At 43.6% G+C, this 922,746-nt stretch carries 749 protein-coding genes, 21 tRNA genes, 8 pseudogenes and 3 riboswitches (2 of these 781 cut by a window edge); of the genes and pseudogenes, 454 read left to right on the top strand and 324 right to left on the bottom strand.

Annotation, left to right across the window (positions count from 1 at the left end; genetic code table 11):
- A protein-coding gene (locus NQ546_RS14755; RefSeq protein WP_004292393.1) for an IS5 family transposase crosses the window boundary here: on the top strand, positions 1-735 show its 3' portion. 21 nt of this gene lie to the left of the window's left edge; only the last 735 of its 756 coding nucleotides appear in the window; its start codon lies beyond the left edge, outside the window; the stop codon is at positions 733-735.
- An 8-nt stretch (positions 736-743) separates the two neighbouring features.
- Here NQ546_RS14755 and NQ546_RS14750 read toward each other — a convergent pair whose 3' ends face one another.
- From NQ546_RS14750 to NQ546_RS14740, 3 genes are all read right to left on the bottom strand, one after another.
- A complete protein-coding gene (locus NQ546_RS14750) occupies positions 744-1,460 on the bottom strand; it encodes an Abi family protein (RefSeq protein WP_004290277.1) in 717 nt (238 codons plus the stop codon).
- Between the two features lie 171 nt (positions 1,461-1,631).
- Positions 1,632-3,452 (bottom strand): site-specific integrase, encoded by a 1,821-nt coding sequence (locus NQ546_RS14745; RefSeq protein WP_004290278.1) that lies wholly within the window; start codon positions 3,450-3,452, stop codon positions 1,632-1,634.
- A gap of 169 nt (positions 3,453-3,621) precedes the next feature.
- A tRNA-Ala gene (locus NQ546_RS14740) sits at positions 3,622-3,698 on the bottom strand.
- Positions 3,699-3,801: 103 nt separating this feature from the next.
- Between NQ546_RS14740 and NQ546_RS14735 the strand changes: the two genes are divergently transcribed.
- From NQ546_RS14735 to NQ546_RS14705, 7 genes are all read left to right on the top strand, one after another.
- On the top strand, positions 3,802-4,107 hold the full coding sequence (locus tag NQ546_RS14735) for a DUF4286 family protein (RefSeq protein WP_004292534.1): 306 nt from the start codon (positions 3,802-3,804) through the stop codon (positions 4,105-4,107).
- Positions 4,104-4,673, top strand: a complete 570-nt coding sequence (ruvC, locus tag NQ546_RS14730) for a crossover junction endodeoxyribonuclease RuvC (protein ID WP_004290280.1) — start codon at positions 4,104-4,106, stop codon at positions 4,671-4,673. Before NQ546_RS14735 ends, ruvC begins: the two co-directional genes overlap by 4 nt.
- A gap of 43 nt (positions 4,674-4,716) precedes the next feature.
- Positions 4,717-6,714 carry a type I pullulanase gene (gene pulA, locus NQ546_RS14725; protein WP_004290281.1) on the top strand — a complete coding sequence of 666 codons (1,998 nt, stop codon included), beginning with the start codon at positions 4,717-4,719 and terminating at the stop codon, positions 6,712-6,714.
- 408 nt (positions 6,715-7,122) lie between these two features.
- Entirely contained in the window at positions 7,123-8,595 is a 1,473-nt protein-coding gene (locus tag NQ546_RS14720; RefSeq protein WP_004290282.1) for an ATP-binding cassette domain-containing protein, read from the top strand.
- 108 nt (positions 8,596-8,703) lie between these two features.
- Complete coding sequence (locus NQ546_RS14715; RefSeq protein ID WP_004290283.1) at positions 8,704-10,605, top strand: LTA synthase family protein; 1,902 nt, start codon at positions 8,704-8,706, stop codon at positions 10,603-10,605.
- Position 10,606: 1 nt separating this feature from the next.
- A complete protein-coding gene (locus NQ546_RS14710; RefSeq protein WP_004290284.1) occupies positions 10,607-11,281 on the top strand; it encodes a phosphatase PAP2 family protein in 675 nt (224 codons plus the stop codon).
- 96 nt (positions 11,282-11,377) lie between these two features.
- Positions 11,378-12,547, top strand: a complete 1,170-nt coding sequence (locus NQ546_RS14705) for a mechanosensitive ion channel family protein (RefSeq protein WP_004290285.1) — start codon at positions 11,378-11,380, stop codon at positions 12,545-12,547.
- On the opposite strand, the gene NQ546_RS14700 is transcribed toward NQ546_RS14705, so the two are convergent.
- The gene (locus tag NQ546_RS14700) at positions 12,544-13,662 is read right to left on the bottom strand and encodes an endonuclease/exonuclease/phosphatase family protein (protein ID WP_004290286.1); all 1,119 of its coding nucleotides are present in this window, start codon (positions 13,660-13,662) and stop codon (positions 12,544-12,546) included. The two genes, NQ546_RS14705 and NQ546_RS14700, sit on opposite strands and share 4 nt — an antisense overlap.
- Complete coding sequence (locus tag NQ546_RS14695; protein WP_004290287.1) at positions 13,662-15,122, bottom strand: aminoacyl-histidine dipeptidase; 1,461 nt, start codon at positions 15,120-15,122, stop codon at positions 13,662-13,664. The genes NQ546_RS14700 and NQ546_RS14695 overlap by 1 nt, the downstream gene beginning before the upstream one ends.
- A 279-nt stretch (positions 15,123-15,401) precedes the next feature.
- On the opposite strand from NQ546_RS14695, the gene NQ546_RS14690 reads away from it, so the two are divergent.
- Both NQ546_RS14690 and NQ546_RS14685 read left to right on the top strand, forming a co-directional pair.
- Positions 15,402-15,635, top strand: coding sequence for a hypothetical protein (locus NQ546_RS14690; protein ID WP_021939834.1), 234 nt, complete (start codon positions 15,402-15,404; stop codon positions 15,633-15,635).
- A 29-nt stretch (positions 15,636-15,664) separates the two neighbouring features.
- Complete coding sequence (locus NQ546_RS14685) at positions 15,665-16,267, top strand: OmpH/Skp family outer membrane protein (RefSeq protein ID WP_004290290.1); 603 nt, start codon at positions 15,665-15,667, stop codon at positions 16,265-16,267.
- A 205-nt stretch (positions 16,268-16,472) separates the two neighbouring features.
- Here the strand turns inward: NQ546_RS14685 and NQ546_RS14680 are convergent, their stop codons facing one another.
- Positions 16,473-17,201 carry a GntR family transcriptional regulator gene (locus NQ546_RS14680; RefSeq protein ID WP_004290291.1) on the bottom strand — a complete coding sequence of 243 codons (729 nt, stop codon included), beginning with the start codon at positions 17,199-17,201 and terminating at the stop codon, positions 16,473-16,475.
- Between the two features lie 128 nt (positions 17,202-17,329).
- Between NQ546_RS14680 and NQ546_RS14675 the strand changes: the two genes are divergently transcribed.
- From NQ546_RS14675 to NQ546_RS14635, 9 genes are all read left to right on the top strand, one after another.
- Positions 17,330-19,054 carry a class I mannose-6-phosphate isomerase gene (locus tag NQ546_RS14675; protein WP_004290292.1) on the top strand — a complete coding sequence of 575 codons (1,725 nt, stop codon included), beginning with the start codon at positions 17,330-17,332 and terminating at the stop codon, positions 19,052-19,054.
- Between the two features lie 36 nt (positions 19,055-19,090).
- On the top strand, positions 19,091-20,191 hold the full coding sequence (locus tag NQ546_RS14670) for an ROK family protein (RefSeq protein WP_004290293.1): 1,101 nt from the start codon (positions 19,091-19,093) through the stop codon (positions 20,189-20,191).
- 15 nt (positions 20,192-20,206) lie between these two features.
- Complete coding sequence (locus NQ546_RS14665) at positions 20,207-21,079, top strand: hypothetical protein (protein WP_004290294.1); 873 nt, start codon at positions 20,207-20,209, stop codon at positions 21,077-21,079.
- Between the two features lie 6 nt (positions 21,080-21,085).
- Positions 21,086-24,190 (top strand): SusC/RagA family TonB-linked outer membrane protein, encoded by a 3,105-nt coding sequence (locus tag NQ546_RS14660; protein WP_004290295.1) that lies wholly within the window; start codon positions 21,086-21,088, stop codon positions 24,188-24,190.
- A 13-nt stretch (positions 24,191-24,203) separates the two neighbouring features.
- The gene (locus NQ546_RS14655) at positions 24,204-25,697 is read left to right on the top strand and encodes a RagB/SusD family nutrient uptake outer membrane protein (protein WP_004290296.1); all 1,494 of its coding nucleotides are present in this window, start codon (positions 24,204-24,206) and stop codon (positions 25,695-25,697) included.
- A 62-nt stretch (positions 25,698-25,759) separates the two neighbouring features.
- Positions 25,760-26,860 (top strand): DUF4185 domain-containing protein, encoded by a 1,101-nt coding sequence (locus tag NQ546_RS14650; RefSeq protein WP_004290297.1) that lies wholly within the window; start codon positions 25,760-25,762, stop codon positions 26,858-26,860.
- Between the two features lie 14 nt (positions 26,861-26,874).
- Positions 26,875-29,613 (top strand): GH92 family glycosyl hydrolase, encoded by a 2,739-nt coding sequence (locus NQ546_RS14645; RefSeq protein ID WP_004290298.1) that lies wholly within the window; start codon positions 26,875-26,877, stop codon positions 29,611-29,613.
- Between the two features lie 6 nt (positions 29,614-29,619).
- Positions 29,620-31,056 (top strand): sialate O-acetylesterase, encoded by a 1,437-nt coding sequence (locus tag NQ546_RS14640; protein WP_004290299.1) that lies wholly within the window; start codon positions 29,620-29,622, stop codon positions 31,054-31,056.
- A 24-nt stretch (positions 31,057-31,080) separates the two neighbouring features.
- A complete protein-coding gene (locus NQ546_RS14635) occupies positions 31,081-32,241 on the top strand; it encodes an MFS transporter (protein WP_004290300.1) in 1,161 nt (386 codons plus the stop codon).
- 153 nt (positions 32,242-32,394) lie between these two features.
- Here the strand turns inward: NQ546_RS14635 and NQ546_RS14630 are convergent, their stop codons facing one another.
- A complete protein-coding gene (locus tag NQ546_RS14630) occupies positions 32,395-32,868 on the bottom strand; it encodes a copper resistance protein NlpE N-terminal domain-containing protein (RefSeq protein ID WP_004290301.1) in 474 nt (157 codons plus the stop codon).
- Between the two features lie 42 nt (positions 32,869-32,910).
- The gene (locus tag NQ546_RS14625; RefSeq protein ID WP_004290302.1) at positions 32,911-34,203 is read right to left on the bottom strand and encodes a hemolysin family protein; all 1,293 of its coding nucleotides are present in this window, start codon (positions 34,201-34,203) and stop codon (positions 32,911-32,913) included.
- A 93-nt stretch (positions 34,204-34,296) separates the two neighbouring features.
- Here NQ546_RS14625 and NQ546_RS14620 point away from each other — a divergent pair, with 93 nt between their 5' ends.
- On the top strand, positions 34,297-35,115 hold the full coding sequence (locus tag NQ546_RS14620; protein WP_021939827.1) for an alpha/beta hydrolase: 819 nt from the start codon (positions 34,297-34,299) through the stop codon (positions 35,113-35,115).
- Here the strand turns inward: NQ546_RS14620 and NQ546_RS14615 are convergent, their stop codons facing one another.
- A complete protein-coding gene (locus NQ546_RS14615) occupies positions 35,116-35,961 on the bottom strand; it encodes a DUF4595 domain-containing protein (protein WP_004290304.1) in 846 nt (281 codons plus the stop codon). It abuts the gene before it with no gap.
- 5 nt (positions 35,962-35,966) lie between these two features.
- On the bottom strand, positions 35,967-37,328 hold the full coding sequence (locus NQ546_RS14610) for a S41 family peptidase (protein WP_004290305.1): 1,362 nt from the start codon (positions 37,326-37,328) through the stop codon (positions 35,967-35,969).
- 171 nt (positions 37,329-37,499) lie between these two features.
- On the opposite strand from NQ546_RS14610, the gene NQ546_RS14605 reads away from it, so the two are divergent.
- Together NQ546_RS14605 and mnmA are read left to right on the top strand one after the other, a co-directional pair.
- Entirely contained in the window at positions 37,500-38,786 is a 1,287-nt protein-coding gene (locus NQ546_RS14605) for an O-acetylhomoserine aminocarboxypropyltransferase/cysteine synthase family protein (protein ID WP_039953239.1), read from the top strand.
- Positions 38,787-38,861: 75 nt separating this feature from the next.
- Positions 38,862-39,959 carry a tRNA 2-thiouridine(34) synthase MnmA gene (gene mnmA, locus NQ546_RS14600; protein WP_004290307.1) on the top strand — a complete coding sequence of 366 codons (1,098 nt, stop codon included), beginning with the start codon at positions 38,862-38,864 and terminating at the stop codon, positions 39,957-39,959.
- Here the strand turns inward: mnmA and NQ546_RS14595 are convergent.
- The 9 genes from NQ546_RS14595 to NQ546_RS14555 all read right to left on the bottom strand — a co-directional run bounded on the left by NQ546_RS14595 (position 39,916) and on the right by NQ546_RS14555 (position 47,880).
- Positions 39,916-40,578, bottom strand: a complete 663-nt coding sequence (locus NQ546_RS14595) for a helix-turn-helix transcriptional regulator (protein ID WP_039953321.1) — start codon at positions 40,576-40,578, stop codon at positions 39,916-39,918. The two genes, mnmA and NQ546_RS14595, sit on opposite strands and share 44 nt — an antisense overlap.
- A gap of 98 nt (positions 40,579-40,676) precedes the next feature.
- The gene (locus NQ546_RS14590) at positions 40,677-41,267 is read right to left on the bottom strand and encodes a DUF4251 domain-containing protein (RefSeq protein WP_004290309.1); all 591 of its coding nucleotides are present in this window, start codon (positions 41,265-41,267) and stop codon (positions 40,677-40,679) included.
- Between the two features lie 62 nt (positions 41,268-41,329).
- Positions 41,330-42,766, bottom strand: coding sequence for a Na+/H+ antiporter NhaC (gene nhaC, locus NQ546_RS14585; RefSeq protein WP_004290310.1), 1,437 nt, complete (start codon positions 42,764-42,766; stop codon positions 41,330-41,332).
- A gap of 245 nt (positions 42,767-43,011) precedes the next feature.
- Positions 43,012-43,644, bottom strand: a complete 633-nt coding sequence (locus NQ546_RS14580) for a hypothetical protein (protein WP_004290311.1) — start codon at positions 43,642-43,644, stop codon at positions 43,012-43,014.
- 138 nt (positions 43,645-43,782) lie between these two features.
- Positions 43,783-44,967, bottom strand: a complete 1,185-nt coding sequence (locus NQ546_RS14575; RefSeq protein ID WP_004290312.1) for an MFS transporter — start codon at positions 44,965-44,967, stop codon at positions 43,783-43,785.
- Between the two features lie 250 nt (positions 44,968-45,217).
- The gene (locus tag NQ546_RS14570; protein ID WP_373593927.1) at positions 45,218-45,451 is read right to left on the bottom strand and encodes a Txe/YoeB family addiction module toxin; all 234 of its coding nucleotides are present in this window, start codon (positions 45,449-45,451) and stop codon (positions 45,218-45,220) included.
- Positions 45,452-45,482: 31 nt separating this feature from the next.
- Entirely contained in the window at positions 45,483-45,737 is a 255-nt protein-coding gene (locus NQ546_RS14565; protein WP_004290314.1) for a type II toxin-antitoxin system Phd/YefM family antitoxin, read from the bottom strand.
- A 411-nt stretch (positions 45,738-46,148) separates the two neighbouring features.
- On the bottom strand, positions 46,149-47,159 hold the full coding sequence (locus NQ546_RS14560) for a GGGtGRT protein (protein WP_004290316.1): 1,011 nt from the start codon (positions 47,157-47,159) through the stop codon (positions 46,149-46,151).
- A gap of 19 nt (positions 47,160-47,178) precedes the next feature.
- On the bottom strand, positions 47,179-47,880 hold the full coding sequence (locus NQ546_RS14555; protein WP_004290317.1) for an iron-sulfur cluster assembly scaffold protein: 702 nt from the start codon (positions 47,878-47,880) through the stop codon (positions 47,179-47,181).
- 581 nt (positions 47,881-48,461) lie between these two features.
- Here NQ546_RS14555 and NQ546_RS14550 point away from each other — a divergent pair.
- From NQ546_RS14550 to metH, 5 genes are all read left to right on the top strand, one after another.
- A complete protein-coding gene (locus NQ546_RS14550) occupies positions 48,462-48,962 on the top strand; it encodes a DMP19 family protein (protein ID WP_004290318.1) in 501 nt (166 codons plus the stop codon).
- Between the two features lie 83 nt (positions 48,963-49,045).
- A complete protein-coding gene (locus NQ546_RS14545) occupies positions 49,046-49,840 on the top strand; it encodes a hypothetical protein (protein WP_229094556.1) in 795 nt (264 codons plus the stop codon).
- 33 nt (positions 49,841-49,873) lie between these two features.
- Positions 49,874-50,419, top strand: a complete 546-nt coding sequence (locus NQ546_RS14540; RefSeq protein WP_004290320.1) for a Yip1 family protein — start codon at positions 49,874-49,876, stop codon at positions 50,417-50,419.
- Positions 50,420-50,427: 8 nt separating this feature from the next.
- Entirely contained in the window at positions 50,428-50,880 is a 453-nt protein-coding gene (gene smpB / locus NQ546_RS14535; protein ID WP_004290321.1) for an SsrA-binding protein, read from the top strand.
- A 31-nt stretch (positions 50,881-50,911) separates the two neighbouring features.
- On the top strand, positions 50,912-53,683 hold the full coding sequence (gene metH / locus NQ546_RS14530) for a methionine synthase (protein WP_004290322.1): 2,772 nt from the start codon (positions 50,912-50,914) through the stop codon (positions 53,681-53,683).
- 58 nt (positions 53,684-53,741) lie between these two features.
- Here the strand turns inward: metH and NQ546_RS14525 are convergent, their stop codons facing one another.
- Both NQ546_RS14525 and udk read right to left on the bottom strand, forming a co-directional pair.
- Complete coding sequence (locus NQ546_RS14525; RefSeq protein WP_004290323.1) at positions 53,742-55,079, bottom strand: MltF family protein; 1,338 nt, start codon at positions 55,077-55,079, stop codon at positions 53,742-53,744.
- A 107-nt stretch (positions 55,080-55,186) separates the two neighbouring features.
- Complete coding sequence (udk, locus tag NQ546_RS14520; protein WP_004290324.1) at positions 55,187-55,792, bottom strand: uridine kinase; 606 nt, start codon at positions 55,790-55,792, stop codon at positions 55,187-55,189.
- A 103-nt stretch (positions 55,793-55,895) separates the two neighbouring features.
- Here udk and NQ546_RS14515 point away from each other — a divergent pair, with 103 nt between their 5' ends.
- The 4 genes from NQ546_RS14515 to NQ546_RS14500 all read left to right on the top strand — a co-directional run bounded on the left by NQ546_RS14515 (position 55,896) and on the right by NQ546_RS14500 (position 59,669).
- Positions 55,896-56,195, top strand: a complete 300-nt coding sequence (locus NQ546_RS14515) for a Dabb family protein (RefSeq protein ID WP_004290325.1) — start codon at positions 55,896-55,898, stop codon at positions 56,193-56,195.
- A gap of 25 nt (positions 56,196-56,220) precedes the next feature.
- Entirely contained in the window at positions 56,221-58,212 is a 1,992-nt protein-coding gene (locus NQ546_RS14510) for a protein-disulfide reductase DsbD family protein (protein ID WP_039953325.1), read from the top strand.
- Positions 58,213-58,275: 63 nt separating this feature from the next.
- Positions 58,276-58,926, top strand: coding sequence for a CatA-like O-acetyltransferase (locus NQ546_RS14505; RefSeq protein ID WP_004290327.1), 651 nt, complete (start codon positions 58,276-58,278; stop codon positions 58,924-58,926).
- A gap of 59 nt (positions 58,927-58,985) precedes the next feature.
- On the top strand, positions 58,986-59,669 hold the full coding sequence (locus NQ546_RS14500; RefSeq protein ID WP_004290328.1) for a DUF2490 domain-containing protein: 684 nt from the start codon (positions 58,986-58,988) through the stop codon (positions 59,667-59,669).
- Between the two features lie 11 nt (positions 59,670-59,680).
- Here the strand turns inward: NQ546_RS14500 and NQ546_RS14495 are convergent, their stop codons facing one another.
- Positions 59,681-60,652: a DUF4421 domain-containing protein gene (locus NQ546_RS14495; protein WP_239463474.1), complete on the bottom strand. Its 972-nt coding sequence runs from the start codon at positions 60,650-60,652 to the stop codon at positions 59,681-59,683.
- On the opposite strand from NQ546_RS14495, the gene NQ546_RS14490 reads away from it, so the two are divergent.
- Entirely contained in the window at positions 60,651-60,812 is a 162-nt protein-coding gene (locus tag NQ546_RS14490; RefSeq protein WP_004290331.1) for a hypothetical protein, read from the top strand. The two genes, NQ546_RS14495 and NQ546_RS14490, sit on opposite strands and share 2 nt — an antisense overlap.
- A 221-nt stretch (positions 60,813-61,033) precedes the next feature.
- Positions 61,034-61,219: pseudogene (locus NQ546_RS14485) on the top strand (hypothetical protein); the annotation flags it as partial.
- Positions 61,220-61,246: 27 nt separating this feature from the next.
- Here the strand turns inward: NQ546_RS14485 and NQ546_RS14480 are convergent.
- On the bottom strand, positions 61,247-62,275 hold the full coding sequence (locus NQ546_RS14480; protein ID WP_004290334.1) for a PDDEXK nuclease domain-containing protein: 1,029 nt from the start codon (positions 62,273-62,275) through the stop codon (positions 61,247-61,249).
- Positions 62,276-62,296: 21 nt separating this feature from the next.
- Here NQ546_RS14480 and NQ546_RS14475 point away from each other — a divergent pair.
- The 14 genes and pseudogenes from NQ546_RS14475 to NQ546_RS14410 all read left to right on the top strand — a co-directional run.
- Positions 62,297-62,662, top strand: a pseudogene (locus NQ546_RS14475) (MFS transporter); the annotation flags it as partial.
- Between the two features lie 140 nt (positions 62,663-62,802).
- Positions 62,803-63,420 (top strand): RNA polymerase sigma-70 factor, encoded by a 618-nt coding sequence (locus tag NQ546_RS14470; RefSeq protein WP_004290336.1) that lies wholly within the window; start codon positions 62,803-62,805, stop codon positions 63,418-63,420.
- Between the two features lie 113 nt (positions 63,421-63,533).
- Positions 63,534-64,526 carry a FecR family protein gene (locus NQ546_RS14465; RefSeq protein WP_004290337.1) on the top strand — a complete coding sequence of 331 codons (993 nt, stop codon included), beginning with the start codon at positions 63,534-63,536 and terminating at the stop codon, positions 64,524-64,526.
- A gap of 130 nt (positions 64,527-64,656) precedes the next feature.
- Complete coding sequence (locus NQ546_RS14460; protein WP_004290338.1) at positions 64,657-67,965, top strand: SusC/RagA family TonB-linked outer membrane protein; 3,309 nt, start codon at positions 64,657-64,659, stop codon at positions 67,963-67,965.
- A 14-nt stretch (positions 67,966-67,979) separates the two neighbouring features.
- Entirely contained in the window at positions 67,980-69,779 is a 1,800-nt protein-coding gene (locus tag NQ546_RS14455) for a RagB/SusD family nutrient uptake outer membrane protein (protein ID WP_004290339.1), read from the top strand.
- A gap of 62 nt (positions 69,780-69,841) precedes the next feature.
- Entirely contained in the window at positions 69,842-71,644 is a 1,803-nt protein-coding gene (locus tag NQ546_RS14450; protein WP_004290340.1) for a glycerophosphodiester phosphodiesterase family protein, read from the top strand.
- Between the two features lie 73 nt (positions 71,645-71,717).
- On the top strand, positions 71,718-72,209 hold the full coding sequence (locus tag NQ546_RS14445; protein WP_004290341.1) for a PaaI family thioesterase: 492 nt from the start codon (positions 71,718-71,720) through the stop codon (positions 72,207-72,209).
- Positions 72,210-72,503: 294 nt separating this feature from the next.
- Positions 72,504-73,355 (top strand): ATP phosphoribosyltransferase, encoded by an 852-nt coding sequence (hisG, locus tag NQ546_RS14440; protein WP_004290343.1) that lies wholly within the window; start codon positions 72,504-72,506, stop codon positions 73,353-73,355.
- 63 nt (positions 73,356-73,418) lie between these two features.
- Positions 73,419-74,720: a histidinol dehydrogenase gene (gene hisD / locus NQ546_RS14435; protein ID WP_004290344.1), complete on the top strand. Its 1,302-nt coding sequence runs from the start codon at positions 73,419-73,421 to the stop codon at positions 74,718-74,720.
- A gap of 20 nt (positions 74,721-74,740) precedes the next feature.
- Positions 74,741-75,775 (top strand): histidinol-phosphate transaminase, encoded by a 1,035-nt coding sequence (hisC, locus tag NQ546_RS14430; RefSeq protein ID WP_004290345.1) that lies wholly within the window; start codon positions 74,741-74,743, stop codon positions 75,773-75,775.
- A complete protein-coding gene (gene hisB / locus NQ546_RS14425) occupies positions 75,772-76,920 on the top strand; it encodes a bifunctional histidinol-phosphatase/imidazoleglycerol-phosphate dehydratase HisB (RefSeq protein WP_004290346.1) in 1,149 nt (382 codons plus the stop codon). The genes hisC and hisB overlap by 4 nt, the downstream gene beginning before the upstream one ends.
- Positions 76,921-77,054: 134 nt before the next feature.
- Positions 77,055-78,542 carry a TolC family protein gene (locus NQ546_RS14420; RefSeq protein ID WP_004290347.1) on the top strand — a complete coding sequence of 496 codons (1,488 nt, stop codon included), beginning with the start codon at positions 77,055-77,057 and terminating at the stop codon, positions 78,540-78,542.
- A gap of 161 nt (positions 78,543-78,703) precedes the next feature.
- A complete protein-coding gene (locus NQ546_RS14415; protein ID WP_004290348.1) occupies positions 78,704-80,062 on the top strand; it encodes a sigma-54-dependent transcriptional regulator in 1,359 nt (452 codons plus the stop codon).
- Positions 80,063-80,145: 83 nt separating this feature from the next.
- Positions 80,146-81,462: a sensor histidine kinase gene (locus NQ546_RS14410; RefSeq protein ID WP_004290349.1), complete on the top strand. Its 1,317-nt coding sequence runs from the start codon at positions 80,146-80,148 to the stop codon at positions 81,460-81,462.
- On the opposite strand, the gene aspD is transcribed toward NQ546_RS14410, so the two are convergent.
- Both aspD and aspT read right to left on the bottom strand, forming a co-directional pair.
- Positions 81,452-83,071, bottom strand: coding sequence for an aspartate 4-decarboxylase (gene aspD / locus NQ546_RS14405; protein ID WP_004290350.1), 1,620 nt, complete (start codon positions 83,069-83,071; stop codon positions 81,452-81,454). The genes NQ546_RS14410 and aspD overlap by 11 nt on opposite strands.
- Before the next feature lie 145 nt (positions 83,072-83,216).
- Complete coding sequence (gene aspT / locus NQ546_RS14400) at positions 83,217-84,911, bottom strand: aspartate-alanine antiporter (protein WP_004290351.1); 1,695 nt, start codon at positions 84,909-84,911, stop codon at positions 83,217-83,219.
- Positions 84,912-85,089: 178 nt separating this feature from the next.
- Between aspT and NQ546_RS14395 the strand changes: the two genes are divergently transcribed.
- The 7 genes from NQ546_RS14395 (at position 85,090) to NQ546_RS14365 (ending at position 92,809) form a co-directional block, all read left to right on the top strand.
- Positions 85,090-87,627 carry a DUF5686 and carboxypeptidase-like regulatory domain-containing protein gene (locus tag NQ546_RS14395; protein ID WP_039953243.1) on the top strand — a complete coding sequence of 846 codons (2,538 nt, stop codon included), beginning with the start codon at positions 85,090-85,092 and terminating at the stop codon, positions 87,625-87,627.
- 108 nt (positions 87,628-87,735) lie between these two features.
- On the top strand, positions 87,736-89,025 hold the full coding sequence (locus NQ546_RS14390; RefSeq protein ID WP_029429287.1) for an inositol-3-phosphate synthase: 1,290 nt from the start codon (positions 87,736-87,738) through the stop codon (positions 89,023-89,025).
- A 146-nt stretch (positions 89,026-89,171) separates the two neighbouring features.
- Positions 89,172-89,645 carry a phosphatidylglycerophosphatase A family protein gene (locus NQ546_RS14385; RefSeq protein ID WP_004290354.1) on the top strand — a complete coding sequence of 158 codons (474 nt, stop codon included), beginning with the start codon at positions 89,172-89,174 and terminating at the stop codon, positions 89,643-89,645.
- A complete protein-coding gene (locus NQ546_RS14380; RefSeq protein WP_004290355.1) occupies positions 89,630-90,136 on the top strand; it encodes a GtrA family protein in 507 nt (168 codons plus the stop codon). Before NQ546_RS14385 ends, NQ546_RS14380 begins: the two co-directional genes overlap by 16 nt.
- Before the next feature lie 11 nt (positions 90,137-90,147).
- A complete protein-coding gene (locus NQ546_RS14375; RefSeq protein WP_004290356.1) occupies positions 90,148-90,798 on the top strand; it encodes a CDP-alcohol phosphatidyltransferase family protein in 651 nt (216 codons plus the stop codon).
- The gene (locus NQ546_RS14370; RefSeq protein WP_004290357.1) at positions 90,798-91,730 is read left to right on the top strand and encodes a phosphoinositol dihydroceramide synthase; all 933 of its coding nucleotides are present in this window, start codon (positions 90,798-90,800) and stop codon (positions 91,728-91,730) included. Before NQ546_RS14375 ends, NQ546_RS14370 begins: the two co-directional genes overlap by 1 nt.
- Positions 91,731-91,741: 11 nt before the next feature.
- On the top strand, positions 91,742-92,809 hold the full coding sequence (locus tag NQ546_RS14365) for a PI-PLC domain-containing protein (RefSeq protein ID WP_004290358.1): 1,068 nt from the start codon (positions 91,742-91,744) through the stop codon (positions 92,807-92,809).
- A 62-nt stretch (positions 92,810-92,871) separates the two neighbouring features.
- On the opposite strand, the gene NQ546_RS14360 is transcribed toward NQ546_RS14365, so the two are convergent.
- On the bottom strand, positions 92,872-94,446 hold the full coding sequence (locus tag NQ546_RS14360; RefSeq protein WP_004290359.1) for an Rne/Rng family ribonuclease: 1,575 nt from the start codon (positions 94,444-94,446) through the stop codon (positions 92,872-92,874).
- 292 nt (positions 94,447-94,738) lie between these two features.
- On the bottom strand, positions 94,739-95,014 hold the full coding sequence (locus NQ546_RS14355) for an HU family DNA-binding protein (RefSeq protein WP_004290360.1): 276 nt from the start codon (positions 95,012-95,014) through the stop codon (positions 94,739-94,741).
- Between the two features lie 198 nt (positions 95,015-95,212).
- Between NQ546_RS14355 and mutY the strand changes: the two genes are divergently transcribed.
- The 4 genes from mutY to NQ546_RS14335 all read left to right on the top strand — a co-directional run bounded on the left by mutY (position 95,213) and on the right by NQ546_RS14335 (position 98,786).
- Positions 95,213-96,253, top strand: coding sequence for an A/G-specific adenine glycosylase (gene mutY / locus NQ546_RS14350; RefSeq protein WP_039953328.1), 1,041 nt, complete (start codon positions 95,213-95,215; stop codon positions 96,251-96,253).
- Between the two features lie 72 nt (positions 96,254-96,325).
- Entirely contained in the window at positions 96,326-96,781 is a 456-nt protein-coding gene (locus NQ546_RS14345) for a single-stranded DNA-binding protein (RefSeq protein ID WP_039953244.1), read from the top strand.
- Positions 96,782-96,804: 23 nt separating this feature from the next.
- A complete protein-coding gene (gldE, locus tag NQ546_RS14340; RefSeq protein ID WP_039953245.1) occupies positions 96,805-98,157 on the top strand; it encodes a gliding motility-associated protein GldE in 1,353 nt (450 codons plus the stop codon).
- Complete coding sequence (locus tag NQ546_RS14335) at positions 98,157-98,786, top strand: 4'-phosphopantetheinyl transferase family protein (RefSeq protein WP_004290365.1); 630 nt, start codon at positions 98,157-98,159, stop codon at positions 98,784-98,786. The genes gldE and NQ546_RS14335 overlap by 1 nt, the downstream gene beginning before the upstream one ends.
- Here NQ546_RS14335 and NQ546_RS14330 read toward each other — a convergent pair whose 3' ends face one another.
- From NQ546_RS14330 to NQ546_RS14320, 3 genes are all read right to left on the bottom strand, one after another.
- The gene (locus NQ546_RS14330) at positions 98,787-100,160 is read right to left on the bottom strand and encodes a tryptophanase (RefSeq protein ID WP_004290366.1); all 1,374 of its coding nucleotides are present in this window, start codon (positions 100,158-100,160) and stop codon (positions 98,787-98,789) included.
- Between the two features lie 272 nt (positions 100,161-100,432).
- Positions 100,433-100,643: riboswitch (cobalamin riboswitch) on the bottom strand.
- A gap of 33 nt (positions 100,644-100,676) precedes the next feature.
- On the bottom strand, positions 100,677-102,473 hold the full coding sequence (locus tag NQ546_RS14325; protein ID WP_004290368.1) for a sensor histidine kinase: 1,797 nt from the start codon (positions 102,471-102,473) through the stop codon (positions 100,677-100,679).
- Positions 102,448-103,137, bottom strand: a complete 690-nt coding sequence (locus NQ546_RS14320; RefSeq protein WP_004290369.1) for a response regulator transcription factor — start codon at positions 103,135-103,137, stop codon at positions 102,448-102,450. The genes NQ546_RS14325 and NQ546_RS14320 overlap by 26 nt, the downstream gene beginning before the upstream one ends.
- Positions 103,138-103,330: 193 nt before the next feature.
- Between NQ546_RS14320 and NQ546_RS14315 the strand changes: the two genes are divergently transcribed.
- From NQ546_RS14315 to NQ546_RS14300, 4 genes are all read left to right on the top strand, one after another.
- Positions 103,331-104,533, top strand: coding sequence for a hypothetical protein (locus NQ546_RS14315; RefSeq protein ID WP_039953246.1), 1,203 nt, complete (start codon positions 103,331-103,333; stop codon positions 104,531-104,533).
- Between the two features lie 260 nt (positions 104,534-104,793).
- Positions 104,794-105,603 (top strand): DUF3805 domain-containing protein, encoded by an 810-nt coding sequence (locus NQ546_RS14310; RefSeq protein WP_004290371.1) that lies wholly within the window; start codon positions 104,794-104,796, stop codon positions 105,601-105,603.
- A gap of 79 nt (positions 105,604-105,682) precedes the next feature.
- The gene (locus tag NQ546_RS14305) at positions 105,683-107,572 is read left to right on the top strand and encodes an ABC-F family ATP-binding cassette domain-containing protein (protein ID WP_004290372.1); all 1,890 of its coding nucleotides are present in this window, start codon (positions 105,683-105,685) and stop codon (positions 107,570-107,572) included.
- A 65-nt stretch (positions 107,573-107,637) separates the two neighbouring features.
- The gene (locus NQ546_RS14300) at positions 107,638-108,489 is read left to right on the top strand and encodes a histidinol-phosphatase (protein WP_021940310.1); all 852 of its coding nucleotides are present in this window, start codon (positions 107,638-107,640) and stop codon (positions 108,487-108,489) included.
- Between the two features lie 134 nt (positions 108,490-108,623).
- On the opposite strand, the gene NQ546_RS14295 is transcribed toward NQ546_RS14300, so the two are convergent.
- The 5 genes from NQ546_RS14295 to NQ546_RS14275 form a co-directional block, all read right to left on the bottom strand.
- A complete protein-coding gene (locus tag NQ546_RS14295; RefSeq protein ID WP_004290374.1) occupies positions 108,624-109,094 on the bottom strand; it encodes a thioredoxin family protein in 471 nt (156 codons plus the stop codon).
- Between the two features lie 8 nt (positions 109,095-109,102).
- Positions 109,103-109,399 (bottom strand): thioredoxin, encoded by a 297-nt coding sequence (gene trxA / locus NQ546_RS14290; RefSeq protein ID WP_004292629.1) that lies wholly within the window; start codon positions 109,397-109,399, stop codon positions 109,103-109,105.
- 89 nt (positions 109,400-109,488) lie between these two features.
- Positions 109,489-111,651: a S46 family peptidase gene (locus tag NQ546_RS14285; RefSeq protein WP_004290376.1), complete on the bottom strand. Its 2,163-nt coding sequence runs from the start codon at positions 111,649-111,651 to the stop codon at positions 109,489-109,491.
- 97 nt (positions 111,652-111,748) lie between these two features.
- Positions 111,749-113,911: a S46 family peptidase gene (locus NQ546_RS14280; protein ID WP_004290377.1), complete on the bottom strand. Its 2,163-nt coding sequence runs from the start codon at positions 113,909-113,911 to the stop codon at positions 111,749-111,751.
- Between the two features lie 23 nt (positions 113,912-113,934).
- Positions 113,935-115,167, bottom strand: coding sequence for an anaerobic sulfatase-maturation protein (locus NQ546_RS14275; protein ID WP_004290378.1), 1,233 nt, complete (start codon positions 115,165-115,167; stop codon positions 113,935-113,937).
- Positions 115,168-115,300: 133 nt separating this feature from the next.
- Here NQ546_RS14275 and NQ546_RS14270 point away from each other — a divergent pair, with 133 nt between their 5' ends.
- On the top strand, positions 115,301-116,056 hold the full coding sequence (locus NQ546_RS14270; RefSeq protein ID WP_004290380.1) for a DUF4369 domain-containing protein: 756 nt from the start codon (positions 115,301-115,303) through the stop codon (positions 116,054-116,056).
- Between the two features lie 49 nt (positions 116,057-116,105).
- On the opposite strand, the gene NQ546_RS14265 is transcribed toward NQ546_RS14270, so the two are convergent.
- The 7 genes from NQ546_RS14265 to NQ546_RS14235 form a co-directional block, all read right to left on the bottom strand.
- Positions 116,106-116,864 (bottom strand): lysophospholipid acyltransferase family protein, encoded by a 759-nt coding sequence (locus NQ546_RS14265; RefSeq protein ID WP_004290381.1) that lies wholly within the window; start codon positions 116,862-116,864, stop codon positions 116,106-116,108.
- A gap of 49 nt (positions 116,865-116,913) precedes the next feature.
- Complete coding sequence (locus NQ546_RS14260) at positions 116,914-118,140, bottom strand: metallophosphoesterase (protein WP_004290382.1); 1,227 nt, start codon at positions 118,138-118,140, stop codon at positions 116,914-116,916.
- Positions 118,128-118,754, bottom strand: a complete 627-nt coding sequence (locus tag NQ546_RS14255; RefSeq protein WP_004290383.1) for a hypothetical protein — start codon at positions 118,752-118,754, stop codon at positions 118,128-118,130. The genes NQ546_RS14260 and NQ546_RS14255 overlap by 13 nt, the downstream gene beginning before the upstream one ends.
- Before the next feature lie 3 nt (positions 118,755-118,757).
- The gene (locus NQ546_RS14250; RefSeq protein WP_004290384.1) at positions 118,758-119,243 is read right to left on the bottom strand and encodes an RNA polymerase sigma factor; all 486 of its coding nucleotides are present in this window, start codon (positions 119,241-119,243) and stop codon (positions 118,758-118,760) included.
- Positions 119,244-119,305: 62 nt separating this feature from the next.
- A complete protein-coding gene (locus tag NQ546_RS14245; protein ID WP_081446762.1) occupies positions 119,306-120,196 on the bottom strand; it encodes a vitamin B12 dependent-methionine synthase activation domain-containing protein in 891 nt (296 codons plus the stop codon).
- A gap of 66 nt (positions 120,197-120,262) precedes the next feature.
- The gene (locus NQ546_RS14240) at positions 120,263-121,624 is read right to left on the bottom strand and encodes a dihydroorotase (protein ID WP_004290386.1); all 1,362 of its coding nucleotides are present in this window, start codon (positions 121,622-121,624) and stop codon (positions 120,263-120,265) included.
- Between the two features lie 4 nt (positions 121,625-121,628).
- Complete coding sequence (locus NQ546_RS14235) at positions 121,629-122,381, bottom strand: polyprenol monophosphomannose synthase (RefSeq protein WP_004290387.1); 753 nt, start codon at positions 122,379-122,381, stop codon at positions 121,629-121,631.
- 372 nt (positions 122,382-122,753) lie between these two features.
- On the opposite strand from NQ546_RS14235, the gene NQ546_RS14230 reads away from it, so the two are divergent.
- The 9 genes from NQ546_RS14230 (at position 122,754) to mfd (ending at position 138,693) form a co-directional block, all read left to right on the top strand.
- Entirely contained in the window at positions 122,754-123,659 is a 906-nt protein-coding gene (locus NQ546_RS14230; protein ID WP_004290388.1) for a tyrosine-type recombinase/integrase, read from the top strand.
- 451 nt (positions 123,660-124,110) lie between these two features.
- On the top strand, positions 124,111-124,683 hold the full coding sequence (locus NQ546_RS14225; RefSeq protein ID WP_004290390.1) for a DUF3575 domain-containing protein: 573 nt from the start codon (positions 124,111-124,113) through the stop codon (positions 124,681-124,683).
- A 14-nt stretch (positions 124,684-124,697) separates the two neighbouring features.
- Positions 124,698-126,176, top strand: a complete 1,479-nt coding sequence (locus NQ546_RS14220) for a DUF3868 domain-containing protein (RefSeq protein ID WP_004290391.1) — start codon at positions 124,698-124,700, stop codon at positions 126,174-126,176.
- 85 nt (positions 126,177-126,261) lie between these two features.
- Positions 126,262-127,344, top strand: coding sequence for a hypothetical protein (locus NQ546_RS14215; protein WP_004290392.1), 1,083 nt, complete (start codon positions 126,262-126,264; stop codon positions 127,342-127,344).
- A gap of 90 nt (positions 127,345-127,434) precedes the next feature.
- Positions 127,435-128,319 carry a FimB/Mfa2 family fimbrial subunit gene (locus NQ546_RS14210; RefSeq protein ID WP_004290393.1) on the top strand — a complete coding sequence of 295 codons (885 nt, stop codon included), beginning with the start codon at positions 127,435-127,437 and terminating at the stop codon, positions 128,317-128,319.
- 9 nt (positions 128,320-128,328) lie between these two features.
- The gene (locus NQ546_RS14205) at positions 128,329-129,882 is read left to right on the top strand and encodes a hypothetical protein (protein WP_004290394.1); all 1,554 of its coding nucleotides are present in this window, start codon (positions 128,329-128,331) and stop codon (positions 129,880-129,882) included.
- 23 nt (positions 129,883-129,905) lie between these two features.
- A complete protein-coding gene (gene fimD / locus NQ546_RS14200) occupies positions 129,906-132,146 on the top strand; it encodes a fimbrial tip adhesin FimD (protein ID WP_004290395.1) in 2,241 nt (746 codons plus the stop codon).
- 9 nt (positions 132,147-132,155) lie between these two features.
- Complete coding sequence (locus tag NQ546_RS14195; RefSeq protein WP_004290396.1) at positions 132,156-135,035, top strand: hypothetical protein; 2,880 nt, start codon at positions 132,156-132,158, stop codon at positions 135,033-135,035.
- Between the two features lie 271 nt (positions 135,036-135,306).
- Positions 135,307-138,693 (top strand): transcription-repair coupling factor, encoded by a 3,387-nt coding sequence (mfd, locus tag NQ546_RS14190; protein ID WP_004290397.1) that lies wholly within the window; start codon positions 135,307-135,309, stop codon positions 138,691-138,693.
- 97 nt (positions 138,694-138,790) lie between these two features.
- Here mfd and NQ546_RS14185 read toward each other — a convergent pair whose 3' ends face one another.
- Together NQ546_RS14185 and NQ546_RS14180 are read right to left on the bottom strand one after the other, a co-directional pair.
- Positions 138,791-139,435, bottom strand: coding sequence for an HU family DNA-binding protein (locus NQ546_RS14185; protein WP_115615923.1), 645 nt, complete (start codon positions 139,433-139,435; stop codon positions 138,791-138,793).
- A gap of 556 nt (positions 139,436-139,991) precedes the next feature.
- A complete protein-coding gene (locus NQ546_RS14180; RefSeq protein WP_004290400.1) occupies positions 139,992-141,971 on the bottom strand; it encodes a tetratricopeptide repeat protein in 1,980 nt (659 codons plus the stop codon).
- A gap of 458 nt (positions 141,972-142,429) precedes the next feature.
- On the opposite strand from NQ546_RS14180, the gene NQ546_RS14175 reads away from it, so the two are divergent.
- Positions 142,430-142,645 (top strand): hypothetical protein, encoded by a 216-nt coding sequence (locus NQ546_RS14175; protein WP_138350675.1) that lies wholly within the window; start codon positions 142,430-142,432, stop codon positions 142,643-142,645.
- Between the two features lie 65 nt (positions 142,646-142,710).
- Positions 142,711-143,265, top strand: coding sequence for a DUF3332 domain-containing protein (locus NQ546_RS14170; RefSeq protein WP_021940325.1), 555 nt, complete (start codon positions 142,711-142,713; stop codon positions 143,263-143,265).
- 80 nt (positions 143,266-143,345) lie between these two features.
- On the opposite strand, the gene NQ546_RS14165 is transcribed toward NQ546_RS14170, so the two are convergent.
- The 5 genes from NQ546_RS14165 to nagA (NQ546_RS14145) form a co-directional block, all read right to left on the bottom strand.
- Positions 143,346-145,154, bottom strand: a complete 1,809-nt coding sequence (locus tag NQ546_RS14165; RefSeq protein ID WP_004290405.1) for a YgiQ family radical SAM protein — start codon at positions 145,152-145,154, stop codon at positions 143,346-143,348.
- Entirely contained in the window at positions 145,151-145,375 is a 225-nt protein-coding gene (locus tag NQ546_RS14160) for a sulfurtransferase TusA family protein (protein ID WP_004290407.1), read from the bottom strand. The genes NQ546_RS14165 and NQ546_RS14160 overlap by 4 nt, the downstream gene beginning before the upstream one ends.
- A complete protein-coding gene (locus NQ546_RS14155; RefSeq protein WP_004290408.1) occupies positions 145,372-145,695 on the bottom strand; it encodes a hypothetical protein in 324 nt (107 codons plus the stop codon). The genes NQ546_RS14160 and NQ546_RS14155 overlap by 4 nt, the downstream gene beginning before the upstream one ends.
- Before the next feature lie 176 nt (positions 145,696-145,871).
- Positions 145,872-147,863: a glucosamine-6-phosphate deaminase gene (locus NQ546_RS14150; protein WP_004290410.1), complete on the bottom strand. Its 1,992-nt coding sequence runs from the start codon at positions 147,861-147,863 to the stop codon at positions 145,872-145,874.
- 102 nt (positions 147,864-147,965) lie between these two features.
- Positions 147,966-149,132 carry an N-acetylglucosamine-6-phosphate deacetylase gene (gene nagA, locus NQ546_RS14145; protein WP_004290412.1) on the bottom strand — a complete coding sequence of 389 codons (1,167 nt, stop codon included), beginning with the start codon at positions 149,130-149,132 and terminating at the stop codon, positions 147,966-147,968.
- 251 nt (positions 149,133-149,383) lie between these two features.
- Here nagA (NQ546_RS14145) and NQ546_RS14140 point away from each other — a divergent pair, with 251 nt between their 5' ends.
- Positions 149,384-150,085, top strand: a complete 702-nt coding sequence (locus NQ546_RS14140; protein WP_004290414.1) for an SIMPL domain-containing protein — start codon at positions 149,384-149,386, stop codon at positions 150,083-150,085.
- On the opposite strand, the gene NQ546_RS14135 is transcribed toward NQ546_RS14140, so the two are convergent.
- The 3 genes from NQ546_RS14135 to NQ546_RS14125 are packed head-to-tail and all read right to left on the bottom strand — an operon-like array spanning position 150,057 to position 151,756.
- Positions 150,057-150,896, bottom strand: a complete 840-nt coding sequence (locus NQ546_RS14135; protein ID WP_004290415.1) for an amidohydrolase — start codon at positions 150,894-150,896, stop codon at positions 150,057-150,059. The two genes, NQ546_RS14140 and NQ546_RS14135, sit on opposite strands and share 29 nt — an antisense overlap.
- A gap of 29 nt (positions 150,897-150,925) precedes the next feature.
- Positions 150,926-151,480, bottom strand: coding sequence for a lysophospholipid acyltransferase family protein (locus NQ546_RS14130; RefSeq protein ID WP_004290416.1), 555 nt, complete (start codon positions 151,478-151,480; stop codon positions 150,926-150,928).
- Positions 151,481-151,486: 6 nt separating this feature from the next.
- Positions 151,487-151,756, bottom strand: a complete 270-nt coding sequence (locus NQ546_RS14125; RefSeq protein WP_004290418.1) for a hypothetical protein — start codon at positions 151,754-151,756, stop codon at positions 151,487-151,489.
- Positions 151,757-152,060: 304 nt separating this feature from the next.
- Between NQ546_RS14125 and NQ546_RS14120 the strand changes: the two genes are divergently transcribed.
- Genes NQ546_RS14120 through NQ546_RS14110 form a run of 3 tightly spaced genes read left to right on the top strand, consistent with a single transcriptional unit; the run spans position 152,061 to position 157,841 of the window.
- On the top strand, positions 152,061-153,308 hold the full coding sequence (locus NQ546_RS14120; protein WP_004290422.1) for an efflux RND transporter periplasmic adaptor subunit: 1,248 nt from the start codon (positions 152,061-152,063) through the stop codon (positions 153,306-153,308).
- A 7-nt stretch (positions 153,309-153,315) separates the two neighbouring features.
- Complete coding sequence (locus NQ546_RS14115) at positions 153,316-156,426, top strand: efflux RND transporter permease subunit (protein WP_004290424.1); 3,111 nt, start codon at positions 153,316-153,318, stop codon at positions 156,424-156,426.
- A 35-nt stretch (positions 156,427-156,461) separates the two neighbouring features.
- The gene (locus NQ546_RS14110; RefSeq protein ID WP_039953248.1) at positions 156,462-157,841 is read left to right on the top strand and encodes an efflux transporter outer membrane subunit; all 1,380 of its coding nucleotides are present in this window, start codon (positions 156,462-156,464) and stop codon (positions 157,839-157,841) included.
- Positions 157,842-158,247: 406 nt separating this feature from the next.
- On the opposite strand, the gene NQ546_RS14105 is transcribed toward NQ546_RS14110, so the two are convergent.
- From NQ546_RS14105 to NQ546_RS14095, 3 genes are read right to left on the bottom strand one after another with little or no spacing between them, the layout of a single operon-like run.
- Positions 158,248-160,836, bottom strand: coding sequence for a DEAD/DEAH box helicase family protein (locus NQ546_RS14105; protein ID WP_004290428.1), 2,589 nt, complete (start codon positions 160,834-160,836; stop codon positions 158,248-158,250).
- A gap of 3 nt (positions 160,837-160,839) precedes the next feature.
- Positions 160,840-162,165, bottom strand: a complete 1,326-nt coding sequence (locus tag NQ546_RS14100; protein ID WP_004290429.1) for a DNA methyltransferase — start codon at positions 162,163-162,165, stop codon at positions 160,840-160,842.
- Entirely contained in the window at positions 162,152-163,978 is a 1,827-nt protein-coding gene (locus NQ546_RS14095; protein ID WP_004290430.1) for a DNA methyltransferase, read from the bottom strand. Before NQ546_RS14095 ends, NQ546_RS14100 begins: the two co-directional genes overlap by 14 nt.
- A 236-nt stretch (positions 163,979-164,214) precedes the next feature.
- Here NQ546_RS14095 and NQ546_RS14090 point away from each other — a divergent pair, with 236 nt between their 5' ends.
- The 17 genes from NQ546_RS14090 (at position 164,215) to NQ546_RS14010 (ending at position 184,136) form a co-directional block, all read left to right on the top strand.
- Positions 164,215-165,861, top strand: coding sequence for a diphosphate--fructose-6-phosphate 1-phosphotransferase (locus NQ546_RS14090; RefSeq protein ID WP_004290431.1), 1,647 nt, complete (start codon positions 164,215-164,217; stop codon positions 165,859-165,861).
- An 81-nt stretch (positions 165,862-165,942) separates the two neighbouring features.
- Entirely contained in the window at positions 165,943-166,794 is an 852-nt protein-coding gene (locus NQ546_RS14085) for a glycoside hydrolase family 25 protein (RefSeq protein ID WP_039953249.1), read from the top strand.
- A gap of 747 nt (positions 166,795-167,541) precedes the next feature.
- Complete coding sequence (locus NQ546_RS14080) at positions 167,542-168,078, top strand: UpxY family transcription antiterminator (RefSeq protein ID WP_004292416.1); 537 nt, start codon at positions 167,542-167,544, stop codon at positions 168,076-168,078.
- 56 nt (positions 168,079-168,134) lie between these two features.
- A complete protein-coding gene (locus NQ546_RS14075) occupies positions 168,135-168,623 on the top strand; it encodes a UpxZ family transcription anti-terminator antagonist (protein WP_115615912.1) in 489 nt (162 codons plus the stop codon).
- A gap of 73 nt (positions 168,624-168,696) precedes the next feature.
- Complete coding sequence (gene wecC, locus NQ546_RS14070; protein ID WP_004290435.1) at positions 168,697-169,902, top strand: UDP-N-acetyl-D-mannosamine dehydrogenase; 1,206 nt, start codon at positions 168,697-168,699, stop codon at positions 169,900-169,902.
- Positions 169,903-169,917: 15 nt separating this feature from the next.
- Positions 169,918-171,081 (top strand): non-hydrolyzing UDP-N-acetylglucosamine 2-epimerase, encoded by a 1,164-nt coding sequence (gene wecB / locus NQ546_RS14065; RefSeq protein ID WP_004290436.1) that lies wholly within the window; start codon positions 169,918-169,920, stop codon positions 171,079-171,081.
- Complete coding sequence (locus NQ546_RS14060) at positions 171,071-172,309, top strand: oligosaccharide flippase family protein (protein WP_115615921.1); 1,239 nt, start codon at positions 171,071-171,073, stop codon at positions 172,307-172,309. The genes wecB and NQ546_RS14060 overlap by 11 nt, the downstream gene beginning before the upstream one ends.
- Positions 172,310-172,313: 4 nt before the next feature.
- Positions 172,314-173,336: a glycosyltransferase gene (locus NQ546_RS14055; RefSeq protein ID WP_004290439.1), complete on the top strand. Its 1,023-nt coding sequence runs from the start codon at positions 172,314-172,316 to the stop codon at positions 173,334-173,336.
- On the top strand, positions 173,336-174,187 hold the full coding sequence (locus NQ546_RS14050; RefSeq protein WP_004290440.1) for a polysaccharide deacetylase family protein: 852 nt from the start codon (positions 173,336-173,338) through the stop codon (positions 174,185-174,187). The genes NQ546_RS14055 and NQ546_RS14050 overlap by 1 nt, the downstream gene beginning before the upstream one ends.
- Positions 174,187-175,395: a DUF6337 family protein gene (locus NQ546_RS14045; protein ID WP_004290442.1), complete on the top strand. Its 1,209-nt coding sequence runs from the start codon at positions 174,187-174,189 to the stop codon at positions 175,393-175,395. Before NQ546_RS14050 ends, NQ546_RS14045 begins: the two co-directional genes overlap by 1 nt.
- Positions 175,377-176,342 (top strand): glycosyltransferase family protein, encoded by a 966-nt coding sequence (locus tag NQ546_RS14040; RefSeq protein WP_004290444.1) that lies wholly within the window; start codon positions 175,377-175,379, stop codon positions 176,340-176,342. The genes NQ546_RS14045 and NQ546_RS14040 overlap by 19 nt, the downstream gene beginning before the upstream one ends.
- 29 nt (positions 176,343-176,371) lie before the next feature.
- Positions 176,372-178,498 carry a bi-domain-containing oxidoreductase gene (locus tag NQ546_RS14035; protein WP_004290445.1) on the top strand — a complete coding sequence of 709 codons (2,127 nt, stop codon included), beginning with the start codon at positions 176,372-176,374 and terminating at the stop codon, positions 178,496-178,498.
- Positions 178,499-178,512: 14 nt separating this feature from the next.
- A complete protein-coding gene (locus NQ546_RS14030) occupies positions 178,513-180,387 on the top strand; it encodes a heparinase II/III family protein (protein WP_004290446.1) in 1,875 nt (624 codons plus the stop codon).
- 3 nt (positions 180,388-180,390) lie between these two features.
- Positions 180,391-181,602 carry a glycosyltransferase family 4 protein gene (locus tag NQ546_RS14025; RefSeq protein WP_004290447.1) on the top strand — a complete coding sequence of 404 codons (1,212 nt, stop codon included), beginning with the start codon at positions 180,391-180,393 and terminating at the stop codon, positions 181,600-181,602.
- 63 nt (positions 181,603-181,665) lie between these two features.
- Complete coding sequence (locus NQ546_RS14020; RefSeq protein WP_004290448.1) at positions 181,666-182,274, top strand: sugar transferase; 609 nt, start codon at positions 181,666-181,668, stop codon at positions 182,272-182,274.
- 12 nt (positions 182,275-182,286) lie between these two features.
- Positions 182,287-182,877, top strand: coding sequence for an acetyltransferase (locus tag NQ546_RS14015; protein ID WP_004290449.1), 591 nt, complete (start codon positions 182,287-182,289; stop codon positions 182,875-182,877).
- A 14-nt stretch (positions 182,878-182,891) separates the two neighbouring features.
- Positions 182,892-184,136, top strand: a complete 1,245-nt coding sequence (locus NQ546_RS14010; protein ID WP_004290450.1) for a DegT/DnrJ/EryC1/StrS family aminotransferase — start codon at positions 182,892-182,894, stop codon at positions 184,134-184,136.
- A 76-nt stretch (positions 184,137-184,212) separates the two neighbouring features.
- Here NQ546_RS14010 and clpB read toward each other — a convergent pair whose 3' ends face one another.
- On the bottom strand, positions 184,213-186,807 hold the full coding sequence (gene clpB / locus NQ546_RS14005; protein WP_004290451.1) for an ATP-dependent chaperone ClpB: 2,595 nt from the start codon (positions 186,805-186,807) through the stop codon (positions 184,213-184,215).
- Positions 186,808-186,996: 189 nt separating this feature from the next.
- Between clpB and NQ546_RS14000 the strand changes: the two genes are divergently transcribed.
- The 3 genes from NQ546_RS14000 (at position 186,997) to NQ546_RS13990 (ending at position 189,635) form a co-directional block, all read left to right on the top strand.
- The gene (locus tag NQ546_RS14000; RefSeq protein ID WP_172556396.1) at positions 186,997-187,614 is read left to right on the top strand and encodes a DUF6621 family protein; all 618 of its coding nucleotides are present in this window, start codon (positions 186,997-186,999) and stop codon (positions 187,612-187,614) included.
- 20 nt (positions 187,615-187,634) lie between these two features.
- Positions 187,635-188,531, top strand: coding sequence for a LysR family transcriptional regulator (locus NQ546_RS13995; RefSeq protein ID WP_004290453.1), 897 nt, complete (start codon positions 187,635-187,637; stop codon positions 188,529-188,531).
- A gap of 81 nt (positions 188,532-188,612) precedes the next feature.
- Positions 188,613-189,635: a YeiH family protein gene (locus tag NQ546_RS13990; protein ID WP_004290454.1), complete on the top strand. Its 1,023-nt coding sequence runs from the start codon at positions 188,613-188,615 to the stop codon at positions 189,633-189,635.
- On the opposite strand, the gene NQ546_RS13985 is transcribed toward NQ546_RS13990, so the two are convergent.
- On the bottom strand, positions 189,623-189,919 hold the full coding sequence (locus NQ546_RS13985) for a UpxY family transcription antiterminator (protein WP_004290455.1): 297 nt from the start codon (positions 189,917-189,919) through the stop codon (positions 189,623-189,625). The two genes, NQ546_RS13990 and NQ546_RS13985, sit on opposite strands and share 13 nt — an antisense overlap.
- A 2-nt stretch (positions 189,920-189,921) precedes the next feature.
- Positions 189,922-190,518 (bottom strand): hypothetical protein, encoded by a 597-nt coding sequence (locus tag NQ546_RS13980; protein ID WP_004290456.1) that lies wholly within the window; start codon positions 190,516-190,518, stop codon positions 189,922-189,924.
- 161 nt (positions 190,519-190,679) lie between these two features.
- Between NQ546_RS13980 and NQ546_RS13975 the strand changes: the two genes are divergently transcribed.
- Positions 190,680-191,024 carry a helix-turn-helix domain-containing protein gene (locus NQ546_RS13975; protein ID WP_004290457.1) on the top strand — a complete coding sequence of 115 codons (345 nt, stop codon included), beginning with the start codon at positions 190,680-190,682 and terminating at the stop codon, positions 191,022-191,024.
- Positions 191,025-191,087: 63 nt separating this feature from the next.
- Here NQ546_RS13975 and NQ546_RS13970 read toward each other — a convergent pair whose 3' ends face one another.
- From NQ546_RS13970 to NQ546_RS13950, 5 genes are all read right to left on the bottom strand, one after another.
- Positions 191,088-191,384 (bottom strand): transcription termination/antitermination NusG family protein, encoded by a 297-nt coding sequence (locus tag NQ546_RS13970; protein ID WP_004290458.1) that lies wholly within the window; start codon positions 191,382-191,384, stop codon positions 191,088-191,090.
- Between the two features lie 2 nt (positions 191,385-191,386).
- Positions 191,387-191,983 carry a hypothetical protein gene (locus tag NQ546_RS13965; RefSeq protein WP_039953330.1) on the bottom strand — a complete coding sequence of 199 codons (597 nt, stop codon included), beginning with the start codon at positions 191,981-191,983 and terminating at the stop codon, positions 191,387-191,389.
- A gap of 485 nt (positions 191,984-192,468) precedes the next feature.
- On the bottom strand, positions 192,469-193,506 hold the full coding sequence (gene recA, locus NQ546_RS13960) for a recombinase RecA (RefSeq protein WP_004290460.1): 1,038 nt from the start codon (positions 193,504-193,506) through the stop codon (positions 192,469-192,471).
- 45 nt (positions 193,507-193,551) lie between these two features.
- On the bottom strand, positions 193,552-194,001 hold the full coding sequence (gene bcp / locus NQ546_RS13955; RefSeq protein WP_004290461.1) for a thioredoxin-dependent thiol peroxidase: 450 nt from the start codon (positions 193,999-194,001) through the stop codon (positions 193,552-193,554).
- A gap of 52 nt (positions 194,002-194,053) precedes the next feature.
- Positions 194,054-195,247 (bottom strand): saccharopine dehydrogenase family protein, encoded by a 1,194-nt coding sequence (locus tag NQ546_RS13950; protein ID WP_004290462.1) that lies wholly within the window; start codon positions 195,245-195,247, stop codon positions 194,054-194,056.
- A 195-nt stretch (positions 195,248-195,442) separates the two neighbouring features.
- Between NQ546_RS13950 and NQ546_RS13945 the strand changes: the two genes are divergently transcribed.
- A complete protein-coding gene (locus NQ546_RS13945) occupies positions 195,443-196,234 on the top strand; it encodes an META domain-containing protein (protein ID WP_004290463.1) in 792 nt (263 codons plus the stop codon).
- A 110-nt stretch (positions 196,235-196,344) separates the two neighbouring features.
- Here NQ546_RS13945 and NQ546_RS13940 read toward each other — a convergent pair whose 3' ends face one another.
- Both NQ546_RS13940 and NQ546_RS13935 read right to left on the bottom strand, forming a co-directional pair.
- Positions 196,345-196,923: a Crp/Fnr family transcriptional regulator gene (locus tag NQ546_RS13940; RefSeq protein WP_004290464.1), complete on the bottom strand. Its 579-nt coding sequence runs from the start codon at positions 196,921-196,923 to the stop codon at positions 196,345-196,347.
- Positions 196,895-198,301, bottom strand: a complete 1,407-nt coding sequence (locus NQ546_RS13935) for an MATE family efflux transporter (protein ID WP_004290466.1) — start codon at positions 198,299-198,301, stop codon at positions 196,895-196,897. Before NQ546_RS13935 ends, NQ546_RS13940 begins: the two co-directional genes overlap by 29 nt.
- Positions 198,302-198,577: 276 nt before the next feature.
- Here NQ546_RS13935 and dnaK point away from each other — a divergent pair, with 276 nt between their 5' ends.
- The 4 genes and pseudogenes from dnaK to NQ546_RS17450 all read left to right on the top strand — a co-directional run.
- Positions 198,578-200,497, top strand: a complete 1,920-nt coding sequence (gene dnaK, locus NQ546_RS13930; protein ID WP_004290467.1) for a molecular chaperone DnaK — start codon at positions 198,578-198,580, stop codon at positions 200,495-200,497.
- A gap of 202 nt (positions 200,498-200,699) precedes the next feature.
- Positions 200,700-201,245 carry a helix-turn-helix domain-containing protein gene (locus NQ546_RS13925; RefSeq protein ID WP_039953250.1) on the top strand — a complete coding sequence of 182 codons (546 nt, stop codon included), beginning with the start codon at positions 200,700-200,702 and terminating at the stop codon, positions 201,243-201,245.
- The gene (locus tag NQ546_RS13920; protein WP_004290470.1) at positions 201,242-202,360 is read left to right on the top strand and encodes a site-specific integrase; all 1,119 of its coding nucleotides are present in this window, start codon (positions 201,242-201,244) and stop codon (positions 202,358-202,360) included. Before NQ546_RS13925 ends, NQ546_RS13920 begins: the two co-directional genes overlap by 4 nt.
- A gap of 248 nt (positions 202,361-202,608) precedes the next feature.
- A pseudogene (locus NQ546_RS17450) lies at positions 202,609-202,743 on the top strand (PRTRC system ThiF family protein); the annotation flags it as partial.
- An 87-nt stretch (positions 202,744-202,830) separates the two neighbouring features.
- On the opposite strand, the gene NQ546_RS13915 reads toward NQ546_RS17450, so the two are convergent.
- Positions 202,831-203,586 (bottom strand): LytR/AlgR family response regulator transcription factor, encoded by a 756-nt coding sequence (locus tag NQ546_RS13915; protein ID WP_004290472.1) that lies wholly within the window; start codon positions 203,584-203,586, stop codon positions 202,831-202,833.
- Positions 203,567-204,658, bottom strand: a complete 1,092-nt coding sequence (locus NQ546_RS13910) for a sensor histidine kinase (RefSeq protein ID WP_004290474.1) — start codon at positions 204,656-204,658, stop codon at positions 203,567-203,569. The genes NQ546_RS13915 and NQ546_RS13910 overlap by 20 nt, the downstream gene beginning before the upstream one ends.
- A 296-nt stretch (positions 204,659-204,954) precedes the next feature.
- Here NQ546_RS13910 and NQ546_RS13905 point away from each other — a divergent pair, with 296 nt between their 5' ends.
- From NQ546_RS13905 to NQ546_RS13825, 17 genes and pseudogenes are all read left to right on the top strand, one after another.
- Positions 204,955-205,629, top strand: coding sequence for a porin family protein (locus NQ546_RS13905; RefSeq protein ID WP_004290476.1), 675 nt, complete (start codon positions 204,955-204,957; stop codon positions 205,627-205,629).
- Between the two features lie 33 nt (positions 205,630-205,662).
- Entirely contained in the window at positions 205,663-206,490 is an 828-nt protein-coding gene (locus tag NQ546_RS13900; protein ID WP_004290477.1) for a hypothetical protein, read from the top strand.
- 5 nt (positions 206,491-206,495) lie between these two features.
- Complete coding sequence (locus NQ546_RS13895) at positions 206,496-206,648, top strand: hypothetical protein (protein ID WP_167319256.1); 153 nt, start codon at positions 206,496-206,498, stop codon at positions 206,646-206,648.
- A 207-nt stretch (positions 206,649-206,855) separates the two neighbouring features.
- On the top strand, positions 206,856-207,014 hold the full coding sequence (locus NQ546_RS13890) for a hypothetical protein (RefSeq protein ID WP_004290478.1): 159 nt from the start codon (positions 206,856-206,858) through the stop codon (positions 207,012-207,014).
- A gap of 81 nt (positions 207,015-207,095) precedes the next feature.
- On the top strand, positions 207,096-207,890 hold the full coding sequence (locus NQ546_RS17430) for an LTA synthase family protein (protein ID WP_004290479.1): 795 nt from the start codon (positions 207,096-207,098) through the stop codon (positions 207,888-207,890).
- A gap of 60 nt (positions 207,891-207,950) precedes the next feature.
- On the top strand, positions 207,951-208,472 hold the full coding sequence (locus NQ546_RS17425) for an alkaline phosphatase family protein (RefSeq protein WP_004290480.1): 522 nt from the start codon (positions 207,951-207,953) through the stop codon (positions 208,470-208,472).
- Positions 208,460-208,789, top strand: coding sequence for a hypothetical protein (locus NQ546_RS17420; RefSeq protein WP_004290481.1), 330 nt, complete (start codon positions 208,460-208,462; stop codon positions 208,787-208,789). Before NQ546_RS17425 ends, NQ546_RS17420 begins: the two co-directional genes overlap by 13 nt.
- A gap of 218 nt (positions 208,790-209,007) precedes the next feature.
- The gene (locus NQ546_RS13870) at positions 209,008-209,547 is read left to right on the top strand and encodes a GNAT family N-acetyltransferase (protein ID WP_004290482.1); all 540 of its coding nucleotides are present in this window, start codon (positions 209,008-209,010) and stop codon (positions 209,545-209,547) included.
- A complete protein-coding gene (locus NQ546_RS13865) occupies positions 209,544-210,668 on the top strand; it encodes an efflux RND transporter periplasmic adaptor subunit (protein WP_004290483.1) in 1,125 nt (374 codons plus the stop codon). The genes NQ546_RS13870 and NQ546_RS13865 overlap by 4 nt, the downstream gene beginning before the upstream one ends.
- On the top strand, positions 210,665-213,778 hold the full coding sequence (locus NQ546_RS13860; protein WP_004290484.1) for an efflux RND transporter permease subunit: 3,114 nt from the start codon (positions 210,665-210,667) through the stop codon (positions 213,776-213,778). Before NQ546_RS13865 ends, NQ546_RS13860 begins: the two co-directional genes overlap by 4 nt.
- Complete coding sequence (locus tag NQ546_RS13855) at positions 213,779-215,137, top strand: efflux transporter outer membrane subunit (protein ID WP_004290485.1); 1,359 nt, start codon at positions 213,779-213,781, stop codon at positions 215,135-215,137.
- Between the two features lie 122 nt (positions 215,138-215,259).
- Positions 215,260-217,578, top strand: a complete 2,319-nt coding sequence (locus NQ546_RS13850; RefSeq protein WP_050764433.1) for a hybrid sensor histidine kinase/response regulator — start codon at positions 215,260-215,262, stop codon at positions 217,576-217,578.
- Positions 217,553-218,869: a sigma-54-dependent transcriptional regulator gene (locus NQ546_RS13845; protein ID WP_004290487.1), complete on the top strand. Its 1,317-nt coding sequence runs from the start codon at positions 217,553-217,555 to the stop codon at positions 218,867-218,869. The genes NQ546_RS13850 and NQ546_RS13845 overlap by 26 nt, the downstream gene beginning before the upstream one ends.
- 280 nt (positions 218,870-219,149) lie before the next feature.
- Complete coding sequence (locus NQ546_RS13840) at positions 219,150-219,566, top strand: dihydrofolate reductase family protein (protein ID WP_004290488.1); 417 nt, start codon at positions 219,150-219,152, stop codon at positions 219,564-219,566.
- A 76-nt stretch (positions 219,567-219,642) separates the two neighbouring features.
- Positions 219,643-219,744 (top strand): annotated as a pseudogene (locus tag NQ546_RS13835) (helix-turn-helix domain-containing protein); the annotation flags it as partial.
- Between the two features lie 368 nt (positions 219,745-220,112).
- Positions 220,113-220,277: a hypothetical protein gene (locus tag NQ546_RS13830; RefSeq protein WP_004290490.1), complete on the top strand. Its 165-nt coding sequence runs from the start codon at positions 220,113-220,115 to the stop codon at positions 220,275-220,277.
- Between the two features lie 235 nt (positions 220,278-220,512).
- A complete protein-coding gene (locus tag NQ546_RS13825) occupies positions 220,513-221,001 on the top strand; it encodes a DUF3408 domain-containing protein (RefSeq protein WP_004290491.1) in 489 nt (162 codons plus the stop codon).
- A 90-nt stretch (positions 221,002-221,091) separates the two neighbouring features.
- Here NQ546_RS13825 and NQ546_RS13820 read toward each other — a convergent pair whose 3' ends face one another.
- Together NQ546_RS13820 and NQ546_RS13815 are read right to left on the bottom strand one after the other, a co-directional pair.
- Entirely contained in the window at positions 221,092-221,505 is a 414-nt protein-coding gene (locus tag NQ546_RS13820; RefSeq protein ID WP_039953334.1) for a hypothetical protein, read from the bottom strand.
- Positions 221,506-221,550: 45 nt separating this feature from the next.
- Entirely contained in the window at positions 221,551-222,111 is a 561-nt protein-coding gene (locus NQ546_RS13815; protein WP_004290493.1) for a hypothetical protein, read from the bottom strand.
- Between the two features lie 435 nt (positions 222,112-222,546).
- Here NQ546_RS13815 and NQ546_RS13810 point away from each other — a divergent pair, with 435 nt between their 5' ends.
- Both NQ546_RS13810 and NQ546_RS13805 read left to right on the top strand, forming a co-directional pair.
- On the top strand, positions 222,547-222,873 hold the full coding sequence (locus tag NQ546_RS13810; protein ID WP_004290496.1) for a helix-turn-helix domain-containing protein: 327 nt from the start codon (positions 222,547-222,549) through the stop codon (positions 222,871-222,873).
- An 11-nt stretch (positions 222,874-222,884) separates the two neighbouring features.
- A complete protein-coding gene (locus tag NQ546_RS13805; RefSeq protein ID WP_004290497.1) occupies positions 222,885-223,205 on the top strand; it encodes a helix-turn-helix domain-containing protein in 321 nt (106 codons plus the stop codon).
- 137 nt (positions 223,206-223,342) lie between these two features.
- On the opposite strand, the gene NQ546_RS13800 is transcribed toward NQ546_RS13805, so the two are convergent.
- Entirely contained in the window at positions 223,343-224,731 is a 1,389-nt protein-coding gene (locus NQ546_RS13800) for a hypothetical protein (protein ID WP_004290498.1), read from the bottom strand.
- A 380-nt stretch (positions 224,732-225,111) separates the two neighbouring features.
- Positions 225,112-225,339 (bottom strand): hypothetical protein, encoded by a 228-nt coding sequence (locus NQ546_RS13795; RefSeq protein ID WP_004290500.1) that lies wholly within the window; start codon positions 225,337-225,339, stop codon positions 225,112-225,114.
- Positions 225,340-225,511: 172 nt separating this feature from the next.
- Between NQ546_RS13795 and NQ546_RS13790 the strand changes: the two are divergent.
- From NQ546_RS13790 to NQ546_RS13780, 3 genes and pseudogenes are all read left to right on the top strand, one after another.
- Positions 225,512-225,655 (top strand): annotated as a pseudogene (locus tag NQ546_RS13790) (helix-turn-helix domain-containing protein); the annotation flags it as partial.
- Positions 225,656-225,838: 183 nt separating this feature from the next.
- On the top strand, positions 225,839-227,125 hold the full coding sequence (locus NQ546_RS13785) for an ATP-binding protein (RefSeq protein ID WP_004290501.1): 1,287 nt from the start codon (positions 225,839-225,841) through the stop codon (positions 227,123-227,125).
- A 44-nt stretch (positions 227,126-227,169) separates the two neighbouring features.
- Positions 227,170-230,286, top strand: a complete 3,117-nt coding sequence (locus NQ546_RS13780) for an SIR2 family protein (protein ID WP_004290502.1) — start codon at positions 227,170-227,172, stop codon at positions 230,284-230,286.
- Between the two features lie 381 nt (positions 230,287-230,667).
- On the opposite strand, the gene NQ546_RS13775 is transcribed toward NQ546_RS13780, so the two are convergent.
- Together NQ546_RS13775 and NQ546_RS13770 are read right to left on the bottom strand one after the other, a co-directional pair.
- The gene (locus tag NQ546_RS13775) at positions 230,668-231,879 is read right to left on the bottom strand and encodes a site-specific integrase (protein ID WP_004290505.1); all 1,212 of its coding nucleotides are present in this window, start codon (positions 231,877-231,879) and stop codon (positions 230,668-230,670) included.
- 21 nt (positions 231,880-231,900) lie between these two features.
- Positions 231,901-233,130 (bottom strand): site-specific integrase, encoded by a 1,230-nt coding sequence (locus NQ546_RS13770; RefSeq protein ID WP_004290506.1) that lies wholly within the window; start codon positions 233,128-233,130, stop codon positions 231,901-231,903.
- 279 nt (positions 233,131-233,409) lie between these two features.
- Here NQ546_RS13770 and NQ546_RS13765 point away from each other — a divergent pair.
- From NQ546_RS13765 to NQ546_RS13730, 8 genes and pseudogenes are all read left to right on the top strand, one after another.
- Positions 233,410-233,595 (top strand): annotated as a pseudogene (locus tag NQ546_RS13765) (tyrosine-type recombinase/integrase); the annotation flags it as partial.
- A 314-nt stretch (positions 233,596-233,909) separates the two neighbouring features.
- Positions 233,910-234,263, top strand: coding sequence for a methylation-associated defense system helix-turn-helix domain-containing protein MAD1 (gene mads1, locus NQ546_RS13760; protein WP_004290508.1), 354 nt, complete (start codon positions 233,910-233,912; stop codon positions 234,261-234,263).
- Positions 234,260-234,859, top strand: coding sequence for a BT4734/BF3469 family protein (locus NQ546_RS13755; protein ID WP_004290509.1), 600 nt, complete (start codon positions 234,260-234,262; stop codon positions 234,857-234,859). The genes mads1 and NQ546_RS13755 overlap by 4 nt, the downstream gene beginning before the upstream one ends.
- A complete protein-coding gene (locus tag NQ546_RS13750; protein WP_039953252.1) occupies positions 234,810-236,615 on the top strand; it encodes a DUF3987 domain-containing protein in 1,806 nt (601 codons plus the stop codon). The genes NQ546_RS13755 and NQ546_RS13750 overlap by 50 nt, the downstream gene beginning before the upstream one ends.
- A 101-nt stretch (positions 236,616-236,716) precedes the next feature.
- On the top strand, positions 236,717-237,085 hold the full coding sequence (locus tag NQ546_RS13745; protein ID WP_004290511.1) for a MobC family plasmid mobilization relaxosome protein: 369 nt from the start codon (positions 236,717-236,719) through the stop codon (positions 237,083-237,085).
- Entirely contained in the window at positions 237,069-237,968 is a 900-nt protein-coding gene (locus NQ546_RS13740) for a relaxase/mobilization nuclease domain-containing protein (protein WP_004290512.1), read from the top strand. Before NQ546_RS13745 ends, NQ546_RS13740 begins: the two co-directional genes overlap by 17 nt.
- Complete coding sequence (locus tag NQ546_RS13735) at positions 237,968-238,621, top strand: hypothetical protein (RefSeq protein ID WP_004290513.1); 654 nt, start codon at positions 237,968-237,970, stop codon at positions 238,619-238,621. The genes NQ546_RS13740 and NQ546_RS13735 overlap by 1 nt, the downstream gene beginning before the upstream one ends.
- A 239-nt stretch (positions 238,622-238,860) precedes the next feature.
- Positions 238,861-239,682 carry a DNA/RNA non-specific endonuclease gene (locus NQ546_RS13730; RefSeq protein ID WP_004290515.1) on the top strand — a complete coding sequence of 274 codons (822 nt, stop codon included), beginning with the start codon at positions 238,861-238,863 and terminating at the stop codon, positions 239,680-239,682.
- 206 nt (positions 239,683-239,888) lie between these two features.
- On the opposite strand, the gene NQ546_RS13725 is transcribed toward NQ546_RS13730, so the two are convergent.
- The gene (locus tag NQ546_RS13725; RefSeq protein WP_004290517.1) at positions 239,889-240,950 is read right to left on the bottom strand and encodes a hypothetical protein; all 1,062 of its coding nucleotides are present in this window, start codon (positions 240,948-240,950) and stop codon (positions 239,889-239,891) included.
- Between the two features lie 11 nt (positions 240,951-240,961).
- Positions 240,962-241,678: a DUF4236 domain-containing protein gene (locus tag NQ546_RS13720; RefSeq protein WP_039953253.1), complete on the bottom strand. Its 717-nt coding sequence runs from the start codon at positions 241,676-241,678 to the stop codon at positions 240,962-240,964.
- 139 nt (positions 241,679-241,817) lie between these two features.
- Between NQ546_RS13720 and NQ546_RS13715 the strand changes: the two genes are divergently transcribed.
- From NQ546_RS13715 to NQ546_RS13645, 15 genes are read left to right on the top strand one after another with little or no spacing between them, the layout of a single operon-like run.
- Complete coding sequence (locus NQ546_RS13715; protein ID WP_004290519.1) at positions 241,818-242,180, top strand: TerY-C metal binding domain-containing protein; 363 nt, start codon at positions 241,818-241,820, stop codon at positions 242,178-242,180.
- Between the two features lie 9 nt (positions 242,181-242,189).
- Positions 242,190-243,467 carry a serine/threonine protein kinase gene (locus NQ546_RS13710; protein WP_004290520.1) on the top strand — a complete coding sequence of 426 codons (1,278 nt, stop codon included), beginning with the start codon at positions 242,190-242,192 and terminating at the stop codon, positions 243,465-243,467.
- Between the two features lie 11 nt (positions 243,468-243,478).
- The gene (locus NQ546_RS13705) at positions 243,479-244,222 is read left to right on the top strand and encodes a vWA domain-containing protein (protein ID WP_004290521.1); all 744 of its coding nucleotides are present in this window, start codon (positions 243,479-243,481) and stop codon (positions 244,220-244,222) included.
- Positions 244,223-244,237: 15 nt separating this feature from the next.
- Positions 244,238-245,494, top strand: coding sequence for a protein phosphatase 2C domain-containing protein (locus NQ546_RS13700; protein WP_004290522.1), 1,257 nt, complete (start codon positions 244,238-244,240; stop codon positions 245,492-245,494).
- A 1-nt stretch (position 245,495) separates the two neighbouring features.
- Positions 245,496-246,938: a hypothetical protein gene (locus NQ546_RS13695; RefSeq protein ID WP_004290523.1), complete on the top strand. Its 1,443-nt coding sequence runs from the start codon at positions 245,496-245,498 to the stop codon at positions 246,936-246,938.
- Positions 246,935-247,831 carry a peptidoglycan-binding domain-containing protein gene (locus tag NQ546_RS13690; RefSeq protein ID WP_004290524.1) on the top strand — a complete coding sequence of 299 codons (897 nt, stop codon included), beginning with the start codon at positions 246,935-246,937 and terminating at the stop codon, positions 247,829-247,831. The genes NQ546_RS13695 and NQ546_RS13690 overlap by 4 nt, the downstream gene beginning before the upstream one ends.
- 1 nt (position 247,832) lies before the next feature.
- Positions 247,833-248,348: a hypothetical protein gene (locus tag NQ546_RS13685; RefSeq protein ID WP_004290525.1), complete on the top strand. Its 516-nt coding sequence runs from the start codon at positions 247,833-247,835 to the stop codon at positions 248,346-248,348.
- 3 nt (positions 248,349-248,351) lie between these two features.
- Entirely contained in the window at positions 248,352-248,639 is a 288-nt protein-coding gene (hxsD, locus tag NQ546_RS13680) for a His-Xaa-Ser system protein HxsD (RefSeq protein ID WP_004290526.1), read from the top strand.
- Positions 248,626-250,035, top strand: a complete 1,410-nt coding sequence (hxsB, locus tag NQ546_RS13675) for a His-Xaa-Ser system radical SAM maturase HxsB (RefSeq protein WP_004290527.1) — start codon at positions 248,626-248,628, stop codon at positions 250,033-250,035. The genes hxsD and hxsB overlap by 14 nt, the downstream gene beginning before the upstream one ends.
- Positions 250,032-250,904, top strand: coding sequence for a His-Xaa-Ser system radical SAM maturase HxsC (hxsC, locus tag NQ546_RS13670; RefSeq protein ID WP_081446763.1), 873 nt, complete (start codon positions 250,032-250,034; stop codon positions 250,902-250,904). Before hxsB ends, hxsC begins: the two co-directional genes overlap by 4 nt.
- The gene (locus NQ546_RS13665; RefSeq protein ID WP_004290529.1) at positions 250,904-252,049 is read left to right on the top strand and encodes a hypothetical protein; all 1,146 of its coding nucleotides are present in this window, start codon (positions 250,904-250,906) and stop codon (positions 252,047-252,049) included. The genes hxsC and NQ546_RS13665 overlap by 1 nt, the downstream gene beginning before the upstream one ends.
- 25 nt (positions 252,050-252,074) lie before the next feature.
- Complete coding sequence (locus NQ546_RS13660; protein ID WP_229095079.1) at positions 252,075-254,033, top strand: GDSL-type esterase/lipase family protein; 1,959 nt, start codon at positions 252,075-252,077, stop codon at positions 254,031-254,033.
- Positions 254,030-255,235, top strand: coding sequence for an MBOAT family O-acyltransferase (locus NQ546_RS13655; RefSeq protein WP_004290531.1), 1,206 nt, complete (start codon positions 254,030-254,032; stop codon positions 255,233-255,235). Before NQ546_RS13660 ends, NQ546_RS13655 begins: the two co-directional genes overlap by 4 nt.
- Complete coding sequence (locus NQ546_RS13650) at positions 255,235-256,938, top strand: carbamoyltransferase family protein (protein ID WP_004290532.1); 1,704 nt, start codon at positions 255,235-255,237, stop codon at positions 256,936-256,938. Before NQ546_RS13655 ends, NQ546_RS13650 begins: the two co-directional genes overlap by 1 nt.
- 1 nt (position 256,939) lies before the next feature.
- Complete coding sequence (locus tag NQ546_RS13645; protein ID WP_004290533.1) at positions 256,940-257,086, top strand: DUF5989 family protein; 147 nt, start codon at positions 256,940-256,942, stop codon at positions 257,084-257,086.
- Between the two features lie 385 nt (positions 257,087-257,471).
- On the opposite strand, the gene NQ546_RS13640 is transcribed toward NQ546_RS13645, so the two are convergent.
- From NQ546_RS13640 to NQ546_RS13630, 3 genes are all read right to left on the bottom strand, one after another.
- Positions 257,472-258,182 carry a hypothetical protein gene (locus tag NQ546_RS13640; protein ID WP_004290535.1) on the bottom strand — a complete coding sequence of 237 codons (711 nt, stop codon included), beginning with the start codon at positions 258,180-258,182 and terminating at the stop codon, positions 257,472-257,474.
- Between the two features lie 4 nt (positions 258,183-258,186).
- Positions 258,187-259,698 carry an ATP-binding protein gene (locus NQ546_RS13635; protein ID WP_004290536.1) on the bottom strand — a complete coding sequence of 504 codons (1,512 nt, stop codon included), beginning with the start codon at positions 259,696-259,698 and terminating at the stop codon, positions 258,187-258,189.
- Between the two features lie 573 nt (positions 259,699-260,271).
- The gene (locus NQ546_RS13630; protein WP_004290538.1) at positions 260,272-261,504 is read right to left on the bottom strand and encodes a Cof-type HAD-IIB family hydrolase; all 1,233 of its coding nucleotides are present in this window, start codon (positions 261,502-261,504) and stop codon (positions 260,272-260,274) included.
- Positions 261,505-261,682: 178 nt separating this feature from the next.
- A riboswitch (cobalamin riboswitch) is annotated at positions 261,683-261,877 on the top strand.
- Positions 261,878-261,938: 61 nt separating this feature from the next.
- Here NQ546_RS13630 and NQ546_RS13625 point away from each other — a divergent pair.
- The 11 genes from NQ546_RS13625 (at position 261,939) to NQ546_RS13575 (ending at position 276,190) form a co-directional block, all read left to right on the top strand.
- Positions 261,939-263,957, top strand: a complete 2,019-nt coding sequence (locus NQ546_RS13625; protein ID WP_004290539.1) for a TonB-dependent receptor plug domain-containing protein — start codon at positions 261,939-261,941, stop codon at positions 263,955-263,957.
- A 21-nt stretch (positions 263,958-263,978) separates the two neighbouring features.
- Positions 263,979-265,106, top strand: a complete 1,128-nt coding sequence (locus tag NQ546_RS13620; protein WP_004290540.1) for a YncE family protein — start codon at positions 263,979-263,981, stop codon at positions 265,104-265,106.
- 2 nt (positions 265,107-265,108) lie between these two features.
- A complete protein-coding gene (locus tag NQ546_RS13615; protein WP_004290541.1) occupies positions 265,109-266,245 on the top strand; it encodes an ABC transporter substrate-binding protein in 1,137 nt (378 codons plus the stop codon).
- A complete protein-coding gene (locus NQ546_RS13610; RefSeq protein WP_004290542.1) occupies positions 266,238-267,266 on the top strand; it encodes an iron ABC transporter permease in 1,029 nt (342 codons plus the stop codon). The genes NQ546_RS13615 and NQ546_RS13610 overlap by 8 nt, the downstream gene beginning before the upstream one ends.
- 152 nt (positions 267,267-267,418) lie before the next feature.
- The gene (locus tag NQ546_RS13605) at positions 267,419-267,595 is read left to right on the top strand and encodes a DUF4250 domain-containing protein (RefSeq protein ID WP_004290543.1); all 177 of its coding nucleotides are present in this window, start codon (positions 267,419-267,421) and stop codon (positions 267,593-267,595) included.
- 146 nt (positions 267,596-267,741) lie between these two features.
- A complete protein-coding gene (locus NQ546_RS13600) occupies positions 267,742-268,281 on the top strand; it encodes an RNA polymerase sigma factor (protein WP_004290544.1) in 540 nt (179 codons plus the stop codon).
- A gap of 4 nt (positions 268,282-268,285) precedes the next feature.
- A complete protein-coding gene (locus tag NQ546_RS13595; protein WP_004290545.1) occupies positions 268,286-268,642 on the top strand; it encodes a hypothetical protein in 357 nt (118 codons plus the stop codon).
- 26 nt (positions 268,643-268,668) lie between these two features.
- Positions 268,669-269,220 (top strand): hypothetical protein, encoded by a 552-nt coding sequence (locus NQ546_RS13590; protein ID WP_004290546.1) that lies wholly within the window; start codon positions 268,669-268,671, stop codon positions 269,218-269,220.
- Between the two features lie 209 nt (positions 269,221-269,429).
- Positions 269,430-272,549 carry a SusC/RagA family TonB-linked outer membrane protein gene (locus NQ546_RS13585; RefSeq protein ID WP_004290547.1) on the top strand — a complete coding sequence of 1,040 codons (3,120 nt, stop codon included), beginning with the start codon at positions 269,430-269,432 and terminating at the stop codon, positions 272,547-272,549.
- A gap of 14 nt (positions 272,550-272,563) precedes the next feature.
- A complete protein-coding gene (locus NQ546_RS13580; protein WP_004290548.1) occupies positions 272,564-274,429 on the top strand; it encodes a RagB/SusD family nutrient uptake outer membrane protein in 1,866 nt (621 codons plus the stop codon).
- Between the two features lie 183 nt (positions 274,430-274,612).
- Entirely contained in the window at positions 274,613-276,190 is a 1,578-nt protein-coding gene (locus NQ546_RS13575) for a chloride channel protein (RefSeq protein ID WP_004290549.1), read from the top strand.
- Here the strand turns inward: NQ546_RS13575 and NQ546_RS13570 are convergent.
- A complete protein-coding gene (locus NQ546_RS13570; protein WP_004290550.1) occupies positions 276,187-277,554 on the bottom strand; it encodes a TrpB-like pyridoxal phosphate-dependent enzyme in 1,368 nt (455 codons plus the stop codon). The genes NQ546_RS13575 and NQ546_RS13570 overlap by 4 nt on opposite strands.
- Positions 277,555-277,689: 135 nt before the next feature.
- On the opposite strand from NQ546_RS13570, the gene NQ546_RS13565 reads away from it, so the two are divergent.
- A complete protein-coding gene (locus NQ546_RS13565) occupies positions 277,690-279,522 on the top strand; it encodes a TrkH family potassium uptake protein (RefSeq protein WP_004290551.1) in 1,833 nt (610 codons plus the stop codon).
- 62 nt (positions 279,523-279,584) lie between these two features.
- Positions 279,585-280,271 carry a potassium channel family protein gene (locus NQ546_RS13560; RefSeq protein WP_039953338.1) on the top strand — a complete coding sequence of 229 codons (687 nt, stop codon included), beginning with the start codon at positions 279,585-279,587 and terminating at the stop codon, positions 280,269-280,271.
- A gap of 68 nt (positions 280,272-280,339) precedes the next feature.
- Here the strand turns inward: NQ546_RS13560 and NQ546_RS13555 are convergent, their stop codons facing one another.
- Positions 280,340-283,399: a sialate O-acetylesterase gene (locus NQ546_RS13555; RefSeq protein WP_004290553.1), complete on the bottom strand. Its 3,060-nt coding sequence runs from the start codon at positions 283,397-283,399 to the stop codon at positions 280,340-280,342.
- Positions 283,400-283,864: 465 nt separating this feature from the next.
- On the opposite strand from NQ546_RS13555, the gene NQ546_RS13550 reads away from it, so the two are divergent.
- Together NQ546_RS13550 and NQ546_RS13545 are read left to right on the top strand one after the other, a co-directional pair.
- Positions 283,865-286,336, top strand: coding sequence for an FAD-dependent oxidoreductase (locus NQ546_RS13550; RefSeq protein WP_004290554.1), 2,472 nt, complete (start codon positions 283,865-283,867; stop codon positions 286,334-286,336).
- Positions 286,337-286,344: 8 nt separating this feature from the next.
- Positions 286,345-286,692, top strand: a complete 348-nt coding sequence (locus NQ546_RS13545; RefSeq protein WP_004290555.1) for a MarR family winged helix-turn-helix transcriptional regulator — start codon at positions 286,345-286,347, stop codon at positions 286,690-286,692.
- Between the two features lie 18 nt (positions 286,693-286,710).
- On the opposite strand, the gene rlmH is transcribed toward NQ546_RS13545, so the two are convergent.
- Positions 286,711-287,184 carry a 23S rRNA (pseudouridine(1915)-N(3))-methyltransferase RlmH gene (rlmH, locus tag NQ546_RS13540; RefSeq protein WP_004292893.1) on the bottom strand — a complete coding sequence of 158 codons (474 nt, stop codon included), beginning with the start codon at positions 287,182-287,184 and terminating at the stop codon, positions 286,711-286,713.
- 290 nt (positions 287,185-287,474) lie between these two features.
- Between rlmH and NQ546_RS13535 the strand changes: the two genes are divergently transcribed.
- From NQ546_RS13535 to NQ546_RS13465, 15 genes are all read left to right on the top strand, one after another.
- Positions 287,475-287,867, top strand: coding sequence for a DUF4783 domain-containing protein (locus NQ546_RS13535; RefSeq protein WP_004290557.1), 393 nt, complete (start codon positions 287,475-287,477; stop codon positions 287,865-287,867).
- Complete coding sequence (gene nadC, locus NQ546_RS13530) at positions 287,860-288,708, top strand: carboxylating nicotinate-nucleotide diphosphorylase (RefSeq protein WP_004290558.1); 849 nt, start codon at positions 287,860-287,862, stop codon at positions 288,706-288,708. The genes NQ546_RS13535 and nadC overlap by 8 nt, the downstream gene beginning before the upstream one ends.
- A gap of 183 nt (positions 288,709-288,891) precedes the next feature.
- Positions 288,892-289,443, top strand: a complete 552-nt coding sequence (locus tag NQ546_RS13525) for an RNA polymerase sigma factor (RefSeq protein WP_004292895.1) — start codon at positions 288,892-288,894, stop codon at positions 289,441-289,443.
- On the top strand, positions 289,430-290,518 hold the full coding sequence (locus tag NQ546_RS13520; protein WP_004290560.1) for a porin family protein: 1,089 nt from the start codon (positions 289,430-289,432) through the stop codon (positions 290,516-290,518). The genes NQ546_RS13525 and NQ546_RS13520 overlap by 14 nt, the downstream gene beginning before the upstream one ends.
- 21 nt (positions 290,519-290,539) lie before the next feature.
- Positions 290,540-291,085 (top strand): DUF4943 family protein, encoded by a 546-nt coding sequence (locus tag NQ546_RS13515; RefSeq protein ID WP_004290561.1) that lies wholly within the window; start codon positions 290,540-290,542, stop codon positions 291,083-291,085.
- A 60-nt stretch (positions 291,086-291,145) separates the two neighbouring features.
- The gene (locus NQ546_RS13510; protein WP_004290562.1) at positions 291,146-291,817 is read left to right on the top strand and encodes a DUF4858 domain-containing protein; all 672 of its coding nucleotides are present in this window, start codon (positions 291,146-291,148) and stop codon (positions 291,815-291,817) included.
- Between the two features lie 83 nt (positions 291,818-291,900).
- Positions 291,901-292,866, top strand: a complete 966-nt coding sequence (locus NQ546_RS13505; protein WP_004290563.1) for an NAD(P)H-dependent flavin oxidoreductase — start codon at positions 291,901-291,903, stop codon at positions 292,864-292,866.
- Positions 292,867-293,368: 502 nt separating this feature from the next.
- Entirely contained in the window at positions 293,369-294,466 is a 1,098-nt protein-coding gene (locus NQ546_RS13500; protein ID WP_004290564.1) for a tyrosine-type recombinase/integrase, read from the top strand.
- A 484-nt stretch (positions 294,467-294,950) separates the two neighbouring features.
- The gene (locus tag NQ546_RS13495) at positions 294,951-295,232 is read left to right on the top strand and encodes a hypothetical protein (RefSeq protein WP_238615334.1); all 282 of its coding nucleotides are present in this window, start codon (positions 294,951-294,953) and stop codon (positions 295,230-295,232) included.
- Between the two features lie 24 nt (positions 295,233-295,256).
- A complete protein-coding gene (locus NQ546_RS13490; RefSeq protein WP_004290567.1) occupies positions 295,257-295,454 on the top strand; it encodes a hypothetical protein in 198 nt (65 codons plus the stop codon).
- Positions 295,445-296,959, top strand: coding sequence for a DUF3575 domain-containing protein (locus tag NQ546_RS13485; protein ID WP_004290568.1), 1,515 nt, complete (start codon positions 295,445-295,447; stop codon positions 296,957-296,959). The genes NQ546_RS13490 and NQ546_RS13485 overlap by 10 nt, the downstream gene beginning before the upstream one ends.
- A complete protein-coding gene (locus tag NQ546_RS13480) occupies positions 296,956-297,891 on the top strand; it encodes a DUF5119 domain-containing protein (RefSeq protein WP_039953254.1) in 936 nt (311 codons plus the stop codon). The genes NQ546_RS13485 and NQ546_RS13480 overlap by 4 nt, the downstream gene beginning before the upstream one ends.
- Positions 297,892-298,127: 236 nt before the next feature.
- Positions 298,128-299,132, top strand: coding sequence for a fimbrillin family protein (locus NQ546_RS13475; protein ID WP_004290570.1), 1,005 nt, complete (start codon positions 298,128-298,130; stop codon positions 299,130-299,132).
- Between the two features lie 36 nt (positions 299,133-299,168).
- On the top strand, positions 299,169-300,419 hold the full coding sequence (locus tag NQ546_RS13470; RefSeq protein ID WP_239463436.1) for a fimbrillin family protein: 1,251 nt from the start codon (positions 299,169-299,171) through the stop codon (positions 300,417-300,419).
- 138 nt (positions 300,420-300,557) lie between these two features.
- Positions 300,558-303,038, top strand: a complete 2,481-nt coding sequence (locus tag NQ546_RS13465; protein ID WP_004290572.1) for a DUF4906 domain-containing protein — start codon at positions 300,558-300,560, stop codon at positions 303,036-303,038.
- Between the two features lie 298 nt (positions 303,039-303,336).
- On the opposite strand, the gene gadC is transcribed toward NQ546_RS13465, so the two are convergent.
- The 11 genes from gadC to NQ546_RS13410 all read right to left on the bottom strand — a co-directional run bounded on the left by gadC (position 303,337) and on the right by NQ546_RS13410 (position 318,401).
- Positions 303,337-304,830, bottom strand: a complete 1,494-nt coding sequence (gene gadC / locus NQ546_RS13460; RefSeq protein ID WP_004290573.1) for a putative glutamine/gamma-aminobutyrate antiporter GadC — start codon at positions 304,828-304,830, stop codon at positions 303,337-303,339.
- 11 nt (positions 304,831-304,841) lie between these two features.
- On the bottom strand, positions 304,842-305,564 hold the full coding sequence (locus NQ546_RS13455) for a potassium channel family protein (RefSeq protein ID WP_004290574.1): 723 nt from the start codon (positions 305,562-305,564) through the stop codon (positions 304,842-304,844).
- Between the two features lie 2 nt (positions 305,565-305,566).
- Positions 305,567-306,532, bottom strand: a complete 966-nt coding sequence (gene glsA / locus NQ546_RS13450; protein WP_004290575.1) for a glutaminase A — start codon at positions 306,530-306,532, stop codon at positions 305,567-305,569.
- Between the two features lie 127 nt (positions 306,533-306,659).
- Positions 306,660-308,096 carry a glutamate decarboxylase gene (locus NQ546_RS13445; RefSeq protein WP_004290576.1) on the bottom strand — a complete coding sequence of 479 codons (1,437 nt, stop codon included), beginning with the start codon at positions 308,094-308,096 and terminating at the stop codon, positions 306,660-306,662.
- Between the two features lie 203 nt (positions 308,097-308,299).
- Positions 308,300-309,406: an alanine dehydrogenase gene (gene ald / locus NQ546_RS13440; RefSeq protein WP_004290577.1), complete on the bottom strand. Its 1,107-nt coding sequence runs from the start codon at positions 309,404-309,406 to the stop codon at positions 308,300-308,302.
- 124 nt (positions 309,407-309,530) lie between these two features.
- Complete coding sequence (locus NQ546_RS13435; RefSeq protein WP_167319257.1) at positions 309,531-310,598, bottom strand: fimbrillin family protein; 1,068 nt, start codon at positions 310,596-310,598, stop codon at positions 309,531-309,533.
- Between the two features lie 100 nt (positions 310,599-310,698).
- A complete protein-coding gene (locus tag NQ546_RS13430; RefSeq protein ID WP_004290579.1) occupies positions 310,699-312,516 on the bottom strand; it encodes a hypothetical protein in 1,818 nt (605 codons plus the stop codon).
- A gap of 19 nt (positions 312,517-312,535) precedes the next feature.
- The gene (locus tag NQ546_RS13425) at positions 312,536-315,676 is read right to left on the bottom strand and encodes a leucine-rich repeat protein (protein ID WP_167319258.1); all 3,141 of its coding nucleotides are present in this window, start codon (positions 315,674-315,676) and stop codon (positions 312,536-312,538) included.
- A 255-nt stretch (positions 315,677-315,931) separates the two neighbouring features.
- Positions 315,932-316,279, bottom strand: a complete 348-nt coding sequence (locus NQ546_RS13420; protein WP_004290581.1) for a hypothetical protein — start codon at positions 316,277-316,279, stop codon at positions 315,932-315,934.
- Positions 316,276-316,557, bottom strand: a complete 282-nt coding sequence (locus tag NQ546_RS13415; protein WP_004290582.1) for a hypothetical protein — start codon at positions 316,555-316,557, stop codon at positions 316,276-316,278. Before NQ546_RS13415 ends, NQ546_RS13420 begins: the two co-directional genes overlap by 4 nt.
- A gap of 134 nt (positions 316,558-316,691) precedes the next feature.
- Complete coding sequence (locus NQ546_RS13410) at positions 316,692-318,401, bottom strand: AraC family transcriptional regulator (protein ID WP_039953258.1); 1,710 nt, start codon at positions 318,399-318,401, stop codon at positions 316,692-316,694.
- Between the two features lie 82 nt (positions 318,402-318,483).
- Here NQ546_RS13410 and NQ546_RS13405 point away from each other — a divergent pair, with 82 nt between their 5' ends.
- From NQ546_RS13405 to NQ546_RS13395, 3 genes are all read left to right on the top strand, one after another.
- Positions 318,484-320,139 (top strand): M23 family metallopeptidase, encoded by a 1,656-nt coding sequence (locus tag NQ546_RS13405; RefSeq protein WP_004290585.1) that lies wholly within the window; start codon positions 318,484-318,486, stop codon positions 320,137-320,139.
- A gap of 73 nt (positions 320,140-320,212) precedes the next feature.
- The gene (locus tag NQ546_RS13400; RefSeq protein WP_004290586.1) at positions 320,213-321,850 is read left to right on the top strand and encodes a C69 family dipeptidase; all 1,638 of its coding nucleotides are present in this window, start codon (positions 320,213-320,215) and stop codon (positions 321,848-321,850) included.
- A gap of 158 nt (positions 321,851-322,008) precedes the next feature.
- A complete protein-coding gene (locus tag NQ546_RS13395) occupies positions 322,009-323,751 on the top strand; it encodes a phospho-sugar mutase (protein WP_004290587.1) in 1,743 nt (580 codons plus the stop codon).
- 354 nt (positions 323,752-324,105) lie between these two features.
- Here the strand turns inward: NQ546_RS13395 and nudC are convergent, their stop codons facing one another.
- From nudC to NQ546_RS13380, 3 genes are all read right to left on the bottom strand, one after another.
- Positions 324,106-324,915, bottom strand: coding sequence for an NAD(+) diphosphatase (nudC, locus tag NQ546_RS13390; protein WP_004290588.1), 810 nt, complete (start codon positions 324,913-324,915; stop codon positions 324,106-324,108).
- A 109-nt stretch (positions 324,916-325,024) separates the two neighbouring features.
- Positions 325,025-325,663, bottom strand: a complete 639-nt coding sequence (locus tag NQ546_RS13385; RefSeq protein ID WP_039953259.1) for an HU family DNA-binding protein — start codon at positions 325,661-325,663, stop codon at positions 325,025-325,027.
- A gap of 512 nt (positions 325,664-326,175) precedes the next feature.
- Positions 326,176-327,651 (bottom strand): sialate O-acetylesterase, encoded by a 1,476-nt coding sequence (locus tag NQ546_RS13380; RefSeq protein ID WP_039953260.1) that lies wholly within the window; start codon positions 327,649-327,651, stop codon positions 326,176-326,178.
- Positions 327,652-327,853: 202 nt separating this feature from the next.
- On the opposite strand from NQ546_RS13380, the gene NQ546_RS13375 reads away from it, so the two are divergent.
- The 19 genes from NQ546_RS13375 (at position 327,854) to NQ546_RS13285 (ending at position 373,030) form a co-directional block, all read left to right on the top strand.
- Positions 327,854-330,376: a hypothetical protein gene (locus tag NQ546_RS13375; protein ID WP_004292920.1), complete on the top strand. Its 2,523-nt coding sequence runs from the start codon at positions 327,854-327,856 to the stop codon at positions 330,374-330,376.
- Between the two features lie 229 nt (positions 330,377-330,605).
- A complete protein-coding gene (locus NQ546_RS13370; protein ID WP_004290593.1) occupies positions 330,606-332,516 on the top strand; it encodes an MGH1-like glycoside hydrolase domain-containing protein in 1,911 nt (636 codons plus the stop codon).
- A gap of 9 nt (positions 332,517-332,525) precedes the next feature.
- Complete coding sequence (locus NQ546_RS13365; protein WP_004290594.1) at positions 332,526-335,339, top strand: glycoside hydrolase family 31 protein; 2,814 nt, start codon at positions 332,526-332,528, stop codon at positions 335,337-335,339.
- Between the two features lie 428 nt (positions 335,340-335,767).
- The gene (locus NQ546_RS13360) at positions 335,768-338,938 is read left to right on the top strand and encodes a SusC/RagA family TonB-linked outer membrane protein (RefSeq protein ID WP_229127962.1); all 3,171 of its coding nucleotides are present in this window, start codon (positions 335,768-335,770) and stop codon (positions 338,936-338,938) included.
- 18 nt (positions 338,939-338,956) lie between these two features.
- Entirely contained in the window at positions 338,957-341,002 is a 2,046-nt protein-coding gene (locus NQ546_RS13355) for a RagB/SusD family nutrient uptake outer membrane protein (RefSeq protein WP_004290596.1), read from the top strand.
- Between the two features lie 17 nt (positions 341,003-341,019).
- Complete coding sequence (locus NQ546_RS13350; RefSeq protein ID WP_004290597.1) at positions 341,020-341,757, top strand: DUF3823 domain-containing protein; 738 nt, start codon at positions 341,020-341,022, stop codon at positions 341,755-341,757.
- 184 nt (positions 341,758-341,941) lie between these two features.
- Positions 341,942-345,634, top strand: coding sequence for a glycoside hydrolase family 2 protein (locus NQ546_RS13345; RefSeq protein WP_004290598.1), 3,693 nt, complete (start codon positions 341,942-341,944; stop codon positions 345,632-345,634).
- 246 nt (positions 345,635-345,880) lie between these two features.
- Positions 345,881-349,249: a PA14 domain-containing protein gene (locus NQ546_RS13340; RefSeq protein ID WP_004290599.1), complete on the top strand. Its 3,369-nt coding sequence runs from the start codon at positions 345,881-345,883 to the stop codon at positions 349,247-349,249.
- A 29-nt stretch (positions 349,250-349,278) separates the two neighbouring features.
- Complete coding sequence (locus NQ546_RS13335; RefSeq protein ID WP_004290600.1) at positions 349,279-352,119, top strand: glycosyl hydrolase family 28-related protein; 2,841 nt, start codon at positions 349,279-349,281, stop codon at positions 352,117-352,119.
- 169 nt (positions 352,120-352,288) lie between these two features.
- Complete coding sequence (locus tag NQ546_RS13330; RefSeq protein WP_004290601.1) at positions 352,289-353,593, top strand: glycoside hydrolase family 71/99-like protein; 1,305 nt, start codon at positions 352,289-352,291, stop codon at positions 353,591-353,593.
- Complete coding sequence (locus NQ546_RS13325) at positions 353,590-354,990, top strand: sialate O-acetylesterase (protein ID WP_004290602.1); 1,401 nt, start codon at positions 353,590-353,592, stop codon at positions 354,988-354,990. The genes NQ546_RS13330 and NQ546_RS13325 overlap by 4 nt, the downstream gene beginning before the upstream one ends.
- Positions 354,991-355,001: 11 nt before the next feature.
- Positions 355,002-358,658, top strand: a complete 3,657-nt coding sequence (locus NQ546_RS13320; protein ID WP_004290603.1) for a heparinase II/III domain-containing protein — start codon at positions 355,002-355,004, stop codon at positions 358,656-358,658.
- 36 nt (positions 358,659-358,694) lie between these two features.
- Positions 358,695-360,956, top strand: coding sequence for a GH92 family glycosyl hydrolase (locus NQ546_RS13315; protein WP_004290604.1), 2,262 nt, complete (start codon positions 358,695-358,697; stop codon positions 360,954-360,956).
- A 10-nt stretch (positions 360,957-360,966) separates the two neighbouring features.
- Entirely contained in the window at positions 360,967-363,327 is a 2,361-nt protein-coding gene (locus NQ546_RS13310; RefSeq protein ID WP_004290605.1) for a glycoside hydrolase family 3 N-terminal domain-containing protein, read from the top strand.
- A gap of 270 nt (positions 363,328-363,597) precedes the next feature.
- Positions 363,598-366,462, top strand: coding sequence for a glycoside hydrolase family 3 C-terminal domain-containing protein (locus tag NQ546_RS13305; RefSeq protein ID WP_004290606.1), 2,865 nt, complete (start codon positions 363,598-363,600; stop codon positions 366,460-366,462).
- Between the two features lie 136 nt (positions 366,463-366,598).
- Entirely contained in the window at positions 366,599-367,567 is a 969-nt protein-coding gene (locus tag NQ546_RS13300; protein WP_004290607.1) for a family 43 glycosylhydrolase, read from the top strand.
- A gap of 50 nt (positions 367,568-367,617) precedes the next feature.
- Positions 367,618-369,882, top strand: coding sequence for a GH92 family glycosyl hydrolase (locus NQ546_RS13295; RefSeq protein ID WP_081446772.1), 2,265 nt, complete (start codon positions 367,618-367,620; stop codon positions 369,880-369,882).
- 74 nt (positions 369,883-369,956) lie between these two features.
- Entirely contained in the window at positions 369,957-372,533 is a 2,577-nt protein-coding gene (locus NQ546_RS13290) for a glycoside hydrolase family 3 C-terminal domain-containing protein (RefSeq protein ID WP_004290609.1), read from the top strand.
- Between the two features lie 409 nt (positions 372,534-372,942).
- Positions 372,943-373,030 (top strand) — tRNA-Ser (locus NQ546_RS13285).
- A 244-nt stretch (positions 373,031-373,274) separates the two neighbouring features.
- Here NQ546_RS13285 and NQ546_RS13280 read toward each other — a convergent pair.
- Positions 373,275-373,347: transfer RNA gene (locus NQ546_RS13280), tRNA-Thr, on the bottom strand.
- A 399-nt stretch (positions 373,348-373,746) separates the two neighbouring features.
- On the opposite strand from NQ546_RS13280, the gene NQ546_RS13275 reads away from it, so the two are divergent.
- Genes NQ546_RS13275 through NQ546_RS13265 form a run of 3 tightly spaced genes read left to right on the top strand, consistent with a single transcriptional unit; the run spans position 373,747 to position 377,756 of the window.
- The gene (locus tag NQ546_RS13275) at positions 373,747-376,311 is read left to right on the top strand and encodes an SLBB domain-containing protein (protein ID WP_039953262.1); all 2,565 of its coding nucleotides are present in this window, start codon (positions 373,747-373,749) and stop codon (positions 376,309-376,311) included.
- A 9-nt stretch (positions 376,312-376,320) separates the two neighbouring features.
- Entirely contained in the window at positions 376,321-377,436 is a 1,116-nt protein-coding gene (locus NQ546_RS13270; protein ID WP_004290611.1) for a Wzz/FepE/Etk N-terminal domain-containing protein, read from the top strand.
- Entirely contained in the window at positions 377,433-377,756 is a 324-nt protein-coding gene (locus NQ546_RS13265; protein ID WP_004290612.1) for a UpxY family transcription antiterminator, read from the top strand. Before NQ546_RS13270 ends, NQ546_RS13265 begins: the two co-directional genes overlap by 4 nt.
- Before the next feature lie 90 nt (positions 377,757-377,846).
- On the opposite strand, the gene NQ546_RS13260 is transcribed toward NQ546_RS13265, so the two are convergent.
- Positions 377,847-379,055, bottom strand: a complete 1,209-nt coding sequence (locus NQ546_RS13260) for an ROK family transcriptional regulator (RefSeq protein ID WP_004292956.1) — start codon at positions 379,053-379,055, stop codon at positions 377,847-377,849.
- A 153-nt stretch (positions 379,056-379,208) separates the two neighbouring features.
- Here NQ546_RS13260 and NQ546_RS13255 point away from each other — a divergent pair, with 153 nt between their 5' ends.
- The 11 genes from NQ546_RS13255 to NQ546_RS13205 all read left to right on the top strand — a co-directional run bounded on the left by NQ546_RS13255 (position 379,209) and on the right by NQ546_RS13205 (position 397,191).
- Positions 379,209-379,655 carry a YhcH/YjgK/YiaL family protein gene (locus tag NQ546_RS13255; protein ID WP_004290614.1) on the top strand — a complete coding sequence of 149 codons (447 nt, stop codon included), beginning with the start codon at positions 379,209-379,211 and terminating at the stop codon, positions 379,653-379,655.
- A gap of 139 nt (positions 379,656-379,794) precedes the next feature.
- Positions 379,795-381,033, top strand: coding sequence for an MFS transporter (locus NQ546_RS13250; protein ID WP_004290615.1), 1,239 nt, complete (start codon positions 379,795-379,797; stop codon positions 381,031-381,033).
- Positions 381,034-381,071: 38 nt separating this feature from the next.
- Complete coding sequence (locus tag NQ546_RS13245) at positions 381,072-381,989, top strand: dihydrodipicolinate synthase family protein (RefSeq protein WP_004290616.1); 918 nt, start codon at positions 381,072-381,074, stop codon at positions 381,987-381,989.
- A 12-nt stretch (positions 381,990-382,001) separates the two neighbouring features.
- Positions 382,002-383,177 (top strand): AGE family epimerase/isomerase, encoded by a 1,176-nt coding sequence (locus tag NQ546_RS13240; RefSeq protein WP_004290617.1) that lies wholly within the window; start codon positions 382,002-382,004, stop codon positions 383,175-383,177.
- A gap of 40 nt (positions 383,178-383,217) precedes the next feature.
- Complete coding sequence (locus NQ546_RS13235; RefSeq protein WP_115615918.1) at positions 383,218-386,226, top strand: SusC/RagA family TonB-linked outer membrane protein; 3,009 nt, start codon at positions 383,218-383,220, stop codon at positions 386,224-386,226.
- Between the two features lie 11 nt (positions 386,227-386,237).
- Positions 386,238-387,935: a RagB/SusD family nutrient uptake outer membrane protein gene (locus NQ546_RS13230; protein ID WP_004290619.1), complete on the top strand. Its 1,698-nt coding sequence runs from the start codon at positions 386,238-386,240 to the stop codon at positions 387,933-387,935.
- Positions 387,936-387,998: 63 nt separating this feature from the next.
- Complete coding sequence (locus tag NQ546_RS13225) at positions 387,999-389,663, top strand: glycoside hydrolase family protein (protein WP_115615945.1); 1,665 nt, start codon at positions 387,999-388,001, stop codon at positions 389,661-389,663.
- A 150-nt stretch (positions 389,664-389,813) separates the two neighbouring features.
- A complete protein-coding gene (locus tag NQ546_RS13220; RefSeq protein WP_004290621.1) occupies positions 389,814-391,505 on the top strand; it encodes a RagB/SusD family nutrient uptake outer membrane protein in 1,692 nt (563 codons plus the stop codon).
- Positions 391,506-391,683: 178 nt separating this feature from the next.
- Complete coding sequence (locus NQ546_RS13215) at positions 391,684-394,200, top strand: hypothetical protein (protein ID WP_004290622.1); 2,517 nt, start codon at positions 391,684-391,686, stop codon at positions 394,198-394,200.
- 65 nt (positions 394,201-394,265) lie between these two features.
- Complete coding sequence (locus NQ546_RS13210) at positions 394,266-395,462, top strand: hypothetical protein (RefSeq protein ID WP_039953263.1); 1,197 nt, start codon at positions 394,266-394,268, stop codon at positions 395,460-395,462.
- Between the two features lie 247 nt (positions 395,463-395,709).
- The gene (locus NQ546_RS13205) at positions 395,710-397,191 is read left to right on the top strand and encodes an alpha-L-fucosidase (protein WP_004290624.1); all 1,482 of its coding nucleotides are present in this window, start codon (positions 395,710-395,712) and stop codon (positions 397,189-397,191) included.
- A 246-nt stretch (positions 397,192-397,437) separates the two neighbouring features.
- Here the strand turns inward: NQ546_RS13205 and dnaJ are convergent, their stop codons facing one another.
- The gene (gene dnaJ / locus NQ546_RS13200) at positions 397,438-398,619 is read right to left on the bottom strand and encodes a molecular chaperone DnaJ (RefSeq protein WP_004290625.1); all 1,182 of its coding nucleotides are present in this window, start codon (positions 398,617-398,619) and stop codon (positions 397,438-397,440) included.
- A 13-nt stretch (positions 398,620-398,632) separates the two neighbouring features.
- Positions 398,633-399,253 carry a nucleotide exchange factor GrpE gene (locus tag NQ546_RS13195; RefSeq protein WP_004290626.1) on the bottom strand — a complete coding sequence of 207 codons (621 nt, stop codon included), beginning with the start codon at positions 399,251-399,253 and terminating at the stop codon, positions 398,633-398,635.
- Positions 399,254-399,534: 281 nt separating this feature from the next.
- Between NQ546_RS13195 and NQ546_RS13190 the strand changes: the two genes are divergently transcribed.
- Together NQ546_RS13190 and NQ546_RS13185 are read left to right on the top strand one after the other, a co-directional pair.
- Positions 399,535-400,131: a TetR/AcrR family transcriptional regulator gene (locus NQ546_RS13190; RefSeq protein ID WP_004290628.1), complete on the top strand. Its 597-nt coding sequence runs from the start codon at positions 399,535-399,537 to the stop codon at positions 400,129-400,131.
- A 126-nt stretch (positions 400,132-400,257) separates the two neighbouring features.
- Positions 400,258-401,874 carry an ABC-F family ATP-binding cassette domain-containing protein gene (locus NQ546_RS13185; protein ID WP_004290629.1) on the top strand — a complete coding sequence of 539 codons (1,617 nt, stop codon included), beginning with the start codon at positions 400,258-400,260 and terminating at the stop codon, positions 401,872-401,874.
- Positions 401,875-402,099: 225 nt separating this feature from the next.
- Here NQ546_RS13185 and NQ546_RS13180 read toward each other — a convergent pair whose 3' ends face one another.
- Positions 402,100-402,975, bottom strand: coding sequence for a CPBP family intramembrane glutamic endopeptidase (locus NQ546_RS13180; protein WP_039953264.1), 876 nt, complete (start codon positions 402,973-402,975; stop codon positions 402,100-402,102).
- A gap of 138 nt (positions 402,976-403,113) precedes the next feature.
- Between NQ546_RS13180 and NQ546_RS13175 the strand changes: the two genes are divergently transcribed.
- Positions 403,114-404,160: a leucine-rich repeat domain-containing protein gene (locus tag NQ546_RS13175; protein WP_004290631.1), complete on the top strand. Its 1,047-nt coding sequence runs from the start codon at positions 403,114-403,116 to the stop codon at positions 404,158-404,160.
- 23 nt (positions 404,161-404,183) lie between these two features.
- Here NQ546_RS13175 and NQ546_RS13170 read toward each other — a convergent pair whose 3' ends face one another.
- On the bottom strand, positions 404,184-406,319 hold the full coding sequence (locus NQ546_RS13170) for a Tex family protein (protein WP_004290632.1): 2,136 nt from the start codon (positions 406,317-406,319) through the stop codon (positions 404,184-404,186).
- Positions 406,320-406,420: 101 nt separating this feature from the next.
- On the opposite strand from NQ546_RS13170, the gene NQ546_RS13165 reads away from it, so the two are divergent.
- The 6 genes from NQ546_RS13165 (at position 406,421) to NQ546_RS13140 (ending at position 414,722) form a co-directional block, all read left to right on the top strand.
- Entirely contained in the window at positions 406,421-408,331 is a 1,911-nt protein-coding gene (locus NQ546_RS13165; RefSeq protein ID WP_004290633.1) for a sensor histidine kinase, read from the top strand.
- A 20-nt stretch (positions 408,332-408,351) separates the two neighbouring features.
- A complete protein-coding gene (locus NQ546_RS13160; RefSeq protein ID WP_039953339.1) occupies positions 408,352-410,097 on the top strand; it encodes a bifunctional metallophosphatase/5'-nucleotidase in 1,746 nt (581 codons plus the stop codon).
- 45 nt (positions 410,098-410,142) lie between these two features.
- Positions 410,143-410,484: a hypothetical protein gene (locus tag NQ546_RS17415; RefSeq protein WP_171031162.1), complete on the top strand. Its 342-nt coding sequence runs from the start codon at positions 410,143-410,145 to the stop codon at positions 410,482-410,484.
- Between the two features lie 145 nt (positions 410,485-410,629).
- Positions 410,630-412,927 carry a TonB-dependent receptor gene (locus NQ546_RS13150; protein ID WP_039953265.1) on the top strand — a complete coding sequence of 766 codons (2,298 nt, stop codon included), beginning with the start codon at positions 410,630-410,632 and terminating at the stop codon, positions 412,925-412,927.
- Positions 412,928-412,998: 71 nt separating this feature from the next.
- Positions 412,999-413,877, top strand: a complete 879-nt coding sequence (locus tag NQ546_RS13145; RefSeq protein WP_004290637.1) for a helix-turn-helix domain-containing protein — start codon at positions 412,999-413,001, stop codon at positions 413,875-413,877.
- An 83-nt stretch (positions 413,878-413,960) separates the two neighbouring features.
- Complete coding sequence (locus NQ546_RS13140; protein WP_004290638.1) at positions 413,961-414,722, top strand: creatininase family protein; 762 nt, start codon at positions 413,961-413,963, stop codon at positions 414,720-414,722.
- Positions 414,723-414,840: 118 nt separating this feature from the next.
- On the opposite strand, the gene NQ546_RS13135 is transcribed toward NQ546_RS13140, so the two are convergent.
- The 27 genes and pseudogenes from NQ546_RS13135 to NQ546_RS13010 all read right to left on the bottom strand — a co-directional run bounded on the left by NQ546_RS13135 (position 414,841) and on the right by NQ546_RS13010 (position 442,007).
- Complete coding sequence (locus NQ546_RS13135; protein ID WP_004290639.1) at positions 414,841-415,263, bottom strand: BT0820 family HAD-type phosphatase; 423 nt, start codon at positions 415,261-415,263, stop codon at positions 414,841-414,843.
- Positions 415,264-415,315: 52 nt separating this feature from the next.
- Complete coding sequence (locus tag NQ546_RS13130; RefSeq protein WP_004290640.1) at positions 415,316-416,620, bottom strand: carboxypeptidase-like regulatory domain-containing protein; 1,305 nt, start codon at positions 416,618-416,620, stop codon at positions 415,316-415,318.
- Between the two features lie 39 nt (positions 416,621-416,659).
- Complete coding sequence (locus tag NQ546_RS13125; RefSeq protein ID WP_004290641.1) at positions 416,660-417,901, bottom strand: carbon-nitrogen hydrolase family protein; 1,242 nt, start codon at positions 417,899-417,901, stop codon at positions 416,660-416,662.
- A gap of 14 nt (positions 417,902-417,915) precedes the next feature.
- Positions 417,916-418,611, bottom strand: coding sequence for a YjbH domain-containing protein (locus tag NQ546_RS13120; RefSeq protein WP_039953266.1), 696 nt, complete (start codon positions 418,609-418,611; stop codon positions 417,916-417,918).
- Between the two features lie 27 nt (positions 418,612-418,638).
- Positions 418,639-419,721 (bottom strand): GDP-mannose 4,6-dehydratase, encoded by a 1,083-nt coding sequence (gene gmd, locus NQ546_RS13115; RefSeq protein ID WP_004290643.1) that lies wholly within the window; start codon positions 419,719-419,721, stop codon positions 418,639-418,641.
- Between the two features lie 13 nt (positions 419,722-419,734).
- Positions 419,735-420,454, bottom strand: coding sequence for a WecB/TagA/CpsF family glycosyltransferase (locus NQ546_RS13110; protein WP_004290644.1), 720 nt, complete (start codon positions 420,452-420,454; stop codon positions 419,735-419,737).
- A 207-nt stretch (positions 420,455-420,661) separates the two neighbouring features.
- Positions 420,662-421,378, bottom strand: a complete 717-nt coding sequence (locus NQ546_RS13105; RefSeq protein WP_004290645.1) for a hypothetical protein — start codon at positions 421,376-421,378, stop codon at positions 420,662-420,664.
- Complete coding sequence (locus tag NQ546_RS13100) at positions 421,378-422,682, bottom strand: AAA family ATPase (protein WP_004290646.1); 1,305 nt, start codon at positions 422,680-422,682, stop codon at positions 421,378-421,380. Before NQ546_RS13100 ends, NQ546_RS13105 begins: the two co-directional genes overlap by 1 nt.
- Positions 422,683-422,953: 271 nt before the next feature.
- Complete coding sequence (locus NQ546_RS13095) at positions 422,954-424,198, bottom strand: glycosyltransferase family 4 protein (protein WP_004290648.1); 1,245 nt, start codon at positions 424,196-424,198, stop codon at positions 422,954-422,956.
- Between the two features lie 3 nt (positions 424,199-424,201).
- Positions 424,202-425,353, bottom strand: coding sequence for a polysaccharide pyruvyl transferase family protein (locus NQ546_RS13090; RefSeq protein WP_004290649.1), 1,152 nt, complete (start codon positions 425,351-425,353; stop codon positions 424,202-424,204).
- A gap of 2 nt (positions 425,354-425,355) precedes the next feature.
- Positions 425,356-426,639: a Coenzyme F420 hydrogenase/dehydrogenase, beta subunit C-terminal domain gene (locus tag NQ546_RS13085; RefSeq protein ID WP_004290650.1), complete on the bottom strand. Its 1,284-nt coding sequence runs from the start codon at positions 426,637-426,639 to the stop codon at positions 425,356-425,358.
- Positions 426,626-427,663, bottom strand: a complete 1,038-nt coding sequence (locus NQ546_RS13080) for a glycosyltransferase family 4 protein (protein ID WP_004290651.1) — start codon at positions 427,661-427,663, stop codon at positions 426,626-426,628. The genes NQ546_RS13085 and NQ546_RS13080 overlap by 14 nt, the downstream gene beginning before the upstream one ends.
- Position 427,664: 1 nt before the next feature.
- The gene (locus tag NQ546_RS13075; RefSeq protein ID WP_004290652.1) at positions 427,665-428,630 is read right to left on the bottom strand and encodes an acyltransferase family protein; all 966 of its coding nucleotides are present in this window, start codon (positions 428,628-428,630) and stop codon (positions 427,665-427,667) included.
- A gap of 53 nt (positions 428,631-428,683) precedes the next feature.
- The gene (locus tag NQ546_RS13070; RefSeq protein ID WP_004290653.1) at positions 428,684-429,256 is read right to left on the bottom strand and encodes a serine acetyltransferase; all 573 of its coding nucleotides are present in this window, start codon (positions 429,254-429,256) and stop codon (positions 428,684-428,686) included.
- On the bottom strand, positions 429,253-430,281 hold the full coding sequence (locus NQ546_RS13065) for a glycosyltransferase (RefSeq protein WP_004290654.1): 1,029 nt from the start codon (positions 430,279-430,281) through the stop codon (positions 429,253-429,255). Before NQ546_RS13065 ends, NQ546_RS13070 begins: the two co-directional genes overlap by 4 nt.
- Positions 430,268-431,386: an EpsG family protein gene (locus NQ546_RS17410; RefSeq protein ID WP_004290655.1), complete on the bottom strand. Its 1,119-nt coding sequence runs from the start codon at positions 431,384-431,386 to the stop codon at positions 430,268-430,270. Before NQ546_RS17410 ends, NQ546_RS13065 begins: the two co-directional genes overlap by 14 nt.
- Positions 431,387-431,390: 4 nt before the next feature.
- Positions 431,391-432,335, bottom strand: coding sequence for a glycosyltransferase (locus NQ546_RS13060; protein WP_004290656.1), 945 nt, complete (start codon positions 432,333-432,335; stop codon positions 431,391-431,393).
- A gap of 2 nt (positions 432,336-432,337) precedes the next feature.
- A complete protein-coding gene (gene glf, locus NQ546_RS13055; protein WP_004290657.1) occupies positions 432,338-433,456 on the bottom strand; it encodes a UDP-galactopyranose mutase in 1,119 nt (372 codons plus the stop codon).
- Between the two features lie 29 nt (positions 433,457-433,485).
- Positions 433,486-434,451 carry a glycosyltransferase family 8 protein gene (locus NQ546_RS13050; protein ID WP_004290658.1) on the bottom strand — a complete coding sequence of 322 codons (966 nt, stop codon included), beginning with the start codon at positions 434,449-434,451 and terminating at the stop codon, positions 433,486-433,488.
- A complete protein-coding gene (locus NQ546_RS13045; RefSeq protein ID WP_004290659.1) occupies positions 434,444-435,367 on the bottom strand; it encodes a glycosyltransferase family 2 protein in 924 nt (307 codons plus the stop codon). Before NQ546_RS13045 ends, NQ546_RS13050 begins: the two co-directional genes overlap by 8 nt.
- Positions 435,364-436,428, bottom strand: coding sequence for a glycosyltransferase family protein (locus NQ546_RS13040; protein WP_004290660.1), 1,065 nt, complete (start codon positions 436,426-436,428; stop codon positions 435,364-435,366). Before NQ546_RS13040 ends, NQ546_RS13045 begins: the two co-directional genes overlap by 4 nt.
- 108 nt (positions 436,429-436,536) lie before the next feature.
- Positions 436,537-436,755, bottom strand: a pseudogene (locus tag NQ546_RS17405) (acyltransferase); the annotation flags it as partial.
- Between the two features lie 256 nt (positions 436,756-437,011).
- Entirely contained in the window at positions 437,012-438,577 is a 1,566-nt protein-coding gene (locus NQ546_RS13030; protein ID WP_081446766.1) for an oligosaccharide flippase family protein, read from the bottom strand.
- Positions 438,578-438,682: 105 nt separating this feature from the next.
- Positions 438,683-439,948, bottom strand: coding sequence for a nucleotide sugar dehydrogenase (locus NQ546_RS13025; RefSeq protein ID WP_004290664.1), 1,266 nt, complete (start codon positions 439,946-439,948; stop codon positions 438,683-438,685).
- Positions 439,949-440,243: 295 nt separating this feature from the next.
- Complete coding sequence (locus NQ546_RS13020) at positions 440,244-440,969, bottom strand: hypothetical protein (protein ID WP_004290666.1); 726 nt, start codon at positions 440,967-440,969, stop codon at positions 440,244-440,246.
- A gap of 8 nt (positions 440,970-440,977) precedes the next feature.
- Positions 440,978-441,424 carry a hypothetical protein gene (locus NQ546_RS13015; RefSeq protein ID WP_004290667.1) on the bottom strand — a complete coding sequence of 149 codons (447 nt, stop codon included), beginning with the start codon at positions 441,422-441,424 and terminating at the stop codon, positions 440,978-440,980.
- A 418-nt stretch (positions 441,425-441,842) separates the two neighbouring features.
- Positions 441,843-442,007, bottom strand: a complete 165-nt coding sequence (locus NQ546_RS13010; protein WP_004290669.1) for a hypothetical protein — start codon at positions 442,005-442,007, stop codon at positions 441,843-441,845.
- A 120-nt stretch (positions 442,008-442,127) separates the two neighbouring features.
- Here NQ546_RS13010 and NQ546_RS13005 point away from each other — a divergent pair, with 120 nt between their 5' ends.
- Positions 442,128-443,081, top strand: coding sequence for a hypothetical protein (locus tag NQ546_RS13005; RefSeq protein ID WP_004290670.1), 954 nt, complete (start codon positions 442,128-442,130; stop codon positions 443,079-443,081).
- Complete coding sequence (locus NQ546_RS13000) at positions 443,078-445,057, top strand: DnaB-like helicase C-terminal domain-containing protein (RefSeq protein WP_004290671.1); 1,980 nt, start codon at positions 443,078-443,080, stop codon at positions 445,055-445,057. The genes NQ546_RS13005 and NQ546_RS13000 overlap by 4 nt, the downstream gene beginning before the upstream one ends.
- Before the next feature lie 197 nt (positions 445,058-445,254).
- Here NQ546_RS13000 and NQ546_RS12995 read toward each other — a convergent pair whose 3' ends face one another.
- A complete protein-coding gene (locus NQ546_RS12995; RefSeq protein WP_004290672.1) occupies positions 445,255-445,479 on the bottom strand; it encodes a DUF4248 domain-containing protein in 225 nt (74 codons plus the stop codon).
- A gap of 267 nt (positions 445,480-445,746) precedes the next feature.
- Between NQ546_RS12995 and NQ546_RS12990 the strand changes: the two genes are divergently transcribed.
- The gene (locus NQ546_RS12990) at positions 445,747-446,244 is read left to right on the top strand and encodes an HU family DNA-binding protein (RefSeq protein WP_004290673.1); all 498 of its coding nucleotides are present in this window, start codon (positions 445,747-445,749) and stop codon (positions 446,242-446,244) included.
- A 48-nt stretch (positions 446,245-446,292) separates the two neighbouring features.
- Positions 446,293-446,394 carry a smalltalk protein gene (locus NQ546_RS12985; protein WP_021940011.1) on the top strand — a complete coding sequence of 34 codons (102 nt, stop codon included), beginning with the start codon at positions 446,293-446,295 and terminating at the stop codon, positions 446,392-446,394.
- Between the two features lie 55 nt (positions 446,395-446,449).
- Here NQ546_RS12985 and NQ546_RS12980 read toward each other — a convergent pair whose 3' ends face one another.
- From NQ546_RS12980 to NQ546_RS12955, 6 genes are all read right to left on the bottom strand, one after another.
- Positions 446,450-447,013 carry a UpxY family transcription antiterminator gene (locus tag NQ546_RS12980; protein ID WP_004290674.1) on the bottom strand — a complete coding sequence of 188 codons (564 nt, stop codon included), beginning with the start codon at positions 447,011-447,013 and terminating at the stop codon, positions 446,450-446,452.
- 141 nt (positions 447,014-447,154) lie between these two features.
- Positions 447,155-449,572: a GumC family protein gene (locus NQ546_RS12975; RefSeq protein ID WP_039953346.1), complete on the bottom strand. Its 2,418-nt coding sequence runs from the start codon at positions 449,570-449,572 to the stop codon at positions 447,155-447,157.
- A 42-nt stretch (positions 449,573-449,614) separates the two neighbouring features.
- Positions 449,615-450,421 (bottom strand): polysaccharide biosynthesis/export family protein, encoded by an 807-nt coding sequence (locus tag NQ546_RS12970; RefSeq protein WP_004290676.1) that lies wholly within the window; start codon positions 450,419-450,421, stop codon positions 449,615-449,617.
- Between the two features lie 44 nt (positions 450,422-450,465).
- The gene (locus NQ546_RS12965) at positions 450,466-451,869 is read right to left on the bottom strand and encodes an undecaprenyl-phosphate glucose phosphotransferase (RefSeq protein ID WP_004290677.1); all 1,404 of its coding nucleotides are present in this window, start codon (positions 451,867-451,869) and stop codon (positions 450,466-450,468) included.
- 464 nt (positions 451,870-452,333) lie between these two features.
- Positions 452,334-453,260, bottom strand: coding sequence for a tyrosine-type recombinase/integrase (locus NQ546_RS12960; RefSeq protein WP_039953268.1), 927 nt, complete (start codon positions 453,258-453,260; stop codon positions 452,334-452,336).
- Positions 453,261-453,404: 144 nt separating this feature from the next.
- The gene (locus tag NQ546_RS12955; RefSeq protein WP_004293022.1) at positions 453,405-453,989 is read right to left on the bottom strand and encodes a Crp/Fnr family transcriptional regulator; all 585 of its coding nucleotides are present in this window, start codon (positions 453,987-453,989) and stop codon (positions 453,405-453,407) included.
- A gap of 130 nt (positions 453,990-454,119) precedes the next feature.
- Here NQ546_RS12955 and NQ546_RS12950 point away from each other — a divergent pair, with 130 nt between their 5' ends.
- The 4 genes from NQ546_RS12950 (at position 454,120) to NQ546_RS12935 (ending at position 455,953) form a co-directional block, all read left to right on the top strand.
- The gene (locus tag NQ546_RS12950) at positions 454,120-455,460 is read left to right on the top strand and encodes an MATE family efflux transporter (RefSeq protein ID WP_004293023.1); all 1,341 of its coding nucleotides are present in this window, start codon (positions 454,120-454,122) and stop codon (positions 455,458-455,460) included.
- 192 nt (positions 455,461-455,652) lie between these two features.
- Positions 455,653-455,739, top strand: a tRNA-Ser gene (locus tag NQ546_RS12945).
- 42 nt (positions 455,740-455,781) lie between these two features.
- Positions 455,782-455,853 (top strand) — tRNA-Glu (locus NQ546_RS12940).
- A gap of 27 nt (positions 455,854-455,880) precedes the next feature.
- Positions 455,881-455,953: transfer RNA gene (locus NQ546_RS12935), tRNA-Lys, on the top strand.
- A gap of 189 nt (positions 455,954-456,142) precedes the next feature.
- On the opposite strand, the gene NQ546_RS12930 is transcribed toward NQ546_RS12935, so the two are convergent.
- The 3 genes from NQ546_RS12930 to NQ546_RS12920 form a co-directional block, all read right to left on the bottom strand.
- The gene (locus NQ546_RS12930; protein WP_004290681.1) at positions 456,143-458,185 is read right to left on the bottom strand and encodes a PL29 family lyase N-terminal domain-containing protein; all 2,043 of its coding nucleotides are present in this window, start codon (positions 458,183-458,185) and stop codon (positions 456,143-456,145) included.
- A gap of 55 nt (positions 458,186-458,240) precedes the next feature.
- Positions 458,241-460,115 carry an OmpA family protein gene (locus NQ546_RS12925; protein WP_004290682.1) on the bottom strand — a complete coding sequence of 625 codons (1,875 nt, stop codon included), beginning with the start codon at positions 460,113-460,115 and terminating at the stop codon, positions 458,241-458,243.
- 227 nt (positions 460,116-460,342) lie between these two features.
- The gene (locus NQ546_RS12920) at positions 460,343-461,992 is read right to left on the bottom strand and encodes a tetratricopeptide repeat protein (protein WP_239463477.1); all 1,650 of its coding nucleotides are present in this window, start codon (positions 461,990-461,992) and stop codon (positions 460,343-460,345) included.
- 388 nt (positions 461,993-462,380) lie between these two features.
- Between NQ546_RS12920 and NQ546_RS12915 the strand changes: the two genes are divergently transcribed.
- Positions 462,381-463,466 (top strand): linear amide C-N hydrolase, encoded by a 1,086-nt coding sequence (locus NQ546_RS12915; RefSeq protein ID WP_039953347.1) that lies wholly within the window; start codon positions 462,381-462,383, stop codon positions 463,464-463,466.
- A 198-nt stretch (positions 463,467-463,664) separates the two neighbouring features.
- A complete protein-coding gene (locus NQ546_RS12910) occupies positions 463,665-465,134 on the top strand; it encodes a glycoside hydrolase family 43 protein (RefSeq protein ID WP_229127906.1) in 1,470 nt (489 codons plus the stop codon).
- A 112-nt stretch (positions 465,135-465,246) separates the two neighbouring features.
- Here the strand turns inward: NQ546_RS12910 and xyn10D/fae1 are convergent, their stop codons facing one another.
- On the bottom strand, positions 465,247-467,385 hold the full coding sequence (gene xyn10D/fae1 / locus NQ546_RS12905; protein WP_004290689.1) for a bifunctional endo-1,4-beta-xylanase/feruloyl esterase: 2,139 nt from the start codon (positions 467,383-467,385) through the stop codon (positions 465,247-465,249).
- 264 nt (positions 467,386-467,649) lie between these two features.
- Here xyn10D/fae1 and NQ546_RS12900 point away from each other — a divergent pair, with 264 nt between their 5' ends.
- Complete coding sequence (locus NQ546_RS12900) at positions 467,650-469,314, top strand: putative transporter (protein ID WP_004290690.1); 1,665 nt, start codon at positions 467,650-467,652, stop codon at positions 469,312-469,314.
- Positions 469,315-469,398: 84 nt separating this feature from the next.
- Positions 469,399-471,393 carry a fructose-bisphosphatase class III gene (locus NQ546_RS12895; protein WP_004293029.1) on the top strand — a complete coding sequence of 665 codons (1,995 nt, stop codon included), beginning with the start codon at positions 469,399-469,401 and terminating at the stop codon, positions 471,391-471,393.
- Between the two features lie 139 nt (positions 471,394-471,532).
- Here the strand turns inward: NQ546_RS12895 and NQ546_RS12890 are convergent, their stop codons facing one another.
- The 4 genes from NQ546_RS12890 to gmd (NQ546_RS12875) form a co-directional block, all read right to left on the bottom strand.
- Positions 471,533-472,711 carry an LA_2272 family surface repeat-containing protein gene (locus NQ546_RS12890; RefSeq protein WP_004290692.1) on the bottom strand — a complete coding sequence of 393 codons (1,179 nt, stop codon included), beginning with the start codon at positions 472,709-472,711 and terminating at the stop codon, positions 471,533-471,535.
- A 38-nt stretch (positions 472,712-472,749) separates the two neighbouring features.
- Entirely contained in the window at positions 472,750-474,408 is a 1,659-nt protein-coding gene (locus NQ546_RS12885; protein ID WP_004290693.1) for a long-chain fatty acid--CoA ligase, read from the bottom strand.
- A gap of 147 nt (positions 474,409-474,555) precedes the next feature.
- Positions 474,556-475,635 carry a GDP-L-fucose synthase family protein gene (locus NQ546_RS12880; RefSeq protein WP_029429267.1) on the bottom strand — a complete coding sequence of 360 codons (1,080 nt, stop codon included), beginning with the start codon at positions 475,633-475,635 and terminating at the stop codon, positions 474,556-474,558.
- A gap of 19 nt (positions 475,636-475,654) precedes the next feature.
- Positions 475,655-476,734, bottom strand: a complete 1,080-nt coding sequence (gene gmd / locus NQ546_RS12875) for a GDP-mannose 4,6-dehydratase (RefSeq protein ID WP_004290695.1) — start codon at positions 476,732-476,734, stop codon at positions 475,655-475,657.
- Between the two features lie 212 nt (positions 476,735-476,946).
- Between gmd (NQ546_RS12875) and gnd the strand changes: the two genes are divergently transcribed.
- From gnd to pgl, 3 genes are read left to right on the top strand one after another with little or no spacing between them, the layout of a single operon-like run.
- A complete protein-coding gene (gene gnd / locus NQ546_RS12870; RefSeq protein ID WP_004290696.1) occupies positions 476,947-478,422 on the top strand; it encodes a decarboxylating NADP(+)-dependent phosphogluconate dehydrogenase in 1,476 nt (491 codons plus the stop codon).
- A gap of 48 nt (positions 478,423-478,470) precedes the next feature.
- Positions 478,471-479,967 carry a glucose-6-phosphate dehydrogenase gene (zwf, locus tag NQ546_RS12865; protein ID WP_039953348.1) on the top strand — a complete coding sequence of 499 codons (1,497 nt, stop codon included), beginning with the start codon at positions 478,471-478,473 and terminating at the stop codon, positions 479,965-479,967.
- Positions 479,964-480,668, top strand: a complete 705-nt coding sequence (gene pgl / locus NQ546_RS12860; RefSeq protein WP_004290698.1) for a 6-phosphogluconolactonase — start codon at positions 479,964-479,966, stop codon at positions 480,666-480,668. The genes zwf and pgl overlap by 4 nt, the downstream gene beginning before the upstream one ends.
- A 48-nt stretch (positions 480,669-480,716) precedes the next feature.
- Here pgl and pdxH read toward each other — a convergent pair whose 3' ends face one another.
- On the bottom strand, positions 480,717-481,394 hold the full coding sequence (gene pdxH, locus NQ546_RS12855) for a pyridoxamine 5'-phosphate oxidase (RefSeq protein ID WP_004290699.1): 678 nt from the start codon (positions 481,392-481,394) through the stop codon (positions 480,717-480,719).
- A gap of 415 nt (positions 481,395-481,809) precedes the next feature.
- Here pdxH and NQ546_RS12850 point away from each other — a divergent pair, with 415 nt between their 5' ends.
- Positions 481,810-482,514, top strand: coding sequence for an SGNH/GDSL hydrolase family protein (locus NQ546_RS12850; RefSeq protein WP_039953349.1), 705 nt, complete (start codon positions 481,810-481,812; stop codon positions 482,512-482,514).
- A gap of 231 nt (positions 482,515-482,745) precedes the next feature.
- Here the strand turns inward: NQ546_RS12850 and NQ546_RS12845 are convergent, their stop codons facing one another.
- The 6 genes from NQ546_RS12845 to NQ546_RS12820 form a co-directional block, all read right to left on the bottom strand.
- The gene (locus NQ546_RS12845) at positions 482,746-483,447 is read right to left on the bottom strand and encodes a LytR/AlgR family response regulator transcription factor (RefSeq protein WP_004290702.1); all 702 of its coding nucleotides are present in this window, start codon (positions 483,445-483,447) and stop codon (positions 482,746-482,748) included.
- Positions 483,448-483,451: 4 nt separating this feature from the next.
- Positions 483,452-484,516: a sensor histidine kinase gene (locus NQ546_RS12840; protein WP_004293037.1), complete on the bottom strand. Its 1,065-nt coding sequence runs from the start codon at positions 484,514-484,516 to the stop codon at positions 483,452-483,454.
- A 69-nt stretch (positions 484,517-484,585) separates the two neighbouring features.
- Complete coding sequence (locus NQ546_RS12835; RefSeq protein ID WP_004290704.1) at positions 484,586-485,806, bottom strand: ABC transporter permease; 1,221 nt, start codon at positions 485,804-485,806, stop codon at positions 484,586-484,588.
- Between the two features lie 51 nt (positions 485,807-485,857).
- Positions 485,858-486,604, bottom strand: a complete 747-nt coding sequence (locus NQ546_RS12830) for an ABC transporter ATP-binding protein (RefSeq protein ID WP_004290705.1) — start codon at positions 486,602-486,604, stop codon at positions 485,858-485,860.
- A 34-nt stretch (positions 486,605-486,638) separates the two neighbouring features.
- Positions 486,639-487,868: an efflux RND transporter periplasmic adaptor subunit gene (locus NQ546_RS12825; protein ID WP_004290706.1), complete on the bottom strand. Its 1,230-nt coding sequence runs from the start codon at positions 487,866-487,868 to the stop codon at positions 486,639-486,641.
- A 71-nt stretch (positions 487,869-487,939) separates the two neighbouring features.
- Complete coding sequence (locus tag NQ546_RS12820; protein WP_004293038.1) at positions 487,940-489,343, bottom strand: TolC family protein; 1,404 nt, start codon at positions 489,341-489,343, stop codon at positions 487,940-487,942.
- A 189-nt stretch (positions 489,344-489,532) separates the two neighbouring features.
- On the opposite strand from NQ546_RS12820, the gene NQ546_RS12815 reads away from it, so the two are divergent.
- The 3 genes from NQ546_RS12815 to NQ546_RS12805 all read left to right on the top strand — a co-directional run bounded on the left by NQ546_RS12815 (position 489,533) and on the right by NQ546_RS12805 (position 492,600).
- On the top strand, positions 489,533-489,760 hold the full coding sequence (locus NQ546_RS12815) for a DUF4492 domain-containing protein (protein WP_004290708.1): 228 nt from the start codon (positions 489,533-489,535) through the stop codon (positions 489,758-489,760).
- A 96-nt stretch (positions 489,761-489,856) separates the two neighbouring features.
- Entirely contained in the window at positions 489,857-491,422 is a 1,566-nt protein-coding gene (locus NQ546_RS12810; protein ID WP_004290709.1) for a cytochrome ubiquinol oxidase subunit I, read from the top strand.
- Between the two features lie 26 nt (positions 491,423-491,448).
- Entirely contained in the window at positions 491,449-492,600 is a 1,152-nt protein-coding gene (locus tag NQ546_RS12805) for a cytochrome d ubiquinol oxidase subunit II (protein ID WP_004290710.1), read from the top strand.
- Between the two features lie 312 nt (positions 492,601-492,912).
- Here NQ546_RS12805 and NQ546_RS12800 read toward each other — a convergent pair whose 3' ends face one another.
- From NQ546_RS12800 to NQ546_RS12755, 10 genes are all read right to left on the bottom strand, one after another.
- Positions 492,913-493,353, bottom strand: coding sequence for a lipocalin-like domain-containing protein (locus NQ546_RS12800; RefSeq protein WP_004290711.1), 441 nt, complete (start codon positions 493,351-493,353; stop codon positions 492,913-492,915).
- Between the two features lie 129 nt (positions 493,354-493,482).
- Positions 493,483-493,836 carry a hypothetical protein gene (locus tag NQ546_RS12795; RefSeq protein ID WP_004290712.1) on the bottom strand — a complete coding sequence of 118 codons (354 nt, stop codon included), beginning with the start codon at positions 493,834-493,836 and terminating at the stop codon, positions 493,483-493,485.
- Between the two features lie 286 nt (positions 493,837-494,122).
- The gene (gene mtgA / locus NQ546_RS12790) at positions 494,123-494,839 is read right to left on the bottom strand and encodes a monofunctional biosynthetic peptidoglycan transglycosylase (protein WP_004290713.1); all 717 of its coding nucleotides are present in this window, start codon (positions 494,837-494,839) and stop codon (positions 494,123-494,125) included.
- A 13-nt stretch (positions 494,840-494,852) separates the two neighbouring features.
- Entirely contained in the window at positions 494,853-495,530 is a 678-nt protein-coding gene (locus NQ546_RS12785; RefSeq protein WP_004290714.1) for an OmpA family protein, read from the bottom strand.
- 94 nt (positions 495,531-495,624) lie between these two features.
- Complete coding sequence (locus tag NQ546_RS12780) at positions 495,625-496,953, bottom strand: MATE family efflux transporter (protein WP_004290715.1); 1,329 nt, start codon at positions 496,951-496,953, stop codon at positions 495,625-495,627.
- Positions 496,954-497,023: 70 nt separating this feature from the next.
- Positions 497,024-498,190: an N-acetylglucosamine-6-phosphate deacetylase gene (nagA, locus tag NQ546_RS12775; protein ID WP_004290716.1), complete on the bottom strand. Its 1,167-nt coding sequence runs from the start codon at positions 498,188-498,190 to the stop codon at positions 497,024-497,026.
- Positions 498,191-498,279: 89 nt separating this feature from the next.
- Positions 498,280-499,620 (bottom strand): ABC transporter substrate-binding protein, encoded by a 1,341-nt coding sequence (locus tag NQ546_RS12770; RefSeq protein ID WP_004290717.1) that lies wholly within the window; start codon positions 499,618-499,620, stop codon positions 498,280-498,282.
- A gap of 41 nt (positions 499,621-499,661) precedes the next feature.
- Positions 499,662-500,453: an ABC transporter permease gene (locus tag NQ546_RS12765; RefSeq protein ID WP_004290718.1), complete on the bottom strand. Its 792-nt coding sequence runs from the start codon at positions 500,451-500,453 to the stop codon at positions 499,662-499,664.
- A complete protein-coding gene (locus NQ546_RS12760) occupies positions 500,450-501,223 on the bottom strand; it encodes an ABC transporter permease (RefSeq protein WP_029429266.1) in 774 nt (257 codons plus the stop codon). The genes NQ546_RS12765 and NQ546_RS12760 overlap by 4 nt, the downstream gene beginning before the upstream one ends.
- A gap of 35 nt (positions 501,224-501,258) precedes the next feature.
- The gene (locus tag NQ546_RS12755; protein WP_004290720.1) at positions 501,259-502,641 is read right to left on the bottom strand and encodes a polyamine ABC transporter ATP-binding protein; all 1,383 of its coding nucleotides are present in this window, start codon (positions 502,639-502,641) and stop codon (positions 501,259-501,261) included.
- A gap of 347 nt (positions 502,642-502,988) precedes the next feature.
- Between NQ546_RS12755 and NQ546_RS12750 the strand changes: the two genes are divergently transcribed.
- Together NQ546_RS12750 and NQ546_RS12745 are read left to right on the top strand one after the other, a co-directional pair.
- Positions 502,989-503,750 (top strand): SDR family NAD(P)-dependent oxidoreductase, encoded by a 762-nt coding sequence (locus NQ546_RS12750; protein WP_004290721.1) that lies wholly within the window; start codon positions 502,989-502,991, stop codon positions 503,748-503,750.
- Positions 503,751-504,001: 251 nt separating this feature from the next.
- Positions 504,002-505,495: a Fic family protein gene (locus NQ546_RS12745; protein ID WP_004290722.1), complete on the top strand. Its 1,494-nt coding sequence runs from the start codon at positions 504,002-504,004 to the stop codon at positions 505,493-505,495.
- Between the two features lie 173 nt (positions 505,496-505,668).
- On the opposite strand, the gene NQ546_RS12740 is transcribed toward NQ546_RS12745, so the two are convergent.
- Positions 505,669-505,744 (bottom strand) — tRNA-Lys (locus tag NQ546_RS12740).
- A 395-nt stretch (positions 505,745-506,139) separates the two neighbouring features.
- Between NQ546_RS12740 and ettA the strand changes: the two genes are divergently transcribed.
- The 3 genes from ettA (at position 506,140) to NQ546_RS12725 (ending at position 512,157) form a co-directional block, all read left to right on the top strand.
- Complete coding sequence (ettA, locus tag NQ546_RS12735; RefSeq protein WP_004290723.1) at positions 506,140-507,837, top strand: energy-dependent translational throttle protein EttA; 1,698 nt, start codon at positions 506,140-506,142, stop codon at positions 507,835-507,837.
- Between the two features lie 224 nt (positions 507,838-508,061).
- Positions 508,062-510,785 (top strand): TonB-dependent receptor, encoded by a 2,724-nt coding sequence (locus NQ546_RS12730; RefSeq protein ID WP_004290724.1) that lies wholly within the window; start codon positions 508,062-508,064, stop codon positions 510,783-510,785.
- A 19-nt stretch (positions 510,786-510,804) separates the two neighbouring features.
- Positions 510,805-512,157: a hypothetical protein gene (locus tag NQ546_RS12725; protein ID WP_004290725.1), complete on the top strand. Its 1,353-nt coding sequence runs from the start codon at positions 510,805-510,807 to the stop codon at positions 512,155-512,157.
- Positions 512,158-512,257: 100 nt separating this feature from the next.
- Here the strand turns inward: NQ546_RS12725 and NQ546_RS12720 are convergent, their stop codons facing one another.
- The 3 genes from NQ546_RS12720 to NQ546_RS12710 all read right to left on the bottom strand — a co-directional run bounded on the left by NQ546_RS12720 (position 512,258) and on the right by NQ546_RS12710 (position 513,923).
- Complete coding sequence (locus NQ546_RS12720) at positions 512,258-512,701, bottom strand: N-acetylmuramoyl-L-alanine amidase (protein WP_004290727.1); 444 nt, start codon at positions 512,699-512,701, stop codon at positions 512,258-512,260.
- 40 nt (positions 512,702-512,741) lie between these two features.
- Positions 512,742-512,843 carry a smalltalk protein gene (locus tag NQ546_RS12715; RefSeq protein WP_021939670.1) on the bottom strand — a complete coding sequence of 34 codons (102 nt, stop codon included), beginning with the start codon at positions 512,841-512,843 and terminating at the stop codon, positions 512,742-512,744.
- A 582-nt stretch (positions 512,844-513,425) separates the two neighbouring features.
- Positions 513,426-513,923 carry an HU family DNA-binding protein gene (locus NQ546_RS12710; protein WP_039953271.1) on the bottom strand — a complete coding sequence of 166 codons (498 nt, stop codon included), beginning with the start codon at positions 513,921-513,923 and terminating at the stop codon, positions 513,426-513,428.
- A gap of 657 nt (positions 513,924-514,580) precedes the next feature.
- Here NQ546_RS12710 and NQ546_RS12705 point away from each other — a divergent pair.
- Together NQ546_RS12705 and NQ546_RS12700 are read left to right on the top strand one after the other, a co-directional pair.
- Positions 514,581-514,796, top strand: coding sequence for a hypothetical protein (locus NQ546_RS12705; protein ID WP_021939675.1), 216 nt, complete (start codon positions 514,581-514,583; stop codon positions 514,794-514,796).
- Between the two features lie 89 nt (positions 514,797-514,885).
- Positions 514,886-515,131 carry a DUF4248 domain-containing protein gene (locus NQ546_RS12700; protein ID WP_004290734.1) on the top strand — a complete coding sequence of 82 codons (246 nt, stop codon included), beginning with the start codon at positions 514,886-514,888 and terminating at the stop codon, positions 515,129-515,131.
- Between the two features lie 344 nt (positions 515,132-515,475).
- On the opposite strand, the gene NQ546_RS12695 is transcribed toward NQ546_RS12700, so the two are convergent.
- Together NQ546_RS12695 and NQ546_RS12690 are read right to left on the bottom strand one after the other, a co-directional pair.
- Positions 515,476-518,010, bottom strand: a complete 2,535-nt coding sequence (locus tag NQ546_RS12695; protein WP_004290735.1) for a DUF3987 domain-containing protein — start codon at positions 518,008-518,010, stop codon at positions 515,476-515,478.
- A gap of 233 nt (positions 518,011-518,243) precedes the next feature.
- The gene (locus NQ546_RS12690; RefSeq protein WP_004290736.1) at positions 518,244-518,405 is read right to left on the bottom strand and encodes a hypothetical protein; all 162 of its coding nucleotides are present in this window, start codon (positions 518,403-518,405) and stop codon (positions 518,244-518,246) included.
- A 398-nt stretch (positions 518,406-518,803) separates the two neighbouring features.
- Between NQ546_RS12690 and NQ546_RS12685 the strand changes: the two genes are divergently transcribed.
- Entirely contained in the window at positions 518,804-522,010 is a 3,207-nt protein-coding gene (locus NQ546_RS12685) for a TonB-dependent receptor (RefSeq protein ID WP_039953272.1), read from the top strand.
- 102 nt (positions 522,011-522,112) lie between these two features.
- On the opposite strand, the gene NQ546_RS12680 is transcribed toward NQ546_RS12685, so the two are convergent.
- The 5 genes from NQ546_RS12680 to NQ546_RS12660 form a co-directional block, all read right to left on the bottom strand.
- Complete coding sequence (locus NQ546_RS12680; RefSeq protein WP_004290739.1) at positions 522,113-523,228, bottom strand: endonuclease/exonuclease/phosphatase family protein; 1,116 nt, start codon at positions 523,226-523,228, stop codon at positions 522,113-522,115.
- 52 nt (positions 523,229-523,280) lie between these two features.
- Positions 523,281-524,237: a D-2-hydroxyacid dehydrogenase gene (locus NQ546_RS12675; RefSeq protein ID WP_004290740.1), complete on the bottom strand. Its 957-nt coding sequence runs from the start codon at positions 524,235-524,237 to the stop codon at positions 523,281-523,283.
- Between the two features lie 61 nt (positions 524,238-524,298).
- The gene (locus NQ546_RS12670) at positions 524,299-525,570 is read right to left on the bottom strand and encodes a replication-associated recombination protein A (protein ID WP_004290741.1); all 1,272 of its coding nucleotides are present in this window, start codon (positions 525,568-525,570) and stop codon (positions 524,299-524,301) included.
- Positions 525,571-525,576: 6 nt separating this feature from the next.
- A complete protein-coding gene (locus NQ546_RS12665; protein ID WP_004294317.1) occupies positions 525,577-528,162 on the bottom strand; it encodes a DUF5686 and carboxypeptidase-like regulatory domain-containing protein in 2,586 nt (861 codons plus the stop codon).
- 102 nt (positions 528,163-528,264) lie between these two features.
- Entirely contained in the window at positions 528,265-529,359 is a 1,095-nt protein-coding gene (locus NQ546_RS12660; RefSeq protein ID WP_004290743.1) for a UDP-N-acetyl glucosamine 2-epimerase, read from the bottom strand.
- A gap of 79 nt (positions 529,360-529,438) precedes the next feature.
- Between NQ546_RS12660 and NQ546_RS12655 the strand changes: the two genes are divergently transcribed.
- The 3 genes from NQ546_RS12655 to NQ546_RS12645 all read left to right on the top strand — a co-directional run bounded on the left by NQ546_RS12655 (position 529,439) and on the right by NQ546_RS12645 (position 532,865).
- Positions 529,439-530,074, top strand: coding sequence for a trimeric intracellular cation channel family protein (locus tag NQ546_RS12655; RefSeq protein ID WP_004290744.1), 636 nt, complete (start codon positions 529,439-529,441; stop codon positions 530,072-530,074).
- Between the two features lie 346 nt (positions 530,075-530,420).
- The gene (locus tag NQ546_RS12650; RefSeq protein WP_004290746.1) at positions 530,421-530,924 is read left to right on the top strand and encodes an RNA polymerase sigma factor; all 504 of its coding nucleotides are present in this window, start codon (positions 530,421-530,423) and stop codon (positions 530,922-530,924) included.
- Between the two features lie 165 nt (positions 530,925-531,089).
- The gene (locus NQ546_RS12645) at positions 531,090-532,865 is read left to right on the top strand and encodes an oxaloacetate decarboxylase (protein WP_004290747.1); all 1,776 of its coding nucleotides are present in this window, start codon (positions 531,090-531,092) and stop codon (positions 532,863-532,865) included.
- A 103-nt stretch (positions 532,866-532,968) separates the two neighbouring features.
- Here NQ546_RS12645 and NQ546_RS12640 read toward each other — a convergent pair whose 3' ends face one another.
- The 3 genes from NQ546_RS12640 to NQ546_RS12630 all read right to left on the bottom strand — a co-directional run bounded on the left by NQ546_RS12640 (position 532,969) and on the right by NQ546_RS12630 (position 538,288).
- A complete protein-coding gene (locus NQ546_RS12640; RefSeq protein WP_172556395.1) occupies positions 532,969-535,671 on the bottom strand; it encodes a PAS domain-containing hybrid sensor histidine kinase/response regulator in 2,703 nt (900 codons plus the stop codon).
- Positions 535,672-535,682: 11 nt separating this feature from the next.
- Positions 535,683-536,873, bottom strand: coding sequence for a glycosyltransferase family 2 protein (locus NQ546_RS12635; RefSeq protein ID WP_004290749.1), 1,191 nt, complete (start codon positions 536,871-536,873; stop codon positions 535,683-535,685).
- Positions 536,874-537,085: 212 nt separating this feature from the next.
- Positions 537,086-538,288: a BamA/TamA family outer membrane protein gene (locus tag NQ546_RS12630; protein WP_004294322.1), complete on the bottom strand. Its 1,203-nt coding sequence runs from the start codon at positions 538,286-538,288 to the stop codon at positions 537,086-537,088.
- Between the two features lie 274 nt (positions 538,289-538,562).
- Here NQ546_RS12630 and NQ546_RS12625 point away from each other — a divergent pair, with 274 nt between their 5' ends.
- The 15 genes from NQ546_RS12625 to NQ546_RS12555 all read left to right on the top strand — a co-directional run bounded on the left by NQ546_RS12625 (position 538,563) and on the right by NQ546_RS12555 (position 554,501).
- Positions 538,563-539,966, top strand: coding sequence for a C1 family peptidase (locus NQ546_RS12625; protein ID WP_004290752.1), 1,404 nt, complete (start codon positions 538,563-538,565; stop codon positions 539,964-539,966).
- A gap of 173 nt (positions 539,967-540,139) precedes the next feature.
- Positions 540,140-541,489, top strand: coding sequence for a Na(+)-translocating NADH-quinone reductase subunit A (locus tag NQ546_RS12620; protein WP_004290753.1), 1,350 nt, complete (start codon positions 540,140-540,142; stop codon positions 541,487-541,489).
- Between the two features lie 107 nt (positions 541,490-541,596).
- Entirely contained in the window at positions 541,597-542,769 is a 1,173-nt protein-coding gene (locus tag NQ546_RS12615) for an NADH:ubiquinone reductase (Na(+)-transporting) subunit B (RefSeq protein WP_004290754.1), read from the top strand.
- A gap of 16 nt (positions 542,770-542,785) precedes the next feature.
- The gene (locus NQ546_RS12610; RefSeq protein WP_004294323.1) at positions 542,786-543,475 is read left to right on the top strand and encodes a Na(+)-translocating NADH-quinone reductase subunit C; all 690 of its coding nucleotides are present in this window, start codon (positions 542,786-542,788) and stop codon (positions 543,473-543,475) included.
- Positions 543,476-543,479: 4 nt separating this feature from the next.
- Positions 543,480-544,115 carry an NADH:ubiquinone reductase (Na(+)-transporting) subunit D gene (locus tag NQ546_RS12605; protein ID WP_004294324.1) on the top strand — a complete coding sequence of 212 codons (636 nt, stop codon included), beginning with the start codon at positions 543,480-543,482 and terminating at the stop codon, positions 544,113-544,115.
- 94 nt (positions 544,116-544,209) lie between these two features.
- Entirely contained in the window at positions 544,210-544,836 is a 627-nt protein-coding gene (gene nqrE / locus NQ546_RS12600) for an NADH:ubiquinone reductase (Na(+)-transporting) subunit E (protein WP_004290757.1), read from the top strand.
- 17 nt (positions 544,837-544,853) lie between these two features.
- Positions 544,854-546,128 (top strand): NADH:ubiquinone reductase (Na(+)-transporting) subunit F, encoded by a 1,275-nt coding sequence (gene nqrF, locus NQ546_RS12595; RefSeq protein WP_004294325.1) that lies wholly within the window; start codon positions 544,854-544,856, stop codon positions 546,126-546,128.
- A gap of 160 nt (positions 546,129-546,288) precedes the next feature.
- A complete protein-coding gene (locus NQ546_RS12590; protein WP_004290759.1) occupies positions 546,289-547,635 on the top strand; it encodes a DEAD/DEAH box helicase in 1,347 nt (448 codons plus the stop codon).
- Positions 547,636-547,962: 327 nt separating this feature from the next.
- Entirely contained in the window at positions 547,963-549,030 is a 1,068-nt protein-coding gene (serC, locus tag NQ546_RS12585; protein ID WP_004290761.1) for a 3-phosphoserine/phosphohydroxythreonine transaminase, read from the top strand.
- A gap of 109 nt (positions 549,031-549,139) precedes the next feature.
- Positions 549,140-550,060 carry an NAD(P)-dependent oxidoreductase gene (locus NQ546_RS12580; RefSeq protein ID WP_004290762.1) on the top strand — a complete coding sequence of 307 codons (921 nt, stop codon included), beginning with the start codon at positions 549,140-549,142 and terminating at the stop codon, positions 550,058-550,060.
- A gap of 109 nt (positions 550,061-550,169) precedes the next feature.
- Positions 550,170-551,417 carry a DUF1015 domain-containing protein gene (locus NQ546_RS12575; RefSeq protein ID WP_004290763.1) on the top strand — a complete coding sequence of 416 codons (1,248 nt, stop codon included), beginning with the start codon at positions 550,170-550,172 and terminating at the stop codon, positions 551,415-551,417.
- 20 nt (positions 551,418-551,437) lie between these two features.
- Positions 551,438-551,575, top strand: coding sequence for a hypothetical protein (locus tag NQ546_RS12570; protein WP_004290764.1), 138 nt, complete (start codon positions 551,438-551,440; stop codon positions 551,573-551,575).
- 3 nt (positions 551,576-551,578) lie between these two features.
- Positions 551,579-552,916 (top strand): MATE family efflux transporter, encoded by a 1,338-nt coding sequence (locus NQ546_RS12565; RefSeq protein WP_004290765.1) that lies wholly within the window; start codon positions 551,579-551,581, stop codon positions 552,914-552,916.
- Positions 552,917-552,991: 75 nt separating this feature from the next.
- On the top strand, positions 552,992-553,906 hold the full coding sequence (locus NQ546_RS12560; RefSeq protein WP_021939691.1) for a DMT family transporter: 915 nt from the start codon (positions 552,992-552,994) through the stop codon (positions 553,904-553,906).
- A complete protein-coding gene (locus tag NQ546_RS12555; protein ID WP_004290767.1) occupies positions 553,899-554,501 on the top strand; it encodes an IMPACT family protein in 603 nt (200 codons plus the stop codon). Before NQ546_RS12560 ends, NQ546_RS12555 begins: the two co-directional genes overlap by 8 nt.
- A 13-nt stretch (positions 554,502-554,514) precedes the next feature.
- Here the strand turns inward: NQ546_RS12555 and NQ546_RS12550 are convergent, their stop codons facing one another.
- Positions 554,515-554,742 (bottom strand): CDGSH iron-sulfur domain-containing protein, encoded by a 228-nt coding sequence (locus NQ546_RS12550; protein ID WP_004290768.1) that lies wholly within the window; start codon positions 554,740-554,742, stop codon positions 554,515-554,517.
- A gap of 125 nt (positions 554,743-554,867) precedes the next feature.
- On the opposite strand from NQ546_RS12550, the gene NQ546_RS12545 reads away from it, so the two are divergent.
- Positions 554,868-555,995: an HpaII family restriction endonuclease gene (locus NQ546_RS12545; protein WP_004290769.1), complete on the top strand. Its 1,128-nt coding sequence runs from the start codon at positions 554,868-554,870 to the stop codon at positions 555,993-555,995.
- Positions 555,996-556,029: 34 nt separating this feature from the next.
- Entirely contained in the window at positions 556,030-556,596 is a 567-nt protein-coding gene (locus NQ546_RS12540; protein ID WP_004290770.1) for a nitroreductase family protein, read from the top strand.
- Positions 556,597-556,653: 57 nt separating this feature from the next.
- Here NQ546_RS12540 and gcvP read toward each other — a convergent pair whose 3' ends face one another.
- The 4 genes from gcvP to NQ546_RS12520 are packed head-to-tail and all read right to left on the bottom strand — an operon-like array spanning position 556,654 to position 561,734.
- On the bottom strand, positions 556,654-559,503 hold the full coding sequence (gcvP, locus tag NQ546_RS12535) for an aminomethyl-transferring glycine dehydrogenase (RefSeq protein ID WP_004290771.1): 2,850 nt from the start codon (positions 559,501-559,503) through the stop codon (positions 556,654-556,656).
- A gap of 22 nt (positions 559,504-559,525) precedes the next feature.
- Positions 559,526-560,164: an MBL fold metallo-hydrolase gene (locus tag NQ546_RS12530; RefSeq protein WP_004290772.1), complete on the bottom strand. Its 639-nt coding sequence runs from the start codon at positions 560,162-560,164 to the stop codon at positions 559,526-559,528.
- 51 nt (positions 560,165-560,215) lie between these two features.
- Complete coding sequence (rsmG, locus tag NQ546_RS12525; RefSeq protein ID WP_004290773.1) at positions 560,216-560,836, bottom strand: 16S rRNA (guanine(527)-N(7))-methyltransferase RsmG; 621 nt, start codon at positions 560,834-560,836, stop codon at positions 560,216-560,218.
- 40 nt (positions 560,837-560,876) lie between these two features.
- Positions 560,877-561,734 carry a DUF3298 and DUF4163 domain-containing protein gene (locus NQ546_RS12520; protein WP_004290774.1) on the bottom strand — a complete coding sequence of 286 codons (858 nt, stop codon included), beginning with the start codon at positions 561,732-561,734 and terminating at the stop codon, positions 560,877-560,879.
- A gap of 196 nt (positions 561,735-561,930) precedes the next feature.
- Between NQ546_RS12520 and NQ546_RS12515 the strand changes: the two genes are divergently transcribed.
- Positions 561,931-563,595 carry a heavy metal translocating P-type ATPase gene (locus NQ546_RS12515; protein ID WP_004290775.1) on the top strand — a complete coding sequence of 555 codons (1,665 nt, stop codon included), beginning with the start codon at positions 561,931-561,933 and terminating at the stop codon, positions 563,593-563,595.
- 2 nt (positions 563,596-563,597) lie between these two features.
- Here the strand turns inward: NQ546_RS12515 and NQ546_RS12510 are convergent, their stop codons facing one another.
- From NQ546_RS12510 to NQ546_RS12495, 4 genes are all read right to left on the bottom strand, one after another.
- Complete coding sequence (locus NQ546_RS12510; protein WP_004290776.1) at positions 563,598-564,431, bottom strand: helix-turn-helix domain-containing protein; 834 nt, start codon at positions 564,429-564,431, stop codon at positions 563,598-563,600.
- A gap of 118 nt (positions 564,432-564,549) precedes the next feature.
- Positions 564,550-565,323, bottom strand: coding sequence for a glycerophosphodiester phosphodiesterase family protein (locus NQ546_RS12505; protein WP_004290777.1), 774 nt, complete (start codon positions 565,321-565,323; stop codon positions 564,550-564,552).
- 56 nt (positions 565,324-565,379) lie between these two features.
- On the bottom strand, positions 565,380-566,627 hold the full coding sequence (locus NQ546_RS12500) for a GntP family permease (protein ID WP_004290778.1): 1,248 nt from the start codon (positions 566,625-566,627) through the stop codon (positions 565,380-565,382).
- Positions 566,628-566,657: 30 nt separating this feature from the next.
- Positions 566,658-567,812: a glycerate kinase family protein gene (locus NQ546_RS12495; RefSeq protein ID WP_029429262.1), complete on the bottom strand. Its 1,155-nt coding sequence runs from the start codon at positions 567,810-567,812 to the stop codon at positions 566,658-566,660.
- A gap of 330 nt (positions 567,813-568,142) precedes the next feature.
- Here NQ546_RS12495 and lipB point away from each other — a divergent pair, with 330 nt between their 5' ends.
- The 37 genes and pseudogenes from lipB to nhaA all read left to right on the top strand — a co-directional run bounded on the left by lipB (position 568,143) and on the right by nhaA (position 604,314).
- On the top strand, positions 568,143-568,799 hold the full coding sequence (gene lipB / locus NQ546_RS12490; RefSeq protein WP_004290780.1) for a lipoyl(octanoyl) transferase LipB: 657 nt from the start codon (positions 568,143-568,145) through the stop codon (positions 568,797-568,799).
- Positions 568,800-569,464: 665 nt separating this feature from the next.
- Positions 569,465-570,064 (top strand): UpxY family transcription antiterminator, encoded by a 600-nt coding sequence (locus tag NQ546_RS12485; protein ID WP_085961407.1) that lies wholly within the window; start codon positions 569,465-569,467, stop codon positions 570,062-570,064.
- 36 nt (positions 570,065-570,100) lie between these two features.
- On the top strand, positions 570,101-570,577 hold the full coding sequence (locus NQ546_RS12480) for a UpxZ family transcription anti-terminator antagonist (protein WP_004290782.1): 477 nt from the start codon (positions 570,101-570,103) through the stop codon (positions 570,575-570,577).
- Between the two features lie 21 nt (positions 570,578-570,598).
- Positions 570,599-571,690, top strand: a complete 1,092-nt coding sequence (locus NQ546_RS12475; RefSeq protein ID WP_004290783.1) for an MraY family glycosyltransferase — start codon at positions 570,599-570,601, stop codon at positions 571,688-571,690.
- Between the two features lie 12 nt (positions 571,691-571,702).
- Positions 571,703-573,037 (top strand): lipopolysaccharide biosynthesis protein RfbH, encoded by a 1,335-nt coding sequence (rfbH, locus tag NQ546_RS12470; RefSeq protein WP_004290784.1) that lies wholly within the window; start codon positions 571,703-571,705, stop codon positions 573,035-573,037.
- Positions 573,034-573,813 carry a glucose-1-phosphate cytidylyltransferase gene (rfbF, locus tag NQ546_RS12465; protein WP_004290785.1) on the top strand — a complete coding sequence of 260 codons (780 nt, stop codon included), beginning with the start codon at positions 573,034-573,036 and terminating at the stop codon, positions 573,811-573,813. The genes rfbH and rfbF overlap by 4 nt, the downstream gene beginning before the upstream one ends.
- Positions 573,814-573,898: 85 nt before the next feature.
- Complete coding sequence (locus NQ546_RS12460; protein WP_004290786.1) at positions 573,899-574,156, top strand: hypothetical protein; 258 nt, start codon at positions 573,899-573,901, stop codon at positions 574,154-574,156.
- 313 nt (positions 574,157-574,469) lie between these two features.
- Positions 574,470-575,546, top strand: a complete 1,077-nt coding sequence (gene rfbG / locus NQ546_RS12455; RefSeq protein WP_004290788.1) for a CDP-glucose 4,6-dehydratase — start codon at positions 574,470-574,472, stop codon at positions 575,544-575,546.
- On the top strand, positions 575,543-576,451 hold the full coding sequence (locus NQ546_RS12450; RefSeq protein ID WP_115615916.1) for an NAD-dependent epimerase/dehydratase family protein: 909 nt from the start codon (positions 575,543-575,545) through the stop codon (positions 576,449-576,451). The genes rfbG and NQ546_RS12450 overlap by 4 nt, the downstream gene beginning before the upstream one ends.
- 33 nt (positions 576,452-576,484) lie before the next feature.
- Positions 576,485-577,381, top strand: coding sequence for an NAD-dependent epimerase/dehydratase family protein (locus NQ546_RS12445; protein ID WP_004290790.1), 897 nt, complete (start codon positions 576,485-576,487; stop codon positions 577,379-577,381).
- A 5-nt stretch (positions 577,382-577,386) separates the two neighbouring features.
- Positions 577,387-578,406 carry a GDP-mannose 4,6-dehydratase gene (locus NQ546_RS12440; RefSeq protein ID WP_004290791.1) on the top strand — a complete coding sequence of 340 codons (1,020 nt, stop codon included), beginning with the start codon at positions 577,387-577,389 and terminating at the stop codon, positions 578,404-578,406.
- A gap of 1 nt (position 578,407) precedes the next feature.
- Positions 578,408-579,667, top strand: a complete 1,260-nt coding sequence (locus tag NQ546_RS12435) for a glycosyltransferase family 61 protein (RefSeq protein ID WP_004290792.1) — start codon at positions 578,408-578,410, stop codon at positions 579,665-579,667.
- Positions 579,664-581,154 (top strand): oligosaccharide flippase family protein, encoded by a 1,491-nt coding sequence (locus NQ546_RS12430; protein WP_004290793.1) that lies wholly within the window; start codon positions 579,664-579,666, stop codon positions 581,152-581,154. The genes NQ546_RS12435 and NQ546_RS12430 overlap by 4 nt, the downstream gene beginning before the upstream one ends.
- Positions 581,138-581,464 (top strand): annotated as a pseudogene (locus NQ546_RS12425) (sugar 3,4-ketoisomerase); the annotation flags it as partial. The gene NQ546_RS12430 and the pseudogene NQ546_RS12425, both read left to right, overlap by 17 nt.
- A 117-nt stretch (positions 581,465-581,581) precedes the next feature.
- Positions 581,582-582,019: a sugar 3,4-ketoisomerase gene (locus NQ546_RS12420; protein WP_039953355.1), complete on the top strand. Its 438-nt coding sequence runs from the start codon at positions 581,582-581,584 to the stop codon at positions 582,017-582,019.
- Positions 582,016-583,131: a DegT/DnrJ/EryC1/StrS family aminotransferase gene (locus NQ546_RS12415; protein WP_004290795.1), complete on the top strand. Its 1,116-nt coding sequence runs from the start codon at positions 582,016-582,018 to the stop codon at positions 583,129-583,131. The genes NQ546_RS12420 and NQ546_RS12415 overlap by 4 nt, the downstream gene beginning before the upstream one ends.
- Complete coding sequence (locus NQ546_RS12410; protein WP_004290796.1) at positions 583,128-584,156, top strand: glycosyltransferase; 1,029 nt, start codon at positions 583,128-583,130, stop codon at positions 584,154-584,156. Before NQ546_RS12415 ends, NQ546_RS12410 begins: the two co-directional genes overlap by 4 nt.
- Before the next feature lie 8 nt (positions 584,157-584,164).
- Positions 584,165-585,397, top strand: coding sequence for a Coenzyme F420 hydrogenase/dehydrogenase, beta subunit C-terminal domain (locus tag NQ546_RS12405; protein WP_039953273.1), 1,233 nt, complete (start codon positions 584,165-584,167; stop codon positions 585,395-585,397).
- Between the two features lie 206 nt (positions 585,398-585,603).
- Positions 585,604-586,737: a polysaccharide pyruvyl transferase family protein gene (locus NQ546_RS12400; RefSeq protein WP_004290798.1), complete on the top strand. Its 1,134-nt coding sequence runs from the start codon at positions 585,604-585,606 to the stop codon at positions 586,735-586,737.
- A gap of 18 nt (positions 586,738-586,755) precedes the next feature.
- A complete protein-coding gene (locus NQ546_RS12395) occupies positions 586,756-587,520 on the top strand; it encodes a glycosyltransferase family 32 protein (RefSeq protein WP_004290799.1) in 765 nt (254 codons plus the stop codon).
- 46 nt (positions 587,521-587,566) lie between these two features.
- The gene (locus NQ546_RS12390; protein ID WP_217720539.1) at positions 587,567-588,808 is read left to right on the top strand and encodes a hypothetical protein; all 1,242 of its coding nucleotides are present in this window, start codon (positions 587,567-587,569) and stop codon (positions 588,806-588,808) included.
- Entirely contained in the window at positions 588,771-590,021 is a 1,251-nt protein-coding gene (locus tag NQ546_RS12385) for a glycosyltransferase family 4 protein (protein ID WP_004290802.1), read from the top strand. Before NQ546_RS12390 ends, NQ546_RS12385 begins: the two co-directional genes overlap by 38 nt.
- Complete coding sequence (locus NQ546_RS12380) at positions 590,018-591,127, top strand: glycosyltransferase family 4 protein (protein WP_004290803.1); 1,110 nt, start codon at positions 590,018-590,020, stop codon at positions 591,125-591,127. Before NQ546_RS12385 ends, NQ546_RS12380 begins: the two co-directional genes overlap by 4 nt.
- Positions 591,120-592,202: a DUF1972 domain-containing protein gene (locus NQ546_RS12375; RefSeq protein WP_004290804.1), complete on the top strand. Its 1,083-nt coding sequence runs from the start codon at positions 591,120-591,122 to the stop codon at positions 592,200-592,202. Before NQ546_RS12380 ends, NQ546_RS12375 begins: the two co-directional genes overlap by 8 nt.
- Positions 592,203-592,219: 17 nt before the next feature.
- Positions 592,220-592,456 carry a hypothetical protein gene (locus NQ546_RS12370; protein ID WP_004290805.1) on the top strand — a complete coding sequence of 79 codons (237 nt, stop codon included), beginning with the start codon at positions 592,220-592,222 and terminating at the stop codon, positions 592,454-592,456.
- Positions 592,457-592,630: 174 nt separating this feature from the next.
- The gene (locus NQ546_RS12365; RefSeq protein WP_004290806.1) at positions 592,631-592,936 is read left to right on the top strand and encodes a DUF6922 domain-containing protein; all 306 of its coding nucleotides are present in this window, start codon (positions 592,631-592,633) and stop codon (positions 592,934-592,936) included.
- Positions 592,891-593,493: a nucleotidyl transferase AbiEii/AbiGii toxin family protein gene (locus NQ546_RS12360; RefSeq protein ID WP_039953274.1), complete on the top strand. Its 603-nt coding sequence runs from the start codon at positions 592,891-592,893 to the stop codon at positions 593,491-593,493. Before NQ546_RS12365 ends, NQ546_RS12360 begins: the two co-directional genes overlap by 46 nt.
- A 75-nt stretch (positions 593,494-593,568) precedes the next feature.
- Positions 593,569-596,031 (top strand): phenylalanine--tRNA ligase subunit beta, encoded by a 2,463-nt coding sequence (gene pheT, locus NQ546_RS12355; protein WP_004290808.1) that lies wholly within the window; start codon positions 593,569-593,571, stop codon positions 596,029-596,031.
- A gap of 46 nt (positions 596,032-596,077) precedes the next feature.
- Positions 596,078-596,815: a YebC/PmpR family DNA-binding transcriptional regulator gene (locus NQ546_RS12350; protein ID WP_004290809.1), complete on the top strand. Its 738-nt coding sequence runs from the start codon at positions 596,078-596,080 to the stop codon at positions 596,813-596,815.
- The gene (locus tag NQ546_RS12345; protein WP_004290810.1) at positions 596,815-597,060 is read left to right on the top strand and encodes a TIGR03905 family TSCPD domain-containing protein; all 246 of its coding nucleotides are present in this window, start codon (positions 596,815-596,817) and stop codon (positions 597,058-597,060) included. The genes NQ546_RS12350 and NQ546_RS12345 overlap by 1 nt, the downstream gene beginning before the upstream one ends.
- Positions 597,061-597,281: 221 nt before the next feature.
- Positions 597,282-598,541, top strand: coding sequence for an Nramp family divalent metal transporter (locus NQ546_RS12340; protein WP_004290811.1), 1,260 nt, complete (start codon positions 597,282-597,284; stop codon positions 598,539-598,541).
- Entirely contained in the window at positions 598,541-599,128 is a 588-nt protein-coding gene (locus NQ546_RS12335; RefSeq protein ID WP_004290812.1) for a methylated-DNA--[protein]-cysteine S-methyltransferase, read from the top strand. The genes NQ546_RS12340 and NQ546_RS12335 overlap by 1 nt, the downstream gene beginning before the upstream one ends.
- 22 nt (positions 599,129-599,150) lie before the next feature.
- Entirely contained in the window at positions 599,151-599,915 is a 765-nt protein-coding gene (locus tag NQ546_RS12330; RefSeq protein WP_004290813.1) for an exodeoxyribonuclease III, read from the top strand.
- Positions 599,916-599,918: 3 nt separating this feature from the next.
- The gene (locus tag NQ546_RS12325) at positions 599,919-600,377 is read left to right on the top strand and encodes a C-GCAxxG-C-C family protein (protein ID WP_004290814.1); all 459 of its coding nucleotides are present in this window, start codon (positions 599,919-599,921) and stop codon (positions 600,375-600,377) included.
- 156 nt (positions 600,378-600,533) lie between these two features.
- Positions 600,534-600,734, top strand: a complete 201-nt coding sequence (locus NQ546_RS12320) for a winged helix-turn-helix domain-containing protein (RefSeq protein WP_004290815.1) — start codon at positions 600,534-600,536, stop codon at positions 600,732-600,734.
- A 112-nt stretch (positions 600,735-600,846) separates the two neighbouring features.
- Positions 600,847-602,631 carry a translation elongation factor 4 gene (gene lepA, locus NQ546_RS12315; protein WP_004290816.1) on the top strand — a complete coding sequence of 595 codons (1,785 nt, stop codon included), beginning with the start codon at positions 600,847-600,849 and terminating at the stop codon, positions 602,629-602,631.
- 369 nt (positions 602,632-603,000) lie between these two features.
- Positions 603,001-604,314 (top strand): Na+/H+ antiporter NhaA, encoded by a 1,314-nt coding sequence (gene nhaA, locus NQ546_RS12310; protein WP_004290817.1) that lies wholly within the window; start codon positions 603,001-603,003, stop codon positions 604,312-604,314.
- A gap of 23 nt (positions 604,315-604,337) precedes the next feature.
- On the opposite strand, the gene NQ546_RS12305 is transcribed toward nhaA, so the two are convergent.
- The 3 genes from NQ546_RS12305 to NQ546_RS12295 form a co-directional block, all read right to left on the bottom strand.
- Positions 604,338-605,780 (bottom strand): DNA recombination protein RmuC, encoded by a 1,443-nt coding sequence (locus tag NQ546_RS12305; RefSeq protein WP_004290818.1) that lies wholly within the window; start codon positions 605,778-605,780, stop codon positions 604,338-604,340.
- 193 nt (positions 605,781-605,973) lie between these two features.
- Entirely contained in the window at positions 605,974-606,828 is an 855-nt protein-coding gene (gene map / locus NQ546_RS12300) for a type I methionyl aminopeptidase (RefSeq protein WP_004290819.1), read from the bottom strand.
- Positions 606,829-607,031: 203 nt separating this feature from the next.
- Complete coding sequence (locus NQ546_RS12295) at positions 607,032-607,544, bottom strand: outer membrane beta-barrel protein (RefSeq protein WP_004290821.1); 513 nt, start codon at positions 607,542-607,544, stop codon at positions 607,032-607,034.
- A gap of 210 nt (positions 607,545-607,754) precedes the next feature.
- Between NQ546_RS12295 and araJ the strand changes: the two genes are divergently transcribed.
- The 3 genes from araJ to NQ546_RS12280 are packed head-to-tail and all read left to right on the top strand — an operon-like array spanning position 607,755 to position 609,775.
- Complete coding sequence (gene araJ, locus NQ546_RS12290; protein ID WP_004290822.1) at positions 607,755-608,897, top strand: MFS transporter AraJ; 1,143 nt, start codon at positions 607,755-607,757, stop codon at positions 608,895-608,897.
- Positions 608,898-608,953: 56 nt separating this feature from the next.
- On the top strand, positions 608,954-609,364 hold the full coding sequence (locus tag NQ546_RS12285) for a hypothetical protein (RefSeq protein ID WP_004290823.1): 411 nt from the start codon (positions 608,954-608,956) through the stop codon (positions 609,362-609,364).
- An 18-nt stretch (positions 609,365-609,382) separates the two neighbouring features.
- Positions 609,383-609,775 carry a hypothetical protein gene (locus tag NQ546_RS12280; RefSeq protein ID WP_004290824.1) on the top strand — a complete coding sequence of 131 codons (393 nt, stop codon included), beginning with the start codon at positions 609,383-609,385 and terminating at the stop codon, positions 609,773-609,775.
- Between the two features lie 73 nt (positions 609,776-609,848).
- Here the strand turns inward: NQ546_RS12280 and NQ546_RS12275 are convergent, their stop codons facing one another.
- Together NQ546_RS12275 and rlmD are read right to left on the bottom strand one after the other, a co-directional pair.
- Positions 609,849-610,760 carry an RluA family pseudouridine synthase gene (locus NQ546_RS12275; RefSeq protein ID WP_004290825.1) on the bottom strand — a complete coding sequence of 304 codons (912 nt, stop codon included), beginning with the start codon at positions 610,758-610,760 and terminating at the stop codon, positions 609,849-609,851.
- Between the two features lie 88 nt (positions 610,761-610,848).
- Positions 610,849-612,276, bottom strand: coding sequence for a 23S rRNA (uracil(1939)-C(5))-methyltransferase RlmD (gene rlmD, locus NQ546_RS12270; RefSeq protein ID WP_004290826.1), 1,428 nt, complete (start codon positions 612,274-612,276; stop codon positions 610,849-610,851).
- 207 nt (positions 612,277-612,483) lie between these two features.
- On the opposite strand from rlmD, the gene ppdK reads away from it, so the two are divergent.
- Complete coding sequence (ppdK, locus tag NQ546_RS12265) at positions 612,484-615,204, top strand: pyruvate, phosphate dikinase (protein ID WP_004290827.1); 2,721 nt, start codon at positions 612,484-612,486, stop codon at positions 615,202-615,204.
- Positions 615,205-615,402: 198 nt separating this feature from the next.
- Positions 615,403-616,287: a sensor histidine kinase gene (locus NQ546_RS12260; RefSeq protein WP_004290829.1), complete on the top strand. Its 885-nt coding sequence runs from the start codon at positions 615,403-615,405 to the stop codon at positions 616,285-616,287.
- A 95-nt stretch (positions 616,288-616,382) separates the two neighbouring features.
- On the opposite strand, the gene NQ546_RS12255 is transcribed toward NQ546_RS12260, so the two are convergent.
- Positions 616,383-617,003, bottom strand: a complete 621-nt coding sequence (locus tag NQ546_RS12255; RefSeq protein WP_021939917.1) for a superoxide dismutase — start codon at positions 617,001-617,003, stop codon at positions 616,383-616,385.
- A 122-nt stretch (positions 617,004-617,125) separates the two neighbouring features.
- Between NQ546_RS12255 and NQ546_RS12250 the strand changes: the two genes are divergently transcribed.
- The 8 genes from NQ546_RS12250 to NQ546_RS12215 all read left to right on the top strand — a co-directional run bounded on the left by NQ546_RS12250 (position 617,126) and on the right by NQ546_RS12215 (position 621,512).
- Positions 617,126-619,408: an ATP-dependent helicase gene (locus tag NQ546_RS12250; RefSeq protein ID WP_004290831.1), complete on the top strand. Its 2,283-nt coding sequence runs from the start codon at positions 617,126-617,128 to the stop codon at positions 619,406-619,408.
- A gap of 254 nt (positions 619,409-619,662) precedes the next feature.
- Positions 619,663-620,808 carry a carboxynorspermidine decarboxylase gene (nspC, locus tag NQ546_RS12245; RefSeq protein WP_004290832.1) on the top strand — a complete coding sequence of 382 codons (1,146 nt, stop codon included), beginning with the start codon at positions 619,663-619,665 and terminating at the stop codon, positions 620,806-620,808.
- A gap of 110 nt (positions 620,809-620,918) precedes the next feature.
- Positions 620,919-620,991, top strand: a tRNA-Gly gene (locus NQ546_RS12240).
- Between the two features lie 26 nt (positions 620,992-621,017).
- Positions 621,018-621,099 (top strand) — tRNA-Leu (locus tag NQ546_RS12235).
- 42 nt (positions 621,100-621,141) lie between these two features.
- Positions 621,142-621,225 (top strand) — tRNA-Leu (locus NQ546_RS12230).
- Between the two features lie 11 nt (positions 621,226-621,236).
- A tRNA-Gly gene (locus NQ546_RS12225) sits at positions 621,237-621,309 on the top strand.
- A gap of 21 nt (positions 621,310-621,330) precedes the next feature.
- Positions 621,331-621,412, top strand: a tRNA-Leu gene (locus NQ546_RS12220).
- Positions 621,413-621,439: 27 nt separating this feature from the next.
- Positions 621,440-621,512 (top strand) — tRNA-Gly (locus NQ546_RS12215).
- A 90-nt stretch (positions 621,513-621,602) separates the two neighbouring features.
- Here the strand turns inward: NQ546_RS12215 and NQ546_RS12210 are convergent.
- Both NQ546_RS12210 and yihA read right to left on the bottom strand, forming a co-directional pair.
- Complete coding sequence (locus NQ546_RS12210) at positions 621,603-622,199, bottom strand: DUF4923 family protein (RefSeq protein WP_004290833.1); 597 nt, start codon at positions 622,197-622,199, stop codon at positions 621,603-621,605.
- 14 nt (positions 622,200-622,213) lie between these two features.
- A complete protein-coding gene (gene yihA, locus NQ546_RS12205; protein WP_004290834.1) occupies positions 622,214-622,822 on the bottom strand; it encodes a ribosome biogenesis GTP-binding protein YihA/YsxC in 609 nt (202 codons plus the stop codon).
- A gap of 275 nt (positions 622,823-623,097) precedes the next feature.
- Between yihA and recR the strand changes: the two genes are divergently transcribed.
- The 3 genes from recR to NQ546_RS12190 are packed head-to-tail and all read left to right on the top strand — an operon-like array spanning position 623,098 to position 624,760.
- Complete coding sequence (recR, locus tag NQ546_RS12200) at positions 623,098-623,715, top strand: recombination mediator RecR (protein WP_004290835.1); 618 nt, start codon at positions 623,098-623,100, stop codon at positions 623,713-623,715.
- 21 nt (positions 623,716-623,736) lie between these two features.
- The gene (locus NQ546_RS12195; RefSeq protein ID WP_004290836.1) at positions 623,737-624,189 is read left to right on the top strand and encodes a hypothetical protein; all 453 of its coding nucleotides are present in this window, start codon (positions 623,737-623,739) and stop codon (positions 624,187-624,189) included.
- A 16-nt stretch (positions 624,190-624,205) separates the two neighbouring features.
- Positions 624,206-624,760 (top strand): GNAT family N-acetyltransferase, encoded by a 555-nt coding sequence (locus NQ546_RS12190; protein ID WP_004290837.1) that lies wholly within the window; start codon positions 624,206-624,208, stop codon positions 624,758-624,760.
- Positions 624,761-624,783: 23 nt separating this feature from the next.
- Here the strand turns inward: NQ546_RS12190 and NQ546_RS12185 are convergent, their stop codons facing one another.
- Both NQ546_RS12185 and NQ546_RS12180 read right to left on the bottom strand, forming a co-directional pair.
- Positions 624,784-625,377 carry a YqgE/AlgH family protein gene (locus tag NQ546_RS12185; RefSeq protein WP_004290838.1) on the bottom strand — a complete coding sequence of 198 codons (594 nt, stop codon included), beginning with the start codon at positions 625,375-625,377 and terminating at the stop codon, positions 624,784-624,786.
- 140 nt (positions 625,378-625,517) lie between these two features.
- Positions 625,518-626,834, bottom strand: a complete 1,317-nt coding sequence (locus tag NQ546_RS12180; RefSeq protein ID WP_004290839.1) for an aminotransferase class I/II-fold pyridoxal phosphate-dependent enzyme — start codon at positions 626,832-626,834, stop codon at positions 625,518-625,520.
- Between the two features lie 164 nt (positions 626,835-626,998).
- On the opposite strand from NQ546_RS12180, the gene NQ546_RS12175 reads away from it, so the two are divergent.
- Positions 626,999-627,072 (top strand) — tRNA-Asp (locus tag NQ546_RS12175).
- A 529-nt stretch (positions 627,073-627,601) separates the two neighbouring features.
- Positions 627,602-628,816, top strand: a complete 1,215-nt coding sequence (locus tag NQ546_RS12170; protein ID WP_004290840.1) for a sugar MFS transporter — start codon at positions 627,602-627,604, stop codon at positions 628,814-628,816.
- 8 nt (positions 628,817-628,824) lie between these two features.
- Here the strand turns inward: NQ546_RS12170 and NQ546_RS12165 are convergent, their stop codons facing one another.
- The 5 genes from NQ546_RS12165 to NQ546_RS12145 all read right to left on the bottom strand — a co-directional run bounded on the left by NQ546_RS12165 (position 628,825) and on the right by NQ546_RS12145 (position 634,800).
- A complete protein-coding gene (locus NQ546_RS12165) occupies positions 628,825-629,349 on the bottom strand; it encodes a chromate transporter (protein WP_004290841.1) in 525 nt (174 codons plus the stop codon).
- Entirely contained in the window at positions 629,346-629,897 is a 552-nt protein-coding gene (locus NQ546_RS12160) for a chromate transporter (RefSeq protein WP_004290842.1), read from the bottom strand. Before NQ546_RS12160 ends, NQ546_RS12165 begins: the two co-directional genes overlap by 4 nt.
- An 89-nt stretch (positions 629,898-629,986) precedes the next feature.
- On the bottom strand, positions 629,987-631,423 hold the full coding sequence (locus NQ546_RS12155) for a DUF3868 domain-containing protein (protein ID WP_004290843.1): 1,437 nt from the start codon (positions 631,421-631,423) through the stop codon (positions 629,987-629,989).
- 25 nt (positions 631,424-631,448) lie between these two features.
- Positions 631,449-633,023, bottom strand: a complete 1,575-nt coding sequence (locus tag NQ546_RS12150; RefSeq protein WP_004290844.1) for a DUF5723 family protein — start codon at positions 633,021-633,023, stop codon at positions 631,449-631,451.
- A 16-nt stretch (positions 633,024-633,039) separates the two neighbouring features.
- Positions 633,040-634,800: a hypothetical protein gene (locus NQ546_RS12145; protein ID WP_004290845.1), complete on the bottom strand. Its 1,761-nt coding sequence runs from the start codon at positions 634,798-634,800 to the stop codon at positions 633,040-633,042.
- A 454-nt stretch (positions 634,801-635,254) separates the two neighbouring features.
- On the opposite strand from NQ546_RS12145, the gene NQ546_RS12140 reads away from it, so the two are divergent.
- The 5 genes from NQ546_RS12140 to NQ546_RS12120 all read left to right on the top strand — a co-directional run bounded on the left by NQ546_RS12140 (position 635,255) and on the right by NQ546_RS12120 (position 639,686).
- Positions 635,255-635,650 carry a hypothetical protein gene (locus tag NQ546_RS12140; RefSeq protein ID WP_004290846.1) on the top strand — a complete coding sequence of 132 codons (396 nt, stop codon included), beginning with the start codon at positions 635,255-635,257 and terminating at the stop codon, positions 635,648-635,650.
- 2 nt (positions 635,651-635,652) lie between these two features.
- On the top strand, positions 635,653-636,942 hold the full coding sequence (locus tag NQ546_RS12135) for a DUF3440 domain-containing protein (RefSeq protein WP_004290847.1): 1,290 nt from the start codon (positions 635,653-635,655) through the stop codon (positions 636,940-636,942).
- Positions 636,939-637,466, top strand: coding sequence for an IbrB-like domain-containing protein (locus tag NQ546_RS12130; protein WP_004290848.1), 528 nt, complete (start codon positions 636,939-636,941; stop codon positions 637,464-637,466). The genes NQ546_RS12135 and NQ546_RS12130 overlap by 4 nt, the downstream gene beginning before the upstream one ends.
- A 115-nt stretch (positions 637,467-637,581) precedes the next feature.
- The gene (locus tag NQ546_RS12125; RefSeq protein WP_004290849.1) at positions 637,582-638,517 is read left to right on the top strand and encodes a UDP-glucuronic acid decarboxylase family protein; all 936 of its coding nucleotides are present in this window, start codon (positions 637,582-637,584) and stop codon (positions 638,515-638,517) included.
- 41 nt (positions 638,518-638,558) lie between these two features.
- Positions 638,559-639,686, top strand: a complete 1,128-nt coding sequence (locus NQ546_RS12120) for a hybrid sensor histidine kinase/response regulator (RefSeq protein ID WP_004294505.1) — start codon at positions 638,559-638,561, stop codon at positions 639,684-639,686.
- A gap of 129 nt (positions 639,687-639,815) precedes the next feature.
- Here NQ546_RS12120 and NQ546_RS12115 read toward each other — a convergent pair whose 3' ends face one another.
- From NQ546_RS12115 to uvrB, 4 genes are all read right to left on the bottom strand, one after another.
- A complete protein-coding gene (locus NQ546_RS12115; RefSeq protein WP_004290851.1) occupies positions 639,816-642,707 on the bottom strand; it encodes a PD-(D/E)XK nuclease family protein in 2,892 nt (963 codons plus the stop codon).
- Complete coding sequence (locus NQ546_RS12110) at positions 642,704-645,967, bottom strand: UvrD-helicase domain-containing protein (RefSeq protein ID WP_004290852.1); 3,264 nt, start codon at positions 645,965-645,967, stop codon at positions 642,704-642,706. The genes NQ546_RS12115 and NQ546_RS12110 overlap by 4 nt, the downstream gene beginning before the upstream one ends.
- A gap of 161 nt (positions 645,968-646,128) precedes the next feature.
- Positions 646,129-647,187 carry a linear amide C-N hydrolase gene (locus NQ546_RS12105; protein ID WP_004290853.1) on the bottom strand — a complete coding sequence of 353 codons (1,059 nt, stop codon included), beginning with the start codon at positions 647,185-647,187 and terminating at the stop codon, positions 646,129-646,131.
- A gap of 82 nt (positions 647,188-647,269) precedes the next feature.
- The gene (uvrB, locus tag NQ546_RS12100) at positions 647,270-649,330 is read right to left on the bottom strand and encodes an excinuclease ABC subunit UvrB (RefSeq protein ID WP_039953358.1); all 2,061 of its coding nucleotides are present in this window, start codon (positions 649,328-649,330) and stop codon (positions 647,270-647,272) included.
- A 435-nt stretch (positions 649,331-649,765) separates the two neighbouring features.
- On the opposite strand from uvrB, the gene NQ546_RS12095 reads away from it, so the two are divergent.
- The 5 genes from NQ546_RS12095 (at position 649,766) to NQ546_RS12075 (ending at position 653,361) form a co-directional block, all read left to right on the top strand.
- Positions 649,766-651,064: a phenylacetate--CoA ligase family protein gene (locus tag NQ546_RS12095; RefSeq protein ID WP_004290855.1), complete on the top strand. Its 1,299-nt coding sequence runs from the start codon at positions 649,766-649,768 to the stop codon at positions 651,062-651,064.
- 11 nt (positions 651,065-651,075) lie between these two features.
- The gene (locus NQ546_RS12090; RefSeq protein ID WP_004290856.1) at positions 651,076-651,501 is read left to right on the top strand and encodes a hypothetical protein; all 426 of its coding nucleotides are present in this window, start codon (positions 651,076-651,078) and stop codon (positions 651,499-651,501) included.
- Between the two features lie 208 nt (positions 651,502-651,709).
- Complete coding sequence (locus tag NQ546_RS12085) at positions 651,710-652,513, top strand: outer membrane protein assembly factor BamD (RefSeq protein WP_004290857.1); 804 nt, start codon at positions 651,710-651,712, stop codon at positions 652,511-652,513.
- A 54-nt stretch (positions 652,514-652,567) separates the two neighbouring features.
- Positions 652,568-652,903 (top strand): DNA-directed RNA polymerase subunit omega, encoded by a 336-nt coding sequence (locus NQ546_RS12080; RefSeq protein WP_004290858.1) that lies wholly within the window; start codon positions 652,568-652,570, stop codon positions 652,901-652,903.
- Entirely contained in the window at positions 652,903-653,361 is a 459-nt protein-coding gene (locus NQ546_RS12075; protein WP_004290859.1) for a DUF4293 domain-containing protein, read from the top strand. The genes NQ546_RS12080 and NQ546_RS12075 overlap by 1 nt, the downstream gene beginning before the upstream one ends.
- A gap of 96 nt (positions 653,362-653,457) precedes the next feature.
- Here NQ546_RS12075 and NQ546_RS12070 read toward each other — a convergent pair whose 3' ends face one another.
- Together NQ546_RS12070 and NQ546_RS12065 are read right to left on the bottom strand one after the other, a co-directional pair.
- A complete protein-coding gene (locus NQ546_RS12070; protein ID WP_004290860.1) occupies positions 653,458-654,144 on the bottom strand; it encodes a porin family protein in 687 nt (228 codons plus the stop codon).
- Positions 654,145-654,198: 54 nt separating this feature from the next.
- Positions 654,199-656,001 (bottom strand): LysM peptidoglycan-binding domain-containing protein, encoded by a 1,803-nt coding sequence (locus NQ546_RS12065; RefSeq protein WP_004290861.1) that lies wholly within the window; start codon positions 655,999-656,001, stop codon positions 654,199-654,201.
- A 184-nt stretch (positions 656,002-656,185) separates the two neighbouring features.
- Between NQ546_RS12065 and uvrA the strand changes: the two genes are divergently transcribed.
- The 3 genes from uvrA to NQ546_RS12050 all read left to right on the top strand — a co-directional run bounded on the left by uvrA (position 656,186) and on the right by NQ546_RS12050 (position 661,256).
- A complete protein-coding gene (gene uvrA, locus NQ546_RS12060; protein WP_004290862.1) occupies positions 656,186-659,014 on the top strand; it encodes an excinuclease ABC subunit UvrA in 2,829 nt (942 codons plus the stop codon).
- Between the two features lie 80 nt (positions 659,015-659,094).
- Positions 659,095-659,574 (top strand): Cys-tRNA(Pro) deacylase, encoded by a 480-nt coding sequence (gene ybaK / locus NQ546_RS12055; protein ID WP_004290863.1) that lies wholly within the window; start codon positions 659,095-659,097, stop codon positions 659,572-659,574.
- 119 nt (positions 659,575-659,693) lie between these two features.
- Positions 659,694-661,256 (top strand): peptide MFS transporter, encoded by a 1,563-nt coding sequence (locus NQ546_RS12050; protein ID WP_004290864.1) that lies wholly within the window; start codon positions 659,694-659,696, stop codon positions 661,254-661,256.
- 102 nt (positions 661,257-661,358) lie between these two features.
- Here the strand turns inward: NQ546_RS12050 and NQ546_RS12045 are convergent, their stop codons facing one another.
- Positions 661,359-661,856: a GNAT family N-acetyltransferase gene (locus NQ546_RS12045; protein ID WP_004290865.1), complete on the bottom strand. Its 498-nt coding sequence runs from the start codon at positions 661,854-661,856 to the stop codon at positions 661,359-661,361.
- A 268-nt stretch (positions 661,857-662,124) separates the two neighbouring features.
- Between NQ546_RS12045 and NQ546_RS12040 the strand changes: the two genes are divergently transcribed.
- Both NQ546_RS12040 and NQ546_RS12035 read left to right on the top strand, forming a co-directional pair.
- Positions 662,125-662,451 carry a PadR family transcriptional regulator gene (locus tag NQ546_RS12040; RefSeq protein WP_004290866.1) on the top strand — a complete coding sequence of 109 codons (327 nt, stop codon included), beginning with the start codon at positions 662,125-662,127 and terminating at the stop codon, positions 662,449-662,451.
- 46 nt (positions 662,452-662,497) lie between these two features.
- Positions 662,498-663,607, top strand: coding sequence for a PspC domain-containing protein (locus tag NQ546_RS12035; RefSeq protein WP_004290867.1), 1,110 nt, complete (start codon positions 662,498-662,500; stop codon positions 663,605-663,607).
- A 150-nt stretch (positions 663,608-663,757) separates the two neighbouring features.
- Here NQ546_RS12035 and NQ546_RS12030 read toward each other — a convergent pair whose 3' ends face one another.
- The 4 genes from NQ546_RS12030 to NQ546_RS12015 all read right to left on the bottom strand — a co-directional run bounded on the left by NQ546_RS12030 (position 663,758) and on the right by NQ546_RS12015 (position 670,914).
- Positions 663,758-665,875 (bottom strand): S9 family peptidase, encoded by a 2,118-nt coding sequence (locus tag NQ546_RS12030; protein WP_004290868.1) that lies wholly within the window; start codon positions 665,873-665,875, stop codon positions 663,758-663,760.
- 112 nt (positions 665,876-665,987) lie between these two features.
- Positions 665,988-667,319 carry an MATE family efflux transporter gene (locus NQ546_RS12025; RefSeq protein ID WP_004290869.1) on the bottom strand — a complete coding sequence of 444 codons (1,332 nt, stop codon included), beginning with the start codon at positions 667,317-667,319 and terminating at the stop codon, positions 665,988-665,990.
- 99 nt (positions 667,320-667,418) lie between these two features.
- Entirely contained in the window at positions 667,419-669,266 is a 1,848-nt protein-coding gene (gene yidC / locus NQ546_RS12020; RefSeq protein ID WP_004290870.1) for a membrane protein insertase YidC, read from the bottom strand.
- A 34-nt stretch (positions 669,267-669,300) separates the two neighbouring features.
- Entirely contained in the window at positions 669,301-670,914 is a 1,614-nt protein-coding gene (locus NQ546_RS12015) for a CTP synthase (protein WP_004290871.1), read from the bottom strand.
- Positions 670,915-671,119: 205 nt separating this feature from the next.
- On the opposite strand from NQ546_RS12015, the gene NQ546_RS12010 reads away from it, so the two are divergent.
- From NQ546_RS12010 to NQ546_RS11920, 19 genes are all read left to right on the top strand, one after another.
- Positions 671,120-672,559 (top strand): DUF3078 domain-containing protein, encoded by a 1,440-nt coding sequence (locus tag NQ546_RS12010; RefSeq protein WP_004290873.1) that lies wholly within the window; start codon positions 671,120-671,122, stop codon positions 672,557-672,559.
- 202 nt (positions 672,560-672,761) lie between these two features.
- Positions 672,762-673,181 (top strand): SoxR reducing system RseC family protein, encoded by a 420-nt coding sequence (locus NQ546_RS12005; RefSeq protein WP_004290875.1) that lies wholly within the window; start codon positions 672,762-672,764, stop codon positions 673,179-673,181.
- 38 nt (positions 673,182-673,219) lie between these two features.
- Complete coding sequence (locus tag NQ546_RS12000; protein ID WP_004290876.1) at positions 673,220-674,080, top strand: Fe-S cluster domain-containing protein; 861 nt, start codon at positions 673,220-673,222, stop codon at positions 674,078-674,080.
- A 37-nt stretch (positions 674,081-674,117) separates the two neighbouring features.
- The gene (gene rsxC, locus NQ546_RS11995) at positions 674,118-675,455 is read left to right on the top strand and encodes an electron transport complex subunit RsxC (protein ID WP_004290877.1); all 1,338 of its coding nucleotides are present in this window, start codon (positions 674,118-674,120) and stop codon (positions 675,453-675,455) included.
- Between the two features lie 23 nt (positions 675,456-675,478).
- Positions 675,479-676,471, top strand: a complete 993-nt coding sequence (locus NQ546_RS11990; RefSeq protein WP_004290878.1) for an RnfABCDGE type electron transport complex subunit D — start codon at positions 675,479-675,481, stop codon at positions 676,469-676,471.
- Positions 676,468-677,103: an RnfABCDGE type electron transport complex subunit G gene (locus NQ546_RS11985; protein WP_004290879.1), complete on the top strand. Its 636-nt coding sequence runs from the start codon at positions 676,468-676,470 to the stop codon at positions 677,101-677,103. Before NQ546_RS11990 ends, NQ546_RS11985 begins: the two co-directional genes overlap by 4 nt.
- 15 nt (positions 677,104-677,118) lie before the next feature.
- The gene (gene rsxE, locus NQ546_RS11980; RefSeq protein WP_004290880.1) at positions 677,119-677,703 is read left to right on the top strand and encodes an electron transport complex subunit RsxE; all 585 of its coding nucleotides are present in this window, start codon (positions 677,119-677,121) and stop codon (positions 677,701-677,703) included.
- A 23-nt stretch (positions 677,704-677,726) separates the two neighbouring features.
- On the top strand, positions 677,727-678,305 hold the full coding sequence (gene rsxA, locus NQ546_RS11975; protein WP_004290881.1) for an electron transport complex subunit RsxA: 579 nt from the start codon (positions 677,727-677,729) through the stop codon (positions 678,303-678,305).
- 215 nt (positions 678,306-678,520) lie between these two features.
- Complete coding sequence (gene galE / locus NQ546_RS11970) at positions 678,521-679,555, top strand: UDP-glucose 4-epimerase GalE (RefSeq protein WP_004290882.1); 1,035 nt, start codon at positions 678,521-678,523, stop codon at positions 679,553-679,555.
- 661 nt (positions 679,556-680,216) lie between these two features.
- On the top strand, positions 680,217-681,737 hold the full coding sequence (gene atpD, locus NQ546_RS11965) for a F0F1 ATP synthase subunit beta (RefSeq protein ID WP_004290883.1): 1,521 nt from the start codon (positions 680,217-680,219) through the stop codon (positions 681,735-681,737).
- Between the two features lie 31 nt (positions 681,738-681,768).
- A complete protein-coding gene (atpC, locus tag NQ546_RS11960) occupies positions 681,769-682,014 on the top strand; it encodes an ATP synthase F1 subunit epsilon (protein WP_004290884.1) in 246 nt (81 codons plus the stop codon).
- Positions 682,015-682,048: 34 nt separating this feature from the next.
- Positions 682,049-682,474, top strand: a complete 426-nt coding sequence (locus NQ546_RS11955) for a hypothetical protein (RefSeq protein ID WP_029429254.1) — start codon at positions 682,049-682,051, stop codon at positions 682,472-682,474.
- Positions 682,458-683,627, top strand: a complete 1,170-nt coding sequence (gene atpB, locus NQ546_RS11950) for a F0F1 ATP synthase subunit A (protein WP_004290886.1) — start codon at positions 682,458-682,460, stop codon at positions 683,625-683,627. The genes NQ546_RS11955 and atpB overlap by 17 nt, the downstream gene beginning before the upstream one ends.
- A gap of 55 nt (positions 683,628-683,682) precedes the next feature.
- On the top strand, positions 683,683-683,940 hold the full coding sequence (gene atpE / locus NQ546_RS11945) for an ATP synthase F0 subunit C (RefSeq protein ID WP_004290887.1): 258 nt from the start codon (positions 683,683-683,685) through the stop codon (positions 683,938-683,940).
- A 57-nt stretch (positions 683,941-683,997) separates the two neighbouring features.
- Positions 683,998-684,498 carry a F0F1 ATP synthase subunit B gene (gene atpF, locus NQ546_RS11940; RefSeq protein WP_004290888.1) on the top strand — a complete coding sequence of 167 codons (501 nt, stop codon included), beginning with the start codon at positions 683,998-684,000 and terminating at the stop codon, positions 684,496-684,498.
- A gap of 19 nt (positions 684,499-684,517) precedes the next feature.
- Positions 684,518-685,078 (top strand): F0F1 ATP synthase subunit delta, encoded by a 561-nt coding sequence (locus NQ546_RS11935; protein WP_004290889.1) that lies wholly within the window; start codon positions 684,518-684,520, stop codon positions 685,076-685,078.
- 118 nt (positions 685,079-685,196) lie between these two features.
- Positions 685,197-686,780: a F0F1 ATP synthase subunit alpha gene (gene atpA, locus NQ546_RS11930; RefSeq protein ID WP_029429253.1), complete on the top strand. Its 1,584-nt coding sequence runs from the start codon at positions 685,197-685,199 to the stop codon at positions 686,778-686,780.
- 85 nt (positions 686,781-686,865) lie between these two features.
- Positions 686,866-687,753, top strand: coding sequence for a F0F1 ATP synthase subunit gamma (locus NQ546_RS11925; protein WP_004290891.1), 888 nt, complete (start codon positions 686,866-686,868; stop codon positions 687,751-687,753).
- 163 nt (positions 687,754-687,916) lie between these two features.
- Positions 687,917-690,118 carry an AAA family ATPase gene (locus NQ546_RS11920; RefSeq protein WP_004290892.1) on the top strand — a complete coding sequence of 734 codons (2,202 nt, stop codon included), beginning with the start codon at positions 687,917-687,919 and terminating at the stop codon, positions 690,116-690,118.
- Here the strand turns inward: NQ546_RS11920 and NQ546_RS11915 are convergent.
- The 3 genes from NQ546_RS11915 to NQ546_RS11905 all read right to left on the bottom strand — a co-directional run bounded on the left by NQ546_RS11915 (position 690,115) and on the right by NQ546_RS11905 (position 693,386).
- Positions 690,115-690,696: a hypothetical protein gene (locus NQ546_RS11915; protein ID WP_004290893.1), complete on the bottom strand. Its 582-nt coding sequence runs from the start codon at positions 690,694-690,696 to the stop codon at positions 690,115-690,117. The genes NQ546_RS11920 and NQ546_RS11915 overlap by 4 nt on opposite strands.
- Positions 690,697-690,801: 105 nt before the next feature.
- Positions 690,802-691,518: a response regulator transcription factor gene (locus NQ546_RS11910; RefSeq protein WP_004290894.1), complete on the bottom strand. Its 717-nt coding sequence runs from the start codon at positions 691,516-691,518 to the stop codon at positions 690,802-690,804.
- A gap of 227 nt (positions 691,519-691,745) precedes the next feature.
- Positions 691,746-693,386: a sensor histidine kinase gene (locus NQ546_RS11905; RefSeq protein ID WP_004290895.1), complete on the bottom strand. Its 1,641-nt coding sequence runs from the start codon at positions 693,384-693,386 to the stop codon at positions 691,746-691,748.
- 218 nt (positions 693,387-693,604) lie between these two features.
- Here NQ546_RS11905 and NQ546_RS11900 point away from each other — a divergent pair, with 218 nt between their 5' ends.
- From NQ546_RS11900 to NQ546_RS11890, 3 genes are all read left to right on the top strand, one after another.
- Entirely contained in the window at positions 693,605-695,770 is a 2,166-nt protein-coding gene (locus NQ546_RS11900) for an outer membrane beta-barrel family protein (RefSeq protein ID WP_021939937.1), read from the top strand.
- Between the two features lie 133 nt (positions 695,771-695,903).
- Positions 695,904-697,085 carry a TlpA family protein disulfide reductase gene (locus NQ546_RS11895; RefSeq protein ID WP_004290897.1) on the top strand — a complete coding sequence of 394 codons (1,182 nt, stop codon included), beginning with the start codon at positions 695,904-695,906 and terminating at the stop codon, positions 697,083-697,085.
- 66 nt (positions 697,086-697,151) lie between these two features.
- Entirely contained in the window at positions 697,152-698,822 is a 1,671-nt protein-coding gene (locus NQ546_RS11890; protein ID WP_004290898.1) for a formate--tetrahydrofolate ligase, read from the top strand.
- 172 nt (positions 698,823-698,994) lie between these two features.
- Here the strand turns inward: NQ546_RS11890 and glyA are convergent, their stop codons facing one another.
- From glyA to pyrB, 5 genes are all read right to left on the bottom strand, one after another.
- The gene (gene glyA / locus NQ546_RS11885; protein WP_004290899.1) at positions 698,995-700,275 is read right to left on the bottom strand and encodes a serine hydroxymethyltransferase; all 1,281 of its coding nucleotides are present in this window, start codon (positions 700,273-700,275) and stop codon (positions 698,995-698,997) included.
- A 103-nt stretch (positions 700,276-700,378) separates the two neighbouring features.
- Positions 700,379-701,158 carry a porin family protein gene (locus tag NQ546_RS11880; protein ID WP_039953363.1) on the bottom strand — a complete coding sequence of 260 codons (780 nt, stop codon included), beginning with the start codon at positions 701,156-701,158 and terminating at the stop codon, positions 700,379-700,381.
- A gap of 30 nt (positions 701,159-701,188) precedes the next feature.
- Positions 701,189-701,755: a flavin reductase family protein gene (locus NQ546_RS11875; RefSeq protein ID WP_004290901.1), complete on the bottom strand. Its 567-nt coding sequence runs from the start codon at positions 701,753-701,755 to the stop codon at positions 701,189-701,191.
- Entirely contained in the window at positions 701,755-702,216 is a 462-nt protein-coding gene (gene pyrI, locus NQ546_RS11870) for an aspartate carbamoyltransferase regulatory subunit (protein WP_004290902.1), read from the bottom strand. Before pyrI ends, NQ546_RS11875 begins: the two co-directional genes overlap by 1 nt.
- A gap of 53 nt (positions 702,217-702,269) precedes the next feature.
- Positions 702,270-703,208: an aspartate carbamoyltransferase gene (pyrB, locus tag NQ546_RS11865; RefSeq protein ID WP_004290903.1), complete on the bottom strand. Its 939-nt coding sequence runs from the start codon at positions 703,206-703,208 to the stop codon at positions 702,270-702,272.
- A 532-nt stretch (positions 703,209-703,740) separates the two neighbouring features.
- Between pyrB and NQ546_RS11860 the strand changes: the two genes are divergently transcribed.
- The 5 genes from NQ546_RS11860 (at position 703,741) to NQ546_RS11840 (ending at position 709,792) form a co-directional block, all read left to right on the top strand.
- Positions 703,741-706,062 carry a transglycosylase domain-containing protein gene (locus NQ546_RS11860; protein ID WP_004290905.1) on the top strand — a complete coding sequence of 774 codons (2,322 nt, stop codon included), beginning with the start codon at positions 703,741-703,743 and terminating at the stop codon, positions 706,060-706,062.
- A 23-nt stretch (positions 706,063-706,085) separates the two neighbouring features.
- Positions 706,086-706,460 carry a 2-amino-4-hydroxy-6-hydroxymethyldihydropteridine diphosphokinase gene (locus NQ546_RS11855; RefSeq protein WP_004290906.1) on the top strand — a complete coding sequence of 125 codons (375 nt, stop codon included), beginning with the start codon at positions 706,086-706,088 and terminating at the stop codon, positions 706,458-706,460.
- A 29-nt stretch (positions 706,461-706,489) separates the two neighbouring features.
- Positions 706,490-707,248: a 3-deoxy-manno-octulosonate cytidylyltransferase gene (gene kdsB, locus NQ546_RS11850; protein WP_004290907.1), complete on the top strand. Its 759-nt coding sequence runs from the start codon at positions 706,490-706,492 to the stop codon at positions 707,246-707,248.
- Between the two features lie 11 nt (positions 707,249-707,259).
- Positions 707,260-708,555 carry a M16 family metallopeptidase gene (locus tag NQ546_RS11845; RefSeq protein ID WP_004290908.1) on the top strand — a complete coding sequence of 432 codons (1,296 nt, stop codon included), beginning with the start codon at positions 707,260-707,262 and terminating at the stop codon, positions 708,553-708,555.
- 79 nt (positions 708,556-708,634) lie between these two features.
- Positions 708,635-709,792, top strand: a complete 1,158-nt coding sequence (locus tag NQ546_RS11840; protein ID WP_004290909.1) for an MORN repeat-containing protein — start codon at positions 708,635-708,637, stop codon at positions 709,790-709,792.
- Between the two features lie 90 nt (positions 709,793-709,882).
- Here the strand turns inward: NQ546_RS11840 and NQ546_RS11835 are convergent, their stop codons facing one another.
- Complete coding sequence (locus NQ546_RS11835) at positions 709,883-710,821, bottom strand: ribose-phosphate pyrophosphokinase (RefSeq protein ID WP_004290910.1); 939 nt, start codon at positions 710,819-710,821, stop codon at positions 709,883-709,885.
- A gap of 159 nt (positions 710,822-710,980) precedes the next feature.
- On the opposite strand from NQ546_RS11835, the gene NQ546_RS11830 reads away from it, so the two are divergent.
- From NQ546_RS11830 to NQ546_RS11820, 3 genes are all read left to right on the top strand, one after another.
- Positions 710,981-715,303, top strand: a complete 4,323-nt coding sequence (locus NQ546_RS11830) for a DUF5113 domain-containing protein (protein ID WP_004290911.1) — start codon at positions 710,981-710,983, stop codon at positions 715,301-715,303.
- Between the two features lie 64 nt (positions 715,304-715,367).
- Entirely contained in the window at positions 715,368-716,096 is a 729-nt protein-coding gene (locus NQ546_RS11825; RefSeq protein ID WP_004290912.1) for a DUF5932 domain-containing protein, read from the top strand.
- Positions 716,097-716,118: 22 nt separating this feature from the next.
- Positions 716,119-717,576, top strand: a complete 1,458-nt coding sequence (locus NQ546_RS11820; RefSeq protein WP_085959453.1) for an AbgT family transporter — start codon at positions 716,119-716,121, stop codon at positions 717,574-717,576.
- A 477-nt stretch (positions 717,577-718,053) separates the two neighbouring features.
- On the opposite strand, the gene NQ546_RS11815 is transcribed toward NQ546_RS11820, so the two are convergent.
- Positions 718,054-719,412, bottom strand: coding sequence for a transposase (locus tag NQ546_RS11815; RefSeq protein WP_004292408.1), 1,359 nt, complete (start codon positions 719,410-719,412; stop codon positions 718,054-718,056).
- A gap of 247 nt (positions 719,413-719,659) precedes the next feature.
- Between NQ546_RS11815 and NQ546_RS11810 the strand changes: the two genes are divergently transcribed.
- Entirely contained in the window at positions 719,660-719,842 is a 183-nt protein-coding gene (locus NQ546_RS11810) for a hypothetical protein (protein WP_229093288.1), read from the top strand.
- Positions 719,843-720,076: 234 nt separating this feature from the next.
- Entirely contained in the window at positions 720,077-720,274 is a 198-nt protein-coding gene (locus NQ546_RS11805) for a hypothetical protein (RefSeq protein WP_004290915.1), read from the top strand.
- Positions 720,275-720,392: 118 nt separating this feature from the next.
- Here the strand turns inward: NQ546_RS11805 and NQ546_RS11800 are convergent.
- Positions 720,393-720,466, bottom strand: a tRNA-Arg gene (locus NQ546_RS11800).
- 436 nt (positions 720,467-720,902) lie between these two features.
- On the opposite strand from NQ546_RS11800, the gene NQ546_RS11795 reads away from it, so the two are divergent.
- The 3 genes from NQ546_RS11795 (at position 720,903) to NQ546_RS11785 (ending at position 723,742) form a co-directional block, all read left to right on the top strand.
- Positions 720,903-722,117 carry an IS256 family transposase gene (locus NQ546_RS11795; RefSeq protein WP_004292403.1) on the top strand — a complete coding sequence of 405 codons (1,215 nt, stop codon included), beginning with the start codon at positions 720,903-720,905 and terminating at the stop codon, positions 722,115-722,117.
- A gap of 390 nt (positions 722,118-722,507) precedes the next feature.
- Positions 722,508-723,143, top strand: coding sequence for a hypothetical protein (locus NQ546_RS11790; protein WP_004290917.1), 636 nt, complete (start codon positions 722,508-722,510; stop codon positions 723,141-723,143).
- A gap of 2 nt (positions 723,144-723,145) precedes the next feature.
- Complete coding sequence (locus NQ546_RS11785; RefSeq protein WP_004290918.1) at positions 723,146-723,742, top strand: head fiber protein; 597 nt, start codon at positions 723,146-723,148, stop codon at positions 723,740-723,742.
- 86 nt (positions 723,743-723,828) lie between these two features.
- Here NQ546_RS11785 and NQ546_RS11780 read toward each other — a convergent pair whose 3' ends face one another.
- From NQ546_RS11780 to NQ546_RS11770, 3 genes are all read right to left on the bottom strand, one after another.
- Positions 723,829-724,404: a hypothetical protein gene (locus tag NQ546_RS11780; protein ID WP_004290919.1), complete on the bottom strand. Its 576-nt coding sequence runs from the start codon at positions 724,402-724,404 to the stop codon at positions 723,829-723,831.
- A 58-nt stretch (positions 724,405-724,462) separates the two neighbouring features.
- On the bottom strand, positions 724,463-724,663 hold the full coding sequence (locus tag NQ546_RS11775; RefSeq protein ID WP_147293905.1) for a hypothetical protein: 201 nt from the start codon (positions 724,661-724,663) through the stop codon (positions 724,463-724,465).
- A 388-nt stretch (positions 724,664-725,051) separates the two neighbouring features.
- Complete coding sequence (locus tag NQ546_RS11770) at positions 725,052-725,678, bottom strand: YhcH/YjgK/YiaL family protein (RefSeq protein ID WP_004290923.1); 627 nt, start codon at positions 725,676-725,678, stop codon at positions 725,052-725,054.
- Between the two features lie 503 nt (positions 725,679-726,181).
- On the opposite strand from NQ546_RS11770, the gene NQ546_RS11765 reads away from it, so the two are divergent.
- Positions 726,182-726,892: a tetratricopeptide repeat protein gene (locus NQ546_RS11765; protein WP_004290925.1), complete on the top strand. Its 711-nt coding sequence runs from the start codon at positions 726,182-726,184 to the stop codon at positions 726,890-726,892.
- Positions 726,893-726,976: 84 nt separating this feature from the next.
- Here NQ546_RS11765 and NQ546_RS11760 read toward each other — a convergent pair whose 3' ends face one another.
- The 3 genes from NQ546_RS11760 to NQ546_RS11750 are packed head-to-tail and all read right to left on the bottom strand — an operon-like array spanning position 726,977 to position 730,160.
- Positions 726,977-728,986 (bottom strand): alpha amylase C-terminal domain-containing protein, encoded by a 2,010-nt coding sequence (locus NQ546_RS11760; protein WP_004290926.1) that lies wholly within the window; start codon positions 728,984-728,986, stop codon positions 726,977-726,979.
- Positions 728,987-729,012: 26 nt separating this feature from the next.
- Positions 729,013-729,459 carry a YhcH/YjgK/YiaL family protein gene (locus NQ546_RS11755; RefSeq protein ID WP_004290927.1) on the bottom strand — a complete coding sequence of 149 codons (447 nt, stop codon included), beginning with the start codon at positions 729,457-729,459 and terminating at the stop codon, positions 729,013-729,015.
- Between the two features lie 35 nt (positions 729,460-729,494).
- Entirely contained in the window at positions 729,495-730,160 is a 666-nt protein-coding gene (locus tag NQ546_RS11750; protein ID WP_004290928.1) for a DUF2461 domain-containing protein, read from the bottom strand.
- Between the two features lie 300 nt (positions 730,161-730,460).
- On the opposite strand from NQ546_RS11750, the gene NQ546_RS11745 reads away from it, so the two are divergent.
- A complete protein-coding gene (locus NQ546_RS11745) occupies positions 730,461-730,700 on the top strand; it encodes a DUF6965 family protein (protein ID WP_004290929.1) in 240 nt (79 codons plus the stop codon).
- A gap of 28 nt (positions 730,701-730,728) precedes the next feature.
- On the opposite strand, the gene NQ546_RS11740 is transcribed toward NQ546_RS11745, so the two are convergent.
- The 15 genes from NQ546_RS11740 to NQ546_RS11670 form a co-directional block, all read right to left on the bottom strand.
- Positions 730,729-732,426 (bottom strand): alpha-amylase family protein, encoded by a 1,698-nt coding sequence (locus tag NQ546_RS11740; RefSeq protein WP_004290930.1) that lies wholly within the window; start codon positions 732,424-732,426, stop codon positions 730,729-730,731.
- A gap of 26 nt (positions 732,427-732,452) precedes the next feature.
- On the bottom strand, positions 732,453-733,262 hold the full coding sequence (locus NQ546_RS11735; protein ID WP_004290931.1) for a patatin-like phospholipase family protein: 810 nt from the start codon (positions 733,260-733,262) through the stop codon (positions 732,453-732,455).
- A gap of 89 nt (positions 733,263-733,351) precedes the next feature.
- Positions 733,352-733,747 (bottom strand): phosphoribosyltransferase, encoded by a 396-nt coding sequence (locus NQ546_RS11730; protein WP_004290932.1) that lies wholly within the window; start codon positions 733,745-733,747, stop codon positions 733,352-733,354.
- Positions 733,748-733,763: 16 nt separating this feature from the next.
- Positions 733,764-734,885, bottom strand: a complete 1,122-nt coding sequence (locus NQ546_RS11725; protein WP_004290933.1) for a DUF362 domain-containing protein — start codon at positions 734,883-734,885, stop codon at positions 733,764-733,766.
- Between the two features lie 149 nt (positions 734,886-735,034).
- A complete protein-coding gene (locus NQ546_RS11720; RefSeq protein WP_004290934.1) occupies positions 735,035-735,517 on the bottom strand; it encodes an HU family DNA-binding protein in 483 nt (160 codons plus the stop codon).
- Positions 735,518-736,057: 540 nt separating this feature from the next.
- On the bottom strand, positions 736,058-736,282 hold the full coding sequence (locus NQ546_RS11715) for a DUF4248 domain-containing protein (protein ID WP_004295076.1): 225 nt from the start codon (positions 736,280-736,282) through the stop codon (positions 736,058-736,060).
- 118 nt (positions 736,283-736,400) lie between these two features.
- On the bottom strand, positions 736,401-737,204 hold the full coding sequence (thiD, locus tag NQ546_RS11710) for a bifunctional hydroxymethylpyrimidine kinase/phosphomethylpyrimidine kinase (RefSeq protein ID WP_004290936.1): 804 nt from the start codon (positions 737,202-737,204) through the stop codon (positions 736,401-736,403).
- 20 nt (positions 737,205-737,224) lie between these two features.
- Complete coding sequence (locus NQ546_RS11705) at positions 737,225-737,818, bottom strand: thiamine phosphate synthase (RefSeq protein ID WP_039953366.1); 594 nt, start codon at positions 737,816-737,818, stop codon at positions 737,225-737,227.
- 27 nt (positions 737,819-737,845) lie between these two features.
- Positions 737,846-738,541 (bottom strand): HesA/MoeB/ThiF family protein, encoded by a 696-nt coding sequence (locus NQ546_RS11700; RefSeq protein WP_004290938.1) that lies wholly within the window; start codon positions 738,539-738,541, stop codon positions 737,846-737,848.
- Between the two features lie 20 nt (positions 738,542-738,561).
- A complete protein-coding gene (gene thiH, locus NQ546_RS11695) occupies positions 738,562-739,689 on the bottom strand; it encodes a 2-iminoacetate synthase ThiH (protein WP_004290939.1) in 1,128 nt (375 codons plus the stop codon).
- Positions 739,690-739,718: 29 nt separating this feature from the next.
- On the bottom strand, positions 739,719-741,407 hold the full coding sequence (thiC, locus tag NQ546_RS11690) for a phosphomethylpyrimidine synthase ThiC (protein WP_004290940.1): 1,689 nt from the start codon (positions 741,405-741,407) through the stop codon (positions 739,719-739,721).
- A 17-nt stretch (positions 741,408-741,424) separates the two neighbouring features.
- Positions 741,425-742,201 (bottom strand): thiazole synthase, encoded by a 777-nt coding sequence (locus tag NQ546_RS11685; RefSeq protein WP_004290941.1) that lies wholly within the window; start codon positions 742,199-742,201, stop codon positions 741,425-741,427.
- 20 nt (positions 742,202-742,221) lie between these two features.
- The gene (locus NQ546_RS11680; protein ID WP_004290942.1) at positions 742,222-742,860 is read right to left on the bottom strand and encodes a thiamine phosphate synthase; all 639 of its coding nucleotides are present in this window, start codon (positions 742,858-742,860) and stop codon (positions 742,222-742,224) included.
- Between the two features lie 3 nt (positions 742,861-742,863).
- A complete protein-coding gene (thiS, locus tag NQ546_RS11675; protein WP_004290943.1) occupies positions 742,864-743,061 on the bottom strand; it encodes a sulfur carrier protein ThiS in 198 nt (65 codons plus the stop codon).
- Between the two features lie 68 nt (positions 743,062-743,129).
- A riboswitch (TPP riboswitch) is annotated at positions 743,130-743,220 on the bottom strand.
- A gap of 118 nt (positions 743,221-743,338) precedes the next feature.
- On the bottom strand, positions 743,339-745,375 hold the full coding sequence (locus NQ546_RS11670; protein ID WP_081446768.1) for a tetratricopeptide repeat protein: 2,037 nt from the start codon (positions 745,373-745,375) through the stop codon (positions 743,339-743,341).
- Between the two features lie 569 nt (positions 745,376-745,944).
- Between NQ546_RS11670 and NQ546_RS11665 the strand changes: the two genes are divergently transcribed.
- The 5 genes from NQ546_RS11665 to NQ546_RS11645 all read left to right on the top strand — a co-directional run bounded on the left by NQ546_RS11665 (position 745,945) and on the right by NQ546_RS11645 (position 751,071).
- Positions 745,945-747,171: an AraC family transcriptional regulator gene (locus NQ546_RS11665; protein ID WP_004290947.1), complete on the top strand. Its 1,227-nt coding sequence runs from the start codon at positions 745,945-745,947 to the stop codon at positions 747,169-747,171.
- A gap of 140 nt (positions 747,172-747,311) precedes the next feature.
- Entirely contained in the window at positions 747,312-747,917 is a 606-nt protein-coding gene (locus NQ546_RS11660) for a DUF3575 domain-containing protein (protein ID WP_004290948.1), read from the top strand.
- A 6-nt stretch (positions 747,918-747,923) separates the two neighbouring features.
- Complete coding sequence (locus NQ546_RS11655) at positions 747,924-748,982, top strand: DUF6562 domain-containing protein (protein ID WP_004290949.1); 1,059 nt, start codon at positions 747,924-747,926, stop codon at positions 748,980-748,982.
- A 48-nt stretch (positions 748,983-749,030) separates the two neighbouring features.
- Entirely contained in the window at positions 749,031-750,596 is a 1,566-nt protein-coding gene (locus NQ546_RS11650; protein ID WP_004290950.1) for a DUF6562 domain-containing protein, read from the top strand.
- Between the two features lie 346 nt (positions 750,597-750,942).
- On the top strand, positions 750,943-751,071 hold the full coding sequence (locus NQ546_RS11645; RefSeq protein WP_004290951.1) for a hypothetical protein: 129 nt from the start codon (positions 750,943-750,945) through the stop codon (positions 751,069-751,071).
- A gap of 187 nt (positions 751,072-751,258) precedes the next feature.
- On the opposite strand, the gene fabD is transcribed toward NQ546_RS11645, so the two are convergent.
- The gene (gene fabD, locus NQ546_RS11640) at positions 751,259-752,146 is read right to left on the bottom strand and encodes an ACP S-malonyltransferase (protein WP_004290953.1); all 888 of its coding nucleotides are present in this window, start codon (positions 752,144-752,146) and stop codon (positions 751,259-751,261) included.
- Between the two features lie 394 nt (positions 752,147-752,540).
- Here fabD and NQ546_RS11635 point away from each other — a divergent pair, with 394 nt between their 5' ends.
- From NQ546_RS11635 to NQ546_RS11615, 5 genes are all read left to right on the top strand, one after another.
- Positions 752,541-753,272, top strand: coding sequence for an NrtR DNA-binding winged helix domain-containing protein (locus tag NQ546_RS11635; protein ID WP_004290955.1), 732 nt, complete (start codon positions 752,541-752,543; stop codon positions 753,270-753,272).
- A 65-nt stretch (positions 753,273-753,337) separates the two neighbouring features.
- The gene (locus tag NQ546_RS11630; protein WP_004290956.1) at positions 753,338-754,825 is read left to right on the top strand and encodes a xylulokinase; all 1,488 of its coding nucleotides are present in this window, start codon (positions 753,338-753,340) and stop codon (positions 754,823-754,825) included.
- Between the two features lie 47 nt (positions 754,826-754,872).
- The gene (gene xylA / locus NQ546_RS11625; protein ID WP_004290957.1) at positions 754,873-756,189 is read left to right on the top strand and encodes a xylose isomerase; all 1,317 of its coding nucleotides are present in this window, start codon (positions 754,873-754,875) and stop codon (positions 756,187-756,189) included.
- 130 nt (positions 756,190-756,319) lie between these two features.
- Positions 756,320-757,795 carry a D-xylose transporter XylE gene (xylE, locus tag NQ546_RS11620; RefSeq protein ID WP_004290958.1) on the top strand — a complete coding sequence of 492 codons (1,476 nt, stop codon included), beginning with the start codon at positions 756,320-756,322 and terminating at the stop codon, positions 757,793-757,795.
- Between the two features lie 402 nt (positions 757,796-758,197).
- Complete coding sequence (locus NQ546_RS11615; protein ID WP_004290959.1) at positions 758,198-759,733, top strand: carbon-nitrogen hydrolase family protein; 1,536 nt, start codon at positions 758,198-758,200, stop codon at positions 759,731-759,733.
- A gap of 89 nt (positions 759,734-759,822) precedes the next feature.
- Here NQ546_RS11615 and NQ546_RS11610 read toward each other — a convergent pair whose 3' ends face one another.
- Positions 759,823-761,289 (bottom strand): catalase, encoded by a 1,467-nt coding sequence (locus NQ546_RS11610; protein ID WP_004295068.1) that lies wholly within the window; start codon positions 761,287-761,289, stop codon positions 759,823-759,825.
- A 342-nt stretch (positions 761,290-761,631) separates the two neighbouring features.
- Between NQ546_RS11610 and ileS the strand changes: the two genes are divergently transcribed.
- The 5 genes from ileS to NQ546_RS11585 are packed head-to-tail and all read left to right on the top strand — an operon-like array spanning position 761,632 to position 767,506.
- Positions 761,632-765,120 (top strand): isoleucine--tRNA ligase, encoded by a 3,489-nt coding sequence (gene ileS / locus NQ546_RS11605; protein WP_004290961.1) that lies wholly within the window; start codon positions 761,632-761,634, stop codon positions 765,118-765,120.
- Positions 765,121-765,153: 33 nt separating this feature from the next.
- A complete protein-coding gene (locus NQ546_RS11600) occupies positions 765,154-765,534 on the top strand; it encodes a TraR/DksA family transcriptional regulator (protein WP_004290962.1) in 381 nt (126 codons plus the stop codon).
- A gap of 2 nt (positions 765,535-765,536) precedes the next feature.
- Complete coding sequence (locus NQ546_RS11595; protein WP_004290963.1) at positions 765,537-766,166, top strand: lipoprotein signal peptidase; 630 nt, start codon at positions 765,537-765,539, stop codon at positions 766,164-766,166.
- Positions 766,163-767,101 carry a DUF4296 domain-containing protein gene (locus NQ546_RS11590; protein WP_004290964.1) on the top strand — a complete coding sequence of 313 codons (939 nt, stop codon included), beginning with the start codon at positions 766,163-766,165 and terminating at the stop codon, positions 767,099-767,101. Before NQ546_RS11595 ends, NQ546_RS11590 begins: the two co-directional genes overlap by 4 nt.
- Positions 767,102-767,506, top strand: coding sequence for a hypothetical protein (locus tag NQ546_RS11585; RefSeq protein ID WP_004295065.1), 405 nt, complete (start codon positions 767,102-767,104; stop codon positions 767,504-767,506).
- On the opposite strand, the gene NQ546_RS11580 is transcribed toward NQ546_RS11585, so the two are convergent.
- Positions 767,457-768,218 (bottom strand): RNA methyltransferase, encoded by a 762-nt coding sequence (locus tag NQ546_RS11580; protein WP_004290965.1) that lies wholly within the window; start codon positions 768,216-768,218, stop codon positions 767,457-767,459. The two genes, NQ546_RS11585 and NQ546_RS11580, sit on opposite strands and share 50 nt — an antisense overlap.
- 79 nt (positions 768,219-768,297) lie before the next feature.
- On the opposite strand from NQ546_RS11580, the gene tamL reads away from it, so the two are divergent.
- Positions 768,298-770,610: a translocation and assembly module lipoprotein TamL gene (gene tamL / locus NQ546_RS11575; RefSeq protein WP_004290966.1), complete on the top strand. Its 2,313-nt coding sequence runs from the start codon at positions 768,298-768,300 to the stop codon at positions 770,608-770,610.
- Between the two features lie 75 nt (positions 770,611-770,685).
- On the opposite strand, the gene NQ546_RS11570 is transcribed toward tamL, so the two are convergent.
- From NQ546_RS11570 to NQ546_RS11560, 3 genes are all read right to left on the bottom strand, one after another.
- On the bottom strand, positions 770,686-771,240 hold the full coding sequence (locus NQ546_RS11570; protein ID WP_004290967.1) for a DUF3332 domain-containing protein: 555 nt from the start codon (positions 771,238-771,240) through the stop codon (positions 770,686-770,688).
- A 150-nt stretch (positions 771,241-771,390) separates the two neighbouring features.
- Positions 771,391-771,819 carry a DoxX family protein gene (locus NQ546_RS11565; RefSeq protein ID WP_004290968.1) on the bottom strand — a complete coding sequence of 143 codons (429 nt, stop codon included), beginning with the start codon at positions 771,817-771,819 and terminating at the stop codon, positions 771,391-771,393.
- Between the two features lie 57 nt (positions 771,820-771,876).
- Entirely contained in the window at positions 771,877-773,163 is a 1,287-nt protein-coding gene (locus NQ546_RS11560; RefSeq protein WP_004290969.1) for an NAD(P)/FAD-dependent oxidoreductase, read from the bottom strand.
- 195 nt (positions 773,164-773,358) lie between these two features.
- Between NQ546_RS11560 and NQ546_RS11555 the strand changes: the two genes are divergently transcribed.
- Together NQ546_RS11555 and NQ546_RS11550 are read left to right on the top strand one after the other, a co-directional pair.
- The gene (locus tag NQ546_RS11555; RefSeq protein ID WP_004290970.1) at positions 773,359-774,552 is read left to right on the top strand and encodes a BamA/TamA family outer membrane protein; all 1,194 of its coding nucleotides are present in this window, start codon (positions 773,359-773,361) and stop codon (positions 774,550-774,552) included.
- The gene (locus NQ546_RS11550) at positions 774,539-776,245 is read left to right on the top strand and encodes a lipid A phosphoethanolamine transferase (RefSeq protein ID WP_004290971.1); all 1,707 of its coding nucleotides are present in this window, start codon (positions 774,539-774,541) and stop codon (positions 776,243-776,245) included. The genes NQ546_RS11555 and NQ546_RS11550 overlap by 14 nt, the downstream gene beginning before the upstream one ends.
- A gap of 71 nt (positions 776,246-776,316) precedes the next feature.
- Here the strand turns inward: NQ546_RS11550 and NQ546_RS11545 are convergent, their stop codons facing one another.
- From NQ546_RS11545 to NQ546_RS11530, 4 genes are all read right to left on the bottom strand, one after another.
- Positions 776,317-776,874 carry an NAD(P)H-dependent oxidoreductase gene (locus tag NQ546_RS11545; RefSeq protein ID WP_004290972.1) on the bottom strand — a complete coding sequence of 186 codons (558 nt, stop codon included), beginning with the start codon at positions 776,872-776,874 and terminating at the stop codon, positions 776,317-776,319.
- Between the two features lie 103 nt (positions 776,875-776,977).
- Positions 776,978-777,050 (bottom strand) — tRNA-Lys (locus NQ546_RS11540).
- Positions 777,051-777,143: 93 nt separating this feature from the next.
- Positions 777,144-777,947: an MBL fold metallo-hydrolase gene (locus NQ546_RS11535; protein ID WP_004295060.1), complete on the bottom strand. Its 804-nt coding sequence runs from the start codon at positions 777,945-777,947 to the stop codon at positions 777,144-777,146.
- A 158-nt stretch (positions 777,948-778,105) separates the two neighbouring features.
- Positions 778,106-779,488 carry a peptide MFS transporter gene (locus NQ546_RS11530; protein WP_004290974.1) on the bottom strand — a complete coding sequence of 461 codons (1,383 nt, stop codon included), beginning with the start codon at positions 779,486-779,488 and terminating at the stop codon, positions 778,106-778,108.
- Positions 779,489-779,566: 78 nt separating this feature from the next.
- Between NQ546_RS11530 and NQ546_RS11525 the strand changes: the two genes are divergently transcribed.
- On the top strand, positions 779,567-780,259 hold the full coding sequence (locus NQ546_RS11525) for an HAD family hydrolase (RefSeq protein ID WP_004290975.1): 693 nt from the start codon (positions 779,567-779,569) through the stop codon (positions 780,257-780,259).
- 89 nt (positions 780,260-780,348) lie between these two features.
- Here the strand turns inward: NQ546_RS11525 and uxaC are convergent, their stop codons facing one another.
- Positions 780,349-781,755: a glucuronate isomerase gene (uxaC, locus tag NQ546_RS11520; RefSeq protein WP_004290976.1), complete on the bottom strand. Its 1,407-nt coding sequence runs from the start codon at positions 781,753-781,755 to the stop codon at positions 780,349-780,351.
- Between the two features lie 231 nt (positions 781,756-781,986).
- Between uxaC and NQ546_RS11515 the strand changes: the two genes are divergently transcribed.
- From NQ546_RS11515 to NQ546_RS11500, 4 genes are all read left to right on the top strand, one after another.
- A complete protein-coding gene (locus NQ546_RS11515) occupies positions 781,987-783,048 on the top strand; it encodes a LacI family DNA-binding transcriptional regulator (protein ID WP_004290977.1) in 1,062 nt (353 codons plus the stop codon).
- A 61-nt stretch (positions 783,049-783,109) separates the two neighbouring features.
- Positions 783,110-784,588, top strand: a complete 1,479-nt coding sequence (locus NQ546_RS11510) for a tagaturonate reductase (RefSeq protein WP_004290978.1) — start codon at positions 783,110-783,112, stop codon at positions 784,586-784,588.
- Between the two features lie 162 nt (positions 784,589-784,750).
- Positions 784,751-785,185 carry a DUF6078 family protein gene (locus tag NQ546_RS11505; RefSeq protein ID WP_004295053.1) on the top strand — a complete coding sequence of 145 codons (435 nt, stop codon included), beginning with the start codon at positions 784,751-784,753 and terminating at the stop codon, positions 785,183-785,185.
- Positions 785,179-785,343 carry a hypothetical protein gene (locus NQ546_RS11500; protein WP_004290980.1) on the top strand — a complete coding sequence of 55 codons (165 nt, stop codon included), beginning with the start codon at positions 785,179-785,181 and terminating at the stop codon, positions 785,341-785,343. The genes NQ546_RS11505 and NQ546_RS11500 overlap by 7 nt, the downstream gene beginning before the upstream one ends.
- A 99-nt stretch (positions 785,344-785,442) precedes the next feature.
- On the opposite strand, the gene NQ546_RS11495 is transcribed toward NQ546_RS11500, so the two are convergent.
- Positions 785,443-785,964 (bottom strand): FHA domain-containing protein, encoded by a 522-nt coding sequence (locus NQ546_RS11495; RefSeq protein WP_004290981.1) that lies wholly within the window; start codon positions 785,962-785,964, stop codon positions 785,443-785,445.
- A gap of 48 nt (positions 785,965-786,012) precedes the next feature.
- Positions 786,013-787,107: an HU domain-containing protein gene (locus NQ546_RS11490; protein WP_004290982.1), complete on the bottom strand. Its 1,095-nt coding sequence runs from the start codon at positions 787,105-787,107 to the stop codon at positions 786,013-786,015.
- Between the two features lie 243 nt (positions 787,108-787,350).
- On the opposite strand from NQ546_RS11490, the gene NQ546_RS11485 reads away from it, so the two are divergent.
- From NQ546_RS11485 to NQ546_RS11470, 4 genes are read left to right on the top strand one after another with little or no spacing between them, the layout of a single operon-like run.
- Positions 787,351-788,784 carry a capsule assembly Wzi family protein gene (locus NQ546_RS11485; RefSeq protein ID WP_039953278.1) on the top strand — a complete coding sequence of 478 codons (1,434 nt, stop codon included), beginning with the start codon at positions 787,351-787,353 and terminating at the stop codon, positions 788,782-788,784.
- A gap of 4 nt (positions 788,785-788,788) precedes the next feature.
- On the top strand, positions 788,789-789,337 hold the full coding sequence (gene rfbC, locus NQ546_RS11480) for a dTDP-4-dehydrorhamnose 3,5-epimerase (RefSeq protein WP_004290984.1): 549 nt from the start codon (positions 788,789-788,791) through the stop codon (positions 789,335-789,337).
- Between the two features lie 3 nt (positions 789,338-789,340).
- Positions 789,341-790,654: a UDP-glucose dehydrogenase family protein gene (locus NQ546_RS11475; RefSeq protein ID WP_004290985.1), complete on the top strand. Its 1,314-nt coding sequence runs from the start codon at positions 789,341-789,343 to the stop codon at positions 790,652-790,654.
- A gap of 10 nt (positions 790,655-790,664) precedes the next feature.
- Positions 790,665-791,459 (top strand): DUF4738 domain-containing protein, encoded by a 795-nt coding sequence (locus NQ546_RS11470; protein ID WP_004290986.1) that lies wholly within the window; start codon positions 790,665-790,667, stop codon positions 791,457-791,459.
- Between the two features lie 12 nt (positions 791,460-791,471).
- Here the strand turns inward: NQ546_RS11470 and NQ546_RS11465 are convergent, their stop codons facing one another.
- Positions 791,472-792,758 carry a DEAD/DEAH box helicase gene (locus NQ546_RS11465; RefSeq protein WP_004290987.1) on the bottom strand — a complete coding sequence of 429 codons (1,287 nt, stop codon included), beginning with the start codon at positions 792,756-792,758 and terminating at the stop codon, positions 791,472-791,474.
- A gap of 130 nt (positions 792,759-792,888) precedes the next feature.
- Positions 792,889-794,118, bottom strand: coding sequence for a phosphoserine phosphatase SerB (serB, locus tag NQ546_RS11460; RefSeq protein WP_004290988.1), 1,230 nt, complete (start codon positions 794,116-794,118; stop codon positions 792,889-792,891).
- Positions 794,119-794,394: 276 nt separating this feature from the next.
- Between serB and NQ546_RS11455 the strand changes: the two genes are divergently transcribed.
- Positions 794,395-794,898 (top strand): thioredoxin-like domain-containing protein, encoded by a 504-nt coding sequence (locus NQ546_RS11455; protein WP_004290989.1) that lies wholly within the window; start codon positions 794,395-794,397, stop codon positions 794,896-794,898.
- Between the two features lie 224 nt (positions 794,899-795,122).
- On the opposite strand, the gene NQ546_RS11450 is transcribed toward NQ546_RS11455, so the two are convergent.
- Genes NQ546_RS11450 through lon form a run of 3 tightly spaced genes read right to left on the bottom strand, consistent with a single transcriptional unit; the run spans position 795,123 to position 799,869 of the window.
- The gene (locus NQ546_RS11450) at positions 795,123-796,265 is read right to left on the bottom strand and encodes an LptF/LptG family permease (protein WP_004290991.1); all 1,143 of its coding nucleotides are present in this window, start codon (positions 796,263-796,265) and stop codon (positions 795,123-795,125) included.
- Positions 796,262-797,392, bottom strand: a complete 1,131-nt coding sequence (gene tgt / locus NQ546_RS11445) for a tRNA guanosine(34) transglycosylase Tgt (RefSeq protein ID WP_004290992.1) — start codon at positions 797,390-797,392, stop codon at positions 796,262-796,264. Before tgt ends, NQ546_RS11450 begins: the two co-directional genes overlap by 4 nt.
- Positions 797,389-799,869, bottom strand: coding sequence for an endopeptidase La (gene lon / locus NQ546_RS11440; RefSeq protein WP_004290993.1), 2,481 nt, complete (start codon positions 799,867-799,869; stop codon positions 797,389-797,391). The genes tgt and lon overlap by 4 nt, the downstream gene beginning before the upstream one ends.
- A 170-nt stretch (positions 799,870-800,039) precedes the next feature.
- Between lon and NQ546_RS11435 the strand changes: the two genes are divergently transcribed.
- The 4 genes from NQ546_RS11435 (at position 800,040) to NQ546_RS11420 (ending at position 802,678) form a co-directional block, all read left to right on the top strand.
- On the top strand, positions 800,040-800,750 hold the full coding sequence (locus NQ546_RS11435) for a tRNA1(Val) (adenine(37)-N6)-methyltransferase (protein WP_004290994.1): 711 nt from the start codon (positions 800,040-800,042) through the stop codon (positions 800,748-800,750).
- A gap of 79 nt (positions 800,751-800,829) precedes the next feature.
- Positions 800,830-801,897 (top strand): acyltransferase, encoded by a 1,068-nt coding sequence (locus NQ546_RS11430; protein ID WP_004290995.1) that lies wholly within the window; start codon positions 800,830-800,832, stop codon positions 801,895-801,897.
- Between the two features lie 237 nt (positions 801,898-802,134).
- Positions 802,135-802,209 (top strand) — tRNA-Pro (locus NQ546_RS11425).
- 100 nt (positions 802,210-802,309) lie between these two features.
- Entirely contained in the window at positions 802,310-802,678 is a 369-nt protein-coding gene (locus NQ546_RS11420) for a lipocalin-like domain-containing protein (RefSeq protein ID WP_021939411.1), read from the top strand.
- 46 nt (positions 802,679-802,724) lie between these two features.
- Here the strand turns inward: NQ546_RS11420 and NQ546_RS11415 are convergent, their stop codons facing one another.
- On the bottom strand, positions 802,725-803,411 hold the full coding sequence (locus NQ546_RS11415; RefSeq protein ID WP_004290998.1) for a hypothetical protein: 687 nt from the start codon (positions 803,409-803,411) through the stop codon (positions 802,725-802,727).
- A gap of 183 nt (positions 803,412-803,594) precedes the next feature.
- Positions 803,595-804,782, bottom strand: a complete 1,188-nt coding sequence (gene spt, locus NQ546_RS11410) for a serine palmitoyltransferase (protein WP_004290999.1) — start codon at positions 804,780-804,782, stop codon at positions 803,595-803,597.
- 193 nt (positions 804,783-804,975) lie between these two features.
- Here spt and NQ546_RS11405 point away from each other — a divergent pair, with 193 nt between their 5' ends.
- The 3 genes from NQ546_RS11405 (at position 804,976) to NQ546_RS11395 (ending at position 808,395) form a co-directional block, all read left to right on the top strand.
- Positions 804,976-806,019 carry a diacylglycerol/lipid kinase family protein gene (locus NQ546_RS11405; protein WP_004291000.1) on the top strand — a complete coding sequence of 348 codons (1,044 nt, stop codon included), beginning with the start codon at positions 804,976-804,978 and terminating at the stop codon, positions 806,017-806,019.
- A gap of 217 nt (positions 806,020-806,236) precedes the next feature.
- Positions 806,237-807,994: an aspartate--tRNA ligase gene (aspS, locus tag NQ546_RS11400; protein WP_004295035.1), complete on the top strand. Its 1,758-nt coding sequence runs from the start codon at positions 806,237-806,239 to the stop codon at positions 807,992-807,994.
- 20 nt (positions 807,995-808,014) lie between these two features.
- A complete protein-coding gene (locus NQ546_RS11395; protein ID WP_004291003.1) occupies positions 808,015-808,395 on the top strand; it encodes a GtrA family protein in 381 nt (126 codons plus the stop codon).
- Between the two features lie 9 nt (positions 808,396-808,404).
- Here NQ546_RS11395 and NQ546_RS11390 read toward each other — a convergent pair whose 3' ends face one another.
- The 4 genes from NQ546_RS11390 to NQ546_RS11375 form a co-directional block, all read right to left on the bottom strand.
- Positions 808,405-809,289, bottom strand: coding sequence for a carbon-nitrogen hydrolase (locus NQ546_RS11390; protein ID WP_004291004.1), 885 nt, complete (start codon positions 809,287-809,289; stop codon positions 808,405-808,407).
- A 3-nt stretch (positions 809,290-809,292) separates the two neighbouring features.
- Positions 809,293-809,589: a hypothetical protein gene (locus NQ546_RS11385; RefSeq protein WP_004291005.1), complete on the bottom strand. Its 297-nt coding sequence runs from the start codon at positions 809,587-809,589 to the stop codon at positions 809,293-809,295.
- A 9-nt stretch (positions 809,590-809,598) separates the two neighbouring features.
- Complete coding sequence (locus NQ546_RS11380; protein WP_004291006.1) at positions 809,599-810,714, bottom strand: agmatine deiminase family protein; 1,116 nt, start codon at positions 810,712-810,714, stop codon at positions 809,599-809,601.
- Positions 810,715-810,803: 89 nt separating this feature from the next.
- On the bottom strand, positions 810,804-811,343 hold the full coding sequence (locus tag NQ546_RS11375; RefSeq protein WP_004291007.1) for a ferredoxin domain-containing protein: 540 nt from the start codon (positions 811,341-811,343) through the stop codon (positions 810,804-810,806).
- A gap of 103 nt (positions 811,344-811,446) precedes the next feature.
- On the opposite strand from NQ546_RS11375, the gene NQ546_RS11370 reads away from it, so the two are divergent.
- The 5 genes from NQ546_RS11370 to NQ546_RS11350 all read left to right on the top strand — a co-directional run bounded on the left by NQ546_RS11370 (position 811,447) and on the right by NQ546_RS11350 (position 815,289).
- Complete coding sequence (locus NQ546_RS11370) at positions 811,447-812,067, top strand: ABC transporter ATP-binding protein (protein ID WP_004291008.1); 621 nt, start codon at positions 811,447-811,449, stop codon at positions 812,065-812,067.
- A 22-nt stretch (positions 812,068-812,089) separates the two neighbouring features.
- On the top strand, positions 812,090-812,368 hold the full coding sequence (locus NQ546_RS11365) for a hypothetical protein (protein ID WP_004291009.1): 279 nt from the start codon (positions 812,090-812,092) through the stop codon (positions 812,366-812,368).
- Between the two features lie 139 nt (positions 812,369-812,507).
- Positions 812,508-813,314, top strand: coding sequence for an ABC transporter permease (locus NQ546_RS11360; protein ID WP_004291010.1), 807 nt, complete (start codon positions 812,508-812,510; stop codon positions 813,312-813,314).
- Between the two features lie 44 nt (positions 813,315-813,358).
- Complete coding sequence (locus NQ546_RS11355; protein WP_004291011.1) at positions 813,359-814,453, top strand: Nif3-like dinuclear metal center hexameric protein; 1,095 nt, start codon at positions 813,359-813,361, stop codon at positions 814,451-814,453.
- Between the two features lie 5 nt (positions 814,454-814,458).
- Positions 814,459-815,289 carry a zinc ribbon domain-containing protein gene (locus NQ546_RS11350; RefSeq protein WP_004291012.1) on the top strand — a complete coding sequence of 277 codons (831 nt, stop codon included), beginning with the start codon at positions 814,459-814,461 and terminating at the stop codon, positions 815,287-815,289.
- A gap of 327 nt (positions 815,290-815,616) precedes the next feature.
- Here the strand turns inward: NQ546_RS11350 and NQ546_RS11345 are convergent, their stop codons facing one another.
- Positions 815,617-816,066, bottom strand: coding sequence for a type I restriction enzyme HsdR N-terminal domain-containing protein (locus NQ546_RS11345; RefSeq protein ID WP_004291014.1), 450 nt, complete (start codon positions 816,064-816,066; stop codon positions 815,617-815,619).
- 98 nt (positions 816,067-816,164) lie between these two features.
- Here NQ546_RS11345 and NQ546_RS11340 point away from each other — a divergent pair, with 98 nt between their 5' ends.
- The 5 genes from NQ546_RS11340 (at position 816,165) to NQ546_RS11320 (ending at position 821,064) form a co-directional block, all read left to right on the top strand.
- The gene (locus tag NQ546_RS11340) at positions 816,165-816,941 is read left to right on the top strand and encodes an AMP nucleosidase (protein WP_004291015.1); all 777 of its coding nucleotides are present in this window, start codon (positions 816,165-816,167) and stop codon (positions 816,939-816,941) included.
- Positions 816,942-816,952: 11 nt separating this feature from the next.
- Positions 816,953-817,972 (top strand): DNA polymerase III subunit delta, encoded by a 1,020-nt coding sequence (holA, locus tag NQ546_RS11335; RefSeq protein WP_004291016.1) that lies wholly within the window; start codon positions 816,953-816,955, stop codon positions 817,970-817,972.
- A gap of 882 nt (positions 817,973-818,854) precedes the next feature.
- A complete protein-coding gene (locus NQ546_RS11330; protein ID WP_004291019.1) occupies positions 818,855-819,316 on the top strand; it encodes a helix-turn-helix domain-containing protein in 462 nt (153 codons plus the stop codon).
- 72 nt (positions 819,317-819,388) lie between these two features.
- A complete protein-coding gene (locus tag NQ546_RS11325) occupies positions 819,389-820,165 on the top strand; it encodes a dihydroorotate dehydrogenase electron transfer subunit (RefSeq protein WP_004291020.1) in 777 nt (258 codons plus the stop codon).
- The gene (locus tag NQ546_RS11320; RefSeq protein WP_004291021.1) at positions 820,153-821,064 is read left to right on the top strand and encodes a dihydroorotate dehydrogenase; all 912 of its coding nucleotides are present in this window, start codon (positions 820,153-820,155) and stop codon (positions 821,062-821,064) included. The genes NQ546_RS11325 and NQ546_RS11320 overlap by 13 nt, the downstream gene beginning before the upstream one ends.
- A gap of 93 nt (positions 821,065-821,157) precedes the next feature.
- Here the strand turns inward: NQ546_RS11320 and trmD are convergent, their stop codons facing one another.
- Positions 821,158-821,835, bottom strand: a complete 678-nt coding sequence (gene trmD / locus NQ546_RS11315) for a tRNA (guanosine(37)-N1)-methyltransferase TrmD (protein ID WP_004291022.1) — start codon at positions 821,833-821,835, stop codon at positions 821,158-821,160.
- A gap of 97 nt (positions 821,836-821,932) precedes the next feature.
- Between trmD and ligA the strand changes: the two genes are divergently transcribed.
- Both ligA and dapA read left to right on the top strand, forming a co-directional pair.
- Entirely contained in the window at positions 821,933-823,933 is a 2,001-nt protein-coding gene (gene ligA, locus NQ546_RS11310; RefSeq protein ID WP_004291023.1) for an NAD-dependent DNA ligase LigA, read from the top strand.
- Between the two features lie 103 nt (positions 823,934-824,036).
- On the top strand, positions 824,037-824,930 hold the full coding sequence (gene dapA / locus NQ546_RS11305; protein WP_004291024.1) for a 4-hydroxy-tetrahydrodipicolinate synthase: 894 nt from the start codon (positions 824,037-824,039) through the stop codon (positions 824,928-824,930).
- A gap of 108 nt (positions 824,931-825,038) precedes the next feature.
- Here the strand turns inward: dapA and NQ546_RS11300 are convergent.
- From NQ546_RS11300 to NQ546_RS11275, 6 genes are all read right to left on the bottom strand, one after another.
- Positions 825,039-825,112 (bottom strand) — tRNA-Arg (locus NQ546_RS11300).
- Between the two features lie 18 nt (positions 825,113-825,130).
- Positions 825,131-825,204: transfer RNA gene (locus NQ546_RS11295), tRNA-Arg, on the bottom strand.
- 18 nt (positions 825,205-825,222) lie between these two features.
- Positions 825,223-825,296: transfer RNA gene (locus NQ546_RS11290), tRNA-Arg, on the bottom strand.
- A 75-nt stretch (positions 825,297-825,371) separates the two neighbouring features.
- Positions 825,372-827,669, bottom strand: coding sequence for a patatin-like phospholipase family protein (locus tag NQ546_RS11285; protein ID WP_004291025.1), 2,298 nt, complete (start codon positions 827,667-827,669; stop codon positions 825,372-825,374).
- 174 nt (positions 827,670-827,843) lie between these two features.
- Positions 827,844-829,892, bottom strand: a complete 2,049-nt coding sequence (gene htpG / locus NQ546_RS11280; RefSeq protein ID WP_004291026.1) for a molecular chaperone HtpG — start codon at positions 829,890-829,892, stop codon at positions 827,844-827,846.
- A 118-nt stretch (positions 829,893-830,010) separates the two neighbouring features.
- Positions 830,011-832,539, bottom strand: coding sequence for an ATP-dependent Clp protease ATP-binding subunit (locus NQ546_RS11275; RefSeq protein WP_004291027.1), 2,529 nt, complete (start codon positions 832,537-832,539; stop codon positions 830,011-830,013).
- 345 nt (positions 832,540-832,884) lie between these two features.
- Between NQ546_RS11275 and gyrA the strand changes: the two genes are divergently transcribed.
- From gyrA to NQ546_RS11240, 7 genes are all read left to right on the top strand, one after another.
- The gene (gene gyrA, locus NQ546_RS11270) at positions 832,885-835,413 is read left to right on the top strand and encodes a DNA gyrase subunit A (protein WP_004291028.1); all 2,529 of its coding nucleotides are present in this window, start codon (positions 832,885-832,887) and stop codon (positions 835,411-835,413) included.
- A 31-nt stretch (positions 835,414-835,444) separates the two neighbouring features.
- Positions 835,445-836,659 carry a tetratricopeptide repeat protein gene (locus NQ546_RS11265; protein WP_229093431.1) on the top strand — a complete coding sequence of 405 codons (1,215 nt, stop codon included), beginning with the start codon at positions 835,445-835,447 and terminating at the stop codon, positions 836,657-836,659.
- Positions 836,660-837,049: 390 nt separating this feature from the next.
- Positions 837,050-837,244: a hypothetical protein gene (locus NQ546_RS11260; RefSeq protein ID WP_004291030.1), complete on the top strand. Its 195-nt coding sequence runs from the start codon at positions 837,050-837,052 to the stop codon at positions 837,242-837,244.
- Positions 837,245-837,318: 74 nt separating this feature from the next.
- Complete coding sequence (locus NQ546_RS11255) at positions 837,319-838,746, top strand: rolling circle replication-associated protein (protein WP_239463442.1); 1,428 nt, start codon at positions 837,319-837,321, stop codon at positions 838,744-838,746.
- Between the two features lie 24 nt (positions 838,747-838,770).
- Positions 838,771-840,507 (top strand): major capsid protein, encoded by a 1,737-nt coding sequence (locus NQ546_RS11250; protein WP_004291032.1) that lies wholly within the window; start codon positions 838,771-838,773, stop codon positions 840,505-840,507.
- A gap of 20 nt (positions 840,508-840,527) precedes the next feature.
- Positions 840,528-840,995: a hypothetical protein gene (locus NQ546_RS11245; RefSeq protein ID WP_004291033.1), complete on the top strand. Its 468-nt coding sequence runs from the start codon at positions 840,528-840,530 to the stop codon at positions 840,993-840,995.
- A 187-nt stretch (positions 840,996-841,182) separates the two neighbouring features.
- Entirely contained in the window at positions 841,183-842,289 is a 1,107-nt protein-coding gene (locus NQ546_RS11240; protein WP_004291034.1) for a hypothetical protein, read from the top strand.
- A 546-nt stretch (positions 842,290-842,835) separates the two neighbouring features.
- Here NQ546_RS11240 and NQ546_RS11235 read toward each other — a convergent pair.
- From NQ546_RS11235 to tsaD, 19 genes are all read right to left on the bottom strand, one after another.
- Positions 842,836-843,966, bottom strand: a complete 1,131-nt coding sequence (locus NQ546_RS11235) for a universal stress protein (RefSeq protein WP_004291036.1) — start codon at positions 843,964-843,966, stop codon at positions 842,836-842,838.
- Positions 843,967-844,048: 82 nt separating this feature from the next.
- The gene (locus NQ546_RS11230) at positions 844,049-844,330 is read right to left on the bottom strand and encodes a hypothetical protein (protein ID WP_004291037.1); all 282 of its coding nucleotides are present in this window, start codon (positions 844,328-844,330) and stop codon (positions 844,049-844,051) included.
- Between the two features lie 202 nt (positions 844,331-844,532).
- The gene (locus NQ546_RS11225; protein WP_004291038.1) at positions 844,533-845,378 is read right to left on the bottom strand and encodes a tetratricopeptide repeat protein; all 846 of its coding nucleotides are present in this window, start codon (positions 845,376-845,378) and stop codon (positions 844,533-844,535) included.
- 13 nt (positions 845,379-845,391) lie between these two features.
- Entirely contained in the window at positions 845,392-847,233 is a 1,842-nt protein-coding gene (locus tag NQ546_RS11220; RefSeq protein WP_004291039.1) for a BatD family protein, read from the bottom strand.
- A 23-nt stretch (positions 847,234-847,256) separates the two neighbouring features.
- Complete coding sequence (locus tag NQ546_RS11215; protein ID WP_004291040.1) at positions 847,257-847,964, bottom strand: tetratricopeptide repeat protein; 708 nt, start codon at positions 847,962-847,964, stop codon at positions 847,257-847,259.
- The gene (locus tag NQ546_RS11210; RefSeq protein ID WP_004291041.1) at positions 847,961-848,989 is read right to left on the bottom strand and encodes a VWA domain-containing protein; all 1,029 of its coding nucleotides are present in this window, start codon (positions 848,987-848,989) and stop codon (positions 847,961-847,963) included. The genes NQ546_RS11215 and NQ546_RS11210 overlap by 4 nt, the downstream gene beginning before the upstream one ends.
- A gap of 85 nt (positions 848,990-849,074) precedes the next feature.
- On the bottom strand, positions 849,075-850,058 hold the full coding sequence (locus NQ546_RS11205) for a vWA domain-containing protein (protein WP_004291042.1): 984 nt from the start codon (positions 850,056-850,058) through the stop codon (positions 849,075-849,077).
- A 57-nt stretch (positions 850,059-850,115) separates the two neighbouring features.
- On the bottom strand, positions 850,116-851,189 hold the full coding sequence (locus NQ546_RS11200) for a hypothetical protein (protein WP_004291043.1): 1,074 nt from the start codon (positions 851,187-851,189) through the stop codon (positions 850,116-850,118).
- Positions 851,190-851,196: 7 nt separating this feature from the next.
- Positions 851,197-852,066: a DUF58 domain-containing protein gene (locus NQ546_RS11195; protein WP_004291044.1), complete on the bottom strand. Its 870-nt coding sequence runs from the start codon at positions 852,064-852,066 to the stop codon at positions 851,197-851,199.
- Between the two features lie 183 nt (positions 852,067-852,249).
- A complete protein-coding gene (locus NQ546_RS11190) occupies positions 852,250-853,245 on the bottom strand; it encodes an AAA family ATPase (protein ID WP_004291045.1) in 996 nt (331 codons plus the stop codon).
- A gap of 191 nt (positions 853,246-853,436) precedes the next feature.
- Positions 853,437-854,630, bottom strand: coding sequence for an HU family DNA-binding protein (locus NQ546_RS11185; RefSeq protein WP_004291046.1), 1,194 nt, complete (start codon positions 854,628-854,630; stop codon positions 853,437-853,439).
- 24 nt (positions 854,631-854,654) lie between these two features.
- On the bottom strand, positions 854,655-854,927 hold the full coding sequence (locus tag NQ546_RS11180; RefSeq protein WP_004295014.1) for an HU family DNA-binding protein: 273 nt from the start codon (positions 854,925-854,927) through the stop codon (positions 854,655-854,657).
- 80 nt (positions 854,928-855,007) lie between these two features.
- Positions 855,008-856,306 carry a 30S ribosomal protein S12 methylthiotransferase RimO gene (rimO, locus tag NQ546_RS11175; RefSeq protein ID WP_004291049.1) on the bottom strand — a complete coding sequence of 433 codons (1,299 nt, stop codon included), beginning with the start codon at positions 856,304-856,306 and terminating at the stop codon, positions 855,008-855,010.
- Positions 856,303-857,262, bottom strand: a complete 960-nt coding sequence (ftsY, locus tag NQ546_RS11170) for a signal recognition particle-docking protein FtsY (RefSeq protein WP_004291050.1) — start codon at positions 857,260-857,262, stop codon at positions 856,303-856,305. Before ftsY ends, rimO begins: the two co-directional genes overlap by 4 nt.
- Positions 857,263-857,422: 160 nt before the next feature.
- A complete protein-coding gene (locus NQ546_RS11165) occupies positions 857,423-857,581 on the bottom strand; it encodes a DUF4295 domain-containing protein (RefSeq protein WP_004291051.1) in 159 nt (52 codons plus the stop codon).
- A gap of 14 nt (positions 857,582-857,595) precedes the next feature.
- A complete protein-coding gene (gene rpmG, locus NQ546_RS11160; protein ID WP_002560155.1) occupies positions 857,596-857,784 on the bottom strand; it encodes a 50S ribosomal protein L33 in 189 nt (62 codons plus the stop codon).
- A 22-nt stretch (positions 857,785-857,806) separates the two neighbouring features.
- On the bottom strand, positions 857,807-858,067 hold the full coding sequence (gene rpmB, locus NQ546_RS11155; protein WP_004291052.1) for a 50S ribosomal protein L28: 261 nt from the start codon (positions 858,065-858,067) through the stop codon (positions 857,807-857,809).
- 121 nt (positions 858,068-858,188) lie between these two features.
- Complete coding sequence (locus NQ546_RS11150) at positions 858,189-858,656, bottom strand: CinA family protein (protein WP_004291053.1); 468 nt, start codon at positions 858,654-858,656, stop codon at positions 858,189-858,191.
- Between the two features lie 28 nt (positions 858,657-858,684).
- Entirely contained in the window at positions 858,685-859,704 is a 1,020-nt protein-coding gene (gene tsaD, locus NQ546_RS11145) for a tRNA (adenosine(37)-N6)-threonylcarbamoyltransferase complex transferase subunit TsaD (RefSeq protein ID WP_004291054.1), read from the bottom strand.
- 203 nt (positions 859,705-859,907) lie between these two features.
- Here tsaD and NQ546_RS11140 point away from each other — a divergent pair, with 203 nt between their 5' ends.
- A complete protein-coding gene (locus tag NQ546_RS11140) occupies positions 859,908-864,398 on the top strand; it encodes a translocation/assembly module TamB domain-containing protein (protein ID WP_039953283.1) in 4,491 nt (1,496 codons plus the stop codon).
- A 322-nt stretch (positions 864,399-864,720) separates the two neighbouring features.
- On the opposite strand, the gene proS is transcribed toward NQ546_RS11140, so the two are convergent.
- Both proS and NQ546_RS11130 read right to left on the bottom strand, forming a co-directional pair.
- On the bottom strand, positions 864,721-866,214 hold the full coding sequence (proS, locus tag NQ546_RS11135) for a proline--tRNA ligase (protein ID WP_004291057.1): 1,494 nt from the start codon (positions 866,212-866,214) through the stop codon (positions 864,721-864,723).
- A gap of 409 nt (positions 866,215-866,623) precedes the next feature.
- A tRNA-Gly gene (locus tag NQ546_RS11130) sits at positions 866,624-866,696 on the bottom strand.
- A gap of 147 nt (positions 866,697-866,843) precedes the next feature.
- On the opposite strand from NQ546_RS11130, the gene cobU reads away from it, so the two are divergent.
- The 4 genes from cobU to cobC are packed head-to-tail and all read left to right on the top strand — an operon-like array spanning position 866,844 to position 869,863.
- Positions 866,844-867,374 (top strand): bifunctional adenosylcobinamide kinase/adenosylcobinamide-phosphate guanylyltransferase, encoded by a 531-nt coding sequence (cobU, locus tag NQ546_RS11125; protein ID WP_004291059.1) that lies wholly within the window; start codon positions 866,844-866,846, stop codon positions 867,372-867,374.
- A 38-nt stretch (positions 867,375-867,412) separates the two neighbouring features.
- Positions 867,413-868,450: a nicotinate-nucleotide--dimethylbenzimidazole phosphoribosyltransferase gene (cobT, locus tag NQ546_RS11120; protein ID WP_004291060.1), complete on the top strand. Its 1,038-nt coding sequence runs from the start codon at positions 867,413-867,415 to the stop codon at positions 868,448-868,450.
- 60 nt (positions 868,451-868,510) lie between these two features.
- The gene (gene cobS, locus NQ546_RS11115) at positions 868,511-869,314 is read left to right on the top strand and encodes an adenosylcobinamide-GDP ribazoletransferase (RefSeq protein WP_004291061.1); all 804 of its coding nucleotides are present in this window, start codon (positions 868,511-868,513) and stop codon (positions 869,312-869,314) included.
- Positions 869,315-869,332: 18 nt separating this feature from the next.
- On the top strand, positions 869,333-869,863 hold the full coding sequence (gene cobC / locus NQ546_RS11110; RefSeq protein ID WP_004291062.1) for an alpha-ribazole phosphatase: 531 nt from the start codon (positions 869,333-869,335) through the stop codon (positions 869,861-869,863).
- Here the strand turns inward: cobC and cbiB are convergent.
- Genes cbiB through NQ546_RS11070 form a run of 7 tightly spaced genes read right to left on the bottom strand, consistent with a single transcriptional unit; the run spans position 869,860 to position 879,166 of the window.
- Positions 869,860-870,831, bottom strand: a complete 972-nt coding sequence (cbiB, locus tag NQ546_RS11105; protein WP_004291063.1) for an adenosylcobinamide-phosphate synthase CbiB — start codon at positions 870,829-870,831, stop codon at positions 869,860-869,862. The genes cobC and cbiB overlap by 4 nt on opposite strands.
- Before the next feature lie 12 nt (positions 870,832-870,843).
- Positions 870,844-871,872, bottom strand: coding sequence for a threonine-phosphate decarboxylase (locus tag NQ546_RS11100; RefSeq protein ID WP_004291064.1), 1,029 nt, complete (start codon positions 871,870-871,872; stop codon positions 870,844-870,846).
- Positions 871,873-871,884: 12 nt separating this feature from the next.
- Positions 871,885-874,482 carry a cobyric acid synthase gene (locus NQ546_RS17345; RefSeq protein WP_004291065.1) on the bottom strand — a complete coding sequence of 866 codons (2,598 nt, stop codon included), beginning with the start codon at positions 874,480-874,482 and terminating at the stop codon, positions 871,885-871,887.
- An 8-nt stretch (positions 874,483-874,490) separates the two neighbouring features.
- A complete protein-coding gene (locus NQ546_RS11085; protein ID WP_004291066.1) occupies positions 874,491-875,525 on the bottom strand; it encodes an o-succinylbenzoate synthase in 1,035 nt (344 codons plus the stop codon).
- Positions 875,526-875,533: 8 nt separating this feature from the next.
- Entirely contained in the window at positions 875,534-876,358 is an 825-nt protein-coding gene (gene menB, locus NQ546_RS11080; RefSeq protein ID WP_004291067.1) for a 1,4-dihydroxy-2-naphthoyl-CoA synthase, read from the bottom strand.
- 10 nt (positions 876,359-876,368) lie between these two features.
- Positions 876,369-878,030: a 2-succinyl-5-enolpyruvyl-6-hydroxy-3-cyclohexene-1-carboxylic-acid synthase gene (gene menD, locus NQ546_RS11075; RefSeq protein ID WP_004291068.1), complete on the bottom strand. Its 1,662-nt coding sequence runs from the start codon at positions 878,028-878,030 to the stop codon at positions 876,369-876,371.
- Between the two features lie 5 nt (positions 878,031-878,035).
- Complete coding sequence (locus NQ546_RS11070; RefSeq protein ID WP_004291069.1) at positions 878,036-879,166, bottom strand: isochorismate synthase; 1,131 nt, start codon at positions 879,164-879,166, stop codon at positions 878,036-878,038.
- Between the two features lie 235 nt (positions 879,167-879,401).
- Here NQ546_RS11070 and NQ546_RS11065 point away from each other — a divergent pair, with 235 nt between their 5' ends.
- The 6 genes from NQ546_RS11065 (at position 879,402) to NQ546_RS11040 (ending at position 887,637) form a co-directional block, all read left to right on the top strand.
- Entirely contained in the window at positions 879,402-880,802 is a 1,401-nt protein-coding gene (locus NQ546_RS11065) for a TolC family protein (RefSeq protein ID WP_004291070.1), read from the top strand.
- 32 nt (positions 880,803-880,834) lie between these two features.
- Positions 880,835-881,827, top strand: a complete 993-nt coding sequence (locus NQ546_RS11060) for an HlyD family secretion protein (protein ID WP_004291071.1) — start codon at positions 880,835-880,837, stop codon at positions 881,825-881,827.
- A gap of 135 nt (positions 881,828-881,962) precedes the next feature.
- Complete coding sequence (locus NQ546_RS11055) at positions 881,963-884,284, top strand: ABC transporter permease (RefSeq protein WP_004291072.1); 2,322 nt, start codon at positions 881,963-881,965, stop codon at positions 884,282-884,284.
- A 235-nt stretch (positions 884,285-884,519) separates the two neighbouring features.
- Positions 884,520-885,950, top strand: coding sequence for a RapZ C-terminal domain-containing protein (locus NQ546_RS11050; RefSeq protein ID WP_004291073.1), 1,431 nt, complete (start codon positions 884,520-884,522; stop codon positions 885,948-885,950).
- A 14-nt stretch (positions 885,951-885,964) separates the two neighbouring features.
- Complete coding sequence (locus NQ546_RS11045; protein WP_004291074.1) at positions 885,965-886,714, top strand: nucleotidyltransferase family protein; 750 nt, start codon at positions 885,965-885,967, stop codon at positions 886,712-886,714.
- Positions 886,715-886,962: 248 nt separating this feature from the next.
- Entirely contained in the window at positions 886,963-887,637 is a 675-nt protein-coding gene (locus tag NQ546_RS11040) for an outer membrane beta-barrel protein (protein WP_004291075.1), read from the top strand.
- On the opposite strand, the gene NQ546_RS11035 is transcribed toward NQ546_RS11040, so the two are convergent.
- The 3 genes from NQ546_RS11035 to NQ546_RS11025 all read right to left on the bottom strand — a co-directional run bounded on the left by NQ546_RS11035 (position 887,605) and on the right by NQ546_RS11025 (position 890,487).
- On the bottom strand, positions 887,605-888,642 hold the full coding sequence (locus NQ546_RS11035; protein ID WP_004291076.1) for an ABC transporter ATP-binding protein: 1,038 nt from the start codon (positions 888,640-888,642) through the stop codon (positions 887,605-887,607). The genes NQ546_RS11040 and NQ546_RS11035 overlap by 33 nt on opposite strands.
- A gap of 153 nt (positions 888,643-888,795) precedes the next feature.
- Positions 888,796-889,386, bottom strand: coding sequence for a DUF417 family protein (locus NQ546_RS11030; protein WP_039953287.1), 591 nt, complete (start codon positions 889,384-889,386; stop codon positions 888,796-888,798).
- Between the two features lie 243 nt (positions 889,387-889,629).
- Positions 889,630-890,487, bottom strand: a complete 858-nt coding sequence (locus NQ546_RS11025; RefSeq protein ID WP_004291078.1) for an AraC family transcriptional regulator — start codon at positions 890,485-890,487, stop codon at positions 889,630-889,632.
- A gap of 135 nt (positions 890,488-890,622) precedes the next feature.
- Between NQ546_RS11025 and NQ546_RS11020 the strand changes: the two genes are divergently transcribed.
- The 5 genes from NQ546_RS11020 (at position 890,623) to NQ546_RS11000 (ending at position 898,152) form a co-directional block, all read left to right on the top strand.
- The gene (locus tag NQ546_RS11020; RefSeq protein WP_004291079.1) at positions 890,623-891,018 is read left to right on the top strand and encodes a DUF1573 domain-containing protein; all 396 of its coding nucleotides are present in this window, start codon (positions 890,623-890,625) and stop codon (positions 891,016-891,018) included.
- Between the two features lie 117 nt (positions 891,019-891,135).
- A complete protein-coding gene (locus tag NQ546_RS11015; RefSeq protein WP_004291080.1) occupies positions 891,136-893,127 on the top strand; it encodes an OPT family oligopeptide transporter in 1,992 nt (663 codons plus the stop codon).
- Positions 893,128-893,217: 90 nt separating this feature from the next.
- A complete protein-coding gene (locus NQ546_RS11010; protein ID WP_004291081.1) occupies positions 893,218-894,087 on the top strand; it encodes an alpha/beta hydrolase in 870 nt (289 codons plus the stop codon).
- Positions 894,088-894,151: 64 nt separating this feature from the next.
- On the top strand, positions 894,152-897,367 hold the full coding sequence (locus tag NQ546_RS11005; protein WP_004291082.1) for a glycoside hydrolase family 2 TIM barrel-domain containing protein: 3,216 nt from the start codon (positions 894,152-894,154) through the stop codon (positions 897,365-897,367).
- An 11-nt stretch (positions 897,368-897,378) separates the two neighbouring features.
- A complete protein-coding gene (locus NQ546_RS11000) occupies positions 897,379-898,152 on the top strand; it encodes an N-acetylmuramoyl-L-alanine amidase-like domain-containing protein (RefSeq protein WP_039953289.1) in 774 nt (257 codons plus the stop codon).
- A gap of 20 nt (positions 898,153-898,172) precedes the next feature.
- Here the strand turns inward: NQ546_RS11000 and NQ546_RS10995 are convergent, their stop codons facing one another.
- The 16 genes from NQ546_RS10995 to NQ546_RS10920 form a co-directional block, all read right to left on the bottom strand.
- A complete protein-coding gene (locus NQ546_RS10995) occupies positions 898,173-898,631 on the bottom strand; it encodes a hypothetical protein (protein ID WP_004291084.1) in 459 nt (152 codons plus the stop codon).
- Positions 898,632-898,635: 4 nt separating this feature from the next.
- Positions 898,636-899,055: a helix-turn-helix domain-containing protein gene (locus NQ546_RS10990; protein WP_017140595.1), complete on the bottom strand. Its 420-nt coding sequence runs from the start codon at positions 899,053-899,055 to the stop codon at positions 898,636-898,638.
- Positions 899,042-899,530 (bottom strand): hypothetical protein, encoded by a 489-nt coding sequence (locus NQ546_RS10985; RefSeq protein ID WP_004291086.1) that lies wholly within the window; start codon positions 899,528-899,530, stop codon positions 899,042-899,044. Before NQ546_RS10985 ends, NQ546_RS10990 begins: the two co-directional genes overlap by 14 nt.
- Positions 899,531-899,730: 200 nt before the next feature.
- Complete coding sequence (locus NQ546_RS10980) at positions 899,731-899,955, bottom strand: hypothetical protein (RefSeq protein WP_039953374.1); 225 nt, start codon at positions 899,953-899,955, stop codon at positions 899,731-899,733.
- A 159-nt stretch (positions 899,956-900,114) separates the two neighbouring features.
- A complete protein-coding gene (locus NQ546_RS10975; protein WP_004291089.1) occupies positions 900,115-900,873 on the bottom strand; it encodes a glycosyltransferase family 2 protein in 759 nt (252 codons plus the stop codon).
- 17 nt (positions 900,874-900,890) lie between these two features.
- Positions 900,891-901,991: a UDP-galactopyranose mutase gene (gene glf / locus NQ546_RS10970; protein WP_004291090.1), complete on the bottom strand. Its 1,101-nt coding sequence runs from the start codon at positions 901,989-901,991 to the stop codon at positions 900,891-900,893.
- 13 nt (positions 901,992-902,004) lie between these two features.
- A complete protein-coding gene (locus NQ546_RS10965) occupies positions 902,005-903,081 on the bottom strand; it encodes a glycosyltransferase family 4 protein (RefSeq protein WP_004291091.1) in 1,077 nt (358 codons plus the stop codon).
- Positions 903,081-903,908, bottom strand: a complete 828-nt coding sequence (locus NQ546_RS10960) for a glycosyltransferase family 2 protein (protein ID WP_004291092.1) — start codon at positions 903,906-903,908, stop codon at positions 903,081-903,083. Before NQ546_RS10960 ends, NQ546_RS10965 begins: the two co-directional genes overlap by 1 nt.
- Positions 903,908-904,966: an EpsG family protein gene (locus tag NQ546_RS10955; protein ID WP_004291093.1), complete on the bottom strand. Its 1,059-nt coding sequence runs from the start codon at positions 904,964-904,966 to the stop codon at positions 903,908-903,910. The genes NQ546_RS10960 and NQ546_RS10955 overlap by 1 nt, the downstream gene beginning before the upstream one ends.
- Before the next feature lie 26 nt (positions 904,967-904,992).
- Entirely contained in the window at positions 904,993-905,868 is an 876-nt protein-coding gene (locus tag NQ546_RS10950; protein WP_004291094.1) for a glycosyltransferase family 2 protein, read from the bottom strand.
- 59 nt (positions 905,869-905,927) lie between these two features.
- Positions 905,928-907,082, bottom strand: coding sequence for a glycosyltransferase (locus tag NQ546_RS10945; protein WP_004291095.1), 1,155 nt, complete (start codon positions 907,080-907,082; stop codon positions 905,928-905,930).
- 143 nt (positions 907,083-907,225) lie between these two features.
- The gene (locus tag NQ546_RS10940) at positions 907,226-908,773 is read right to left on the bottom strand and encodes a lipopolysaccharide biosynthesis protein (RefSeq protein WP_004291096.1); all 1,548 of its coding nucleotides are present in this window, start codon (positions 908,771-908,773) and stop codon (positions 907,226-907,228) included.
- Positions 908,774-909,012: 239 nt separating this feature from the next.
- Positions 909,013-909,240 carry a hypothetical protein gene (locus NQ546_RS10935; protein WP_004291097.1) on the bottom strand — a complete coding sequence of 76 codons (228 nt, stop codon included), beginning with the start codon at positions 909,238-909,240 and terminating at the stop codon, positions 909,013-909,015.
- Between the two features lie 77 nt (positions 909,241-909,317).
- Positions 909,318-909,953, bottom strand: coding sequence for a sugar transferase (locus NQ546_RS10930; RefSeq protein WP_004295517.1), 636 nt, complete (start codon positions 909,951-909,953; stop codon positions 909,318-909,320).
- A 37-nt stretch (positions 909,954-909,990) separates the two neighbouring features.
- Positions 909,991-910,473 (bottom strand): UpxZ family transcription anti-terminator antagonist, encoded by a 483-nt coding sequence (locus tag NQ546_RS10925; protein ID WP_004295516.1) that lies wholly within the window; start codon positions 910,471-910,473, stop codon positions 909,991-909,993.
- Positions 910,474-910,528: 55 nt separating this feature from the next.
- On the bottom strand, positions 910,529-911,062 hold the full coding sequence (locus NQ546_RS10920) for a UpxY family transcription antiterminator (protein ID WP_004292395.1): 534 nt from the start codon (positions 911,060-911,062) through the stop codon (positions 910,529-910,531).
- A gap of 664 nt (positions 911,063-911,726) precedes the next feature.
- On the opposite strand from NQ546_RS10920, the gene NQ546_RS10915 reads away from it, so the two are divergent.
- A complete protein-coding gene (locus NQ546_RS10915; protein ID WP_004291099.1) occupies positions 911,727-912,044 on the top strand; it encodes a hypothetical protein in 318 nt (105 codons plus the stop codon).
- Between the two features lie 131 nt (positions 912,045-912,175).
- A complete protein-coding gene (locus tag NQ546_RS10910; RefSeq protein ID WP_004291101.1) occupies positions 912,176-914,005 on the top strand; it encodes a BT4734/BF3469 family protein in 1,830 nt (609 codons plus the stop codon).
- 51 nt (positions 914,006-914,056) lie between these two features.
- On the opposite strand, the gene dnaB is transcribed toward NQ546_RS10910, so the two are convergent.
- Complete coding sequence (dnaB, locus tag NQ546_RS10905) at positions 914,057-915,628, bottom strand: replicative DNA helicase (protein ID WP_004291102.1); 1,572 nt, start codon at positions 915,626-915,628, stop codon at positions 914,057-914,059.
- Positions 915,629-915,842: 214 nt separating this feature from the next.
- On the opposite strand from dnaB, the gene ispE reads away from it, so the two are divergent.
- Complete coding sequence (gene ispE, locus NQ546_RS10900; protein WP_004291103.1) at positions 915,843-916,673, top strand: 4-(cytidine 5'-diphospho)-2-C-methyl-D-erythritol kinase; 831 nt, start codon at positions 915,843-915,845, stop codon at positions 916,671-916,673.
- A gap of 1 nt (position 916,674) precedes the next feature.
- On the opposite strand, the gene purT is transcribed toward ispE, so the two are convergent.
- Together purT and NQ546_RS10890 are read right to left on the bottom strand one after the other, a co-directional pair.
- Positions 916,675-917,841, bottom strand: coding sequence for a formate-dependent phosphoribosylglycinamide formyltransferase (purT, locus tag NQ546_RS10895; RefSeq protein WP_004291104.1), 1,167 nt, complete (start codon positions 917,839-917,841; stop codon positions 916,675-916,677).
- Positions 917,842-918,002: 161 nt separating this feature from the next.
- Positions 918,003-919,520 carry a DUF4301 family protein gene (locus NQ546_RS10890; RefSeq protein ID WP_004291105.1) on the bottom strand — a complete coding sequence of 506 codons (1,518 nt, stop codon included), beginning with the start codon at positions 919,518-919,520 and terminating at the stop codon, positions 918,003-918,005.
- Positions 919,521-919,625: 105 nt separating this feature from the next.
- On the opposite strand from NQ546_RS10890, the gene NQ546_RS10885 reads away from it, so the two are divergent.
- Together NQ546_RS10885 and NQ546_RS10880 are read left to right on the top strand one after the other, a co-directional pair.
- The gene (locus NQ546_RS10885) at positions 919,626-921,848 is read left to right on the top strand and encodes a RelA/SpoT family protein (protein ID WP_004295232.1); all 2,223 of its coding nucleotides are present in this window, start codon (positions 919,626-919,628) and stop codon (positions 921,846-921,848) included.
- Positions 921,849-921,896: 48 nt separating this feature from the next.
- Entirely contained in the window at positions 921,897-922,253 is a 357-nt protein-coding gene (locus NQ546_RS10880; RefSeq protein ID WP_004291107.1) for a diacylglycerol kinase family protein, read from the top strand.
- Positions 922,254-922,265: 12 nt separating this feature from the next.
- On the opposite strand, the gene NQ546_RS10875 is transcribed toward NQ546_RS10880, so the two are convergent.
- Positions 922,266-922,746, bottom strand: partial view of an MFS transporter gene (locus NQ546_RS10875; protein ID WP_004291108.1) — the 3' portion only. The gene runs 497 nt beyond the window's last position; only the last 481 of its 978 coding nucleotides appear in the window; its start codon lies off the right edge, out of view; it ends in the stop codon at positions 922,266-922,268.

The raw sequence follows: 922,746 nt of genomic DNA, 5'->3' as shown, positions 1-922,746 counted from the left end.
GAAACACAGTGGCAAGTTATCAAGAAAATCTTGAACCTGCAAGAAAGAAAACGAAAATATAATTTGCGTGAGATATGGAATTCCATCTTCTATCTCGTGAAAACGGGTTGCCAATGGCGTATGCTCCCCTCCCATTTTGCCCCTTGGGAACTGGTTTATTACTATTATCGCAAATGGTCTTCCATGGGTGAATTTGACTTGTTGCTGAATAATTTACGTGAGAAAGTCCGTGTCAAGCAAGGTCAAAAAGCCGAAGCGAGCGTGGGTATTATGGACAGTCAAAGCGTCCGCTGGGGTGATAACCGTTCTCTCAATGGCATTGACGGCAATAAGAAGGTGAAGGGCATTAAGCGTCATGTTGTCGTGGACAAGAACGGTTTCCTGATAGCTGTCATGGTAACAATAGCTTGCGTACATGACGGAAAGGCCGCTTACCTGTTGGCCAGATGTTTGAAGGAGCTTTGTTGCAATATCAAAGTTATCTTGGCGGATGCCGGATATAGGGGAGAAGTGGCTGCCAAAATTAAAAAAGTTTTCGGATATGCGCTTGAAGTCATTGTAAGCGGAAACAAGTCAAACGGCTTTAAACCAATAGGAAAGAGATGGATTGTGGAAAGAACTTTCTCATGGTTTGATAATTATAGGAGGCTCTGCCGAAACTACGAATTTACGTTCGATTCGGCAGAGGAGATGGTGAAACTTGCTGCAATAAGAATGTTGCTGAACAAAATTTAAACAGGCTCTTAGCATTGTTGCTTATTCTCTTCTTTTTCGATGACTTTTAGAACTCGATCTATTTCATTAAGAGAGGACTGTATATCCGGATCAATCCAATTTAGAATTTGAATGATTGTCTGATATGTTTCTTTTGTATATGAAAAGTCCAGTTTTCTATCCACAAAGCAAATGGATTCATTATGATTTATACGGTTTCTAAAATCACGGATTTTGTTCAAGGCTTCATATACTTCTTTTCTTCCGTAGCCACTAGGTAATTTTTGAAATGCTTGAATAGGGCTACCTTTCAGTATTTTATAATGAATCAAATCAAAGAAACTAATCCAAAAGCCTAAAGTCTGTTCAGCTATTATTCGTCCGGCAGTAATATTCACACTCTTATTTTTTAGTTTCTGTTCCGCTTTTGATACTTCACGAAACAAGTAATCATTTGTGATAACTACTCCTGTACGCTTGTTCTTCTTAATGAGTAAAGGACTTTTCATAAATCCGTTTTGCTGGTTTATAATCCAATTCCCGTCATTGAAGTGTTTTGCCAGTTCACTATGCAACCTGTTTCTAAGAATAACTTCCAAAATACCTAAAAGTGGATGAAATGCTTGTGCAATCTTAAGATTCCCATAATATAGCATCATAGCCTTAGCCTTACTATGTCCGGTTGCTTTATAGTATTTGGATATTCTTGAATATGAATAGTATCTAACGAACTTTTTATATTTCATATTTGCTGTTCAATTAAAAATCACTATCTTTGTACCGTGATGCTCAGTAAAGCCTCTGACTATCAAAGTTACGTAACTGAGTTTTAAGGTATAACCCATTCCGTCAAGGAGTGGGTTTTTCTTTACTACAAAGATAAGGAATTATTGTCAAAATTTCAGGGATAGACGTAACTATTTTATAATAACATTTCCATTAGGTGTTACTGTTACCAATATATAGGCTTCTTTAGCTGATTTTCCTGCATACTTATAAATATTATGCGAGTATTGGCAGTTCAAACCTAGTTTTTGTAGGGTAGTAATAGCAATTTTAAGCGCATTGAGTTTTGGATCTAATAAGACAGTAGCATGCAAAATTTCTATAAGTCTTGCTTTCAATTCTTCGGGGGTATTTTCAAAGGATTTCAATATTTGTTGCTTATACTGTTCTACGCGGTTTATATCCTCTAGATATTTATTTATCTCTGCGGTTTTCTCTAAAACGAGTATATCCACTTTGTTTTGATGAAGGGCTTTCAGTGAAAACAAGTCTTTTGTTCTGAATATTAGTTGTAGTAATTCATCCATATCCATGTTTGTTGTTTGGGTAGGAGAAACTTGTTGGGGTTGATCGATATTGCTTTCTTCATCACATAGTTGTACTATTTCGTTTGGACGGTTTGCAAGCGAATCTTTATATATATCTATATATTTATTGGTAGCTTTATCGTAGCCTCCTATTGTTTTTATGGTTTGTCCCGTAAACTTGCTTATGTGTTCATAATTCCATCCACGTGCAACCAGTAGAGATATAAAGGTTCTTCTACCAGTGTGGGTGGCAATACATTCATGGCGTGAACGCTTTATTTCTCTAGGCTCGGATTCACCCTGATAATGAAAAGATTGTAATTCTTCTCCTTTAATACCTGCTTCTAAAGCAATTCTTTTGATGTTTTTATTAATCATATCTTTTGTTATAGAAGGAAGTTTGCAGTGGTATTTATCTATCAATATCTCCTTTGCTATTTTAAAAATGATTCCTACTTCTACTTTTTTATTTGGTGTTTTCTTGGGTGCAATGGTGATATAGTATTTGCCGCCAATTTCTTCTACTCGTTCATCTAGCCGTAATGTATCAGTAATACGATGCCCAAATGTACATTCAAGTAAGAAAATATCACGCACTTCTTCATCACGTTTGCAAGTGGGTTTATAATTGTATAGAAGCATAACTTCATCATTCCTTAATGCTATATGGTTGGGTGAGGATTTATCATTGAATAGTTTTATTTTGAGAGAATTTATTTCTGCTTCCGCAAGGTACTTATTTGCTCTAGCACAAAGTATAATGGCGGATTTTGCATATTTCAAGATTGAATTGATGGTCGGTATAGCATAGGATTGTCCTTCACCATACGTATAATTGTCATGGACATAGTATGCAAAAGATGTGAGAAATTCAGTGGTGAAATATTTGAAGTTATCCACTTTTGTATTCTCTTCTTCTTCAAGATAGGAGAGGTAGAATTTGAGTGCAGGAAGTCCTTTTTTAATATAATTGTCAGACGTTCCTTTGGCGATTGTTGTGTCGTTATAAACAGCATTGTGGATCACTTTAACAATATCATCGAACTTGCTCAGTTCTTCCTTTCCTTTTGTCTTTTTTTTAGCCATATCGTTGAATTCGTTTTGAAGCAGTTGAACTAAATCTACATTATTACATTCAATATTACAAAGATATAGCTTAAACTTGGCAAAACGTTCCTTTATTTCTTCTATTTTTTGGTTTACTATTGAATTGTTCAAGTTATCTGCATTAGTTAGAATAGGACTAATGTAGGCTTTCTGTAGTGATTGATTCCATTGTTGGGGATATACTTTGGTGTGAGTAGTAAACTTATACAGTTTACCTTTGAACCGCACCATAAATGCTAGTGGTGACGGTTGCTTATTCTTGGCATTAGTTAGGAAAAATCTGCCGCGCAATTCGATAGGAAAAATCTGTTGTTTCATCAGTGTCGAAACTATACCTGATTTTCAGCGGCTTAATGAAAATCGAAGGTAACAAAAAACGGTAACAAAAAACGGTAACACACTCTCTAAAATACTATTTTGGGGGTTGTTGTACGCCAAGTTACCTAAAAAAAGAAAGCCGCTAACTAATTGATAGTTAACGGCTTCTTGGTGGAGCGTATCGGACTCGAACCGATCACCTCGACACTGCCAGTGTCGCGCTCTAGCCAGATGAGCTAACGCCCCCGTTGCTAACGTTTGCGGAACCCTCCGCATTTTGATGGTGCAAATATAATGCATTATTCTGAAATAATTGCTATGTTTGCGAAACAAAATGAAAAAAGAAATTATGTTGATATATAATACGACCTATCACGTGGAAGAGGGACAGGAAAAATTCTTCCTTGCCTGGATGCAGGAGTTTTACCTTCCCGAAGTAGAAAAACATGGTACGCTGTATGCCCCGCGCATAGCACGCATACTGAGTCATATTGAGGAAGGAAGTATCTGTTACTCTGTACAGTTTGAAGTTGAGAACTCTGCCAAGCTGCATCACTGGCATCAGGAGCAGGGCGTAAAGCTGAATGAGGAATTACTGAGAATCTTTAATGATAAAGTAATCGGTTTTCCGACGTTGATGGAGGTGATAGTGTGATACAGCCGGTAAAGGAAAAAATCATTTTGGGCATTGACCCCGGTACCACTATTATGGGGTATGGAGTGCTGCGTGTGGCGGGAGTAAAGCCTGAGATGATTGCTATGGGCATCATAGACCTTCGTAAGTTCGGTGACCACTATCTGAAACTTCGCCATATCCACGAAAGGGTGTTGAGTATCATTGAAAGTTACCTGCCGGATGAACTTGCTATTGAAGCGCCTTTTTTTGGTAAGAATGTGCAATCGATGTTGAAGTTGGGACGCGCTCAGGGAGTAGCTATGGCTGCGGCTTTGAGTCGTGACATTCCGATAACAGAGTATGCTCCGTTGAAGATAAAAATGGCGATAACAGGAAACGGTCAGGCATCCAAAGAACAAGTGGCGGATATGCTGCAACGCATGCTTCATTTTCCAAAAGAAGAAATGCCGGTATTTCTGGATGCCACCGACGGACTTGCCGCCGCTTACTGTCATTTTCTGCAAATGGGGCGTCCTGCAGCAGAGAAAGGTTACCACAGTTGGAAGGACTTTGTGGCCAAGAATCCCGGTAAAGTGAAACGATAACCTCACCTTAATATTTTGTACTTTAATACTTAGAAATACTGCCATGAAACTAAACGATCTTGTCATTATCGGAGTAGCTGCGACAACAGTTGTCAGTTGCGCCCCCTCGAAGAAAGAATACACCTCCTATGAGCTTTATCCTGTTCGTACGGGCAGCCTGACGGAAATGAAATATAGTCCGGACGCCACGCAGTTTACGCTTTGGTCGCCTACGGCGGACGAAGTGCGCCTGATGCTGTACGATGCGGGAGACGGCGGGCATGCTTATGAAACAGTGGCCATGTCGCCGGCTGAAAACGGAACGTGGACGGCTAAGGTAGAGCAGGACTTGAAAGGCAAGTTCTATACTTTCAATGTGAAAATCGACGGTAAGTGGCTGGGTGATACACCAGGCATCAATGCGCATGCAGTAGGTGTGAACGGAAAGCGTGCCGCCATTATCGATATGCGTGAAACCGATCCGGAAGGCTGGGAGGAGGATCAGCGTCCGCCATTGGCGTCGCCTGCGGATGTGATTATCTATGAGGTGCATCATCGTGATTTTTCGGTAGATCCGTCGTCGGGCATTAAAAATAAAGGTAAGTTCCTTGCCATGACGGAAACGGGAACGGTCAGTCCCGATAAACTGGCAACCGGTATCGACCACTTGAAGGAACTGGGAGTGACACACGTACATATCTTGCCCTCCTATGACTATGCCTCAGTGGACGAAACCAAGTTGGACGAGAATAAATACAACTGGGGCTACGATCCACAGAATTATAACGTACCCGACGGGTCGTACTCTACCGATCCTTACAAACCGGATGTGCGTATCCGCGAATTCAAACAAATGGTGCAGGCTTTGCATAAAGCAGGCATTCGCGTTGTGCTGGATGTGGTGTATAATCATACTTTCAACACCTCTGAGAGTAATTTTGAGCGTACTGTTCCCGGATATTTCTATCGCCAGAAGCCGGACGGCGGTTTTGCGGATGCTTCTGCTTGCGGCAATGAAACGGCAAGTGACCGTCCTATGATGCGTAAATATATGATAGAGTCTGTCTTGCATTGGATAAATGAGTACCATATCGACGGTTTCCGCTTCGATCTAATGGGTATTCATGACATTGAAACCATGAATGAGATACGCAAGGCGGCAACGGCGGCCGATCCTACTATCTTTATTTATGGAGAGGGCTGGGCAGCGTCGGCTCCTCAGTTGCCACAGGACTCACTGGCAATGAAGGCCAATACTTATAAGATGCCGGGTATTGCCGCGTTCTCCGACGAGATGCGCGACGCATTGCGCGGCCCGTTCAACGATAATCATCAGGGAGCATTCCTTGCTGGACTGCCGGGAGGGGAAGAAAGCATTAAATTCGGTATTGTCGGCGCTATCAAGCATCCGCAAGTCGACAACGGACAGGTGAATTACAGCAAGGCTCCTTGGGCGGAACAACCCACGCAGATGATCAGCTATGTGTCTTGTCACGATGATATGTGTTTGGTGGACAGGCTGAAAGCCAGCCTTCCTGGTATTACTCCCGAAGAACTGGCCCGGTTGGACAAGCTGGCGCAGACGGCGGTGTTCACTTCGCAGGGCGTACCCTTTATTTATGCCGGCGAGGAAGTGATGCGCGATAAGAAGGGGATACATAACAGCTACCAAAGCCCTGACTCTATCAATGCTATCGACTGGAGACGTAAAACGGAACATGCCGATGTGTTCGCTTATTATAAAGGATTGATTCAGTTGCGTAAGAACCATCCGGCTTTTCGCTTGGGAGATGCCGACTTGGTTCGCAGACATCTGGAGTTCCTGCCGGTTGAGGGCAGCAACGTGGTGGCCTATCACTTGAAGGAAAATGCAGGTGGAGACGCGTGGGGAGATATTTATGTGATATTGAACTCACGTAAAGAGATAGCCAAAGTGCCGGTGCCCGAAGGCAGATATACGGTAGTCTGCAAAGACGGGTTCATCAGTGAGCAGGGCTTGGGGACGATATACGGACCGGAAGTATTTGTTCCGGCACAGTCGGCGCTGATTTTTTATAAATAAGGAAGCCGGAGAACGGAATATACCCCTAACTTTCATTTCTTACATCTGGACAGATAAAATTCCCTTCAGGAGATATGGCTCTTCTTTAGGGCGTACTGATTGTTGCTTCAGTGTACGCTGATTCTTTCTTCAGCGCATACCTGACTGTTTCTTCAGAGTATATTTTTGTTTGCTTAGTTTAAACTCCAAGTTTATCCCTAATAAACTTGGAGTTTATTCCTAATAAACCGGTAGTTTAATGGGGATAAACTGACGCTGTACTTCGTGTGGAAAATCTGCTTATAGTTTGTTCATCCGTACGGAAGTCGCCACATCCGAAGAAGACAAAATAAAAAGTGTACAATCCCGCTTCGGTTAATAAAAAAACTGTTTATCTTTGCCCCGTTTAAAACCCAACCCATCGTCAGGATGCAACAACACACCTTACATATAGCGGGAGGCGTAGCCCGCAACCCGCTTGTCCGTTTATCAAACCCTGTCACGCTCGACTTTCTCGACGGAGAACACATCGCTATTGTAGGCCCTAACGGAGCCGGAAAAAGCCTGCTGGTAGACTTGCTTACGGGCAAATACCCTTTGCGTGATGGCGTGCTGACTTATGATTTCCGCCCTTCCGCTACGCAAACCGCTTACGACAACATTAAGTACATCGCCTTTCGCGACACCTACGGTTCAGCCGATGCCAATTACTACTATCAGCAACGTTGGAACGCCCACGATCAGGAAGATGCCCCGCTGGTGCGCGAATTATTGGGCGAGGTGAAAGATGAAGCCCTCAGGCAACAGCTATTCGGACTTTTCCGTATCGAACCGATGCTCGATAAGAAAATCATTCTCCTTTCCAGCGGCGAACTTCGTAAGTTTCAGTTGACGAAGACGTTGCTTACAGCTCCGCGTATTCTCATCATGGACAATCCTTTCATCGGGTTGGATGCTGCAACCCGCGAGTTGTTGTTTAATGTTTTGGAAAAGCTGGCCCAACTTGCTTCCCTGCAAATCGTGCTGGTTCTTTCTATGTTGGACGATGTGCCGTCTTTTATCACTCATGTGGTTCCCGTTGAAAATGGGGTGGTGGGAGAGAAAATGGAACGTGCCGCCTATTTGCGGACTTTTCGTGAACGGGATGCTATTCGTGTTGAGGCAGATGCCGCTTCTTTCGGTGAATTGCAGCAGCGTATAATGGACCTTCCGTATGAAAATACGAATTTTACCTCAGACGAAGTGGTCCGTCTGAACAAGGTCAGCATCCGTTATGATGACCGTACGATTCTGAAGGAATTGGACTGGACGGTGATGCGCGGGCAGAAGTGGGCATTGAGTGGTGAGAACGGTGCGGGAAAATCCACTTTACTCAGTCTGGTGTGTGCAGACAATCCTCAATCTTACGCCTGCGACATCAGCCTGTTTGGGCGTAAGCGCGGTACAGGCGAGAGCATTTGGGAAATAAAAAAACATATAGGCTACGTCAGCCCGGAGATGCACCGGGCCTATCTGAAGAACCTGCCGGCTATTGAAATCGTTGCTTCCGGACTACATGACAGTATCGGTTTGTACAAGCGTCCGCATGCCGGACAAATGGCTGTGTGTGAGTGGTGGATGGATGTTTTTGGCGTAGCCGGATTGAAGGATAAACCTTTCCTGCAACTCTCCAGCGCCGAACAGCGTCTTGCGTTGTTGGCACGCGCTTTCGTGAAAGATCCCGAACTGCTGATTCTTGACGAACCGTTGCATGGACTGGATACCTACAATCGCCGCCGAGTAAAGAAGATCATAGAGGCTTTCTGCGCCCGCCGGGATAAAACAATGATTATGGTAACCCATTATGAGAATGAACTTCCCGCTACGATCAGCGACCGCCTGTACCTGAAACGCAACCGGTAAAAAAGTCATATCTGCTTATCTTTCACGCATTTCTTAACCAATATTGGCGAGAAATAGAATAAAATAGTTTATTTTTGCCGAATATATTTGTATTAAGACAAGACTTCGATGAAAGAAAGACTGATAGGATTCCTCAAGACATATTTTTTGTTTGTCTGCATATTTATGTTGCAGAAGCCGTTGTTTATGTTCTTCTACCAAACCTTGTACGAGGGCGCCTCGTGGACGGAATGGTTTCGTGTGATTTGGCATGGGTTGCCGCTGGACTTATCCCTTGCAGGATATCTGACGGCTGTTCCCGGATTACTTTTTATAGGTTCTGCATGGGGGTTGTCCAATCTTCTTCGCCGTATATGGTGCGGCTATTTTATTTTTGTTTCTGTCTTACTCTCTGTCATATTCACCGTCGATTTGGGATTGTATGAATATTGGGGCTTCCGGCTGGATGCTACCCCTTTGTTCTACTTCTTTTCCTCTCCCAAAGATGCGGTGGCGAGTGTCAGCGTCTGGATGGTGGTCGGAGGGATTCTTGCAATGGGCGTCTATGCGGCGGTTTTATATGGAATATTCCATCGGCTGCTGTTGCGGAAAGCCGTTTTCGGACGGATGAAGGTACCTTACCGGCGTTTGAGAGTATCGGGTGTCCTGTTACTGCTGACCGGGTTGCTGTTCATTCCGATTCGTGGCGGGTTTACGGTATCTACCATGAATACGGGAAAGGTGTATTTCAGCACGAACCAGCGTCTGAACCATGCTGCCATAAATCCGGCTTTCAGTCTGATGGAGTCTCTTTCCAAACAAAAGGATTTCGGAAAGCAGTATCGCTTTATGGAAGCTGCTGCCGCAGATCGCATTTTCTCCGGTTTAGTGGATCCTGCCGTTTTAAGAAAAGATTCTGCACCGGCCGACTCTTTACGGCAAACCCCGGACTCCCTGCACTCATTGTTTACGACACAGCGCCCCGATGTGCTTTTGGTAATATTGGAAAGCTTTTCATCTCGATTGATGACTGCATTGGGAGGAGAGCCGGATGTAGCTGTGCAGTTGGATAGTCTGGCGCAGGAAGGAGTGCTTTTTACCAATTTCTATGCAAACAGCTTCCGCACCGATCGCGGACTGGTCGCCATCTTGAGTGGCTACCCGGCGCAACCCACCACCAGTATCATGAAGTATCCGCGTAAGACGCAGTCTATGCCTGCCATTGCCGGTAGCTTGAAGAAAGCCGGTTACGAGACGAAATACTACTATGGCGGCGACGCGGACTTCACCAATATGCGCTCTTACCTGATGTCGTCCGGCTTTGAGGATATTGTTGCCGACCAGGACTTTCCGGTGTCGGAACGTTTGAGCAAGTGGGGAGTGCACGATCACCTTGTGTTCCGCCGCTTACTGGATGATTTGCGGATGGAAGCAACGGATAGCACTCAGGCAGAGAAGCATGCACCGCATTTTCGCGTGTTGCAGACTTCCAGCAGCCATGAGCCGTTTGAGGTTCCTTACAGCCGTTTGGAGAACAAGCGCCTGAACGCTTTTGCATATACGGACAGTTGTGTCGGTGATTTTGTAAAGCAATTCCGAGAACTTCCGCAGTGGAAAAATACAGTGATTGTGTTTGTACCCGATCATTTGGGATCTTATCCCGAACATATCGGCAATCTTGAAATAGCCCGTTACCAGATTCCTCTGTTGATGGTGGGCGGGGCAGTATGCGAGCCGGGACGTGTGGATGTTTACGGTTCACAGCAGGATATTGCCGCTACCTTATTGGCGCAACTGTCATTGCCGCATGGTGAGTTTACGTTCAGTAAAGATATGCTCAATCCTGATTCTCCTCATTTCGCTTTTTTCACTGTGCCTGACGCTTTCGGTTTTGTGACGCCTGACAATCAATTGATATTTAATAATGAAGCGAATGGTATTGCTGTGGATGAAGGACCGGAGAAAGGACAAAACCTGCTGCGGGGACAAGCTTATTTGCAGAAATTGTATGACGATATAGCCAAAAGATAGGATGATATTAGCAGATGTTTTATCGGGGTTGGTGGAAATGGATACCGACCTGTTGCTCGCAATCAACGGAGCACGTGCGGAGTGGGCGGACTTTTTCATGTATGCCTTTAGTGGAAAATGGATCTGGGTGCCGCTGTACGCAGCAATTCTCTATGTGATAGTACGTAATTTGCATTGGAAAGTTGCCATAGGCTGTGCCGTAGCTATTGCGCTGACCATTACTTTTGCCGATCAGATAGGGGCGACTGTTATCCGGCCGTTGGTGTGCCGCCTTCGTCCGGCCAATCTGGAGAATCCTGTTTCGGAATTTGTGCATATCGTGAACGGTTATAGGGGTGGGAGATATGGCTTCCCTTCCTGCCATGCCGCCAATACATTCGGACTGGCTTTCTTCTTGTTTTATCTGTTCCGCAACCGGGCCTTGAACTGGTTCATTATGATATGGGCTCTGCTGACGTGTTATTCCCGTTCTTATTTGGGAGTACACTATCCGGGGGACTTGCTGGCAGGTGCTTTGGTGGGCTTTGCTGGGGCGTCTCTCTGCTATTGGCTTTTCAGCCGGTTGTGCAAGTATGAGCGGAAAGAAGATTATAAGCATATTTATGTTCCCATTTGGGTTGGGGGAGCTACGGTGCTCGGTATACTGGCCTATGCGCTGATACGCACCTTGTTGTAGCGTCTTTCTTGTTGCCTTTTTCCGTAAACGAGGATTGATAAACATCTTTCTTCCTCATTTGTTATCTGTATTGATAAACTAATAAAACAGATACTTATGATGAGCTTAGGAAGCTGGATGAACGAAATCCTCATTGATTGGGGAATAGACCCGAAACTTGCGAATATGTTTGACGAAACTATTATAGCCGTATTGATGATAGGTGTGTCAATAGGGCTGGATTACCTGTGTCAGGCTATATTTGTGGGAGGAATGAGGCGTTATACGAAACGTGCGCCCCATCAGTGGAATACACTCCTGATGAAACGTAAGGTGGTGCATCATCTTATTCATGTCTTGCCAGGCATATTGGTCTATTTTTTATTGCCCTTGGCATTTGTACGGGGAAAGGAAATCTTGGACTTCTCACAGAAAATATGTGCGGTATATATCATTGCTGCAATTCTGTTTACCATCAACGGCTTGCTGCTGGTGATGCTGGATGTGTATAATGCAAAGGACAAGCAGAAGAGCCGTCCTATGAAAGGCTTTGTGCAGGTTCTTCAGGTACTGTTGTTTTTTATCGGCGGGATTATTATAATTGCCGTACTCTTGGATAAGTCTCCGATGACATTGTTTGCTGGTTTGGGGGCATCGGCGGCTGTGCTGATGTTGGTGTTCAAAGACAGTATTCTTGGATTTGTGGCGGGCGTGCAACTCTCTGCCAATGACATGCTGCGTATTGGCGACTGGATATCCCTGCCCAACGATACCGCCAATGGAACAGTGGAGGAGATCACGCTGAATACGGTGAAGATACGTAATTGGGATAATACAATCTCAACAGTACCTCCTTATACATTAGTGAACAATTCTTTTCAGAACTGGCGCGGAATGCAGGAGAGCGGCGGGCGTCGTGTGAATAAGAACATTTATCTGGATATGACTACCCTTAAGTTCTGCACTCCCGACATGCTGGATGTCATTCGTAAGGATGTTCCTCTGATGGCGGATTATCAGCCGGCAGAAGGAGAAGTGCCCACCAATGCCCAGCTTTATCGTATCTATATTGAACGCTATCTGCGCAGCCTTCCGGTGGTGAATCAGGATTTGGATTTAATTATCAGCCAGAAAGAACCTACAACTTATGGAGTCCCTGTTCAGGTCTATTTCTTTTCGCGTAATAAGGTGTGGAAAGAATATGAACGTATTCAGTCCGACATATTCGATCATTTGTTGGTCATGGTCGGCAAGTTCGATTTGAAACTGTATCAGTATTCCGACTAATATAGTAACCTGAATTCTGCCCATACGGGAAGGTGGTCGCTGTATCCCGCCTGGTATTTCATGCCATAGTAGGTACGGAAAGGTTGATTGTCTCCGTATTTCTTGTCTTCGGTCAGAAGAAAGGGAGCATGGAAAACATCGGCTTTGTCTTCTGCGGTATATAGAGGGGAAGTTGCCGTTAGCAGATTGCCCGAAAGGATGATATGGTCGAGCAACCCCCATTCTCCCTGATATTTGTAGCTTCCGAAATGCTTGTTTGCAGCGCTTTTCCTTGCCAAAAGGTGATAAAGCATTTGAGATTTCAGTGAGTCTGTTTCTGCGGGTGGTATTCCGGCTTTTAGTATCTTTTGCACAGACTTGTTGCCGGGATAGTCGTTGAAATCGCCCATGATGATAATTTGAGGATGGGTGCGGACATGAAACAGACTGTCTGTTGCATTTTTCAATCTTTGTGCTGCCAGCAGGCGATAAGGTTCGGATGCTTTTGCTCCGCCGGAACGGGATGGGAAATGGGCGACGAATACATCTAAAGTGTCGCGGTTCAAAAGTAAGCCGCTTACATGAAGTATGTCGCGTGTAGGACGGCTGCTTTTGTGAAGTCCGGTTACCGGAAGGCTTTGGCTGGAAAGTAGTTTGAATATTCCTCTTTGATAAAGTAATGCCACATCAATGCCCCGTTCATCGGGGGAATGGGTAATGACATAACGGTAGCCGGCCTCCCGCAGGATGGAGTAACGGGTGAGGTCATGCAGTACACTGTCATTCTCTACTTCGCAGAGCGCCACTAATGCAGGTGGTGTCCATTTACCTACGGCAATGATGACACGTGCAATGGCATCTAATTTTTTCTTGTATTTAAAATAATTCCAGTGACGGACGGCATCCGGTAGGAACTCGTAATCGTTTTTCAGAGTATCATGGCGGCAATCAAACAAATTCTCTACGTTGTAGCCCATGATGCGAAAAGTGAGTGTGTCTTTCTTTATTTGTCCGTATAGCGGAGCAGATGATAAGAAAGCGAGAAAGACCAAAGCGGCTACAGGAATAAAAAGAAGCGGAGCACTTCTTCTGTCACTCCGCATCTTTTCTTTATATTCCGTTGTTGGTATGTCCATTAATGTTTGGCAGGGATATGCTTCAATATATCCAGCAGATGATCCCAGAATTTCTGTACGGTGGGGATAAGCATCCGTTCATCGGGAGAGTGTACTCCTTGTAAAGTCGGACCAAAGGAAATCATATCCAAAGAGGGATATTTGTCGAGGAATAATCCACATTCCAATCCGGCGTGGATAGCCTTGATTTGGGCATCTACACCGAACAGGCGTTTGTATGATTCCGCTGCCACTTCCAGAATTTCCGAGTGAGGATTGGGCTTCCAGCCCGGATAGCCGTCGCCGAAAGAAACGTTGGCCCCTGCCATTTCGAATACGGTACGTACCATAGTGGCGATGTCTTGTTTGGAAGATTCGGTAGAACTGCGTTGGCTTGTCTCAATACGGATAATATTACCCGGTTTCATCTTTACGGATGCCAAGTTGGTGGATGTTTCTACCAGGCCCGGAATATCCTGGCTCATAGCATATACTCCATGAGGAACGGCATAAAGAGCTTGCAGCAGATGGTTGGCAGTGTCTTTGTCAATGGCTTTTGTACGGTGGGATTCTGACTCAAGTGTGAACTGTAAATCAGGATCGGCTACTGCATACTCTGCTTCTGCTTCCGCAGCAAATATGTTTAGGTCAGTGCGCAGCGCGTGTTTGTCGGCTTCGGGGATGGCTATAACAGCATGTGCCTCGCGTGCAATGGCGTTACGCAGGTTACCTCCGTCTATCTCGCAGAGATATGCATCGTATTTTTTGAAAGTCCGGTTCAGGAAGCGGTTCAATAACTTGTTGGCATTGCCGCGTCCTAAATGAATATCACCACCGGAATGTCCGCCTTTAAGTCCTTTTACCTGTACCTTGCAGAAGAAATATCCGGAAGGTACATCCACTTCCCGATAAGTAAACTCGGCCACAGAGTCTATGCCACCGGCACAGCCGATGAAAAGCTCTCCTTCGTCTTCGGAATCGAGGTTCAGGAGAATATCGCCACTCATAAAACCTTCTTGCAAGGCAAAAGCACCGGTCAGTCCGGTTTCCTCATCGACAGTGAACAGACATTCGATGGGGCCATGTTCAATGCTGTCGTCGGCAAGAATAGCCAGTTCGGTTGCTACACCGATACCGTTATCGGCTCCCAGCGTGGTCCCTTTGGCTTTCAGCCATTCGCCGTCTATTTCTGTTTCAATAGGGTCGGTGAGGAAGTCATGTTCGACATCGTTGTTTTTTTCGCATACCATGTCCACATGAGATTGCAGTACGACGGTCTTTCGGTTCTCCATACCCGGTGTAGCCGGTTTCTTAATCAGTACGTTTCCGGCTTCATCTACCTTTGTTTCCAACTTATGTTTCTCTCCGAATGCTTTTAGAAAAGCGATAATCTTTTCTTCCTTTTTGGAAGGACGCGGAACTTGGCATATTTCCTCAAAATAGTGGAATACGCCGGCCGGTTTCAAGTCTTTTTTTTCCATATCTTATAGTTTATAGCAGGTTAGGATACCCTTGATGTGTATTCTAATCTTCTGTTTTTAAATTTCAATTCTTGTACAAATTAACCTCGTATTGCTAAAGTTGGTTAAATTGGTTGCCTATTTTATTTCCCTTTCTCTTTTTTTAGAGTAAAAAAGGATGCTTAGTCCAACCAAAGCCCTATATTTGCACCCACAAAACAGTGTAAGCCGAAAGTAAAAACAAATTTCAAATGCTTTTTACCGAATGGTATTCTGTTTTGTGCAACAAAATTAATGGAAATGCTCGGTACATTATTGATAACTTTGTTAATAGTTGCTATTTGCATTGTTTTATTGGGAGTAAAGGTCTTTTTTGTGAAAGGCGGCAAGTTTCCTAACGGACACGTTAGCGGCAATAAAGCGATGCGGGATAGAGGAATCGGGTGCGTACAGTCGCAAGACAGAGAGGCACAGAAGAAAAGCCGTTTCTCTATTGATGAACTGGAGAAAACCTTAAACGATAGTATGAACTAAATAAACTAAAAACAATATTTTTACAAATTATGAAGAGATTAAACTACCTCGTAAACGGTTTGGCAGCTCTTGCACTAATCGTTTTATTTTCTCAATGCGCTGGTAAAGCAGATAATCAAGCAGCAAATGCTTCAACACAAGCAGCCGGATTGTCCGGAATGAAAATCGCTTATGTAGAAATAGATACGCTTTTGGCTAAATATAACTATTGCGTCGATTTGAATGAAGCAATGGTGAAGAAGAGCGAGAATGTACGTTTGACTTTGAACCAGAAAGCCAAAGATCTTGACCGTCAGAAACAAGAGTTCCAGACAAAAGTTCAGAACAATGCTTACCTCACACAGGAACGTGCCCAACAAGAATACAACCGTATTGCTAAATTGGAGCAGGACTTGCAGAACTTGGGTAATAAATTGCAGTCAGAACTGATGAGCGAAAACGAAAAAAACAGTCTGCAATTGCGTGACTCTATCAATGCTTTCCTGAAAGAGTATAATAAAACGAGAGGTTATAGCATGATTATCAGTAATACTGGTTTTGATAATCTGTTGTATGCTGACAGTATTTATAATATAACTCGCGAAATCTTGGAAGGTCTGAATGCCAGATATTCATCTCCGGTTAAGAAATAAGGTGAAAAAACAAATTGCAGGATATTCAGTTAACTTGATAGTTTGTAATGAGTTAACTGAATACTAACCAATAAGTTAACATCATAAAGAAAGGAAGTTAATATCATGCTTGGCATGAAGTTAACTTCCTTTTTAGTTATATGTCTAATAATCTTTGGGAGGATTTGCAACACTGCAAAAAAGTCTTTTAGGACTTTCCTTCTGTTTATCTTTCAGCTTCTATTGTATAAGTAAAACTGTCTGCTCTGTAATAGCCTATATTATATTCAATAGGTATTTGGTTAATATCGTAAACAAAACGTTCCCGAATCAGGATGGGAGCTGTTGGTTTGATATCTAGTTTTTCTGCAATGGCCTCTCCTGCAAGTCTGGCAGAAATCTTTTCTTTACTTGTCTTTACAATAATGTTGTAGTCTTTTTCTAATAACTCATATAAAGGACGTGTGAAATCTTCTTCACCGGTTAAGGGGGTACTTGGGTTAAAGTAGGAGATGAAGTAAACAAATGGATACTCTTTCTTTCCTCGTACTCTTTCCAGTACGATACACTTAGGGGAAGTATTGGGAGTTATCTCAAAAAAGTTACAAATATCTTCTGTTGGTTTTTTCCGGCTAATGTGTAGCTCGAAATTGCGTATCTCTATACCTAGCATCTTCATTTCTTGAGAAAAACTCAACCAATTTTTTACTCCTCCCAAGATCCCTTTTTGTGCAACTTTTGTACCTACTCCTTTTTTACGTACCAACAAACCTTCGAATACAAGTTTGTTGATAGCTTGTCTTAGCGTATTTCGAGAAATATTCAGCTTTTGTGAAAGTTCTACTTCATTAGGCAGGTATTTGCCTGTTTTATATTCTTCAGAATCAATTAGATTGCGAAGGATCTCCTCTGCTTGTGCATGGAGGGGTTTGCTGCTATTGTGATCTATCTGCATAGTTATTTACCTTTATTTCCTTTTGCAATGATAAGAATAAAAAAAAAAATGCGCAAATCTTTTGTGATAATAATATATTCTATATATTTGCGCAAAATAATATATGTTCAAACAAAGTATTGTAATTCATGAGAAAATCAAATTATGACAAATTCCCTGTTACGATGATTAATGGTAATATTATGCAGGGATGGAGTGATATCCGTAGTGTTTTAGAGGGTAAGATAAAAGAAAATCGTATTCTTGCTGTTGATTGTTATACAGGAGTTTATGAGGATGAATTGGTGGGGGAACTGACAAAAATCTCCGCGCAAATAATATTGGTACGTGATTTGTATAAGTCGGAGAGTATGTTGATACAAATGACGGAGCGCTTTATGACAACCGATGTATTGTTTGGTTATGTAACAAATTTGTGCTTGACTGATTATTTTGATATGGAGAAATTGGACGCTGCAAGGAAAAAAATTGCAGAGTTGGATATTCCTGTCATTATAATAGGTACGGGTGCTGCTTTGGTTGCACCTGAAGCAACGTTGGTATATGCGGATATGGCCCGTTGGGAAATACAGCAGCGTTTCCGTCGTCATGAAGTGAAGGCTTTGGGTATTGATAACCGGGAAGAACCTGTCTCTTTGCAGTATAAGCGCGGATATTTTAACGATTGGCGTATTTGTGATCATTATAAAGATACGCTGTTTACGAAAGTTGATTTTTGGTTGGATACGCATATTGCCGGACATCCTAAAATGATTGATCGTGAAACATTCTTTTGTGGTATAGAGAAAACGGCTTCCGGACCTTTTCGTGTAGTTCCGTTTTTCGATCCGGCTCCATGGGGTGGACAGTGGATGAAAGATGTTTGTGATTTGGATCGTAGTAAGCAGAATTTTGGTTGGTGTTTTGACTGTGTTCCTGAAGAGAATAGCTTATATTTTGAGGTAAATGGAGTACGGTTTGAATTACCCTCTGTGGATTTGGTTTTATTGAAGAGTAAGGAAGTTTTAGGTGAACCGGTAGAGGCACGTTTTGGAAAAGATTTCCCAATCCGTTTTGATTTTCTTGATACAATGGGAGGGGGAAATCTGAGTTTGCAGGTTCATCCTACAACTCAGTTTATTCGTGACAATTTTGGCATGTGTTATACACAGGACGAGAGTTATTATTTACTTGATGCGGGAGAAGATGCTGTTGTTTACTTGGGTGTAAAGAATGGAGTAGATGGTAAGGCTATGATTGACGATTTGGAAAAGGCTCAACGTGGAGAAATTGTTTTTGATGCAGAGAAGTATGTAAATAAAATTCCCGCTCGCAAACACGATCATTTTCTGATTCCTGGCGGAACGATTCATTGTTCTGGTTCAAATAGCATGGTGCTTGAAATTAGTTCGACTCCAAACTTGTTTACATTCAAACTCTGGGATTGGCAACGCTTAGGATTAGATGGAAAGCCGCGCCCTATAAATGTGGAACGTGGTAAGCATGTTATCAATTGGAATAGAGATACAGACTATGTATATGAACGTTTGCGTAATCATGTGACTCGGATAGCAGAAGGCGAGGGCTGGATAGAAGAACGTACTGGATTGCATGAAAATGAGTTCATTGAAACACGTAGGCATCGTTTCACCGAACCGGTTCTTCATAGTACCAATAATAGTGTGAACGTGTTTAACTTGCTTGAAGGGGAAGAAGCTGTCATTGAAAGTCCGTCCGGAGCTTTTGAACCATTTGTTGTTCACTATGCGGAAACTTTTATTATTCCGGCTTGTGCAAAGGAATATACGATTCGCCCATATGGTAAAGCAGAGGGCAAAGAGTGTGTAACAATAAAAGCATACGTGCGTTTCTAAGTAATTTTAAAGTTTATTTCAAAGAAATCTAATATTATGTATGAACATGATAAACGTGTGGTATTAACGTTGGATGCAGGAGGAACAAATTTTGTTTTTTCTGCCATTCAGGGGAATAGCCAAATTATAGCTCCGATTAGTTTTCCATCTGTTTCGGATAACTTGGACAAGTGCCTTGCTAACTTACTGACAGGTTTCGATACTGTAATGAAGAAATTGGAAACTTTACCAGTTGCTATCAGTTTTGCTTTTCCTGGTCCTGCAGATTATAGGAATGGAGTAATAGGAGGAAATCTTCCTAATTTTCCTTCTTTTCGGAATGGAGTTGCATTAGGCCCTTTCCTACAACATCACTATGGGATTCCGGTATTTATAGAAAATGATGGTAACTTGTTTGCCTATGGAGAAGCCTTATCGGGTGCACTCCCTATGGTAAATCAGCAGCTTTCTATTTCAGGAAATACGCGTGAATATAAGAATTTGCTAGGAATAACCTTAGGTACCGGTTTTGGGGCAGGAGTGGTTATCAACAATTGTTTACTTAACGGTGACAATGGTTGTGGTGGGGATACATGGCTGATGCGTAATAAGAAATATCCTAATATGATAGCTGAAGAAAGTGTCAGTATTCGTGCGGTGAAGCGTGTCTATGCTGAGTTATCTGGCGTAAAAGATAAGAGCCTGACTCCCAAAGATATATTTGATATTGCTGAGGGAATAAAGGAAGGAGACCGGCAGGCAGCGGTGGCAAGCTTTGGTGAAATGGGAGAAATGGCGGGTAGCGCTATAGCCTCGGCACTGAATATTGTAGATGGTCTAGTTGTGATTGGAGGGGGATTGGCAGGAGCTTCGCGCTATATTCTCCCGGCATTGATAGCAGAACTGCGTTCCTCTGTTTCCATGTTCTCTGGAGAAACTTTCCCTTGTGTACAAATGGATGTTTATAATTGGGAAGATGAGGTTGAGAGAAAGGATTTTCTTGCTCCTTGCGATAGGGAGGTATACATTCCCGGTACGGAAATTAAGGTTCCTTATAATTATTCGAAACGAATTGCCGTATTGTGTAGTCGGGAAGGAACAAGCTGCTCTATCATGCGTGGGGCTTATGCATATGCATTGCAATCAATAGATAATTAACTATATAATGTAATTATGAAAACACTAAAGAAAAATTTGTTTATTCCGTTTGTTTTAGGAATAATGCTGTCTGTCATTATTGCTTGTAATGACGAAAGTGGAAGTGGAACTGCTCTCACATTGAGTTCTTATGAAGGAAAGGTGAAAATTGGTGATATGGCTTCTGTACAAATATCATTATCTGATCCGGAAAGTTTTTCTAAAATAGTTGTAAAGAAATCTATTTCGGGGAAAGAGGTGGTAGACTATAAAAAAGAGTTGAATGTAAAAGACATTGAATTCCCTTATACTTTCCGGGAAGAAGTCGTTGCAGGGGATGAAACTGGTGTAGTAGTTTATTCTTTCTATGGAATGAATGCTAACAATTTATTGGTAGATGCCTCGGATTTGGTACTTACAGTAGATTTGGCGGAAGTTCCTTTATTGCTGAAATATGACTGGAAATTGGTTCAGCAGATTATACAAGGAGAGGATTGGGCTACTCCGGATCTGAAAGATGATGTTTATCGCTTTAATCCGGACTTGACTTTAGAATGGGATTGGGGAACTGTATTCTCAGCAATAGGATTGGAGAAACTGAATGCATGTTGTTCATGGGATGTAGACCAGGCTGGAGCAAAAGTGGAATATCTGTACATGGTAAAGTATAGTGTTTTTAATACTGCTTCTCCGATGATAACAAAATATAAAGTAGTACAGTTGGCTGACAGGAAAATGATTTTGGAAAGCCATCAGAACCTCGCAGGGCTGGGACCGGATTTTTCAACGGATGAAGTTGTGATGGAAACCTATGAGCCTGTATCCAAGACTGATGATTTTACTCCTTATCGAGGAGAAAATCCTGATAATTATATCATAGATACTTGTAATCCGGGATCTTATAAATAAAAAAATATGAAAAACATGAATTTTATTAAAGCAATAGTTGTTTGTTCTTTCATGCTGTTGAGTGGAATCGTTTTGGCTCAGACTGGTATGAAAGACATAAAAGGTACGATTTGTGACGAAAGCGGTGAGCCAATAATTGGAGCTTCTGTCATTGTGAAAGGGACGTCTAATGGTACTATTTCCGATCTGGATGGTAAATTTACTTTGTCGGTATCCGATAAGGCAGTAATTGAAATCTCTTTTGTAGGCTATGAAACGCAGGAAATAAAAATGAATACGTCAAAAACGGATTTTAAGATTGTATTGCGTGATGATGCTGAACTCTTGGAAGAAGTTGTAGTGGTTGGATATGGTGTGCAGAAAAAAAGTGATTTGACTTCAGCGGTTGCTACGGTTAAATCTGACGAGTTGGCAGCCACATCGGTAACTTCTTTAGACCAGGGGTTGCAAGGACGTGCGGCTGGAGTGGTAGTATTGAATACGTCTGGTCAACCGGGTGCGGGGACGTCAATTCGTATTCGTGGTACTAGCTCTATCAATGGAAACAATGAACCGCTTTATGTTATTGATGGTATTCCTGTGATTAGCGATGCTTCTTCATTCAGTACGGGTGCTTTACAGAATCCTGCATTGAATCCGTTGACTAATATTAATCCTAATGATATTGAGTCAATTGAAATTTTGAAAGATGCTTCTGCCACATCCATTTATGGTGCACGCGGAGCAAATGGTGTTGTATTGGTAACTACGAAGCAGGGCAAGAGCGGTAAGCCGAAAGTTTCTATTGGTGCAAAGTTTACTTTGCAACAAGTGACAAAGAAGATGGATATGTTGAACTCTGTTCAACTGGCGGAATTAGCAAATGAGGTAGCCGATAACGATGGAGTAGAACGTAATCCTGTTTTTGCCGGTTTGAATAATCTGTCGAAAATCAATACAGATTGGCAAGATGAAATATTCCGTACAGCTCCGATGCAGAATTATGATATTTCAGTTTCGGGCGGTAATGATAAAACGACTTATTTCATTTCTGGTAATTTGTTGTTGCAAGATGGTATTATCATAGGATCGGATTTCGGTAAGGGAAGTTTCCGTGTGAATTTGAACCAACAAATCAATAAATGGTTAAAAGCCGGTATATCAACCAACTTGAGTTATAGTCGTTCGAACGGTGTAGTTACTAATGCAGAAGGAGGCTTTGCTTCTAGCGTAACCTCTTGGGCGCTTGAAATGAATCCGGGACTTCCTGTAAGAGATTCTGAGGGAAATTATACGTATGAAAATAACATGAAATCTCCCAATGTAGGTAATCCGGTCCAAGATGCTTTAGAGGCAAAGAATAGAAATACATCTTTCCGCACATTGGCAAACGCATTCTTGGAATATATGCCGATTAAGGATCTAACATTCAAGACTAGTATCGGTGTAGATTATTTCTATATCAAGGACCAATCTTTTGGAGCCGGAGAACTGAAGCGCGCAGAATCGAATGGTGGCTATGCGAATATAGGAAATCGTGATGGCTACAATTGGGTGTGGGAAAATACGGTTAACTATAATCAGACTTTTGGTGATCACACACTAGGCGTATTGGGTGGTATGACGGCCCAAGCATTCGTTTCCGAAAACTCATCTGTTTCAACAGCTGATTTTGAAGATGGGTTTTTAGGGTTCAATTCTATCCAATCAGGTGCATTGCGCCAAGCGGCAAATTCAGGAATTGCAGAATGGCAAATGCTTTCTTACTTGGCCCGTATCAACTATGGTTATAAAGGACGTTACTTGTTAACTTTGACCGGACGTGTTGACGGTTCTTCCAAATTTGGTAAAGGCAATAAGTATGGCTTTTTCCCCTCCGTTGCTGGCGCATGGAGAGTTTCAGAGGAGAACTTCATGAAAGAAATGAAAGCTGTTTCTAATTTAAAATTAAGAGCAAGTTATGGTATTGTGGGTAATGAAGGTATTCCCCCTTATAGCTCGCAAGGTTTGATGTATAATGCAGAGGCTTATTTTGGCAATACTGAAATAGTAAAGGGGCTTACTCCTTTTACATTAAGCAATCAAGATTTGAAATGGGAAACGACTTCTCAAGTTAATGTGGGTATTGATTTGGGGTTGTTTAAAAACCGACTGACATTGACTGCGGACTACTATTATAAAAAAACTCGCGATTTGTTGCTGACCATGCCGGTTGCTTTTAATACCGGTTATGATTCTGTAGTGAGCAATGTAGGTAATTTAATGAATCAAGGTTTTGAAGTGACATTGGGTGCAGTTCCGTTTGCTGGTAAGTTCAGTTGGAATATGGATTTTACACTTGGATACAATAAAAATGAAATCACCAATTTAGCGGGAAGTCAGGAAAATCTTAGAGGTAATTCCATTTTGGGTATCACTTATTGGACTGAAATAACCGAAGGCCAACCTATTGGAACTATTTACGGTTATAAAACCGATGGCATTGTTCAATTAGGCGAGGATTTATCCGGAATCCCATTTTTTGCAGGAAAAACATTACGTCATGGTGATCGTAAGTATGTAAATAAAAATGATGACAATGTTATTAATGAGGACGATTTGTTCATTCTGGGAAATGCCAATCCGGACTTTACTTTTGGCTTTAACAATACATTCAATTTTAAATTGAGAAATAACTCTTCATTAGGATTGACTGTCTATTTGCAAGGAGCTGTGGGGAATGAGATTGTCAACTTCAATAAGTTTTCTTTGGAGAGCTTCGATGGATACAAGAATAACTCTACTGCAGCTTTGAATCGTTGGACCCCTGATAATCCGACAAACTTATATCCTCGTGCAACAACCAAAACTGCGGGGAATATTTTGTCAGATCATTATGTAGAGGATGGTTCCTATCTAAGAATAAAGGATATTACGTTGAGCTATACTTTCCCGGCAAATATCATAAAGAAGTTCTATTGTGAGGGATTGACTATTTTTGCGGGACTAAAAAATATACATACATTCACTGACTATTCAGGATATGATCCTGAGGTGAGCCGTTTTGCGAACAATAATCTTTCAATGGGTGCAGACTATGGTTCTTATCCGATGTCTAAATCTTATGAATTTGGTTTAAGAATGAACTTTTAACTGAAATTTTATTATGAAAAAATATATATTAGCAGCTTTATTTTGTGGAACTTTTACATTCTGTTCATGCTCAGGATTTTTGGATGAAGTTCCCAAAGGACAAATTACGACTGAAAGTTATTATCGGACAGAACAGCATGCTATTTCTGCTACCAATGCGATTTATAATTATTTGATTATGGGGTATTCTCCAGGTGGTTTGTGGGACAAAAACTATGGTGGAGTTTTTTATAATGATTATTGGGTTCTTCAGGATTTGTTTTCTGATAATGCAAACAGCCAGCAGGCAAGTATTCAATACACGTCTGTTGACAACATGCAGATAGACCAATACAATGAACCGGTTGAGTTGCTTTGGCGGGATTTCTATCAGACCATTAAATGTTGTAATGTGGTGATAGATAAAGTTCCGGCTATTGATATGGACGATATTTTGAAGAAACATTTGATAGCAGAGGCTAAATTCTTTAGAGGAATGATGTATTTCGATTTGATTCGTATGTTCGGTGATGTTCCTCTACGAGAACATAACTTGGAGAGTGCAGACGAAGGATCGATGGTCCGGGTATCCAAAGACGAGATTTATAAATTGATCTTTGAGGATTTGATAACAGCTGAAACTGATTTGAAGTATTCACCAAGATATGGCGGTGGAAGACCTTATCCGGAGTCCGCGTCGGCATTATTGGCACGAGTCTATTTGACTTATGCAGCTGAGCACAATGATACTGAGTATTATGAACTTGCCGTTAAAAAAGCAGATGCTGTAATACCAAAATTCCCAATGTTGGAAAATTATGCAGATCTGTTCAAGATTAGTAATCGTTTTAATAGTGAAATTATATGGGGAGCAAATTTTAGCGCTTCATTGAGTGATGGTTGGGCTGGAGCTCAATTCTTGGTTCGATTGCTTCCTAATATGGATGGAGTGGATAATGCACAAGGTTGGGAAAGTGCAACGGAAAATTTATATAGCAGCTTTAATGCTAATGATGCACGTTTGCCTGTAGTCTTAAAACGTAGTGTTACTTATCAAGATGGAACCGTTAAACAGTTTGCAGAACCTTATGTATTTAAGTACTGGGATCAAGAGGCTGAGCCTAAAGGAAATAGTACAGATGCAATTTTCCCAGCTATCCGTACGGCAGAGATGTATCTGATTAAGGCTGAGGCACTGAATGCGATTAATCAAGGGCCAACGCCGGATGCAGTGAAAGCTATAAAGAAAGTGAGAGACAGGGCCGGATTGGCTTCCGACAATTTACCGACAGATTACGAGGGGTTCAAAAAAGTAGTGCTTGAAGAATATCGTCATGAGTTTGTAATGGAAGGACATCGTTGGTTCGACTTGACAAGAATGTGTACACCACAGGAGTTTGTGGATATCATCAAAGCTGCCAAACCGGATGCAACCCCGCAACTTTATCATGTAAAGTTCCCTATTCCGCAGCGTGAGAGAGATTTGTCACAAGGGCAAATAACTCAAAATGAGGGATATAATCAATAGTGTTAATTAGAATTATAAGTCGGAGATTATTTTCAATCTCCGACTTGTCCAAAAGAAGTACCATGAAAAAGATAATGATTTTTTCTTTGCTGTTTTCATTAGCGGCTTGCCGGGGAAATTCCGAACAGAAAGTTGTGGATCCGGTCGTTGAGTTTGATTCTGTTTTTTGTGAGAGGTTAATGCCCGGATTAGGTGGGGGAATCACCGGAGGGGACGGAAGTATATCAATCGACTTGAAAGACGGGCGTAGTTTGTTTATGTGGGGGGATTCTTTCTTTGGTGATGTTATAAACGACAAGCGGGCAAAAGACACAAAATTTGTAATAGGCAATACATTTACAATTATTGACAAGAATGGACAACTGAAAACTTTATATAGTGGAACAAAAGAAAATCCGTTGGCATTCATTGAGGCAGATCAAGATGGGAAGAGTCCGGTTTGGTACTGGCCCGGTCATGGATTTGTAGAAAACGGAATTCTTCATTTATTTATGTCTAAGTTCCATAAAGTCGGAGAAGGGTCTTTCGGTTTCGAATATCTGTGCTGTGATTATTTCCGTTTGGATGTGGAAACTATGAAGATTATTGATAAGGAAAACTTCAAGGCAGCCAATGAAAACAATGTACATTACGGGCATGCAGTACTTCCATATAAAGGAGAAATATATGTATATGGAACAAGGGCTGATGCTATGGGGATGGCAGAAGTACACGTATCAAAAGCAAAGCTGATAAATGATAAATTGGTGGACTTTTCTTATTGGGACGGAGCCGAATGGCAGACTGATGCCCGAAAATCACAAAGAATAGCAGGGATTACGAAAAGTGTTTCCGAGCAGTTTAATGTTGTAGAACTGGAAGAAAAGATAGCACTGGTATCACAAGACCGTTCGGGGAATGTGAAAGATATCTATTCCTTTATTGCAGACAAGCCGGAAGGACCATTTAGTAATGAAAAACTGCTTTATAAGGTGGAGGAGAGTGGCTTTGAGGTAGACAGTATGATGACCTATAATGCAATGGTACATCCTCAATATAGAAAAGGCGGTAAGGTTTTAATGTGTTATAATGTAAATACATATAGCATGACGAAATTGTTTGAGAAGGCTTCTTTGTATCAGCCTCGTTTTATATGGGTGCCGGTTGAGAAAATTGTAAAATAAAAGAGATAATAGGTATGACAAAAATAACTTTAAGAAAGATAGTGACTTCATTGATAGGGAGCATAATGCCCTTGGCAATGTTTGCTGGTCAAGATAATGTAGCTCCTCAGGCAAAAGTTTCAGTTTCGGATATATTGGGAATCGGATTCGAGGCGCGTAATTTGGTGGATGGTAAGGTTATGTATGCTAATGAGGGAGAGTGGGCATGCAAAGGAAGCGTGACCTCATGGGGAGTTATGCACTTACCATGGGCTCAATTGGACTGGGACAATGAAATAGATGTTGACCGGATAGTACTATATGACAGAGTATCGGAGTTGGAGCATCTTGCCGGGGGAACATTACACTTTAGTGATGGATCAAAAGTTAGTGTTACGGCAATCCCTAATGATGGAAGTCCTAAAGAAGTTTGTTTTCCATCTAAGAAAATAAAATGGGTTCGTTTTGAGGCAACTGATGGCGCAGGAAAAAATATAGGTTTATCCGAAATAGAAGTATTCCGAACTCGTGGCGAGAATACAGAATATGTAGAATGGGTAGATCCTTATATTGAAACGACAAGAGGGCGCTGGTTCTATTGCACTCCGGCAGCTCGCCCTTTTGGAATGGTGGCAGCGCATGCTTTTACCCGCAACAAAAACCAAGGTGGCGGCGGATATAATTATAACTTTAATGAGGTCTTAGGTTTCTCTCAAGTTAATGAGTGGATGGTGTCCGGACCGAATATAATGCCGGTATCCGGTGGAGTAAATCCGACTCAAGGAATGGATGGATGGAAATCGGAATTCAAGCATGAAAGTGAAATTATTCAGCCGGGGTATCATCGTCTGTTTCTTGACAGATATAAGACGTGGGTGGAATATACGGCAACTGATAGGGTGACATTTTATCGTTTGAATTATACATCTGACAAGAATGCCAAACTACTGGTAGATATAGGTAGTGTATTAGGTAATTGTTCTATGGATAAAGGGGCGTTATTGCGTATTAGTGATAAACGTATTGTAGGTGAATTTATGACGACCGAACGTTTCTGGGGAGGCCCAGACAGCCTTAAACTTTGTTTTGTCCTTGATTGTAGTGTTCCGATAAAGAAAATAGATGGATGGAGTGAGAAAGGAATCAATCCGGATGTAGAGGCTATTTCCGGTAATAATGCAGGTATGGTCCTTGATTTTGGAGAATTGGAAGGAAGTGAGGTGTTGTTCAAAATAGCACTTTCATATACGACTGTGGATAATGCCATTGAGAACTTGAATACAGAATTACCGCATTGGGATTTTGAAAAAATACGTAAAGATACGCGTGATATATGGAATGAAATGTTTGGCCGTATTGCGGTAGAAGGTGGAAGTCAAGCACAACACATAAAATTCTATACAGATTTGTGGCATGCCCTTTTGGGACGTCATAAAATTACTGATGTTAATGGTTATTATCCTGATTATACGGCAGGTCCGTATGTAAACAAACGTACTGCAGCACCGATGAAAATACGTCGTGTTCCAATGGATAAGACCGGAAGGCCAACGTTCAATATGTACGGCTTTGATGGCCTGTGGCTGACACAATGGAATTTGAATATATTATGGGGATTGGCTTGGCCGGAGGTTCTGGATGATTTGAGTGCTTGCTTGATACAATATGCGGACAATGGAGGCTTGTTGCCTCGTGGAGCCTGTTCAGGGGGATATTCATTCATCATGACAGGATGTCCGGCTACAAACATGCTGGTAAGTACATATATGAAAGACCTGATGAAGAAAACCAAGCCTTCTCATGCATATGAAGCAATTAAACGTAACCATGCTCCGGGAGGAATGATGAGTTATGAAAGCGCAGATGACTTGAAATTTTATGTTAAAAAAGGATATTGTCCCGGCAATGCGGGTAAAACATTGGAATGGGCTTTCCAAGATTGGGGATTAAGCCGTATGGCATTGCGTATGGGAAAGAAATCTGATGCGGCATTATATGAGAAACGTTCTCGTGCCTGGACTCCGTTATTTAATAAAAATATAGGATTGATTCTTCCCAAAAAGGAAAATGGAGAATGGTTGCATACCGATCCGTTGAACGGGCAAGGATGGGTTGAAGCTAACGCATGGCAGGCCACGTGGTCGGTTTCCCATGATTTACCCAAACTGGTTGAATTAATGGGAGGTGGAGACGCGTTTTGCGAAAAACTAAATTATGCATTTAAACAAGCGCGTCCGACTGATTTTGTACATGCTTATAGTGGAGGATATGTAAGCTATGCTAACCAACCGGGGTGCTCTAATGCGCATTTGTTTACTTATGGCGGACAGCCATGGTTGACCCAATATTGGGTACGTCAGGTTAAGGAACATGCTTATGGTGGCATCACTCCGGATAAAGGATATGGAGGACATGATGAAGATGAAGGACAGATGGGAGCTGTAAGTGCATTAATGTCATTGGGGTTGTTTAGTGTTACTGGGACAGAGTACGATAGTCCCTATTATGATATAACTTCCCCTATATTTGACAAGATTACGATAAAGCTGAATAAAGATTATTATTCAGGTGATGAGTTTGTAATTAATGTACATAATAATTCTGCCGATAATTGTTATATCCAGAAAGCTGAGTTGAATGGTACGGACTGGATTTATGCACAACTCGACCATGTGGACTTTGCAAAAGGAGGGACTCTGAATTTGTGGTTAGGAAATATGCCCAATAAGTCATGGGGTAAACTTAAATACTTGGGTTTTAAAACTAATAAATGATCAGTTATGAGTAAGAAGTTTTATCTGATTTCTTTGCTTTTCTATTTCTGTGCACTCTTTATGAGTGCACAGAACTCGTTAAGGCTGTCTCCGATATTTGCTTCAGGTATGGTATTACAGCAAAATGCAGATGTTATATTTTGGGGGTGGGGCGAACCAAACAAAAAAGTGAATATTTTTTTCGGTTGGGATAATAAAATGCTTGAAAGTAAGGTGAATGAGAAAGGACGTTGGGAAGTAAAAGTGAAAACCCCGTCAGCCGGTTATACGCCTTATACCGTATCTATCTGCTCTGCCCAAGATTCGATTTTGCTTTCTGATATTCTTATTGGTGATGTCTGGTTTGTTGGTGGGCAAAGTAATATGCAGATGAATTTTCATGGGAATCCGGATCAGCCGGTGCAAGATGCCCAGAAAATACTGTTGCGCTGTAAGCATAAGGGGATACGCTTGTTTAGAGTTAATAACGGATATGCTATTTCTGCTTCTGATACTTTGACGATTGATGGAAAATGGACTTCTGCAAGTCCAGACAATGTGAAAGAATTTAGTGTAGTAGGTTATATATTTGGGGAAAAATTACATGAGTTGACTGATATACCTATTGGATTGGTACAATCTGCACATGGAGGATCGTCTGCGGAAGCTTGGCTGGACTACGAGACATTGGAAAGGTTTGGTGGATTTGATTTGAATTTGGAGCGGAAGAAAATAGATCCTATATGGTATGCATTTGAACCGACGGTTCTTTATAATAAGATGTTGGCCCCCATGCTGCCGCTGACGGTAAAAGGAGTGATTTGGTATCAAGGAGAATCGAACGTAGAGCGCCCGGAGCAGTATCGAATGTTATTCCCGGAGTTGGTACGTACATGGCGCAGATATTTTGCAGATGATAATCTACCTTTTTATTATGTTCAAATAGCTCCCTATAATCATCAAAAAGTTAATTCTGCTATATTTAGAGAAGTTCAATTGGATTGTATGAGGACAATTCCCAATGTGGGCATGGTAGTGACTTTGGATGTCGGGGAGGCGGATATTATTCATCCGGCGCGTAAAGAAGTGGTTGGAGAAAGGCTTGCTTATTGGGCATTGAACAAGGTTTATGGTTATTCGGCTTTTGGATGTAGGGGACCGGAGTTTCGTTCGATGGAAATACGCGACGGCCATGCTTTTTTAAAGTTTGATTTTGCTCCGAACGGTCTGTCTTTTATGGGAAAACAACCATTGGGGTTTGAGGTTGCAGGTGAAGATAAAGTTTTTTATCCGGCTAAAGTCAGGATTACTCCGGCTTTTTGGGGAAACGAAGGACTTGAGGTTTGGAGTACTGAAGTTGCCAAGCCGGTGGCAGTACGTTATGGCTTTTCAAATTATGTGGATGGGTCATTATATAATACAGAGGGTTTGCCCGCCTCTTCGTTCCGTACAGATAATTGGTAATAAGGTTTTAATTATATATGGTATATGGCTTCAAATTCTAAAAAGAAAATAATCCCTGTTTTAGCTGCATTTTTTGTAATGGGCTTTTGTGACATAGTGGGCATATCTTCTGATTATATGCAAACTAGTTTTGGCTGGTCTTCTACGATGACCGGATTTGTACCTTCTATGGTATTTATTTGGTTTCTCTTTTTGGGAATTCCGATTGGAAATAAGATGAACCAATGGGGACGTAAGAATACGGTGCTGTTGAGTATGGCAGTGACAATAGCCGGAATGTTTCTGCCGCTTGTGATATACAGTAGCGCGACTTGTATCGTTGCTTATATTCTGTTAGGTATAGGAAATGCTATCCTGCAAATATCCTTGAATCCTCTGCTTGGCAATGTTATAACCGATCAACGTATGCTGACAAGTAGCTTGACTGCAGGGCAGGTTATAAAAGCGATTTCTTCGTTGGTCGGCCCTGAAATAGTATTGTTTGCTACATTACATTTTGGCAATGAACATTGGTATTATTGCTTTCCTATGTTGGGTGGAATAACTTTATTCTTTGGATTATGGCTGGTAGCGACGCCCATTCAACGTGAAACATCCTCAGGCGAATCAGTATCATTGGGTAAATCTTTTGCGCTATTGAAAAACAAAACACTTTTGGTATTGTTTTTAGGTATTTTCTTCATGGTAGGGGTGGATGTTGCAACCAATTATATTAGCTCGAAGTTGATGACTTTGCGTTACGAATGGACTCCTGATGAAGTAAAGTTTGCACCGCAAGTTTATTTTCTAAGCAGGACGATCGGTGCATTTTTGGGAGTTTTTCTCTTAACAAAAATTTCGGCTTTACGTTATTTTCGGATGAACATTCTGGCATGTGCTTTAGTTTTGTTATTACTCATGTTTATAGATGGACACGCAATATTGAATTTGATTTGTATTGGAGGTGTCGGACTTTTTTCAGCATCTGTTTTCTCCATAATCTATTCATTGTCTTTTCAAGAGTTTCCTACTAAAATGAATCAGATTTCCGGTTTGATGATAACGGCTGTCGCCGGTGGCGGAGTTGTGACTCCTCTTCTTGGAATGGCGTTAGATTTTGCTGGGGTTACTGCAGGTTTATCGGTAATTCTACTTTGTGTGTTGTATCTGATATATTGTGCTTTTGGTGTAAAAATACAATCTTAATGATATATATTGTATTTCTGCCCAGACTAAATTCTCCCGGTAATATGAGGAAATAGTGAAGGCAGATTTCATTTGAAAGAAAAAATGCTACTCAGTAAATCCTTATATTGGGAATATACCGGGTAGCAAATTTTTATGTTCAGTAGCGACTGTTTATTTCACCTGAATAATATCATAATTCAAATCGCTTACAGCTTCTTGCAGGCTGTCGTTTACCAGTCTTAAAGTAGTGTCATTTACAACAACGAAGTATACGGGATCCTCGCCGTCATTGGGAGTTAACTTATAGGCAGTTTTCTTATTGTTGTTGGCATCTTTTTGGATAACTTGGCGCTTTCCTGTGGAAGTGAAAGATTTGTTCTTCCCCGGTCCTTCTGCATCCAGATAGGTCGTAACTAAGGTATAACCGCTTTCACCGTCAGGGCCTATGCTGTCGACACTCAGTACGTACTGGATACCCGGACCGTCGGCTGCGGGAAGTATACCCTCATAAACGGCTACTGCAGAGGAATCGTTGCCTACGACAGTCATGACACCTTCATCCATGGTGTCGTTGTTTTGATTTCCTTTTGATTGGCAGGATACCAATGCAGCGGCAATCGCTGCAATCATCATTACTTTTTTCATTGCTTTAATGGTTTAAATTAATATTAAGAGACGCCAATAGCGTTATTCTTCGTCATCCCGTTTAATAACGAGTAATTTATCTACTCTTCCGCGATCCATATCCACTATCTCAAACTCCAGGTTCTTGTAGCTGAAAATGTCACCGGCTTTCGGAACCCGTCCGATGAGGAACATTGCAAGCCCGCTTAAAGTGGTGAAGTCCTCTTCTTTCAGGTCGTCATAGTTCAGTATGCCCATTGCTTCCATAAAGTCCCCTATGTTCATGGAGGCCTCCACCAGCATGGAACCGTCTGCCCGGGTGACTATATCTTCTTCCTCCGTTTCGTTCTCTTCCAAAATATCACCGAAGATACTTTCCGTCAAATCGTGTAAGGTGATAATACCTTCTGTATTCCCATACTCGTCTACAACAACTCCGAACTTGTTTTTGTTCTTCTTAAAGAGCTCTAAAACTTTCTTGGCATATAAACTTTCGGGAATAAACAGTGGAGGGCGTGCAATTGTACGCAGATTGAACGGCTGTTCACCTCCTAACATCAGGATGATGTCTTTTACGGAGACTACTCCTATAATTTCATCCTTTCCGCTTTCCACCAGCAGATATTTGCTGAAATGCTCTTCGTGGATAACTCGTAGAACTTCTTCTTGTGTATCTGTGGGGTGAAGTACTATTACATCACGACGATGTGTCATCAGGTCGTTGGCTCTTTTGTCCGAGAAACGGAAAACATCACGAAGCATTTCGGTCTCGTCCTTATCGATGACACCTTGTTCGGAGCTTTGGTGCAAAATCATTTTCAGTTCTTCTTGTGTCATCTGCCGTTCTTCTCCTTCTTTCATACCGATAAGTTTATTTGTGAGCTTGGTTGAAGCGCTGAGAAGACAAACAAAAGGATAAGATACTTTAGTCAGGATAATCATAAACGGACTTAGTAGCGTGGCGTAGCGCTCCGGGTTGTTTAAGGCTATGGATTTAGGAACCAGCTCTCCGATGATGAGGGATAAGTAGGTAATGACGGCGACAGTGGTGATCATAGCCAAGTCTTTGGCATATAGTTCCAGACCGGGGAGCATGGCAAATAATGGAACCACATCGTCGGCTATGGCTACACCGCCATAAGCACCCGATATGATGCCGATCAGAGTAATGCCGATTTGAATGGTGGAGAGAAATTTTTCCGGTTCTTCCAATTGTTTCAAAACGCCTTTTGCACTTTTTTGCCCTTTGTTTACAAGGGTTTCCAAACGTGCCTTGCTTGAAGATACTAATGCGATTTCATACATGGCAAAGATGCCATTCAGGATAAGTAAAAATAGAATAATAATAAATTCCATGTTTGGATTACAAATAGTTTGTGTACAAAGATAACGTTTTTCAAATATTTATTGTTAATATTGCTGTCTCTTAAGAAGATTAAACAAATTAACATGAAAAGCAAACATTTTCTATTCGTCTTTTTGCTACAAGTGGCGGCTTTCAGTGTGCAGGCTGCACGTGTAGATACTGTGTTCGTGAAAAGTCCTTCGATGAACAAGGACGTGAAGGTAGTTTATATTCTTCCGGATAAAGCCGTTGCCAAGAACCCGCAGGCTTGCCCGGCGGTGTATTTGTTACATGGCTATGGCGGCAATGCGCGTACATGGATTGGAATAAGGCCGGAGTTACCTCAAATTGCCGATGAAAAAGGTATCATATTCGTATGCCCTGACGGTAAGAACAGTTGGTATTGGGATAGTCCTAAGGATCCTTCCTATCGTTATGAAACTTTTATTTCGTCGGAACTGGTGAACTATACAGATACGCATTATGCTGCGATTCCGGAGAAGCGGGGGCGCGCCATTACCGGTCTGAGCATGGGCGGACATGGTGCATTATGGAATGCTATCCGCCATAAAGATGTGTTCGGGGCGGCGGGAAGCACAAGCGGCGGAGTGGATATTCGCCCGTTTCCCAACAACTGGGAGATGAAGAAACAATTGGGAGAGCTCACTGCCAACGAGGCGATATGGAACAATCATACAGTAATCAATCAGGTTGACAAACTGGCGAATGGGGATTTGGCCTTGATTATTGATTGTGGTGAAAGCGATTTCTTCCTTGAAGTGAACAAGGAACTGCATAAACGTTTGCTGGCATACAAAATAGATCATGACTTCATCACTCGTCCCGGCGGACATACCGGTACTTATTGGAATAACTCCATAGACTACCAGATATTGTTCTTCAGTAAATTCTTTAATAAATAATCACTCAATAACATAGTTTACGGTACGGATGTAATTCGTACCGTAACTGTTTGTGACCTCTTTGCAAGAAGTAATGATATTCCGCTTATCCAGAGAGTAGGTGTATTTTCTGACTTCTTGACTTATTGTGTTTCCGTCAGGAATAATCTGTTCTATTAAGATACTGAAAGGCTCTCCTAACAATTTCCCATATAACGCTGCGGAATGTAGGGAAAGAGGATATAGGTCGGCAAAAAACAGGCAAGGAACTTCCGATTGGTTGATTATGCTGTTGCCTGCCGGAGTGGTGGCGGTGTATGTCTGCGTGTAAGTGTCCACTTTTTGCACAATGCGTAATGCTTGGGGATTGCTGTAATCTATGCCGATAGACGCATAGACTTTACCGTTTATGCTTTCTGTTATGTTTTTCAGATAGGGCTTTCCTTCAGGGGAGGTGAAATAAGAAAAACCATAGGTGCGGGTTGCACCTACTTCCTGCCGCGTGCATTGGATGGCATATCCTTTATCATTAAGGAGATAGGTGGATACATTGCCGAAGTTGTCGGTCGCTATGGCTTGGTGTTCTTCATAGGTTACCGATGTCGTATTTTCTATTTTCACCGGTTCGTTTTGAACAGAATAACTCTGTACGGTAGTGAATCCTGCCAGTTGCCCTCGCTTGTATGAATAGGTCTGGGTGGTAGTCACCGTAGGCACTCCCGCTTCATAAGGGCTGTCTTCTGTCAGCCGGATTGTAGAAAAAGGTACGGTAGGGCAACTGCCATTGCCGCCCGAATCGTTGTTATCTTCACAAGCAGTTGTTGCTATGAGTATAATCAATAATGAAAAGATTAGCTTCTTTCTCATTCCTGTTATTTTATAATCAGCCCCTTGCGGGTATTCTTTGGGGTGGCGAAACTCTTGACAGAGGTCTCTCTTGTTTGGGCTTCCGGCAGTTCAATGGCGCCTGCAATAATTCCCATTGCAGTATTGAACAAAATTTCATTAAAATCTCCTAAAGGAAGATAGTACTGCAAATAGGATGTTTCGTTAATGGAGAGGTCCGGTTTGAAACCTGTGCTGTAATCGGCTTCTCCGTTGGCATTGAACACTTCGCATACCACCGGGCGTACTGCCCAGGGATATTTGGGATTGATGAAAGTTTCCGTAGCTACATTTTCACCTTTAGTAGTTTGCCCGATGAGGACTACTGTCATGTAGGGTTTCAGGCAGTTGATAAGCATTTCCGCAGCGCCTGCCGTAGTTCCGCCGGTGATGATATAAACTTTGGACAGGTTTAGGTTGGCTCCGCCTTGCAGGAGTTGGGAGTCCAATATCAGGTCATGATTTCTGCTGCTTTGCTTGTCATTGTATTGCAGGAAAGCGAAAGGACTTTCCAGTTTATCGGCAGGCACAAGCATATCGGCAAGGAGTTGCACACATTCCATTTCTCCACCGGGATTGTAACGGAGGTCGAGTATAAAGTTATTAATGCCGAATTGTTGGCATTGCTGGGAGAAAGCACGCAATTCATTGTTATATGCTTCGCTGTTTTCCGCAGTTCCGGCGGTGAAGGTATTATATGCAAGGTAGGCTATTTTATGGTCCGTACCGTCCAGTTGTACAAACTTGGTTGTATGAATTGCGCTTTCCGTTACAGGCCGTACGGCGGGTAAGGCGATGTCGCCGATTGCCTGTATCATTCCTATGCTTTCGTCGTCTTCATCCTTTACTATCACATACTTTCCGATACGCAACGTTCGTGTACCGCCGTCTGTCAGTCTCTCTTCCGTCTTTTTGGTGATGGAGTCACCGTCTACGAGCATTATCCAGTTGCCTCGTTGCAGTCCGGCTTCTGCTGCCGGAGAACCATTTGCCACGTAAGAGACAAGTGCGTTGTAAGTGGTGTCGCTGGTGGCAACTTTATATAATGTATAGTCAAAGCCGTAGCTTGGCAGAGGGGTATCCATTATGGTATCGACGGTCGAAAAGCCTTTGTCATTCTTCGATAGGATACTCTTCAGGAAAGTCTCCGGATTTTGAAAATAGTTCAGACCTTTAGAAGGAGGAATGTCCTCATACCATAGGTAGACTTCCCTCATCAGGCTATCTATCCACAGGTCGCGTCCTGTCAGCGGGTAGTATTCTTTCCAGCGATCTTCTCCACAGGAGCACAGGCTTGTCAATGCAATAAGTCCCAGCAGAGGGAAAAGTAACAGCTTCCTTCTTTTCATCAGTCTCTATATCATTTGGTTTTCGCCCACAAAAATAGCGAATAGTTCTTGTATCTACCACAAATATGGTATAAAATTCCCTATCATGTGTCATAGGCTGCTTTGTTTTATCCCTTTATCTTTGCAACATCCAAGCAAGGAGAATTTATTCACTTATAAATACAAATGACGATGAAAACAAAGAAATTACATTTTGAGACGCTGCAACTTCATGTGGGACAGGAACAGCCGGATCCGTCGACCGATGCGCGGGCCGTACCTATCTATCAGACTACTTCGTACGTGTTTCATGACTCGGCTCATGCAGCGGCCCGCTTTGGGTTGCAAGATCCGGGTAATATCTACGGCAGACTGACAAATCCCACACAAGGGGTGCTCGAACAACGCATTGCAGCTCTTGAGGGAGGTATTGCGGGGTTGGCGGTTGCTTCCGGTGCGGCAGCTCTGACCTATGCTTTTGAGAATATTACGCGTGCAGGCGATCACATTGTGGCTGCCAAGACCATTTATGGCGGAACGTACAATCTGCTGGCGCATACATTGCCCTCTTATGGCGTTACGACCACTTTTGTAGCTCCGGACGATTTGTCCAATTTCGAGAAGGCTATTCAGGAAAATACGAAAGCAGTCTTTATAGAAACATTGGGAAATCCCAATTCGAACATCATTGATATTGATGCGGTTGCCGGGATTGCTCATCGTCATGGAATCCCTTTGATTGTCGACAACACTTTCGGTACTCCTTTCCTGATCCGTCCTATTGAACATGGCGCTGATATTGTGGTACATTCCGCCACTAAGTTTATTGGCGGGCATGGCACTTCTTTAGGCGGTGTTATTGTTGATAGCGGTAAGTTCGACTGGGTGGCTTCCGGTAAGTTCCCGCAATTGACCGAGCCCGATCCAAGCTATCATGGTGTGCGTTTTGTTGACGCGGCAGGTGCGGCGGCATATGCTGTCCGTATTCGCGCCGTTCTATTGCGTGACACCGGCGCTGCTATCAGCCCGTTCAACGCGTTTATCCTGCTGCAAGGCTTGGAGACTCTTTCTTTGCGTGTGGAGCGCCATGTGGAGAACGCTCTGAAAGTTGTTGATTTCTTAGAAAGGCATCCCAAAGTGATAGCAGTGAACCATCCGTCTTTGCCGAATCATCCGGATCATGCATTATACCGGAAATATTTCCCGAAAGGCGCCGGTTCCATTTTCACCTTTGAGGTTAAAGGCGGGGTGAAAGAAGCTCAGGCGTTCATTGACAATTTGCAGATCTTCTCATTATTGGCAAATGTGGCGGATGTAAAGTCGCTTGTAATACATCCGGCAACTACTACCCATTCGCAGTTGAGCGAACAGGAGTTGGCAGAGCAAGGCATCAAGCCGGGAACTGTGCGCCTTTCCATTGGGACGGAACACATTGATGATTTGTTGGATGATGTGTCACAGGCGTTGGAGAAGATTTAATCTCGGATGAAAAGTACATATCGTCCGATAGAATTAATTTTTTGTCGGATGAAATTTTAGATACATTGTTTTAGTATGAATATTGCCGTCTTATTATCCGGAGGTGTCGACAGTTCTGTTGTCGTGCACCTCCTTTGTGAGCAGGGGCATCGCCCTTCGTTGTTTTATATAAAAATAGGGAAAGACGATGCCGACTATATGGATTGTTCGGCGGAGGAAGACTTGGAGATGGCTTCCGCCGTAGCCCGCCGTTACGGCCTTTCACTGGAGGTTGTTGATTTGCATCGGGAGTATTGGGACAATGTGGCTGCTTATGCCATTGACAAAGTGCGTAGGGGACTTACTCCGAATCCGGATGTGATGTGCAATAAGCTCATTAAGTTCGGTTGTTTTGAACGGTACGCCGGTAAGGATTTCGATTTTACGGCAACCGGGCATTATGCTGCTACCATTCTGCAGAATGGGAAGGTTTGGCTGGGAACGGCCCTCGATCCGGTGAAAGACCAAACGGACTTTCTTGCGCAGATAGACTATCTGCAAGTTTCCAAACTGATGTTTCCGTTGGGCGGACTGATGAAACAGGAAGTGCGCGACATCGCTTTGAAAGCGAAGTTACCCAGTGCCCGCCGACGTGACAGCCAGGGCATCTGCTTCTTGGGGAGGATTAACTACAACGACTTTGTCCGTCGCTTTTTGGGTGAAAAAGAAGGTCGGATTATTGAACTGGAAACGGGAAAGATACTGGGAACCCATCGCGGCTACTGGTTTCATACTATCGGCCAGCGTAAGGGGCTGGGATTGGGCGGAGGCCCCTGGTTTGTGGTTCGTAAAGATACGGATGAAAATGTGATTTATGTGTCACGTGGATATGAAACGGAGCAACAATACGGGTATGAGTTCAGTATGCAGGATTTTCATTTCATTACGGAAAATCCTTGGGAGGGAGTGGAAGGGGAGATTCCGGTAACATTCAAGATACGCCATACTCCTGATTTTATCGGCGGCAAACTGTTGCAGGACGGGGACGGCTACCGGATTGTTTCCGAAGAGAAGTTACAGGGGATAGCTCCGGGGCAATTTGGCGTTGTGTATGATGAGGCTTCCAGACTGTGCATCGGAAGTGGAGAAATTAAATATAGTATTCCACTAAATCCACAATACCCGCTTTCATAGCGTATTTGGTAGCTTCGTGTGCGTTGTTCACGCCCAACTTTCTGAAAATATTCTTCCGGTGGCTGTTTATGGTATGAAAGCTGAGGTTTCTTTCAACTGCAATTTCTTTAGTGGTTTTTCCTAATGCGATTTCTTTCAGGATGCTTCGTTCGGCCGATGTCAGCAGGTCGTTTTGCTGAATGGGGTGGAGGAGGGATGTCTGACTGTTTCCTGACAGCAGCAAGTTACTGACGTGGTTGCAAATGAAACGCTCTTTACGCGAAGCGCATTGCAGGGCGGTGAGTATCTCTTCTTTGGAATTGTCCTTTAGCACTACTCCGAATGACATGCTGCTGAACAGTACTTGTCGTAGGAATCCGATGCTCAGTTCGTCGGAGAACAACAGCCAGTCCGCCTCTTTGAAACGTTCGTGCAATACAATCAATTCGTCGGAACTGACAAAGTCAAACGAGGTATAATCCAGTATTACCACTGCTCCGGGGTGCAGCCGTAACTGTTGTATGAGTTCCGCTTTGTTGTCGGCTTCCAGCAGCAAGGCAGTGTCTTTCTGCCGGCTTAGCAGAAACATCATGCCTGCTTTGGTTATATCTTGATTGTCAGCGATGATAAATTCTCTCATAATAGTCATTGGCGCATTAAAAAAAGAAACTCCGTTGCAAATGTACACTTTTTAAGTGATTTGCAGCGGAGTTGAGAGTATATATATTGCAGTGGGGTTTACCAGGAACGTCCCTTGAAGATATTCGATTGGTTCAACGGCAGCAGACTACCACTTAAAGTCATCGTGTTGGAGTTGAAGTTAGGGTTGATAGTAACGGTTGCGTTGTTGTCGCCATTAGTCAGGGTAAGGAATATCTGGGCGGAGATACCGATGCCCTGAATGCTGAAGCTGCAATTTATGTTGCCACGTTTGTCGGTAGATGTTTTTATGTCCGATACGGTACCGTCTACTGTCACACCTCCAATACCGTTAGGACCGGGATAAACAGTGTTGAAAGCTACCTGTACGGTGCCTCGTCCCTGATTCACCAATACAAAGTTGGTGTTGGAAGTAACAAAAGCCGTTTGCCCGTTGCGGAACATCACCTGATTGGCTTCCAATACAAATTGCTGTGCTTTCAGTGCTGCTACGGCGTCATCGTAGGAAACGGCATCGGCTGCCTGTTGTTCCGCTTTCAGGCGGGCGCGTTCTGCGTCTCTTTGGGCTTTGCGGTCTGCACGACGTTGTGTGCTACTCTCTTGTGCATACATGGTGGTTGTCACCATGCTTACCAATACTAATGCTGCTAATGCAATAAACTTTTTCATACTTAATTCTTGTTTAGGTTTAAATTATATTGTTCGTTATAAGTTTATTGCAAGAACAATGCCTAACCGGGATTGTTCACTGTTTTTTTAATTATTTTATATCCGGTGGCTGCAATGAGGATACTCATGAGTGGACTGATAAGATTGAAAAAGCAGTAAGGGAGATAGGTCAGCGTGGACACGCTCAGAATAGTAGCTTGTGTCATTCCGCATGTGTTCCAGGGGATGAGAACCGAAGTTACGGTGACGGCATCTTCCGTTGTGCGGCTCAACAGGCGGCTTTCATACCCTTTCTTTTCATAGATGTTGCTGAACATGTTTCCGGTCAGGATGATGCTGATGTACTGGTCTGCCGTAGCAAGGTTGAGGAATAGTCCTGAACCGACAGTCGATGCCACAACGCTGACAGTGCTTTTCATGAATCGTACAAATACGGATGTGATGCTTCCCAGCATGCCGCTCGCTGTCATTGCGCCGCCGAAACACATGGCGCAAAGTATCAGCCAAATGGTATTCATCATTCCTGCCATGCCTCGTGTGGCAATCAGCTCTGTCAGCATGGCACTATCACTTTGCAGGCTGGTACTGCCGTATAGGCTCATTATCGTTCCCTTAAACAGCCCGTTGCTTCCGGAAATCTCATAAAGCAGGTCGGGCTGGAATATGATGGCAAAGGCGGCAGCCAGCAGGGTGGACAGGAACAAGGTGATGATAGAGGGCATTTTGCGTGCAATCAAGATTCCGGTAGCCACCGGGACAATCAGCAGCCAGGGAGTGATGTGGAATCGGCTATTCAATGATGCCGCAAACTCGGCTATTTGTTCTGTACCACTGGTTTCGTACGTGAATCCCATTACCGTAAATATGATAAGAGTGATGACGAGCGACGGAATGGTGGTAATCATCATATAGCGGATATGGCGGAACAGCGGAGTGTCAGTGACCGAGGAGGCAAGCACCGTAGTATCTGACAGCGGTGAAACCTTGTCGCCAAAGTAAGCTCCTGAAATAATGGCTCCTGCAATCCAGCCTTCCTCGAATCCCTGTGCTTTTCCTATTCCTAAAAGAGCGATGCCGATGGTTGCTATTGTGGTCCATGAGCTTCCCGTCATGATTGACACCAATGCACAGATGATGCAGGTAGAGGTGAGGAAGAAGTCCGGGTGTATAATCTTCATTCCGTAGTAAATGAGGGTGGGGACTACACCGCTGATCATCCATGCGCCACTTAGCGCGCCGATAATCAACAGTATGATAATGGCGGAGGATACGCCTGCGATGTTATTGGTAATGGCTATTTCATAATCTTTCCAAGGAATCCGGTAGAATGTTATTCCGATGAATATGCAAACTGCCGTAGTGGTGAGCAGGGACACCTGACTTCCGCCATTTAGAGCATCGCTTCCAAAAGTGCGGATAGTGGCAAACAACATTCCTATTAAAATAATGATGGGGAAAAGGGATACGATAGGAGAAGGAATTTTCTTTGTTGGACTCATGCGCTATGTTGCTATAAAATATAATGCGGCAAAAATATAACAAAACAGCCGAATCCTTTTTCTTTTTTCTTTTCTGCAAATAAATATTATTAATTCTTTGCGTTTACTTGGAATTTTAACAGCAGCTCTGAGTCTGCATTGATGTTTCGGGGATGTGTAGGGCTTATGAAGAAATCCCTTTCCACTGCCAATTTTCTTGTGGTATGAGGCAGTGAAAAGGGGCTTTGGTGTTTTTCAATAGTATTTTATACTTCTACTACGGTTTCCATTGTTTCCGGCTTGGGCTCTGCTGTCAGGTCACGATAGATAACGGCACTGCATCCGAGTGCTGCTACGGTGTAGACAATGCTTACAAGGAACAGGAGGAACATTGCGAATCCGCCGTCTGCAATGGCAAATATAATCCACAAAAGGATATAAAACGCCACTCCCAGTAAAAGCGATACGCCGAAGATGGTCCACTTGTAACCATAAGTGGCCTTGTTGCTTTGAATCATGGCTTCGCCCGGAGCCACGCCTTTATCGAGTAGGATATAAATTGCAAGTGACCAACCTATGGATATGATGATGCCCGGTACAATCATGAAAAATAGGGCGGGAATAATGGCAAGATACATCAAACCTATCAAAGTGAAGTATTCTCCCATGAACTTACGGTATTTCCCATCAAAAATGAATAGGGGAGAAATGACCCTTCCTTTACTCAGCTCAATAGGAATAGTTGTCATGGCGATTGTAGTACCTACATTTAAATAGGGAATCCAGATTGTAAGCAGCCAAAGTATGGTAGCTCCCAACATGGATATTGCATTTTTAATGCCTAAACCGATACCTTCGGAGATAACTCCGGCTACTGTAATTTTCCGTTGTGCGTCCATAGCAAGATAATTTTTGATGAATATTTACTTATTTATGTCATTTCTGACAAATATATAACTTTTATAAAGAAAAACAAAACATATCGAAACTTATTTTATAAAAAAAAGAGAGGATTGCCTAAACAGGGTAAAGTCTTGTTAATGCATTCTTTCCTTATGGCAAATGGTGATTAGGAGGGATAACATTGTTAGTCCGGCGCCTATACCGGTAACACCTGCCCAGCCCCATGTGTGCCAACAACTGCCGGCGAGGAAGGTTCCCAATGACCCACCTATAAAATAGGTTGTCATAAAAATGGTGTTTACCCGGTTGGATGCCGAAGGGCAGATGTCGAATATGCTGGTTTGGTTACTGAGCTGAATACATTGCATGCCAATGTCAATCAGTATAACTCCGGCAATGATACCGGCGTATGTGTTTCCGCAGAAGTAAAGCGAAGCCCATGCACACAAGATCAGTCCGCAACCAATGAAGTTAAAGTTGCGTATCCCTACTTTTTTCACATACTTTCCAACGAAAGATGCGGTCAGTGCACCGGCTATTCCGCACAGCCCCAAAATGCCGATTACATCGCTGTTGGCATAGAAAGGCGCTTCGCCCATTTTGAAAGCGAGACACGACCACATGGCTAAGAAAGAGCCGAATGCGATGCCGGCGCGTATGGAGTAGATGCGTAGGGCAGGGTAGTCTTTGATAAGTGAAAAGAGCGATTTCATTAAGTCACCGTATTTTCCCCGGAAGCTCGGCTGTATGTCCGGCAGGACTTTCAGGACTATAATGGCGCATAGCAGCATCATGCCTGCCGCGATGAAATACATCTCTCGCCAGCCTAATGCCTCACCGATAAATCCACTGATAACACGAGAGGCGAGTATGCCGGTGAGCAAGCCGGAGATGACGACGCCTACGTTGCGTCCTTTATTCTCCGGGCGGGAGAATTGCGAGGCTATCGGTACGAAGATTTGCGGGATCATGGAGCAGATACCGGTAATGAGTGAAGCTCCCCAAATGATATAGATATTGGGTGCTGTGGCTATGGCTATAAGTGAAAATATCAGTAAAGTGAAGTTAATCAGGATGATCTTTTTCCGTTGGTAAAGATCGCCTAACGGCACGATAAACAGCAATCCCAATGCATAGCCAACTTGTGTAATCATTGCAATGAGATTTGTTTTAAACTCGGACACACCCAATTCGTGACGTATCACGTTCAACAAGGGTTGGTTGTAGTACAAATTCGCTACGGAAATACCTGCTACGATAGCAAGCGTCCAAAGTATATGTGCGGGCAATCCGCCGTTTTCTTTTAATTCAGCTTTCATGCTGCAAAGATAGGAAAAAGCAAAAAAACGAATGTCCTTTCAGCTTTGGTAAAAAAGAAAGTTATTAATTAGCCTAAAGGGTGTTGTAAAATCTGTGAGTGTTACTCTGTCAACTTCCAATTCCTGCACTGATAAAGTCATAGAATTAAGTAACAGAATATCATTGATAATCCACTTTCCTTATGAGGTTCATTGCATCAGACCATATAAGATAGTCTGCCCTTGCGATTAATAATATGTAAGAGTTGGGTTACTTCTTGGAGTAATGGTATTTCATTGAAAGTATATCAATCTCTACCCTGTCATCATTTACAGAGTAAATAAGACGATGCTCTTCGTTGATGCGTCTTGACCATTTACCTGCTAAATCATATTTAAGAGGTTCTGGCTTGGCAATTCCTGTATAAGGGTGTTCTATCAACTGAGAAGGATCTTTTTGATGCGTTTGGCAATATTGGGATTGTTTTTCTTCCAGTACTCCCATTGCTCCATAGCAAGAGGTGTGAATATAATCTTCATAATTCATCCAAGTTTATCTCTATCCCCTTGCCGTTCTTAATATCTTCCTCTCCTTGACGTATGTCTTCCATCGTTTCAGGTGACGACATGATATATTCCGTTTCCTTTAAAGAGTTGTATTCATCAAGGGAAATCATCACTACTCCTTTACCATTACCACGATTGACGATTACAGTGTTATAATCATCAATTACTGAATCAATGTACCCTTTGAGGTTGGCTCTTAAATCGGTGTAGTTAGCTGTTTTCATAATTCCTCCTTTTGTTTAATGCAAATATGTGTACTTATATGCGTACTTTCAAATTTAATTAGTTAATTATTAGATATAAAGAAAGGGTACCAACTTAATGATGCCCTTTCCTTTCCCAATCAACAATCCACGTACACCATTTACTGTTTTTCTCCATTTTAAAATGTTATATGAAGTATATCACATTGTATTATGGTTGATTATGCTGATTCTTGCAGCCGTTTTTAAAGAATGACAAATTGGGCTGCAAATTGGCTGCAAAAGTAACCTGCTTATGGCTTGAATTGAGGGGTAATTAAAAAAGGAATGGTATGAGGTGTTTCAATCCGTTATCTAAACCAAGTTTTCATAAAATGAAAACTCCTGCAATCACAAGGATTACAGGAGCTTATCTATATGTAATTGTCTAAATTACTTGCTCAAAGCCTGAGCTACGTCAACCGCACAAGCCACTGTACATCCTACCATCGGGTTGTTACCGATACCCAGGAATCCCATCATTTCCACGTGAGCAGGAACTGATGAAGAACCAGCGAACTGAGCGTCTGAGTGCATACGGCCCATTGTGTCCGTCATGCCGTAAGAAGCAGGACCGGCAGCCATGTTATCCGGGTGAAGTGTACGACCTGTTCCACCACCTGATGCTACTGAGAAGTAGGGCTTACCGGCAAGAACGCGTTCTTTCTTGTAAGTACCTGCAACAGGATGTTGGAAGCGAGTCGGGTTGGTAGAGTTACCTGTGATGGATACGTCTACGCCTTCTTTCCACATGATAGCTACACCTTCGCGAACGTCGTCGGCGCCGTAGCATTTTACTTTGGCGCGAGGACCGTCGCTGTATGCGATTTCACGAACTACTTTCAGTTCACCTGTGTAATAGTCGAATTGAGTCTGAACATAAGTAAAGCCGTTGATACGAGAGATGATCTGAGCAGCGTCTTTTCCAAGACCGTTCAGGATACAACGCAAAGGTTCTTTACGTACTTTGTCGGCTTTAGCGGCAATTTTGATTGCACCTTCTGCAGCAGCGAATGATTCGTGACCTGCCAGGAAAGCAAAACACTTAGTTTCTTCGCGGAGCAACATGGCAGCCAGGTTACCATGACCGATACCTACCTTGCGGTCGTCGGCTACCGAACCCGGAATACAGAATGCCTGCAAACCGATACCGATAGCTTCGGCAGCATCAGCAGCGTTCTTGCAGCCTTTCTTGATAGCGATGGCGCAACCTACAACATAAGCCCATTTTGCGTTTTCGAAACAGATAGGCTGAGTTTCTTCACACGTCTTATAAGGATCGAGTCCGGCAGCTTCGCAGATAGCGTTTGCTTCCTCGATGTCTTTGATGCCGTTAGCGTTCAAAGCTTCGATGATACCTTTGATACGACGGTCTTGACTTTCAAATTTTACTTCTCTAATCATAGTTTCTTTCCTCCTTATATTATTCGTGACGTGGATCAATGTGTTTAACAGCTCCCTGTTCAGCAGTGAAGCGTCCGTAAGTACCGGTTACTTTCTTCAATGCTTCGTTGGCATCAGTACCTTTCTTGATTTCATCCATGAATTTACCCATGTGAACGAATTCGTATCCGCAGATTTCATCGTTTTTGTCAAGAGCGATAGTCTTGATATAACCTTCTGCCATTTCCAGATAACGGGGACCTTTTGCCAAAGTACCGTACAAAGTACCTACCTGGCTACGCAGACCCTTACCCAAATCTTCCAAACCGGCACCGATGATCAAACCGCCTTCAGAGAAAGCAGACTGAGTACGTCCGTAAACGATTTGCAGGAAGAGTTCGCGCATTGCTGTATTGATAGCGTCGCAAACGAGGTCGGTATTCAATGCTTCGAGTACAGTCTTGCCCGGAAGGATTTCAGCTGCCATAGCTGCTGAGTGAGTCATACCGGAACAGCCGATTGTTTCAACCAATGCTTCCTGAATGATACCTTCTTTGACGTTCAATGTCAGTTTACAAGCACCTTGCTGAGGAGCACACCAACCTACACCATGTGTCAGACCTGAAATATCAACGATTTCTTTTGATTTTACCCATTTGCCTTCTTCGGGTATGGGAGCCGGTCCATGGTTAGGACCCTTCTTTACAACACACATGTGTTCCACTTCGTGTGAATAAGTCATAATTAGCTCTTTTTTAAGTTATAATTAAAAAAAACGTAGTTCTATGTTTTATTAAACGGTCACAAAGGTAGTCGTTTTCTTGCTTTCTGCCAACCGTCTGATTTGACTTTTTTATTAAAAATTAGTAATATAGGATGCTGATTTGGCATATTGCAATCTCTACATTACAATACAATTGCTGCTTTAAGACGATTGTTTTCAATTCGTGTTTCTTTGAATGTTGTGACACCCTGTCACCATACTTGTATAACTTTGCTTACGCGCGCGCAGGAAGAATTTTTTTATATGGATGTTTGATGCGTGCATGTCTCGCGGGCGCGTGAGAAGAGAAGTTGTTCAAGTGTGGTGACAGGGTGTCAAGGAATGCTTTTTGTAGAGTAGAGGTTTGGATTTCCAGCATAGAGGTTTAGCGATCTAACATAGAGGTTTAGCGACGTAAAGTTGGACTTTACAATCTCAGGGTTGAGGCTGTGCGATTGTTGTATTGCTGTGCCATTGTTTTTGGTGCTTTCTTTTCTCACTTTCTCTTTTAATTCTTTATCTTTGCCGGTGCATAATAAAAAATAATAGAGAACAAAATTATGGTAGAAGTGGCGGATAGTGCTTTGCAGCAAGCTGCAGGTGAGGGAATGGATGCTTTCATCCAAGTATTTACGGACGCATATAAAGAGTTGACGGGTGGCGAGCTGACTGCTGAAACAATGCCTTTGCTCACCGGTGAACAACATTCGTTGTTGGCGTATCAGATATTTCGTGACGAACTCATGGAAGGTGGCTTTTGCCAGTTGATACAGAATGGATATGGCGGTTACATCTTTGCCAATCCGTTTGCCAAAGTGATGCGTTTGTGGGGAGTGGGTGATTTAAGCAAACTGGTGTATGCCGCCAAGAAGATATATGACGCCCATCGTGAAGACTTGGAACGTGAGCGTACTGATGATGAATTTATGGCTATGTACGAGCAGTATGAGGTGTTTGATGCACTGGAGGATGAGTTTTTGGAAAAAGAGGAGGAATATACAGCGTTGGTTGCCAGTTATGTAGATGAACATTTAGACTTATTTGCAAAAATAATAAAGTAACGGTTGCAGTATTTTTTAAGTTTCTGCATTTACATTATGTGAATTGAAATTTATATCTTTGCGAACTCTAAAAAATAATGTTTATGAAACAATTGAAATTCTTGATGATTGTATTTACCCTGATGATGGGTGTTTCTTTTACTTCGTGTATGGGGGAGAGTGATCCTACGGTTAGTCCGGTGGCTACACTAAAAGTCGTTTCCGCTTATCCTTATACATTTCAATATCCTAATGACGGTTTGAAAATTATAGCTTCAAATACCAGCGAATTGTTAACTGATAATTCAGTGAATTTAGGATTGGGAGATATTATTTTTCTTCAGTATACTTATAATTCCGAGGAACAGCCTTTGACGAGCGAAACTAAAGAAATAACGGCAAAAGTAACTATTGGACATAATTGCACCTCAGGTAATACTAGTATAGGAGTACCGGTTGAAAATAATGGTGCCGGTGAACTTTATGAGAATGCTACGATAGTGGAGCTGTTGCCTGCCGGTCAGGGAACAATGTATTATGATAAGAATACTTTGTTGCTTGGTGTTACTTTCTATGGAGAAAAATCCCCATATAAGCATGAATTCTCGTTGATATATGGTGACGATAATCACAGCGCAGGCGATGCCGGTAAAGATGAAGAAGGGATTATGAAGCTATATCTTCGTCATGTAAATAATGAGGAGAAACCGACAGAGCGATTCAGCATGTATAGAGCTTTTGATTTGAGCCAGTTCCTCGCAGCTTTTGGTGAAACTCCTACCAAGATTAGGATTTATGCCAATGAAACGGATAAGAACGGATCTTATAGTTTGGAAGATGCGAAGAAAGAACTTCAATATGAAGAAATAGATTACAAAAGTATTTTTGAAAAAAATTAATAGTTGAACTATAAAGAATTATTTCATATAGCAATGCAGATGATTTCCTCTCCGGCACGTGCCTGGGAGGAAATTCGTTTGGAAGAGGATAGACGAAAGGTGTTTACAGCTTTTGTCTATCCTATGATTGGTTTATGCGGGCTGTCGGTCTTTATCGGTTCTTTGATAGCGAAAGGGTGGGGTGGTCCGCAAAGCTTTCAATATGCCATGACGCAATGCTGTGCTGTGGCGGTGTCTTTGTTTGGAGGATATTTTCTGGCAGCCTATCTCATCAATGGGTTGCGTGTCCGTATGTTTGCTATGGACAACGATATTCCTTTGACGCAACAGTTTGCCGGCTATGCGCTGGTAGTGCCTTTTTTGCTGAAAATTATTATCGGTATATTGCCTGATTTCAGCATAATAGCTCTGTTGCTTCAATTCTATATCGTATATGTAGTGTGGGAAGGAAGTGCTATTTTGATGAAAATAGCGGAAAAAGACCGTTTGAGGTTCACCATTCTTTCTTCTATTTTGTTAATAGCTTGTCCGGCAGTGATAGAATTCATATTCAATAAGCTGACGGTAGTGCTGAACTGATTGATTTTATGAAACAAGCTCCTGTAAATATTAAAAATAAGCGTGCCACATTCGATTATGAATTGGTAGATACCTATACTGCGGGCATTGTGCTCACCGGTACGGAGATCAAGTCCATCCGTTTGGGAAAAGCAAGTCTGGTGGACACGTTCTGCTACTTTGCCAATGGTGAACTGTGGGTGAAGAACATGCATATTGCCGAGTATTTTTATGGCTCGTACAATAACCATAATGCACGCAGGGAGCGTAAACTTCTGTTGACTAAAAAAGAGCTGGATAAGCTGCAGCGCGGTTCGAAAGATCCCGGATTCACGATGATTCCCGTCCGTCTGTTCATCAATGAAAAAGGGCTGGCAAAGGTAGTGGTCGCTTTGGCAAAGGGTAAAAAGCAATATGACAAGCGTGAGGCTTTGAAAGAAAAAGATGATAAGCGCGATATGGCGCGTATGTTCAAGAGGTGAGTTTAATGTACCGCATTACCACATTATATTTATGAGTAGACTTGAAGGTTTGGTGCGTGAGCGCATCCTTATCCTGGACGGTGCTATGGGCACCATGATACAACAGTACAACTTGACGGAAGAAGACTTCCGCGGAGAACGTTTTGCACAAATTCCCGGACAACTGAAAGGTAATAATGACATACTCTGTCTGACACGTCCGGATGTGATACGGGATATTCACCGTAAATATCTTGCGGTAGGTGCAGACATCATCGAAACCAATACCTTCAGTTCTACAAGCGTCAGCATGGCCGATTATCACGTGCAGGACTATGTTCGTGAGATTAATCTTGCCGCTGTGAAACTGGCGCGTGAGGTTGCTGATGAATTCACTGCCTTAACCCCTGATAAACCGCGGTTTGTAGCAGGCTCTGTCGGTCCCACCAATAAGACCTGCTCCATGAGTCCGGATGTCAACAATCCGGCTTTTCGTGCACTGACTTACGACGAACTGGTCATAGCCTATCGCGAACAGATGGAAGCGATGCTCGAAGCCGGTGTAGATGCGTTGCTGATTGAAACCATTTTTGATACGTTGAATGCGAAAGCGGCCATATATGCCGCGAAGCAGGCAATGAATGTTGCCGGTATCCGGGTTCCGTTGATGCTGTCCGTAACGGTGTCCGATATAGCCGGGCGTACTTTGTCCGGACAGACGTTGGATGCATTTCTGGCTTCAGTGCAACATGCGGATATCTTTTCCATAGGGCTCAACTGCTCTTTCGGAGCCCGCCAGTTGAAGCCTTTTCTCGAACAACTTGCCGCCCGCGCACCTTATTATGTCAGTGCCTACCCCAATGCGGGCCTGCCCAACAGTCTTGGTACGTACGATCAGACTCCTGCTGAAATGGCGGCTGAGATTAAAGAATATATCCATGAGGGATTAGTAAATATAGTAGGCGGTTGTTGCGGCACGACCGATGAATATATTGCTGCCTATTCATCTTTAATAGATGGAGTTGTACCACGTATACCGGTTGGTAAGCCCGATTGTCTCTGGCTCTCCGGTCTGGAGCTGTTGGAGGTGAGGCCGGAGAATAATTTTGTCAATGTGGGTGAGCGTTGCAATGTTGCCGGTTCACGTAAGTTTCTGCGCTTAATCAATGAGAAGAAATATGACGAAGCGCTAAGTATTGCCCGCCAGCAGGTGGAAGACGGTGCACAGGTCATTGACATAAATATGGATGACGGACTGCTGGATGCGGAACAGGAAATGACAACCTTCCTTCACCTGATAGCTTCCGAGCCTGAAATCGCTCGTGTTCCCGTAATGATAGACTCCTCCAAATGGGATGTGATAGTTGCAGGACTGAAATGTGTGCAAGGCAAGTCTATTGTCAATTCCATTTCCTTGAAGGAAGGAGAAGAAACGTTTCTTGAGCATGCCCGCACTGTGAAGGAGTATGGTGCTGCTGCAATAGTGATGGCTTTTGACGAACGGGGGCAGGCAGATACTTACGAACGTAGAATCGAGGTATGCGAACGTGCTTATCGTTTGTTGGTGGACAAAGTCGGCTTTAACCCACATGACATCATTTTTGATCCGAATGTGCTTGCAGTGGCTACGGGTATGGACGAGCATAATAATTATGCGGTAGACTTTATTCGCGCCACCGGTTGGATACGTAAGAATCTGCCCGGTGCTCATGTCAGTGGCGGAGTCAGTAACCTATCGTTCTCATTTCGAGGCAATAACTATATTCGTGAAGCGATGCATGCGGTGTTTCTGTATCATGCTATTCGTGAGGGAATGGATATGGGCATTGTGAATCCTGCAACTTCCGTACTTTATACAGATATACCGGCCGATATTTTGGAACGCATAGAAGATGTTGTTCTTAATCGTCGTGCAGATGCTGCGGAGCGATTGATTGAAACGGCCGAAAGGTTGAAAGCGGAAGCGGATGCCGCTAAAGTTTCCGCTCCAAACGGTGACTCTCAGCTTTCGGCTTCCGGTTCCCGGTTCCAATGGCGGGAAGGTGCGGTGGAGGAACGCTTGAAGTATGCTCTGACAAAAGGTGTTGGTGATTATCTGGAAGAAGACCTTGCCGAGGCTTTAAATGCTTATCCGAAAGCTGTGGATATTATTGAAGGCCCGTTGATGGCGGGAATGAATCACGTTGGCGATCTGTTCGGTGCGGGCAAGATGTTTCTTCCACAAGTTGTTAAGACGGCGCGTACTATGAAGAAAGCGGTGGCTATCCTTCAGCCGGTTATTGAATCGGAGAAGCAAGCGGGGGCCGCTTCTGCCGGTAAAGTGCTGCTTGCTACGGTGAAAGGAGATGTACACGATATCGGAAAGAATATTGTTGCCGTAGTGATGGCTTGCAACGGATATGAGATAATCGACCTGGGCGTAATGGTTCCTGCCGAAACGATTGTGCAGCGTGCCATAGAAGAAAAGGCCGATATGATTGGGCTGAGCGGACTCATCACTCCTTCACTGGACGAAATGGTGCACGTTGCCATGGAACTGGAAAAAGCGGGGCTTGACATTCCGTTGTTGATTGGCGGAGCCACTACGTCTCCGTTACATACGGCGTTGAAGATTGCTCCGGTCTATCATGCTCCGGTTGTTCATCTGAAAGATGCTTCGCAGAATGCATCAATAGCAGCCCGCCTGATGAATCCTAATCAAAAGGAAGAATTAGCGAAGAATCTTTTTACCGAATATCAGCGGTTGCGCGAGAAAAATCAGGAGAGGCAGGTCGAGACGGTATCTCTTGAAGAGGCAAAAGCTAATCGATTGAAATTGTTTTAAGATTTTCATCACAGAGAGGGCAGCATTTTTTATGTCTCCTTATGTCCTCCTTAATGAATCAGCTTTTAATCTTTTTCTTATATTGCTCAAATCTTGCCGTAATATCCCGTACGAAGTTATACGTCTCTATGCCGCGGAAATAACCGTTCTTGCAGACCGGGTCGGTGAAGTATTCCTCATTGCTTTTCAGTAGGATGAAGTTTTCTACATTGTCTCGCCAGACATATTTGTTTTTCCCGTATTTCTCCGCCAATGCCATGGCGTCGAGCACATGTCCGATGCCGGAATTATAGGATGCCAATACGAAGTTGATCCGTTCGTCTGGAGGTATTGCGGAGAAGCTTCTGGCAGTGGCGGCAATGTATTTGGTTGCGGCTTTGATGCTCTCTTCCGGATTTTGTTCTTTTCCGGGGGGCATTCCCATGGCGCGGGCTGTGGCAGGCATTAGTTGCATTAATCCCTTAGCACCTGCCCATGAAACAGCTGTGGTGTCGAAGTTGGACTCAGTATAGGCCAGAGAGGCCAGCAGTCGCCAGTCCCAATCTATTTCGGGGGCATACTTTTTAAAAAGGTGGTCGAAGTGTGATATTTTCCCTTCCCGCAGAGACAGGATAGGAGAATGAGGAATGGCCTTGCTGATTTCAAAATATCGTTTCATACTTGATGTGTAAGCAGGAGAGGTCATGTTGTCTTTATGCCATTTGTTGGCGGCTTCCGCCAGTTGCGGGCAATCGTTGCGTACAGCCCACGAAGCCCGTTGGTCGAAGCTGATGGACAGCCCGATATTCAGGTTGGAATAATAGGTGGTATTCAGCCGGGCTATATCATTGTCTGCTACGGTATAGGAGATCTTACCCTGCGAGACTTGCATGATCAGGTCTTCTATTGTGATGCTGTCATTGCTCACCTTATGAATGTGGATGCCTCCTCCCAATTCCTTGTCCAAATTGACAAGCCGTTCATAATACTTTCCGGGTTTTACGTACACATCTTTGCCAATGAGTTCCGTTACGTCTTTCAGTGGTTTGATGCCCCTGCCGGCGCGCTGTACGATGACTTGATGCGTAATCACTTCCTCGCCGCAATAAATCAGGCTGTCTTTCCACTCTTTCGTTATGGGTAAGTTATAGGCTATGAGATCTCCCTCACCGGCAAGGAGCTTGCTGATAAGGTCGCGTACGCTTCCGGCAACCTTGATCTTCAATTTGACACCGAGGCTTTGGGCAAACTGCTCACTCAATTCATATTGAAATCCCATGTCCTGCCCGCGATAGATAAAATAGGATGTAGAGCTGTATAAAGTCAGCACTACCAGTTCACCACTGTCCTTTATCTGCTGCAAATCGGTGCTCTTTTCCTGCTTATGGGCGGAGTTACGATCGCCGCGGCATCCCATGACACTGCAAAGCAATACTATTGCAATGAGCAACTGGCAGTGAAAAACCGGCAGTTTGCGTGTGGCAGGGGAGGTGCTGTCGGGCATACTATACGGAATTGAGTTACTTATAAGTGCTTTTTGATGTACATCGTCAGAATATCAATTGCCACTTGGTTGTTTCCGCCCTCCGGCACGATGAGATCGGCGTATCGTTTGCAAGGCTCTATGAATTGCAGATGCATCGGCTTCAGGATGCGGGTATAACGCTCCATTACGGCTTCAGCGGTACGGCCGCGCTCTATGACATCACGTTGGATGACACGAATAAGGCGTTCGTCGGGATCTGCGTCGACAAAAATTCTAAGATCCATCATGCCGCGCAGCTTTTTGTCGCATAGGGCAAGGATGCCTTCAATGATGATGACTTCCCGCGGTTCGATGTGGATTGTTTCGGGCTGGCGGGTGCAAGTCAGATAGGAATAAGTGGGCTGTTCGATGCTCTTACCTTCGCGCAGCATGGATACGTGTTTGGACAGAAGCCCCCAGTCGAAAGCGTCCGGGTGGTCGAAATTAATGTTCTGCCGTTCTTCTACGGGTACATGGCTGCTGTCTTTGTAGTAGGAGTCCTGAGGTAATAGAACCACTTCACCTGCCGGCAGACTTTCAATGATTTTACGTACGACGGTGGTCTTTCCCGACCCGGTTCCGCCTGCAATTCCTATTATTAACATCCGTTTAAGTGTATATTTAAAACAAAACGAGTATTTTTGCGGTTTTAAAAAGCAACCGTTTCGGTTGACAAATATAGATATAAATCATTTAAATAACAAAGTTATGGTAAAGCATATTGTATTATTTAAGCTGAAAGATGAAGTTCCTGCTGACGAAAAGTTAGTTGCAATGAATAATTTTAAGAAGGCCATCGAAGCGCTTCCTGCCAAAATATCCGTTATCCGTAAGATAGAAGTCGGGTTGAATATCAATCCTGCCGAAACTTGGAGCATTGCCCTTTACAGTGAATTTGATACGTTGGACGATGTGAAGTTCTACGCTGTGCACCCCGATCATGTGGCTGCCGGCAAGCTCATTGCAGAGGTCAAAGAAAGTCGTGCTTGCGTGGACTATGAAGTATAAATTGAAAAAACAGAAAGAAAAAAAGATGAAGAAAAGTATATTCTCCATTCTATTGTTGCTCTTCACCTTGGCGGTGCAGGCGCAGATACAGGAACCTGTCAAGTTTAAGTCGGAGTTAAGGACTTTGCAGGCAGACGAAGCAGAGGTGATATTTACCGGAACTATTGACAAAGGCTGGCATGTGTATTCTACGGACTTGGGAGAGGGCGGCCCTATCTCGGCAACGTTCAATGTTGAAGACATTTCGGGTGCGGAACTTGTCGGGAAACTAAAACCGGTGGGGGAAGAAATCGCCGCATTCGACAAGCTGTTCGAAATGAAAGTGCGCTATTTTGCAAATTCCGTTCAGTTTGTGCAGAAGCTGAAGCTGACCGGTGGCGCATACAAGGTGGAAGGTTATCTGGAATATGGTGCTTGTAATGACGAAAACTGCTTGCCGCCTACACAAGTGCCGTTCAAATTTTCGGGTAATGCAGAAGGTGCGGCTGCTAACGAACCGGTAGTTGATGCAACCGCAGATATGGCTATTATTGGTGGGGCAGAAGGTACTACCGGAATAAATGTATTCGATAAAGGCACTGTTGATCTTTGGAAACCGGTTGTCAACGAATTGAGAGCGTTGGGTGAAACTACCTCGCAAGAAGATATGTCTTGGATTTATATCTTTATAACCGGGTTTGTAGGTGGTCTGTTAGCATTGTTCACGCCTTGCGTATGGCCTATTATCCCGATGACTGTCAGCTTCTTCTTGAAACGCAGTAAAGATAAGAAGAAAGGTATCCGGGACGCTTGGACGTATGGCGCATCCATTGTTGTGATATACGTAGGCTTGGGACTGTTGGTCACCGGGCTTTTTGGCGCTAACGCTTTGAACTCATTGTCTACGAATGCTGTTTTCAATATCTTTTTCTTCCTGATGTTGGTAGTATTTGCAGCTTCTTTCTTTGGCGCTTTTGAAATAACCCTCCCCTCCAAGTGGAGTAATGCGGTAGACTCTAAAGCGGAAAAGACAGGCGGCTTGCTTAGTATTTTCTTAATGGCATTTACACTGTCGCTGGTGTCATTCTCTTGTACGGGACCCATTATCGGCTTTTTGCTTGTACAGGTTTCCACTACCGGTAATATGATAGCTCCGGCCATCGGAATGTTAGGTTTTGCCATTGCTTTGGCATTGCCGTTTACGCTGTTTGCGTTGTTCCCCTCTTGGCTGAAGTCCATGCCTAAATCCGGCGGTTGGATGAATGTGATCAAGGTGACGCTCGGTTTCTTGGAACTGGCATTTGCTTTGAAATTCCTTTCCGTAGCCGATCTGGCTTACGGCTGGCGTATTCTCGACCGCGAAACATTCCTTGCTTTATGGATTGTACTGTTTGCTTTGCTGGGTTTCTATCTGCTGGGCAAAATCAAATTCCCGCATGATGATGACGATGCAAAGGTCAGTGTGCCCCGTTTCTTCATGGCATTGGCTTCGTTGGCATTTGCCGTATATATGCTTCCCGGTTTGTGGGGAGCGCCGTTGAAGGCTGTCAGTGCTTTTGCACCACCCATGCAGACACAGGATTTCAATCTTTATAATAATGAGGTGCATGCCAAGTTCGATGATTATGATCTCGGCATGGAATATGCCCGCCAGCATGGCAAACCTGTGATGTTGGACTTTACGGGTTACGGTTGTGTGAACTGTCGTAAAATGGAGCTCGCCGTATGGACGGATCCGAAAGTAAGCGATATCATCAATAATGACTATGTGCTCATCACGCTCTACGTAGACAATAAGACTCCGCTTTCTTCGCCGGTGAAAATTACGGAGAACGGTACGGAGCGCACATTACGTACGGTGGGAGATAAGTGGAGCTATTTGCAACGCGTCAAGTTCGGCGCGAATGCACAGCCTTTCTATGTGCTGATTAACAATGAAGGCGAACCGCTCAACAAGTCGTATTCGTACGATGAAAGCATTCCAAAGTACATTGAGTTTTTACAGACAGGATTGGAAAACTACAAAAAGGAAAGATAATAGACTGAATCGGAGAAAGGATGCTGTATAAGCGTCCTTTTTTCATAATCCATTTTTTTATTTATGAAACACATTATTGACATTGACACTTGGGAACGTCGTGACAATTACGGCTTCTTCCGTACATATCTAAATTCTTGGTATTCGGTGACCACCGAAATAGACTGCACAGAGGCCAGCGCTGCGGCAAGGCGGTCTGGACATTCTTTTTTCCTTTATTACTTGTATGCCGTTCTCCGTTCGGCCAATGAAGTGAACGAACTCCGTTACCGCACAGACAAGAACGGGCAGGTTGTTTTCCACGACCGGGTAGATATCATTTCTCCGATAGCGGTTCCGGGAAAGACTTTTTATACAGTCCGTATCCCTTATCACGAAAATTTCGAACGCTTTTATGCCGAAGCGCATGCGCTGATTACGGATATTCCTGAAAACGGAGATCCTTATCATGCGGAAAAAGAGCTGATGCAGCAGGGCGATTACGACGTGGTGCACTTGAGTGCAGTTCCCAAAATGTTCTTCACGTCCATCACCTACACTGTTGCCGAAGCCGGCAACGGTTGCAGTCATCCGCTGATGACCGTCGGTAAGGTTGTTCCTCGCGGGGAGCGGCTGGTTTTTCCACTTTCCATTTATGTGAATCATGCGTTTGTGGACGGTTCGCATCTGGCTTCTTTCTTTGGGAAGATAGAGAAGTATCTGAAAGAAGTGTAATATTACAGAATTATTACAGAATTAATCTTTAGCTTTGCACGTGTAAAACTAAATGTGAGATGATATATACTGGGATAATTATGATAAGAAAGCCTTTCTGTACATGGAGAATTTGTAGTTTATTGGCAGCGCTATTCTTTATTGTGCCGGTCTCTCTGCATGCGCAGAAGCGAGACTTTACAACATGGGCAAGTACCGGTTTTAAGTATAAGGTAAATCCAGCATTTACGCTCTCCGGAAAATTGGAATGGCGCACAAAGGATGATCTTGACAAGACCGACCGTTGGGGGCTGGAGGCCGGCGGGGCATACTCTGTACTTCCTTTTCTGAAAATAGCTGCGGGCTATGAAGTGCATTATCGCAATCGCGGGGAAGCCGGTTGGAAGTTTCGTCACCGCTATCATTTTGACGGAACGCTATCCACGCGTGTGCACAGGCTGAAGGTCTCACTGCGGGAGCGTTTTCAACATACTTTCGATAGCAATAATGATGAACTGCGTTGGCGCTCACGTGTCAAGCTGGCTTATGACATCCCCAAATGCAAGATAGAGCCTTACGTTTCTGTTGAGATGTACAACGGATTGAATCGTGGAGAGAAGTTTGATGTACAACGCATGCGCTATCGCGGCGGGGTGGTCCTCCCACTTTCTTCCGATTGGGAAGCGGATGTCTTTTATTGCCGACAATGGGAGAGTAAGGCACGAAAAGATATAGTAGGAGTGGCTTGCACTTATTCTTTCTGATAACAGCCGGATTACTGCCGTTTTTTCTTGCGGTGCTCTTTTTTCAAACAGAAGTTGAATCCTGCATATACTTGCAGTGTTCCGAATCCGTTGTTCAATGAAAAGTTATTCCGGTAGTAGTCGTAAGTTCTGCCTACGAATGAAGTGCCTACGAAATATTTACTGTTGTTATACACTACGCCTGCGCGTAGGATGAAGTCTATATTGAAGTTCCTGTACCAGTCGTCTTTTTCTCCTTCCGCTTTGTTGATACGTGAGGTTTTGTAGGCCACTGCGGGATTGAGCGAGAGGCAGGCAAGGCAGTTGCGTGCGAATACCCAGTTGTAGGCATAACCGAAGTTGAGGCTGATATTGGTATATTTTATATGGTCCACTTTCATACCCGGGTTCATCGTTTCCCGGATGATATCGGGCAGCTTGGTGTAGTCAAAATCCAGATTGTGTGTGGATACGGAGAATCCGGCAATGAAAGATCCTGCGTTACGCCGTTGATTGGTGGATTGGCTGAAAGCGGCGGGATAAGAAAAACGCCGGTTGTTGAAAATGTAATATAGGTTCAGTCCTTTCATTTTCACTTTCAGTCCGTCGAAGTCTTCAGAGTAATCGGTGGGTATGCGGTCGGAAAAACCTGTAACGTCGTGTATTTTGTAAGAGTTACCCGTACGGCGGTAGATAATATCCACTCCTAATTTGGAACTGTATAAGCTGAGGTCGAATTCCGTTCCTCTTTTTTTCCCGCTTTTCTTTCCGTAAAGGCCGTCTGCGTCAATGGCCCAACCCAGAAAAATCCAGCGCCAACCAAAGTAAACTCCTATTTTGTTATGAGGTTTGGGCGAGAACCGCAGGCGTTGGGGGTCAGGAGTAGCACTTCCTACGGAATAGTATTCATAATTGGTGAAGTGCTCCAGCATTAAGGCATAGTTGTATCGGTTGGGACTGATGTATGTAGTGTCGAAATCGCTGAAATTAAGGAACTTCTTCATGATTCTTCTGAAATTTCCCGTACGTTTGCAGACCGAACTGTCGGGTGTGACAAAAGTGCTTCCTTCATTTTGGGCAAATAAAGAAAGTGTCAATAACATACCTATGCAAAAGCTAATCCCTCTGGGCATCCTATTATGCTTTGTTGTTACGAAGATATGAAATTTCCATCTAATAAAGAACGGAATATCTTCTTTTCCTTTTTTATTTCCCGAATTTTACATAGGTTTGCAACATCATAATAATGCTTTTGTGGCAGGAATATATAAAAAAGAGATAAGTTATTGATTGTCAGAATTGGAATCTGACCGCACATCGTAATAGGTTACGAATCAGTTATATACAGAATGTTTCGGATTTCTGTGCGTTGTATAGTGGATGCCGACCGCATGAAGGGGCAGATACAGGAGAACTGCAACCGCATCAAGGCAGAAGTGAAGCAGATTGTGGCAGACGAACTGAAATGTATTGCCGACGACCCGGAACTGGCGACCTGTTACAACAGAAAGAGTAAATCCAATTTCCTATATAGAATAAAGTATAGGACAACGACGGCAACAACTTTTTGAAGGTTGCTGCCGTTTTCTGTTATATTATTATTCGATGCCCTTCTTCGAGTGTTGCAACACGTAAAATGCTTTTTGCCTTTCAATCTCATTGCGCAACTCTTCCTCCGTAGGCATATACAACATATATTTGGAAGCGAAAAGTTGGTTATTGTCATGCAGCACAGAGTATCGGGCAATATCCTCGTCCGTCTCCGAACAAAGGACTATGCCAATGGTCGGGTTATCCCCTTCGCTGCGCATAAGCTCGTCATACATTCGCACATACATATCCATTTGCCCTACATCCTGATGGGTTATGGGATTCGTTTTCAAGTCGATAAGGACGAAACATTTTAATAAATAATTATAAAAGACAAGGTCTATATAGTAGTCTTTCTTCTCTGTACGCACCAGCTTTTGCCGCGTTACATACGAAAATCCTTTTCCGAGCTCAAGTAAGAAACGTTGTAAGTTGCCGATGATTGCCGATTCCAATTTCGACTCGGTAAAGTCGGTATTAGGAGATAATCCGATAAACTCCGCTACCGTCGGATTTTTGATGAACTCTAATTTGTCCTGCTGATACGGAAGCGTGAGTGACTTCATTTCATTTTCTACTTTTCCCTTATTATGCGAGAGTAATAAGCGTTCGTAATATTGTGAACCGATATTGCGATCCAGCGTCCGGTAACTCCACATCTGTTCCTGCGCTTCTTTCAGATACCATGCACGGGCTTCGGGATTGGAAACCTGAATCAACCGCTTATAATGCGACCAACTCAATATTCGCCACGGTGTAGCGAATATTTTTGGAAAGGTATTGTAAAACTGTCGGTAATAGTATAGGGAGCCGGTAGAGAAGCCCTTTCCGAACTCCTTTGTCAGTTCTGCCGATAATTCTTTAAGTAATTGTTTCCCGTAATCAGCGCGTTCTTTTCCCTGCTGTTCCTCTTCCACAATACGCTTGCCCATTTGCCAATAGGCTTCCACCATTGCCGAATTGATGGCGGAATAGGCTTTCTGCCGGGCTTCGGCTACAATCTGTTTGATTTCACGAATGAAACTTGCACTATGCAAAGGTATATTGTTATCTTTTCGATGAATGTGGTGGCTCTCTGCCTCTTCCTGCTTGTTCCCGGTGTACACTTTTGGCTGGATGCTTTGTCCATGGTGCTTTTCGGGCTTGGCATCGGTGTGCTGATTTGCTTTTTGGGTGGCTTGATGGCTGTTGACATTGCTCCCCGCACAGCTTCGGGGGCAGCTTTGGGTGTGGTTGGTATTGCGAGTTATATCGGTGCGGGTTTGCAGGATGTGATGAGTGGAGTACTGATTGAGGGTAATAAGCATGTTGTCAACGGTGTTGAAGTTTATGACTTCACTTATATCAACTGGTTTTGGATAGGGGCGGCATTGATGTCTGTATTGTTAGCATTGCTGGTGTGGAATGCGAGAAGCAAGGAATAGAAGCTATTATTCTAAAAATTTGTATATTCCATTTGGAATTACTAATATTGTAACTTGTTAACCGACTTCGGACTTCAAGTAGTTGTAACATTGTTGAAAAATGTACATCTTACTTTTGCATCCGAAAAAACAGAGACAATATGATGGAATTCATGGATGAAGCGTTATTACTGTCCGAAATCAGGAAAGATAACGAAGACGCTTTTGCTTTTCTTTTCAAGAAATCTTTTCCGCGTTTGCTTGGATATGCTGTCCGTTTTGTAGAGAATGAGGAAGTTGCATTGGATATTGTTCAGGAATGTTTCCTGAACTTCTGGGAGAAGCGTAATCTCCTGGTTGCTGTATCCGTAACTTCCTTACTGTTTGCTATGGTACGGAATAGTTGCCTGAACTACTTGAAGCATGAGGCGGTGGTGGAAAAGCACCGGATAGAGTATTTGGCTAAGGTGGGGGGAGAAGAACGGCTGTACTACGCCGACTTTGCACCCGATGCCGGATACGGGCTGCTGTATGAAGAGTTGGAGCAGCAGATAAAGTCGGTGATAGATAATTTGCCCGAACGTTGTCGTGAGGTATTTGTCCTAAGCAGGTTTGAGAATTTAAAGAATAGGGAAATCGCCGAGCAGTTGCGAATATCGACTACTGCGGTGGAGAAGCAGATAGCCAAAGCTTTGGATATCTTTGCCCGGCATTTTAAGGAGAAATACCCGATGGACGTCTGTATCGTCGTTTTGGCATGGCTTATCGATTGTAAATGAGAACGTAGGGATAAACATTATAAGTAGAAAAAGAAAAATTTTCTGCTTTTTTTATTTATAGAAGGTTGGGTAAGTTATTTTTCAGTTGTTTTATCTTATAGAAAGCAGAAGTTATGAAGGAAGTAGAAACAGATATGCGTGAGGCGGCGGTTCGTTATTTTGAAGGATGTCTGTCGGCACAGGATGAAGAACGGTTGTATCGTTTCATTCAGGAGAGTGGTGGTAACTATTCATTGTTCAAGGAATGGGAACGTCAATGGTTGGAAACATCTGTGGCGAATGAAAGGACTGAATTCGAATGGGAGAAGCTGCAAGCAAGATTGCATACCCGGAAAGCGGTAACTCCGATGTTGCTGCCCGGTGTGGGGGCTTTCTGGAGGAAGATAGCTGCTGTTGTGGCCATTGTTATCCTTACTGCCGGAGCAACGCTGGGAATAGGCTATACGGTGACATGCCTGCAACCTGAAACGTACTTTACGCTGGAAGTGCCTTTCGGGGAGAAAAGCAAGATAACGTTGTCCGACGGAACAAATGTCTGGCTGAACTCAGGTTCTAAGTTAATATATTCCAATAGGTTTGATAAGGAGAACCGGGTGGTGAAGTTGGAAGGTGAAGGCTATTTTGAAGTTACCCGGCACGAAGGTATTCCGTTTAAGGTGGAAACGCCTGCGTATGCGGTGTTGGTGAAAGGTACGAAGTTCAATGTTTCTGCTTATTCGGGTGATCCGTACGTAACGACTACGTTGCTTGAAGGGAAAGTGGAACTTCTGCACGAAAAGAATATTTATAAGATAGTTCCGGGGGAATCTATGCGTCTCAATGTAGCAACCGGAAGATTGCAAAAAACAAAAGTTGATGCCACGCATTCTACGGCATGGTTGAAAAATCAGGTGGAATTTGAACGCATTACGCTGAAAGAACTGGCCATGAAACTTTCGCGGCAGTATAATGTTCAGATAAGGATTGCGTCTGAAGCACTTGGCAGCAAAGCTTTCCGTATCTCGCTCCGTAACCGGGAGACAATAGGCGAGGTGATGAAAGCGCTGCAAGAGATTATGCCTGTCACTATTGAATATAAGGAAGATAATATATATATTAAGGAATAAAACATGTTTTTGCTCTCTGTTTTTGGACGCAAATACAGGAGCTTGGTTCAACCTTTAAAATTAAGTACTATGTCTGAAAGCGATAAGCGGACTAAAGTTTTATTGTAAAAACAATTCTAATTCTGACAACATGAGAAAAAAAGTAAGTAGGCTACTTTTATATGTAGCCCTATGCACTGTTTGTGCCGTCACGAAAGCACAGAATGTGAGTAAAAGTTTTGAAAACCAGTCTCTTAAAAGTGTTCTCACTGAGATAGAACATCAAACGGGATTGTCTATTATCTATGAACTGAAAGAGGTAGATGAAACGAAAAAAATTACCGGCTATTTTAAGAATACACCGGTGGAACAAGTCCTTTCGGAAATTCTGGACAAAGATTTGACTTTTACGATCCGGAATAAAATGATTCTACTATCCAAAAGGAAGAACGAGAAACGGCAGCAAGAGGGGGTAAAGCGGGTCACCGGTAAAGTGATAGACGAAAAGGGAGAAGCGGTAATCGGTGCAACCGTATTAGTGAAGGGCACTACGAATGGAACGATAACAGACGTAGATGGAATTTTTACTTTGGACAATGTGCCGTCCGATGCGTTGATTGCTATATCTTATATCGGTTATCAAGACCGGGAGTTGTCGGTGAAAGACAAACAATCTGTCAACGTTACCTTATCCGAGGATTCCAAACAGCTGGATGAGGTTGTGGTGGTGGGTTACGGTAGTGTGAAGAAACGCGACCTGACAGGCTCTGTGGCTTCTTTGAATGCTGAAACCATATCTGCCGTACCGGCTACTACGGCCGCAGAGGCTTTGCAAGGACGCGCCTCAGGAGTTGTGGTATCTACGTCGAACTGGTCGCCGGGTTCATCGCCTTCTGTGTTGATTCGCGGAAAGCGTTCCATTAATGCCAGCAATGATCCGCTGTTTGTAATAGACGGTATTCCGGTGACAGGGGGGATGGGCGAGATTAGTCCGGCAGATATTGAATCCATGGAAGTGCTTAAAGATGCTTCGGCAACGGCTATTTACGGTTCGCGCGGTGCTAACGGCGTTATCTTGATAACTACCAAGCAGGGTAAAGAGGGAAGAACGCATGTAGACTACAACGGATATGTGGGAATACAGACCATACAGAACAAACTGGAGATGATGAATGGTGCCGAATATGCAGAATATACGCGCGAGGCATACAGAAATAGCACAGGATCCAATAAATACTTGTCAGATGTTCCCGATAAAGAGTTGGATATGCTGTTACCTATGTTTAAGCAAGATGCCTATGTGCTCGAATCTGTGATGATGGCATACGATGAGAACGGGAACTATGATCCGTCCAAAGTCCGTTCATTTGATTGGTTCGACCAAGTTACCCGTACCGGTATCATTACAGATCATCAGGTGAATGTAAGAGGTGGTGGAACAAAGACAAACTTCATGGCCTCAGCTACTTACAATAAGAATGACGGTATTATGAAAGATCAGAACTATGAACGGTTCTCCATTCGCTTCAATCTCAATCACAAAATAAATGAATATATAAGGATAGGCGGGCAGACACAATATTCTCATTCCGTACAAAATCGTGGAAGCGGTATGGAAGAAGATATGTACTTGTATCGCATCACTCCGCTCGGAAAATTTCAGAATGAGGACGGAACATATCCCGGATTGGTGGGCGGTGACTCGCAAATGTATAATCCATTGATGAATATGGTGGACGGAGCCGTAGATCGTCCGCTGAAGAACAGCCGTTTCTTGGGCAGTTACTTTGCCGATATTAAACTTCCGGTGAAAGGGCTTACTTTCCGTTCAAATCTGGGTATAGACTCTCGAACGGAACAGAATTATGAATATTTCGCTTCCGCTACTACCGAACGTCAGTTGGGAAACTCTTTTGCTTCTAACTCCGTAGTTAAATATACGATGATGACGTGGGAAAACTACTTTTCGTACAATCGTGATTTTAATAAAAAACATTCATTAGGCGTGACACTGTTGCAATCTATTCAACAGGATTTGCAGGAAGACCTTAGTGGGAAAGTGCAGAAATTGCCTTCTGACATCTTGAAGTATTACGACTTGGCTTCCGGACTGATGATTGACGGGGTGGGAAGTGACTACATAAAATGGAATATGGCTTCTTTTATGGGACGTGTCAATTATGGCTATATGGGGCGTTATCTGTTAACGTTATCTGCCCGTTATGACGGTTCTTCCAGACTTGCCGAGGGGCATAAATGGGTGCTTTTCCCTTCTGCTGCATTGGCTTGGCGCATCAGTGACGAACCGTTTATGAAAGATCTTGTTTGGTTGGATAACCTGAAATTGCGTGTCGGTTACGGAAAGACCGGTAATTCTGCGGTCAGCCCGTATCAGACCAAGGGGCAACTGGCTTTGCGACATTATGTGTTCAATAATGGGAGTTCGGAATATATAGGCTATGCTCCTTCCGTTATGGCAAATGACCAGCTCACTTGGGAGACCACTGACCAATGGAATGTAGGTGTGGATTTCGGTTTCTTGAAGAACCGTATTAACGGTACTGTTGAGTTCTATCTGCAGAATACGAAAGATTTGTTGCTCAAACGCCAATTACCTGTTGTTTCGGGCTTCTCCAGCGTGATGTCCAATGTAGGCTCTACCAGAAATAAGGGTATTGAGATTACGTTGAATACTCGTAATATAATGAATAGGAACTTTACTTGGAGTACGGATCTGACTTTCTCTGCCAATAAAGAAGAGATTGTAGAGTTGTATAATGGAAAGACTGATGATGTGGGTAATCTTTGGTTTATCGGTCAACCGATTGATGTCTATTATAATTATAAGAAGATAGGTATTTGGCAAAATACGGAAAATGATCTGGCTGAAATGGCTAAGTTCAACGAGAAGGGGGCTAACTTTAAGCCCGGATCTATCCGGTTGGAGGATGTGGATGGTGACTATAAAATTACGGAAGAAGATAAGCAAATACTGGGAAGTGTACGTCCCAAGTTTGTAGCGAGTATGGTTAATAATTTTGAGTTCAAGGGGTTTGATTTGTCTGTGTTCCTGTATGCCAGCGTGGGCGGATTGTTGAGAAACAACATTGAGTTTATGGAGAAGCCGGGACGCGGTAATACAGTAAAAGTGGACTACTGGACTTCTACCAACCCTACCAATGCTTTCCCAAGACCGAGTGTGGATGTGGAGAAACTGGATTATATCTCTACATTGGGATATGACAAGGCGGATTTCCTCAGAATACGGAATATTACTTTGGGCTATACGCTGCCCGAAATGTGGAGTAAGAAAGTGCTGATGGATAAAATCCGTATTTACTTGAGTGCGAATAATCCGGCGATATTTACAAACTTCACAGGTATAGACCCGGAAGGTGCTAACGGGCGTACAGCGCCGAGTTATAGCACTTGGATGTTTGGTATTAATTTGTCAATGTAAAAAAAGAGAATGTTATGAAAGCAATAAAAATTTTTATGATAATGGCCCTGTCGTCTGCCTTGGCAGGGTGTTCGGACTGGCTGAGTGAAGATGGAGCTCCGAAGTTGACTTATGATTACTACGAAACGAAGGAAGGAGTGGATGCCGCCGTCGTATCTGCTTACAGCTATTTGCGTTGGGGATGTGGCGGTGAACGCTTTGATGTCCTGACGGAGATGGGTACGGATCTGTTCATCGCCGGAAGTGACGGTAACTATAAAGCATCGTTCAATATGTATGGAACGCAGTTGAATCCGGATTTGGATATATTGGACAAGATGTGGGAAAATCATTATAAAGGTATCGGTACAGCTAATATCGGCCTGGAGCGCATCTTAAACTCTGAACTGAGTGAGAGCGACAAGAAGCAAAGTTATGCGGAAATGCTGTTTATTCGTGCGTTCCTCTATTTTGATCTGGTGCAGCAGTTCGGACGTATTCCGTTGGTGACGAAAGGTAGTTTGGAAGTGAGAACCGACTTTAAGAGGGCTTCGGTTGAAGAGGTTTACAAACAGATTATTACGGATTTGCGGGAGTGTACCGCTAACTTAGCTCCTACGACCAAGGAAAAAGGACGTGCCACCAGCTATGCAGCGGCTCATCTGTTGGCGAAGGTCTATCTCACCCGGGGTAGTGCGGTCGCTGATAAGCGGGGACAGAAACCTACTGATATGGATAGTGCTTTGTATTATTCGGAAATGGTTATTAAGGAGGGTAAAGAGTATCAGCTGGTCAAAGACTTTGCGGATTTATGGGACATCAACAATATGGGAAATTCGGAGGTGATTTTTGCTGTTCAGTTTACCAACAATTCTATCTTTAATGATGATGGCAATACTTTCCATTTGTATTGGTTGCCGGTGTACGACGATGAACCGGGCATGCAGCGTGACATCAATTACGGACGTCCATATAAACGGTTCCGGCCAAGTGAAAAAACGTTGTTCGGTTTATTCGACCGTAAAAATGACTCTCGTTTCTATAAGAGTTTCCGTTGGGCATTTCTTTCCAACAACGAGAAAACAATTCCTGTGTGGAAGAAGTTGGAAGATGGCGGAAGCGTGTATTTTACCCCCGATCCTGCCAAAGGACAAGTGGAAGGGAAAGAAAAGTTTGCATTAGGAGATACAGCTGTTTATTATACTGTCGAAAAAACAGGATTTAAAGCGCAAAGTCTGGAAATGAAGAAACTGCGTGCCAGTAAAAAGTATGTCTATTATCCGTATGAAGTGCAGGATCTGAAGCATTATCCCAATCTGATAAAGCATATGGCACCTAATCGTCCGTCGGTTGCCGAGAAGGCGTCTTCTCGTGAATGGGTACGGATGCGTTTGGGAGAAACTTACCTGATTGCTGCCGAGGCTGCGGGGAGAAAAGGCGATTATGACTTGGCTGCCACTTATGTGAATAAGGTGCGCGAACGTGCTGCATGGCATGAGGGGGAAGTGAAGGCTCCGCAATTTTATACCATTGAGGGAGGAGTAAATGATACGCATAGTACATACGATGCGATTAAGGTCACTGAGGCTCAACTGCGTAATACGGATTTTGTGGAATTTATGTTGGACGAACGGGGACGGGAGTTGCTTGGTGAGACTTGTCGTTGGGAAGATTTGGTGCGTACCGAGAAGTTCTATGAATGGGTGAAAACATTTAATCCGGATGCCACCGGTTTGAAAGAGTTCCATAAGTTGCGCCCGATACCTCAGACGCATATTGACCGATTGAGTCCTGCCGGTGTGATTACCGAGGAGCAGAATGAAGGATACTATTAGGACTTTCCACTACGTTCAGTATGACAGATACGAATAATATAAAATAAGGATACATCTGAGTTATGAAAAAAAGAAAGAATTATATCTTGCTGCTTTTGTTGCTCTGCCAGACTGTTGTGTGGGCGCAGGGAACGGATAGAGTGGCAGCTATTCGTGAAAAACTGTTTAACCCTGATAGTAAGGATGTGCTGGTTGTCTCTCATCGGGGAGACTGGAGAAATGCCTGTGAAAATTCTGTTGAGGCAGTGAGGAATGCCAGCCGGATGGGAGTGGATATTGTTGAAATAGATTTGGGACGGACAAAGGATGGCGAACTGATAGTAATGCACGATGACAAGGTGGATCGTACAACCACCGGAAAAGGATATGTCAAGGACTTGACACTGGCGGAAATCAAGCAATTACGGCTGCGGAACGGATGCAATATCAAGACTATCTACAAAGTCCCTACTTTGGAAGAGGTACTGTTGGAAGCCAAGGGGAAGGTGATGCTGAATCTGGATAAGGCTTTTGACTATTTTCACCAGGTCTATGAATTATTGGAGAAAACAGGAACTGCCGATCTGGTGATAATGAAAAGCAATGCACCGGCAGAAGATGTGCAACGTGATTACGGAAAATATCTGGATAAAGTGATCTTTATGCCCAAAGTTAATTTGGATGATGAAGACGCTATCCGCAAGTTAAATGATTATCTTCGGATATTGAAACCGGTGGCTATCGAGTTTAAATTCGCTCATGATACGAATCCGTTACCCTACGAAGTGAAAAGGATCATGGCCGGGAAATCACGTATTTGGTATAATACTTTGTGGGATACACATGCTGGCGGGCATGATGACGATTGCTCATTAGTGAATCCGGATAAAGGGTATGGTTATCTGATAGAAAATTTAGGTGCGACTATTTTGCAAACGGACCGTCCGGCATACCTGATTGATTATTTGAAACATAAATCGAAAGTAATGGATTGTGAACGCGATTGGACATACTTGCAATCAGAAAATGAGTTTCAGGCTCCCTTCGTGCCTCATTTGCAGGTTGAGGAGTGCTTTTTGAAGGGTAAGAAGAATCCGCAGACCAATGAGGATGGCATGATTGTCACTCCTTATTTTGCTGCGGTGATTGACGGAGCTACGGCCAAATCTACTTTCACTTATGAAGGTAAGAAAACCGGCCGGTTGGCTATGGAACTTGCTTTGGAGGCTATACGTAATTTTCCGAAGGATATTGATGCTGCCGATGCCATCCGTCGGATAACAGAAAGAATATATGATTTCTATGTGCAGCACAATTTGCTTGATGAACTGAAGGCTGAACCGGGTAAACGCTTTACGGCTAATGGGGTGATTTACAGCTATGCCCGGAATGAAGTATGGCAGGTGGGTGATTGTCAGTGTATCATTGATAATCTGTATTCGTCCAATGAGAAAGAGATTGATGCTATTATGGCGGATGTTCGTGCAGTAGTAAATGAGGTTGCTTTGCTGGGTGGGGCTACGATGAAAGATTTGGAATCTCATGACCCGGGGCGGGAATTTATTTATCCTTTTCTGCAAAAACAAGCGCTTTTGCAGAATTGTCCGATACAAGGACAGCCGTTCTCTTTTTCTGTGTTTGATGGATTCCCTGTACAGATGGAGCGGGTGAAAGTTTTTTCGGTGGGCGATGCGAAAGAAGTAGTATTGGCTTCTGACGGTTATCCTCATTTATACTCTACTTTGTATGCGTCGGAATGTTACTTAGCGGATATTCTGGAAAAAGATCCTTTATGTATCCGATTGTATAAGAGTACGAAAGGAATACAAGAAGGGAATTGTTCGTTTGATGATCGTGCTTATTTGAAAATACGGATAAACAGATGAGTTTCTTTGTGCTCCTTTTGCCTTGTATAATAAAGAATCATTATCTTTGTGAGAGGAATAAAAGGAGTATTGTATGAAGAAGATTATCAACCCATGGAAAGACATGGAAGGCTATAATTGCTTTGGTTGTTCACCCGACAATGAGGCAGGCGTACGAATGGAGTTTTACGAAGATGGCGATGAAGTAGTGAGCATCTGGAAGCCACGTCCTGAGTATCAGGGATGGTTGAACACATTGCATGGAGGTATTCAGTCCGTATTGCTGGATGAGATTTGCGGCTGGGTGGTATTCCGTAAATTACAGACCGGAGGGGTGACATCAAAGATGGAGACCCGTTTCCGGAAATCCATATCGACGAACGACACACATGTGGTGTTGCGTGCTTCGTTGCGTGAACAGAAACGTAATATTGCCATTATAGAAGCGAGACTGTATAACAGTATGGGTGAACTCTGTACGGAAGCTACCTGCACCTATTTTACTTTCCCGCAGGAGAAGGCGGAAAAAGAAATGTTTTTTCATCATTGTGATGTAGAACCGGATGAGATATTGCCCTTGATTTAATGAAATGAAAGAAAAAATGAACTTTTTGTGATAAATTCTTGGTGGTTTAAAACAAATCGTTTACATTTGTCGCATTGAAAATGGAAAAAGTATGAAGAATATCGTTGCACATCATCACCATTATCATCCTGACGAATAATTCGGTGGGCGTATGGTTGTATGTGTATAACGAAGAGCATATAGAGGACGAGGCTTACCGAATATTGGTAAACCTCGTTTTTTGTTTCTCCCGTTCGGCATTTAATGCTGGACAACAAAGCGAAAATAATAAATTGTTAAATAGTAAATCGAATCATGTTAAGAATTGCAGTACAAGCTAAGGGCCGTCTTTTTGACGAGACGATGTCATTCCTCGAAGAATCGGATATAAAACTAAGCGCGACTAAACGTACGTTGTTGGTACAGTCTTCTAATTTTCCTTTGGAAGTATTGTTTTTGCGGGATGATGATATTCCACAAACAGTGGCTACGGGAGTGGCCGATTTGGGTATCGTAGGCGAAAACGAGTTCATGGAAAAGGCTGAGGATGCTGAAATCATAAAGCGTTTGGGGTTCAGCAAATGCCGTCTGTCACTGGCATTGCCTAAGGATATCGAATATCCGGGACCGCAATGGTTTGAGGGTAAGAAGATTGCCACTTCATATCCCGGTATTCTTTCCCGATATCTCAAGAAACAGGGAGTGAAAGCGGAAATACACGTGATTACCGGTTCGGTGGAGGTTTCTCCGGGTATTGGCCTGGCTGATGCAATTTTTGATATTGTAAGCTCCGGTTCCACTTTGGTGAGCAATCGCTTGAAAGAAGTGGAAGTAGTGATGAAGTCCGAAGCTCTTCTGATTGGTAATAAGGACATGAGTGAGGATAAAAAAGAGATTCTGAAAGAACTGTTGTTCCGCATGGATGCGGTGAAGACAGCGGAAGACAAGAAATATGTGCTGATGAATGCTCCGAAAGATAAGTTGGATGAGATAGTAGCCGTACTTCCGGGCATGAAAAGCCCTACGGTGATGCCGTTGGCGCAAGAGGGTTGGTGTTCCGTACACACTGTGCTGGACGAAAAATGTTTTTGGGAGATTATCGGTAAATTGAAAGCATTGGGGGCGGAAGGTATTCTGGTGCTGCCGATTGAGAAAATGATAATTTAGTTTTCACCGCGGAGACTTTCTGTGATGAGGTGAATTTCTTTTAAATACAAATAAAAAACTGATATGATACTGATAACCAATCCTGATAGAACTCAATGGACGGAATTGTTAAAACGTCCGGTTATGAATACGGAGAACCTCTTCGATACGGTACGGGGTATTATAGACTGTGTAAAAGCGGAAGGTGATTGTGCAGTGTTGAGGTATGAAGAACAGTTTGACAAAGTAGCGCTGGGTGCATTGACCGTAACGGAAGAAGAGCAGAAAGAAGCGGAAGCGTTGGTAAGCGAGGAACTGAAAAAGGCCATCAGGTTGGCAAAGCAGAATATAGAGATATTCCATGCGGCGCAATGCTTTGAAGGCAAACGGATAGAGACTCAGCCGGGAGTTACTTGTTGGCAGAAAGCTGTTGCCATAGAGAAAGTGGGGTTGTATATCCCCGGTGGAACGGCTCCACTCTTTTCCACTGTATTGATGCTGGCTGTTCCGGCAAAGATTGCAGGATGTAAGGAGATTGTGCTCTGTACTCCTCCGGGCAAGGATGGAAAAGTACATCCGGCCGTTTTGTTTGCGGCTAAGGTGGCGGGAGTAAACCGTATTTTTAAGGCGGGAGGTGTGCAAGCCATTGCAGCGATGGCTTATGGTACGGAGAGCATACCGAAAGTGTATAAGATTTTTGGTCCGGGCAATCAGTATGTCACAGCTGCCAAGCAATTGGTCAGCTTGCGTGATGTAGCGATTGATATGCCTGCCGGGCCTTCAGAGGTGGAGGTACTGGCGGATGAGACGGCTAATCCTGCTTTTGTAGCGGCTGACTTGCTGAGCCAGGCTGAACATGGCGTAGACAGTCAGGCGATGTTGATTACCACCTCTTCGGCATTGCAACAGGCGGTGAAAGAAGAAGTGGAGCGCCAGTTGGCTTTGTTGCCCCGTAAAGAGATTGCGGAAAAGTCTCTTGCCAACAGTAAGCTGATTGTGGTGCGTAATATGGACGAGGCTATTGAGTTGACCAATTCCTATGCGCCGGAGCATCTCATTATCGAAACGGCAGAATATATGTCTGTTGCAGAACGTATAGTTAATGCCGGTTCGGTCTTTTTGGGCTCTCTCACTCCGGAAAGCGCCGGAGACTATGCTTCGGGCACTAACCACACGCTTCCTACGAATGGTTATGCCAAAGCGTACAGTGGCGTCAGCCTTGACAGTTTTATACGTAAGATAACTTTCCAGGAGATTAAGCCGGAAGGAATACGTACCATTGGCCCGGCTATTGAGGAAATGGCTGCTAATGAGTTTTTGAATGCCCATAAGAATGCTGTGACTGTCCGGCTTGCGGAATTAAAATTGAAAAATGATATTCTCTAAATTATAAATCAGAAATCTGCATGAGAACCTTAGAAGAACTTACCCGGCCGAATATCTGGCGTTTGAAACCTTATTCTTCGGCACGTGATGAATATAATGGAGCTGCCGCATCTGTTTTTCTTGATGCGAATGAAAATCCGTATAACATGCCGCACAACCGCTATCCGGATCCGATGCAACGGGAGTTGAAACATGAACTGTCCAGAATAAAGAAGATAAGTCCCGAACATATCTTTTTGGGTAATGGCAGCGATGAGGCAATAGATCTTGTTTTCCGTGCTTTTTGTGAACCGCGCATAGATAATGTGGTGGCCATAGATCCTACGTACGGTATGTATCAAGTGTGTGCAGAGGTCAACGATGTGGAGTACCGCAAAGTATTGTTGGATGAAAATTTTCAGTTTTCAGCAGACAAGCTGCTGGCGGCTGCGGATGAGCACACAAAGTTGATTTTTCTTTGTTCTCCCAATAACCCTACGGGAAATGATTTGCTCCGTAATGAAATAGAGAAAATTATCCTCGGTTTTAGTGGATTGGTGATATTGGATGAGGCCTATAATGACTTTTCGGAAGCACCTTCTTTCCTGAGTGAGCTGGATAAATATCCCAATCTGATTGTACTTCAGACTTTCTCCAAAGCATGGGGGTGTGCTGCCATACGTTTAGGCATGGCTTTTGCTTCGCAGGAGGTTATTTCGATTCTCAACAAAATAAAGTATCCCTATAACGTGAATCAACTGACTCAGAAACAAGCGTTGGAGATGTTGCACCGTTACTATGAAATAGAACGTTGGGTGAAGACACTGAAAGAAGAACGTGAAAATCTGGAAGAGGAGTTTGCAAAATTGCCTTGTACGGTGAAAATATTCCCTTCCGATGCGAACTTCTTCTTGGTGCGGGTGACGGATGCGGTGAGGATTTATAATTATCTGGTAGGTGAAGGTATCATTGTCCGTAATCGTAACTCAGTGTCACTTTGTGGAAACTGTTTGAGGGTAACGGTGGGGACGAGATTGGAAAATGAAAAACTGCTTGAGGCGTTAAGAAAAATATGAAGAAAGTACTTTTTATAGATCGTGACGGAACGTTGGTTATTGAACCACCTGTGGATTATCAGTTGGATTCGTTGGAAAAACTGGAGTTTTATCCGAAAGTAATGCGTAATCTTGGCTTTGTACGCAGCAAACTGGATTTTGAGTTTGTAATGGTTACCAATCAGGATGGGTTGGGTACAGCATCTTTTCCGGAAGAAACTTTTTGGCCGGCACATAACCTGATGATGAAAACCTTGGAAGGCGAAGGAGTTACGTTCGATGATATATGTATAGACCGTAGTATGCCCGAAGACAATGCGCCAACCCGTAAGCCGCGCACAGGTATGCTGACGAAGTATCTTGGAAATCCCGATTACGACTTGGTGAATAGTTTTGTGATAGGCGATCGCACTACGGATGTGGAACTGGCGAAGAATCTGGGTTGTCGCGCTATTTTCTTGCAGGAGGATACGAACATGCTGAAACCGAAGTCTGCCGGTGGTGAAGCCGCCTGTGAAGGCTTGGAAGATGCCTGTGCATTGGCTACCAAAGACTGGGATAAGGTGGCAGAGTTCCTTTTTGCCGGTGAGAGAAAGGCAGAGGTGCGCCGTATCACGAAAGAGACGAATATTTATGTAGCCGTAAATCTGGACGGTAACGGTCGTTGTGATATTCATACCGGACTGGGCTTTTTCGACCATATGCTGGAACAGATAGGAAAACATGGCGGCATGGATCTGACCATTCATGTAAAAGGTGATTTGGAAGTGGATGAGCATCATACGATAGAAGATACTGCCCTTGCTTTAGGTGATTGCCTTTATCGGGCGTTGGGGAATAAACGAGGCATAGAGCGCTATGGTTATGCTTTGCCTATGGATGATTGTTTGTGTCAAGTATGCCTTGATTTTGGCGGGCGCCCCTGGTTGGTATGGGATGCTGAGTTTAAACGTGAAAAAATAGGGGAGATGCCTACGGAAATGTTCTTGCATTTCTTTAAATCATTAAGCGATGCAGCCAAAATGAATCTTAATATTAAGGCGGAAGGGCAGAATGAGCATCATAAGATAGAGGGAATCTTTAAAGCGCTGGCGAGAGCCTTGAAGATGGCTGTAAAGCGGGATATCTATCATTATGAATTGCCAAGCTCAAAGGGGGTATTGTAATTATCACATTCATTTATCGTCCGCAAATGAACAGGGGGAGTGTCCGATTTCGGACACTCCCCCTTGTGTAATGCCCTCCTGACCGCTTGGCACACTCTTTGTCTTTCTATCAGCGATAATTTTAAAGATTGAACATGAAAAAGAGTATTTTACTTGCAGCTTGTTTTTTGATGACACTGACTGTTGCTGCGCAGAATGATACATTGGCTAACGAACGCGACATCACATTGGCGGAAGCTATTGCATTGGCCCGTACACAGTCTGTAGATGCTGCGGTGGCATTGAATGAGTTGAAAACAGCTTATTGGGAATATCGTACTTTCCGCGCGGACTTGTTGCCTGAAGTAAACTTTACGGGAACCCTGCCCAATTATAATAAGTCGTACAGTACCTACCAAAATTCAGACGGTTCTTATAGTTTTGTCCGCAATAATACATTGGGATTGTCAGGTGCGCTTTCTATCGACCAGAATATATGGTTCACAGGTGGTAAATTGTCACTGGCCTCTTCTCTTGACTATATCAAGCAGTTGGGCTCCGGAGGCGACAAGCAGTTCATGTCCGTACCCGTAAGCCTTGAGCTGACACAACCGATATTCGGCGTAAACAGTTTGAAGTGGAACCGCCGTATTGAGCCTGTCCGGTATGCAGAAGCAAAAGCGGCCTTTATCTCGGCTACGGAAGAAGTGACGATGAAAACCATCACCTATTTTTTTGAACTATTGCTTGCCAGGGAAGCGCTTGCCACAGCACAACAGAACAAAGCGAATTCAGACCGCCTTTATGAAGTGGCTATTGCCAAACGTAAAATGGGACAGATTTCAGAGAATGACCTGTTGCAGCTCAAACTGAATTCCCTGCAAGGCAAAGCGGATGTGACTGAAGCTGAAAGTACTTTGAATGCCAAAATGTTTCAGCTGCGTTCTTTTCTCGGCGTATCGGAAAGTGAGGGGCTGAATCCTGTTATACCCGCTTCTGTTTCCGGCATTAAGATGGACTACGACCGCGTTCTGAACAAGGCTTTGGAGCGTAATTCATTTGCACAGAATATACGCCGCCGCCAGTTGGAAGCTGATTATGAAGTGGCGGCTGCACGTGGAAACTTGAGGAGCATCGACCTGTTTGCCAGTGTGGGCTATACCGGACAAAATCATGAGTTCTCCTCTGCCTATCAGGATTTGCTGGACAACCAGATTGTCAAGGTAGGCGTGAAAATCCCCATTCTCGACTGGGGAAAGCGTCGCGGCAAAGTGAAGGTAGCCAAGAGCAATCGTGAAGTGGTGCTCTCCAAAATCCGTCAGGAACAAATGGATTTCAATCAGGACATCTTCTTGCTGGTGGCAAACTTCAATAATCAGGCACAGCAGCTGGACATTGCAGAAGAAGCTGACCTGATAGCTGAAAAACGTTACAAGACAAGTGTGGAGACTTTTATGATTGGTAAAATCAGCACTCTCGACCTGAACGACGCACAGAAGTCCAAAGACGAAGCCCGGCAAAAACATATCTCCGAACTTTATTATTATTGGTACTATTTCTATCAGCTTCGTAGTCTGACTCTTTGGGATTTTGAACGGAATATGGAGTTGGAAGCCGATTTTGAAGATATAATTAAAGGATAGACTGCACCGCAGGATGCGCAAAGTCTCACCGGGCTCTTGCCGAAAAGCTTCTGTTGAAGAAATACCTTTTAATTTGTGGCTGTAATGCAAAAAACTCTGTGAGACTCTGTGTCCTCTGTGGTGAATTTGTTATTTTTGCAAACAATAAACTACCAATTCCTATGATACTGATAGTCGATGATGATAGCGCCGTACGTTCTTCGCTTAGCTTTATGCTGAAGCGTGCCGGTTATGAAGTAAAAACAGCTTCGGGACCTCGTGAAGCAATGGACGTAGTTCGTGCAGAATCTCCCGCACTGATATTAATGGACATGAACTTTACGCTCTCCACCACCGGAGAGGAGGGGCTCACTTTGTTGAAGCAGGTAAAAGTGTTCCGTCCCGATGTTCCCGTCATATTGATGACAGCATGGGGAAGTATCCAACTGGCTGTACAGGGTATGCAGGCAGGTGCTTTCGATTTCATCACCAAGCCTTGGAATAATGCGGCTCTTTTGCGGCGCATCGAAACTGCTTTGGAGTTGAGTGCTGCCCCGAAAGAAACGTCTCAGGAGCAGGCGGAAGGCTTGAACCGTAGCCATATCATAGGAAAATCGCAGGGATTGTTGGAAGTGTTGAATACTGTAGCGCGCATTGCACGTACCAATGCTTCCGTACTGATCACCGGTGAGAGCGGGACGGGCAAGGAGCTGATTGCTGAAGCTGTTCACATCAACAGTCAGCGCATCAATCAGCCTTTTGTGAAAGTCAATCTCGGTGGTATTTCACAGAGTTTGTTCGAAAGTGAGATGTTCGGTCATAAAAAAGGTGCTTTTACCGATGCGAGTGCCGACCGTATAGGTCGTTTTGAGCTGGCCAATAAAGGCACTATCTTCTTGGACGAAATAGGCGATTTGGATTTATCCTGCCAGGTGAAACTGTTGCGTGTGCTTCAAGACCAGACTTTTGAAGTATTGGGCGACAGCCGTCCGCGCAAGGTGGATGTGCGTGTTGTCTCTGCTACCAATGCCGACCTACGCAAGATGGTTTCCGAGCATACATTTCGTGAAGATCTTTTTTATCGTATCAATCTGATAACCGTAAAGTTGCCCGCCTTGCGTGAGCGTCGTGAGGATATACCTTTGTTGGCACGTCATTTTGCTGATCGTCAGGCTTCCGCAAACGGTTTGCCCCGTACGGAGTTTTCGGCGGATGCACTGAATTTCCTTTCTCGTTTGCCTTATTCGGGTAATATTCGCGAACTGAAGAATCTGGTGGAACGTACCATACTCGTCAGTGGAAAACAAACATTGGACGCTGCTGACTTTGAATCGCAATATCAGCGTCATGATGAACCGGCCAAAGCAGCCGAAGGCACCTCCTTTGCCGGCATGACGCTTGATGAGATAGAACGGCAGACAATTCTGCAAACATTGGAGCAGCATAAAGGTAACCTTAGTCAGGTTGCGCTGGCGCTGGGCATCAGCAGGGCGGCTCTGTACAGACGGTTGGAAAAATATAAAATAGGGATTAGCGATTAGTATTTATCCGTTTAAATCCTAACAGTTAATCGTTGACTGCTAACCCCTAATCCCTAATTGCTAATCCCTAATCACTAACTTACGTGCGTATTAAGTTTTACTTTTTTATCCTTGTATTGTTTTTGTTCGGACTGGGTATAGCATTGGTATATCTGGTTGGCAAAATGCAAGCTATGCATTTATATATTGCAGAAGCTATTATTGCATTTATACTAATTTACCTGGGGGTATTCTATCGCAAGATTGTCAAGCCGATGAGTACGATTGGAAGCGGTATGGAGTTATTGCGCGAGCAGGATTTCAGCAGTAGGCTCAGTAGGGTAGGACAGTACGAAGCAGACCGCATTGTGAACATCTTTAATCGTATGATGGAGCAGCTCAAGAACGAGCGTCTGCACATGCGTGAGCAAAACCATTTTCTTGATTTGTTGATTCAGGCATCGCCTATGGGAGTTGTTATTATGACATTGGACGGCGAGGTGTCACAACTAAATCCTATGGCTGTGAAGATGCTGGGAGTCCGTAGGGAAGAAGCCCTGAATAAGAAACTTGCGGATATTGACTCTCTTTTGGCGGAAGAACTGGCATCCATTCCGAAAGACGTAACTTCGGTGGTGCGGCTGAATGATGCGAATATTTATAAGTGTACCCATTCTTCGTTTGTAGACAGAGGGTTCAAACATCCTTTCTTTCTGATAGAGCGTATGACGGACGAGGTGATGAAAGCTGAAAAGCGTGCTTATGAAAAGGTAATCCGCATGATAGCCCACGAAGTGAACAATACCACTGCCGGAATTACGTCTACATTGGATACGGTGGAACAGGCTCTTTCCACCGAAGAGGGCATGGAAGATATTTGCGATGTGATGCGTGTCTGTATGGAACGTTGTTTCTCCATGAGCCGTTTCATTACCCGTTTTGCGGATGTGGTGAAGATTCCTGAGCCTACGGTGGCTGCTGTCCGGTTGAATGAACTGGTGTGCATGTGCAAACGGTTCATGGAGGGTATGTGCAATGACCGTAACATCATTCTCCGTTTGGAGTGTGATCCGGAAGTGGGACAGGTTAGGCTGGATGCTTCATTATTCGAACAAGTTCTGGTGAATATCATAAAGAATGCTGCCGAGAGCATAGAGGAATCCGGTGAAGCGGCAGATAGACAAGGCGAAATAACGGTGAGGACCATTGCCCCCGCTTCCATAGAAATCGTTGACAATGGTCCCGGAATCAGCAAAGAGACTGAAGCTAAACTCTTCAGTCCCTTCTTCTCCACCAAGCCGAACGGGCAGGGAATCGGTTTGGTATTTATCAGGGAAGTGCTAAGCCGTCATGGTTGTACCTTTTCTCTGCGTACATACAATGATGGACTGACCCGCTTCCGGATCTTGTTTAATTCTTGATTTTTTTCCATTCTTCTGCATACTCATCCAATATCCGTTTGAGCCCCTGACCGATTGTAGCATAATCATTTTCATTCAGGTTGGCAAGAGAAGCACGTACGCTCCATTCCGGTCCGTCAAAGCCGCCGCCGTTCAGAAGCACTAAGGAGGTTTCTTTGGCAAGGCGGAACACTACATCCAGCGGACTGTACGTCTTTTTGAGGTATTCCACAAACTTGTCTCCATAGAACTTTTCAGCCCAGACCAGCATATCAATTTCCGTATAATATCCTACCCTTAAAGGGTCTTCCACTAATGTAAATCCGGTATTATCCCAAAGAGTTTTCAGGCGGCGTCGGATGATTTCCTGCATTTTCTGTTTGTAGCTGTTTTCCTTGTCCAACAGGGAAAAAGCGGCGAATAGGCTCATTTGCATCTGTTGAGGTAATGATAGTCCGGCGGTGTGGTTCAATGCTACTTGGCGACTGTCCGCTACCATTCGGTCTATGAACTTCAATTTCTCAGGATGCAGGGTCAACGTAGCATAGCGACGGTTGAGGATTTCGCGTTTCTCTTTTGGCAAGCGGGATATTTGCCTGTCGAATACGTTGTATTCATGCAAGGCAATGACGGCGTTGCGCCAGCCGGTAGCTCCGAAATATTTGGAGAAAGAATATACGCATAGCGTGTTATATGGAATTTCTGCCATGAACGAACGGAAGTGCGGGCTGAAAGTGCCGTACACATCATCTGTGATGATCATCAGATTGGGGTTATCTTCCTTGACGATAGTTACGATGCGCTCCATCGTTTCAGGACTTAGCGTATAACTGGGAGGATTGCTGGGATTGGTGACGAATAGAGCCTTTATCGCCGGGTTTTTCAATCTGTTGATATCTTCGTCACTGTATTGCCAAAGATGCAGACCGTCTTTACTCATGCGGTTGGCATGCAGTTCGGTGACCTTGAACCGGTAACGGTTTAGCCGGGGTATCTCTATGTAGGGAGTGAAAGCAGGAACCATGAGGACTATGCTGTCACCTTTGTTCAGTAGGAAATTTTCCTGCAAAGAGTCGAAGATGTAGCACATAGCTGCTGTCCCACCCTCGGTGGCAAACAAATCGAAAGCTCCGCGAGGCGGACGATTGTCGCACATTTCCTGATGGAGATAGTCGCGTACCAGCATTTCTGTGAATTGTAGAATACGGTCGGGCACAGGATATTGGTCTCCGATGACGCTTTCTACCCATTCGTGCACAAGGCTGTCGGGATCGACGGCATGCTGCATCAACATATAGTTATAGGTTTGTTCCAGTAATTTGGCTCCGGGCTGGTAGGTGTTGCTCTTGAGAAATTGTTCAAAGCGGGAGGCAATGCCTTGCTTTTCGGGTATTCCGGCAATTCCTTCGGGAAGGAACATGACGTGACGACATTCTTCCAGTCCGAATTTTCCCAAAAGGAAGAATGCTTCGCGTGGGGTGGTTGCAATCCAGTTGGGATTACCGCGCCCGGCGTTCAACATGGTACGGGCTGTTTTTTTCAGACTTTCGTCTGCCATATCAATGAGACGGTTTTTCAGCTCGAAAGGGCTGATGTTCTCCATTTTCTTTTCTAAAAGTTTTGTATCCATATAATCTGATGTTTAGTTTTTTAATAAGCGTTATGATTTTGGCGGATGCTTCGGCATATTTTGAATGGCAGACTGTATAAACCGATTTCGTACATACTGAAATAGTTTGTTACTTATCGGTTGTTTTTTCAGAGCCTTTAGGCTGTTAAATCAGCAGAACAATCACCACTCCCCATATAATCAGCAGGGTATTGCCTATGGCATACGTCACTGTATAGCCCAGTGCGGGTGTTTCACTCTCTACGGCATCTTGTATGGCTCCGAGGGCTGCTGTTGTTGTTCTTGCACCCGCACAGCATCCCAGCGCAATGGCAGGATGAAACTTGAACAGATATCTTGCTAGCAGCAGTCCGATAATTAACGGGAGGGTGGTGGCAATCGCACCTATCAGAAATAGGCTGACACCGACATCATGGAAGCCTTGTACGAAACTGGGGCCCGCCGAGATACCTACTACGGCAATAAACATATTCAGTCCGACATTATTCAGTACCCATTGTGATGGTTCGGGAATACGACCGAATGTGGGATGCTTGCTGCGCAACCAGCCGAATACCAATCCTGCTATCAATGCACCGCCACTGGTACTCAAGCTGATTGGTACGCCGCCGATGTGGACGGACAATGCTCCGAACAGCCCGCCTGCAAGTATGCCGAGTCCTACGAAGATCATATCTGTCTGGTTGGTGGGACGGTCTATGTAACCCAGGCGTCGGGCGGCTGCCTCCACTTCCTGTTTGGTTCCTACTATTTCCACTACATCACCGGCATCTACTATGGTTTGCGCCATGACCGGAATGTCAATTCCTGCACGTTTGATGTTGCGGATGCTGACACCATGCATGAATTTTTCGTTGCGGATTGCAGATACTGTCTTTCCTGCAAAAGTCTTTTTGGTTATCATAACCGGAAGTTTCTCTGCCGGAAAGTCGAGTAATTGCTGGTCCAGAATCTCAGGCCCTATCCAGTCTTCTTCACCGATGACGTATTCCCGGCGTCCGCTTAGTACGACTTCGTCTCCGATTTCCAGTTGGACATTCGGGCTGACTTCCCGGATTGTCCCTGCCTTGCGTATCCGTTCTACGAATAGGCGTTTGTCCTGTTGCTGGAAATATACTTCAAGGTCTATTACTCTTTTCCCATTCTTGAACCATTCGTTTTCAATGCGGTAAGCGCGGAATGTGACGGGGCGTGCGGCATGTATGAAGCCCGGTTCATCTGCCTGCGAATTGCCCATCCGGGCTTCCATGTCTTTGCATGCGGCTTTTACCTTATCCAGTCCGCCCAGCATTTTCGGACCTATGGACGACAATACCCACGCGGATCCGGCTGTTCCGAAGATGTAGGTTACGGCATAAGACACCGGGATGATATTGGTGTAGCTTTGCCGCTGCGCTTCGTCCAGACCCATATTTGCCATTGTATCTTCTGCCACTCCGATGACGGCGGATATGGTCTGCGAGCCGGCAAGCAGCCCTGCCGCTTCTCCCATATTGTATCCCATGAGCAAGGCAAGTAACCAGGTCACTCCCAAGACAGATATGCACATCAGCACAGCGAAGGCTACTTGTGGTAATCCGTCTTTTTTCAGTCCGCGGAAAAATTGCGGACCCACTTTATAGCCTACGGCAAATAGGAACAGTAGGAAAAATACTGACTTGATAGGACCGGGTACGGCAATATTCAGTTGTCCTACCATTACGCCCACCAATAGTACGCTGGTAACTGTTCCTAAAGAAAACTTGCCGATGCGCAGCTTACCCAGCCAGAACCCCAGGAAAATAGTGAGGAAAATGGCTAATTCGGGACGTTCCCTGAGTTGATTGAAAATCCATTCCATAATTAAGTTTTTAGGTCGGTTTGTACGTCTTTTGTAAGTCGTTCTCGCTATACAACGGGTTTTAACGGGAAGTGTTTGGAATAAAAGTGGTTTTTTAGAACATTTATTCCGCGAAACCGAACTTTTAGGGAAAGTTTTCTTCCGTACCTTTGCGCACTGAATGATAGATAGGTTAGGTATGAGGTTGTTTATAAGGCTGTTTCTGCTGATGCAGATAATTGTTGCTCCTTTGAAAGCGCAATACATAGTGCAAGGTGTTGTCACTGATTCGTTGACAAGGGAACCATTGCCATATACCTCGGTCTATCTAAAGGGAACCACAGAGGGAGGAATGACCGATGACAAGGGTGTTTTTTTGTTTAAAACCTATCGTCCTGAGGCCCGGCTGGTGATTTCGGCTGTGGGCTATCAAGAATACACCCGGTTGATTCACCCGGCACGCGGAGGACGTATAATGGTTACGCTTGCTCCTACTACTTATGCGTTGGACGAGGTGGTGGTTAAGCCCAAGCGCGAGCGTTACAGGAAGAAGGATAATCCGGCAGTGGAGTTCGTGCGGAAAATGATAGAACATCGGGATGATTATTCGCCGGATGAACGTGATTTTTGGCAACGGGAACGTTATGAGAAAATGACGTTTGCCATTAATAATTTCGATAGCCTGAAGCAGCAGAAATGGCTGTATCGCAAGTTCAAGTTCTTGACCGACTACGTGGACACTTCCGCTGTTACGGGTAAACCGGTATTGGCTGTGTCCAACCGCGAGTTGCTGGCTACGGATTATTACCGTAAATCGCCCCATAGCGAAAAGCAACGGGTGAAGGCGCGTCGCCAGGCAGGTGTAGACGAGATGTTGTCCCAACAGGGCATGGAGCAGGCTATTAGTGTCACTATGACGGACGTGGATATTTACCAAAATAACATAACGTTATTCACCAATAAGTTTGTCAGTCCGCTTTCTTCCTTGGGACCTTCATTCTATAAGTATTATCTTATGGACACTCTGACTGTTGCCGGGAAGTCTTGTGTGGACTTGACTTTCGTGCCTTTCAATTCCGAATCGTTTGGTTTTACAGGACATCTGTACGTCATGTTGGACAGCACATATTTCGTGCGCCGCGTGGTGATGAATTTTCCTCAGAAAATCAATCTGAACTTTGTGGACTACATGAAGATTGAACAGAATTTCGATCGTGCGGAAGACGGCACAAGGCAGCTCATAAATGAGAGTATCACTACGGAATTTAAACTGGTGGATAACAGCGATGGCATTTATGCGAAGCGTGATGTCTATTACCGGAATTATATTTACGAACCTGATGATGATGCTTTGCAGGCGTTTCGTAGGCCGGAGAAAGTAATTGAGGGTATGGATTCTTCCACCCATTCCGATGCTTATTGGGATGCCAATCGGCTTGCAGAGGTGAGCAAAAAGGAGACATCCGTAGATAAGATGATGGCGCAGCTGCGCAGTTACCCGGTATACTATTGGACAGAGAAGGTGCTGAAAGTGTTGTTTACAGGGTATATTCCCGCTCCCAAAGAGAAAGCGCCTTTATTCTATATAGGTATGATGAACACCACGATTAGCGGTAATGCGCTGGAAGGTGTGCGTGTGCGTGCTGGGGGTATGACAACGGCTTGGCTTAATCCCCATCTGTTTGGAAGGGGGTATGTGGCATACGGCTTTCGTGATGAACGTGTGAAAGGGCTGGCGGAACTGGAATACTCTTTCCACCGGAAAAAGGAGTATGCCAACGAGTTCCCGATTCATTCTTTGAAACTGCGTTACCTGTCCGACGTTAATCAGTACGGACAACATTATCTTTATACCAGTCAGGATAATGTTTTCCTTGCTTTGAAGCGTCAAAAAGACGACCGTATAGGCTATCAGCGTAAAGCTGAATTGACGTATACGAATGAGTTTCATTCGGGTTTCTCCTTTCAGCTGACCACACGTTTGCGAAAAGATGAATCTTCACATCTCATTCCTTTCGTCAAGCAAGATGATGACAAGTCGTTTGTCAAAAGTATTTCTACCAGCGAGCTGGAGCTGAAACTGCGTTATGCCCCGAATGAAAAGTTTTTTCAGACTCAATGGAACCGTTTTCCGGTGTCTTTGGACGCTCCGGTTTTTACATTGACACATACAATGGCGGCCAAAGGAGTTCTAGGAGGAGATTATACCTATCATTATACGGAAGCCGGTTTTCAGAAGCGCTTTTGGTTCTCGGCCTTTGGCTATACGGATGTGATACTGAAGGCCGGTAAAGTGTGGAACAAAGTTCCTTTTCCTCTGCTTATCATTCCCAACGCCAACTTGTCTTACACAATCCAGCCGGAGTCTTATTCGCTGATGAATGCGATGGAATTTATGAATGATGAATATGCTTCGTGGGACGTGACTTATTTTTTGAATGGCTTTCTCTTTAACCGTATTCCGTTGTTGAAAAAACTGAAGTGGCGTGAGGTCTTGTCCTGTCGGGGAATCTATGGAAGTTTGAATGACAAAAATAATCCGGAATTCAGCGAAGGATTATTCGCTTTTCCAGCAGGAAGCACCACTATGGAGCGTACTCCGTATGTGGAAGCCGGGGTGGGAATTGAGAATATATTGAAAGTGCTTCGGGTGGATTATGTGTGGCGTTTAACGTACCGGAATTTACCGAATATTGATAAATCCGGTCTTAGAATCAGCTTGCACATGACATTTTAACTTAAATCTTACTAATAGAGTATTAAATCGGACAAAAAGACTAATCCCAATTGGGTAAAATACCCTAAATTTGAGCAATTTTTTAAACTATAAAATAATTCAATGGCAATGAAAGAAAACATTAAGCCGGCAACCGGTCGTTTAGGCGTGTTGGTAGTCGGAGTAGGTGGTGCGGTTGCAACCACTATGATTACAGGTACATTGGCTGCCCGTAAGGGTTTAGCAAAAGCTATAGGTTCAATCGCACAAATGGCTACTATGCGCATGCAGGATGGCAAAGAACATCTTATTAAAGACGTAGTGCCTTTGGTTGACTTGAACGATATCGTTTTTGGCGGTTGGGACATTTTCGCTGATGATGCGTATGAAGCTGCAATGTATGCGGAAGTTCTGAAAGAAAAAGACTTGAACCTCGTGAAAGATGAGTTAAAAGCCATCAAGCCTATGCCTGCCGCTTTTGACCATAATTTTGCAAAACGTCTGAATGGTACGCACATCAAAAATGCCGCTACACGCTGGGACATGGTAGAACAATTGCGTGAGGATATCCGTAATTTCAAGGCTGCCAATAATTGCGACCGTATCGCTGTATTGTGGGCTGCAAGTACCGAAATTTATGTTCCTCTGTCTGAAGAGCACAAGTCGCTTGCCGCTTTGGAAAAGGCTATGAAGGAAAACAATACAGAAGTTGTTTCTCCGAGTATGTGCTACGCTTATGCCGCAATAGCAGAAGGTGCTCCGTTCATTATGGGTGCTCCTAACCTGTGTGTGGATACTCCGGCTATGTGGGAATTCTCTAAGAAGATGAATGTGCCCATTGCAGGTAAGGACTTCAAGAGTGGACAGACTTTGATGAAGACTGTACTTGCTCCGATGTTCAAGACTCGTATGCTGGGTGTAAGCGGTTGGTTCTCTACCAATATCTTGGGTAACCGCGACGGTGAAGTTCTTGACCAACCGGAAAACTTCAAGACAAAAGAAGTCAGCAAATTGTCTGTTATTGACAATATCTTTGAACCTGAAAAATTCCCTGATCTGTACGGTGATGTATATCACAAAGTACGTATCAACTATTATCCGCCTCGTAAGGACAATAAGGAAGCATGGGATAATATCGATATCTTCGGCTGGATGGGTTATCCGATGGAAATCAAGGTTAACTTCCTCTGTCGCGACTCTATCTTGGCTGCTCCTATTGCACTCGACCTGGTTATTTTCAGTGATCTTGCTTTGCGTGCGGGTATGTGCGGTATTCAGACTTGGTTGTCATTCTTCTGCAAGAGCCCGATGCATGACTTTGAACATGAACCGGTACACGACTTGTTCCAACAGTGGAGAATGGTGAAAGAAACTCTCCGTAATATGGTAGGTGAAACTGCACCGAGCTATTTGGACTAAAATAAGATACTGATAAAGTTGTAAAAGTGATAAGGTGATAGAGTGATAAGCAAGTTTCGTTTTGAGATTTCGTCACTCTACTACCTTACCACTTTTATAACTTTATCACCTTTTCATTTTTATCACCCTATCACTTCTTTTAATTCATGAAGAAACCCTCCTTTTTTCCAGTCCTTGTCGGTACAGGTTTCGGTTCGGGCTTTTCTCCTTTTGCTCCGGGTACGGCAGGTGCTTTACTGGCTACACTTATCTGGCTTGGATTATCTTTTATTGTTTCGGAAGCATGTCTGATATGGCTGACGGTGGCTTTTATCCTTTTTTTTACGATACTGGGAATATGGGCTGTCAATCGTCTTGAACCTTATTGGGGAGAAGACCCTTCGCGTGTAGTGGTGGACGAAATGGTAGGAGTGTGGATTGCTCTGCTGGCTGCACCTTCGGGCAGTGTTTGGTATGGATTGGGGGCTTTTTCTCTTTTTCGCCTGTTTGACATTTTTAAACCGTTGGGAATTCGCCGTATGGAAAGTTTTCCGGGTGGATTTGGGGTGATGATGGATGATATCTTGGCAGGAATTTATAGCTTTGTAGTCTTAATAGGAGTAAGATGGCTGATAGGCTGAAAGAAACATCGAGATTTGCAGGCTGGCGTTATGCGGTTTGGGTCTTCATCAAGGCTCAGCTTTCGTCGTATGTGGCAAGTCTTGTGGATTTTCTTGTAACTATTCTGCTGGTTAAACTATCCGGACTTTTTTATCTGTATGCTACTTTCTTGGGTTCTGTGGTTGGCGGTATGGTGAACTGTGCCATTAACTACGGTTGGGTATTTCATGCGGACGATTGCAAAAAGACGCATGTGGCGCTGAAATATCTTTTTGTTTGGGGAGGTAGTATTCTATTGAACACATGGGGTACGTTTGCTCTGACTGAGTGGTTGACTGGTATGCGCTGGGTGGACGGCTTGTTGGGGCATTATATAAACGATGTGTTTATACTGTCCAAGATCATTGTAGCTGTTTTGGTTGCATTCTTCTGGAATTATCATCTGCAACGGATATTCGTATACCGTAATCATAATTTCAGGAAATTTATACGACAATATTTTAGAGACTAAATAGAACTGATATGAATTATAGAGATTGGTTGCAACAGTTGATTTATAAGATCATAAATCCGGTTGTACATGGCATGATTAAGGTGGGCATTACGCCCAATTTTATTACTACCACCGGACTGGTGATGAATATCGTGGCTGCGTGCGTATTTGTGTATGCGGGCATGTATAAGCCGGGTGAACTGGTCTATGTGGGTTGGGGAGGAGGAATTGTTCTCTTTGCCGGTTTGTTCGACATGATGGACGGACGTGTGGCACGCGTCGGCAATATGTCTTCTACTTTTGGAGCATTGTATGATTCGGTGCTCGACCGTTACAGTGAAATGGTAACGTTATTTGGTATTTTTTATTATCTGATTCTGCAGGGTTATTTGTGGGGGTCGATGATAACTTTTGTTGCGCTGGTCGGTTCGCTTATGGTGAGTTACGTGCGTGCACGTGCCGAAGGGCTGGGACTGGAATGCAAAGTAGGCTTTATGCAGCGTCCGGAACGTGTGGTACTGACTAGCCTCGGGGCTTTGTTTTGTGGCATTTTTAGTGATTGCGAAGCATTCGACCCTATGTTGATATTGATTGTCCCCATGGTTGTGATAGCAGTTCTTGCCAATTTGACGGCATTTGCGCGTATTGCGCATTGCTATAAACTATTAAAGAAGCAATAATGAGAAAATCTATTTTTCCTTCCGCCAAAGAGGCGTTGCCTGTCATTGTCATTACGGTGCTGTTCTTGTTGCTGACGGCAGCTTGCATAGGTTTGCGGGCAGAACATTTCCTGATGACGGGCTTGTTTGTCGTGCTGTTTTTTGCAGGAAAAACGACTCGTAAACTGGCGGTAGCGTTGCTTCCTTTTATCATTTTCGGCATTTCTTACGACTGGATGCGGGTATATCCGAATTATCAGGTGAATCCTATTGATGTGCAGGGGTTGTATGAGGCGGAGAAGTCATTGTTCGGGATCTCGCTTGGCGGAACAACGCTGATTCCTTGTGAATATTTTGCACAGAATCACTGTTCGATAGCCGATTTCTTTGCGGGCATATTCTATCTTTGCTGGGTGCCTGTTCCTATCGTATTCGGTTTGTGGCTTTATTTGAAAGGAGAACGTACAGTGTATCTCCGTTTCTCCATGGTTTTTCTGTTGGTAAATCTTATCGGGTTTGCCGGATATTATATTTATCCGGCAGCTCCGCCTTGGTACGCCATGAACTATGGCTTCGAGCCTATTCTTGATACTCCGGGCAATGTGGCGGGATTGGGGCGTTTTGACGAATTGTTGGGATGTTCCGTTTTCCATTCTATCTATGGACGGAATGCCAATGTCTTTGCGGCTGTTCCTTCGTTACATGCGGCGTATATGGTTGTCGCATTGGCGTATGCCGTTATGGGACATTGCAAGAAGTGGCTGATAGCTTTGTTCTCCGTAATTATGGTGGGTATCTGGTGGACAGCTGTCTACTCCGGCCATCATTATCTGATTGATGTCATGCTGGGCGTCGCTTGTGCCTTGTCCGGAGTGCTGATATTTGAGAAAGGACTGATGAAGTGGGGGGCATTTAAGCGTTTCTTTGAGAGATACAACTGCTATATAAAATAAGGAGGTAATTGATGAAATCGACTTTGACGAATGGCGTCGGATGTGAGGGCTGGATGTCTGAGCTGCCGGATGACGTACTGTTATCAAAACTTTCTATTCCGGGTACGCATAACTCTATGAGTTATACATGCTATGAAGCAAATATTATATTGAAGATTATTTCCGGCCTTTCTAAACTGGGAAAAGACCGACTCGCAGAATTGGTTAGTCAAATCGTAGAACTCAAGAAGAACTCCGAATTGTCCAAGTTGGGAGACGTACTTCCAGAGGAACTACATCCTATATTGAACTGTACAGCTGCCTGTCAGTCTAAGACCTTGACGGAGCAGTTACAGTTGGGCGCCCGTTTCTTCGATCTCCGGTTAAATCATGAATTGAAGTTCTATCATGGCATTACTCCTTTGGGATTGGATGTGCAGACAGATGCCATGCCTGTACTCGATAAATTCTTGGAAGAACATCCGGGTGAAACGATATTACTGCGTGTCAAATCGGAGAATACTATCGAGGAAACAGTATACCGGGAGAGGCTTGAGGAAGAGGTTGTCAATAAGTATAGTTCGCGATTCTGGACTTGGAATTCGGGCTATACAGGTCCCGGTGTGAAGGATGAGCATGGTACGGTTATCCCGACTTTGGGCGAAACGAGGGGGAAGATTGTCTTGTTCAATTCATATCAGCTTTCTAAAGCGGAAAGCTATATTGGCTACCGGCTTTGCTTCTATGAACCGAAAAGTGATACTGAGGTGTTTCCGTTTACCTGCCAGCATTTGCAGGATGTGTTTCAGCCGGGTTCACAGGAAGAAAAGATTGCTTATGTCAAGGAAAACGCTTTGGCTGCCGATAAGGCTACTGATCCTATTTACTTTATCAATTTTGTCAGTAGTATTGACAGTTTTAAGCTGGGTAAAATAACGATACCTATCCCGCTTCCTCAGGCATGTGCCCAGTTGAATAATCCTGAAGTGAGGAAAATGCTTGAGGAAAACATAAAGCGGACGGCAGGTATTATGGTGTTCGACTTTCTGGGATTTAATGAAAAAGCTTCTTCCTATGTCCTAGAACTTAATTTCCGGTGATTTTTCAGCGAAACCAATAAAAAAAGACGGCGAAGTATTTGCTTTTACTTCGCCGTCTTTTTTTATTTGATTTCGATTTCTTCTTTCATATCAATCTCTTCTCCTTGCGGATCGTAGAAGATATATTCCAGAAACGCTAATTTCTGGCTTGGAATAATCTTGATACCGAATCCGTATTTCATTTGCCACTTCCGTTTCAGTGAGAGAACTCCCTGATTGATATAGGCAGCGATATACGGGTGGATGTGTAACGAGAATTTCTTTATCTTCAATTTGTTGACAAGGTAGTCAATTTTACTCTCTAATGTGTCTGTAAAGAGAATGGACGATTTGATAGTGCCTTTGCCGAAGCAAGTAGGACAGGTCTCCGTTGTGTTTACATCCATTGCCGGACGCACTCGCTGACGCGTTATCTGCATCAATCCGAATTTGCTAAGTGGCAGGATATTATGGCGCGCTCTGTCTTTCTGCATGTTGGCACACATACGTTCGTAAAGCTTTTGCCTGTTTTCGGCTTCATTCATATCGATGAAATCCACCACGATGATACCACCCATATCTCTTAACCGTAATTGGCGTGCAAGCTCATCGGCTGCTCCCAGATTCACTTCCAGTGCGTTAGCTTCCTGTCCGTTGGCATTCTTGGTGCGATTACCGCTGTTCACATCTACTACGTGAAGCGCCTCAGTGTGCTCAATAATCAGGTAGGCCCCACTTTTGTACGAAACAGTTTTGCCAAATGACGACTTAATCTGTTTGGTGATACCGAAATTGTCGTAAATGGGAAGTTGTCCTTTGTACAGCTTTACAATTCCTGCCCGTTCAGGGGCAATGAGTGTTACGTAATCCCTTATTTCGTTGAATACAGCTTCGTTGTTCACGTAGATGTTTTCGAAAGAAGGATTAAACAAGTCGCGTAATAAGCCTACGGCGCGGCTGGTTTCTTCGTAAATCAGTGTCGGAAACTTGGTCGCTTTTTGTACTTTCGTAATAGCTTCTTCCCAGTGTTTCAGTAATACTTTAAGCTCTCCGTCAAGCTCTGCTACGCGTTTTCCTTCGGCAACAGTACGCACGATAACCCCAAAGTTCTTGGGCTTGATGCTCATTAGTAGTTGTTTGAGGCGGGCGCGTTCTTCGCTTGATTTAATTTTTTGTGATACGGAAACTTTATCATTGAAAGGAATTAGCACAAGATATCTTCCGGCAAAAGAGAGTTCGGAGGTCAGGCGCGGTCCTTTAGTTGAGATAGGTTCCTTTACGATTTGCACCACTACTTCTTGTCCTACCTTGAGTGTGTTGGAAACTGTTCCGTCTTTTTCAAGATCGGGAAGTATGGTTGCTTTAGTGATTGGATTAAGCTTTTTTTTATCGCTTAAAGTTTGCTTTACGTATTTCTCTAATGAGTTAAATTGAGGACCTAAGTCCAAATAATGAAGAAAAGCATCTTTCTCGTAACCCACGTCCACGAAGCAGGCATTCAGGCCTGGCATCAATTTCTTGACGCGTCCCAAATACATATTGCCCACAGAGAAGGAAATATTTCTTCCTTCGCTTTGGAGTTCTACCAGGCTTTTGTCTTCGAGCAGAGCGATGGAGACCTCTTTGGGCTGTACGTCTACAACGAGTTCGCTTGTCACAATTATTTGCTTTTACATTTATTATACAGAAATTTTCTGTTTGGATTGACCGATGCATCAATCTTTTGTATATTGGTGATCGGCTTAATACTTAAACAAAGAACAAACCCGCGAGACAATTACCTTCACAAGTTTGTTCTTTATTTTGTCCTTCAGACTAAAAATTACTTTTTGCTTTTATGTCTGTTCTTTCTTAGTCTTTTTTTACGCTTGTGCGTAGACATTTTATGTCTTTTTTTCTTCTTTCCGCTTGGCATAGCTTCAAAATTTTACGGGTTAATACTATTGTTTATTATTTTTTCACAGCAATGGTGAATGTCTTAGCAGGTTTAAAAGCCGGAATGTTGTGTTCCGGAATAATGATAGTAGTGTTCTTTGAGATGTTGCGAGCTGTTTTCTGAGCTCTTTTCTTCACTACAAAACTACCAAACCCGCGGAGATAAACATTTTCATCTTTTGATAAAGATGCCTTCACTGCGTCCATGAACGCTTCAACGGTTGTCAGTACTGTGACTTTGTCAATTCCGGTGTTCTTTGTAATTTCGTTTACAATATCAGCTTTAGTCATTTTTCCTAAAAAAAAATATTATTACTATTGTTTTCTAATTTTTTGGACTGCAAATATATAGCTTTTTGGCGGCTCTAAAAAATATATTTCGGACAATTTTCTAAAAAAGTCCAAGCATTAAGTTTTGTTAGATTGAAAATCTGTATTTTTGTTCTTCCGAAAAATAAGGTGCACTCTTTTGTAAATATGGACTTTGAGATGAATATATTGACTGAAACTTTGCTGGATTGGTATGCGGATAACAAACGTGATTTGCCTTGGAGAGATACTGCTGATCCTTATCGGATATGGATTTCCGAGATTATTTTGCAGCAGACGAGAGTTGTGCAGGGATATGAGTATTTCCTTCGCTTTATTCGTCGTTTTCCTGATGTGGAAACTTTGGCTGCGGCTTCAGAAGATGAGGTTCTGAAGTACTGGCAAGGGTTGGGATATTATTCTCGTGCCCGTAATTTGCATGCGGCAGCCAAGAGTATGAACGGTAAGTTTCCGGCAAGTTATCAGGAAGTGCGTGCTTTGAAAGGTGTGGGCGATTATACGGCTGCTGCCATTTGTTCCATTGCCTATAATATGCCGTATGCGGTGGTGGACGGAAATGTTTATCGCGTACTTTCCCGCTATTGGGGCGTTGATACTCCCATTGATTCAACGGAAGGAAAGAGGCTTTTTGCAGTTTTGGCCGATGAGATGCTTGATAAATCCCGACCTGCGATTTATAACCAAGCTATTATGGATTTTGGAGCTGTTCAGTGTACACCGCAGGCTCCTAATTGTATGTTTTGCCCTTTGGCCGATAGCTGCACAGCTTTATCGAAAGGCTTGGTGATGCAGCTTCCGGTGAAGCGGCATAAGACAAAAACATCCAACCGTTATTTTAATTATATATATGTACGCATGGGCGCGTGTACCTTTATACATAAGCGGACGGCTGATGATATTTGGAAAAATCTGTTTGAGTTGCCGCTGATTGAAGCGGATAAGGCTTTGTCGGAGGAAGAATTTTTGTCATCGGCTTCTTTTCGTTTGTTGCTGGCAGAAGGAGAGTGTCCGGAAGTGCGTTCTGTGCTCCGGAATGTGAAGCATGTTTTATCGCATAGGGTGATTTATGCCAACTTTTATGAAGTGGTTCTTCCGGAAAACTCCCGTTCGTTTTCGGACTATCAGTGCATCAGGGTAGAAGATTTGGAACAATACCCGGTATCGCGTTTAGTGCATGCATTCTTGGAGAAATATATATAAAAGTTTGTTGTATTCTTGCATGATGTTGTTATTCTCGTTAATTTTGGCAGCAAATTAAAAAAACGAAAGCGTATGTCGGTAAATAAGGTGATATTGTTAGGAAATGTGGGGCAACCCCCAAAAGTGACCTACTACGATGGCGGTAATTGTGTAGCGCAAGTGTCTTTCGCTACCTCTGAAAAGGGGTATACTTTACAGAATGGGACGCAAATTCCGGATCGCACTGAATGGCATAATTTAGTCTTTCGTAACCGGCTGGCTGAAATCGTTGACCAATATGTGCATAAAGGGGATAAGCTTTATGTGGAAGGTAAAATACGGACTCGTTCGTACGATGATCAGACCGGTGCAAAACGTTATATTACAGAAATTTTTGTAGATAACATGGAAATGCTTTCTCCGAGAAATGCTGCCTCCGGAACTGCGGTTCAGGCAGGTATGCCGGGGCAAGCGGGTATTCCAGTACAGTCAACACAATCGCAGGTTGCTCCTGCACAAAATAATCCGACGGACGATTTACCGTTCTAATTGTTTAACTAAAACCAAAATCTTTGGACCCAGACGCTTATTTATGCCAGTTGGCAGATATTTTTAACGGTATAACCGTACATGCTCCTTCTATTTCGGCTATTATAGCCATTGTCTTGGCAGGTGTGCTTTTACTTGCTTCCGGTTTCGCTTCAGCTTCCGAGATAGCATTTTTCTCATTATCTCCCTCCGATTTGAGTGCCATTGAAGAAGGGAAACACCCTTCTGATGAGAAAATCAGGAATTTGTTGGATGATACGGAACGCTTGTTGGCTACGATATTGATTACGAACAATTTTGTGAACGTAACGATTATTATGCTCTGCAATTTCTTCTTTATGAATGTGTTCCTGTTTCATTCGGCTATTGCGGAGTTTTTGATCCTGACAGTTGTCCTGACTTTCTTATTGTTGCTTTTTGGCGAGATTATGCCGAAGATTTATTCTGCACAGAAGACGTTGGCTTTTTGTCGTTTCGCAGCTCCCGGTATTATGGCATGCCGTTCTGTTTTTTATCCGTTGTCATCGTTATTGGTACGTTCCACTTCGTTTCTCAATAAGCACTTTGTACGCAAAAATCATAATATTTCGGTAGACGAACTCTCGCATGCACTGGAATTGACAGATAAGGCTGAACTTTCGGAAGAAAATAATATACTGGAGGGGATCATTCGTTTTGGCGGAGAGACGGCTAAGGAGGTGATGACATCACGTTTGGATGTGGTGGACCTGGAGATTCGCACTCCTTTTAAGGACGTATTGAAGTGTATCGTGGAGAATGCCTACTCACGTATCCCTGTTTATGCGGAGACGCGTGATAATATAAAGGGAGTGCTCTATATCAAGGATTTGCTCCCTCATCTGAACAAAGGGGATAATTTCCGTTGGCAGTCATTGATTCGTCCTGCCTATTTTGTTCCGGAAACCAAGATGATTGATGATTTACTTCGTGACTTTCAGGCAAATAAAATTCATATTGCTATTGTGGTAGATGAGTTTGGAGGAACGTCGGGTATTGTCACGATGGAGGATATCATTGAAGAAATTGTAGGTGAAATACGTGATGAGTATGATGATGAAGAGCGTACGTATGCTGTGCTCAATGATCATACATGGGTATTTGAAGCTAAAACACAGTTGACGGATTTCTATAAGATAACCAAAATTGATGAAGAAACTTTTGATGAAGTAGCAGGTGATGCAGATACTTTGGCCGGGCTTTTGCTTGAACTGAAGGGAGAATTTCCGGTACTCCACGAAAAGGTGGCTTACGATTGCTATGAATTTGAGGTTCTCGAAATGGATAATCGCCGTATCCTAAAGGTGAAGTTCACAGTCAATGAACCAGCTGGTGAAGGTTCTGAAACAGAAAAATAATGCCTGTTTTTAAACAATATATCGGGAGTTCTTGCAGGTGGGGTATTTGGAAAGCAGATGAAACAGTGGAAGAGCTGCTTGCTTTGCTTCCCCATAAGGAAAAATATGAGGCTGATATTTGCGGATTTACGGCTAATTCTCGTAAATTGGAACGGTTGGCAGTTCGTGTATTATTGTATGAAATGCTTGGTGAAGAAAAGGAGATTGGTTATCGGTCCAGTGGAAAACCTTATTTGGCAGACGGCTCTGCTTCTATCAGTATTTCGCATACTAAAGGCTATGTAGCTGTTCTGTTGGGCGGGCCGGAAAAAGAAGTGGGTATTGATGTCGAATGTTATGGCGAACGCGTACGGAAAGTTGCTCATAAGTTCGTGCGGGAAGATGAAAGTGTATCTTGGTATAAAGGTACGGAAACCTGGTCGTTGCTGCTCCACTGGTCTGCAAAGGAAACAATGTTTAAATGTATGAATACTTCCGATGTTGATTTCCGGAAACATCTGCACATATTGCCTTTTACGGTTGAAGAACAAGGAGTATTCTCCGCCGTCGAATACCGTACGGCGGAGAAACGGAACTTTCGGATTCACTACTACTTGTTTCCGGATTTTGTTTTGACGTTAAGTCTGTGATTATAATCTTTCCAACTGTACTGTAAAATGGCGCATTAATGGAGCTTCCCAGGCAATGCGTACGCCTCTTGTGATTGTTTCGCGTTTGTCATATACATTTTTGAGTGCAGCGGCTATTACATTCATATGGTTATCCGTATACACGCGGCGTGGAATGGCAAGGCGGAGTAAATCCAGTCCGTTGAAACGGTTTTTTCGGGTAACCGGATCGCGATCGGCAAGTAGGTAACCTATCTCGCATCCGCGTATGCCGGCTTCCAGATACAACTCAATGGTCAATGTCTGTGCCGGGAACTCTTCTTTGGGAACATGCGTCAGTACCTTTGGGGCGTCTACAAAAATGGCATGGCCTCCGGCAGGGCGTTGATAAGGTATTTTATATTCGTCTAATTTTCTTGCCAGATATTCTACCTGACGAATACGGGTTTCAAGATTATCGAATTCGGTGTTTTCATCCAGACCGATAGCAAGTGCATTCATGTCGCGACCATTCATACCGCCATAGGTAAGGTAGCCTTCAAACTGCACACAAAATCCTTTTGCTCCTTCGTACCAATCCTGTCGGCGGGTTGCTATAAATCCGCCCATATTTACGATGCCGTCTTTCTTGGCACTCATTGTCATACCGTCTGCGAGTGCAAACATTTCTTTAGTGATTTCCTTGATGCTTTTATCCTTGTAGCCTTCTTCGCGTGTCTTAATGAAATAGGCATTTTCGGCAAAACGGGCAGAGTCGAATAGAACAGGCTTGTTGTATTTGTCGGCAATGCTCCGGACATCACGTAAGTTCTGCATGGATACGGGTTGACCTCCGGCTGTGTTATTGGTGATAGTGACGATGATAAACGGTATGCGGTCATTATGTTCCTGCAACACTTTTTCCAGTTTGGCCGGGTCTACATTTCCTTTAAACGGGATCTCCAATTGTGTTTGTTTGGCTTCGTCTATTGTACAGTCCAATGCGATTGCCTTTCGGCTTTCGATATGTCCTTTGGTAGTATCAAAATGGGAATTTCCCGGCACAATATCTCCTTCATGTATCAGATAAGAGAATAATACATTCTCAGCTGCACGTCCTTGATGAGTAGGGATTATGTATTCAAAACCGGTCAGGCGGGTGATAACTTCTTTCAGGTTAAAGAAAGAAGAAGCGCCTGCATAACTTTCATCTCCAAGCATAATGCCTGCCCATTGCCGGTCGCTCATGGCTCCTGTTCCAGAGTCGGTGATGAGGTCAATGTAGACTTGTTCTGATTTCAGTTGAAAAACATTGTAATGGGCTTCTTTCAACCATTGTTCACGTTCTTGACGGGTACTTTTGCGGATAGGCTCCACCATTTTTATTTTCCATGATTCGGCAAATGGTAATTCCATAGTTTATTTTTTTATTGAGTTAGACAATAAGTTAACGGTTAAATCTGTTTATAACGTCTTTTTGTGCCGAATGTAGTGATTTTATAGGTGACTGACAATAGATTTGTGACTTTTTGTAAGAAAATGTCCGGGCGAATCACTTCGACCGGACATCATTTAAATAAACTTGGCAGAGTTTATTCCTTTTTACTTTCTTTGAAAGAGTTTGGATGAATGAAATGATTGGATGATTTATCCGGTTCATTAGACTCAACGCTTTTTCCTCGAAAGCAATGATAAAATGGTGCATGGCAGGTCTTCTGACTTGTTTCTGTTACAGACTGCCTTCCCGGAATATATTTCCAGTGGCATGGGTAGAGAGTTTTATTGTCTGCAACATTGTGTGAAACTTACAGCAGCGGGACTGTCCAGGACTTACACCTGATTCCCTTTTAATTGCCTCCTTTGAAAAAAGGAAGCAAACCAATGCATTGCAAAGATAATGAAAAAAGTAACAAACGGGAATGAATAGGAAAATTATTTCTCCTTTGCCAGCGTAAATACAAATTCCAGTCCGCCACCTTGATTATTTTTGGCGGAAATTGTTCCACCATGAATAATGACAGCGTTTTTCACGATAGCAAGCCCCAAACCTGTACCGCCCAGCTTACGTGAGCGTCCTTTATCTACGCGGTAAAAGCGTTCGAACAAACGGTTCAGGTGTTCCGGTGAAACGCCTATTCCTGTATCGGCAAAACTAAAATAATAGAAATTCTCGTCTTCGCGGAAACAGTTGATATTAATATGGATATTTGTTCCGGCATAGGCTATGGCATTGTCCATTAGGTTACGGAAGATAGAATAGAGCAGTGAATAGTTACCTTTCAGCTGTATTTTGGGTTGCAGACTGTTGACTACAGTTATACGCTTCTCTTCCAGTTCCAATGAAACTTCATTGACTATGCTGGAGACGAGCATACTGATGTCCACTTTTTCCATATCAATCATATTGGCTGCTTCGTCCATGCGTGTCAGTACGGAAATGTCCCGTAATAAGCGGCTGAGGCGGTTGCTTTGAGCATAGCATCGTTCGAGAAAAGTCTGTATCTTCTCATGGGGAATGTTTTCGTTGTTGACAATGGTTTCCAAATAGCCTTGTATGCTGCTTACGGGGGTTTTCAGTTCATGGGCTATGTTCTGTGTCAGTTGGCGTTTCAAGCGTACCTGTTCTTCCTCCTGTGTGATGTCATTAATGGAGATTTCAAAACTCAGGTCTTGGAAGATGATGCACTCTACGATGAATATACGCCCGTTTTTATTAATGTTGATGGACAGTCGTTTTTCTTCTTTATCCGAAGGGCGTCTTTGCGCCTTGCTGATGAAGTCGGTAATTTTCTGAAACTCACAGACAGAGAATATCTCTTCAGTGGTTTGTAGATTAGAGTCTGAAATTAAGTTGCTGTATTGAGTAAAAAGGTTGTTGACGAGAATTTCCTTCTTGTCTTTAGTAAATACTCCCAATCCTTCGCGAGAGGTCTGCAAATGGGTGATCAGTTTTTCACGCTCGATATATAGTGCTTCTTTGGTTTCACGCAGGCGTTTATATATTTGTATGATATGTTGGGAGATTTCGCCGAGTTCATTGTGTGGGAAAGCAGATTGTATATCGGTTTCCACTGGTTCGTTTCTATCGGCACGTTTGGCAAACTCGCGTAAGTGGCTGATTGCCATACCCAGTTTGGATGTAAATTTGTAGAATACAAATATCAGCAATAGAGTAACGATAGTCGTAAACCAAAGATAATGCTGGTCGGCAGCCAGGCTGTTTATCAGATTTACGTTGTAGGGCAATGCTGAACGGATGATATAATGGGGATAGAGAGTGGCCGAATAGAAATAGGGTATGCCGGTTGTTTCGGAAGTACGTCTTAAATCATATCCTTTTCCGTTTTTTAGTGCCTTTTGAATTTCCTGGCGATTGATATGGTTGTTGAATACTTCTTGGGACGTTTCGTTGTAGCTGTCATAAAGCACGTCTCCATGTAGATTTACGATAGTGACGCGGAGATCCTTGTTCGACCCTTTGACTATATATTGGTTCAAGACGGAGGTCCATAAGCTGTCGGGAGTGCTTCGCAGTTCCTGTTGCAGACGTTCATTGTAGTCCTGAAGTTGTGTGTCAAGCAGCTCTACTTTGTACTCTTTTTCCCGCTGATACTGATAGGCGATGAAGCAGACAGCAAAAACAAGAAACAATGAAATCACCGAAAGGAACAACTTCCGGCTGAATGACAGGACGTGTCTGTCATTATTGGGCTTCGAAACAATATCCATATCCTAAACGAGTTACAATGCATTTGCCGTAAATTCCTATTTTTTTGCGCAGACGAGTGATGTTTACGTCTATGGTGCGGTCCAGTACATATACTTCGTCACTCCAGATACGTCCTAAAATGTCCTCACGTGAGAATACGCGCCCTTTGTTTTGAAGTAGTAGGAGCAATATCTCGAATTCCTTTTTGGTAAGTGGCGCTTCTTCACCGTCTATACTTACTTTCTTTTTGATGATGTCAAGCACCAGTGATTCATAGACGATTTGTTCTGGCGCACGTTCTCTTTCTCCTTGCTGGGTACGGCGCAGTACGGCTTTGACGCGTGCCGCTACTTCGCGCAGAGAAAACGGTTTGGAGATATAATCATCTGCGCCTAGATTAAATCCGGTTACCGTATCATTTTCTGTGTCTTTAGCGGTAATGAATATGATAGGAACTTTGGCTGTCTTTTTGTCTTTTTTCAGCATACTTGCCATTTTGAATCCGGAGATTTCTCCCATCATCACATCCAACAATAGCAAATTGTAGGCACTGATATCCAATTTCAAGGCTTCTTCTGCGGAATTGGCGGTGTCTACTACGTAACCTTCGTTTTCAAGATTGAACTTTAAGATTTCGCATAAATCTTCTTCGTCGTCTACAACTAAAATCCGGTATTCGTTCATTGTACTTTTTAATTAATGTAATGGGAGGCATACAGCGTCTCTTTATTACAAAGTTAAACTTTATTTCTTTTCATCGACAAAATTGCGGCGTTTTTGTTACGATAGAGTGAAACAAGTGTTACATTGCGATTACAAAATCCCGGTTTCCCCCAATTAAGTATTATCTTTGTATTGTTTTAAGGTTGGTGGCTATATGAAAGAATTATTGAATATAATGAGAAGGAGGCGGTCTAAATGGTGCATGCCGCTGGTTGGTGCTGTATCGGTGGCTGTAATCATCGGTTCGATTTGGCTGAACGTTGCTCCTTTCAGTTCAGGTTTTGAGATAACGGATGAATTAGGTGGAAATATTTTCCCTTCCAGTATTTTATGTGTTGCGACAACGGATGCTCAGGTCATTATACCGGTGGACTCGATGTTTGTCGGAAACCCGAAATCATGCATTGCAGTGAGGGTGCGTTCCGCAAAAGCATATAGCCGGGTGAGGGTAGAGGTGGCGGAAACTCCTTTTTTCTCCCGTTCTGTTTCGGAGTTCGTATTGGCGAAGCCGCGTACTGAATATATTATTTACCCTGATATTATTTGGAATTATGAAGCATTGAGAAATAATAATCAGGCGGAGCCGATTAGCGTTGCCGTTACGTTGGAAATGAACGGAAAAGAGTTGGGGCAACGGGTACGTACTTTTTCTGTACGTAGCATTAATGAGTGCCTATTGGGGTATGTGACAGGAGGTACAAAATTTCATGATACCGGAATCTTCTTTGCCGCTTATGTAAATGAGGAAAATCCTATGATAGACCAACTGTTGCGTGAGGCTTTGAACACTCGCATTGTGAATCGTTTCCTTGGTTATCAGGGAGGTCCTGAGGCTGTTGATAATCAGGTTTACGCTTTATGGAATGTTTTGCAGAAACGCAAATTCCGTTATAGTTCCGTATCCAACACAAGTTTGTCCAGTAATGTTGTTTTCTCTCAACGGGTCCGTACGTTTGATGATGCTTTGGAATCGTCGCAAATAAATTGTGTGGATGGCAGCGTCTTGTTTGCTTCTTTGCTTCGTGCCATTAATATGGAGCCGATATTGGTGCGGACACCCGGTCATATGTTTGTGGGGTATTATACTGATGCAAATCACAAAGACATGAAGTTCCTTGAAACGACTATGATTGGTGATGTTGATTTGGATGATTTTTTTCCTGATGAACAATTGGACTCTACTATGATCGGAAAAACACAGAATCAGATGTCCCGTATCACTTTTGATAAGTCTAAAGAGTATGCAAACAGGAAATATAAGGAAAATGAAAAAGGTATTCACTCCGGTAAATTGAATTATATGTTTTTGGAAATATCCAAGGAAGTAAGAAGGCAGATACAGCCAATAGGAAAATAGTTGAAATGGACAAGTTGTGAAATACTGCTCAAAACTAATTTTTTATCGCATTTTATTTTATGATGTAAATTTCCTATCTTTGCACTCAGAATGTGGATTTTAAGATATGATTAAAATATTGGAGACCTAAAAGTCTTCATTCATAGATGATGATTGGAACAGTCGGTTCGTGAGAATCGGCTGTTTTTTGTTTCGATTGTTTGCATATCAGGAGTGGTAGTGTTACTTTTGCAAGGAAGAAGTTATTTAGTCAATGAAATATGAAACAAGGTAAGAAATTTATTTCTCCGGGAGCATGGTTCTCTATGGTCTATCCGGCAGACTGGAACGAATTTGAAGACGGGGAAGGTTCTTTCCTGTTTTATAATCCTAACGAGTGGACAGGTAATTTCCGTATATCGGCCTATAAGGGCAGTGCGACGTATGGCAAGGAAGCTGTTGAACAGGAACTGAAGGAGAACACCTCGGCTACATCTGTAAAGATAGGGCCTGTGTCGTGTGCGTACAGCAAGGAAATGTTCGAGGAAGAAGGGGTGTACTATACATCTCATCTTTGGGTTACGGGAATGGGCGACGTTGCGTTTGAATGTTCGTTTACGGTGCGTAAGGGAGAGCCGGTGACGGAAGCCGAAAACATAATAGCCTCACTGGAAGTACGCAGGGCCAATCAGAAATATCCGGCGGAGATCATCCCGGTACGCCTGTCTGAAATTTATCAGATAAATGAGGCGTATGAGTGGGTGAGTAACACAGTGAAAGAATACCTGAAGAAAGACTTTCAGGGACAGGAAGAAGACATTGCCAATATGCAACAGGTTATGGATAGCGGCAATATCGGTGCCAAGAAAAAGGAAGCCTGGCTCGCTTTGGGCATTACGCTTTGTGCCATTCTTGCCAATGAAGTGGAGGGCTTTGAATGGCGTACGTTGATTGACGGTAATCGTGAAGCTCCTGTTCTTGTGAACGTAGCAGACGGTGCTATGATAGACCCGATGAAATTAGTATGGAGTAAGGTGAAAGCCGGAGAAGCCTGTTATCTTGCGGAGATTTATAAAAACTTGCTTTCATAGCAGCTTTTTCTGATGATCACTGCCGTTCCGCATAACGGCTTTCAAATTTTAATTCTCTCAATTCTTAATTTAATAAGCTTTGGCAGCAGTAAATTCAATTCTTCAAGTGGAAAACTTGACCAAGTCATTCGGTGATCTGGTACTATTCGAGAATATCTTTTTGGGCTTATCCGAAGGGCAGCGTGTGGGCCTCATTGCTAAAAATGGCAGCGGCAAGTCCACATTGCTGAACATTCTTTCCGGAAAGGAAGGTTATGATAGTGGCACAATTTCTTTCAGACGCGATGTAAGAGTCGGATATCTGGAACAGGATCCTCAGTATCCGGAGGAACTGACCGTTCTCGAAGCTTGTTTTCATCATGGCAACAGCACCGTAGAACTGATTAAGGAGTACGAACGCTGCATGGAGACGGAGGGACACCCCGGTTTGGACGAAATTTTGGTGCGTATGGATCAGGAGAAGGCCTGGGAGTACGAACAGAAGGCCAAGCAAATCCTTTCCCAATTGAAAATCCGTGATTTCAACCAGCAGGTAAAGTCGCTTTCCGGCGGACAATTGAAGCGCGTAGCGCTTGCCAATACGCTTATCACCGAGCCTGATTTGTTGATACTGGATGAGCCTACCAACCATCTTGACCTTGATATGACCGAATGGTTGGAAGACTATTTGCGCCGTACCAACCTCACTCTGCTGATGGTGACGCACGACCGGTATTTCCTTGACCGCGTTTGCTCGGAGATTGTCGAAATAGACAACCGCCGGATATACCAGTACAAAGGTAATTACAGCTATTATCTGGAAAAGCGCGAAGAACGCATCGAAGCAAAGACGGTAGAGATAGAACGCGCCAATAATCTGTATCGCACTGAACTTGAGTGGATGCGCCGTATGCCACAGGCCAGAGGGCACAAAGCGCGTTACCGGGAAGATGCTTTTTATGAGTTGGAGAAGGTGGCCAAGCAGCGTTTCAACAACGACAATGTGAAGCTGGATGTAAAAGCGTCTTACATCGGCAGTAAGATATTTGAGGCAGATCATCTTTGCAAGTCCTTCGGTGATTTGAAGATATTGGATGATTTCTCTTACATCTTCGCCCGTTATGAAAAAATGGGTATTGTGGGCAATAATGGTACAGGAAAGTCTACTTTTATCAAGATATTGATGGGAGATGAGAAGGCGGACAGTGGAACGCTGGACATTGGCGAAACCGTCCGCTTCGGCTACTATTCGCAGGATGGCTTGCAATTTGACGAGCAGATGAAGGTTATAGATGTAGTGCAGGACATTGCCGAGGTGATAGAGCTGGGTAATGGCAAGCGCCTGACGGCATCGCAGTTTCTGCAACATTTTCTTTTCACGCCCGAAACGCAGCACAGCTATGTTTATAAGTTGAGCGGTGGCGAGCGCCGCCGTCTCTATCTGTGTACTGTATTGATGCGCAACCCTAATTTTCTGGTGCTGGATGAGCCGACCAATGACCTTGACATTGTTACACTGAATGTGCTGGAGGAATATTTGCAGAATTTCAAAGGTTGTGTCATCGTGGTGAGTCACGACCGCTATTTTATGGATAAGGTAGTGGATCATTTGCTGGTGTTCAACGGTCAGGGAGATATTCGTGATTTTCCCGGTAACTATACCCAATATCGCGATTGGAAAGATGTGAAGGCAGTCCGGGAAAAAGAGAAGGAGAAAGAAGTGGCAAAAGACCGGGAGGAAAAGACTGCGAAAGTCCGTCTGAACGAGAAGCGCCGTATGTCTTTCAAGGAGAAGCGTGAGTTTGAAATGCTTGAGCAGGAAATTGCGGCATTGGAAGCGGAAAAGCAATCCATTGAGGAGGCATTGTGCAGCGGGACGCTGTCCGTCGATGAATTGACAGAGAAGTCGAAACGCCTGCCGGAATTGGCAGAACTGATTGATGAAAAGACAATGCGCTGGCTGGAGTTAAGCGAAATAGAATCGAACTGAGAATACATTTTGACTTTTATCGACTGTTTTATGAAGTTCGGAAACAATAATTGAAGTATAAGAGAATGGGCAGAAATGGAAATCTGACAAATTATCATAGTCACAGCCTGTATTGCGACGGACGCGCCGGTATGGAGGACTTCGTGCGATTTGCCATAAGTGAAGGATTTACTTCGTATGGCTTTTCATCTCATGCCCCGTTGCCTTTTTCTACGGCGTGGGCAATGGAATGGGATCGCATGGATGACTATCTGGCGGAATTTCATCGGATGAAAAAGAAATATGCTCGGAAGATAGAACTTTATCTTGGTTTGGAAATAGATTATCTGAATGAAGAGAGTAATCCGTCCGTTGACTGTTTCCGGAAACTTCCGTTGGACTACCGCATCGGTTCCGTACACATGCTGTATAATGATGAATCGGAGGTTGTGGATGTGGATGTTTCCGCCGCTGCCTTCAAGCGGATTGTGGATGAGCAATTCGGAGGTGACCTGGAGAGGGTGGTGCGTCTGTATTATGGACGGCTGAGGCGTATGCTGGAGTTGGGCGGTTTCGATATAGTGGGGCATGCGGACAAGATGCACTATAATGCGGCCTGCTATCGTCCCGGCCTGCTCGATGAAGTTTGGTATGATACGCTTGTAAAAGAGTTTTTTGAAGATATTGCCGCACGTAGCTATCAGGTGGAAATCAATACCAAGTCCTATCATGATTTGGGAACTTTCTATCCCAATGAACGTTATTTCCCGCTGCTGCACAGTTTGGGTATCCGGGTTCAGGTCAACAGCGACTCTCACTATCCGGAACGGATCAATAGTGGCCGTCCGGAAGCATTGCGGGCATTGGTGAAAGCCGGATACAAGACCGTAATGGAATTATACGATGGCAAGTGGCAGGAAATGCCGATAGTCTTATAAAGGTTATTTATGGACAGAAGATAGTATGCTTAAAGGGAATGTGTGAAAATGGAATCCCGCTATCACTCTGTCATTCAGAACAGAGTGGTAGCGGGATTCCATTTTCAGCCTCCTTTTGAGGTATTAATCTTTATTTATTTCTTCAGCAGAAACTCGTCAATCGCCTTCTTGTAGGTTGCCTTGTCCGCGGCTCCGCGAAACAACTGGGGTTCACCCTGCATCGGTACGAAGACAAAAAGGGGAATGCTCGTAGCATTGAATAAAGCAGCCAGCTCTTTCTCCTTGTCTACATTGACTTTGTATATCACGATTTTTCCGGCATATTCCTTTGCCAGTTCTTTCATGATAGGAGCCGTCATGCGGCAGGGGCCGCACCAGTCGGCGTATAAATCAATGATAGCGGGTTTATCGCCTTTGTACTTCCACTCTTTGGACTTTTCGTAATCGAATATTTCTTTAATAAACATGTCTTTGTTCATTACGATTACATTACCTTCCTGAGTAGTCTCTTGCTTTTCTGCTTGTTTTTGTCTGGCTCCGTCGGTACAAGCATAGGTCAGAATGCTTGAGAAGATGAGAGCCGCCATAGCTATAATTTTCTTCATTTTTCTAATTATGAGTTTTGTTCGATAATGGCTTTAAGCTCCTTACCGCTGATTACACCTGAATGGCGCCATATCGCTTCCCCTTTTCTGAATAGGATGAAAGTAGGAACCATTTGTATGCGGTAGCTTGCAGCCAGTTCTTCATGTTGGTCTACGTCTATTTTTGCGATGCGTGCTCTGTCGCCGATTTCGTCTTTCAAAGCTTCCAACACAGGATGCATTGCTTTGCAAGGGCCACACCAGGTAGCAAAGAAATCTACTAAAACAGGCTTTTCTGATTGTATTAATTCTTCAAACTTTTCCATAATCTTTATTTTATAATAATTAATCAAATATATAACAGATAAACGGGGAAAAAGTTCATTATCAATTGCCAATCATTCACCGCAGAACACTAATCGCTGATTGTCAATTCCTTGATGATGTGCGAAGCACCGGCATACTTGTCTATGATGAACAAGGTGTAGCGGATGTCCACGCAAGCGGCACGCTGTGAGGAGGGACGGAATGCGATGTCACCCGTCAGCCCTTCGTAGTTGCGGTCGAAAGCTGTACCTATCAGCTCGCCTTTGGCATTGAACACCGGACTGCCTGAGTTGCCGCCTGTATTGTCTGTATTTACGATGAAACAAACGGGCATCTCACCATCGGGCATGGCGTATTGTCCGAAGTCTTTGGCCTGGTACAATTGCTTTAATCTGGCGGGAACCACAAACTCCCAGTTGTTGGGGTCTTCCTTTTCCATGGCTCCTTTCAGTGTGGTGTAATATCCGTACTCCACACCGTCGGCAGGGCGGTACGGCAATACGCGCCCGTAGGTCAGGCGCAGGGTAGAGTTGGCATCCGGATAGATAGGAGTGCCGGCTTCACGCTTCATATCCATCATTCCCTTTACCCATACTTTGTGGGCAGCGTTGTAGTTGCGGTTGGCATCCATCATGGCAATGGTGGTTTGCAGCAGGCCGTCGGTAATGGAATATTTGAACAGGGTCATCCAGTCATTGCCAATTTTATACAGGCTGGGCTTGCGGATGAACTTGGCAAAGTTTTCCTTGCTGCCAAAGATGGAATATTCGAAACAAGCGTCAATGAAAGCATCACTGTCACCCTTGAACCGCCGGTCGATAATCTTGAAGATACCGATGCGTTGTTCGGCGGGGATATATTTCATATAGGTTTGCAGCATCTTTTTGCCAACAAGCCGTTCCACTTCGGGGAAAGGGACGGCAGAGAAATACTTGTCGGCTGCAATCTGCAAACTGTCGGCAGCGGCTTTGATCTTGACTTTGTCTTTGCTTTTCAAAGCGGCGACCAGTGCGGTGGTACTCGGAATTTTCATAAAGTCAAGTCCGGTAATCAACGCTTCCTGAATGGCTTGCTGATGATAGAGGGCGCCGCGGCGGTGTTTTACGATGTCGCGTATCTGATCGAAGGCTTTTTGATAGGAACTGTCGTTCAAGGCACGCCCACGTGCCAGAAGTTGTTCCTGCTGTGCGCGTTTCGTATCCAGTACTTTCAGGCGGACAAGCCCTTCGTTCATGCCGATTGCATTCTTCCAGTAGTTGGCGGAAGAGGCATACTTGCTTGCATAGTGGATGCGTACGGCATCGTCCTTCAGCATCTGTTCCATAAGAGCTTTCTGGCGGACGTCGCGCACGTGATGGCGCATGAAGTTGGTGGTTTGCATACGTTCTTCCACTTCATCGGAAATCATGTAGCGCCAGTTACGTCCGGGAAATCCCATAACGAATGTGAAGTCGCCTTCGCGATAGCCGGCAAGGCTGATGGTGAGATGCTTCTTTACCTGTAAGGGGACGTTGTCGCGGTTATACTCGGCCGGCTTTCCGTCTTTGTCAGCATAGATGCGGAAAAGGGAGAAGTCGCCTGTGTGGCGCGGCCACATCCAGTTGTCCGTATCGGCGCCGAACTTGCCTATGGAGGAGGGGGGCGCGCCTACCATACGGATGTCGCTGTAGGTGGTCTTGAGAAACAGGTAGTATTTGTTTCCGCCGTAGAACGCTTTCAGTTCCGCTTTACGGCCGGGTGTGAGCGTTGTGCCTTGTTCGGAAAGGAAGCGGTCGGCTATCTTGGTTAGGTATTTGGGAGACAGGTAGTTGGTTCCGTTTGGGTCGGAGTCAATCTGTAATTGCTTGTTGACGTAGTCTGTCACATCCATTATCTCGTCAATGTAAGTGACGGTAAGCCCTTTGCAGGGGAGTTCTTCGCTGCGTGACATTGCCCAGAAACCGTCGGTCAGATAGTCATGTTCTACGCTGCTATGTTGCTGGATGGCTCCGTATCCGCAATGGTGGTTGGTAAGTACCAGTCCTTCTGCTGAGATGACTTCACCTGTGCAACCGCCGCCGAAATGTACGACTGCATCTTTCAGGGCTATGCCATTGGGATTGTATATCTCTTCGGCAGGGATTAGCAGTCCGAGTTCGGTCATAGCGACCTCATTCTGTTTTTTGAGGTCGGTAAGCATCCACATTCCTTCATCGGCATAGACCGATAAGATACCGGATGTAAGGAATAATGATAAAATGATTTGTCTCATGTAAATGTGTGTTAGAAGATGTTTTGAGAGTGAATGCCATTCAGTATACGACCGAATGTCATTCACTCTTATATCCTTTTAGGGGAGGTCTCTCGATTTACTCGATAATGTTCATTTCTTTTATCAAATGCCCGCATCCGCCCAGTTTTTCAAGGATGAAAAGTACGTAGCGGATGTCCAGTGCGATGCAACGTTGCAGGTTGTTGTTGAAGTTGATGTCACCACTCAGAGACTCCCAGTTGCCGTCGAATGCGCAGCCGATGAGTTGCCCTTCTCCGTTGATGACGGGGCTTCCGGAGTTACCTCCGGTGATGTCGTTGGTTGTTAGGAAGCAGACAGGCATTGTGCCGTCAGGCATGGCGTAGCGGCCGAAATCTTTATTGAGAATGAGTTCTTTCAGCTTGGCCGGAACTACGAATTCCCGGTCTTCAGGGTTCTCTTTTTCGAGAATACCGTCTGTGGTGGTGTAGTAGTTGTAGTGTACGGCATCACGCGGGTCGTATGATTTTACATTTCCGTAGGTCAGACGGAGTGTGAAGTTGGCATCCGGATAAGAGGGTACGGGCAGTTTCATCTCTCCTAAACCGCGGATGTACGCTTTATGCAGCAGATCGAGATCATTGCTCAAAGCCCTGTTTTCCATAATAACGGCGTTCAGCTTTTCCAGCTTTGAACGGGAGTAGGCAGTGGCGGGATCTTTTTCGATGGCCTTCACTGTGGGCTTCTTCATGAACTTGTCAAAGTTGGCGCGGTTGGCAAGGATGGAGTTGTCGTACAGATCGTCTACAAAGACGTTGTAGTCGCCTTTGTACTTATCCCGTATGGTCAGATAGAAGGTGGGCAGTTCTTCCGGTTTCAGCTTTTGGGCAAGGGCGGGAAGAATGGCTTTGGCTACGGCACGATCCACTTCGTGGTCGTAGTCTTTGTTGTGGATGCTGTTGAACACTTCTTCCAGTTGCGCTTTGGAGGCAGTAAGCAGTGAGTCGTTTTTCTCTTCTAATGCAGTCTTGATGTTGTCCATTACCATGTATGGGCTGCCGAATTCAATGGCACCGCTCAATGCTTCGTACAAATACTCAAGTTGGCGGCTGACAGGCTTTCTCTTGGCGATGATACCGTCAATCTTGTCTACCACTCCCTCGTATTCGGGTTTGCCTTTGGCAAATTCCGCAAATTTCTTTTCTTGTTCTGCTTTAGTGCCCAGCACGTCATTGTCGATGATTGCCTTGTTCATGCCGATGGAATTTTTCCAGTAGTTACTGCTTCCGGCAAATTTGTTGGCATACTGTATGCGGGTCTTGTCGCTGGCGTTCATATATTTGCGCAGCACGTCGAGGCGCACTCCACGCATGTCAATCATGGCCTGGTTGTCTGCTTCCATACGCTCTTTCACTTCCGATCGGGTGAGGTAGCGGCTGGTTCTTCCGGGGAACCCCATAATCATGGCGTAGTCATTCTCTTGCAAGCCCTTGATGGAGATAGACAGGTACTTCGGAGTCTGCAAAGGTACGTTGTCCTGAGAATATTCGGCAGGCTCTCCGTTTTTGTCGGCATAGATGCGGAACATGGAGAAATCTCCCGTATGGCGCGGCCACATCCAGTTATCCGTTTCACCACCGAACTTTCCTACTGAGGAAGGAGGGGCAGCTACCATGCGGACGTCGCTGTATACCTTATAATAGAACAAATAGAACTTATTTCCGGCATAGAAAGGTAGTGCTTTTACTTCAATGCCCGGTTTACCTCTCAGGTCGCTCTTCTCCAGTTCCTCTTTGGCAAGTTTGTTGAGGAATGGTGCGGTCAGGGCGTCGACTTCCGTTACTTCTCCGGCTTTGATTTTCGCGTTGACAAGGTCGGTGATGTCCACAATGCGGTGTACGAAACGGAATTTCAATCCCGGAGTGGGCAACTCCTCACTGCGGCTTTTTGCCCAAAAACCGTCTGTCAAGTAATCGTGCTCCACTGAGCTGTGTTGTTGGATAGCGCCATAGCCGCAATGGTGGTTGGTGAGGATTAATCCTTCCGGTGAAATAATCTCGCCGGTGCAACCGCCGCCAAAGATGCCGACGGCGTCCTTCAATGACACGCCGTTCGGATTATATATATCATCGACTTCGAGCTTTAACCCTTGTTTCTTCATCATGTCGATGGAGTTCTGCTGTTTCATAAGTTGCAGTAACCACATTCCTTCGTCTGCACGTACGGAGCAGACGGTTGTTAATACGGCGATAGCCGCAATCAAATACTTCGTTAATTTCATTCTTTTATTAATTAATATATGACTTATTTGAATTTTCCTTCCCGAACGGCTTCCATGACGTTTGCAGGCGGACGCTGATTCATCAATTCCTGCTTCATGTAGTCCATGTAGGGGGCTACATGCTTGAAGAATTTCCGGTAGCCTGCGCAGAGGTAGTTCAGTCCGGGTTCACCGTTTGCTGTATGCGCAAAGCGATTCTTGGGACATTCACCGTTGCAGGCAAACAGCCATTCGCATTCCCGGCACTGGGTGGGGAGCGATTTCTGCTTCATCAGTCCGAAGTTTTGCTGTTGTTCACTGTACATCATCTCGACGAGCGTCTTCTGATAGATATTTCCTAATTTATATTCAGGGAATACAAAATGGTCACAGGCATATACGTCGCCGTTGAATTCCATTACACCGGCATGTCCGCAGGTCTTTGCCATGGAGCATACACCGGGCTGTTCGCCTACCCAGTTGGCAAGGGTGGAGTCGAAGAGCTGGATGTAATAAGTCCCCACATCTTGCTTCACCCATTCGTCGAACAGGGCGCAGAGGAAGTCTCCCCATTGTTCCGGACTGACGGAGAAGTCTGCCAGTTCCGTAGATTTCTCCTTGTCTGCCAGTGAGGCAAGGTGGCGTCCGTCCTGATGAGGGGTAATACGTTCCACGATAGGAGCGAACTGTATGTAATGTGAACCGATTTCTTTGAAAAAATTGTAGAACTCGAGAGGGTAATCGGCATTGAAGTCGTTCACCACCGCCATTGCGTTCCATTCCACTCCATGCTTTTTCAGCAGGTTGATGCCTTGCATCACTTTTACAAAGGACGGTTTGCCAAGTTTGTTCTTGCGGTATTCGTCGTGGAACTCTTGCGGACCGTCGATGGATACGCCTACCAGCCAGTTGTTCTCTTTAAAGAATTCGCACCATTCGTCGGTGAGCAATGTACCGTTTGTCTGGATGCAATTGTCAATGGTCCGGCCGTTGGCGTACTTCTTTTGCAGCTCCATGGCCTTTTTGTAGAAAGCCAGCGGGCGCATCAGGGTTTCTCCGCCATGCCAGGTGAACAGCACCTGCGGCATCGTCTGCGAATTGATATATTCTTCTATGAACTTTTCAAGCAGTTCATCACTCATTACATGTTTGGGATTGTTTACGTATAATTTGGACTTCTCCAGGTAGTAACAATAATCGCATGCAAGGTTGCACACAGCCCCTACGGGCTTCAGCATCACATACAGAGGTTTGGCAAAAGGAGCATAGGTTGACATGTATATTTTCCCGATTTTTATTATTTATGATTGTGCAAAAATACGTAAACCAAATGAAAATTCCTTTCTTTCTATCCGGTTTATAAGGAATATTAATACCTTTGTTGCGTATAATTCATAAATCGTTTCCTGCATGATTAAAATGAGTGTAAACCGCATTTTGCCTCTTTTGCTTTTACTTATGTTTCTCGCTTCTTGTACCCGGAAGTATAAGGTGGAAGGCAGTTCTTCGGTAACAAGCCTCGACGGGAAAATGTTATACCTTAAAACCTTGAAGGATGGCCAATGGGTAACTGTTGACTCGGCGGAAGTTATTCATGGACTTTTCTCAATGAGGGGCAGGGTTGATTCTGTGATAATGGCAACTCTTTATATGAATGATGAAGGTATTATGCCACTTGTGCTGGAAGACGGTAAGATTGAAGTTTCCATTTCCAACACGCAATTGACTGCCAAAGGTACGGCTCTCAATAACCTGTTGTATGAATTCATCGAAAAGAGAAATGCACTGGAACTGCAGATAGAAGAACTTGACCGTAAAGAGGCGCGTATGGTGCTGGACGGAGTCAATCTGGAAGAGGTTCATAAAGAACTGGAACAAGAGGGTGAGGCTCTTGTAAAGGAGATGAACGGTTATGTCAAACAGTTCATCATTGATAATTATGAGAATGTGTTGGGACCGAGTGTCTTTATGATGATGTGCAGCACGTTGCCGTATCCTATCATGACTCCGCAGATAGAGGATATCATGAGAACTGCTCCTTTGGAATTCAAGAAAAACGAATTGGTGAAGGCGTTCCTTTCAAAGGCTAAAGAGAACATGCAGTTGATTGAAGAGCATCAGCGTGTAAGGGAAAATGCTTCAGTAGCGGATACTTCCGGTAAATAATCTGTAAGCAGACCATTGCACTCAGTATGTGTTGCAAGAACAGGAAATCTTAACGGTCTTGATCTTCGTTTTTAACCATTCCCTTAAATTTCTCCGGGAGGCTGCTTTCTACGGCTGCATAAGCTTCTGTCATAGTGGCCTTAATATTCTCTGCCCCTTGCCCTTTGGGGGCAATCGGTTCATGAATAGTCAGTACCATGCGGTGGCGGTGTATCCACTTGCCGGTCCGGGGCAGTATCTCGAACGAACCGTCGATTGTAACAGGCACTACTGCCAACTGAAGTTCGTCTGCCAACTGAAAGGCTCCTCTTTTGAAATAGCCCATGTGCCCGGTGAATGTACGTGCCCCCTCGGGGAATACCACTAACGATACCCCGTCTTTCAAAGAGGCTTCCGCCTGGCGCATCGTTGCCAGTACTTTTTTCGGACTGGAACGGTCTACGAAGATGTGTCCGGCACTTTCGCATGCTTTGCCCACGAATGGAATTTTCCGAAGGCTTTTCTTCATCATCCATTTGAAGTTCCGCCCTAAAAAGCCGTAAATCAGGAAAATGTCGAATGAGCCTTGATGATTGGGAACAAATACGTAGGAAGTGCGTTTATGCAATTTCTCCCGCCCGTTTATTTTTACCGGAATAAGTAGAAGATAACAAATCAATTGTGACCATATTTTCCCCGGATAATATCCCCAGATGTGGGCGCCGCCCAATAACGAACCGATAATAGTGACCAGTGCGGTGAGAATTGTCAGCACCAATAATATAGGCAATGCAAAGCAAATCTGATAAATATTATAGAGTATTTTCATAGGTTTGGGATTTTGTTGCCACAAAGATAGACCTTTTTTTATTTTGTCACTAATTCTCGCAGACTAATTTTATGACGGTGATTTCAGGCCACGCACCAAAGCGGAAAGGCAGCCCTACATACCCTATACCGACATTGACGTACAATGCACGCTTGCCTTCATAATACATGCCCGACCACTCCGGATATATGAGGGAGGCCAGTGAATGTCCGAGCATTTCCATTTGCATCGCATGTGTATGTCCGGAGAGGGTCAACTCAATGTCTGAGTCCGGCAAAACTTCGCGCCGCCAATGAGTAGGGTTGTGGCTGAGCAGGATGCGGAACATCCCTTCCGTACCCTGTATGGCTTTGGGAAAATCGGCAAACTGGGAGAAAGGAGGTTCTCCGTCGTTCTCAACACCTATCAGGGCTATGCTGTCGCTTTTGTGATGTATAATAGTATGATCGTTGTTCAGCATCTTCCAGCCCATATCCTTTTGTTGCTCTATCAGATATTCTAAATTGGCAACTTCTTCTTTTCTGCTATGCCAGCGGTAATAAGTTCCGTAATCATGGTTGCCGAGAACGGAATACACGCCACCGGGGGCGTGGAGCTGCGAGAGGATTTCTTTGAAACTGTCCAGCTCGTGACTTTGCTGATTGACCAAGTCGCCGGTAAAGACAATCAAGTCTGCTTTCTGCTCATTCACCAAATTGACCAGTTGCCGAATGGCTTCCGGATTTCCTTGCCAGCTGCCTATATGTATGTCCGATAGTTGAAGAATACGGTAACCGTCAAATCCTTTGGGAAGATTAGTCGAGTGGTACTCTACATCTTTTACTTCAAAACGTTTGATGCCGACTATTGCTCCATAGAGGATATTGGCAAAAGTGATTGTACCCAGTATCAGCCCGAGAAGAGTATATGGAAGTCGGTGGGCGACAAAAGGGAATCGGGGATTCCTGAACGGTGTACGGAAAATGGCGAAAGACAGAAAACGACTGATTCCACGCATCAGTATGCCAAGCAGCGAGCAGAGCATAAATACGGTTTTGGGAACGGCAAACAGCATTACAGCTACAGCCAGCCTGCCGATGCTTTGGGGATGTCGGGAAAGAGCATTCTCTCCTGCCATATAGATATAGTACAAATATAGGGCTACCAGTACAACAGTAGGAAGCCAGTATATACTGCGACGGATTACACTGCGTGTTTTCTTTACGATGTACACCAGGTAGATGTACATGTCCGGTAAAAGCAGGAATAAGATAAGTATAAGAGTTATTCGGTGCATATATCTTTGAGTTCTTCTATGTTCTTTTTAATATTGTCGAGATGTTTATAGATGAGTCTCTTGTAGATGAAATAAATAAGAATGACATCCCAGATAATGTAACATATCAATAGGACGGCTTGTACTCCAAGAGGCAACATATAGTAGTCCATTACCCAGTAGAACAGTGCAGTGAAGACTATGGTCCAAATAGCCACCGCCCATACCTCGTAGTGAGTCCAGTAACGGAATGTGCTCATGCGCCGGCTCACCTCTGCTACGGGCATTTCATCCACTAACGTGTTCTTGTTCCAAAGGTAGGTTTTCCAGTCCCACCACATACCGCCAAGGATGGTAACGGTGATGAAAGCCAGGAATATGGCAATTTTGTTCTGCAGGTGCTCATTGAAGCCGAAGGTGGGCAGTAAGAGCCATATCAATAGGATGATGGCCAGCCCTACCGCACCTATTCCCAGTGAGAAGCGTTGTAGGAAAACAAGTCGTCCCAGGCTGTGCCGGGTATTTGTTTTATAATTTGCAATCAATTCTTTTATTTGTTGTTCATCGGCAATCGGTTCCTTTTGCAACTGTGCATCTAAGGCATTCCATGATTTTTTCAGTTCGTCCAGTTCCATATATTATTCCTCCTTGTTCATCTTTTTCAGTTTGTCTTTAATGCGGTTGAGTTTAGTGGCGACGTTGGTAATAGTCAGTCCGGTGATTTCGGCAATTTCCTCATAGCTTTTTTCTTCCAGGTAAAGCAGTATAATGGATTTTTCCAATTGCCCTAACCGGTTTATCATCCGGTAGAGTTGCCGTAGCATGGCTTGCGTTTCATCATCCTCTTCACTGCGGTCGGCTTCTTGGGTGAGGGTTACAATCTCAGGGATGTTTTTTTCTTTCCGTATGAAACTGATGCAGGTATTTAAAGCAATACGGTAAATCCACGTAGAGATCTTACATTCTCGTCTGAACTTTGGAAATGCTTTCCATATATTGAGCACCACTTCCTGATACAGGTCACTAAGAGTCGCGTTCGGAGTAGTGTACAGGTAGCACACCTTATAGATGACGCGCTCATATTCCCGTATAACGGACAGAAACTCTTGTTCTATATTTTCCATTGTGTATTGTTTCTCGAATCGCTTTTTATTTTGTATGTCGCAGTGAAAATCGAAAAATCACATTATCTCAGGTTTGCAGCCAGAAATTTTCGCATTTCGTCAATCGGTCTGCCACGTCGGCGGGCATAATCTTCCAATTGGTCTTCATCAATCTTTCCTACGGCAAAATAACGTGACCGGGGATGTGACAGCATAAGACCGCAGACGGAGGCATGCGGATGCATGGCTCCATTTTCGGTTAGTGTGATGCCTATTTGTTCCATGTCCAGCAGTTCGTTCAATATAAAATTCACAGACTGGTCGGGCAGGGAGGGGTAGCCCACTGCAGGACGGATACCCTGATATTTCTCAACCAATAAGTCTGGGATGGAAAACGATTCATCGGGAGCATAGCCCCAAGCTACCTTACGTACGTATTCATGCATTTTCTCCGTTGCTGCTTCGGCAAGGCGGTCCGATAGGGTTTGTACAAGGAGATGTTTATAGGGGTCATCCTTATAATATTCTTCAACCTCTGGACTGATAGAAGATGCGAACAGACCTATGGTATCTGCTATGCCGGATGAAAGAGGGCGTATAAAGTCACTCAAGCAGAGGAACGGGCTTCCGTCCGGATTGGGGGTCTGCTGGCGGAGTAAGGGAAACAACGTACCTTCAATGATGAGGTTATCATCTTCTGCATTAGTATGGCACAATCTATAGATACATTGAACCGTAATATCCTCATCCAATCGGTTAAGAATTCTATTTGCTTCCTTAAACAACTGCATGGCTTCAGCTGCTTTGGCGCGGTCTTCTTGAGGAAAAGATGCGAGCCACATGGCACGACAGGAATCACAGCCATGGATATTGGCAATTGCCGCAAACCTGGGTTGGAAGCCCCATGCATGGAAAAAATAGATCCAGTTGATGTAGGGACTTACCTCGTGGATTTTATAATTGATAGTTGGCAATTTATTGTATACTCTGATTTATTTACACTAAATTACATTCTGAATTTGCTGTATACCATGAAAGATTTACGCTTTGGATGACCGGTAATCGAATCTCAACTCTTCACCGCGATAAGTCCCGTCCACCGTATCGCCATTGTAGATAAGATGTCCGTTGGCAAATGTCTTTTCTACTTTCCAGTTGAACGTATGTCCTTCTAAGGGGCTCCAGCCGCATTTGCTCAAGATCTTGTCTGAAGTAACTTCCCAGGGAGAATTGGGGCGTACCAGCACTAAATCTGCCTGATAACCTTCTCGGATATATCCGCGTCGGCAGATACCGTATATTTGGGCAGGTGCATGGCACATTTTCTGCACAATAGTCTCCAGTGAAAAGATTCCTTCGTCCACCAGTCCCAACATGCTTACGAGAGAAAACTGTATCATAGGCATACCGGACATGGCTTTCAGCGCTCCTCCTTCTTTTTCACTCAATAAGTGGGGAGCATGGTCGGTGGCTATCACATCAATCAGGCCGGAATTGACGGCTGCTCGTAGAGCTTCCCGATCAGTTTTTCTCTTAATGGCAGGGTTGCATTTTATGCGTGCACCCAGGCTGTTATAATGGGATAGCGTATAGAGTAGATGCGCTACGCATGCTTCGGATGTAATATTCTTATCTTCCAAAGGTTCGCTACTGAAGAGTTTCAGTTCTTTGGAGGTAGATACATGCAGAATATGCAGTCGTGCTCCGGCAATTCTTGCCAGACGGATGGCCAATTCGGAAGAGGCATAGCAGGCGGAAACAGAACGTATACCGGGGTGGGCATTGACGGGGATGTCGTCCGTTCCCTTGTATTTTTTCTTGTATATCTCGATATTGGCTTTTATGATTTCCTGGTCTTCGCAATGGGCGGCTATCAGCATGTCTGTGCCATTGAAGATTTTCAGAAGACTGTTCATTTTGTCTACCAGCATATTACCGGTACTGGAACCCATAAACAGCTTGATACCGCATACGCGGCTCTTGTCCAGCTTGTCGAATTCCGTATAGTTGTCATTAGTCGCTCCGAAATAGCAAGAGTGATTGACAATACATTTCTCATTCAGTAAGTCGAATTTACTATTCAGGGCATCCAGAGTGACGGTCAAAGGATTGGTGTTCGGCATATCCATTATGGAGGTTACGCCACCGGCAGCTGCTGCGGAGCTTTCTGTCAGGATATCTGCCTTATGGGTAAGCCCCGGATCACGAAAATGCACGTGATCGTCAATGATGCCGGGTAGCAGGTAGCAGCCGGTTGCATCAATTACTTCTTCGCAAGGTGCGGAAAGCGGTTTCCAGTTGGTAAGCACCTCGGCAATACGTCCGTTTTCTATAACTACTGAACCTTGAGTGGATTGTCCTTCATTGACAATCGTAGCGTTATGTATCAGCGTTCTTTTCATGTCCTTAGTCTTTTAAGTTGGGATATTTATGAAACCAACTGTCCCATTTCAATCGGATAACTCCGAAGACAGCTTCTCCGAAAATGCTACTGTTCATTTTGGATGTTCCCAGTTCGCGGTTGATGAAGATAACCGGCACTTCCTTTACGTTGGCTCCGCATTTGTAGGCGGTGAACTTCATTTCAATCTGAAAAGCATAACCCTTGAAGCGGATACAGTCTAAGTTGATTGTTTGCAGCACCTTGCGACGGTAGCAAACAAAGCCGGCAGTCGTATCGTGGATAGGCAGTCCTGTTATGATCCGTACGTATTTGGAAGCGAAATAAGACATCAGAACGCGTCCCATAGGCCAGTTCACGACATTCACACCGCTGACGTAACGTGAACCGATAGCCACATCTGCCCCTTCCTCGGCACAGGCCCGGTGGAGTCGGGGAAGATCTTTGGGGTTATGGCTGAAATCGGCATCCATTTCGAATATATATTCGTAGTCGCGTTGTAACGCCCATTTGAAACCTGCTATATAGGCTGTGCCTAACCCAAGTTTTCCTTGACGTTCCACCATAAATAGGCGGTCGGGGAATTCCTGTTGTAATTCTTTTACAATACCGGCTGTTCCGTCGGGTGAACCATCTTCGATAATAAGTATGTGAAACCCGTATTCCAGAGCAAAAACGGCGCGGATGATATTCTCGATGTTTTCCCGTTCGTTGTAAGTGGGGATGATGACAATGCTGTCTGATTTCTGCATATTCATTGAAAATATATAGGGACTTATTAATAGGTACAAATCTAGGGTCTTTGTTTTATATACTGAAGAAATCAGTGCTTTATAAACTAATTCTTTGTAATTTGTACTTATGCTCTCTAATTAGAGCGCAACAAAGATAGCAATTCTTTTTTATCTGAAAGCTTTCCTTATAAATTCTTTTCTCGTTCCAGAACTTCTCAAATTTTTATATATAGCACATTGTTTTGTTTTTTGGGTAGTCCGGTCTGGTGTCTGTTTATCCGGATTAGGAGCTTATTATGCTAATTTTATTAATCCATCACCCTTTTTAACATAATCATCCATTAAACCTTTTCTCTTATAGTCTATTTATATGATGTGTTTTAAAATTAAAGATATATGAATAAAACAAATTTTTTTGGCTATATGGCCTCTGTTGTTTCCTACTTAGAAGAGGAACAGCGTCATGGTACCGCTCATGTGTACCGTAGTGTATTAAGACGGGTTATTGAATTTGAAGGATTGGATGTACTTGAATTCAATGACCTGACTCCTCTTTGGCTCCGGTCTTTCCAGGAGTATCTGTTGAGCCGCCAACTTCATTGGAATACTATTTCTACTTATATGAGGATGTTGCGTGCTACCTATTTTCGTGCCGTCGATGACGGGCTCGCACCTTATCGCCCCAGACTTTTCAAGGGAGTGTATACGGGTACGAAAGTTACAGTGAAGCGTGCGGTGGATGAAGATGTATTCCGTAAGCTCAGCACCCCTCTAGCAGATGAGAGACTGGAATCGACACGTCTCCTGTTTTTACTGCTTTTCATGCTTCGCGGAATGCCTTTTGTGGATGTTGCATATCTGAGACATTGTGACTTTCACAATAATGTCATCGTATATCGCCGTAAGAAGACAGGCGCATGGCTCACCGTACGTGTGGAGGGTAAAGCTCTGGAGATTATACGTAGCCTCAGGAATTCTGATGAGAATTCCCCCTATCTGTTCCCTCTTATTCACAATCCGGGAAAGGATGAATACCGGCAATACCAGAATGCACTGCGTGGTTTTAATTACCGTTTGAAGAAGTTGAAGGATCACATAAACGGTGTGACCGGATTGACCAGTTATACGGCCCGCCACAGCTGGGCCACTATTGCCAATTATAGGGACTATCAGCCTGAACTTATTAGCAATGCCATGGGACATTCATCAGTGAAAGTAACAGAAACATACTTTATGAAACATACAGTTGAAAGAATAAACGAGATGAATAAAGGTATAATATCTTATATATTCACAAAGTAATGATTCGTAATATGCTGTTTTACAAGATGAACACGAAGCTGCTTCGTTCTTAAATCTATTGTTTATTCTTCCGTTACTTTGTAGGTAACGGGAATTATTTGTTTGTCGCAAATATCAACAAAACATTTATATTGCGCAAGAAAAAAAAGAGTTTTTTTTGAAAAATAAGTAAAAAACGCTCTCCTATATTATTATAGGGCGCATTGGCTTGAACAGCAGTGCTTTTCCCCGGTGGAAAATGCATAATACTCTCGCAGCCATGTTATATAAAATTAACATGGAAAGTTCTGCTCGTCTTTAGCCGGTCCATCCGATAATCCGTAACAGTAGGTCATGTCGATACAGGAATGTCTCTTGTACCATGTTCTTCCTTCATTTTCCCGTTACCTACAAAGTAACGGAAATGTTAAAGCAGTAAAGTATATAGACAGATAAGTTATATCATATAAAAATGGAGAGCATGAAAAAGAGCCTTTGCATTATTTTCCTGTTTATCGGCATCTCTTTGTCAGCGCAGGACATAGCCATCAAGACAAACCTGCTGTATGACATCAGTACGACTATCAACCTCGGTGCCGAATTCCGTCTGGCTCCTAAATGGACGCTGGATCTTTCTGCGAACTATAATCCTTTTACTTTCTCGGACAGTAAGAAGTGGAAGCACTGGATGGCACAGCCTGAGGTGCGATACTGGCTGTGTGAGTCATTCAACGGCCATTTCTTCGGTCTGCACCTGCTCGGCGGGCAGTTCAACGTAGGCAACGTGGACTTCCCGTTGGGCATTTACCCCTCTACCAAGGGATACCGTTACGAGGGATATTATTACGGAGCCGGCCTGGCCTATGGCTACCAATGGTTGCTGGGTAAACGCTGGAGTATTGAAGCCGGCATCGGCGTGGGGTATGTTCAGAACCATTACGACAAGTATGACTGCCCCAAGTGCGGTGAGTGGAAGGAGAAGAACGACAAAGGATACTTCAGTGTCACCAAAGCTGCTGTATCGCTGATATATACCATTAAATAAGGAGGAAGTGCATTATGAGAAAAGAACATATATATAGTAAATTGATATGTGGTGCATTGCTTTTGTTCGGAATATGTGTTCCTGTTTGTGCACAGACCGGACATCTTTCGGGGGTGCGCGTAATCAATGATGAGATAAAAAAGAAAGGCCGTGAAATTCACGTGGATTTTGTACTTGATGTGACGGACATGCACGTGAAGCGTCAGGAAAGTGTGCGTCTCTATCCGGTAGTAGTGGCAAAAGAGGGGGATAAAAGTCTGGATCTTCCTTCTGTGGTGCTGGACGGTCGTGTTCGTGACAAGGTGCACCGTCGTGAAAAGGCGCTGAATGGCTTTACCAAGACCGATGGCGCAAAGACTGTGCTGCGTCGTAAGAACGGTGAATCTCAGCAGGTGGAGTACAGTGTGGTGATACCTTACGAGCCTTGGCTCGGCGCTGCCCGGTTGGTACTTCGTGAACAGACCACCGGTTGTGCGGAGTGTGATAAGGGTACGGAAGAGACTCCTGTGAAGAGTACTTTTCTGCAGCTATTTCAGCCTAAATATACAGTGGCTTTTGTCCCGCCTTTGAAAGAGGCTGTAAAGATGCGCGACGAGGTGAAAGTGGCACGTTTGAATTTCCGCCAGGACAGCCATAAGATTGACCCGAAATTCCAGAACAACCGTCAGGAGCTTGACAGTGTCCGTCACTCCATCGCTATGGTAAAAGATAACGGCGACCTCACGATTACGGGTATATATGTTACCGGTTACGCTTCTCCTGAAGGGCGTGCGGATTATAACGAAAAACTGTCCCGACGTCGTGCCGAAGCTTTTACGCAATATGTGCAGAGGGAAACCGAAGTGGACACACGCTTTTGGCATGTGGCATGGCGTGGTGAGGATTGGGAAGGTCTCCGTATGGAACTGGATAAGTTTCCCAACCTGTTGAAGCAGAAAGAGGTGATTGCGGTAGTTGAATCTTGCAAGGGCAATTTGGATGACTGTGAGCAGCGTTTCAGGGATGAGTTCCCTCCCGAGGTGTACCAACGCCTGCTGAATGAAGTCTATCCTCCGCTGCGCCGTAATGAGTACCGCATAGAGTATAAGGTGCGTAATTTCAATTTAGAAGAAGCCCGGAAGCAGATATATTCCAATCCCCGTTTGCTGAGTGTGGAGGAGATGTATCAGGTGGCGGAGTCTTATGGAGTGGATACTCCGGAGTATGGCAAGGTTTTACTGATAGCTGCCCGTACCTATCCGGACAATATTCCGGCTGTTGTAAACGCTGCCCGTTACGAACTTGGACAGGGACACATGAAAGAAGCTGTGAATTTGTTGCTGCCCTTGGAAGGGAAGGGTAATGTACGTGTGCTGAACTGTCTGGGCGTAGCTTATGCCAATGAGAAACAGTATGAGAAGGCACGTACGGTTCTTCAGCGTGCTGCCGCTACGGGTGATGCGGAAGCCAGGGAAAACTTGCGCAATGTGGAAGGGGTGATTGCTGACTTATAACAGGGTTGGAAAGAGAATCTTATAAACATAAGGCAAAAGAGAGCGAACTATTATTTACTGTTTTTTTAATTTAATCTATTAAATCATGAAATTAAACAAGTTTTTTATGCTGGGATTGGCCGGACTGGCATTCGCGGCATGTAGTAATGAGGACGAGGTTGGAAATGACTTGTCTCAAAATAGTAAAACGATCACAGTTAAGATTGAAACTGGAGGATATACCACAAGAGCGTCCGGAAACGGAGCTTGGACAGATGGTGCCAACAACCAATCTCAAATTACAGTGAATACTGTAACGCTTTATTTATTGGATAAGGACGGTGCTATTGTAGACACTAAGACACTTGAAAATAAGTCCAGTGATACATTCCATGGTGTTAGTGGAACAGTTACTAAGATTGCTGCTGTTGCCAATTGTCAACCTACAGCCAGTGGTACATGGGCTAATGTTGTAGCAGAAACATTTGATGTTGCAGATTATCAGACTGCGGAAAATGCTCCCGTATATGCAGAGGCTGTAGATATAACTTATAAAAATACAGACACTCAAGACGGTTACCCTATGTATGAGGCTACTTTACAATTGGCAACTAAGATGTCCCGTATAGAACTAAGTGGTAACTTGCAGTGTACTAATCTGGCAGAGTCTGCATATAAAACACTTACGTTAGAGTATGTAGGCATAAATGGGGCAAATACCAAATTTACATTAAAAGGTACAGGCTCTGAGCCTCATTCTGTAACGAGCAATTTAACCGGTTTCCCCGACTTGACTCCTGATACAGGTACACCAACTGCATTTTACGATGCAGCTGCTACTCCTGCTCCTGTATTGAACGATAAGAATACGCCTGTTGCATTAGGCACTTCTTACGGATATAGTGTCTGTGGGATGCCTGAATTATTGCTTCGTTTTAATTCGGAACCTGTTGACGATGTCAAAGAAGGCTATATTATTTATGACCCTGCCTATTTGAAGATTACAGGTTTTAAGACTGCTGATGGTAATGTGGTTGCTATGGAATCTGGTAAAATTTATCAGATTACTGATTTGGAGTTCACTGAAGAGGATATTACAACTTTGGAGAAAGATAAAATCTGTATTACAGCTACTGTCAGAGTAGCTCCTTGGGATATCGTAGCTGTTGAACCAAGCTACGGCGAATAATTCTATTTATTATGAACCAAGAAGTCGGATTATTATAAGTCCGACTTCTTGGACTCTTCTATCAATTTTATATTGAAACATACATAAAATATGAAATATACAAAATACATACTATCCTTGATGTTTTTAGCTTCGCTCAACGGGTGCATCAAAGAAGATATGAGTGACTGTCCGGGCAATTGCACGCTGAAATTCAGTTATGTCGGAGATGGTACGACTCAAATTTTTCAAGATAAGATTCATAAAGTGGACATGTATGTTTTCGACAGTGACGGTATGTTACTGTCCTCTCATCCGATAAGCGAAGCAGATGTGAAAAAACAATCCACAGAGTTGAATTTGCCTGTGGGAGACTATCAGATTGTAACTGTGGGAAACACTTATAATACAGAAGTAAGCGGAGAACAAAATCTGGCAACTGCCCAATTTTGTGATGAAGACTGCATTCATGGCGAACGGATTGCGGGAAATGATTCTCTATATTATGCTTACAAGGAAATCAGCATCCCCGGTGATGCAAAACAGACAGAAGAAAAAATGGATTTTGCCAGTTCGCATTACAAAGTCCATGTAGAGGTGATAGGAGTCGCTTCCGAAGAACTTACCACACGTGCTCCGGTATGGCCTACACTGAGCATGAGCGGGCTGTCTTCCATGACAAACTTCAGCAACAATGCCTGTGGCAGCATTGTTACTTATTATCCGGAAACTGAAAATAATGCGGAAAAGCATACCATGCTGGCACGCTTTAATATAATGAGACATACCGACCATGAGAATGTGAATCTGGATCTCACCGATGCCAACGGCAAAAATATGGCTCATATAAACTTGGCCGATTTCTTGGCTGCCAATCCTGTGATAGACCTGACTAAACATGAAGCGCTGATACCTATCCGTATTGAGTTCAAATCCATAGGTGCGGTGATAACCGTTCCCGACTGGTATATAGTAGATGTGAAACCCGAATTTTAATGGACGACTATGAAAAGAGTATTGTATATAGGATTATTGCTTCTTGTTGGCTTGCTGACGTTAGAAGGGTGTATTAAAGAAGATAACCCGGTAGTGGCAGAGACGCGCAATATAAGTATGACGATGAATGTGGATACACGTGCAGGCGGATCGGATATTAATGTTGATATAGAGAGTGCAATAAATACGTTACGTGTATATGCCTTTTATGGAGAAAGGAAAGTCGGTTATTTCTATGGTAATGATAAGAATTTGGTAGTGGATGGTGGAAAACTATCTTTTTCCATGGATTTGGATATTCCAACCATGTCTTTTTTGGAGGAGCCGATATCTTTTTATTTAGTTGCTAATGAGGAAACGGTCAGTGTTTATAATTCCCCTGCATGGAGTCCGGATATGACTCGTATGCAATTGGAAAATTATTGTTTTCGTGAATTGAATAATCCTCGTACTGCATTGCCTATGGTGACGGTGAAAGATGTGATGATTAATCCAAACGACATAAAGGAAAGTGAAGTACATTCAGAGCATTGGATGTGGACTGGCGGTCCGATTGAATTTGAGCTGGAACGTTCTGTCGCCAAACTGGGTATGTACTTTGCGGCGAAAGAACCTGATATCGATTTAGAGGTGATGCAGGTTGAGATATTGCCAAGTGGATTGCAGGATTATAGCTATATGTTTGCTCCCGGACATGAGAGTGAGAATTTGAAGAATGTGCCGCATAGTTGGCAGTATGGTTTTAGTTTAATAAACGGAGGTGCAGTCAGCATTGATAAAGTTGTGACAGATGATGAATATAACAGTTACACTCCGGAGGACAAGAAGAATCCGGAAAAAATATCTGCTGCTTTTACAGATGTGCTTTCTGCTTCCGCTTATATGTTTGAGAATTATTATGGCTCGAACAATCCGAATCAGCAAGGCGCAAATGACACCGATGGGAAGGGGTATGTGTTGAAAGTGACATACAGTGTTGCTGGAAGCCAGTCTGAAAAGTTAATCTATCTGCCCGATATAGAGCGTAATGCTTGTTATTATGTATTGAATAGGATAGGGGTGGATGGTATTGTGAGTATTGTATATAATGTTGCCGATTGGGAGAATGGTGGCGATTATACGGTTGAATGGGGGCATCCGACACATTCTTTTACTGCGTCTGCGTCAGAGGTTGGTGATGACTACTGTAAGATAAACTATGATATAGATCATACGGGTGAGGATGCTGTTAATGGAGAAGGTGCTACTTTCCTATTCAATATGAGTGCGCCGGTAGGTCAGATATGGGTTGCAAGTATTGACAATGCCCAAGATTTTACTCTTTGGGTTGATGGCAAAAAGGCAAGTGAAGGAGAGAGTGGGGATACAACTACTGCGGACGGAAAAGACCACATACTGAAGGTTACGGCTAAAAATCCGAATACTATTGAGGAAAGAGTTACTCGGTTGACCATAAAATCTGTGATGTGGGGAGAAGCTAACAGTAATTTATTAATTAACCAAGATCTTGATTTTCCTGGGGGAGGTGATTTTATTACGATAACCCAGAATGCTCTCAATTAATTCTGAAATAAAATACGTTTACTATGAAATATTTCCAATTTATAAGAAATGTAGTTCTGTTGGTTCTGTTGGGAACTTTAGCCGGATGTCAGAATGATGAACTGATAGTGGATATGGGACAAGGGCAAGATAAAATTGTTTTATCTTTTTCGGATGCGGGACATTCTATGACGCGCGTAAGCAGTCAAGAGGACTATACTACACCGACAGATGTGGAGAAAGCTGTGACACATATTGATGTGTTTGTTCTAAAAAATGATATGATTGATTATTATGAACGTATCTCAACTGGTGGAGCCGATGACAAAGTGACTTTAGGGAAAACGAAACGTGATTTTGATCCGAATGTTGACTATACAATTTATGCGGTGGCAAATTGCACAGAGTTCAGTGAGGCTGATATTCAAACACAAATTAAGGATCAGTCTCTTGCTGATTTGAACGACTTGAAAGCTCTTCGTGTCACAACAAACAATATACATGTTACGGGAATGGAAGCAGGTGTTGCTGATGTTCCGGAAACTTTTATGATGGATGGGCATTCCACTCCTGTGATATTGAACGACAATAATTTTAAGCAGAATACGGAAGTGAATGTTGAATTGCGTCGTGCGGCAGCTAAAGTTACAATCATACTGACTTGTGGGGAACACGCTTCATTTCTGCCGCTCGACAATACTTCGACAAGCGGACAGGTATTGCGTCGGGTTGTGAACTTTGCCAATAGTACTTCTATTTTGCAGCCGGATGACGAAGACAAGTTCGATTCGGGAGAGTTGTTTACTAACATAGGTAATTCTGCTGTCGGTGTAGAGCATTTAGATAAAGCAGTGGGTTCAGATGGAAAGGAAACGTTTAAGCGAGTAGGAATTACTGTGTATTCATATTCTAACAACTGGGAAGGCAAGGAAGCTTTGACGCATGAGAGTTATTTAATTGTAAGGATTCCGCTCAGCTACCAGGCCGGAGATCCTTCCCAAACGGAAATACAGTATGATAATTATTATAAGATACCTTTGAGTGGAAATAACAATCATCAGTTGAAGCGTAATCACTCTTATTTTACATCCATTAAGGTGGATGCGCTTGGAGCAAAAGAACCGGATGAACCTATTACCTTACAACCGGCTTTTTTCAAGGTACAGGAGTGGGTCTCTGCTGATATTGAAATTGGTGGAGACATGGACCATCCTCAATATCTTGCATTAAGCATGGATACATTGCGCATCAACAATGCAACAGACGATTCAACAGTGGCTTTTGCTACATCTTCAATGATAGAACAAAGTGATATTCATATAGAAGAGGTATATATCATTAATAAGTTCGGACAGAAACAAACAGTATCTGATCCTGAAGTTCTCATAACTACTTCTCCTGAGTTGAATGGTAAGGTGACTGTGCACAGTGTATTACCGGAAAATTCGCTGTCGGTGAGATATATTGTGGTGTCTATAACTAATAAGGATGGTATTACAAAGAAGCTTGTAATAGAGCAGTATCCGTTAGAGTATGTGACAAATACGCAGGGGTGGTATTCGTATAGGGATGATTTTAAAAGCGCTCAATATCCGGAACCAACTACTTTTCTAAATAGAGGTTCAAGATATGTGAGTGCAAATTGGAATGGTAACGGGTGGAACTATTCAAATTCAAAAACAGTTGGTGGAGACGCTTGTTTTTTTACATCTAAAGTGGCAGCAAATTATCAAAATGATACAGGAAAGTGTTCAGTGCGATATTATACTTGGGGCAATAGGGCTTCTAGTGCCACAACTGATAATGCTAACCTTGATCTAGATAACGCTCGTATGTATCACGTGCAGATAACGTCTACACCAGAAGGAGCAGATTATGTATTAGGGCTTCCTCGTATTACCAATGGTAAAACTGATGGAGGAGAAGATAATAAAAAAATCGTGTCTCCTTCCTTTATGATTGCTTCACAGTTGGGAGCGGTACAGGCTGCAAATTCCATAGAGCAGGCTGCAAGTCATTGTGAACAGTATGTAGAGGTTACCAATAGAGGAAATGGAACGAATAACAAGAATGTAGTAGCCTATCATGATTGGCGTCTGCCAACAGAGGCTGAAATCAAGATTATCTATAAATATCAGGATAACTCTGATGCAATGGATGTAGTTTTAAGTGGTAACCGATATTGGAGTGCAAGTGGGCTTGTTGCAAAACCAGGAACTACCAACCCGAGAGATCAAGCTATCCGTTGCATTCGTGATGCTTACAAAGACGGTGAATCTAAATAATAATGAACTATGATAAAAAAGATTGCATATATATGGTTACTGGCTGCCATTGGAATAATGGCGGCTTGTACAGAGGATACGTTTGTAGATAACCGTACTAAAGTGGATGATGATCATCTGCTTGTTACTTTTCGGACGCAAGTACCGGAAATGGCACAGGTGACAACCCGCAATGCGGACCCTGATGGATTGGGTATTCAGCAACTCTCTATGTTTTGTTTTGATAAGGCAGGAGATTTTATCTCACGCGTAACGCCCGAACAGACTGTTAATCAGGATATGTTGAGTGGTACATTTGAAGCTGTTGTTCCGAAGTTTACAAAGATTATACACTTTGTGGCCAACCAAAATCTGGAGTCGTTTAATGAACAAGGCAATGTAGGACGCCATGAGAATAGTATTATTCCAGGATTAATCTCGTCATCGAGCATGTTGGTTTATTGGGGACGTGTAGAGTGCCCGGATAATCAAGAATTGGACGATTACATTCAGAATACATTACCGGATAAAACTGTACCTTTGTACCGGAATCAGGCTAAGATAACATTTGATGGTGGAGATTTATTTGTAGTGACAGGTTTTGCTGTATGTAATGGTTATGCCTTTGGTACGGTAGCGCCATTTAATACTGAAACTAAAAAGTTTGACTGGAGCAATACTTCCAATTATCTGTCATTGCCCAATGATCGCACCAAGTTTACAGATCCGACCGAGGTAAATGAAACCGATACGGAATATGTCTTTGAGAGTGATAATCCGTCTGCCGACCAAATGTATGCTGTGTTTCGGGGATATCCCCAAAATAATCCTGATGCCGAGTTGTATTACCGGGTGTCTCTGTTAGATGGAAATACTCAGGAGCCTCTTTCTATTATTCGTAACCATCACTATAAAATTAAAATTACCGGTAATTTAGAGAATGGTGTGCCGACCTTTAAGGCAGCTTTGAACACTCCCCCTGTTAATAATATTTGGATTTCGATTGATGAAGATATTCCGGAAGTGTCTGATGGAGAGCATAAACTGATTGTAGATGAAACTTTTGTTGTATACGATAGTGGTGAAGAAGGTGCACAAGGACGTCAGAAGGTCTTGAAATATACTTATGGAACAGATACTGATCCGATGAAACCGGTGTCGGAAGCAGAAAAGCCGACAGTAACGTGGATGGATAATAATGTAGCTGCACCGGGCATCTCAAATAACTATGACATATCTACAGGACAAGGCACAATCGGTATAGAACTGCTATCGTTGGGTAACAACATAAAGCGAGAAGGTACTATTCTTGTGAAAAAAGGCAAACTGCAACGGACAATAAAGGTGATTTTTATGAAGGAAATGGAGTTTACTCCTGCGTGGGTGACTACACAGTTGAACGGTAATGAATATGGTGAAGGTGTAACGTTGATGTTCAATATTCCTCAAAATACTCCGGCTGAGTTGTTTCCTATGACGGTAAGAATCGGTGCCAACCAACTCACTCCTGATGAGGCTCTAAACAAATTGGATGTAATTAATCGTACATCTGCCAGTAAAGAAGAGTGGGGCGAGGATATTGAAATAGACGGAGAACCGATTGGCTTTAAATATACTTTTGTTGCTCAAGAACCGGGTACACAGCGCGTTTATTTCAAAACAGACTTGATGAAAACAGAAGCTAGCCAGGTATCGATAGAATCGGACCATTTTGTAACGGTAACGAAATTCTTTACATTTTCCAATTCGGAAGTTGGAACCATTGAAGTACTCAATACTCTTCAATATGGAGATTTAAACGTAAAATATCTGTTAGTTCCTAGAAAAGTAAATTATAGAGTAGATATGCTTTATGAGTTTTCTCAAGCTACGGGACGGGATAATCAGTTCATGTTCTATTCCAGGTATTTGGATCATTATACTGATAAGGAACTAGAGGAATTGGGCATGATTGATGATAAGGAATGTAACTTTGAACCGGTAGACGAGGATTTATGGGATACAGGAGGACGTGTATTCTTGTTTACTCCAATTACTCAGGGACAGAAAAGGTATAATACATTCATGAAGACAAATACGCCGGAATCTGCAGAAGTAGTCCGTATCTCTACCTATCCGGGAGCGACTGGTACACCTGAAGGAGATGTGGTCATGTACAAATCTACGACGTTTGAGTTGGCTAATTACCGGGCTTTTGATTTTGGAATGGAAATTAATAATGGCCAGAGGTCTATAACCTATCAGCCGGGACAAAAGGTGACACTTACTTTCAATATTGAAGAGTTTGAGGCTGCTGACAAGAAGAACGTTGATCCTTATGGAACTCCTTTCAAAATTTATATTGATGCTCCGATGCTAGAGTTTGATGAAACAGCGGAGGAGAATCGGAAGTATGCCGGAAAGATTACTGCTGAAGCACAGCGAACCATTTATCAGGTAGCTAAGACGAAAGCGGAAGAAGATAATTACGGTACAGACGGTAGAAGGACGCTGGTCTTTAAGACAAATAAAATTGTGAGTGCCGGTGATATCACAATTTCAGCAGAAAAAGAAATTGTCACTTTCAATACGCAAACAGTACAATTGACTAATAGTCCGATGACTGGTACTATATACTATAAGGAAGATGAGAGCGCCGCACAAGAATATCCTGTACCGGCTGGGGCGTTTGTAACTTTTGAACGTAGCGGTGATGGCACTCGTATCGGCACGATGATAATTGATGAGGAAGGTAAATTCTCTTTAAAACTAAAACCGGAGTATCAGTACGACTGGGCTACTGTACAAGTGCAGGTTCATTATCGTAAAACGGAGGGAACTTCTACTGTAATTTATCATACGGATACAAGTCTGCCAGATTTGGTGCAGAATACAGAAAAACTTGTTCTGATTAGAGAAAAAAATACATAAAATCACTTTGACAAGTAATCATGTACAATGGCTGTCTGTGACAGATAGCCTTGTTGTTTGTTTTGTTTGTAGTATCCCATTCTTATAACCTGGCGAGGTAAAGAATGGGATCTTTTTATTTTTTGTTTCCTGTACTTACAGATAAAACTAAGGATTATTTATGTATTTTTGCAACGGAAATTCACAACGGGGCATACAGGTTTACACAGATTATCAGATCCCTTAATCTGTGTGAGTTTGTGTAATCTGCGGTGAACTAAAAAAGATAGCAATGATTATTACCGAACTACAACAATTATACGCCGCCCATCCCAATGTAGAAGGCATGTACAGGTTATTGCAGGATAATTCGGTCCGGCATCTGTATTGTAGCGGTTTGTGTGCTTCTGCCGCTTCACTGTTTTCGTCCGTATTGATACAACGGGTGGAATGTCCGTTTGTTTTTATTCTCGGCGATTTGGAGGAAGCCGGGTATTTCTATCATGACCTGACACAGATTTTGGGAACGGAACAGGTATTGTTTTTCCCCTCTTCTTTCCGTCGCGCCATAAAGTATGGGCAGAAAGATGCTGCAAACGAAATTCTCCGTACGGAAGTGTTGAGCCGCTTGCAGAAAGGAGAGGAGGGACTTTGCGTGGTTACCTATCCGGATGCGTTGGCTGAGAAGGTCGTTTCCCGTAAGGAGCTGGGAGACAAGACCCTGAAACTCCATCTGGGTGAGAAGGTCGATATGGACTTTGTTACGGAAGTATTGCGTAGTTACAGTTTCGAGTATGTGGACTACGTGTACGAACCGGGACAATATGCCGTACGCGGTAGCATTATCGATGTTTTTTCTTTTTCGTCCGAGTTCCCTTTCCGTATAGATTTTTTTGGGGATGAAGTGGAGAGCATTCGTACTTTTGAGGTGGAGAGCCAACTGTCGAAAGAGAAGAAGGAGAATATTGTCATAGTTCCCGATTTGAGCCATAGTCTGGAACAAAGGGGTAATGGAGGAATGGTTTCTTTTTTGGATTTCCTTCAGCCGGACACTCTGTTGGCAATGAAGGATTTTCTTTGGTTGCGTGAGCGTATTCAGACTGTTCACGATGAAGCGCTTACCGCACAAGCCATTGCCGCTCGCGAAGCTGAGGAAAACGGTTTGATTTCTTTGGATGGCAAATTGATTGATGGGGGAGAATTTACTTTACGAGCACTTGATTTCCGTCGCATTGAGTTCGGGACGAAACCTACCGGAACGCCGGATGCGACAGTGACATTCAACACTACTGCGCAACCAATCTTCCATAAGAACTTCGACCTGGTGGCGGAAAGTTTTCACGACTATCTTTCTCGTAATTATGCTCTTTATATATGCAGTGACAGTTTGAAGCAGACCGAACGTATTCGTGCTATCTTTGAAGACCGGGGAGATAACATCTCTTTTACATCCGTAGAGCGCACTTTGCATGAAGGTTTTGCGGATGATGCTTTGCGTCTCTGTATCTTTACCGATCACCAGTTGTTCGACCGTTTCCATAAATACAATCTGAAAAGCGACAAGGCCCGTAGCGGTAAGGTAGCCTTGAGCTTGAAGGAACTGAATCAGTTTACTCCCGGAGATTACGTAGTGCATACAGACCATGGTGTGGGACGTTTCACTGGATTGGTACGTATTCCCAACGGAGATACTACGCAAGAAGTGATGCGTCTGGTTTACCAGAATGACGATGTGGTCTTTGTCTCTATTCATTCTTTGCATAAGGTTTCCAAATACAAAGGAAAAGAGGGCGAAGCGCCTCGTCTCAACAAACTTGGAACCGGTGCCTGGGAGAAACTGAAAGACCGTACCAAGACCAAGATTAAGGATATAGCCCGCGATTTGATAAAACTCTATTCGCAGAGGCGTGAAGAAAAAGGTTTTCAATATAGTCCGGACAGTTTTTTGCAGCGGGAACTGGAAGCGTCTTTTATTTATGAAGATACGCCCGATCAAAGCAAGGCGACTGCCGATGTAAAAGCCGATATGGAAAGTACCCGCCCAATGGATCGCTTGGTGTGCGGTGACGTAGGGTTCGGTAAGACCGAGGTTGCCGTACGTGCCGCTTTCAAGGCTGTGGCGGACAATAAGCAGGTTGCCGTTCTTGTACCTACTACTGTTCTTGCATATCAGCATTTCCAGACTTTCAAGGAACGTCTGAAGGGCTTGCCCTGCCGGGTGGAATATCTGAGTCGTGCCCGTACAGCGGCACAGGCCAAAGCCGTTGTCAAGGGTCTGGCAGGAGGTGAGGTAAATATCCTTATCGGCACTCACCGCATTCTGGGCAAAGACGTAAAGTTTAAGGACCTCGGTTTGCTGATTATTGATGAAGAGCAGAAATTCGGCGTCTCTGTCAAGGAGAAACTACGCCAATTGAAAGTAAACGTAGATACCCTGACAATGACGGCTACTCCCATTCCCCGTACTTTGCAGTTCTCACTGATGGGAGCGCGTGACTTGAGTGTGATACAGACTCCACCCCCCAACCGTTACCCCATTCAAACGGAAGTGCATACTTTTAATGACGAGATTATCACCGATGCCATCAACTTTGAAATGAGCCGGAACGGGCAGGTGTTCTTTGTGAACAACCGTATCTCCAACCTTGTGGAACTAAAAGCGATGATAGAGCGTAATATCCCCGATTGCCGTATCTGCATCGGGCATGGGCAAATGGAACCGGCCGAACTGGAAAAAATCATCCTTGATTTCGTCAACTATGACTATGATGTATTGCTTGCCACAACTATTATAGAGAGTGGCATTGACATCCCGAATGCCAATACCATTATCATCAATCAGGCACAAAACTTCGGGTTGAGCGACTTGCATCAGATGCGCGGTCGTGTGGGGCGTAGCAACAAGAAAGCTTTTTGTTATTTGCTGGCTCCTCCTTTGTCCTCACTTACACCGGAAGCCAAACGTCGTCTGCAAGCCATTGAGAACTTCTCCGATCTGGGCAGTGGTATTCATATTGCCATGCAGGATCTTGACATTCGCGGTGCCGGCAATATGCTGGGTGCGGAACAAAGCGGTTTCATTGCCGACCTTGGTTACGAAACTTATCAGAAAATATTATCTGAGGCTGTGCATGAACTCAAAACCGATGAGTTTGCAGATCTTTATGCCGAAGAACTGAAAGGTGATGGAACTATTAGCGGAGAACAGTTCGTAGACGAGTGCCAAGTAGAAAGTGATCTTGAACTGTTGCTGCCTGCCACCTACGTCACCGGAAGCAGTGAGCGTATGTTGCTCTATCGCGAGCTGGACAGCCTGACACTGGACAAAGATGTGGATGCCTTTCGTGCTCGTCTTGAAGACCGCTTCGGGCCTATTCCTCCCGAAACGGAAGAGTTGCTCCGTATTGTTCCCTTGCGTCGTCTTGCAGCGCGTTTGGGAACAGAGAAGGTGTTTCTGAAAGGCGGTCGTATGACGTTGTTCTTTGTTTCCAATCCGGATAGTCCTTACTATCAAAGTCAGGCCTTTGGAAAGATCATTGCCTATATGATGAAATATACTCGCCGTTGCGACTTGCGCGAACAAAACAACAAGCGGAGTATGGTCGTGAAAGATGTAACAACTGTTGAGGAGGCTGTGGCGGTATTGCAGGAGATTGTGGCAATGCAGGTGGAGGAGTGATTCTATCAATTAATGACTTTATCCTTTATATTCCCTTGATAATTAAATCTATTTTGTACTTTAGCTGGTAACGATACTCGAATAAATAAGTAATTAATTAATCTTCTTGGTTTTGGGGCGTTTCTTTGATATATATCTTGTGTGACCCTCTGCCCGTATGGCCGATTCCGCTTTCTGGCATTTCGCTCCATTGTTTCAGTTCTTGTGCAGCGGCGTTGCGCAGTAGTCCTGTCAGTTCGCTGTAGTCACCTACTTTCAGTAACGGATGTGACTCTAAATAATCTTGCGCCAGTTTCAGCCGTTGTTCGGCGGTGTAGCGTGAGGAAGAGTGCCGGAACTTCCATTTAGAACGGTTCAGTATGCAGTTTCGTCCTGTCTCGTAGATGAAATCCTTGTCTGCATGGAAGTTGATGTTGTCTACACAGATGCTTCTTACATTGCGTTTTTGTCCGCCCTGTTCGGCGCTTTCCCGTTCAAAACCTTCGCGCAATCCTAACGAGGGAGTGAATACACCCAGTCCGTCCACTTTCACCGAGTGTCCTTCGCCCATTTCACGGGCTATGGCTTGGGTAAGTGATTTTATCACTCCGATGATGTCGCCGGGAGTAAAGGTACTGCCGTAGTTGATGCGTTGGGCAAGGTAGTCCAAATCTACTTGTCCCCAAATCTTGATGCGGGGGAAGAGTTTTTTTTCACCGTCTTTGTTGGGAAGGTTAGAGGTCTGCATTTGATATTCTGCCATGATGTTTTTTTGTTGTTTACGGATTGATAATTTGGTGATGGAAATCCGTCCTGCATAGGGCTAAGGATGAAATGACATGGGGTAGGGACGAAAGTAGGCAGACTTGCTTACCGAGAATACTCAACCTATGCTTTAAACTGTATCTTCAGTTTAAAGATGTATATCTTTAGGCTGAAGATGGCGGTCTTTATCCTAAAGATGTTCATCTTGAGCGTAAAGATACGGCTTATTTCCTATATGAGCAAGCTTTTCTTCTAAGAAGTGAGCGTTTAATACGGGGAGTGTAGATACTTTTTTATGGGTGGTTGACGGTCAGCTGTTTGATAGCGGTCTTTGAGAAGATCGGGAAGAAAAAACTTTATTTATTGAAGTATCTTCTCTATATATCGGTATTCTTTATTCTTAGTGGTATGTTTCTTATTATCCGTTGGTTGATTTGCTTATTGTTTAGGGGAAATCTTACTAACTTTCCTGATAGTTTTCAATAACCTTCATGGCTTCTTCTCTTATTTTATTCCGAATAGAGGAAGGTGCAATTACTTCAATATTACTACCCTTATAGGTTTTGTATGACTCCTGCCAAATTGTCCATCCGCTCCAATCCCATTTTTTTGCGTAACCGCAGACGCGCTTTTTTTAGAGCCTCTTCGGATTGGAAAGTGATTTGGGCGATGTCTTTGTTACTCATATTCAGTTTCAGAAAGACGCATAGTTTGCGCTCATTGTTGGTAAGGGTAGGGAAGCGCTCGTTCAGCTTGTCGTAGAAGCTGGTGTTGACTTCGAGGAATAGAGTTTCAAACTCTCTCCAGTTGGCATACGTTGACTTGCTTTTGTAGTAGTTGATAAGAGAGCGTATGCGCTTATGCTTCTCTTCATCATCTCCTTTTTCCAGATTTTCCAACATCTTTATACAGTAGCTGTCACATTCGGCATTTTGTATCAGTTTTAGAGTGGCGGATGTCATTTCCTTTTGGCTGTACTCCAACTTTCTTTTGGCTTGGTCCACTTCCAGTTTAAGGACTTTCTTTTTCAGGCGGCTGGAACGGTATAGCTGTGTAGTAAGGATGATGATGAGTAACGTGGCGGAAATGAGAAAGAAGATAATATAGCGCTGGTTGCGTATCTGTAACTTTTGGTTGGCCTGTTCCAACTCATATTTCTGTATCTCTTTTTCATATTTGTAGGAACTTTCCATTAAAGCCATCCGGCGAATATTCTTTTCGTTGAGAAGGCTGTCGTTTAGTTGTTTGCACAGCACGTGGGCATTATAAGCCCTTTTGAAGTCTCCGGTCTTTTCATAGATATCAGCCAACAATTTTTGGGTGTGCTTGTTAAGTTCCATGTAGTTGATTTTACGACCTGTTTGCAAAGCTTGGTTGGCATAGTCCAGTGCGCGAACATACTGTTCGCGGGCATAGTACAGCGTGCCAAGCAGGCGTAAGATTTCACCATGTGCATGTTCTATTTTTGCTTGTTGCGCCATGCCGAGTGCTTGCGTGAGGTTCTCTTGTGCTTTGTCGTACTTTTCCTGTTCTATATAGATGCAACTGATATTTATCAGCAGGTTGACACTCAGCCCGATATTGATCCCGGCTGATGTTCGGAGTCCTTCTTGCATATAATGCAGCGCGTCAGGGTGATGCAGACGTTTGTATATGTTACCTATGTTGGCATAGCAGGCAGAAATCAGATAAGGATCGTCTAGTTCCTTGCCTAACTGCAATGCTCGTTTGAAGTCGTTTAGAGCGGCTTCGTGTTCTTTTTGTTCCGATTTGATATTTCCCATGTTGATAAGCAACCCACAGATGCCTCGCCGGTCATTCAGTTCCTCGTAGATGCGCAGTCCCTTTAGGTAATATTCCAAAGCACGCAGTGGGTCGCCTTGTCTGTTTAGGGTAGTTGCTATGCTTGATTGGGCTTTTGCCAGCATTATTTTGTTGTTGCTTTGAATAGATAGGTTGATTACTTCCTGCAGCTTTTCGATGCCTTGCAAATATTGTCCCTTACTTGTCAGATTAGTGGCGGAGTTGTATAGCAATTTGATGCGTATGTCCGGATTTTTTAATACAGTGCTTGCCTGTAGTCCTTTTTCTATGGCTTCGTCACTGGCTTTGATGTTCCCCATAGCTTTTTGAATGGAGCTGATAGCAAGAAGATAGTTGCAGATGCTGGTAGGATCTTTTATACGTTCGGCTATGCTTAGCGCCCTTTCAAAGTGTTCCAATGCTTTTTTCGGTGTGTTTCTTATTATCAGTCCCGTAACCCATAAGCTGGCAGCTTCCCCTGCAGGGTAGTTCAGTCTGGTGGAGATTTTTTGCGCTTCTTGGGCATACTCTCCGGCTTTACCGGAGTCAATGGCATAGAGTTCGTACCCTAATTTGTTGAGGAGATTCACCCTTGTCGTGTCTATACGGTTGTGCGCTGCCAACTCCTTTTCCAAATTCTCTATGGCGGGAGTTTGTGAGGAGGCGGTAGGAAAAAAGGAGACTATAAAGAGAGTGAATAATAGGATTATCCTATTGTTTGTTCTGTTCATTTGGCTTATTTGCTGCTTGTTACCTAATGAGCACAAAGGTAATGTCCACTTACATATCTCACAAGTATTTGATGAGATTTATCGGGTTAGTCCACCTTTTGTCCCTTGATTTTCGGACGGAGTATATACTCTGATGTCTTATCTTTGCAATAATCGATTATTGTATTGGAAAATATGGTAAATGTAACCATGCAGTATGAACCTTAATAATAAAATAAAGGAAAGCATATATGACGTTAATCATTGTAATAGGATTTTTACTTATGATCATAGGGGGCTTTTATCTAAGCATAAAGTATGGCCATAGACTTCGGAGAATAAAAGCAAGGCGGAATTGCCAGATATGCCTGGTGCTTGATGGATCCGAATTGAAAGATATACATTTGCATTGCATTATTCTGGTATTTGACCGGTTGGGACATTTGGTCCGTAAATTCCCTGAGGCGGAGATGAGACAAATGAAAGGACAATGTATGCTGTACTGTACAGTGGAAGAGGGAATTTTGAATTTTTGTGTACTGTTGGCCCCTCGTGCCCTCAGTTTGAGTGGAATAGTATGCCGCGAGGATATTGACCGCTTGTTCAGAGGTATTTCCGAGATGCGGATTGTTGAAACCGGTGTTTGGGAGGTGGAGCGTAATGTTGCGTTGTCCCTGAAAAAAAGTAGCATTTAAGTAATGATAAATATGGGTGTCGGAATATTTCCATTACCCTAGTATAAATTAAACAAATGGTAATTATGAGAAAAAGTAATTTGAAACAGGTTGCAGCCTTGTTGGTTTGTGGTGCGTTTTTGTTTTCATCTTGTATCGGTTCTTTCGCCCTGCATGGGAAGTTATTGAACTGGAACCGCAATATCAGCACCAAGTTTGTGAATGAGTTGGTTTTCCTTGCTTGCAATGTGGTTCCTGTATATGGAATCTGTTATTTGGCAGATGCGTTGGTAATCAATTCCATTGAATTCTGGAGTGGTAGCAATCCGATGGCGGGTGTTGGTGATGTGAAGAAAGTGAAAGGTGAAAACGGAAATTATCTTGTAAAGACGCTGGAAAATGGTTATTCCGTTCAAAAAGAGGGTGAAACTATGGTTATGGAATTATTTTATGACCAGGAACAGAGTACTTGGAATGTTGAGTTTGAAGGCAATACTGCCGAACTGTTGAAAATGAACGAGAATGGTACAGCGCAAATGGCACTGCCCAATGGTGAAGCTATGACTGTAATATTGGACGCGCAGGGGATAGCTGCTGCCCGTCAGGCGACGATGATTGACACTTATTACGCTGCCCGTTGAGGAGGGAATATGTTTTGTTTGCATAAAAAATAAACATAACGGTTACAGAAATCGTGTTCTCTTCATCAAGTTCGGTTGCATCATCGCATTCCGTACAGTTTGTCAATCAAATCCTGTCGTCCTATCCGGCGCAGTTCGTTGATGATATTTCTCCGTTCTTCCGGTTTATACCAAAAAAAGAATTGGCGCTGTGCCAGCTTTTCACGCTGTGTCTTGGCACTGAATACGGGTTCCAGCGTATAAGGGTGGAACCCTGTATACCATGCTTCGGTAGCAACGGTCATGGGGGTAGGAGTAAAGTCCTGTACTTGTTCCAAATGGAAATCCAGCCGTTTGGTGATAACGGCAAGTTCCGCCATATCTTCTTCTTTGCAACCGGGGTGGCTGGAGATGAAGTAGGGAATGAGCTGCTGGCGCAGACCTTCTTCATGATTGATCCGGTCGAATATCTTCTTGAATTCTCCGAATTGGCTGAACGGCGGTTTGCGCATAATGTTGAGCACACGTTCCGAGGTATGCTCCGGGGCGACTTTGAGCCGACCACTTACGTGGCGTGCTATGAGTTCACGAGTATATTCCTGCGTATTTTTGTTGATTCCGGCATCTTTGCTCTGATGTAATAACAGGTCATAGCGTACACCGCTGCCAATGAACGATTTCTTGATGCCGGGCAAACTGTCTACCGCATGATAAATATCGAGCAGCGGACCATGATCTGTGTTCAGATTAGGGCATACTTTAGGGTGAATGCATGAAGGACGCTTACACTTCTTGCATATGTTTTCGTCATTCCCTCGCATCTTATACATATTGGCAGAAGGACCTCCCAAGTCGCTAAGGTATCCTTTAAAGTCCGGCAGTCCCATGACGGCTTTTACTTCTTTCAGGATACTTTCCTTGCTGCGGCTGACGATGAACTTTCCTTGATGTGCCGAGATGGTGCAGAAGGCACAACCGCCAAAGCATCCCCGATGAATATTGACGGAGAACTTAATCATGTCGTATGCCGGTATGCGTTTTCCTTTGTATTTGGGGTGCGGAAGGCGTGTATAGGGCAGGTCGAAAGAATGGTCGAGTTCCGCTTCCGTTAAAGGCGGGTAAGGCGGATTTACGACAACGGTTTGTTTGCCTATGGTTTGTAATATGCGCGAAGCGGCATATTTATTGCTCTCTTCTTCGATATGGCGGAAGTTTGCAGCCTGTTTTTTCTTATCTTTCAAACATTCTTCGTGCGGGAAAAGAATGATGTCTCCTTCCTGCGGAAGAACCTCTTTGGTGAGATAAGCCAGTTGGGGTATATCGAAAATAGACTGTTGCTGATTTAATCTTTTCACAAGTTCCACAATGGGCTTTTCACCCATACCGTATGTCAATGCGTCAGCACCGCTGTCTACAAGGATACTTGGGCGTACGCGGTCTTGCCAGTAGTCGTAATGCGTCAGCCGGCGCATACTGGCCTCAATGCCGCCTAATATAACGGGAACATCGGGATATAGCTTTTTCAGTATTTGGGTATAGACTATCGAAGGATATTCGGGGCGCATATCCGGACGTGCATCAGGAGTATAGGCATCATCACTGCGCAGACGTTTGTTGGCAGTGTATTTATTGACCATGCTGTCCATGCATCCTGCACTGACACCAAAGAAAAGACGGGGACGTCCCAGTTTCTTGAAATCCCGCAAATCATCGCGCCAGTTAGGTTGGGGAACAATTGCCACACGCAGTCCTTCCGCTTCGAGTATGCGTCCTATAACGGCTGCTCCGAACGACGGATGATCCACATAGGCGTCACCGCTAAACAAGATTACATCAAGTTCATCCCATCCACGTAGTTCCACTTCTTTCTTGGTTGTAGGCAACCAGTCTGTCAGTCTATATTCTTTCATGGGTACAAAGATACGCAAAATTGTACCGTCATCTGTTCGCCGTCATAAATTTCGCGAAAACCGATCTTTTGTTCGGCAAGATATTCCTTCAAATCGCTGAAGGCAGCTGAATCATCCATTATGATTTCCAGCTTTTCGCCTTTTCCGGCTTCGCACATGGCCTTTATGGCGGGGATAAGAGGGCTGTAAAGTTTTTGCCCGCGTGTATCAATCGTTTTCATTTATCCTCTTCCTCTTCTACTGTTTCTTGCTGGGGAAGCCATTGCAGATAGAGCTTGATAAGCTGTTGCAATCCGAAAGCTTTCATATTGTTGTGGTAGATGACATCGATGCAGAGGTCGAGCAGGTCTTTGCTGTCTTCCTCTTGCGAGGCGATGAGGGAACGGATATTCAGTTTGAGTTTGTCGAGTACGGTTTCGTCCACGATACCGTTACTGTCGATGAGATGGCGGAATAGCCCGTATTTCTCAATGGTGACAAGGTTCTCTTCTGATATTTCCAGGCTACGGGTTCCGCTGGGATTAGCTTGTATAGTGTACATGGCGTTCTTTTTTTAATGTTTAGTGATTTAATGTTTTCTGTAAAAGCAAAGATAAGTTTTTCATTACAGATAATGCATATTTTCATTGATTATTTATTAAGTTTATGTTTTATCTGAATAAAAAAGAGTGGAAAGCGATAAGCCTCCCACTCTTTAATTGATGTTTCTGCAAAGATTTACAGCGGAATATATTCTACGAATGCTTCCATCGCTTCGTAAGATGCAAGTCCCAAACTGTCGTACAGTGCGGCTGTACCGCGGTTACGGTCTTCGCTGCGTTGCCAGAACAGGCGTTCATCATTACCGAGGAAAGGTGCGCTTTCCATTTGGCTTTGGTGCTTCAGGATGGAGTTACGTTTGGCACGCAATTCTTCCGGACTGATGGGTACTGCCATTTCAATGTTTTCAATTTCCCATTCTGCCCATGCACCGCGATACATCCATATACGGCAATCTTTCAGCCATTTGGCGCTTTCTTCCTTTTCCAGATCGATAGCGGCAAATACAGCGTCCGTACAAACGCGGTGTGTTCCATGCGGGTCGGCAAGGTCACCGGCAACGAAGATTTGGTGAGGCTTCACCTCGCGCAGCAGGTTGCGTACGATTTCCACGTCGGCTTCACTGATGGGGTTTTTCTGAATCTTACCGGTTTCATAGAACGGCAAGTCGAGGAAGTGGCAGTGATCCAGCGGGATATTGTTATAGGTGCAGGCGGTGCGTGCTTCACCACGACGGATCAGACCTTTGATAGTCAGGATGTCACGAGTATCCATGTCACCGTCTTTCTTATCCTTCAGGTAGTTACGGATTTCCGTATATTTTTCGTTGATAATCTGGTCTTCGCTGTTGTTGAAGATCTGATTGAAGCCGTTGATGAAATGCAGGAAGCGGATTACTTCTTCATCGCCTACGGCAATGTTACCGGAGGTTTCGTATGCCACATGCACGTCATGTTTCTGCTCTACCAAGCGGCGGATGGTGCCACCCATGGATATAACGTCATCATCCGGATGCGGAGAAAACACAATGATGCGCTTGGGATATGGCTTCGCGCGTTCGGGACGATAGGTGTCGTCTGCATTCGGTTTTCCACCCGGCCAGCCGGTGATGGTGTGTTGCAGATCGTTGAAAATCTTGATATTTACATTATATGCCGAACCGTAAAGGGCAAGCAATTCGCTTAAGCCGTTTTCGTTGTAGTCTTTGTTGGTCAACTTCAAAATCGGTTTTCCGGTCAGCTGACACAGCCAGACGATGGCGCTACGAATCAGCTTGTCGTTCCATTCGCAGGAAGTCACCAGCCAAGGACGCTGGATACGTGTCAGGTTGGCGGCAGCAGAAAGATCGATAGCGATGTGGGCATTGTTGTGCGTCTGCAGGTAGGATGCAGGAATTGTATCCGTCACATTGCCTTCCACACATTCTTTCACCATTTTGGCTTTTTCTTCCCCCCATGCCAGCAGATATACTTTCTTGGCAGAAAGGATAGTAGCTACACCCATTGTTATGGAGCTTACCGGAGTGCTTTCGATGCTGCCGAACATTTTGGAAGCTTCGTTGCGTGAGTCGTTGTCCAGCAAGATTAAGCGGGTGGTGGAGTTTAGGCGCGACCCCGGTTCGTTGAAACCTATGTTTCCCACACGTCCGATGCCCAATACAGCCACATCAATTCCGCCGAAACTTTCAATGCGTTGCTCGTACAAGCGGCAATATTCGAATATGGTATCTTTGGCGATGGTCCCGTTGGGGCTGAATACGTTCTGCATATCGATGTCTACGTGGTCGAGCAGCATTTCTTTCAATGCATTAAGATTGCTGTTGACTGCATCCGATGCCAGTGGGTAATATTCATAAAGGTTGAACACTACTACATTACGGAAGCTCAGCCCTTCTTCTTTGTGCATGCGCACGAGGGCTGAATAGACATTGCGCGGAGAGTTACCGCCTGCTAATGCAAGTATGCAGAAGCGTCCGGCTTTCTGCTTGTCACGAATCACCTGTGCAATGTCCAAAGCAATCTGGTTAGCTCCTTCTTCGGGAGATTCGTAAATGTCTGTCGGAATTTTCTCGAGACGTGTCAGTACCGACCGTTCGAAAGCGTTCTCAGGTCTATAATACCTGGGGGATACTCTGTTGAGAGTAATTTGAGAACTAAGATTGGTTTTCATACAATAATTTGGTTATTAATAAATGATTAAAGCTGTTCGCTCGTTCAAAACTTAACAAAAATACGAAAAACAAAGTTCATTCGCATCCTTTTGAGGTAATTTTTATGATAAAGTATCGGTTTCAGGCACTAATTTACCCATTGCCCATACCGCTCTAATTTTCAAATCTTCGTCCATAACGATAATGTCGGCGTCCTTCCCCTTTTGGAGTGATCCCTTGCGGTCATAGACATTCATGATGCGCGCAGGAGTTTCGGAAACCATACGTACGGCATCTGCTAAAGGTATATCGGCTTTCTGTACCATTGTACGTATCAGCCGGTCCATAGTTGCTACGCTACCGGCAAGGGCAGAGTGGTCGGCCAGTTTGCACACGCCGTCTTCAATGATGACGCGAGGATCAAAGGCCTCTTTGTTGTCGCTTGCAGCGCATGCCAGGGCGTCGGTTATGGCACACATCCGTTCTACGCCTTTTATCTTGTAGACAAGACGCAGGATTGTAGGCGGTACATGGATGCCGTCGGCTACTACTTCAACGGTCATGTCATCCATCAGGTAGATACTTTCTACTGTTCCTTCGTATTTGTATTCACGACGTTTATGGAATCCGGGCATCGCATTATAGAAGTGGGTGGCGTGCGTATATCCGGCTTCGTATGCGGTACGGATGTCTTCAAATTCGGCTTGGGTGTGGGCCACTGAGGCCAAAATTCCTTTCCCGGTGATGTACTTGCCGAATTGCATGGCTCCGGGCAATTCGGGAGCGGCATCCCAGCGTTTGATGCAGTGCCAGTTTTCTACAATAGGGATATATTCATTGGGATCCGGATTTTTGATGTTTTCGGGCATCTGTCCGCCTGCCATTGCCATATTGAGATAATGACCCTCAAGGTGCAGGCCCAATATCGGGCTGTCTTTTTCCGCCATCATCCTTGTACAAGTCTCCGCCGCTTGTTCAATCATCGGTACGGTAGATGAGGACAGGGTGGGGAATATGCTGGTGGTTCCATATTTCATGTGGGTTTGGACGGCACTGCGGAAAGCATCCTCTGTACATTCCATAAAATCGCGTCCTCCGCCGCCATGCGCATGGATTTCTACGCCTCCGGGCAATACATGCATTCCTTTCACATCAATTAGTTGTGCTCCGATAACGGCGAGATCACAATTGGTTACTTCTAGAATTTTTCCGTCCCTGATAAGTACGGAACCGTCCTTGAGCCATCCTTGCGGGGTCAAGATACGTGCGTTGATGAGTTGAGTCAACATAGGATTTAGGGGTTAGTGTTAATAAATTAATCGTATCGGTCGTCAGACTTCGTTTCGACGGACAAAAATAGCTACTTTTTAGGTAAGATGCACTCCATACATTTAGGTATTTTTATTAAATACTCTAAAAATAGCTGCGCAATGTTTAAAGAGATTTCCATTTAATATCTTTTAATCAGGATTATAAAGCATGAAAACTTTAATTTCGTTATTTTGTTTTACTAACTAATAAACTTATAAAACGATTGAGTATGAAAACGTGGAAAATAGAAGCAGCCATTATCGCTGCCGGTATGATCTTGTTAGGAGTGACAATCAAATGCGGTATCAATGATTTTATAGACAAAGAACGTATTGTCAGCGTGAAAGGTCTGGCTGAAATGGAAGTCCCTGCCGATAAGGTGATATGGCCTTTGATGTATAAGGATATCGGGAATGATCCTTCTTTGCTTTATGCCAATATGGAGCAGAAAAACAAAGCTATTGTGAAATTTCTGGAGAGTAACGGCATTGCGAAAGAAGAAATCAGTATAGCTCCTCCGGAAGTGATAGATATGCAGGCCGAACGCTATGGCAATCGTGATATCGCTTATCGGTATAATGCGACATCCGTAATTACGGTTACTTCGAAGAATGTAGAGAAGGTGCGGCAACTGATGTCGGAGCAGGCTGAATTGCTGAAGCAGGGGATAGCCATTAGCGGAGGCGATTACCGGTATAACGTAGTATATGAATTCACAGGTCTGAATGATGTGAAGCCGCAAATGATAGAAGAAGCCACGAAGAATGCTCGTGCCGCTGCCGAGAAGTTTGCAAAAGACTCGGATAGCAGTCTGGGCAAGATACGGAATGCTTCGCAGGGGCAGTTCTCCATATCGGACAGAGATGCCAATACACCTTATATTAAAAGCATACGCGTAGTGACTACTGTGAATTATTATCTGAAACGATAGTGAAAGAGTCCGCGTCTTTCCATGCGGGAAATTTTTTTCTGAATGTTTGCAATGCGGTGAGTTCAAGTGCGGCGGTGGCTGTCCCTTCTTTATTATCGGGCACATGGGCCAGCAGCTCACCTTTATGGGAGTAGATTACGCTACCGCCGTTATATGGAATTTGATTGTTATCTATACCGATGCGGTTGACGCCACAGACGTAACAGATGTTTTCCAGTGCGCGTGCCTGCAAGAGTATGTCCCAGACTTTCCGCCGGGAGACGGGCCAGTTGGCAACGTAAATCAATAGGTCGTATTCGTTGTCTACATTCCGGCTCCACACAGGGAAGCGTAGGTCGTAACACACAAGCAATAATATGTTCCAGCCCCGGTATGAGATTACGGCACGTTGAGAGCCTGCCGTAAAATGTTCTGTCTCATGCCCCATGCGGAACAGGTGACGTTTGTCGTAGAAATAACTTTCCCCTTCGGGAGTGAGGAAGAAAGCGCGGTTGTAGTATGCCGGATGTTTGTAGGATAATTCATTATCCTCGGATGCAACGGGAATTTCATCGCAGGAAATGTAGCTTCCGGCAATGGCTATCTGACATTCCGCGGCCCATTGGCGTAAAGTAGCGATTGTCTTGTCTGTTACCGGCTCTGCCAGCCTGTCGGTATTCATGCTGAATCCGGTAGAGAATGTTTCCGGTAAAACAACAATCTCCGTCGCTCCACGAAGTGTTTCCAGTTGTTCGCGGAGACGACGGAGGTTGTCTTGTTTATTTTCCCAAGCAATATCCGTTTGCAGGATACTGACGCGTAGTCGGTTCATTCTGATAGGAGGCCGTTGCCGGTCGCTTTTTAAATTGTTCCGATTGAAAAGTTCTCAGGGTTCTTTCCTTGAAAATCCTTAAAATAGAGTTTTATCTCATGCATGTCCTTTTCAATATCTCCCGTAGGCATTATTGCCTTGGTGGAAGTAATGGTTTTGGTAGGATAGTCTATACCGATCAGCATGATAGGAACTTGTGCTTTCAGTGCTATGAAGTAAAATCCCTTTTTCCAGTTAGGATTGGCCTTGCGCGTTCCTTCCGGGGTAATAGCCAAATGAAACTGTTTGCTTCCGGCAAATTTACGTGCCATTTGGTCCACTAAAGAGCTTTTTCGGCTTCGGTCTACCGGTATGCCGCCAACGGCTTTGAATATTAGTCCCAAAGGAAAGAAAAACCACTCTTTCTTCATCATAAAGCTGGTCTTTCGCCCAATGGCTCCATAAAACAGTTTACCGATAAACAAATCCCAGTTGGAAGTATGTGGTGCTGCACAGATGACGCATTTGTCATAGTTGGGCACTGTTACATTCGTTTTCCACCCTAACAGGCGATAGTAGATAAAACTATATAGTCCTTTCTTCATTCTGTGTTATTTCAGGTTACCGATAGCTTCAATGATTTCGTCTACTTTTGCGTTAAAATCAGAACGGAATTTCTTGTAGTAACCTTTTACATTTCCCGGTTCGGTATGGCTGATGCGGCTGATGAATTCATCTTGCATTTTCAAGATTTCAGCCATTAGTTCATCGGCTTTCTTTTTGTCTGTTCCGGGTACATACAGGCTGTTCATAAGACATTCGGCAAACAATTCGCCGGCGATATAGTTGACATTCTTTTTCAATACTTTTCTACTTGCCATAATCTTTACTTTTTATGTGAATAAATTGAATTATTTTCGGTAAAGATAGTGTTTTTCTCAATGAATGGAGAGGAAAAACGGGATTTTATGTGTTTTTAATGAGAAACAGTTCGTAGAATAATTCTACATTTGTGGAGAATTTCCACAGCATACATGTGGAATATAGGTGTGGTATAGGTAGCCTGTATGTATGTTTATGGTTGATAACTAAACTATTATATAATAAGAATAATACCCTGTCAGGCTTTGGCACTGCGTTTGCGTTGAATAAAGAAACAGGGTTAAATTTAATAAACAAACAAGCATGAGACTATTTTTTACGAAAAAAGAATTGAAGCTGAGAAAGAAAAGGGTAATAATGATGATAGCCTGTATGGCGGTGTTGCTTGCCGGTTATCTGATATTGACTTGGCCGAAGAAAGTACAACCGGAAGCGCCCACCGTAATTGTGGAGCCTGCCGAAGTGGGTGATGTGGAGATTTTTGGTGAATATGTAGGACGCATTCGTGCACAACAGTTTGTAGAGGTTCGTGCGCGTGTGGAAGGTTATCTGGAAAGTATGCTTTTCGCCGAAGGTAAGTATGTAACTAAAAATCAAGTATTGTTTGTCATCAATCAGGATCAATATCGGGCAAAGGCGGATAAAGCTCGTGCACAATTAAAGAAAGATGAGGCACAGGCGTTGAAAGCCAAGCGAGATTTGGAACGTATTCGTCCTTTGTATGCACAGAATGCCGCCAGCCAGTTGGACTTGGACAATGCACAGGCTGCCTATGAAACAGCCGAGGCTTCCGTCTCCATGAGCCAGGCGGATTTGGATCAGGCAGAGCTGGAACTGGGGTATACCATTGTACGTTCTCCTTTGTCGGGTCATATCAGTGAAAGAAATGTGGACTTGGGAACGCTGGTAGGTCCGGGAGGCAAATCACTGCTCGCCACTGTGGTGAAGAGTGATACGGTATTGGTGGATTTCAGCATGACTGCATTGGATTATCTTAAAAGCAAGGAACGTAACATCGAGATAGGCCGTCAGGACTCTACCCGTTCCTGGCAACCCAACATTACGATTACTTTAGCAGATAATACTGTCTATCCTTATAAAGGCTATGTGGATTTTGCCGAACCGCAGGTCGATCCGCAGACCGGTACATTCTCTGTTCGTGCAGAGATGCCCAATCCCAACAGGGTATTGTTGCCGGGACAGTTTACAAAAGTGAAGCTGTTGCTGGATGTGCGCGAAGGGGCTGTGGCTGTTCCTCAGAAAGCGGTAACCATTGAAAAGGGAGGTGCTTATATATATGTAATGCGCCGCGACTCTACGGTGGAGAAGCGTTTCATTGAGTTAGGACCTGAGTTTGGTAACAATATGGTTGTCGAACGCGGACTGGTGGCAGGCGAGCAAGTGGTGACGGAAGGTTTCCATAAACTCACTCCGGGTATGAAAGTACGTGCGCAGGCTGCTGCTCCTAAGGAGGAAGAAGAGCCGGCAGACTCTTTGAACAAGAAAATCGCTTCCGAGAATAGTGTAAAGGATAACAACCTCTCAAAGTAATGACAGTATGAAAGTAAGTTTCTTTATAGACCGCCCGGTGTTCTCGGCGGTGATATCGATTGTGATTGTAATTGTCGGTATTATCGGTCTGACGATGCTTCCGGTGGATCAATATCCGCAGATAACGCCGCCCGTTGTAAAAATCAGTGCATCCTATCCGGGAGCAAGCGCACTGACCGTATCGCAAGCGGTGGCAACCCCTATCGAACAAGAGATAAACGGTACTCCGGGTATGTTGTACATGGAGTCCAACAGTTCTAATTCCGGAGGCTTTTCGGCAACGGTGACTTTTGATGTGTCTGCCGATCCCGATTTGGCTGCCGTAGAAATTCAGAATCGTGTGAAACTGGCGGAAAGCCGTTTGCCGGCCGAAGTTATCCAAAATGGTATTTCGGTAGAGAAGCAAGCCCCCAGTCAGTTGATGACTATCTGTTTGACTTCCAGCGACCCGAAGTTCGATGAAATCTATTTGAGTAACTTTGCCACAATCAATGTGCTCGACCTTTTGCGCCGTATTCCCGGTGTGGGACGTGTATCCAATATCGGTAGCCGTTACTATGCCATGCAGATATGGGCTATGCCGGACAAGCTGGCAAACTTCGGTTTGACGGTACAGGACTTGCAGAACGCATTGAAAGACCAGAATCGCGAATCGGCAGCCGGCGTTTTAGGACAGCAGCCGGTACAGGGTTTGGACATAACCATTCCCATTACGACGCAAGGCCGTTTGAGCTCGGCGAAACAGTTTGAGGACATTGTGGTTCGTGCCAATGCCAACGGATCTATCATTCGTCTCCGCGATGTGGCGCGCGTATCGCTCGAAGCCTCTTCATATAGCACAGAGAGTGGTATCAACGGTGAGAATGCGGCTGTTCTTGGCATCTATATGCTTCCGGGTGCCAATGCTATGGAAGTGGCGGACAATGTGAAGAAAGCAATGGAGGAAATAAGTGCGAATTTCCCCGAAGGAATGAGTTACGAGATACCGTTTGATATGACTACTTATATTTCGGAGTCTATTCATGAGGTATATAAAACGTTGTTCGAAGCATTGATACTTGTTGTACTGGTAGTGTTCCTCTCTCTACAAAGCTGGCGTGCGACTTTGATTCCTGTCGTTGCAGTACCTATATCCTTGATCGGTACTTTCGGGTTCATGCTTATTTTCGGTTTCTCGTTGAATATATTGACCTTATTGGGATTAATTCTCGCTATCGGTATTGTGGTGGACGATGCCATTGTGGTGGTAGAGAATGTGGAACATTTGATGGAGACGGAAAAGCTCTCGCCCTATGAGGCAACCAAGAAAGCCATGAACGGTTTGGCAAGTGCTTTGGTTGCAACTTCGTTGGTGCTTTGTGCCGTATTCGTTCCGGTAAGTTTCTTGAGTGGTATTACCGGACAATTATACCGCCAGTTCACTATCACCATCGCTGTGTCTGTGTTGCTTTCTACGGTTGTGGCTTTAACCCTTAGCCCTGTGATGTGTTCGCTAATACTGAAGCCTAATAGCGGAGCGAAAAAGAATATTGTGTTCCGTAAAATAAATGAGTGGCTGAGCATCAGCAATCATAAATATATCGGTGTTATCAGTCGCGTTATCAAGCATCCAAGACGTCTGATGAGTGCATTTGGAATGGTGCTGATTGCTATCTTCATCATCCATCGCCTGATTCCTACCAGTTTCTTGCCTGTCGAAGATCAGGGATACTTTAAGGTGGAACTGGAGTTACCGGAAGGCGCCACACTGGAGCGTACCCGTATAGTGACCGATCGCGCGGTGAAGTATTTGGAGCAAAATCCGTATGTGGCTTATGTGCAGAATGTAACGGGAAGCAGTCCGCGTGTGGGAAGTAATCAGGCACGCAGCGAACTGACCGTCATTTTAAAGCCTTGGGAAGACCGCAAAAATACCACCATTGATAAGATTATGGCAAGGGTAGAGAGAGACCTGAAGGAATATCCCGAATGTAAAGTCTATCTTTCCACTCCACCTGTGATTCCGGGGTTGGGAGCCTCCGGAGGTTTTGAAATGCAGCTTGAAGCACGTGGTGAGGCGACTTTCGAAAATCTGGTACAAGCGGCAGACACCTTGATGTATTATGCCCAGAAGCATAAAGAGCTGGCAGGACTTTCTTCTTCCTTGCAGTCCGAAATCCCGCAACTCTATTTTGATGTGGATCGTGACAAGGTGAAGATGCTGGGCGTACCGTTGGCAGACGTGTTCTCCACGATGAAAGCTTATACGGGCTCTGTGTATGTAAACGATTTTAATATGTTCAACCGTATATATAAGGTGTATATTCAGGCGGAGGCTCCGTATCGTGAGCATAAAGAGAACATCAATCTGTTCTTTGTGAAAGCTGCCAATGGAGCAATGGTTCCGCTGACCTCATTGGGCAATGCATCCTACACCACAGGACCGGGTAGTATCAAGCGTTTCAATATGTTTACTACCGCCGTTATCCGCGGTTCGGCTGCACAGGGATACAGTTCCGGTCAGGCTATGGAGATCATGGAACAGATAGCACGCGATCATTTGCCGGACAACATAGGTCTTGAATGGAGTGGACTTTCCTATCAGGAAAAGAAAGCCGGCGGGCAGACCGGATTGGTGCTGACATTGGTGTTCCTCTTCGTTTTCCTCTTCTTGGCTGCGCAATATGAAAGCTGGACAGTGCCTATCGCAGTATTGCTTTCCTTGCCGGTAGCTGCTTTGGGAGCTTATTTAGGGGTTGCTGTTTGTGGCTTGGAAAATGATATTTATTTCCAAATCGGTTTGGTAATGCTCGTGGGGCTTGCGGCAAAGAATGCTATCCTTATCGTAGAGTTTGCCAAAGTACAGGTAGATAATGGGGGAGACTTGGTACAGTCGGCCATTCATGCCGCTCAACTTCGTTTCCGTCCTATATTGATGACCTCGCTTGCCTTTGTTTTGGGTATGCTTCCTATGGTACTTGCAAGCGGACCGGGGTCTGCAAGCCGTCAGGCAATCGGTACGGGGGTGTTCTTTGGAATGATCTTTGCCATTGTATTTGGTATTGTACTTGTGCCGTTCTTCTTTGTACTGATTTATAAAGCGAAAGCCAAAGTGCAACACAAAATCAAAAAAGACTGATGATAATATTGCAAACGAATTTTGATTACGTACTTATGAAAAGAAAGAATATATATATACTTCTGTTACTCATTCCGGTGCTTTTTGCATCGTGCAAAGTGGGTAAGAGTTATGTTCGTCCGGAAATGGTGTTACCCGATAGTTTGGCTCAACAACAGGACAGCGCCAGCATTGCCGACGAGCAATGGCAGGCGGTTTATACCGACAACACTTTGCGCAGCTTGATAGATCGTGCATTGGAATATAACAAAGATATGCTTATCGCTGCTGCCCGTGTCAAGGAAATGGCAGCGCAGAAACGCATCAGTGTAGCCAACTTGCTGCCCCAATTGAATGGGAGAGTGGAGGCGGAACGTGAAGTGGAGAATCATGGCGGTCATAGTCGTGACGTAGGTAATACTTATGAGGCAAAAGCTCTTTTGTCATGGGAACTTGACCTTTGGGGAAATTTGCGCTGGAAGAAAGCCGCTGCCGTTGCCGAGTACTTGCAAAGCGTGGAAGCACAGCGTGCCCTACGCATGACCATCGTTTCTGAAGTGGCTCAGGCATATTATGAATTGGTTGCGCTTGATACGGAATTGGAGATTGTGCGGCAGACACAAAAAGCACGTGAGGAAGGAGTGCGTCTCGCTCGAATACGTTTTGAGGGTGGGCTTACCTCGGAGACCTCTTATCAACAGGCACAGGTGGAGTTGGCCCGCACTGCTACGCTTGTTCCGGATTTGGAACGCAAAATATCTATCAAGGAAAATGACATCGCTTTTCTTGCCGGTGAGTTTCCCACCCGTATCGAACGCAGCCGCTTCTTGCAGGAACTGGATGTACCGGAGTCTTTGCCGGTAGGGTTACCTTCCGGTTTACTGGAACGTCGTCCCGATGTTCGTGCTGCGGAACAGCAGCTTATAGCGGAGCATGCTCGTGTAAAAGTGGCTTATACCAATATGTTTCCCCGGCTCTCATTAACCGGTCAGTTTGGATTGGAGAGTGATGTCCTGTCCAACTTCCTTCAGTCGCCTTATTCTTTGTTGAATGGTGCGGTACTGACTCCTCTTTTCAACTGGGGCAAGAACCGGGCTGCTTTGAAAGCGCAGAAAGCTTCGTTTGAAGCCGAAGTGCATAGTTATGAAAAGGCAGTATTGAATGCTTTCAAAGAAGCCAAGAATGCGATTGTGGACTTCAACAAGATAAAGGAGGTATATCAGTTGCGCCTTAAATTGGAGCGTTCTGCCAAAACGTATGTGGAACTGGCACAGTTGCAGTATATCAACGGTGTTATCAATTACATGGATGTTCTCGATGCCCAGCGTGGTTATTTTGATGCGCAAATTGGGGTCAGCAATGCCATTCGCGACGAACTGATAGCGGTGGTGAATGTATATAAAGCCTTGGGGGGCGGCTGGCAGGTAGAGAAATAAGGCTGTTTGTGGTGATAGTTAAGAGTACTCCTGACATTTGTTAAGAGTACTCTTTTTTAGTAGGTATAGCCTTGATGTACAGATGCAAGGCTATGGTGGCGACTTTATTAGACTAAGAAAAATATCATAGGCATGACGACACTTCGGTATATATTGCGAATAGATTCTTCCTGTCAACTTTTTCAATGTTTTTATCTATCTCCAATAATTTGTCTATATCGTTAGCATTAACCCCGGGCTTAATACAAATTTCCCTATTCTTTATTTCTATGATATCTTCAAATAAAGACAAATGGTTCTTGAAATATGAATACAGATTTTTGACGGTGGTACCGGCAGTTCCCCATATATCGGTAATAGTCAGGGTAGTACCGAAATACGTATTCAGTAACTGTAATATTTGAGGTCAGTTAGCAATATTGATTGCTTTCAGCCTTGGATATTTCTGACGCAGATAGTTGATGTCGTCTACAGCTCTTTTGATGGAATCTGGAGTACTATCGTACATAGGATATATACAAAAAGCAAATTCGTTAAATGTCAGTTTTTTTACTTCCAAGCTTTTGAGCACTTCCAAACAGGCTCTATATGGGAAGAGCGTGTGAGCTATTTTATTATCCTCTAATGAGTTTGAATATCTCAACATCTGCTTCCTAAACAAATCTTGGGGTTTGATATGACCGCTAAGATAATATTCGCCCAAAGGAGTAAGACTATAATTTTTCTCTGACTTTTCAATCAATCCTAACCGGTAGGTATGGCTGATATTGTTGTTGTCTATTTTAATATCGGCTATTGAAAGACATTTGGAATTCTTATCTTTATAAATTTTTATAGTCGGGTCAACCAAACTTGAGAAGAAACGTTCTGCAGCATAATCACCTATTGTTTTGAAGATACGCGCATGTCCTGTTTTTCGTTCACCGGCGCCAAAAGTGGTTGGCCTGCGAATATTATCAGGATTCGCATTAACAGTAGCGATTTGTACATATAATTCGTCGGAGAATTGTTTGATGTCGATTCCTTCTATTTGAATTATGATAGGAACATCGTCGTCTGTGCAGTCAGAGCCGATCCTGCCTGTCCTGACATATTCATTATTGAGCCTGTTAATCCAATCTTCAAGTCTGTTATCTTGGCTTCTGAGTGCTTGAATGATATTATAGACAATCTCAAACTCTTCAGAGTTTAAGATTTCTTCCGCAACAGAAGACTCCGGAATGAGAATCGGAATGATAAAATAGGCTGTTTTATCAACACCATTTTGGGTTCTTAATGCTCTACCGCATGCTTGAACAATATCAACCAAAGATTTTTTTCTATCAATGAAATATACACTGTCAATAATGGGAACATCTACACCTTCGGTGAGGCACTTGGCATTTGATATGACAGAATATTCGGTGTTTTTGAATTTGTTAAGTATTTGAGCACGAGAGCCGGAATCTAGTTGGCAATTGATGTTATCTATAAAAAGATTATCTTCGGTGATGTGTTCATTGAATTCACGAATCACATCTGAAAGTGAAATATCATTACCGTTTTCAGCAACGAAATCCTTGGCTTTTCTAATGGAGGAGTGGAAAGATATTGTTTTTTTAATGGGGAACTCACCCATTGCTTTTGCCAGCAATATCTTTGAATATAGAATTTCAGCAGTTGTTGTCTTCTCATTGTTATCCAAGTCCCCGACAGAAATGTGTTTATTCTCAGCAATGTAATTATATACTTCGCTTTCCTTTACACCGGCAACAACAATTTTGTAATCAGAAATTGTTTTATCTTTAATCGCGGCTCCAAAATTATATTGTGAGAACAACGGACCATATACATTTTCGTCATCCATAGAGAAAATAACTTTTCCATTTTCCTCAAGATGCCGTTTCAACAATGGACGGACCATCCGTTCTGTTGCAGTCATAAACAACCGTTTCTTTGAACAAATGAATTGGTCCTCCAGTGCCAATGAGAAATTGGAACGCAAACCTGCTGTTCGATGCGCTTCATCACAGATAATCAAGTCAAAAGTGTCTTTTGCGGTCTTCTGTGCTTCGGAAATCTTATCTGCAGATTGATAGGTGGAAAAGATATACCTGACCTTACCCTTTGTGTGGTCTAAGAACTTGGCAATCTCGTTGATGTTTGTAGTTACGGGTACACCCAACTGAGATACACTGATGTCAGCTTCATCATCGTCTATGTTCGATGAAACGGTATTGTCACTGCAAACGCACAAGTAAGTGAATGGAATTTTAGCTTGGTCAGCCCACGCCTCAAGTGTCTGTTTCACAAGAGAAATGCTTGGTGCCAGGAATAGAACAGTTTCAGCTTTCATTGCTTCAACAATCCATAATGAGGTTAGAGTTTTTCCTGTGCCGCAGGCTGCAATAACTTTGCCTCTGTTTTCAACTGAAAATCCTACAAGGACCTCCTTAATGATACGCTTTTGGTAATCGTATGGCTCATAAAAGACCTTGTTCTTTCCAGCATTCTCGTTGTTCACGAGATCGTAAAGTTGGTCGAAGAATTCTTGATCAAGAGAATCAAAGTCTTTTGCCAGAATCTGAAGATTTTCTTCGTGTTTATCAGAGAGATTACTCACTGCAAAAGAATTGGCAACTGTACAACAATAGTCGCAATAACGGCCGTCAGACCAGAATTTGGTGAGTTCTTCGTAGGTTGGTTTAACTCTGCCGGAGCGGAATTTACACTGGTAAGCAATAGACTTTCCTTCATTTGTAATAATAAGGCCGTCAACGCCACTATCTTGGTGTTGTTTATTGCCAAGCTTAAAAGCTTTTCTGTATTTGTCAGGAATATCTGCAGATGGGTATATCTCTGCTATTTGATACATTTGTTTCTTTATGGTAAAGTACGCAAATGTAAACTCTTCAAAAACGTTACCTCTCGCTTTTGCAGTTGGCAAAGCTTCTATGGCCTTTTCCAAAGAAGGCCAATCTGAGTAGTGTTTTTTTAATAAGTTGGAGTATATCATAATCTACTTGATAATTTGAAGTTCAATTACAGATTCTCTCATTAGATTGTTATAATTTGTGTTCAGGATATGCATTTGTTGAGAAGATGAGCGGATTTTGCGCGCATGATATATGTTACAAACTTTGTAGCCATATTTTTCTGCTATTTCTGCTAAAAGCAAGTCGGTTGGTACCAAAATGCCTTTATATCCGGAATTTGCAACTACAATATAACATTTTGCCTTGTTGACGAGGATTTTAGATAAATTCTTAATCATCGATTCCATGTCATCAAAATATCCTCTAATCATATCTGGAATATTTTTGTTCCAGATGTTGAAAGATGATATTAGTGAAGCTATTGTGTCCACATCTTTATTGCTGTTTGAAAATTCATGACTGAATTTAGAATTCACATGTGAGCGCAAGGCTATTGATCTAAATCGCTCAAAGTCATCGTAGGATTTGACAAAGCCTCCAATCCAAAATTCAAGTTTATACACTTCACAGTAGTCAAAACAGTTTGCATAAGGTGGCGAAAATACGCACAGTCCGATAGGCATGTCTTTTACTTTGTTAAAAGCCTCTTCAGTTATCATAGACCCCAAAATGATCTTATTCTCTTTGTCTTCGTTTGACATCCGGATGTCAGATAACATTTCGGATGCCTTGTCCAAATAGAGTCGGACCAAATCCGGTACAGCCTTGTAATTCTTTTTAAATTTTAAGCCATTGCCATCCTTAATTTTTAAGGAGCATTTGTCTATTATCGAAATAAGAGCAAGCCTAAAGAAATCTTGGACTGCATCATTGTTTATACCATCAACAAAGAAACGGATCTTGAGCAGAATATCGAGTACGTCTTCTGTAAAAGAAGTCTCTATGACACGCCCCCCTTCAATCTCTACTTTGGAGTCCGGCAGAGTGAAACTTTCCAAATATTTTTTTATCAGAGCAATTTCTTTGGGTGTGTAATGATGTGTCTTGGCTTTTGCCGTTAATATCGCCATTGGATTTATATCAAACCCAATAGTCTTGTAACCACGATTTACTGATGTAAGGTTCGTTGTGCCAACACCGCAAAAAGGATCTAAAATATAATGCTCCTTTAGTGGCTTGGCTTCGTCGATGATATGTTTGACAAGTAATTCTGAATAGCCTTGTTTATAATCATACCATTTGTGTTTAGGAACAACTAAGTTGGTCTTGAAATTAACAAGACCTTCATAGTAGCTTCCGTCAACAACATTGTATTTTGATACAAGGCGTTCGATTATTCTCTGATAATCAGGAAGCTTTACGTCAAATAACTCTTGATTTATTATGGTTTTAGATTCACTTGTTCGCATTATCTGTATCGTAAAGCTTTGATAAATATTTTTTATTGAAATGGGAGTATAAATGATGAATACCCTTTGTTCTGAGATATGTTTTTGCAAAGGCGTCTATTAACGGTATTGCATCCACAAACATCTGCAATATCATTTCATTTCTATTCTCATCACTGCAACTGATGTCCTTTAGAAAGATATTATCAATGTCATAAATAAAATCTTCCTCCGTTGTATACACTTTCACAGGAATGCTATCAACCTTTTTGAAAGTATAGATAAAATCCCCATAAGGGGAGCCTTTTGCTTTTGTGTGCGCTGTTTGGCGGTAATTTTTAACTCCATCCTGAAAATACATCCTGTCAAATGTAAATCCGGATTTTAGGATTGAAAATAGCAGTGCCAGCCATGAGCATATGTCTTTGTTGTTAAATGTCAAAGACAAATACCTCATAGGTTTGAGAACCCTATATGCATTCTTAAACACTTCATATAGATTGTTCTCATAATCATATTGGCTCTTGGCTCCGTTAAATCCTTTTTTTCTATTAGCAACCGCTTCAAGTTCAAAGATTGGATAACGCTCATAAAGGTCTTGGTTCCAGGGATACCAGAAATGAGACAACTCTAAATATTGCACATTGCTGCCATAAGGAGGGTCTGTGATTATGGCATCCACGCTGCTCTCTGGTACATCCGTATGGCCGATAGGGGCGTTATAAAGCAGAACATTAGCTCTGTTTTCCAATAGATCTTTAATGGAATTTGTTCTTACCGGTATATAATTTATGCCGTTGTTATGCTTAATAGAAGCCAAGACTTTGGCAACAGATTTGTCAAATGCTGGAATAATTGAAACTTCGCAGAATTGATTTGGAATCCAATAAGCATGCTTGCTCCATGTCGTTGGGGATCCTCCTTGCCATGCCGCATTTGTAAATGACATTATATTGCAGTCTTTCAGGATATTGCTGAAAACAATTCTGACAAGTTCGTATTTTTCAGTTCCAAGTTTTTCCTCCAACGAATTTATTCTATTTTTGAGGAGCAACAAAATCATCAGGTTCCTTTTAGTAAAGAAATCCTGAAAATACAAAATCCCTTTTTTTGCAAGGCCGTCTTCAAACTGACGGTCCCAGTCCATAGGTATAAGGTCGCGCGGTATATTGATATGATGACCAATGATTTCTTTTTTCAGAAATTTGATATGCGACTTAAAACGCACCATGTCGTCCTCCTCGAAATGCTTCGTGATTCGAGTTCTATTGGCTGCATTAATCAGAAATATATACTGAGGTTCCAATCTTTCACAAGATGTGATATCAATTTCCCCCTCGCTGTTTAGTTCACAATATTTATTTGAACACCGGTATTTACCATTCTTTATTTTCAGGTCATTGGCAAGTGGAGAAGGCCTGCCACACTTTGGACATCTGATTGTCAGGGCCATTTCAGCCCAAGATATATCATATCTCTGATTGTCCAGTTCAAAGAACATATAGTCCTTTACCAAAGTTTCAAGGTAGCAACGCAACTCTCTAAAACACTTTTCAAGAACTTCTATATCTTCAGACTTCTTGATCATGTTTCTTACAATAAACGTGGATAGAGGGTTCAAATCGCATCCGATGACGCGCCTGTCTTGAGTCACACCTTCATATATAGTGACACCTCCACCACAAAAAGGGTCGAGAATAATCTCACCCGGGGAAGTGAAATTTTCAATAAGCTGGTTAAATACGTTGTGAGGGCGACGAGCAAAATACTTGTGAATTTTGTACGGTGGTGTATGCGCCTTTGCAACTATTGGAGTATATGTGAATGATGGCATGATTATAGTACTTTGGTAATTTCATTTATGGCCTTTTAAGAACGATTCTTTTTTGAAACTATCGTGCAAAATTAGAAAATTCCGTTTGATTAACTAAGCAATGCGATGTAATTTGTTTCGTTTTGGTATTCACTTTTAATTATTTCTCTTCGCGGTTTGCATTTCTTGCAGAAAAAAGCGAAATTTGCGACGCTTTTAAACTGAACTTTATTAACACCTTTAAATAATTAAAAGAAATGACTAAAAGTGCATTACAAATTGCAAGGGCTGCTTATCAGCCCAAACTTCCGAAAGCGCTGAGAGGTACTGTAAAAGCAGTGGCCGGTGCAGCTACTCAGTCGGTAGCCGATCAGGAAGATATCAAGAAACTGTTCCCCAATACCTATGGAATGCCTTTGATTAAGTTCGAAGCTACTGATGAGGCTGTTAATTTCCCTGCTATGAACGTGGGTGTTATCCTCTCCGGTGGTCAGGCTCCCGGTGGACACAATGTAATTTCCGGTATCTTCGACGGTATTAAGAAGTTGAATAAAGACAGCAAACTGTACGGTTTCATTCTGGGTCCCGGCGGCTTGGTAGATCATAATTACATGGAGCTGACTGCTGATATCATTGACGAATACCGCAATACGGGTGGTTTCGACATTATCGGTTCAGGCCGTACTAAGCTGGAAAAAGAAGACCAGTTTGAAAAAGGTCTGGAAATTCTGAAAGAACTGAACATCAAGGCGCTGGTTATTATTGGTGGTGACGATTCTAATACAAATGCCTGCGTGTTGGCCGAGTACTATGCTGCCAAGAATTGCGGTGTGCAGGTTATCGGTTGTCCGAAAACTATCGACGGTGACTTGAAGAACGAAATGATCGAGACCTCTTTCGGATTTGATACAGCTTGTAAGACCTATTCTGAAGTAATCGGTAACATCCAGCGTGACTGTAACTCGGCACGTAAGTACTGGCACTTCATCAAACTGATGGGCCGTTCTGCTTCTCATATTGCTTTGGAATGTGCTTTGCAGGTACAGCCTAATATCTGTATTGTTTCTGAGGAAGTTGAAGCAAAGAATATGTCTTTGGATGATGTAGTGACTTATATCGCTCAGGCCGTTGCCAATCGTGCTGCAAAGGGACATAACTTCGGCACCGTTCTTATTCCCGAAGGTCTGGTAGAGTTCATTCCTGCCATGAAGCGTCTGATTGCGGAACTGAACGACTTCTTGGCTGCTAATGCGGAAGAATTCTCTCATATCAAGAAATCACATCAGCGTGATTATATCATCAGCAAGCTTTCTCCGGAAAATGCGGCAATCTATGCCAGTCTTCCTGAAGGCGTTGCACGCCAGTTGACACTGGATCGCGACCCGCATGGAAATGTACAGGTATCTCTTATCGAAACAGAAAAGCTTCTGTCCGAAATGGTTGCTACTAAGTTGGCTCAGTGGAAGGAAGAAGGTAAGTTTGTAGGTAAGTTTGCTGCACAGCATCACTTCTTCGGTTATGAAGGACGTTGCGCTGCTCCGTCTAACTTCGATGCAGACTATTGTTATTCTTTAGGTTATGCTGCTTCTGCACTGATTGCTAACGGCAAGACCGGTTATATGTCATCCGTACGCAACACTACTGCTCCTGCTGAAGAATGGATTGCAGGCGGTGTGCCCATCACAATGATGATGAACATGGAACGTCGTCATGGCGAAATGAAGCCGGTAATCCAGAAAGCTTTGGTGAAGCTGGATGGTGCTCCTTTCAAGTCATTCGCCGCTCAGCGCGACCGTTGGGCTATAGAAACAGACTACGTTTATCCGGGGCCTATCCAGTACTTCGGTCCTACGGAAGTTTGTGACCAGCCTACTAAGACTTTGCAACTGGAACAAAGTAAATAAAATCTTAACAGCCAATTGCAGTCTTTGCTGTAATTGGCTGTTTTGTTTTTAGTAGATGCTTATTTAGTTTAAAATATTTGCATGCCTCCCAAAACTAATACCGCTTCCCGTCGTAAGCCTGTCTCACGTCGTGCTTCTTCTTCCCGAAAAAAGAAACAGGCAACGTCTCGCACCATGCCTGTATGGTTGCGCAATCTGTTGGCATTTGGCATTGTTGCGGTATTTTCTGTTGGATTTTATTGGTTTTTTATTCGTCCTTACGCCTATCGTTGGAAGCCTTGCTACGGATTGAAAGGCTATGGGGTATGTATGCCTTGCAGTTACGAAGTGCATGGCATTGATATTTCCCATTATCAGGGTGTTATAGATTGGAATAAGCTCCTTCGTAATAAGGAGACAAAGTTTCCTATACACTTTATCTTTATGAAAGCTACCGAGGGCGGTGATCATGGGGATGAAACTTTTACCGAAAATTTCGGCCAGGCACGAAAATACGGCTTTATCCGGGGCGCTTATCATTACTTTCTGCCTAAGACAGACGCACATAAACAGGCCGATTTCTTTATTAACACTGTGCAATTGACGAAGGGAGATCTTCCGCCCGTTCTTGATGTGGAAACTACGGGAAAGAAATCACCGCAGGAACTGAAGGCCGCTGTTAAAACGTGGCTCGACAGAGTGGAGGCACATTATGGCGTAAAGCCGATTCTTTACACTTCCTATAAATTCAAGAAGCGTTATTTAAACGATTCTATTTTCGATTCTTATCCTTATTGGATAGCCCATTATTACGTTGATTCCGTAAAGTATGAAGGTAAATGGCACTTTTGGCAACATACCGATGTGGGCAATGTTCCGGGCATTGAAGAAGAAGTCGATCTGAATGTCTTTAATGGTACATTGGAGGAATTGCTTGGCATGACTTTGCGGTAGTTAACTTCATAGATGCAAGAAGTTAACTTTTAAGTATATAGTTAGTTAACTTCTTCACACCTGTTTAGTTAACATCTTATCTGTCTTGATGTTAACTTTCTGTTGCTATTGTCTTTTGCAGTTTTTTATTCTGTGCTTTTATCTTTTTCTTGTACATAATAATTCTTGTTTTAATACAAATAATTAACGACGCAAAATGTCATGAATGACGAAGTTCACTTTTCATAAGGAAGTGGGCGGACTTTGAATTAAATTAGATAGCGGAAAATATGCGTAATTGTTGGCAATTATTTGTATTTCAGAAAAATATGTGAATGATAAAAGGTGTTTTTTAAACGTTCGTTTAATGGACGCAAAGATAACCTGTATTTTTGAAACAAGCAAAATGTTCAATAAAAATATTTTCATAAAATATCGGTTATAGGCATAACGTATTGTTTATTAGTTCATTGAACCGAACTTCATCAATCCTTATTTTTTGCAAATTTCTAAGTGTTTCTTCCCCTTCTCTTTTCTAAAATATTGACGTTTTTTAAACGAACGTCTAAAAAACAGTTTTTGTGTTATAATCCGTTTGTTTACAGTAGTTTACTTGTACAAAAATGTACAACTACAGAGCAATCATAGGTGAGAGGGGCACAAAGCTTGCCGTATTCTATATAAAGTGTCTGCAATTGATTGGAATTCAAGCATCTGCGAGGGTTTCAAAGCCCCGGGAGAACGCCCTTTTCTGAAACTGGCCTATAAATGGAAACAGAGAAAGAGACCGAATTATGGTATGCCATGCGTGCCACCTACCGCAGAGAGCCGGATGCTGTACGCTTACTTGGCAAGGAGAATATGGATTGTTTCGTCCCCATGCAGTATAAGGTGACGGTTAAGAAAGGTAAGAAGGTCCGTATTCTGGTTCCTGTGATACACAATCTGATATTTGTTCATGCCTGTCCTTCTGCTCTGAAACGTGTCAAGTCTAAAGTTACTTATTTACAATATATCACCGATACCCGCAGTGGTGAGAAAATCATCATCCCGGATAATGAGATGCGTCGTTTCATAGCAGTGGCGGGGACTTACAGCGACCAGCTTCTGTACTTCCAGCCCGAAGAGGTAAACTTATCCAAAGGAACAAAAGTCCGTATCACAGGTGGTGACTTCGAGGGTCAGGAAGGTATCTTCCTGAAAGTGAAGGGAGCACGTGACCGTCGTGTTGTCATTGAGATTCAGGGTGTGATTGCCGTTGCCATGGCTACTATCCATCCTGAACTGATAGAAGTAATCAAATAATTGATTGTAGATCGTTTTACAGTTGTCAATTCATAACTCATAATTTATAATTCATTATGTCTCTTTCTGAAGAAACTCTTTCCCTTCAGCGTGCCGCGCACGACCTGATGTATTTGGGTATGGACGGCAGTCCCGTCTACAGCGATGATCTTTCCCGTCGTAACGGTGAGGTTTACCGTATGACCACAGCTTTGTATAATTCTGGCTTCAAAGGTTCCACTGTTGAAGAACAGGCTAATGTCTGCCTTGCTCTTCTGATGGGCTACAATGCTTCGTTTATTGATCATGGTGAAAAGCAGGAACATATTCAGGAGATTTTGAATCGCTGTTGGGATATTCTTGAAGTTCTTCCCGTATCATTATTGAAACTTCGTTTGCTTACTGCTTGCTATGGTGAAGTTTATGATGAGCCTTTGGCTGATGATGCACGTAAAATTATTGCTGGTTGGGATGAAAAGATACTTATTGCTGAACAACAAGAAGCTATTGAAGAATTTCAGAATGTGGTGGATAATCCTTATCCGTGGGAATATGTAGATGAGTAGAGTTAATGATGGATATGGCCCTTTTTATTGTATAGGAATTATGAAATAAATTAATTTTTTAAAGCATATTATCATGAAAGCTTGTTTTATGGGTTTAGGCTATATCGGCTTGCCCACAGCTATTATTGCCGCTAAACACGGTATTCAAATAACCGGTGTTGACATTAATCCTAAAGTGGTTGAAATGACTAACCAAGGTAAATTACATATCATTGAACCCGGTATGCAAGAATTACTACAAGAGGTAATTTCGTCCGGTCAATTGAAGGCTTCAATCACTCCGGAAGTTAGTGATGCTTATTTTATGGTTGTGCCAACTCCTTTTAAGGGTGATCATGAACCGGATATTTCTTATGTAGAAGCAGCTACTCGTACTGTTATCCCTTTCTTAAAAGAAGGAGATTTATATGTAATTGAGTCAACTTCTCCAGTGGGTACTACTGATAAAATGGCTAATCTGATTTTTGAATTACGCCCGGAGTTGAAAGATAAAATTTATATTGCTTATTGTCCGGAACGTGTGCTGCCAGGGAATGTAATTCATGAATTAGTTCATAATGATCGTGTTATTGGCGGTATGAATGAGGCATCCACTGATAAAGCGATTGAATTCTATAGCCAGTTTGTACAAGGTACACTTCATCGCACAAATTGTAAAACGGCAGAAATGTGTAAATTAACAGAAAACTCTTCTCGTGATGTACAAATCGCTTTTGCTAATGAACTTTCATTGATATGTGATAAGGCTGGCATAAATGTTTGGGAGTTGATAAACTTGGCAAATAAACATCCTCGTGTCAACATACTCCAGCCTGGTTGTGGTGTCGGTGGGCATTGCATTGCGGTAGATCCTTATTTCATTACTGCAGATTTTCCTATGGAGTCTAAGATTATTTCTACAGCTCGTGAGATCAATAACTATAAGGCTTTTTGGTGTGCCGAGAAAGTGCAAAATGCGATGTTGAAGTTTGAGTTGGAACATCATTGTAAACCGGTTATTGCTATGATGGGATTGGCCTTTAAACCGGATATTGATGATTTGCGCGAGGCTCCTGCAAAATATATTACAACTAAGGTGATGCAAAGCTGTAATAATGCCAATATTTATATAGTAGAACCTAATGTGCAGGAACACAACGTATTTAAACTTACAGACTATAAAGAAGCCTATGAGAGGGCTGATATAGTCGTTTTTCTGGTTGCCCATTCTGTATTTAAATCCCTGCCATATAATGACAGGAAAGTAATTCTTGACTTTTGCGGAATTTATAAGAAATAATTAATCCCTTATAGCATGAAGAAAGTTATGTTGGTTTTCGGGACTCGTCCTGAAGCTATAAAGATGGCTCCTTTGGTAAAAGAATTTCAGAAATATCCGGAAGAGTTCCAAACTATAGTGTGCGTTACCGGTCAGCATCGTGAAATGCTTGATCAAGTACTGCGCATTTTTGATATAGTTCCTGATTACGATTTGGATATTATGAAGCAGGGACAAGATTTGTATGATGTAACAGCTCGTGTCTTGACAGGTATGAGGGAAGTACTGCAAGAATCCCAGCCTGATTTAGTTTTAGTGCATGGTGATACAACTACTTCTACCGCCGCAGCTTTAGCTGCTTTTTATCAACAAATTCCGGTGGGGCATATTGAAGCGGGACTTCGTACACATAATATTTATAGTCCATGGCCTGAAGAAATGAACCGTCAGATAACTGGGCGTATTGCTACTTATCATTTTTCTCCCACACTTTTGAGCAGACAGAACTTGCTGAAAGAAGGTATCCATAATTCTTTTATAACAGTGACAGGTAATACTGTAATCGATGCACTTTATATGGTAGTGAATAAGATAAAGAACAACAAGCAACTGGATAAAGAATTGGAGAATATTCTACAACAATCGGGCTATGATGTGAATCGTTTATGTGGTGGAAAGAAACTTGTACTGATAACTGGTCATCGCCGAGAAAACTTTGGTGATAGTTTTATATCAATGTGTATGGCCATCAAAGCACTGACATTAAAATATCCTAATGTTGATTTTGTTTATCCAATGCATTTGAATCCTAATGTTCGTAAACCGATTCATGAGGTTTTTGGTGAAGACTTAACTACTTTGCATAATATGTTTTTTATAGAACCTTTGGAGTATCTTTCTTTTGTTTACTTGATGGAAAAATCAACCATTGTATTGACTGATAGTGGAGGTATTCAAGAGGAAGCTCCGGGGTTAGGGAAACCTGTGTTGGTAATGCGAGATACTACTGAACGACCAGAAGCTTTGGAGGCCGGAACTGTGAAGCTAGTAGGTACTGATTATTGTAAGATTATAAATCAAGTATCTAATTTATTGGACGATGAAGTATACTATGATAAAATGAGTGGAGCTGTCAATCCTTATGGAGATGGATTTGCATGTGATAGGATAACTCACTTTGTTATGAATTATGTATTTTAAAAAAGAATATCGTAGAGTTTTTGAAAATTTTTGTTCATTATCTGTTTTGAATATAGCGAACTATATTTTTCCTATTATTTTAATACCTTATTTAACTATGGTATTGGGAGTAGAAAAATATGGAATATATATTTATGCTTATACAATAATGAATTATTTTACTCTTTTTGTCTCATATGGTTTTGAATATTCAGCAACTAAAAAAGTATCCCTTATACGCGATAATCATAAAATGTTAGAAGAAATATATTCTTCTATTATGTTACTACGTTTTATTTTTAATATTTTGGTTTCGTTGATAGTTACTTTTCTTGTATTATTTATTCCATTTTTTAAAGATGAGGCTACTTTATATTCATGTGGGATATTATTAGTTTGGGGGCAGACCATAATGCCATTATGGTTGTATCAAGGGCTTGAGAAAATGAAATTTATAACATTAATTTCTTTTTTGTCTCGATTAATGTCAGTGTTACTGATTTTTGCATTAGTTCGTAAAACACATGATTATAGTGATGTTTTACTTTTGCAGGGATTAGGATATATTATAGGAGCTATTATCTCATTGTATGTTGTTTTTTTTCATTTACATATAAAGTTTAGGATTCCTCATAAAAAAATGCTATATACGGAGTTAAAAGATGGATGGTATCTTTTTCTTTCGACAATTGGTATGAATTTCTATCGTGAGTCTAATATCCTTTTATTAGGCTTTTTCACAAATTACTCAGTGGTAGGCGTGTATGCTCCTGCAGAGAAAGTAATTAAGGCATTCCAATCGTTGACTTCTCCTTTTGTAAATGCAATCTATCCTTTTTTTAGTAGAAAAATATCTAGTAATAAAGGAGTAGAATCTTATTATAAAATAGGTCGTTTTTTTTCTTCTGTATTGTTTGTTATATCATTGATGCTTATATGTATCTCTCCGTTCTTAGTGAAGACATTTTTAGATGAGAGTTATTATAAATCTATATTAGACATACAAATAATGGCTTTCGTCATATTATTTGGTGGTATGAATTTTTATTATGGCATAATAGGCTTAGTAAATATGGGATATTCTAAAAAGTTTGTAGCTTGTGTGTGGAAAGCAGGTTTTTTTAGTTTAGTACTGTGCTCTTTATTATCGATTGTCTTGAAAGATAGAGGTGCTGCCATTTCTATGATTGTATCTGAAATACTTTTACTTATTCTAATATGGAAAGAATTGAAAAAAATAGAGGAATAATTTCATGATGGAAAAACTTTACATTATTATATTAAATTGGAATGGTTATAATTATACTAAAGATTGTCTCATATCTTTGAAAAATGAGGTGGGTATAGATTATACCATTATTCTAGTTGATAATCATTCAGAACAAAATGAATATGAGTTATTGAAGTCTTATTGCCAAAGTCACTATTTAATGTGTGTATGCTATGATGAACAGCAAGCAAGAAATGGTGGAGAAGTAGACACTGAAAGAAAATTGTTGAGTATTGATAGCCAAGATAAAATCGTACTTATTAGAAATTCAGATAATTTAGGATTTGCGGCTGGGAATAATGTGGCATTAGACTATGTTGAAAAACTCGGGTATAAATATGTCTTATTGTTGAATAACGATACAGAAATAGCAGAAAATGCAATTTCTAAACTGTTCTCTTTTGCATTAGAACATTCTCAGTTTACTGCATTTGTTCCTCAGATTCGTTTATTTGATCCTTCAAATCGTATATGGAATTGTGGGGGGAAAATTACTTGGTATGGTGCTCGTTTCTATTATTATTCTAATGAACATATACAGAATGTACCTCAGACGGGATATAAAGAAATTGATTATGCAACAGGTTGTGCACTTCTTTTTGATATGAATCGCACAGGGAAATTGACTGAGCGTTTTTTCTTTGGAGAAGAAGATTTTGAGTTCTCTTTAAGATTAAAAAAGAAATCGTTAAAAAAAGTTTGTTTATATTCTTCTGTGATTTATCATAAAGTGAGCTTGTCTCAAAATAAAATATCAAATAATAATATAGGAAAGGCTTGTTATCATTATGCCATAAGACTGGCAGATTTAAAAGAATACCAAAATAAATTATTATGGATAGTTTCTGTATGTATATATAGTGTATTTTCTGTGTTTACATTAAAATGTAATTATGGGGCATCATTAATGCAATGTTTTACCATTCAGAGAGAAATATTTAGGCTACTAAAAAAAAATGATTTTAGTAAATATATATTTTTACAAACTCTAAAACTATGTAAATAATGAAATATATATTTATGTTGATTTTTGCTTGGTTGCATATAGATGTACTTTTTCGTTTCTGGAATCGTAAAAAAGTGACAATTATTTCTTATCATAATCCTACAGTAGCAGTGTTTTTATCGCATATAGAATATTTAATGAAGAAGTATGTTATAATCTCAATGAATGATTTTTTGTCAAAAGTAAATCTTCCAAATAATTCTTTAATTATAACCTTTGATGATGGGCATAAAGGCAATGTAGAATTGTTGCCATTAATAAAAAAATACAACTTGACACCAGTAATCTATTTATGTTCCCAAGTTGTAGCTACGAATCATCCTTTTTGGTGGAAATGCTTAAAACAACAATCAGTAGTATGTTATAAAAAATGCACGAATAAAGAGAGATTACGGTTATTGAAAGATAAAAAACTTTATTATCCTGAGATGGTGGTAAGTCCGCCTCATGGATTAACAAAAGATGATATTAATAGATTAAAAAAATATGTGATTTTTGGGTCTCATACCCGTATACATCCTATATTACCCCAATGCACTCAAGAAGAACAATGGGATGAGATAGCTCATTCTAAAAAAGAATTAGAAAAATTGTGTGATTGCCCTATTGAACATTTTGCCTATCCGAATGGAGATTATAATAATTATTCAATTGAATGTGTTAAGTTAGCTGGTTATAAGACAGCTAGAACAACGGATGCTGGCTGGAATGATAAAAATACACATTTGTATAAATTGAAAGTAATAGGTATTAGTGATGATGCTGATCTTTTTAAGTTGAGGTTTCAGTTATCAGGATTGTCTTTGTGGCTACAATATTTATTGAAAGGATCATTTAGAGGTAAGAAATAATGCCTGTTCTTTTACTAACATTGGAAACTCTTTTGTTTATTGCAATAGATAGGAAAATGTATGGTACATTTTATACACCTACCATTTTCTTGTCAGTTCCTTATCTATGTATTGTTTTTGTATTTATATTATTTGCTGATAATTTTAATTTCTATTCCTTATATCTACCCTCAGTTTATATATGGTGCATAGGTCTGGCTTTGTATTGGTTAGTGGGCTATATTTTGAGCTTATGTCTATTAAGAAAAACGATAAATAATAAAACGCCTTTTAAACAAAAAATATATATACCTCAAGATGCTTTGATTTTTAGTTCTATCATAGCCTTGTTAGTAGATTTGGGACTTGTATATGCTGCTATTAAAATAGCTCCTATAGGTTCTGATGAATTTAAAGACTTTTGTGGAACAGGCTTGATAGCCCATATGGCTGTATATTTAAGATTTGTCATTTTATGGTTCATTTGTGCTGATAATATAGTATTAAAAAGAAATATCATATTAAAGTGGTTCGTTATTTTATCTACTGTTTTTTATGCTGTGGCTTATTCAACAAAAGGTTCGATCGTGCTTGTATTATTGTCCGTAATTATAATTCGTAAAATAATCTTAAATAAGAGCATGAAGATATTTCATTTATTACTGTTGGTAATAAGTTCATTGTTCGTTTTTTTTATATCATATAGTATCGTTTTTGGTTATGCGGCTCCTTGGAATTTTATATTTAATCATACATTCTTTTATTTTGTTTCTAGTATTGCTAGTTTCTCGCAATATTGTAAGATAAATGCTCCTATTGATATTTCAGTAGAGACACTTTTTATGCCTGTTGTTAACTTCTATTATAAGCTAATGGGAATTCCATTAGAAAAAGTATATAGTGATTTGTGGACAGCAGTCGGTCCAGGAATGGAATCAAATGTGAAAACTTTTTTCGGAACAATATTTATTTATGGAGGTATTTGGGGGGGGATCTTTACTGTAATTGTTTATAGTCTTGTTGGACATTTATTGTTAGTTTGTTCATTGAAGAAAAATCAATTTGCACTATTCTTATATTGTATTTGTTTGGCAGCTTTAACCTTGGGGTGGTTTGATTTGTTCTTCAATATGATAGCGTTTTATGAATATATAATTTTTGCAATTCTGCTCTCATTAGTATATGCGGTGAAAAAATATTATATTGAAATATGCGAAAAAAAATATTGATAGTTGGTAAACGGCCTCTTCCTATTGGTGGAGTGACAATACATGTAGATAGACTGGTCAAATTGATTGATAAATTGGGATATGACTATACTTTTTATGATTTGAATAATTTTACTATATATTCTTTTATTAAAGCAATTAGTGCAAATGATATTATTCATTTACATACTTCTTCACCAAAATTGAGAGTCTTTTTTGCTATATGTTGTTTAGTACAACATAAAATTTCATTGATAACATATCATGGAGATTTGGGACGTTTTCATTTTGTAATGAATTGCTTGGATTTTTATTCTGTCAAGTTGTGCACCTATCCTATTGTGATAAATAATCATAGTCTGAAGGTGGCAATCAAGTATAATTCTAAAGCTACTTTGTTATCAGCTTATATACCCTCTATTGAGGAGCCTGATTTAGAAAATGGGATGAAATCCGAACTTGTAATATTACGAACGAAGTGCTCTTTTGTATGTATAACAAATGCTTATAATTACTCTTTAGATAAATATGGTCAAGAAATTTATGGAGTATCGGAATTAATAGCTTTTTTTTCTGAAAGACCAAGCTGGGGATTAGTTATTTCAGATCCTTCGGGGACGTATAAAAAGAAAAATTATTTATTGCCTAAAAATATTCTAATATTAGATAGTCCTCATTCATTTCAAAAAGTGTTTGACTATGCGGATTGTTTTATTCGCTATACTTCAACAGATGGAGATAGTTTGTCTATACATGAAGCTTTAGATTTTGGATTAAGTGTAGTAGCCACTGATGTAGTAGATAGACCACATGGAGTATATACAGTGAAACGAAATGATATGGATGAATTGTTTATTGTATTAAAGAATCTTTCAAAATTGAAGAATGAAAGGAAGCATGTAATGCTAAATCTGAAAGGTTTAGCATTAATTCAATTCTATGATAAAATTATTGCAGAATTAAAATAGAGAATATTATTATTGGTGTATAGTTGATTATGAGACAGATTATTCAAGATATGAAATCGGGGCAGACTATACTTGAAGAAGTACCTGTACCACAAGTGAAATCGGGAAGTGTATTAATTAAAACCTCTTGCTCGTTAGTGTCTTTGGGAACAGAACGTATGCTTGTAGAGTTTGGGAAAGCTAGTCTGATAGATAAAGCTCGCCAGCAACCGGATAAGGTAAAGCAAGTTTTGGATAAGATAAAAACTGATGGAGTACAACCTACAATAGAAGCTGTATTTAATAAATTGGGACATCCCTTACCATTGGGCTATTGTAATTCTGGTACGGTAGTTGCTATAGGAAATGGAGTAACAGAGTTTAAGGTTGGTGATAGAGTCGCTTCTAATGGGCAACATGCTGAATATGTATGTGTTCCAAAGAATTTAGTAGCTAAGATACCGGAAAATGTATCGGATGAGGAAGCTGCTTTTACGGTAATAGGTTCTATTGGATTACAAGGTATCCGTTTAATTAATCCACAATTGGGTGAGACAGTAGTTGTGATAGGTTTGGGATTGATAGGTTTAATAGCGGCTCAACTGTTGCAAGCCAATGGTTGTAGAGTAATTGGTATAGATTTTGATGAGGAAAAAGTACAGTTAGCAAGAGAAAAAAATATTATTGGTATTAATCCTACAAAAGGTACAGATCCCGTAAAGTATGTGTTGGAAGAAACCGCATCTTATGGTGCGGATGCTATTCTGATAACAGCATCAACAAAAACAGATGAGGTAATACATCAAGCTGCGGAGATGTCAAGAAAAAAAGGGCGTATTGTACTTGTTGGAGTTATTGGCTTAGGTCTTCGCAGAGATGATTTTTATAAAAAAGAATTGTCATTTCAGGTATCTTGCTCTTATGGTCCAGGACGTTATGATGACGATTATGAGAATAGAGGAATAGATTATCCGTTACCTTTTGTTCGTTGGACTGAAAAACGAAACTTTGAGACTGTTTTGCAAGCCATAGCTATGGGGAGGATTGATGTAAAATCTTTGATAACAGAAGAGGTAAAATTAGATAATTATAAGGAAATATATGGTGACATGCGAAAGCATGGTTCAATAGCTTCTATTATAAAATATCCGAGTGATAGCAAAATGCGTACAGTAGTTGAAGTCACATCATTAAATTTCACAGGAACGAAAGGACAAATTGGAATTATTGGAGCTGGGAACTTTACCTCAGCCACAATGCTTCCAGCTTTAACTAAATCAAAGGCATGTATTCGTTATATTGCAAGTGCGCAAGGATTATCCGCAAAGATCTTGGCAAAAAAAGTTGGTGCAAAAAGAGCGACTTCTGATTATCATGAGATTCTGAAAGACGATGTAGTAGATTTAGTTATGATAACTACCCGGCATAATCTTCATGCTCCAATGGTTTTGGATGCGTTATATGCTGGTAAGCATGTATTTGTTGAGAAACCATTGTGCTTAAATCAAAAAGAACTGGGTGAAATAGTCACTGCATATCAAATGGCGCAAAAAAATGGAGTAACGTTGACTGTTGGTTTCAATAGGCGTTTCTCTTCATTTGCAGTAAAAATGAAAGAACTTGCAGGAAAGGGAGTGAAGAATATAATAGCTACTATGAATGCGGGCTTTATTCCTTCTGAAGTATGGGTACATGATCTAAAAACGGGTGGTGGACGTATAATTGGTGAAGCTTGTCATTTCATAGATTTATGTTCGTTCCTCACTGATAGCATCGTTACTTCGGTGTGTATGAATGCAATGGGTGAAAATCCTGAAGAGAATACTGATAATGCAAGTATTTTATTAAGATATAAAGATGGGTCTAATGCAGTGATAAATTATTTTGCAAATGGAAGTAAGTCTTATTCAAAAGAACGTGTGGAAATATATACTCAAGAAAAAACTTTGGTTCTAGATAATTGGAGGGAACTGAAAGGATACGGTTGTAAAGGATTTACTAAAATGAAGAAAAGTATGGATAAAGGACATACGACTCAATTTTCTTTGTTAAATGAAAGAATATTAAGAGGAGGAGAAGCTTTGATTCCTTTTTGTTCTATAATCAATACAACAAAAGCATCTTTTGCTTGTATTGAAAGTTTGAAACTGAATAAATGGATTGAAATAGAGCCTTGAGAAAAAATAATCTCATGAAGAAATTTTATTTGTATATTCAATTACTTCGTAATATGGGAATGAGATACTTTTTATTTCGTTGTCAATATGAATTGCGACGTAGAAGTGGTGTGCTAAAAATAAAATATCCAGTTTTTTTGGAAAATGAAGCATATTTATCGTTAGACGATTGGAGAAAGTGTGTTATTCCATTTTTGTTTTCAGATAGAAAAGATGTAGTAATAAAAGATGTCAATATTACATCTCTGTCTGAAAGAGTGAGACGAATGCAAGATGGGGAGTACTGTTTTTTTTCTTCCCTTTGGTATAATCTTGGTAAGGATTATGATTGGTTGACAAATCCTGATACAAATTATAAATATAATGTTTCAAAGCATTGGACAGAAATTGAAGATTTTATACCTGAAATCGGGGATATTAAATACGTATGGGAAAAGTCTCGTTTCTCATTTCTTTATGATATTATTCGATATGATCAAAAAACAGGCAAAAGTCATGCAAGTTTTGTTTTTACTCAAATAATAGATTGGATTCATCAAAATCCTCTGAATTGTGGTCCTAATTATAAATGTAGCCAAGAGATTTCTTTACGCATTTTGAATTGGGTTTTTGCTCTTTATTACTATCGGACAGATAAAGCATTGACTGAAGAAGTTTTTGACTTGCTTATTAGGTCGATTTATGGACAAATGAAGCACGTTCGTACGAATATTAATTTTTCAAGAATTGCGGTTCGCAATAATCATGCCATAACAGAGACATTGACCTTATATCTAATAGGCCTATTGTTTCCTCAATTTCCAGACGCTAAAGAGTGGAAAGAAAAAGGAAAGAAATGGTTTGAGGAAGAAATCAAATATCAAATAGCGGAGGATGGTACATTTTTACAGTTTAGTATGAACTACCACCGGGTTGTTGTTCAATTACTCACTTTGGCTATAGCGGTTGCAGACAATAATGGTGAATTATTTTGTAAAGAGGTGTATGAGCGGAGTTATCAATCATTGAACTTTTTGTACCAATGCCAAGATGAATTAAGTGGGTATTTACCAAATTATGGTGCAAATGATGGGGCTTTATTTTTTAGATTGAATGATTGTGATTATAGAGATTATCGTCCACAGTTAGATGCTTTACATTTTTTGTTGACTAAGCAAAATCTATATGCTATTACTTTTGAAGATAGAGATTGGTTCTATAACAGAAAGAATTTAAAGCGTTGTCTGTATCCTAAAATTGAAAGAAAGCAGGGGAATGTCACATTTAAGAATGGAGGCTATTATATTATAAGGGAGAAAGATGTCTTGACTTTTATAAGATGTGGAAAGTATAAAGAACGTCCTTCGCAAGCTGATAATTTGCATATAGATATTTGGTATAAAGGTGAAAATATATTGTTAGATGGGGGATCATATAAATACAATACAGAAAAGAAATATATAAAATATTTTATGGGAACAGAATCTCATAATACTATTATGCTTGATAATTTAGACCAAATGCTTAAGGGAGAGAGATTTGTTTGGTATAACTGGTCGCAAGCATTAGATGCATCACTCTATGAAACAGAAATATCCTATATTTTTGAAGGAAAAGTAGCCTGTTTTTCATATTTAGGTAAAGACATAATACACTATAGGAAATTAATAAAGCGGAAGAATGAATTGGTTTGGATATGTGTAGACATAATAGAGCATAAGCCGAACGCAATGTTTATGCGGCAGCTATGGCATACAAACTGTAAAAATTTAGATATTAATGCAGAAGGGCTTAATTATTCTATAAAAGAAAATTATTGTGCTAATTACTATGGAATAAAAGAAAAATGTAATGAAATAGTAATACAGACAAAAGATAATGAAATAAAAACTACAATTAGATTAATATAAAATATGAAAATTCTATATTTTCATCAACATTTTACGACTCCTACTCAAGCTGGTGGTACACGTTCGTATGAGTTAGCGCAACGTTTAATAGCAAAAGGGCATTCGGTCTGTATGGTTTGCGGTGAAACGGCAAAGCTAAGTCTACCGGAAACTAATGTGAAAGGAATTCATCAAGGGATGATAGATGGCATAAGAGTTATTCAAATAGCACTACCATATTCTAATAAAGATGGGATTGATAAGAGGGCTTGGACTTTTTTGAAATTTGCTTGGAGAGGAATTTCAATAGCTTTAAAAGAGGATTACGATTTGCTTTTTGCGACCTCAACACCTCTTACGGCAGGTATTCCAGGAATTGTAATGAAATTATTTAGAAAGAAGAAATTTGTTTTTGAGGTCCGGGATTTATGGCCCGAATTGCCTAAAGCTTTGGGTATGAGGAACCCTTTTTGGTTATGGGGCATGAGTGCTTTGGAATGGTTGAGTTATCATTGTGCAGATGCTTGTATAGGGCTTTCTCCTGGTATTTGTGTGGGGATAAAAAAAAGAAGCCAGATTAATAAACCTATAGCAATGATTCCTAATGGATGTGATTTAGAAATTTTCAAACCATCCTTACGTGATAATTTGTTGTTAGAAGGAGTAAAACCTACAGATAAAGTGGTTATCTTTACAGGAGCGCATGGGGTTGCGAATGGTTTAGATGCTATTTTAGATGCAGCTGCTGTTTTAAAGGATATGGGAAGAGATGATATTGTGCTGGTATTTGTTGGAGATGGTAAAGTGAAACCGCATTTGATGGAACGAGCTCGAAAAGAGCAGTTGGATAATTGTAAATTCTATGCACCTATGCCTAAAACAGAATTAAATAAGTTGGTTGCTTCTGCTGATGTAGGTTTAATGGTTTTGGCCAATGTTCCAGCTTTCTATTATGGTACCTCTCCTAATAAATTCTTTGATTATATATCGTCAGGGTTACCTGTCTTGAATAATTATCCTGGGTGGCTTGCTGATATGATTAAAGAAAATCATTTGGGTGTTGTTGTTACTCCTAATGATGCTAAAGCATTTGCAGTTGGATTGATAAGTTTATTGGATAATGAAGATTACAGAGTATCTTGTGGTAAAAATGCCAGGTGTTTTGCTGAATCCCATTTTTCGAGGGCACAGCTAGGAAATGAATTCGTTTCATTTTTAGAATCAGTTGTTGAGTGATTTTGATTTGAGATAAGGTACGGGAAGCATGGCTATCATAGATTTGTAAGTACATTTTTTAGTATGTATTCTTCTTTTTTCAAGAGATTGATAGATCTTATCATTGTATTCTGTATGTTGGCTATTATTGGGCCAATATTATTTCTTATTACTTTATGGCTACATTTTGCTAATAAAGGAGCGGGAGCATTTTTTACTCAAGAACGCCCTGGAAGAAATGGTAAGATATTCAAAGTTATCAAATTCAAAACGATGACTGATGAACGAGATGTGAATGGTGATTTATTACCGGACGAGCAGCGCTTGACGAAGGTGGGAAAGTTGATTCGTTCTACTTCTGTAGATGAATTACCGCAATTAATAAATGTGTTGAAAGGTGATATGGCTTTAATTGGTCCTCGTCCTTTGCTTCCTCAATATCTTCCTCTGTATAATAAAGAGCAAGCACGTAGACATGAAGTTCGTCCCGGTATTACGGGCTGGGCACAAGTGAACGGACGTAATGCTATTAGTTGGGCAAAAAAGTTTGAGCTGGATGTTTGGTATGTAGATCATTGCTCTTTTATACTTGATTTGAGAATCATTGTTTTAACAATTAAGAAAGTGTTTGTAAGAGAAGGGATCAGCTCTGAGACTTCGGCAACAATGGAGCCTTTTACTGGAAATAACTAATCCTTTAGATAAATGTATTTATATGGTGCCAGTGGTCATGCAAAAGTGATCATTGATATTCTTCGTGCTAATCATGAGCCTATTGAAGCATTATTTGATGATAGTGAAAAGCTTTATCAACTTCTTAATTATCCCGTATTACATTCGGGAGAAGTCCGAGGTCCATTGATTATCAGCATAGGAAATAACAGTGTTAGGAAGAAAATAGCAGAGGGAGTGAACGTTATTTTTGGTAAAGCCTTTCATCCTTCGGCTATAATTTCAGAAGAAGCTAAAATAGATGTGGGTACAGTAGTGATGCAAGGAGCAATAATACAGTCTGAAGTCAAAATAGGCAAGCATTGTATAATTAATACTGGTGCTTCAGTTGATCATGAATGTATCTTAAATGATTTTGTCCATATTTCTCCGCATTGCACGCTTTGTGGCAATGTAGAAATAGGGGAAGGTACATGGATTGGTGCAGGTTCAACTATCATTCCTGGTGTGAAGGTTGGGAAATGGAGCGTTGTTGGTGCTGGTTCGGTCGTAACGAAAGATATTCCAGATGGGGTATTGGCTGTGGGAAATAGGTGTAAGATTATTAAAAATATAGTTTTATAAATCACATATATTTTATGGACAAACGAATTTATCTTTGCCTAGCTCACATGAGTGGCAAGGAGCAGGACTTCATACGCGAAGCTTTCGATACAAACTGGGTTGTTCCACTCGGTCCGAATGTAAATGGCTTTGAACAGGATTTGGAGACTTTTGTAGGTGAGAATAAACATGTGGTGGCTTTGTCTGCCGGTACGGCTGCTGTACATCTGTCACTTTTAGCATGCGGTGTAGGCGTGGGTGATGAAGTAATGGTACAAAGTTTTACGTTCTGCGCATCATCCCATCCTGTGACTTATCTGGGGGCTACTCCTGTATTTGTAGATTCTGAAGAGGATACATGGAATATGGATCCTCAACTGCTTGATATGGCAATAGCTGACCGTATTGCCAAGACAGGTAAGAAGCCGAAGGCTATTGTGCCGGTTTATCTGTATGGCATGCCTGCCAAACTGGATGAAATAATGGCTGTTGCCGATAAATATGATATTCCGGTGATAGAGGATGCCGCCGAAGGTTTTGGAAGTCGGTACAAAGGTCGGATGTGTGGTACTTTTGGCAAATTTGGGGTGCTTTCATTCAACGGTAATAAGATGATCACCACCTCGGGTGGCGGTGCATTGATCTGTCCGGATGCTGAGAGTAAGAAGGAAATCATGTTCTATGCTACACAGGCCCGCGAGGCATATCCTTATTATCAGCACGAACGTATCGGTTACAATTATCGTATGAGTAATATTTGTGCCGGTATCGGTCGCGGCCAGATGACTGTGGCTGCTGATCATATCAATCATCATAAGGTAGTTTGCTCGCTTTATCAGGAGTTGTTGAAAGATGTAAAGGGGATTAGGTTACATGTCAATCCTTCTGCGGATTATGACAGCAACTATTGGTTGAATACGGTATTGTTGGATGAGGGACTACATGTAGTAGGCGAGGAGCATGCTTATGAGGAGAAGGTTCAGGGCGTTGTTGGCGGTGCTGCAGGTGTTACACATGAGGTTTGCTCTGCGCATACGGCTTGTGAACCTAATCTTAATGTGGAGGCAATGCGTGTATGGCTTGACAGGTCTGGTATTGAAAGCCGTCCTCTTTGGAAACCCATGCATAAGCAACCTGTTTATAAGGATACCCCTGCTTATACGAATGGGGTTAGTGAACAGTTATTTAAACAGGGTTTGTGTTTGCCGAGTGGCCCGATGGTGACTGAAGATGATGTACGATATATTGTTGCGAAGATGAAAGAGGGGATGGTAGGTTAAGTCTGATAATATGGCTATCTATCAAAATAAAACAGGAGATGTGCTATTGGGGGTACACATCTCCTGTTTTTATTATTTAGTTTCTGAATATCAATCCATTTTTCGTGGCATTTGCATCCACAGTAATGGGCTTGTTGCGGTCTACTTCCTGCGACAATAGTTTTTTGGACAGGTCGTTCAGCAAGTAGTGCTGTATGGCACGTTTTACCGGGCGGGCGCCGAATTCAGGGTCATATCCTGCATTGGCAAGGAAGTCTATGGCGGCATCAGTCAATTCAAGTTCTACACCATTACCGGACAGCATTTTCTGCACACTCTTGATTTGGAGTACAACGATCTGTTTGATTTCCGTTTCCGTCAGTGGCAGGAACATGATGGTTTCGTCGATACGGTTCAGAAATTCCGGACGGATGGTCTTCTTCAACATATTCATTACCTCCTTTTTGGTCTCTTCCACAATTTCTTCTTTGTTAGAACCATTCAGCTTTTCCATTTGGCTTTGAATGTATCCGCTTCCCATGTTGGAGGTCATGATGATAATGGTGTTCTTGAAGTTCACAGTACGTCCCTTATTATCCGTCAAACGTCCGTCGTCCAACACTTGCAGTAAGATGTTGAATACATCCGGATGGGCTTTCTCGATTTCATCGAACAACACGACAGAGTAGGGCTTGCGACGAACGGCTTCCGTCAACTGACCACCTTCATCATATCCTACGTATCCCGGAGGCGCTCCGACCAAACGGGAGACGCTGTGCTTCTCTTGATACTCGCTCATGTCGATACGTGTCATCATCGTTTCGTCATCGAACAGGAATTCGGCAAGCGCTTTGGCAAGCTCCGTCTTGCCCACACCGGTAGTGCCGAGGAAGAGGAACGAACCGATAGGACGTTTGGGATCTTGCAATCCTGCGCGGCTGCGGCGTACGGCATCGGATACGGCTTCAATGGCTTCGTCCTGACCGATGACCCGTTGGTGTAACTCGTCTTCCAGATGCAGCAGCTTATCCTTTTCGCTCTGCAACATCTTGCTTACCGGTATGCCTGTCCAGCGGGAAACTACATCGGCAATATCTTCGGCATCGACTTCTTCTTTAATCATAGCCTTGTCACCTTGCATTTCGTGCAACTTTTGTTGCGTTTCTTCAATTTCTTGGTTCAGGGCTTGCAGTTTGCCATAACGTATTTCGGCAACCTTTCCGTAATCACCTTCACGTTCCGCTTTGTCGGCTTCAAACTTCAGGTTCTCTATCTCTATCTTGTTTTGCTGAATCTTGTTGACCAGCGTTTTTTCGCTTTGCCACTTTGCTTTATAGGATTTTTCCTGTTCTTTCAGTTCTGCAAGTTCTTTACCGATTTGTTCCAGTTTGGGCCGGTCGTTTTCACGTTTAATGGCTTCGCGTTCAATCTCCAGCTGCTTGATCTTACGTGAAATCTCATCTAACTCTTCCGGTACGGAATCTACTTCCATACGGAGCTTGGCAGCAGCTTCATCCATTAGGTCGATAGCCTTGTCCGGTAGAAAACGGTCGGTGATGTAGCGGTTGCTCAGTTCTACAGCGGCGATAATGGCATCATCTTTAATCCGCACGTGGTGGTGATTTTCGTAACGTTCTTTCAAACCACGAAGAATGGAAATGGTGCTCAACGTATCCGGTTCGTTTACCATGACAATTTGAAAACGGCGTTCTAACGCTTTATCCTTTTCAAAGTATTTCTGATACTCATCAAGGGTGGTGGCGCCAATGCTCCGCAATTCTCCGCGTGCCAGGGCCGGTTTCAGAATGTTGGCGGCATCCATGGCCCCTTCTCCCTTACCGGCACCTACCAATGTGTGGATTTCATCGATGAACAGGATGATATCCCCTTCCGATTTCTTCACTTCATTGATGACTGCTTTCAGACGTTCTTCGAATTCACCTTTATATTTGGCTCCTGCAACCAGTGCGCCCATGTCCAGTGAATATACCTGTTTGTTTTTTAGGTTTTCGGGTACGTCACCTCGTAGTATACGGTGGGCAAGACCTTCTACAATCGCTGTTTTACCTGTACCCGGCTCGCCTATCAATATAGGGTTGTTTTTGGTACGGCGGCTCAGGATTTGCAACACCCGGCGGATCTCCTCGTCACGTCCGATTACAGGATCCAGTTTACCGCTTCGAGCTGCTTCGTTCAGGTTAATGGCATACTTCTCCAATGATTGATAAGTGTCTTCACTGGACTGTGACGTTACTTTTTCGCCTTTTCGTAATTCATTGATTGCATTTCGCAATTCTTTTTCCGTCATTCCGGCATCTTTGAGGATTGTGGAAGCGGTGCTCTTTACATTGAGCAAAGCCAGCAGAATGGGTTCCAATGAAACAAACTCGTCGTTCATCTCTTTAGAGTACTGGGTGGCTTTTTGAAAGACTTCGTTCGTTTCGCGACTTAGATAAGGTTCTCCACCTGATACTTTAGGTAATGAATCTATTTGCTTGTCAAGTACAAGTGCGATTTGCTGTCCGTTCATTCCTAATTTCTGGAAGATGAAGTTGGTGACATTTTCGCCCACTTTCATTACGCTCTGAAGCAGGTGTACGGGTTCAATGGCTTGTTGCCCCCGCGTTTGCGTCAGGTTTACAGCCGTTTGTACGGCTTCTTGCGCTTTGATAGTAAAGTTGTTAAAGTTCATATTTTGTTCTCCTTTCTATTTTTATCAGATTCATAACACCTGAACGGGCGCAAAAGATTTGCCAGTGGCAGAAATGTGACAAAAAATCAGTTAATAGAAGAGAATGAATGTCAAAATGTCTGATTTATGACAAATGGCTTTTATCTGCAAAACTTTTTGTACCTTTACTCCCGCAATAAACATGTAATTATGGAGAATACTCGAATAAAACTTTCCGAAACGGTAATGGTGATAGATGCAGCCTACCTGAATTTTGTTATAAATGACTTGAAAAAGTATTTTGAACCGTTGCTGGGCCGTTCTTTACAGAGGGCTGACTTGGCACTATTTACCATGTGTCTGGCAATGGATGCCGGGGTGAAAGAGGGGAGTAATGATGTGCAAATACTTTTGGTGTATGATGAGCAGTCCGGGAAGCTGGAAGATTGTTTGCCGTCCGATTTGAAAAGTGAATTGGATGGGATGGCTTTCAAAGGTCCCTTAGGGGAATTTTGTTTTATGGCTGTGTCTTCAGAAGGGTTTGTATCCCGAGGGGAGTTGTATCTTGATTTATTGCATATAGTCTTGAATTCCGCCGAGGTGAAAAAGTTGATTGTCGTGCCTTTTAATGAAGAGTATGGTGAGGAAGTTGAAAATGTACTGAAAGAGTCGGCAGTAGAAAGTGCAGGACAAAAAGGAAATGCAAAAGACATTGTTTTTTTCCGGATGGAAAAGCCGGTAACTCCGGTTGCTTACCGTTGGGAGATTTTGGGATATCCGTTGATGTCGGCGTTAGGTATAAGGAGTGAGGATTTGCAGAATAATTAATTGTTCTAATTCATTGTAACGTGAGTGATTTTCGTTTAAAAGTGTTCCAGTCTGTTGCGAAGAACCTGAGCTTTACGAAAGCTTCGCAAGAATTGTTTGTCAGCCAGCCTGCAATAACCAAGCATATACAAGAACTGGAAGCCGCTTATCAAACTCGTCTGTTTGACCGGCAAGGTAGCAGAATTTCGTTGACTGAGGCAGGCAAATTGCTTTTGGAACACTGTGAACGAATTCTGGAAGATTATAAACGGCTGGAATATGAAATGCATTTGCTGCATAATGAGTACACCGGCGGTTTGAAGCTGGGGGCCAGTACTACTGTTGCCCAGTATGTATTGCCGCCTTTGCTCGCCAGTTTTATCGGTAAGTTTCCTCATGTTAATTTGTCGTTGCTGAACGGCAATTCCAGAGAGATAGAGGCTGCTTTGCAGGAACATCGCATTGACTTGGGATTTGTTGAAGGCGTGTTTCGTTTGCCTAATATCAAATATACCACTTTTTTGAAAGACGAGTTGGTGGCGGTGGTCCGTACGGGTAGTAAACTTGCCATCGGGGAGGAGATAACTCCCGAGGAACTGTTGCATCTGCCTTTAGTGCTTCGCGAAAGAGGTTCGGGGACATTGGATGTCTTCGAGCGCGCTTTGCAACAACATAATATAAAGTTATCCTCTTTGCAGGTTTTGATGTATTTGGGAAGTACGGAAAGTATCAAGTTGTTTTTGGAGCATACGGATTGTTTAGGGATTGTTTCCATCCGTTCCATTACTCGTGAACTGTATTCAGGGCAATTGCGTGTTGTTGAAATTAAGGATATGCCTATGTTGCGCGACTTTAGTTTTGCGCAACCTCAGGGACAGGAAAGCGGCTTGGCGCAAGTATTCATGCAGTTTGCAATGCATTATAACAATAAATTATAGTGTATAAGTAGAAACGATTGGTGTGATTGAGGAAAGAAGCCTACCTTTGCGCCCGGAAAAATAATAATAAAAATAAAGAATATGGCTTCAACTCGAACATTTGCAAAAAGTGTTAATCTGCCTTTTTTGCAGGACAACAACAAAATTATTTACGTTTCACTTCTTATCATTCTTTCTTTCTTCCTATTTCTTGATTATATTCCGGGAATGCATGCTTATTCCGCTTGGGTTACTCCACCGGTAGCTTTATTCCTTGGTCTGGCGTTTGCTTTGCTATGCGGACAGGCACATCCTAAGTTTAATAAAAAAACGTCCAAGTATCTGTTGCAGTATTCGGTAGTAGGATTGGGATTCGGCATGAACTTGCAGGCTTCACTTGCTTCCGGTAAGGAAGGAATGGAATTTACGATTATCTCTGTGATAGGTACGTTACTTATCGGTTGGGTCATTGGTCGTAAGTTTTTGAAAGTGGATCGTGATACTTCCTATCTGATCAGTTCGGGTACGGCTATTTGTGGTGGTAGTGCTATTGCTGCTGTGGGGCCGGTGCTGAAAGCAAAAGATAGTGAAATGTCTGTGGCTTTGGGTACGATTTTTATCTTGAATGCAGTGGCTTTGTTTATATTTCCTGCAATAGGGCATGCCTTGAATATGAGTCAGCAAGAGTTTGGTACATGGGCTGCTATTGCTATCCATGACACCAGTTCGGTGGTTGGTGCAGGTGCTGCCTATGGTGAAGAAGCTCTGAAGATTGCCACTACTATCAAACTGACTCGTGCTCTTTGGATTATTCCATTGGCAATCGCGACTTCATTTATTTTTAAGAGTAAGGGACAAAAGATTAGCATTCCTTGGTTTATCTTCTTCTTTGTTTTGGCAATGATTGTCAATACCTATGTGCTGAGCCTTTCAGAAACAGGTATGTTGATTGGTGCGGGAATCAATAGTATTGCCCGTAAAACATTGACAATAACTTTATTCTTTATCGGCGCTTCCTTGTCGCGTGATGTCCTGAAAGCAGTAGGGGTTAAGCCGCTTGTACAAGGTATATTGCTGTGGATAGTTATTAGTTTCAGTACACTGGTTTATATTTATTGGTTTTGATGTAAAGCTGTGATGGTTTGAGGAGGCAGGATGGTATATTCTTTTTGCATCCCTTGAATCTCTTGATTGGTTGCATATACAAATACACATCTCGTTATCGCCGGGATGTGTATTTCTTTTATGTATCCCGCCCAACTACGCCGAACCGGAACCAGTGGAACATAAGTGATATAGCCTTGTTGCTCCAGTTTCTTTTTAGTACTCAGTTCGGCGTGCGGACCAGTCAGTACGATATACCACAAATGTGGTTTATCTAAGTGATTGATAATATATTGGAAAGTCATAGTTAGTTGTCTTGTGTTACTATAAAATTAAATGTGTGATAGAATGGCGGTTCGTTCCCGATTTTTATTGGCAGAATGATGGTAGCGGAAGTTTTTTGTCCCTTTCTAATACTTCTTTTATTGTATATTTTGCCAATACCTTTTCCTGTAATTAGATTGGATGCAGTAATTGCTCGGTTTATTTCATGATTGCTATTGATGCTTTCCATGGGAAGTTTGCCCGTTGTAGAGGGGTAGAAACTGACGCCTGATGCTCTTCCGTTGATAATGAAGTTGGCTTTTTCCCAATTGAGCCATATTGTTTCATTGGTATTGTTTTTGACGGTAACTTTCCATGCATTGCTACTCGGAATGAATTGATAAGTTACATTTTCTTTGATATATTCTAATATACCTTGATGATTCTCATACGTTTTAAATGAAATACAACATTTTTCATTGTCAACATATTGGGCATGCGATAATGTGGGAAACAAAAATGACAGTAGAATAATGAGATGATGTTCCCGCTTATATTTTTGATAGTCAAAGTAAGCCCATATAAGGATGGTTAGTATACAAATAGGTATTGCAATGAGAATATAAATAGTCAATGTCATAGCTTATATGTATTATCTTTTTTATTTATGTGAATATGTGGCAAAAATATCATAATTTAATTGATAAAACAAATAAATTATGTATTAATTCAAACAAATAATCAGATAAATTATTATTCAAGTAGTTTTAGCCTGACTAATTAATTCGTATCTTCATAGAAATGGAAAAGAGTAATATATATATTGGCGAGATTATCAGGAATGTCATGGCTGATAATCAGGTTACTAAGGCTGAACTTGCAAGGAGACTGGGAGTTAGACCTCAGAGTGTCGATTATATGTTGACACGAAAAAGTATTGATACTGATACTTTATATAACGTCTCGCGAGCGTTGAATTATGATTTTGCCATGCTATACTCTTTGCGTGAAGGACAGACAAATTGTGATGTAAAAGAATCTGTATATAATGTTGCTACTGCTAAAATTTTAGTGGAGTTAGAATTGAAACCGGAAGATCTAGCAAGGTTGAATTTGAAAAAAAAACTTTCTGATGTGTTGAAATAGTTTGTTGTTTTCCAATCCTACAGCCATTGTTACTAATGTTATATTCATGTTTTTGTAGAAGATTTATTGGCTTTGATATAAAGCCGTAATGGTTTGAAAAGGTAAGATGACATATTCCTTTTGTATCCTTTGAATTTCTTCATTAGTAGTGTATACTAATACACACCTCGTTATTGTTGGAATGTGTATCTTTTTTGTACGTCCTGCCCAATGCCGCTGAATGGAATCAAAAGGAACATAGGTAATGAAACCTTGTTGTTCTAATTTTCTTTTGATATCCAGTTCAACGTGGGGACCTGTTAATACGACGTACCAAGAATGCGGCTTGCCCAAGTGGTCAACGATATATTGAAAAGTCATAGTTAGTTGTCTTGTGTTACTATAAAATTGAATATATGAAAGAATTGCGGTTTGTCGCCTACGCCTATTGGAAGAGTTATGCTGACAGAGGTCTTTCCGCCCTTCTTCAAATCTTGCTTATCGTATATCCTATTGATTTTGTTTTCTGCAATCAATTTGGATGCGGTAACAGTACGGGTTATTTCAGAATTGTTTTTGATTATATCCATAGGGTTGCTCTCGGTGGAGTGAGGTTGGAGACTGATGCCGGACGCTCTTCCGTTGATAATGAAGCTGGCTTTTTCCCAGTTAATTTGGGCATCTTCACTATTATTATTTTTAATGATTATTTTCCAGAAGTCGTTATTCGGTATGAATTGAAAAATCATATTGTCTTTGACCTGTTCCAATGTTCCCGGTTGATTCTTGTGTGATGTAAATGCAATGCTGCAATGATTGCGATCTGTGTATTGCGCATGCAACAGCATCGGATAAAAAAGGAATAATAAAAGAATCAACGAGTTCTTTTTCTTATATTTACGATAATCAAAATAGGTCCATACAGCAATGGCAAGTAGGCATGTTGGAATTGCAATTAAAATATAAGGTATCAGCGTCATAATTTTTGTTATATATTGATTTGTTCGATTGTGCAACAAAAATATCATAAATAAATTGATAAAACAAAAATATCATAAATAAATTAAACAATTAATAGTAGAAAAATGAATCTGTAATAATATAGAAGATTAGGTTATATAGAGATAATTACAAGTTTCGTGTAAACTTTATGACTTTTATTTGTCTTTGAATTTTTTATTTACTTTTTGAAGCTGCTTTTATTCCATTCTTACAGAAAAAAAGAAGAGGGATGAAGTAGTAATTTTATTTTATAAGTATGTGGTTGTGCAGAAGAGTGCTGCATCGGAATATGATATAACTTACATAATGATATAAATGAAACATATATTATATAGAAAATGCGGATACTTCATCCGCATTTTCTATATAATATATGTTCAGACTCTGATGTATTACTATAACTAATCCGATGTGTAATATTATTTCTGTACTGTTACACTATGGGAATCGGTATCCAAATACTTTATTTATCCTTTCTCAATTCTGCAAAGATAAGTCCTTCCAGTTCCTCTGCTAATTCCGGATTATCTAGAATAACTTGTTTAGCCGCATCACGTCCTTGTGCAATTTTCGTATCATTGTAGCTAAACCAAGAACCGCTTTTCTTAACAATGCCTAGTTCTGCACCTAAGTCGATGATTTCTCCTGCACGAGAGATACCTTCTCCAAACATAATGTCGAATTCAGCTCTGCGGAAAGGAGGAGCTACTTTGTTCTTTACAACTTTTACTTTAGTTTGCTTACCAATAACTTCCTCACCATTCTTGATAGCTTGGCCTCCGCGTATATCAAGGCGTACAGAAGCGTAGAACTTCAATGCATTTCCACCGGTGGTTGTTTCAGGATTGCCAAACATCACACCTATCTTTTCGCGGAGCTGGTTGATGAAGATACAAGTTGTACGTGTCTTACTTACGGCAGATGTCAGTTTGCGCAACGCCTGTGACATTAGACGCGCTTGCAAACCTACTTTGTTATCACCCATGTCGCCTTCAATTTCCGCTTTCGGTGTCAGAGCGGCTACGGAGTCTACTACAATGATATCGATAGCGGAAGAACGAATGAGTTGTTCTGCTATTTCCAATGCCTGTTCTCCATTGTCTGGCTGTGAAATAAGGAGGTTGTCCACGTCTACACCGAGTTTGGCCGCATAGAAACGGTCGAAAGCGTGCTCGGCATCAATGAAGGCTGCGATACCCCCTGCTTTTTGCGCTTCGGCAATAGCATGAATTGCCAATGTCGTTTTTCCGGAAGATTCCGGACCGTATATTTCAATGATACGGCCACGAGGATAACCGCCTACGCCCAGCGCCACGTTCAATCCGATAGAACCGGTGGGGATTACTTCTACTTGTTCGACACTTTCGTCTCCCATTTTCATGATAGAGCCTTTACCGAAGCTTTTTTCTATCTTATCCATGGCAGCTTGTAGTGCCTTTAGTTTTTCGCTTGCTGCCATATTATTTCCGTTTTCAAAATTAAGTTCGTCTTTTTTTGCCATTATTTTAGTGATTAATATTAGTATTTAGTGATTTATTATCAATCACTACAGTATGATTTGTGCGGCGTGATCTTTGGTCTTTACTTCCTTAGGGGTGATGATACGCTCAATTACCCCTTCTTCGCTAATAATAAAGGTGGTGCGGAAAGTTCCCATATATTTACGCCCGTACATACTTTTTTCGCCCCATACGCCGAAATGCTCTACCAGTTTCTTATCTGTATCTGCAATTAGAGTAAAAGGTAAGTCGTTCTTTTCGATGAATTTTTGGTGAGACTTTTCGTTGTCTACACTAACTCCGATAACTTCGTAACCGGCTTTACGTAAGTCGGCATAGTTGTCGCGCAGGTTGCAGGCTTGTGCTGTACAACCTGAAGTTGAGTCTTTGGGATAAAAGTATAGTACAATCTTTTTCCCTTTATAATTGCTCAGACGGATTTCTTCGCCCTTTTCATTAATACCCAGTATTTCGGGTGCTTTATCTCCGATATTCACGTTGTTCAATGTTTTGAGGTTAGTAATTGGTGATTATTGATTAATCGCTAATTTAAACTTCCAAGTCGCCATCGATTACTTCATGCCAGGGTAATCCCTGTTTGTTAAGCTGTTCCATGAACGGATCGGGATCGAACTCCTCTACGTTCCATACGCCCGGCTTTTTCCATAGACCTTTGAAGAACATCATAGCACCAATCATGGCTGGGACGCCGGTTGTGTAACTCACACCCTGCATACCTGTTTCTTTGTAAGCCTCCTGATGGCTGCAATTGTTATATATATAATAGGTATGTTCTTTCCCGTCTTTCAAACCGCGGATGCGACAGCCAATAGAAGTCTCACCTTCGTAATTCTCGCCTAAATCCTGTGGATTGGGAAGTACAGCTTTCAGAAATTGCAGCGGAACGATTTTCATTCCGTTGTATTCAACTTCGTCAATACGCGCCATGCCGATATTTTGGATAACACGCAGATGTGTCAGGTATTCTTGCCCGAATGTCATCCAAAAACGTGCCCGTTTGATGGTAGGGAAGTTCTTTACTAAAGATTCCAATTCTTCGTGATATAGGAGATAGGAATCACGCGGTCCGATGTTTGGGTAGGTGAGATCTTTATGGATTTCTAGTGGCTGGGTAGTTACCCATTCGCCATTTTCGTAATAACGTCCGTTCTGAGTTATCTCACGAATATTGATTTCCGGATTGAAGTTGGTTGCAAATGCTTTATGATGGTTTCCTGCATTGCAGTCTACTATATCCAGGTATTGAATTTCATCAAAATGATGTTTGGCAGCATAGGCAGTATAGATGCCGCTTACACCCGGGTCGAAACCGCAACCGAGGATAGCTGTCAAGCCGGCTTCTTCAAAACGTTTTTTGTATGCCCATTGCCAGCTATATTCAAAGTGAGCGACATCTTTAGGCTCATAATTGGCTGTATCCAAATAATTTACTCCACTTTTCAGACAGGCTTCCATGATAGTAAGATCCTGATAGGGAAGAGCCACGTTTATGACAATTTCAGGTTTGAAACTATTGAAGAGTGTCACCAGCTCGTCCACGCTGTCTGCATCTACCTGGGCGGTTTTGATGTTAGGGTTACCGATTGCTTTTACAACGGCGTCACATTTGGATTTGGTGCGACTCGCAATCATGATTTCTGTGAACACATCCGGATTTTGAGCCACTTTATGCGCAACAACGGTACCTACACCGCCTGCACCGATAATAAGAACTTTACCCATTTCTTCTACTTACAAAAGTTTTAAATATGATTATCATTTTTTCGAAGAGCAAATATAAGGCTTAATTCTCAGATAAACATTAAAATCCTGCTAAATACTTTGGGGAAAGTATTGCTATTTCTAAACAATAGGTTTGCTTTTGAGTTATTTTACATATCTTTGTTCCGTAAAAATTAACTTAAACAAAAAATAGCAATGAAAAAAGTATTTGTTTTCCTTTGTATGGCAGCTACCTTGATGGGGATGTCATCTTGTGCTTCAACTAAGAATGTTGCAACTCTTTCTTCTTTGGGTGGAGAGTGGAATATTATTGAGATTAACGGAAGTGCAGTTGTGCCTGCTCCCAATCAGGAGTTTCCCTTTATTGGTTTTGATACAAAGACCGGAAAAGTGTATGGAAATAGTGGTTGTAACCGTATGATGGGGTCGTTCGATGTGAACGCTAAGCCCGGTACCATTGATTTGGGGGCTTTGGGCAGCACGCGTATGGCTTGTCCTGATATGACGGTAGAGAAAAATGTATTGAGTGCATTAGGCCAGGTAAAGAAATATAAAGTATTAGGAGAAAATAATATGGCATTGTACGGTTCCTCCAAACGTCCACTGATTGTATTGCAGAAAAAAGAGCCTGCTGTTAAATTGTCTGAGTTGAACGGCAAATGGATGATTAGTCAGGCTGGGGGAGAAGCAATTCCGTCAGGTATGGAAAAGCAACCGTTTATTGAATTTAATATTTCAGAAAAACGTTTGCATGGTAATGCCGGTTGTAATATTATTAATGGTGGTTTTCAGGTGGACAAAGTGAATCCTATGTCTATCAGCTTTCCGCAAGTGATCAGTACAATGATGGCTTGTCCTGATATGGAGGTGGAAAGCCGGGTGTTGAAAGCGTTGAACTCTGCACAGTCTTTTGGTAAACTGTCAGGCGGAGGCATGGGGTTTTATGATGCGAATGATAATCTAGTAATGGTATTGGTGAGGAAATAACGGATACTCATCGTTGTTCAGTATAGTTATGCGGATTTATACAGCTAACCGACTGACCGGTTAGCTGTATAAATCCGCATAATTTTTATTGTAGTTCTTGATATTTTCATTTAGTCTTTTTTTCTTAGCCCGGCACGTATCCGACTTAATGATTGTGGGGTAATATACAAGTATGAAGCCAGATATTTCAGCGGTACATCTTGCAGTAGTTCGGGATTTTCTTCCATTAATGTGAGATAGCGCTCTTTAGCAGTAGGCGGTGCCCCATAGGCCAGCGTCGATGCATCTACTGACAATATTTCACGCTCAAAAATCTTTCTGCCAAAGTTGGCCATTTCAAGGGAATGTGAAAAGAGGGTTTCTAATTTGACCTTACTTATGCAATAGGCTATGCTGTCATTTACGGATTCAATATTGATCTGTGATGGTTTTCCTTCTACGTAGGTCCATGACGAAAATGCAGTTTCGCCCGAACCGACGAACCACAGAGAGTTTTCTGTTCCGTCTGCCAAATAATATGCTCTCCATATACCTTTTTTTATAAGGTAGAAATTTGAGTTCCTATCTCCTTTTCTTATAATAAGCTCTCCTTTGGAAAAAGAGACTTCTTCCATGTGAGATAATAGGTCGAATAAACTTTTTTCGGGTAGTTTATACTTCTTACAGAATTTCTTTAGCATGATTTCCATACTGCAAAGATATGGAATTTTCTTTGTCATTTCTTTTCCTGCCTATATAAATAACAACTATGAAAATAGTGGTGAGTAGCTCTGCTAGCGGAGTAGCTAACCAGATACCCGGTTTGCCCAACAGCAGCGGAAGGCCGTAAAAGCAGAGAGTCAGTAGAATAAATCCGCGTAATAAGGTAATAACAGTGGCATATTGGGCGCGTTCCACGCTTTGGAAATATCCGATGGAAACAATGTTGATTGCAAAAAATATGAAACCGGATGCATATAAAGGCAAACCTTCTACTGCTATGTCATAGGCAGGATAACTTCGGTCGATGAACATAGAGACGATCTCTTTGCTGCAGAATATTGTAATTAAAGCAAAACAGACTCCGCAACCAATAGCTGTTTTCAATGCAAGCAGATAGGCTCGACGTACACGCTGGGTTTCGTTGAGTCCGTAATTGAAACTGATAATGGGTTGTGCCGACTGTGCGATAGCATTATAGACCATAAATATAATCGGAAAGAAATAGCAGGCAATGCTGAATGCTGCCACACCATCTTCTTTCAGATAATGAATGAATACCTGATTGCCGACAAACATCATACAGGCAATTGCCACCTCGCACAAAAAAGCAGATGATCCCAGCCGGCACATGTAGCCGATATTACGTTTCATCAGCTTCATGCTGTTGATGCTGAACTTCACCGGATAGAAACGTAGTGTGCAATTATGTCGGAAAAGGTAAATGATGATCATTATTGCTCCTATCATTGTACCTATGGCACTTGCCAGTGCTGCGCCAAACATACCCCATCCGAGCGGGAAGATGAACAGGTAATCGAGTATGATGTTCAGAACGGCAGCTGTTATATTGCATAGCATGGCAAAGTTGGGTGAACCGTCCAATCGCAGGAAAAACATTCCGGAATTGAGCAAAGCCGTAAAAGCGGAGAAAGGAACAAACCAAAGCATGTATTCTACCGCAAGGGGTTCAAGCCGTTCCGAACCACCTAATAGATGTACTACTTGGGGGGCAAACAGGCAGAACAGGGTAGAAGTACACATTAGTAATAGGGAAGACACTACGATTGACTGTGTGATGTTGATGCGTGCTACCTTGGGCTTGTTGTGTGACAAGTGGATAGAAGCAACTACAGACGCCCCTACGCCGAACATCAGACCGATACCGGTAGAAAATAACCATAGTGGAGCCACAATATTGACGGCAGCAAGAGCGTCACTGCCAATGCCTTTCCCCACAAAGATACCGTCGGTGATGACGAATAATGCGGAAAATATCATCCCCAATACCGTAGGGAGCAGTAATTTACGGAATAGTGCCGCAATGTCCATGTTTTTGAAGTCGATGCTGTCTCTCATTTTTTCCATAATCTTATAATTTGAAATATCTCTTTCCTTCCGAATAAAAGGGTTATTCTTTTTCGGGGGGCAAAAGTAGAGCTTTTAAGTGGGATAGATATTAACAAATGGTAATTTCCGACAGAAAAAAGAAAATTAACTCTGCCAAACTGACAGGCAAGCTGTCACATTCATAAATCTGCTACCCGCTTGAACAATTTGGCACGACGTTTGTCTTTTTATTGGCGTCTGCCGATGAGGCGGATACCAACATTAGAATAATAACAAATAAAAATAATAACGATCATGGGAAAAATTATTGGTATTGACTTAGGAACAACAAACTCTTGTGTTTCCGTATTTGAAGGTAATGAGCCTGTAGTAATAGCAAATAGTGAAGGTAAACGCACAACTCCTTCAGTGGTAGCGTTTGTTGACGGTGGTGAACGCAAAGTAGGTGATCCTGCAAAACGTCAGGCTATTACAAATCCGACGAGAACAGTATTCTCAATCAAACGTTTCATGGGTGAGAACTGGGATCAAGTACAGAAAGAAATAGCTCGCGTACCTTATAAAGTAGTAAAGGGAGATAATAATACTCCGCGTGTAGATATTGACGGACGTCTTTATACTCCGCAGGAAATCTCTGCAATGATTCTGCAGAAAATGAAAAAGACGGCTGAGGACTATTTGGGACAAGAAGTAACGGAAGCTGTTATAACCGTTCCGGCTTATTTCTCCGATTCTCAACGTCAGGCTACTAAAGAAGCAGGTCAGATTGCTGGTTTGGAAGTAAAACGTATTGTGAACGAGCCGACTGCTGCTGCTTTGGCTTATGGTATCGACAAGGCGCATAAAGATATGAAAGTTGCCGTATTTGACTTGGGTGGCGGTACATTCGATATTTCTATCCTTGAATTTGGTGGCGGTGTGTTCGAAGTATTGTCAACTAACGGTGATACTCACCTTGGTGGTGATGACTTCGACCAAGTAATTATCGATTGGCTGGTTCAAGAGTTTAAGAATGACGAAGGCGCTGACTTGACTCAGGATCCGATGGCTATGCAACGTTTGAAAGAAGCTGCGGAAAAGGCTAAGATTGAATTGTCCTCTTCTACCAGCACTGAAATCAACTTACCGTATATTATGCCGGTAGGTGGTGTGCCCAAACATTTGGTTAAGACTTTGACACGCGCTAAATTCGAAGCTTTGGCTCACAACTTGATTCAGGCTTGTCTTGAACCTTGCAAGAAAGCAATGAGCGATGCTGGTTTGGGCAATTCTGATATAGATGAAGTTATCCTTGTTGGTGGTTCTTCACGTATACCGGCTGTACAGAAATTGGTTGAGGATTTCTTCGGTAAAGTTCCTTCTAAAGGTGTAAATCCGGATGAGGTAGTTGCTGTGGGTGCTGCTGTACAGGGTGCAGTTTTGACAGATGAAATCAAGGGTGTTGTATTGCTGGATGTTACTCCTTTGTCTATGGGTATTGAAACTATGGGTGGCGTAATGACTAAGTTAATTGATGCTAATACGACTATTCCTTGTAAGAAGAGTGAGACATTCTCTACTGCTGCCGATAATCAGACGGAAGTTACTATCCATGTATTGCAGGGCGAACGTCCGATGGCTGCACAGAATAAGTCAATCGGTCAGTTTAACTTGACAGGTATTGCTCCGGCACGTCGTGGTATTCCTCAGATTGAAGTTACATTCGATATTGATGCCAACGGTATCTTGAAAGTATCTGCTAAAGATAAGGCTACCGGTAAAGAACAGGCTATCCGTATTGAGGCTTCCAGTGGCTTGAGTAAGGAAGAAATTGAAAAGATGAAAGCCGAAGCTGAAGCTAATGCTGAAGCTGATAAGAAAGAACGTGAGAAAGTTGATAAGCTGAATCAAGCTGACTCAATGATTTTCACTACTGAAAATCAGCTAAAGGAATTAGGAGATAAATTACCTGCTGACAAGAAGGCTCCGATTGAAGCTGCGTTGCAGAAACTGAAAGATGCTCACAAGGCTCAGGATTTGGCTGCCGTTGATTCAGCAATGGCTGAGTTGAATACGGCTTTCCAAGCAGCAAGCGCTGAAATGTATGCTCAGAGTGGTGCTCAAGGTGGTGCACAGGCTGGTCCTGACATGAATGGCGGACAACAAGGCGGTGCACAAGATAATAATAAGCATGGTGATAATGTACAGGATGCTGATTTTGAGGAGGTCAAATGATTCCGATAAGGAAACAGATAATAAACAATAAGCAAAAGCGTGCAGCTCAACGAGTTGCACGCTTTTGTGTTTATAGGGTTCATGGTTGCTATGCGTTTTCTATGGGCTTTTTTATCTCTTATTTGCGACATGTTTGCGACACGTCTTATTTGGCGATAAGGTACAACTTAGATTGACATAAACCATTTAAAACGAGAAGAATATGCCAAGAGGAAATTACACCATTCAAAGAAGTTGTGAGGAGTGCGGTAAAATCTTTACTCCTCCCACATTGATGTCAAAGTATTGTTGTCCTGCTTGTTCCAAAAGGGCGTACAAGAAAAGGCAAATCGCAAAGGAGAAAGAGGCGATACGTCAAGCATTAGTCAGGCGAATACCATCCAGTAAGGGGTATCTGACAGTTAAAGAGTCTATGCTGATTTACGGTATTAGCAAAGATGTACTTTATCGTATGATACGGCAGGGATTGATACCATCATACAATTTTGGGCAACGTCTGACACGCCTTAGTCGGCATTATATGGATGAACACTTCAAAACAAAGGCTGGAAGTAGAAAGAGAAAAAAGGAAGCATTGTCTTTTGAGCCCAAAGACTGTTACACCATCGGAGAGATTGCCAAGAAGTTCCATATCAATGACAGCAGTGTCTTTAAGCACATACGCCGTCATTCTATTCCTACACGCCAAATCGGTAACTATGTGTATGTTCCCAAATCTGAAATTGATAAATTATATAAGTCGTTATGAAGAAAGCATTACCTAATACCAAGGTGACCGTCAAGCTCAGAAGGTCGAATTACAAAGAAGAGTGGTATCTGATTATAGAGTCTTATCCGGTTTACAAGCGAGGTTCTAAACGGGCAAGCCGTGTGGTGGAATCTATTAACCGGACTATATCCACACCTGTTTGGGACAAGTCGTCCATTGCACGTATCTTGCCGGATGGAACATTCAACTATAAGCCTAAGCGTGATTTGAATGGAATCATCCAATGCCGTTCAACGATAGACCAAGAGGCTTGTATCTATGCCGACAATGTGCGTAAGTTACGCCAACACGAATATGACAGTGCAGTCCTCTACACTGATAAGGAAAACGAAATCGCGGCACAAAATGAACGAAGCGAACAGGACTTTATCAAGTACTTCAATGGCATCATCAGCAAACGGCATCCCAATAGCTCTAATTCAATCATAGTCAACTGGACCCGTGTGGGAGAATTATTGAAAATCTATTCGCAAGGCAACCCGATTCCGTTTAAGACGATTTCCGTAAAACTACTTGAAGACATCAAGATGTTCCTGTTACGTGCTCCGATGGGAGGCAATAAGAAAGGAACAATCTCACAGAACACGGCATCCACCTATTTCTCCATCCTCAAAGCCGGATTGAAGCAGGCGTTCGTTGATGAATATCTGACGGTTGACATCAGCGCAAAAGTAAAAGGAATAACAAACATAGAGACGCCTCGTGTTGCACTTACTATGAATGAAGTACAAATGTTGGTTGATACTCCTTGTAAAGATGACGTTTTGAAACGTGCGTTCTTGTTTTCTATCCTTACAGGATTGCGACATAGTGATATTCAGTCATTGAAGTGGCAGCAGATTCAACAGACAAGCAAAGGTACATGGCAAGCGATTGTGATTCAGCAAAAAACAAAACGCCCCGATTATAAACCAGTCATCCAACAAGCTCTTCAGCTATGTGGTGAACGCCCAAGTAATGATGAAGCGCTCGTTTTTGAGGGATTGACAGATGCCTCTTGGATTTCCCGTCCTTTGAAAGTATGGATAGAAGCATCCGGCATCAAGAAACATATCACCTTCCATTGCGGAAGACATTCAAGTTTTCCTTTCTAATTGAAATACAAACAATTATAGGATATTTATGCTGTGATAGGTAACGGTTTAGAAACGAGCGAACTACGTATATTCGCCATGTTTTGCATTAAGTCTAAAGAACACTTTTATTACACTGCAAAGATAGTATTTTTTTGTTTATCTGCAATTTTTCTTATTGTAATTTTAACTGGCAATAGCAGGTTCAACGGGCAATTCCGATAAACCTTATTTCATATTTTCCTAATTAATGCGGCAAATCCCATTCCGAGTTGTCCATTGAATCCACGTTGGCGCAACTCGGCTGCAATATCTTGTGGAAGATGTTCCGTAACGGGATGTTGGAACATCACGGGCTGTTCCTTAATTTAGAAACGATGAAAGCGAATCCGATAATGATATAACTTGTTTAAAAGAGGATGAGCCAAATGCAAATTTTGTAAGAATCAAATTTAAACGAACATAATTTCACTTTACGCACATGTTAATAATTATCTGTCAATCCATTCCTTAAGCCTCTGCGCCTTTTCCTTACTCACTTGTATTTCCGTCTTCGGATAACCTTTCAAACGGATAATCAACTTTCCTCCAAAATAATTACCGAGGAACAAAACGTGCTCTACATTGATAATATATTGGCGGTTTGCCCGGAAGAAATAGTCGGGATTCAGTTGGTGTTCAAGTTCATCCATTGACACATTGACCACTTCGGAAGTGCCGTTGTTAAGACGGAGATATACAATCTTGTTTTCTGTTTCGATGTGGTTGATGTCCGAAACGCGTACGGTCTTATATCCGTCACGGTAAGGAAGCAGGAAACGCTCCCGATAGCGGAATCGGTTTTTCTGTAAGGCATCAAAAAGCTGTTGCAGGTTTTCGTCGGTATAATTCTTACCGGTTTTGGCCGCCTTGTCAATGGCCGCTTCAAGTTCATCAGAGTCCAATGGTTTCAGAAGATAGTCGAAACTGTTGAACTTGAATGCCTGTACCGCATATTCATCGTATGCGGTGGTAAATATGATGGGTACGGTTGCCGGGGCATATTTGAGAGCTTCGAAACTCAGACCGTCAGTCAGACGGATATCCGCAAGGATGAGGTCTGTGTTTTTACCGGATTGAAAGAATTCGACTGTCTCTCTGATGCTGGCAAGCGGACCTTCGATAACAAATGTTCTGTCAATGTCGTTCAGTAGTCTTATGAGGCGTTTGGCATTACGCTGTTCGTCTTCAAGAATCAGTATTTTCATAAGGAATGATGTTTTTTATAATGGGCAGACTTACCGAATAGAAGTTTTCGGCATTCTCTATCTTGACCTTTTTATCACAAAGCAAAACATATCGTTCTGTGATATTTTTAAGTCCTAAACCAGTTGATTCGATTGGGGATATCAAAGGTAGCTTAAGGTTGCAGACAGTTATGTAATCATCGGACAGCTTTATGTCGATGACCAACGGATGTTCAGATGAAAAGCTGTTATGTTTTATTGCGTTTTCCACAAGAAGCTGCAATACAGCCGGAGGAAGAAAACCTTTGCATTGTCTGACGCCCGGACTTACTTTTGCAATGACACCTTCGTCGTGGCGCACTTTCATCAAGTACAAATATGAATCAAGAAACTTGATTTCGTCCGCGACAGGTATCAGATTCCTGTCCAGATTGGTAATGATGTATCTATACACTTTCAACAGATGGCTTAGGAATTTTCCGGCAAGTCCGGTATCTTCTTCAATCAGTTCCAGCAGGTTGTTGAAGTTGTTGAACATGAAATGCGGATTGATTTGCAGTTTAAGAGAATTGAGCTGTGACTGCAAGGCTATCTCCTTTTCTTTCATCAATGCCATTTCAAGTGTCTGTTTCTCATCGCGTGCCTTGATGTACGACTGAAGATAGAACGTGTTGGCATAGATGCTTGACAAGAATGTGGATATCATGGCAAAAGTATATGCGCCTTTCATGTTGATAAGTTCGTCAAGAAGCCCATTGCCGTTTTCACCCCATAAGAAGTTGAACAAAGAAATCATGCCGAATGCGACAACGTTGTTCAGGGTAAAAAGGCAGGAAGCATAGACAATCACCCACATATAAGATGTCCTAAATGGCAATATCCTAAAGACCAAAAAGGAAAATCCTAAAGAGATGTAGGTAAACAGCATACAAAACAGATAATCAATGATATAATCGGCTACCGTCATCTCTGGCAATTGGCCGGCGGTTTCATTATCGAGTATAAACCACAGAATGAGGTAGAGCATATAGGAAACGGTCGATAACAACAGACCGTTCTTCCAATTCATTATTATCATATTCTCGTTGGTCATATCGGATACAAAGTTACTTCATATTCCGCAAAGATAGGGCTTTACATCTTTAGTTGATAGAATAAAACCGACTGAAACGGATAAAATTACCCTTGAAGTGATGAAAATGAATGTTGAAACGGGCAGTATGCTACCTCCTATATCCATTGAAGTGACAATTCTGGAAGTTCGGCCTTTGGAAAATTTGGATGGTCGATTCAGTCGGTTCGGACACAGATTCTTCCGTTTCATTCCGATTCCGCTATTACGACTAAATGACTACGGATAATTTTGCGTCATAAATAATTAATTTCAGTATGAAGAAAATTCTATTGACATTGCTTCTCGCCCTGCCATTCTGCATGGCGACGAAAGCGCAAGATTTCAGAGTGGGGGTGACAGGAGGTTACAACCTCAGTTCTCCAAGTGGTTACAAATCTCAGTCCGGTTTTCATGTCGGTGTAAAGGGAGAGCTTGGGCTTCCTATAGTGACAAAAGGCCTTTACATGGACTTTGGATTGATGCTCTCTTCACATGGCTGGAAGAGTCCGGGATACTATTACGACGGTAACTATAACTCCTCTGTAGGAGAAAAAACGGACAAGCCGTCATCGGGTTTTAGTTGGGACAATAAATGTATCCCTTACTACCTGAATATTCCTGTCCATATCGGTTACAAGTTTTCCGTAGGACGGAACGTCAGTTTGTTCATCAATGCCGGACCATATTTTAACATCGGCCTGTTTGGTAAAGCAAAAGAGACCATCACTCCCGATAAGGGAACTGCCACGACAAAAGAGATGGCAGGCAATGTGTTCAGTGACAAGATGCTCAATCGCTTCGATTGGGGGATGGGATTCCGTGCCGGAACTGAGATTGCCCGCCATGTCCAGTTTTCCATTGGCTATGATTGGGGGATGAAGAATATAAACAAGAGTGGTGTGGACAGTAAGAACAGGACATTTGTGGCATCCTGCGCTTATATATTCTGAAAAAGGGTATAAGTTTATACTATAAGAACCGTTATGTGGAAACAGAAATTGAAAATTTGCGGTATTAATCTGACGGCATATAGTGTGGTTCTCATTATCATGGCTATGTTGTCCATTTGCTCCCGATTATACGGGCAAGAAAACCCTATGCTGTCCCCTGACCATACAAAACGGATTGTATTGGGCATAGATACAACCAAACTGCCGTCTTTTGAATATGGAAAGTCATTTCTGTCTTCACATTTTGATATCATTTCCAAGAAGCCTGAAATGCTTTTGAATTTTCACCCTGATTGCACATTGAATTTTCCTGTTGGTCATTCATCCTTACATAAAGGCGAATATAGCGTTGGTGGGATTATTCATCGGTTTGACAAGATAGATGTTTGGGGACGTGGCAGACAAGAAAACATCATAGGAGTTGGCGTATCGAATTACGCTGAAGTTAAAACGGCGTATTCTCCAAACTACAGATGGGAATTTGGCATAAGCCTCTATGCGCACAAACTGAGTATTCCTCGTTCGAGTAGCAATACATTCGGGATTGGAACCGATGTTTCCTATCAATTCTATCCCAAAACATCGCTTCATCTCTTTGGTACATATTATCGCACATACATGTTGGATATGAAGCCGAAGAGGTATTTAGACGGCTATCATTATGGTGGTTATCTGTCTTTTGATTTGGCAGAACGATGGACAATGGATATGGGCATGAGGTGTTATGGCAACAACTTGTTCCACCAGCAATGGACTGTGCCGATAATACGTCCGTCGTATAAGCATAACGGCAGCGAAATAAACGCTGATTTTGGTGGGATGTTCCAGCAAATCCTGAAAGGTTTATTCTTTAATCATTGATAAACATGAAACAGAAAAAAAGCAAAATAACAGTTATCACAGTATGGATTCTGCTATGTGGATATGTGGTATGTATGGGTTCGTGTAGCCATCTGCTATATAATCCGTCCAACAAGGCAGAACAAGTGACGGTGACTATTAAGCACCCCATAAAATGACCCGATAATAGTTGTAAACAAAAGAAATCAATCGTAGAATCGACACAATCTGTCTTTATTTAACTAAAAACGAAATTAGTAATGGAAAATCAAAAAAAGTAAATCAACCATCCTTGTTGTACTGGCAATAGTTTTTGTATTAGCTGCTTGCATGACAGGCTGCCGCCCATACTGCTGTGGATAATAGTTACATTATACTAAAGAAATATGGAAGAAGCAAAAAACAATACCGTAAAACGCGTAAAACTGGTATTACCATTTCCTCATTTTTTATGGATGCTCGGTGCCAAGCCTGACACCCTCCTAAATGAAAAGGCATTGTATGAGCCACGAAAAGAACAAGAAAAAAAAATCAAACCAATATAGATGACAAAGAACTATTATGAAGCAGGACACTATCGCCCCGTGTCTGGTAACAAATAACCGAATAGAATATAATAAACGTTTATGATAATCAATAAACAAGAAAGGAATGTCACGGGCAACAGTATGCTGTCCGTCATTCCAATAGCAGGAATATTTTTCAAGTTTCTTCTGTTCAATGCAATATGGTGTTATTATACCACCTTTACACCTTTTTCATGCTGGGAGTCGTATGCCACTGCTTTTGTGGCAACCCTTCTGTTGTCTCTCCCTTATATATTGATAAGGCATATTGCGGCAGGGATACTTGTCATGGCTATGCTGGATATATGGATGGTTGCCAACCTGATGTATTACCGTACTTACTTTTCAGCCATACCTCTGTCAAGTTATATGTTGGCGGGAAATCTTGCAGACTTCCTGCCAAGCGTGACCACCTCATTAAGATGGTGCGATTGGTTGTTCCCTATTTCGACTGTCGTCACCGTATTCCTTACATTTCGGATATGTTGTCGGCAGAAAATCACATTCCGATTTAGCAGACGGATATACGTTGTATTACTGATTTCTTCGTGTGCCCTGTTAAGTATCAATTTATCCGCCCGAGGAGGTCTCATTGCGATATACAGAACATTGAAGTCATCCGCACATCAACATGCCAGTGGTCCACCACTCTACACACTGTTCGGCACACTTTATTTTGACTATGCGGAGGAGTTTCCCGAACTTACAGAAGAACAGGAGCGTGAGATTCATACCTGGCTTTCCGGGAGACCATCGCTCGTTCCCGTACCGGAGATTGAATACAGGGATAACTGCATCCTTATTTTGGCTGAATCACTGGAAAGTTGGGTATTGAATCTTACGGTCGAAAATTAGGAAATCACACCTTACCTTAACAAGCTCCTCAAAGAACCGTCTACGCTGTATGCGCCCCATGTGCTAACACAAGTCAACGGAGGGCGTTCCATTGACGCCCAGTTGCTTATGCTTGCCGGTCTGTTGCCATTGCAGACCGGCGCATACAGTTGCCGTTTCCCTTTCAATACATACCACACTTTGCCCAAAGCTATGAAGGAGCTGAAAGGCGCACGTAACTATCTTCTCACGGTGGACAAGACAAAGACATGGAACCAAGGAGCAGTGGCACGGAGTTTCGGAATAGATACTATTATCTCTTATCCCGATTTCCGAATGTTTCTGTCATTCGGAAATCGGAAGCGACTGGGTGATAAGGCATTTTTTGCCCAATGCAGGGAAAAGATTGAAAAAGGAGAAGTTTGGCACTCCGGTGAAAACGTATTTATTCAGATGGTCACTTATTCCGGTCATTCACCGTTCAAGATGCCCGAATCGCTTAAGACCGTTCATTTCTCTAATCGGATTCCCGAAATCATGGCAGATTATATGACTGTGCGCATTATACAGACGAAGCTATCGGGAAATTCGTGGAATATCTGAAAACCCGTCCCGAATATGAACGTACCATAGTTGTGATAATCGGCGACCACGAAGGCTTGGCAGATCACCGGAAAGAACTGTGTCATACAAAGGCTGGGAAAGGAATAATTCCCGAAAACGAGTTCACTCCATTCATCGTATTGAACTCTCCTGTACCGATGCACTATCCCCAAGTAATGGGGCAGATTGATATATATCCTACGCTTCTAAACTTGCTTGGTCTGGAAAAATTTCGCTGGAGTGGCATTGGAGAAAGCATTCTTGAACCTCGAAAGCCGGGCATTGCCATCAGTCCGAAAAGAAAAATAGTAAGGTGATACCTTGCATATATCCGAGGATGAACTTTTACGGATACGCCGCTCCCCGGTGATTTCCGATAGGATTATTCGTTTTGACAAGTTGAAAGACTTATAAGGTTTATACGTTTCAAAAGCTTTTTGGGGTACTTCAGAAACCAATTTGGTTGCTTCGATTGTATTCTGATTGTTGCCATGCTGGATACGGAATACTTTTGCACCTAAAATTTATTCTATATATGATTATTAGAACAGAACATCTTATCATTAGGAACTTTCAGAAGAAGGATGCCGAAGGGTTGTTGGAATACCTCTCCCGTCCGCGTGTCAATTGCTTTGTTGGCGACCGTTTGTCTTCCGAGGAATCAGCGTTGGCCTACATGTTCCATTCCTCCAAAGATATGTTGCGTTATGCCGTGTGTCTGCAGGAGGACGATTTCATCATCGGTGATGTTTTCGCTCTGCGCGAATATGCAGATACATATAGTGTAGGCTGGCACTTCAACCAACGCTTTGAGGGAAAAGGACTTGCATACGAAGCGGCAACAGGTTTTCTGGATTACCTTTTCCATGAAGCCGATGCACGGCGCGTTTACGGATTTGTAGAAGATGACAATCTGCGGTCGAAAAGATTGTGCGAACGACTCGAGATGAGGAACGAAGGATGTATGAAGGAGTTCATTTCGTTTGTATGCCACCCCGATGGGACACCAAAGTATGAGGACACTTGTATCTATGCGGTATTGAATAAAGAATGGAAAAACTATAAAAACAAATGATGAATCGACAAACATGGATTGCCGGTATCACGGCAACGACCCTCCTGGCTGTTTCACTGACAGCCTGCAAACCGAAACAGAAAGGGATGGAAACAGGACAGACATTGCCCGTTATGGTGGTTTCTTCCCAGCCGGTTGAATTTCAGGAAATGTATTCTGCTTCCATCCGCGGACGGCAAGATGTGGACATCATGCCCCAGGTGTTGGGCCGCATCATGCGCCTGTGCGTGAAAGAGGGCGAACAGGTAAAAAACGGACAGGTGCTGGCTATCATAGACCAAGTGCCCTATCGGGCGGCATTACGCACGGCACAAGCCAACGTCAGCGCGGCGCAGGCGAAAACAGAAACAGCACAAATCGAACTGCAAGGCAAGCAAGCCTTGTTTGATGAGAAGGTCATATCCGAATACGACCTTTCCCTTGCCCGAAACCAACTGGCTGTGGCACTAGCCGAACTCGAACAGGCAAAGGCACAAGAAACGGATGCCCGCAACAATCTTTCATATACCGAAATAAAAAGCCCAAGCAACGGAGTAGTAGGTACACTACCTTTCCGTATTGGTGCACTTGTCAGTCCCAACATGACACAGCCGTTCACAGTGGTGTTTGACAATTCGGAGATGTACGTCTATTTTTCCGTATCCGAAAACAAACTACGCCAGTTAAGGGCACGATACGGCTCAATTGACAAGATGATTTCCGAAATGCCGGAAGTCAGCCTGCAACTGAATGACGGCACTCTCTATGGGAAGAAAGGATATGTAGAAACCGTCAGCGGTGTGGTGAATCCCACCACCGGCGCGGTACAGATAAAGGCGTTGTTCCCTAACCCCGATCATGAACTGCTGAGCGGAACCATTGGCAACGTGGTTATACAAGGATTGAATGCGGATGCCATCCTTATTCCCATGACTGCCACCGTGGAACTACAGGACAAGGTTATCGCCTACCGCCTGAAAAACGGAAAGGCCGAAGCTGCCTACCTGACCGTGGACCGTCTGAACGACGGCAATCACTTCGTTGTGAAGCAAGGGTTGTCGGTTGGAGACACCATCATTGCCGAAGGTGTAGGTCTTGTAAAAGAAGGAATGATTGTCACACCTAAAACCGTAGCCCCATGAACCTGCGCTTTTTTATAGACCGCCCGGTGCTTTCGGGCGTTATCTCTGTAGTAATTGTACTGATGGGGGTTATCTCGGCATTCACTCTTCCGGTGGAGCAATATCCGGACATAGCCCCACCTACCATCAACGTGTGGGCCACCTATCCCGGTGCCAATGCAGAGACGGTGCAGAAAGCTGTAATAGTTCCTTTGGAAGAAGCCATCAATGGTGTGGAGGACATGACCTATATGACCTCCACGGCCTCCAATACGGGCGATGCTTCCATCAACATCTATTTCAAGCAGGGGGCCAATGCCGATATGGCGGCGGTAAATGTGCAAAACCGCGTCAACGGCGTGTTAAGCCAGCTTCCGGCAGAAGCCACCAAGACCGGTGTCACCACCGAGAAACAGCAGAACGCCGAGCTGCTGACATTTGCACTTTATTCTCCCGATGACCGTTTTGACCAGACATTTCTCAACAATTACGTAAAGATCAATGTGGAACCGAAGTTAAAGCGTATCGGCGGTGTGGGGAAGACGCAACTGTTCGGCTCCAACTACAGTATGCGCCTTTGGCTGCGTCCCGACAAGATGGCACAATACGGACTGATTCCCGATGATATATCATCCGTCTTGGCCAAACAGAATATTGAGGCTGCCACCGGTTCGTTCGGAGCCAATCATCCTACGGCCAATGAATACACGATGAAGTATCGTGGACGTCTCTCTACAGCGAAAGAGTTCGGCGAACTGGTAATCAAGTCCCTGCCCGGTGGTGACGTGCTGCGGCTGAAAGATGTGGCTAACGTGGAACTCGGCGATGAATATTATAACTATTCTACCGAAGTGAATGGCCATCCGGCGGCTATAATGCTTATCAACCAGAAAGCCGGTTCCAACGCATCAAGCACCATCAATGAAATTCATGAGGTACTTGATGACTTGAAGCGCGACCTGCCGGAAGGGGCTGAGTTCGTGGTGCTTACCGATACCAACAAGTTCTTGTACGCCTCTATCAATTCTGTCATCCGGACACTTATTGAAGCGATACTTCTGGTTATCGTGGTGGTATATGTGTTTTTGCAAGATATTAAGTCCACGCTTATTCCTACGATATCCATTTTCGTCTCCATTATCGGTACGTTCGCTGTGATGTCCATGATAGGCTTTTCCATCAACCTGCTCACACTTTTTGCCCTTGTGCTTGCTATAGGTACGGTGGTGGATGATGCCATCGTGGTGGTGGAGGCTGTGCAGGCTAAGTTCGACGAGGGTTATCAGTCGCCTGTACTTGCCGCTGATGATGCGATGAAAGGCGTTTCGTCGGCCATCCTGACTTCTACCATTATTTTCATGGCAGTGTTTATCCCTGTGGCAATGATGGGCGGCACTTCCGGGGCTTTCTATGCCCAGTTCGGCATCACGATGGCGGTTGCCGTGGGCATCTCGGCGGTCAATGCATTCACCCTCTCACCTGCGTTGTGTGCTTTGTTCCTGAAACCTTATATCGACGAACATGGAAACACGAAGAATAATTTTGCGGCACGCTTCCGTAAAGCGTTCAATGCTGTCTTCGACCGTTTGAGTCGCCGTTATGTACGCGCGGTACTATATATCATCCATCGCAGGTGGCTATTGTGGGGCACTATTGCTGTCTCATTCGGGCTGCTGGTCTTGTTTGTCAATGTGACGAAAACGGGGCTTATCCCGCAGGAGGACACCGGAACGGTAATGGTGAGCATGAACACGAAGCCCGGCTCCTCCATGGCTCAGACAAACAAAGTAATGGAGCGTATCAACAGCCGTCTTGACAGCATCGGCGAGATTGAATACAGCGGAGCGGTGGCAGGATTTTCGTTCAGCGGTTCCGGTCCTTCGCAGGCCATGTATTTCATGACACTCAAGGACTGGGACCAGCGCAAGGGCGAAGGGCAGTCGGTGGATGGCGTGATAGGCAAGATTTATGCCGGTACCTCTGACATTTCCGATGCTACAGTATTCGCCATGTCGCCACCGATGATTGCAGGTTACGGCATGGGTAACGGTTTTGAACTCTACTTGCAGGACAAAACGGGAGGAGACATTGCCGCATTCAAGAAGGAAGCGGATAAATTCGTAGAGGCACTGTTCCGCCGTCCCGAAATAGGTGAAGTCTATTCGTCCTTTGCCACTGACTATCCCCAGTATTGGGTGGACATTGACGCAGCGAAATGCGAACAGTCGGGCGTCTCTCCGGCCGATGTGCTGTCCACGCTTTCCGGATATTATACCGGTTCGTATGTATCGGACTTCAACCGATTTTCCAAACTCTATCATGTCACCATGCAGGCGCCGGCAGAGTACCGCATAAATACTGAATCGCTCAATCTGATGTACGTGCGTACCGTTGATGGCAGTATGGCACCACTGAGCCAGTTCGTGCGTCTGACCAAAACCAACGGTCCTTCCGACCTTACACGGTTCAATCTTTTCAACGCCATATCCATCAATGGCTCTCCTGCATCGGGTTACAGCTCCGGTCAGGTAATTAAGGCTATCGGAGAGACTGCACGTGAGGTACTTCCTGCCACTTGCAGCTACGAGTTCGGAGGTCTGTCTCGCGAGGAGAGCAAGACTACCAACAATGCCTCGTTAATATTCGTGCTCTGCATGGTCTTGATATACTTGATATTATGCGCTCTCTATGAAAGTGCATTCATTCCGTTTGCCGTATTATTGTCCGTGCCTTGCGGACTGATGGGCAGCTTCCTGTTTGCATGGCTGTTCGGACTGGAGAACAACATCTATATGCAGACTGGACTGATCATGATTATCGGCCTGCTTGCCAAGACAGCCATCCTGCTTACCGAATACGCCGGCAAGCGGCGGTCGGAAGGCATGACGCTGGCACAGGCGGCATACAGTGCGGCAAAAGTCCGCCTGCGCCCCATATTGATGACCGTGTTGTCCATGGTGTTCGGTCTTATCCCGCTGATGATGGCTCACGGCGTGGGTGCCAATGGCAGCCGTTCGCTTGCCACAGGTGTAATCGGCGGAATGATTGTCGGTACTTTGGCTCTGTTGTTCCTTGTGCCGTCACTGTTTATTGTATTCCAATATATCCAAGAACGTGTTAAGCATAATTAAATGAAGAAGACAGTAATATATATCATATTGTCGGGATGGATGTTTGTCAGTTGTGGTACATACAGCCGGTATCATCGCCCTGACCTCTCAACGGAGAATCTGTATCGGGACGTACCAACGGACATTGATACAACGAACATAGCGCCCCTGTCGTGGCGGGAGATGTTTACCGACCCGAAACTCCAGTCCTTGATTGAAACGGGACTTGAACGGAACACAGACCTCAATGTGGCACGGTTGCGTGTGGAAGCGGCAGAAGCCGCCCTGATGACTGCCAGACTATCATATCTTCCATCACTGGGACTGACTGCCGAAGGTAATGCCAATAAACATGACGGGGCAACGGCAAAAACATATAATGTGGGAGCGTCGGCAAGTTGGGAACTGGACATCTTCGGCAAACTTACGGCGGCAAAGCGTGGTGCAGCCGCCGCATTGCAAGGAAGCCGTGCCTACCGGCAGGCCGTACAGACACAGCTTGTCGCCACTATTGCAGACAGTTACTACACCCTTGCCATGCTTGACGCACAAATGACAATAAGTAACCGGACTTTGGAGAACTGGCGGACTACCGTACGCACTCTTGAAGCGTTGAAAAAAGTGGGGAAATCAAACGAGGCCGGCGTATTGCAGGCAAAGGCGAACGTGATGCGACTCGAAGCATCCCTGTTATCCATACGCAAGAGTATTTCCGAAACAGAAAACGCCCTGTCTGCGATACTTGCCATGCCGTCACACTCGATTGGACGAAGTGATCTGGCCGAGGCTGCTTTCCCCGATACTGTCTCGATCGGAGTCCCTTTGCAACTGCTTTCCAACCGTCCCGACGTGCGTCAGGCTGAAATGGAACTGGCGCAAGCATTCTACGCCACCAATGCGGCCCGTGCCGCCTTCTATCCCAATATTACCCTCTCGGGAATTCTTGGATGGACTAATAACGGCGGTGGCGTAATCGTAAATCCCGGACAATGGTTACTTAATGCCATCGGTTCCCTGACACAGCCGTTATTCAACCGGGGCGTAAACATCGCCAACTTGAAGATAGCCAAAAGCCGTCAGGAAGAAGCCAAACTGTTGTTCCGGCAATCATTACTGAACGCAGGAAAGGAAGTGAACGATGCTCTGACCGCATGGCAGACGGCAAAATCGCAAATTGAAATCAATGCTCGGCAGGTTGAAACATTATGCGATGCTGTGCGAAAGACAGAATCGCTGATGCGTCATTCCAATACCACCTATCTGGAAGTGCTGACCGCCAAACAGTCTCTTCTCGAAGCGGAAGTGCAACAGTTACAAACTCGTTTTGAACGCATACAAAGTATAATTAAACTTTACCATGCGTTGGGAGGAGGAATGTAACTGCAATAAATAGAAAAATTTGAAATTATTATTAGTTTTATTCATCTCGGATATTTTTCGTGATTCTGCCGCATGTAGATATTGTACGAAAGCAATATTTGGATTGTAAAGATATCAAGCCAATGAAAATACTTTTGCAGCATAAGATATTTGTGGGATATTTCCTTTTAATGGCGATCATCGGTAGCATGGTCGCTATTGTTCTGCACGAGCGTAGTCGTGTACAGAAAATAGAGAATGAATCAATCGCTATTTTTCAAACCCAGCACAATATCAATACCGCCCACCGCTATGTGACCACGTTAGTAACTTACGGTGAATCCGTCATGGTATGGAACGATGAGGATTCCCTGGCTTATCGGGAACGACGTGTACGGACTGATTCCATGCTGCAAACATTACGTATACAATGCAAGGACTTCATACAACCCGAACAGATAGATTCTCTTCGTACATTGTTAGCAGCCAAAGAAGACCATCTGTTTCAAATAATGGAAGCGACCCGAGAACAAAAGAAAACGGATAGCCTTCTATTCCATCAAAAACCGACTGTAACGACACAGACAACCACCCGGACCGTTACCCGAAAGAAGAAAGGTATCGCCGGATTCTTCGGCGGCAAGGAAACCGTACAGATGCCGGCTCTTACAACCAGGCAAAGCGCACCGGATAAGGAACTGATCTCGTTGTTGAATAAACGGAAACGGGACATAGAAACTTATACAGACAGCCTACGGTTGTGCAATAAAGAACTTAACCGGAAATTGCGTTTACTTATTACAAGTCTGGACGAGCAAACATGGAACGCATTTAGGAGCAAAGAAAAGCGTCTGAAAGCATCCTATGAACATTCGACTTTTGTCATTACCGGCTTGATTATATTCTCAATCATTCTATTGTTCATTTCGTATCTTGTCATACAACGGGATATTAAGGTCAAGGCAAAAAACAGGAAGCATCTGGAAGAAACGATAGAACAAAACATCGCATTGCTGGAGATGCGGAAGAATATCATCTTGACAATTTCCCATGACATTCGTGCTCCTCTGAACGTCATCAGTGGCAGCGCGGAACTTGCCATGGATACCCGTGAAAAGAAGCGAAGGAACACGCACCTGAATAACATCAGGATCGTGTGCCGGCACGTTGTACACCTGCTCAACAACCTGCTGGACGTGTACCGTCTGAACGAGGCAAAAGAAACCCGCAACGATGTGCCGTTCAACCTGAGCGCCCTGTTGGAACGTATTGCTTTTGGCTTTTCCCATGTGGTCAATAACAAAGGCATCCTATTCAGTCACGATTTTATCGGTACCGATGTCAAGCTTTGCGGTGACGTGGACCGTATCGAACAGATTTTGGACAACCTGCTCAGCAATGCCGTTAAATTTACGGAAACCGGCACTATCAGTTTGAATGCCCGTTATAATGAAGGTGAATTAGTATTGGAAATCAAGGATACCGGCATAGGCATGAGTGAAGATGCGCTTTCACGTATCTTCCGCCCGTTTGAACGGTTGGGTTCCGTCAGGAACACGGAAGGTTTCGGATTGGGTCTGCCGATAACAAAAGGTCTTGTCAACCTGCTTGGCGGGACAATAGACGTGACGAGCGGCATTGACCAGGGTAGCACGTTCCGCGTGACACTTCCATTGAAAACCACGGATGAAACGGTAGAGAGCGAAAGCCTGATAATCCCACATCCGGCACATTTGCCTCGGAATGTACTTGTCATTGATGACGACACGATGCTGTTGAATGTGATAAAAGAGATGTTGGAGCGTAACGGGATGAATTGTACGACCTGCGTAACCTCCAAGGAAGTGGTCAAGGCGATGCGGGGCAAGGATTATGACTTGTTGCTTTCCGACATTCAAATGCCGGGTACCAACGGTTTTGATTTACTAACCTTATTGCGCAACTCGAACATCAGAAACTCCCATACTATCCCTATTGTAGCCATGACAGCACGTGGAGACAGAGACAAAGACGCTTTTCTCCATGCCGGATTTACAGACTACATCTATAAACCGTTTTCTTCTTCGGAACTACTCGGTTTGCTTTCGAGGATAAGAACAGATCGATGGGAGCAAAAGGTTGATTTCAGCATGGTACTCTCCGAGGTCAGCGACAAGCACAAGGCCCTGCTTTCCTTCATATCCCAGTCGGAAAAGGACAAGGAGGAACTTGAGGCCGCCATAAGAGCCGGCGGCCGGCAGAAGTTGCGTGAAATAACCCACAGGATGCAACCGATGTGGGAATTCCTACGGATGGCGGAACCCCTGCTGGCTTACCGGACTTTATTGAAAGACAGTGAAACAAGCGACAAAGAGTTAAACGAATATACCCGGCAGATAATAGATAGCACCGCCATGCTCATCAAGGCGGCGGAAGCCGAGATAGAAAGACTGACGAATGAAACGGAAGATACTGATAGTTGAAGACAACGTGGGGCTGTCGCAAATACAGAAAGATTGGCTTTCCCGGGCCGGTTATGAAGCGATGACAGCCATGAGCGAGCCGATAGCCCGCTCGTTGATACGCCGGATGCAGTTCGACCTTATATTGTCGGACGTACGGTTGCCCGAAGGCGACGGCATTTCCCTTTTGGAATGGCTGCGCAAGGAGAAGAAAGACATCCCGTTCATCATAACGACCGAATACGTTTCCGTTCCGGACGTTGTGCGTACCATCAAACTGGGAGCCAGGGACTACCTGCCCAAACCTGTGCACAGGGATCACCTGCTGGAACTGGCGGAAGATGTGTTCCATCCGGTAGCCACCGTGAGAAAGCAGGAACGGCAGTTGTTTCACCGCACAAGCCCCATGCTACTGAAAGTGGAAAAGTTTGCCAGGCTGGTTGCCCCGTCCGATATGTCCGTAATGATACTCGGGGCCAACGGGACCGGCAAGGAGTCGGTGGCGCAGACCATCCATAACAATAGCGAACGATACGGCAAGCCTTTTGTCGCCGTAAACTGTGGTGCATTGCCCCGTGAACTGGCCGCTTCATTGTTCTTCGGGTACGAGAAAGGCGCGTTCACCGGGGCGGACATGGCAAAGAGCGGATATTTCGACCTGGCGAAAGGCGGCACGTTGTTCCTTGACGAGATAGGCACGATGCCGCATGAAATCCAATCCATGCTCCTCCGGGTATTGCAGGAGAATGTATATACCCCGATTGGTAGCGGCTGGGAACGGATTTCGGATGTCAGGGTCATTTCCGCGACAAACGAGAATATGGAACAGGCCATCAAGGAGGGACGGTTCAGGGAAGACCTTTACCACCGTCTGAACGAGTTTGAGATCCGGCAGCCATCCCTGGAAGAGTGCCCGGAAGACATCCTCCCGTTGGCGGAGTTTTTCCGCGAACGCTTCTCGAAAGAACTGACAAGGGAGACACAAGGATTTACGGAGGATGCCAAACGCAGGATGCTTGCCTACCGGTGGCCGGGCAACGTGCGTGAACTGCAAAACCGTATCAAACGAGCCGTGCTTATTGCGGAAACGCCGATGCTGGATATGGACGGGCTTGACATTGCAGCCGATACCTGTTTGGATGAGGAAACGAATATGCCTGCAATCCGGCCCCTGAAAGGTGAAGCGTTTGAGAAAGAAAACATTATCAGGGCTCTCAATGCCTGTGACGGGCATCGGGAACAGGCGGCGAGAATACTGAACATCAACCCTGCCACACTGTACAGGAAGATGAAGAAATACGGGTTGAAATGAATTTGACGGCTAAAAATAGTGCAAATGTCGCTGGATATCTTTATTTTTGTACTTAAATAGTGAAAAAGGCGGCATACTGTCCATGTGGCAGTCGCTGTTTATATATAACATAAGAGCGCAAGCTTCTCAGACAGAAATCTGGAAAATTGACGTTAAAGGAGAATGATTGCGTAATGCTTATGCTATGCTTTGTCATAGCGTGGTATTGCGTATTCTCCTTTAGGCTTTACCAGAGCCTCTGTCTGAGTGCGTGATAACCACGCTCCTTTTTACAGATGGCATGGCAAAGATACAGGCAACAACAGCAATGACACTGGACGGATTCCTGCCGGAAACCGACAACGTGCTGACGCAATGGGTAATGACCCACAGAAAAGGGTTTGTTCATTGGCGGGAACACTGCAATGCCTGGATCTTACCTCACTCCATACTGGATTTAATTTGCGAGAAAGACAGCAAAACCGTTTCTTTTACCTATCTGGCAGAAGTTCATGATACAGAATCCCTTGAACTTCTGCGTGGGCTATTCCATTACAACCTTGTGGATGAGCTTATTATTTATCTGTTTCCTTATTCCATGGGAAAGGGAAATTCCGTACAGGACATTCTTCCTTCCCGACAATGGCAGTTACATAAAGTCACAGCTTTTTCCAACGGTATCTGCTGCCTGATTTACCGTAATCCATGCAGGATATAACTTGAATGAGAGGGGTTCTATTTCGTATTAGTATTAGCATTAAAAGACGAGTTTGTAGAGATAAATTCATTATATAAGCCTGCAAATATGCAACGGACATCGAGAACAAGCGGCGCGGTTACTGAAAATAAATTCCGCAACACTGTATCGGAAGATGAAGAAATACGGGCTGAAGTAGATTAAAAACACGAATAAAGTTCATTCCCTTTTTCAATAGTGGCCATTTTTTGAGAGACAGCCTATGGATTACAGTGACCAATTTTCAAATTATTGTTCCTGATTTTCCGCCTTCAGGCGCAACGACTTCGGAGTGGAGCCCGTCCCGAGCCTTCAGGCGAGCGGCAAGTTGTTTTGGGGTGCCTGAAATAATTTCGGGTGCCCCAAAACACAACTTGCCATGTTCGTTTGAACATGAATTTTTCTTCCGAGAAATCGAAATATGGTGGATAAACAGCTTCCCGCCAATAAAACCCTTCCGCCGCCATCTTTATCACTCCTTGAATACCCAAAACCGGAGCTATCGGGACACTTGGGCGGTGTAACAGGATGACATACGGTGTCACAGACCGTCAGCTGGCCGCCATGATAGTGGCAATCCGGATATTTTATCGTTATTTTGCCGCATGTCCGAATGTATCCGTTCACACAAGTATCCAAGTGCGCATCAGGTACGGGGTGTATTATTACACCCGGCCATCGGGTAACGGGTGAACGGTCACATGCAAGTACATGACAATGCGACCACTCTCCCATGTGTGAATGCGTGACCGGCTTAATGCCGGACGGAACACGTGGGGGCTTGGATACATGACCGACTTACTTAGTGGATGTATATACCCGTTAAGCGATATTCACATGCGGTAATGGCCGTATTGTTACATTCATGACGTGAAGAAAATACAAGACTGCCGGAAAATAATTGTCCAACTATCTAAAATATGGAATTATGGTAAAGAGAAAAGAGGTTAAAATCAACGAGGAGCAGATACGCAGCATGATGACGGGTGACATCCCTACCGCCGTCATGGAAAAAATTTATGGAGACAACGCTGCCGGCTCCCCAAAAGAAGATTGCAAGGAATCGGAAACGGAAAACCGTTCCGGGGTTTCTGCCAAACTTGATAAGGTGGAGGATTCTAACACATCCTCCGGTGAAGAAGTACCGACCCCGGTCCTCCGGGAGAAAACACGCCGGAAAAAGAACGGCTTGCAGGATTATCCCGAACATCTGTTTGATAACAACGTTGTAAGGGAGCGCCGCCAAACCTATGTCAGCAGTGACAACTACGAACGGGTGCGCACCCTGCTTTCCGTGGTAGCGCCGACCGTCAGCATCTCGTGCTATATAGACAATATCCTCTCGGCCCACCTGGAACAGTACCGTGACGAGTTGAACGCCATCTACAGCAGCCGCATCAACCTGAAGCCGTTATGATATTCCGTTCACATGAGAAAAGGGACACCCGACAGTAGGAATCTCTTCCTGCTGCCGAATGCCCCTGCTTTCTCTTTCACGACCTTGTGCCTATCTCGTACCGGTGACTCTCGTTCCTTTCGGTATCGGGTTGTCGAGTATTATCCTGTAACAGAGTCTGCCGTCCACCTTCACCGGCTCCCTCGCCACCATAAACCCGGCACATTTCTCCACCTTCGCGGCATCGAGTATCATTCCGGCTATGAAGCTGTTGGAGAAACGTGCGCAACGCGGGTCGTTCCATACCATAAAACCGTTCTCGTCATCCGATACGAACATGTACCAGTCTTTCGGTCTGTCATCGTCCCTGGCGATTCCCAGACGGTTGCCGGCGTGCAGGTTCAGTTCCCTGCTCAACATCCTGCTCAGGTACATGCTGCCGTCACGACATACCGTGATGATCCGTTTTCCCTTGTAGGACAGTGCCGGATGTGAATTGCTCTTGTCATAAATAGTCAGTTTCATAATCATTTGCATTTTATAGTTATACATTGTCTGTCATTATACTTGTCATGCCGCCTCGCCTGCCGTGATCAGTCTTCTTTGGGCAATGAATCTCCGGTTCGCCCGGACGGACTCCATCATGGCCTGTGCCCTGCGTGTTACCACCGATGTTTTCTCGCCCATGTGCCTGGCGATGGTACGGAACGAGCTGCCGGTCTCGTAAAACCGCAGCATGAATATCCTGTAATCCTCGTAGGAGAAGTGCCGCCTGAGGAACTTCTGTATGTCCCTTACCAGCCTGTCGCACCCGGTAAGCATCTCTTCCCGTTCCTCCGTCTCTTCCGTGCAGTCCGACTCACCCAGTCTCATGAAATACTCGTCTCCGGGGTTGTCGTAACGGCTGTCTTCCCTTGTTCCCGATTGCAGGATTCTCCGATAGCATCCGAAGAAGTAGGATTCCAAGTCCTCTATTCCGTTGTTTGAGAACATCACCTGTTTCCTTACTGCCAGATACGCGTCATGGAATGCGTCCTCGTCAATTTTCCCGTAAAGGGATACACTCTCTTTTAGTCTCGCGTATGAACGGTTGAACCATCCGTTGAAGTCTTTCACGTCTTTTGTTGCCATATCTTTTGATTTTTATCTGTTAGACATCCGGCCTGTGGTGCAGGCACTCTTGTTTCTTTGTATGCCTTACAGCCGTTCTCCCGCCGGAAAGGTGTCAAGGCTCGGCAGGAAAAAATACCGGAGCGCGGAGCGTGAGGATGATTTTTTCCCCGCCGACCCGCAGGGCCCGGCCTTGCGCCCCGGTGGGGAACGGCTACCTTTGCTTCAAAGAAATGAGGGTGTCTTTTGAGGTTTTCCGCCTCTGGATTTTTCACCTGACGGTGAAAAAGAATGTCTGCCGGTGACACGTGCCGTCCGGTTTGCAGAGAGTTCCCGTTTTTTTATTTTCTTCGCTTCCGAAACGGTTTCTCGGACACATGAATCCCTTTCCGATATCATCTGTCCACCGTTCCGTTTTACAGTAAAAATCAATGTCAAACTTAAATTTACAGGAATATGGAAGTAGTGGTTATAGACAAGGCGACTTTCGAGAGGATGCTCTCGGGGTTCGAGAATTTCGCAAGAAAGGTGGAACGGCTCTGCCGGGAACATGAGGATTTGGGAGAGAGGGAATGGCTTGAAAGCAGTGACGTGTGCAAACTGCTCGGTATCAGTCTGAGAACCCTACAGACGATGCGGGAGAACGGTACGCTGGCTTACACCAAGATAAGCCACAAAGTGTATTACAGGCCGGAGGATGTGAAGGCTGTCTTTCCCGTGGTGGAAATGAAACGGCGTATTGGTGCCAATAAAGGAAGGGAATACAATATCAACAACCTATAAATACCGGGCTTATGAATGATAATGGCAATATCCGGTTGCTGACACCGGAAAACGACATGCGCGTGAGGGCCTTTTTCTCGTTGCTGGAAGACCTTTCAAGCAGGGTGGAGAAAATACGCGACAACAATAAACTGTCACTGGACGGGGAACGCTATTATACGGACAAGGAACTGGCGGTGAAACTGAAAGTCAGCCGCAGGAGCCTCCAGGACTACCGAAACAACGGCATACTGCCATATACCCAGGTAGGCGGAAAAATTCTGTATAGGGCTTCTGACATAGAACGGGTGCTGATGGACGGGTACAAGGAAGCGTATCGTCTGAATAGATAAACTTGAATCTACCCTCGTAAAGTTGCTTTTATTTCATGAAACTACCTTCCGGGTATAGAAATTATGAGTGAAAGCAACTTGCTTTATGGTATGATGTCAAAAAAGGAAGTAGCTTGTTGCAAGATTTTTTTGTTTCTTTAATCTTGATTCTGTGATATTGGCCGTTTTAACTTGACCCATAAACACAACATAGGTGTATCTTTGAATTTAGTCAAACATACATCAGCATCATTTAACATTAGGATTCTATTCCAATTGTTAGCTTTTAATTGAGGAACTTCCACTGCTTCATCGAATAAAGCAAAAGCAGCTCCCATGCTATTAAATACTCTAACAATTCGATTAACTATAATCTCTACTTCTCTCATCAGAATAGGTTGCTTCAGGTCATTGTTCTTATGAAGTATAATAACTGTTTCATCTTTTGATTTTCTTTCTATCATACAATTGAAATATCCGAAGTACTTATTGGAAGTATTCAAATAAGTTAGAGATTGCCCAGGTTTTGTTTCGACTCTAATTACTTGCCTTTTAGTATAATCGCAAAGGATTTCATCAAAATATTTATATACAGATTTTTTATTGTTATTTATTGCTTCATCAAATTTTTCTATAAACTCATCTATTGAATATACTTCAGTACCGAAATTGAAAAGTTTGTATAATGTTTTGCTCTTTAAGCACATACCTTCGTCATCACTAACTATACAATCGCAGTATGAGCCGAAGAAACTATGGCAACAATCTACTTGCATATTTTTAAACTTAACCTTCTTCCGAGTTTCTTTATTTACTCCAAATAGGTCAAGAAGCATATATGACATATAATATACCGTTGCAAAATCAGTAGATGATAACCCTGTTTGAGTTAAAGTAGCTTTAATTATATCTAAGAAGGATAATCCTAATGGAGATGAGGCTAACTGTTCGTTAAAAACATTTTCACCTTCTGCTGTAATCAATGTAGGATTATATCTAGCAATAGTATTGTCTCTTATAATTTTGTATGGCTCCTTATTCTCATAAAAATTGTGGGATACAAATTTCATTAATGATGTAAAAAACGGAGGATCTACTTGGAGTCCGTTAGCTGAAACTGGAACTCTTTTTGTTAGCCAATCAAAATCCAATTCTCCCTTTAAATCCTTAATGCTAATATCAACAATGTTATTGATAGCATTTCGCTGCTCTTCTGTTATTTGTGAGAAATCAAAATTTTCAAGCCAGGAGAAATCATCTACTTTGCCTATAGTCTCAAAAGCCTTGCGTGGGGATTGCTTCATAACTTCCAGTTTATTGCTTTCATATATTAAACGATTTTCGCCAACTATCGATTGCATAAATTCCATTTCCGCATATTTAATATTCGTTTTATCATCTTGCAAATCAAATAAATGAGCATTTGAATAGAAAAAAAGAAACTCATCCTTGTGAGACAATATCTTTTCACGCAAGAGACGGTATTTCTCTTCCCTTACATTGAATAGATGGCTGAATACTTGTTTGTCTAAATATATTGTAACCATAAACAATAAAATATGTATAAAATAATAACAATTTATTTATCATTTTTTTTTAATCTCCTTCAATACTAAACCTTTTTTGTTTTAATTCTGGTAGTTCTTTCAAATGTCTGCAAATCCATCTTAAAGGAATAGGTAATGGATTTGTAACGTGCTATCTTCTTTATCTTGCTTCAAATAAAAGTGTAATGACTAGATGATGATAAAGATATGGAAAATAATGGATTCTCTCTATTATTTTCTGACTTTTCTCAAAATCAGTAATTGCATTATTACCACCAATTCCACCTGGCAGCTTACTAACAAGCTAGATTCAATAAATAAATAGCTGTAAATTAACAATATAAATGCACACACTGCTAATATAGCAAGTTACCAGCAAGTTAAATCAACCCCATATTGGAATGTATTTCATATAACGAGTGGGCTGTATTAGTATCTCCAGGTTTTATTAATTTACCATTTAAAACATCTTTTATCAATCGTGAGATACTACCTGATGAAGATTCCGCAGCACCGAATTGTTCCCTTAAAGAGCTGTTTGTCAATGCATTTTCCTCTATATATTTAACATAAGCATGCAGGTATGTTGCCCATGCTTTATCTTTCATTAGAATATTTCTAAAATCCAAATGAGAAAACAATGAAACTTTAATGGCTTGGCAGTGATGCCATATGTAGGCTGTTCGGCATCGGTCCGAGATCCCTACAGACGATGCGGGAAAATAGCACACTGGCTTACAATAAGATAAGCCGTTGCTAGGCAGGAAACACTATTGCACTGGCAAGGAACTGCCGTGAAACTAAAAATCAGCCGCAGGAATCTCCAGAACTATCGTCGAAGGGAAGATATCTTATATCAAGTTAGGAGGCAAAGTACTTTACTATCGTTCCGATATGGAGAAGTTGCTGGAGGATGGGTATTGAGGGACATTCTGACATATACGGAATGAAGGGAGTATGGGAAATAACTTTTGAAGCCGGTGTAATGATGCGTTTTTATATTTTCCTTTCATTCATTTTATGTGTGTAATCTTATTGTTTTTCATTCATTTTATGTGTATATTTGCAGTGTATTTCATTCATTAAATGTGAATAGACACTCTAATTATGGATAGATATGCTATAAATGAGCTGGTTAGGTGGAAAGATGCCCGTAGACGCAAACCACTTATAGTAGAAGGAGCTAGGCAGGTTGGAAAGACTTGGCTCGTAAAGGACTTTGCTTGTAAGCACTATGATAATATTGCGTATATAAATTTTGAGGAGCAAATATATTTACGCAATCTGTTTGAAACGGACTTTGACGTGACAAGGATAATTTCTGCCATAGGAGCCGCTGCCCATCAGAACTGCATACCTGGCAAGACACTGATTTTTCTTGATGAAATTCAAGAGGCTCCGAATGGTGTTACCGCATTGAAATATTTTTATGAAAATGCCTCTGATTATCATATTATTGCTGCCGGTTCTCTTTTAGGGCTGGAACTGCACAGACAAGCCTCTTTTCCTGTCGGCAAGGTACAGTTCATGACACTTCATCCCATGAGTTTTCTTGAGTTCCTTGATGCAGTCGGGGAACAAGCATTGGCTGGATTTATCGCAAAGCGTGATTGGGAGAATATCAGACTTTTCGGACCCAAACTGAAGGACCTGCTCAAACATTATTATTATGTCGGGGGTATGCCGGAGGCTGTTCTGGCATTCAGCGAAACACGCGACTGGCTTGAAGTCAGGGATATTCAAAATGAAATACTTGAAAGCTATGACAGGGATTTTTCAAAACATGCCCCGGAAGAGATTGTCCCGCGTATAAGACAACTATGGAATTCTTTGCCTGCTCAACTCAGTAAGGAGAACCGTAAGTTTCTGTACGGAGTTGTCAGGGAAGGCGCCCGGGCACGGGAATACGAGATTGCCTTTCAGTGGCTTTTCGACGGTGGACTGATTCATCGTGTCAACAATGTGTCCGCACCCCGCCTGCCGTTAAAGAGCTACGAGGACAAATCTGCTTTTAAGATTTTTGCCGTGGATATAGGTTTGCTGGGAGCCATGTGCGGGCTGGATTCGGATACTATAGTCAGAGGTAACAATATTTTCACGGAATTCAAAGGTGCGTTGACAGAGCAATATGTCTTGCAGCAGCTTAAATTGAAACATGAACCATTCTACTGGTCTAAACCGAATGCCCGTCAGGAAATAGACTTTTTAATACAGACTAACGGTGATGGTATAATCCCGATTGAAGTAAAGGCGGAAGAAAACCTTAAAGCCAAAAGCCTCAGACAGTTTGTTTTGGATAATCATCCCGATACGGCATATCGAACTTCCATGTCCGATTACAGACAAGAGGAATGGATGATTAATATGCCATTATATTGTGTTCCTGTCATATAGTCGAATATCTTTTAGAAAAGAACAGTTAATTACCTTTATGTAATATGGAGAGTCATAATATATTAGAATATGGCGAATTTATAAGTTCTGTACGACAGAACCGGGATTCTAAATTCGGTTTTTTACTAGGAGCTGGAACCTCATTGTCTTCAGGCGTACAATCTGCATCGGATTGCATCTGGGATTGGAAAAGAGAAATATACTGTCGATATAATGAAAGCCACCGTATAAATTTCCCGGACGCACGCTCTAAATTTGCGAAATCGCAAATTCAAAAATGGCTGGATGCGCAAGGAGGATACCCTGCATTGGGAGCAGAAGAGGAGTATGTCTTCTATGCAGAAAAAGCTCATCCAATCGCTTCAGACAGGGTACGTTATTTTAATAGTTTAATCCACGACAAAGTACCCTATGTCGGTTATCGGTTATTATGTCTATTAAATAAGTATTCGATAGTAGAATCTGTCTGGACAACTAATTTTGATGGTATGACAGAGAGAGCGGCTCATCAAATGAATATTACACCTAAAGTCATAACATTGGATAATCAACAAGATATCTATAGAACCATATCTAATACAGAGTTAATGTGTATCTCGTTACATGGAGACTACAAATATTCGACATTAAAAAATACTTCTTCTGAACTTGATAACCAGTCTGAAGTTTTCTGTCAGGTTATGACTTACTATTTCACAACAAGGCATTTGGTTGTATTAGGCTATAGCGGTCGGGATAATTCATTGATGTCCGCTTTGAAAAATACATTTACCACTTCCGGAGCCGGCAGATTATATTGGTGTGGAATAGAGGAGTCTCCTTCCTCTAAAGTTTTGTCTTTGATACAAGATATTAGAAATTCCGGTCGCGAAGCTTTTTATATTCAGGTAGAGAGCTTTGATAAAACGATGATATCATTATCGTTAGCTTTGTCTGATGGAAATAGAGAAATGTATGATGTCGTGATGTCTGAAATGGCGAAATATCGGGAGAGCGTTAAACTTGAACCATTTAAAGTGAAAGGACATTGTGCCCGTTATCTACTCCGTGACAATCTATATCCGATAAAACTACCGGACTCCTTATTGAAAGTAGATCTTAAATCTGGTGCCAATATCGTTGATATCCGAAAAGTTGTCAAAAATAAGCCTATTTTTATTGCCGAGCAAAAAGGAACCCTCTATGCCATAGCTTCATATTCAGACTTGGAATCTGAATTGAAAGAATACTTTACGGGTGATATCGTAAGAACCCCTATTTCATTGAAGGACATAAGTGCTAATGGAGCTTTTAAATCAATATTTTTAAAAGCTATTTTATATGGGCTGAGCAAATTGACATGTCTAAATTGTTCTTTCGGGAAAAGATTAATCTGGGGTGACAAAGTTTTTAAGAATGTGAATGGGATGCCCGTTTTGTATGCTCTGTCTATTGGATTAAATTTTATCGAAGACAAAGAGTATGCAACCCTTTCTCTGCGCCCTGAACTTTTCTTTACCGATAAGGATATGCCTAAAGAACAACGGCAGGAGTTCTCTCGCCAGTACTTTTCTAAACTATGGAATAAAAAATATGACGAAACACTTAAGGAGTGGGAAAGTATCATATTCAAGAGCAATCATTTGAAGTTCTGTATTCCTAAGGGCAACGAAAGATTTCAATTTCAAATAAGCAATAACAGTTCGCTGTCCCTTCTATTGGGAAAAGATCATGATCCTGCAATCATCATCCCACAGCAACTTAGTAACAGGATACTTTTTAGAGGTGGAATTATACCGGAACCTCTCCTTTGTTTTCCCTCAATTAATGCAGAAAGGGACAATTTTGATTGGAATCAAATGCGTGGATTGGTTAGAAACAAGCCTACAGATTATTGGAAAGACGAAAAGTTCTCTATCGGAGTATCATTAAGTGTGATAGCTCCTATAGAAAAGTCAGGTAGGTTTGCCAGTTTTATTTCTAACCTATCGCGAAACTTGTCACCAGTAAAAAAAGACCACGATTATCTTGTAGACTATCCCGGATTTAATAGCGCATACCATACCCAATTATTTATTCCTTCTCCGGGAACAGATAAATGGCAATATTCGAAATTATATTACACTTCCGCATTTGAGATTGCTTCCGATATAACACTAAAAATTAATAGACTGGCTATTAATGGACAGTCTGTCATACTTATTTTTATCCCCAAGGAATGGGAGAAATTCAAGACATTGAATCATAAGGGCGAAAAGATAGATCTTCATAATTATATTAAAGCTTATTGTGCTTCACGTGGTATTACAACTCAATTAATTGAAGAAAAGACTCTTACTGACATAATGCTATGTGAGAAAATATGGTGGTTGTCGTTAGCTATATATGTTAAATCTTTACGAACTCCATGGACATTAGCGTCTTTAGATGAGAACACCGCTTATGCAGGTATTGGCTACAGCATATTATCTAAGGTGAATAATGAGCAACACGTAGTAATGGGATGTAGTCATATTTATAATCGTTTTGGGGAAGGTTTAAAATACAAATTGCAAAAGGTCAATAATCCTATTTTTGATAGAAAGAACAACCCTTACATGTCTTATGAAGAAGCCTATAAATTCGGCACGATGATTCAAAATTTATTCCTTGAATCCATGGACAAACTTCCTACTAGGGTTGTAATTCATAAAAGGACACACTTTAGAAATGACGAAATTAATGGAATAAAGGATTCATTGAAAGCCGCCGGTATAGAAACTGTAGAATTATTAACCATCGAATTTGAGTGCGAACGGAAAGAATTACCGTATGATATAAACCGTTATGGAGTGGGCATTCATAATTACCCTATCAAACGTGGAGCATATATTGTAATATCTGATAATACTTTTTTGCTGTGGACCCATGGAGTTGTGCCATCTATAAGAAATGAGAGTTTGTCGTATTATCCCGGTGGAATTGGAATACCTGCTCCGCTAAAAATAACCCGATATTCAGGCAGTAGTACAGTGCAAACAATTGCGACTGAAATATTGGGATTCACTAAGATGAATTGGAATTCATTTAATTTATATACTAAATTGCCGGCAACTATCGACACCTCCAATACATTGGCACAAGTGAGCCACTTGTTGCGCCATAAATCCGAACAGACATTTGATTACCGGCTATTCATTTGAAATGATAAAATCAATGGAAAGAACATATTGAAAACGAATAGGAAGAAATATGCGCCAGCCCCGACTGTTTCTTGGAGGTAAGGGAGTTTGCCGTCTGGAAAAAAGAAATGCCGGTCTGGGCTTTGGTATAAAGCCGCCCTTCCCCCGGCATCTTTTTGTTATATCTTGATGTTACTTTTTCTGACTGTTCCCGTCGGATCGGTCGTTTCCGCTGTACCCGTTATTTTGCCCGGGCTTCCGACGAGAGGCAAGGTTCGCGGGGCAAATACACTCGGTAACGCCGAGGAAGATTTGCCCCGCGACGGCAAGACCGCCTGACCTTGCACGCTCTCGGGGCTCGGGCTATCTTGAATCACAGCGGAACACGACCGGGACGGTCCGTCATTTTTCAACCGGACTGTTACCATCCGTCGCGTTTCGCCGTTCCATCAATCGGTCCATGTCTTCCGAGATTTTGTCATCGGTCACTTTGGCATAGCCTTGCGTGGTCCTGATGTTCGTGTGCCCTATCATCTTGCTGATACTCTCGATCGGCACACCTGCCGAAAGCGTCAAGGTCCCGAACGAATGCCTGCTCGCGTGGTAGCTGAGATTCTCTTTCACACCGGCCAATATGCCTATCTCATGGATGCAGTACCAAAGCCTATTCCGATTGGGCAGAGGGAATACCGGCCTGCCGTCATCGGTTGTATTGTACAAGGACAATATCTGCTCGGCTACGGGGTGTAACGGTATAAAGGACTCGACATCGGTTTTCTTCCTGTTGATACGGATGAAGCGTCTTCCGTCCGCAGTTGTTCCGATATGCGAGGGATAAAGCCGTTTTACATCGACATATGACAAGCCCGTAAAGGCTGAAAAGATGAATGCTCTCCGGGTAAGCTCCTGCAACCTCTCCGGCATGGGCTGTTCCATGATCCGTTGAAGTTCCGCCCTGCTGATATGCCTCAGTTTGGAGTCGGGTTTCTTTTCGTATGTGACATCCGCAAGCGGATTGAAGCGGATAACCTCCCTGTCCACGGCAATATAGATAAGCCTGTTCAGCCATGTAAGGCAGTGGTTGATATGTCCCGCCCCGCAATCTTTGGATTTCAGGTAGAGCTTATAGCCCCAGCCGAAGTCTTCGGTAATATCCTCAAAGGTGATGTCCCTCATACCCAGCGACAGCAGATACTCATGCAGGTATGACTGTGAGGATTTGGACTGGCGGTAAGAAGAGGTAGATTTTATCACTTCGGAACGGATTCTCAGTCTTTCCCGTTCCTCTTCCCCGGCTTTTAGCAATGTGACCGGGACGGCAGACATACTGGAAATCTCGTTCTTCAACATTTCTGCCGTGACCATGCCCGCATCCTTCAACAGATTGTCATATGAGGTCTCTATTCTGGAGCGGAGTGCTTCAAGGAGGTTGTTCGTCCTTGCGTCCCTCACCTCTCCGGTCTTGGCTTTCCAGTCTTTGGGGTTGCAATAACACCCCGTGGCAAACACGCTGTTCTTGCCGTCAATGGTAATACGACACATAATGGCGGTAGTTCCGTCCGCCTTGACCTTACTGCGGTTGATATAGTATAGAATTTTGAATGTACTTCGCATGATTGAATCGTTTTTTAAGGGTTAGAGAACAAGTTTCAGATCCTTTGTCGCCTCGATGTATTTGTCCATGTCCTCGAAAAGTTTCTTAGGGGTTACACGGGCATACACCTGGGTGGTCCTTATATCCGCGTGCCCCAGCATCTTGCTGACAGTCTCGATAGGTACGCCATTTTCGAGAGTCATGAGAGTCGAGAACGAGTGCCGCCCCATGTGGTAGGACAAACGTCCCTTGATACCAACTTTCATTTTGATGCTCGTCAGACACCATTTCAGGGCTTGGTACGGAATTACGGGAAACAGAGTCGGCCTTGTGTCATCACGATATTTTTCGATAAGAGCTACAGCTTCAGGCAACAGCTTCACACGGCTCAACTGCCCGTTCTTTCCCCGGCGGTATTTCAGCCACAATGCCCCGTTATCGTCCCTTGACAGGTTGTCGAGAGTGATGGCCACCACATCCACGTACGAGGTTCCGGCATAACAGGCGAAAAGGAACATGTCCCTGACAATGGAGTGTTCCGGGCGGCATCCAGTAAGCTCTATATCCCGTATCTTCTCGAAATCCTCCTTGCTTAATGCTCTTGGAGCTGTTTCCTTCAGCTTGGGTAATTTGTAGTGTTCAAAATAATATTTGTCCGAATATCCCTCCTTGAAGGCTATGCGGCAGATCTTTTTCAGGATAGCCAGGTAATGGCGCACTGTCTGGACGCCCAGACCTTTCTCTATCACGACATACTCCTGAAATTCCCGGATGAACTGCTCGTTGAGCTGACAGAAAGCAAGGTCGGATACCTTGAACCTGCTGCTGACGAAATCAGCGAGACGGTTGCGGGTGTAAAGGTAGTTGGGCAAGGTGCGGTGAGACACATCAATGCCTACACGTGCCCTGATTTCCTCGATATGCCTGTCAAAGAGTTTGAGCAAGGTCATCTGCGTGTCCTTGCTGCCTTGAAAGGCTTCCTTGACTGCTGTCGCATCAAAATCGGTCTTTCGTTCCAGAAGGGAATCGAACGCGGAGTTTACAGCCAACAGCAGCCTGTCGATTTTTGCGTTGACTTCCACCGCCTCCCTGCTCTTGCCGTTCAGACGGCTTTCCCGGGGATTCCACAGTTCGGGAGTGCAGGAGAGTTTGCAGCTGAACTGCGCCATCGTCCGGTTAACGGTGATGCGTCCCATTATCGGAGCTTTGCCCAACTTGTCCAGTCCGCTCTTTTTGAGGTAGAGCAAAACCTTGAATTTTTCTACTTTCATACGCTTATATTTTTAGTGGCAAATTTACCTGTTTTATAAGCGTTCTTCGATATGCAAAACTATGACAATCAGTGTAATATATCGCTAGTTAGAATTATTTGATCCGCTCTTCGTTACCTTATCCCTACCGGTAACAGCCCTGCTAACGATTTGGTAACTGAATATCCTCAACAAACCTCGTCTTTTTACTTTTCCCTTATGTGGAAAAATATAGAGAAATACCTAATTATCAATAAATTGCGTTATAATTTCTTTTCATTTCCATTACTTATATTACTTCTTTCTTTCCATGTTGCTCGCCATAGCTACGCTTCGCTATTGTTGGAAAATGGTGTTGACATATACACTATCAAGTCTTTAATGGGACATACAAATGTCAAAACCACGCAGATTTATACGCATATCGTAAACGAACAAAAAGAGAAAGCCGCCAATACGCTGCATATAGAAAATTTGGGTTTATAGGTTATAGTGGAGACTTCCACCATTGAGCACCAACGACTTATATAATATCAACGACACATTTACCACCGTATTCCCCTCATGAAGCATTGGCTTTTTGAGGGGGATTTTGTTGTATAGACGTTCTCCGTGAAGAGGGTATTAGTCCTAATAGTGGTTTATCCCTATTTTATTTTCTTTTTCAGCAAATCATTGTGTTAATGAAAATTAAATCTATCGGTGGCAAATAAGTGGCTAATTGGTGGTTTTCAAGCACCTATTTAGCACTCATAAACATCCCTATACTTTTGCGGCATCAACTTTAATACGAAGAAAAAATGGCCTATAAAGTAAATTCATTGGAGGAAATGCCGAATGCGTTGTCCTACCTGATTGAGTCTGTAGAAGCACTACAATCCAAAGTAAATGCCTTGCAACATAAGCAAGCAAGTAATTCACCCAAGTGGATGGATATAGACGAACTTTGTGCTTATCTGCCATCACATCCAGCCAAACAGACAGTTTATGGATGGGTATCTACCAAACAGATTCCCGTACATAAAATAAATAAGGCTTTGGCTTTCTTGCAATCGGAAATTGACGATTGGTTGAAGAACAAATCGCACAAAACCCAAGATGACTTAATGGAAGAAGCCAGACGATTTGTCGAATCTAAAAAGATTATCAGATGATGGAAATAACAGATTATTGCTTTTCGTTCTTTCGTAAGCCCATTCAAAACATCGAACCGATAAGGGCTGTGGGCATTGTGGATGTGTATCGTTATGTCATCGGGCATTATGCGCAACCACAAACCGAGTCCCTGCGTTCGATGCTGCCTTCTCTCGAATCCAAAAGATACAAAGCCACCCATTTCGACTATTGTACTTTTTCGGGATTATTCCGCAAACGGAATGAAAAGGAACTGATTATGCACTCAGGATTGATGTGTTTGGATTTCGACCATGTGGAGAATATCGTGGAGCTAAAACAGCAATTACTCAATCATGAGTATTTCGATACGGAACTGTTATTTGTCAGCCCATCCGGTAATGGATTGAAGTGGATAATACCTGTTGACTTGAAAGGATGGGAACATTCCCGGTACTTCAAGGCTGTCGCCAACTGTATCAAAGCGACAGGTTTGCCATTAGTGGATATGTCCGGCAGTGATGTGGCTCGTTCATGCTTTTTACCCCACGACCCACAAGCATATATTAACCCTAAATACAAAGATGATGTCGAAGAAAATCTTTTCCGCCCAAGATTGGGAGAATGTCCCTTCTGAAATACTGCAAACACATACGCCTGATATTGCTCCTATATATAATAAGGTAAAAGGCGATGTAGAAAGTGTTGTTCGGGAGATAGAACAACGTGCCATTGATATAGCACCCAATTATAAAGATTGGGTGGAGTTGGGTTTTGCACTTGTTAATGGATTAGGAGAGAACGGACGGGAGTATTATCATCGCATCAGCAGATTTTACCCTACTTATCAAAGGGAAGAAACAGACAAACAATATACGCATTGTCTGCAATCCAAAGGGCAAGGCATTACTGTCCGTTCTTTCTTCCATTTGGCAAATCAAGCTGGAATCTCATTGGCTCTGTCCGGCAAGGAACATTTATCCATTTTGCCAAATATCCAAAATGGCAAAACGGGCAAATGGATAAAATCAGAAGAAGAACTTCCTGCATTTCCTGAATGTGTGTTTGAGCATCTTCCTCCTTTTCTAAATGAGGTTGTCAACAATTCCATCTCGGCGGATGACCGTGACACGATATTGATTGGGGCTATTGTGTGTTTGTCGGTATGCTTTCATAATGTTTGTGGTGTGTACGATGAGCGCATTGTTTATCCGAATCTTTATCTGTTTGTTGTAGCAGATGCAGGTATGGGAAAAGGGGCATTAACCCTATGCAGAGAACTGGTAGTACCCATTAACCGCCATTTGCATGAACTTTCAAAGCGATTGGAACAGGAATATAAAGAAGCGATGAATGCTTATATCAAAGGTAAGAAAGATAATGGAATGACTATGCCAGCCGAGCCGCCCATGCGTATGCTCGTCATTCCTGCCAATAGCAGCGCAAGCTCTTTCTTGAAGATACTGGGAGATAATGACGGAGTTGGACTGTTGTTTGAGTCGGAGGGCGACACGTTAAGCCAAACATTGAAGTCGGACTATGGCAATTATTCCGATGTGTTGCGAAAGGCATTTCATCATGAGTTGGTAAGTTTGAGCCGTCGCAAGGATAGAGAGTATTGTGAAGTAGCTAATCCGAGAGTTTCTGTAGCTTTGGCTGGAACTCCCGAACAGGTAAGAAGATTGATACCTGATGCGGAGAATGGGTTGATGAGCCGTTTTTGTTTCTATATCATCCGCTTCAAGCGAGGCATAAGAAATGTGTTTGCCACAAGCGATATTTCTCAATCCAAGAACGCAATGTTCAAACTATTGGGAGATAAGTTCTGCTATCTGCATGAAGAATTTGTACGACAGGGAAATTATTCCTTTTCCCTTCCCTCCGATTTGCAGGAACACTTTATTGAATATCTCAGCCGTGTGAATGAAGAGTGTTGTGACGAAGTGGATAACAAGATGCAAGGAGTAGTCAGACGGATGGGACTAATTGCTTATCGTATAATGATGGTGTTGACCGCTGTCCGGCATTTGGAGAATGTACATCGCAATTCTTCCTCACATGACAAGACAGAGCAACTGGTCTGCCATGAGTATGACTATTCTACAGCCATGAATATTTGCGAAACCTTACTTTATCATGCCGTATTCATTTATCAGAATTTGTCAGGAAATCAGTCCAAACGATTCAATTTCGCTTCGCAAGAGACCGGCGTTTATGCACGAAGGAATACCCTTTATAATATGTTACCCGATACTTTCACGAAGAAGGATTATGATGTACAGGTTTCATCTTTGGGTGAAAATGGAAGTACTGCAAACAAGTGGATAGAAGCCTTTATCAAAGATGGTAAGCTATGCCGAATAGAGCAGGGGAAATATAGGAAGATTTTTTGAGTGGCAAGTTTGTGTTTTAGTGCCACTAAAACCTATACGGCAAGCTGATAAACTGCCGCTCTCAAAAAATCAATTCATGAACATTGAAAGTTAAGATAAATATGAAGGAGAAGAAACTTGGCGGTCGCCCTAAGTTGGCGAACTATCAGAAACGTACCAAATGTTTTCGGGTAATGTTTACCGAGAACGACTATATCTATATCCAATCCAAAGCGGAACAGGCAGGATTGTCTGTCAATGAATTTTGCCATCAGGCGGCAATGGATTGTCAGGTCTGTCAGCGTATCAGTCCGGAAATGGCATCGGCAATCCGTGACCTTTCCGGAATCGCTAACAATGTCAATCAGATTGCCCATCAGATGCACACTTATGGTTTGGAAGCAGTCAAGCAACAATGCTTTTCAATCATATCAGAAGTCAGTAGAATTATCACCCAAGTAAAGAACAATAGCCATGATAGCAAAGATTAAAACAAGAGCAGATTTCGGAGGAATAGTGAATTATGCCAATGACCAAAAGAACAAGAAGAAATGTGCCATACTTTTAGCACACGAAGGTGTCTGTGTCATCAGTAATAAAACCATAGCTGATTCTTTTCAGATACAAGCGTCCATGCGCCCGAAAGTAAAAAGTCCGGTGAAACACGTATCACTTGCTTTTTCTTCGTACGACATTAGTCGTTTCCCTGATAACGAAGAAGGAGATACGCTGATGGTAGAGATTGCTAAGAAATGGATGGAACAAATGGGGATTCGCAATACTCAATATATCATAACCCGACATCACGACACGAAACATCCTCATTGTCATTTGGTGTTCAATCGGATAGACAATGATGGCAATCTCATTTCTGACAGCAATGAAAGAATACGTAATACTAAAGTATGTCGGGCTTTGACTAAAGAATATGGACTGTACTTTGCCCCAAAGAATAGTAAAGCCAGAAACAAGAGTCGTTTGCGCCCTTATCAATTACGGAAGTATAATCTACGTTCTGCAACTCTTGATGCACTGGCTGTATCTCGTTCTTGGAATGATTTTCTTGGCATTCTCAAAAGTCAGGGTATAGGTATGCGCTTTAATCATACAGATAACTCTGATAAAATTCGTGGTATATCATTCTGTCAAAATGAGTATAGTATAGCCGGTTCTAAACTTGACCGTGATTTGAGTTTTAACAGTCTTTGCGCTACATTGGGTAATGTGGCAGCGGAACTGGTTGTTCAACCTCATCAAGCCATAACTTCCGGTGGAGGTGGAGGAACCAGTAACGAACAAGGATGGCGAGATGACAAAGACAAGGGAAAACAACAACATGAACTTTTTTATAAACCCTCAAAACGTAGAAGATAATGAAAGAAGATGTAGTAGCTGCAAATCTTGCAAATTTGCGCCAAAGTATCAACGAGCTAAAAGAATGTATTGAAAAACAGAATACTACAGTCCCTAAACCAGAGCAATCAGTAAAAGTGGACTTCGATGAAAAGACCATTTATAATGGAGTCGCCAAAAGTTTCTGTACTTGCTGGAACGATGCGTTATCAGTGGTGAAGAAGCATATCTGGAAGCAACAATCGGACACATTGCCGTTCTCGCTATGGTTTCCGAAGCTTATTGAATTATTCAAGCAGAAGTCCAGATTTCTTGAATATCTTTATCGGCACGTTTGCGATTATAATCTCAATCGCATGAATATCGAAGCAAATACCGAAAGCATATTAAAACGGCAGGATGAGATATTTGTCAAAATCAATGAGTTGAAAAGTCCTGTAACCATTATTCCACCTAATATCAATGGGATGTTTATACGTGGACATCATATCAAACTTCGATATGCCGTGGTCTTCGTTGTCGTTATTATGGTGTGGGCTGTTGCTGCTTCTGTTAGTAGTGTGAAGTATAAGAAAGAATCCTTTGCACATTATTCGATGTATCGGGCGGTGAAAGAACAATATCAGCATTTACAGGAAATGACTTATGAAAAATCTCAAATTAGAATCAAGTAAAGCATCTTCACTCTATGATTATTATTAGTCTTTTTGTGTGATGCATTCGGTTCTGACCCATAAGGCAATCATTATCTTCTACGGTTTGGTAAGTTTTGATTTTTCTATCTTTGGGAAACATGTATTATTTTGGAAAAGAAAAATGAATAGTTTTGCCTATTTTGCGTGAATTTTTATAACTTTGCGCTTAGGCGAAAAATAAGCATGTATTTATGATACGATTACTCCTAACTACTATAATGTCTTTTTCCTTGTTTGGCTGTCAACCAGGAAAGATAGACCAGATAATAATTGGGATGTTTGCAAATGCACAGGAATCACCAGAGGCAAAACAAACAATCTTAACGCAAAATGCAACAGAATCCGTAAGCATCAGCCAACAAAATTATCAAGGTTTGGAGGTTCCGGCCTATTCTGACAACGATTTTATCCTAAAGAGGACTGCTTATACTACCTCATATGACAAGGTGAATAAAATTCCGAAGTGGGTGGCTTGGCATTTAATTTCAGACCACACAAATGGTGATCAGAGGAGATTGTCAAACTTTATTGTAGATGATGAGGTGCCTGCGCCACGAGCAGAACTTGTTGATTACAAAGGCTCTGGTTATGACCGTGGTCACATGTGTCCCGCAGGTGACAACAAATGGGGATTTGAGCCAATGAGGGAGTCGTTTTTCCTTACAAATATATGTCCACAGGATCATAATCTTAACTGTGGTGATTGGAATGAGTTGGAGATCGCTTGCCGTAATTGGGCTAACAAGTATGGTGACATCTACATTGTTGCAGGCCCCATTTTGTATAAGGGTAAGCACGAAACGATTGGTCCTAACAAAGTGACTGTTCCTGAAGGATTCTTCAAGGTGGTTCTGTGCATGAATGGCACGCCAAAGGCTATTGGCTTTATCTACAAAAATCATCCATGCAACAATCCACAGTCAAGTTATGTTAATAGCGTTGACCAAGTTGAACGTATCACTGGTTTTGACTTCTTTTATAATTTACCAGACGATATAGAAGAAAAGGTTGAGTCCAACGCTAATCTTTCAGATTGGTAGTTTTCTTTGACTTAGCCTGTTTACTATCGCATCTATTGTTGATTTTATTTACTAACACCATATGGATGTAGAAATCCAATAAGATGGCAACAATGCAAATCGCCACATAAATCCATTGTTCATACAAACCATAATATACAGATGCCATAAGTAATATCAACGATATAATTGCTGTAGTCGCTGATACTATATGCATTATAAAATTATTAGAAACCATTTTGAATGTCGTTTTTTCTTTTTTGCTGCAAAATACTATCTGTAATTTCTTTCTGACGAATAGCTTTTTGTTCTTCTTGTTGTTTTAGTAATGCTTTCCGTGCTTGTTCTTGCTTCTTCTTTTTCTGTTCTTTTGCGACTCTTGCAGCTTCTCTACGTGCTAATCTTTCTTCTTCGATTAAAGGTATGACAGAATGTGGATTATATATTATGATGCCTGTGAAGCGTTGAGACTCGTTGTAATACGAATAATATGTATCATCACCACCATTCCCTTTAAATTCACATATCGAGGCCACTATAATATGCTTATCATCAAACAACCACTTTGCTATATAATTAGCAGAATCTTTTGAGGTCTCTATAGGATCTCCAAATTTCTTTCTAATTGTCTTAGATAACTTTTCCGCCTTAAAGCATCCGTCTTCAGAACTACTCTCCGAATCACGTAACACAATACCTTGTAACCTTTTTCTTACGAAAATACCATCTAATATAAAATTCACTCCATCAAGCAATTCGTACTTCTTGAATTTATTATCATAAACCTCTGGATACATATATGAATACCGGTAGTAATCATTGTCATATTCGTTCTTGTTCATATCATAGAATGTTTTAGCAAGCATTCCGACACGAAAATCAAGATACAAATTCTCGGCATCCTGACTCGCAATTCTATTATACAGATTATATATAGTAGAAGATGGATGGATTTTACATTCGTTTAATTGGTTTTCTAAAATAAATGCTATGTATTTATTACAATCTTCCTCTATCTTAGACAGATACTCTGTATTATACAACTTTTCCAACCAAGTCCTTTCGCCTTTGAACCAGCGCACATGTGTAATTGGTAAACATAGAAGAAGGAAGGCAAATCCTCCATATACTATCCACAAATACATGTAAAGTACAGCATGTGTGCTCGAACTTTTATATATAGATTTGGCAATTATTTCTATTCCGTACAATAGAAACAACATGAGAAGAATTTCCCAAGTCCAATATAATATGATGGCTATTATAACTATGGCTATAACATATTGCATAAATTTACTCTTTAAGAGTTCAAGCGTCTGCGATAGTTTTCTAATATACGTTTCTTTGCTATCTCAATCGGAAGTCCTTTAATTTCAACGCCATTTATTTTCTCCAACTTATAGATGATTGACATGAGCTTACGGTAGATTGATGGTAGTTTCACCTTGTCTGTCGTATTGTCAATCTCAGTAATAAGATGCTCAACTTCGGCTACAGCAACCTTTACATCAATATCGTTAGACGAAGGAGCCGATTGAAAAGGAGTTGGTGTAGATGGGGGTGAAATTGGAACAGGCTGCGTGGGTCGTGTCGCATTCGTGTTTGGTTGTGGAGTAGAAGCCTTCTTTCGTGACATGAAGAAGAACCAATATAATCCAGCAATTACTGCAACCAATGCAGCTGTTATGAAGTTGCTTGAAAGTAGCAACGAAAGAATTACAGACGCAACAATGAACACAAGGCAACCCTGTTTTGAGAATCCAAATGTTGTCTGAGTAGTGGCATTGGTTGGAGGATTTGTTCCAGTAGTTGAAGAACTATTTGATTTTGATCCTCCACCCACTTTTTGACGGTAATAAAGCCCCGTACCTGGAATACCTCCAGATACATAAATTCCACGCTTGCCAATGTTCACCTTTGCTCCTTTAGGTCCCATTGATATGCTTGGTCCATTTTTGCTCCAGTTAATTCGTACACCTGGAAGAATTTTAGTGCTTCTACGCCAATATAAACCCATTCTTTTTCGCGAATTTTGCTTGCAAAATTAAAATTTATACTCTAAAAGCAAAAAATTTTAATGGGAAATACGTATAAATCTTGTTGCTTTGAGGAAAAGTAATTACTTTTACCTCAAAAAGTATAACTCATAGCAGATTATGACAACATTAAGCAATGAAGCTTTTGCAGTAATGGCAGCCTGTGAACGAACAAAACAACCTTTCGGTATAACAGTCGATAAGATTTGTTCCGGTCAATACAAGTTCGTGTGGGCTTTCAAGATTGACAAAGAGAAAGCACAACGAGAAGGCTATGGCAAAACTAATGTCAAAGGCAATATAATTTTGGATACAGAATATCCAGGATGCCCTTATTGTGGTGAAAAACGACACATCGTTTGCTCATCATGTAACAAGTTCTTCTGCTACCATGGACAGGAACATGTTACATGCCCCAATTGTGGAACGAGTGGAAATGTGGTATCAATAGAACAGGTTGACCTAAAAGGTGGAGATTATTAAAATTGAAATATGATGGCAGATTTGGCAAAAGGAAGAAGAATCTCTCTCACGAATGGAGGTTGTGTAACCATCATCAAGGAATTAGGTAGAGGTGGACAAGGTATTGTCTATCTCGTAGATTTGAATGGCGAACAAAAGGTTCTGAAATGGTATCTGACTGCACCAGACGAGAAGTTTTACAGAAATCTCGAAAAGAACATCATGAATGGTGCTCCTTCTGATGCATTCCTGTGGCCAGAGCATTTGACAAACCGTCAACTTGGTAGCTTTGGTTATGTTATGCAACTGAGACCAAAGAATTACTATGAGTTCGGCAATTACTTGCTCGCCAAGGTTTGTTTCAAGTCTTTTAAAGCAATGTTGGCTGCAGCTATGAAGATTTGTGACGGATTCATGATGCTTCATCGTTGTGGCTACAGTTATCAAGACCTAAACGATGGCAACTTCTTCATAGACCCAACCAATGGCGATGTGCTAATCTGTGATAATGACAACGTAATGCCTCAGGGCGAGAAATCTGGCATTATGGGTAAGGCTCGTTATATGGCCCCTGAGATTGTTGCTGGTGGAATTCCAGACAAGAGAAGCGACAGATTCTCGCTTTCTGTCATTCTGTTTATGCTCTTCTACGCTAACCACCCATTTGAAGGAGAACGAGTCATTGCATGTCCTTGTATGACGGAAAGCTATGAGCGTAAGTTCTATGGAAGTGAAGCCATCTTTATTTATGATCCGACAAATAATACTAATCGCCCTGTGAGAGGAATCCATCAGAATGTCATCAAACGTTGGTTTGTATTCCCATCGATCCTTCGTGAAACTTTCGAACGTGAGTTCAGTCAGGATTATCTACATAATCCTGAGAAACGAATGATTGAACAGAATTGGGAGAAGATCATTTCACGGGTTCGTGATCAATTAGTCATCTGTCCGATCTGCAAAGAAGAAACCTTTGTTGAAACCAATGGAGCCGTTGGCAAGTGTATCAACCGAGGATGCAACATTGACATCTCCAAGCGTCTGTTTATCAATAACAGATCATTGCCTCTCACAGATAAGACCGAAATCTTTATTGATAACGATAATACGCCAGATGCAATTGTTTCAAAAGATGCCAATGGCGTATTGATAATTAGGAATATCTCATCAGACAAATGGACGGTCGAAACGCCAAGTGGCAAGGTAAAGACCGTAGAATCGCAAGGTATTATGCCTGTAAAAGAAGGATTAAAAATAATGTTCAAAATCCGTGAGATACCTTATCGAGGAGAAATAACAAATATTTAATTTTTACAATAATGGGACTTTTAGATGACGTGGTAAGTGTCCCACGCAGAACAATGACACTTTTCTTTGTAATCGACACATCAGGTAGTATGGCTGGTAACAAGATTGGTGCCGTTAATGATGCTGTTGAGAATGTACTTCCTATGCTTGATGAGATTTCTGCATCCAATCCAGATGCCGAAATCAAGGTAGCAGCTCTTGAGTTTTCAAGTGGTTGTAACTGGCTTTATGACGAACCAAAGCTTGCATCAGAGTTTGTATGGCAGGATGTAACTGCAAGTGGTCTAACTTCACTTGGTGCTGCTTGTCAGGAACTCAACACAAAACTCTCTCGTAATGGGTTTATGCAGACTCCAAGCGGAAGTTTTGCTCCTGCAATTATTCTCCTTTCTGATGGTGGGCCTACAGACGATTTCTATGGAGGTTTGTCAAAACTGAAGGCAAACAATTGGTTCAAGAATGCGATCAAGATAGCTATCGCCATTGGTGATGATGCAGACAAGGATGTTCTCACTCAGTTCACTGGAACGAATGAGGCAGTATTTACAGTTCACAATATTGATGCTTTAAAGCAAATCATTCGAGTTGTAGCCGTTACCTCTTCTCAGATTGGTAGCAAGAGTAGTACTGCTGGCGATACCACAAAGCAGGAACAGGTTATCAAGGATGTAACCGAAGCAACCAAGGATATTAACGGAGCTCAGTCAGAGGCTGCTCCTGTGAATTCTACTGATAATTACGACGATTGGGATTAAACTAAGGTTTCTTTGATGGAGAAATTAGTTCATTTTTGTCAAGGAGAAAGCCATAAAGCAACAGGTAAAGTATGTCAGGACTATGCAATGTGTAGTACTGATAATGGTATTGCAGTGGCTGTCTTGAGTGATGGACATGGTGGTAGCAGGTATTTCAGAAGTGATGTCGGTTCAAAGACAATAGTTGAATGTACTTTCAAGAAAGTAATGGGATTTGTTGAAAATATAGATTCCAGCATATTTGAGGGAAAACCATTTACAGCAGTATCGGCGTTGACAACCGAGCGCAAAGAAGAGAATCTACGAAAGAATAGTAAAGTAGATGATCAACTGAATCAGCTGTTTAAGTCAATCATATTCGGATGGAGAACTATGGTAGAACAACATGCAAAAGAAAATCCATTTACCGATGAAGAACTTAAGTTGATTACTGACCCACAAGATCCTCACTCCATAGACAAGACATACGGTTGTACATTGATGTGTTATGTCAGAACACCAATGTACTGGTTTGCTTTCCACCTCGGAGATGGGAAGTGTTTCTCTTTTGATGGAGATGGTAATTGGAATGAACCTATCCCTTGGGATGAACGATGTTTTCTGAATAAGACAACATCCATTTGTGATACAGATGCGCTATCTGAATTCCGCTATTGCTATCAAGGCAATGGAGATTATCCTGTAGCTGTTTTCCTTGCTTCTGATGGATTGGACGACTCTTTCGGAGAGTCATACAATCAGGCGAACTTCTATATTCAGATATTGAAGCTCATTGCTAACACGTCAAACAATGATGCACAGAAAGAAATAGAAGATACGCTTCCGCAGTTAAGCAAGATTGGAAGCCAGGACGATATGTCTGTAGCTTGCCTATATGACGAAAAGGAATTAGAATTCATTCTACCTAAGCTCATACTATGGCAAAGAAGCAACGTGGAGAAACAGATAGCTGCTGTTAATGAGAAAATTCTGGTAGCAAAAGCTAAGATGTCGAAATACTCTCCTCTTAAATTTTATACAAAGAAGGAATTGATAGAGGCCCAGTATGCTCAGACAGATATTGAACGACTGTTTATTTCCAAACGAGAACTAGTTACCAAGTATAACCGATTCACAAGTGAACTCCCATCAACATCGTCTCATGCAGATTACGATGACGAAATAGGATTATATGAGTATAAGGAGGAGGAAAAGCGCCAAACTCTGACTGCAGAACAAATAAGAAAACGTTTGAGAGTTTTGAGTCATCCGATGTATAAATTCGATATATGACATGAATAAAAAATACCAATTACATACAGGCATAAAGGATATTATCCAAACGAATGGTACAGAACCCATCCGAACCGTTCAGTTGGCTAATATCCTTGCTGACTATTCAGCCTACGATGAATACCCTGCCACTAAGGTTGTTCTGAAAGATGTACTGACCACTGGTTATGGGCAACGCATTTACAATGCCTTCAACGAGTCTGGAAAAATTTATCTTGCAGAAATAGAAATGATTAAGCAAGATTACAGCAAAAAATCAAAGTTCAAGAAAGACGTTGTCAATTATGTGTTCGACTCTATATGCTACGGCTTAGGACTAAAGACAGCCGTCAAGGAACCTTCAAGCAATAGCTTTGACCCATACATAAACGAGTCGGATAACATATTGGATAAACTTCCAGGAATGTTGGCAGAGTTGAAGAAAGAATATGATGAGGCATTGAAGTCCCTTCTTGTACTTCCAAAAGATATTATTTGGGATGCAGTTGCTTATTATCCAGCGTCAGCAGAGAATCAGCTGTATTTGATAGAAGGTAAGATTCATGTCATCAGCAATCAATTAGGTATCAACGATAACAACTGGTGCAAGAATCTGAAGGAAAAGACTTTGAACAGTCATAGACAGAGGAAGGTAAACACTGTCAAAGAAGTACTGGATGCAAAGAAGATAGATTTCACCAACCTATTGAATACTGCACTTGTCAAGCCATCAGCTTCATACATCAGCAAATCTGGACACTATGCTTCTGATAAACTGTCTGACATCGAAAAAATGGAATCAGAGATAAAAGGTCTGTATGGTGAAATGGGTGTTAAGTATGATGATTGGTGCAAAACAGAAAAAGACAGAATCTTGTCATCATACATTGTTTCTGATAGTAGTCGCTTTCGTCAGATGCTGTTGAAGATAGCAATGCCTGCAGCCATGTTCTGCGGAGTCGGCTATTATGGTGGAACTTATGCGGTATCTACTGACGAAATCAACGTTTATGAGCAAAGGATGAAAGCAGCAGACGGTTATCTTGCCAATGGAAATTACGGAAAAGCCATTGCAGGTTTTATACAAGCCTCCAACCTGTATGACGGAAGTTTCAGAACATCATCTTACAAGGAAGGAGCATTGTCACAAGCAGATGTTTGTTTCGCAAAGATGCAAGACCAAGTAACTTCTTTGATAGATAGAAAGCAATACGGACAGATACTTGCCCTTATGAATTCTATTCCAACGGAATACTTGGCTGCAAATCAGAATAAGAGCGACTGGATTGAAAAAACCAAAATAGATTTGCAAAATACAGTATCAGAAGAAGTTGACCAACTGGCAGAAATAATTTCGTTCAACGGAGGCCATCTAACGGAGGACGGTAAGAAATACCTTGATCAACTTCTGGCTGTATCTCCCGACAACTATTGGTTGAACCTTATTAAGACGAAAGAAAAATGAAGAATCCAGCAAAAAACAAAATAAGGGCATTGTTGCTTTCTGCAGCTACAGCACTATTGTCAACTCATGCTCAAGCAGAAGAAACCGCCACTATTATACCTGACTTTGTCAATAATGATGATTTCTTCGGTGAGACTAAACGCTCATGGGGAAAGGTATTCAAGAATGTAGCAAAACTCAATAAGAATGGTGAAGTGAAATACATTGCAAGCCATCGTTCGCACATGTCACATCGTTCAGGTGGTGGCGGTGGTGGATCTGGTCACAGGTCACACTACTCTCATTACTCATCATACGGAGGTGGTTCAAGTCATTACTCATCAAGTTCTCGTAGCGGCTCGTATTCTTACAGCAAACCTAAGCCAAAGACAGCAGGTGATTATTCAATCGGTGATAGAACATTAAAGACTGGTATCCATGGAAGTGACGTAACCTCACTTACAGGCTACCTTGCAACAGCTTTATACATCAACCGTTCTTGGATAAAGGAAAAGGAGGGCTATTCTCTCTATGATGCTACCATAGCATCAGCAGTCAAGCACTTCCAGAAGGATGCAGGTTTGCCTCAGACTGGTATTGCAGACCAAACTACCATTAACAAGTTGAAGTCATGGAATAATAGCAAGACAACCGTTATCCTTGGTACTCGTGAGTTATCATATTCAGAATCATCAACCGATAAGGGTACTGATGTGACAGAACTTGTGAACCTGTTGACTAAGGCTGGATTCGCTCCAGATCCGAAGAAGATTGTCATGACAAATGATGGTAGGACAGAGTTTACTAAGGATATTGCAACAGCAGTTCGTTTCTTCCAAGCATACAACAACCTTAGTGTTACAGGAAGAGCTGATGAGGCAACTATCAAAGCGTTAAAAACAAAGGCACAATAACATGAATAGAATAGCATCAAATATAATAAAGTCTTTATTAGTTGCATCTGTATTTTCCATATCGGGAAATGATGTAGAAGACACAAACGATTATATGTATACTGTAGGAAATAATGATGATGAACAAGCAGTTACAAGTAAGAAGAAATCTGTTATAAAAAACATCATAAAATTAAATGGAAATGGTAAGTTCACTTTGATTGCTGGCCATCGTTCTCATTATTCTCACCGTTCACATTATTCAGGGAGAAGAAGCAGATGCACTTCATTTAGGTCACCTATGGAAATGGTGTTGGGAGACAGGGCTATCTTAAAAGGAATGTATGGGGCTGACATAGATATGTTAGCTGCGATTTTGGACTCTAAAGGTCTATACGACAAACAACACGTGACTAAAATCAAAGGTATGACATGTTTTGATCTTAGAATGGAGCAATGCATAAGGAATATACAGGCAAAGTATGGTATGACTGTAGATGGAGTATGCACTCGTGAGGTTCTTTCCAAAATTCTATAACCTATGGAGATAAAAGTAGATAGAAATATATATTCGGACTCTTGTATATCCAAAGTTGTATATCTATTGTCTGAAAAATTTAGTATAGCAAGAACCTTTGTCAACAATTACGAGATTCTTACAATAATTCATAAAACAGACGATGATTTTGATGTCAACGATTTTTGGAATAAAATGAATGATTTTAAGTTAAGGGAAATCATCAATACAGAGACCAGGGACATTAAAACAATTTTATATGCAAAGGCATTTGGCGAATTTGACAATTTAGACGAAAATGATTTCGATTAATAAGTATCACATACTTCCGTTTAACTTTATCAGGATCAAGAATAAAGAGGTTTTGATAAATGAATTAGGGGACATGATTGTCGTTCCGATTGGTACCGCATGCCGTTTAGCGAACAAGGAAGCTATTGACGAAGAGTTATTCAAAAGCCTTTATGCCAATTTCTTTGTAACAAACAATTATTTCTCCCCGTTGATGAATGTCTATGCCGCTAGACTTAGGGAGAAGAAAGGTTTTTTGGACAACTTTACCGCACTCCATATATTCGTCCTAACCCTTCGTTGCAATCAGAATTGTGTATATTGTCAAGCATCAAGTCAAGATGAGGTAAGCAAACATTGTTCTATGAGCTTTCATACAATGGGCAAAGCAGTGGAATTGATGTTTAAGTCTCGCTCTCCATTTCTTACAATGGAGTTTCAAGGCGGAGAACCTACATTGGAGCCCAAGCTGATTAGATATGGCATAGAATGCGCAGAAGAAACAAACAAGACTGAGAAAAGGAAGATAGATTACGTTCTCTGTACGAATAGCATAAATCTGACAGAGGAGATAATGGATATTTGTCAAACCTACCATGTGTTGATTTCTACATCTCTTGATGGTCCTGAATGGCTACATAATAGAAACAGAGGCAAGAAAGATAGTTATGAGAAGGTTGTTTCCGGCATAACAAAGGCAAGAGAATTATTAGGGTATGACCAAGTCTCTGCTTTGATGACTGCATCGGAAGAAGGTGTTCTTCACCCAAATGAAATAGTTGATGAATACGACAGATTAGGCTTCAACAGCATCTTTCTAAGAGCATTAAATCCTTACGGACTTGCAAGAGATAATTCCGATTGGGACGTATATACAGACAAGTTCATTGATTTCTACAAGAAAGCCCTTAATCACATTATAGAGCTTAACCTTAACGGAAAGTTTTTCATTGAGGAGTTTGCTGCTATTATTCTTCGAAAGATGTTAACACCTTTCTGTACAGGTTTTGTTGACTTGCAATCACCGGCAGGCATCATAAACTCTGTCCTTGTATATAATTATGATGGCTATGTGTATGCATCGGATGAGTCACGTATGCTGGCAGAATTCAATGATTACACTTTCCGCTTGGGAAGTGTGGATGACAAATATGAAGATATTGTCTATGGTCAGAAGGCAAGAGAATTGGGAAAGATTTGGTGTAACGAGACGATAGCAGGTTGCTCTGATTGTCCAATACGAATGTATTGTGGTGCTGATCCTGTACGTAACTATTCTACCCAAGGTGATACGTATGGTTACAGACCAAACTCATGGTTATGCAGGAAGAACAAGGCCATCATCGAGTACATTATAGAATTAATAGTAACGCGTCATGATGAGGTGATGCCGATATTCAAAAGTTGGTTGGTATGAAACAAAGACCATTAGACATATTATCTAACGACAATACTTTGTTCTGTACGGAACAATGTAACAATCATTGTTTGATGTGCTGTCAACCACCGATAAATGTTGATGACATTGATTGGTTGTACGAAGAAAACCTGTTACGCATACAAAACGCTCCCAAGGATTTACCCATAATAGGTATTACAGGAGGTGAGCCAACTTTATTAGGCGAAAAGCTAATCTCTCTCATAATGTATATTCGTGAGCAACTTCCTGACACCGATATTCACATTCTTAGCAATGGTCGCAATTTCAGAGATGCAGATTACACATCTACCTTAATGGAAGTTGGTGAAGGACGTATCATCTTCGGCATACCTTTACATTCCGATTTTTATAAGGATCATGATATAATTGCAGGAGCAAAGGGTGCTTTTGAGGAAACCATAATAGGACTGTACAACTTGGCATCTGTAGGAGCGTGTATTGAACTGAGAATAGTAATGAATAAGCTTAACTACAGAAGGTTCCTGCCTATGGCAGAATTTATCCACAAGAATCTACCCTTTGTTGCATGGATAGCATTTATGGGTATGGAATATACAGGATATGCCATCAAGAACTCTAAAAATATTTGGGTTGAGCCGAAGGATTATATTGCACATCTATTGAATGCAGTGAAATTTCTGGATGAATGGCGCTACAATGTGTGTATATACAACATTCCGTTGTGCCTCTTGCCCGATAGCTTCCATGATTTCGCCCAAAAGAGCATATCAGATTGGAAGAACGACTATCCTGACATCTGCCAAGAATGTAAAAAGAAAGAAATGTGTTGTGGATTGTTCACAACATCAATAAAACCATACAAAGGATTAAAAGCGATACAATAATGGGAAAAATCAGAATATGTTCAAAACCGCCAAAGCCAATCGTTTCGCTTTCAGAAACGTACACTGTATTAAGTTCTTACAAATCGGGAAGAGTGACCTTGTGCTTGACCCCTGATGGTGAATACCTTTTTACAGTCTATGGCGATATAAGCGAGTCAACAGCAAAACGAAGCTCTACCCATAAGGCCACAGAGCAGAAAATGACCAACATTATGCTCAAGATGTATGAGGATGCACAGGATGCTTATACTGTAATACAAAAGAAGAGTAAATTACGTTTGGCTTCATCGTATTCTGTTCAGCAGAATGTAAAACCACAAGACGCATACCAGTGGAAGACATTGGATATAAAGAAACCTACGGACAACGAAATAAAAGAGCTTGTTATGAGTGAAGCAAGAAATTTGGCTCACAATCCCAAAAGTTCTTCTGTTAGTGAATCTGAGTTTGTGAAGGCAAACTTAGAGAGCATGAAGAAACAACGTATGGACGCATGGTATGAGATTCTGACGTTGTTCAATCTTATTGAAAAAGCTCAAGCAGATAGAGCCAATGCTTCTTTCAAGAAGGAATATGATGCGAGTGTAAGAGCGCAACAAGAAATCATTGATGGCGAGAATCATATAGTTGATGATGCCTTTCACTCATTCTCTAATACATTGATGGTGCCTTTCATTATAGAGTTGGATTACAAATACAATCAGGCGGCTAAGAGTATCGACGTTAGCATAGAGCTGACTGAAGATCCTTCGTTGAAGATGCCAATGAAAAAAGCAACTCTGAAGACAACTGGCAAGCTATCTGTTCGCGCAAAGACACAAGGTGATGTTCAACGGGATTATGCCTACACCTGTTTGTCGCTCATGTATTATATAGCATGTAATGTATTCAATATTACTCCGAACATACAAACCTGTAGAATAGCTTTATATACAGCGAGAAAGGCAGAAGGCATCTGCTGGTTGGAATTTAACAGAAATAAGTTTGCCACATTGCATCTCTCAACATTAGATCCTCTGTTAGATATTGTGGCCTGGCCCAATGTCTCTAACTTAAAAGTACTGAAAACCATATCCAAACTGGAATGCATTGAGAAAACAGCATTTGAGAATCAGATTAGGTCACAGATTTCATCTTTAATGTAGAATGACTCGAAAGCAACTGAAAGTAATGAACCTACTATTGGTGCTACTGCTATTGTGGAATCCAATAGTTTTATGGCAATACTACCAGAGTATGGTCATTGCTTTTTTATTGCCTATAACTATCGTGAGCATTGGTTTAGCCATTTCGAGAGTTCGTAGTTTGAGGTTGAAAGTTTGGGCATTCAACCTTGCTGCTATTGCGAGCATACTCTTTCATGCAGAGGTGATTTTCACGATGGTGTATGCATATAAAGAGATACCGAACCTGTATGAACTGCATGGGAAATACTATTTCAATAAACCTTATCTCGATCAACAGTTCAATGACCCTGAATTTGTAACACGATACAAGACAAATTGTCAAGGATATAGAGTTGATGATTTATCCTCACAGAATCAGAAGATTGAAAAATGTGATTGGCTGTTTATCGGAGATTCATATACACAAGGTGCTCAGGTAGAATACAATCAGTTGTTCAGCTCTTTGATTTACAAAGACTTCCCCGATAAAGTCATAGTTAATGCTGGTATAAGTGGGGCTGGTCTTTATGATGAGTTGAATTATTTCAAAGACAAGGGCAAAAAGTTGTCTCCCAAAGTTGTGTTCCTTCAGATAGGAGCTTTTAACGACTTTATGAATATCAGAGAACATCAGCCATCCTTACAGGATTACATCATGGAGTGGTCGGCGCTATATCGCTACTTCGAATATAACATAGCCAATAGCGATGAGTTGCCATTAGGTAGATGGACGGAACCATTCTTTCCTAACAAGGAAGATAATATCGACAACAATATCTTCTTCAAACAAACGTCTGATTACAAGGAAGCCGACAAGAGGGCTTTCAAGGAAAGTATCTCAGAATTCAAAAAAGAAGTTGAATCTATCGGTGGTAAGTTGGTACTTATCTTTATCCCTTCAAAAGAACAGATTTCGCCAGAATTGTTGAAGGAGGTTTTAGATGAGTACAATATAAGCAAAGAAGAGATTGACCTTTCTATTCCAAATAAATTATGCCAATCGGTAGCGAATGCTCTTAGAGTGGAACTTTATGATTTGACAACAGAGTTCAGGCAATCCAACTCATTTCCATTCTTTACACATGATGAGCACATGAATGTAGTTGGACACCAGCTTATAGCAGAGAGGATTGTCAAAGAGTTAAGCTCGATAAGTGGTGGGTATGACTATTTGAGTGAGGGTAATTACCATGAGCGATATCCAACGATTCATGCCGATGGTACTATGGTGTATCAGTCTCAAACAGAACACTATTATACCATAAATAGATTGAATATGAACAATGGTTATCGTGAGGAATTGTGGCGAGGTGTTAGCGAACTGGTACATCCTATGATTTCAAATGATGGTAGATACCTTGTGTTTACAGAGGGTGAACAAGAGTCTTTGAATACAGATGTTATTCTCTATGACTTTTTTAAAGGACATCAAGTTGCTATTAACAAGAAACCAGCAAAGGGAGCTATTCCATGTGTCAATAAATCGGCGACAAAGATAGCCTTTCCTTCCTGGACAATGGAACACACGACTCCCAGCATTGTACTGTATGATATCGCAACAGGCAGACAAACGCAATTTGAAGATGGTGTAGAATGTTGGCGACCAGTATTTTCGAATGATGATCGACATATCTATTATATTCAGAAAGAAACACAAGATAGCCACTTTGTGATTAAAAGCTATGACGTAGCAACAGGCAAGAAATGCGTTGTATTAAAGCATCCATACGATATTTGGGATATTGCGGTATCACCTTCTGGGAAGTACATTGCTTATGCAGGAAACAAGGATACAAATTGGGATTTGTTTATCTATGACATAGAACAGAAGCAAAGCCGACAGATAACACATACTCTCGGTGATGAGTGGGATCCTGCTTTTGGCATTTCTGATGATGAACTATGGTTTGCAGGTGTCTTCGGCATCAATGATGGCATTTACCATATAAAGCTAAAAAAATGACAAAACTATATCAGATATTAATATGGTTGTCAAGTGTAGGTGTATTGACTTGCTTCGTCAAGATGTATGTCTTGATGTTTCTTGTTATGTCTGTTATCATCGTGTTATCTTCCAAATTCATAGGAAAGAGCCTGAGTAAAGCTGTGGTAATTACTGATATCGCTGTTCTCGTTTCGGCATTCTTTACGTTGAAGAGTTCGTTGGGATTGATCCTTCCTTTGGGTTATTCTGTATTTGCATTTTCTGCAATATCTTTGATTATAAACCAATATCGTGATTACAAGAATTATACAGCTTTGGAAATTCTCTGTTACTTATTCTTCTTTCCAAAGATATTTGCAGGCCCGATTGATAGAGCCGATGATTTTGTTAGACAACTGAGAGGGAAGAAGAAACCTACATTGAAGAAACTTTATCTTCCAATCAAGATGTGCATCTTTGCGTGTTTCTATAAATTTGTCATTGCAGACAGATTATATATCCTATGCAATGACGACTATGATGGATTGAATGAGGTTTGCAGCATCTTATGTTATGGAGTGGCTTTCTTCTTTGATTTCTATGCGTATTCTATTTTTGCCGTTGCATTTGGTAAATTGTTAGGTATAGATCTTCCAGAGAACTTTAATTCACCATATTGTAGCAGGACATTTCGAGATTTCTGGAAGAGATGGAATATCACATTAGGAACTTGGTTGAGAGATTACATTTACATCCCTTTAGGTGGCAACAGAATATCAGCAAGGCAATGGATATTGAATATCTTATTGGTTTTTGTTATTAGTGCAATATGGCATGACTTGTCTATCCCGTTTATCGTATGGGGAATAACTCATGCGATACTTTTAATAACGGAACGAAACCTTAATATCAAGGGCAATAGATACTATGGGGCTTTCGTCTTTCTGGTTTGCACCCTTCTATGGCAATTGTTTGATGTTAATGAGATTGAAGATTTTGTGTTTCGTCTTATAAAGGTTACGGAATATCAACCTATAGACAATTCTATTGTGGTTGGAGTATTTGTTTCTTTGTGTGCATTATGGTTTGCTGACAGAAGTTCTACCAAGGATATCATATTCAGACACAAGGATTCGGATCGCTATATTTTGAAAGAAGTTCCAATAACAAGTATAATTTTTGTGCTTGACATCTTATTGGCAAATAATCCAAGTATAAATTTCTTTTATATGAAGTTCTGATGGTCGTATTGGGAATAACTGCATATTATCATGATTCGTCTGCTGCACTAATAGTGAATGGACAAATCGTAGCTGGAGCGTTGGAGGAACGTTTCAGCAGAAAGAAACATGATAACAGGTTCCCGATTTTGGCTATTCAGTTTTGTATGGAATACGCAGGAATATCATTAGATGATGTGGATATTATTACTTTCTACGAGAAACCATTCAGGAAGTTCGAACGCATCATTAAGGATAGTATTGTTTATGCTCCCAAAAGTTATGATCGTTTCTTGAAGTCTGTTCCTATATGGCTCAAAGAACGACTGAATATGCGAAAGACCATAAAGAAAGAATTGAAAGAAGTCTATAGTCGTGTTAAGGCTGACATTCGATTTGTTGATCATCATCTCGCACATGCAGCTAACGCATATTTCCTATCACCATATCAGGATGCTGCAATACTGGTATTGGATGCGGTTGGTGAGGATTCTACAACATCTATTTATAGTGTGTCTAACGATAAAATTACTTTGATTCAACAGCAAATTTATCCCAACTCCATAGGACTATTGTATTCTGCCTTTACGTATTTCTTGGGATTCAAAGTGAACTCTGATGAATACAAGGTCATGGGATTAGCACCATACGGCAACAAGAATTCGGAAGAAACAAATCGCTTTGTCAGTATAATCAAGGATAATCTTGTAGAGATTCATGAGGATGGAGGTATTGTGCTCAATACAAAGTACTTCTCTTTCATGTATTCCGATAAGATGGTCAATGACAAGAAGTGGGAAAGGTTATTTGGTCTCAGTAAACGAGATGTTGGAGAAGAAATTACCATATCTCACAAGAACCTTGCTTTGGCAATACAGTTAATTACGGAAGAGATTTTCTGTAAGTTAGCAGTTACTGTAAAGAACATAGTGGGTAAGACAAATCTATGTATCTCAGGCGGTTGCGCTTTGAATTGTGCTGCCAATGGTGTATTACTAAAGACTCACTTGTTTGACAATATATATGTGCCTTATGCTCCTGATGATTCTGGATGTGCTATTGGTGCAGCATTAGTTTGCTCATCATTGATGAATGGTAAGATTGAGGATACTTCATTCATAGGTCCTGAGTATGATGATAAGCGTATCGTGGCAGCAATTGAATATAACGGATTGATATACAAGCATCTTAAAGATGCAGAATTGTGTGACAAAGTAACAGAACTGTTGCATGAAGGAAAAGTCGTCGGTTGGTACCAAGGCAGAATGGAGTTTGGACCACGAGCTTTGGGTAACAGAAGTATTCTTGCAGATCCGAGGAATACAGAGATGAAAGACAAGATCAACTCCAAGATTAAATTTCGTGAAGAGTTCCGTCCGTTTGCACCTGTAGTACTGGATAAGTATGCAGATGAGATAATGGAACTACACGGAACAGAAAGCGAACACATGATGTTCACCTACACAATGAAGAAAAAGGGATTTGATGCAGTTACTCATGAAGATATGAGTGCAAGAACTCAGATTCTACATAGAGAATATAATAACAAGCTATATAAATTGCTTGAAGCATTCTATGAAAAAACAGAATGCCCGATGTTACTGAACACAAGTTTCAATGTCATGGGTGAACCTATAGTATGCACTCCGGAAGATGCAATTAGGACTTACTTAAACTCTGGTTTGGATGCTTTGGTAATAGGTAATAATTTGATAAAGAAGTGATATGGATTTAATAAAGGAACTATTTATATACATATACTCACAACGGAAATGGTGGCTTGCACCAATCATTCTGTTGCTGTTGATAATTGGGCTATTCGTAATCTTTGCAGATACTGCAATAGCACCATTCATTTACACATTATTCTGATGAAAAAGATTTTTGCACATATCAACTCCGTTGGAAAGATTGTAAACAAGGCTATCGTTACGGTCTTGTTGACACTTGTGTGGTTATTTGTGATAATGCCATATCATATATTCATGCACAGTAACAGAGGAGGTAGATGGATTATTTTCAACAAAACTTATAGTCAAGACGATTTTATTCACATGGGATAAAACATTGGATTATGACAAGAGAACAAATATAGGACATCATTGAAAGGACAGAACCCTCAACAAAGGCAAGTGTTTATTATGCCAGGTGTTATTATCGTGAGCATCCTGCTCCCTTATGTTTATGTAGACTTATACAGTTTACAATAAAAATGGCGTATACCATTTTATTTTTTAGGGATATTTACTGAATACTCCTACTTAAATTTATTTTCTTTCTCTCTCATTTTCTTTATCTTTTCAACTCCCGGCATCTTTTTAGCCAATACACTTTCTCCTGCAGGAAAATAAAGCGGAAAGACCTGAGATAAGAAACTTACAATATCATTACGCTTCTTACCCATGTTGAAAAAAGCAGAACAAACAAAATACATAAGGTCTTGCTGACTACATGTATCTTTTTGCTGAATAGATATTGATGGAGCGATTATCAAGTCATGTTCTGCAAATGCACATGCACAGGCAAGAATTGCTTTCTGTTCTTCTTCGGTAAATATCTTTATTTTCCCTGCCAACCATTCAAGTTCTCTTTGCTGAAGTGCTTGTTGCTTTTCATTCTGATGCTCCAATAGAATTGCTACATTTTCTTGTTGCCTTTCGGTCAAAGCATTTTCCAATGCTTGATTTTTTCGTTTAAGGACATTGAATTTCAGCAATGCGGCAATGTACATACAGAAATAACCTACTGCAATATTGAATATCAGAACAAGCAGATAATTGCTGTTTGAATTTTTGGTATTCTCAGCCATATACTCACTGATAGGAATAACAGCAAATAGCATGATGATGGCTATTGCGTAAAGCACTCTGTATCGCGTTTTATGGTTTACCTGCGGTAAGGAGGCAAACAAAAAGGCGATAATCAAAACGGCAATTATAGCACTGAATGGTATGAAAGATGTTCCCATAGGTTTATTGCTCAGTTTGAGGATTAATTACAATGCGCCAATAGCCAGCTTTATCAGAACCTTCATGGATGAGAATGCCTCTATCTCGAAGATTCTTTATCTGTTTCTTGACACCATCCAAAGAGATCCCCAATTCATTTGCCATTTTTTCACGAGTTATCATCGGGTTAGATATAACCATATCTATTATACGCTGAGCCGTTCTACCAACAGGTTTGTTAGTATTCCTTTTTACAGGGTACTTTTTGGGGGTACTATTTTCGTTTACAGGGTACTTTTTCACCGAACTTTCTTTGTTTACAGGGTACTTTTCGAGGGTACTATTTACCCTGTTGGCTACTTCTTCCACAGGAATTCTTCCGTTTTCGTTCCAGTTCAGATTATAGAACGTGGTATAGAAAGAAGTCGCTTCCGTTTGATATTGCGGTTCTTTTCCTTGCAGGAAGTTGGGTAGTTTTTCCGTCAATTCTCGCATTTTGCGCAAGCCGGAACCACGTTTTTCCATATAATCCAACTGTGTGAACACATCCGCAATGACGGGGTTGCGGCGCATGGACGGCACTTTGTATATGTCACGGTCTTGAATCTGTGTTCCGTCAAGCATTGCGCCCGGTGATACCAGTTCTACACGGTCATCGTAAATATCGATATGTACTTCACCGCCCATCACGGTATAATCTCTATGGATAAGATGGTTTACCAATCCTTCGAAGATGGCACGGTCGGAATAGTCGAGGAGGTTAAGGCGATAGTTTGGCATCTTCACCCAGCCGCTCATGGTATAGTTTTTGATGAAATCCATACCATATTTTAAGAGCAGCACAAGGTTAGCCCGATGTTCTACGGAACTGATGGCATCATCCTTATAGAGTCCAGTCCAACGGGTGCAGAAAATACGCGATTGAAATACCGTGCAATTATCCACAAACAGCAATCCTGCATTGGTCAGTTTGCCGTCAGGAGTTACCAGCCCGAATGATTCCAGATACTTGTCATTCCATTCCTGATGGGTTTGCTCACGGAAAGTATTGGCAAGGATGATGAAAGAATGTTTGCTGGCATCCACTTGGGTAGGCAGTGAATCCCAAGTCATGTGCGTACCTTTCAATACCAATGAAAGAAGTTGTTGCGAATTACATTCCACGCTTTCATTGCCAATTCGCATGTATGCGGTACGTGTTCCATCCTGATAGTAATAATAAGGTGTAAGCGTTCCTGCCTTTACTTTAACTTCAAGCAGGGTATGCCCTTCGTGTTCTATCGGAATAAGTTGAACTTCCGGCACAGGGTCAAGTCTTGCCTTTATCATTTCACTGATAAAATCAGCATCGGCTTGTGGATTCTCCAAACCTACAATCACTCCGTCATCGTTCACTCCATAGAACAAGCTGCCACCGTCCGTGTTGGCAAAAGCCGATACGGATTTAAGCCACGACTTCACTTTCTTACGCTCCAACATTTCCTTGAAATCGTAAGCCGAGCATTCCGCTATCAATGTATTGTTATGTATCTGCATAGTTTCCTTATTGTTGTTTGGGCATAACACCCCAATATCATACACAAAGGTAAGGATAAAACCGAAGAATCTGTTAAAATTGCCACAGACTTTTGATTATTATGCGTTTATATCATGATTTTTATTAAATAAATCCGTACTTTTGCAGTCAAGAGCTGTTGTTGCTTATGAATGCTTATTTTCAGATTTGCGTTATATTTGCAACACGTGTATACAAGTCGCTGATAGATATATCACGTTGATTTTGAGGAAGTCAAATGATTCCGATAAGGAAACAGATAACAAACAATAAGCAAAAGCGTGCAGCTCAATGAGTTGCACGCTTTTTGCATTTATGGGGATATGCTTGCTCAAGGAGCATATTAATAGGGATGACGAAAGCTATTTGCTGGCATCTACTGGAGTGGAAAGTGAGTCTCATGATATGTGCATATCTTTCAAAATTAATGAAAGAATGTGTTATGATTTACATTCTTGTGACAAACTTTCTATCGCCCATTTGTGAATAATCTTGGGCAACTTCTCAGGCAAAGCCGATTTTTAACAAACTACCGTATTATGTGCTTTGTCAACTTATCTTTTTTTTAATACGCTATTTACTACTCTGACAGAAGAGACAAGTTTATTAGTAGAAGTAAATACGTCTACATTCCACACATGCGATGAACGCCCTTTATGTACGATGGTGGCTACTGCTCGTACGGTATCTCCTTCATGTGCGGAGGAAATATGATTTCCACTGACTTGCATGCCCACAATTATTTCATCGGGCTGGCAAGTAATCATGGAGCCGAGTCCGGCAACGGTTTCGGTAAGTGCAAGGGTTGCGCCACCATGCAGAATACCGAAAGGCTGACGGGTGCGATGGTCTACGGGCATGGTTGCTTCTATGCGATTTTCCGAAGCGTAGGTGTATTGGATGCCCAAGTTGCCCATCAGGGCATGGCGTGCTTGTGCGTTTAGCAGATCGAGAGGTATTTCTGAGGCATGAACTTCTGCCAAAATCATTTTTTCAACAGCCTGGGCAACACCGTCTTCTTCGTTGGAAGCCGTCACGTAGTCGGCACAGACTTTTACAGAGTCTTGCGAATGTCCCATGGCTATGCCTAAACCAGCTATTTGAAGCATGTTGACATCGCATACTCCGTCTCCAATAGCAATAACTTCCTCACGAGTGATGTTCAGATGTGACAATAAAGCACCTAAGGTGTTTGCTTTATCAATTCCGCATGGCACGACCTCTAAAAAGTATGGTTCTGAACGAAAAACATCCAAAGTTCCGTTTAAACGCCTTTTCCAATGCTCTTCCAATCCGGTTAATGCTTCTTCGTCGTCACTAACCAACATACATTTGCATGGTGCAAAGTCTATGGCTATGGAGAAATCTTCTTCATTAATGATTTTCAGGTTATTCAGTTTGGCTTCGGTGCGGATATGTTCATTGTTGGGACTATCTGTCAATAGAGTATCATCGTGGTAAGTGAATATGGCGAAACCGTTTTTATGTGCTTTCTTCTCTAAATAAGGCAGCATTTCCGGGTTAATTCGTCGCTCAAACAAGATTTCTCCGTTTTGTGCGTTGATTATCTGACAACCGTTGTAAGAAACAATAAAACCTCCATAATTACCCAGTTCCAGTATTTTTGCTAATGGCATGAGACCGTATGTAGGTCTGCCGGAAGCCAATGCGATACGTATTCCCATTTGTTGTACTTTAAGCAATGATGCAAGCGTGCGTTTGCTTATTTCTTTCTCATTGTTGAGAAGCGTTCCGTCTACGTCAAGAACTAATAATTTATATTTCATGGCGGTTTACTTTTAATTACGCTAACAAAGTTAATAAAATGGCAGTTAAAAACGACTGGATTTATTTTATTTTGACGAAACTTCTTGCAATGGTTTTTGTAGCCGGAATTCTTTGGGAGAGATATCGGTGTTTTTTTGAAAAAACTGTTATAAGATTGGTAGACATATCACATATATTCTTATCTTTGCGGCGTTTTGTTCTGTCTCCTTGTTCGGGGAACAGATGAAAAGGGAATCGGGTGAAAGTCCCGGACAGTCCCGCTGCTGTGAATTTCGTTGAGGGTGTATCATTCTTATGCCACTGTTCTATTAGGAATGGGAAGGCGATACATCAGGAATAAGTCAGAAGACCTGCAAAACAAAGTCGAAAAATTGTCCGTTCGAGGAAAGCGGGCAGTGTGTAAAATGTTTTAAGATAATCTTTAGTAATCATTATGACATTGCTAACCAAAGTGCTGGGGGGATGTTGTGCCTGTCTTTTCTATTTTGCTACGCTTTCTCTTTCAGCGCAGGAGGCGGTGTCGGATACAATTACGGGGAAGGTACACCAAATAGATAAAGTTACTGTGACAGCCCGTAAACTGCCCAATAAAATAACTTCAGCAGTTCCTATTCAGACTTTGTCGCAACAGGACATTAGCCAACTGGGTATACAGAATATGGCTGATGCTGTCCGTCGTTTTGCTGGTGCTAATGTAAAGGACTACGGAGGGATAGGTGGTTTGAAAACAGTTTCTATCCGCAATATGGGAGCGGCGCATACGGCTGTCAGCTATGACGGAGTTGTTGTGAGTAACTGTCAGGCGGGGCAAATAGACATTGGTCGTTTTCCATTGGACAATGTCTCTGTACTCTCTTTGAATATCGGTCAGCCGGAAGATTTATTGCAATCGGCGCGTATGTATGCATCGGCAGGTGTGTTAAGCATTGAAACGGAGAAACCTCATTTTGACGATGGACGTAGCTCGGTATTCAGGGTACAGATGAGAGGTGGCTCTTTCGGTTATGTCAGTCCCTCATTTCGTTGGTGGCAAAAACTGGGTAACCGTACCCGGCTTTCATTGGATACCAATTATATGCGGGCTGATGGGAATTACCCGTTCACATTAGTCAATGGAAAATATGTGACGGAAGAGAAACGCAATAATTCAGCCATTTACAGCTATCAGGCTGAACCTACTTTATTCCATACTTTCAAGGATAGCAGTAATCTGGAATTGAAAGCCTATTACTTCTATTCAAAACGAGGATTACCCGGAGCGGTTACACTTTATAATCCGATTTCGGATGAGACACTTTGGGATGAAAACTCGTTTGTACAAGTACGCTATAAAAAGCAATTCTCGCCGCGATGGTCTATGCAGGTACAAGCTAAGTATAATCATGGGTGGAATAAGTATGAAGATGAGGGTAATGAATATGCAGATGGTCTGTATCGTGCCGTTCATCGGCAAGACGAGTATTATCTGTCGGCAACCGCATTATACCGTCCATGGAATGCTTTATCTTTATCTTTGGCACAAGACGGAGCCATTAATAAGTTGCGCAGTAATTTGCCTGACTGCCCTTTCCCTACAAGATATACTTCACTGACAGCCTTCAATGCACGTTACCGGCAAGGTATGGTAACCGCTACCGGCTCGTTGATTTATACAAATATTACAGAACGGGTGAAGGTAGGTGATGCACCTGCTGATTTTCAGCGTTTGGTACCCTCTTTTACAGTCAGTTTACAGCCATGGCAGGAACAGTTGTTCTTTTTGCGATTGATGTATAAAAGTACTTTCCGTACGCCTACATTCAATGATTTGTATTATTATCGATTGGGTAATAGGAGCCTGCGTCCCGAAAAGGCCAATGAATATAATATTGGGATAACATGGAGCAAGCCTTTTGTGTCTTTCCTCAATTATTTTTCGGTTACTATCGATGGTTATTATAATGATGTAACCGATAAAATTGTTGCATTTCCCACCACCTATGCCTGGAAGATGGCTAACTATGGAAAAGTTCGTGCCACAGGAATAGATGCTACTTTGGCAGCAGCGACTTCATTGAGCAAAAATATCACACTTGTCATATCCGGTGGATATACTTTTCAGAAAGCTATTGACTTGACTGATCCCACTTCCAAGAGTTATAAAGACCAATTACCTTACACGCCGGAGCACAGCGGGAACGTATCTGCTATCCTGGAAATGTTGTGGGTAAATGTAGGATACTCCATAGTAGGGGTGAGTGAGCGATATAGTATGTCACAGAATATACCGGAGAATAGGATTGATGGTTATATGGAACATACGGTCAATTTGTCCAAAGATTTTTCTTTGAAGCGTTGCAAACTTCGCTTACAGGCAGAAATTGTCAATCTGACAGATACACAGTATGACGTGATAAAATATTATCCTATGCCGGGACGTTCGTGGCGACTGACGGGGACAATTGAATTTTAACCAATTAAATAAGTAAGAATTATGAAAGTAAGAAGTTTATTAGTCGGCATGCTTTGCATGCTTGCGTTGAGTGTTTCATTCGCATCTTGTAGTGATGATGACGATGATTTGTTGGATGATTCAGGTTCGACGGTTGCTTTGCCGCAAGTGCGTGCTTTTTTTATGAATGCAGGTTCATATGGTGCTAACAATGCAAACATTGCTTTTTATGCTCCTAACGGTGGTGCTGATTTTGTCAGTGATATATTCCAGAAACAGAATAAGGCTAAGTTGGGAGACATGGGGCAGACGATGATTGAATACAATGAATGTATGTATGTAGCAGTATATGGTTCCAACTATTTGGTGAAACTGAATGCGGCCGGTGTGGAGCAGGCCCGCACGTCATTTGTGGATGATAAAGAGCTGTCGGCAGGTATTCGTTTTATTGATGCTGAGGATGGCTATATCTATGCTTCTTTTCATGGAGGTGTGGTTGCAAAGATCAATGCCAATACATTGAAGGTAGAAAAGAAATTAACCATCGAACAGGGCTATAATCTGGAAGGCGTAGCGATAAGTAATAATATGCTTTATGTTGCCAATTCTTATAAGCAAGTGGACGGGAAATATATTTATCTGACTGACGTATTTGTAATAGACTTGAAAAACTTTACTTTGAAAGAAACGTTGACCGTAGCGTCGAACCCTAATGTGTTGATGGAGGAAGATGACAAGTTATTCTTAATAGCATGGGACTACTCCTCAACAGCAGGTTATGTTTTGCAGATGATTGATCCGGCTGATGGAAACAAGGTAACAACAATCGGTAATGCAACCTTTATGTCGGCTGATGATGATATAGTTTATTTTGTGAACTCTTTGACTATTTGGGGAAATCCTCCGACTGCTACTAACACTTTCAGTACTTATAATATCAAAACAAAGAAACTGAACGAAATCTCATTCTTAAAGAATGCACCGGAAGAACTGGCCACAACATGTCTTTCCATGTTGCAGGTGAATGATAATAACGGTGATATTTATATTGGCACTACTTTCTTCTCAGCGGGTAATGGCAACATCTACCGCTTCAAGAAAGATGGAACTTTTGTAGAAAAGTTCGATTGTGGTGGTCAGAATCCTAATTCTGCCGTATTCTTTAATTAAAGATGAAAAAGATAGCATTATCTGTTTTTATAGGGATGGTAGTCTTGTTTCTTTCCGCTTGTGGCGGAAGGAGCAAGGCTACTTCTGCTTTAGTAACCGGAGACACCATCCCTCTGCGCTATGCCGAGAACCTTACTTTAGTGGCCTATCCCGAATATACCGTCGCTACTTTGCGCAACCCCTGGGATACTTTAAGAACGCTACACACCTATATCTTAGTGCCTGCTGCTGAACCCTTACCCGCACATTTGCCGCAAGGTACGGTGGTGCGTACCCCGCTTTCCAAAGCAGTAGTCTATTCGTCGGTACATTGCGGACTGGTGAACAATTTGGGAGCTTTCAACAGTATCGGTGGTATCTGCGACTTGAAATATATCAAACTGCCAGTCGTGCAGGAAGGCGTTGAACGGGGAACTATTGTCGATTGCGGTGACGGCATGAATCCTGATATGGAAAAGATTATCGACCTGCATCCTGATGCCATTCTGCTTTCTCCGTTTGAAAATAGTGGTGGTTACGGGCGCATTGAGAAGCTGAATATTCCCATTATTGAATGTGCTGATTATATGGAAACTTCCGCTTTGGGACGTGCTGAATGGATGCGTTTTTATGGATTGCTGTTCGGTGCAGCTCCAAAAGCTGATAGTCTTTTTGCTGAAGTAGATAGCTGTTATAAGCGGCTCCAACATCGTGCTATGCTTTCGTCGGTCTCTCTGTCGGTTGTCAGCGAGCTGAAAAGTGGTTCTGCATGGTATGTACCGGGTGGACGTAGCACGATGGGACGTCTTTTTAATGACGCTTGTGGACGGTATGTTTTTGCGGAAGACAAACATAGCGGTTCCATTCCCTTAGCTTTTGAAACGGTCTTTGATAAGGCCGGTGATGCTGATGTTTGGATTATCAAGTACAATCGCGACCGCGATATGAGCTATTCTGATTTGAAAACCGATTATATTGGTTATACGGGTTTTAAGGCATTCAAAACGCGGAATATTTACGGATGTAACACTGCGAAAGTTCCTTTTTATGAAGAAACTCCTTTCCGCCCGGACTATCTGCTGGCGGATTTGATACAGATTCTTCACCCCGAAATAGGAGATTTGGGAGGTTTGCGTTATTTTTGCAAATTGAATGAGTAGAGGAGGAAAATATGGTATCGGATTAGGAATAGTAATTGCATTGCTGTTTGTTGCTAATCTGTTGGTGGGATCGGTTCCGATTCCCGTATCCGATGTCTTTCATATACTTCTTGGAGGTGAAGGCGGGAAGGCAAGTTGGCGTTTTATCGTGTGGGAAGCTCGTCTGCCTCAGGCCATGACGGCATTGCTCTGCGGGAGTGCGCTGGCTGTTTGTGGATTGATGCTGCAAACAGCTTTCAAGAATCCGTTGGCAGGTCCGTCTATTTTGGGCATTAATTCCGGAGCCAGCTTGGGAGTGGCGTTTGTGATGCTGCTGTTTGGTGGTAGCATATCGGCCGGTACTTTCAGCTTGTCTGGTTTCTTTTCCGTATTGGCGGGAGCTTTTGTTGGAGCTATGCTGATAATGGGACTTATTCTTTTCTTTTCTACGTTATTGAAGAGCAATGTCATGCTGCTGATAACAGGTATCATGATAGGTTACATCGCTTCGTCTGCAATCGCTTTGCTGAACTTCTTTGCTACGGCAGAGGGGGTGCAGTCTTATATGATATGGGGATTGGGTAACTTTGGAGGCGTCTCTTTGCAGCAGATGCCTGCTTTTGCATCGGTAACTGTTGCAGGATTGTTTGGTTCTTTATTACTGATAAAACCCTTGAATGCATTGTTGCTGGGTGAACGCTATGCGGAGAACTTAGGAGTCAATATCGGTCGTGTGCGCAATTGGCTGTTGGTCATCACCGGTTTGCTGACTGCCATAACTACCGCTTTTTGCGGACCGGTCGCATTTATTGGCCTTGCTGTGCCTCATATAGCCCGCATGATATTGCGGACTGCCAATCATAATTCTTTGCTACCCGTTACTATTTTGAGTGGAGGGGCGGTGGCTCTGCTTTGCAATCTTATCTGTGTCCTGCCCGGTGAGGCCGGTATTATTCCTTTGAATGCGGTTACACCGATTATTGGAGCGCCGGTAATCATCTATGTGATCGTCAGCCAAAGAAATCCGCAACATTTTAACTGATTTTTTCCCCGAAAACTCTTTACCGGAATAAATGTTTACTCAATCGTTTGCATAGATAACTGTCAGATTTAAAAGGATTATGCCATTTCATATTATTTTTTATTGTATTTTTGCCCCTGGTATTAGTTTTAATTTAAACAAAGATTGTGGCTATGAAATTACCCGAAGATCCGATGATGCTGTATAGCTTCATCAATATGAAGTTACGTGATTTTTATCCTTCACTGGATGCACTTTGTGAAGATATGAATGTAGAAAGAGACGAAATTGTCCGGACGCTGAAAACGGTGGGATTTGAGTATAATCCTGCACGAAACAGATTCTGGTAATTGCTGTAAGCTTATAAACAGAGAAGTTGGGGCTGTGTCTTGGCAAAGATGCAGCCCCAACTTTTTGTTAATAAACGCCAAATATGCCCCTCCTCATTTAACTTCCCCGCTTTTTATCTTTCTAACCTGTAAAACCCGGTGAACTGATGATTAACGAAAACAAGATTCGACAAATATATAAATCCAATCGCGAGCAGGGCTTTCGGCTGTTGGTGGAATATTTTCAAGAACCGATATATTATTATATACGGCGTTTGGTGGTTCTGCATGAAGATGCGGAAGATGTGTTGCAGGAGGTTTTTATTCAGATATACAGACATTGGGATCAGTTTCGCAACGAAAGTTCATTGAGCACATGGATTTACCGGATTGCGACGAATGAAAGTCTCCGTCTGCTGAACAGCCGTAAAAAGCGGGAAACAGTTTCCACTGAAGACATGCAGGAAAGTCTGATTTCCCAGCTAAGGGCGTCCGATTATGTGGATTATGAGAATGAATTGGCCGTCAAATTTCAGGAAGCGATACTGAGGCTGCCGGAAAAGCAAAGGCTAGTATTCAATCTTCGCTATTATGATGAACTTGATTATGAAGAAATAGCTCATATTCTGGACGGTAAGGTTGATGCGCTTAAGGTCAACTATCATTATGCGAAAGAGAAGATTAAAGAGTACATACTAAATAATTAAGACTATGAAAAAAGACTTTGACTTTGATGATATAGGAAAAAAGACGCCTTATCGTGTGCCCGAAGGTTTTTTTGATGAGATGCAACGTGAGGTGCAAAAACGCACTTATGCTGACAAACCGGCAAATCGTCGCTTATGGATAGCTGCTTCCACAAGTATTGTCGTGGCTGCGGTGTTAATAGGCTTTCTGTTCATGCCGTTTCATTTCCGGCAAAATGATCCCGGAAGGACTGGCTTGCAGAGGCCGGATACTGAAAATTATACGGCGGCAATATCTGCCGATAAATGGATTCGTGAAATGTCGGACGAGGAGCTGGAAGAGCTCGTCAGCTTCTCCGAAAACGATATGTTTTTAAATTAATAGTATTGTCTTAAAAAGAAAAGTTTATGAAAACAAAATTTATTTATGCATTTCTGACATGCCTCGTGATGGGCTGCCAACTCAGTGTTTCTGCCCAAAATCAAGTGAATAAGGGTAAAAAAATGAACCGGACACCGGAGCAATTCATGGAACGCCAGACTCATCAAATGGTCAAAACGCTGATGCTGGATGATGCTGCCACTGCCAAATTCGTTCCGGTTTATCAGAACTATTTGAAGGAACTTCGGGAGTGCAGAATGATGAATCGTAAACAAACTCCTGCAAGGCAAAAGGTGGAGAAGCCGGGGGTAAAGCCGGAATCTAAGCCGTTGCTGACGGATGCCGAGGTAGAACAGCAGATTAAAGGACGTTTTGCACAAAGCCGTAAGATATTGGATGTGCGCGAGAAATATTATAATGAGTTCAGGAAAATACTCTCCCCTAAACAGATTATGAAAATATATCAGACGGAGAAGAGCAATGCTAATAAGCTGAAGAAAGAATTTGACCGCAGAAAGAGACAGGCGGCTGTGCAAGGAAAATACAAACATCCGGTACGCTCTGCCCAAAAGTCCTAAAATCCTCTTAGGCAGTCTTCTGCAAATCGGCATATATTTCAATGTGACAATTGGGTATATGCCGATTTTTTTTAGAATAATTTATTAAAAAAAGAGTACGAATAGCAATCTTATATTTTTGTTTCGTAGTATTTTAATATTTTTATTTGAGTACAACAATATTTTATTTACGTCTTTTAGACAAATGTAACAAAATCTTGTTAACCATTATGAGAAAAGACAAAGAAATGAAAAAAACTTCGAAACAAAATTGGGAGGGCTTCAAAAGGCGTACTCCTATTATTTTAGGACTATCGGCAGTATTATGTATGCCCGCTGTATGTTCCTACGCGAGTACAAACAATACGGTTGCCGGTGAATCAGTCCACTCTATTCTGCAGGGGCGTACTGTTACAGGCAAAATCCTAGATGAAACGGGAGAACCGTTAATTGGAGTATCTGTATTGGTTAAGGGTACAACAGTAGGTACAATTACCGATATTGACGGTAATTATTCTCTGGAAATTCCTTCTGGTAAGAATATTCTCGTTATATCTTATATAGGATACAAAACACAGGATATTGCTGTGGGCAAAAGTAATCAGTTGAATGTTAAAATGGAGGCTGATACACAAGCGTTGGATGAAGTGATAGTTGTGGGATACGGTACAGTGAAAAAGCGTGATGTGACAGGTGCGGTGTCTTCTATGAAAAGTAAAGACGTCGTTATTGCGCCTACTAATAATGTGATGGAAGCTCTATCCGGTAAGATTGCGGGTATGGATATTATGAAAACCAGCGGGCAGGTAGGTGAGGATGATGATGTGAAGATTCTGCTGCGCGGTTCCCGTTCCATTTATGGTGATAACACTCCGCTGTTTATTATTGACGGTATTCCGGGGAATTATAATCAGATCAATCCTTCTGACATTGAAACCGTAGATGTCCTGAAAGATGCTTCTTCAACGGCAATCTACGGTTCTGCCGGAGCGAATGGTGTAGTTATTATTACGACTAAACGTGGAGTTGCAGGAAAGGCTACGGTTAATTTTGATGCCTATTATGGATTTAGCGGTACTCCTGATTTTTACCATGGAATGGTAGGAGACGAATGGACACGATATCAGCGTGAATCTTATAAATATATCAATGGGCAATATCCGGCTGATATGTCTGCTATTCTTACTGATCCTGTTAAATTGGAAGCCTATAATCAGGGAAAATGGATTGATTGGGTAGATGAGGCAGCAGGAAATACCGCTACGACCCAGAAGTATAGCCTGTCTGTAACAGGGGGATCGGAGAAGACAAAAATCTTTGCATCAGCTGCTTATACTCGTGAAGAAGGCTTGTTAAGTAATGATAACAGGGGTAAGTATGCGATGCGATTGAATATCGATCAAGAGATATTTTCATGGGCTAAGGTTGGTTTTACCTCAAACTTGACGTATACAGATAGAAATCAAGGGGTAAAAAACACGTTTACTAAAGCGCTTTCTGTATTTCCTTTAGGAGATGCATACGACGAGAATGGTAATATCAATCATGAGTATGCTCCTAATGAATATTCCCCGTTGGGTGATTTTATTCCCGACCAGTATGTGAATAATACTAAGGGGACTTATATCAATGTAAATGGAAACCTTGAGCTGACTCCTTTGAAAGGCTTAAGCTTTAAATCAGTAATAAGTGCCACTTTGAATAATTCTCGTGCAGGAACATTTTTAGGTGCACAATGCAACGCTAATCTTCCGACTTATGCAAGTTCTCCGCATGCTTCTATTTTGAACTCATATACACGTGGATATACATGGGAAAATATATTGTCTTATAACAAGACAATCGCCGAGAATCATTCTATCGGAGGAACCTTTGTGACCTCTTGGAGTCATAATCAGGAGGAAAGCAATATGGCTGCGGGTAGCGGTCAGGATTTGGATGCGTGGTCATTCTGGCGTTTGACGTCAGCGACTTCTCCACATGTAGAATCAGATTTTGCACAGACTCAAAAAATGTCTTATGCCGTCCGTTTTAATTATTCATATAAGGGAAAGTATCTGTTGACATTCTCTAATCGTTGGGATGGAGTGTCTTGGCTGGCCAATAAATGGGATAGTTTTCCGGCAGCGGCATTGGCTTGGCGTATTTCTGATGAAACTTTTATGGAATCGACTCATGATTGGTTGAGCAATCTGAAATTACGTGTGGGGTATGGTGTTACCGGTAATTCGGGAGGAGTCGGTGCATACGGAACTCTTACCAATGCTATTATTTATTCCGGTTCAGGCATCAGTATCGGAGGTAATAATGCTCCGTTTGCCCAGTACACAGGTACCTATTCCAATCCTGATCTGGCTTGGGAGAAGTCGCACAACTGGAATGTCGGCATTGACTTAGGCTTTTTGAACAACCGTATTGACGGTTCGATTGAATGGTTCACTACAAAGACAAAAGGATTGTTGTTTAAGCGCACTTTACCCGTAACGACCGGTAATACCGGTTGGGGGCGCCCTCTAGATGTATGGGAGAATCTGGCTGAAACAAGTAATATGGGAGTTGAGGCAACCATTAATTCTCATAATATAAAGACTAAGGACTTTTCTTGGGATACGACGCTGTCGTTTACGTGGAGTAAGGAGAAAATCAATTCTCTGCCGACAGGCGATTTGATCAAAGAAAATTTGTTTGAAGGGCAGCCTATTCATGCCTTGTATGATTATAAGTATGCTGGAATCTGGGGAAGTAATGTTCCTCAAGAAACATTGGATGCTTATGGTGTGAAGCCGGGATGGGTGAAAATTGAGACACTTGACAAAGACGGTGACGGCGGTGTGCATAAATATGGCGAAGATGACCGTCAAATTTTGGGACATACTAATCCCGATGTCATTTTAGGCTTGAATAATACATTTACTTATAAAAACTTTGACTTTTCTGTCTTTGCAATGGCACGCTACGGGCAAACCATAAAAAGTAATTTGATAGGATGGTACAGAGCAAGTTCCGACCCTTCTATTAATCAGCCTGCCGGTGTGGATTATTGGACCGAAGAGAATCAGAATGCTTATTATCCGGTACCGGGTAGTGGCAAGGAGCAGAAAGTGATGTCGGCGTTGACTTATCGTGACGGTTCGTTTATTAAGATTAAAAATATTACTTTAGGATATACTTTGCCTCAAGTTGTTTCACGTAAGGTCTTGATGGAGAAATGTCGTTTCTATGCTACTGCGTATAATCCATTCTTATATGTAAAAGACAAGGAATTGAGAGGTACAGACCCTGAAACAAACGGTTCTGATTCGTTCCCGTTGTATAAGCAGTTTGTTTTTGGCGTAAATATTACATTCTAAATAAAAAGACAACAATGAAAACTAAATTGAAACATATATTTTTTGCGTCTGCATTGATGGCGGCTGCAACAAACTTTACGGCTTGTTCATTGGATGAAGTGAATCCGGGAGAGTTTACAATGGACTCTTTGGCAGAGACAGAAGAGACCTATGAAAAAATAGTAAACAACTGTTATTTCGCGATCGAACGTTACTTTTACGGCGCCAGTGGCGCCAGTGGAGTAGAGAGCAACAACTGGATGGCGATGACAGAGGCCACTACGGATTTATGGACTTACCAGCGTAATAAATCAACTTCATATACCCAGTGGTTTTGGTTTTATGCCGGTGCATCCCCAAACACCACTTATACGGACAATTTTTGGAGCGGCATCTATGACGGTATCGGAGCCTGCAACATAGCCATATCAAAAGCGTCAAAAGTACCGTTCAAGACCGAAGAAGCCCGTAATGCAAAGGTCGCCGAGGCTCACTTCCTGCGTGCCGTATACTATTTCAACGCTGTGGAGCAGTTTGGAGGAGTAACGGTTTTGACAGAACCTACTACGGAGAAGAACTATCATCCGGAACGGACAGAACCGATGAAAATTTATGAGGATATTATTCTTCCGGATTTGGAGTTTGCTGCTCAATGGTTACCGGTTGGCAATGATGCCACAACCACTACTCCGACCCGAAAAGCGGCTATTGGTTTCTTAGCTAAAGCCTATTTGCAGACGATAGAATATGATGCATCGAAGAAGTATGCGTCGAAGGCTTTGGAATATGCAAAGATGTTGATTGAAGATGCCGAGAAGGGGGGCGTGAAATATAATGCCCATTTGTATGCTTCGTATGACGATGTCTTTAAGGAATCGAATAATTATAATAATAAAGAAGCTCTTTGGAAGCACCGTTGGTTCTCAGGAAGCGGATCTCATGGCTCAAGTAGCGGTAATTACCGATTGAATAGAAATGATGAATATTTCTTGTGCAATCTTTTCAATTTCGGTGCGATAACCGATACACAGGATTTCCGTCTGTCATGGGAAGGGGGGCCTAGTGGTTTGTTTATGCCTACCCAGCATTTATTGAGTCTTTATGTGCAGGAGGATGGCACTTTGGATCCTCGCTTCCACGAGTCTTTTACTACGGAGTGGAAAGCTAATACTGCTTATACGTGGGATCAGGGCACTGTGAATAGATTTGATCGTGAAAGCAGTGTGGAAGGAAAGCAAATTGGAGTTGGAGAGCTGGCTGTGAAGTTCATTATGCCGCAAGATGAGGATTATGCATCGGAAGTCACCGATAAATTGGAGAAAGGTTATTTGGTGGTTGATTATAAGGATGTGTACGATGATGTGAAAAAGAATGTGAAGATGACCTACTCATATACCAATCCAACGGAAGGCTATACTTCGGACGGGAAATCGGAAAACCTGTTTAATAACTTTTATCCCTCGCTGAATAAGCATAACAGCAGCAATTATTATGTTGCCAATGCAAATAAGAAACGTAACGGTAATCTGAATGCAACATTTATCATGCGTACTGCAGAAATGTATTTGATTGCTGCCGAAGCTGACATTTACGAAAATGGCGGTTCTAATGCGTTAGGTTATATTAATACGATTCGTAAGCGTGCCGGAGCAAACCCTTTAAGCGGTACTCCTACCATAAGCATGGTGCTGAATGAAAGAGCTCGTGAATTGTGCGGTGAGTATACCCGTTTTTATGATTTGAAACGTACAGGTATGCTGAAAGATGCTAGTTATCTGAAAGAAAATCATCCGGATTTAGCACAGTTCTTTAAACCGGAATATGGATTGCGTCCTATCTCCACTAATTTTACTTCGACTTTGGAAGGCGGAGGAAACTATTATCAGAATCCGGGATATTGATAAAAAACAGAGAGAGAATGTAGCAACTTCGAGGTTACTGAAAAATCCTCTTAGGCAGTCTTCTGCAAATCGGCATATATTTCAATGTGACAATTGGGTATATGCCGATTTTTTTGTGTCCGGGTTCAGAACTTCACCGGGGAGAAATTGTTGTAGGGGAATGTAGATAAGAAAGGATACTCCATGCGGTTGTTTCAGGAAATAAAGAATTGGAAAACGGTTCGTGGCTGGCATATTTGGAAGTTGAAGTTGGTGGATGCGCGGCTCTACTTTGTCAGTATGGTGGTGGGGCTGCTGACGGGACTTATAGCGGTTCCTTATCATTACCTGCTCTATTATCTGCTGCATGTCCGCAGCGGGCTTTTCGCTTCCCGTCCCGCTTGGTACTGGCATATTCCATTGTTCATGTTGTTTTGGGGGATCCTGATTCTTGTATCCCGGCTGGTCGGCAAAATGCCCCTTATCGGTGGCGGCGGTATTCCACAGACACGCGGGGCAATCAACGGGCGGATAACTTACCGGCATCCGTTCATTGAGTTGATATCCAAGTTTGCCGGCGGAATACTTTCCGTTTCTGCCGGGTTGTCGCTTGGGCGTGAGGGGCCTTCCGTCCAGATAGGTTCCTATGTCGGTTGCCTCGTTTCCCGGTGGACACATATTTTGAAGGGCGAACGCAAGCAGTTGTTGGCGGCGGGAGCAGGGGCAGGGCTTGCTGCGGCTTTTGCGGCACCGCTGGCTTCTTCATTGATTGTCATTGAGTCCATTGAGCGTTTCGATGCACCCAAGACGGCTATTACCACACTGCTGGCAGGCGTAGTGGCAGGTGTGATTGCCACTTTGGTATTTCCCGTAAACCCTTATCATCTGATTGAGGTGTCGGAGCCGGCTTTGGCTTTTTGGGTTCAAATGAAGTATTTCCTCATATTGGCTGTCATCATTTCCATTGTCGGCAAGCTATATGCTGCAATTATGATTTCGTTTAAGCGGGTATACTCTGCGGTCAAGTCTCCGACATCCGTCAAGATGTTCTATCTGGTGTTGGTGGCCTACATCATCTCATTGATGCAGGTGAACCTGACGGGCGGTGGCGAGCAGTTTCTGTTGGAACAGGCTCAGAACGGCAGTACGGAGATGATGTGGGTGCTTGCTGTCATGCTGTTGCATTTCGGCTTCTCGGTGTGTTCCGTCTCTTCCGGGCTGCCGGGGGGAAACTTTATCCCCACTTTGGTCACAGGTGGCTTGCTGGGGCGGTTTGTGGGATTGATTGCAGTGAAGTACGGCATTATCGGACACGAAAGCGTCACTTATGTCATGTTGATATCCATGTCGGCTTTCCTGGTGGCTATTGAGCGCACGCCGTTGACTGCCATTGTTCTGATAACGGAGATTACCGGGCATTTTGAAGTTTTCTATCCATCGGTGGTAGTAGGCGGCCTTACCTACTATTTTACGGAACTGCTTCAGATGAAATCTTTCAATGTAATCTTGTACGAGGATATGGTTAGCTCATCCGATTTTCAGGAAGAGAAGCGGTATGCGCTGTCTGTGGAAGTCATGACCGGTTCTTATTTTGACGGCAAGGCGGTTGGTGAGCTGTCCTTGCCCGAACATTGCGTTATCATCGGTGTGCATAGGGACGGAAAAAACCTGGTCCCGGCGGAAACAAGTTTGATTCCGGGAGACCAGGTGCAGATTGAAATGGATTCACAGGACATAGAGAAACTCTATGAACCGCTTGTCAGTATGGCAAATATCTATTAAGCCAAGTTACCTATTTCATCCAGATTCTTCTGAATGTCGTTATCGGTCAGTTCATAATTCTGCAAATCGCCGGCGAGGTATTTGTCATACGACGCCATGTCGATGAGTCCATGACCGGACAGGTTGAACAGGATCACTTTTTCCTCACCCGTTTCCTTGCATTTGTTTGCTTCGCGGATGGTGGCTGCAATGGCGTGGCAGGATTCGGGTGCGGGGATGATGCCTTCTGCCTGTGCAAAGAGACAGCCGGCATCGAACGATTCGAGTTGTTTGATGTCCATTGCTTCCATATAGCCGTCTTTCAGCAGTTGCGACACGATGACGCCTGCACCATGATAGCGCAAGCCGCCGGCATGGATGTTGGCAGGAGCAAAGTTGTGTCCCAGTGTAAACATTGGCAGCAAAGGGGTATATCCGGCTTCGTCGCCGAAGTCATATTGGAATTTTCCGCGTGTCAGCTTCGGGCAGGAAGCCGGTTCGGCGGCGATGAAGCGCGTTTTCTTTCCTTCGAGGATCGTGTGCCGCATGAAGGGGAACGTAATGCCGCCGAAGTTGGAACCTCCGCCAAAGCAGGCAATGACCATATCGGGATATTCACCGGCCATTTCCATTTGTTTTTCGGCTTCCAGGCCGATTACGGTCTGATGCAGCGTTACGTGGCTCAGTACGGAGCCGAGTGTATATTTGCAGTTGGGGGTGCTTCGTGCCAGTTCAATGGCTTCGGAAATGGCTGTACCCAGCGAACCCTGATGATTGGGGTGGGCGGTCAGTATATCTTTTCCGGCGCGGGTGGACATGGACGGTGAAGGAGTGACCTGTGCACCGAATGTCTGCATGATGCTGCGGCGGTATGGTTTCTGCTCATAGCTGATTTTCACTTGGTATACGGCGGCTTCCAGCCCGAAGAGGCGGGCGGCATAGGCCAGCGAGGCTCCCCATTGTCCGGCTCCGGTTTCGGTGGTGACATTCGTCACACCCTCCTGTTTGCAATAGTAGGCCTGCGGCAGGGCAGAGTTCAACTTGTGAGACCCCATCGGACTGACGCTCTCGTTTTTGAAATAGATATGCGCCGGGGTGCCGAGTGCTTTTTCCAGTCCGTAGGCGCGCACCAGCGGGGTGCTGCGGTAGTATTTGTACATTTCACGCACTTGTTCGGGAATTTCAATCCAGGCATCTGTCTGGTTGAGCTCCTGACGGCAAAGTTCCTGTGCGAAGATGGGATATAAATCTTCCGCTTTCAATGGTTGCTTGGTAGCGGGATTAAGCGGCGGCATGGGTTTGTTCACCATATCGGCTTGTATGTTGTACCAGTAACGTGGAATTTCGTCTTCCGGAAGAATGAATCTTTTTGTCTTGTTGCTCATAGTGGTTATAAAATTAAAAGTGATTCAGTGTCCAAATGTAGCCATTATTTTTAAACCAATTTCTTTTTTCCATTGTTTTTTGTTTATGAAGGTAGATTTGTCTAAGTTTGCCACGTCTCTTTAACCGGTATTTTTATGAAGATTTATCATAAGTTCCTTTTGTATCAGAATAAATGGATTTATCCTTATGTGCGTGTGGCGTTGAGGGTTATGACGACTTTGACCTATCTGGCATCCATTTTGCTTATTGTCGGGTTGGTGTACGAGCATGGGTTCAGGATTTCGGCTGCGGAAGCCCACCAGTTGCAGCGCCTGTATCATGGGGTGTGGATTGTTTTCTTGGCGGACATATCCTTGCACATTGCGTTGGAGTATAAGGACACGCGGCGGACTTTCAGCAGGCTGACGTGGATATTGACTTTTTTGCTTTATTTGACGTTGGTTCCGGTTGTGTTTCATCGTCCGGAGGTGGAAGGCGCTGTGCAGGCTGTCTGGGACTTTTTGGACGGCAGGATGTATCATCTTTCATTGTTGCTGGTGCTTTCTTTCCTTAATTTGTCCTATGGCTTGGTGAGGCTGTTGGGACGGCGGACAAACCCTTCGCTCATTTTGGCTGTCAGCTTCCTTATCATAATACTGGTGGGGACGGGACTGCTGATGCTTCCCCGTTCTACGGTGTCGGGCATCTCGTGGGTCGATTCGCTGTTCATCTCCACAAGTGCGGTGTGTGTGACGGGGCTGACCTCGGTGGATGTGGCGTCCACCTTTACGACAACGGGGTTCGTAATCATCATCCTGCTGATTCAGATTGGCGGTTTGGGGGTGATGACGCTGACGAGCTTCTTCGCAATGTTCTTCATGGGCAATACTTCTTTGTACAATCAGTTGGTGGTGCGCGATATGGTCAGCTCCAACTCGTTGAACTCGCTGCTCTCCACGCTGGTCTATATCCTCGGCTTCACGTTGGCGATAGAGGGGGCGGGGATGCTCGCCATTTGGAGTGATATTCATGGCACGATGGGCATGGACATACACGAGGAACTGGCTTTCTCGGCTTTCCATTCCATATCTGCGTTCTGCAATGCCGGTTTCTCCACCTTGCCGGGCAATCTGGGCAATCCGCTGTTGCTGGCGGGGCATCATAATCCGTTTTATATATACATATCCCTGTTGATTATTCTCGGTGGTATCGGTTTCCCGATATTGGTGAACTTCAAAGATATTATTCTTTATCACATACGCCGCTTCTGGAGATTTCTGCGCACGTGGGAGTGGGATGGCCGCAGGTTCTATCATCTTTATAACCTGAACACACGTATCGTGTTGATTGTCACATTCCTGCTGTTGGTATTCGGTACGCTGGGCATAGCCCTTTTTGAGTGGAACGGCTCTTTTGCAGGCATGCCGGTTGCCGATAAGTGGACACAGGCGTTTTTCAATGCGGTTTGTCCTCGTACGGCGGGCTTTTCCAGTGTGGATCTGGCAGGCTTGGGCGTGCAGACGCTGCTGCTCTATCTTATATTGATGTGGATTGGCGGCGGTTCGCAGTCCACTGCGGGCGGCATCAAGGTGAATGCTTTTGCTGTGGTGGTGCTGAACCTTGTGGCGGTGTTGCGCGGAACGGAGCGGGTGGAGGTTTTCGGGCGTGAATTGTCGTACGACTCTATCAGGCGTTCCAACGCTACGGTGGTGATGTCGTTCGGTGTATTGTTCATATTCATCTTTGTGATCAGCATTTTGGAACCGAAACTTTCATTGCTTACCATTGCCTTTGAGTGTGTTTCGGCCATCAGTACGGTGGGTTCCAGCCTGAACGCTACCCCTTTGCTGGGGGACGACAGCAAACTGCTGGTGGCGCTCCTAATGTTTGTGGGGCGTGTAGGGCTGATAACCTTGATGCTCGGCATCATCAAGCAAAAGAAGCATACGAAATACCGGTATCCGAGCGGACAGATTATTATTAACTGATTTGTGGTTTATGATTCCGTAACCGGAACATCATGAACCGTAAGTCCAAAACCATAAATCTTATGAAGTATATCATTATCGGTCTGGGCAATTACGGTCACGTGCTTGCCGAGGAACTTTCTGCTTTGGGGCACGAAGTGATAGGCGCCGACATCAGTTCGTCCCGCGTGGATGGCTTGAAGGACAAGATAGCGACAGCATTTGTTATTGATGCAACGGACGAGCAGGCACTCTCTGTGCTTCCCTTGAACAGCGTGGATGTGGTGATTGTCGCTATCGGCGAGAACTTTGGCTCGTCCATTCGTGTAGTGGCTCTTTTGAAGCAGAAAAAGGTGAAACGCATCTATGCCAGGGCCATTGATGCCATACACCGTTCGGTGCTCGATGCTTTCGGGCTGGAGCGTATTCTGACGCCCGAAGAGGATGCGGCGCGCGGCTTGGTGCATTTGCTGGAGTTCGGTGCGGATATTGAAACGTTTCGTGTAGATGCCAACTATTATGTCGTGAAGTTCACTGTGCCCGAAAGGTTTATCGGTTACAGCGTGAATGAATTGAAACTCGATAAGGAATTCGGGTTGAAATTGCTTGCCTTGAAGCGTGCCGAGACGCTGAAAAACTGCTTGGGCATCTCTTTTACGGAGCATGATGTTGTAAACGGACTGCCGGATGATGACCTGATACAGGCGGGAGACCGGTTGGTGTGTTACGGGCAGTATCGGGACTTCCGGAAGTTTTGGAAAGCGCTGTGAGTCAGTCTGCCACGAGGAAGAGCTGGGTACAGTACTTCGTCGTGGCAGACTGTAATTACAAGGTGAAATTATTCCAATGGTTTTAGGCGGATGATGCCGGCTGAATTTTCAGGCATGATGAATTCGAATTTCTTTTTCACTATGCCGAGGTCCACAGTATGCGGAACTATCACTTCGGTATATGACACTTTTTTTGCATAACGCCATGCCATTTCCCTCATTCCCGGCCTTTCTCTCTTTCCCGGAGACACATTCTCCATGGGATCTTTGTTGTAGTCCGGATGGCTGGAATAATAGTTTTGGTCTTTCTGATTCTTCACAGAGGTATCGTGTGACGAGATGAATTCAACAGCCGCTTTGTAGCATATTCCGGAACCGGTATTGACAGTAATGCGCTTGTTCGCGGCCTCCGAGTTCACGAACTTAATGTAAATCTCACCCGTGGAGGTATTGATGGTAGGGGATGTATATACGGTGGTGTCCGCCACATTCCCGTTCATTACATCCGACATGAGAAAAGCTCTGTCACCGGCTTTGGAGAACAGCTTCTGATAGTAGTAGTTGGAAGTCCGCCACATGCCCCGGTTGTCGAACCAGATGAGGTTAGAGTTCCACTTGTTGTAGCCTTTCTTGCAGAACAGAGGGGCATATGCAGCCATCACCACCATATCAGAATTTCTCTCCAGTCCGGTCCAGTAAGCAGCTTCGGCCAGGGTAGAAGCATAGGCATTGTTGGTACCGTTGTTGGCAAACTCTCCGACGAACACTCGCGTAGGTTTGTTCCGGTCATATGTATAGCCCTCAGCGCCGCGTTTCTTGCCCGGATTGTATCTGTCGCGGTTGGTGTAGAACCATTCGTCGCTTTTGTAGTAATGTTCATCAACTATCGTATTGATATAGTTGGAATCTATTTCTTTCATATTAGCATCGAATTCCTTTCCTGCATCAAAGGCTCCGGAGGTGGAAATAATGGTAATTTCCGGATGTTTTTCCTTGACCGCATTGTATATGATGCCGAAGCGCTCCCAGAAAGCGTTTCCTCTATTCTCGTTGCCTATGCCGAGATATTTGAGTCCGAACGGTTCCGGATGACCCATCTCGGCCCTCAGCGAACCCCATTTGCTGTCGACAGAACCGTTACAGAATTCTATCAGGTCAAGAGCGTCCTGAACAAATATGCTTCTGAACCTCTCTCTATCTTCCTCCGTATCGAGAGGGGCTATGTACTGATGTCCGGCAAACTGGCATGTAACGCCGTTGTTGAGTACAGGCAGCGGAGTTGCACCGAGAGATTCGGCCATGAGAAAATATTCATAGAAGCCCACATACTGCGAAGTCCAGTATCCCCAATGATTGCGGAATCCTATTCTTTCCTCCGGAGTGCCGATGGAGTTTTTCCAGAATACCTGTCCGAAATAGTTTGGACCTTCGGAAGCGCATCCGCCGGGGAAACGCATGAAGGTAGGATTGAGGTCGGCGAGGGCCTGCATGAGATCTTTGCGGAACGGGCCGTCCTTCCCGTCGTTCCAGAGTTGGGACGCTTCCGGAAGCAGAGTGACGAAATCAAGGTAGAACACTCCGGTGGTATCGGCAATGATACAGAGGCGGCTGTCGGAGCTGCGCAGAGCCTTCAGTCTTCCTTCATATTTTTTCCATTCATCGGTGATGCTTCCGAATGCGAGTACATTGGAATTGAGGTTTCCGTCCTTATCCTCAAGATAAACCTTGAAATCACCCTTGTAGGATTCTCCCCGGAGGTACAGCCCGAGATCATAGCTGATGTCCTTTACAGCCGGAATAGAAGGAGTCTGGGTATTGTTGGAATAGTGATATTCTTTGCCTTTTCCGTATTCTGCTATTCCGAATCCATTTGCGGCTATTCCGAATCCGTCTCCGGGGTTTTTCACCTCGAAACGTACGCTGTACTGCTTGTAACGCTGTTCGTCATCATATTTATCATTTGGGTCGAAGTCATAATGACGCTTGAGATTTTTCACGAGAGGTTTGTCGGCAACAGCCCTTGCGCTACCCCTTGCATCACCCTTGCGAACGATGGTCCAGCCGAAGAATACGCTGTCGCATGCGGAGAACTCGTGCTCCGGAGCATCAGGCACATTGTATGCTTGAAAAGAATTGTTTTGGATAAGTTGTGCACAGATACCGCCGTCGAGCGAATTATTTATATCTTCAAAGAATATTCCCCTGAGTGTTGGGCTGATTTCAATTCCGAGTTTCTTCGGCTTGAGGGTAAGCGTTCGTTTTTCTTCAGACTTGAATCCCTGAAGTTGAAGCATCTTGTCGGCGAAACGGTATCCGAGGAGCCTCATTCCTTCGGTACTGAAATGGAACTGATCGCCTGTACTCTCGCAACCGAGAGCTGAAATTATATGTGCATTTGGAAGTACCTTCGGGAGTTTCGGCATAATGCTACTGTTGAATGCTGCACATACGCCTCCCTGTTCTGCGTATTTGAGTTCCCCTGCAAGAAGAGGTGTCTGTTTGGGATTGAGATTGAGGTCCTTGCATAGATTGTCGTAAATCTTCTTGACACGTTCCGGCCAGAGGGGATCTTCCGAATTGGATTCACCCTGATGCATGAGTATCCCTTTGATAACTCCATCTTTTTGGGCAAGTCTTGCCATATTCACGAGACGCTCATAAGGGTTTCCGCCGTATTGGCTGACGATGTTTTTCATCCAGTCGCGCTCGTTGTCGATATAATCTTTATAGTCTTCCCTATCCCAAAGTTGGATTTTTGCTCCTGCTACAGATACGTTGATAACGCCTACATGGTATTCAGAAGGAAGAATATCAATCATTTTTCTTCCGAAAAAATCCACCGGACCGAGGTTGTTGCCTTCACGACAGATCGGAGGTATGGCAGTATACCATTTTCCCATCTCGCGCCCAAGTTTCGGCATGTCGACCGCAGCCATGAATTGGAAACGTGGATTATTGAAATCTTTGTCCTGCTCTGCCGGTACAGCTCCTGCTTCCATGTTGGACTGTCCTATACAAAGATATATGAAAAAATTGGGGTCCGGTTTGCTTTCCGGAGTTGCAGAAGCCCTGAAAATCGGGAATATGGCAAGTACTGCCACTACAAGAAATGAAATTTTTCTTTTCATATCGAATCTGTTTTAACTTGATGAGTGTTTTTTGTGTTATTTTGTGATAATGTCGATACAAAACTATCAAAAAAAAAACAATCAGCAAGAGAAAATTCCCAAAAATATTCTTCGCGTATGCCTATGGAATGTTTAGGAGTTCTTCTTATGCTCTGAGTGCATTTTTCATACGGTAAATTGTCAGTTTATTTAGTACACTACAGCTATCAGAAGCGTATGTCCTGTTACGTGATGACATGGCAGATGTTTCCCGTTTTTAAACTTTGTAGGCAGATGTTTCCGTTATGAATTGAACCTGAGTCCTATGGGAGTGGGATTATAGCAATGTAGCTTGCTCATTTTTCTACTCCTATTAATCGTTTTATCATGTTAAAATATAGTAGGTTAACATTATTTTCCAATGGAAACTATTTATTATCGGAAAATATTGCTTTCTTTGTAGCGTCAAACTAAAAAAGAAAGAATATGAAATATGTGATTATTGGCGGTGTTGCAGGCGGAGCCACAGCTGCCGCCCGGCTGAGAAGAATAGACGAGCAGGCTGAAATCGTTTTGTTGGAGAAAGGCAAATACATTTCGTATGCCAATTGCGGATTACCTTATTATATAGGGGGAGTTATTGAAGAACGTGGAAAACTGCTGGTGCAGACTCCTGAATCATTTGGACAACGTTTCCGCATTGATGTGAGAGTGGAGAATGAGGTTGTTGCCATTGATACGGAACGCAAAACACTGGCTATCCGCAAAGCTGGCGGAGAAGAATACGAGGAAACTTATGATAAACTTCTGTTGTCTCCGGGAGCTACTCCTGTGAAGCCTCCGTTGGAAGGCATCCATTCGGAAGGCATATTTACGCTTCGCAATGTGGAGGATACCGACCTGATCAAGTCCTACATTGCGGACAATCAGGTGAAACGCGCCGTTGTGGTGGGAGCAGGATTTATCGGGCTTGAAATGGCCGAAAACCTGCATCATGCGGGCATTTCCGTTTCTGTTGTCGAAATGGGCAATCAGGTTATGGCGCCTATCGACTTCTCTATGGCTGCACATATTCACCAGCATTTAATTCAAAAAGGAGTCTCCCTTTACTTGGAAGAAGGAGTCACGCACTTCCGGCGCGATGAACAGGGAATTACCGTCTTTCTGAAAAGTGGGAAAACGATTCCTGCCGATATGGTACTGCTTTCTATCGGCGTGCGTCCGGCAACGGGGCTGGCGCAGCAGGCCGGTTTGGAACTGGGCGAGACGGGCGGCATCCGGGTGGATGAGCATCTGGAGACTTCTGTCAAAGACATCTATGCCGTAGGCGACGCTATTGAGTATCCTCATCCGCTGACCGGGAAACCCTGGCTCAACTATCTGGCTAATCCGGCTAACCGTCAGGGACGTATTGTGGCCGATAATATGGCATTGGGCAATACAATCTCTTATGAAGGGGCTATCGGCACCTCCATTGCCAAAGTGTTCGATATGACGGTCGCTTCTACCGGGCTTGCTGCAAAGCGCCTGAAACAATGGGGAATGGAGTATCAGAGTTCGGTGACTCATTCCGCTTCTCATGCCGGTTACTATCCCGATGCATTGCCGCTGACTTTGAAACTGACCTTTCACCCGAAAACAGGGAAACTCTATGGAGCCCAGTGTGTGGGGTATGAGGGAGTGGACAAGCGCATTGACCAGATAGCGGGACTTATCAAACGTGGAGGAACCGTTTATGACCTGATGGAGACGGAGCATGCCTACGCACCTCCTTTCTCATCTGCCAAAGATCCTATTGCCATAGCCGGATACGTGGCTTCCAATATAATCAGCGGTGCAATGCCGGTGATCTCTTGGCGTGAACTGGCAGGGAAGAAGGACGGCATAATGTTGATTGACACCCGTACACCCGAAGAATTCTCGTTCGGCACTATTCCGGGAGCTGTTAATATTCCGCTGGATGAGATGCGCGGCCGTTTGTCTGAGATACCCGAAGATAAGCCTGTCGTACTTTTCTGTGCAGTGGGATTGCGGGGATATTTGGCACAACGAATTTTGATGGGGCATGGTTACCGTAACACGGCCAATCTGATAGGCGGGTATAAAACATACTCTGCGGCAGTTGCTCCTGTGCCGGCTCCTGTGCCGCCTGCGGAAGTGTTGCCTGAGGAAGCGTCGTCTGCCACATCTGCTTCGCCACAACCGGTACAGGGCGTTTCTGCTAAAGAACCGCTGAAGATTAATGCTTGCGGCTTGCAGTGCCCCGGACCCATTATGCAGGTGAAGAAAGCGATGGATAGCATTTCTCCGGGCGAACGGGTGGAAATAGTGGCGACCGATGCCGGTTTTGCGCGCGATGCCTCTGCCTGGTGTGCCACTACGGGCAATAAGCTGGTGGAGAAGAAAGAAGAGAAGGGACGCTATACGGTACTGCTTGAGAAGGGAGATGAAACTTGCGCTTGTCCGTCGTCTCTTCCGGCAGCAGGTGGAAGGGGGAAAACTTTAATCCTTTTTAGTGATGATTTAGACAAGGCTTTGGCTACCTTTGTACTCGCTAACGGAGCTGCGGCAACCGGACAGAAAGTTTCGATATTTTTCACCTTTTGGGGGCTGAACGTATTGAAGAAGATACAGAAACCTCGGACGCAGAAAGATGTTTTCGGAAAAATGTTTGGCATGATGCTCCCGTCCAGCTCTTTGAAACTGAAACTGTCCAAAATGAATATGATGGGGATGGGCAGCCGGATGATGCGCTTCCTTATGAAACGGAAAGGAATAGATTCTTTGGAGTCGTTACGTTCTCAGGCGTTGGCGCAAGGCGTTGAGTTCATTGCCTGCCAGATGTCTATGGACATGATGGGGATTCAGCGTGAGGAATTGCTGGACGAAGTTACGATAGGCGGCGTGGCAACCTATATGGAGCGTGCCGATAAAGCGAATGTGAATTTATTTATATAACAGGAATAATGGAAACTTTATGTAGGATCCGCGATATTTACCGGGCGATATCCGAGTTTGAGGTACAATTTATGCAAGAGTTTGATTTGTCATTGAATGAAGGGATGCTGCTATGTACCCTGCTGAATACGCCAAAGCTCACTTCCAGCGAGATAGCGGAAGCGCTTGGACTGTCGGCTTCCAATGCCTCGAAGATTATCCGTTCGGTAGAGGAGAAGAAGCTGATTACCCGTCTGGTGGGAAAAGCGGATAAACGCCAGATGCACTTTGCCCTGACGCCCGAAGGGAAGAACCGTATTACGGTTATAAAAAACAGTACTCCCGAAATCCCGGCTCTATTGCGGGAGATTGTATGACAGGGAAGGAGGGGCCGTTTATTCGTGATGATACGGCCCGCCGTTCAGTATTGTCATGGCCCGGTATAACTGTTCCACAAAGATGAGCCTGATCATCTGGTGGGAAAAGGTCATGCGTGAAAGGGATAGTTTCTCGTGTGCCGCTTCATAGACTTTGGGGGAGAAACCATACGGTCCGCCGATAATAAAAACAAGCCGTTTGTTTACGGTGTTCATCTTGCGCTTCATATAGTCTGCGAACTCTATGGAGCGCATTTCTTTTCCACCCTCGTCCAGCAACACCACCACATCGCCCGGCTGAAGGGCTTTTAATATCAGTTCGCCTTCTTTCTCCTTTTGTACTTCGAAGGAAAGGCTTTTGGTATTCTTCAATTCGGGAATAACCTCCATTTCAAACGAAAGATACCGACGCGTACGCTGTATATAATCATTGATGGCTGTGATGAAGTGCTGTTCTACGGTTCGTCCTACGACGAGCAAAGTCGTTTTCATGTGAATTACTGATTTTCGTGCAAAAATAATTCTTTCCTGTGAGAATGCCGCCTTTCTCTGTGCATTATTTATTTCATCCCATGAGACGGAATAATCCGTCTCATGGGACAAATAAATTCATCTCGTGAGATGAAATAATCCGTCTTGCGGGACGGATAAATTCATTCCGCAGGACGGATTATCCCTTCCATGATGGCTGTGTTTATGGAAGGTTAATAAAATAAAACCGGCCTTTTTTCTTGTTATTTATAAGATTTGCTTACCTTTGCCTATCATTAATACTTGTGAAAATGAATAAACGAGTAGTAATATTATGGGTCTGTTTCTTTGTCTGGGCGGTCTCGCTTATGGCACAAGACGTGCCGGGAGGAGTGGTCGCCGCCTTTAAAAAAGGAAATTCTCAGGAACTGAACGGGTATTTGAGTGACAAGGTAGAGCTGATTCTTGAGGATCGCTCCATCAATGTAGACCGCCGGACAGCAGAGGGGAAGATGGCAGCGTTCTTTTCCGGCAATCAGGTTAGTGGATTCACAGTGAATCATCAGGGCAAACGTGACGAGTCGGGGTTCATTGTCGGCACGCTGACAACTGCGAACGGAAACTTTCGGGTGAATTGTTTCTTTAGAAAAGTGGCAAATAAATATGTAATACACCAAATAAGAATAGATAAAACAAATGAATAAGGAAGAAGAATTGATTGACAGGTTGATTGACCTGGCCTTTGCCGAGGATATAGGCGACGGTGATCATACCACCCTTTCATGTATCCCTGCTACGGCAATGGGCAAATCCAAGTTATTGATTAAAGAAGCCGGTATCCTTGCCGGTATCGAGGTGGCCAAAGAAGTGTTCCGCCGCTTCGACCCTGCGATGAAAGTGGAAGTGTTCATCAATGACGGTGCTGAAGTGAAACCCGGTGACGTGGCTATGGTGGTAGAAGGCAAGGTGCAGTCTTTATTGCAGACCGAACGCCTGATGCTGAACATTATGCAACGTATGAGCGGCATTGCCACCATGACACATAAATATGCCGAGAAGTTGAAAGGTACAAACACGCGTGTGCTTGATACCCGCAAGACAACTCCCGGCATGCGTATTCTGGAAAAAATGGCTGTAAAGATTGGGGGCGGCGTTAATCACCGGATCGGCTTGTTCGACATGATTTTGTTGAAAGACAACCATGTGGATTTCGCCGGAGGCATTGATAAGGCCATTACCCGCGCCAAAGAATACTGCAAGGAGAAAGGCAAGGATCTCAAGATAGAGATTGAGGTGCGCAACCTCGACGAATTGCAGCAGGTGCTTGACTTGGGCGGGGTGGACCGTATCATGTTCGATAACTTCACGCCCGAATTGACAAGGAAAGCCGTTGAAATGGTAGCAGGCCGTTATGAAACGGAGTCTTCCGGCGGCATCACTTTCGACACCTTGCGCGACTATGCCGAATGTGGGGTGGACTTTATTTCGGTAGGTGCTTTGACGCATTCTGTAAAGGGATTGGATATGAGCTTCAAAGCCTGCTGATAAAGGCGAATATAATACAGGGGAAAGCCTCTCATAGGGAATACTGCCCGTTGTTGCAGGTCTATGAGAGGCTTTCCTTATTCTTTTTAACTTCTTTTTAGAGATTCTGTTGCAGCATTCTGCCGAGTGCTGCGTCTAACTAACAAACGACGCAAAGAGGCGTCCGTAAAACGAGCACTGACATTGGAAAATGAGATAGAACTGATAGAGGGCTGCCGGGCAGGAAAGGATTCCGCCCGAAAGGAACTTTACACTCTCTATTCTAGGCAGATGTTGGCGGTGTGTTACCGTTATACGGGCGATATGGATGCGGCGCACGATGTTTTGCATGACGGCTTTATCAAAATCTTCACTCGCTTTACGTTTCGTGGCGAATGTGCTTTGAGTACATGGGTGACAAGAGTGATGGTGACGCAAGCCATTGATTATCTTCGGAAGCAGCACCGTTTCGGGCAACTGGTGGTAAACGAGGAGCAGCTTCCCGATGTGCCGGATGAAGCAAATGTTACTGAAAACGGAAGCCGGCTTACCGAAGAACAGTTGATGGCGTTTGTAGCGGAGCTTCCGGATGGATGCCGCACAGTGTTCAACTTGTATGTGTTTGAGGAGAAGTCTCATAAAGAGATTGCAGAACTGCTCCACATCAAAGAACATTCATCTACCTCGCAGTTGCATCGTGCCAAATGTATGTTAGCAAAAAGAATTAAAGAATATACAGAACATGAGAGAAAATGATGAAATAACAGGGTTGTTCCGTAGCCGTCTGGCAGGTGCGGAAATGACGGTGCGCGAGGGCTTCTGGGAGAAATTGCAGGAAGATGTGGCGTCTCCTGCTGCAAGCCGGAAGAAGGCGGCATTTCTTTCTCCGAAATATTATCGGATAGCGGCTGCCGCATCTGTTATATTTGTGTTGGGAGGCGTTTCGGCAGCTTTTTGGTTTTTCTCTCCGAAAGAAGAAATAAAGGATGCTTTCACACAAGTAGCGGCTTTGACACCGGAAGGCAGTTTGAACGGTGATGTGGCGCAGGAATCTTTCCCTTCTATACATCAGGCCGCTCCCGCCGGACTGAAACCGGGCGCACAACAGCCGGCAAGCGGAACTCCCGTAGGCATGACTGCCCAGTCGGAGGAGGAGAATGGCTCTGTCTCCGTACGGCTTTCTATTACTATCAGGCAGCGTGTGCAGACCGGTGGCGATTATTTCAACAATAATGCCGCTTTGCAGGACGGTAATCCTTATCAGGAAGCCGACAGACAGGTTGATTCGGCTGCTGACGCCTTTTCCACTGTTTCTGCGGGAGAAGAGCAGGATGCTTCTTCTTTAAGGAAGCAACAGTCGCGTAAATGGGCGTTGAAAGCTGCCCTTGGAACGTCTCTGCCTAAGAGGAATCACAATATGCCGTTGACAGCAGGAGTGACGGTGGAACGTAGTCTGAACAACTGGCTTGCTTTAGAAACGGGTATTCAGTATAATCGTTTGCATGCCGACCGTACGCTGCACACTTTAGGAATTCCCGTAAAATTGAATATGACACTGGTAAGTACTCCGAGGGTTGATTTGTATGCTGTTGTGGGAGGGGCTGCCGAGAAATGCATTGCCGGGGCTCCGGATAATGGCTTTAAGGCGGAACCTGTCCAACTGTCAGTTGCGGCGGGAGTAGGGGTGCGCTATAAATTGAGCGACCGTTTCGCTTTATTCGCCGAGCCTTTGGTTTCCCATCATTTTGATACGGAGTCTGAAACTAAAACCTTGAGAACCGAACGTGCCACGAATTTGAACCTCTTGTGTGGAGTACGTATGACTTATTAACCTTAAAGACTGTACAATAAAATGAATACTTTCTGTAGAATATATAAATATGGCTGTGTGGTGCTTGCAATGGCTGCTTGTCTCGTTCTTGTGTCTTGTGGTGAGGCGTCACTGGATTATAATCATCCGGATGTGGAATTGTTCGTGAAACAGTTGCGGACAGGAAAATATTCGGCCCAGAGTCCTGAAGGGCTTAGTAACATTCCCAAGTTCGCCAAAGAGGATATTGAAGAATTGTTGAAGTATGCCGAAGACTTGACGGTGATACCTTCTTTCCCGTTGGCACCTGTGTCCTATTCGGCAGGTGGAAAATTGCGCTTGGGTGAATGTATTTTGTGGACGGTAGAGACTATCCGCTTGGGACATAATGCGTCAATGGGATGCAAAATGGTACACGTTGATGCCGAGAACTATGAAGGCATTTATTTTTTGACGGATGAGGAAGTGCTTGATGCGGCTGCCCGTTATCGTCGCTGGTGGGAAGGACGTAAATATCCGCGTACCATGTGGACGGTTGATCCATGCTATGACGAACCACTCTGTGGAAGCGGCTATATGTGGTGGTGAGTTTTCCCGTATGAGGGTGAGGTATGAAGTATAAGGTATAAAGTATAAAGAATTAATCGGGTGAAATATTTTATTCTCTTTTTAGGGTTGCTTTTTGTGGTAGCCTTTCCCCTTTACGCTCAAGAGTGGACACCGCAAGATTCTTTGCATCTGCGCCGGTTTCTCAGTGGTGAAGGAGAGGTCAGGCTGAATCCGGACGTGTTGAAGGAGATAGGCATTGATTCCCCTTTAGGTTCTCCGAAAGAGGATATGAATAAATCGTGGTTGGAGTTTGATTCTTCTTTACCTGTAATGCCTCAGATGCCGGAGAAAAAAGTAGTGCTTACTTTGCGCCCCTATACTGCAAATACCAAATATAACTGGGATCCGGTTTATCAGAAAAAGATTACAGTGAATAAAAACACATGGAGGAGTAGTCCGTTTTACGAATTGACCAAACTGAAAATTTACACCAACTGGGCTAAGCGTCCGTTGGATGCCGGACCGCGTGAAAGCGTCGAACAAATAGAAGCTACCGGACTGCGCTACATGGTGACTGAGCGTGCCAACAACATGGCGGTGGGCGGCTGGAGAGGAGTTGGAGGCGGCGGTATTTCGGGTGATTTTATGGCTCCTTTCACTAAGGATTTCTGGAATATAAAAGGGCGTAAGCGTCGGGCGTGTACGTTGGAAGTATTAAAAACTTATGGTGATTCCATTAGTGTCCGTCGTAATGATGCAATTATCAAATAAAATATCCTGTCTTTAATTTCTTAAATATTGAACTTTATCTCTCTTCCCCTTGTTCATAAAGATAAACCTTTAAAGGATAAACAATGGATAGAATAACTTCTCTGTTTGGGATAAAATACCCCATCATTCAAGGTGGTATGGTGTGGTGTAGTGGCTGGCGGTTGGCGTCGGCAGTGAGTAATGCCGGAGGCTTAGGCTTATTGGGTGCAGGTTCCATGCATCCTGACACGTTGCGGGAGCATATACAAAAGTGTCGTGCGGCTACGCATCATTCATTTGGGGTGAATATTCCTTTGATGTATCCTCAGATAGAAGAAGTTATGCAGATTGTGGCAGAGGAAGGCGTCCGCATTGTGTTTACGTCTGCCGGTAATCCTAAGTCGTGGACCGGATGGTTAAAGGAGCATGGCATCACAGTGGTGCATGTTGTTTCATCATCGCGTTTTGCCATGAAAGCTGAGGCTGCCGGTGTGGATGCCATTGTGGCCGAAGGTTTTGAAGCCGGCGGACACAACGGGCGTGAAGAAACAACTACGCTTTGTTTGATTCCCTCCGTACGTGCGGCCACTACACTGCCTTTGATTGCGGCAGGTGGCATTACTTCCGGTGAGGCGATTCTTGCGATGCGTGCATTGGGGGCTGAAGGGGTGCAGTTGGGTACACGATTTGCTTTGACTGAGGAAAGCTCTGCCAGCAGGGTGTTTAAAGAGTATTGTTTGCATCTGAAGGAGGGTGATACCCGCTTATTATTAAAAAAATTATCTCCGGTACGTTTGGCGCGTGGCAATTTTCAGCGTGCGGTGGAGGCGGCTGAAGCTGTTGGAGCTACGGAAGAGGAATTGCGTATTCTTTTGTCGAGGGGACGTGCCAAACGCGGTATCTTTGAGGGAGACCTTGAAGAGGGTGAACTTGAGATAGGGCAGGCGGTTGCATTGCTTCATGAGAAAGGAATACAGACGGTAGGGGAGGTTATGCATGAACTGATAACGGATTATCAGCGTGCGTGCGAAACACTTGCCGCCAATATATATGAACGTTTAGAAATTTAAGTCCGGTGGCTGACTTTGACCCGGCAAAATAATTTTGCCTATGATGAGGAGCGGAAGTGATGCATAAGCCTGATTGCCGAATCTGAAAACGAACTTGATAGAATAAAAGCAGCCCGTAGGTTTTCGGGTGCAATCATAATATAAAAGCGAAGTGAAAAACTTCGCTTTTTTTGTTACTTTTCAATATTTCCATTTGTTACTAACCAATATTCCCAGTACCTAAATCAGTATAGCAGGAAAACTTCACTATTATTTGTCGGAAACAGAGGAGGGTAAGGGGGAGGTTTACGGTTTTGTGCCAAGAAAATACTTGAGATAGGGTAGCAGTTAGTTCGTCCAAAATGCACTAAAAACGGTTGCGTTGCGTTAACTTTATGGCGCGTTCATGGGCGTGTTTGTTCCATGTAAAGCGTAATTGTAATCGTATGTAATTAAAGATTGTATCATGTTCGTTGTTGGCTGGATGTCAGCAATTTAATTATAATGTAATAATCAAAGAACTATGGACAAGAATGGACTTTATGGTTTTATGTTATCCGTCATTACGGATATGGAGTTGCAGGGCCGTTACAGCACTGCGCATGTGTATCATTGTGCCTTGAAGTCTGCAATGGGTTACGGAGGCACCTCGTTGCGGATTGAAGACCTCAGCCCTGTGTGGCTGCACAACTATCAGGAGCATTTGTTGCGTCAGGCATTGCTTTGGAACACGATTTCCACGTACATGCGCATGCTTCGTGCGGTGTACAACCGGGCTGTGGATTTGGGGCTTGCCCCTTATATCCCCCGTCAGTTCAAGAACGTGTTTACGGGGCGTCATGTCAATCACCGGCGGGCCTTGAAGAAAGAGGAGATCCGCTTGGTGCTGGTGAAAGGCGCGGCTGAAACTGCGGATGAAGTTAGAACTGCGGTTACATCAACGGCTGCGGATCAGGCTGCGGATCGGGCTGCGGATCGGGCTGCGGTTACATCAACGGCTGCGGATGATGATCAGGATCAGGCTGCGGCTGCAACTGAGAGTACCGACGCAGCAGAAGCTACGGAACCCGTTTCCGCTTCCCGCTGCTCCTCCCGCGACCTCAACTGGGCGCGCGCCTGTCTGGAGCTTATGCTCCGTTTTCATGGCATGCCCTTCGTCGACCTTGCCAACCTTCGCAAGGTTGATTTGCAGGACGGCTACCTGACCGTCCGCCGCCATAAGACAGGCGCGCCCCTTCTTATTGCTGTCGATCCGGCCGCCATGAAACTTCTCCGGCTTTATGCGAGCAAGGACCCTTCCTCTCCCTACCTGCTTGACATTCTCAACGGTCGGCTTTTGGGCAAGGCTGCATATCTGGACTACCAGCATGCCCTGCGCCTGCTCAATTTGCGTCTGGGGCAGCTTTCGCGGCTCTGCAGGCTGGGCAATAAGGTTTCTTCCTATACAGCGCGTCACACGTGGGCCACTATTGCCAAGTCACGCGGGATTCCTGTTGCAGTGATCTCGGAAGCATTGGGCCATGCGTCCGTTTCCACTACGGAGGGCTACCTGAAACGTTTTGAGGATGATGAAATCAAAAGAGCGAATAAGGTAATAATAGATTATATCTTCGGGAAGTAGTTCTCCGGTTATGTAAATGCTATCTTTCTGTAATTCAGCACTCTATGCGGACGTTACTTCATAAGTAACGGATTGATATTTCGCTGCAAATATATACGTAATACTTGAAAAACCAAATAAAATCTCCTTTTTTCTCCACTTTTGCTATGTATTTTGTGTGATAAGCCGGAACTCAGCTTTTTTTTCCTTCATTATGGAGCTTTTGGGACATAGCTTTCCTTCACCTTTCCCTGAGTGAAAGATGAGAGAATATCGTGCATATAATGGCATATTATATACACATAAGTTACTGTACCGCCTTGTGCTTTCCTCTTCCCGTCTTTCTTCCCGCGTGTTTACTTCCGTTACTTATGAAGTAATGGAATTTTCCTTAATATAATAACCTACAATGTTGACAGACAAAACGCAAGCTGCCATCGCCGCCCTCCGGGCGGTTGCCTACTGTGTCCCGCATTCCAGCCCGGATGCCTCCCCTTCTGTTCCGGTGCGGATGTTGCGTGATTTGGAAGATTGCGGCCTGATCCGCCTTCTTCCGGGCGGCAATCCCTCTTCTCCGGGTTCCTATGAATTGTGCAGGAGCTTCTCCTCGCTCTCTCTCTACGACCTGCTGCTTGCTATCGGCGAGGGTGTCTTTCCGGTTTCCCCGGACGCTTCGGAGGAGCATATCCACCGGCGTTTCGGCTACGTTTCGGGCGCTTCGAGGCTCGGTGTCATTAACCATATGCTCCGCACGCTGCTTGACGGTGTCAGCCTGTCGTCCCTTTGACAGATAACCCCAACCCCCGCATTTATGAAGTATAAGAGAACCCTTCAGTTGTTTGCCATTTTCCTTGCATGCGAGTTGTATGCAATGCTGTTCGCCGCTCTGGTTTACTCCTGCGGCAGGGACGGTGAGCGTGGCTCCGGTGCTGTCACTGCGTGTTCGTCTGCCCCGTCCGTCGGGGCTTTGAATGTGAATCTTTTAAACAATCAAACCATATGGGAATAAAAGCTCTGCTGCTACTGCCTGCGATCCTTGCCTTTCCGGGCTATCTTCATGGCGTGGCGGCCTTGCCCGGCACTCTGCCGGGCCCCGATACGCTGTATCGTGATTCTACCTACCTCCGCGTGATCAACGAGGGCTCCACACGCCTGAACTGCTACCTGTCCTATCCTCAGGGCGGCTGGCGTGTGGAGAGTACCTACGGCAACAACTCCTCCGAACTTGCCCGCCTTGCCCGCTTCATCCGTACCTCACTTTCCGACAGTCTGATTTATGTGCGTGAGATCACCCTGACGGGCTACTGCTCCATAGAGGGCAGCTACGCCCACAACGAACGTCTTGCCCGCCGTCGCGCCAACGGTTTCAGGAACTACCTTGATTCGGTATTCGGCCTTTCGAGGCGCTACCCTGTGAGGACATCCTACGTTGGCGAGGACTGGGAGAGGCTCCGTTCCCTTGCCGATTCCTGCGCATCGCTTCCCAGCCGCCGGGAAGTGCTGGAAATCATCGACAATACCGGTATCTTCGACGGCCGCGAAAGGAAGCTGATGGCCTTGCATGGCGGAGTTCCCTATAACTTCATGCTTTCCGAGCTCTTCCCCTTGCTCCGCCGGGTTGAGATACTGGTGGAATACGACCTCCACCGCATCATCGAGGAGCGCTACCGGCGCAAACTTAGCGCTTCCGAGTTGCAGGAGATCCTTGCGCATGAGCGTGCAGTGGCCGCCGCCGAGCAGGAACGCCTTGCCGAACTCCGCCGCCTGGCAGCCGAAAGTCGGCAACGCGCCGAGCAGCTGCGTCTGGCGGAAGAACATGCCGAACAACTCCGCCTGGCGGAGCAGCGCGCCGCCGAAGCCGAACAGGAACGCCTGCGTGCCGAGCAGCTGCGTCTGGCGGAAGAACGTGCCGAACAACTCCGTCGGGCGGAGCAGCGGCGCAACCTTGCCGTTCCCCTGTTCTCCATCAAGACCAACCTTTACGCCCTTTCGGGCATGACCCCCGGTTTCTCCCATACCTCTTTCACTCCCAACCTTTCCGCCGAGTTCTTCTTTGCCGGGCGCTGGTCTGCCGTTGCTTCCGCCGCGTATGCCGACTGGTCCTACGGCAACGGGTCCTATTGGGGCATATCCGCTTACCGCCTTGAGCCGCGTTTCTGGCTGCGTTCGGGCGGCGTCTACCACCTTTTCTACGTGGGCGTCTACGGCCAGTCCGGCGATTTCGACAACCGCAGCACCTCCGACAGCCGCCTTTCCTCCGGTACGGGCAACTGTACGGGCACCTATCTTGAAGGCGGCGTTTCCGCCGGCTGCCACTTCCGCCTGAGTGGCCGCTGGGGCATTGATCTGGGGCTTCGCGGCGGCTTCCGCAGTTCGGATGTCAACACATACGACGTGGAGCTTCCCTATCATTATTTCAACCGTAACTTCCGCAAGAACCGTTTCGGCCTGACGGGTGTGGACATCAGCATCGGCTACCGTTTCGGGCGCAGTGCGAAAGGAGGTGGAAAATGAGAATGCCATGTCTTGTCCTGCTGCTTGTTTCTGCGGCCGCCTTTGCGGGCTGCACCGAAAGGGAGCTGGACCATCGCGCTGCCAGCGGCCGGGTGGAGATAGCCCCCGTCTGGGCCGGGCTGAACCGTCCCTCTTCCGCCGGTTACCGCTTCTATGGTGCGGACAACAAGCCGGCTCCGGTGGAAGGCGCCGTTGCGGAGGCATCCGTCGATTCCTTCTCGGTTGTCCTTCCTGAGGGCCGTTACAGTTGCCTTGCCTACAACACCGATGCTCAAGGCGTCACCTTTACGGGGCTGGACAACAGGCTTCTTGCGGAAGTCCGCCTCTCCTCCGAGGCGCAGCCGGGCAACGTGTACAGTTGGAGCGTGGAGGAGGTGGAGGTCACCTCACGCGGTGATGTCCGCTACACGCCCGTTCCCCTCCGCCTTGTGAAACAGGTTGTCCTCCGCTTCCGGGTGACGGGTGTGGAGGGCGCAACGGTGCTGAACGGCACGCTGAACGGCGTCTATCCCTCGCTCTTCCTGCTTTCGGGCGATCCTCCGGAGCAGAGCATCAGGACGGCTCCCGAAACAGTGGCGCAATATACCGCCACGCTGGTGCAGACCCGGAATACGGGTTCTCCTTCCTACACCGCTTCCGCCGATATCCGCCTGCTCGGCCTTCTCAATCCCCAAAAGGAGGAGGGGAACGGAAATGAAACGGCCTACGACTCCCGCCTGAATCTTGCTGTGCATAACTCCTCCGGTGAGGTGTACAGCACGACGGTGAACATGAACAAGCCTGTCTCCGAAATCATCGATTCCTACGGGGGTGAAATCCCTATCGACAAGACGATAGAGATAGATGTAAGCGTGAACCTGCTCGATATGAACCTTACGGCTGTTGTGCAGGGTTGGAAGGAAGGAAACAGAGAGATAATAATCATAAAATAATTAGATGGTAATCCTTTCATATTCTTTTGTCAATCAGGATGTTATGAGTTTATTTCAGTTTACCCTAAATAAACCTGTAATTTATTCCTAATAAACTGGCAGTTTAATCCTAATAAACTTGTGGTTTATTACCAATAAACCGACGGTTTATTCCGGATAAATGGACAGAATGAATCATAGAAATATTTTTAGTAGCATTTATTTAATATTAATTTAGAAAAAGAAGTAAGTTTAGTATGAAGAAAATTATGTTTATGCTTGTTGCCGTAGCAGCTATGGCAAGCAGTTGTACACAGAGTGATGTAATCGGGTTGTCTTCGGATGATAATGTTGAAATACGTGTCAGTGCGGGTATCACCTCTGCTGTGTCTCCCTCTACGAGGGCAGTATTGGAAGGGATGATAAATTCCGGTTTCACTACGGATTTGGATGTGTCGTTTGTGCGTGCCGATGAGGGAAGTTCTGGCTACACTACCTACGGGGCTACTGCTTTGATAGGTACCGTAGCGCATGCTGCTGATGCGCTGTCGTTTGCTCCTGCCGAATATTATTTGGCAAGCGGAAAGAAAACCAAGTTGATAGGCTGGTATCCAAGACGTTCCGGAGTTAGTTATACGCAAGGTACAAGAGTTGTGGATTTTGGTGAAATTGACGGTAAGACGGATTTGATGGCTACTGTTCTGTACGAGGGAAGTAAAGGTGCAAATATACCGTCTATTGCTTTCAATCACTTGCTTACCCAGTTCAGTATAAAGGTTTATACTCCTGATGCTGCTGCGCAGGGATTGTGGGGGACAGTGAACTCCATTAAGATAGCTGAAAAAAAACAGACTTGTACGATTACATTGCCTGCGGCGACAGAGACAGCCAATACAGCAGCCGCTCCGACTTTTACTGGTAATTCTGACTTGGATTTGATTGAGGCTAACCCGGCTGTCACCCCTGCAACTGTCATTAACTATCCCCTGACGCTGGGCGTAGGCACGACTACGGACGCAGTTCTGGCAGGTTATGCCATGTTTGCTCCGCAAACTGCTGGTAATGTGGTATTGAAGATTGAATTGTCTGTCGGTGGAACCCAGACTGTGAATGTCCCTGTTCCTACTACACCTACACCCGCAGGTTTTCTTCATGGACACGCGTATGAAATCACTTTAAAGTTCTCGTCTTCGGCTATCACTCCTACCGTATCCGTTGTAGACTGGGTACCGGTCACAAATCTTCCTGAAGTTGAAATTTAATGTTTATACGCCATTGATTTTATGAACTATTCAGGGATGATAAAATACTTGCCGGCAGTCTTGTTGTTTTGTTCGTGTACGGAAAGCGGTCTTTTGTTGAGGGAGCGTGAACGTTTTGCAGTGCATTTCTCTGCATCGGGCATCGGCATGGAGGTCACCACGCGTGCTTCTTCGCCTTTGTCGGACAACACAACGTTGCGTATCCTCGCTTTCCGGCGTGTAGGACAATCTCCCGATTTGCAGGCGGATGAATACATGGGCGAAGGCACATACAGAGCCTCTTTGGGCAATGGCAGCCTGACGCCTGTGCATTCTTTGCTGCTGCGTGCCGGTTCCTATGATTTCTATGCCCTTACCCCGGAAACGGCTACTGCTTCCGGGGGCGGTGGCAGCGGTATTCCCGGCGGTGGTGGCAGCACCACTGCACCGCCGTACACCGTATCTGTGGGGCATGGCATGGACTATGCCACTTCGCTGACCGCGGGTAGAACGGTGGATGAATCCAACCCTTCCGTCCCTCTCAACGACTTGGTTCGCCGTTGCACAAGGCTGGTGTTCGAGCTGTCGCCCAAAGCGGGCAATATAAAGAAGGTGCGTGTTGCGTCCGCCGGGCTCACCAATATGACTGCTGCCCCCGTTGCAGCGCCTCTGAATGCAGAACTTCCCCTTGCGGGAGTGGCGCAGAGCGACGGCCTCACCATAGCAGGCGGCAGCTTCTCCCCGCCGGACAAGGACCTGAACACTTCCGCTGCTGCGGTGGTGCTGCCCCGCATGGCAGGTAAGTTCGATTTCGAGCTGGATGTGTCGTTCAATGACATGGCTGACGCAAAGTTTACGGCTGCCATGCCGCCGACGCTTGTATTTGCTCCCGGCACACAATATACGTTCACCCTGAAGATGAAAGGCAGCTCCATGCAACTGACGCTGACGGTGGTGCCTTGGGGTGAGAGCGTAATGGGCGGTCAGGGCGATATAGGCGCTTCAGCTCCGATTACGGTGATTGTGGGGGCTTGGGAGAATGTGACTGTGCCGGGCGAAACAGGCGGTGGCAACCCCACTGTCAGTACGGGACAGTGGATTCTCAATCCCGATTTGGATGTCCTGTTCGGCAACTATGGCCTGAGTACGATAAACGGTCTGCCCTGGGCTTCTTCGCAGACTCTACTGGGCGAAACGGGCGGCGGGAGCACGAATGTGAACTCCGGCAGTTGGGCGGGAACAAAGGATGTACCTGCTACCACCGGTGATGGAAAACTACCGGGGAGTGATGATCCGGATTCAGTGTAAAAACATGCAGTATATAAACATGCAATATATAAACATGTATACATAGGACATGTAAGTATATAATATGTAAGCATAGGACATATAAACAACATATAACCTATGTGCAACATGTAAAATGGAAAAAATGAAATAATAATTATGAAGATAACAAGTATTTTCGGGTTATGTATAGCGGCTTCTCTTTGCTCTCTTTCCTGTACGGATGGAGACGAGATTCAGCAGAACATAACTCCCAATGTCGATACCATGTCGGTGAAACTTGCGCTTGGCATGGCTCCCATGCATGACACCGGAGGTGTCACTCGTGCACGCGGCGACAACTCGCTGGACTTGGTGCTGGGCGAGGAAGCGGATAAAGCTCCGGATTATGCCGGGGCACATTTCGCAACAGATGCCGGGACGCAGATGAATTCTGCAACAGATGCCGGAGCACATCTCCAAACACGCGCAAGCCTGACCGACGCCCAAGAGGATGCAGTAAGCGAAATCTGCGTCTTTCAGTTTGAAAACGCCACTAATACACTGAAATACAGCGGACACATATCCTTAGGAACGGGAACACTTACAACCGACATCTCTCTGGCTACGGGAATGGGCGCGTGCACCGTATATGTGCTGGCAAACGTGGGCGACCTGACTTCGAGAGTGGCATACGGAAGCTCACTGGCCGACTTCAAGAAGTTGGCAGCCGAAGTGACTTCGGGCAAAGGAACAGGTGACAACCTGCCTATGTGCGGCAGCAACGACAACTTCGACTCGAATACAGCCAACACACTTGCAGTCTCACTGACCCGTTCGGTTGCCAAAGTCAGCCTGAACCTGACTCTTCCGAATGGAGCTGATTTATTTACAGTGAGGGCCATCAAGCTGATGAATGTAGCAAAGAAACTCTATTATGTAGAATCGACTGCTCCGACTACTTCGGCAGAGCTTACCGACTACACGAGCGATAACTCCAACACAATTACTTGGTACATCCCTGAAAACATGGCGGGAACCACCTCCCTGTCCGATTGGAAAGACCGCTACGAGGGCAATGCGCCCGCTACGGCTACGTATATCCTGATAGAAGGGAGTTATACCCCTCAGAATGGTACGGCCCGCGATGTAGCCTATGCCATTTATCTGGGAGATAACGACCCTGCCGATTTCAATGTGACACGCAATACGAAATATACAGTGAATGCCAGCATTAGAGGCACTAACTTGGACGACGGTCGTGTGCTGGTGGGCAAGGATTTGAGTGCTGCCGGAACGCGGACAGCCAATTGCTATGTGGTGAAAACCACCGATGCCAATAAATGGTATCGCTTCAAGGCCACAGTCCGCGGCAATGGTGCGCAGACTGCGGAGGATATCTCTTATACGGGAGCCGTAATTCCTGCGGGTGATAAGATTTCTCCCGTCAAGGCAGGCCTTGTGTGGGAAACCCGCGATAACAATGGGACTGTTCACACACTGGACTACGTGGGCTATTCCCGCAACGGCTATATCGTGTTCAAGCTGGGCAGTGCTCCTGAGGGCAATGCAGTGGTTGCCGCCAAAGACGGAGCTTCCAAAATCCTTTGGAGCTGGCATATCTGGGCAACGGCAGCGTTTGGTGGAGATAATATCAAGGAACAGACATACGAGACGCGCCCTCGTAACAATATTAGCGGGTATGAAAACATAACTAAACGGACTTTCAAGATGATGGACCGTAATTTGGGTGCTGCAAGCGCAATGCCGGCTTCTAAAACGGAAGCAGAGGTTATAAAGACGTATGGCCTCATTTACCAGTTTGGTCGTAAAGACCCGTTCCCCGGTGCGGGTGTAATGACAAGAACGGACGATGCAGAACTTATTCCCTCTTATGATGCGGACGGGGTGTTGGTTACGAGACAGTTGATTATGGCAGATAACCCCAAATATTTAACAAATAGTCGAGCGATAAGTGGTCAAGGAACCGATGCAGCAGCTATTAGTAGACAGCTTACCTATGTAGTAGAGAATCCTTTGGTATATGTGATGAGTAATGGTGCTGATGCATCTGCTCCTGGGGGAACAGGAATCTCTTTGAGCTGGATTTGGGCAGCGCATAAGAATACACTTCCTTGGAAAGTATCCAATAAGTTGTGGGGTAGTGACATTCTTGACGAATCAAACAGTAATCTCTTTGCAACGAAAACTGTAACAAAAACTATTTATGATCCTTGTCCTTATGGTTATCACATGCCTCTGCGGGATGTATGGACTAATTTTTTGACTACTGCAAATGGATATAGCACGAACACAGAAGCTGAGTTTAATGTGGTAGATGGTGATAAAGTGGTTTCTTCCAATTTGCAAGGTTTTATGGACTCAGCTTTTCCTGTGTTTGGACGTCGTTTTTTAACTACCGGAGATGCGGCAAGGGGTGATGGAAGCAATGTGGCGTTCTATCCAGCAGCCGGTGGACGTATCAATGACAAAACACTTTGCTACGTTGGACATCTGATTTCATGTTGGTCTGCCTCGCCGCATGATAATAGTACTACAAGGGCTGGCTTTCTGTATGGAGACGCTACCCGGATATCTCTGATAGAATCCGCTGCAGGTCGTATGTTTGGTTTTCCTGTGCGCTGTGTCCGCGGCAACTGACAGTAGCCGCATTGTTACGAAGTTGTTGCACTGCAAAGTTGTGCAGCAACCTTGTATCACGAAATAATGTTATTCTATGTTTTTAGTTTATTCTCAGGGTATTGTTATTGATTGCCCTTAAGGAACACCGGGGAGTTTAGAGGGCCGGGTTTTTCCTCGCCCTCGATTCGTTCTTTGGTTTTGGGCCGGATGAGGATGTGAATCACTGTCTGTGCTTATTTGTTTGTTTGAAAGTTCCCCCTTTCCAAGCGTGGAAAGGGGGAACTTGTGTGTAGTTATGGTGTGCCAAGTCTCTTCTTTATTCTTTAGAGACGGTTTTACCCGCAACTTGCGTATTGGGCTGTTCTTCCCAGTGGAACGGCTCGAAGGTTGTGTTCGGGTCAATCCAACTTGGCTTCTTGGCAGCGTAGATAATGAACGGGGCAATCACCACAACAAGCGCACCGATAATCAGTACGGAGAACCATACGGCATTGCTACCGGTGGAAATCTGGCTTGGAGGGATGAAGCTCAGCACAAATGCAAGCAATGAACCACAGAATCCCAAACCACCGATGAACCACATCAGGCCGTTGCCGCCTTTGCCGATGCGGAACGGGCGGTTCAGCTTCTTCATCTTGTAGCGCAAGGCAATGGCTCCGGAGAACATCAGCATGTACATGATGAGATAAAGAATAACCGTCAGCTGTGACAAAATCTGATAGAAACTCTGCACCGAAGGCATAACCACGAACAGGAGGCTCAATACGGTTACGGCTATACCTTGAACATAAAGTATGTTCTTTTGCACTCCCAGCTTGTTTGTCTTCTGGAAGAACGGAGGCAGATAACCCGCCTTGCCCACTGCAAAGATACCTTTGGACGGACCGGCAACCCATGTCAATACACCTGCCAGCACACCGAAAGCCAACGCAACGGCTATGATAGGTGACAGCCAGGAAGCATGGATATAATGGAAATAATTGTCGAAACCCACCAGCAGGCTCTGCGTCAGGCTGATGTCTTTTGCAGGAATAATGACACCGAGGGAAAAAGTGCCCAGTACAAAGATTATGACTGTGATCAACGCACCGATGAATACCGCTTTCGGATAGTTCTTGGAGGGATTGTTTACATCCTTCACATGGATACCGCCCATTTCCATTCCGGCATAGAAGAGGAAGATACTTGCGGCAAGCACCACATTGTCAAAATTCGTCAGGTCAGGGAAGAAACTGCTATGGAAGTCCATGTTGGAGTGGCCGCCCGTAGCGAGATAGACAATGCCCAAAATAATCAGCAGGGCTGCCGGGATGATAGTACCGACCATGCCACCCACCTTTGCCACTTTTCCTACCCAGCCCATGCCTTTCATTGAAATGAAAGTTGCCAGCCAGTAGATTACGAGCACCACTGCCAGCGTGTAGTACTTGTTGTTTGCCAACGACATGTCGTGCACATCGTTCATACCGATGAAAGCAATGGATACGGCACCGAATGTCAACACAGTGGGATACCAGATTGTGCTTTCAATCCACTGCACCCAGATAGCGAGGAAGCCGAGTTTCTTTCCGTAGGCTTCACCCACCCAGCGGAACACACCGCCTTGCTTGTCCTGAAACATGGCAGCCAGCTCAGCGGCGACAAGTGACGTCGGGATGAGAAAGACTATGGCTGCAAATAAGTAGTAGAAAGCCGAACTCATTCCGTATACGGCTTCGGCGGGCAGTCCGCGAAGGGATACTACTGCCGTCACATTCATGATTGCCAGGGTAAATACGCCCAGCTTTACTGTTTGTTTAATATTTGCCATAAATTAAGGTTTTAGGTGAAAAAATCATTCTTTTTGTAATAGTCCTGTTTTTCCTTATTACGCCTCTCTACCAGACTTGTTACATATACTGTGAAAATGGGAAACATCATCATCCCTAATGCCGCCAACAGAACGGACAACACCCGCCCGGTGGCAGTGACCGCTATGATATTGGAACCCACCGTTGTCACATCCATGAACGCCCACCACAAAGCATCGCCATAACCTGTTACCAAAGGATTGGTTCCATGCTCCATGACATAAAAGGCAAGACTTGAAAAGTAGACGGTAGCCAATAGCATTGTCAGATAGGACACGAACAAGCCCGATGCACGATTGTACGTCAGCCAGCCCACCACGATAGCCATTGCATATCCGCCCCGCACCAGCGGGATGAAACGCAGCATATAAGTAATCTCGGGTGAAAATGTCCAACCCATGTAGGCAATGATATTCTGATAGGGAATGGCCACCAAAAGGAAGATGAAATGTGTGGCGACATAGCGCTTCCAGTTGGTTGCCAAAATCCATTCCAATACAAAATCAGCCAGAAACAATGCGCAAATCCATAACTGCACTTCCATGTACACCGATTGCTCGTAGAAAGGGATGCCTTTGAACGTGTCAACGGATATACTGATAACCAAGAACAGCGAAAGCAGCAAGATGATTACATGGAGTATGCCGTATATTCCTTTTTTCCGCACTATGAATTCTGATAGAGCTGTTTTCATATCTATTCCGTAATTGTCACATTGTCACCGTTGAATACACCCAGGCCGAGCCTGTTCATGATGAACCTGATAGACATTTGTGCTTTGACGGAGTTTCCGGCTTCATCCAGAGGAGGAGCGAAAGCGGAAATGCCCATTACACCGGGAAGTACAGCCATCACGCCACCGCCTACACCGCTTTTGGCAGGGATTCCGGCAGTGTACATCCAGTCGCCCGAATGTTCGTAGAAACCTACACTGGAAATCATGGAAGTTATTTTAGGCGCGAGTCCGGCTTCGAATACGTGTTGCCCGGTGACAGGATTAACGCCATTGTTGGCGATTGTTCCGGCTGCAATGCTCAGTTGCCCGGCTGTGACGCCCAACGAACATTGGCGGGTATAAAGGTCGAGCGCCAATTCCGGATCATCGTAGATACGGTCGTAGTTTTTCAATAGCCATGCAATGGAACGGTTATTGAAATTCGTAGCTGTCTCCGATTGGTACAGCTCGTCGATGAGCTGTGGAGCAGAGCCGCACAACTCGGTGATGTTCTGTACGATGACATTCCATTTCTTGTCGGAATTACCCGTCGGCTGCACCATGGAACAAGCGGATATAGCGCCTGCATTGACCAATGGAGTGGAGGGGTGGTCGTTCTCCAATAAAATGGCAATGATAGAGTTGAACGGCAGGCCCGTGGCATCGGCGCCGATCATGTCCAATACTTTCTGTGCACCGTACTGGCGCAGGATGAGTATGGCCGTATGTACTTTTGATACGGATTCTATGCCGAATCGGTAATCTGTATCTCCGATATTGATGGTCTGTCCGTTTGTCAGGCAGATGCTGAGACCGAACAGGCCGGAATCTATGTTGGCAAGATAAGGGATGTAATCCGCATTCTTGCCTCCTGTTTGCTTTTTCACCTCATCATAGACTTCTTGGGCAACTTCCCTGATCTGTGAAATTGATATTTTCTTTTCCATAATCTATATAATAATATGGAATAAGGAATAGGAGATTTGAGTTTCAGTCTCCTAAAGCCTTATTCGATATTTTGTTTAATGTATTAAAACAATAGAGCAGTGGAATGATAAGCTGATTCTTGCTTTATCATTTTTTGTGGCGTCTTCCGCCATGATTGAATATTTTGCTTTCTACCGGCAGATTTTTCTCCTGAGCCATACGGGTAGGGGTGGGGTAATCCAGCTTTTCCAGTTCGGCAATGGCATTCTTTATGTCGCCCAGCAGCATGTCTGCCATGTCGCGGCTGAATCCCTGACGGACAACGACACGCATCACAATATATTCCTCCAGTTTGGAAGGCAGCGTATATGCCGGAACCATCCAACCATGTTGTGAAAGTTTGTCCTGCAAGTCGTAGAGAGTCCATTTGGCTGTCTTGGCGTATTCCGGTTTCAGATACCAGATGAACAACGGATTCACCACCTCATTAGAGTAATTGACAAACGGAGCCATTTTCCCTATTTCATCATGGATGTACTTGGCTATTGTGAGTGAATTGTATTGTACCTCTTTGTAACCTTGAAAACCTAAACGGATGAATTGATAGTATTGCCCTAAGATTTGTGCGGCAGGACGGGAGAAGTTCAATCCGACTTGGGTAATATTGGCGCCGAGATAGTTTACACTGAAGGACATCTCTTCGGGCAGGTATTCCTTGCCTTTCCAAACCACCCATCCCAGACCCGGATACACCAAGCCGAACTTATGGCCGCTGACACTGATGGAGAGCACCCATTTCAGACGGAAGTCCCATTTCTTTTCCGGATACAGGAACGGAAGGATGAAACCGCCGCTTGCAGCATCCACGTGGATGGGAATGTCGTAACCGGTTTTGGCATTGTAGGCGTCGAGCGCTTTGTCAAGGGCTTCGACATCATCATTCAGCCCTGTCCATGTGACACCCTGTATAGGCACGATGCAGATTGTGTTTTCATCACACATCTTCAGGGCTTCTTCGGGGTCGAGTGTGGTCTTGTCGAGGGTCAAAGGCACTTCGCGCATTTCGATTTGCCACAACTGGGCAAACTTCTCCCATACCACTTGGAAACCGGTTGAAATAACGAAGTTCGGCTTGTCGAACGGCTTGCCTTGCGCCTGACGTTTTTTGCGCCAGCGCAGCCACGCGGCTACACCGCCCAGCATACATGCTTCTGAAGAACCGATGGCGAGTGCGCCTGTCTTCCACGTATCTTTTTCCGGAGAATTCCACAGATTGGCGACGATGTTGATGCACTTGCCGTTCATTACGGCGATGCGGGGATACTCGGTTTCGTCAATGTAGTTGATGTTGATGGCTTCGTTCATTAGCTTGGTTGCATATTCGTCCATATAGGTCGTGACGAACGTAGCCAGATTCAGGCGGGGCTGGGTTTGGGCAAAGGTCTCATCTTTCACCATCTGGTAAGCGATTTCGGGAGTGGTGGGCCCATCGGGGATTTTTTCCACCGGTGAGGGTTGTAACATACGGTTTGAACCGAATACGTCTGTTTTGGCATCTCCCTTTCTGAAATTCAAATCTTCCATATAACTATAAGTTTTTAAAGGTTTAGGCGGCGGGGACCTTCCCCGTCGAATTGTCCACAACAACGACCCTCGGAAAAGAAAGTTCCGGCGTTTTACATTATTTGGCGTTTATTAAATGGGGGAGAAATGAAAGAGGCCACAGAGTTTCTTATTCTTGCAAGAATGAGAAACTCTGTGGCCTCCGGATGTGAAAACCGTTTTTTTTATACTTTTATCTCGTCATATTTCATTCCAAATACATCTGCTACTGCTTTATAGGTCACTTTTCCTTCCACCACATTCAGGCCTAACGCCAATGCCGGATCGTCTTTGCAAGCCTGTTTCCAACCTTTGCAGGCTAAAGCTACGGTATAGGGCAATGTGGCATTGGTCAGCGCCATGGTGGATGTGAACGGGACAGCGCCGGGAATATTGGCTACTGCATAGTGCACAATGCCGTCTACGACATACGTAGGCTCACTGTGAGTAGTGGGGTGGGAGGTTTCAAAACAGCCACCCTGATCAATGGCTACATCCACAAGTACGGTTCCGGGCTTCATCATTTTCAGCATGTCTCTTGTAATCAGGTGGGGAGCTTTATCGCCGGGAATAAGGACAGAACCTATCACCAGATCTACGGTAGGCAGTTCCATTTTGATGTTATGAAGTGAAGAATAGAGTGTTTTTACGTTTTTGGGCAATACTTCGCTGAGATAGCGCAAGCGTGGCAGATTCACATCTGTAATCATTACCTCGGCTCCCATTCCGGCAGCCATTTGTGCGGCATTAGTGCCTACGATGCCGCCCCCTAAAATAAGTACGCGTGCAGGACGTACCCCCGGCACGCCACCCATTAGTTTTCCTTTTCCACCCTGCGGTTTCTCCAAAAAACGGGCGCCTACTTGGGTAGCCATGCGCCCTGCCACTTCGCTCATAGGGGTGAGCAATGGCAATGAATGGTCTTCTTTCTCTACGGTTTCGTAGGCGATACATACAGCACCGCTTTCAATCATGGCTTCGGTCAGAACTTTATCGGCCGCAAAGTGGAAATAGGTAAATACCACTTGTCCCTTTTTAATCAGTTTGTACTCCGGTGCAATGGGTTCCTTTACCTTGACAATCATGTCGGCTATGGCATAGACGTCTTCAATGGCAGGCAGGATTTGCGCACCTACGGCGATGTAATCGTCGTCAGAGAACCCACTGTTTATGCCTGCTGTTGCCTGCATATATACCGTATGACCTTTCTTCACCAACTCGGCTACTCCGGCAGGGGTCATTCCTACTCGGTTCTCGTTGTTCTTGATTTCTTTGGGGACTCCGATAATCATAACCTTAAGAGTTTAAGGGGTTAAACATGTCGCAAGATACGAAAATGGAGGGTACGGTGTTATCGTATCCTCCATGTTATAGAGCAGAAACGTAGTTTTCTTGTGTCTTTGCTGTTAATGCGTCTTATAAGTCCATATCGGCTCCGCCTTTAATCGGTTCTCCCGATGTCCAGGAGCTTACGCTGAATGTGCTTTGCGTCAGGTTGAGTGTGCTTTTGTTCAGTTTCAGGGCGAAGGTGTAGGTATGGTTGGTGGTGGCGGTGAGGTCTGTGGGTTCATCGGCAGCGTCTTTTATCGCGAGCTTGTAGGTATATGTGGTGCCGTCGGCAGTGGTGGCGCGGATAAAGTCAGCGTTCTTCACGAAGACCTGTCCCGGCATCACGATGGCACGATAGACAAGGGTAGGGGTATCTCCTTCTTGTGCGGTGGTGGTATGGCTGTAGGCAGTCAATGTGGTGGTTGCGGCGGTGGCGGCAGCGGCTGTGATGCTTCCGTCGGCAAGGTTCCATGTACCGTTCAGGCAGAAACCGTCGGCGCATAGCAAGTCCACCTTACTGATGGCGGGCAGGGGCTCGTCGATGGCAAATCCGCTGCCCGGGGCGATGGTGACGGTGACCTCGCTCATGCAGTGTTGCATGGGGACGCTGACCGTTTGCAAGGCGGTGGTGGAGAGTTTGCCCCACAGCAGATCGGCAGCTTCATAGTCGGTTGCGGCGGTGGCAGCGTTTTGGTTGGCAAGGATAGTGGCGGGAACTTTAAACCCTGCGTCTACGCTTGCTGTGTAGGGAAAGTAGGCGTAGAGTGTGTGCATATCCGTCGTGTTTTGCCAGTAGAGGATCTGGTCACCGGTGTAAGTACCGTTCTGCCACTTGGCGTTCAAGGGAGCGATGGCGGCAGTGATGGGCTGTTCGGTGGTGGCGCCTGCGGTGTGTGCCAGGTAGATGCCCAATACATCATCGTTGTCGAATGTGGTGGCGCCGATGGCGATGCGTGTGGCTGCCCCGCTTTGTGCAGTGGCGGGCGTCAGTTGGAGCGTCAGGCTAATGGGGTTGCTGAGAACGGGGTCCACTACCGGGTCATCGCTGTTTTCGCAGGCGGTGGTGATGATTACTGATGTTGCCATAAGGAAGATGGTTGCTCTGTGGAGCAGATGATGGAGAAGAGTCTCCGGACTGTGAACTGTTGTTTTCATTGTTATCATATATTATAAGTTATTATTTTGAGTAAGTTTCTTTGATATATTACTTACTGGGTTGTTATAGCTTGTTGGGTTGTCATTAGTTGCTTATCTGTTATTGTCCGGTTTTTTCGCTGGAGTCATATCTTCCGGTTGAGATAAGACGACTATCTTTAGTTCCTATGAACTTCATGCATTTTTCCAATTGCTTTTGGCGTTCATCATCCAGTGATGCCCCTTCTGCTGCTTTAAAGTAGTTTTCGGGAAAATCAATGAGGTGGAGATTATTTATTTGGGTATCTGTATCTTTACTATACTCGGGCAGGAAGAATGAGCCGTTTTCATCAATACCGGATAGGCATAAGCTGAAACCTTTGCATCCGCTGAAAGCATCGGAAGCAATTTTCTTAGCCGCTGGGAGGTAACACACATACATCCGGCTTTCTGAACCGGCAGTGATTTTACTGCCTATTGTGGTGGCTTTGGGAAAACCCAAAGTACTTGTTTTATTGCAATCCTTAAACAGCCCATCGGTTATTTCATGAACTTGCTCTACATATACCTCTACTATTTCTGTAGCCTGCGCCACACCCGCCAATACCTGCATTATTTCCTGTTCCCGTTCTCCTAACGGACCGGTAAGATAAATAATGTAGAGTTCGGCTTCCGTACCCAACTTTTTCAAAGCGTTTAGCTCATGGATGATTTTTGTGCCGCCGGTATAGGTTCCATCACAATGGAGTAGTTTGATACCATAGCTACCGTCAGTAAATACGCTGTTAATTATTTGCAGCACGCTTCCGGGGCAGAAACCGCCATCGGCAACGGGATTGCCATTGGTATCCATCCCTGCGTGAATATCATTCTTGTAGAGGTGGCTTATTCCGTCTCTATCAGTGAAAAAGTAAGAAAGTGAGCCGCTGCCGTCGCATCGGTTGTCACCGCTTTCATAGTATGCGGTGGGCAAGAGGAGAACCCGATAAAACAGGCCCAAAGCATCGACTTTGTAAGCGGTGATATTTCCGGTAGCAACAAGTTCTCCTCCGATGGTGTAATCGGGTATGAATTTGTCACTGTCCGCTGCACCGTTGCCGTCATCGCTGAGTGTGGCGGTGATGCCCCCGCGCAGGGAGGTTACCTCTCCCGTTGTGGGGTTGAAAAAGGCGGTGCGGGGCACTTGGTAGAGCATAACCTCATTACACATGGAAGGGTCACAGGCTATTTCCACTTCTGTCAGCGCTTTGCGCATTTTCAGTTCGATGGGAGTGGCGGTGGGCTTCTCCACAATGCAGGCCCGGTATGTGGAACGCAAGCTTCTCCAATATTCACAACTTTGCTCGTCGAAGGTGCCGGGCAAGGTGAAGGTGGCTGCCGGCAACGGATTTTCCGTGCCGTCGGCATTGCTCACAGAATATTCCGTAAGGGGGATGGCGGGAGAAATGGCGGCGAATATATGTCGTGCGTCGGCATACTGCCAGCATAGGGGGCTGTTCCCGTCGGTATCATCTGCCGTCCAGGTGGCGGAGGTCACGATATGTGCGACGTCATCATAATTTCGATATGTGCAGGTATAGTTCGACTGTAAGCGCCGGGGCTTGTGATCGGGGGTATCTGCGGCGGGAATAGTGAGGAAGACGGTCATAGTGCTGCCCACCTGGGGGAAGTCGCTGTCCGTCGTTACGGCTCCATCCGCACGAGTCACTGCACTGGCGGAGAGTGCATTGTCTATCTGTATCGGTTTCCCCACGAGGACTTCGGGAGAGGTTTCTCCACTTTCGTCTTCTCCGGGGAGCGTCAGTTGCCCGGTGCATGCGGTGAGAAGGAAGGCCGAAACGAGCATGAGTATCGGGGTAAAAAGGTGTCTCTGGGCAAAGAAACGCTTTGGAGCGGATGTGCGCAGGACATTGAGTATTCGGGTGATTGTTGTTACCATAAGTTTGTCTTAGTATGGGTTATTGTGTTATATGATTCTGATAATTATTGATATTCGTCAAGGCATCAATGGCGCTCATGTCTGTCCCGCTATTTGCATTGTAATGGATATTCTTCCAAGTTTTGCCTGCCCAAATGAGGCTTGTTCCTGTTATGGTGGATGTATAGTTGGGGAGGAACAGATACTTGAGTCTAGAGCTTACAGAATAGGCATTTCTACTCACTGTTGGAGCTGGTAATGCCGAACCTGCATAAACAAAGTTTGCCAATGCGCTACAATTGTTGAACGCGAGGTCTTTTATATTTTCCAGATTTTTGGGAAGGACAACGGTGACTAGTCCGCTGCACTCTTGGAATACTTTTGTAGCTATTGTGACCACGTTGTCGGGAATTCTGATGCTTGTCAGGGCGTTGCATCGATAGAAGGCGCTTTCTCCTATCGACGTCAGTCTGTCGGGAAGGGTGAGGTCCGCCAGTTTCTGGCATTCGTAGAATGCGTGTCTTCCGATGCTGTTTAGTTGAGGAACCTGTCCTAAGAAATTGACAGTTGTCAATTCTCCGCACCTATTGAATGCGTTCCCTCCAATGCTTGTCACACTCTGGGGGATGTCCAGCTTTTTCAGTGCCGAGCATTCATTAAACACGAAGTCTCCTATACTCTCTAGTTGGTTGGGGAGTGTTACGTTTTCCAGTGTCGTGCAGAGATTGAATGTACGTGTGGCCAGTGTAGTTACGTTGTCGGGGATATCGATGCTTGTCAACGCTTCGCATGATTGGAATGCATTTTGCCCAAGACTGTTTAATTGTGGAGTCTCTCCTGCGAAAGTAACGGTTGCCAACTTTGGACATATGTTGAACGCATAATTTCCTATGCTTGTTACGGTCGATGGGATAGTGATGTCTGTCAGCTCCTTACAGTTGGTGAATGCGTTTTTTCCAATGGTTTCCACTCCCTCCTCCAGGGTGGCGGTTTTTAATGCGGTGCATCCATTGAAAGCTTCGTCTGATATTTGCTTCACCGATCTCGGGATGGTGATGCTTGTCAGTCCCGAACCGGCGAATGCGAAAGTTCCTATGCCGGTTATCGTCTGTGGCAGGGTGATGCTTGCCAGACTTGTGCAGTTTTTGAATGCTTGGTCTCCTATACTTTCTGTTCCTTCTATATTGAGGCTTGACAGATTCGTACAACCACTGAAAGCGCTTTCTCCTATATTCTTGACATGACCTATGATTACGTCACTCAGGCTTGAGCAACCGAAGAAAGCGGATTCTCCTATGGCTTGAGCCGATTGTATGGTAACACTTTGCAACGAGGTATACAAGAATGCTTTCTTTCCAATGTTTATCATTCCGTCTCCTATCGTTAGGCTTGTCAGACCGCTACAAACTAAAAATGCTTGCTCTCCTATATCTTTTGTTTTGTCGGGGATGTTGATGCTCTCTAATGCAATGCAGCCATAGAATGCTTGTTTCTCTATACTTTCCAAGTTATCGGGCAGTTTGGTAATTTTCAGTTTCTGGCAATCATAGAATGCTTGCTCTCCTATTTTCGTTACCTTCTCGGGGATATTGATGTTCTCTAATGCAGTACAGGAACGGAAAGCTAAATTTTTTATGTCTGTCACAGTTTCGGGCAGTTTGATACTTTTCAATGCATTACATGACCGGAATGCGTTGCGATTTATAATCGTTAATCCGTCGGGCAGGGTGACGTCTGTCAGTGCCGTACAATTATAGAATGATATTTCTCCGGTATCTGTTATCCCTTCCGGGAGTATTATTTTTTTCAATGCGGGGTTCGGATTAGGATTGTTGCTGGCGAAATAATGAGGAAGAGTTGTTCCGCCGGTTGCATAAATGGCAAGTGAACTTACTTTGAACTTATTGGTATCACCATCCTTATATTTCATGAGTGAGCTCAAATCCTCAAGATCCTTGTCATTTATCTTTCCGGTGATTATCAGACCGACAGGACTTTCTTGGGTGGCGTCTTTCAAGGCGTTCAGTAGGGTGGCGTTATCCTTTAGGGTGCCCGGTGTCTCGTTTATAACCAGTATCCCTTCCGCTTCCGCTTCATCGGGCTGCGTAATCACTGTCGGGTCTTGCCATCCGGTGGAGGTGACGCTGAGGGCGCTCACTTCGGTACGGTTCACTTGCAGCACCAGTTTGTGACAGGTGTTTTCGGTAGTGGTGAGGGGAGTGCCGGGGGTGTAGGTGAAGTGTGTGTCGCCTATATGCAGGCTCATCATCGCCCGGTTTGTGCCAAAGGTTTGTCCCGGCAGCATCAGGGCGTAGAACTTCAGGGAGGTGGCGCCGTTTTTCAGCAGGCGCACGTCCTGGCGGTTCTGCTCGTTCTCGAAGTTGTAGATGGCGGGGCGTCCGTCGGTCTGTATGGTGAAGGTGGCGGCAGCAGATTTCAGATGTACGGTGACTTGGGCTTGTAGCTCTTGGGCGGTCATGCCTTCACCCGGCAGCAGTTCTACGCATAGTTGCGCCATGCTGTGTTTCAGGATGAGGTTGAGGGGAGAGCCGGTGGCGGGCATCCCGGTAGCAGCGGTGGGGAGGTCGGCATCGGCGGAACAGTAGCGCAGCAAGTCCATGATGCGCCATTTATCGGCATCGTTGGTGTAGGTGTTTCCATCCCAGGCATTAAGGGCATGCCCTTGTATGACATCGGTTTCGTAGGTCAGCGGCATGTCGTAGGCGCCGGGTGTGGCGGTGTCGCAGTCGGGGCCTCGCCACAGGGTGAGGATATTGCCGTTGGCTCTTTGCCAGTAGGCGGGTGTGGAGGCTGTCCAGCTGCCGCTACCCGGTATGTTTCCGGCGGCAGTGTATTCGTAGATGCCCGAGGATCGGGTGAATGTGCTGCCCTCTCCGGCGGCGATAGCGACGTGCAGTTGGTCTCCGCTGCAGAAGCCTTGCCAGGCGGTGGCGTCGGGGAGCGGGGAGTCGGCGCGTGTGGCGGCGTGTGCGGCATTTGCGTCTTTAGTTGTCAGCGTGCCCAAAGCTAGTGTTTCTCCAGTTCCCCGGTTCTCGGTGATTTCGGTCAGGTCATTGGTACATCCTGCCGCTAATACCAGGCATATCAGTGCCATGGCTGTAATGCAGATAGCGGTAACAGTTCGTACCAGTGCCCATTTTTCTTCCTTTAGTACTCTCATGATGTTTACTTGTTTATAGTTTCGCATTCCATATAGTTTTTTTGTTTGTTTGCTTTTATCGTTTTCAGCTTGTCTTGTGGGATACATGGTATTACCGGATGCTGAATTGGTAGCGAAAGTATAAACTTTTTGAGAGACCGCCCATTTTTGTAGTCTTCTCCTTGTCCTGATTTGTCGCTTTGATGTCCTGAAATGTCTCACCCCCGCTCAGAAGGGTGCCTGGCGGGGGTGAGAAGGGAGATAGAAGAGGTATTCTTATTTGTTTTCTGCTCTGGCTATTTCTACCAATTCTTTGATTTTATTATCGGATAGAGTACTGATTTCAGCTTTATCATAAATGGCAAGTAAGGTGACAATGCCTTCTTCTACGTTAATGACGGCTTCAGTATCTGTCAGGACACGCGCCCCTCCACGTTTACCTTTTCCTTTTCCGGTAATGCCGATACGTATTTTGTGTATATTGTTTCCTAAGTCGGTACCGAGATAAGGATTTTCACGTAGTGCTTCTATCAGTTGTAGGTAGTCTTGTGAAATAGAACGATATTTTTTGAATAGGTGTTTGTAGCTTTTGTCAAAGAATTCAATGGTACGGATGTTTATCATGCTTTTTCTCCTTCTTCCATTTCTATTTCTTGTAACTCTTTCAACAATTCTTCGGCAGGGCGGGATTTTTTCCGACCGGTCTTTACTTCATCCAATTCATGGAATGCCTCTTTCAGGCTGTTTAGCATGAATTTTTCTTGTTTGGCGCTTTTGCTTTCAGCAGTAACGGCTTTCCTTACTTCTTTTAAAGCTTGGATAGCGGCGCGAGTCAGTTCTTCGCTGTCCAGTACGGCATTGACTTCTGTAAAAAGTGAGCGTCTTAGTTTCATTGTTGTCATAATTGTATCTCCTTTATATATAGTGGTATAACGTTACAAATATACGAATAGTTTCCGTCTTGCCAATGGAAGTGCTAATTCTTCATTAAAAAAGAATCTTTGTGCCCTCTGTGTCCTCTGTGGTGAAATATCTTCTAAAGACTGTCACGATATTGCGCCGGCGACAGATGGAAAATCTTATTGAAAGCCGTATAATAGGTACTGCGGCTGTTGAAGCCTGACATGGAGGCTATGGCATCTATCGTGAATTTGTCTTTCTCTTTCAACAAGGCTACAGAGTATTCCACACGAAGACGGTTGAGGTAACCGCTGAAATTATCGTTGGCTTGCTCTTGCAAGAGAGCACTGAGACGGTTCTTGCTGAGGCCGGTAATTTTCATCAGGTCCTCACGGGTCATATCAGGGTTCAGGAAGAGACGACCGGATATCAAGTGAGTTTCCATTTGCATGAAGCGGAGACGGTTTTCTTCGTTCTTTACTTCTTGTGCCGCTGCCTGTTTTTCTTCGCTCTCTTCTTTTTCTATTCCCGCGTATGCCTTTCGCAACTTCTCTTTCTGTGCCAGCAACTCGTCTATCTGGCGGACGGCGATGCGGTTACGCTCATGGGTACGACGCAGGTTGAGGTGTTTCTCCCATAGCAAGATGAGCAGCAGCAAAGCTACAAGGCTGGCAGTGGCAAAAAGAATGTGCTGGCGTTTGAGTTCGGCCTGCGTCTCGCGTATCTGCGTATCTTTCTCCTGCGTCTGATACAAAATGGCGAACTCATGTGCTTGGCTTGACTTTTCACGGTGATAGATACTGTCGTTCACACGAATGATACGTTGCAGGTAACTGTTTGCCTGGTCTTGGTTGCCCAGTCCGCGATAGGCTTGGGCGTAATGCTCCAATGCTATGGTATAGTTGTAGCTGATGGTGTCGGCCTGCCAGAAGACGGTGATATGATTGTCCAGGCGCAGCAAGGCTTCCCGGTACTGGTGGTTACGCAACAAGTAAGGAACGATTTCGGCTTGTCCCATTTGGGAGGAAGAAAAGGAAGTGGCGAGGTAGTTGCGGTACGCCTCGGCGGCTTTTTGGGTTTTTCCCTCTTGCCGATAGTATAAGGCTAGTTTGGAGTAGAGATATCCATATTGCTGGTCAATGTAGCCGGGAGGCGGTCCGGGCATTCTGCTCATGCGATGGATGACGTTGAGGCGCTGTTGGCATATTTCGATAGCCTCGCCGTTATGGTGGTTGTCATAGAGATAGCCGGACAAATCACCGTAGTAGGTGGACAGGTATGCCAGTTCGCGCACATTGTCGCTGTCCTTCAGCAGGTCGATGGAACGGTACATATATTGCAGGGCTTCATCCATGCGCTGCATGCCTGCGTATATTCTCCCGATTGTGAACAGCAGTTCGCTTTCTCTTGCTTTCTGTTGCAGCTCCTGCGCCAGGTCGATAGCTTTGGAACAGATGCGTATACCTTCCTCGTACTTGTTTTGACGGTCGAGGACGGCGGCAAGCTGTGTCAGTATTTGCAACTTGCGGGTAGGAACCTTTTCTACGGAGTCGGTGGCGAGGGCGCGCCGGAGGTAGCGCTCTTTCAGGGCGTACATACCCAGGCTTTCGTAGACCATGCAACGCAGAATGTCGATGCGGAAAGGTTTCATCCGGTGAGATGCTTCGGCTTCATTGAGCAGGTGCAGGGCACTATCGGGCATAGAGAAGTAGATACTGCGAATATATCTCTCGGTGAGTAGACTGTCGGGAGCCTGAACGGACTTTGGAGTACTTCTGGCGAGGATTGTGTTGGATGTCGGTAAGAGTGCCAGGCAGATGACACACCAAAGACGGAGGGTTCTCATTGTTTATTTCCTATATTTATGTGGCAAAGATAGGGATTATTTTTATCTTTGCCTTTGTTTTTGAAATGACTACTTATTTAGAATGAAAATATCTATCAAACTTATCTTATATTCTTTCTTGCTATTGGCAACAACAGGGGCGCAAGCGCAAGAAGAAACTTTCACTCCTCCTTTTGATTTCCCTATCACCTTTTCAGGCAATTTCGGCGAGATACGTTCCAACCATTTTCATGGCGGGCTGGACTTCAAAACCGGTGGTGTTATAGGCAAACCTGTGCATGCTTTGGCAGACGGGCATATCTCCCGTATCCGAGTGACGCATGGCTCAGGGTATGTGCTCGATGTGGATTATGATAACGGTTATTCCACTATCAACCGCCACCTCAGCGCTTTTACAGGCGATGTGGCCCGGAGAGTGAAAGAATTGCAGTATGAAAAGGAGAGTTGGGAAGTGGAGATCGTTCCCGAACCGGGAGAATATCCGGTAAAGGCAGGGCAGGTGATAGCCCTTAGCGGGAATACGGGATATTCTTTCGGCCCTCATCTGCATTTGGATATGATTGAGTCGGCAACAGGGGATTATATTGATCCGCTGCCTTTTTTTATGGAAAAAGTGAAAGACAACACTGCTCCTCATGCCGAGGGCATCATCTTGTTTCCGCAACCGGGCAAAGGGGTGGTAAACGGAAAACAGACGCGCCAGACCTTTCCGGCAAGTCCAGCAAAGCCTATCACAGCCTGGGGATTGATTGGAGTGGGAATCCGCGCTTATGACCATATGGATGGGGTGGGCAACCGTTATGGCGTGCATACCGTTATTCTGGAAGTGGACGGCGTGGAAGTGTTTCGCAGTGTGGTAGACCGCTTTGCTTACGAAGAAAACCGTTATATCAACTCATGGACACATGGGCAGTACATGAAATCGTTCGTCGAACCGGGCAACCGTCTGCGTATGCTGCATGCGTCTAACGGCAACCGGGGACTGATAGAAATCAATGAAGAGCGTCCCTATCGTTTGGTATATACTTTGAGCGATGCTTTAGGTAACACCTCGAAAGTCCGTTTCACCATACAGGGCAGGAATACCGCTATCCGTCCGGTGGAGCATCGCGAAAAATATGCCTTCAAATGGGATAAAACCAATTATCTTCAGGAGCCCGGACTGGAACTGGTTGTGCCGCGGGGAATGTTGTATGATGATGTGTGGTTGAACTATTCCGTACGCGCCGATAGTGGCGACGTGGCTTTTACCTATCAGTTGAACGACACCCGTATTCCCATGCATGGAGCGTGCGAGATGCGTATTGGCTTACGTCGTGACGATTTGGAAGATAAGTCGAAATATTATGTGGCCGGCGTTACCGCCAAAGGCGGAAAATATAGCGTAGGCGGGGTTTATGAGGATGGTTTTATGAAAGTCCGCATCCGGGACTTGGCCACCTATACGGTAGCAGTCGATACCGTACCGCCGGAGATCATTCCGCTTAATCCTCAGCAATGGGGACGTACGGGCCGCATAGTCTTTAGAGCTAAGGACAAAGGGACGGGGGTCAATAGCTATCGCGGAACGATAGACGGGAAGTATGCATTGTTTGGCAAGCCCAATTCCATTAGTGGCAATCTGGTTTGCGAGCTCGACCCCGAACATGTGAAGAAAGGCGGTAGGCATACTGTGGAAATGACCGTAACGGACGGTTGCGGCAATCAAACTGTCGGGCAGTTCCATTTTGTATGGTGAAATAGGAGGGGCTGTATCCTTTGAAATCCCTTTATAGCATTGTGATATAATAAATTCAATAATAATTCAAAGTATGAAAAGATTAACTCTCTCCGTCATGTTGGTAGTGGCAGTTGTGGCAAACACTTTTGCCTGCACCAATCTTATTGTAGGTAAGAATGTATCTACGGACGGTTCTACAATTGTTTCCTATTCTGCCGACTCCTATGGATTGTTTGGCGAGTTGTATCATTATCCCGCAGGCATGCACAAGAAAGGCACATTGATTGATGTGCACGAGTGGGACACCGGCAAGTATCTCGGTCAGATAGAGCAGGCGCGCCAAACCTACAACGTTATCGGCAATATGAACGAATTTCAGCTTACTATCGGTGAGACGACTTTCGGCGGGCGTCCGGAACTGGTGGATACTACCGGTATCATTGATTATGGAAGCCTTATTTATCTCGGTCTGCAACGTTCGCGAACAGCCCGCGAAGCTATCAAAGTGATGACAGACCTTGTGCAGGAATACGGTTATTACAGCAGTGGTGAATCCTTTACGATTGCCGATCCTAATGAAATCTGGATTATGGAAATGATAGGCAAGGGACCCGGTGTACGTGGCGCCGTATGGGTTGCTGTCCGCGTGCCCGATGATTGCATCTCCGCACATGCCAACCAAAGCCGTATCCACCAGTTTGATATGAATGACAAGAACAACTGCATGTATTCTCCCGATGTCATATCCTTTGCCCGCGAGAAAGGCTATTTCGACGGAGTGAACAAAGATTTCAGTTTTGCAAATGCTTATGCACCGCTTGACTTTGGCGCTCGTCGTTACTGCGAAGCCCGCGTGTGGAGTTACTTTAATATGTTCACAGCTCGCGGCAACGAGTTCCTACCTTATATATTAGGCGATACGGATACCCCGATGCCGTTGTTTGTGAAGCCCAACCGCAAAATCTCCGTACAAGATGTAAAGAATGCCATGCGCGACCATTACGAGGGTACTCCCCTCGACATCAGCAGGGATTTCGGTGCAGGACCGTATCACACTCCCTACCGCCTTTCTCCTCTTTCCTTTAAAGTAGGCGATAAGGAATACTTCAACGAACGCCCTATCTCTACCCAGCAGAGTGGTTTTGTATTCGTGGCACAGATGCGTTCCACTTTGCCCGATGCTATCGGCGGCGTATTGTGGTTTGGTACGGACGATGCCAACATGACTGTATTTACTCCCGTATATTGCTGTACGGACAAAGTTCCCGTATGCTATTCGCGCGTGGACGGTGCAGACTATATCACTTTCTCATGGAACTCCTCTTTCTGGATTTTCAACTGGGTCTCCAATATGGTATATCCTCGCTATGACCTGATGATTGGCGATGTGCGTGCCACACAGACCGAGCTCGAAACAACCTTCAACGAAGCACAGGAAGGCATTGAGACCGCTGCTGCCAAACTCTTGGAGAAAGATCCGGCTAAAGCGAAAACATTCTTGACAAACTATACCAATATGACTGCCCAAAGCACGCTCGATGCATGGAAGCGTCTGGGCGAATTCATGATTGTGAAATATAATGACGGCGTTGTTAAACGTATGAAAGACGGTAAGTTTGAACGTAATTCTATCGGACAACCGGCAGGCGTGGTCCGTCCGGGTTACCCGAAAGAGTTTCTTGAAGAGTATGTCAAACAGACCGGCGACAGATATAAAATGCCTCAATGACAGTTTGGGCAAATGAGATATTTCGTTCATATTCTTAGTAAATACTGTACAGATTTGTGAATCTACGGTAAAAAAAATTAGGATATTTGAACTTAATCTTCTACATTTGTGTCTTAACAAACAATTGAAGTATTAACCTTTAAAATAGAAATAGTCTTATGGAAAATCAGGAACTGATTAAACAGGTCACTGAGAAAGCTGAAAAATGGCTTACCCCGGCTTATGATGCCGAAACTCAGGCAGAAGTGAAACGTATGTTGGAAAATCCAGATAAAACCGAACTGATAGAGTGTTTTTATAAAGACTTGGAATTTGGTACAGGCGGCTTGCGTGGTATCATGGGCGCAGGCAGCAACCGTATGAATATTTATACGGTAGGCGCTGCTACCCAAGGATTGGCTAACTATCTGAACAAATGTTTCAAAGATAAAGAACAAATTTCCGTAGTAGTGGGCCACGATTGCCGTAACAACAGTCGTAAGTTCGCTGAGATCTCGGCTGATATTTTTTCTGCAAACGGCATCAAGGTTTATCTTTTTGAGGATTTGCGTCCCACTCCGGAGGTTTCCTTTGCTATCCGTCATCTGGGCTGCCAAAGCGGTATCAACCTGACTGCAAGCCATAACCCGAAAGAATACAACGGTTACAAGGCCTATTGGGATGATGGTGCGCAGGTGCTTGCCCCGCACGATACAGCCATTATTGATGAGGTAAACAAAGTGACTGTTGAGGACATCAAGTTCAAAGGTAACAAAGATTTGATTCAGATTATCGGTGAGGACATAGACAAGGTGTATCTGGATAAAGTCCATGCCCTCTCCATTGATCCGGAAGTGATTAAGCGTCAGAAAGACCTTAGCATTGTCTATACTCCGCTCCATGGTGCAGGTAGGGTACTCATTCCTGCTTCCTTGAAAGAGTGGGGCTTTGAGAATGTGCACTGTGTACCCGAACAAATGGTAAAGAGCGGAGATTTCCCGACAGTTGTTTCTCCGAATCCTGAAAATGCGGAAGCCCTTTCCATGGCAATCGAACTCGCCAAGAAGATTGATGCAGACATCGTAATGGCAAGTGATCCTGATGCAGACCGCGTGGGTATGGCATGCAAGGACGACAAAGGCGAATGGGTGCTGATTAACGGCAATCAGACTTGCTTGCTTTTCCTGTACTACATCATCAAGAACCGTATCGCAACCGGCAAGATGCAACCTACGGATTTCATCGTAAAGACCATTGTCACTACCGAGCTCATCAAAGCTGTTGCCGATAAGAACAAGATTGAAATGATCGACTGCTACACCGGTTTCAAGTGGATTGCCCGCGAGATCCGTCTGCGTGAAGGCAAACAACAATACATCGGTGGAGGTGAAGAGAGCTACGGTTTCCTTGCCGAAGATTTCGTTCGCGATAAAGATGCTGTTTCGGCCTGCTCACTGTTGGCTGAGATTTGTGCTTGGGCAAAGGATCAGGGCAAGACACTGTATGACATCTTAATGGACATTTATGTGGAATACGGCTTCTCTAAAGAAACTACCGTTAATGTGGTGAAACCGGGTAAGAGTGGTGCAGATGAAATCAAGGCCATGATGGATAATTTCCGCGCTAATCCGCCGAGAGAAATCGGTGGCTCTGCCGTTGAGCTGGTCAAGGACTATAAGACGCTGAAAGCTACGGATGCTCAAGGTAACTCAACAGCTTTGAATATGCCTGAAACATCAAATGTTCTCCAGTATTTCACAGTAGACGGCACGAAGATTTCCGTTCGTCCTTCCGGAACGGAACCCAAGATTAAATTCTACATTGAAGTGAAGGGTGAAATGGGATGTCCCAAGTGCTACGGCAGTGCCAATGCTGAAGCTGAAAAGAAAGTGGAAGCAGTACGCAAATCACTCGGTATCTAAGAAGGTTTAATTCTTACATATAGGAAAGGTGCAGGTGGCAGAAGCCGCTTGCACCTTTTGTGTTTTATGATGGTAAATGTGTGGTGGTTCCGAATGTATTAAGTTTCTTTTATATTCTTTATGCCAGTCTGCAAATCCATTCTCCGTTGAATACTGTTCTTATATGCGACAGAGGTCAACAGTTAATAGATAGTATGACAGATTGCGGTTGCACGCCAATTGGTTGATGTGAATGAGAGTCGTTTCATTCGTAGTTGTTCGTTTGCGAGTGCGTGTTTTCCGCAATCTGTTTTTTTTGTTTCTTTTCCCCTTTGAGTCATTAATGCTTTTAAAACTCTTTGGTTCCTTACCTCTTTAGTTATTATTTTCCAGCCACCAGTCAATCAATTTTCGTGCAATGCTTAGCTTGCGTGGAATTTCCGGTAGGTTGTCTTTGGAATAGAATGAGCCGGAACTGAGTTCGTCGGCTTGCAGCTTGATTTCCCCACTTTCATAGTCGGCAATGAAGCCCACCATTAATCCGCTGGGATAGGGCCAGGGCTGGCTGCCGAAGTAAGTGATGTTCTTCACCTTTAGTCCGGTTTCTTCCATGACTTCCCGTTCTACGCATTGCTCCAAAGTTTCGCCAGCCTCAAGGAAGCCGGCTACCAGTCCATGAAAAGTGCCGCGAAAGTTGCGTGCATGTACCAGCAGTATCTCTTTACCTTTTCGTATCAGTACGATGATTGCCGTAGATACGGGAGGATACATTTCATTTCCACATTTCGGGCATTTCTTCATGATAGGGGTTTGCTGTTCCATAGGAGTGCCGCATACGGGGCAGAAACGGCTATGCTCGTCCCAATAGAGTATCTGGAATGCCTTTCCGGCGGACAGGTATTCGTCTGCGGAAATGTAGTCGTACGAAGCCCGCAAGCCTATCATTACCCATTCTTCGGTTTCTGCGACGGGCTGTCCCGTAGCAAATGCCCGCACTTGCTTACCGTTGGGCGGGAATACGTCGTGTATATTGCTTCCGCTTTCCGGTGCCAAGGGGGGATTTATGCTGACGGGTACGCTGTATTTTATCTCTCCTTTTTCCGTATATCCTTTCTTCAATAGCAGTTGGTCATTGAAGAAGACGAACCACTGCGTGGAGGGTTTGATTTCTGTTGAATCTTCCATTGCTTGTTATTTTTTTGGGGGGATGAACACGAGAACACAGAGGTACAGAGATTCTTTTCAAAGAGATAAAGCATTAATTTCTGTGTCTTTGTGCCTCTATGTTCGCCCCCTAAATTTCGTTTGCTGTGTCTTTTTCTTGCCGCACATAGACCGTTGACCTTCCCACCCCGCGGCGGCGAAGGAATCCTTGCAGGATGAATTTGTTCAGTTCGTCTATGGCGGCATGTCTGGTCAGCCCACTCAATTGGATGTATTCGTTTTTGTTGATGCATACATTCCGCTTGAGGAACAGTTCCAGTTCGGCTTTTCTTGTTTCTTCGGTGGTCTCTACTGCTTTTTTCGATTTCTTGGTAGTGGAGTGTACACGTTCCAACGTCATTTTTTTCTTGATGTTGTTGCGGAACGTGCTGCTGATGCGCAGGTGTACGTTTTGGAATTGGACGGATTCGGAGCGGATTTTCTTTTTCTCGTCGTCGGTCTCACGCAGGCATTTCAGTGAAGTGCTGAAGAATCCGAGTTCTCCCAGCTCCACGATGTTTCCGTTGGCCAGCAGGTCGCAAAGTTCGTCGATGCAGGCATCCAGTGCTGCCCCTATCACATTCTTGGGCAGATGTTGGAATGTAGAGACATGTTCCACAAACTCCTTTTGGGTATAAGTCCCTTTCGGGCAGATACGTGCATGGAGTGATTTCTTGTCTTCTTTCCCGTCGGGCGAAGGCGTTTCGTAAAGGTCGTAATACGCGCTCATAAGATATCTATTTTTGTTTATAGCGATAAACAGTTCTCGTCGCTTCGGGGAATTATTTTTGTCGCTAAGCGGATTAATTTTCTTCTTCCTAAAAACTAATCGTCCGACAACTGTTGCATTATCGTTCGACAGTTGTTTAATTATCGTCCGACAGCTGTCGGACGAAATAGAAACGGGTATGGGACGATTAATTCTTAGTGAGCAAAGGTATAAAATATTGTGATACGAAAGGTAGTGTTTGGGGAGAAAAATATCCTTCATATCATAGCTATTTTCAATGTATCAAAGATTTTTCGATGAATTCACTGTCACTACTGCTATTTGTTCCATAGAGGCTTACGGATACCTCTTCATACATATAATCGAGATATTGTTGGGCTTGTGCCATATCTGGATATGTGTTCTTAGTTAGAAATTCTGTATTGGAGGCTGACACTTACTGTGTACAAAGGTACACAGTAAGTATATTGATAAGAGTTTTATTCGTTTTTTCATGTTTATTTTATCTGTGTTTACCAATTATCTGTTCTAAATGGAGCTACAGGAATACCATAGGTACTGAATACACTTGCTTTTGCATAATTTTTGTAAGCGTATCGAACTGCTATCGGATGCTGCACTTTATCGCATGATACGGCAAGGCGGGTTGTTTTGGTTTCTATTTCGGCATGAGCCGGATAGAAAATTCTATCTTCACCGGCAATCTCAAATCCTTCGAGCGGGGTCCACATCGGACAAAGTCCGCGTTGTGCATTATCTATATTAATGTATATTTTATTTCCTGATATTTCCATAGATTTGTAAATGGGAGTGGCATAGCCGAATCCTTTTTGCCCATAGGTTTGGGCAAGGGCCCAAAGAGCCAGACGGCTACCAACAGTTTCTTTATTTGTCGGGTGGATAAAGACGGGATGCCCTATATCCAAAGTAGTGACCATCCCGCTATTAGGAATGTCTTTCATATTTTGTTGTTGAACTTCGCGCATACGGGCGGCTGAGGTACCATTTGCTCCTTCATAATTGAAAGGAGCAATCTCTACAAAGTAAAAAGGAAATTCCCCTATATTCCATTTGTTACGTATGTCTTTGACAAAGACGGGCATCAGATCTTTATATAAATCAACATTGTCGCGATTACTTTCGCCTTGATACCAAAGAAAGCCTTTAATAGTAAAATTAGTGAATGGTGCTATTTTGCTATTGTAAAGTACACATGGAGTAGCTGTAATGTTTTTTATTGGTTCATTATTATTGAGTATGGATAAATCGATACTTTTAAATGGTGTAATAGCTTCCCGGCTCATCCATGCTTCTACTTTTGAGCCACCAAGTGAAGATATAATGATACCGACCGGTACTTCTAAGACTTCTTGTAGATATCGGGCAAAAAAGTAAGCAGTTGCACTTGTATGGGAAACGTTGACAGGAGTGTTTTCTAACCATTCACCTTTACAATCCTCTTCTGGTGTTTTGCTAAATTGACGTATCCATTTTCCATCCTTAGAATCTGTATTGTAGATACGGATTGGAGTAGAGGCTTTTGCTTTGGCAATGACGTCGTTTGTACCTTGAGTCGGTTGGCGGTCAAAGCCGCTCATTGGCATTTCCATATTCGATTGTCCGGAACAAAACCAGACTTCACCTATTAATATATTTTTTAAAGTTAAGAGCTCTCCGTCGTTGAAAGTAATTTCATAAGGACCTCCAGCTACTGGTGTAGAGATATTTAACAACCATTTTCCTTGTTTGTCTGCTGTTGTTTTATACGTTTTGTTATCCCATGATGTTTTTATAGTGATGGGAGAATTCTTTTGAGCTTTACCCCAAAGTTTTACATTTGTATGTTGTTGCAATACCATATTACTGCTAAGTATGGAGGGTAATTGTACTTTAGCTTTTACAAATGTAGAGGCTGATAGAAAATGTACTAATAGAAGAAAGGTTATTAAGGACTTAACTACTGTGTAATTTAAACATCTTTTTTTCATAATACTATTTCATTTTAATAAATAAGATAATGTTTAGTTCTTTGTGACAAAAATAGATAGGGGAACTTACCTTCCAGGTTAAATTGTTATTAATTTGCACATAATATCAGTTTAATAGGATCTTGTTTTTAAAATCTTATGTCCTTTATTTGTCGCGGGGATTTTTTTGTTACCTTTGCAAAGTGTTTTTTAACAATATGCTATGAGAAATAATTTGTTGATTTGGATATTATGTTTCTTTGCTTTGGGAGATTTGAAAGTGCTGGCCTCTACAGATTATGGCCTCTATTTTAAGTCTCATTCTGCACCGGGCAATGAACGCACTTCTTTGGCTCTTGATGAAAATTCTCCTTTTCGTGTGAAGAATGAGTTTACTATAGATTTTCAAATGTGGGTTCGTAATGAGCCTGATTTTGGAGCTATTCTTCATTTATGTACGAATGAAAACCAATTCCTTCATTTTGTTTTTGCGGCAGGTGACAATAATCGGAACTTCCCGGCTTTAGTTTTTAATGAAGGAATGTTCTCTATTGATACTAATATAAAAAAAAATAAATGGATTCCGGTTTCTTTGCATCTTAATATAAAGAATAATCAAATCGATTTGAAATATGATGATAAGGATACTACGATGATAGTACCTTTGCAGGGTACTGAGGATATCACAGTTTTGTTTGGAAAATCTCCTTATTTCTCGTCAGATGTGGCTCCTATGAATATTAGGGATATAAAAATTACTAGTGATGGGGATTTAATCAGACATTGGAAATTGTGGAAGCATAATGGTGAAGTCTGTCTTGACGAAGTTAAAGGAGCCAGGGCGATGGCTTCCTATCCCTCATGGTTGATTGATGACCATATTGAATGGCGGAAAATATATGCAGAGAAGACTTCAGGACGTTTGGACGTCGCTTTTAATGCTCGTGATGCTTTGTTTTATTTAGTTCGACAAGATAAAGTAGATATATTAAATGGGATTTCGGGTAATATGGATAAAATCACTGTAGAGAAGGGATATCCGGTGATGGAATATACGGACCATTTGGTATATGACACTTTAACAAATCAATTGTTTTCTTACTCTTTACATGAAAAACTTGTTTCTTTCTTATCTGTTGATGAAAGAACTTGGAGCCTGAGTGAAAGGCATTTGGACGAGCCTCGTTATTATAATCATGCACGTACCTTTAATTCAAGTGATTCTTCATTCTATTTTTTTGGAGGATATGGTTTTTATCAATATAGAAATGATCTGTACAGATTGAAAGTTGGTACGAAGCAAATTGAAGGAGTTACTTATTCTCCTGCGATTTCTCCTCGTTATTCATCTGCTGCTGCTATAGTGGGAGATGAGTTGTATCTTTTTGGCGGTCGTGGAAATAGACAGGGAAAGCAAGAGTTTAATGCTCATTTTTACTATGAATTATGTGCTATTAATTTGAAAACAGGAAAGTCGCGTTGTGTGTGGAAGAAAAGGCAGTCTACAGATATATTAATGATGGCATCTTCCATGTATTTTGAACCTTCAGATAGCTCTTTTTATGCAGTTAGCATGAAAGATGGAGGCAGTCTATGGAAAGTTTTTATGAATGACTCTGTTTGGGTGGAGGTTTCTAAGCCTATTCATAATGATTTAGTCTATCAAGATTGTGATTTTAGTTTTTATTCATCACCTGCTCATCGCAAGTTGTATTTGGTAATGGATAAGATTTTGAGCGATCGCACACATGATGTAGCTATTTATTCTATCAATACTCCTTTGTTAAATGATAATGAAATTATGCAGGTTGCAGATAAAAGTTTAACACCTGTATGGTTGTGGTGGTTGTGTGGTATAGTGTTGCTAGGAGGGGCGTTTTTCTTTATCTACCGAATAAAGTGTGGTAAAAATAGGGCGATCTCTGAAGATATAAAAAGCAGCGATACTCCAATAGAAACTTTTCATTTTAGTGAATCAGTAGAAGAAACAGTGGAGGTAGAAAAGTTCTTTGATCGAAGCCGTTCGGCAATCTCGTTATTAGGTACATTTAATGTCCGTGATAAAGACGGTAATGATATAACTGGTGCTTTTACACCTCGGTTGAAAAGTTTACTTGTATTGCTTGTCCTTTATACAGAAAAGAACAAACAAGGTATTTTGACTAAAAAAGTTACAGATATTTTATGGTCAGATAAAGAAGAAGAGGCTGCTCGTAATAATCGAAATGTAACTTTGCGTAAGTTGCGTGTACTGTTAGAAAAAGTAGGTGATGTAGAGATTATCAGTGATATGGGATTCTTGTGCATCAGATGGGGGGAAGGTGTTTTTTGTGATTATCGGATGGCATTGGAGTGTATTCGTCAATTTAAAGAAAAAAATGAAGAACATGGAGATGATAAGCTGCTAAATCAAATACTGGAGATATTATTGTATGGTCCGTTGCTTTCAAATACAATTGTTGATTGGTTGGATGAATTCAAAGATTCTTATTCCAGTCTTTCCATTGATTTGCTGAGAAATTTGTTGAATGTGCAGCGTAATAATTATGATACGGTACTACGCATTGCTGATATATTGTTTTTGCATGATCCTTTGAGTGAGGAAGCTTTAGTTGCCAAATGCTCTGTCCTTTTTGCACAAGGTAAAAAAGGTATTGTGAAAAGTGTTTATGATCGTTTTTGTAAGGAGTATAAAGACTCTTTGGGAGAAGAGTATAAAGTACCTTTATGTAATTTGTACAAATAGCTTTCAATGACATAAAACTAGATGCTTTCTTATGCCAAGAGGTGTAAGTGATAATATTTTAATAATAAAGCGTTTAATTGTAATGATTAAGCGCTTTTTTAATATTCCTTTAATAGAAGATAATCCTATATTTTAAGACTGAGTTCTTTATTTTGCACAGGTAGAAAAGCTCTTGTGGTTCTCTACATGGGGTATTGAGATTGTGTGTAACTAACTTAATCATAACACTATGAAAAGGATTTTTTTGCTTGTTTTGCTTATATTAGGCTTGGTAATTTCTTCTTTTAAGGTTTTGTCTGCAAATTCTCCGGAGAAACTCTACGAAAATTTACAGAAAAAATTGGCCTCTGGGTGGAATACTTGGGATACTCGTAGCGTATTGACGCACGTGTTTCTTCCTTATGGCTTTGCTGTTGATCTCAACATGATTGATTCTGATGGGAGCCGAGTGAAGAAATTTAGAATTGGTGACCGAAGTAAAGGGGCGCCTATATTGCAGCCCGGGCCTCATTCTTTTGATGGAACCTATACTAAAATAACAGTGAATTGGCGTGGTTACAAATTGCAAGTGGAAAGTGCTGCCATAGGACTTAAAAATGTGATTTTGATTACACCATTGGCTGAAACAAAAAAAGGAGGGAGATTGGCAGTAATTCCTGAAATTCTTTGGAAACGTGGTAATACACTGGTTGTAAATACTCGAAGTTTTGTTTTGGCATCACGCGATAGGGCTGTTGAAATAGAAACATATATAGAAGGTGAACTTCTGGAGAAAAAAGGCAAGGAGTTTATTGTTTCTTTGAATTCTCCGATTGCACTTTGTTGCGGAGAGGCTATGAGTCTGGAGAAAGCAACTGCTTTTGTAAAGAGACAGGCGCAAGAATTTGTTACAACTAATAAAAAAAGGTTTGGTGAGAATTACGATTGCTACAATGCCATGCAAAGTGTTTTGGCATGGGATAATATATATGATCCCAGTATTAGGAAAGTGATAACCCCTGTCAGCCGGATTTGGAGTTCTGAATGGTTTGCCAGTGAAGATTTCGGTGGTTTTACGTTGTTTTGTTGGGATACTTATTTTGCAGCGATGATGCTGGCTGTTGGTAGTAAGGAATTGGCTTATGCAAATGCTGTGGAGATAACCAAAGCAATAACTGAATGTGGTTTTATACCCAATTGCTTTTATAGTAATGGCTTTAAATCAAGAGACCGCTCTCAGCCACCTGTCGGTTCTTTGGTTGTTTGGATGTTGTACAAACAATATAAAGAGAAGTGGTTTTTGGAGTTACTTTATAAAGAATTGTTGACTTGGAATCGTTGGTGGAGTAAGAATAGGGAGGATAAAGGTCTATTATGTTTGGGAAGTAATCCTTATGAAAAGGTTACTTATTTTAGATCTGAATTTGATACGAATTGTCATTATGGAGCTGTTTTGGAGTCGGGCCTGGACAATTCACCTATGTATGATGGAGTATCTTTTAATAAGCAGAAACACTTATTGGAGCAACAGGATGTGGGTATATCTTCATTGTATGTAATGGATTGTGATTATTTGGCATTGATAGCAGAGGAACTTAATTATAAGAAAGATGCTATGGAGCTTAGGGAGCGTGCGGATTATTATCGTGCTAATTTGAAAGGCTTATGGGATGAAAAGACAGGTTTTTATTACAATCGTTCTACTAGGACCATGGATTTTAATTATCGTACCTCGCCTACTTGCTTTTATCCATTGTTGGCAAAAGCACCTACACAAAATCAAGCTGAACGAATGGTAAAAGAGCATTTATTGAATACTAATGAATTTTGGGGAAAGTATGTGATTCCATCTGTTCCGAAAAATGATCCGGCTTTTAAGGATAATGAGTATTGGAGGGGACGTATATGGGCTCCATTGAATTTTTTGGTTTATATGGGGCTGAATAACTATGAGTTTCGGGAAGTGAAACGCCTTTTTGCTGAAAAATCTAAGAATTTGTTATTGAAGTCTTGGTTATCACATGGTTATGTTTTTGAAAATTATAATGCTCTTACTGGTATAGGGGATGATGTTGTAAGAAGTGATAAATTCTATCATTGGGGTGCATTATTGGGATATATTTCTCTTATGGAGAATGGAGTTGTTTGTAAATATAATTAATGATCTATTATGAAAAATATTATTTTAATTATCAGTCTTTTATTTTATTCGTTTTCTGTTGTAAATGCACAGAAATATGTTTTCTTTAAAAGTCCTTGGAAAGGAGATGTAACTGTTGCAAAAGAAAGCAAGGGGGGACTGAATATGCCAACGATTACTGTGCCGGAGAGGTGTTGGCATATGGATGCTTCTTTGCAAGATATAAGTATATATAAAGATGTACAATTGAATGATGCAAATAAAAATAAAACTATTTGGTGTAGTTTTTTAGCATTGAAAGAAAAAGGAAATTCTCATTTGGGTTTATCTTTTGAAAAAGATAATGATAAAAAAATATTAGTTGAAGCAGGGGTATCTCAGACTCCGCAATTGATAGTTGTGCGTATTGATTACTCTGAAAAGACAGATAGGGCATATATCTTTTATAGTCCGACGGCAGCTGCTGTGCCTGACTTGGAAAATGCTGTATCTGTTTTATCAGGTGACTTTGATTTTAATCGTATTAGGATTTTGGCAGAAAAGGGAAGTAAAGGAATGGTTAGTGATGTTTTCATAGGTACAAATTATCACGATGTGGTGCGTCCTAATAAGCTGCAAGTTGTAGAGAAGGAAGGGCAGTCGCAGACTGTACTGTCTTGGAAAAAAGAAAAGCAAGCTTTGTGGGTCCAAACTTCAGGTGGAACTTTATTTTTACAACCTTATGATATTGGGAGTGTGCATGTGATGTTTGGTTCGGAACTGGAGATTGAAAATAATAAGAGTTTTGCCGTCACGCAACAGCCTGATATTGCCGAGTTTGATGTAGAAGATACTCGAAGAGAGATTATATTACGTTCTTCTTGTCTCTCCGTAACAGTGAATAAAAAAGCTGGTTATATTAGCCTTCTTGATAAATCCGGAAAACTTTTGTTGAAAGAATGGCCGGAAAAAGCAAGAATGAATGTGCATGGAGATTCTGTAAATGCATATTGTAGATTTCAGTTACAGGATGAAGAAGCGTTATACGGATTAGGACAGTTTAGAGATAATTTGATGAATTTGCGAAATGCTAAACGAGAATTAGTTCAGTTTAATACCCAAGCTGCAGTACCGGTTATTTATTCTACAGGAAAATGGGGACTGTTTTGGGACAATCCTTCCCGAACTATATATGCAGATAATAATGCAGGTATGAGTTTTGTTTCAGATTATGGTAGGATTGTGAATTATTATCTTTTTGTTGGTGATGGAATGGATAAGTTGGTAGCAGCCTATCGTTCTTTGACAGGAGTTGCTCCAATGTTACCAGCTTGGGCTTTAGGCTATCATCAGAGCCGTAATCGTTATGCAACACAAAAAGAAGTGATGGAGGTGGCCAAGAGAATGAAGGAAGAAAACATTCCGGCAAGCACCATTTTTATAGACTATCATTATTGGGGTAAATATGGAACCGGTTCGCATAAATTTGATGAGACTATTTTTCCGGATGTTCCCGCAATGGTAGATAGTCTTCATAATATGTATGATTTGAAAGTTGTCTTGACAATGTGGCCTAGTTTTAAACCTGGTATTCCTAATTACAATGAAATGTCAGAAAGAGGATATATTTTGGAAGGAGCCAGAGCCATTGATGGCTATATATATGATACTTTTAATCCGGGAGCAGCCAAAATGTATTGGGATAAAGTAGTTCCTTTAGTAGACTTGAATATTGATGGTTGGTTTTTGGATGGACCGGAACCGGATCATATAGCTTCATTTTTACCACTTCGTACGTATGCAGGAGAGGCTCGTAGAGTGCGGAATATATATCCATTGGTGCATGCGTCTCATTTTTATGATGGAATAACAAAAGCTCGTCCAAATCTTCGTCCTTATATGTTGACTCGTTGTGCGTGGGCTTCTCAGCAAAAGTGGGGAACTGCAGTATGGTCTGGGGATATTCCAACAACATTTGAGGAACTTCAAAAACAAGTTGCAGCAGGTCTGAACTTTACAGCAACCGGAATTCCTTATTGGACTACGGATATTGGTGGTTATTCGGGAGGAGATCCCTCTAAAAAGGATTATCAAGAATTGTTTATACGCTGGTTCCAATATGGAACATTCTGTCCGATTTTTCGTGCTCATGGACGTCGTTATCCGGGAGATACGAAAGCTCCGAATGAGTTATGGGCATATGGTCCTGAGGTACAACGCATATGTACCGATTTCATTAAGTTACGCTATAGACTTCTTCCCTATATTTATACTTTGTCTGATAGAGTAACTCGTGAACATTATACTCCTATGCGTTTACTCGCTTTTGATTTTCCTCAGGATGAAAAAGTGCTGGATTGTAAAGATCAATTTATGTATGGTCCTGCTCTTTTAGTTTGTCCTATTTTAGAGGCAGGAGCTACTTCGCGTTCTGTGTATTTACCGGAAGGACATACTTGGTTTGATTTTTGGACCGGAAAGAAATATCAAGGAGGCATCACAGTTATGGCAGAGGCTTCTTTGAGCACAATGCCTTTGTTTGTAAAGGCGGGCTCTATTATTCCTTATTATATGTCTGTAGAAAAGAATATCAATACTGATATTCCACTTGAAATTCATGTGTTTACAGGTGAAGATGCTATTTTTAATTTATATGAAGATGATGGTGAAACTATAGAATATAAAGAAGGTAAGTATAATGTTATTCCTTTTAAATGGAATGATTGTACCAAAGAACTGGTAATTGGTAAAAAGCTAGGTACTTATACAACAGAAGATAGGGAAATTTGCGTTAAGCTTAATGGCAAGAATGTGGCTACGAGAGTGAGGTATACAGGGGAAGAAATAAAGCTTGTATTGAAGTGAGTCTCTTGGTATTCTTAAGTTGACATGCTCATAAGGATGGAATAGATGGATTTTAAAACAGATGTACTTATTGCAGTATTCTTTACTAGGGCTTAACTGCATGATTTATATGTGGTTTAGTGGAATATCTGCATCTTTTGAAATAAAGGAACTTAATTCCTTTGGTTAATTTGAAATTAAGCGTTAGCTAAGTGTGATATGACTTAATTTTTAATTTTTGATATATAATTTTGCATTATCGAAATAAATGCGAATAGAGGTAACGATATATAAGGTTTAAGATTGTTTTAGGATAACATTTTTGTAGAATTAACCTTTTTAATATATAAATGAAAATGAAAAATACAAGTTAACAGAAGCTTATCCTTCCTACCTATTTTTTTGAGAGGATACGTTATTTTATGAAAAACAATTTTAAAAGTGAGATTATGAAACGCATAAAAAGCAAGTTTAGTTTTATGAAAGGTAGTAAATATTCCTTCGGGTATATATTAATACTGTTCTTGATGGTGCTCACTCCGATGTATGCACAAACTTCCCGAAATATATCTGGACAAGTTGTTGATGAATTGGGTGAGGCTATTATTGGTGCCAATGTGACAGTGGTTGGCAATAAATCGTTAGGTACTATAACTGATATTGATGGAAACTTTACTCTTACAGTTACTGAAGGAGCAATCTTGGAAGTTTCTTATATAGGTTATGTAAACAAAAAAGTAAATGTAGATAAGAATACCAATTATAGGATTGTCTTAAAGGAAGATGCCGAACAGTTAGATGAAGTAGTGGTTGTTGGATATGGTACTCAGAAAAAGGTGAACCTGACAGGTGCTGTATCTGCTATTACTAATGAAGAACTGGCTGCAACAAAGAGCCAGAATGCTCAAAATATGTTGACAGGTAAGGTGCCTGGGGTACGTGTGATTCAGAAGACATCAGAACCGGGTGAATTTACAAATCAATTTGATATTCGTGGTTTTGGTTCTCCATTAATTGTTGTTGATGGTATCCCTCGTGGTGATTTACAGCGTATGGATCCTAATGAAATTGAATCAATATCTGTGTTGAAAGATGCTTCGGCTGCTATTTATGGTGTGCGTGCTGCTAATGGTGTAGTGTTGGTTACAACCAAAAAAGGAGAGAAAAATAAACCGAAAATTGAATACAACATGTATTATGGTATTCAGACTCCTGCCGAAATGCTTGAGCCAGTAGGAGCAGTCGAACGTATGACTTTGTTTAATGAAAAGTCTATGCGTAATCTGACAAACCCACAATTGACTTATTCCGATGAGCAGATAGGAGCTTATTTGAATGGAACTTTGAAATCTACAGATTGGTATGGAGCTGTCATCCGTAATACAGCCCCTCAACAACAGCATAATGTTTCATTGAGTGGTGGTAGTGAGAAAATGGATTATTATATAAATTTCGGCTATACCGATCAAGAAGGTTTCTTTAAGTCGAAAGCTTTGAATTATGATCGTTACAATCTTCGTATGAATTTGAATGCTGAGGTTGCCAAGAATTTGAAAGCTTCTGTTAAAATGAATGGCATTATTGACAATAAAGAGCGCCAATATTTGTCTACATGGGAGGTTTATAAAGCTCTTTGGCGCGCCAGTCCTAATGAAAAACTTTATGCTAATGACACTCCGGGGTATTACCAAAAGATGTCAACTGACCAGTTAAACCTTTTGGCTTCGACAGATCCTGATGTATCTGGTTATAACAAAAATACCAATAAAATTTTTCAATCCAGTATGGAATTGGAATATGTGGTTCCATTTGTAAAAGGATTGAAAGTGAAAGGGTTGTTCAGTTACGATACTTCTATAGCTGATAATTCTATTTTTCAGAAAGAATATAATGAATATACTTACGATGAAGCAAGTGAAACTTATTCTGCTTATCCCAAACAGAGTCCTACCAAATTGGAACGTTACTATGGGAATTCTTGGTCAACTCTATGGCAGGCTTCTGTAAGTTATGATAATACTTTCGCTACTGACCATCATGTATCCGGTTTACTGTTGTATGAAGAGGGACACAGTGTGGGTGATAATATTCGTGCTTCTCGTGAGTTCTCTATACCTCTGCCTTATTTGTTTGCCGGTAATTCGACTAATCAGCTTGGTACATCCAATGCAGATGGATTGACAGAAAGTGCTTCTAAGGCATTGGTTGGCCGTTTTAATTATGATTATAAAGGGCGCTATTTGGCTGAATTTGCTTTTCGTTACGATGGTTCTTCTAAATTCCCATCACACAGCCGTTGGGGATTTTTTCCCAGCGCTTCTTTAGGGTGGCGCATGAGTGAAGAGGACTTTGTAAAGGAGGCACTTCCTTTTGTCAATAATTTGAAACTGCGCGCTTCTTACGGTAAGATGGGAGATGACTCGGTAGCTGATTATCAGTTTATTTCAGGATATAATTATCCAAACACAGAGGGTGCTACGTTCAACAAACCTCCTAAAGGATATTTCTTTGGTGGTTCCTTTATTAATTCTCTTGGATTCAGAGCGGTTGCCAATCCGGATATAACTTGGTATACTGTTAAAACACTAAATGTTGGTGTGGATGCTGACTTATGGAATGGTCTGTTGGGTGTTTCTTTTGATCTTTTTCAACGTGATCGTGATGGATTGATGGCTAATCGGATTGTTGCTGTTCCTGGTACTTTTGGCGCTTCGATGCCCAAAGAAAATTTGGAAAGCGATCGGACGAGAGGATTTGAATTAGAACTTAGGCATCATAATCGTATTGGAGAAGTTGGATATAGCGTAACAGGAAACATGGCTATCACCCGTTCTATGTGGCGTTATAAAGAGCGTACCCCATCTGGAAATTCATATGATAACTGGAGAAATAACCTGACAGACCGTTATAATGATATTTGGTTTGGATATGGAGACGGTGGACGTTACACTTCTTGGGACCAGATTATTAATTCTCCTATTTTTGCAGGAAATGCTACTTTGCCAGGTGATTATATCTACGAAGACTGGAATGGTGATGGTACTATAGATGATATGGATAAGTATCCTATTGCTACAACAACAAATGCTTCTGCTGCTGATTTCCAAGATAAGAAGAACTATCCGTTAATGAACTTTGGCTTGACTTTGTCTGCTCAGTGGAAAGGTTTTGATGTAAGTATGACATTCCAAGGGTCTGCTATGTCCTATGTTTCTTATGGTGAGCAGCTGTCAGCCCCTTTACAGTTTGATGGTAATGCATTGGATATGTTTTTGGATAGATGGCGTCCTGTTGATCCAAAACAAGATCCTTATGATCCTTCTTGTCAATGGATTTCAGGCTACTACTCATATGGTGGAACAACACCTGATCAGAATTCTGAGTTTGCCATTCAGAAAGGTACATATCTGCGCTTGAAGACAGCTGAAATTGGTTATACACTGCCAAAACATTGGTTGGCTCCAGTAGGCGTTAAGAGCCTGAGGGTTTATATGAATGGATATAATCTGTTCACTTTGACTGGCGTAAAAGGCGTTGATCCGGAAAGACCGACGGAACTCTATGGATATATGTATCCGCTGAATAGGACGTATAATTTTGGAGCAAGTATTACATTTTAAGTAAAAGGAGATTATCGTATGAGAAAATTGAGAAATATATTGATGTGTGCTGCTTTAAGCGGCATGTTTGCCGGTTGTGTGGATTTGGATATTCCTCCTAAAAACATTCTTTCCGGAGAGGATATTTATAATGAAGGTGGCATTACTGCCTATATGTCCGGTTTGTACAGCCAGCTTCCAATGGAAGACTTTAACATGTCAAATGATGGTGAGTATAATGGTTTCTTTAATTGGAATTGCATTATTTGGGATATGATTAGTACCGGTGAAACGGTCAATCGTAATAATGTAGGTATTTATACTCCTCAAAAAGGATACTGGAGTATGGGATATAAAACCATTAGACAAGCCAATGAATTGATTAACAATCTTCCTGCTTATGTTGGAAAACTAGATGGTGCTGAATCATGGATTGCAGAAGCAAGGTTTGTTCGTGCCTATGTATATTTTGCCATGGTTAAGCGTTATGGTGGTGTTCCTATTTTGAAAGAGCCTCAGAATATGACTGGTAATGAGGAAGAATTGTGGGTAGCTCGTAGTAGCCACGAAGAATGTATTGATTTTATCCTGGAAGATTTGGATTATGCTATTGAACATCTAGGTAAAGATAAAGTAGCCGGACGTGGCAATAATAAATATGTAGCGGCTGCATTTAAATCACGTGTTGCCTTATATGCAGGTTCTGTTGCACGTTACGGGAAGACATATAATTATACAGGATCAGAGACGGGCAAAATGCTTTGTGGAGTACCGGAAAGTAGGGCAAATGATTATTTCACTCAAGCCTATAAAGCTTCTTTGATAGTGGAAGAAGGAGGATATAAATTGTATCAGAATAATTCGGATCTGGAAGCAAATTTTCGTGAGATTTTTATGAATGCAGACAATAGCAGTGAATCTATATTTATCCGTCAGTACAGTAAGAATGATTATGTACATAGCTTTGATGCTGTATATTGTCCGCCTCGTATGACTACCACATATGGTGATCGTTACAATGTAACGTTAGATTGGGTCGAATTGTTTGATGGTTTGCCTCTTGATCCTGCTACTGGTCGTCTGAAGACTACAGATAATAATGGTAATTATATAGTATATGATGATATTAAAAGTTTATTGGATGGTTCTGAACCGCGTTTGAAGGGATCTATATTATTACCTGGACATACGTACAAAGGTGTTGAATTGGATATCCGTTCTGGTATCATAAAAGAAGAGATAGATCCTGCAACCCCCATTGCTAAATTTATAGCAGATGACGGACAGACTACTCTTAATTATACGACAAATGCTTGGTTTAAAGATAATGTGTTGACAACAACGGAAAATACAAAAGAACAGAAACCTTATGAAACCTCTACCGGTGTAAAGCTAAATAAAGCAGGCTTGGATGGTCCGGCAAATGGTGGGTCTAACAGTACACTGACTGGTTTTCATGGTTGTAAATGGTTGAATTTGAATTGGACAATTGCTGATACACAATTGCATAGCTCTACGCAATCTTGGATTGATATTCGTTATGCAGAAATTTTATTGAATCGTGCTGAAGCAGCTTTGGAACTCTATCAGAATGGTGTTACTGAGATTGATGGTGTAAACTTGCAGCAAGATGCTTTTGAATGCATTAACAGTATACGTTCAAGAGCAGGTGCAGATTTGCTAGGTAGTCGAGCTGAATTGTCTGATGTGTCGCGTGAAGGAATAGAACGTGGACAGGGGGTTAATTCGTTTGTTTATGCTCCAAATGAAGGTTTACATATTGTTCGAGTAGAACGTTATAAAGAGTTGGCGTTTGAGCATAAGTTGTATTGGGATTTGCGTCGGTGGTTTACTTTTGATCAGCAAATCTATCAGTATCGTCGTAGAATGTTATCACCATTCTTGTTTGCTAAAGACGCAACAGTGAATGAGGCTGGCAACCCTGTTGGTAAGTATATTTTTGACACTCGAGTTTGTGAAAGAGCTAATAATTCTTTAACGTTTGCTACCAAAAATTATTATGATAAAATTCCTGATAATGAACGTAAGACGAATCCATTGCTTGAACAGAATAATCAGTATTAATAAAAAAGCAAGATAATATGAGAAAGATATATAATTTGTTAGTAGTTATTGCATTAGTATTGAGCTTTTCGTCTTGTGAAAAGGATAATTATGATGCACCGGAAGCTGGCGTATATGGACAGATTGTTGACCACAATGGAAAGATCTTCCAAACTGCTATGGGGCAGGGTAGTATGAAAATACAGATTACAGAATTGAGTTATGCCGGTGGTGATGAGTCAGTGGTGGTAACTAATCAGAATCTGAACATGCGACAAGATGGTTCTTACTCTAATTCAAAGCTGTTTGCCGGAACCTATCGTATGCTTCCATTGGAAGGAGCTTTTTATCCTTATGATGCAGAGGGAGAAACGGTGGAACTTAGAAATGGTAAGATGACGGAATGTAACTTTACTGTCACCCCTTATCTGGAATTGGAGTGGGTAGATGAACCTTATGTGGATGAAAACAATTTCTTATGTTGTTCTGTGAAATTTAAGAGAATTGAAAAAGAAGGCATGACTATGCCTGATGTAAATAATCTTCAATTATATATTTCGCATACGCAATATTGTGGCACGGAATCAGATGGCAATTATACTCCAGGGTCCGTTAAGATTACCAATGATCAAGAAGGTACAGTTATCAACTTGAAAGCGAAGGCTCCTCTTAAATATTCCAGTTCTTATTGGGTAAGAGTTGGCGGTTGCTGTAATGATACTTATAAAAAGTATAATTTTACTGATATAAAAAAAATAGATGTAGAATTGAAATGAAAAAATAAGTAGGTAGGAAAGAAGGAAGGTGTTTATCCCCATGGAAGTGCCTTCCTTCTTCTTTATTAGTTGATTTGTCATCTGTGGTAATTAATCACTTTTTAATTTTGAATTAACTATTTATTTCGCTCCTGATTAATGGAGTAAGGTCATATTTGTAAAAAATAATATTTATTTTAATATCATGAAGAAATTATATCTGTTTTTGGGGGCTGCCACTTGCCTTTTAGCATCAGCATCTGGTTATGAACGGTCTGAATGGAAGAATAACTTTTCTAATCAAAAAGAAACACTGAACATTGTGGGGCGAGGAGAGTGTTCTGTCACGAATGGTGTGTTTCGTTCAAAAGGTTCTTATGCTTGTTTTGGAAATCCGGAATGGAAAAATTATGCGGTGTCTTTCAAGGCGCGTGCTCCAAAAGATGCAGAACAGGTTCAAATTTGGGCTGGATTTCGTGCTAATAATCGTTTTGACCGTTATGTGGTTGGTATAAAAGGTGGATTACAGGATGACTTGTATTTGATGCGTATGGGATATATGGGCACAGATGAGTTTCTGGGTGTTCGCCCGCTAGGGTTCCATCCTGTGCCTGGTCAGTGGTATAAATTAAAGGTTGAAGTATGCGGAAGTCGTATTCGTGTTTTTGTAAATGACGAAAAAAAACCGCATATGGATATAGTAGATAAGAATAGTAATTTGGCTCCTTCTGGTCCTGTAACTTTAGGAGGTGGTTGGATTGAAACGGAATTCGATGATCTTGTAGTAACTTCATTAGAAGAAAACGCATTAAATGATGTAGCTGTCTCAGAGTATGGAAAAGTCGTTACACCTCAAGAGAAAGAGTCTCTGCGTAAGCAACAAAGGGCTACTTATACGGCTGTGAAAGTTGGCGAGCTCAAAGGTAGCCGTACAGATATTTCTTTGGATGGTAATTGGCTTTTTATGCCAGAGTATGAATTGAATAATAAAGAAAATGCTGTGGCACTAGGTACGGATGATAAAAATTGGCATGTTATGTCAGTACCAAATTTTTGGAATCCGATTCGTATCTGGTTACATGGCGAGACAATGCCATCACCAACAGGACATCAGCCTAAGGGAGTGTCTGACACATATTATCAGCAGGAAACGGCACGTTGCGAAGGTTATACTTTTGACTATAGAAAAACAAACGCAGCTTGGTATCGTCAGTGGATAGAATTACCTGCTAGTGTCGAAGGTAAAACTATGACGTTGACTTTTGATGCGGTATCAAAAATTGCTGAAATTTATATTAACGGAGAGTTAGCAGGAACCCATATTGGCATGTACGGTGAGATACAAATAGACGGTAGTCGTTTATTGAAACCTGGCAAAAATCTGCTTGTAGTGAAAGTAACGGGGCGTGTAGATGGCAATTCTTCTGAGGCAAGTAGTGCAGCTATTGATTTTTTCTATTCTTCCGTACGTGAAAGTGAGCAGGAAGGTGGAAAAGTAACAATGAAGAATGATAATATTCTGAAAGATATAGCACATGGGTTTTATGGTGCTGATCCTGCAGGTATATGGCAGCCAGTTAAGCTTTCTATTACTAATCCGGTAAAGGTAAAGGATGTCTTTATTAAGCCAACCTTGGAGGGAGCTACTTTTGATTTGACAGTGAAAAACCATGATACCAAAAAGAAACAGTTTGATCTTTATACAGATATTATAGATAAAGAAACAGGTGCAACATTTTATACAGCTCTTTCTTTGCCTAAATTAGTATTAAAGGCCAATGAGGAAAAGATATTCACTTATAGTGTGGCTGGTTTAAAACCACGTCTTTGGACTCCTCATCATCCTAATTTGTATGATTTCCGTTTCCGTTTGGTTGCTCATAAAGGAGTTGAACTGGATTGTATGACAGAGACTTCAGGCTTTCGTACTTTTGAAGTGAAAGAAGGGCTGTTTTTTCTAAATGGTAATCGCTATTGGTTACGTGGTGGTAATCATATACCATTTGCTTTAGCTCCAAATGACTTGAATTTGGCCAATACTTTTATGCAATTAATGAAGGCTGGTAATATGGATGTAACTCGCACACATACTACTCCATGGAATAAACTTTGGATGAGAGCAGCGGATAAAAATGGAATTGGTGTTAGTTTTGAAGGAACATGGCCTTGGCTGATGATTCATTCCACTCCTTTACCTGATGCTAAACTTATTGAGATGTGGAAGGAAGAATTTTTACGTCTGTTAAAGAAATATCGCAATCATCCGTCATTACTTTTCTGGACTGTAAACAATGAAATGAAGTTTTATGATAATGACAATGATTTGGAACGTGCAAAAGAAAAGTATCGTGTAATTTCAGATGTAGTGAAAGAAATGCGCCGTATAGATCCTACGCGTCCTATTTGTTTTGATTCCAATTATCAGGCTAAAGGTAAAGATGAAAAATTTGGTACTGACTTTATGAATAGCATAGATGATGGCGATATTGATGATATGCATGGATACTATAATTGGTATGATTTTTCTATATTCCGTTTCTTTAACGGTGAGTTTCAGAAGAGATATAAGATGCCGGATCGTCCGCTCATTAGCCAAGAAATGTCAACAGGGTATCCAAATAACGAGACAGGACATCCTACACGTTCTTATCAATTAATTCACCAGAATCCACAATCGTTAATTGGATATGAATGTTACGATTTCTCTGATCCTAAATATTTTCTTACAGTACAATCCTTTATAACAGGCGAATTGGCTGAGACACTTCGTCGTTCTAATGACCAGGGATCTGGAATTTTGCATTTTGCATTACTTACTTGGTTCCGTCAGGTATATGATTATCAAAATATAGATCCGTATCCTACATATTACGCTTTAAAACGTGCTTTGCAACCAGTCTTGGTTAGTGCAGAATTGTGGGGACGTAATCTTTATGGAGGTGATAAATTAACTACTCGCATTTATGTTGTAAATGATCGTGAAGATGGTAAAGATTTGAAAACTTCTTTGCTGCGTTGGGAGATTCAGGATGAGACAGGAGAGAAGATGGCTTGGGGTAGTGAAAAGGTTCCAGAGGTAAAGCATTATGGACGTCGCTATATTGAACCGAATATTCAATTGCCTGTTAATCTGCCAGCTAACAAGGTTAATGCTAAATTAGTATTGAAGTTGACAGAAGATGGTATACCAGTATCAGAAAATGAATATCATTTGGTATTAGCCCGTAAAACATGGAATATAAGCCAAATATCAGAAGATAAAGAAATCGTTTTATTGGATAAAGATGGAATGAAATCTAAATTTGATTTTTTACAGATTAAGTATAAAACAGTTTCCTCTGTGAAAGAATTGGTCGACTCTAAGCAAAAGGCTACTCTCTGCATTATTTCTGGTTTGAAGGAATGTACAGATGAAGAAAAAGAGATGCTTCGCTCTTATCAGTTCAAAGGAGGTCGGTTGCTTTTACTGAATAGTAAAGAAGTGGCCAAAAACATTTATCCAGAGTATATAACGAATTGGATTATTCCGACAGAAGGAGATATAGTGAATATGGAACGTAATGATGCTTCGGTATTTGATGAAATTGATGTGTTGGAGTTGAGATATTTTAACAATAATAAAAGAGAAATTCCATTAGCTTGTAATGCGACCTTAAAAGTAAACCGTAATGAGAACTTGATAGAATTGGCGGGACAGATGAAGATACATGCCTATATTGATGGTGGAAAACCGGAAGACCGTATTCGTAAAATTGATTCAATGAGAGGACTCACTTTGTTGCAAATAAAGGATGGAAAAGGATTAGCCACTGTTTCTACCATGTGTACGGAAAAAGCTGATACTGATCCTATTGCAGGCAGATTGTTGGTAAATATGATAAATGATTTATTAAAGTGATAGTTAACATTGTTTTTAGAGATTGATATAGTCAAGTACTATAATTCGGAAGTCTCTGGTATCATTTTGCACTGTGGTTATAAAGACCACAGTACAAAATGAATCTACAAAGCCAAGACTTGTCACCGTTGGAATAGGTAACGGACTTGCTGAAATCTAGAATTCAGGAAAAAAATAGACTAGATGAAACACCCTTTTATACTAATATCTATGCTGAAGTATTTATCTATATTTTGTTTTTTCTCTATGTTTACCTTTCTCCAGGGATATGCAAAGGAAGGAAGGCACACAATCTTATTGACGGGAGGTGGTTGGTCGTTGTGGCTTGATAAAGAAGCGAGTTGGCAGAATGATCGCCTTTACCTTCCACATGAGGTGACTGATTTGTCTTTATTGCCTGTAAACCCTCCTACCGGTGGATGGCAGGTTCTGGAAAATAATCCTGATGCGGTTGCTGTAAATATACCTGGTACGGTGGAGGAATATCTCACAGTTTCTGATACTCCTCGCCCTGAAGATTTTCGAGGGGTTAGTTGGTGGTATCGCAAGATTACATTACCTGTTACCCAGAAAAACAAACATTTTATTATTTACTTTGAATCTGTCAGAATGCGTGCAGAAGTCTATCTTGATGGTAAACTTGTGGGGTACGATCTGATAGGTGAAACTCCTTTTCATATAGATATTACTGATGAGGTTAAACTGGGAGTTGAGCATTTATTAGCAGTACGTGTTACTAATCCTGGAGGTAATTTTCATTGGCAGGATTTTGATATATTGAAATGGGGAAAGTATAATGTTCCTCCGGGAAGAAGTTTTAGTGGAATTATTGGGAGAGTAAAGCTGGAAAGTTTAAATCCTATTTTTATTTCGGATATTTATATGCAGAACACTCCTGAAGTCACTAAAGTGAACGCTATATTGTCTATAACTAATAAGATGTCTTTTAGCGTACGACAGGATATTGAATTGCAAGTCTGTGAGAAAAAGAATCCCGATAAGGTAGTATTTAAGCAAACCATGAGAAAGCTTTCTTTATCTTCAGGAAACCATGAGGTGATAATTCCTGTAAATGTTCCCGATGCTAAGTTGTGGGAACTCTCTTCCCCTGAATTATACACTTGTCGTGTGCGAATAAAGCAGGGTAAAAACGTACTTGATGAAGATATGAAAAACTTCGGCTTTCGTTGGTTTAATGTAGATGGAGTAGGAAAGAATGCGGTGTTTCGTTTAAACGGACGTCGTATGATGTTGAAAAGTGCAATTAGCTGGGGCTATTTTCCTGTTACGGGTTTAGTGGCTACACCTGAGATGGCTGAAAAACAGGTGCTTACAGCCAAGAAACTGGGTCTGAATATGCTGAATTTTCATCGTTCTATAGGTAGTCCTGTCGTACTTGAAAAGGCGGATGAGCTAGGGCTGCTTTATTATGAGGAGCCGGGCTCATTCCATTCGGCTAATCATGATCCATTTATACGTACTATTGTGAATGAAAAGTTAAAGCGTATGGTTTATCGCGATCGCAGCCACCCGAGTTTGGTAATCTTTAATTTGATTAATGAGTTTGGAGGACGTTTATCGAAAGATAAAGAACTTGTAGCAAAACGCATGAATGATATGCGTGAGGCCCATGCAGTAGATCCTAGTAGGATTATGACGTTTACTTCTGGGTGGGCAAATAGTGAAAATGAGGAAGAAGATTCCAAAGCACATATGTTACCATTTGATACTGCTGTATATCGAAAAGGTTGGTTTGACAATCACCGTGCCGGAGGTCCGGAGACTTGGTTAGAAAGCTATTATAAAGGACCAAAGAGTAATCTTATGTATACAGATAATCGTACAGAAGTTTATTTGAGAGGTGAGGAAGGAGCTATTTCGACTCCTCCTCGTATTCAGTTGATAAATGAAAATATAAAAAGTTCTGATAGAACAGGATGGGATGGTCTTTTTTGGCAAAAACAGTATAAGGCTTTTATCGATTATTTTCAGGAGAAAGAATTAGAACCATATTTTGAGACCCTTGATTCTTTAACACGTTTGATGGCTAATGTTTCATATGAACATCAGGGAAGGAGAATTGAAGGAATGAGGATGCAGAACTTGGGTGATGCCTATATGGTGAATGGTTGGGAAGCGATGCCCTATGACAATCATTCGGGTATTGTGGATATTTATCGTAATCCCAAAGGAGATATTTCAAGATTGGCGTATTACAATCAACAGTTGTATGTGGCCGTTGCATCGCGTAATCAGGTTGTAAAGCTTCCAGGTATTGCAACAGTAGACTTTTACATTGTAAACGAGGTAAACTTAAAAGGCAATTACATTCTTGAAATAAAGATGATTGCTCCTAATGGAAAAGTTGTTTATAAACGGAGTGAAAATGTAGCTCTTAAGGGAGGGGAGACTTTTGGGCAACTTTTATTGGAGAATGTAAAGATTCCGATAAATAATAATGAGGGTACTTATCGTATATCGGCAGATATAAAAGCGAATGGCCAACAAGTACGTGCTCATGGGTATGATGAGGTGATAGCTGTGAATTGGGAAACAAATGATTTAGCTGGTAATGGAGCTTATTATGGGAATAATAATGATAAGGTTGCAGCTTTCTACAAGGCAACTGTCGGGAAAGAACTTCCTGCTTTTACTCCTGATATGGAAAGATTAGATTGGCTTGTTGTGAATCGTTCCTCTTTGGATGAACCGGTTGTTATTCCTTCAGATTATTTTAAGGGTAAAGATGGAATTACTACTTTAAAGGCGACTTGGTATAATGAACCGGATATGAACATTATAGCTTCTGTGAAACCGGATATGAAATTGGACCATAACTTTGTAGCAGGGGCCCAACCAGATGAATCCATACCTGCCAATCAGCCGTTCTCAGTAATTTGGGAGGGGTATATATGTCCACCTGAATCAGGACAATACCTGCTTGGAGTTGAGACTGATCGAGGGGTGCGTATGTACGTTGATGATAAACAGCTGATTGATGAATATTTTAATGCTGTTCCTATGAAGCAAGATAGGCCTGTTATTATGGAGGCAGGGAAACCGATAAAAATTCGGGTGGTATATCGTCAGACTCACCAATCAGGTTATATACAACTAAAATGGTCCCGACCAAGTGCAACTACTATCACTCCATGGAAATTATTAGAACGAGTTAAACATGATGGGACTACTTTAATTTTACTTGATTGTACTGAAACTTGGATGAAAGCGGTAGCTGAATATACAAATGTAGAATATGACGGTTATTATAATGTAGGTAAAAACTGGATAGGCGGTATTCATTTTGTAAAAGAACATCCATTATTTGCTGGCATGCCGGTCAATAATGCTTTGAATTGGCCTTATCAGGCAGTAGTAAGAAATGGTGATCAGCGATTCGGCTTTCGTATACGAGGAGAAGAATTAGTGGTTGGATCCTATCGAAGTACTCCGTTTGAACTAGGTACTGCTGTGGGAATTATTCCTTGCGGGAAAGGTAAGATTATTTTTTCCTCACTAGACATTGTAGATAATTTGGATAATCCATCGGGGCCCGCAGAGATGGCTAGGAAAATATTGTGTAATTATATCAAATATGCTTTGAACAATCATTAATTATGAATTAGAACTATTTAAACAGCACAATGAATAAGAGAAATGTAGATAACATATTTGTTAAATCAGAAATTATATTTGTAATATTTCTGATGGCCTTATTTTCTGTTGAGACTGCTGATGCACAAATAAAAAAGCAACAGACATTACAGCACAGTATTAAAACAGTTTATTCGACAAAGGATTGGGTGATATCCGATTTCGTAGTAACAGATCCGATGTTCGGTGCTAAAGCTGAACCTGGTTTTGATAATAGAGCTGCTTTTCAGGCTGCTATTGATGCTGCTTATGAAAGTGGGGGAGGAGTAGTATACATACCTGCCGGAAATTACGAATTTCATAGCACACAAATAGGGATTAAGAGTGTCAGAGTACGTCAAGGGACTTCGGAGAATAAGAAAGACTTTAACTATGAGTATGTTTTGCGTCTTCATCCAGGTGTACAGCTTCGTGGTGATTGGGCAGCTCCAGAATCCAATAATGGGATGGTCCTTGGAACCATACTTGAAGTACGTGTAGGGAAGAATGCACCAAACTATGACGGAAGTGTGAAAAGCTGGTGGAATGATAGCCAAGCTGGGAATGCACTTCGTACTACCTACACAAGTATTGCTGATAGGTTTATTGAAATGAACGCGGGAACAGGGGTGACTAACCTTTCTATCTGGTATCCTGAACAGAACATTAATGATGTGAAACCATATCCATGGACATTGTTTCAAACTCAGGGAAATTGTGCAACGATAGAGCATGTTACTCTCGTAAATTCCTACAACGGTTTCAATTCTGCGCCAAGTGAGTTACATTATGTATTGGATAGCTACATAACGGCCCTTAATAAAGGCATTGAAGTACATGTATGTACTGATATTGGGCGTATTGAAAATGTCAGCATAAGTCCTGAATATTGGGCTAAATCAGGCCTTCTGGGAGCACCAACTCTTGCAGAATTAACAGCATATACAAAAGCTAACAGTGTAGGGTTTCAGATGCATCGGTCGGACTGGGAATATATCTCTTATTTACACATTTCAGGTTATAAAACAGGAATTTGGATTGGGCGCGAACCCGGCTTTGCAGATGCGCCTAATGCACAATTGTATGAGGTTCATGTAGATAATTGCGAAAATGGACTTTATGTAGAAGATGTTAACCCATATGGAATACTTATATCCAATTCTTCATTCGGAGCTGCTAAAGGTGGTAATGCTGTATATTTCTATAAAGATTTCAGTACTTCTACGCAGTTTAATGGAGTAGAATTTAGTGGGCCTATCGTTAGTGATGGCAGCGATGGAGTTATATCGTTTGAAAGCTGTCTTTTTGGTAAATATAGTGACTATGCACTTAAAATAAATAATGGCAATGTACTATTATCTCAGTGTCATTTTGAAAATGATGATAAGCATGTGTATCTTGGCATGAATATGCGTACATTGAAATCTGTAAACTCTGGGCATAAGCAGCGACTAAAAATTAATAATCATAGCAATGATGCAAAAATAGAGATTATTACTGATAAAAAATATGCATTTGAACCGATTCCCAAAGGGCTAAAAACTAATATTATTGCTCATCCGAGACCTGTATCAAACCAAGTGTTGAAAGCAGATTTTTCAAGGGCAACAGGATTTAATAATCAGCGGCCTGTGAAGGATATATCAAGCGAATTACAGTCTGCACTTGATGCTTTAAAGGCTTCGGGAGGAGGTACACTTTATTTGCCAGCTGGCAGATATTTGGTGGACAAACCTATAAAAATCCCTTCTGGAGTGGAATTGAGAGGTTCATGGGACGTACAACATCATACACAAAATGGTGGTACTGCTATATTTACCAATTATGATGGTGGGGATGCAGGAGAAAATGCTCCTTCTCTCATACAACTTGAGACTAATGCGGGTATTAGAGGTATTACATTAGCGCAGCTCAACATTATATCCGGAGAATATAGTGCTGAAAGCCCAAGAAAAACCCCGTTTTTGATACAGGGGCAGGGGCCTAAAGTATATGTTATTAATGTAACTATAGCGATAGGCGATAAAGGGATAGATTTAGCTTCATATGATACTAGTGGGCATTATGTTGATTATTTAGGTGGTGTACCTTTGAGAGCGGGCATTTGGGTTGGTGGTGGAGCGGAAGGAGGCTTTATCCGCAACATGCAGTTTAATCCCCATTATGGCTCAAGACTGCCAGAAGGTGGACAAGGTTATCCGAGAGTGGCTATGATGCGCTTTGTGCAGTCCAATTGTAGTGCTCTTAAATTTGCGGATGTCAAAAATCAAACGATCTTTAATAATTTTGTTTACGGTTCGGTTTATGGAATACACTTTTTGAAAGATGAGATAACGGGTAAATATCCTGGTAAAATGACTATGATAGGACATGGATCAGATGGATGTACATATTCTTTATTTGTAGAAGATGCTGACAAAGACACAAAAATAATTGCGGTCAATTCCGAACTGGTTAATACGAAAATTCCCAATGAACCTGTTAGATCATATGTACTTATGGGAAAAGAGATGAATACAAGCAAAGTTCATCCTGATGCTAAACTAATATTGTATAATAGTGCATTTTGGGGGAGTCCTGTATTTGGAGCTATCATAAATAGTGGCATAGTGTCATTTCAACAAGCTAACTTTTCACGTTCGGGCACGTATGGAGTAGATGTAAGGGGAGGGAGAGCGCATGTATACACTTCTTATTTTGCTCAAGAGATACCAGATACTGTTACCTTAAATGGATATGCAAGGTTGGGAATGTATGGAAATTTGATAGAATTAACCAATAATTATTATATCTCTGGATTTAGGTTTGATAAGGAAGGAAAGGGAATCCTTTGCGGTTCTGATAAAAGGTAAGATGTCTAATGAAAATATTTATATCTCAAAAAAGAGTGAATGTCTATTTTAATTGAAAAATTAATCTCTAAATAAGCGTAATAAGGCTAAAAGCTTAATCTTGAGAATTTATTTTTGCGATAGGAAATCTTATTTGAGCATGATAGATAATGTATAAAAAATATATATAATGAAGAATATGAAGAATAAACTGTTTGTTACATTAGGGATACTTGGTATGAGCTTATTGTCATATGCAGGTACTAAACATTCTTTAGAAACATCTTATCCTAGTTATAAAGGTTTGATAATGGCAGGGTATCAAGGTTGGTTTCGTGGACCGCAAGATGGAACCGGCCAAGGATATGGTCATTACGGAACTGGAAAACAATTTGATGAAAACCATTGTACCATTGATGTGTGGCCTGATGTAAGTGAATATGAAAGGATCTATGAAACTTCTTTTAAACATGCCGATGGAAGAAAAGCATATGTATTCAGTTCTGCGGATAAATCGACTGTTGATCTACACTTTAAATGGATGAAAGAATATGGAGTAGATGGAGTATTTGTGCAACGTTTTTTTGATTATACTCGTGGGAACCAACAAAACTCAGTCCCTAATCGTATTTTGGCAAATGCTTTAGATGCTGCCTCAAAGTATAATCGTGCTATTGCAGTTATGTATGATTTGTCTGGACTGAAAAAATCCGGTGAAGATTGTTCTTCAATTATAGAAGATTGGAAAAGGCTGGTAGATAATCAAAAAGTAACTAATCAGGCGGGAAAGAAAACTTATCTGCATCATAATGGGAAACCTGTGGTAGCTATATGGGGAGTAGGATTTCCCGATCGTCCTTACAATATTAGAAATATTGGTTTGGATCGTTTGATTGATTTTTTGCAAAACGATTCTGTGTATGGCGGTTGTACAGTAATGTTGGGCGTTCCTACGTTTTGGCGTAATTTGGAGTCTGACTGTATCAATGATTCTTACTTGCATGTAATGATCAAAAAAGCGGATATAGTTTTGCCATGGACTATTCAGCGTTTTTCTCCTCTTTTACATAATGATATGGATCGTTTTCGTGATCTGATAATTGGTGACCTTTGTTGGTGTAAAGAAAATGGGATAGATTATGTACCGGCGGTAACTCCTGGTTTTAGCTGGCATAATCTTAGTAAATTAGAATTCCCGGATGACGTGAAACCTGTTGGGAGTATTCCACGACAGGGTGGTCGCTTTTATTGGCAGCAACTTTCGACCGCAATGCTGGCAGGTGCTGAAATGATTTATGTTGCAATGTTTGACGAAGTAGATGAAGGCACTGCTATATTTAAGTGTACAGGTGATTATCCGGTTAGTGATGTAGCTAAGTTTATAGATATGGATGGGCAACCTTCAGATCATTATCTATGGTTGACAGGTGAAGCTGCTCGTATGCTCAGAAAAGAGATTCCATTGACTTTTAAAATGCCTATAAGGAATAAATGATGAAACGGCTTTGTTCTATTATAACTTTGCTTGTGTCGTTTTTATTATTGACGGGGAAAATACAAGCACGTATTACTATGCCATCTCTCTTTTCGGACGGTATGGTGTTGCAACAACAAAACTTGGTTGCCATTTGGGGCAGTAGTGATAGAAAAAAACAGAGAATAACTGTAAAACCTTCGTGGAGTAATAAAGAATATACGACAGTTTCCGATGATTTAGGAAGGTGGAAAATGAAGTTGGAGACACCAGTTTATGGTGGCCCTTATAATATAGAAGTGAGTGATGGTGAAACGGTACGTTTAAGTAATATATTGATTGGTGAAGTATGGCTTTGTTCCGGTCAGTCTAATATGGACATGCGAATGGGAGGGCGTTATGATGAACCGGTGATTGGTTCATTGGATGCGATTGTTACTTCTCGAAATTCTCAAATACGTATGTTTACGGTGGATGGTAAGATGGACTCTATACCCTTGGCTGATTGTGAAGGAAGATGGCAGGAGGCTTCTTCTGAAACTGTTCCCGATTTCACTGCTGTCGGGTACTTTTTTGCATGTAAATTAAATTCGGTACTTGGTGTGCCTGTGGGGATTATTCATGCTAGTTATGGCGGCTCGCGAGTAGAAGCTTGGATGAGTAAAGAAAGTATTGAACCTTATAAAGATTTGCAAGAGGTACGTAACGGCTCTATTCTTTATAATGGAATGTTGAGCCCGGTGATAGGATATGGTATCCGGGGGTGTTTGTGGTATCAGGGAGAGGCAAATATAGATGCCCCTGATTTATATACTCAATTATTTCCTGCATTGGTGAATGATTGGCGTAGGCAGTGGAAAATAGGAGAGTTCCCTTTTTATTATGCCCAGATTGCTCCTTTCAATTATAATAAAGGTGAGGAAAAAGGGAAGAATTCTGCATTTCTGCGTGAAGCACAAATGAAATGTCTAAGATATATACCTTCTTCGGGAATGATTGTATTGACTGATGTAGGTGACGCTCACACCATACATCCTATGGAAAAAGAAACTGTTGGAAATAGATTTGCTTATTTGGCTTTGGGACGCACTTATGGTAAAAAAGGATTTCCTGTAACCGGGCCGTTATATAGATCTATGAAGGTGGAAGGGAATAAAATTATTCTATCATTCGATGAAATAGGTAAAGGATTAACAACTTTCCGTAGGCCGTTTACAGGGTTTGAAATAGCAGGTGAGGACAGGATATTTCATCCAGCTGATGCGCGTTTGGGTGAAGGTGCGCAGACTGTTGTAGTTTCGAATCCGGAAGTCAAGCATCCAGTTGCGGTACGTTATGCTTTTAAAGATTATGTGGAAGGTTGCCTTTTTAATATGTCTGGTCTTCCGGCGTCTTCTTTTAGAACTGATAATTGGTAATAATTAGTTTTATGAAAAATCTAAGTAGTTTATTGGCTATAGCATGTGCTATCCTGCTTTATTCTGTAGGAGTGGTTGGAGGAGCTTTGGCACAGGAAGTAAAGGATACTTATTGGAATGTACATACCCAACTGTTACCTTTGCGCTTGCCCCCTCCTCCTGTTGGCTACAAACCAGAGTATCTTGATTTGAATCATAATGGCAGACCGGATGCCATTAAATCTATTACTCATAATGATATTCCCATATTGTGGCTGGACGATGATAATAATTTGAAAGAAGGAGATTGGGAAGGTGATATGGTGAATGACTGCTTGCTGATTGACCGCAATAAGGATGGTATTTACGGAGGCCAGGGGGATCTTATTATTGATTGGGTGGATACAAATAATGATGGAAAGGCTGATATGCAGTTTGTTATAGAGTATCCGAAAGAGCGTACAGGTGAGGTTTGGCCTAATGGGCATTATATGATAATGTTTGATTTGGATCGTGACAATATCTTCAACTATATCAACTGGAATAATTTTACTCTTCAGTGCTGGGAGCGTAGAGGATTGTCTGATTTCTATGAAGATTATAGTGGGCAGACATCATTTCTAAAAATACACACTTCTACATATGATATGAAGGATTTACGTTTTAATTGGGAGAACCCTTTTCTGTTCTATGATCCTGATAATGATAATAGGACTGAAATGGCTATTCGTTTGGTTGATTCTCCCAAAATTCACGATCCGAATTCCCCTTCCAACAGTTATGTGAATCGTCAGTTGGAAGGACGTATTGATTGGGCATCTTTAGCTGTGGACATTGATAATGATAATACTACAGGTAATGAGTTTGATTTTGATTTTACTATAGGTTTTCAGGGGGAAGGGTTTGATTATACCGATCAAATTCACCCGGTACGTAATTTACGTGGAATGCCTGAAGCAGACTGCTTTTTTATGGATTCCCGTTACCGGCAATTGACAGAACTGATTTATCCGGATCATGACGCAGCATATGATCTAATATTTAGTCGTGGCAAATGGAATCGTGTTAACTTTGTCTATGATGAGGATGATGATTGTAGTCGTTGGGAGCGTGTGGAATTTTATGATCCTAAAGATCCGTTTAAAGTAGGTTGGAATAAAGGTGGTATAGACAATAATAAGCAAAGTGATGCTGCCGGCGACCGTGGTGAATGGGATATGGATAATTCCGGAAATGCACAGTTATATATTAGTCATTTTGATGGTCGCTTACACCTTTATGGAGCAGAAAATGGTGTTTGGCGAATAGATCAGAATGCCCAATATTTTCAGGGGTGGGATCGTATGTGGATGAACTTTCAGGATCCTAAGAGTTACGCTACTGTTCTTTATAGTGACCGCGACAATAATGGTTTCTTCGATCATATAGAGTATGATCTTGATGGGGATATGGAAATGGAAACTGTGATAGATTTTAAAAATCTTGGCATTGACGATACCTGTGAGTTGATTGATATATCCAAATTCTCATATAATGATTATGTAGCGCTGGGCAAACAAGTTTCAGAAGGTATCTGGAAAAATGCGGCGCAAGCATTGCAGGTGGCACGTCAATATGGGATAAATTCTTTGTGGTATGCTAAATGGATGCATGCCTCTACAACTCGTGAAAAATATAATAGCGGTTATTGGTTGCAATTTTATTTGTATAAGGATTTGGAAAACTTGTTTATCCGGCAGGAAGATGAGGAGAAACTTTGCCTGCTGAATCAGGCTTATTATTCCGGTGATTGGTCAATACTTGCAAAGAAAGGAGCAGAGGGATTTTATTTCTTCTCAGACGATGATAAAACGGCCATTCGTTTGTCTGCTGATACCCGTTGGGGAAAGAAGATTATAGCAGATCTGAAAATGAAAGTAAAGGAAAGGCGTAAATATCCTTTGGAAGTCCCTAAAGAAGAAGGCGGGCATTTTCATGACTTTTTTTGTCCAAAACATAATCTTCAGTTTACTTTTCGCTGGAATAATCCGAAGGCTCACTATTGTTCTGCTTGCGATAAAGAATGGAGTGGAAATAAACGTTATGATTGGGCCTGGATTTATGAAGTACATATGTTGAATAAGGACTATCTTTATCAGTGCATGTACCTTTATTTGGCAACCGGGCAACCGGAATATGCCGATTATATACGTACTATGTTACTGGATTATGCCGGTAAATATTCTGGGTGGTTCGAACATAACTCTGGACGTAAGGCTACTGATCAACATAGTGGAAAAGCTTTTGCTCAGAGTTTGGACGAAGCAAATTGGGCTACTAAAGTGGCTATGGCCTATGGAACGATTAAACCTATTCTGTCAAAAAAGGAGATTGATTTTATAGAGAAAGGTTACTTGGCTCCTGCCGCTACTCTATTACTCCATCGTCCTGCAGGTGCAAATTGGCAGATGTGGCATAATAGCGGATTGGCAGCTTTAGGCATTGCTTTGGAAAATGATTCTATTGTTGATGTGGCAATTAATAGAGATAAATATGGTTATCATTTTTTAATAGATAAGCATAAAAATGATGATGGCTGGATTAACGAAGGCTCTCCTCATTACCATTATTATCCGTTAGAAGCTTTGTTGTTTACAGCCAATGCAGTAAGATGTCGTGGTATTGATCTTTTTGACTGTGACCTGCATGATATGTTTGTTGAACCTGTGAAAGGAACCTATCCGGATTTATCTTTCCCTGCACACAGCGATGGTTGGTATGGTGCTAATCTCCTTTCACAGTCAGCACTGTATGAGGTTGCCAATGCTCGTTATAATGATCCTTTTTTACAGAGAGTGCTGGAGCTGACATATGCACAGAAGAAACGTTTGGATGCAGAAGCTTTATTGAGTAACCAAAGGATAGATATTTCTGACGAGCAGTTGCTTCAGCCAAGTTATTCATTCAATACTTCAGGTTTCTGTTTGTTACGCAGTGATACGCGTACGGTGGTCTTGAAATTTGGTGGTGAGGGAATTGGGCATGGGCATCCGGATAAACTTTCCATTGCGATTCATGATGGTAAGCGTGAACTGATATCCGACTTTGGAACTTCCGGATATGGAGTACCCGATTATCTAAAATGGTATAAGCGTAGCTTATCTCATAACACTGTGACGGTGGATGCTAAAGACCAAAAAAGAAGTACAGGAAAAATTACTAAATTTATACCTCGCTCTGACGGTGGATATGCTGAGGCTGAAACGGTTACAGCCTATCCGGGAGTTAAGATGCGCCGGAGTTTGGATTTGAAAGGAAAATATTTACAAGATATATATACCTGTAATTCCGATTCTTCTCATTTATATGAATATGTTATCCTTTTTAATGAGAAGCCTGTTTTAGAAGGACATCCTTCGATGACAACATTAACTGATAGTGAAGTTCATCAACGTATTCGTCATATCAATTCCTACTCTTATTGGCCTGGGTTTACTTGTCATACTTCTTCTGCTGATGTCTGCTTAAATGTTTCTGCTGATGAAATATTGGAGATCGTGTTAGGAGAGGCTTCAGGCATACCTGCCAATCCTACAGTCAAAGATGGGCCGGGAGCAGGAGATATAGCGGTAAAATGTTGTTATCCGTTGATCATTCGCGTCAAGAGTAAGAGTATGAAGGTAGAAGCTAATTGGAGTTTTGTGCCTTAATGTTAATGTCATATAAAAACATAAATATATAATTTCATGAAAAACAAATTTTATATGCTATTGCTGGTCTCAGGTATTGGGCTGATGTCCTGCGTAGAGGGGGAATTACAAAGAGAGTATACAGACAGTGTGAATGTTTTTATAGGGACTGGCGGGCATGGGCATACATTTCCAGGTGCGACTCTGCCTCATGGAATGGTGCAGTTAAGTCCTGATACCCGTCTTATAGGTTGGGATGCTTGTTCGGGTTATTATTATGATGATACTTCCATTATAGGATTTAGCCATACACATCTTAGCGGGACTGGTATCGGTGATTATGGTGATATATTGTTTATGCCCATAGTAGGAGAGAAGCCTTTGGTTGCTGGGACAGAAGAAAAACCTGATGAAGGATATCGTTCTCGCTTTTCCCATGATAAAGAAAGCGCCCGTCCAGGATATTATCAGGTCTTACTGCAGGATGATTCGATTAATGTAGAGTTAACTGCTACTTTGCGTGCCGGGTTACATCGTTATACTTATCCCAAGGGGAGTGATGCTCGCTTGATTATTGATATGGAACCTACTATTCATGGACATCAACATCCTGTTACTCAAATAAGGGTTGTAAATGATTCCACTATAGCTGGAAAGAAATATACGAGAGGATGGGCTAAACAGCATTATGTTTATTTCTATGCTGTTTTCTCCAAATCTTTCGATTACAAATTGTATTCCGGAACGGAATACCAACCGGATAGTACCTCTGTTACTGTCAATACAGCAAAAGCTGTAATAACTTTCCGCAATCTTTCTGCTGACGGACTTGTACTCGCAAAAGTTGGTATATCAAGTGTAGATGAGGAGGGAGCAAAGCTAAATTTAGAATCTGAAATACCGGATTGGAATTTTGAAGGAGTAGTACAACAGGCAAATGTATCTTGGAATAATACATTGGGAAAGATTGATATTGAAACCTCAGACAATGATAGCCGTACTGTTTTCTATACTTCTTTGTATCATACTTTTATTCAACCAAGTTTGGCATCAGATATAGACGGTCGTTATCGTACTATGGGGCATGAAATAAAACGAGATACTTCTTACACTAATTATACAGTCTTTTCTTTATGGGATACATTTCGGGCAACCCATCCACTTTATACTATCATTACGCCAAAGCAGAATCAGGCATTTATCCGCTCTTTGCTGTGTAAATATGATGAATCGGGTATTTTGCCTAAATGGGAACTGGCATCAAATGAGACTGGAACTATGATTGGTTACCATGCTGTTTCAGTCATTGCAGATGCTATAATGAAGAAGCAATGTGATTTTGATATAAAAAAGGCTATTGAAGCATGTATACGTTCTTCGGTTTATGATACAACTAATATTACACCGATGATGAATCGTCAAATATTAAACGAAAAGGTTATGCCGATTTCTATCAAATATAAAAATGAGCTTGGGTATATACCTTGTGATAAAGCTTATGGTGCAGTCTCTCAGGGGTTGGAGTTTGCTTATAATGATTGGTTGATTGCACAAATTATGAAAGAGGATAACCAAAAAGGCATGTATGATAAGTATATGAAATTATCTAAAGCTTATCGTGAATATTTTGATCCGGAGACAAAGTTAATGCGTGGCCGTCTAAGTGATGGCAGTTGGATTACTCCTTTTGATCCCTCCTCTGTGCAACGTCCCAGCAACTATGTGGAAGGCAATGCTTGGCAATGGGCATGGTTCGTACCACAAGATGTAGATGGACTGATGGAGTTGGTTGGTGGTAAATCTGAATTTGAAGCCCATTTGGATACGTTGTTTACTAGAAGTTCCGAACTGACGGGAGACTCGGATGCTGCTGCCGATGTAACAGGTATGATAGGACAATATGCTCATGGTAATGAACCAAGCCATCATATTCCTTATCTGTATAATTATACAAATACTCCTCACAAAACACAGGCCTTGGTTGATTATATTCTTCGCACATTGTATCATAATGATCCCAATGGTTTGTCAGGCAATGAGGATGTAGGACAGATGTCAGCCTGGTATGTACTTAGCTCCATGGGATTTTATTCATTTTGTCCAGGGAAACCGGTTTACGAAATAGGCCGTCCGTTATTTGATAAAGTGACTATCCATTTGGATAATGGAAAGGACTTTGTGATTCGTGCGGAAAACAATAGTATAGAGAATAAATATGTTCGTTCGATGAAGTTAAATGGAAGGGAATTAGAAGAGCCAAGCTTCTCACATTTTGACTTGATGAAAGGGGGCGAACTTGTATTGGAAATGGAAAAATAATAAATGCGTTATGAAAAGAAGATTTTCTTTATGTATTTCAGTATTGCTTTGTATAGGAGCATATGCAGGTAGTGGTCCTACTATATATAAAAAGGGCTGGATTGATTTTAATAAGAATGGAGTGAAGGATGTTTATGAGGATCCATCGGCTCCTTTGGATGCAAGAGTACATGACTTATTGTCACAGATGTCGATAGAGGAGAAAACATGTCAGATGGCTACCTTGTATGGTTCTGGTCGTGTATTAAGGGATTCCCTACCCACAGAACAATGGAAGAATGAGATTTGGAAAGATGGTATTGCAAATATAGATGAACAAGCTAATGGTTTGGGAACATTTGGTTCTACCTTATCTTACCCTTATGTGAATAGTGTAGAAAATCGACAGGCAATCCAGCGCTGGTTTGTAGAAGAAACACGTCTTGGAATACCTGTTGATTTTACTAATGAAGGTATTCGTGGACTTTGTCATGATAGGGCAACCATGTTTCCGGCACAGTGCGGACAAGGTGCTACGTGGAATAAAGAATTGATAAGTGAAATTGCGCGCGTAACAGCAGAAGAAGCGAAAGCATTGGGATATACTAATATTTATTCTCCAATTTTGGATATCGCTCAAGACCCTCGTTGGGGGCGTGTAGTGGAATGTTACGGGGAGGATCCTTTTCTTGTAGGGGAACTTGGAAAGCGGATGATTAAAGGACTTCAGGCAGAGGGACTTGTTGCTACTCCTAAACATTTTGCAGTATATAGTGTCCCTGTGGGTGGGCGTGATGCTGGTACTCGTACAGATCCACACGTAGCGCCACGTGAGATGAGAACACTTTATTTGGAACCTTTCCGTAAAGCTTTTTGTGAAGCGGGAGCATTGGGGGTAATGAGTTCGTATAATGATTATGATGGTGAACCGATTACGGGTAGCTATCATTTTTTGACAGAAATTCTTCGTCATGAGTGGGGTTTTAAAGGCTATGTGGTCTCGGATAGTGAGGCGGTAGAGTTTCTCTATTCTAAACATAAAGTGGCTGCCGATGCTGTGGACGGAGCCGCTCAAGTGATAAATGCCGGACTGAACGTGCGTACGAATTTTTCTTTACCTGAGAATTTCATCTATCCGCTTCGTCATGCTATCAGTGAAGGGAAGATCTCTATGCAAACTATTGACAGTCGTGTTGCTGACGTATTACGTGTGAAGTTTATGATGGGATTATTTGATAATCCTTACAAAGGTGATACCAAGAAGTTGGAAAAGGTGGTACACTGCAAAGAACATCAGAATGTATCTATGAGAGCTGCTTTAGAGTCTATTGTTTTATTGAAAAATGAGAACAATATCTTACCGCTATCTAAGTCTATCAAGAAAGTTGCAGTCATTGGTCCAAATGCAGCCGAAGTTGACAATTTGATATGTCGTTATGGACCTGCTAATGCTCCGATAAAAACAGTATATCAAGGTATAAAAGACTATTTGCCGGATTCGGAGGTGCGTTATGCGAAGGGAGCTGATATTATTGATGAATATTTTCCGGAGAGTGAGCTTTACGATGTACCTCTGAATAAAACAGAAGAAACTATGATAGATGAAGCGGTTGCTTTGGCTAAAGAGTCAGACGTAGCTATTATGGTGTTAGGAGGAAACGAGAAAACTGTACGTGAAGAATATTCACGAACTAATTTGGATTTGTGTGGGCGGCAGGAGAAACTGTTGCAGGCAGTATATGCTACTGGTAAACCTGTTATTCTGGTAATGATAGATGGACGGGCTGCTACAATCAACTGGGCAGAACGTTATATTCCGGGGATTGTGCACGCTTGGTTTCCGGGTGAATTTATGGGTGATGCAATTGCGAAAGTTATTTTCGGCGATTATAATCCGGGTGGAAAGTTGGCGGTGACCTTTCCTCGTTCTGTGGGCCAGATCCCTTTTGCATTCCCGTTTAAACCGGGTTCTGATTCCAAAGGTTTTGTGCGTGTAACAGGTTCCCTTTATCCTTTTGGATATGGTTTGAGCTATACAACTTTTGATTATAGTGCTTTGAAGATAGAAAATCCGGTAATTGGTACACAAGGAAGTGTGAAACTGAGTTGCAGGGTGAAGAATACGGGCAAAATTGCCGGTGATGAGGTTGTGCAACTCTACTTGCATGACGAGGTAAGTTCCGTGACTACTTATGTGAAAGTGTTACGTGGTTTTGAACGCATCCATTTGCAACCGGGAGAGGAGAAAGTAGTTGACTTCGTGCTTACACCTCAGGATATGGGATTATGGAATAAAGATAATCATTTTATAGTAGAGCCGGGTACCTTTGCTGTAATGGTTGGCAGCTCTTCACAGGATATTCGGTTACAGGGAAAGTTTGAGGTGAAGTAAGCCCATGAGAACTGCAAAAGGTATTATCTAAAATCATATTGTTTTTTTCCGATTGATACGGCTGATATGTCTGCCTGGAATTATTTTAACACTATATTCTGTTATTAATATTATTTTAATTAGAAGTTAATACCTTTTAGGTGTCTCATTTAATATGCCGACTTTTATTTTGCGTTTAAAAAAGAGTAAAGTCTGTCTGATGAATAAAAGCGAGCAAACAGATGGTTAGTAAAAAGGCTTGAAATAAGTAAAGAGTTAAAATCTAGTAATATGAATTTGAAAAAACATGTAGTTCTATTCGCAGGAATATTTTTCTGTACTTATCTAATGGCTCAAAGGTCAAGTGAAATCTTATCAGTTTCAGCATCTGTCAATCAAGAGAAAGCTTCACTGGCTTTTGATAAAGATCAGCGTACGGTGTGGGAAGTTGATGGTAAAAATCCGAAGCTAGATCAATGGCTGATGTTTACTCTCCAAACTCCGGGAGATGTGTGTGAAATGTACCTTCAATTGCAGGGAATATCCAAGGACGAACTGAAGCAACAGATGAGTATATTTGTGACATATGACCCGATGAATTTAGGAGAACCTGTCGACTATCAGGTACAAGGTAGCGCCAGAGGGATGAGGGTAACATTTTCGCCTAAATATGGTGCCCATGTAAAACTTGTCTTTAAAGGTAATGTACGTGTGGGGCCTTTCGATATAAAAGAAGTATCAGTTTTTCTGGCTGATGAGGAACTGAAAAATCATAAAGGAGATAAAACGACATTACGTTATATGGATCCTAGACTTCCTGTAAATGAACGTGTGGAAAGCTTATTGTCTGTAATGACACCGGAAGATAAAATGGAATTGATTCGTGAAGGATGGGGGATTCCCGGAATTCCTCATTTATATGTGCCTCCCATTACGAAAGTTGAGGCTGTGCATGGTTTTTCATATGGTAGCGGAGCAACAATATTTCCACAGGCGTTGGCTATGGGGGCGACCTGGAACAAGAATCTGACGGAAAAAGTAGCAATGGCTATTGGGGAGGAAACTCTTGCGGCAGGTACCATGCAAGCCTGGTCTCCTGTGTTAGACGTAGCACAGGATGCTCGTTGGGGACGTTGTGAGGAAACCTTCGGCGAAGATCCGGTTTTGGTATCTCAAATTGGCGGAGCTTGGATTAAGGGCTATCAGTCTAAAGGGCTGTTTACAACTCCGAAACATTTTGGAGGTCATGGTGCACCTTTGGGGGGACGTGATTCGCACGATATAGGATTGTCCGAAAGAGAAATGCGTGAGGTACATTTAGTTCCTTTCCGACATGTTATTCGTAACTATTCCTGTCAGTCATTAATGATGGCTTACTCTGATTTTTTGGGGGTGCCTGTTGCTAAAAGTAAAGAACTTCTGCGTAATATTTTGCGTGAAGAATGGGGATTTGATGGTTTTGTTGTGAGTGATTGCGGTGCTATCGGTAATTTAACATCACGAAAGCATTATACTGCAAAAAACAAGATAGAAGCTGCTAATCAAGCTTTGGCTGCAGGTATTGCTACAAATTGTGGTGATACTTATAATGATAAAGAAGTGATACAAGCTGCAAAAGATGGACGCCTTGATATGGCAAATCTTGATAATGTTTGCCGTACAATGTTGCGTATGATGTTCCGTAATGAATTATTTGAAAAAGAACATAAGGAACCTTTGGATTGGAATAAGATATATCCGGGTTGGAATTCGGACAGCCATAAGGAAATTGCACGTCAATCGGCACGGGAATCTATTGTTATGTTAGAGAATAAGGATGATGTGTTGCCCTTATCCAAGCATGTGCGTACAATTGCCGTATTGGGACCCGGAGCAGACAACCTTCAGCCGGGTGATTATACTCCCAAACTTCGTCCTGGTCAGTTGAAGTCTGTTTTGACAGGTATTAAGCAGGCCGTAGGTAATCAGACGAAAATTCTCTACGAGCAGGGATGTGAATTTACCGGTTCCAATGGTGAAAACATTCCCAATGCGGTGAAAGTTGCTGCCCAGTCGGACGTAGTAGTGTTGGTTTTGGGCGATTGTTCTACCAGCGAGGCTACGACAGACGTTTATAAAACATCTGGTGAAAATCATGATTATGCAACTTTGATTCTGCCTGGCAGGCAGCAGGAACTGTTGGAAGCTGTTTGTGCAACAGGAAAGCCTGTTGTTTTAGTGCTTCAAATAGGTCGCCCTTATAACCTGACAAAAGAGTCGGAGTTATGTAAGGCTATTATTGTTAACTGGTTACCTGGGCAGGAAGGAGGGCTTGCTACGGCAGATGTACTGTTTGGTGATTACAATCCTGCCGGTCGTTTGCCAATGACTTTCCCGCGACATGTAGGACAGTTACCGCTTTATTACAACTTTAAAACTTCCGGCCGTCGTTATGAGTATTCAGATTTGGAGTATTATCCTCTTTACTATTTTGGATATGGTTTGAGTTATACCTCTTTTGAATATTCGGATTTGAAAGTGGAAGAGAGGGAGAACGGTAATATCATCGCGCACGTGAATGTGAAGAATATAGGTCATCGTGCTGGTGATGAGGTTGTTCAATTGTATGTAACAGATATGTATGCTAGTGTAAAAACACGTATTACTGAATTGAAAGACTTTACACGCGTTCATTTACGACCGGGAGAGTCCAAGAGTATTTCTTTTGAATTAACTCCTTATGAATTGTCACTACTTAATGACAACATGGACAGGGTTGTAGAGAAAGGAACATTCAAAATATTAGTTGGTGGTGTTAGTCCCCAATATATAGCTAAAGACCGTATCAAAGATAGTTTGGGATATGAGGATGCACAAAAAGGTCTATCTGTTATGTTAGAGTATAACCATGGATTTGCGGCAGACTTCGATTTGGCTTTATCCAAAGTGGAAGACAACTTGCTGGCAAAGCAGAGAACAATATGGATCTCTGTCAAGAATAATGGTACTTTAATGGATACAGGAAAGGTCGAAATGTATGTCGACGGTCGGAAAACGGGAGATAAAGTACATTATGAACTTGCTCCGGGAGAAGAAAAACTGATACCTTTTATTGTAGATAAAGACAGTAACCAATCTGTTGTATTTGCTACTAAGTATAAAGTGCTATCTATTTAGGCATATATGTGGATTTAAATGTAGTGTATTTGTGGGTTACAGGCTGAAAATAGTGATGCCTTAAGTCCAAATTAAGACCTTTATTAAGTATGTGGCTGTAAATTTGCCAGTATAAATATAAAATTATTGATTACATATGAAAAATTACCTATTTACTTTACTTGCCCTCTCATTCGTATTGGCAGGGTGTAATGGCTCGAAACAAGCTAAAACGGTTACTTTGGGACCTAATCCTTTTATTACTCACATGTATACAGCCGATCCTTCTGCTCATGTGTGGGAAGATGGACGGCTTTATGTCTATGCCTCCCATGATGTAGATCCTCCGCGGGGGTGTGATTTAATGGATCGTTACCATGTGTTTTCCACAGATGATATGGTGAATTGGACCGATCATGGAGAAATTTTGAATTCTTCGCAAGTGTCATGGGGAAGAAAGGAAGGAGGTTTTATGTGGGCACCCGATTGTGCTTATAAAGATGGAACCTATTATTATTATTTCCCCCATCCCAGTGGAACGGACTGGAACCATACTTGGAGAGTGGGAGTTGCAACCAGCAAACATCCGGCTAAGGATTTTACAGTGCATGAGGAATTTATTGAGATGATTGGCATGGAAAACGATTGTTTTGCCATGATAGATCCTTGTGTTTTCGTGGATGATGATAAACAGGCTTATTTCTATTATGGTGGTGGAGGTCGCTGTGTTGGGGCCAAAATGAAAAACAATATGATGGAACTGGCTGAGCCGTTGCGGCCGATGGAAGGTTTGAAAGATTTCCATGAAGCAGCTTGGATACATAAAAGAAACGGTATCTATTATTTGTCTTATGCTGATAATCATGCGGAAAATGGGAAAGGAGCTAACCGCCTGAATTATGCAACAAGTAATTCTCCATTGGGCCCATGGACTTATCAAGGAATTTATCTGGAGCCTACGGGTTGTGACACAAGCCATGGATCCATTGTAGAATATAAGGGAGAATGGTATGCTTTCTATCACAACAGTTCTATTTCGGGGAAAGGTAATCTACGCTCTATTTGTGTAGATAAGTTGTACTACAATCCGGATGGTACCATACAAGTGGTAGAGCAGACAAAATAGTTAGTTGGTTATCTATTATATTACAAATGAATATAAACAAAAATGTTGTTATGAAATTTATGCATTGTTTAGCTTCCGTAGTTTTAGCTTCCATGTTGGGTGCTTGCGGGGAAGTACAAAATCAAAAAATAATCGGTAGAACTCCAGTTGACTATGTAAATCCCTATATGGGAAATATCAGTCATTTGCTGGTTCCCACTTTTCCTACTATCCATTTACCGAATAGTATGCTTCGTGTTTATCCTGAACGCGCTGATTATACGACGGATCAGTTGAACGGGTTGCCTTTAATTGTGACGAGTCATCGTGGCAGTTCTGCTTTTAATTTGAGTCCTTATCAGGGGGATAGCCTTCGTCCGGTTATAGCATATAGCTATGATGATGAGAAATTGAAGCCGTATTATTATGAGGTGTTTCTTGATGATGCAGAAATTAATGTAAAATATGCACCTTCTCATCAATCTGCTCTTTATCAGGTAGAGTATGGACAACCTAATAAGCCTGCTTATATGATGATTAATTCGCAGAATGGAGCTATCAAGGCAGGTGATGGTTTTGTGAGTGGTTATCAGCAGTTGCAAAACAATACGTGTGTGTATTTGTATATTGAACCGGACATTGCACCGTTGCAAACAGGTATTTTAGTTAACGGTAAGATAGATACTTCTAAAAAAAATGCAGAAGGCCGTAACGCTTGTGCCGTTCTGCATTTTGCTGACGGAACTAAAAAGGTAAATTTGCGCTATGGTATTTCATTTATAAGTGAAGAACAGGCAAAGAAGAACCTACAACGTGAGTTACCGGACTATGATTTGCAGGCTTTGGCAGAGAAAGGTCGTCAAGTATGGAATGAAGCTTTAGGTGATATTCAGGTAGAAGGTGGTGCAGAGTCCGATAAACAGATTCTGTATACGTCACTTTATCGTGTGTTTGAACGTCCGGTTTGTATCAGTGAGGATGGACATTATTACAGTGCATTTGATGGAAAGATACATAAAGACAATGGTGAGCCTTTTTATACGGATGATTGGATTTGGGATACTTATCGTGCAGCTCATCCCTTGCGTTTGTTGATTGATGAGGAAACAGAAAAAAATGTAATTAATTCTTATTTGCTTATGGCAGAGCAGATGGGAAATATGTGGATGCCTACTTTTCCTGAGATAACAGGCGATTCCCGTCGTATGAATTCTAATCATGCGGTAGCAACTATAGCTGATGCTGCCGCTAAAGGATTGCAGTTTGATTTGAAGAAAGCCTATGAGGCTTGTCGCAAGGGGATAGAAGAAAAAACGCTGGCTCCTTGGTCAGGTGCGGCTGCTGGTTGGATAGATGATTTTTATAAGAAAAACGGATATATCCCGGCGCTTCAGGCCGGAGAAAAAGAAACAGATCCGAATGTACATCATTTTGAGAAACGTCAACCGATTGCTGTAACATTAGGTACATCTTATGACCAATGGTGTTTGTCGCGTATAGCGGATATTTTGGGAAAGAAAGAAGACATGCTTCATTATCTGAGATGTTCTTATAATTATCGTAATGTATATAATGCCGAAACTGCCTTTTTTCACCCTAAAGATAAAAATGGAAAATGGATTGAACCGTTTGATTATCGTTATTCAGGAGGTCAGGGGGCTCGTGAGTATTATGGCGAGAATAATGGCTGGGTGTATCGTTGGGATGTTCCTCATAATGTGGCTGATCTGATTGATTTAATGGGTGGTAATGAGCTGTTTATTGCTAATTTGGATCAAACTTTTCGTGAACCGCTGGGACGTGGGAAATATTCTTTTTATGCTCAGTTGCCCGACCATACAGGTAATGTAGGACAGTTCTCGATGGCTAATGAGCCCTCACTGCATATCCCTTATCTGTATAATTATGCCGGTCAACCATGGAAGGCTCAAAAACGTATTCGTCAAATGCTGAAAACTTGGTTCCGTAATGACCTGATGGGAGTTCCGGGAGATGAGGATGGTGGCGGAATGTCTGCTTTTGTCGTTTTTTCTTCTTTAGGTTTCTATCCGGTAACTCCGGGATTTCCTGCTTATAATATTGGCAGCCCGTTATTTACTGAGGCTAAAGTGACATTGAACAATGGGAAAGTATTTGAGATAGAGGCACAAAATGCATCTGATGAAAATAAATATATTCAGTCGGCAACGCTGAATGGTAAAGAGTGGAATAAGCCTTGGTTTAGTCATGATGATATAAAAGATGGAGGGAAGCTAATATTGATAATGGGTAACAGACCTAATAAGTCATGGGGTAGTGCTAATGATGCGGTACCGCCATCAGCTGAGAAATTATAAATTGGAGTAGTTGGCTGTATTATATGATTTCTATCTTCTGTGTAGATAGAACTATAAGTAACAAATAAAACATCATGAAAACACTTAAAAAGGTTCTTTTTATAGGTTTAATGGCTTTTATCGTTTGTTTAGCAAGAACGGTTCAAGCCCAAGAACTTTATAAAAATGAGAAAGCACCAATCCATGAGCGTATTATGGATCTCCTGTCGCGTTTAACAGTTGAGGAAAAGATAAGTTTGCTGCGTGCCACTTCACCGGGCATTTCTCGTTTGGATATTCCAAAATACTATCATGGCAATGAAGCGCTTCATGGGGTAGTCCGTCCTGGTAGATTTACGGTTTTCCCACAAGCTATCGGGTTGGCTGCAACCTGGAATCCTGTATTGCAAAAACAAGTGGCTACTGTTATTTCTGATGAAGCGCGTGCCCGTTGGAATGAACTGGATCAAGGACGTGAACAAAACAGTCAGTTCAGTGATTTACTCACTTTCTGGTCTCCTACGGTAAACATGGCGCGTGATCCACGTTGGGGGCGTACTCCGGAAACTTATGGTGAAGACCCTTATTTGAGTGGTATTATGGGAACTGCTTTTGTGAAAGGGTTGCAAGGAAATGACAGTCGTTATTTGAAGATTGTGTCAACTCCTAAGCATTTTGCTGCCAATAATGAAGAGCATAACCGCTTTGTATGTAATCCGCAAATATCAGAAAAGCAATTACGCGAGTACTATCTTCCGGCTTTCGAAGCATGTGTTAAGGAAGGAAAATCAGCATCTATTATGTCTGCCTATAATGCTTTGAATGATGTACCTTGTACGTTGAATGCTTGGTTGTTGACCAAAGTATTACGTGAAGATTGGGGGTTCAAAGGATATGTGGTCTCTGACTGTGGAGGCCCTGCTTTGTTGGTTAATGCTCATAAGTATGTGAAAACAAAGGAAGCTGCCGCTACTTTGTCTATAAAGGCCGGACTGGATTTAGAATGTGGTGATGATGTGTATGATGCGCCGTTATTAAATGCTTACCGACAATACATGGTTACTGATGCCGACATAGACTCGGCTGCTTATCGTGTGTTGAGGGCACGTATGCAGTTAGGACTATTTGATAGCGGGGAAAACAATCCTTATACCAAGATATCTCCCAAAGTGATAGGCTCTAAGGAACATCAAAAGGTAGCGTTAGATGCTGCTCGTGAATGTATCGTACTACTAAAAAATCAGAACAAGATGTTACCGCTTGATGCTAAGAAAATTAAATCCATTGCAGTGGTGGGCATTAATGCAGGACGCAGTGAGTTCGGTGATTATAGTGGGCTACCGGTCATTGCTCCGGTTTCTATTTTGCAGGGTATCAAGGATAGGGTAGGTGATACTGTAAAGGTTGTATATGCTCCGTGGAAATCAGCAGTAGATGGTATGGAACTCATTCAGGGAGCTAGTTTCCCTGAGGGGTTGAAAGCAGAGTATTTTGATAACACGAATTTGCAAGGTATTCCAAAAGTAAGGAAAGAGGAATGGATTAATTTTGAACCTGCTAATCAGGCACCGGATCCCTTCCTGCCCAAATCCCCTTTGTCTGTTCGCTGGACGGGTAAATTGCGTCCTACGGTTACGGGGCAATACACTTTTAGTTTTTTGTCCGATGATGGATGTCGTTTGAGTATTGATGATAAAATGTTGATTGATGCATGGCAGGGACATGCAATCCGTACAGATACGGCAACTATTTATTTAGAAGCAGGAAGAGATTATCGGTTGAAAGCTGAATATTACGATAATCGTGACTATGCTGTTGCCAAATTACAATGGAAAGTTCCGCAAATTGGTAAAAAGACTCGTTTGGATTTGTACGGTGAAGCAGGAAGAGTAGTACGTGAATGTGAGAAAGTTGTGGCTGTATTGGGCATTAATAAGGCGATAGAACGTGAAGGACAGGACAGATCTGACATTCAACTTCCAGCAGATCAGCGGGAGTTTTTGAAGGAAATCTATAAGGTAAATCCTAATATTGTAGTTGTATTGGTTGCTGGTAGTTCATTATCAATTAATTGGATGGATGAACATATACCTGCTATCATCAATGCATGGTATCCTGGTGAGAGTGGAGGGAAGGCGGTAGCAGAAGTTCTCTTTGGCGATTATAATCCGGGTGGTCGTTTGCCGTTGACTTATTATAGAAGTTTAGATGAGCTTCCTCCATTTGATGATTATGATATTACTAAAGGGCGCACTTATCAGTACTTTAAGGGTAACGTACTTTATCCTTTCGGTTACGGGTTGAGTTATACCTCATTTAAATATTCCGATTTGCAAGTAACCGATGGCAACCAAGAAGTAAATGTTTCATTTTGTCTAAAGAATGTGGGAAAATATGCTGGTGATGAGGTTGCGCAGATTTATGTGAAACTTCCGGAAAGAGATAAGATAATGCCTATAAAGGAACTTAAAGGCTTTGAGCGTATCTCGCTGAAAAGAGGGGAAAGTCGCAAAGTGACCATTCGATTAAAGAAAGATCTGCTTCGTTATTGGGATGAAGAGAAAGAATGCTTTGTACACCCTTCTGGAGACTATACTATTATGATAGGTGCTTCTTCTGCTGATATTCGTCTACAAAAGGTTTCTTCTATAACTCAAAAGTCTGGCAATTAGATCTTTCATACGAAGCTGATAAAAAATCCCGTCCTGCTTTCACAAGTAAGACGGGAAAACGACAAAATTTATAATAGCCTCTTTAAGAGGACTATACAAGTATATAAAGAAAATAAAATCATACTATGAGGAAACTAAAAAAGCCCTCGACTTGTTAATATAGAAACCACTCATGCACTAACAATAAATGCGATAAACGCATCGTCGAGGGCTTAATGCCTTTCCGTTGCATATATCGCATTTATTATCATACATAAGTGGTAGTGCAAAAGTAATAATTATTTTTGATAATAGAAGCCTTTTTCTATTTTTTACTTGTAATATTCGAATATAATATATTTTCTGATTGATTATTTGCACAAAACATTTGGTAAATCCAAAAACTTCCTCTACTTTTGCGCCCCGAAAAGGAGAGGTGCTCGAGTGGTTGAAGAGGCACGCCTGGAAAGCGTGTATACCCCAAAAGGGTATCCGGGGTTCGAATCCCCGTCTCTCCGCAAAACACTAAAGATAAATGGTGGAAAAACTAAGACAAGTCCCGTAAGATCAAGGTTTTACGGGACTTCTTTCGTTTTGTCGGCAGACAAGCAAAAGACAAGAAAATGCCCCGTTTGGACAAAGTAGTGTTACTAAATCGTTACTGAAAATCGGGCGGAATAAAATAAATTGTTGCTTTTCTTGCTGCTAATAGGGAAAGAAAAAAGACTGATATTCAGTGCTCTAAATATCAGTCTTTGAAAGAGCCGCTAGCCAGACTTGAACTGGCGACCTACGCGTTACGAATGCGTTGCTCTACCAACTGAGCTATAGCGGCGATCGTTTTTGTTTACGGGGTGCAAAGGTACATCTTTATTTGAATTTGCAAAAAGAATTGCTTGATTTTTTAGAAATATTTCCGGAAGTTATTTGGGGAATGGGTTATAAAACTATTGTTTTTAATCAAAGTAGCATGTAGCTTTTTTATATTTTTGCAAGCAAACAGGGAACGCAGTGGAAGGTAAAAAGATGTGACTTAAAATATGTATTTATAGGAAGTGGCTTGTTCGATAAGTAATAGTAGCGAAGGGCTTTCTGCTATATTGAGATAGGGAATTAATTCTTTTTCCGAAACTTCGGAATGAAATAAATGTATATTATGAAAATAAAGTATTACCTTTGCCCCCAATTTAAAAACATTACTAGATTACTAAAGGATTAATCAAAAATCTTACTTATGCGCAGATTTATACTATTATGTTTGTTGATGTTCACAGTATCAAGCGTAGTATTTGCTCAACGAATGACGGATGAACAAGTTATTCAGTATGTGCAGGAAGCTCAACAGGCGGGGAAGTCTCAACAACAGATGTCGATTGAACTGATGAAGAGAGGGGTCACAAAGGAGCAAATTCAAAGAATACAATCTGAGTATTCGGGAAAAGCAAATGTAACGACCGGAACCGGAGGAGAAAAAGCAGCAGATTCACGTTTACGTACCCCAAAGAAATACGAGAATAAAAATAAGAACATTTCTCAAGAAAATTCCACTTTAGAAAATTCCAACTCTAAAAAACAAACCATAAAAGGGTTGCGTGCTAAAAACGATCAACAGCGTGATGAAAAAGAGATGGAGCAGGAATTCGGTTGGGATGGCAATGAACAGACAGACTATTTAGAATATGACAACTTCCTTGGTAAAGAGAAGAAAGAAAAAAAGGAGGATCCTACCCAACAAATTTTCGGACATAATATTTTTGATAATGAGAATCTGACCTTTGAACCCAATATAAATGTTGCAACCCCCAACAATTACCGTCTGGGTGCAGGTGATGAGGTTATCATAGATGTTTGGGGTGTTTCTCAAAAGACCATTAGGGAAATTATCTCACCCGAAGGCACTGTGCAAATTGAAAACTTAGGTCCGGTTTATTTGAGTGGGAAAACAGTCAAAGAGGCTAATAACTATTTGAAAAACGAGTTTGCCAAGATATATGCCGGTGTTACGGGTGAAACTCCTAATACTCAGATTAAATTGACTTTGGGTGAGATTCGTTCTATTCAAGTGAATGTAATGGGTGAAGTTGTTGTGCCGGGCACTTACACCCTTTCTTCATTCGCATCTGTTTTTCATGCGTTGTATTGGGCAGGTGGCGTAAATAAGATAGGTAGTCTCCGTAGCATAAAAGTTATACGCGACGGGGAGACGGTTGCTGATGTGGATATCTATGATTTTATCATGGAAGGCCGATTGAAAGATGACATTCGCTTGCAGGATGGTGATGTGATTCTGGTTAATCCTTATCAAACTTTGGTACAGATATTGGGCAAGGTGAAACGTCCTATGTACTATGAGATGAAGCCGACTGAAACCATTGCAACTTTGCTTAAATATGCCGGTGGGTTTACCGGTGATGCTTATAAAAAAGCAATACGTCTTGTACGTAAGAGCGGTCGTGAACATCAGATATTCAATATTGATGAAATGGATTATTCCGTATTTCGTGTAGAGGATGGAGATGTTCTTACGGTGGATTCAGTTCTTGACCGTTTTGAAAACCGAGTGGAGGTACGCGGTGCCGTTTATCGCGAAGGGTTGTATCAGTTGAGTGGAGAAGTGAACACTGTGAAACAATTGATAAAGAAAGCCGAAGGTGTGCGTGGTGATGCATTTTTGAATCGTGCTGTGATCAGTCGTGAGTATGATGACTTGACTCGGGAAATGATTGCGATAGACTTGAAAGGCTTGTTGAATGGCGTTGTTGCAGATATTCCTTTGCAGAAGAATGATATATTGTTTATCCCCAGTGTTCAGGATTTGAGGGAAGAAACCACAGTTGCTATTCATGGTGAGGTTGCTGATCCGGGTACTTATTTATATGCGGACAAGATGACGGTAGAAGATTTGATTCTACAAGCAGGTGGTCTGTTGGAGGCTGCTGCTACAACCAGGGTTGAAGTGTCCCGTCGTGTGAAAGACCCCAAGAGCACTGTTTTCAGTGGGACAATCGGTCAGAACTTCTCATTCGACTTAAAAGACGGCTTGCTGGTGGGGGAAGGTAGCGGTTCGTTCCATCTTGAGCCGTTTGATGAAGTGTATATCCGTAAAAGTCCGGCTTACCATCGTCAACAGACTGTGACAGTGGCAGGTGAAGTGCTTTTTAGTGGGAATTATGCATTGTCCAAGAAAAATGAGCGTTTGAGTGACTTGATCACTAAAGCCGGAGGTATATCATCGGATGCATATGCCAAGGGGGCTCGTTTGCTGCGTAAGATGAGTGAAGAAGAGTTGCGTCGTAAAGAAGATGTGCTGCGTATGGCGCAAATGACTTCCGGAGGTGACTCTATTTCTGTTAAGAAGTTGGATTTGTCCGATACCTATTCGGTTGGTATCAATTTGGAGAAAGCCTTGCAGAATCCGGGTTCGGATTATGACATGGTGTTGCGTGAGGGCGATATGCTTTATGTTCCCGAATACGTAAGTACAGTCAAGATCAGTGGTGCTGTGATGTATCCTAATACGGTGCTTTATAAAGCCGGGGAAGGCTGGAAGTACTATGTCAACCAGGCCGGTGGATTTGGTAATGATGCCAGAAAGCGGAGAGCTTATGTTGTTCATATGAATGGTACGGTATCCCGTTTGAAATCAGGTGGAGCAAAGGAAATTGAACCGGGATGTGAGATCATTGTTCCGAGCAAAGACCCCAAGAAGAAGATGAGTCCTGCTGAAATTATCGGTATGGGTACGTCTGCAGCTTCTTTGGCAACTATGATTGCTACTTTGGTTAACCTCTTTAAGTAATAGAGAATTATGAGCGAAGAAAATATACAGAAGACAACACAGCAGCAGCCGGAAGAGCAAGAGATTGATTTGATTGAGCTTGCTCAGAAAGTGTGGGCGGAGCGTAAATTGGTTTTCAAGGCATGCGGTATTGCCGCCCTTATCGGATTAGTGGTTGCGTTCAGTATTCCTAAAGAGTACTCTACTAAAGTGACATTGGCGCCTGAAAGCGCTGGTAAGACCTCTGCGGGAGGTATGGGAGCATTGGCGGCCATGGCCGGGATTAATTTGGGTGGAGCTTCGGCCGGAGAGGATGCGTTGTCGCCCGAGTTATATCCTGATATTGTTAAGTCAACACCTTTCCTGTTGGAGCTGTTTGATGTAAAGGTTAAGGATCAGAAAGGCAAAGTAGATACAACCTTATATGCTTATTTGGACAAGTACCAGCGTTCGTCTTGGATGGGGGCTGTGGTCTCTGCTCCATTCAAGGCTTTGGGGTGGACACTCTCTTTGTTCAAGGATAAGCCGGAGAAGAGAGAAGGTAAAATTGATCCGTTCCACCTGACGGTAGATGAAACAAGGGTGGCTGAGGCATTGAGCAAGCGCATCTTGGTTACCATTGATAAAAAAACAGGCGTTACCACTTTAGAGGTAACTATGCAAGACCCTTTGATTTCAGCTTCGTTGACAGATACGGTCATGCATTGTTTGCAGAACTATATCACAGACTATCGTACCAATAAAGCCCGTCATGATTTAGCCTTCACGGAAAAACTTTATAAAGAAGCAAAGGCCGATTATGAGGAAGCTCAAAAAAAATATGCTACTTTTGCAGATGCTAACCAAAACATTATTCTGTTGAGCTATCGTGCTGAGCAGGAACGTTTGAAGAACGAGATGGAGTTGGCGTATACCGTTTATACACAGGTTTCCGGGCAGTTGCAGATGGCGAGAGCCAAGGTTCAGGAAATCACTCCGGTATATACGGTTGTGCAGCCGGCCACAGTGCCATTGCGTGCTGCTAAACCGAATAAGATTATGATCCTTATCGGATTTGTATTCTTGGCGGGAGTAGGATGTGTTGGTTGGATACTATTTGTGAAAGATTTATTTAAGGAATGGAGAAAAGCAAGCAAAGCAATATGATAGCTAATAATGATATGAATCGTTGGTGTGCCCTGTATACGGCACCGAGGTCGGAACGTAAATTGATGCAACGTTTGAATGAAGCAGGTTATGCTGCATTTTGTCCTATGCAAATCGTATTCAGGAAATGGAATGGCAAGACAAAGGAGGTATTCACTCCATTGTTTCCCGGTTTCCTTTTTGTAGAAGAAACAGCTGATGTGGCATCTTTTGTCGCATCGCAGAATGTGGCTCTTTTGGTAGATGCGGAAGGTAAGCGTTTGTCTGTTTGTGCTGAAAAGGCAGAGTTGGCTGCAGAATTCGCACATTTATTGAAATAATTATTATATAAACGCCTTTCTATCTTTCAGGCGTATCATACACACAGATTGCATGTATTTGAAAATAGTGAATACATGCAATCTGTGTATTTAGCACTCAAACATCCGGCTTCGTGCCAGCATGCAGGCGCCTACAACGCCGGCTTTATCTTTGAGTTTGGAGACTGTGATAACTGTATCCTGATTTACCAGATTCAGAGAATATTTTTTTATCGCAGTTTTTATCGGTTGTGTGATATAGTCCTCTGTCAGTGACAATGTTCCTCCGATGATTACTAATTCCGGATTCAATATATTGATTAATCCGGCGATTTGCTTACCTAATTTCTGTCCGATTTCTTCTACGATTTCGATGCACAATAAATCCTCTTTGTTGACGGCTTCGATAATTTCATCCAGTGTGAGTGAGCAGTTTTGGGAGTCGATGCGGTCGGAGAGGATAGAGCTTTCTCCTTTTCTTACGCGTTCCAGTAATATGCGGTATAAGGCAGAGCCTGACGCTTCGGTTTCAAGGCATCCTTTTTTCCCGCAGTGGCAGAGGATTTCATTGTCAAAGACGTTGATGTGTCCGAATTCTCCGGAGAATCCCGATTTGCCGGTATATACTTTGCCGTCAATGATGATACCTATGCCCAGTCCCCAACTGACATTAACGAAGATGATATTCTTTTCCCCTTTGACACACCCTTGCAAATACTCGCCGTATGTCATTGCGCGGGTGTCATTATCGATACAAACCTGATAACCGATTTTTTCCGTCAATACCTCTGCCAGCGGACGTTCGGAGAAATTGAATTGGCTGAAGCTGTATCCGGATTCGGGGTTGACACGTCCTGATATATTAATGTTGATATTCAGTATTTTGTCGGTGTTGACTTTCGCTTTTTTTATGAAAGAGCTGATGAGTCTGCATAGTTCCTCCTTTGCTTCCGGAGTATTCTCAAACTTATACGGAATATTCATTTTCAATTCCATCATGTCCCCCTTGAAGTTGATCAGGCCGATATTGACAGCAAATCTTTTAATGTCTACCCCGATAAAGTATCCGGATTCCGGATTCAGGCCATACAGGCTGGGGTGTCTTCCGCCGCTTGTCTCCAGTTTACCATAATCGTTGATATAGCCGTCTTCGTACATTTCACCGATGAATTTGGTAACTGTGGGGATGCTTAGATCTAATTCTTTGGATAAGTCGGTTATCGTTGAACTACCATTATATATATAATGTGTAATGATTCTCTTTTTTATAAGAGCATTCTTACTTCCCAGTTCAATCTCTTTCAAAAGTTGTTGTTTCATTATGCTTTCTCTTAATAGGACCATTACAAAGATACAAATTTTATCTATATCTTATTACTATAATAAAATAATTTATTAATTATAGCTTAGATAATAAATTATTTAATATATTTGCTGCCGATATTACTATGTATAACATTTAATCTTGAAAACATGATTGTATCAAACTTGCAAAACAGTGGTAGGATAGAAAGTCTCCATCCTCAGTTTAAGCCTCTTTTTGACTATGTGAAGACACATGATTTGCTCCATGCCGAGTTGGGACGTATTGATATAGACGGAGACGATTTGTTTATAATGAACATCAATCCCGAATGTGTTCCACAGGATAAGCAAGTGCTTGAGGTTCACCGTATTTATATTGATGTGCACATCCTTTTGGAAGGAACGGAGAGAATTGGTTGGAAGGCTATTGAAGACGTAAAACAGGAAATCAAGCCTTACGATAAAGAAGGCGATTGCGCTTTGTATGCCGATCCCTCTACCACATGGGTGGATTTGCTTCCCGGTCAGTTTATGATTGTGTATCCGGAAGACCCTCATGCACCGGTTGTCGGAGCCGGAAATATTCGTAAACTCATTGCAAAAGTAAAAATCTGATTTTTTAAAATTACCCGGCATTATATTTTTGTGATTTTAATTATATTCGCGTATTTAATAAAATAATTTATTAAATATTTTGCATATAATAAAATAGTTAATATATTTGCGAAGTATCAATATCATTATTCTAATTATTATGAAAAACAAAAATGTATATCCTTGGATTGTAGTAGCGTTGCTTTGGGTGGTGGCTTTGCTTAATTATATGGATCGTCAGATGCTCTCTACTATGCAGGAAGCGATGAAGGTTGATATAGTGGAGCTGAATAAGGCGGAAGCATTTGGTGCGTTGATGGCTGTTTTCTTGTGGATTTACGGTTTTATGAGTCCTATTGCCGGTATGATTGCCGATCGTGTTAACCGTAAATGGTTGGTTGTAGGCAGTCTTTTTGTTTGGTCGGGCGTGACGTATTTGATGGGATATGCTGATAATTTTCATGAGTTGTATTGGCTGCGTGCGGTGATGGGGGTGAGTGAAGCGCTTTATATTCCTTCCGCCTTGTCGCTGATTGCCGACTGGCATCAGGGCAAGTCGCGTTCGTTGGCTATTGGAGTGCACATGACGGGGCTGTACGTGGGGCAGGCCATCGGCGGTTTTGGCGCCACTGTTGCTGCAATTTTTTCTTGGCACACCACTTTCCACTGGTTTGGTATCGTAGGAATGATATATTCTGTGGTTCTGATATTTTTGTTGAGGGAGAACCCCGATCGTATGATTGCGGAACAGCCGTCTTCTGTGGCGGGCAAAGAGAAGAAGCCGTCGCTGTTTGGCGGGTTGAGCATGTTGTTCTCTACTTGGGCATTCTGGATTATCCTCTTTTATTTTGCGGCGCCCAGTCTTCCGGGATGGGCCACAAAGAACTGGCTTCCCACTCTTTTCTCTGAAAGTCTGGGTATTCCGATGGCGGAAGCAGGGCCTATATCTACCATAACAATTGCCTTTTCTTCTTTCGTGGGCGTGATTCTTGGCGGAATCCTGTCCGACCGTTGGGTGCAGAAAAATATTCGCGGGCGTGTCTATACGGGAGCCATTGGGTTGGGGCTCACAGTTCCGGCATTGATGCTGCTGGGATTTGGAAGCAGCTTCGTGGCTGTCATTGGAGCAGGGTTGTTGTTCGGAATAGGTTTTGGGATATTCGATGCTAACAATATGCCTATTCTTTGTCAGTTTGTGTCGGCCAAACATCGTGGAACCGCTTACGGTATAATGAATATGACAGGGGTGTTTGCCGGTGCTGCCGTCACCCAACTATTGGGTAAGTGGACCGATGGCGGCAGTCTTGGTGAAGGGTTTGCGATGCTGAGCATTATCGTGCTCATTGCTTTGGCTCTTCAACTCTACTTTCTCCGTCCTAAAACGGACAATATGGAATAAACTTAAAATAAACTTATAACAATCTAATAAAGAGAATTATGGAAAAAATTATCGGATTAATTGATGCCCCTTTCACCCCGTTCTATGAAAATGGCGAAGTGAATTACGAGCCGATTGAGGCGTATGCAAAGATGTTACAGAAGAATGGTCTTCAAGGTGTGTTCATCAACGGTTCTTCCGGAGAGGGCTATATGCTCACCGAAGAAGAGCGCATGAAGCTGGCGGAACGCTGGGTGTCGGTGGCTCCCAAGGGCTTTAAGGTGATTGTGCATGTGGGCAGTTGCTGTGTAAAGGCAAGCCGTATGCTTGCTGAGCATGCTCAGAAGATCGGAGCATGGGGCATTGGCGCTATGGCTCCTCCTTTCCCGAAGATCGGCCGCATCGAAGAGTTGGTGAAGTATATCGAGGAAATTGCTGCCGGTGCCCCTTCTCTGCCTTTCTATTATTATCATATTCCGGCATTCAATGGCGCTTTCCTTTCTATGGTGGGTTTGCTGGAAGCTGTTGACGGCCGGGTGCCTAACTTCGCCGGAATCAAATACACTTTCGAGAGCCTGTACGAGTACAACCAGTGCCGTTTGTACAAGGACGGCAAGTATGACATGCTTCATGGGCAAGACGAAACAATTCTTCCTTGTCTTGCTATGGGAGGTGCACAGGGCGGTATCGGCGGCACTACCAACTATAACGGTAAAGAACTTGTGGGTATTATCGAGGCTTGGAAAGCCGGTGATCTTGCATTGGCACGCGAACGTCAGAATTTCTCTCAGGAGGTCATTAACGTAATCTGTCATTTCCGCGGCAACATTGTGGGGGGTAAACGTATAATGAAGCTCATCGGGCTTGACTTGGGCAAGAACCGCACTCCTTTCCAGAATATGACTGACGAGGAAGAACAGCGTATGAAAGCCGAACTTGAAGCGATTGATTTTTTTAGCCGTTGCAATAAATTCTAAATTCAGTAAAAGATGAATGTGACAGATTATTTACAAACTTGGGCAGCATCCTATAAAGAGGACTTTGTGAATAATATCATGCCGTTCTGGATGCGATACGGTCTCGATCATAAAAATGGAGGGGTCTATACCTGCCTTGATCGTGACGGTCGTTTGATGGACACCACTAAATCCGTATGGTTTCAAGGGCGTTTCGGTTTTATAGCTGCTTATGCTTATAATCAGATAGAGCAGAATCCCGATTGGCTGGCGGCTTCCAGAAGTTGTATAGACTTTATGGAGAAGCATTGTTTTGACAAAGATGGCCGTATGTTTTTCGAGGTGACCGAAGAAGGATTGCCGCTTCGCAAACGTCGTTACGTGTTCTCTGAGTGTTTTGCAGCTATTGCGATGTCGGAATATGCTCTTGCCTCAGGTGATAGGACTTATGCGGAAAAGGCATTGGATCTTTTTAAGAGAATATTGAGAAATCTTGCCACCCCCGGTTTGTTGGAACCCAAATACCTGCCTACATTGCAGGCCCGCGGGCATTCCATAACCATGATTCTCATCAATACAGCTTCCCGTATTCGGGCAGCCATTTCCGATCCGATACTCGACACTCAAATCAATGAATCCATTGCTGCTATCCGTCGCTATTTTATGCATCCCGAATTTAAGGCATTGCTCGAAATGGTAGGGCCTGACGGAGAACTCATTGACACTTGCAACGGTCGTATCATCAATCCGGGACATTGCATAGAAACAGCGTGGTTTATTCTCGAAGAAGCCAAACACCGACATTGGGATAAGGATCTGGTTCAGATGGGAATCCGGATTCTCGAATGGTCTTGGGAATGGGGATGGGATAAGGAATATGGCGGTATCATCAACTTCCGCGATTGCCGTAATTTCCCCGTACAAGACTATTCTCAAGATATGAAGTTCTGGTGGCCGCAGACGGAAGCCATTATTGCTACTCTTTACGCTTATCAAGCTACTTGTGACGAAAAATACCTTGATATGCACCGACAGATTAGTGACTGGACTTATGCTCATTTCCCCGACAAAGAATATGGCGAATGGTATGGCTATCTTCATCGTGACGGTACGGTGGCACAGCCGGCTAAGGGCAATATATTCAAGGGGCCTTTCCACATTCCGCGCATGATGATACGTAGTTATACCTTATGTAAGGAAATACTTTAGTTAATCTTAATTACCTATTTATAATTCAAATTTTAATTCTATGAAGCAGTATCTATTGACACTATTTTGTTTGTGTGTATCTATGATAGCACTGGCACAGCAAAAGACGATTACCGGAACGGTGATCGATGCCAACAATGAACCCGTAATTGGAGCCTCTGTTTTAGAAAAAGGGACTTCCAATGGTACTATTACGAATCTTGATGGAGAATACTCCTTATCTGTATCTGCTGGAGCAACTTTGGTTTTTAGCTATATTGGTTATAAAACACAAGAAGTATCAATTGGCAATAAAACAACAATAAAAATTACTCTGGTTGAAGATTCCGAGCAATTGGACGAAGTAGTAGTCGTTGGCTATGGTGTACAGAAAAAATCAAGTATGACTGCGTCAGTAGCTTCTGTTTCAGCGAAAGAAATTAATAAGTTAGTTACTTCTAATGTAACTTCGGCTCTCCAAGGACGTACGCCGGGCGTTGAAGTTTTGCAGAATGGTGGTGAAGCAGGTGCAGATGTTAGTATATTGATACGTGGTGCGGGTACTTTTGGCTCTACTGAACCTCTGTATATAATAGATGGTGCAGTAAGTAACAACGGTATTAATTCACTGAATCCTAATGATATTTCATCTATTGAAATATTGAAAGATGCTTCCGCTGCTGCTATATATGGATCGCGTGCATCTAATGGTGTTGTGTTGGTTACTACAAAAAGTGGGAAGAGTGGTAAAACTGTTGTAGAAATCAATGGTTCTTTTTCCTACCAAACTCCTACAAAGATGCTGGATTTTATGAATGCTGAACAATGGAGAACTTTTGCCAATCAGGTAGCTGATAACAGCCCAGCTTTTGATCGTGCTCCGCAGAATGTGAATCCTACCAATCCGAATCTAAGTACAGATTGGCAAGATTTATATTATCAAAATGCTGCAATGTGGAACTTGAGTGCGGCTATCTCTGGAGGTGGTGAAAACTCAACGTTTAGCACGAGTATCGGTTACGCTAATCAAGATGGTATTATCATCCAGTCTAATTATGAAAAATATAATGCACGTGTTAATGGTACTTATAAAAAAGGACGTTTCACAATAACGGAAAACCTTTCTATTGCGCATACCAGTAAACAATCACCTCCGGCAGGACGTAGCATTATGTTACCTACAATTCCTGTAAAAGACGAATTGGGACGTTATGTCTCTACACCTCTTTTGGATGGTTATTCAATTACCCAGTCGGATATTACCAATCCGTTGGCTTCTATTTATGCTCGTGATAATTATACGAAAAAAACAGATATAACTGGAAGTTTGAGTATCGGGGTAGATATTTGGAAAGGAATCAAGTATAAATTGAATTTAGCCGGAAGTTATTTGAACACTCATGGATATACACATACTCCGGCTTTTGCTTCCTATTGGGATGAAAATGGAACTCCTAATTCTAATTTTAGCCAGCCCTATACTTCTTTGTCAGAATCAAGAGGAGAAAGTTTCAATTATACAATTGATAATTTGCTAACCTATAATGGAACATTTGGCGGTCATACTTTTGACGTACTTTTAGGTACCAGCTGGATGCGGGAATTTTACCGTACTATGTCTATTGATAGCGGTGTGAGCGATTTGGGTGCTCCTGCTGTAACGACTTATAATGGTGCAGGTACAGTTGGTTCCAATGAATTGAATTCTGCCCTACTTTCTTTCTTTGCTCGTTTGAATTATGATTATAAAAATCGTTATTTACTGTCATTGAGTATTCGTAGTGATGAATCTTCAAAGTTTGCTAAAGGTAATAGAGTTGGTTACTTCCCTTCTGTATCAGTAGGTTGGAATATTCATCAAGAAGAGTTTTTTAAAGTACCCTGGATGTCAAAGTTGAAAATTCGTGGTAGTTATGGTGAATTGGGAGCTAACTTTATAGACCCTTATTCTTTCCTGTCATTGGCTTACGGACCTGTTCCAACAATCTTTAATAACAAGCGTCAGTATGGGTATGTAACCCGTTTAGCTCAAACCAACCTAACATGGGAGACGGCTGTTTCATCGAATATTGCTATTGAAATGGGATTTTTGGATAATGCCTTGAATTTTACGGCAGAATATTTTATGAGACGTAATAATGACTTGTTGGCTCCATTGGAATCTCTTCCTTCTTCAGGACAAACAATTATTATTAATGATGGTGATCTTCCTTATTATAACACTGCATCTGTGGAAAATAAAGGCTGGGAGTTTACTTTGGGTTATCGCAAGGCATGGGACAAATGGAGTGTAGATGTACAGGGAAATATCTCTTTCTTGGATAACAAAGTACGTAAATTAGGAGAAGGAGTACAACCTATTCGTGGAAATTTGATGAGTTCTAAGTTTGCAGATCGCCCCACTATTACAAAAGAAGGATTGCCTATTGGATCTTTCTATGGATATAAAGTAGTTGGACTTAGCGATAAGGGTGATTTCTTGTTTGAAAGTGCTGATGGTAAAGGTAAACCTGCTGGTGAAGTCAGTGAAACAGATAAACAGGTGCTTGGAAATCCTACTCCGGACTTTACTTATGGGTTGAATGTAAATGTTGGCTATAAGAATTGGGATTTGACAGCTTTCTTCCAAGGCACGCAGGGGAATGATATATTTGCTGCTGCTAAGTATCAAATTTACTTCAACTATGATAATAATACATTGGTAAATGCCATGAATTCATGGACGCCTTCTAATACGAACACTTCTTTACCAATAGCAAAGACTGACAATTTTAATGGTGGTAATTCTTTGCCGAGCAGCTTCTACATTGAGGATGGTTCTTATTTCCGTTGCAAGAATTTGCAAATAGGTTATACTTTTGATAAAAAACTTTTGAAGAAAACAGGTTTTATTGAGTCTGCACGTTTATTTGCAGGTGTTCAGAATCTGTTTACTATCACTAACTACTCTTTGTATGATCCGGAAGTTAGTAGCAATACTCTTTTTGATAGAGGCATAGATGGTCTATATCAAGATGCTCCAAAGGTAAATGCAAGAGTTTACAATTTTGGCTTTAATTTAACCTTCTAAAAAGTTATAATATGAGAAAATATAATAAACTGATTATTTGGGCATTGGCAGTAATAGGAGTGTCATTAAGTTCATGTGATGATATTTTTGAGAAGCTTGCAGTTAATCCGAATCAACAGGATGTGAGTTCTTTCTATAATACACCGGAGAATATAAACAAGGGTGTAGTGGGAATTTATTCTTATATAACAACTCCTCGTGCTATGGGCGTTTCAGCTACTCGTCTTATGGCTAATCGTGGAGATGAAAGTAGCGATCGTACAGATTATGGAGTTCCCGGGCAATATAATGCTTCATTGACTTCTTCTTGGTACACGATTGTCCAGCCCTATCAGTTGTTTTATACGGCAGCTTCACAAGCATGTCAAATGATTGAAGTAATTCCGGACGTGGAGTTTTCTAATGAAAAGTTGAAAAATGCCTATTTAGGTGAAGCCTATTTTCTGCGGGCTTTCTCTCATTGGTTCCTGTTCTTGAATTTCCGTAATATTCCTCTGATGGAGCATTTTCCCAAATCCTCTAAAGATTATAAGCCGCAATCGGCTCCGGAAGATACATGGGATTTTATTATCTCCGATTTGAAAAAAGCAAAAGAACTGTTGCCTAAGAAAGGCTTTTGGACCGGTGATAATATAGGGCGCGTAACGAGTGCTGCTGCTACAGCTTTGTTAGGTAAGGCTTATCTGTATCGTAGCGGAATAGAAAAATATTATGGAAACTCGTCAACTACTTATTATGATGAAGCTGCTGCCTGCTTTGACGAAATAATCAAGGGTGATCATGGTGATTATAAATTGATGGCGAATTACAATGACAACTTTAGAGTAGCTACTGAGAATAACGATGAATCTATCTTAGAGTTTCAATTTTTGGGAGATGCAGTTAATACAGGGTTCAATCCGGGTATGCCTGAAAGTGGTGTATGGAGAGATCCGCGCGGCAATCAACCTCCTTCATTGATCTCCAATAATGCCCACGTTATCCATCAATGGGTGTATGATACTTTTGTTGCTTCTAAAGATAAGAATGGAAAAACCGATTCACGCATGTTTGGGACTTTGATCTTTGATGACACCGCTGCTGAAATCCATGCAAAGCAAGGTGATAAGGTTACTGTTTTTGACGGAAGATCATTTAATGACTATTACTATGCAGAGAAGGGTGGGGTAGTGACTAAAGGCTTTGCCATTGTTAGTAGTCAAGCAGGTAATTATAAGTCAGCTTGCCGTAAGAATATTGATTGGACTCTTCCAAGTAAAAATCCCGGTAATAATATGTGGATTGGCAATCTTCGTGCCAATGGTTTGAATTATACGTATATCCGTTATGCAGATGTATTGTTGATGTATGCAGAAGCTGTTGTTTCTGGTGGAAAACAAGGTAAACTTACAGCTTTGGAAGCAGTGAATGAAGTTCGTGCTCGTCCAAGTGTGAACATGCCTGCATTAGCGTCTGTGGATATGGCGGCCATCGAACATGAACGCATCTTGGAACTTACTCAAGAAGGACACCGTTTCTATGATCTTCTCAGATGGGGGAAAGTTGCCGAACGATTTGCGGAATTGGATGCTATTGATCCTAATTTTAAGCAGTATAACACATCTGCTTATTTGGGATTCCAAAAAGGACGTGACGAATGGTTACCTATTCCTATTGATGAAGTAGAAGGCAATCCGTATATTACGGAGAATAATCCGGGTTGGAATTAAATTTATGAATGAAAGAGGGGAAACCCTCTTTCACTTACTTATTTATTTAATATAATGATTTTTATGCGAAAAACTTTATTGAGCTTACTTTTTTGGGGAGGAGCAACTTTGACATTTGCCCAAACTTTACATAATGGTATTACACTTCCTGAACAGTGGCCGCCTCGGCGTCCGGCGCCGACTGTCCGTAAAGAGATGCCGGTGCCATATTTGGATAGTAAACCGACAGTGATTCCGATCAACACAGGGCGTCAGCTATTTGTTGATAACTTCTTGGTTAAAGAAACAAACTTGGAAAGTGTATATCATACTCCTAATTACTATGCCGGAAACCCTGTATTGGAACCGGATAAAGAATGGGAAAAAACGATTCAAGGTGCTTTATATGCCGCTCCGTTCAGTGACGGTATTTGGTATGATGATAAAGATGGAAAATATAAGATGTGGTATCTGGCCGGTGCAGGGTCTATTCATAAAGATGAAAAGCAGACTTTCTATACCTGCTATGCGGAGTCAACAGATGGGAAACATTGGGAAAAGGTGAATCAGGATATAGTTCCCGGAACAAATATTGTGGATACTTGTAATCGTGATGCTGCCACAGTATGGTTGGATCGTGAGGAAAAAGATCCTTCAAAACGTTGGAAATTCTTTAATATAGAACGTCGTCCCGGTGACCGCCGTTGGCAGGTGGTTTTGAAATATTCGGCAGATGGTATTCATTGGAGCAGAGGTGTGGCACAATCGGGAGACCAAGGAGACCGCACTACTGCTTTCTATAATCCGTTCACCCGGAAATGGGCGTTAAGTATGCGTGCTGGTACGCCTGTGTCAAGTCGTTCACGTTATTATATTGAACATAGCGACCCTGAAATGTTAGTCAGTTTGGCACATAGAACCCGTAAAGATGCTGATGATAAGTTTATTGTATATTGGTTTACACCGGATGATAAAGAGTTGCGCCATGAAAAGTATCCGGAAGTAGAACCGGGTATATATAATTTCGATGCAATCCCTTATGAAAGTATCATGTTGGGGTTCTATTCAGCATGGGCAGGGCCTGAAAATCGTGTATGCGAGCGTGACGGTATTCAAAAACGGAATATTATTTCTTTGGGATACAGTCGTGATGGCTTCCATTTCTCCCGTCCTACTCATCAGCCTTTTATGAATGTGAATGAAACGGATGGAGCATGGAACTGGGGTAATATGCAATCTGTCAATGGTGTTCCTCTGATTGTAGGCGACTCTCTTTATTTTTATGCAAGTGGTCGCAGATTAAGTAAGATCATGTGGGATAGTCATACTTCAACTGGTTTGGCCACTCTGCGTCGAGATGGCTTTGTATCTATGCATGCCGGTAAGAAGGAGGGATATTTGACAACAGAAACATTGTCTTTTGATGGTAAATATTTGTTTGTAAATGCAGATGTAAGGGCTGGTAAACTTGCAGTAGAAGTCTTGGATGAACAGGGAATGCCTATTGAAGGCTTTGGCGTGAAAGATTGCGTTGTTATGCGAAAAGAGAACTCTACCAAGCAACTTGTAACGTGGAAGAATCAGAAAGACTTAACTACTTTAAAAGGAAAGAAGATACATTTGAAGTTCTATCTGACTAATGGTGATTTATATGCTTTCTGGATATCGCCATGGAGTAGTGGAGAAAGTCGCGGATATACAGCCGGAGGAGGTCCGGGATTAAATTCTGCCGGAATAGATTTACGGTAGTTTTTAAGATATAAATTGTAAACTAAGGTTTTACGGTCCAACAATAAACGTTCTGTTTGCCGAATATGGTAGGCGTTTCTACTATGTTCTATTTAAAAAGTGGTTTAGGGAAAGACTGTAAAACCTTAGTTTATTTAATAACAAATAGCCATGAAAAAATGTAGTAATTTGAAAGTTTTGGCATTGGCAATAATTAGCTTATCGCTAAATTCTTGTGATGATATTTTTGATAAACTTGCTGTTAATCCTAACCAACAAGATGTAGCCTCTTTTTATAATACCCCTGAAAACATAGACAAAGGAGTTAAAGGGATTTATTCTTATCTCACTACTCCTCGTGCCTTAGGATGCAATGTTACCCGAATTTTGGTAAATCGCGGCGATGAAGAAAGTGATTGTGTAGAACTTGTGGGGCAATACTGCCCGGCATTGACTTCGTCTTTAAGTTCAGTGGTCGATTCTTATGCAATGTTCTATACCGCTGCTTCTCAAGCTTGCCAAATGATTGAAGTTATTCCCAATGTGGACTTCTCTAATGTGGCTCTGAAAAATGCTTATTTGGGTGAGGCGTATTTATTGCGGGCTTTTGCCCACTGGTATTTGTTCCTCAATTATCGCAATATTCCTTTGATGGAACACTTCCCTAAATCGTCAAAAGATTACAAGCCCCAATCAGTTCCGGAAGATACATGGAATTTCATTATTTCCGATTTGAAAAAAGCAAAAGAGTTGTTACCAAAGAAAGGTTTTTGGAAAGGTGACAATATAGGACGTGTTACGGGGGCTTCTGCCGCTGCTATGCTGGGTAAAGCCTATCTGTATCGTAGTGGAGTTGAAAAATATTATGGAAATTCCTCGGTTACTTATTATGACGAAGCAGCTGAATGTTTTGACGAAATAATCAGGGGAGATTATGGAATTTATAAATTAGTTGATGATTACAATGATAATTTCAAGGTTGCTACCGAAAATAATGATGAATCTATTTTGGAATTTCAGTTTTTGGGTGATCCGGTGAACACCGGATTTAATCCCGGAGTATCGAATAGTGGCGTGTGGAGAGACCCGCGTGGAACACAGCCACCTTCATTAATATCCAACAATGCTCACGTAGTTCATCAATGGGTATATGATGCATTTGTTGCTTCCAAAGATAATGACGGTAAAACTGATTCCCGTATGTTTGGTACGCTGGTCTTTGATGATACAGCTCCTGAAATTCATGCAAAATCCGGTGATAAAGTGTTGGTTTTTGACAATAAAAGATTTAATGAGTATTATACAAAGATTGAAAACGGTGTCGAAGTAAAAGGATTTGCTATTGTCAGCCCTCAGGCCGGAAAATATAAATCTGCTTGCCGTAAAGGATTGGACTGGACATTACCTACTAAAAATCCGGGAAATAACATGTGGATTGGTAATCTTCGGGCCAATGGTATGAATTACACATATATTCGTTATGCCGATGTACTGCTGATGTATGCAGAAGCTGTACTTTCGGGAGGGAAACAGGGAAAGTTGACGCCTTTGCAAGCTGTGAACGAAGTGCGTGCACGTAAAAGTGTTAATATGCCTGCATTGCCATTTGTTGACATGAAGGGCATTGAGCATGAGAGGATTCTTGAATTAACAGGTGAAGGACACCGCTTTTATGATTTACTTCGTTGGGGCAAAGTTGCTTCGCGTTTCCATGAATTGGAACTTTCAGATCCTAACTTCAAGCAATATAATACGTCCGAATATTTAGGTTTCGTAGAAGGGAAGAATGAATGGATGCCTATTCCTGTCGATGAAGTGGAAGGTAATCCATATATTACGGGAAATAATCCGGGATGGAATTAATTTTATTTATTAATTATTTCATGAGAACTAGGCGTACTTGAATGTATGCTTCGGCTGCGGGCTAATTTTAGCTGATAAGTTATACTGTCAACTGATAACTAAATTTATACGGGAAGGAGGAGGATCATATTAATGGGAACTTGATTTTGTAAATGTTAAATCTAAAACAGATGTGCTTATGAAAAAACTGCTAATAATAGGTCTTTGGGGTATAACATCTTTGTCGTTTGCACAAGATAGGAATTTCGCTGCCATAAATCCTGCCTTGTTCTCTTATTCGACCGAAGATGTATATATAAATCCTCCCTCGAAATATAATGGGGGGAGCCATTTATTATCACCCGATCCTAAACGATATCCTTGGGAAGAACGTCTGGAGAATGGGATGCCTAATGCCATGGTTGACGGGGCAGGTAATGTCTCGGTTTATTTCTCCAGTTTTCTGATTTTTTCTCCTACTCCTCCTTCAAGGGTCGGTGTGATGGTCTTTACTAATACTACTTCCAATCTTTCTTCATGGACGCGTCCAAATCTTGGGCTATATTGGTATAATGCTGCCGGTAAAACGGCTGATGAAAAAATCACTCCCACTTATCAAGCTGGTTATCAGAATACTAATCTTGTGGCTGTCGATATTGAAAGTTTAGGTATCTATGATGATGGGGGGACTTCTAAACCTATAAAATTAATATATATGCCTCAGCGTGAATTTCAATATAGGTTTCTGGGGGCTTATGAGATGGATCGTAGTTTTACATCAACAGGCGTATTGTCCGGATTTACGGCTATGAAAAGCGACCGTAAACAGAAACAAAAGGTACTGACCTTCAAGAATATTAATGCAGATACCCACATGAATTGGATGAAGCATCGGGGGAAATATTATTTTACTTCTCGTGTAAATTCACGCAGGTCTGCTTTGAAGCCGGGTGAAGTTCCCCCATTTGCTACCGATCCCAGAAAACGTTTTCGCAGAAATACTATAACTGAATTGGGAGGACAGATTACATCTAAAAGTGTAGATTATAATGTTGTCTTAGATTATTCAACAAAGCAATGGGAACCTTATAGTATGCAACCATTCCGTTTGCCGGGATTTGAAAAAGACATTTGGATGGGGCTGGCAACTATGTATGGTGTAGAAGGCTATCCGGATATAGAAAAAAAGCAAAGAACAGAACTTGTAATTTCAAACAATGGGAAAGACTGGTATTATTTAAAGCCGGGTACGCCTTTTTTGGATAATAGTACAAATCCACAAGCGGATGACTTTGGATGTATCAATATTGCTACTCCTGTGTATCATACTAAATTTCATACAGGAAGAAATTCGCAAGACCCTTTCTTTTTTTATGCGTCCTCAAAGATGCGGCATGAAGAGGGGCGTAATCCGGGAATTTCGTTGGCTACTTCAAAATATGGGAAACTGGCGGGGCTGAAAGCGACTTCCGAAAAAACATTTTATTCATTGAGTCCTGCCGCTTCTCCGGAAGTAACTGTTACCCAGATGCCTAAATTTTCTTTAAAGAACGCTTTTGCTATTGATGCCGAATTTTTCCCATTTATCTTGGGGGATATAACAGATGATCCGAGAAATAAAACGCTGGCTCAATTGAACAGTTACGTGCTTATACGCATGTTTGCTTATGAGCAAGGAACTGCTCATGGATTAGGTGCTTATTTAGGAGGTGTGTTTGGTAGTTCGGTAGCCGGTACGCATAATGTTTCTGATGACTATGAAGCGGTTTCTTTTGTTTCGGGAGGAGTAGTCGGGACAACAAAAAGTGCTTTGCTAATGTATTTGAAGGCATGTTCTGATAAGGAGCCGACAAAGATTATTTCTTTAAAAGATTTTGCAGATATTCCGATTGTTCTTGAGACAAGGGTTAAGAATGCAGTTTTCTATGGAGTAAAGTTTAATCAGGCTGAAAATCATACTGTTTCTGTGGATGTAGATGCTGCCAATGATTTTTCGCCTTCAGGCATATGGAATTTTCAACCATCTTCACCGGTGTTTGAAGATTGTTATGTTGCGGACTTTTCATCGTTAAAGCGGATTCCTAATCAAATTATTCCTACTCGTATGGAATCTGGAGCGATGGCTTTGAGGATTACTCCACAAGCTGCATCTTACGATCAGACTATAATACGGATGTCGGGAGACGAGGATAACTTTCTATCTATGGATTATTTGTCTAATGGAAGTCTTAGGTACCACATGGTGAAGGAAGGAACAGACTATTTGAATATGCAGATTGCACCACCTGCCGGGAAAACCTTTCAAGGAAAGGAGGTTGAAGTGACGATTGAGGCGGTAAAACTTGGCAAACGGAAATATTATAAAGGATATAAAGAGGAAACTACAATTATGAGGGTGAGTTGCCCAAGTTTGAATTATGAAAAAATAATACCTCAAGATATCATATGGAAGTTTAGAAGAGAAACTCCAACACCTGTTGATAGTTCCTATGCAAGAGGATATGCTTATTTGCCTTTTTCTGCATTTGTAGGCAATATGGATAAAATAGTAGTGGGAGGAAGTTCGGAGGCTTGTACAAACAAGTTTGTCGGTTCTATTCATCAGATACAGATCTCTCCGCAACTGCCCGCTGATAATGCCCGCAATAATTGGCATCATACCCGTTTGGAAGCTATTACCTTTTCGGATAGTTTAAGGAAAAGAAAGGTTGAATAGTTTGGAGGATATTATGTTGTTTTTGACAAAAATTAGATGAAGTATAATTTTAAAACTGAAAAACGATGAAAAGACATATTTTATTTATTTGTTTGATATGCGGATTTTATTCCGGTGTGAATGCACAGACGTATTATAACATGTGGCGAGGTTTCGGTGAAGCCGGTAAGCCGGAGTGGATTGCTAACTTGTCATTAGCCACAGGAGATAGCTATACAGGCATAGGTTTTACATCCGGCTCCATTTGCCGCGGATTTGTAAATGGAGGTGGTAAATGGGGATTTTTGAGACCGGGAAGCACGTCGGATCCAAGCCGTTTGAGTAGTATCATCAGCAATATTTCTCAATTAACGGTCGGAGTGGAAGGATGGGTTGGAGCAGAAGGACTTTCTGCCAGAAGCCTGACTCCGGGTACTGAAACGACCCTTGACTTGGTGGCTGCCAGCGGAAAAACAAGCATTACGTCTAATGTGGACTTTCAAGGCCTGCACATTCAATCTGTGAGAGCGAAGCGTATCTATATGTACGATGATGTTCTCTTTAATCAGAAATTCTGGACAAGCATGGGCATCGGGAGAAACGACGATCCCACTATTGATAATCCGAATAACAAGATGCTGCGCATTGGAAGTACAGGGTCGATTGGCTTTTGGGGAAACGGCCAAGTGAAAGCGGACGATGCCCCCAATCTTTTGATTACTACGGAGGGAAAAGTGCGGATTGGCTCAGTCAGTAATCCTCATAAATTGAATATCGGAGGAGCCATCTTTTTAAAGCAAAAGAATGTGGAGACCCTTGTAGGAGTGAATAGTGATTCTACCTGTACATGGATCGGAACTTTTTCCAATCATGGTTTCCTCTTGGGTACGAACAAGCGTAGCTGTTTCTACATAGACCCGGTACAGCGTAATCTGTATGTAGGAATTACGGAAGTACAGGCTGCCCAAATACGGGAAGAGCTGAAAAATAAGTACGGCATGTTTGTCTATAAAGGCATCCTTTCCGAGGACTATGCCATTGCTCCGAAGTCAACTTGGGCGGACTTTGTCTTTTCGCGCAACTACAACCTGAAACCGTTGAAAGAAGTGGAATCTTTCATTGCTGAAAACGAACATCTTCCGGATGTTCCGTCGGCTGCCCAAGTGGCGGAAGAGGGCTATTCGCAACATGATATGAATAAGGTGCTGTTGCAGAAAATAGAAGAGCTGACGCTGTACATCATTAAGCAACAAAAAGAGATAGAAGAATTGAAAAGAAGATGATAAGTTTTTACAAATGTAATGCGTCGGAAGATGACTCCTATATTCAGGGTATCTCAGTCGTATACTGAGATACCCTAAGTATACGACTGAGATAGACTCTGTATACGACTGAATCAACCTATTTCGTTTGCCTTGATAATCAGTTAGTTGCAAAAGAATGTTTTAATGGTAATAAATCTTTTCAATTAGATGGGGGAATATGAATCAGCCCCGACTTTTGGTTCATGTCAATAACAATGTATAGAAAATGAAGAAAGTGATTAGTTTGTCCATCATGCTGGCATTTGTCCTGATGATGAAAGCGCAAGAAAAAGTGTATCAACCCACCTGGGAGTCATTGGACAGCCGTCCTGTGCCGTCATGGTTCGGTAATGCCAAGTTCGGGATATTTATCCATTGGGGACTGTACTCTGTGCCTGCATGGTCGCCGAAAGGCACGTATGCCGAATGGTACAAGCATTGGGCAGACAAAAAGGATCTCTTTGGAAACGGGGATTTTAAGGGGGATGAGGTATATGAATATCACAAAAAAATGTATGGAGAGAAGAGCTATGCCGATTTTGCAGCCATGTTCAAAGCCTTGGACTACAACCCTGTACAATGGGCGGAACTGTTTGAGAAAGCAGGAGCCAAGTATGTGGTGCTTACCACAAAGCATCACGACGGCTATGCACTGTGGCCAAGCAAGGAGGCTTCACGAGATTTCGGACGGCCTTGGAACAGTATGGATATCGGTCCCGGAAGAGACCTTGTGGGAGAGTTTACGGAAGCTGTCCGCGGCAAGGGACTGAGAGTAGGGCTGTATTATTCCATGATAGAGTGGGACAGTCCGCTGTGTATGCGCGGAAGAATGGACTGCTATGTGAAGGAGCATCTGTTTCCGCAGTGTAAGGAGCTGGTTACCAATTACAAGCCGGACTTGCTTTGGTCGGACGGAAATGGCGGATACTCGGAAGATATTTATAAAATAAAGGACTTTCTGGCATGGCTGTATTCGGCAACGGACGTAAAGGACAAAGTGGTGGTCAACGACCGGTGGGCCAAAGGCATGAAGCATGTGCATGGGGATTTCTTCACCTCGGAATATAGCACATCCGACTTGGACGTGGAAAAACCTTGGGAGGAATGTAGAGGCATTGGCTTCTCTTTCGGATTGAACCGGAATGAAGATATTGAGGACTATTCCTCGCCCAAGGGTCTGGTGCTGACTTTGACTAACATTGTTGCCAGAGGTGGCAACCTGTTGTTGGGCATCGCTCCGGACGTCAACGGAAAGATACCTCCCGTCATGCAGGAACGTCTGCTGCAAATGGGCAAATGGCTGGCTGTGAACGGTGAAGCCATTTACGATACGCATAAGTGGAGAGAGAGTTTCCAATGGTCGGCAGGTGCAAGAGAGGGATTGAAAAAAGGTAAGTATTACGTTAGCGGCGATGCCATCTTGGCTCAGACCGTATGTCCGGAAAAAGGGCAGGCTGTGAAGGAAGCCTTCTTCACCCAGTCCGCCAAGGGGGATGTGTATGCCATCCTGCCCGTCTTGAAAAGCGGGAAGTTCGTGTTGAAAAACATACAATCTACTAACAATACAAGAATCTCGATGTTAGGTTTGAATAAGACATTGCTTTGGAAGCAAAAAGGCAAAAACATTGAGGTTACAATTCCTGTCATTGAATATGGAGAAGCTCCATGCGATTATGCGTGGACGCTCAAGATGGAGAATGTGAAATAATATGTAGCTATGAAAAAAGTGGTCGGCTTGTTTATCATTGTAGTGACAAAGTCAAGAATCCCCGTTATATACGTTACGCTTGGCAACCCTTTACACGTGCCAATCTGGTTAATGGTGCAGGGCTGCCGGCGTCTACGTTTATAGCCTCAAGGGGGCAGAGGTATGAGTACCAACTGTGCTTTCTGATATAAAAAAAGCTGCACCGAACATGGCGCAGCTTTTTTTATATCAGAAATGTTTTATTGCTTAGTCAAACAGACTCTTGAACTTCTTGAAGATTTTTTCCTTGATGGAAGTGTTCGGCTTGAAGTTGTCCGAGCTTTCCATTTCTTCCAATGCTTTTTTCTCTTCTTTGTTCAGGGTTTCAGGGACATAGACGCTGACATTCACCAATAAATCCCCCGTTCCGTATCCGTTGACGTTGGGCAAACCTTTGCCACGCAGGCGGAGAACCTTGCCCGGTTGCGTACCCGACTCGATTTTCACCTTTACTTTTCCGTCAATGGTGGGTATCTCCACCGCACCGCCCAATGCTGCGGTTGGGAAGCTAAGGAGCAGGTTGTATATCAGGTCGTTTTCATCGCGGATCAGTTCCTTGTCCTGCTCTTCTTCTACGAGAATCAGCAGGTCGCCCGGCACACCGTTGTGCTTGCCTGCATTACCTTTGCCACCCATAGAGAGCTGCATGCCTTCGGCTACGCCTTTGGGAATGTTTACGGTAACGACTTCCTCACCGTACACGATACCTTCACCGGCACACTCCTTACACTTGTTCTTGATTACTTTGCCTTCACCGCCGCAGGTGGGACAGGTGGTGCGCGTCTGCATCGTTCCGAGAATGGTCTGCTGGTTGCGGATCACCGTACCGCTGCCTTTACAAGTGGGGCAGGTCTCTGCACCTCCGTCTCCTTCGGCGCCGGTTCCATGACAGTGACTGCAAGGCACGTACTTTTTCAGCTTGAATTTCTTTTCTACTCCGGTAGAAATCTCCTTGAGGTTTAGTTTCACTTTGACGCGTAAGTCAGAGCCGCGATACCGCCGTTGCTGTTGTGCGCCTCCGCCGCCAAATCCGCCGAAACCACTGAAGCCGCCGCCAAAACCACCACTGTGTCCGCCAAATATGTCGCCGAACATGGAGAATATGTCATCCATGGACATGCCGCCGCTGAAACCGCCGAACGGACCGCCATTGCCGGCTGCGCCGCTCATTCCGGCATGACCGAACTGGTCGTAACGGGCACGCTTGTCCGGGTTACTTAATACATCGTATGCTTCTGCCGCTTCTTTGAACTTCTCTTCGGCTACCTTGTCGCCGGGGTTTTTGTCCGGGTGGTATTGGATAGCCTTTTTGCGATAAGCCTTCTTTATCTCGTCTACCGATGCTGTTTTCTCGACTTCCAGTACTTCGTAATAATCTCTTTTTTCCATATAACTGTGTATGTTATTCTCCAACCACTACTTTGGCATGGCGGATTACTTTGTCGTTTAGCATGTAACCTGTTTGCACGCAGTCCAGAATCTTGCCTTTCAATGCTTCGTCGGGAGCCGGGATTACGGCAATGGCTTCATGGTAGTCTGTATCAAGCGGTTGCTCTTTGGTTTCAATTACTTTGACGCCGTTGTGTCCCAGTACCGTCATGAATTTGTTATAGATGAGCTCTACACCCTCTTTCACAGCAGCCACGTCGGTGGCAGTCTCCATATTCTTCAAAGCACGTTCAAAGTCGTCCACAATGGGAAGGATACTGCTGATGCTCTTTTCACCGCCGTTCAGGATCAGTTCGGCTTTTTCTTTCATCGTGCGTTTGCGGTAGTTGTCGAACTCGGCGGAGAGACGCAGGTATTTGTCTTTCTGGTCTTCAATCTCTGCGTGGGCTTTCTCCAATTCTTGAGCGAGCTTCTCTTCCTCAGTCAGGGTAACTTCCTCTTTCTCGGTTGCCTCTTCACCGTTCTCTTCCGGAACAGCTTGTGCTTTCAACTCTTCTTCGTTGATGTTTTCTTTTTCTTTAGAATCCATATTATTGTTATGCTTGTTATTCTTATAAAATGGTTTTGCTTTCATTGCTGCTAAGGGTTAAGTTAATATGATATGTTTTTTATAGCAATAACTTTGCCAAATTGGCTGCTTTTGCCAAAAACGCCGCAAAGGTAATACTTTTATGTCAGATTGACAGCGAAATGCTCTATAAATAGGAATGTCTCCCAATCATTTCGTGCGCTTATTTAAGGCTTTCAGCGCTTATTTTTATGGATTGGGGAAAATAATTTTCCAGATATTAATAAACCTGTTTATTTTTAGGCCGGAAAATGAATGACTGACTAACTATTTTTGTATGTAACTATATGGATGAGAGTACTGAAAAAAGAATAATTGCTTTTACTTCACAATCTTTGAGGCAATATGGTATCCGGGCTGTTCGTATGGATGATATTGCCCGGAATATGAATATTTCTAAACGGACTATATATCAGATTTATACAACAAAAGATAATCTTATAAATACCTGTTGGCGGGTCTATCAGAGCAGAATTGAGAATACATTCCATATCATCAGGTATGATTCTCCTGACATATTGGAATATCTTTGGGCGGTTTCTAAAGCATATATCGAGAATTTATATAAGGCTGCATGTGTCTTTTGGCTTGATGTTTCCCGGCATTTGGAATATAAATACATCTATAGTCTATACAATCGTATATGGTCGGACGAGTTAGAGAAAACCCTTTCGGCTTGCCTGAAGGAGAGACATATCATTCCGGATTTGGAAGTACGTACGTTCGTTGAGTCCTTTACAGCCTTGCTTTATAATGCAAGGGTAGCGGAATGTCTGCCTGCCATGCTGCATAGTTCGGCGACCTTTATGCTCAGGGGGATTATGACGGAGTCGGGCATCGGGTTATTTGACAATATTCTTCGGAAGAATCAGGTAATAAGCTGAAAAAGGCTCTTTACAACTTCTGGCATCTTACTTTATTCTGCTGAAGTCTACCTGAATCTCGTGGATTTTTCCTACCTTTGCACCCGCAAATTGCAGAATTATAGGTATTAAATAGTAAATATAAAGATGATTACAGTCTCGAACGTATCGGTACAGTTTGGTAAAAGAGTGTTGTTTAATGATGTGAACTTGAAGTTTACAAGTGGTAATTGTTATGGTATAATCGGTGCTAACGGCGCTGGAAAATCCACTTTCCTGCGGACTATCTCAGGAGACTTGGATCCGACAACGGGATCTATCATGTTGGGGCCGGGTGAGCGTCTTTCCGTTTTGAGTCAGGACCACTTCAAGTGGGATGCTTATACGGTGATGGATACTGTGATGATGGGACACACAGTGTTGTGGGACATCATGAAGCAACGCGAAGAGCTCTATGCCAAAGAGGACTTTACCGATGAGGACGGCTTGAAGGTTTCCGAACTGGAAGAGAAATTCGCCGAACTCGACGGCTGGAATGCCGAAAGCGATGCAGCCGCCTTGTTGAGCGGGTTGGGCATCAGGGAGGACAAGCATTACGTGCTGATGGGCGAGCTGAACAATAAGGAAAAAGTACGTGTGATGTTGGCGCAGGCCCTGTATGGCAATCCCGATAACCTCTTGCTGGATGAGCCCACCAATGACTTGGATATGGAAACCGTTACCTGGCTGGAAGACTACCTTGCCAACTTTGAACATACTGTCTTGGTGGTAAGCCACGACCGCCACTTCCTCGATTCTGTTTGTACGCATACGGTGGATATTGATTACGGAAAGATTAACCTTTTTGCCGGTAATTATAGTTTCTGGTATGAGTCGAGCCAGTTGGCTCTCCGTCAGCAGCAGAATCAAAAGGCTAAGGCCGAGGAGAAGAAGAAAGAGCTGGAAGAGTTTATCCGCCGTTTCAGCGCCAATGTGGCGAAGAGCAAGCAGACCACCAGCCGCAAGAAGATGCTCGAAAAACTGAATGTGGAAGAAATCAAACCGTCATCCCGTAAATATCCGGGTATCATCTTTACTCCGGAACGCGAACCGGGAAATCAGATTCTGGAAGTATCGGGACTGACCAAGACACTGGAGGACGGTACGGTGCTGTTCCGCGATGTGAATTTCAATGTGGAGAAGGGGGATAAGATTGTATTCCTCTCACATGACCCGCGTGCCATGACTGCTTTGTTTGAGATTATCAACGAAAACATGAAACCCGATTCCGGAACTTTCAATTGGGGTGTTACGATCACTACAGCCTATCTGCCGTTGGATAATACGAGCTTCTTTAATACGGATCTGAATCTGGTGGACTGGTTGAGCCAGTTCGGCGAGGGCAATGAGGTCTACATGAAGAGCTTCCTCGGACGTATGCTTTTCTCCGGTGAAGAAGTGCTGAAGAAGGCAAGCGTATTGTCGGGAGGTGAGAAGATGCGTTGTATGATTGCACGTATGCAGTTGCGCAATGCCAACTGCCTGATTCTGGATACGCCGACCAACCACCTCGACTTGGAGTCTATTCAGGCATTCAACAATAACCTGAAGACGTATAAGGGCAATATCCTGTTCTCATCCCATGACCACGAGTTTATCCAGACCGTGGCAAACCGTATCATCGAGCTGACTCCGAACGGTATTATTGACAAGATGATGGAGTATGATGAATATATCACTTCCGACCACATCAAGGAATTGAGGGCAAAGATGTATAATAAATAATATAGGTTAGGGTGTCAAAACTCTGACAAGCCTATCATTAGCTTCGCTCAAAACATCTTTTATTTCTTACGCTAATGTATAGTCTGTCATGCAGAACGTAGTGAAGCATCTCTTCTCCTACTCACACAGAGAGTAGATTCTTCGCTTCGCTCTGACTATACCTTAATAAAAAAGGTAGAAGAGGTTTTGAGCGAAGCTAATGACAGAGTAAAATGATAGTTAATGTTAGTTTTGACACACTTTCCTATCTTTTTTACTGAACATTTTTAAAATCACTCCTGTTCCCAGTATCATTAATACTGTACAAAGCATGGAGCCTTCAAAGCCGAAAGCGCCTCCGTTCATCAGGTTGGCTTCGGGCAGATGGAGTGTCAACATGCTCTCACCGAATTTATTCCCGCTGACTTCATATCCCAAGACAGGACCTTGTATCCAGTTCCAGAACCAATGTAATGCTATCGGAAAGCAGAGGTTGCGGGTATATATATAGGAAGAACCCAAAAGGACACCTGCCAGCAGAATATTGATAAAGGACAGGAAGTTGAAGTTCGGATTGCCTATATGAATCAGTGAGAACAGAACGGAGGAAAAGAACAAAGCCCAGAATTTATTTATCCCGCCTTGCAGCATCCGTTCCAGTACAAAGCCCCGCAATGCCAGCTCTTCCGTAACGGCTACCAGCAAGAAGAAAACAAAGCTGATCAATAGGGAAGAAGGATTGAATGTAACTCCTGTAATCTCTACCGCCCCTGCCAATAAGGATATGCCGAAGCCTACTGCATAAAGAACGATTGCCAGCAACACTCCTGATAATAAATCCTTTCGGCGCATTGCCAACGAACGCCCCAGACCTGCCAATGACAATCCGCGGAAGTGCCACACAATCCAGGCGGAAAGGAATACGCCTATCAGCATCAGTGTTTCGCTCAGCATGAAGACAAACATGCTGTCCGGACTTTCTTTGTCCGTTTTCAGAAACAACACAGAGAAAGGAATATTCATGATCGTAACAAGTATAACGGCCAATGCGGCAAATGCAATAATGTCGATTGCAACTTTTCCAAAACGTTTGATTGGGAAGTCATTTTCTATATTTTCCATATATCGGTAAAGTGATCTTTTGTTTGACACATCCTCTCTTAACTCTGGCAAAAATAATAATAAAAAGAAAAAATCATTATTCGGAATTGGCAGTTTCTTCTTATCTTTGAAAAATAAACTCAATCTGACACTTAAAACATGAACCTGAAAAAGATATTTTTAGTAATAGCCGGCTTGGGCATCCTATTGAACAGCTCTGCCCAGACTTCCAAAAGGTATACCGTTGCAAAGCCCGGCACTTTGGTAGAGATGCTGACCGAGGAGGAAGCTAACGAGATAACGCACCTTGTCTTGCAGGGCAAGCTGAATGCCATTGATTTCCGCCACTTGCGGGATGAGTTCAAGAAACTGCAGATACTGGATATATCCAATGCCTCTATCAGCATGTATGCCGGAAAGAACGGTACGCACCCCGACCGTTTCTATGTCTATCCTGCCAACTGCATCCCGTCTTACGCCTTTTGTAAGCAAATCAATGATAGCGTGTTTGCAGGAAAAACTTCTTTAACCCAAGTAATCCTGTCCGACAAGGTCAAGAATATAGAGGATGGCGCATTCAAGGGATGTACCAACCTGAAGATTTGTCAGATACGTAAGAAAACTCCCCCGAATTTGTTGCCCGGAGCTTTGGCCGACAGTGTGACAGCCGTATTCGTACCGCTGGGCAGCAGTGACGCCTATCGAAATGGCAAAAGGTGGGAGACATTCGCGTTTATAGAAGGTGAGCCGGTGGGTGTCACTGTGCAGATAGCTGCTATGGGCAGCCTTGCCAGTGAACTTATTCATGCAGGCATACAGCCCAAAGATGTGAACTTCCTTACGGTGGAAGGAAAAATGGATGAGGCGGACTTCACTTTGATACGTAATTACATGCCTAATCTGGTGAGTGTGGATCTCTCCCGGTGTAATGCAACGGTTATTCCCGACTATACATTTACGCAAAAGAAATATCTGCTCAATATCAAGCTTCCCCATGGCTTGAAAAGTATAGGCCAGCGTGCATTTAGCGGGTGCGGACGCTTGTGTGGCACGTTGGTATTGCCTTCCGGTGTGACGGCCATAGAATATGGCGCGTTCATGGGATGCGACAACTTGCGCCATGTTCTTGCCACCGGCAATAAAATCACCACTTTGGGCGATAATCTTTTCGGCAATGACAAGGATAAACTGATATATAGAGATTAGTGATTAACGTTAATCACTAACCCCTAAATACGTTCCACTCCGATCATAGTCAACTGTATGCGTTTCCGTTCGGTATCCACGCCCAGTATCTTGACGCGTACCTGTTGATGGATGGACACAATCTCATTGGGGTCTGATACATACTTCTGCGCAAGCTGGGAGAGGTGTATCAGGCCGTTTTCTTTGATGCCTATATCGACGAAAGCGCCGAAATTGGTGATGTTGCTCACGATGCCCGGCAGCTCCATGCCAATGCGAAGGTCGTCAATCGTACGCACGTTCTTGTCGAACTCGAATACCTTGATAGGCCCGCGCGGGTCGCGTCCCGGTTTTTCCAGTTCTTGCAGAATATCTTTCAGGGTGGGCATCCCGACGGTGGGAGAGAGGTATCGTTCCGGTTGTATCTTCAATCGCAGCTCCTTGTCGGCTATTAATTCGGCTACACTGCATCCCAGGTCCTTGGCCATTTGCTCCACAATATGGTAACTTTCGGGATGCACTGCCGTATTGTCCAACGGGTTCTTGGCATCCGGTATGCGCAGGAAACCGGCGCATTGTTCGAAAGCCTTGGCGCCCATGCGCGGAACTTTCATCAATTCTTTACGGGAGGAGAACGCTCCGTTCTCTGCCCGGTAATTCACGATGTTCTGCGCCAATTGCGGGCCGAGTCCCGATATATATGTAAGCAAGTGGCTGCTTGCCGTATTCAGGTTCACGCCGACGAGGTTGACGCAGTTCTCTACGGTCTGGTCGAGAGATTTCTTGAGTTTGCTTTGGTCTACGTCATGCTGGTATTGTCCCACACCGATTGATTTCGGGTCTATCTTGACAAGCTCTGCCAACGGGTCCATAAGCCGGCGGGCAATGGACACTGCACCGCGTACGGTGACATCATATTCTGGAAACTCGTCTCTGGCAATCTTGGAAGCGGAATAGATGGAAGCTCCTTGTTCGCTGACGATGAAGATCTGCACTTCCCGGTTGAATGTCTGCCGTTTCAGGAAATCCTCTGTCTCGCGGCTGGCGGTGCCGTTTCCAATGGCGATGGCTTCGATCTTGTAGGCCTCTATCATCTTTTGCAGTTTGGCGAATGCTTCTTTGCTTTGGTTCACAGGCGGATGCGGATAGATATTCTCATTATGCAGCAAATTGCCCTGTGCATCCAGGCATACCACCTTGCAGCCGGTACGGAATCCCGGATCTATTCCCATTACCCGCTTCTGCCCTAATGGTGAGGCGAGTAGCAGTTGCCGCAGGTTTTCCGCAAAGACGCGGATGGCTTCATCATCGGCACGCTCCTTACTTTGTGCGGCAAACTCTGTTTCGATGGACGGTTTCAGCAGACGCTTGTACGCGTCCTGTACGGCTTCGGCCACCTGTTTTCCGCAGGCATTGTTGCTCCGCACGAACTGTCTTTCCAACCGTTCCACGCACTCTTCGTCATTCGGGCTGATACTCACTTTGAGCACCCCTTCGGTTTCGGCGCGCCGAATGGCAAGCAAGCGGTGCGAACTGCAACGTTTCAGGGATTCCGAACAATCGAAATAGTCTCTGTATTTGGCTCCTTCTTCCTCTTTTCCTTTCACAACTTTGGCGGTCAGTACGGCTTGGCGTGCAAAGGTATTGCGCAGAGTGTTGCGGGCTCGTTCGTTTTCGCTGACTTGCTCGGCAATGATGTCGCGTGCGCCTTTCAGGGCATCGTCCGCATCTTTCACGTCGCCTTTCACAAAACCGGCGGCACGTTGTTCGGGATGAGGCTCGCGTTGGAGCATCAGTATGGTGGCGAGCGGTTCGAGTCCTTTCTGGCGGGCTGCTTCCGCGCGTGTTTTCCGCTTGGGCTTGTAGGGCAGGTAGATATCTTCGAGAACGGTGCCGTCCCACGTTTCTTCAATGCGCTTTTGCAGTTCCGGAGTCATCTTCCCTTGTTCCTGAATGGTGTTGATGATGGTTTCCTTCCGCTTGGCCGTTTCGTTCAGCTTTTCGTAATGGGTTTGGATGGCTTCTATCTGTACTTCATCCAGTCCGCCTGTCATTTCTTTACGGTAGCGGCTGATGAAAGGGATTGTTGCTCCGTCATTGAGCAGGGACAATGTCTGTCCGATTTGTTTTTCTGATATGCCGAGAATGGCAGCTATCATGTTGTGGAAGATTTGTGTCATGTCAGCTTCTTTTTAATAATGCGTGCCAAAAGTACGAAAAACAATCTTTCTTTGTGCCTTTTTTGAGTTTTATTGTATCTTTGCGACAGTTCCCCGGGATTATGAGATTATTTAAGAATATATTTTATAGAGCATTGCTCTGCCTGACGGCGTTTCTTTTCCTTGCGCGCCCTGCCTTTGCGGTGACGGGCGACCATCCTGTGCTTATCATCAGTTCTTATAATCCTGACGCGGGCCAGACTTCGGGCAATATTTCCGACTTTATGGAAGAGTTTCAGCGCTTGGACGGGAAGTGCGGGGTAGAATTGGAGAACATGAACTGCAAAAGTTTCTCCGAGGCTCCTTGGTGGAAGCAGAGAATGGTGGGCATCCTTTCCAAATATCAGGGCACAAAGATTCCTTCGCTCATAATACTGATAGGGCAGGAAGCGTGGGCAGCCTATTTGTCGCTGGAGGACTCCGTCCGGGGCGAAGTGCCGGTGATGGTGGCATTGGCCAGCCGCAATGTGGTGCTTTTGCCGGAGCATGGCACAGACCTGAAAACGTGGATGCCCGAATCGTTGGATTTCCTCGACGATTTTCCCGACTCTCCGATTAAGAGTGGATTTATTTATCAATATGACGTAGAGGCCAATATCCGCATGATAAAGCAGTTGTATCCCAAGACGGAACACATCGCTTTCATTTCGGACAACAGCTACGGCGGCGTCACCTTGCAGGCGCATGTGGTGAAAGAGATGAGGAAATTTCCGGAATTAGGGCTTATCCTGCTGGACGGACGTGTCAACACCATTTATACCATTAGCGACAAGCTGCATGCTTTGCCGCCCAATACCGCCTTGCTCATGGGAACATGGCGGGTGGACATGAACGACGGTTACTTCATGCGCAATGCCACTTACGCCATGATGGAGGCGGCTCCCGACCTGCCTGCTTTCTCCATCACCTCTGCGGGCATCGGCTATTGGGCTTTGGGCGGAGTGGTGCCTCATTACCGCCCTTTGGGCAAGGGGCTGGCGCAGCAAGCCGTCCGTCTGTTGAAGAATCCGGAGAAAGCCATGCTGGAGATTATTCCCACCCAGACCGTCATGGACGGCAAACTGATAAAGGAGAAGGATCTGGATATATCTTCACTTTCCGGACCTGTGGAATTGGTAAATGTAACTCCGTCTTTCTATGAGCAGTACAAATATCATATATGGGGGATAGCAGCCGTTCTGCTCAGCCTGTTGGTGGGATTGTTCGTCTCTCTCTATTTCTACTATCACACGAAGAAACTGAAAGACGAATTGGAAGTCTCCGAGGCATCCTTGCGTGAGGCGAAGGAGAGGGCGGAGGAGGCAAACCGCCTGAAGAGTGCATTCCTTGCCAATATGAGTCATGAGATACGCACACCGCTGAATGCTATTGTGGGATTTTCGGATGTGCTCTCTGCCGGCGATATTCCGTTGGAGGAGCAACGGGGATTTTTTGAGATTATCAAGGCGAATTCGGACTTGCTGCTCCGGCTGATTGATGATATTCTGGACCTTTCCCGGCTGGAGGTGGACCGGGTGACCTTTACGCAGGAAAAGTGTGATGTGGTGCAGGTTTGTACGCAGGCTTTGGCCTCTGTGGCACAGGCGCGCCGGTCGGCCAACAGGTTCCTGTTTGAAAGTCCGCTGGAAAGTCTGGAGCTCCATACGGACATCCAGCGTATGCAGCAGGTGATCATAAACCTGCTGTCCAATGCGGATAAGTTTACGAAGAACGGCACGATAACATTGAAGGTGGGGCTGGACGAGAAGAGGCATGTTGTGCTCTTTTCTGTGTCCGACACAGGCTGCGGCATACCGTTGGAAAAACAGAAGAAAGTGTTCGAACGCTTTGAGAAACTGAACGAATATGCTCAGGGCACAGGGCTTGGCCTTGCCATCTGCAAACTGATTGTGAAAAAGTGGGGTGGGAAGATATGGGTAGATCCGCATTATACACAGGGCGCCCGTTTTCTTTTTACCCATCCGCTGGATTGATAAAAGAAGAAAATAAGAGTATGAAGAGACGAATTTGTTGCTTTGTATGGCTTTTCCTGCTGCTCGGAACGGTTGCGGCACAGGAGAAGGTCGTTAAGTTGAAGATAGTACAAACCAGTGACATACATGGGAACTACTATCCCCATGATTTTATTTTGCAGAAGGATGCCGCCGGGAGTTTGGCGCGTGTATATGCTTTTGTGCAGAAAGAGCGCGAGACGTATAAAGACAACCTGATTCTGCTGGACAACGGTGATATTCTGCAAGGGCAGCCTACGGCTTATTACTACAACTACATTGATACTGTGTCGCCGCACCTGACGGCCGAAATGCTGAACTACATGGGCTATGATGCCGGCAATATGGGCAACCACGATGTGGAGACCGGACGTGCCGTTTTCGATCGTTGGGCAGGCGATTGCCACGCCCCTGTGCTGGGAGCCAACATCATTGATACGGCTACGGGTAAGAATCATTTCCAGCCCTACGTGACGCTTGAACGCGACGGTGTAAAGATTGTGGTTCTCGGCATGATAACACCCGCTATCCCGATGTGGCTGTCCGAAAACCTGTGGAAAGGCCTGCGCTTTGACGATATGGAAACAACGGCGCGCAAGTGGATGAAGATAATTCGTGAGAAGGAACGCCCGGATGTTGTAGTGGGTATGTTCCATGCCGGACAAGACGCTTTGCTGATGGGCGGCAAATATAGGGAGAACGCTTCGCTGGACATAGCACGCAATGTGCCGGGGTTCGACATCGTACTTATGGGGCACGACCATGCCCGCGAGTGCAAGAAAGTGCAGAACGTGGCGGGCGACTCCGTATTGGTGATGGACCCGGCGAGCAACGGCGTGGTGGTGAGTGACATTGACCTGACTGTGACGCTGCGTAATGGCAAGGTAGTGGATAAGCAGATCAACGGTGTGCTGACCGAAACCGGTGACTACGGCATCAGTGAGGACTTCATGAAGCATTTTGCGTCGCAATACGCCACCATCCAGAATTTCGTATCGAAGAAGATAGGGCATTTGACGGAGACAATCTCCACCCGTCCCGCTTACTTCGGCTCTTCTGCTTTCATCGACCTGATCCATACTTTACAGCTTAACATCAGCGGTGCGGATATTTCGTTGGCGGCTCCTCTGTCCTACGACACCCGGATTGAGGAAGGGGATGTCTATGTGTACGACATGTTCAACCTGTATAAGTACGAGAATATGCTCTACACCATGCGCCTTTCGGGCAAGGAAATACACGATGTTCTGGAAATGTCTTATGCCCTGTGGACCAACCGTATGGCTTCTCCCGACGACCACATCCTGCTGTTCCGCGACAAGCCGCGCGAAGGTGCGGCAGACAGGGCGTCTTTCAAGAATTTCAGCTTTAATTTCGATTCGGCGGCAGGCATCGTCTATACAGTGGATGTGACGAAACCGGAGGGACAGAAAGTGACCATTCACAGCATGGCCGACGGCACTCCGTTCGATATGGACAAGATGTATGCGGTGGCTCTCAACTCTTACCGGGGCAACGGCGGTGGGGAACTGCTGACCAAAGGTGCGGGAATCCCTCAGGACAAATTGAAAGAACGTATCATCCGTTCTACGGATAAGGATTTGCGTTACTATCTGATGCAATACATAGAACGGAAGAAGGTAATCGAACCGCGTGCGCTCGGCCAGTGGAAATTTGTTCCGGAGGAATGGGCGGCTCCTGCTTCCAAACGCGATTATGAGTTTCTCTTTGGTAAAGTTCAGGAATAATTCGTACCTTTGCAACCCGGATAGAACAAACAAGATAATAAGGACGTGAGAGGATTGAAAAGAACAATATGCGCATTATGCTTGCTGGCACTCTTTGTGGCCTATCAGGCAAGTGTGACGGCTTTCACTCACGTCCACTACGTTAATGGGGTGCTGATTACCCACTCGCACCCTTTCCACAACCAGCACTCACATTCTGCCACTTCGCTGATTGTCATAGGGCTGTTGTCCCACTTCAGTTCGGACAAACCGGACTGCTGCGAAATGTTGCATCCGATGCGTGCTTTGCTGCGGGTGCTCGAAAATGCAACCGACACGCCTGTCGTAAAAGGCAAAACGTGCCGGGTGATTTCACTTCGCGCTCCCCCCTGTTTCGTTACACTTTGATATTTTTCCGCATCAACGTCGGGCATTTGCCATGCCTGCGTTGCCATTGATCGTAACTGTTTACAATTGGTTTATATCAAGAGCATCTGTTGTTCGGAGCGTATAAGCTGATTGTGTGTATTTACTTAAAAAAGCGATTATTCAAATGAAACATTATATATTGGCGCTGGTGCTTGCCATGGCAAGCATCAACGCAGCTATTGCTGCAAATCCCATCAGGGAAGGCAATATGATTTCCGGCCATGTCCTTGTGAAAGGCTCGGAGGAGAACATACCGTATGCCACTGTTTTGATAGTGGGCAGCGGACAGGGAACGGTGTCTAATGAAGAAGGCCAGTTTGAACTCAAGAACCTTCCGGCGGGCAAATACACCTTGCGCGTATCCGCGGTAGGCTATAAAACACAGGAAAAGGAGATCGAGGTGAACAAAGACTTCACCGCCGTTGTACATTTCCAGATGCAGGAGGAGAGCTTCATGACAGATGAGGTCGTAGTATCGGCCAATCGCAATGAAGTGAGCCGTAAGGCAGCTCCTGTGGTGGTAAACGTGATGAGCACCAAACTTTTTGAAATGGTGAATTCCACCGACCTTGCCAAAACACTCAACTATCAGTCGGGACTGCGTGTGGAGAATAACTGTCAGAACTGCGGCTTTCCGCAAGTGCGCATCAATGGACTGGAAGGGCCTTACTCCCAGATCCTGATTAACAGTCGCCCCATTATCAGTGCCTTGAGTGGAGTGTACGGGCTGGAACAGATACCGGTGAACATGATTGAGAGGGTGGAAGTGGTGCGCGGTGGCGGCTCGGCGCTGTTCGGCGCGAATGCTGTGGGCGGAACCATCAATATCATTACCAAAGACCCTATCAATAATTCCTTTCAGGTGTCGAGCATGTTCTCCAATATGGACGGCAAGTCATGGGAGCAGTATATGGGCGCCAATGTCTCTCTGGTGGCCAAAGACAACTCCTACGGCATCGCTCTTTACGAAAGCTATCGCAACCGCAATCCTTACGACCGCGATGGAGACGGCTTCTCCGAACTGGGCAAGCTGAACATGAATACTTTCGGCTTTCGCGCCTATTACCGCCCTACGCATTTCAGCCGCATCAATCTGGAATATCACACTACGAACGAGTTCCGCCGCGGCGGCAATAAGTTCGACCTCCAGCCGCACGAAACGGACATCACAGAGCAAACCAAGCATATCATCAACAGCGGTGGCTTGAGCTACGACCTCTTCTGGCGTGAATATAAGCATAAGATCTCATTGTACGGCTCCATTCAGCACACCGACCGCAACAGCTACTACGGTGCGCAGAAGGACCTGAACGCTTACGGCAAGACAAAAGACTTGACTTGGGTGGCAGGCGGCATGTACGTAGGCAATATGGATAACTGCCTTTTTGCCCCCGCCACTTTTACGGGCGGGCTGGAGTATCAGAACAATTCCATGCACGATGTGATGACGGGCTATCACCGCGACATGCAGCAGGATGTCCGCATTGCCAGTGCCTTTGTGCAGAATGAATGGAAGATGAATGTCCTGACCATGCTGGTGGGCGCCCGGCTGGATAAGCACAATCTGATAGACAAGTTGATTTTCAGTCCCCGCGTCAATCTGCTCTATAAGCCTTCCGAGGATTTTCAGGCGCGTCTGACGTACTCCACCGGTTTTCGTGCGCCGCAAGCCTATGATGAAGACCTCCATGTCACAGCAGTGGGCGGTGAGGGTGTGCAAATCAAGCTGGCGGACAACCTGCGCGAAGAGCGTTCCAACAGTTACAGCGGGTCGGTGGACTGGACCACTCATTTGGGACATTGGCAGGCCAACATACTTGTGGAGGGCTTCTATACGGACTTGCGCCATGTTTTTGTTCTTGAGGACATCGGAAAGAACGACATAGGCGATGTTATCAAAGAACGCCGTAACGGCAATGGCGCCCGCGTGTACGGAGCAAACCTCGACGCCAAGATTGCCCATGGCAAGGAAGCGCAGTTCCAGTTGGGCTTTACCGCGCAGCGCAGCCGCTACACCCACGAGGAGGCATGGACAAAAGTGGACGGTGTGGACCTGACTACCAAGCGCATGCCCCGCACACCGGATTATTACGGTTACTTCACTTTCTCGTCTGCTCCGGTGAAGAATTTCGACTTCTCACTGTCCGGCACTTATACGGGCAAGATGATTGTGCCGCACTATGCCGGATATATCGAAAAAGACCGCATGGAGAATACGCCCCAGTTCTTCGACCTCAATCTGAAGCTGAATTATACGTTCGTGCTGCACGACCACATCAAATTCCAGCTGAATACGGGCGTGCAGAACATCTTCAATAGTTTTCAGAAAGATCTGGATAAGGGAGAATTCCGCGATGCCGGTTATTTTTACGGCCCTACACAACCGCGTACATTCTTCATAGGATTTAAAATAATGAATTAGGATAACATTCACGATTTTTAAATTAATTATTTCGCGAATAATCCTATATTTGCCGGCAAAGCACAAGACCAATGAATACAAAACAGATACGCAATGTCGACATATCCGGCATACAACATCTACCTATGATTGACTTTATCGGCAATGATTTTGCTATTTTTGATGATATCAGGGACATTCCTTTTACGCCATATCCCACTCGTCTGAATGCGGCCTGTCTTGCAGTCTGCCGGAAAGGCCGGTGCAGGATGAATATCAATCTGCAGGAGTATGAAATGAGGGAAGGAATGCTCTGCATCATCCTGCCCGAACAGATTGTGCAGCAAGGTGAGCGCTCTGATGACTTCTCCGGCAGCTTTATAGCGGTGTCCAGAGACTTCATGGATGTGGTGATACCCACCATGCAGCAACTGTTCCCCATGTTTTTCATGATAAAGGAGCGGCCCTGCATCAAGGTCACCGCCGAAGAGTTACAGGCATTCGAGGAATATCATTCTTTTCTGTGGAGGAAAGTGAGGCTGAAGGACAATCCGTACCGTAAAGAGATTACGCAGGGATTGTTGCTGGCGCTGTTCTATGAAATCTATGATATTTATCAGGGGCACACCGCGAAGGAACGTACCCCGAAAAGCCGTAAGGAGGATTTGTTTGAGCACTTCATCCGGTATGTATCCGAGGGCTATAAAGAGGAGAGGAGTGTGGCCTATTATGCCGGCAAGATGTTTCTCACGCCCAAGCACCTTTCTACCGTAGTGAAAGAGGTGAGTGGCAAGACGGCGGGCGAGTGGATTGACAGTCTGGTGATTCTGGAGGCGAAAGCCTTGTTGAAATCATCCGAGCAGAGCATTCAGGAAATAGCCGATGAACTGCATTTTGCCAACCAGTCATTTTTTGGAAAGTATTTCAAGCATCATACGGGCATGTCGCCTAAGGAATATAGGAAACAGTAGTGTGAGCGTTCACTATATAACACAGGGCTGAACCGCTGGAAATCCGGTGCGGTTTGCAGTGGAAGCCTTTAAAATAAAGTAGTATGGAAAAAAGAGAAATTGATCTTACCGTTTCCTGTTATGGGAAGGTGAAAGATGTGAAGTATGATGTTGTCATTCTTCCTTGGGGGGCTACCGAGCCTCATAACCTGCATCTGCCTTATCTGACAGACTGTATTCTTCCGCATGATATTGCCGTAGATGCCGCTACGCTGGCATTGGAACGTTCCGGTGTGCGTTGCATGGTGATGCCTCCCGTACCTTTCGGTGCGCATAACCCCGGACAGCGCGAGCTTCCTTTTTGTATTCACACCCGTTATACCACCCAACAGGCCATTCTGGAGGACATTGTAGCTTCTCTTTATGTTCAGGGCATACGCAAACTGGTGATCCTCGGCGGACATGGCGGGAACAACTTCAAAGGGATGATTCGCGATCTTGCCGTTACTTATCCCGACTTCCTGATTATGGCAACCGATTGGTTCAGCATCATTCCCACCAAAGGCTATTTTGAGGCCGACATAGACGATCATGCCGGCGAATCGGAAACTTCTGCCATGATGTACTATCACCCCGAACTGGTGAACCTTGCTGAGGCCGGTGACGGAGCTTCCCGTCCGTTTGCCATCGCTTCGTTGAATGAGAAAGTGGCATGGACGCCCCGCCATTGGGATAAGGCTACGGTGGATAGTGGAGTGGGGAACCCCAAGAAAGCTTCCGCGGAAAAGGGAGAACGCTATCTCAAGCCGGTTATCGAGAAACTGGCAACGCTCTTTGCGGAAGTCGGACAGCACGATCTTTATTGAGAGGCTTTTCCTCTCTTTTCGCCCTGCCCGGTAATATATAAAAAAGGGGGGGGAGGTGTGCGGGAATGATAGTCGAACTTCATTCCCGCACACCTCCCCCTGGTTTTTTAGTGCACCTCTAAAAACTAAACCTGCTCCAGAACCCGCCTTTCTTTCTTGGGGGAGCTTCATCCATATTGCGATATAACTCCTCGTATGTCAGTTTCTTCTGAATCATGCGGTATATATCTCCCCAATCGGGCAGGCCGCCTAAATTGCGGTCGTCAATAAAGATATCCGCCTTTACCTTGCGCGAGAAACCATGATGTGCAGCATCTTCCTCTGGATAATCCCGGTTTATGGCATAAAACTCCACGCCCCGTTCCCTGCACCATTCCACAGCTTCTTTCAGAAGTTCTCCTTCGCGTACGGTCCACAGTATCAGCCGGTGATGATCTTTCATCAGCATTTTCAGCGTATCGGTGGCAAAAGGAATTTCGTTTCCTATCTTAGGGTAGCGGTGCTCTACGATTGTGCCGTCAAAATCAATGGCGATGGTCATAGGTCAGTTTTTGATTTATGGTGTTTGTTCCTTTCGGGTTATGTCAGTCAAATCAGAGTGTACCGCCACCGGAATGTTGGTCACTGCTTTGGTTGGTGTACTTTTCTTCAGATCCGGTATAACATTTCAATGCAATTGTGACATTCTTCTTGACGCCGTTTGCCATGATCTTGAAAGTATATGTTTTGGTACAGTATTTGGCTTTGTTCTGATAGTAGAGAATGCTGTTTCCGCTGATGTTGGTCTTCAGGACACGCTCTACGGTGTAAACAAGCGGGTTGCCTTCCGTAGACTGGATTTGCGCTTCGATGGCTGCCGCCAGTTTCTCATCCTCTGCACCGGCTGCTTTCAGTGCGGCGGCGGGAGTTGTGGTGTATTCCCATCCTGCTTTGATGGCAACTTTTATTTCAAAATCTTTGATGCCGGATATATTTCCGCTGTTATCCTTTTTTACGGTTTCCGCGCCGTTGGCAAGGTTGGCTTCGCCCACCGTTTCTTTGCTCGTCACTTTTTCGGCCTTTATGCGTGTGGCATATTTTCCGGCAATCGTAGCGCCTGTGGGAATGGTGATTTCATAGTTTCCGTTGTTGAACTTCACTTCCGTATTCAGGTCCTCCCATGCTCTGGTGAGAGTAGCATCCTTCTGAGCCACCATGTTGTCCGGGTCGAAATAGATGGAAACATTCGCACTTGGGTTTGGCGTAGCAATGACGATATCTTTCTTGGCAGTGGCATTTGCCGGTTCTGCCTTGATGGCAATGCTGCTTACTGCCACCTGTTCCACCTCTTTCTTCTCACTGGTGACAGGGGCGGATACATTGGCTTTGGGCTCTTCATAGGCTCCGGCACTGATTTTCACACCCTCATCCACTGCGTTGGCGGGAGCTGTTACAATGGCTGCGGGAGTTTCCGTTTCAGTAGCTGCCGGTACTTCCACCTTCGTTTCCTGACCCGATACGGCTTCTTTAGGGGCAGTATATTCTACGACCTTGCTCATTTTGACGTTGAGCGTCAAAGTGCTGCGGTTTTTGGCGGATGATGCGATGTTCACCTTTGTGTTGAAATCCTCCAGCTTGCTTGCCTTTACGGTTACGGTGTAGTCACCGGTCTTGCTCAGGGTCAGGTTGTATTTGCCTTGTGCGTCGGTGGTAGCTTTTATGTCATCCGTTATTTTCACTTCCGCACCCTTCACCACACCTTCGGCAGACGACACAACACCTACCAGATAATATTCGGTAGTAGTATCCAGCGGGTCTGGAAGTTGTTCCGGAGTTTTGTCATCTTTACCGCATCCGGCAGCGGTCAGGCAGATTGCAGTGAGCAACACTCCCATTCTGAAAAAGTTTCTCATTTTCATAACTTCTTGTTTTTAATTAGAGTTTATACTTGATAATTTCTATTTAGTTTTTCTTTCCTGTTCCTTAATGAGGAAGTGGCGTATATAGTCGGGCTGGTAGAAGTTGCTGCTTCTGTTTTCATCCGGACGTATGTTGTAGCTTTTCCCCATTTGGTCGTTGATGTATTTTCCATGAGACACCATGCTGTATGTCCAGGCAAAGTAGTCGGCGGGTTTTATCCGGAAGGCATGGTTCCGTTTCCATCTTTTTCCGGGCAGAGGTATGGCGAAGTGAAAGCCGCCGTTTATCTCTCCTCCCGTATACAATGCGTACAACCCTATGGCATATTCTCCGAAATGTCGTGTACAGTCACCTCTCACTCCGTAATCTCCATAGATGTAGCGTCCGCCTTGCAAGTCAAATTGCAGGTTGGTGTGGGGCTCATATACGCTTGCTTTGAGAAAGGCATTGACTCTCGGAGTAGTGCTGACGTACCATCCTTCACCGTCCACGATAGCCGAATATACGGTTGCGCCTACCAATGCTCCGAGTTCCAGCCTGCCATTGTCTGTCCGGAACTTCATATCCAGTTGCGCACCCATGCGATTGTGAGTGAAGTTTCCGGCTGTAATTCGCCCGAAGAGGTTGTTTCTGAACCTTACTTCTTGCGACAAGGTCATCACGCCCGGATGTATCTTTTTATATTCCCCATATAGGTTGGCAGCTATGGGGAATACAACTTGCGCTGTCAGTTTTCCACCTTTCCACAGTCCCATTTCTATGGCAGGGCTGAGGTTGACGGCGTAGGTATATAGTTTGTTCAGGCTGTTATTCTTCAAGAACAGTTCGGGATATACGATGACATCCACTTTCCATGCCGAAGGGTTTTCAATTTCCTTTGCGTTTTCTACGGCTTTCATGGCATGGTCGGTATCAATGCTGATGCCCATTTCTGCATACACCTGCATCAGAGAGATCTTTTCTTCCCGATAATCATTCAGCAAGGTGTCCGGCAGACTGATGCATAACTGAGGTATTTGGTTTTCCAGTGCAACCAGTTGCAGGCTTTTGTTTACATTGCTTTCCAAACAGGCATCTATCGCTTCTCCTATTCCCTGGTAAGTGCTCCGATACACATTGTCTTCAAAAGTGACGGTTATGCATTCTCCGGTCTCTGCATAACGGATATTCTCCATGCCGATAGCTTTCAACTTCTCAGTGACGGATTGGGCGCTGGCTATGGCATTGGGAAGTAAGCAACAAATGGAGAAAAGCAGATATGATATAGAATGTTTTTTCATAAATATCCGTTTCTTTAGTGCAATAGCTTACACTCGTACCGTATTCCGCCTGACACACATTTGAAGTCTCTGGTAAAGATGTGCAATGAGATATGTTTCCATAATCTGGTGGCGGCTCCTATGTTGAATCCGTCGGAATCATATTCTGCCATGAACGCCATTTCCCTGTAAAAGGCGGGAGAGTAGCTGATGCCGCCAAACGGGCCTTTCTGTATGCTCCGGTCGTTTATCGGAATATAATATCCGGCAGTCAATGCAAGCCTGTCCCTTCCGGCTATGGAGAAACTTTTGGTCAATACTCCGTATACGGTACCGAAGTAATTATTTCCCGTATTCTTGAAAGGGTCGTCCACACCGATTACTACTGAAGGATGAAATCTGCCTTCTTTTAGCGGGCGTAGGCGTGCGGTCATTGAACGGTCTTGCTGGAAATATCCTTTTTTTCCGTCATATCGTGTTATTTTCAACAGGGTGCACCGATAGCTCATCTCCAGTATTGACAGAAATGTTATGTTGATGAAATAATTTCCTGTGTTGAAGTTGAATGGGGTCATGCCATTGGGCAGATAGTTTCCGCCACCCATGAAAGTGCCGGTCTCCTGCATGTCGGCAGTGGGGATGTTCAGTAGGCCGGTGTTGCCTATGGAGTATTGGGCCCGTATTGTTATACAGCAGGAAATCAACCAGATTACTAATAAGTACTTCTTCACAGTATTACACTTTAGAAAAGTATGTATTTATTCTTCTGTCTGTGCTTTCAGATACAGCTTCTTTGCAAATTTCATATCATGAGCCACCATGATTTTTACAAGTTCCGGAAAACTTGTCTTAGTAGGATTCCAGCCCAGCAATGTTTTTGCTTTGGTCGGGTCACCCAATAGCTGCTCCACTTCGCAGGGACGGAAATATTTCGGATCAACCTCTACCAATGCTTTGCCGGTTTTCACGTCGATGCCTTTTTCATTCACACCTTCGCCTTCCCAGCGCAGCTCTATGCCGGCTTCTTTAAAGGCAAGTGTAGCAAACTCTCGTACGGTGTGCATCTCACCGGTAGCGATGACGAAGTCTTCCGGTTTGTCATGTTGCAGGATGAGCCACATACATTCCACATAATCTTTGGCATATCCCCAGTCGCGGCGTGCGTCCAAATTTCCCAGATACAGTTTGTCTTGGAAACCTTGTGCGATGCGTGCTGCGGCCAGTGTAATTTTGCGGGTTACGAATGTTTCGCCGCGACGTTCGCTTTCGTGATTGAAAAGAATCCCGTTTACGGCATACATGTCATAGCTTTCGCGGTAGTTCTTCGTAATCCAGAAACCATATTGTTTGGCTACACCGTACGGGCTGCGCGGATAGAAAGGAGTTGTTTCTTTCTGCGGCACTTCCTGCACCTTACCGAACAGTTCGGAGGTAGAAGCCTGATAAATTCTTGTCTTTTTTTCCATACCCAGAATACGCACAGCTTCCAACATGCGTAATGTACCTACTGCATCGGCTTCTGCCGTATATTCGGGCACATCGAAAGATACCTTTACATGGCTTTGTGCGGCAAGATTATAAATCTCATCCGGTTGCACTTGCTGAATGATACGTATCAGTGAACTGCTGTCCGTCATATCTCCATAGTGCAGATTCACCAGACGGTTTTTTTTCATATCACGCACCCATTCATCCAGATAAAGATGTTCGATACGCCCGGTGTTGAAGGAAGACGAACGGCGCAATATGCCATGAACTTCATAACCTTTATCAATTAAAAGTTCGGCAAGAAACGAACCGTCTTGTCCGGTGATGCCGGAGATTAATGCTACTTTTTTCATTCTGTGTCTTTTATTAATTTGATATTTTTTCTTTTAATAAGTATCCCAGAAAGAGGGCATTCCCTATGACATATCTTCTCCACATTCTTTTGGGTTCTTTCATCAGTCGGTACAACCATTCCAGACCATGCTCCTGCCACCACAGCGGTGCACGCTGTATGTTTTCTGCAAAGAAATCGAACACAGCGCCGATGGTGCCTATCGGTCCGTTCACATCCAACTCTTTCAGGTGCGCGTATACCCATTTTTCTTGTTTGGGTGCAGTCATGCCCACCCATAGTAAATCGGGTTTTACATGGTTCACAGCTTCTATCATCTGCCGGTTGTCTTCCTCTGAGAATTCTGCCTTGTAGGGTGGGGAATAGGTCTCTACCCGGATATTGGGGTATAACCTGACAGCCTTTACCTTGATTTTTCTTAATGTATCTTCATTGCTGCCTAAAAAGAAACAGACGCCGCCTTCCCGGTTCAGTTTCTTCATTTCATGGAGAAATAAATCCCAACCGGCAATCCGTTCTATTTTTCTATGTCTCAAAAGCTTAAAGGCTAATACGATACTTGCACCGTCCGGAATCAAGGCATCTCCATTCAGCAATGCTTCGGCAAATGCCATATCTTTTTGAGCCGTATTGTATGAGTGGGCATTGATAGTGTTTATCAGCAACTTACCTTTTGGCAATGCATCAAGTTCGCTTCTGTGTCCCAGAAGTGAAACAGTTTTTAATTTCAACATGTTTTTGGAAAGCTGTATTTACCGCAGAGTACGCTACGCTATTGCCTGTCACACAAAAGGTTAATAGGACAGACATATATAATGAGGTATAAATATATGCGGCAAAATTAACTCAAAAGTATAGGATAACCAAGAAAAAATGTGAAAAATATAGATAAATGGAAATTTTATTATCAAAAGGGGCCATCAAATATGTAAGAGTGTAGCCTATTGGGATATCTCTTGCAGTTCTTTATCCTTACTCTGAGTGTTCCCCTTTGAGTCGATTGTTTTGATGAATTTATCAAACTCTTTACAATAGATGAATGCCGTTTTAATGCCTTTTATTGTTTTGGTTTCGTTTGTAAAATGCTGTGACATTTTGCTGGCGCATACAGTTTCCCAATCTGTTGCTGTATTCGCCAACATGTTTAATTGTTGTGTCAATGATGAAATGGCATTCTGATATGGATTTATATCTGTTACAAGGATATAGAGAATCGAAACCAATTGCTTTATGTCTTTTATTCCTATTATTTCTTCGCACAAGCTAATACTTTCCAACAATTTGTCTTGCAATTTGTACTTCTGGTTTTGTTTATCTATACGTTTGTTCAAGATTTCTTTTTCATGTCCGGTAGCCTTTTCTTTGTGTGAGATGTTTTGATGCTCCAGAAAACTTTTCCATCCTTTTAATTCAACCATGCACAATTTGTTGGATGTATAGGTTAGTGCATCTACAGAATCAGTATTGGGTTCTTTCTTTTTTTGATGCCAATTACTTTCTATCCGATCGAAATTCAAAACCATTGTTTGTTGTATGGAGGTGCATTTCGGATTTGGGTGGCAAGGATTGTGTAAAGTACATATAGATGTTGTCGGTGTTTCTGATTTTGTTGCAATTTCCTCGAAAATCAGTTCAGGTGTCAGTTCAGTTTTCTCCATCACATTCCTATGTTTATAATTTCGTTCATAGGCTGTGCCAGTTTGACAAATATCTGGTTCAAGTCTTTCGTTACATCCTCTAATTCGCTCAATCCATCTTCCGTTTCTTTTGCTAAATAATAATTCACAAACTTGTTCAATTCATGTTTTTCGGTAAAATACCTCACACCTTGGATGAAGTAGGGGCTGTGGGAACTAATAAGAATTGGAACTCCCGCTTTAGCTATTTCAACAAACAATTGTGCTATTTTTATTTGCCATTCAGGGTGCAAATGGTTTTCGGGTTCGTCCCATATTAGTATTTTATTCTCATTAATAGCTTGTGTCTCCATTAATATTTGCATGACTCCGAAGGCTTTTATACCTGAGGCCACGTTGACAGGCGAATACTTTACGCCTTCTTTTTTCCAAAACAAGTTTCTTGTTTTGTTGTCAAACTCAAATTTGCCCCCGGTTATATCTCCTATGGCATTCATTTTGTCATCAAATAGGGAAGGAGCCAAGAAGGGATACTTTATGGCATCTAGTTTTTGAGCCATATCCTTTACGTGATAATTGACAAGCGGCCTGAATATAGCAGTGCTGTATCTTTTTTCCTTCAGTGTTTGTGCAGAAGCCAGTATGTCCAATAAATGAATGTACAGAGGAGATTCCACAAAGGTTGCGTCATTTATTTGGAATTCCGTCAAATTTGTAGCAGAAATGTCTTTTATTTTATTCTTTTCAAGAGAGATGAACACATTGTTATCATGTGTTCCTTCGTAAAAAGCTATTTCGGAATGTTCTGTGCCATTTGTACAGATATTATTCAGGAATTCGGCTTCTATGATTGTTTCAAACTCCTTTTTCAATATGTTTTGCGGCTCTTTATTTTCCTGTATCTCCTCCTTTATGTTTTCCAGATATCTTAGGATTCTTGCTTTTTGTTGAGGAGTGATATCTATATGTTCTGTAAATTTCTCTTTTTCCTCTAATAATAAGTTATCAGCAATGGTTGCATCCATTAGTTCCTCCATGAACTCATTGATGTTTGGAGGAAGAATTAATTTCTCCTTAATATTTATTTGCAGATTCTTTTCAATGGAAGATAACTGATTGTATAACATTGCTGCTTGAAATCGGATTCTTCTATATCGTTGCTCATCGTTATGGTTCCCCATATTTCCTATCGCTTTGGTCAGGGCAAATAACATTTTTCCTATTGTGCTTTTTCCTGAATCATTCACTCCGGCAATGATGGTCAAGCCATTCAATTCGATTGTGGCATTCTTTATCTTATTTATATTTGTAAGCTTGAACTGCATTTTTTCTTTCCCTCTTTCTTTTTATATGCCACAAATATAGCGAAAAATCTCCGACCTCTTGTTTTTGCTTTTATTATTTTCATATTATTGGGGACGGAACTCATTCTCTATATACTTCTGCTACTTTATCTGTTATCTTGTCTCACTTTTTTGTTAGCATCATTTAATATATTGTCCCTAATATCAACTCTTGATTCGCATCATATTGCATTATGAAAGCTTTGTGTGTAAGCTATGCTGTTCCTGTGCAATTTTTTTTGTTGTTCATTGTTTATTTGCCGTTTAAAATTTGGTTATATAATGCCACCATTTGTTTGGCTTTATTCTCCCATGAAAGTTCCTCTTGCCTTTGCTTACAGTTGCTTGCTAATTCTTGAAGAACTTCTTTATTCTGATATAAGTAACTTATTTTTTCGACGAAATCATGTACTGATTGTTTGGGGGTACTTAATGGGATTTTTATTCCTACCTTTTCATTAATGACATGTCCAAATCCGCAGGCGTCAAAACATAATACGGGCAGTTGGCTACTGATAGCTTCTAGTACAACTGTTGATGTATCCTCACTGACGCTGGTAAAGAAAAATAAATCTGCTTTTTTCATTAATGCCAGTACCTTGGTATTATTCAGGTTTCCATGCCAGATTATTTGCTGTGTTATTCCTAAATTAGTGGCTATCTTTTTATAATAAGTATTTTGTTGCTCACTTCCCATACCACATATTGAAAGTTGAAGGTTTTTCAGATGTTTTAAGTGAGATATTGTTTCTAAAGCTATTCTCAGTTGTTTTCTGAAATCAAACTTGCCTACCCAGATAAGATGAAGACTTTCTTTATTTATGTCGTATATTTTAGTCTCAAGTAGCTCGCTTTTAAAACATCCGGTTTCGGGAATAATAACAGATTCTAAGTGTTTGTATTTTTTTATAGCATAATAGGAGTCCGGTATGGAACTTATTAATAGATCTGCTTTAGTTAAAGCTCGATGTACTCTTTTGTCATGCTTTATTTGGTAAATATTGATTTTGTTTTTTAGTTTGTTGAACACTTGCATCTTTATGCCACTCCCTTGCAAGTAGGCTTCAGGAAATTGTTTCATACCTCCAATGGGTCCCCATACAAACGGTTTATTTTCTATTTTCCACAGATAACCCGGTTCGCGGAAACCAATCATGTTCAGCTGATGTATAATGTCAATTTTTTGTTTGGCAATGATATCTTTAGCCATTTCATAGGTTTTCCATTGCCATTGTTTATAGTATTTATAAAAACGCCAGTCACCTTGATTCCAGCACATTTTTCTTATTTCATCCGATACCGGATTATAATAGAAGTGCATATTTTTTCCTTGGGGTAGAGTAGGGAGTGCAGTTTCTATTTTCTCCTTGAATTCTCCTTCTGTGATGATGTGTAATTCACAGTGTTTGGCAAGATTTATACACCAATTCCAAGCCATACCAGGCTCACTCCCCATGTTGGGAGAACAGGCGTATGCGTTGATAATAATATTCAGCATTCTTTAATTGCCTATGGCTTTTTTGAGATAATTTATTGAATCGATTACTAATGTGTCTAGAACTCTATTATCCACTTCTTTATATACAGACGTGACATTAAAGTCTGTTGCCTTGTCCTCGTACAAAATGCGATCTTCCAAATTCAGTTTACATAATAAAGAGGCCATACGTCCATTGTTATTTCTTTTACGGTTGAGCACACAACAGAATGGTGTTGCGAAGTTTACTGAAAATGCAGTCCCATGAAAAGAATTAGTAATCATGCAAGTGGCATTTGCTATTAACCATAGGAACTCGGCAGGTCCGGCATCCAATATATTAATGGTATCAGGATTTTTTTTAATTCCATATGCTCGTTTGCAAATGCAATATACTGGTATATTTTTCTCTTTTCCTACTTTTACTGCTATATCCAATAAAATTTGAGAAGGTAATAGTTCATAGACCAATACATAGTTGAAAGGTGATATTCCCTTTACGGGTTTCATATACGGATTCCAATCAGTTTTATTTAATAATAAAGTAGGGTCGACAACCAATTGGGCTTCTCTTCCGGTTAACTGTTTTACAAGTTCCACCCCACTTTGTTCTCTTACTGCAATCGTATTAAGGTTATTCAATAATTCCGTATAACGTTTGGACAATTCAGGAGCAATTGATGATACACCAAAAGAAGATGCATAGGCCAATTTCGGAGCCTTTTGGGGAGCAAAAGTCAGGAAATAGGGTTCAATAGAGGAAGATGCTGAAGGATTCCATACTTGGTCACTTCCCACTATGTAAATATCATAATCCATATTGGCATGATATAGTTCATCCATTGATATATATTTTTGCGAATAGCATCCACAATCTATAAATGATTGGTAATTCTGTTTTCTTCGTTTTTCATTTTTATTGACTATAGGTAGTATTTTATCTACTGCCCAGCTCGCTAACCGATACTTTAGCCAATACATTAGTTTTCCTTTCGTATTTATTGTTATAAATGGTTGTGATAAAGTAGTATCTTTAAATTGCCAATTTTTATAGTAGAGATAGTCTATAATTTCTGCTTTATGTCCCATTTGTTCCAATCGTTTTTGGGTAGCAAAGGCCTGTAGTTCTGCTCCATAATTGTTAACCTTACAAATGGTGATTATTCCAATTTTCATAGTTATATATTTTGTTGTAATTTAGATATCGGCCATTTTACCCCCCCCCCTCTATTTGCTTTTTTTAACAAATGAGGAGCTTTGTTTTGTAGTCTATTTATTGTTTGCTTTTTTCTATATTTTATTGAATATATTGTTGCCAGTTTGTAGAAAGCCCATGATAGTTTATGAGGCATTCTATTAGTCAATATATTGAAACGTAATTTTTTGGGAAGAACTTTTCTGAAAAAGTTTGGCCATACCACTATTGGATGATATTGGATAAATTTATAGCCGGTAAATAGGTGTGGGTTTCCGTCAATAGCAGTACGTAATGAATCTTCGAATGTATAAATGGCATCCGCTTCTCTTATTAAAGAATCTGCCTTGGCGTTATTTGCAATAATGAGTGAAACACCTTGTTTGTAATAGTCCGGTACTGGCAATCCCCAAAAGTCTGCAATTGTGATATCGGCTACTCTGTTTATTTCTGAGAACTGGCAATTGCTACAGCTTTTTCTGTCAAGCATCCAGCCTGCATAAATAGCATAGAACATGTCTTCTTCTCTTTTTAGTTTTACCTCTTTTCCATTTTGTTCAATAGTAGTACATTGCGAGAACTTCCAATCTTGTGTTCCTTTTCGCTTATCACGAAAACGATATATGCGTGATGAGTTATAATATTCCAAGTGTAGGTCTAATGCCTCATGGCTGGCAATTCCATGGCACACCACTTCGATAGTTACAAGACGCTCACAATTCCGGTATTTTTTGCCTAAGTAGCCATATAGTCCTGCTATTTGACAGGGACATCCCGAAAATAAAATCCAATAATCATTTTTTAGTTTTTCGGCTACTGCTTTATATATTCCTTTAGTGTTGCTTTGTATGTATTTACTATTGGTTAGTAATGGTATATCTTTTTCTTGTTCTATTAATATGTGATACACTCTGTTATTTGTAAGCGTAGCACCAACTACTGCTACTTTTTCCTTATGTAAATGGAAGAAACTCTGTGCTAGTCCGGCGAATCCACCCCCGGAAGCTGCATCTATACGTGTTTGCTCGTCGTTTGCCCATCCGCCATACACTTTCATGTCCTCAAATCGATTCTTGTTGATCGGGGTTACTATTGGGCATGCTTTTTGGCACAAACCACAGTTTATACATTTATCTGCATCAATTTGTACAAATGGTAAGCAGTTCCTTTCTACGATTTTTATAGCGTCATGACGGCATATATCACTACACGCCATACATCCGGTACAATACTTTGCTTTTGCTAATTGCGGACTACATGCTTTCATATATTTTCTCAATTTTATTGCAGATATTGGTTATGTTGAAGTCATTATACACTAATTTATCGGCTTCGTGGGACATGCTGTATCTATATTCTTCCGATCTTATTAGTAATTCTAATTTTTCTGCTAACATGTCCAAATCATACGTATCGTAAATCATTGCATCAATTTCGTTGTGAAATACTTTTTCTAACCCGCCTACAGGGGTTGTAACCACAGGGATTCCATAGGCCATTGCATCTAAAACTCCCATTGGGAATCCTTCTCCCCAACTTGGTAAACAATAAATAGAAGCATGCTGAAACACGTTTTCTTTGTCGCTTCCTGTTATCCAACCTAGGAAAATGGTTTGTTGTTCTATTCCAAATTGAATGGCTAATGCTTTTCCTTTGTCGATTTCTCCATTTCCGGCAAATACAATTTTCCAATCTGAATATTTTGTTGCAATCTTACTAAAGGCTTCCATAAGCCTGTTATATCCTTTTCTGTCAGATAAAATCCCTGCATATAAAATATATTTATCTCTTTGATCATTTCTTTTTACATTGGGACATGGATTGTAAACTACTTCCATGTTATATCTGTTTTTAGGGAAAGCTTCATTTATCCATTCTATCCATTTGGGAGATAAAACTAATAGTTTGTCAGATATGTTGAATAACTTTTTGATATTAGCATTGAATTCAGGATCAAATAGATGTTTTTCTGTTGCTGGATGAAAGTGAATGATGATTTTTTTCTTTAGTAAACGTGCAATATGTGCAAATATTAATTTTCTTCTAACGGAAGTTCTTAATCCTACGTGTATATGTACTATATCATAAAATGGTAATAGGCAAATGTATTCAATTAGTGCTGTTCCTAAATACCATAGTTTTCTTATATTATTTCCATCTCTATGTGTCTCAATCCACTTACAATGATACTTTTTCCATTGCTCACTTGTTTCATGGGCCTTCACTACGGAAGTAATGCCACCTCGTGTCTTGCGGGAAGTAGCAACAACCAATACTTTAGGTGTGTGCATGTCAGTTGAGTATTTTTATAATATCTTTCCAGTTATATTCACCATCTTTAAATGTTTGGCTAAAGATACGTGCACAGCAGCGTAATAGGTATGCTCCTATTAATATGATACCAAACATAATGATTAAATTTAAAGGGAAAATAAAGTTCATTTGGTCTGTAAATAATGCTCCTTGAATTAAGTATATTTCTAAGCATAATCCACCGATAAGTCTAATACAATAGCCTCCTATTCTATGTTTATAACAGTGCTTTAAGGTATTGCTATTGCATATTTTATAAAAATAAAATACAGTCATTAATAGAGGAATTAATGAGAGTATCTGGAATTCGTTTACAATTGTGATTTTTCGACCAATGAATAAATAAGTATAGTAAATGGCAATGGAACTAACTAATTTGAATGTGTCCCATTTAAAAGAGTAAGTTCGTTCTTTATGATTAATTCCTAATATTGCTCCCATTAACATGAAAAGGAAGTAATGGCACCATTTAAAATAAGTATTACCATACATATTATAATCTACAGGTCTGTCTATGGCTATGTACCAAGCTATGCATATTGTGGTTGCTATGCCAAATACCAATTTTAAATTGTTGAGCATATATCTTTGGATGAAGTAGAGGATAACATAATAGATCATAATGCAGGTGACGAACCATCCGCCTCCATGTATAATTATATATTTTATGTCTTTGTGATAATTGAAAATAAACTCTTGTACTATTGCCCAAGCAAAGACTGTAGGATATATTCTATTGATTCTTCTTTTATACCAATTATCAAATCGCCCCATTCTTCCTAAGAAAAGCGTGAATCCTGAGCAGAAAAAGAATAATACGTCACCAATAGCTCCTCCTGTTGCCATGACACTATATTTGCCATACAGTAACTCCATATGTGAGTTGGTAATAAGCAGGGCAGCTATACATTTTAATATATCTATACTAGGGTTTCGTTGTTTCATAATCTAATGAGAGACTATCTTTTATAAATTTCGGTATAGGGAAATTATCTTTATTATTCTCTTTCTTTATTGGCGTTGCCTTTAAATCTTATAATTTTAGCTGGTATTCCTCCTACAATAGCATTGTCTGGGATGTCTTTTGTAACAACAGAATTAGCACCAATTGTTACATTATTACCTATTTTGACTGAACCAAATATTTTGGCTCCAAGTCCCAAATAACAATTATCTCCTACCACTACTGGGGCATTGTCTGCTTGTTCATATTTGTTTCCAAAGACAACTCCAGGTAATATTGTACAATTACGTCCAATACGACAAGTAGGTTTTACGTGAATAAAATCTCCAACATGATAAATACGGAAACCTGGTCCGACTGTATTAGGATAAATCGTTATTTTTAGTTTGAACCCTAATCTTTTATATTTAAAGAAGTGGTATAAGAATAAAATTTTTGATTTTTTTGTATTTCTGTAATATTCTACATAGCGTAGGTGTTTGATATACTGGTATATGTACCAGCTTTCATTATGTAAAATTAAATCCTTGAATGTAGGCTTGTGGTTACCGTATCGTTTTAAATCTTCTGTTTTATATGAATGTAATTTTTCAATAGAATTTATCATTTTCTTATTTTCTTTATTAGATTAATAAATGATGAATATATCAACAGTATTCTACTATTTTTTGATAAAATTATTTTATAATATATTCTTGAATATATGGGTAGATAGCTGCTTTTATATTCTCTTTTTATTGTTTCCCAAATAGGATCTTTTACAATGATATTAAGGATTCCTTTTTTGTTATTTTGATTAGAGTTTATTAGTTCTGTTATGTAGCTACGACAATATCCAATAAAAAGTTTATTTACTCTTTGTTTGTATTCAATTGTCGAATTTTTCATTAAAAGATGATTTCTAAGATTTTTAAATCTATCATATTTCTCTGTCAAAAAGTTTTTTGTAAGAGAATTATCGTTTTTGCAATAGTAATAATAGGCATTGGGAATATAGCCTATTCTATTAGAAGCTGATAAAAAATCAACTTGAAAAGGTATATCTTCTGACACAACTACTCTTTCAGATAAAAATCTAATATTTTCTTTATCAATGATGGTATGTTTATATATTGCATGCCATACAGACATTTGGTATTTGCGTTCTAGTTTTTCATGCGGCTTTGAAGCTATCATGTCTAACATAAATGAATGGATTTTGCTTTTTTCCCACAATTCATAATCAGATACTTCAGAACTATTACGCCATTTCCCATTATTTATTTCTGTATAAAAATTGCAGAAAACAGCATCGCAGTGATGTTTGTCTGCATATTCTGCTAATTTTTTGTACATATTTATATCTACATAATCATCAGAATCTACAAAGGCAATGTATGTACCTGTTGCTACTTCTAATCCTGTATTCCGAGCTAGTCCTAAGCCTTCGTTTTCTTTATGAATGACTTTGATTCGTAAATCTGTTAAGGCATATTTATCACAAATTTCAGAACTATTGTCTGGAGAGCCGTCATTTATTAAAATAATTTCAATGTTTTTAATGGATTGATTTATTAAGGTCTCTATGCATCGCTCAAGATATTTTTCAACCTTATAAATGGGAACTATAATACTAATTTTAGGTATTTCCATATGCATCCCAAATAAAATTATTAAAATGTGTTTCTGTCAAGAATTTGCTAAAAATGGCTATTGTGTACAATAGTACTATTATAATTGTGATAACATCTATTATATTGTTCTTTCTTTTGTGGAAAAAATAGAGAAAGCAGCTAGCTATGACAAATACCCATAAATATTCCATAAATGCTATTCTACGTATTAATTCTATATTGAAAAAAGCTCTATATAATATTGCTCCAATGACAAAAAGATTGTAAATAAGAGTGGTTCTATGACTAAAATGGTTTTCTTTTATAAGTTTGTATCCAGAAAAAATTAAAGAAATGTCAAAGATTATATTTAGAGACTGCATGTACCATTTTTGATTATAAATATCATTTATGGCTTCTTTGCCAAACCATCTTTCAGATAGAGAAATGTATGAACTAAATTTATTATCTCCTATATCTATTGAAGATAATAAAAATGGCAATATATTTGTTTGTGCAATATCAATAAATAAAGCGAATAGGATATATAGAGAGATTGAATATTTATAATTGATAGGATATTTGATGAAATTAAGAATAAGGATAATGAGTATAAAGAAGATAGTTGATGAATGTATAAAGAAAGCTATAATAGCGAATAAAACGAATAAAATTTTATTAATTTTATTCGTTTTGATTAAATTCAGAAAGGCAAAATTAGCAAAAGACATTGCAAAAAATTGTCTGATGAAACATTCGCTTTCTATGACAGTAAATATAAAAAATAGTGGTAGGAGGTATGGAAACCAATATTTGTATTTATTTACAATGAGTACTATACTGAGCATGTAACATAAGGCGAAAGCAAACAGACTATCATTGAATGTTAGATTTAGGAATCTGAATAAAGAATTTGTGATATCAAAGAAATATTGTCCTGTTGAGATACCTACTTTGTAGGTAATACGATATCCCCAATAATCAACCCCTCTTCCATAACGTATAGATTCTATGAGTGAATAAAAAAGAATTATTGATATAAGTGGTAATATATTTTTGTTCTGTTTATTCCTATATATGAATTTACCTTCTATATATAGGAATATAACAAATAGTATATATATTAATATATAGTCTATTTTCATACACTTAATTATATCGATTTCTAACTCCTCTACTATAATATTTTATAAATTTATAGTATTCTTTGAAATTCAGTCGTATTAGATAAGTAAGTGAATACGATATGAAACATTTAAGAACCTTTTTATACGATTCATAATTTCTTTTTATATATCCAAGATTTCTATAGTAATGGTGTGAAAATTTAGGATTTGGAATTCTAATTTTTTTATATTTTAAGAGAGGTATGATATTAATAGAATTACTCTGATTTTTAGGATGATAATGTATCGCTGTACATATAGTAACCAGTGGGTATCCATTTTTAATAGCTCGTTGCATGTATTCAACTTCATCTCCCCAAATGAACATCTCCTTTTTGGTAAATCCTATTTTTTCCATAACAGAATGATGAATAAGTGTTCCATTATAGGGATTCATTTCTCCATATTCAATTTCGTTGTCTTGGAATTGATGACTCTTATATTTCTTGTTGATTCCGAATACTAATTGATTTGGATCATCTATTCTGCATACTAATGCGTTGCAAAACAATAAATTATATTTTTTACTCTTTTTAAGTAATTCCTCTATCTGATTATTATTAGGTATTCCGTCATCATCCATTAACCATACCCATTCATATCCTAATTCATATGCTGTTTTCATCGCAGTATAAAATCCACCGGCTCCACCTTCGTTTAATATTTTATCAATAAGCCGTATCTGGATATTTTGCGTCTTTGATATTTTATAATTAGATATATATATGCTTGCATCTTCTGATGTATATTCATTAATGGGACATATATATCCTTTTGAAAAAAGCATATCTTTGGTTCCATCTGTAGAACAGTTATTTACTATTATAATTTCTTGTACTGTTTGTGTTTGAGATATAATTGAGTTTAGACATTTTATTAATAATTCTTTTCGATTATATGTTACGATACATGCTGCTATATTATCCATAATTATATATTTTTTGTACTTAGTACTTTTCCAATAATATGATGCATATCATAATATTTATATTCGGCTAATCTACCTCCAAATATTATATTATTTTTACTGCTGGCTAGGTTTTTATATAATGAATAAACTTTTGAATTTTTGGAATCATTTATAGGGTAAAAGGGTTCACTTCCAGGAGACCATTCTGAGGGATACTCTTTGGATATTACAGTATTAAGTTGTTTTCCAAATTCAAAATGTTTGTGTTCTATGATACGTGTATACGGAATATCTGAGGATGTGTAGTTAATGACTGCATTTCCTTGAAAATTGCAACATTTCAATATTTGTGTTTTAAATTTAACCGTTCGGTATTCTAACTTTCCATATTGATAATTATAATATTCATCAATCTTTCCGGTAAAAACAGTTTTCTCTGCAATATTCTCAAAATAATTTCTGTTAGAAAAAAAATCAGTTTCACATTTTACCTCTATACCTGACAATAATCCATTAATTAGCTTGTTATATCCACCAATTGGAATACCTTGATAGATATCATTAAAATAATTATTGTCAAAAGTAAACCGTACAGGTAAACGCTTGATAATAAATGCTGGAAGTTCAGTACATTTTCTTCCCCATTGCTTTTCTGTGTATCCTTTTATTAACTTTTCATAAATATCTTTCCCTATTAGGGATATTGCTTGCTCTTCTAAATTACGAGGCTCTTTAATACCTTTTTTTTTCATCTCTTTAAGCGCTTCTTGTCTTTGAGCTTCTATTATACATTGTGCTTCTGCTGGGGTTAGGACTCCCCACATTTGATAAAAGGTATTCATATTAAACGGTAAATTGTATAATTTACCATTATAGTTTGCTACAGGAGAATTTGTAAAATTATTAAATTCTGTTATGCTGTTGACGAAATCCCAAATCTTTTTATTTGATGTATGAAAAATGTGTGCGCCATAGGTATGTACATTTATTCCTTCTATATTTTCACAATAGATATTGCCACCTAGGTGTTTCCTTTTGTCAATGACAAGGCATTTTTTCCCATATTTACATGCTAGATGAGCGAATGTAGCACCATACAGTCCAGAGCCAACTATTAAATAATCATATTGCTTTTTCATAATCTAAAAGTATATTTTAATCTAAAATATTATTTCATATATGATTGAGGTGCTATTGCATATTGGGATTTTCTTAGACCAATCTTGATTAAAAAAGTTCGAATGGTATTTTTTAATGAATAATGGCATTTAACTTCATGTTTCCATGGAGTAAACTGTAAAAAATAATAGTAATAAGATCTATAAGGATGACTAGAATCCTGGTTCCATGGTTTTATGGGAGCGAAAAAATGAATAATATATGGATCCTTTCGCGCATCATTCATGGTTGCATTGTAGATATGGGGAATCTTATCATTAATTTTAAATGAACATACATTCCATTTGACGGGCATAATTATTCTATTTTCGCCAATAAGCTTATTTAAAACATCTTGATCGTGATACACTATATCATTAGCATGTTTAGTTACGAAATCAATAGCATTATTTGTAAAATTATGATTTCGTAGGTATTCTAAATTTAAAAGTAAAACTCCTGCATTGAAATATTCTCTATCATTTCTGTATTTCAATCTTGTAGCAGCTTCTATGTAATCGGTCCATTGATCTGCTATTGCAGCAACTCCTTTATTTTGCATCTTTGTATTCCAAAATTCTCTTAGAGGATGTAAAACGAGTAAATCACAATCTAAATAAAATGTTTTCTTTATGTTAAGAGGTAAAATCTGAGGGATAAATAATCGATAATATGTTTGGATTGTAACGTGTGGTGGCATTCCATCTTTAAAACAAGGCCATCTGTTTAGGGTAGAGTTGTTAAATGTGTAAAATTGTATCTGTTGATTAAAATTAAATGCTATCTTTTCTAGTCGACTTTGATTTTTTTTAGAAATATAGTCTGTAATAACGTGTATTTTTATAACTTCATTTTTATTATTTATAAAAATAGATGCAATAGTTGCTGCGCAATGTTGTGAGTATGCGTCATTTATACATACTACAATATGAATTGCTTTTGTTTTAATAGAGGGGATATTTGTTGTATTATACATTGATGTGGAAGATTCTTTTTAGTTTATAATAATGATGTTTTATTTTCCAAATAGAAAGTTTATGATTTAATTCAGCCTTTTTAAATCCAAGTGCTTGTAATTCCTTTATCCCTTTTAGATAAAGTTCTTTATTGGTAGATAATAATGTGTTTAAATGTTCCCATATCCAATTATCATGTAGGTGGATATTATGTTGCCTATAAAATATTTCTCTTTTTGCACATACAAGAATTCGTGTAAAAAGTTTCTTTTCAGAGAAAACCGTAGTAATAGAATTATGCCTATATGTATAGTTGTAAATATGCCTTTTATCAATTGAGATGTTGTTAGCGTAAAATCCAGTTAATAATGAAAATATTGTATCATTCTGAACTTCTATTTCTTCGAATCTGATTTGATGTGAGTATATTAAATCCCTTTTAATGAGTTTGCACCAAGGTTCTCCCCAAACAAATCGGAGATATTTTTCAGATTCTAAAGGGGATTTTGTGTATAAATCAATCCATTTATTTATATGGTCCCCTATGTGGCAACTTTCGTATGTGTCAGAATGTATGCTGTTTACTTTAAAAAAAACGATATCGTATTTGGAATCAATGTATTCGTCTAGGACATCTTTTATACAATAATTAAAAAAATCATCAGCATCTGCAAATAAAATCCATTTGCCGGACGCTTGTGATAAACCTATATTTCTTGCATAACCAGCTCCTTTCCCTTCTTTTGTGAATATAATAGTTACATCTGTTCTTTCTTTTCCAGGGAAATGATTGAAGTTGACAAATTCTTCACTACTATTATCATCTACAATAATAATTTCTGTATCTTTCCTTTGTGGTATAGAATCAATACATCTTTGTAGAAGAATTGGGATATTATGGTGGGGAATAATGATAGAGTAGTTTTTTTTATTCATTTTTTATTTAATAGAGTATTATATACATTTATATGCATTAAAGCTATTTTATTTAAAGTAAATTTTTCTTTTGCGTAGAGGTAATTTGCTTTTTCTATAGAACTTCTGTCACTTCTATATGCTTTTTCAATGGCTGATGTTATTGAATTAAGTTTGTTGGGATTGAATGTATAGTTATTGGTTTCTCTTAATGTAATACCTACATTGCCAATATTGGGACCTATAACTACTTTTGAGAAGTAAAATGCTAGTGGTAAATTACCTGAATTAAGAATTTTTTTTCTTTGGATCAAGACCACATCACATGCTGCAAAATAGTAAGAGACCTCTTTATCTTCGACGAATTTTTTTGAAAAATATATGTGTTTCCGCTTTAATTGGAAACTTTTTCGCCATGCTGATATCCATTTGAATATATTTCTGCGTCTTACATAAAGATTCAATGGTTGGCCTATAGAAGGGGCTATAAGCCTTTTATTGGGTATTTGAACAATTTTAAAACTATCAATGATCATTTGGGCTTCTTCTATATTTCGAAATGCACCAAAAGAAAGGATTACAAAATCATTCAAAGGGATATGTAATTTAGTTCTAGCTTCCTTTTTTGATATTTTAATATTGTATATATTTTCGTAAATGTGATGTGGTATGATGAAATGTTGTGTTTGAGAAAATCTTTTTTTTAATTCATCAATCCCATATTTACCTAAATGGATTATTGCATCTACACTTTCTTCCACTAATTTGTAGCATTCTCTTAAGTTTTTGTCATTGTTATAATGAGGTTTTTCATTATGACGAGTGTAGATTAATTGGACTTGCCCCCTTATGTTATCAAAATGCTTTTTTAGTTGAATTATCTCTGTTGTTGTTGGCGTTGAAAAATTAAAAATAGCATGTGGCCATTGTATATGGATTATATCATAATTATAGGGATGTTTCCAAAATTCAGATACACTAGTATTTACTTGGTAACCCAATTTTTTCATAGCAGAGGATAATTCAATAATAAAGGGGTTATTGAATAACTTTTTTGAAGGGCAGACAAATAAAATTTTCATTTATGTAAGCTTTATCTATTTGTTATTTATTTTTGATAAATAGTTTATATATAGTTATTACTTTTTTGTCTATCTGAATAGGGGTGTGTAATTTAATTGGTATTTTAATTTACTCTTTCTTGTACCAATTATTCTTGCAGGTACTCCGCCTACAATGGCCATTGGGGGGACATCTTTTGTAACTACAGCACCAGCAGCAATGACTGCACCTTTTCCAATATGCACATTGGGTAATATAGTGACTCTAGAAGCAATCCATACATAATCTTCTATAATAACATTTCCCCATATTGCTTTGTGGTAATCATCGTTTAAATCATGCTCCATTGTCCAGATATTTGTTTCTCTAGCTATATCAACATTATGGCCTATGATTATGCGTCCTCCTCTCCCATCTAATAAAACATATGAGTTTATTACAGTGTTATTACCAATGAAAATGTTTTTAGGAACAAAAAAAATAACTTTTCTTAAAAAAGAAACATTTTTTCCTACTTTACCTAATATCTGTTTTATTACATAAAAACGAATTTTATGCGATGGAATATTTAATATAACTGGTAATATGACCCAATTAAAGAAATCATGTAGCTTCTTTCTCATTTTGCCGTTCTTTTTTGGAGGAGAATTTTTGTTTTATGGTTATAATAATTTTATTTCTAGTAATATTGTCAATTCCAACAAGCCATGAAGCTGAAACAACGCAGAGCATACTGATAGTACTTAATACTAAAAATGAAGTTATTTCATTATGTAATAAAATATCGCTAGAGAAATATAATATGATTGGGATTGGTATAGAAACTATAGAGACTTTGAGACATGGAAAAAAGACTTGTAATATTTCATGCCAATGGTATCCTACTATTTTTATAAGAAGTATAGGCTTTATAATTAGACTTATTATTATATTATCAATAAGTAGCACCCAAGCTGTAGTTTCTGGACCATATCCTAATTTAAGTAGAAAGTAAATTGTGATAACAGATAATGATAAAATAGCTGATACAATTAATGCATTTTCTTTGATTCTTCCTTTTGCATAAAGTGGTACATAGAATGAAGCATCGAAGACCATAAAAAGGCTTGTTATAATTGTTAATTGGAGAAATGTTACAGAGTATTCAGGGACAAGACCTAACCATAATCGTAATAATGTTTTAGAAACTAGGCATATAGGTAGTGCCAGTGCCAACATCATATAGAAAGAAATTTTCGTGGAGTTAATCATTAAATTTTTGCTGCTATTATAATCTTTTGCTGCATATTTTTTTATAATTTGGGGATTGGAAGCAGTACGAAAATTATTAATAAATTGATTTGCTGCAAAGTTTACTTGGTTTGCTATAGATCGCCCTGTAACAACAGAAGGATTAAAAAACATATTTATTAAAATAGTTGTTCCATGTGTTGCTAAAGCTGTAGCAGAATGACCAAATAAGTTCCAGCTTGAGTAACTTAAAATTGATTTAAAAATTTTTTTGTCGAATTTAAAATTAAATTTTGCTTCATTGTAATGTTTTGCACAATAGAATCTGTAATAGAGCATTGTGCTTACTTGCAATATACATAAGAGTGATGAATATAATTTTAACTTGTCTAAATTGGTTATTGAAAGCAAATACACAATTGCTAATTTTAAAGATACCTCTACAATGCTCATATATGCATAAACATCCATTCTCTCATGACTTATAATTATTGCTCCATATGGTACTTGAGTAATGGAAATAAATGAAGTAATGATAGACATCTGATAAGCGAATAGTGCTGCACTTAAGCGATCTGGCGATAAGACTAATTTGTTGCAAACAAACCATAGACCAATTGTTTCAGCTATGATTACCACTATAAATGATAAGCACAAATGTGTAATTAAAGCAGTAGAAAATGTACATTTAAGTTTCTTCAAGTTTCCTGTTCCTATTTCAAAAGTCAAGAAACGGGAGGTTCCTGCATTTAAGGAACTTTGGATAAATGATAATAAGGATACAATACCTCCCACTGTTTGGTATATACCAAAATCTTCTATTCCTAATTTTTGTAGTATGATACGTGATGTAAACAAAGCAATAATCATTGTAAACATCATACGAAGATACAAAAATAGTGTATTTTTTGCTATGGTTTTATTGGAAGATATAGTCATAAAATATTATTGTGATATTTGCTTTTTATATAATCAAATACTGTAAATAATTAGAGGAAAGTTTAGAAGGGTAATATTCTAATATGGATCCTCTATTATTCATTTTTAGTCTTTTCCGAAAATATCCCTTGTATAAACCTTATCTTTCACATCTTCCAAGCAAATATCATATCGATTGGCAATAATTGCATCGCTTTGCTTTTTAAATTCATCTATATTATTTATCACACGACTACCAAAAAAAGTGCCGTCATTTGGTAAGGTCGGTTCATAAATAATCACTTCTGCACCTTTTGCTTTGATGCGTTTCATAACGCCTTGAATGGAACTTTGACGGAAATTATCTGAGTTACTTTTCATCGTCAGTCGGTAAACACCAATTACGCAGTGCTTCTCTTCTGCCGGACTAAAATCGCCTCGGTTATAATAGTCATAATAACCGGCTTGATGAAGAACTCTGTCCGCTATGAAGTCTTTACGGGTACGGTTACTTTCTACAATAGCTCCTATCAGGTTTTCCGGAACATCACTGTAATTAGCTAAAAGCTGCTTGGTATCTTTGGGCAGACAATAACCGCCATAACCGAAAGAAGGATTGTTGTATTGCGTACCAATACGAGGGTCAAGACATACTCCATTGATGATGGCTGCCGTATCAAGCCCTTTCATTTCAGCGTATGTATCAAGTTCATTGAAATAGCTGACACGCAAAGCTAAATATGTGTTGGCAAATAGTTTTACAGCTTCTGCTTCCGTAAGTCCCATAAATAATGTATCGATGTTTTCCTTGATTGCTCCCTCCTGCAATAGTGCGGCAAATGTATGTGCCGCTTCTACTAAATGTGGATTATCCATATTGGTCCCGACAATGATGCGGCTGGGGTAAAGGTTGTCATAAAGCGCCTTGCTTTCCCGTAAAAACTCCGGTGAAAAAAGTAGATTTAATTTTTCTATACCTCTTGCTGCATATTTCTTATAAAGAGATTGACAATAACCCACCGGAATAGTACTTTTGATAACCATTATAGCATCCGGATTTACTTCTAATACTAAGTTAATCACTTCTTCAACATGACTTGTATCGAAATAATTCTTTACCGGATCATAATTAGTGGGCGCTGCTATTACTATAAAATCTGCATTTCTATAAGCCGATGCACCGTCAAGTGTGGCACATAGACTCAAATCTTTTTCTGCTAAATATTTTTCTATATATTCATCCTGTATGGGAGACTTGCGGTTATTTATCAGTGTTACTTTTTCGGGTATTACATCTACCGCGGTTACATGGTGATGCTGACTGAGTAGAGTTGCTATGCTTAAACCTACATAGCCGGTTCCGGCTACTGCAATTTTGATGTCCTTTTCCATGCTTTGAAGTGTTTTTTAAGTTTTGGAATAAATGCTATTACTCTACTATTTTATTTCACCTTCATTATTAAGAATCCCTAAAACGCCGAGTGAGTGTTGGATCATAAAACCACATTGGCTACAAACTAAAATGATTGAAGGTATCGTCTTTCCAGATCCTATAACTATGCTCCTGTAATCATCTTGTAAATGTTCGGTAATATAGCCATCAATAATTGTGAACTGGTTGTGATGGCACATTGGGCATTGCATGTTGGGTATTTTGGTTACAAGGGCAGTTATAATCTGTTTTTTTTTATTCTCGTCTATCATTTGTTACAGATTTTAGAGCGTTGGATAACTCACTGTTTAATTCGTTGTAATTTTTATAAAAAATAAATCTATTTGATTTCAGGTTGAATGGAATGTCTTCCATTTTGCTGTAATTGGCAAGTAAAATGACTGTTTTCCCGATACTATGGGCGATGCCGATTTCATAAAAAACATTCGGATTCCGTCCATCCATTACAGCTATGATTATTTGAGATTTTAGGATGAGCTCTAATGTATATTTTAATATATTACCAGTTTTGAATTCGTCATCACTTCTGGTACATTGAAAGTCAACAGAACTGCATGTCTTTTTTATGGTGTCATACAAGCGGTCAAATGATTTATGGAAAGGCATTAAACAAGTTATACAGTTTTTTTCTACTTCCATATCTTGAATGTTAATGCCCAAATTATGGAAGAAGGATTCATCGATGACATGCTCGCTTAATTTGATATCCGGGCTAGGCTCGTTATAAAAGAGATGATTGGTCTCTTCAAAGCGGAGATTGCTCCCTAATAGTTTCTCGGTAGCTGCGTAAACCTCTGATTCTATACGTTCTCTTTGGTAACTGAGTGTGGCTTGAGTCTTTTTTTCTTTTTGACGTAAAGCGATGCCCTTCTTTAGCTTTATAGCGTTGAAAACTAATATGCTGGTGAAGATTGTAGTAGAAAAAGAAACTATAATAGAAATGAGTGTTATGTTGTCCATGATGATTGTTAGTTGGATAGTATTATGGCGATTAGGAAAACACCGCCAAAGGATAATGCTGTCTCAAAAAAAGTATATATTGTGATTCTACCTATTCTGATGTTGTCATTGTTCAACTCCTTTATGGCATAGCGACGAAAGGTGCTGCTTAATAGCATGATAACAAAAGACATTAGCAATAGTATGAACATTTGATTCATGGAATTAACCATATAGTAAAAGGTAATTAAAGTGGTAATCGCGATTGTGAAAATATCTATAGGCAATTCTATCATGATATTTATGACTTCTTTTTGCTTAATATCTGTTCCAATAAAATATTTTATAAAGGATATTACGAACAGCAAAGTCAAAGAGACTATAAAAGCACCATACAGGGCCTCAATGTCAGTGACATTGGAAGGTGGATTATCCAGAATAAGGGGTGTTTGAGTATACAGAGTGTCTTTATTCATTGATAGTTTTTAAGTATGTGGCAAAGGTTAAAGTTGTAAGCACTCACTGTATGGCTATAATTCCCATAAAGGTATTATAACCCACTTTGAGTTATATTTTTGATTGGAAATAGGAATCAACTTGGGATAATTATGAAGTTTTTTCTTCCTGACAAGTACGCTACGCTTTCGCCTCTCCCACATTTTGCAGGAAAGACGAAAGCCATAGTAATTGATAAATGCGAGGCAAAATTACGGATAACTCGTCAGAACACCAAGTATTTTGACAGGAAATGTGTTTTTCCCTCGCAATGAGCAGTGGAAAAAAATCACTCTTTCAGCTTCGGAAACAGGATTTTTACCCCTTCCAGATAGATGCGCCGGGCGTTTTCGGGAGTGGTAAATTTGCTGAACGCGCTCAGAATGTGCTCATAATAGTCTATCTCATAATTATGGAGCCCTTTTTTATGTCCTCAAGATAGGACTGACTCATGTGACACTCTTCGCGGAACATTGCGCGATCAATTTTTAGAAGACGGATTTCACGACTGATGAATGCGCCGAACTCCATGTGGTCGGCGGCTTTTTTTGCTTTTAAAATCATACTGATTTCGTTTTTAAATGTTAATAAATATAAGAAACTGTATATCTGTACCCAACTGTCGGGTACAGTTTTTCCGGGGGCAAAGCGTTAACTTCGCCGAGATTTTAAAAATAACAGATAATGAAAGCAAACATGACTACTCTTTCCATATACGAACTGCGAAAGACCATAGGGCTGTGGAAAAGCCGTAAAATAACAGATTCTACCATTTCGAAACTGCTGGACCTCTATTTGGGAGTCACCGCCTACATGAACGATGAAGCGGTTTACCCCGTAGAGAATTTCTACGACCTCGGCCTGTCGTTGAAGTTCAAGAATGCACGCTGCCTGGTGGAGGCGGTCAGGCAAAGCCGTTCGTTCGGCATCGTTCCGGACGGCAATGTGTATGGAATGAAATCTTTCTACTCTTATCTTTGGAAAGCAAAAGATGCTGCGGAAAGTTTACCGGAAACATTACCGGAAGAATTACCGGAAAAGTTTCCGCAAGCGGATATATATAATTATAATATATATAATAATTATAAATCTACTAAAGATATTCCTAAAGGAAATCCGATTCCTGCGGAAGAATGTCTGGAAGCTGCCCGGCACTTCTTTCATGTCATCAACGAAAACCCGGTGCAGAAATTGCAGATCTTCATTCCGCTGATCAACCGCTTCCAGCAGGAGGAGGGACTGACACGCGGGGATGCCTGTGCCAACCTTGTGCACTTGGTGAACGAATTGCTGGTTCCTCACTTTGCGGGGCAGGAGCGTTTCATGAAATCCGGTCACAGCGGACGTCTGTGCTGGCTGAACAACCTGCTGAAGTCTGCCCATGGACAACGCCTGCTGAAGGATGCCGCAACCGCCGGAAGGCGGAAAAGGGAGCAGGCAATGCGTGAGATGCGGAGCGAGCAGCGCAACAATCATCCGCTGTGCGAGTTTGAGTGGACGGACACCGAAACCGGAATGCGCTTTTATGACGACCCGATAGAGGGAATGGTCAACATCCCTGATGATGCGTCTCCGCGCCCGGGAGCAGGGAGCGTGTGGAATGTGCTGAGCAATAACTGGGAAGGAGGGAACTTGTGAAACCGTTTTATTATCTCTGCGATTTTCCTGAACGCAAGAACGTGGGTAAGAATTATCTGGCCCTGTGTCCTAAATGTGGCAAGAAACACCTTTCGATTTCCCGCGAGACGGGATTTTACCATTGTTTCTATGCCGGATGTGATTTTCATGGCCGCCTGAAAGACTTTTGGGAAGAACGCCCGCTGTCGGCCGGGAGGGCGTATGGCGGCCCGTCCGCTTCTTTCCCTGCATCGGCGGGAAGGAAGAACGGAAGTGCGGCGTTGGCGGGCAATGCCGGTGGTGGGGAAACTTTCGTGTCCGAAGTCTCGATGATTCCCGATGACTACAAACATCTCTCGCCCGACGTGCTCGCCAGAATAAAGCCGCTGACAGATGAGCCGGAGACGGCCGACCCTGATCAGCTTGCCGCCCGCCGTTATCTTGCCGACCAGGGAATATCCCTGAAAACGGCTGTCAGTGCACATCTCGGTTGCCTGACGCACCGCTGCTTCGGTGGAAAGGACGGCAAGGACGAAAAGAACGCTGCCGGAACGATGTACCACTGCATTGCCTATGTGAACTACGTCAACGGGCAACCTGTCAACGTGAAGTATCGTTCGTGCGACCCTTCCTCGTCCGGATACACCAAATGCTGGAGTCAGGATTCGCCCACTACGCCTTGTCCGCCCTATAATATCGACTGCATTAACCCGCTGCGGATTTCCGAAGAGAGTGTTGCCCGTCTGATTGTCACCGAAGGAGGAAGGGATGTGCTGACTCTGTACGAGGCGGGCTACCCTTATGTCATCAGTGTGCCCAACGGCGCTGCAAGCGACCTTCGCAAAAGTTTCGAGGCTTTTGTTCCCTGGCTGGACCAGGTGCGCGAACTGGTGATTTGCGGTGATTGCGACCTGCCGGGGCGGACACTCGTGAAGCACCTTGCCGACTACTTCGGGTCCCGCTGCCTGTTCACCACTTTGCCCGGCGGCTGCAAGGACATATCCGATGTGCTTGTGGCATACGGTTCCGGTGTGGTGCGCGAGATTATCGACTCTGCACGTCCGCGGCATACGGCGGACATCATCACCGTAGGCGAACGGACGGATGAGGTGCTGAACGTGCTGCGTGGCGAATACGATCATGGATACGATGTGGGCTATGGCCCGCTGACCGACCAAGTGTTTCATCCCACCGATCAGGGCGGACTGATAATCGTTACCGGGAAGCCCAACAGCGGCAAGACGGATTTTCTGAATGACCTGACTTGCCACCTCATGGCCAAGACCGGGCGCTACGTCTGCTTTCTCTCTTTCGAGGTTCCCGACAAGAATAAGCACATTGCGCACCTCATCCGGTTGATGTTGGGCAAAGTGAACATGACGGCATATACCCGGGAGCAGTTGCAGCCCATTGTCTCTTTTCTGAACGCCCACATGGTGCATCTGGATCTGCATGAGATTTCGCCCACACCTACCAATATCATTGAGCGTGCGGAACGGGTGAAACGGGCTGTACCGTTGAAGTATCTCATCATCGACCCGTATCTTTTCATGGAGATGGAAAGCGGACGCTACAATACGGAAACACAGGCCATTAAGGCCATGCTGACGCAGATGCAGGCATGGGGGCGCAGCAATGGCATCTGGGTCATCATCGTGGCGCATCCCCGCAGCCTGAAGAAGCAGAGTGGAAAGGATGAACTGGAAGAAATAGACATGTACACCATTTCGGGCAGTGCCAACTGGGCCAATCTTGCCGACTTCATTTTTTCTATCAGCCGCATCAACCAGCCGGACCGCAACTATACAAGGCTCGACATGCTGAAGGTGCGCGACCAGGATTTGTGCCGGACGGGCAGCGTGTTGTTCGTGCGGCAGCCATGCGGCCGGTATGATGAGCGCGAGTCGGAACAGCAGGTAATGGCAGAAATGCAGGGCAAAGTGCTGGATAAGGACAGGCTGCCCTGGATTGAACTGCTGAAAAAGGAAGAGGGATGAAAACGCTACGCCGCCCCCTCTCACAAAAAGAGGAGTTCGTACATTTGTTCTGAAAAATCATGCAAAAGTAGGAATTTTAGGGGCAGGAATCAAATGTTTGGTTGTTTTTCCGGGGTTTTACTCCTGAAAGTCCGGGGATTTACGCATGAAATGCCGGGTGTTTGCAGCAGCAACGCCCGGCATTTGCTTTGTAAACGTCAGGGTTCTCCCAGCGCTTCCACGATTGTGTGCACTTGAAGCGGCGTGTAGCATTTGGCGTTGGGAAGCATGCCGCTGGCCCGGAGTTGTTCTTGAAGTCCGGGTTTGAAGGCTATCCAGCGGTTTAGTTTCCGGACAGCGGCTTTGGGTGTGATGTAAGGGCTGTAAAGCATGGCCAGCTCGCTTTTGCTGTAACTGCGTATGGTGAATGAGGATTTTTCCATTGGAACATTTTTATTACGATTGTTGATGTAAAGTTAATGAAAAATGACGGGGTATGAAAGCATGTGCAGAGGTTTATTGCGTCATAAGGTGCCATAAGCCGCGGTAACTCTCCTTATGGTGTGCAAGGATGCGCAAAGGGGTGAGAAGGGGTAGCGGAGTGGGGTGGAGGAGGTATCTTTGCATTGTCAAAAAAGGAGCTCCTGAGAGATTTGACAATCGAGAATTGAAAAGTGAAAAAGTAACAACCATTAAAAAAGTAAAGATTTATGGCAAATGCATTGGTAGTGCGTACACAGCGCTACAAAAAGATTGGAGATAAGACTTCTCCGCTGGTTTATACCCTGAAAAGAAAGCCGCGCGATGCGAAGATGTATGATTTGAAGCGTATCGCGGAAGAGATTGAGGCTTTGGGTGGCATGTCGGCGGAAGATGTGCTGCACGTGGGCAAGGCAATCGTGAGAAACATACGTGAGAAGTTGGCAGACGGAAACAGTGTCCGTCTGGATGATTTCGGGATTTTCCGCACTTCGTTCCATTGTGTGGCTACGGAGCTGGAAAAGGATTGTACGGTGAAGAACATTGATAAGGTGCGGGTCAACTTCAAGGTTGCCGGTACGTTGCGACTGGTGAACGATTCGGTAGCCACCACGAAAGGCGCTCCGAATAACATTACCTACGAACTGGTTTCTGCCGACGGCGGCAGTTCATCGGGCGGAACAGGCGGCCTTCCGGACGATGGGGAAGAGGAAAACCCGTTGGGATGAGGAGAGTGATGAACAAGTTTTTATGAACAATTTAAAATGAAGAAGAAAATGAGTAAAAGTGCAGGTATTTGGGATACAATTCTGAAAGTGGTGATTGCAGTGGCCTCGGCAGTGCTGGGCGTGTTCGGGGCAAATGCGATGACGGTGTAGGAGGGGAGATGTCCTGACAGTGTAAGAGCGTAATGCTCTTTGTTGCATGTTTTGTTTAGAAGGCGCCGGTTGGCGCCTTCTTTTTTTTCTCTACAAAGCCTACGGGCATATCCACATGGGCATATCCCAGTTTGTCCAGACGGACGGCTACTTTGCTTTTTCCGTTTAGGATGACGAGTTCTCCTTCCAGTCCGGCCAGCGGGCCTTTTATGACTTTTACGGCGTCGCCGGGAGCGAGCGGGGCGCTGCACATCTCCACTGCCTCCTGACTGTAATCGAGCATGAAGCGGAATTGTGCCATTTGCTCGTCGGGGATTACGGCAGGCGCACTTTCACCGCGCAACACCATATAGCGGTTGACGGCTTGCAGGCTTAGCGGAAGCGCACGTTCCTGCGGAGTGACGTGCACGAATATCATCATCGGAATTATCAGGCGGTCCACCCGTTTGCGGCGGTCGCTCCACTGGTGAATCTCACTTTGAATGGGCAGATAACATTCAATGCCCATAGCGGCGAGCCGCCGGGCTGTCCTCTTCTCAAGGCATGACTGCACGTAAGCCACCAGCCATTGGCGACAAACGGCGTCGGTTTCCGTTTCTGTGTATTTGGTACTTTGCATTGTTTTTGTGATCCATTAGTTTAAAAGGTACGTGCGACGGCAGCGCTCTACCGCCGCAACGTACCGACAAACAAACAAATATAAGCCCGGAGACGGGGACAGTATTTCATGTAGAAGTACCCCGGACTTATGGGGTATATGCTATTTACGGTCGGAGGTGCTGCCATAGCCGTATCCATAACCGTAGCCATATTTCTTGCCGTAACCATAGTACTTGCCATACTTGCCGTAGCCGTAGTAATAGCCGTATTTCTTCTTTTTCATATCCAGCCCGTTGATGACGGTGCACAAATTGGGCAAACGATTATTGTTGTACAACTCGTTGATCAGTTGGTAATCGTTCTTATGTGTATAATCGGCGCGGCAGACATAAATACTGGCGTCGGCCACACGAGCTATAAGCTGCGTATCGGTCACCATGCCGATAGGGGCGGTATCAAGCACGATATAATCGTAATCTTGTTTCAATATTTCAACGGCATCTTCTAAGGATTGGCGTGCCAGCAGTTCCGTTGGGTTGGGTGGTATGATTCCGCCGGGCAATACGCTGAGATTGGGAGATATGCCGGAAGGTTGTATCATGGAACGCAGATCGGTGCTTTGGGGGGCAGACAAATATTGGGTGATGCCATACTCCTTGTGGGAGATGTGGAACACTTTGTTCAGTCCCGGCTTGCGGATGTCCAGCCCGACGATAATCACTTTCTTTCCCAATAATGCCAGGCTGACAGCCAAATTGGATGCGATGAATGTTTTTCCCTCACCACTCATGGTGGATGTGATGAGAATTACTTTCTTGTCCGGATCGCCCAAAATGAAAAGCAGGTTGGTGCGCAGGCTCCGGAATGTTTCCGCCATAATATCATTGTCGTTTTCGCGGACGGCTATGGTATGAGTGTGTCCGGCTTCCGGTTCGGTAAGGGGAAGATCGCCGATAATGGGTACAGCGGTGAGTTTCTCTACATCGGCACGTCCCTCAATACGGAAACTGAGGAGATTCAGGATGTAAATAATCCCTGCCGGAATACCGAGTCCAAGTGTGAACGCAATCATGTAGATTGACTTACTATTGGGAGATACCGGGAAATCATCTGCCAATGCATCGTCTATGATTTTGGCATTATTGGCGGTAGCAGCCAGTGCGATGTTGTTTTCCTCGCGTTTCTGCAATAGCATGAGATAAAGTCCAGCTTTGATTTCCTGCTGGCGCTGGATGCTGACGAAACGGCGTTCCTGTGCAGGAGCGTTACTGATGCGTCCGGCGTATTTGCCTGCCTGACGGTCGAGGTCGGCTTTGGTGATGAGCAGTCCTTTGCGTGTGCTGGTAATGGTGGTGATGATACCGGCACGCATATCCTGTATATTGCTGTCGAGACGGCGCACAACAGGGTTGGCTTCCGAAGAAGTGCGCAGCAGTCGGTTACGTTCCAGAATCAGGGCATTGTATTGGGCTATAAGGCCGGATAGGGTGGCGTCGTTCAGCCCCACGTTGGCAGGTAGGGTGGAGGTTGCATTTTCCGGCTTTTGAATGTATTCGGAGAGATACTGAATCAGATTGAGCTGTGTGCCGTTTTCCACGCACAGCTTTTCGTAGGCGGACTGTTCGCTGACGGCAAGCTGTGCGTCGTTGCTGAGGTCGGTGAGGCCTGCTTCGCGTTTGAAGCTTTCCAGCTCCTGCTCCGTAGTGCCTAATTCCTGATTGATGACGGAGATGCGTTCGTCAATGAACCGGGCGGTATTCTGCGCCACTTCGTTCTTGTCGTTGTTGGCTTTTTTATTATATATTTCTATTAGCTTGTTTATAAAATCCTCGCCGCGTTTCTTATTCGTGTTTTTCACCGATACGGTAACAACGGAAGTGCTTTTGCTGGTCGGTTCAATGGACAAGGCTCCCCGGTATCCTTTGGCTACGGACAGGGGATTGACAATGCTTACATCTATATTACCGCTGCCTGTGGGAGGAACAGAAGGGTTGGACATAAAAGTGAGTGTACCGGCCTCACCGGAGAGAACGGCTGGTAATTTCGTGAAATGTTTGCTGACGGTATTTTCTCCAATGGTTGCCGTCACATCTATCTGTTGGTTGGAGTGATAGCTGATGTTCAGAAGTATAGGGGCAGACATGCGTTCGGCATCTTCGGGCAGGAAATGCACAAGTATTGGGGATGAACCGTATAAATCGATTCTGTTGAATCCGCTTTCGCCTGAATAGCTAATGTATAAGCCCAGTTCGCTGACTACATCCTTGATGAGCGATTTGCTGCGGAGAATTTCTATTTCATTGTCAATGTTTTTAGCGGACGATATGAAGCCGAAGTTCTCGAATGCACTGAGATCACCGCCGGAATTTCCACCTTTCTTGTCATCCTTGATAATGATGGATGCGTTGATATTGTACACCGGAGTAATGGTTTTCAGATAGAGCCATGCACATGCCATGCAGAGAATGATTGAGGCTATAAACCACGGCCAGCGGATGACATATTTGAAAAGTGTAGCCTGCCAGTTGGTTTTCTCTTCTTTTTCTTCGAACAAGTCGTCGTATATTTCTTCTTTCACGTCCGTAATTTTTTTATTTACAGTTTTGTCTTTCTGTCTCACTTATTTGGTAATTGCTATAATAAGACTCGCCAATGAAACCAGTGAGCCGACAACCGAGAACCAGATAGTGGTGCTGCTACTGATATTGGATGTTTTTGCCTTGGTCTTATTTGGGGTGACATATAAAATGTCATTCTGTTGCAGGTAGTAATAAGGTGATTGCAGAATGTCCTGATCGTTCAGGTTGAGCGTCACAATCTCACGTTTGCCGGTATTGTCTTCACGAATCAGCTTCACGTTATCGCGAATGCCGTAGATAGTCATATCGCCTGCCATGGCAAGGGCTTCGAAGATATTGACCTTTTCGTTGGAGATGGTAAATGTTCCCGGACTGCCCACTTCGCCGATGACTGAAATTTTATAATTAACCATGCGTACGGTGACAATGGGTGTTCCACGAAACTGGGATTTGAGTTTGTCCTTGATGTACTGTTCGGCTTCTCCTTTGGTGAGGCCGCCTAAGTGGATAGTACCCAATACGGGAAATTCCACATTTCCGTCATTGTCTACGAGATATTGTTGCAGCGCAGGCTGGGAAGTAAGGGATCTGTTGCCGGTGTTGCTGGCGGGAGTTGCTATGGTCAGGTTGAATGGTTCTGCCAGTTCGGGCTCTTCAGGACAGCTCACTACGATTGTCAGCAAGTCTTTCGGCATGATGCGGGCATCATATAGGGTCATGCTGCGTGTGCTTGTATCGGCTGAGGCAATCTGGCCCAAATCATTCTGCAGATAAGGCACTTTCTTGTAGCTTTGGCATCCTGCCAGTAGCAGAGGCAATAATAAAAATATCAGATTTCTTCTTTTCATGTGTTTTTGGTTTTTAACTTTCAATACTCAAGCTTCGATTCACTTCAATAGGCCTCTTTATCTCCTCTTATCAGGTTTTTTACGGTTTTGTAAATGATGTATAGGTCGAGCATGAAAGTCCAGTGTTCCAGATACCAGATGTCTCGTTCCACGCGGCCTTCCATTTGCCACAGTTCTTTGGTCTCGCCACGAAAACCGTTGATTTGCGCCCATCCGGTGATGCCGGGTTTTATGAGATGCCGCACCATGTATTTGTCAACCAGCTTGGAATATTCCTCGGTGTGTTTCAGCATGTGAGGACGAGGTCCCACTACGGACATGCTGCCCAACAGGACGTTGATGAACTGCGGAAGTTCGTCGATGTTGCTTTTGCGTAGGAAATTTCCCAACTTCGTTTTGCGCGGATCGTTTTTGGTGGCCTGCATGGTGTCACTGTCTTTGTTTACGCGCATGGAACGGAACTTGTAGCACCAGAACTCTTTGCCGGCTTCTCCACTGCGTTTTTGCTTGAAGAAGATGGGACCGGGTGAGGTGATTTTTATGGCTGTGCCTATTATCAGGTATATCACAGGGAAAAGCGTGCACAGAAAAAGCAGTGAGAAAAGAATGTCGAACATTCGTTTAAGAAGTCTGTTTTCCGGCTGCGCCAATGGTTCCTGACGGATGTATAGAATGGGAACGTTGCCCAACATTTCAAAATGCATGTGGCGTTTGAGGTATCTGCGCACATCGGGCACACTGTAAAAGTGTATAAGATGATTTTCACAGTAATTGATGATGGGTAGGATTTCCTTGCTGTATGATGAAGGAAGTCCGCAGTACACGTGTTCTGTTGGGCTATGTTGGATGTAAGGAAGTGCATGTTGGGGAAGGCCCAAATAAGGGCATTGTTCGGGATAGAGTGGGGAAGGCGCTTCCGCAAAATAGCCGATTATCTTGAAACCGGATGCTGCATTTCCTGCCATTTCATGGTAAAGCTCAATCATGTCTTCACCGTCGCCTAAGAGTATGGTGCTACGGGAGTTGCCGCCCGAACGACGATAGGACTTTAAAATTTGGCGGAAAGTCAGCCGGTAGATAGTTAAGCAAATAAGAAAAAAGAAATAGAACAAGATAAAGAAACGTGCGGAAAGAGTTCCGAAATCTGCAAGACTGATAAGGCTGATGAATACTACTGCATGGAAAAAAGTGTTGCGTATGGCACGCGTCACAATCCGTTCCGGACGCACAATGCGTTCATGCAGAATAACGCCTTGGGAGTAGTTGCAGGTAATATAGACCAGGTTCAGAAGGACTAATAGCCGGAGAAGAGAATTGGCAAATGTCTCACCGAGGGTCTGGACATCTATTATATGATATAATACTATGAAGATAGTATTCAATATACATAAATCACCGGCAATGATGATTAACTTGATGACTTTATTAAATCGTAATACTTGTTTCATGGATTTGTAATACGTTTATAATCAGTTTTTTCCGATAAAAAAAGAATTAGGCCGTACTCTTTAATTGCTTGTTCCTGTTTTTATGTTCTCTTACTTACAAGGTAAGAGAATAAATGAGGCATAGTAAATAGTCTCTCTCTCTTTGTTAACATCTGATTATTACACATTAACGATGCTTATTATTGTTTAAATTGAGAAAATGATGTCAGAGAATAGAATAAAACAGGAAAGAAAAATGTGTAAATAAAATCGAAATGAACGCAATAATGAAAAATAGTTTTTATTTATATTTTATGAGGTTTAATACCATATAATTTGATTAAAATATAAAATCATTTGCTTATTTGTTGATTTTTTTTCTACCTTTGTCCCCATAAATCTCATTCTCTTACCTTGTAAGTAAGAGAATGAGATAGATATTTTAGCTTTTTCTTTGTATATGTGAATATATTTTACATTTTAACTTACCTTTTTTTCTTTTTCTTTGGATAGATTCTTGAAATGACTTTCCTGTTGGCTTTGCTCATTGCATTGTTGTTGAAGGAGGCGAGATAAACGTTTGTTACTTTTTCGGAGCTGTGTCCCAGGCCTTCGCTTATCATGGCAATGGCTACTCCCTCTTCTTTGGCGGTGGTGGCCCAAGAGTGGCGCGCCACGTAGGAGGTGAGTGGCACGTTTAGATGTAGCATTTTGGAAAGTTGGTGCAGATGTTGGTTGTAAAGGCGTAAGGCGCTTTTGTATTGCCGGTAGCCTTCCGAGCCGGTGGACGAAAGTATGGGTAGGAGATAGGGGGATTGGGAATGTTTGTTAGTGTACCGGCGCAGGATGTCGGCAGCGTAAGGTTCGATGTAGACCGATAGCTGCTGGCGGGTTTTGTGGCGGTAGTAATAAATGGTGTTATGCCTCATGTCCGTCTTGCGAAGATAGACGAGGTCGACAAATGGAATTCCTCTGAGGTAAAAACTAAGCAGGAACAGGTCGCGGCTGAAGCATAAATGAGGATGCTGCTCCAACTTTAACTGTGAAAGGCGGCGTATAAGGGCGGGAGAGATGGCCCGCTTGGTGGTAGGCTCGTATCCTGTGAATACGAAGCGAAACAGTTCGTCGGCAGATGTGGCATCGGGAATGCCTTGTACGTACGCTTGGTTGAAGATGGAGCGCAGCATACGCATATAGGCTGATATGGTGTTGTGGCGCCGCCCTTTCTGGAGCAGGCTTTCTTCGTATTTCTTAATCAGTCCCGGTGTGAGTTCTTTGAAGGTAAGAGGTATGTCTCCGGTGAATTTTCGGAAACTTTTAATGGCGCTGGTGTACAGATTGGCGGTTCCATAGCGTCCGGCATTTTGGGCTTCTTCGATCGCACTTTGTGCGAAAGTATATATTGTGGTCATAATCTGAATTTTAAGATGAATAACGTTTTTGATAAACAAGCTGTCTCATAAAAAGATTTGAGACAGGAAGCTGTTTAGGCATAGAATAAGTTAATATTCTATATAAATTCAGATATGACCGGTCCGGACAACCCCGTAGAAACGTCAGAGTATGCCCGAACGCACTCTACTCAATGTCTCCGGAGTCATCAGCAGATAGGAAGCAATGTGCGACAAGGGAGCCCGCTTGATAACTTCAGGCTGGTGCTGCATCAGCAGGTTGTAACGCTCGCGTGCAGTTTCGAACCGCCAGGAGTCGGCTTTTATTTGTGAAGTGATGAGGGAATATTCGAGTATTTTGCGGTAGAACATATTGATTTCCCAAGACACTTCGGTGAGCAGCATCAGCTTGTCATAAGGCAGCAAGTAGACAATGCTGTCCTCAAGCGCCTCAATCATGAGGTGGGTGGGCTCTTTCTTCAGGGTACTTTCAATGCAGATGATAATGCAACCTTCATAAGAGAAATGTTCGGTGACGTCCTTGCCGTTTTTATAGTAGAACTGGCGCAACATGCCTTTGCCGACGAATACAAGATTATGGCTTATTTGTCCTTCTTTCAATAGAATCTCTCCTTTTTCCACTTCTTTGCGGATCAGGACTTCTTCTATTTGCCGTCTGCCTTCGGGAGCCATGCCGGGATAACGGGAGTTGACTGTAAGGTCCACCGTCTCTTTGAGTAATGTATCCATAACGATTATGTAGGGTTGGGTGTCATTTAGCATGGCAAAGATAGGAAAATTATTTGATATGTATCAATCTCATCTTTTTTTCATTTCCGTATCTTTGCGCGATTTTTACCATAACACATTCTACAATATAATGATACAGCAGGAAAATTTAAAGAAACGGCTTGCCAAGCTGGCGGCTCCTATCTTTATTGAGACGCTACTTATTATGATGCTCGGCGCGGTGGACACCGTCATGCTGAGCCGCCATTCGGATAACAGTGTGGCTGCCGTAGGCGTGGTCAATCAGATTATCATGCTGACGTTTCTGGTGTTTGAAGTGATAAATCTCGGTACTTCCGTACTGTGTTCACAATATATCGGTGCGCGCTTGCATAAGCAGGTGGTGCAGGTGGTGGGAGTTTCCATTTTGGTCAATCTGGTGGTGGGCATCACTATCAGTATGCTGTTGTTCGGCTGTGCAGGGCCTATTCTGCGCCTGATGGGGCTTGGGCCTGAACTGATGCAGGATGGCATGGACTACATGCGCATTGTGGGAGCGTTCGCATTCTTTCAGGCATTATCCCTGACTCTTTCCGCTTCGTTGAGAAGCGCCAATAAGGCGGTGTATCCGATGCTGGTTACGGTGGTGGTCAATATCCTTAATATAATAGGCAACTATTCTCTGATTTTCGGACGTTTCGGATTTCCGGAATTAGGGGTGGAGGGGGCTGCTATCTCCACTGCCTTCAGCCGGGGTGTATCGATGATCATTCTGTTCGTAATCCTGTTCCGCAAGCATATCCATAGTTTCCCGCGGGTTTATTTCCGTCCGTTCCCATGGGTGGAGCTGAAGAATCTGATGAAGGTGGGGCTGCCTTCTGCCGGGGAGCAGCTTTCTTACAGCTCGTCGCAGGTGGTAATCACTTATTTCATCAATATGCTGGGAGTGGAGGCGCTTGCCACACGTACCTACTGCGTCAATATTATTATGTTCGCCTATCTGTTCAGCATCTCTATGGCACAGGGTGGAGCGATATGTATCGGGCATCTGATAGGGGAGAAAAAACCGCATGCCGCTTTTCTGATGGGGAAGTATGTGATGAAGAAGTCTGTAATGATCACTGTGATCCTGTCCGGCATACTTGCGCTCTTCGGGCATACGATTTTTGGCTGGCTGACGTCCAATCCCGAGATTATCAGAATGGGGGCTACTGTCCTGATGATTGATGTCGTGCTGGAGATAGGACGTCCCATCAATATTTTTGCTACGAATGCACTGCGTGCGGCAGGAGATGTGAACTATCCGTTCTATGTGGGGCTGGTGGTGATGTGGAGCGTGGCTGTGGGGCTTGGCTATCTGTTCGGAATTCCGTTTGGCTGGGGCATTTGCGGCATGTGGGTTGCTTTCCTGCTGGACGAAAACATCCGGGGGGCTATCTTTGTCCGCCGTTGGTACAGCATGAAGTGGGTGAGCAAAAGTTTCATTAAATAGCATTTGTTTAATGGCGTTTGAAGGGGAGCTTGGAAATTTATTAATTTTTTTCTGTCCTTTTAGATTTTGAGTGTTAACGTGTTATCTCTTTTCTTGTCGGATTGCAGAAAAAAATATGCAGGAAAGATTTGCATAGTCCAAAAGTTTACCATACATTTGCACCGCATTTGAGAAGAATGCTGGTTACACTAAGGAAGTTTGGGTGAGTGGCTGAAACCACCAGTTTGCTAAACTGACGTACGGGTAACCGTACCGGGGGTTCGAATCCCCCAGCTTCCGCAAAGAAAGCATCGGTTTGTAAAAGCCGGTGCTTTTCAAATCGGTGGATTCGTCTAACGGTTAGGACACATGCCTCTCACGCATGCAATACGAGTTCGATTCTCGTATCCACTACAAAGTTTTTTTGTAAAATGTTTGAATGCACTCTTAGCTCAGTTGGTAGAGCAACTGACTCTTAATCAGTGGGTCCAGGGTTCGAATCCCTGAGGGTGTACGAATTTTAAACACGAAAAGAAAAGTTCTGAAAATTATTGATTTTCAGAACTTTTCTTGTTTTAGGGCTCTCTCTGCAAAATAGGGGGAGAGGAGGTTATAGATTTCATCCCGGCAAGATGCTCTTACCGGGATGATGTGAATTGTTACTGTCAATATAATATGATTTAAGAGTAAGGTTCTTGTTGTCTTACTTCAGGTCTGGTAGGGTTCGGGGTACGAACTGTTGACTACTATTTTCTGGCGTATACACACGTCCTCCTCCATATCGCGTATTTCCCTCACCGTTATTGGTATATCCGACATAATTGTCGTATGATGAACCGGCACCAGGGAAAGGTTCCCCGGAATGATTCACATACATGTTGGCTTCCCAGTCCGGCCGTAGTAATACGCTGGCCAGTGAACTGGGTTCCCAGCGTTTCTTGCCTTCTTTGTCGTAATAGAAATTGAGTCCTATCGAACTGTTGGCGGCACCCAGTGTACAGAACACACATTCCAGTTGGTCGGTAACAGGGTCATAGGTCATTGTGTTGCCCTGTGCTACGTAGGGTACCCTATTATAGGCCTTATATACTGCTGATAGCAGTTGGGACTGCTGGGTAAGGAGAATAGTGACTTTTTTATAGTCGAAGTCGTCCTTGTCAATGCCTAGAAATTCTGATGCTTTGAACAGATGCACTTTATATTTGGTAGCTGCACGACGGATGCGAATCAGTTCGTTATTACTGCCATTATTCAACGAATAGCTGTATTGCACTATGTAAGTGTCGTAAGGTACAGGTCTCATATAAATTTCGTTATCACTGGCTGTGTATTGGTTGGCAAATATCACGCGTCCGTCCGGACTGTCATTACCTGAAATATTGCTTAAGTTAACTGAATCGGGGCGGAAGAGGAAAGCGTTGATCTTGAATTGTTTGTCTACATCCTTATCGGCTTTATTGAAGATAAACGAAGGGTAATCGGACAGACTGGGTGTCAGCGGTTCATTTGTGTTTATTCCTGCCGGAAAGCGTCCTTTGAGTTCAAACTGCCGGTTAGTCAGTTCATAAAACTCGATGAGGAGATGATGATTCTCTGTCCACTTCAGTTCATTGAAGGGACTGTTGGGACGGTTCAATTCCACAGCATTCAATTCATTGTAGAAAAAGCTCATATAGATGTACTTGTTCAACTTTAGTTTTATGTATTGCGTCAGGGAGGCCCCTTTCTGGTCGAATGCGATAAAGGTTGCACCACCTTCAAATTGTGCGCGGTCCAGATCCATTAACCTGGGTGAAGTTATGTGTATGATACGCTTGGTTGAATCAGTGGGGCTGATATCGGCGGTAGCACTCCAGCCTGCGGGGAGCATTGCTTCGATACGTTCCACATTGTTTGAACTAGTATACGGCACGCTGATGGTATGCCCTTCACGAAGAAATACGATAATGGAATCCACTCCATTATGATCTTTCAGTGCAAGGTTTCCCGGCTTAAGCTTGAAGTTAATTCCCAGCAAGGGGATATTGTAGGAGGTGCCATCGTGCAGGTTGATGGTGATTGAGGTACCGTCATCTGCTTTCACCACACTTTCGATGATTGGATCCACCGACAGAGTTTCTCCTTTGTCTCCTTTGGGTCCAGTGGCTTTTATTTTTTGCCCGCCGTCCAATATGAATGTATAGTTATTCTCTTTCGGGTACTTGATGGTCCAATAGTAGTTTTCGTCTGCGGGGTTGTCAGGGTCTTTGGCGGCACTGATAAGGGGAGTATCTCCGTTTATTCCGTCCTTTCCGGGATCGCCCTTGTCGCCCTTGTCACCCTTGTCGCCAAGGGCTTTATCTTGGGTTTTCACGCCATTGATAATCCAGTAGCCATCATCACTGATGCCCACAACAGGGGAGCGTCCGTCCGTTCCGTTTTTACCGTCGCGTCCATAGGGAATGAAGAACTTGTAGGTATCCAATGTTATGTCTACTCCTATGGTATCCTTTTGTCCGTTATTTTCTACAATTCGGTAGTCAAATCCGGTAACGGTAGGTTTGTTTGCCAGAATGGTATAGAGATTTTTCAGTTCTACGATTTCATTGTTAATGCGTAGAATCTCCGCGTTGATCCCGGTAATCTCGGCTGACAATTGATATTGGCGACTGTATAAAGTGCTTATATCTTCTTTGTGACAGGCTGTGACCAGTATAAGTAGTCCCAGCAGGCTTTCTATGACAAATATGGTCTTTTTCCGTTTCATTTCGGTATACTTTTATTGATAGAAATTGATGTTTGGAATATCTGATCAGGAAGCATCAGCGGCTTCCCAGTCTTTTTTGGTTAGCGATAGCGGCGGTGTCACCTTTTTCGGCAGCCATGTGAAAATAGTGTGATGCCTTTGTTGGATTATTTTCAAGTGCTGCACAAACTCCCAGGAGGTTCCATGCCCGATAGTCATCCAAGAGGTGTGACAGGTAAGCGGTAGCCATGCTGGTGTCATTTTTATGCAATGCGATGGCGGCCATGTAGATGCGTGCTATCGGGGCTTCTGGATAGAACTTGAAGGCGATGCCCGCACACTCATTGAATGCTTCGGAATACATCGGGTAGCAGTTGGTTACGGCTATCATTTCTTCCACACTGAGTTTCTCCGGTTGTGTATGTATAAGTCGCGTTGCTCGTTCAATGGTAAATGGAACAATCGTGTAATGAAAAGTATATTCGTTGCGTCTTAACTGCGGATATAACTCGTTCAGCATGCTTCTGTAAGCTGCCAAATGTGCAAGTTTGTTTTGACGTGTCTCCACATCCGCATCACTCCGGAGAATGGCAAGTGCACGTTCTTTTTCAGGATTTTCCCAGGCCTGTAACAGGCGCTCAAGTCCATTCCAGTCTTCGGCGTGGCCTCGGCTCTGAATCTGGCTTTCGGGATAATTGAAGTTTTTGGCAATGTGGGAGGCGATGGCCTTTGCGCGGTTTTGGCTGAGTAGGATATTGAAATCATGCGGTCCTTCGGGCGAGGCATATCCGTCAATGGAAATGGAGCTGATGTAGATATCCTCATCGTTGGTAAGCTCTTGGAAAGCTGTAGCTATTTTTCCCAGTTCTTTCAGATTGTCTCCCAACTCAGGTCGTATGTCCCATTTCGAAACAGGGAAGTACAAGTGTGCCTGTCGACTCAGGGAACGTTCCTTACGTATGACTGTGTCAGGTTGCAGGTAGTCGAAAGCGAACTCTCCGTTCGAGAAGGGATTTGTCAATAGGGTCGCAGCAGGCAACACTTCTATTGCAGTCGGTGTGGAATGGAGTTGTGGTTTATTCCGGCGGAATTTCCAAAAAAGCGATACGCCGTTCTGCCAGATGAAGTCGTCATGGCTGTGCCGTATAGTACGTATGCCGTCGAATTCTCGTTTGTTGACCCACACCAGACCGCTGCTTATCTCCAGTCCCAGCTTTTGCGTAAGTGCAAAATGAACTGCGAGGTCACCACCCAACCCGATTGACAAGGGGCGTTGCTTGGGAGATATTCGACTTTTATCACTCAGGGAGTGTGCTTGCGCGTGAAATTTTTGCAGGTAGATTCCCGGCTTTACCAACAGTGATATGGGCTGTTCACGTCCTTCGGGTACGTGGCCAAAAAGGCGGTTGAAATTGAACACTGCCTGTAACGAAACTTCCCAGTAACGTGATTCACTGTAGATTTGCGAATAGGGAACTGACTTGATATAGACATTGTTTCCTTGATTCTCCCATATGCCCGCGTTGTCAGGGGCTGTCTGGTAATTATCCTTTCCTCCTAATATAGTATAAGGATAATAAGTCATAGCATCCTCCGTTCCAAGGCGAAAGTTCTCCGCTGACCGAGGTGAGAAGCCGCGCATTCGGCCTACGGATACTCCCATTTCGATTCCAAAAAATGGTGAAAACTTGTAACCGGGCTTGAGGGAAACTTTGTTACCCCAAAAATCATGTTTGTTTGTCAGTGAGCTCATGTCACCGAACATGAATGGTACGGAATAACCCGCACCGATGTACCAGTATCCGGTAGTTTCAGGATAATTCTCCTTCTCTCTGAAGGTGTAGGGAGAGTAGGGACGTATACTGTCCTGAGCTACGGATTTCGCAGACAATTTGCAGGCTGCCAAAGGTAATAGGATGCATGTGAATAAAATTCTTGTTACTCTTTTCATACGTTCACATATAAAATTATATATTATTGATGATTTTGTTGCAAAATTAACTCCTTATAGTAAGAGATTAAAACATCTGTGATGGACATCTTGAATGAGCAATATATTGATATGCAGATGATTATTTGGTTATGTGATGTACATTTAAAGGCAACTTGCACGCACCTCCGGGCCGGTAATGGGTGGAGGAAGGTTTTGCCTAAAATAAAATTATTCACAGCGAGCTTTTAGAACTGTTTTATGAAATCATCCAAAGTCATATTCTCAATTTGCATTTTTTCTTTCAGACGCATTTTCTTTCTTGAAATGCTTCCTTTAGCTATATGATAGATTTCCGAAAGTAAGGAGAGCGAGAACTCCATCTTCAATAGACATGCAAAACGTATTTCTTCTAATGTAAGTTGCGGATATGCTTTTTCCAAACGAAGAGTGAAATCATTGAAACATGCATTCGTGTTCTGTATGATAATATCCCATTCTTCCTTTTTCATATGCATAGCTCCTTGCGAATTCTGGCTTTTCATCAGAATAGGTACGGTTAAGGCATTCAGGCGCTTGTAATATTCAACGCTCTGATTTAGTGATTCTATTTCGATAGCTTCACGATCATGCTTTTCCTGCAAATACTTTATTTCTGTTTCCCACTGGCTATTTTGGAGACGAACCATTGCCAGTTCCTTTTCCTTTAGAGACATCTCAACTTTTTTCTTGGATTGTTTTATACGGAAAACTAGTGATGTTCCCGAAAGCAAGATGAAAGATAAGAGGATAGCCAGCCTGTAATAAGAGAGCTCATGTTCTGAAAGTTCTATGTTCATTTGGGCAATTCTTCTCTGTTGGCGTTCGTGTTCCTGAAAAGCATTCAGGTTGCTAATGTATCCTGCCTTATTGTTCATCTCAAGAGAATCTCTGCAACGGATACTCTTTTCCGCATATTCACATGCGGATTGAAAATCTTTCTTCTCCTTTTTCAACAAAGATAGTTTATGATATACACCTTGTCTCTCTTTTAGGGAAAGCTTTTCAATATCTTTCATAAAAATAGACTCTGCTTCTTTTAAGCGGTGCATTTTCAGAAATATATTACCTCTGAGTATATTGCATGTCATTTTAAAGTTATACGAATGTCCGTCTTGCAAGGCTATGTCCGTATAGTATAAAGCTGAATCAAGCATATTCATGGCTAGATAAACTCTGGCAAGATCTTTATTATATTCAGCTTTGGCCAGTTTTTTTTGTGGAGGTACCAGCTCAAGTGCCCGATGCAGCCGATTTCTTGCTTTTATGTAATTTTTCTCAGAAATGCGAAGTTCTGCGAGTTCATGCATAGCCTCTGCCCTGAGAGTGGAATCTTTTAATTCGCAGGCAATGTCGAGAGCACGCTCCAGGCATTCTTTTTCCATGCCATGCATCATTTTGAAGCGATAAATATATGCTTCACCTACTTTGATGGCAAATAACATCCTGATATTTTGCCCTGCAAATTTTTCGGCTTGATTATAAAAAGCATTAGCTCTCAGGAAAGCATACCTGCCGGCATATATTCTTCCTAAGAAAAAATATAACTGGCACAAACGGCTAGAATCCTTTTGCTCTGCAAAATGGCTCAAAGCAAGATCTGATTTGTCAGGTAATGCTGGGATGTCGGGAACGAGCATCTTGGCCTTAACCAATAAATAATAATAAAATACTTTGTCGGATTTCCGCAAAGTGGTTGTATCCATATCAAGTATTTGCCTCAAGGATTTTTCAGGCATTGTTTCCAAAGAATCTTCCAGTACAAGCAACGACGGGCTATAAATGTTGCTTTGTTGATGACCACATGAGAATAAACACATGACCAGCATTAATGCAATTAAATATGTTCCCAACCGCATATCTTTAACTTTTAATATACCATTTTTGTCTTTTGGCACTATGAATCTTAAGATAGGGCATTCGTTGGTGATGCCCGACCGTCTGTTCTATCATGCTAAAAGTAATTTATGTATTTGTTTAGTTTTCCATTGCAAAGGAAATAGCTTTTCTCTCGTAAAACAATTTTTATTATGTACATAGTGCTATATACAAACAGTTGTATAACTGCTGTTTAAGCTTTTTGCTAGATGTACATATTGTATATAAATGGTATCTATATAGAAAAATATCTTCTGCATATCCTGTTCTTTTCTATGCTTTCCTTTTGTGTCTCTTACAAATTTGTGAGGCAAAAGCTCGATGGTAAACAATTTGGGAATAGAATTGTTTTTACAGAAAAACAAAGTCATGAAAAATTTTACGTTTATCTTATTAATAGCTGCTGCAGCCGCCAGTTCCATGCCACAGCGTGTTCTTTCGTGCACAGGAATCACCTTGACTGCCAAAGACAGTTCACGAATTGTTGCCCGCACCATTGAATGGGGAGGGAGCAATCTTCACAGCCAGTACGTCATCGTGCCACGCGGTTATGAGCAATATTCCTATGTGCCGGAAACAAACGGGTCGGGAATGAAATTTACAGCCAGATATGGTTATGTGGGCTTGGCCGTTGAGCAAAAGGAATTTATAGCTGAAGGTTTGAATGAGGCTGGCCTTTCAGCCGGTTTGTTTTATTTTCCAGGATACGGTAAATACGAAGAATACAATCCCTCATTGCGCACTTCGAGTATAGCTGATTTGCAACTGGTATCATGGATATTGGGTAACTTCACGAATGTGGATGAAGTTAAAGATGCGATTCGTAGGGTACATGTCGTTTCCATTGATCCTCGGGCTTCAACTGTGCACTGGCGCATTGCGGATGGCACCGGACGTCAATTGGTTTTGGAAATCATAGATGGTGAACCTCATTTTTATGAAAATAAACTGGGGGTACTGACTAACTCACCGGATTTTGAATGGCAAATGACGAATCTTAATAACTATGTCAATCTTTTTCCGGGCAGTGCGGAGACGAAATCATTGGGTGATATCGTACTTACCCCATTTGGTTCAGGCAGTGGCTTTTTAGGTATTCCCGGCGATGTTACTCCTCCTTCCAGATTTGTACGCGCCGCTTTCTTCCAGGCTTCTGCTCCACAGCAGGATGCTGGCGAAGAAACTGTTTTGCAGTGTTTCCAAATATTGAATAATTTCGACATCCCTTTAGGTGTTGAGTTTCCTTCCGGGCAGATACCCGTCAATATACCCAGTGCCACGCAATGGACGGCTGTTTCGGATATGACGAACCGCATTATTTATTATCGTACAATGTACAACAGTAATATTCGTTGTTTTGATTTGAATAAAATCGACTTTGGTAAGGTGGAGTATCGTGCTGTGCCTCTTGATGCAGTAAAACAGCAGCCGATTGAAACAATTGCCATTGAGTGAGATAGGTATTGTTTTTTTGAAGTTTTTGCGTATATTTGGGCTCGTTATGCGTAACAAATAGTTGCAAAGCTATGGAATAAAAATGTCCTTATATATATACGGGACCTTGAGAAAAGATTTATAAAAGTCCGTTGTCTGTGGATAATGGATTTTTTGTTGTTTTATGAGAATAATAAATCATCAGAATTGAGAAATAATATGAAAAAGAATTATTCGTCGCACAAACACAGTAAATGGACATTATTGTTTTTGTTTCTATGTATCGGCCACAGTGCCAAGGCTGATTATCCTATTTTTTGGCAGCGTTATACGGCAGATCCCTCAGGGATAGAATATAACGGGCGCTTGTATCTGTTTTGCTCACATGACACATACAATGCGGAAAGAGGATATGGCTATTTCATGAATGATATAACCTGCATTTCCACAGACGATATGAAAAACTGGACCGATCATGGAGAGGTTTTTCATGCGAAAGATTCTAAATGGGGGGCCAAAATGACTTGGGCGCCTTGCGTGGTTCACCGAAATGGAAAATTCTACTTATATTATGGAGATGCCAACAGCGGTGGGATTGGCGTAGCGGTAAGCGATCTGCCGACCGGACCCTATATTGACAACCACGACCGGCCTGTGGTGGGCATGGATACTCCGGGTGTGCTCCTCTACGACGAGAACAACCGTTGCATTAAAAACAAAAAAGGAGTGCCGGGGGCCATATCGGGTAGTGAGAACTGGGGGATGTGGTGCTTTGATCCATGTGTGTTTGTAGACGATGACGGACAGGCATATATGTATTTTGGCGGTGCTCACCCCGACAATTCCCGGATTATCAAACTAAAAGAGAATATGACGGAGGTTGACGGAAGTGCGGTCAAGCCCAACACTCCCGGATTTTTTGAGGCTTCTTTTGTACACAAATACAGGGGTAAATACTATCTTTCTTATGCCGGACATTATTTTGGGAAGCCTGCCAATATAGAATATGTAATGAGTGACAAGCCTATGGAAGGTTTCAGGAATCCGGGAGTCATTTTGCCCAATCCGCCGGTTAATGACGGCTTTAACAATCACCACTCCATCTTTCAGTTTAAAGGTGAATGGTATATTGCCTATCATAACCGTAAAGTTGCCTATGAGAATAACGAACAGGATCAGCGCTCTCGTGAATATATGCGCAGTGTATGCATAGACCGTCTATTCCATAACGAAGATGGCACTGTTCAAACAGTTGAAGTGACGCGTGACGGGTTGGAACAGTTGAAGAACGTTGACCCTTACCGGAGAAACGAAGCGGAAACAATGGCAAAAGGCTATGGAATTGATACGGAATTCAAGGCCAGAGGATGTTCCGACCGCATAGTAACTTCCATTCATAATGGAGACTATTTGAAAATCCGCGGGGTTGATTTCAAAAACGGAGGTGCATCAAAGTTTGCTGCCTCACTTTCCGCATTGAAAGGAAGTGGACGGGTGGAAATACGCTTAGAGGGAGTGGACGGATTGCTTATAGGAACCCTTCCTGTCTCATCGACCGGCAGTTGGGAGAAATGGCAGACGATGACAACGGATGTCAAGCACTTGGGAGGAGTTTATGACTTGTATCTGGTGTTTAAAGGGGAGGAGGGAGAACTCTTCCGCATGGATTACTGGAGCTTTACAAAATAAGTATGAAAAACAAAGCGTAATGAACGGCTTTTCGGGCTGATTCATTACGCTTTGTCTAAATATCGTTTCCTGCTTTTATAACGCGTTCAACTCTTTCATTGCATACATGCTTTTATTTGAATAGTAGCTGTGCCATGTGATACAGGCTTCTGCGCCAAGTGAGAAACTCATGTGCTGTGTCGGGAGAAACAAAAGAGGTTGCATTGAAGCCGGCAGCTTTGAGGTCTTCCACTGCTTTGGTTACACCGGCAGGATTTTCTTTGCTTCCGCAACTGATGAAGATGCTTGCTACCTGATTCTTGTCCTTTATGTCGCCCGGTGCATAGACGCCGCCGCTCAATAGTCCGTAGTAATTGAACACTTCGGGACGACGCAAGGTTATCAGTCTTGTTTCAAAGCCGCCCATGGAGAGTCCGGCCATTGCGCGGTGCTTCTTGTCGGCCAGTGTGCGGAAATTGCTGTCAATGTAAGGTATCAGCTCGTCTACCAGGACTGTTTCAAATTCTTTGGCTGTAAATTGGTTGATATGCCCGAATCTCACATCATTCGTCATGCCGTATGTCATCACAATGATGAAAGGTTCAATCTTGCCTTCGGCAATCAGGTTGTCCATAATCAGGTTGGCGTGTCCTTGATTGGACCAGGCTGTTTCGTCCTCTCCCCAACCATGTTGCAAATAGAGAACCGGATATTTCTTCTTGTCTTTGCCGTAGGTGGGCGGAGTGTAGACAAATGCACGACGGTGAGTGTTGGTGCTCTTTGAGTAGAAATAGACTTGCTGCACGTTGCCATGAGGCACTTCCTTCATTGCATAGAAATCGGCATCGTGTGCCGGAATCTCAATACCGCTTTCCCAACGGCAGGAACCATAGTAGTTCTTGGCTCCCGGATCATTGAACACGCCACCGTCGATAGTGAGGTGGTAGTAATGGAAACCTTCGTCCATGGGGCCGTCTGTCGTACCTACCCATACGCCTTCTTTATCCTTGCGGAGAACTGTACCTCCACGACCGCCCAGACCGAGACTGACGATGACCGATTTGGCATCAGGAGCAACCACGCGGAAACGGGCATAGCCTTGTGAGTTGACCATGGGATACTGCTGGCCGGGCTGATTGAGTACGGATGGGCGGAAGTCTTCTTTCACCACTGCATTGTCGGCTGCCGGATCAAAATCCTTGATGAGGCTGTAAACGCGTTTCGGCTTATAGTTTTCGTCGTAAGGCAACGGATAGTTGCGCACGCCTACCCATGAGTCCCGGTCGGAAAGATTCCAGAACGTGACATTGTCCACCACATCTTTATGTTTGCGGAGAATCTTGAAGAGACGTGTGTATTGGTCCTCCTGAAGCAGTTTTACTGTCTGACTGATGTCGCCGGCCTCGCGGCTGAAGTTGAGATGTCCTCCCATTTCCTCGTTGGCGCGAATGTCCAGCTCGGTGATATGGATGTGCTTCACTATTGTAGAGTATTTCGTCAGGGCGGCATCTACATCTTCCATACTTGGGCCGTAGATGTTGTAATGTCCCTGCATACCGATACCGTCGATGGGTACACCTTCTTCTTTCATGGACTTCACCATGTTGTAGATGCGGTCGCGCTTTTGGGGATCGGCGGCATTGTAATCATTATAGAAAAGGAGTACGTTGGGGTCGGCCTCGCGAGCGTAGATAAAGGCTTTCTTGATGAATTCATCGCCTGCTATCTGATAGAGGGGAGAGTTGCGGTAGGGGCTGGGCTTTTGTCCCATGACCGGCCGTCCACCGTCGGAAATTGCTTCATTCACTACATCCCATGCGTATACCACGTCTTTGTAACGTTCCATAATAGCTGTGATGTGGTGTTTCATGTTTTGGAACAGTTTTTCTTTGGATACAAGATTTCCTTTTTCATCCTGATACATCCATTTTCCTATCTGTGCATGCCACATCAGGCAGTGCCCGCGAAGTTTGATTCCGTTGCTGCGGCAGAAGTTGGCGATTTTGTCGGCGTTTTCCCAGTTGAATTGTCCGTAGGCGGGTTCGGTGGGTTGCGGCTTCATGTCGTTCTCGGCCGTAATGCTGTTGAAGTCTTTTTTGATGATGGCAATCTGTTCGGGATTTGTGATGTTTTGCATGTTGACAGCCACACCGATAGAGAAGTAATCCTTGTAGGCATCCTTCAACCCTGTTGCACTGCTTTGGGCGAATCCTGTGTTTGCAGTCATGGCAAAGGCCAATGCACAAAGGGGTAATTTAAGTAAATGTTTCATGTGATAATAAATTAAAGGTTTGTGTTTGAAAACTATTACAAATTACAAAATAAGGCTTTCTTTTAGGAAAAAGCGTCATGTTTGTGTTACATGTTTTTTCTTTGGTGATACATCTTTTGGGTAAAATTCTGTATTTCCGGTGATTTGCTCGAATGAATAGCCGTTTTTTTCGGCTTTACGCGATTTTCCTGTATTTATCTTTTTTCGGCTTCGAGGAACTTCCTATCTTTGCACTCCTAAAAATAAGATAAAACTGAGAAAACTTTGGACTGGCTATATAGTTTGTTTGTCGAACACTCTGCCTTGCAGGCAGTGGTGGTGCTCTCGCTGATTTCCGCTATCGGATTGGGCTTGGGAAAGGTGCATGTTTGCGGCATTTCCCTTGGAGTGACGTTTGTGTTCTTTGCCGGTATCCTTGCCGGGCATTTCGGATTGTCCATTGATCCGCAGATGCTGAACTATGCGGAAAGTTTCGGATTGGTGATATTTGTATATGCGTTGGGACTGCAGGTGGGGCCCGGTTTCTTCAGCTCTTTCCGCAAGGGAGGCGTACAACTCAATATGCTGGCTCTGGGTGTGGTGCTGATTGGTACTTTGATGACTGTGCTGGGCAGTTACGGGCTGAATATCTCGCTGCCGGACATGGTGGGTATCCTTTGCGGCGCTACGACCAATACCCCAGCGCTGGGTGCGGCACAGCAGACTCTGAAGCAAATGGGACTGGAGTCCAGTACTCCGGCTTTGGGCTGCGCGGTGGCATATCCGCTTGGCGTGGTGGGAGTGATTCTTGCTGTGCTGGCAATACGCAAGGCGCTGGTGCGCAAGGAAGATCTGGAGCTGAAAGAGAAGGACGATGCGAACAAAACCTACATTGCGGCGTTTCAAGTACACAACCCGGCCATTTTCAATAAAAGCATCAAGGAGATAGGCGGGCTGAACTATCCGAAGTTCGTCATTTCCCGTTTGTGGAGGGACGGTAACGTGAGTATTCCTACCTCCGAGAAGATAATTAAGGAGGGAGACCGCTTGCTGGTGGTGACTTCGGAAAAGTATGCTCCGGCACTGACTGTGCTGTTCGGAGAACAGGAGCATACCGACTGGAATAAGGAAGATATTGACTGGAATGCCATAGACAGCCAGCTCATATCACAACGGATCGTAGTGACGCGCCCCGAACTGAACGGAAAGAAGCTGGGCTCGCTTCATCTGCGCAACCATTACGGCATCAACATCAGTCGTGTGTATCGTAGCGGCGTGCAGCTTCTTGCCACTGCAGAGCTGACCTTGCAACTGGGAGACCGCCTGACGGTGGTAGGTGAAGCAGCTGCCATACAGAATGTGGAAAAAGTGTTGGGCAACGCTATCAAGAGCCTGAAAGAACCGAACCTGGTGGCGGTGTTCATAGGCATTGTCCTGGGACTGGCTTTGGGAGCAATTCCCTTTTCCTTGCCGGGCATCAGCGCTCCGGTGAAACTGGGACTGGCAGGCGGCCCGATTATTGTAGGTATTCTGATAGGCACTTTCGGACCGCGCATGCACATGGTGACCTATACCACGCGCAGCGCCAACCTGATGCTTCGCGCGTTGGGACTGTCACTCTACCTTGCTTGTCTGGGGTTGGATGCGGGGGCGCACTTCTTCGAGACGGTGTTCCGTCCGGAGGGTCTGCTGTGGATTGCTGCGGGATTTGTGCTGACTGTTGTTCCGGTACTGATAATGGGCGTGATCGCCTTTAAATGGATGAAAGTGGACTTCGGTTCCATAGCAGGTATGCTGTGCGGAAGTATGGCAAACCCCATGGCGCTGAATTATGCCAACGACACCATTCCGGGAGACAATCCGTCGGTGGCGTATGCAACGGTCTATCCGATGTGTATGTTCCTGCGCGTAATCATAGCGCAAGTGCTGTTGATGTTCTTGCTGGGTTGAGAATTAAAAAGTTGAGAAAAGAAGAGTTGTTTTAATTACGGACAACCGAATATGAATCATAAATCTAAAATCATAAATCTTGTCATGGGAACCATTACTCCGGAAAGTATAATCAGCGACTTGCGCTATCTGCAGTTACTGTCGCGCAGTTTTCCTACCATAGCCGATGCCAGTACGGAAATCATTAACCTGGAGGCTATTCTGAATTTGCCTAAGGGGACGGAACATTTTCTTACGGATATTCATGGAGAATACGAGGCTTTTCAGCACGTATTGAAGAACGCTTCGGGCGCGGTGAAGAGGAAGGTGAATGAAATCTTCGGCCACACGCTGCGCGAAAGTGAAAAGAAAGAAATCTGTACGCTGATTTATTATCCGGAAGAGAAGCTGCAGCTGATAAAGGAAGAGGAAACGGATTTGGACGACTGGTATCTCATCACCCTGAACCAGTTGGTGAAGGTGTGCCAGAATGTCTCTTCCAAATATACACGCTCGAAGGTGCGCAAGGCATTGCCGGCAGAATTCTCCTACATCATTCAGGAGCTGCTGCACGAGTCGAGCGTAGAGCCCAACAAACATGCGTATATCAATGTCATCGTCAGCACGATCATCTCGACCAAGCGTGCGGATGATTTCATCATAGCCATGTGCAAGCTGATCCAACGGCTGACGATAGATTCCCTGCACATCGTAGGAGACATCTACGACCGCGGTCCGGGGGCGCATATCATCATGGATACGCTCTGCGACTATCACAACTTCGATATTCAATGGGGAAACCACGATATCCTGTGGATGGGAGCTGCATCGGGCAATGATGCCTGCATAGCGAACGTAATCCGCATGTCCATGCGCTATGCCAACCTGGCGACGCTGGAAGACGGATACGGCATCAACCTGCTGCCGCTGGCCACCTTTGCAATGGATACTTATGCGGATGACTCTTGTGCCATCTTTGCCCCGAAGATGAATTTTGCCGATGCCAATTATAATGAAAAGACTTTGCGCCTGATTACGCAGATGCATAAGGCCATTACGATTATTCAATTCAAGCTGGAAGCGGAGATCATCAACCGCCGTCCGGAGTTTGGCATGGAGAACAGGAAGCTGTTGCATAAGATAGACTTTGAACGGGGAGTGTTTGTGTACGAAGGAAAAGAGTATGAGTTGCGCGATGCCAATTTCCCAACCATTGACCCGGCCGATCCGTACCGCCTGACCGATGAGGAACGGGAGCTGGTGGACAAGATACACGCTTCGTTTATGAATAGCGAGAAGCTGAAGAAACACATGCGTTGCCTGTTTACGTATGGCGGCATGTATCTGGTGTGCAACAGTAACCTGTTGTACCACGCTTCCGTACCCCTGAACGAAGACGGAAGTTTCAAGCATGTGCGCATCGGCAAGAAAGAATATTGGGGACATAAGCTGCTGCAAAAAACGGACCAGTTGATTCGTACCGCGTACTTTGACGAGGACGGTTCGGAGGAGAAGAACTTTGCACTGGACTATATGTGGTATATGTGGTGCGGACCGGATGCACCGTCTTTCGACAAGGATAAAATGGCGACGTTTGAGCGTTATTTCGTTGCCGACAAGGCATTGCACAAGGAGAACAAGGGATATTATTATACGCTTCGCAACCGCGCCGATATCTGTGACAGTATTTTAACGGAGTTCGGGGTGGAGCCGGGCCCTCATTCACACATCATCAACGGACATGTACCTGTAAAGACGATTAAAGGCGAACGCCCCATAAAGGCCGACGGCAAGCTGCTGGTGATTGACGGCGGCTTTTCCAAAGCCTACCAGCCCGAAACGGGCATTGCGGGATACACGCTGGTATATCATTCGCATGGAATGCAGCTGGTGCAGCATGATCCTTTCCAAAGCCGTCAGAAGGCGATTGAGGAAGGACAGGATATTAAGTCGACAACATTCGTCATCGAGTTCAATTCGCAGCGCATGATGGTGAAGGATACGGATAAAGGCAAACAGCTTGTAACGCAGATTCAGGACTTGAAAAAGCTGTTGGTGGCATATAGAACCGGCTTGATCAAAGAGAAAGAGATTTTTTGAGTTATACTCGGATTCGTCTCGCAGGATAAATAATTTGGTCCTGCGGGATGAATAAAATCATCCCGTAAGATGAATTTATTCGTCTCATGGGATGATTTATTTTATCTTGTGGGATGATTTTATTCCGTCAGTATCGGCTTTAGTATTTGAATAATACTATACCGCCTTCCACAATCACTCCTTTGTCGAAGTTGGCATTTCGGTTGTAATACCTGTCCCAGCCGTAACCGCCGGTCACGAACACACCCAAGCGTTCCGTCAGGCGGTATTCAAGGTTTATGCGGGTCTGGAGAGAGTAGAGGCGTGCCGGAAAACCGTAATCTTTGTTCTTGAAGGTCTCTACATGCTGGTAGCCTAAATCGCCGCTGATGAATAGTTGCTTGTAAAGAGGCAGTTCCAAGCCGGCGCGGTAGAAGAGTGCACCGGAGAATTTGTCGCTGAAATCGAGGTAATGCGTACCGCCGCCGAGAATGGTGTAGAACAGCTCGTTCTTGAAGCGGGCGGCCATATTCAGCTTGGTGGCGTTGCCGCCAAAAAGCATCATCTGCACTTGGGTGTCGGGATTGGCATTGACCAGTCCCAGCTGAAACCCGTCCAGCTTCTCTTTGTAATAGTTCACTAAACCTATCTGGAGCCCTTTGGCGCGGACAGCCACGTTTAGGGGGGCAAGTTGAATGCCGGTAGCCGTTCCGCCTGTGATGTTCCCTAAACCGGAGATCTGAATCCCTTTCATATTGTTGCCTACCACGTTCAGCAGGCCGGATGTGGTGACACCCGCGAAATCACCGCCCGAAATGTTGGCAAGTCCTGCAAGCTGCACACCGCCGGTCTTTTCGCCGGTGATGTTCAGCAGGCCGCCTATGATGACTCCGTTACTGTTGTCGCCTGCAATGTTGGCCAGACCGGAGAATACCACTCCCTGCGCATGATTGCCTGTGATGCCTACAAGGCCGGAAACGGACAGGCCGCAGAGATTGTCACCGTTGATATTGGTTATGCCTGCTACCTGTATGCCTCGCATACTTCCGCCTACTATATTGGATATGCCGGAGAATTGCACACCGTTCATGTCTCTGCCCGTAACGGAACCCAATACGTTTACTCCCAAACCGTTCAGGCGGTTCATGGCAGAGAAGATACCGAGATTGAGGAATGTGCTCCCTACTGTGTCCGTACGTTGTGTGGCAAGGTTCTTCCAAAGAGAGAGGTTGATGCCTGCTCTTTCCTTGCGGGCTGGGCGGAGCTTGTCTGTTTGAGCATAAACAACTGTCCCTGCTAAAAGCAAGGACAGGCAGATGAATGAGAATATACGTTTCATGATTCGTTTGTCTTTGGGAATAGGAATAGAGTATGCGTTTATCCTTTTGCTTCTTGGTATAAGAAACGTTTAATGGATTTTTTCGGCGTTTTCTCAAATTCCTCAGGATATATCTTCATTTTTGATACCTGGCTGTAAGCGGGCAATTCTGCGTTCAGAGCCACACGATTCTCTTCCATGACACGTTCTATGTCATCGTTGGTGAGCCCATGGGCAAAGGCATCATCGAAATCGGGATATACCAGTCCGACGAGTTTCTCGTTTTGCTGCACAATGATGCTTTCGGCCACGTAGGGCAGGTTGTTCAACTTATCTTCTATCTCTTCGGGGTAGATGTTTTGTCCGCTTGGACCGAGGAGCATGTTTTTGCTGCGTCCCTTGATGGTGACATTGCCTTCGGCATCCATCAAGGCAAGGTCGCCGGTGTGCAGCCAGCCTTCTTTGTCCACCACCTGTTCGGTGGCTTCTTCATTCTTGTAGTAACCCAACATGGCATTGGGACCGCGGCAAACAATCTCACCGGGGATGTTCTCTGGGTCGGGAGAGAGGATTTTCACTTCCATGCGGGGAGCTGCCTTACCGCAAGAACCGGGTTTGAAGCGTGTCCAATCCTCGTAGCAGATGATGGGGCCACATTCCGTCATGCCGTAACCTACTGTGTAGGGGAAGTCTATCATGCGCAGGAATTGTTCCACTTCCTGATTGAAGGCCGCACCGCCTACAATGACTGCCGCAAAATTACCGCCGAAGGCTTGTATCATCTGTTCGCGTACGGTGGCTTTTATCTTGTCGTTGATGATAGGCACTTTCAGCAACAGTTTCATGGTGGGCGTTTCCAACTTGGGCAATACGCTCTTCTTGATGATCTTTTCGATGATGAGCGGTACGGCCACAATGAGGTTGGGCTTCACGTCGGCAAAGGCTTGGAAGATGATCTTCGGGCTTGGCATGCGGGTGAGGTAATAGATGTGGCAACCCACAGAAAACTCATACAGGAACTCAAATGCAAGTCCGTACATGTGTGCCATTGGCAACATGCATACCAGCTTGTCACCGGCTTTCAGCGGCAGCACTTCAAAGGCGAATTTGGTGTTGGACCACAGGCTGCGATAGGGGAGCATGACGCCTTTCGAGTAGCTGGTTGTGCCGGAGGTATAGTTGATGACCGCCAGTTCTTCGGGCTGGTCTTTGTGATAGTCGATATGCTCTTTGCGGAAGTTCTTGGGGAATTTCTTGCCGAACATCTCATTGAGGTGCTCGCGGGCATAGGTGACACGTTCGTTACGCGACACGAGCAGGGTGAAGTCCGTCATCATGAAAATGCCTTCCAGCAGGGGCATGGCGCTTTCATTGAGGTTTTCCCATACTTGGTCTCCTACGAAAAGGAGCTTGGCTTCGGAGTGATTGACGATGTTGTGCACATTGTCCGCCTTGAATTCGTGAAGAATGGGTACGATGACCGCGCCATACGTCAGCGTGGCGAGGAATGTTACTCCCCAGTGTGAACTGTTGCGTCCGCAGACGGCGATCTTATCGCCTTTCCTGATGCCGCTTGCTTCAAAAATGATATGCAGCTTTTCTATTTTCCGGGCTACATCCTTATATTGCAAGGTTGCTCCTTTATAGTCGGTCAGGGCATCCAGATCCCAGTTTGCTTTGATACTATTCTCTATATAGGCGATAAAACTTTGTTCCATTTATTTGCACATTTAGTTGAAAATTGCGCAAATATAAGGGTTTATATTAGAGAATACAAACTTTTAGTGGGAAATACTATTTGGACGGATGCCCTGAAACGCTACGGTTCTTTCCTGTGTGAGGCAGGTTTGGATTGCCTTTGGGAATTAATCGTTGCCCAAGTACCACCGGTACATTCGTTGCACGCCTTCCTCAATGTCTATCTTGTGATGCCAGCCCAATGCGTGCAGTTTGCTTGGATCGGTGAGTTTGCGCATGGTGCCGTCGGGTTTGGTACTGTCGAACGTGAGTTTTCCCTGATAACCTACGGTGTCCACAATCAGTTCGGCCAGTTGGCGGATCGTGATTTCCTTGCCTGTGCCGATGTTGATGTGGCAGTTGCGAACATCTTTATCACCGGGCTTGTAGGTGTCTTTGAAGTCTACGTGCTCCATGACGAATACACTGGCATCTGCCATTTCTTCGCTCCAGAGGAATTCGCGCAGTGGCGTGCCGGTTCCCCAGAGTTTGACTTCCTTGTCGCTGATGCCGTATTTGGCAAGTATGTCCAGTATTTCTGCGTTGCTGTTGCTGCCGCTGATACCTTCTACGGGACGCTGGTTCATGTCAAGGCGTACGGCATCCCAGTTGCCCTGTTGCAGGCAGTGCGCCAGATGCACCTTACGGATCATGGCGGGAAGCACGTGGCTGCGCTCCAGATCGAAATTGTCGTTGGGACCGTAGAGGTTGGTGGGCATTACGGCGATGTAGTTCGTTCCGTATTGCAGATTGAAACTTTCACACATCTTCAGTCCGGCAATCTTGGCAATGGCATACGGCTCATTGGTGTATTCCAACGGTGAGGTGAGCAGGACATCTTCCTTCATCGGCTGTTCGGCATCGCGCGGATAGATGCAGGTGCTGCCTAAGAACAGCAGTTTCTTCACGTTGTGACGGAAACTCTCGCCAATGACGTTTTGTTGTATTTGGAGATTCTTGTAGATGAAATCTGCACGATAGATGCTGTTTGCCATGATGCCGCCCACGAAAGCGGCGGCAAGGAATACATATTCCGGCTGTTCTTCATCGAAGAAACGGCGTACGGCAACTCCGTCCAGCAAATCAAGCTCTTTATGGGTTTTTCCTATAAGGTTGGTGTAACCCTTTTCTTGCAGGTTTTTCCAGATAGCAGAACCTACCAGTCCATGATGTCCTGCAATGTATATTTTGGCATTTTTTTCCATGATTGATGTTGTCTTGGCAATGTTATTCTTCTTCTTTTGAACGGGCATGCAACTTCTTTACGAACTTCATGTCGTGTGCAGCCATGATTCTTACCAGCTCCTCAAAACTTGTCTGCTGCGGGTTCCAACCCAGCAAGGTTTTGGCTTTGGTGGGATCGCCCAGCAGTTGCTCCACTTCGGACGGGCGGAAATATTTGGGATCTACCTCAACCAGCACTTTACCGGTTCGGGTGTCGATGCCTTTTTCGTTTATTCCTGCACCTTCCCAACGCAACGGTATGCCTACTTCTTCAAAAGCCAGTGTGGCGAACTCGCGTACGGTGTGCATCTCTCCGGTAGCAATCACAAAGTCCTCCGGCGTATCATGTTGGAGGATGAGCCACATGCATTCCACATAATCGCGGGCATATCCCCAGTCGCGGCGTGCATCGAGGTTTCCCAAATACAGCTTATCCTGAAAACCTTGCGCTATGCGTGCGGCAGCCAGTGTAATCTTACGCGTCACGAAAGTTTCTCCACGCCGTTCGCTCTCATGGTTGAAGAGGATACCGTTGACGGCGAACATGCCGTAGCTTTCGCGGTAGTTCTTCGTAATCCAGAAACCGTATTGCTTGGCTACGCCATACGGGCTGCGCGGATAGAAAGGAGTCGTCTCCTTTTGGGGCACTTCCTGTACTTTGCCGAACAGTTCGGAAGTGGATGCCTGATATATCTTTGTTTTCTTTTCCAGTCCTAAGATACGTACTGCTTCAAGCATACGCAATGTGCCTACGGCATCTGTCTCGGCGGTATATTCGGGCACGTCAAAGGAAACTTTTACGTGGCTTTGTGCGGCAAGATTATATATCTCGTCCGGTTGTACCTGCTGGATGATGCGGATAAGCGAGCTGCTGTCCGTCATATCTCCGTAGTGCAAATTAATGGTGCGTTTCTGCTTCATGTCACGTACCCATTCGTCAAAGTACAGATGCTCGATGCGGCCTGTATTGAAAGATGATGAGCGCCGCATAATGCCATGTACTTCATATCCCTTTTGCAACAGGAATTCTGCAAGGAACGAACCGTCCTGCCCGGTGATTCCGGAAATTAGAGCTTTCTTCATTGATTCTGATGTTATGTTTTTTCTGATCGTTACATGTTTCGATGTGCAAAAATCGTGATTTATTGTGAGACGGCAAAGCTAATACGGCAAATGATTTTACAATTATTCATATTTTAGGCATTTGCACTATATCGCAGGGGGTAATTTCAAATTTTACATGAACAAATGGGTTTTGCTTTTTGTTTCATCATAAAGATAAATTTTACAAGTATATGAAGAACTTAAATAAAACAGACATTGGACTGATAGGCCTGGCCGTTATGGGCGAAAATCTGGCTCTGAACATGGCTGATAAAGGCTGGCAGGTTTCAGTCTATAACCGTACGGTTCCGGGAGTGGAAGAAGGCGTGGTTGAGCGTTTTATGAACGGGAGAGCACGCGGAAAAAGAATTCAGGGATATACGGACATGGCTCTTTTCGTGGAGTCCATTGCCACTCCACGTAAAATAATGATGATGGTTCGTGCCGGCAATGCCGTAGACGAGCTGATGGAGCAACTATTCCCTTTGCTGTCGCCGGGGGATATACTGATAGACGGGGGAAACTCCAATTACGAGGATACCAACCGCCGCGTGGCGCTGGCTGAAGAGAAAGGCTTCCGCTTTGTTGGAGCAGGTGTTTCCGGTGGTGAGGAAGGCGCCTTGAACGGTGCTTCCATCATGCCGGGAGGCTCTGTAAGTGCATGGGAAGAAGTAAAGCCTGTTCTACAAAGCATTGCCGCTAAAGCATCGGATGGAACGCCATGTTGCCAATGGGTGGGGCCGGCTGGATCCGGTCATTTTGTCAAGATGATTCACAATGGCATTGAGTATGGTGATATGCAGCTTATTTCTGAGGCCTATTGGCTGATGAAGAATCTCCTGAAACTGGGCAATGAAGAAATGTCTTCCGTCTTTTCCTATTGGAACGAGGGCAAGTTGCGCAGCTATCTCATTGAAATCACTGCCAACATACTGCAACATAAAGATAAATCGGGCGGTTTCCTGATAGACAAAATATTGGACGTTGCCGGACAAAAGGGTACGGGCAAATGGTCGGTGGTCAATGCTATGGAACTGGGCATGCCGTTGGGACTGATTGCTACGGCGGTCTTTGAACGGAGCCTCTCGGCGCAGAAGAATTTGCGTGAGGCAGCATCCAGGCACTTTGTCTGTCGGCATACGGATGTGGTATATAACAAGTCGGAAATGGTGAAGGACATCTATTCTGCACTGTATGCATCCAAACTGGTGTCCTATGCACAAGGGTTCGCTGTATTGCAGCGTGCTTCCGAGGCTTTCGGATGGCAGCTCAATTTGGCTTCCATTGCCCGCATGTGGCGGGGCGGTTGCATCATCCGCAGCGTATTCCTTAATGATATCGCCGCAGCTTTCGAACAGAACGAGAAGCCGCAGCATCTTCTTCTTGCCCCTTATTTCAGCAATGAGATGAAACAGTTGCTTCCCGGTTGGAAGCATCTGGTGGCACAGGCCATGAAAGAGGAACTTCCGGTTCCCGCCTTTTCGTCGGCATTGAACTATTTCTATTCATTGGTTTCCGTCAAGCTGCCGGCAAACATGATTCAGGCACAACGCGATTACTTTGGCGCGCACACCTTTGAGCGTGTAGATGAATTGCGCGGACAATTCTTTCATGAAAACTGGACCGGACATGGCGGAGATACAAAGTCGGGAACATATAATGTGTAGCCCTTCTTAATGGAACTCAGTGGAATGTCCTCAAACATAAATAAAGCTATGAATAGATTTGTGATGATAATTTTCGGCGCTTCCGGTGACTTGACGAAGCGTAAGTTGATGCCGGCGCTGTATACCTTATATAAGGAGAAACGTTTACCGGAAAGTTTTGCAGTATTAGGTGTGGGACGCACCGAATACCAAGATGATACTTACCGCGCTTACATCCGTTCCGAATTGGAGCGTTTTGTCGCTTCGGAAGAATATGCGCCTGAGTGCATGGAGGATTTCTGTAAACGCTTACACTATCTTTCCCTTAATCCCGCCGATGCAGCCGATTATGGGAAACTGAATGTACGCCTTCAGGAACTGACGGGTGAGCAGGAGCCGGATGGCATGTTGTATTATTTGGCTACACCGCCTTCTTTGTACGGTGTGATTCCCCTTCACCTCAAGGCTGCCCATTTGAATCGCCCCCACACGCGTATCATTGTGGAGAAACCCTTTGGCTATGATTTGGAATCGGCCCGCGAATTGAACCGCATATATGCGTCGGTGTTCGAAGAACAGCAGATTTACCGTATAGACCACTTCCTGGGCAAAGAAACGGCGCAGAATATTCTTGCTTTCCGCTTTGCTAACGGCATCTTTGAACCGCTTTGGAACCGTAATTATATCGACTATGTAGAGATTACCGCAGTAGAAAACTTGGGTATCGAGCAGCGTGGAGGATTCTATGAAGGAGCCGGAGCTTTGCGGGATATGGTGCAGAATCATCTGATCCAACTGGTGGCGCTTACTGCAATGGAACCGCCGGCTGTGTTCAATGCCGACAACTTCCGTAATGAAGTGGTGAAAGTGTACGAATCCCTCTCGCCGTTGACCGGGGAAGATCTGAAAGAACATATTGTCCGCGGGCAATACACTGCATCTGCTACGAAACCGGGATATCGCGAAGAGAAGAATGTTGCTCCGGACTCCCGTACCGAAACATATATTGCCATGAAAATCGGTATCAACAACTGGCGTTGGAACGGCGTTCCTTTTTACATACGTACAGGAAAGCAGATGCCGACCAAAGTAACCGAGATCGTGGTGCACTTTCGTGAGACACCGCATCAGATGTTTCGCTGCGAAGGCGGCCATTGCCCGCGTGCCAACAAATTGATCTTGCGTTTACAGCCCAACGAAGGCATCGTGCTGAAATTTGGAATGAAAGTTCCCGGGCCGGGGTTTGATGTGAAACAGGTGATGATGGACTTCAGCTATTCCGATTTGGGAGGATTGCCCGCCGGAGATGCGTATGCCCGTCTGATAGAGGACTGCATACAAGGCGACCAGACCCTCTTCACGCGTAGCGATGCTGTGGATGCGTCATGGCGTTTCTTTAATCCTGTGTTGAAGTATTGGCAGGAACATCCTGATGCACCGCTTTACGGTTATCCTGTGGGGACTTGGGGGCCTTTGGAAAGCGAAGCAATGATGAACGAACATGGAGCTGAATGGACTAATCCATGCAAGAATTTGACGAATACCGATGAATATTGCGAATTATGAAAAGTTATATATATCCTACTGCTACTTCGACCTCGCGTGCTCTTATCCGATACATAATTGACATGATGAACCGAGAGCCGGATCGGATTTTTTATTTTGCTTTCAGTGGAGGGACAACACCTTCTTTAATGTTTGATATTTGGGCGCATGAGTATCGCGAAGAAACTCCCTGGATGCGGATGCGCATCTTTTGGGTGGACGAGCGTTGTGTGCCTGTCAATGATTCGGACAGCAATTACGGTACAATGTTCCGCCTGTTGCTTAGCGAAGTGGGGATGCCCGATGAATTTGTATTTCCTATCTGCGGCACGTGCCGTCATCCGTCGCAAGAGGCGAAACGCTATTCGGATTTGGTATGCAGCACAGTGCCCTTGCGCCGGGGATTTCCCGCTTTCGACATGGTGTTGCTGGGAGCAGGTGATGACGGACACACTTCTTCCATTTTTCCCGGTCAGGAATATTTGCTATCATCCTTTCAGCCGTATGAGGAGAGTATAAATCCTTATAACGGCCAGCCGCGGATTGCTATGACAGGCTGCTTGCTTTTCAGTGCTAAAAAGATTGTATTCCTAATTACAGGCAAAGGTAAAGCGGGTGTCGTTTACGATATACTGGAATCGGGTGATACCGGTCCGGCAGCCTATGTAGCACATCATGCCGAAGACGTGGACATCTTTACTGACATAGAAATTACCGGATAAAACAGTTGTCTTTCGGGGAGGCTGTTTTGTTCGGTGCGGCAGGCCGGGTCAGGGTGCAAGACGCACTATTCTCCATCCGTCGGATTCAGGAGATGAAGATGAGGGGATATGTTCTTCTTTGCAAAGAGTATACAGAAAGCGGTCGTGCAACCTGTTTTCCCGCCCTTGCCAAAACTCGAAACGAGTAGGGGTAACGGCAAAACCGCCCCAGTTGCCGGGACGCTGTATTCTCTGTCCGGTCAGCTTAATCGCTTCCTTTACAAAGGCGCGGATGATTTCCGTCCGGTTGTTGATGATCCGGCTTTGTGGGGATATTCTTGCACCTATTTTGCTTTTGTAGGGGCGGGTGGAGAAGTAAGCGTCCGAGTCTTTTTGGGGGCACTTTTCTGCTTTGCCTTCAATATGTATCTGCCTTTCCAGCTTATGCCAGACGAAGGAGAGGGAGATGTAGGGATTATCGGCTAGCTGTTGTCCTTTGCGGCTTTCGTAGTTGGTGTAGAAGATGAATCTGCCGTTTTCTACACCTTTCAGCAGCACTGTGCGGGTGGAAGGGCGGCCGTCGGGAGCAACGGTGGCCACGATCATAGCGGTGGGTTCGTCTTCACCGCAATGCAAAGCATCATTAAGCCAGCAGGCGAATTGCTCAAAGGGGTTTTCAGAGATGGTGTTGCGCATCAACTTATCTTTCTTGTATTCTTTCCGTATGTTTGAGAGTTGCAGTTCCATATACTATTCTTTAGGTTGATAACAATGAAGATGTGGAAAGTGTTGAGATCATCCTTTCTTTACGCTTAAAGAAAGGATGATATGCAAACAAAACAAACAATCATCTAGAAAAAGATTTTCTCTAAACGATAAGTCAATGCAAACTTACTTATATTATTTTGATTTTTACGGAGTGAGGGATGTGAATATATATTAATTTTCGAATCAGTGATTATTTTATACATATAATTCTCTATAAATTGACTAAAATATACAAATGTGTGCCGTCTTGTTTAAAGGGGATTGTGGATGGGAGGAGGAGAAAGATCCCGATCTTTGTTATGCGATGCTATTTGTACAAATTGAGAATTCTTGTTTTTTTCCTGATATATTTGTATGTTTGCCAGAACTAATGTTAATACTTAAAAACAGAAACATGCTAGGAAAAAGAATTGGCCAGTGGGCATTGCTGGCAGCTATCAGTTGTTGTCTCTCAATAGGGGAGGCTTGTGCTCAGAAGAAAGATTTTGGAAATTTGGCTCGCTATTCCAAAGAAAACGCAATGTTGCCAAAACCAGCCAAAAAGGAGAAAAGGGTTGTTTTTCTAGGCAACTCTATTACGGAAGGCTGGGTGCGGACTCATCCGGATTTCTTTAAAACGAATGGATATATTGGTCGCGGCATTAGCGGGCAGACTTCATATCAATTTCTGTTACGTTTTCGGGAAGATGTGATCAATCTTTCTCCGGCTTTGGTGGTCATTAACGCCGGAACCAATGATGTGGCAGAAAATACGAATCCGTATAATGAGGATTATACCTTGGGCAATATCGTGTCTATGGTGGAACTTGCTAAAGTCAATAAAATAAAGGTTATATTGACCTCGGTACTTCCTGCCGCCGCCTTTAAGTGGAGAATGGAAATAAAGGATGCTCCGCAAAAAATCCAAGCTCTGAATACCCGCATAAAAGCATATGCAGAGGCCAACAAAATACCGTTTGTTGATTATTATCAGGCAATGGTATCTGCCGATAACAAGGCTTTAAACTCCCGCTATACCAAAGATGGCGTTCATCCGACGGGTGAGGGATATGATGTCATGGAACCGCTGATTAAAGCTGCAATAGAAAAGGCACTTTGAGAAGATGCCTGAATAAAGGATATACCATAATGTAAAAGCACTTCCAACGTTCGCTTACGGAGGAAGTGCTTTACACAAAAACTAAACTAGACTTAACTAAACTATTCTATTGGGGAGTTTCACAACTCCTATCTGTTCGCTGCAAAGATAAGGAAACATCTTTTAATATGCAATAGGATATTATTAGAAATCAGCCGGAATCAATAAAATATATACGGATTGATAACTTTTTTAACTCCTTTTATTAAGAAAGTCCTGAAATATTTGTTTGTAACTGTCACTGACAGGAATATAATTCTTGCCAAAAACGATACGCCCTCGGTCGATGATACGTATCTTATCCTTTTGAACGATGTAGGAACGGTGCACACGTATAAAGCGGGAAGCAGGCAGCAGTTCCTCCATAGACTTCATGCTCATCAGTGAGAGAATGGGTTTGGGGGAGTTCTCTTCGTAGATTTTGATATAGTCCTTCAGACCTTCAATGTAGAGAATGTTTTTGAGCTCCACTTGTATCAGTTTATAATCGCTTTTCACGAAGATGCTTTCCACTTCCTCTTTGGGTTGCTGCAACAATTCAAACCATTGCAAGGCTTTGTTGGCGGCTTGCAGAAAATCCACATACGAGATAGGCTTCAGCAGATAATCGAGAGCATTGACTTTGTAGCCGTCTATGGCATACCGGTCGAAGGCGGTAGTGAAAACAATTCGTGTATGCATATCTACCATTTTAGAAAACTCCAGCCCGTTGAGTTCGGGCATTTGGATGTCGAGAAACAGGAGATCGATGTCCTTGCCGGACAGGTTGTTCATTGCCTGTACGGCACTGGAGTATTTGCCGGCAAGTTCAAGGAACGGGGTCTTGTTGACGTAGCTTTCCAAAAGGTCCAAGGCCAATGGCTCATCATCTACGATTGCACATTTCAGATTCATGTTGTCAATGGTTGATTACTAAAATCGATTTATATTCTTTCTCATCCTCACTTACGCTATGCTGCCATTCGTACCGACCGGGATAGGTGAGTTCCAGACGCTTGCGCACTTGTTCCAGACCGATACCGCTTCCACTCTTGTCGGCTTCGTTCTTGGGGTGATAACTGTTGGCTATTTCGCAACACACGCTATCGGCACTTTCGCTAAAATAGATACGGATATAGCTGGGTTCGGTAGGAGAGATTCCATGCTTGAAGGCATTCTCTATGAGAGAGATGAATATCATCGGGGCGATCTCCGTTGGAGTGTCGGGGCGAATGTCGAAACGTGTTTCAACGGTCACATTGGACGAGAGTCGTATGCGCATCAGTGCAATGTAGTTTCGGATGAAATCTATCTCTTTGGCCAGAGGCACGAAATTTTGCTGGTTGTCGTAGAGAACATGGCGCAGCAGGCGGCTCAGTTCCTGTACTGCCATTTGCGCCTTGTCGGTGTCGAAGGCGATGAGAGCGTAGATGTTATTCAGCGTATTGAGCAGGAAGTGGGGGTTGAGCTGGTTGCGGAGATTTTTCAATTCCGCTTCCGTACGGCTTTTCTCGGCTTCGCGGCGGGCAGCTTCCACTTGTACCCAACGTCCGCTAAGGCGGATGGCGGCGCTTAGTCCGACGGTGAGTATCATGGAGAATAAGTCGCGCATGATGAATATCCATTTCGGAGGTCCCATGTGGCTTCTTCCTTCATTTCCTCCTTTGGTGTAGGTGTGGAAAGCATATTCCTGCCAGAAGTGCACTCCGGCGGTGATGCAGACTATCAGCACTATGTTCAGCAGGAGATATTGCTTGATGCGTCCTTCGAACAGATACCGGGGGATGAGGAAGCAGTAGTTGGTGTAGAAGACGATGAGAAACGAAAGTGGAACAATGCTGCCATGGCGCAGGTATTCCACCAATGTTATATCGAATCCTCCACGTGTCATCATAACGAAAGGAAATGCAAATACAATTCCCCAGCCGATGATGTGAATCAGAGATTCGATGATGCGTGATCGTGAATAAAGAAACTGTTTCATACAAATGCAAAGATAGGATTTTTTTAGGATTAATGATTGGCGATTAATCATTAATCACCAATCATTTGCTCACTCATACCGTATTGCTTCTATCGGATCCAGGTCTGCCGCTTTCTTGGCGGGATACCAGCCGAAGAACACTCCCGTCACTGTGCAGACGGCAAAGCTGAGGAATACGCTCCAAGCCTGTATGTAGATGGGCCAGTGGGCCACGCTTTTCACTATCCAGCTTGCGCCGCAGCCTATGATTACGCCAATCAGTCCGCCGGTGATACTGATGAGGATGGCCTCGATGAGGAATTGCGACAGGATGTCTACTCCTCTGGCGCCCACACTCATGCGTAGGCCGATTTCGCGGGTGCGTTCCGTTACAGACACATACATGATGTTCATGATTCCTATGCCGCCTACTATCAGTGATATGCTTGCGATGCAGGCAAGCAGTGTCGTCATCAGGTCGGTGGTGGTATTCATCATCGAGCTGAGTTCCTGTTGGCTGCGTATGGTGAAGTCATCGTCATCGCTGCTTTTCAGTTTGTGGTTCCGTCGCAGGATTTCGGTGATTTCCTCGGTGGCATTGTCCGTCATGTCCTCGGTGAGTGCGGAGGCAAAGATGCCTTGCAGGTAGGTTTGGGCAAGCAGACGCTTCATTACGGTGGTGTAGGGGGCCAGCACGACGTCGTCCTGGTCCATTCCCATGCTGTTATATCCTTTGGCCTTTAGTACACCCACCACGCGGAAGGGCACTTGGTTGAACCGGATAATGCGTCCTACGGGGTCTTCTCCCGTTGGAAAAAGATTCTCTTGTATCGTCTTTCCGATGACGCATACTTTGGCTGAAGTCTGTATATCGGCTTCGGTAAACATTGCTCCGTTGTCCACCGTAAGCTGGCGTATTTCAAGGTATTCCGTACCTACACCGCTTACGGAAGAAGGATAGTTGTTATTGCCTGCAATGAGCTGTCCGGAGGAGGAGACGTTGGGGCTGACGGCGGACAGGAAGTTCGTCTCGTTGCGCAGCGCCTCGTAGTCGGCAAGTTTCAGGGTCTGCATGGCGCTGGGGTCTTGACGGACGCCGCCGCGCATATCCGCTCCCGGATGGATCATTATCATGTTGGAGCCCATTTCGGAGATTTGCGCCTGAATACTTTTCTTTGAGCCTTGTCCGATAGCAAGCATCGTGATGACGGATGCCACGCCGATGATAATGCCCAGCATGGTGAGGAAGGCGCGCAGCTTGTTGTTGGCAAGTGCCCGGAGAGCTATTTTGAAGAGGTTTGTTCCGTTCATTAGTTTGATGTTTTATGAAAAATGTTTTTGAGACTGCCTGAGACTGCCGCATCAGTCGTCCTCCTGTTTGGGCAATGCTGCCAGAGTTTCGGCGGCGTTCAGAATGTCGGGATTCACTTTGTCGTCCTTCACCTGTCCGTCACGTAATACGATGTTGCGGCTGCTGTATTGGGCTATTTCCGGGTTGTGCGTTACGAAGATGATGGTACGCCCTTCTGCATGCAGCTTTTGGAAGAGCACCAAAATCTCGAACGAGGTGCGCGTGTCCAGATTGCCGGTGGCTTCGTCTGCCAGTATTACGGCAGGGTCGTTCACCAATGCGCGGGCAATGGCCACGCGTTGCATCTGTCCGCCGGACATCTGATTGGACTTATGCTCCAGACGGTCGCCCAGGCTTACGGCTTTGAGCGCTTCGATGGCCCGGCTGCGGCGTTCGGAGGCCGATACGGACGAGTTGTACATTAGCGGAAGCTCCACGTTTTCTATGGCGGTGGTCTTGGGCAGCAGGTTGTAGTTCTGGAAAACGAAACCTATTTTGCGGTTGCGGAGTACGGCGCGTTGGGACTTGCTCATGGTGCGTACGGAAATCCCGTCCAACAGATACTCGCCTGTTGTGGGTGTGTCCAGACAGCCGAGTATGTTCAGCAGGGTCGATTTTCCCGAACCGGATGTACCCATAATCGTGACGAACTCTCCTTCGTTGATAGAGAACGACACGCCACGTAGTGCATGCACCGTTTCATCTCCCACCTGGAAGTTGCGTTTTATGTTTTGAAGTTCAATTACGGTCTTGCTCATGGCTGATGATGTATATTTATGGGGATATGGGTTATCATTTGCTCTTCTTCTTGTTGCTTCCCGGAGGGCCGGGCATGAAAGGGCTTCTCTCTCCGCCGGCAGCCTGTTGCATGTCTGCCGGTGCTCCTCCTCCCGGCATCTTTCCTATGGTGGCTTCGGTCACTATTGTTGCGCCTTCGCTGATGCCGCTTATAATCTCCGTATTGATGCCGTTGGAGATGCCCACTGTCACCGGATGCGCGGTGAATGTGTTTCCTTCACGCGTCCAGAGTTTGTGGGGACTTTCGCAGTCTTTCACGATGTCGTTTTCGCCGATAAGCGGCCTTTCGGGGGTGAAGCGGAGGGCGCGTGCCGGAACGGAAAGTACGTCTTTGCGGTCGAGCGTGTAGATTGTGACATTGGCCGTCAGGCGCGGCTTCAGTTTTAAGTCGGGATTGGGGGCGGAGATTACGACTTCATAAGTGACAACTGTGCTGGAAGTGCTGCTGCCGGAACTTGTGGAGCTGTCCTCTCCCAAACGGATTTGTGTCACTGTGCCTTCAAACGTGTCATTGGGATAAGCGTCTACGGTGAACGAAACGCGCTGTCCCTCTTCCACACCGCCTATGTCGGCTTCATCCACATCGGCCACTACCTGCATTTGCGTCAGGTCGGCGGCAATGGTGAACAGCGTAGGAGTCTCGAAACCGGATGCCACCGTCTGTCCTTCCTCCACCGCACGATTGATGACGACGCCGTCGATGGGAGAGGTGATGGTGGCGTACGAAAGGTTGCGTTCTGCCTTGGCAAGTGATGCCTGACTGCTTTCGTAGTTACTTTTTGCTTTCTCATAATTATAGACGGACTGTTCGTAGTCGGTGTCGCTGATGAGTTGTTTCTCGTGCAGTCCCCGGTTGCGCTCGTAGTTCTTCTGCTGATACTCGTACTCGGCTTTTGCCCCGTTGTAGGCGGCGCGTTGCGAGGCTACTTCGCTTTGCAGTGTCACGCGGTCCATTTCGGCTATGAGCTGGCCTTTGGTGACTACGGAGTTATAGTCGGCATATATCTTGTCGATGATGCCGCTGACCTGCGTGCCGACTTCCACTTCCGTCACCGGTTCGATTGTTCCGGTGGCGGTGATAGATTCCGATATTTCGCCTCTGGTTACGACAGCCGTTTCGTAGGTCACTTTATGCTGGGCCTTAGAGCTGCCAAAGAGCCAGAAGCCTGCGCCGGCCACAACTGCAATGCTTACGGCGATAAGAATGATTTTCTTCTTGTTCATAGTGCTATATCTTCTTTATTGATTTGTTTTATCTTAACTTGGTGATTGAGAATTCGGGGGAGGGAGACGGATTAAAGCGTAATCTTTTCTCCCTGATAGAATTTCAGCAATTGGGTATTCAGTATCGCCATGTACTTGGCCTGCAAGGTTTCCTGCTGTGCGTTGAGCAGGTTGCTTTTCTCTGTCAGCAGTTCTACGGTGTTCTTCATGCCGAGGTTGAATTGCTCTTGGATGAGGTCGTAGCTGGTTTGCGTGCTGCGCAGCTTCTCTATGGCGGCAACGTAACGCTGCTGTGCGCTGCTGGCATCCAGCCACAATCCTTCGATAGTTTTATACAGGGCTTTCTGGTTGTCCAGCAGATCCAGTTCGCTGGACTGTTTTTGGATTTTGGCTTTCTGTACGGCACTCTTGGTTTGACGGTTGTTGAAGATGGGCACACTTACGGTCACTCCCAGTGAGTTGTTCCAGTTCTGCTTGATTTGCTCTCCGAAGGTGAAGTCGTTGCCGTTGGTGTTTGTACTTCCTATACCGGCGCTGAGGCTGACGGTGGGGATGTAGCCGGAACGGGCTATGTTGATGTCGAGCTCCGAGGCTTTGACGTTCAGCCTGCCGGCCTCTATTTCAGGGCGCAGGGTGAGGGCGGAACGGTACACATCGCTCTTGGAAGGCAGCGGAGACAGCACGTTTTCATCGCCGAGCGCGGGGATGTAGAGGTCCATTTCCTCTTCGCCGCTCAGTTCGAGGAGCTGTTTCAGTTGCAGTTTGTAATCTTGCAGGGTGGCTTGTGCGGTTACCAGCTGATATTTGTCGGTACTGACTTGCGCTTCCAGTTGGGCAAGGTCGCTTTTGGCGATGCTTCCCGCTGCGAGCAGGGCGCGCGCCCGTTCACATTCCGCTTGGCTCACGTCGAGGGTGGTCTCGTTTACTTTGACGGCTTCGGCGGCATAGAGTATCTGCACGTAAATCTGCGTGATGCTTTCCTCAATGCTGTTTTCACTTTCCGCTACGTTCAGTTCGGCGATGCGGTTGTTCATTCGCTGCTGCTTTAGGGTGTTCAGTCGTTTGCTGCCGTTGTAGAGTGTCCAGTTGGCATCGATGCCGTAGCTGCCGTTATAGCTGGTTTTGCTTTGGCTGCTGGTGATGTTGTCGCCGTTGATGATGGTGTTGGTTTCGCTGTTGGGGCGGTTCACGATGCGCTGGCTGACGGATGCCGTAAGGCTGGGGAAGAGGGCTGCTTTGGCGGTCTTGACGTCCACTTCAGCACTTTCGGCGTTGAGGCGGTTTTTGCGAATGGTAATGTTTTGTTGCAGGGCGTAGTCGATGCATGTCTGCAAATCCCATTGTGCCGGAAGGGGCTGTGCACTGTTCTGCTGCTGTGTGCTGGCGGCTGTTTCCTGAGCCTGCAACGTCATGCTGCCGATGCAGGGGCTTGCCATGCAGAGCGATATCAGTGTCAATCTTTTTACGTTTATCATATTGCCTAATGTCTATAATTTTACTTTGACAAAGGTATGCCGCCTCTCTTGAAGTTGCAAAAGAGATAGACGTTTGCCGGATTTATGCCGTCGGATCGCTTTTTTCTGCCGACAATTAACTTTTCGGGATTTTATTTGTTATTTATATAAAAGTATTTTATATTTGTAATGATTATAATTTGAATCCCTATGAGAAACCTCGTGACCGCCATCTGGCAATTCTACGTTGAAGGCTTCCGAAGTATGACGTTAGGACGCACTTTATGGTTGATAATAGCCATAAAGCTTTTTATTATGTTCTTCATCCTCCGTCTTTTCTTCTTCCCGAACTATTTGAATGAAGCTGCCGCAGGCGCTGATAAGGAAGATTATGTCAGTCGTGAACTGATTCTGCGGGCAGGGGGGGACAGCGATTAGTGAGGAATGCTCAGTGAGGAGTGAGGCAGGACAGCAATTTTCGTTGCCTCAACTTATATCTCATACTTTATACTTAACAATTAATATTTAACTCTCATGCTTGAAAACATTGACACTTCCCTGATTGACTGGTCGAGAGCGCAATTCGCCTTGACTGCTATCTATCATTGGATTTTTGTACCGCTGACTTTGGGACTGGCGGTTATTATGGGCATCATGGAAACGGCGTATTACCGTACGGGTGATGAGTTTTGGAAACACACAGCCAAGTTCTGGATGAAACTTTTCGGAATCAACTTTGCCATAGGTGTGGCTACGGGGTTGATTTTGGAGTTCGAGTTTGGTACGAACTGGAGTAATTATAGCTGGTTTGTGGGCGACATCTTCGGTGCACCGCTTGCCATCGAAGGCATTTTGGCATTCTTCATGGAGGCCACGTTCATTGCAGTGATGTTCTTTGGTTGGGATAAGGTGAGCAAACGCTTTCATCTGGCTTCCACCTGGCTTACGGGGCTGGGTGCAACGATCTCCGCCTGGTGGATTCTGGTGGCAAATGCGTGGATGCAGAATCCGGTAGGCATGGAGTTCAATCCCGATACCGCCCGTAATGAAATGGTGGACTTCTGGGCGGTGGCTACTTCTCCGATGGCAGTCAATAAGTTTTTCCACAGCATCTTGTCCGGCTGGGTGCTGGCGGCTGTGTTCGTAGTGGGAGTGAGTTGCTGGTATTTGTGGAAGAATCGTGAGAAGAAATTTGCTTTGTCGAGTATAAAGATAGCTGCCTGGGTGGGACTGGCTGCCGCTTTGCTCTCCGCATGGACGGGCGACGGTTCCGGTTATCAGGTGGCGCAGAAACAGCCTATGAAGCTGGCTGCCATGGAAGGTTATTATCAGGGACGGGAAGGGGCCGGACTGGTGGCCTTTGGCATTCTCAATCCGGAGAAGAAGACCGCCGATGACGGAAAGGATGCCTTCCTTTTCCGCATGGAGATTCCCAATCTCCTTTCGCTGCTTGCCGAGCGCGACTCAAAGGCTTTTGTGCCGGGCATCAATGACTTGCTGAAAGGCGGTTATCCTCTGAAAGACGGCACAACCGCGCTTTCTGCCCGGGAGAAGATTGAGAAAGGGAAAACGGCTATCGGCGCTTTCTCCGACTATCGTAAGGCAAAGGCCGCTGGCAACGATGCCGAGGCGCAGGTGGCAGCTAAGGTGCTGAAGGAGAATGTGGCCTATTTCGGCTATGGTTATATAAAGGATGTCAACGAGTTGGTTCCCAATGTGCCGCTTACGTTCTATATGTTTCGCGTAATGGTGATATTGGGCGGATACTTCATCCTTTTCTTCATTGCAGTTCTTGTTTTTGCCTATAAGAAAGATCTGTCGCGGATGCGCTGGATGCATTGGGTGGCAATGCTCACCATTCCGCTGGGATATCTTGCCGGACAGGCAGGCTGGGTGGTTGCCGAGTGCGGTCGTCAGCCTTGGGCCATTCAGGATATGCTGCCCACCGGTGCGGCTATCTCCAAACTGGATGTGGGTTCTGTCCAGACCACGTTCTTCATCTTCCTCGTATTGTTCACCGTTATGTTGATTGCCGAAGTGGGTATTATGCTGAAAGCGATACGGAAAGGTCCGGAAAAGGGAGTAACTCATAATTCATAATTCACAATCCATAATTTATAATTCACATGAATACCTATATATTTCTTCAACAATACTGGTGGTTTGTAGTATCCCTGTTGGGCGCTATACTTGTTTTCCTGCTGTTCGTGCAGGGTGGCAATTCGTTGATATTCTGTTTGGGCAAGACGGAAGAGCAGCGCAAAATGATAATCAACTCTACGGGGCGTAAATGGGAGTTTACGTTCACTACGCTCGTAACGTTTGGCGGTGCTTTTTTTGCATCGTTTCCGTTGTTTTACAGCACGAGCTTCGGCGGTGCCTATTGGCTGTGGATGATAATCCTGTTTACTTTCGTGTTGCAGGCGGTCAGCTATGAGTTTCAGTCGAAGGCGGGTAACCTGCTGGGAAAGAAGGCATATCGTGTGTTCCTTGTGCTGAACGGAGTGGTGGGACCGGTGTTGCTGGGCGGTGCTGTGGCAACGTTCTTTACGGGGTCGGCGTTCTATATCAATAAAGGCAATATTGCAGATACGATGATGCCTGTCATCAGCAGTTGGGCCAATGCCGGTCATGGTCTGGACGCGTTGCTCAATCCTTGGAATGTGGTGCTGGGGCTGGCTGTGTTCTTCTTGGCGCGTATTCTCGGTTCGCTCTATTTCATCAATAATATCAGTGATGCCGATTTGGTGAAGCGTTGCCGTCGTGCGTTGTGGGGCAATACGGGCTTGTTCCTGATCTTTTTCCTGTCATTCGTCATCCGCACACTGCTTGCCGATGGCTATGCGGTGAATCCGGAGAACGGGGAGATCTTTATGGAGCCTTATAAGTATCTGACAAACTTCATCGAGATGCCTGTGGTGCTGGTTGTGTTCCTGATCGGTGTGCTTGCTGTGCTGTGGGGAATTATCCGTACGTTGTGGAAACCGGCTTTCGATAAAGGAATATGGTTTGCAGGTGCAGGTACGGTGCTTACGGTGTTGGCGTTGCTGCTTGTGGCAGGTTATAATAACACTGCCTATTATCCTTCCACCGCCGACCTGCAAAGCTCGCTTACATTGGCAAACAGCTGCTCCAGCCAGTTCACGCTGAGGGTGATGGCCTACGTGTCTATTCTGGTTCCCTTTGTGCTTGCATACATATTCTACGCATGGCGCAGCATTGACAGGAAGAAGATTGATGCGAAGGAGATGCAGGATGAAGGGGGACATGCTTATTGATTTTGCAACTCCGGAGATCTGCTTCCGGTTGTCCCGGAGTTTTCATCATAGATGCCCGGAGATATAAGAGAAAGAAGGTGTGTCAAAACTAACATTAACTATCATTTTACTCTGTCATTCAAGAATCTACTTTCTTTGTGAGTAGGAGAAGAGATGCTTCACTACGTTCTGCATGACAGACTATACATTAGCGTAAGAAATAAAAGATATTTTGAGCGAAGCTAATGATATGATTGCCATAGTTTTGACACACCCGCTTTTATGGATGCTTTCCCGATAACCGGAAACTATAATCCGTTCCTTTCCGGTTGGTTATTTTTTCTTGAAACTGATTTCGTCATAAAACTCTTCGTTTTCATCCTTTTCCTGAGCAATGATTACCAATGTGGTTCCGTTCAGAGTTTTGATGGTAGCTTCATCGCTATAACCGTTGAAAGTGATTTTAAGTTTGTTTCCGGAAATGCTCCAGGTGAAGTCCTCCGTATAGGGAGTGCTTCCTGATACATCTTTGTATGTTCCGCTACCGTCGTTCTTAAAGGTGTACACATCTTCGGTATAGGCCTCGTCCCATTCTTCTTTCTCACCTTCGTATATCTCATATCCTTTACTCCAGGTAGATTCCCAAGTACCTACAATGAGTGTTTTGGCATCTCCGGCAATGCCTTCTTCGTCGTCATCACTACAAGCTGTAAAGCCAATGCACAAAGCCATCATTACGCATGACAGCCAAAATTTAAGTTCAAACTTTTTCATTTTATCTTTTTAATTAAATTAGTATTAAAAACGAGGCAAAGGTAGTTGCTTTACAAAAGAAAACGTCTTTCCGGATGTCGTTGGTGTTTATACAAAAGTGTAGAATTGTATTCTACATATTTGTTGAATTTATTTCCTGATGCCGTCTTTTTTGCCGGAATGGGAGAGAGGGTTTTCTTTGAACTCAGTGGAATAATAATCGAAGAAATTGCAGTTCAATATGTAGCAGATGCGCATTAATAAGTCAGTGTCTATGTTTTGCCGTTTGAATATGGAGTACACATTGGTGCGGTCACAATACAGTTTCTTTGCAAACCAGATGACGGAACGTTCCTGGCGATGTAGTTCTGCTTCTATCATTTGTCCGATGTGTATCATGGTGCTGGGCATGAAAAAAAGGCGGAACCATTCGTAACCTATCTTGTTCCGAGGTACCGCCAAGCACCCAACCGTATAAATAAGTACGAACAGTTCACGCCTCACAGCGTGAACTTTTACTTACTTATTCTCAACGGTCTTTCAATTTGGCGGTTTTCAGAACAGAGAATAAGAGCTAAAGCTCAATATCTAATAAGTATATGAATGGAAACGCTTTTCCTTAATTATATGAATTCTGTTCATTTAAGTAAATGGCATTATCTGCTAATTTTTTACATTTACTTAATAGTTTATGTTTTTTTCTACTTTTTATTTTTAATATTCTATTTTTACTGATATGCTTTTTGCAAATGTAGTGAATATTCCTTTTTGTTGCATCGGCAAAAGCTGTTTATTTCTTTTTTTTCTTGGAAACCGCAGTTTTTTCCGGTGGGAATTTCGCTACGAGCTTCATCAACCGCAGTATCTGTCCCTGTCTTTTCAGGATGTAGCTCGAAGGGTGTGCGGAGTCAAAGCGTATGGGGTTGGGCAATGTTGCGGCAATCAGTGCGCATTGGCCGGCAGAGAGCTTGGCGGCAGTGGTATGGAACTTGTAACGGGCGGCTGCCTGTGCCCCGTAGATGCCTTTGCCCATTTCAATGGAGTTGAGGTAGACCGTCATTATCCGTTCTTTAGACCAGAAGAGTTCTATCATCCATGTGAAGTAGACTTCGAATCCCTTGCGGAGCCATGAGGATTGCGGCCACAGGAACACGTTCTTTGCCGTCTGCTGGCTGATGGTGCTTGCTCCGCGTTTCCGCTTGCGCTTTTCGTTCTCTTTCATGGCTTTCTGTATTTCGATGAAGTCGAAGCCGTTGTGGGTGGCAAAGCGATTATCCTCGGATGCGATGACGGCCATAGGCAGGTGGGGAGAAATCCTGTCGAACGGCACCCACTCGTGATGCCATGCGGGACTTTCTCCTTTAAAAACCTGTTGCACGCTTCGGATAACCATCAACGGCGTGACGTACACCGGCACAAAACGATAAACCACTACCATTACAGTAGTGGATACAAAGAAGAAGAGCAACAGATTGCGGATTATCCGCAAGGGGTTGGAAAACTTCATGGGAGAAGGATAATTACGATTGTCCGGCTTCAGCGTTCTTAATCATCTGTTCGCTGGCATACATAAAGATTACCACCCTGCGGTTCTGGCTGGCAGAGAGGCTCTCATCGTACTCATTGTATCCCACGCCTTCCACTTGCTTGAATTGTGAGGGAGACACGCCACAGTCCTGCAAATAGTTTTCTACGGCATAAGCGCGATTTTTGGAAACCTTCATATTGGCTTCGTACGTGCCTACTTTGTCCGTATGTCCGATGATGGCGATGTCCGTAGTAGTATCCTCTTTCAGAATCTTGGCCAAGTCGCGCAGGGATGCCTTCGCGTCGTTGCTCAGCGTTGAGGAGTTGAAAGCAAACAGGATACCGGAGTCGAACGTCACCTTTACGGCATCCAGGTTGTTGGCGTCTTTCACCACTTCCACCTGTGCGCCTTCAATCTTGGCGGCTTCGGCAGCTTTTTTGTCCATTTTGTGGCCGATTGCCACACCGGCACCCGTACCAACGGCTGCGCCCACTGCCGCACCGATAGCCGCGCCTTTGCCCTTGCCGAACAAGCCGCCGATTATGGCTCCTGCAGCTGCGCCCGAACCGCCGCCAATGATTCCGCCTTTGGTTGTGTTGTTCATGGTTCCGCAACTACCCAATAGTATAGTGCCGCTCAGCAAAAATGCTGTAAATTTCATCTTTTTCATACCTTTTATTTTTTAGTTGGTTCAAATTTTACTAATGCAAATTTATGTATATATTACATTTGTTGGCATCAAAAAGTTTACTGTTGCAGTTTTTTTAGAGAATTTTCTTTTTAATAAAGATAAACCATCCTGTCAGAATCAGCCCCTTGACGATGGTGGTGCTGCTCACTGCCCACCAAATGGCGTCCACTCCCAAACCCATTTCTACCAGTAGCAGGGCCACCGGAATGCGCATGTAGTTGCATCCGATGCTGACAACGGCCGGCGGTACGGTGCGTCCTATGCCGTAGAATACGCCCTGCATGGTGATTTCCAGCATCATGAACAACTGTGAGTAGCCGTCGATGCGCAGGAAATTGCCGCCAGTGCGGTAGGCTGCTTCTTCGGGCACGAAAATGGAGAATACCTCGCTGCCGTAGAAGATGAACAGCAGCGAGCAGAGCGTGCCGAACACTCCTGTCATCCAGAGCGTCGTTTTCCATGCCTGCCACACGCGCGTTTTCTGTCCGGCGGCATAATTCTGTGCGATGAAGGCGCTGAGCCCCGTAGAGAATCCCTGTGAGGTATTCCAGGTGATAGCTTCTATTTGTCCGCCGGTGGTGAATGCCATGAGTCCGATGTGCCCGCCTTGCTCGGCTGCAGTGCGCGAGAGGAACATGTTGACGAAGGCAAACAGTGTGTTCAGCGTGGCAACGGGCAGTCCCAGTTTGAAGATGCGTCTGCTGTACTTCCTCTTGAGCCGGACGAAAAACGGAAATCCTCCGAGCAAGTCGTCCTTTCGCCGGAGCTTATAGACAAAGATGAGGAAGACGGCAGCTTCGGACAGCCACGTGGCAAGCGCTGCCCCTACGGTTCCCCAGCCGAACCCGAAGATGAAGAGAGGGTCGAGCAGGATATTCATCACAAGTCCCGTACCGCTGATGTAGAACGGTGTCTTGCTGCGTCCCGAAGCGTTGTAGATGCCCGTAAAGGCAGCCGAGAGAAAGACGAAGGGCAATGCTGTCGAGACAATGCGCAGGTAGGTGACGGCGTTGGCGGTGATATGTGCTTCCAGTTCGAAAAGGCTCATAATGGGCCGGGCGAAAACAAACAGCAGTCCGCCCCAGCAAATGGCGATGAGCAATGCGATGCTGATGTTGTGCGAGGCAAACGCACGCGCGTCGTCCCGGTTCTGCGCCCCGATGGACTGTGCCACACTGACTTCCGACCCCACTTTGTTCAGCAGAGCGATAGAGCCTGACATCCACGTGAGGATGCCCACCGCGCCCACTGCCGCCACCGCTTCGCTGCCCAGACGGCCCACCCATGCCATATCCGTCAGGCTGTATGCCATTTGGATGAAGGAGGTGGCCATAATGGGCATTGCCAAGCTGAACAGTTGGCGGTTGATGGGTCCTTGGGTAAGATTTTTGGCTCCGAGCACGATACTGAAAAAGAATTATAAGAAACTTATAAAAAAGGTTTTTTTTAGAAACAGGCTTTCGGGCGCGTCGCTACTTATAGTTCAGGAAGCTTTCCTGCACCAGTTTTCCCGCTTGCCATACGGCGCGTATGTTCAGTTCCTTGTCCATAATCAGGATGTCGGCGTCTTTGTCCTTTTGCAGGGAGCCTTTGCGGTCGTACACTCCCATGATGCGTGCCGGAGTTTCGGAAGCCATTCGCAGTGCGTCTCCCAGCGGGATGCCGGCCTGTGTCATGGTGCGCACCAGCACGTCCATTGTGGCGATGCTGCCTGCCAGTGAGGAACGGTCGGCGAGTTTGCATACGCCGTCCTCGATGATGTAGCGGGGGTTGCTGGTTTCCTTGCCTTCGGTTGCGGCACAGGAGAGGGCGTCCGTTACGAGGCAGGTGTGCTCCACGCCTTTCAGTTTGTAGGCCAGTTTCAAGATGGTGGAAGGCAGGTGGATGCCGTCGGCTATGAGTTCGATGGTCATGCCGTCGGTCAGGTAGACGCTTTCCACTGTGCCCTCGTATTTGTATTCGCGGCGTTTGTGGAAGCCCGGCATGGCGTTGTAGAAGTGGGCGGCATGGGTGAATCCGGCTTTGTAGGCGGCGCAGATGTCGTCATACTCGGCTTCGGTGTGGGATATGGCTGCCAGTATGCCTTTTTCGCGCAGGTAGCCGGCAAACTCCAATGCTCCCGGCAGTTCGGGAGAGGCGTCCCAGCGGCGGATGCAGCGGGTGTTTTCCACAAGTTCCCTGTATTCTTGTTCGTCAATCTCTTTCACCTGTCCGGCAAACTGCTCGCCGGCCATTTTCCTGCTGAGGTAAGGGCCTTCGATATGCAGTCCGAGTATGGGGCTGTCCGGTTCTTCCATGAGCCGTTCGCACACATGGGCGGCTTGGTGGAGCTTGCTGAAGGGGGAGGAGGAGATGGTGGGGTAGAAGCTTGTGGCGCCATGCTTGAGGTGTGCCTGCACGATGCTGCGGAATGCTTCCTCGGTACATTCGTTGAAGTCGTGTCCGCTGCCGCCATGGGCGTGCATACACACGAAACCGGGCACTATGTACATGCCTTTGGCATCAATGAGACGTGCACCGATCAGTGCGAGGTCACAGTTGGTCACTTCAAGAATCTTTCCGTCACGTATCAGGACAGAACCTTCATTCAGCCAGCCCTGCGGGGTGAATATGCGCCCGTTTATAATTTGAGTAAGCATTTTTAGGTTTTAAGTTTATCGGATGCCAAAATTAAGTATTATAAATCAGAATTCCTACATCCGGGGTTTTAAATGGCTTATCCGGTGTTTTAAATCGCCGGCCTTCCCTTCCGCCTCCGGCGGTGGCGTTGCTTCTGCCGGTACTTGCGTATCTTGCCGTATACCAGCCAAACGAACAGTGCTCCGAATACGGAGAATATCAGCAGTACGATGCCGGTGTTGAGGTTGTCGCCTTTCACGCGGCTCCACATTTCGAGAACCAGTTCGGTGCGGTCGCCGAAGTCGCGTATCATGGCGCAGCGTTCCACGATTTTCCTGTCGGGATATTGTACGGGATTGATTTGCAGGCTGTCCGCGCCCATGCCTTCACCGAAGAAGTAGCTGAGGTCGGAGCGTGTTTCTATGGAAGTATCCCGTTTGGCTTCCATGATTTCGGGGGTGGCAACGGCGCTGACGTAGCCTATGGCGTCCATATTGCGCAAGGCGATTTCGGGCTGGCAGAGGTAGTTGATGAAGTAGCTGGCTGCCTTGGGATTCCGGGCGTATTTGGGGATTACCCAGCCGTCGTACCAGATGTTGCTGCCCTCGCGCGGCACTTCGTATGCAAGGTCTACGCCTACGGCCTCGGCTTCGTCAATTGCCCATACGGCGTCGCCGCTCCAGGTGAGGTTGAGCCATGTTTTGTTCTTGGTCATCATCTCCTTGCCGAAATCGGCCTCCCAACCGGAAATGTTGGGTTTCAGGGCTTTCAGGTACTTTTCGGCAAGGGCTATGGCTTCGGGGGAGTTGTCGTTCATGAGTTGTTCCACCGTAACGGTGCTGTCGGCAAGCTGGCGGGCGTGGGCGTAGATGATGGCGGTTCCGTAGGCGTCGCGGTAGCTGTCTTTCATCAGGAGCTTGCCTTTGTTCTTGGAGTTCCACAGGCAGTGCCAACTGCCGGCTTCGTCGGGGGTGATGAAGCTGCGGTTGTAGAGTATGCCGGCTGTGCCCCACATATAGGGTACGGCATAGTCTGTGGTGGTGCGTCCCGGCTGACTGGTCTTGTTCAGTTCCCGGCGGATGTAGGGGGAAATGTTGGGCAGATAGTCCGGGGTCTTGCCGAAGCTGCGGTCGATGGGCAGGAGAAGGTCTTTCTTCAGCATGCGTTCGATGATGTACTCCGAGGGGCATACCACGTCGAAGTCTTCGTGCCCGCGTTCTATCTTGGTGAGCATGATTTCGTTGATGTCGAACACTTGGTAGACAAGGCGGATGTCCTCGCCTGTCTGCTGTTTGTACCAGTCGGGGAATTCGGCAAGCACGTCTTCGTCGATGTAGTCCGCCCAGTTGTAGATTTTCAGTACGTGGCTGCGCTCTTCGCCTGAACCTTTGCACGAAACGGCGGCAAGGGCAAGGCAGAGGAGAAGGAGTATACCTGTCAGTCTTTTCATTTTTTTGTTCGGTAAGTTTATTTTGACTATACTTTCAGTTTTCAACTCTTCTGTGCACGTTCCGCGCGTTTGTTGATGACGATCAGCAGCACCAGCACCGTAATGAATATTATGGTGGAGAGGGGGCGCAGCTCCGGTGTCAGTCCGCCTTTGCGGGCATCGGCGTAGATGTAGGTGGAGAGCGTTTCCAGTCCTTCGTTCCCGATGGTGAATATGGTTACTGCGAAGTCGTCGATGGAGAGTGTAAAGGCAAGGATGAACCCGCTTATCATGCCCGGAAATATCTCCGGAAGGATGACCTTGCGCAATGCCTGGAACGGGGTTGCGCCGAGGTCGAGGGCGGCTTCGTACACGTTTTGGTTCATCTTTTTCAGACGGGGCATCACGCTCAGCACTACGTAGGGGGTGCAGAACGTGATGTGCGCCAGTACCACCGTTGTGAATCCCTGCGATATGCCGAAGCTGACGAACAGCAGGAACAGCGACACACCCGTAATGATGTCGGCGTTCATCATCGGAATGGCGTTGGCAAAGTTCATCACCTGACGTGTGCGTGTGCGCAGGTTGAAGATGCCGATAGCCGCAATGCTGCCCAGTGCCGTCGATGCGGTGGCTGCCAGCATGGCAATGGCAAAGGTGTTCCAAATGGCATTCATCAGTGAGTGGTGCATGCCGCCCGTAAAGAGGGAGCTGTACAGCTTGGTGGAAAATCCCGTCCAGTTGCCCAGCACCTTGGCTTCGGTGAAGGAGAAGATCATAATGATAAGGATAGGCGAGTAGAGCAGCGCAAGCAGCAGCCACAGATAGCCTTTGGCAAGAATACGTGTCATCATATCACACCTCCGCTTTCATTGGATGCGCTGTCCTCCTCGTTCGTGAAGAGGATGGTGACGCCTATCAGCAGCAGCATGATGAGCGACAGGGCCGCACCGTAGTTCCACATTCCGTTGTATATGTTCTCCTGCACCGTTGTTCCGAAGAGCTTGATGTTGTTCATCGTCAGCAGTTCGGCAATGGCAAAGGTGCTTACCGTAGGCATGAACACCATGACGATGCCGCTCATGATGCCCGGCATGGAGAGGGGCAGGATCACTTTGCCGAATATCTGCAAGGGGGTGGCTCCGAGGTCTTGGGCAGCTTCTATGAGGCTGTGGTCCATTTTCTGCAATGTATTGTAGATGGGGTATATCATGAACGGCAGGAAGTTGTACACCATGCCGAACAGGAGTGCGCCTTCGCCCAGCGGCAGGTTCAGGAAGTCGAACAGCGCCACTGTGGCAAGCGTGCGTATCAGTATGTTCACCCACATGGGCAGGATGAACAGCACCACCATGGTCTGCGAGGTGTTGAACTGCTTCTGACTGAGGATATAGGCAGCCGGATAGCCCAGCAGCAGGCACGCCAGCGTGGTGATGATGGCTATGCCGATGGAGTAGATGAAGGTGTTCATCGCTTCGGGGTGCATCATAAACTTGCGGAAGTTGGCAAGGGTGAATGCTCCCTCGGCATCTGTAAAGGCATACAACACAATCAGTAGCAACGGCACTATCACAAATATCAGCAGGAACAGTGCGTAGGGTAGTGTCCAGTTACGCCGCCGCATGAAGAAACTTTTCATTGGCAAATTGTTTTGAGTGGTTAGTGGTTAGTGATTCGTATATTCTCCGGTGCTATTCGTATTCCCACTCTGTCGCCGTCGTCCCATACGTCGTTGGTGTCTACGAAGATGTCCTCGTCCCAGTCGGTGAACACAGTCAGATGATAGTGGTTGCCTTTGTAGAGGATGAATTTCACTTCGCCTGTCAGTCGTCCGTCCTCTTCGTTGTCCTCAAGGATGATGTTCTGGAAGTCCACTTCCACCTTTACGGGTGTTTCCGGACGGATGTCGTGCACCGGGCTGCACTCAAAGCTGCATCCCAGGAATTCCACATGGGTTTCGTCCAGCAGTTTGCCTTCGAAGGTGTTGCAGGTGCGTTCTTTCTTCATCACGTGGATGTCGAAGGGTTTCACCAGCAAGCCCACCTCACGACCGGCTTCGAAGCAGTGGTAGTCCTGCACCATCAGCTCGTAGCCTTCGCGGGTCTGCACCAGCATCTCGTAGTGCACGCCTTTGAAGATGGAACTTGTTACGGTTCCCGTCAGTTGTGCCGCATCCGAGGGGTCGAAGATGTAGATGTCTTCCGGACGGATCACGACGTCCACCTGTGCCTGTTCGCCGAAACCGGTGTCCACGCAGTCGAATTCATGTCCGCAGAAGCTGACGAGCTGGTCGTGCAACATGACGCCGTTCAGGATGTTGCTTTCGCCTATGAAGTCGGCCACAAAGGAGTTGATAGGTTCGTTGTAGATGTCTATCGGGGTGCCTGTCTGCTGTATCTTACCCTCGCTCATGACGACAATCGTGTCGCTCAGCGTGAGCGCTTCTTCCTGGTCGTGGGTGACGTATACGAAAGTGATGCCCAGCTTCTGATGCATCTCTTTCAGTTCCATTTGCATGTCCTTGCGCATTTTCAGGTCGAGGGCGGCAAGAGGCTCGTCGAGGAGCAGCACTTCGGGTTCGTTGACGATGGCGCGGGCTATGGCCACACGCTGCTGCTGTCCGCCGGAGAGGGAGTCCACGTCGCGGTCTTCATAGTCGGTCATGCCCACCATGCGGAGCGCCTGTTTCACCTTCTTTTCGATGGTGGTGGCGGGGAGCTTCTTCAGTTTGAGGCCGAAGGCAATGTTGTTGAATACGTTGAGGTGCGGGAACAGGGCATACTTCTGGAACACTGTGTTCACCGGACGGCGGTGGGGCGGGGTCTGCGTGATGTCTTTCCCTGCAATGGTAATCACTCCTTCCGAAGCGGTCTGGAAACCTGCAATCAGACGCAGCAACGTCGTCTTTCCGCAACCGGACGGTCCCAATATCGTTACAAACTCGCCCTTACGGACAGACAAATTCACATCATTCAGTACGGCTTTATCTCCAAAGAATTTCGATACGTGCTCTACACCGATGATGCAATCGGACTTTTGCATAAGCGTTTCTTATCTTTATCCAAACTAATTAAACAAATCTCTACCTGATATAGTCAGTCATCACAAAAAGTGGCGCAAAGGTACATATATTTCTTGAAAACTTTAAGGGTTATGGAGGATAAGTTGCGAGTTATTTGTTGATGCTCGCAAATAAGTCATAACTTTGCACTTCGTAACATCTGATTATGAATTGCAGATGACGAATTGTTGATGACGAATTGCTGATGACGAATTGCAGCAGAAGCAGCAGAAGAAGAAGAAGAAAAAGAAGAAGATTTGCTGATGATAAATTACAGAAGACGAATTACAAACAATGAAATTCAAACAATGAATTATAAACTATCAGTATGGAAAAGAAAATTGTATTTATCACAGGCGCCTCTTCCGGTATAGGAGAGGGCTGTGCTCGTAAGTTTGCCATGAATGGTTACCGTCTCATCCTCAACGGACGGAATGTAGAGAAACTGGCAGCCGTAAAGCGTGAGCTGGAAACGGAATATCATGCGGACGTCTGCCTGCTTCCTTTCGATGTGCGCGACCGCCGGGCTGCGGCAGCCGCCCTCGATTCGCTTCCCGAAGCGTGGAAGGCAATAGACATCCTGATTAACAATGCCGGACTGGTTATCGGTGTGGACAAAGAGCATGAGGGTAGTCTGGACGAATGGGATGTGGTGATTGATACCAACGTGAAATCCTTGCTTGCCATGACCCGCCTCGTTGTGCCCGGAATGGTGGAGCGCGGACGCGGTCATGTCATCAACATGGGGTCTATTGCCGGCGATTATGCCTATCCGGGAGGTAGTGTGTATTGTGCCACAAAAGCTGCCGTCAAAGCCCTGTCCGACGGCTTGCGCATCGACCTCGTGGATACTCCCGTCCGGGTGACGAACATCAAGCCCGGCCTTGTGGAGACGAATTTCTCCGTAGTGCGCTTTCGTGGAGACAAAGCCGCTGCCGACAATGTGTACAAGGGCATCCGTCCGCTTACCGGTGACGACATTGCCGAAGTGGTGTACTTTGCCGCTGCCGTACCCGAACATATACAAGTGGCGGAGGTGCTGGTAATGCCTGCCAACCAGGCCACCGGGACAATCGTCAGCCGAAAGTAAATGCTTCTCCGTTTTACTTCCCGGTTTGCCCGGACCGGGAGGTAAAACGGGCTTTTCAGGCATAAAAAAAGAGAGTTACTTGAGTGTAACTTGAAAGATTAAATCAGTCTTTGCACTTTGTTGTGCTTCTATTTATTTGTTTTTCAAATAATATCTGGCTATATTTGCAAAATATTCGTGGAATATAAAAGCGATATATTCGTGTTTCTCAATAATAGAATATTCGTGTAATACATAAATGTATCGGAACTATGGCAACGATAGCAGAACTGTTAGCATCTTCTTTGAATGCGCTGAAACAAGTACAACGGGGTGAGGATTTTACGATAATTAAAAGTAGCGACTTATCCCGGACGCACATAAAAAGATTGGTAGATAATCATTTTCTCAAGCCCATCATTAAGGGCTGGTATGTGGTTACCGACCCAAGGGCAACGCCGGGCGACAGTACGGCATGGTATGCTTCGTTTTGGAGCTTTATTACCCGGTATGCAAATGAACGCTACGGCAATGAATGGTGTCTATCTGCCGAACAATCGTTGTCGATATATACAGGTGCCACCATCATACCGAACCAAGTTCTTATAAGAGCACCTAAAGGTAACGACTATATGGTTCCATTAATTCCTCCGACCTCTGTTTTTAATTTAGGGGCGGAATTGCCCTCAAAGATTGATACGAACAATCCGTATAATCTCAACCTCTATACATTGGCGGAAGCTATTATTGTAGCTACGCCTACCATGTATCGCAACGATGCGCTAACAATGCGGACTGCCCTTGCAATGGTTCATGATAGCTCGGATATTTTGAAGATATTGGTTGATACAGGGCAAACAGTCCGGGCAGGCAGGGTGATTGGAGCATTCCGTAATATCGGGCGAACGGACATGGCCGATGAAATTGCCGGAACTATGAAACGCATGGGATATATCATTTATGAAGAAGACCCATTCGAAAGGGTGATGGAAATTCATGTGTCGCAATCTCCATACGCTGTCCGTTTGCGCTTGATGTGGCAGAATATGAGAGAAGATGTAATAGCTAATTTCACCCGGCTTAAAAGTAATCTTTCCGCCAAAGAATTTTTAGAGCGAATGGAAACCCGGTACAAGTTGGATGCTTATCACTCTTTGTCTATTGAGGGGTATCGGGTCACTGATGAATTAATAAATAAAGTAAAAAGCGGTGTATGGAAGCCGGATGGAGAGGATATGGATTCAAAAAATGCGCTTGCGGCACGTGGTTATTGGCAAGCCTTTCAGGAGGTCAAAAAGAGCGTATCCGATATTTTCGAAGGTAGTAACAGTGCTGAGGTTGCGGAACGGGACTTATCGGTATGGCACAGTGAAATGTTCATGCCTTGCGTAACGGCAGGCATTATCAAACCATCCGATATTGTCGGTTATCGTTCCCATCAGGTCTATATTCGTAACTCGATGCACACACCTCTGAATCCGGATGCACTTCGTGATGCCATGACCACTTTGTTCGAATTGCTTAGAGAAGAACCGGAAGCCTGTGTAAGAGCCGTTTTAGGGCATTTCCTGTTTACTTATATTCATCCCTTTATGGATGGAAACGGTCGTGTCGGGCGGTTCTTAATGAATGCCATGTTGGCTTCGGGTGGCTACGATTGGCTGATTATTCCGGTGGAAAGACGAGATGAATATATGGCGGTCCTCGAAAAAGCAAGCGTTGAGGGAGATATAGTTTCTTTTGTGAGATTTTTATCGAGTATTTAATTCAATTCCAGTGAAAAGTCTTTTGATACATAAGAGACGGATTTTTCAGTGTCAGTGCTTCATTGACTGTCGCTTTCATTCTAGGTTTAACTCTCGGTTTAACCGAACCATGTAAATCAACGCAATTTGAGCATAAAAAAAGAGAGTTACTTTTGTGTAACTCTCTGATTTTCTGGTGATCCGCTTGGGGCTCGAACCCAAGACCCCAACATTAAAAGTGTTGTGCTCTACCTGCTGAGCTAGCGAATCAATCCTTTACTGCTGTTAAGCGGGTGCAAAGATAGAGACTTTTTTGGAAGTTGCAAAGGAATTTCGCTTTTTTTCCTATCTTTGTACCGGGATTATAGATGCGGTAGTTCTTAATTCCCTGATAATACAATGTTTGATACATTGATATTCCATTAAAAAAATGTATTGCTAAAATAAAGAAAGGTATCACAAAGGGTATCACAAGAGTATCACAAAAGAACATTATAAAGCGATGTCGTAATAGCGGTATTATAAAAGAAACATTATAAAAGAAACATTATAAAAAGAACATTATAAGGAAATATTATAAAAAGAACGTTATAAGGAAACGTTATAAGGAAACGTTATAAAGGAACATTCATAATTTATATTTCATACTTTATACTTAAAATTACATGGCAACAGTAGACGATAAGAAAATTATCTTTTCTATGGTAGGGCTGAACAAGACCATTCAGCAGAACAACAAGCAGGTGTTGAAGAACATCTACCTTTCGTTCTTCTATGGAGCGAAAATCGGTATCATCGGTCTGAACGGTTCGGGTAAATCAACCTTGCTGAAGATTATCGCCGGCTTGGATAAATCCTATCAGGGCGAAGTGGTGTTTTCACCCGGATATTCGGTAGGATATTTGGCTCAGGAGCCTTATCTTGATCCTACGAAGACAGTGAAAGAAGTGGTGATGGAAGGCGTGCAACCCATTGTGGATGCGCTGACAGAGTACGAGGAGATCAACCAGAAGTTCGGTCTGCCCGAATACTACGAGGATCAGGACAAGATGGACAAGCTCTTCACCCGTCAGGCAGAGTTGCAGGACATCATCGACGCTACCGATGCATGGAACCTCGACAGTAAGCTGGAGCGTGCGATGGATGCACTCCGTTGCCCGCCCGAAGACCAGTCCGTAGAGCATCTTTCCGGTGGTGAGCGCCGTCGTGTGGCACTTTGCCGCCTGTTGCTCCAGAAGCCCGACGTGCTGCTCCTCGACGAGCCCACCAACCACCTTGATGCAGAGTCCATCGACTGGTTGGAACAGCACCTGCAGCAGTACGAAGGTACGGTAATCGCCGTAACCCACGACCGCTACTTCCTCGACCACGTGGCAGGTTGGATACTCGAGCTCGACCGCGGCGAAGGCATTCCCTGGAAGGGCAACTACTCCAGTTGGCTGGAGCAGAAAACCAAGCGCATGGAGCAGGAAGAAAAGACAGCCAGCAAGCGCCGCAAGACGCTGGAACGTGAGCTGGAGTGGGTGCGTATGGCTCCCAAGGCCCGTCAGGCAAAGGGAAAGGCCCGTCTGAACTCCTACGACAAACTGCTGAACGAGGATGTGAAGGAGAAGGAGGAAAAGCTCGAAATCTTCATCCCCAACGGTCCCCGTCTGGGCAACAAGGTCATCGAAGCCAAGCACGTGGCAAAGGCGTTTGGCGACAAGCTCCTGTTCGACGATCTCAACTTCATGCTGCCGCCTAACGGTATTGTGGGCATCATCGGTCCCAACGGTGCAGGTAAGACCACCCTTTTCCGCCTTATCATGGGGCTGGAGACTCCCGACAGCGGCGAGTTCGAGGTAGGAGAGACTGTGAAAGTAGCCTACGTGGACCAGCAACACAAGGACATCGACCCCAACAAGAGTGTCTACCAAGTGATTTCCGGCGGCAACGACCTCATCCGCATGGGTGGACGCGACATCAACGCACGTGCCTACCTGTCGCGCTTCAACTTCTCCGGTGCCGATCAGGAAAAGCTCTGCGGCGTACTCTCCGGTGGTGAGCGCAACCGTCTTCACCTGGCCCTCTGCCTCAAGGAAGAAGGCAATGTGCTGCTCCTCGACGAGCCTACCAACGACATTGACGTCAACACCCTGCGTGCCCTCGAAGAGGGTCTTGAGGACTTTGCCGGATGCGCCGTTGTCATCAGCCACGACCGCTGGTTCCTCGACCGCATCTGTACGCACATCCTTGCGTTTGAAGGCGACTCCAATGTGTTCTTCTTCGAAGGGTCGTATTCGGAATATGAAGAAAATAAATTGAAACGTCTGGGTAAAGAAGAACCGACTCGTGTGCGTTATAGAAAGTTAATGAATGACTGATTTTAGATTTTAATCTGAAAGTATATACGTTGCATTTGTGACAAAAAGAAAGCTCCGCGAGAAATTGGCGGAGCTTTTTTGTTTTTAGAGTTTCCCGAATCGTTTATTAATTTGAAAAATTGTAGCATAATTGTAATGAATATCTAATTTAATAATATTATATTTGCAACTCACGAACTTTTTTAAATATTAATTAACACTATCTATTAACTAAAAGTAGAATTATGAGAAAAAGTCTAATTCAATTTCTGTTGGTTGCCATGTTGTCGCTGTTTACTTCCGCAGCATGGGCTCAGACCACAGTGCATGGTCAGCTTGTCGACGCTGAAACCGGCGAACCTTTGGTGGGTGCTGCCGTTATGGTAGAGGGAACTACTCAAGGGTCAGTGACTGACATTGACGGCTATTTCAAGCAAAGCGTTGCTTCTAATGCTACGTTGCTCTTCAAGTACATCGGTTACAAGGACCAGAAGAAAAAAATCACACAGAAGGGCGCTTCTGTAGAACTGGGAACTATCAAGATGCAGCCCGATGCAGTGATGTTGTCGGACGTTACCATCACTTCATCCGTTGCGGTGGCTCGTAAGACTCCGGTAGCGGTATCTACCGTAGATCCGGTGTTCATTGAAGAGAAACTTGGTTCGCAGGAATTTCCTGAAATCCTGAAGTCCACTCCGGGTGTATATACCACTAAGGATGGTGGTGGCTATGGGGATGCGCAGACTCGTATCCGAGGTTTTTCCAGCGAGAACGTAGCCATGATGATTAACGGTGTGCCGATGAACGGTATGGAGAACCAGAAGGTATACTGGTCCAACTGGGCAGGTCTGTCCGACGTAACCCGCAGCATGCAGGTACAGCGCGGTTTGGGTGCTGCCAAAGTATCGGTTCCGGCAGTGGGCGGTTCCATCAATATCGTTACCAAGAGCACAGAAGCCAAGAGAGGCGGATTTGTGTCTTACGGCATGGGTAACGACGGTTACAATAAAATTCTTTTCAGCGTATCATCCGGTCTGTCCAAAGATGGCTGGGCATTCACTTTGCTTGGCGGTAAGACTTGGGGCGACGGATATATACAAGGTACGGAATTTGAAGGCTACAACTGGTTTGCCAGCATAGCCAAACGTTTCAACGACAATCACCAGTTGTCTCTCACTGCATTCGGTGCTCCGCAGTGGCACAATCAGCGCAATAATCAAAACGGGCTTACTATTAAAGAATGGCAGCGTGTAAAACAATATATGGGTGAAGACAGTCCTTATAAATATAATCCCACTTTTGGTTACAGACATGGACAAGTCTTTAATTCATCCAGAAACGCATATCACAAACCTCAGATATCTCTGAACCATTTGTGGCAGATAGACCGTAAATCAAGTTTGAGTACAGCTTTGTACGTATCTATCGGTCGCGGTAACGGTTACAGTGGTTCGGGTGATGCTGCCAACCGCAGTAAGTGGTATGGAGCAAGCAATGGATTGGTAAATAATGATTTCCGCGAAGTAGACGGAACATTTGCATACGATCAGGTAGAGGCTATGAATGTGGCAAGCACCACCGGATCCAAGATGATTATGTCCAAAGCAATGAACAATCACATGTGGTATGGTTTGCTTTCTACCTATACTACTAAGTTTGGTGAGAATTTTGACTTCTACGGTGGTGTTGATTTGCGCTATTACAAGGGGTTGCATCAGAATGTCATTACCGACCTTTTTGGTGGTTCATACTTTGTAGATATTGATAATCGTAAAAATGTACGTGTTGAGAATAACGTAGCCGCTGCCGATCCTAGCTTCAAGAATCAAAAGCTCGGAGTAGGTGATGTGATATATCGTGATTATGATGGTTTCGTAATGTCCGAAGGTGTATTCGCGCAGTTAGAATATAACTACGACAAGTTGAGTGCATTTGTTTCCGGCGGTCTTTCAAACACCAGCTATTGGCGTTACGACCGTATGTATTACGACAAGGCACATGCCAAGTCCGACAAGAAACATTATTTGGGCGGAAACGTCAAGGGCGGTATCAACTACAATCTCAACGAGTTCAACAACATTTACTTCAACGCCGGTTACATCAACCGCGCTCCGATGTTCGATACTTCTTTTGTCAACTCTCAGAATTCACATGCACGCAATGGCGATGCCAAGAACGAGAAAGTAATGTCTTTTGAGTTGGGGTATGGTTTCCGTACAGGTTTTTTCACAGCCAATGTGAACGCCTACTACACTCGTTGGAAAGACAAAGCCCTCTACGATTCGGGGACATACGACTATGAGAACGAAGAAGGGGTAGAAATAGAAGACCGCTGGACGCTGAACATGACCGGAGCCAATGCCAACCACATGGGTGTGGAACTTGATTTCGTTGCCAAACCGTTTAGATGGCTTGACGTAACGGGTATGTTCTCATGGGGCGACTGGCGCTGGAAAGGTAATGCGAAAGGTTTCTACTATAACGGATCGGGCCAGATGCTTGCCGACCTTAAGAGTGGTGAAGTCGTGAGTGACATGACAAATGCAGAGCAGTATCGCGCCAACATTAAGATGGACAATATCCATGTAGGCGGTTCGGCACAAACTACAGCCGCACTGGGTGTAAACGTACGCCCTATGAAAGGCTTGCGCCTCAGTTTGGACTGGAACTTCTTTGCCCGTAACTATGCCGGATATGATATTGATGCAGGACAAGCCGGCATGGGTAATGAATACGTAGTGACAGAACCTTGGGAGATACCTTCCTACCACACCTTTGACTTGAGCGCCGGGTATTCCTTCGACTTCGGTAAAGTCCGCGCTACTTTGAGTGGTAACGTCAACAACCTCTTCGATCAGGAATACATTGCCGATGCACGTGACGGCAGCAAGCACGATTGGGAAACTGCGACACGCGTGCTTTACGGTTTCGGCCGTACTTATTCCGTACGTTTGAAATTCAATTTCTAAACCTTTAAGAGTTACAATTATGAATAAAAAGTATATATACAGTTTGTGTGCGGCCTCGTTCCTTATGACGGCTTGCGACTACAACGAAGATAACTTCCCCGGTTTCGATCAGGAACCCATAACAGACGTTGTCTATTACGAAGGGGATTTCACAGGAAAATATCCTACGGAAGGCTATTTCAGCCTTGTGCAGGGTGATGAAGATGCCGGAAAAGCAACCATAGAAGAGGCGTTAGTCAGCATGCTTGAAGATACTTATCCATACTGCGATAAGGGGTCATCGGCTAAGATTAAGGTGAAAGTGGCGGACGTGATGCCTTCTCAGGAGAAAGAGCCTGCCTATAAAGATGCCTATGAGTTGGGAAAAGATGATTATGATTCGATGGGTACAGAAAAGGGGCAACCGGGCAAATACGATAATTTCGATAAGAATATGGATGTAAATGCCTATTTGACCGCTTTCTGCAATACGAAATATGCAGATAAGGCCGAAGGGTTTATTTGTAAGATTACTTATAAGTATTATGCCGGGACGACGACCAACCAGTCCAGGTACTATAAGAAAGGAGCAAATGGTTGGACGGAAGAACCGCTTATTCCTTATGATGCGGATAAGAAATACTCATTGGTTTCCGATGATTATAAGGCTATGGGCACAGACGACGGCGAACCGGGGAGTAATGACGAATTTACTTCGGTAGAACAGGCAGATGCTTGCTTGGTGATATTCCTGAAAAATAAATATACTTATGTGGCAAAAGACGGCTTGACCGTAGAAGTGAACTATAAAGTAGCTGGAGCAAACAAGACAACTGTTTACCGCTACAACGGTTCTACATGGGAAGCGTATAATCCGAAAAACTCCGTTGTCGTTTCCATCAATGAGCGTATCACAGTGATGAAGTTCGACGGTAAAGAGTGGAAACTCTCCAACCTTATCAGTAATATTGAGAAGCTGACACTTACCAATGCCGAATATACCAAATTGGTAGAATGGGTGAAGACTAACAAACCGGAATACATGAGTACGCAGAACACAACTTCCGAATATTATTTCGGGGCTGATTGCGGTAAGAACAACAACATTAACAACAAGTATTCCACTTGGGCTCAGTACTACAATGTGGATGGCTATTTGGACAATCTGAAAGACGAGGAAATCCAGACTATCATGGACGAACGTTTGGCAAAAGAAGCCTTCCCGATTATCCTGTTACCCGATATGGTGGCAAATCCCGATCCGGATACAAGCTATACGGTTATTTACAAAGTATATAGTGGACGGGGCAACGGTAACTATGCGATGTCATTCTATTATAGCAAAGAAGATAATACTTATACTTGGGATGAAATGACACCCGTTATGCAATAATATTGTGTAGCATCATTTCAAAGAGCTTGGAAAAAGGTGAGGGGAACTATCCTGTTGAAAGGACGGTTCCCCTCGTTCTTTTTTATCATAATGTAATCGCCTACCACTTCTCCCTCTTCACCTCGAAGCAAGGGCATTGCTTTGTCCATTCCATGGGTTCCACCTCGCCGTTGCCGTTGAGGTCGGGGCTCAGGTCGCGATGTCCCACCACTTGGGCGCCGGGATAGTCCAGCAGCAGCGTCCTGACGAGGACGCGGAGCGAATGGCGTTGCCACTCGGTGCGAGTGTCTTTGGGCATGCCGTAGTGGTCCAGACCGCCCTCATAACAGATGCCTATTGAGTGGGCGTTGTAGCCGCGGGCATGTGCTCCGGGACGTTCGGGGGAGCGGGTGGTGAGTATGCGGCCGTCGCGACGGATGTAGAAGTGATAGCCTGTGCCGTCGAAACCGCGTTGGCGGTGGGCGGCTTCCAGTGCCTGCTCCGTAAAGGGGCGGTCTTCGCACGTGGCGCTGCAATGGATGATGATCAGGGTGATTGTACGCATGGGAATGAGGAGATAGGAGTGAGGAACGATGAGTGATGAGTTACATGGGCATGGCTTTGGCGCCTACTGCGCCGAGAACGGCCGATGCTACTGCGATTACGATTTTGAGGAACTTGTCCCACCAAGATGATTTTGTTGCCATAGGAGTTTTGATTATTAATTAATTGTGCGAATCAGTATTTGAATTAAGTTTATAACCTTGCAAGTAATGAATGTTTTCACCACAGAGTACACAGAGCGCATAGAGTTTTACAGAGTGCATAGAGTTTCACAGAGTTTTACAGAGTGCACAGAGTTTCACAGAGTGTTAATCTTGCTACTCGATAGTATCTGTCATTCAGAGCGTAGCGAAGAATCTACTCTCTCATGTCAATACTCTCTCATGTCAATACTCACTCATGTCAATACTCATCTCAGTATAGGGAGAGCAGATTCTTCGCTCCGCTCTGAATGACAGAATGTTTTGCCTCATAAATAAAATGTTTTGCCTCATAAAATGTTTTGCCTCATAAAAAGAGAAAGACTCTGTGAGTCTCTGTGCCCTCTGTGGTGAAAAAGCTCAAATCCGTATAATAATGAACTATAAATTCAACTACTGATTCGCATTAATTGTGAATGATTGCTTTGCAATTGCGAATTGTTACTTTGTAATTGCGAATTGTTGCTTTGTTCCCCCCCTCATACACAGGGAGAGGGGGAAACCGGATAGCTTTCCTTGCGGGACTTATCCCAGCGGATTTTCTTCTTCTCCGTCGTCACCGCTGCCGCTGCCACCGCCACCGGAGGGACCGTCCTCTTTGGGGTTGTAGAGGCTGAACGCCACGTTGTTGGGGCTGCCTTTGGTGGTGGCTCCGGAGTCGTTGACAAGGCGCAGACCGCTGTCGGTGAGGAAGCGGATGTTCACTTTGTCGATGTTCTTTACGGTGCATTCTTCCGAGCTGGCGGTTCCTTTGCTGTGGAAAGTGGTGTAGAACACACCGAGGCCGTCCAGTTTTACGCTGTCGCCGTCTGTCAGCTTGCGTTTGATGTTGCGTACAAGGGCGGTGACCACGTGTTCCACGTCTTCGGCGGACATACCGCCCAGTTCTTCAATCTCTTGCGCGATGCGCTTGGTGTTGTACAGGCGGGAGTTGTTGGCTTTCCGCTTCAGGTAGTACAGCTGCGGGGAAGTCTTGTCACCGACCTTCTGATAGCGTTGCACAGGTTCTACGATGATTGCCATAATGAAGTTAGTTTTTTTCTAATGTTAATACTGATTGATTGTCTCTGACGGTTGGAGGAGAAGAAGTCTCCGCGGCGATATTCCTTACCTCGTTTCGTTGAAACAAAGATACGGCAGAGGAAAGGCGGAAAATACGATTCGGTAAGGTTGGGTAAGGTTTAGTAACGATAAGTACGCTTTAGTAACGATAAGTATGTCTTAACAATGCTGTGTATGCCTTAACAATGCTGTGCATGCCTTAACAATGCTGTGCATGCCTTAACGATACTGTGCATGCCTTAACGGTGCTGTGCATGCCTTAACAATGCTGTGCATGCCTTAACAATACTGTGTATGCCTTAACAGTGCTGTGTATGCCTTAACGATGCTGCGTATGCCTTAACAATGCTGTGCATACCTTAACAAATGCTGTGCATCCATTAGTAATAATATATAGGTTGTTTCCTTTTATTTCTCCGGTAGTCGTATTTTTTTGCTCCGATATTGTATTAATTTATAATAATCATGCAAATAATAACCAAAAAGTGTTATCTTTGAGCATCTTTCTTTCTGAAAGGGGAGTGAGGTATGTGTTTTTTGAGGGGTTTTCCCTTAGGTGTTTTTGTGTAAAGTTGATAAGATATTTCCTCACATAAACTAAAAAAATATAACAGATCAATGGATAAATGTCCTGTATGTGCCTGCCTCATGAAGCGGGATTTGGAAGAGGCCGCCGATCCTTATGAATTTCTCGATGAGAACTTTTCTATTCCCGGTATTCTTGACAATTTGGATAAACTCTCCCCGAAAGAACTGAAATGTGCCTGTTGCCTGTTTGGGACGGCATTGCAGCAAGCCCGCAAGAAGAAAAAAAGAAAGTGGTATCGGAGATGAATTTCTCCGGGTTTGATTGCTTATCTCGCTGAAAATCACTATCTTTATGTCTCCAATCCGAATGAAAATTACACTAATGGAGACTCTGTATGGGAAAGCCCGATGAAGATATTGTAGAGAAAGCCTTTGTGGTGCGCAGCTACGGCAAGGGCGAATTGGCAAGCATGTATATAGACGGTGTGCAGCAGCAGACAGCCGTCAAGCAGTTCAACGAATGGATACGTACCGCGCCCGGACTGGAGCAGCAGTTGCAGGAAACGGGCATGGCGCCTACCGCACGACGGTACACGCCCGCACAAGTGCGGCTCATCATAGGGGTGCTGGGAACACCATGACCCCATGTTTCGCAGAATGAATGTTTTCCGTTTCGCAGGACGAAACTTCCCGCTTCGCAGGACAAAACTTTTCATCCCGTAGGACGAAACTTACCGTCTTACGGGATGAAATTATTTATCCCGCAAGGGGAAATTATCTGTCTCACAGGAAGAAATAGGATGTTATATAGGCTGTCGAGTGCTAATTCCTTGTCATACATAGATGCTTTCTTTTAGAATTCGTTGTTTCGGGCGGCTGTTCATGCGTTCGCATATTCTTATCAGGTTCATTTTTGTCCTTATTTTTCCAAAGAGCCCCCGCCCGTCGAATTGTCGGGGCGAGGGTTCATTTAGGGTTCATTTCCTTATAGCCCCTGTTTACCTTGCCTTTTTCTGCGTTTTCGGTACTTATCTTTCTGTTTCACAACGAGTTCTTGTTCAACGGCCTTTCTCAGGTAACGTTTGGCTGTGGACACAGATATGCCGAGTTCTTTGGCGGCATTGATGAAGTCGATGTAAGAAAAAATCCTCGGTAATTTCTTGAGAACGTCTTCAAACTGGTGGAATTTACGCATGGCTACCGGCGGGTGTCCGGTGTCGGGCAGCGAAGTGCCCAGCAGCAGGCTGTGCTCGATGACGGTGGCTATAATCTGCATGGCGGTGTCGAAGTCGGCATCGGTGCAGCAGTATTCCTTGGCATAGCGGTAGTCGTCCCACTTGCGGAAGATGGTGAGGATGGACGCGAGGCGCATGGCAAGCAGTCCATGACGGAAGACGATGCTGGTGGGGAACTCCTTTCCTTCCACCAGGGCCGACTTGAGCCACACGCCGAACTGTTGCGTATGGCGTTCCCATTGTCCGGGGGTGAAGGTGACGAGGGTGGGGGATTCCAGCAGCAACTTGTGCATCTCGAAGAGTTTCTTTCCCAGCGTATGGAAGTGTTCGCGCAGATCCACGCGTCCTTCGCCGGGGGCACACGTCTCCCAATGGGGGTTGAGCTGGCGGGTGTAGATGAGGAAACGACTGTACAGACCGTTTTCGTGGCTGCGGAAGAAGCCGGTGAACTGCTCCGGTGTGCCGGACATGATGAGTGCCAGGTGGGGACGGGGAACGACTATCGGGTCGCCGTCTATCTTGTACGACTGTGAGATTTCCTCGTGGTGGGCAGCCTTGCAGAGGATGTCCTCATACTTGCCGTAGTCCTGTGCGAGCGAGGAGATGAGGGTGTTGATTTCGGTGGACGACATGTGGCAGCCGAGTTCGCCGTTGGTGGCGAGCTGCTCCAGCAGACGGCTCTTGCTGGTGGTGGAGGAGGTCTTCAGGTATTTGGCTTTGGGTTCTTCGGGCTTCTTGTCGGAGTCGGGAGAACGGTGTTCGCGCAGTGCCTGATGTACTTCGGCTTCCCATGCCATTTGGGCTTTCTCGAAGGCTTTCTTCTGATCGCGACGCTGGCGGTCGTAATATTCCTGGGTGGCATCGAGCAGACTGAGGATGAATGCCACGACGCCCTTTCCGGCTGCTGCGTTTGCCACGAGGGCATGGTAGAAGTGGGAAGAGTAGAGGGCGTTCTTGTAGAAGAAGCTGACACCGGGGAAGAGGGCGCTGCAACAGTTAAGGCTGCCAAGCAGTATGATGTCGCGTTCGCGCGGGTCGGAAGCGTATTGCACACAGTCTTTCAGGAATTGGGGCAGACCGCTGTATGCGCTGTCGGGAATGTAGGGAGACTGGGCACGAAGTTCGTTGTTTTTTTCCAACAAATCTTCTTCTTCGGAGCCCGCATCGGGCGGCTCGGCGGGGTCATAAGGGAAATGAACCCTATTTGAACCCTCGCCGGGAATTTCCGTTTTTTGCGGAAGAGAGTCAATGAATTGATAACCAGCGGTTATGCGTTGACGGATGTCTTCGGCTGTGAAATCGGTTGCAGCATAGCGGCGGATGAAGAGGCTGATAACTTCTTCCAACTCCTTTTTTGAAAAACCTTTACTGCGAGACACACGACCCAGCTTCAACGCAAGGTCGTTTCGCTCACCACGACGGAAGGGGTTGCGGTGCTCAAAGTCGTTGAGGAATTGCACCAGAAAACCGGGAGCTGTTGCTCCTGATGCTGATTTTTCTGAGTTTGTCACTCCTGAGTCTGTCACTCCTGAGATTGCTCCTCCTGAAACAGTTCTTCCTGAGTCTGTCACTTCTGAGATTGCTCCTCCTGAAACAGCTTTTCCTGAGTCTGTCACTTCTGAGATTATTCCTCTTGAAACAGTTCCTCCTGCATTTGCTGCTGTTTCTGAAATTGTTCCCGCTTCCTTTCCCGTTTCTTCTCCCCACTGCATCTTGAAAGTCTCCGCATCGGGATTGTAATACGCATCTGCGTCCCACGAATAGAAGCTGGGTTGTGTCAGGATCTTGCATTTGGAGTCGTAGTTGTGTGCGGCATGCCGGCTGACGGCTTCTCCTACGGCGGCATAAAGCTGCTCATAGTTCCGCATCACATCTTCGGCTGCCACGCGTACAAACGCCCGTACGCCGTTCTGCGAGAAACTCTTGTGCACCACTGTCACGTAGGGCAGTTCGCAGAGCAGCCGGCACACTTCGGCGGTGCGCAGCAGGGTGTGGTCCATGTCTATCTGGAGCAGTCCGCTGTGCTTGACGAGGTTCTTCACTGCGTGTCCGCCGCTGCACACTCCGGCGGGTACGATGCAGGGCATCCCGTCCTTCACCCTCTGCGCTTCGGCTTCATGCCCCGGCAGGGCGGCAAGGCGGCGGTATTCCTCCACCTGCGCCTTGAATGTGTTGCTACGCACTTTGTTTACATACTCTTGCAGACTGATGGTCTGTGATTGTTTGCTTCGGACTGAGCCGAACTCGGAGATTTTCACTTCTCCTTCCGTACATGTAATTGCCATGTCTTGTTTTTATAAAATGAATACTTATTGAAGCAGACTTCTGCTCCCGCCGCTTGCAATTTATGGCGGAGGGAGAGAATATGTCCGTTCAATGTTTATTACCGCAAATGTACTGAAAATAAGATAGATGCTTTGTCCTGTTTATACACTTTACGACACCTATTGCGGTGTGCTGCAACACTTTGACTTTGTAAATATGTATAAACATCGTTTTGGCCGTTATTTGTGCTTTGTTAACGATTCAGGGACTTTTCCCGCTCTTTTTCCCTCTGTTCCAGCTTTTTTTCGTAGGCCTTAATCAGCTTCTCGCAGTTTTTCACTATACGCTTCAGCGTGTGATAGGCTTCGTCGCTCACCTCATACTTCCCGTCGGTTACGGTTTTGATACACTCCATGGCTTTTCTGACATGCTTCAGATATGCCCAACCTTCTTTTTTTTAGTTTCCATCATAATGAATTATTTTTAGGATAAAGGCGGCAAAGGTATTTAATTTTTTTTCATTGCAGCGAACTTCTGCTTCCGCTTTTCCGTCATGCCTTGCATACGGTGCACTTCTCTTTCTGCTCTTCCCTCATGCCTTGCATACAGTGAACTTCTGCTTCTGCTCTTACATACGGTGCACTTCTCTTCCGCTGCTTTTCCGTTACACCTTATTATATAATACATCTTTCTGCTTCAGAATAATTTCTTAAAAAATGTAGCAGAATTGTAATGCTTTTACATATATTTTTGCGTACCTTTGCAAGTGTTTTAAGAAATATAACATTTTTCAAAAACCAATTAGAAACAATTATGTTAAAAAGAATGAGAGTTATTTTTACGCTGATGCTGGTCTTGGCGGCTATGGGCGTAAATGCACAGGTCACCACCTCGGCCATTAGCGGCAAGGTGACCGACGAACAGAATGAAACTGTAATCGGAGCGACGGTTATAGCTGTTCATGAACCTTCGGGCACACAGTATGGCGCTGTCACCAACGTGGACGGACGCTATACGATGCAAGGTATGCGTACCGGCGGCCCGTACAAACTTACAGTGTCCTACGTGGGCTATCAAAGTGCCGCCTTTACGGGCATCATGCTGGAACTGGGCAACACCTATACGCAGAACGTGAAACTGACTCCCAGCTCGGAACTGCTGGACGAAGTAGTGGTGGTGGCAGAAGCCAAAGCCGCTGCCGGAGCCGGACAGAACTTCTCACTGGGAAAGATTGAGAACACACCGACCGTAGACCGCAACGTCTACGACATCGTGAAGAACATGCCTTTCGCCATGCCTTCCAAAATCGGCGGTATGACGTTTGCAGGCTCCAACAACCGCTACAACAGCTTCCAGATAGACGGTACGGTGAGCAACGACGTATTCGGCCTTGCCTCTTCAGGAACCAACGGAGGACAGACCGGAGCCAACCCCATCTCAATGGATGCCATTCAGGAAATACAGGTAGTAGTAGCACCCTTCGACGTTCGCCAAAGCGGATTCACAGGCGGCGGCATCAACGCCATCACCAAGCAGGGTACGAACACCACCAAAGGATCGGCCTACACCTACTTCAACAACCAGTTCATGTATGGCAAGTACAGCGCCGTACGCGACTATGCCAAGAGCGAACTCGGACAGCAGTTCACACGCACCTTCGGCGGCACACTGGGCGGAGCAATCGTGAAGGACAAACTGTTCTACTTCGTAAGCGCCGAAGCACAGAAAGAGTCTTATCCCGCCAGCATCTATCCGGGATACATCAACTCCTACCTCACTTCGGCCACAGCCAAGCAGATTGCCGATAAATACAAGGAATATACAGGCATCGACGAAGCCTACTCACAGCGCGACGTAGACCGCAAGTCCTTCGGCTTGCTGGCACGTGTGGACTGGAACATCAATCAGGACCACAAACTGGCACTGCGCTACCAGCACAACAACTCCTTCGATGACAACTATTCTCCCGGAGCATACTCCTACGTGTTCAACAACAGCGGCTACCGCATGAACAACAAGACCAACTCCATCGTTGCCGAACTGAACTCACGCCTCGGACAGAACCTCTACAACGAGTTCCGCGCCTCGGCCAGCTTCGTTCGCGACAACCGCGAAGTGGCCTATCAGGGACCCACCGTACAGATTGAAAACGTGAAAGGAAACGACGGCAAAACCAACATCACCGCCAACATCGGTACGGAATTCTCCTCCGGAGCCAACAAACTGGATCAGGACATCTATACCTTCGAGGACAACCTCTCATGGTATTTGGGAAGCCATACGATGACCTTCGGTACGCACAACGAAATCTACCGCATGAGCAACCTCTTCATTCAGGCCGTAAACGGTTCATGGTACTTCAACTCTTTGGACAACTTCCTGAACGATGCACCTTATAAATATACGTATAAGTACACCAACCCCGAACTGACAGGCGGTGACCTCCGCTACGCCCCCATCATGAAGTCGGGACAGTTCGGCTTCTATGCACAGGACAAGTGGAACATCAACACCAACCTTGAGTTGACCTACGGTATCCGCTTTGACATCCCCTTGCTCTTCAACGACCCCACAACGAACGAAGCCTTCAATACATTCGCTGCCGACAACGACATCACATCGCGCGTAGGCGAAATGCCGGGCGCCAAAGTGCTGGTTTCTCCGCGCGTAGGCTTCCGCTGGTATACGGACGACTCTCACAAGACACTGATCCGCGGCGGTGTGGGCATCTTCACCGGACGCGTACCTTTCGTTTGGTTGTCCAACGCCTACAACAATACGGGCATGGAGTCCATGGGTACTACCATCGAACCCAAACAAGGCAACAACCACACCAATACGGCTCCTTCACTGGCACAATATGCCAAAGATCCTATGGGAGCAGCCACATCGGTGGAAACCGGAGCTTTGAGACCGGACATCGTTACCGTAGACAAAGGCTTCAAGTATCCGCAAGTGTTGCGTGCCAACCTCGCACTGGAACAACGCCTGCCGGGTGACGTGAAACTGACTCTGGAGGGTATCTACTCCAAGACCATGAACAACGTGTTCTTTGAGAATCTCGCACTGAACAACAACGGCGAGAAGGTATATGCCATCCCCGGTGTGGAAGCATCTGCCGCTCCTTTCTACTCCAAGACCAAGAGCAATTACTACTCCATCGTGAACCTGAGAAATACGAACAAGGGCTATACCTACGCTTTCTCCGCTTCATTGGCGAAGAGCTTTGACTTCGGTCTGGACATGTCGGCATCTTATACCTTCGGACGTTCCAAGTCTGTGAATGACGGTACAAGCTCGGTGGCTTACTCCAACTGGAAGTATAACTACTCCCGCGACACCAACTCCGAAAACGAACTCGGCTTCTCCAAGTTCGATGTTCCTCACCGCCTCATGGCACAGCTCTCTTACACCACTCCGAAGTATCTGAACGGCTGGACAAGCACCACCATTTCCGTTATCTACAACGGTTTCTCCGGTAGCCGTTACAGCCTGACGATGAACGAAGTCAGCGACTTCAACGGTGACGGCCAGAAAGGTAACTCATTGCTTTACATCCCTACCGAAGCCGAACTGGACAACATGAACTTCGTGGATAATAAGGATAAAAATGGCAAACTGATTATGAGCGCAGCAGACAGCCGTAAAGCCTTCACCGAATGGGTGAACAACGACGACTATGCCAAGAACCACCGCGGACAGTATGCCGAACGCAACTCCAACCTGAGCAACTGGGAACATGAGATAGACCTGCACTTGGCGCAAACCATCTACAACGCTCAAGGACTGGGCAAACTGGAATTTACATTCGACATCATCAACTTTGCCAACATGCTGAACAAGAAGTGGGGCGCAAGCTACAGCTCTGCCTACAACTTGTCACCGCTGACAGTGGTAAGCCTGAGTACGGATGAAAATGGTAACAGAAACCCGGGTTACGCATTTAATAATGCCAAAATCAACAAGAGTGACATCTCTTCACGCTGGCATGCACAAGTGGGCATCCGCTTGACTTTCTAAAGCCATTTTTTTTGTTTTTCTATATTTTAGTAAAGGCTATTCCGGGAAACCGGGATAGCCTTTTTTAATATACTCTTTCTCTTTTGTATATCCTTTTGCGCTTTAGTATTTCACCGTAAATATCACCGGATTGTGGTCGCTGCACAGATCCAGATCGGGAGAGTAATAGTCGGTGCAGTCCAGTTTGGACGAATGGAAAGCATAGTCGATGCGCAGCATGCGTTTGGCGTAGCGGTAGGTGTACATATATCCATGTCCGCCTGTCTTGAAACCGTCTTGGAGGATTCCGGACAGTTGGCGGTAGGTGTAGGACGAGGGTAGGGAGTTGAAGTCTCCGCACACCAGTACGGGGTGCGGACTGGCGATGACAAGGCGGACGATGCTGTCGGTTTGGGCGGCACGCTTCACGAAGTTCTCGTGCAGGGTTTCCGCAGCATCCTGTACGGCTTGCGCTTCGCGGCGGGTGTCGTTGGCAGCGAGTTCGCGTTCCCACTTCCTGCGGTTCTGACTGACGCTGGTGGTCTGCAAGTGATTGTTCAGCAGGCGGAGGGTGTCTGCACCCAGAACAATGTCGCACGCCATGCTGCAATTGGAGCTTCGTGGGTAGGTGATGAAACGTCCTTCCGCAAGCGGGTAGCGGCTGAATACGGCAACGGGGAGAATGCCGCGAATGGAGTCGTCCGCAGGAATAAGGGCGTAGGGCCAGTGCGAAAGGGCGCGGCGCAGACTGTCTGTCGTGAAGTGGGGATTGTCTCCGAACTCTTGGAAGCAAAGCACATCGACATGACGCTGCTGCATGTACCGGGCTATTTCCTTGCAGGAGTATCCGGTGATTTCGTTGCCGAAATGATGTACGTTGTAGGTGGCTACGGTGAGGCAGCCGCCGGACTTGCCTTCCCGGTTCGGCGCCGGAGCAGTGGCAGGCACATCATCATCGGTGGAACCGAACCGGACGACTGCCGTCAGATATTCCCAGTTGAAGAAGAAGGCTGCCAAAGGAACGATAGCCCACTTCTTGCGTGCCAGCGCCCAGCAAAGGGCTGTTATCAGGCAGGAGACCAGTAATATCGGTACGGCAAGTCCCAGCAGGGGCATCACCACAGAGCTGTCCGGATGATAATGTCCGGAACGGGATGCTGCAATGGTAACGGCAGCCAGCATCCACGTGGCACCTACCGGCATCCAACGCAAGAGTCCTTTGACAGCGGATTTTCCCATAAACGAGATTTTAGAGGTTAGCGATTAGTGATTAGGGTTTAGTGATTAGTTTTTACTTTGTCACTGCATTAATCACTTTTCCGTCCAGAAACGCTTTCACATTGTCCAGCATGATCTGCATGAGGCGTTCGCGTGCTGCGGCGCTTGCCCATGCGATGTGTGGGGTGATGTAGCAGTTCTTGGCGGTGAGCAACGGGTTGTCGGGGCGGGGCGGCTCTTGTGAGAGCACATCCAGTCCGGCGGCAAGGATAGTGCCGTTGTTCAGGGCGTCGGCAAGGTCTTGTTCGTTGATGAGCGGGCCTCGTCCGGTGTTGATGAGGATGGCGTTGGGCTTCATCTGCTTCAGGCGGGCGGCATTAACCAGTTCGCGGGTGGAGTCGGTGAGGGGACAGTGCAGACTGATGATGTCGCAGTTGGCAAAGAGTTCGTCGAGCTCCGTCTTTCTGATTTCGGGGGGAAGCTGGAAGGTGGATTTGGAGGTGTAGGCATGCACTTCCATGCCGAAACCGATGGCAATGCGGGCGGTGTTGTAGCCGGTTTGTCCCAAGCCGATGATACCGATCTTCTTGCCGCGCAGTTCAATGAGCGGAGTGTCCCAGAAGCAGAAGTCGGGATTGCTGCTCCAACGTCCCTTGCGCACTTCGTCGGTGTAGTGCTGCACTTGCTGGGCTATGTTGAGGATGTGCGCAAAGACCATCTGGGCTACGGAAGGGGTGCTGTATGCCGGGATGTTGGTGACGACAATGCCCCGTTCTTTGGCAGCGGCAATATCGACAACGTTGTATCCGGTGGCAAGGACGCCGATGTATTTCAGATGGGGCAGCGCAGCTATGGTATCTGCGTTGAGCACAACTTTATTGGTCAGCAGAATATCCGCTCCGGCAGCGCGTTCCGTAACTTCCGAAGGTGCAGTGCGGTCGTAAACAATGCACTCTCCCAAACTTTTCAATTCGTCCCAGGAAAGATCTCCGGGATTGGCGGCATAACCGTCGAGAACTACTATTTTCATGATTATCGGTGATTTGGTGTTAATACTTACAGTTTAATCTTATGCTAAGTGCCTCCTGTCCCTAATCATTCCCTTTCTTTCCCCATAGGGCTTGCATCCTTTCTTTGTGCTTTTGTTCGGCGGGATTGTCCTGCGGTTGCCAGATGCGGTGGTCTTTCAGGTCGTCGGGCAGGAACTGCTGGCGGACAAAGTTGCCGGGATAGTCGTGGGCATATTTATAGTTGTCGCCGTAGCCAAGCTGTTTCATCAGTTGGGTGGGGGCGTTGCGCAGGTGCAGGGGGACGGGCAGGTTGCCTGTCTGCCGCACCAGGGAGAGGGCATCGTTGATTGCCATGTAGGCGGAGTTGCTTTTGGGGCTGGTGGCGAGGTAGATGGTGGTCTCTGCCAGTGGGATGCGTCCTTCGGGCCAGCCCACTTTCATGATGGTGTCGAAGCAGGCATTGGCAAGCAACAGGGCGTTGGGGTTTGCCAGTCCGATGTCCTCGGAAGCGGAGATGACAAGGCGACGGGCTATGAAAGCGGGGTCTTCACCGCCTTCCACCATGCGTGCCAGCCAGTAGATGGCTCCGTCGGGGTCGCTGCCGCGAATGGACTTGATGAAGGCGGAGATGATGTCGTAGTGCATTTCGCCGTCTTTGTCGTAGGCAAGGGGATTCTGCTGGAGGCGTTCGGTCACCATCTCATCGGTGATGACCACAGGGTCGCCGGCTTCGGACTGCACAACGAGGTCGAGGATGTTGAGCAGCTTACGGGCATCGCCGCCACTGTAACGGAGCATGGCGGTAGTCTCCCTGAGCTCTATCTGCCGTTCTTTCAGTTGGACATCCGTCGTTACGGCACGTTGCAGGAGTTCCAGCAGGTCGTCTTTCTCCAGCGATTTCAGCACGTAGAGCTGGCAGCGCGACAGCAGCGGACGGATCACCTCGAACGAGGGGTTCTCGGTGGTGGCGCCTATCAGTGTCACCGTACCCTGCTCCACCGCACCAAGCAGCGAGTCTTGCTGCGACTTGCTGAAACGGTGGATTTCGTCGATGAACAGTATGGGGCTTGCCTGTGAGAAGAAACGGTTGCTCTTGGCGCGGTCTATCACGTCGCGCACATCCTTCACACCGCTGGTGACGGCGCTGAGGGTGTAGAATGGCGTTTCCAGCTTGTTGGCTATAATCTGCGCAAGCGTTGTCTTGCCCACTCCCGGAGGGCCCCACAGGATGAAGGAGGAGATGCGTCCTGCGTCAATCATCTTGCGGAGCACCGCTCCCGGTCCTACCAAGTGTTTCTGACCGATGTATTCGTCTAATGTCTTCGGTCTGAGACGTTCTGCCAATGGTTGCATAAATCGCTAAAAGATCATCAGTATCATAAACCGTACTCCGCCTTTCTTCACTCCCGGAATGTCGGTATAGGTGAGGCGGCGTACATATTCTATATGCAGCAACTTGAAGATGTTGTAGATGCCCACGCTGGCTTCGACGTAGGGCGTATGGCCCATGACATGGCTGGTGGGCATGCCGTCGCGCATAGGGAAGAGGAACAGGTCGGAATTGCTGCTTTTGTAGGGGTTGTTCTTGTCGGTCAGTGTGCCCCACATGCCGCGGATGCGGAACATCTCTCTCCACTTCAGCTTCTTGATGAGGGGAATGCGGTTGAAGAGCTTCCCGTTCATGTCGTAGCTGAGGGCGAGCGAGGCGTAACGGTCGTTCAGGAATTCCATGTTGTCGATGAGGTTGAACGATTCGTTGTTCTGGGTGATGTATGAAAGGTTTGCCATAGGCAGGTTCAGCAGCGGGAAGGGGACGGTGTTCCACTGTGCGCCAGCGCGGGCTGTGACGTCCAGCTTGCCCCATGAGCCGAACCAGAAGCGCTTGCGGATGCTGGCTTCCGTAAGGTTGAAGTTGTATTCGCCGCCCAGCACGCCTTTCAGTCCGACGGTGTGCGAAAGGGTGAAGGTGGGCGCATCCAGCGATACGGGTACGCGGCGCTGCTTGGTGTTGACAAACGTCTCACCGGGGGCATAACGCAGGGTCAGACCCAGTTCGGTGGTGGTGATGTCGTGCACCAGTGTGTTCTTCTCGTCCCATTCGCCGGGAGTGGTTCCGTTGTTCTTCCAGTATTGCAGCATGCCGGCAGGCTGGTCGTTGCGGTGGCGTGCCATGGCCTTGACGGAGAAGCCGGTGTTGGTCTCCAGTTCGTAGGTGAGGGTGGCGTCGCGCATGTACGACATCTGGTCTACGGTGGTCCATTTCCAGCCGACGAACATATTGTCCTTGTCCGTTGCCAGATACTTGTCCATGGGAGACATCACGTCGTAGGTGTACTGGAAGGCGAGGTAGTGCTTGGGGAATTCCCAAAGGACGTATTCGCGCTTGTTGAAGGAGTAGGCAGCCTGTCCGGAGTAGAACCATTTCTTGTCCCGCGTGCCGTAGGCCCCGTAACCGCTGAAACTCCAGTGAGGATGCAGGTTGCCGGTGGTCATGCCGCTGAGACGGAAGCGGGTGCCGTTCACGTAGTTACTGGTGATCATGGTGTTGATGGGTCCGAAGTCGAACTTGCTGGGGTGTTTCTTGCTTCCCGTCTCCACGAAGTTCTCTATCAGCGCCTTTGCACCGAAAATGACGTATTTGAAGCCCGGTATCTGCTCGATGCGGTTCATGAATACGTCCATGGAGCTTTCCTTCTTGGTGAGTGGTACCTGACGCACTTTGGCCCAGTATTCGTCGCTCTTGGCAAGCATGTTGGCTTCCTTGATGACGTTCCCTTTCAGGCGGAAAAGACGGGGTTCTATCTCGTCGAATTTATAGTCGCTGTACTTGGTGGTGCGCTGCACTTCCAGTCCTTGTATGCCTTTCATCAGGGCGAGCTCTACGGTCATGTCGTCGTCGGTGAGCACCCAGTTGCTGTCGGGCAGTTGCTCAAACTGCTGCACGATGTCGAGGTTCTCCACGAAGTTGACGCCTGTCTTTTTGGGCAGGTTCATAATGGCTTTCTTTACGGCGTAGGTGGAGTCTTTCACCACGTACAGGTGTCCGGTGAAGCCGAAGTCCTGTGAGTTCTGGGGCACGAAAGTGAGGTGGACGCATTCTTGCTTGTCCACCATGAGCGTGTCCATGAGGTAGAACTTGTAGAAGCTGATGGCTCCGCGTCCGATGGGGCTGACGAAGCGGCGTTGCAGCAGGCGGATGTCGTCATCGTAGATGTTGACGTCGGAAAAGACGTCGGTGAGGATCGTGCCCAGCATATCGCCTGTATTGAAGAACTCTTCGATGCCGCTGGAGTTCATACCCTCGATAATGGTCTTTTCGCTTTTGGGATTCTTACGGTAGATGGTCTTGGAGGAGGTCTCCTTAATGGAGATGGGCAGGATCATCTTGTTGGTTTTGGGCGATACCTCCACCTGATCCTTGAAGAAGGAGAATTTCTTGTAGATGCCTTTCTCCATTTTCTCCGGCGTGACGTCGTTGACGGACATCTTCATCTTCTCGTACTTCTGGTACTGGTAATAGTCGTTCTCCTCCAGCTTCAGGGCTTTCTTGTTCTCGATGACTTTCTTCATGAACTCTACGGCAGGGTTGTTCTTGCGCGAGTACTTCTCTTTCTTGGGCTTGACAACAACCTCGGAGAGCATCACGTCGGCAGGAGCCAGCTCCACGTTGAGTACTTTTGTGCCGGGGGCGAATTTCACTTTTTTGGTGATGTAACCTATGGCGGAGAATGTCAGTTCATTCCAGCCTTTACGAGTCTCTACCTGATATTCTCCCTCTGCATTGGAGATGCCTCCCACGCCTTTTCCTTCATATTGTACGGTGATGTACATCAGCGGTTCGTGGGTGAGGGAGTCTGTTATGACCCCTTTTATCTGCGCCGACACACCGGTGGAGACGGATAACAGAAGCAGGAGAAGCAGAGCTATGCTATATATTTGTTTCATACATTTCATAATCAATTTGCAAAGTTAGCAATTTGCAGTTAATCAAGAAGCAAATATTTTTTAAAGAATAAGAGGGATACTTAAGAGAGAGCGAGAGCTTTTCTATATCTTTTCTCCGTTTATCAACGTCTGTACGATGCGCTCGGCTGTACGTCCGTCCCAGCGGTCGGGCAGGGTGGTGTGTTTCCAGTCGCCATGCAGCAGTTTGTCGAGAGCGGCGGAGAGGGCAATGGAGTTCTCCCCGACGAGCTCATTGGTTCCGAAACGCCACGTTTCCGGGTGTTCGGCGTAGGTGTTGAGCGTGATGCAGGGCACATCGAGGAAAGTGGCTTCTTCGGCAATGTTGCCGGAGTCGGTCACGATGCCCTTGGCTTGGTTGATGAGGAAGCCGAAGTGCAGATAGCTCTGGGGCGGCAGAATGTGCAGGTGGGGCATGTCAAGCCCCAGTGATTTTATGGCGCGTTCCACGTAGGGATGCATGGGGGCTACGACAGGCATGTCGCCAGCCTTCGCTGCCAGCGTCTGCATCAGGGAACAGAGTACGGCTTTCTTTTCCAGCAGGTCGTGGCGGTTCAGGGTGAGCAAGAGGTAGTTTCCCTTGCGCAGTCCGAGGGTGGAGAACCATAGCGGCTGCATCAGGCGGTGGCGGTTGTAGCGGATGGTGTCGATGAGTATATTGCCCACGTAGTGGATGTATTCCGGTATCATCCCTTCTTGGTTGAGGTTGCGGTTGGCCACCATTCCGGCAGTGAAGAGGTAGTCGGAAATGGCGTCTACGATCGTGCGGTTCACCTCACGCGGCATATTCATATCGAACGAACGCGTACCGGCAATGACATGGGCTACCTTCAGACCGCGCTTCTTGGCTACGATGGCGCAGCTCATGGTGGCGGTCATGTCGTCCACCACCAGTACTACTTGGGCGGGATGTCCGTTGAGTTCCTCTTCGAAAGCGAGCATAATGGAAGCCGCCACCCGCGAATGGTCGCGTCCGCTGATGCCCAAGTAAGCGTCGGGCTTAGGCATGGCGAGGTCGGAAAAGAGCGAGGCATCCAAAGTGGTGTCGTCCTGAGGACCGGTGTAGACTATGCGATAGGATATGTTTTTACCCGCTTCTCTGGCTGCGTCTATGGCGCGGCACAGGGGGGCAATCTTCATGAAGTTGGGACGTGCGCCCGATACGATGGTTATTTTCATTGCTCATATAAATTGGTGAGACAAAAATACATTTTCTTAGGGAAATTATTTGTTACTTTGCAAAAAAAGAAATCCTTTCATGCCTACATTTGTTCAGATACTCGACTTTATTGGCACATTTGCCTTTGCCATCAGCGGCATACGCCTTGCTTCGGCGAAGCGCTTCGACTGGTTCGGCGCTTATGTGGTGGGGTTCGTAACAGCCATTGGAGGCGGTACGATACGTGATCTCCTGCTGGATGTCACTCCCGGCTGGATGACAGATCCTATTTATCTGATATGTACCGGACTGGCCTTGCTGTGGGTTATCTTCTTCGGGAAGCACCTCATACACCTGCACAACACGTTCTTCATCTTCGATACTATCGGCTTGGCACTGTTTACGGTGGTGGGAGTGGGCAAAAGCCTCTCTCTGGGCTATCCCTTCTGGGTGGCAATCATCATGGGCAGCATTACCGGAGCTGCGGGGGGCGTGATACGCGATGTCTTTATCAATGAAATTCCTCTCATATTCCGTAAAGAGATTTATGCAATGGCATGCGTGGTGGGCGGTACGGCCTACTGGATATGCGAGCTGGCGGGCATGCACTCCTACGGTTGCCAGGTGATAGGCGGGATGTCTGTGTTCATCACCCGTATCCTTGCTGTGAAATATAAGATATGTCTGCCCATACTCTCCGGAAACGACGGGGAGGAAGAGGGGAAAGAAAGCTGACTTTTAGATGCCTTTTCCGGTGCTTGTGTTTGCCTGTAATGACGGTGTGCTTTCATTACAGGCAAACATTTCTTGTGACCCCAACCTGTGTTCTTCTCTTCATAGGGCCTGTTTTTATTTATCTTATGGTAATATTACTATAATTTAGCGCTAAAATCACCTCTCACGCCCGTTTATGTTGTTTCCGCATCGCCTGAAAACTGCCAAAACAGGGGGTAATATCTGTCAAATGTTAGTTTTCACCCCAAAGACTACCCGTATTCCATCCCTCCTGATTCGGAAATTTCCGTATACTTGCAACCACTAAACCTAAACGAATATTAACCATAAAAAAAATTAGCAAAGTATGAACACTTACAGTTTTAGAAAAGATTTGCTTGCTGTGCAAGAAGAACTGCTTCGCTTTGCATACAATTTGACGTCCGATCGGGAAGAAGCGAATGATTTGTTGCAGGAGACCTCTCTTAAAGCCTTGGATAATGAAGACAAATACGAGCCCGATACCAATTTTAAAGGTTGGATGTACACCATTATGCGTAACATCTTTATCAATAACTACCGCAAGATAGTACGTGAGCAGACGTTCGTCGACCAGACCGAAAACCTGTACCACCTGAGCCTGCCGCAAGATTCCGGCTTTGCCAGTACCGAAGGAGCTTACGACCTGAAGGAAATGCACCGCATCGTCAATTCATTGCCACGTGATTATAAAGTGCCGTTTTCCATGCACGTCTCCGGATTTAAGTACCGCGAGATAGCCGAACGCCTGGGACTGCCTCTTGGAACAGTAAAAAGCCGCATCTTCTTCACAAGACAGAAGCTGCAGGAGGAATTGAAGGATTTCATTTGATAAATTAAGAATTAGAAAACTTTTAATGCTCGATTTACTAAATGATATAAAACATATCTTTTGAATAAATAATTATAGGGTTATTTTGACTATATGTCAGAATAATCCTTTATATTTGTATATACCAAGTTAACCTGATGAACAAATCGTAAATTACCTATTGCAATGAAAAAAGAAATCAAATTCAGTCTTGTTTACCGCGATATGTGGCAGTCGTCCGGTAAATATCAGCCGAGAGTGGATCAGTTGGTGCGCATCGCCCCGCTGATTATCGAAATGGGATGCTTTGCCCGCGTCGAGACCAACGGCGGAGCCTTCGAACAAGTGAACCTTCTCTATGGCGAGAACCCGAATAAAGCGGTTCGTGCCTTTACCCAACCCTTCAAGGATGCAGGCATACAGACCCATATGCTCGACCGCGGGCTGAATGCGTTGCGCATGTATCCCGTACCCGCCGACGTGCGCCGCCTGATGTACAAGGTGAAACATGCGCAAGGCGTGGACATCACCCGCATCTTCTGCGGACTGAACGAAACGCGCAACATCATCCCTTCCATCCGTTATGCACTCGAAGCCGGAATGATTCCGCAGGCAACGCTCTGCATCACCCATTCGCCTGTGCACACAGTGGAGTATTATGCCCGCATAGCCGACCAACTCATTGAGGCCGGAGCACCTGAAATCTGCTTGAAGGACATGGCGGGCATCGGTCGTCCGGGGATGCTGGGAGAACTGACGAAGACAATCAAAGAAAGGCATCCCGACGTATTGATACAGTATCATGGGCATAGCGGACCGGGACTTTCGATGGCTTCCATCCTCGAAGTCTGCGAGAATGGCGCCGATATCATAGATGTGGCCATGGAACCCATGTCGTGGGGAAAGGTGCACCCGGATGTTATTTCCGTACAGGCAATGTTGCGCGATAAGGGTTTCCAAGTGCCCGACATCAACATGAAAGCCTACATGAAAGCTCGTGCCATGACGCAGGAGTTTATAGATGACTTTCTCGGCTATTTTATGGATCCCACCAACAAGCATATGTCGTCCCTGCTCTTGAAATGCGGGCTTCCGGGCGGCATGATGGGCTCTATGATGGCAGATTTGAAAGGTGTACATTCCGGCATCAATATGATACTGAAAGGTAAGAACCAGCCCGAACTCAGCATAGACGACCTGCTGGTGATGCTCTTTGATGAAGTGGAATATGTATGGCCCAAACTGGGGTATCCGCCTTTGGTAACTCCGTTCAGCCAGTACGTCAAGAATGTGGCGCTGATGAACGTGATGCAACTGGTGAAAGGTGAAGAGCGCTGGACAATGATCGACAATCATACCTGGGACATGATTCTGGGCAAGAGTGGCCGCTTGCCGGGCGAACTGGCTCCTGAAATCATTGAACTTGCCAAATCCAAAGGCTACGAGTTTGTCGATACCGACCCGCAATCCAACTATCCGGATGCTTTGGACGACTACCGTAAAGAAATGGACGAGAACGGCTGGGAATATGGCGAGGACGATGAGGAGCTTTTTGAACTGGCCATGCACGACCGGCAATATCGTGACTATAAGTCGGGTGTTGCCAAGAAGCGTTTCCAAGATGAGCTGGAACGTGTCAAGGATGCATCTATGATGAAGAACGGATATTCGGAAGAGGAAATAAAGAAACTGAAACGGGCCAAAGCAGACCCTATCATAGCTCCGTCCAAAGGACAGGTGCTTTGGGAGGTTTCGGTAGAAGGGCCGTCGGCAGCACCGTTCATCGGACGCAAGTATCAGCATGACGAGGTGTTCTGTTATCTCTCCACCCCTTGGGGAGAATACGAAAAGGTGATGACCGGATTTACCGGTCGTGTTGTGGAAATATGTGCCCAGCAAGGCGCCAATGTCAATAAAGGAGATGTGATAGCATATATCCAAAGAAGCGATATCTTTGCGTAAATAAAAGAATAAGTGAAAAGGGCCGTATCATTGCCCTCCGAAAGGGAGGGAGGATACGGCCCTTTTATATTTACCTTTTACAAGTTGCGGCTTTCCCCGGTGCTCATTTCTGCTTTTGCACATCTTTCTCTTCCAAATGTCTTTCTATCAATTCCTTAAGTTCCTCTTGCTTGTAGGGCTTTGTCAGGAACTCATTGCATCCGGCCTTCAGGGCTGCTTGCCTGTCACACTCGTAGGCATAGGCGGTGAGGGCGATAATGGGTATTTTAGGCGAAAGTTCACGAATGATTTTCGTAGCATCCAGACCGTCGAGGTTGGGCATCTTCATATCCATCAGGATGAGGTCGGGATGCAGCTCTTCAAACATTGTTACGGCCTCCATACCGTCCCTGGCACGTTCCAAATGGTATGACTTTCCCAAAATGGCCCTGACGAGAATATAATTGCTGTCTGTATCTTCCGCCACCAGTATGGTGGGAAGCCCGGGCTTTGAGGATTCATGGGGCTGTTCGGAGCCTTGATGCTCTTCGCCGGAAAGGGAAGCATTGTTTTCCTTTTGGGCATAGGTTGGGGCGTTGACGCCCGATTTATGTATGTCGGCATGCTTGCCTGCTGTTTCTTCTTGTTTCTCAGGCAGGGTAAAGGTGAAGGTGGTTCCTTTGCCCATTTCCGAGCTGGCAGAGATTGTGCCGCCCAACCGTTCAATAATGGTTTTGCAGATGGACAATCCCAGTCCTGTGCCTTGTGCGAAGCTATTCATCTTGACGAAACGTTCAAAGACTTTGTCCAACTTGCCGGCTTCGATGCCGATGCCGGTGTCGCTGACGTGGAACTCTATCCCGTCTCCTTTGCGGCGATACCCATAGCTGACTTTGCCCTGGGTGGTGAATTTAAAGGCATTTCCGATAAGGTTGGATATCACCTGGAAGATGCGGTTCTTGTCTCCTTCGATGGTTATCTCTTCGTCCGAAGGCTCGTAGATGAGTTTCACCCCCTGCGGACAGCGGAACTTCAGCGCATCGTATATCTCCCTGCAGAGTGAATGTAGGCGGACGGGAGTGATGGTGAACTCCACTATGCCTGCTTCAATCTTGGAAAGGTCGAGAATCTCGTTGATTAGTTGCAGCAGCCGTTCGTTGTTGGCTTCCACAATGTCGTAGAAGCTTTTCCGTTCTTCGGCATCGGTGCTTTCGGCAATGATTCTGGAGAAGCCTACAATGGCATTGAGCGGGGTGCGTATTTCGTGGCTCATGTTGGCAAGGAAGGCGGACTTCAATTGGTCGGAAGCCTCTGCTTTTTCTTTGGCAACGAGGAGTTCCTGCTTCATCCGTTCCATTTCGGTGATGTCCCATTCGATGCTCAGCAGGATAGGGGAGAAGTCTTTGCTCTCGATGCGCATTTTCCGTTTGTCGAGGATGATGGATTTGCCGTTTTGGTCGTACTCCTCGGTGATCCAATGCTTTTCGATGCCGGTTTCGGCTATCTCCATGTCCTGCTTTCTCTTTTTCTGTGCGATGTCAAAGGGGTAGAAGTCGAAGTCGTCTTTGCCCAACGCTTCCTTCATGGGGATGTTCCGGTTGTACGATTCACGATTACGGTATAAGTACTTGAAATTGTTTTTGATGTCTTTCACGACGATGCCTGCCGGAAGGTTCTCAATGGTCTTGTCCATCACTTGGCTGAACCGTTTGATCTGTTGCTCGTCCTTGATGCGCTGCGTGATGTCTTTTCCGAACGCCCACAGGCTGTATTCGCCTTCGTCGCTTGTCACCCAAAAGGCATTGCCTTCCATGGCCAGCACTTCCGGGTGGAGGGGCAGAGGGTCGTAGAAGATGAACCCTTTGCGTTGGCTTCCTTTGGGTATGGACGCTTTTATTCTGTTCCACTCTTCCTCGCTGCGTGCGTGCGAGTTCACCTGATAGATTTTCAGTTGGGTGATGTCATCTGTCAGTCCGATGTTGTGGTGCTGCCTGAAGAAGCGGTTGGCAAATATGAGGGTTCCGTCTTCGTGGGCGGCAAAGATGTCTTCGGTGGCGTTGTTGATGGCATGCGTCAGCAGGGTGATGTCATTGCGCCGCTGCTGGATATCGGTGATGTTCTGTATGTATCCTTCGAGGACTGTGTGTCCACCGGGGCGTTTCTCGCAGGAGAAGGTCTTTTGGCGGATATAGAACACTTTTTGCCGGAAGTGGATGCGATACTCCACGCTTTCTTTCATGTCTCCTTGCAGGTTCTCGTCGAGCCATTTGCAGAATATCTCCCTGTCTTCGGGCAGTATGTGTGTTATGTAGCTGTCGAGTGAGACGGTCTGTTGTTCCTCATCGAGCGTGATGTCGGAGTATCCGGAGTAGCAGATGCATTCCTTGCCGGAGTCGTACCACCACCTTCCGATGAGCGCTACTTTCTGTATTTCGTTCAGCTCGTAATTCTTCTTTTCCAACTCCAGTTTGCGCTGGCTTCGTTCTGTGATGTCGCGATATTGGCAGAGCACCATATCTTCGTAGGGGCGCATGATGCACTTGAAGAAGTAGGTCTTGCTGTCGGTGGCAAGCTCATAGTTCCGGCTGGAGACTTCTCCTCGCAGAAGCACTTTCTTGAACTCCGGGTAGATTTTCCGGTAAGTGGAGGGTGGGAGCAGCTGGAGTATGTTCTTGTCCAACAACTGGTCTTCTGTCAGAAACCATAGGTTGATGTCGTGCACTGCGATGTCCACGCAAACGCCGTTCCGATCCAGTAGGATCATGGTGTCTGACGTCAGGTTCAACAGCTTTTCGGCATTCTCTGCCTTTTTCAGGATGTTTTTCATTTTTCTATCGGTTAAGCTCTTTGTGCCTTTTCCCATGCGCCATTGGTCTGTCCCCGGCGTTTGCGCAGGTAGTTGAAGCCACGTACAACGTTGATGTTCATGAAAAGGAAATAGTAGGGAACAAAGAGTATCTTATTTTTGATGCGTTTCTTTGACAAATAATATCCCCAGCTCGCCATGAGGTAGAACAATGTTTGCAAGAGCCAGATGACGGCATAGAACAAAGGAGAGTCTGTCGTAAAAATAAGAATTGTGTTCAGAGGAAGTAATGAGAATAGTAAAACAGGTGTCAGCGACCACCGTAGTACGCGGTGGGAGATATATTGGAAACAAAATGTGCCGTAGCGCAACGGGTTGAGCAGTGTGCGCAGGCGCCAGACGGACTGTAAACCGCCGGCAGCGATCCGCACTTTCCGTTTTTCCTCTTCGTGCATGTCTGCCGAACCGCTTTCGGTGGCATAGGCATCGGCACAATAGGCGATGGTGTATCCGCGCATCACGATGCGCAGGGAGAGGATGAAATCGTCCAGCAAGGTGTCAGCAGGCATTTCCTCGAACAGTTCGCGGCGGATGGCGAACAGCTCGCCGGCTGCTCCTACTGCGGAGTAGAGGCGGGCATCGAGTTTCTTGAGAGCGGATTCGTATTTCCAGTAGAGGCCCTCGCCACCGGATGCGGCGTTGTCTTTGGCCTGTACGGCGATGCGCTTTTCTCCTGCCACGCAGCCCACTTCGGGGGTGGCAAACGCATGCACTATTTCGCGCAATGCTTCGCGGTTGAGGTGTGTGTTGGCATCGGTGAAGACAACGAGCGGTGTGGTTACGAAGCGGATTCCCCGGTTCAGCGCAGCGGTTTTTCCCTGCCGTTGGGGCTGGTGGAGTACGGTGGCCTGCGGCCAGTGCGAAAGGCGTTCGTTGGTACGGTCGTTGCTGCCGTCTGTCACCCAAAGTATATGCAGTTTGTCGGCAGGATAGTCCAGAGCAAGGCAGTTGCGCATTTTCTCATCTACGACGTCTTCTTCGTTGTAGGCGGCGATGAACAGCGTCAGGTCGGGGAGGGAGTCATCTGTCGGTGGGGGTGTGGCGGCTGTTTTGCGAAAACATTCCTTCAGTTTGACAAGGGCATAGAGGATCATTCCATAACCTATATATGTATAGAACACAATGAATAAGCCGATCCAAAAGATGATTTCGAGAACCCCCATCAGTATTAGAATATAAATAATTATCTTTCAGTAATTTGAGATTAACGTCCAAAGATATGTATAATCTTTTAGTGCTGCAAGGGAAAGGAGGAATATATTGTTGATTTATGGTGAGCGGTTAATCATCAATCATCAAATTGCCAATGCCAATCACAGAATTGTCAATGTTAATTACAGAATTGTCAATGTCAATCACAGAATAATCCTTTTTCTTAAAAAGCCTCGGTCATGTTGAAGTAGAACAATGTTTGGTTGTTTACTGTGTTTTTACCCAAATCCAGACGCACGTTCATACGGGGCTGCACTTCGATGCGCAGGCCTACGCCATAGTTGGGCAGCACACCTTCAATCTTGCCCATGGTGGGGCCCATGAAGCCGCATCCGGTCCATGCCACGAAGCCGATGTGGTGCAGCATGCGCTTCATCCAGTTGCTCCGGTCGGTATTTATCATCTGGCGGTATTCGGCCATGATGACATGAGAGGATTTGTCACGATATTGTCCCATGTAGTAGCCGCGCAGGTCGAAGGGAGTGCCGGTCAGTGAATATTGGGTGAGGGGGACGTTGCCGAACACGTTTTTGCTTTGCGCTGTCCAGGCGAGCACCTTGCGGCGGCCTACGGACTTGTACTGGCGGTAGTCCATTTCCAGTCGGTAGAAGTTGTTGTCGCTGCCAAACGCCTTGCTGTACATCATACCCCGGAAGTCAAGGTAGACGCCTTTGTAAGCGTTGGCGGGGATATCGCGGCTGTCGTAGGTAAGGAGGAAGCCCAGGCCGGAGTTGAAGTTCTTGTAACCGCTTGCCGTACCGCCGGCTGCCACGTAGTCGGGTTCTTCTATGAGATGTTTGGCGGGATCGGTGATTTTGTCGTAGTTGATGTCCACTTGGGGGCCGGCAAACACGTTGCTTTCGCCCAAACGGAACAGAAACCAGGGATTGATTTGTATGCCGCTGTAACGATATTTGCTGGTGCTGTCGCTACGGATGTAATTCTTGTTCGTATTGTAGCCTATGCCGTAGAAGTTGTCTTCAGTGTTCTTGTAGACGAATTTTCCGAAGATGCGGAAGCGGTCGCCTTTAAAGAAGAGTTGCGGTTTCACCATCAGGTTGACGCCGCCCTTGAACATATAGGCTATGGACATCGGCAGCACCGAACGCAGTTGTGTGGTGTCGCCGGGATTCATACGGAAGGTCATCAGGGCGCTTCCGCCTATCAGCGCACCGAAGTCGGGTGTATAGCTTGGGCCACCCAATATGTTGTAATGGAAATTTCTGCGAGCCACCCTTTGTTTGCGCAGTTCCTTTTTGCTCAGTGCGGGAGTTGTGTCGTTGGTAACCGTAGGGGACTGTTCTTGTGCTGAAACACTTACAGTTGTCAGTATAATAGTAAATATACCCAGTATATATCTTTTCATATCGTACGAATGTGGCTGCAAAGAAAACTATTTTATTTGAATCGGTTTTTAGAAGAATAGATAATAAATCTAAAGAGGGCGCTAAAATTATCAAAAAAGACATTACATTTGCCTTTTCATCGGTCTCGTGGTACGGAAAAATCCGTTCCGTAAGGTGAATTTGTTTGCCTTGCGGGATGAGACGGATCATCTCACGAGATGATTTTTGGGGGCTCGTGGGGTGAATTTGTTTCTTATATCAACATACATAATACATACATATATACATCTTGACATGAATAAACGTTTTTTATCTGTAATTGTTTTTGGCACCGCACTGCTTTCGGTGCAGGCACAGGACGGTCAAGGCGGAATCACTTCTGCCATGCTCAGTCAAATCCAGCAAAGCTATCAAGGGACGGCGTCCGACAAGGCGCTGCGCAATGCCATTGGCAACAACGACATCCGCAAGTTGGCGCTCAATCAAGAGAACATGCAGGGCATGGATACCCATTTCTCCATTAAGGTGGACTCCAAAGGCATCACCGACCAGAAGTCCTCAGGGCGTTGCTGGCTCTTCACAGGGCTGAATGTGATGCGTGCCAAAGCCCTTGCACGCTATGGTTTCCGGTCTTTCGAGTTCTCGGAGATATATCCTTTCTTTTGGGACCAGCTGGAGAAGTCCAACCTTTTTCTGCAAGGCATCATCGATACTGCGGAAAAGCCGTTGGACGACAAAACAGTGGAGTGGCTGCTGAAACATCCGTTGAGTGACGGAGGCACATTCACCGGAGTGGCGGATATCGTTTCCAAATACGGCCTTGTGCCCAAGTGTGCCATGCCGGAGACCAACAGTAGCGAGAACACCGCCCGTATGGCCAATCTCATTTCTCTGAAGCTGAAGGAATACGCCCTCCGGCTCCGCGACCTCGCTGCCAAAGGCGCCAAGCCTGCCGCCCTGGAGAAGGAGAAAACCGCCATGCTCGGCACTGTCTACCGCATGCTGGTGCTGAACCTGGGCGTTCCGCCTACGGAGTTCGACTACGTGCGCACCGATGCACAAGGCAACCCGGTGGAGACGGAACATCACACCCCGATGTCTTTCCTTGAGAAGTATGGTGACAAACAACTGCTCACCAACTACGTGATGCTGATGAACGATCCCAGCCGCGAGTATTACAAATGCTATGAGATTGACTACGACCGCCACCGCTACGACGGCAAGAACTGGACTTACGTCAACCTGCCCGTAGAGGACATCAAGCAAATGGCCATTGCTTCTCTGAAAGACAGCACCATGATGTATTTCTCCTGCGACGTGGGTAAGTTCCTGAACTCGGAACGCGGCCTGCTTGATGTGAAAAATTATGACTACGAATCACTCATGGGAACCACCTTCGGAATGGATAAGAAGCAACGCATCCAGACTTTCTCCAGCGGCTCCTCGCATGCCATGACGCTGATGGCTGTGGATTTGGATAAAGACGGGAAGCCGGTCAAATGGATGGTTGAGAATAGTTGGGGCGCCGACAGCGGTTATAAAGGCCACCTCATCATGACGGACAACTGGTTCGACGAATATATGTTCCGCCTGGTAGTGGAAACCAAATATGTCCCCGCTCAAATAATGGAACTTTTCAAACAAAAACCTGTCCGCCTGCCGGCATGGGACCCGATGTTTGCAGAAGAAAAAGATTAGTGGTTAGTGATTAGCGATCTCTCCGTCCTAATCGCTATTCACTCTTCTCGTGTTCGTTAACGAAAGGAATTACGGAAATTTCTCCGTAATTCCTTTCTTTTTTGCTACTTATTCACATTCTTTTTTGCTACTTTTGCGGGCAAATTAATGAAACCATTATTTTATATAAACGCATGGCAAATGTAATTAAGTTACGCAAAGGCCTTGACATCAACCTGAAAGGCAAAGCTGCCGAAGAGTTTATGTCTGTGAAAGAGCCGGGATTTTACTCGTTGGTGCCCGATGATTTTACAGGTATCACTCCGAAAGTGGTGGTGAAAGAACAGGAGTATGTAATGGCCGGGGGACCCTTGTTTATCGACAAGAATCATCCTGAATTGAAATTTGTTTCGCCCGTAAGCGGCGTAGTGACGAGCGTGGAACGCGGTGCACGTCGTAAGGTGCTGAACATCGTGGTGGAGGCTGCCGCTGAGCAGGACTACGAGGAATTCGGCAAGATGGATCCGTCCAAGATGAGTGCGCAGGAAGTGAAGGAAGCATTGCTGCAAGCCGGTATGTTCGCTTTCATCCGCCAACGTCCGTATGATGTGATCGCCGATCCGACGGTGACTCCGAAGGCAATCTTCATTTCTGCTTTCGACAGCAATCCGTTGGCTCCCGACTTCGAGTTCGTCTTGAAAGGCGAGGAAGCAAACTTCCAGACAGGACTTGACGCTTTGGCCCGAATGGCAAAGACGTACCTGAGTATCAGTGTAAAACAAAAATCAGCCGCACTCGTACAGGCAAAGAACGTTACCGTTACTGCATTCGACGGTCCTAATCCGGCTGGTAACGTAGGTGTACAAATCAACCACATCTCTCCCGTAGTGAAAGGCGAGACGGTATGGACCATCGGTGCGGAAGCCGTAATCTTCATCGGCCGTTTGATGAACACCGGTCGCGTGAATTTCACCCGTACCGTAGCCGTAACAGGCAGCGAAGTGCTGAAACCCGCTTACTGCAAATTGCAGGTAGGAGCATTGCTGACCGATGTGTTCAAGGGTAACGTAACCACCGATAAAGACCTGCGCTACATCAGCGGCAACGTGCTGACAGGCAAGAAGATTGCCGCCAACGGTTTCCTCGGCGCTTTCGACAGCCAGCTCACCGTAATCCCCGAAGGAGATGAAATCCACGAAATGCTGGGTTGGATTATGCCGCGCTTCAATCAGTTCAGTGTCAACCGTTCTTATTTCAGTTGGCTGATGGGCAAGAAAGAATATGTGATCGACGCCCGCATCAAGGGTGGCGAACGTCATATGATTATGTCGGGCGAGTACGACCGCGTATTCCCTATGGACATTTTCCCCGAATATCTGTTGAAGGCCATTATTGCAGGAGACATCGACCGCATGGAGGCTTTGGGCATCTACGAAGTAGCTCCTGAGGACTTTGCACTTTGCGAATTCGTATGTTCTTCCAAAGTGGAAATCCAACGCATTGTTCGTGCCGGTCTCGACATGCTTCGTGCCGAAATGGCGTAAACTAATTATGAATGATAAATTTATGAATTATGAATTGCGCCAAAAGGCAGTTCGCCGATTTATAACTTTAGAATTCAAAATTTAAAATTCAAAATTCAAAACTATAAATGAAAGCGTTAAGAAATTATCTCGACAAGATAAAGCCGAACTTTGAAGAGGGCGGCAAATTCCACGCATTTCGTTCGGTGTTCGACGGCTTCGAGACATTCCTGTTCGTGCCCAACGCCACTGCGAAATCGGGAACGCATATTCACGACTCCATCGATAGCAAACGCATCATGTCGATGGTGGTTATTGCGTTGATACCGGCGCTGCTGTTCGGTATGTATAACGTAGGTTACCAGCATTTCCACGCTACCGGGGCAACCGGCAGTTTCATCGAAATGTTTGCTTACGGTTTTCTGGCTGTATTGCCTAAAATCATTGTATCATACGTAGTGGGTCTGGGCATTGAGTTCGTTGTGGCTCAGTGGAAGAAGGAAGAAATTCAGGAAGGTTTCCTTGTTTCGGGTATCCTGATTCCGATGATTGTGCCGGTGGACTGTCCGTTGTGGATTCTGGCTGTAGCCACTGCATTCTCCGTAATCTTTGCCAAGGAAGTATTCGGCGGTACGGGTATGAACGTGTTCAACGTTGCCCTGATTACGCGTGCTTTCCTGTTCTTCGCCTATCCAACGAAGATGTCCGGTGATGCCGTTTGGGTATCGGGCGACAGCATCTTTGGTTTGGGACAGACGGTAGACGGACTCACCGTTGCCACTCCGCTGGGAGCTGCCGCTACTGCGGGTGCATATCCGGAGTTCTCATGGGACATGGTGACCGGACTTATTCCGGGTTCCATCGGTGAAACCAGCGTCATAGCCATTGCCCTCGGCGCCATTCTGCTGCTGTGGACAGGCATCGCAAGCTGGAAAACGATGTTCTCCGTATTTGTGGGCGGTGCATTCATGGGCTGGGTGTTCAACACCATCGGACCGGACACTGCAATGGCTCAAATGCCTTGGTACGAACATCTCGTATTGGGCGGTTTCTGCTTCGGCGCCGTATTCATGGCTACCGACCCCGTTACTTCTGCCCGCACAGAGACCGGTAAGTACATCTTCGGATTCCTGATCGGCGCAATGGCTATCATTATCCGCGTGCTGAACCCCGGTTATCCCGAAGGTATGATGCTTGCCATCCTGCTGATGAATATCTTCGCTCCGCTGATTGACTACTGTGTGGTACAGGGTAATATCAGCCGCCGCGAGAAACGTGCAACCGCTAAGTCTAACAATTAAAATACCGGAAAAAGAAATGAATACCAATAGTAATAGTTATACTATCATTTATGCTTCGGTAATGGTTGTTATCGTCGCATTCCTGCTGGCATTCGTAAGCTCCTCTCTGCGTGCCACTCAGAACAAGAACGTGGAGCTGGATACGAAGAAGCAGATTCTTGCCGCCCTCAACATCAAGGATGTGAAGGATGCCGATGCAGAATATAATAAGTACATCAAGGGTGACATGCTGATGAACGAGGACGGTACGCTGGCCGAGAACACCGGTGCATTTGCCACCGCCTACGAAAAGGAAGCTAAGGAAAACCACCGCCTGCACGTATTTGTGGCAGAAGTGGACGGAGAAACCAAATATGTATTCCCCGTTTACGGTGCCGGCCTTTGGGGCGCCATCTGGGGTTATGTTGCCCTGAACAGCGACAAGGACACCGTTTATGGCGTTTACTTCTCGCATGCCAGCGAAACTCCGGGTCTGGGTGCCGAAATCGCAACCGCCCAGTTCCAGGGAGAATTTCCGGGCAAGAAGACTCTGGAGAACGGTGAAATCGCCCTCGGCGTTGTGAAGAACGGAAAGGTAGAGAAACCCGACTATCAGGTGGACGGCATTTCAGGCGGTACTATCACCTCGGTAGGTGTGGATGCCATGCTGAAAACCTGTCTGAGCAGCTACAAGAACTTTTTAACTAATAATAATGAGGAGAAATAAGAATATGGGAGCATTGTTTTCAAAAAAGAATAAAGAAGTATTCTCTACTCCGCTTGGACTGAACAACCCCGTTACCGTACAGGTGCTGGGTATCTGTTCTGCCTTGGCCGTTACCGCCAAGCTGGAACCGGCTATCGTAATGGGACTTTCCGTAACGGTGATTACGGCATTCTCCAATGTAGTGATTTCATTGCTGCGTAAGACCATCCCCAACCGTATCCGTATCATCGTCCAGTTGGTGGTAGTTGCAGCATTGGTGACAATTGTAAGTGAGATTCTGAAGGCTTTTGCTTACGATGTGAGCGTACAGCTTTCCGTATACGTGGGTCTGATCATCACAAACTGTATCCTCATGGGACGTTTGGAAGCATTTGCCATGCAGAACGGTCCCTGGGAGTCCTTCCTTGACGGTGTGGGCAATGGTTTGGGATACGCCAAGATCTTGGTTATCGTGGCTTTCTTCCGCGAACTGCTGGGTTCGGGCACGTTGCTTGGTTTCAACATCCTGAACTACGAGCCTTTGCAGAAGATTGGATATGTGAACAACGGCTTGATGCTGATGCCGCCTATGGCGCTGATTCTCTGCGCTTGCATCATCTGGTATCAACGTGCACGCCATAAAGAATTGCAGGAAAAGTAATATAAATGAAGAATGAGGAATGATGAATGAAGATTGTGCCGTTGCTGTATGGAGATTCTTGATTCTTAATTCTTAGTTCTTAATTAAAAGAATTATGGAACATTTATTAAGTTTATTCGTCCGCTCCATTTTTGTGGACAATATGATATTTGCATTCTTCCTCGGTATGTGCTCTTATCTGGCCGTATCAAAGAATGTAAAGACTGCCGTAGGACTGGGTATCGCCGTAACTTTCGTGTTGGTGGTGACACTTCCGGTCAACTATTTGTTGCAAACGAAAGTACTGGGTCCCAACGCCATCATTGAAGGTGTCGACCTCAGCTTCCTGAGTTTTATTCTTTTCATTGCCGTAATTGCCGCTATCGTTCAGTTGGTGGAGATGATTGTGGAACGTTTCAGCCCTTCGCTCTACGCTTCACTGGGTATCTTCCTGCCGCTGATCGCTGTGAACTGCGCCATCATGGGTGCGTCACTCTTCATGCAGCAACGCATCAACGTGGGCGAGAGCGATCCGAAATATATCGGTGACGTGGCAGATGCCGTTTCCTATGCACTGGGCTCGGGCATCGGCTGGTTGCTGGCTATTGTCGGTCTGGCTGCCATTCGCGAGAAGATGGCCTACTCTGATGTGCCTGCTCCGCTGAAAGGCTTGGGCATCACCTTCATCACAGTGGGTCTGATGGCAATGGCATTTATGTGTTTCTCTGGTTTGAACATCTAAAAGAAAGGAATAAGACAATGGATATGAATATGATATTAGCAAGCATTGGAGTATTCCTCGCGGTTGTTCTGTTGCTTGTGGTTATTCTGTTGGTAGCCAAGAACTTCTTGGTTCCTTCAGGCAATGTGAAATTGACGATCAACGGCGACAAGGAGCTGGAGGTAGCTTCCGGTTCGACGCTGCTGAATACGCTGTCCGTAAACGGCGTGTTTCTTTCCTCCGCTTGCGGTGGCAAAGGCTCATGCGGACAGTGCAAATGCCAGGTTGTGGAAGGTGGCGGCGAGATTCTGCCCTCCGAAATACCTCACTTCAGCCGTAAGCAAATCCAGGACCACTGGCGTCTGGGTTGCCAGGTGAAGGTGAAGAGCGACATGGGAATTAAGATCGACGAGTCTGTACTCGGCGTAAAAGAGTGGGAGTGCGAGGTCATCTCCAACAAGAACGTGGCTACGTTCATCAAGGAGTTTATCGTTGCATTGCCCAAGGGTGAGCACATGGACTTCATCCCGGGTTCTTATGCACAGATTAAGATTCCTAAATACTCCATGGACTACGACAAGGACATCGACAAATCCCTTATCGGCGAAGAGTATCTGCCTGCATGGGAGAAATTCGGCCTGATGGGCTTGAAGTGCCGTAACGATGAAGAGACCATTCGTGCCTACTCTATGGCGAACTACCCTGCCGAGGGCGACCGCATCATGCTGACGGTACGTATCGCCACTCCTCCGTTCAAGCCGAAAGACCAAGGTCCGGGCTTCATGGATGTAATGCCGGGTATCGCTTCATCCTATATCTTCACGCTGAAACCGGGTGATAAGGTGACGATGAGCGGTCCTTACGGAGACTTCCATCCGATTTTCGACTCCAAGAAGGAAATGATGTGGATTGGTGGTGGTGCCGGTATGGCTCCGTTGCGTGCGCAGATTATGCACCTGACAAAGACGTTGCATACTACCGACCGCGTGATGAACTATTTCTACGGTGCACGTGCGCTCAATGAAGTGTTCTATCTGGAAGACTTCCTGCAGATTGAAAAAGACTTCCCCAACTTCAAGTTCCACCTCGCACTGGACCGTCCCGATCCGGCAGCCGATGCAGCGGGCGTGAAGTACACTCCGGGCTTCGTTCACAACGTAATCTACGAGACTTACCTGAAAGATCACGAAGCTCCCGAAGATATCGAATACTACATGTGCGGTCCCGGCCCGATGTCCAAAGCCGTTGAGAAGATGCTCGACGACCTCGGCGTTCCGGCTCAGAACCTGATGTTCGACAACTTCGGCGGATAAGGTGCATTGTTAAGATACATAATAGTAAAATAGTGAGGAAACTCCGGCGGGCTTTGGCTCTTGCCGGAGTTTTTTTATAGTCAGGCTAATCAAAAGGATTGTCCGGTACATCAAACATATAATCTTTTCGTATCTTTGCTCCATTAATTCAAAGAAATTTATGGAACAATCCGATATACTTCGCAACTTACAGATAGAACAGCTCACCCCGATGCAAGAGGCTGCGCGGGATGCTTACCAATCCAATAAAGACCTCGTCCTGCTGTCGCCCACAGGTTCGGGCAAGACACTGGCATTCCTGTTGCCGCTGGTACAATCGCTCAAAGCGGATGTGCAGGGCGTGCAGGCAGTGGTGCTTGTTCCTTCGCGTGAGCTTGCCTTGCAGATAGAAACCGTATTCAAGTCGATGAATGTACCCTTTAAGGCGATGAGCTGCTATGGCGGACGCCCGGCAATGGAAGAGCATCGCACAATGAGGGGCATCAATCCGGCTGTCATCATTGGTACTCCCGGCCGTATGAACGACCATTTGAGGAAACGGAACTTCGAGGTGCACTCTGTCACCACACTGGTGATTGACGAGTTTGACAAATGTCTTGAATTCGGCTTCCACGACGAAATGGCAGAGGTTATCGGGCAACTGCCCGCCTTGCAGAAACGCGTGCTGCTTTCGGCAACAGATGCCGAGGAGATCCCGCAATTTGCAGGAGTAGGGGGAGCGGTATCCGGCAGTGACACACCGTCGTCACAAGTCATCAGGCTGAACTTCCTTTCGGAAGAAGCCGTTTCCAATCGCCTTGACTTACAGAAGGTCATTTCGCCCGAAAAAGATAAGCTGGAAACATTGTACCGCCTGCTTTGTACCTTGGGCGACCGTTCTACACTGGTGTTCGTGAACTACCGCGAGAGTGTGGAGCGCGTGGCTGCCTACTTGAAGTCAAAGAAATTCCCCTGCGACGCCTTTCATGGCGGCATGGAGCAGGAAGATCGCGAACGGGCGCTCTATAAGTTCCGTAATGGCAGTTGCCCCGTTCTGGTGTCCACCGACCTTGCCGCACGCGGATTGGATATTCCGGGCATCGACAATGTTGTCCACTACCACATGCCTGTCAACGAGGAAGCCTTTACGCACCGCAATGGGCGTACGGCGCGTTGGGAAGCACGCGGCTCGTCCTTCCTGCTTCTCCATGCGGAAGAGCGTTTGCCCGATTATCTTCCGGAAGAAATCCCCGTATTCGGGCTGCCGGAACAAACGCCGAAGCCTGCCAAATCCCGTTGGACTACCTTATATATAGGTAAAGGCAAGAAAGACAAACTTAACAAAGTGGACATCGTGGGCTTCCTATATAAAAAAGGTGGATTGGCGCGTGAAGATGTGGGACAGGTGGACGTAAAAGAACACTACGCTTTTGTGGCAGTTCGCCGCAGCAAGGTGAAGCAACTGCTCACGCTGCTGCGTGGAGAAAAAATCAAAGGCATGAAGACCTTGATAGAAGAAGCCCGGTAGACTGATGTTATTAAGCATGGCGGGGAATGTTATTAAGCATAGGAGAATGGCTTGCTTCTGATAAATATGCACTTTCTTTTCAGTTTTTATTCATAGTAGAAAGTTATTTCCGCTTCTTTCTTTCAGTTTACCTTTTAACACCTTTTTTGGTAAGTATACATAACAGATTGGTGTATAATTCTTGTATATACCAATAAAAAGTAAGGCAAATGCGCCATAAAGAAGGATTTTTATAAGGAAAGATTTGCAATACAGAAATAATTCCGTAATTTCGCCATGTCGAAAGACACAAAATGAACGAAATTGTATAACCAAAACAAACTTCAAATGAAAAAGCATAATTTCAATGCAGGACCTTCCATTCTTCCGCGTGAGGTGATAGAGGATACAGCGAAGGCTATTTTAGATTTCAATGGATCCGGTCTTTCTCTTATGGAGATTAGCCACCGCGCTAAAGACTTCCAGCCCGTAGTGGACGAAGCCGTAGCACTGTTCAAAGAACTACTTAACATTCCCGAAGGTTATTCGGTACTGTTCTTGGGCGGTGGCGCAAGTATGGAATTCTGCATGGTTCCTTTCAATTTCCTCGAAAAGAAAGCCGCATACCTCAACACAGGTGTGTGGGCCAAGAAAGCCATGAAAGAAGCCAAAGGTTTTGGCGAGGTTGTAGAAGTTGCCTCTTCTGCTGAAGCCACTTATACTTATATTCCGAAAGATTACACAGTACCGGCTGATGTGGACTATTTCCATATCACCACCAACAATACGATCTATGGTACGGAGCTGAAAGAAGACCTGGATGTAAACGTGCCGATGATTGCTGACATGTCATCCGATATATTCTCCCGTCCTATCGACGTGTCCAAATATATCTGTATCTACGGCGGTGCACAGAAGAATCTGGCTCCTGCGGGTGTGACATTCGTTATCGTGAAGAACGATGCAGTGGGCAAGGTGTCACGTTACATCCCCACCATGCTGAACTATCAGACACATATCGACGGTGGCTCAATGTTCAATACCCCTCCGGTTGTGCCTATTTATGCAGCATTGCAGACTTTGCGCTGGATCAAGGCACAAGGCGGTGTGAAGGAAATGGAACGTCGCGCTATCGAAAAGGCCGATATGCTGTATGCCGAGATAGACCGCAACAAAATGTTCGTAGGTACTGCTGCCAAAGAGGACCGTTCACGCATGAACATCTGCTTCGTAATGGCCCCCGAATACAAAGAATTTGAAGCAGACTTCCTGAAGTTTGCTACCGAAAAAGGTATGGTAGGTATCAAAGGACATCGTTCAGTAGGCGGTTTCCGCGCATCTTGCTACAACGCTATGCCGAAAGAAAGCGTACAGGCTTTGATAGACTGCATGCAGGAATTTGAGAAACTTCATTAACAATATTTGTTCACCACAGAGGGCACAGAGTCCCACAGAGAAATGAAAAGGAAAACTCTGTGAAACTCTGTGCGGTTCTGTGGTGAATCTTTTTTAATACCATTAAATCATGAAAGTATTAGTCGCAACAGACAAGCCGTTTGCAAAGGTTGCAGTAGACGGTATCCGCAAAGAAATTGAAGCAGCAGGTTATGAACTTGCTTTGCTGGAAAAATATGGTGACAAGGCGAAATTGCTGGAAGCTGTGAAAGACGCCAATGCTATTATTATACGTAGCGACATCATCGATGCCGAGGTGTTGGACGCCGCCAAAGAACTGAAAATCGTGGTACGTGCCGGTGCCGGTTATGACAATGTGGACTTGGCTGCCGCCACTGCCCACAACGTATGTGTGATGAACACTCCGGGACAGAACTCCAATGCCGTAGCCGAACTGGCTTTCGGACTTATGGTAATGGCTGTCCGCAACATGTACAACGGCACCTCCGGTACGGAACTGATGGGCAAGAAGCTGGGTATTCACGCTTATGGCAATGTAGGACGCAATGTGGCGCGTATCGCCAAGGGTTTCGGCATGGACATCTATGCTTTCGACGCTTTCTGCCCGAAAGAAGTGATTGAGAAGGATGGCGTAAAAGCTGTCGCTTCTGCCGAAGAGCTTTATTCTACTTGTGATGTTGTTTCCCTGCATATTCCTGCAACGGCAGAAACCAAGAATTCTATTAACTATGCTTTGGTGAACAAGATGCCGAAAGGCGGTTTGCTGGTCAATACCGCCCGCAAGGAGGTTATCAACGAAGCCGAGTTGATTCAGCTCATGGAAGAACGTCCCGACCTGAAATACATGACCGACATCATGCCTGCAGCCAATGAGACTTTCGCTGCCAAGTTTGCCGGCCGTTATTTCTCCACACCGAAGAAAATGGGTGCGCAGACTGCCGAAGCCAATATCAATGCAGGTATTGCCGCTGCCAAGCAGATTGTAGGCTTCCTGAAAGACGGTTGCGAGAAGTTCCGAGTAAATAAGTAATTGGATTCAGGCATGGATTGCATGGAACCTTGCAGAACTTTGGACATATTATTTGTTCTGTGAAACTCCATGTAATTCATGCCTGATTTAAATTTATATTCTAATAACCATGGCAACAATAAAACCTTTTAGAGGGATTCGTCCCCCACAGAATTTAGTAGAACAGGTGGCATCCCGCCCTTACGACGTACTGAATTCTGCCGAGGCTCGTGAAGAAGCGGCGGGAAACGAAAAGTCTTTGTATCACATCATCAAGCCCGAAATAGATTTTCCTATCGGTACGGACGAACATGATGAACGTGTTTATCAGAAAGCTGCTGAAAACTTCCGGATGTTTCAGGACAAAGGCTGGTTGGTGCAGGACGATAAAGAAAATTATTATGTATATGCCCAGACCATGAATGGCAAAACGCAATATGGTTTGGTGGTGGGGGCATACGTTCCCGATTATATGAACGGTGTCATCAAGAAGCATGAGCTTACCCGTCGGGATAAGGAAGAAGACCGCATGAAGCATGTGCGTGTGAACAATGCCAACATTGAACCTGTATTCTTTGCCTACCCTGATAATGCCACGCTGGATGCTGTCATTGCCCGTTATACGGCTCAGAAACCTGTTTACGACTTTATTGCTCCGGGCGACGGCTTCGGCCACACGTTTTGGATTATCGACAAGCAGGAAGATATTGACGTCATAACCAAAGAGTTCGGCAAGATGCCTGCGCTCTATATTGCAGACGGACATCACCGCAGCGCAGCCGCTGCCCTGGTGGGCGCGGAGAAAGCCAAGCAAAACCCCAATCATCGTGGAGATGAGGAGTACAACTACTTCATGGCAGTTTGTTTCCCGGCCAACCAGTTGACTATCATTGACTATAATCGTGTGGTGAAGGATTTGAACGGTATGACTCCCGAACAATTCCTGACGGCTGTAAGCGAGAACTTTACGGTGGAAGAAAAGGGTACGGACATCTACAAACCGGCAGGATTGCATAATTTCTCCCTTTATCTGGATGGCAAGTGGTATAGCCTTACTGCCAAACCGGGCACTTACAACGATAATGATCCCATCGGTGTGCTGGACGTTACCATCTCGTCCAACTTGATATTGGATGAAATCCTCGGCATCAAGGACCTTCGTTCCGATAAGCGTATCGACTTTGTGGGCGGTATACGCGGCTTAGGCGAATTGAAGAAACGGGTGGATAGCGGTGAGATGAAGGTGGCTTTGGCTCTGTATCCTGTGTCCATGAAACAGTTGATGGACATTGCCGATACCGGCAACATAATGCCCCCCAAGACTACTTGGTTCGAACCGAAGTTGCGTTCGGGACTGGTAATTCATAAACTGGACTAATCAAAATACAATTTTAAAGAATGAATGTGGAAACGGAGCGTTGCAAAGTATGTGGCGCTCCGTTATTTTATACCGCCATTTTCTTTCCTGTTATGTTGAAAATGCTGACCTTTGCAGGAAAATACGAAACGGAATACGAAAATATCGAAATACGGTAGCGGATGTTACGAAATGGAAACCTCACTCAGGGCGGCATAACGAGTACGCTGTTGCGCTTCACCTTGCCTATGATGGCAGGTTCGTTGCTGCAACAGTGTTATAATATTGCCGATACGCTTATTGTGGGACAGTGTATCGGATCGGGCGCTTTGGCAGCAGTGGGGTCGGCATATACGTTGATGGTTTTTCTTATTTCCATTCTTTTAGGGTTGTCTATCGGTAGCGGTACGGTTTTCTCGTTGCACTACGGGGCAGGAGACCGGTCCGCTTTGCGGCGTAGCATTTTTGTTTCATTCGTACTGATAGGGGCGGTGACATTCTTGCTGAATGTGGTGGCATTTATATGCTTAGACCCTATTCTTCATTTGCTTCAAGTGCCGCAGGACATTTATGGGATGATGCGCAGTTACCTGTGGATAATCTTTTGTGGCATAGCCTTTACGTTTATCTATAACTTCTATGCGGCGCTGTTGCGGGCTGTGGGAGATTCTGTGACTCCTCTTTGGTTTCTGGCGGTTTCTGTTGTGCTGAATGTCATTCTCGACCTGTTCTTTATCCTGCAACTGGGTTGGGGAATCGAAGGGGCTGCCGCGGCCACCGTCATAGCACAGGGAGTGGCTGCTGTGGGGATACTGCTCTACACAGGCAAGAAACGGCCGGAACTGCAACTGCGCCGGGAGGATATGCGCTTTGACCGTTGCAGTCTGAAGGAGATAGTCTCTTTCTCCACACTGACCTGTGTGCAGCAGTCGGTCATGAATTTCGGTATCCTGATGATACAGGGATTGGTCAACAGTTTCGGTACGGCCGTTATGGCAGCCTTTGCCGCTGCCGTAAAGATAGATTCCTTTGCATATATGCCTGTGCAGGAGTTCGGAAACGCATTCTCCACTTTCATAGCGCAGAATTTTGGGGCAAAGCGTTATGATCGTATCCGCAGGGGAGTGCGCAGCGCCTTTCTTACTGCGGTCATCTTTTCCTTGATAGTTTCCATGCTTGTGTTTGTATTTGCAGAGCCGCTGATGCTGGTCTTTGTCCGCCCCGAAGAGGTGGAAATTCTTGCTACCGGCGTGGAATATCTGCGCATAGAGGGCACATTCTATTGTGGCATCGGCATCCTGTTCCTGCTTTACGGTTATTACCGCGCTATCCGCATGCCGGGGATGTCGGTTGTGCTTACGGTGATCTCTTTAGGGACCCGCGTGGTGTTGTCGTATGTGCTTGCTTCCATTCCTTCCATTGGGGTGGCAGGCATTTGGTGGTCTATTCCTATCGGTTGGCTGCTGGCTGATGCAGTAGGTATGCTTTATTATAAATACTGCGCTTTGCGTGCTGCGTAAGTTCTATTTGAAGGAAAGGTGAACAAGATGTGGATAAAAGTAGTATCTTTGCGCCCGATTAAGAAAAATACTGTCATGACTAACGATCGTCTTAAAGGATTTACTTACGGAGCTCTTGCCGCAGCCAGTTACGGACTGAACCCGTTGTTCGCATTGCCTTTGTACGGGGCGGGAATGAAAGTGGATTCCGTCTTGTTCTATCGCTATTTTTTTGCCATTGTAATGCTGGGCATACTGATGAAAGTGAAGAAGCAATCCTTTGCCTTGAAAAAGACGGATATACTTCCGCTGGCGGTAATGGGACTGTTGTTCTCTTTTTCTTCACTTTTCTTGTTTGAGAGTTATAACTATATGGATGCAGGTATTGCATCCACTATCTTGTTTGTCTATCCGGTAATGGTGGCTATCATTATGGCGATCTTCTTTCATGAGAAGGTTTCGTTTATTACAATGTTCTCCATTGCGCTGGCGTTTACGGGCATCTCTCTGCTGTACGAGGGCGGAGATGGTAGGACTTTGAATCTGTTGGGTGTGTTGTTCGTCATCTTGTCTTCGCTGACGTATGCCATATATATAGTAGGTGTGAACCGTTCTTCCCTGAAAAATCTGCCAACGGCAAAGCTGACTTTCTATGCTTTGCTGTTCGGAATTATCATTTATGTGGTACGTTTGGATTTCTGTACGGCCTTGCAGCCTGTACCCGCTCCACTGTTGTGGGTGAATGTGTTTTCGTTGGCATTGTTTCCTACTATTATCTCATTGATTGCAATGACGCTTTCCATTCATCGTATAGGCTCCACGCCGGCTGCCATTCTGGGAGCATTGGAACCTGTGACGGCGCTGTTCTGCGGAGTAGTGGTGTTTGGTGAGCAACTCACGCCGCGTATCATGCTCGGCGTATTGATGATACTGACCGCAGTGACACTGATAATTGCGGCAAAGCCGTTGTTGGAGCTGATTAAGAAACATATACCTATACGGCATGAGTGAAGATACGTACAAAACCATTGCCACCCTGTCCGAAGGGATTTACACCGAGAAGCGCAGTAAGTTCATAGCCATTGCCTTGCCTGTCCGTACGGTTGAAGAAGTAAAGGCGCATCTGGAAACTTATCAGAAGAAATACTACGATGCCCGCCATGTGTGTTATGCCTATATGCTGGGGCATGAACGCAAGGACTTTCGTGCCAATGACAACGGAGAACCGTCCGGTACGGCAGGAAAGCCTATTCTGGGGCAGATAAATTCGAATGAACTGACGGACATACTGATTGTTGTTGTCCGCTATTTTGGCGGCATAAAGCTGGGAACAAGTGGCTTGATAGTGGCATATAAGGCTGCTGCCGCGGAGGCTATCGCTGCCGCTACCGTTATTGAAAAGACTGTGGATGAAACGGTGACCGTTCTCTTTGAATATCCTTTCATGAATGATGTAATGCGCATTGTGAAAGAGGAGGAACCGGAGATGCTGGAACAGTCCTATGATATGGACTGCCGTATGACACTTCGCATCCGCAAGTCGATGATGCCCAAGATGAGGGCGCGTCTGGAGAAGGTGGAGACTCTACGTTTTGAAGAAGAGTAAAGTCTCCGGACCTTTAGATACTCTTTTCAATCTTTTTCAAGGATAAATCATTATAATGGATTTTGCGGTGCGTGCCGTCACAAAAAGGTTGCTTGTAGGAGCGTCCGCAGCGGCAGAGGGCTGTCCGGTTTTCTTTCATTTCCGCCTTGCCTTCTCTGTCCACCAGTTTGAATCGGCCTTCTACAATAAAAGGACCGTTGGGGGTGGCTGTGATGGTTACTGTATTTTCTTCTTTTTCCATGCTTTTATTTTTTAGGTTTCATATATCCGATAGAACGTCTCCGCATGGAAATAGTTTGTTAATTCCATATCTTTTGTATGGATTTACTTATCTTTGTACACTTATTTAATAAAAATTGAGTTGATATGGCATTTGAAGCGACTAAGCGTGAGCTGGGCGAGCTCTATACATTCTTCCGTTTGTTGGCGGATGGAAAAGTTTTCGGGGGTACTCCGAAGGCACAGAAAGATGATAGAAAGTGTTGGCCCATTGCGCTGATACAGAGAGAGGAACATGACGGTACACGCCGCTATTATATAGAGGAAGAGGATGTTCGTATTGTCAGTGGTGTAGTGGAGAAAGACGGTACATTCATTGCGTCGGCAGAGAAGGAAGTGCTTTCGTTCCCTCGTGCGGACTTTGGCGATGCGGCGGAAATCATACTTCATCTGTTGCGGAACGAGCCGGGAGAGGAAGTGGAAGTTTCCGAAGGATTGGAAGCCTTTCTGGATGCGGTGAACATCTACGATTTGGAATCCAAAACAGAGGATCGTACGGACTTCTCCGTAGCTTTTTGGAGCGTGGATGCTCCGCTGACGGGTTTTACTGTCCGTTGTCGCCTCAGCCGTATGAATCCTCTGCTGGACGGTGGGCGCACTGCCAATCTGAAGCTGGAGCAAAGTGGCGTGAAATTTGCCGTACCCACTGTGAACAAGGTGAACGCCTTGCCCGAATCGCCTACGGAAGTTGCCGAACGCATGATGATGATTGAGCGTTTGGGCGGGGTGCTGAAATATTCCGATGTTGCCGATCGTGTGTTCCGTTGCAATCTGTTGATGATAGATTTGCATTTTCCCCGTATGTTGGCCGAAATGGTGCGTACCATGCATCTGGACGGCATCACCCGCGTCTCTGAACTGACGGAACGCATCAAGGAAATGAATCCCTTGAAGATAAAGGATGAATTGATAAACAAACATTGTTTCTATGAGTTTAAGATGAAGCAGTTCCTATTGGCACTTGCATTGGGCATGCGTCCGGCTAAGATTTACAACGGTACGGATTCTGCCGTAGAAGGGCTGTTGCTGACCAATGGAGAGGGTGAGGTTCTCTGTTATCATAAGTCCGAACGGCAGACTTTTGCCGATTTCCTTTATCAGAACAGCCGTTTTGAGAAGGGGTCGGTAGACAAAGACAAATACGGTTTCCTGGAACGGGAGAATGGTGTATATTACTTTAAGTTAAACGTAAAGATAGGATTGCTGAAGAGGTGATCCCAAGCATTGAATCATAAAAAACAGACGTGCAATGTTGAACGAAGTATTGGAAAATATTAAGTCGCGCCGCAGTGTGCGCACTTATACGGAACAGCAGGTTTCCGCAGAAAATTTGAATCTTATATTGGAAGCGGCAACGTATGCTCCCAGCGGTATGAATTACCAGACATGGCATTTCACAGCCATTCAGGATGCTGATATATTGAGAGAACTGAATGAAAAGATAAAAGGTGCTTTTGCTAAGAGCGACGAGCCCCGTCTGCAAGAGCGGGGACATAGCGAAACCTACTGTTGCTATTATCATGCTCCGACTCTGATTATCGTTTCCAACGAACCTACCCAATGGTGGGCGTCTATGGACTGTGCCTGTGCCATGCAGAATATCTTCCTGGCCGCTAAGTCTCTTGGTATCGGTTCCTGTTGGATCAACCAGTTGGGGCAGACTTGTGACGATCCCGATGTGCGCGCTTTCCTTATGAAGCTCGGTGTTCCCGAAAATCATCGTGTATATGGTTGTGCCGCTTTGGGCTATGCTCCTGAGGGTGCTCCCATGAAAGATAAGAAATTGGCGGAAGGTACGGTAACTGTGATCCGTTAAATTCCTTTATGGCATAAAAGAAGAGGATATATCTTTCGATATATCCTCTCAATATTTCTATTCAAAGCATCCGTAGCATGTAGGCAGTAACTTACGGTCGCCCAGTGTGTTGTCTACACGCGCCACATTCACCCAAAACTTGTTGTCGCGTACGCTTTCTATCGGATATGCTGCTTTCTGCCGGGTGTAACTATGTTCCCAGTTGTCGGCAACTACTTCATATTCAGGATGCGGAGCGTTTGTCAGCACGTTGTCTGCCTTATCCGCTTCTCCATTTTTCACTTCCTGAATCTCCTGCCAGATAGCAAGCATCACATCTACAAAGTTATTTAGTTCGGCAAGACTTTCGCTTTCCGTCGGCTCTATCATCAGTGTTCCATGGACAGGGAAGGAGAGGGTTGGTGCATGATAGCCGTAGTCCATAAGACGTTTGGCGATATCATTTTCGCTGATACCTGTTTCTTCGTGTACTTTGCGGCACTCCAATATCATTTCATGTCCGACAAAGCCGGTTGCCCCGCGATAGACGATGCCATAGGTGTCCTTGAAGCAGGCAGCCAGATAATTGGCATTCAGAATGGCTATCTTGGTGGCGCGTGTCAGTCCCTCCGTACCCATCATGCGTATATAGCCGTAGGTAATAGGCAGAATACCCGCACTGCCGAAAGGAGCTCCCGCTACCTGATTGGTTGCATTGCCAAAAAGTTCGTGTCCCGGTAAGAACGGAACCAGATGTTCGGCTACGCAGATAGGACCCACACCCGGTCCGCCTCCGCCATGAGGGGAAGCAAATGTTTTATGCAAATTCAGATGGCAGACATCAGCACCGATAAATCCGGGGTTGGTCAAGCCTACTTGTGCATTCATGTTGGCGCCGTCCATGTAGACCTGTGCACCGCATGCATGGATAGTCTTGCAGATTTCCACGATTTCCGTTTCAAAGATACCATGGGTAGAAGGGTAGGTAATCATCAATGCGGCAAGGTCGTCTTTGTTCTCTTCGGCTTTGGCACGCAGGTCGGCCATATCGACATTTCCCTGCTCATCACAGGCACAGGTGACAGTGGTGAAACCGGCCTGAACAGCCGATGCCGGATTAGTACCATGAGCCGAAGCGGGTATCAGCACTTTGTTACGGTGTCCTTGACCTATGTTTTCCAAATAAGCGCGGATTACACGAAGCCCCGCATATTCTCCGGCAGCACCTGAATTAGGTTGCAGGCTTACTCCGGCAAATCCGGTTATTATTTTCAGTTCTTCGCTGAGATTGTGTATAAGCTCGCGATAGCCTTCTGCCTGTTCCTCAGGAACAAGCGGGTGCATATTCATAAATTCAGGACGGCTGAGTGGCAGCATTTCAGCGGCGGCATTCAGCTTCATGGTGCACGAACCAAGCGAAATCATGGAGTGTGCCAATGAAATGTCCTTACGGTCGAGTCGTTTGATGTAACGCATCATTTCCGTTTCCGTATGGTATCTATTGAATACCTCATGTGTCAGATAAGTGCTTTGACGCCGGAATGTCGGCTGAATGGTGCAACTCTCAGGGATATCGGTTGTTTTGGTATAGTCCTTTCCGGCTGCAATTCCGAAAATGGAAAGTAAAACGTTTACTGCAGCCAAATCCGTTGTTTCGTCAATGCTCATGCCCACATCACCGTTCTTGAAATAGCGCAGGTTCACTTCCTTGCTTAGGGCAACTGTACGGACTTGTTGTGCCGATACGTTGTCTGGCAGGGCAAAGCGGAGTGTATCGAAATATTGTACATTCACTTGCTTGTATCCCAATTTGCTGATTTCTTTTTCCAGATATGCGGCGATGTTGTGAATACGTTTTGCAATGGTGCGGATGCCTTCCGGTCCATGATATACGGCATAGAAACCTGCCATTGTGGCCAGCAGTGCCTGTGCTGTACAGATGTTTGAAGTTGCTTTTTCACGTTTGATATGTTGCTCGCGGGTTTGCAGAGCCATGCGGTAACACAATTTTCCGTATTTATCTTTAGACCAGCCGATGATGCGTCCCGGCATATTGCGCTTATATTCGTCACGTGTGGCAAAATAGGCAGCCGACGGGCCGCCGTAGAACATCGGCGTACCTAATCTTTGGGTTGTTCCAAACACGATGTCTGCTCCCCATTCTCCCGGCGGGGTGAGCAAGGCAAGGCTTAGTATATCGGCGGCAACGGCCACTTTGCAACCGGCAGCATGTGCATTTTCCACAAAAGTGCGGTAGTCTTCTATATTGCCGTCGCCATTCGGGTACTGTAATATGCAGGCAAAAGTGTCCGGAGTGAGTTCTGCTTCATTGTATCGCCCGGTCCGTATCTCAATGCCTTGCGGGATGGCGCGGGTGGTGATGACAGCCAGTGTCTGCGGAAAAATGCTTTCGTCTACGAATACTACATTGGCTCCCGACTTCTGCATTTCGCGCGGACGCAATGCGTACATCATTGTTACAGCTTCGGCAGCAGCAGTTGCCTCATCCAGTAAGGAGCAATTGGCAAGAGGCATACCGGTGAGGTCGCAAACGGCAGTCTGAAAGTTCATCAGGGCTTCCAAACGTCCTTGAGACACTTCTGTTTGATAAGGCGTATAGGAGGTGTACCAAACGGGGTTTTCAAATACATTACGCTGGATTACGGCAGGCGTGATGGTGTTGTACCAGCCCATACCGATGTAAGTTGTGTAAAGTTTATTTTGGGCAGCCAGTTCTGCAATATGGCATCCGAATTCATATTCGGTCATGGCTTCGGGCAGAGCCAGCGGTGCTTTAAGGCGGATGTTTGTCGGGATGGTTTTATCAATCAGTTCGTCCAGACTTGCCACGCCGATTTTGTGAAGCATCTGTGCTTCATCTTTTTCGCTGATACCGATGTGACGGTTAGCCAACAGGTCGTTTTTCATACGTATATATTGTTTAAAGTTATCATCTGAAGAATGGGTTTTCCGCTTTTTCAACGCCAATGGTTGTAGGCGCTCCATGTCCCGGATAAACAATCGTTTCATTGGGGAGTATGAACAGGCGGCTGCATATATGCTCTATCAGTTCGTCAAAGTTGCCTCCTGCAAGGTCGGCACGACCGATGCTGCCTTGAAACAAAACATCTCCGGAGAACATACAATGCTCTGCCGCACAATAATACACCAGACTGCCCGGTGAGTGTCCCGGTACGTGGATTGCTTCCAGTTCAGTGTTTCCGAAAATGATGATGTCACCGTCGTGAAGGTAACTTCCCAATGGTACGGGCGGCTCTTGTAGCTGAAAACCGAACATGCGGCTTTGCTTAGGCGCTTCGTCAATCCAGAACTCATCGGCTTGGTTGGCTTCCGCTTTCAGACCGAATTCTTTCAGCATGAAAGGATTGCCGAAAATATGGTCCAGATGCAGATGTGTGTTCAACAGGTGCTTTACGTTTAGTTTATTGTTGATGATAAAGTTCTTTAAAGCCTGTTTCTCTTCTTCGTAGAAACATCCGGGATCAATGACTACGGCTTCGTTGGTTTCGTCCCACAGTACATAGCAGTTCTCGGGGAACATATTAAATTCAAATCTCTTTATCTTCATGATATGATTTCAGATTTATGATTTATCAACGTTCAACTTAACTTTTAATTCTCAATTGCTAACGTACACTACTTTTTTAGTTTGGAAGAATTCCTCTTCAAAGAATTCTTTCAAATTCCACATGGTGGTTTTGTTTTTGAAAGGCATCGCCTCTTTCTCCAATTCGCCGCCTTTCAGGCAGATTAGTCCATTGGGAAAAACATTCTGCTGTTTGGGGGAGATGTTCTTGCGGATGATTTTCAGTAAATCGGCAAGGGGCATAACAGCACGACTCACTACGAAATCGAACAACTGTTTCTCTTCTTCGGCACGCGCGTGGCGGGTAGTAACGTTTTTCAGTCCGATGCTGTTTGCTATTTCGGTGGCTACGCGTACTTTCTTACCGATACTGTCCACCAAATGAAATTGTACTTCGGGGAAAAGTATAGCCAGCGGAATACCCGGAAATCCTCCTCCTGTGCCTAAGTCCATAATCTTTGTACCCGGTTTGAAGCGAATTATTTGGGCTATGCCCAAAGAGTGGAGCACGTGGTGTTCGTACAGGTTTTCAATGTCTTTACGCGAAATGACGTTTATTTTAGAGTTCCAGTCCGTATAAAGGTCGTACAGTGCGGCAAACTGCTTTTTCTGTTCCTCTGTCAGGTCTGGAAAATACTTTAGGATAAGTTCCATTATTATTTTCTGAATTATGAGTTATGAATGAGGGGGCGGTTTATGAATTACGCACTTCGTTCAGTACCATCGTGCCGTCGCCCAGTAGATGTTGCATCATTTCGTATGGCAATGTGATCTTCACCGGCCCCATTACATAAGGGGCGATGTCGTATACATTATAATAGAATGTAATGCCTTCTTTGCTTAGATAGAAATTTTCGGTGGGTGTCAGGTCGCCGGTAGTGGCGTATCCCATGTCTTCCAGTTCCTGGCGGGTGGTCACTTTATTGTCGGCCATAAGCTGGTTCCACAAGAGATCTGTGAGCTGTTCCTTGTAGTCGCCTACAAAGAGGTCGTCCAAACGGATGGGAGCCAATGTGCGCAGGTCGAGATTGAGGAATGTGGACATATAAATGCCATGTGCGCCGCCGGTATATTCATTGTAGTCGATGCGATAGACGAGCAGATGTCCGGTGTACAGTTGCACGTGGCTTTCTATGCCTTTATAGTAAGAATACCATGCTCCTATGTCTTCGGCACTCTCTTTGTCCTGTTCGTCTTTTCGGTACATCGGCTCCAAGTCTTTCCGGTAGTCGCTAACGTACTTTTCTGTGTATTTCTTTACGGCTTCTTCGGCAGTCATGTTCATATATTTCTCACCGAAGCAGGCAGACAGGAAATAGGTGTTCAGGCTGTCCTTCATCTTTTCGTCGGATGACTTGGAGACATACGTAAGATTGATGATAAGGTTACATGCCGGTTTGGCAGTATCACCGAAGAGGTGTGCCGTTTCATTTACTTGTATACTGTCGAACTCCAACGCTCCGGCATTTTTGTTCATGATGTTACCGCAAGAAAAGAAAAAGCCGCTTGCCGCAAGCAGAAGGACAAGTAGGCTGACAGTTTGCTTTTTCATATTGAATTTCGTTTATAAATCAACATTTCATTCAAAAATCTTTATCGACAAATATAGAACTTATTAACGAACTCCATGCATAAAAAAGAAAAAATTAATTCCTGCAAACGGTTAAAACTTTCTATCTGAACAAACAGCCCATTCCGGTTGTTGCTTTATTAAAGTCAAAGTAACAACCCCCTAAAATATAAATAGAATGAGCAATATATTGAAGAAGGTATGTTCTGCGCAAAAACAGTATTGCGCGGAACATGCCGATAGTATGGAAAGTGGTAACGTAGAGGAACGCAACAGGCATTACCGCAGTTTGAAGATGCAGGCTGCCGGTGCCTGGTTGTTTGCAGTTCCGTTGTTGTTGCTGTCCATATTTCGTGATCATGTGACTTATGGCAATGAAATACAGATGTTGCTGGCCATTCCTGTACTGCTGTTTTTAGGCGTATCTCTCTATACCGATGCCTGGAAACAGTTCCGTATGGGGCGCATTACTATGGATATGCTGATTGCTTTCAGCATGTCCGTGGCTTTTCTTTTCAGTTTGTTCAACACGTTCTTTCCTGATTACTGGTATGAGGTGGGACTTCAGCCGTATGTCTATTACGAAGTGGCTGTACTGACTACTGCTGTGGGGCTGACCGGCAAGGTATTTCGTTTCCTGCCCGACGAATTGCATGATGGTGACCGTATGGCCGGTATCATTTTCCCTGTTTTGACGGGGATTGCGATTCTTGTGTTTGTTATCTGGATACTGTTTGGCGGTATGGAAGCTGTGCCGCATGCTCTTTATTCGGTTATCTCAATTTTTATAGTGGCTTGTCCATGTGCATTGGGACTGGTTACTCCTGTTGCCCTGATGCGTGGAATCGGTAAAGCGGCCCGAATGCATATTTTGATAAAAGACTCTCTTGCACTGGAACGTCTGAGCAAAGCCGATATAGTGGTCTTTGACAAGACCGGTACGCTGACCGAAGGACATCCCACTGTCATAGCTTGGTTGTGGGCGCAGTGTCAGGAAGAATATTTTAAAGAAGTGTTGCTGGCAGCCGAGATGAATTCGACTAATTCGTTGGCAACTGCTATTTCCACCGCTTTACGGGAAGAAGGGATAACACCTGCCCGTTTAGACGTTTGCGAGGTCTTGAAGGGTAAAGGGATGAGAGTTGTCTATAAAGATGCGGAATATTGGGTGGGCAGTCATAAACTTCTGAAGGATTATCACGTTTATCTCTCCGATGTTTTGGGTGATATGCTGGTGGAGTATGAATCCGAAGGCAACAGCATTGTTTATTTCGGACGTAAAAATGAGTTGCTTGCCATTATTGCCGTTAAAGATCAATTGAAAGCTGCCGCACTCGGAGCGGTCAGGGAGTTGCGGGCAAGCGAACTTGATATTTGCATGTTGACGGGTGACGGTGAGCGTACCGCTTCGACCATAGCGGGCAAGTTGGGGATTATACGCTATATGCCCGATGCATTGCCGGACGATAAAGAGACTTTTATACGTGAGCTCCAGTTGCAAGGGAAAATGGTTGTCATGATAGGTGACGGCATAAACGATGTGCAGGCACTGACTTGTGCCGATGTGAGCATCGCTATGGGTGAAAATCCCGATGATGCAACAGTGGAAAAAACAATGGTGGTGATGAAATCCTCCGACTTGCAGTCACTTCCCAAGTTATTCGGCTTGTCTCGCCATACGCTCCGGCTGATGCACCAGAACTCTTTCTGGATGGTGATTTATCATCTGATAGGCGTATTAATAGCTGCGGGTATTCTCTACCCGGTGTATGGCATACTGCTGACACCGATGTTGGCTGTAATCGTCATACTGCTTTCCTGCGTCACGCTGATACGCAGTTAAGATTAGCTGTTCCTATATTCCAGCGGACTCATTCCCATGTGTCTCTTGAAGTACTTTCCGAAGAATGAGGCACTGGGGAAATTAAGCGAATAGGCTATTTCTTGAATAGTCATGTCGGTGGATTTCAGCTTGGCTTTTATGTCGATGATGACAACGTGGGCAATTAGATCCAGTACATTTTTCCCGGTTACCAGTTTGATTGTGGTACTGAGATGTTGCAGGGATATGCCCAGTTTTTCGGCATAGAATTGTGCGCGGCGTTCGGTAGTATAGTTTTCGATAACCAGTTGTATAAATTCCCGGCAGATTTCCTCTTTTCGACTTTTAATTCTGTTTTGGGACTCCGGACGGTTACTGTACAGCTCATTGATCCCATAGAGAAACATGTTCAGCACACTTTGCGCCATTCGTGTTTTGGGCATATACGGTCCGGTGGAGATGCGTGCCAGCAATGAAAAGTAGTCTTTGAAATAAGAAGCAATAGGTTCGTTGAGAGGTATAACGGGTGCTTCTATAATCTTGGAGTACGAATTCATGGTAGACTGGATTATGTTGACCCCGTTGAGGCAATGCTCTGAGAATCCGGCAAATCCAATTCGGACCTTTTCCTTTTGCCCGTAGAACTGAATGATAGTGCCAGGGAGGAGAGTCACAAAATCTCCTTGTTTAATCTCTGTGTCCATTAAATTGATAGATACCGTAATGGAGCCTTCAATGCACAAAGCGAAGATACATGCTTTCAGACGGCATGATTGTTTGTATATGTTCAAAATATCTTCTGTCACATCTGTCCATGCAATCAGGTCTACGGGGAGATCAACTTGAGGAAATTCCATAGTGCTGTCGTTTTTTGGTTTGCGCAAAGTTACACTTTTTTGTGGAAATGAATCGAAAAACTAGGTATTGAACAGGGATTATTTTTAATGGCTATTAAAGCCAAGAATAGTAGTTTGCCTACTGCTTTTCCCGTATTATCTCTTGCAGTTTCACCGGTTCGTTGGTAGTGATATAGTCTATACCTTGACTTATCAGCCATTTTATGTCATCAGTATTGTCTATAGGGAATGCATTTACTTTCATGCCCAAATCATGACATTCTTTAATCCATTCGGGATGTTGCCGGAACACATTTAAGCGGTAGTTTGGTCCGGTACATCCCCATTCTTTTAATTCTTTGGGAGATAGGTCGCCTTCTTGATAATAGACCGGGGTTCCCTTGGGGGCAAGGCGAATAAATTCTTTGGCAACATGACGTGAGAAAGTAATGTATTCCATACGATCTTCCAACTCCATGCCCTTTACCATTTTTAGAATCTTTTTTACGGCACGCGTTTCTTGTTCTCGAGTTTTGTGAGCCTTTAATTCCAAGATGAGGCGGGTTTTCAGGTTACGGGCTTTTTCCAGATATTCTTGCAAAGTAGGAAGGTGCTCTCCATTATCCAATACGATAGCTGTACACTCTTTGACGGTTGATTCTTGCATATTTACTCCTTTGAAAACACTGCTCCAGTTCACCACCAGCTGGTCATCATCGGTGAGCCATACATCAAATTCAGAACCGTAACAACCGACAGAATCGGCTTTCATCAGTGCGGCTATGGAATTTTGTGCCGAACCATTGGTTTTCCAAAAACCGCGGTGGGCAACAATTTGGGTGGATTGTGTCTGTGCATACCCGAAAGTGGTGGGTAATAAGAAAAAAGTGATAATGAGTTTTTTCAGTTTCATAGTGTTTTTTTATTATTGATTGTTTTCGTATTAGTAATATAAAAGGTTGCTAAAGATTATATCACAATGAAATAGAGGAACACGCTGCTTATTGTCAAGATCAAACCAATAGCAGTTTCGTAAACAATAAGTTTTAGCAATTCCTTGACTCCCATGCCTACTGCTCCGCCTGTTGCGTGGAAAAAGGAACCATGAGGAAGATGATCCAGTACGGTGGCTCCTGCATTAATCATGGCAGCTCCCCAAGTGGCGGCTACTCCTGCTCCAAGTATAGACGGAGCAAATGAAGCGGAGGCGATAGTGGCCCCTGCTGTGGTGGATGCAGTGGCGGCACACATCAAAATACCTGATAGAGGTGCCATAATAACTCCGCCATCATTCCAGTTGGCAAGCAGATGTATTAAAATATCTTTAATGTCCGAGGCTTTTATAATACCTGCCAAAGCACCTGTGCCAATTAGAAGTATAGCGATAGAGGACATTTTCTCTAATCCATAGGACAGGCATTCATTGGTCTTATGCCAATTGCGGGTTGCTATAATTCCCGCTATTCCTCCTGCCGATAAAGCAACTAACGGATCAATGGCAATTCCAGCCAAAGGACGGAGTGCAAGTAGGGCTACGGTTACAATCGGTGCAACCATACTGCTTAGGAAAGAAGGAAGGTGCTCTTTCTCTTCCGGCAATTTATAAGGTTGCAAGGTTGCATTCTTCGGCAATAGAGGCACTATGACATATACTGTAAATAACAATCCAATAAGTGCCGGTATTATATTGGCAGCCATAACAGAAGGCAATGATGCTCCAAAATTCTCGGCGGCAATAATGGTATTAGGATTGGGTGAAATAATATTTCCGCATTTTCCTCCGCCGATCATGGCTATTAATAATTTACTTTTAGGCAAATTGAGCCTGCTTCCGGCAATGAGAGCAATAGGAGCAATAGTGATAACCGCTACATCGATGAATACTCCAATGCCGGTGAGCAACATGGCAGCCAAAGCGAGAGCTAAATAAATTCGCTTCGGTCCAAGTTTTTTAATGATAGTTTCTGATATGGTGGAAGCTGCGCCTGTTTTTACCAGCATTCCTGTAAGCACTCCCGCTGCTAATATACGTATAATGGCGGGCGAAATCTCCATTATTCCGGATATCATCTCTGTAACAGTATTTTGTAATCCCCATCCCGACAGTAATCCACCGATTAACGCACCTAAAATAAGACTATATACAGGGGATACTTTTTTGACAATTAATATAATAGACAAAGTCAGCCCTAACATTGCCGCTAATGCACTGTTCATATCGTATTTTATTAGTAGTTTAAATTATTCTTATTTGTTCTCAGTATAATATTTTATTGTGGTTAGGATTTGCTCTACCGTAGACTGCATGTTGGCTGTTGCCGAATCCTTCTGCATGGCTTTTTCAAGACTTATAGGAGTATTTATGATAGAATATATACCGATAAAGCCCATTTCTTTAAGTTCCTGGCATATTTCCACTGATCCACCTATTGCAAGGGTAGGGATCCCTTTTTGTTTGGCATGTCTCAATATCCCTGCTGCAGTTTTGCCCGTAGCAGTTTGAAAATCTATCCGTCCCTCTCCTGTAATGACCAGGTCCGCTCCTTCAAGAATCGAATCAAACCCAATGGCATCAAGCACCATTTCAATACCTTTGGTTAGTCTGGCATTCAAAAAGGCTTTAAAAGCACCACCTAATCCGCCGGCTGCACCTGCTCCACTCAATGGTATTATGTCTTTTTGGAATTGCTCTGCTATAATTTTAGCAAATGAATACATGCCATCATCCAAAGCCTTTACCATTTGAGGATCTGCTCCTTTTTGGGGAGCAAAAACATGTGCTGCTCCATTAAGCCCGCAAAAAGGAGTATTGACATCGCAAGCCACAATGAATTCTGATTTTCGTGCTTCGGGCACAAGAGATGACATATCTATCTGAGCAATGGATTTAAGATCTTTGCCACAGCCTTTTAACCTTTGTCCTTGGCTATCAAAGAATTTCACTCCTAATGCAGAGAGCATGCCTGTACCTGCATCATTAGTAGCACTGCCGCCTATTCCAACCAAGAATTTGCGGCATCCCCTGTTCAATGCATCTAAAATCATTTCACCGGTTCCATATGTAGAAGTAATCCAGGGATTTTGTTCATCAGGAAGCAATAGCGGGAGACCACTGGCAGAAGACATTTCTATAACAGCCGTTTTTACACCGTTTAAATTAACAACTCCATATTCTGCTTCTATCGGTCTTCCTAAAGGGTCTGTAACAGCAGTTGTATACAGATCCCCTCCTAAAGATTTAATAATGGCCTCTACTGTTCCTTCGCCACCGTCCGCTACATTTGTTTTGATAACATTACACTGTGGAAAAACGTTCTTAATTCCTATTTCCACAGCATTAGCCACTTCTATTGAAGTTAATGAGCCTTTAAATGAATCCGATGCTACAATAATTTTTTTCATGTCTTTCATGTTATTTTGTGTTTATAGTATCTGAGGCACAAAGTTATTAAAATACAAAAATGTGATATGCGCTTTTAATAAGAATGAGACTTGTCTCTATGCCTTGGTAGTTGCAAAATTATGAAAAAATCAAATTCAGTGTTATATTTCTATATAAATTTGTTGTTGCAAAATGATATAAAATGCTGAAATTTACTACTAATATGATGTCCCTTTTTGGAATATCGTGCTTTTGCATTAGTTTAATTGAGGCTCAAACATAGCCCTTAATCATAAATTATGTGATTTGGTGATATACGGAGTATGAAATAAATGTAGTACATTTGCTCTATGAGACTGGAAATATCTGATTGGAGAAACGTTCCCTATGCTGAGGCATGGGACAGACAGACGGCTTGTTTTGATGCGCTTGTGCATGCCAAACAAGTGGGAGAGGAGTATGTAAATCATATTATACTCTGTGAGCATCCGCATGTATATACGCTGGGGCGCAGTGGCAAGGAAGGCAATATGCTGCTGAGTGAAGAACAACTTAGTGCAGTAGGAGCTTCGTTGTATCATATAGACCGGGGAGGTGATATTACTTATCATGGGCCGGGACAGCTTGTTTGTTATCCTATCCTGAATTTAGAAGAGTTTTCTTTGGGTTTGAAAGAGTATGTGCACTTGCTGGAAGAAGCGGTGATACGTGTCTGTGCTTCTTATGGGATAACTGCCGGTCGTGTGGAGAAAGCTACCGGTGTATGGTTGGATGGAAACTCTCCACGTGCCCGTAAAATCTGTGCTATCGGTGTGCGTAGTAGCCATTATGTCACAATGCATGGCCTGGCCCTCAATGTTAATACCGATTTATGCTATTTCAGCTATATCAATCCTTGCGGATTTATAGATAAAGGGGTAACTTCGCTTCAAAAAGAGTTGGGAAAGGAAGTGCCGATAGAAGAGGTAAAGAAACGGCTTTGCAATGAATTGAAAGAACTGCTTTAAGATATGTAATCAATGAAAATATAGTTAGTTAACATCTTCTTTGTAATGATGTTAACTTCTTGTATTGTAATAAGTTAACTTGCTGTTTGCATGATGTTAACTTATTATAGTCAATGATGTTAACTTCATTGCGGGCTTTTTTGATTCTACTTTGCTAATATTGAAAAATAGGGGGAAGATAGGCTTGAGAAGTGTTTTTTAAACGTTCGTTTAATAAACACCTTTCAGAAGCAAACGATATAAAGTGGAAATATATGAAAAAACGCAAAAGTTGACTGATATAATTACAAATGATTATTATCTAATAAACAGGCATTTAACTTATATGCTAGCTATAAAATCCAAAGATTTCCTATCAAACATTTTGCCAATACAAAAAACTACCATATCTTTGCGTTTATTAAACGAACGTCTAAAAACACATATTTGTTTTTAAATTATTAGTTTTCAGCTCCTTAAAAGAGCTTATTGATCACATAACTGTTTCAACATTCTCTTTCTGTGATAGTGGGGAATTTTGGGATAATATGGATGCAGACTAAACTATTGGAAATAATTGCATTACATGAATTGATCGGAAGGTACTTTGTTACTCCGGTGTCCCCAAAGAATATCCTTTTCACACGACTTTATTTTATCCGAAACCTTACGATTATTACTTGGTAATGCCACGTTCATCAGAAAATATTCAATCTGAATCGCAGTATATTTCTAATTGTCAATTAAAGAGAGATTGCCAATTACATTGGTATGTTGTCCGCGTAACTTACAGTCGTGAATTGTCTCTCAAAGACTATTTGGATAAGGCGGATATAGAGAATTTCATTCCCATGCATTATGAATATATCATGAGAAACGAACGTCGTGTTCGCAAGCTTGTCCCTGCCATACACAATTTAGTCTTTATCCGTTCCACGCGTGCATGTATTGACGAAATTAAAAATAATTATGCTCTGAATATTCCTGTCCGTTATATTATGAATCGGGAAACTCGTCAGCCTGTCATTATTCCGGATGCACAGATGCGCAGTTTCATATTAGTTGCGGGCACGTACGATGAGGCTGTTATTTATGTGGAACCGGAAGAACTGAAGTTAGTGAAAGGTACTAAAGTACGCATCACAGGCGGAGTTTTTGAAGGAGCTGTTGGCGAGTTTGTGCGTCTCCGTCACGACCGTCGTGTAGTGGTGAATATAGAAGGTGTTATGGCAGTTGCTACTACATTCATCCATTCCTCACTGATAGAACCGATAGAAAATATCTGAATATTTGTAAATCAATAACTTCTATATCTTAGAAAAATGAACGATCACGTTTCATCTTTGTACACTCTTGCCCATGAACTTCTGAACTTGGGCATGGACGATAGTCCCATTTACAGCGGCCACTTCGCCCGTTTGAATCGCGAAGTTTATGAACAAGCTCTTAGACTGTATAGCGCTCCGGAAGGTGACACTCCGGAAGAAGAAGCCAGGCTTTGCCTTTCTATTTTAGTAGCCCTAAATGCTACTTTTTATGATAATGGCCGCAAACAACAATATATCCAGCATCTTCTCGACCGTTGTTGGAATGTTCTTGATAGACTTCCTGTTTCGCTTCTGAAAGTTCGCCTGCTTACCTGCTGCTATGGTGAGGTTTATGAGGAAGAATTAGCCAAAGAAGCTCATTCCATTATTGATACTTGGGATATATCTTCATTGACTTCCGAACAAACTGAAATAATCGGTGAGTTAAGAAATTTAGAAGAGAATCAATATCCTTTTGAGGTTATAGATTAATTCTGTTTGACATTTATTGTAGTGAACTTCATTTTTATAATTCTGATATTTCTGATATCGGCAGTTATCGCCCGTATCCTGATACCGCGTATTTTATTGATATCCCTGCGCAAGAAACTTTTTGACATTCCGGATGATCGCAAGGTACATAAGAGAGCTATTCCGCGTTTAGGTGGCGTGTCTTTTTTCCCCACCACCTTATTTGCTTTCTGTCTTGTTTATACTTTCCGTTTGTTAGGAGGTGACAGTGTTTCAACACTTTATGCAAGCTATCTGTTACCGGAGTTATTGTTATTTGCCTGCGGTATGACTTTACTTTATCTGACAGGTATTGCTGATGATCTTGTTGGCGTCCGTTATCGTCAGAAGTTCGTTATTCAAATCTTCTGTGCCTGCCTTTTTCCTTTGTCAGGACTTTGGATAAACGATTTGTATGGTTTATTCGGTATACATGAACTTTCGGTCTATGTAGGTATACCTTTCACCATACTGACAGTAGTTTTCATCACCAACGCCATTAATCTGATAGACGGAATTGATGGTCTTGCTTCCGGTTTAAGCAGCGTGGCATTATTGATTTTCACTTTTCTTTTTATAGAGAAAGGACTTTGGAGTTATGCCATGCTCGCTGCAGGCACTTTCGGTGTGCTTGTCCCGTTTTTTTATTACAACGTATTTGGCAGTGTGGAGCGTGCCCGTAAGATTTTTATGGGAGATACGGGCAGCCTTACTTTAGGTTATACGCTTAGCTTCCTTGCCATAAAGTACAGTCAGCACAATGCGGATATAATGCCGTATACCGAAGGAGCTTTTATCATAGCTTTCAGCACTATGATTATTCCGGCGTTCGATGTGGTACGTGTTGTTTTGGTCCGTATTCGTGAGGGACATAGCCCTTTTGAACCGGATAAGAATCATATCCACCATAAATTACTGGCGATAGGGTTGTCGCCGAGAAAGGCAATGCTGAGTTTGCTTTTCATGTCTTGTTCTTTTAGTGCGGCCAATATTCTGTTAGTACCTGATGTAAATAATACGGTGCTGCTGGTGGCTGATATCGTGATTTGGATAGGGCTGAATCTGTGGTGGGATTATTTGAGAGATAAGAAATAAAAAGTTGTATTTATGAATAGAAAAGACGAACTTAAACAGCAAATCTTGGCTTTGGCCAAAGAATATTATGCAGAAGTTCATGGACAAGAAAAATCTTTTGAACCCGGTAAGACTTTTGTGAATTATGGAGGGCGTTATTTTGATGAGAATGAACTTGTTAATTTGGTTGACTCTTCCCTTGATTTTTGGTTAACTGCCGGGCCATGGGCACGTAAATTTGAGAAAGGCTTTGCAGAATGGTTGGGAGTAAGGTATTGTTCTTTGACAAATTCCGGTTCTTCAGCAAATCTGTTAGCTTTTTCAGCGCTAACTTCACCCTTATTGGGGGAACGCCAAGTCAAGCGTGGTGATGAAGTGATTACAGTAGCTTGCGGTTTTCCTACCACTGTAACTCCCTGTATTCAGTATGGGGCTGTTCCAGTGTTTGTAGATGTCACTGTTCCTGAATATAATATTGATGTGACACAATTGGAGGCTGCATACTCTGCCAGGACAAAAGCTGTTATGATTGCACATTCATTAGGTAATCCTTTTAATCTGGAGGCTGTAAAGTCCTTTTGTGACAAGTATAATCTTTGGCTGGTAGAGGATAACTGTGACGCTTTAGGTTCAACTTATATAATTAATGGTGAGGAAAAGAAGACAGGTACAATTGGAGATATAGGTACGAGTAGTTTTTATCCTCCCCACCACATGACTATGGGAGAAGGTGGTGCTGTTTATACAAACAATCCCCAATTGCATAAGATTGTGAATTCATTCCGAGATTGGGGACGTGACTGTTGGTGTGTAGGCGGTGTGGACAATACTTGCGGTTGTCGTTTTACCAGACAATTCGGTGAGCTCCCTTTGGGTTACGATCATAAATATGTCTATTCCCATTTCGGTTATAATTTGAAAGTGACTGATATGCAGGCTGCCATCGGTTGTGCGCAATTGGATAAACTGGATGGAATTGTTGAAGCACGCCGCAAGAATTTTTCTTATTTGAAACAAGGACTTGAAGGTACTCAAGGTTTGATACTTCCTGAAGCGCAGAAGAACTCAAATCCAAGCTGGTTCGGCTTTCTGATTTCGGTGAAAGCGGATGCGGGATTCACTCGCAACGAGTTCTCCCAATATCTGGAAAGCAAGAAGATACAGACCCGCAATCTCTTTGCCGGTAATTTGTTGAAGCATCCGGCTTTTGACGAGATGCGTCGTTCGGGTGAGGGATTTCGTGTCGTCGGTAAGTTGGACGGTACAGACTTTATCATGAACAACACACTTTGGATAGGTGTCTATCCGGGTATGACTCATGAGATGCTTGATTATATGATAACCACTATCAAGGAGTTTGTGAAATGAAAGCAGTAATACTTGCTGGTGGGCTCGGTACACGTCTGAGTGAAGCCACCAACCTTATTCCTAAACCTATGGTTGAAATAGGTGGGAAACCTATCCTTTGGCATATAATGAAGACATATAGTCATTATGGAATCAATGAATTTGTAATCTGTTGCGGGTACAAACAGTATGTCATTAAAGAATACTTTGCCAATTATTTCCGGCATAATAGTGATATGACTGTGGATTTGTCTAATAATACCACTACAATTCTTGACAACCATTCGGAGAACTGGAAAGTAACCATGGTGGATACAGGTTTGAATACTCAAACTGGCGGACGCATTAAACGGGTTCAGAAATACATTGGTAACGAACGTTTTTTGCTGACATATGGAGACGGAGTTGCAGATTTGAATATTACTGATACTATTGCCGTACATGAAACATCGGGGGCTATTCTCTCATTGACAGCATATAAACCGGGAGGTAAATTTGGTGCTTTGCAGATAGACCTGAGTACTGACAAGGTACTTTCTTTTCAAGAAAAACCTGATGGCGACCGTAATTGGATTAATGCAGGTTATTTTGTTTGTGAGCCTGAGGTGTTCGATTATATTCCAGAGAATGACGATACGGCTATATTTGAACGTACTCCTTTGGAACGTATAGCCGGCGATGGTAAGATGCATGCTTATCGTCATACGGGATTTTGGAAACCTATGGATACACTTCGTGATAATACGGAGTTGAATGAGATGTGGGATAGAAATCATGCTCCTTGGAAAGTCTGGTGACAAATTGAACAATACTATTTGAAATATTTGTTAGTGTCGGATAAAATACCGTTATTTGTCTAATAATAAATAAAGGCATGTTGCCATGAAAATGAAAGTATCCGAACCAGCAGTAGCATATAATGCTCCTTATCTCCAAAGCTTGAAGAATAGGATAATAGCTTCTCTTGATACCACTACTGATGAAAGGAAGTTGCAGGAATGTTTGGTACTGCTGCATGCAGATGAAATGCCTGGTATCTATTCTGATGAAGAGTTTGCGGAAGAACTTCGGTTGTCGGAATCGGGAGGTAATGCTACAAAGGCAGAAGTGAATGCTTTTTTTGCACAATGGGGACACTGAATATCGTTGTACGTAAAAGAGCTTTGAGTACTATTCAGAAAGTGGCGGAATGGTATATGTGTGAAGTAAATAATACAGCACACAGCATTTTGTTGATGACGTCTATAATGTCTTTCTACATTGTCGCATTCCCCGTTTATTGGACTATTGGATGAGCAATATTCTACATCAAAAACAAGTATTATAGCTTCCTTCTTCATCCAAAATATCGTATAGTATATCGTTTTACGAAAAGTACTCTTTATATAGTGGCCATTCGTGCTACCATGATGAAACAACATTAATCATCCATTTTACTTATTCTATTTTATTCATGATAGACATTTTCAGTGCCTTCTATCATGGAAAGCGTGTACTTGTCACTGGTCATACCGGTTTCAAGGGGAGCTGGCTTTCCATCTGGTTACATGAGCTTGGTGCAGAGGTTATAGGTGTAGCTCAAGAACCTTTCAGTGAACGTGACAACTTTGTCCTTTCCGGCATCGGAAAACGGATTAAAGCTGACATTCGTGCCGATATTTGCGACGGTGAACGGATGAAAGCTATTTTTCGCGAATACCGCCCGGATATTGTGTTTCATTTGGCAGCCCAACCATTGGTGCGCCTTAGTTACGACATACCCGTAGAAACTTACCGAACCAACGTTATGGGTACTATTAACATTCTCGAAGCAATTCGTGTTACGGATAGTGTTAAAGTAAGCGTGATGATAACCACTGATAAGTGTTACGAGAATAAGGAACAGATTTGGGGTTATCGCGAAAACGAACCTATGGGTGGCTACGATCCTTACTCCAGCAGTAAGGGTGCAGCCGAGATAGCGATTGCTTCGTGGCGCAGGAGTTTTTTCAATCCAGAAGAATATGAAAAGCATGGTAAGAGTATAGCCAGTGTTAGAGCCGGTAATGTGATAGGTGGCGGTGATTGGGCGCTGGATCGTATTATTCCAGATTGTATCAGGGCATTGGAAATGGGCAAACCTATTGAAATCCGTAGTCCTCAAGCCATTCGTCCGTGGCAGCACGTGCTCGAACCTCTTAGTGGCTATATGCTTCTTGCGCAAAAGATGTGGGACGAACCTACAAAATATTGTGAGGGTTGGAATTTCGGGCCGAGGGCGGAAAGTATCTCTACGGTTTGGGGTGTGGCGACTAAAGTAGTTAAAAACTATGGCAGTGGTGAACTGATAGATATTTCAGTTCCTAATGCGTTACATGAAGCCAAGCTGCTGATGCTGGATATCAGCAAGGCGAAGTTCCGGTTGGGATGGGAGCCGAGGATGAATATAGAACAATGCATGAAGTTGGTGGTAGACTGGTATAGGAAATATCAGTCCGGAGCAGTATATCAGTTGTGCGTGGGTGAAATAAATCAATATTTGGAAAAATGAAACATTCATGTATTATTACCGGTGCTACCGGTTATATAGGTTCTCATTTGGTGAAATATTTATTAGAACAAGGATGGGAAGTTCGTATTATATCACAGCCGGAATTTGGCTATGCTAATATCGAAGATGTAAAAGATAAAATACATATTTTTGAATATGATCATGATATTAATTCTTTGATAAATTATTTCAGGTCTGTCAATGCGGAGGTTGTTTTTCATCTGGCGGCAGCAGTCATAACAGACTATAAGCCGGAGCAAGTTTCTATTTTGATCCAGAGCAATATTCAGTTTGGAACAGAAATATTGGAAGCGATGAAATACAGTTCTACTCGTTTATTTGTAAGTACCGGTTCATATTGGCAGAATTGTAATTCGGATATTTATAATCCTGTAGATTTGTATGCGGCAACCAAAGAGGCATTTGAGAAAATACTTCAATATTATGTCGATGCCCATTTGTTTCGTGCTATCACTCTACGTTTATTTGACGTATATGGCGAAGATGACCAACGTCCGAAGTTATTGAATTTGTTGAAAGGAATAGCAGGTACAGATAAAAGTATTGATATGTCTCCTGGTAGTCAATACCTTGACATAGTACATATCTCGGATGTTTGTTCCGCTTATCTAAAAGCTTTTGAATATCTTGTTACAAATAACGATATATCCAATGGAATTTATGGAGTGTATACGGGTAACCGATTAACCTTGAAACAGATTGTGGTAGAATTTGAAAAAGTGATGGATAAGAAAATTAAAGTAAACTGGGGTAGCAGACCATATAAGAAAAGAGAAGTAATGAACCCTACTACAGTTTACTCTCAATTACCCAATTGGCATCCTTCTGTAAAACCGCTTAATGGATTAGCTTTATTTAACAATTCGGGGGGGGGTAATTTGTAAGTATTTATGTTCTAACTTAAACTTTGCTGCCTGATGAAGAAAGAAACTCTTTATTTGATAGGCGGCAGCGGTTTTATAGGAAAAAATCTGGTACGTTGTTTATCTCCTTTTTATGGTATTACTGTATTCGACAAATATATAGATACACAATTTTTCAGTAATTATCCTCAGGTACAAACGTGTAGATTGGATCTTGTTATAGACAAAGTTCCGACTAACTATCCTGTACCGGAGTTCATAATTAATCTGGCATCTGTTGTAACAGCAGAAAGAGATTTGTCTCTTTTTGACATCCTGATATCTTCCAATCTGAAGATTTTGTTGAACTTATTCGAACGGTTTAGAGATGATAAAAGGTTGAAAATGTTTATCCAATTTGGAAGTTCCGAAGAGTATGGTTCTGAAAATTCTCCATTTAAGGAAGAAAATCGAGAAAACCCCAATTCTCCTTACGCTTTAGTGAAACAATTGACAACAAATACATCGATAATGCTTCATCGCAATTATGGTTTTCCTGTCATGGTAGTTCGTCCCGGCAATCTTTTTGGTCCGGGACAAAACAAGAGTAAATTTATACCTTACGTAATAGACCAATTGAAAAAAGGTGAACCGTTGAATGTCTCCCCATGTAAACAGAAACGTGATTTTATTTATGCGGATGACTTTGCAAAATCTATTCATGGTCTGCTGGATAATTCAGAAAAGTGCGTGGGAGAAATAGTGAATGTAAGTAGTGGGAGTAGCATTTCACTAAGAGAAATTATAGAATTCTATAAAATCGAACTACATTCGACTTCAAAAATCTGCTATGGGGCTTTGCCTTATCGTGCGAATGAAGCGATGGACTTGAGATGTGATATAGGGAAATTGAATCGTATCATTGGCGTAACTAAATTGAAAGAATGTTTATTGGATAATTTGAAAAAATAGAGAATATGAGATATTTAATAACTGGAGGCTGTGGTTTTGTAGGTAGTAACTTGGCTGCTGAAGTTTTAAAACGCGGAGAGGAATTGTTTATTATCGATAATTTATTCCGTCATGGAAGTAATGAGAATTTAACTTGGTTACGTTCTCAAGGGGAATTCAAGTATTATCCTTATGATACACGTAATATAAATGATGTGGAAACTGTCATAAAGGCGGTAAAACCCAATTATATTTTTCATTTGGCAGGTCAAGTTGCAATGACAACGTCAATAGACAACCCTCGGCTTGATCTTGAGACGAATGCCATTGGTACATTCAATGTGCTTGATTCAGTCCGCAAATATTCACCGGATACGGTAATATTATATTCCTCTACTAACAAGGTATATGGTGATTTTGAATATTTGTCTTTCAGGGAAGACAAGACTCGATATGTCTGTGAAGAATATCCTAACGGTTTTCCAGAGACAATATCGTTAGATTTCCATTCACCCTATGGTTGTTCCAAAGGATGTGCAGACCAGTATCTGTTAGATTTTCATCGTATTTATGGTCTAAAGACAATCGTGTTCCGCCATTCATCCATGTATGGCAGTAATCAGCATGCCACCTATGATCAAGGGTGGATAGGCTGGTTTTGCCAAAAGGCTTTGGAAATAAAAAACGGAACATTAAAAGAACCTTTTACAATTTCCGGTACAGGGAAACAAGTACGTGATGTGCTTCACGGTGAGGATATTGTAAATTTATACTTTTCCGCAAAGGATGTAGAAAAAGCGTACGGACAAGTGTTCAATATTGGTGGAGGAATAAATAACAGTTTATCGTTATTGGAATTGTTTAAGTTGCTTGAGCAAAAATTGGGCATTAAAATGCAATATACTCAATTGCCTTGGCGAGAAAGTGACCAAAAGGTGTTTGTGGCTGATATTAATAAGGCTGCGAATTTTTTTAATTGGAAACCTAAGACTACTAAAGAAGAAGGATTGAATTTGATGATTAATTGGTTAATAAAAAATTGTTGAAATGTCTTTTTTAAACAACGTAGTATATAAATGTGCCTCATTTTCATATAGGAATATTGTTATTTGGGGAGATAAGGCAAAGACACTTTTTAGGGATTATTCTTTTCGAATAGCTTTGAAAAATGGAGAATATGAAGGATATCCAATTGTACCTATAGAACAAGTAGCATCTAAAATCGGTGTTTTTAAACCTGAAACGGAGGAAAGGGTACATACACTTAAAATCTTTGATTTTATACAATCTGGAGAATTTATTGTGAAATATCCGGAAATAGCAGTGTGGAAGATTGATAATGCTACACTATTTTATAGTTCGGATTTTATCCTTACGAATAATCAATTGATTTGGCATAAGTTTTATGCTTACAATTTTACTAAAAATTATCCTTGCGACAAGTTTTTGATACGTAGGGAGAACAATATCTTATATATAAGGAAACCATATAGAATAATAAATGTGGATGTGGCTTTTACTCTAATTGGAGTGCATAGTCATGTTTGGTCACATGCATTATCTGAGTATTTTACTAAACTATCTCAGCTTCAGTTAGTTTTGGATGACGCAAAGTGCAGAGTGGCTATTTTAGTTCCTAATTATAAAGATGATCAGCTTAAAGAAGTAATCTATAAAGAAATAAATAAGTATACAAATGTAGAGATTATTATTGTAAATGAGAATGAGGCTGTTCGTACCCCAATTGCATATTATGTAGAAAGGCCATGTAAATTTACTGATCATGAAGATTACGTTGAGATCGGAGATAGCGTTCAACCCAAGATTGTATCAGATATAATTAAGCAAAATCTGGTAAATCCTTATTTATCTTCACTCTCTGGTTTGGAAACCACTCCCAAATACAAACTATATCTTTCGCGAAAGAATGGTAAATACAGAAATCTAACCAATAATGATGAGGTTGAACAATATTTTAAAGACAGAGGCTATTTTATCTTCGAACCTCATACGGTCTCTTTGGAGGAAAAGATAAGAATATTTAATAATGCGGAGGTGATAGTAGGTCCTTTTAGTAGTGCATTCTCAAATATGATATTTTCTAAATTTGGAACAAAAGTATTGATGTTTACTAATTATAACAGAGCTTTTGAAAGTTGGTTATGTATGCATGAACAATATTTTGGTATGGACATGTTGCTGGTTACCGGTCAAGATACAAATACGGGTAATCTTGCCCATTGTTCCTATTATATCCCTTTAGAGAAAATAGAACGTGCTTGTAAACATCATGGAATTCCAGTATGAGCAAAAAACGAGGGGAATATAGAGGGGTATTCAAGGCAACAGCCATATTGGGTAGCGTGCAGCTATTTAATATACTTATTGCAGTAGTACGTAACAAATGTATTTCAATTTTATTGGGACCCGCAGGTATGGGTATTATGGGACTGCTAACCTCTGCAACCGGTACAATTACAGGATTTACCAATTTGGGAATTACCTTTAGTGCAATAAAGAACATCGCTTCAGCTTATGAGAAAGGGGACTATACTACTTTAGGAAAAGTACTTTATGTATTACAGCGCTGTATTTGGACTACGGGATTATTGGGAGCAATTGTTTGTTTATCATTATGTCGACAGTTGAGCCAATGGACATTTGGTAATACAGACTTTACTATAAGTTTTGCCTTTCTCTCCATTTCGTTGCTCTTGACGCAATTGACTAATGGTAATTTATTGATTTTAAAAGGATGCCGTAATATTAATTATTATGCAAAAGCAAATGTATGGGGTAATTTTTTAAGCCTCTTCATTACAGTACCTCTTTATTTTTGGTTGGGCATTGATGCTATAGTTCCTGCTTTAATACTGTTTTCAATATCTACTTTTCTGTGTGCATATTTCTATCGTAGCAGGCTTAGGCTGGTACAGATAAGAACTGAACGAGGAGAATTTAAAGAAATTTCAAAAGACATATTGATTGCGGGTATCGCTTTTTCCGCTGCCGAATTTTTTCCACTTATAGCGTCTTTTTATATACGTACATTTATATCCAATAATGGGGGATTGACAGATGTCGGTCTTTTTTCTGCAGGATTTGCAATCCTGAATGGTTATGTGGGGATGATATTTACTGCCATGAGTACGGATTATATTCCACGATTATCAGCTGTCTCTGATGATGACCATCAGTTAGAACTTGTTATCAATCAGCAGATAGAGATGTCTATATTACTCCTTTTTCCATTGATAGTTCTCTTTGTTATATTTGGAAAATTGATGATATTGATATTGTATTCTTCTCAATTTTATCCGATGATTGAGATGATTTATTGGGGAGGATTAGGTATGCTTTTTAAAGTTCCCAATTGGTGTTTTGGATGTATTCTTATCCCTAAAAGAGAATCTAAAGCGTACTTTTATTTTTCCATATTGTCTGCTTTATTCTATTTGGGAATGAATATGCTGTTGTATAGCGTGTGGGGTATTAAAGGCTTGGGGATTTCATTTCTATTGTCACATATCTTTGATGCCTCTGTTTCTTATTGGTATATAAATCGCAAATATCAAATCAATTATAAGGTCAGGACTATATTGGAATTGCTTGGGATGGGAGTCGTGATTGTAACTGTCATTATTTTTCATTCTTTTCAGTTGGTGACATGGATTATATATACATTGGACTTTTGTGTATGTATACTTGTGGGACTGTATTCATACAATAGACTTAACTCTTTAATGGATTTGACTTCTTTTATAAAATCGAAATTGAATGGAAGAAAAAAGTAAGATTATAGAGTTACCCAAAATTTTGGATAAGCGTGGTAATTTGTCTTTCATAGAGAGTCTCCGACACATTCCGTTTGAAATTAAACGGGCGCATTGGATTTATGATGTTCCGGGTGGTCAGACTCGTGGCGGTCATGCTTATATAGAGACACAAGAGTTTATTGTGGCCATGTCTGGTAGCTTTGATGTCATTCTCCATGAGCATGGCGGAAATAAGACGGTTTCTTTGAACCGTTCTTATTACGGTCTTTACGTACCGGCTGGTACATGGCGGGAATTATGCAATTTCTCCACAAATTCGCTGGCATTAGTGCTTTCGTCTACTTACTTTGATGTGACCGACTATATCGACAATTATAAAGTGTATCAAGGTCGTGCCTATAGTAAAGTTCTGACAAAAAATGATTTGTCAGGGCAGGTGTTAGCAATGCAATGTTATGATGCCAGGAAGACTTCTGTTTTTGATTGCACGTTACTGGAGTTAGACAAGCATACAAGTGAACTTGGAAATCTTTCGGTAGTGGAAAACCTGCATTCAATCCCTTTTGACATAAAAAGGAGTTATTATCTGTATGATATTCCCGGTGGGCAATCAAGGGGAGCGCATGCTCATAAGGAGCTACAGCAATTCATTGTTTCCGTGGGCGGAAGTTTTGACATAACTTTGGATGATGGTTATAACAGAAGAACTTTCACACTGAACAGACCGTACTATGGTTTATTAATACCTCCTGGTATTTGGCGTGATCTTGTTAATTTTTCGGCAGGAGCTACATGTCTGGTTTTGGCTTCCGAACATTACAATGAAAAAGACTATATCCGTCATTATGAAGATTATCTGAATTTTAAAATAGAAAGAACATGATAAAGTTTTTGGATTTACAAAAAGTGAATGCCCTATATGCAGACGAATTAAAATCCATGGCTTCTCAGGTTATAGAAGAAGGTTGGTTTTTGAATGGAAAATGGAATGATACCTTTGCCGGAAATCTGGAGAAATATATAGGGTGCAAATATGTAATACCTTGTGGGAATGGATTGGACGCGTTACGCCTTATATTCCGGGCCTATAAGGAAATGGGAATTATGAAGGACGGGGATGAAGTGATTGTCCCTGCTAATACATATATTGCTACTGTTTTAGCTATTACAGACAATAATCTGAAACCGGTCTTTATTGATCCGGCTGAAGAAACATATAATATAGACATTGATAAAATAGAAAAAGTAATAACCCCGCATACCAAAGCGATAACTGTGGTACATTTATACGGTCAAGCCTGTTGGTCGGATAAACTGAATGAATTGAAACAGAAATATAATCTGAAAATAATAGAAGACAATGCTCAAGCTATCGGTGCAAAATGGCATGGCATCCACACTGGTAACTTGGGTGACGCGGCTGGATTTAGTTTTTATCCAGGTAAAAATCTGGGTGCGTTGGGTGACAGTGGGGCTATCGCTACAAATGATGAGGAGTTGGCTCATATTGTAAGAGCATTGGCCAATTACGGATCTGTAGTGCGTTATGTTCATGGTTATGCAGGATTGAATAGCCGGATGGATGAGATGCAGGCAGCTTTTCTTTCGGTAAAACTGAAGTATATTGACGAACGTAACAACATTCGTAAAAGAATAGCTAGGCAATATATGGAAAGTATAAGAAATCCTGCCATAAAATTGCCGATTATAGTGAATAAGAATCCGGATAGTCATGTCTTTCATTTGTTTGTTGTACGTACTCAGAATCGTGAACACCTGCAGTCTTATCTGACAGAAAACAATATTCAGTCGCTTATTCATTATCCTATTCCTGTACATAAGCAACAATGCTATAAATCCTATAACCAAATTTCATGTCCGGTAGCGGAGAAAATCCAGAAGGAAATTCTCTCTATTCCTATATCTTCTGTTTTGACAGATGAACAGGTAGAGACAATAATTTGCGTGTTGAACCGATATAATTCTTCCTTATGATAATAGTTTCTTCAGAATTAGTATCCTATCCATTAGTATCTGTTGTTATAGCTACTTATAATCAAGTCCGTTTTATAGAGAAAACGCTTCTTTCTGTTTTGGCACAGAAATGCAATTTTTCATTTGAAGTGATAATAGCAGATGATGGAAGTAATGATGGGGAACGTGAACTTTTACGTGAATTACAAAGGAAATATTCATCGTCTGTCATGCTTGTTTTCAATGATATAAACTTGATGGTGACCTATAATTATATCAATGCCATTAAAATAGCTAGAGGGAAATATATAGCTACATTAGATGGTGATGATTATTGGATTGCTGAGGATAAACTTCAGCGTCAAATAAATATATTGGAAAATAATGAGGATGTATCTATTGTTTATACTGGTTACCGACAGTTTGATGATGAGACTGGAAAGATATTGCATGAAATCAAGTATTGGAATAGTGTGGCTGTAAACAAGAAAGGTAAAGAAAGTGCTCTTTCTTTCGCATTGGATGAGGTATCTTATCCTTTGGGAAGTTCTGCCTGCTTTAGAAGAGAAAACTATCTACAAGGATGTAAAAAATATGAACCTCTGATTTCAACTCCTTATAGTGCTGGTGAGGGTACTATTTTGAATATTTCAATGTGTATGTCTGGTTATTTTCGCTTTATTCCGGAAATAATGGTAGCCTATCGGGTATTGAACAGTTCACTCTGTCATTTTGAAACTCCTGAACAACAATTAGATTTCGCATTTCGATATTTGAGGCATCGGTTATTAGTTGCTGAACTACTACATTTAGACATGATTAAAGTGATCCGCTATAGTCTATGGAAATTGTTTAAATTGGCAGTTTATCTAGGAGAGCTAGACATATATGAACAGAAATTAAAACAACTTGAATACGATAAGCCAGATGCTTTTTCTAAATGGTTATTGTGGTTTTATAACAATAAGTTCATGTTATTGGGTGGACGTTTGTTTGGGGAATCTTTATATCTGTTTAAGTTTATTAAACGCTCTTTTCGTAAATAAAGATCTGTATGATTTCAATTAATAATAAGCAAGACTGTTGTGGTTGTACTGCTTGTGCCGAGCGCTGTCCTCAACGATGTATTTGTATGAGAGAGGATGAAGAAGGGTTTCTGTATCCAATAGTAGATATAGAAAAATGTATTGGCTGTAATATTTGCGAAAAAGTTTGTCCAATTATCAATAGAGGAGAAATAAATTCTACATTCCGTATTTACGCCACAGCCAATCCTGATGAAGAAACTCGAAAACAAAGTTCTTCTGGTGGTATTTTTACTTTAATAGCTGAGTCTGTAATTAACACTGGTGGTGTAGTATTTGGAGCAAAGTTTGATGAAAATTGGGAAGTGTGTCATAGCTTTACAGAAACTAAGGAAGGGTTGGACGATTTTCGGGGTTCTAAGTATGTACAGGGTCGTATGGAAGATAACTATAAAGAGGTAGAACGGTTTTTAAAAGGAGGACGTAAGGTACTTTTTTCTGGTACTCCTTGTCAAATATCTGGATTGAAACACTTTTTGCGAAAAGAATATGAAAACTTACTGACAGTTGATTTTATTTGTCATGGTGTTCCAAGTCCTATGGTGTGGAGAATGTTTTTGGATGAAACAATCGCACGTCAGTGCGAAAAAAATTCAGTTTTGTCTTTCCCTATTTCTAGAAGAAATACCCATATAAAGGGTATCTCGTTCAGAAATAAGAGATTAGGTTGGAAAAAATTCAGTTTTGCTCTTTCCCTCTCCACGACTGGTAGGAGTGGAGACAAAAATACAGTTTTGCTCTCTGAACCATTAACCAAAAATATATTTTTACGAGGTTTTATGAGCAATCTTTATTTACGTCCGTCTTGCTATGCCTGTAAGGTAAGAGAATTCAGGAGTTCTTCAGATCTCACCCTTGCAGATTGCTGGGGATTACAATCCATATATCCGAAACTGGATGATGATAGGGGATATAGCTTATGTATACTAAAAAATAATCGATTTGATGTCTGTTTGTCTTCATTAGACTTGCATTCTGTAAGTATGGATTTTATAAAGGTTAATAACCAGAGTTGCTTTGTTTCCCCTATCATACCTTCCAAACGTTCTGATTTTTTTTCAGATATATATAATGGAAGTAGTGTGGTACAGACAATCAGCAGATATGCAACTTTTCCTGATAAAAGTATCAAAGCTAAAATAATACATCTATTACAATGGATGGGAGTGTATCTGTTACTCAGAAAAATGATAAAAAGATGATTAGTGTCCGAAAATGCCGTATCGCATAATTCAACAGGAAGATTACTGATAAACTTTAAAAATCAACTCTTTTTTGAACTTATTTAATGGATAAGCGCCCTCTGGAGGCTTGCCTAATGTGATGTGTCAAAATTGGACTCATTTTCTGATATTGACGAACTGCTTGCGATACAAGAGTTGTGAATTTATTAAAAACGAATAGGGAAATGAAAATAGGTGTTTTAACGTTTTGTTCAACAGAAGATAATTATGGACAGGTTCTCCAATGCTATGCTTTACAATTTTATTTAAATAGCATGGGACATGAAACTTATTTAATAAAATATGACGCTTCAAGAAATGGAAAAGATTTATTGTGGCTTTTGTCATTGCCTCATAAGATTCTTAGAAAGGTATTATCTATAGTTCTTAACAAGAAGGACGATAAAATTTGGCAAGAATTTAAGGAATTTGAAAAACTTGCCAGTGAAGAGAATAGAAAACATCCTAGATGTTTTTCTAAATTTAAAGAACAATATATAAAGGCTTTACCATTAATTTATAATAAGAAAGAATTATATCATACTCCTCCTGCTTTTGATATTTATATTGTTGGGAGTGACCAAGTATGGGGAGGAATAGATCCTGTCTATTTCTTAGATTGGGTATCTAAAGGGAAAAAATGTATAGCTTATGCACCGTCGTTTGGTGGATTTCAGTTGTCTAAAACTAATTCTAAAATATTGAAATTTTATCTTTCTAAATTTGATGTTGTTACTGTTCGAGAAAAATCTGGAGTCGATATTTGTAAGCTATTGGGAAGAGAGGATGTACAATTGGTTCTTGATCCTACTTTTCTACTTTCCAAGGACGATTATAGACTGCTGTATAAGTCTACACAGACAAAACCAGTTAATGATTATATTTTTTTATATCTATTAGGAAATAAAATAGATTTTGATGTTAAGGATGTCTTTGAATGGGCCGCGAGATATAATTTGGAAGTAAAATATGTTTCAAGTCAAGGAAGAGTAGATAGCTTTAAAAAAGAATATCCTACAATAGAAGACTGGATTCAGTTAATAGAGAATGCTAAATATGTTATAACCAATTCTTTTCATGGCATGGCATTTAGTATTATAATGAATGCCCCTTTTATTGTTATTCCTTTAGCAGGTTCGTTTGTGCGCATGAATGGAAGAATTTATGATATTCTGTCTATGTTGAAACTAAAATCTCGCATTTATAAAGATAACTTGGATATTCTATTGTCGGAAATTGATTTTTCCCCTGTAAACGCACTATTGAGTGATAAACGTGAGGAAATAGCTTTAAATTTTAAAGATTGGCTCAAAAATTAATTGCATAAATGTAATTGTATGATACCTAAAATAATTCATTATTGTTGGTTCGGAAGAAAACCACTTCCGCCACTGGCTGTAAAGTGTATTGAGTCATGGAAGAAGTATCTGCCCGACTACACAATAAAAGAGTGGAATGAAGATAATTTTGATATAAATATTGTTCCTTATACTCGTGAAGCCTACGAGGTAGGGAAATATGCCTTTGTGAGCGACTATGCCCGCTTTTATATCTTGTATCATCATGGAGGGCTGTACTTCGACACGGATGTGGAGGTGATACGACCGATGGATGACCTTGTGGGACGTGGAGCGTTTATGGGGTGTGAAAATGAAGCGAAGCCCGGAGCGACTGCATTAGCTGTCGCTCCGGGGCTTGGCCTGGGATGTAATCCGGGGCTTGGCCTGTATGCGGAAATCCTGGAGTTGTATAGTGGATTGCACTTTAAGTGTGTTGATGGGGGATTGAATCTGAAAACAGTAGTTGAATATACGACCGATTTACTTGTTAATAAAGGACTCCGGAACATATCCACAGAGCAATATATTGGTGGAATCTGGATATATCCCAAAGAATTCTTCTCGCCTAAATCATATCATACCGGCGAAATCAATATCACTTCAAATACATATTGTATTCATCATTTTGCAGGTACATGGTTACCTAAATCTGTTAAATTTAAATTGAAAATTAGAAAAATATTGGGAGAGAAATTCTATGCCTTCTCGAAACGTTTAAAGGACGTTTATAAATCTGTTATTAATTACAATGTTAAGCCTTAATAAGTATAAATTGGCTTATCGGTTACTGATAGGTTATATTTATGTTATGTTATTTGCCGGTGTTGTGTTTAAATACATAGGAATTTCAAATGAATTAGGTTTTATATTATTAGCGACTTTTGATGTATTACCTCTGATAATGTGGTTCTTGTCTAATCCATCTTTTAGGATTAATACGAAAGAGATGTTTGTGGATACATTGCAATTTTGGATTTTGTGTATATGTATACTTGCGTTATTGCTGTTAAGTAATGCTAGGCATAACGGTAGCATAGGAGGGTGTTTGGCTCATTATGGAGCTTTAGTTCGTTATATTCCCTTGGCCTGTAGCATTGTTTCTATAAATAAGAATATTAATATAAATGATGCTATTATTAAGCATTTAAAAATTGTAACAATTATATTACTTCTTGTTGGATATATATGTATTGCACTAGGTGAGAAAGCAGAGATACTTTTACCTATATTGCCAGAAACTGCTACAGGATTGAGAGAAACACAAAATGGGAATTATGCCGGTGTTTTTGCTAATACAGTTGACTTTGCATTTGTTTTACTCATATTGTATACAATATTTGTCTACAAGGCTAAATCCCGAATATTATTATTGACAATATTGTTTTTTTTTCCGGTTTTTAAAACAGGTTCGGCTACTGCAACTGTTGCGTTTGTGATTATAGCCCTTTTTAAACTAACTCAAAAAAAATATATTATTAGATGGATTTTTATATTTATTGTTGTGTTAATATTGGGATTCTTGATAATTCAATATTGGTATTTTGTTGATGAAATCATTGAGAATACGAAATTGAGTCGGTTAGGAATGTTAACTTTGACTGGTCCGGATTTTATTTCAGAATTTAGTATTGATACTTTTTGGGGAGTGGGCTGCGATGGTTATGTCGTCCTTGATAAAGTAAATAGTTATCAAGATACAGTTTTAATGTTGGCTGCTTCGGAGGATGGTGACATTAGTGCTCTCGGTGATGTTTACTGGATTGCTTTATTGGTGTATCATGGTATTGTTGGTTTGATGCTTATAATTTACTTATACTATAATTTATTCAAGACTACAGCAAATAAAAGATATTCTGATTCAAAGTTTGACTATAGCTGTATTGTAAAGTGGTTATTTTTTTTAATTATATTTATTTCATTTGCTAATCAAATTGTAGTGGTCAAAACCTTTGCAGTTTTCTTTTGGATTTTTCTTGCTATTGTACACAATAAATTAGTTACTACTCAAACTAATGAAAATACTACAAATCAACAATTACAATTATCTTAAAGGTGGTTCTGAGAAAGTCTATCAAGTAACAATAGAATTACTTAAGGCGAATGGTCATCAAGTAAGGTACTTCAGTACTGCAGATCCGAAAAATGAAGAATTATGTGAGGGATATGCTGTAGGTATCCAAAGTTGGAGGAATGCAAAAGGCTTGATTGGAAAACTGAAAGGCGTTTGTGATTTTATTTACAACCTCCAAGTCGCCAGGCAATTAGATTCTTATTTAAACGATTTTCATCCAGATGTGGCCCATTTGCACATTTTCTATGGTAATTTGAGTAATGCAATCATTGATGTATTGCACAAGCATCAGATTCCTATGATACAAAGTGTACATGAATTCAGATTATTGTGTCCTGCCTACACTTGTCTCGATATGCACCTTAGGGTTTGTGAAAGATGTGCTATGAGTACTTTCAAATTATCATGTATTTCAAAACGATGCATTAAGGGAAGTTTCACAATGAGTGTAATAGCCTCAATTGAGTGCTTTGTAAGAGATCGTTTTTATAACTACCAGAAGAATATTTCTGCTTTCGTTATGGTTAGTCGGTTTATTGAGAAGAAACATATAGAATATTTCCCACAGATTGCTTCGAAGTGCTACCAAATATACAATTCGATAGATGTGGAATATTATGAGAAATTCGTAATTCCTGTATGTTGTAAGGAAAGATGTTATTTGTATTTAGGTCGACTCTCCAATGAAAAAGGTATTAAAACTTTGATTGATGTCTTTCGGAAAAAGTCGCACTTATGTTTGAAAATAGTGGGGACAGGAATTGCTGAAGATGAACTGAAGGAATATGTACAAAAGCTTGGTCTTTCAAATATTGAGTTTCTAGGATTCGTCTCAGGAGAAAAACTTCTTAATATTGTTTCTGCTGCACGATTCACAATGGTTCCTTCGGAATGGTATGAAAATAATCCTTTGTCTATAATAGAATCTTTAGCTTTGGGAACTCCTGTTATTGGAAGTGATATTGGCGGGATTCCGGAATTAATAGTTGAAGGTAAAAATGGATTCTTACATAATCCTAAGGATGAGCTGTCCTTGAAAGAAGCTTTAAAGCGGGCAGAAGATTTGAGCACTGAAGAGTATGAATCATTATGTAAGTTCTCCATTAAAATGGCAAGAGAAAGGTTTGATAATAAGGTGTATTATCAAAAATTGATGGAACTATATAAATATGTAATGCTTAGGAATAAATGAAATTAATATTTTCAGACAATAATTTATGGTCTTTATTGCATTTTAGAGGAAAAATTATTAAAGGTCTGAAAAATGCAGGGCATGAAATTATTATTGTCGCTCCTTATGAAGATATTGATGAAGATACTTTATTGTATGGAGTAGAATACGTATACCCTAAATTGGATAGAACCAATCAGGGGTTGATAAATGAAGCGATATATATAAAAGATTTATATCGAATTTATAAAAAGTATAAGCCGGAGTTCATCTTTCATTATACCACTAAGCCTGTGTTATATGGAAGTATAATAGCGAGATTGCTCTCAATTCCTTCTGTAGGTATGTTGGCAGGAACTGGAGAATTATTTGGGAGTAAGAAAAAATTTAAGTATTGTGTTGCATTACTTTTGATGCGTCTGTCACTTTCTTTTGCAAAGAAGATTTTATTACTAAATAGCGAGGATGAACAAACATTGATTTCTGAAAGATTTGTTAATCCGTCGCAGGTGATTGTTTTGGATGGCGGTGAAGGTGTTGATACGGAATATTATTGTCCTGATACAGAGTATAAGCCAAATCATCATAGGAAGTTTATAATGGTTGCCAGAGTATTATACGATAAAGGATATTATGAATATGTGGAAGTTGCAAAGAGAATTAAGCAGCATTATCCAGAAAGTGAATTTCTGTTACTTGGTTATCTTGATACTAATCATCCTCATAAAGTGCCTAGAAGTGTCGTTTTAAAAGATCAAAAGTGTGGATACATAAAATACTTAGGAACAGTGACTGATATTCCATCTATTTTAGGAAAATGTGATTGTTTTGTTCTTCCTTCTTTTTATAATGAAGGGATGAATAGATCTTTAATGGAGGCTATATCGATGGGGAAAGTTATAGTAACTACCAATAACAAAGGTTGTAGAGACATGGTGATAAATAATGAAAACGGGTATTTAGTAAAGCCTAAAGATGTGGAGAGCCTGTATGATGCAATCTTTTCTATTTGTAATTTGTCCGATGAAAAAATGTTGGAGATGGGGCGTAAAAGTAGAGAGTTGGCTGTTAGACGATTCTCGATTGATAAAGTAATGTTAAAATACCTACAGCTAATTAATGATTAAAGTTTCAATTATAGGCACGGTCGGAGTACCTGCCAATTATGGTGGTTTTGAGTCTTTAGTAGAAAATATTATTGGTGATAATTCTTCAAAAAACATTCATTATATTATTTATTGCAGTAGTAAGAATTACTCTCAAAAGCTTCTTTCTTATAAGAATGCAAAATTGAAGTATATTCCGTTGAATGCCAATGGAAGCCAGAGTATCTTATATGATATTATCTCTTTGCTGAAGGCCACAAGAAGTAGTGATGTTATCCTTGTTCTGGGAGTGTCCGGCTGTTGTTTCCTTCCTGTATATCGCTTGTTCTCCAGAAAACGCTTAGTTATCAATATTGACGGTTTGGAACATAAGCGCGACAAATGGGGAAAATGGACAAGACGTTTTTTGAAGTTTTCGGAGAAGATGGCCTTAAGGTATGGTGATGTGATAGTGGCAGATAATAAAGGCATTCAAGATTATGTAGCGGAAGAGTATGGCAAGAAAACGGCATTGATAGCTTATGGAGGTAATCATGTGTTGTGTGATATTTCGGATATTGAAAATGAAGTATTAGAAAAATATGAACTGAAAAGAGAAGAATACTCTTTTTCACTTTGTAGAATAGAACCGGAAAATAATGTACATATAACATTAGACGCTTTCAAAGTATCCGGTAAAAGACTGGTTTTTGTCGGAAATTGGGAAAGAAGTTTATATGGGAAAGAATTATTGGAAACCTATGCTGACTGCGAGAATATTCATCTATTATCTCCTATATATGACTTGAAAATATTGAATGTATTGAGAAGTCATTGCTCTTTTTATATACATGGGCATAGTGCAGGGGGGACTAATCCTTCGTTGGTAGAAGCTATGTTCTTCCAAAAACCGATATTGGCTTTTGACGTCATATATAATAGGGAAACGACAGAGCAAAAAGCTAATTATTTTTCTTCAGTTGATGATTTAGTAAAGTTATTAGAATTGCCATATTCAACTTTTCAATCAAATGCAAATAATATGATAGAGATTGCTCAAAGACGTTATCGGTGGGAAGTTATTGCACAACAATATGAGATATTATATAATGAATAAAAAACAATATATATATAATGGATGTAAATTATAAACTTATTGATACTCAGAAAATCATAGACTACATAAATTCCTTTTCAGGAGAAATTAGGGTAGAGGATATCATTCGGAATTCCGGTGCTGACAAACTGCGGGTATATCCCGCACTCTTCGAGTTGGAACAGGAGGGGATCATTGATGTATTAGAACGAGAAGAATTGGGGGCACCAACAGTGGTATGTAAGAGAAGAGACTCCTCTACAAATTTAGAGTGACATTTTTATAATAAAGACAGGTAACAGCGGTTATTTTGTTTTAGGCGCAGCCGGAATTACTTAGTTTGAGTGGTTCCGGCTGTTTTTTATTGTGATAATGAAGGCTTATTGATTAGAAAGTTTTATTTTTGCAGAGAGTTAGTATAATCTTGAAATAATATATAAAGTATAAGAATGTCAGGTAATGAATATATAAATATGTTTTCAGCCCATCTTTTTTGGGATGTGCGTAAAGAAGATGTCGATTTTGATGAGCATGCCCAATACATTATAAAAAGAGTCTTGGAATATGGCTTGTTGGAAGACTGGAATCTTATCCGGCAATATTATGGCTTGTCTAAAATTGTGGAGGTGGCGAAAGAATTAAGAGATTTAGAGCCTCGTGCCTTAGCATATATATCTGCAGTTTCTAAAACCCCTAAAGAGCAATTTAGATGTTACATCTGGAAACAGTCGAATATTCAACACTGGAACTTTTAAGAAAGTTGCAAAGTTTACCGATATTGCGCGATACACGTTTGGTAGGAGGAACCGCTCTGGCTTTGCAATTGGGACACCGGAAATCTGTTGATTTGGATTTCTTCGGAACTATTACTTGTGAAGCGGAAGAACTTATAAGTGCAATAAAAACCGTAGCCTCTCTTATTGTATTGAAAGAATCTCCCCATATACATATTTATTTGGTTGATGGGATTAAAGTTGATATTGTAAATTACAGGTATCAATGGCTTGATAAACCAGTTGTAGACCAAGGAATACGCATGGCTGGAATTAAAGATATTGCTGCTATGAAAGTAACGGCTGTTATTGGTAGGGGAACTAAAAAGGATTTTATTGATATTTCTTTTTTATTGCATCATTTTTCTTTAAATGAAATTTTAGACTTCTATTCTACTAAATATGATGATGGCTCTGTTTTCATGGCAATGAAAAGTTTGGTGTATTTTGACGATGCGGAAAAGGAACCGATGCCGGATATGTTGATTAATAAGTCTTGGGAACAGGTGAAAGAATATATCTTATCAAAGATTTCTTGAAGCATTTGCCTTATCTACTCGAAAAATCTTATTAACTTTGCGGGTCACTTTTGGAAACAATAAAAAAATAATGATATGAATATCTCTTATAATTGGTTGAAAGAGTATGTCGATTTTGATTTGACACCGGATGAAGTTGCCGCTGCACTTACTTCCATTGGATTGGAAACTGGAAGCGTGGAAGAAGTGCAAACCATTAAAGGTGGACTGGAAGGTTTGGTCATTGGAGAAGTCCTGACATGCGAAGCTCATCCTAATTCAGACCACATGCACATCACTACCGTAAATCTGGGACAGGGCGAGCCTGTGCAGATAGTATGCGGTGCGCCTAATGTGGCAGCCGGACAGAAAGTGGTGGTAGCTACTTTGGGTGCAAAACTTTACGACGGTGATGAATGTTTTACAATCAAGAAATCAAAGCTTCGCGGCGTAGAGTCCAACGGTATGATTTGTGCGGAAGATGAAATCGGTATCGGTACAGACCATGCAGGTATCATCGTATTGCCGGAAACGGCTGTGCCGGGCACACTTGCCAAAGACTATTATAACATCAAGAGCGACTATGTGCTGGAAGTGGATATCACTCCCAACCGCGCCGATGCTTGTTCACATTACGGTGTGGCTCGCGACTTGTACGCTTATCTGGTACAGAACGGCCTGCCGACTTCTTTGAAAAAGCCGTCTGTGGATGCTTTTGCCGTTGAGAACCACGATTTGGACATCAAGGTTACGGTGGAAAACAGCGAGGCTTGTCCGCGTTATGCCGGAGTTACCGTAAAAGGTGTAACCGTAAAGGAGAGTCCGGAGTGGTTGCAAAACAAGCTCCGTATCATCGGCCTGCGTCCCATTAATAATGTGGTGGATATCACGAACTATATTGTTCATGCATTCGGTCAGCCGCTTCACTGCTTCGATGCCGACAAGATTAAGGGCGGTGAAGTCGTTGTGAAGACAATGCCTGAAGGTACCCCTTTTGTCACTTTGGACGGTGTAGAACGCAAGTTGAGCGAACGCGACCTGATGATCTGCAACAAAGAAGAGGCCATGTGTATCGCCGGAGTGTTTGGCGGATTGGATTCCGGTTCTACGGAAGATACCAAAGATATATTCCTCGAAAGTGCTTATTTTCATCCTACCTGGGTGCGCAAGACCGCCCGTCGTCATGGCTTGAATACAGATGCTTCTTTCCGTTTTGAAAGAGGTGTCGATCCGAATATTACTCTTTATTGCCTGAAACTGGCTGCAATAATGGTGAAAGAGCTTGCCGGCGGTACTATATCTTCCGATATAAAGGATGTGTGTGCTGCTCCTGCCCAAGACTTCCGGGTGGAACTTTCCTATGAGAAGGTTCATTCACTGATAGGTAAGGTGATTTCGGCAGAGACAGTAAAGAGTATCGTGGCGAGTCTGGAAATGAAGATTGTAGCCGAAACGGCAGAAGGCCTGACACTGGATGTACCGCCTTATCGTGTGGATGTGCAGCGCGATTGTGACGTGATAGAAGATATTCTCCGTATTTACGGTTATAATAATGTAGAGATTCCGACTGCATTGAAGTCCAGCCTGACAACGAAAGGTGAGTGGGACAAGTCCAACCGACTGCAGAATCTGGTTGCCGAACAGTTGGTGGGATGCGGTTTCAATGAAATCCTGAATAACTCGTTGACGCGTGCCGCATATTACGACGGTTTGGAATCCTATCCTGCCAAGAACCTTGTGATGTTGATGAATCCGCTTAGCGCCGATTTGAACGCTATGCGCCAGTCGCTGCTCTTTGGCGGATTGGAGAGTATTTCTCACAATGCCAACCGTAAGAATTCGGATTTGAGGTTCTTTGAATTCGGTAACTGCTATTACTTCAACGAAGAGAAGCGCAATCCTGAAAAAGCGCTCGCTCCTTACTCGGAAGATTATCATCTGGGCTTGTGGGTTACCGGTAAAAGAGTTTCCAACTCGTGGGCGCATCAAGACGAGGATAGTTCGGTATACGAACTGAAGGCGTATGTTGAAAATATCTTTGCCCGTCTGGGACTGAAGATGCACGATTTGGTAGTCGGTAATCTGACCGATGACATCTATGCTGCTGCGCTGTCCGTACAGACAAGAGGCGGCAAACGTCTGGCTACTTTCGGTGTGGTGACAAGAAAACTCCTGAAAGCGTTTGACATAGATAACGAGGTGTACTATGCCGACCTGAACTGGAAAGAGCTGATGAAGGCTATCAAGAACGTAAAGGTAAATTATACCGAAATCTCCAAGTTCCCGGCTGTGAAACGTGACCTCGCTTTGTTGCTTGACAAGAAAGTACAGTTTGCCGAAATCGAGAAGATTGCTTATGAAACAGAGAAGAAGCTGCTGAAAGAAGTATCTCTCTTCGATGTTTACGAAGGCAAGAATCTGGAAGCCGGTAAGAAATCGTATGCCGTAAGTTTCTTATTGCAGGATGAAAACCAGACTTTAAACGACAAAATGATTGATAAAATCATGTCTAAACTGGTGAAGAATCTGGAAGATAAGCTGGGAGCGAAACTGCGTTAAGGAAAGTATTAAGAATAAAATCATAAATCATAAATATTTAGTTCCAATGGGAAGAGCGTTTGAATATAGAAAAGCTGCCAAATTGAAAAGATGGGGTCACATGGCTAAGACCTTTACAAGACTGGGTAAACAAATTGCTATTGCAGTGAAAGCCGGCGGACCTGAGCCGGAAAACAACCCTACATTGCGTTCGGTTATCGCTACTTGCAAGCGTGAAAACATGCCGAAGGATAATATTGAACGTGCCATCAAGAATGCAATGGGTAAAGACCAAAGCGACTACAAGAGCATGACTTATGAGGGATATGGTCCTCATGGTGTAGCCGTATTCGTTGATACACTGACCGATAATCCTACCCGTACGGTAGCTGATGTGCGTAGCGTATTCAACAAGTTTGGCGGAAACTTGGGAACAATGGGGTCACTGGCTTTCTTGTTCGACCATAAATGTATGTTCACTTTCAAGAAGAAAGACGGCATGGACATGGAAGAATTCATTCTTGACATGATTGACTTTGATATTGACGAAGACTATGAAGAGGATGAAGAAGAGGGTACAATCACTATTTATGGTGATCCGAAGAGCTACGCCGCTATTCAGAAACATTTGGAAGAGGGCGGCTTTGAAGATGTCGGTGGTGAGTTTACCTACATTGCCAATGACTTGAAAGATGTTGAGCCGGCGCATCGTGAAACGATTGATAAGATGGTGGAACGTCTGGAAGAATTTGACGACGTGCAGACGGTTTATACGAATATGAAGCCTGAGGAAAGCGAAGAATAATGACTTATACTTACAAGACTAAAGGTACGTGCAGTAGCAATATCGAGCTTGAAGTAGAAGACGGAATAGTAAAGGACATAGCTTTCTGGGGTGGCTGCAACGGCAATTTGCAAGGCTTGTCCCGCTTGGTTGCCGGGATGCCGGTGAACGAGGTTATCTCCCGTCTGGAAGGTATACGGTGCGGTGGACGTTCCACTTCCTGCCCGGATCAGCTGTGTAAAGCATTGCACGAAATGGGATATTAGACTATTGTGGCTTAAAAACGTCTCACGAGGTGAAAAAAATCATCTCGTGAGATGAATATATTCATCCCATGAGATGAATAAATTTGTCTTACGGGACGAATTTATCCGTCTCATGGGATGATTTTTTTTGCCGGCAAGATAACTTTTGCTGTTTTGAACCAAGTTATAGTGTATTTGTTTTTATTTGAGTACTTTTACACTCTCAAAATAACAACAACGAAATGAAGAATATTTTTAAGGACTTAAAGCGGAAAGACCATAAACGCTATTTGGGTGGTTTGGATGTATTTAAATATATCGGTCCGGGATTATTGGTTACGGTAGGTTTTATTGATCCGGGGAACTGGGCGTCTAATTTTGCGGCAGGTTCTGAATTTGGTTATTCGTTGCTGTGGGTAGTCACTTTGTCTACGGTCATGCTGATTATTCTTCAGCATAATGTGGCACACTTGGGCATCGTAACCGGGCTATGTCTGTCGGAAGCAGCTACACAGTACACTCCCAAGTGGGTGTCACGACCTGTATTGGGGACGGCTGTACTGGCTTCCATATCCACCTCCTTGGCCGAGATTTTGGGTGGGGCCATTGCATTGCAGATGTTACTGGACATTCCGATTGTATGGGGTTCGGTGCTGACTGCGGTTTTCGTTTCAGTAATGCTTTTCACTAATTCTTATAAGAAAATAGAGCGCTCCATCATTGCATTTGTGTCTGTCATAGGGCTTTCGTTCATCTATGAACTGTTTCTCGTTAAGATTGACTGGCCGGTGGCTGTGCAGGGGTGGGTGACGCCCTCGTTTCCGGAAGGGAGCATGCTTATTATAATGAGCGTGCTTGGAGCTGTGGTGATGCCTCATAATTTGTTCCTTCACTCGGAGGTGATACAGAGCCATGAGTACAACAAACAGGATGATGCTTCGATTCGTAAGGTCTTGAAGTATGAACTGTTTGACACGCTGTTTTCGATGATTGTGGGGTGGGCCATTAATAGTGCGATGATTTTGCTGGCTGCCGCTACTTTCTTTAAGAGTGGAATTCAGGTAGAGGAACTGCAACAGGCAAAGTCACTGTTGGAACCCTTGCTGGGAAGCAGTGCTGCCGTAGTGTTTGCGCTGGCTTTGTTGATGGCGGGCATATCTTCCACAATAACAAGCGGCATGGCGGCAGGCTCCATATTTGCCGGTATTTTCGGTGAGTCATACCACATTAAGGACAGCCACTCCCAGGTGGGGGTGATTCTTTCCTTAGGTATTGCATTATTGTTGATTTTCTTTATTGGGGACCCTTTTAAAGGACTGCTGATTTCGCAGATGATTTTGAGTATTCAGTTACCATTTACGGTGTTCCTGCAAGTAAGTCTCACTTCGTCCCGCAAAGTAATGGGACAATACGTAAATAGCAGGTGGAGCACATTGGTGCTTTACACGATTGCTATCGTTGTGACTGTATTGAATATTATGTTATTAATATCTAGTTTATAATGGAGCGGAACTTATTGAATGAAAGATTTATAACAATAGAAAAGTTGGCTGACGGCGGACTGTCACATAAACTTCCGGGGCTGACAGTAAAGTTTTCTTTTGCAGAGACATTTCTGGGAGAAGTGTTGGTTGCTTCAACACCTCAAGGCGTATGCTATATGGCTTTCGTAGTGAGGGGTAGAGATATGGCAGAGAGCGAGATGATGAACAGATTTCCCGGAGTGTTTTTTGAGATAGGTACGGATGAGCATCAACGTAGGGCACTGGCCGCTTTGTCTGCGGATGAGGAAAATATGGAGACAGTGCCTTTGCATCTGAAAGGAACTGATTTTCAGTTACGTGTATGGAACGAATTGCTGAAAATACCTTTCGGTGAAACAGCTACTTACGGAGAGATTGCTGCAGCATTGCAAAATCCGAAGGCGTATCGGGCCGTAGGTACGGCAATTGGGGATAATCCGGTTGCCGTATTGATTCCCTGCCACCGGGTGCTACGTACCGACGGGACGTTGGGCGGTTACCATTGGGGATTGGAACATAAGGTACAATTGCTGGAATGGGAAAAGCAACACAAAAAAGCTGAATAAGTGGATTCAACAATATACAGATATGAAGATTATAACCTATAATGTAAACGGTTTGCGGGCTGCCGTAACTAAGGGACTTCCCGAATGGCTGGCAAACGAACAACCGGATGTGTTGTGCCTGCAGGAAACCAAATTGCAGCCGGAGCAGTATCCGGCAGAGGCGTTGGACGCATTGGGATACAAGCATTATTTGTATTCGGCCCGGAAGAAAGGGTATAGCGGAGTAGCCATCCTGACCAAACGTGAACCGGACCATGTGGAATATGGCATGGGCATGGAGGAATATGATAGTGAAGGGCGCTTTATGCGTGCCGATTATGGCGACTTGTCCATTGTGAGTGTTTATCATCCTTCGGGAACAAGCGGTGACGAACGGCAGGCATTTAAGATGGTGTGGTTGGAAAAGTTCCGTCAATATGTAGTGGAGCTGCAGCGCACCCGTCCTAAATTAATCCTTTGCGGAGATTATAATATCTGCCATGAAGCAATAGACATTCACGATCCCGTCCGTAACGCCACGAATAGTGGTTTCTTGCCGGAGGAGAGGGAATGGATGACCCGTTTTCTGAATGAAGGTTTCATAGATACTTTCCGCCTGCTTCATCCCGACAAGCAGGAGTATACATGGTGGAGCTATCGTTTCAATTCGCGGGCGAAGAATAAAGGTTGGCGTATAGATTATTGTATGGTGAATGAGCCGGTGCGTCCGATGCTGAAAGATGCGCGTATCCTGAATGATGCAGTACACTCGGATCATTGTCCTATGATGTTGGAAATAGCAGATTGAGATATGACGAATGACAGAATAGAAAAAGCTGTTGGACTGTTTAAAAGCGGGTACAACTGCTCACAATCGGTAGTGGCTGCTTTTGCAGACATGTATGGCTTTACGGAAGAACAGGCATTGCGGATGTCTGCTTCCTTTGGTGGGGGCATCGGACGGATGCGTCAGACTTGTGGCGCCGCCTGTGGTATGTTTTTGCTGGCGGGACTGGAAAAAGGCGCCGTCGACGGTAAAGACCGCGAGGGAAAAGCCGCCAATTATGCGTTGGTGCAGGAACTTGCAGAAGAGTTCAAGAAGCGTAACGGTTCAATGATCTGCGCTGAGTTGCTGGGATTGAAGAAACCGGAAGGTTCTTCCACTCCCGAAGCGCGTACGGAACAATATTATGCCAAGCGTCCTTGTGCGAAAATGGTGGAAGAGGCGGCGACAATATGGGCCGAGTATTTGGAAAAACAGCAGAAATAAGCAGAAATTAGCCGTTTTTATGACAGAAAAGCGAAAAAAAAGGTAGTTAACGTGTTATATAACATAAAAATAACTATCTTTGCCGCTGAAATAAAATCTGATTCTTCTTTGTGGGAAACGGATTTTTAAGCATGTCTAACTAAAAATAAAGAGAAAATGTTGAAAGAGAAAGCTGGTGAAACTGCAGGAAAAATTTGGAATGTACTGAATGGAACTGAAGGTTTAACTGCTAAGCAAATCAAGAAAGCTACGAAATTGGTAGACAAAGATTTGTTCCTGGGTCTTGGCTGGTTGTTGAGAGAAGATAAAATTTCTACTCAAGAAGTTGAAGGCGAACTGTTTGTAAAACTGAACTAAGAAAGAGATTGGAATGTTATAAAAAATGCGTTGATACATTTGATATGTTATCAACGCATTTTTTTTTGTCTTCTCCTTTTAGTATCTTTGCACACCAAAATTTTAGAAACAAATGAAAAAGAATATACGTAACTTTTGCATCATTGCCCATATCGATCATGGTAAATCAACTTTAGCTGACCGTCTGCTGGAGTTCACCAATACTATTCAAGTGACTGAAGGACAGATGTTGGATGATATGGACTTGGAGAAGGAGAGAGGTATCACCATTAAGAGCCATGCTATCCAGATGGAGTATATGTACAAGGGGGAGAAGTATATTCTGAACCTGATAGACACCCCGGGACATGTGGACTTCTCATACGAGGTGTCTCGCTCTATTGCCGCTTGTGAGGGGGCGTTGCTCATTGTGGATGCGTCTCAAGGCGTGCAGGCGCAAACCATTTCCAATCTCTACATGGCCATCGAGCATGACTTGGAGATTATTCCGGTTATCAATAAGTGTGATATGGCGAGCGCCATGCCCGAAGAAGTAGAGGATGAAATTGTAGAGTTGCTTGGCTGTAAGCGTGAGGAGATAATCCGCGCTTCCGGTAAGACGGGAATGGGGGTTGAGGAGATTCTTGAGGCAGTCGTTGAGCGTGTTCCGCATCCCGAAGGTGATGAGGAAGCACCGTTGCAGGCTCTGATCTTCGATTCTGTATTCAACTCTTTCCGGGGCATTATTGCTTACTTCAAGATTGTGAACGGTGTCATCCGGAAGGGAGACAAGGTGAAGTTCTTCAATACGGGCAAGGAATACGATGCGGACGAAATAGGTGTTTTGAAAATGGATATGGTGGCCCGGCAGGAATTGCGTACGGGTGACGTAGGTTATATCATATCGGGCATCAAGACTTCCAAAGAAGTAAAGGTAGGTGATACGATTACCCACATAGCCCGTCCATGTAAGGAAGCTATTGCCGGGTTTGAGGAAGTGAAACCAATGGTTTTTGCCGGTGTATATCCTATTGAGGCGGAAGATTTTGAAGATTTGCGCTCTTCGTTGGAGAAATTGCAACTGAATGATGCTTCATTGACTTTCCAGCCGGAGTCTTCATTGGCGCTGGGTTTTGGTTTCCGTTGCGGGTTCCTGGGACTGCTTCATATGGAGATTGTGCAGGAGCGTTTGGACCGCGAGTTCGATATGAATGTCATCACTACTGTGCCTAACGTGTCTTATAACATTTATGACAAGCAGGGACACATGACCGAGGTGCATAATCCCGGCAGCATGCCCGATCCAACGTTGATAGACCGCATTGAAGAGCCCTACATCCGCGCATCTGTGATTACTACTACGGACTATATCGGACCGATTATGACGCTATGCCTGGGTAAGCGCGGTGAGTTGGTGAAACAGGAATATATTTCCGGTAATCGTGTGGAGATATACTATGACATGCCGCTTGGAGAAATCGTTATCGACTTTTACGATAAGCTGAAAAGTATTTCCAAAGGGTATGCTTCTTTTGACTATCATGCAAACGGATTCCGTCCGTCCAAACTGGTAAAGCTGGATATTCTGTTGAATGGCGAACCGGTGGATGCGCTTTCTACCTTGACTCACTTTGATAACGCCTACGAGTTGGGACGCCGGATGTGCGAGAAACTGAAAGACCTGATTCCAAGGCAGCAGTTTGATATTGCCATTCAGGCGGCTATCGGGGCTAAGATTATTTCCCGCGAAACAATAAAGGCAGTTCGTAAGGATGTTACTGCAAAATGTTATGGAGGTGACGTAAGCCGTAAACGCAAGCTGCTTGAAAAGCAGAAGAGAGGTAAGAAAAGGATGAAGCAAATCGGTAACGTAGAAGTTCCGCAGAAAGCATTCCTGGCTGTGCTGAAATTGGATTAGCTGCTAAATAATTCACATACATAGTGCTTGATTTAATTTTAACAGCTATATTTGTGTTGTGGGTGAGGAAAGTGGCGCTGTCAGGTTTATAGGGAGGGTGTGTCAAAACTCTGACAAGCATATCATTAGCTTCGCTCAAAATATCTTTTTATTTCTTACGCTAATGTATAGTCTGTCATGCAGAACGTAGTGAAGCATCTCTTCTCCTACTCACAAAGAGAGTAGGTTCTTCGCTTCGCTCTGACTATACCTTAATGAAAAAGGCAGAAGAGGTTTTGAGCGAAGCTAATGACAGAGTAAAATGATAGTTAATGTTAGTTTTGACACACCTTCTTTCCGGAGAAGGATAAAATCTTAAATCAAATACTTATGATTATTCTACGTACTGTGAAACACATTTCCTCGCTGAATATAGTGGCGAGTATCCTTTTGTTTCTGACCGCTATTCTGGCTGCTCTCATAGCCAACTCTTCTTTGTCGCCGATATATCAGGACTTCCTGCTTCAGGAACTTCATCTGCGTGTCGGTAATTTCAATTTACTTTCGCATGGCGGGCATCCGTTGAAAATGATAGAATTCATCAATGACTGTCTGATGACAGTGTTCTTTCTGGCAGTGGGGTTGGAGATAAAGCGTGAGTTGCTGGTAGGGGAACTGTCTTCTTTCCGGAAGGCTGCTTTACCTTTTGTCGCGGCATGTGGCGGCATGGTGGTTCCGGTTCTGATTTATTCGTTATTGGTTATTTCCGGTACTCCTGAAACCAGGGGAATGGCCATTCCTATGGCCACGGATATTGCGTTTTCTTTGGGGGTGCTCAGTTTGCTGGGCAAGCGTGTTCCGTTGAGCCTGAAGATATTCCTGACTGCTTTTGCTGTGGTTGATGACATCGGGGGAATATTGGTGATTGCACTGTTTTATAGTACTGACGTGGCATACGGATACCTGATTGTAGCGGCTATCCTGTATATATTCCTTTATTATATGGGCAAGTTGGGGGTGACGCAGAAGATTTTCTTTTTGTTCTTCGGTATAATAATTTGGTACCTCTTCTTGCAGTCGGGCATACATAGCACTATTTCCGGGGTGATACTGGCATTCGTGATACCGGCCCGTCCCCGTCTGGATGCCGGTAAATATATCAAGCGAATTCGTGATATTATAGGGGAGTTCCCTGCCTCCAAATCGGATAATATAGTGCTGACAAATGCGCAGATTGCTACGTTGAAACAGGTGGAACGTGCGTCCGATCATGTTATCAGCCCGTTGCAGTCGTTGGAGGACAATTTGCATGGGGCTGTGAACTTTGTGATTTTACCTTTGTTTGCCTTTGCCAATGCCGGTGTGGTATTCAGCGGTAGCGGCAATATTGTGGGAGATGTAAGTATGGCTGTGGCTGCCGGTCTGCTTTTGGGCAAATTCCTGGGTATATATCTGTTTACGTGGCTATCGATAAAAAGTGGTTTGGCCCTGATGCCTGCCGGCATGAATTGGAAAAATATAGCAGGCGTTTCCCTGCTGGGAGGCATCGGCTTTACGGTATCTTTGTTTATAGCCAACCTTTCGTTTGCAGATGCATATCCGGAACTGTTGAACCAAGCAAAATTCGGCGTGCTTTTAGGAACGTTGCTCGCTGGGGTATTGGGATATGTGGTGCTGAACATAGTGTTGCCGAAAGCTGAATAACTTCCTTTGGCTGGCCTTGAGTTTTATTCTTCATCTTCCGTTTCTTCCTGTATCTCTTCTTTAGGCAGCAGTCTTGCCGAGATACGCTTTTTGGGGGTGAGGCTCATATCTTTCAGCATTTCTGCTTGGCGGACTACACTTCCGTTTCCTTCGGACAATTGGTTGAGCGCCTTGTCATAGTCTTTTTGCAAAGTCGCCATGCGGTCGCCGAGGGTGAGGAAAGTGTCGGTGAAGCCTACTATCTTTTCATACAGGGCCGTACCGCGTTTGATGATAGCCTGTACGTTTTTCACTTGGTTTTCCCGTTTCCACAGGTCGAGCGAGAGACGCAGGGCGCTGATGAGGTTGGTGGGGCTCATCAATACGACTTTCTTATTGTAGGCGTATTCCCAAAGGTTGGCATCGCTCTGTATGGCAAGCAGATAAGCGCCTTCGGTGGGAATGAACATCATTACGAAGTCCGGCGATTTGATGTCATAGTGCGAATAATCCTTCCGGCTGAGTTCATCGATGTGGCTGCGGACAGACTGCAAATGCGCCTTGAGCCAACGTGCCTGCTCTTCCCGGTCTTCGGCAGATGTATAGGCTGCGTAGGCAGTGAGAGACACTTTGGAGTCTATTATCATTTCGCGTTCATCTGGGTATTTGATAAGGATGTCCGGCTGCATCTTTTGTCCGCTTTCTTCACTGACAATAGCTTCCCCTCGTTCGTCTTTCAGAAACTCCTGACGGAAATAGTGCTCGCCTTCAATCAGGCCTGATGCTTGCAGCAGGCGCTCTAAAATCATCTCACCCCAGTTGCCTTGCATTTTGGAGTCTCCCTTCAGGGCGCGTGTCAGGTTGTTGGCGTCTTCGCTGAGACGGTTGTTCAGCTCCACCAGTTCCTTGATGCGCTCGCCTAAGGAGAAGCGCTCTTTGGCTTCGGTGCTGTACACTTGCTCTACCTTTTCCTTGAAATCTTTTATCTTTTCGTCCAACGGACGCAGCAGGTTGCCCAGATGTTCGGCATTTAGTTTGGTGAAATCTTCGGTTTTGCTTTGGAAGATGCGGTTTGAAAGGTTCTCAAACTCCGTATTCATGCGTTTGTGCAGGGCTTCGGCCTCTTCCTTCTGTTGGGTGAGGCGCTGTTCCCATTGCTTTTGCTGCTCGGCAAGGCGTTCGCAGAAAGAACGTTCCTGCTGGGCAAGGCGTTCATTGAGATTGCGTGCCTGTTCGGAAATGCGTTCGGCAAAGAGCCGTTCTTGTGCGCTAAGGCGTTCCGAGGCTTGGCGGTTAGCCTCCTGCAAGCGTTCTTCCGCAATGGAACGTTCGCGGGTGATACGTTCTTCGGCGGTGCGATTCAGTAGGGCTTCACGCTCTTCGGCGGCTTCTACTTGTGTTTTTAGGGCAGCGGCTTTTCTGCCGGCTGTCAAATAGCCGATAATGGCTCCTGCGATAATTCCAACGACTAATAGTACGATATTCATAATGATGTATGGGAAATATAGTTGCAATGAACTGAAAATTCTGTTTCAAAGGGTGGTATCCGTTGTACCAACGTTGGGTACCGATAATACCAACGGTTGGTACAAGGAATACCAAAGTGTGGTACAAGGAATACCAACGGTTGGTACGGAGAGTACCGCACCGGGGAATATCCTGCGGCCTGCGGGCTTATGCTTATTGCGTCAGTATCTCGTTTCCGTCTTCGGTAATAAGGATCATGCTTTCCCATTGGGCGGAAGGCAGGCCGTCGTCTGTGCATACTGTCCAGCCGTCGGCTTCGTCAATGAAAACATCGTAAGTGCCCATGTTGATCATCGGTTCGATGGTGAACGTCATTCCCGGTACTATCAGCATGCCCGTACCACGCTTGCCGAAGTGTTCCACATCCGGCTCTTCATGGAACTTGACGCCTACGCCATGTCCGCAGAGGTCGCGCACTACACTGTAACCGTTCTTCTCGGCGTGTTCTTGAATGGCGGCGCCGACGTCGCCCAGTCGTACCCAAGGCCGGGCAGCTTGTATGCCGAGGTCGCGACATTCTTTGGTTACTTGTACGAGGCGTTGCATCTCCGGGCTTACCTCTCCGATCATATACATGCGCGAGGCGTCGGAGAAATATCCTTTATATATGGTAGATACATCTACGTTGACAATATCTCCGCTGCGCAGAAATTCTTTGGTGCTGGGGATGCCATGGCACACTACGTCATTGATGCTGACGCATACGCTTTTTGGGAACCCCTCGTACAGGAAAGGGGCGGGAATGGCATCATGGTCTGTCGTGAAGCAATATACCATGTGGTCTATTTCTGCGGTAGACATCCCTTCGCGAATATTCTCTGAAATGTAATCGAGCAATGCGGTGTTTATTTTTGCACTTTCGCGTATGCCTGCCAGTTGTTCTTCTGTACGCAATAAATGTCTTGACGGTAGTTTGTAACCTTCTCTTTTATAATGTTGAATTTTGGCTTCTACTTCATCGGAATAATTTTTAGGAGTAAACCGGACTCCTTTTACGAACTTTTTCATTGCATTTTCTTTTTATGATACTGCAAAAGTACACAATATTGCAGGCGCTTGTACCATCGGAAGCGGAAAAACATTTATCGGAACCGCCTTTTCCTTGTTTTTTTCTTCTCAGGGTGCGTGTGTCTTGTGCCGTTGATGGCATGGTAATAAAAAAGGGATGCTCCTGCGGAACACCCCTTTGACATATCAATGTTTGGTATGAATCAGAACTCATAGTGGAAACCTACTGAAAGGTCCTCGCTGGTGAAGCCAAAGCCATAACCGCTTTCCGTATCCATATAATCGTCTCTGTAACCCAGGAAACCGCATTTGGCAAGTACGCTGAACTTGTCATTCAGTTTGATGGCGATACCCGGTTTGAAACCGATTTCAAAACCGTTTACGGAATCCAAACCTTTTACCTTTTGAGTGGAGAAGCCCAGTCCTCCGTCAATGAAAAGACGGACAACTTTGTTTTCATAATAAGAGTAACGTGCGTATGGTGCAAGGGCGAAGGCATTGTATTTTCCTTCATCCAGCTTGCTGTGTGCAAATGTCAATACACCACCGATAGCCAGTTTCTCGTTCAGGTTGTATCCTACTTCCGGATTCAACGCAAAAGTTGTTGCGTCAAGGTCGTCATTGTGCCATAAAGCCACTGTTCCACCAACATAAACCTGCGCTTTTGCTGATAAAGCAGCCATTGCAACAAATAATAAGATTACAAACTTTTTCATCTTTTTCTTCTTAACTTTTAGTTATACAAATTAGTTATTGAATTGTAATATATAGGAGAAGTCCTATATTTTCGGAGGGCCAAAAGTATAGGTTATATTTGTGCTGTACAAATTTTTAGTTGGTTTTTTATAAAATAAATAGTTTAAGAACGTACAATATATTACTTTTGCGGCGGTAAAAAGATTGTTATATAGGTTGTATTTTTTCAGATGAAGAAGAGTCTTATTGCATTAGCATTCGGTACGTTAGGATTGGGTATTGCCGAATTCACAATGATGGGTATTTTGCCTTATGTTGCCCGAGATTTAAATATTAGTATTCCGGTTGCGGGACATTTCATTTCTGCCTACGCACTGGGAGTGTGTGCCGGTGCCCCTATGCTGATTGTGGCACGCAAACGTCCGTTGAAACATATTCTGCTGGTGTTGATGGCCTTGATGCTGGTGGGGAATCTGGGTGCCGCAATGGCTCCCGATTACTGGTTGCTGTTGGCAGCGCGTTTCATTTCGGGCTTGCCGCATGGGGCATATTTTGGAGTTGCATCTATTGTGGCAGGCAAGCTGGCGGATGAGGGAAAAAGCTCGGAAGCCGTATCCATTATGATAGCAGGCATGACGGTTGCCAATTTGTTTGGCGTACCGCTGGGTACTTCATTGAGCCATATGCTCTCTTGGCGGGTGACATTCTTGCTGGTGGGTTGTTGGGGGCTGATCGTCCTTTATTATATATGGCGGTGGGTTCCTGTGATAGAGGGACTGAAAGATACCGGTTTCAAAGGTCAATTTCGCTTCTTAAAGACACCTGCTCCCTGGTTGATATTGGGGGCGACTGCTTTGGGCAATGGCGGGGTTTTCTGTTGGTATAGTTACATTACACCGTTGCTGACAAATGTCTCAGGTTTTAGCGCTGAAAGCGTGACGGCATTGATGGTTCTGGCAGGCTTTGGCATGGTGGTCGGCAATCTTGTGAGTGGCAGACTTTCCGACAGATATACTCCGGGTAAGGTTGGTACGGTAGTGCAAGGTATGATTTGTATCTTGTTGCTGATGATATTTTTCCTGTCGCCCAACCCATGGTGTTCTGCCATTCTGATGGCACTTTGTACAGCAGGGTTGTTTGCTGTTTCAAGTCCCGAACAGGTGTTGATTATTCGTGTTGCTCCCGGCGGAGAGATGCTGGGTGGCGCTTGTGTGCAAATAGCGTTCAATTTGGGTAATGCTATCGGAGCATACGTAGGTGGATTGGCTCTTAGCGGCGGATACCGTTATCCGGCTTTGGCAGGTGTGCCTTTTGCGTTGGTGGGTTTTGTTTTATTCGCTGTCTTCTACAAGAAATTTCAGGCGAAGTATTAAGTGTTTCAATATTTTTATGTATGTTTGCCCATAAATATTAACTAAACTTGATAAACATGAAGATTTTAGATTTTGCGAAAATAATGCTGTTGTGTGTAATAACTATGGGAATGGCTTCTTGTGGAGATGATATTTATTATACTACAATACAGAATAGTGATGAGAAATTATGTGGAAAGAATTGGGTGGATGAATCGGGAGAAGATGGTGAAGCATATACCTATCTGCTTAAGTTCGGTGCAAACAATAAGGGGCAGGAAGTTACGATAACCTATGAAGCCGGTGGTAAGGTTACTGTTGACCGGGAATTTTCATGGCGTTGGCTGGATGAGAGTAAGGAGGCTATACGATTGACTTTTGCCGATAACACAGCCAAGATATTTGAGAATGTATGGGTACGTGAACATTATTTGTCCGGAAAACTGAACGGAGAAGTGATGATGTTGGTAGATGCGAATTATAAATAGTAAAGGATAAGGAATAATATGATGAAATATTCGAGAGTGTTGCTTCTATGTATTCTGGTATTGGGATTAAGTTCTTGTGAAACGGATGATACGGAATATTGGTTGTCTGGTACATGGGCAGGGCAAGTCGGAGCTCGTGATGCTTCTTTTATCTTCAACGAGAACAGAACCGGCAGTTATCGGATAGAAGGGGGAGACTCCGGTACTTTCGACTGGTATTTTGAAGATGAACAATATTGGGATGCGCCGTCCGGTACAATAATATTGGACTTCGGCCATAATGATAGAGCATGTATTGCGGGTTCATGGGCCGACCGCGTCTCTCTTTCCGGTTGGTATTATGATTATTACGAAGACTATTTGGAGGGCTATGATGGTATTTCCTTAGTCTTGCGTCGAGTGGGATATTGATATAAAAAAAGGAAGGCTGTTTCATGGCAGCCTTCCTTTTTTTATGTTTTGAACTGTATCGTGCGGAACCGCTTTATTTCTGTTTTAGAAACAATTTCTTGAACTCCCCCGGATAAGGTGTTTCAAACTGCATCAGTTCTCCGGTTACTGGATGATGGAAACAGAGCTTGAAAGCGTGCAGCGCCAGTCGGTTGATGGGATTTACCTCTTCCAGTCCATATCGTCCGTCGCCTATAATGGGATGTCCCAAATCCTGCATATGTACACGAATTTGGTTCTTGCGTCCCGTTTCCAGAACCAATTCTACAAGCGAGAAGCCGTTGGCACGTTTTATAGTACGATAATGAGTAACAGACTCTTTTCCGCCATCGTCCGTCGGACTGGAATATACGTAAAGTTTGCGGTCGGTAAGCCATGATCTTACCATGCCGGCATTGTTTTCCATTTCACCTGCAACAACAGCTACATAGCGTCGGTCTGTTACAATGTTATGCCAGTTGTCACGCAATGTGTTCTGTGTCTTTTCGTCTTTGGCAAACATCATCAATCCCGACGTGTCACGATCCAAACGGTGCACGATATATACGCGATGTTGCCTGCCCGACCGTTGAACGTATTCGTTTAATATGGTGTAGGCAGTGCGTTCCTTCTGCCTTTCCGTATTGACGGACAACAGCCCCTGCATCTTCTCGACAACAATGATATAAGCATCCTCATATACTATTTTCAGCAGTCTGTTGCTGAACTCTTTGCGCCCTTTCTCACGACTGATTTGCACTTTCATGCCGGGTTTCAAAGGGAAATTGTATTGTGTGGTGATAACACTGTCTACATATACAATGCGCTTGCTCAATAATGATTTCAGCTTGGTACGACTGGCATCCGGCATTTTGGCAGCCAGGAATTCCATCAGTTCCATAGGCTCCTTCACCATATAGTCCGTATATTGCGTGCGTGCTCTTGCTCTAATTTTTTCTTTTGCCACGAGAATAATAATTTGTGATTAATGATTTAATAGCTCTCTAAAGTTCTATTTCAGCTTCCTAAAGTACTACTTTAGATTTCCCTTCTCTTTATGCCGGATTTTTCAACTCAAGCAATACCACGTTTTCCACATGATGAGTATGCGGGAACATATCCACCGGTTGGACAGCTTTTACTTTGTATTTTGCATCGAGCAACTGTAAGTCTCTTGCCTGGGTGGCCGGGTTGCAGCTTACGTATACAATCCGTTTGGGCTCTGCAAACAGGATAACGTCAATCACATCCTGATGCATGCCTGCGCGGGGAGGGTCGGTGATAATTACATCCGGGCGTCCGTATTCATTGATGAAATCCTGCGTCAGCATGTCTTTCATGTCGCCGGCAAAGAACAATGTGTTTTGTATGCCGTTGATTTCCGAATTGACTTTGGCGTCTTCAATGGCTTCGGGCACATATTCAATCCCGATGACCTGGCGTGCTTGCTTGGATACGAAGTTGGCAATGGTTCCTGTACCGGTATAAAGGTCGTAGACCAATTCGTTACCGGTGAGTCCGGCAAAGTTACGGGCAACTTTGTATAGGTTGTATGCCTGTTCGGAATTAGTCTGGTAGAAAGACTTGGGGCCTATCTTGAAGCGCAGTCCCTCCATTTCCTCAAAGATGTGATCTTTGCCTTTGAAGGTATGTACGTCGAGGTCGGTGATGGTGTCGTTGCATTTATTATTAATAATGTATAGCAAAGACGTTATTTCGGGGAAAGTATCTGCCACATATTGCAATAACTGATTGAACAAAGCCATTTCCTCGTCTTTCTCTATTTTGCAGATGAGGATAACCATCAGTTCGCCGGTACTGGAAGTGCGTACAATCATGTTGCGTAACATTCCTTCCTGAGTGCGCAGATTGATGAACGAATAATCGTGCTCGTAAGCAAAGTCGCGTACGGCATTGCGGATGCGGTTGGATATGTCATCCTGCAGCCAACATTTCTCTATGGCCAATACTTTGTCAAACGCATTGGGTATGTGGAAACCCACCGCATTCATTTGCTCATACACTACATTCTGCCGGACTTCTTCCGTCGTCAGCCAGCGTTTGTTGGAAAAAGTGTACTCGAGTTTATTCCGGTAGAACTCCGTTTTTTCGGAACCGAGTATCGGCAATATTTCCGGAAGTTCTATTTTCCCGATGCGGGTAAGGTTGTCCGTTACTTGTTTTTGCTTATATCGTATCTGCTCAGAATAGGGGAGCACCTGCCATTTGCAACCGCCGCAAACACCGTAGTGCTGGCAGAACGGGACTGCTCTTACGGGGGAGTATTCATGGAACTTCACCGCTTCAGCTTCAGCATAATGATGTTTCTTTCTCTTAATTTGCAGGTCTACTACATCACCCGGAACGACATATGGTACGAAAATTACCAAATCATTGACCTTTGCAATGGCTTTTCCTTCGGCAGCCACATCCGTTATTTCCACCTTCTCTAATAGGGGAAGTTCTTTTCTCTTTCTTGCCACTTTTACACCAGTATAATAAATTCAGTGGCAAAAATAGGTATTTTTTCGGGATTTCTCTCTATGAATTGAAAGATTAAATATTGCAATGTCGAAATTGCATTTTGCATTAAAGTTTTTTCTCAAAAAGTTTTCTAGTCTGTGAAATATACTTAGATTTGCGAACAGAAAAATGGAAAAAATCACAATCAGAAACTTTAAATTTATATTATGGACAAAAAAAGAGTTTATACCTTTGGTAACGGTCAGGCAGAAGGAAAAGCCGGCATGAGAAACCTTTTGGGAGGTAAGGGGGCCAACTTGGCAGAGATGAACCTTATCGGAGTTCCGGTTCCTCCGGGCTTTACAATTACAACAGAAGTTTGCACAGAATATTATGAAATGGGGCAGGACAAGGTTGTTGCCTTGTTGAAGCAGGAAGTAGAAAATGCCATTGCACACGTAGAAACGCTGATGCGTTCCAAATTCGGCGACATAGATAATCCGTTGTTGGTTTCCGTACGTTCGGGTGCACGTGCTTCCATGCCCGGCATGATGGATACAATCCTTAACCTCGGTTTGAACGATGAAGTTGTAGAAGGGTTGATCCGCAAGACCGGCAATGCCCGTTTCGCATGGGATTCATACCGTCGTTTCGTGCAGATGTACGGCGATGTAGTATTGGGTATGAAGCCGGTCAACAAAGAAGATGTCGATCCGTTTGAAGCCATTATAGAAGATGTGAAGCATGCTAAAGGCGTGAAGCTGGATAATGAACTGGAAGTGGAAGACCTCAAGGAGCTTGTAAAGAGATTCAAGGCTGCCGTAAAGGAACAGACCGGAAAAGACTTCCCGACCTGTGCCTACGAACAGTTGTGGGGAGCTATCTGCGCCGTATTCAACTCGTGGATGAACGAACGCGCTATCCTGTATCGTAAAATGGAGGGAATTCCTGATGAATGGGGTACGGCTGTAAGCGTTCAGGCAATGGTGTTCGGCAATATGGGAGACACTTCCGCTACAGGAGTTTGCTTTAGCCGCGATGCTGCTACGGGCGAAGACCTCTTCAACGGCGAATATCTGATTAACGCGCAGGGTGAAGACGTTGTGGCCGGTATCCGTACTCCGCAACAGATCACTATTATCGGTTCGAAGCGTTGGGCCGAACTTGCCGGTGTGAGTGAAGAAGAACGTGCGGCCAAATATCCTTCTATGGAAGAGGCAATGCCCGAAATATATAAGGAACTGGATGCTTTGCAGACCAAGCTGGAAAACCATTATAGAGATATGCAGGACATGGAGTTCACCGTACAGGAAGGTAAACTCTGGTTCCTCCAGACACGTAACGGCAAGCGTACCGGCGCGGCTATGGTGAAGATTGCCACCGACTTGCTGCATCAAGGTATGATTGACGAAAAGACGGCTTTGCTGCGTTGCGAACCCAATAAGTTGGATGAATTGCTTCACCCTGTGTTTGACAAGACGGCTTTGAAGCAGGCCAAGGTTTTGACTCGCGGCCTTCCGGCTTCTCCGGGTGCAGCTTGCGGACAGATTGTGTTCTTTGCCGAAGATGCTGCCGAATGGCATGCCGGCGGTAAGCGCGTGGTGATGGTGCGTATAGAAACTTCTCCGGAAGATTTGGCAGGTATGGCTGTTGCCGAAGGTATCCTGACCGCACGTGGCGGCATGACATCGCACGCTGCTGTTGTGGCTCGTGGCATGGGTAAGTGTTGTGTGTCCGGTGCCGGAGCATTGAACATCGACTATAAAGCCCGTACGGTTGAAGTGGACGGTGTGGTGCTGAAAGAGGGAGATTTCATTTCCTTGAACGGTAGCACCGGTGAGGTTTATAAAGGAAAGGTGGAAACAAAAGCAGCCGAGCTTTCCGGTGATTTTGCCGAGTTGATGCAGTTGGCTGATAAATATACGAGATTGCAGGTACGCACCAATGCGGATACTCCGCATGATGCTCAGGTGGCACGTAATTTCGGTGCGGTAGGAATCGGTCTTTGCCGTACGGAACACATGTTCTTTGAGGGTGAGAAAATCAAAGCCATGCGTGAAATGATTCTGGCGGAAGATGCGGAAGGACGTCGCAAGGCATTGGCTAAGATTTTGCCATATCAGCAGGCTGACTTCAAGGGTATCTTCAAGGCTATGGAGGGTTGTCCGGTGACTGTTCGTCTGCTTGACCCGCCTTTGCACGAGTTTGTTCCTCATGATTTGAAAGGACAACAGGAAATGGCAGATACCATGGGTGTAAGTTTGCAGTATATCCAGCAACGTGTAGAGGCTCTTTGCGAACACAATCCTATGCTGGGACACCGCGGTTGCCGTTTGGGTAATACTTATCCGGAAATCACACAGATGCAGACGCGTGCCATCCTCGGTGCCGCTTTGGAATTGAAGAAAGAAGGTGTGGAGACACATCCCGAAATCATGGTTCCGTTGACGGGTATTCTGTACGAATTCAAGCAACAGGAAGAGGTTATCCGCGCTGAAGCCGCCAAGTTGTTTGCTGAAGTAGGCGATAGCATTGAATTCAAAGTAGGTACAATGATTGAGATCCCGCGTGCGGCTCTTACGGCAGACCGTATTGCTTCTTCTGCTGAATTCTTCTCATTCGGTACGAATGACTTGACGCAGATGACTTTCGGTTATTCACGCGACGACATCGCTTCTTTCCTGCCGATTTATCTGGAAAAGAAGATCCTGAAAGTAGACCCGTTCCAAGTGCTCGATCAGAACGGAGTAGGGCAATTGGTGCGTATGGCTACCGAAAAAGGTCGCGCTATCCGTCCGGACTTGAAGTGTGGCATCTGCGGTGAACATGGCGGTGAACCTTCGTCGGTTAAATTCTGCCATAAGGTAGGTTTGAATTATGTCAGTTGTTCTCCGTTCCGCGTGCCTATTGCAAGACTCGCAGCGGCACAGGCTGCCATTGAAGGCTAAGAAATGAAATGGGCGCCGTAAGGCGAACTGGATAGGGTGAATTAGGCCGTAAATCTTATTTTTATAAGGTTGCGGCCTAATTTATTTGTAAGAATATGAATTTCCGATTTTAATAATTGTATTTTCTTTTCTGCATTTTGTATTTTCTTTCCTATCTTTGCATGCACATACACTTCCTCATAAAACAAATAAATTACTATGAAGCTGACATATACTGCTGTTTTTGCAGATTTAGTAAATGATTTCTATCAGAAAAATGAAATATTGGTAATCTGTCTTGCAGTAATAGTCCTCCTGCTGTTGTTTATCATGATTTTTATTTCTATCAGTAAGTCAAAGCATGTCCAGGCCTTGAAGCGAATGAACGAAGTTGCAGAAGAGAGCCGTCAGTTGCAAAATGCCTTTATTGCAAATATGACCCATGAGATACGTACTCCTTTGAATGTGATTGTTGGATTTACCACGATTCTTGCCGAAACCGATAATTTGGACAAGGAGCAGCGTGTGGCATTTCTGAAAGAGATCAATGAAAACAAGGATGTTCTGCTGCAGCTGGTGAATGATTTGCTGGACTACTCCAAGATTGAAGCCAACACAATGGAGTATAACGATGGTGAGGTGGATGTGAACGCATTGATTCTGGAGACGTGCATAGCCGAGAATGCTCATTCCCGTCTGCCGGGCATACAGGCGGAGTTTGTAGAAAAGCTTCCCCAATGCCGTTTGAGGATTGACCGGGTGCGCTTCGGGCAGGTAGTCGGTAATCTGATACGGAATGCGTTGAAGTTTACCGAGCAAGGTTGTGTGAAGGTCGGCTGCCGAAGGTTGAGCAATCAGAACTTCTATTTCTACGTGGCCGATACCGGGTGTGGCATTGAAGAGGAGAGCAGGCGTGCAATCTTTGAGCGTTTTGTCAAGATGAACTATAATATTCGCGGAACAGGTTTGGGGCTTTCTATTTGTAAATCTATAATAGAACATTACGGTGGCGGCATTGGCGTAGAGTCTAAGAAAGGGGAAGGATCCACGTTTTATTTTACGCTGCCCGCCAAACTTGAGTATATGGAATACGGTAAGTTTTAATCAGCCGTTGCTGTCCCTTCATAGGCATATAAAAAGCGCATCTGCGTTGCCTTTTACGGCTTATAGATGCGCTTTTACAGGATTTTATAAGGGGATTATTTCATTCGTTTGCCCACAGCATCCCAGTCTACGATGCTCCAAAGAGCGTTGACGTGGTCGGCGCGTTTGTTCTGATAATCCAGATAGTATGCATGTTCCCAGACATCGAAGCCCAGCAGCGGAGTCAGTCCTGAACGTACGGGGTTGCTTCCGTTCGCTTCTTTGGTGATATGCAGTTTTCCGTTTTTATCCACCGACAGCCATGCCCAGCCGGAGCCGAACAGGCCGACTGCCGCTGCATTGAATTCTTTCTTGAAGTTCTCAAAGCTGCCGAAGTCACGTTTGATGGCTTCTGCCAGTTTCCCGGTGGGTTCGCTTTGCGAAGGTTTGGGAGAGAATTGCAGGAAATACAATGTATGGTTCAGCACTTGCCCGGCATTATTAAATATGGCACCGTCGGGTGCGGTAGCTACGATGGTAACTAAATCCTTTTTCTCATACTCTGTACCCGGAACAAGATTGTTCAGGTTGTTTACGTATGTTTGTAGATGTTTACCGTAATGGTAATCTATTGTTTGCTGACTGATTACAGGTTCCAGCGCGTTGTTGGCGTAAGGAAGTTTTGGCATTTCATGTGACATAATCATTATCATTAAAGACATTAATAACGTATTCATAAGTTCAATTATTTAGTTTTGAAACTTTATTATACTAACGTGATAACCTATGGAATTGTTCGCTGGTGTCCGAACCTTTTTCTATCTTTGCACAGAACTTTACCCGATAGATTATTAGGAATATGTCCGATTATATACAAGAACTGAATGAAGGACAGCGTGCTGCGGTGCTCTACAACGACGGTCCTTCGCTGGTGATAGCCGGTGCGGGTTCGGGAAAAACTCGTGTGCTGACCTACAAAATAGCTTATCTGCTGGAAAACGATTACCAGCCCTGGAACATTCTTGCACTCACATTTACCAATAAGGCAGCTCGTGAAATGAAGGAGCGTATTGCCCGGCAGGTGGGTGTGGAGCGTGCCCGCCACCTTTGGATGGGGACATTCCATTCCATATTCTTACGTATTTTGCATGCGGAAGCCGCACAGATAGGATTTACCTCAAGATTCACCATTTATGATACGGCAGACAGCAAAAGCCTGTTGCGCTCTATCATCAAGGAGATGGGGTTGGATGAAAAGGTGTACAAACCGGGGACGGTGCAGGCCCGCATTTCCAATGCCAAGAATCACCTTGTGTCTCCTGCGGGCTATGCCAACAATAAAGAGGCTTACGAAGGCGACTGTGCTGCCAAGATGCCTGCCATACGCGATATTTACCGCCGTTACTGGGAGCGTTGCCGGCAGGCGGATGCAATGGATTTCGATGATTTGCTGTTTTACACTTTCCTGCTTTTCCGCGATCATCCGGATGTGCTTGCCCGTTATCAGTCGCAGTTCCGTTACATTCTGGTAGACGAGTATCAGGACACGAACTTCGCCCAGCACAGTATCGTGCTCCAACTGGCCAAGGAGCACCGGCACGTCTGTGTGGTGGGCGATGATGCACAGAGCATTTATTCTTTCCGGGGAGCGGATATTGACAACATACTGTATTTCACAAAAGTATATCCGGGCACGAAGGTCTTTAAACTGGAACAGAACTACCGCTCCACCCAAACAATCGTTTCTGCAGCCAACAGTCTGATAGAAAAGAACCAAAGGCAAATCCGCAAGGAAGTCTTTTCGGAAAAAGAAAAAGGAGAAGCTATCGGAGTGTATCAGGCGTACAGTGATGTGGAGGAAGGCGATATCGTGATCAATAAGATAGCCGAATTGCGCAGGCAGGGAAACTATGCCTATTCGGACTTTGCCATATTATACCGCACGAATGCGCAGAGCCGCGTTTTCGAGGAAGCCATGCGCAAACGCAGTATGCCGTACCGCATCTATGGAGGTTTGTCCTTCTACCAGCGTAAGGAGATAAAAGACACAATCGCCTATTTCCGCCTCACTGTCAATCCGAATGATGAAGAAGCCTTTAAGCGTATCATCAACTATCCCGCACGTGGAATAGGCGACACTACTGTAAGCAAAATCACCGCTGCCGCTACCGACCACAATGTAAGTCTGTGGACTGTGCTTTGCGAGCCGCTGACCTACGGAGTGAATATAAACAAGGGGACAGTGACCAAACTGCAAAGTTTCCGTGATCTGATGACCGGCTTTATTGAGAGCGTTTCCGAGAAAAACGCCTATGAACTTGGTACGGAGATCATTCGCCAGTCGGGCATCATCGGTGACGTCTGTCAGGACAACTCTCCCGAAAACCTCAGCCGCAAGGAGAACATCGAAGAGCTTGCAAACGGCATGAGCGACTTTTGCGCACAGCGGCAGGAGGAAGGCAACAACAACATCACACTGGGCGATTTCCTTTCGGAAGTTTCTTTGCTGACAGATCAGGATTCGGACAAAGACGGGGACGATGAAAAGATAACCCTGATGACCGTACATTCTGCCAAAGGACTGGAGTTCAGGAATGTTTTTGTGGTGGGCATGGAAGAGAACCTGTTTCCCAGCGGTATGGTGGGCGACTCTCCCAGGGCGTTGGAAGAAGAACGGCGTTTGTTCTACGTGGCCATCACTCGTGCGGAAGACCACTGCTTCCTTACCTATGCCAAGAGCCGCTACCGCTATGGCAAAATGGAATTTGGAAGTCCCAGCCGCTTTTTGAAGGATATTGATGTGCGTTTCCTCAAATTGCCGCAGGATGCCGGGTTGGGGCGCAGGGTGGACGAGAGTGCCGCATCTTTCCGTTCTCGCACCCGGCAGGAAGTCATTGCTCCGACCGTCCCCCGTAACCTAAAACGTGTGACCCCTTCCATGGGAACGGCATCTTCTTCGCCGGCAGGCACAGTCGGCAACATCGTGCAACAGGGGCAACTGATAGAACACGAACGTTTTGGTCTGGGCGAAGTGATGAAGGTGGAAGGCGAGGGCGATAATGCAAAAGCCACCATCCGTTTCAAAAATGCGGGAGACAAGCAACTTCTTTTGCGTTTCGCACGTTTTAAAGTGATAGGGTGAAAGAACTGTCTGCCATTAGGAGCGTAGCGAAGAATGGCAGATACTCTTGATATAAATTTCAATATTTGCTTACATAAAATAGCTCATTAATAAAACTTGGTTCCGTTTTACTAAAATTCGACTGACGATTTACTAAAACTCCGGAAGAATTTTAGTAAAATTCCACCGGAATTTATTAATGACCCGAAAAGCCTTTGTTGGCGGCGGGTGTAGAGGAATAGATACTAATAAGAAAAAAATATACAACGAAGAATATGACAGATAAAGATTTCGACCTTTTTCCTTCTCCTTGTTACATCATGGAAGAAGAGCTGTTGAGGAAGAACCTCGAACTGATAAAGAGTGTTGCCGACCGGGCAGGAGTGGAGATTATTCTTGCTTTCAAGTCCTTTGCCATGTGGCGTTCGTTTCCTATCTTCCGGGAGTACGTGGAACATTCTACGGCAAGTTCCGTCTACGAAGCCCGCTTGGCGCTGGAAGAATTCGGCAGTAAGGCCCACACCTATTCTCCGGCATATACGGAAGCCGGTTTTCCGGAGATTATGCGATGCAGCAGCCATATCACATTCAATTCATTGGCTCAGTTCCGGCGTTTCTATCCCATGATTCAGGCGGACGGGCAGGGCATATCCTGCGGCATACGCGTCAACCCGGAATATTCGGAGGTGGAAACCGAACTGTACAACCCATGCGCTCCCGGCACCCGCTTCGGTGTGATGGCCGAACAACTCTCCGATGTGCTGCCGCAGGGAATTGACGGGTTCCACTGCCATTGCCATTGCGAATCGTCTTCTTATGAGTTGGAGCGTACGCTGGAGCATTTGGAAGCGAAATTCTCCCGTTGGTTTCCGCAACTAAAATGGCTGAACCTGGGGGGAGGACATTTAATGACACGCAAGGATTACGATGTGGAACATCTGATTCGCCTGCTTCGCGGATTGAAAGAGCGTTATCCTCATTTGCGCATTATTCTGGAGCCGGGATCTGCATTTACCTGGCAGACGGGAGTGCTGACCTCTGAAGTGGTGGATCTTGTGGAAAACCGCGGCATACGTACCGCTATTCTGAATGTCAGTTTCACCTGCCATATGCCGGATTGTCTGGAGATGCCCTATCAGCCGGTTGTCCGGGGGGCTGAAATGGGAAATGACGGTCCGTATGTCTATCGTCTGGGTGGCAATTCTTGCCTGAGCGGCGACTATATGGGGATGTGGAGTTTCGACCATGAGCTGCAAATCGGAGAGAGAATTATTTTTGAGGACATGATACACTATACAATGGTAAAGACGAATATGTTCAATGGAATTCACCATCCCACCATTGCCATGTGGACAAAGGAGGGGAAAGCAGACCTGTTCAAGCAATTTTCTTACGAAGATTATCGTGACCGAATGAGTTGATAATCAAAAGTCTGCTTTCTTTTTGGATGGAATGTCCAATTTTATGTGTGAAAAAAGTGCGCGGAATGTTTGCAGGTTTAAGGAAAATATCTACCTTTGCAACCGCAAACGCGGAAATAGCTCAGTTGGTAGAGCATAACCTTGCCAAGGTTAGGGTCGCGAGTTCGAGTCTCGTTTTCCGCTCAACGTTTTGGTTGCAATTACCTAATGCCCAGGTGGCGGAATTGGTAGACGCGCACGTTTCAGGTGCGTGTGTCGAGAGGCATGCAGGTTCGAGTCCTGTTCTGGGCACAAAGGTAGGAGCAACGTTCTATGAAATGTTTAGAATATGTCGGAGAGGTGGCGGAATTGGTAGACGCGCTACTTTGAGGGGGTAGTGACAATTATGTCGTGGGAGTTCGAGTCTCCTTCTCTTCACATATCATTTTGCGGAAATAGCTCAGTTGGTAGAGCATAACCTTGCCAAGGTTAGGGTCGCGAGTTCGAGTCTCGTTTTCCGCTCTTTTCTTTGATTTAATGATTGCCCAGGTGGCGGAATTGGTAGACGCGCACGTTTCAGGTGCGTGTGTCGAGAGGCATGCAGGTTCGAGTCCTGTTCTGGGCACGCTCTTTATTGGAAGGGCATCATTTTGCGGAAATAGCTCAGTTGGTAGAGCATAACCTTGCCAAGGTTAGGGTCGCGAGTTCGAGTCTCGTTTTCCGCTCTTTCTATAACAAACAAGAAATCCCCGTAAGTATTCGCTTATGGGGATTTTTTTTGTTTTATTTTTTGGTTTTCAGCAATAGGGGAGGGCTCATTCCTTTTTCAAGGAGAAGCCGAGCATCATGCCGTCGTAATTGTCTGCAAGCGAACCGATCGTTTTCAGGGTGGTGCTGTTGCTTTTACTGGAAATCAAGGTTATCAGTTTTAGGAGTTTGTCCGAGTTGAACAGCAAATCCATATTGGTGGAAGTGCAGTTCACTTTGGCATTGAGTGGAATCAGTTTCATGAATTTCAAATTCGCTTTTTGCTCGGAAGCGTCGTATGAATAAGTCCCTTTCAGGGATTTTGCACCGACTTTGGCGGTGAAAGTGCTGTCTGCATTAAAAGTAAAAGACATTTGTCCGGCTGTGATGCCCACTTTTGCCAACTGCTCGTTCAGTTTGTTTTCGGCGGCATTAGCGGCAACCGAACCGCCTGCTTTCTGCAACAGGTTATCCGACTCGAACTCAATGGCCGAACCGGTATACACCCATGTCCCTTCCATGCTGGCAGTGCTTTTGCCGGTTACGGAATTCACCACCTTTTCGATGTTCTCTTTATTGAATAAGTCTTTCAGTGATTGCGCCTGACTGTTGGAGGCCATTAGCAATGCGGCAACAAATATGTGCCAAAAAACAAATTTTTTCATTTTGGTTATAATAATTACGGTTTGGAATTGATGTTTTTGTTTATCTGTTCAATGTAGTTCAGCAGTTCTTCCCGGCCCATTCGGTTTTCGGAGGATGTGACGAAATAAGGGGGAAGCTCTTCCCATTGTTCGTGCAGCTTCTCCAGATAGTGGCGGATATTGCTGTTTATCTTGCCGCCTTTCAGCTTGTCGGCTTTGGTGAAAACGATGGCAAAAGGCACTCCGTTCTCGCCCAGCCATTCTATAAAGGAAAGGTCGATGGCTTGCGGCTCATGGCGGCTGTCGACGAGGACAAAGAGGCTGGTCATTTGCTCGCGTTGCAAGATATAGGTCTCTATGATGCGCTGAATTTGCTCCTGTCCTTTCTGTCCGCGTCTGGCGTAACCATAGCCGGGAAGGTCGACGATATACCAGTTCTTGTTGATCAGGAAATGATTGATGAGCATTGTTTTTCCGGGGGTTGCGGATGTCATGGCAAGCCCTTTCCTTCCTGTCAGCATATTGATAAGGCTGGATTTTCCAACGTTGGAACGTCCGATGAAGGCGTATTCGGGGAATGTCCCGCCGGGGCATTTATTTACGTCTGTATTGCTGATGACGAATTCAGCGCTTGTTATCTCCATTCGATTGTCTCTTTTTATAATTGTTTCTTCTTGCAAAGGTAATACTTATTTCAAAAAACTTTGTTCTTAAGGGGGAATTCTCTCTATCTTTAAATGGAATGGGCTGTATTTCGGCAGTACAATTTCAAGTGGACCTGATTGAATTGCACTCAATTTGCACTATCTTTGCATCAAAAGTGAAGATAAGCCGCACCTCGGCATAAAAAATGAACAAGTTCATTTTATTCTGCTCTCGGTTTGCATTATCTTTGTCCGCAATTAGGAGATTTTTAAATATGAATGGACAATTTCCCTCAATATTACTGGAGAAAGCGGTGAATGAGTTCGCCAAATTGCCGGGTGTGGGCCGAAAGACGGCCATGCGGCTGGTGCTTCATCTGCTGCGCCAGGATACGGCAGTGGTGGAGGCTTTTGGCAACGCTATTGTTACATTGAAACATGAAGTGAAATACTGCAAAGTGTGCCATAATATTTCTGATACGGAGACTTGCCGCATCTGCTCCAACCCTCAGCGTGATTCTTCCGTAATTTGCGTGGTGGAAAATATACGTGATGTGATGGCGGTGGAAGCGACGCAGCAATTTCGCGGACTGTATCATGTATTGGGTGGAGTGATTTCACCGATGGATGGAATAGGCCCCGGTGATTTGGAAATAGAGAGCTTGGTGCAGCGGGTGGCCGGCGGCGGCATTAAGGAAGTTGTATTTGCCCTCAGCACTACAATGGAGGGTGATACGACTAACTTTTATATTTACCGTAAGCTGGAGAAGTTGGGGGTCAAGCTGTCTGTGATAGCGCGTGGCATCTCTGTGGGAGACGAGTTGGAATATGCAGACGAGGTTACTCTCGGACGTAGTATCGTGAACCGCACCCCATTTACGGGTTCGGTATGACATAATTCAAAAACTAAGTACATGGAAGAAAAGATAAAGCGGGCGGCATCCCGCGTGAAGATGTCATTTGTATATTTTTGGCTGCTGCCTGTATTTCTCGTGATATTCGGTGAAACGGGTGGGGCATGGGTCGGCCTTTATGCGGGAGATGTACGTGCTGCGTATTTTGCGGAGACTATCACAATTCTGCTTACAGCCCTATCGGTTCCTGCATCCCTGAAGCTCTTTTCGTGGGTGCTGGTCAGGAAGATAGATGCTGTCTCCATCTCCGATGCACTGCGTTTGTATGTGCTGTGGAGTGGGGTGCGTCTGGCTCTGCTTGCCATACCGGTGGTGGCGGGATTCCTCACTTATTATATGGTATTGAGTAATAAAGGGGTGCTCTGCGCTTTGATAGCTTTGACTGCGTCATTATTCTGCCTGCCCGGAGAAAAACGTTTGCGTGAGGAATTGCATATAGATAAAGAACAATGAAGCCTTCTTATTCAGAATGAAACCTTCTTATTTTGTAAGTGAACGCATACGCCTTCGTGCCATGGAGCCGGAGGACTTGGAGACAATGTATGCTATGGAGAATGACCCGCAAACGTGGGATGTCACAAACTTTTCTGTACCATACTCCAAATATGTGTTGAAGCAATACATGGAGAATTCCCAGTGTGATATGTTTGCCGACCGTCAGTTGCGCATGATGATTGTGCGTTGTGAAGATAATGCCGTAGTGGGCACTATCGATATTACGGATTTTGCCCCGATGCATTCTCGTGGTGAGGTGGGGATTGCGGTGCGCAGGGAATACCAGGGTAAAGGATATGCTTCCGATGCATTGAGGCTTTTGTGTGACTATGCTTTCGGCTTTCTGTTTCTGAAACAGCTTATAGTCCACGTTGCGGCTGACAATGAAGTGAGTCTGCGCCTGTTCGGTTCTTTGGGCTTTGTACGCTGCGGGCTGCTGAAAGAGTGGTGGTTTGTGGGTGGAAAGTTTAAAGATGTCATCTTGATGCAGCGTATCCGTCCTGAGAAGAGTGCGTTGGATAAAGAGTAGCCGGGGAGAAAGCCTGATTACCGTCAGTTAAAAGTGGGTATTTGTGGAAAACGTGACCACATTTCATATTTTCCGCCAAGATTGCTAAGTGCATTCTTCCACGTATTTTTTTCGGATTTTTCGTCCATGAGTGAGGAAAAGTCCGCATTGTCTACCAGCCAGGTGTTTTCTTCTATCTCCTGCTTCAACTGTCCGGGTTCCCAGCCGGAATAGCCGAGGAAGAAACGTATTTTTCCTTTAATGGAATTTCCTTCTGCCATGAATTGCCTGATAGCGGCAAAATCACCGTTCAGGTAGATTCCGTTGGCTACCGGGAATGAGTCTGCTATGTTTTCCAGCGTGTGCAGGTAGAAAAGGGTATCTGTGCTGATTGGTCCGCCTTTATAGATAGGGATATTTTCCCGGCAGTCTATCTCACTTAGTAAATCATTCAGAAAAAGAGGTAATGGTTTGTTCAGTATTAGTCCCATTGTTCCGTCCTGTGCATGGTCCACTAATAAGATGACAGAACGCCCGAACATATGGTCGCACAAAAAAGGTTCGGATATAAGAATCTTTCCTTGTGTAGGAACTATATGGTTAGTTTCTATTTTGAATATGTCTGTATTGATATACATGCCCCCAAATTAAGTGTTTTTCTATAAAAGAGCAAATTATATTTCTCTTTTTTATGAGAAAAAGTGTCTTTTGGGAGATTTTAGAATTTTACTGCCGGTATCTTTATCTGGGAAAAGGTACCGGCAGTGACGGTGTATATCTATTTTATCGGATGATTTTCTGCAAAAACTGCCATACGCTCGTCCAACTGGGCGTATTGATGATCCTGAATGAATGAAGTGCAAGCACGCAAACCTTGCTGGTGGCTTCCGGTAGTGACCAGGGAAATGGCACTCACTCCGTAGTACATCAGCTCCTTGGCAAGTTCACCGCTGCTCATGCCCGGATAGCCGATAGTGAAATAAAACCCGTCTGCTACGGGCTCTCCGAGGTCATTGTCGTATACCAAATGGAAACCATGACGCAGGAAAATCTCTTTCAGCCGTCGTGCCCGTTCTCCGTACACTTTTACTTCGTTCAGGAAGTTATATTTGCCTTCATTGGCCGCTTTCAACATAGCAGCAAGTGCATATTGGGCAGAATGGCTGGTTCCGGAAGAAAGAGCGTACAGGACACGATGAATGAATACGGTGCCGAATGTACCACCGCCGTAACGCTTTGTCAGCCCTGAATATGTCCGGTGATAAAGCTTATCAGATATACAACTCACTCCGATGCGTTGTCCTGCATAGCTGAATGCTTTGGAGCCCGAGATGAGTAATACGTAATGGTCGGTGTAATGAGCTACGGAAGGCTGATACGGTGCTTGGAACGGCTTGCTTAAATCCTGACGGAAATCCATAGCAAAATAGGCGAGGTCTTCCAAAACGATTACGTCGTATTGAGTGGCAAGTTCACCGATAATACGGAGCTCCTCTTCTTTCAGGCATATCCAGCTCGGATTGTTCGGGTTGGAGTAAACAATGGCGGAAATATTGCCTTTCTTGAGATAACTTTCCAACTTTTCTTTCAGTTTGTCGCCACGATAATCATACACGTCAAAAGTTTCATATTTCTGTCCCATTACCACCAATTGCTGCTTTTGTACGGGGAAACCGGGGTCGATAAACAGGATTGTATCTTTTTTCTCATCACACTGGCTGCATGTAAGGAATGAGGCAAAAGTTCCCTGCATGGAGCCGGTTACGGGCACACAGCCTTCCGGCGCCACATCTACATTGATGAATGCTTTGATGAAACGGGATGCTTCTTCTTTCAATGCAGGCAACCCGTTGATGTCCGGATAAAGGCTTGCTATTCCTTGCTGCAGTGCGTCGATCTCCGCCTTTACGCCTACGGCCGAGGGCGGGAGTCCGGGGACACCCATCTCCATCTTTATGAATTCCACACCTGAAGCCGCCTCTGCTTTAGCTGCAATGGCTTTTACTTCGCGGATAGTAGCTTTTGCAAAGTCTGCAATATGAAAATCTTCGATAGTCTCATCGATTAATCTACGTTCAATAGGGGTATTTTTCATGATTTCTATTTTTTTTATCTCTGCAAAGGTAGTATAAATCTCTTATAATCAACCAATGTTAAAAAAAAGATGATTTTTTTTCTTTTATACTATTGCAGATTTAAAAAAAACATCTACCTTTGCAACCGCAATCGAGAGAGATAGCGACGGAAAAATGAAATCATGGTGCGTTAGTTCAGTTGGTTAGAATACATGCCTGTCACGCATGGGGTCACGGGTTCGAGTCCCGTACGCACCGCGAAAGTAAATAGCAAATTAAAGCAAAGCTCTGAAATTCAAGGATTTCAGAGCTTTTTCTTTTTCTCCGCTTCGGTAAAAAATAGCAGTTTTAGGTAGTTCTCACGTGGCTTATTCGTGGGACTTTTTGAAAGCTGTTTTTGCTCCCACGAATTGACGCATTTGTCTTTGATTGTCAGTGTTTATAAACCGCAAAACGTTTTGTGATGCTTTTCCAAATCACTTTGTGAGCATTTTGCACCTGTTAACACAAAACGAATTGCGATTTTTATTTATTTTCCAGAATCATTTAAGCAGCTCTCAAAGGGAGTTTAAAAGTTCTTCAAATCATTCTAATTCCTATCTTTATATAAATCTTAGGGAAAATGTATGCATAATGTAATCAAGATATCATACTCTGTCTTTCCTTTGGTGTTGTAAGAATAGTGATAACTGCACGCTGAAATGGCAATTATTTAATTTAGATAGCATTATGGAAATGCTTTTATTGTATATCTTTGCAGCCGCATTTATTGGCTGATGAAGATATTATGAAACAGAAACGAATACCGTTAGTGGGGGAACAATATCTTGTTCCCTTTATATTGATTACTTCTCTCTTTTTCTTGTGGGGATTTGCACATGCTATTCTGGATGTGCTGAATAAACATTTCCAAGAGTTGCTGGATATAACAAAGGCACATTCGGCCTTTATCCAAGCAATGATGTATATGGGATATTTTGTAATGGCCATTCCGGCAGGACTTTTTATAAGTCGCTTTGGATATCGCAGGGGAGTGGTTTTTGGATTGGTATTGTACGGCGTTGGGTCGCTGTTGTTCATTCCGGGACAGTATTATCTTTCGTTCAATATGTTTCTGTTTGCTCTTTTTGTCATAGGTTGCGGACTTACATTTCTGGAAACGGCTGCTAATCCTTATGCTACGGAACTGGGAGCGAAAGAGACGGCAGCCAGTCGCTTGAATTTTGCACAATCCTTCAATGGATTAGGTTGTATTTGCGCTCCTGTATTGGTAGGGCTGCTTTTGTTTTCGGAAGACGGGAATAGTGGTGCCGGCAATGTTGCCTTGCCTTATGTTGGTATGGGGATAGTGGTGCTGCTGGTAGCATTGGTTTTCTCAAAGATAAAGTTGCCCGAAATAGAACATGGTGTGGAGGTGGACAAGGACGGGCATAAGGTAGGGCTATGGTCGCACAAGCTTTTTATATTTGGTCTATTGGCTTTGTTTGCTTACGAAATCGGGGAGATTTCCATTAACAGCTTTTTTATCAATTATGTAGTAGAGCAAGGATGGATGAATGCTCGCGATGCTTCATTGGTACTCTCATTTGGCGGATTGGGATTGTTCATGTTGGGACGTTTTGCCGGTAGTTGGATTATGGGGCGTGTGTGCGCGGAGAAGATGTTGCTGTTTTGTGCTACGGGAACAGTGATAACGACTTTGGTGGTACTGCTTGATGTCGGTATGGTGTCGTTGATCGCATTGCTCTGCGGATATGCTTTTGAGGCTATTATGTTTCCCACTATTTTTGCTCTTTCTTTGAGAGGGTTGGGTAATCACACCAAGCGTGCTTCTTCTTTCCTGATGATGTCTCCGGTAGGCGGGGTGGTAGGTCCCTTGCTGATGGGAGTTGTGGCTGATTGTACAACAATGGTGATGGCATTTATCGTACCTTTGGCTGCCTATTTCGTGGTTTGGTGCTACGCACGTAAAATGCTGTCTGTTGCAGGAAAGGTACGATAAAAGAAATATTAATAGAGGATATATCCGGCTATTCCTGACAATGTTATCAGCAGAATGGGGTGTATGTTCCATTTCCAGGTTACTCCGAAAGCGACTGCGAAAATCAGGCTGCTTCTATAATCTATGAAATTTTCTTTGTTCATCAGCAACAGAGCTGCCGCAGCAATCAATGAAACGGACATTGGCAGCAGTCCGGACATGGCAGCTTTGATGTACTTATTGTCTTTGCATCTCACAAAGAAATAGGAAATAAGCAGCACTAATATAAATGAAGGCAGGCAGACTGCTATTGTAGCAGCAATGGCGCCCCATACACTTTGAGTGACGGAGTATCCCACATAAGTGGCACTGTTGATGCCGATGGGTCCCGGAGTCATTTGTGAGATAGCTACGACATCCGTAAATTGCTGGAGTGTGAGCCATTGATAGTGATCTACTACTTCATGCTGAATAAGCGAGAGCATGGCGTAACCACCCCCGAACCCGAACATCCCAATTTTTAGATAGACCAAGATCAGTTGCCAATAAATCATGCTTGTAATTTTGTCAGTTTATCTTTTAACCATAATGTGTAGATGAGCCCGCCGGCAATTCCTGCCAAGACGATGTAGACAGGTGACAGTCCGCATTGCCATATAAGTAATGTAGCGATGGCGGGAAGCACCAACTGCCAGTATTTCAGCTTCAAGGCACGTACAGCAGAAATGCAGGGGAATACGATTAAAGCCACTACTGCCGGACGAATTCCGTTGAATATGCGTATCATTGTTTGATTGTCCTGAAAGCGTGCAAAGAACATTGCTATCAGCATCATAATGACAAAGGAGGGAAGTATGGTAGCTAAGGCACATACCAGACTGCCCTTTACTTTATGCAGTTTGTAGCCGACAAAAATGGATATGTTTACAGCAAATACTCCCGGTAGAGATTGGGTCAATGCGAACATTTCCATAAAGTCGTTTTTGGTCATCCATTTTTTATTTACAATTTCACGTTCAATAAGAGGAATCATGGCATATCCGCCGCCGATAGTAAACATCCCTATTTTGGCAAATGTAAGGAATAAAATCAAGTATTTCATTTCTTATTATATCTGTACTAAAAGAGTTGCAATATAGGGAAAAAATCCCAATATTACAACTCTTTTACAACTCATGTTAAAGACGTATATTACTTCATCTTATTCAGGTTTTCCTGTGCTTTTTCAGGTTCTACGGTCAAGGCTTTTGTGAACCATTCCTTGGCAATCTCGGTGTCGCCTGACAACCATGCCAATACGCCCAAATTGTTCCATGCACGAGGGTCGTCTTTCACTCTTTCCAAGTATTGTCCGGCACGATCAAAATCACCATAAACAATGTTGGCTGAGGCTGCATTGATGTTTGCTACGATATCTGTGGGGTAGTTGGTAGCGGCTATTTCGTAAACTTCTTTGTATTCTTTCGTACCCGGTTGGAAGTTCTTGGCTACACCATACATTTCCTGCAAATTCAACATCTTGGGGTTGGTATGAATCAACGTGGCGGCTTCGGCATTACGCACTTCGCGTATTTCGTAGTCTATAGAAATAGACAGGCGGCGCAGGCGGGGATAATACTCGTTCATCATGGCACGATAGGAAGCAGCTCCCAGTCCGCTTTTCAGTCTGGCTTCGCGTACATCGAGGTTAGTATACTTGTTAATGATTTCCAATGCCTTGTCTGCGTATGCGGGCTTGTTTTCTTCGAGCATTTTAACGAGACTTTCCCAATCCTCGCCGGCTGAACTTACGTTCAATATACTATCGGGGAAGTGGTAGCTTCCTCTCAAGTAGAGAGCGAATGAATCGGCACGTTTCGTTGCTACGCGGTCATTGGTTTTGGCAGAGCCGTCAGGAGAGGCATATCCGCATATGTTGATAGCTTTGAATGTAACTAAATCGCCTTCTGTCAGCGGGTTAAGAGTTTCTTTCAACTTTTGCAGTTCTGCGGAGTTATTCTTGAAATCGGCTTTGAATTCTGTGCCGCCTACTGCATATTCTATGTATAAGGTATTCTGTTCCGAACGTACTTTTAGTGGTTCTTCCGTTGGAGTAAGATAAGATACCATACTCATGCAAGGCTCGCAAATAGCTCCTTTTTGTGGCAACGGTTCTTCTTCTACCACAACCACAGGTTCTATTACCTGAATCTCCGGAAGATCCAACAGACAGTCTTTTCTGCCTTCCTGCAATATCCACATATCTGCCTCATTCATCCATTCTTCATAAGGAAGGCATACTGTGTAATTCACAATGTCCTGACGGTCGGCAGACTTGCCTTTGATTATGGTATAGGGTGCATCATAATAACCTTTTTTGGCCAGCTTGCGGTCTTTATGGCGCATTTTGAACTTGTTCTTGCCGGTTACGACAACAGGAGGCAAGGTCTTATACTTCTTTCCGGCAAACAGTACCGGGGTGAATGCGTATGATTGGGTACTGTTGACTTTTACGGCTTCCATATTGAACTTGAAGTCCAATGTCAGCGTATCGTTCTCCAGAGTCAATGCCGGTTTGGTGACTTTTACTTCACCTGCAAATGCTGCTAACGGCAGCATGGCAAACAGCAGACAATATATTTTTTTCATATTCTTCTTGTTTTAGTTGATGAATTTAGAGTGATTGGGTTTCTACCGTTTTGTATTTACGCTTGTGCTTAGGTCCGAAAGTGAAGTTGATACCGAGATTCACGTTGACGGCTGCGCGACTGATAGGAGCGTAATAGGCCGGTTCATATTTGCACATGGGGACATCTGCACCGATGAAGAAGTTGAAGCCGCGCGGGTGGAAGTTCAGCATGATTCCTGCATCAGAGCCGAAGTTGGATAAAGCGTAGTTCACCGATGCTTCAAACCATGAGAGGGGAGCTACATTGGCAGAAACGCGTGCTTCTGTCCATGAGTGCTTACCTTGCATGCGGGTGGTAGAAAGGAAACCGAAGTTCAGGCGGTCGTAGGCCGGCAGAGTGTATTGGGCACCCAGATGAAGGGTAGCTGCAAGGGCAGTGGTACGCTTCATTCCTTCACCCGCTTTATCGAACTTTGCCAAGTCTGCCAAGTCATCTACCAGTTGGTCTACTTGGTTGTCCAGCTTGTTTTCACTGTTAGTTCCATCGTCTTTTACGGAGATTTCACTAAAACCGTCGAAAGTGAAGTCTTTACTCATGGTTCCCTTAGTTGTATTCTTCCAGGAAATAAAACCGAGGTCGAGCAAAGATGCGGAGAATGTCCATTCATCATTCAGTTTGTACGTTGCTCCCAAATCGATGGCCATACCGAAACCTGTGGGGCCGAGATTGTCAGTATCAAAATCCAGATCATCATAAGAAATCTGTCCGTCCGTACCTTCTTTCAGTTGCTGAGTTCTGTCTCCGTTGGCATCCAAAATGTAATCATCTTCCTGATAATTACCGGTCTCACCTTTGGTGGGTACAATGAGACCTTTGGCAGACATATAAAGTTCAGCGTTCTTGGGGGTGATAGTCCATTTGTCTTGAGAAGCGAGGATGTTCAGTTCATCAATATGTACGGTTGCCTTTGCCAGTCCCACGAGGGCTTTCACTTTGGCGCCCACTGTCAAGCGTTCATTGATTTCGCGCGCATGGCCGAAGGCGATCTCCGCATAGTTGGTAGATACGACATTTAAGTTTTTCACATTGTAGCTGCTTCCCGTTTCACTGGCTACTCCGTTTTTCATGAACTTGAAGAGTTCATCGGGCATGAAGAAGTTGGTATTTGACTTTACGGAAATGCCAAATGTGTTGAAGCCTCCCCAGGCATGAAAGCCTAAGGATAGTATTGATTCGTCTATGTTGACACCGACTTTCAGTCTTTTAGGCAATCCTTTTAAGAATTCGGCGCTGCTGACTTCTTCATTCATAAAAGTGGTAAGATCACCGTTTGACTTCTTGAAGATGAAATCGCCTACACCACCGGTGGATTGTGCGCCGATTGTGAGATTTCCCAAACCGGGGAAGCTGACATAGCCGCGTTCGCCCATAAAGGCGGGATTGAGTTCGTGACGGTAGGTGCTTCCTTCCAGGAAATAGGTTGAACGGCTGTTCTGTGTCTGTGCCATTGCGTCACTGACAGCAAGTGTAGCTACTGCTCCGGACAATATAATCGCTAAAACATTTGTTCTCATTCGTTTCATTATATATGATTGTTGAATCTTTTGTTTATATCGCATGAAATGTATTTCTCTCTTAGTTCAAGTCCACTTTAATGCCGTTGGGGATTTTCAATTTCATGTCTTTAAGTTGCATCCATTGTGAACTCAATAACTGAACATCGGTAGCTTGTCCCGGTACGGCTGTCACTTTAAAGAAGAGTCCGTCCAGCTTGCTGATTGCGCCTTCTTTGGTTGACACTAAATTGATGTTTAGTTGGCTTGTTGCTATGCTTTTTCCATCTTTACTTTCAGTTATAGTACCTTCTACGGTTACATTAATATCTGTTATTTTGTTACCGTTTACGTCCAGTGCGCTTACATTCTCATTCTTGATCTCCATCTTTAAAGGAATGGTGTTGTCGGCAGTAATGCTGATTATTGCTTTCTTTATGTCCACATCTTCAAGGTCGAGGTCGAAATCGTCGATAGTCTCTTCATATACAATCTTCAGTCCGCTGCCAAAACTTAGAGGAATGTCTATGTTGTATTCACTGTTCAATACATAGTCTTGTCCCAAATTGACGGTATAATAGTCGTCTGTTTTTACAGCCGGTTTTAACTCAACGCTTATACGGTCGGGAATTGTTTCAATAATGTCATTCAGATTTGGTACGATAACTTTAGTTGCCCCTGTTTCGACAACAGTTTTTTCATTGCGTACTATTGAAATTGTTTGTTGCTTGTTTCCACTGGGTTTTAACTTGATAGGGACTCCACCATTACCGCTTCCTATCTTTACGGTTTTGGTTACTTTTCCGTTCTTATATCCGGTCATGATACCGTCCATCTCTATTTCTTCATTCAGAGGATTATTAGCCTTGAATGAGAAAACAGGATTGGTGATGTCCAGTTTTACCTCCTCGTCTTGTAAGAAGTCGGGTAAATTGGTTAATTCAACTTCCGTAGGTTTCACATCCATATCAGGTTTAATGGTGCCATTTACTTCACTTACTGTCATTGCTGCGAGGATAGCTGTAGGAGTGATACTTAAAGAACCGGTACCCTGGGCTTGATGTACAGTTACATCAGTTTTTACCGTTATCTTTTGATTTTCGATTTTAATAATCCGGTCACCATTCTCTTCTTTAACTTTGTTTCCGTCGCCATATTTCTCTCCAAATACGTATTTGGAAATATACAGATCTATTGTATAAGTTGAACTAGAAAGGGTTTTATTACTGATAGTAAGAACCTGACCATTCAGTCCACTTTGTCCTTCCTCAAATTTTATGAAGTCGGGGAATGTAATTGTCATTTTATCAATAGTGACATCACTATACGATATGGAACTGGTTTTATTAATCTCAAAACTGAGAGTTAATTTTGCAGGTGTATTAGCAGTTAAAGAACCGATTTCTATTACAGCTTCATCAATTCCATGCGCCTCGGTGTTTACAGAACCTTCAGATTCTATATCCTCAACCGTAACATCTTCTGGTTGGGGATATGTCCGATCATTGATTACTTTAATCGAATTTATAGGATTCGAAGATGCATTAACTGTCACCATTTTTACTGATGTATTTGTCTCATCTATTTTATCCGATTTCAGCAGATGATATTCTCCATTCACGAGTTGCAAATCATCTCCCTCATCAAGTTCGATGATTTTGTCCAGTGTTATTTGCTCCGTATATCCTACGGGAATTGCCAAATGTTCGCCACCTACGTTGACTGTCATGTCAATGTCTTTGTTTAGGTCATAACTGTTATCGATGCACGATGTGGTTACCCCTAACGATGTTAATAATAGAGCCGTAGCTATGAACGGTCTTCTTTTAGTGTTTAGCATCATAATTTTACTGTTTTATAATCGATTTATTGTTGTTTGCTTATATTAAATATATGGAAAAATAGAATAGCTTAAAAGAATTTTGGAATACTTTTTAAAAGCTGCGCAAAGATATGAATATTCTTTAATTAGTAGGTGGTAAATCGTTAAAAAGATGCAATAGCTGACAAAAATAAAATTATTCGTCCGGTTTTGGCGTAAAGGCTGGGTATTGAAAATTGTTTATACTTTATATAGATGTTTATTGGATTGCATATTGAAGCTGTTTCAGTCGTATACTGAATAGCCCTATGGTTATAATTTTGTTTATCAGTACGTTGTTAGTCTGCATGAGAAGGTAATATATCGCTACATTTTAAATCTTTATTCTTAAAACTGCTTAAAAAGTGATTATATCATAAAGTTTAATAATTATCTTTGAACATTTCAAATTATAATATTAAACCGGTAATGCAGAATGGTACAAATTATACAATTACAGGGAACAGATAAGCGGCTGTATGAGCTTGTTGCGCCATTGGTGATGAATCCTGAAATATTGAAGCAGAATTATAACTATCCATTTCGTACATCAGAAGATTTTGTTTGGTTTGTGGCGGTAGACAAAAAGAAAGTCATAGGTTTTATACCGGTAGAGGAGAAGAAGAAGGAGTATGTCATCAACAACTATTATATAGAAAGTAATAATGAAGACACGCTGAAATTGTTATTAGAGAAAGTCATTTCAGAAACAAACACAAGTAAGGAATTAACTTCAGTGACTTTTATGGAACACAGTTCTCTTTTTAAGGATTTGGGTTTTTCTGAGGAAAAAATCTGGACTCGTTATGTGAAAATGAAAAAAGATAGATAATTATGGCCACACCTAAAAATGTATACGAACTTGCACAGGAACGTTTAGAATTGATTTTTAGAGAGTTCGATACAATATGCGTGTCTTTTTCCGGAGGGAAGGACAGCGGTGTATTACTGAACCTGTGTATAGACTATATCCGGCGTAATAACCTCAAACAAAAATTATGTGTATTTCACATGGATTATGAGATACAATATACTGTGACCATAGACTATGTAGACCGTATATTGGAGGCTAATAAGGATATTCTGGAAGTATATCGCGTATGTGTACCTTTCAAGGTCACCACCTGCACCTCTATGTATCAAAGCTATTGGCGTCCATGGGATGAAAGCATGAAAGAGCTTTGGGTGCGCCAGATGCCTGCCAATTCCTATACCAAAGAAGCTTTTCCTTTTTATACGGAGAATATGTGGGATTACGAATATCAGATGCACTTTGCCAAATGGCTGCATTTGCGGAAAGATGCGGTACGCACCTGCTTTCTTATAGGAATTCGTACACAGGAGAGCTTCAACCGCTGGCGCAGCATTCATCTGAACCGGAAATACCAGATGTATCATAATTACAGGTGGACTTCCAAAATCGGCAATGACATATACAATGCGTATCCTATCTATGATTGGAAGACAACGGACATATGGACTGCCAATGGAAAGTTCGGCTTCGACTACAATCATTTATACGATTTGTATTATAAGGCAGGTGTCAACATAGAGCGCCAGCGTGTGGCCAGTCCGTTTCTTTGCGAAGCGCAGGAAAGTCTGGCTTTATATAAGGTGATAGACCCTAATACTTGGGGAAAGATGATAGGACGTGTCAATGGAGTGAACTTTACGGGAATCTATGGCGGAACTCATGCCATGGGGTGGCAGAGCGTGCGGATACCTGAGGGGTATACGTGGAAAAGCTTTATGCAGTTTCTGCTTTCCACCCTGCCCGAAGAGACCCGGCGTAACTACTTAAAGAAGCTGACTGTCAGCATTGAGTTTTGGCGTACCAAAGGAGGATGCCTTTCGGAGGGTACTATCAAGAAATTGCAGGATGCGGGTGTTTCTTTCGAAGTGGTGAACCATACCAACTACAAGACAAATAAGAAACCCGTCCGCATGGACTATCTGGATGATATCGATATTGCGGAATTTCGGGAAATACCCACATACAAACGCATGTGCATTTGCATCCTAAAGAATGACCACGCATGTAAGTATATGGGATTTGCTCTGACGAAAGAAGAGATATACAAGCGAGACAAAATAATGGAACAATTCAAAAATATGATGCTATGAGTGTAGATAAGAGCCCGGTATATGGTGTAAAAGCGGTTCCGGTAGAAAAAATACAAGCCAATGATTATAACCCCAATGTAGTGGCGCCGCCCGAAATGAAATTATTGGAACTGTCTATCTGGGAGGATGGTTTTACAATGCCTTGTGTCTGTTATTATGACGAAGAGAAAGATAGTTATATTTTGGTCGACGGGTATCACCGTTATCAGGTTTTGAAAACTTCCAAGAGGATCTATCAGCGTGAGAATGGTCTGTTGCCTGTGGTTGTGATTGATAAGGAATTGTCCAACCGCATGGCATCCACCATCCGTCATAATCGTGCGCGAGGAACACACAACATCGAACTGATGTGTAACATTGTTGCAGAATTGGATCATGCCGGCATGTCCGACCAGTGGATAATGAAAAATATAGGAATGGACCGCGATGAATTGCTTCGACTGAAACAGATTTCAGGTTTGGCAGATTTGTTTGCCAATAAAGATTTCAGTATTCCTGATAATAAGCCGGAATATATTCCTTAACATTCAAAATAATTCTTTCACAAACTTGCATATTTTAACCAAATCTCCTACATTTGTCAGCACATAAACAGAACAAACAGGTTACATGGTCTTTGGACGTAGAAAATAGTGCTGTATGAAAAAAGTCTTGGTTAGTGGTGGGGCCGGTTTTATAGGTTCTCATTTGTGTACCCGCTTGATTAGAGACGGACACAAAGTGATATGCTTGGATAACCTCTTTACCGGTTCGGAGAAGAATATAGCTCATCTGAAAGGGAATTCCCGCTTTGAATTTGTACATCATGATGTGGAATTTCCTTATGAGGCAGAGGTTGATGAAATTTACAATCTGGCCTGTCCTGCGTCTCCGGTGCACTATCAGCACGATGCCATAAAGACTATTAAGACCTCGGTGTTGGGAGCTATCAATATGTTGGGGCTGGCAAAGAGGACAAATGCAAAAATCATGCAGGCGTCAACCAGCGAAATCTATGGTGATCCCGTTGTGCATCCTCAAGTGGAAAGCTATTGGGGAAATGTGAACCCGATCGGAATTCGTTCTTGTTATGACGAGGGCAAGCGTTGTGCCGAAACATTATTTATGGATTATCACCGCCAGAACGGGATACGCATTAAGATTATACGTATATTCAATACATACGGTCCTCGTATGTTGCCCGATGACGGACGTGTTGTTTCTAATTTTGTGGTTCAGGCATTGCAGGACGAGGACATAACGATATACGGTTCGGGCACCCAAACCCGTAGCTTTCAGTATGTGGACGATTTGATAGAAGGAATGGTGCGTATGATGGATACGGAAGATGAATTTATCGGTCCGGTTAATTTGGGCAATCCGCATGAATTCTCCATTCTTGAGTTGGCGGAAAAAGTTATTAAGCTGACAGGTTCCAAATCGAAATTGATATTTAAACCATTGCCGCATGATGACCCTAAACAGCGTCAGCCGGATATTACGTTGGCAAAAAGCAAACTGAAGTGGCAGCCTACTATTGAATTGGAAGAAGGGCTGTGTCGCATAATTGAATATTTCAGTAAGTATCGTTCTTGAATAAACACGATCTTGATAACGGGAAAAAATATAATACAAAGATGAACATGGAAATAAATCCTTCTGAGTACAAGATTCTCATCGTAGACGATGTGATGTCCAACGTATTGTTGTTGAAGGTACTCTTAACAAATGAGAAGTTTGCGATTGCTACGGCCAACAATGGGCAGCAGGCTTTGGAACAGGTGGATAAGGAGCATCCGGACTTGGTTCTGCTGGATGTAATGATGCCGGATTTAAGTGGGTTTGAAGTTGCACAACGTCTCAAGTCCAATCCCGATACGGCAGATATTCCAATCATCTTTTTAACTGCACTGAACAGTACAACGGATATTGTGAAAGGTTTCCAGGTAGGAGCCAATGATTTTATATCCAAACCTTTCAACAAGGAAGAATTGATTATTCGTGTAACTCACCAGATTTCGTTGGTGGCGGCCAAACGCATCATATTGAATAAGACAGAAGAACTTCAGCACACCATTGCCGGGCGTGATAAGCTATATTCGGTCATAGCACATGATCTGCGTTCCCCGATGGGATCGATCAAGATGGTGCTGAATATGATGATTCTTAATCTTCCTGTCGAAAAGATCGGCAGTGAAATGTACGAACTGCTGACAATGGCTAATCAGACAACGGAAGACGTATTCTCATTACTGGATAACTTGTTGAAGTGGACGAAGAGCCAAATCGGTAATTTGAATGTTGTTTATCAGGATATCGATGTCGTGGAAGTGGTGGACAGCGTGATTGATGTGTTCAACATAGTAGCCGGCTTGAAGAAGATTACCATTCGTGAGGAAAAAACGGAGAAACTGCCTGTCAGTGCCGATATTGATATGTTGAAAACCGTTATCCGTAATCTGCTGAGTAATGCCATTAAGTTCAGCAACGAGAATTCCGAAGTGGTGGTGAAAATGGAAGAACAGGGAGATATGGCGGTAATCAGTGTAAAGGATAACGGTTGCGGTATCGATGAAGAGGGGCAAAAGAAATTACTGCACACAGATACGCATTTCAGTACATTCGGGACGAACAATGAAGAAGGTTCAGGATTGGGATTGCTGTTATGCCAGGACTTTGTTGTGAAGAATGGCGGCAAGCTGTGGTTCACATCTAAGAAAGGAGAAGGGTCCACATTCTATTTCTCTGTTCCGTTGAAGAAGTAATCAGTCTCCATTGGGGTGATTGCGCATATTGAGTTGTGCGCGATGATAATATTTCAGGCATGGATTACATATAGGCTCTTTCAAGGAGCATCTGCTGCTGTGTAGCTTTCGTGTAATCCATGCCTGCCTTTATTTTTTGCATAGGCTTCTGAAGTCGCAGTATTCACACTTCCCGTTATCTTCCGTTTGGCTGAAAGTCTCTTCCGGATTGTATATTTCCTTTAGAAGGGCTGATAGCCTTTCACGAAACTCATCTTCATAAAATGCAAAGTTGCTGACCGGTATTTTAGGCTGGCGCGGTGCGCCCATTTCGATAACGGGCGAGTAGTTCTCGGATGCTGCACGATGAATATATAGTAGCGACGGAGCTACTTTCAATGTTTGTTTGCGGCACATAATGGCAGCATACAGGAAGGTCTGGAAGATGTAGTTCGGACGGTTATCGGCGGGGACAAACAGCTGCTCTATGTTTTCTGGAGTTCTGGGAGTGCCTCCTGTCTTATAGTCTACAATACGCAGCGTATCGTCTTTGCTATCCATACGGTCTATCGTGCCGCCAATATTCAGAGGAAGTATTCCCAAAGGAGTCTCTATCTCTACTGTTTCCGTAACTTTCTGCTCCATAGCTTCCATATGAAAAGGAGCATAGTGCAGGTCATTGCGCAGCAGTTGCCGCAAATAGGATGCAATGACTTTGGAGTGAATAAGCTGCGTCCCGTTATATTCGGGCTGTTCGTTGGCTTGTACATGAAAGAGTTCCTCTTTGAATGCATTGTCTACGTATGTTTGCAACTTCACGTCATTGCGCAACAGCTGTTCCAGATCTTCCTTGCGTATTTCTTTTCCATTGGTTGTAAGGTCTTGATATACCAATTCGGCAGAACGGTGGAAAATTGTTCCGAACAGGGCGGAGTCTATCTCGGCACTCACTTCATCGGGAGCTTTCAGACCGGCAACGTAGCGGTAATAAAACTTTAGACGGCAATCCAGATAGGTGTTGAGTGCCGAGGGTGAAAAGAGCGCGTTAGGATGTTGCCGGATGTCGTATGCGTTGTACATCCGCTGAAGTACCTCATTTGTTTTATGTATTTCTATTGCAAGACTGTGCTGGGGAGATTGTCCTGCTTCCAGATACTCGCGTGAGATGTCGTGTGGAGATTCCACAAGGAACTGAAGCATGAAACGTGACATTTCCCCCCGGTTCAGTCCGTCGGATGCCGTATTATATAATAAGGTGATATTTTCTGCCCGTTGTATGAGCCGGTAGAAGTAATAGGCATATACCGAGTTCTTGTGCTCAATGGTAGTCATTCCGAATGCTTTGCGCAGGTTGTAGGGGATGAAAGATGAGTCACCGCCGTTTTTAGGAAGCTGGCCTTCGTTGAGGGACAACATAATCAGGTTGCGAAAGTCAAGATTACGCGTTTCCAATACTCCCATGACTTGCATGCCGATGGCAGGCTCGCCATGAAACGGGATGTTGGTCGAGGTGAGCAGGCGGTTCATCAGGCGTTTCAGCGTATCTGTCTGCAGGGTCAGCCCATCACTTTCTATCAGATTGAGCAAACGGTTGACGAGGGTGTAGCTTTTGAACAGGGATTCCCGGTAAAGCTGGTTGAAGATGTCATTCTCATCTTTTTCCTGACGGTAGACAACGGCTACTTCGCGCAGCAGTTCGGTGAGATAACGGCAGATGGACGCGATACCGTTTTGCGGAGTGAATACACGTTCAAGAAAAGCATCTTTTTTTAGTTCCGACGGGAGGGGGTAGAAGCGGTTGTCTTTGGTGAGTTGGTGTTCCAGATCATCGGCGGCAGCGGATAGTTGCCGGGTATATGGATGCTTTAATATGGCAAGTACCGCTTCGTAGGTGTAGCGTCCCGTATCCCGACGGTAACCGGTGGTTTGCAGTTCCATAAGCGCGCTGATATAACTATATACGGGTGTCTGCGCCAATGGGAATCCCATGGTTATATTGACGTTTTCCACTTCCGGGGGAATGGAATGAAGTACGGGCAGCAACAGTGTTTCATTGCATAATACAATGGCATTTTCTTTCTCCTTGCTCGTTTCGGCATCGTTTTTCATAACAGTGCGCACCCATTCAGGCAGGTAGCGGGCTTGTGCGTTTTCCGTCGGGGCGGATATGAACCGGACTTTCTTGGGATGTCTCAAGGCATCGAAAGCTGTTTCGGGCAACTGGTTGGGAAACAACTTTAAATTGCGCAGTATGAATTCGCCCGCTTCGTGGACGTATGGCGGTTGCTGCTCATGGGGCAGGCGGGTATAGAATATGTCGTAGTCCCAGTAGAACATAGCCTTGCCGGCGTCTTGCAGGAGTTGGAAGAAGCGGGTTTCCACTTTGTTCAGCACGTTGAAGCCGACGAACACATAGCGGTCATAACGCAGTAGTCCGGTGTCAAGCCCTTCTATGACATGGCGATACATCATGCCTTCATAGGCGATGCCCAGTTCGGAGAGATTCTTTCGGTAGTGTCTGTAAATGTCGCCCAGCTTATCCCAGAGGGAGATGAATTTCTCCTTGAGTTGCGTGCGTTTGTCGATGGAGAAGTTTTGGAAGAACTGCTGTATGGCTTCTTCTTGTTCTTTGTCGAGGAAGTCGTAGTTGTCCATGATGTTCTTCAGGTCTTGTAAGTTGCAGAAAAGCCTGTTTGCATCGACAAGGTTCTTGTCTACGTCATCGAAATCGCTGATGAGCAATTCACCCCAGAAATAGAAATCATCCAAAGGTTCCTCGCTGTGTGTTTCTTCACAAAACACTTTGTATAGTTCGCATACCAGACGAATCGGGTCGCCCGATTTCAGCGGCGAAAGCTGGCGGAACAGTTCGCTGATGTTAACGTAAGCGGGTGACCACAACGGACGGTCGCTCTCTGCTGCCAGGTATTCGTTGAAAAACAAGCTGGCGCGTTTGTTGGGGAATACGATTGCTGTACGTGACAGGTCGCTTCCTATCTTGGAATAAAGGTCTTGGGCTACTGTTTGGAGGAATGTTTTCATACTTTCTCTATTATTTCTTCTTCTACATACCACAGATACCCGCTGATGGCATTTGCATCATACCCCATGCGGACGAGTAATTCTATGTACCCTTGTACCTGCTTGTTATATTTCTTGCTGGGCTTACCGAACTTGAAGTCGACAACTACGATTGTACCGTTGCGCATCATTACGCGGTCCGGGCGCCGGTTACGGAGTTCTCCGTTTTCCTGCCAGATAATGTCGCACTCGTTGAATAGTTGCCAGGTCCCGGAATACCAGTCTTTGATTTGCGGTTGCGAGAAAGCCCTATGGGTCAACTCCCGTATTTCTTCCTCTGTTTCGGTACGCCCGATAACACCTTCGAATACCAGACGGTTGATGGCATCATCAATATCCTCTTCTGTTTCGATGGCGGAGAAAAGCGTATGCAGCAAGCGCCCCCGGTTGATGAAACGCTGGCTGGACTCGGCTTCGTCCACTCCGGCAATGAAGTCGGCGGAACGGTTGGACTGGCGGAATTCAATGTCGTGTCGCATGCTCTCCATGTGTACCGGAAGTTTCACCGGTTTTTGTGCGAGCTTATTCACGACTTTGCTTTCCGTATTTCCTGCAGAGTGAGGAGACTTTTCCTCCGACGGGCATGTCGTTCCGCTTTCATAGATCTTCTCATCTTCGTTCCAACTGCCTTCTCCCGCTTGGGCAACTCGCGGCAGGGCAGCGGAAAGAAGTTCTGCCATTGTGCCTTTTTGGTCCTTCTTGCTCCATAAGATCAGGTTCTTCCCGGCGCGGGTAAATGCCACATAAAGCAGGTTCAGGTTGTCCACCCATAGTTGCAGCCTCTCGTCGAGGTAGTCCTGCCGGTAAACGGATTCCGCCATTGTGAAAGAGTAGTTGACAGGAACAAGGTCTATTGAATTGTAAGGTGATTCGGGGGCGGTACACCACACTAACTGGTTGTATGTTTCGTTCTCCAGTTTCCAGTCGCAGAAGGGGATGAGGACCGTATGGAACTCCAGCCCTTTGGACTTATGGATGGAGAAGATGCGTATGCCGTCCATCTCTCCGCTGGGGATTGTCTTGGAGCAGAGGGTTTCATCCCAATAGCGGATGAAGCCGTCGAGGTCGGAAGAGTTGCTTTGCAGATATTCCGTCACAGCATCGAAGAATGCAAACAGATAGGCGTCCTGTTTCCCAATGCTGCCCATGTTGAACAGCGTGAACAGTTCTTCCAACAGCTCGTACAAGGGCATCAGGCGTAATTCATCCATGCGGGAGATAAATTCTGCTGGGAGCACTGTCGCCACATCGGCAGTCAGCAGTTGGTGCCAGTCCGCAGGATTTCCTCCCGTCCTTCCGGTTTCCGTTCCTCGCTCATAGCTGGTCTGCAGTTTGTAATTTGCTATTAACGAAGCTCTTGCTATCTTTTCTTCCGGATTGGACAGGTAGCGTAAGGCGTCTATCAGCATGCAGATGGCAAGGGAGGCATCCAGACGGAACGCTTCGTCCGACACAATAGGAAGATGTAACTCCTTGTCGAAGTAGTCGGCAATAGACGGTATGTTCTTGTTCTTACGCACAAGGATGGTGATATCGTTCAGCTTCACACCTGCTGAAAGCAGCCTTTGTACTTCTTCACCCAGAGCCGATAAGGTTTTTTCGGCGTAGCTCTGTTCTTCATCAGGCTCTATGAAGGAGACTTTGACATAACCCTTGTTGTCTGTTTTAGGAGATTCCTGAGCAACATCGGCGTAGGCTTCTTTCAGGGGAAAGCATTCTTCTTTCAGTTCCTCCAAGTATAGTGTGTTCAGATGGTCTACCGCGGCGGTAAACAGGCGGTTGTTGAAATTGATGACATTTGTTTCGCTTCGGCGGTTGATCTTCAGAGTTTTCACGCGTACCGGGAAAGGGAACGGGAGTTGGGATTCAGACCGGGTGCTTCCCAGACTGTTCAATATTCCCCAGTCGCCGTTTCGCCAGCGGTAAATGGATTGTTTCACATCACCCACAATAAGGCTGTCTGCTCCTTGCGAAAGTCCTTCGAGCAACAGTAGCCGGAAGTTGTCCCACTGCATGCGGCTTGTATCCTGAAACTCATCTATCATTACGTTGCGGATATTGGCGCCTATTTTTTCAAATACGAAAGAGGAATCGCCTTCGTGTACTAACTTATGCAGTAAAGCGCTGGTGTCGGATAGCAGGAATCGGTTGTGCTCGCGGTTCAATGTGCGCACTTCCTCATCGATGTGATTGAGCAGTTGCAGCTTGTTGAGATGTTGCAGTGAGAGACGGCAACTGTTTATCGTACGGTTCTTCTGCGGACGCAGCCGCTCTGCGTCTTGGAGTAAAGGTATTAGGCTGGTTTCTGCCAGTCGGATAATGTCGTCCTTGCGCGAAGATGTTTTGGTAGCCCAGTTCTTGGCATCTGCCAGGCTGTTTTGCAACGTGACATTCATGACATCTTTGTCTGACAGCCGTCCGTCGCGCAACTTGCGGAAATAGCTGCCTATGCCGCGTGCACCGCCTTTCAAATCTTCAGGTACGAGGGCATGTCCGTCCAACTCGCCTTCAAACTGGTCGTAGAAACCTTTCATCTGTTCCAATGCATCGGTCTCCATTTCGCGCAATACATCCCGGTAGAGTTTTATTGCTTCCGGAGAACGGAGTTTGAGCCGAAGTCCTTCGCCACGTTCTATGTAACTTTCATCAAAGATGTTCCGTCCGAAGCTTTTGACTTCGTTGGAGACATTCCAGCGTTTGTCATCGGCAATGCGCTCGTTGATATAGTCCAGCAGCCATGCCAGTACGGGTGAGGAAGGGGTGAGCTTTTCAATCATACTGTCGACGGCATCACTCAGGACATCGGTATTGTTTAACTCAATATTCAGGTTGGGACTGAGTTCCAGTTCGCGGGCAAGGTTGCGCATGACGGACTGGAAAAAGGAGTCGATTGTCTCCACGCGGAAACGGCTGTAATCGTGCAGCATATATTGCAATGCCATTCCTGCACGCCGGCGCAGTTCTTTGTCGGAAAGGGGAGAGGAAGCCAAATCCTCTTTGATGCGTTTCAGATAGGCGTCTGATGCAGGATCTTCTTTCCAAATGCCATAAAGTTGCGTCAGAATGCGCTCCTTCATTTCTGCCGTAGCTTTATTGGTGAAGGTTACGGCAAGTATCTGCCGATAGGCGCGGGGGTTAAGGATCAGAAGTTTGATGTATTCCACAGCCAGCGTGAAGGTTTTTCCCGAACCGGCTGAGGCTTTGTATACTAATAGTTCCATGTGGATATGCAGCTTTGAAGTTTGACTACAAACATACGGAAAAATCACGAGAAAAGCTTAAGTATAACGCGAAAAACAGGTATGCAGAAAAGGACCGCCTTCATTTGTCTGTAAGGTACGGTCCTTTATGTATATCTTTAATAAAGTTTTATGAGGTTTTGTCAGAGAACAGGCGTTTGGAATAAAAAGGTAAAAGAAGGACTTTCCTTCAAGTCCTTTACGGCATCCCCTGCATATATTTCTCCGTTGGTCAGCGATAGTTTTTTTATAGCGGCTTTAGGGCTGAAATCTATTTTCTTCAAATCGAGCCAGAATAGGTTAGGAGTGAGAGTTGACTCAAAATAATAGACTTTGTCTTTCTGATTGGAGACCGAACGCCAGCGGGTGGAAGAGATATGAGGCTTGTCCGGTGTGGTAATTCCGAACGGGACGGATACGGTACGCATCACGCTCAATACGCTGGGCACTGCAATCTTAGCGTCTGCCGTCTGCGGAATGGCATGGATGTAGAATGATGCGCGTACAAAACGGTCGCTGGAACGGTTGGTTCCCGGCAACATCTGCAATCCACCGACCTCTTTCCAGTAATCGTTAATGGCTAATTGGTATTCATATCTGGGTGAGTTGGTCATTACCTGATACTCTTTACCTTCGTGAATATTAAGCTTTCCGTTCAGGTATTCCAAGATAGCGGTATTTCCCGTTTCGTCCGTAATAGCCAGATGCAGGGTGGAAGCCGAACCGTTCGGCATTTGGGGAGCATCGATTCGGAATGTCTCTTTCTTCAGTTCGTCTACGGCTTCGCGTACGGTGGCGAAGTTATCGAGTACGTATTGCGTCCAAATGCTGATGCCCATTGTCGGACGGGTATCTCCGGGACGATCATATATAGACTCGGGCAGGAACAGAAGGCTGGCTACCAACCCTTTTTCGTTCATGCCGTCGCACGTACCGATGTCGTAGCCTGTTGCAATGACACTGCCGTATTTGGAAGTCCACTTCACTGTTTCGCCTTTATTGTATCCGGCTCTTTGTATCCCTCGGGGAAAGACATAAATATTACTCATTATATCTTCTTTCCAGTCCATTGTACGACCTGTGACAACCATATTGTCCGGTCCGATGTAAGTGGCACGCGTGCATGCGTCCGCTTGCTGTACGCCTGAGGAAAATAAGGCAGCTAAGACTGCCAATGCTACCGCTACTCTTTTTGTATTCATAATCTTGTTGATTAAATGATTTATATACAAGGAGTAACAAATGTGGCATCAAACAGTTTCGTGTAAACCGCTTTTTTAGATTCTATTCTTTTTTTTCTTTCAGCAGTTCTTCCATTTTCAGCACTTCATCACGATATTGCGCCGCTTCGATGAAGTCGAGTTTCTTGGCAGCTTCCTGCATCAGTTTCTTGGTGCGCTCGATGCTCTTTTCAAGCTGGTTGCGGCTCATGTACTGAACAATAGGGTCTGCGGCGAGCATGGAGGTACTCTCTTGTTCCACATAAGGACGGGGCGCGTTTCCTGACAGTTTTTCCTTTCCGGTTCCACTTTCGGCAAATCCTTCTGTACCGGCGAATACGTTGAGACTTTTGGCTTTTTTGATTTGTTGAGGCGTGATGCCATGTTCTTCGTTGTATTTCAGTTGCTTTTCGCGGCGGCGGTTGGTCTCGTCGATGGTCAGTTGCATGCTTTCCGTAATTTTGTCGGCATACATGATGACCATGCCGTTAACATTGCGGGCGGCACGTCCGGCAGTCTGCGTCAGCGAACGGTGGGAACGGAGGAATCCCTCCTTGTCCGCATCCAGAATAGCAACAAGGGATACTTCCGGCAAGTCCAGTCCTTCACGTAGAAGATTGACGCCGACCAGTACGTCATATTCGCCTTCGCGTAAATCACTCATAATCCTTACGCGCTCCAGTGTATCCACATCACTATGGATATAGTTGCACTTCACGTTGTTATTGAGAAGATATTCCGTCAATTCTTCTGCCATGCGCTTGGTCAGAGTGGTGATGAGCGTGCGCTCGTTGCGTTCGATGCGTAACTGAATTTCTTCCATTAAGTCGTCTATCTGGTTGTGGCTGGGGCGTACTTCGATAATGGGATCCAGCAAGCCGGTCGGACGGATTACCTGCTCTACAACAATACCTTCAGATTGCATCAGTTCGTAATCGGCAGGTGTGGCGCTGACGTATATAACCTGTTTTGCCATTGATTCAAACTCCTCGAACTTCAACGGACGGTTGTCCATTGCTGCGGGAAGCCGGAAACCGTATTCTACCAAGTTTGTCTTTCGGGCGCGGTCGCCGCCATACATGGCACGTATCTGCGGAACGCTCACATGGCTTTCGTCGATGACTATGAGAAAATCCTCGGGGAAAAAATCCAGCAGGCAGTAGGGACGGGTGCCTGCCGCACGTCCGTCAAAATAGCGCGAATAGTTTTCTATGCCTGAGCAATGGCCTAATTCGCGCATCATTTCCATATCGTAAGTTACACGTTCCTGCAGGCGTTTGGCTTCGAAAGGGCGCCCCTCGTTCTCAAACCATTGCACTTGTTTGTGCAAGTCGTCTTCTATCTCATGGATAGCCCGCAAGGTGGCTTCTTTGGTTGTCATAAACAAGTTGGCGGGATATATCTTATAGGCGTCGAACCGGGCTATCGTAACACCACTCACCGGGTCCACCTCTTCGATGCTGTCTATTTCATCTCCCCAAAAAACGATGCGCAGAAGATTGTCGGCATAGGCCAGGTAGATGTCTACCGTATCACCTTTCACGCGGAAGTTGCCGCGGTTCAGGTCTATGTCATTACGGACATAAAGGCTGTCTACAAGTCGTCGGAGAAATACATTGCGACTGTAATTCTTTCCTTGTTGCACTTCGATTACATTATTATAGAAGTCTGCCGGATTTCCCATACCGTAAATACATGATACGGAAGAGACTACCACCACGTCTTTGCGCCCGGAAAGCAGGGCGGAAGTGGCGGCAAGCCGGAGTTTGTCAATTTCGTCATTGATAGCGAGATCTTTTTCTATGTAAGTGTCTGAGGAAGGAAGATAGGCTTCGGGCTGGTAATAATCATAGTAGGACACATAATATTCTACCGCATTGTTCGGAAAGAATCCTTTGAACTCGCTGTACAACTGTGCTGCCAGCGTCTTGTTATGGCTCAATATGAGCGTAGGTTTGTTGATGTTGGCTATGACGTTGGCAATGGTAAACGTTTTTCCGGAACCTGTTACACCAAGTAAGGTCTGTGCGGGAACTCCCTCACGCACGCCTTCGGTAAGTTGTGCAATTGCTTCCGGCTGGTCACCGGTAGGGTGATAGGCGGATGTTAACTCGAATTTGTTCATTTCATCAGGATTGTCGGGCAAAGATAGGAAAGGTATGAAAATAAAGCAACTTAATGTATCGAAAAACATGGTTACTCCCATAACTCCTTGCTCCATAAAACGGAAAAATGAATGAAATGTATATAAAAAATACTATGATGTACCACCACTTCCATACCCCTCTCAGAACATGCTCCTGCAAGGGTGGCAATGACTCACTGACTGAGTGCCTTTCAGTCAGTGAGTCATTGCCTTTCAGTCCCTGACTGAATGGGGCTCCTTCTTTGAGTCATTGCCGGCAAGTCTGGAATAAAGGCGCTTATGTAATTATATAATACTTTTCAGGCTTTTAAAAAACATTGGAGTTTTTTGTGTTGAAAATTTGTGAATTCGTAAGTAAAACATATCTTTGCGGTATCAAATTAATAACAACCATTAATGTAATACAACAAAAACATGATTTGGAATGAGAGTATCGAATGTATGGATCGCGAAAGCCTTCGTAAAATCCAAAGCATTCGTCTTAAAAAGACTGTGGAGCGTGTATATCATGACACTCCTTTCTACCGCAAGAAAATGCAGGAATTGGGAATCACTCCTGATGACATCAACAGCATTGACGATATTGTGAAACTGCCTTTTACTACGAAATACGATCTTAGGGATAACTATCCTTTTGGACTTTGTGCTGTTCCTATGAGCCAGATAGTTCGTATCCACGCCTCCTCCGGTACTACCGGAAAGCCCACTGTGGTGGGGTACACGCGTAAGGACCTTTCGGCCTGGTCGGAGTGTCTGTCACGCGCTTTTACGGCTTATGGCGCCGGCAGTTCGGATATTTTTCAGATATCATACGGATACGGGCTCTTTACCGGCGGGCTGGGTGCTCATGCCGGTGCTGAAAATATCGGTGCTTCCGTAATTCCAATGTCCAGCGGTAATACGGAGAAGCAAATAACGCTGATGCATGATTTCGGTTCGACGGTTCTTTGTTGCACGCCTTCTTATGCTCTGTATCTGGCGGATGCCATTAAGGACTCCGGTTTTCCGCGTGAAGAGTTCAAACTGAAGTTCGGCGCTTTCGGGGCAGAGCCATGGACAGAGAATATGCGTCGTGACATTGAAACGAAATTGGGAATAAAAGCTTATGACATCTATGGGCTGAGCGAGATAGCCGGCCCCGGTGTAGGATACGAATGTGAGTGCCAGCATGGTACGCATCTCAATGAAGACCATTATTTCCCGGAAATCATAGACCCGAAAACGCTTGAGCCGGTTGCACCGGGCGAAACAGGAGAATTGGTGTTTACGCATCTCACCAAAGAAGGAATGCCTTTGCTGCGCTATCGCACTAAAGACCTTACGGCTTTGCACTATGACAAATGTCCTTGTGGGCGTACATTGGTCCGCATGGACCGCATCCTCGGACGTAGTGACGATATGCTTATCATACGCGGTGTAAACGTATTCCCCACACAGATTGAGTCTGTTATTCTTGAGATGCCTGAGTTTGAACCGCATTATCTGCTGCTTGTCGATCGAAAGAACAATACGGATACTATGGAACTGCAAGTGGAAGTCCGTCCGGAATATTACTCTGATGAGATTAACAAGATGCTGGCCTTGAAGAAAAAACTTACAGCGCGTTTGCAAAGCGTATTAGGCTTGGGCGTGGATGTCCGGTTGGTGGAACCGCGCAGCATCGAGCGTAGTGTAGGTAAAGCGAAACGCGTAATTGATAACCGAAAACTGTAAAACAAGATATTATGGTAGCAAAACAACTTTCTATTTTTCTGGAGAACAAGTCAGGCCGCCTTACGGAAGTGACGGAAGTTCTTGCCAAAGAAGGTGTCAACCTTTCTGCTCTTTGCATAGCCGAGAATGCTGATTTTGGTATTCTTCGCGGCATTGTCTCTGAACCGGATAAAGCATATAAAGCTTTAAAGGATAATCATTTTGCTGTCAATGTAACGGATGTGGTGGGAATCAGTTGCCCCAATATCCCGGGTTCATTGGCAAAAGTTCTCCGCTGCCTGTCCGATGAAGGTGTGTTTATTGAATATATGTACTCTTTTGCCAATGGGCAGACCGCCAATGTCATTATCCGTCCTAACGATATGGAAAACTGTATTCGCGTATTGACGGAAAAAAAAGTAGATCTGCTGGCTGCAAGCGATCTGTATAAACTGTAAAAAAGAAATCAGTGATTAATGATTAGTGCATTGCGCTCTCTTGTTGCATAGCCTCCTAATCATTAATCACTAAACACACATCAAACTCTCTCTCCCCATTCGTTCTCCAAATTATTCCTCTTCATCTTTGTTTTTGAAAAATTAAGGTGCGTATCGTTGTTTAATTCGATATGAACCTCTATCTTTGCGCATTATTTGAATAAAAGTAATGAAGAAGAACATCCTTATAACTCTGCTTGCAGCACTGCTGCTCTCCTCATGTGGAGAATACAACAAGTTGCTGAAAAGCACAGACTACGAATACAAGTATGAAGCGGCAAAGAATTACTTCGCAAAAGGTCAGTATAATCGTGCTGCGACTTTGTTGAACGAGTTGATTGCCATTCTTAAAGGTACTGACAAAGCTGAAGAATCACTTTATATGCTGGGTATGAGTTATTATAACCAGAATGATTATCAGACTGCCGCTCAAACATTCACCCAATATTACAATGTGTATCCGCGTGGTACGTTTACCGAGCTGGCACGTTTTCATGCCGGAAAGGCTTTGTATCTGGATACGCCGGAACCCCGTTTGGACCAGTCCGGTACATACAATGCAATCCAGCAATTACAGATGTTTTTGGAGTATTTTCCGAACAGCGCAAAGAAAGACGAAGCTCAAAACATGATTTTTGCTTTGCAGGACAAATTGGTTATGAAAGAATATCTTTCTGCTAAGCTCTATTATAATTTGGGCAATTACTTAGGAAATAATTATGAGTCTTGCGTCATTACGGCGCAGAATGCTTTGAAAGATTATCCTTATACTAATATGCGTGAGGATTTGTCTATCCTCATCTTGCGTGCCAAGTATGAAATGGCGGTATTCAGTGTGGAAGATAAAAGAGAGGAACGCTATCGCGAAGCAGTAGATGAATATTATGCTTTTAAGAATGAATTCCCTGAAAGTAAATATATGAAAGATGCCGACCGTATCTTTAAAGAAGCGCAGAAAATATTGAAAGATTGACAGATAAAAAGAGAATATTATTGTTATAGAATAAAATTAATTTAGATAAAAATTATGGATTACAGAAAGACAAATGCTCCTACTACTACGGTTACTCGTGACATGATGGAATTGTGTGAAGATACAGGTAATGTATATGAAACCGTAGCGATTATTGGTAAGCGTGCCAATCAGATCAGTGTTGAAATTAAAAATGATCTTTCTAAGAAGTTGGCGGAATTTGCTTCCTATAATGACAACCTTGAAGAAGTGTTTGAAAATCGCGAACAGATTGAAATCTCCCGTTATTATGAGAAGTTGCCGAAACCTACTTTGATTGCTACTCAGGAATATCTTGAGGGTAAGGTGTACTATCGTAATCCTTCTAAGGAAAAAGAAAAATTGCAGTAATGATACAACGTATTCAATCCGTTTATTTGTTATTGGTAACTGTCCTTCTGGTTGTAACTCTTTGTTTGCCGGCGGGAGAGTTTATTGGTTCGGACGGGATAGTGGCTCATGTTTTCAAACCGTTGGGGGTGACTTTGGCCGATGGTGGCTTTCAGTCTACATGGGGATTGTTCGGTATTCTTTTATTGAGTGCGATTATCTCATTGTGCACTATCTTCCTATTCCGTAACCGTATGTTGCAAGTCCGTATGACTATCTTTGGCAGCCTTCTGCTGACTGGTTATTACATTGCTTTCGTGGTATTTGTGTTCATTTTGAAAGAAGATTTGAATGTAACGAGCTTCCAATTGGGTTGGGCTTTGTGCCTTCCGGCTGTATGTATCATACTGAACTATTTGGCTTTCCGTTCCATCTATCGGGATGAACTGATGGTGAAAGCGGCAGACAGATTAAGATAATAAAAACTGTTTCGATAAGAAACGGATATATACAATAAAAGCGGGACATGGTTTTAAACCATGTCCCGCTTTTATTATTGTCAGAGGTTTATACTGTTATTTCTTCAGATCGAATAAGTAAGTGATCTTTGCAGTGATGACCCCATGGGCCGAACGGGAGAAGTAGTCTTTCTTTGTACTGCTGTAAAAATCGGATAAAGCGTAATAGTATCGGCCTTCTACCAAAAAGTGCCCGATTTTAGTACGAAGCTCCACACCGGCTCCACCTGTGATACCATAGTCAAACTTATTATCTACGGCTTTATCGTGTTGCTCAACGGTTATTCCGGTATAATTGTCCCAATCGCCACCTATTGTGTAACTGTCGCTAAGAAAAAAGCCTATCTGCGGACCTGCATGAACAAAAAACTGTAATCCTCTGTCTTTGCCGAAAGCCAAATGCGCAAGGAAGGGAATTTCTATGTAATTCATTTTACGCGTGTATTGCAATTCGGGGTAGTCCTGATAAAACTCATCCCAACCATGTTGCGAGAAATTTAACTCAATCTGTGCACCGCATATCATACTGAAGTATTTTTCGGAAATATAACGGGCTGTCAGTCCGCCATTGATACCCATCAGGTTATTCTGGCGGACTCTGGGAGAGAAACTTACGCTATTCAGGTTGATACCGCCGTTAATGCCCACAGAAAAGTTGTGGCGTTGTTCGCCTATCTGTGCGCTTGCCGGCAAGGCACATGTTCCTGCCAAAAGTGCTGTTCCTATAATTGTTTTTAGTCTCATTTTCTTAAATTGCAATTTACGAGTTGCTTGTCATCGAATGGCTGTAAATCGTCTTTAATCGAAATCAAGCTTTATCAGCTCAAAGTTTTTGGTGAAACGTACAAAGAATACTTTCCGGTTGATGAAGCCGCCCCAGTTGTTGACACGTTGGAACTTGAAGCCGGTTTGAATAGGGACAAGGTCCATTTTATCCAAGTTCTTTTCAAGTCCCGAACCATATCTGGATAGGCCTTTGAGGAAGAAATAGCCGGTATCGAACCCCAGCATGCCGAATTTCGGATAACGCTCGTCCATCTCTTTTCCATACCATTTGCGATAACTCTTTGTGAAGGTTATGGCTGCCGGCAGCAGGTTGTTCGTATAGAAAGAGGAATAGAAGTAAGTATCCAGCTCAAAGAATGCTTCAAGGTGGTCTTTGGTGTACGTCTGCCATTCCGGATAGCCGAAGAGATGCACACGACTGTCAGGCTGTTCGCGCACCAGCAATGTCAATTGCGGCAGTATTTTGATTAGGGTAATATTGCTTCCCGAAGTGGGGATAAAAATATTCTCGCGATCGTTGCGTAATACGGCTTTCATAGACTCTACGGTAGCATCCTCCTTCAATGATTTTGTGGGTATGGAACGGTTGCGCAATTCCTCTTTCAGTCCTTTTATGAACTCCGCTTTGTCTTTAGTGTCCTGACTGGCTTCAATAAAGATAACATTGGCGTTGGGGAACTGGCGGACAAAATGGTCGTACACTTCCGAGTAAAGGTAGGATTGGGGAGTATTGATCTGATATACCGACGGATTGCGGAATACAGTATTATCCTTGGATGTAAACGGTATCACCAAGCGTATATCATGCTTGTCGGCAAAATCGGCCAGCGGCTTGATATGCTGTTGGTGCAACGGGCCGAAAATGATATCCATGTCTTTCATCTCGTTTTTGCCAAGTATGGAATTCAGAGATGAGGTGGAAGGGCCTGTACTGTATGTAAAAAGATCAATAGAAGTGCCTGTGCGCTTCAAACTGTCTACTGCCATGAGGAAACCTTCATAGTATTCCACCATTTTTGCAGATTCGCTTTTGCTTGCTCCGTCAGATAAAAACGGAAGAATAACAGCTGCCTTGATAACATTGATACGCTCGTTACTCTTTTTGTTCTCACTGAACAATTCACTGTCGCTTGGCGCTGTCGCTTGAGGATGCGTATTTTGCTGTATCTGGGTGGAAGGATAGGGGATACAGAGAAATGAACCTTTCTTTATTTTATTTTCCCCCTGCAATTCCGGATTGGCGGCAATGAGCTCAGCTTCCGTAATGCCATACTTCCGGCTGATGCTGAATACGGTTTCTTTCCGTTTCACCTTGTGCATATCGCGGCAACGTGATTGCACCGGAGCTTGGACAGATGTGTTTCCGGTGGGAGATGTAGCGGAAAGTCCGGTGTTGTTCGTTGTGGCAGTAGCCGCGTCCGTTGAGGATGGAATCCGGATAACCTGCCCGATGCGGAAGTTCTCTGCGCTCAGTCCGGGATTGGCGTCGCATATGTCTTTCGCCGAGACATTGTATTTTACGGTAAGCCGGTAAAGGGTTTCACCGGATTCTATGGTGTGGAAAGTTTCTTTCTGTGAATTGGCATCCGTACGTGGAATACGTAAGGTGCGTCCTACGTATATCTTGTCATCACTTCCCGGATTTAGTTTCACTATGTCTGCCTGGCTGATGTTATACATGCTGGCAATGGAATATAGGCTCTGACCTTTTTCTATTGTATGCAGAAAATAAGATTGGTTTTCTTGTGCGTTTACACCGAAACTACATGCACCGGCAAGCAGCAAGGAGCAGAAAATACGATTGATAGTTTTCATTCAGTAATCGTTGGTTTATGTTTACAATTTCCCAAAGTAGCTGCAAAGTTAGTAATATTGTCCTATTTTAACCAAAGGATTGCGTTAAGAAATAATATTGTGCATTTCAAAACCGAAAAATATGTCTTTTCGGCTGATATTCGGCCGGAAACCTTTATTTTTGCACAAATTCATTAATTAAAATATGCAAGAAGAAACAGAATATATCAATGTATACGGAGCGCGTGTACATAATTTGAAGGACATTGATGCTGAAATTCCCCGTAATAGCCTGACGGTCATCACCGGGTTGAGTGGAAGTGGCAAGTCATCTTTAGCATTCGATACGATATTTGCTGAAGGCCAACGCCGGTATATTGAAACCTTTTCCGCTTATGCCCGTAACTTCCTGGGGAATCTGGAACGTCCTGATGTAGACAAGATTACAGGCCTGAGTCCGGTGATTTCCATTGAGCAGAAGACAACCAATAAAAATCCGCGTTCCACCGTAGGTACGACAACGGAAATATACGATTATCTTCGCCTGCTGTACGCTCGTGCCGGTGAGGCTTATTCTTATGTTTCCGGTGAGAAAATGGTGAAATACACCGAAGAGCAAATCCTTGATCTTATTCTGAATGATTATAAAGGAAAACGTATTTACATTCTTGCTCCGCTGGTACGTAGCCGTAAAGGACATTATAAGGAATTGTTCGAGCAAGTCCGGAAGAAAGGTTATCTCTATGTCCGCGTAGACGGTGTGGTGCGTGAGGCTCTTCCCGGCATGAAGCTGGACCGCTACAAGAATCATGATGTAGAAGTGGTGATTGACAAGCTGGTTGTGGCAGATAAAGACGACACTCGTTTGAAGAACAGCGTTGCCACTGCCATGCGTCAGGGAGACGGACTGCTGATGATTCTTGATGTGCAAGATGAAAGTGTGCGCCATTATAGTAAACGCCTGATGTGCCCTGTAACCGGGTTGTCTTACCGCGAACCTGCTCCTCATAACTTTTCTTTCAACTCTCCGCAGGGAGCCTGTCCCAAATGTAAAGGACTGGGTGTGGTGAATCAGATTGATATAGACAAGGTTATCCCGGATCGTGAGCTTTCCATAAGTGAGGGAGCTGTTATACCTTTGGGAAAAGCCAAGAATAGTATGATATTTTGGCAGATTACCGCATTGCTGGAGAAATATGAAGCCACGTTGAAAACTCCTGTCAAGGAACTTCCGGATGATGCCATAGATGAGATTCTGTATGGTTCGGATGAACGCATAAAGATAAAGAGTTCGCTCATTGGTACGTCATCCGATTATTTCGTTACTTTCGAGGGGGTAGTGAAGTACATTCAGATGTTGCAGGAAAAAGACGCGTCTGCCACAGCGCAGAAATGGGCAGAACAGTTTGCCAAGACAGCTGTTTGTCCGGAGTGTCATGGAGCGAAACTGAATAAAGAGGCTTTGTCATACCGCATCCATGATAAAAACATCTATGAACTCTCCACAATGGACATCAATGAGCTGTATGACTGGTTGATGAACGTAGACCAATTTCTCAGCAATAAGCAGCAACAGATTGCTGTCGAAATATTAAAGGAAATCCGTACCCGTCTAAAATTCCTGCTGGATGTGGGATTGGATTATTTGTCATTGGACCGTAGTGCCGTCAGTCTTTCCGGCGGCGAAAGCCAGCGCATCCGGCTTGCCACACAGATAGGCTCGCAGTTGGTCAACGTTCTGTATATCTTGGATGAACCCAGTATCGGATTGCACCAACGCGATAATCTGCGGCTTATTCATTCACTGAAAGAGCTGCGCGATATGGGCAACTCTGTTATCGTGGTGGAGCACGATAAGGATATGATGCTTGCTGCCGATTATGTTATTGATATGGGGCCTAAAGCGGGCCGGTTGGGCGGAGAGGTTGTCTTTGCCGGTACTCCGGGAAAGATGTTGCAGACGCATACGCTGACTTCCCAATATCTGAACGGCGAACGTGCCATCGAAGTGCCTGCCGAACGGCGCAAAGGTAACGGTCATAGTCTTTGGTTGCGTGGCGCCAAAGGCAATAACCTGAAGAATGTAGATGTGGAGTTCCCGCTTGGCAAATTGATTTGTGTGACCGGTGTATCGGGCAGCGGTAAGTCTACGCTGATTAATGAGACACTTCAACCCATTCTTTCACAGAAGTTTTATCGCTCTCTTCAAGACCCTTTGGAGTACGATAGTATTGAAGGATTAGAGTATATAGATAAGGTGGTAAATGTGGATCAGTCTCCGTTGGGGCGTACTCCGCGTTCCAATCCCGCCACTTATACCGGAGTCTTTTCGGACATCCGTAACTTGTTTGTCGGTCTGCCCGAAGCTAAAATTCGCGGTTACAAGGCGGGACGCTTCTCGTTCAATGTCAGTGGGGGGCGTTGCGAAGCCTGCCAGGGCAATGGTTATAAAACTATTGAAATGAACTTCCTGCCCGACGTGTATGTTCCTTGTGAGGTCTGCCATGGCAAACGCTACAATCGGGAAACCCTGGAAGTGCGCTTCAAAGGGAAGTCTATTGCCGATGTGCTGGATATGACAATTAACCGCGCGGTGGAATTTTTTGAAAACGTGCCTCAGATTCTGAATAAGATAAAGGTAATTCAAGAGGTGGGGCTGGGTTATATAAAACTGGGACAGTCTTCTACCACGCTTTCCGGTGGCGAAAGCCAACGTGTGAAGCTTGCCACCGAACTTTCCAAGCGGGATACAGGCAAGACGCTCTATATTCTTGATGAGCCTACCACCGGACTGCACTTTGAGGATATCCGCGTGCTGATGAATGTGCTGAACAAGTTGGTCGATAAGGGCAATACGGTCGTTGTTATCGAGCATAATCTTGACGTTATCAAAATGGCAGACTATATCATAGATATGGGACCGGAAGGCGGTAAGGGCGGGGGAGAACTCCTTTCTTGCGGTACACCCGAAGAAGTGGCAAAGAGCACGAAGGGATATACTCCGAAGTTCTTGAAAGAAGAACTTCATATTTGAATATCTTAAGAGGAAAAATAATTAATCTACGATGAAAAAGATTTTTGCTCATTCGTAGTTTATAGTTTGCAAATAAGGAAATGAAAATTAATAAAACGAATGTAGCCCGGCTGCTTGATAAGGCAAAAATTGCTTATGAACTTATTCCGTATGAAGTGGATGAAAAAGATCTGAGCGCTGTACATGTTGCCGCCAGCTTGGGAGAGGACATAGAGCAGGTCTTTAAGACCTTGATATTGCATGGTGACAGGACTGGTTATTTTGTGTGCGTCATCCCCGGCGAACACGAGGTTGATTTGAAGTTGGCCGCGAAAGTTTCCGGTAACAAGAAATGCGATCTCATCCCGATGAAAGAATTGCTTCCATTAACGGGATATATTCGTGGCGGCTGTTCGCCTATCGGCATGAAAAAAGCTTTTCCTACCTATATTCACGAAACTTGCCTGCAGTTCCCTTATATTTATATAAGTGCGGGGCAACGTGGCCTGCAGCTCAAACTCAATCCGGAAGATCTGATAAAAGAAGTTCATGCCCAAGTCTGCATCCTGTTTGAGGCATAAAGGTTAGGTTTTGCCAAGAGATATTCTGTTTTCTTACCGGAAATCTCGACGAAAAGCATATATTTGCAAAAAATATAAATTAATCAATACTAATTACTAATTTACAAAAACTTATTTTTATGTTTAGCAAACACCCTAATGGATTGATTGCTGCCGCTTTGGCTAATATGGGAGAGCGTTTCGGCTTCTATATTATGATGGCAATCCTTACACTGTTTATCTCGGCGAAGTTCGGACTGTCGGAAACGACAACCGGATATATCTATTCCGCATTCTATGCATCTATTTATATTTTGGCATTAGCAGGCGGTATCATTGCTGACAAGACAAAAAATTTTAAAGGCACTATTTTGGCCGGTTTAGTGATGATGGCTGTCGGTTATCTTATTATTGCCATTCCCACTCCCACACCTGTTCCCAGCATGGGACTTTATCTCGGACTGACTTGCTTTGGACTTTTGGTCATTGCGTTCGGTAACGGTTTGTTCAAAGGAAATCTTCAGGCATTGGTAGGTCAGATGTATGATGATCCTAAGTACTCGAGCTTGCGTGACTCCGGTTTTCAGATTTTCTATATGTTTATCAATATCGGTGGCTTCTTTGCTCCATGGATTGCTATCGGTGTGCGTAACTGGTGGCTGAAAGTGAACAACTTCGATTATGATGCCACCTTGCCCGAACTTTGCCACCAATTCCTTAAAGAAGGTGATAAAATGGCTCCTCAGGCAATGGAGAATCTCACATCTTTGGCAGAAAAAGTTACGCTTGACGGTAGCCATGTGGCTGATATGGGCGCATTTGTCAACAACTATCTGGATGTGTTTAATCGTGGTTTCCAATACGCTTTCATGGCTGCGATTGTCGCTATGTTGATTTCATTGGTAATCTATCTGGCTAATAAAAAACGTTTCCCCGATCCGGCAAAGAAGGTTGCAGCAGCTAAAGAGCAGAATACTACTGTAAGTAAGGAAGAAATCAAAATGAGTGCTGCTGAAATCAAACAACGTATCTATGCATTGTTTGCTGTATTCGGTGTGGTAATCTTTTTCTGGTTGTCATTCCATCAGAATGGTTATTCGCTGACATATTTTGCACGTGACTATGTAGATCTGAGCGTAATAGATATCGACCTTGGCTTTACCCGTATCAAGGGGGCAGAAATATTCCAATGTGTGAACCCGTTCTTTGTTGTATTCCTCACTCCGTTTATCATGTGGTTGTTCGGCTCTTTGAAGAAGACCGGCAAAGAGCCTTCTACTCCGATGAAGATTGCTATCGGTATGGGAATTGCAGCATTGGCGTACGTATTCCTGATGATATTCTCATTTACTTTGCCCGATAAGGATGTGTTGAGCACTATGAGTGCCGCTGAAATCAGTGCGATTCGTGTGACCCCATGGATTATGATTGGTTTGTACTTCATTCTTACGGTTGCCGAATTGTTTATCTCGCCGTTAGGATTGTCTTTCGTATCCAAAGTGGCTCCTCCTCATTTGCAAGGTCTGATGCAGGGTTGTTGGTTGGCAGCAACTGCAGTAGGCAACTCACTACTTTTCATTGGAGGTATTCTGTATACTACCGTTCCAATTTGGGCATGCTGGTTAGTCTTTGTAGGTGCAACAGGTGCTTCTATGATTGTAATGCTCTCTATGGTTAAGTGGCTGGAGAGAGTGGCAAAATAATAATTAGTGATTAATAGTTGGTGATTAATGATTAAGCGGAAACTGTGCAAGATGATAGCGCAGCCATACTAATCATTAATCACCAGCCACTAATTACTGTCCTCATATTTCCTTTCCCATTATATAATCATTCATGTAATATCCGTTTCCAATCGGAAAATCTCCTTCTCTTAGTTTCTTCATCCCCATGTGTTCGTAAAAGTGCAGTGCTTTATTATTGCGGTTTACGTTTAACTCCAGCATACATGGTTCCGGATGTATCTCTTTTATATATTTTACAGCTTCGCGAAACAGGAAACTCCCACAGTGTGCCCCCTGATAATAGGGGAGTACATAAATCTTTTGTAAGTGGAATAAATCTTTGCCTTGTGGTTGTATGGATACATAACCTGCTGCTTCGCACTCTTCGTAGGCTATAAAGTAAACATGTTCTTCTTCCTCCATTTGTTTACGGATATTTTCTATGGAGTACATCCATTCCATCATATATTCAGTTTGTTCCTTTGATAGTATTTCCTTATAAGTTTCGGGAAATATCTGCCATGCCAGTTTGTGAATCAATTCACAATCGGTGCTTGTTGCTTTTCTGATAGTAAACATATTTGTTGTGTTTATATTAATCTGATGCAAATATAATATACTTTACTACAAATAGATTCTATTATATAGATATTTATAGCATATTAGAAGATTATCTGTAAAGATGGCAGGCATAGTATATGCAACAGTTTTGGATACTTATTTCTTAAATAATATTAATGTAAGGTACTTTGTAATACAAGGTACTTGCATAATGCATATATTTGTGTCATACAAAATGTGTAACACTTTTGCTGTAATTAAAAAACATTTTAATGACAAATAGATTATGGACGTTAATAACGTAAAATCGCAAATGCGTAAGGGCATGCTTGAGTATTGCATCATGCTATTGCTCCATAAAGAGCCGGCTTATGCTTCGGATATCATACAAAAGTTGAAAGAGGCCCGGCTGATAGTGGTAGAGGGAACGCTCTATCCGTTGCTCACTCGTTTAAAAAACGATGATTTGTTAAGTTATGAATGGATAGAGTCCACGCAGGGGCCACCACGTAAATATTATAAGCTTACAGAAAAAGGAGAGGTTTTCTTGGGCGAGTTGGAAACATCCTGGCAGGAGTTGAACGATACGGTCGATCATATTGCAAATAGCTAGTAGCTATACAAATAAGTAATAGAATAATAAATAAAAACATATAACAATGAAAAAGACATTAACGGTAAATTTAGGCGGAACTGTTTTTCACATTGATGAAGATGCCTACTGCCTTTTAGATAATTATCTGAGCAATTTGAAAATACATTTCCGTAAGGAAGCCGGTGCGGACGAGATTATTGATGATATTGAGCGTCGTATTTCCGAACTGTTTACAGAAAAACTTACTGCAGGGTCGCAAGTGATTACTATTGCCGATGTGGAAGAAGTTATCGCACGCATGGGCAAACCCGAAGAACTGGAACCTGATGGAAATGAAGCCGGCGCCAAAACGGAAAGTTGGGAGGGAGGTAGCTGTTCCGGTAATGCAGGTGCAAACTTTTCTACGAGTACGGAGAAAGTACGTCATCGTTTTTATCGTAACCCCGATGATAGGATGCTAGGGGGTGTGGTGAGCGGGCTGGCTGCTTATTGGGGATGGGATGTAACAGTCTTCCGTTTGGCACTTGTCATAATCATGATTTTTGGGTTTAAACTCCTGATTCCAGCTTATATTATTTGTTGGATTATCGTTCCTGAAGCTCGTACGGCAGCCGAAAAACTGAGCATGCGAGGCGAGGCTGTTACAGTGGACAATATAGGAAAGACGGTTACCGGTGGTTTTGAAAAGGTTGCCAATGGTGTGAATGATTATATGAGGTCTGACAAACCCCGTACTTTTTTGCAAAAACTGGGTGATGCATTAGTCATGGTTGTCGGTTTGTTCTTCAAAATATGTTTGGTGATATTCGCCATCATTTGCAGTCCGTTATTGTTTGTATTCGGGGTCGTATTTGTAGCTCTGCTTTTTGCAGCAGTAATGGTTGCCATTGGTGGTGGAGCTGCACTTATTTCGATGTTTCCCACTTTTAATGTGGTGCTACCTACGTCTCCGTTGTCTGCTATTGTAATGTATATTGCAGGCCTTCTGTTGGTGGGCATTCCATTGGTGAGCCTTGTTTGGGCAATATTCTGTCAAATATTCAAATGGCAGCCTATGGTTTCCGGATTGAAATGGACTTTGGTTATTCTTTGGATTATAAGTGCGGCGGTATTTGGTATCTGCTTTGCTATGCAGGGAGCAACATTCCCAATGCTGGGAGTAATGGCATGGTAGGAGAATGATAATGATTCTGTTAACATCGTAGCAGATATGAAGTTAACAAGATAGTTTGTAATAAGTTAACATCATAAAGAAAGGAAGTTAACATCGTCCCACTAACGATGTTAACTTCCTTTTCTGATATTCTCTGTCAGGTTCTCTTCTTTATTTTTCAGCAGGTTTCAGCCATTTATCAAGCCATTCAAAGAATGTACGTTGCCACAGAATGCCATTTTGTGGTTTCAACACCCAATGGTTTTCATCCGGATAGATAAGAAGTTCGGCTGGTACTCCACGCATTACGGCTGCATCAAAGGCTGCCATAGCTTGGTTGGCTAAAATGCGGAAATCTTTTTCACCATGAATACAGAGGATAGGAGTATCCCATTTATCTACAAAAAGGTGAGGAGAGTTGGCAAAAGTGCGTTGGGCAGTAGCATTGTTCTTTTCCCAGTATGCGCCACCCATATCCCAGTTGGCAAACCATTTTTCTTCTGTTTCCAAATATTGCATTTCCATGTTGAAGATACCGTCGTGGGCAATAAATGCTTTGAAGCGTTTATCATGATGTCCGGCAAGCCAGTAGACGGAGAAACCGCCGAAACTGGCACCGACACACCCCAGTCGGTCTTTGTCGACAAATGGCTCTTTTGACATTTCATCAATGGCGGTGAAATAATCTTTCATACATTGGCCGCCGTAATCCCCGCTGATAGCTTCGTTCCATTCTACGCCGAAGCCCGGAAGACCACGCCGATTGGGAGCTACGATGATATAGTCGTTGGCGGCCATAATCTGGAAGTTCCAACGATAACTCCAGAACTGGCTGACGGGGCTTTGAGGACCACCTTCACAGAAGAGTAGGGTGGGATACTTCTTGTTCGGATCAAATTGGGGTGGGTAGATTACCCATGTTAACATTTGCTTTCCATCAGTTGTTTTCATCCAGCGGGCTTCTACCTTACCCATTTCCAGTTGGTCGTAGATATGCTTGTTCTCGGATGTCAGTTGTTTGGCTTCAGCAAAAATATCGCCGTTGCGTACGTTGTTTACAGCGTAGATTTCATCACCCATGCTCATGGAATGGCGTTTGGCTATCACTTTGTCGCCGCAAAGGGCAAGGGAAGCGTAGTCGTACATACCATCAGTAAGCTGAGTCAGCCGGTCATTGTCTGCAAGGTTTATATTATATATCTGCGTCTCCCCATGCCATACACCGATGAAATATATGCTTTGGGAATTTTTATTCCATAGGAAAGCATCCACATTGGACTCGAACGATCTGCTCACAAAACGCTTTTCTCCGGTTTCAAGATCCATAATGAACAAACGGTTCAGGTCAGCTTCGTAACCATCGCGTTCCATACTCTGCCAGGCAATATATTTGCCGTCGGGAGAGTATTGGGGATTGGTATCGTAACCTTTGTTTTCTTCAGTTATATTTTCAGTTTTCTTAGTGGCAAGGTCATAGATGTAAATGTCGGAATTAGTGGAGATTGCATAGGCTAATCCGGTTTTCTTGCGGCAAGTGTAAGCGATCTTGTCAGAGGAAGGACTCCAGGCTAACTGCTCTATACCTCCCCAAGGCTTCATAGGACTTTCGTAAGGCTCACCGTCCAAGATGTCCTGTATGTTGCTGATGTTGTTACCGTCAAAATCTGCTACAAAAGGGTGCGGAGCAGTTGTTACCCATTCATCCCAGTGCTTGTACATTAAGTCAGTAACGATGATACCGGTTGCCTTGGGTAAGTCGGGGTGTTTGTCGGCGGTGCTTTGTACGGTTTTCACCTGAGCGATAAAAAGCAGTTTTTTACCGTCGGGAGAGAAAGAAAAGCCTTCAATGTCTCCGTCATATTGGGTAAGTTGCTTACGGGCTGTGCCGTCCGGATTCATTTCCCATATTTGACTGCTGCCGGTTTCATTACAGAGAAAAGCAATCTTCGCTCCATCTTTAATCCAGGTGGGTTGGCTTTCCTGCCAATTGTCACAGGTTATTTGTCTATTGTTGCTGCCGTCGGTATTCATGACAAACAACTCATTATTGCTCTTATTTTCCGGTACGCTGTAATAGGCCACCGAATAAGCAATCTGTTTCTCGTCGGGCGATACGACTACACTACCGATACGTCCCATTGCCCAAAGTGCTTCGGGTGTCATACGTTTACCCTCTATTTGAATATCCGATTTTCCAATAAGTGCGGTGTTTTGTTCTGCACCTCCGGTTCCGCCGCAGGACGCTAACATCATTGCTGCCGACATAAATAATAGGTTTGATTGTTTCATATCTGTTTGAATATTTATTTTAGTAGCGAAGATAAGGAATTAATTACTAATAACAAATTACTATTATGGACTTTGACTTGTCATTGGTAATTTGTTATTAGTAATTTATCTCTTAAATCTTTTTCAGGCTCCACGTCCCTTTCTTCATATAAAAGTAACAAAGCACTAAAATGCCTATGGAATAAACGATTTCTGATGTCCATGCAAATGCTACATCTAATTTCAGATAGGCTACAATGTATGTGATATAGCAAGTATAAATCACCAGTGTTATCATTTCCAAAGCTAATGCCGTACGTGTGTTTCCTGTTCCCGATACAGACTGAAAATAAACGTTGGCCGGTACAAGGAACAGATAGGCGGAGCAGAGTACCCAAAGTGAGGGAACAGCGGCTTCCTGCAATTCAGGCATGTCTGTATATACACTCAATATCAGCTTAGGGAATAATGCAAAGAAAATGGCGAATGGCAATACGAAAGCATAGGCAATTCGTATATGCTGTCGTATTGTACCCGGTACACAATTGATATTTCCCGCTCCGATAAGGTTGCTGACTAATGAACCGCAAGTCGAGGCAAATGCCATCATAACCATGAACATGATGCCTGATACGTTACGGATAATATTAGTAATTGCAAGTGAACGTTCTCCCAAATGCTCTACGTATAAAAAAAGTAGGAACCATGTTGAGAGTGACAGGAAATTTTGTACCATTGTCCAAAAAGAGACGTTAAGCATACGTTTGAGTATATTCCAGCGGATGCCCGGTATCTTGTCTAACCCGTACTTGCGGATGTCAATACGACTGCGGGTATAAAGTATGAAGAATATAAGCGATACCAGTTCTGCTAAAGATGAACCGATTGCAGCTCCGGCAATACCGAGGCCCGGGACTCCGAATTTACCGAATATCAGGACATAATTGAATATGATATTGCTTAATACCATGACAATGGAGTTCAATGTCAGTGTTTTAGTTTGTGTCGTTCCCAAGAAAAAAGCACGAAACATTACAGCTGTAAAAGAGAAGAAAAAACCGAATACGCGCCAATTGAGATAACTCATTGCTGCATTGTAGATGTGTTCGGAAGAGACGAGCCGTTTCAATATTACCGGTGCAAAACAGTAGCAGACAATAAACATAACCGCTGCCATTCCCAATTGAAAATAGATTCCTTGATAAAATAAGTTACCTATTTCTTTATATTGTTGTTCGCCGTTACGTCTCGCAATCAATATTTGCGCTCCGATGCTGAAGCCGAAAGCAACCATAAACATTACTATATAGAAAATACCTGCAATGGCGGATGCTCCTAACTCTATTTCTCCTACGCGTCCCAGGAAAGCGGTATCTGTCATGCCAATCATCTGCTCCATAAGCAGGCTGATTAGGATAGGGTAGGCTATAAGCCAGATTTCTTTATAGGTGTATTTCGTTTGCATGTTCAATAAATTAATTTTTTGATATAGTTGAAAAAGGAAAAGAAAGCCGGGCAATGTATATTGTCCGGCTCCCCTCTGAAAAATGCCTTAAACAGAAGTTTATTTTCTGTTTTGCTTTTCTTTCATCATCTGTTCCTGTTGCTTTTGCATAGCCTCAAGACGAGCAGCGAAACCGGTCTTTTTCATTTTCTTCGGATCTTTCTTCTTAGCTTCCAGTTCTGCAAGAAGAGCTTCTTCGTTCGTCGTTTTACGCATGATGAGCGTAGTCACTACACTGATAAGCGTTGAAATAAAATAATAATAGTTCAACCCTGAAGGATAGTCGTTCAAAATGAATAAGAACATGACAGGCATTAAATATGACATCCATTTCATTGCTGCCATTTGTGGATTAGCACCCGTATCCTGCTGTTGCATCATAAATTTGGTATTCAGAATATTCGTTACTGTCATCAGTAAACAGAACAAACTAAGATGACTACCCAAAAATGGGATATGGAACGGGAAGTTAATGAATGCATCGTATGTGGACAAGTCATCAGCCCATAAGAAACTTTGTTGGCGAAGTTCAATGGCGCTTGGCACAAACATGAACAATGCCATTAAAATAGGGAATTGAATCAGCATCGGCAAACATCCCCCCATTGGACTGACTCCATATTGGCTATAAAGCCCCATTACTTCCTGTTGCTTTTTCATGGCATCTTCCTGTTTAGGATATTTCTTGCCGATTTCGTCTATTTTCGGTTTCAGCACACGCATTTTAGCTGAAGAAATATATGTTTTCCAAGTTGCAGGAAATACCACCGCTTTTACAATCAATGTCATCAGCAACAATACAATTCCCATACTTAAACCCCAGCTTGATAGCCAGTCGAAGATGTTGATGGTGAACCACTTGTTTATCCAGCGAATCAGCGGCCAACCAAGGTATACCAAACGGTTAAGTTCCCACTTTTCAGTACGTCCTTTATCAAGTGCAGTCAGCGTTTTATAGTGATTGGGGCCGAAATAGAAAAACAGCTGTGTCGTTTTTTCTCCGGTCGGATCAAAAACTGTACTCATCTCTGCAGAATAGTCTTTGATATATCCGCTGCCCTGTGTCTCCATTTTTGAGCTCAATTTTGTCTTCTCAAAATCAGCATCGGCCAAGAATACAGAGGAGAAGAACTGATTTTTGAAAGCAATCCAGTCCAGGCGTTCCGCAACTTCTTTTTCATCGTTCTTGCCGGCAGATAAATAATCGGTTCCGTCTCCGGTGATTTTATAAGTTAGCTCTGACAAACGGTTTTCGTATGTGTATCCCTTTTCAATCTGACGTGCACGTTGTGACCATTCAATATCTACATATTTGGTGCTTGCCAATTTGTTTGCCATACCTACCGCATCAATCGTAAAGTCTACCAAATAGGTGTCATTGTGCATGGAATACTTAAAGTCGATATAGCTGGCACTATCTGCTGACAAACGCATTGTTACAGTACTATCCGTATAATCTACTACTTTAAAATAGTAATCTTCTGTCTGTATCGTTTCCTTCTTGTTATAGAAAAGGAAATTCATGGAAGCGTCATCTCCACTGAACAGAGTGACAGGGGTCTTTTTGTCCTGTCCCATATACTCTTTCAATGTAGCCGATGAAATACGTCCGCCTTTGGTGGCTACTGTCAGCTCTGCAAGGTTATTTTGTATTGTAACCTGTGAATCGGTTCCTTGAAGCGCATCAAAGAAAAGGGCGGTAGAGTCGGTTGTTTGAGCCTCTTTGTTATTAGCCAGAGCAGCTTCAGCTTTAGCTTTCAGGTCAGCCTCGCGCTGTTGTACTTGGGCTATGGAGTCATAATAGCGTTGTTGCGCAGCCAATTGCTCCTTGTTCGGACGACTTAGAAAGCTGAATCCGACTAACAGAATCGCTATTAGGACGAGGCCTGTGATGGTGTTTTTATCCATTTAATCAATTATGAATTATATAAATTAGTAATGATTACTTCTTTTCATTTTCGATAGCTGCTTTTACAAAAGCTACAAACAATGGATGCGGGTGCAATACCGTACTGCTGTATTCCGGATGGAATTGAGTGCCGACATACCATTTCAACGTAGGAATTTCTACGATTTCAACTAAATCGGACTCCGGATTGACACCTGTACATTTCATACCGGCTGCTTCATATTCGGCTTTGTAGGCATTGTTAAATTCGTATCGGTGGCGATGACGCTCCTGAATATGTTCTGTACCATAAGCTTCAAATGCTTTGCTGCCTTCTTGCAATACACACTCGTATGCACCTAAACGCATTGTACCACCCATATTGGTAATGGACTTTTGCTCCTCCATGATATCAATGACGTTATGAAGCGTCTTTTCATCCATTTCGCGTGAATTAGCGTCTGTGTATCCCAAAACATTGCGTGCGAATTCAATAGCTATGCACTGCATACCCAAACAGATTCCGAATGTGGGAATATCGTGCGTACGTGCATATTTGATGGCTACAAACTTGCCCGCGATTCCACGCTCGCCAAAGCCCGGTCCGATGAGAACACCTGACATGCCTTTCAATGCTTCAGCCACATTCTCATCTGTCAGTTTTTCGCTGTTTACAAAATCTACCGATACCTTACGGTCATTATAGGTTCCCGCTTGTGAAAGAGCTTCGCGGATAGATTTGTATGCATCCTGCAAATCGTATTTACCCACTAAAGCAATGTGTACCGGTTCTGTTGCTTCTGCTTTATGACGGCGTTCAAGGAAAGCACGCCAAGGTCCTAAGCCCGGAGTGTCGCCAACAGGAAGTCCCATTTTCTTCAAAATGGTTTCGTCTAGTCCTTGGGCTTGCATCAAAATAGGCACTTCATATATAGTCGGTGCATCAATGCTCTGTACAACTGCATTCTCATCAACATTACAGAAAAGAGCTACTTTCTTACGTAAATTGGAGCTCAACTCATGTTCTGTGCGGAGTACAAGCACATCAGGCTGAATTCCTGCACTTTGCAGTTCTTTTACAGAGTGTTGAGTAGGTTTTGTTTTCAGCTCACCTGCTGCAGCAAGGTAAGGTACATATGTAAGGTGTACGCATAACGCGTCTTTACCTAATTCCCATTTCAATTGGCGGATACTTTCCAAATACGGAAGTGACTCGATATCACCTACCGTTCCTCCGATTTCGGTAATGACGAAATCAAATTTATATTTGTTGCCTAATAATTTTACATTACGCTTGATTTCATCTGTTATATGAGGGATAACCTGAATCGTTTTTCCCAAATAATCGCCACGACGTTCCTTATCAATGACACTCTTATAAATGCGTCCGGTTGTAATGTTATTAGCTTTGGTAGTCTGGATACCCAGAAAGCGTTCATAGTGTCCCAAATCAAGATCTGCTTCGTGACCGTCTACCGTTACATAACATTCTCCATGCTCATAAGGGTTCAGTGTACCCGGATCAATATTGATGTACGGGTCGAACTTTTGAATTGTTACTTTATAACCTCTTGCTTGCAATAACTTACCGATGGATGATGAAATAATACCTTTGCCTAATGAAGAGGCAACACCACCGGTGACAAAAATATACTTTGTTTCTCCCACAGCTATACTGTTTTAAATGTTTTCTCTAAAAATTAAAGCGCAAAATTATGAAAAAAAAGAGGAAGTACATAACAGTTTTGTGAAAACAATTATAAAAAGTGGAATATGCATGCATAATAAGGTTCTGATAAACTTTCACTTCTCTCTTTTTGTAATCTGAACATTTTGGTTTAATTTTGCGTTCAAATATAGATTTTAAGAATATATGAGGAATAGACGTATTTTAATAGGATTAGTTGCCGTACTATTTTCATTTCCGGTGATAGCACAGGATTCTTTAACTTCTGTAAAAGATATAAAGAAGCAGGCTAGAACAGAAAGTGCGGATACATTGTCGGGCATTTGGAGTCAAAACTGGATATTGAAACTGAAACCGCATAATGGAGGATATCAGTTGGATACAGTCTCTGTGTTGTATGAAAAGTATTTTGGTGTGCTGAATTATTTGAATGATCCGGCTACTCCTGAACGTTATATTGCATATAATCCGGACTACTATCGCTTGTTTGTTCCTACTACTTATTACTATGCTCCAATGGAGCGTTTGTCGCAGGTTAACTGGACTTTTCAAAAACAGGATACAGTACCCGCTATGACGAAAGAACTTCTGCCGTTTGATACATTGAGCTTTTTATCGAAAGAGAATGCGAACAGAGTTGTGGATCGCGTGATGATGAACACATATGTTAATCGTCCGGATTTAGTGGAAATGACTGAAAAGGAAATAAAAAAAACAAAGGTATTTAAGGACAATATTGAAAAGGAAGTCTCTTCCAAACCTTCCGTTGCCAAACTTTTTGCCCAAGAGAAAATAATTGGAGTGAAAGAAGATGCGGAAGTTGTGATACAGAAACCCAACTGGTGGGTAACCGGTGGAAACGGTTCATTACAAATTACGCAAAACTATATCTCTGACAATTGGTATAAAGGTGGTGAAAGTACTAATGCTTTGCTTGCCAATCTACAATTGTTTGCCAATTATAATGATAAGGAAAAAGTACAATGGGAGAATTTATTGGATGCTAAATTAGGTTTTAGTTCTGCTCCTTCCGATGAATTTCATGATTATTTGGTAAGCACCGACCAACTTCGAATTTATAGTAAAATAGGTATTCAGGCCGCATCCAAATGGTACTATACCATAACAACAGAGTTTAAAACTCAATTTTGTCATGGTTATAAAGCTAATAGTGAGGAGTTGGTTTCTGCATTCTTCGCTCCGGCGGACTGGGCATCCAGTATTGGTATGGACTACAAATTGAAAAAAAAGAAATTTAATTTATCGGTTTTTATAGCTCCATTGACTTATATGATGCGTTACGTAGGCAACAAAGAAGTTGATGAAGTGAAGTTCGGTTTGGACGAAGGTAAGTGCGTTAAGCATAATTTCGGTTCTCAGGTGCAACCTACGATTTCATGGACTATCATACCTTCTATCGTCTTAGATTCACGTTTGGATTTTCAGACCAGCTATGAATGGACGCGTGTCGAATGGGAAAACACTGTAAATTTTGTACTGAACCGCTATCTTTCCACTAAGCTCTATGTACATGCTCGTTTTGACGACAGTGCCAAACCGACCGAAGGGGATAGCTATTTTCAATTAAAAGAATTGTTGAGTTTTGGTATTAATTACAAATGGTAACCATATACATTGTTAATGGCCAAGAGGGGCGCTCCGTTGGATGACAGCGGAGCGCTTTTTTGTGTTTTTAGTAGAAAAAATAAAGAAAAATCACTAAAAACGGGAAAAAGAATGTTTGCGTACACAGAAAAAACAATCTAATCCCTTGCAGTTCGCAAATAATGCGTAAATTTGCCGCGATTTGTAATGCACACTTTGCAAAATGGCGAATACTATAAAACATCAGGGTATTGTGGAAAACATAAGCGGTTCTCATCTTCAAGTGAGAATTGTTCAGACATCAGCATGTGCTTCATGCAGTATCAAGGGACATTGCAGTTCGTCCGATACAAAAGAGAAAATCATTGACGTTACCAATGACGGCACATTTTCTTATCAGCCTGGCGACCACGTGTGGGTAATCGGTGAGCTGTCAATGGGGGCAATGGCAGTGCTGTTGGCTTTCATTTTTCCTTTTTTGCTCTTAGTCTTTTCTCTCTTTGTCTTGATGGCTGTATGGAATGATGAATTGAGTTCCGCACTCTGTTCATTAGCTCTTCTTATACCTTATTATTATGTACTGTGGCTGAATAAATCGCAATTGAGGAAGAAGTTCTCTTTTTCGGTCAAACCAATGAACTAACTAATACATAAAACAAATAATTAATAAACAACTAATTTATGAATGTAATTCTGATTGCAGTAATTTCATTAGGAGCTATAGCGTTGGTATCAGCCGCTATTCTTTATGTTGCTTCTAAGAAATTTGCTGTGTATGAAGATCCGCGAATTGCACAAGTGGCAGCTGTGCTGCCTCAAGCAAACTGCGGTGGATGTGGTTACCCGGGATGTAGTGGCTTTGCAGACGCTTGTGTCAAAGCAGGTTCACTCGAAGGTAAGCTTTGTCCGGTAGGGGGACAACCCGTTATGACGAAGGTTGCTGAAATTTTGGGATTGGATGCTGCTACTGCCGAACCTATGGTTGCAGTGGTGAGATGTAACGGAACATGTGCCAACCGTCCTCGCGTCAATCAATATGACGGTGCAAAGAGTTGTGCTATTGCAGCTTCTCTTTACGGTGGTGAAACGGGATGTAGTTTTGGTTGTCTGGGTTGTGGAGACTGTGTAACCGCTTGTCAGTTTGACGCTATCCATATGAACCCGGAAACAGGACTTCCTGAAGTAGATGAGTCTAAATGTACTGCTTGTGGTGCATGCGCCAAGGCTTGTCCGAGAAACATCATTGAAATTCGTCCTCAAGGTAAGAAATCCCGTCGTGTGTACGTGCAATGCGTAAACAAGGATAAGGGTGCCGTAGCACGTAAGGCTTGTACCGTAGCTTGCATCGGTTGTGGTAAGTGTGTGAAAGTATGTCCTTTCGAAGCGATTACACTGGAAAATAATTTGGCGTATATTGATCCAAATAAGTGTAAATCTTGTCGTAAGTGTGAGGAAGTTTGTCCGCAAGGTACAATTATCGCACTCAACTTCCCTCCACGTAAACCCAAAACAGAAGGAGAAGCTCCGAAAGCAGAGGCATAATATTAAAAGTAATTAAACGACTAAAATACAGAATTGTATGTTGAAGACATTTTCAATCGGTGGAGTTCATCCACACGAAAATAAACTTTCAGCACATCAGCCTATCGTACAGGCGGAGATTCCGGCAAAAGCTGTTATCTTGCTGGGGCAGCACATTGGAGCTCCTGCTAAGCCTATCGTAGCCAAGGGTGATGTTGTGAAAGTAGGTACAAAGATTGCCGAACCCGGTGGCTTCGTATCGGCTGCTATTCATTCGTCTGTCAGCGGCAAGGTCGCTAAAATTGACACTGTTGTAGATGCCAGCGGATACGCAAAGCCTGCCATTTTCATTGATGTAGAAGGAGATGAATGGGAAGAAAGTATTGACCGTACCGAGACATTGGTGAAAGAATGTAATCTGACAGCCGAGGAGATTGTGAAGAAAATTGCGGATGCAGGTATCGTAGGGTTGGGAGGCGCTTGTTTCCCTACACAGGTTAAGTTGTGTCCGCCGCCTGCATTTAAGGCAGAATGTGTGATTATTAATGCAGTGGAGTGTGAACCTTATTTGACTGCCGATCATCAATTGATGTTGGAGCATGCCGAAGAAATAATGGTAGGTGTCTCCATATTGATGAAAGCTGTAAAAGTGAATAAGGCATTTATCGGTATTGAGAATAATAAGCCTGATGCTATTCAGTTAATGACGAAAGTGGCTTCCGGTTATGCAGGCATCGAGGTTGTTCCTTTGAAAGTCCAATACCCGCAAGGTGGCGAAAAGCAACTGATTGATGCTGTCATCAATCGTCAGGTTGCTGCCGGTGCATTGCCTATCTCTACCGGTGCAGTTGTTCAGAACGTTGGTACTGCATTTGCCGTATATCAGGCTGTACAGAAGAATAAACCTTTGTTTGAGCGTGTCATTACCGTAACTGGTAAGTCTTTATCTCACCCCTCCAACTTCTTGGCTCGTATCGGTACGCCGATGAAACAATTGATTGATGCTTGTGGCGGTCTGCCTGAAGATACGGGGAAGATTATCGGCGGTGGTCCGATGATGGGTAAAGCTTTGATAAATACAGATGTGCCGACAGCTAAGGGTAGTTCCGGTATTCTGATTATGAACGATAAAGAGGCTAAACGCGGTGAGGTACAACCATGTATCCGTTGTGCTAAATGTGTAGCTGCTTGTCCGATGGGACTGGAACCCTATTTGCTTGCTACTGTATCGGCTCATGGAGACTTTGAAAGAGTAGAGAAAGAAGATATCATGTCATGTATCGAGTGTGGCTCATGCCAGTTCACTTGTCCTTCTAACCGTCCGATGCTGGATTACATCCGTTTGGGTAAAGGTAAAGTGGGAGCGATGATACGTGCACGTCAAGTAAAAAAATGAAAGATTTAATTTAATATAATCTTATGAATAAATTAATCGTATCCCTTTCGCCCCACGTTCATGGCGGTGACAGCGTAAAGAAGAATATGTATGGCGTGCTTATAGCATTGATCCCTGCATTTCTTGTGTCGCTTTACTTTTTCGGACTGGGTGCGCTGATTGTTACGGCTACATCCGTAGCAGCCTGCTTGTTCTTTGAATGGGCTATCGGCAAGTTCCTGATGAAAAAAGAAACTACAACTATCTGTGATGGTTCTGCCATTATCACAGGTGTGTTGCTAGCATTTAACTTACCTTCCAACCTTCCTATCTGGATTATCATTTTGGGCGCTTTGTTTGCTATCGGTGTAGGCAAGATGTCTTTTGGTGGCTTAGGTTGTAATCCTTTTAACCCGGCATTGGCAGGACGTGTATTCCTGTTGCTTTCTTTTCCTGTACAGATGACAACATGGCCGGCTGTCGGACAGTTGACTGCATATACGGATGCTACTACGGCCGCCACACCGCTGGCTATTATGAAAGGCGTTATAAACGGTGCTCCCGGAATGTCTTTAAGTGATCTTCCTGCATCTTTCGATTTGCTGATTGGTAACAATGGCGGTTGTTTGGGTGAAGTCAGTGCGTTGGCTTTGTTGTTGGGACTGGCCTATATGTTATGGAAGAAAATTATTACATGGCATATTCCTGTTGCTATCTTGGGTACAGTATTTGTTTTTTCCGGTATCATGTATTTGGTTAATCCGGAAATTTATGTGTCTCCGGTAGTACAATTGCTGTCGGGCGGTTTGATGCTGGGTGCTGTTTTTATGGCCACAGATTATGTTACTTCTCCGATGAGCCATAAAGGAATGTTGATTTACGGTGTTTGCATCGGTCTGCTGACAGTCGTTATTCGTCTGTTCGGCGCATATCCTGAAGGTATGTCGTTCGCTATTCTGATTATGAATGCGTTCACTCCGCTGATTAACACATATGTTAAACCTAAACGCTTTGGGGAGGTAGCGAAGAAGAAATGAAAAAGTTAGAATCATCCTTAAAGAATATGTTGCTGGTACTTACGGGAGTTACTGCTATTTCCGTAGCACTGCTGGCTTATGTAAACGAACTGACAAAGGAGCCTATTGCGCAAGCTAATGCTAAAACGCTGAGCGATGCAGTAAGTGCAGTCGTTCCGGGTTTTGACAATGATCCGATTGCAGACAAGAAAATTCAAGAGGTGAACGGTGTTGAATACTCTGTATATCCGGCTACCAAAGAAGGCAAATTCATTGGTGCGGCTGTCGAGGCGACTTCTATGGGCTTCGGTGGTGAGCTGAAGGTATTGGTTGGTTTCGATGCAGAAGGTAAGATTATTGATTATTCTTTGTTATCACATGCAGAAACTCCGGGGTTGGGTTCCAAAGCAGCCGATTGGTTCAAGAAAGGAAATAAGGGAGATATTACAGGTATGAATCCCGGTGAAGCCTCTTTAACTGTAAGTAAAGATGGCGGTAAGGTAGATGCTATTACGGCTTCGACCATTACTTCACGTGCTTTTCTGAATGCTGTAAATGTTGCATATGCAGCATATGCCGGTCAAAATACGGCTGATGGCGCTACGGGAGCTACTATTAAAGTTGAACTCACTGATTCTGTCAGTGCTAAATAAGAAAGGAGTAGAGATATGAATAATTTTAAAGTGTTGATGAACGGGATTATTAAAGAGAATCCTACGTTTGTGCTCCTGCTTGGTATGTGTCCTACGTTAGGCACTACTTCGTCTGCTATCAATGGTATGGGTATGGGATTGGCTACAATGTTCGTGCTCATTTGTTCTAATGTAGTAATTTCTGCTATAAAGAACTTAATTCCGGACATGGTACGTATCCCTTCTTTCATAGTTGTAATCGCATCGTTCGTTACATTATTGCAGATGGTGATGCAGGCTTATGTTCCTGCTCTTTATGCAACATTAGGTTTGTTCATTCCGCTGATTGTAGTAAACTGTATTGTATTGGGGCGTGCCGAAGCGTTTGCTGCTAAGAATAATCCGATGGCATCGTTTTTTGACGGTCTGGGCATGGGATTAGGTTTTACTATTGCATTGACTTTATTAGGTGCTGTTCGCGAGTTCTTGGGTACAGGCAAGATTTTCAACCTTACTATTCTTCCCGAAGAATACGGTATGTTGGTCTTTGTCCTTGCTCCGGGTGCATTCATTGCTTTGGGATACCTCATTGCATTGGTCAACAGTTTCAAGAAAGCATAACTTGTAATTCATAAATTGATATTATGGAATATATATTGATATTTATCTCGGCAATCTTTGTTAATAACATTGTGTTGTCGCAATTCTTGGGTATTTGTCCGTTTTTGGGAGTATCCAAGAAAGTGGAGACTGCGTTGGGAATGTCGGCAGCAGTGGCATTCGTGCTTACTATTGCAACAATTGTGACGTTCCTCATCCAGAAGTATGTGCTTGATGCTTTCAATTTAGGTTATTTGCAAACTATCACTTTCATTCTTGTGATTGCCGCATTGGTACAGATGGTAGAGATTATCTTAAAGAAAGTATCTCCTTCTTTATATCAGGCATTGGGCGTGTTTTTGCCTCTGATCACGACAAACTGTTGTATTCTTGGTGTGGCTATTCTCGTTATCCAGAAAGATTATGATTTGCTGACAGGCGTGGTTTATGCATTCTCTACTGCTATTGGTTTTGGTCTGGCATTGACACTCTTTGCGGGATTACGCGAACAGATGAGTCTGGTGAATGTACCGAAAGGTATGCAAGGAACTCCGATAGCCCTGATTACTGCCGGTTTGCTGGCTATGGCATTTATGGGCTTCTCCGGTGTAGTTAAGATATAAGGTAGGCTTAATCAGTTAAGATAAAGCGAAGAAGCTATTCTCTTTATAAAATGAGAGAGTGGTTTCTCCGCTTTTTTTATTGTTGGAGTTATCGAACACAGTCGGAATAGAGTAATGTTTGGTTCATTTTTTTTGTCTATCTGTATATATTCTGAATTTATTTCCTTACATTTGTAGCCTAATGATAACCTAAAAGCTAAATTATCTATTTTAATATGAAAGAAAAAATCTTGGTTACAGGTGGAACCGGCTATATTGGTTCTCATACTGTTGTAGAACTTCAGAACGCAGGTTATGAAGTTATCATTATCGATAATCTATCAAACTCCAGCGCAGATGTTGTTGACAACATTGAAAAGGTATCAGGCATCCGTCCTGTTTTTGAAAAGTTGGATTGCTTGGACTACGCCGGTCTTGACGCTGTGTTTACCAAATATAAAGGCATTAAAGCGATTATTCATTTTGCAGCAAGTAAAGCTGTGGGAGAGTCTGTGGAGAAACCGTTGCTTTATTATCGCAACAACTTGGTCTCTTTGATAAACTTACTTGAGTTGATGCCGAAACATGGGGTAGAGGGAATTGTGTTTTCTTCTTCTTGTACTGTATATGGTCAGCCGGATCATCTTCCTGTAACGGAAGAGGCGCCTATCAAGAAAGCGGAATCACCTTATGGAAACACGAAGCAAATTAATGAGGAAATTGTTCGTGACACAGTTGCTTCCGGTGCTCCTATTAATGCTATCTTATTGCGTTATTTTAATCCGATCGGTGCTCATCCTACTGCATTGCTTGGTGAGTTGCCTAACGGTGTGCCACAAAATCTGATACCCTATCTCACTCAGACAGCTATTGGTATCCGCGAAAAATTGAGTGTATTTGGTGATGATTATGATACTCCTGATGGTTCTTGTATTCGTGACTTTATCAATGTTGTGGATTTGGCAAAAGCTCATGTTGTAGCTATCCGCCGCATATTGGAGAAGAAACAGAAAGAGAAGGTGGAAGTATTCAATATCGGAACGGGACGTGGACTTTCTGTATTGGAATTGATCAATGCATTTGAAAAAGCAACCGGTGTGAAGTTAAACTATCAGATTGTAGGTCGTCGTGCCGGAGACATTGAGAAAGTATGGGCTAATCCTGAACTGGCTAATAATGAATTAGGTTGGAAAGCGGAAGTAGGCATTGAAGATACTTTACTTTCTGCATGGAATTGGCAGTTGAAACTTCGTGAAAGAGGTATTCAATGACGAATAAATGAGTTTGTCTTTTTTTAACAGATAGGATATAAACAAATGCGTTCCTGCATTTGTTTATTACATGCAAATCAGCCTGAAGCTGCTTATGTGTATGTGAATATCCATAATTAGTACGTATGCCTCCCCGGCATAGACAGGTACGATTGCATAGTAGTTTTGTCGTGTTTTATTTTGTGTTTGTGTTGTGATAAGCCTTGTCGAGAGACAAGGCTTATTTTTTTATGCTAAGATGATTCTTTCCCTATTTCCATCATATTTTGGTTCATTGTGATTTTATCAGTCGAGGCAAGAATCCGGATGCAGATATGGATTGGGATGAATAATCTCTTCAATTAGGTGCATTACTAATTGTTAACCAACGTTATTATATATGGAATAGATTGTTCTTATTGTAGTATAAAACGTTCAAAATCGTATAATTTATAGAAAAAAAGCTTCTAAGGAGAACAATTAGACCTGATTTGTTTATACATTTGTGAGGTTGTTTATGTAACTATTTTGAATGAACAAATGGCTTGGCGTAAATGTTAATAGAGGAAAGTGAGATTGAATGACAGAAGACGCGACTAGGTCAGTAGGATGATGATGATACGCGACAACTAATAACTTTACTAGATAATAATTAAGAAAACAGAATATAAAAAGATTGCTTATGTCACAGATTGTTGGACATATCTCTCAGGTTATAGGACCTGTTGTAGACGTCTATTTTGAAGGTACGGAGGCAGAACTGATGCTGCCAAGCATTCACGACGCGCTGGAAATAAAAAAGAGTCATGGTAAGAGGCTGATTGTAGAGGTGCAGCAGCATATTGGTGAAAACACAGTGAGAACCGTAGCGATGGATAGTACGGACGGCTTACAGAGAGGCATGAAAGTTTATCCGCTGGGCGGACCGATTACTATGCCGATAGGAGAACAGATTAAAGGCCGTTTGATGAATGTTGTTGGTGACTCTATTGACGGAATGAAAGAGTTGGATCGTACCGGTGCTTATCCCATTCACCGCGAACCCCCTAAATTTGAAGATTTGACTACTGTACAAGAGGTGCTCTATACAGGTATCAAAGTTATCGACTTGCTGGAACCATACAGTAAAGGTGGTAAGATTGGCTTGTTCGGTGGTGCCGGTGTAGGTAAGACTGTGCTTATTCAGGAACTGATCAACAATATTGCCAAGAAACAAAACGGTTTTTCTGTATTTGCCGGGGTAGGTGAGCGTACTCGTGAAGGAAACGACTTGCTTAGGGAAATGATTGAATCCGGTGTGATTCGCTATGGTGAAGAATTTAAGAAAGGGATGGAGGAAGGTCATTGGGACCTTTCCAAGGTTGATTATAATGAGGTGGCTAAATCGCAGGTATCTTTGATATTCGGTCAGATGAATGAACCGCCGGGTGCACGTCAGTCTGTCGCACTATCCGGTTTGACGGTAGCGGAGTCTTTCCGGGATATGGGATCCGAGTCGAATGGACCGCGTGATATATTGTTCTTTATTGACAATATATTCCGTTTCACGCAGGCAGGTTCTGAAGTTTCTGCATTGTTGGGGCGTATGCCTTCTGCCGTAGGTTACCAGCCGACGTTGGCTACTGAAATGGGTGCTATGCAGGAGCGTATCACCTCCACGCGTAACGGGTCTATCACTTCCGTACAAGCAGTTTATGTACCGGCTGACGACTTGACCGACCCTGCACCTGCCACTACTTTTACACACTTGGATGCAACAACTGTATTGAGCCGTAAGATTACTGAGCTTGGTATTTATCCGGCTGTTGACCCGTTGGAATCGACTTCTCGTATTCTTGATCCGCATATTGTAGGGCAGGAGCATTATGAAGTGGCTCAACGTGTGAAGCAGATTCTTCAGCGTAATAAAGAATTGCAGGATATCATTTCTATTCTTGGTATGGAAGAACTTTCGGACGCCGACCGTACGTTGGTAAATCGTGCACGTCGTGTACAGCGCTTCCTTTCCCAACCGTTCGCTGTTGCCGAACAGTTTACCGGAGTTCCCGGTACGATGGTTTCCATAGAAGATACAGTCAGAGGCTTTAAGATGATTCTGGATGGTGAAGTGGACTACTTGCCCGAGCCGGCTTTCTTGAATGTCGGGACTATTGAAGAAGCGATAGAAAAAGGCAAGAAGCTGTTGGAACAAGCTAAGAAATAGTTTTTGTAGTAAATCTCAATAGATTAAAGAAATGAAAGGACTGCATTTGGATATTGTATCACCGGATAAGGAGATCTTTAATGGTGAAGTTGACAGTGTTACTTTGCCGGGTACGCTTGGATCGTTTACTATTCTGCCGAAACATGCGCCTATTGTATCATCGTTGAAAGCCGGTGTGCTGTCTTATGTGACAAAGGACGGAGAAGAACATGTACAGGATATTCATGGCGGTTTTGTAGAGATGAACGATAACAAAGCTTCGGTCTGTGTGGACTGAGTTTTTGATTTCCAACCTTAAATTGCATATAGACGTGAGCATTACAAAACGGAACTATTTGTGGCAAATAACGCTCTTGACTGTATTGATAGGAGGTATAGGCGGTTGGGCTTACTATTCGGTGTTCCCGCATCATTATTTCGGTGGTTACCCGTTGATACCGATATTCTTTCTGACTTTTGGCGTGTTTATGATAAACATGGTCGAAAGTTGCCGTCATCGGATGCCGGGGCGGATGTTGCAGATATATCTGTTGATGCGTGTTATGAGAATGCTCGCTTCTATCATTGTAATGCTGGTGTATTGTGTTGCAGTACGCGAAGAAGCAAAAGAGTTCCTGCTGACGTTTATTGTGAACTATCTGATATATTTGATTTATGACTCTTGGTTTTTCTTCACTTTTGAAGCCAACCGGAAGTTAAAAAAGAAAAAGAGAAAAGAAAATGAAACGATTGCGTAACATATTAACCGGAGCGTTGCTGGTGCTGGGAGCATTGTCACCTGCTGTTGTACAGGCCGACAGTATTCCCGTTACCCAAGACGGACTTGTGGCTGAGCTTGACAGCATGGCTCAACGTGACGATGTGACTCCTGCGGAACAAGAGAAGAATACGGTGGACGTAAAGGAGATTGTATTCGGACATATTGGCGATTCGTACGAATGGCACATCACTGCTTTTGGAGAAACGCAAGTCATTATTCCTTTGCCTGTAATTTTATATAGCAGTACAACAGGATGGCATGCTTTCCTGTCTTCCCGTTTGGAGGAAAACGGCGGAAGTTATGAAGGTTTTTCCATAGCTCCGGAAGGCAGTAAATATGAAGGAAAGCTGGTAGAATATGATGACGCCGGTAATGAGGTGCGCCCCTGGGATATATCTATAACAAAAGTAACATTAGCATTGCTTATCAATAGCGTATTGCTGCTCGTCATTATCCTGAGTGTAGCGCAATGGTACCGTAAGCATCCGCAAGGCAGTGCAGCGCCGGGTGGTTTCATCGGATTCATGGAAATGTTTATAATGATGGTGAATGATGATATTATAAAGAGCTGTGTGGGTCCGAAGTATCGTAAGTTTGCACCTTACCTGCTGACTGCCTTTTTCTTTATCTTCATAAATAACCTTATGGGATTGATTCCAATATTTCCGGGTGGGGCAAATGTCACCGGAAATATTGCAATCACAATGGTACTGGCTGTCTGTACATTCCTTGCCGTTAATATTTTTGGAACTAAGGCATATTGGAAAGATATTTTCTGGCCGGATGTACCCTGGTGGTTGAAGGTACCTGTGCCTATGATGCCTTTTATAGAGTTCTTCGGAATTTTCACAAAACCGTTTGCATTGATGATCCGTCTTTTTGCTAACATGTTGGCAGGGCATATGGCAATGTTGGTGCTTACTTGCCTGATATTTATATCGGCAAGTATGGGACCTGCTTTGAATGGAACGCTGACAGTGGCTTCGGTATTGTTTAACATCTTTATGAACGCGTTGGAATTACTGGTTGCCTTTATCCAAGCATACGTGTTTACTATGTTGTCGGCTGTATTTATAGGTCTGGCACAGGAGGAACATAAGGGGAAAGCGGAAGAGAAAGTAATGAAATGATAAGATAATCGAGAATATAAACATTAATAAAATAACCATTTAAAAACTGAAAGTTATGTTACTATCTGTATTATTACAAGCTGCTGCGGCAGGGGTTGGAGTTAGTAAATTAGGTGCAGCGCTCGGTGCTGGTTTAGCTGTTATTGGAGCTGGTGTGGGTATCGGTAAAATTGGAGGTTCTGCCATGGAAGCCATTGCGCGTCAGCCGGAAGCATCGGGAGATATTCGTATGAACATGATTATTGCCGCTGCCTTGATTGAAGGCGTTGCTCTGTTGGCAGTTGTTGTGTGTTTGCTGGTATTCTTCTTATAAAAGTGGGGAGAATACTTCCCTGTTTAATTTTTTAATTTATAATTTATAATTGAAATTATGTCATTGTTATTACCTGATAGTGGTCTGCTGTTCTGGATGCTTCTTTCATTCGGTGTGGTCTTTGTGGTATTGGCCAAATATGGTTTCCCTGTCATAACAAAAATGGTGGAAGGCCGTAGAACCTATATAGATCAGTCGTTGGAGGTGGCGCGTCAGGCAAACATCCAGCTCGCCAAACTGAAAGAGGAAAGTGAAGCTTTGATTGCCGCTGCAAACAAAGAGCAGGGACGCATCATGCGGGAAGCAATGCACGAGCGTGACAAGATTATCATCGAGGCACGTAAACATGCGGAAGCCGTTGCACAGAAAGAACTGGATGATGTAAAACAGCAGATTCAGCAAGAGAAGGAAGAAGCTATTCGTGATATTCGCCGCCAAGTCGCTGTACTGTCGGTAGATATTGCGGAGAAGATTATCCGTCGTAACTTGGACGAAAAGCATGAGCAGATGGAAATGATTGACCGTATGTTGGATGAAATGCTGGCGGCCAATCACTAATCGTTAATCTTTAGAAAAAATGGATATAGGAATTGTTTCGATGCGATATGCAAAAGCTCTTATGGAGTATGCAAAAAGTACGGGTACGGAAGACAGGCTGTATGCAGAAATGCGTATGTTGAGCCGGAGCTTTGAGAAACACCCGGACTTGCGTACAGCATTGGAGAATCCGGTTCTGTCGGTACAAGAGAAGTTTTCGCTCATCTGTGCCGCTACTGTGGGTGATGCCCCGGCCGAACGCGAATTGGCTCGTTTCATTATGTTGGTATTAAAAAACAGGCGTGAGTCGTTTTTGCAATATATATGCTTGAGCTTTTTGGATTTATACAGAAAAGACAGGCACATTGGTATTGCCAAACTGACAACAGCCGTACCCGTAAGCCGCGAGGTTTGGGAACGTATTCGGAATAGTGCCTCCCATTTGTTGCATGCTGAAATGGAGTTACAGACTGATGTTGATCCTTCTATTGAAGGTGGATTTGTATTCGACATTAACGATTTTCGCCTGGATGCCAGTATTGCTACTCAGCTGAAGAGAGTGAAACAACAGTTCATTGATAAGAACAGAAGAATTGTATAACAGTGATTAGTGATTGATGATTAGTGCTTAGGGAGTGCCAAAGCGTACAGCTAATCACTAAACACTGATCATTCATCGCTAAACATTAATCACTAAACATTAATTGCTAAATAAAATGTTGTCTGGAAATATAAAAGTAAGCGAAGTCTCCGATATTTTGCGCAAGCAGTTGGAAGGAATTGATACCCGCGTTCAACTGGACGAAATAGGTACAGTGCTGCAAGTCAGTGATGGCGTGGCACGTATCTACGGATTGCGCAATGCCGAAGCAAACGAGTTGCTGGAATTTGACAACGGCATCAAAGCCATCGTGATGAACCTTGAAGAAGATAACGTAGGTGCTGTGTTGTTGGGGCCTACGGATAAGATCAAAGAGGGGTTTGTGGTGAAACGTACCAAGCGCATTGCTTCCATTATGGTGGGAGAAGGTATGCTGGGGCGTGTTATTGATCCGTTGGGTGCGCCGTTGGATGGTAAAGGGTTGATAGGTGGTGAATTATGCGAAATGCCGTTGGAGCGCAAAGCCCCAGGTGTTATTTTTCGTCAGCCGGTGAACCAGCCGTTGCAGACCGGCTTGAAAGCAGTTGATGCAATGATTCCCATCGGTCGCGGACAGCGTGAGCTGATTATCGGTGACCGTCAGACCGGTAAAACAGCGATAGCTATCGACACTATCATAAACCAGCGTGCCAACTATGAAGCAGGCGATCCTGTATATTGTATTTACGTGGCTATCGGTCAGAAAGGTTCAACGGTGGCATCAATCGTGAATACATTGCGTGAATACGGTGCAATGGACTATACCATTGTTGTGGCTGCTACGGCAGGTGATCCGGCTGCATTGCAGTATTATGCTCCGTTTGCTGGCGCTGCAATCGGTGAGTATTTTCGTGACACCGGCCGCCATGCGTTGGTTGTCTATGATGACTTGTCCAAGCAGGCAGTGGCCTATCGTGAGGTCTCTTTGATTTTGCGCCGTCCTTCAGGGCGTGAGGCTTATCCGGGTGATATCTTCTACCTGCACTCCCGTTTGCTGGAGCGTGCGGCAAAGATCATCAATCAGGAAGAAGTGGCACGCGAGATGAACGATTTGCCCGAAAGTTTGAGAGGCAAGGTGAAAGGCGGAGGTTCATTGACGGCGCTTCCTATTATCGAAACGCAAGCGGGCGACGTGTCAGCCTATATCCCGACGAATGTGATTTCCATTACCGACGGACAGATATTCCTCGACACCAACCTCTTTAATCAAGGTAATCGTCCTGCCATTGATGTGGGTATCTCCGTCAGTCGTGTGGGCGGTAATGCTCAGATTAAGGCGATGAAGAAAGTGGCCGGTACATTGAAGATAGATCAGGCACAGTATCGCGAACTGGAGGCATTCACCAAATTCAGCGGCGACATGGACCCTGTAACTGCATTGACTATCGACAAGGGGCAGAAGAACACCCGTTTGCTGGTACAGCCGCAATACACTCCGATGCCTGTGGAAAAGCAGATTGCAATCCTTTATTGCGGCACGCATGGCTTGTTGAAGGATGTACCTTTGGATAAAGTAAGCGAGTTTGAACACAGCTTCCTCGAATTCCTTGAAAGAGATTATCAAATGGAAGTGCTCAATGTTTTGAAGACGGGCGTCATTGATGATAATATCTGCAGGAAAATAGAAGAGACTGCGGCAAAGACTGCTAAACAATTTATGTAGATAGCGATCGGCACAAGTCATTAATCATTAATGTACGGCTGCCAACCGCTAATCACTAATCACTAACCGCTAATCACTTAATCAGATGGCTTCACTGAAAGAGGTAAAAAATAGAATAAGCTCCGTCAAGAGTACGCGTCAGATAACTTCTGCGATGAAGATGGTAGCATCTGCCAAGCTGCATAAGGCGCAGGGGCGGATCGAGAATATGCTGCCTTATCAACGGAAGCTGAATGAGATTCTGACTAACTTCCTGAGTACGGATGCTACGATAGAGTCGCCCTATACTGATGAACGTCCGGTGGGGAGGGTGGCTATTGTGGCGTTCTCGTCCAATTCGTCATTATGCGGGGCTTTCAACTCCAACGTGGCGAAGATGCTGGAGCGCACGCTGGAAGAGTATCAACCATTGGGCCGGGAGAATATTCAGATATATCCCGTAGGCAAGAAAGTGGAGGAGGCCGTAAAAAAGCTGGGATTTGTGCCGCAGGGCAGTTATCAGGAAATGGCGGACAAACCTTCATACATGCAGGCCTATGAGCTTGCCGGGACCTTGATGAAAGAGTTTCTGGAGGGGCGGGTGGACAAGGTAGAACTGATCTACCATCATTTTAAGTCCACCGGTTCACAGATTCTGACGAGGGATGAATATCTGCCTATCAATCTGGATAAGGTGGCTGAAGAAGCAACCGAAAGCACTGCAGGAAAAAGCAGTTTCAATAATGATTATATCGTAGAGCCTTCTGCTGCCCGGTTGATAACAGAACTTCTTCCTAAAGTGTTGAGCCAGAAGATTTATACAGTTCTGTTGGATTCCAACACTTCGGAGCATGCGGCCCGGATGCTTGCCATGCAGGCGGCTACGGACAATGCCAATGAATTGATTCAGGATTTGACGAAGCAGTATAACAAGAGCCGCCAGCAAGCAATTACGAATGAATTGCTGGATATCATCGGTGGCAGTATGAAATAATTTTCTCGAAGAGAAACAGTGATAAGAGGTTATATTCCAAAAGAATATAGCCTCTTGTTGTTATATCCGGCAGTGCTTCTCCTGAAAAACAGTCGGTCAATCTGTCTTTTCCCTTGTTTATTTATACTACCTTTACCACTCATAAGAATAAACAGAAAGAATAATGGAGCAAAACTCTGAATTAGCGCTTGCATGGCAGTTCATTGAAAATACAGGCACACATCTTTTTTTGACAGGCAAAGCCGGAACCGGTAAAACTACTTTCTTGCGCAGGCTCAAACAGGAAAGCCCTAAACGGATGGTGGTTCTCGCGCCTACCGGCATAGCGGCTATCAATGCCGGTGGTGTAACAATTCATTCATTCTTTCAGATTCCCTTTGCGCCTTATGTGCCCGAAAGTTCGTTCAGTACGAATGCTACCTACCGTTTCCGTTTCGGCAAAGAGAAAATCAATATAATACGCAGCATGGACTTGCTGGTGATCGATGAGATCAGTATGGTACGTGCCGACTTGCTGGATGCGGTGGATGAGATGCTTCGCCGTTACCGCGATCACCACAAGCCGTTTGGTGGCGTGCAACTGTTGATGATCGGCGATTTGCAGCAGTTGGCTCCCATAGTGAAGGAGGAGGAGTGGCAGATGCTGAAGAAGTATTACGATACTCCTTATTTCTTCTCCAGCCTGGCTTTGAAGCAGACGGAATATTGCACTATCGAGCTTAAGACCGTATACAGGCAGAATGACGGAGTCTTTTTGGATTTGTTGAACCGTATTCGTGAAAACCATTGCGATTCGCAAGTGCTGGAAGCGTTGAACCGTCGTTGTCTTCCCGATTTTCAACCCCGCAAAGAAGAGGGTTATATCCGTCTGGTGACCCATAACTATCAGGCGCAACGCATCAACAATTACGAGTTGGAACAGCTTCCGGGACGTTCCTATGCCTTTCGTGCCACGATAGACGGGAAGTTTCCCGAATATTCATATCCTACGGATGAGGTTCTTGAACTGAAAAAAGGTGCTCAGGTGATGTTTGTGAAGAACGATTCGTCCGGCGAGCATCGCTACTATAATGGCATGATTGGTAAAGTGACCGCAGTATCCGCAAGTAGCATTGAGGTGCGTGCCAAGGATAGCGGCGAGGACTTCCTGCTGCAGGAAGAGGAATGGGCAAATGCCAAGTATGTATTGGATGAGGAAAGCAAGGAGATCGTAGAAGATATAGAAGGCACTTTCCGGCAATTCCCCTTGAAGCTGGCATGGGCCATTACCATTCATAAGAGTCAGGGACTCACGTTTGAACGCGCCATTATCGATGCCAGTTCATCCTTTGCGCATGGGCAGACGTATGTGGCGTTGAGCCGTTGCAAGACGTTGGAGGGGCTGGTGCTTAGTGCGCCGCTCTCCGCAAGAGCCGTCATCAGCGATCGGGAGGTAGACCGGTTTACGGAGACAGCCCGCAGGAACGAACCGGACGAGCAACGTTTCCATTCATTGCAACGGGTTTATTTCCACGAGCTCCTGACGGGATTGTTCGATTTCCAGCCACTGGAACAGGTATTGCAACATTATGTGCGCTTGATTGATGAACATCTCTATAAGCTCTATCCCAACCAGTTGACTGCATACAAAGAGGAAATGGAGCGTTTTCGCGAAAAGGTGATAAAAGTGGCGCAGAAGTTCGGTATGCAATACAACCGTTTGATTGACGCTGCACAGAACTATGCTACGGACAAAACATTGCAGGAGAGAATTGTAGCGGGAGCCAAATACTTTAAGAAAGAAATGGAACCGCAGTATCTTGCATTGATAGGAGATCATGTTCTTGCCACAGACAACAAGGAGCTGAAGAAACAACTGAGCAAGGCAAAAGAAGAACTGAATACTATTTTCCTGCAGAAAGACGACCTTTTGGCTTACGTCATAGAGAACGGCTTCCATACAGCCGACTTTTTAAGGCAGAAAGCGGTATTGTCTATCGGCGAACGGGTTATTTCCGGAAAAGAAGATTTGAAGCGGAGAGGTATGCTGGAGACTGTGGAGAGAAATATACAAGAACGGAAAAGGCAAGAGGCAAAGGCCGCTGCCACTCAAAAAATTTCGGATGTACTGCATCCTGAGCTCTACGACAGGCTGGTGGAATGGCGAAATTCCGAAGCGTCCCGAATGGGAGTGCCTGTCTATACGGTTATCCAGCAAAAGGCCATCCTGGGTATCAGCAATCTGCTGCCCGCAGACAAGGCGATGCTTATCCGCGTTCCCTATTTTGGGAAGAAAGGGTTGGAGAAGTACGGGGACATTATTCTGGAGATAGTGCACATGTACCGTAAGGAGAAAGGACTGGCAGAACCGGAGCTTATGCTTTAGAACGGTGTCCTGTTCCCTTGTTGCACTTCGATGCGTATGCCGAACGCACCGTTGGAAGATTTCATTTCGAATGCTCCCTTAAAGTTGTTCTTTTCCCAGGGCAATGCCGAGTGGTTGGGAACTTTCCAGCCGTCTTTGTCGTATTCGCCATAGGTGTTGATGCGCATTCCGTTTTTCAGCCTGAAACTTCCCATTTGCAGGTTTTCCGGTGACGACCAGAATCCGGACAGTCCGAAGGGGTTCATGCTGTAAACGGTGGAGTTAGTAAGCGAAAAGACATTGGAGAGCCCTTGCGAGTAGGTAGCATTTGGATTGAGACGGAACATTCTGCTGTAATCCTTGCTTGCATCCGGTATTTCCAGCGTAAATTCAGGCAGGCGGGGAGCCTCCATCTTCAACAGGCTCATATCCAACAGGAAACCGTCATAATTCTTCACCTCAGGCATAAGCGCACCTTCGGGCGGAGTGCCGTCGGGCAGGACATGGGAACGAATACTGTCACCCTGTGCTTCACTTTGGGCATACAGTGAAATGCTTCCCGCAAATAACGCGATGATAAAAAGACAAACTTGTTTCATAGCTTTGTTCAGATTATGTTTTTACACTTTGCGTGCCATACGTATCAGACAAAGATAAGCCTTTCCCATAATTTTACGAAATTTCTTTATATTATTTCTCTTTCTTTATACTATCAGTTTGTATCCTATCCCGCGTACGTTTACGATGCGTATTCGCTCGTCCAGCGCGAGTTTATGGCGCAACTTGGTTATGAAAACGTGCAGGCTGCGGGAGTTGAAAAAACTGTCGTCTCCCCAAAGATCCAGCAGAACATTCTGGGTGTTGACTACCCGGTTTCGGTTTTCGCAAAGGCGTTTCAGTATTTCCGACTCCCGGTAAGAGAGTTCCACTTCCGTAGCGGCATGTGGCGCTGCACCGGTTCCTACATACGACAAGCGTTGTGTGACGGAGTTGAATCGATAATCGCCTATTTCAAAACCGGTGGTTTCTTTGGGGGTGCTTTCTGTGAAGTTGAAAGCCTTTCCCGCCAGCGCTTTGATGCGGACAATCAGCTCTTGCATGCCGAAGGGCTTTTTCAGATAATCGTTTGCACCGAGCTCAAAGCCTTCTACAACATCGTTGATGGCGGAACGAGCCGTAAGGAAAAGCACCGGGGTATACTTATCCGTCTGGCGGATGCGGCGCACCATTTCAAAACCGTCCATGCGGGGCATCATAACGTCTGCCACAAGTACATCGGGACGCAGGTCGAAGAACAGGCGCAATCCTTCTTCGCCGTCGGTAGCGGTGTTTATAATGAAGTTTTGCCCTTCCAGCGTGTCTTTAATAATCATCGCAAGGGTTTCTTCATCCTCAACTAATAGAACTTTTATTTTATCCATACTCTTTATTTCTTCTGCCTGACAGGCTTATTACTATTGCTCCTAAGGAGAAAACCGGTTTCACCTTTGACGCTATCAGTTTCAAAGGTGGAAACTCGCAGTTCTAACGGTTGAAACTCGCAGTTTCAACAAGGAAAACTGTCAGTATCCTTTAGTGCAACTGTTGGTTCCCTATGGGATGCTTTTTGTCTTTATGCGTTATATGCCGTATATTCCCATACTCTTTGCTACTTGTTCAGCCTTACGGTGAAAGTGCTTCCTTTGCCGGGTTCACTTTTCACCGATACGCTTCCACCATGCTTCTCGGCCATGGTTTTGACATAAAACAGGCCGAGGCCGTAGCCTTTCACATCGTGCAGATTGCCGGTGGGAACGCGGTAGAACTTATCGAATATATGCTTTTGCTTTTCGGGAGCGATACCGATTCCCCGGTCGCTGATAGAAATTTCAACGCAGTCCCCCTGTTCCGAGGAGGTGATTTGTCGGCAACAAATGCTGATTTCAGCTTCTTCATACGAGTATTTGATGGCGTTGTCAATCAGGTTGCTGATGATATTGCTGAAATGCGTGCGGTCTGCGGTGAGAGTCAGTCCGGCGGGTTCGATCTTTGTCAAGATGTGGACAGGCTTTTCGGATTTCAGCTTATGCTGCTCGATGAGCGGTTCAAGAATGTCTGCCATAGACAAGACTTCCGGATGCAGACGGAAGGTCTTGCGGCGTTCCATGCTCATGGACAGTATCTGCTCCACAAGTCCGCTGAGCCGTTGCAACTGTTCTTGGCAGATGCGCAGATATTTGTCGCGCTGTGTCTTTTCTTCTGCTTGATTGAAGTTCAGCAGGGCATCGTTGGCGGCATAGGCTACGGCGATAGGGGTTTTCAGCTCATGGGTGATATTGTTGGTGAAATCACTTTTCATCTCTTCCAGTGTCTTTTGCCGCAAGATGGTGCGGATGAGTATCCAGAATGAGAAACTGAGGATAATCAGGATAACGAACGAGGTAGCCAGAATTCCCCACATCTGTTTCAAGACCAATTGTGTGACGGGTTCCATCCAAAGCCGGTAGCTTTGGTGGGTATTAAGGTCGAAGGCGTAGTTGTATTGCTTGGCTTCGGGGCCGGGAACATATCCGGCGGTGCTCACAACGGCAAGTGTGTCTACGAATATATGAGGCGAACTTTTGTCGCTTGTGTAGATATGTTCCAGACGGTGGGGCAGTGTGATGCCCCGTTCTTTCAGCTGGAGGGTTAGCAGGCTGTCGTACACATGGACATCGGGATCGGAAATGACGTCCAGTCCGGAGTGCAGTCCCCGCTGAAAATATGTGGCAAGTTCCAGCATGCTGTTTTGGTCGCGTAGAATCATATCCAGCCCGCCTTTTGCTCTCAGTGCGGCTTTGGGGGAATTACCGGTGTCTTTTACGGCTGCCTCCAGTTTCTTTTGGGCGGCATCGGGGTTCAGCCATTGGGCCTCGTTGCGTCCTTTTCTTTGTTCGATAAAAAGTACGTTGCCGGAGTCCGGGACAGCGGTGGCATTATGGGTTATGACCTGCCGGGTAGTGGACTGCTCTTTCCGGCCGTTGCGGTCGATGCTGGTGGTGCTGTGCACGTAGGCCTTGCTTTCTATTCCGTCTTTCTCGAATCCGGCAGATACACTTACCTCTCCATGATCGGTGCTGTCCTTGCGCAGTTTCTCCACACGCAGCATCATTTCATTGTAGTCGCTCATGCGCATGGCTTCTATGATGTTACGTTCCATGTCGTTGCGCATGGTGCGGTACAGTCCGCCAAGCCAGTAGGCCTGATAAGAGAATATGCCCGCCAAAGAGAGGATGACGAGTACGGCAATATATTTCAAAGGTAGTCTCATGGTTGCTGCTTTATTAATTGTGCAGACAAATATAAGGAGTTATATTGTGCGCTGCATCATGCGATAAGACTAAATAACACTTCTGATAACAGTAGATAACACTCGGTAAGCCGGTGATAACACAGAGTTACGTTGCTAATGCCGTACTTTGCAGAGGTTTCAACACAGAGAATGAAAAAGGTTTCAACACAAAGAATGAATTTAAACTATCAAATACAATGAAACGATTCTATCTATTATCAGTTATCTGCTTTTTAAGCACCGGCATCTTCGCACAAGAAAACACCGGCGAAGAACGTACGCTCAGCGCCGACAGTATCATAACCTCGGATGCACGTCTGGACAGTATTTACCAGAGTCTGCCCGAAGTGATGATAACCGGCGAACGGCCCGTAGTGAAAGCCTCGCAGGGCAAACTGGTCTATGACTTGCCGCGCCTTATCCATGATCTGCCTGTGGACAATGCCTATGATGCCGTAAAGGAACTTCCCGGCGTAACCGAAATGAACGGCGGCCTGCAACTGGCAGGACAGGGAGTCACCGTCGTTCTGAATGGAAAAGTAACCACCCTCAGCACCGAACAGCTTTATGCTTTGCTGAGGAGCATCCCTGCAAGCCGGATAGAAAAAGCCGAAGTGATGTATAATGCGCCTGCCCGTTATCAAGTGCGTGGAGCCCTTATCAACGTGCAGTTGAAGCAAACCACAGACGGCCCTGCTTCCTGGCAAGGTGAACTTTACGCCAAATACAATCAGAAACACTACGAAAACTTTGAAGAACGTGCCAGCATGTTATATAACGGAAATAAATTCTCAATAGATTTTCTTTACTCACACAAACATGGGCGCACTTACAATACGACAGACAAAGATGCCATGCACACTTTAGCGGACGGCTCGGTGCACCCGATGAAAACCGGTGAGGTGAAGGTGGGCCGTTCGCACACGCATGACTTCCGGGTGGGGACCGATTATAATATTGCCAAAGAGCATCAGTTGAGTTTTGTCTACAACGGCAACTACCAGACGTATCACAGCCGGATGAACATCAACGGCTCGCAGCGGTCCACCACTTTAAGCAATAGCACCGGCTGGCTTCACAACGGCCGTCTGGACTATCGCACCCCGTTCGGATTGCAAGCCGGTGTGGAGCTGACTTACTACCGTTCCCCGTCCGACCAACTGCTGAATAGCCGCCTGTTGGACAGTGATGAACTCAACTTCTTTACGCAAGACTGCCAACGCATCAATCGTTGGAAAATGTTTCTGGCACAGGAACACAATCTGAATAAGGGGTGGGCGTTGAACTACGGCATTGTCTACACCACCAGTACCGATAACAGCTATCAATACTACTATGATCCGGAGACAGGAGAGCAGTTGGGAAGCGGAGACACTGCTTCATCGGCAGCGAGTGAGAATAGCACTGGCAATCTCAGCAACATGAAGTCCCGCAAGCGGGAAGAGACGTTGAATGTCTATACCGGCTTCAGCAAAAGCTTTGGCAACAAGCTCTCACTGGATGCATCCCTGGCCATAGAACGCTATAAGACACCCGTTTGGAATCAGTGGGATTGGTATCCTACCATCAATCTGAACTATATGCCTGCACCCGGACATATTCTGCAACTTGCTTTAAGCAGTGATAAGGACTATCCCGACTATTGGGCTGTGCAGGACGCTGTTTCTTATGTGGGCGGAGGATATTCCGAAATTCATGGTAACCCTCTGTTGAAACCTGCACAAAGCTATGAGTTCAAATTGAACTATGTCTTGAAAAGCAAATATATCTTCAGCACTTGGTTCAGCCACACCAAAGACTATTCGGTGCAGACGCTTTATCAGTCTTCGCAACGTCTGGTTGAAATCTATAAATACCTGAATTTTGATTATCAGCAAAAGTTTGGAATACAGGCATCAGTTCCATTTAAGATAAAGAATTGGTTTAACTCCCGCCTGACGCTTATCGGGATATGGCATCATGAGAAAGATAATGACTTTTGGGATATTCCTTTCAATCGCAAGCAGTGTTACGGCATCGCCCAAATGAATAACACTTTCACCCTTTCCACCCGGCCGGACTTGAAACTGACCGTCACCGGATTTGTACATAGCAAGGCAATCCAGGGTATTTATGATCTGCCTACATCGGGCAATGTAAATGCCGCTTTACGCTATGGCTTTGCCAAAGGAAAAGCAATCCTGAATCTGTATTGCAACGATATATTTGAAACAGGACAGATTTCGCCACGCATCCGTTTTCAAACCCAGAACGTGACCAATCACTATTCTTGTTTTCGTGAATTCGGAGTGTCGTTTACGTATAAATTCGGCGGATATAAAGAAAAACAAAGGGAAGGAGTGGATACGTCACGATTCAAATGATAATGCTTTTTCAAGATAATCACAGAGCTACAGCTTGGTTAAAGAAGAATAAATAAGATGCGTTTATCTCATAATTGCAAATAGTCTTTATTAATTTTATACGCAATACGAACATATCATTAAAAAGAAAATCATGAGAAACACGAATCTTTGGAGCATCATTGGCTGTATATCCTTGTTACTGCTGAGCTTTGGAGTGCAGGCACAAAACCTTTTTGTCATTGAAGGGAAAGTGAAAAACGTGAAACAAGGGGTTTGTTTAAATCTGTTTCAAATGGAAGGAAGTGTGGGGAGCAGTATTGCCGTAGATACGTTGCGGGAAGATAGCTTTCGTTTTGAAGTACCTGTTTCGGGTACAGGTACAACCCTTTTAAGTCTGCTTATTCGTGACGGAAACTTATACAGTATGGGATTGAGCTTATGGGCAAAGGCTGGTTCGCATATCCGCTTGACGGGTGAAGACATGAACATTTATACTTGGCAAGTGGAAAGTGATGTGCCACAACAGAAAATATGGCAGCTTTTTGTGAAAGACTCACGTCCGTTGTTGAACCTTCTCCAAATGAATTCTTGGGAACAAAAGAAACTTATGCGTGCTTACAAAAGAGAGGAATCCAAGGAGGAAAAAGCCAAGATGATGGCCATGCTTGATAGTTTGGAAAGAATAGAAAACAGGTTGGAGGTTCGTATAGATTCCAATGTGATAGAACGCATGAAGCAATTGCCGGTGGAAGAGGTGTGGATGATGAAACTTATGAGTCTGGCGTTGGGAGTAAAATACACGAAAGATTATCCTTATCGCAAGGAGGTGGAAGAACTTTACGGCAGGCTTACCGATGAACAACGCCAGACATCGCAGGCTTTGGATATTCAGTCTTATCTATCATCGGTGCAAACGGTTTCTGTCAAAGCAAAAGCGGCAGACGGTGACTTGTATGATTTGCAGGGCAATGTACATCGGTTGTCCGACTTTAAAGGAAAACCTGTTCTAATCGATTTTTGGAGTCGTGGTTGCGGTCCCTGTCTCATGGCATTGCCGGAGATGAAGGAAATCAGCAGGTTATATGAGGGACGTTTAGTGTTGGTAAGTTTGAGCATTGACGACAAGACTAATTGGGAGATAGCCTCTCGGCATCATGATATCTGCTGGTGGAACTTGAATGACTTGAAAGGTAATCATGGCTTGTATGCCAAATACAGTTCAGGGGCTATTCCCCGCTATGTGTTTTTATCATCAGAGGGAGAGGTTGTGGAAATGTGGTCCGGTTACAGCAAAGGAAGTTTGTTGAAGAAACTGGGCAAACTGATGGAGTAGTAATGGATTTTTCGTACTTTTGCAACTTTCAAAAATCAAAGTTGTTATTTAAAGAAAAGACCCTGTATGAAATCAGACATTGAAATAGCGCGCAGTATAGAACTGAAGAAGATAAAGCAGGTTGCAGAGAGTGTGGGTATTCCTCGCGAAGAAGTAGAGAACTATGGTCGTTATATCGCCAAGATTCCTGAGCAACTGATTGATGAGGAAAAGGTAAAACAGAGTAATCTGATTCTGGTGACCGCCATTACGGCAACCAAGGCGGGTATTGGCAAAACAACCGTTTCTATCGGTCTGGCATTAGGACTTAATAAGATCGGAAAGAAAGCCATTGTAGCCTTACGCGAGCCTTCACTTGGACCATGTTTCGGCATGAAAGGAGGGGCGGCAGGCGGTGGCTATGCACAGGTTCTTCCAATGGAGAAAATAAACTTACATTTCACAGGCGATTTCCATGCCATCACCTCTGCGCATAACATGATTTCCGCTTTGTTGGACAACTATATTTATCAGCATCAGGCAGACGGTTTCGGCCTGAAGGAAATTATCTGGCGGCGTGTGCTCGATGTAAACGACCGTTCTTTGCGCAGCATCGTTACCGGTCTCGGACCACGTACCAACGGCGTTACTATGGAGTCCGGCTTCGATATTACGCCTGCATCGGAAATTATGGCAATTCTCTGTCTGTCAAAAGATACGGAAGACCTTCGCAGGCGTATCGAAAACATAATACTCGGCTTTGACTTCGAAGGCAAACCATTCACTGTTAAAGATTTAGGAGTTGCAGGTGCTATTACTGTATTACTGAAAGACGCCATTCATCCCAACCTGGTGCAGACCACCGAAGGAACGGCTGCATTTGTTCATGGCGGGCCGTTCGCAAATATAGCGCATGGTTGTAACTCGATTCTTGCCACTAAAATGGCAATGACGTTTGGTGACTACGTAGTGACAGAAGCCGGCTTCGGTGCAGATTTGGGAGCAGAGAAATTCTATAATATCAAATGCCGCAAAAGTGGCTTGCAACCCAAATTGACTGTCATAGTCGCCACTGCACAGGGATTGAAGATGCATGGCGGCGTCAGTCTTGACCGCATCAAAGAACCTAACATGGAAGGGTTGAAAGAAGGGTTTGGAAATCTTGACAAGCATATTCGTAACCTACGCTATTTCGGGCAGACGGTCGTCGTTGCTTTCAACCGTTTTGCCAGCGATACGGATGAGGAGGTAGAAGCTATCCGTCGTCATTGTGAAGAAGAACTAAAGGTGGGGTTTGCCATCAACAACGCTTTTGCCGAGGGGGGCGAGGGCGCCATAGATTTAGCAAATCTTGTGGTAGATACGATTGAAAAGAAGCCCTCTGCTCTGTTGCAGTACACTTATGAGGAAACAGATACCGTACAACAGAAAATAGAGAAAGTGGCTTGTAACCTGTATGGAGCAAGTGTGGTGACTTACAGCAGCGCTTCACGCAAAATGATGAAACTCATTGAGGAAATGGGTATTGCACATTATCCCGTCTGCATAGCCAAGACACAATATTCTTTCTCTGCCGATCCGAAAATATACGGTGCGGTCAACAACTTTGAGTTCCACATCAAGGACATCGTCATCAATAACGGTGCGGAAATGCTTGTTGCCATTGCAGGCGAAATACTCCGTATGCCGGGCTTGCCTAAAGTGCCCCAAGCAGAACACATCGACATTGTGGATGGAAACATAGAGGGACTTTCATAAACTGGAAATAAGAATAAAGAACAGGCTGCGCAATGTTCATCTGAACTGCGCAGCCTGTTCTTTTTATTCTTTATCGAAAATTATACGGAGTAAGGGACAAGAGACTATAAAGAATCTTCTAACCCCTTTTAACCTATATAATATCTGTTATAAGAAACTATCATCTTTCAATTTAGTAAGCGAACAGCGGATATTCCTTCATCTTGGCATTAACACGTGCGCGGACATCTGCAATAACTTGTTCGTTTTCTACGTTAGAGAGTACGGTTTCAATCATTTCTGCAATTTCCAGCATCAAATCTTCTTTTGCACCGCGGGTAGTAATGGCAGGAGTACCCAAACGGATACCGGAAGTCTGGAAAGCAGAACGGCTGTCGAACGGAACCATATTCTTGTTTACCGTAATGTCGGCAGACACCAGCGCCTTTTCAGCTACCTTACCTGTCAGGTCAGGGTATTTGCTGCGAAGGTCCACCAGCATGGAGTGGTTGTCTGTACCGCCCGAAACAATTGTAAAACCGCGATCTATCAAAGCCTGTGCCAGTGTAGCAGCATTCTTCTTCACCTGTTTGGCATATTCTTTCCATTCCGGTTGCAGAATTTCACCGAAAGCAACAGCTTTTGCTGCAATGACGTGTTCCAGCGGACCACCTTGAATTCCGGGGAATACGGCAGAGTCGAGGAGTTGGGACATCATCTTGATTTCGCCCTTCGGAGTTTTCTTGCCCCAAGGATTAGGGAAGTCTTTACCCATCATGATAACGCCACCACGAGGACCACGCAGGGTTTTATGAGTGGTGGAAGTTACGATATGAGCATATTTCACCGGGTTATCCAATTCACCGGCTGCAATCAGTCCGGCGGGGTGGGCCATGTCAATCATCAGAATTGCGCCTATCTTGTCAGCGATTTCGCGCATGCGTTTGTAATCCCACTCGCGTGAGTATGCAGAACCGCCGCCGATAATCATTTTGGGTTTTTCGCGTAAGGCAATTTCTTCCATTTGGTCATAGTCTACGCGTCCTGTCTCTTTATTAAGGTTGTATTCGCAGGGAGTGTAGATGATACCGGAGGTGTTGACCAATGAACCATGAGAGAGGTGACCGCCATGTGCAAGGTTCAAACCCATGAATTTGTCACCCGGATTCAGCACTGCAAGGAATACGGCTGCATTAGCCTGTGCGCCTGAGTGCGGCTGTACGTTCGCCCATTCTGCACCGAAAATTTCTTTCAAACGATCGATAGCAATCTGTTCGCTTTGGTCTACAACTTCACAACCGCCATAATAGCGTTTGCCGGGATAGCCTTCTGCGTACTTGTTGGTGAGACAGGACCCCATTGCCTGCATTACTTGGTCACTTACAAAGTTCTCTGATGCAATCAGTTCAATGCCTTTGAGCTGACGTTGATGTTCTTTTTCGATGATGTCGAAAATTAAATCGTCTCTTTTCATTCTTGCTTATTAGATAAGTTTGATAATTCTATATTCTCTTATTAAGCGTACAAATTTAAAGGAAATAAATGAATAAACTGTAAGAAAAGTAAGAAATTTCCTATCAAAAGAACACTCCAAGCGAAAAGCTGAGCACATTGTCCCGTCTATGGAAGCGTATCTGATTGGCAAGGGTGGTTTCTTCGCCGGCACTTTCGTCATAAATGGGCTTATAACTGATGCGTTTTGAAATATTGTGCAGTCCGATGTCATACCGGAAGTCGAAGAAGATACGGGAGATCGTAACAGCGATGCCGGCGGTTAAGCTGACATTCAAGGGGTAAAGTTCCTCTTTAATATCTCGCTGGTCGAAGTTCTCAAAAGTGACTTTACTTTTTTTGTCCCATATATAGCGTATTTTAGGCCCGCCGAATACGGCAAGGCTGTATGGCCCTTCCTTAATGATGTTGTATCCGTAGATTACGGGGATTTCAAAGCTGTGGATAGAAGAGGTGATAGAGGCCATTTCGGGAGTGCTGCTTTCAGGAGCATCATCCGGAAGCGGTTTCTCAAAGGTGATGTTGCAACGGTTTATTGTATAGGAGAACTCAGGTTGCAGAAAATGGCGTTTGAAGTTTATCCGCATGAAAAACGAACCGAAATAACCTATCTTGTAGTTATTCTGTACTTCGTTGATGACTGTGCCGTTAAGAACCAAGTCGGAGACAAGGAAAAGCGAAGAGGTGAATCCTCCCTTGATACCGAAGTTCACCCGGCGGTCGTGACGGTGGACATGCTGGGGACGTTCCGGCTCTTCTGTTCCGGGTACAACCGGCAACTGTCCCCACGTGAGTGTGGTGCAAGCCAGCAAGTAAATTCCGAAAAGTAACCAACGTCTTCTCATCATTCTTCCCAATCATTAATCACTGTGTCACTATTTCTTCTTTTCTACCGACCAGCCGAATTTTCCGATCTTTTCTCCAAGCTCATAATAACCGCCATGTACATAGACCAGCAGATTGGATTCGGCAAGTTCCAGTTTACCCGTCTCCGTATTCAAATGGGAGGTGTCGGCACGTACATTTACGACATCGGCTATGAACATGTCGTGCGAACCGAGAGCAACTATTTCCTTTACCCGACATTCGATGCACAAGGGAGACTCCTCGATGAGCGGAGCGCTGACAACGGTGCTTTTGCCGGGTGTCAGTTTCATCTCTTCGAACTTGTTATAGCTCTTGCCCGAACGCACGCCGCACCAATCGGTGGCACGCGCCATATCTTTCGTTGTCAGGTTGATGACAAACTCCATATTGCGTTTGATGATGTCGTAAGAGTAGCGTTCCGGACGTACGGAGATGTAGCACATGGGCGGGTTCGTGCAAATCGTTCCCGTCCATGCAATGGTCAGTATATTGTATTCTTCCGGGGTGCTTCCGCAACTCACCAATACAGCGGGGAGCGGATAAATCATTGTTCCCGGTTTCCAATCTTCTTTCATTAAATTATCTCTATTTCTTCTCTTTTTTGTTCTTTCTCGCAATAGTGGCATTTGATTACGCAATCATCCTTATCCACCACATGAAATAGGGTAGGCATTGGTTCATTGTTGGTGATGCACTTGGGATTGGCGCATTTTACAATGCCGCACAATTCGTCGGGCAAATTCACTTCGCGTTTTTCCACCACTTCATAGTCGCGGATGATGTTCAGTTTTACATTGGGAGCAACTACGGCAATACGGTTTATCTCTTCGTCACAGAAGAACTTATCCGCTATTTTGATGATGCCTTTTGTTCCCAGTTTCTTGCTTTTGAGATTGAAACCGATTGTTATGTTATTGCTCATCTGTTTCAATCCGAGCAATGACACCACCGTAAACAATTTTTCGGAAGGTATATGGTCTATAACAGTGCCGTTTTCCAATGCGGCCACCTGTAATTCTTGTTTTTTCTCGCTCATGGGTTATTTAAGTCTAAATGATGTCTTATGCTTCATTGCTTTATGCCCTATACTCATTTCCCGTCTTTTTTCACATCTTCCAGGGTGATGCCGAGTACATCGCAGAGGATTGCTTCGCGGGCATAAAGACCGTTTTGCGCCTGTTGAAAATAATATGCCTTAGGGTTGTCGTCCACATCAAGGGCTATTTCATTGACACGAGGCAGCGGATGAAGGATACGCAGGTTGGGACGGGTGTGTTCCAGCATTTTGTTGCGCAGTATGTAGATGTTCTTTACACGTTCGTACTCCATAAGATCTGTGAAACGTTCGCGTTGCACACGAGTCATATAGAGAATATCTGCATCAGCTATGATTTCTTCCGTAAAGTCGGTGTGTTCTACGAACTTAATGCCATGTTCACGACAATAAATTTTGTATTCTTCCGGCATTTTCAACTCTTCGGGAGCTATGAAATGGAATGTAGGGTTGAAGTGGCGCATTGCCATCAGCAGGGAGTGTACGGTACGTCCGTATTTCAAATCACCCACAAGATAGATGTTCAGGTTCTCCAAAGTGCCCTGTGTCTTGTAGATAGAGTAGAGGTCGAGCATCGTTTGAGAGGGGTGCTGGTTGGCTCCGTCTCCGGCATTGACAATGGGGACTGTGGTAACCTCGCTGGCATAGCGTGCCGCTCCTTCCAGATAGTGCCGCATTACGATGATATCGGCGTAATTGCTTACCATTTTGATGGTGTCTTTCAGCGTTTCACCTTTGGATGAACTGGTGGCTTTGGGATCGCTGAAACCGATGACACGTGCGCCGAGGCGGTTGGCGGCGGTTTCAAAACTTAAACGTGTGCGGGTAGATGGCTCGAAAAATAGAGTGGCGACAACTTTTTCATCAAGCAGATGCCTGTTGGGCTTTGCTTCGAACTCTTTCGCCATTTCGAGCATGTAGAGAATTTTTTCCTTGCTGTGTTCGGCGATAGTGACTAAACTTCTGTTTTCCATATCGTTGATATTCTTTTTGCTTTTCGAGAGTGTAAAGGTACGAAAAAGATATGGCGCACAAAAATGTGAAAGGACTTTTTTGAGATAAAAATACCTGTTGCCGTCAATGACATACTTTACTGTCAGGAAGCACGCAGCAAGGTGCGTACTTTGAAGTATTGGATACGGACGGAGATTATTTGATTTTATTTAAGGAAAAGCAACAGCATCTCTTTTTCTTTTCTTTTCTTTTCTTTTCTTTTGATGTTGTTATTATAACAATATATATATGTAACTTTTGCATCGAAAAACGCGTAAAAAAGCTTAATTGACTGCTGTTTAGTGAATTGATGAATTCACAAAAGTGATAGTTTTATTCAGCTAAGTGGCAGTTCCGATGCATTTTTTTGCAAAAAACGATCAAAAATGTTCAGCTTAACGCGTTTCCCTAACCTAAAAAAGACGAAAAAAGCAGATGCTTTTGAGTGTATATACATTATATTTCCGTACCTTTGTCCTGTTATTATAATCACAGAAATTGTTGAAATCGAACATGATAAAAAGAGTCGTAAAAGTCCTTTGGATTTTCATAGCACTGGTTACATTGGCATGCGTTATTATTTTCTTCTCGATAGCAAAAGGTTGGATTGGCTATATGCCCCCTGTGGAAGACCTTGAAAATCCGAATTACAAATTTGCAACGGAAATATTTTCGGAAGACGGAAAGGTTCTCGGTACTTATTCTTATAGTAAAGAGAATCGCGTGTTTGTGGGGTATAATGACTTGTCACCCCATATTATCAACGCGCTAATTGCAACGGAAGATGTACGTTTTGCCGAACACTCGGGCATTGATGCCATCGCCTTGTTTCGCGCCGTGGTGAAACGTGGAATTCTGATGCAGAAAAATGCGGGTGGCGGCAGCACAATCAGCCAGCAACTTTCCAAACAGCTCTATTCGCCAAGTGCCGATAATATAATGGAGCGTTTGTTTCAGAAGCCTATTGAATGGGTGATTGCCGTAAAGTTGGAGCGCTATTATACCAAAGAGGAAATTCTTACTATGTATCTTAATAAGTTTGACTTCTTGAATAATGCAGTTGGCATAAAGACCGCCGCCTATACATACTTTGGTTGCGAACCGAAGGATCTGAAGATAGAAGAAGCCGCCACTTTGGTAGGTATGTGCAAGAACCCGTCTCTCTACAATCCGGTGCGCTACAACGAACGCTCGCGCGGACGCCGCAACGTGGTGCTCGACCAGATGCGTAAAGCCGGATATATCACTGTTGAAGAACGTGATTCATTGCAGGCGCTGCCTTTGAAACTATCGTATCATCGCGTAGACCATAATGAAGGTCTTGCAACTTATTTTCGTGAATATCTACGTGGTGTGTTGAATGCCAAGAAACCCGATAAATCGGATTACCGCGGCTGGCAGATGCAGAAGTACTATGAAGACTCGCTCGATTGGGAAACCAATCCTCTATATGGCTGGTGCGAAAAGAATACGAAGAAAGACGGCAGCAAGTATAATCTTTATACGGACGGACTGAAAATCTATACAACGATTGACTCCCGCATGCAAAAATATGCGGAAGATGCTGTGGTTGAACACTTAAAAGAGTTGCAGGGTTACTTCTTTAAAGAGAAGAAAGGCGCAAAGAAAGCGCCTTACACTTTCCGTTTGACTCAAGAGCAGGTGGACGAGATTCTGGGACGCGCCATGAGATTGTCCGACCGTTACCGCATTATGAAGAATGCCGGAGCATCCGAAGTTGAAATCAAAAAGGCGTTTAATACACCGGAAGAAATGTCTGTTTTCAGTTGGAATGGCGAGAAAGACACTGTTATGACTCCAATGGATTCGATACGCTATTACAAATTCTTCCTGCGTGCCGGGTTCATGTCAATGGATCCGAGAAACGGTCATGTAAAAGCCTATGTAGGGGGACCGAATCATCATTACTTCAAATACGATATGGCAATGGTGGGACGCCGCCAAATTGGTTCTACCATGAAACCCTACGTGTATTCGCTGGCTATGGAAAACGGATTTTCACCCTGCGACCAGGCGCGCCATGTGGAATATACCCTGATAGATGAAAATGGAAAGCCCTGGACACCGCGTAATGCCAACAATAAACGCTACGGCGAAATGGTGACGGTGAAGTGGGGACTGGCAAATTCGGACAACTGGATTACGGCATATCTGATGAGTAAACTGAATCCGTACGAACTGAAACGCCTGGTGCATAGTTTCGGCGTGCGTAATCGTGAGATTGTACCTTCTGTCTCCCTCTGTCTTGGTCCATGCGAGATTTCCGTAGGTGAAATGGTAAGTGCCTATACGGCATTCCCGAATAAGGGAATTCGTGTTGCACCGCTGTTTGTGACCCGTATCGAGGATAATGACGGTAATGTACTGGCTACGTTCTCACCGGAAATGCAGGAGGTAATCAGCGCGTCCAGTGCTTATAAAATGCTGGTAATGCTGCGTGCTGTAATCAATGAAGGTACGGGCGGACGCGTTCGTCGTTTGGGTGTAAAGGCTGATATGGGTGGTAAGACCGGTACTACCAACTTCAATGCCGATGGCTGGTTCATGGGCTTTACGCCTTCGCTGGTGTCCGGCTGCTGGGTAGGCGGTGAAGATCGCGACATTCACTTCGATACGATGCTTCATGGACAGGGCGCTTCTATGGCATTGCCTATTTGGGCCAAATATATGGTGAAAGTATTTGGTGATAAGTCTTTGGGGTATGATGAGAACGAAACGTTCCAATTGCCCGAAGGTTTTGACCCCTGTAAGGACAATGAGTATGAAAATGAGGAACCGGCATCAGAAATAGGGTTGGATGACCTCTTTAATTAAAGAATGAGAATCGGAGATTAGGAATGGTTTATACAATCTGCATCGGCAGTAACGAACGTCGGAAAGATAATCTGGCGTTAGCGCGAAAAAGGTTGTCCGAGCTTTTTCCGGATATCCGTTTTTCTGCAGAGACAGATACTCAACCGCTTTTCTTCCGCCGGCAAGCATTATTTGCCAATCAGGTGGCGCGTTTCATGTCCGATTGCGATGTCCACGAAATTATACTTTATTTGAAGAGTATAGAACGGGAAGCTGGAAGAACTTCCGAAGAAAAAAAACAGGAGATCGTACGCCTTGATATAGACTTGCTCTCCTGTGATAATAGGGTATATAAGCCCGAAGATTTGAAACGGGATTATATTGTACGCGGACTGGAAGAATTGGATGAGAAAATATAGTTGAACTGCATTAATAAAGCTTTTATAATATGAAATTTTTGGGAATAATACCTGCCCGTTATGCATCTACGCGTTTTCCGGCTAAGCCTTTGGCCTTATTGGGAGGAAAAGCCGTTATCCAGCGGGTGTACGAGCAAGTTGCCGGCGTGTTGGACGATGCCTACGTAGCTACTGATGATGTGCGTATTGAGGCAGCCGTAAAGGCATTTGGCGGAAAAGTTGTAATGACGTCTGTACACCATAAAAGCGGCACAGACCGTTGCTATGAAGCCTGCACCAAAGTAGGAGATGGCTTTGATGTGATAGTAAACATACAAGGTGATGAGCCTTTTATCCAACCGTCCCAGTTGGAAACCGTAAAGGCTTGTTTCAACGATCCGGCTACGCAGATTGCCACATTAGTAAAACCTTTTACAGCAGACAACGGTTTTGAAACATTGGAGAATGTCAACTCTCCTAAAGTGGTGCTCAACAAGAATATGAATGCTCTTTATTTCAGCCGTTCTATCATCCCATACCAGCGCAACGCCGAAAAATGTGAATGGCTGAAAAATCATATTTACTACAAGCATATCGGTCTATATGCCTACCGTTTAGAAGTACTGAAAGAGATAACCGCGCTTCCCCAATCTTCACTTGAACTGGCGGAATCGTTAGAGCAACTGCGCTGGTTGGAGAATGGCTATACCATTAAAGCCGGCATCACAGAAGTTGAGACGATCGGGATTGATACACCGCAAGATTTGGAACGTGCGGAACGTTTCTTGCTGGACCGGGCTGCTAAATGAATGTTTGATTAATGATGCTTTTGGACAGAACTATTCAACCCAAAGTCAGAGATATTGAACATCTGGCCGTACAAATGCCCCAACGTTTCATCATGCCCAATGGTGTACCTCTGAATATACTTAATTCCGGTGATAATGAAGTTGTCCGTATTGATTTGCTGATAGAGGGCGGACGTTGGCATCAGTCGCAACCTTTACAGGCTTTGTTCACCAACCGTATGTTGCGTGAGGGAACACTTCGATACAGCGCGCTGGAGATTGCAGAGAAATTGGATTATTACGGCGCCTGGCTGGAACTGTCAAGTGCATCGGAATATGCATACATCACTCTTTACTCGTTGAATAAATACCTGCCACAGACTTTGGATGTGTTAGAGTCTATTGTAAAAGAACCTACGTTTCCCGAAAAGGAGTTGGGGGTTGTAGCAGACAATAACATTCAGCAATTCATTGTCAATTCATCTAAAGTGGATTTCTTGGCACACCGGGCTTTGATGAAAGCTGTGTATGGCGGACAGCATCCCTGCGGACGATTGGTACAGAAAGAAGATTACAAACGGATAACTCCTGATGTGTTACGTAAGTTCTACGACCGATACTATCACTCCCGGAACTGTACAATTTATGTTTCCGGAAAAGTTGGTGATGATTGTGTACGGCGGATTGAAGATTTATTTGGGAGAGAAGCTTTTGGAAAGGGTTTCCAAAAACCTGAAAAGACAGATTTCATTCCGGTTTCTTCCGTAGACAAACGAATCTTTGTGGAATATGCAGATGTCATGCAAAGCGCAGTCCGTATGGGTATGCTTTCTTTGGAACGCTGTCATCCGGACTATTTAAAGGCGCGGGTAATGGTGACGTTGTTCGGTGGATATTTTGGAAGTCGCCTGATGTCTAATATTCGTGAAGAAAAAGGATACACTTATGGAATTTCTGCCGGTATCGCTCCATATCCGGGGCAAGGTATACTGGTTATCAATACGGAAACTGCAAATGAGTTTGTAGAACCTCTTGTCCGGGAGGTTTATCATGAAATAGACCGTTTACAAAATGATCCGGTACCGGAAGATGAACTCTTTATGGTAAAGAATTATATGCTGGGCGAGATGTGCCGCAGCTATGAATCGGCATTCTCGCTGGCAGATGCATGGATGTTCGTTCAAGTTTCAGGTTTTGGAGATACACATTTTGAGGATGCTTTGAATACAATTAAGAATATTACACCGGAAGAAATACGCGAACTTGCCGGACGGTATTTGTGCAAAGAGAAATTAAAAGAAGTCATATCCGGCAAAAAAATGTCATAAAAAGCAGGAAGCGTCTCGTGGTTTTAGTAGATTAATCGTATCTTTGTCCGAATCCTAATAAAGTAATTTGTAACCCAAGATGAAATATCTATATACTGCAGTCTTTCTGTTATTCTTATCACAGGGCAATGCCGCAGCCCAGGAAAAAAGCGGCTTCTTCGATAAAATAAAAGGGACTTTCTCGTCGGAAATAAAAATAGGAACCTATACGTTTAAGGACGGTTCCGTATACACCGGCGAGATAAAAGGACGTAAACCCAACGGTAAAGGAAAGACGGTATTCAAAAATGGTGATGTTTATGAAGGCGAGTACGTCAAAGGAAAACGTGAAGGATACGGTGTATATACCTTTCCCGACGGTGAAAGATACGACGGCCAGTGGTTTCAGGACCAGCAGCATGGCAAGGGTATCTATTATTTTATGAATAATAACCGTTACGACGGTATGTGGTATCAAGATTATCAACATGGAAAAGGTACCATGTACTATTATAACGGAGACCTTTATGAAGGTGACTGGGTGAACGATAAACGGGAAGGTCAGGGCACTTATACTTGGAAAAACGGTTCTAAATACGTCGGTTCTTGGAAAGATGACAAGAAAAACGGAAAAGGCTCCTTGGTATGGAATGACGGCTGCAAATATGAAGGTCATTGGAAGAACGATGTCCGCGATGGTAAAGGCACATTTGAATATGCCAATGGAGACAAGTATGTGGGTGACTGGAAAGAAGACATGCAGCATGGTAAGGGCATTTACTTTTTCCATACGGGTGACCGCTACGAGGGTTCTTATGTACAAGGTGAACGTACGGGTGAAGGCATCTACTATCATGCCAGTGGCAATAAGTATGTAGGAAATTTCAAGAACGGTATGCAGGAAGGGCGTGGTACGTTTACGTGGGCCAGCGGTGCTGTATATGACGGAGAATGGAAAGATAACCAACGTAACGGCTATGGCGTTTACAAATGGAATGTCGGTGACTCCTACGAAGGCGAGTGGAAGGATAATAAATTCAACGGTCAGGGAACATTAATCCTTACTGACGGCACAAAGTATAAAGGAGGTTTTGTAAACGGGCTGGAAGAGGGAAGCGGTGTACAGGAAGATAAGAATGGAAACCGCTACGAAGGTTTCTTCAAACAAGGTAAAAAGGACGGTCCGTTTGTGGAAACAGACAAGAATGGGAAACTGGTACGGAAAGGTACTTACAAAATGGGAAGACTGAGTAATTAAAGAATAAAGTCAAAAGGAAATAATAAAGGCTGCGCAGTTCAAATGGATATTGCGCAGCCTTTATTTTTAGTCTTTTATTATCTATAAGTTTTAGATAATGTATTGAGAACTGATAGATTCATTTGTCATCACTCTTCTGATAGTTTCGGCAAACATATCGGCAATGCTTAATTGCTTAACCTTGGCACATTTCTTTGCATAAGGAATACTGTCTGTAAATACCATCTCAGTCAAGCCTGACTCCTGCACGCGGAAAGATGCCGGATCGGACATCACACAGTGGCTGGCAATCGCACGTACGGATTTAGCTCCGGCTTCCATCATAATATTAGCGGCTTTGGTAATAGTACCTGCCGTATCTACGATGTCATCCACCAATACAACATTCTTGCCTTGCACATCACCGATAATCTGCATGGTGGCAACTACGTTTGCTTTTTCGCGTGTTTTGTTACACAACACCAAAGGTACACCGAGGTATTTGGAGAATGTGCTGGCGCGTTTTGACCCACCTACATCGGGAGTTGCAATGACAAGATCATCCAACTTCAATGATTCAATATATGGAAGGAATACAGCCGATGCGTACAAATGATCAACAGGAATATTGAAAAAACCCTGAATTTGATCGGCATGAAGATCCATAGTAATCAAACGGTCGATACCTGCAACCGAAAGTAAGTCGGCCACCAGCTTGGCGCCGATAGATACACGTGGTTTGTCTTTTCGGTCTTGACGTGCCCAACCAAAGTAAGGGATAACTGCAATCACACTTTTGGCAGATGCTCTTTTGGCTGCATCAACCATCAGCAGAAGTTCCATTAAATTGTCGGAATTAGGGAAAGTGGATTGAACCAGGAATACGTTTGCGCCGCGGATAGACTCTTCATAAGAAACTGCAAATTCACCATCAGCAAAGTGGGTGATATTCATCTTTCCTAGAGGGCAATCAAGGCTAGCGCAGATTTTTTCTGCAAGGTATCTCGAGTTTGTTCCTGAGAATACCATAAAGGGTGCTTTTTCGCTCATTTTGTAATAGATGTTACCTATTTATTAATTTGCATGCAAAGGTATGAATTTCCCACTACATAATACAAGACTTATTGTAGAAAAAATATTTTTCTTTCCCGGATTTATTTGTAGCTTTGCTCTGTGAAATGCTTTTCATCTATATTATTGTCGGTAGGAATGTTATGCCTGGCAGGTGCGGCATTTATTTCGTGTGTGGGTACAGCTCCTACAAAAGAAGTGCATTTGGTTGACTCCTTAAACCAGGTGGCGTATACTTATCGTTACAAAAATCTGGATTCATCGTATCATGCAGCCTCAAAAGCTTATCAAGAAGTAGGACTTTATAGTCAGGGAAAAGCAGAAGCCTGTAATAATTTGGGTTTCTGTGCCTTCATGCGCATGGACTTTGAGGAGGCGGAGAAATATTACCAGACTGTATACAATCTGACAAAGAATGAGTTGGAACTTCTTGTCGCCGATATAGGGCTGATGAAGATTTATCAGCGGACAGCACTGAACAAAGAGTTTTATGATTACCGGAACAGTGCTCTACGTCGTATGAAACGTATTGCGGAGGATAATAACCTGTTTGCGGACAGGCATGAGAGAATGCGTTTGGCTTATGCAAGATCGGAGTTCTATATTGTATCTGCCATATATTATTATTATTTGCAACAGCGTCCGGAAGCTTTGGCATCCATTAATGAAGTAACAGAAAATGAAGAGCTGGTAAAGGACACCAACCAGTTATTGTATTATCATTATATAAAAGGATCGGCTTCTTTGTGCGATGGAGAAACTCTTGACGAACGTCGTCTGAAAGAGTTTGACGAACTATATACAACCTGGAGACTGGCTTCCCAAAGAGGGTATTTGTATTTTGAGGGCAATGGGGTGCAAGGTTTGGCAAATCTAATGGCTTCATCGGATAATTATGAATTCTTTCAGGGACGGCGCTCGCATGCTTTGAAGCAATTTGGCGAGCCTGTGGATTCTTTACTGCCTATGCGGTTAGGGCAACTGGCTTTGGAGAAGTTCCGGCAATACAATGACATTTACCAGATTGCGGGTGCGTATGTCTCCATTGGAAGGTATTTGAATGCGCATGGAAAGTATAAACAGGCACTTGATACTTTGGCGTGTGCTCTGGAGTGTGTCAACGATCATCATCGCCATTTTTATGATTGCCATGACAGCTTGGATTGGTTGAGAGCTTATGATCGCCGCGATACGATGTATGTGGAGAAGGCGTGGCTACAACAAAAACTGAAAACTGTTCCCGAATGGATTTCAAGGATACGTGAACAATTGAGCGTAACCTATGCCGGATTAGGGATGAAAGAATATTCAGACTACAACAGAAACATATATTTGGATATTTTGGAAGATACCCGTCAGGATAAAGAACTGGAGAGCCGTTATCAGGCACTGGAAAAAGAGGCTGCTCAGTTGAACTTGCTGCTTTTCTTTGTGATTATGGGACTCATTTTGGTATTGATATTCTTTTGGTTCTTTAATAAACGTTCCAAAGCACGTAATAAACTGCATCTGCACCGCCTGCAATCCATGTTGGACATTTGCCAGGGAATAACGGCATCCATCCCCGCTGACGCACAGACCGAAGAAGATATAACGGATGCTATTCTGACAGCAGTACGTCCCGGTCTGAAAAAATTATTCGGAACAGAAGATATATATATTAAGGATAGAAAGATGGCCTTCGCACAGCGCATAGGGAAGGATGAGCAGGCTATGATACAGGTAATCAATCCATATGTCCAGTGGGCACTGGACAACGGAATGACTTCCATCTCTCTTGGCGAGGAACAGCGCAGACTGGAAAAACAACGGTATATTCACGAACAGCATATCGCCGGGAACAAGCGGCAGAATTTGATTAAAAAGGCTTGCCTTTCTATCGTCAATGGTATTCATCCTTATATTGACCGCATCTTGAATGAGGTACATAAACTGGTGCATTTGGGATATATCCATGATGAAGTTATCAAGAATGTGAAATATCAGTATATTGATGAGCTTGTTACTACGATTAATGAGTATAACGATATTTTAGCTTTGTGGATCAAGATGAAGCAGGGTACATTGAGTTTAAATATCGAAACTTTTGAGTTGAACGAACTCTTTGAGCTGTTGAAGAAAGGGAATCGGGCTTTTGAGATGAAGCAGTTGGATTTGGTAGTGAGTCCAACCGACGTTTGTGTAAAAGCAGATAAGGCACTGACTCTTTTTATGATTAATACATTGGCGGAGAATGCACGCAAATATACTCCTAAGGGTGGGACAATAAAGATTTACGCCCGTAAGGAGAATGATTATGTGGAAATATCTGTTGAGGATAATGGGCGCGGTTTGTCTCCGGAAGATGTTGCCCACATCATAGGAGAGAAAATATATGATTCCAAAGCCATCGGCATGAATGATGCACCCAACCGGGAAGAATTGCGGAAAAAGAAAGGCAGTGGGTTTGGATTAATGAATTGTAAAGGCATCATCGAGAAATATAAGAAAACAAATCCGATTTTCAATGTATGCTTATTCAATGTGGAGAGTGCATTAGGAAAAGGAAGCCGTTTCTATTTCAGGTTACCGGTCGGTGTACGCAAAATTATAACAGCGGTGTTGCTTGTGCTCTCTTTGAGCATGGTATCTTGCAGTAGGACAGCCAATAACGATATGTCCCAAGAAGTGCCTGCAGACTCTTTAGTCTCAGCTTTTCAGGAAGAATATGAATTTTTGCTGGATCAGGCTTCTGATTATGCCAATGATGCATATTATTGTAATGTAGAAGGTGAATATGCAATGGCTTTGCAATACATAGATTCTGCAATGATGTGCCTGAATGAGCACTACGGGAAGTATGCCGAAAAACCGCACTGCTATATGACATTAACCGGTAACGACATGCCTGCAGAGTTAGATTGGTGGAACAAAATGTTTAATTCTGATTTTCATGTGATACTGGATCTTCGGAATGAAGCGGCTGTTGCATTCCTTGCTTTGAAACAATGGGATAATTACAGTTATAACAATGGCGCATATACAACCTTGTACAAGTTGCTGGGCGAAGATCAGTCTTTGGAATATTTCTGTCGCGAACTGGAACGCTCCACCAACAATAAAATGGTGAGCATTTTACTCGTTGCTATCCTACTGGTTGCATTATGCTTGGGATATTATATTCTGTATTTTCGCAGGCGATTGGTGAACCGTTGGAATTTGGAACAAGTATTGGAAATTAACAAACAGATTTTCACAGCATCCATAATGCCTACGTCTGAAAATGAAGAAATGCTGCAACGGGAAGAGGATATATTGAAAAATATCCCTCAACAAATTGTGGACAATGCATTCGATGCAGTGAATGAATTATTGGGTATAGAACAGTTGAGTATCGCTGTTTATAACGAGGCCGCCCATAGACTGGAGTATGCATCCAACCCTTTGAAAGAAACGGTGGAGAGCAAATCGACATGGAAAAGTCTGATGCAAAGCAGTTTCGAAGAACAAACCTGTCTGGCAGAAAATGGGATGCAGGCGTTGCCTCTTGTCGTAAAAGCCGGGAGCTCCAGCCGGTGTATAGGAGTGTTGTGTTTGGTGAGAAACGAAGCACAGCAAGAAAGCGATTATTTGCTGCTGGAGTTGATAGCCCGTTACGTTGCGATTGTGATATTTAATGCGGTTGTAAAATTGGCCACAAAATACCGGAATATTGAAACCGCCCAGGATGAAGCACATCGTGCATCGTGGGAAGATAGCCTGCTGCATGTTCAGAATATGGTGCTTGATAATTGCTTGTCTACTATTAAGCATGAAACAATTTATTATCCTAATAGAATTAAGCAGCTGATAGGTAAGCTTCGTTCCGGTAAACTATCGGAGGCGGAGGAACAGGAGACGGTAACGGCTATTAGTGAACTGATAGAGTATTACAAAGGAGTATTCACCATTTTGAGTCAGTGCGCGTCCCGACAACTGGAGGAGGTTACTTTCAGACGTACTGTCATTCCTGTATCCGAGTTATCGGAAGCTGCGGAAAAGTATTTCCGTAAAGTGCGTAAGGGAATTACTGTGCCTGTCATTTTCAAAACGGAGATCGTGAATGAGTCTGTTGTCGGAGATGTAATCCAATTACGTTTTCTGTTGGAGAACTTAATTGATGAAGCTCTGTCAGTACCAGTTTCAGGAAAAATCACCCTGACTTGTGCAGTAGAGGAAGATTTTGTACGTTTCCTTTTTACAGATATGCGACGGGAGAAAACGAGGGAGGAACTGAATCAACTGTTTTATCCGAATCTGACACGTATGACGACAGGCGAAAGAGGTGAATTGTGTGGTACGGAATATCTGATATGCAAACAAATAATTCGCGATCATGACGAGTTTGTCGGAAGGAGAGGATGTCGTATCAATGCAGAACCGTTGGAGAAGGGAGGGTTTGTCGTATACTTTACGCTGCCTCGTTATATAAAGAAAGTTTAGCAGAGAGAATAACTGTTTCTCTTCAGAGCAAATTTGAATAAGTAAGGATGAAAAGAAATAAAATATGGAAGCAAAGAAATTCAAAGTCATCATTGTAGAAGATGTAAAATTGGAGCTAAAAGGTACGGAAGAGATATTCCGGCACGAAATACCGGAAGCGGAAATTATCGGTACTGCCATGACAGAACAGGAGTTCTGGAGCTTAATGGAAGCAGGCGTGCCTGATCTCGTTTTGTTGGATTTGGGATTGGGTGGTTCTACTACTATCGGTGTGGATATTTGCCGTAATATTTTTAAACGTTATCCGGGAGTGTATGTGTTGATCTTCACCGGAGAAATATTGAATGAAAAGTTATGGGTGGATGTCCTTGATGCAGGAGCTGACGGCATCATTCTGAAAACAGGAGAGTTGCTGACAAAAACGGATGTACAAGCCGTTATGGATGGAAAGAAACTTGTCTTTAATTATCCCATATTGGAAAAAATTGTGGAGCGTTTTAAGACTTCTGTCCTAAACGATGCAAAACGGCAGGAGGCTATCATCTGTTACGATATCGACGAATATGATGAACGTTTTCTCCGTCATCTTGCTTTGGGCTACACAAAGGAGATGATTGCCAGTCTGAAAGGAATGCCTTTTGGAGTGAAGTCATTGGAGAAACGACAGAATGATTTAGTAGGACGCCTTTTCTCTGCTTCCGAACGCATAGGGGTGAATGCCACGCGTCTTGTCGTGCGTGCACTTGAACTGCGTATTCTTGATATTGACAATCTGGAAGCAGACGATGAATAACAGCTCTGGAAACTAAACAGCTATGAGAAATAAATGGTGCATGCCCCATCCTGCAACAATGTTCTTCCTGTTGACCTTGGGAATCATTTTTTTGTCGTGGATATTCGATGTCTACGGCTTGAATGTGCGATTGCCCCAGACAGGAGAGGAGATAAGGGTACAAAGTTTGTTGAGCCCGGAAGGTATTCGTTGGTTGTTGCGTCATGTGGTCACAAACTTTACCGGTTTTGCCCCGTTAGGGTTGGTTATTGTGGCGATGTTTGGAATAGGCGTTGCCCAGCATTCAGGATTTATAGACGCGTGTATTCGTAAAGGTCTTCGTAACCAAAGGCATAATCCCTGGCGTATTGTACTCAGTGTTATTGTCTTGGGATTGCTATCTAATGTTGTGGGAGATGCCGGATACATTATATTACTGCCTATCGCCGCAACACTATTTCATTCGGTAGGGTTGCATCCCATAGGCGGAATTATTGTTGCCTATGTATCGGTATCGTGTGGTTATAGCGCTAATATACTTTTGAGTACACTTGATCCCATGCTGGCTGCTACAACACAAGAGGCTGCTGATATGACAAATGTATCAGGCGGACGAATCGGTCCGCTATGTAACTATTATTTCTTTTGTGTATCTACTTTCTTATTAATATTCATTATTTATTATATAACCCGTAAAAAACTATTGCCAAGTTTGGGAAAGTATAATGAAAGTGATGTTTTTCGCGGTTACAAACAATTATCCCGTAAAGAACAGAGAGCTTTATTAGGGGCTGTAATTGTGGGGGTACTTTATGCCGTACTTATCTTATGGGCTACATTTTCATCATGGGGAATTTTGCGAGGAGTTAATGGAGGACTGATTCGTTCGCCATTTATCATTGGTATTCTGTTTTTACTATCTTTGGGTATTGGTCTAATGGGAATGATATATGGATTTGCTTCCGGGCATTATCGTACAGATAGTGATGTGATAGAGGGATTGACGCAACCGATGAAGTTATTGGGTGTATATTTTGTAATCGCTTTTTTCGCTTCTCAGATGTTTGCCTGTTTTGAGTATTCTCATTTAGACAAGTGTATAGCAATAATGGGAGCTAATATGCTTTCTTTAGTCCGATTGGATAATTTGTGGATACTGATATTATTCATCCTATTCACAGCTTTTATAAACCTCATTATGGTATCTTCCACATCGAAATGGGCATTTATGTCTTTCATTTTCATTCCTGTTCTGACCGGCATGGGAGTTTCTCCGGATATGACACAATGTGCTTATCGCATCGGTGATAGTGCAACAAACGCCATTACTCCGTTTATGTTTTATATGCCGCTTGTGCTGACTTATATGCAGCAGTACGATAGGCAATCCACATATGGTTCGTTACTTAAATACACGTGGAGGTATTCATTGGTTATCCTTGTTGCCTGGACTGCTTTATTTGTGCTTTGGTATGTTTGCAAGCTACCGTTAGGGTTGTAATGTCTTGGAAATATATCGTAACCTTTTATAAATCTTTATTTCATCATTTCCTATATATCTTCGTCATGAAGCCTAGTTTTTATATAGAAACATTCTGTCTGTTTGTCCTGTCATTATGAAACCTGAATGGGCTGAATATCATCAATATAAATAGAAAAATCCTATTTGGAAAAACATATACATTTATTGGCTGCATTGTGAATGAATGGTGTGGTTGCATAACTCAATTATATTATAGCTACCAAAGAAAATTGCATGTTTGTAATGAATGTCCATAATATATTACAATGGTAAATAGGGATATTCAGTAAATGTCTCTAAAAAATAAGATGGCATATGAAGATGATAGGGCATGACCACTTCATATGCCATTCTTATTGCCATTTTTCCGTGCTTTCTCACATAATTCTATCCGACAGGACATGACGTTCCGGAAGAAGTCTGATGACCTCTTCTGATTCTGTGAGTAAAATCATATCATGCTGCTTTAGCTGTTTTGTTTCTGATTTTTTCTATCATCAGTATGGCATTTGCCGTATGTATTCCAAAGAAAATCCACAGTATTTCCGTCTTCCTGTTTCCGGCCTTTATCCTTGAGAGCGAGTAATGTTGCTTTTGAGTGCCGAAGCTTCCTTCAAGCCGTGTTGCCCTTTCTTTTGAGAGTTCGCTTCTAAGCACCTTCCTCAAAGGCTCATCTTTGGCCGCCCTTCCCTTGCGCACAAAGGATGTGGATATCCCATATTTTGTACAGAACTTTCTGTTGGCATTATTGGCATATATGGAATCGGCAGCCACACATCTTACCCTTACATTCATAAGCTTCTGCTGCATACGGATACAGTCCTTCAAGCGTATACCCTCATTGAATGCCTTGAACGAGAGGTGTTCTATGAACGATATGCCGTCTATCTGTATATTATTGACCTTTGCACCAAACTCGACGGACTTGGTTTCCTTGCCTCTGACGATGGGACGTACATAATGACGGTCAATGCTGACGATGCGGTCACTGACTTTCCGCCCTTCAAACATTTCCTTTTCTTGTACAAGCACCTTTCTGATGATGGAAAGACGCTTATGATAATCCTGGGTATATCGGAGTAAAGCACCGTACTCGCTATGGATCCCATCCCTTTGACTGAGGAGCTTTTCAAGAAGCTTGATCATACGGCGCTTAAGCATTCTTGTCCTTGAAGCTCTCCTCTTTCTTTTCTTGCAGTAGGACAGATAGGATTCCGCCACATTCCTGTATTTGTTGCGCGGACGCCTTATGCCCAGCTCCCTGCAATGCCGGCATATATGCCTGTAGAGCCATTCGAGGCTTTCCCAAAGGAGTTTCATGTCCGTAGGAAAACGCATGTGGCTTTCATAGCATGTGGCATCGGTCATGCAGACGTGAAGGTTATCAAGATAAGGTTTCCAGTGTGAAGCCAGGAGCTCCTGGAAAGAATCAATGTCAAGGCGGGATGCTATCTCATTACGGATGGCACTGATTATCTTGAAGTTGGTTATGGGAAGGGACGGGGGAATCATAATTCCACAGAAAATCTGGTAGTGTATGTTCCCGTTCAGATGTTCCACCAGTTGCCTGTCGGAGAATCCGGTGTATGCCTTCAGGACCATAAGGGCGATCTTTGCGGAAGGACTGAATCTGTTCCTGCGTCCCAGGCGCCGGGCCGACAGGCCTGCGGCTTTTGCCATACATTCAAACGGAAAGACTGAATGAAGCTTGCCAAGCTCACTCTCATTAAAACTCTTGCGGTATTTTTCCAGAATATCAAATTCTGTAAAACCCAAAGTAGGGTGAATTTCTGAAATATTCACTATCTTTGCCATATCTTATTAGTTTGGATATTTCCCCCGTTTTGGCCGTCAAACCTTATTTTCGGGGGAATACCTAAAGATACAAAAAAGCCAACTAATTCGCAATAATTTGTGTATGAATTAGTTGGCTGATTTTGTAATATTTAATGAATGTCCCTAAATATTATTTGCAAATAATAGCTAAGAAGTCATGGCGATATATTATTTTTGCAAAAAAGGTATTGAATATAATAATACTATAATAATTATTGAAATAAAGATGAAGACAAAATTAATAGAAAGCTTGGATTTTACAGAAGAAGAGTATAATGAAAAAACAGCTGGCGAAGATATTGCTTCTTTCAACGAATTTATAGATGCTGTCATTGCATTTGTAGAACAAAGTGGTGGTACTTTGGAAGATGCAATCGTCATGGCTAACGAGGCTTATTATCAATTGTAGTAAACTGTAATTGATTCTTTCGAGAATTATTTCTGTAGAAATTGCCAATTTGTGGGGGAGTAACTGATCAAACTTTTGATTATGCTGATTCTTCTGGAATTTTTGTGTCATATTAATAGCTGTATTTATCACTCCTTTTAAGAAAAACTTCATATGCTTTCCATAACAAACTGATTTATAAAGCAAAGATAGTAATATTCAACAAATTAAAGAACAAACTAAATAATTAAAGCTATGATTGACTTTCTAACCATCATACTCCTAATATTCGGAGTACCACAAATCATCCTCTTCTTCAAAGTATGGGGAATGACAAATGACATCAAAGAGATAAGGAACAAGTATCTCAAAGACGAGGACGAGAATAGAAGGAGAGAAGCGGAATACGACCCATCTCCCAAAATCAGCGGTGGGGTTAAAACAACAATATAGCCGGAATTATTTCCCGGCTTTTTCTTTCCCTATTCGCAAGTTGTGCAAATGTTGTGCAACAATCATAAAAAGAAAATGCTAACAAGTTATCAATGAACCTATTAGCATTTTATAAAAGTGATTCCGTTGCGATTCGAACGCAAGACCCACGCCTTAGAAGGGCGTTGCTCTATCCAGCTGAGCTACGGAACCATCCTCAATTGCGGTGCAAAGGTACGTTTTTTTATGAAAACTACAAATTTTACATCCAAAATATTTATTGTTTATACTAAAATGATAATCTCAAATCGAAAATATAAGGAGTTGTACTCCTGAGATACAATGCATTATGATGAGGTTGTTAGAATAATTATTGCGTCATTAAGTCTTGTCATTAGCTTATTTACCTTTTTAATGGTGCATAGAAATACTAAAAGATACAATAAAATAATGAAAGAATACAGAGATAAAATAAAATGTTAGAACGTTAAGTTTAACGTTTGCTCTCTTTCTCTGTTATTGCCAAATTCATCATCCCATATAAATTTGACAATAGGTGATGGATTGTGCCTCTCATAGAGTCCGTAATTTGAACTGTGTCAGCTAAGGAAAAGAATAAAATATTAACTTTGCTAACACAGTTTATTTTATGAGTGAAGAATTTGATTTTGAAAGTATCAAGAACAAGGCTCTTGAACAGTTGAAGTCTGGTAAACCCTTGTTAGGTAAGGACGGTGCTTTTGCTCCGTTGTTGGAGAGTATATTAAATGCTGCCCTTGAAGGTGAGATGGACGCTCATCTTTCTGAGGATGAACGCATGAGTGGCAACCGTCGTAATGGCAAGATGCAAAAACAAGTACAGACTTCGATGGGAGAAGTCACCGTATCTACCCCTCGTGACCGTAACTCCACCTTTGAACCCCAGTTCATAAAAAAGCGTGAAACCATTCTTGCAGAAGGTGTTGCAGACCGTATCATCGGACTTTATGCTTTGGGAAACAGCACACGTGAGATAAGTGACTGGATGGAGGAGAACTTGGGTAATCGTGTGTCTGCTGAGACAATTAGCGCCATCACCGATCGTGTACTTCCGGAAATAAAGGCATGGCGTTCCCGTAGCCTGGACAGCGTTTATCCGATAGTCTGGATGGATGCCATCCATTATAAGGTAATGGACGAGAGAGGCTGTGCCGTAACCCGTGCGATTTACAATGTACTGGCTCTGGACAGCGAGGGACATAAGGATCTGTTAGGGATGTATATCTCTAAGAATGAGGGCGCGAACTTCTGGCTGAATGTATTGACAGACTTGCAGACCCGTGGTGTCTGTGACATACTCATAGCTTGTGTTGACGGATTGAAAGGCTTCCCAGACGCTATCCAAAGTGTGTTTCCTGATACTATTGTCCAGCTCTGTATTGTCCATCAGATACGTAACTCCATCAAGTATGTCGGCAGCAAGCACCAAAAAGAGTTCATGAGGGATCTGAAACATGTCTATGGTGCGGTAAATAAGGAATCCGCTGAGACAGGACTTTTTAATCTGGAAGAAAAATGGGGTGAGAAATACCCTATCGTTATCAAGTCTTGGCAGGATAACTGGGAAAGGCTTACTGAATACTTCCAGTTTACGTCGGATATACGACGTATGATTTATACCACGAATACAGTCGAGGGCTATCACCGCCAAGTGCGGAAAGTGACAAAAAACAAGGGCGTGTTCCCTAACGACACCGCCCTTGAAAAGTTGGTTTATCTCGCTTACCGCAACATACGCAAGAAATGGACCATGCCCATAGCCAACTGGGCGGCCATCGCACAACAATTAGCGATAAAGTTTGGAGACAGATTTAAATTGTTGTAACTTTACGCTCGTCGGGAGTGCTGGTGCACCCCCTTGGCGCTGGCCGATCCCCGACCGATGAGCTTGGAAGAAAACGCCGCATGACACAGTTTATTTTACGTCTCCGAATATTTGTGCATTTAGTTCTACTCTTTTTTCATGTATGGTGTGATTCCACTCGGTTTCACGCTTTTTTATGTCTTTTCCTTTCCTTTTTACGACAATGGAATGATTGTCGTGTATTCCACCTCTAATTATTCCCCTTTCACCCAGTTACTTCTTACTTTTATACCGTATTCGTGACATCAAGACGGTTGTCACGAATGGAGAACTTAAATATTTACTAATCACCTGTATTGGTCGTATTTTTACTTTCGCAAATTGAATTTCAAATTTAATAATTCATACGGTATGAAAGAAAAAATCTTAGTAGCACTAAAAACGAAGTATAAAACCTTTGGGTTTGGTGATAAAGCGTTTGACGGGGTGGCTGACTATTTATCTAAAACCGTAGCTGAAGAAAGTCAAATAGAAACCGCTATTAGTGGGGGCGAAGGACTTTTAAAAGCTTTTCAAGAGGACATTGATACTGTTAGAAACGAAAAATCGGGTCTACAAAAGCAATTGGACGAATTGAAAACGAAAATCGAGAATCCTAATTCTAATCCTGGCCCAAATCCAAAACCGGAAGATAAGGCAGACATGGCAACCATCATTGCGAATGCAGTGAGTGCTGCTGTCAAGCCTCTTTCCGATGAACTCGCTCAGTTTAAGGCTGAGAAGTTACAGGCTACCCGACAGGAGCAGATTCTTGCAAAGGCTAAGGAGTATGGTATTCCCGAAAACTACGCTAAGGGGTGCGCCATCAAGGACGATGAGGACTTGGATGTTTATTTCAAGGACTTGATACAGGAGTTCGCAAATGACGGCTTCAAAGGCGTAACCCCTCCCGAATCAGCAGAAACGAAGATTGAGAAAGAATCTGAATCTATCGCTAATATGATTGATGAGGGACCGAAAACTATTGTTGAACAAAACAAAAATTAATTATGTCAGCAGGATTTAAGTATGACTTGGCTCCGCCTATTGAACAAGAGGAACGCTACGATGTCCAGACTAGTATTCGTAGACGTGGCTCGTTCAAACTCGACACGCAGAACCTTGTCGTGGGAAGTTTTCTTCCCGGATTTACACCGATTTGTGCGGACTTGAAAAACAAGTTCTCTTATGCGGTAATCAATGTGAGAGTTGTAGAAGCCTATACCACTGATGGAAAGGCTTTGTCTATCAAAGTAGCCAAGAACTCTTTGGCTTATGTGGGCATGTTTGTTGGAAGCGGTACGAAAGGTGCGGAAGTAACGGCTATCGACAAAACCAACAAGAAATATGACGTATTGACCATTAAGGCTGCTTTCGGTGAAAATATCGCCAAAGATGCCGTATTATTCAATGCGGTTGCAGTTGATGGTTTAAATCAAAAGCATGTAGCTAATTCGGCCTTGTTCAACCGTACAAAGGTTGAGGACGGAATTACACTGGTTTCATTGCTTCGTACAGCCGCAGAAGTTGAGCCTTCAAAATTGGTTATGCCGTTCTCCGAGAACGATAAAGCCAACATGAAGGGATGGTTTGAATTTAACGAGTAAGGAGGTAGGATATGTTTTTAACGATTCAAACATTAAAGTAAAAGCCGAAAAAATCTGGCTTTACTTCTCGGCAATTTATACGTGAATTAATTGAAGTCTAATAACTTTTCGCATAAATCACGTAAATCATACCTCAGTTCAGATATATTTTCACTACACTTCTGTGTAATTTGTATCACTTCATTTAGAGCCATATCTTCTAACTCTTTGTTGGCTTCATTTGCAATTAAGTTACTTTGTGCAAGTCGGTATGTACCATGGTTTCTCGTTATTATTCGAACTTTGTCGTAAAAATTTGGTGTATACACGCATACTAAACTATCTAATCTATGAAGTTTCTTTTTATCTCTTTTATAGTTCTCATTATTTTGGATAATAGATGCTTTTTTTGTTGTATCTATAGAGCTTGAAGTCAAAGAAATAGCATCCTCAAAATAATTTAATAATTTAACAATCTCAACAATTGCATTAATTTTGTCTTGATTCTGTTTATATCGTTTTTCATCTTCTTTGAGATAGACTTCTTGTTTAAATTTGTCCTTTTCTCTTTTTCGTTGTGCTATATTATTAATAATTACACCCAAGAAGGTCAAGAGAACTCCTATAATTACACCACTGAAACCTATAATTGCTACTTGAATATTTGTGTCATGAAAGTTCATTTGTTGTATTTTTTTAAAAGCCTACACTCGGTTTACGACCTATGCAAGCGTTTGGTGGTTATAAAGCTAATAAAATTAGTATTCGGATAAAGAAATTAGTAGATATTAATAAACCAAAGCCAATAATTGTTTTTGTAATTTTATTATGTTGATAAATAGGGTATTTTAAAATTCCTCCATATACAAACTGATGCGCCACTTTTTTAGCCATCCAATATCCTATTCCTATTAGTACAGCTCCAATTCCGAGTCCAAGCACATATCTCCTTTCAATAGGCGCCTATTCTTCCAATGTTCTGATTTAAGTAACTCGGGGTAACTCTTCTTGGAGTTTGTAGAATCATCTTTGTAATTGTTGTCTTCAGTCATCATATTATTAGAGTTTATTTCAATTACCATAAAACAGCTATAGGTTTGCAACCCATTTTTTCGGATTTCGTGTGAGACCAAGTAGTCAATGGTAATACCGGAAAACTCAAATTCGAATATAAATTTACATACTCAAATTTTACCAGTATCTGACACGTAGCTTGAATGTACTTGCCGAATCGTTCAATATCAATCAAAAGGTGGGATACTATTCTGCCCGCAAAACCTTTGCCCATTTCGCCTTTGAGCTTGCATCTCGGATGGGTTATAGGAATCACTTATTTTATATAATCTAACTTCACCACAATAACCCTTATTTTTTGGTCTGTAAGATCTGTTTTGATTTTGGCGATATGCCAATCATCCGGAAAGAAAATAAAAAACTTGTCAGGTGTCGAATCATAGAAAAGAGTTTTATTGTTATCGTATTCATAATGGATTACATCAGGACGATATTGAGAATTAGACTTACTTGTTTCATGGTCTATGATACCGAAACGTTCAGTACCTTTTACTACAAATTGGAAATCAATATGCTTATAATGGCTCTCGCTTTTACGCTTCGATAAATCACCGTTCTCGCTGTCCTCTACGCTGGCAATAAGTTTTGTACCCTCAATAGTATATTTCCCTTTCTCTATTGTAAGCAAATCACGAGTCGAAAGCCACTTAAACATTGCCTTCCACTGTTCAGGATTCTTTTTATATTGAGTATAGAATTCCACGACATTCACACTTTCATGCGGTGTAGCCATTTTGAAACCATTGCGCCATTTTCCGCTGTTAACCCATTTCAAAGCTTTCTTCTCCAAAGCTTTATCAGTACAAGGCTTGGTATAAACTCCCTGTGCAAAAACCATGACAGCAAAAATCATCATGGCAAAAAAAACAAACTGCCTTTTCATAATTTTGTTATGTCACTATTTATATATCAAAATACCATTAGCATATAGAGAATATGCAAAAGTACTTAAAACATGATGAATAACCAAAAAGAAGATACCATGAGTTATGGCATAACTGGGCTGTTGGTCATGTTTTGGCCTATTTTTTATTTTGTATAGCTGCAATATTCCCTATAACAACACATTCGGGATGGTATAAAAGAGTGATAAGAAAAGGAATCGGTAAAAAAAGTAAAATTACGGTAACGCTGTCGATTTTATTCTTGCTTGTATTGGTTACAGGAATTATTTTATTGGGAGTGAACGGAGCAAACGGAGCAAATTCCGATATGGGATTATGGTACTATAAAAATAAGAATTTCCATACTCTGTCAGTTTCTTTGTTTACGTAAAATAACACTTGTTACTACTACCGTAAAAAACCCAAAAAAGGTAAAAAGGTTTTGCTTCTACGTTGTAGGCTGTTAACTTTGAAATATCAATATTTAAAATCATAAAAGCATATGAAAAAATTAATCTTATCTCTTGCACTTTGTTGTGCAGCTACTAATTTCTTTGCGCAGAATACCGACCCTGCACAATTGGTCAATGAAGGTAAAGCCGCACTTGAATCTAAGAATTATCAACTGGCATTCACAAAATTCAGCACTTATTTGACACAGACAAATAACCAAGACTCTGTAATTGCTTTTAACTGCGGTGTTTGCGCCGATAAAATTAAGAAGCCTGCCGATGCTTTGAAATACTTTGATATAGCTGTACAGAAAAAGTATAACTTAGCCAATGCCTATATTGGTAAAGCCGGTGCATTGAAGGACTTGAAGAAAAATGATGAATATGTTGCTACTCTGAAAGAAGGCCTGGAAGCAGTCCCGGGAAATAAGACCTTAACAAGAATGTATGCTACTTATTACGTGAATCAAGGTATTGTTGCACAAAAAGCTAAAAAGGTTGATGAGGCAGAAGGTGCTTTCAAACAAGCTCTTGCAATCCAGCCGGATAATGTAAACGCCCTCAATAGCTTAGGAGTATTGCTTTACAGTCAAGGCGCCGCTACATTGAATACAGATGCTGAAAAGGCAAAAGGACAATTCAAAGAGTCCAAGGAGTATCTGGAAAAACTTATTCCATTGTTGTCTCCGAGCAAACCGGCTCAAAAGAAAATGATAGACAATGCCAATACAATGCTGAACTTTATAAATACTCAGTTATAAAACTCACATACATAAAACATGAAAGAGAGACAGTCCAATCAAGGTCTGTCTCTCTTTTTATCATACTCTGTTTTTGTTCTTCAATTATTTACTTCTCTTTAAAACCATTGCTGTTCGCGCCGGAATATAGAGTTTCAGCCATTCTTTCTTATCTTTCTTGTACAAAGGATCTGAAAGGGTGAAATGCTTCACTGTGTCATCAGTCAGTCCATAGCCACCATAATCCGGATTATCGGTATTCAATATAACCTCATAAGAACCGGCAGGAACCAAGAATCCATAATCGGTGAAAGACTGCTTGGGATTAAAGTTAAATACAAATACTAAATCCTTACGCATATACGCCAATACCTGATCTCCGTCATTATGCCATATTTCCTGAACCGGCGTAGCTTGGAAATTTTTCATACTTTTGATAACTTCCAACATGGCGCAATCAAAATCACCCAGATAATGATATGCCAAATTTTTATTATCTACCAAATCCCATTGACGGCGGGCATATTTGCACGACCAACCATTACCTTCACGAGGAAAGTCTATCCATTCGGGGTGACCGAACTCATTACCCATGAAGTTAAGATAACCGCCATTGATAGTCGTTGCCGTCAACAGACGTATCATCTTGTGTAAGGCGATGCCACGATTTACAGTATAGTTTTCATCACCCTTCTGCATGTGCCAGTACATATCGGCATCTATCAGACGGAAAACAATCGTTTTGTCACCAACTAATGCCTGATCATGACTTTCCGCATAAGATATTGTTTTCTCATCCTGACGACGGTTGGTCACTTCCCAAAACATGCTGGAGGGTTTCCAGTCTTCATCTATTTTTTCCTTGATAGTTTTGATCCAATAGTCGGGAATATTCATCGCCATGCGATAATCAAAGCCATAGCCGCCATCCTCGAATTTTGCAGCCAGTCCCGGCATTCCCGATACCTCTTCGGCAATGGTAATTGCTTTAGGATTAACTTGATGAATCAGGCGGTTGGCAAGTGTCAGATAGCAAATGGCATTGTCGTCCTGATGGCCATTGAAATAGTCTCCATAGTTGCAGAATGCTTCGCCTAAACCATGGCTATAATACAGCATTGAAGTCACGCCATCGAAGCGAAAACCGTCAAAGTGATACTCTTCCATCCAATATTTACAGTTGGACAGCAAAAAATGAATAACTTCATTTTTTCCATAGTCAAAGCAAAGCGAATCCCATGCCGGATGTTCACGACGGGCACCCGGATAGAAATACTGGTTCGGATCACCGGCAAAGTTACCCAGCCCTTCTACTTCATTCTTCACTGCATGGGAGTGAACGATGTCCATGATAACAGCGATACCCATGCTATGGGCTGTGTCAATGAGTTCTTTCAGTTCGTCCGGAGTACCGAAGCGGGAAGAAGCAGCAAAGAAACTTGATACGTGATACCCGAAACTGCCGTAATATGGATGCTCCTGAATAGCCATAATCTGGATACAGTTATATCCATCCTTTACGATGCGTGGAAGAATCTTTTCCTGAAACTCTCTGTAACTGCCGACTTTTTCCTCTTGTTGCGCCATACCGATATGACATTCATAAATCAACAATGGATTAGTGGCGGGCTTGAAAGTTTTCTTTTTCATCTTATACGGTTTCTCCGGCGACCATACCTGTGCACTGAAGATTTTGGTTTGTTCATCTTGAACAACCCGATTTGCCCATGCCGGAATACGTTCGCCGCAGCCACCGTCCCAATGCACCATTAGTTTGTATAAGTCACCATGCTTCATGGCGCCGGCCGGTAGTTTTATTTCCCAGTTTCCGTTTGCTTTACGTTTCAGGCTGTATTTTTTCTCCTCTTTCCAGTCATTAAACGTTCCAACCAAGAAAATCTGAGTGGCATTGGGAGCCCATTCGCGGAAAACCCAGCCTTCATCAGTGCGATGCAGGCCAAAATAAAGATAGCCGGACGCAAAATCCGATAATGTTTGTTTTCCTTTGTTGGTTAATTCCGCTTCTTTTTCAGTAGCATGTTTATGACGTCCGTTTATGGCATCTGCGTAAGGCTCCAGCCAAGGATCGTTCTTAATCAAATTCAATGTTTCCATAAAGGATTAATTTGAGGTATTTGATATTATGCTTTAACTTTCACAATTACTTTTTTCACACCATCCGGAGTGATGCCGGGAGCGTGTCCGTCTTGTGGAAAGAAAATAGCAAACATGCCCGGTTTAACTTCGATATAGCTCTCTGCCAGACCGGAAAAGAAAGTAATATCTTTCTCTGCATTGTAGGGAGCATCTGCCGGAACGCAATCTTTTGCGGCGGTGTAGCCCATTATTTCAGTACCAGACAGAGGAATCTGGATGTCAATAAAATCCCTGTGTGTTTCCAGTTTGGCATCTTCCTTTGTTTTCGGTTTGGTTTGCGCCACATTTACGAGCAATTCTTTACCTTTAAGCTCCGTTTTTCCCACTTCCAAAGCGTTCAAATCGTGTGATTTCAAAAATTCAATGGCTTGTGCGAATAAAGGATTCAGCGAAGCATATTTCTCTATGTTTTCAAGTCTGTCTACTACCATAATTCAAATGTTTTAAGTTAGTTATAAATAGGTAATTATTCAAAGTCGTCTATTGTGTAATTCACAAAGTCTGAAAAACGTTTCATCTGTTTGAAAATATCATCTGTACGATCCAGAAAGTCCGGAGCCAGAAAGAAACTGTCCGGTTGGCTGCAGGCAACGGTATACTCCTTGCACTGCAAGTACTTCAGGTACGGATAGTCCTTAGGGAAGCCTTTCGGGGCTGTTTTCAGGAAATTTTCTCCGACAACGGGAAAGTATTGTTTGAATACAGGATCTTCGACAATCCCCCGGAATTCATCTATATTATCATACACCGCCTGTCTCAATGCTTTCAGCAGGGGAGGGGGCGGGCAATAGCTGCCGCCTGCCAACAGGCAGTTTCCCGGTTGCAAATGGATATAGTATCCGCAATGGTCGGATTTCTTTCCTTTGGCGTTGATATAGCCGCCAAAATGGTTCTTATAGGGTGTTTTGTCTTCCGAGAAGCGTGTATCCCGATAGATGCGGTATGTACAGTCTTTGGCTTCGATGCCGCGGATGCTTTCGTCAAACAATGAGATGCGGGAGATAATCACTGTCAGCAAGTTCTCGAACTCATTTCGGGCATTTTCGTATTGTTCCCGGTGAGCATTGAACCATTCGCGATTATTGTTGGCGGACAGTTCTTTCAGAAATTGAAATATAACAGGAATGTTCATATCAATATAAATCCTTATTTCTGCCAAATTTACGGATAATATTTATAACATGCTACAAACAGACATAAAAAAAGCACCGGCTTGGGGTAAACCGATGCTTCTTACACATTTATCAATCAAAACAGACGCTTCTGTTCTTTGATGTACTTACTTATCACAAGCGGGTACGTCTCCTTTAATTAATCTTATATCTAACACTATGAAAAACACATCTATATAACGTCACCCTTTCAGAATTTGTTCATAAGGGTAAGGATAACTTTAGCAATTGTTATATCTTTGCAAGAAAATATATGAATTATGAGAGAGTATAAATACGATGAAGAAAGTGTCAATGCCTTGATAGAGTGGTCCAAAGCGGCATCATTTCCCGAACAGATACAATTGAACGATGCTGAAACGATATTTGATGTAAAAAGGTATGTACAAGCTAACCTGAGTGACATTACCGCCCATTATCCGGATGAGTTCTATAATCCGGCCATTACGCGTATGTACAGGTTGAAGGATAAAATGGAAGGTAAGGATGATGCAGAGTGAAACGGTCACTCTGCATCATTTCCATAATTTATAATTTTATTTTAAGAATCTTACCGCCGTATCCTTCCACAGATACTTCCGTTGCCTTGTATGGCAATAGGCTGATTGTCTCTTCTTTGCCACTCAATAAATCGACGGCATGGTACCGGTCCATTTGTGGTATTTGCAGGAAATCAAAGGCATGGGAAGGGATATTGATTGCAAGGTCTGCCGATATATGATCGAAGTTTACGACAAACAGCAATAATTCCCTACCGGACTTGCGCAAGAAAGTATATTGCTTATGTTCGTTGAAACGCCAGCCGTTGACATTGGCATACATCAAATCGAAAAAGTCACCTTGTGAGATTGCTTTTTCCTCGTTGCATAATGTCAGTATGCGTTGATAGATGGCATACAGGTGTTTCTGATTGTCCGTCATCATTTTCCCGTCAAATTTTCCGCCATTGCGCCAGCGGCGAATAGTGTCGACGCTCCAATAGTCAAAGATCGTAGTGCGCCCATCCCTTCCGCTGAAGCCTTCGCTGTCCATGCCCAGCTCGCCAAATTCCTGTCCGAAGTAAATCATCATAGGGTTTACGTTCATACAGGCCGATACGATGAGGGCGGGTATGGCTTTACGCGGGTTACTTGCAAAGAAGTCGGAAGCGATGCGCTGTTCGTCATGGTTTTCCAAGAAATTCAGCATCCGTTTCTCTATTCCGCCCAAACTCTGCCAAGCCCTTGTAATGGCTGTTGCGGATTCGTCGCCGCACACTATTGCGCGGAGCGTGTCATACAGTCCCACTTTGTCATAGAGGTAATCAAACTTTCCTCGGAACAGATAGTTACCGTACTCTTTCGGATTATACACCTCAGCTATGAAGAGAAGGTCGGGATGCTTGGTCTTTACTTGAGGGATAGCCCATTCCCAAAACTCGACAGGAACCATTTCCGCCATGTCGCAACGAAAGCCGTCAATATGTTTCCCGGCCCAAAACATCAGAATATCCAGCATTTTGGTCCATGTGTCGGGAATAGGATTGAAGTGACAGGTGCCGCCATTCTGATAATCCACTCCATAATTCAGTTTGACCGTTTCGTACCAGTCATTGATGTTGGGATAGGCGTCAAAACGATTGTTGCCGGTGGCCTTGGCCGGAAACTCTTTATATGGTTCACCGGCTGTACCTTGCATGTCAAACTGTCCATGCAGCTCCGATTGCGGGATGTAATAGAAATTATTGTAAGGGCTGAACGCATAGTTCGCATCATCGTTCACGCCCAACTGAGAAGTGCCGTCCGGCTGCATGTCCGAATGGTACTGGCGTGCTACATGGTTAGGTACAAAATCAATAATGACCTTCAGGCCGCTACGGTGTGTGCGCTGCACCAGGTTTTCAAATTCCCTCATACGCTCCGGAACGTCCTTTGCCAGATCCGGATCCACATCATAATAATCTTTTATGGCATATGGCGAACCGGCTTTACCTTTTACGATAGCCGGATGATCGGGCTGGATATTGTAGCGACGATAATCCGTTTGCGTTGCATGTTCTATAATACCGGTATACCATATATGGGTAACCCCCAGCTTCTTTATTTCTCCTAATGCCTTGGCTGTGAAGTCAGCCATTTTGCCGCATCCGTTTTCGGTAATACTGCCGTTATTGATACAGTGGTTATTGTTGTTCCCGAACAGCCGGGTGAACACTTGATAAATAATCAGTTTATTTTCGTCGCTCATTTCTTTTTATTTAGAGAATGGTTATTTTACTCTTTCCAGATAGTGCCTTTTTCTATTTGCAGACGTTCCAGTATGTCATTGGTAGCGTTGTATCCTTGCATAAATATCTCTTCCGCTTTTTCCAGCTCCCGGTTGCTGTAACCGTCCAGGTTGTAAGGCTCTATCAGTAAGTCCGCTTTCTCACGCTCCGGGAACGAGTTGGAACGGAACATGAAGTTGTACGAGCGCAAGGCTACGCTCACGATGTTCATTTTGTACTTAGGCGCCATCAAAGGGCTGACATTGATTGCCACCACCTTTTCACACACCCGTCGGATGGTGGTTACCGGCAGGTTCATCAAAAGTCCTCCATCCACGTAATAGGTTTCTTCTATTTTTACGGGTGCAAACAATACCGGCATGCAGCAGGATGCAGCTACACGCTCTGCGATGTCTCCTTTATGGAAATGTGCCAAACGTCCATGATCCAAGTCGGTAGCGGTGATGATGAGTGGCAATTGCAATTCTTCCAGTTTTTTCGCTTTCAGGTTACTTCTCAGGAAATCTTTAAAGTCGCCAAGCTCGAACAAGCCCACTTTGGGTATTACCAATTTTGTCAAGTCCTGAAATTTATGCCCGGCAAAATAATCCAGGACTTTATGCGGTTCATTGCCGTCCGCATAAAAAACGCCTGCCAACGCACCGGCACTGACACCTGAAATTATATTGGGCTTAATGTCATGCTCCAGCAGTGCCTGCATGGCTCCTAAATGGGCGAATCCCTTAATGAAGCCGCCACTCAAGGCATAACCGATAGAATATTTATTTGAGAACCAGTTGTTCGTTACTACTTCCATATTGTTAGTCTCTGCTATTTTTTGTCCGGTACGAAATTAGTTATTTTATCGAAGCAAGAAAGGAAAACAGCAGGAAAATGTTCATTTATTCATAATATCCATGGAAATTTGAAACATGTCTCATCAAATAATGCATAATCGGCCGTACCGTTCACTGCAAAGGTTTTGATGCTGCATGCATCTTTCAGCAGTTCGCGTGCCAGCCTGATGGTGGAACCGGTTTTTATACGGTCGTCCACCAGCAAGATATTCTTGCCCTTGAAGTCGAAATCCACAGGCGCCAGTAATTGCGGAACGTCATACTTTGGATGCTGGTATTCGTCTCTCAAATTGATGCGCAAGAGATGTACTTCTTTCTGCAGGCGCTGGTTGATGATACCCGCCGGAACAATTCCGCCGTTGGCAATAGCCACAATCATATCAAAATCCTCGTGGAATTCAATAGTGCGGAAACGCTCCAGCACTTCCTCCATTGTTTTTGCCATAAGTGTAAATGCAGCTTTAGATTTTTATTAACTCGTAATCCATTGTTCCCAAACCGATTTTTTCGGCATGGCGCAGGCCGGCAAGCCAGTCCGTATCGGGATGCACCATGTGGAATTTGTCGCAACCGCACAGGTCTTCGTGCTCGTGTCCTTTGGCAAGCACATTATTTCCATGCAAAATGGGCGACTGAATGACCAAGTCCGCACATGCCTTATCCAACGCTACGGGGTCTGCCGACGCCAGCATGCCGAGGTCGGGAATGATGGCAGCGTCATTATGGTTCCAGCAGTCGCATTCGGGTGATACGTTCATGATGAAACTGATGTGGAAATGCGGTTTGTCTTTCAGTACGGCGGCGGAATATTCTGCTATTTTGTAATTCAGCCGTTCGGATGTGTCCCAGTCGCTCACAACGGCGGCATCATGCTGGCACAGAGCTACGCACTGTCCGCATCCCACGCATTTGGCATAATCTATTTCCGCTTTGCGTTCTGCGTTCAAATGTATGGCATCGTGAGCGCAATGTTTTACGCAGATGTTACAACCTATGCAATTTCCGGTGTCTATTTTAGGTTGGGAAGATGCATGCAGTTCCAGTTTGCCGCCTACGCTGGCACATCCCATTCCAAGATTTTTCAGAGCGCCGCCAAATCCGGTTTGTTCATGCCCTTTAAAGTGGTTCATGCTGATTATGATGTCCGCATCGGCGATAGCGGTGCCGATCTTGGGAGTCGGGCAATATTCTCCGTCTATCGGTATTTCCCTGTAATCCGTACCTTTGACTCCGTCTGCAATAATCACCTGGCATTGGGCGGATATGGGATTGAACCCGTTCTCCATTGCGCTTTGCAGATGGTCCACTGCATTGGAACGGCGGCCGGAATATAGGGTGTTGCAGTCTGTCAGGAAAGGTTTGGCTCCGAAACTGCGGAGTAAATTGGCCATACGCGCTGCATAGTTGGGGCGGATGTATGCCAGATTGCCCGGTTCGCCGAAATGTATCTTGATGGCGGTAAAGCTGTCTTGTAAAGGAAGCTGTCCGATACCGGCACGCTTGAGCAGACGTTCCATTTTGTCTAAAAGATTGGAAGTGGGAGAGGTGCGTAAGTCCGAAAAATATACTTTTGCTTTTTCCATGATATATGTCTGGTTTATTGTGAATGTTTTTGCAAAAATAATAGATAAAATTTAATAATGGCAGGTATATTATATAAAAAAGCAGCGGGACACGTCCCGCTGCTTTTCATCTTTAGGGTAGAAGAAAAAATGTATTCTCTCAATAACGGTTATCCCAACGGATTCTCTTCTTCGCCGCCTTCATTAGGCCCGTCAGTGCCACCGGTGTTTCCGCTATTGCCGCTTCCGTCTGTATAGTCAGTGTCCACAGGCACTGAACGGGTGACGCTCATTTCCTCCAGCGTACGGTGGAAAATCTTTCCCGGCGTAAACACGATGCGCTTGGAAAGGATATTGCTTGCATTGACCTCCTCGGCTGTGTTGGCGCTTTTTGTTTTAATGGTAGGCCGGAACAGTCCGAATTCTCCCATTTGCACCGTTTTGCCGTCGTCAATGTCCTCTGCCATCATGTCCACCAAACCGCTTACCACCAAGTCTACCACTTTGCGATGAACACCGCACAGGCGACTGACCTTTGCACACATTTTGTCGAAACGCACTTGGCCGGAACCGACGGAACGCGCTACATACTTTTCTGTTTTCGACTGGTCAAAACCAAACACTCTTTTGGTTACTACATACTCTAAAGCCATAATCGTTAAAGTTTAATAGGTTAAAAAATAAAAAGGTTTACTATTGCCATTTGTTTTAATGACTATGCAAAGGTACAACAGGCTGCCGGGCGTTCAGTCCCCTTTTGGGCCCTTTGGAACGTGTTTTTTTGAAAAAAGTTGTAAGCGGCTAATTATTAGTGGATTCGAAAACATTATGATTGCATGCATACGGAAACCGGGTCGGGGCAACGCTGCAAACGTAACTATTTATATACATAAACAACACCGCCTTTCTTGATGAAATAAAGCATAAATCAGAAAAAGAAACAGCTTTCCACCACCTAAATGCCTTTCATTATTTGCTTACATGCGAAAAAGTAAAATGATGATACATTTAAAATCTTCCTATAAATGAATGTATTTGGAATTTTACTGTAATTCTTGAAAAATTATAGTAAAATTCTTCCGGAATTTATTAATAGGCGTTTTGATGTCTATGAATGAATTTATTGAAATATGGATACAAAAAAACGGCAAATCACAATGTGAAATGCCGTTTTTTCATGTCGTTTTATAAACTTAATCAGGGTATGGATCGCCTAAATTTTCAAATATCAGCGCTTGTTGCTTGGGCGAAATCCAGCGGTGATTATAGGGAAGATAGCCCGTTTCCGCCAATAATGTTGCCAATTTTGTACATCTCTTAATGCTGCGTTGCAGACATCTCACCGCATTTTTAGGAGTAGTGCAACCGGGAAAATACATTTGTGCCAACTCCGAAAAGGAAGAAATAGATTTTGCCATTTACTAAGTTTTAGGTTAATGTTATTAGTTGTTCGATGTGCAAATATACGAAATGAGGATACCCCTTGTCAAGTATTTCGGGCTTTAATTATGAAGTTTTCCGGAAAAAGATGAGCAATCATTCTTCCTCCGGGAAGAAATGGCATAAAGGCCCGTTTCCATGCCCTATGTGCAGGTCCTTGCCATGAAGAATAGCTTTGCTTATATAGGCTTTTGCCTGACGGACGGCATCCTCAAGCCCGTTGTTGCAGGCAGCGAGGGTGGCAATGGCGGAAGACAGCGTGCAGCCCGTACCATGAAGATTGCAACTCTCTATCTTTTGTTGTTCGAACAGGCTGAATCCGTTGTCGCCATACAACACATCGCACATTGTGGTTCCGGACAAGTGGCCGCCTTTTACCAATACGGCACAATGATAGCGGTCTGCCAGTTCGCGAGCCGCTTGTTTCATATCCTCCACATCTGTGACAGTGCGTGCAAGCAGCAATGATGCTTCACTCAAATTGGGAGTTATCAGGGAGCAGAGGGGGAAAAGCTCTTCCTGAATTGTGTGAATGGTATCTTCCGTCATCAGTTGCCGTCCGCTGGTAGACACCATGACCGGATCGCAGACAACAAAGCGGGGGCGGAACCTTTGCAGACATTCCGCAATGGCGCGTACGATAGCGGCATTGTGCACCATTCCTATTTTGACGGCAGCAGGCTGCAAATCGTCCATGACAGATTCTGTCTGCATGCGGACAATATCCGGCGGAATGGGGTAGACGGCTTGAACCCCTACCGTATTCTGTGCGGTAACGGCGGTAATGACGGAGGCGGCATACCCCTTCAATGCGGAAATCGTCTTAATATCCGCCTGTATGCCTGCGCCGCCGGAACAATCGGAACCGGCAACGGTGAGAATGACTGGAGTGGACAACATGATGATAAAATGATTGATGATTAAAAGACAGAAGCCGAACGGAGCAGCTCCCTGAAATGATTGATGAAATCCGTTCCCGTCCGCTGCCATATATCGCCTAACAGTCCCACACCGCCGAAACCTAATGAATTGATTTCGGGTAAGTGCTCAGCAGTGACACCGCCCAACGCCATTACGCCGGAGTCGATGATGCCCGCCTGATGTGCCTTCTGCAAATCATCAAAAGCGTAGGCAGCAGCATATCCCTCTTTTGAAATGCTGTTGTATATGGGACTGAGGAAAACATAGTTGCATGCCGCTTTATATTCCGCCACTTCCTCCAGCGAATGGCAGGAACGGCTGACGTGCCCTGTAAAGCCAGCAGGTGCTGCCGGGTTGCGTCCGTTCAGATGAACACCTTTCAAGTTCCGTTCGGATGCAAGCCCGAAATGGTCGTGGGTAACGATGCGCTCCATGTATTCCGCCGGAAGGCGGCGCAAGAGCTTGTCCATATCTTCGTAAGACGCACCGGGTTTGCGAAGATGAAGGATCTCAAGTCCGGCATCGAACAGGGAAGTGATCGCAGCGGCTTCATCTTCAAAGAATTCAGGTTGGGTAATCACTATCAGTTTCATACAATTCGGGTATATTTTTTCTGCCATTTATATTAAAAGAATGAACGACTGCATGCTCCTAAGATCGACAGTCCATAATTTTCCGGCCAATACATCGCCGTAACCGCAAATAAGTTTCAGAACCTCACTCGCTTCCACACTGCCCACAATGGCTGGAGTAACGCCTATCACAGATTTATCGGGAGCAGGCATTTGTAATGTTGCGGCTTCGTCGGGATACAAGTCCCTGTATGTCTTAGGTTGCCCGCCATGACAGAATACGGAAACTTGCCCCTCAAATCCTTGAATAGCACCGTAAACATAAGGTTTGTTCAGTGCACTGCAACTGTCGCTAATCAGATAGCGGGTGGAGAAATTATCGCATCCGTCAACAATAATATCATATTCTGCAATCAGCCGGCGGGCATTCTCCGAACTGAGACGAAAGGGGTGGGCAAGGATGTTCACCTCACTGTTCAGAGCCTGCAACCTCTTGGCGGCACAGTGCACTTTGGACAGGCCGGTTTCGTTCTCCGCGTACAATATCTGGCGTTGCAGATTGCTGATACTCACCGTATCGTCATCCACCAAGCCTATTGTGCCTACTCCTGCACCCGCAAGATAGAGGGCGATAAGGGAGCCAAGCCCTCCTACACCTACTATCAACACTTTTGCCTTATGCAGTTTCTCTTGTCCGTCTTCTCCTATTTCGGGAAGGGCGGTTTGTCTGCTGTATCGGGTCATAATTATATATGTAAAGAGTGTCAGACACGTTTCAGGTCAAAGCTGGCATCCCAATCTTTCCATACGGGTTCCCGTCCCAAACTTTTCAAAGCCCTGTCCACTTCTACGGCTTTGCGCTCGTCGCTGACGTGGAACTGCTCCAGAGTTTGCGGATAGCTATAATATCCGCCCGGTTCTGTTTTGCTCTCCGCACTCATGGTGGTAACTCCCAAAGTTGCCATGTGGTCGCGTATGAAAGCCGGTTCGCGAGTGGAGTAGGATATGTCTACATCATGGTCGAATATTCGCATGGCAAAGGTAACCTGAGCCAGCTCGCGGTCGCTCATAATCACATTGGGTTGAAACCCGCCGTTCTCCGAAGGGCGCATACGCGGGAAATTGACGCTATACTTCGTTTTCCAATAATGCTTCTGAAGGTAGCGCAGATGGTATGCCATCATGCAAATGTCCGTCCGCCACTCTTTCTCCAAACCGATGAGCACTCCCATACCGATGGAATGTACGCCTGCCTGCCCCATACGGTCAAAGCCGTTTACGCGCCATTCGAATTTGGACTTCATGCCACGCGGGTGGTATATGTTATAGTTCGCCTTGTGGTAGGTCTCCTGAAAACAGATGACGCCGTTCATGCCATGCGTCTTCAGTTCGGCATATTCTTCGGCTTTCAAGGGCATTACTTCAATCTTCAGGTTGCTGAAATAAGGCTTTGCCAAGTCGAGTGCGCGGGCAATGTACGGAACGCCTGCCTTGGCGGGATTTTCACCTGTAACCAGCAACAGGTTCTCAAAAGGCGCGAGCTTCTTGATAGCCTTGTACTCATTGACAATTTCCTCCTCCGTCAGTATGGTACGGGGCATGGGATTGCTGATGTGAAAACCACAGTACACACAGGAGTTGGTGCAGGAATTCGTAATATATAATGGCACAAACATGGAAATCGTTTTGCCGAAACGCTCTTCCGTATATTTCTTGCTCAAACGCGCCATTGTTTCCAAGTAGGGAACGGCGGCCGGTGAAATGAGCGCCATAAAATCCTCTACGTCGCAATGCTCCTTGGAAAGTGCGCGGCGCACATCCGCATCTGTCTTTGAATTGATGCGGACGGTCGTTTCTTCCCAGGATATTTTTTCTAATTCGTCTGAAAACATTTTATTCTATGATAAAGTTAATCCGATAGTTATTCTTTTTTCTTTCCCAATTCCCTTGACAACCGCATTGCACAGAAGTTAGGGCCGCACATCGTGCAGTATTCTCCGTCTATATGGCGTCCTGCCCGGAAATAAGTCTGTGCGCGTTCCGGGTCGAGCGAGAGGTCGAACTGGTCTTTCCAACGGAACTCATAACGCGCCTTGCTCAACGCGTTGTCGCGTACTTGCGCACCGGGATGTCCTTTGGCAAGGTCGGCGGCGTGGGCGGCTATCTTATAGGTGATAACTCCTACGCGTACATCTTCCTTGTCGGGCAATGCAAGGTGCTCTTTGGGGGTGACGTAGCACAGCATGGCCGTACCCAGCCAACCGATTTGCGCCGCACCGATAGCAGAGGTGATATGGTCGTAGCCCGGAGCGATGTCCGTAACCAACGGCCCCAGCGTATAGAAAGGAGCGTTGTGGCACTTTTCTATCTGGCGTTCCATATTTTCCTTAATCTTGTGCATGGGCACGTGTCCGGGACCTTCGATGAAGGCCTGCACATTCTTTGCCCAGGCACGAAGCACCAGTTCGCCCATGGTGTCGAGTTCTGCAAACTGCGCTTCATCATTGGCATCGTATGTGGAGCCGGGACGTAAACCGTCACCTAAGGATACCGCCACATCGTATTGCGCCAATATATCGCAGATATCATCAAAATGCTCGTACAGGAAACTTTCGCGGTCGTGCACCAGACACCATTTGCTCATAATGCTTCCGCCGCGGCTCACGATGCCGCACAGGCGTTTGTCCGCCAAATGTACGTTGTGGCGGCGGATACCTGCGTGTATGGTGAAATAATCCACACCTTGCTCGCATTGTTCAATCAGCGTGTCCCGATAGAGTTCCCAGGTAAGTTCCTCTACTTTGCCGTTCACCTTTTCCAACGCCTGATAAATGGGAACCGTACCTACGGGAACCGGACAGTTGCGGATGATCCACTCCCGGGTTTCGTGGATGTTTGCTCCGGTCGATAGGTCCATTAGGGTGTCACCGCCCCATTTACAACTCCAAAGTGCTTTTTCCACTTCTTCATCAATGCTCGAAGTGGTAGCCGAATTGCCAATGTTCGTGTTGATTTTCACAAGGAAGTTACGGCCTATAATCATCGGTTCGGCTTCGGGATGATTGATGTTGGCAGGGAGCAAGGCACGTCCTTCCGCAATTTCCCGGCGGACAAATTCAGGAGTGATATGTGTGTCTATCCCTAATTCGGCGCAATTCATGTTTTCACGAATAGCCACATATTCCATTTCAGGAGTGATGATGCCTTGTTTGGCATAGTACATCTGTGTGCAGCATTTGCCTTGCTTGGCACGATAGGGCAATGAGATGTGTTCAAACCGCAGGTGGTCGAGCGACTTGTCGTCACGACGCATACGGCCGTACTCGGAAGTAATCTCCGGCAACTGCTCCACATCATTGCGATGCAGTATCCAGGGTTCGCGCAGGCGGGGTAATCCCTTTTTGAGATCTATCTCAATGTCGGGATCGCTGAAAGGACCGCTGGTGTCGTAGACGTAAATGTCCGGGTTGGGACTAATCACTTTCTCTCCATTGACAAAGGTCATACTGGGCACTTGTTCCACTTTGCGCATAGCTACGCGAAGTTCGGGATATAACGTTCCCGGCAGATATACTTTCTCGGAACGAGGGAATTTTATTCTTGGTTTCATAACTGATTGTTGCTGTTTTATTCATTAAGGAAGGCTGTGAGGGGAGAACTGGCTTCGGCTACAAAGCTGTCGGCCTGCAATCCCAAACCGGCTTCATAGGCCATACGTCCGGCTTCTACGGCTTGTTTGAAGGCTTGTGCCATAGCTGTGGGGTTTCCGGCTACGGCAATGGCCGTATTTACCAGACAGGCGGAAGCACCCATTTCCATTGCTTCGGCAGCGTGGCTGGGAGCACCTATACCGGCATCTACCACCACGGGGATAGTGGCCTGTTCGATGATAATCCGCAGAAAGTCTCTGGTCTGCAATCCTTTATTCGTACCGATAGGTGCACCCAGCGGCATGACGGTAGCAGCGCCGGCTTCTTCCAGCCGTTTGCAAAGTGTGGGGTCCGCCTGGCAATAGGGAAGGACTACAAACCCCAGTTTCACCAGTTCTTCCGTAGCTTTCAGGGTCTCGGTGGAGTCGGGAAGAAGATAGCGCGGATCAGGATGAATTTCCAGTTTCAGCCAGTTGGTTCCGAATGCTTCACGTGCCATTTGTGCGGCAAACACCGCTTCCTCGGCATTACGCACGCCCGAAGTGTTGGGCAAGAGCTGAATGTGGGGATGACGGATATGTTTCAGCATATCATCTTCCTTGTTTTCCAGCTCAATGCGTTTCATTGCCACCGTTACCATTTCCGTACCGGATGCCAGAATGGACTGTTCCATTATTTCATTGGAATTAAACTTTCCTGTTCCCAAAAACAGACGGGAGTTGAATTCACGTCCCGCAATAACTAATTTTTCCATATACCTTTTTGTTTATTGTTTCAATAATTGTCTGTTTGGTTGATTACGGCAAGTATTTTTCGCATTTCCTCTACCGGATTGTCTGCACGCAACACAGTCCCTGAAAGAGCAATGCCCGTAACGCCTGTCTGCATGATCGCAGGAATATCGGCAAAGGTAATCCCGCCGATGGCTACGACAGGAAGATGACAGATCTTTTCTTCCTGCATTTTCCGGATAATCTCCTTATATCCTTCCAACCCCAATATAGGACTGAGTTTCTGTTTGGTTGTAGTGTATCTGAACGGTCCGCAACCGATGTAATTCACTCCGTCGAGCCAATGCTTTTTCACATCTTCGTACGTATTGGCAGTGCCGCCTATGATATATTCGTCTCCAAGTATGCGACGCGCTTCGGCAACGGACATGTCATTTTTACCAAGGTGCACGCCATCCGCCCCGATTTCCCTGACCAGCTCCACATGGTCGTCAATGATGAATATGGCGCCGCAATCATTGCATAAATTCCGCAGCTCCATAGCTACGGACACTATTTCCTCTTTGCCGGCATCTTTCATACGCAGCTGTATCCACCGGCATCCCCCTTTCAATGCCATACGGGCAGAGTCGAGATAGGAGTACTTTTCAGTGTAATGTGTAATGAACTGAACTGTTTTCATAATTTATCCGCCGCAGGCTGCCTTTATTATTACGATAGATATGCCTTCGGATAGTGCGTAATTCGTCCATTCCATGCGTGGAACCATACGGTTATTGACGGCAACGGCAATGCCTTGCGCCGGTAAGGAAAGCTCATTGGTCAGCTGTGAAAGGGTAGAGGCTTCGGTTTCCACTTCTTTGTTGTTGATTAATACTTTCATTTTCTGTTTCTGTTAAGTAAAACAATGGAAGTAAATACAAAGAAGCACCGTTAAGGTAAGTTCTGTGAAGAAAAAAAATATCCAATTCCTACGGCAGTACTAACTGCATCAGGTTCGAGGGTATAATCTCAGCCCGTCGGGGCACCCCTTTGTCTTTACGGTGGCAAAGGTAAGAGAAAATAAAATATAAAAAATAAAAGAGGGATTTTTTTACGTCTTTTTCAGGTATGGAAATAGTTCCGGAAGGAAGAGAGGTTCTGCAAATAAAGGATATATGCTAATCCCATATCCCTTTCAGAAAGTCCTCCAATTTAGTGTCACCGGCTAACCCCAGTCTTTTACGCATACGGCTACGGGCCTTGTTCACTCCAATTTTGGAAATACCCAACGTGAGAGCAATCTCGTCACTGCTTAATTCCAGAATAATAAGCATGGCAATCAGCTCGTCTGTACGGGTAATATCCGGGCTTAACCGGTGCAGTGCAGGAATATAATCGGGATAGAAGGCTGTGAAGCTACGGCGGAACTCAGCTTCTTTGTCGGAATTGAAAATTTCGGTGCTGATTTTCATCCGAAGATTGCTGACAGCTTTCTTTTGTGTCAATGAAGCATTATGTCGGCTTAACTCTTGTTTTGCCTCGAACAATGCCTCGTTGCTTTGACGCAGTTCTTCCTGCATTCCCTGCAAGGATTCATTTTTCTCTTTCAGTTCCTGTTGTGTCTGGAGCAATCCGCTGATTTGTGAGAGGCGTGCGTTACTGACCTGACGAAGGAAACGCTGGCGCTGACGCATATACATCCCCCCAACGAGAAGGATGACAAACAGCAGTCCGACCAATAGCCGGGTAAAAATCAGTGTCCGTTGCTTCAAAGACACCTCGGCGGCAAGAACAAGGTTCTCCTGTTCCTTGCGTCCCGTTTCGTAACGGACATTGGCTCCGATAGCGGCATTGGCACGTGCCCGATGCCGCAGGCTGTCGCTTGTTTCGGTATATAAGGAATATATAGATGAAATCCGGTCCGGCATCCCTGTCCGGATGTAGGCGCGTATCAATTCATCGCCGACGGAAATGATTCCTTCCGGGAAATGGGACGTTTGAAAATTCCGAAAACTCCGCTCCAACTGTTCCACTCCTTCTTGTTCGTGCCCCGGCGTTCGCAGCAATGCCTTGCCATGGTAAGCATACAAATAGTTTTGGGCAAACGGGTCTATATGGGCGGTATCTTTCAGCAGACGGCAACATTCATCCAGTTGTCCGGCTATGGAGTCGGGGTAGGCGGCATAATAATAATCCAACCGGTTGATGCGTAATAAAAGATTGAAGTATTTTTCCGCGCTTTTCGGAGTGGCTTTGATGGCTTCCTGTATATAGAACAGCGCAGAATCCTTCTCTCCGGCATTACTGAAGCAGGCCGCACGCAAACGGTACACCTCTTCCAGCGTCCAGTTATCCAGCTTCTTGGATGCTTCCACTGCAAGGGTATTGGCTTCTATGGCTTTGTCAAAGAGTTCAAGGGTGGCATATACCTGACTAAGGTCATTGTAACATTCTATCAATCCGTCCCCCGGAGTCCCCGGACGGGCTGTGTACCAGTCTATCGCTTCCTGAATGGCGGTTATCGCCTTCTCCGGTTCTCCGTTTTTCCAGTAGAGGTAACCCATGTAGCCGTATATTTCACCTTCATTGCCTACTTTGCCTTCCGCTTTCCGGCACGACGCTACCGCATGTTCCATCAGCTGCATGGGAGCTTTAGTGTCAATACTGCAAAACTCCAGAGAATATGCCATAACATGCCACGTCCGGGCATCTCTTCGTGGATCGTCCGTAGGGGGAAGGGAAAGAAAGAGATGTCCGATGCTGTCTACCTGCTTCATCCGGTTCTGAGCCAGATAGAACTTGCAGGAGTGGGCAAGCAGTTCCGGGCGAAGCACTTGGGTATAGTAAGGGTGGCGGCTGTTCAGCAGGCTGTCGGTCAGAAATTCGCTGCCGTCCGCTTTGTCCTGATACATCAGGGCATTATAATAATAGGTCAGCACCCAGCCCATCAGGTAGTTCATGTTTTTGCCCCCTTTGGGATGTTCCGGCATAGCACGCAAAACGGAGGCATACAGTTGCTCCATTTCCCGGTATCTCTTTTCTTTAAGCAAAGTGGTATAATGGCCGGTATAGTACCATAAGCACGAGTCTGCATCCTGTGAAAGCCATTCACGAATATCACTCCGGTCAATTGGTTGGGACGACTTGTGACATCCGGTTAATGCCACACAGAGAAAGAAACAATATATATATAATAAGGTGTGCTTGTTTATCATTGTACAATCGGAATAACATTAAGTGATTAAAGATACTTAATTTCTCCAATCTCCTTGCAAAACAAGGGGAAAAAGGTGCTTTTTAAAGGAATAATTGACGGCTTTCGGTTTTGGGTATCGAATTGTCCATTGTTTTTTTCTCCTTTACTGCTCGTAAGTTAATATTTTCGCATCGTCCGGTAAAAACAATTGTCGTGCTGCTTTGATAAATAAACGGTATCCGTTATCTTTGTACGCATTCTGCTTTTCGGGGCGGAATGAGACATGTGACAACGGAAGCGTTTAAAAATACCAATCTCCATAAATCAAACTTCGCAACTTTGATTCAGTGTTGTTGGAGATGGTAGCAACAAACGCTCACGTCCTTTTGTTATATACCTACTTATTGCAAACCCTTCCGGGTTATGCTACGTGGTAGCCTATATACATAAGTGGCGTGAGTGCTGTTGCTTTATCTAACAACACGGGTATTGCGAAGACCTGATTTATGGATAAAGTTAACAGTGGCTCACGCCTTTCTTGTGTTCAGGCGCGATGAAACGTAGTGTAAAAGTGAATAGGATGATTTTATGAACCTGATTATTCCCGGATGGGAATCCGTTTTGCAGATGTTAATACCGATGTGTACCGTTATCTGCATAGCGGGAGCGATTTTACTTCTTCTTCATGCAGAAGGCAGTCGCTCCAAGCGTTTGCTGGCGTATGTCATGCTGGCTTGGGGAATAGCTTATGCAATCCGTATCTTTGGCCTTTTGTTCGGCTTTATGGGAACGATGGAGAGCAGCGTACTTGCCCCTTTTGTCCTGATAGCCGGTAATCTTTATGCTATCATCACCCTTTTCTATCCTCTTGAAGTTGTCCGCCCCGGCTGGCTCACCCCGAAACGCTGTTTGCTGGTCATGTCCCCTTATCTGGTGATTGTAGCTTTCTATTTTGCGGTTATGTATCTGCTGGGCGAAACTCCTGTCCGTCTGGCTCATTGGGATACTCTTCCTATTAATATGGGGCAATTCAATGTCTGGTACAGATTGGTTATCGTTTTTTCCGTATTTGCCTATATTGCTTATCTGATTCTGATTGTCTATCGCCACGAGGTTTCATACCGGCAATGGTGTGATGCAAACTATGCTTCGACCGAAGACATGGAAATATCCTGGTTGCGGTTTTACGGTTTGGGGACGATGTTCATCATGTTTGCTTTCTGCTGGATATTGCTGGATGGCAATACCTATTGCTACGTAGCACATAATATCATAGTCCAGTTGTTTTTCGGTTTCATCTTTTACAAAGGCTTTTTCCATGAAAACCCGTATCCGGAGAACTTCTTCCGCCATACCATGAATGAAGAAGAAGCCCGGGAAAATGAGGAAGTGGAAAAATTGCCGCCTCCTCCGGTCGTGGACGATGCGGAACAACAGGAAAAGAGTATGAATGAAACGGTATTCCTTGTAAAACTGCCCGAATACACAACAAAAGTACAGCAATGGATGGAAGAAACAAAACCTTATTTGCGTAAGGATTTCAAATTGATGGATGTGGCAGGGGTGCTTCCGTTGAACCGGACTTATCTTTCACAGATATTCAATGAAGGCTGGGGAGAAAGTTTCAGCGATGTGGTACGCAGCTACCGCATCCATTACGCCGAAGAGCTGTTGCGGAATCATCCGGGGCTCACAGTCAACCAAGTTGCCCTGAAATCCGGCTTCACTTCACCTTCGGCATTGCACCGGACTTTTGCGCAATATCACGATGGGATTACACCTAAACAATACCGCGAAAAAGAGAATTCAGGATAAAACAGTCCTCAATCCCGCATAAACACTAAGATTTTGATAAAATGGCAATAGGGTTTTGACGAATTGCAACTTAAGGATATATAGCTTTGCGAAACAGAACAAACAACAATAGTTAAAGAACAAAATAAATACATGTATCAATGAATAAAAAAAACATTAGCTGCCTGATAATAGGCTTTATTCTTTGTTCCTCACTGAATGCGCAACCGATGCAAACGGACGAATCGGTATCCTCTCCGCAAACTTCATCCCGCTATGTGGCCGTCAAAACCAACCTTGCGGCATGGGCGGGTACGATAATGAACCTTGCCGCCGATGTGCAGGTGAGCGAACATTTCTCCGTAGAATTGCCTGTACTCTGGTGCCCGTGGTATGTGGGCAGCAAACACGCCGTAAAGACGTTTACCATCCAGCCCGAAGCCCGTTACTGGCTATCGAAGCCCGGAGAGGGGCATTTCCTCGGCGTTCATGCACACGTGGGCCGGTATAGCGTGAAGTGGAACCGCGACCGCTATCAGGACATCGGCCGTCCGCTTCTCGGCGCAGGTATCAGTTACGGTTACCTGCTGCCCTTTGATGAGCATTGGGCGGGCGAGTTCACCCTCGGTGCAGGCTATGCCAACATGCGCTACGGCACCTATTATAATATGGATAACGGCGCACGCATCAACACCCGGACGAAGAACTATTGGGGAATCACCCGCGTGGGGCTTTCCGTGGTCTATCGTTTTAACCTTAAAAAATAACGGCTTATGAAACAGAAATACACGATAGGATTTATCGCCCTTGTACTGACAATCGCCCTTGCCGGTTGTGTACACGATTACCCCGGCATGACGGAAGAGGGCGAAGAGGGCGTTGACCCTACGCTCGTTGAGGTCAACACCGAAGTGACGCTCGATCTGGAACTTGTTCCGCTGGAAATCATCACGCAGGAAAGTGCACGCAGCGGAACCAATAAGGCCCGCAACATAACAACGAAAGCCGACGATGGCTACCGCCGCCGCTTCATCATCGAGGCGTGGCGGGAAGGCAAGCCCACAACCCGGCAGGTGACGGTGATGGAGACCGCCGAAGAAGACGGAGACGCTAAAATCTCGCTCCCCATCCATCTGAAACTGCATGCGCTGGAATATACCCTCGCCGTATGGACGGATTACGTAAAGGCAGGCACAACGGACGACCTCTATTACGATACGGACAACTTGCAGCAGGTGGCCTGCACCGACCCCTATACGGGCAGCACCCCTCACCGCGACTGCCTCTACGGAACCGCCGTCCTCGACCTGCGGCAGTACCGCGACGAATGGAACGCCCGGGTGCAGGTAAAAGTGGACATGGTGCGTCCGCTGGCGAAGTACGAACTGATAGCTACCGACGTGCAGAAGTTCCTGCAAAAAACGCAGAAGCAGCGAGCCGGAAGCGCGGCGTACGCCATCACCGTCTCTTACGGTTTCTACTTCCCGCTGGGCTTCAACGTGCTGACCGGCAAACCCGACCGTTCGGAAATGGGTGTGGCGTTTACCGCTCCGCTTACCGTCACGGACAACGGCAGCGGAGAGTGTACGCTCGCTTCGGACTACATCTTCGTGAACGGGGATGAATCGTATGTTCCGTTGGGCATCGAAATCAAGGACAACGCAGGCAACGGCATCAGCCGCACCACGGGCATCGACGTGCCCTACCGCCGCGGACACCTCACTACCGTGCGGGGGCACTTCCTGACCAACCGCTACGACACGGGCATCGGCATCGACCCCGATTTTGATGACGACGATATAAATATAGACCTTGACAATCCGCTACAATAATAAAACGAGTGAATTACCAATAAATTAAAAAATAAAATTGCTAAGAACATGAAAAAGTATCATCTTTACCTTTGGATCGTCGCCCTCGTGGGGCTGATGACCGCGTGCAGCCAGGACGAAGCCGCCGGGCCGCAGACCTATGAACCCACCAGCGTAACCCTCAGCGCAAGCGTGGACCGGAACATACAGACACGGGCTATAACCATGCCGAGTGATTACAAACTGCGCTACATCCTCGAAGTATGGACAACGGGCGAAACTCCGGTACTTAAACTCCGCAAAGAAGAACTGAAAGAGGACTTCAGCGGAGTGGACTTCACTTTCGATCTGACCGATGCCGGAGACTACAACGCACTCCTGTGGGCGGACTTTATTCAAGCGCAAATAACAACACCGACAAAACAAACTATTTCCGGGTTTGAGTGTGACCACTATAAGGACCTGAACTACAAGACCACCGACAACCTGAAAAATATAATCCGTACCCCTGCGGGCAATATACCAACTTTGCATAATGACGCTTTCTGTGCCTGTCATCCAATCAGCAAGAAAACCGGGGCTTATTCCGGCAATGTGCAGCTTGTCCGTCCGTTCGGGCAAATCAATATCATCGAAAAGAATGCGGATACGCTTGCTAAAGTAAAACAGACAAAAGCCGTTTTCAATGTTCCTAAAGGCTACAACGTCGAAAACGGTACGCCCACCAGCGAGACAGAAGAAGCCACGAGGTATGCAAACATGCATTCGATGAGCGGTTCTGGAAATGACTGTACCGCCAACCTTCTCTACGACTACATCTTTGCCCCCTCCACCGGGCAGACCACACTGGGCGAAATCAAACTGACATTTATCAGTAGTGACGAAACTCTTCAAATCGGAGATTTCACCATCCCCGCCAATATGCCCGTTGAGCGCAACAAGCGCACCAACATCAGCGGACACATTGTTTCAGTTTCCGATGCGCCGAGCAACAGCGCCAAGCTCTCCGTAACGGTGAGCGACGGCTGGAGCACCGACCTGATAGAAAAAGATGCCGACGTGGGCAACTACTATTACGAGGACGGCACATGGTCTACTATCTTTAATGATCAAAAGAAGTGCATCGGCATCGTGTACGAAGTGAATGCTGGCGGCAGGAGCGGTAAGATTGTGGGGCTGACGCAGATCAATAGTATTGATAAAAAGCCATGGAGCACAGAGAATATCGTAACGGGAGCAACCAATACAACCGACGGTCGGGTAAATATGACAACCATCGCTGAGTTGATTACAAATTCGGGTGGCAGCAAGATCTGGGATACTTACCCTGCCTTCAAGTGGGTGACAGAGCAGAACAATAACACCGGCAACTGGGATGCCGCAAATGACAAGTGGTATATCCCTGCCATAGATGAGTTAAGCGCATTTTACACAGCTTATAATACTTACGGTAAAGATAACTTCAATGCTAAGATAACCACAGCAGGTGGAACAGTGTTCTACAACACCTCCTACTATTCGAGTTCGACGGAGAGCAGTAACACCCAGTACTATCATACGCAGTTCAACAACGGCAACACGGGCACCCAAGATAAAATAAACAACAACGTAGTGCGTTGCATCCGTAAATTTTAATGCCACAAGGCTGATTAGCCCTTTAGCAGCCCGTCTTGATGGGCTATTTAACACTTTGCGGCGCAGCGTCAAAAACTGCCTGTGTAAGTGAAAGAAATGAATAACAGCGAAGTTTGATTGGTAAAGAGTGGTACTTCCGGGTACGGACGGACTCAAGCGGGGAAGTCCGTCCGCCTCCTTTCAAACTCACTGTAAATTCAATTCAAACAGCTATTCGGACAGCCATGCGTCAATGTCCGGGTGTCAAATAAGATAAGGCACTTCCCCGTCTCGCAGCGGGGAATAGCGCAAACGAAAGAGATTCAACAAATTTATTAATCACAACAGCAAGACAAAAAGATACGCCATGACTGAGAAGGAAACAATACCGGGAGCATTCAAAGCCCTCATAACAGGCTACGGCATCGTGGGATTCGATTATGCCTGTATCTCATCTTCGACCGGGCATTGTCCGGTAATGAAATCAACAGCCTGATTTCCGGTGAAGAAACATTGCAGCAAGAAAGCCTCGTCCGGTTCAATTTCAGCAAATACGGAAGAAAGAGCCAAAGTCCGAACGGGATAAAAATAACAACGCCTGATTTACAATATGCTATCAAAAAAAAGGGGCTGTCTCGCTAAGTGAAGCAAGCAGCCCCTTTGAACTTATTGTTCTTTATTGATTATGCAATTCCATGAGCAGATACACTGCTGTCGATCTTCTTAACAAGACCTTGCAATACTGCGCCCGGACCACATTCCGTAAAGTCAGTGGCACCATCGGCAACCATGTTCTTTACCGTCTGTGTCCAACGTACGGAAGCTGTCAACTGAGCAACGAGGTTCTTTTTGATTTCGGCCGGATCAGTATGGGGCAGAGCATCTACATTCTGATAAACCGGACATTTCGGAGCATGAACGTCAGTAGCGTTGATAGCAGCTTCCAACTCTACTTTGGCAGGATCCATGAGTGGAGAATGGAAAGCGCCGCCTACCTTCAAAGGCAAAGCACGCTTTGCACCGGCAGCCTTCATCAGTTCGCAGGCCTTGTTGATACCCTCGATAGAACCGGAGATAACGATTTGTCCCGGACAGTTATAATTGGCAGCAACACAAACCTCACCTTCCGCACTTACCTGTGCACAGATTTCTTCAACTTTTTCGTCCGGCAGAGCAATGATGGCGGCCATAGTGGAAGGCTGTGCTTCACAAGCCTTTTGCATAGCCATTGCACGAGCGTAAACCAGCTTCAGGCCATCTTCAAAGCTCAATGCCCCGGCTGCCACCAATGCGGAAAACTCACCGAGTGAATGACCCGCAGTCATTTCGGGCTTGAAGTCATCTCCCATGCAAAGTGCAGAGATAACAGAGTGAAGGAATACGGCAGGCTGTGTTACTTTGGTCTGACGCAGATCTTCATCCGTACCGTTGAACATGATATCTGTGATACGATATCCGAGAATATCATTTGCTTTTTCAAAAAGTTCTTTGGCTAAAGCCGAATTTTCGTACAGGTCTTTTCCCATTCCTACGAACTGAGCACCTTGACCCGGAAATACAAATGCTTTCATATTTACTTATTTTTAGTGTTTAATTAAAAAAGTGGTGCAAAGGTATAGGTTTTTTCCGGTAATCATCGCACAAACAGATGTTTTTTGTGCAAGGCGCTTCTTGACGTGTGTTTATAATACAATATGTAGCCCCTCGGAAAGAGTAGTGGGCAAATCGTAAAATCCTTATAAATTAAGGAGTTTATAGTTATTGTGCCTATTACAATTACAACAATGGAACTTTACTTAAATTACATATTGTATTTTGTACGATAACACAACAAGGTGATATTGTAAAAGATATGATATGTATTTGTCTGTAAAATAATGCTTTGTAACATATCAAAAATATTCTTTTCGCCTATTGCATATTCAAAAAACCTCATTATATTTGCAGCCGTTAAACATAAATATTATGCAAAACATGGAACATAACACGCCATTGGCAAACAATCATATTTCCGTAGATTGTGTGGTGATAGGTTTTGACGGAGAGCAGCTAAAGGTGTTGCTGATTAAACGGGCAGGAGAGGAAGAGGGAGAAGTCTTCCATGATATGAAACTTCCCGGCAGCCTGATTTATATGGATGAGGATTTGGATGAAGCAGCCCAAAGGGTGTTGAATGAATTGACCGGACTCAAAAATGTAAATCTGATGCAATTCAAAGCGTTCGGCTCCAAAAACCGTACCAAAGATCCCAAGGATGTGCATTGGTTGGAACGTGCTATGCAGTCCAAAGTTGAGCGCATTGTGACAATAGCATATCTTTCACTGGTGAAAATAGATAGAGCACTGAATCGTGATTTGGACAACTATATGGCTGATTGGGTGGCGCTGCCGAATATAAAAGCGTTGGCTTTCGATCATAACCTTATTATAAAAGAAGCGATAACTTATATCCGTCAATATATAGAGTTCAACCCGTCATCATTGTTTGATTTGCTTCCACGCAAATTTACTGCGTCACAACTTCGTACTTTGTATGAGTTGCTGTACGACAAACAGATTGATGTGCGTAACTTCCACAAAAAAATAGCCCTAATGGAATATGTAGTGCCTTTGGAAGAGAAACAGCAAGGCGTTGCCCACCGCGCAGCACGATATTATCGCTTTGACAAGAAGATTTATAATAAAGTGAGACGATAAAGAGATAATATGTGTGATAATAGGGTGGTAAATAAAGTAGTAGTACCTTTAATTTTTAATTCAATATGTATTTATTAGGTTATGACATCGGCAGCTCGTCCGTAAAAGCGAGTTTGGTAAACGCAGAAAGCGGTAAATGTGTATCTTCTGCATTCTTTCCGAAAACAGAAGCGGAGATTATTGCTGTAAAACCGGGTTGGGCGGAACAAAACCCGGAAAACTGGTGGGAAAATTTGAAACAGGCAACACAGGCTGTACTGGCAGAATCGCGCGTGGATGCAGCAGATATCAAAGCTATCGGCATCTCTTACCAAATGCATGGACTGGTATGCGTTGACAAAGACCAGAATGTATTGCGTCCGGCAATCATCTGGTGTGACTCCAGAGCAGTTCCCTATGGACAAAAAGCATTTGAAACACTGGGAGAAGAAACGTGCCTCTCTCATCTGCTGAATTCTCCGGGCAATTTTACTGCATCTAAGCTCGCGTGGATAAAGGAAAACGAACCGGCTATCTACGAGAAAATATACAAAATCATGTTACCGGGCGATTATATCGCAATGAAACTAAGCGGTACAATTTGCACCACTGTGTCAGGCTTGTCGGAAGGCATGTTTTGGGATTTCAAGAACAACCAAGTAGCAGATTTCCTGATGAAGTATTATGGCTTTGACCATTCACTGATAGCTGACATCAAACCAACCTTCTCCTTGCAAGGACTTGTTAATGCTGCCGCTGCGCAGGAACTGGGCCTGAAAGAAGGTACGCCTATAACATATCGTGCCGGTGACCAACCGAACAATGCCTTGTCACTGAATGTGTTTAACCCCGGTGAAATAGCATCTACGGCAGGTACATCGGGAGTTGTCTATGGCGTGAACGGTGAAGTGAATTATGATCCGAAGTCACGTGTCAACACCTTTGCGCACGTTAATCATACAACAGAACAAACTCGTTTAGGAGTTCTTTTATGCATCAACGGCACAGGCATCCTTAACTCATGGATGAAACGGACCGTTGCTCCCGAGGGTATCTCTTACAGCGATATGAATGTTCTTGCCGCCCAAGCTCCTATCGGAAGTGCAGGTCTCAGTATTCTGCCTTTCGGTAACGGCGCCGAACGTATGTTGGAAAACAAGGAAATAGGTTGCTCCATTCAAGGCATAAACTTCAATCAGCATGGCAAACAGCACATAATTCGGGCTGCCCAGGAAGGAATTGTGTTCTCCTTTAAATATGGTATTGATATAATGGAGCAAATGGGTATTCCTGTGCAAAAAATCCATGCAGGCAAGGCCAATATGTTCCTCAGCCCGTTGTTCCGCGAAACATTGGCGGGTGTAACAGGAGCGGTAATCGAGCTTTATGATACTGACGGTTCGGTGGGCGCAGCAAAAGGTGCAGGTATAGGCGCAGGCATCTATAAGGATAATAACGAAGCTTTTGCAACGTTGGAAAAATTGGAAATCATAGAACCGAAACAAGCCGACCGTCAAGCCTATGCAGATGCGTATGCACGCTGGAAGCACTGTTTGGACATGAACATGAAATAATAAATTATTAAATAGTGATATATTAACCCTTTAAATCAATTAGAATTATGGCAACAAAAGAGTATTTTCCCGGAATAGGAAAAATTAAATTCGAAGGTAAAGAAAGTAAGAACCCAATGGCTTTCCGCTACTATGATGCAGAAAAAGTCATCATGGGCAAGAAAATGAAAGACTGGTTGAAGTTTGCTATGGCATGGTGGCACACACTCTGCGCAGAAGGCGGCGACCAATTCGGTGGCGGTACCAAACAGTTCCCCTGGAATGGTGATGCTGATAAAGTACAGGCTGCCAAGAATAAGATGGACGCCGGATTCGAGTTCATGCAAAAAATGGGTATCGAATATTACTGCTTCCACGATGTTGACCTTTGCGAAGAAGCTGCTACTATTGAAGAATATGAAGCAAACCTGAAAGCAATCGTTGCTTATGCAAAGCAAAAACAAGCTGAAACCGGTATCAAACTGTTGTGGGGTACTGCTAACGTATTCAGTCACGCACGCTACATGAACGGTGCTGCTACCAATCCGGATTTTGATGTTGTAGCTCGTGCAGCTGTTCAAATTAAAAACGCTATTGATGCCACAATCGAACTTGGTGGTACGAATTATGTATTCTGGGGCGGACGTGAAGGTTACATGTCATTGCTGAATACCGATCAAAAACGCGAAAAAGAACATCTTGCACAAATGTTGACTCTGGCACGCGACTATGCTCGTGCACGTGGTTTCAAAGGTACATTCCTCATTGAACCGAAGCCAATGGAACCGTCCAAACATCAATATGATGTAGATACGGAAACTGTAATCGGATTCCTGAAAGCTCATGGTTTGGATAAAGATTTCAAAGTGAACATCGAAGTGAACCATGCTACATTGGCCGGCCACACTTTTGAACATGAACTTGCAGTTGCAGTAGATAACGGCATGTTAGGTTCTATTGACGCTAATCGTGGTGACTACCAGAACGGCTGGGATACAGACCAATTCCCTATCGACAACTACGAACTGACACAAGCTATGATGCAGATTATCCGCAACGATGGTTTGGGCAACGGTGGTACTAACTTTGATGCCAAGACCCGTCGTAACTCCACCGATCTTGAAGATATCTTCATCGCTCATATTGCCGGTATGGATGCAATGGCACGTGCTTTGGAGAGCGCTGCAAAATTGCTCGAAGAATCTCCTTACAAGAAAATGCTTGCAGACCGTTATGCTTCTTTTGACAACGGTAAGGGTAAGGAATTTGAAGATGGCAAGTTGACACTGGAAGATGTCGTAGCTTATGCCAAAGCTAATGGCGAACCGAAACAAACCAGCGGCAAGCAAGAATTGTACGAAGCAATCGTAAATATGTATTGCTAATATCGATTAATTACGAATTACAAATTACAAAATTACCGGAATTGCGGCTTTGTAACAGTTGCATAGCCGCTGCCGGTAGATTGTAACTTGTAGTTCGTAATTTGTATTAATCCCCCTAATCTATTATATCATGAATTATACAGAAAAAGGTAGTAAGATCTATCTCTTCTCTATTGTACTTGTGGCTGTCATTGGCGGTCTGCTTTTTGGTTACGATACAGCGGTTATCTCCGGTGCCGAAAAGGGGCTTCAAGCTTTCTTCATGGGAGCCGATTTTGAATACACAGACGCAATACATGGCATAACATCATCCAGTGCACTGATCGGTTGTATCATCGGTAGTGCTATTTCAGGCTTTTTTGCTTCCAGACTGGGGCGCAAAAACTCTCTTTTTTTGGCGGGTATCTTGTTTTTTCTATCTGCATTAGGCTCATACTATCCGGAATTCCTGTTCTTTGAGCATGGAGTTCCTTCATATTCCCTTTTGGTTGCATTCAATTTCTACCGGGTTTTGGGCGGTGTAGGGGTTGGACTGGCGTCTGCCATCTGTCCGATGTATATCGCTGAAATCGCTCCGAGCAATATTCGAGGAACATTGGTTTCGTGGAATCAGTTTGCGATTATCTTCGGCCAATTGGTAGTCTACTTTGTGAATTTCCTGATTTTGGGCAGCCATGCCAATCCTGTTATCGATTTGGTTAACGGAGTGAATCAGATTATGAACCCTGAAGCTGCCGCATGGACAACCGAAACAGGCTGGCGCTTGATGTTTGTCAGTGAAGCTGTACCTGCCGGATTATTCGCTTTGCTGGTACTGTTGGTTCCTGAAACTCCACGTTATCTTGCCATGTGCGGTAAGGATGAAAAAGCATTGAACGTACTAAGCCGCATCAACGGTTCTTCACAAGCTAAAGTTATCTTGGCCGATATTAAGGCTACTACCGAAGAAAAGACAGAAAAACTTTTCACTTACGGTTGGATGGTTATTTTCATCGGTATCATGTTGAGCGTGTTCCAACAGGCTGTCGGTATTAATGCGGTGCTTTATTTTGCACCTCGTATATTTGAGACAATGGGCATGGCAAATCCGATGGTACAGACTGTTCTTATGGGGGTTGTCAATATACTGTTTACTCTATTGGCCGTATTTACCGTTGAAAAATGGGGACGTAAACCGTTGCTCATCTCCGGTTCCATCGGTATGGCAATAGGGGCTTTCGGTGTAGCTCTTTGCAACATAGTGACAGGCCTTCCTGCTATCATATCGGTCATCAGCATTATGATTTACAGCGCTTCATTTATGTTTAGCTGGGGACCTATCTGCTGGGTACTGATTTCTGAGATCTTCCCGAATACCATTCGTGGCGCAGCAGTGGCTATTGCAGTTGCCTTCCAATGGATCTTCAATTTCATTGTTTCATCCACTTTCCTGCCGATGTACAACATGCGTCTTGGAGAAATGGGTGACAAGTTCGGACATATGTTCGCATACGCTCTTTACGGTATTATCTGTGTGGTGGCTGCTATCTTCGTATGGAAACTTGTTCCTGAAACGAAAGGTAAGACCCTGGAAGATATGACCAAACTTTGGAAGAAAAGGAAATAAGTTTGTAAGAATCTCATTCTACAAAATATGAAAGGTCGTGCAGTTCGAAATGAATTGCACGACCTTTTGCGTTTAAACCTTTCGGCTTTCGATGCCTACCACCGGATGGTACGTTTTGTACCAAAGCGTGGTACGGAGACTACCACCCAGTGGTACACCGAGTACCTTAGTATGGTACAGTCAGTACCAAAGCATGGAATAATTCGGTATCTGTATCTTGTTGATTATAAGCACGCTATTGTCAACCGTAATATATGCTTGATTCGTTCGGACCGTCCGTCTGCGAGGATAAATAGTCTTTTGATGAGAAAGGTAAGAAAAAATCATTCCCACATAAGGATTAATGTATCAGTAAAACTGTAACTTTGCACCGTTTAAACTCAGGTATATAACACAAAGATTATGGACGAAATGAAAATCAATAAAGTGCAGATTCGTAATTTGCAGATAGAAGATTACGACCAGTTGGCACAATCATTCACGCGCGTTTATTCAGACGGGAGTGACGTTTTTTGGACACACAAGCAGATAGAAAAGCTGATTCGCATCTTTCCCGAAGGACAGATAGTGACAGTTGTTGATGAGAAAATTGTGGGATGTGCGCTCTCCATTATAGTGAATTATGACGATGTAAAGAATGATCATACTTATGCCCAAGTTACAGGCAAGGAAACTTTCAACACTCACAATCCTAAGGGAAATATTCTCTATGGCATCGAAGTCTTTATTCATCCTCAATATCGCGGACTGCGCTTGGCACGCCGTATGTACGAATATCGCAAGGAACTCTGCGAAACGCTAAACCTGAAAGCCATCATGTTTGGCGGGCGTATTCCTAATTACCACAAGTATGCTGACCAAATACGTCCGAAAGAGTACATTGACAAAGTAAAACAAAAAGAAATTTACGACCCTGTATTGACATTCCAGTTGAGTAACGACTTTCATGTGCGTAAAGTGATGCGCAACTATCTTCCGAACGATGAAGAATCCAAACACTACGCTTGCCTCTTGCAGTGGGATAATATTTATTATCAGCCGCCTACACAGGAGTATGTCAGTCCGAAAACGACAGTACGCGTCGGCTTGGTGCAATGGCAGATGCGTACTTACAAAACATTGGATGATTTATTTGAGCAGGTGGAATTCTTTGTAGATGCCGTCTCCGACTATAAAAGCGACTTTGTTCTTTTTCCTGAATACTTCAATGCGCCGTTGATGGCAAAATTCAACGATGAAGGAGAGTCAGAAGCCATTCGCGGATTGGCGGCCTATACCAATGAAATCAGAGAACGGTTTGTGAAGTTGGCTATCAGTTACAACATAAATATCATTACAGGCAGTATGCCGTTCATCAAGGAAGAAGACGGGCGCCTGTATAATGTAGGTTTCCTTTGCCGTCGCGACGGAACATACGAAATGTATGAAAAAATACACGTTACTCCCGATGAAATAAAAAGTTGGGGCCTGAGTGGCGGTAAATCTTTGCAAACATTCGACACCGATTGTGCTAAAATCGGTGTTCTGATATGTTATGATGTGGAGTTTCCCGAACTTTCACGTATTATGGCAGACCAGGGCATGCAGATATTGTTTGTTCCCTTCCTTACCGATACACAAAATGCCTATTCGCGCGTCAAAGTATGTGCCCATGCCCGCGCCATTGAAAACGAGTGTTTCGTTGTTATAGCGGGTAGCGTGGGTAATCTTCCTCGTGTACACAATATGGATATACAGTATGCCCAATCGGGTGTATTTACTCCCTGCGACTTTGCTTTCCCCACTGACGGGAAGCGTGCCGAAGCCACTCCAAACACTGAAATGATTCTTGTATCCGATGTGGATTTGGATTTATTGAACGAGTTGCACACCTATGGCAGCGTCCGTAACCTGAAAGACCGCAGAAATGATTTGTATGAAGTAAAAATGAAGAAATAAGAAATAATTTGCCACCGATTATGCAAATTATTGATACGGATTCTATCAATTATCCGTTTGTGCAAATTTGCGTAACCGGTGGCGTTTTTTTATTTGGTACTCGCCAAAGCCTCTTGCAAGTCAATACCCAAAGCAGCTGCTACTCCCGTACCATATGCCGGATCTGCCTTGTAACAATTGCGTATGTGGCGTTGCTTGATGAACAATTCGGCATCTCCCATAGCACGAGCCGTATTTTCAAATAGAAGCAGTTGTTCTTCTGCCGGCATCAGTCGGAACAAATCACCCGGTTGGCTGTAATAGTCATCATCGTATTCACGTTCATTATAATTATAAACGTCGCCATGTATTTTCAAAGGCGGCTCTTTCTTCTCCGGTGAATCCTGCCATTCTCCATAACTGTTAGGCTCATACCCCTTGGCGGAACCATAGTTGCCATCTACGCGCATAGCGCCGTCGCGATGAAACGCATGGAACGGACAGCGAGGCTTGTTTACCGGAATCTGTTCCGCGTTCACCCCCAAACGATAACGCTGTGCATCCCCATAAGAGAACAGTCTGCCCTGTAACATCTTATCAGGCGAAAAACCGATTCCTTCTACGATATTCTGAGGATTGAAAGCAGCCTGTTCCACTTCGGCAAAATAGTTTTCCGGATTACGGTTCAGCTCCAGAATACCTACGTCTTGCAACGGGAAGTCTTTGTGCGACCACACTTTCGTTAGGTCAAAAGGGTTGATGCGATAATTGTCCGCTTCCTCTTCAGTCATCAGTTGAATCTGAAGTTTCCACTTCGGGAAATCTCCTTTTTCAATGCTCTCATATAGGTCTCTCTGATGCGACTCACGATCTTTGGCGATGATTGCTTCTGCTTCCTGATCAGTCAGGCATTTAATGCCTTGCATGGTCTTGAAATGGAATTTCACCCAGATACGTTCGTTGTTTGCATTGATAAAGCTGTATGTATGGCTGCCGTAGCCGTTCATGTGTCGATAAGAGTAGGGAATACCTCTGGTGCTCATGGTAATGGTTACCTGATGCAATGCTTCGGGCAATAATGTCCAAAAGTCCCAATTATTACTGGCGCTGCGCATGTTAGTACGCGGATCGCGTTTCACCGCATGATTTAAATCCGGGAACTTCAAAGGATCACGTAAAAAGAATACCGGAGTATTGTTTCCTACCAAATCCCAATTACCTTCTTCCGTATAAAATTTCATAGCAAATCCGCGAATATCGCGTTCGGCATCAGCTGCACCTCTTTCGCCAGCCACTGTTGAGAAACGGACGAAACATTCCGTTTTCTTTCCTACTTCACTGAAGATTGCCGCGCGAGTATACTTTGTAATGTCATGCGTTACAGTAAATGTTCCATAAGCACCGGAGCCTTTGGCATGCATGCGTCTTTCGGGAATCACCTCACGATCAAAGTGGGCTAACTTCTCCAGAAACCAGGGATCCTGTAACACCATAGGACCTCGCTGACCTGCTGTCTGGCTGTTTTGGTTGTCTGCTATCGGACGACCGTTGGCTGCTGTGAGCTTCTTTTTTTCCATAAATACCATTTTAGAGTTAATAATAGGGACCTTGTATATTGCAAAGATAGTGACAGCATGCCGACACGACAACAGATTTTTTCTATGAGAACATTGCTTAAATCTATAACGTATCGTTCTATATTTTCCAAAGATAGGGATAATAATGAAATAACCTACGATTAAAACGAAAGTTTATAAATGGCATATTTTAAAATTATCTACTCAAAAATCTCTTTTCTCTAACTTTTTTGTAAATTTGCACCCTTAAAACAAAGAGGATAGTTCCAGATGCGCTGAAAAGACTCCTCGGGCTATCACTAAGAGTAGTAAATCGTAAATAGTCAAATCGTAAATATCAAGATGGGTAAGAAGTTTGCCGAATATTCAAAGTTTGACCTTTCGGAAGTAAACAAGGAAGTGTTGAAGAAATGGGACGAAAACCAGGTTTTCGCCAAGAGTATGACAGAACGTGAAGGTTGTCCTTCTTTCGTGTTTTTCGAAGGACCTCCCTCGGCCAATGGTATGCCGGGTATCCACCATGTAATGGCTCGTTCCATTAAGGATATTTTTTGCCGCTACAAAACCATGAAAGGTTTCCAAGTAAAGCGTAAAGCCGGCTGGGACACACATGGCCTTCCTGTGGAACTGGGTGTGGAAAAAGCACTTGGTATCACCAAAGAAGATATAGGCAAGACGATTTCTGTTGCCGAATACAACGCTGCCTGCCGCAAGGACGTGATGAAATTCACCAAAGAGTGGGAGGACCTTACCCATAAAATGGGATATTGGGTAGATATGAAAGATCCTTATATCACCTATGACAACCGTTACATTGAAACGCTATGGTGGCTGTTGAAACAGCTTCATAAAAAAGGACTCCTTTATAAAGGATATACCATACAGCCGTATTCTCCGGCTGCAGGAACCGGTTTGAGTTCGCATGAGTTGAACCAGCCCGGGTGCTATCGTGATGTAAAAGACACTACCGTAGTAGGACAGTTCAAGATGAAGAACCCGAAGCCTGAAATGACAGAGTGGGGTACTCCTTATTTCTTGGCATGGACCACGACTCCTTGGACATTACCCTCAAATACAGCTCTCTGCGTAGGTCCGAAAATAGACTACGTAGCCGTACAGACCTACAACGGTTATACGGGGGAAAAGATGACTGTGGTACTTGCTAAAGCTCTACTCTACACTCACTTCAACAAAAAGGCGGAAGATCTTGTATTAGAGGATTATAAGCCGGGAGACAAACTGATTCCGTTTAAGGTTGTAGGCGAGTACAAAGGTCCGGAATTGGCAGGAATGGAATATGAACAGCTCATTCCGTGGGTGAAACCGGTAGATGTGGATAATGAGGGAAATTGGAGTGTCAGCGACAAAGGCTTTCGTGTAATCCTCGGTGACTACGTAACCACAGAAGACGGTACGGGTATCGTGCACATCGCTCCGACATTCGGTGCAGATGATGCTTTTGTGGCCCGCGCAGCAGGCATCCCTTCCTTGTTCATGATTAACAAGCGTGGTGAAACGCGTCCTATGGTAGACCTTACCGGTAAGTTCTATTTACTGGATGAACTGGACGAAAAGTTTGTGAAAGAATGTGTCAATGTAGACGCATATAAAGAATATCAAGGCCGCTGGGTGAAGAATGCTTACGATCCGCAATTTACAGTTGACGGCAAGTATGACGAGAAAGCCGCACAGGCAGCCGAGACACTTGATATTTACATCTGCATGATGATGAAAGCCGCTAACCAGGCCTTCAAAATAGAGAAGCACGTGCACAACTATCCGCACTGTTGGCGTACTGACAAGCCTGTATTGTACTATCCGCTGGATAGCTGGTTCATCCGCAGCACTGCCTGCAAGGAGCGCATGATAGAGCTGAACAAGACCATCAATTGGAAGCCGGAAAGCACCGGTACCGGACGTTTCGGCAAGTGGCTGGAAAACTTGAACGACTGGAATCTGAGCCGTTCACGCTACTGGGGTACTCCGTTGCCTATTTGGCGTACGGAAGACGGCGATGAGGAAAAATGCATCGAATCCGTAGAGGAGCTTTACAACGAAATAGAGAAATCCGTTGCAGCCGGACTGATGTCGTCCAATCCATATAAGGAGAAAGGTTTCCAGCCCGGTGTATATACACAGGATAATTACGACAAGATAGACCTTCATCGTCCTTACGTGGACGATATTATTCTCGTTTCCAAAGGCGGAAAGCCCATGAAACGCGAATCAGACTTGATTGACGTATGGTTTGACTCCGGTTCCATGCCGTATGCACAGATACACTATCCGTTTGAGAATAAAGAGTTGCTTGACAGCCACCAGGTATATCCTGCCGATTTCATAGCAGAAGGTGTGGACCAGACACGTGGCTGGTTCTTTACACTACATGCCATCGCAACAATGGTGTTCGACAGCATTTCCTATAAGGCTGTGATTTCAAATGGTCTGGTGCTCGACAAGAATGGCAATAAGATGTCCAAACGTTTGGGCAATGCCGTAGACCCGTTCTCAACCATCGAAAAATACGGTTCCGACCCCTTGCGTTGGTACATGATAACCAACTCTTCACCATGGGACAACCTGAAGTTTGACGTAGACGGAGTGGAGGAAGTTCGCCGCAAATTCTTCGGTACCTTATATAATACGTATTCTTTCTTCGCCCTTTATGCCAATGTGGACGGATTTGAATACAAAGAGGCAGATGTTCCCATGGCAGAACGTCCGGAAATAGACCGTTGGATTCTTTCCGTACTGAATACACTGGTGAAAGACGTGGACAACTGTTACAACGAATATGAGCCGACTAAAGCCGGACGCCTGATTTCGGATTTCGTGAACGATAACCTTTCAAACTGGTACGTCCGTCTGAATCGTAAACGTTTCTGGGGTGGTGGTATGACACAAGACAAGCTGTCTGCTTTCCAGACGCTCTATACCTGTTTGGAAACCGTAGCCAAACTAATGGCTCCTATCGCTCCATTCTATGCGGATATGCTCTACTCTGACCTGACGGCAGCTACCGGGCGCGACAACGTAGTTTCCGTTCATTTGGCTAAATTCCCTGAATGCAAAGAAGAGATAATAGACAAAGAGCTGGAAGCCCGCATGCAAATGGCACAAGACGTAACCTCTATGGTATTGGCTTTGCGCCGTAAGGTGAACATCAAGGTGCGCCAGCCTTTGCAATGCATCATGGTTCCGGTGGTAGACGAAGAGCAACGTGCCCACATTGAGGCTGTAAAAGCGCTTATCATGAACGAGGTGAACGTAAAGGAAATCCAGTTTGTGGACGGTGCTGCCGGTGTGCTCGTGAAGAAAGTGAAGTGCGACTTCAAGAAACTCGGCCCGAAATTCGGCAAGCAGATGAAAGCTGTTGCCGCAGCCGTTGCCGGAATGTCACAGGAAGCCATTGCCGAACTGGAGAAGAACGGCGCTTATACGTTGAACCTGGATGGTGCGGAAGCTGTAATAGAGACATCCGATGTGGAGATATTCAGTGAGGATATTCCAGGCTGGCTGGTTGCCAATGAAGGTAAACTCACCGTTGCTCTGGAAGTTACCATCACCGAGGAACTCCGCCGCGAGGGTATTGCCCGCGAATTGGTGAATCGTATTCAGAATATCCGTAAATCGAGTGGTTTCGAGATAACGGATAAAATAAAGATTACATTATCAAAAAATCCGCAAACAGATGATGCGGTAAATGAATATAAAGATTATATTTGTAACCAGGTTTTAGGAACCTCACTGACGCTGACAGACGGTGTAGAAAGCGGTACGGAACTCGAGTTCGATGATTTCAAACTGTATGTAAGCGTTGTAAAAGAATAGATTATTAATACTAACGATTAAACACGTAAAGTTATGGCAGAAAAAACAAGATATTCGGATGCTGAATTGGAAGAATTCCGCGCCATTATTATGGAAAAGTTGGAGTTGGCTCAACGCGATTATGAATTGTTGAAGGCCAGCCTGACAGGTGCAGACGGTAATGATACCGACGATACATCTCCTACATACAAAGTACTGGAAGAAGGAGCCAATACCTTATCCAAGGAAGAAACGACACGTCTGGCGCAACGCCAGCTGAAGTTCATTCAGGGTTTACAGGCAGCTCTGGTACGTATTGAGAACAAAACGTATGGTATTTGCCGCGAAACAGGTAAGTTGATTCCTGCCGAGCGCCTGCGTGCAGTGCCTCATGCAACATTAAGCATCGAAGCTAAAAACAACGGCAAGAAATAAGGATGAAGAATTTTTTCACGAAAGGACGGATAGCCTTACTTGTTATATTCTCGGTACTGATTATCGACCAGGTAATTAAAGTGATTGTTAAGACACACATGTATTGGCATGAGAGCATACGCATCACTGATTGGTTTTATATCTACTTCACCGAGAACAATGGCATGGCTTTCGGCTTGGAGATATTCGGAAAACTATTCCTCACTTCATTTCGAATCGTAGCAGTAGGAGTTATAGGCTGGTTTCTGTACAAGTTCGTAAAACATGGAATGAAAACAGGGTTTATTGTCTGTGTTTCACTCATCCTGACGGGAGCATTAGGCAATATCATCGACAGTGTATTCTACGGAGTGCTCTTTAATGAAAGCACCTATTCACAACTGGCAACCTTTATGCCTGAAGGCGGCGGATACGCTCCGTTGCTATATGGCAAAGTGGTCGATATGTTCTATTTCCCTATTATCGAAACGAACTGGCCCACGTGGATGCCGTTCATAGGTGGAAAGCATTTCATTTTTTTCAGTCCGATTTTCAACTTTGCCGATGCAGCAATCAGTTGCGGAATTATAGCTCTGTTGTTGTTTTACAGTAAATATTTGAATGATTCCTATCATGTTATAAAGAAATCATGAAAAGGAAAAAACGGATTCAATGGTATAGCGTAATCCTTTTGGCGTTCAGTCTGACAGCGTGCCAGGTGAAAAGACCTGAAACAGTCATACCGGACGCCAAAATGGAAAACGTACTCTATGACTTCCACATTGCAAAGGCAATGGGAGAGGAGGTTCCGTATAGCGACAGCTACAAGCGAGTGCTATATATTGAATCGGTCTACAAGAAACATGGCATCACCCAAGCCGATTTCGATTCCTCAATGGTGTGGTATGCCCGCCACCCGGATGCTCTCACAAAAGTCTACGAAAAAGTTAATCAACGGTTAAAGGCCGAAAGAGACGGCATCAATCATCTAATTGCCCTGCGCGACAACAAGCCCAAAGAATCTCTTCCGGGCGATAGCATCGACGTATGGATAGGACGGCACATCTATCATCTGACCGGAATGTCGTTGGACAACAAGCTGACCTTTGCACTTCCTTCGGATACGAATTTCAAGGATCGGGATACGCTCAAATGGACTGTTCGCTTCCGTTTCCTGAACGGAGTCCCCGACAGCCTGCATGCACCGTTAATGGCAATGCAGATCCTTTATGCAAAAGACACACTGAACGATATGCGGAGAATAAAGCAATCGGGTACAGAAACCATATCATTGTTTGCCGATACGCTGGGAGAAATCAAAGAAATACGCGGCTTTATCTATTATCCGGTGCAAACATCTGCACAGAGTATATTGACGGATCGTATCAGCCTGATGCGTTATCATGCAACAGACACCCTGTTTAATGCCGACAAAGAGAGCCTTAAGCCTACCGACGACAAAGTGGTGAAGAAAGATACGGTTTTGAGCAAGCCGGCAGAAGTGAAAGAACAGGATGTAGAGCAGAACAATGCCCGCCGTCCGGAAATGCGCCCTCGCCCGCGATTACGCCAAACTACCGAAAAGTAAATGAAACGCTTCGCATCACACTTTTTATTCCTGCCTGCATACGGTTATTTAAAACAATATGCGGTGGAAACGGAAGAGGGGAGCGTTGTACGTATATTTCCATTAACGGAAGAGATAGAAAACGTGGAATGGCTGCCGGGAGCAATCGTTCTTTTGACGCAAGATGAATTGAAAGAACTTGACACAAATTCCCCCTTAGTAAATGCTCCACAAAATTACAGTAAAACGTCCGCGGAATTTTACTATAATTCTACAAGAATTTTAGTAAAATTCCCTCAGAATTTATTAATGGCTCTTCCGCCCTCTATTGAAGGGCGTTGCCAACTCTTACCTGTCTATTTCTCCAATTTTGACATTACAACAATGCTGCCTGTCGCCGGAACTCGGCACAGACTACTGCGGTAGCAATAGCAACATTCAAAGATTCGGAAGTTTCACGTGTCGACGGATAATTGGGAATATAAAGTTTCCGGTTGATAAGTTGCTTCACCTCATTCCCTATGCCGTTGCCCTCATTCCCCATAACTATCAGTCCATGGGCAGAGAGTGGTTGCGTGTACATATTTTCTCCGTCCAGGAAAGTGCCGTATACCGGTATGTCTTTCAAAGAGCCAATCAGCCCGGGCAGGGAAGTATAATGCAGTTTCACCCTTGCTATGCCCCCCATAGTGGCCTGTATGGTCTTGGGATTGTAGGCATCCACGGTATTGGGCGAGCAGAAGATATGTTCTATTCCAAACCAATCGGCCAGCCGGATTATGGTTCCCAGATTACCGGGATCCTGCACGTCATCCAGCGCCAGACAAAGGGAGTGGGCTACAACGGAAGCATCCATTACCTCATCCGGCTGTTCAAAAACAGCGAGCACCTGTTGGGGAGTTTTCAAAAGACTGGCGCATGAGAGTTCTTTTTCGGAGACCTCGGTTATATCTTCCACCGGCAGCTGCCGGTGTGCGGAAAGCCATTCAGCGGTTGCAATCAGGAAGCGGCAACGGAAATGCCCCAATAAATCGCCTACCAGCTTCGGACCCTCTGCCAGAAACACTTTATCAGCCTTGCGGTTCTTCTTCAACTCCAATGAACGGATATATTTAATACGATTCTTACTTAGTGCCATAAGTTGTTTGGTTTTATTTGGCAAAAGTACACGATTATTTCTATATTTGCAGTAATTTATGCGCAATTAATAATCCAGTATGAAGAAAGGCTTTCGCTACGCACTATTTGCTACCGCCATACTTTTATTAGCTTCATGTTCTGCCACGAAATATGTGCCGGAAGGTTCATATTTATTGGACGAGGTGCGCATACAAACGGACAACAGGGAAATCAAACCTTCCAGCCTCTCGATGTATGTCCGTCAAAATCCGAATTCCAAATGGTTCAGCCTGATAAAGACACAGTTGTACGTCTATAACTGGTCGGGGAGGGATTCTGCAAGTTGGATAAACCGCACTTTACGAAGAATGGGAGATGCTCCGGTCATATATAAAGAAGAAGAAACGGAACGCTCCAGTGAGGAAATGACAAAGGCCATGCAAAATATGGGCTATATGGGAGCAGTTGTAGAACCTGTCACGCACATAAAAAAGAAGAAGCTGAAACTGACTTATAAGGTTTCCAGCGGAAAGCCCTACAAGATACGTTCCCTCAAATATGACATCAAGGACGAGAAAATCAGAGAATACATGCGGCAGGATTCGGCAGATACCTATTTGACGGAAGGCATGTATTTCGATGTAAATCGCCTGGATGCGGAACGGCAGCGCATTACGGACAACCTGCTTCGCAACGGATATTATAAATTTAATAAAGAATATATCTCCTATACGGCAGATACGGTGAGGAACACTTATCAGGTGGATGTTACTATGCACTTGGCACCGTTTCGGCAGCATAATGACAATACTCCGCAAAATCATCGCCAGTATTACATCAATAAGGTGAACTTCATTACGGACTATAATGTATTGGAGTCATCCGCCTTGAGCAGCATAGAAATAAACGACTCCATACATTACAAGGGTTTCCCCATATACTATAAGGACAAACTCTATCTGCGTCCGAAAGTCCTGACGAATAACCTGCGCATTACACCGGGAAGTTTGTACAACGAACCGGACGTACAGCGGACATACTCCAATTTCGGACGTTTGCAGGCTTTGAAATATACTAATATCCGCTTTTTCGAGACACAGGTTGGCGATACTTCCAAACTGAATGCTTACGTAATGCTGACAAAGAGTAAGTACCAGTCGGTATCGTTCGAGTTGGAAGGAACCAATTCTGCCGGAGACTTGGGGGCGGCTGCATCGGTATCGTTCCAGAACAGGAATATGTTCAAAGGTTCTGAAACTTTTATGATAAAACTACGTGGCGCTTACGAAGCGGTATCAGGTCTGCAAGGCGGTTATAACCACGAGGATTACACTGAATTGGGGGCAGAGGCGACGATCAACTTCCCGCGTTTCCTTTTTCCTTTCCTGTCCAACGATTTCCGTCGGAAGATACGTGCCACTACGGAGTTCGGTGTGCAGTATAATTATCAGATACGACCGGAGTTTTCGCGTATCATCGCTTCTGCCAATTGGAGCTATAAGTGGGGATTGCAACGCCAGCGTGCACAGCACCGCATCGACCTGTTGGACATAAACTATCTGTACATGCCTTCCATTTCACAGGAGTTTCGTGACAAATACCTGAACAACGAACAGAATTATATCTTAAAATACAACTATGACGACCGCCTGATTGTCCGCACAGGATACAGCTACACGTACAATAGCGCAGGGCAGGCATTGATGAATAATACAATAATCGGCAACTCGTATTCCATTCGCGTTAATTTTGAGTCAGCAGGTAATCTTCTGTATGCAGTTGCCAAAATGGCTGATATGAAAAAGAATGAAGACGGGGAGTATTCATTGCTAAGTATCCCATTCGCACAATATATAAAGGGAGATTTTGATTTTGCCAAGAACATAGTCATCGACAATCGCAACTCCATCGCATTCCATGTAGGGGCAGGGATAGCCGTACCATACGGCAATGCAACCATTGTGCCTTTTGAGAAGCGTTACTTCTCCGGTGGCGCCAACAGTGTACGCGGCTGGTCGGTACGTGACTTAGGTCCGGGCGTTTTTCCCGGTGACGGAAATTTCATGAATCAGTCGGGGGATGTTAAGTTGGATGCAAGTGTCGAGTACCGTACACGTCTTTTCTGGAAATTCAGAGGAGCAGTCTTTGTGGATGCGGGTAACATTTGGACGCTGCGTGATTACAAAGATCAGCCGGGCGGCAAATTTGAATTCAACAAATTCTATAAGCAGATAGCAGTGGCCTACGGGTTGGGCCTGCGGTTGGATTTGGACTTCTTTGTCCTGCGTTTTGACGGCGGCATGAAAGCTATCAATCCTGTGTTCAGTAACAGGAAAGAACATTTCCCTATTATACATCCCAAATTCAGTCGTGATTTTGCTTTCCACTTTGCTGTGGGATATCCATTCTAAAACAGTAAAGGCTACGCGCGGTTTCTTTGGAAACATTGCGCGTAGCCTTTCTATTTAGTTCTTAATTTTCAATCCTCAACGTGCTGCGTAATAGGTGTTGACCATAGTTGCCTGACGAGCAGCAGAAATACCTTGAGCATCCAAAGTGACAGTCATATCCTCACCATTGGGCAAAGTGATCTGTGCCGTACCGTCGTTGTTCATCTGCAGGAGTTCGGTGCTTACGCCGTCTGCTACGACATTCCAAGTATTCATGTCTTTATCGTAAATCAACTCCATAGATGCAGTTTCGCCCTCTTTCGTGATAGAATAACCGTTTTCAAGGGTTTCCACCAAATAGTTTCCGTTTTCGCCTTTCACTTTCTTAACATCACCGACACTTGCCATCGGGTTGCTGCCACTCCAGAATTCAATGGAGTTGATAACCAAAGCATCTGCCAAATAGCATACGCCATACACCGGAATGATATTGAATGCCAGAAAAACAAGTTCATTGACAAATTTATTGCCAATGCCCTGGTTCCAATTCAACAGTTTGCTATGCAAACCGAAAGAACCGATACATGAACTAAAAAGGAAAGCACCGCATACCATTACAGTTGCAGCCAATTTCAAATTGAACTTTTTCATAATCACTTTCTTTTATTTTTTACTATATTTTGTTAAGGTTGTATTTAACCAGCCTTTTTTAGATTAGTGCAAATATAGCCATTTTTATAAAAGAACACAAAAAAGCCGTAAAAAATTACACTTTGTAAGACAAAAGAGCCGTATCTGTCTCTATTTGCGAAAAAGGGATTTGGAAATCCAACGGTCTACCGCGAATTTACCCGGTCCTACAATGTACACCAGCACAAATACCACTAAGTAAACAAATGCAAGTTCCTTTACTGCAAACGGGTCATCGGCATGGACTATGAAAAAAGCCACACACATTGTAAATATCATGGGAATCATAGCCAGCCTGTACAGAAAGCCTATGATGAACGCCATTGAACAGGCCAGCTCGCCGAATATAGCCAACCCCAGAGAAAGAGGGCTGCCAATACCGAGAGGATCGGGAAATACGGCTGAAAGTTCCTGATAGTTTGCCCACTTATCGATGCCATGATTCATGAGCATAACACCAAATACAACTCTAACTATTAATAATATGACAGATATGAAAGTGCCGTCCGGCTTGACAGGAAATAAAAATCGTTTTAACATAATTGTTCGTCTTTTTAAGTTGATATGTATTCTTAACAAATAAGAACGAATAAATGTTTACTCCCGTTTCAAAGGCTTGATGATAATCCGCAATGAAGGGTCATAGGTGAAATAGCTCCACATCCAGTCCACAAATATAAAAAGCCGGTTCTTTACACCTACAATGCTCATCAAATGAACAAACAGCCACACTGCCCATGCCGGAAAACCACCAAAACGCAGTTTCTTTAACTCTACAACGGCATGGTTGCGCCCGATAGTAGCCATAGAGCCTTTATTGCGATATATAAAGGGCTGCAAAGGCAAGCCTTGTTCCATACGCTGTAAGTTGACGATTAAATTTCTTGCTTGTTGAATAGCCGGCTGAACCACTTGTGGATGCCCCTTAGGGTAAGCATCGGAAGACATTAAGGCGGTATCACCGATGGCAAAGATATTGGAGTACTCACACAAGCGGTTATAACTGTCCACTTTCAAGCGGTTTCCCGGTCCGTATGCTTCGGAAGGTAATCCTTGCAGACTGTTGGCTTTTACACCCGCCACCCAGAATACATTTTTCGTATCAATAACCGGCCCCTCACTCAACACAAGCTCATTGCCTTCATAGTTGATGACCCTTGCATTCAGTTTAACCTCTACGTTCCGTTTTCCCAAATATTCCATTACCTCCCGGGAGGATTTCTCCGAAAAAGCAGACAAGAGGCGAGGAGCGCCGTCTATGAGAATTATACGCATTTCATTGATGTTCAAGTCCGGATAATCTTGCGGAAGAACGAATTTTCGCATTTCTGCCAAAGCACCTGCCAGTTCTATGCCCGTAGCCCCGCCGCCTACTATGGCAAAAGTCATCAGACGCTTGCGTTCTTCTTCATTTCCGGTGTTTTGGGCCTGTTCAAAACTATCCAGAATTTGATTACGATTGAACAGGGCTTCCGATGTATTCTTTAAGGCCATAGTCTGTTTAGCCATGTCATTGTTGCCGAAATAATTCGTATCACATCCGGTAGCAATTACCAGATAGTCATAAGCCAACGTACCAATGGAAGTCTCCAGTAAGTTATTTTCCGGCATAACGCGTTGTGCTTCACAAATACGTATATGGAAATGCTCTCTTTTCTTAAAGATTTTGCGGTAGGGAAAGGAAATGGCACTCGGCTCAATACCTGCCGTAGCCACCTGATAAAGTAAAGGTTGAAAAATATGGTGGTTGTTCTTATCCAATAGGACAATCTGATATTTATCGCTCTTCAGTTTCCTTGCCAGTTTCAGCCCTCCAAAACCGCCTCCCACAATGACCAGTCGTTTGCGGCCCTCTTTGTCGGGAATATCCATTGCTGTTTTCATATCTCAAGTTGTTCTTGGTTCATTATAAAGAAACACAGAGGATTAAGGAATGTTCTGTTGATGCCCAAGTTAAAATATTCTAAGGAAATAACAGACATTAAATAGGAAGAAAGGAAAACAAAAAGCTTTGTAACATTGTTGTAACATGAATTATTTACAACTAACTTTGTCACGAAGTTTTCTTAGTATTGGAGAATGAGCACTGATTTGAAAACATGGCTATCATCATTAATCTTGTTGGTGACTGTAACCGCTGTTCATGCACAAACACGCTTGGCAGAAGTACATACTTCGGCCGGTACGGATTCTGTCACCGTCCTTGATTCGGCTTCTGCCAAACGGAGTTTTTTCAAGAAGTTCTTGGACTATTTCAATGACGCCAATAAAGAGAAGAAGAATAAAAAATTCGATTTTAGCATTATCGGTGGACCTCATTACTCCAGTGATACCAAATTGGGATTGGGGTTGGTGGCTGCCGGGCTTTATCGCACCGACCGTAACGATACGATTCTTCCGCCCTCCAATATTTCGTTGTATGGAGATGTTTCTACGGTAGGCTTTTATCTGTTGGGAATACGCGGGACGCATCTGTTTCCTCGTGATAAATATCGCTTGAATTATAATTTATATTTCTACTCCTTTCCGAGTTTATATTGGGGAAAAGGGTATGATAACGGAGTCAATAATGCCAATGAAAGCGATTATGACCGTTTTCAGGCGCAGATGAAAGTGGATTTTATGTTCCGGCTGGCACGCAACTTCTATGTGGGCCCTATGGCAGTGTTTGACTACATATATGGGCACAATATTGAAAAGCCTGAATTGTGGGAAGGTATGAACGCACGCACCACAAATTTCAGTCTTGGGTTGTCGCTGCTTTATGATTCGCGCGACTTTCTGACAAATGCATACAAAGGGTACTATCTTAGAATAGACCAACGCTTCAGTCCCGCCTTCTTAGGAAACAAATATGCCTTCAGCAGTACGGAACTGGATACGAGATATTATCATGAGGTGTGGAAAGGCGGCGTTTTGGCCGGACAGTTCCACACTCTGCTGAATTACGGGAATCCTCCCTGGGGCCTGATGGCAATTTTAGGCAGTTCGTATTCCATGCGTGGCTATTATGAAGGACGCTATCGTGACAAATGTGTCATGGATGCCCAAATAGAGCTTCGCCAACATGTCTGGAAACGTAATGGAGTGGCCGTATGGGTGGGGGCGGGAACTGTTTTTCCAAGGTTCTCAGAATTTGACATGAAACATATTCTTCCCAATTACGGTTTCGGTTATCGCTGGGAATTTAAAAAGAGAGTAAATGTACGTTTAGATTTAGGGTTTGGCAAACACCAGACAGGATTTATATTCAATATCAATGAAGCCTTTTAAAGAAATCAAGAAATGGTTTGAAAATCAAGAGAACTTGTTTTACTTGTTCCTGATAATTTTGATAGTACCCAATGTTGTACTATGTTTTACGGAGCCTATGCCGATTGTAGCAAAGGTATGCAATGTGTTGTTGCCATTTTCCATATATTATATGGTGATGAGTTGGTCGAGAAACTGCGGCAGGACTTTCTGGATATTGTTTCCTTTTTTGTTTTTCGGAGCATTCCAGATTGTGTTGTTATATCTCTTCGGACAGTCCATTATTGCAGTGGATATGTTTCTCAACCTGGTAACAACCAATTCCAGCGAAGCCTTGGAGTTGCTGGACAACCTGATACCGGCTATTGTTATTGTAGTGCTGTTATATATTCCGGCATTGGCAGTGGCGACGGTATCTGTCATCAAAAAACGGGAATTGCCGGAGCTGTTTATCCACAGAGAGCGTAAGCGCGCCCGATTAGCAATGATTGCCGGGGTTTTGTCATTGGGAGCTGCCTATCTGTTTGACTCCCGCTATGAACTGAAATCGGATTTATACCCGGCCAATGTGTGTTATAACGTTGCACTCGCCTTTCAACGCACTGCACAGACACAGAGCTATGCAAAAACATCGAAAGATTTCACATTCCAAGCTAAATCCGTTCATCCCCAAAAGAATAGGGAAGTCTATGTTATGGTTATTGGGGAAACGTCCCGTGCAACTAATTGGTCGATTTATGGTTATAATCGCGAAACGAACCCCAAACTGTCAAAGGTAAAGGGACTAACAGCTTTCTGCCACGTACTGACCGAATCCAATACTACACACAAAAGTGTACCTATGCTGATGTCTTCGGTTTCGGCACATGACTTCAATTCCATTTATCAACAGAAAAGTATCATTACAACATTCAAAGAAGCAGGCTATCAGACAGCTTTCTTCTCCAACCAGCGCTATAACCATTCTTTCATTGATTTTTTCGGAAAAGAAGCTGATACATGCAATTTTATCAAAGAAAATGTGAAGCATGCCAACTACAACCCTTCCGACGATGAGCTGTTGGAACTGGTAGCCACTGAGTTGGCTAAAAATGCTCCTAAGCAATTTATTGTTCTCCATACCTATGGTTCACATTTCAATTACCGGGAGCGCTATCCTTCGGAAAACGCTTTTTTCTTACCCGATTTTCCTGTGGATGCCGAAGTGAAATATAAAGATAATCTAGTGAATGCCTATGACAACTCTATCCGCTATACAGATGATTTTCTGGCACGCCTTATCGGAATGTTGCAGGAACAGAACACAGATGCTGCAATGCTTTACACTTCGGATCATGGAGAGGATATTTTTGATGATAGCCGACGCCTTTTCCTGCATGCGTCACCGGTTCCGTCTTATTACCAGATACATGTGCCGTTCTTACTGTGGATGTCTGACAGTTACCGGGACCATTATCCGTCTCTTTGGGAGAATACAATATCCAATAAGCAGAAAAACATTTCATCCAGTGCCTCTTTCTTCCACACGATGCTGGAGTTAGGAGGAGTTACAACGCCTTATCGAAATGATTCATTGTCTGTTGTAAATGGTTTGTTTACCGAAAAGCCCAGAGTGTATCTCAACGACCACAATGAAGCTCGTTCACTGAATGAGATAGGTATGGGCGAGGAAGATTTTGAAATGTTGCAACAGAAAGGGATATTATACCGGTAAAAACAATATGCCGACCGTTAAAACCGGAAAAGCAGCATCTGCTTAGAATAACGGATGCTGCTTTATTTGTATCACCAATCATTGCCTACATGATTTTTTCCGACTAAAGATTCTATTCTTACTTTATAATTATTAACCCCTTCGGCAATGTTTTTTCCTGCATCGGCCGTTCCCATTCCGTATGCCACTACGGGAGTTTGCCATACCATTCCGGCATGTATGGCACTTCCCTGATAAGGCCTTAAAAGTTCATCTATTGTGAAGTTGTTTCTTCCGCCACTACGATAGGCACTGTATTCGGACCCCGTAGTAACCGCAACCAATAATGCCTTACCTGCCACCGCCGGAGTTTTAGCCAGATAGGTGAATACCTCATCCTGCCATTTCTTCAATAGGGAAGGAGCTGACATCCAATACAACGGGAACTGAAACACAATGGCAGAAGCCTGAGAAATAATCTTACTCCATGAGTCTACATTAAAAGCGTCTTCAGGGCGCATTTCATACAAATTGTATACTGCCACTTCTTCCAGTTCTTTAATAGCATCCATTAATGCCTTGTTGGCCTGTGAACTTTTGATGTCGGGATGTGCCAAAAGAACCACAACTTGTTTTATACCTTTATCCATAGTGTATCTTTATAATTTATTAATGTCGGTTGATTAGCTACAAAGATAAAAAAACATGAATATATAACAAAAAAGGAACAACTTTTGTTGTTCCTTTTTGGAGTACACCCTCAGGGATTCGAACCCTGGACCCACTGATTAAGAGTCAGTTGCTCTACCAACTGAGCTAAGAGTGCATTTTTTATTTCTCGTTTGCGGGTGCAAAGGTAGCCCTTTTATTTTATTTCGCAAACAATCCTTAGACTTTTTTCGATGAAATCGGTATCTTTTTACTCAAACTCATATAGTTCGGAGGGAGTAGTTCGCTTTAAAGCGCAGAGTTGCACATCTTTACCCACTATAATGCCTTTCTCCCTCAGTTTCCATTCAACAGTTTTATAGGCCAACTCCGGATGATTATTGTCTTTACTTAAATGGCAGAGCCATATATATTGCAAGTGTTCTGTAATATTTTCGGCAAGAAATTCTGCGGTATCAATATTACTCATATGTCCGGTACGGCTGGTTATACGTTCCTTTAGATACTGAGGATAAGAACCCATACGCAACATTTCATCATCATAATTGGCTTCCAGTATCAGGTAGTTTGCTTTACAGATATACTGCGCCGCAGTAGGGGTTATTTCGCCAAGGTCTGTGAGAAAAGAAAAGACTTTACCGTCTATCTCTATACAATAGCCCACATTGTCTGTGCCGTCATGAGGAACTTCAAAAGACTCAATACGAAAGTCTTCCAATTGCATAGGTTGCTGTTTCTCCAGATAACGGACGGAGGAATGTAACTTTTCCGTCATACAGTAACTCTTGTTTATTCCTTCGTGAATACGGGCTGTCGTATAGATAGGTATATTCAGTTTCTCACCCAGTCCGCCTACTGCTTTTATATGATCGGCATGATCATGGGTGACAAATACTGCACGTATCATCTCCATGTTGATACCTGCTTCTTTTAATCCTTTTTTTATGGTACGAACAGCAATGCCGGCGTCAATGAGTATTCCGTATTTTTCTGTGCCTATATAGTAACAATTGCCACTGCTACCACTTGCAAGGCTTATAAATCTTACTTTCATTCTAATCTCCTTAATTACAAAAAGGCCGTCACCTTGAAAAAAAAGTGACGGCAAAGACAGTGCAAATAAGAGCAGAATTAAGCTCACTTAATTTATGCCGAATGTAGCCTGTCTTTGCATTGGGGGGCAAATATACATAAAATATGCAATATATAAGATTATGCTTTCTTCTTTTTGTCGATGAATTCGGTGGTTTTTGCAAAAATCAGCAGAGCTACGGCAGCCACTAATCCTATTCCTGCAAAATAATACCAAATGTAATGTGCATTAACACTGGCTGCTTCCCAAGCTTCCCGGCTCGCAAACAAGGCCGGATCAGGGCAATATTTAGTCAGCAGCACACCCGCTATACCAAATCCGAAGATGGAAGACAAGAAAGAATGAAGATGGCTGAATCCAAGATACATACCTTCTTCTCCTTCGGGAGCCTGCAAAGAAAAATATTCCAGATAGCGTGGAGAAATGAAGCACTCTGCCAAAGCCTGTACAACAATACCGAGTATCATCATCAATGTGATATTGCTCATCCCCGAAATGACATCATTGCCCAACAGATTTCCACATGCCATCAGCAATGCAGAAACCGGAATCAGAAACATGCCGATGTTCATGGAAGTAATGGCTGTACGCTTTGCCATCCATTTAGTAATGAAACTTACACAGCAAACCACAACAAAAGGATTCACATTGGCTATCCAGCCCGGTTTAGCCGTTTCGCCTGCCATACGGATGACATACTTAGGCATTGTGGCATACAGTTGTTGCTGCACCATCCAGAATCCGGTTACAATAAGGATAAGGATCAACAAACGCCAGTTAGTGATGATACGCAGGAAACCTTGTCCTATTTCGCGCATGCTTTTACCTTCGCCTGCCGTATGTGCCGATTTGTACAAGAGGATAACAGAGAGCAGCGCCAATATAGTCATCGTAGCAGAAAAGAAATTGATATAGATATATGCTTGCTCACCGATAGCGTTACGCAACGGATCAATAATGGTCTTTCCGGTGAAAGCGCCGAAATTCACCATCATATAAAAGATAGAATAACCGCGTGCGCGGGTAGCTTCGGTAGTTTCTTTGGCAACGGATGCCGATATAATGGACTTGATGAACGAACCGCCAAGCATAATGACAAACAAGACAGGAACAATCATCCAACGCTCACTGCTATCAACCAACCCTGAGAAACGGGTCACTTCACCATATTCCACCAGTCCGGCTGCTTCCAGCAATGTAGGCAGCACACCTAAACCTAAATAACCGGTCGATAACAGTGTGAATGCAATAATCATTGATTTGCGAAAACCAATCTTATCGGCATAGGCCCCGGTGAATATCGGAAGCAGATAAAGACCGCCTGAAAACAGACCGGAAATCATGCTTGCTTCAAAATCGTTAAAACCTAAAATATTGGACAAATAAATGGTGAGAACAATAAATACGGCATAATATGCCATGCGTTCAAAAAGTTCTACTGTGTTGCTTACCCAGAAGGCTTTACTAAAACCTTTGGCGTTAGTTGGGGGTGATTGAGTCATCCTTTACTGATTAATTATTATGTTTTTATTACTTATATTTGCAGCAAAGATACTCAATAACAGTAAAACAGGCAAAGTATGAAAGATAAAATAGAAGTTGTAGCATTTGATGCAGACGATACTCTCTGGGAGAATGAGCTTTATTTTCAAGAGTTTGAGCATAAATTCTGTGATTTGCTGAAAACATATCAGCCACCGGCAGCCGTTTCGCAGGAACTTTTTAAAACAGAAATGAAAAACCTGCACATGTATGGATATGGCCTGAAGAGCATGATGCTCAGCATGATTGAAACTGCATGTAGGATTACCGGTGGAAAGGAAAATCTGCATTGCGCAGAAGAAATTATCAGATTGGGACAGGAACTTTTGCAAAAGCCCGTCACACTACTGGACGGGGTGGAAAATGTATTGCTCCAGTTACAAGGAAAATGCAAACTGGTACTGGCTACCAAAGGAGACTTATTCGATCAAAAAAGGAAAGTCATGGACTCCGGACTGGTGAGATATTTCTGCCACATTGAAATAATGAGTGATAAAAAAGAGGCCGATTACCAAAAGCTCCTCAACACAGTGGGATGTGCTCCGCAGAATTTCCTGATGTTGGGAAACTCCATAAAATCGGACATATTACCGATACTGAATTTAGGAGGATACGCTGCCCATATACCTTATCACATTACCTGGCAATACGAAAACCACGAAGGGAACGTAACTCATCCCAATTTCCTTCAATTGAAAAATATCAAAGATATAATAGGGTATCTCCTATAATAGAAAGCCCTTCCGCGCTTGTCAAAACCACTCCATTGTGGAATCGCTTAAGTGTGGAAGGGCTAATTTGAATTATATCGTCTTTGTTCTTAGAACTGGAAGAACTTCTTTGCGTTGTAATAGCTGATATCTTCAATCATCTGATTTACGCGTTCCATTTCGGCAGCAGGAATCTCTCCGTTCTCTACATCGCGGCCAACAAGGTTACACAATGTACGGCGGAAATATTCATGACGCGGATAGGAGAGGAAAGAGCGTGAGTCAGTCAGCATACCTACGAAACGGCTCAGCAAACCAAGTACTGAAAGCGCGTTCATCTGCTTCTCCATACCATCCTTCTGATCAAGGAACCACCAGCCTGAACCGAACTGAATCTTACCGGGAACTGTTCCATCCTGGAAGTTACCCAGCATCGTAGCGATTACTTCATTGGCACATGGGTTCAGATTGTAAAGAATAGTCTTTGTCAGCTTGCCTGCCGAGTTCAAGCGGTCGAGGAATTTGGCCATTGCCTTGGCAGTAGTGAATTCGCCGATAGAATCAAAACCAGTATCAGGACCGAGCAACTTGAACATCTTGCTGTTATTGTTGCGGATAGCCCCATAGTGGAACTGTTGCGTCCAACCCTTTTCCCAGTCCATTTCACCAAAGGCAATCAGCATAGCCGACTTGAACTTCAGGATTTCTTCCTTGGTCAATGAAGTGCCGCCATATACCTTATTGAAGATCGCCTGAATTTCCGCATCCGTATAATCCTCTGCATAGAACTCCTCAATACCATGATCGGACAGTTTGCATCCCTGAGCAGCAAAGAAATCGTGGCGCTTGCGCAAAGCGGCAATCATATCGTCAAAAGTAGAGATTTCCACACCGCTCACTTCCGCCAGTTTCTCCACGTATGCGCGGAAGTCGGCAGGAACTTCCACTGCCATAGCCTTGTCGGGACGCCAAGTGGGAAGCATTTTGATTTCAAAGCCGCTCTCACGAGTCTTTATATGGTATTCCAGTGAATCAACAGGATCGTCCGTAGTACAAACCGCTTCCACATGATAACGGCGCATCATGCCGCGGGCCGAGTATTCCGGCTGCTTCAGCTTCTCGTTACATTCGTCATAAATTTCACGCGCTGTTTTAGGGTTCAAGATTTTATCGATGCCGAATGCTGTCTTCAGTTCCAAATGCGTCCAGTGATACAAAGGATTACGGAAAGTGTATGGTACGGTTTCCGCCCATTTTTCAAACTTTTCCCAATCGGTGGTATCCTTGCCGGTACAGTAGCGTTCGTCCACGCCGTTGGTACGCATAGCACGCCATTTGTAGTGGTCGCCTCCCAGCCAGATTTCCGTCAATGACTTGAACTGATAATCGTCTGCTACCATTTGTGGAATTAAGTGACAGTGATAGTCGATAATCGGCATTTTAGCCGCATGTTCGTGGTACAACTTCTGCGCGATTTCTGTCTGCAACAGGAAGTTCTCGTCCATAAAGTTTTTCATCTTCTTGTGTTTTAAGTATCTAAAAAAATTACTTTCTTATTATTACACCTATATAGTATTGATTGTAAAGCTAATAGGCTTGATAAGGCTTTTTGCTTTTATTAACCGTTATCGAACACAAAAGTAGAAATTTTACTTGGAGAAACAAAATTATTCGTATCTTTGCGGCAAATATTTATAATATTTAAGTTTTGAACGTAAGACCTTTTAGCGCCTTAGGAACAGGAAAGTATGGAAAGCAGGAATTATACGATAAAAGACATTGCGCGTATGGCAGGCGTATCCGCTGGAACCGTAGACCGCGTGCTACACAACCGGGGAGATGTGTCGCGTACGAGCAGAGAAAAGGTTCAGAAGGTTCTTGATGAAATAGACTATCACCCCAACATGTTTGCCATAGGTCTGGCTGCCAAGAAGCGCTACCATATAATATGTATTATACCTTATTATATAGAGCATGATTACTGGAGTTCCGTAGCACAGGGGATAGAACGGGCAGCGCAAGAGTTGCGTCCGTTCAACGTCGGGATAGATTACGTGTTCTACAACCATGCGGACAAAACGTCTTATGAAAAAGCCTGCGCATTGCTTCAGGCAGAACCTGTTGATGCAGTATTGATTGCCCCGAACTTTCAGGATGAAACATTGCGGCTGACATCCTATCTGGAAAGCAAAAAAGTGCCATATGCTTTCATTGACTTCAACATGGAACAGACCCACGCATTATGTTATATCGGTCAGGATTCCAAAATCAGCGGATATATCGCCGCCAAGATATTAATGAACCGCTATCAAGAAGGGCAGGAGATTGTGCTTTTCTTGAACAATCAAAAAAACAGTCCGGCTGAAGTCCAGATGCAGCGCCGCCTGGAAGGTTTCATGCAATATTTTGCGGCTGAACATAAGGATCTGATTATACACGACGTCGTGCTCCACAAGGAAAACACCGCTTCCAATGAAGAGTTACTGGACACTTTCTTTGCCGAGCACCCCAAGGCTGCATTGGGAGCCGTATTCAACTCCCGCGTATATCAAGTGGCAGACTATTTGCAGAAAAAGGGACACAGGCTGGACGCATTGGTAGGCTACGATTTGCTTCAAAAGAATGTGGAACACCTAAAAAGCGGTGAAGTGAATTACCTCATCGGACAGCGGCCGGGACTGCAAGGATATTGCGGCGTCAAAGCTCTATGCAATCATATTGTATTCAAGAAACCGGTTACCGCCGTAAAATACATGCCTATCGACATCCTGATGAAAGAAAACATTGATTTTTACTTCGAGTTTGAATAATTCCCCAAACGTGATAAGTTCAAATTGGAATCCATAATTTATAATTAAAATTATTTTTAAGATGAAAGCATTAAACAAACAGACGGCTCCCAAATCCGTTGCTCCCGAACGAATCATCCAATTCGGCGAGGGTAATTTCCTTCGCGCATTTGTAGATTGGATTGTTTACAACATGAATCAAAAGACCGACTTCAACAGTAGCGTCGTGGTGGTTCAGCCCATAGAAAGAGGTATGGCAGAATGGCTGAACGGTCAGGATTGTCTTTACCATGTCAATCTGCAAGGCCGTTTAAACGGGGAGGCCGTCAATAGCCTGACCCGCATCGACTGTATCAGCCGCGCTTTGAATCCATATTCACAGAATGCTGCATTCATGGCGCTTGCCGACCAGCCCGAAATACGTTTCGTCATCTCCAACACAACGGAAGCCGGCATTGCTTTCGACCCGAACTGCAAGTTCAGCGATGCTCCCGCATCTTCCTATCCGGGCAAGCTGACCCAATTGCTGTATCGTCGTTTCAAAACCTTCAAAGGCGACAAGAGCAAAGGTCTCATCATCATGCCTTGCGAACTGATCTTCCTGAACGGACATCATCTGAAAGAATGTATCTACCAATACATCGAATTGTGGAAAGAGGATTTCGGTGCAGATTATGAGAAGTTCAAGACCTGGTTCACGAAGTACTGCTACGTGTGCGCTACTTTGGTGGACCGCATCGTTCCGGGCTTCCCGCGTAAAGAAATTGCACAGATTCAGAAAAAAATCTGTTATGCCGACAACCTGGTTGTGCAAGCCGAAATCTTCCATTTGTGGGTTATCGAAGCTGCCGAGAACCTCTCTCTCCGCCAGCTGGCAGAGGAGTTCCCTGCAAACAAAGCCGGATTGAACGTGCTCTTCGTGAAGTCCGAAGCTCCTTACCATGAAAGAAAGGTTACCTTGCTGAACGGTCCTCACACCGTACTTTCTCCGGTGGCCTATCTCAGCGGCGTAAACATTGTGCGTGATGCCTGCAATCATCCGGTCATCGGCAAGTATGTCCGCAAAGTGCAGTTCGATGAACTGATGCAGACGCTGAACCTGCCTATCGACGAGTTGAAGAAATTCGCTGCTGACGTACTGGAGCGTTTCGACAATCCCTATGTAGAGCATCAGGTGACCAGCATCATGCTGAACTCTTTCCCGAAATATCAAACTCGCGACCTGCCGGGCCTGAAAACCTACTTGGAACGCAAAGGCGAACTTCCGAAGGGATTGGTGCTGGGTCTTGCCGCTATCATCACATACTACAAAGGCGGCGTGCGTGCCGACGGTGCGGAAATCATTCCGAACGATGCTCCCGAAATCATGCAACTGCTGAAAGACCTGTGGGCAACAGGCGACACTCGCAAGGTTGCAGAAGGCGTATTGGCTGCCAAAGACCTTATCTGGGGTGAGCATGGCGACCTGAATACCATTCCGGGATTGACGGATATGGTTACCGATTTCCTGAACTCTATTCAGGCAAAAGGTATGCTGGAAACAGTGAAAGGTATTCTCTAAACAAGAATCCGCATTATAACGGGAACAGGGCAAGGCTTCGGCTTTGCCCTGTTCTTTTTTATACACCCGCCCCGCCAATATAATGACCGCTATATGATGTCAACCGGATTTTTTCACGTACCTTTACAGGATAAAACATATTCACTAAAATTCGAACAACGAATGGAAAATAACTCCGAACTAAACAACCGGGCAGCCCAATACACATTGTGCTTCAACGCCCAATGTTCCAAAGCCGAAAGCTGCCTCCGGCATAGTATGACACAATACAACACAGCGCAAAACGCCCGATTATCCGTCATCAATCCCCTTTGTTATCCCGCTGCAGGAAAGGAGTGCCCTCATTTCCGCACAAACAAAAAGGTACGGGTGGCATGGGGCTTCAAAACCCTTTACGACAATATGCCTGCACGCATTTCTCATGCCATCCACCTCAATTTGGAAGCTATCTTCAGACATTCTCCCTATTACCGGTATCGCAATCAGAAGCTGGGACTCACTCCGAAACAACAGGAATGTATCCGCCAAGTATGCAAAAAGCATGGTTGGAATGAGGAGATTGTATTCGATCGGTATACCGAAGAGTACGAGTGGTAAACGTTTCGGCAGGAACCCCGGCAAAGGTTTCAACAGAAATCAGCCAGGGGGAGTTTGACGGCCAACGGTTGGTACAGGAAATTCCACCCGTTGGTACGGTCTATACCTTACTATGGTACACGTCGTACCATGGTGAGGTACAGACAATACCAAGCTGAGGTACAAGCCGTACCAAACAAGGAAACTTTCCGGTACACGTATGTATCTGACAAATAGTGAAGTGCGCGATGTAAATATGCAAATGAATTTTCCCTCTGCTACTCTGCCGCCCGAAGGATGAACGTGGTAGCGCCGATAGTCACAATCGCTCCGTCTTCAATGCGGACGCGATCCTTATCGCCTAAAATTTCATTGTTAAGGAAAGTGCCCGTCAGGCTCGGAGCGTCACGCAGCGTATAAACAAGTTTTCCCTGCTTGTTGCGTTTCACGTTGATGACGCAGTGGTTGCGGTCCATACTCATGTCCGAGGTCTCTATCGGAACGTTGATAACGGTTCCCACACACCGGCGCCCAATCTTATTATCTCCCTCCTGCAACGGCAGTACCTGCTTGAACCCGAAAACATTCTCGATCACCGTAATGCTTCCGAAAGCTTCTTTGTATTCTGTTTCATCCAAGCACTCCTCTTTCTGCGGTACTTTCATCTTTGTCTTACCCAAGCGGATGCTGAATTGTTTCTTGCAGTTCTCGCAGACAAACACCAAAGACTGGCCTTCTGTGTATTTTGTTTCATCGAAAGTCAGATAGTTCTCACATTTGGGGCAACGGATACGTTTCATTGGATTGACGGGAATAATTTGGTAATTAATAATTCACTACGGAGAAAGTCATTTCTTCAGCACCCAAGCACTTTGGTATGTTTCATCCAGACGGATTTGATTTAAAGCGCGATATGCTTCTTTCTCTGTGGCACATGACTGGATGCTGACACGCATCTTGCCGTCGCCTATAATCGCTTTGGCGCCTGCATATCCTTTGGCAACTAACTGTTGCGCCATAGCGTTGGCATCTTTTTCGGTGCCTACACTGGCAACGATGATATGATAAGGCATATTTGTCGGTTGAGGGACAGAAACAGTGGGTGCCGTCTCCGTTTCAGGGCGGCTGGCAGGAACCGCAACAGGCTGCTGGCGGACTTTCACTTCTTTCACAGCAACAGGAGCCACAGTCTTTTTGTTTGCCGTCTGCGACAGATTGGCCTGAGAAGCTCTTGCTTTCTTGGCACGAGGTTGCTGACGGACAACAATCGGAGTGATGGCCAAAGACTGTTTCTCGATCTGTTCGAACAAGTCGCCGGGAAGCAACCGGGCATAGTTGGCTTCCACCACTTCGGTATTCTCTATGGGTGTAGAAAAGAAAAAGAACAGAGCCACAATGGCTATCATAGCGGCCGCATTAGTCAGATAAGAGGGGTTGATGCCAATCCTATACGCACGTTTCTTCTCTTTCCGCACAGCAGGTGTGAAAGGAACAGCCTTGTTGTCATAAGGCTTGCGCAAGACTGTCAGTTCCTGCATCTCAAAACAGTCCAGTCCATACAGATGTGGAGTGGTAATCTTATTGTTGTAAGGAACGAAGTCGTAAGTATCATGAATGGAATAACGCAATTCACCCACATTGGGCAAATCCGCCTTCCCGTCTTCATGGAGAAGGGACAATAATTCTTTTACCGTTTTGTCCACAATCTTAGTGGCATCGGAAAAGTCAGTGCCATATACAGCCATATAAGATTGCACCAGCAGCCCATCGTTCATCTTCAACTGCGGATTGAAACCGATGGTACGGGTAGGGGGCAAAAACGTATTCTCTTCCGCCACTCTCATTGCCGGAGCGTAGTGGGCGACAAATCCGCCCAAACCCGGAACAATGACACAATCATTCTCCAATAACAATACTTCTATATACTGTGCTAATTCAATCATGCTACAAAAGTAGCGGTTTTATCGGAGATACGCCACTTTCGAGGTGTTTTTCTTATTAACAACTTATAAACACGCCGGACTTTGGAAACTCCTTTATTGTCCATGACTGATATATTAGTTTTTTTTCTTACTTTTGCAGCGTTTTACACGTCTCTTTTAATCAAGACTATAAACTATATTATATTATTTGAAATGAACACAGATTACTGTCAGCACTTAACCAGATATAGACTATCCGACATCATGCGTATCCCTATCTGTTTATTGGCTTTCATTTTTACAGGAAATGGTATAGCAACCGCGCAGGTTTCCCCTTTTGTAGAATACGGAGCTACCGTACATACGGGAGACAACACCCCCTTGTGGCAAGTGAGCAACCAGCAGGGGTTGGGATCTATTTATGACAATACATATGTGCGGGGCGGGGTAGGCTACAAGCACAAACTGGGCAAGTGGAAGTTTGAAGAAAAGCTGGACATGGTAGCGGCTGCCGGAATGAACTTCAAGGGCGACAAGGATATCTTTATCCAGCAAGCATACATAGATGTACGTTATAAATGGCTGGGGCTGTTTGCCGGAAGCCGCGAGAAGGGCGCTCCATTGTTGAACAATGCCCTAAGCAGCGGCGATATGACATGGTCGGGCAATGCGAGACCCATTCCCCAAATAATGGTAGGTATCCCCGAATACCTTTACATACTTCCGCGCCTTGCCATAAAAGGTGAGATTTCTTATGGCTGGTTCACCGACAACAAATATCAGGAACGCAAAGTGGGAGCGGGCTATTGGTATACAAAAGACATTAAGTACCACCACAAAGAAGGATTTATCCGGGTGGGAGTGCCCAACGGGAAATGGCAGTTTGACATCGGCATGACACTTGACACGCAATTCGGCGGACACACGATCGGCGCCGACGGCAGCACAACGGATTTAGGCAATACACTGAAAGATTATTTCAGAGTATTTATCCCCGGTGCCGGAGGTGAGGACAAACCCATGAACGACAGCCAATTCTATCAAGGCAACTTCCTGGGAAGCGAACAAATCAGACTGACTCACCGCGCGGACAAATTCTCAATCAGCGCATATCTGTGCAATCACTTTGACGACTTCTCTGCCATGGGCAAACAAAACGGTTGGGACGGTTTATGGGGACTCGAAATGAGTTTCAACAACTTCAATCCTATCAACGCCGTTGTCCTTGAGTTTTTACAGACAACCAACATGAGCGGTCCGCTGCATGGCTTGCACGAACCGGAGGAAGGACCTGTACACAAGACCGGAGGTTCCGACAACTATTACAACAACGGCCTTTATCCCGGCTGGGCGCATTGGGGCATGATGATAGCCAACCCGTTGATTGCTTCGCCCATTTACAATGAGGACGGCAACATGACTTTCAAATACAACCGCGTAAAAGCGCTGCACGTCGGTTGGGGCGGACAGATAAGTCCGGAGTGGAGCTATATCGCCAAAATGAGCCACAACAGGACATGGGGAACTCCCGGCGCTCCTACACTGGACATTTTGGAGAACTTTTCAGCATACGCTTCGTTCTCTTATTCTCCCGAAAGATGGAAAGGGTGGAACTTCAATGCATCTCTCGCACTGGACATGGGAGAGATCTACGGAGATAATTTCGGTTTTCAATTAAAGATACATAAATCATTCTAAAGCAATGAACTACATACAAACAGAAATTGAGGGCGTATGGATCATCGAACCGAAAGTGTTCAATGACGCACGCGGCTACTTCATGGAAGCATTTAAAGAAGGAGAATTTCGTGCCAACATCGGTAATGTGCATTTTGTGCAGGACAACGAATCGAAATCGTCTTTCGGCGTACTGCGCGGACTGCATTACCAAAAAGGCGAATATAGCCAGGCTAAATTAGTACGTGTCATAAAAGGTAAGGTGCTGGACGTTGCAGTCGACTTGCGCCAGTCTTCCCCTACATTCGGCAAGTACGTCAGCGTAGAGTTGAGCGAAGAGAACAAACGGCAGTTCTTCATCCCCCGCGGCTTTGCCCATGGTTTTTTGGTTTTGAGCGAAGAAGCAATCTTCACTTATAAAGTGGATAACGGCTATGCCCCTGAGGCAGAAGCATCCATCCGCTTCAATGACGAGACTGTAGGCATTGACTGGCCGGTTGCGGAGTCACAACTCTTATTGTCGGAAAAAGACGGACATGCCGTATCATTCAAAGATGCGGAATATTTTGAATAGGATATGAAAATAGCCATCGTCGGTACAGGATATGTCGGTTTGGTAACCGGTACTTGTTTTGCGGAAATCGGTGTCAACGTCATCTGCGTTGATACAAACAGTGAAAAGATAGAAGCACTGAACCAGGGGGTTATTCCAATCTATGAGAACGGATTGGAAGATATGGTGCACCGGAATACAAAGGCGGGACGTTTGCAATTCACCACTTCTTTGGAAAGTTGTCTGGACGAAGCGGACGTCATATTCAGCGCTGTGGGAACTCCACCCGATGAAGACGGCAGTGCAGATCTGAGTTATGTGCTCGAAGTGGCACGTACCATCGGGCGCAACATGAAGAAATACGTTCTGGTAGTAACCAAGAGCACCGTTCCGGTGGGTACTGCCAAGAAAGTGCGCACAGCAATTCAGGAAGAACTGGACAAGCGGGGAATACAGATAGAATTCGATGTTGCCTCCAACCCTGAGTTCCTGAAAGAAGGGAATGCCGTAGCAGACTTCATGAGCCCCGACCGAGTTGTGGTGGGTGTGGAATCCGAACGTGCAAAGGAACTGATGAGCAAGCTCTACAAACCATTCTTGCTGAACAATTTCCGCGTCATTTTCATGGATATTCCTTCCGCCGAAATGACAAAGTATGCCGCCAATTCCATGCTTGCCACCCGCATCAGCTTCATGAACGACATAGCCAACCTGTGCGAACTGGTGGGAGCCGATGTCAATATGGTGCGTAGCGGCATAGGCTCCGATACCCGCATCGGCCGCAAATTCCTCTATCCCGGAATCGGATATGGCGGCTCATGCTTTCCAAAGGACGTAAAGGCGCTGATTAAGACTGCGGAACAGAACGGTTATCAGATGCGTGTGCTTCAGGCGGTGGAAGAAGTCAATGAACAACAGAAAAGCATCTTGTTCGAAAAGCTACAACGGCACTTCTGCAGTGATTTACACAACAAGACAATAGCCTTGTGGGGACTGGCTTTCAAACCGGAAACGGACGACATGCGTGAGGCTCCTTCTCTAATTCTGATAAACAAGCTGCTGAACATCGGCTGTAAAGTGCGCGTATACGACCCTGCCGCCATGAAGGAATGTCGCCGTAGGATAGGTGACAGTGTCTACTATGCCACCGACATGTACGATGCCGCACTTGATGCGGATGCTTTGATGCTGGTGACGGAATGGAAAGAATTCCGCTTGCCGTCATGGGCAGTTATCAAAAAGGCTATGAGAACTCCGGTTCTGCTGGACGGCCGTAACATCTATGAAAAGAAAGAAATAGAAGAACTTGGATTTACCTACCACTGCATAGGTAAATAAAAGGAAGGAGATGAAAATGAAAAGACTCATAATTGAGTTATGTTGCGCCATAGCGTTGGTGGCATGTGGTAATAGCCAAGAATCAAAAGCCGGTGAAGAAGACCTCAGGGCCAAGTCTCTGCTCCAGGGCATCTGGATAGAAGATGAAACGGAATTGCCTTTAATGCGCATAGAAGGAGATACCATATATTATACCGACCCTCAAAATATCCCCGTATCATTCAAGATTATACGAGATACAATGTATGTGTACGGCAACAATACCGCAGCTTACAAGATTGACAGGCAGACGGAATACAGTTTCTGGTTCCATTCTCTGGCGGATGAAATTGTAAAGTTACACAAGTCGGAAAACCCCGAAGACATACTTGCCTTTGAGAATAAGGAAGTGGAGGTGATCCCCATTACGGAAGTTATGAAGAAGGATAGCGTAGTGATGTATAAAGGCATACGCTACCGGGGGTATGTCTATATCAACCCCTCAAAGATGAAAGTTATCCGCACGTCCTATTCGGAAGATGGAATCAGTGTGGACAACGTCTATTATGACAACGTTATACATATCTGCGTATATGAGGGCAGGCAAATGTTGTACGGCAAAGACATCACCAAGAAAATGTTTGCCGGTATCTTCCCAACAGAGACTCTGAACCAAATGATCCTTGCCGATATGAATTTTATGGGAGTGAACAATAAAGGCTACCAATATCAGGCAACTCTATGCGTACCGGAAAGTTCCGTATACAGTTTGGCAAATATAACAATCGGATTTGATAATCAGATGAGCATAAAAAAAGCGGAATAAATTCCGCTTTAACTATTCTTGTTTCTTTGTTCCGGAGGATGGCCTGCCTTCTCTTCGTCTGCTATTATTCCGGTTACCGCCTTTACCGCTTCCGGCATTACGGCGTCCGCCGCCTTTGTAGCTGCGTTTACGCCCGTCGTTAGAGCGCGGCTTGTACTCTGGAGCTTCACCCAACTCTTCCGGTACGGGTATTTTATAGATTTCTTTTTCAAGGAAGTTCTCTATGCCCTTGAAATTAGTCTGCTCTTTTTCGTTGACAAAGGTAAGGGCGACACCGTCATTATTGGCACGTGCCGTACGCCCGATGCGGTGCACGTAATCTTCACTGTCATGCGGCACATCATAATTGATTACCAAACGAATATCATCTATATCAATGCCACGCGCCACAATATCGGTAGCTACCAGGATATTGATTCGTCCCGCCTTAAACTCGTACATCACTTCTTCACGCTGTGCCTGCTCAAGATCCGAATGCATCTCTCCAACATTCAGCTTCATCTGCTTCAATGCCTTGGTCACCTCTTTCACCTTCAACTTGGAGGATGCGAAGATGATGACACGCTCGGGAGTCTGCTCGGCAAAAAGACTGCGGATAATACCCAACTTCTGATTTTCATAGCAGACATAAGCAGCTTGCACTATCTTTTCAGCAGGTTTGGAAACCGCAAGCTTCACTTCTGCCGGATTGTTTAGAATACTCTTAGCCAACTGCTGTATTTTGGCAGGCATTGTGGCCGAGAACATAATGGTCTGACGCTCTTTAGGCAAGAATTTCACAATCTGCATAATGTCATCATAGAACCCCATATCCAACATACGGTCTGCTTCGTCCAAAATGAAGTAGGAGACGCGGGACAGATCCACATATCCCAAACTAAGATGCGCTATCAAACGCCCGGGAGTGGCTATTACAACGTCTGCACCCAAAGTCAATCCTCTCTTTTGCTGCTCGAAAAGCACTCCGTCGTTACCACCATACACTGCCACACTGCTAACCGGCATGAAATAGGAGAAACCCTCCATCTGCTGGTCTATCTGTTGCGCCAGTTCCCTCGTGGGAGCCATTACTATGCAGTTGATGGAATCTTCGGGATGCCCGCCCTCTGAAAGTTTGTTCAGCACCGGCAGCAGGTACGCCGCAGTTTTTCCGGTTCCGGTTTGTGCAACAGCTATCAAATCCCGGCCTTCGAGTATTACAGGTATTGATTGTTCTTGTATGGGGGTGCACTCGTCAAAACGCATCGCATCCAGTGCTTCAAGCACATTGTCATTTAATTTTAGTTCAGAAAACTTCATGAATTTCTTTTATTTGCCGACAAAGATAATGCAAACCGAAAGCAGAACAAAATAAGCTCGCTTAAAAAATAAGCTCCTATGATAATTAATTACCGCAGGAGCTTATGAACTTATTGTAAGAACTTATATTTTATCGAGGGATATCTATATAAGAATCTTTGAATCCCAGGAAGTAAAGCACTCCGTCCAAACCGATAGTGTTAATGGATTGCTTGGCATTTGCAACGACTTTAGGTTTGGCATGAAAAGCAATACCCAATCCGGCTATGCCCAGCATTGGCAAATCATTGGCTCCGTCGCCCACTGCAATGGTCTGAGCTATATCCACTTTCTCAACTTGAGCAATCAGGCGCAGCAGCTCCGCTTTGCGCTTACCGTCAACCACATCGCCAAGATAACGTCCGGTCAGTTTTCCATTCTCTATTTCCAATTCATTGGCATAAACGTAATCGATGCCGTATTTCTGCTGGAGATAGTGTCCGAAATAAGTGAAACCGCCTGAGAGAATGGCAATCTTATAACCATATTTCTTCAAAACATACATCAAGCGATCGACTCCTTCCGTAATGGGCAACTTTTCGGCAATCTCCTGCATGACAGACTCATCCAACCCTTTCAACAATGCCACCCGTTCGCGGAAGCTTTCCGTAAAGTCTATTTCCCCCCGCATGGCGCGTTCCGTAATGGCCTTCACCTGTTCACCGACCCCTGCACGCAGTGCCAGTTCGTCGATAACCTCGGTCTCTATCAGCGTAGAATCCATATCAAAACAAATCAGACGGCGCATGCGGCGGTACATATTATCCAACTGGAAAGAAAAGTCCATTTCCAGTTCGCTCGCCAAACGCATCAGTTCTTCTTGCATGGCAATACGGTCTTTGGGAGTACCCCGCACCGAGAACTCAATGCAAGCACGCGTCTTTGTATCACATTCGTCCAGCGGGATACGCCCCGTAAGTCGCTTAATGGCATCGATGTTCATTCCTTGTTCCGCCAAAATACGGGTAACTGCAGAAATCTGACGAGCAGACAACTTGCGTCCAAGCAAGGTGAGAATGTAACGGTTCTTGCCCTGCATGCCCACCCAATTTTCATATTCTTTCGCTGTAATAGGGTAGAAGCGGATAGTAACACCTAAGGAGGATGCCTTGAAAAGCAGCTCCTTCATTATAAAACCGGAATGTTGTTCCTCTGTTTTGCATAGAATACCCAGCGACAAGGTGTTATGGATGTCAGCCTGTCCGATGTCGAGGATAGTCGCATCATACTTGGCAAGAATTTCGGTAACCGAAGCTGTCAGTCCCGGACGGTCTTCACCTGTTACGCGGATAAGAATAAGTTCTGTACTTAATGGTTGCATAAGTTGTCTATTAATAGGATAACAAGCCACAAAAGTAAGGAAAATTCTTGCCTTTTATGCTAAATAACATAAAAAAGTACGCCAAAAAAGTGAGAAATTTGTTTGTTTATTTGGAAGTTACTTTAAGAATTACTTACCTTTGCATCCGATTTCAGAATTAAAGGCTTTGAGTATCAATGAATTCCTCTCATTGCAAAGCCTGAGAAGATGACGTTCCGGGAAGAAATCACTGCCAAAAAGGACAGTCCCGGATAGTATTAACCAAAATCGTGTTACATGAAATATGTAAAATGGATTTTTGTTGTATTACTAATTGGTTCCTTGACTTCTTTTGTAGAAAAAGACAAACCGACCGGCGGTTTGAATGTGGGTGACATAGCCCCGGACTTTAAAATCCAATCTATGTCTGCCGGGCAACCGTTAGCAGAACTTTCAGACATGAAAGGAAAATACGTGTTGCTTAGCTTTTGGGCAAGTTATGACGCGCACTCCCGGATGCAAAACGCAAGTTTGAGCAATGTGCTTCGTTCCGCTTCCCGCAATGATAATGTGGAAATGGTTTCCGTCTCATTCGATGAGTATCAGTCTATTTTTAAGGAAACTGTTCGTAAGGACCAAATAGTTACGCCCACTTGTTTCGTGGAAACTAAAGGCGAGTTCTCCGGTTTATTTAAGAAATATCGTTTAGGCCGAGGATTTACTAACTATTTATTAGATGAAAATGGTGTGATTATTGCCAAAAACATCTCTGCTGCAGAGCTTTCAGCTTACTTGAATTAAACAACTCCGACACACACTGTGATAGAGTGTCTAAAGAACCTGTAAGAAGAAAGTGGGGGCTTCCGACAACAAGCTCTTTGCTTGTAGGAAAGAAGAACAAAACAAAAGAGGAAATGAATACAACAAAAAAGCCGTCCCGCACTTGTGGAAACACAAGAACGGGACGGCTTCTTATTTTTTAGAGTTTTCCGGTTTGTTTCGGCAGCGTCCTTGAACAGTTTTACTTATTTCGGCGCTTTCTTATACAGATAGAATGCAATGAAAGCATAAAGCAAATTCGGTATCCACACTGCGATGAAAGGAGGTACATTGCCATTCACTGCAAACGTAGAAGCAATCGTTTGGAACAAAATGTACGAGAAACTTAATCCCAAACCTATACCTAAATGCAATCCCATACCGCCTTTCGTCTTTTTCGAAGAAAGCGACACGCCAATCAGCGTCAGAATAAACGAAGCGAAAGACATGGCAATACGTTTATGATATTCAATCTCAAACTCTTTGATATTGGCAAAGCCACGCTGCCGCTGCCTGTTTATGTATTCGCTCAACTGAGGACTGGTTAGCATCTCCTGCTGGTTCTTCATGATAAGGAAGTCGGCAGGCTCCATGAAAAGGATAGTGTCCATTTTTTCTCCTTTGACAATACTCTCACGCATGCCGTCCATCTCACGAATCATATAGTCCTTCACCGTCCATTTATGTACGGTCGCCGTATCATAGGTTATACTACGTGCAGTAAGGTGCGACACCAACTGTTTATCTTTGAATTTATCCAGCGAAAAACGATAGCCCGTCTTGCTATAATCTTCAAAACGCTCAATATAGGCAATTACTCCCGAATCAACTTCCAATTGAATATTACGAGCTGTGGTAGATTTACGGGGTTTATAGTATTTATCCTCAAAATTAAGACGCGTCACACTACCTTTGGGAATGACATACGAACCGAGACAGAACGTAGTCACCGCGATAATAGCTGCCGATACCATATAAGGACGCAACATGCGCTTAAAACTCATTCCCGTAGAGAACATTGCGATAATTTCCGAATTCTCCGCCAGCTTGGAAGTGAAAAAGATTACTGCGATAAAGACAAACAATGGGCTGAACAGATTGGCAAAGTAGGGAATAAAGTTCATATAGTAATCGAAAATAATGGCTTCCCATGGAGCTTCATGAGACATGAAACGGTCCATCTTCTCATTAAAGTCGAATACTACGGCGATAGAAATAATCAAGGCTATGGCAAACACATATGTCCCCAGGAACTTCTTGATGATGTACCAATCCAACCGCTTAAGGTATTTGTTTTTCCCGATAGGCAGTTTTATATCTTTCAGTATCTTCCAGTCAATCTTTCTCATAATCTTGTCGATACACGTTGTACCATCATCGGCTTCCATGTAGAGAAATCACCGGCAATAATATGTTTACGGGCTTCACCAACAAGCCAAAGGTAAAACGCCAGATTATGAATGGAAGCAATCTGCATGGCCAGCAACTCCTGTGCATGGAACAAATGGCGCAGATAGGCCTTGCTATATAATGTATCCACGTAAGATGCACCATCGGCCTCAATAGGAGAGAAGTCGGTCTCCCATTTCTTATTACGCATATTAATGATGCCGTCTTTAGTAAATAACATACCGTTACGTCCGTTGCGGGTAGGCATCACACAGTCGAACATGTCGACCCCGCGCTCAATGCCTTCAAGGATATTCACAGGCGTACCTACACCCATCAGATAACGGGGCTTTTCCTTCGGAAGTATTTCATTTACCAACTCTATCATTTCATACATCTTTTCCGTAGGCTCACCCACAGCCAAACCGCCGATTGCATTGCCTTCAGCTCCTTTAGAAGCTATGAATTCTGCCGAGCGCTTACGCAAATCCGGATAAACACAACCTTGCACGATAGGGAAGAGCGCCTGATGATAACCATACTTAGGGTCAGTCTCATTAAACCTCTTGATACAACGGTCCAGCCAGCGGTGTGTCATCTCCATGGATTTTTTAGCATAAGCATATTCTGCATCCCCCGGAGTACATTCGTCAAATGCCATCATTATATCTGCTCCGATAGTACGTTCAATGTCCATCACTTTTTCCGGAGTAAAGATATGCTTGCTTCCGTCGATATGCGAACGAAACTCTGCGCCTTCTTCACGCAGTTTTCGAATACCCGACAATGAAAAGACCTGAAAACCACCGCTATCGGTCAGCATCGGACGGTCGAAGCCATTGAACTTATGCAGTCCGCCGGCTTTTTCAATCACATCCAATCCCGGACGCAAATAAAGATGATAGGTGTTTCCCAATATAATTTGCGCCTTTATATCCTCTTTCAGCTCTGTCAAATGCACTCCTTTGACGGTTCCCAACGTACCTACCGGCATAAAGATAGGCGTTTCAATCTGCCCATGATCAGTCGTTATCAATCCTGCACGTGCATTTGTCTTGCTGTCTGTATACTGTAATTCAAATGTCATTCTTCTTTCTTTTCTATCTTTTCTTTTTTTACGGACAAGTCAATGGCATCAGCAACTTTTTCATCGGTCAGCGCAATGGCAAACACTTCTTTTATATCTTTTACATAGTGGAAAGTCAGTCCTTTCAAATAAAGTTCCTGTATCTCTTCAATATTCTTACGATTCTCATCGCTCAGGATGATTTCTTTGATACCGGCACGTTTGGCAGCCAAAATCTTTTCTTTGATACCACCGACAGGAAGCACCTTTCCGCGGAGTGTGATTTCGCCTGTCATCGCAAGATTGGCTTTCACCTTTCTTTGTGTAAGCGCAGATGCCAATGATGTGGCCATTGTTATACCTGCTGACGGACCGTCTTTTGGAATGGCTCCTTCAGGAACATGAATATGAATATTCCAGTTGTCAAAAATCTCTTCATCAAGATTTAGCAGCGAAGCATGCGCTTTGATGTACTCCAATGCCAGCATAGCCGACTCTTTCATGACATCGCCCAGATTTCCGGTCAACGTCAGACGACCACCCTTGCCACGGCTGAGACTCGTTTCAACAAAAAGAATCTCACCACCGACAGCTGTCCATGCCAACCCTGTAACCACACCGGCATATTCATTACCCTGATACTTGTCACGCGTATATTCCGGAGCGCCCAGGAATTCATATAAATCACCCGGCTTGATCTCTGTCTTTGCAAAATAACCGTCCGTAGCATATTGGCGGGCAGACTTGCGAAGGATCTTTCCAATCTTCTTTTCTAATTCACGCACTCCGCTTTCGCGAGTATAAGACTCGATAATCGCTTCCAATGTATTCTTAGGGAGCTTGATGTCGTTTTTCTTCATACCGTTCGCTTCCAGTTCTTTCGGAACCAAATGACGGCGGGCAATCTCAACTTTCTCTTCAGTGATATAACCGCTTACTTCAATCAGCTCCATGCGGTCAAGCAACGGTCCGGGAATCGTATTCAGATTATTGGCGGTAGCTATGAACATCACTTTTGACAAGTCATAGTCCACATCCAAAAAATTATCGTGAAACGTGGTGTTTTGTTCCGGATCAAGCACCTCAAGCAAGGCGGAAGAAGGATCTCCCTGACGATCGGAACTCACTTTGTCTATCTCATCCAATATGAAAACAGGATTGGAAGAACCTGCCTTAATCAAGCTCTTAATAATGCGGCCCGGCATCGCTCCAATGTAAGTCTTACGATGTCCGCGTATTTCGGCTTCATCGTGTACACCACCCAATGACATGCGGATGTACTTCCGCTTCAACGCAGCAGCAATGGAGCGTCCTAGTGAGGTTTTTCCCACTCCCGGAGGACCGTACAAACAGATGATAGGTGACTTCATGTCTCCCTTCAGCTTCAATACGGCAAGATGTTCCAAAATACGTTCTTTTACTTTTTCCAAGCCGTAGTGATCCTTGTTCAACGTTTTCTCGGCATTAGTCAGACTCAGATTATCCGTTGTATAAACACCCCATGGCAGACTCATCATGGTTTGCAGGTAGTTCAACTGTACGCTGTAATCAGGCGACTGCGTATGCATACGCTCCAGCTTATCCACTTCTTTCAGGAATGTGCTTTTTACTTCTTCATTCCATTTTATGGTTTCCGCTTTTTTCCGCATTTCCTCTATTTCCTGCTCTTGATTTCCACCGCCCAGCTCATCCTGAATAGTTTTAATCTGTTGTTGCAAGAAATATTCGCGTTGTTGCTGGTCAATATCCTCGCGGGCACGCATCTGAATAGATTCCTTGATTTCGGCAAGCTGAACCTCACGATTCAAAATCTCGAGTAGGCGATACGTACGGGCTCGTAATGCATCAATGCGAAGCAGCTCTATCTTTTCATCCTTCTTCAACGGAAGGTTAGTGCAAATAAAATCCACCAAAAACATCGGATTACTAATGTTCTTGATTGCAAATGCAGAATCCTGAGGAAACATATCCGAAGACTTGATATAGCGTACGGTTAAGTCCTTACAGGCTTCTACCAACGCCTGAAACTCTTTATCGTCCTTAGCAGGAATTTCCTCGTTTAGAGTATTGATACGTCCTTTCAAATATGGAGCCGTTTCTGTTATTTCCTTTAGCTCGATACGTTTGGAACCCTGCAAGATAACGGTAGTTGTCTGATCCGGCATTTCCAATACACGAACAATCTTGGCAACTGTGCCAATAGTGTGTAAATCATCATACAAAGGTGCTTCCGTATCAGCTACTTTCTGACACACCACAGCAATGTACGTTCCTTTCTTTTCCGCTTCACGCACTAATTTCAGGGAAGACTTTCTTCCCACAGATACCGGCATAAATACACCCGGAAACAAAACCATGTTCCGAAGGGGTAATACCGGCAGAATATCATCAACCTCAACATCCATCAACTGTTCTTCATTCCCCTCAAAATCAGCAATTACAGAAAAAGAGTTCTCATTTCTATCTTCGATATCACTAAAGTAATTTCTTTTCTTCATCTCATTCTTTTTAGTTTATGTCATATTGGCAGGCCAATAAGGCACCGCAAAGTTAGCTATTTCTTCTTATTAAATAGGCGTTCCTTTCTTTAAAAAGACAAAAACGATGCCAAAATTGCCGCTATTTTATTGGCTTTGATTATTTTTGAGCGCGATTAACAAAAACAAATATGTCAAACCCTTATTTCCAGTTCAAACAATTTACCGTCCGACACGACAAATGTGCCATGAAAGTAGGCACAGATGGAGTATTGTTAGGAGCGTGGGCTCCTGTACAAAACGCCAAATACATTCTTGATGTAGGAGCAGGAAGCGGACTAATATCCTTACAGCTGGCACAGCGGAATCCCTGGGCTTCCATTACTTCCATTGAGATAGACCCGGCTGCAGCTGCCCAAGCTAAAGAAAATATCCAGTCTTCTCCTTGGAGTGACCGAATGGAAGTTATATGCAGTGATTTCCGCGATTATCACGCCGAAAACAAATTCGATCTCATTGTTTCAAATCCTCCTTATTTTGTCGATGCCTTGAAATGTCCGGATAATCAGCGTTGTATGGCACGACATACAAATGAATTGAATTATGAATTACTCTTCGGACATTCCACTCATTTATTATCAGAACAGGGGATCATAAGTGTTATCATTCCCTCGGAAGTTGAAAAAACGGTTATTGATACAGCTTGGAAATACCAGCTTTATCCATATCGTTGCCTACACGTTTTCACCAAGCCCGGAAAACCTTATCGACGCGTATTGCTAGCTTTCAGCCGACAAGAAGTATCATGTACTGAAGATAGCCTTTATATAGAAGGAGAGAAACATGGAAAGTTCACTTCAGAATATATTTCACTGACCAAAGAATTTTATTTGAAGATGTAAATGCAAGCTCACTTTACTTCCTATTAGCTTTAATAATCATTGTTTTTTTATTATTTTCGCCAAAACACAAATAAATCATATGAAACAGGACAGAGTTATATTTTTGGATTATTTACGGGGGATTGCTTGCTTTTTGGTAATGATGGTACATGCCAGCGAAGCATTTTATGGAGTAGGTGATGTGCCTATTCTTTCAGATGCCCACAAATTTTGGATTGCAATTTGGGATGGAATGAGTCGCATTTCAGTACCCCTATTTGTTATCACTTCAGCCTATTTACTTGTTCCCATGAAAGAAAAGCAGTCATGGGGAGAGTTCTTTAAACGCCGTTTCCTTCGTATTCTGCCACCTATGTTGGTATTTATGATTGTGTACGCTGTGCTCCAGGTATGGCAAGAAGGAGGCGATTGGAAAGGCATGTGTGTGGCTGTTTGCAAGTTACCGTTAAACTTCCCGATGAATGCTTTTCATCTGTGGTTTATGTATCCTCTTATAGGACTTTACTTGCTTATTCCTATTCTTTCACCTTGGCTGCGTATAGCCACCGCTAAGCAAGAGCGTATGTTTTTATATCTATGGGCACTGACCACTTGCTTGCCTTTTGTGAATAAATTCTATGGCGATGTATTGGGACAATGTTGGTGGAATCAATATCATATGTTGTACGATTTCAGTGGTTATTCCGGTTATTTGGTTTTAGGTCACTACATTCGTTATCATATTAACTGGACACGCCTGAAGCGCTCCATTATAGGACTTGTCTGCCTATTGGGCGGTACCTCTTTCACCATTCTTAGTTTCTACCTCCAGGCTAAACCCGGTATTCCACAACAACTCTCTGACTTGGAGATAGCATGGTGCTTCTGCATTATCAACTGTGTAATAGCTACTTTTGGAGCTTTCATTCTGTTCACTACTATTCAAAAAGCAGGTAAGATTTACGGTCTAGTTAAGAGTATCTCAGTCAACAGTTATGGTATGTTTCTGATGCACATGCTTTGGTTGCCATTTTGGGTATCAATCATTCAGCCACAAATATCTATTGCGGCAGCTATTCCTCTTATTAGCATACTTACCTTTATCAGTTGTTATATCACTACAAAACTTATCTCTTATTTGCCTAATAGCAAATGGGTTATAGGATGATTATTAGTAGAAGAGCATGTTTGCAGAATTTATTTATTCCACATGGTTAAAAAACTATTAAATATTACTCGAAAGAAACTTGATAAAAGTGGCATTTCGTTTTACACAGTAATCCTCTGTGTCTTTTTTGCTGTTTATCAATGTTTTAAAATTTTATTTCAGATAAAGTTATTAAAAAATTTGGCATGTATTAGGAAAACATCTATCTTTGCAACCGCTTTTAAGAAGTAAAGCATTCGGGGTGTAGCGCAGTCCGGTTAGCGCACCTGCTTTGGGAGCAGGGGGTCGTGGGTTCGAATCCCGCTACCCCGACTGATAAGAATCAAGGAGTTACAGTGAAATGTAGCTCCTTTTTTATTACTCAGATGAAACGATTTAACCGATGATTGATTTAGTAACAAAAAAATACCGTATGAAAACACTTTTATTAGCAGCGACAGTATTAATTATAGCTATGACTGCTTGTAACGAAAAAAAGAGTAAGGTCACCATCATTGGCTCATGGATAATGCCCATTGATGGACAACCAGGCAAGATGCAAGGCATAAGACTGGACGAAGATGGAGAAGCATCTTCTATTAACATGGCTACGTTGGTATACAAATATTGGGAGCAGCAAGGAGATGAACTTTACCTGACAGTAAAGAGCATTGGCAACGGCGTGGAAATAGAAGGGATAGACACTTTAAAAATTGAAAAACTTACAACCGATTCATTAGTTTTAAATTCCAACTACGGCTATACATTACGTTATGCTAAAGAAAAATCAACTAAGCCCTAAACAACTGTTACAGTATTTAGGACTAGTCACTAATCCAAAAGCTTTATTATTTCTTTCTTGCAGCAATAGCCAGCAGCACTCCAAGAACAACGCCTAATATAGCCGCAAACAAAACCCTGACTTCTCCCGGCAACAAGAAAGTTATAGTATGCGCCGGATACCAAAAGAAAGGGATCGTTTTCTTAAAAACAAAGTTCCATTGTGCATCCCAATTAAGATGTGTAATGATGCGCGTCATCGGGATAGGGGTTACAAGGCTACGGAGCGAACCGCCACAATCCAAGATATGCGTATCCGTTATCTTATGAAATGTCATAAACACAGGAGCAAAGATTGTGTTCATAGTGACAGATATAGCCAAAGCAACCCATAGCTTATCCAAGCAGAATTCTCCATTAATTATAGACGAGGCATTTTCCATTCCCATGTATTCCATGAATTGCGGTACACCTTTGGAAAAGACAATCATTGCCATATTAATCCCCATTCCTAAAAGCCCCCATACAACCGCTCGAGGGAGGACACCAAATCCTTTTCTATTATACACTCCTGAACTAATGCGAAGCCCCAGAATTTCGCCCAAAGTGGCAAGCACCCCGAATTTCACAAAACTCATTATCATGCCATGTGCTGCATTGAAAGATTTATACCAATCATAAAGGGCATCGCTTACAAAGAAAGGTAAGAAGATTACGATTAGAGTAAAAACGAAAAGGAAATCTTGTTTTTTCATTCAAATGTTATGCTTTTCATTAATAATAGCAACAAATATACTAAAATAATTTCAAATTCAAAGCAAACAGGTAATTAGAACCAGCAAATTCAAACAAAAGCACTTTTTTACTCTCTACTACAAAAAAGTGGGCTGCCCGGTAACCGGACAGCCCACTTCATATAATTTCTTGCAAATACTCTTCTACTTGATAATACCTAATTCCTTAAAGCATTTTGTGAGCTTTTCAACTGCATAATCCACTTGTTCTTTAGTATGAGTAGCCATTAGCGCCACACGTACCAATGTATCTTGAGGAGCACATGCCGGTGGAATAACCGGATTAATAAAAATACCTTCATCAAAAGCCATCTTTGTCACAACAAATGTCTTTTCCGTATCACGTACATACAAAGGTATAATAGGAGACTCTGTTTCACCGATCTCGAAACCAGCATCACGAAAACTCTTCAAAGCGTAATTAGTGATATCCCACAAACGCTGAATACGCTCCGGTTCTGATTTAATAATGTGAAGAGCCTCACGAGCCGCTGCTGTTGCTGCCGGCGTGCTGCTCGCCTGGAATATATAAGAACGGGCATTATGACGCAACCAATTGATGACATCCTTATCACCGGCAATAAAACCACCTATTGAAGCCAATGATTTGCTGAATGTTCCCATTATCAGGTCAATATCCTCGGTAACTCCGAAATGATCGCAAACACCGCGACCTTGCTTACCGAATACACCTAAACCATGAGCTTCATCCACATAAATACTGGCATTATATTTCTTCTTCAAACGAACGATTTCCGGCAAGTTGGCCAAATCACCTTCCATTGAGAACACACCGTCTACAACAATCAACTTCACAGCATCCGGTTCACACTTCTGGAGTTCCTTTTCAAGGTCCTCCATGTCGTTGTGCTTGTATTTTAATTGTGTAGCGAAAGAGAGGCGGCGTCCGTCCACGATAGAAGCATGGTCGCGGTCATCGCAGATAATATAATCTCCACGACCTACTACTGCAGGAATGATACCCTCATTTACAGTAAAACCGGTAGAAAAGCAAAGCGCTTCATCTTTCCCTACGAATTCAGCCAATTCCTTTTCCAATTCAACATGTATATCAAGAGTACCGTTCAGAAAACGGGAACCGGCACATCCTGTACCATATTTTTCAGTGGCAGCAATGGAAGCGTCAATGATTCGTTTGTCATATGTCAATCCCATATATGCGTTCGAACCGAACATCAGGACCTTTTTGCCATCCATCGTTACCTCTGTATCCTGATGGCTGTTAATTGTGCGGAAATAGGGATATACCCCTTTTGCCATAAATTGTTGCGGCAAATCATATTTCGCGAATTTGTCTTGCAGTAAACCCATGAAATGTCTTTTATATAATGAATATTAATTCTATTAAAAACAAGTTCTTAAAAACAGGGGGCAAAGATAGCAAAATATGTTGTTATATGTTCCTTTTACTCTAAAAAATCTACTCTAACTCGTTTTAAGAGACTCACTATGGTTAAAATTAAAGGATTTATATTACTTTTGCATGATAGAAAACCCCGTTTAAATGGATGATAATAAAAAGAAAATAGCATTTATAATAAATCCTATATCCGGTACACAGGGTAAGGAGCATATATTGAAATGGCTTGACGAAAAGTTAGATAAGAATCGGTACATGCCCGAAGTAATCTATACGGAATGGGCGGGACATGCCGTTGAAATAGCTGCCCGAAAGGCCAAAGAAGAGGTTTTTGCCGTAGTTGCCATTGGTGGAGATGGAACAATCAATGAAATAGCGCGTTCATTGGTACACACCAAAACGGCATTAGGTATTATTCCATGTGGCTCAGGAAACGGACTCGCCCGTCATCTGCAAATTCCAATGGAAGCCAAAAAGGCAATTGACATCATCAATGAAGGATTGATAGACATTATTGACTATGGCAAGATCAATGATGTTCCTTTTTTCTGTACCTGCGGAGTGGGATTTGACGCATTTGTCAGTCTGCAATTTTCCAAGGCCGGCAGAAGGGGGCCACTCATATATCTGGAGAAAACCCTGCTTGAAAGTTTAAAGTACAAACCGGAAACTTACGAGCTGGAAATGGACGGAAGCACATCACGCTATAAAGCTTTCCTGATTGCATGCGGAAATGCCTCACAATATGGGAACAACGCCTATATCACCCCGCAAGCCACACTTAACGACGGTTTGCTGGATGTTACCATCCTGGAACCGTTTACCGTATTGGATGTACCTGCATTATCATTCCAGCTGTTTAACAAAACCATTGACCAGAACAGCCGAATAAAAACTTTCCGTTGTAAAACACTCCGTATCCACCGTTCCAAACCGGGAGTAATACACTTTGATGGAGACCCGATGATGATGGGAGAAAATATTGACGTCAACATAATCCAAAGGGGTTTACAAGTCATTGTGCCCAAAAATGCAGAAAAAGACACCTCAAACGTACTACAACGTGCTCAAGATTACATCAATGGCCTTAAACAAATAAATGAGTCCATAATGGAAGATATTACTCATACAAACAGAATGATATTGGATAAAGGCAAGGAACAAATAAAAAAACTTAGAAAGAATTAAAGTCTACAAGATTATCGGGAGATGTTCAAGATTGATAATTTTATTATTCAAGTTGTTCCATAAAGTTGTTTTTTTAAAATAAACTCTTCTGTTTTGATACGTCTGTAATATGTTTTATGTATTTTTGCACAATATTTATCCGCTTTTAGCAATGACACATCCTGATGTTGCATCGCCAAACAGAAAATAGTAAATTGTAAAATAGTAATATAATAAGATGTATAGATCACACACCTGCGGAGAATTGCGTATCTCCGACATTAATAAGCAAGTGACATTGTCAGGTTGGGTACAACGCAGCCGTAAAATGGGGGGGATGACATTCATAGACCTTCGCGACCGTTACGGAATTACCCAATTAGTATTTAATGAAGAAGTAGATGCCGAGCTTTGCGAGCAGGCTAACCACTTGGGACGCGAATTTGTAATCCAGATAGTGGGAACTGTGAATGAGCGCTTCAGCAAAAACAAAAATATTCCTACCGGAGACATTGAAATTATTGTTTCAGAACTGAATGTGCTAAATTCCGCTCTGACTCCGCCTTTCACAATCGAAGATAATACAGACGGCGGGGATGATATCCGTATGAAATACCGCTACTTGGATTTGCGTCGTGCTACTGTACGTAAGAATCTGGAACTGCGTCATAAAATGACAATTGAAGTTCGTAAATATCTGGACAGTAAAGGGTTCATCGAAGTGGAGACTCCGCTTCTCATAGGTTCTACACCGGAGGGTGCACGCGACTTTGTTGTTCCTTCACGCATGAATCCGGGACAATTCTATGCACTGCCGCAAAGCCCTCAAACATTGAAGCAATTGCTGATGGTTTCCGGTTTCGACCGTTATTTCCAAATAGCCAAATGTTTCCGCGATGAAGACCTGAGAGCCGACCGCCAGCCGGAATTTACACAAATAGACTGCGAAATGTCTTTTGTACAACAAGATGATGTAATCGAACTCTTTGAAGGCATGGCAAAGTATCTTTTCAAGGAAATTCGCGGTGTGGAGTTGACAGAACCATTCCAACGTATGCCATGGGCAAATGCCATGAAGTATTATGGAAGTGACAAGCCTGATCTGCGCTTCGGTATGAAATTTGTAGAATTGATGGACATCATGAAAGGGCATGGTTTCTCTGTATTCGACAATGCTGCATACATCGGAGGTATCTGTGCTGAAGGTGCTGCAAGTTATACCCGCAAGCAACTGGATGCTCTGACCGAATTCGTAAAGAAACCGCAAATCGGAGCCAAAGGTATGGTATATGCTCGTGTAGAAGCTGACGGTACCGTAAAATCAAGTGTCGACAAGTTCTATACACAAGAAGTTTTGCAGGAAATGAAAGCCGCCTTTGGCGCTAAACCAGGTGACTTAATTCTTATTTTAAGTGGTGATGATGCAATGAAAACCCGCAAGCAACTGAATGAGCTTCGTCTTGAAATGGGTAATCAGTTAGGGCTGCGCGATAAGAATAAATTTGCATTGCTTTGGATTGTTGATTTCCCGATGTTTGAGTGGAGCGAAGAAGAAGGACGCCTAATGGCTATGCACCATCCGTTTACTCATCCTAAAGATGAAGATATTCCTTTGTTGGACACCAATCCCGCAGCAGTCCGCGCCGATGCCTACGATATGGTGTGCAATGGCATTGAAGTCGGTGGCGGTTCTATACGTATTCACGACGCACAATTACAGGCTAAAATGTTCGAAATATTAGGGTTCACTCCGGAGAAAGCCGAAGAGCAGTTCGGATTCCTGATGAATGCATTCAAATTCGGAGCACCTCCTCATGGCGGTTTGGCTTACGGTCTTGACCGTTGGGTTAGTATTTTTGCAGGCCTTGACAGTATTCGTGATTGCATCGCATTTCCGAAGAATAACTCCGGCAGAGATGTTATGCTGGACGCACCCTCGGCTATCGATCAGAAACAGTTGGATGAACTCAACCTTATTGTTGAGGTAAAAGAATAAATACAAGAGAATAGGAGAGAGTGAAAGAGTCCACACGTATTTTTCGTTTTGCAGTAATCGGTACGCTAAACGCTTTAATTACAGCAGTCACCATCTGGTTTATGATGGATGAATTGGACATCAATTACATGCTTTCCAATGTAACGGCATACATACTTGCACAGACTCACAATTTCATTTGGTGCAAGTATTGGATATTCCCAACAGAAAAGAAGAGCAACACTTGGCGACAAGTGCTGCTCTTTTCCATAGCCTTTGGCATGGCTTATTGTGCACAATTCATTTTCCTTATCGGACTGGTAGAAGGGCTAAACTGCGATGAGTATCTTGCCCAATTCTTAGGACTATTTGTATATGGCGGAGTGAACTTCCTGATGAATAAAAAGGTCACTTTTAAGTGAAGCCCTTTTTTAATCTAAAAAACGCTTTGTCAATCCTTCATAGGCGTCAATCCTGCGATCACGCAAGAATGGCCACCAACGACGGACATTCTCCGAACGTTCCAAATCAATTTCCACCACAATATTCTCAGACTGATCATTACCAGCCTGCGCCAAAAACTCACCTTGCGGACCAACCACAAAACTATTTCCCCAAAAAAGAATACCATTCGTTTGCATGGAAGGATCAGGCTCATGCCCCACACGATTCACTGAAATGACAGGAAGTCCGTTGGCTACGGCATGTCCGCGTTGTGAGATTATCCAAGCATTCAATTGGCGAGACTTTTCATCATCCGTATCACTGCTTTCCCAACCGATAGCCGTAGGATAAATCAACAATTCGGCACCTTTCAATGCCATTAGACGCGCAGCCTCAGGATACCATTGATCCCAACATACCAACACTCCCAGCTTTCCAAGAGAAGTCTGTATGGGTTCAAATCCCAAATCTCCGGGAGTGAAATAAAATTTCTCATAATACGCCGGATCGTCAGGTATATGCATTTTGCGGTATTTCCCGGCAATGCTACCATCACGTTCAAAAACAACTGCTGTATTATGATACAAACCCGGAGCACGTTTTTCAAATAACGAGGTTACCAATACAATGTTGTTGGCAGCTGCCAACTCTGAATAGAAACCGGTTGACGGTCCGGGAATAGGTTCCGCCAAATCAAACAGTTGGGTATTCTCCGTCTGGCAAAAATAGAGTGAGTTATGCAGTTCCTGCAACACTACCAATTGTGCACCATGAGCGGCACACGCTTCGATGCTCTTGGCCAGATTCATCAGGTTGGTACGCATATCCGCGACATTAGCCTGCTGGATAATACCGACTTTTATTTTTCTCATAATCTATATTTCTTTTGAATGTTTTTTTATTGTTCTTCGGTCTAATCTATCCCACCAATAATAAGTTGCCAAACTGATAAGAATTGAAATAACCCAAGAGAGTATTTCACCATATTCCCAATTCCATTGCTCTACAAAAAGATATTCGGAGAAATTTAGAAGAAAGATAAGTTCCAATACTCCCGGAAGATTATCCAACCATATATTCTTTTTAATATACTGCCGAAACTTAGGAAAGAACCAGCCTGCTGTATACATAGTTATAAATATCCCACAAAAAATGAAATTGACAACTTCCATATCTTCCTACTATTTGATTACCCCCATCGGATATTGCATCGTGACACAGTGCAGCGAGCCATGTTGTTTTATCAAAGCACGACAGTCTACGCCTACAATTTCATGTTCGGGAAAAGCCTTTTGCAACACCTCTTGGGCGCGCATATCATTCTCCGGCTGATTATATGTGGGATATAGCACCGCATTATTCATTATCAAGAAATTAGCATACGTAGCCGGGAGTCTTTCGCCTTCCACTTCTATTTTATCGGCCATTGGCAGTGCCAACAGTTTATAAGGTTCTCCTGCGAGTGTTTGGAACGTTTTAAGTTGTTCTTCCATTCGGTGCAACTCCTCATAATGCTCGTCATTCACGTCCCGGCACTGCACATAAGCAATCGTATCCGGCGAACAAAAACGGGCAAGCGTATCTATATGGCTGTCCGTATCATCTCCGGCCAAATATCCGTAATCCAGCCAAAGTACCCGTTCAAGATGAAATGTCGATCGGAGATACTCTTCAATCTCCACCTTGTTCAGCTGACCGTTACGGTTAGGCGACAGCAGGCATTCCGAAGTGGTAAGTAATGTTCCCAAGCCGTCACTTTCAATGGAACCGCCTTCCAGCACAAAGCCTAAACGGTTCATATATCGACCTTTTAAGATTTCGGCTTCAACAGCCCGACGTGTAATTTGATTATCTTTATCCGAAGCAAATTTCAGTCCCCAGCCATTAAAAGTAAAATCAAGCAGAGAAGCTCCCTCTGTATCTACCATAGTGATAGCTCCATGGTCGCGCGCCCAAGTATCATTCGTTTCACATTCCAGAAAACGTACGTTATCCATATTAACTGCCGCGGAGATTTGCATTCTCACTTCCTCAGGTTCCGGAGTTACAATCAGCAGCAACTCCCGCTTGGCTATTTCGGAAGCAATGGCAATAAAACATTGCTGTACTTCTTCAAGCATATAAGCCCAATCGGTATTTGCATGAGGCCATGTAAGTTGTACACCGCTTTGTAAAGCCCATTCTGCAGGCAGGTGGGGAGCACGCGTTTCCACCTGAAAGGTCATATTCTTACCAAAACGCACCTGATAATCTTTTTCGGTAGCTCCACCTAATGGAATTCCAACAAAATATCCCATATCAATTCTAAGTTATTTAATTCGTTAAGTAAGATAATGAAGCCTAAAGTTCAACTTTACATTTCTCAACTTCTGGTTCGGCAATACACTTATTTCTTTTCTTCTTTAGGCTTCCTATCAAAGAACGGATTCTTGGAAGAAGCGCTGACCGGAATAGCGAATACCGCCTTGCAATCCTTCAGCCAATTCATTCGTTGTGCAGCCAGTCCGGCAGAGAACATCACCCGGGTATCCACCCGCATATCGGCAGCCATAGCGCAAGCAGAGCCGACAGCAATCCCCACATCAACCGTATTCAAGGCACATGGCACACCCTCGGAACGCCCGGCACAAGTTGGAAAGCCACAATGACCGCAGTTCAACCCTTGCGCCTGCTCGCGCGTACCTATTATAACAACACATTCTGCTTGCAAAACGTTTGCCGCATCACGCAGAAAGAACTTCATACCCAATTCTTCTGCCATGGCACTCATTTTTTCTGAAAGTTTTTTCAGGTCTTCTCCTGTAACCAGTGCCGTTTCAATTACATCTACACCTTTCCCTTTAGGCGCTGTGCGTGCGGCAGTCATCATTTGTCTCGCCACGCCCAGTACATGCTCATGGCGGCAATCCCGTTCGTTCTGTATCATACTTTTTTTCCCGAATTAATTAGTGATACAAAGATAAAAGTATAAAGTTATCTTTGCAAATCTTTTTTCCTTACCTTTGCAATAAGGACTAAAGAATTTATTTATGTTACAAATAGAGGGTGCCAGTATTGCATACGGTCATGATATACTATTCTCCAACTTCAACCTGCAATTGAGGAGGGGAGAGATTGCCTGTATTTCCGGTTCGTCGGGATGCGGAAAGACATCTCTTCTCAATGCCATACTGGGGTTTACTCCATTAAAAGAAGGACGTATTACGGTCAATAACATCGTATCGGATAAAAACAGCATAGACCTCATTCGCAAACAAATAGCTTGGATTCCACAAGAATTGGCGCTACCGTTAGAATGGGTAAAAGACATGATACAGCTGCCTTTCAGTCTGAAAGCCAATCGAGCCACACCGTTCTCCGAAATGCAACTATTCAATTGCTTTGAAGAATTAGGACTTGAAGAAGAGTTATATTATAAACGTGTAAATGAGATATCCGGCGGCCAACGCCAACGCATGATGATAGCCGTAGCTTCCATGATCAACAAGCCACTAATCATTGTGGACGAGCCGACTTCGGCACTCGATTCGGGTTCTACGGAGAGAGTGCTGGCCTTCTTACGGCATCAAACCCAAAAGGGAACCGCCGTACTGGCAGTATCACACGACATGGATTTCGCCAAAGGATGTGACCGACATATAATAATGTGACAAACCTGATAAACATAAAGCCATGAGTTTTGCCGGATTTGTTTTTGATATGATACGTCGTGATAAGGAGAACCGCAATTTACGCCTTCTTCGCCGGGAGCGTCTCAATGAGCGTTTAGATAAAATGCACAAAGGGCGCCGCATGCCTCACAATACAACTGCAGAAGACATGGAAAAGATAACCAAATTTACCCGGCAAAAGGAACATTCCGAACAGAAACATACCGTACGAATGATGCTGATTATTATTGGAGGGTGCATTATTATTGCATCCGCATTGGTTTTCTTATTTATCCGCTAATTCCGCAGGAAAAAGAGAACCACCAAAACACTAATGAATTTTCCAAGATTTATTAATAAATTCCGGTAAATTTATTAATAAATTCTTCCATAATTTATTAATAGCGCTACCTTTGCATTACAAGCTATCGAAAATACTCATGGGAACTATCGACATATCATACCTCAGTCTGGGCATCGGACTACTTTTGCTATTAATACCATTATTCTATATATGGAAATTCAAGACCGGCCTGCTACGTGCAACTCTCATCGGTACGGCACGCATGATTGTGCAGCTTTTCTTCATCGGCGTTTATCTGAAATACCTTTTTCTTTGGAATAATCCGTGGATTAATTTCCTGTGGGTAATCGTCATGATACTCGTAGCTTCGCAAACGGCACTGGCACGCACACAACTGAAACGCAGGATATTACTGATACCTATATCCGTAGGTTTTCTGTGTAGCGTGGTATGCGTGGGAATGTATTTTATAGGAATCGTACTGCGTCTTGAAAATGTGTTCAGTGCCCAATACTTCATTCCTATTTTCGGCATATTGATGGGAAACATGCTATCCAGTAATGTTATAGCCCTAAATACTTATTATAGCGGATTGAAACGCGAGCAACAACTTTACCGCTATCTGCTTGGTAACGGGGCTACCCGTACAGAAGCGCAAGCGCCGTTTATCCGTCAGGCCATTATCAAGGCATTCAGTCCGCTCATCGCCAATATCTCTGTCATGGGCTTGGTAGCATTTCCCGGAACAATGATTGGACAGATATTGGGCGGGAGTAGTCCCAATGTCGCTATCAAATATCAGATGATGATTATGGTTATCACATTTACGGCATCTATGCTTTCACTGATGATAACCATTTCATTGGCTTCGCGTAAGTCTTTCGACGCCTACGGAAAGCTACGGCCTGTCATGATAGAAAAAAAAGTAAAAAGTAAGCCGTAATTCGCTACTTTTATGTATATTTGCAACCAAATTTTCTACCGATAATGAAAATTAAGGAGATAGTAAGCGCCCTTGAACGGTTCGCGCCTCTGCCATTGCAAGACGGATTTGACAATGCCGGCCTGCAAATTGGATTGACAGATGCGGAAGCAACAGGGGCTTTGTTGTGTCTTGACGTTACTGAAGCCGTATTGGACGAAGCAATTGCGTTAGGGTACAATCTTGTCATATCGCATCATCCGCTTATCTTCAAAGGTTATAAATCCATTACAGGAAAGGACTATGTGGAGCGTTGTATCTTGAAAGCTATCAAGAACGACCTTGTCATTTATTCCGCCCACACTAACCTGGACAATGCACCGGAAGGAGTGAATTTCAAGATTGCCGAGAAAATCGGATTAAAGAATGTACGTGTACTGGAAGCCAAAGAAAACGCTTTATTGAAACTGGTGACATTCGTACCTGCCGCACAGGCGGAACAAGTACGCACAGCATTGGCATCTGCCGGATGCGGATGTATCGGCAATTATGATTCGTGCAGCTACAATGTGGAGGGCGAGGGAATGTTTCGTGCTCTTGAAAGCGCCAATCCTTATTGCGGAAAAATCGGCGAGCGGCATGTGGAAAAGGAGACGCGTATCGAAACCATTCTGCCAGCTTACCGAAAAGCAGAAGCAATAAAAGCGTTACTCGCCGCACATCCGTACGAGGAACCTGCATTTGATTTATATCCGTTGCAGAACTCCTGGCAACAAGCCGGAGCAGGCGTTATCGGCGAATTGGAAGCTCCGGAAACCGAATTGGAGTTCCTGAAGCGTATCAAGAAAACCTTTGAAGTGGGTTGCCTGAAACACAACAAACTGACCGGGCGGGAGATACAGACCGTTGCCCTATGTGGCGGTGCAGGGGCTTTTCTCATGCCGCTTGCCATACGCAACCATGCTGATGTCTTCATTACCGGCGAAATAAAATACCACGACTATTTCGGCCACGACACAGACATCCTGTTGGCAGAGATAGGGCATTATGAAAGCGAACAGTATACAAAAGAAATATTTTATACAATAATCCGGGATTTGTTTCCTGCTGTTGAAGTTCAACCAAGCAAAGTAAATACGAATCCCATAAAATACATGTAATTAAAATGGCTAAAGAAGCAAAAAAAGATCCTCAGGAATTGACAGTGGAGCAGAAATTAAAAGCTTTGTTCCAATTACAGACCATGTTGTCTAAAATTGATGAAATCAAGACGTTGAGAGGCGAGCTTCCTCTGGAAGTGCAAGACTTGGAAGATGAAATTGCCGGTTTGAGTACCCGTATCGAAAGAATCCAGTCGGAGGTTTCCGAATTGAAATCCGCTATTGCTACCAAAAGAGTAGAGATCGAAACCGCAAAAGCTTCCGTTGCAAAATATAAAGAACAACAGGAAAACGTACGTAACAACCGCGAATATGACTTCCTAAGTAAAGAAATCGAGTTCCAAACATTGGAAATTGAGCTTTGCGAAAAGAGAATCAAAGAGTTTACCGCTGATGAGGAAGTGAAATCTCAGGAAGCAGCAGAAAGCATTGCCGCTTTGGAAGAAAGACAAAAAGATCTGGACGTAAAGAAGAATGAGCTGGACGAAATCATTTCTGAAACCAAACAGGAAGAAGAAAAGCTAAGAGACAAAGCCAAAGATCTCGAAACAAAAATCGAACCGCGTCTGCTCCAGTCTTTCAAGCGTATCCGCAAAAATTCACGCAACGGTTTGGGCATCGTTTATGTACAGCGTGATGCCTGCGGTGGTTGCTTCAACAAAATTCCGCCTCAAAGACAATTGGACATCCGTTCACGTAAGAAAATCATTGTTTGCGAATATTGCGGACGTATCATGATTGACCCGGAACTGGCAGGTATTGCTCCGGAAGTGAAAGAAGAACCGGTAAAAGAAAAAACAACAAGAAGCAGAAAGAAAGCAGCAGACGCTGAATAAATTCCGTAATTCTTGCGATAAACCCAATAAGGTTCAGGCAGTTATTTTATGAGATGAATAACAGCCTGAACCTTATTTGTGAACATGAAAATCAAAAGTAGGCCTATTTTGCTATTTCCAATTAATTTCACACATTTGTCCAAACTTATAGGAGTAGGAGGGGATACGTATTTTTTACTATCATTTTCACACATCATCAACATTTTCATCCCCCGTCCAGAAGCTACTCTGAGAGGGGATACAATGAGTCCCTGAGTGAAAGGCATTGACTCCCTGACTGAATCCCTTTCACTCAGGGACTCATTGCAGCTCACTCAGTGACTCAAATCAAAGATCCTTGTAATCGGGTATATCTTGTAAGAAAATATAACTATTATTTTCATAATCCATACGACAGCAATAATGCCTGATACCATTACTCACTATCAGATAGTCCACCTTCAATACCATATTGTAACGGGTAATCTGATCGAAAACCTTTTGAGTAATTTCCACTTCGGGAGCCTTGTATTCCACAATCATACGCGCTGTGAGATCACGCCTGTAAAGCACTGTATCACAGCGTTTTTTAGTGCCATTCAATTGCACCTGCACCTCGTTTGCCATAAGCGCCTGCGGATAACCTTTATGCACCAAAAGAAAGTGCACAAAGTGCTGTCGCACCCATTCCTCAGGAGTCAAAGCAACATATCGGCGACGGACTACGTCAAAAATACTCCTTTTCCCGTCCCTCATAGCAATTTTGGCATCAAATGCCGGCAAGTTCAGTGAGAACATTCTATTTTAATTTCTTGTTTTTACTTTTTTATTGTAACTTTGTAAGTTAAACAATCACTCCTTAACGACTCTTTAGGGAACAAATTTAATGAAATCTTATGAAAACAAAAGAAGAAATCGTCGCTAATTGGCTACCCCGTTACACAAAACGTAACCTGGAAGATTTTGGAGAGTATATCCTGTTGACCAACTTCAACAAGTATGTGGAAATTTTCGCTGAAAAGTTCAATGTTCCCATTCTCGGCAAAGATGCCAATATGATTTCTGCCAGTGCGGAAGGAATAACCATTATCAATTTTGGAATGGGAAGCCCTAATGCCGCCATTATCATGGATTTACTGAGCGCTATTCAGCCTAAAGCATGTCTGTTTTTAGGCAAATGCGGTGGTATAGACAAAAAAAATAGAATAGGGGACCTTATCCTTCCAATCGCCGCCATCCGTGGCGAAGGTACCTCAAACGACTATTTTCCACCGGAAGTGCCGTCATTACCGGCGTTTATGCTGCAACGTGCCGTTTCTTCCGCCATTCGCGACTATGCGCGTGATTACTGGACCGGAACCGTATATACTACCAATCGCCGTATTTGGGAACATGATGAAAACTTCAAAGAATACCTCAAGAAGACGCGCGCCATGGCAGTTGACATGGAAACGGCAACTTTATTCAGCTGCGGCTTTGCCAATCATATCCCGACAGGAGCCTTATTACTGGTGTCCGATCAACCAATGATTCCCGAAGGGGTCAAGACCGATAAGAGCGATAATATAGTAACCCAAAATTACGTAACGGAACACGTTGAAATAGGCATCGCATCCCTGCGTATGATTATTGACGAAAAGAAAACCGTAAAACATCTGAAATTCGACTGGTAAAGCAAAAAAATATGGCAAAGCAGGAAATCACGTGTGACGACATTATCAAAGAGCTAAAAGCCGGACAATACCGCCCCGTCTATTATTTAATGGGCGAAGAACCATATTACATCGATCTTCTTTCGGATTATATAACGGACAATATACTGAATGAAACCGAAAAAGAGTTCAACCTGACCGTAATGTATGGTGCAGACGTAGATGTAGCTACAATCATCAATGCCGCCAAACGTTATCCGATGATGTCAGAACACCAAGTGGTTGTGGTAAAGGAAGCACAGAACATACGCAACATGGAAGAGCTTTCCTATTACCTTCAGAAGCCTTTGCTTTCCACTATATTGGTAATATGCCACAAGCATGGCACACTGGACAGAAGGAAAAAGCTGGCTGCCGAAATAGAAAAGTCCGGCATACTGTTCGAATCTAAGAAAGTAAGGGATGCCCAGCTTCCGACATTCATCACGTCATACATGAAACGTAAGGGGGTAGACATGGATCCCAAAGCAACTTCCATGCTTGCCGATTTCGTAGGAACCGATCTCAGTCGCCTTACCGGAGAGCTGGAGAAACTGATTATTACACTTCCAAAAAGCCAGACACGCGTTACCCCCGAACAGATAGAGCGAAACATTGGAATCAGCAAAGATTATAACAACTTTGAGCTCCGTAGCGCCATTGTGGAAAAGGACATCTTGAAAGCGAATAAAATAATAAAATATTTTGAAGAAAATCCAAAAACCAATCCGATTCAAATGACTTTATCTTTACTTTTTGGATTCTTTTCCAACTTAATGTTAGCCTATTACGCTCCCGAAAAAACAGAGCAAGGCATTGCTTCATTCATAGGCTTAAAGACTCCATGGCAGTCTCGTGAATATCTAAATGCCATGCGGCGATATAATGGAGTAAAAACCATGCAAATCATTGGAGAAATACGATATACGGATGCAAAATCCAAAGGAGTAGGCAACTCTTCATTAAATGACAGCGATCTCTTGCGTGAGTTGATCTTTAAAATCCTGCATTAAAAACTCCTTTGAACATAACCTTTCCTACAATAAAGTAAATAGAAGAAACTGTTCATTTTTGTATCATTCTGTCACATTTAGGGGGAATTTCCCCCTTTTTTTCTATTTCACCTCTTTGCCAATAACCCTAAAAGTAGTATAAAAGACTAATATACAATAAAATACCCCCAAAAAGATGCCCTGAGAATCGCATTTTTTTAATCATCCAGACATTTATACGGAAATAAGGCAAAGATTTCATCTTAATGAGAAGTGGAACAGAGAGAATATAAATCCGCTTGCTAATTGTCACCCATTTTCTTAAAAAAATAGCCCATCCAAATTTATCCATCAATACTAAATAGAGAGAATAGTTGTGCACTGCAACTATGGAATATAACTTTCGTAAAAAGCATATATTACTATTGTATAAAATACAATGGTAATATATACCAAATATACATATTATATCATCAATACAATTGTAAATATCGAAATTTGCATTAATAATATCGCTCATTATACGTTTATACAACAAACCATTAATAGTAACATTTTAGAAATATAAATAGCTATAAATCTTAACTATACCACATTTTATTATAGCAAAGGCTTAATAGAACAAATAACAAGCATGAAACAATTGTAATACAGGTAAAATCAAGCAAATATAGTGTATATAATACATTATATATCAATAAAATATAGATTTTAATTAAACTAAAAATATTAATGATAAATCAATCAATAATAGACATTGCACATTAATATATAACATAAGTAATGATCAGGAGTACAACTGTAAAAAATCACATATTACAATTATGATTTGCTTTTGTGATTTTTATTATTTACTTTTGTAATCGGATAGTTTAGGAATACAATTGTAATAATAATCACACCATGAGTATAAAAGATAGATTTAAGATGATAATGGATCGGGAAAAACTAACTGCCGGAGCATTTGCCGAAAGCATTGGAGTGGCCCAAGCTACCATTTCTCACATTTTAGGTTCTCGCAATAAATATCCAAGTACAGAAGTAATTCTGAAGTTGCACCAATGTTACAAGGACATTAACTTGGAATGGTTGCTAACGGGGGAAGGAAATATGAGTAATGATTCCTCTTCCACTGAAAGCGGTGGATTTGACTATCCGCTATTTGCTGACAATCCAGAAAACCCGTCCTATGAACCGAATGTTTCGGAAAATCGCAAGGAAATCGCATTAGAAACAGCACAAAAGCCCACCAAAGAGATTGTAAAACAAGAGATTATCTATAAAGAAAGGCCACCAAGGAAAATAACCGAAATAAGAATTTTCTTTGATGATAATACTTACGAAACATTCAAACCGGAAAATTAGAAGACAGCTACGGCTATTTGCACAAATTCCCGTATCTTTGCAGCCGAAAGATAATTCTTCTTTATAGATAATATGAAAAAATATATTTTAGATCTGACAGTGACCGAGAATGTTCGTCTGCATGCCAATTATGCGCTGCTGAAATTGACTTCTTCGTCCCCGCTTCCGGAAATGCTACCGGGACAATTTGCAGAGATTCGTGTAGACGGTTCACCAACGACTTTCCTACGGCGTCCTATCTCTATTAATTATGTAGACAAAAAACGGAATGAGGTTTGGTTCCTCATTCAACTTGTTGGTGACGGAACCAAGCGTTTAGGCGAAGCGAAAAAGGGAGACGCAATCAATGTAGTACTTCCGTTGGGAAATTGCTTCACAATGCCTGAAAAGCCCTCAGATAAGCTTCTATTAGTAGGTGGTGGTGTAGGCACAGCACCTATGCTGTATTTAGGTGAACAATTAGCTAAAAACGGAAGCAAACCAACGTTCCTGTTAGGCGCCAGAAGCAATAAAGACTTGCTGCAATTAGAAGAATTCGCTGCTTATGGAGAAGTATATACCACTACGGAAGACGGCAGCTATGGCGAAAAAGGATATGTCACCCAGCACTCTATATTAAGCAAAGTGAATTTTGAACAAATATATACCTGCGGGCCTAAACCGATGATGATGGCCGTAGCTAAATATGCTAAAAGTAAAGGCATCAATTGTGAAGTATCCCTGGAGAACATGATGGCATGTGGCATAGGAGCCTGCTTATGTTGCGTGGAAAATACTACGGAAGGTCATTTATGTGTATGTAAAGAAGGTCCGGTTTTTAATACAAATAAACTATTATGGCAGATTTAAGTGTAAATATTGGCGAACTGCAAATGAAGAATCCGGTAATGACGGCATCCGGAACTTTTGGATATGGTGAAGAATTTGCCGATTTCATCGATATATCGCGAATAGGTGGTATAATTGTAAAAGGCACCACTCTTCACAAACGTGAAGGTAACCCATATCCGCGCATGGCAGAGACTCCGTCCGGCATGTTAAATGCTGTGGGACTGCAAAATAAAGGTGTGCATTATTTTGTTGAACATATCTATCCGCGCATCAAGGATATCAGAACCAATATGATTGTGAATGTTTCAGGTTCTGCCATTGAAGATTATGTGAAAACAGCGGAAATCATCAACGATCTTGTAAATATTCCTGCCATAGAGTTAAATATTTCCTGCCCTAATGTCAAGCAAGGTGGAATGGCGTTTGGAGTTACAGCCAAAGGCGCTGAAGAAGTAGTAAAAGCTGTACGCTCAGTTTACAAAAAGACACTTATCGTAAAACTCTCACCCAACGTTACAGATATTACAGAAATAGCACGTGCAGCCGAAAATGGCGGTGCAGATAGCGTATCACTCATCAATACCTTGCTAGGAATGGCTGTGGACGCGGAACGCAAGCGTCCTATACTCTCTACTGTAACGGGAGGTATGTCCGGAGCAGCAGTGAAACCCATTGCACTCCGTATGGTATGGCAAGTTGCTAAGGCGGTAAAAATACCAGTCATAGGACTGGGAGGTATCATGAATTGGAAAGATGCAGTAGAATTCATGCTTGCAGGAGCTTCTGCCATACAAATTGGTACAGCAAACTTTATCGATCCGGCAATAACCGTGAAGGTTGCAGAAGGAATTGATGATTATCTCAACAGACACAATTATAAGTCTGTGAAGGAAATAATAGGTGCGCTTGAGATATAACACTTAACAAGGCATAGCCATTCGCAAACAATTTTCATAAAAAAGGACATTCACTCATGAATGTCCTTTTTCTTTTTATTTACATTTTACATATCACTCATTCAACAAATCTGGACGTAGTTTACGAGTTCTTTCAAGTGACTGTTGCAATTCCCATTCCTTAATTTTAGCCTCGTGACCGGATAGTAAAATTTCCGGAACTTTCCAGCCTTTGTAATCAGCAGGACGCGTATAGACCGGAGCAGCTAAAAGATTATCCTGAAAGGAATCGGAAAGAGCAGACTGCTCGTCAGAGATAACCCCGGGGATAATGCGAACAATCGCATCAGCCATAACGGCAGCTGCCAGTTCACCACCTGTCAGTACGTAGTCGCCAATACTGATTTCTTTTGTAATAAGATGCTCTCGAATGCGATAATCAATCCCCTTGAAATGCCCACAGAGAATAATGAGATTTTTAGCCAAAGACAACGTATTGGCCATAGGCTGATTGAACTGCTCACCATCCGGAGTTGTAAAAATTACCTCGTCGTATTCTCGTTCTGCCTTCAAAGTATTGATGCAGCGCTCTATGGGCTCTATTTTCATAACCATTCCGGCAAACCCACCAAAAGGATAATCATCTACCCGGCGATACTTATCTTCTGTATAATCGCGAAGATTATGAATGTGGATTTCTGCAAGCCCCTTATTTTGAGCGCGTTTCATTATGGAGCAGTTGAAGAAGCCTTCAATCATTTCCGGCAAAACAGTGATGATGTCAATACGCATATACTTAATTTTTCCGCAAAAATAGTGTAAGTTAAGAGTAAAAGCAAAAAATATTCGGGAGAAACCCGTATTTTTGCGTACAAACTCTAAAATCGTTATGACAATAAAAGAAAGAATAGACCAATTACGCACCGACCTCCATCGGCACAATTATAATTATTACGTGCTGAATACCCCCGAAATATCAGATAAAGAGTTCGATGACATGATGCGCGAATTGCAGGACCTTGAGAAAGAGCATCCTGAGTATCAAGATGAAAATTCTCCCACCATGCGCGTAGGAAGTGACTTGAACAAGAACTTCACACAGGTAACTCATAAATATCCCATGCTTTCGTTAGGAAACACTTATTCCGAAAATGAAGTAACGGACTTTTATGACCGAGTAAAAAAAGCTCTGAATGAGGATTTTGAAATATGCTGCGAATTGAAATACGACGGAACGTCCATTTCATTGACCTACGAGAACGGCAAGTTAGTACGTGCTGTAACCCGAGGAGACGGCGAAAAAGGCGACGATGTGACAGACAATGTAAAAACAATCCGCACCATACCATTGGTTTTACATGGCAACAATTATCCTGAACATTTTGAGATCAGAGGAGAAATATTAATGCCTTGGGAGGTATTTGAAGAACTCAATCGGGAAAAAGAAGCACGTGAAGAACCGCTTTTTGCCAATCCACGCAACGCCGCGTCCGGAACTTTAAAACTGCAAAACTCCGCTATTGTAGCTTCACGTAAGCTTGATGCCTATCTATACTATCTTTTAGGAGAGGAATTGCCTTGTGACGGGCATTATGAGAATCTGCAAACAGCCGCCGGTTGGGGATTTAAGATCTCAGAGCACACGAAAAAAACTCACAGCCTTGAAGAAGTATTCGAATATATTCGATACTGGGATACTGAACGTAAAAACCTGCCGGTTGCGACAGACGGTATCGTACTAAAAGTCAACAGTATGCGCCAACAAAAAAGTCTTGGTTTCACCGCAAAATCTCCTCGTTGGGCAATAGCATACAAATTTCAGGCAGAACGTGCCTTAACGCGTTTAAACAGGGTTACTTATCAGGTAGGACGCACCGGAGCAATAACTCCTGTCGCCAACTTAGACCCCGTACAACTATCCGGTACTATTGTGAAGAGAGCCTCCCTGCACAATGCTGATATTATCGAAGGGTTGGACTTACATATCGGAGATATGGTCTATGTGGAAAAAGGCGGAGAAATCATACCCAAAATTACAGGGGTGGACAAAGATGCACGCGGCATGCTTATCGGTGAAAAAGTAAAATTTATCACTCATTGCCCGGAATGTGGCAGCAAGTTGGTACGTTATGAAGGAGAAGCAGCCCACTATTGTCCTAACGAAACAGCTTGTCCCCCCCAAATAAAAGGCAAAATAGAGCATTTTATCAGTCGCAAGGCTATGAATATTGACGGACTGGGTCCGGAGACCGTAGATACGTTCTATCGTTTGGGATTAATCAAGGATACGGCAGATCTATATCAACTCACAGCAGAGGATATTAAAAATTTAGACCGTATGGGTGAGAAATCTGCAGAAAACATTATTAAAGGAATCAAGGCAAGCAAAGAAGTTCCTTTTGAAAGAGTGCTTTTTGCATTGGGAATTCGTTTCGTGGGTGAAACAGTAGCCAAAAAAATAGCCAAATCCTTTAATAATATAGAGGAACTGGAAAATGCAGATCTCGAAAAGCTGACAAGTATCGATGAAATCGGGGAAAAAATAGCGCAAAGCATCTTAATATACTTCTCAAGTCCATTGAATGTCAGTCTTATAGAACGTCTGAAATCTGCCGGGTTGCAACTATATCGTAAAGAAGAAGATTTGAATGAATATACGGATAAACTGGCAGGACAATCTATCGTAATAAGCGGCGTATTCACCCATCATTCTCGAGACGAATATAAAGATCTGATAGAAAAAAATGGTGGAAAGAACGTTGGCAGTATCTCCACCAAGACCAGTTTTATTCTGGCAGGTGAAAATATGGGGCCGTCCAAGCTGGAAAAAGCCCATAAACTGGGTATAAAGATTATAAGCGAAGATGAGTTTTTAACGCTCATATCCTAACAAATTTCCACAAAAAGCTTTTTTATAGCTTATATTTGTATGGTAAATCGAAAAAAATCGTACTTTTGCGAGTCATTTAATTAGAGACTACTTTATAATACTCATGATACAGACTAGATTGAAAGGAATGGGGGTAGCGCTGATTACTCCATTTAAAGAGGATGAAAGCGTTGATTACGATGCATTGATGCGTTTAGTAGACTATCAGCTTCAAAACAACACTGACTTTTTATGCGTGCTTGGTACCACAGCAGAAACTCCGACTTTGACTGAAGACGAAAAAAAGAAAATTAAGAAAATGGTTATCGAACGGGTGAATGGGAAAATACCTATTTTACTCGGAGTAGGAGGAAATAATACTCGCGCTGTGGTAGATACTCTAAAAAATGACGATTTTACCGGAGTAGATGCGATTCTTTCTGTTGTACCATATTACAACAAGCCTTCTCAAGAAGGTATTTACCAGCATTATAAAGCGATATCCGAAGCCACAGAGCTCCCTATTGTACTCTATAACGTACCGGGACGCACCGGTGTAAATATGAAAGCTGAAACAACCTTACGAATTGCACGTGACTTCAAAAACGTCATTGCAATCAAGGAAGCATCAGGTGACATTACCCAAATGGATGATATCATCAAAAATAAACCTGCTAATTTCGACGTTATTTCAGGCGATGACGGCATCACCTTTCCCTTGATCACCTTAGGGGCAGTTGGCATCATCTCGGTCATAGGAAATGCTTTCCCGCGCGAATTCAGTCGTATGGTGCGCTTGGCATTACAAGGAGATTACCAAAATGCACTGACAATTCATCACAAATTTGCTGAATTATTCAAATTACTCTTTGTAGACGGTAATCCTGCTGGAGTTAAAGCTATGCTAAATGCAATGGGAATGATTGAAAATAAACTTCGTCTGCCACTCGTGCCAACTAGAATCACAACTTTCGAAGCTATGCGTACGATATTAAACGAATTAAATATCAAATGCTAAATTATATATTAGAGCATAAAAAAGCCCCGCATTAGCGAGGCTTTTTTTATGGGTCAATCTTATAATGCAACAAACAAAAAACCTCTACAATAAATGTAGAGGTTTTTGTGATCGCGACAGGATTCAAACCTGTAACCGGCTGATCCGTAGTCAGCTACTCTATTCAGTTGAGCTACGCGACCTTTATTATTAACAAATTGTGACCGCGACAGGATTCAAACCTGTAACCGGCTGATCCGTAGTCAGCTACTCTATTCAGTTGAGCTACGCGACCTTTATTATTAACAAATTGTGACCGCGACAGGATTCAAACCTGTAACCGGCTGATCCGTAGTCAGCTACTCTATTCAGTTGAGCTACGCGGCCTTTTTGTTTAACGGGTGCAAAGATACGTACTTTTTCTAAATTAGCAAACAATATGCACACTTTTTTTGAGGAAAATTACTCAATGAATCGGTAATTAAACAATTGCCAACCGAGTGTCAGCCCCACATTCCATTCCTTTTTCGGTGAACTATAATGATTTACATATGCTGATATCGCTCCGAATGGTAATTGACATATCACTGAAATTTCTCCCAAATATTCAAAGCGGGAAAACGCTTTTCCGTAATAAGCCTTGTTCAAAGCATTCTTTTTAATAGGAAATATAGGCATGAATCCATAAAGTTCAGAACGAACTTGAAACATGTCATTGAAAACAAAAATCGGTTTGATACCTGCCGCTAAAAACTGATTGGCCCGGAATGCCTCATTATACATTATCTTGCTATGGGGAGTCGGAGAAAAATCTGCAGCCTGCAACATAGTTGCCGCATAATTCTCTGAAAAATTCTTCGATGAATATAGCATTTCCGCCATCCACCCCAAAGTAAACTTTGGAGCCATGGTATGATACGCATATTTCATATAAGAAATTTGTAACCAAGACTGCCGGTCTTTAGTTGTGAAACTTGTTTCTGTAGGATTTCCCGGTATAAACTTTTCTTTTCCGGTAAAAACCTGTGCTACCAATTTTTCAAAATAGCCTTTTGTGGCATATTGTCGTGCATTCAATGTACTACCATAAAAGCCTATAGCACCTCCTAAAAGGTTGTAAGTACTCCTGTCCGAACGATCTTTATCAAAGTTTATCACATTGGATTGGAAATAATTATCCTGAAGCTTTCCATATCCGATACTTATTTCGGCTCGCTTATTTGCTAAAAAAGGCAGAGCCACCATCAACTTCACAAAACGCTCATCTTTAGAATTAAAAGAAGGTTTATCATTTTTAGAGAAAAGCTTATCCTTTTTGTAATAATCGAACGTGCTCAAAGAAGCAATAAGGCGATAGGAGGTCGGAACACGAGTAGGAAGATCTATTTTAGCCATAAGTTGCGCATTATTATACACCTTACCAATCTGACCGTCAAGAGTAATTTCTTTGGAATAATAGTTCAGATTCTGATATCCCAGTCCTAAATAAATCTGATTAGAACTGGTCGTAGAAACACTTCCGCCCATTCGTACAGAGAAATTATCCTCCATTTTAACCTTTAAATGCAATGAATATAAGTCGTTTTTGGGATCATAAACCGCATGTGGGATAATCTCCGATATCATATTATCGGATAATAGGCGAAAATAACCACGCTTCAAATCTTCATATGTAAACACCTCATGGTCTTCATCATGGAACTCTTTTTTAATATAGGCTTGCTGCTGTGGATTAGCTCCTTCTATATAGATGTCTCTAAAACGGAACTGAGGTAAATTGCTTCGATATACAAGACGCCTTAAACGTACATTCTCTGCACTTGTTCTCCGATGTATACGACTTTTTATAGAATCCATCAGGCTGATAGTCCGATTATAGCCGATATCGTGCAATTCTTGCAAACGATCAAAATCCAAAAGACTTACGTCATCATACTTAAATGTCATAACAATACCCAAAGAATCCGGAAGAGTATAGTCCGTTTTCTGCATAATCATGTTCTCAAGCTGACTCATCAAATCATTTTCTTTTGGTTTACCGGGATTAGCAGCCACTACACTACCAATAATGACTCCCGGCCGAAAATCTTCGCGCATGATGTCAGTCGGGAAATTATTATAAATTCCACCGTCATAAGCTAAAACGCTATCAATTTCTATCGGTTTGAATACAAACGGAAAGCTCATCGAAGCGCGTACCGCATCTCCTAAATCCCCCTTACGCATAATCAACGGCCTTTTGTTATACACATCGGAAGCTATGCAACGAAAAGGCACAAACAGATGATTAAAATCCCCATTACATGCCGCTGTAGCACGTGCAAAAAGCTCGACAAAAACCAAATTCATCTGAATAGGGTTTACCATACTAGTAGGAAGTATCTGAGGCTTGATATGCAACGAATCCTTAAAAGAGAAACGAATATTGAAAAACTCCGGAGTAGGTCGGTTTTGCTTAAAGTAATACCCATATTCGGGTTCTATTTGCCCCGAATACCAACGTTTGAAGTCTTCTGAGCGCAGCAATGCTTCCATATCATCAGGAGAATATCCCATAGCGTAAAGCGAACCAATAATAGCTCCCATAGAAGTACCGGTAATGTAATCGATAGGAATATTATTTTCTTCCAAAGCACGAATAATACCGATATGCGTCATGCCTTTTGCACCACCGCCACTCAAAACAAGTCCTACTTTCTGAGCTTGAGTAAACGGCAGAAAGAACAGGCAGAGTGACAAAAACAAAAGAAATCTTTTCATGAATATAGTTTCGAGTGAAATATACTAGTTTATTCAATGTCCAAATATAGACAATAGTTTCCAAAAACCTCGTATCCAACGGAAAAAAACATAATCATTACGAAAAAACAGACAAAAAAAGGGCATTACAACTCATATAAGCTGTAATGCCCTATATAATAAATTTAAAGGGGCTTATTTAATCAGATCAATGCTTCTTTTAACAAAGTTATTCAAAGCCTCACCTTTCAACATGCCGTTTTGAAGCAAAGCCAAATCAATCAATTGACGAACAACTTTATTATGGGCGGCATAGTTGGCAAACAGACTTTCTTTCTGTGCTTTCAGTTCTTCCCACTTCTTGTCCAAACTGTCTACTTCATCTTTTTCAACAGTAGAAATCTCCTCATCTTTTTTGCCTTCCTGTTTCTTTTTCAGTTCATTACGACGGTTGTTGATATCATCCATTTCTTTCTGAACCGGTGCAATAGCTGCTGTACATTCTCTATCTTCATCATCCAGAATCTCTTTGACTAACTTATGATCAGCATTCAATACCAAGTTAAACATATCCGGCATTTCACCATAAAAACTCATTCCGGCCTGAATATTAGCCATTTCTTTCATACGACGCATATACTCACTTTGAGTAATCATCACCGGCGATGCATTTTCCCCCAAAGATTGCGCCATTATGCTAAACTCTGTTTTTTCGATTTGCGGCAGTTGACTCTTGAAAATAGCAGAGAGAGCCTCTTGCTTACCGGCATCCAATACATCGTTTTTCTTGTCTTCTTTAACTATCAAGTTATCAATGACATCACTGTCTACGCGAGTAAAACGTACTTTTTCAAATTTCTGCTCCAACATACTTACCATAGCAACGTCAAGCTGTCCATTCATCAACAATACGTTATAGCCCTTATTCTTGGCCGCCTCAATATAGCTGTATTGCTCATCTTTATTGTTGGCATACAGATAAATCAAGTTACCATCCTTGTCAGTCTGATTGTCTTTTATCAAAGTCTTATACTCTTCAAAAGTATAATGTTTGTTATCAGTATCGGTAAGAAGGGCAAAATCTTTTGCTCTATCATAGAAATCCTCTTGAGTGAGCATTCCATAATTAATAAAGATTTTCAAATCATTCCATTTCTCCTCAAACTGTTTACGATCGTTCTTGAATATAGATTGCAAGCGATCGGATACTTTCTTTGTAATGTATGTAGAAATTTTCTTCACATTAGAATCACTTTGCAAATAGGAACGAGAAACATTCAATGGAATATCCGGCGAATCAAGTACTCCATGCAACAAAGTCAAAAAGTCTGGAACAATGCCCTCTACGGAGTCCGTTACATACACCTGATTGCAATAGAGCTGTATTTTGTTTTTGTTCAACTCTATGTTGCTCTTTACTTTTGGAAAGTACAATATACCTGTAAGATGGAACGGGTAATCCACATTCAGATGTATCCAAAACAACGGTTCATCGGACATCGGATAAAGGTCACGATAGAACTTTTTATAATCCTCGTCTTTTAATTCACTGGGTTTCAGTGTCCACAACGGATTTGCATCATTAATAATGTTATCCTCCTCTGTTTCAACCTGCTTACCGTCTTTCCACTCTTTTTTCTTGCCAAATGCAACAGGAATAGGAAGGAAGCTACAATATTTTTTCAAAAGAGAAGATATGCGTGTTTCTTCAAGGAATTCCTTACAATCATCATCTATATAAAGAACTATGTCAGTACCGCGTTCCGCTTTCTCTGTATCTTCAATTGTAAATTCGGGACTACCATCACAAGTCCATTTCACAGCTTTAGCTCCTTCCTGATGTGACTTGGTAATTATTTCAACTTTCTTGGCAACCATGAAAGCCGAATAGAAACCAAGTCCGAAATGGCCGATAATAGCATTGGCGTCATTCTTATATTTTTCCAAAAAATCATTCGCTCCCGAAAATGCAATCTGATTAATATATTTATCTATTTCTTCTGCCGTTAAACCAATTCCATGGTCTGATACGGTAATCGTATCCTTACCCAAAGACACACGTACTGTCAAATCACCGACTTCACCTTTAAATTCGCCAATAGACGCCAGCGTTTTAAGCTTCTGAGTAGCGTCAACTGCATTAGATACTAATTCACGAAGGAAAATCTCATGATCACTGTACAAAAACTTTTTGATAACGGGGAAAATGTTTTCTGTAGTTACCCCAATATTTCCTTTTTGCATACTAAACTTATATTTTAAATTTATATTTATATTTCATTGCTTTGGCAAACAGAACACAAAAAAAATGCCAGCTCCCAAGAGCTGACATTTTGACTGCTTTTTATTATAAAAACTTTTATTACGCTTTGGTTATATTCAACTCATCTTTCTCCTTATTTACAGAAACGTTAATCGTATCTCCCGGTTGTAACCCAGCCGAAATAATAAGTTCCGAAAGTCCATCTTCCAAATAATTCTGAATGGCTCGTTTCAACGGACGAGCACCAAATTGTACATCATAACCTTTCGTTGCAAGAAATCTTTTGGCTTCATCATCCACAACCATCTTATAGCCAATAGCTTCAACACGCCCATACAAGCCTTTCAACTCTATATCTACAATTTTTGTAATAGCATCCAGTGAAAGCTGGTCAAACGTTATGATTTCATCCAAACGGTTCAAGAACTCAGGAGCAAAAGTCTTATTCAACGCCTTTTGAATCACACTACGCGAATGTTCGTTATCATCCGTACGAGCTTGCGCCGCAAATCCCACACCACGACCGAATTCTTTCAATTGGCGGGTTCCAATATTGGAGGTCATAATAATCACAGTATTCTTGAAATCAATGGTTCTGCCATAATTGTCAGTAAGACGCCCTTCATCCAATACCTGCAACAAGATGTTGAAAACATCCGGATGCGCCTTCTCAATTTCATCAAGCAACACTATGGAATAAGGTTTGCGGCGTACTTTCTCCGTCAACTGTCCGCCTTCTTCATAACCGACATATCCCGGAGCCGCACCAATCATACGAGACACCGTATATTTTTCCATATACTCACTCATATCGATACGTATCAACGCATCGCTGGAACCGAACATGTATTTAGCCAGCTGTTTTGCCAAGTGTGTTTTGCCTACACCGGTAGGACCAAGAAACATAAATGTACCAATGGGACGATTAGGGTCTTTCAATCCTACACGACTGCGCAATATTGCTTTGGTAAGCTTTTCAATAGCAGTGTCTTGTGCCACAACCTTGGCTTGCAAATCTTCTTTCATGCCAGCCAGTTTGATACCTTCCGCTTGAGCCATACGCTGCACCGGTACCCCAGACATCATTGAAATTACATTGGCTATTTCTTCCTCACCAACAGTTTGGCGATCATCTTTGAGACGCGCTTCCCATTCAGCTTTCATTTCATCCAAATGAACAGAAAGTTCTTTCTCTCTATCCCGATAACTAGCAGCCAATTCAAAGTTCTGAGATTTCACCGCTTCAGCCTTCAAAACACGTGCGTCTTCTATTAGCTTTTCCTGTACCTCAATTTCTTTAGGAACATTTATGTTCATTAGATGCACGCGTGAACCGGCTTCATCCAAAGCATCAATAGCTTTATCAGGAAAGTTGCGATCAGTTACATAACGGTCTGACAACTTGACACATGCCTCCAACGCTTCATCTGTATAATCAACATTATGATGCTCTTCATACTTTTCTTTTATATTTTTTAATATTTGAAGGGTTTCCTCCGGAGTTGTGGGCTCTACAATCACTTTTTGAAAACGACGTTCCAAAGCTCCATCTTTTTCTATATTCTTTCTGTATTCATCAAGAGTTGTAGCACCGATGCATTGTATTTCACCACGAGCCAAGGCCGGTTTCAGCATATTAGCCGCATCCATAGAACCTGCAGCGGCACCAGCACCTACAATAGTATGAATTTCATCTATAAATAGAATTATATTCGGGTTCTTCTGCAATTCATTAATAATAGAACGTATACGCTCTTCAAATTGCCCGCGATATTTAGTTCCAGCCACAACAGAAGCCATGTCAAGCATAACAACCCGTTTATCAAATAGGATACGAGATACCTTCTTTTGGACAATACGCAATGCCAGTCCCTCTACAATAGCCGATTTGCCAACTCCCGGTTCGCCAATCAGCACTGGATTGTTTTTCTTACGACGGCTCAAAATCTGCGCCAAGCGCTCTATTTCACGTTCACGCCCAACCACAGGATCAAGTTTACCTTCCTCAGCTGCACGAGTCATATCCATACCGAAATTATCCAATACCGGAGTATCATTAGAGGGTTGCTTTGATGCTGTTTGTGCAGAAGAAGCCGTTCCCATTCCTGCGCTACGGGAAGAATGAGACATATTCATGTCTTCTTCATCCTCTTCATCTTCTTCCTGAAATCCCATTCCTGCGTTCGGATTAGTAGATTGCATTGTAAGCTGCTCGAATACAAACTGATAGTTTACACGATTTTCTTCCAGGACAGTAGCAGCCAAATTATCTCCATCTTTCAATATAGCCAATAATACATGCTCAGTATCGGCAGTTGCACTTTTCAAGACACGTGCTTCCAAAATACACATTTTCAATATCTTAGCAGCCATTGGAGACAATGGAACATCTGCATCCGGTAATAGGGTGTCATCTTCAGCCTCTCTCAAAAAACTTTCGATACGCTTCTTCACCTTTTTCAAGTCTATATCGAGTCTCATCAATATTTCGATAGCCTTTCCACCGCCGTCACGCAACATACCAAGTAGGAGATGTTCAGGACCGATATATCTATTTCTCAACCTATTAGCTTCTTCCTTGCTATAAGTTATTATATCAGAAACTCTTTGTGAAAATTGATTGTTCATATAATTTTAATCTCCTCAATTAAAGGTTTTTCTATTACAAAGATACGCATTTCTTTATATTGCGTATCACAAACTGAATTAATAATGTACAAATCCTGTGCCACAAATCATAATGTTATTCCCGTTTTTCTCCTACACCTTATATATAATAACGCACAATTCATCTATTTCCAATCCTCCCTTGTTTACAGGTGAACTCTATCATGATCCTATATAGAGGGAATCTCTGTAAGAATGTGGCCGGCAACAAAGTTTATGAAGGAAAACTTTTGTATATCGTAAAAAAGCAGTACTTTAGCGTGGTTTTTCACAAACCCCAAAATGTATAATTAATAATCTTTTTAAATGCTTGAACAAGACAGAATTATAAAGATTAACATCGAGGAGGAAATGAAGTCTTCGTACATTGACTACTCTATGTCGGTCATTGTTTCGCGTGCCCTTCCTGATGTTAGAGATGGTTTTAAACCTGTTCACCGAAGAATCCTTTTCGGTATGATGGGACTGGGAAATACGTCGGATAAACCCTATAAAAAATCTGCCAGAGTTGTTGGTGAGGTATTAGGTAAATATCACCCACATGGTGACTCTTCCGTATATGGTGCTCTCGTTCGTATGGCCCAGCCTTGGGCTATGCGCTACATGCTTGTAGACGGACAGGGTAACTATGGCTCTGTGGACGGAGACAGTGCTGCCGCCATGCGTTATACAGAATGTCGTTTGCAGAAGATTGGGGAAGAAATGATGCAGGATCTTGATAAAGAAACTGTTGATATGCAAACCAACTTCGATGACTCATTATTGGAGCCAACTGTGATGCCTACCCGTATCCCAAATCTCCTTGTAAATGGAGCTTCTGGTATTGCCGTAGGTATGGCCACAAATATGCCAACCCATAATCTATCTGAAGTGATAGATGCCTGCATTGCATATATCGATAATAATGATATTGATATTGAGTCCTTAATGACTTATGTCAAGGCTCCTGATTTCCCGACAGGAGGATATATTTATGGTATGAGTGGCGTACGCGAGGCGTATCTAACTGGTCGTGGACGTGTCGTAATGCGCGCCAAAGCAGAAATAGAGACAACCTCTACCCATGACAAGATTATCGTTACTGAAATTCCTTACGGAGTCAATAAAGCCGAATTAATCAAATCTATTGCCGATTTAGCCAATGAAAAGAGGATAGAAGGCATTTCTAATGCTAATGATGAGTCTGACCGCGAAGGTATGCGTATTGTCATCGATGTGAAACGGGACGCCAACGCCAGTGTAGTGCTGAATAAGCTCTATAAGATGACATTATTACAGACTTCTTTTGGTGTAAACAATGTGGCGCTAGTACATGGTCGTCCTCGTTTATTGAACCTGAAAGAGCTTATTAAATACTTCGTAGAACATCGCCATGACGTGGTTATTCGCCGCACTCAATATGATTTACGTAAAGCTAAAGAGCGTGCTCATATCTTAGAAGGTTTGATTATCGCATCAGACAATATTGATGAAGTAATCAAAATTATTCGTGCAGCAAAGACTCCGAATGATGCGATCAGCGGTTTGATGGAACGTTTCGAACTGACAGAAATCCAATCACGTGCCATTGTAGAAATGCGTCTGCGCCAATTGACCGGCCTTATGCAAGACCAACTTCATGCTGAGTATGAAGAAATCCAAAAACAGATTGCCTATTTGGAAGAAATCCTTGTCAACGATGAACTTTGCCGTAAAGTTATCAAAGACGAATTAATCGAGATCAAAGATAAATATGGTGACGAACGTCGCTCTGAAATTGTTTATTCATCTGAAGAATTCAATCCGGAAGATTTCTATGCAGACGACGAAATGATTATTACCATTTCTCATATGGGATATATCAAACGTACTCCATTAAGCGAGTTCCGAGCTCAAAATCGAGGCGGAGTAGGCTCTAAGGGAACAGAAACACGCGATGAAGACTTTGTGGAACATATCTATCCCGCAACAATGCACAATACCATGATGTTCTTCACGCAGAAAGGTAAGTGTTATTGGCTAAAAGTGTATGAGATACCTGAAGGTACAAAGAATTCTAAAGGGCGTGCCATTCAGAATCTATTGAATATTGATTCTGACGATGCTGTAAACGCATATCTACGCGTGAAAAACTTGAATGACCAAGACTTCATCAATAGTCATTACGTATTGTTCTGTACCAAGAATGGCGTTATTAAGAAAACATTACTTGAACAATATTCTCGTCCTCGTCAAAATGGTGTCAATGCCATTACTATTCGTGAAGATGATCGTGTTATCGAAGTACGTATGACTAATGGTAATAATGAAATTATCATCGCCAATCGCAACGGGCGTGCTATTCGTTTCCACGAGAATGCCGTACGTGTAATGGGACGTACAGCTACCGGCGTACGTGGTATGACACTTGATGAAGACGGACAAGATGAAGTAGTTGGAATGATCTGTATCAAAGATCCTGAAGCTGAAACAATTATGGTGGTATCAGAACAAGGATATGGTAAACGTTCTGACATTGAAGATTATCGCAAAACAAACCGAGGCGGTAAAGGTGTAAAAACCATGAATATAACTGATAAAACGGGCAAATTGGTGACCATCAAGTCTGTTACAGATGAAAATGATTTAATGATCATCAATAAATCCGGAATTACCATTCGTCTGAAAGTTGCCGATGTTCGTATTATGGGACGTGCCACACAAGGAGTACGACTGATTAATCTTGAGAAACGTAATGATGAAATTGGTTCTGTATGTAAAGTGACTTCAGAAACCGAAGAGGATATCATCACAGAAGAAGATGAAAATATTTCAGAAACTCCTCAGAATGAAGTAAATAATGAAAATGAAGAATAGACATAATATTAATTTAAAATTTTCTACAATCATGAAAAGAGTACTATTTTCAATGGTCTTACTACTTGCAGTAGGCTTCACTTTCGCTCAAGAAAAAAGCGTAAAAGAAGCTAAGAGCATTGCTAACGAAGTAAAACCAGACTTTGCCCAAGCAGAGAAACTTATCAACGGAGCTTTGACCAACACTGAAACGAAGGACAATGCCGAAACATGGGACGTAGCAGGCTTTATTCAAAAAAGAATCAATGAAAAAGAAATGGAAAATGCATATTTGAGAAAGCCTTATGACACTCTTAAAGTATATAATAGCGCACTGAACATGTGTAAATATTACTTTAAGTGTGACGAACTTGCACAAATACCCAATGAAAAAGGTAAAATCAAGAATAAATACAGAAAATCAAATAGCGCCGCTATATTAGCAGCACGTCCTAATTTGATTAATGGCGGTATTCAATATTTCAATTTGGATAAGAATAAAGAAGCTCTTGATTTTTTTGCAACTTATGTAGATATTGCTGCCAATCCAATGTTTGAAAAGGAAAATCTGCTTCAAACAGATACTGTATTACCTCAAATTGCTTATTATGCAAGTTTAGCCGCTGCCAAAATGGAAGATTATCCTAATGTCTTGAAATATGCTCCATATGCAAAAGAAGACAAGGAGGTAGGGAAGTATGCCATGGAATTCATTTCTACAGCATTAAAAGCTCAAGGCGATACTATTAAATGGATTGCTTCTTTAAAAGATGGCATTCAAAAATATCCGGAACATTCATTCTTTTTTGGTCATCTGATTGATTATTATAGCAATAGCAATAAGTTTGATGAAGCAATGCAATTTGCAGACGACATGCTGGCTAAGGATCCTAACAACACATTCTATTTATATGTGAAAGGGTATCTCTATCATAATATGAAAGATTATGATAAGGCCATTGAATTCTATAAAAAGACTATTGAAGTTGATCCTAACTATGCAGAAGCATATTCAAACTTAGGTCTGATTTACTGTTTACAGGCACAGGATTTCTCAGAAAAAGCAACTACTGATGTCAATAATCCTAAATATAAAGATGATCAGGCTACATTAAAAGCTTTTTATGAAAAGGCAAGACCTAATTATGAAAAAGCAAAAGAATTGAAACCTGACCAAAAAGATTTGTGGTTAAATGGATTGTATCGAGTTTACTACAATCTGCAAATGGGTCCTGAATTTGATGCGATAGAGAAGTTAATGCAATAATCGTAAATATTATAAAAATGGCTGTTCTTGTGTGGAACAGCCATTTTTATAATATTATGTTTTCCATGATAGAGGCTAATTAAATAATTATTACGCACCCCTATATTAAACATAATCATGATATTGTAGAATTTACTTTTGTGATTATATTTGTGTCGTAATCAATTATTATAGTTATGAGAAAATCTTCTTCAAAGCGTGTTTCACTTAAGTATCGTAGAGTGATTATTCATTTTTTTTCTCTTTATGATGGTCGTGTTCATCGTAAGATATTTAAGGATTGTACTTTGTCTGAGGCCTTGGCTGTTTTTTATGCTATGTCTGAGCTTCATTGCTGGACTTGTGTAGATTATTATTGTATTAAGTATTAATTTTAATTCTTTTATTGTTATGGACAAAGAAAAGATTTACAAAACAATTGAGATTGTAGTCAAAGCGGTTGTAGCTATTGCAGCCGTTTGGCTTTGTGTATCATGCACTATGAGTATGAGTATTAGTAAGAACAATACTAATAGTAATCAGTCTACTGAGCAGTCACAAGCTACTTCTGTTGATTCTACTACTGTTGATTTAAATTATAAGTGATTATGTCGTTGTTCAACCCCTTTTGCAAGTGTCTGAACCCCCAACGTATTGTTAACCCTTATACGAATGAAGCTATGACTGTTCCCTGTGGACATTGTAAAGCTTGTATTTTGGCTAAGAATTCCCGATATGCATTTCAGTGTGATTTGGAAAGTTATTCATCTAAACATACGTTGTTTATTACACTTACTTATGCAAATCGTTTCATCCCTCGTGCACAGTTTGTTGATTCTATGGAAAGGCCTTATGGACATGACCTCGTAGATGTTGAAACTGGTGAGTATCTTGGCGAGGCTGATTTGTCTATAAAAGAGATTGAACGTTTACAAGAAAAATTCCATTTATTTGGTTATCTCCCCTATTTGAGAAAGTTTGATTTACAGTTGTTTTTTAAAAGATTCCGTTATTATGTTGCAAAAAGATTCCCCAAAGAAAAAGTGCGTTATTTTGCCATTGGCGAATATGGCCCCGTACACTTCCGCCCGCATTATCATATCTTATTATTCCTCCAATCAGATGAAGCCTTACAAGTATGTTCAAAGGTTGTATCTGAGGCATGGCCCTTTGGTCGTGTCGACTGTCAGTTATCCAAAGGTAAGTGTTCATCGTACGTTGCGGGCTATGTTAATAGCAGTGTGCTTGTACCCAAAGTTCTTACGTTACCTACCCTCTGTCCATTCTGCGTTCATTCTCAAAAACTGGGTCAAGGCTTTTTGCAAAGTGAACGAGCGAAAGTATATTCACTTACCCCTGAGCAGTTTGTTAAGCGAAGCATCGTTATCAATGGACGCTATAAGGAATTTGATGTATGGAGGTCGGCTTACGCTTACTTCTTCCCCAAATGTAAAGGATTTGCTGATAAATCTTCACGTGAACGTGCTTACTCTTATGGATTATATGATACAGCAAGGCGTTTATTCCCGTCCGCCGAAACGACGTTCGCGCTCGCGAAAGAAATAGTAGGTTATATTTACTACTTTCATAATAAGAAAGATACTTATTGTTTGGATATATTTGGTGAGGTTTCTGATCAATCTGATTTATATCAGTTTTCCCAATATTTCTTTGAACCTGAGATAGTTAATTATTCTCTTGATAGTATTGAGATGTGTCGTTATGTTCATCGTGTCTATACGGAGCTTCTTCTTTCGAAACACTTTTTGTACTTTGTGTGTGATAGACCTACCTTGTCGGAGCAGAAACGAAAGTTGAAGCTTATTGAAGAATTTTATTCCCGTTTGGATTATATGCACTTGAAAACGTTTTTTGAGAATCAGCAATTATTCTATGAGAGTGATTTGGTTGGTGACCTTGATTTAATGTCTGATGCTTGGGAGAATAGTTATTATCCATTTTTTTATGACAATGTTTACTTTAGTTCTGAGGTTTATAAGAAAACTCCTGTATATAGATTGTATGATATGCAGATAAGTAAGTTGTTTTCTGATCGTATTAAACACAAGAAACTTAATGATTTGAATAAAATTTTCGTCGACGAATAATGTTTAATTTAATTTTTTAATGTTATGGCAAATATTATGTCTCTAAAGTCCATACGTAATAAACCTTCGCGTAATGGATTTGATTTGTCCTTTAAGAAAAATTTTACTGCTAAGGCTGGAGAACTTCTTCCAGTTATGGTGAAAGAAGTTTTACCTGGTGATACCTTTAAAATTAATCTTAAGGCGTTCACTCGTACTCAACCTGTTAATACTGCCGCGTTCGCGCGTATTAGAGAGTATTATGATTTTTTCTTTGTTCCTTATGACTTATTATGGAATAAGGCTAATACAGTGTTAACACAAATGTATGATAACCCTCAACATGCTGTGTCTATTGATCCTACAAGAAATTTTGTTTTGAGTGGTGAGATGCCTTATATGACTTCGGAGGCAATTGCTTCTTATATTAATGCTCTTAGTACTGCTTCTGCTTTAGCTGATTATAAATCTAATTATTTTGGCTATAATCGTTCAAAATCTTCTGTAAAGTTGTTGGAGTATCTTGGTTATGGTAATTATGAATCATTTTTGACTGATGATTGGAATACTGCGCCTTTAATGGCTAATTTAAATCATAATATTTTTGGTTTGCTTGCTTATCAGAAAATATATTCAGATTTCTATCGTGATAGTCAATGGGAAAGAGTTTCTCCTTCTACTTTTAACGTTGACTATTTGGACGGTTCTTCAATGAATCTTGATAATGCTTATTCTACTGAATTTTATCAGAACTATAATTTTTTTGATTTGCGTTATTGTAATTGGCAAAAAGACTTGTTCCATGGCGTTCTTCCACATCAACAATATGGTGAAACGGCTGTTGCTTCGATTACTCCGGATGTAACTGGTAAGCTTACGTTGTCTAACTTTTCAACCGTTGGTACTTCTCCTACTACTGCGTCTGGTACGGCTACTAAGAACTTACCTGCTTTTGATACTGTTGGCGACCTCTCCATATTGGTTCTTCGTCAAGCAGAATTCTTACAGAAATGGAAAGAGATTACCCAATCAGGTAATAAGGATTATAAAGACCAGTTAGAGAAACACTGGGGTGTTTCTGTTGGTGACGGTTTTTCTGAATTATGTACCTATCTTGGTGGTGTTTCTTCCTCTATTGATATTAACGAAGTCATTAATACTAATATTACAGGAAGTGCTGCTGCTGATATTGCTGGTAAAGGTGTTGGTGTTGCGAATGGTGAGATTAATTTTAATAGTAATGGTCGCTATGGTTTGATTATGTGTATTTATCATTGTCTTCCTTTGCTTGACTATACTACCGATATGCTTGATCCTGCATTCTTGAAAGTAAATTCAACTGATTATGCTATTCCTGAATTTGACCGAGTAGGTATGCAGTCTATGCCGCTGGTTCAGCTTATGAACCCATTGCGTTCGTTTGCTAATGCTTCTGGATTGGTTCTTGGTTATGTACCTCGTTATATTGATTATAAAACATCAGTAGATCAGTCAGTTGGTGGTTTTAAGCGTACGTTGAATTCTTGGGTAATATCTTATGGTAATATTTCTGTTTTGAAACAGGTTACTCTTCCTAATGATGCTCCGCCTATTGAGCCGTCTGAACCTGTTCCCTCTGTTGCTCCTATGAATTTTACATTCTTTAAAGTTAATCCTGATTGTCTTGATCCTATATTTGCTGTCCAGGCTGGTGATGATACAAATACAGACCAGTTTTTGTGTAGTTCATTTTTTGATATTAAAGCTGTCCGTAATCTTGATACTGACGGTTTGCCTTATTAATTAACTTAATATTATTTTTTATGTGGTGTATAAAACGACGTGTTGAACCTTATGTAGATAAGTTTCAACCTAATAATGTTAATTCTGCCGTATTGTCAGGTAGTGAGTTTGTAGAACCCTCTCCTCTTCATGAATTTATGTTTCAGGAAATAGAGTGTGACGGTAAGAAATCTATTCGTATTACTTCTGATATTTATATGTTGTTTAATCAGCAACGTTTGGATAAGCTTACACGTTCGCAGCTTGTTGAATATTTTGACAATTTGTCTGTTTCCGAGCCTAAAATGTCAGATTTGCGTAAAAAGATGACTGATGAGCAGTTATGTTCATTTGTTAAGTCAAGATTTATTCAGACACCGAGTGAGTTAATGGCTTGGTCTCAGTATCTTATGAGTTCTCAGGATGCAATGATTGCCGCCGCTGCTGTTGAAATTCAACCAGTTTCTGAACCTACTCCTCCTCCTGAGCCTGCTCCTGTTGCTGAGTAATTATTTTTCCCTCGGTTATGGTCTTCAGTTCTAAAATAAAAAAGAGCCTGCGAGCAGTCTCCCCTTTTATTTTTTAACCTAAACCTTAACTGGGGGGTCCCCTTTTAAGGGGGGGCTCCAGGGCTATGCCCTATGAAATAATACCTTTGAAATATAAAGTTATGTGTAATTATAAAAATATTGAATTATGGGTGCTGCTGCTATGACTGGTATTGTCGGTTCTGCTATTGGTGCAGGTACTTCCCTTATTGGTGGTGCTTCTACTACTCATATGCAGAATCAAGCCAACAAGGAAATTGCTCAAATGAACAATGCCTTTAATGAAAAGATGTTTGATAAACAGATTGCTTATAATAAGGAAATGTATCAGACACAGTTAGGTGACCAATGGAAATTCTATGACGACCAAAAGGCGAATGCTTGGAAGTTGTATGAGGATAATAAAGCTTACCAGACTGAAATGTGGAATAAGCAAAACGAGTATAATGACCCGTCTGCCCAACGTGCACGTTTGGAAGCTGCTGGTTTGAATCCCTATATGATGATGAATGGTGGTTCTGCTGGTGTTGCTGGTTCTGTATCAGGAACACAAGGTTCTGCCCCGTCTGCTGGTTCTCCCAGTGCACAAGGTGTTCAACCTCCTACCGCTACTCCCTATTCTGCTGATTATTCAGGTGTTATGCAAGGACTTGGACATGCTATTGATACCATTATGACAGGTTCTCAACGTAATATTCAGAATGCACAAGCCGATAATTTGCGCATTGAAGGTAAGTATATTGCAAGTAAAGCAATTGCTGAATTGTATAAGACTTATAATGAAGCTAAGAATGATGATGAACGTGTAGCTATCCAGCGTGTTCTCTCTTCTATTCAAAAGGATCTCTCTGCATCGCAGGTTGCTGTTAATAATGAGAATGTTCGTCAAATACAGGCTCAAACAAAGATTGCTGTTACTGAAAATTTGTTGCGTGAACAACAACTTAAATTTTTGCCGTATGAACAAAGAACACAGTTGGCTTTAGGTGCTGCCGATATTGCATTGAAGTATGCACAAAAGAATCTTACTGAAAAACAAGCTCGGCATGAAATTGAGAAACTTGCTGAAACTATTGTTCGTGCTAATGGACAGGCTATGCAGAATCAGTATGATGCAGAAACTTATCGTGACCGCGTGAAATTAGTTAAGGAGTCTTTATTTAATGCTATTTATGATACTGATAAAGTAGGTATTTTTAAAACTATGTCTCGTGCATTTAGTTCATTTGGCGTTCCTGACGGTGTTCATAAATAATTTTATATATTTGTATTGTTTTTAATATAAATATTAAATTGTATGAATACTTCTTTAATTTGGCTTCTTATTTTGCCTATTGGTTGCTTTGTGTATTATTGTATATTCAAGGCTATTCGTAATTTATTTAAGTAAAACCTTAGTCATTTTCCTGAAAGGCGGCCGATTAATGAATATTTCGGCCGTCTTCTTTTCTTGTCCTATTATACGAAAAATGACAGTATAAAAATCTTTACATTATGAATTACTCTATACAATGGTGTCCTATACCCTTTCATGACTTAATGGAAATATTTGATTTCCTGTCTTCTTTATCTGTTGTACGGTTATATCAGTTTGACGGATTGCACATATTATTGAATGGCTTTCCTATTATGCAGCTTATTATTGCCTATGTTGACGGTTTATATCACATTACTTATCGAATATTACGTTTTTAATGTATCTTTATGTTAAATACAATATTACATCTGTTAATATTTTATATTAAACACATTCATGATATTGTAGAATTATAATTCCTCCTATAATCAAAGCAAATAGAAATCAATTAGAACGCCCACAAATTACCAGTAATGGTGTATCAGAATGAAATATCATCTTTCTCGCAATTCCAGGATTGAATAAACGAGAAAATATATTTCTCTTATATGATGTCAATGCAATAATACCTATATGATTGGTTTTAATATAATTATCTAAGCTATTCAATAAATCATCATTCTTTACTACATCATAATAAATCTCTAATTGTGGATATTGTTTTTGGAAATACTCTTTAATACCACCTAATTTAATCTCATTCCAAGTGTTGCTTACATCAGTAAGATGAATTAGAGATATAGAAAAATGGAATGGTTTCAAACTATTAATTAGTGAATCAAAGGCGATTAAATCCCGTTGATCAAAATTTGTAATAAACGCCACACGCTTCACTTCACTAAATTGTTTGAATGGCGTATTTTCAGGAATAGCCAGAACGGGCACACGACTACGTTCAATGACCTCAGCTGTCACACTGCCAATTAAATCAATATCCTTTTGATTTTTACCACGTGTTCCCATTATAATGATCACCGGACGATATTCTTTGGCATAACGTAATATTTCTTCTTCCGGAATACCTTCTCTCAACACACAAACATATTTTACATCAGGAAACTCCCCAGAAGCGACTTTGACTTTTACCTTATCAGACAAAACATTTAAATCTGCATGAACTTTTTGTAATATACTTCTTACATTTTCTTCATCGCTCAACTGATAGTTAAAAACATCACCATATGGTAATGACGTAGCATAAATAGGTGTAAAATAAACATGGAGTAAAACAACTTCAGCATCTATGTTTTTTGCAAAATTGAAGCCAAATTCACACGCTTTCAATGAATAATTTGAAAAATCAACAGGAATCACAACTTTATTACTTCCCTTCTCTATTTTTGGAGCCTTTTCTCCTACCACCTCTTCAGACAGCCATGCTGAACTTTCAGTAATTTTCAAAGCATGCGGTAAATCACTTTCTTTAATACGAACACGCACACCGGAGGATACGACCGGCTGTATTTGATTCACATTATGAATATAAGTTTCAATGCCCTCATTTTCAAGAACATTCTTCAGTATCTGTGCCTTTGCATACGTCAGAATAGCTAATGTTACTAATTTATCTTCCATAAGTTATCCAATTAGATTGTTTATAAAAACAAACAAGAAATCCCAATTGTTTCTCAGCAATTGGGATTCTTTTTAATTTTTCTTAAGCCCGAACGGGTTCTACAGCTTCGCCTGCAATCTCATCTAAAATCTTCAAAGCCCGATCCAGGACTGTAGTATCATCAATCATTACTAAACCACCATCAGGACCTGGTTCCAAATGAATCCCAACACTCTTGCCTTCCTTAAAGTTGTGGCCACCAAAAAAGTTTCTTACAGTGTCAACGTTAAGTCCGAGTTCATCGGCTATTCTATGCATACTACCGCTGGGTAATGAGTCTTTGATCTTACGGAGTTCATTAAATGTTATCGTTCTCATATTCATAAATTTAATGGTTAATACTTTGGATATTGTTTTATCACGCTATAAACTTAAGGAAAAAAAAAGATAAAACAAACTATTTACTTGTATTTTTCTGTTATATGTTTAACATTCTATAAATACCTCAAAAGCCCGTATGAAATATAAACAGGAAAAACACCTTTTATATCCCATGCGGGCTTTACTATTCGGCAATAAACTATCTCTAAATCACTTCTATTGCAGAAGTAGGAACCCATCCTACTTTACCATCTTCCAGACGAATTTCTTTCCATTCGCGCATAGAATTATCCTTAACCTCTATTTTATGTCCCTCATGCAGAATAAACAAACTGGTGCCACTCTCACTGGGAGTACTTCGTACTGTAACACTGGGAGATAAAATAATAGCTTTATTTCTATTCACCAACTCGCTTTTTTGTTCTGAAGCAAAGATGTTACTCAAGACAACAAGAAACAAGAATACAATTCCGGCTATAAACCCACTCTTCTTCCACACAATCTGTTTGAAAAGGAAAAAAAGAGAAAATGATATAAGTAAAAGAATAAAGAATACGATTCCTAACTTAGCCCATGCATCTACACTTAAACAATTTATCAAAGACTTCACCCAGGCTACAAAAAAGATATCAGGCACCGAGACTACTTTATCTATCGTTTTAGAACGCGCAATCTCTAAATTAGCACGAATATCCGCATTGCCAGGTTGCAATAACAAAGCACGTTCATAATTTAGAATTGCTTTGGCTATATCATCGGCTTTGTAATAACTATTACCTAAATTATAATAGATTTCTGCCGCTTCCCCTTTCTTTAATAGACTCTCATAAATTTGAATGGCAGAAGCATAATCATTTCGCATATATGCACTATCACCCTCTGCTTTAGTCACATTATCATCTGAGATCTTAGCTGCTGCGAATTCCGTATGTGAACCGATAGAGACTGAATCTTGCGCAGGAGTCAAAGTATCTACTGCTGCAGAACTTTGTCCCCAAGCAGCCATTGTCATCAGCAATCCAAATGTTAAGGATATTATTTTCTTCATCATAGTGTCCTCCCAATTAATGTTTTATAGAGCTTTCCATTTTGCTGATAACCTCCAAAGAATCTGAATAAACTTTATCCATAGCCTGATTATCATCCCCAGGAGCAAAACGAGCGAACTCACAATTATTCAATGCATCAAGGAACTCTTTTATCAGTGCATCATCCACACCGTAATTACGAAGTTCTCCTTCAACATTATCTTTAGACAAGCGTGAAACCGGGATATTCAATTTGTCACTAATATATCCCCAAAGCGCTTTCAACACTTCATCATAAAATGCATCTTTCTTACCATCGGCCAATAGTCTACCAGCCATTTTCATACGTTTCACAGCAACTTTATTTGCTTTCTTCGTACGCATTTTAGCAACATTGGCATTGGCTGCTATTTGTTTACGATAAATGATAAAGAACAAGATGAATACAACTCCAGGCACAATATAGAATAACCAGCATAGCAGAGAGCCAAAGAAGAAATCGCCCTTCCGAGAAAGAGTGACGTCATTTTGCTTAATATAACGAATATCCTCATTCAATACCTTTAAATCCTCCTTATTAGTGAAGTTAGCAATGGTTTGTGCCGCATTACCACTTCCCTTTTCAACGTGAAGTTCATAGCCTTCAGTGGTCAAAGTCTTATAAGAACGAGATTTGATATCAAAATAGCTGAACTCCACAGCAGGAATCTTATAGGTACCGGCATTACGAGGAATAGCAAGATATTCAATTACCTGACTACCGGAAAGTCCGGCACTCGTCAAACGGAACTTATTATCTACCTTTGGATCATAAACTTCAAAATCTTCAGGGAACTTAACTTCCGGAGTGGAAATCAACTTCAAGTTGCCTGTTCCGGAAATGACAAGTTTCACTGTAACAGCATCGTTTGTTTTAACGTTCGTACTGTTTATGGATGAAGAAATACTGAACTCTCCCACTCCGCCAGAGAATCCTGCGGGCTTTCCTACCGGCAGTTCTTTTACGTCAACTGTCAACTGGGGAGTTGCCAATGTTTTCTTTACTTCCACATAATTATTTCCGCCATTAAAGAAAGCTTCAAACGGATCGGCCACCTGAGTAGCCTTAGCGATAGACGCATCAAAACGGGCCGCATCAATCGTTAATTTACCCGATTGTTGTGGAAAGAGCACAAATTGACGGTATACGGTTGTCTGATAGTTTCTTCCTTTGTAGTGTTCAAGACTCCATTTACGGTCATTGGGAAGTTCCACCTCTTGCGAATGGAATCCCTTGAAATCAGGTAGTTTGACATTGTCAAAGCCCCGTAAATCAACTAAAGTATATATCTTATATGTCAACAAGAAAGCCTCTTGCTCATATAAAGTAGTCTTACTGGCTGTGGCAGTAATAAATAGATCACTATTTGACACTGACGTTCCCGATGAAGCACGACTTGCCGCTCCGCCTTGTCTTCCACTATTTCCGGAGGACGCTCCATTTGCTTGGTCTGCCGGAAGCACATTTATATGTACTGCATTGGAAACCATCTGGTTACCGTCAGCGGTTATGGTAGCTCCGGGAAGAGTAAAACTGCCTTCCTTTGTAGCCATCAAGATGTATGTAAACGTTATGCTGCTGGTAGAGGTAGTTTCTCCATTAATAATCTGCACACTTTTCTGTTGTGAACGGCTGGGTCCCATAAGTACATCGAATCCTTTTATGGAAGGAACCCGAAAATCTCTCACTTTCTGTGTAGTCACTGTATACGACAGCCTGAACTGATCACCCACCGCTACAGCATCGGGGGCAGATGCAGTAAACGATACCTTTTCATCGGCAAAGGCATGCAAACTGACCATTATCAGTGCTATCCATAAGAAAACTATTTTTCTCATATATTATTTCCTAATTATGTTTGTTACCAATCTTTTTCCAAACGTCCACCCTGGATAACCTGTTGCTTCTTTACCTTATCCTGCACATCCTTTTCATCCTGCATAACAGAATTCAAAAGCTGTTCGGCATTCTCTTTAGACATCTCGTTATCCTTCTTTTGCGGTTGAGGTGGTTGTTGCTGTTCTTTATTCTGCTGTTGATCTTTATTCTGGTCCTTTTTGTCTTCCTGTTGGTCTTGCTTCTGCTGTTGTTGATTTTGATCCTGATTTTGTTGATCCTGCTGTTGGTCTTTCAGCATTTTCTGGGCCAAAGCTAAGTTATAACGCGTTTCATCATCCTTTGGATTATTGCGCAGCGACTGTTTGTATGCTTCTACCGCCTTAGCATAATCTTTCTGTGACTGAAAAATCACTCCCATATTATGATAAATCTGCGCTAAATCATCCTTGTCTTTTTCTATCTTTGTGGCTGCAACATATTGTTCCATAGCTTCCTGCAACTTATTCTGCTGTGCCAACGTATTTCCAAGGTTAAACATAGAAACGGTGGACTGAGGATTTACCTCCAATGCCTTGCGATAATTCACTTCTGCATTGACATATACACTATCATTAAAAAAGCGGTTTCCCTTACGGATAAAATCACGTTCGGCTTTTTGGGCGAAAGACGTAGCTGCCGCCAACAGCAATAAAGCCAATCCTATATATTTTTTCTGTAACATACGCATCATTCCTTATTAGAAAACAAATGAATATTACGGAACAGAGGGTTCTTGCGTTCCAATATCAGCATCTCTGCCAACAGCAACAATAAGATGATCCATGCCACAGCCTGGAATTGCTCATTGAATTCTGTATATACTTGCGTTTCTACGTCGGCTTTCGCCATCTTATTGATTTCCTGACTGATTGCCTTCTGGGCACCATTCGTATTATCTACACGCACATATATGCCGTTACCGGATTTGGCGATCTCCTGACACATTTGCTCGTTCAAACGGGTCACAATAACATTTCCGTCACGATCGCGACGATAATCATTGGTTCCTTCTGCCGGAATAGGTGCTCCTTCGGGCATACCCACACCGAGTACATTCACCTGAATGCCCTTCTCGGCAGCAGCCTTAGCGGCTTCTACCGCGCCACCTTCGTGATTTTCACCATCTGTTATGACAATGATTGCACGTCCTACGCCTTCTTGCGGAGTAAAACTGCGGGAAGCTAAATTAATGGCTGCTCCAATAGCCGTACCTTGTTTAGAAATCAATGAAGGGTCGATAGATTCCAAAAACATCTTAGCCGATATATAATCACTGGTAATAGGAAGCTGTGTAAAAGCGTCACCCGCAAAAACAATCATACCTACCTTGTCATTTTCCATTTTGTCCACCAGCTGTGCCACCAATCTTTTTGCTTTCTGCAAGCGGCTGGGCTGTACATCTTGCGCCAACATTGAGTTTGAGATATCCAGCGCAATCATCACTTCCACTCCCTGACGTTTCACAGTCTCCAGTTTAGAGCCGAATTGGGGACGAGCCAGCAGCACTGCAAACAATCCGATAGCGGCAAATACCATCCAAAACTTCACATCCGGACGGTACTTGGACACATCCGGCATTAATTGCGCCATCAGCACCGGATCACCGAACTTACGAATATTCCTTCGTCTCCGATAATTGGAATACAAGTAAAAGGCTGCCAATAAAGGCAGCAACAGCAACAAGGACAAATATGCAGGTTCTTCAAATCGAAACATCTTCTTATTTACTATTTTACGATTTACTATTCATATTAATCTGTGCACGACATAAAGCACATCCATAAAAAAATCACAAACTTCCTTACGGTATTTTCTTCAATATCGAATTGCGCAACAGGACTTCCAGCAGTACGCAGAAGAAAGCAGCCAGTGCAAACCAGCGGTATTCCTCCTGACGCTTACTGTATTCTTTCACACTCAGTTTCGTTTTCTCCAGTTTGTCAATTTCTTCATATACCTCTTTCAGCTTCGAATTACTCGTAGCACGAAAATAATTGCCGTCTGTTGTCCCGGCAATTTGTGTCAAAGTCTTTTCGTCTATCTCAACCGGCATATTGACGTATTGCACTGTCCCGCCTACCGGATACGGATATGGCGCCATACCGTTAGTACCCACACCGATGGTATAGACACGAATACCGAAACTTTTTGCAATTTCGGCAGCCGTCAATGGAGAAATATCTCCTTTGTTGTTCGTACCATCCGTCAGCAGAATGATAACTTTTGATTTGGCCTTGCTGTCTTTCAACCGGGTAACCGCGTTGGCGATGCCCATTCCCACCGCTGTACCGTCCTCAATAAGTCCGCACTTTACGTCCTTTATCAAATTCAGAAGAACGGCATGATCTACTGTCAGCGGGCATTGCGTAAAACTCTCTCCGGCAAACAGCGTGATACCGATATTATCATTCGGCCGTCCATTGATAAACTCCGCCGCCACATCCTTTGCCGCTTCCAGCCGGTTAGGCTTCAAATCTTCGGCCAACATACTGGTAGAAACGTCTATGGCAAGCATTATATCAATACCTTCTATTTCGCTATTCTGCCAACTATTGGTTGTTTGAGGCCGGGCCAAAATAAGAATAACCAATGCCAAAGCAATTATTCGCAATGCAAACGGTACATGCAGCAAATAGTTCTTATAACTTTTCGGGGTATGCGCATATACACGAGCGTCCGAAATCTGAAGCGTAGCTTCACTATTCTTCCGTTTCATGATATACCATACTATATAAGGTATAAGCAACAGCAGTAAGAATAAATATTCAATATTGGCAAAAACCATGATATTTACAATTTTACAATTTACAATTTATGACTGAAGTTCCCTCCTACCCGCTCATCAAGCAAAATAGTTGTATAACTCCGAACCGATATATATCAACGAACCGATAAGGGCCGCTGCTAAGGCCGCAATCCCTATGCCAAGCAATATCTTGGTACGCAAAGGCCGCTTCTCAATAATAGTGATCTCAGTGGGCTGCGGTTTGACATTCTCGTCCTCCTTTTCTTTCGTTTCATTGATAAAATCGATTGCGCTAATCAAATTAGCATCGTTCTCATTCATCAGCGGACTATGCTTGGCAAACTTCACTAAATCCGCCGTCTGAAACAAGGAACGCAAATCAGAGATAGCATCTTTATCATTCATTTGCAGCAACTTATCAATAATTTCAGAAGACGTCATCTCCAATGCATTGAAGCCGAAACGATTCTTTATATAAGTACGAATAGCATCTGTCAGTTCCGTATAATATTCCTTCGACTGTCCTTTCTGCCAAACCTTCTCACTCTTAATGCGCTCTATTTCCTGCATAGCCAATTGATGCGGCGGCAATTTGGGCTCCACTTTCACCTTGCGAATAATCGGCTTATTATCACGAATACGTTTCACAAGGTAGATAAGCAGCAACAAGAAGGGCGCAAACAGCACAGCACAAGCGATGGCCATATACCAATCTTCCCATGCAAAGGGAGCTTTCATTACGGGCTTCGGGCCAAAGAACTGGTCGGGATGCAACGTGTCTACCGGCATTGAATATACTTTCAATGCCAAAGCCTTGGAACGGTATGCCTTATTATCGACAAGCACCTCCATCGGTGGCAGATAGTATAATGCCGAATCAAATGAAGTTACGGTATACTCCTGCGTTATCAACGAGCGCCTGCCGTCATTCAGCATTTGCGTATCCGGCTTGGCTATATCGATTATTTCCACTCCACGCACCAAAGTATCGGCATAGGCGGGAAAAATAGCACGCTTATCAGCATCCAATGCCACTTGGAGCTTGATTTTGGCTTGCTCTCCAATGAGGATCTGCAAAGAGTCAATCGTAGCATCCACCGTCACCGACTGGGCTGCTATCCTACCCGTCAAGACTGCCAACAGTGTTATCAGAAATATATGTCTTTTCATTTTCCGATTAATTTCGTTTCGCAAACAAATTCATCAATGCCTTAACATAGTCCTGGTCTGTACGTACCGACACATTATCGACATTGCTTTTGGTAAATGTTTCATTCAGTTCCGCCTGTTTGTTCACCCACCAATCATGGTGAGCGCGGCGTACAGCACGTGAAGAAGTATCAATCCACTGTTCATGCCCTGTTTCCGCATCTTTTATTTTCATCAGTCCTACGGCAGGCAATTCCTCTACACGACGGTCATAGACCTGAATAGCCACAACATCATGCTTGCGATTGGCAATAGTCATGGCATTCTTAAAGTTCTCCCGGTCAATAAAGTCTGATAAAACAAAAGCAGTGCAGCGGCGCTTCATCACATTCGTAAGATACTCCAGCCCAAGGCGAATGTTTGTCCGCCGGCTTTCCGGATGAAAATCAAGCAACTCTCGAATGATATATAAAATGTGTTTACGCCCTTTCTTAGGCGGAATAAACTTTTCTATCCGGTCTGAAAAGAAGATGACACCGATCTTATCGTTGTTCTGAATGGCAGAAAAAGCTAATGTGGCAGCTATTTCTGTCACCATATCCTTTTTCATCTGCTTCACTGTACCGAACTCCAAACTACCGGAAACATCTACCAGCAACATAACAGTCAACTCACGCTCTTCTTCAAACACCTTCACAAATGGTTTGTGGAAGCGCGCCGTCACATTCCAGTCTATGTCGCGTATATCGTCACCAAACTGATATTCACGCACTTCGGAAAAAGCCATACCCCTGCCTTTAAAAGCCGAATGATATTGGCCTGCAAAGATATTATTGGATAATCCGCGCGTTTTTATCTCAATTTGACGGACTTTTTTTAACAAATCAGTGGTTTCCATTCAGTAACACATAAATATTTAGTAAACAACAACTTAGTATACGACATACGTCTTTTACTAAATCTTTCTTTCCTTTTTACTAAAACATCGGTAAGGATATACTAAATCTTTTCCCCCGTTTTAGTAAAAGAACAGGAGCGCTCTTTCAACATCAACCTTACGGCTACGATATTTATTTACACATTAGGGCACTTCAACTTTATTCAAAATCTTGCTGACAATTTCGTCAGAAGTCATATTGCTTGCTTCTGCCTCATAAGTCAAGCCGATACGATGACGCAATACATCATGTGCCACAGCACGTACGTCTTCAGGAATAACGTAGCCACGACGCTTGATGAAAGCATAGCTACGAGCTGCCAACGCCAAATTGATGGAAGCACGAGGTGAGCCACCAAATCCAATCATATCCTTCAGTTCCTTCAGATCGTATTTCTCCGGATAGCGGGTTGCAAATACAATATCGACAATGTATTTCTCAATTTTCTCATCCAGATATACCTGACGCACAACTTTACGAGCTTCGATGATCTCATCAGCTTTCAAAATAGGCTTCACATTCAGCTTATCTCCGTTTATATTCTGACGTATAATCAATTTCTCCTCTTCCAGTTTCGGATAGTCGATGACAACTTTCAGCATAAAACGGTCCACCTGTGCTTCGGGCAGCGGATATGTACCTTCCTGCTCAATAGGGTTCTGGGTAGCAAGCACCAAGAATGGTTCGGGCAACTTGAAGGTCTCCTTGCCTATTGTAACCTGACGTTCCTGCATAGCTTCCAACAGGGCACTCTGGACTTTGGCCGGAGCACGATTTATTTCATCCGCCAATACGAAATTAGCAAATACCGGACCTCGCTTCACTTGGAAAGTCTCATCTTTCTGACTGTAAACCATTGTACCGATAACGTCGGCCGGCAACAAGTCCGGCGTAAACTGAATACGGCTGTACTGCGCGTCGATCAATGAAGCCAACGTTTTGATAGCTAATGTTTTTGCCAAACCCGGCACACCTTCCAGCAGCACATGTCCGTCGGACAACAGACCAATTAACAACGACTCTACCAGATGCTTTTGCCCTACAATAACCTGGTCCATGCCCGTAGTAAGATTGGTAACGAAAGCACTTTGTCTTTCAATCCGCTCATTCAGCTCGCGGATATCAATTGTTTCAGCCATAAATCAATGTATTTTTAATGTTTAATTTTCATTTTAGCCCGGTTGAAAGCCGGTAATTATCTTTTCGCTTCCAAAAGTACGGGAATAAATTAACCATAGCAACTAATTTTTATTAAAAAACTATGCGAAACCTTTAGATTAAACTACTTTCATAGAGTTTAGTATTTAGCAAAAAAAGAAGCAGTAATTTTTTACTGCTTCTTTTTTAATTTCGGGATCTTTATCGTTGTACCTGCGGGTACATTATTCGGATTCTTAATAACAGCCGGATTATGCTTTACAATATATGGATAAAGCACCTTAGTACCATAAAAACGGAGGGCTACTTTTGTTAAAGTTTCTCCCGATTTAATCGTATAGGTGGTTTCCGTTCCCACAATAGTATAACTGGTAGAATCGGGTATATACGCGGTTCCGGTTGTTTTTTGAGTTTGAGCAGTCGTTTTTTGCGTCTGAGATACCGACGTGGTATTAACCGGATCAGGTCGCCTGGCGACAACAGGTGCATCCGGTTTCTTTGTTACAGGTTCAGCAACCGGACTTCCGGATGCTGTATCTGTATCTGCTTCAGTGACAGTTACAGTATCTTTAACGGCAACACTATCTGCCAAGGCTGTATTATCTGCCGGTTTGTCAGTTCCGGCATCAACCACTTTCTCAACAGGAGGTTCTGATGACAGATTATCGAATAATTCCGGGGAATATAAATAAGCAATGGCTCCTGCACACAACAGCACTACAAACACTACAATTCCAATGAAATATTTCATTGTAGAAGATTCGGTTGACGCATCGGTTTTCATCACCTCCGCTTCCTCCGGGGTTTCTGTTTTTTCCTCCTCCGAAGTCATTGTTTCCTCCGAAGTCGCTGTTTCAAAAGTTGTTGCTGCTTCCGATATTGTTACTTCTTCCGATATTGCTGCTTCTTCCCGGTTTTCAATTTTTTCTTTCGGCGTCTCAATATCTTCCGATGTAGCAGCAGTTACTTCCTCTGTCTTTTGCCCGGCGTTTTCTTCATCCTCATTATCACTATTATCCACAGGGGTGTCTTCCAAGACTGTATTGTCATTGAGCACCACCGTTTCAAAATGCGAGAATGGCTTATTGATGAGGTCTTTCAGGGCAGGTTCGGGAGTAAATGAAACTTTAGTATGTCCCTGTATCTCAAAACGTTCCCCCGTATTGACATTGACACTTTCGCGGCTTTCCACATCAATCAGTTTAAAAGCCCCCAGCCCTTTTACCTTCACATACTTATCTTTTTCCAGCGCTTCCTCAATCAACTGGAAGAATTCCTTCACAAAACTATCAGCATTTTTCTTGCTCATGCCATGCTTTTCAGCCAGCAAATCAATTAAGTCCTGTATGTTTAGTTTCTCATTCATAATATGGAAGATTTAAAAGCAAGATTACTTAAACTTATCTTTTAACAACGTACTGGGTTTATAAGTCAACACCAACTTGGGTGGAACCAGCATGCGCTGCTTGGTTGTCGGATTCACAGATATACGTTCAGCTTTCTTCTTTACCTCGAATGTTCCAAAGCCTTGTATGGAAATCACATTCCCTTCTTCCAACTGCCGCGTCATGTCCGACAACAAGGATGTAACCAGCTCCGAGGTATCCTTTAAAGTGTACCCCAACCGTCGTGACAATTCAGAAGTAAATTCTTTGTTATTCAAAATCCAAGCTTTAAAATTGTGAACTACGGTGCTATATTAGCAAATCTTCCCCACATACACAAGGAGTTTGGGAAAAATATTTAAATAATCCGGCCAAAAAGGTCGAAATCATCGGAGTTTATTATCTCCACCTGGTAAAAGTTACCGATTTCCAACGACGCATCCCCACATTCAATCAGCACCTCAGGATCCACCTCAGGAGAATCGAATTCAGTGCGCCCAACATAATAATCACCTTCCCTACGGTCGATAATCACCTTCATCCGCTTACCCACTTTTCCCGCACTCAGTTCCGCAGAAATGCCTTGCTGAATAGACATCAGTTCATCCAATCGGGCCTGCTTCACCTCCGGAGGAACAGCATCTTCGTAATGGGCCGCAGCATACGTACCTTCTTCTTCGGAATATGCAAATGCCCCCATTCTATCGAAGCGAACCTTACGGACAAACTCTTTCAACTCCTCAAAATCAGCTTCCGTTTCTCCCGGATGTCCCACCATAAGCGTAGTGCGCAAATGAATTCCGGGCACTTCCTCACGAAATTTTTCTATCAGACGATAAGTTTCCTCCTTAGTTACATGGCGGCGCATCTTATCCAACATATTATCGCTGATATGTTGCAAAGCAATGTCCATATATTTACAAACATTAGAACGCTCACGCATAACCCGGAACAAGTCCATAGGGAAATGGGCAGGATAGGCATAATGCAGACGTATCCATTCCACGCCCGGAACATCCGAAATTCTTTCGATTAATTCGGGCAACATCTGCTTTTTGTACAAGTCCACTCCATAGTAAGTAAGTTCCTGAGCAATGACCTGAAACTCTTTGACCCCACGAGCCACAAGATACCTCACTTCATCCAAGATTTCTTCTATCGGACGCGATATGTGCCGCCCTGTAATAATGGGAATGGCACAGTACGAACACTTACGGTCGCATCCTTCCGATATTTTCAGATAAGCATAATGCTTGGGAGTAGTCAACGTACGCTCTATATGAAGCTCCTCATGATATGCCTTACCCAAATCCTGCAACAGTTCCTTCCAGTTAAACTTACCGTAAAACTTATCAACCTGGGGGATTTCAATAGCCAGTTCTTTCAGATAGCGTTCCGAAAGGCAACCCATGACATAGAGTTTCTCCAAATTTCCTTCTTCTTTTGCCTGTGCAAATTCAAGAATCATGTTAATGGACTCTTCCTTTGCATCACCTATAAAGCCACAGGTGTTAATCACAGCAATCTGACCTTTCGGACGCTCGGCATCATGCGTCACACAAAAACCTGCTTCCTCTAATTGGCGCATCAAATGCTCTGAATCCACCAAATTTTTAGAACAACCTAATGTTATGATATCAATGGTTTTCCGTTTCATGCATTTCCCCCAAACAATGAATCTACAAATTCTTTCTTACGGAACACTTGCAAGTCTTCCATACCCTCTCCTAACCCTATGTACTTCACAGGAATCTTGAATTGATCGGAAATACCTATTACAACACCGCCTTTAGCCGTTCCGTCCAACTTAGTCACAGCCATTGCCGTAACTTCCGTTGCCAGCGTGAATTGTTTGGCCTGCTCAAAAGCATTCTGTCCGGTAGAGCCATCCAAAACAAGCAACACCTCATTAGGAGCATCCGGCACAACCTTCTTCATCACATTCTTAATCTTAGTCAGCTCATTCATCAAGCCCACTTTATTATGCAGACGCCCGGCTGTATCAATAATCACTACGTCAGCATTATTGGCTACTGCCGAACTCAGAGTATCAAATGCTACGGAGGCGGGATCCGAACCCATTTTCTGCTTTACAACAGGAACTCCTACACGTTCCCCCCATATCACCAACTGCTCTACCGCTGCCGCACGAAAAGTATCGGCCGCTCCCAGATAAACAGATTTACCGGCTTTCTTAAACTGATAAGCCAGCTTACCTATGGTAGTGGTTTTTCCCACGCCATTCACTCCAACCACCATAATGACGTAAGGTTTCTTCGTAATCGGAGTTTCAAAATCATCTACATCATCTGAATTATTTTCCGTCAGCAAAGCAGCGATTTCATCGCGCAAAATCATATTCAGTTCTTGCGCATTCATATATTTTTCATCGGCGGCGCGCTTCTCGATACGTTCAATAATTTTCAACGTTGTCTCTACACCCACATCCGAAGTTATCAGCACCTCTTCCAGATTATCCAGCACTTCATCGTCTACTTTCGACTTTCCTGCCACTGCGCGGGCTATCTTGCCGAATACACTTTCTTTTGTCTTAGATAATCCTTTATCTAACGTTTCCTTCTTTTCCTTAGAGAAAAAACTAAAAAATCCCATAGTCTACACTTTTGTATAATACATTATGCTACAAAGATATAACAAAACTGACAAATAATAAAAGTTGAAGCGATTTAATAACAAAAAAATCCTCTCACCGGATACTTCCAATGAGAGGAGCTTTATAAGTAATCAGCGCTTCGCAGCAACTGTATTCATCTTATTTTTTGAAAAAGTCTTGTACTTTTTCGTTAGGAACCATTTGTTCATCAAAAGAATAAGCACCTGTTTTCGGAGACTTAACCATCTTGATAACCTTCGTATAAGCACGACCTTCTTTAGAACCATCGTGCAAACTTGCTACTGTTTTCTTTGCCATGGGTTATACTATTATTATTTGATTTCTTTGTGTACTGTTACTCTCTTCAGAATCGGGTTGTATTTCTTCAACTCCAGTCTCTCGGTAGTATTTTTTCTGTTCTTCGTCGTAATATAACGAGAAGTTCCCGGCATACCGCTATCCTTGTGTTCTGTACATTCCAGAATCACCTGCACTCTGTTACCTTTTGCTTTCTTTGCCATAATCAGTATTCTCCTCTACTTTTTAGCCAATTACTTTAATGCTTTTCCAATCACAATAGCCCTTAGCTACTGCATCCTTCAAAGCAGCATCCAGACCTTTTTTATTAATAATGCGCAAACCGTTAGCGCAAATACTCAGACTGATCCAGCAGTCTTGTTCTACATAATAGAATTTCTTGTTAAACAAGTTCAAATCAAAGGTTCTTTTTGTTCTTCTCTTTGAGTGTGAAACATTGTTGCCAATCATGGCTTTCTTTCCGGTAATTTGACAAATCTTCGACATTTCTATCTTTATTTTATAGTTTTTATCTATACTTATTTCAAACAGAGCGCAAAGTAAGCACTTTTATCGTTACAAAACAAGTTTTTCCTAAAATAATTCATTGTACGAGAACATTTTTTGCTCATTTCAGTTTGCCGCAAAGCATCGACAACGCATTTTGAATAGCACACTGTACATTTCCTGCCCTTCCGCAATCTCCCTCCTGCTTCATTGTCACAATTTCATTTTTATAAGCAGCTGCTATCCAGATTGTACCCACCGGTTTTTCCTGTGTTCCACCACCGGGACCTGCAATGCCCGAAGTGGCAACCGCACAGTCCGTTTTCAGCGTTTTCATCGCACCTTTCACCATTTCAACAACAGTCTCCCGGCTCACCGCACCATGTCTGGCCAGTGTTTCGGCAGAAACATGAAGCAGATCTTGCTTTATTTCATTAGAATATGCCACAATCCCTCCATTGAAGTACTCCGAGCTTCCCGGAACCGAAGTTATCAAGGCGGCAATTCCGCCACCGGTACAACTTTCAGCGGTGGAAAGGGACAGACTCTTCGCTTTCAACAGTTCTCCTATTTCTTCTTCCAGCTTCATACCTTATTATATAGGGAATATATTCTTCTTACAAGGTGACACGCGAATAAGCGGGTGCTTCTATCGGACAAAAGTCCTTATCCAGATATTTGAAGTAGCCGGTAATGGCGATCATTGCAGCATTATCCGTTGTATAACTGAACTTAGGAATGAATATGTTCCAACCGTATTTTGCCGCATGTTCGCGGAAAGAGTTGCGCAAACCGTTATTTGCCGATACACCGCCGGCAACAGCCACTTCTTTTATATTATACTGCTTTGCCGCCTTACGCAATTTATCCATTAATATATCGACAATGGTAGCCTCCAATGAAGCTGCCAAATCCGTCTTATGATGCTCGATGAAATCGGGATCGTCCTTTATCCAGTCTCTCAAGGAATACAAGAATGAGGTTTTCAAGCCGCTGAAGCTATAATCCAATCCCGGAATATGCGGTTTGCTGAAAGTAAATGCCTTCGGATTGCCCTGACGTGCCAATTTATCAATAATCGGGCCTCCGGGATAGCCCAGTCCCATTACCTTTGAACATTTGTCAATAGCTTCACCGGCAGCATCGTCAATGGTCTGTCCCAGGATTTCCATATCGTTATAGGCTTTCACCAAAATAATCTGAGAATTTCCGCCAGAAACCAGCAGGCAAAGAAAAGGAAATTCAGGCTGAACATTGTCTTCACCTTCCGCTTTAATGAAATGTGCTAACACATGTCCTGTCAGATGATTAACATCCACCATAGGAATACCCAACGAGCGAGCGAACCCTTTGGCAAACGATACACCTACCAGTAAAGACCCCATTAGTCCCGGACCGCGTGTAAATGCCACAGCGCTCAATTCTTCTTTTGTGACTCCGGCGCGTTTCAAAGCCTCGTGCACCACCGGCACTATGTTCTGTTGATGTGCACGTGAAGCCAATTCGGGAACAACTCCACCATAAGCTTCGTGAACTGCCTGGCTGGCTACAACATTCGATAGCAGGTAGCCGTCCTTGATGACTGCTGCAGAAGTGTCATCACATGAAGATTCTATTCCTAAGATTATTGTACTCATAGTGTTTATTTACGTTTAAACGCTGCAAAAGTAGTGATAAAAGTAGTATCCATAACGTATTATTTCATATTTTTGTTGGCCGAACAAAAAATTAACCGCCTATCAGAACGCTGAAAACGACAGTACGCTGGATAATCGGTATAGTGCTGGGGCTCTATATCGGGATAATTTTATTGCTGAACATCCCTTATGTCCAGCATCAGATGTCTGTACTCGTAGCTAAGGAGCTAAGTTCCGTATTGGGCAGCCGGCTTACTATCGGGCGGATCAATATAGGGTTGCTGAACCGGATTATTATCGATGACCTTATGCTGAACGACCAGTCGGGAAAAGAGCTGCTTAAAGTAGGGCGTCTGTCCGCCAAGTTCGAGATACTCCCCTTATTCAACGGAAGAATATCTATCGGAAACGTACAATTATTCAGTTTCAACGCTAATCTGGAAAAGCCCACTCCTCAGGCGACAAGCAATTTCCAGTTCGTACTCGATGCGTTCGCTTCCAAAGACACTGTCAAGAAGAAAAGCAATCTGGATCTTCGCATCAACTCCCTGCTGATACGTCGCGGGCGGGTATCTTACGATGTCCTATCCGCCGAAAGAACTCCGGGAAAGTTCAATCCGCAGCACATCCGCCTGTCCAACATTCTCGCCAACATCTCCTTAAAAGCTCTTCAGAGCGATTCGATCAATGCCGCCATTAAGCGAATGAGTGTTGAAGAAGACCACTCCGGCTTTGAACTAAAGAAATTAAGTCTTAAGATAGTGGCCAATAACAAGAAGATGTGGATAGAGAATTTTGCCATTGACCTGCCCAACACCTCCCTGGCAATGGACACTATCCGTATGGAATATGACAGTTTGGGAGCTTTCGGCAATTTCGCCAATGATGTCCGCTTCTCTTTCCACATGTTGCCTTCGGCGGTTGCATTGCAGGATTTATCTGCATTTGTACCAGCCTTCAAACCTTTCAGGGAGACGCTGCAACTGGAAATGAAAGCCGACGGAACAGTCAACCAGCTTAATTGCCCCAAATTGCAGATTTCCGCCGATAACCATTTCCTGTTGAAAGGCGATGTATCCTTGCAGGACTTGTCACACCCTCAGGATGCCTACATATTCGGCAACTTGTCCAATTTATACGCCGATCCGGAAGGCATCACATTTTTTGTCCGCAACCTGAGCAAAGACTATAAGGGAGTACCTCCGGTATTGCAACATTTAGGTACGGTATCGTTCCGGGGAGAAATATCCGGATACTTCACAGATCTGGTCACCTATGGTGAAGTGCGTACGGATATAGGCACTGTCAAGACAGACCTCAAGTTCGGTTCGGACAAAGAAAAAGGTTATTTTTCCTATTCCGGTGCAGTAAAGACCGCAGAGTTCGAACTGGGCAAGCTGCTGAATAACGACAAATTCGGGAAAGTAACCTTCAACATGGACCTCAAAGGAAATCATTACGAAAAAAAGTATCCTTCCATTACCATGAAGGGACTGGTTGCTTCCATAGATTACAGCGATTACACCTATGAAAACATCACGCTGGACGGAGAATACAAACAAGGCGGATTCAACGGAAACGTGACATTGGATGATGAAAACGGCGCGATACAGCTGAACGGCGCAATCAACACAGCCGGCAAGACACCCACATTCAATTTCCACGCCGCCGTCAGCCATTTCCGTCCGAACACCCTTCACCTCACCCCCAAATATAAGGACACAGAATTATCTGTCAAGATAAAAGCCGACTTCACCGGCAGCTCCATCAACGATATGAATGGAGAAATCAACATTGACAGCCTGCAATATACTGCTCCGGACCAGAATTTCTTTATGGACAACCTGCGGATTGCCGCCACCCAAAACGATGAACATCAGAAACGGCTGACTATAAACTCCAACTTCCTGCGGGGTACGATCGAGGGTGATTACTCGTACCAGACCCTCCCCGCCAGCGTACTGAACATCATGCGGCGCTACATCCCCGCCTTGATATTACCCGACAAGCGTCCCCGGGAAACAGCCAATAATTTCTACTTCGACCTGCACATCTACAATACGGAGATATTGTCTACCGTATTCCAGATACCGTTGAAAGTATATACCCACTCCACACTGAAAGGCTACTTCAACGACAAATTGCAACGATTGCGTGTGGAAGGTTATTTCCCGCGGCTGAGCTATAAAGAAAAGTTCTTTGAGTCGGGCGTTCTTCTCTGTGAAAATCCGGGCGAACAGTTTCAGGCAAAGGTACGCTTCACTAACCGGAAGCCCAACGGCGCGGTCAATGTAGCGCTGGAAGCCCAAGCCAAAGACGACCGTATACAGGCTGTTTTCAACTGGGGAAACAGTAGTGCGGTGACTTATAGCGGCAAACTGGCGGCCGTTACGCAATTCATCCGCGAATCGGTTCGGGAGACAGACGGCGGCAAACAACACCTAAGATCCGCCCATAAAGGCAGGAAAGACATTCCCGCCTTGAAAACAATCGTCAATGTTCAGGAGACAGACGTAATCCTCAACGACACCATCTGGAAGATACACCCTTCGCAGATCGTGGTCGATTCGGGAAAGATACATGTCAACAACTTCTATTTCAGCCACAAAGAGCGTCATCTGCGCATCAACGGAACCGTTTCCGAACAGCCTCAGGACACCGTACGCCTGAATCTGAAAGAGATTAATATAGGGTACGTATTCGATATAGCCGACTTAGGTGTCAACTTCAAAGGCGAAGCCACAGGCCCGGCGTATGCCAGCGGCGTACTTAAAAAGCCGGTAATGAGCACCGACTTATTCATACATAACCTCGGCCTGAACGAAGGCCTGCTGGGTGATGCCAACATACATGGCGAATGGCATCACGATGTGAAAGGCATCTATCTGGATGCCCGCATCCGCGAGAAAGACATTGCCAAGAGCCACGTGTACGGCTACATCTATCCCATAAAGCCTACCAGCTCACTCGACCTGCAAATTGAAGCCGACAGCACCAACCTGAAATTCATCCATCATTACATGCAGAGCATCACTCCCGAATTCAACGGGCGTGCCAGCGGCCATGTCCATTTCTACGGCAAATTCAAAGCGCTGACCATGGAAGGGCGTGTATTCGGCGACGCTTCCATTAAAGTGGATGTGCTCAACACCACCTTCTCCCTGAAAGACAGCATACTCATCGAGCCCGGCGGGCTGACCTTCCGCAACAACCGCATCTTCGACACGCAAGGGCATCAGGGAAGAGCCAACGGTTACCTGCACTACCAGCACTTCAAGAACCTGGAATACCGCTTCCAGTTCGACGTCAACAACATGCTGGTAATGAACACCAAGGAATCTCCCGACTTCCCCTTCTACGGCACAGTCTACGGCACAGGCAACGCCACCATTGCCGGCAATGCGGCAGAGGGCGTCAACATAGACGTAGCGATGACCACCAACCGCAACACCAACTTCACCTATATGAAAGAAGGTATTGCTTCGGCCGTCAGCAACCAGTTCATACAGTTTGTGGACAAGACGCCGCGCCGCATACTGCAAGACTCCGTCATGCTGGCATCGGAATACGAGCTGGCCCAGAAAGAAGTTCTGGAGAAAGAAAGCGATACCGACATCCGGCTGAACCTCCTGATAGATGCCACCCCGGATGCCACCATGAAAATCATCATGGATCCCGTTGCCGGCGACTACATCAGCGGAAAAGGTACGGGAAACATCCGCACCGAATTCTACAATAAAGGAGACGTGAAAATGTTTGGCAGCTACCGCATCAGTCAGGGAGTTTATAAATTCAGCTTGCAGGAAGTTATCCGCAAGGACTTCATCATCAAAGACGGCAGCACCATCACCTTCAACGGCCTGCCGCTGGATGCCACCCTCGACATCCAGGCAAGTTACCTTGTGAACTCCGCTTCGCTGAACGACCTTGTTCCTGATGCCAGCAACTACGTCAACCAAACCAGCATCAAGGTGAACTGCCTCATGGCACTGACCGGGCAACTCACTTCACCGGACATTAAAATGAGTCTGGAACTACCCAATGAACGTGATGAAGTGCAAGCACTGGTGCGCAACTACATCCCAACGGACGAACAGATGAACCTGCAAATACTCTATCTGCTGGGTATCGGCAAATTCTATACCCCGGAGAATGTGGACGCCACCGGCAACTCCAATATGATGTCGAGTGTGCTGTCCTCCACCCTTTCCGGACAACTGAACAATGCTCTCTCACAGATCATCGACAGCAACAACTGGAACTTCGGCACAAATTTCAGTACCGGAGAAAAAGGCTGGACCGATATGGAGTTCGAGACGATGCTCTCCGGACAACTGCTGAACAACCGACTGCTCATCAACGGCAACTTCGGCTACCGCGACAACCCGATGGCCAACACCAATTTCGTGGGCGACTTCCAAGCCGAATGGCTTGTGAACCGCTCCGGCGACATACGCCTGAAAGCGTATAACGAAACAAACGACCGGTATTATACCAAGACCAACCTCACCACCCAAGGGATAGGCATCATCTTCAAAAAGGATTTCAATAAATGGAATGAGCTGCTCTTCTGGAACAAATGGAAACTGAAAAGGCTGAAGAAGCAACCGGCTGAAAAGAGCATGGCTACGGACAGCATTTCACCCAAGATGTCCCGCCCGGAAGTGCAATCCAAGCGGGAAAGACAGCAATAATTTCTCTTCGCCGTACTGTATTGTTTATCAACAGTGTATATGTACCAATAAATACCACCGTCTGGTACTGCTTGTACCAATAAGTGGTAGGACTTGTACCAACCATTGGTACGGACAATACCACTGTGAGGTACGAGCCGTACCAACGGTTGGTACAGACCAAAAGTAAAAGAACGGAGTTGAACTATCCCCAAAGAATAAAAAAAGGAGGGCTTTGTCAAAAACAGATAGTGGAATCTCATTTTGACAAAGCCCTCAGTATTATGCTTACCTCACAGGATGAAAGCCATATTCATCCCGCAGAAATAAAAACACCTTATTATTAATAAGAACGTGCAAATATCACGCGGCAAGCAGACGGTTTGCCGGTCACCATACACTTGCCCGGCTCTTTGTCGCCCGGCACGAAAGACTCAAACGGAATACAGCGGATAGTGGCTTTGGTTTCTTCCTTAATCTTCTCTTCCGTTTCGGTGGTTCCGTCCCAGTGAGCCAGAATAAAGCCGCCTTCTTCAATCTTTTCTTTGAATTCGTCGTAGCTGTCTACCGTAGTGATGCGATTGTTGCGATAGTCCAACGCTTTCTTATAGATATTTGCCTGAATCTCTTCGAGCAGGTCTTTCACGTATTCTTCGATGCCGTCGCAAGAACGGGTTTCTTTTTCCAGCGTATCGCGGCGCATTACTTCCATTGTGTTGTTCTCCAAGTCACGACCACCCATAACCAGACGAACGGGAACACCTTTCACCTCATAGTCGGCAAATTTGAAGCCCGGACGCTTGTTGTCGGCATTGTCGTACTTCACAGAGATACCCATGGACTTCAGTTTGGCCACGATGCCGGCCACCTTCTCGTCAATCTTGGCAAGCATCTCGGCATTCTTATAGATAGGCACGATAACCACCTGTATCGGAGCCAAGTGTGGCGGAAGCACCAGACCGTTGTCATCGGAATGTGTCATGATAAGCGCACCCATCAGGCGGGTAGATACTCCCCATGAAGTAGCCCATACGTATTCCAATTTATTTTCTTTGTTTACGAACTGCACATCGAAGGCTTTGGCAAAGTTCTGTCCCAAGAAGTGTGAAGTACCGCTTTGCAAAGCCTTGCCGTCCTGCATCATCGCTTCAATTGTATAGGTGTTGAGGGCGCCGGCAAAACGTTCGTTGGCCGATTTCACACCTTTAACAACGGGCACTGCCATGTACTTTTCAGCGAACTCACCATATACGTTCAGCATCCGTACAGCTTCCTCTTCGGCTTCCTCGCGGGTGGCGTGGGCTGTATGGCCTTCCTGCCACAAGAACTCGGCGGTACGCAGGAACAGGCGGGTACGCATCTCCCAGCGGAATACGTTTGCCCATTGGTTACACAGGATAGGCAGGTCCCGGTAAGAGTTTATCCAATTCTTATAGGTGTTCCAAATGATAGTTTCCGAAGTGGGACGAATGATGAGTTCCTCTTCCAGCTTTGCAGCAGGGTCTACCACTACACCGCCACCGTTCGGATCGTTCTTCAAACGATAGTGTGTCACTACGGCGCACTCTTTGGCAAAGCCTTCTACGTGCTCCGCTTCGCGGCTGAGGAATGATTTCGGGATGAGCAAAGGGAAATAAGCATTTACATGCCCTGTCTCCTTGAACATATCGTCCAGCTGACGCTGCATCTTCTCCCAGATAGCGTATCCGTAAGGCTTGATTACCATACATCCACGCACAGCCGACTGTTCTGCCAAATCGGCCTTTACCACCAACTCGTTGTACCACTGAGAATAATTCTCACTACGTTTGGTAAGGTCTTTCAATTCTACTGCCATTTTATTTTGTTTTTAAAGTTTTCTATTCGGGTTCATATTAAACGGAGTGCAAAAGTACAAATTTCTGTGCGAAAAGCGTTTATTATATAAACACTATTTTTTGCAGACTTTATGGACACAGGCTTTTTCCTCTTGAAGAGCTGTCTTAATCAACCGCTTACGACAAGCATACAGGCGCCCTAAATAGATGTTAACTTATTACATCCTAATAAGTTAACATCGTGCCGCTACGAAGTTAACATCGTACGGTTATTATATTAACTTCCTAAAACATCAACACATGCCAATACATTATATATAACTACAAAGCATCAACACATGCCAATATTATGAAACTGAAGAGTGCAGCCTACCCCTAAAACAAAAGTCAGATAGCAATCTTACGATAACTATCTGACTTTCCATTAAGAGCGGCAAGCGAGGTTCGAACTCGTGACCCTCAGCTTGGGAAGCTGATGCTCTACCAACTGAGCTATTGCCGCAGGTTCTGTTTCCTTTGTTCTGAAAACATCGGCAAAGGTAATGAAATCTTTTAAAAAAGAAAAAATGAAACCACTAAAAAATGTTCTGTTCTTGCCACTACCGTAGAATTCATGTACATTTGTTTCCTGTAAACCTCAAGAAAATCAATGAAACGAATTATACTTATCACCGGTGGGTCCCGTTCAGGCAAAAGCACTTATGCCGAAAAGCTGGCTCTAAGTCTCTCTTCCACCCCTGTCTATCTTGCTACGGCACGCATATGGGACGAAGAGTTTCGCAAACGGGTGATACATCATCAGGCAAGACGTGGCCCTGAGTGGACCAACATAGAAGAAGAAAAAGAGTTGAGCCGCCATGCACTGTCCGGGCGCACCATCCTGATAGACTGCATTACGCTGTGGTGTACCAACTTCTTCTTCGACCTTAAAGCCGATACTGACCAAGCCCTTACCGCCGCCAAAGAAGAATTCGACCGCTTTACCTCACAAGATGCCACGTTCATTTTTGTCACCAATGAAATAGGCATGGGAGGTACGTCCGAAAACGAGATACAGCGGAAGTTTACGGACATGCAAGGCTGGATGAACCAATACATCGCTTCGCAGGCAGACGAAGTCATTCTAATGGTGTCAGGCATACCTGTAAAAATAAAAGAAGATAAGAGATTAAAGGAATAAAGAATTAAAGAACAAATATTGAATATTGAAAGAATACGATGAAAACATTTCATATCTCCCGTCCGAACGAAGCCATTCGCCCGGCATTGATTGACAAAATCAACAACCTGACCAAGCCGAAAGGCTCTTTAGGCACTTTGGAAAGTCTTGCATTGCAAATAGGCCTCATCCAGCAAACTCTGACTCCTACCCTGCAACATCCGCAAAACATCATCTTTGCCGCCGATCATGGCATCGTAGAAGAAGGGGTCAGCCTATCGCCCAAAGAAATCACCTGGCAGCAAATCAGCAACTTCCTCCATGGGGGTGCGGGCGTTAATTTCCTGTGCCGTCAACATGGATTTACGCTAAAGATAGTGGATGCCGGAGTGGATTATGACCTGCCTTACGAAAAAGGCATCATCAATATGAAAGTGCGTAAAGGCACACGCAGCTACCTGCATGAAGCAGCAATGACCGAAGAGGAAATGGAGCTTTGCCTTGAACGGGGCGCGGAAGTAGTGCGCCGTTGCCACGAAGAAGGCAGCAATATACTGAGTTTCGGAGAAATGGGCATAGGAAACACTTCCTCTTCTTCCATGTGGATGACTTGCTTCACAGACATCCCGTTGAAAGAGTGCGTGGGCGCAGGAAGCGGTTTGGACAATGCAGGTATCCGCCACAAATATGAAATCTTGAAACAAGCGCTGGACAACTACCGGGGAGACGGTTCACCGCGCGACATCATCCGCCACTTCGGCGGACTGGAAATGGTTATGGCAATAGGAGCCATGTTGCAGGCCGCCGAACTGAAAATGATTATCCTGGTAGACGGGTTCATCATGACAAATTGCATCCTTGCCGCCGGCAAGTTACATCCAGAAGTGCTGGACTATGCCATCTTTGGACATTGCGGAGATGAATCCGGACATAAACTTCTACTTGAAAAACTAAACGCTAACCCTCTATTACACTTAGGACTAAGGCTTGGAGAAGGTACAGGCGCAATATGTGCATACCCGATTGTTGTCTCGGCAGTCCGCATGATTAACGAAATGGACAACTTCGCACATGCTGCCATCACTAAATATTTTTGAGATGAGAGCGCCGTATATCATGCAAACAAACATTGACAGTATGAATTAACACAGATTTTCATGAACAACATATTAGCTTCATTCATCTTCTTCACACGACTGCCTTTCTGGAAAATAAAGGAAGTACCCGCCGAATGCTTCAAGCACGTAGTCCCCTACTGGCCTTTGACGGGCTGGCTGACGGGCGGTCTCATGGCAGGTGCGCTATGGCTGTCCGGACAGATATTGCCCGTATCCATTGCCTGGATTATAGCTGTTATTGTCCGCCTGCTTGTCACAGGCTGCCTGCACGAAGACGGGCTGGCAGACTTTCTGGACGGGTTCGGCGGTGGCACTACACGTGAGCGTACGCTTGCCATTATGAAAGACTCCCACATAGGAAGCTATGGAGTTATCGGATTAATATTCTATTTCCTGCTGCTGTTGCAGATGCGCAATCTTCCCCTGAATTTCCTATGCATCCTCATCTTTTGCGGCGATTGTTGGTCTAAGTTCTGCGCGTCCCAACTCATCAACTATCTGCCCTATGCCCGGAAAGAAGAGGATAGCAAAGCCAAAGTCGTCTATAACCGCATGAGCCGAAAAGAACTGATATCGGCCTTCGTCTGCGGATTGATTCCGTTTGTCCTGCTCCTGCCGATAAGAATGTGGCCCGCCACCCTCTTTCCGCTGCTCACGTTCGCATTGCTATGCCGCCTTATGAAACGCCGCCTGCAAGGATATACGGGAGATTGTTGCGGAGCCGCTTTCCTGCTTTGCGAATTATCATTCTATATAGGCAGTCTCATAATGGTTTATATCTACGCCGGTTATGGCATTGATTTTCTTACGAAATACGTCTCTGTTCCCTTTTATTTTCATTAAACATTTAATCTGAAAGTTATGGAAGTCATACTTATTCGCCACACCTCTGTTGATGTCCCGCCCGGTGTATGCTACGGGCAAACGGATGTTCCCTTGAAACCGACATTTGAACAGGAAGCCGCCATTACCCAAGAGAACCTGAAAAACTATCTTCCTTTCGACCACGTATATACCAGCCCACTCACACGCTGCGTACGTCTCGCCAGCTATTGCGGCTATCCGGATGCGGAACGGGACAAACGGATTATGGAGATTAATTTCGGAAGTTGGGAGATGAAACCTTTTGACCTCAACGACGACCCGCGCCTGCAAGAATGGTATAACGACTATTTGAATGTAGTAGCTACCGGCGGAGAGTCATTCGCCATGCAATACCAACGTGTCAGCCGCTTCCTCGATGAACTGAAAGCAAAACCCTATCAGCGGGTAGCTATCTTTGCCCATGGCGGCGTCCTGATCTGTGCGCAAATATACGCCGGTGTCATCAAACCGGAAGAAGCATTTGATGCGCTGACGCCTTATGGCGGCATCATAAGGATCACACTTTAGAGGGAGACAGGACTGAACATACAAGTGGCGGTCACAACAACTATGATTATCATTAGCCACTCCACACAGCGGTTGATGCGTATGGCAACTTTCATATCCCCGGTGGTCAAAGGCCGTTCATTGTCACCTATATAAGGTTTCCACACCTCTTCTCCAAAATAGTTGTGAGGTCCTCCGAAGCGGCAGTTCAATATTCCTGCCAGTGCCGCTTCCGGATACCCGGAATTGGGGCTTGCATGTCGGCTGCCATATTTCCCTACAAAAAACAACAACGAAAACCTGCCCGAAGCAACTACCATGAGGAAAGCCGTCAGGCGGGCGGGAATATAGTTGGCCGCATCGTCCAAATGGGCAGCAAAACATCCGAAACGACGGTAACGCTCATTCTTATACCCTATCATAGAGTCAAGTGTGTTTACCATTTTATAAGCAAACATTCCCGGAACACCCAGCAGTGCGTACCAAAAAAGCGGAGCAATAACGCCGTCGCTCAAATTCTCTGCCAGCGTCTCCAACGCAGCCGTACGAACTTCCTGAGCAGAAAGTCCGGAGGTGTCGCGTCCCACAATGCGGGCCACCTGCTTCCTTCCCTCTTCCAATGAACGGTCTACTGCTTTAAACACCTCACAGACTTCGCGCACCAGCGTAGTACCTGCCAGACAATAGAAAATCAGCAACACCTGCAAAGTCAGAAGCAAACCGGGAGAATAAGATGCAGCCCAACGCAGTAAGAGCAGCGCAGACAGATAGGCCCCCGCAACAAGCAGCAATGACATGGCAGCCCCTTTCAGAAAACGGACATTCCCTTTGTTCAAACGATGTTCACAGAAAGAAATGGCCTTACCAAAAGCTACCACAGGATGCGGCAACCAAGCAGGATCTCCCAACCAGTGATCGAGCAACCATGCTGTAAGCAACGGCAGATTCAGATTGAAAGCAATGCCTAAAATAATGATTATATCTTCCATAAGAATGTTTCTTTAAATCACAAACTCTGTTATTGCAGCCACCAGCCTGTTATTCTCTTCAGGTGTCTGTGCAGCTATGCGGAAGAATTGTTCGTTCAGGCCAACAAAATTGGAAGCATCCCGGATAAGTATGCCATGCTCTTCGGCAAGAAACTTTTTCAAGGCAGACACCTTGCCCACGCGAAGCCGCACCAGCATAAAGTGCGTCTGCGTATCCCAAACATCCAGCCCGCCTATGGCTTTGAGCGCTTTGCACAGATGCGCCGTTTCCTGTAAATAAGCAGCTATATCCAATGGGGCAGGCACATCATTCTCCATTAAGAAAAGTCCCGCTTCAATGGCAAGCCGGTTTACCGACCATGGCATACGGTTGGTACGCAACCGTTTCAGCAAACCGGAATTACCGGTCACATATCCAAGCCGCAAGCCGGGAATCGCATACCTTTTCGTCATGGAGTGTAACAACAGTACATTCGGATACTCCGCCGCCTCTGCCGACGAAAAAAGCGGGCACAACGTGAAATATTCGTAAGACTGGTCTATAACAAAGCAAACCTGCGGATTATGTTCAACCAATCCACACATATATTCTTTATCAACCACTGTTCCCGTAGGATTATTGGGATTGCAAAGCCATAACATCCGCACATCGTCCGGCAAGCGATACCCGTCCTGCTCCTTGGGCAACTGATAGAGCGAACTCACCCGGTGTCCATGCATGTGGCAAGCATCCGCATACTCGCTGAAAGTGGGTTGTAAAATGGCCGTATTCGTACCCCGGAAAGTCTGTGCAATGAGATATATAGCCTCCGTTGCACCATTTGTCACACAAACAGTGCCGGACGGCAGATGATGGCGGGAAGCTATGCAGGCTTCCAGCGTATAGGGCTCTGGTTCAGGATAACTGCCTATCTCCCCAATACATTCACACAGGTGGGCTTGCAGCCGGGAAAGGTCCACTCTGCCATAAACGTTGGAACTGAAATTAGCCGTTATCGGGCAGTTGAATTTGTAGAAATCGTCTCCATGACCGTCAATCATATCCCATCAGATTTAAATGTTATCCGTCAGTATCTTGTAGATAAGCGGCATATCGACATGTTGTCTCACATGCTCGGCAAGCTTATCATACTGTTCTTCCTTAAATTGTTGATAGTTGAATGCTTCTGCCGTTTCCGACAATTTACCGGCAAACGGTTTAAGCAGAAAGTCTATGAATTCCGGATTGTCGAGAATACCATGAATGTAAGTTCCCATACACGTACTGTCTACAATATATCCGTCGCACAGCCCGTCTTCCAGCATATTCAACGGAGAAGCAGAAGTTCCCTCAATGGGTACGGTACTGCCCATGTGTATCTCATAACCGGACATAGAAAGTTTTAACGTCCCATCTTCAGTTGCCCGTTCTCCGTTTTCAAACAATTGGAATTTCACTTGCCTTGTCACTTTCTCTCCCGTCATCCTTGTGCTTACAGGCAACAACCCAAGACCGGGCAAACGTTCTATATCCCCCTCCACATGGTCAGGGTCAAATACCTCTTGCCCCATCAACTGATAGCCGCCACAAATGCCCAAGACGGCAGCCCCTTCACGATGAGCACGAACAACAGCTTGCGCCACCCCATTGCGGCGGAGCTCATACAGATCGGCAAGCGTGCTTTTGCTGCCGGGCAGAATAATTATATCCGCTTTCGCCAGTTCCTCGGTATTGTTGGTATAAAAAAGATGTACGCGAGGGTCACGTTCCAACACGTTGAAATCCGTAAAGTTACTGAGATGACGCAAAAGCACCACCGCAATGTTCACTTTCCCCTGCTCTGCCTGCAAAGATTTTGTGGCAAGGGCAAGAGAATCTTCTTCCTCAATATATATATCCTTATAATAAGGAACAACCCCTACCACCGGTATGCCGCAAAGCTCTTCCAGCATCTTAACACCGGATTCGAAAAGACGTATGTCTCCCCTGAACTTATTGATAAGAATACCTTTGACGTGCTTGCGTTCTTCGGGCGTAAGCAACATTACCGAACCATACACACTGGCAAAGACTCCGCCACGATCAATATCCGCCACCAGAATAACATCGGCTCCGGCGTACATTGCCATAGGGAGGTTCACGAGATCGACCTCCCGCAGATTGATTTCGGAAATACTTCCCGCACCCTCCAATACAACGGGATTATATTTTTTCGAAAGACGGTCATAGGCCGCGCACACTTCCCGGCGCAATTCCTCTCGTCCTTCCTTATGGAAATAGCCGTACGCACTGCGGTTGCCGATAGGACGACCATTCAAGACCACCTGCGAGGTACAGTCCGACTGCGGTTTCAGCAGTAACGGATTCATGTCTGTGTGGCAGGGAACCCCCGCTGCTTCCGCTTGTACAGCTTGAGCCCGCCCTATCTCCAATCCTTCGGGAGTAGCGTATGAATTAAGGGCCATATTCTGCGCCTTGAAAGGTGCCGGCCGGTATCCGTCTTGTTTGAATATACGGCAAAAAGCGGCAGATATAATGCTTTTACCGACGTCACTGCCGGTTCCGGCAAACATCAGTGGATGAAGTCTGTTCATTTGTTGAGCTAAAATGCGACACCCGGTACGGTCAATCTTGCCGTTCTCCGTTTGCGGTATCAATTCTGTTATAAAGATATGTTTAGGACGATAATATGTTTCCAGCACCGCCTGCAACTTATTCTCCAGTTCTTTTATATCCGGCTTCCCTGCTATCAGTAAAGTAAGCGCTTGTCCCAAACAGGGGTCGGGAACTGCTGTAACGGCAAATGGCACAGGAATAAACGGTTGCAGTCTGTTTTCCATTTCTTCTGCCTGTATCTTGATCCCGCCGCTGTTGATGACATTATCTTTCCGTCCGGCAATGGTAAAGCCTCCATCCGAACAGAGACAGGCAATATCATTAGTCTGCAAAACATCATCACAAATCAGGGGAGCTTTAACGATCAGCGTATTCTCGGCGGACAAAGACAGTTCGACCGAAGGAAAGGGATAATAACATTTGGAAGCAGCCTCTCCGTTCAGGCGGCGCAACGCAATATGCGACAATGTTTCTGTCATGCCGTACGTAGAGTAGGCCGCTATCGGAATCGTCTTTAATTCCGCTTCCAAGCTGTCATCCACCGCCCCGCCACCGATAATCAGAATATCTGTATGCTCCAGCCGCTTCCTCTCGGCAGGAACACGAATCGTATTATAAACCTGCAAAGGAACCATCGCCGCAAATTTCAGAGGTACTTCGACATCGGAAAGAGGATGACCGGAAGCAGGACGCACAACCAGATTCAGTCCTGCCACCAAAGAGCGCACCACCATCATCATTGCCCCAATATAACGGAGATTCATACACAACAAAGCAGTATCCCCCGCTTGCAGATTCAAAAATTCACAAGTGAGGCGTGCGCTTTGCATCATCCGGTCCTTGCGCACAACCAACTCTTTCGGGACGCCTGTGGAACCCGAAGTATGTACGGTAATAATCGGAGAAGCATCAAACCACTCATTCAGGAAAAGATACAAATCCCACAAGGCAGGCGGGCAATTACCCGCCCCTTCCGCCACAAGCCGGGATATATCTTCGGGAGCATACTCTTTTCCCTCTAACAGCAGGCGTTGTTGTTGTCGGTCAAATATCATTGAATACTTTAAATATCATCATTACAGAACCATAAACAATCTTTTCTCACCTCAAGAGGCATCTCCACATTGTCTGTGAAAAGCTGCCCGGTTCCCAGTCCCTGAGGCAGCGGATTGTCGAATGTAGCACACCATTGGGCAATTGCATTCAAACCGATATTAGATTCCAAAGCGGAAGTAATCCACCAGCCGATATGCCGTTTTTCCGCTTCGGCAATCCACTCATTCCCCCCGCATATTCCTCCATGAAGAGAGGGCTTGAGAACAATATACTGCGGATTGACCGCCGAAAGCAATTTCCGCTTTCCTTCCGGAGTATTGCAACCTATCAGCTCTTCGTCCAAAGCTATCGGCAACGGAGAGTCGGAAGCAAGGCGCGCCATTTCTTCCCACTGTCCTGCACGTATAGGCTGCTCAATAGAGTGCAAATCCAACTCGGACAAACGTTTCAGTTTCTCCATCACATCAACCGGAGAGAAAGCGCCGTTGGCATCCACACGCAACTCTATTTCCTTAGAAGAAAAATGCGCACGTATATGGCGAAGCAAAGCCAGCTCTTCATCAAAGTTGATAGCGCCTATTTTCAGTTTGATGCAACGAAAACCGGCTGCCATTTTTTCTTCTATCCGGGTAAGCATCCTGTCAAAGTCTCCCATCCAGATAAGCCCGTTTATCGGAACCCCTGCCTTTCCGCGCGAAAAAGCCGTATCATAGAGCGCCCAGCTTCCAATCCGGAAATGCCGTACAGCCGTCTCCAACCCAAACAAAATGGAAGGGTAATTGCGTAAAGACTCCACATCCAAATCTCCCCCGCAGTCCTCCAACCGGCGACAAGCCTTGACAAGTATATCCTCGTAATCGGGAAGATCATCACAACTCAATGCAGGCAGAGGAGCGCACTCTCCTATTCCTGTCCTGCCCGGATAGTCGGGAGAAGTCAGATGAAGATACCACACTTTCCGGGTTGTATACACTCCGCGGGAAGTTCCCGCCGGTTGCTTAAAGTGCAGCAACCGGGGAATAATATCTATCTCACAATTCATTACAATAATCAGGGAAATTTGGGATATTGTTTGAAATTCGGCTTACGTTTTTCCAAAAACGCGTTCTTTCCCTCCTGCGCTTCATCCGTCAGATAATAAAGCAATGTCGCATCGCCTGCCAGTTCCTGAATACCGGACTGTCCGTCCAGCTCCGCATTCAGTCCGGCTTTAATCATGCGCAAAGCCAGCGGACTGAGCTGCATCATCTCTTCCGCCCATTGCACATATTCGTCTTCCAGTTGCTCCAAAGGCACTACTTTATTAACCAGCCCCATTTCCAAAGCTTCCTGTGCGTTATACTTGCGGCAAAGGAACCAGATTTCACGCGCTTTCTTCTGCCCTACCACACGCGCCAGATAAGATGCACCGAAACCGGCATCAAAACTGCCTACACGAGGACCTGTCTGACCGAAAACAGCATTCTCGGAAGCGATAGACAAGTCGCACACCACGTGAAGCACATGCCCGCCACCGATAGCAAAACCGTTTACAGCGGCAATTACAGGTTTCGGGATACTGCGGATCTGTTTCTGCACATCCAATACACTCAAACGGGGTACGCCGTCTTTACCGATATATCCGCCGCGCCCTTTTACATTCTGATCACCTCCCGAACAGAAAGCCTTGTCTCCGGCTCCGGTGATGACAATCACGTCAATATCCGCTTCCTCACGACAAATGCGCAATGCATCACTCATTTCGGCAGTTGTAGTCGGAGTGAATGCGTTACGGTAGCGTTCGCGATTGATGGTAATACGGGCAATTCCGTTATAATAATCAAAAAGAATATCTTCATATTCCCTGATGGTAGTCCACTCTCTTTGTGTCAGCATAATTTATATTCTATTTTAATTGGTGATAATAATTCTTCAACATCCGGATATCTTCATCCTTATCGGTAAATACTTCCAGCAAAATGGGCCGTTCCACCGTTTCCGGACAAGTGAAAGTTTGCATGGTCTCCGCCAGTTGCCCGTCATTCTCCGCACGCAGGTAAAGGAATCCCCGTTCTTCCGCCCAGCCTTTGGCTGAGGTTTTATGAACCGCTGTAATAAACTTATGCGAAGCCTCCGACATTTCAAGCCCCGGCAATGTATGGAAAATTTCTCCGCCACCATTGTTCAATAAAAGGATGCGCAGATTAGAACCGACATTGACATTCCACAACGCATTCATATCATAGAAGAAACTCAAGTCTCCGATAGCTGCAAAATTCAGTTTATCGGAAGTTGCCGCATAACCGACGGCTGTGGATAGCGAACCTTCTATGCCACTGGTTCCCCGGTTGCAACATACCTCAATGGTGGGAGAAATGGCATACAATTGAGCATAGCGCACCACCGAGCTGTTGGCCAGATGCAAAACAGACTTTTCCGGCAAAGACTTTATCAATGCACCCACTGCCGCCATTTCCGAATATGCGAACTCCGGTTCGGGAACAGCCTTGCAATAGTCCTCCCAAATGCGGGGATATTCGGGAGTGTGATTTTCCAGCAGGCCTGCTATCTTTTCCAGGAACTCAAACGGGTCCATCTCTATTACCGTAGTCAATGAGCAGTAAAGATCAGTCACCTCTCCATCCGGTGATACATGCCAATGCTCTTTGGGCGGATGCTGGCGAAGGAATTTCTTTAATCGTTTGGACACGATGTGTCCCCCGTAAGTAATCAGCAGGTCGGGAGCCATCCGGTTCATTTGCTCTTCGGGCATGGCATAGAGCGCCGTATCAAAATTCTTCACAGGGATACCCGGAACAGTCTGATTGCCGATATGCTCCGTCAGCCAGGCAAAATGCTTATACAGCAGTTTGGTATATCGTTTTTCAAACAGATAAATAAGATTCATTTGCCCTACCACGATCATCCGCTTTCTGTATTTGTTCATGCGGTCGATGAGGTCATTATAATCGCGGTCGTAGATGTTCAAGCCTTGATAGCGGGTGATGACGCGCACTCCCGGCAATGCAGCCGTTGTGAAACCGAATAGCGGTTCGGAAACAGGTACATTGATATGCACCGGTCCTTTCCCATGATGATTGGTTTCCAACAGGGCCTCATTTATCAGGCGGTTGCAGAACCATTCATCCTCGTCCGTATGAATTTCGGGAAGATTGACGGACTTCTTGACCAATGTCCGGAACACATCCGGCTGTGGAAGTGTCTGTCCGTCCATTTGTCCGATCCAGGCTGCGGGGCGGTCGGCGGAAATAACTATCAAAGGCACTTTTTGATAAAAAGCCTCTGCCACAGCCGGATGAAGATTTAATAAGGCGGTGCCCGAAGTGCAACAAACCGCAACAGGTTTACCGCTATTCAAAGCCAGTCCAAGGGCAAAATAACCGGCACTCCGCTCATCTGTCATTGCATAACAAGTAAAAGCCGGATGATTGGACAAAGTGTGCGCGATAGGGACATTGCGACTACCGGGACACAACACAACCTTAGTAATTCCGTACGCTTCGAGAAGCGCCGCCAGTTGGAGGATATTCTTTTTGTCTGTATACATGGTGGTTAGTGATTAGTGGTTAATGAATCATGGGAGGGAATCCTTAACAGACGTTTCATGGTTTGCAGTTTCTTTTCCGTTTCCAGCCATTCGTCGTTCAGTTCCGAAGAAGCCAGCAATCCACCGCCGGCATAAAAAGACAATTGTCCGTTTTCAATGTGCATACACCGCAGGTTCACATATAAGTCGGTCTTTCCGGAAGGATCGAGCCATCCGATGAAACCGGAATAATAACGGCGGTCATAGCCTTCGTTTTCCAGTATAAACCGGTATGCTTCCTCCTTAGGCAGTCCGCATACAGCCGGAGTGGGATGCAGAACTTTCAGAAGACTTCCCAGTTTCCGGTTATCTCTCAAAGTAAAATGAAAACTCGTTTTTAAATGTGACAATGCTCCGGCATAAGCTGGATACGGACCGTTCTCCGCAGGATGAATGTCTAATGAAAGAAGTTGCCGGCGGATATAAGATACAACATATTCCTGTTCTTGCCTATTCTTCTCACCCCATTCCTGCGGCAAATTACCATTCTGCAAAGGCAGGGTACCTGCCAATGCCACCGTACTCCACTCGTCCTTTTCTCCTGATAAGATAATTTCGGGAGTGCTGCCCATCCATACACCGGTCCGGGGGGTGTAGCACAAATATACGTAAGAATGAATATAATGTTTGCATGCAGCATGGAACACTGCCGAAGGGGAGAAATCCGGAAACTGTCCAATGACGGATTTGCGTGAAAGTACTAATTTATCAAACCTCTTACTGCGCAAGGCTTCTATAAATGTCCGGAAACAAGTCTCATACCCTTCCGTATAAGTTTCCGAAAATGTTTCCTGCTCCTGAAACAACCGGAAGGCCTCCTGTTCTTCTTCCGAATACTCATCGGGCAGCAGGAAATGTTCCGGTTCTTCCGGTTGTATCAGCACAATCGGACTCTCCTCACTCACCCGGAACGGTGCAATGACGAATCCTCTTTCCCCATCCAACTCTTCAAGGTCGTGCAACAGGCGGACATTCCCCGTTGCCTGCATCAGCAAATGGGGAGCTGCCTCTCCGGGAATACGATAGACGGCAAAAGGCTGTTCTTGCCGGATCAATGTATCAATAGCTGTCAGATTACTTATTTCTTTGTCAATCATCTTCTTTCATAAAAGAATAAAACCAGCATAGTGTTCAAACGCGCTGCATGATTTTAATTCAGATGACAAAGATACAAAATCCTTTTTATAGAAGATATAAAGCGAAAGTTTGTTTATACTGTCTTTATATGAATATAAGACTCTGTATCTTTCCTTGCATACTTTCAGAATGAACAATCTTTCACAAGGAATGTTTGAGAGATTATCATTTCAACCTAAACGATAAACCTGACATATGAAACAAATCTTACTTATCATCCTCTTGGGAACGGGAATTTCCATAACGGCACAAACCCTCTCCCTGAGTTTTGACGACGCCCTACGGCAAATGCAGCAGGGTAATCGGAGCCTGAAGATAGCCGACAAGGGCATCGAAGCCGCACGTGCAGAACGTGACAAGTTGAACGCTCTGTGGTATCCAAGTCTGCAAGGTGCAGGAACATTCGTACACCTGTCCGAAAAAATAGAAGTGAAGCAGCCTCTTTCGCAATTTACAGATCCTGCCAAAGACTTCGTACACAACCTCGTTCCGGACGACCAGTTCATCAGCGGCATCCTCGACCAGATAGGCAGCCACACACTCGTCTTTCCACTTGCACCGCGTAACCTCACAACGGTGGGGTTGACAGCCGAATGGATTGTATTCTCCGGCGGCAAACGTATCCGCGCCGGCAAAATAGGAAACACGATGATAGACATGGCACGCGAGAACCGGGAACAAACCGATGCCACACAGCGTATCCTTTTGGCAGAGAGCTATTTCGGCCTGCGCCTGGCACAAGAAGTGGTACGTGTGCGCCAAGACACCTACAACAGTCTGCAACAACATTACAAAAATGCCCTAAAGCTGGAGGCTGCCGGAATGATAGACAAAGCCGGACGCCTCTTCGCCCAAGTGAATATGGACGAAGCGCAACGCTCACTGGAAGCCTCGCAGAAAGAGGCCGCAGTGCTGCAAAATGCCTTGCGCACACTGCTCAACATGGAAGATACCTGCACCATACAGCCCATCTCCCCACTCTTCATCAACACCGTCCTTCCTGCTCAAGAGGAGTTCTTGCAAGCCATGCGGACCGAGAACTACACCGTCAACCAATTGCAGTTGCAGTCGCACATCGCCAAGCAACAGCTCCGTATCGACCAGAGCGGATACCTGCCCGACATTGCAGTGTTTGGCAAACAGACCTTATATGCACATGGTATTCAAAGCAACCTCGTTCCCCGCACCATGATAGGAGTAGGATTTACTTGGAACCTCTTTGACGGGCTGGCACGAGAAAAGCGGATACGCCAATCAAAAATAGCCCAGCAGACCCTTGTCATAGGACAGGAAAAGGCCAAAGACGATTTAAGTGTAGGCATTGACAAGCTCTACACACAAATGCAGAAGTCTCAGGACAATGTACGCGCCCTGAACAGCACTATCGAACTGAGTGAAGAGCTGGTCCGCATCCGCAAGAAATCATTCACCGAAGGCATGGCCACAAGCACAGAAGTGATAGATGCCGAAAACATGCTGGCAACCGTACGCGTGGCCCGTCTGGCGGCATATTATGAGTACGATGTTGCACTGATGAACCTGCTGGCGCTATGCGGAATACCAGAACGGTTTGATAAAATGAGAATTGAAAATTAAGGCTTATACTCCATACTTTATACCTATATAAAATGAATATCAATAATAAAACTATCAGCATCACATTCATCGTTATTTTAATCGTTACCGTAGTGGTATCAATCATCGGAATGTTACTTATGAGCCGGCAGCCAATGGTGCTGCAAGGACAAATAGAGGCCACAGAGATACGCATCAGCGGGAAACTCCCCGGCCGCGTAGATTCCTTTCTCGTGGAGGAAGGCGAATGGGTCAAGGCAGGTGATACGCTCGTCGTCATCAACAGTCCCACTATCGAAGCCAAGTACCGCCAAGTGAATGCTTTGGAACAAGTGGCGCAAGAGCAGAACAAAAAGATTGATGCCGGAACGCGCCGACAAATCATTGCCACAGCCCGGCAGCTATGGAACAAGACGCAAAGCGACCTCACCCTTGCCCAAACCACCTACCGGCGTGTCCTAACCCTTTACAAAGACAGCGTCGTCACCGAGCAGCGAAAGGACGAAGTAGAAGCCATGTACAAAGCCGCACAGGCCGCCGAACGAGCTGCGTACCAACAATACCAAATGGCAGTGGACGGTGCGCAAAGTGAAGACCGCGCCGCTGCCCGCAGCCTTGTAGACGCTGCCCGCAGCACTGTCGATGAAGTATCCGCCCTTTTGGTGGACTCCAAGCTCATAGCTCCCGAAGACGGACAGATAGCCACTATCTTCCCGAAACGCGGCGAGCTGGTGGCTCCGGGCACTCCCATTATGAACCTGATTGTAATGAACGATGTGCACGCGGTCTTGAATATTCGGGAAGACCTGATGCCTCAGTTCAAGATAGGCGGAACTTTCAAAGCCGATGTTCCCGCACTTGACAAGAAAGACATAGAGTTCCGCATCTATTACATCAGCCCGCTGGGCAGCTTCGCCACTTGGAAATCCACCAAGCAAACAGGGAGCTATGACATGCAGACCTTTGAAATACATGCACGCCCTGTACAGGCTGTGGAAGGGCTAAGACCGGGAATGTCGGTGCTGCTGACTCACGCCGACCGCTAATCACCAATCACTAATCACCAACCTCTCATCATGAATTTACTATATAATGTTTTCCTCCGCGAATATCACCGTATCACCTCACGCCGCCTTTATCTCGGCGTGTGTGTCATCCTGCCCTTATTCTGCCTGTTCTTCATGGCTACTATTTTCGGGAACGGACAAATGGAGAACATACCCATCGGCATCGTAGACCGGGACAATACCGCGACTTCACGCAGCATATCCCGACGCATATCGGCCGCCCCTGCTTTTCGGGTGGCGAAGCACTTCACCGATGAAGCTTCAGCACGTCAGGCGTTGCAGCAGAAAGAAATATACGGTTACCTGTCCATTCCTCCCCGGTTTGAGCAGAAAGCAGTCAGCGGAACGGACGCAACGCTGACCTATTACTACCATTACGCCCTTCTCTCGGTAGGAAGCGAACTAATGGCTACATTCGAAACCACCCTCGCTCCAATAGCCCTGTCCCCTATCATCATACAGGCACAAGCGCTGGGGGTGGAACAGGGACAAATGCAAACGTTCTTCCTTCCGGTAGAAGCCGATACACACCCACTCTATAATCCTGACATGGATTACTCTATCTATCTGAGCCAGCCGTTTTTCTTCGTTTTGTTCCAAATACTGATTTTGCTTGTAACGGTCTACTCCATAGGAAGCGAATTCAAGTTCGGTACCACGCAAAATTGGATGCGGGCTGCCACACCTCCGGATAAAGATCCTGCCAACCTGCAAAATGCCAGCATCCTTGCCGCTGTCGCAGGGAAGCTGCTGCCCTATACCCTTGTATTCTCTGCCATAGGCATATTGGCGAACTACGTCTTATTCGGCCCGCTGCATATACCGTTTCAGGGCAGCCTGTGGCTGATGAATGCCATTACAGTGCTCTTCATCATGGCCACACAGGCATTGGCGGTACTGATATTCTCTGTTTTTCCCAAGATAGCCTACATCATCAGCGTGGTTTCAATGATAGGTTCTTTGGGGGCTACACTGTCAGGGGTTACATTTCCGGTGGCGGCTATGTACGCACCGGTTGATGCCGCTTCCTACCTGTTCCCGGTGCGGCACTTCACCGAAGCGTCACAGGCAATGATCTATTTCAATGCAGGTTTTGCCTATTTATGGCAATCGGTTGCTATACTCCTGATATTCCTATTGTTGGGAGTATTGATTCTACCTTTACTGAAATGGTGGATACGGAAAACAATATCGGAGGAAGTAACTGAAAAAGCAACCCCACAGGAATCATTGGCACATACTGCCGGGAACAGAATGCCGTCCTTAGGTGATGTTATCCGCCATGAATGGAAAGCCATCTCCACCAATCCTGCAATCCTTCTGGTGTTGGCAGGCGGTATATTCCTCTACGGTTTACTCTATAACTACATGTATGCCCCCAACCTGGTGCGCAAAGCTCCGGTTGCCGTAGTCGACCTCTCCCATTCCGCACTCAGCCGGGAATACGTGCGCTGGCTGGATGCAGCTCCGCAGACTTCGGTCCGCGCCCGGACTCCAAACATCCTTGAAGCCCGCGAATGGATGAAGAAAGGCGAGGTCACCGGCATACTTTATATTCCCTCCGATTTCGAGACACGTGTGGCCCGCGGTGAAAACTCCGTATTCACCCTATATGCGGCAACAGACGCGTTCCTCAATTTCAAGGGATTGCAAGAAGCCGCCTCACGCGTTATGCTGGCCGTAAATGATGCCCACCGATCTGCCGGAGCTGTATTTCTGCCGCCACAGGGGTTGTTGGCCGTCGCATCATCCGCCCCCGTCAACGTATCAGGGACGGCCCTTTACAACTATACCGAAGGATATGGTTCCTACCTGATCCCCGCCGTAATGATTGTCATCATCTTTCAGACGATGCTAATGGTGATTGCCATGCTGACAGGTGAAGAAGCCGAAGAAAGGCGGAAAGGAATTTCCATGATGAACGCCTGTTCCCTAAAGGATGCGCTGCGCATCGTATCGGGAAGGAGTTTTGTATATGTAATGCTGTATGTGGTGTTCTCATTGTTCCTGCTGGGATTGCTCCCGCACATTTTCAGTATTCCCAATATCGGCAACGGATTGGACATTGTCGTGATGATGATACCTTTTCTGCTTGCCACAAGTTTCTTTGCGCTTGCCCTGTCCCGCTGGTTCACCGACCCGGAAGCCCCGCTGCTGATGATAGCATTCTTTTCTGTGGGCTACATCTTCCTTTCGGGCGTTTCCTATCCTCTGGAACTGATGCCTTGGTATTGGCAGGCGGCGCACTACATTTTTCCCGCAGCTCCCGCGGTGCTCGCTTTCGTCCAACTGAATTCAATGGGTGCCACTCTTGCCGACATTTGGCCTCAGATGCTGACGCTGTGGATACAAGCAATCGTGTACGGTGCATGGGCATTGCACACTGCAAGGCATAAAAAAAGGCTATCTATCCCAGACAGCCAATCTTTTTGTTAACCTTAAATCTAATACTATGAAAAACACATTACAAAGATACGGACATTTCGGGAATCTCCAAATTATCGGAGCGCCAAAGCCCAACTTATAACATGGTTTAAGAGGAGTGTGCTGTTATTAACATTTTGATGATAATAAATCAGGAAAAAACTTATCCGGCATGGATTTATTGGGCAAAGGTTAACATGTTTCCGACAAAAACCTTATCTTAGCTGCCAAATATAAAAAAAACGCTATGATAACCGAAGAACTGAAGAAACTCTACACCGTACATACCGGACACGAACCCGAAATCATTGACGAACTCCCCTCTTCCGGCTCCAACCGCCGCTACTTCCGTCTCACAGGTACGCCCACGCTGATAGGTGTCAGCGGTGAATCCGTCGAAGAAAACCGCGCATTTCTCTATATGGCAGAGCATTTCCGGCGGAAAGGCCTGCCCGTACCCGAAGTATTCATCCGTTCCGAAGACGAAGTGTACTATCTGCAAGAAGATTTGGGAGACACTCTCCTGTTCAATGCCATTGAAAAAGGACGCAAAACCAGCGTATTCGGAGAAGAAGAAAAGCAACTGTTGCGCAAGACTATCCGCCTGCTGCCTGCCATACAGTTTGCCGGAGCCGACGGCATGGACTTCTCCTACTGCTATCCGCAGGCGGAGTTCAACAGCCGCAGCATCCTGTGGGACTTGAACTACTTCAAATACTGTTTCCTCAAAGCAACCGGCATGGACTTTCAGGAAGACCGTCTGGAGGATGATTTTCAGAAAATGGCGGATGTATTGCTTCGCAGCAGTTCCGCTACTTTCATGTACCGCGACTTCCAAAGCCGCAACGTAATGATCAAGGATGGCGAGCCCTGGCTCATCGACTTTCAGGGCGGGCGTAAAGGGCCTGTCTACTACGACGTGGCTTCATTCCTATGGCAAGCCAAAGCCAATTATCCCGACAGCTTGCGTCAGGAGCTTCTGAAAGAGTATATAGAAGCGCTGCGTAAATACCAACCGGTGGACGAAAGTTATTTCTATGCCCAGCTTCGTCACTTCGTACTGTTCCGCACCATGCAGGTATTGGGCGCATACGGTTTTCGCGGTTACTTCGAGAAGAAGCCCCACTTCATCCAAAGTGTGCCTTTCGCCATTGAAAACCTGCGCCAACTGTTGCAAGAACCTTACCCCGAATACCCCTACCTCTGCAAAGTCCTGCACGAACTGACCGAACTGAAACAATTCACCGACGACCTGCAAAAGCGGCGCCTGGTAGTGAAAGTCACCAGCTTTGCCTATAAGAAAGGAATCCCCGAAGACTCCTCCGGCAATGGCGGCGGCTTTGTATTCGACTGCCGCGCCGTAAACAATCCCGGCAAGTACGAACGCTATAAGCCTTTCACCGGACTTGACGAACCCGTTATCCGTTTCCTCGAAGAAGACGGGGAAATAGCCGTTTTCCTTGAACACGTATACGCTTTGGTAGATGCTTCCGTAAAGCGATACATGGAACGCGGCTTCACCAGTCTCTCCGTATGCTTCGGCTGCACAGGCGGGCAGCATCGCTCCGTATATTCGGCACAACACCTGGCCGAACACCTGAACAAAAAGTTCGGCGTACAAGTGAACCTTATGCACAGAGAACAGAATATTGAACAGACTTTCAACGCAAAACGCTAAAAAGCAATGAGATAATGAAAGCAATGATATTTGCCGCAGGACTGGGCACGCGCCTTCGTCCGCTGACGGACCACACCCCCAAAGCCCTTGTTCCCATAGCCGGGAAAACGATGTTGGAACGTGTGATCCTACGGCTGAAAGATGCCGGATTCAATGATATTACGATCAACATCCACCATTTCGGCGAACAGATCATCGAGTTTCTCCGCACCCACAATGATTTCGGAGCCACCATCCACATCAGCGATGAACGGGACAGATTGCTCGACACCGGTGGCGGAATAAAGAAAGCGCGTCCCTTTTTGGACGGCAACGAACCCTTTCTTGTGCACAATGCCGATATTATCTGCGACGTAGATCTTGCAGAGCTTTACAGGCATCACAGGGAAAGCAACGCCGAAGCCACACTGCTTGTCAGCGAACGACAAACCTCCCGGTATCTGCTATTGGACGATGATAATCTTCTGCATGGCTGGATAAACAAATCCACAGGCGAAACCAAGCCCGGAGACTTCGTTTTCCAAGAAGGAGAATATAGGGAAATGGCTTTTGGCGGCATTCATGTCATATCCCCTTCCATTTTCCGCCAAATGGAAAGTGCCCAATGGGAAGGGAAATTTTCCATTATCCCTTTCTATCTGTCCGTCTGCAAGACAACCCGTATACAAGGCTATCCGCTTCAAAGTTGCCACTGGTTCGACATCGGTAAACCGGAAACACTGGCAAAAGCGGAGAATTACCTCATAGAGAGTGCATTAAAGTAAAAAAATCCGGCGCATACATACCCTTCACTCTCTCTTACGAACATGGAAAATCCGTCTTGCGAGATAAAAAAAATCGTCCCATGAGATGAAATAATTCATCTCACGAGACGAAATATTTCATCCCGTAAGACAAAATAATTCATCCTGCAAGACGAAAAAAAACATTAAAAAGGAACTGCTATCTTTGACATCCGGCACATGAGATTTCAAACATTCAGTCAGAAGATCAAAAAACAGAGAACATACGTATGAAAAAGATAATGATGATAATCGGCCTCTTAGTTGCCGCATCAGCCGTTTGGGGCCAATCATCCCTCTCTTTCTATGCAGAGGCAGGAATCGGCACCTCCCGCCTCTATGGAAGACACTCCGGCAGTGACACGCAAACATCCTATAAAGCGGGAGTAGGTGCGGAATATACGCTGAACAGGACCTGGGCACTGCAATCCGCCCTGGAATTTATATCCATAGGCGGCAAAGACGATATGCAATATGTGGAACATGCCAAGATGCACGAATTGTACTTACAGATACCCGTAATGGTTGCCGCACGACTGCCGCTGGGCGAAAACTACCACGCCTCATTGGGCTTGGGTCCGTACATTGCTTGCGGTGTAGGCGGAAAGACATCCGGCAGCATCAAACAGGATTACGCCCACAGCGGTCACGACGGCTATTACCGCTTCCGGACAAGCACATTCGGCAGTGTATTGGAGAATAAAGCGGGAAACAGAAGGCTGGACGGCGGCGTCATCATTGAAATAGCGTTTGAATACCGCCGGTTCATCATCGGTGCAGAAGCACAGGTAGGACTGGTGAAAGTCAACCAGCAGTTGAGACAGGTAATCGAGACGGAAGAGTTTCAAGGCTACTTACCCAAGAACTTCGCCTCATTCTTTACCATAGGATATAAGTTCCGGTAGGAGTTTCGCCAATACCTCTCCGATACCGGAAAGACACACCGGCTCTTTGCCGGGCTGATGCACAACAAACACCTCGTCTCCTCCCTCCGTACACCCGTCCGTCTCAACGTGCGTTTCCGCTTCCACGTCGCGGCCGGCAAAGATGCCGTTGCGTTGCAAAGCCTTGCGCATCATGGCATACCTCTGTCCACTACCGGAAAGGCGTACCTGCGAGGCATATTCATTATCCACCCTGAACAATCCGCTCTCCGGATCGAACACAATGCCTTTGCGGGCAAAGAAACTACCAAGACTGCCGTTCAGCGAAAGATCCTCCGGCGTACCGATAGTTACCCCATTCGCCTTATCCATCAGCCAGATTTTGTCGGCAATTTGCAGAGCCAGTTCAAGATCATGCGTAGAGAGAAAAATAGTCTTGTCCGTCCGTCTGCTGAGGTGATGCAGCAGTTGCATCATTTCCACTTTGCTGGGAAAGTCGAGGAAAGCGGTAGGCTCATCCAGATAAATCACCGGCGTCTCCTGAGCCAGCGCTTTGGCTATCATCACTTTCTGACGTTCGCCGTCGCTCAACGTATGCACCATGCGGTGTGCCAGGTGAGGGATGCCGACCAAAGCAATGGAGTGTTCCACCACATGCTTGTCCTCCTGTGTCAACACGCCCCAAAAACCTGTATAAGGGGTGCGTCCCAGCCCCACCAATTCCGTAACGGACATATTGCGGAGGTCGCACTTCTCCGTCAGCACCACACTGATGACGCGTGACAACTGCTTGTCGGTATAAGTCTCGATCTCCCTGCCCTGAATACGTATCTCTCCGCCCAGCTTGGGCTGAAAGGCGGACAATGTCCGGAGCAGTGTGGACTTGCCCACTCCGTTGGCTCCCAACAGACAGGTCAGTTCACCGCTGTTGATGCCGGCACAGATGCCGTCCGCCACCACTTTCACATCATTCTTACCGGGATAGCCGATAGAAAGGTTCTCTATATGTATAGTTTCGCTGTTCAATTTGAATTACCGGATTAGGAGTTTCAGGTACGCACTTCTCATTTCCGGGCGCAATATTCGGAATTTTCGGGGAGATACGCAAACTCTCCCCGAACAAATCGCTATAAAAAGAAGATGAAAACCATTGCAACAGCATCCCACTTTTTCATAGTCTTATTTCTCGAACCGGTTCAAGACCTTTTTTGCGCTGTCTGCCAGCACCACAAGAGCTCCGGCAAGAATAGCGGTATCCTTTATCACCAGACGTCCCGCCCCGGTCAGCAAAGGAAAACCATGCTCCCCACTTCCCAAATCGGGAACCCACACTTCGGGGGTGGTAACAAGGAAAGAAAGCGTACCGAGTGTCATAATGACCGCCAGCGCAGCTCCCGCCAGCCCAATTTGAGGAGAGAATATGCCCAAAAAAGTAAGGATACCTATTGCCATAATCAGTATTCCAAGACCGTGGGAGAAACCGTAGGTATTGTTCTCCATATGCCATTGGTGTTCCACCTCATTGAACTCACCCTCCTTCAGTTTATACTCCTTGTATTCCGGCGCCGCCTTGTTATAGAAGAAACTCATAAACGGACTGTTTGCCACGAACGGAACAATTCCCTCGGCTTCATAATTCCAGAATTTCAGGCCGCCTATCCATACAAATATCACAAGAATGGCCACGCGGATCAGATTAACGCCCAATTTTTGGGAAGAAGCGGCCAGTGTCAGCAGTGTAAGAAACAGTTTTTGCAATTTCGTTTTCATAATTTTTATTGTTTTTAGTGAGGGTGTCAAAACTCTGACAAGCCTATCATTTCGCTCAAAATATCTTTTATTTCTTACGCTAATATATAGTCTGTCATGCAGAACGTAGTGAAGCATCTCTTCTCCTACTCACACAGAGAGTAGATTCTTGAATGACAGAGTAAAATGATAGTTAATGTTAGTTTTGACACATCTTCATGTTTTTGCAAAGATCCCTGTTTCCGACGGAACGTGAAATGGCAATTATTCCGTAACTGTTGGCAATTCTTCCCGTTGCACCCTTTTCCGGTACTCCGACACACACTCCCCCGTCATTTTCTTGAAGAAACGGCTGAATGTCGCCAAATCCTCAAAGCCCAGAATATCCCCGATTTCCTTCGCGCTTTTTCGTGTGTAGAGCAGCAGGCGTTTGGCTTCCGCCTCTATCCGTTCGTGAATGATGCGAAGCGGAGAAGGCAGTCCGCAGGCGGAAAACAAGTTGGATAGCGTTTTAGGCGAACGGCAAAGAATACCGGCATAGTCCTGCACCTGCTTCTTCTCGCGGAAGTTTCCGTCTACCAGCACATAGAACTGCCGAATGATGTCGAAAGCCTTTTCATGCTCCCTCCCCACACTGAACTTTGTACGGGCTATACGTGTGCAGGTGATGATGAAGCGCTTCAGCATAATACGCAGCATCTCCTCCTGAAAACTGTCGCTAATGGCCGATTCCCGACAGAAGCCGCGGACTATATCGTGCAGCCCGGACGACTGTTCTTCCGAGAGTTCCAGACGCATCACCTGGGATGAACCATAGAACAGGACGCCGTTGCAGGACACTTCGTCATCATGTCCGAAGATGCAATAGAAGTTACTGTTGAAAACCAAAGTCAGGTACTCGCCTTCCACCTCTTTCACCTCCAAATGGTGCAACGGGGTAAGCGTAATGATTTCGTCCTTTGCCAATCTCATGGGTATGTGGTCCACCTCAACAGCAAGCGAACCGTTCTGCACCCACAGGAACTTATACAAAGTCTTGTCCCGTTGCAGCCGCTTGTTTTCATGAAAACGGGAGGTCATCGCGATATTGCCGTTCAAGCGCGTATTTAGCTGATAGTCCATAAGTTTCTATTCGTTGATAAAGGAAACAAAGATAGGCAATATCCCGGATTTAATACTATTTCGCATAAAATACGAATGATTTTTGCAGAAATGGCTTACCTTTGCGCACTGTGTAACTAAATTAAAGATAAAGACATGAAGAAACTTGCTTTTTATATGTTGATGCTGGTTATGGGTATCGGTTATGCCCACGCACAAGGCCAGGCAGATATTAAATTCGACAAAACCACCCATAACTTCGGTACATTCTCCGAAAGCAGTCCGGTGGTGAGCTGCACTTTCACTTTCACCAACGTAGGAGATGCCCCGCTGGTAATTCATCAGGCAGTGGCATCTTGCGGATGTACAGTGCCCGAATATACGCAGGAGCCTGTAATGCCCGGAAAGAAAGGAACAATCAAGATTACTTACAACGGTACGGGCAAATACCCCGGACACTTCAAGAAGTCCATTACGTTGCGCAGCAATGCCAAGACCGAAATGCTCCGGCTCTTTGTGGAAGGCGACATGACTGCCAAAGACGCCAAATAATCGTTTTTATGATACAGAATAAAGGAGAATTTTTCAATTCTCCTTTTTTTTTGCTTTCTTTGAAGCCTATAACCGATACATATCGCAATCATAACAATAAACAATAAAACAGCTATTATGAAACAAGAAGAAGAGAAACTGACCGGCTTGCCGGAAAATGCGTTCCGCGCACTGAAGCCGGGAGAAGTCTACAACCCCTTGATGAGTCCCGACAAGAAATATCCCGAAGTAAACCTTTGGTCGGTGCTGTGGGGTATCGCTATGGCAATCCTCTTTTCGGCGGCGGCAGCCTATCTGGGATTGAAAGTGGGACAAGTGTTCGAAGCAGCCATTCCCATTGCCATTATCGCCGTCGGCGTATCAGGCGCAGCCAAACGCAAGAACGCGCTGGGCGAAAATGTCATTATACAATCCATCGGAGCCAGTTCCGGCGTCATCGTGGCAGGTGCAATCTTCACCCTGCCCGCACTGTACATCCTGCAGGAAAGCTATCCGGAAGAAATCACCGTAACATTCACGCAAGTATTCATCAGTTCATTGCTGGGTGGCGTGCTGGGTATTCTTTTCCTCATTCCGTTCCGCAAATATTTCGTCAGCGACATGCATGGCCAATATCCTTTCCCCGAAGCCACCGCAACGACGCAAGTGCTTGTATCGGGCGAGAAAGGCGGTAGCCAGGCAAAGCCGTTGCTGTTGGCAGGTATCATCGGAGGTCTGTACGATTTCATCGTAGCCACTTTCGGGTGGTGGAACGAGAACTTCACAACCCGCGTATGCGGCTTCGGCGAAATGCTGACCGAGAAAGCCAAGCTCGTGTTCAAGGTAAATACCGGAGCTGCCGTTTTGGGTCTGGGCTACATCGTCGGACTGAAATACGCTTCCATCATCTGTGCCGGTTCGCTTGCCGTATGGTGGATTATCATTCCCGGCATGTCCCTCATCTGGGGAGACAGCGTGCTGAACCAATGGAATCCTGAGATTACCGCCACCGTAGGCGCAATGGCTCCGGAAGAGATCTTCAAATACTACGCCAAGAGCATCGGTATCGGCGGCATTGCAATGGCGGGTATCATCGGCATCATCAAGTCATGGAGCATCATTAAGAGCGCCGTAGGACTGGCTGCCAAAGAGATGGGTGGCAAAGCCGATGCGGAAGCCAACGTGAAACGCACACAACGCGACCTTTCCATGAAGATCATTGCTATCGGCTCCATCATCACGCTGGTACTGGTGACGCTGTTCTTCTACTTTGATGTGATGCAGGGCAACCTGCTGCACACATTGGTGGCTATCCTGTTGGTTGCAGGCATATCATTCCTCTTTACCACCGTAGCTGCTAATGCCATTGCCATTGTGGGCACAAACCCGGTATCGGGCATGACACTTATGACGCTGATACTTGCATCGGTAGTAATGGTAGCAGTAGGTCTGAAAGGCCCGGGCGGAATGGTAGCCGCACTGGTCATGGGCGGTGTGGTTTGTACGGCGCTTTCTATGGCAGGCGGCTTCATCACCGACCTGAAAATAGGCTACTGGCTGGGAAGCACCCCCGTAAAGCAGGAAGCATGGAAATTCCTCGGAACAATCGTTTCGGCAGCTACCGTAGGCGGCGTAATGATTATCCTGAACAAGACATACGGATTCACCAGCGGACAACTGGCTGCCCCGCAGGCCAATGCAATGGCGGCTGTCATCGAACCGTTGATGAACGGTGTAGGCGCACCCTGGCTGCTTTATGGCATCGGTGCTGTGCTGGCTATCGTACTGAATTTTTGCAAGATACCTGCACTTGCCTTTGCGCTGGGCATGTTCATCCCACTGGAGCTGAACGTTCCGTTGGTAGTGGGTGGCGCCGTCAACTGGTACGTAACCAGCCGCAGCAAGGATGCTGCCCTCAATGCCGAACGCGGTGAAAAAGGTACACTGCTGGCATCCGGTTTCATAGCCGGCGGCGCACTGATGGGCGTGGTAAGCGCGGCAATGCGCTTCGGCGGTGTGAACCTTGTGAACGACGCATGGCTCAACAACACATGGTCCGAAGTACTGGCACTGGGTGCTTACGCTATCCTTATATTCTATCTCGTCAAAGCTTCGATGAAAACGAAATAAGCTGCGGAGATACTGAAATAAGTTCATAGGAAATCATCAGCCATTCTTCGCTATGTTCTGAATGGCTGATGATATAAAACCGTATTCATTATGAAAAAGACACTATTCCTATCCTTACTGTTCGCAACAACAATGTTGTCTGCACAAAAGCCCGTCGAACTGCCGTTATGGCCCGACGGAGCGCCTAATACAAACGGACTGACCGGCAATCAGGAAGATTTGGAAGGCGGCCGCGTAGCCAATGTAGTCAATCCTTCCATAACCGTTTACCGTCCGGCAAAACCCAACGGCATGGCTGTTATCATGTGCCCCGGCGGCGGATACGGCCGTCTCGCCATGAACCACGAAGGACACGACATGGCGGCATGGTTCACAACGCAGGGCATCACGTATGCCGTATTGAAATACCGCATGCCCAACGGACACCATGAGGTTCCCTTGTCGGACGCCGAACAAGCTATCCGCCTGATGCGCGGACACGCCAAAGAATGGGGTGTGAATCCCAACCGTATCGGCATCATGGGAGCATCTGCCGGCGGGCATCTGGCGGCTTCTCTTGCCACACTATACAGCAGTGACGCCACCCGCCCCGATTTTCAGGTCTTGTTCTATCCCGTCATCTCCATGCTGAAAGGAGTCACCCACAGCGGTTCACGCAAAAACCTCCTCGGAGAAACGCCTTCCGCCGAACTGGAACAGAAGTACTCGCTCGAACGGCAAGTATCTCCCCAAACGCCGCAAACATTCATCATGCTGTCGGCAGATGATGCAGGCGTTCTGCCCATCAACGGCATCGGCTATTTCCTCGCCCTGCAAGAGCAGAAAGTTCCCGCCACTCTGCATGTCTACCCCACCGGCGGACATGGCTGGGGCTTTCGTGACAGTTTCACCTACAAACGCCAATGGACTGGGGAACTGGAAAAATGGCTGAGAGAAGGACTCACCTTTCCGGAGAAATAGCAGACCGGGAGAAAACGTATTTACAAACAATCATTAACTCATACAAACCTTAAAACATTCTTTTATGAAAATGAAAAAACTACTGGTTGCAGCCGCCTGTCTTCCTCTCGCCCTCATGGCACAGGAAGACAGGTATGCGCAAATCACCAATCCCCGGCTGACAAGTATCAACAAAGAGCAGCCCCGCAGCACGTTCACCTCCTATACGAACGAAGCAGATGCCGTCATCAACGACCGCAAGAACGGGACATTCCGCATCTCCCTCAACGGAAAGTGGAAATTCAACTATGTAGAGAACTTCGCCGACCGCCCTACCGACTTTATGGCTCCCCATACAGACGTAAGCAAATGGCCCGACATCAACGTTCCCGGCAACTGGGAGCTGCAAGGCTTCGGCACGCCTATCTACGTCAACCAGTCGTACGAGTTCTGTTCCCCCGGCTACGCCCCCTACTGGGACAAGCCCAATCCGCCCTACGTTCCCAAAGAGTGGAACCCTACGGGAACCTACCGCCGCACCTTCACGCTGCCTGCCGACTGGGATGACAAAGAAATCTTCCTCAGCGCCGACGGAGTACGCGGAGCAGCTTTCTACTACCTCAACGGGAAATTCGTGGGCATGAACAAAGACTCCAAAACCCCTGCCCGCTTCAACGTCACCTCCTTTGCCCGAAGAGGAGAAAACGTGATAGCCATACAGGTGCATCGTTTCTCCGACGGCAATTATCTGGAGTGTCAGGACTTCTGGCGCATCAGCGGCATCGAACGGGATATTTACATGTATGCCCAGCCGCAAATACATCTCACCGACTTCAAGGCAGAAACTCCTCTGGACGCAGATTATCGCAACGGTATCCTGAAGTTGAAGGTGAAGTTCGCCAATGAAACCGGTAAGGAAATCCCGTTTACGGTAGGCTATCGTCTGCTGAACAGCAAAGACGAACAGATAGCCCAGTCATCCGCACGCGCAAGCTACGGCCAGACAGAAGTGGAGTTCACCCCAAAAACAATCAAAGAACCACTGCAATGGACGGCCGAAACACCTGATCTCTATACACTTGTCATCAGCCTGAAGCACACCAACGGAGACGTTATCGAAGCCACCAGCTGCAAAGTGGGCTTCCGCACCGTAGAGATAAAGGACAAGCAGCTGATGGTGAACGGCAAACCGATCCTTGTGAAAGGCGTCAACTACCATGAGCACAATGAACATACCGGACATTACGTTCCCGAAGACCTTATGCTGAAAGACTTCGAGCTCTGGAAGCGCTACAACATAAACACCGTCCGCACCTGCCACTACCCGCAACAGGAACGTTTTTACGAGTTGTGCGACCAGTATGGCATCTACGTCATCGACGAAGCCAACATCGAAAGCCATGGAATGGGCTATAATCTGAACGTAGGCGGAACATTGGCAAACAACCCGTTGTTTATGAACTCCCACGTAGACCGTACCCTGAACATGTACGAGCGCGACAAAAATCATCCCTGCATCATCACTTGGTCATTGGGCAACGAAGCCGGCAACGGAGTGAACTTCTACGTCACATACAACACACTGAAGGCGCTGGACAGCCGTCCCATACAATACGAGCGCGCCCAACTGGAGTGGAATACGGACATCTTCTGTCCCATGTACCACCGCCCCGCCCAGATCGAGAAATATGCCCAAAACCCCGAAATGACCCGTCCGCTCATCCTCTGCGAATATGCCCATGCCATGGGAAACAGTCTCGGAAACTTCCAAGAATACTGGAATCTCATCGAAAAATATCCTATCCTGCAAGGCGGTTGCATCTGGGACTGGGTAGACCAAGGATTTGCCGCCAAGACCTCCGACGGACGCAAATACTGGACGTACGGCGGCGACTATGGTGAATACGGCACTCCTTCCGACGGAGACTTCTGCATCAACGGCGTGGTATATCCCGACCGTAGCGTAAAGCCTCAGACAGAGGAAATGAAGAAAGTATATCAGAATATTAAGTTCCTCGACTTCGATCGCATAGCCTTTGTCGTAAAGATACGAAATGACTTTTCCTTTACCAACCTCAACAAGTTCGACTTCTACTACATCGTCCGCCAGCATGGTAAAGAAATCTACAAAGGGCGCATCAAAGACATCGCAGCCGAACCGGGCCAGACAGTCACCAGTCCGTTCCTGAATGGTATTCCAGCGGTCAACCCCTCAACCGGAGACGTACGCATTGAATTCTATGCTGCCATCCGTACCCCCGAACCGTTCCTTCCGGCAGGCACAGTCATTGCCCGCGAGCAAACCTATGTCTATACTTTCCATAAGAAAGACGCTCCGCGGCAGGCATTTGCCACTCCGGAAGATAATGGCAGACAGCTCACCTTCTCCGGTGCAGACTTCACAGCCACATTCGACAAGCAAAGCGGCTTGCTGGTATCCTACCGATACAAGAAACAGGAATTTATCCATAATGGACAAGGTCCCCGCCCCTTCTTCTGGCGTGCACCTATCGACAACGATTATGGAGCCCGGCTTCCCGTACGACTGAAAGCATGGAAAGAAGCAAGCTATCAGGAACCGAAAGCCGAAAACTTCGACATTGTGCGGGGCAAGGACTCCACAGCAGTAAAAGTGACCTACCGCTTTCCACAGACCGATGCCCGCTGGGACATTACATACAAGGTGTACAGCAACGGCGTTATCAAAGTGAACAACCACTTCGTAGCCGAAAATGCCCAAGCGCCAATGATACCGCGCGTGGGACTGCGCATGCAACTTCCCGCACGCATCACTTCGCTGGCCTACTACGGACGCGGTCCGGAAGAAAACTACCGCGACCGCCGCACTTCGCAATTCTTCGGTGAATACACCTCGGACATCAAAGACATGTACGAACCCTACGTCCGCCCGCAGGAAAACAATCACCGGACAGACATATATTGGTGTACACTCACCAGCAAGGCAAAAGAAGGCCTGCTCTTTGTAGCCGACCGCACTTTCGAGATGAACGTGTCCAATTATCCGTTGGAAAGTCTCGACAGCGGCGACTCCATAGAAAACGGCGCTCCACGCACCGCCAAGACCAATCATCGCCACCTCACCGACCCGCAAGCCGTTCCCTCGGTGGATTTCTTCATAGACTACCGCATGATGGGCATAGGCGGTGACAACAGTTGGGGAGCTTTGGCACACGAGCCTTATCTGATACATTCAGGCAAGCAGAATAGCATCAGCTATGGCTTCACGATTGTACCATTCGACAAGAAGACGGACTTCAAGAGTCTGATATATCAATATTAAACCGCAAGACAATGAAATCCTTGTTCTGCATGTTCTGTACTTTAGCAATAGCATCGTCCGTTTCTGCACAGGAAACGGGCAATGCCATGCTGAAATATGGATTGAACTTCCTCAAAACACCTTATGTGGCACATACACTGGAAGTGAACGAAGAGGAGAAGCTCGTAGTCAATTTCGACGAAGTGGATTGCACCACTTTTGTGGAGTACGTACTTGCCCTGTCACTCTCCCCCGTCAAGAACGGAGCGATAGATAAGACTGACTATGCAAGAGTTCTACAAAAGATACGCTATCGCGACGGCAGGATCAACGGTTATACTTCCCGCCTGCACTACATTGCCGACTGGATAAACAACGGTGTCAAACATGGTTTTATGGAAGATGTAACCGCAGCCAACAGTCCCGATTCAATAGCGCTGTCCCTCAACTTCATGTCCTCACATCCCAAATCGTACAGGCAGTTGGCGTCTTCTCCCGAGAATGTCAGCAAAATAGAGAGTATAGAAAAAGCCCTTTCCGGACAGACATTCCATTACATCCCCAAAGCCAAACTTCCCGACGAAGGTTTTAGCTGGATAAAGAATGGCGATATTATAGCTATTACAACCAATGTTCCGGGTCTGGATGTCGCCCACATGGGAATTGCCTATTATGAAAAGGGAGTATTGAAATTGCTTCATGCTTCTTCCACCCGGAAAATGGTGGTTATTACGCAAAAAACATTGGCACAGATGCTGAAAAATAATAAAAGGTTTACGGGGATCAGGGTGGTAAGAATAAAATGATATTAAAAAAAGAGGAATTTTCATTCCTCTTTTTTAATATTGGCAGGTGATATTATTGCATTCATAGGAATTAAAGGTATCAGATACTTTTCTAACGGAGTCCCTTTCAACTTTGTAAAAAAGATACCTCTCAAAGCTCCAACATTAATTTCACATAGATGTTCCAAAGCATCCGGCAAATTTGTTTCAAAGCCTTTCTCTGTTTCCATCTTTATAAAGGCAGAAAACGGATCAATCCTAAAATTGGTGTATACACCTAATTCAGCCAAAACACAATTATCGTGAGCCGATTTATATCTTGCCTTAACTTCTACCCCAAACTCTCCTTTTTCTTGATCACTCTTAAAGCTATGAATAAAGTCCACTTTTAGATCATCTGGCTTAATCGTAGAATAATCATAATCGTAATTAAATCTATAAAGAGTTTCTGTAAGGTTCAGCAAAGATATTTTTATATTTACAGGTACTGTTTTTGCCATATTATCAATTGTATAATAAATTATGTGAGGAAACCAAATCATAGTTATAACTATACGACTCCTGTTCGTATTGAGGTATAAACATATTCTTTCGGGAAGGTTTAACCTCAATAGTTATCCTATGATTAATTGTACTTTCAAAGGCAACCTCCTCTCTATTATCAAGCAAATGAATATCTAAAGCATGTTCTATATCCGATAACGTGTCTGTAGTAAAGTTATGTTTCCCAGACAACCATTTAGATATTTCAGAGGGACGCTTGCCCAGTATTCTGGAAAACTCTTTCTGGCTCATATTGCGTTTTTCTAATGTCTTGGCTATTTTAGCGGCAATTGCCATCTTGGATGCAGTTCTTCGCACTTCATCTTCTGATATATCAGACAATATCAAGTCTAAAAAAGTCCCTTTTTTAATTTTCCTCATAATCATTTATAATAAGTTCTCCGGAAATAATTCCGTCTTCGTTTAATTTTAAATCTTTCTCTTTTATGCGCTCGTTTATCAATTCTGCTATCCGCTTTATTTCTTCAACTTTTCCTGACAAAACAGGATCTTCTTGATAAGCCCTTATACTTGGAGACTTATAGCCACCTCCTCCCAGTATAATTAAAGATGAACCATAGCGCAAACAATAAACTCTGATCCTCTTAGCCCATACAGCAGCCACACCATCCCCTAACCTTCCTTCATTCAACTTAAAAAAGTGTTCCTGGCATCCTACTTTATTCCCCATAGCTATTAGTTCTTTCACAATCTCTCTAATTTCATTAGGGTATAAAGGACCGTTTTCTTCTACAAATTGATCGAACAATGTGTCTTCCGCATCATCTAACAAAACAGAATAAATGTGTGCTTTGTTCCCTGAAAACTCTTCTAAATCAACTAACTCAACTTTCACTGGCCACTATTTTTGTTACAAAAGTAATAATTATTATTAGAATAAATAACTTATAAGTGAATTTTATCGTTTAAGTTCAATTATCGAAAGTCTTATAAATACTCATTCTATATCAAGAATTTAAACAAAAACAGCCGGAATTGCTAAATCGAAGCAATCCCGGCTGCGCCTAAAACATAATAACCGCTGTTACCTGTCGTTTATCTGTTTTTCCTTTTCCTGACTATCAACGGTGCTCCAAGCTCTTCCCGTTCCACCACTTCAAGAAAACCACTTTGTTCCAATTCAAATAAAGCCGGATATACACGTAGCTTATCGGCACCGGAGTTCTGGATAATGTCCTCTACCCTGACATTGTCCAAAAAAGAATTGATATAATTAATTACTCTTTGAGTATCAATTATTTTTTGATTCACATTATCCATACCCATAATTTGTTAACATCCAATTTTACATATTCTATATGAAAAGCAGAAATGCTGAAGCGATGCACAATGAAAAAAATATCCACTGTATAGCGAATAAAGAGATTCCTTTTCTTTATTCGCTATACTATACGACTTTTTGGAACATCAGCAACTTCATTACTTATAAAACTTAATGAATCCAAGAATTCCCCAGTACACAGTATATAATAGGCTCCTCAACATGCCCAACTTTTGATAGCGATAATAAAAAAGGAATTGTGCTTTAACCAGTTTCTTTTTCTTGCCTGTTGTAGAAGACGCCATCACCCGATAACTCGCCAATACCTCTTGATTACCATACGACTTACCTGCCAACTTCACAATGTCAAGCCAATAGGCATAATCATCCCTGATACTTTTTAACTCCTCTTTCAAATAAATTTTTCCATACACAGAACTATCATACAAACCAGTCAAACAGGCAATATGATTTGTCATTTGCATCTGTCTATAGGTCACTACTTCTTTAGCTCGATAAGGACGCAATATTTCTTCCGAGTTCTCATTAATCCGTTTGTAGGAGGCATGTACCACTATAGCACTCTTCCGTTTCATCAGGGCGAGTTGGCTTTCCAGAAAATCAGGTTCCCATAAATCGTCAGCATCCAGCAAAGCAATATATTGTCCTTTTGCATTTCTTATCCCATTGTTTCGGGCAGAAGCAGAACCGCCATTAGCTTGCCTCAGCAATACAATCCGCTTGTCGCGCCGGACATATTCATTTATAATTTCGGCACTATTATCTTTCGAACCGTCATCCACTACTATCATTTCCCAATTCGCGTATGTCTGCCTCAATACAGAATCTATCGTTTCACACACATACTTCGCTCCGTTATAAACCGGAGTAACGATAGATACCAAGCCTTTTTCCATACTATTTTTTGATTTTTCTAAACTAAAGAATTTTCCAGATTCAAAGCCCTTATGATTACCTGATGCATATCATAGTACTTATACTCTGCCAGCCTACCGCCAAAGAGCACCCTCTCCTGCGCATCGGCCAGCGCCTTGTACTGGGCATATAAAGCCCCGTTCCGCTCATCGTTCACCGGATAATACGGTTCGTCGCCCGGCTTCCACTCTTTGGAGTACTCTTTCGAGATAACCGTATCCGGCTGATTCCCGAATTCAAAGTGTTTATGCTCGATGATACGGGTGTAGGGAGTCTCTGCATCAGTGTAGTTCACCACCGCATTACCCTGATAATTAGCAACACCCTCCAGCAGTTCGGTTTCAAAACTTACTGTCCGGTACTCCAAGTGTCCGAAACGATAATCGAAATAACGGTCTATCTCGCCCGTATAAATTACCTTGTCTGCTATGGAATCAAAGTATTTCCTGTTCTCAAAATAATCTGTATCAAGCTTCACTTCGATTTCTCCCAGCAGTTTCTCTACTAACTTTGTATACCCACCGATAGGGATTCCCTGATACTTATCGTTGAAATAATTATTATCAAAGGTAAAGCGCACAGGAAGACGACGAATGATAAAAGCTGGAAGCTCCGTAGCCTTTCTGCCCCATTGCTTCTCCGTATAGTCTTTGATAAGCGTGTAATAAATATCTTTCCCAATTAAAGAAATCGCTTGTTCTTCCAGATTGTGGGGATTGATAATTCCCGATTCCCGCCTTTGTTCTTCTATCTTCGCAGCCGCCTGCTCCGGAGTAATAACTCCCCACATTTGGTAAAACGTATTCATATTAAAAGGAAGGTTGTAAAGCTTCCCCTTATAATTGGCTACGGGAGAGTTTGTGTAGCGGTTGAACTCTATGAATGAGTTAACAAAGTCCCATACATCCTTGCTACTTGTGTGGAAGATATGGGCACCATATTTGTGAACGTTGATGCCGTTCACATTTTCGGTATAAACATTGCCGCCTATATGCGAGCGTTTGTCTATCACCAAACACCGCTTTCCACGACGGGTAAGGACGTGCGCAGCAGTGGCACCGAAAAGTCCAGCACCAACGATTAGAAAATCATGCAACATTTCAATCTATATTTTACAATAATTTATCTAGAAGAGAACTCCAATATGAGTAAATATTATCAGGTGAGTATTTTTTTGAAATTATTGGCCCTTCTGCTGCGCATTTCCTTCTATCATTTTCATTCAATAGCATTTGGATTATTGCATTCTTCAGCCCAACAATATCATTCGGAGGAACTAACACCCCTCCACCATCTTTCAAAATATCTGACGGTCCTTCAGGGCAATCAAAAGAAACGACGGGCAATCCATAAGATATAGCTTCAATTAAAACCATTGGAAATCCCTCATATCTAGAAGACATGATAAACAATGAAGAAGAAATATACTCTTGTTCTATGTTATCAGTTACTCCACAAAATATCACATGGTTTTGTAAATGAAGTTTGTCCCGCAACCTTATCAAGTGCTTTTCCAAAACCCCACTTCCCCAAATGTGCAATCTCCATTTGGGAAAAAGTTTAAAAACATCAGGTAAAGCTTGTAGAAGCATGTCATATCCTTTTTGAGGTTCTAACCGGCCAACAGAAATCATTTTTAAAGATGATATATCCGATTTCTTTTGAGGATTAGAAAGAACTGGATTAGGAATAACATATACCTCGCTCAGATATCTATCAAAATGCCTTTTATCATTCTGAGTTAAAACTACAACCGCCTTAAATTTTTTATATATAAGAAGCCTTAGTCTTCTAACTATTTTTGAATAATAATTATAGTAAACATGCTCACATGCCACGACATTCTGTTTCTTTCCTATCAAATATAAAATTAGATTAACAGGAAATCCCTCTCCCATAATGATATCAAAATTATTCACTTTAAAATATCGTTTAGCACATGTAAGTATCAACCCAAACATACAAAGTCTTAGGATACCTCCTTGTTTTTTCAATGCATATTGATAATGAGAAAGAGATATTATTTTCACACTTGAATTAAAATGATAATTCATTTTCTCATGAGCCCTAAACAATGAAACAATAGTAATATCATGACCACGTTCTACAAAAAGATTACTTAAGATACTTAAAACCCTTTCAATACCTCCCGCCGAGGAGATATCTCCTACTACAAATGCAATTCTCATTATGATATCTTTCTTAATATAATAGCGTACTTTATCTTCACAATTAAATAATCAAACCAGCCAATATTATTTATAAAATGAACCATCTTATATGAACACCAATTAATACGAAGCGTTTTACGAATGTTTTTTACTTTTTCCCATAGCATATTTTTAGGATATCCAATAGCTCCTATTTCATTCATACCATGCTGGCGATACCAAATCAACGGCTGAGAAACATACCCAATTATTCCTTTTTTTGCAACAGACAAGGCCACCCAATAGTCATGTACCCAACCTTTATCACTAATGGGTAATGACACTTTCTTTGCCGCATCATTAAACAACATAGTGCATCCGGCCATAGGACAAACTCCATTCAAATATTTTAAAGCAATGTCAGGAACTGTTTTCGTTATTTTCCACACAGACTCTGCAATAACATCCAATTTATGATTTACCAAAACCAAATCTGTAAAAACTAAAAGTGGAATTTGTAAAGTATAAATATCCTCCAATTCATTCATACGTTTCATTGACATGGAAATCTTATTTGACAACCATACATCGTCTTGATCACAAAACATATAATAGTCAGCATGCACTTGTGACAATAAATACATAAAACTTTTGAAAACGCCTATGTTTCCTTGTGTATCTTTTAACAAATATATATTGGGATATATATGTTCATAATTCTCAAGTATAGAAACTGTTTGATCAGTGGATCCATCATCACGAATATAGATATCAAAGGCTTCATATTCTTGATTTAGTAAGGAATCTATTTGCTCCTTTAAATATTTCTCACCATTAAAGGTAGACATCAAAATTGCAAGTGACATTATATAGGTATTATTTTATCATAAAACACTACTATTCCCATTATTATAATCGCATACGCAACAACTATACTTTTAGCAATCATTCGTGGTTTAAAAAGATATGTAAGCCAAGGAATTACAATAATTTCAACGATTAAAAAAAGTTCCTTACCGCGACCTGCAAGAACTGGGAATGTTGCAAAGAACACATAAAAAGCTAATGCGTATATATATATTTTAATCAATAAATATGCATATGAATTATATTTAGCAATTTCTCCTACCTTATTAAGTAACAAATACGCAATAATACACTGCACAATATGTACCCAATTAAAAACATTGATGTCAGAAGCCACACTATCACCTATTTCTTGTAATTCCAAATATGTATCTATTTTAGCCTGAATGAAGTTTATAGGTAATAATTTCAACAATGAAATAACCTTTATACCTGTAAAATAAAAGACGTATGACAATGGAATTAAGAATCCATACAAACGTTTATTGATAGAATGACAATTAAAATAATAAAAAGGAATTACCAAAAGTGCCGATACATGAAACATGGTCGCTATAAGCACAAAAAACAAAAACTTTTTTATATTTTTCTCATATATATATATATAACTTAATAATACTAACCCAGAAGCTACTCCAATACGGATTTGCGTCATCTCATGAAGCATAAAGAAACGACTAACATAAACTAATACGGACGATAAAACTAATGTTGATAACTTACTTATAGCAAGAAACTTGCAATACAGGCCCAGAAAAGCATATATGCAGAATAAAAATATATACCCCCCATCAAAACTATGAATAATCTGAGAAATCCACTTAAATGTCGGTTCAACAAGTGCATCCTGATAATGATTAAAATATGATATATAAACATCATAGTCACTTAATTGTACCCCTCGCGAATCAATATAATCACCATCCCTAAAAGCAGCAAAAAGAAATAACAATAATCCAACGGAGGAGAATACGATATTGATGTCTCTATTTTTTTTCGTTGGTATGAAGGATAGAAAACAAAGCAAAATAAAAAGAACTATAAATTCTAAAAACATATCTACAAATACAATTAACCTGTCGATTATAGATTTGTTTTTAAACCACCAAAAACACCTTTCCGAGCATCTTTCCAACCTTTATAAATAGCGAGTACTTTTTTCCACTTATTAGGTTCATAAAGCAATATCATTATAAACTCCTTATAATTTTTATATTTTTCCCTACGAATCCAATCTCTAAATTCATACTTATATTTATCAAACAAATAATAACGGTTACGAGTTATATAATACCTACGCACCACAGAATGAAATGTAGGAGTCATTTTGATGAACCCTAAAAAATATTTCCTTTTACAGTCTCCCAATCGATGTAAAAATAATGCAGTGTTCAATTGAATGATTTTATATTTAAAAAGATGCAGAGATAGGCAAAAATCTGTATCAACAGAGTCTATAAATAATTTATTTTCGAATCCACCTATTTCCTCATATGCAGCTAAGTTTATAACATTACCTGATGATATTACCACATCTACATATTCATATTTCGGTATCAAACTTACTTCAACTGTTTCGTCAGTAAAAATTGGACGAGCGGCAACAATTCCTAAATGCTTATTTCTATTGTCATATACAAATGACATCAATTTATTTACCATTGAAGGAGTCGCTTTACTATCCTGATCCATTGTCATTAACCAATCATACCCGGCCTTTATAGCAGAGATAGCAGCATAGTTCAATGCATATGCAATACCTTTATTCCCTCCTAAATTTATATACTCAATATGATTTATTGAAAGAAAGTATTCCACGATTTTTGAACTTAGTGAAAAATCGGAATTATCTATAACATAAAGTTTATCAACATCATTTATATACGATGAAATATTTAACAGTAAACTAATTTCATCCGGATTATAAAGAATAACTGTAGCAGCAACACGAATACACATATTAATATAAATACAAATTTAGCAATATAATCTACGACCGAACCCGATCAGAACCACATTCATTGATTTATTTTATCTATTATGCAACTCATCAATTTAGCAAAATCAATTTCTTGCTTTTTTCTTATCTTTGTATATTGTTCGTAACTTAGAGATTGATAATATTGATATTCTTTATGTAATTGTACTATTTTAAAAAATAAATCATTTTCATAAAAAGGAGAAAAGTATAATACTGCATTTGATAATATTTCAGGCATAGAACAGACATTAGAAGTTATTACCGGTACTGAATACTTTAAAGATTCGATAGGAGGATATCCAAAACCTTCTGTATATGACGCATATATTAGTGCCCAGGCTTTCTGATATAAATTTTCCATATCGGAATTAGACACATAGCCCAAAGCTATCACATTTTTTGTTTCAACTTGCATATTTAAACCAGTAACCACTATATACATATTAGGAAAATTGCTAACCACTTTATCAATACATTTATTCAACACATTGAAATTTTTATTATCTCTATTCGCATTTACAAATAATAAATATCTTTTTCCTGACGAAAAAAGATTCTGTATTGTTACATCATCAATATTATCACAACGAATATAGCTTTTTGGCGGCGGATACAATACTGTTATATTTTTCACTTTCAATTCGGGAAAAAAATACAATATAGAACTTGACGAATAATTAGAAACTGTGTATAAAGAAACATTTGCTTTCCCTAAAAATTGTCTAATATTACCGTACTGTTTTAAAACTCTATTTTTAGTAGAATATTTACTCTTCTCATTCCAATAGTCAATAGTTAATTTTATATAGTTTTTTATTGTATGCTTATACATAAAATGGATATTATTCTGGGTAATTTCAATATCGCCAATATCATGCATAACACATATTACTTTGCAGTATATATTATTCAAATCATATGGATTATATCTTTGAATAATACCTATAAATAAAATATCAATTTTGCAGACATTAATTATATTTGACAACTTCATCTTTCTAATATCAAACATTTCTATTTGTTTAGAAAACTCATCAAAGTCATTATCTATAAATAATAATTCTGAATCATATACGCCATATATATTAATTGAGTTGCATAGCAGTAATTCATCAAATACCTTTTTAACATACTCTCCACCCCCACTACGATAATCTTGTAACGAGATTAAATCAAATAGTACATTAGTCATATCATTCTTGATCAAAAGATTTTTAGTAAATTCTAAATAATTCCCTCCTCACTTTCAACAAGGTTTTAAATGACGCCCTTCAGCCCACTCATTCCAAGTTAAAAAAAGAAGATTGTCATTAAATAAAACCAGCTTATCTCAACTTACGAACACTTATTCATTAATAACGACTTGAAACGCACCGTTAATGAACGAAAAGCATTATCCCCTCCTATGAACAAGAAAAAGCTGAATATGGAATAGCAAGCCAAAAGTTTTAAAGCATATAAGCCCCATTGTCCATAAGAATATGTCGGTATTAATAAATAACTATCTGATAGAACAGAAATGCAAATAAAAGAAATGGCTATCAACAGGAAATACTTTAAATGTCGCACTACATATTCCAGTATATTCTCCTTGAACCCATACCTGTACAAAAAAATAGGCTTCCACCCACAAACTATGAGCAACAGACTGATAATGACGCCAGACAAAATGCCAGATAACCCCCAAAAATAGCCTAACACTACAGATAACCCCAAATTAAGCGCGGCTTCCATCATAGGTGCCCAAACATCTTGAAATAAACCATAGGCAAACAGGAAAGTTTCGTTCGTCCGTGCCAAATTAATAAAAGTAATGCCTATTAATATGAAAAATGCAGACTGATTTAACACAAACTCCTCGCCCACCCACAAAGAAATAAAACTATGAGCTAATTTATACATCCCAAAACAAGCAATAGAAGCAAGCCATATTCTCAAGGAAGTCAATTCCCAAAACACCCGCTTAATACACCGTTTGTCACCTTCTGCAACTAAACTACCCACCCCTGCATTCACGCTCCGTAACAATGCATCCATTAATAAAGAAAGCCCTGTCACTATAAGCATGTAATTGCCATAAATAGCAACCAAAGTCAAGGAAGAATAAGCATAGATAATCAAAGGGCTGGTCTGGAGAAGGACAAATCCTGCTATTTGATGAAAAAATACCTGCTTGGTTTTACTGATAATTTCTGGATAGATTCGCCTTAACCGATCTCCATCATTCACTACCGTTTTTAACCATGGATATTCCCGCTTCAATAACTTATCTAAAGCAATAGCCGTAGTGACCGACATCAGCAACTCTAAAATCATCCAATGCACATATCCATTGCTCAAATAGCTGATAACAAATATTTGCAGGATTACTTTTATAACCTTAAAGCCCTGTATATTCAGCGTTATCTTATATTCCTTTTGGTCAGCAGTCAGCACTATCTGACGATAGTTGACAAAGTAGCTTAGGAGAGTACTGACCAACAGAACGGAAAACGAACCGTAAGCATACCACAAAGGAACTTCTGCCTTTTCAAAAATCAACGGAAAGAAACACATCAAAATGCAGGCACCAACTATTACCACGTATGCCACCCGCCGATAAAGCCATCCTTGTACGGAAACAATTTCATTTATAACTTGCGTATTCTTTTCATAAATAGGTTTGTAGAGCGTAAAAGCAATAGCACCGCCAATTCCCAACTCCGCCAGATTCAAAAAACCTATCAGGTTTTGCGCCGTAGTGTTCAGTCCCAGCACCTCCGCTCCCAAATAGTCCAAAAAGACTTTGCGAGAGAAGAACTGAAGAACTAAATTAATGAAATAAAAGATAAGGGCTACCTTCGCATTTTTGATGCTCTTGGCAGTCCGGGAAGATTCAGACACGTGAAATATATTTATATTAAAACATTTTATAACAGACTATTTGCTTTTAAAGCATTTACCAAAATCTGATATATATTTTCAAGAGATTACTTCGAATTAAGAATAGAGATAATGATAATTTTATCGTCAGATTTTGTATAATAAATAACACTTGGGGGGTATTGACTAAATAGCTAATTTCTATTCATTCACTCTATTTAAAAGAGAAATCAAGTCTTCTGTCGCAGAAAACAACCAATTTATTTCCATCCCATTCGCCTATCAATCAAGTCTTCAACCTGTTCGTGAGGAATACCTCGCCCTGCCTTACATTCTGCGATGGCATGTTCCGCAAGTTTCTGCATAAAATCCACAGGTATAGATGCAACGAAATCATCCACACTGCGAGCGGTTTCATACATCATCGACGCTTCACTCGCCATCTGATTTTCCGTTTTCTGCTCTTCGTATGGTTTGGATTTGCTCATAACTTCCTAATTTTATTCAAAGATATACTGAAATATCGAGACTTCCTAACAGGATTCTGCTTATCTCAGAAAATAGTTTAGAATTTCTTCCCGAACACTATATTCATAAACGTCATAAAAAGTATCTTGATGTCAAAGCCCCAAGAACGGTGTTCCAGATAGAACAAATCGTAACGCAGACGGCGGAGCATTTTCTCCAAAGTATCGGTATAGCCATTGTAAAGAGTGGCATATGATGTGACGCCCGGACGGATCTGGAACAAATAACGATAGCGAGGATCCTCCTTCATTATTTGGTCGATAAAGAACTGACGTTCGGGACGGGGACCGATAAAGGCCATATCACCACAGAACACGTTCCAAAGCTGGGGAAGCTCATCCAAGTGGTGGTCGCGAAGAAAACGGCCTACTTTAGTCATACGGGAGTCTCCCTCACCGGCATACAGGGCCGGGCCATGCTTCTCAGCATCCAGCTTCATACTGCGAAACTTATAGATGTTGAAAGGACGACCGAAACGCCCGATACGCTCCTGCTTGAAGATAGCGGGACCACCGTCTTCACGCTTCACCGCTATATAACAGAGTAAAAATAAAGGAGAAAAAACAATAAGCGCGCCAAGGGCCAGAATACAGTCGCCGATACGCTTTACGTTACGCTCAAAGGCATTCATTCCGTCGGGAATGAAATGATCATCCTTCTCAATTGGTTCCATAAAAATATAAAAGTCTTAGTTTAGTTCTATTTTCTTCCTATTCTATCACTTCGTAAGGATAAGGATTCTCCTCAATGTTACGAAGCTCTTCAATGATCTCGGCCTGTCCGGAGGACAACGAGGTATTGTCCCAGCTCCCTATTATCTCGTGGGCTTCACGAAGCAGGGCCTCTTCATAGACCTCACCATAGCAATAAGTGAGCAAGCGCACTTTCAGCAAGGAGGCGGGAAGCTGTTCGAGCACCTCAAAAGCACGATCAAGCACAGACTGCTTATTACGCTCCTTATTACCGTAGTCATAAATCGTGGCATTATAACCTAAAAGGAGAGCCAGACAGAGATTGGCCTCTTCATCGGAGGTGCTACCCCGGAGCAAGAAAAGAGAATCGCACTCCAGAAGGACATCCTTATTCAAACGGCAAAAGGTGTCTGAATAGATAGGCTCACCGTCTACACCAAGATAAATCAGCTCGTGAGCCAAACGCTGGAGCTCAAGAGCACGAGAAGTCAAATTATTCATTGAGAAAGGGATTTTGATGGAATATTATTGTTTCTTGAAAACAATGTTTGAATTATTACTTGATTATCTTCAAATAAGATTTGGGAACCTTGACACTTGCGGTCAGGATGTCCTTGATACGGATAACGACATACGTCCTGTTGGCATTTGTGGCAACCTCGCCTTCAACACCGGTGAGATCGCCCTTGACAACACGCACCCTGTCGCCTACAACAAGGGAGCCATTGTCGAAGCTGACACCGTCGGGATTCAGGTCCATCACGAACATGAAATCGGACATCTGTTTGTCCGGAACCACAAGCATGGAACGGGTGAAGAGGTCTTTCATATAGAAAAGACGCACGCCATAGACATTGGAAAGGTCGCAGGCCGTCTGCTTGGTGGTACGGATAAAGACCAGATTGCGGATGACAGGGACTTCACTGCGCTTGCGGCGGTACTTCAACTGGGAAACCACAATACGGGTGGGAAGGTAATAATCGACATCCAAATGCTCCTCAGACTTCAACCGGGAAAGGGATTTGCATATGGCAAACTCCTGCTTGTCACGAGTGCGGGCAGCAAACCAATATTTCTGTGTTTCAGACACTTAAAAGTAATATAAGTTAAAGGAATCCTTCGGATTAGGGTGCGCTTCGCGGTTTGAACGGGACATTTCTGACCATTCAAACCGTACGATGTTAGTTTAGCGTCTATAAAGTATTGCAAACGAATGAGTTAAAAGCAAAAAGTGTTTTTTAGACGTTCGTTTAAAAAACACCCTTTAAGAGTACAAAAGGCTTCATTCTATTTTTGCAAAAAGCCATAACAAATCTCCAATTTGAAGCCATTTTCAACCTATTAGTAATCAATAGTATACCTGCAATATTCAAAGAGATTTCCATTTTATTTGAAAAAATATTTTGTAATGTCATTTCTTGACGTTACCTTTGCGTCTATTAAACGAACGTTTAAAAAACACTTCCCTCCCCCTTACTTTAATTCCTTTTTCGTTAATATAAGATACGCGCGCAGGCGCATCATTCTTTTTCTTTTATAAAAGTGTGTGTTACATTAATATAACAACAGGGATAGCTACCTCCCCCTATCTATAACATCACAAACACACTTTCCACAAAAAGGAAATTATTGGAATAAAGAAGAAGATGCAATGCCACTATTTGTTAACTTTGCATCCGATTTGTTAGCAAATTATAAATAAACACTTTTCTAATTGTGACTATCATGTTAAAAAAACTCCAATTGAAGTGAAGATGCTTCAGGAGGCAGACATCCAAGTGATTTACCGTAAAGAAAGCGAAAAAACGCGACTCGTAATAGAGGTATTATCGCAGACACACAAGCGCTTACGCGTGAAGTATGCGGATCGGAAAATATTCCTATCCCCTTTTATACAACTGCTGATAAATCCTACAAAGACGCATGGACTGCAAGGAGTCAGGCAATTGTCGAGAACGCTGCACCTGCTCGTAGACTTCATGGATGCGGACGGAGGAGCCAACACTCTGAACCCGGAGTGCATTGAAGATGAGATATATAAGTTATACAACGAACTATATCCCGTAATGTGAGAAAAAAGGTAATAAAGACATCGCTATCAAATTGTAGAAAAAACGGCTTTTCGCAGGAAAAGCCGTTTTTGGTTCATAGCGATATAATGCAGACTTTTGCAGCGCCAATAAGGCAAACTAAAACAAAATAAATGGAAAGTATTTCAGTAATCACCTATCGTGGTTTCAGCACCGTCAACGGAGAGACGACACTCGCGCAGGACATGGCGGACATCAAGAACGGCAAATATGCCAGACTAATCATCAAAATTGCCTCCCTCGTGATACAGGGCAAGACGGAAGAAGCCAACAACGTAAAGAAACAACTGCCTTTCCGAACTCTCACAGCAAACTATCGCGAAAGAAGGTTGGCATACGGCATTATCCGCTACAATCCGGTTATCACCCTCGACCTCGACGAACTGGAAGAAGATCGTCTGGAAGCCATACGGAGCCTGATCAACAACGACCCGAATACCTTAGGCAGCTTCCTGTCTCCCAAAAGGCATGGTTACAAAATTTTCGTGTTCAGGCAGACCGAATATGCATGCCGGCTACGCGCAGAGCTGCTGCAAGGAGAAATAGACTACGGGGGTCTGGAAGAGGTACACTCGAAACTGTACAACGATGCCAAACAATATTACGAGGCATTGCTTGGAACGGAGATAGACGGCAGCGGCAAGGACATATCGAGAGGCTATTTCATCTCCTACGACCCGGAAGCCTATCTGAACACGACATTGCAGCAACAAATAGAACCATTGGCAGTCCACATCATCGCTCCCGAAAAAGGAGCGAAAAAACAGCCGGTAAGAAAACCTGCCGGCATAGAGGTGTGTCCCCGCACCGCAGCTTCTCCCCTGCCCGAAGCAGAGCCCTGGGAGAAACTGCTATTCTCCAAAGCGGTGACCGCCGTAAAACGCAGCATGAAATTCAAAAAGGGAAACCGTAACAATTTCCTCTTTGCGCTGGGGAATAAGTGCTATGCCAAAGGACTTGACGAAGAAAAAGCCATCGGGCTGGCGCAAAAGGACTTCGGCAAAGATGACCTCGATGTCCGCACACCTTTGCACAACGCCTACATCTACACTGACAAGACTACCGATACCACCACCCGGAAAGAGGATAAGCAACCGGTCATCAACCGCGTAATGGACTTTCTGCAAGCACACTACGGCATACGCCGGAACATGATTCTGGACCGTCTGGAATTCACCGTCTGCAACGAGTCTTCGACTTCCTCCGCAGGCTACCGTCCCATGCGGGGAAAAGATTATAACTCCATATTCGTGGATCTCCAATTGGCAAGCATCTCCTGTTTCCAGAATTTCCTCAAGGCAGTGATAGATTCGGACTACGCCAAAGAATTCAACCCCTTCACCGACTATCTGGACAGGCTTGCGCCCTGGGACGGGACGGACTATATCGGCCAACTGGCGGAAACCGTACAGACCGAAGACCAACCGCTATGGACAGAAGGTTTCCGGAGGTGGCTCGTGGGAATGGTGGCATGCGCATTGCGCGAAGACGAGATGAATCAGCTTGTGATTATCCTTTACAGCGAACAGGGCAAAGGAAAAAGCAGTTGGATTCGCCACCTGCTGCCGCCCGAATGGAAAGAATACTTCTACAACGGCATCATAGACCCTGCCAACAAAGACCATGAACGGTTATTGTCCACACGCATCATCATCAATATGGAAGAGTTTGAAGGCGTGAAACCGGGAGAACTCTCCGCCCTGAAAAGGATTATCGCGCAGGACAACATAACACAGCGTAAGGCTTATGACGTAGAAGCGTTTACGCTGGCGCGACACTCCTCGTTCATCGGCAAAAGATTGACTTCTACGATCTTGAAGTCCTGGCAAACAAAACAGACGGAGAAGGCGGCACATCCGGCGGCGGAGGAGTTGACGGAGGCGAAGAGGAAGACCCGCTGGGCTGAGAATATTCCCCGCTCAACGAACGGATCTCGGAGCTAATGCCATGAATGTGTAAGAGGGCCCCCTCTTTTTTCCGGGTTCTTTCCTCAATCAAAACGGCAACGGCCCGTCCGTTCCCACCCCGCCGAACGGATTATCGGTTTGCGGCAGGTAGTCGGCGGAAGACGGTGGTGGCGTAGAGGGGCTGCCTATGGGTGCATTCATGCGCGAGCCGAAAGTAGCTCCTCCTCCACCCTCGGTGGGTGGAGGAATAATCATATCGTCCTCCGGATTCTGGAAACGGGTGTACTGTCCGATAAAGCGCAGGCGCACATCGCCCACAGCACCGTTACGGTGCTTGGCTATGATGATTTCTGCCATACCGCGCAAATCGCTGCCGTCGGCAGATGTATAAATCTTATAATATTCGGGACGGTGGATGAAACATACCATATCGGCATCCTGCTCAATGGCTCCGGACTCACGAAGGTCGCTCAACTGCGGACGCTTGCCCTCTTCCCCTTCACGATTCTCCACTCCACGATTCAACTGTGACAGGGCGATGATGGGAATGTTCAGCTCCTTGGCCAGTCCTTTCAATGAACGCGAAATCGTGCTGACCTCCTCCTGACGGCTACCGAAAGACATGCCGCTGGCGTTCATCAACTGAAGGTAGTCGATGATTATCACCCTTACCCCATGCTCGCGAACCAGACGGCGGGCTTTGGTGCGAAGTTCAAAGACGGAAAGCGAAGGAGTGTCGTCCACGTAAAGCGGTGCATCCAGCAGGTCGCGCAACTTATAGTCCAACTGCTGCCATTCGTAGTCGGCAAGCTGTCCGCTCTTAATCTTCTCACTCGGAATCTCGCACACGTTGGAGATGAGACGGTTCACCAACTGCACGTTGCTCATTTCAAGGGAGAACAGGGCGACGGGATTGCGGAAATTCACCGCAATGTTCTTTGCCATGGAAAGCACAAATGCCGTTTTACCCATAGCAGGACGGGCAGCGATGATGATGAGGTCGGAATTCTGCCAGCCGGAAGTCATCTTGTCCAGCTTCGTAAATCCACTCTCCAAACCACTCAAACCGTCGGTACGCGCGGCAGCTTTCTGAATAAGGTCATACGCTTCGGCAATAACCGGATTGATCTGCGTGTAATCCTTCTTCATGTTCTGCTGAGAAATCTCGAACAGCTTGCCTTCGGCCTCCTGCATCAGATCGTCCACGTCGAGCGTCTCGTCGAACGCTTTGGACTGGATGTTGCTGGTGAATGTTATCAGCTCGCGCGCCAAAGCCTTCTGGGCAATGATGCGGGCATGATATTCGATGTGTGCAGAAGATGCGACTTTGCTGCTGAGCCGGGTTATATAGAACGGACCACCCACCTCTTCCAAGTCTCCACGCTTGGCAAGCTGCTCCTTCACCGTAAGAATATCCACCGGTTTCTGGTTGACTGCCAAGTCCGTAATAGCGGAATATATCAGTTGATGCCGATGCTCATAAAAAGATTCGGGACGGAGAATTTCGCTCACCAGTGAATAAGCGTCTTTCTCGATCATCAATGCACCGAGCACAGCTTCTTCCAGTTCCGGCGCTTGCGGCTGTATGCGCCCGTAGTCGTTGACGGGTTGGGGCGTTTTAGCCTTCGGAGTACGTGTAGTTCGTCTTTGTTCTGCCACTTTTTTTGAATGTAAGAATTAAAAATTATGAAATAACAGTCCGCCTTTTCAAAAGGGAGAGCAAAGATAAACGATTTTATTGATAGCTATCCAAAAAACGTTGTTAAGTTTTCAATCTACTATGAACAGAATTCATTAACTTTGTCTCCGGAGTTCATTTTAACGAGCTGTTTGTTATTTTTTTAATTTTCAATTCTTAATTCTCAATTGAACAATGCTGACCTTTCCGAATGGCAAAATAAACCTGGGACTGAATATTACGGAGAAACGTCCGGACGGATACCATAACCTTGAAACCGTATTCTACCCCATTCCCATTGAAGATGCGCTGGAAATAAATCTGCTGCATGAAGGCAGTAGAAAGTATTGCCTGCACCAAGCCGGCATCGAAATAGCGGGTGAAGCGGAAAACAACCTGGTGGTGAAGGCTTACAAGCTGCTGGACGAACTGTTCGACCTGCCACCGGTGGATATCCACCTATTCAAGCATATCCCTTCGGGGGCGGGACTGGGTGGAGGTTCGGCAGACGCCGCGTTCATGCTGAAACTGCTGAATGAAAAATTCAACCTCGGCCTAAGCATTGAAAGCATGGAAGACTATGCCTCCCGACTGGGTGCTGACTGCGCTTTCTTCATCCGGAACGCGCCTACTTATGCGGAAGGAATCGGCAATGTATTCTCGCCTGTCTCCTTATCGTTGAAAGGGTTTCAGCTCTGGCTGGTGAAGCCGGATATATTCGTTTCTACGCGGGATGCCTTCTCACAGATAAAACCGCACCGTCCGGAACGGCCACTGAAAGAGACGATACAACTACCCGTTGAAGAATGGAGAAACTGCATGGTGAATGACTTTGAGGAGAGTGTATTCCCGCAATTCCCCGCTATCAGGGAAATCAAAGAGGAAATGTACAGGCAAGGTGCTGTATATGCGTCAATGAGCGGTTCGGGCTCATCGGTCTATGGGATATTCAAACCAAACGCCTCCTTGCCGGATATAGATTTCGGCAAGGAAGCGTTTGTATACAAAGGAAAGCTGGTTGTGTGATTTAGTACACTTCCACCTTTCCTGCAATTCGTTTGGCTTTATCGCGCAGCGCGTCAAGATCGCTATCCAGCGGCGCATAGCACAATACAACTCCCATGCGGCGATTGACGCGGGTGGTCGGCTTGCCGAAGATACGCAAGTAGGTGTCTTCTTCTTTCGTCACTTCCTCCATGCCCCGGTAATTGGGACGTTCCTGACTGGCAATGGTGGAGAGAATGACGGCGCTTGCACCCATCCGTTCTTGCTTGATGTTCGGGATAGGCAGGCCAAGAACGGCGCGACAATGCAGTTCAAACTCGTTCAAGTTCTGTGTCCCTGCCAAAGTAACCATACCGGTATCGTGCGGACGCGGAGAAAGTTCGGAGAAGTAAACGCCGTTCTCATGGCTCAGGAAAAACTCCACTCCCCACAAACCGGCCCCTGTCAGGGCACGCGTCACTTTCTCTGCCATTTCCTGCGCTTCCTTTAAATGAGCAGGATCAATGTGGGCAGGCTGGAAACTCTCACGATAGTCACCACCTTTCTGCACATGGCCGATAGGCGGACAGAACAGGGTGGGCCCGTTCTTCTGGGTAACCGTCAACAGGGTGATTTCACTGTCGAACTTGATAAACTCTTCGATAATCAGCTCTTTGATGTCACCACGACTGCCGTTGCAGCCATATTCCCAAGCGTGCTCCAGCTCGTCGGCACTCTTCACAAGCGACTGTCCCTTGCCGGAAGAAGACATCAACGGTTTCACCACACAAGGGAAGCCGATCTTTTCGGCGGCAGTTTTCAGTTCGTCCAAAGATTTGGCATAGAAATATTTGGCGGTTTTCAGTCCCAGTTCTTTGGCGGCAAGATCGCGGATGGCTTTACGGTTCATGGTAAAGTTTACTGCGCGCGCACTGGGCACAACCTGAATTCCTTCTTTCTCAAAGTCGTACAAGCGCTCCGTACGGATAGCCTCAATTTCCGGTACGATAATGTCCGGCTTGTGTTTGCGTACTACACGTTCCAATGCGTCACCGTCCAGCATGCTGAACACTTCACATTCGTCTGCCACTTGCATGGCAGGTGCTCCGGCATAAGAATCGCAGGCAATGATGTATTGGCCTTTACGCTGGGCGGAAATCACAAATTCCTTACCCAGTTCACCGGAACCTAACAGTAAAATCTTTTTCATCTTCAGTATCAGTTATTATAGAATTACGGCAAAGATAGGGAGAAAAAACGATATAAAAAGAAATACGGGAAGTTAACTTCATTCTCCCTATGAAGTCAGCTTCCCGCAATTATGATGTCGGCAAACAGTCACCTTTATTTCAGTGAAACGGCCTCCCCCTCTTATTGATGTTGCTCTCTCAACAAATCGTTGACAGTCTTGACCGGATTGAATGTAGTGAGGGGCACTTCCACAAAGACTGTATTCCAATCGCTCATCGCACCGTTCCAAAGTCCGGGAAGTTCCAGTGCTTTAAGGTCTTTACCGTTCTTCGACTTATAAGAAATGAATCCGGTGGCCTTATCCACATACTTCACCAAATCGAACTTGTGCCCTTTATAGTCGCGTACGGCACAAACCAAGTCCACCGGATTGAAGTGCGTGCCTTTTTCAAACATATCCTTCTTCTCCGGATCGTTCATGTCAATCTGTGAGCTTTCGAGAATTTGCAGAGAGATTGTGCCGTCGCTGTTATAAGCAAGGAACGGACCGCCACCCGGTTCGCCCACATTCTTCACCATACCGCAAACACGCATCGGACGGTTCAGCTTGTTCTTCAGGTAAATCACCAGCTCGGCATCTTCCAAGTTCTTTGTCTCCGGATTCTTGCAGAAAAGTTTCTTTTGCACGAACTGCAAGATGTCGAGCACCTGCTCATGCGTGTATTTACCGCTGTCCAGCAGTTGCAGGTAGGCAAATGCCTGCTGCTGCAAAGTGATGAGCACACCGGCTATCAGCTTCTTGTACAATACGGTATCACCTTTCAGCTTATCGGGCACTACATTATCTATGTTCTTGATGAAGATTATATCGGCATCAAGATCGTTCAGGTTTTCAATCAACGCGCCATGCCCACCCGGACGGAACAGGAGCTTGCCGTTATCGCGGAAAGGCTTGTTCTCCATATCGGCGGCAACGGTATCGGTGCTCGGCTTCTGCTCGGAGAAACTGATGTTGTAGTCCACACCGTATTTCTTGGCATAGGCGGCCGCCTTCTCGTCCACCAGCGCCTTGAACAATGCACGATGTTCGGGAGATACGGTGAAGTGAACATTCACCTTGCCGTTCTTATTGGCCGCATAAAGCGCACCTTCCACCAAATGTTCCTCCAGCGGAGTACGGGCGCCGTCTTCGTATTTGTGGAACTTCAACAGCCCTTTCGGGAGCGCACCGTAGTTCAGCCCTGCCGACTCAAGCAATGCAGCAACCACTGCCTTGTAATCTCCGGCAGCCAGCAATGCGGGAATGTCCTTACCGGCTGTTTTCAGGCAAGCGGCGTTCAAGTCATCATAGAAAGCAAACTTCTCGATTTTCTCAAAGAATGTTTTCTCGAACCCCGATTGGGGAGCGTCGTAGTCTGCTCCAAGAAATTCAAACAAATTCTTGAACATACGGCTTGCTGCACCCGATGCAGGAACAAATTTCACAACAGTCTTGTCCGTCTGGGTGTATGTTTCCCATGCATCCAAGTATTTTTTCTGTTCATCGGCATCCGGAGCAAGGATACCCTGTCCCACAGAAGCGGCGGCAAATAATTTCAAATATGGAAATCCTTTCTCGAAGCATGCCAATTGCTCGGCAATCTGCTCTTCGGATATGCCTTTTTTAGCAAGCAGTTCTTTGTCTTGGGGTGTTATCATAATATCTAATTTTATTAATTGATGCCCAAAAATACAAAAAAAGCACAAGTGCCGTCAAGAAAAGGAAGAAAAAAACTACCTTTACAGCAGAAAATACGGACGATTATGGAAACAGATGAATTTTTCACTACCGGAGAGAAGCGTTTGCTCTTCGTTCTCTACCGAAAATTGTTACAGCTTTCCGGAGACACGCTCCACAAAGGCGATTGCAAAAAACTGAAAACACATCTTGTAAACTCTATACAGAACAACCGCATACAACGGGATATTTTCGGTCTGAACCCCATTATCAAAGATATGCAGACCGCCGTCATCGTAGCGGAAGAAATAGGAATGAAGCGGGCATCCATTCTGGGATTGATGCTCCACGACTCCGTACGTTGCGGCACCTGTACTTCCGAAGAAGTGGAACGGGGCTACGGCGAAGATGTGGCAGGTATCATACGGGGCCTGATCCGGGTAAACGAACTTTACTCCAAAAGCCCCACCATCGAGTCGGAAAACTTCCGCAACCTGCTGCTGTCATTTGCAGAAGACATGCGCGTCATACTCATTATGATTGCCGACCGCGTGAATGTCATGCGGCAGATAAAAGACAGCAGGAATGATGAAGCACGCAAGCAGGTTGCCAATGAAGCCGCCTATCTGTACGCTCCCCTCGCCCACAAGCTGGGACTGTACAAGCTAAAATCGGAACTGGAGGATCTTTCACTGAAATATACGGAGAAAGATGTTTACTATCATATCAAAGAGAAACTGAACGAAACAAAGGCCTCACGAGACAGATACATAGCCGCTTTCATCGCTCCCGTCCAAAAGAAACTGGAAGAAGCGGGGCTGCACTTCCACATCAAGGGACGCACCAAATCCATCCACTCCATCTATCAGAAGATGAAGAAGCAGAAGTGCCCTTTCGAAGGTGTATACGACTTGTTCGCCATTCGCGTAATTCTGGACTCCGAGATCGAAAAGGAGAAACTGGAATGTTGGCAGGCATACTCCATCGTAACGGATATGTACCAGCCCAACCCCAAGCGTTTGCGCGACTGGCTGTCTGTGCCCAAAAGCAATGGCTACGAGTCGTTGCACATCACCGTAATGGGCCCCGAAGGCAAATGGGTGGAAGTGCAGATACGCACCGAACGTATGGACGAAATTGCCGAACGCGGCCTTGCAGCGCACTGGAGATATAAGGGAATCAAAGGTGAAAGCGGTCTGGACGAATGGCTTACTTCCGTACGTGAAGCGCTGGAAAACTCCGACAGTAGCGGACTGGAAACAATGGACCAGTTCAAGCTGGACTTATACGAAGACGAAGTGTTCGTCTTCACTCCCAAAGGAGACTTATTTAAGCTGGGCAAAGGTTCCACCGTACTCGACTTCGCTTTCCATATCCACAGCAAACTGGGCTGCAAATGCATCGGAGCAAAAGTAAACGGCAGGAACGCACAGCTGAAGCAGATACTGAACAGCGGCGACCAAGTGGAAATCATGACTTCCAACACGCAGACCCCCAAACAGGGCTGGCTGAACATCGTCACAACTTCCAAAGCACGCACCAAGATACGGCAGGCACTCAAGGAAATGGCTGCCCGCCAGCATGCATTTGCCAAAGAAACACTGGAACGCAAATTCAAGAACCGGAAAATAGAATATGACGAGGGCACGATGATGCGCCTCATCAAACGCCTCGGCTTCAAAGTGGTGACGGACTTCTATCAGAGCATCGCCGACGAAACGCTCGACGTGAACGACATCATAGACAAGTACCTTGAACTGCAGAAACGGGAAAACGATACGCACGACGACATCGTCTACCGTAGCGCCGAAGGTTATAACCTGCAAGCAGCCGCCCTGCCCGAAGAGACAAATGCCAAAGAGGACGTGCTCGTCATCGACCAAAACCTGAAAGGGCTGGACTTCAAACTGGCACGTTGCTGCAATCCAATCTACGGCGACGAGGTATTCGGCTTTGTCACCGTAAGCGGCGGTATCAAAATACACCGTTGCGATTGCCCGAACGCGAGCGACCTGCGCGAGCGTTTCGGATACCGTATCGTAAAGGCACGCTGGGCGGGTAAATCCCAAGGGACCCAGTACCCCATCACACTGCGTGTAGTGGGGCACGACGACATCGGTATCGTAACGAACATCACTTCCATCATCTCCAAAGAAACCGGAATCACGTTGCGGAGCATAGGCATAGATTCGCACGACGGCTTGTTCTCCGGTACACTGACCATCATGGTGGGCGACACCGGACGTCTGGAAGCGCTTATCAAGAAATTGAGAACGATAAAGGGAGTGAAGCAGGTTTCAAGAAACTGAGTTCAAGTGATTCATCACCAATCATTCATCACCAATCGCCAACTGCTCATGAAATATGATTTAAAAAAACAACTCCGCAGCTTCGGTTATGCTTGGAAGGGTATTCAAAGCTGTGTAGGCAAGGAACAAAACCTGAGTTTTCACTTGATTGCTGCGATGGCAGTAATCATAGCAGGGATTGTTTTGGGAATTACACGTACCGAATGGATAATGGTTGTGATGTGTATAGGGACGGTTATCGCAGCCGAACTGTTCAATACCGCCATTGAGAAACTGGTAGACTTGGTGTCTCCCGAACGGCATCCCGTTGCGGGCCAGGTGAAAGACATTGCCGCCGGAGCAGTGCTGATATGCGCTGTTGCGGCGGCAATTATAGGGTTGATTATCTTTATACCGTATTTTTAAGGGCCTGTTTTTTTACCTTACCCTTTTTTTCTTATAATAGGGATAGGTCAATAGTGCGAAGAAAAAGATCGCGAGTATGGTAGCTACGCCGGCAGCATGATAGAGCAGATATGCATCGGCCAACCGGCAGGCGGTTGCAAGCCCAGCCAGAAGTCCCGTTTCCATAGCCAAATAGCACGTCGTATTGGCCGTACCTCTTTGGCAATGGTGCGACAGCTTCACAAACATCTTTGTGAAAGGCATTGTCAGGCATACCAATATCACCAATGCTAAAAGCGCAATGTAATCTCCTATGTACAATAAGGGCAACAATACCCCCGGAACAAAAGCAATCAGCAGCATGTTCAGCGCCGGAACCCATGCACGCGGCAGCAGGAAACGGTCCATGCCACACAACCTCATACCGATAGGCGCACGAAAAGCGACATATACCCTCGAAGCTAAAAACATGCTGAAAGCCCCTGCGGCAACAGCCAGATAGACAACCGTACGG

Origin of the sequence: Bacteroides eggerthii, assembly GCF_025146565.1 — a bacterium.
Classification (GTDB): Bacteria; Bacteroidota; Bacteroidia; order Bacteroidales; family Bacteroidaceae; genus Bacteroides; species Bacteroides eggerthii.
Note: the sequence above shows the minus strand (reverse complement) of the source record. Positions and strands in the feature narration are given on the sequence as shown.

Bases quoted from the DNA above. Each gene is read 5' to 3' on its own strand.
- NQ546_RS14750 (WP_004290277.1), bottom strand. From the start codon at position 1,460: ATGAAATATAAAAAGTTCGTTAGATACTATTCATATTCAAGAATATCC.
- NQ546_RS14745 (WP_004290278.1), bottom strand. From the start codon at position 3,452: ATGAAACAACAGATTTTTCCTATCGAATTGCGCGGCAGATTTTTCCTA.
- NQ546_RS14735 (WP_004292534.1), top strand. From the start codon at position 3,802: ATGTTGATATATAATACGACCTATCACGTGGAAGAGGGACAGGAAAAA.
- pulA (WP_004290281.1), top strand. From the start codon at position 4,717: ATGAAACTAAACGATCTTGTCATTATCGGAGTAGCTGCGACAACAGTT.
- NQ546_RS14720 (WP_004290282.1), top strand. From the start codon at position 7,123: ATGCAACAACACACCTTACATATAGCGGGAGGCGTAGCCCGCAACCCG.
- NQ546_RS14715 (WP_004290283.1), top strand. From the start codon at position 8,704: ATGAAAGAAAGACTGATAGGATTCCTCAAGACATATTTTTTGTTTGTC.
- NQ546_RS14710 (WP_004290284.1), top strand. From the start codon at position 10,607: ATGATATTAGCAGATGTTTTATCGGGGTTGGTGGAAATGGATACCGAC.
- NQ546_RS14705 (WP_004290285.1), top strand. From the start codon at position 11,378: ATGATGAGCTTAGGAAGCTGGATGAACGAAATCCTCATTGATTGGGGA.
- NQ546_RS14700 (WP_004290286.1), bottom strand. From the start codon at position 13,662: ATGGACATACCAACAACGGAATATAAAGAAAAGATGCGGAGTGACAGA.
- NQ546_RS14695 (WP_004290287.1), bottom strand. From the start codon at position 15,122: ATGGAAAAAAAAGACTTGAAACCGGCCGGCGTATTCCACTATTTTGAG.
- NQ546_RS14690 (WP_021939834.1), top strand. From the start codon at position 15,402: ATGCTCGGTACATTATTGATAACTTTGTTAATAGTTGCTATTTGCATT.
- NQ546_RS14685 (WP_004290290.1), top strand. From the start codon at position 15,665: ATGAAGAGATTAAACTACCTCGTAAACGGTTTGGCAGCTCTTGCACTA.
- NQ546_RS14680 (WP_004290291.1), bottom strand. From the start codon at position 17,201: ATGCAGATAGATCACAATAGCAGCAAACCCCTCCATGCACAAGCAGAG.
- NQ546_RS14675 (WP_004290292.1), top strand. From the start codon at position 17,330: ATGAGAAAATCAAATTATGACAAATTCCCTGTTACGATGATTAATGGT.
- NQ546_RS14670 (WP_004290293.1), top strand. From the start codon at position 19,091: ATGTATGAACATGATAAACGTGTGGTATTAACGTTGGATGCAGGAGGA.
- NQ546_RS14665 (WP_004290294.1), top strand. From the start codon at position 20,207: ATGAAAACACTAAAGAAAAATTTGTTTATTCCGTTTGTTTTAGGAATA.
- NQ546_RS14660 (WP_004290295.1), top strand. From the start codon at position 21,086: ATGAAAAACATGAATTTTATTAAAGCAATAGTTGTTTGTTCTTTCATG.
- NQ546_RS14655 (WP_004290296.1), top strand. From the start codon at position 24,204: ATGAAAAAATATATATTAGCAGCTTTATTTTGTGGAACTTTTACATTC.
- NQ546_RS14650 (WP_004290297.1), top strand. From the start codon at position 25,760: ATGAAAAAGATAATGATTTTTTCTTTGCTGTTTTCATTAGCGGCTTGC.
- NQ546_RS14645 (WP_004290298.1), top strand. From the start codon at position 26,875: ATGACAAAAATAACTTTAAGAAAGATAGTGACTTCATTGATAGGGAGC.
- NQ546_RS14640 (WP_004290299.1), top strand. From the start codon at position 29,620: ATGAGTAAGAAGTTTTATCTGATTTCTTTGCTTTTCTATTTCTGTGCA.
- NQ546_RS14635 (WP_004290300.1), top strand. From the start codon at position 31,081: ATGGCTTCAAATTCTAAAAAGAAAATAATCCCTGTTTTAGCTGCATTT.
- NQ546_RS14630 (WP_004290301.1), bottom strand. From the start codon at position 32,868: ATGAAAAAAGTAATGATGATTGCAGCGATTGCCGCTGCATTGGTATCC.
- NQ546_RS14625 (WP_004290302.1), bottom strand. From the start codon at position 34,203: ATGGAATTTATTATTATTCTATTTTTACTTATCCTGAATGGCATCTTT.
- NQ546_RS14620 (WP_021939827.1), top strand. From the start codon at position 34,297: ATGAAAAGCAAACATTTTCTATTCGTCTTTTTGCTACAAGTGGCGGCT.
- NQ546_RS14615 (WP_004290304.1), bottom strand. From the start codon at position 35,961: ATGAGAAAGAAGCTAATCTTTTCATTATTGATTATACTCATAGCAACA.
- NQ546_RS14610 (WP_004290305.1), bottom strand. From the start codon at position 37,328: ATGAAAAGAAGGAAGCTGTTACTTTTCCCTCTGCTGGGACTTATTGCA.
- NQ546_RS14605 (WP_039953239.1), top strand. From the start codon at position 37,500: ATGAAAACAAAGAAATTACATTTTGAGACGCTGCAACTTCATGTGGGA.
- mnmA (WP_004290307.1), top strand. From the start codon at position 38,862: ATGAATATTGCCGTCTTATTATCCGGAGGTGTCGACAGTTCTGTTGTC.
- NQ546_RS14595 (WP_039953321.1), bottom strand. From the start codon at position 40,578: ATGAGAGAATTTATCATCGCTGACAATCAAGATATAACCAAAGCAGGC.
- NQ546_RS14590 (WP_004290309.1), bottom strand. From the start codon at position 41,267: ATGAAAAAGTTTATTGCATTAGCAGCATTAGTATTGGTAAGCATGGTG.
- nhaC (WP_004290310.1), bottom strand. From the start codon at position 42,766: ATGAGTCCAACAAAGAAAATTCCTTCTCCTATCGTATCCCTTTTCCCC.
- NQ546_RS14580 (WP_004290311.1), bottom strand. From the start codon at position 43,644: ATGGACGCACAACGGAAAATTACAGTAGCCGGAGTTATCTCCGAAGGT.
- NQ546_RS14575 (WP_004290312.1), bottom strand. From the start codon at position 44,967: ATGAAAGCTGAATTAAAAGAAAACGGCGGATTGCCCGCACATATACTT.
- NQ546_RS14570 (WP_373593927.1), bottom strand. From the start codon at position 45,451: ATGGGAGTACTGGAAGAAAAACAATCCCAATATTGCCAAACGCATCAA.
- NQ546_RS14565 (WP_004290314.1), bottom strand. From the start codon at position 45,737: ATGAAAACAGCTAACTACACCGATTTAAGAGCCAACCTCAAAGGGTAC.
- NQ546_RS14560 (WP_004290316.1), bottom strand. From the start codon at position 47,159: ATGATTAGAGAAGTAAAATTTGAAAGTCAAGACCGTCGTATCAAAGGT.
- NQ546_RS14555 (WP_004290317.1), bottom strand. From the start codon at position 47,880: ATGACTTATTCACACGAAGTGGAACACATGTGTGTTGTAAAGAAGGGT.
- NQ546_RS14550 (WP_004290318.1), top strand. From the start codon at position 48,462: ATGGTAGAAGTGGCGGATAGTGCTTTGCAGCAAGCTGCAGGTGAGGGA.
- NQ546_RS14545 (WP_229094556.1), top strand. From the start codon at position 49,046: ATGAAACAATTGAAATTCTTGATGATTGTATTTACCCTGATGATGGGT.
- NQ546_RS14540 (WP_004290320.1), top strand. From the start codon at position 49,874: ATGCAGATGATTTCCTCTCCGGCACGTGCCTGGGAGGAAATTCGTTTG.
- smpB (WP_004290321.1), top strand. From the start codon at position 50,428: ATGAAACAAGCTCCTGTAAATATTAAAAATAAGCGTGCCACATTCGAT.
- metH (WP_004290322.1), top strand. From the start codon at position 50,912: ATGAGTAGACTTGAAGGTTTGGTGCGTGAGCGCATCCTTATCCTGGAC.
- NQ546_RS14525 (WP_004290323.1), bottom strand. From the start codon at position 55,079: ATGGGATGCCGCGGCGATCGTAACTCCGCCCATAAGCAGGAAAAGAGC.
- udk (WP_004290324.1), bottom strand. From the start codon at position 55,792: ATGTTAATAATAGGAATTGCAGGCGGAACCGGGTCGGGAAAGACCACC.
- NQ546_RS14515 (WP_004290325.1), top strand. From the start codon at position 55,896: ATGGTAAAGCATATTGTATTATTTAAGCTGAAAGATGAAGTTCCTGCT.
- NQ546_RS14510 (WP_039953325.1), top strand. From the start codon at position 56,221: ATGAAGAAAAGTATATTCTCCATTCTATTGTTGCTCTTCACCTTGGCG.
- NQ546_RS14505 (WP_004290327.1), top strand. From the start codon at position 58,276: ATGAAACACATTATTGACATTGACACTTGGGAACGTCGTGACAATTAC.
- NQ546_RS14500 (WP_004290328.1), top strand. From the start codon at position 58,986: ATGATATATACTGGGATAATTATGATAAGAAAGCCTTTCTGTACATGG.
- NQ546_RS14490 (WP_004290331.1), top strand. From the start codon at position 60,651: ATGATTCTTCTGAAATTTCCCGTACGTTTGCAGACCGAACTGTCGGGT.
- NQ546_RS14495 (WP_239463474.1), bottom strand. From the start codon at position 60,652: ATGAAGAAGTTCCTTAATTTCAGCGATTTCGACACTACATACATCAGT.
- NQ546_RS14470 (WP_004290336.1), top strand. From the start codon at position 62,803: ATGATGGAATTCATGGATGAAGCGTTATTACTGTCCGAAATCAGGAAA.
- NQ546_RS14465 (WP_004290337.1), top strand. From the start codon at position 63,534: ATGAAGGAAGTAGAAACAGATATGCGTGAGGCGGCGGTTCGTTATTTT.
- NQ546_RS14460 (WP_004290338.1), top strand. From the start codon at position 64,657: ATGAGAAAAAAAGTAAGTAGGCTACTTTTATATGTAGCCCTATGCACT.
- NQ546_RS14455 (WP_004290339.1), top strand. From the start codon at position 67,980: ATGAAAGCAATAAAAATTTTTATGATAATGGCCCTGTCGTCTGCCTTG.
- NQ546_RS14450 (WP_004290340.1), top strand. From the start codon at position 69,842: ATGAAAAAAAGAAAGAATTATATCTTGCTGCTTTTGTTGCTCTGCCAG.
- NQ546_RS14445 (WP_004290341.1), top strand. From the start codon at position 71,718: ATGAAGAAGATTATCAACCCATGGAAAGACATGGAAGGCTATAATTGC.
- hisG (WP_004290343.1), top strand. From the start codon at position 72,504: ATGTTAAGAATTGCAGTACAAGCTAAGGGCCGTCTTTTTGACGAGACG.
- hisD (WP_004290344.1), top strand. From the start codon at position 73,419: ATGATACTGATAACCAATCCTGATAGAACTCAATGGACGGAATTGTTA.
- hisC (WP_004290345.1), top strand. From the start codon at position 74,741: ATGAGAACCTTAGAAGAACTTACCCGGCCGAATATCTGGCGTTTGAAA.
- hisB (WP_004290346.1), top strand. From the start codon at position 75,772: ATGAAGAAAGTACTTTTTATAGATCGTGACGGAACGTTGGTTATTGAA.
- NQ546_RS14420 (WP_004290347.1), top strand. From the start codon at position 77,055: ATGAAAAAGAGTATTTTACTTGCAGCTTGTTTTTTGATGACACTGACT.
- NQ546_RS14415 (WP_004290348.1), top strand. From the start codon at position 78,704: ATGATACTGATAGTCGATGATGATAGCGCCGTACGTTCTTCGCTTAGC.
- aspD (WP_004290350.1), bottom strand. From the start codon at position 83,071: ATGGATACAAAACTTTTAGAAAAGAAAATGGAGAACATCAGCCCTTTC.
- aspT (WP_004290351.1), bottom strand. From the start codon at position 84,911: ATGGAATGGATTTTCAATCAACTCAGGGAACGTCCCGAATTAGCCATT.
- NQ546_RS14395 (WP_039953243.1), top strand. From the start codon at position 85,090: ATGAGGTTGTTTATAAGGCTGTTTCTGCTGATGCAGATAATTGTTGCT.
- NQ546_RS14390 (WP_029429287.1), top strand. From the start codon at position 87,736: ATGAAAGAAAACATTAAGCCGGCAACCGGTCGTTTAGGCGTGTTGGTA.
- NQ546_RS14385 (WP_004290354.1), top strand. From the start codon at position 89,172: ATGAAGAAACCCTCCTTTTTTCCAGTCCTTGTCGGTACAGGTTTCGGT.
- NQ546_RS14380 (WP_004290355.1), top strand. From the start codon at position 89,630: ATGGCTGATAGGCTGAAAGAAACATCGAGATTTGCAGGCTGGCGTTAT.
- NQ546_RS14375 (WP_004290356.1), top strand. From the start codon at position 90,148: ATGAATTATAGAGATTGGTTGCAACAGTTGATTTATAAGATCATAAAT.
- NQ546_RS14370 (WP_004290357.1), top strand. From the start codon at position 90,798: ATGAGAAAATCTATTTTTCCTTCCGCCAAAGAGGCGTTGCCTGTCATT.
- NQ546_RS14365 (WP_004290358.1), top strand. From the start codon at position 91,742: ATGAAATCGACTTTGACGAATGGCGTCGGATGTGAGGGCTGGATGTCT.
- NQ546_RS14355 (WP_004290360.1), bottom strand. From the start codon at position 95,014: ATGACTAAAGCTGATATTGTAAACGAAATTACAAAGAACACCGGAATT.
- mutY (WP_039953328.1), top strand. From the start codon at position 95,213: ATGAATATATTGACTGAAACTTTGCTGGATTGGTATGCGGATAACAAA.
- NQ546_RS14345 (WP_039953244.1), top strand. From the start codon at position 96,326: ATGTCGGTAAATAAGGTGATATTGTTAGGAAATGTGGGGCAACCCCCA.
- NQ546_RS14335 (WP_004290365.1), top strand. From the start codon at position 98,157: ATGCCTGTTTTTAAACAATATATCGGGAGTTCTTGCAGGTGGGGTATT.
- NQ546_RS14330 (WP_004290366.1), bottom strand. From the start codon at position 100,160: ATGGAATTACCATTTGCCGAATCATGGAAAATAAAAATGGTGGAGCCT.
- NQ546_RS14325 (WP_004290368.1), bottom strand. From the start codon at position 102,473: ATGGATATTGTTTCGAAGCCCAATAATGACAGACACGTCCTGTCATTC.
- NQ546_RS14320 (WP_004290369.1), bottom strand. From the start codon at position 103,137: ATGAACGAATACCGGATTTTAGTTGTAGACGACGAAGAAGATTTATGC.
- NQ546_RS14315 (WP_039953246.1), top strand. From the start codon at position 103,331: ATGAAAGAATTATTGAATATAATGAGAAGGAGGCGGTCTAAATGGTGC.
- NQ546_RS14310 (WP_004290371.1), top strand. From the start codon at position 104,794: ATGAAACAAGGTAAGAAATTTATTTCTCCGGGAGCATGGTTCTCTATG.
- NQ546_RS14300 (WP_021940310.1), top strand. From the start codon at position 107,638: ATGGGCAGAAATGGAAATCTGACAAATTATCATAGTCACAGCCTGTAT.
- NQ546_RS14295 (WP_004290374.1), bottom strand. From the start codon at position 109,094: ATGAAGAAAATTATAGCTATGGCGGCTCTCATCTTCTCAAGCATTCTG.
- trxA (WP_004292629.1), bottom strand. From the start codon at position 109,399: ATGGAAAAGTTTGAAGAATTAATACAATCAGAAAAGCCTGTTTTAGTA.
- NQ546_RS14285 (WP_004290376.1), bottom strand. From the start codon at position 111,651: ATGAGACAAATCATTTTATCATTATTCCTTACATCCGGTATCTTATCG.
- NQ546_RS14280 (WP_004290377.1), bottom strand. From the start codon at position 113,911: ATGAAATTAACGAAGTATTTGATTGCGGCTATCGCCGTATTAACAACC.
- NQ546_RS14275 (WP_004290378.1), bottom strand. From the start codon at position 115,167: ATGTCAACCTATGCTCCTTTTGCCAAACCTCTGTATGTGATGCTGAAG.
- NQ546_RS14270 (WP_004290380.1), top strand. From the start codon at position 115,301: ATGATTAAAATGAGTGTAAACCGCATTTTGCCTCTTTTGCTTTTACTT.
- NQ546_RS14265 (WP_004290381.1), bottom strand. From the start codon at position 116,864: ATGAAAATACTCTATAATATTTATCAGATTTGCTTTGCATTGCCTATA.
- NQ546_RS14260 (WP_004290382.1), bottom strand. From the start codon at position 118,140: ATGCACCGAATAACTCTTATACTTATCTTATTCCTGCTTTTACCGGAC.
- NQ546_RS14255 (WP_004290383.1), bottom strand. From the start codon at position 118,754: ATGGAACTGGACGAACTGAAAAAATCATGGAATGCCTTAGATGCACAG.
- NQ546_RS14250 (WP_004290384.1), bottom strand. From the start codon at position 119,243: ATGGAAAATATAGAACAAGAGTTTCTGTCCGTTATACGGGAATATGAG.
- NQ546_RS14240 (WP_004290386.1), bottom strand. From the start codon at position 121,624: ATGAAAAGAACGCTGATACATAACGCTACGATTGTCAATGAAGGACAA.
- NQ546_RS14235 (WP_004290387.1), bottom strand. From the start codon at position 122,381: ATGAATATGCAGAAATCAGACAGCATTGTCATCATCCCCACTTACAAC.
- NQ546_RS14230 (WP_004290388.1), top strand. From the start codon at position 122,754: ATGAATAAAACAAATTTTTTTGGCTATATGGCCTCTGTTGTTTCCTAC.
- NQ546_RS14225 (WP_004290390.1), top strand. From the start codon at position 124,111: ATGGAGAGCATGAAAAAGAGCCTTTGCATTATTTTCCTGTTTATCGGC.
- NQ546_RS14220 (WP_004290391.1), top strand. From the start codon at position 124,698: ATGAGAAAAGAACATATATATAGTAAATTGATATGTGGTGCATTGCTT.
- NQ546_RS14215 (WP_004290392.1), top strand. From the start codon at position 126,262: ATGAAATTAAACAAGTTTTTTATGCTGGGATTGGCCGGACTGGCATTC.
- NQ546_RS14210 (WP_004290393.1), top strand. From the start codon at position 127,435: ATGAAATATACAAAATACATACTATCCTTGATGTTTTTAGCTTCGCTC.
- NQ546_RS14205 (WP_004290394.1), top strand. From the start codon at position 128,329: ATGAAAAGAGTATTGTATATAGGATTATTGCTTCTTGTTGGCTTGCTG.
- fimD (WP_004290395.1), top strand. From the start codon at position 129,906: ATGAAATATTTCCAATTTATAAGAAATGTAGTTCTGTTGGTTCTGTTG.
- NQ546_RS14195 (WP_004290396.1), top strand. From the start codon at position 132,156: ATGATAAAAAAGATTGCATATATATGGTTACTGGCTGCCATTGGAATA.
- mfd (WP_004290397.1), top strand. From the start codon at position 135,307: ATGATTATTACCGAACTACAACAATTATACGCCGCCCATCCCAATGTA.
- NQ546_RS14185 (WP_115615923.1), bottom strand. From the start codon at position 139,435: ATGGCAGAATATCAAATGCAGACCTCTAACCTTCCCAACAAAGACGGT.
- NQ546_RS14180 (WP_004290400.1), bottom strand. From the start codon at position 141,971: ATGAACAGAACAAACAATAGGATAATCCTATTATTCACTCTCTTTATA.
- NQ546_RS14175 (WP_138350675.1), top strand. From the start codon at position 142,430: ATGAAAGGACAATGTATGCTGTACTGTACAGTGGAAGAGGGAATTTTG.
- NQ546_RS14170 (WP_021940325.1), top strand. From the start codon at position 142,711: ATGAGAAAAAGTAATTTGAAACAGGTTGCAGCCTTGTTGGTTTGTGGT.
- NQ546_RS14165 (WP_004290405.1), bottom strand. From the start codon at position 145,154: ATGAAAGAATATAGACTGACAGACTGGTTGCCTACAACCAAGAAAGAA.
- NQ546_RS14160 (WP_004290407.1), bottom strand. From the start codon at position 145,375: ATGAAAACGATTGATACACGCGGGCAAAAACTTTACAGCCCTCTTATC.
- NQ546_RS14155 (WP_004290408.1), bottom strand. From the start codon at position 145,695: ATGTACACTATACAAGCTAATCCCAGCGGAACCCGTAGCCTGGAAATA.
- NQ546_RS14150 (WP_004290410.1), bottom strand. From the start codon at position 147,863: ATGAAAACCAATCTTAGTTCTCAAATTACTCTCAACAGAGTATCCCCC.
- nagA (WP_004290412.1), bottom strand. From the start codon at position 149,132: ATGTTGACTCAACTCATCAACGCACGTATCTTGACCCCGCAAGGATGG.
- NQ546_RS14140 (WP_004290414.1), top strand. From the start codon at position 149,384: ATGAAAACGTGGAAAATAGAAGCAGCCATTATCGCTGCCGGTATGATC.
- NQ546_RS14135 (WP_004290415.1), bottom strand. From the start codon at position 150,896: ATGAACCGACTACGCGTCAGTATCCTGCAAACGGATATTGCTTGGGAA.
- NQ546_RS14130 (WP_004290416.1), bottom strand. From the start codon at position 151,480: ATGAAGAAAGGACTATATAGTTTTATCTACTATCGCCTGTTAGGGTGG.
- NQ546_RS14125 (WP_004290418.1), bottom strand. From the start codon at position 151,756: ATGGCAAGTAGAAAAGTATTGAAAAAGAATGTCAACTATATCGCCGGC.
- NQ546_RS14120 (WP_004290422.1), top strand. From the start codon at position 152,061: ATGAGACTATTTTTTACGAAAAAAGAATTGAAGCTGAGAAAGAAAAGG.
- NQ546_RS14115 (WP_004290424.1), top strand. From the start codon at position 153,316: ATGAAAGTAAGTTTCTTTATAGACCGCCCGGTGTTCTCGGCGGTGATA.
- NQ546_RS14110 (WP_039953248.1), top strand. From the start codon at position 156,462: ATGAAAAGAAAGAATATATATATACTTCTGTTACTCATTCCGGTGCTT.
- NQ546_RS14105 (WP_004290428.1), bottom strand. From the start codon at position 160,836: ATGATATACTCCAACTTATTAAAAAAACACTACTCAGATTGGCCTTCT.
- NQ546_RS14100 (WP_004290429.1), bottom strand. From the start codon at position 162,165: ATGCGAACAAGTGAATCTAAAACCATAATAAATCAAGAGTTATTTGAC.
- NQ546_RS14095 (WP_004290430.1), bottom strand. From the start codon at position 163,978: ATGCCATCATTCACATATACTCCAATAGTTGCAAAGGCGCATACACCA.
- NQ546_RS14090 (WP_004290431.1), top strand. From the start codon at position 164,215: ATGACTAAAAGTGCATTACAAATTGCAAGGGCTGCTTATCAGCCCAAA.
- NQ546_RS14085 (WP_039953249.1), top strand. From the start codon at position 165,943: ATGCCTCCCAAAACTAATACCGCTTCCCGTCGTAAGCCTGTCTCACGT.
- NQ546_RS14080 (WP_004292416.1), top strand. From the start codon at position 167,542: ATGGAAACAGAGAAAGAGACCGAATTATGGTATGCCATGCGTGCCACC.
- NQ546_RS14075 (WP_115615912.1), top strand. From the start codon at position 168,135: ATGTCTCTTTCTGAAGAAACTCTTTCCCTTCAGCGTGCCGCGCACGAC.
- wecC (WP_004290435.1), top strand. From the start codon at position 168,697: ATGAAAGCTTGTTTTATGGGTTTAGGCTATATCGGCTTGCCCACAGCT.
- wecB (WP_004290436.1), top strand. From the start codon at position 169,918: ATGAAGAAAGTTATGTTGGTTTTCGGGACTCGTCCTGAAGCTATAAAG.
- NQ546_RS14060 (WP_115615921.1), top strand. From the start codon at position 171,071: ATGTATTTTAAAAAAGAATATCGTAGAGTTTTTGAAAATTTTTGTTCA.
- NQ546_RS14055 (WP_004290439.1), top strand. From the start codon at position 172,314: ATGATGGAAAAACTTTACATTATTATATTAAATTGGAATGGTTATAAT.
- NQ546_RS14050 (WP_004290440.1), top strand. From the start codon at position 173,336: ATGAAATATATATTTATGTTGATTTTTGCTTGGTTGCATATAGATGTA.
- NQ546_RS14045 (WP_004290442.1), top strand. From the start codon at position 174,187: ATGCCTGTTCTTTTACTAACATTGGAAACTCTTTTGTTTATTGCAATA.
- NQ546_RS14040 (WP_004290444.1), top strand. From the start codon at position 175,377: ATGCGAAAAAAAATATTGATAGTTGGTAAACGGCCTCTTCCTATTGGT.
- NQ546_RS14035 (WP_004290445.1), top strand. From the start codon at position 176,372: ATGAGACAGATTATTCAAGATATGAAATCGGGGCAGACTATACTTGAA.
- NQ546_RS14030 (WP_004290446.1), top strand. From the start codon at position 178,513: ATGAAGAAATTTTATTTGTATATTCAATTACTTCGTAATATGGGAATG.
- NQ546_RS14025 (WP_004290447.1), top strand. From the start codon at position 180,391: ATGAAAATTCTATATTTTCATCAACATTTTACGACTCCTACTCAAGCT.
- NQ546_RS14020 (WP_004290448.1), top strand. From the start codon at position 181,666: ATGTATTCTTCTTTTTTCAAGAGATTGATAGATCTTATCATTGTATTC.
- NQ546_RS14015 (WP_004290449.1), top strand. From the start codon at position 182,287: ATGTATTTATATGGTGCCAGTGGTCATGCAAAAGTGATCATTGATATT.
- NQ546_RS14010 (WP_004290450.1), top strand. From the start codon at position 182,892: ATGGACAAACGAATTTATCTTTGCCTAGCTCACATGAGTGGCAAGGAG.
- clpB (WP_004290451.1), bottom strand. From the start codon at position 186,807: ATGAACTTTAACAACTTTACTATCAAAGCGCAAGAAGCCGTACAAACG.
- NQ546_RS14000 (WP_172556396.1), top strand. From the start codon at position 186,997: ATGGAGAATACTCGAATAAAACTTTCCGAAACGGTAATGGTGATAGAT.
- NQ546_RS13990 (WP_004290454.1), top strand. From the start codon at position 188,613: ATGGCTTCAACTCGAACATTTGCAAAAAGTGTTAATCTGCCTTTTTTG.
- NQ546_RS13985 (WP_004290455.1), bottom strand. From the start codon at position 189,919: ATGACTTTCCAATATATTATCAATCACTTAGATAAACCACATTTGTGG.
- NQ546_RS13980 (WP_004290456.1), bottom strand. From the start codon at position 190,518: ATGACATTGACTATTTATATTCTCATTGCAATACCTATTTGTATACTA.
- NQ546_RS13975 (WP_004290457.1), top strand. From the start codon at position 190,680: ATGGAAAAGAGTAATATATATATTGGCGAGATTATCAGGAATGTCATG.
- NQ546_RS13970 (WP_004290458.1), bottom strand. From the start codon at position 191,384: ATGACTTTTCAATATATCGTTGACCACTTGGGCAAGCCGCATTCTTGG.
- NQ546_RS13965 (WP_039953330.1), bottom strand. From the start codon at position 191,983: ATGACGCTGATACCTTATATTTTAATTGCAATTCCAACATGCCTACTT.
- recA (WP_004290460.1), bottom strand. From the start codon at position 193,506: ATGGCAAAAAAAGACGAACTTAATTTTGAAAACGGAAATAATATGGCA.
- NQ546_RS13950 (WP_004290462.1), bottom strand. From the start codon at position 195,247: ATGGGTAAAGTTCTTATTATCGGTGCAGGCGGTGTAGGTACCGTTGTT.
- NQ546_RS13945 (WP_004290463.1), top strand. From the start codon at position 195,443: ATGAAAAAAGTATTTGTTTTCCTTTGTATGGCAGCTACCTTGATGGGG.
- NQ546_RS13940 (WP_004290464.1), bottom strand. From the start codon at position 196,923: ATGGAAATCATGCTAAAGAAATTCTGTAAGAAGTATAAACTACCCGAA.
- NQ546_RS13935 (WP_004290466.1), bottom strand. From the start codon at position 198,301: ATGGAAAAAATGAGAGACAGCATCGACTTCAAAAACATGGACATTGCG.
- dnaK (WP_004290467.1), top strand. From the start codon at position 198,578: ATGGGAAAAATTATTGGTATTGACTTAGGAACAACAAACTCTTGTGTT.
- NQ546_RS13925 (WP_039953250.1), top strand. From the start codon at position 200,700: ATGCCAAGAGGAAATTACACCATTCAAAGAAGTTGTGAGGAGTGCGGT.
- NQ546_RS13920 (WP_004290470.1), top strand. From the start codon at position 201,242: ATGAAGAAAGCATTACCTAATACCAAGGTGACCGTCAAGCTCAGAAGG.
- NQ546_RS13915 (WP_004290472.1), bottom strand. From the start codon at position 203,586: ATGAAAATACTGATTCTTGAAGACGAACAGCGTAATGCCAAACGCCTC.
- NQ546_RS13910 (WP_004290474.1), bottom strand. From the start codon at position 204,658: ATGACCAACGAGAATATGATAATAATGAATTGGAAGAACGGTCTGTTG.
- NQ546_RS13905 (WP_004290476.1), top strand. From the start codon at position 204,955: ATGAAGAAAATTCTATTGACATTGCTTCTCGCCCTGCCATTCTGCATG.
- NQ546_RS13900 (WP_004290477.1), top strand. From the start codon at position 205,663: ATGTGGAAACAGAAATTGAAAATTTGCGGTATTAATCTGACGGCATAT.
- NQ546_RS13895 (WP_167319256.1), top strand. From the start codon at position 206,496: ATGAAACAGAAAAAAAGCAAAATAACAGTTATCACAGTATGGATTCTG.
- NQ546_RS13890 (WP_004290478.1), top strand. From the start codon at position 206,856: ATGGAAGAAGCAAAAAACAATACCGTAAAACGCGTAAAACTGGTATTA.
- NQ546_RS17430 (WP_004290479.1), top strand. From the start codon at position 207,096: ATGATAATCAATAAACAAGAAAGGAATGTCACGGGCAACAGTATGCTG.
- NQ546_RS13870 (WP_004290482.1), top strand. From the start codon at position 209,008: ATGATTATTAGAACAGAACATCTTATCATTAGGAACTTTCAGAAGAAG.
- NQ546_RS13865 (WP_004290483.1), top strand. From the start codon at position 209,544: ATGATGAATCGACAAACATGGATTGCCGGTATCACGGCAACGACCCTC.
- NQ546_RS13860 (WP_004290484.1), top strand. From the start codon at position 210,665: ATGAACCTGCGCTTTTTTATAGACCGCCCGGTGCTTTCGGGCGTTATC.
- NQ546_RS13855 (WP_004290485.1), top strand. From the start codon at position 213,779: ATGAAGAAGACAGTAATATATATCATATTGTCGGGATGGATGTTTGTC.
- NQ546_RS13850 (WP_050764433.1), top strand. From the start codon at position 215,260: ATGAAAATACTTTTGCAGCATAAGATATTTGTGGGATATTTCCTTTTA.
- NQ546_RS13845 (WP_004290487.1), top strand. From the start codon at position 217,553: ATGAAACGGAAGATACTGATAGTTGAAGACAACGTGGGGCTGTCGCAA.
- NQ546_RS13840 (WP_004290488.1), top strand. From the start codon at position 219,150: ATGGCAAAGATACAGGCAACAACAGCAATGACACTGGACGGATTCCTG.
- NQ546_RS13830 (WP_004290490.1), top strand. From the start codon at position 220,113: ATGACATACGGTGTCACAGACCGTCAGCTGGCCGCCATGATAGTGGCA.
- NQ546_RS13825 (WP_004290491.1), top strand. From the start codon at position 220,513: ATGGTAAAGAGAAAAGAGGTTAAAATCAACGAGGAGCAGATACGCAGC.
- NQ546_RS13820 (WP_039953334.1), bottom strand. From the start codon at position 221,505: ATGAAACTGACTATTTATGACAAGAGCAATTCACATCCGGCACTGTCC.
- NQ546_RS13815 (WP_004290493.1), bottom strand. From the start codon at position 222,111: ATGGCAACAAAAGACGTGAAAGACTTCAACGGATGGTTCAACCGTTCA.
- NQ546_RS13810 (WP_004290496.1), top strand. From the start codon at position 222,547: ATGGAAGTAGTGGTTATAGACAAGGCGACTTTCGAGAGGATGCTCTCG.
- NQ546_RS13805 (WP_004290497.1), top strand. From the start codon at position 222,885: ATGAATGATAATGGCAATATCCGGTTGCTGACACCGGAAAACGACATG.
- NQ546_RS13800 (WP_004290498.1), bottom strand. From the start codon at position 224,731: ATGGTTACAATATATTTAGACAAACAAGTATTCAGCCATCTATTCAAT.
- NQ546_RS13795 (WP_004290500.1), bottom strand. From the start codon at position 225,339: ATGAAAGATAAAGCATGGGCAACATACCTGCATGCTTATGTTAAATAT.
- NQ546_RS13785 (WP_004290501.1), top strand. From the start codon at position 225,839: ATGGATAGATATGCTATAAATGAGCTGGTTAGGTGGAAAGATGCCCGT.
- NQ546_RS13780 (WP_004290502.1), top strand. From the start codon at position 227,170: ATGGAGAGTCATAATATATTAGAATATGGCGAATTTATAAGTTCTGTA.
- NQ546_RS13775 (WP_004290505.1), bottom strand. From the start codon at position 231,879: ATGCGAAGTACATTCAAAATTCTATACTATATCAACCGCAGTAAGGTC.
- NQ546_RS13770 (WP_004290506.1), bottom strand. From the start codon at position 233,130: ATGAAAGTAGAAAAATTCAAGGTTTTGCTCTACCTCAAAAAGAGCGGA.
- mads1 (WP_004290508.1), top strand. From the start codon at position 233,910: ATGGCCTATAAAGTAAATTCATTGGAGGAAATGCCGAATGCGTTGTCC.
- NQ546_RS13755 (WP_004290509.1), top strand. From the start codon at position 234,260: ATGATGGAAATAACAGATTATTGCTTTTCGTTCTTTCGTAAGCCCATT.
- NQ546_RS13750 (WP_039953252.1), top strand. From the start codon at position 234,810: ATGTCGAAGAAAATCTTTTCCGCCCAAGATTGGGAGAATGTCCCTTCT.
- NQ546_RS13745 (WP_004290511.1), top strand. From the start codon at position 236,717: ATGAAGGAGAAGAAACTTGGCGGTCGCCCTAAGTTGGCGAACTATCAG.
- NQ546_RS13740 (WP_004290512.1), top strand. From the start codon at position 237,069: ATGATAGCAAAGATTAAAACAAGAGCAGATTTCGGAGGAATAGTGAAT.
- NQ546_RS13735 (WP_004290513.1), top strand. From the start codon at position 237,968: ATGAAAGAAGATGTAGTAGCTGCAAATCTTGCAAATTTGCGCCAAAGT.
- NQ546_RS13730 (WP_004290515.1), top strand. From the start codon at position 238,861: ATGTCTTTTTCCTTGTTTGGCTGTCAACCAGGAAAGATAGACCAGATA.
- NQ546_RS13725 (WP_004290517.1), bottom strand. From the start codon at position 240,950: ATGCAATATGTTATAGCCATAGTTATAATAGCCATCATATTATATTGG.
- NQ546_RS13720 (WP_039953253.1), bottom strand. From the start codon at position 241,678: ATGGGTTTATATTGGCGTAGAAGCACTAAAATTCTTCCAGGTGTACGA.
- NQ546_RS13715 (WP_004290519.1), top strand. From the start codon at position 241,818: ATGACAACATTAAGCAATGAAGCTTTTGCAGTAATGGCAGCCTGTGAA.
- NQ546_RS13710 (WP_004290520.1), top strand. From the start codon at position 242,190: ATGATGGCAGATTTGGCAAAAGGAAGAAGAATCTCTCTCACGAATGGA.
- NQ546_RS13705 (WP_004290521.1), top strand. From the start codon at position 243,479: ATGGGACTTTTAGATGACGTGGTAAGTGTCCCACGCAGAACAATGACA.
- NQ546_RS13700 (WP_004290522.1), top strand. From the start codon at position 244,238: ATGGAGAAATTAGTTCATTTTTGTCAAGGAGAAAGCCATAAAGCAACA.
- NQ546_RS13695 (WP_004290523.1), top strand. From the start codon at position 245,496: ATGAATAAAAAATACCAATTACATACAGGCATAAAGGATATTATCCAA.
- NQ546_RS13690 (WP_004290524.1), top strand. From the start codon at position 246,935: ATGAAGAATCCAGCAAAAAACAAAATAAGGGCATTGTTGCTTTCTGCA.
- NQ546_RS13685 (WP_004290525.1), top strand. From the start codon at position 247,833: ATGAATAGAATAGCATCAAATATAATAAAGTCTTTATTAGTTGCATCT.
- hxsD (WP_004290526.1), top strand. From the start codon at position 248,352: ATGGAGATAAAAGTAGATAGAAATATATATTCGGACTCTTGTATATCC.
- hxsB (WP_004290527.1), top strand. From the start codon at position 248,626: ATGATTTCGATTAATAAGTATCACATACTTCCGTTTAACTTTATCAGG.
- hxsC (WP_081446763.1), top strand. From the start codon at position 250,032: ATGAAACAAAGACCATTAGACATATTATCTAACGACAATACTTTGTTC.
- NQ546_RS13665 (WP_004290529.1), top strand. From the start codon at position 250,904: ATGGGAAAAATCAGAATATGTTCAAAACCGCCAAAGCCAATCGTTTCG.
- NQ546_RS13660 (WP_229095079.1), top strand. From the start codon at position 252,075: ATGAACCTACTATTGGTGCTACTGCTATTGTGGAATCCAATAGTTTTA.
- NQ546_RS13655 (WP_004290531.1), top strand. From the start codon at position 254,030: ATGACAAAACTATATCAGATATTAATATGGTTGTCAAGTGTAGGTGTA.
- NQ546_RS13650 (WP_004290532.1), top strand. From the start codon at position 255,235: ATGGTCGTATTGGGAATAACTGCATATTATCATGATTCGTCTGCTGCA.
- NQ546_RS13645 (WP_004290533.1), top strand. From the start codon at position 256,940: ATGGATTTAATAAAGGAACTATTTATATACATATACTCACAACGGAAA.
- NQ546_RS13640 (WP_004290535.1), bottom strand. From the start codon at position 258,182: ATGGGAACATCTTTCATACCATTCAGTGCTATAATTGCCGTTTTGATT.
- NQ546_RS13635 (WP_004290536.1), bottom strand. From the start codon at position 259,698: ATGCAGATACATAACAATACATTGATAGCGGAATGCTCGGCTTACGAT.
- NQ546_RS13630 (WP_004290538.1), bottom strand. From the start codon at position 261,504: ATGAAATATAAATTATTAGTTCTTGACGTAGACGGAACGCTTCTCAAC.
- NQ546_RS13625 (WP_004290539.1), top strand. From the start codon at position 261,939: ATGACATTGCTAACCAAAGTGCTGGGGGGATGTTGTGCCTGTCTTTTC.
- NQ546_RS13620 (WP_004290540.1), top strand. From the start codon at position 263,979: ATGAAAGTAAGAAGTTTATTAGTCGGCATGCTTTGCATGCTTGCGTTG.
- NQ546_RS13615 (WP_004290541.1), top strand. From the start codon at position 265,109: ATGAAAAAGATAGCATTATCTGTTTTTATAGGGATGGTAGTCTTGTTT.
- NQ546_RS13610 (WP_004290542.1), top strand. From the start codon at position 266,238: ATGAGTAGAGGAGGAAAATATGGTATCGGATTAGGAATAGTAATTGCA.
- NQ546_RS13605 (WP_004290543.1), top strand. From the start codon at position 267,419: ATGAAATTACCCGAAGATCCGATGATGCTGTATAGCTTCATCAATATG.
- NQ546_RS13600 (WP_004290544.1), top strand. From the start codon at position 267,742: ATGATTAACGAAAACAAGATTCGACAAATATATAAATCCAATCGCGAG.
- NQ546_RS13595 (WP_004290545.1), top strand. From the start codon at position 268,286: ATGAAAAAAGACTTTGACTTTGATGATATAGGAAAAAAGACGCCTTAT.
- NQ546_RS13590 (WP_004290546.1), top strand. From the start codon at position 268,669: ATGAAAACAAAATTTATTTATGCATTTCTGACATGCCTCGTGATGGGC.
- NQ546_RS13585 (WP_004290547.1), top strand. From the start codon at position 269,430: ATGAGAAAAGACAAAGAAATGAAAAAAACTTCGAAACAAAATTGGGAG.
- NQ546_RS13580 (WP_004290548.1), top strand. From the start codon at position 272,564: ATGAAAACTAAATTGAAACATATATTTTTTGCGTCTGCATTGATGGCG.
- NQ546_RS13575 (WP_004290549.1), top strand. From the start codon at position 274,613: ATGCGGTTGTTTCAGGAAATAAAGAATTGGAAAACGGTTCGTGGCTGG.
- NQ546_RS13570 (WP_004290550.1), bottom strand. From the start codon at position 277,554: ATGAGCAACAAGACAAAAAGATTCATTCTTCCGGAAGACGAAATTCCA.
- NQ546_RS13565 (WP_004290551.1), top strand. From the start codon at position 277,690: ATGAAGATTTATCATAAGTTCCTTTTGTATCAGAATAAATGGATTTAT.
- NQ546_RS13560 (WP_039953338.1), top strand. From the start codon at position 279,585: ATGAAGTATATCATTATCGGTCTGGGCAATTACGGTCACGTGCTTGCC.
- NQ546_RS13555 (WP_004290553.1), bottom strand. From the start codon at position 283,399: ATGAAAAGAAAAATTTCATTTCTTGTAGTGGCAGTACTTGCCATATTC.
- NQ546_RS13550 (WP_004290554.1), top strand. From the start codon at position 283,865: ATGAAATATGTGATTATTGGCGGTGTTGCAGGCGGAGCCACAGCTGCC.
- NQ546_RS13545 (WP_004290555.1), top strand. From the start codon at position 286,345: ATGGAAACTTTATGTAGGATCCGCGATATTTACCGGGCGATATCCGAG.
- rlmH (WP_004292893.1), bottom strand. From the start codon at position 287,184: ATGAAAACGACTTTGCTCGTCGTAGGACGAACCGTAGAACAGCACTTC.
- NQ546_RS13535 (WP_004290557.1), top strand. From the start codon at position 287,475: ATGAATAAACGAGTAGTAATATTATGGGTCTGTTTCTTTGTCTGGGCG.
- nadC (WP_004290558.1), top strand. From the start codon at position 287,860: ATGAATAAGGAAGAAGAATTGATTGACAGGTTGATTGACCTGGCCTTT.
- NQ546_RS13520 (WP_004290560.1), top strand. From the start codon at position 289,430: ATGAGAGAAAATGATGAAATAACAGGGTTGTTCCGTAGCCGTCTGGCA.
- NQ546_RS13515 (WP_004290561.1), top strand. From the start codon at position 290,540: ATGAATACTTTCTGTAGAATATATAAATATGGCTGTGTGGTGCTTGCA.
- NQ546_RS13505 (WP_004290563.1), top strand. From the start codon at position 291,901: ATGGATAGAATAACTTCTCTGTTTGGGATAAAATACCCCATCATTCAA.
- NQ546_RS13500 (WP_004290564.1), top strand. From the start codon at position 293,369: ATGGACAAGAATGGACTTTATGGTTTTATGTTATCCGTCATTACGGAT.
- NQ546_RS13490 (WP_004290567.1), top strand. From the start codon at position 295,257: ATGAAGTATAAGAGAACCCTTCAGTTGTTTGCCATTTTCCTTGCATGC.
- NQ546_RS13485 (WP_004290568.1), top strand. From the start codon at position 295,445: ATGGGAATAAAAGCTCTGCTGCTACTGCCTGCGATCCTTGCCTTTCCG.
- NQ546_RS13480 (WP_039953254.1), top strand. From the start codon at position 296,956: ATGAGAATGCCATGTCTTGTCCTGCTGCTTGTTTCTGCGGCCGCCTTT.
- NQ546_RS13475 (WP_004290570.1), top strand. From the start codon at position 298,128: ATGAAGAAAATTATGTTTATGCTTGTTGCCGTAGCAGCTATGGCAAGC.
- NQ546_RS13470 (WP_239463436.1), top strand. From the start codon at position 299,169: ATGATAAAATACTTGCCGGCAGTCTTGTTGTTTTGTTCGTGTACGGAA.
- NQ546_RS13465 (WP_004290572.1), top strand. From the start codon at position 300,558: ATGAAGATAACAAGTATTTTCGGGTTATGTATAGCGGCTTCTCTTTGC.
- gadC (WP_004290573.1), bottom strand. From the start codon at position 304,830: ATGGCAAATATTAAACAAACAGTAAAGCTGGGCGTATTTACCCTGGCA.
- NQ546_RS13455 (WP_004290574.1), bottom strand. From the start codon at position 305,564: ATGAAAACAGCTCTATCAGAATTCATAGTGCGGAAAAAAGGAATATAC.
- glsA (WP_004290575.1), bottom strand. From the start codon at position 306,532: ATGGAAAAGAAAATATCAATTTCACAGATCAGGGAAGTTGCCCAAGAA.
- NQ546_RS13445 (WP_004290576.1), bottom strand. From the start codon at position 308,096: ATGGAAGATTTGAATTTCAGAAAGGGAGATGCCAAAACAGACGTATTC.
- ald (WP_004290577.1), bottom strand. From the start codon at position 309,406: ATGATTATCGGAGTCCCCAAAGAAATCAAGAACAACGAGAACCGAGTA.
- NQ546_RS13435 (WP_167319257.1), bottom strand. From the start codon at position 310,598: ATGAAAACAACAGTTCACAGTCCGGAGACTCTTCTCCATCATCTGCTC.
- NQ546_RS13430 (WP_004290579.1), bottom strand. From the start codon at position 312,516: ATGGTAACAACAATCACCCGAATACTCAATGTCCTGCGCACATCCGCT.
- NQ546_RS13425 (WP_167319258.1), bottom strand. From the start codon at position 315,676: ATGAGAGTACTAAAGGAAGAAAAATGGGCACTGGTACGAACTGTTACC.
- NQ546_RS13420 (WP_004290581.1), bottom strand. From the start codon at position 316,279: ATGATAAACATCCGTACCATTGAATTCTTTGACAAAAGCTACAAACAC.
- NQ546_RS13415 (WP_004290582.1), bottom strand. From the start codon at position 316,557: ATGACAACAATGAAACTAAGACGCTCACTTTTTACAGAAGTCAATGCC.
- NQ546_RS13410 (WP_039953258.1), bottom strand. From the start codon at position 318,401: ATGAGAACCCTCCGTCTTTGGTGTGTCATCTGCCTGGCACTCTTACCG.
- NQ546_RS13405 (WP_004290585.1), top strand. From the start codon at position 318,484: ATGAAAATATCTATCAAACTTATCTTATATTCTTTCTTGCTATTGGCA.
- NQ546_RS13400 (WP_004290586.1), top strand. From the start codon at position 320,213: ATGAAAAGATTAACTCTCTCCGTCATGTTGGTAGTGGCAGTTGTGGCA.
- NQ546_RS13395 (WP_004290587.1), top strand. From the start codon at position 322,009: ATGGAAAATCAGGAACTGATTAAACAGGTCACTGAGAAAGCTGAAAAA.
- nudC (WP_004290588.1), bottom strand. From the start codon at position 324,915: ATGGAAGATTCAACAGAAATCAAACCCTCCACGCAGTGGTTCGTCTTC.
- NQ546_RS13385 (WP_039953259.1), bottom strand. From the start codon at position 325,663: ATGAGCGCGTATTACGACCTTTACGAAACGCCTTCGCCCGACGGGAAA.
- NQ546_RS13380 (WP_039953260.1), bottom strand. From the start codon at position 327,651: ATGAAAAAAAGATGTTTAAATTACACAGTAGTTAAGTCCTTAATAACC.
- NQ546_RS13375 (WP_004292920.1), top strand. From the start codon at position 327,854: ATGAGAAATAATTTGTTGATTTGGATATTATGTTTCTTTGCTTTGGGA.
- NQ546_RS13370 (WP_004290593.1), top strand. From the start codon at position 330,606: ATGAAAAGGATTTTTTTGCTTGTTTTGCTTATATTAGGCTTGGTAATT.
- NQ546_RS13365 (WP_004290594.1), top strand. From the start codon at position 332,526: ATGAAAAATATTATTTTAATTATCAGTCTTTTATTTTATTCGTTTTCT.
- NQ546_RS13360 (WP_229127962.1), top strand. From the start codon at position 335,768: ATGAAACGCATAAAAAGCAAGTTTAGTTTTATGAAAGGTAGTAAATAT.
- NQ546_RS13355 (WP_004290596.1), top strand. From the start codon at position 338,957: ATGAGAAAATTGAGAAATATATTGATGTGTGCTGCTTTAAGCGGCATG.
- NQ546_RS13350 (WP_004290597.1), top strand. From the start codon at position 341,020: ATGAGAAAGATATATAATTTGTTAGTAGTTATTGCATTAGTATTGAGC.
- NQ546_RS13345 (WP_004290598.1), top strand. From the start codon at position 341,942: ATGAAGAAATTATATCTGTTTTTGGGGGCTGCCACTTGCCTTTTAGCA.
- NQ546_RS13340 (WP_004290599.1), top strand. From the start codon at position 345,881: ATGTTTACCTTTCTCCAGGGATATGCAAAGGAAGGAAGGCACACAATC.
- NQ546_RS13335 (WP_004290600.1), top strand. From the start codon at position 349,279: ATGAATAAGAGAAATGTAGATAACATATTTGTTAAATCAGAAATTATA.
- NQ546_RS13330 (WP_004290601.1), top strand. From the start codon at position 352,289: ATGAAGAATATGAAGAATAAACTGTTTGTTACATTAGGGATACTTGGT.
- NQ546_RS13325 (WP_004290602.1), top strand. From the start codon at position 353,590: ATGATGAAACGGCTTTGTTCTATTATAACTTTGCTTGTGTCGTTTTTA.
- NQ546_RS13320 (WP_004290603.1), top strand. From the start codon at position 355,002: ATGAAAAATCTAAGTAGTTTATTGGCTATAGCATGTGCTATCCTGCTT.
- NQ546_RS13315 (WP_004290604.1), top strand. From the start codon at position 358,695: ATGAAAAACAAATTTTATATGCTATTGCTGGTCTCAGGTATTGGGCTG.
- NQ546_RS13310 (WP_004290605.1), top strand. From the start codon at position 360,967: ATGAAAAGAAGATTTTCTTTATGTATTTCAGTATTGCTTTGTATAGGA.
- NQ546_RS13305 (WP_004290606.1), top strand. From the start codon at position 363,598: ATGAATTTGAAAAAACATGTAGTTCTATTCGCAGGAATATTTTTCTGT.
- NQ546_RS13300 (WP_004290607.1), top strand. From the start codon at position 366,599: ATGAAAAATTACCTATTTACTTTACTTGCCCTCTCATTCGTATTGGCA.
- NQ546_RS13295 (WP_081446772.1), top strand. From the start codon at position 367,618: ATGAAATTTATGCATTGTTTAGCTTCCGTAGTTTTAGCTTCCATGTTG.
- NQ546_RS13290 (WP_004290609.1), top strand. From the start codon at position 369,957: ATGAAAACACTTAAAAAGGTTCTTTTTATAGGTTTAATGGCTTTTATC.
- NQ546_RS13275 (WP_039953262.1), top strand. From the start codon at position 373,747: ATGCGCAGATTTATACTATTATGTTTGTTGATGTTCACAGTATCAAGC.
- NQ546_RS13270 (WP_004290611.1), top strand. From the start codon at position 376,321: ATGAGCGAAGAAAATATACAGAAGACAACACAGCAGCAGCCGGAAGAG.
- NQ546_RS13265 (WP_004290612.1), top strand. From the start codon at position 377,433: ATGATAGCTAATAATGATATGAATCGTTGGTGTGCCCTGTATACGGCA.
- NQ546_RS13260 (WP_004292956.1), bottom strand. From the start codon at position 379,055: ATGAAACAACAACTTTTGAAAGAGATTGAACTGGGAAGTAAGAATGCT.
- NQ546_RS13255 (WP_004290614.1), top strand. From the start codon at position 379,209: ATGATTGTATCAAACTTGCAAAACAGTGGTAGGATAGAAAGTCTCCAT.
- NQ546_RS13250 (WP_004290615.1), top strand. From the start codon at position 379,795: ATGAAAAACAAAAATGTATATCCTTGGATTGTAGTAGCGTTGCTTTGG.
- NQ546_RS13245 (WP_004290616.1), top strand. From the start codon at position 381,072: ATGGAAAAAATTATCGGATTAATTGATGCCCCTTTCACCCCGTTCTAT.
- NQ546_RS13240 (WP_004290617.1), top strand. From the start codon at position 382,002: ATGAATGTGACAGATTATTTACAAACTTGGGCAGCATCCTATAAAGAG.
- NQ546_RS13235 (WP_115615918.1), top strand. From the start codon at position 383,218: ATGAAGCAGTATCTATTGACACTATTTTGTTTGTGTGTATCTATGATA.
- NQ546_RS13230 (WP_004290619.1), top strand. From the start codon at position 386,238: ATGAGAAAATATAATAAACTGATTATTTGGGCATTGGCAGTAATAGGA.
- NQ546_RS13225 (WP_115615945.1), top strand. From the start codon at position 387,999: ATGCGAAAAACTTTATTGAGCTTACTTTTTTGGGGAGGAGCAACTTTG.
- NQ546_RS13220 (WP_004290621.1), top strand. From the start codon at position 389,814: ATGAAAAAATGTAGTAATTTGAAAGTTTTGGCATTGGCAATAATTAGC.
- NQ546_RS13215 (WP_004290622.1), top strand. From the start codon at position 391,684: ATGAAAAAACTGCTAATAATAGGTCTTTGGGGTATAACATCTTTGTCG.
- NQ546_RS13210 (WP_039953263.1), top strand. From the start codon at position 394,266: ATGAAAAGACATATTTTATTTATTTGTTTGATATGCGGATTTTATTCC.
- NQ546_RS13205 (WP_004290624.1), top strand. From the start codon at position 395,710: ATGAAGAAAGTGATTAGTTTGTCCATCATGCTGGCATTTGTCCTGATG.
- dnaJ (WP_004290625.1), bottom strand. From the start codon at position 398,619: ATGGAAAAAAGAGATTATTACGAAGTACTGGAAGTCGAGAAAACAGCA.
- NQ546_RS13195 (WP_004290626.1), bottom strand. From the start codon at position 399,253: ATGAAAGCAAAACCATTTTATAAGAATAACAAGCATAACAATAATATG.
- NQ546_RS13190 (WP_004290628.1), top strand. From the start codon at position 399,535: ATGGATGAGAGTACTGAAAAAAGAATAATTGCTTTTACTTCACAATCT.
- NQ546_RS13185 (WP_004290629.1), top strand. From the start codon at position 400,258: ATGATTACAGTCTCGAACGTATCGGTACAGTTTGGTAAAAGAGTGTTG.
- NQ546_RS13180 (WP_039953264.1), bottom strand. From the start codon at position 402,975: ATGGAAAATATAGAAAATGACTTCCCAATCAAACGTTTTGGAAAAGTT.
- NQ546_RS13175 (WP_004290631.1), top strand. From the start codon at position 403,114: ATGAACCTGAAAAAGATATTTTTAGTAATAGCCGGCTTGGGCATCCTA.
- NQ546_RS13170 (WP_004290632.1), bottom strand. From the start codon at position 406,319: ATGACACAAATCTTCCACAACATGATAGCTGCCATTCTCGGCATATCA.
- NQ546_RS13165 (WP_004290633.1), top strand. From the start codon at position 406,421: ATGAGATTATTTAAGAATATATTTTATAGAGCATTGCTCTGCCTGACG.
- NQ546_RS13160 (WP_039953339.1), top strand. From the start codon at position 408,352: ATGAAGAGACGAATTTGTTGCTTTGTATGGCTTTTCCTGCTGCTCGGA.
- NQ546_RS13150 (WP_039953265.1), top strand. From the start codon at position 410,630: ATGAAACATTATATATTGGCGCTGGTGCTTGCCATGGCAAGCATCAAC.
- NQ546_RS13145 (WP_004290637.1), top strand. From the start codon at position 412,999: ATGAATACAAAACAGATACGCAATGTCGACATATCCGGCATACAACAT.
- NQ546_RS13140 (WP_004290638.1), top strand. From the start codon at position 413,961: ATGGAAAAAAGAGAAATTGATCTTACCGTTTCCTGTTATGGGAAGGTG.
- NQ546_RS13135 (WP_004290639.1), bottom strand. From the start codon at position 415,263: ATGACCATCGCCATTGATTTTGACGGCACAATCGTAGAGCACCGCTAC.
- NQ546_RS13130 (WP_004290640.1), bottom strand. From the start codon at position 416,620: ATGAAAATGAGAAACTTTTTCAGAATGGGAGTGTTGCTCACTGCAATC.
- NQ546_RS13125 (WP_004290641.1), bottom strand. From the start codon at position 417,901: ATGAAAAAACATTCTATATCATATCTGCTTTTCTCCATTTGTTGCTTA.
- gmd (WP_004290643.1), bottom strand. From the start codon at position 419,721: ATGAAAAAAGTAGCATTAATCTCCGGCATCACCGGACAAGACGGTTCG.
- NQ546_RS13110 (WP_004290644.1), bottom strand. From the start codon at position 420,454: ATGTTGAAATTAAAAACTGTTTCACTTCTGGGACACAGAAGCGAACTT.
- NQ546_RS13105 (WP_004290645.1), bottom strand. From the start codon at position 421,378: ATGGAGAAAACTGAACTGACACCTGAACTGATTTTCGAGGAAATTGCA.
- NQ546_RS13100 (WP_004290646.1), bottom strand. From the start codon at position 422,682: ATGCAGTTCAAGCTTACAAATATAAATAAGATAAAGAATGCCACAATC.
- NQ546_RS13095 (WP_004290648.1), bottom strand. From the start codon at position 424,198: ATGCTGAATATTATTATCAACGCATACGCCTGTTCTCCCAACATGGGG.
- NQ546_RS13090 (WP_004290649.1), bottom strand. From the start codon at position 425,353: ATGAAAATTGGAATAATCACCATTTGTAAGGTTAACAATTATGGAGCA.
- NQ546_RS13085 (WP_004290650.1), bottom strand. From the start codon at position 426,639: ATGAAAGCATGTAGTCCGCAATTAGCAAAAGCAAAGTATTGTACCGGA.
- NQ546_RS13080 (WP_004290651.1), bottom strand. From the start codon at position 427,663: ATGCACACACCTAAAGTATTGGTTGTTGCTACTTCCCGCAAGACACGA.
- NQ546_RS13075 (WP_004290652.1), bottom strand. From the start codon at position 428,630: ATGAAACAACGAAACCCTAGTATAGATATATTAAAATGTATAGCTGCC.
- NQ546_RS13070 (WP_004290653.1), bottom strand. From the start codon at position 429,256: ATGATAAATTCTATTGAAAAATTACATTCATATAAAACAGAAGATTTA.
- NQ546_RS13065 (WP_004290654.1), bottom strand. From the start codon at position 430,281: ATGGAAATACCTAAAATTAGTATTATAGTTCCCATTTATAAGGTTGAA.
- NQ546_RS17410 (WP_004290655.1), bottom strand. From the start codon at position 431,386: ATGAAAATAGACTATATATTAATATATATACTATTTGTTATATTCCTA.
- NQ546_RS13060 (WP_004290656.1), bottom strand. From the start codon at position 432,335: ATGGATAATATAGCAGCATGTATCGTAACATATAATCGAAAAGAATTA.
- glf (WP_004290657.1), bottom strand. From the start codon at position 433,456: ATGAAAAAGCAATATGATTATTTAATAGTTGGCTCTGGACTGTATGGT.
- NQ546_RS13050 (WP_004290658.1), bottom strand. From the start codon at position 434,451: ATGTATAATACAACAAATATCCCCTCTATTAAAACAAAAGCAATTCAT.
- NQ546_RS13045 (WP_004290659.1), bottom strand. From the start codon at position 435,367: ATGAATAAAAAAAACTACTCTATCATTATTCCCCACCATAATATCCCA.
- NQ546_RS13040 (WP_004290660.1), bottom strand. From the start codon at position 436,428: ATGAAAATTTTATTTGTCTGCCCTTCAAAAAAGTTATTCAATAACCCC.
- NQ546_RS13030 (WP_081446766.1), bottom strand. From the start codon at position 438,577: ATGACTATATCTTCCAATAAAACCATAGCAAAAAATACACTATTTTTG.
- NQ546_RS13025 (WP_004290664.1), bottom strand. From the start codon at position 439,948: ATGGAAAAGGACATCAAAATTGCAGTAGCCGGAACCGGCTATGTAGGT.
- NQ546_RS13020 (WP_004290666.1), bottom strand. From the start codon at position 440,969: ATGGACAACATAACACTCATTTCTATTATAGTTTCTTTTTCTACTACA.
- NQ546_RS13015 (WP_004290667.1), bottom strand. From the start codon at position 441,424: ATGAATAAAGACACTCTGTATACTCAAACACCCCTTATTCTGGATAAT.
- NQ546_RS13010 (WP_004290669.1), bottom strand. From the start codon at position 442,007: ATGATTTTAAAAGCAAAAAAAGCCGCCGACCACATGGAGTTCGGCGCA.
- NQ546_RS13005 (WP_004290670.1), top strand. From the start codon at position 442,128: ATGAAAGCAAACATGACTACTCTTTCCATATACGAACTGCGAAAGACC.
- NQ546_RS12995 (WP_004290672.1), bottom strand. From the start codon at position 445,479: ATGGAAAAATCCTCATTCACCATACGCAGTTACAGCAAAAGCGAGCTG.
- NQ546_RS12990 (WP_004290673.1), top strand. From the start codon at position 445,747: ATGGCAAATGCATTGGTAGTGCGTACACAGCGCTACAAAAAGATTGGA.
- NQ546_RS12985 (WP_021940011.1), top strand. From the start codon at position 446,293: ATGAGTAAAAGTGCAGGTATTTGGGATACAATTCTGAAAGTGGTGATT.
- NQ546_RS12980 (WP_004290674.1), bottom strand. From the start codon at position 447,013: ATGCAAAGTACCAAATACACAGAAACGGAAACCGACGCCGTTTGTCGC.
- NQ546_RS12970 (WP_004290676.1), bottom strand. From the start codon at position 450,421: ATGAAAAGAAGAAATCTGATATTTTTATTATTGCCTCTGCTACTGGCA.
- NQ546_RS12965 (WP_004290677.1), bottom strand. From the start codon at position 451,869: ATGAAACAAGTATTACGATTTAATAAAGTCATCAAGTTAATCATCATT.
- NQ546_RS12960 (WP_039953268.1), bottom strand. From the start codon at position 453,260: ATGACCACAATATATACTTTCGCACAAAGTGCGATCGAAGAAGCCCAA.
- NQ546_RS12955 (WP_004293022.1), bottom strand. From the start codon at position 453,989: ATGGATACATTACTCAAAGAGACGGTGGACCTTACAGTCAACTCCCGT.
- NQ546_RS12950 (WP_004293023.1), top strand. From the start codon at position 454,120: ATGATACAGCAGGAAAATTTAAAGAAACGGCTTGCCAAGCTGGCGGCT.
- NQ546_RS12930 (WP_004290681.1), bottom strand. From the start codon at position 458,185: ATGAAACGGAAAAAGACCATATTTGTCATAGAAAGCCTGCTGGGACTA.
- NQ546_RS12925 (WP_004290682.1), bottom strand. From the start codon at position 460,115: ATGAAAAGAGTAACAAGAATTTTATTCACATGCATCCTATTACCTTTG.
- NQ546_RS12920 (WP_239463477.1), bottom strand. From the start codon at position 461,992: ATGCGGTTGGGAACATATTTAATTGCATTAATGCTGGTCATGTGTTTA.
- NQ546_RS12915 (WP_039953347.1), top strand. From the start codon at position 462,381: ATGAAAAATTTTACGTTTATCTTATTAATAGCTGCTGCAGCCGCCAGT.
- NQ546_RS12910 (WP_229127906.1), top strand. From the start codon at position 463,665: ATGAAAAAGAATTATTCGTCGCACAAACACAGTAAATGGACATTATTG.
- xyn10D/fae1 (WP_004290689.1), bottom strand. From the start codon at position 467,385: ATGAAACATTTACTTAAATTACCCCTTTGTGCATTGGCCTTTGCCATG.
- NQ546_RS12895 (WP_004293029.1), top strand. From the start codon at position 469,399: ATGGGAACCATTACTCCGGAAAGTATAATCAGCGACTTGCGCTATCTG.
- NQ546_RS12890 (WP_004290692.1), bottom strand. From the start codon at position 472,711: ATGAAACGTATATTCTCATTCATCTGCCTGTCCTTGCTTTTAGCAGGG.
- NQ546_RS12885 (WP_004290693.1), bottom strand. From the start codon at position 474,408: ATGGAACAAAGTTTTATCGCCTATATAGAGAATAGTATCAAAGCAAAC.
- gmd (WP_004290695.1), bottom strand. From the start codon at position 476,734: ATGAAGAAAGCTCTAATTTCCGGAATCACCGGGCAGGACGGTTCGTTC.
- gnd (WP_004290696.1), top strand. From the start codon at position 476,947: ATGAAGAACTTAAATAAAACAGACATTGGACTGATAGGCCTGGCCGTT.
- zwf (WP_039953348.1), top strand. From the start codon at position 478,471: ATGAATAGATTTGTGATGATAATTTTCGGCGCTTCCGGTGACTTGACG.
- pgl (WP_004290698.1), top strand. From the start codon at position 479,964: ATGAAAAGTTATATATATCCTACTGCTACTTCGACCTCGCGTGCTCTT.
- pdxH (WP_004290699.1), bottom strand. From the start codon at position 481,394: ATGGAACTGCAACTCTCAAACATACGGAAAGAATACAAGAAAGATAAG.
- NQ546_RS12850 (WP_039953349.1), top strand. From the start codon at position 481,810: ATGCTAGGAAAAAGAATTGGCCAGTGGGCATTGCTGGCAGCTATCAGT.
- NQ546_RS12845 (WP_004290702.1), bottom strand. From the start codon at position 483,447: ATGAATCTGAAATGTGCAATCGTAGATGATGAGCCATTGGCCTTGGAC.
- NQ546_RS12840 (WP_004293037.1), bottom strand. From the start codon at position 484,516: ATGAAACAGTTTCTTTATTCACGATCACGCATCATCGAATCTCTGATT.
- NQ546_RS12835 (WP_004290704.1), bottom strand. From the start codon at position 485,806: ATGAACGGAACAAACCTCTTCAAAATAGCTCTCCGGGCACTTGCCAAC.
- NQ546_RS12830 (WP_004290705.1), bottom strand. From the start codon at position 486,604: ATGAGCAAGACCGTAATTGAACTTCAAAACATAAAACGCAACTTCCAG.
- NQ546_RS12825 (WP_004290706.1), bottom strand. From the start codon at position 487,868: ATGAACAAGAAGAAAATCATTCTTATCGCCGTAAGCATTGCAGTTGTG.
- NQ546_RS12820 (WP_004293038.1), bottom strand. From the start codon at position 489,343: ATGATAAACGTAAAAAGATTGACACTGATATCGCTCTGCATGGCAAGC.
- NQ546_RS12815 (WP_004290708.1), top strand. From the start codon at position 489,533: ATGAGAAACCTCGTGACCGCCATCTGGCAATTCTACGTTGAAGGCTTC.
- NQ546_RS12810 (WP_004290709.1), top strand. From the start codon at position 489,857: ATGCTTGAAAACATTGACACTTCCCTGATTGACTGGTCGAGAGCGCAA.
- NQ546_RS12805 (WP_004290710.1), top strand. From the start codon at position 491,449: ATGAATACCTATATATTTCTTCAACAATACTGGTGGTTTGTAGTATCC.
- NQ546_RS12800 (WP_004290711.1), bottom strand. From the start codon at position 493,353: ATGAAAAAGTTTGAACTTAAATTTTGGCTGTCATGCGTAATGATGGCT.
- mtgA (WP_004290713.1), bottom strand. From the start codon at position 494,839: ATGAAGTTTTCCAACCCCTTGCGGATAATCCGCAATCTGTTGCTCTTC.
- NQ546_RS12785 (WP_004290714.1), bottom strand. From the start codon at position 495,530: ATGAAAAAGATGAAATTTACAGCATTTTTGCTGAGCGGCACTATACTA.
- nagA (WP_004290716.1), bottom strand. From the start codon at position 498,190: ATGCTTACTCAAATTATAAACGGGCGCATATTCACCCCGCAGGGCTGG.
- NQ546_RS12770 (WP_004290717.1), bottom strand. From the start codon at position 499,620: ATGAAAAGACTGACAGGTATACTCCTTCTCCTCTGCCTTGCCCTTGCC.
- NQ546_RS12765 (WP_004290718.1), bottom strand. From the start codon at position 500,453: ATGATGACACGTATTCTTGCCAAAGGCTATCTGTGGCTGCTGCTTGCG.
- NQ546_RS12760 (WP_029429266.1), bottom strand. From the start codon at position 501,223: ATGCGGCGGCGTAACTGGACACTACCCTACGCACTGTTCCTGCTGATA.
- NQ546_RS12755 (WP_004290720.1), bottom strand. From the start codon at position 502,641: ATGCAAAAGTCCGATTGCATCATCGGTGTAGAGCACGTATCGAAATTC.
- NQ546_RS12750 (WP_004290721.1), top strand. From the start codon at position 502,989: ATGGAAAAGAAAATTGTATTTATCACAGGCGCCTCTTCCGGTATAGGA.
- NQ546_RS12745 (WP_004290722.1), top strand. From the start codon at position 504,002: ATGGCAACGATAGCAGAACTGTTAGCATCTTCTTTGAATGCGCTGAAA.
- ettA (WP_004290723.1), top strand. From the start codon at position 506,140: ATGGCAACAGTAGACGATAAGAAAATTATCTTTTCTATGGTAGGGCTG.
- NQ546_RS12730 (WP_004290724.1), top strand. From the start codon at position 508,062: ATGAGAAAAAGTCTAATTCAATTTCTGTTGGTTGCCATGTTGTCGCTG.
- NQ546_RS12725 (WP_004290725.1), top strand. From the start codon at position 510,805: ATGAATAAAAAGTATATATACAGTTTGTGTGCGGCCTCGTTCCTTATG.
- NQ546_RS12720 (WP_004290727.1), bottom strand. From the start codon at position 512,701: ATGCGTACAATCACCCTGATCATCATCCATTGCAGCGCCACGTGCGAA.
- NQ546_RS12715 (WP_021939670.1), bottom strand. From the start codon at position 512,843: ATGGCAACAAAATCATCTTGGTGGGACAAGTTCCTCAAAATCGTAATC.
- NQ546_RS12710 (WP_039953271.1), bottom strand. From the start codon at position 513,923: ATGGCAATCATCGTAGAACCTGTGCAACGCTATCAGAAGGTCGGTGAC.
- NQ546_RS12705 (WP_021939675.1), top strand. From the start codon at position 514,581: ATGGATAAATGTCCTGTATGTGCCTGCCTCATGAAGCGGGATTTGGAA.
- NQ546_RS12700 (WP_004290734.1), top strand. From the start codon at position 514,886: ATGGGAAAGCCCGATGAAGATATTGTAGAGAAAGCCTTTGTGGTGCGC.
- NQ546_RS12695 (WP_004290735.1), bottom strand. From the start codon at position 518,010: ATGGCAATTACATGTACGGAAGGAGAAGTGAAAATCTCCGAGTTCGGC.
- NQ546_RS12690 (WP_004290736.1), bottom strand. From the start codon at position 518,405: ATGGAGTGTATCAAAACCGTAACCGACGGGAAGTATGAGGTGAGCGAC.
- NQ546_RS12685 (WP_039953272.1), top strand. From the start codon at position 518,804: ATGTTAAAAAGAATGAGAGTTATTTTTACGCTGATGCTGGTCTTGGCG.
- NQ546_RS12680 (WP_004290739.1), bottom strand. From the start codon at position 523,228: ATGGGAAAATCCGCTGTCAAAGGACTCTTGCGTTGGATGCCGGTAGGT.
- NQ546_RS12675 (WP_004290740.1), bottom strand. From the start codon at position 524,237: ATGAAAATAGTAGTTCTCGACGGTTATGCCGCCAATCCCGGAGATCTT.
- NQ546_RS12670 (WP_004290741.1), bottom strand. From the start codon at position 525,570: ATGCAACCATTGGCAGAACGTCTCAGACCGAAGACATTAGACGAATAC.
- NQ546_RS12665 (WP_004294317.1), bottom strand. From the start codon at position 528,162: ATGAAACAAATATATAGCATAGCTCTGCTTCTCCTGCTTCTGTTATCC.
- NQ546_RS12660 (WP_004290743.1), bottom strand. From the start codon at position 529,359: ATGAAAATAACCATCGTATCGGGCGCACGTCCCAACTTCATGAAGATT.
- NQ546_RS12655 (WP_004290744.1), top strand. From the start codon at position 529,439: ATGCCTACATTTGTTCAGATACTCGACTTTATTGGCACATTTGCCTTT.
- NQ546_RS12650 (WP_004290746.1), top strand. From the start codon at position 530,421: ATGAACACTTACAGTTTTAGAAAAGATTTGCTTGCTGTGCAAGAAGAA.
- NQ546_RS12645 (WP_004290747.1), top strand. From the start codon at position 531,090: ATGAAAAAAGAAATCAAATTCAGTCTTGTTTACCGCGATATGTGGCAG.
- NQ546_RS12640 (WP_172556395.1), bottom strand. From the start codon at position 535,671: ATGAAAAACATCCTGAAAAAGGCAGAGAATGCCGAAAAGCTGTTGAAC.
- NQ546_RS12635 (WP_004290749.1), bottom strand. From the start codon at position 536,873: ATGGGGGTTCTCGAAATCATCTTTTGGATCGGCTTATTCATTGTGTTC.
- NQ546_RS12630 (WP_004294322.1), bottom strand. From the start codon at position 538,288: ATGAAAAGATATATACTGGGTATATTTACTATTATACTGACAACTGTA.
- NQ546_RS12625 (WP_004290752.1), top strand. From the start codon at position 538,563: ATGAATAAACGTTTTTTATCTGTAATTGTTTTTGGCACCGCACTGCTT.
- NQ546_RS12620 (WP_004290753.1), top strand. From the start codon at position 540,140: ATGGCAAATGTAATTAAGTTACGCAAAGGCCTTGACATCAACCTGAAA.
- NQ546_RS12615 (WP_004290754.1), top strand. From the start codon at position 541,597: ATGAAAGCGTTAAGAAATTATCTCGACAAGATAAAGCCGAACTTTGAA.
- NQ546_RS12610 (WP_004294323.1), top strand. From the start codon at position 542,786: ATGAATACCAATAGTAATAGTTATACTATCATTTATGCTTCGGTAATG.
- NQ546_RS12605 (WP_004294324.1), top strand. From the start codon at position 543,480: ATGGGAGCATTGTTTTCAAAAAAGAATAAAGAAGTATTCTCTACTCCG.
- nqrE (WP_004290757.1), top strand. From the start codon at position 544,210: ATGGAACATTTATTAAGTTTATTCGTCCGCTCCATTTTTGTGGACAAT.
- nqrF (WP_004294325.1), top strand. From the start codon at position 544,854: ATGGATATGAATATGATATTAGCAAGCATTGGAGTATTCCTCGCGGTT.
- NQ546_RS12590 (WP_004290759.1), top strand. From the start codon at position 546,289: ATGGAACAATCCGATATACTTCGCAACTTACAGATAGAACAGCTCACC.
- serC (WP_004290761.1), top strand. From the start codon at position 547,963: ATGAAAAAGCATAATTTCAATGCAGGACCTTCCATTCTTCCGCGTGAG.
- NQ546_RS12580 (WP_004290762.1), top strand. From the start codon at position 549,140: ATGAAAGTATTAGTCGCAACAGACAAGCCGTTTGCAAAGGTTGCAGTA.
- NQ546_RS12575 (WP_004290763.1), top strand. From the start codon at position 550,170: ATGGCAACAATAAAACCTTTTAGAGGGATTCGTCCCCCACAGAATTTA.
- NQ546_RS12570 (WP_004290764.1), top strand. From the start codon at position 551,438: ATGAATGTGGAAACGGAGCGTTGCAAAGTATGTGGCGCTCCGTTATTT.
- NQ546_RS12565 (WP_004290765.1), top strand. From the start codon at position 551,579: ATGTTACGAAATGGAAACCTCACTCAGGGCGGCATAACGAGTACGCTG.
- NQ546_RS12560 (WP_021939691.1), top strand. From the start codon at position 552,992: ATGACTAACGATCGTCTTAAAGGATTTACTTACGGAGCTCTTGCCGCA.
- NQ546_RS12555 (WP_004290767.1), top strand. From the start codon at position 553,899: ATGAGTGAAGATACGTACAAAACCATTGCCACCCTGTCCGAAGGGATT.
- NQ546_RS12550 (WP_004290768.1), bottom strand. From the start codon at position 554,742: ATGGAAAAAGAAGAAAATACAGTAACCATCACAGCCACCCCCAACGGT.
- NQ546_RS12545 (WP_004290769.1), top strand. From the start codon at position 554,868: ATGGCATTTGAAGCGACTAAGCGTGAGCTGGGCGAGCTCTATACATTC.
- NQ546_RS12540 (WP_004290770.1), top strand. From the start codon at position 556,030: ATGTTGAACGAAGTATTGGAAAATATTAAGTCGCGCCGCAGTGTGCGC.
- gcvP (WP_004290771.1), bottom strand. From the start codon at position 559,503: ATGAAAAACGACCTGTTGGCTAACCGTCACATCGGTATCAGCGAAAAA.
- NQ546_RS12530 (WP_004290772.1), bottom strand. From the start codon at position 560,164: ATGAAGATAAAGAGATTTGAATTTAATATGTTCCCCGAGAACTGCTAT.
- rsmG (WP_004290773.1), bottom strand. From the start codon at position 560,836: ATGGAACTTATCCTAAAGTATTTTCCAGACCTGACAGAGGAACAGAAA.
- NQ546_RS12520 (WP_004290774.1), bottom strand. From the start codon at position 561,734: ATGAAAAAGCAAACTGTCAGCCTACTTGTCCTTCTGCTTGCGGCAAGC.
- NQ546_RS12515 (WP_004290775.1), top strand. From the start codon at position 561,931: ATGAGCAATATATTGAAGAAGGTATGTTCTGCGCAAAAACAGTATTGC.
- NQ546_RS12510 (WP_004290776.1), bottom strand. From the start codon at position 564,431: ATGGAATTTCCTCAAGTTGATCTCCCCGTAGACCTGATTGCATGGACA.
- NQ546_RS12505 (WP_004290777.1), bottom strand. From the start codon at position 565,323: ATGAAACTGAAAAAACTCATTATCACTTTTTTCTTATTACCCACCACT.
- NQ546_RS12500 (WP_004290778.1), bottom strand. From the start codon at position 566,627: ATGAACAGTGCATTAGCGGCAATGTTAGGGCTGACTTTGTCTATTATA.
- NQ546_RS12495 (WP_029429262.1), bottom strand. From the start codon at position 567,812: ATGAAAAAAATTATTGTAGCATCGGATTCATTTAAAGGCTCATTAACT.
- lipB (WP_004290780.1), top strand. From the start codon at position 568,143: ATGAGACTGGAAATATCTGATTGGAGAAACGTTCCCTATGCTGAGGCA.
- NQ546_RS12485 (WP_085961407.1), top strand. From the start codon at position 569,465: ATGCCACGTTCATCAGAAAATATTCAATCTGAATCGCAGTATATTTCT.
- NQ546_RS12480 (WP_004290782.1), top strand. From the start codon at position 570,101: ATGAACGATCACGTTTCATCTTTGTACACTCTTGCCCATGAACTTCTG.
- rfbH (WP_004290784.1), top strand. From the start codon at position 571,703: ATGAATAGAAAAGACGAACTTAAACAGCAAATCTTGGCTTTGGCCAAA.
- rfbF (WP_004290785.1), top strand. From the start codon at position 573,034: ATGAAAGCAGTAATACTTGCTGGTGGGCTCGGTACACGTCTGAGTGAA.
- NQ546_RS12460 (WP_004290786.1), top strand. From the start codon at position 573,899: ATGAAAATGAAAGTATCCGAACCAGCAGTAGCATATAATGCTCCTTAT.
- rfbG (WP_004290788.1), top strand. From the start codon at position 574,470: ATGATAGACATTTTCAGTGCCTTCTATCATGGAAAGCGTGTACTTGTC.
- NQ546_RS12450 (WP_115615916.1), top strand. From the start codon at position 575,543: ATGAAACATTCATGTATTATTACCGGTGCTACCGGTTATATAGGTTCT.
- NQ546_RS12445 (WP_004290790.1), top strand. From the start codon at position 576,485: ATGAAGAAAGAAACTCTTTATTTGATAGGCGGCAGCGGTTTTATAGGA.
- NQ546_RS12440 (WP_004290791.1), top strand. From the start codon at position 577,387: ATGAGATATTTAATAACTGGAGGCTGTGGTTTTGTAGGTAGTAACTTG.
- NQ546_RS12435 (WP_004290792.1), top strand. From the start codon at position 578,408: ATGTCTTTTTTAAACAACGTAGTATATAAATGTGCCTCATTTTCATAT.
- NQ546_RS12430 (WP_004290793.1), top strand. From the start codon at position 579,664: ATGAGCAAAAAACGAGGGGAATATAGAGGGGTATTCAAGGCAACAGCC.
- NQ546_RS12420 (WP_039953355.1), top strand. From the start codon at position 581,582: ATGCAATGTTATGATGCCAGGAAGACTTCTGTTTTTGATTGCACGTTA.
- NQ546_RS12415 (WP_004290795.1), top strand. From the start codon at position 582,016: ATGATAAAGTTTTTGGATTTACAAAAAGTGAATGCCCTATATGCAGAC.
- NQ546_RS12410 (WP_004290796.1), top strand. From the start codon at position 583,128: ATGATAATAGTTTCTTCAGAATTAGTATCCTATCCATTAGTATCTGTT.
- NQ546_RS12405 (WP_039953273.1), top strand. From the start codon at position 584,165: ATGATTTCAATTAATAATAAGCAAGACTGTTGTGGTTGTACTGCTTGT.
- NQ546_RS12400 (WP_004290798.1), top strand. From the start codon at position 585,604: ATGAAAATAGGTGTTTTAACGTTTTGTTCAACAGAAGATAATTATGGA.
- NQ546_RS12395 (WP_004290799.1), top strand. From the start codon at position 586,756: ATGATACCTAAAATAATTCATTATTGTTGGTTCGGAAGAAAACCACTT.
- NQ546_RS12390 (WP_217720539.1), top strand. From the start codon at position 587,567: ATGTTATTTGCCGGTGTTGTGTTTAAATACATAGGAATTTCAAATGAA.
- NQ546_RS12385 (WP_004290802.1), top strand. From the start codon at position 588,771: ATGAAAATACTACAAATCAACAATTACAATTATCTTAAAGGTGGTTCT.
- NQ546_RS12380 (WP_004290803.1), top strand. From the start codon at position 590,018: ATGAAATTAATATTTTCAGACAATAATTTATGGTCTTTATTGCATTTT.
- NQ546_RS12375 (WP_004290804.1), top strand. From the start codon at position 591,120: ATGATTAAAGTTTCAATTATAGGCACGGTCGGAGTACCTGCCAATTAT.
- NQ546_RS12370 (WP_004290805.1), top strand. From the start codon at position 592,220: ATGGATGTAAATTATAAACTTATTGATACTCAGAAAATCATAGACTAC.
- NQ546_RS12365 (WP_004290806.1), top strand. From the start codon at position 592,631: ATGTCAGGTAATGAATATATAAATATGTTTTCAGCCCATCTTTTTTGG.
- NQ546_RS12360 (WP_039953274.1), top strand. From the start codon at position 592,891: ATGTTACATCTGGAAACAGTCGAATATTCAACACTGGAACTTTTAAGA.
- pheT (WP_004290808.1), top strand. From the start codon at position 593,569: ATGAATATCTCTTATAATTGGTTGAAAGAGTATGTCGATTTTGATTTG.
- NQ546_RS12350 (WP_004290809.1), top strand. From the start codon at position 596,078: ATGGGAAGAGCGTTTGAATATAGAAAAGCTGCCAAATTGAAAAGATGG.
- NQ546_RS12345 (WP_004290810.1), top strand. From the start codon at position 596,815: ATGACTTATACTTACAAGACTAAAGGTACGTGCAGTAGCAATATCGAG.
- NQ546_RS12340 (WP_004290811.1), top strand. From the start codon at position 597,282: ATGAAGAATATTTTTAAGGACTTAAAGCGGAAAGACCATAAACGCTAT.
- NQ546_RS12335 (WP_004290812.1), top strand. From the start codon at position 598,541: ATGGAGCGGAACTTATTGAATGAAAGATTTATAACAATAGAAAAGTTG.
- NQ546_RS12330 (WP_004290813.1), top strand. From the start codon at position 599,151: ATGAAGATTATAACCTATAATGTAAACGGTTTGCGGGCTGCCGTAACT.
- NQ546_RS12325 (WP_004290814.1), top strand. From the start codon at position 599,919: ATGACGAATGACAGAATAGAAAAAGCTGTTGGACTGTTTAAAAGCGGG.
- NQ546_RS12320 (WP_004290815.1), top strand. From the start codon at position 600,534: ATGTTGAAAGAGAAAGCTGGTGAAACTGCAGGAAAAATTTGGAATGTA.
- lepA (WP_004290816.1), top strand. From the start codon at position 600,847: ATGAAAAAGAATATACGTAACTTTTGCATCATTGCCCATATCGATCAT.
- nhaA (WP_004290817.1), top strand. From the start codon at position 603,001: ATGATTATTCTACGTACTGTGAAACACATTTCCTCGCTGAATATAGTG.
- NQ546_RS12305 (WP_004290818.1), bottom strand. From the start codon at position 605,780: ATGAATATCGTACTATTAGTCGTTGGAATTATCGCAGGAGCCATTATC.
- map (WP_004290819.1), bottom strand. From the start codon at position 606,828: ATGAAAAAGTTCGTAAAAGGAGTCCGGTTTACTCCTAAAAATTATTCC.
- NQ546_RS12295 (WP_004290821.1), bottom strand. From the start codon at position 607,544: ATGAAAAAGTTTGTAATCTTATTATTTGTTGCAATGGCTGCTTTATCA.
- araJ (WP_004290822.1), top strand. From the start codon at position 607,755: ATGAAGAAGAGTCTTATTGCATTAGCATTCGGTACGTTAGGATTGGGT.
- NQ546_RS12285 (WP_004290823.1), top strand. From the start codon at position 608,954: ATGAAGATTTTAGATTTTGCGAAAATAATGCTGTTGTGTGTAATAACT.
- NQ546_RS12280 (WP_004290824.1), top strand. From the start codon at position 609,383: ATGATGAAATATTCGAGAGTGTTGCTTCTATGTATTCTGGTATTGGGA.
- ppdK (WP_004290827.1), top strand. From the start codon at position 612,484: ATGGACAAAAAAAGAGTTTATACCTTTGGTAACGGTCAGGCAGAAGGA.
- NQ546_RS12260 (WP_004290829.1), top strand. From the start codon at position 615,403: ATGAAGCTGACATATACTGCTGTTTTTGCAGATTTAGTAAATGATTTC.
- NQ546_RS12255 (WP_021939917.1), bottom strand. From the start codon at position 617,003: ATGAATACGTTATTAATGTCTTTAATGATAATGATTATGTCACATGAA.
- NQ546_RS12250 (WP_004290831.1), top strand. From the start codon at position 617,126: ATGTCCGATTATATACAAGAACTGAATGAAGGACAGCGTGCTGCGGTG.
- nspC (WP_004290832.1), top strand. From the start codon at position 619,663: ATGACAGATAAAGATTTCGACCTTTTTCCTTCTCCTTGTTACATCATG.
- NQ546_RS12210 (WP_004290833.1), bottom strand. From the start codon at position 622,199: ATGAAAAAATTTGTTTTTTGGCACATATTTGTTGCCGCATTGCTAATG.
- yihA (WP_004290834.1), bottom strand. From the start codon at position 622,822: ATGGAGATAACAAGCGCTGAATTCGTCATCAGCAATACAGACGTAAAT.
- recR (WP_004290835.1), top strand. From the start codon at position 623,098: ATGAATGGACAATTTCCCTCAATATTACTGGAGAAAGCGGTGAATGAG.
- NQ546_RS12195 (WP_004290836.1), top strand. From the start codon at position 623,737: ATGGAAGAAAAGATAAAGCGGGCGGCATCCCGCGTGAAGATGTCATTT.
- NQ546_RS12190 (WP_004290837.1), top strand. From the start codon at position 624,206: ATGAAACCTTCTTATTTTGTAAGTGAACGCATACGCCTTCGTGCCATG.
- NQ546_RS12185 (WP_004290838.1), bottom strand. From the start codon at position 625,377: ATGTATATCAATACAGACATATTCAAAATAGAAACTAACCATATAGTT.
- NQ546_RS12180 (WP_004290839.1), bottom strand. From the start codon at position 626,834: ATGAAAAATACCCCTATTGAACGTAGATTAATCGATGAGACTATCGAA.
- NQ546_RS12170 (WP_004290840.1), top strand. From the start codon at position 627,602: ATGAAACAGAAACGAATACCGTTAGTGGGGGAACAATATCTTGTTCCC.
- NQ546_RS12165 (WP_004290841.1), bottom strand. From the start codon at position 629,349: ATGATTTATTGGCAACTGATCTTGGTCTATCTAAAAATTGGGATGTTC.
- NQ546_RS12160 (WP_004290842.1), bottom strand. From the start codon at position 629,897: ATGAAATACTTGATTTTATTCCTTACATTTGCCAAAATAGGGATGTTT.
- NQ546_RS12155 (WP_004290843.1), bottom strand. From the start codon at position 631,423: ATGAAAAAAATATATTGTCTGCTGTTTGCCATGCTGCCGTTAGCAGCA.
- NQ546_RS12150 (WP_004290844.1), bottom strand. From the start codon at position 633,023: ATGCGATATAAACAAAAGATTCAACAATCATATATAATGAAACGAATG.
- NQ546_RS12145 (WP_004290845.1), bottom strand. From the start codon at position 634,800: ATGATGCTAAACACTAAAAGAAGACCGTTCATAGCTACGGCTCTATTA.
- NQ546_RS12140 (WP_004290846.1), top strand. From the start codon at position 635,255: ATGGTACAAATTATACAATTACAGGGAACAGATAAGCGGCTGTATGAG.
- NQ546_RS12135 (WP_004290847.1), top strand. From the start codon at position 635,653: ATGGCCACACCTAAAAATGTATACGAACTTGCACAGGAACGTTTAGAA.
- NQ546_RS12130 (WP_004290848.1), top strand. From the start codon at position 636,939: ATGAGTGTAGATAAGAGCCCGGTATATGGTGTAAAAGCGGTTCCGGTA.
- NQ546_RS12125 (WP_004290849.1), top strand. From the start codon at position 637,582: ATGAAAAAAGTCTTGGTTAGTGGTGGGGCCGGTTTTATAGGTTCTCAT.
- NQ546_RS12120 (WP_004294505.1), top strand. From the start codon at position 638,559: ATGAACATGGAAATAAATCCTTCTGAGTACAAGATTCTCATCGTAGAC.
- NQ546_RS12115 (WP_004290851.1), bottom strand. From the start codon at position 642,707: ATGAAAACATTCCTCCAAACAGTAGCCCAAGACCTTTATTCCAAGATA.
- NQ546_RS12110 (WP_004290852.1), bottom strand. From the start codon at position 645,967: ATGGAACTATTAGTATACAAAGCCTCAGCCGGTTCGGGAAAAACCTTC.
- NQ546_RS12105 (WP_004290853.1), bottom strand. From the start codon at position 647,187: ATGAATACAAAAAGAGTAGCGGTAGCATTGGCAGTCTTAGCTGCCTTA.
- uvrB (WP_039953358.1), bottom strand. From the start codon at position 649,330: ATGAACAAATTCGAGTTAACATCCGCCTATCACCCTACCGGTGACCAG.
- NQ546_RS12095 (WP_004290855.1), top strand. From the start codon at position 649,766: ATGATTTGGAATGAGAGTATCGAATGTATGGATCGCGAAAGCCTTCGT.
- NQ546_RS12090 (WP_004290856.1), top strand. From the start codon at position 651,076: ATGGTAGCAAAACAACTTTCTATTTTTCTGGAGAACAAGTCAGGCCGC.
- NQ546_RS12085 (WP_004290857.1), top strand. From the start codon at position 651,710: ATGAAGAAGAACATCCTTATAACTCTGCTTGCAGCACTGCTGCTCTCC.
- NQ546_RS12080 (WP_004290858.1), top strand. From the start codon at position 652,568: ATGGATTACAGAAAGACAAATGCTCCTACTACTACGGTTACTCGTGAC.
- NQ546_RS12075 (WP_004290859.1), top strand. From the start codon at position 652,903: ATGATACAACGTATTCAATCCGTTTATTTGTTATTGGTAACTGTCCTT.
- NQ546_RS12070 (WP_004290860.1), bottom strand. From the start codon at position 654,144: ATGAGACTAAAAACAATTATAGGAACAGCACTTTTGGCAGGAACATGT.
- NQ546_RS12065 (WP_004290861.1), bottom strand. From the start codon at position 656,001: ATGAAAACTATCAATCGTATTTTCTGCTCCTTGCTGCTTGCCGGTGCA.
- uvrA (WP_004290862.1), top strand. From the start codon at position 656,186: ATGCAAGAAGAAACAGAATATATCAATGTATACGGAGCGCGTGTACAT.
- ybaK (WP_004290863.1), top strand. From the start codon at position 659,095: ATGAAAATTAATAAAACGAATGTAGCCCGGCTGCTTGATAAGGCAAAA.
- NQ546_RS12050 (WP_004290864.1), top strand. From the start codon at position 659,694: ATGTTTAGCAAACACCCTAATGGATTGATTGCTGCCGCTTTGGCTAAT.
- NQ546_RS12045 (WP_004290865.1), bottom strand. From the start codon at position 661,856: ATGTTTACTATCAGAAAAGCAACAAGCACCGATTGTGAATTGATTCAC.
- NQ546_RS12040 (WP_004290866.1), top strand. From the start codon at position 662,125: ATGGACGTTAATAACGTAAAATCGCAAATGCGTAAGGGCATGCTTGAG.
- NQ546_RS12035 (WP_004290867.1), top strand. From the start codon at position 662,498: ATGAAAAAGACATTAACGGTAAATTTAGGCGGAACTGTTTTTCACATT.
- NQ546_RS12030 (WP_004290868.1), bottom strand. From the start codon at position 665,875: ATGAAACAATCAAACCTATTATTTATGTCGGCAGCAATGATGTTAGCG.
- NQ546_RS12025 (WP_004290869.1), bottom strand. From the start codon at position 667,319: ATGCAAACGAAATACACCTATAAAGAAATCTGGCTTATAGCCTACCCT.
- yidC (WP_004290870.1), bottom strand. From the start codon at position 669,266: ATGGATAAAAACACCATCACAGGCCTCGTCCTAATAGCGATTCTGTTA.
- NQ546_RS12010 (WP_004290873.1), top strand. From the start codon at position 671,120: ATGAGGAATAGACGTATTTTAATAGGATTAGTTGCCGTACTATTTTCA.
- NQ546_RS12005 (WP_004290875.1), top strand. From the start codon at position 672,762: ATGGCGAATACTATAAAACATCAGGGTATTGTGGAAAACATAAGCGGT.
- NQ546_RS12000 (WP_004290876.1), top strand. From the start codon at position 673,220: ATGAATGTAATTCTGATTGCAGTAATTTCATTAGGAGCTATAGCGTTG.
- rsxC (WP_004290877.1), top strand. From the start codon at position 674,118: ATGTTGAAGACATTTTCAATCGGTGGAGTTCATCCACACGAAAATAAA.
- NQ546_RS11990 (WP_004290878.1), top strand. From the start codon at position 675,479: ATGAATAAATTAATCGTATCCCTTTCGCCCCACGTTCATGGCGGTGAC.
- NQ546_RS11985 (WP_004290879.1), top strand. From the start codon at position 676,468: ATGAAAAAGTTAGAATCATCCTTAAAGAATATGTTGCTGGTACTTACG.
- rsxE (WP_004290880.1), top strand. From the start codon at position 677,119: ATGAATAATTTTAAAGTGTTGATGAACGGGATTATTAAAGAGAATCCT.
- rsxA (WP_004290881.1), top strand. From the start codon at position 677,727: ATGGAATATATATTGATATTTATCTCGGCAATCTTTGTTAATAACATT.
- galE (WP_004290882.1), top strand. From the start codon at position 678,521: ATGAAAGAAAAAATCTTGGTTACAGGTGGAACCGGCTATATTGGTTCT.
- atpD (WP_004290883.1), top strand. From the start codon at position 680,217: ATGTCACAGATTGTTGGACATATCTCTCAGGTTATAGGACCTGTTGTA.
- atpC (WP_004290884.1), top strand. From the start codon at position 681,769: ATGAAAGGACTGCATTTGGATATTGTATCACCGGATAAGGAGATCTTT.
- atpB (WP_004290886.1), top strand. From the start codon at position 682,458: ATGAAACGATTGCGTAACATATTAACCGGAGCGTTGCTGGTGCTGGGA.
- atpE (WP_004290887.1), top strand. From the start codon at position 683,683: ATGTTACTATCTGTATTATTACAAGCTGCTGCGGCAGGGGTTGGAGTT.
- atpF (WP_004290888.1), top strand. From the start codon at position 683,998: ATGTCATTGTTATTACCTGATAGTGGTCTGCTGTTCTGGATGCTTCTT.
- NQ546_RS11935 (WP_004290889.1), top strand. From the start codon at position 684,518: ATGGATATAGGAATTGTTTCGATGCGATATGCAAAAGCTCTTATGGAG.
- NQ546_RS11925 (WP_004290891.1), top strand. From the start codon at position 686,866: ATGGCTTCACTGAAAGAGGTAAAAAATAGAATAAGCTCCGTCAAGAGT.
- NQ546_RS11920 (WP_004290892.1), top strand. From the start codon at position 687,917: ATGGAGCAAAACTCTGAATTAGCGCTTGCATGGCAGTTCATTGAAAAT.
- NQ546_RS11915 (WP_004290893.1), bottom strand. From the start codon at position 690,696: ATGAAACAAGTTTGTCTTTTTATCATCGCGTTATTTGCGGGAAGCATT.
- NQ546_RS11910 (WP_004290894.1), bottom strand. From the start codon at position 691,518: ATGGATAAAATAAAAGTTCTATTAGTTGAGGATGAAGAAACCCTTGCG.
- NQ546_RS11905 (WP_004290895.1), bottom strand. From the start codon at position 693,386: ATGAGACTACCTTTGAAATATATTGCCGTACTCGTCATCCTCTCTTTG.
- NQ546_RS11900 (WP_021939937.1), top strand. From the start codon at position 693,605: ATGAAACGATTCTATCTATTATCAGTTATCTGCTTTTTAAGCACCGGC.
- NQ546_RS11895 (WP_004290897.1), top strand. From the start codon at position 695,904: ATGAGAAACACGAATCTTTGGAGCATCATTGGCTGTATATCCTTGTTA.
- NQ546_RS11890 (WP_004290898.1), top strand. From the start codon at position 697,152: ATGAAATCAGACATTGAAATAGCGCGCAGTATAGAACTGAAGAAGATA.
- glyA (WP_004290899.1), bottom strand. From the start codon at position 700,275: ATGAAAAGAGACGATTTAATTTTCGACATCATCGAAAAAGAACATCAA.
- NQ546_RS11880 (WP_039953363.1), bottom strand. From the start codon at position 701,158: ATGAGAAGACGTTGGTTACTTTTCGGAATTTACTTGCTGGCTTGCACC.
- NQ546_RS11875 (WP_004290901.1), bottom strand. From the start codon at position 701,755: ATGAAAGAAGATTGGAAACCGGGAACAATGATTTATCCGCTCCCCGCT.
- pyrI (WP_004290902.1), bottom strand. From the start codon at position 702,216: ATGAGCGAGAAAAAACAAGAATTACAGGTGGCCGCATTGGAAAACGGC.
- pyrB (WP_004290903.1), bottom strand. From the start codon at position 703,208: ATGGAAAACAGAAGTTTAGTCACTATCGCCGAACACAGCAAGGAAAAA.
- NQ546_RS11860 (WP_004290905.1), top strand. From the start codon at position 703,741: ATGATAAAAAGAGTCGTAAAAGTCCTTTGGATTTTCATAGCACTGGTT.
- NQ546_RS11855 (WP_004290906.1), top strand. From the start codon at position 706,086: ATGGTTTATACAATCTGCATCGGCAGTAACGAACGTCGGAAAGATAAT.
- kdsB (WP_004290907.1), top strand. From the start codon at position 706,490: ATGAAATTTTTGGGAATAATACCTGCCCGTTATGCATCTACGCGTTTT.
- NQ546_RS11845 (WP_004290908.1), top strand. From the start codon at position 707,260: ATGATGCTTTTGGACAGAACTATTCAACCCAAAGTCAGAGATATTGAA.
- NQ546_RS11840 (WP_004290909.1), top strand. From the start codon at position 708,635: ATGAAATATCTATATACTGCAGTCTTTCTGTTATTCTTATCACAGGGC.
- NQ546_RS11835 (WP_004290910.1), bottom strand. From the start codon at position 710,821: ATGAGCGAAAAAGCACCCTTTATGGTATTCTCAGGAACAAACTCGAGA.
- NQ546_RS11830 (WP_004290911.1), top strand. From the start codon at position 710,981: ATGTTATGCCTGGCAGGTGCGGCATTTATTTCGTGTGTGGGTACAGCT.
- NQ546_RS11825 (WP_004290912.1), top strand. From the start codon at position 715,368: ATGGAAGCAAAGAAATTCAAAGTCATCATTGTAGAAGATGTAAAATTG.
- NQ546_RS11820 (WP_085959453.1), top strand. From the start codon at position 716,119: ATGAGAAATAAATGGTGCATGCCCCATCCTGCAACAATGTTCTTCCTG.
- NQ546_RS11815 (WP_004292408.1), bottom strand. From the start codon at position 719,412: ATGGCAAAGATAGTGAATATTTCAGAAATTCACCCTACTTTGGGTTTT.
- NQ546_RS11810 (WP_229093288.1), top strand. From the start codon at position 719,660: ATGAAGACAAAATTAATAGAAAGCTTGGATTTTACAGAAGAAGAGTAT.
- NQ546_RS11805 (WP_004290915.1), top strand. From the start codon at position 720,077: ATGATTGACTTTCTAACCATCATACTCCTAATATTCGGAGTACCACAA.
- NQ546_RS11795 (WP_004292403.1), top strand. From the start codon at position 720,903: ATGAGTGAAGAATTTGATTTTGAAAGTATCAAGAACAAGGCTCTTGAA.
- NQ546_RS11790 (WP_004290917.1), top strand. From the start codon at position 722,508: ATGAAAGAAAAAATCTTAGTAGCACTAAAAACGAAGTATAAAACCTTT.
- NQ546_RS11785 (WP_004290918.1), top strand. From the start codon at position 723,146: ATGTCAGCAGGATTTAAGTATGACTTGGCTCCGCCTATTGAACAAGAG.
- NQ546_RS11780 (WP_004290919.1), bottom strand. From the start codon at position 724,404: ATGAACTTTCATGACACAAATATTCAAGTAGCAATTATAGGTTTCAGT.
- NQ546_RS11770 (WP_004290923.1), bottom strand. From the start codon at position 725,678: ATGAAAAGGCAGTTTGTTTTTTTTGCCATGATGATTTTTGCTGTCATG.
- NQ546_RS11765 (WP_004290925.1), top strand. From the start codon at position 726,182: ATGAAAAAATTAATCTTATCTCTTGCACTTTGTTGTGCAGCTACTAAT.
- NQ546_RS11760 (WP_004290926.1), bottom strand. From the start codon at position 728,986: ATGGAAACATTGAATTTGATTAAGAACGATCCTTGGCTGGAGCCTTAC.
- NQ546_RS11755 (WP_004290927.1), bottom strand. From the start codon at position 729,459: ATGGTAGTAGACAGACTTGAAAACATAGAGAAATATGCTTCGCTGAAT.
- NQ546_RS11750 (WP_004290928.1), bottom strand. From the start codon at position 730,160: ATGAACATTCCTGTTATATTTCAATTTCTGAAAGAACTGTCCGCCAAC.
- NQ546_RS11745 (WP_004290929.1), top strand. From the start codon at position 730,461: ATGAGAGAGTATAAATACGATGAAGAAAGTGTCAATGCCTTGATAGAG.
- NQ546_RS11740 (WP_004290930.1), bottom strand. From the start codon at position 732,426: ATGAGCGACGAAAATAAACTGATTATTTATCAAGTGTTCACCCGGCTG.
- NQ546_RS11735 (WP_004290931.1), bottom strand. From the start codon at position 733,262: ATGGAAGTAGTAACGAACAACTGGTTCTCAAATAAATATTCTATCGGT.
- NQ546_RS11730 (WP_004290932.1), bottom strand. From the start codon at position 733,747: ATGGCAAAAACAATGGAGGAAGTGCTGGAGCGTTTCCGCACTATTGAA.
- NQ546_RS11725 (WP_004290933.1), bottom strand. From the start codon at position 734,885: ATGGAAAAAGCAAAAGTATATTTTTCGGACTTACGCACCTCTCCCACT.
- NQ546_RS11720 (WP_004290934.1), bottom strand. From the start codon at position 735,517: ATGGCTTTAGAGTATGTAGTAACCAAAAGAGTGTTTGGTTTTGACCAG.
- NQ546_RS11715 (WP_004295076.1), bottom strand. From the start codon at position 736,282: ATGGCAAAATCTATTTCTTCCTTTTCGGAGTTGGCACAAATGTATTTT.
- thiD (WP_004290936.1), bottom strand. From the start codon at position 737,204: ATGTTGTCCACTCCAGTCATTCTCACCGTTGCCGGTTCCGATTGTTCC.
- NQ546_RS11705 (WP_039953366.1), bottom strand. From the start codon at position 737,818: ATGAAACTGATAGTGATTACCCAACCTGAATTCTTTGAAGATGAAGCC.
- NQ546_RS11700 (WP_004290938.1), bottom strand. From the start codon at position 738,541: ATGACCCGATACAGCAGACAAACCGCCCTTCCCGAAATAGGAGAAGAC.
- thiH (WP_004290939.1), bottom strand. From the start codon at position 739,689: ATGTTTTCAGACGAATTAGAAAAAATATCCTGGGAAGAAACGACCGTC.
- thiC (WP_004290940.1), bottom strand. From the start codon at position 741,407: ATGAAACCAAGAATAAAATTCCCTCGTTCCGAGAAAGTATATCTGCCG.
- NQ546_RS11685 (WP_004290941.1), bottom strand. From the start codon at position 742,201: ATGGAAAAATTAGTTATTGCGGGACGTGAATTCAACTCCCGTCTGTTT.
- NQ546_RS11680 (WP_004290942.1), bottom strand. From the start codon at position 742,860: ATGAAAACAGTTCAGTTCATTACACATTACACTGAAAAGTACTCCTAT.
- thiS (WP_004290943.1), bottom strand. From the start codon at position 743,061: ATGAAAGTATTAATCAACAACAAAGAAGTGGAAACCGAAGCCTCTACC.
- NQ546_RS11670 (WP_081446768.1), bottom strand. From the start codon at position 745,375: ATGATAAACAAGCACACCTTATTATATATATATTGTTTCTTTCTCTGT.
- NQ546_RS11665 (WP_004290947.1), top strand. From the start codon at position 745,945: ATGAACCTGATTATTCCCGGATGGGAATCCGTTTTGCAGATGTTAATA.
- NQ546_RS11660 (WP_004290948.1), top strand. From the start codon at position 747,312: ATGAATAAAAAAAACATTAGCTGCCTGATAATAGGCTTTATTCTTTGT.
- NQ546_RS11655 (WP_004290949.1), top strand. From the start codon at position 747,924: ATGAAACAGAAATACACGATAGGATTTATCGCCCTTGTACTGACAATC.
- NQ546_RS11650 (WP_004290950.1), top strand. From the start codon at position 749,031: ATGAAAAAGTATCATCTTTACCTTTGGATCGTCGCCCTCGTGGGGCTG.
- NQ546_RS11645 (WP_004290951.1), top strand. From the start codon at position 750,943: ATGACTGAGAAGGAAACAATACCGGGAGCATTCAAAGCCCTCATAACA.
- fabD (WP_004290953.1), bottom strand. From the start codon at position 752,146: ATGAAAGCATTTGTATTTCCGGGTCAAGGTGCTCAGTTCGTAGGAATG.
- NQ546_RS11635 (WP_004290955.1), top strand. From the start codon at position 752,541: ATGCAAAACATGGAACATAACACGCCATTGGCAAACAATCATATTTCC.
- NQ546_RS11630 (WP_004290956.1), top strand. From the start codon at position 753,338: ATGTATTTATTAGGTTATGACATCGGCAGCTCGTCCGTAAAAGCGAGT.
- xylA (WP_004290957.1), top strand. From the start codon at position 754,873: ATGGCAACAAAAGAGTATTTTCCCGGAATAGGAAAAATTAAATTCGAA.
- xylE (WP_004290958.1), top strand. From the start codon at position 756,320: ATGAATTATACAGAAAAAGGTAGTAAGATCTATCTCTTCTCTATTGTA.
- NQ546_RS11615 (WP_004290959.1), top strand. From the start codon at position 758,198: ATGGACGAAATGAAAATCAATAAAGTGCAGATTCGTAATTTGCAGATA.
- NQ546_RS11610 (WP_004295068.1), bottom strand. From the start codon at position 761,289: ATGGAAAAAAAGAAGCTCACAGCAGCCAACGGTCGTCCGATAGCAGAC.
- ileS (WP_004290961.1), top strand. From the start codon at position 761,632: ATGGGTAAGAAGTTTGCCGAATATTCAAAGTTTGACCTTTCGGAAGTA.
- NQ546_RS11600 (WP_004290962.1), top strand. From the start codon at position 765,154: ATGGCAGAAAAAACAAGATATTCGGATGCTGAATTGGAAGAATTCCGC.
- NQ546_RS11595 (WP_004290963.1), top strand. From the start codon at position 765,537: ATGAAGAATTTTTTCACGAAAGGACGGATAGCCTTACTTGTTATATTC.
- NQ546_RS11590 (WP_004290964.1), top strand. From the start codon at position 766,163: ATGAAAAGGAAAAAACGGATTCAATGGTATAGCGTAATCCTTTTGGCG.
- NQ546_RS11585 (WP_004295065.1), top strand. From the start codon at position 767,102: ATGAAACGCTTCGCATCACACTTTTTATTCCTGCCTGCATACGGTTAT.
- NQ546_RS11580 (WP_004290965.1), bottom strand. From the start codon at position 768,218: ATGGCACTAAGTAAGAATCGTATTAAATATATCCGTTCATTGGAGTTG.
- tamL (WP_004290966.1), top strand. From the start codon at position 768,298: ATGAAGAAAGGCTTTCGCTACGCACTATTTGCTACCGCCATACTTTTA.
- NQ546_RS11570 (WP_004290967.1), bottom strand. From the start codon at position 771,240: ATGAAAAAGTTCAATTTGAAATTGGCTGCAACTGTAATGGTATGCGGT.
- NQ546_RS11565 (WP_004290968.1), bottom strand. From the start codon at position 771,819: ATGTTAAAACGATTTTTATTTCCTGTCAAGCCGGACGGCACTTTCATA.
- NQ546_RS11560 (WP_004290969.1), bottom strand. From the start codon at position 773,163: ATGAAAACAGCAATGGATATTCCCGACAAAGAGGGCCGCAAACGACTG.
- NQ546_RS11555 (WP_004290970.1), top strand. From the start codon at position 773,359: ATGAGCACTGATTTGAAAACATGGCTATCATCATTAATCTTGTTGGTG.
- NQ546_RS11550 (WP_004290971.1), top strand. From the start codon at position 774,539: ATGAAGCCTTTTAAAGAAATCAAGAAATGGTTTGAAAATCAAGAGAAC.
- NQ546_RS11545 (WP_004290972.1), bottom strand. From the start codon at position 776,874: ATGGATAAAGGTATAAAACAAGTTGTGGTTCTTTTGGCACATCCCGAC.
- NQ546_RS11535 (WP_004295060.1), bottom strand. From the start codon at position 777,947: ATGAAAGTAAGATTTATAAGCCTTGCAAGTGGTAGCAGTGGCAATTGT.
- NQ546_RS11530 (WP_004290974.1), bottom strand. From the start codon at position 779,488: ATGACTCAATCACCCCCAACTAACGCCAAAGGTTTTAGTAAAGCCTTC.
- NQ546_RS11525 (WP_004290975.1), top strand. From the start codon at position 779,567: ATGAAAGATAAAATAGAAGTTGTAGCATTTGATGCAGACGATACTCTC.
- uxaC (WP_004290976.1), bottom strand. From the start codon at position 781,755: ATGAAAAACTTTATGGACGAGAACTTCCTGTTGCAGACAGAAATCGCG.
- NQ546_RS11515 (WP_004290977.1), top strand. From the start codon at position 781,987: ATGGAAAGCAGGAATTATACGATAAAAGACATTGCGCGTATGGCAGGC.
- NQ546_RS11510 (WP_004290978.1), top strand. From the start codon at position 783,110: ATGAAAGCATTAAACAAACAGACGGCTCCCAAATCCGTTGCTCCCGAA.
- NQ546_RS11505 (WP_004295053.1), top strand. From the start codon at position 784,751: ATGGAAAATAACTCCGAACTAAACAACCGGGCAGCCCAATACACATTG.
- NQ546_RS11495 (WP_004290981.1), bottom strand. From the start codon at position 785,964: ATGAAACGTATCCGTTGCCCCAAATGTGAGAACTATCTGACTTTCGAT.
- NQ546_RS11490 (WP_004290982.1), bottom strand. From the start codon at position 787,107: ATGATTGAATTAGCACAGTATATAGAAGTATTGTTATTGGAGAATGAT.
- NQ546_RS11485 (WP_039953278.1), top strand. From the start codon at position 787,351: ATGCGTATCCCTATCTGTTTATTGGCTTTCATTTTTACAGGAAATGGT.
- rfbC (WP_004290984.1), top strand. From the start codon at position 788,789: ATGAACTACATACAAACAGAAATTGAGGGCGTATGGATCATCGAACCG.
- NQ546_RS11475 (WP_004290985.1), top strand. From the start codon at position 789,341: ATGAAAATAGCCATCGTCGGTACAGGATATGTCGGTTTGGTAACCGGT.
- NQ546_RS11470 (WP_004290986.1), top strand. From the start codon at position 790,665: ATGAAAATGAAAAGACTCATAATTGAGTTATGTTGCGCCATAGCGTTG.
- NQ546_RS11465 (WP_004290987.1), bottom strand. From the start codon at position 792,758: ATGAAGTTTTCTGAACTAAAATTAAATGACAATGTGCTTGAAGCACTG.
- serB (WP_004290988.1), bottom strand. From the start codon at position 794,118: ATGCAACCATTAAGTACAGAACTTATTCTTATCCGCGTAACAGGTGAA.
- NQ546_RS11455 (WP_004290989.1), top strand. From the start codon at position 794,395: ATGAAATATGTAAAATGGATTTTTGTTGTATTACTAATTGGTTCCTTG.
- NQ546_RS11450 (WP_004290991.1), bottom strand. From the start codon at position 796,265: ATGAGAAAGATTGACTGGAAGATACTGAAAGATATAAAACTGCCTATC.
- tgt (WP_004290992.1), bottom strand. From the start codon at position 797,392: ATGACATTTGAATTACAGTATACAGACAGCAAGACAAATGCACGTGCA.
- lon (WP_004290993.1), bottom strand. From the start codon at position 799,869: ATGAAGAAAAGAAATTACTTTAGTGATATCGAAGATAGAAATGAGAAC.
- NQ546_RS11435 (WP_004290994.1), top strand. From the start codon at position 800,040: ATGTCAAACCCTTATTTCCAGTTCAAACAATTTACCGTCCGACACGAC.
- NQ546_RS11430 (WP_004290995.1), top strand. From the start codon at position 800,830: ATGAAACAGGACAGAGTTATATTTTTGGATTATTTACGGGGGATTGCT.
- NQ546_RS11420 (WP_021939411.1), top strand. From the start codon at position 802,310: ATGAAAACACTTTTATTAGCAGCGACAGTATTAATTATAGCTATGACT.
- NQ546_RS11415 (WP_004290998.1), bottom strand. From the start codon at position 803,411: ATGAAAAAACAAGATTTCCTTTTCGTTTTTACTCTAATCGTAATCTTC.
- spt (WP_004290999.1), bottom strand. From the start codon at position 804,782: ATGGGTTTACTGCAAGACAAATTCGCGAAATATGATTTGCCGCAACAA.
- NQ546_RS11405 (WP_004291000.1), top strand. From the start codon at position 804,976: ATGGATGATAATAAAAAGAAAATAGCATTTATAATAAATCCTATATCC.
- aspS (WP_004295035.1), top strand. From the start codon at position 806,237: ATGTATAGATCACACACCTGCGGAGAATTGCGTATCTCCGACATTAAT.
- NQ546_RS11390 (WP_004291004.1), bottom strand. From the start codon at position 809,289: ATGAGAAAAATAAAAGTCGGTATTATCCAGCAGGCTAATGTCGCGGAT.
- NQ546_RS11385 (WP_004291005.1), bottom strand. From the start codon at position 809,589: ATGGAAGTTGTCAATTTCATTTTTTGTGGGATATTTATAACTATGTAT.
- NQ546_RS11380 (WP_004291006.1), bottom strand. From the start codon at position 810,714: ATGGGATATTTTGTTGGAATTCCATTAGGTGGAGCTACCGAAAAAGAT.
- NQ546_RS11375 (WP_004291007.1), bottom strand. From the start codon at position 811,343: ATGATACAGAACGAACGGGATTGCCGCCATGAGCATGTACTGGGCGTG.
- NQ546_RS11370 (WP_004291008.1), top strand. From the start codon at position 811,447: ATGTTACAAATAGAGGGTGCCAGTATTGCATACGGTCATGATATACTA.
- NQ546_RS11365 (WP_004291009.1), top strand. From the start codon at position 812,090: ATGAGTTTTGCCGGATTTGTTTTTGATATGATACGTCGTGATAAGGAG.
- NQ546_RS11360 (WP_004291010.1), top strand. From the start codon at position 812,508: ATGGGAACTATCGACATATCATACCTCAGTCTGGGCATCGGACTACTT.
- NQ546_RS11355 (WP_004291011.1), top strand. From the start codon at position 813,359: ATGAAAATTAAGGAGATAGTAAGCGCCCTTGAACGGTTCGCGCCTCTG.
- NQ546_RS11350 (WP_004291012.1), top strand. From the start codon at position 814,459: ATGGCTAAAGAAGCAAAAAAAGATCCTCAGGAATTGACAGTGGAGCAG.
- NQ546_RS11345 (WP_004291014.1), bottom strand. From the start codon at position 816,066: ATGTTCTCACTGAACTTGCCGGCATTTGATGCCAAAATTGCTATGAGG.
- NQ546_RS11340 (WP_004291015.1), top strand. From the start codon at position 816,165: ATGAAAACAAAAGAAGAAATCGTCGCTAATTGGCTACCCCGTTACACA.
- holA (WP_004291016.1), top strand. From the start codon at position 816,953: ATGGCAAAGCAGGAAATCACGTGTGACGACATTATCAAAGAGCTAAAA.
- NQ546_RS11330 (WP_004291019.1), top strand. From the start codon at position 818,855: ATGAGTATAAAAGATAGATTTAAGATGATAATGGATCGGGAAAAACTA.
- NQ546_RS11325 (WP_004291020.1), top strand. From the start codon at position 819,389: ATGAAAAAATATATTTTAGATCTGACAGTGACCGAGAATGTTCGTCTG.
- NQ546_RS11320 (WP_004291021.1), top strand. From the start codon at position 820,153: ATGGCAGATTTAAGTGTAAATATTGGCGAACTGCAAATGAAGAATCCG.
- trmD (WP_004291022.1), bottom strand. From the start codon at position 821,835: ATGCGTATTGACATCATCACTGTTTTGCCGGAAATGATTGAAGGCTTC.
- ligA (WP_004291023.1), top strand. From the start codon at position 821,933: ATGACAATAAAAGAAAGAATAGACCAATTACGCACCGACCTCCATCGG.
- dapA (WP_004291024.1), top strand. From the start codon at position 824,037: ATGATACAGACTAGATTGAAAGGAATGGGGGTAGCGCTGATTACTCCA.
- NQ546_RS11285 (WP_004291025.1), bottom strand. From the start codon at position 827,669: ATGAAAAGATTTCTTTTGTTTTTGTCACTCTGCCTGTTCTTTCTGCCG.
- htpG (WP_004291026.1), bottom strand. From the start codon at position 829,892: ATGCAAAAAGGAAATATTGGGGTAACTACAGAAAACATTTTCCCCGTT.
- NQ546_RS11275 (WP_004291027.1), bottom strand. From the start codon at position 832,539: ATGAACAATCAATTTTCACAAAGAGTTTCTGATATAATAACTTATAGC.
- gyrA (WP_004291028.1), top strand. From the start codon at position 832,885: ATGCTTGAACAAGACAGAATTATAAAGATTAACATCGAGGAGGAAATG.
- NQ546_RS11265 (WP_229093431.1), top strand. From the start codon at position 835,445: ATGAAAAGAGTACTATTTTCAATGGTCTTACTACTTGCAGTAGGCTTC.
- NQ546_RS11260 (WP_004291030.1), top strand. From the start codon at position 837,050: ATGGACAAAGAAAAGATTTACAAAACAATTGAGATTGTAGTCAAAGCG.
- NQ546_RS11255 (WP_239463442.1), top strand. From the start codon at position 837,319: ATGACTGTTCCCTGTGGACATTGTAAAGCTTGTATTTTGGCTAAGAAT.
- NQ546_RS11250 (WP_004291032.1), top strand. From the start codon at position 838,771: ATGGCAAATATTATGTCTCTAAAGTCCATACGTAATAAACCTTCGCGT.
- NQ546_RS11245 (WP_004291033.1), top strand. From the start codon at position 840,528: ATGTGGTGTATAAAACGACGTGTTGAACCTTATGTAGATAAGTTTCAA.
- NQ546_RS11240 (WP_004291034.1), top strand. From the start codon at position 841,183: ATGGGTGCTGCTGCTATGACTGGTATTGTCGGTTCTGCTATTGGTGCA.
- NQ546_RS11235 (WP_004291036.1), bottom strand. From the start codon at position 843,966: ATGGAAGATAAATTAGTAACATTAGCTATTCTGACGTATGCAAAGGCA.
- NQ546_RS11230 (WP_004291037.1), bottom strand. From the start codon at position 844,330: ATGAATATGAGAACGATAACATTTAATGAACTCCGTAAGATCAAAGAC.
- NQ546_RS11225 (WP_004291038.1), bottom strand. From the start codon at position 845,378: ATGATGAAGAAAATAATATCCTTAACATTTGGATTGCTGATGACAATG.
- NQ546_RS11220 (WP_004291039.1), bottom strand. From the start codon at position 847,233: ATGAGAAAAATAGTTTTCTTATGGATAGCACTGATAATGGTCAGTTTG.
- NQ546_RS11215 (WP_004291040.1), bottom strand. From the start codon at position 847,964: ATGATGCGTATGTTACAGAAAAAATATATAGGATTGGCTTTATTGCTG.
- NQ546_RS11210 (WP_004291041.1), bottom strand. From the start codon at position 848,989: ATGTTTCGATTTGAAGAACCTGCATATTTGTCCTTGTTGCTGTTGCTG.
- NQ546_RS11205 (WP_004291042.1), bottom strand. From the start codon at position 850,058: ATGGTTTTTGCCAATATTGAATATTTATTCTTACTGCTGTTGCTTATA.
- NQ546_RS11200 (WP_004291043.1), bottom strand. From the start codon at position 851,189: ATGAAAAGACATATATTTCTGATAACACTGTTGGCAGTCTTGACGGGT.
- NQ546_RS11195 (WP_004291044.1), bottom strand. From the start codon at position 852,066: ATGGAAACCACTGATTTGTTAAAAAAAGTCCGTCAAATTGAGATAAAA.
- NQ546_RS11190 (WP_004291045.1), bottom strand. From the start codon at position 853,245: ATGGCTGAAACAATTGATATCCGCGAGCTGAATGAGCGGATTGAAAGA.
- NQ546_RS11185 (WP_004291046.1), bottom strand. From the start codon at position 854,630: ATGAATGAGAAACTAAACATACAGGACTTAATTGATTTGCTGGCTGAA.
- rimO (WP_004291049.1), bottom strand. From the start codon at position 856,306: ATGAAACGGAAAACCATTGATATCATAACATTAGGTTGTTCTAAAAAT.
- ftsY (WP_004291050.1), bottom strand. From the start codon at position 857,262: ATGGGATTTTTTAGTTTTTTCTCTAAGGAAAAGAAGGAAACGTTAGAT.
- NQ546_RS11165 (WP_004291051.1), bottom strand. From the start codon at position 857,581: ATGGCAAAGAAAACAGTAGCAAGTTTGCACGATGGTTCTAAAGAAGGT.
- rpmG (WP_002560155.1), bottom strand. From the start codon at position 857,784: ATGGCAAAGAAAGCAAAAGGTAACAGAGTGCAGGTGATTCTGGAATGT.
- rpmB (WP_004291052.1), bottom strand. From the start codon at position 858,067: ATGTCGAAGATTTGTCAAATTACCGGAAAGAAAGCCATGATTGGCAAC.
- NQ546_RS11150 (WP_004291053.1), bottom strand. From the start codon at position 858,656: ATGAAGCTGGAAGAAGAAATAGGAGAACTGTTGAAAGCGAAGAGTCTG.
- tsaD (WP_004291054.1), bottom strand. From the start codon at position 859,704: ATGAGTACAATAATCTTAGGAATAGAATCTTCATGTGATGACACTTCT.
- NQ546_RS11140 (WP_039953283.1), top strand. From the start codon at position 859,908: ATGTCTGTACTCGTAGCTAAGGAGCTAAGTTCCGTATTGGGCAGCCGG.
- proS (WP_004291057.1), bottom strand. From the start codon at position 866,214: ATGGCAGTAGAATTGAAAGACCTTACCAAACGTAGTGAGAATTATTCT.
- cobU (WP_004291059.1), top strand. From the start codon at position 866,844: ATGAAACGAATTATACTTATCACCGGTGGGTCCCGTTCAGGCAAAAGC.
- cobT (WP_004291060.1), top strand. From the start codon at position 867,413: ATGAAAACATTTCATATCTCCCGTCCGAACGAAGCCATTCGCCCGGCA.
- cobS (WP_004291061.1), top strand. From the start codon at position 868,511: ATGAACAACATATTAGCTTCATTCATCTTCTTCACACGACTGCCTTTC.
- cobC (WP_004291062.1), top strand. From the start codon at position 869,333: ATGGAAGTCATACTTATTCGCCACACCTCTGTTGATGTCCCGCCCGGT.
- cbiB (WP_004291063.1), bottom strand. From the start codon at position 870,831: ATGGAAGATATAATCATTATTTTAGGCATTGCTTTCAATCTGAATCTG.
- NQ546_RS11100 (WP_004291064.1), bottom strand. From the start codon at position 871,872: ATGATTGACGGTCATGGAGACGATTTCTACAAATTCAACTGCCCGATA.
- NQ546_RS17345 (WP_004291065.1), bottom strand. From the start codon at position 874,482: ATGATATTTGACCGACAACAACAACGCCTGCTGTTAGAGGGAAAAGAG.
- NQ546_RS11085 (WP_004291066.1), bottom strand. From the start codon at position 875,525: ATGAATTGTGAGATAGATATTATTCCCCGGTTGCTGCACTTTAAGCAA.
- menB (WP_004291067.1), bottom strand. From the start codon at position 876,358: ATGCTGACACAAAGAGAGTGGACTACCATCAGGGAATATGAAGATATT.
- menD (WP_004291068.1), bottom strand. From the start codon at position 878,030: ATGTATACAGACAAAAAGAATATCCTCCAACTGGCGGCGCTTCTCGAA.
- NQ546_RS11070 (WP_004291069.1), bottom strand. From the start codon at position 879,166: ATGATTGACAAAGAAATAAGTAATCTGACAGCTATTGATACATTGATC.
- NQ546_RS11065 (WP_004291070.1), top strand. From the start codon at position 879,402: ATGAAACAAATCTTACTTATCATCCTCTTGGGAACGGGAATTTCCATA.
- NQ546_RS11060 (WP_004291071.1), top strand. From the start codon at position 880,835: ATGAATATCAATAATAAAACTATCAGCATCACATTCATCGTTATTTTA.
- NQ546_RS11055 (WP_004291072.1), top strand. From the start codon at position 881,963: ATGGCTACTATTTTCGGGAACGGACAAATGGAGAACATACCCATCGGC.
- NQ546_RS11050 (WP_004291073.1), top strand. From the start codon at position 884,520: ATGATAACCGAAGAACTGAAGAAACTCTACACCGTACATACCGGACAC.
- NQ546_RS11045 (WP_004291074.1), top strand. From the start codon at position 885,965: ATGAAAGCAATGATATTTGCCGCAGGACTGGGCACGCGCCTTCGTCCG.
- NQ546_RS11040 (WP_004291075.1), top strand. From the start codon at position 886,963: ATGAAAAAGATAATGATGATAATCGGCCTCTTAGTTGCCGCATCAGCC.
- NQ546_RS11030 (WP_039953287.1), bottom strand. From the start codon at position 889,386: ATGAAAACGAAATTGCAAAAACTGTTTCTTACACTGCTGACACTGGCC.
- NQ546_RS11025 (WP_004291078.1), bottom strand. From the start codon at position 890,487: ATGGACTATCAGCTAAATACGCGCTTGAACGGCAATATCGCGATGACC.
- NQ546_RS11020 (WP_004291079.1), top strand. From the start codon at position 890,623: ATGAAGAAACTTGCTTTTTATATGTTGATGCTGGTTATGGGTATCGGT.
- NQ546_RS11015 (WP_004291080.1), top strand. From the start codon at position 891,136: ATGAAACAAGAAGAAGAGAAACTGACCGGCTTGCCGGAAAATGCGTTC.
- NQ546_RS11010 (WP_004291081.1), top strand. From the start codon at position 893,218: ATGAAAAAGACACTATTCCTATCCTTACTGTTCGCAACAACAATGTTG.
- NQ546_RS11005 (WP_004291082.1), top strand. From the start codon at position 894,152: ATGAAAATGAAAAAACTACTGGTTGCAGCCGCCTGTCTTCCTCTCGCC.
- NQ546_RS11000 (WP_039953289.1), top strand. From the start codon at position 897,379: ATGAAATCCTTGTTCTGCATGTTCTGTACTTTAGCAATAGCATCGTCC.
- NQ546_RS10995 (WP_004291084.1), bottom strand. From the start codon at position 898,631: ATGGCAAAAACAGTACCTGTAAATATAAAAATATCTTTGCTGAACCTT.
- NQ546_RS10990 (WP_017140595.1), bottom strand. From the start codon at position 899,055: ATGAGGAAAATTAAAAAAGGGACTTTTTTAGACTTGATATTGTCTGAT.
- NQ546_RS10980 (WP_039953374.1), bottom strand. From the start codon at position 899,955: ATGGATAATGTGAATCAAAAAATAATTGATACTCAAAGAGTAATTAAT.
- NQ546_RS10975 (WP_004291089.1), bottom strand. From the start codon at position 900,873: ATGGAAAAAGGCTTGGTATCTATCGTTACTCCGGTTTATAACGGAGCG.
- glf (WP_004291090.1), bottom strand. From the start codon at position 901,991: ATGTTGCATGATTTTCTAATCGTTGGTGCTGGACTTTTCGGTGCCACT.
- NQ546_RS10965 (WP_004291091.1), bottom strand. From the start codon at position 903,081: ATGAGAATTGCATTTGTAGTAGGAGATATCTCCTCGGCGGGAGGTATT.
- NQ546_RS10960 (WP_004291092.1), bottom strand. From the start codon at position 903,908: ATGTCACTTGCAATTTTGATGTCTACCTTTAATGGTGAGAAATATTTA.
- NQ546_RS10955 (WP_004291093.1), bottom strand. From the start codon at position 904,966: ATGTTTTTAGAATTTATAGTTCTTTTTATTTTGCTTTGTTTTCTATCC.
- NQ546_RS10950 (WP_004291094.1), bottom strand. From the start codon at position 905,868: ATGTGTATTCGTGTTGCTGCTACAGTTATTCTTTATAATCCGGATGAA.
- NQ546_RS10945 (WP_004291095.1), bottom strand. From the start codon at position 907,082: ATGACTAATGTACTATTTGATTTAATCTCGTTACAAGATTATCGTAGT.
- NQ546_RS10935 (WP_004291097.1), bottom strand. From the start codon at position 909,240: ATGAGCAAATCCAAACCATACGAAGAGCAGAAAACGGAAAATCAGATG.
- NQ546_RS10930 (WP_004295517.1), bottom strand. From the start codon at position 909,953: ATGGAACCAATTGAGAAGGATGATCATTTCATTCCCGACGGAATGAAT.
- NQ546_RS10925 (WP_004295516.1), bottom strand. From the start codon at position 910,473: ATGAATAATTTGACTTCTCGTGCTCTTGAGCTCCAGCGTTTGGCTCAC.
- NQ546_RS10915 (WP_004291099.1), top strand. From the start codon at position 911,727: ATGCTTCAGGAGGCAGACATCCAAGTGATTTACCGTAAAGAAAGCGAA.
- NQ546_RS10910 (WP_004291101.1), top strand. From the start codon at position 912,176: ATGGAAAGTATTTCAGTAATCACCTATCGTGGTTTCAGCACCGTCAAC.
- ispE (WP_004291103.1), top strand. From the start codon at position 915,843: ATGCTGACCTTTCCGAATGGCAAAATAAACCTGGGACTGAATATTACG.
- purT (WP_004291104.1), bottom strand. From the start codon at position 917,841: ATGAAAAAGATTTTACTGTTAGGTTCCGGTGAACTGGGTAAGGAATTT.
- NQ546_RS10890 (WP_004291105.1), bottom strand. From the start codon at position 919,520: ATGATAACACCCCAAGACAAAGAACTGCTTGCTAAAAAAGGCATATCC.
- NQ546_RS10885 (WP_004295232.1), top strand. From the start codon at position 919,626: ATGGAAACAGATGAATTTTTCACTACCGGAGAGAAGCGTTTGCTCTTC.
- NQ546_RS10880 (WP_004291107.1), top strand. From the start codon at position 921,897: ATGAAATATGATTTAAAAAAACAACTCCGCAGCTTCGGTTATGCTTGG.